The organism is Burkholderia sp. L-4, assembly GCF_056856535.1.
Genome location: NZ_JBXEOX010000001.1, coordinates 1 through 907988, shown reverse-complemented (window position 1 = coordinate 907988; position 907988 = coordinate 1). Strand labels below are relative to the sequence as shown.

Genomic DNA, 907988 nt, shown 5'->3' with positions numbered 1-907988 from the left:
CGGCTTCGTCTGCGCGGGCGGCGGCAGCATCGGCGTGCTGCTCGGCGGGCTGCTGACGAGTTCGCTGTCGTGGCACTGGATCTTCCTCGTCAACCTGCCGATCGGCATCGCGGTTTATGCGATGAGCGCGGCGCTGCTGCCGCGCAGGCGTGCGCCGGCCGGCGCCGCGCGGCTCGACGTCGCGGGCGCGATCACCGTGACCGCTTCCCTGATGCTGGCCGTCTACGGGATCGTCGGCGGCAACGAGGCCGGCTGGCTGTCGACGCAGACCGTCGCGCTGATCGGCGCGGCCGCCATGCTGCTCGCGCTGTTCATCGCGATCGAGGCGCGCAGCGCGCATCCGCTGATGCCGCTCTCGCTGTTCGCCGCGCGCAACGTCGCGCTCGCGAACGTGATCGCCGTGCTATGGGCGGCCGCGATGTTCGCGTGGTTCTTCCTGTCGGCGCTGTACATGCAGCGCGTGCTGCAATACGGGCCGCTGCAGGTCGGGCTCGCGTTCCTGCCGGCGAACCTGATCATGGCCGCGTTCTCGCTCGGGCTGTCGGCGCGGATCGTGATGCGCTTCGGGATCCGTGGCCCGATCGCGGCCGGCCTGCTGATCGCGGCCTGCGGCCTCGCGCTGTTCTCGCGCGCGCCGGTCGACGGCGGCTTCGTGTTGCACGTGCTGCCCGGCATGACGCTGCTCGGCATCGGCGCGGGCGTCGCGTTCAACCCGATGCTGCTCGCCGCGATGAGCGACGTCGATCCGGCCGATTCGGGGCTGGCGTCGGGGATCGTCAATACCGCGTTCATGATGGGCGGCGCGCTCGGCCTCGCGGTGCTCGCGAGCCTCGCGGCCGCCCGCACCGATGTGCTCGCGGCCGCGCAGGCCGCGCCGCTCGCCGCGCTGAACGGCGGCTACCACGCGGCATTCGCATTCGGCGCGGTGTTCGCCGCCGTGGCCGCGCTGATCGGCTTCGCGCTGCGCATCCGGCGGCAGGAAGCCGTCGAAAGCACCGGCCCCGCGATGCACTGAGCGGCGGCCGCCGCCATCGAACCGGGGCGCGCACTGTCGCGCCCTTTTTTACGCATGCCGGGCGCGGCACGCGCCGGATTCGTCATGCGTTTGGCCCGATCGCACACGATCGGCCGCACCGCCCGTCCGAACGACCGCGCCCCCGCCGTCCGCCGTCCGCCGTCCGCCGCCCGCCGCCCGCCGTCCCGTCGCGCGGGCTTTCCCGGCCTATTTTTAACGCAGTTGTACGCCGACGCGCCACATTTGCGACAATGGCGGACTTTGATGCGCGCGCCGCAGCCACGCGCCGCCGCAGAACGCCGCATAACCGCCTGCTTCCGATGTCGCTTCCCCATATCGATCTGCTGTACTCCCTGTCCGGCCTGTTCGTCGGCATTCTCGTCGGCTTGACGGGCGTCGGCGGCGGTTCGTTGATGACGCCGATCCTCGTGCTGCTGTTCGGCGTGCACCCCGCGACGGCGGTCGGCACCGATCTGCTGTACGCGGCCGCGACCAAGGCCACCGGCACGCTCGTCCACGGCCTGAAAGGGTCGATCGACTGGCGCATCACCGGCCGGCTCGCGGTGGGCAGCGTGCCGGCCGCGGCCATCACGCTGTGGTGGCTGCATACGCACGGGATGAATGCGCCCGGCACCGCGCGGATGATCCAGCTCGTGCTCGGAATCGCGCTGCTGCTCACGTCGATCGCGCTGATCTTCCGGCCGCAACTCACCGCGTTCGCCGCGCGCAACCCGCTCGCGCCGAGCCCCGCCCGCACGCTGTGGTCGACCGTGCTGACGGGCGCCGTGCTCGGCGTGCTCGTGTCGATGACGTCGGTCGGCGCCGGCGCGATCGGCGTCACCGTGCTCCTGCTGCTGTATCCGCTGCTCGCGACGACCCGCATCGTCGGTTCCGACATCGCGCACGCGGTACCGCTCACGCTGGTCGCCGGCATGGGCCACTGGCTGCTCGGCTCGGTCGACTGGTCGATGCTGCTGTCGCTGCTGCTCGGCTCGCTGCCGGGCATCGTGATCGGCAGCCTGCTGTCGGCGCGCGCGCCCGAGCGGCTGCTGCGCAACCTGCTCGCCGCGACGCTCGTCGCGGTCGGCGTCAGGCTCGTGCTCGCGTAAGCGGTTCCGGCGTCGCCCTTCCCTCGCGGTTGCGCCTTTTCCCGGCGGGCGCCTCCGATACGCCGCCCATCCTCCGCGGACCCAGGAAAAAACAGCCCGGCCGGCCTGCGCCGATCGGGCTGTCGTCCATCCGGGGCGGCGACGTGCCGCCCGCGCCGCTTACTGCCCCTGCTGCTGCAGTTTCTGCTGCTTGAGCTGCTGCGTGCGCGCCTGCAGTTTCAGCACGCGCTGCAGTGCGGTACGGTTCGCGAGGATGCCGTCGTAGAAGTTGGCGAGATCGCCCTTCAGCGCGGTCCGCGACGCGTCGTTCAGGTAGATCATGTGGCCCGACGGGTAGTTCTTGATCGTCAGGTTCTGCGCCTTGAGCGTCGGATCGAGCGGCATCTGCGCGAGCGTCAGCTCCGTCTGGTGGAACGGCGTGACGGCGTCGAAATAGCCGTTCGCCGACAGCACCTTCAGGTCCGGGTTCACGCTCATCGTCGATGCGAGGTCGCCGGCCGTGTACAGCGTATTGCCGCCGCCCTTGTTCGCGCCGGTCGGGTCGATGTGACTGAAATCCCAGTTGTTGAAGACCTGGTCGTTCAGGTCCACGAACGACGACGTCGACGTGTACTTGAGGTCGGTGTTGATGTAGCTGTTCCACAGCACCGTGTACGCGCCGCCGACGTTCGTGATCGACGGATCGTTGCTGCCCGAGTTCGGCAGGATGTACGGCGCGATGCCCTTGCCCGTGAAGTTCGCGCGGCCGTCGTACTGGCCGATCTGCGTGCCCGGCACGAGCGTCAGGAAGAACGTGTACGGCGGGTTGTCGTCCGACGACGGCACGTTGCCGAGCGCGGCCGGGTTGCCGAACGTCTGGATCAGCGACGTCGGATCCGTGCCGATGTACGCGCCCATCTGCTGCGCGGTCTGCAGGTTCAGGTTCAGCCGCACGTTGACGAAGCCGCCGTCCTGCGGGTTCGGCTTCTGCGCGAGCGGCGCTAGCGTGTTGTCCGCGTAGTTGCGGGCCTGGATCATGTACGCGTCGAGATCGGTCGGCGTCGGGTTGAGCGTCGTCTTCTTCCAGTAGAACGCATCGGCCGCGAGCGTCGGGAACGTGCCCGGCGCGGACAGCGCGTTCGCATAGTCGAGGATCGACGACTGCAGCGTGATCCCGTTCAGGTCGATGCCGTCCTCGTGCAGCACCCACGACACGACCGCGCTGCGCGCGGTGCCGTACGACTCGCCATACAGGAACTTCGGCGAATTCCAGCGCGAGTACTTGGTCAGGTAGCGCTGGATGAAGCGGTCGATCGAGTGGGCGTCCTGGTCGGTGCCCCAGAAATCCTTGTTCTTCGCCGGAGCGATCGCCGTCGAATAACCGGTGCCGACCGGGTTGATGAACACGAGGTCGGTGCGGTCGAGCAGGCTGTCCGGGTTGTCGAGCAGCTTGTACGGCGCGGGCGGCGTGAAGTTCGGGAACGACGACTGCAGGCGCTTCGGCCCGTACGAGCCGAGCAGCAGGTAGACCGACGACGAGCCGGGGCCGCCGTTGTAGAAGAACGTGACCGGGCGCGGCTTCGACGGATCCGGGTTGTCCTGCGTGTACGCGACGTAGAACATCTTCGCGTTCGGCGCCGACGTGACCGGATCGATCGTCGTCAGGTGGCCCGTGGTGGCCGTGTACTTGATCGTCTTGCCGCCGATCGTGACCTGGCGGTGCACGACCGCCGCGCCTTCGGTCGAATCCGTGACCGCGTCGTTCGGCCCGGTGCCGTACACGTCGGTGTCGACGTACGGCTGGTCGGCCGCGGCGGCGGCCGTCGCATTGGTGTTGGCCTGCGTGCTGCCGCTGGACGTCGCGGCCGCCGCGGCGGCCGAAGCAGTCGGGCTCGGCCCGTCGTCGCCGCCGCACCCCGTGACGAGCAGCGCCGCGGCCGCTGCGGCGGCGAGCGGCACGCTCAAGGTCGTTCCGAATAGCGCGAAACCGTCTTTCAAGGACTTCCGTGTCGTCATTATTGCCTCTCGAACAGAACGATAAATACCGCCGGCCGCAAAGGATCATTTGCGCCGGCGCTCCGCACCGGGAATGCATTCGTTATGCGACGCACTCCGAGTTTTTTACCGGGTCGACGAATATCGACCGGCATGATTTACCCCACCCATTTTTTGCGACTGCACAATGGAAGCAATTCCATTGCAAACGACAATTCAATAATCCGCAGCAATTCGGATTCATTCCGCCAATCCGCATTTGCACAAAATCGACGGCAATAAGACGCCCCGCAAAGCATGCCCGGCAAGGCACCTTCGCTTCAGATAGACGAACGAACCCCCTCGGCGAGATGCAGATTAATCGCCAAACGGCGACCAAGCGCAGCCCGAGCCGATTTAACAAAATCGAAAGGATCGATTAACTAAACGGAAAGGAATATTCTCGTATCTGGAATTTATTAAATTAAGTGAAAATACCGGCGCATAATAGGTTCCGGATTTTCCGCCGTAAAGTAACAATTTGTTACGGCGCTCGCCAATCCGATAAAAGGCTATACGGGACCGATTCCAGACGACGAAAAGAAAAAAGCCGGACGACTGTCCGGCCTGGCGGGGGCGGCGCGGCGGCGGCCGTCAGAGCGGCACGTCGATCGCGCCGGCGCCGGTCGTGATCGCGTTCGCGCCCGGCGCGGCCGAGATCGGCGGCAGGTTCGCGCTCGTCAGCGCCGGCGCGGCGCCCGGGCTGCCGCCGCGCGGCACCGTGCGGATCACCTGCGACGGCGGCAGCGGCGCGCCGTTCTTCAGGTGCTGCCACATCAGGTTCAGCGCCTGCAGGTTGTAGTAGTGGACCGGCACGAAGCGCGTGTCGAAGCCCGCAACCGGCAGGAACGCGTCGAAGTGCTGGCCGTTCGTCACCTCGTAGAACACGAGCTGGCCGCGCCCGGCTTCGCTGATGCCGTTCTGCGCGACGTATGCGCGCGACGCGTGGTTCACCGGCACGAGCGCGTCGCTGCGGCCCTGCACGATGATCGCCGGCTTGCCGTGCAGGTTCGCGTTCACGCGTACCGCATCGACGTTCGCGGGCATCCCGAGCATCCCGTTCGTCCACAGCTGGCGCAGGCACAGCGCGCCCGCGAAGCTCGCATCGGGCGTCGCGAGCCGGTGGTCGACACCCGCGCCGTTGTTGAACACGAGGTTGATGCCGGCCGTCGGCGGCACGCCGTTGCCGACACCGAACACGGCCGGCATCGGCGAGGCAGCCGGCGCCGCGACCGCGCCCGTCGCCGGATCGGTCGTCGCGAAGCTGAAGTTGCACAGGTTGTCGGTGACGCGCGAGCGCGTGTACGCATTCGCGTAGGTGACCGCGATCGCCGGAATCGCCTGCGAATCCCACATCGGCGCCTGCAGCAGGTCGGAATCGGCCAGATAACCGGCCGCATGGAGCTGCGCGAGCGCGTCGGCCGCCTGGCTCTGCGTGTCGGCGCCCGACACGAGCCCGGCCGCGGCGAGCGTCGCGCAGCGCTGGGTGCGGATCGACTGCGTGGTCGCGGCCGGCAGCGCGCTCAGGTACGGCGCGCCGGCGAGCGACGCCGACGCGGCCGCGCACGGCTGCAGCAGGTTCGCGAGCGTCGCGTAGTCGGCCAGCGGCCGGCCGAACGACGGCACCGGCTGGCCGCCCGTGCGCACGACCGCATTCGGCGACATCCGCACGTTGATCTGCGGCTCGCCGACCACGACCGCGGTGATCCAGCCGCGGCTGTCCTGCTCGGCCGCCGCGAGCGACGCGCCGCCGCCGTTGCTGACCGACGCGGCGATCGTCGTGATGTCGCCCGCGCGATAGCGCACGCCGTGATGCGAACCGTCGATCAGCGGCCCGAACTGCTCGTTGAGCGCCCAATACGCGAACTCGACCGACTGCAGCGTCACGCGTCCCCAGTCCTGCTCGGGATTCTGCTGCGAATGCGCATGCTTGAACGCGTAGCGGTTCGGAAAGCGGTTGTTGAACGCGGCGAGATCGCCGCTCGTCACGTTCGCGGTGAACAGGCTCGCGGTGCCGGCCAGCACCGCGTTGGCGAGCGTGCCGTCGATCAGCGTGACGGTGTCGGTACCGAGCTCGTGCGCGCCGTTGCCGCCGCCCTTGTCGTTGTAGGCCACCGCGCAGCCGCGCTTGAGCGCCCACTCGCCGGCCGCGGAGATCGCGCCGTACACGCCGCGCGAGCCCGACGACGTCGCGGTGACGATACATGGCTGCGCGGGATTGAAGCGTGCGGGAACCTGCACGAGCAGCGTCACGTTCCTGGTGCCGCTGCCGTCGTCGGAGTACGCGAGGTATTCGGTGCCGGGGATCTTGCCTTCGCCGAGCGTGTCGTTGCCGTCGAGATCGACGTTCGGCCCCCAGAAGCGGCCGTAACCGCCGTTCGCGCTCATGTCGACGAGCGCACGGTAGTTCGACCAGATCGCGAGGCGGCGCAACTCGGCGCTCGTCGGCCGCGCCGGATTCGCGAAGCCGGGCGCACTCGCCGCCGCCAGCCCCGTCTTGCCGAGGCCGGCCGTCAGCAGGTCGTCGCTCGCGCCGTCGTAGGCCGTCGTGCGCACGCTGCCGGACACGAAGCCGGGCAGCCGATTGCGCTCGGCCGTATCGTCGCCGTTGCACGCACCGAGCATCGCGAGCGCTGCCAGCACCGCGCCCCACCCCATCCGCCTGCCCCACCCGAGTCTCGTCATCGCCGCCCCCTCGATTTCGTTATCGGTCCGCCGCCGCGTCGCGCGCGGCCCGCGGCCTCTGAAGCGCAAACGGGCCCCGGCATGCCGGGGCCCGCCTGGAAACGGGCGCGCGCGGCGCTCGCGCGCCGCCGCCCGGCATCACTGCTGCTGAACCGTCAGCTTGTTCGTGACCGACGTCACGCCCTTCACGTCCTTCGCCGCGGCTTCGGCCTTGTCGATCTGGTCCTGGGCCGGCATCGTGCCTTCCAGCGTGATCGCGCCGCCCTTCGAACGAACGACGAGGTTCGACACGTTCACGCCCTGTTCCTTCGAAATGGCCTTGCGCACCGCGTAGCCGAGCTTGCGGTTGGCCTTCTTCGCGGTTTTCGCGGCGGCCTTCGGCGCGCTCGTCGCGGCCGCCGGCGCTTCCGTTGCCGCTGCGTCGCTCGACTGCGCATACACGCTGCCCGACAGGCAGGCCGCCACGGCGGCAACGCCCAACGCTCTCAACACGATCGACTTCATGCTATCTCCTTATCACTCCGGAACGGCCGTGCACAGTACGGCCGGATACCCCCAAAAACAGCCGGCCCGCGCGCGAACGGGCGGGACAGCCGGTGTTTTCCACGGCGATACGAGAGAGGCGACACGGGCCGGCGGCCGGCGCACGCTGATAGCGGGCCGGCCGGGCCGGACAGCCGCCGGCCGGACGCGCCCGGTCTCATTGCGTGCCGGGTCGCGCGCGAATCGGGCGCGGCTGCGTCGCACAATGTAATCCAGCGCCCGCGGAAGCGCAAAGCTTTTGACGCGGGGCCGCCCGCCGCTGTCGCCGCCGCGCCGCGCCGGGCTGCCCGATTCGCGCACGCACGGTGAAACCGGGTACCATCGCCGCGAGCATCCGCATCGCCCGCGACAATCGCCCGACCGTCATCGATGCGTCACGCCAGCGTCATCCGTCGACCCCATGAAGCCTGCCCGCCCTCGTCCGCCTCGTCGCATCCTCGCCCGCTTCGTCGCGGTGTCGTGGCGCGACCTCGCGCTGTCGATCGGCCCGACCGTCCTGCTCGCCGCCGCGGCCGTCTGGCTCGCCGTCAGGCTGATCCAGCCGGCGCCGCCGTCCACGCTCGTGATCTCGTCCGGCCCGCCCGGCAGCACGTACTGGAACGCCGCGCAGAAGTACAAGACGATCCTCGCGAAGAACGGCGTCACGCTCGACGTCCAGTCGTCTGAAGGATCCGCGCAGAACCTCGCGCGGCTGTCCAACCCGAACGCGCCGGTCGACGTCGGTTTCGTGCAGAGCGGCATCGGCCCGAAGGAGCGCGACGAGCACCTCGTGTCGCTCGGCAGCATCGGTTACGTGCCGCTCGCGATCATGTACCGCGGCCCGGTGGTCGCGCGCCTGTCCGACTTCAAGGGCAAGCGGCTCGCGCTCGGCGCGGAAGGCAGCGGCGCGCGCGAGCTGAGCCTCGCGCTGCTGAAGATGAACGGCATCGTGCCGGGCGGCTCGACCGAGCTGCTGCCGACCGCCGGCGAGGACGCGGCAACCGCGCTGCTCGACGGCAAGATCGACGCGGCGTTCCTGTCCGGCGACTCGACGCAGATCCCGGTGATGGCGAAACTGTTCCGTGCGCCGGGCGTGCACGTGTACTCGTTCACGCAGGCCGAGGCGTACGCGCGGCGCTTTCCTTACCTGACCGCGATCACGCTGCCGATGGGCGTCTACGATCTCGGCCGCAACCTGCCGCCGGCCGACATCCACACGGTTGCACCGACGATCGAACTCGTCGCGCGCGATTCGCTGCACCCCGCGCTGTCGGACCTGCTGATCGAGGCCGCGCGCGAGGTGCACGGCCACGCGACGATCCTGCAGCACGCGGGCGAGTTCCCGTCGTCCGTCACGCGCGGATTCCCGCTGTCCGACGACGCCGCGCGCTACTACAAGTCGGGCAAGACCTTCCTGTACCGGCGGCTGCCGTTCTGGGTCGCGAGCCTGGTCGACCGGCTGCTGGTGGTGGTCGTGCCGCTGATCGTCGTCCTGATTCCCGGGCTGCGGCTCGTGCCGTCGCTGTACGGCTGGCGCGTGCGCTCGCGCATCTATCGCTGGTACGGCGCGCTGATCGCGCTCGAGCGCAGCGCGCTCGGCGAGCACACCGCCGAGGAACGCGTCCAGCTGCTCGACCAGCTGGACGACATCGAGGAAGCCGTGAACCGGATGAAGATGCCGCTCGCGTACGCCGGGCAGTTCTACGTGCTGCGCGAGCACATCGGCTTCGTGCGCGAGCGACTCACGTCGCACGACCCGGATACGCCGGCGGCCCCGCCCGGCGCGGGCGGGCCGCCGCCGGCACGCGCCGAAGCCGCGCCGCCGCCGGCCGACGGCGCCCCCCGGGCGACTCCCGGTTCCGCGTGAGCGGACGATCCGCGATCATTGCTGCATGCGCGTGCCGCCGCGTAACATGGAGGCCGCCGCCAGGCGCCGCACGCCCCACCCTCTGGAGAACGACATGACAACCGGCCTCGATACCGCCCAACCTGCCTGGTTCTTCGACTTCGTGTCGCCGTTCTCGTATCTGCTGCTCGAGCAGCACGACAAATGGCCGGACGTGCCGTTCGAACCCGTCGCCGTCTCGCTGCTCGACCTGCAGCGCCACTGGGGGCAGCGCCCGAGCGCCGACGTGCCGGCCAAGCGCGTGTTCACGTACCGTCACGCGCTGTTCCGCGCGGAACAGCTCGGCATTCGCTTCAAGATGCCGCCCGCGCACCCGTTCGATTCCGACAAGCTGCTGCGCCTCGCGATCGCGCTGCGCGCCGACATCGCGACCGTGCTGGAAATGTTCCGCTTCATCTGGCGCGAGGGCAACGATCCGTCGACGCCGGAAGGCTTCGCGGCGCTGTGCGAGCGCGTCGGCGTCGGCCATGGCGATGCGCTGATCGAATTCGAGGAAACGAGCGCGCAACTGGCCCGCAACAACGCCGATGCGATCGCGCTCGGCGTGTTCGGCGTGCCGACGTTCTGGATGAACAAGCAGTTGTTCTGGGGCGAGGATGCGCTGCCGATGGTGCTGTACTGCGCACGCACGCCGAACTGGCTCGAATCGCGCGAGGTCAAGCGGATCAGTGCGCTGCCGAAGGGTCGCGCGTGATGGCCGGTATCACGCACGCCAACGCGCGGCTGCGGTAAGGTTACGCGTCACCCGAATCACCCCCATCCGATGGAAGACGACGACCGTACCGCCTCGCTCGATATCTGGCTCGTGCGCGTGTTGCGCACGCTGCTGCTCGAGCGCAGCGTCACGCAGGCCGCGCTGCGGCTGAACCAGACCCAGCCCGCGATCAGCACCGCGCTGCGCAAGCTGCGCGAGACGCTGAACGACCCGATCCTCGTGCGCGGCAAATCCGGCATGGTGCCGACCGAATACGGCGCATCGCTGCTCGAGGCCGCGTCGCGCGCGCTGCGCGAGGTCGACTTCATCGCGACGCCGCACGGCGACTTCGATCCGTCGTCCGCGCGGCGCACGTTCCGCGTCGCGGCGCCCGACTACCTGAACGATTTCTTCATGCCGACGCTGATCGAGCGCTTTCGCGACGCGGCGCCGCATGCGCATCTGGAAATCGACTCGCTGAATCCCGCGCTCGACCACGCGGGCGCGCTCGAATCGGGCGCGCTCGACCTCGTGATCGGCAACTGGCCGAAGCCCGACCCGCGGTTCGTGCGCCAGGATCTCTTCTCCGACACGATCGTATGCCTGATGCGCGATACGCATCCGCTCGCGCACGTGCCGCTCACGCGCGAAGCGTATGCGTCGGCCGCGCACGTCGCGCCGACGCCGTACACCGGCGACAAGCGCAACGCGATCGAGATCGGCCTCGCTCGTGCGCGCCTCACGCGGCGCATCGTGACGACGCTGCCGTACTTCGGGATCGTGCCGCAGGTACTGCTGCAGTCGGACCTGATCTTCACGACGACGCGCCGCTTCGCGACGCACTATGCGCAGTTGCTGCCGCTCGTCGTCGTCACGCCGCCCGTGCCGTTCCCGCGCATCAAGAGCTACCTGCTCACGCATCCGCAGCCCGACCGGCCGACCGACATCGCGTGGCTGGGCGCGCTGATGCAGAGCGTGTCCGACGAATTGACGGTCGCCCGCACGCGCAAGCGCTGATACGCGGCCGCTCAGGCCGTGCAGAAGGTTTCCTGCAGATGGGTCCAGCGCACGACGCCCGCCGCGTCGCGCTCGAACACGGCCGTCGCGCGGCGCGCAGGCAGCGCGCCCGCCGCCGCGTGCTGCGCTTCGAGATAGGTGATCACCGCATGCGATGCGTCGGCCGCGAGCACGCGGATCTCCGACAGCGTGATGCGCAGCCCCGGCTTCGCGCCGACGAGCTTCGCGAACAGCGCGCGCGTGCCGTCACGGTCGACCACGCGGCCATCGGTCAGGATCATCGTGAAGCCGGGGGAAAACGCGGCGAGCAGCGCGTCGAGCGCCGCGGGCGCGGTGTCGATGCCGGACAGCCAGCGCTCGATGGCGGCGACGCTCGCATCGAGCGCGTCGAGATAGATCGGGTGATCGGACATGGCATGTGCACGGTGACGGGATGCGCAGCCCGATGCCGCGCATTGCCGTGCAGTGTATGCAAAAACGCGCGGCCCTGCGCCGGCCGCGCGGTGCTACCGCGAGCAGGACACCTCGTCGCATGCGCGGCCGGCCGCCAGCGCCTTCGCATCGGCCACCGGCATGCCCGAGCGCGCCTGCAGCAGCTCCGCGCACACGGCCACCGCGATCGCGCCCGGCGCCTTGTCGACGATACCCGCGACGCCGATCGGGCACACCATCTCCACGAGCCGCGCCGGATCGACACCGCGCGCGGCGAGCCGGCGCTCGAACTTCACGCGCTTGGTGCGCGAGCCGATCATCCCGAAGTACGCGTAGTCGCGCCGCCGCATGATCCGCGCGGCGAGCGAGAAGTCGAGCGCGTGGTTGTGCGTCATCACGAGGAAGTACGCGCCCGGCGGCGCCGCGTCGACGACGGCCTCCGGCGTGTCGGTCGGCTCCGGCTGCACGTTCGGCGGACATTCGTCCGGGAACAGCTCGTCGCGCGTGTCGACCCACTGCACGACGCACGGCAGCGCGCCGAGCAGCGTGACGAGCGCGTGACCGACGTGCCCGGCGCCGAACAGCACGATGTGCATCGGCGCCGGCGCGCCGCTCGCGCGGTTGCGCTGGCCGGTGCCCTGCGCGAACGCCGGGGCCGGCGCGGTGCGAAGCGAACGTGCGGGGCCGTTCATGTCAGCCTGCCTGCGTGGCGCGGGCCGCACGCACTGCCGTGATCGCGCGCAGGATCGACGCGCCGGTGGCCGGCGCGTCGAGCGGCGGGTTCACCCGGTAGTCGCCCACGGCCGCGACCGCGTCGCGCACCGCGAAGAACACCGAGAACGGCAGCAGCAGCGGCGGCTCGCCGACGGCCTTCGAACGGTGGATGCTGTCCTCGATGTTGCGGTTCCGGAACAGCCGCACGTTGAACTCGGGCGGCGTGTCGTTCACCGTCGGGATCTTGTACGTCGACGGCGCGTGCGTCATCAGCTTGCCGCCCTTGTTCCACCACAGCTCCTCGGTCGTGAGCCAGCCCATCCCCTGGATGAACGCGCCTTCGACCTGGCCGACGTCGAGCGCCGGGTTCAGCGACGCGCCCACGTCGTGCAGCGCATCGACGCGCAGCGTGCGCATCTCGCCCGTCAGCGTGTCGATCACGACTTCCGACACGGCCGCGCCATACGAGTAGTAGTAGAACGGCCGGCCCTGCAGCTTCGACTGGTCCCAGTACAGCTTCGGCGTCGCGTAGAAGCCGTCGGACCACAGCTGCACGCGCGCGAGGTACGCCTTCGCGATCACTTCGCCGAACGGCACGCCGTGGCCGCCGACCGACACGACGTCGTTGCCGAACGTCACGTCGGCCGCCTCGACCTTGCCGTCGCCGAACTGCTTCGCCGCGAACACCGCGAGCCGCTCGCGCAGCTGGCGCGCCGCATCCTGCGCGGCCTTGCCGTTCAGGTCGGAGCCCGTCGACGCGGCCGTCGCGGACGTGTTCGCGACCTTGCTCGTGTCGGTCGCCGTCACGCGGATCCGGCCGAAGCGGATGCCGAGCTCGTGCGCGACGACCTGCGCGACCTTCGTGTTGAGCCCCTGCCCCATCTCCGTGCCGCCGTGGTTCACCAGCACCGAGCCGTCGGTGTAGATGTGCACCAGCGCGCCGGCCTGGTTGAAGTGCGTGACGTTGAAGGCGATGCCGAACTTCACCGGCGTGATCGCGATGCCCTTCTTCAGCACCGCGTTGCGCGCGTTGAATTCGCGCACGCCCGCGCGCCGTGCGCGGTAGTCGCTCGTCGCCTCGAGTTCGCCGAGCAGCTCCTGCAGCACGTTGTCCTCGACCGTCTGCCCGTACGGCGTCACGTTGCGTTCGGTCTTGCCGTACAGGTTCGCGTAGCGCACGTCGAGCGGATCGCGGCCGAGCGAACGCGCGACGTCGTCGAGGATGTACTCGATCGCGAACGCGCCCTGCGGGCCGCCGAAGCCGCGGAACGCGGTGTTCGACTGCGTGTTGGTCCTGCCGCAGTAGCCGGCGATGGCGACGTCGCCGAGCCAGTACGCGTTGTCGAAGTGGCATACCGCGCGCGTCATCACCGGGCCCGACAGGTCGGCCGAGAAACCGCAGCGCGACGTCATGTCGAGCGCCACGCCGTCGATGCGGCCGTCGTCGTCGTAGCCGACGTCGAAGCGGTAATGGAAGTCGTGCCGCTTGCCGGTGATCATCATGTCGTCGTCGCGGTCCGGACGCAGCTTCACCGGGCACAGCAGCTTCCACGCGGCGAGCGCCGCGCAGCACGCGAACAGGCCCGACTGCGATTCCTTGCCGCCGAACCCGCCGCCCATCCGGCGGCATTCGACGAGCACGTTGTGCGACGCGACGCCGAGCACATGCGCGACGAGGTGCTGCATCTCGCTCGGGTGCTGCGTCGAGCAGTACACGTGCATCCCGTCGTCGTCCTTCGGCACCGCGTAGGCGATCTGCCCTTCGAGATAGAACTGCTCCTGGCCGCCGAGCAGCATCTCGCCCGACTCGCGGTGCGGCGCGACGGCGAGCCGCGCGGCCGCGTCGCCGCGCGCGAGCTTCAGCGGCGGGATCACGTAGGTTTCGGCCGCGCGCGCCTCCTGCGCGGTCAGGATCGCCGGCAGTTCCTCGTAGTCGACCTGCGCGCGGCGCGCGGCGAGCCGCGCGATTTCGTGCGACGTCGCGACGACGATGAACATCGGCTGGCCGACGAACTGCACGATGCCCTTCGCGAGCACCGGGTCGTCGTGGATGATCGGGCCGCAATCGTTGACGCCGGGAATATCGTCGGCCGTGAACACGGCGACCACGCCCGGCGTCGCGCGCACCGCGTCGAAGTTCATCGACACGATCCTCGCGTGCGGCTTCGCCGACAGGCCGAGCGCCGCGTGCAGCGTGCCCGCGACGACCGGAATGTCGTCGGTGTAGGTGGCGCGTCCGCTGACGTGCAGGTGCGCGGATTCGTGCGCGCGCGACACGTGGACCTGCGCGGCGTCGGCTTGCGGGTCGAGGGTGCTCAGGAACGGTTCTGCTTGCTGGTTCATTGTCGGGGTTCTCCGTCTTCAGACGCGCGCCGCGCCGGCGCCGGCTTCGGCGGCCACTTCACGCACATTCAGGGCTTGCGGCGGCAGCGGGTCGTGCGGGCGCGTCTCCAGCCAGAATCGGTACATCAGGTTCTTCGCGGTATCGAGGCGGTACGCGCTCGTCGCGCGCATGTCGGACAGCGGCTGGTAGTCGCGCTCGAGCGCCTGCATCGCGGCCTGCGCGGTGGCTTCGTGCCATTGCGCGCCGTCGAGCACGGCTTCGGTGTGGGTCGCCCGCTTCGGCGTCGCGGCCATCCCGCCGAACGCGATGCGCGGCTCGCGGATCGTGTCGCCGTCCGCGATGAACGCGAAGGCCGCGCACACGGCCGAGATGTCGGAGTCGAACCGCTTCGACAGCTTGTACGTGCGGAACTGCAGCTTCTCGCGGGCGCCGGTGCGGGTCGGCACCTTCAGGCCGACGACGAATTCGTGCGGCCCCATGTCCTTCTGCTGGTACCCCGTGTACAGCGCTTCGAGCGGCAGCTCGCGCACCGTGTCGCCGCCGCGCAGCACGACGCGCGCGCCGAGCGCGATCAGGCCCGGCATCGAATCGCCGATCGGCGAGCCGTTCGCGACGTTGCCGCCGATCGTGCCCGCGTTGCGGATCGGCAGCGACGCGAAGCGCTTCCACATCTCGGTCAGTTCCGGGTACGTGCCGGCCAGTGCCGCATAGGCCTTCTCGACCGTCACGCCCGCGCCGATCTCGATCCAGTCGCCGCGTTCGGCGAGGCGCTGCAATTCGGCGATCCGGCCGACGTAGATCAGGTCGTCGAGCCGGCGCATCTGCTTGGTGACCCACAGGCCGATGTCGGTACTGCCCGCGAGGATGCGCGCGTCGGGACGCTCGGCCTTCAGCGCGGCCAGCGCGTCGAGCGTGCGCGGCGCCGCGAAGCGCGCGCCGTCGCTCGTCGTGTAGTCGAACGTGTCGTCGCGCTTGAGCGACGCGAGCGTGCGGGCCAGCGCGGCCGTGTCGACCGGTGCCGACGGCGCCGGCGCATCGAACATCTGCACGGCCGCATCGACGATCGGGCGATAGCCGGTGCAGCGGCACAGGTTGCCGGTCAGCGCATCGGCGATCTCGGTGCGCGTCGGCACGTCCTTCGCCTTCGTGCACGCGCCGGCACAGCCTTCGTGGCCATGCTTCTCGTACAGCGCCCACATCGACATCACGAAGCCGGGCGTGCAGAACCCGCATTGCGAACCGTGGCAGTCGACCATCGCCTGCTGCACCGGGTGCAGCGCACCGTCCGGCTGGCGCAGGTCCTCGACCGTGAGCAGCGCCTTGCCGTCGAGCGTCGGCAGGAACTGGATGCAGGCATTGACGGCCTTGAACTCGACCGCGCCGGCATCGGTCAGCTCGCCGACGACGACCGTGCACGCGCCGCAGTCGCCTTCCGCGCAGCCTTCCTTGGTGCCGGTGCAATGCGCGTCCTCGCGCAGGTACTGCAGCACGGTGCGGGTGACGTCCGCGCCGCTGACTTCGCGGATCGCGTGACGATGGTAGAAGCGGATCGGCTCACTCATGTCTCGATGGTTCTTCAATTGGGGGGCAAGGCGGCCTGCGCGGAGCGCCCGACCGACGTTTTTCTGACAGTTTGCACGCTATCACCATCAAATTTCGCAACCCATAGCCCATCACGCATGGGGCCCATATAACTGCCGCGATATGAGCGCCGGGGCCGCCCGCGGCCCTTTCCGCACGGTACTCCGCGCCCGTGCCCGACGCGCCCGCAGCCATCCGCCATCGCCGAAAACAGGTCGCGATGAACTAAATGGTACCTGCGGGAAAACCGGTTCCATGGGAAAATCCCGATTCCCTTTTTCGCCGTCTTCCGTCTGCTTCGTTCATTCGTTCCGACCCCATGTCCTCCGATTCCGCCACACCGCCGCGCAGCGGGTTCGCGGTCACGCTGCAAATCGTGTCCGTCGTTTGCTTCACGTTCATCTGCTATCTGACCATCGGCCTGCCGCTCGCGGTGCTGCCGGGCTTCGTCCATGGCGACCTCGGCTTTTCCGCGATCGTCGCGGGCGGCGCGATCAGCGTCCAGTACTTCGCGACGCTCGCGTCGCGGCCGCTCGCCGGACGCCTGGCCGATACGCTCGGCCCGAAGCAGACGGTGCTGCGCGGGCTGATCGGCTGCGGCGCGTCGGGCGTGCTGCTGCTCGTCGCGCTGCTGCTCGCGCGCTGGCCGGTCGCGAGCCTCGTGCTGCTGGTCGCAAGCCGGCTCGTGCTCGGCGTCGGCGAAAGCCTGTGCGGCACCGGCGCGATCCTGTGGGGCATCGGCCGCGTCGGCGTCGCGCACAACGCGAAGGTGATCTCGTGGAACGGCATCGCGACCTACGGCGCGCTCGCGCTCGGCGCGCCGGTCGGCGTCGCGATCGCGAATACGCTGAACCCGGCGCTGATCGGCGTGATCGTGATCGCGCTGGCCGCGAGCGGCTTCTACCTCGCGCGCCTGATCGCCCCGGTGCCGCTCGTGCACGGCGAGCGGATGTCGTATGCGAGCGTGTTCACGCGCGTGCTGCCGCACGGCCTCGGCCTGGCGCTCGGTTCGGCCGGCTTCGGCTCGATCGCGACCTTCGTCACGCTGTACTACGCGGCGCGCCACTGGCCGAACGCCGCGCTGTCGCTGACCGTGTTCGGCACGCTGTTCATCGGCGCGCGGCTGCTGTTCGCGAACACGATCAAGACCTACGGCGGCTTCCGCGTCGCGATCGTGTCGTTCGCCTTCGAATGTTCGGGCCTGTTGCTGCTGTGGCTCGCGCCGGTACCGCACATCGCGCTCGTCGGCGCCGCGCTGACGGGTTTCGGCTTCGCGCTGATCTTCCCGGCGCTCGGCGTCGAGGCCGTCGCGCTCGTGCCGCCCGCGAGCCGCGGCGCGGCGCTGTCCGCGTATTCGGTGTTCCTCGACCTGTCGCTCGGCATCACGGGCCCGCTCGCGGGCTATGTCGCGGGCGCGTTCGGCTATCCGCAGGTGTTCCTGTTCGCGGCGGTGGCCGCCGCCGCGGGCGTCGCCCTGTCGATGATGCTGTACCAGCGGCAGGGGCGCGTGGCGGGGAGCGGCGCCGCGGCCTGACCATGCCGTGCGTCGGACGGCAGCCGGTCGCGCCCGTCGCGCCGCCGGCGCCTCAAGAAAAACGCCTGCATCGCGCAGGCGTTTTTTATTCGTCGGCGACCGCGACGCTCAGGCCGTCCGCAAGAACAGCCGGCGCGTCAGGTCGAACGCGACGAGATTGCCGGCCACCACGAGCAGCAGCCCGATCACCGCGAGCGGCGACCACTGGTAACCCTCGAACACCGTCGACACGGCCAGCGCGACGATCGGGAACAGCACCGTGCAGTACGCGGCGCGTTCCGGCCCGATCCGGCCGACAAGCGTCAGGTACGCGGTGAAACCGATCACCGAGCCCGGCACGGCGAGGTAGACGAGCGCCCCCAGATAGCGCGGGCTCGTATCGAGCGTGAACGGCATCCCGGCCGCCACGCTGCCGACGGTCAGGATCGCCGCGCCGATCAGCATCGCCCAGCCGTTGGTCACGAGCGGGTGCAGCCCCATCGACTGCATCCGGCTCGACAGCAGGTTGCCGATCGAGAAGCACATCGTGCCCGCGAACGCGATCGCGAGCCCCGTCCAGGTCGCATGATCGTCGAGATGGCCGGCCATCTGCTGCCAGAACAGGCACGCGATGCCGGTCAGCCCGAGCAACGCGCCGGCGATCGCCGACGGCCGCAGCGGGCGGCCCATGAACAGCCGGCCGTTGATCGAATTCAAGAGCGGCGCGGTCGAGAAGATCACCGCGACGAGGCCGCTCGGCACGACCTGCTCCGCATAGTAGAAGCACAGGAAGTTCACGCAGAACAGCGCGAAACCCTGCGCGACGAGGAAACGCCACGCGTCGCGCGGCGGGCGCACCGGCCGGCGCATCACGCGCAGCAGCGCGAACAGCACGACGGCCGCGAGCCAGAAGCGCCATGCGATCGACACGGGCGGCGGCACCGAGCCGAGCTGCCACTTGATCGCGATCCAGGTGGTGCCCCAGATCAGCACGGTGACGAAATAAAGCGACAGGTTCATGGCGGCAATCCGGAAAATCGGGTGAATCGGGATCCCGACTATGCCGCCGCGCGGGGCGGGACGATTGTCCGGAATTGCGGTCTTTTTCGGGACGCCGCACGCGCTGCCGCGCGCCCGCTTATACTCGGCCCATCATGAGCCTCTCCCTCTCCGCCCCACCCGTCGACCACGCCGCCGCCCTGGCCGGCGGCGATCTGCCGTTCGGCCTGCAGTCGGTCTGCCGCACCCTCGCCGAGGCGAACGCGACGCTCGAGCGCTTCGCGTGGCTCGGCGACCACCTCGCGATCGCCGAATGGACGCGGATCACCGACGAAAGCGAGACGGTCTACGAGCAGCCCGGCCACCACACGCTGTCGTGCTACCTCGACGGCGGCTACCGGACCGAGCGCCAGCGCGTGCCGCGCTACGGCGCGCCGAGCCTGCTGTGCGCGCTGCCGGGCGACCATGAATCGCGCTGGTGGGTGCGCGGCGAGATGCACTTCGTCCACCTGTATTTCCTGCCCGAGCACTTCACGCAGCGCGCGATCCGCGAACTCGACCGCGAGCCGCGCGAGCTGAAGCTCGCCGATCGCACCTATTTCGAGGATGCGCGCGTCGCCGCGCTGCTGCGCTCGCTCGCGCTCGACGGCTGGGACGACGCCGACGAGCGGCTGCGCGTGAACGAGACCGCGCACGAGGTGCTGAGCCTGCTGCTGCGCGGGCAGAGCACGACGCGCACCGACACGACGTTCCGCGGCGGGCTCGCGCCGGCCGTGCGCCGCCGCGTGCGCGACTACATCGACACCTATCTCACGCAACCGCTGACGCTCGGCGAACTGGCCGAGGTTGCCGCGCTGTCCGAATACCACTTCTCGCGGATGTTCCGGCTGTCGTTCGGCCGCGCGCCGCACGCGTGGGTGGCCGAGCAGCGCCTCGCACGGGCGCGCGAGCTGCTGCGCACGACGGCATTGCCGCTCGCGCAGGTCGCGGCCGACTGCGGCTACGCGAACGCCGGCCACTTCAGCCACCGCTTTCGCGACGCGCACGGCACGACGCCGAATACGTACCGGCGCGCGATGCAGGGCCGCTGAGCGCGGCCCGTTTTCACGCTTTCCCGCTTACGCGCCGCGCCGGGACAGTTCCTGCTCGAGCGCCGCCACACCGGCCGGCAGGTCGACCGGCACCTTCAGGTCGACCATCGTGCGGCCGAACGCATGCAGCGTGCGGAACAGGTTGTGTTCGCGGCACTGCTCGCCCATCTGCCCGATCCGTACGATCGGCAACCCGAACGAGCCCGAGATCTCGACCTGGTACTGCTTCGAGATATGGCCGCAGACCATGCCGGGCGTCAGCCCTTCCGGCGTCTCGATCCCGACCACCGAATTGAGCCGGCAGTCCTTCGGCGCGTAGAGCCTGAGCCCCATCGACTCGACCCCCGCCTGCAGCGCGAGCGAGCAGCGCAGATGGCGCGCAAAGCGGCTTTCGAGCGTCTCCGCGCAGACGAGCCGCAGCGCCTCGTGCAGCGCCAGCACGCCGGACACGGGCGCCGTGTAGTGATAGCCGGCGTTGTGCCAGAAGTTCTCCGCGAGCGCCATGTCGAGGCACCAGTGCGCGTTCGGCTCGGGGCGATGCTTCATGCGCTCCCACGCGGCGTCGGAGAAGGCGATCAGCGACACGCCCGGGATCGACGACAGCCCCTTCTGGCCGCCGGTGATCACCGCGTCGATGCCCCACGCGTCCATCTCGAGCGGCATCGTCGACAACGTGCACACCGCGTCGACGACGACCAGCGCGCCGGCCGCCTTCGCGAGCGCCGCGATTTCGCGCAGGTCGCGGTTCCATACCGTGTTCGACGTCTCGCCCTGCACGATCGTGACGATCTCGGGCCGCTCGCGCGCGATCGCATCCGCGATCTCGTCGAGGCTCGCGACCGCGCGGTCGGCCACCTCGAGCGTCGCGACGTCGGCGCCGACGCGCGTGGCCATCTCGGCCATCCGCGCGCTGAAGAAGCCGTTGCGGATCGACAGCACGCGCGTGCCGCGCCACGCGAGGTTCGAGATCGCCATCTCCATCGCCGCCGAACCGGGGCCCGCGACGCCGAGCACCCACTTCGTGCGGGTCTGGAACACGTAGCGCGCCATCTCCTTCACCTGCTCGATGATCTTCGCCATCGTCGCGCCGAGGTGGTTGATCACGATCGTGTTCGCCTTCGCGACGGCGGCCGGAATCGGAACCGGGCCGGCCCCCATCATCAGCAGCGGTTCTTCGGGCAGGATCGCGTCAAGCGGCACGACGACGGGGCAGGGAATCGGCGAGTAATCGATGGACATGGCTGGCAAGAGGTGAGGAAAGGACATGCTCGGACGCTCGCCGCACGGCATGGCGAACTGATCGATCATTCCGCGTTCCGCGGCCTCGCGCAAGAGGCACGCGCGGCCGGACAGCGCGACGGTGGCCCGGTCGCCGGACCGGGCCAGCCGCCCGCGTGCGTGTCGCGCGATGGCCATCCCGATTGAAAAGGGATGGCGGGCCGGTCGTGAAACGGTTCCATTCGGCTTCCGCCTCGCGTGATTTTCTTCGCCAATAACGTCGCGATTCGCCGATACCGGTGGCATGCGACGACTTTCGCGTCAGTCGAAATAGACCGGCTGCCCGATAAAAACCGCCGCCCGGAATGCGGCATGCAATATCGCCCCCACCCGAAAAACATCCATTACCGCAGCATGTATTGGGGAGCGACTCCGCAAATTAACGAAACCAGGCCACCTTATCACCCTACAAGCCATTGATTAATATAGATAATATTCGCCACCTTGGCGCATATTCCAATACCGCGTCAGTTTTGCGCGGTACGCAAATGCTGCATTGCAACGTTTAACCGTTACCCGTGATTTCGATTTTCCGCAACCCGCCCATTTTCTCAGGTTGACGAATATAGGTTCAGTATTGAACAATCGTCTGCGGAATCGAAAAAAACGATTTTTCGATACGAGGGAGAACTGGGGTCGTGCGATGGGCTTTCGAGGTCGCATGGCGAAAAATCACAACCATAATCAATCAACCGGGCCAGAAATACGCAAGCCATGAACCAGATTCAGACCATGCGTGTATTCGTCTGCGTCGCCGAGCAGCAAAGCTTCCGGCGCGCGGCGCACCATCTCGGCGTGTCCAATGCACTCGTCACGCGTTCGATCGCGATGCTCGAGGGCCACCTGAACACACGGCTGATCCACCGCACCACGCGCAACCTGTCGCTCACCGAGGCCGGCGTGCGCTACCTCGACGGCTGCCGCGCGCTGCTCGAGGAATTCGACCACCTCGAGTCGTCCGTCACGCATGCCGTGCGCGAGCCGGCCGGCACGCTGCGCGTCGTCGCGTCGGGGCTGCTGTCGCCGCTGGCGCTGACGCCGCTCGTCAGCAGCTTCCGGCTCCGCTACCCCGAGCTGCGCGTACAGCTGACCGTCGCCGAGGGGCCGCTCGACGTGCTCGATTCGGGGTACGACGTCGGCATCGTCACGGGCAACCGGTTCGACGGCAATCCGTCGCTGATCGGCCATGCGCTCGCGCCGAACCCGTTCGTCGCATGCGCGGCGCCGGCCTATCTCGACCGGCGCGGCGAGCCGCGCGCGCCCGACGACCTGCCGGGCCACGACTGGGTCACGCTCGCGCCGCACCAGCATGCGCCATCGTGGCAACTGGTCGGCCACGACGGCGTCGCGCATTCGGTCACGGTGCGCCCGGCATGCACGGTCAACCAGCTCGCGCTGGTGCAGGCCGCCGCCGTGGCCGGCGCGGGCATCGCGGTGCTGCCCGAGCCGTGCGTCGCCGACGCGCTCAACAGCGGCACCCTCGTGCGCCTGCTGGCCGGCTACCGGATCGACGATCCCGACACGCAACTGTCGCTCGTCTACCCGAACCGTCAGTACGTGCCGGCCCGCACGCGCAGCTTCGTCGAGCACGCGCTCGACCACTTCAGCGCACCGGCGCCCCGCGACCGGACCGACTACGGCTTCCTGCGGCCGCCGCGCGGGCCCGAGCGGCCCGACATCGTCACGGGGCTGCAGTAAACTGCGCGCGTCAGCCATCGGAGGTGCAGCGTGCGCGTGATCCTGTTCAGCAGCCGGCAGTACGACGACGATTCGTTTACCGCCGCCAACCGGCAGTTCGGCTATCGGCTGCATTTCCAGCCGTCGCACCTCGACGCGGAAACCGCGATCCTCGCGCACGGCTATGAAGTCGTGTGCCCGTTCGTCAACGACACCGTCGACGCGGCCGTGCTCGAACGGCTCGCCGACGGCGGCACGCGGCTGATCGCGCTGCGCTCGGCCGGTTTCAATCATGTCGACCTCGCGGCCGCCGCACGGCTCGGCATCACGGTCGTGCGCGTGCCCGCGTATTCGCCGCATGCGGTTGCCGAGCACGCGGTCGCGCTGATCCTCGCGCTCAATCGCCGGCTGCCGCGCGCGGTCGCGCGCACCCGCGAGGGCGACTTCTCGCTGAACGGCCTGCTCGGCTTCGACCTGCACGGCAAGACCGTCGGCGTGATCGGCACCGGCATCATCGGCAGCGTGTTCGCGAAGATCATGATGGGCTTCGGAATGCACGTGCTCGCGCACTCCGTGCCGCCGTACAGCGACGAGCTGATCGCGTTCGGCGCGCGCTACGTCGAGCTCGACGAGCTGCTGCGCCACGCCGATATCGTCAGCCTGCACTGCCCGCTGCTGCCGTCGACGCACCATCTGATCAACGGGCAGACGCTCGCGCGCATGAAGCACGGCGCGATGCTGATCAACACCGGCCGCGGCGGCCTCGTCGATGCACAGGCGCTCGTCGACGCGCTCAAGAGCGGCCAGCTCGGCCACCTCGGGCTCGACGTGTACGAAGAGGAAAGCGGGCTGTTCTTCGAGGATCACTCCGACCTGCCGCTGCAGGACGACGTGCTCGCGCGCCTGCTGACGTTCCCGAACGTGATCGTCACGTCGCACCAGGCGTTCTTCACACGCGAGGCGCTGGCCGAGATCGCGCATACGACGCTGCTGAACATCGAGGCGTGGCACGCGGGCACGCCCGCGAACGTCGTGAGCGCGAATCGCTGACGCATCGCACGCACTCCCTCAACAATCCCGCCTTTTGTTTCGACTGACGTAACGCGGCACGTGCGCGGTCTGCTATCGTTGCGCCGACGTCCTTCCCTGCTCCTGCCGCTCATGCGTTTCGACGACTCCGACATCGCCGCGGTCTACCGCGCCATTTTCGAACGGCGCGACATGCGCCACTTCACGCCGGCGCCCGTCGATCCAGCCGTGCTCGCGCGCTTGCTGCGCGCGGCGCATCATGCGCCGAGCGTCGGCTTCATGCAGCCCTGGCGCTTCATCCGCATCACCGATCCCGCGCTGCGCACCGCGATCCACGCGCTGGTCGAGGCCGAGCGGCGCGCGACCGCCGATGCGCTCGGCGAACGCCAGGACGCATTCATGCGGCTGAAGGTCGAGGGCGTGCGCGAATGCGGCGAGCTGCTGGTCGTGGCGCTCGCCGACGGCCGCGAGCGCCACGTGTTCGGCCGCCGCACGCTGCCGGAGATGGATCTGGCATCCGCCGCATGCGCGATCCAGAACATGTGGCTCGCGGCACGCGCGGAAGGGCTCGGGATGGGCTGGGTATCGCTGTTCGACGTCGATGCGCTGCGCATGCTGCTGCGCATGCCCGACGGCGCGAAGCCGATCGCCGTGCTGTGCATCGGGCACGTCGACGCGTTCTACGCGAAACCGATGCTCGAACAGGAGCGCTGGGCCGCGCGAATGCCGATCGAGGCATGCCTGTTCGAGAACGGCTGGGACGACCCGGCTGCCATCGACGGCGCCCGCGCAGCCTCGTCTCCCGTGAATGCGGAATCGGATGCCGACGTGACGAACGCGTCCGATGCCCTTCCCGACGGCGCACCCGAACGCATCGCGTGACGGCGGCGCCTCGCAATTGCCTACGCTCTGGCCCCGATACGGCCCGACGCGGAAAATCGCCGCCCGATCCCACACTGTGAGCTTTCGGCATCGCGCCCCGTCGCACGCCGGCAACAACCGTTTTGGCCCCGAGCGTAGGGGTTTTCACTGAAGTAGAATCGCGGCTGTCGACCGTCTTACCGTCCGCCCGTCCCGCGCATCCCGCGCCCGGCATGAGCGGCGGCTTTTCCCGAGCCTACCGCGATGCCCTTGCCTCTTTTCGCCCTTGCCGTCGCCGCCTTTGGAATCGGTACCACCGAATTCGTGATCATGGGGCTGCTGCCCAATGTCGCGCGCGATCTCGGTGTGTCGATTCCGGCCGCCGGGATGCTCGTGTCGGGCTACGCGCTCGGCGTGACGATCGGCGCGCCGATCCTCGCGGTCGTCACCGCGAAGATGCCGCGCAAGCGCGCGCTGATGGGCCTGATCGGGCTGTTCATCGCCGGCAACCTGTTCTGCGCGATCGCGCCGGGCTATGCGGTGCTGATGGCCGCGCGGGTCGTCACCGCGTTCTGCCACGGCGCGTTCTTCGGGATCGGCTCGGTCGTCGCGAGCAGCCTCGTCGCGCCGAACCGCCGCGCGCAGGCGATCGCGCTGATGTTCACCGGCCTCACGCTCGCGAACGTGCTCGGCGTGCCGCTCGGCACCGCGCTCGGCCAGGCATTCGGCTGGCGCGCGACGTTCTGGGCCGTCACCGGCATCGGCATCGTCGCGGCCGCCGCGCTCGCGGTGTGTCTGCCGAAGCACCTCGCGATGCCCGACACCAGCATCACGCGCGAATTCAGCGTGCTGAAGCACCCGCAGGTGCTGATGGTGCTCGGCATCAGCGTGCTCGCATCCGCGAGCCTGTTCAGCGTGTTCACGTACATCACGCCGATCCTCGAGGACGTGACGGGCTTCTCGCCGCATCAGGTCACCTACGTGCTGCTGCTGTTCGGTCTCGGCCTGACGGTCGGCGGCACGCTCGGCGGCAAGCTCGCCGACTGGCGCCGGATGCCGTCGCTGATCGCGACGCTCGCGCTGATCGGCATCGTCCTCGCGCTGTTCGCCGGCACGATGCACGTGCCGTTCGCCGCGCTCGCGACGATCTTCGTGTGGGGCATCCTCGCGTTCGCGATCGTGCCGCCGCTGCAGATCATGATCGTCGATCGCGCGAGCGACGCGCCGAATCTCGCGTCGACGTTGAACCAGGGGGCGTTCAACCTCGGCAACGCGACCGGCGCATGGCTCGGCGGGATGGCGATCGGCTCCGGCGTCTCGCTCGTGAACCTGCCGTGGGTCGGGGTCGCGATGGCCGTCGCGGCGCTCGCGCTCACGCTGTGGTCGGCATCGCTCGAACGCCGCCCCGTGGCGGTGCCGACCCACTACGTATAACGCAACCCTGCCGCAATCGTTGCGGACACAACCCCATTCGATCCTGATGGCCTTCATGGACCTTTCAAGGGCCGCGGTGTAGCATCCCGGCCGATGAAAGCCATTCTCAATCGCGATTTCCTCGCGCTGATCCTGAGCGTCGCGGTCGTCGGCCTCGGCACCGGCGCCACGCTGCCGCTCACCGCACTCGCACTGACCGAAGCCGGGCACGGCACCAACGTCGTCGGCATGCTGACGGCCGCGCAGGCGCTCGGCGGCCTCGCGATCGTCCCGTTCGTCACCGCGCTCGCGCGGCATATCGGCTCGCGGCGCGCGATCGTCGTGTCGGTCGTGCTGCTCGCGGCCGCCACCGCGCTGATGCAGTTCACGTCGAACCTGATCGTGTGGGGCGCGCTGCGCGTGCTGTGCGGCGCCGCGCTGATGCTGCTGTTCACGATCGGCGAAGCGTGGGTCAACCAGCTCGCCGACGATGCGACGCGCGGCCGCGTCGTCGCGATCTACGCCACCAATTTCACGCTGTTCCAGATGGCGGGCCCCGTGCTCGTGAGCCAGATCGCCGGCGCGACGCGCATCCGCTTCGCGCTGTGCGGCGCGCTGTTCCTGCTCGCGCTGCCCACGCTCGCGACGATCCGGCGCGCACCGCTCGCCGGCGACGACGCGCATCACGCAGCGCACGGCCGCTGGCTCGACGTGCTGCCGCGCATGCCCGCACTGATCATCGGCACCGGCTTCTTCGCGCTGTTCGACACGCTCGCGCTGTCGCTGCTGCCGCTCTATGCGATGGATCACGGCGTCGCGAGCGCGACCGCCGTGCTGCTCGCGTCGATCATGCTGTTCGGCGATACCGCGATGCAGTTCCCGATCGGCTGGCTCGCGGACAGGCTCGGCCGCGAACGCGTGCACCTCGGCGCCGGCTGGATCGTGCTGGCCGGCCTGCCGCTGCTGCCGTTCGTCATCGCGAATCCGTGGCTGTGCTGGCCGCTGCTGTTCGTGCTCGGCGCGGCGGCCGGCAGCATCTATACGCTGTCGCTCGTCGCGTGCGGCGAACGCTTCCGCGGCGCGGCGCTCGTCACCGCGAGCTCGCTCGTGTCGGCATCGTGGAGCGCTGCGAGCTTCGGCGGCCCGCTGGTGGCCGGCGCGCTGATGGAGCAACTGGGCAGCCATGCGCTGGTCGGCGTGCTGCTCGCCTGCGTCGCGGCGTTCGTCGCGGCCGCGCTGTGGGAACGCCGCGCCGCGTTGCAACGCGCGGTCTGATCCGTATCGACGAAACGACAACGGCCCGCACGATGCGGGCCGTTCGGTCTTGCCGTGCGACGCGTTATGCGTGGCGCGCCGGCAGGATCTTCCCGGCGCACGTGCCGAAGCCGACGCGATAACCGTCGCCCTGGCACCACCCGGCGAGCGTGAGCTCGTCGCCGTCCTCGAGGTACGTCCGGCTGCCGCCGCCGTTCAGCGCGACCGGCTCCTTGCCGTTCCACGTCAGTTCGAGCAAGCTGCCGAACGAATCCTTGGTCGGCCCGCTGATCGTGCCCGAGCCCATCAGGTCGCCCACGCGCGTGTTGCAGCCCGCGACCGTGTGATGCGCGAGCTGCTGCGCCATCGTCCAGTACATGTGCTTGAAGTTGGTGCGGCAGATCGACGTCGCGTCGGCCGCGCCTTCGGCACGCAGCGTCACTTCGAGCGCGATGTCGAACGCATGCCGGCCCGCGTGCCGCAGATACGCGAGCGGCTGCGGCGACTGTTCGGGCTGCGCGGTGCGGAACGGTTCGAGCGCGTCGAGCGTGACGATCCACGGCGAGATCGTCGTCGCGAACCCCTTCGAGTTGAACGGGCCGAGCGGCACGTATTCCCACTGCTGGATGTCGCGCGCGCTCCAGTCGTTCAGCAGCACCATCCCGAAGATATGCGCTTCGGCATCCTCGCACGCGATCGGCTCGCCGAGCGCGTTGCCCCGGCCGACGATGAAGCCCGTCTCCAGCTCGATGTCGAGCTTGCGGCAGGCACCGAACACCGGGCGTTCCTGGTCGGGCAGCTTCAGTTGCCCGTTCGGCCGCCGCACCGGCGTGCCGCTCACGACCACCGACGACGCACGGCCGTTGTAGCCGATCGGCATCTCCGACCAGTTCGGCAGCAATGCATTCTTCGGATCGCGGAACATCGAGCCGACGTTGGTCGCATGCTCCTTCGACGAATAGAAATCGGTGTAGCCGGGAATCTCGACCGGCAGATGCAGCGTCGCGTCGCGCTGCGCGACGAGCACCTGCGCGCGCAGCGCCGCATCGTCTCGCAGCGTCGCGTTGTCGCGCGAGAACAGGCCCGACAGCTGCACGCGCACGCCGCGCCAGGCGTCGCGGCCGAGCGCGATGAACGCATTGAGCGTCGGCGCGGCGAACGCGTCGGCGCCGGCCGGCAGCGTCACGAGGCCCGCGCGCGCGAGCGCCGCGAGATCGACGATCTGGTCGCCGAGCGCCACGCCCGCGCGACGCGCCGGCTGCTGCGCATCGCTGAAGATCCCGAACGGCAGGTTCTGGATCGGGAAATCGCAGGCGGGATCGTTCGCGGTGTCGAGCCAGCTCTTGCGAGCCGGGTCGAGCGTCGCGCGCCAGTCTTGGGTGTCGCTCATCGTTGCTCCGGATTGAAGTGTTTCTTGATGCCTTGCCAGCATTCGAAGTAGTCGGCCTGCAGTTGCGCGGTGTCGAGCGCGTAACGCGTCGGCCGGATCAGCGTGCGGGTTTCGAACATGAACGCCATCGTCGCGTCGACCTTGTGCGGTTTCGTCGTGTCGCTCGCGGACGCCTTCTCGAACGTGTCCGCGTCGGGCCCGTGGCCCGACATGCAGTTGTGCAGGCTCGCGCCGCCCGGCACGAAGCCTTCGGCCTTCGCGTCGTACGCGCCGTGCACGAGTCCCATGAACTCGCTCGCGACGTTGCGGTGGAACCAGGGCGGGCGGAACGTATCCTCGGCCGCGAGCCAGCGCGGCGGGAAGATCACGAAGTCGATCGTGTCGACGCCCGGCGTGTCGCTTTGCGCCTGCAGCACGAGGAAGATCGACGGATCGGGATGGTCGAAGCTGATCGAGCCGATCGTGTTGAACAGGCGCAGATCGTACTTGTACGGCGCGTAGTTGCCGTGCCACGCGACGACGTCGAGCGGCGAATGGCCGATGTCCGCGCGCCACAGGCGGCCGTTCAGCTTCGCGATCAGTTCGAACGCCCCTTCGCGGTCTTCGTACGCGGCTTGCGGCGTCAGGAAGTCGCGCGGGTTCGCGAGCCCGTTCGAGCCGATCGGGCCGAGATCCGGCAGGCGCAGTTGCGCGCCGAAGTTCTCGCAGATATAGCCGCGCGCGTCGCCGTCCGGCAGCGCGACGGAAAAACGCACGCCGCGCGGGATCACCGCGATCTCGAACGGCTCGACGTCGACCCGGCCGAATTCGGTCGCGATATGCAGCCGCCCCTGCTGCGGCACGATCAGCAGCTCGCCGTCCGCGCTGTAGAAGAAGCGGTCCCGCATCGAGCGGTTCGCCGCGTACAGGTGGATCGCGCAACCGTTCATCGCGGCGGCCGAGCCGTTGCCGGCCATCGTCACGAGCCCGTCGACGAAATCGGTCGGCTCGACCGGCATCGGCAGCGGATCCCAGCGCAACTGGTTCGGCGGCGTCGGCGGCACGTCGGCCGAATCGCCGAATTCCGCCACGAGCCGCTGCGGGCCCGCGTACGGCTCGAACGGCCGGTGCACGGCCGCCGGGCGGATGCGGTACAGCCACGAACGGCGGTTGTGGCCGCGCGGCGCGGTAAACGCGGTGCCCGACAGTTGCTCCGCATACAGCCCGTACGGCGCGCGCTGCGGCGAGTTGCGGCCGTGCGGCAACGCGCCAGGCAGTGCCTCGGTGGCGAATTCGTTCCCGAAACCGCTCAGGTAGCCGGCGTTCGCCGGTTTCGACAGGTCAAGCGTCATCGTTTCCTTTCTCCCTCAATTCGTGGCGGCGGTCGGCGCCTGCACGCCGTTGCGCCGCGTTACGCCCGCGAGCCCGAGGACGAACAGCGCCGAGCACAGCACGGGCACCGCGGCCGCGTGGAACAGCGCGCCATTCGACCAGTTGAGCGCAATCAGTTGTCCGCCGACGAGCGGCCCGAGCACCGAGCCGATCCGGCCGATGCCGAGGCTCCAGCCGATGCCCGTCGAGCGCAGCGACGTCGGGTAATACTGGCCCGCGAGCGCGTTCACGGCCGGCTGCCCGCCGACCACGCAGAACCCGCCCGCGAACACGACGACCAGCAGCCACGGCAGCGCGTGCGCGACCGAGCCGATCAGCCCCACCGACACGGCCGCGCAGGCGAAGCACACGAACAGCACGCGCACGAAGCCGTGACGTTCGATGAACCAGCCGAGCGACAGCGTGCCGATCACGCCGCCTGTCTGCAGCACCGTGCCGACGATCACCGCGGTGCCCGGCGAATAACCGGCGTCGCGCATCACGGTCGGCAGCCAGTTCGACAGGAAATACAGATCGATCAGGTTCATGAAGCTGATCGCCCACAGCAGCAGCGTGACCGGCAGGCGGCCGTGGCTGAACAGTTCGGCGACCGGTGCGCCGCTCGCCGCGCGCTCGCGCACGATGAGCCGCGTGTTCGCGTCGATGCCGGCCTGCGGCGCGAATCGGGCGAGCCAGCCGCGCGCCTGCGCGACGCGCCCTTTCAGCACCAGGAACTGCAGCGACTCGGGCAGCCGCGCGAGCATCGCGATCGTCAGCACGAGCGGCACCGCGCCGCCGACGAAGAACACCGAACGCCAGCCGAACGCCGGAATCAGCGCGGCGCTGATGAAGCCGCCGAGCGCCGCACCGAGCGTGAAGCCGCACGACACGATCATCATCCGCTTCACGCGATGCGCGGCCGGGCTGAACTCGCCGACCAGCGCCATTGCGTTCGGCATGATGCAGCCGAGGCCGAGCCCGGTCACGAAGCGCAGCGCCATCAGCACCGGGATCGAACCCGCAAACGGCGTCGCGAGCATCGTCACCGCGAAGAACAGCGTCGAGCCGATCAGCACCGGGCGGCGCCCGATCCGGTCGGCCAGCACCGACAGCCCGAGCGCGCCGAGCAGCATCCCGAACAGGCTCGCGCTGAACACCGGGCCGAGCGCCTGCTTCGGCACGCCCCATTCGGCGATCACGCTCGGCGCCACGTAGCCCATCGCCTGCGCATCGAAACCGTCGATCACGAGGCACAGCCCGCACAACGCGAGCAGCATCCAGTGAAAGCCCGGGCGATGGGTCTCGTCGATCACGCGCTCGACTTCGAGCACGCGCGCGTCGGCCGGCGCCGCGCTCATTGCGCCACCTCGGCGGCCGGGTGCACGGGCGGCGTCACGCCTTGGCGCGCGAGCGCCATCGCTTCGCGCAGCACGTCGGCATCGCCGATCTGGTTCGCGAGCAGCAGGATCAGCTTTGCGTTGACGAGCTGGCTGTCGCTGTCGGACAGGTCGCGATGCATGTCGATCAGCGCTTCATAGAACGCGTCGGGGTCGGTCAGGCGCGGGCGGGTGTCGAGTGAAGGCATGACGGGTCTCCGGTGTCTTTATCGTATTCAGCGTGCGCAGGTCGCGCGCGCCAGCGCGTCGGCAATCGCCTGACGGTCGAGCGTGCGCGTGCGCGCGCAGACGTGCTGATCGGGACGCAGCAGGTAGAAGGTGCCCGGCTGCGCGTCGTAGCGTTGCGCGGCGAGCCCGTCGACGTCCTCCACGACGTCGACGCCGGCCGCCGGCCGCGCATGCCCGGCCGGCACGACGAGCACGGGCCGCACCGGCAGCGCGAGGCCGTCGACGGCCTTCGCGAGCGCGGGCGCATCACCCGGCAACCCGAACAGCACGCCGGTGAAGCCATCGCGCAGTCGCTGCAGCAGCCAGCCCGGCGCGCCCTGCACGCGCACCGGCGCATCGGCTGCCGCCGCGCCCGGCCGCATCGCGCACGCGAACGCGTCGCCGCCGCGATCGGGCGTATTCAGCGGGGAATCGGCGAGCACCGCCGGCACCGACAGGCGGCCGCTGTTCACGAGCTTGCGCGCGAACTCGCAGTCGCGCGCAAGCTTCAGCGTCGCGTCGCGGAACACGCGCGACACCGCGCTCTTCGGCGTGATGAAGTCGGTCGAACGCGTCGAGTTGCGGATGTTCTCGTCGGCCGCGAATTCGCGTTCGCTCGCATACGTATCGAGCAGGCTGTCGGCCGAGCGGCCGTCGAGCACGAGCTTCAGCTTCCACGCGAGGTTGTCCGCGTCCTGCACGCCGCTGTTCGCGCCGCGCGCGCCGAACGGCGACACGCCGTGCGCGGAATCGCCCGCGAACAGCACGCGCCCGTGGCGAAACGTGTCCATCCGCTGGCAGCGGAACGTATAGACGCTCACCCATTCGAGTTCGAACTCGGCATCCGGCCCGAGCAGCGCGCGCACGCGCGGGATCACCCGCTCCGGCTGCTTCTCGGCGACGGGATCGGCGTCCCAGCCGAGCTGGAAGTCGATGCGCCACACGTTGTCCGGCTGGCGATGCAGCAGCACCGACTGGTTCGGGTGGAACGGCGGATCGAACCAGAACCAGCGCTCGGTCGGAAACTCCGCCTTCATCTTCACGTCGGCGATCAGGAAGCGGTCCTTGAACGTGCGGCCGCGGCTTTCGAGCCCCATCATCGTGCGCATCGGGCTGCGCGAGCCGTCGGCCGCGATCACGTACCGCGCGCGCAGCGTCGCGACGCCGTCCGGCGTCTCGATCGTCAGCACCGCGTGTTCGGCCGACTGCTCGATGCCCGTCACCTTGTGCTTCCAGCGGATGTCGATGTTCGGCAGCTCGAACGCGCGGTCGGCCAGATAGCCTTCGACGTAGTACTGCTGCAGGTTGATGAACGCGGGGCGCGCATGCCCTTCCTCGGGCAGCAGGTCGAACGCATACAGCTGCTCGTCCTGCAGGAACACCTTGCCGACGTGCCAGCTCACGCCCTTGTCGACGAAGCGCTCGCCGCAGCCGAGCCGGTCGAAGATTTCGAGCGTGCGCTTCGCGAAGCAGATCGCGCGCGAGCCGGTCGACAGCGTGTCGTCGTCGTCGAGCAGCACGACGGGCACGCCTTGCTGCGCGAGGTCGATCGCGGCCGCGAGGCCCACCGGGCCGGCGCCGACGACGATCACCGGATGGACGGCCGCGTCATGGGCGCGCGCGCGGTACTCGAACTTCAGCGTCTGGTAATCGATGCTCATGGTCGCCATCCGCTAGTCAACCCTGCCGTGCGCGCACCGGCGCGCCCGTCGTTCCTTTCGTCTCCTGCCGGCGTGCCTGCCCGCCTGTGTTGTCATCCGCCACGTCTCGCTCCTTGCTTCCTGTTGATTCGCGAACGGCGCCGTCCCGCGGCGCCCGCATGCCGCATTTCTTGATCGGCGACAAATTCTGGATTTACGAATAGTAAAACCAATTACGAATAGTAAAATCAACGTAAACCCTAGGCGCTGCCCCCGGGATGGGATAACCATATGAATGAAACGGCGAGCCGAGCGCGGCGCGCGCTGCTAATATCAAGAGACGAGGCGGCCCTTTCGGCCGCCATTTTTCCTTTTCACGCCGATGATTCCGCCCACCATCCCCGAGCTGGTCGCCCGTGCCGGGCAACTGCCGTATCTGCGGGAACACCTCGCGCTGGCCGAAGGCGGCACCGCGTGCGCGAATCTGCCCGAGCGCACGCTCGCCAGCGCGTACGAACCGATCTACGACGTGACGATGCCCGGCGCGCCGCAATCGACGTCGTTCGCCGACGCGATCGAGCGCTACGGCGACGAACTCGGCTTCCAAGCGGTCACCGTCGTCACGGGGGCGGCGCACGATCCGGTCGACTCGGCCGTCGACGACCAGACGCTGGTCGCGATCGACCGCCTGTCGCGCGCGCTGCATGCAATCAACTTTTTCGGCGCGCAGCGCCACGGGCTGCTGTTCCTGCGCGTGCACGAACGGCTGCTGAAGAGCGTGAAGTACGACCACGGCAAGCACTTCTCGTCGGTGCTGCAGCGCTTCGGGCTGCCGCCGGAGCGGATCGTGATCGAGCTGCCGGCGGTCGCGGTCGCGCACAAGACCTTCCTCGGCTACCTGACGCGCAGCTACCAGCATCACGGCTTCAAGGTCGCGGACAAGCTGCCCGATCCGGGTCGTATCCTCGCGGTCGAATCGGACATGGCGCGGCCCGACTTCATCAAGATGGATGCGGGCATCGCGTTGCGCGACGGGATGGTCAAGGCGCTCGTCGCCTATGCGCAGCGCGTGCGGATTCCGCTGATCTTCGACGGCGTCGTCGACGAGACGCAGTGCGAGCTGCTGCGCCAGTACGACGTGCGGTTCATGCAGGGGCCGGTGTTCGCCAAGGTCGTGACGGCCTGATCGGCAGGCGGGGACCGCGCGTGCGGGCAGCGGCGCGCGGGATGCCGGGCCCGGATGTCGCGTGGCGCACGGGCCGGGGGAGAAACAGGCCGTCAGGCACGCGCCGTCGACTCGCGCCTGTCCGCCCGTGTCGACGGTTACCGCTCACGGCACGCCATCATCGTCGTACTTGGGCAACGCGTCGTCGATCTCGATGCCCGGGAAACGGTCCCGATACCAGACGTGCCAGGCCGGACGCAGCCGCGCCGGCTCGTCGAGCGTCGCGTAATTGATCTCGACCGTCTGCGGCGCCTCGGCGAGCCGGTATTCGAGTTGCGCGCCGCACCGGCCGCAGAAGCGTCGCTCGCCCCACGCGCTCGACGCGTAGACGGTCGGTTCGCCTTGCAGGTATTCGAACGCGCCGATCGGCACCGATGCCGATGCGACGACCGCCGCACCGGTCGTGCGCTGGCAGAGCCGGCAATGGCAGAAACCGGCATCGGTCGGCACGTCGGCGATACGGTAGCGGATCGCCCCGCACGCGCATCCGCCTTCCATCGGTTCCGGGTCGGGCATCGCACACCTCGTCGTCGGGAAGCAGGCGAACGATGATGAGCGCGCTCCGGCCACAGTACAAGTGGCAGCGCCGTCGCCCGCCCTCACGCACGACGCGGAAGGCGCGCTTGCGGAGCGACGGCGAGCGCCGCGCGCCGCGTTGCTCAGGCCGTCGGCCCGAGCCGTTGCGCGAGCGCCTTCAGCTTCGGACCGACCTGCGTGCGGAACACGTCCTCGCCCATCGACGACGCGGGGCCGCTGCAGCTCAGGATCAGCCAGCGCCCCTCGCGCGGCTCGCGAAACGGAACGGCCGCCGCGTTCACGTCCATGTGCCACGCGCGGAACGAATAACAGCACCCGCCCGCCGAGAACTCGGCCACCGCCTGCTGCGCGGCCGCGACGAGCGCATCGGCATCGGCCGCGCCGCCGGCCGCGCGGTGCAGTTCCGCGTACAGCGCGCGGCGCACGTCCTCCGGCTGCACGGCCAGGTACGCACGCCCCATCGAACTCGTCAGCATCGACAGCCGCGAACCGGGCGCAAGCCCGAGCGTCAGCGCCGTCTCGCTGCGGATCGTCTCCAGATAGATCATGTCGAGCCCGTCGCGGCAGCCGAGCGACACGGCCGCGCCGATCTCGCGCGCGAGCGCCTGCATGTGCGGGCGTGCGAGGTCGATCGTCCCCGAACCCGCCAGCAGCGCGTAGCCGAGCGACAGCACGCCGGCGTCGAGCGCATACTTTCCGAGCGTCTCGTCGTAGCGCAGGTAACCAAGCACGGTCAGCGTGTAGGCGAGCCGGTTCACGGTCGCTTTCGGCAATCCCGTGCGCTCCGCGAAGTCGCGGTTGCCGAGCATCGTCTCGCCGGGCCGGAATGCGCGCAGCAGGTCGAGCCCGCGCGCGAGCGCGACGACGAACTTGCGCTCGTCGATCGTGGTTTCGTCGATGGTTGAAAGTGTCATCTGGTGCTACACTGGGTTCGATTTGCAAAACATTGTTCCGCACAGCGGAACTACAGTCAAGCGAACTTTTGGCATGGGGCCCGGCTGGAAGACCGGACCAACAGGAGATGAAACGATGACCGCTGCAACTTTTCACTGGGACGATCCGCTGCTGCTCGACCAGCAGTTGACCGAAGAAGAGCGGATGATCCGCGACGCGGCGCAGGCGTACGCACAGGACAAGCTCGCGCCGCGCGTCACCGAAGCGTTCCGCCACGAGCGCACCGACGCCGCCATCTTCCGCGAGATGGGCGAAATCGGCCTGCTCGGCCCGACGATTCCCGAGGAATACGGCGGCCCCGGCCTCAATTACGTGAGCTACGGACTGATCGCGCGCGAAGTCGAGCGCGTCGATTCGGGCTACCGGTCGATGATGTCCGTGCAGTCGTCGCTCGTGATGGTGCCGATCCACGAATTCGGCTCCGACGCGCAGAAGCAGAAATACCTGCCGAAGCTCGCGACCGGCGAATGGATCGGCTGCTTCGGCCTGACCGAGCCGAACCACGGCTCCGATCCGGGCAGCATGGTCACCCGTGCGAAGAAGGTGCCCGGCGGCTACGCGCTGTCCGGCGCGAAGATGTGGATCACGAACTCGCCGATCGCCGACGTGTTCGTCGTGTGGGCCAAGCTCGAGGAGAACGGCAAGGACGCGATCCGCGGCTTCATCCTCGAGAAGGGCTGGAAGGGCCTGTCGGCGCCCGCGATCCACGGCAAGGTCGGGCTGCGCGCGTCGATCACGGGCGAGATCGTCCTCGACGAGGTGTTCGTGCCCGAGGAGAACCTGATGCCGAACGTGAGCGGCCTGCGCGGCCCGTTCACGTGCCTGAACTCGGCACGCTACGGGATCGCGTGGGGTGCGCTCGGCGCCGCCGAGTCCTGCTGGCACACCGCGCGCCAGTACGTGCTCGACCGCCAGCAGTTCGGCCGGCCGCTCGCCGCGAACCAGCTGATCCAGAAAAAGCTCGCCGACATGCAGACCGAAATCACGCTCGGCCTGCAAGGCGTGCTGCGCCTCGGCCGGATGAAGGACGAAGGCACCGCGGCCGTCGAGATCACGTCGATCATGAAGCGCAACTCGTGCGGCAAGGCGCTCGACATCGCCCGCCTCGCGCGCGACATGCTCGGCGGCAACGGCATCTCCGACGAATTCGGCGTCGCGCGCCACCTCGTGAACCTCGAAGTGGTCAACACGTACGAGGGCACGCACGACATCCACGCGCTGATCCTCGGCCGCGCGCAGACGGGCATCCAGGCATTCTTCTGATCATCCGGGCATGACGCACGCGGCAGCGGTGCCGCGTGTGCGCCCCCAAGCAAACGGCCCGCCCGGCATCACTGCCGGGCGGGCCGTCGTTCATCGGAACCGCGGTTGCGGGCCGCCGATGCTTACTTGTTCGGCTGCGGCGTCAGGCGCAGATACGGACGCACCGCGTTGAAGCCCTTCGGGAAACGCTTCTTCAGCTCTTCCGGATCCTGCAGCGACGGCACGATCACGACGTCGTCGCCGTCCTTCCAGTTACCGGGCGTCGCGACCTTGTAGTTGTCGGTCAGCTGCAGCGAGTCGATCACGCGCAGCACTTCGTCGAAGTTGCGCCCCGTGCTGGCCGGATAGGTGATCGTGAGCCGCACCTTCTTGTTCGGGTCGATCACGAACAGCGAGCGCACCGTCAGCGTTTCGTTCGCGTTCGGATGGATCATGTCGTACAGCTGCGACACCTTGCGGTCCGCGTCGGCGATGATCGGGAAGCCGACGACCGTCGACTGCGTTTCGTTGATGTCGTTGATCCAGCCCTTGTGCGATTCGACGCCGTCGACCGACAGCGCGATCACCTTCACGTTGCGCTTCTCGAATTCGCCCTTCAGCTTCGAGGTCAGCCCGAGTTCCGTCGTGCACACCGGCGTATAGTCGGCCGGATGGGAGAACAGGACGCCCCAGCTGTTGCCGAGCCAGTCGTGAAACTTGATGGTGCCCAGGCTCGATTCCTGCTCGAAATCCGGTGCGATGTCGCCAAGACGCAGACTCATGATGTTCCCTCCTCGAACGATGCTGGTTGAAACCGCGCGCTTGACGGCGCGGAACAGTCCATCAGCTTACGGGAAGCAATGGGCCGTGCGAACGATTATTCCGTTTGATATACATACTTTTTTGTCATTTTTACCCTGTGTCGAGCGGGACAGTCGGCCGCGAGGGAAACTTTTCACCCCGTTTGCCGCTCTGTTCATGATTACAAGTCGTTTACCATGCAGTCTTGCACTGCCGCCGTGTGTCTTCCCGGCTCGCCAGCAGGCAGGGGTTTCGCTACGATGTGAACCTGCAGCATGACAGCATGAAGGGAGTTGCAATGTCGGAAATCAACAAGGAGAAACTGATGTCGGATATCAAAACCGTTCTCTCGGACGCCGAAGACCTGCTCAAGCAAGCGGCGAGCAGCACGGGCGACCGTGCGGCCGAGCTGCGCGAGAAGGCGATGTCGCGCCTGAAGCAGGCCAAGGAAAAGGCAGCCGACGTCCAGGTCGTGGTGGTCGAGAAGGGCAAGAAGGCCGCACGCGCCACCGACGATTACGTGCACGAGCACCCGTGGACGTCGATCGGCGTGGCCGCCGGCGTCGGCGTGCTGATCGGCCTGCTGATCAACCGCAAGTAACGGGCTCTGCGCCGTTTCGTCCCGCGGGCCGCGTCACGCGGCTCGCGGGCGTCGAAGCAAGCCTGCGGAATCCGCCGGCCGGCTTTGTTCTAGCTGCTCACTGCACGCGCAAGCACCTCATCCATGACGACAGACACCACCTCGCAGCCGTCCGGCCAAGGACCGCTGCGCCGCCTCGTCGGCTCCGCGATCGGACTTCTGCAGACGCGCCTCGAACTGGTGGGCATCGAGCTTGCCGAGGAGAAGGAGCGCCTGATGGGCGTGCTGTTCCTCGGGCTCGCCGCGATGATGCTCGCGACGATGGCGCTCATCAGCCTGACCGTGCTGGTCGCGATCGCGTTCTGGGATACCTATCGCTGGCAAGCGCTCGCGGCGATCACCGCGCTGTATGCCGTTGGCGGCATCGCGTGCGCGCTGAAGGCACGCTCGGGCCTGCGCGATGCGCCGACCGTGTTCGAGGCGACGCTCGCCGAACTCGAGAAAGACCGCGAGCTGTTCCGCGGCAAGCCGTGAGCGCCATCGCGCTCGCCCCATCCACCTACTTCGCCGACGCGCCATGAGCCAGAACGTCACGGGCAATTCACCCCGCTCCCATTCGTCGCGATCGAACTGGAGTGCGTCGCAGCATCGCGCGCTCCGCAAGGAATTGCTGATCCTGCGATCCGACGTCGAGCGACTCGAACTCGCGGAAGCCGCCGGCGAGATGCGCCACGCCGTCACGCGCTTCAGCTGGCTCAAGGTGTTCATCCCCGGCCTTTCCACCAACAAGTTCAGCCAGTCCGCGAAGAACCTGAACGCGAGCCTCGGCAATCTCGTCAACCAGTATCCGATGCTGAGTTCGCTCGCGTCGCTCGTGCTGGCGAAGCCCGTTCGCTCGCTGCTGCGCGCGAGCGCGGGTCCCGCGCTGAAGTGGGGCACGCTCGGCTTCGCCGCATGGGAGGTCTACCGGATCTGGAAGCAGTCCCGCGACGAGCGCGGGCTCGACACGCACGACGACTGACCGCCGGCATCCCGCGCGCGCGGCCATGCGCCGTCGCGCGCCGTTCCTGCAGAGTCAACGCGCACCCCAGCACGCCGTGCCCGGTTCGTCCACGTCATCGCGCCGCGCATTGCCTTTCGTTCCGGCCGAATCCAGCGTGAAGGTACCGCAGGTATCGTCGTGCATCGGACCCGTGTCCAACGGGCTGGCCTCCAGTTCGTAGCTCACCGGCGAATCGTCGCCATCCGGCCGCCGCAGCGTCAAGCGATACACGGCTCGCCCGTCCGGCGGTGCCAACGCGAGCGCGTCCGGTAACGCCGAAGGCGGAGAACCCTGCAGCGTTTCGAGATACTGGGCCGCGCGGTACAGCGCGGCGACCGCCGACGCGCGATGAACGCGCGCGACATGCTCGCGATACGACGGGACGGCCCATCCCGCCAGCACCGCGACGATCGCGAGCACGATCATCAGCTCGACCAGCGTGAATCCCGTCGATCGGAAGACGATAGAGCGACCGTTCATTGCAGCACAGTCGCGACCCGACGCCAGCGCAGCGCGACGACACGCGCGTCGCGTATCGCGACCTGGTGCTGCAACCAGACCGCGCTCGATGGGTGCGCACCGATGCCGCGCGCGGTGACGAGATAAGCACGGCTACCGGGCGGCCCAGCTCCGCGCCATGCCTCGATCAAACACCGCGGCGGCCCTGCGGCCATCGGCCATCCAGCGAACGGCGTGAATGCTTCGGCGGACGCGAGCGGCGGCATGCGCCGCCAGCTGTCCGGCTCCACGTGCGATTCGCGCTCCCTCACATAGGGTGCCGAGCCACCGAGCAATCGCGCGGTGCACGCCGCCAGCGCGACATCGGCTGCGTGGAATGCGATCAGCCGATCGGACAGCGCTCGCGTACGGCGCGCTTCCGTCAGCGCGGCTTCGAACCACGTGCCTGTCAGCGCTGCAATGGCCGCACCGACCGCAATGACTGCCGGCAATGCGAGCCCTGCGTCGCGACGCCAGGGCCGGTGTGCTGATCGGACGCGGATGCGCGGTAGCTCGTGCGCGTTCGCGGCCACGGCGCTGGTGCACGCAGCCTGTCCTCGTTCGTCGCCGCTTGCGGCAACACGCCCATTCGCGTTGCCTGTTGCAACGCATCGCGCTCTTGCCCGCGTGCATCGATCGGCTCCGCTCATCGCAACACCTCACGCGTGTGCGCTGCATCAGGCAACGTCGCGTCGAAACCGAGCGCGGCGTTCCGCAACGCGATGATGCGATCGAGCGTCAAACCTGCGCGGCCGTCCCGGGCAACGGCAACACGACCGTTGCAGTCGACATGGCTGGCCGCCTCGCGCATCGGTTCGCCGCGTGCCCGCACGCAGACATGCACGGCTACGACATCGCGCCAGTCGTCGACACGCATCGCGTCTGCGTCGACAAACTGCGCGCCGCCGCGACGCAAATAGCGCACGCGCAATTGATCGATGCCCGACACGACGGGCTGCGGCGTCCCCGGACGGCCGCTACCTTCGCAATACAGCTCGGGCTCGCCCGTCGACGGACTGACATGCGCGTCGAAACGGTTCTCCACCTGCGGCCGTTCGCCGGGTGCGCCTACGCCCTGCCCGAGACAATCCGACACCTGGCCGCTCACCGTCGACCACGTCGACACCGCATCGCCAACATACCGGACCAGGAGGGCGTCCGATGCAGCGCGCGCGGACTCGCACTGCGCCTGTGCGCCCTCACCCCGCACACGCGCCATCGAACAGCCGAACACCGGCGGCAACGATGACGCACCATCCGTATCGAGCGGCCGGAACCCCGCCATCTGGATCTGCTGGCCGATCAACAACAGCGCGGTGCCTGCCGCATCGCGCATCCGGAATCCGTCTTCCGCACGCCGTTGCGCAATGCGCTGTGCATGATGGAGCGCGCCGGCCGCTGCCAGCACGAGGAAACCGACGGTCATCGCAATCAGCACCTCGAGCAAGGTGTGTGCGCGCATACGACGATCAGCGTGCATCGGCATCAGTCTCCCGAAATGGAATCCGGACGCACGAGGGCGGCTGCGCCGACGCGCCCGCAGCTTCGCAACGCGGCGACGCAGCCGTGTTGCCGCTGCGCCAGCCGACGACCGCGTAGCGGGCACCGCCCGGCCCGGCGTCGAGTGTCATCGTGCCGCCGGGCAACGACGCAGCCGCCAGCGCCGCAAGGCCGTCGTTTGCCCCTGCGCCTGCGTACGAGCGCTCGATACGCGCATCGGCCAGCCACAACGCACGCTCGCGCCAGATCGTCGCCCGCTGAGCGCGCGCCATCGCGAGCTGACTGCCTGCCACCGCCAGCATCACGGTCGCGAGCAGCGCGATGGCCAGCGTCGCCTCGATCAGCGACGTGCCGCGCATGGCGTTGCGCCGCGCGCTCATGCCGAGCCGCAGCGGCCGGCGACGACCCGCGCCCGGCCGCCTGCCGCAATCCGTACACAACGCGATACGCGTGCGTCTTCCGCGTCGGACACCCCGCGCCGCGGACGCAATTCGAAACGCCGGATTCCGCCGATGGCCTGACCGGCCGGCGGTGCGAAAGCCAGATCGTGCGCGGCGCCCGCGACAACCACTTCGGCATCGCGCGGGTAGCGTCGCAGCACGCGCGACTGCCCGTCGACCTGCCCGCTGACGATCCAGTCGCACGACCATTCGGCCGCGTCGCCCTGCTCGCCGGCACGCAGGCAGGTGCCGTCGTTCCCGGCCCGGCACAGCGTGACACGCGTGCCGAGACGCGTCGCTTCGGTACGCGCAAACGACAGCGCGCCGAGCAGCGCACGCGAGCGTGCATCCACGCGCTCGCGCATGCGCCACTGGTCGAATGCAGGCGCCGCGTAGAGCGCGAGCCCGGCCGCCAGCGAGAGCGCGACCATCAGCTCGACGAGCGTGAACCCGCCCGCGAGTCGCGCCGAACTTTTAAAGGGATGAGCGCGCAGTTCCATCGCAATCGTCCTCCACCAGGATGAGACGACGACTGTAGCGACGCGTGCGGACGCCCGCCATTTGCCGAACGGCCGACTGGCGACAAACGATCGCGGCCGACACAATCGGCGCGAACTGGACCAACGGAGGAAACGATGAACGGACGCAGCGCGTCAGCGCTTACGCGGGGTCTTGGCGGGAGAGGCGCGACGGAACTCTTCGATCACGTCGGCAAATTCGGAAACGTCCTCGAAGCGGCGATACACCGATGCGAAGCGGACATAAGCGATCGTATCGAGGCCGCGCAGCTCGTTCATCACGAGTTCGCCGAGCTTCTCGCTACGCACTTCACGCTCGCCTGTCGCGAGCAGTTGATATTCGATACGAGCGACCGCCGCGTCGATCGCGTCGGCAGCAACCGGCCGCTTGCGCAGCGCGAGTTGCATGCTGGCGACGATCTTGCGACGGTCGAATTCGGTGCGGCTGCCGTCCTTCTTCACGACGAACGGCAGCGACAGCTCGACCCGCTCGTACGTCGTGAAGCGCTTGTCGCAAGCCGAGCAGCGACGGCGCCGGCGAATCGCGGCGCCATCCTCGGACACGCGCGAGTCTACGACCTGCGTGTCGTCATGCCGGCAGAACGGGCAGCGCATCGTCGATCAGCGATAGACCGGGAAACGCTTGGTCAGCTCGGCGACCTGCGCACGCACGCGCTCGATCGTCGCCGCATCTTCCGGGTTCTCCAGCACGTCGGCGATCAGGTTGCCCACTTGCTCCGCTTCCGCCGGGCCGAAGCCACGCGTCGTCATCGCCGGCGAGCCCAGACGGATCCCGCTCGTCACGAACGGCTTTTCCGGGTCGTTCGGGATCGCATTCTTGTTCACCGTGATGTGTGCCGCGCCGAGTGCCGCTTCCGCTGCCTTGCCCGTGATGTTCTTCGCACGCAGGTCCACCAGCATCACGTGGCTTTCCGTCCGGCCCGACACGATCCGCAGCCCGCGCTTCACCAGCGTCTCGGCCAGCACGCGTGCGTTCTCGACCACCTTCTCCTGGTATGCCTTGAACTCCGGCGACAGCGCTTCCTTGAACGCCACCGCCTTCGCCGCGATCACGTGCATCAGCGGGCCGCCCTGGATGCCCGGGAAGATCGCCGAGTTGATCGGCTTCTCGTACTCGGCCTTCATCAGGATCACGCCGCCGCGCGGGCCGCGCAGGCTCTTGTGCGTCGTCGTCGTCACGAAATCCGCGTGCGGCACCGGGTTCGGGTACACGCCGGCCGCGATCAGGCCTGCGTAGTGCGCCATGTCGACCATCAGGTACGCGCCCACCGACTTCGCGATCTTCGCGAGGCGTTCGAAATCGATCTTCAGCGAGAATGCCGATGCGCCCGCGACGATCAGCTTCGGCTTGTGTTCCTGCGCGAGCTTCTCGGCCGCTTCGTAGTCGATGTCTTCGTTTTCGTTCAGGCCGTAGCTCACGACGTTGAACCACTTGCCCGACATGTTCACCGGCGAGCCGTGGGTCAGGTGACCACCGTGCGCGAGGCTCATGCCCATGATCGTGTCGCCCGGCTTGAGCATCGCGAAGAACACGCCCTGGTTCGCCTGCGAACCCGAGTTCGGCTGCACGTTCGCGGCTTCCGCGCCGAACAGCTGCTTCACGCGGTCGATCGCGAGCTGCTCGACGATGTCGACGTACTCGCAGCCGCCGTAGTAGCGCTTGCCCGGATAACCTTCCGCGTACTTGTTCGTGAGCTGCGAGCCTTGCGCGGCCATCACGGCCGGGCTCGTGTAGTTTTCCGACGCGATCAGCTCGATGTGATCTTCCTGGCGGCGGTTTTCCTGCTCGATCGCTGCAAAGACTTCGGGATCGACGTTCGCGATGGTGCTTTGGGCTCTGTCAAACATACGGTTTCCGTTAAGTGTGTACAGGTTGACCGGGGCGGCCTAGTACGGTGCGCTGCTGGCGGGACCAGCTCGACGTGGCGGAAGAATCCGTATGACGCGAGGCAGGACAGCCACCGGCGATGCACGCGACGGCGCACAACGGCTGCCCAGGCGAACGGCAAAAACGGCGCCCCGCGCTTCACGGTGGGATGCTCCACCTTGACCCCGAAAGGGTTCTATCGCCAGTCACGCAGGGGTGATGAGCGCATTAGTGTATTGGATGCGTCATGATTAGGCAACCGCACGGCAGTGGCCTCCAAACAATAAGGGCCAGACTCTACGCGCCCGTGCCGAAACACTTCGCCGTCTTGCCGCGGTGCGGCATTCTCAGTAGGCTTGCGGGATTCCACCCGCTATTCCGTTACCGACCAGGAGCAGCAATGATCGTGTTCGTCACAGGTGCGTCCGCCGGCTTCGGCGCCGCCATCTCCCGCGCCTTCGTCAAGGGCGGCCATCGCGTCGTCGCCACCGCGCGCCGCAAGGATCGCCTCGACGCGCTCGCGGCCGAACTCGGCGACGCGCTGCTGCCGTTCGAGCTTGACGTGCGCGACCGCGCGGCCGTCGAAGCCGTGCCGGCCGCCCTCCCCGCCGAATTCGCGGCGCTCGACGTGCTCGTCAACAACGCCGGCCTCGCGCTCGGCGTCGAGCCGGCCCAGAAGGCCAGCCTCGACGAGTGGCAGACCATGATCGACACGAACTGCTCGGGCCTCGTGACCGTCACGCACGCATTGCTGCCCGGCATGATCGCGCGCGGTCGTGGCCATATCTTCAATCTGGGCTCGGTGGCCGGCACCTATCCGTATCCCGGCGGGAACGTATACGGCGCAACCAAGGCTTTCGTCAGACAATTCAGTCTGAACCTGCGTACCGATCTGATCGGCACGCCGTTGCGCGTAACCGACATCGAGCCGGGCCTGTGCGGCGGCACGGAATTCTCGAACGTCCGCTTCCGCGGCGACGACGCAAAGGCGGCGAACGTCTACGAGAACGTCCAGCCGCTCACGGCCGAGGACATCGCCGATACGATCTACTGGATCGCCACGCGTCCCGCGCACGTCAACATCAATACGATCGAAATGATGCCGGTCGCGCAAGCTCCGGCGGGCCTCACGATCCATCGCGGCTGACACGTCGCCCGCGGCCGCAGGCCCGCCCGCGGCCGGCCCCGGTGTGCCACGACGCACTACATTCCGTTACGAAACGGTTACGAATCCGGCCTTTGCCTTCCGGTAGAATGCGCGCCATGACTCAGCCTACCCGCTCCCCGGAAGCGCCGTCCGGCTTCACCTGGCCGGTGCGCGTGTACTACGAGGATACCGATGCAGGCGGCATCGTCTTCTATGCCAACTACCTGAAGTTCTTCGAGCGCGCCCGCACCGAGTGGCTGCGCGCGTGCGGCATCGACCAGCGCCAGCTCGCCGACGATACTGGCGCGATCTTCATCGTCCGCAGCACGTCGCTCGACTACCGCGCGCCCGCGCGACTCGACGACACGCTGACGATCACGAGCCGGCCCGGACGCATCGGCCGCGCGTCGGTGGATTTCACGCAGGAAGCCTGGTGCGGCGACACGCTGCTCGTGGCCGGACACATTCGCCTCGGCTGCGTCGACCGCGACGGTATCCGGCCCGCGGCCATCCCGCCGGCTGTGCTCGACGCGCTGCAACGCGGGCCCGTCATCGACGCCGGGCACACTCCATTGTCAACGAAGCTCGCATGAGCGCCGTTTAGACAAAGCCTATGAACTTGCGGTTCTGATTCGATACTAAGCAAGGTTCGGCGTCAGGCATGGCCGGCGCGCCGCGCCGCACGCATACCGGGCGCCCCCGAAGGGCCGTTACTCAAACCTCTATGAACACTTCTCAAGACCTGTCGATCATTTCCCTCGTCCTCAACGCGAGCGTGCTCGCCCAGGCCGTGATGGGACTGCTGCTGTTGCTGTCGCTGATGTCGTGGACCTTCATCTTCCGCAAGTGGTTCGCGATCCGCCGCGCGCGCGCGCAGACCGAACGCTTCGAGAAGGATTTCTGGTCGGGCGGCGACCTGCAGGCGCTGTACCAGAGCGCGGCCAACAACCGCCACACGATCGGCGCGCTCGAGCGGATCTTCGAATCGGGGATGCGCGAATTCCTGAAGGCGAAGGAAAAGCGCATCAGCGATCCGGGCCTCGTGCTCGACGGTGCGCGCCGCGCGATGCGCGCGTCGTTCCAGCGTGAGATGGACGTGCTCGAAGCCAACCTCGCGTTCCTCGCGTCGGTCGGCTCGGTCAGCCCGTACATCGGCCTGTTCGGCACCGTCTGGGGGATCATGAACTCGTTCCGCGGCCTCGCGAACGTGCAGCAGGCGACCCTCGCGAACGTCGCACCGGGCATCGCCGAGGCACTCGTCGCCACCGCGATCGGCCTGTTCGCCGCGATTCCGGCGGTGGTCGCGTACAACCGCTACGCGCACGACATCGACCGCCTCGCGATCCGCTTCGAGACCTTCATCGAAGAGTTCTCGAACATCCTGCAGCGTCAGGCCCAGTAAGGAGCGCGCCATGGCAGGAAGTCCCATCCGATCCAGCATGCGCGGCGGCCGCTCGCGCCGTGCGATGGCCGACATCAACGTCGTGCCGTACATCGACGTGATGCTGGTGCTGCTCGTGATCTTCATGGTCACCGCACCGCTCGTCGCCCCGTCGATCATCAACCTGCCGACCGTCGGCAATGCCGCGCCGCAGGAGCAGACGCCGCCCGTCGTCGTCAACATCAAGGCCGACCGCACGATGAGCGTCAAGTACAAGGGCGACTCGGGCGCGACCCAGGAAGACACGATGACGAAGGCCGAGCTCGACAGCTTCATCTCGGCCCGGCAGGCCGATCACCCTGACCAGCCGGTCGTGATCGCGGCCGACAAGACCGTGCAGTACGATGCCGTCATGACCGTGATGTCGGATCTGAAGGCGCGCGGCGTCAAGCGCGTCGGTCTCCTCGTCAAATCGCAATGAACCGGCAGCAATCCACGCGCAGCGCCGCCTACCCGCCTCAGCCTCCCCGCGAGCGCGGCACCTGGCGCGCGTTCGCGCTCGCCGCGCTGATGCACGTGCTGCTCGCGCTGTTCCTCTATCACGGCGTGCAGTGGCAGAACAGCACGCCGGCCGGCGCCGAAGCCGAACTGTGGACCGAGGTGCCCGACGTGCCCGCGCCGCGGCCCGTCGTCACGCCCGCGCCGCCCGCGAAGGTCGCGCCCCCCGCTCCGCCGGTGCGCGACGAGCAGGCCGACATCGCGCTGCAACAGAAGAAACGTCAGCAGGAAGCGGCCGCGCGCGAAGTGCTGCTCGAGCAGCAGCGCCGCGCGCAGCAGTTGAAGCAACAGGAAGAGGAAGCGCGCCGCGCGCAACTCGCCGCGCAGCAGGCCGCCGCGCTCGCCGCGGAAAAGGCCGCCGAACGCGACAAGCAGAAGCAGGCGGCGAAACTGAAGCAACAGCAGCTCGCAGAGCAGCAAAAGCTCGAACAGCAGAAGCTCGAACAGCAAAAACTGCAACAGCAGAAGCAGGCGCAGCTCGAAGCACAGCAGGCAGCGAAGGCCAAGGCGGACGCCGCCGCGAAAGCGAAGGCGGAAGCGCAGGCGAAGGCAAAGGCCGAAGCGGCTGCGCACGCGAAGGCCGACGCGGCCGCCAAGGCGAAGCTCGACCGGGAACGAAATGCGCGCCTCGCGCAGATGCAGGGCCTCGCGGGTGCCGGTGAAGGCGGCGGCCAGGGCCTCGCGAAAAGCGGCACCGGCACGGGTTCCGGCGGCAACGCCGCATCGCCCGGCTACGCCGACAAGGTGCGCCGCCGCGTGAAGCCGAACATCGTCTGGGGCGGCGAGCGCGCGGGGCTCACGACCATCGTCAAGATCCGCTGTACGCCCTCGGGCGACCTGCTGAGCGTGTCGGTCTCGCGATCGAGCGGCAATTCCGGGTGGGATCAGGCGGTCGTCAATGCGATCCAGGCGTCGGTTCCGTTACCGCCCGATACTGACGGTCATACCCCGTCGAGCATTACGATTACCTTCAAGGCGGCGGAGTGAGCGCAAATGCGCTTAAACTCCGTGCGTCGCTGCCGGACGGGAACGAATCGGGTATTTTTACTGTCTCTGCGGTTGCGCAGCGATCCAAGTCACATGGGAAGCAGAAGCATGAGTTTGATGACAAAGCTAGGTTTCAGGGCACTCGTGGCCTCGTGTCTGATTACGGCGGGCAGCGCCGCTAACGCCCAGGTCAACGTGCTGATCACCGGTGTCGGGTCGACCCAGTTCCCCATCGCCACCGCGAATTTCACGAACGAGGCGAGCCTGCCGCAACAGGTCACGTCGATCGTTCGTGCCGACCTCGCCCGCAGCGGCAAGTTCACCAACATCGACGCCGGCAGCACGCCCGTGCCCGAGACCGCGTCGGTCGATCTCGGCGCATGGAAGGCCAAGGGCGCGAACGCGTTCGTCGCCGGCAGCGTGAACCGCGACGCGAACGGCCAGTACAAGGTCAACTTCATCCTGTACGACACCGTGAAGCAGCAAAGCCTCGGCGGCCTGTCGCTGACGGCGACCGACACCACGCTGCGCACGGCCGGCCACAAGATCGCCGACTACATCTACCAGAAGCTGCTCGGCGTGCGCGGCGTATTCGCCACGCGCCTGTCGTACGTGATCAAGACCGGTAATCGCTACCAGTTGCAGATCTCCGATTCGGACGGCCAGAACGCGCGCATCGCGCTGTCGAGCACCGAGCCGATCATCTCGCCGGCGTGGTCGCCGAGCGGGACGAAGGTCGCGTACGTGTCGTTCGAGCGCAAGAAACCGATCGTCTACATCCATGACCTGCCGACCGGCCGCCGCTACATGGTCTCCGACCAGAAGGGCAACAACAGTGCGCCGGCGTGGTCGCCGGACGGCAACACGCTCGCCGTCGCGCTGTCGCTGACGGGCAATACGCAAATCTACACGGTCAACGCGAATGGCGGCGGCCTGCGCCGTCTCACGCAGAGCAGCTCGATCGATACCGAGCCGTTCTACTCGCCGGACGGCCGCTGGATCTACTTCACGAGCGATCGCGGCGGCGCGCCGCAAATCTACCGGATGCCCGCACAGGGCGAAAGCGCCGGTGCCGCGCAGCGCGTGACCTTCACCGGCAGCTACAACACGAGTCCGCGGATCAGCCCGGACGGCAAGCTGCTCGCTTACATCTCCCGCACGGGCGGGGGCTTCAAGCTGTACGTTCAGGATCTGCAATCCGGCGCGGCGAACGCCATCACGAATACCAATCGCGACGAATCGCCGAGCTTCGCGGCAAACGGCCAGTACGTTCTGTACGCTACCCAGTCGGGTGGTCGCAATGTTCTGGCCGCAGTGCCTTCCGACGGCAGCGCGCCGCCGCAAATCCTGTCCGTCCAGGGCGGCTCCGTTCGCGAGCCGTCGTGGGGGCCCTTCATGCAATGACCACAAGGAGAGTAACCATGATGTCGAATAAAGCTCGTCTGGCCCTGGCCGTGATGATGATCAGCGCGCTCGCCGCATGTAAGTCGGGCGTGAAGCTCGACGACAAGGCGAACAACGCGGGTGCCGTCAGCACGCAACCGAGCGCCGACAACGTCGCGCAAGTGAACGTCGATCCGCTGAACGACCCGAACAGCCCGCTCGCGAAGCGCAGCATCTACTTCGACTTCGACAGCTATTCGGTGAAGGACGAGTACCAGCCGCTGCTGCAGCAGCACGCTCAGTACCTGAAGAGCCACCCGCAGCGTCACGTGCTGATCCAGGGCAACACCGACGAACGCGGCACGAGCGAGTACAACCTCGCGCTGGGCCAGAAGCGTGCGGAAGCCGTCCGCCGCGCGATGGCACTGCTCGGCGTGAACGACTCGCAAATGGAAGCCGTGAGCCTCGGCAAGGAAAAGCCGCAGGCAACGGGCCACGACGAAGCATCGTGGGCGCAGAACCGTCGCGCCGACCTCGTCTACCAACAGTAAGTAACGGAAGAATCGCCGTATGACGCACCGTGTAACCTGGCTGCGTGCAGCCGCAGCTCTCTGCGTCGCCGGCGCGGCGTGGTCGGCCGCGCCGGCGCACGCCGGCGTGTTCGACGACAACGAAGCGCGCCGTGCCGTGCTCGATCTGCGTAGCAAAACCGACAACCTGGCGAACCAGTTGTCGGCCGCCCAGCGTACGATCCTCGATCAATCCGGCCGTCTCGACCAGCTGAACCAGCAGGTCGCGACGCTGCGCGGCGAGAACGAGGATCTGACGAACCGGCTGACGACGCTCGAGCGGCAGCAGAAGGAGTACTACCAGGATCTCGACACGCGGCTCAAGAAGTTCGAGCCGCAGCAGGCGACGATCGATGGGGTCGAAGGCACCGTGCAGCCGGGTGAAACGGATGCGCTCAATGCGGCGCAACAGCAGTTCCGCAACGGCAACTTCAAGGCGGCCGCGGCTTCGTTCCGCGCGTTCATCGCGAAGTATCCGCAGAGCCCCTACCAGCCGACCGCGCAGTACTGGTACGGCAATGCGCAATACGCGCTGCGCGACTACCGCGGTTCGACCGCGACGTGGCAAGGGATCGTCAGCAAGTTCCCGCAGCACCCGCGCGCGGCCGATGCCCTCGTGGCGATCGGGACGAACCAGCTCGAACAAGGCCAGAAGGCGGCCGCGAAGAAGACGTTCGAGCAAGTCGTGTCGCAGTACGCCGGGTCAAACGCGGCGCAGACGGCGCAGGGCAAGCTCGAAACGATCAAATAATTATCGCGGCGGGTTGTTGACACCCTATCAAGCCGCCGCTATAATCTTTTGCTCTTTGGGTCGCTTGCCAAGTTGTTAAAGCAACGAACCAACAGGTTTCAAGAACGTGGGGTGGTAACTCAGTTGGTTAGAGTATCTGACTTTTAATCAGAGAGTCGAGGGTTCGAGTCCCTCCCACCCTACCAACTATCTTTGATAGTGCATTCAAGCCTCCCGCGTGGAGGCTTTTTTGCGTCTGTCGTCAGGCCGTTCGAGCTTGAATGCATCGACGATGCGCGCCGCGCACTCGGTCGCGCGCGGCCCCTGAGCATCGCAGCTCCCGCAGGCACCCTCCACTACCGCGTCCTTCGACATCGCCACCACCACCGTTGCGGTCACTGCCTGAACGTCAGCGCAGTCTGTTCGTCTCCAGCACGAGCGCGGTCTTCGCCGCCACGGAACGAGCGGCCGCGGTGCGGCTTCATTGAAGTTAGGCATCCGGAATATCTCCGCCTTCATGCGCGGCAGTATGGATGAACCGACAGTAAGGAGGCTTGTGGCACGCCGACGAAAGCGGGCCGCCGCGACCCTCATCGCGAAGCGGGCGGCCCGATCAGGCGCCCGCCGTGCGCAGCATCACTCCTGGATCGACGGCGCGGACTCCGCGTCGGCAAAACGCGGCTTCGCGTTCTGCAGGTCGCGTGTGTTCTTTTGCACGGCCACCGAGCCGAACAGCGCGAGCACGAACGACATCGCGTAGAAACCCTTTTCGCTCAGTTGCAGCGTGGCATTGAACAGGCCGACGATCAGCAACGCGATCGACAGCAGCAGCGCGATCCAGCTGAGGCCGTAGTAGATGCCGGTGACGGGAATACCTTCCGCGCGGTCGCGCACGCTCTTCTGCAGCGAGATCGCCGCGTAAAGGCCGAATACCAGCACGGTGAAGTAGTAACCCTTCTCGTTGAGCTGCATGCCGGCGTTCCAGAGGCCGATCAGGAATGCCGCGAAGCCGGCGAGCAGCGCGGCCCACGATGCTGCCACGAACGCGAACGACGGCTGATGGATGGTGGTCTGGTTCATTGCTTTGCCCTCTCTCTTCTTGTTCGAAATCGTTTTCGTTGAACTGCGTTTTGCGCATGGTAGCAGCTTTGGTCCGCGAGACGACAGCCGCCGGTGCAGTCTTACATGCCGCGCTGCGCGCGGCGCCAGCGCCCGGGCGTCATGCCGAGCACCGCGCGAAACGCCTTGCCGAAGGCAGCCTCGGACTGGTAACCGACCGCCTGCCCGATCTCCGCCTGACCGCGCTGCGTGTCCTGCAGCAACGCGCATGCATGCATCATCCGGATCTGCGCGACGAACGCGCCGACACTCATCCCGGCTTTCTCGCGGAAATGCCGCGCATACGTCGCGCGCGACATGGCCGCCGCGTCGCCAAGCGACTCGACCGTCCACGGCTGCTCCGGCGCCCGCAGCACGGCCTGGACCGACGGGCCGAGCCGCGCGTCGGCCGCGAGCGCGAGCCAGCCGGACGGCACGCTCGCGCCGCGGCCATAGGCACGCAGCGCATACGCGAGCAGCGCCTGGCCGAGCGCGTTCACGATCGCGCCGGCGCCCGGCTGCACGTTCGACGCCTCGGTGCGCAGCACGCTCGTCAGCAGTTGGAGCGGCTCGAACCCCGAGGCCTCACGCAATCCGACGTGCAGCACCTGCGGCAACGCGCGCATCAGCAATTCGCCTGCACCACGCGCGTAGACGAACCGTCCGCACAGCAGGTCCACACTCGCGCTGTGCGGCGCGGCCGGATCGAGATTCGACTTGACCGGCAGCACCGCGCCGTCGCCGGCACCCGAATCGCGTAGCGGCACGACCGGCTGCGACCGGTCGCGCCCCGTGTCGAGCAGGTCGTGTGCGCCGCCGGCTGGCAACAGCAGGAAATCGCCTTCGGCGAGCTGCAGCGTGCGTCCGTCGGCCGTGCGCAGTCGGCACGTGCCGGTCAGCACCAGATGGAACGCCGCCTCACCCGGCGGAAGCGGGTCGTGCGGCATCGCGAATGGCCCGTCGAGCAGGCATCGCACGTCGAGCTCGACATGGCTGCGTCCCAGCGACAGCAGTTGACTCAAGGCATCCATGAGACGATTGCGCTAAAAATTGACACTCTAGCGTATCGAAACCCTCAGCGCGAACGATCAGAATAGGTCTGCATCGCCCGAGATCGCGGCGCCCGCCGCCCTCCTCACCTCTTCTCGAAAAGGACGCATCATGCTGAACTGGAACGAATACCGGAAGGAACTCTCGACGCGCATCGGCGACATCGCCAAGCTGTCGCCCGATACGCTGGCCGGGTACAAGGCGCTGTCCGGCGCCGGCGCCAAGACCGGCCATCTCGACGCGAAGACGCGCGAGCTGATCGCGCTCGCGGTGGCCGTCACGACGCGCTGCGACGGCTGTATTGCCGTTCACACCGCCGAGGCGACGAAGCACGGCGCAACCAAGGAGGAAGTGGCGGAAGCGCTCGGCGTCGCGATCGCACTGAATGCAGGCGCGGCGCTCGTCTATTCGGCGCGCGTGATGGACGCGCTCGGCGACTGACCGTCACCGCAGTGCCGTCGCGGGCCACCCTGCTGCGTGGCGCCCGGCCGTCCGGCCGGGTGGCCACGCACCTCGCGATGGTTGAAGATTGGCCGGCGTGCTCGCGCCGGCAGCCGCCGCTGCGCCGCGCGCAGGCGCGGGCATGCCGCGAAGTCGGCTACCATGCGCGAACGATCCATCGTAAAGGAGCGTTCCATGTGCCGCTGGCTCGCCTATACGGGTAATCCGATCCATCTGGAAACCGTGCTGTTCCGCGCGAAACATTCGCTGATCGACCAGAGCCTGCATTCGGAACTCGGCGCCACGACCACCAATGGCGACGGCTTCGGCATCGGCTGGTACGGGCGCCCCGACGAACTCCCGTTCCGTTACCGGTCCGTCCATCCGGCATGGAACGACCGAAACCTGCGCGAAGCCGCGCGCGCGATCCGCTCGCGAATGTTCGTCGCACATATCCGCGCGGCGACCGACACGCCGGTACAGGAAACCAACTGCCACCCGTTCCGCCACGGCCGCTGGCTGTTCGCGCACAACGGGTTGATCCGCGACTTCCACAAGCTGCGCCGCGACCTGACGATGAAAGTCGATCCCGCGCTGTTCCCGACGCTCGAAGGCTCGACCGATTCGGAGCTGATGTTCCGCCTGGCGCTGACTTACGGCCTCGAACAGACGCCGCTGCCGGCACTCGAACGAATGGTCGGCGTGGTCGAGGAAACCGCCGCGCGGCATCGCGTGGCCGCCCCGCTCAACATGACGGTCTGCGCGACTGACGGCGACCGGATCATCGCGGTGCGCTATTCGAGCGAACGGCAATCGCGCTCGCTGTTCCACAGCACGTCGTTCAAGCACCTGCACGAGTTGTATCCGCATAACCCGCGCATCGCCGAAGCCGGCGACGACGCGTTCATGATCGTGTCGGAACCGCTCGTCGACTTACGCGGCGCGTGGGAGGAAGTGCCGGAGGGGATGGCGATTGTCGCGCATGGCGCGGATGTGCTGCAGCAGCCGTTCGCGCCGCGGCACAAGTGACACGCCGCAGTCCTGAAGAAATCGAGCGTATTCAGGTGGCGAACACTTCGGTGCAGTGAGGCAATTGCGGCGATCCGGTTTAGAGGGGGCAGTGCTCAGTACTGCCGAGTCAAACCTGAAACGATACGGATCGTGGCGCGGCAAATACCATCGGGCAACTCGCCGCGAATTATCCTCGATCCGATAATGGGCGCCGGGGCCGTATGACGAAGGCAGGCTGCGCTCCTTACCCCGGTTTTCTCTGAATAAAAAATTGATATTCTTGCGATTTCATACCGGCCAGGGACCAGCACGATAATCGACACACGGCCGAGTACATATGTACGAGGAATGCCGCGACACGTCGACCGGCAAGCGCTCCCATTCTTCGCACGATTCCGGCACAAATCGCCCGCGCCCGGATGCCTTACTGCACGGGGCCCGATACGGGTGTACCGATAATCCAGAGAGCGATGAAATGGGGCCGGGATTCTACGTGTCTTTTACTCCGTCCGCGACAGGTCTTCATTTCAAATTATTACGATGCATCGGCAATCATTACCGGACAGGTGGTGCTCGCGCACCGTCGCCGTGCGCGAGAACGAACGCTTATTCCTGATTAAAATATTCAAGTTACAAATTTGGGAAAGGCACGTTACAATTCGCCAACGGATGAATCCGAATCACAATAAAGCAGCGACGCAGTTACCGGCACATCGAATCCGAGATGACTCAAGATCTCCAAAATTCTCTTCCTGTCATGCTGACGGGCAATCAATCCGTGCGTTCCAGCATGAAGCAGGACCATGCCTTCGTGGTATGGCTCACCGGCGTCTCCGGTGCCGGTAAATCGACGCTGTCGAATCTGCTGAAGGAACAACTCGACGCGCGCGGTCTGCGGACTTTTCTGCTGGACGGCGACCAGCTTCGCGAAGGATTGAATCAGGACCTGGGGTTCAGCGACGCGGACCGCCACGAGAACATTCGTCGGACGGCCGAGGTTGCGCGCCTGATGATGGATGCCGGGCTCGTCGTCATCGTTGCGCTGATCTCGCCGTTTCAGCAGGCACGCGCGAAGGCTCGCGCGCGTTTTCCCGAGGGAAAGTTTCTCGAAGTCTTTGTCGACGTTGCACTGGATGTCGCGGAAGCGCGCGATCCCAAGGGCCTGTATGCGCTGGCAAGGCAAGGAACCATTCGCCAATTCACCGGCATCGAATCGACCTATGAAAAGCCGGTATCGCCCGACGTGCACGTGCGCACGGGCGAAGCAAGTCCGCTGGAATGCGTGCACGCGATCATTCAAAAATTGCCGTTGAACGGCTGATACCGGCGCGACCACCGGCCCGCCCCTCCGTCACCACCCGCTTCTGTTTCAGCGCGCCAGTTTGGCGAGCGGAGATTGAGTGGCCTGCCCTGCGCCACACCGGTCAACCCCCTCTTCGTCAGCCGCGACGATCCAACCGCATCCGGATCGAATCGAGCTCGGCCGGCAGCCGGCGCGAACGCTCGCGCCGCCGCGGCAGCGCGGCGAACCCCAGCCGCTCGTACAGCGCCCGGGCGCGCCCATTGCGGGTCAGCACGTCGAGCACGACGTCGCGGCTGCCGTCGGCCGGCAACGCGCCGGCGTCCAGCGCATCGCGGAACAACGCACTGAAGATACCCGTGCCGCGCTGCCGCTCGTCGGTCGCGCAATGCGCGACGAGGATCTGCGAACGCTTCGGCGCCGGGAGTTCCGTTTCGAGGATCAGCCCGCGCAGCAACTGGCCGATCGTGCGGCGCACGCCGAAGAAACGCGCGAGGGCCCACACGACATGCACGTCGTCGAACATCGTCCGCTGCCCGTCGTGAATCGCCATCACGGCAAGCACGGTGCCGTCTTGCGCAACCGCGACGCGGTGCCGGCGCCACGAGAAGCGCCCGTGACGCGAGCGGAATGCCCACTGCAGGAACGCGATGCAGCGCGCGTCGCTTTCGCCGAGAAAGAACCCGAATTCGGCCACGCCGGACGCAAACACGAGCGCCCCGCACGCCGCCGCATCATCCGCATCGGCCGCGCGAAACCGCGCGGGCTCGCCGGCGCGCGGAACCGCCCGCGGGAACGCGGCGGCCTGCGTCATGCGCTCCGCCCCGCCAGCCGCGACAACACGCCAACCGTCCGGCTGATCTGCTCCGGTTCGTGCGTCGAGCAGATGAAGAAACGCAGCCGCGCCGCCTTTTCCTCGACGGCCGGATAGAAGATCGGCTGCACGTTGATCCCTTCATCGAACATCGCATTCGCCCATTGCGCGGCCTTCAGCGAGCTCCCGGTAATCACCGGCACGACCGCATAACCCGCACTCGTGCCCGTATTCAGCCCGGCGGCGCGCGCCTCGGTCAGGAACTGCCGCCCGCGCGCCTGCAGTTGCGCGACGCGCGCCGGCTCCGCCTGCAGGCGTTCGAGCGCGGCCAGCGACGCTTCGGCGAGCGTCGGTGCGAGTCCGACGCTGTACAGAAAACCCGGCGCCAGATGACGCAGCATGTCGACGAGCGGCTGGCAGCCGGCGATGAAACCGCCGCAGCCGGCCAGCGTCTTGCTCATCGTGCCCATCCACATGTCGACCTGATCGGGGGCGACGCCGCAATGCTCGCGGATACCCTTGCCGGTCGCGCCAAGCACGCCGAGCGAGTGAGCCTCGTCGACCAGCAGGAACGCGCCGTGGCGCGTCTTCACGTCGACGAAGCGCTGCAGGTCGGGGAAATCGCCGTCCATGCTGTACAGCCCTTCGATCGCGATCAGCACGTGCCGATATTCGCGGCGCACACGCGACAGCAGTTCGTCGAGCGCCTGCCAGTCGTTGTGCGGGAAGCTCAACCGCTTCGCGCCGCTCAGCTGCGCGCCCTGCACGATGCTGTTGTGCGCGAGCGCATCGTGGACGACCAGGTCGCCCGGGCCGAACAGCGCGCCGATCACGGTCACGTTGGTCGCATGCCCGCTCACGAACGCAACGCAGTCGTCGGTCTCGTAGAACGCGGCCAGCGCGCGTTCGAGGTCGCGCTGCACCGGGCGTTCGCCCGCGACCATGCGGCTTGCCGATGCCGACGTGCCGTAGCGGTCGATCGCGGCTTTCGCACGCGCGGACACGTCCGGGTCGCCGGCCAGGCCGAGGTAATTGTAGTTCGCGAAGTTCAGGTATTCGCGGCCGCCGATCTGCGTCGTCGCACCGGCGACGCCGTCGTGCACGCGGAAAAACGGCGAGTCGACGCGCAGCTTCTCGCCCATCTCGCGCATGATCCGGACCTGCTGATATTGCGGCATCGATTCGAAGCGGCTGCGCGCCGACGCGGTCTGCGCAGCTGGCGTGCCGGGCACGCCGGGCGCCGCCGCGGCATCGGTCGCGCGTTCCAGTTGCCGTTTCAGGGCTTTCGCCGCCAGTTGCTGGCGAAGATGCTCTCCCAGTGCCATCGCTTCCTTCGCTGTATCCTGAAAAGGCGCTATGTTACGCCGCGTATTTTGAAAAAGCGTGGTTTCAAGTCTCGGAAAAGTCGGCCCACTGCCACGCATCGGGCGTAGCGAGCAGCGCATCGACCAGCCGGAAGTTCATTTCGTGGCTCGGCCGCAGCGCGCTCACGCGCGCCAGCAGCGGCGCACCGGCCAGCGCGAGATCGCCGACCAGATCGAGCACGCGATGCCGGACGAACTCTTCCGGCAGCCGCATCCCGCCCAGCACGCGATTGCCGACGATGGACGCGGTACACGACGGCCGCGCGCCGCGCAGGATCGGCACGCCGCGCAGATACCCGGCGACGATCGCCGGCACGGCCCACTTCACGCGCCCGTACGAGCGCGACGGCGCGATTTCGGTCGCGAATGCGGCCGGCGTCAGCGCGCCGTCCCAGTGCATGTCGCCGAAGCCGCGCAGGTCGTTGCGTACGCTCAGTTCATAGCGCGACGCCGGCTCGATCCGCATTTCACGCCGCTGGCCGCCCTCGCCATCCGTGACGACGACGGGCCGCAGCACCCGGATGAAGCGTTTCGGCGCATCGAGCGCGACGCGGCCGCATGCGCGGATCGCATCGACCCACGGCGTTGCGCTGCCGTCGAGAATCGGCACCTCCTCCGCGTCGAGCTCGACGATCGCGTGATCGATTTCGCACGCGAGCAGCGACGCAAGCAGATGCTCGACGGTGCGCACGCCGACGCCGTCGGCATTGCGCAGCATCGTGCAGAGCGGCTGCGCGCGGCGCAGCGCGGGATCGACCGGCAGCGTCGCGAGTGTGCGCCCGTGCGCGACGCGGCGGAACGCAATGCCCGTCACGCCGTCTTCCGGGCGTCCGGGCAGGATCCGCACGCCCACCCGGCGCCCCGTGTGCAGCCCGTGCCCGTCGATCGTCAGCGGCTGTGCCAGCGTACCCTGGCGCGTCGCCCAGCCTGCCGGTGCGCTCATCGCGCGACCTCCAGCGTCGGCGACACCTGGCCCGCCACGGGCGCCGGTCGCGTATCGAGCATCGCGCGCGCCTCGCCTTCGATCGCGTGTTTTGCGGCAAGCGCCGCAACCGCCTCCTGAGCGGCATCGGTCGCCGCCCCGGCGTCGGACGCATCGGCCGACGCGCCGATCGAATCGACGATGCGTCCGGCCAGCGTCGTCACCGACGCGCCTTCGGCAATCGCCATCACCGACAGCTTGACCTCGAACGCTTCCTCGACCGCAAGGCCGAGCTCCATCCCCATCAGCGAATCCATGCCCATGTCGAGCACCGACTTGTCGAGCGCGATGCGGTCGGGCGTCATGTGCAGAATCCGCGCAATCTGCGCCTGCAGCGTCCGCGCCACCAGCGCGATCGCTTCGTCGCGCGGCAACGCGAGCACCTCTTCGCGCAGCTGCGTGCCGCCGTCGCGCGCATCGCCGCCGCTCGCGTGCGATTGCAGCAGCGCATACCGGCGCGCCTTCGCGGCCGGCATCCCGCGCGCCACCGCGTGCCAGTCGAGCCGCACCACGGCTTCGCCGGCCGCGCCTGCAACCAGCGTGCGCTCGAGCGCGACCATCGCCTCGTCGGACGTGATCGACGCACCGCCGATCCGCGACTGCAACGCTTCGCGCGTATCGGCGTGGCGTGCGAGGAAACCGACGTCCTCGAGCGGCCCCCAGGCCATGAACGTGCCCGGCAACCCTGCCGCGCGGCGATGTTCGACCAGCGCTTCCAGGAAGGTGTTGGCCGCGACGTAGTTCGATTGCCCCGGATTGCCGAGATAGGTCGTCGCCGACGAATAGACCACGAACAGGTCGAGCGGCAGCGCGCGCGTCGCGCGATGCAGGTTCCACGCGCCGGCCACCTTCGGTGCGAGCACCGCGGCCATGCGTGCATCGTCGAGATTGCGCACGAGACCATCGTCGATCGACATCGCGGAATGCAGCACGCCCTTCAGCGGCACGTCGCGCCGGACGATCGCGGCAATCATCGCGTCGACCGCCGCGGCATCGGTCACGTCGCACGACACGACATCGACGGTGACGCCCAGCGTGTCGCGCCAGCACGCGACCTCGTCGCGCGCCGCAGCGGCGAGTTCGCCGGAGCGGCTCGCCAGCGTGATCCGGCGCGCGCCGCGCTCGACCATCCAGCGCGCGCTCGCGAAGCCGAGCCCGCCCGTGCCGCCGACCACCAGGTACGCGCCCCGCGGATCGAGTGCGAGCGAGCCCGCGCCCGTCACACCGCGCGTCGGCGCCGGCGTGCCGGACGGATAGGTCACGAGCACCTTGCCGATCTGGCGCGCCTGCTGCATGTAGCGGAACGCATCCTCGGCCCGTTCGGCGGGGAACGCGCGATACGGCAGCGGATGCAGCACGCCTGCCGCGAACAGCGCCATTACTTCGCCGAACAGGCGTTCGGTCAACTCCGGCAGCGCGCCCATCAACTGGTCGGCATCGATGCCGAAATAGCTGATGTTGTTGCGGAACGGCCGCAGCCCGATATGGCTGTTTTCGTAGAAATCGCGCTTGCCGAGCTCGAGGAAACGACCGAACGGACGCAGCGTGTCGATGCTGCGCACCATCGCTTCGCCGGCCAGCGAGTTCAGCACGATGTCGATGCCCTGCCCGCCCGTCATCGCGCGGATCTCGTCCGCGAACGCGAGACTGCGCGAATCGAGCACGTGATCGGCGCCAAGCAGGCGCACGAATTCGCGCTTCTCGTCGCTGCCGGCCGTCGCGAACACTTCCGCGCCGAAGTGGCGCGCGAGCTGGATCGCGGCGATCCCGACGCCGCCCGCGCCGCCGTGCACGAGCACGCGTTCGCCGCGGCGCAGCCGCGCGAGTTCGACGAGCGCGTAATACGCGGTGAAGAACGTGGTCGGCACGGTCGCCGCTTCCTCGAACGACAGGCGTTCGGGCTTCGGCGCGATCGCTTGCGTACGCGTCCTGACGCGCGTCGCGAACGATGCCGGCGCGAAGCCGAGCACCGCGTCGCCCGGCGCAAATGCCTTCACCGCGCGGCCGACCCGGACGACGCGGCCGGACAGCTCCATGCCGATAGACGCGCCCGCGAAGCCGGTTTCGACCGCCTCATCGGACAGGAGCCCCATCGCATACATCACGTCGCGGAAATTCAGGCCGGTGGCAACCGGCTCGATTTCCACCTCGTCCTCGCCCAACGGGCTTTCGGGCAACGCAAACCATTCGAGATTGCGCAACGAGCCCGGCGCGTCGAACGCGAGCACCGACGCGCGCGCGATCGCGCCATTGCTGCGCGCCGCGGCTTGCGCGGCCGTCAGCATGCGCGGCACCCGCCGCCCGTGTGCGCTCAGGACGACTTCCTCCTCGACCGCCGAGCCGGTCAGCTCGCGAATCAGCGCATCGGGAATCCCGTCCGCCGTCTGGTCGACGTCGATCAGGCGGCACGCGAGTTCGGGATGCTCGTTCGCGAGCACGCGACCGAGGCCCCACAGCGTCGCCTGTTCCGGGTGCGCATTCGCGGCCCCGGCAAACGGCGCGCCGCCGCGCGTGACGACGGTCAGCCGCGTGGCCGCGTTCGGCTGCGCGCCGAGCGCGCGCACGAGTGCCGCCAGCGCGATCGCGCCGTGACGCTGCGCGGCCATCAGGACGTCACCCGTCGCGGCCTCGGCGAGCGGCGTTTCCGGTGCGCAGAACACGACGTGCGCTGGCTGCCCGGCCGGCAACGACGCAATCGCATCGACCGCGTGCGTGAGGTCGACGATATCGGCCGGATAGCCCGCCCGCACCAGCGTATCGGCCAGTTGCCCGCCGAACCCGCCGACCGCACCCGGCGCGTGCATTACGAGCCAGTGTTCGTTGCGTGCGAGCGTATCGAGATCGCTCGGGTCGCCGCCGTGTCGGGCGGCATTCCTGCTCGCGGGATTGCGCGCGACGACGAACGTCGGCGTGCCGTCCAGGTCGAGCGATTGCTCGACGTGCCGCACAACGTCGACGTAGCCTGCGCGCGCGAGCGCGGCGTCGAGATCGGCCGGCGCCAGCGGCACGGGCGTGTCGGCTTCCGTCGACGCCGCCTGCGCGGCGAACACGATGTCGGAGAAACGGCCGCGGCGCGACTCGGCCAGCAACAGCAATCCACCGGGCGCCAGCCACGACCGCATCGCATGCAGCGCGTCGGCCACGTCGTGACGGCCGCTCAGCGCGCGGTTCGCGACAATCAGGTCGTAAGGCCCAGTGTCGTCGGCCGACAGCGACAATCGCTCGCCCGACTGCAGCGCCACCGTGCGCACCGCCGCTTCCGCGTCCGTGTCGAACCCGGCCAGCTGGCCGGCCGTCGCGGCAATCGTGTGATCGCAGCGTGCGGCCGCGAGATGCATGCCGAGCGTCTGCAGCACGTCGCCGTCCGTCGCACCGAGTTCGAGCACGCGCAGCCGGCGTGCCGGCTGCCATGCGTCGACCGCGTGCCCGACGCCGGCCGTCAGCAGCGCGTGCACGTGCTGCCAGGTCGGCGACGCGGCAAGGAGTTGCTCGACCAGACTGTGGCCGGTCGGCGACAGCCAGCGTGCGCCATCCTTCGCGCCGCTCAGCACGTCGGCCAACGCCGCGCCGCAATGCGCAAGCAGCGTCAGCTCGGCCACGTGCGCCGGCGATTCGGCCAGCAGCCCGCGCCACAGCTCGTCGAGCGGCGGCAACGCCGCGCACGCCGCGTCGTCGCGTACGAGGTGCGCGCCGTCGCGATGGGCCAAGCCGTCCTCGACGAGCATGTCGGCAAGACGCGCCGCCAGCGCCGCACGCCCGGGCGCCGGCTGCCAGGTGTCGGCGAACGCGCCGAGCGCATCGAATGCGCGCAGCACGTAGAGGCTCGCGAGCACGTCGAGCAGCGGCAGGATTTCGGTCAGATGCCGCGTGCGGCGGCCGTCGTCCTCGGCCGTCTCGAGCCGGGCGACCGCCTGCGCAAGCAGCGCGTCGGGCGCCGGCAGACCGGCCGCATCGACATCGCCCGGCAGCGGCGCCTCTTCGAGGCGGTACACGAAGCGCGCAGGCAGGTTCTGCCGGCGGCCGACGAGGTCGACGCGCCGGAACCGGCAAGCGCCGAGCCGCGCGACGATCGCGCCTTGCGCGTCGAGGAATTCGAAATGCGCGACGACCGAATGCGGGCTGCGCCGGTCGATCCGCGCGAGCACGCGAGCGACCGTATCGCCGCGCAGGTAGTCGACCCGGCCGATCTGCACCGGCACGTAAGCCGGACGCTCGCCATCGCGCGCGTGCGCGGCGAGCAGCGCGAACAGCGGATGAAACCCGCTGTCCATCAGCGCCGGATGCAGCAGATAGGCGGACAACGCCCGCGCATCGCCGCATGCGGCGGGTGCCGAGACATCGGCCAGCGCCGCATCGTCGCCCGCGGCGACCCGCACGCTCCGGACCCAGCGGAACGCCGGCCCGTACGTGAGGCCGATCGCTGCGGTGTTCGCATACAGCGTGTCGCCGTCGGCGGCCGGCAGCGCAAGCAGGCGCTCGAGCGTACCGGACGGGACGACCCGCGCGGCGCCGAGCGCGCAGCCGCTTTCCAGCATCCGCCCCGTCACGTTCAGCGTCCATGCGCCGTCCGACATCCGGTCGCGCGTCTCGATCGTGAAGGTCGCGGTGCGCGGCTCGATCACGAGCCGGAACAGCTTCGACTGCTGCGGCTGGAACACGACCGGCGTGCGGATCTCGACGTTTTCGAGTGCCGCATCCGGCGTATCGAAGAACGTCCGCGCCGCGGCAAGCGCCATTTCCACGTAACCCGCGCCCGGGAACGCCACGCCGCCGTCGACGACGTGATCGGCCAGCATCGGCAGCTTCGCTGGATCAAGCTGGTTTTCCCAGCCGAACGCGTGTTCGTGCAGGCGAAAGCCGAGCAGCGGATGCTCGCGGCGGCGATTGACGAGGCCGTAGCCTTCGACGGTCGGCGTCAGCCAGAACCGGTCGCGCTGCCACGGATAGGACGGCAATGCCGCGCGCGACGTGCCCGGTGCAAAGCGATCCGGATCGACGCTCGCACCGTGCGCGATCGCCGCGAGAATCGCCTGTCGCAGCGTCGCCGCGCTGCCGTGATCGCGCTTAAGCGTCGGCAGCACCGTGCCGGCCACGCCGGCAGCCGTGAACGCCTGCTTCACGTACGTGCGCAGGATCGAATGCGGCGACACTTCCACGAACAGCCGGACGCCCTGCTCGATCAGGTACGCGATGCCGTCGCCGAAGCGCACGGGCTCGCGGATGTTACGCCACCAGTAGTGCGCGTCGAGCTCGGTACCGGAGAACGCCCCGCCGGTCACGGTCGATACGAACGTACCGTTGCCCGGTTGCGGCCGCAGGCTGGCCAGTTCGGCCAGCACGATCGGCTCGATGCGATCCATGTGGCTGCTGTGGAACGCATAGTCGAGATCGAGCATCTGGAAGAACTTGCCGCTGCCGCGCAGCGCGGCCTCAAGTGCCTGCAGGCCCTGCAGTTCGCCCGCCAGCGTGACCGCATCGGGGCTGTTGATGCCGGCGATTTCGACGCGCCGCGCGAGCCCGTGACGCGCGATCAGTTCGCGTGCGGCCGCGTCGCCGATGCCGACCGCGGCCATCCGGCCGCTGCCGCGCGTCATCGCCTGCGCGCGGCTGCGGATCTTGATCACGCGCACCGCATCGGCGAGCGACAGCGCACCCGTCACCCACGCCGCGGCAATCTCGCCGACGCTATGGCCGATCGCCGCGTCGTAACGCATCCCGCGCGCATCGATCACGCGGATCATGCCGACCTGGATCGCGAACAGCAGCGGCTGCGCGTTCTCGGTCGCGGCGAGCCATTCGGCGCCCGCGCCGGCCAGCCATTCCGCGCCCGGGCCGCCGCGCATCACGTCGACGAGCGACGGGCTGCCGTCGGCGCACCACAGCGCGTCGACTTCGTCGAGCGCCGCGCGGAAGACGGCGTTTTCCGCGTAGAGTTCGTTGCCCATCCCGACCCACTGGCAACCGTTGCCCGAGAACACGAGCGCGGTGCGCGGCGTGTCCGCGGGCGCCTGACCGGTGACCACGCAGGCCGGCACGCCTTCCCGCGCCGGCTGGGCCAGTGCCGCCAGCGCCGCGCGGCCTTCGGCCACATCGGCCGGCGCGATGATCGCGCGATGTTCGAGCCATTGACGGCGGCGTGCGGCCGCGGCGGCAAGCGCCTGCCAGTCGCCGCCGTTGTCGAGCGTCGCCAGATAGCGGCCCGCGAGCGCGCCGAGCGCAGTCGCGCTGCGCGCGGTCAGCACGAGCGGAGACAGCGCATCGGCCGGTTCCGGCGCAGCCGTCGACACGTCGCGGGCAGCCGGCGCCTCGGTCAGCACGACGTGTGCGTTCGTGCCGCCGAAACCGAACGAGTTGACGCCGACCGTCAGCGGCGCGTCGCCCGCGTCGAGCGGCATGAAGCGATCGACGACGCGCAGGTGCCCGCCGTCGAAATCGATGCCGGGATTGGGCGTGACGAAATGCAGCGAGCGCGGCACCGCGCGATGCTTCAGGCACAGCACGGCCTTCAGCAGGCCGGCCATGCCGGAGGCCGTTTCAAGGTGGCCGATGTTGGTCTTCACCGAACCGATGAGTAGCGGACGGTCCGCCGGGCGCTGGCCCGACACGACGTCGATCAGCGCGCGCGCCTCGATCGGATCGCCGACCGCCGTGCCGGTGCCGTGCGCCTCGAGGTACGCGAGCGACTGCGGATCGATACCGGCGCGCGCGTACACGCTGCGCAGCAGCGACGCTTGCGCGGCCGCGCCGGGCACACTGATGCCGCCCGGCGAGTGGCCGACCGAGTTCACGCCGGAGCCGGCGATCACCGCATGGATCGTGTCGCCGTCGGCGAGCGCGCGATCGAGCGGCTTGAGCACCACGAGCGCGCCGCCTTCGGAGCGAACATAACCATCGCCGGTCGCATCGAATGCGCGGCAACGGCCGCGCGGCGACAGCATCGACGCCTTGGAGAAGCTGACGAAGCCGAACGGATGCAGCAGCAGGTTGACGCCGCCCGCGAGCGCCATCTCGGCTTCGCCGGACTGCAGCGCCTTGACGGCCTGGTGGAGCGCGACGAGCGACGACGAGCACGCCGTGTCGACGGACATGCTCGGACCGCGCAGGTCGAACAGGTAGGACACGCGGTTCGACGCGATGCTCAGTGTGTTGCCGGTCGCCGAATACGGATCGATCACGTTCAGATCGTCCATGTTGCGGTTGCCGTAATCCATGCTGGCGGCGCCGACGAACACGCCGCAGTTGCTGCCGCGCATGTCGGCCGGGCGCACGCCCGCGTCCTCGAACGCTTCCCATGCGAGTTCGAGCAGCAGGCGCTGCTGCGGGTCCATCTGGGCCGCTTCGCGCGGGGAAATGCCGAAGAATGCGGCGTCGAAGCCGGCGACGTTGTCGAGCACGCCGGCCGCGAACGTGTAGCTCTTGCCCGGTTCGCGCTTGGACGGGTGCTGGTAGAAATCGGTGCCGAAGCGGTCGGCGGGGATTTCGGTCACTGCGTCGCGTTCGTCGCGCAGCAGTTGCCAGAAGTCGCCGAGATTGTTAGCGCTCCCGGGAAACCGACAAGCCACCCCAATTATTGCAATCTTACTGTTCATCTTTTATGTCGCTTTCTCGGATGCGTGCGGCTCTTCCACGCGATTTCCGTCATCTTGTACCACATGCAAAAGTACCGACCCGAGTTCTTCGGCAGCCAGGTCACGGCGTTCGGGAGTATCCGTGCCGTAGTTCCGCCATATGAAGTAGTCGCTGTTTTGCGGTGTAACGCCTAGTTTTTCGAATACATGAGGCAGCGCGGGAACGTGGTCGCCGTAGAAACAAACGACTGTTTCACGATCGCTGGTACGCAAATGATCGAGCAAGCGCCCGATCATTGCGTCGGCATTTTCAATGTGCCGTAGATATGCGGTCAGGTCGCGCCAGGAGGCGTCTTCGCCAAGAGTATGCCTCGAAGACGATTCTCCGGGTAAAACCTGCTCCAGGTGCAGGGGGCCGTGGTTTTCCATTGTCATTGCGAACACGAAGCGAGGCGTGTCGCCCCGTGCATTCAATGTCGAAATGACCGCCTCCGCGACGGCGGCGTCTGCAACGTACGGCCCCGCGCGGGCAGCATCCTTAAAGTGCCCGATGTCGAGAAACTGTTCGAATCCGAACAACGGAAATACGCGATTCCGGCCAAAAAAATCCGCGTAGTACGGGTGAATCGCCAACGTCGCATAACCTGCTCGAGCGAACCACCGCGCAAGCGAGACACACGCTCGGCGTACGAACGCGTAAGGATAGAATTGTGCATAACCCAGCGCCGCCGAAGGGATTCCGGCCAACACGGCAAACTCCGTGCGCATTGTGTTAGCGCCCCAAGCCGGCACTGTCAACTCGCCGTAGTGTACTGCTTCGCGCCGCGCGCGGTCGAGTTGCATAAATCCGGACGAATCGACGGCGTCGCAGACACGACGAATATCGAAAAACGATTCGCTTTGAATGACGATCACGTCAGTACGACGCTGCGGCCTACCCGCCCCGAAAGGACTTGCAACCATTGCCCGCTGGAAGATTGTGAAGGTCGCGGAGCGCAATCCATTCATCAGATATGCAACAAACACGGCAAAGAAGCCATGTCGAGCCTGATCGACGCAGGGATCGAGGGAAAGGGACAGCCCGGCGGCAAGCATGCGAACGGCGAGGAACAACACAACCAACAGCAGCAACAGAAGCCACTTAGAACTCCACGCAACTGCTGGCTCGGCAGCAAAACCACCGATCACGAGCATGACACCAACCGCGATTGCCACAACTTTGCCGATACTCAAGAACGGCAGATAAAGGCGCGGATGTGAAAACAACTGGCTGAACAGACTCAGATCGGTAAATACGAATGGCTCGCGCAATGACTCATATTTTGCATTGCTGACCGCGACAACCAAACCAACGAGCGCCAGCGCGCCAAACGCCGCGACGATCGGACGCGACGTAACAGCCAACATGAGGACAGCAATCCACGTTACAGAAAGGATGTGAAGCGCTGACGATCTCGCAGTCCGACGGAGCGGTGCTTGCGGCTTCACCATGATATCCAGGACGAACGAAAGCACGATGACGACCGCAATCGCCGGCCCAAACCTGCCGCTCAATTTGAATCTACCTTGCGAGGCACATAAGACAGACGAGCGAGAATTGCATCCGCAATCGTGGCCGGCAACAGCGGCAAGAGGCGCATGCCCAGAACCAGCGGACCTGGAAATGCAATCTCTGCACGTCTCGCATCAAGTTTGCGGCGAATGTACACCGCAGCCCGGTCCGCACTCCACATGAATCGCCGATCCCCCGGAAACGCGTCGCTCATCGCCGTTTCGACGAAACCCGGAAGTATGATCGAGACACCGATTCCCTCACGGGCGAGCAATGGGCGAATGGAATCGCCGTATGCCTTGATTGCTGCCTTGCTTGCACAATATGCGGGCGAAATTGCCATCCCACGTAACGCAGCAATTGAACTCGTCATCGCAATATGACCCCGCTTGCGCACACGCATACGCTCGACGACAGGTAGCACAGTGTGTATTGCGCCGTAGAAATTCGTGTCGACAACTGCAGAGGTCCGGTCGAGCCCTTCCCAATCATTGGCATCACTTAGCGTACTTGCCGCACCGGCGTTGGCAATCAGCAGATCGATAGGATGTGAGTCGTCGAATTGCTGAAGCCAGCACTTCGTAGCGTTGGCGTCACGGACGTCAACAGCCGCAGTGACAACCTTTGCGCCGCATGCACGACAGTCAGCGGCACTCAGCTCAAGGCGCGCTTCGTCCCGTCCACTTAAGCCAAGCACGATGCCAGGTTGGGCGTACGCAAGAGCGAGCGCACGGCCGAGACCGGAACTGGCACCGGTAATAGAGATATGCTTGTGCACCATGCCATCACGCATTTACCGGTGCCTCCAACCGCACGACAGCACCGGCCACCGCCATCTCGATTCCAGTGCGAGTATAAAAATCTCCGTTGATCTGAGTGTGGTGAACGATGTAATCGAGGAAACACTGGTAAAGATTCATGTCAGGCCTTTCAGCATGGCGCCAGAAGTCGTCAAGCGCACCCTGCCAAGTCAGACCAGGCATATCATAGATCGCCCTACCGAGTGCAACGAGTGGCCGACAGTGGTGCAATGCAGACAACCCGACTGTGCTGTTGACCACTACCACCCCGCACGCATTTTCCAGTAGCGTGGGAAGATGACCTGCATCGATGAAACGGAGCCGATCGGCGATTCCAAATTCTGACGCAAGCTTCTGCGCGTAGCTTCGATACTCGATCAACCCCGTGTCAAGGGGATGATTCTTGACGACAAGCCAGTGATTCGCCCTCGCACTGCGAGCAAACGAGCGCAGCACGGTCTCAATGGCATTCCGAACACCATCAAACGGTGAATGAACCACCATTTGCGCGTCCGAATTCAATTGCAAGGGCAAGACGTAGTACGGCCTCTTAGTTTCGATCAGTTCGCGCGTAAGAGCATCTGCCTCATGCTTGTGTTTGCGCTGCAAGCACGCCCGCGCGGCGAGACCGGCATACTCAAAAAATCCATTCGTCGGACGGTGACTACGGTAGCCTGGGAAACGCTTCGCGTATAGCGTATTGGCCGCCCGATATCGGATATCATGAAAAGCACGCTCATAGAGGTTATAACCCGTTGACCGGCCTTCCGGACACGAAGGCGTAATATTTTTGTGCTCCAGATACCAAGCGGGGTCACGCGAGAGAGTCGAACGACCGTTAACACCGCAATGTTCCAAAGTCAGCCAATGCGGCCGCACGTACCCTTCTTCGAAAACGTTAACGCGCACGCCGGCAGCTTGGGATATTGGGTGCGCGTGTCGATGAACGTCGCGACAATCACCGAACATGAGGATATCCGTAAACCGGCCGGTGCCGAGAACTCCTTGATACCAGTTCGAAAGATCACTCAACGCGCCGGTATAGTTCCACGCCTTGCCGCTTTCCGCATATGCTAGGTCGCCACCGCAGAAGTTAACGCGTTGCACCGCATGCCCTCTTCCTCGCAACGCGGCCGAGAGCCGCGCAAAGAACGGCGAGGCCGTGCCCTGTAGAACCAGGAAGGAACGTTGCATATCAGAGCAAAAAAGTCGACGCAGCGGTAACTCTCGCGCCGGCCGCCCTGAACAAGGCACCCCATCCGAAACGAGTTCATCCGTCTAAGTTGGTTAAAATTGGAACACTTCCACAGCCTGACAGGATACCTCACCGTCAAAGTGGAGGCAAAATGGATAAAATGTGGCGCCAAGTGATGTTGCGAGAACCGCAACATTGATGGCAGAGGTCATACAATTTAGATATACTCGGCAGCCCTCGGCTGGATTGTCCACTGACGGCTGCTCGAAGCAGCTTGGCGCGTGATCGAGTTGGGAATTTGTCCCTTGCTCAACGCGTGACGGCGCAGTAAATCCATTGCCGCTTTAGTCCCACGTAAACTGTTCGTGTTGCGGTTCTTTCCGCCGCTTGCGCCGAACTTCATTTCGATGATCGTGGCCTCGGAAAGACTTATAAGGTAGTTACACGTTGGAAACGGGACCTAACAGCAATGCGGCAACGCCGCAATTGGGGAAGAAACAAGGCGTGGTCGACCGACTACGGGCCAACAAGCTCTTTGCCTTGACTGTTGCGCTCCCCACACTCCTAGCCGTAGTTTACTTCGGCGTCGTTGCATCGGACATCTACGTATCGGAGTCGCGCTTCGTCGTTCGCAGCGCTCAACGCCAAAACCAGACCAGCGTCGTTGGTGCCCTCCTTCAAGGGACCGGTTTCGCGCGCGCCCAAGACGACACCTACCCCGTAATCGATTACATTCAGTCACGTGATGCGCTGCGCGAACTGAATCACAACAACTACATCGCCGACGCGTACGGGAACCATGGTGATCTCATCAGTCACTTCTCCCGCAGTCTTGATGATAGCTTTGAAGCACTCTGGAAATACTATGGCAAACATATCGTGACTGCAGACCTCGATACAACGTCTGCGATCACGACCTTGAAGATCCGCGCCTACACTGCCAAAGACGCAGCCAGAATCAACGAGGATCTTCTCGAAATGAGCGAGCGCTTGATCAACCGCATGAACGAGCGCGCCGCAGTGGATACTGTACGTTTCGCCCAACAGCAAGTCAACGAGGCTACGAATAAGGCGAAGGACGCCGCCGCCGCGCTGGCATCATTCCGAAATGCACATACCGTTTTCGACCCGGAACGACAGTCCGCACTACAGCTGCAGCAGATTTCAGCACTCCAGACTCAAATGTTTGGCGAACAAACAAAACTGAGTCAACTGCAGTCCTTGTCCCCACAAAATCCGCAAATTCCCGCACTCAAGACGAGCATCGAGTCAATTCAAAAGCAGATTCAAGATGCGACCGGCGGCGTAACGGGCGGCAAAGCTTCACTCTCAAACAAAGCGGCCAATTACGCTCGACTCGAACTCGATGCCCAATTCGCAGATAAGCAACTAGCGTCAACGATGGCGGCACTGGAAAACGCTCGCGCAGACGCACAGCGCAAGCAACTCTATCTCGAAAGACTTGTTCAGCCCAATACTCCGGACATCGCAATTGAACCAAAACGGATAAGGTCAATATTTGAAGTCTTTGCATTGGGAATGATTGCTTGGGGAATCTTGACGCTGCTCCTTGCCGGTGTACGCGAGCATCATGATTGATGCGAGATCGGAATGACCCAACACAATACTCCACTATTTAAATCGCTTGCCATTCAGCAGCGAGTTATAGGCGCGTTGTTGATGCGGGAGATTATCACACGCTACGGGCGCCACAACCTTGGATTTCTGTGGATATTTTTTGAGCCCATGATGTTCACCCTTGGCGTCATGAGCCTTTGGAGTATTCTCAAAGTTACGCACGGAGCGTCAGTTTCAATTGCTGCCTTCGCGGTAACCGGCTATTCGTCCGTCCTGATGTGGCGCAATTGCGCAGCTCGTTGCGCACTTGCAATTCAGCCTAATCAAGCATTGCTATACCACAGGAATGTCCGTGTTTTGGACTTATTCTTGGCTCGTCTACTGCTGGAGATAGCCGGCGCAACCATGTCGTTCGCATTCCTGACGATCTTGTTTGTCATCATCGGTGTCATGAATCCACCGCAAGACATTGCCATGGTCCTCTTTGGCTGGATTCATCTAGCCATATTTGGAGCCGGACTTGGTTTGATTATCGGCGGACTTACAGAGCGGAGCGAAACAGTTGAACGCGTGTGGCACACCATTGCCTATCTTCTGTTCCCTCTTTCTGGCGCCGTTTTTATGGTTGACTGGCTTCCAGAAAAGTATCAGAAAATCGTTCTTCTGCTCCCCATGGTCAACGGAACCGAGGTTCTTCGCGGAGGATATTTTGGATCGCTCGTCAAACCACACTACGATGTCGCCTACATGATTCTCTCCGATATGGTGCTACTTTTTGCCGGGCTATCGTTTGTCCGGGAAACTAGTAGGCGAGTGGAGCCAGAATGATCGATATCAAAGACGTTTGCAAAGATTACCACACCCGGCAGGGGCGTCGACGCATACTGGACAAAGTGAATCTGCAGATAGGTCGTGGCGACAAGGTTGGGATTCTCGGCCGCAATGGTGCGGGAAAATCTACCATCATTCGCATGATCAGCGGTGCCGAGTTGCCAACAACGGGCTCAATTCGCCGGACCATGAGTGTCTCCTGGCCGCTAGCGTTTGGCGGTGCGTTCCAAGGCAGTCTAACTGGGATGGACAATCTTCGGTTTATCTGTCGGATATATGGATCTGATTCACGCCTCGCAGAACCATTCGTACAAGAGTTCTCCGAACTTGGACATTACTTGCGCGAGCCTGTAAAAAGCTATTCTGCAGGGATGCGCGCGCGACTTGCCTTTGCGATTTCAATGGCAATTGAGTTCGATTGTTTTTTAATCGATGAAATTATTGCTGTTGGCGACAGTCGCTTCCACGAAAAATGTCATCGGGAACTGTTCGATCGACGGCGTGATAGATCATTGGTTATCGTAAGTCACGATGCCGGATATATCCGTGAGCACTGCAGCCGCGCCGCGGTGCTTGTCGCCGGAAAATTGCATCAATTCAATGAGGTGCAGGAAGCCTTGGAGTTCTATCACGCAAGCACCAATTGATCACTGCCCGTAGTGCGCGTGATCTCCTTGCAGCGACCTTGAATTACCCAAGTTAATAGCCGGGTTTCTGAATTTACTGATCAAGAACCCCAAAGCAAATCGAGTGACGACAGTATGATTCAGCATAAGTGCGGTGTATGAACTGGGCATCCTTCGAACGGCGAGTGCACGCCTGCCTTTACCCAAGTTGGCTCGAAGCCTGGCAGATCAGGCGCGTCCGGCGCACCCTTTTTCAACGCCCGGCGCATGCTCCTAACGCCCAACGCCGGCTGTTTGTCGATATATCCGTCATCCATTCCCATGATGCGGGTACCGGCATCCAGCGCGTAGTGCGCGCTGTGGCAACTCAATTGCTGGAATCCCCTCCGCCCGGCTGGACGGTTCAGGCAGTAAGTGCAACGCGCAAACTTGCTTACCATACTGTCACTTGGCCATCGAACGACATCAAGACGGACAACACGCCGATACTGTTTCGTCAAGGTGATTTGTTCCTCGGATTGGATTTTGCGCTCGACACGGTCCGGATCCATCGCCGTCAACTTGCTGACCTCAAACGCAGGGGCGGATCATTGTGGTTCGTCATGTACGACCTCCTTCCTGTACAAAAGCCAGAGTGGTTTTCCGACAAAAATGTCATTCGCTTTCGCAGGTGGTTGAGCGTCATTGCATCGCTAGCGGACGGGTTCTATTGCATCTCGCCCCCGGTCGAAGAAGCGCTGCGCAAGGAACTCACACAACGCTTCCGGATCGCGGACAATTACCGTACGCGTACCGTACCGATGGGCTGGGACCTCGCAACCCGTCGCCCAAGTTTGGGTATCCCAGAAGGATTCGATGCTTTACTAAAGCATATCGAACGACGCCCCACGGCTCTCATGGTTGGAACACTGGAGCCACGCAAAGGGCATAGCGACATTCTCGCGGCATTCAATCATCTTTGGCTGGAGCATGACGACTACAATCTCGTGTTTGTGGGTCGTAGGGGATGGAAGACTGAAGCTCTCCAAAACGAATTGCGCAGTCATCCCCTAAACGGCAAACTGCTATTCTGGCTAGAAGACCTCAGCGATGAGGCATTGTCACGACTTTACAGCGCTTGTGACGGCGTACTGATGGCCTCACATGCAGAGGGATTTGGTCTTCCCCTTATCGAAGCGCTTGGGTATGGCAAGCCGGTTCTCGCGCGGGACTTACCCATCTTCCGACTGCACGAAGATAAAGGGGTCGACTACTTCGAGTCTGGTGTGCCACCTGCAATGCTTGGGAAGCGGATCGCAAGATGGCTCGACGCGACTGACACTCATATCCCACTGCAACCATTCGCGGTTCCATCTTGGTCTGACACGACACAAGCCATCCTCGCGTCTTTGATCGACGAGCCATATAAATGAGCATTACTACATACGCTCAGAATTTTGAGGACATCCTCCTGTGGCGCAGCCTCGGGCATATTCCATCCGGGCATTACATCGACGTTGGTGCACATCATCCCTCACAGGACTCCGTTAGCCAGTTGTTCTACGAACACGGGTGGCGTGGTGTACATGTCGAGCCCACTTTGGAATGCGCAAATCTATTGCGAATTGCACGTCCTGATGAGACCGTTGTGCAAGCGCTCGTTGCCGAGCACTCTGGCATGTCTGCTTTCCATGAAATACTCGGCACCGGGCTGTCAACTGCGCGCAAAGACATCGCGGATGAACATCACGAGAAGCACGGCTATTCGGTGCGCACCAGCCTCGTACCAAGCGTAACACTCGACACCCTTTTCGATCTCGCACCCAACGAAGATATCCATTGGTTAAAGATCGATGTCGAGGGGTTTGAACTCGAAGTCTTGTCTGGATGGAAGAAATCGCAACGCCGTCCGTGGATAATTGTCATCGAGGCAACTTATCCGAACACCCAAATCGATACATCCGAAGCATGGCAAGAAATTGTATTGGAAAAGGGTTACATGCTCGCCTACAAAGATGGACTCAACCATTTCTACGTGAGCGATGCACATCCTGAGTTAAAGCGTCACTTTACGTTTCCGCCGAATATATTCGATGATTTTCAGATCAGCAATAACGCGCACTGGCTCACACGCTCCATTAAGCAAACACATGATCAACAGCTAGCGCAAACTGCCGAAGAAAAGGAAATCATTGAAAGGAAACTTCAAGAGACCGCGACGGCAATCGGTCAACTGCAGTCGGAAATGTTGGAGCGGGAGCGCGACTTTGACGAGCGGATCGCCGACTATCGTGCGGATGCTCAACGCCAGGCGGACACGCATCGCGATTTACTTCTGGAAATCGAGCGTAGCCATAAAATCGAACTCGTAGAGGCGAGCGAACAAAGGCATGCGGCTGAGCAACAACTGGCCGCCGCGCAATTTGACGCCTTGCGTATGCGGAGTATCACAGAGGCTCGCGAGCACGCCCTCACTACGGCAATCGAGCATATATCCAGCGAATCGCAAAAAATAAAGGCTGCATTCGTCGAAGTCACGCGTGAGCATGACCGTAGACACGCGGAGACGATTCGAACAATTGTCGAGCAGAAATCTGCATTCGAGCAGAAGCTAGACGCGGCGACAGACCTGATTAGCTCAATACAGATCGACGCAGAACACCAGAGAAATCTATTTACAGAACTGGTGCGCATCACGCGGCACAATGCCCAACTTTCTGAACACTCTCACGCGACGAAATTGCTCGAGAGTGAAAACATGCATGCCAAACAACTTCAAGCCGCTATCCGCGAATTTGAATTACGTGAAATAAGGCTGCGCGAACACCAGGCTGCAGAAGTCGAACGAATAAACACTGAGCACCGCGCACTCGAAGACACGATTCAAGCACGGCACTTATCACGTGAAAACGAGTACCAACATAAGCTGACCGAATTTATCTCGTCGCTCAGGCAAGAACAAGAACAGCAAAAGAATAGTTTCGAAGCTCAGATTGCGGCTCTTCGAGAAGACAACGATGCGTTTTTGACAATTCATCAAAAAATACACGAAGAATTGGAGCGCTATCGGCAGTATGCGCACGATCTCGCGCTCGAGATGGACGCTCTGCACGCCAGTTGGTATGGACGCCTCGTCTGGCGCGCGCATCCGCTCACGCGCGTCCGATCGATGGTACAAGCCATTTCTCGGCTCGTCATGTCTCGCCCCGCCAATTTGACAACTCACACCACTCCCGACCAAGGGGTTGGTACATGGTCGAACAATTTCCACTCACTTGACGCTGCAGCCGGCTCAGCTATCCGTGAGACGGAGGCCACCCGACTCAGTCCTCAATACACTCGATCTAAAATGAAGCTCAGCGAACTGCTCGCACTGCCTGATGAAGAATTCGTACGCGCCGCGTTCATCACCGTTCTCTGCCGCGAACCGGACAGTAGCGGGTTTCATTTTTACCTGAATCGCCTCGGCACCGGGTACGCTAAAGTTCATATCCTTGCTGATATTGTTCGCTCTAAAGAAGCAAAGGCACATCTCAACCACACCGAACTAGCCACTCTGCCTGATGAGGCTTTTGTCGACACGATTTATCGACGTGTTTTGAGACGCCCTGCAGATCCTGAGGGAAAACAATACTTCATCGATGTTTTGAAACGGTCCGGCAATCGCGAGCATGTGGTCAATGAAATCAAGACCTCTCCCGAAGCTGCGAATATTGATGCTTCGAGTGCCGAATTCGAGCGCGAATTGGTAGCTCGCCTCAAAAATGAGAAGCGTGATCGACGGTGGTGGAATCGCGGTGCGCGATTGGAAAAAAAGATCGATAAATTGGATCGCCATTTCGATAAATTTCTCAATCTTGAGCGGCGAATCAATGGACTCGCCGATCATATCGAACGGCTATCGACTGGACTAGCAACCATGCAGCTGCGCACGCAGTCCATGGATGCTATGAACGAAACTCTCATCGAGAGTCGTTCACTCATACAAACGCCAGAATTTGACAAAGAGCAGGAAAACTCTTGTCGACCTACGGCTCGCACGCTAGACGCTGAAGTTGGGCAAAATCTGCCCATTCGCGCTCAATTGATTTTTCAAAAATTAAAAAAACAGAGGGCTTGATTCGATGCGAATCGTCATTGATATGCAGGGATTGCAAACTCGGTCGTCGGGACACCGCGGGGTCGGACGTTACACCGAGAATTTGATCAGAAATATGATCATCGAGGCGGCACCACAGCATGAAATTTATCTCGCACTAAATGGGACATTCACCGATTCCATCGACTCGATTCGGGCAAAATTCCAAGATATTCTGTCGCGAGATAGAATCGTCGTCTGGCAGAATTTCTTCAACGCCGCGGCCAGATCAGGCCATGCTGAGGCATTGAAATATGCCGGGTACGTAATTCGCGAAGTATTTTTGAATTCATTTCGACCAGACATTATTTTTTCGACCAACCTTCAGGAAGGACTCGACGAGTCTGCGCCCACTAGTGTCCATGAATTAGCCTATCCAACGCTTTATTGCAGCACACTTCACGATCTTGTACCTTTTTATTATGAAGATCGCTACCTTTCGGATCCCGGAATCCGAAAATGGTACACCGAAAAAATAGAGTATGCCAAGGCGAGCGATTTAATAATCGCCGACTCGCATGCGACGCGATCGGACATCCTCGAGAAGCTGGATGTCCCCGAGTCGAAAGTCTTTACAATTGAACTTGGTTACGATTCTGCTGTTTTTAACGCCACCCCCCTTACCGACAAGGAAAGGGAGTCCATCTTAGAAAAATACGAATTAAAGAATCCATTCATCTTTTATGTGGGTGGAAATGATTCGCACAAGAACGTAGAGCGCCTTATTTCCGCTTTTTCGCAACTCCCTGAAGATTTGCGAAATTCATTTGATCTTGTAATCGGAGGGAAGGACTTCCCGAAAGATCAAATTTTCATCAATCGTATCGAACAGCTTGGAATTTACGAAAACACCATCCTCACCGGATTTATCGAGGATGACGATTTGCCCAAACTTTACAAGCTCTGCAAGATCTTTGTATTTCCGTCGACCCATGAAGGCTTCGGACTGCCTGCACTCGAAGCAATGGCATGTGGCGCAGCCGTGATCGGATCTGGCACCTCGAGCATTCAAGAGATTATCAATTTCAAGCCGGCGATGTTTGATCCATACGAGATCGACGACATTCAACTCAAGTTAAGAAATGCGTTGTCGGACGTAGATCTCTATAGGGAAATTTTGGAAAATGGACCTAAACAGGCTAGCCGCTATTCGTGGACACGTTCAGCGCGAGAGCTATGGACTGTGTTCGAAAACGCGACTCAAGTCTCCCGGACAAAGGGATACCGATTTGATGACCCAGTTCAACACGTGATAGATGCATTGGCAAAGCATACCACCGAGCTGGATGATAATGCCCTAGCGGATATTGCTCACTCGATTTCCGAGACTTTCCCCGTTCCACGACCGCGGAAGATCTACCTAGACATTAGCTCCGTTGCTACACACGATTACAAGTCGGGGATTCAGCGCGTCGTTCGAGCTATCGCGGCAGAGTTGGTCAACAACCATCCTAGAGATTTCGAAGTCGAACTTGTGTATACGTCGACCAGCGACATGCGCTTTTACGCCGCAAACGAATATTCGCGCCGAGTATTCAGCGCGAAGGTCTCGCCCCATGATGAAGAAATTGAATTCATGGCCGGAGATATTCTAATTTATCTCGACCTGCATCCTGGCGTCGCAATTGCGCATCGTGAACATAATCGATATTTGCGCAACAAAGGGATCTCCGTATTTCATGTCGTTTACGATCTACTGCCAATCCTCAAACCAGAATCGTTTTGGCCAGAGCTCTGTCGAGAATTCCGCTTGTGGACCGATGCCGTTAGCGTTTCAAATGGCGCTTTATGCATCTCGAAATCGGTCGCCGACGAGTTGAAAGAGTACCTTGAAATTTTTGGGGAGCGGCGATCCTCCAAATTCAAAATCGGGTATTTCCATCTCGGCGCCGACATCGATAATTCCGCACCGACCAAAGGACTAGAGGAAGGCGCCGAGTCCGTGCTTCGTTCGCTCGACGCACGAAAGACGTTTCTTATGGTCGGAACCATTGAACCGCGTAAAGGTGGACGGCAAGCTCTTGCGGCCTTCGATAAGCTCTGGAAGCAAGCGAAAGATGTCAATTTAGTTTTTGTTGGCCGAGAAGGCTGGGGGATGCGTGATTTCGCAGAGCACCTTCTTTCACACCAAGAAAATGGCAAGCGCTTATTTTGGCTCCAGGGGATAAGTGACGAATATCTCAAGAAAGTCTACAGCGCCAGTGATTGTCTGATAGCGGCATCCACCGGCGAGGGATTTGGTCTACCACTAATCGAGGCAGCGCAACATAAGTTGTCAATTATTGCGCGCGATATCCCTGTCTTCAAAGAAGTTGCTGGTGAGCACGCCTTCTATTTCGAAGACGATACTGAGCCGGATACGATGACCAATGCGATCGATACATGGCTCAAACTGCAGAAGTCCGACCGTCACCCGCGTGCCGATCAAATGCCGTGGCTCACATGGCGTGAGAGCGCGGATCAATTCATGAACATCGTTCAGAATGATGATTGGGAATATCTGGTCGATGGCCACGGATATCTTTACGAAGGATTAAAGCAGTCTCACGCTAGCGAGCGCCTAGAATGGGCCGGATTTTCTGATGCCGAGTCCGATTTTCGATGGAGCAGCACCGCGTCTCCTCGCATACGATTTCTTTGGGGCGGGCAACATGAAGGCACTCTTCTCATCAAGTGCACACCCCTTGGTATGCAACGCGTCACTATCTATTTGAACACAAGAAAGATCTATTCCGGTGTTCTTTCTGATGCAAATACCGAAATCTTTTGCTCGATGAGAGATCTTGATTTCGGTGAGAACGAAATTCGCTTTGAATTACCGGATGCGCAAAGTCCCGGAGGCGCCGATGTACGTCTGCTGGCTATCGCCATTCGTTCTTTCGAAATAGGACCGACCCTACCTCAATTGAAGGACAATTCCGTCTACAATCATTCCAGCAATGAGTTTATTTGGGACGGATTTGCAGGTGCTGAGAAGGAATTCCGCTGGACAGAGGAACGCCACGCACGCCTCATCTTCAACTGGAAGGGAACAGATCGTAAAAAGAGACTCAAAATTCGATGTAAAACACTTGACGTTCAGCGGATTACTGTTTTGTTGAACGAACGAGAAATCTATGCTGGCGAGTTATCCGGTGACGATCTGGTAGTCTCAACTGATGTTGCTGAGATCAAGGGTGGATTTAATACGTTGAGCCTATTGCTTCCGGATGCTAGACGGCCGAACGATACGGATCCTAGGAAGCTAGCAATCGCGCTTAAAGATATCGTGTTTGTTGACGAGTCTCGCGAATTTAACTATGGGATGGAATCGTGACGACCTTGCGTATCACCGCCCGTCCGCAGCAGCGATTTTTTTCGAAATATACAGATAAGGCCTGCGTCGGACTGCCCCCCCAAAGCGTACGCTTATAAACGCTTTGGGGACTATGCAACTCCGAATTCATTCGATAGATCAGAATAGTTCAAGCAAGCTTAATAAACGCATGATTATAAATCGACCGCGGGGATTTTCAGGGCGTGTTATTTTCGACCATCTACCCAAAACGGCTGGACAGGCGATCAATGCATGGCTCGTATCTACACTCGGCTCCGGCTGCGCCGCGACGAGCTTCAACGCTGCCCATCGAGAGCTGATCAGGCAATTTGGTGGCGAATACTCACTAATATCTGCCCACATGTCGTTTCAAGGCGAGGGATTCGATCCTCGTTACGAATATGTGACTTTCTTGCGCGAGCCGCTTGACCGAGCGATTAGCTGGCTTTTCTTCGTGCACCAAAATCATGATGCAAATGACCTCGCGGCTCTATGGCATCAGACTAAGGAATTTATTGATTCAGAAGGCGAATCAAGTGTTTCATTACTGGGGCAAATCGTAAATCCTTATATCGAGCATTTTTGCTCGATAGATCCGACGCCGACGTCCACGGATTCAGAACGGCTCGCCAAAGCAATCGCCGTTTTGGAAAAGTACGATCTTTGGGGAATTTACGAATCTATGCCCGATTTTCTCAGTGACTTCGCTGCATTACTTGGCGCACCCGCTCCTCGAGAAATTGCGAAAGTTAACGTCACACTTACGCGCCCCAGTTCTACTCGTGCCTCAGCTCAACTCAGACGACGGCTCGAAGAACTCAATGCGCTCGACCTTGAATTCTACGAAATTGTTCGCGGTCGTTACGCTCAAGAACGCCGACGGTGGCAACGGCCCGCTGTTCAGGTACCAGCCTGGACGCCAATTGAGCGTCTCGTCGCCACAAACTTCAATGACAGTCGTTTTTCACTCATCTCAGCCACGGTCGACGGCGAGCGCAATTGCAAGTATGGTAGCATTCTCTCGTTTCTAGTTGAATTTTCAATCTCGACGGATGTTCCAGACCTCGAGATAGGTATTCATATATTTGACAGCGTACGCCGCTGGGCATTCGGAACGAATACCACCATGTTGGGAAACAAGATTGTTGCAATCACTCCAGGCATCTATCGGTTTCGTTGCGCATGTGTCGCCGACCTTCCAGAAGGTGCATACACTGCTGGCTTTGCATTTGCTGAGCGAATTGCTGGCGAGATGCACAATATTGCATGGTATGACGAGCTTGTCACTTTCCACGTGACTCACGAACGCGTGACCCCTTCGGTTGGATATACGGAACTCACGACGGCAATGGACTGTTACCGAATTTCTGAAAATATTGCGACACCGATCATCGATGGTACAGGCACTTTGCAATCAACTTCGGCTGGACAAGAAGTGAATGCCAGCGAAACATATTCTCTACTCGTTACTTTAAGCAACAATTCAAATCAGGATTGGATAAGCCTTCATTCCAACCCGATTAGCCTTTCTTATCGCTGGTTAGACGAGGGCGGAGAATTCGTAGTGTTCGACGGTCAACGGACACCGCTGCCAGGCGGACAGCTTCTCCGTGGAAAAAGTGTTACGGTAGCGATGGTAGTTGAAGCGCCTAAACTGCCTGGTCGCTATGAACTAGAGGCCCAACCAGTCCAGGAGATGGTGTGCTGGTTCGACGAATGTGGATTTACTCCACTTAGGCTTTCTACGAATGTACATGGGATCAAAGGTCGATCGCATTTATTCGGAATTACCGACTAGAACTGCCGAAATCAACCTACCAGCTGAGCGCGCGTTGCGCGGGGTGGCGATCGGGCGCCGGCACTACCTGTTCGCCGGTACGGACTCAGGTGGCGAGCGTGCGGCGGCAATCTACAGTTTGATCGGTACGGCCAAGCTCAACGGCCTCGATCCCGAGGCGTATCTGCGCGCCGTACTCACGCGCATCGCGGACCATCCGAGCAACCGGTTCGAAGACCTGCTGCCATGGAACATGGCCACCCTCGCATCGTAAGGCGATAATGCCGCTGGCTTCCCGTTCACCCGGAGATCAGATGGCGAAATCGTTCCAGCGCTTTACCCTGCACGTGCAGCTTCAACACATCGAGCCGCCCATCTGGCGCAGGATCGAGGTTGAAGGAACCGAGTCGCTGCGCAAACTGCACCATATCCTGCAAGCGGCCTTCGGTTGGGAGGACACCCACCAGCACGACTTCCTGATCGATGGTATGACCTATGCCATGTTCGAGGTCGATGACGTGCTGGACTTCGCTGATCCGGGCACGACCGCCGATGACCGCAAGGTTCGACTACAGAAGGTCCTGCAACCTGGCTCGCGCTTCCTCTATCGGTATGACTTCGGGGACGGGTGGGATCACGCCATCGTCGTTGAGAAAGTGGAGACCGTTGAGAGCGAACCGTGGGGCGCGGCCCAGGTCATCGATGGTGCTCGCGCGTGTCCGCCAGAAGATGTGGGCGGCCCGCCTGGCTACGACGCGTTCCTGAGCACGCTATCCAACGATCCGAATAGCGAAGAGGCTGACCATTACCGAAACTGGGTCGGCCCCAGCTTCGACTCCGAACTGTTCGATCTGCGTGCTGCCAATGCCACGCTGCTACGCATGGCTTCCAATCGTTGGGGAAACCGGTAACTCACGCCTTCAACACGGTATCCGCTCCACGCTTACCGCTGATGGTTTCAGCCAGCACATTGTCGTAGCTGTCGCCCCGGCTGCCAACCGACGGCTCAATGCCAGCCTCAGCCAGCCGTTCGCTGTAGCGAATGCCGACGTACTGAGATCCTCTGTCGGAATGATGAATCAAAGTCCCGTCCTCGCCCGGTTGGCGGGCGTACAGCGCCTGTTCAAGCGCATCCAGAACGAAGTCCGTGGTCATCGACGAGCTGACGCGCCAGCCAACAATACGGCGGACGAACGCGTCGATCGCCAATGCCACGTACCACCAGCCTTGCCATGTCGAGACATACGTAAAATCCGACACCCGGAGCTGACTCGGTCAGTCGCCTTGAACTGCCGGTTGACTCGGTCCAACAACCGCGTCGGATTTGCCACTTCCAACGTCCCGCGCTCGCAGTGTGACGCTGCAATCGCGCCCTAGCGGTCCCAAGATTCCGCTGCAGATCAACTACAAAAGGCGGCTTTATTGAGCGCTCTCTAGCATCCAACGCAACGTGTCGCTGAGCGGAATGGTCGGAAGCTCGCCAATCGCGCTAGTCAATCGTTCATTCGAACCGATCAGCTTACGCACCTCGCTGGCTCGAACGAATGCGGGATTCACCCGGATCTCCGGGCTATGACCCGTCAGCAGTTCCATCATGCCCAAGACGTCCCGTAATGCGTACCCGGTCCCAGAACATACGTTGAAAATCTGACCCGCGAATTCTCCGCTTAGCAGTTTTCCATAGGCCGCTACAACGTTCCGGACGTCAGAAAAGTCCCTGATAACATCGAGATTGCCGAGTTCCAGCGTCGCCTTGCGCTCCTTGAAATGCGCGACGATCTTCGGAAGCAGAAAATTCGCAGACTGACCGGCACCGGTGTAGTTAAACGGGCGGACGATGGTAATGGGCAATTTGTCCATCCACAGCCTGGCCACATATTCCATTGCCAGTTTGCTGACGGCATAGTCGTTTGCCGGATTGGGAACCGTCGATTCGTCAATGATCTCCCGATCCGAATTGCCGTATACGTTAGCACTGCTGGGCAGGAGCACAGCCTGAGGACGACAGTTCGTAGCGTGAATTGCATCGAGGAGATTACGCGTACCCACCACATTGGTGTCGTAGATCGCCCGTACGTCGCCATGAGCAACAAAAGCGATCGCAGCCATGTGAATGACGGCCTGAGGCCGCTCGCGTGTCAACACATCCGCAAGGCTGTCTCGGTCGAGCAGATCGCAAACATGAATCGGCACGGTGTCTTCTGAGGCGGGGCCATGCGACAGTCCGCAGACTTCGTGCCCCTCGGCCAGCAACTCTTTAACGAGATGCTGGCCGGTGAACCCTCGAATTCCCGTAATCAGGATCTTTGACATGGCACTCAGAACGAAAAGCCCGCTTTGTTCCGGCGTACATCCGCCTCAACCATCATCTGGCAAAGTTCTTCGAGCGAGGTCTTGGGCTGCCAGCCCAGTTCCTTACCTGCCTTTGCCGGATCGCCGATCAGCAAATCCACTTCTGCCGGGCGATAGAACTTGGGGTTGATCTTCACGACCACCTTACCGCTCTTCGTGTCGTAGCCCACCTCCTGTTCAGCACTCCCCTTCCAGTCGATATCAACGTCGACGGCGCGCGCAGCCATCGTTACGAAATCACGAACCGTTTCCGTCCGATTGGTCGCAAGCACATACGTATCGGGGGTATCAGCCTGAAGCATGCGCCACATGCCCTCGACATACTCTTTCGCAAATCCCCAGTCGCGCTTTGCGTCAAGGTTACCGAGTTCGAGTACGCCGAGCTTGCCCAAGTGAATCTTGGCCATGCTATCGGTAATCTTGCGCGTCACAAATTCCCGGCCACGGAGCGGCGATTCGTGATTAAACAGAATCCCGCTGCATCCGAAGATGTCATAGCTCTCGCGGTAATTAACCGTCATCCAGTGTGCATAGAGCTTGGCGACACCATATGGGCTGCGCGGATAAAACGGCGTGCTTTCGACCTGCGGAATGGCTTGCACCTTGCCGAACATTTCGGATGTGCTTGCTTGGTAGAAACGCACCTTCGGATTGACAATCCGAATGGCTTCGAGCAAGTTCAGCGGACCGAGGCCCGTAATTTGCGCGGTCGTAGTGGGTTGGTCGAACGAAACACCCACGAAGCTCTGTGCGGCGAGATTGTAGACTTCGGTTGCTTCGGAACTCTTCAGCAGTTGGATACTCGCACCAAGATCCGTCAGATCGTATTCGACCAGCTTCAGATTCGGATGACCAGCAACCCCGAGCTCTTCAATGCGCCAGAAGTTGACAGAACTCGTGCGACGGTACGTTCCATATACCACATAACCTTTCTCAAGCAGAAGCTGTGCCAGATAAGCACCGTCTTGCCCGGTGATGCCAGTGATGATTGCTTTTTTCATTTCCAAACCCACTATAAATAAATGATTCGGCGGAATGACGCCAACGAGCCAGAATTCCTCAAACCGAAAGCACTACCACCCGGTGTCCGATCGCCCGAGCGAAACGCTACCGGCCTCTTTACACTACCGCACAGCGCGTCACTGTGCTCTCTTCTATCGCCCTCATCGGATTAACACCCTCGACCTGAGCAATACCCCGCGCACTCAATTTTCCGAAACCCCACTTCGATCACCTGTATTGCGCTTCAAGCGATCGGCATCCGCTCACACTCAACCCCGAACAGGAGCATTCTCTTTATCGAAGGAAGTGATGTGTACAGCAAACTCCTACGCTTCGACCAACGTGGATCGTTACTCTGCGATGTATTTCCGATGCTCGATCATCGCCAGATCAGATGATCTCGACAGCAATAGTCACTCGATCGGACCGATTCCGCATATAGCGAACTCTAGTCCACATGGCGAAACCAAATATTGGCGCACCACGCCACGCGTGCGTCTCCAATTCGGCCGTCATTTTTGAACGATGGATCCCAGTTGCGCAATCCAAGCGTCATCTAAACGTCTGCACCCCAGTGACAACCGGGTACACGACGGAGAACACCAGATTGAGAACCTTCTGCACTTCGGTGACCGGTGCATTCGACACGTACAGCAGGTCCTTGTTCTCCATGACGAAGCTCTGCAACGCGAAGAAGGAATTGGGGTCACGCAGATTGATCCGATAAATAACCGGCACCTTGCCTTCTGCCGTCGTACGCACTGGCGTTTTCGGCCAAGACAATGCATCCGCGTTCTCTAGTCGAAAAATAAAGACCCCTTGAGCATCCGAACGCGAATCCTCCAGTCCACCGGAACGCGCGAGAGCCTGAGCCAGCGTGATGCCCTGCGTCTCGAAATCGACCTCCTGATTCTTGCCAGTAGCACCAAGCGACATAAAACTATAGGGCTGGAACAATGCGGTAACCACGTCGCCAGCGCGCAGCGGAATGTTCTGACGCGGATCCCGGATCACCGTATCAAGCGGCATCGATACCACCTCGCTGCCGCGCGTAACCTGAATAGTTACTTTGCCGACAGGTTCCTTAACGCCACCGGCAGTCGCTAGCGCGTCAAGAAGACGTTCGCCGCGCGCAGTCAGCTGCATCCGGGTGCTGCTCGCCACGCTTCCGACAACCGTGACATACGATGTCTCGTTCCGGGAGAGCCTGACGAGTACTTGAGGATCGTGAGCCATGTTCTTGAGCCGGCCCGCGATATATTGTTGGAGTTGGGTGGTCGTCCGACCGGCTGCTTTCACGGCGCCAACGAACGGAATGTCGACCTCACCGTTGCCGTCGATCGTCTGATCGGGCAATACAGTCACACGCGCGTTGGCAACACCGCCCTTGGAATCGCCCTGTGCAGCGCCAAAAAGCGTCGCCGGTGGCGCCTCCCAGATCGATACCTCGATCATGTCGCCGACGCCCAACTGCTGTTGAAAGGCAGTCTTGCCGCCGAACACGGCGGAAAAATTCTCCTTGCCTCGCTCCGCATACAGCCGACGGGCAACTTCATCCGTCACATCGACAATCTGGATGCCCAGCGCGTTGTCCTGCGCCGCGGCCGCCCGATCAATTTGTGCCCGGCTTGGACCCGACGCCGGAATACTGGAACAACCTACTAGCAAGGTCGCACAACCAACGAGCACAACCTGAAAAGCAGTGCGAGATAAACGCGGCATTTTTAAAGCTGACAATTTAGGTTCGGCGCGAATTATCGCACGATGTTAAATAGATTTAAGAGAATCTGAGCGCTGCACACAAAATCCTGTCAACCTACATGGATCATGGGCACCCCCGCCAAACCTCGAAACCACTGGAGCTAAACAATTGATTTTTCTACAACGAAAACGTTTCCAGTCCATACATAGCAACAACGCATCCCTTAAGTCCCGGTAGATTGAGGCAAATTTTTCAGCTACCATTTGCCCTTGTCGGCGTCAAATAATGCATCGAGGTCCGCACGCTACCTGAGTCGATGAGCCGTCCACATGATCAGCGGCGAAGTCCGACGGTACTCGAGCTGGTAGGACACGCGACGTGGTCAGCGGCTACCGGAAACTTGAATTGCCGTCACTTTAGGGGATACCACGCTCCCCAACAAGGGGAACCACAAAATTTGATGTTGCCGTAGATCGCTGACACCGAAGGACGGCAATCGGCCAGCCGGGCAAAGCAAGGGTACTCCCGCCACTTCAAAGCCAAGTCCGGAGCGTCAATTCCGGCGACTACCACTCCATTTGTTGTACTAGTGATAAACATCTTCCTCGACGTATCCCGACTCCTGTCGCGCCTTTCTGATGGCCTGCTGCCAACCGGCGTCGATCGCGTCGGGCTCGCGTACATCCAGCGATATGGAGCTCACGCCCGTGCTGTCTTGAGCGAACGAGGAATCTCGGTCGTGCTGACGGAAAAGAATTCCCGGCAGGCATTCGAGTTACTGTCGCAGTCAATCCGCGATCGCGGCGCAATTCGCAAGATTGTGGCTCGCGCTTGTGTGGATTCTTTGACCAATCGTCACTTCGAACACGGCGTTCTGCTCCACACAAGCCACAACGGTATGGAGCACCCTCGCTACTACCGCTCGATGAAGGGTCGAAACATTCGCACGGTTTTTATGGTGCACGACCTGATTCCGCTGACACATCCTGAATATTGCCGCCCCGGTGTCGACAGTGCGCATCGTCAACGTATCTACACAGCACTGCGGCATGCCGACGGCCTGATCACCAATTCGCAAGCTACGCTCGATTCACTCGGCATGGAAGCGCATCGTGCCGGATTAACACTCCCTCCTAACGTAGTCGCACGCCTCGCGCCCGCGATTACGTCGCAAACGAGTGTGTCCGCTCCGCTGGATGCACCATATTTCGTAATGCTGGGCACCATTGAGCCGCGCAAGAATCACTGGCTTATGCTCCATATCTGGCGCCGGCTGGTGGAGCGGTTCGGCGCCTCTGCACCCAAGCTCGTCATTGTCGGTCGGCGTGGCTGGGAATGCGAGAATGTAGTCGATATGCTGGAGCGTTGCGCCAGTCTGGGCGATGCGGTCATCGAAGAATCCGACTGCAGCGACGAACGTTTGCGCGCCTGGCTTCAACACGCGCGCGCGCTACTATTTCCTTCCTTTGTTGAAGGGTATGGCATGCCACTCGCCGAAGCACTAGCGCTGGGCGTACCAGTGCTAGGGAGCGATCTCGGGGTATTCCGCGAAGTCGCTGGCGATATTCCCGACTACATAGACCCGCTCGATGGCCTCGGCTGGTTCAATCAGATTCACGCGTACGCACAGGAGCCATGCGCGGCACGTGACGCGCAATTGCAACGCATCGAACGCTTCAGCGAACCAACGTGGGACGAACACTTCGGCCACGTCGACCGCTTTCTGGAAACGTTGCGCTAGATGAGCGGCCCGACGATCACTTCACCTCGCGCGATTAACGCCCGTCGCCTTACTCGACCCGACTGGCTGACAGCGGGCCGCAACGGCACCGAAGCGCTGCCCCGCCTGCTTCGGGTCGATCGATGGTCAGGTCCGATGATGTTGCAAATTGCACGCAGGTTGTCGAGGAAGAATGTCGATGCTGTCTGGCCGAGCCCTATCCTGCCGCGAAAGCGCCGCGAGGGACCGGTCATGTCTTGGTTTTCCGTGCCCCTCGATACGCTTACCGCACGCGCTTGGATTGACTCCATTGACGCAGCACTTGCAGCGCCCAACGCCGACGGGCCAACGGACATTTCAGCACAGATGCAAAGATTCGTCGCCGTCTGTGCCCTCGATCCGGTCCACCGCATACCTCGTTGCGTTCCAGAGCTAGGGCGGCCAACAAATAAGCAACGAGTGTTGATAATTGATGAGCGCGCGTCCGGCGGCCGCTTCGACGCCGCCCCCAAAGTACGACGTGCCAGCTTTCAACAAATGCTGGCAACAGCCGTCCGCGCGCATCCGGGTGCTGAGTTCTGGCTTGCCCGGAGTTCGGCACCCGGCTGCGGGCCATGGTTATCGCACACTTGCGAGCTACCCGCCGGCATACGACATTTTGATTCTTCTTATGCGCTCGGCGCATCACTACCTCAGGTCGAACATGTCTATACGGTCGCCGCGCCAGAAGGCTTACATGCAATGCTGTGCGACACGCCCGTCCATGTCTTCGGCACGCCGTACTATGCGGGCTGGGGAATGACCCACGATCACTGCACGCAGCCGGAACGCCGCTCACGCGCATCACTCGCGGCACTATTCCATGTCGTGTTCGTTCGCTTCGCCCGGCACCTCGACCCGGCAACTCACGAGCTCGGCACACTCGATGCGCTGTTGGACTCCATCGCGCTTCAACGCGCGGTAACCACACGCTACGAAGACCTCCGACACGTTGTCGCGATTCGATTTCAATGGTGGAAGCGCCCGTTTGCAACGCCGTACCTGACTGCAGGCGGCGGCGATTTGCGTTGGGTCGGGAGCCCCAGCGAGCTATTGGCTGGCGAGCACGCAGCACTCTGGGGGGCTCGCACTGCTGAAGATCTGCCGGACGGAGTTCCGATGGTCCGTATCGAAGACGGCTTTCTCCATTCGACGGGCCTCGGATCGGACATGATTGCACCTCAGAGCCAGGTGATCGATCGGCGCGGCCTTTACTTTGACCCCGCCAGACCGAGCGATCTGACAGCACTGTTGAACGACGCGGATTTTCCGTCGTTCGAGTTGGCGCGCGCCGCCGCGCTACGTGCGGAAATCGTGAATCTTGGACTAACCAAGTACAACCTCGGGCGCCGCGCGCCGACCTGGCGCGCACCGGCAAACAAATGCATCATCCTCGTCCCGGGCCAAGTCGCAGACGACGCGTCGATTCGCCTCGGTACTCGAGGAATCACCACCTCTGAAGCACTGCTACACGAAGTACGTGCGCGTCGACCAGACGCTTTCATCGTGTATAAGCCGCATCCCGACGTCCTGTCAGGAAACCGCGTAGGTCTTGTTAACGCCACTCGCCTTGCGGACGAGGTCGACGTTGACTCAGATCTGATATCACTCATCGAAGTGGCTGACGAAGTCCATACGCTGTCATCACTGGCAGGTTTCGATGCGCTATTGCGAGAAAAATCCGTGTTCACTTACGGATTGCCGTTTTACGCCGGGTGGGGCCTGACGCATGATGCCCTTGAGCAACCATGGCGCAAACGCACCCTCTCGCTTGATATGCTGACCGCCGGTGCTCTTTTACGCTACCCGTTGTACTGGGATTGGACGCTTCGGCTCCACACCACACCCGAGGCAGTTGTCCGCCGCTTGGCGGAACCTGCCGGACGACCACTAGGCAAGATTCGAGGCAACCCTGTACGCCCGATGTTCAAAATCGTTCGCTGGACCCGCAATGCGTTTCGCCACGCAGTCTGGCAAATTGAAACAAAATTGGGGCCTAAACACAAAGAGTTTTAAATATTGAAAATTGTTAAACAAAAGCGCGACCAAAATAGCTAAAAATGGCGCGTCCAACGGAAACAACGAGCCACCGAGGGCTCCATAACTAAAGGCAACCATGACTATTTATCCGGTAATCCTGTGCGGCGGCAGCGGTACCCGCCTGTGGCCGATGTCGCGGGGCGGCTACCCGAAGCAGTACCTGAAATTGACAGGGGAAAACACGCTTGTACAGCAGACCGCGCTGCGCCTGCGCAACACCCCAAACGTTTCAGCCCCCATCGTCGTCACCAACAACGAACAACGCTTCCTCGTCGCGGAACAGCTCCGCCAGGTCGACATCACGCCGTCGTCGATCGTGCTCGAGCCGGTAGGCCGCAACACCGCGCCCGCGATCGCGATCGCCGCGCTGCTCGCCCTGCATGAATCTCCCGACGCACTGCTGCTGGTACTGCCATCCGACCACGTCATCCTCAACGAGCCGGCATTCATCGCCGCAGCCACTGAGGCAGCCGCCATCGCAGCAGACCAGCATCTCGTCACGTTCGGCATCACGCCGACGGAAGCGCACACCGGTTTCGGCTATATCCGTCGCGGCCCGGCCGTCGCGGACGGCAAGCAGGTCTACAAGGTCGACACGTTCGTCGAAAAGCCGGACGCGCCGACAGCCGAGCGTTTCCTCAGCGACGGCAACTACTACTGGAACAGCGGCATGTTCATGCTGAAGGCGTCCACGTACATGGAGGAACTCCATCGCCATGCACCGGAAATCGCCCGCCAGGCAGAACTCGCATTCGAATCGGCCAAGCGCGACAACGACTTCCTCCGTCTCGACGCCGAAGCGTTCGCAGCGTGCCCGAACGTCTCGATCGACTATGCAGTGATGGAAAAGACCGAGCGCGCCGCTGTTGTCGCGGCGGCCGACCTCGGCTGGAACGACATCGGATCGTGGAGCGCACTCGCGGACATCGCTGACAGCGACGAGCACGGCAACGCGCTAATCGGCGACATCTTCACCGACTCGGTGAAGAATTCGTATATCCGCGCGGAACACCGGATGGTCGCCGCGATCGGCCTCGACAACATTGTGATCGTGGAAACCGCCGATGCCGTGCTGGTCGCCCATCGTGACAAGACCCAGGACGTGAAGAAAATCGTCGAGTGGCTGAATGCGTCCGGCCGCCACGAATCGGTCACGCACCGCCGTGTCGTCCGCCCGTGGGGTTCGTACGAAGGCATCGACCAGGGCGACCGCTTCCAGGTCAAGCGCATCATCGTGAACCCGGGCGCACAGCTCAGCCTTCAGATGCACCACCACCGCGCCGAACACTGGATCGTCGTAAAGGGTACGGCGATGGTCACGAACGGCGACAAGGAGATCATGCTGACCGAGAACCAGTCGACCTACATCCCGCTCGGCGCGACCCATCGGCTGACGAACCCCGGCAAGATCCCGCTCGAACTGATCGAAGTCCAGTCGGGCGCATATCTCGGCGAGGACGACATCGTCCGCTTCGAAGACACCTACGGCCGCGCAGCGAAGTAAGCACGGCAACATCCGGGTCGTGCGCCGCAACCAGCGTCGATCCGGTGCACCCGACGGGCAGCACGCACACGCGTCCTGCCCGTCTTTCATTTCGTCAAGCAACGTCAGACAGGTTGCCCGCCGCTCCCCGCTCAGGTTATAAAAGCGCCACCCATTCCGGTGCATGCGCCGCCCTTTTTCACCCCTGACTTCGGAGAACGCATGATCGATCTCGCCACCGCCCAGCAATTCCTGATGACCCGCGGCCTCGACTTCGGCCTCAACCTCCTCGCCGCGATCGTCTTGTGGTTCGTCGGCCGCTGGGCGATCCGCATCGGTACCCGCCTGCTCGGCAAGGTCGTCCGCCGCAGCGGCAAGGTCGACCCGACGCTCACCGACTACCTGACCTCCGTCGTCGGCGTGTTGCTGACGATCCTGCTGATCCTCGCGATCCTGCAGATCTTCGGCGTGCAGACCACCTCGTTCGCCGCGCTGCTCGCCGGCCTCGGCCTCGCGATCGGCACGGCCTGGGGCGGCCTGCTCGCGCATTTCGCCGCCGGCGTGTTCATGCAGGTGCTGCGTCCGTTCAAGATCGGCGACGTGATCAGCGCGGGCGGCGTCACGGGCACCGTGAAGGAACTCGGCCTGTTCGGCACGACGATCATCACGCCCGACAACATCGTCACGATCGTCGGCAACAACAAGATCTTCTCGGACAACATCGCGAACTACAGCGCAACGTCGCACCGCCGCGTCGACCTGACCGCGAAGATCGCGAACAGCGTCGACGCCGTCGACGCGATCAACCGCCTGAAATCGTCGATCCAGCAGATCCCGAACGTGCTGACCAACCCGGCGCCGGACGTCGGCGTGCTGCAGTTCACGCCGGAAGGCCCGTTGCTGTTCGTGCGCCCGTCCACGGCACCCGAGCACTACTGGCAGGTGTACTGCGACACCAACCGCGTGATCCTCGAGACGTTCCGCGACGCGCAATACCCGACGCCCGAAACGCCGGTCGCGCATCGCAACGCGTAACGGCATCGGCGGACGAAAAAAAGCGTGGCACTCGCCACGCTTTTTTATTGCGCCAAAGAAACGGCAAACGCGCGCTCAGCGCCCGCCCGTCTTCTGCGCATTGTCCGACTGTTTCCCGCGCACCAGCTTCCACACGGCGCCGAGCGCGACCGGCACGATCGCCGCGCCGATCCCGACCAGCACGATCACGTTCAGGTACTGGCGGATGAACGGGATGTTGCCGAAGAAATAACCGAGCAGCACGAGCAGCAGCACCCACACCAGCGCACCGATCACGTTGAAGAGCTGAAAGCGCGCGGCGCTCATCGACGACGCGCCCGCAACGAACGGCGCGAACGTGCGCACGACCGGGATGAAACGCGCGAGCACGATCGTCTTGCCGCCGTGCTTGTCGTAGAACGAGTGGGTCTTCTGCAGCGCGGTGCGGTCGAGGAAGCGCTCGAGCACCGGGATGTGCGTATTGAACACCTTCGGGCCGACCCAGCGGCCGATCAGGTAGTTTACGGTGTTGCCGGAAATCGCCGCGACGAGCAGCAGCACGATCAACAGGCCGACGTTCATTTCGCCCGTCGCCGCGAACGCACCGCCGATGAACAGCAGCGAATCGCCGGGCAGGAACGGGAACACGACGAGCCCCGTCTCGCAGAACACGATCAGGAACAGCACGAGATAGACCCACGCGCCGTACTGCCGGATGAAATCGCCGAGGAAAGCGTCGATATGCAGGACAAGATTGACGAAATGAAGCAGCGTATCCAAATGCGATTCCTCGAAGGCGAGAGGGCCGGAGCGGCCGGAAGAGACCAGACATGGCAGAGGCGCCCGCCAGCCAGGGCGGCGCGCGCAGTGGAGCCATGATACCGAAACTACCTTAAGGCTCCGTGAAAAAACGTAACGGATCGCCGCCCCGGCACGCGGGCGCAGCCTCGCTATAATTCGGCCATGTCCGATATCACCGAAACGGCCGCGGGCGCCGCGCCCGCCCCCGCTCCGCGCCCGCTGCGCGCGATCCAGCCCCTGCCCGACCAGCTGATCAGCCAGATCGCCGCCGGCGAGGTCGTCGAACGCCCGGCGTCGGTCGTCAAGGAGCTGCTCGAGAACGCGATGGACGCCGGCGCGACGTCGCTGCGCATCGTGCTGGAAGAAGGCGGCGTGAAGCGCATCTCGATCACCGACGACGGCTGCGGGATCCCGCCCGACGAGCTGGCGCTCGCGCTGATGCGCCACGCGACCAGCAAGATCCGCTCGCTCGAGGAGCTCGAAGCCGTCGCGACGCTGGGTTTTCGCGGCGAAGCGCTCGCGTCGATCGCGTCGGTGGCCGAGATGTCGATCACGAGCCGGACGGCCGATGCCGCGCACGCGATGAAGATCGACGCGCAGACGGGCGTGCTGTCGCCTGCCGCCGGCTCGACCGGCACGACGATCGAGGTGCGCGAGCTGTACTTCAACACGCCGGCGCGGCGCAAGTTCCTGAAGAGCGAGCAGACCGAATTCGGCCACTGCCTGGAAATGATCCGCCGCGCGGCGCTCGCGCGGCCGGACGTCGCGATCTCGGTGCTGCACAACGGCAAGGCCGTCGAGCACTGGAATGCGACCGAGCCCGCGCAGCGCGTCGCGAAGATCCTCGGCGACGGTTTCGCGACCGCGCACCTGCCGCTCGACGAGCAGGCGGGCCCGCTCGCCGTCTACGGTTGCGCCGGGCTGCCGACCGCCAGCCGCGGGCGCGCCGACCAGCAGTATTTCTTCGTCAACGGCCGTTTCGTGCGCGACAAGCTGCTGACGCACGCGGTGCGCGCGGCCTACGAGGACGTGCTGCACGGCGACCGCTACCCGTCGTACGTGCTGTTCCTCGACCTGCCGCCCGAGGCCGTCGACGTAAACGTGCATCCGTCCAAGATCGAGGTGCGCTTCCGCGATTCGCGCTCGATCCACCAGTACGTGTTCCATGCGGTCCAGCGGGCGCTCGCGCGTCATGCGGGCGCGTCGCCGGAAACCACGGCGGGCGGCCATGCCGCGCATCTCGAGCCCGCGCCGCGCGGACCGTCTTCGTTCCTGGACACGCCGCTCGGGCAGAACCAGGGCCACGCGACGGGCGGCGGCGCCGGCAGCGGCGGCGGTGGCTTCTCGTCGCCGTCGTCCTCGTCGTCAGGCAACACCTGGATGCGCCAGGCGCGCATGACGCAGGGCACGCTGCCCGTCGCGCAGCCGCTGGCGCTCTACGACGCGCTGTTCGGCCGCAAGGACACCGGCGCCGGCACGCCGGACGGCACGACGACCCTCGCACGCGATTCGGCCGGCGCACCCGTCGCGCCCTTGCCGGGCTTCGCCGCCTCGCCGATCGCCGCCACCCCGCACGACGAGCAGCCGCTCGGCTTCGCGCTCGGCCAGATCCACGGCATCTACGTGCTCGCGCAGAACGCATACGGCCTCGTGATCGTCGACATGCACGCGGCGCACGAGCGGATCCTGTACGAACAGTTCAAGAACGCGCTCGCCGACCGCACGGTCGCCGTGCAGTCGCTGCTGCTGCCGATCTCGATGACGGCCACGCCGGTCGAGATCGGCACGGTCGAGGAAGAACGCGACACGCTCGAATCGCTCGGCTTCGACCTGGCGGTGCTGTCGCCGACGACGCTCGCGATCCGCGCGGTGCCGGCGCTGCTGAAGGACGCCGACCTGCAGTCGCTCGCCCGCGCGGTGCTCGCCGACCTGCACGCGTTCGGCGGCTCGCGCGTGCTCACCGAGCGGCAGCACGAGCTGCTCGGCACGCTCGCATGCCATCACGCGGTGCGCGCGAACCGGCGGCTGACGCTCGACGAGATGAACGCGCTGCTGCGCCAGATGGAGGCGACCGAGCGCGCGGACCAGTGCAATCACGGCCGGCCGACCTGGTATCAGCTCACGCTGAACGATCTCGACCGTCTCTTCATGCGCGGCCAATGAGCGCTTCGCTGCACCCCGCTCCAACGACGATCGCCTGCCTGCTCGGCCCTACCGCCTCGGGCAAGACGGCCGCGGCGCTGGCGCTCGCCGCGCGTCGCCCGATCGAGATCGTCAGCGTCGATTCGGCGCTCGTCTACCGCGACATGGACATCGGCACCGCGAAACCGTCGCGCGAAGAACGCGCGAGCGTGCCGCACCACCTGATCGACATCATCGACCCGGCCGACGCGTATTCGGCCGCGGAATTCCGCGCGGACACGCTGCGCCTGATCGGCGAGATCGTCGCGCGCGGCCGCACGCCGCTGCTCGCGGGCGGCACGATGCTGTACTACAAGGCGCTGACGCAGGGGCTCAACGACCTGCCCGGCGCCGATCCGGACGTGCGCGCCCGGCTCGACGCCGACGCCGCGCGCGACGGCTGGCCCGCGCTGCATGCGCGGCTTGCGCAGGTCGATCCCGACACGGCCGCGCGGCTCGCGCCGAACGATTCGCAGCGGATCCAGCGTGCGCTCGAAATCTTCATGCTGAGCGGGCAGCCGATGTCGGCGCTGCTCGCCGCGCCGCGCCGCACGGACGATGCGGCGGCCGCGTACCGCTTCGTACCGGTCGCGCTCGAACCGTCGGATCGCGCGGTGCTGCACGCACGGATCGCGCGGCGCTTCGACGCGATGCTCGAGGCGGGCTTCATCGACGAAGTCGAACGGTTGCGCCGCCGCGACGATCTCCATCCCGACCTGCCGTCGATGCGCTGCGTCGGCTACCGGCAGGCGTGGGAATTCCTCGACGGCGATACCGACTACCGGACGATGCGCGACAAGGGCATTTTCGCGACGCGCCAGCTCTGCAAGCGCCAGATCACGTGGCTGCGCGCGATGCCGGAGCGGATCGTCGTCGACTGCATCGCGCCGGATTCGACGGCCCGCGCGCTCGACGCGCTCGAACGCGTCCTCGACGGCAGCACGCCGGGGAGCTGAACGCGTCAGCCGTCCCGGCGCGCCGCGAGCCGCGCACGGGCGCCGTCGACGATCCACGCGATGCCGCGCTCGAACGCCTCGTCGCCGCTGCGTTGGCGCAGCGCGGCCCATCCCTTCGCGAGCAGCGGATACTCGGCCGCATCCGGCAGCGGCGCCTCGGCGTCGCCGTCCGGTTGCGCCTGCTCCTCCAGCACCCATCCGACCACGAAGCGGCCCAGCGCAACCATCACGTCGACCGCCTCCTCTGGCGCGAAACCCGCTTCGCCGAGCAGCGCGACCTTGCGTTCGATCGAGCTGAAATGCAGCGCCCGCGGCCGCGTCCCGGCATGCAGGCGCGCGCCGTCGCGATAGGCCAGCAGCGCGTGGCGAAAACTGCGCGCGTTGTCGAGAAGCCACGCATCCCACGCGTCGCCCGGCCGCGGCAGCGACGCGTCGTGGCGCTCGAGCATGATCGCCTCCGCCATCGCGTCGAGCAGTTCGGCCTTGTTCCTGAAATGCCAGTACAGCGTCGGCGACTGCACGCCGAGCCGCTCGGCAAGGCGCCGCGTCGACAGTCCATCGATCCCCACTTCGTCCAGCAAGTCGAGCGCCGCGCGCAATACCGTGTCGCGCGTCAGTCGCGCCCCTGTGTCCTTCATCTCTATCACCGATAGGGAAACTATGGAATAATCACCACTCTATCACCGATAGAGTGACCTTCTTGAATCCGTCCCTGATTGCCATCCTGGCCACGGTCCTGCTCGACGCGATCGGCGTCGGGATCGTGATGCCGATCCTGCCCGGGCTGCTGCGCGCGCTCGCCGGCGCGGGCGGCATCGACACCCACTACGGGATCCTGCTCGCGCTGTACGCGTTCGCGCAGTTCCTATGCGCGCCGCTGCTCGGCGTGCTGAGCGACCGTTTCGGCCGCCGTCCGGTGCTGCTCGCATCGCTCGCGGGCGCCGCGCTCGACTATCTGCTGATGGCGCTCGCGCCGACGCTCGCCTGGCTTTACGTCGGGCGGTTGATCGCGGGCATCACCGGCGCGAACGTCGCGGTCGCGACCGCCTACGTGACCGACGTGACGGCCGAACCCGACCGCGCCCGGCGCTTCGGCCAGCTCGGCGCGATGATGGGCATCGGCTTCATCGCGGGCCCGTTGATCGGCGGGCTGCTCGGGGCGCTGCATCTGCGCGCGCCGTTCGTCGCGGCCGCGCTGCTCAATGCGCTCAACCTCGCGCTGGTCTGGCGCGCGCTGCCGGAATCGCGGCCGCGTTCGGCCCGCGAAGGCCGGGCGGCCGGCGCGCTCAACCCGTTCGCGAGCCTGCGCCGGCTGAGCGGCGCGCCCGCGCTTGCGCCGCTGGTCGGCATCTACGTGATCGTGGCGCTCGTGTCGCAAGCGCCCGCGACGTTGTGGATCCTGTACGGCCAGGAACATTTCGGCTGGTCGACGCCGATCGCGGGGCTGTCGCTCGCCGGCTACGGCGCGTGCCACGCGCTTGCGCAGGCGTTCGCGATCGGGCCGCTGATCGCGCGGCTCGGCGAGCGCCGCGCGCTCGCGCTGGGCCTCGCGGGCGACGCGCTCGGGCTCGCGGTGATCGCGTTCGCGACCGCCGCCTGGGTGCCGTTCGCGTTGCTGCCGCTGTTCGCGGCCGGCGGCATGACACTGCCGGCGTTGCAGGCGATGCTCGCGCGGCAGGTCGACGATGCACGCCAGGGCGAACTGCAGGGTACGCTCGCGAGCGTGGCGAGCCTGATCGGCGTCGCGGGGCCGCTGGTCGTCACCGCAACCTATGCGGCGACGCGCGCAACGTGGCCGGGGCTGGTGTGGGCCGCCGCCGCGCTGCTCTACCTGCTGGTGCCGCCCTTGCTGGCCGGCGCGCGTCCGGCGAACGCGCCGCGGCCGTCCGCTTGAGCGTCGGCGGCGCCGCCGCGCTCAACGCACGCGCGTCACGAGATTCGCGTCGCGCACGAGCTGCCAGCGGCCGTCGGTCTTGCGGAAGATCGTCAGCGTAGGGCCCGAGCGGCGAATCGTGTCGCCGCCCGGCGGCGTCGCGTCAATCTCGATGAAATTGCGCATGTACGCCCAGTCGCCGATCACGCGCAGTTCGTCGATCCGGTAACGGCCGTCGATCGTCGGCGCGTGCTCGGCGCCCGCATTCGCGTCGCGCGACGCAGCCGCGAACGCCGCCTTGTCGAACGGCGGCTTGCCGGCCACCATGAAGATCGCGTCGTCGGCGATCAGGTCGAGCACGGTGGCCAGATCGCCGCGCCGGCTCGACACGAACCAGTTTTCCACGAGCGCGCGGATCGCATGTTCGTCTTCGGTCATCGTCGTCCCTCCTTCATCGGCGCGCGTCCGCATGCCGCGCGGCGCCCGAAAAAAAAGCCGCCCGGATCGACTCCGGGCGGCTTTCCTTGCGGCATCTGCTGCTGGCGGCGCGTCAGACCACGACCGTCTGCGCCTCGCCTTCGCGGGTCGCACGCACGGTGCCGATCTTCCACACCTGTTCGCCGGCGGCGGTCAGGTCGGCGATCGCCGCGTCGGCATCGGCCGCCGAGACGATCACGGCCATGCCGATGCCGCAGTTGAACACGCGGTGCATTTCCGCATCGGCGACACCGCCGTGCTCCTGCAGCCACTTGAACAGCGGCGGCAGCGGCCAGGCGTTCTGGTCGAGCTCGGCGGTGAGGCCTTCGCGCAGCACGCGCGGGATGTTCTCGACGAGGCCGCCGCCCGTGATGTGCGCCATGCCCTTCACCGGCAGCTTCTGCATCAGCGCGAGCAGCGGCTTCACGTAGATGCGCGTGGGGGCCATCAGCGCGTCGGCGAGCGAGCGGCCGTGGAAATCGGCCGACAGGTCGGGATTCGCGCGCTCGATGATCTTGCGCACGAGCGAGAAACCGTTCGAGTGGATGCCGCTCGACGCGAGGCCCAGCACCACGTCGCCTTCGGCGATCGTGCTGCCGTCGATGATCTTGCTCTTCTCGACCGCACCGACCGCGAAGCCGGCCAGGTCGTATTCGCCGTCCGGGTACATGCCCGGCATTTCGGCCGTTTCACCACCGATCAGCGCGCAGCCCGACAGTTCGCAGCCCTGCGCGATGCCCTTGACGACCGTGGCGGCCGTGTCGACGTCGAGCTTGCCGCACGCGAAGTAGTCGAGGAAGAACAGCGGCTCGGCGCCCTGCACGAGGATGTCGTTCACGCTCATCGCGACCAGATCCTGGCCGACCGTGTCGTGTTTGTTCAGATGAAACGCCAGCTTGAGCTTGGTGCCCACGCCGTCGGTACCCGACACGAGCACGGGCTCCTGGTACTTCTTCGGCACTTCGAACAGCGCGCCGAACCCGCCGATGCCGCCGAGCACGCCGTCGCGCAGGGTTTTCTTCGCAAAAGGCTTGATCTTGTCGATGAGCGCGTCGCCTGCGTCGATGTCGACACCTGCGTCACGATAGGACAGACCCTGAGCGTCGGGAGCGGATTTCGGAGGATTCATGGGGGAATGCGAGAAGGTCGGTAAAATGCGATTTTACCCGAAGCCGGCCCGTTGGCCGGAATTCCCAGCACCGAATCGTCAGGGATTGCATCTTGGTCAACACGTCCCCGTTTTCATCGCCGAGCCGTCCGCGCCGAAACCCGCGCGGCGCCGTGCGTGCGGCCGCGCGTGAAGCCCACGGATCCGCAAGCCCCCGGGCGCGCCCGGCGTACGGCGCGCGTATTTTCAACCGACCTGCATTGTGACTGTTGTGTCCCGTCAACTGACGCTCGATCTCGGCACGCCGCCGCCCGCCACGTTCGACAACTTCATCATGAACGAGGAGAACGACGAGCTCATCTCGCGCCTGCAGAAGCTCGACCTCGCGCTCGCGGCGGGCCCCGTGCCGGACCGGTCGTTCTATATCTGGGGCGAGCCCGGCAGCGGCCGCACCCACCTGCTGCAGGCGCTCGTGAGCGACGCGTCGTACGGCTATGCGCGCTACCTGACGCCGCAGAGCCCGCTCGGCGCGTTCACGTTCGACCCGCGCATCGGCATCTACGCGATCGACGACTGCGACCGGATGAGCGACGCGCAGCAGGTCGCGCTGTTCAATCTGTTCAACGAAGTGCGCGCGCACCCGTCGAGCGCGTTCGTCGCGGCGGGCCCCGCGGCGCCGCTCGCGCTCGACGTGCGCGAGGATCTCCGCACGCGCCTCGGCTGGGGGCTCGTGTTCCACCTGTCGCCGCCGTCCGACGCCGGCAAGATCGCGGTGCTCAAGCTCGCCGCGAAAGAGCGCGGGATCGCGCTCACCGACGACATCGCCGCCTACCTGCTGACCCATTTCCGCCGCGACATGCCGAGCCTGATGGCGCTGCTCGACGCGCTCGACCGCTTCTCGCTCGAGCAAAAACGCGCGGTCACGCTGCCGCTGCTGCGCCGGATGCTCGCGCGTCCCGGCGACGACATCACACCACCGGGCACGGGCCCGAACCGCTTCGAGTAAAATGCGCTTCCATGACTAATCTGGCACTCTTTGACCTCGATCACACGCTGATCCCCACCGATAGCGACCACGAATGGGGCCGCTTCATGGTGAAGCTCGGCATCGTCGACGCGGAAAGCTTCTCGCGGCAGAACGATCAGTTCTTCGCCGACTACAAGGCCGGCAAGCTCGACATCCACGCGTACCTCACGGCGATGCTCACGCCGCTCGCGAAGTATTCGCGCGCGCAGCTTGCGCAATGGCACGAGCAGTACATGCACGAGGTGATCCGGCCCGCGATGACGCCCGCCGCGCTCGAACTGGTGCGCAAGCACCTCGACGCGGGCGACCTGTGCTGCGTGGTGACCGCGACCAACGAGTTCATCACGCGCCCGATCGCGACCGCGTTCGGCGTCGATACGCTGATCGCGTGCGAGGTCGAGACGACCGACGGGCATCCCGACTCGCCTTACACGGGCCGGCCGACCGGCACGCCGAGCTACCGCGAAGGCAAGATCGTGCGGACCGAAGCATGGCTCGCATCGCTCGGCAAGCACTGGGACGACTTCGCGCACAGCTATTTCTACAGCGACTCGCACAACGACATCCCGCTGCTCGAGAAAGTCACCGACCCGATCGCGACCAACCCTGACGACACGCTGCGTGCGCATGCAAGCACCCGCGGCTGGCGTATCCTCGATCTTTTCTAAACGTCGTGATCAAAAAATTCATCCGCAAGCTGCTCGGTCAGGACGAAACCGGGCAAACGTCTCCCGCAGCGGCCCCGGCCGACGAAGCGGCCCCTGCTGCCCCGCGCGCGCCGAAGGGCGCCCGCGGCGCCGGCACGAAAAAGCCGCGCAGCAACCATGAGCCGACCGTCGTGCCGGCCAGCGTGCACGGCATCAATCCAGCGCTGATCTCGAGGAACGCCGTGCGCGTGACCGACACGCTGCAGCAGGCGGGCTTTCGTGCGTTCATCGTCGGCGGCGCGGTACGCGACCTGCTGCTCGGCATCGCGCCGAAGGACTTCGACGTCGCGACCGACGCGACGCCGACCGAAGTCCAGCGCCTGTTCCGCCGTGCGCGCCTGATCGGCCGCCGCTTCCAGATCGTCCACGTGCAGTTCGGCCAGGAACTGATCGAGGTGTCGACGTTCCGCGCGCTGGTCGACGCGCCGCCCGAGGCCGCCACCGCCGAGCCGCCGAAGCGCCTGAAGCGCGACGAACTCGATCGCCGCACGCATGCGGTCGACGCCAGCGGCCGCGTGCTGCGCGACAACGTGTGGGGCGAGCAGCACGAAGACGCCGCGCGCCGCGACTTCACGATCAACGCGATGTACTACGACCCGTCGACGCAGACGGTGCTCGACTACCACGACGGGATGGCCGACATGCGCGCCCGCCTGTTGCGGATGATCGGCGATCCGGCCACGCGCTTCCGCGAGGATCCGGTGCGGATGCTGCGCGTCGTACGCTTCGCGGCGAAGCTCGGCTTCGAGATCGAGCCGCATACGCGCGAGCCGATCCACGCGCTCGCCGACCTGATCAACAACGTGCCGGCCGCGCGCCTGTTCGACGAGATGCTGAAGCTGCTGCTGTCGGGCCACGCGCTCGCGTGCCTGACGCGGCTGCGCAAGGAAGGCCTGCACCACGGGCTGCTGCCGCTCCTCGACGTCGTGCTCGAACAGCCGCAGGGCGAGAAATTCATCACGCTCGCGCTGAACAACACCGACGCCCGCGTGCGCGCCGGCAAGCCGGTGTCGCCGGGCTTCCTGTTCGCGACGCTGCTGTGGCACGACATGCGCCAGCGCTTCGAGCAATACACGGCCGACGGCGAAATTCCGGTGCCGGCGCTCCATCGCGCGATGGACGACGTGCTCGACATGCAGACCGAGAAACTGGCGATCCACAAGCGCTATTCGGCCGACATGCGCGAAATCTGGGGCCTGCAGCTGCGCCTCGAGAAGCGCTCGGGCCGCAGCGCGATGCGGCTGCTGGAACACCAAAGGTTTAGAGCGGGGTATGATTTCCTCCTGTTACGCTGCGAATCCGGCGAGCTCGATGCGGAAGTCGGACAGTGGTGGACGGATTTCATCGAAGGCGACGCGGCCGCTCGCGAGGCCTTGCTCACGCAGGGCGGCTCGAAGGAAAAATCGCGCCGCAAGCGGCGCCGCCGCGGCGGTGTGCGAAACCGCAAGCCGGGCGAAGGTGCGGCCGAGCAGGTGCCGGATACCTCGGGCGGGTCCGACGACTGACGCGCTCGCCGGCGAACGACGTAGGAAGTGATGCCATGACGGTTGCATATATCGGACTGGGGGCGAATCTCGGCGATGCGCGCCAGACCCTGAAGGACGCGGTGGTGTGCCTCGCGCAGCAGCGCACCATCTCGATCCTCGGCAAATCGAGCCTGTATCGCACGGCGCCCTTCGAAGCGGGCGGCGACGACTACTACAACTGCGTCGTCAAGCTCGATACGACGCTGTCGGCGCGCGAACTGCTCGCGCTTTGCCAGAAGATCGAACATCACTTCGGGCGCGAGCGCCCGTATCGCAACGCGCCGCGCACGCTCGACCTCGACATCCTGCTGTTCGGCGCCGATTCGATCGACGAACCCGACCTGATCGTCCCGCACCCGCGCCTCACCGACCGTGCGTTCGCGCTCGTGCCGCTCGTCGAGATCGAACCGGCGCTCGACATTCCCGCGCGCGGCCGTGCCGACGCCTTCCTCGCCGCCGTGGCAGACCAGCGCGTCGAGAAGGTGCAAACCTGCCAGTGCCCGATGCAGAAGGCGCTCGCTGCCGGCGAAGACGCCGACAAGACCCGCTGCCGATGAACTCCACTCCGCTGACCGTCACCGCACCCGACCTGCGCGCCCCGCACCGTTATCTCGTGATCGAAGGCCCGATCGGCGTCGGCAAGACGACGCTCGCGCGCCTGCTCGCCGAGCGCTGGTCGATGCAGACGCTGCTCGAACGCCCGCAGGACAACCCGTTTCTCGAACGTTTTTACCGTGACACCGCGCGCTACGCGCTGCCCGTGCAGCTGTCGTTCGCGCTGCAGCGCGCGCAGCAGGCGCGTGAGCTGATCGGCGCGCTCGACACGGGCCGCCCCGTCATCGCCGATTTCATGCCGCAGAAGAACGACATCTTCGCGCGGCTGAACCTGCCGGAAGACGAATGGCAGCTGTATCGTGCGGTCGCGACGCACGTCGACGTGCCGCAGGCGCCGTCGCCCGACCTCGTCGTCTATCTGCAGGCAAGCCCCGAAGTGCTGTTCTCGCGCATCCAGAAGCGCGGGCTGCCGATGGAGCTGCAGATCAGCGATGCGTACCTGCGCTCGCTCGTCGACGCGTACAACGAATTCTTCTACCACTACGACCGCACGCCGGTGCTGACGGTCGCCGCGGAACACCTGAACCCGCTGGATTCCCCCGAAGATCTCGCCCTGCTGATCGAGCGCATCGAGACGATGCGCGGCCGCAAGGAGTTCTTCGTCAAGGGCGAGACGACGCGCTGACGCGTCCCGCCTGTCGTTCCTCACTTATCGACCCGGATTTCCCATGACCTATCTCCAGGAATCGAGCCGGCCTGCCGTGACGGTGCCCAAGCTGCAGGCAATGCGCGACGCCGACGAGAAGATCGCGATGCTCACCTGCTACGACGCGAGCTTTTCCGCGCTGCTCGATCGCGCCGGCACCGACGTGCTGCTGATCGGCGATTCGCTCGGCAACGTGCTGCAGGGTCATACGACCACGCTGCCCGTGTCGCTCGACGACATCGCGTACCACACGGCCTGCGTTGCTCGCGCGCAACCGCGCGCGCTCGTCGTCGCCGATCTGCCGTTCGGCACGTACGGCACGCCGGCCGAGGCGTTCGCGAACTCGGTCAAGCTGATGCGCGCCGGCGCGCAGATGGTCAAGCTCGAAGGCGGCGAATGGCTCGCCGATACGATCCGCTTCCTCGTCGAGCGCTCGGTGCCGGTGTGCGCGCACGTCGGCCTCACGCCGCAATCGGTGCATGCGTTCGGCGGCTTCAAGGTGCAGGGCAAGACCGAAGCCGGCGCCGCGCAACTGCTGCGCGATGCGCGCGCGGTCGAGGACGCGGGCGCGCAGCTCGTCGTGCTCGAAGCCGTGCCGACGCTCGTCGCCTCCGAAGTCACGCACATGCTGAAGATTCCGACGATCGGCATCGGCGCGGGCGTCGACTGCTCGGGGCAGGTGCTCGTGCTGCACGACATGCTCGGTGTGTTCCCCGGCAAGCGGCCGCGTTTCGTGAAGGATTTCATGCAGGGCCAGCCGAGCATTCAGGCGGCCGTCGAAGCCTATGTGAGCGCGGTGAAGGATCGGTCGTTCCCCGGCCCCGAGCACTCGTTCTGACGCGTCACCGGCCGGATGTGAAAAAGCGCGGCGCCCTTTACGGGGCGCCGCGCTTTTCGTTGGTGCGCTGAAAGTCCGGTGGCCGGCGCGAGCGCGAGGCCCGCTCCGTCACATCGTCACGTCAACACCGCGTCGAGCGCACCGCGCAATGCATTGGTCAGCAGCAACCCTTGTGCGCGCGCAAGATCGTCGCGGGTCACGACGCGCTCCACCGCGCCGAACGCCCGGTCGTCGAGCAGCACGCCGCGCATCACGCCCGGCAGCACGCCGCACGCCAGCGGCGGCGTCACCCACTGGCCGTCGAGCTTCACGAACAGGTTCGAGCGCCCGCCTTCCGTCACCTCGCCGCGTTCGTTGACGAACAGCATGTCGAAACCGCCGAGCGACTCGGCCGCCTGCCACGCGCGGTCGTATTCGGCACGGCGCGTGGTCTTGTGCAGCAGCAGCGCGTCGCTCGCGCGGGTCGGCGCGAAACCGTGCGCGGACGCCAGCAGTACGCCGACCGGCCCCGCCGGCAGCGGCTTCAGCGGCGCCGCGACGATCTCGATCGTGCCGTCCTTCGCCAGCGCGAGCTTCATCCGGTACGCGCCGTCGCCGTCGAGCGCCGCGCAGCGCGCGTCGATCTCGCGACGCAACGCGTCGGCGTCGAAGCGGAAGCCGAACGCATCCGCGCTGCGCTGCAGCCGCGCGAGGTGTCGATCGAGATGCCGGATGCCGTCCGCACGCGTGGCCGCGGTCGTTTCGAACAACTGGAAACCGGGATCGGCATCCGTCAGGAATCGCGCTTTCAATTCGCACTCCGCATATTCGTCAGCCGCGACGCTGTCGAGCACGATGCCCGCGCCGACCCCCATCGTGCCATGATGCCGCGTTGCCGCACCGGATGGGTCGACACCGGTCTCGGCTCCGTCGAGCGTCAGCGTCCGGATCGCGACCGACAGGCAGAAATCGCCGCAGCCGGCCGCGCGGTCACCCGGCGCGTCGAGCCAACCGATCGCGCCCGTATAAAGCCCGCGCGGCGTCGACTCGATCGCATCGATCAACTGCATCGTCTTGTACTTCGGCGCGCCCGTGATCGACCCGCACGGAAACAGCGCGCGCAGCATCTGCGCGAACGTCGTGCCGTCGCGCCAGCCGGCCTCGACCGTCGACGTCATCTGCCACACCGACGCATACGGTTCGACGGAGAACAGCGCCGGCACCTTGACGGTGCCGGTGCGCGCGATCCGCGACACGTCGTTGCGCAGCAGGTCGACGATCATCACGTTTTCCGCACGGTTCTTCGGATCGCTCGCGAGGAACGCGGCGGCCGCCGCATCGTCGCGCGGATCGGCCGAACGCGGCGCGGTGCCCTTCATCGGCCGCGCGCGCAGCACGTCGCCGTGCTTCTCGACGAACAGCTCGGGCGAGCACGACACGACCCACGCGCCGCCGGGCAGCGCGATCAGCGCGCCGTACCGCACGGGCTGGCGCGCGCGCAGCCGCCGGTACAGTGCGAGCGGCGTGCCGAACACGTCGAAATCGAGCCGGTACGTGTAGTTGACCTGGTAGGAGTCGCCCGCGCGCAGCGCGTCGTGCACCGCGGCGATCGCTGCATCGAACGCGTCGCGCGACACGCTCTTCGCGACATGCGCAACGCCCGCGATCGACGGCGCGCCGCCGCCGTCCTGCCGCGCGAGCCATGCGTCGACCTCGTCGCGCGACAGGCGCTCGCAGCGCGCATACAGCAAAAAGCGCAGCGGGGCCTGGCCCGGCTGCGCCCGTTGCAGGTTGCGTCCGAATTCATAATCGCCGACGACGACCGCGTGCAGCCCGTCGCGCAGGTCCTGCGCGACCGCCGCATCGATGTCGTCGAGCCGCGCCGGATCCGTGCACACGCGTTCGCGCACGAATCCCGAATACAAACGACTCGACCGCGCGGACGCGGTCGAGTCGCAATCGTCCAAGAGCGCGAACGACGCGCTCTCGTTGCCTTCAGTCATGCCGTTACTCGAAGAAGCTCTTCACACGGTCGAACCAGCTCTTGCTCTGCGGGCTGTGACGCGCGCCGCCCTCGGCCAGCGACTTCTCGAACTGCTTGAGCAGATCGCGCTGGGTGTCGGTCAGCTTCACGGGCGTCTCGACCTGCACGTGCACGTACAGATCGCCCGCGATGCTCGAACGCAGCCCCTTGATGCCCTTGCCGCGCAAGCGGAACGTCTTGCCCGACTGCGTGCCTTCCGGCACCGGGAACGACGCACGGCCGGCCAGCGTCGGCACCTCGATCTCGCCGCCGAGCGCGGCGGTCGTGAACGGGATCGGCATCTGGCAATGGAGATCGTCGCCGTCGCGCTCGAACACCGCGTGCGGCTTGATGTGGATCTCGACGTACAGGTCGCCCGGCGGCCCGCCGTTGATGCCCGGCTCGCCGTTGCCGGCCGAGCGAATCCGCATCCCGTCGTCGATCCCGGCCGGGATCTTCACTTCGAGCGTCTTGGTTTCCTTCACCTTGCCCGACCCGTGGCAGTGCACGCACGGCTCGGGGATGTAGGTGCCCGTGCCATGGCACTTCGGGCAGGTCTGCTGGATGCTGAAGAAGCCCTGCGACATGCGCACCGTGCCCTGGCCATGACAGGTCGGGCAGGTTTCCGGCTTCGTGCCGGGCTTCGCGCCCGACCCGTGGCACACCTCGCACGACACCCAGCTCGGCACGCGGATCTGCGTGTCGTAGCCGTGCGCGGCCTGCTCGAGCGTGATTTCCATGCTGTAGCGCAGGTCGGCGCCGCGGTATACCTGCGGGCCGCCGCGGCCGCCGCGTGCGGCGCCGCCCGCGGCCTGGCCGAAGATGTCGCCGAAGATGTCGCCGAATGCATCCGCGAAGCCGCCGAAGCCCTGTGCGCCCGCACCGCCCATGTTCGGATCGACGCCCGCGTGGCCGTACTGGTCGTACGCGGCCCGCTTCTGGCCATCCGACAGCATTTCATAGGCTTCCTTCACCTCCTTGAAATGCTCTTCCGCATCCTTGCTGTCCGGATTGCGGTCAGGGTGATACTTCATCGCAAGCTTGCGATATGCCTTCTTGATTTCGTCGTCGCTCGCATTCTTCGCGACGCCCAGAACCTCGTAGTAATCCCGTTTCGCCATATCGATTCACTGTGCCGCCACGCATCGCGCACACGGCGGCTCCTTTCGCCTGCAGTAAAGTCTCTCGACTCGTCTGGCGCTGCGCCGTCCGCGGACGGCTCGCGCAGCACCCGCCAAAAAACAAATGTGCCCGGAGGGCCGCGAGGCCCGCCAGGCGTGGAGTCGATCCGGCCATCCGGAAGGAAAGACAGACCGCTTTTCAGCCGCTGGTCAGTCGCGCCGCGCGCGGTTTCGCGCGCGGCGTGCGGTGCCATTGCAACCCGGCTTAGTCCTTCTTCACTTCCTTGAACTCGGCGTCGACGACATCGTCGGCGGCCTGCTGGGCGCCGCCCGCGTGGGCCGCGCCTTCCGCCGCACCGGCCGCGCCAGCCGCACCTGCCTGCTGGGCCTGCATGTCGGCGTACATCTTCTCGCCGAGCTTCTGCGACACCTTGCCAAGCTCCTCGACCTTCGCGTCGATCGCCGCCTTGTCGGCCGACGTGTCCTTCAGCACTTCCTCGAGGGACTTCAGCGACGCTTCGATCGCTTCCTTCTCGCCCGCGTCCAGCTTGTCGCCGTACTCGGTCAGCGCCTTCTTGGTGCTGTGGACCAGCGCGTCGCCCTGGTTGCGCGAATCAGCCAGCTCGCGCAGCTTGTGGTCTTCCGCCGCGTTCGCTTCCGCGTCCTTGATCATCTGGTCGATTTCGGCTTCGGACAGGCCCGAGTTCGCCTTGATCGTGATCTTGTTTTCCTTGCCGGTCGCCTTGTCCTTCGCGCCGACGTGCAGGATGCCGTTCGCGTCGATGTCGAAGGTCACTTCGATCTGCGGCACGCCGCGCGGTGCGGGCGGAATGCCTTCGAGGTTGAACTCGCCGAGCAGCTTGTTGCCCGCTGCCATTTCGCGTTCGCCCTGGAACACCTTGATCGTCACGGCGCCCTGGTTGTCGTCGGCCGTCGAGTACACCTGTGCGTGCTTCGTCGGGATCGTCGTGTTCTTGCTGATCATCTTCGTCATCACGCCGCCGAGCGTCTCGATACCGAGCGACAGCGGGGTCACGTCGAGCAGCAGCACGTCCTTGCGGTCGCCCGACAGGACCTGGCCCTGGATCGCCGCGCCGACTGCGACGGCTTCGTCCGGGTTCACGTCACGGCGCGGATCCTTGCCGAAGAACTCCTTCACCTTCTCCATGACCTTCGGCATGCGCGTCTGGCCGCCGACCAGGATCACGTCGTCGATGTCCGACACCTTGACGCCTGCGTCCTTGATCGCGATGCGGCACGGTTCGATCGTGCGCTCGACGAGGTCTTCCACCAGCGCTTCCAGCTTCGCGCGGGTGATCTTCAGGTTCAAGTGCTTCGGGCCCGACGCGTCCGCCGTGATGTACGGCAGGTTGATTTCGGTCTGCTGGCTCGACGACAGCTCGATCTTCGCCTTTTCGGCGGCTTCCTTCAGGCGCTGCAGCGCGAGCACGTCCTTCGACAGGTCGACGCCCTGCTCCTTCTTGAACTCGCCGATGATGTAATCGATGATGCGCTGGTCGAAGTCTTCGCCGCCGAGGAACGTGTCGCCGTTGGTCGACAGCACTTCGAACTGCATTTCGCCGTCGACGTCCGCGATCTCGATGATCGACACGTCGAACGTGCCGCCGCCGAGGTCATACACGGCGATCTTGCGGTCGCCCTTCTCGGCCTTGTCGAGGCCGAACGCGAGCGCGGCCGCGGTCGGCTCGTTGATGATCCGCTTGACCTCGAGGCCCGCGATGCGGCCAGCGTCCTTGGTCGCCTGGCGCTGGCTGTCGTTGAAGTACGCCGGCACCGTGATCACGGCTTCCGTGACCGGCTCGCCGAGGTAGTCTTCGGCCGTCTTCTTCATCTTGCGCAGCACTTCCGCCGAAACCTGCGGCGGCGCGAGCTTTTCGCCGTGTGCTTCGACCCATGCATCGCCGTTGTCGGCCTTGATGATCGAGTACGGCATCAGGCCGATGTCCTTCTGGACTTCCTTCTCTTCGAAGCGGCGGCCGATCAGGCGCTTCACCGCGAACAGCGTGTTCTTCGGGTTGGTCACCGACTGACGCTTGGCCGGCGCGCCGACGAGGACTTCGTTGTCGTCCATGTACGCGATGATCGACGGCGTGGTGCGCGTGCCTTCCGAGTTCTCGATGACCTTGACCTGGTTGCCTTCCATGATGGCGACGCACGAGTTCGTGGTGCCGAGGTCAATACCGATGATCTTTCCCATTTTTCCTAATCTCCAGAAATGCCTGTTTGCTGCGCGAAAACCCGCGTTTTGGGGCGGTTTCGCGCGCCAGAATTCAACTCTGTTCCCGAAATGCGTCCGTCCGGTTCGTTTTCAAGACCCGACGAGCGATGCGGATATTAAATTTTTTCAATCGCCGCCGGTAGCCGGATCGTGCGGGCCATCGCCCGCCGCCGCGACCTTCGCGCGCGCCGCCGACACGGCCGCCTGGAACTGCGCGAGGCCATGCCAGCCCGTCGCGCGGCCCAGCCGCTTGCCGCGGTGGAAAAAGAACCACGTCGGCACGCCGTGCAGCCCGAAGCGGCGCCCCAGCTGATGGTGTTCGTACACGTTGCAATGGAACCACTTCAGATCCAGCGCGCGGATCGCGTCGGGCTGGGCGAGCATCGCCTTCTTCGCGATCTCGCAGTTGAAGCAGTCGACGCCCCAGAAGAACACCACCGCCAGCGCGTCGCCCGCGCCGTCGAGCGCCGCGTCGAACGAACCGGCGTCGAGCGCCTGCATGTCGAACGCGTCGAACGCGGCCGGATCGACGCCGGCGGGCACCATGGCGGCGGCCTTACTTCGGCTGGGCGACGGTGACGAGCGCCGGGCGCAGCACGCGGTCGGCGATCGTATAGCCCTTTTGCAGCACGGTGACGACGGTGTTCGGCTCCTGCTCGGCCGGCACCATCGAAATCGCCTGGTGCTGGTGCGGATCGAACTTCTCGCCGACCGGGTTGATGGCGACGACGCGGCCCTTCTCGAGCGCGCTCGTCAGCTGGCGCAGCGTCAGCTCGACGCCTTCCCGCACCTTCGCGATGTCGCCGGAGGTGTCGCTGACGGCCGCTTCCAGGCTGTCCAGCACGGGCAGCAGGTGTTCCGCGAAGCTCTCGATCGCGAACTTGTGCGCCTTCGACACGTCGTCCTGCGCGCGGCGGCGGACGTTCTCGGTCTCGGCCTTCGCCCGCAGGAAGCTTTCCTGCAGCTCGGCGACCTTGGCTTGAGCCTCCGCGAGCGCCGCGTCGGCGGCTTCGGCGGCGGGCGCGGCGCCTTGCGCCGCCTGCTTCTCGCTGCCGTTGTCTTCGGCCGATTGGGGTGCCGGGTTCTCTTGCGTGTTTTCCATGTCGCTGAAAGTCGATTAGAGGTTGAAGCCAAATCGGCAATCGCCGGATCGTATAACCGGCGGTACCGCACATTGCTGGTGCAGATAAGGGCGGAAACTGCGATTTCAAGAGGGTTATTCGCCGGCATTCTCCAATGCCGCGAAACAACCGCGCGTTTCGCCGGTGCATGCGCCGCATAGTCCGCCAGATCGGGCGAAACGGCCTGTAACAACGCTTACCGGGCAAGGACTAGCTCCGCACAGGCCGGCTGCACTACACTCCACTCAAGCGTCGGAAAAGCGTGTTTACCCTAGCTGACCGACGCCTTACACCACCTGGCGCCGTTTTCACCCTTGTGTTCGAGGGGAGTACCGTGAAACTGACCTTTGCGATATCGGTGGTCGCGCTGGTACTCATTGCCGGCACCACCACCATCTGCCTGTCGGGAGCCGTCACAGACCGCACGACCGAATACGGCAGCGCGCGGGCGACCTTCGACCAGATGTTCAGCTCCCACCAGAAAATCTGTCGATGATGCGCCGGTCGCGCTTCGTCGGCCGGCCGTGCAGTTCGGCCGCCGGCTCGCGATACGTGCGGCGCCGCTCCAGTTCGGCGAGCCGCGCGGCCCGCCCCGCTTCCGTTTCCTGGTAAAGCGTCTGCGCGACGCTCGCCGGCCCGCGCACGTCGCACACGCCCAGCACGGCAATGTGCCAGACGATGCCGTCGATCGCAATCTCGACCTCGTCGCCGACCCGCACGTCCTTCGCCGGCTTGACCGCCGCGCCGCCGATCTTCACGTGCCCCTTGTCGACCGCATCGGTCGCAAGCGAGCGCGTCTTGAAGAAGCGGGCCGCCCATAGCCATTTGTCGATGCGCAGCTTCGCGCCCGGATCCGTGGAAATCCTGTAATTCATGTCGGCCTCCGCCGGGCCGCCCCAGGGAGGCTCGCCGCCCCGTCGGGCGGCGGCGAACCAGGCGGGCGTGAGAGTCGTTTCATCTCAGTTCACCGTCTCGGGCTGCGCGGCCTTGACCGGCCAGCCCTGCAGATTCTCGGCAACGATCTCGCCGAGCGCGCCGATCCACGCGTGCGCGCCGTTCAGGCACGGAATGCGGTGGAACGTCTTGCCGCCGCCGGCGAGGAACTCGTCGCGCACTTCCATGCCGATCTCCTCGATCGTCTCCAGGCAATCGGCCGTGAAACCGGGACAGAACACGTCGGCCCGCCGCACGCCGGCCTCGCCGAACTCGCGCAGCGTCGGCGCCGTGTACGGCTGCAGCCATTCGGCCTTGCCGAAGCGCGACTGGAACGTGACGCGGCACTCGGTCGTCGACAGCCCGAGCGCGGCCATCAGCAACGCGCCCGTCTGCTGGCACTGGTCGTGATACGGGTCGCCGAGGTCGAGCGTGCGCTTCGGCACGCCGTGGAAACTCAGCACGAGCTTGTCGCCGGCCGCGAAGTCGGGCCGGCCGTGCTGTGCCCAGTACTGGCGCACCTGCTCGGCCAGCGCGTGGATATAGGCCGGATGGTCGGCGTAGTGCCGCACCGTGCGGACTTCCGGCTGGTTGCGCATGCGCGCGAGCGCGTCGAAGGCGGCATCGAATGCGGTGGCCGTGGTCGACGCCGAATATTGCGGATACATCGGCATCAGCAGCACGCGCTCGACGCCCGCGCGCTTGAACTGTGCAAGCGCGTGCGAAATGTTCGGGCTGCCGTAGCGCATCGCGTAGTCGACCATCACGTGATAACCGTTCGACGCGAGCAGGTGCCGCACGCTGTCGGTCTGGCGCTCCGTGTACACGCGCAGCGGCGAGCCTTCGGGCATCCAGACGGCCGCGTACTTCTTCGCGGAGGCGCGGCCGCGCAGCGGCAGGATCAGCGTGCGCAGCAGCACCTGCCAGACGGCCTGCGGAATCTCGACGACGCGCGGATCCGACAGGAATTCGGCCAGGTAGCGCCGCACGGCGCGCGGCGTGGGTGCGTCGGGCGTGCCGAGATTGATCAGCAGCACCCCGATGCGATGGGCAGCAGCGATGCTCGAAGGCGGCTCAAGATCGAAACGCATGGGCAAGAACGTGCTCGGGGCACGGGACCGGACGGCTCTCAATTATAGCGGGCCGCCCCTTGCCGTTCGGCCGACTGTCGGCGCGGGCGGCATGACGACATGATGACGGGGCGGGATCAGGCTGCCGATTGCAGGCTATTGCAGGCTATTGCTGGCTATTGCTGGCTCAGCGTGAGCGACAGCAGGCGCGCGGTGATGTCGACGATCGGTATCACGCGGTTGTACGCCATCCGGGTCGGGCCGATCACGCCGAGCGTGCCGACGATCTTCCCGTTCACCTCGTAAGGCGCGGTGACGACGCTCATTTCCTCGATCGGCACGAGCGTCGATTCGCCGCCGATGAAGATCTGCACGCCCTGGGCGTGGCTCGACACGTCGAGCAGTTGCAGGAGGCCCGTCTTTTGGTCGAACACGTCGAACAGCTTGCGCAGCCGCGCCATGTCGGACGACAGATCCGCCACTTCGAGCAGGTTGCGCTCGCCGGAAATCAGCACGGTGTCCTCGGTGTCGGGCACCTCGGTACTGGCCGTCACGGCCGCGTGCATCAGCGTGGTCATGTCGCCGCGCAGCTGGTCGATCTCGTCGCGCAGGCGGCGGCGCACCTCGTCGAACGACAGGCCGGCGAAATGCGCGTTGATGTAGTTGGACGCCTCGGTCAGCTGCGACGGCGAATAGTCGCGCGGCGTCGCGAGCATGCGGTTCTGCACGTCGCCCTCGGGCGTGACGATGATCAGCAGGATGCGCTTGTCGGACAGGCGCATGAACTCGATCTGCTTGAATACGTGGCTGCGGCGCGGCGTCAGCACGACACCCGCGAACTGCGACAGGTTCGACAGCACGCTCGCGGCGGCCGCGACCACCCGCTGCTGCGGCTCGCCGGCCTGCAGCGTGTGCTGCACCTGCCGCGCGACGGCCTCGGCGTCGATCGGCGCCTCGACCGTCAGCATCGTGTCGACGAAGAGCCGATAGCCGCGCGGCGTCGGCACGCGGCCGGCCGACGTGTGCGGGCTCGACACGAGGCCGAGCTCCTCCAGGTCGGACATCACGTTGCGGATCGTCGCCGGGCTCAGCTCGAGCCCGGAGTAACGGGACAACGTGCGCGATCCGACTGGCTGACCGTCGGCGATATACCGTTCGATCAGGGTTTTCAGGAGGGTTCGTGCGCGAGGATCTAGCATGGTGGAAAATTTTAGCGCAACCGCGCGACCGCGGCGAGTGGCGTCGGCCACCGTTGCGCGGGCCGGCCCGATCCGGCCCCGTCGGCGCACAGCCGGTTCTTTTCGTCAACGAGCTATGGTGTAATGCCGGCATGAAAACCGGTAATCAGTTCAATACTGTCGCGCTCGTCGGCCGGAGCAACACGCCCGGCATCGCCGAACCGCTCGCCACGCTGGCCGCCAGCATCGCGAAGCTCGGCTTCGAGGTCGTGTTCGAAGGTGACACCGCGCGCGAGATCGGCATCACCGGCTACCCGGCGCTCACCCCGGCCGAAATCGGGGCGCGTGCGGACGTGGCGGTCGTGCTCGGCGGCGACGGCACGATGCTCGGCATCGGCCGCCAGCTGGCGCCGTACCGGACACCGCTGATCGGGATCAACCACGGGCGGCTCGGCTTCATCACGGACATCGCGGCCGCCGACATGCACGCGCTCGTCCCGGTGCTGCTGTCCGGCAAGTTCGAGCGCGAGGAGCGCGCGCTGCTCGAGGCGCGGATCATGCGCGACGGCGAACCGATCTACCACGCGATCGCGTTCAACGACGTCGTCGTGAACCGCAGCGGCTTCTCCGGGATGGTCGAGCTGCGCGCGTCGGTCGACGGCCGGTACATGTACAACCAGCGTTCCGACGGCCTGATCGTCGCGACGCCGACCGGCTCGACCGCCTACGCGCTGTCGTCGGCCGGCCCGATTCTGCATCCGCAGCTGGCCGGCGTCGTGCTCGTGCCGATCGCGCCGCACGCGCTGTCGAACCGGCCGATCGTGCTGCCCGACGACTCGAAAATCGCGATCCAGATCGTCGGCGGGCGCGACGTCAACGTGAACTTCGACATGCAGTCGTTCACGTCGCTCGAGCTAAACGACACGATCGAGGTGCGCCGCTCGAAGCACACGGTGCCGTTCCTGCACCCGATCGGCTACAGCTACTACGCGACGCTGCGCAAGAAGCTGCACTGGAACGAACACGCCTCGAACGAAGACGACAAGGCGTCCTGACGCCGCTCCGCCCGACACCATGCTCCGTCACCTCTCGATCCGCGACTTCGTCATCGTCGCCGCGCTCGATCTCGAATTCGACAGCGGCTTTTCCGTCTTTTCCGGCGAGACCGGCGCCGGGAAATCGATCCTGATCGACGCCCTTGCCCTCGCGCTCGGCGAACGCGCCGACGCGAGCGTCGTGCGCACCGGCTGCGGCCGCGCCGACATCACGGCCGAATTCACGCCGCACGACCGCGTCGCGCGCTGGCTCGACGAACACGCGTTCGACACCGAGGACACCGTGATGCTGCGCCGCGTGATCGACGCGAACGGCCGGTCGCGCGCGTTCATCAACGGCACCAGCGCGACGCTCGCGCAGCTGCGCGAACTCGGCGAAATGCTCGTCGACATCCACGGCCAGCATGCGCACCAGCTGCTGATGCGGCCCGACGCGCAGCGCGAGCTGTTCGACACGCACGCGGGGCTCGTCGCCGATGCGGCGAACGTCGCGCGCGCATGGCGCGTGTGGCGGGACGCGACACAGGCGATCGACGCCGCGAAGGCGCACGAGCGCGAACTGCAGCTCGAACGCGAAAAGCTCGCGTGGCAGCTCGCCGAACTCGACAAGCTCGCGCCGCAGCCCGGCGAGTGGGACGAAGTCAGCAACGAGCACAAGCGGCTGTCGCATTCGGCGAACCTGATCGAGGGTGTGCGCGGCGCGCTCAACGCGCTGTCCGAATCCGACGACGCGATGCTCGCGCAGCTCGGCGCGATCGTGTCGAAACTGCGCAGCCTGGCCGACTACGACACCGCGCTCGGCGACGCGCTCGCGTCGCTCGAACCGGCCGAGATCCAGCTGCAGGAAGCCGTCTATTCGCTGTCGCACTACGCGCAGCGCGTCGATCTCGATCCCGAGCGGCTCGCGCAGGTCGAGACGCGTCTCGATGCGCTGCACTCGACCGCCCGCAAGTTCCGGCTGCCGCCCGACACGCTGCACGAGGAACATGCGGCGCGCCGCGCGCAGCTCGCCGCGCTCGACGCGGCAGCCGATCTCGGCGCGCTCGTGGCCGCCCAGGCGAAGGCGCGCGAAGCCTATCTCGCCGACGCGCGACACCTGTCCAAGGCGCGCGCGCAGGCCGCGAAGGCGCTCGGCACGGCCGTCACGGCCGGCATGCAGGAGTTGTCGATGGCGGGCGGCAGCTTCGAAGTCGCGCTCGTGCCGCTCGCCGACGGCGGCCCGCACGGGCTCGAACAGGTCGAATTCCGCGTCGCCGGGCACCCCGGCGTGCCGCTGCGGCCGCTCGCGAAGGTCGCGTCGGGCGGCGAGCTCGCGCGCATCAGCCTCGCGCTCGCGGTCATCGCCAGCGCGGCGAGCCCGACGCCGACGCTGATCTTCGACGAAGTCGACACGGGGATCGGCGGCGGCGTCGCCGAAGTGGTCGGCCGTCTGCTGCACCAGCTCGGGCGCGACCGCCAGGTGCTGTGCGTGACGCACCTGCCGCAGGTCGCCGCGCGCGGCGACCATCACTTCCAGGTCGCGAAGGGCGCCGACGATCGCGGCGGCACCGTGTCGACGGTCGTCGCGCTCGACCGCGCCAGCCGGATCGAGGAAGTCGCGCGGATGCTCGGCGGGCTCGAGATCACGGCCACGACGCGCAAGCACGCGAAGGAAATGCTGGCGGCCTGACACGGCCGTCGGCCTGCGCCGCTCCAGCCCGGCGCGCTCGCGATACGCGGCGGACGGTACGCGCGTCGAAACCGCGCCCGCCCTGCCTTCGTTCAAACGCCCGTTTCAACCGCACCGAACACGCGCGCCCACAGCGCCGTCACGGCCGCCCGCTCGTCCGCCACCACGGCCGGATCGACGCGCGCCTTCTCCATCCCGTCGAGCCGCAGCTTGTGCTGCAGCTTCCGGTACTTGCGGTACGCGGCGCCGACGCGCTCGGCCTCGTCCTCGCCCATCAGCCCGAAGCGCGCGACCTCGCGCAGCAGCGCGATGTTGCCGGTATTGCGGATCAGCTCGGCGTCGCTCGACGCGTGCAGCAGCACCCAGTACTGGACGATGAACTCGATGTCGACCATCCCGCCGCGATCGTGCTTCAGATCGAACAGCTCGGTCTGGTTCGGATGGCCGGCAAATACCTTCTCGCGCATGTCGACGATCTCCTTCGCGAGCACGCCGCCGTCGCGCGGCGTGGTCAGCACCTGCTGGCGGATCGCCTCGAAGTCCTCGCCGATCCGCGCATCGCCCGCGCTGTAGCGGGCACGCGTCAGCGCCTGGTGCTCCCACACCCATGCCGTGTTCGCGGCGTCGCCCTCGCGCAGCTGGTAGCGGCGGAACGCATCGAGATCGGTGACGAGCAGCCCGGCCTCGCCGTTCGGCCGCAGGCGCAGGTCGATGTCGAACAGCGCGCCGGCACCGGTCGCGGTCGTGAGCCACGTGATCAGGCGCCGCGTGAAGGTCGTGTAGACGTCCGCCGAGCGCTCGTCGGGGTCGTCGTACAGGAAGATCAGGTCGAGATCGGACGCGTAGCCGAGTTCCTTGCCGCCCAGCTTGCCGTACGCGATCACCGCGAACTTCGGCACGTCGCGATGGCGTTTCGCGAGCTGCGACCAGACGACTTCGATCGTCACGTCGAGCACCGCGTCGGCCAGCTCGGACAGCCGGTCGCTCACATGCTCGACCGACAGTTGCCCGGCCAGGTCGATCAGCAGGATCCGGAACACCTCGGCGTGCTGCGCATGGCGCAGCAGGTCCATCTGCTGCTCGGGGCCGTCGGCCGCCGCGAGGCGCGCGCGCAGCGCGTCCTTGAACGCGGGCCAGTCGAACGGGCTCGCGATCACCTCGTCGTCGAGCAGTTCATCCAGCAATTGCGGGTGGCGGATCAGGTAGCCGCCGCCCCAGCGCGTCGCGCCGAGCACCGACAGCACGCGATCGAGCGCGGCCGGATATTCGGTCAGCAGCGCAAGATAAACGCCGCGCCGGCTGACCGTCTCGAGCAGGTCGAACAGGCGCACGATCGTGTCGTCGCGCCGCGCGGCATCGATCGTCGGCGCGGCGTCGAGCGCCCGCTGCGCGACGCGGTCGAAGCGCTGCCGGCTCTTTTCGGGCAGGCCCATGTAGCGCGTCGATTGCCAGATCGCACGCAGCCGCGCGAGCACGGCGGCCGGATCGGCGAAGCCGAGGCCGTCGAGGCGCGCGACCAGCGCGTCGTCCTCGCCGTCGTCGCCCAGCGCGCCGCTCCAGATCCATGCAGCGGCCGTGTCGTCACCCGCCGCGCAAGGGCCGCCGCCCTTCACCTTGTCCGCGAAGATCTGGTCGAACTGCGCCTCGACGAAGTTCCGGTGCTCGTCCAGCACCGTCATCAGCGCCGCGTAGTCGGCAAAGCCGAGCGAGGCGGCCAGCGCCGCGCGTTCGTCGGACTCGACCGGCATCGCATGCGTCTGCGCGTCGTTGCGGTACTGCAGCCGGTGCTCGAGCGTGCGCAGGAAATTGTAAGCATCGGTCAGGCGGGCGCGCACGTCCTCGCCGATCAGCCCGCGCGCCTGCGCATGACGCAGCACCGCGAGCGTCGGCCGCACGCGGAATTCCGCATCCTGGCCGCCGCGGATCAGCTGGAACACCTGCGCGCTGAACTCGATCTCGCGGATCCCGCCGCGCCCGAGCTTGACGTCGTCGGCCTTGTCGGGCCGCATCGACGCGCGGCGCGCGGCTTCCTGCCGGATCTGCTGGTGCAGCGAACGGATCGCGCCGATCACGCCGAAATCCAGATAACGGCGGTACACGAACGGCTTGACGAGCGACTCGAGCTGCGCGGCGAGCCGCTGCGCCGCGTCGCTGGCGCCTTCCGACACGAGGCGCCCCTTGATCCATGCGTAGCGCTCCCACTCGCGCCCCTGCACGTAGAAATATTCCTCGAGCATCCCGAGGCTGCACACGAGCGGCCCCGAATCGCCGTTCGGGCGCAGCCGCATGTCGACGCGAAACACGTAGCCGTCGGCCGTGACCTCGGACAGCACGCCGATCAGGCGCCGGCCGAGCCGCGTGAAGTATTCCTGCGTGGACAGCGGCGAACGCGTGCCGCCCGTCGTCTCGCCGTCGTCCTCGTAGACGAAGATCAGGTCGATGTCCGACGACACGTTCAGCTCGCGGCCGCCCAGCTTGCCCATCCCGACCACGCCGAGCACGACGCGCTGGCCGTCGGCGCCGCGCGGCTCGCCGTACAGCACCTCGAGTTCGGCCGACAGCAGCGCGAGCGAGCGCTGCACGGCCACTTCGGCGAGATCGGTCATCGCGCCCGTCACCTCGGCGACGTCGGCCAGCCCGCGCAGGTCGCGCTCCGCGACCGCGCCGAACGCCTCGGCGCGCAGTTGCCGCAGCGCGCGCTTCAGTTGCTCCTCGGTCGGCGCGGCCGTGCCGGCCGGCGTCGCGAGCAATTCGGTGAGGCGTGCATCGAGTTGCACGCGGCCGAGCGGCGCGGCCGCCCACGCGGCAACCTGCTCGGCGAGCGCGGGCCGTGCGGCGGCCGCGCGGGCAAGGTAGCGGGAATAGGACGTGCTGATCAGGGCGGAAGCGTCGGTCATCGAGAAGCGGGCCTGGCGGAACGGCCGGCCGGCGCGGGCCGGCGTGTGCGCGCCCCGCTGCCGGCCGGCCTCGTGAACTCGGCGCGGCCTCGCGGGACGCTCGCGCGTCCGCCGCGGCACCGCGCGCCGGAAAGCCCGTGCCGCGCTGCCGCAACGGCCGCCGGCACGAACCCGTGTGATACATTTCAACGTCAGTCTGCAAAACTACCATATCGCCGCCCGTCCGCCGCATGTCCGACCGTCAGGAATCCGCCGTAGCTGCGCCCGAAGCGGGACCTCCGAAGCACGATCATCCGGTCCTGCGTCGCGTGTTCAGGGTGACGCTGGCAGTCGGGATCGGCACCTACTTCGTCGCGTCCGGCGCCTTCCTCGGGCTGCGCTACGTCCTGCTGCCCCGCATCGACGAATTCCGCCCGCGCATCGAGCGCGCGGTGTCCGACAAGCTCCACGCGCAGCTTTCGATCGGCAGGCTTTCCCCGAACTGGTCCGGCATGCAGCCGGGCGTCGAACTCACGAACCTGACGATCCGCGGCCGCGACGGCAAGGTCGCGCTGTCGGTGCCGCACGCGACGGCCGCGCTGTCGTGGATGTCGCTGCTGCGGCTGTCGCCCGCGCTGTCGAGCCTGATCGTCGACCAGCCCGACCTCGTCGTCGCGCGCGCGGCCGACGGTTCGCTGAGCGTCGCGGGCGTCGGCGTGGCAACCACCCACGGCGGCAGCGACACGTTCGGCACGTGGCTGCTGAAGCAGGAAGCGATCGTGCTGCGCGGCGGCACGCTGCGCTGGCGCGACGCCCAGCACGACGCGCCGGAGCTCGTGCTGTCCGGCATCCGGCTCGCGGTGCTCAACAGCGGCCGCGTGCACAAGGCCGCGCTGCAGGCGCCCGCGAACGGCACGCTGCTGCTCGGTCCGCTCGATTTCCGCGCGCGCTTCAGACACAAGCCGCTCGCGCCGATCGGCAAGCCGTCGAACTGGACCGGCGACGCGTACCTGTCGACGGGCCCCGTCGACCTGCAGACGCTGACGCGCTACCTCGACGTGCCGCTGACGATTCACGCGGGCCGGATCGACAATGCGATCTGGGCGAGCTTCGGCGACGGCCACCTGCGCGCCGCGGGCGGCGACCTGCAGGGCGCCGACGTCGCGCTGCGGGTGCGCCCGACGCAGCCGCGGCTCGACGTGCCGACGGTCGGCTTCGGCTGGGACATGGTGCTCGACGCCGGTCACGACTACACGCTGCACCTGACGCGCTTCAACGCGGAGCTCGGCCAGCCGCCGCTGCCGGACGGCACGCCGCTCGCCCGTTCGCTCGCGCTGTCGACGCTGACGGCGCGCTACCGCGTGCCGACCGCGACGCAGGGCCAGTTGATCAGCGTCGTGGGCGACCGCGTCGATCTCGGCATCCTCAGCGAGTTCATCCGCGGGCTGCCGCTGCCGGCGCGCCTGCGCAACGAGCTGATCAAGATCGACCCGCGCGGGATGGTGTCGAACTATCACATCGAGGTCGAGCGCGCGAAACCCGCGCGGCCCGACCTCGCCGACGAAGAGCGGCGCATGGGCGCCGCGCCGATCGTCCGCTACCGCTTCCTCGGCGATCTGCAGGGCATCAGCTTCGCGGCCCAGGAGCCGCCGCCCGGACTCTCGCCGCGCGGCCACCCGCGCGCCGGCTGGCCGGGTATCGAGAACCTGTGGGGCCGCGTCGACGCGAACGAAACGGGCGGCAACGCGCATTTCGACACGGTCCAAGCGGCCGTCACCGTGCCCGGCGAATTCGACGAGCCGCGCCTGACGTTCGACCGGCTGCGCGGCAACGCAAAATGGACGATCACGCCCGCGCCCGGCGAGAAACACGCGCGCGTCGACGTATCGCTGCCCGACCTGCTCGTGTCGAACCCCGATGCCGAAATCGCGGTGTCGGGCTCGTACTCGAACCCCGGCCACGGCCGCGGCACGCTCGACCTGCGCGCCGATTTCGCGCGCGCGTCGGTGGCGCGCATTCCGCGCTACCTGCCGACCGGGATGTCCGAGCACCTGCGCGACTATCTCGGCCACGCGCTGCAGGACGGCAAGGTAACCAAGGGCGCGTCGATCGTCGCGCGCGGCCCGCTCGAGAAATTCCCGTTCGAGCACGAGCCGGACGCCGGCGTGTTCCATATCGTCGCGCCGTTCACCGGCGGGCGCTTCGAGCCGACGCCCTACCCGCCGCGCAAGCTCGCGAACGGCACGCCGAGCGTCTGGCCCGCGCTCGACGGAATCGACGGCGTGTTCGAGCTCAAGCAGAACAAGCTGCGCTTCGACATCGACCGCGCGCACTACAAGCGCGTCGCGCTGACGAAGGTCGCGGGCCGCATCGACGATCTCGGCAATCCGTCACACTCGCCGCTGATCATCGACGGCCATGCGCAGGGCCCGCTCGCCGACCTGATCGATTACGCGGACAACAGCTCGCTCGGCACGATGAGCGGCCATATCGGCCAGCGGATCGACGCGCAGGGGCCGGCATCGCTCGGGCTCAAGATCACGATTCCGCAGCACGTCGCGCATCCGCATACGCACGTCGAAGGCGCGCTCGCGTTCGGCGGCAACACGCTGTCGACCAGCGGCGTGCCGCCGCTGTCGGCGCTGCGCGGCAGCGTCCGCTTCACCGAGGCCGGCGCGTCGCTGCACGGCCTGTCGGGGCGGTTCCTCGGCGGCCCGGTGCGCGCGAACGGCAACTTCCGATCGCACGGCCCGTACACGGTGGACGTCGACGGCCGCCTCGCGCTCGACGCCGCACGCGGCCTGAACCTGCACGGCGCGGCCGCCGCGCTGCTCGAGCACGTGGTCGGCGACGCGCCGTACAAGGTCGCCGTGCGCGGCGCGCCGGGCCGCCTGCCCGACATCCACGCGCAATCCGACCTGACCGGCGTGGCGCTGAATTTCCCCGCGCCGTTCGCGAAGCCGGCCGGCACGCCGATGCCGTTCAGCTTCACGCTGCAGCCGGCGCCGCAGGCGGACGGCAAGCGCCTCGAACATGCCGACCTGACGCTCGGCCCGGTGTCCGCGACCTACCTGCTCGACGCGACGCGCGGCCAGCCGCTGCGCGCGGTGCGCGGCGCGATGGGCATCCACCGGATGCCCGACATGCCGCAGGACGGCGTGAGCGCGGCCGTCGACGTCGGCGAACTGGACGCCGACGCGTGGCTCGCGCTCGCCCACACGCTGCAGCCCGACACGCCGCGCGCACCGGAGCCGCAGGGCGCGCCGCGCGTCGATTTCGCGAGCTTCGCGCCGAAGCGCTTCGCGCTCCACTTCGGCACGCTGAAACTGCTCAAGCGCAACTGGGAAAACGTGATCGTCGGCGCGTCGCACGTCGACGATCTCTGGCAGGCGAACATCGCGTCGAACCAGGTATCGGGCTACCTGTCGTGGGCGCCGGGCGGCGGCCACAACGGCGCGGGCGTGCTGAATGCGCGCCTCGCGAAGCTCGTGGTGCCGCAGAGTTCGCAGCACGACCTCGTCGGCCGCGCGATGAACCTGCCGACGCCGACCGACCGCCCGATGCCGTCGATCGACCTGATCGTCGACCAGGTCGTCGCGCGCGACCACGACATCGGCCGTCTCGTCGTCAACGCGCGCAACATCGACGAAGACGGCACGCCCGTGTGGCAGCTCGACAAGCTGGAGCTGTCGAACCCGGCCGCGAAGCTCACGGCGACCGGCAACTGGCGCACGTCGCGCCGCGCGCTCGCCCGCGGCGCCGACGAAAGCGAAGCGCCGCGCCGCAGCGTGTTCGATTTCAAGCTCGCCATCGACGACGCCGGCGCGCTGCTCGATCGCGTCGGCCTGCCGCGCACGCTCGAGCGCGGCCACGGCACGGTGACGGGCAAGGTCGGCTGGCGCGGCGGTCCGACTGCGGTCGACTTCCCGACGTTCGGCGGCCAGGTCGCGCTCGATCTCGAACACGGCCAGATCCTGAAGGTCGATCCGGGCGCGGCCAAACTGCTCGGCGTGCTGAGCCTGCAGAGCCTCGCACGCTTCCTGACGCTGAACTTCCGCGACGTCATCGGCAAGGGCCTGCCGTTCGACAAGATCACCGGCACGAGCCGGATCTCGAACGGGATCGCGCGCACCGACGATTTCTCGATGATGACGGGCCCCGCCAACGTCACCGTACGCGGCGCCGTCGATCTCGGCACCGAGACGCAGGACCTCCATGCGCACGTCGCGCCGAAAATCAGCGCGGGTGCGGCCGCGATCGGGGCGGCCGTCATCAACCCGCTGCTCGGCGTCGGCGTGCTGGCCGCGAACTACGCGCTGTCGGAGACGCTGTCGCGCGCATTCGCGCTCGACTACGCGATCACCGGCTCGTGGGCGCACCCGCACATCGAGCGGGTGCGGGGCGATCAGGGTAAGATGAATCACGGTCCGGCCGATCCGGCGCATCCGGGTCAGTGAGCCGATGGCGCCGGGCCGCACCCCATTTATGACGCAACCGATCCCGCGATGACCGACCACACCCGTTCCGCCACACCCTTCCGGGTCGCCGCGCTGCAGATGGTGAGCACGCCGGACGTCACACGCAATCTCGCCGAAGCGGGCCGCCTGATCGCGGAAGCCGCCGGCGAAGGCGCGCAGCTCGTATTGCTGCCCGAATATTTCTGCTTCATGGGCCACCGCGACACCGACAAGCTCGCGCTCGCCGAACCGTACCGGGACGGCCCGATCCAGCGCTTCCTCGCGGACGCCGCGCGCCGCCACGGCATCTGGGTGATCGGCGGCACGCTGCCGCTGAAGGCGCCCGAGCCCGATCGCGTGCTGAACACGACGCTCGTGTTCGATCCGTCCGGCAGCGAAGCCGCGCGCTACGACAAGATCCACCTGTTCAACTTCGAGAAAGGCGACGAATCGTTCGACGAGGCCCGCACGATCCGCGCGGGCGACACGGTCGTCGCGTTCGACGCGCCGTTCGGGCGGGTCGGCCTGTCGGTCTGTTACGATCTTCGCTTTCCGGAGCTGTATCGCCGGATGGGCGACTGCGCGCTGATCGTCGTTCCGTCGGCGTTTACGTATACGACGGGCCGCGCGCACTGGGAAACGCTGCTGCGCGCGCGGGCCGTCGAGAACCAGTGCTACGTGCTCGCGGCCGCGCAGGGCGGCAAGCACGAGAACGGCCGGCGCACCTGGGGCCACAGCATGCTGATCGATCCGTGGGGCGAGATCGTCGCGGTCAGCGATGTCGGCGCCAGCGTCGTGCCCGGCACGATCGATCCGCAACGCATTGCCGAGGTGCGCCAGAGCCTGCCCGCATGGCGGCACCGCGTACTGACCTGAATCCGCCGCGCCGCTTGAAACGCCGCGCGGCCCACCCATCTGCCCAGCAGCACCCGACAACTTTTTGAGAACCCCCGATATCCGCATGAACATCATCGAACCCGGCATCCGCAACCTCGCGCTGGCGAAGGACATCCTGCTCACGCCGTACGGCCTCGACGAAAGCCTGCTCACGCGCACGATCGCCGACATCTTCACGCATCGCGTCGACTACGCGGACCTGTACTTCCAGGCGACCCGCAGCGAAGCGTGGAGCCTCGAGGAAGGCATCGTCAAATCGGGCAGCTTCAGCATCGACCAGGGCGTCGGCGTGCGCGCGGTCGCGGGCGACCGCACCGCGTTCGCGTACTCGGACGACCTGTCGCCGGAGGCGATCGCGCAAGCCGCTGCCGCCACCAAGGCGATCGCGGCAGCCGGCGGCGGCCGCCAGAAGATCAAGGCGGCCAGCTCGCTGAAGGGCATCTCGGGCCGCGACCTGTACCTGCCGTCCGATCCGCTCGCGTCGCTCGACGCGACGGCCAAGGTCAAGCTGCTCGAGCGCATCGAGCAGATGGCGCGCGGGCGCGACCCGCGCGTCACGCAGGTGATGGCCGGCCTCGCCGGCGAATACGACGTCGTGCTGGTCGCACGCAGCGACGGCGCGCTCGCCGCCGACATCCGCCCGCTCGTGCGCGTGTCGGTCACGGTGATCGCCGAGCAGAACGGCCGCCGCGAAATCGGCTCCGGCGGCGGCGGCGGCCGCTTCGACTACGGCTACTTCACCGACGAAGTCCTGTCGCGCTACGTCGACGACGCCGTGCATGCGGCGCTCGTCAACCTCGACGCGCGCCCCGCGCCGGCCGGCGCGATGACGGTCGTGCTCGGGCCGGGCTGGCCGGGCGTGCTGCTGCACGAAGCGATCGGCCACGGCCTCGAAGGCGACTTCAACCGCAAGGGCTCGTCCGCATTCGCCGGCCGGATCGGCGAGCAGGTCGCGGCCAAGGGCGTGACGGTGGTCGACGACGGCACGCTGCCGAACCGCCGCGGCTCGCTGAACATCGACGACGAAGGCAACCCGACGCAGTGCACGACGCTGATCGAGGACGGCATCCTGAAGGGCTACATCCAGGACACGCTGAACGCACGCCTGATGAAGATGCCGGTCACGGGCAACGCGCGGCGCGAATCGTACGCGGCGCTGCCGATGCCGCGCATGACGAACACGTACATGCTGAACGGCGACAAGGATCCGCAGGAAATCATCGCGTCGGTGAAGAACGGCCTGTACGCGGTGAACTTCGGCGGCGGCCAGGTCGACATCACGAACGGCAAGTTCGTGTTCTCGGCGTCCGAGGCGTACATGATCGAAAACGGCAAGATCACCTACCCGGTGAAGGGCGCGACGCTGATCGGCAGCGGCCCCGAATCGCTGAAGTACGTGAGCATGATCGGCAACGACATGTCGCTCGACACGGGCGTCGGTGTGTGCGGCAAGGAAGGCCAGAGCGTGCCGGTCGGCGTCGGCCAGCCGACCCTGCGGATCGACAAGATGACGGTCGGCGGTACGGCATAACCGCATCGCGGCGCAGACAATCCGCGCATTTCGGGTGAAACGCGCGGATTGTCCGCATTTTTGACCGCTGCCGGTTGCCAGCCGCCCGGCGACGCGGTATAAATTCCGAATCAACTTTTTTGACGAACCCCATTCCCGTCATGTCCGCCAAGTTTTACTTTTACTTTTTTTGGTATCTCAGACCGCTGGCGGATCGAGAGGGTTGATGGCGCGTAAAGCGCAACCGAAATTCCCGAAAAAACCGCCGGCGAACCCGGCGGTTTTTTTTCGCCCTTCGCCACCCGGTCGCCGCCGCAGCGGTCCCACGGCCCCCGACCGAAATCACTGAATCGCTTGAATTGATGAATCCGCCGCACGCCCACTGATCGAACGGCGCCCGGAACCTAGGAGAAACAGCATGCCCCCGCACAATACCGACGACGTCCGCATTCGCGAACTCAAGGAACTGACGCCGCCCGCCCACCTGATCCGCGAATTCGCGTGCTCCGAAGCCGCGTCCGAGCTGATCTACAACTCGCGCCAGTCGATGCACCGCATCCTGCACGGCATGGACGACCGGCTGATCGTCGTCATCGGGCCGTGCTCGATCCATGACACGAAGGCGGCGATCGAATACGCGGGCCGGCTCGTGAAGGAGCGCGAGCGCTTCAAGGGCGAACTGGAAGTCGTGATGCGCGTGTACTTCGAGAAGCCGCGCACGACGGTCGGCTGGAAGGGGCTCATCAACGATCCGCACCTCGACAACAGCTTCAAGATCAACGAAGGGCTGCGCACCGCGCGCGAGCTGCTGCTGCAGATCAACGAGATGGGGCTGCCGGCCGCGACCGAATACCTCGACATGATCAGCCCGCAGTACATCGCCGACCTGATCTCGTGGGGCGCGATCGGCGCGCGCACGACCGAGTCGCAGGTGCACCGCGAGCTCGCGTCCGGGCTGTCGTGCCCAGTCGGCTTCAAGAACGGCACCGACGGCAACGTGAAGATCGCGGTCGACGCGATCAAGGCCGCGTCGCAACCGCACCATTTCCTGTCGGTGACGAAGGGCGGCCACTCGGCGATCGTGTCGACGGCCGGCAACGAGGACTGCCACGTGATCCTGCGCGGCGGCAAGACGCCGAACTACGACGCGGACAGCGTGAACGCCGCCTGCGCGGACATCGGCAAGGCCGGCCTCGCCGCACGCCTGATGATCGACGCGAGCCACGCGAACAGCTCGAAGAAGCACGAGAACCAGATCCCCGTCTGCGCGGACATCGGCCGCCAGATCGCGGCCGGCGACGCGCGCATCGTCGGGGTGATGATCGAGTCGCACCTCGTCGAGGGCCGGCAGGACCTGAAGGAAGGCTGCGCGCTGACCTACGGCCAGAGCATCACCGACGCATGCATCGCGTGGGACGACAGCGTGAAGGTACTCGAAGGCCTCGCGGAATCGGTCAAGGCACGCCGCGTCGCGCGCGGCAGCGGCAACTGACGGACGCGAACCGGCTGGCCGTATGGCCCGCCCGGCGACGGCACTGCCGAATTGTCCGGACCATGCCGATGCGTTTGACCGCGTGACCGTCGCGCAAGCCCGAAGGCATGCGACCGGTCAGCGCCGATGCCGAAGTGTGGCGCGATCACGCGACGCCGAAGCGCCACGCACGACGCCGTGCCCGCCCCCCAATCAAAGCCCGGCTCGCGCCGGGCTTTTTCATGAAACGCAGGTCTCGCGCGCGGCCTCACTCGAGCGCGCCCGACCCGAAGATCTCGGTATGGATGCGTTCCGGCGCGACGCCGAGCGCGATCAGCGCATCGCGTTGCGCCTTCATGAATGCGATCGGGCCGCAAACGTAGTAGTCGGCATCCGGCACCAGCGCGTATTGCTGCACGCGCTCCGGCGTCAAGCGCCCTTCGAGGTCGTGATCGACCCCGGCCCGGTCTTGCAGGCCAACCCGTTCGTACAGCACCGTGCGCTTGACGTTCGCGTGCGTGCGCACCGTCTCGTTCAGCCAGTCGCGGAACGCGTGCACCGCGCCCGAGCGGCACGCGTGGACGAACCGCACTTCACGCGGGCTGCGTTCCTCGACCAGCGTCGACGCCATCGACACCATCGGCGTCAGGCCGACACCGCCGGAGATCAGCACGACCGGCGTCGCGACGCCGCGCTTCAGCGAAAATTCGCCCATCGGCGCGGTCACCTCGACGATCGCGCCCTCTTCCACGCCTTCGTGCATCAGCGTCGACACCTTGCCGGCCGGGATCGCTTCCGGCCGGCCGGCCTCGCGCTTCACCGAGATGCGCAGCCACTTGCCGTGCGGCGCGTCGGACAGGCTGTACTGGCGCGGCTGATCGACGCCGAGTTCGCCGACGAAACGCTTCACCGTGACGTACTGGCCCGGCTCGAAGGCCGGCGCCGCGCCGCCGTCGGCGGGCATCAGGTGGAACGACGTGATCTCGTCGCTCTCGCGCACCTTGCGCGCGACCTTGAACGGGCGGAAGCCGCTCCACGCGGCACCCGCATACAGATCGGCCTCGGCGCCGATCAGGATCCGCGCGAGCTGGCCGTACGCGACGCGCCACGCCTCGAGCGTCTCGGCGTCGACCGCGTCGCCGAGTACCTCGACGATCGACGCGAGCAGGTTCTCGCCGACGATCGGGTAATGCTCGGGGCGGATGTTCAGGCTTGCGTGCTTGTGCGCGATGTGCGACACCGCGCCGCCCAGCGCACCGAGATTGTCGATGTTCGCGGCGTACGCATAAACGGCCTTCGCGAGCGTTTCCGGCTGGCTGCCGGTCTTCTGGTGCGTCTGGTTGAACAGGTTCTTCAGTTCCGGATGGCGCGCGAACATGCGCTGGTAGAAGTGCTTCGTGATCGTCGCGCCGTGAACGGCGAGGACAGGGGCAGTGGCCTTCACGCGAGCCATCTGGTCAGCGGTGATGTGGGTCATGTTCGTTCTCCGTTAAACATGCACACACAATACATCTTTAAAAATACACGCTCCCTCTGGCAAATTGTCGCAGTGCGCAACAACCCGACCGCGCGTCAGCGGACGCGCCCGCGCTCCCACAGCACGTCCGTCCCGCCGCCGGCGCGGTTCAGCACGCGCGCCAGCACGAACAGCAGGTCGGACAGCCGGTTCACGTAGCGCCGCGGCGCATCGTTGAGCGTGTCGTGGCGGCCGAGCGCGACGATCGAGCGCTCGGCACGGCGGCACACCGTCCGGCACACGTGCGCGAGCGACGCCGCGCGCGAACCGGCCGGCAGGATGAATTCCTTCAGCGGCGGCAACGTCGCGTTGTAGTCGGCGAGCCACTGGTCGAGGCGCGCGAGATGCGTGTCGTCGAGCACCGCGTGGCCGGGAATGCACAGCTCGCCGCCGAGATCGAACAGGTCGTGCTGGATCGTGACGAGCGCGGTGCGCACGTCGTCCGGCAGCGTCTCGGCGAGCAGCACGCCGAGGTTCGAATTCAGTTCGTCGACGTCGCCGATCGCCGCGATCCGCGCGTCGTCCTTGCCGATGCGCCGTCCGTCGCCGAGACCGGTGGTGCCGTCGTCGCCGGTGCGCGTGGCGATCTTGCTCAAGCGGTTGCCCATGCGAATGTCCTCTCGTACGCGGCCGTGATGCGGCCCGGTTGGCTGGAACGCGATTATCGCAGCCCGCGGCGGCAGGCGCAGCGGGTGTTACGGCGTAGAATGGGCCGAAAGTTCGACAAGCCGTCAGGAGACGTTCGTGAATCACCCTGCCCCGCCGGCCGCCGCGCGCCGCCCGCTGCCCCCCGCCATGCTCGATGCGCTGCGCGCCGCCTTCGGCGAGCGCGTGTCAACCGCCGACGCGGTTCGCGCGCACCACGGCCGCGACGAATCGCCGTTCGATCCGCAACTGCCCGACGCCGTCGTGTTCGCTCACAGCACCGACGACGTGCGCGAAGTCGTGTCGCTGTGCGCGCTGCACAGCGTGCCGCTGATCCCGTACGGCGCCGGCTCGTCGCTCGAGGGCCACCTGCTCGCGGTGCGCGGCGGCGTGTCGCTCGACCTGTCGGAAATGAACCGCGTGCTGTCGATCAACGCCGAAGACCTGACCGTGACGGTCGAGCCGGGCATCACGCGCAAGGCGCTCAACGACGCGCTGCGCGACACCGGCCTGTTCTTCCCGATCGATCCGGGCGCCGACGCCAGCATCGGCGGAATGACCGCGACCCGCGCATCGGGCACCAACGCCGTACGCTACGGCACGATGCGCGAGAACGTGCTCGGCCTGACCGCGGTGCTCGCCGACGGCCGCGTGGTGAAAACCGGCTCGCGCGCGCGCAAGTCGTCGGCCGGCTACGACCTCACGCGCCTGTTCGTCGGCTCCGAAGGCACGCTCGGCGTGATCACCGAGATCACGCTGCGCCTGCACCCGCTGCCGGAAGCCGTGTCGGCCGCGATCTGCACGTTCCCGACGATGGGCGACGCGGTGCGCACCGTGATCGAGACGATCCAGATCGGCGTGCCGATCGCGCGCGTCGAATTCGTCGATGCGCTCGCCGTGCGCTCGATCAACCGCCATTCGAACCTGACGCTCACCGAAGCGCCGACGCTGTTCTTCGAATTCCACGGCACCGAGGCCGGCGTGAAGGAGCAGGCCGAACTCGTGCAGGCGCTCGCCGGCCAGAACCACGGCCAGGGCTTCGAATGGGCGACACGCCCCGAAGACCGCAGCCGGCTCTGGGCCGCGCGCCACAACGCGTACTTCGCGATGCTGCAGCTGAAGCCGGGCTGCCGCGCGGTGACGACCGACGTGTGCGTGCCGATCTCGCAGCTCGCCGCGTGTGTCGAGGAAACCGAAGTCGACCTGCGTGCGTCGTCGCTGCCCTGCCCGATCGTCGGCCACGTCGGCGACGGCAATTTCCACGTCGCGATCCTGATCGATCCCGACAAGCCCGAGGAGCTCGCCGAAGCCGAACACATCAACGACCGGATCGTCGAGCGCGCGCTGCGCCTCGGCGGCACCTGCACGGGCGAGCACGGCGTCGGGCTGCACAAGATGCGTTTCCTGCCGAAGGAGCACGGCGACAACGCGATCGACACGATGCGCGCGATCAAGCTCGCGCTCGACCCGCGCAACCTGATGAATCCGGGCAAGATTTTCACGTGCTGACACGGCGGCGCGACCGCGCGCCGCCCGCTGCAGGAGACCTCATGAACGCCCCCGTCGAACTGTCGAGCGCTGCCCGCGCGCAGCGCCAGCGCGAAGTCGTGCAGGCGCTGATGGCCGTGCTGCCGACGCACTGCCTGCTGTATCGCGACGAAGACACCGCACCGTACGAATGCGACGGCCTGTCCGCGTACCGCCGCCTGCCGCTCGCGGTCGCGCTGCCGGAAACGGAATCGCAGGTCCAGCGGATCGTGCAGATCTGCCGCCGCATGGAAGTGCCGATCGTGCCGCGCGGCGCCGGCACGAGCCTGTCGGGCGGCGCGCTGCCGATCGCGCTCGGCGTCGTGCTGTCGCTCGCGCGCTTCACGCGCATCGTCGAAGTCGATCCGTACGCGCGCACGGCGACCGTGCAGCCCGGCGTGCGCAACCTCGCGATCTCGGAAGCCGCCGCGCCGTACGGCCTGTATTACGCACCCGATCCGTCGTCGCAGATCGCGTGCACGATCGGCGGCAACGTCGCGGAAAACTCGGGCGGCGTCCACTGCCTGAAATACGGGCTGACCGTGCACAACGTGATGCGCGTGCGCGCGGTGACGATCGACGGCGAAATCGTCGAATTCGGCTCGCTCGCGCTCGACATGCCGGGTCTCGACCTGCTCGCCGTGATGATCGGCAGCGAGGGGATGTTCGCGATCGTCACCGAGGTGACGGTGCGCCTGATTCCGAAACCGCAGACCGCGCAGCTCGTGATGGCGAGCTTCGACGACGTCGTCAAGGGCGGCGAGGCCGTCGCGGCGATCATCGCGTCGGGCATCATCCCGGCCGGGCTCGAGATGATGGACAAGCCGGCCACGCAGGCCGTCGAGGCGTTCACGCACGCGGGCTACGACCTCGACGCGAAGGCGATCCTGCTGTGCGAATCGGACGGCACGCCGGAGGAAGTCGCCGAGGAGATCGTGCGGATGACGGCCGTGCTGCGCGAACACGGCGCGACGCGCATCCAGGTGTCCCGCAACGAACAGGAGCGGCTGCGCTACTGGTCGGGCCGCAAGAATGCGTTTCCGGCCGCCGGCCGCATTTCCGCGGATTATTACTGCATGGACGGCACCGTGCCGCGCCGTGCGATCGGCCCGCTGCTCGCGCGCATCGAACAGCTCGAAACGCGCTACGGGCTGCGCTGCATCAACGTGTTCCATGCGGGCGACGGCAACATGCATCCGCTGATCCTGTACAACGCGAACGATCCGGACGAGCTGCACCGCGCCGAGCAGTTCGGCGCGGAAATCCTCGAATGCTGCGTGGAATTCGGCGGCAGCGTGACGGGCGAGCACGGCGTCGGCATCGAGAAGCTCAATTCGATGTGCGTGCAGTTCTCGCCGCAGGAGCGCGACGCGTTCTTCGCGGTCAAGCGCGCATTCGATCCGGCCGGCCTGCTGAACCCGGACAAGGGCATCCCGACCCGCGCGCGCTGCGCCGAGTACGGCCGCCAGCACGTGCGCGGCGGGCTGTTGCCGCACCCCGACCTGCCACGCTTCTGAGCGGCGCGCGCGGGTCGCGGCCCGTGCCCGCGGCCCGGCCGCGGCGGCCGGCCGTGCCCGCGCGGCCCGTTCGCGCGGCGACGCGGGCATGCGATCCGCGATACGGGGCTTAGGGATAGTCGCGATGTGGAATCGCGCCACCCCGGTACAATCGACCGAACAACAAGTCGAGGCAGCAACAGAACATGGAAGAGGACGACATCGTCGCCGAATGGGCCGAGCGTATCCGCGCGGCCAGTGCCGACGGCCGGCCGCTGCGGATTCGCGGCGGCGGCACCAAGGACTGGTACGGCCAGGCGCTCGAGGGCGAAATACTCGACACGCGCGCGTTTCAGGGCATCGTGTCGTACGACCCGGCAGAGCTCGTCGTCACGGTCCGCGCGGGCACGCCGCTCGCGCAGCTCGAAACCGTCCTCGCCGAGCGCGGCCAGATGCTGCCGTTCGAGCCGCCGCACTTCGGCCGCGCGGCCACCGTCGGCGGCTGCGTCGCCACCGGCCTCGCGGGCCCGCGCCGCGCCACCTGCGGCGCACCGCGCGATTTCGTGCTCGGCGTCACGCTGATGAACGGCCGCGGCGAAATGCTGCGCTTCGGCGGCCAAGTGGTGAAGAACGTCGCCGGCTACGACGTGTCGCGCCTGATGGCCGGCGCGCTCGGCACGCTCGGGCTGATGCTCGACCTGTCGATCAAGGTGCTGCCGATGCCCGTCGCCGAGGTCACGCTGAAGTTCGAGATGACCGCGACCGACGCGGTGCGCAAGCTCAACGAATGGGGCGGCCACCCGCTGCCCGTCAGTGCGAGCGCCTGGCGCAACGGCACGCTGGTGCTGCGCCTGTCGGGCGCCGAGGCGGCCGTGAAATCGGCGAAGACGCTGCTCGGCGGCGAAGTCGTCGACGCGGTCGAAGCCGAGCGCTTCTGGGCCGGCCTGCGCGAGCATACCGACCCGTTCTTCAACGGCATCCCACCGGGCTACGCGCTGTGGCGCCTCGCGCTGCCGTCGATCACCGAGCCGATGCACCTGCCCGGCACCCAGCTGATGGAATGGGGCGGCGCGCAGCGCTGGTGGATCACCGACGCCGACGCGCAGACCGTCCGCATGAGCGCGAAGCAGGCCGGCGGCCACGCGACGCTGTTCCGCGCGGGCGACGCGTACGACCGCAGCGCGGGGGTGTTCACGCCGCTTCCCGCTCCGATGATGAAAATCCACCGCGGGCTGAAGGCCGCCTTCGATCCCGCGCGCATCTTCAACCGCGGCCGGCTCTACCCCGACCTCTGAGGGCTCGATGCAAACGAACCTCGCCGATTTCATCCGCAACACGCCCGACGGCGACGAGGCCGACGCGATCCTGCGCAAGTGCGTGCACTGCGGGTTCTGCACCGCGACCTGCCCGACCTACCAGCTCCTCGGCGACGAACTCGACGGCCCGCGCGGACGCATCTACCTGATCAAGCAGATGGTCGAAGGCGCGCCCGTCACGCGCAGCACGCAGCAGCACCTCGACCGCTGCCTCACGTGCCGCAGCTGCGAGACGACCTGCCCGTCCGGCGTCCAGTACGGCCGGCTCGTCGAGATCGGCCGCAAGCACGTCGAGGCGCAGGTGCAGCGCCCGGCGCAGCAGCGGCTCGTGCGCCGCATGCTCGCGAGCCTCGTGCCGAATGCCGCGCTGTTCTCGCCCGTGATGCGGCTCGGCCAGCATGTGCGGCCGCTGCTGCCGAAGCGGCTGCGCGACAAGGTGCCGCCGCGCACGCGGCTGCTCGAATGGCCGCACCGCACGCATCCGCGCAAGATGCTGATGCTCGGCGGCTGCGTGCAGCCGTCGATGCTGCCGAACATCAACATCGCGACCGCGCGCGTGCTCGATGCGCTCGGCATCGAGACGGTCGTCGCGCCCGACGCGGGCTGCTGCGGCGCGATCCGCCTGCACCTGAACTATCACGACGAAGCGCTCGACGACGCGCGCCGCAACATCGACGCGTGGTGGCCGCACGTCGAACAGGGCGCCGAGGCGATCGTGATGAACGCATCGGGCTGCGGCGCGACGGTGCTCGAATACGCGCACCTGCTGCGCGACGATCCGGCTTACGCGGAGAAGGCGCAGCGCATCGTGTCGCTGACGCGCGACATCTCCGACGTGCTGCTCGCATTCGAGGCCGAACTCGCGACGCTCGCGCGGCGCCGCGCGGTCCATACGGTCGCGTACCACCCGCCGTGCACGCTGCAGCACGGCCAGCAGTCGCGCGGCAAGGTCGAGCGGCTGCTCGAGACGCTCGGCATCGACGTGCGGCTACCGGCCGACAGTCATCTGTGCTGCGGCTCGGCCGGCACCTATTCGCTGACGCAGCCGTCGCTGTCGTACCGGTTGCGCAAGCAGAAGCTGCTGAAACTGCAGGCGCTCGAACCGCAGATGATCGTGTCCGGCAACATCGGCTGCATCGCGCACCTGCAGAGCGGCACGCAGATTCCGGTCACCCACTGGGTCCAGCTCGTCGAGCATTTGCTGTACGGCTGACGTGACGCGCCGCCGCGGCCGGCGTCCGCGCGCGGCGTCCGTATAATGAGCGGATCGATGCGCCGCGTGTCGCGGCGCATCGGCTTCATGCCCGCTTTCGTGCCTGCTTTCGCGCCCGTCATGTCCGATCTCGCCGCCCGTCTCGAATCCGTTCACCGCCGCATCGCCGACGCCGCCCGCGCGGCCGGCCGCGATCCCGCCACCATCTCGCTGCTCGCCGTGTCGAAGACGTTTCCCGCCGACGACGTGCGCGCCGCGCACGCGGCCGGGCAACGTGCATTCGGCGAAAACTACGTGCAGGAATCGATCGACAAGATCGATGCGCTCGCCGACCTGCGCGCGTCGCTCGAATGGCATTTCATCGGGCCGCTGCAATCGAACAAGACGCGCCCCGTCGCCGAACGCTTCGACTGGGTCCATTCGGTCGACCGCCTGAAGATCGCGCAGCGCCTGTCGGAACAGCGCCCCGCGCACCTGCCGCCGCTCAACGTGTGCGTGCAGGTGAACATCAGCGGCGAGGCGTCGAAGAGCGGTGTCGCGCCGGCCGACGTGGCCGAGGTCGCGCGCGCGGTCGCCGCGCTGCCGTCGCTGCGGCTGCGCGGCCTGATGGCGATTCCCGAACCGGCCGGCGACACCGACGCGCAACGCGTGCCGCACCGCGCGCTGCGCGCGCTGTTCGACACGTTGCGCGCCGACGGCCTGCCGCTCGACACGCTGTCGATGGGCATGTCCGCCGACCTCGACGCGGCCGTGCTCGAAGGTGCGACGATCGTACGCGTCGGCACCGCGATCTTCGGCGCGCGCGATTATTCGCACTGAACGCCACGCCCTTTTCCGCCTTTCCGTTCACTCACTCGCTCATTCGGACATCATGAAAATCGCATTCATCGGCGGCGGCAACATGGCCGCGGCCCTGATCGGCGGCCTGATCAAGCGCGGCGTCGCCGCCGACGGCCTGTATGCCATCGACGTCAACGAGGACGTCCGCGCGCGTGCCGCGCAGCAATTCGGCATCCGCACCGGCGCGGCCGTCGACGCGACGCTCGCCGGCTACGACGCGATCGTGCTCGCGGTGAAGCCGCAGGTGCTGAAGGACGTCGCGCAGGCGCTCGCGCCGCACCTGACGTCGCAGCTCGTGATCAGCATCGCGGCCGGCATCCGCGGCACGGATCTCGCGCGCTGGCTCGGCGACTACCCGCGCGTCGTGCGCACGATGCCGAACACGCCCGCGCTGGTCGGCATGGGCGTGACGGGCCTCGCCGCGCTGCCCGCGGTCGACGCGGCGGCCCGCGAACTCGCGTCGAACGTGCTCGGCGCGGTCGGCGAGATCGTGTGGTTCGACGACGAGTCGCAACTCGACGCCGTCACGGCCATTTCGGGCAGCGGCCCCGCGTACGTGTTTTATTTCATCGAAGCGCTGCAGGAAGCCGCGCGCCGCCTCGGCATGAACGACGAACAGGGCCGCGCGCTCGCGGTCGCGACGTTTACGGGCGCCGCGCAACTGGCCGCGCAATCGGGCGAACCGGCGAGCGTGCTGCGCGAGCGCGTGACGTCGAAGGGCGGCACGACGGCCGCCGCGCTCGCGGCATTCGACGCGCAGGGCGTGAAGGAAGCGATCGTGCGCGGCGCGCTGGCGGCGGAAGCGCGTGCGAAGGAAATGGGCGACGAACTCGGCCGCGCGTAAGCGCGGGAGCGCTTGCCGGATTACCGGCGCCCGATGTAAAAAAAGCGACCGTCAGGTCGCTTTTTCATTGGCGGCGCGCGGCTTCGTCGTTCAGTTGCCGGCCAGCAGGTAATGCGCGGCGATGCCCACGAACAGCACGCCGCCGAGCCAGTTGTTGTGCCGGAATGCCGCGAAGCACGGCATCCGTTCGCGATCCTTGATCAGCGTGTAGTGATACAGCGCGCAGCCGGCCGCGGCGGCCCAGCCGGCCCAGTACACGAGACCGAAGCCAAGCGTCACGCCGACCCACACGTAGATGCCGAGCGTCGCCGCGTAGCACGCCATCACGGCCGCGACGTCGAAGCGGCCGAACGTCAGCGCGGACGTGCGGATGCCGATCTTGATGTCGTCGTCGCGATCGACCATCGCGTACTCGGTGTCGTATGCGACCGACCAGAAGATGTTCGCGACCAGCATCACCCACGCGATCGCCGGCACCGTGTCCTGCACGGCCGCGAACGCCATCGGGATGCCGAAGCCGAACGCGATGCCGAGATACGCCTGCGGAATCGCGAAGAAACGCTTCATGAACGGATACGAGCCCGCGACGAACAGCGCGACGACGGACAGTTCCTTAGTCAGCGTATTGAGCGGCAGGATCAGCAGGAACGCGACGAACGACAGCCCAACCGCGATCGCGACGGCTTCCCACGCGTGGATCTTGCCCGACGTCAGCGGCCGGTCGGCCGTGCGCTTCACGTGACGGTCGAAATCGCGGTCGGCGTAGTCGTTCATCGCGCAGCCGGCCGAGCGCATCAGCAGCGTGCCGAGCACGAAGATCACGAGCAGCGGCCAGCGCGGATGGCCGTCCGACGCGATCCACAGCGCGTTGAGCGTCGGCCACAGCAGCAGCAGGCTGCCGATCGGCTTGTCCATCCGGACGAGCCGCAGATACAGCGGAAAACGGGCAAGCATGGCGAAGCACCGGGAAGATAACCCCGGCATTTTAGAGCCGAGCGGCGCTCCGCGTCATGTCGGGAGCGGCCCGCAGACGGCTACCGGCGGGCGCGCACACGCCGCCCAGGCCCGCTGCGCGCGGCTGTGCCGCATCGCGCGTCAATCAAGGGACAGAGTCGACCTCATCGCGGATCGGGCCGCACCGCGCTTACGCGAGCAGCGACCGCAGCATCCACGCGGTCTTTTCATGCGTCTGCAGGCGCTGCGTCAGCAGGTCGGCGGTCGGCTCGTCGCTGGCCGCGTCGGCGATCGGGAAGATGTCGCGCGCGGTGCGCACGACCGCCTCGTGCCCTTCGACGAGCTGGCGGATCATCTCCTCGGCGGCCGGTACGCCCTTCGCGTCGGGCACCGACGACAGTTTCGCGAACTCGGCGAACGTGCCCGGCGCGACGACGCCGAGCGTGCGAATGCGCTCCGCGACGGAATCGACCGCGAGCCATAGCTCGTTGTACTGCTCCTCGAACATCAGGTGCAGCGTGTTGAACATCGGCCCGGTCACGTTCCAGTGGAAATTGTGGGTCTTCAGGTACAGCGAGAACGTATCGGCGAGCAGGCGCGACAGGCCGTCCGCGATCTTCTTGCGGTCCTTGTCGCTGATGCCGATGTTGATCGGCGTGGCGTTGCCTTTCCTGGCCATCTTCGGGACTCCTCGTTCGAAATGTTGAACCGGTGAAAATGCGTCGAGCAATCCGCATGCCGCGTCGCACGGCATCCGTTCGCGACTCGCACGTCTGGCGTCGCGAAACCGTCGCTGCCGTCAACCGCCGGCGACCGGCGCGAGCGCGTGCAGCGCCTGCGAGACCAGTTCCGCCGCCCCGCCGATGACGATCGCGAAGCCGACGACGTAGCGCGCCAGTTCGACCGGCGATCGCAGAACGGGCGACGCCGCCGCACGCATGTTGAGCATCATTTGCGTCATGGTCGTTACTCCCTTGACAAGACATCGTTCCGAGAAGAAACGGCCGGTCGTTCGACCGGCCGTTCCGCGTTACTGCGTCACTGCATGACCGCATGAGCATGCGGCCGGTTTCATGCGAGGTCGAAGCGGTCGAGGGTCATCACCTTGTTCCAGGCGGCGACGAAATCGCGCGCGAACTTCTCCTTCGCATCCGCGCTGCCGTACACCTCGGCCAGCGCGCGCAACTGCGAGTGCGAACCGAAGATCAGGTCGACGCGCGTGCCCGTCCACTTGACCGCGCCCGTCGCGCGGTCGCGCCCCTCGAACACGTCGTTCGCGGCCGACACCGGCTTCCACTCCGTGCCCATGTCGAGCAGGTTCACGAAGAAGTCGTTCGTCAGCGTTTCCGGACGGTCGGTGAACACCCCGTGCTTCGAGTCGCCGGCGTTCGCGCCGAGCACGCGCAAGCCGCCGACGAGTACCGTCATCTCCGGCGCCGTCAACGTCAGCAGTTGCGCCTTGTCGACCAGCAGCGCCTCGGCCGGCGTCTTGTACGCGGCCTTCAGGTAGTTACGGAAGCCGTCGGCGAGCGGCTCGAGCACGGCCATCGCCTCGACGTCGGTCTCTTCCTGCGTCGCATCCGCGCGGCCCGGCGCGAACGGCACCGTCACCGCGATACCCGCGTTCTTCGCGGCCTGCTCGACGCCGGCCGCACCGGCCAGCACGATCAGGTCGGCGAGCGACACCTTCTTGCCGCCCGTCTGCGCGTCATTGAACGCCTTCCGCACGCCTTCGAGCGTCTCCAGCACCTTCGCGAGCTGGGCCGGGCGGTTCACTTCCCAGTCCTTCTGCGGCGCGAGGCGGATGCGCGCACCGTTCGCGCCGCCGCGCTTGTCCGACCCGCGGAACGTCGCTGCCGACGCCCATGCCGTCGACACGAGCTGCGACACCGACAGGCCGGTGGCCAGCACCTTCGCCTTCAGCGCGGCAACGTCGGCGGCGTCGATCAGCGGGTGGTCGACTGCCGGGATCGGGTCCTGCCACAGCAGGTGTTCCGCCGGCACTTCCGGGCCGAGATAACGGGAGCGCGGGCCCATGTCGCGGTGCGTGAGCTTGAACCACGCACGCGCGAACGCATCGGCGAACTCGGCCGGGTTCTCGTAGAAACGGCGCGAGATCTTTTCGTAGGCCGGGTCGAAACGCAGCGACAGGTCGGTCGTCAGCATCGTCGGGCGATGCTTCTTCGACGCGTCGAACGCATCGGGAATCACTTCGCCGGCGTCCTTCGCGACCCACTGGTGCGCGCCGGCCGGGCTCTTCGTGAGCTCCCACTCGTAGCTGAACAGGTGCTTGAAGAAGTCGTTGCTCCACTTCGTCGGCGTCGAGGTCCACGTGACTTCGAGGCCGCTCGTGATCGCGTCCTTGCCCTTGCCCGTGCCGAACGTGCTCTTCCAGCCGAGACCCTGCTCCTCGAGGCCCGCGGCTTCCGGCTCGGGGCCGACGTTCGACGCCGGACCGGCGCCGTGCGTCTTGCCGAACGTGTGGCCGCCCGCGATCAGCGCGACCGTCTCTTCGTCGTTCATCGCCATCCGCGCGAACGTCTCGCGGATGTCGTGCGCGGCGGCGACCGGGTCGGGGTTGCCGTCCGGGCCTTCCGGGTTCACGTAGATGAGGCCCATCTGCACGGCGGCGAGCGGGCTTTCGAGCTCACGCTTGCCCGAGTAGCGGCTGTTCGGGCCGCCGCTCAGTTCCAGCCAGATCTTTTCCGAGCCCCAGTACACGTCGTCCGGTTCCCACGTGTCGACGCGGCCGCCGGCGTAACCGAACGTCTTGAAGCCCATCGATTCGAGCGCGACGTTGCCCGTCAGGATCAGCAGGTCGGCCCACGAGATGTTGCGGCCGTACTTCTGCTTGATCGGCCACAGCAGCCGGCGCGCCTTGTCGAGGCTCACGTTGTCCGGCCAGCTGTTGAGCGGCGCGAAGCGCTGCTGCCCGCCGCCCGCGCCGCCGCGGCCGTCGGCCGTGCGGTACGTGCCGGCGCTGTGCCATGCCATGCGCACGAACAGGCCGCCATAGTGGCCGAAGTCGGCCGGCCACCAGTCCTGCGACGTCGTCATCAGCGCGTGCAGGTCCTGCTTCACCGCCGCGAGATCCAGCTTCTTGAACGCCTCGGCGTAGTCGAAATCCTGGTCCATCGGATCGGACAGCGCCGAATGCCGGTGCAGGACATTCAGGTTCAGCTGATTCGGCCACCAGTCCTTGTTCGTCGTGCCGCTGCCTGCGGTGTGGTTGAACGGACACTTCGCTTCGTTCGACATGCTTTTTCTCCTTTACTTGCTCGTAGGCCCCCACGTGCCGGGCGCGGTTCGTGGAGCATTGCGGGGGATAAGAAACGGAACAGGCAGATCCTCCTGCCGTACTACGGGATGTCGTGCGCGGCCTTCGGCTCGCGTTCCCGCTGCAACGCGCCGCAGGCGGGGCGCTCGGGGAAGCCACTGCCGGCAGTCGTCGTGCCGGCGATGCGTGCGGTGGTCATGCTGTCGGGCATGCAATGCTCCCTCATGGCTTGATGGCGGGTGAATCGGGGGAACACCGGACCGGCGCGCGGCGGCACTCATCCGCCATACACGCGATCCGCCAGGTACGCGAACGCAATCGGACGCAGGCTGCGAACCGCGGCCCTGGCGCGATGTACGACCGTGTCGCGCGACGGGATGTTCCGCTGCGCGTGCTGCAATACCGACCGCATCATGACATCCTCCTTTGACGCTTGCATCCAACGTGCATGTCGCGCGTCGGCGACGACGCCGATCCATGTAGAGGATTCTATCTATATCTATTGATTATTTGAATTTAATAAATTTCATCTATGCGATAGGGAAAAATAAACGGGGTCGCAAGACCCCGTCCATCATGCTGCCATACGCGCTCAGTTCATCGTGGCCGGCATGTCGAGCTTCGCGACGCCCGGCAGTTCGCACGCGGAAATCGCGTCGCTGATCGCGTCGATCGCGGGCATCCGCGTGAAGCTCTTGCGCCACACGAGCACCACGCGGCGGTCGGGCACCGGTTCGTTGAACGGCACGTACGACAGCAGCTCCGCATCGGGGCCGTTCGCGCGCGGGCCGACCTCGGCGACCGACATCCGCGGCAGCACGGTGATGCCGACACCGCTCGCGACCATATGGCGAATGGTTTCGAGCGACGAGCCCTCGAAGGTCTTCTGGATGCCGTCGGCCGTCTGCGAGAAGCGCATCAGCTCCGGGCACACGCCGAGCACGTGATCGCGGAAGCAATGGCCGTTGCCGAGCAGCAGCATGGTTTCCTGCTTCAGGTCCTCGGCATTGATTTCCTCGCGCTTCTCCCACGGATGGCCGGCCGGCAGCGCGACGACGAACGGTTCGTCGTACAGCGGACGCACCATCAGGCCGGTTTCCGGGAACGGCAGCGCCATGATCGCGGCGTCGATCTCGCCCTGCTTGAGCAGTTCGAGCAGCTTCAGCGTGTAGTTCTCCTGCAGCATCAGCGGCATCTGCGGAACACGCTGGATCATCTGCTTGACGAGCGTCGGCAGCAGGTACGGCCCGATCGTGTAGATCACGCCGAGGCGGAACGGGCCGACCAGCGGGTCCTTGCCCTGCTTCGCGATCTCCTTGATCGCGAAAGTCTGCTCGAGCACGCGCTGCGCCTGCGTGACGATCTGGTCACCGATCGGCGTCACGCTCACTTCGCTCGCGCCGCGCTCGAAAATCTGCACGTTGAGCTCGTCTTCGAGCTTCTTGATCGCCACCGACAGCGTCGGCTGGCTCACGAAGCAGGCCTCGGCCGCGCGGCCGAAATGCCGTTCGCGCGCGACCGCGACGATGTATTTCAATTCAGTCAGCGTCATTGTGGGTCAATCAGGTATATACAGGCGATAGGTTTAATTTATACACCCTCCGGCACCGGTTCGCCAAGTTTCTCGACATCCGATGCATCGATCGACGGCTTTCTGATCCGGCCCCGAGCTGCCGAATCAAGCCTTCAGGTACTGTTCCCGCGCACCGAGCCAACGGGCGAGATGCTGCGTGACGATGTCGGGGTACGCGGCAATCAGCCGCGTCGCGGCCTCGCGGGCCGGGTCGATCAGCCAGCCGTCGGTCTCGAGGTTGGCAAAGCGCAGCATCGCCGCGCCCGACTGGCGCGCCCCGAGGAATTCGCCGGGGCCGCGGATTTCGAGGTCGCGCCGCGCGATCTCGAAGCCGTCGGTCGTCTCGCGCATCGTCTTCAGCCGCTCGCGGCCGGTCAGGGACAGCGGCCCCGTGTACAGCAGCACGCACACCGACGCCGCGGTGCCGCGCCCGACGCGGCCGCGCAGCTGGTGCAGCTGCGCGAGGCCGAAACGCTCCGCGTGCTCGATCACCATCAGCGACGCGTTCGGCACGTCGACGCCGACCTCGATCACGGTCGTCGCGACGAGCAGCTGCACTTCGTTGCGCGTGAACGCCTCCATCACGGCGGCCTTGTCGGCGGGCGACAGCCGGCCGTGCACGAGCCCGACCTTCAGTTCGGGGAGCGCCGCCGCCAGCGTCTCGTAGGTTTCGACGGCCGTCTGCAGCTGCAGCGTCTCGCTTTCCTCGATCAGCGGGCACACCCAGTACACCTGGCGCCCGGTCAGCGCGGCCTCGCGCACGCGGGCGATCACCTCGTCGCGCCGCGCGTCGCCGACGAGGCGCGTCAGCACGGGCGTGCGGCCCGGCGGCAGCTCGTCGATCGTCGAGACCTCGAGATCCGCGTAGTACGTCATCGCGAGCGTGCGCGGGATCGGCGTGGCCGACATCATCAGCTGGTGCGGCTGGAAATCGCGCGCGCCGTTGGCCGCGTTCGCGGCCTTCGCGCGCAGTGCGAGACGCTGCTCGACGCCGAAGCGGTGCTGCTCGTCGACGATCACGAGGCCGAGCCGCGCGAATTCGACCGTGTCCTGGATGATCGCGTGCGTGCCGATCACGAGCTGCGCGGTGCCGAGCGCGGCCGCCTCGATCGCCGCGCGCTTCTCCTTCGCCTTCAGGCTGCCCGCGAGCCACGCGACCGACACGCCGAGCGGCTCGAGCCATGCGCGCAGCTTGCGCGCGTGCTGTTCCGCGAGGATTTCGGTGGGCGCCATCAGCGCGGCCTGGTAGCCGGCGTCGATCGCCTGCGTGGCGGCCAGCGCCGCGACGACCGTCTTGCCGCTGCCGACGTCGCCCTGCAGCAGGCGCTGCATCGGGTGCGCGAGCGTGAGGTCGTGCGCGATCTCGTCGACGACGCGCGCCTGCGCGCCCGTCAGCGTGAACGGCAGCGCCGCGTAGAGCCGCGTCGTCAGCGCATCGGCGTCGCTCGCGGTGCGGCGCGGCATCGCGGGCGCGGCACGCGTGCGGCGCTCCTCGTGCGCCCGCTTGAGCGACAGCTGCTGCGCGAGCAGCTCCTCGAACTTGATGCGCGTCCACGCCCGATGCGAGCCGTCCATCAACGCGGCTTCGTCGGAATCGACGCGCGGGTGGTGCAGGATGCGCACGGCCTGCTCGAGCGTCGGCACGTCGAGCGGCTTCAGGTAGTCGCGCTGGATCTCGGGCGGCAGCAGCTCGGGCAGCGGCGTGCGCTCGACCGCATTTTCGATCGCCTTGCGCAGGTAGGCCTGCGACACGCCGGCCGTGCTCGGGTAGACGGGCGTGAGCACCTGCGGCAGCGGCGCGTCCGCTTCGACGACGCGCACGGCCGGATGCACCATCTCCATCCCGAAGAAACCGCCGCGCACGTCGCCACGCACGCGCAGCCGCTGGCCGACGGCCATCTGCTTGACCTGCGACCCGTAGAAATTCAGGAAGCGCAGCACGAGCTGCTCGCCGTCGTCGTCCTGGATCTTCACGACGAGCTGGCGGCGCGGCCGATAGGCGACTTCGTTGTCGAACACGACGCCTTCGGTTTGCGCGATGCCGCCCGGCAGCAACTCGCCGATCGGCGTGAGCGTGGTTTCGTCCTCGTAGCGCATCGGCAGATGCAGCACGAGATCGATCGAACGCGTGAGGCCGAGTTTCGCGAGCTTGTCGGCGGTTTTCACCGGTTTGTCGGCGGCAGGCTTCTTCTTGCGCTTCGTGCCCGATGCACCGGGCGCGTCGGCGTCGTCGCCGCCCGCGCCCGGTTCGACGTCGGGCGCGGCGGCAGCGGGCTGCGCGAGCCGGCCGTCGGCGCCGCGCTTCGGGCCGGCGCGGCGCGCGCCGGCGGCCGATGCGGGCGGCGCGGGCGTGGCGGCATCGTCCGCGTCGAACGGATCGGCGGAATCGGCAACGGCGGCGGCGGAACGGCGTGGTGACACAGGCATCGGATCGTCAGGGTGCTTCGCAAGGCAAGTACAATAGCGGCTTTCACGTCGTCCGAACGAACGACGCCGGCCAGGCCGCGCATCCCGCCATCATAGCGGCTCGCGCGCCCCATTTACGCGTTTCCGCCCTGCCGGCGACGCCCGCCGGCCGCTTCGAACCAGCCCGCATGTTCACGCTTTCCGATTTCGATTTCAATCTGCCGCCCGAGCTGATTGCCCAAACCGCGCTGCCCGATCGCACCGCGAGCCGCCTGCTCGAGGTCGACAATACCGCCGAGCCCGCGCGCCTCGTCGACCGCCGTTTCACCGAGCTGCCGTCGTGCATCGCGCCCGGCGACCTGCTCGTGTTCAACGATACCAAGGTGCTGAAGGCGCGTTTCTTCGGCCAGAAGGCCAGCGGCGGCAAGATCGAGGTGCTGATCGAGCGCTTGACGGGCACGCACACGGCGCTCGCGCAGATCCGCGCGAGCAAGTCGCCGGGCGCCGGCACGACGCTGCGTCTCGCCGACGCATTCGACGTGACGGTCGGCGAGCGCGTCGAGCCGTTCTTCACGCTGCACTTCCCCGCGCCGTGCCTCGACCTGATCGAGCAGTTCGGCCGCCTGCCGCTGCCGCCGTATATCGAACACGACGCCGACGCGACCGACGAGACGCGCTACCAGACCGTCTATGCGAGCAACCCGGGCGCGGTCGCCGCGCCGACGGCCGGGCTGCATTTCGACCAGCCGCTGCTGGCGAAGCTCGACGCGATGGGCGTCGAGCGCGCGACGCTGACGCTGCACGTCGGCGCCGGCACGTTCCAGCCGGTGCGCGTCGAGAACATCGTCGAGCACAAGATGCACAGCGAGTGGTACGACCTGCCGCAGTCGCTCGTCGACAAGATCGCCGCGACCCGCGCACGCGGCGGCAACGTGATCGCGGTCGGCACGACGTCGATGCGCGCGCTCGAAGCCGCCGCGCGCGCGGCCGACGAAGCGGCCCGACCGCTCGCGGCGACGCAGGCCGAGACCGACATCTTCATCACGCCCGGCTACCGGTTCCGCGTGGTCGACCGGCTCGTCACGAATTTCCACCTGCCGAAATCGACGCTGCTGATGCTGGTGTCCGCGTTCGCGGGCGTCGAGACGATCCGCGCCGCGTACCGGCACGCGATCGAAGAACGCTACCGCTTCTTCAGCTACGGCGACGCGATGCTGCTGACGCGGCGCGACACGCCGGAGGCGCCGGGCGCGTAAGCGCGGCAAGTGCGATGACGCGCCGGCGCGCGACTGCGCAACGGCCGCTACGCTTCGCGCTGTCGCGCGCCGCGCCGGTGTCCCCGCGCTGTTGCCCCGTTTTCCTGCGGTACGCGCTACGATGGCGCGCACCCGCTTTTTCCCGCCGCCGGTTACCCGGCGGCGTTTCCAACATGCGCCGGACTTGCGATCCGGAGTCAGCGCTTCAGCGCATACTCCGGTCCCATGCAACGCTTTTCCGGTGGCAAGGAGAATGACGCGATGACCGAAGGTTCATCCCACGATACGCACGCGCCCGTGCAGGACCGCCCGGCGAACGGGCTCGAATTCGAACTGCTGACGACCGACGGCCATGCGCGCCGCGGCCGCGTGAAGCTCAATCACGGCGTGGTCGAGACGCCGATCTTCATGCCGGTCGGCACCTACGGCACCGTGAAGGCGATCCAGCCGCGCGAACTGCACGAGATCAAGGCCCAGATCATCCTCGGCAACACGTTCCACCTGTGGCTGCGTCCGGGCCTCGACACGATCGACGCGCACGGCGGCCTGCACGGCTTCATGGGCTGGAACAAGCCGATCCTGACCGACTCGGGCGGCTTCCAGGTGTTCTCGCTCGGCGACCTGCGCAAGATCACCGAGGACGGCGTCACGTTCGCGTCGCCGATCAACGGCGACAAGCTGTTCCTGTCGCCGGAAGTGTCGATGCAGATCCAGAAGGTGCTGAACTCCGACGTCGTGATGCAGTTCGACGAGTGCACGCCGTACGCGACCGACGGCGTGCCCACGACGCACAAGGAAGCGGCCGACTCGATGCGCATGTCGCTGCGCTGGGCGAAGCGCTCGCTCGACGAATTCAACCGGCTCGGCAACCCGAACGCCCTCTTCGGGATCGTCCAGGGCGGGATGTTCGAGGACCTGCGCGACGAATCGCTCGCGGGCCTGGCGGAGCTCGGCTTCCACGGCCTCGCGATCGGCGGGCTGTCGGTCGGCGAGCCGAAGGAAGACATGATGCGCGTGCTGCGCCACGTCGGCCCGAAGCTGCCGGCCAACAAGCCGCACTACCTGATGGGCGTCGGCACGCCGGAGGATCTGGTGGAGGGCGTCGCGAACGGCGTCGACATGTTCGACTGCGTGATGCCGACCCGCAACGCGCGCAACGGCTGGCTGTTCACGCGCTTCGGCGACGTGAAGATCCGCAACGCGACGCACAAGAACTCGCTGAAGCCGCTCGACGCGAGCTGCACGTGCTACACGTGCCGGAACTTCTCGCGCGGCTACCTGCATCACCTGCACCGCGTCGGCGAAATCCTCGGCGCGCAGCTCAACACGATCCACAACCTGCACTACTACCTGCAGCTGATGAGCGAGATCCGCGAGGCGATCGAAACGCATACGTTCGACGCGTTCCGCCAGCGCTTCGCGGAGGACCGTGCCAGAGGGGTCGACTGACCGGCCGGCGGGCCGTACCGCGCCAGTCGCATAGGACGCGTACTAAATAACGCGTTTCGATGGCCCGTCGCGACCGCCAAATATTACAATTGCCTTTCCAAACAAGTCGCAACGGTATCGGTTCGCGCTTTAACAGCTTGATCCGAAAGCGCATTTGCCGATCCGTTTGCACATGGGGCCGGTGGTAGAATAACCGGCTTATTTTTCGATCTTCCCCTACGGAGAGACCAACGTGCCGTTCATTTCCAATGCCTTCGCGCAAGGCGCCGGTGGCGCCGAATCGAGCCTGATGAGCTTCCTGCCGCTCATCCTGATGTTCGCGGTGCTCTACTTCATCATGATCCGTCCGCAGATGAAGCGCCAGAAGGAACACCGCAACATGCTCGCGGCCATGGCGAAGGGCGACGAAGTCGTCACGAGCGGCGGCCTCGTCGGCAAGGTGACGAAGGTCACCGAAGGCTACATCGGCGTCGAAATCGCCGAAGGCACTGAAATCACCGTGCAGAAGGCTGCGGTCACGACCATTCTGCCGAAGGGCACGATCAAGTCGCTGTAAGCCCTTCACCGAGCGTCCGGCTCCCCGCGCCGTGCCCGCCTGAGAGAGCGGGCCGCCGCGGCGCCGGACGCGACGCTTTCACGCCAACCACCCGTTCGGCCCCCTCATGAATCGTTATCCACTCTGGAAATATGTCGTGATGGTCGTGGCGCTCGCCATCGGCCTTCTGTACACATTGCCCAACTTCTTCGGCGAAGCGCCGGCGGTGCAGGTGTCGAGCGGCAAGGCCACGGTCAAGCTCGACTCGACCACGCTGACCCAGGTCGAAGCGGCGCTCGCGTCCGCGCAGATCACGCCGGACGACGTCACCTTCGAGAACACGGCGACCAACGCGAACATCCGCGTGCGCCTGAAGGACACCGATACGCAGCTGCGCGTCAAGGACCTGCTGCAGAAGTCGCTGAACGCCGACCCGAACGATCCGCAGTACGTCGTCGCCCTGAACCTGCAGAGCGCGTCGCCGCGCTGGCTGACGGCCCTGCACGCGCTGCCGATGTATCTCGGCCTCGACCTGCGCGGCGGTGTCCACTTCCTGCTCCAGGTCGACATGACGGGCGCGCTCACGAAGAAGCTCGACTCCGACGCGTCCGACGCACGCTCGCTGCTGCGCGACAAGAACATCCGTGACGGCGGCGTGAGCCGCGTCGACCAGTCCGTGGTCGTCAACTTCAGCGATGCGCAGACGGCGGAAGACGCCCGCAAGGTGCTCGCCGCGTCGATCACCGAACTGCAATGGGCGACCCAGCCCGGCGGCGGCGGCACGCAAGTCGTCGGCACCTTCACGCCGGCCGTGCAGAAGGCCGTCGAGGACGCGGCACTCAAGCAGAACCTGACGACGCTCCACAACCGCGTGAACGAACTCGGCGTGTCCGAGCCGATCCTGCAGCAGCAAGGCAGCGACCGCATCGTCGTCGAACTGCCGGGCGTGCAGGACACCGCGAAGGCGAAGGACATCATCGGCCGCACCGCGACGCTCGAGGCACGCCTCGCCGACCCGATCAACACGCACCCGAACCCGAACGACCCCGTTCCGCCGGGCGAGGAGCTGTTCACGCAGGGCAACCAGGCGCCCGTGCTGCTGAAGAAGGACGTGATCTTCACCGGCGACCGCATCATCGATGCATCGGCCGGTTTCGACGAACATCAGCGTCCGTCGGTCAACATCCGCCTCGACTCGGCCGGCGGCCGCGCGGTGCGCACGGTGTCGCGCGACAACATCGGCAAGCCGATGGCGATGGTGCTGTTCGAGAAGGGCAAGGGCGAAGTGCTGACGGTCGCGACGATCCAGTCCGAGCTCGGCGACCGCTTCCAGATCACGGGTCAGCCGACGCCGCAGGCCGCGGCCGACCTCGCGCTGCTGCTGCGCGCCGGTTCGCTCGCCGCGCCGATGGATATCATCGAGGAACGCACGATCGGCCCGAGCCTCGGCGCGGACAACATCAAGATGGGCGTCCACTCGGTGATCTGGGGCTTCTGCGCGATCGCCGTGTTCATGATCGCGTACTACATGCTGTTCGGCGTGGTGTCGGTGATCGGCCTGTCGGTGAACCTGCTGCTGCTCGTCGCCGTGCTGTCGCTGATGCAGGCCACGCTGACGCTGCCCGGTATCGCGGCAATCGCGCTCGCGCTCGGCATGGCGATCGACTCGAACGTGCTGATCAACGAGCGCGTGCGCGAGGAACTGCGCGCCGGCCAGCCGCCGCAGCTCGCGATCCAGGCCGGTTACGCGCATGCCTGGGCGACGATTCTCGACTCGAACGTCACGACGCTGATCGCCGGTCTCGCGCTGCTCGCGTTCGGCTCGGGCCCGGTTCGCGCGTTCGCGATCGTGCACTGCCTCGGCATCCTGACCTCGATGTTCTCCGCGGTGTTCTTCTCGCGCGGGATCGTCAACCTCTGGTACGGCGGCCGCAAGAAGCTGAAGTCGCTCGCGATCGGCCAGGTGTGGAAGCCGGAAGGCGCCGCTGCCGCCGCATCGTTCACCGACGCGGACGAATCGACCGACACCGCGCGCGCCGCGAAGCTCGCTGCCCCGGCGAAGGGCAACGCGCCGCGCGCCGGCAAGCCGCAGCTGCGCAACCGCGCGCAGCAAGGCGTGTCGCCGAAGAAACCGGGCTCGACCCAATAAGGCCCCGGAGACGAGACCATGGAATTTTTCCGCATCCGTAAAGACATTCCGTTCATGCGGCACGCGCTGGTGTTCAACGTGATCTCGCTGGTCACATTCCTCGCCGCCGTGTTCTTCCTGTTCCACCGCGGGCTGCACCTGTCCGTCGAATTCACCGGCGGTACGGTGATCGAGGTGCAGTACCAGCAGGCTGCGGAACTCGAACCCGTGCGCGCGACGCTCGGCAAGCTCGGTTATGCCGACGCGCAGGTGCAGAACTTCGGCACGTCGCGCAACGTGCTGATCCGCCTGCAGCTGAAGGAAGGCCTCACGTCCGCGCAGCAGAGCGACCAGGTGATGGGCGCGCTGAAGGCGCAGAACCCCGACGTCACGCTGCAACGCGTCGAGTTCGTCGGCCCGCAGGTCGGCCGGGAGCTCGCGACCGACGGCCTGCTCGCGCTCGCGTGCGTCGTGATCGGCATCGTGATCTACCTGTCGTTCCGCTTCGAATGGAAGTACGCAGTGGCCGGCATCATCGCCAACCTGCACGACGTCGTGATCATTCTCGGCTTCTTCGCCTACTTCCAGTGGGAGTTCTCGCTGGCGGTGCTCGCGGCGATCCTCGCGGTGCTCGGCTACTCGGTCAACGAGTCGGTCGTCATCTTCGACCGGATCCGCGAGACGTTCCGCCGCGAACGCAAGATGAACGTGCAGGAAGTGATCAACCACGCGATCACGACCACGATGTCGCGCACGATCATCACGCACACGTCGACGGAAATGATGGTGCTGTCGATGTTCTTCTTCGGCGGCCCGACGCTGCACTACTTCGCGCTCGCGCTGACGGTCGGCATCATGTTCGGCATCTACTCGTCGGTGTTCGTCGCGGGCTCGCTCGCGATGTGGCTCGGCATCAAGCGCGAGGACCTGATCAAGGAAAAGAAGACCGCGCACGATCCGGACGATCCGAACGCGGGCGCGCAGGTTTAAGCGCCGCGCCGTTTCGGCATCGCACCCAAGCCGGCCCATTCGGGCCGGTTTTTTTATGCGCGGGCCGCCGCGCTACACGGCGCGCGGGCGACACGAGCAGCGCCGTCGCGGGCGTCGGCTACAATCGTCACCACCCTGCCCCGCTTGCATGCCGGCCGCGCGCTGGCCGGGCAAGCACACTCGCCACCCGTCCCAACGTGCGGTCCCGATGATGCCTCCCATGCGTGCCGTTCGTCGCCTTGCCGCCTGCGCAGCCGTCGCGGTCGGGCTCCCGCATGCGCCGCTCGCCGTCGCGCAAGCGGCATCGGCGCCGCCCGCCGCGGCATCGGCCGCCGCCCCGACGCCGTCGCCCTGCCCGCCCGATTGGGAACCGCAGCTCTGCGAACTGAAGGCGGCCGTCGAAGTACTGAAGAAGCAGCACCTGACCGATGTCGACATCGGCGCGCTGCTCGACGCCGCCACCCACGACGGGATCAAGACGCTGCCGTACGCGCGCTTCTTCAACGCGAAGGAGGAGCAGGAGCGGCGCGACGACGAGCAGCGCGCGCGCAACGGCACGCCGGGCATCGGCATCGTGTTCGAGACGCGGCCCGACGGGCTGCACATCATCGACGTGATTCCCGACGCACCGGCCGAGAAAGCCGGCGTGCGGCCGGACGACCTCGTCGTCGCGATGAACGACCGGAGCGTCGTCGGCATCGACAGCGGCGAACTCCTGAAACTCGCGAGGGGCGACGCGGGCGTGCCGCTGAAACTCACGGTGCAGCGCGGCCCGAAGCATGCGGTGCTGACCTTCGCGCCGGTGCGCGCGATCGTCAAGCCGCATCCGGCGATCGCCAAGCGGCTCGACGGCGACATCCTGTACACGCGGCTGTCGAGCTTTCCGGAGCCGGCGGTCGGCGATTACATCGACGCGGTGCAGGCCGCGCGGCGCACGGGCCCGCCGGTGACAGGCATGATCCTCGACCTGCGCATCAACGGCGGCGGCGCGCTCAACGCGGCGATCGGCATCACCGCGCTGTTCGCGGGACGCGACCGCACCGCGATGGTGACGGTCGAGCGCGGCGACACGCAGCGCCGCCGCTACACGACCAACTGGCCCGACTACGCGCTGCCCGTCATGCACGGGCAGGATCCGCTGGCACCGCTGCAGGCCGACGACTGGTGGCGCACCGTGCCGCTCGTCGTGCTCGTCGACGGACAGAGCGCGTCGGCCGCCGAGGCGACCGCGGCCGCGCTGAAGGATCTCGGCCGCGCGAAACTGCTCGGCATGCCGACCTACGGGAAGGGCCTCGCGCAGACGGGCGTCGACCTGATCGACGGCACGCGCCTGAATTTCACGTATGCGCGCAACCTGCGGCCGAACGGCTGCCCGATGGACGGCTACGGCGTCGTGCCGGACTGGCTCGTGCCGCCGCGCCGCGACTCGGACGTCGACGGCGTGCTGCTGTGGTACCGGGAAGCCGATCTCGCGCGGGCGCCGTATGCGGACCGGCTGGCGCCCGACCCGTTCGCGCAGGTGCGCAAGGCGCGGCAGGCGCTGCGCGAGCAGCGCGTGCGCGCGAAGGTCGATACGGCGAGGAGCACGGCGCTGCCGCAGCGCGCGTTCGGCACGGCCGGCGACTGGCAGCTTCGGCAGGCGCTCGCCGCGCTCGCGGGGCGTCCGGTGCGGACCGTCGACGCGCCCGCGCAACTGATGCCGGCGCAGCCGGTATGCGAGCGCGCCGACAACTGACGCGCCGCCCCGCTACCGGAAACCGAACCGTCGACGGAGCACGGCCAGCGCCGCGAGGCTCAGCACGGCCGCGAACATCAGGTAGAAACTGGGCGCGGTCTTCATCCCGGTCGCGCGGATCAGCCACGCGATGATGAACGGCCCGAAGCCGCCGAAGATCGTCACCGCGACGTTGTACGCGAGCGACATCCCGGTCGTGCGCGTCTGCACCGGAAACACCTCGGACAACAGGCCCGGCAGCGCCGCGAAGTAGCCCGTCATCAGGAACGCGAGCAGCACCTGCAGCGCGATCAGCGTGCCGAAGCCCGGATGCGCGACGAGGTACGCGAACGCCGGATAGATCAGCACGAGGATGCCGACGGCCGGCGCGATCATCACGCGCACGCGGCCGTATCGATCCGACCAGTGGCCGACGAGCGGCGCGAACGCCATCTGGATCACGCCGACGACGAGGATCGCCGCGAACGCGGCGGACGGCGCGAGGCCGAGCTGCTTCACGCCGTAGGTCGGCATGAACAGCACGAGATAGGTGGCGACGGTGCCGAGCACGACCACGCCCATCGCGGCAACCAGGCGCGCCTTGTGCGAGGCGAACGTGTCGCGCAGCGGGTTCGCGGTGCCTTCGGCCGCGAGAAATTCGGGCGTCTCGTCGACCTTCGTGCGGATGTAGTACGCGACGGGCCCGAGCAGCAGCCCGAAGAAGAACGGCACGCGCCAGCCCCACGACGCCATCTGCGCGGCCGAGAGCTGCGCATTCAGCACGGTGCCGAAGCCGGCGGCGAGCAGCGTCGTGAGCCCCTGGCTCGCGACCTGCCAGCTCGCGAAGAAGCCGCGCCGGCCAGGCACGTGTTCGGCGAGGAACGCGGTCGCGCTGCCGAACTCGCCGCCGGCCGAGAAGCCCTGCATCAACCGCGCGGCGACGAGGATCACCGGCGCGGCGACGCCGATCGTCTCGTAGGTCGGCAGCACCGCGATGATCAGCGTGCCGGCCATCATCAGCAGGATCGACAGCGTGAGCGCGGCCTTGCGGCCCGCGCGGTCGGCATACGCGCCGAGCACGATCGCGCCGAGCGGCCGCATGAAGAACGACACGCCGAACGTGCCGAGCGTGAGCAGCAGCGACACGGTGTCGTTGCCGGCCGGGAAGAACAGTTTCGCGAGCGTCACCGCGAAGAAGCCGTAGACGACGAGATCGAACCACTCGAGCGCATTGCCGATCGACGCGGCGACCACCGCGCGCCATACGCGCGGCGACGAGGCAATGGAACGGGACGGCGTGACGGCATGCATCGGCGATCTCCTTGTCGTTGTACGTTCTGTTCGAGGCAGCCGCTGTCGCGCCGTCGGCCTGCCCGGCGCCGCACGCGGCGCTCGGGCGATTATAGGCGCGCAAAAAAAACCGCCGCGCCCCCGGTAACGGGAGCGCGGCGGTCGGGCCCGCGGCAGGCCGGCACGGCGGCCGGCCTCGCCGGAAGCCTTACTGCTGCTTGACCGCTTCGGCCGTGATCAGCAGCTTCGTCTTCATCTTGAAGCCGTACTGCTTGCCGTAGTCGAGGCCGAAGTCGTCGCGGCTGAATTCGCCGACCGCGTCGACGCCGCACACTTCACGCTTGAGCATCGGGTGCGGCATGCACTTGAACGAGTCGATCTTCAGCGTGAGCGGCTTCGTGACGCCGTGCAGCGTCAGGTTGCCGACCACCGACACCGGCTTGTCGCCGTCGAACTTGATCGTGCCCTTGTAGTTCGCCTGCGGGAACTTCGCCACGTCGAAGAATTCGGCCGTCTGCAGGTGCTCGTCGAGCTTCGCGCTGCCCGTGTGGATCGACGCGATGTCGGTCGTCACGTCGACCGTACCGGTCTTCGCCGCGCGGTCGAGCGTCACGGTGCCGCTCGACTTGTCGAACTTGCCGCGCCAGACCGACAGGCCGCCGAAGTGGTCGGCCTCGAAGCTCGGGTACGTGTGGCTCGGGTCGAACTGGTACGTCGCGCTTTCGGCGAAGGCCGAGAACGACAGGGACGCGGCCAGCGCGCCCGCGGCGATGATCAGATGCTTTTTCAAACTCATTCTCCTTGGAACGGCGCCGCGCCCTCGCGCGGCATTCGGGTGAAGCGACAGCCCGCCGCTTACTTCGTGGCGACGAGATGGAACTTGATCTGCACTTCGTCGGCGACGATCGACGTGTCCTTCCACTCGCCGGTGCCGACGTTGAAGGCCGAACGCTTGATCGGCAGCACGCCGTCGAACGTCTGCGTCGCGCCGCTTTGCGCGACCGTGACGGGCACCGTGACGGTCTCGGACTTGCCCTTGATCGTCAGCTTGCCGGTCACGTTGTACTTGTTGCCGCCCGCCGGCGCGATCGCCGACGACACGAACGTCGCCTGCGGATACGCCTTCGCGTCGAACCAGTCCTTGCCGGCGACCTGGTCGTTGTACATCTTGTCGCCGAGGTCGAAGCTCGCGATGTCGATGGTCATTTGCGCGCTGCCCTGCGCGGCCTTCGCCGGATCGAACTTCACCTGCGCGGAAAACTTCTTGAACGCGCCTTCGGTCGGCACGTTCATCTGCTTCGACACGGCGGACACCTTGCTCTTCGCGAGATCGACATCGGCGTGCGCCGCGCCCGACGCGACAAGTGCCGCCGCGGCGAACGCGGTCAGCATGGAGCGGGAGAAAGACACTTTCATGGGATCCTTCATTTGGCAAAGGGAAGCATTCGCGACAGCAGGCCGTCGCGGTCCAACAACTGGTGCTTGAGCGCCGCGAGCACGTGCATCGCGACGAGTGCAAGCAGAATGTAATTCAAAGACACGTGCAGCGTCTTGAAGGTTTCCTTGAGCGCCGGATCGGGGTCGATCAGCCGCGGCAACGGCACGATGCCGAGATACACGACCGGGATGTTCGATGCCGAGCTGTACAGGTAGCCCGTCACCGGGATCACGATCATCAGCGCGTAGAGCAGCATGTGCACGCCGTGCGACGCCGCGCGCTGCCACGCGGGCGTATCGCCGGGCAGCGACGGCGGTAGGTGGGTCGCCCGCCACAGCACGCGGATCACCGCCAGCGCGAACACCGTCACGCCGATCCACTTGTGCCACGAGAAGTACTTCAGCTTCGTCGGCGTGAAGCCGGGGATGTCGGTCATCACCCAGCCGAGCGCGAAGCCGCAGACGATCAGCAGCGCGATCAGCCAGTGCAGCGCGATTGCGGTCTGCGTGTAGCGCACCGGCCGGGCCGGCAGCGAATTCGATGCCATCTTGGAGTTCCTCAGTTCAGCGAACGGCCGCGCCGGCCAGGAGTCCGACGCTTGTCAAGGGCGCCATGCTACCGCAACCTTTTGACGCGCGCGGACTCTGAGGACAGGCGTGCCAGCCGGCTGACGGCTTGCCGCCATGTTACCGATCGGTCACGACGCGCACGATCCTTGACACACCGAAAAAGGCCTTTTGGTAAGATTGGCGCGGGTTCCGGCCCCGTCGACGCGTTCCCCCAGCCGTCGCACAACTGCCTTTTCCATGCAACGAAACGACCTGATTGCCTGTCACGAGTGCGACGCACTGTTGCACAAACCACGCCTGAGCGGCCGCGAAATCGCGCGCTGTCCGCGCTGCGACGCGCTGCTGTACCGCAACAGCGCCGCGCAGATCGAGCGGATCTGCGCGCTCGCGCTCGCCGCCCTGATCACGTTCACGATCGCGCAGGCGTTCCCGATCCTCGAAATGGACGTGAACGGCAACCGCGTGCAGACCACGCTGATCGGCGCGATCGATTCGCTGTGGCACCAGGACATGGCGATCGTCGGCGTGATGGTGTTCTGCTCGACCGTGCTGTTCCCGCTCGTCGAGATGGCCGCGCTGCTGTACCTGCTGCTGCCGATCCGCCGCGGCGTCGTGCCGCCCGGTTTCAACCTGGTCCTGCGCGCGATCGAGCTCGTGCGGCCGTGGGGCATGATCGAGGTGTTCATGCTCGGCATTCTGGTCACGATCGTGAAGATGGTGAGCCTCGCGCGCGTCGTGCCCGACGCCGCGCTGTTCGCGTTCGCCGCACTCACGCTGATGATCGCGGTCGTGCTGATGTTCGATCCGCGCACGCTGTGGGACATCGCCGACGACCTGCGCGCCGGGCGCTCGCCCGGGCAACCCGACTCGGCCGCCCCGCTGCCGGAAGCCGCCCGCCGATGACGACACCGACCGCCGCACGCGAAGGCTACGCGAGCTGCCACACGTGCGGGCTCGTACAGACGCTCGACCGGCCGCACGCGCACTGCGCGCGCTGCGGCACCGCACTGCACTTCCGTACCCCGAACAGCATCATGCGCACCTGGGCGCTGCTGCTCGCGGCCGCGATCCTCTACATTCCCGCGAACCTGCTGCCGATCATGCGCACCGCGTCGATCGTCGGCTCGCAGGAAGACACGATCATGAGCGGCGTCATCTATTTCTGGGTGTCGGGCGACTGGCCGCTCGCCGTCGTCGTGTTCGTCGCGAGCATCCTCGTGCCGATGCTCAAGCTCGGCGTGCTGCTGATCCTCGTGATCAGCGCGCAGCGCCGCACCGCGTGGCGGCCGCAGCAGCGCACGCGGCTGTTCCGGATCGTCGAGCGCATCGGCCGCTGGTCGATGCTCGACATCTTCGTCGTGACGCTGACCGTCGCGCTTGTCCATTTCCGTTCGCTCGCCGTCATCACGGCCGGCCCCGGCGCGCTCGCGTTCGGTTCCGTCGTGATCCTGACGATGCTCGCGTCGATGCAGTTCGATCCCCGCCTGATCTGGGATCCAGTCGAAAACTCAGGGAATCACCATGAATAGTCCACAAGGCCCGCAGCACGACGCGCCCCGGCCGCCCGATCCGACGATCTCGACGAAAAGCGGCTGGCTGCCGTCGCTCGTCTGGCTCGTGCCGCTGATCGCCGCGCTGATCGGCATCGGCCTCGTGATCAAGTCCGTGCGCGAACGCGGCCCGGAAATCACGATCAGCTTCCACAGCGCCGAAGGGCTCGAGCCCGGCAAGACCCAGGTCAAGTACAAGGACGTCGAGATCGGCATGGTCAAGACGATCAAGCTGTCGAAGGACCTGTCGCGCGTGCTCGTCCAGGTGCAGCTGAAGAAGGAAGCCGAGGACTTCGCGGTCAAGGGCTCGCGCTTCTGGATCGTGCGGCCGCGCGTCGGCGCGACCGGCGTGTCGGGGCTCGGTACGCTGCTGTCCGGCGCGTACATCGGCGTCGACGCCGGCCACGGGCAGGATACGCTGACCGACTTCACGGGCCTCGAGACGCCGCCCGCCGTCACGGGCGACCAGAAAGGCACGCAGTACGTGCTGCGCGGCGATTCGCTCGGCTCGGTCGACATCGGCTCGCCGGTCTATTACCGCCGCGTGCAGGTCGGCCAGGTGGTCGGGTTCTCGCTCGACAAGGACGGCACGGGCGTCACGTTCAACGTGTTCGTCAATGCGCCGTACGACCAGTACGTCGGCGTCAACTCGCGCTGGTGGCAGGCGAGCGGCGTCGACCTGCGGCTCGATTCGAGCGGCCTGAAGCTGAACACGCAGTCGCTCGCGACGGTGATCCTCGGCGGCATCGCGTTCCAGACGCCGCCGAACCAGGGCAGCGGCGCGACGGCGCCGAACAACACGACGTTCCGCCTCGGCTCCGACGAAGGCGACGCGATGCGCGACCCGGACGGCCAGCCGCTGCAGGTCGTGATGAACTTCAACCAGTCGCTGCGCGGGCTCGCCGTCGGCGCGCCGGTCGACTTCCGCGGCATCGTGCTCGGCGAAGTGACGAACATCGGCATCGACTTCGATCCGAAGACGAAGAACTTCCTGATGCCGGTGACGATGAACGTGTATCCGGAACGCCTCGGCCGCCGCTTCCGCGAATCGATCGAGAGCAAGGGCGAACCGGCCCGCCGCGAGATCGTCGAGCGGCTCGTCCAGCACGGGCTGCGCGGCCAGCTGCGCACCGGCAACCTGCTGACGAGCCAGTTGTACGTCGCGCTCGACTTCTTCCCGAAGGCGCCGGTCGTGAAGATCGACACGGCACGCCAGCCGCTCGAGCTGCCGACCGTGCCGAATACGCTCGACGAACTGCAGCTGCAGGTCGCCGACATCGCGAAGAAGCTCGACAAGGTGCCGTTCGACCAGATCGGCGCGAACCTGAACAGCGCGCTGTCGAACGCCGACAAGCTGTTCAAGCAGCTCGACACGCAGGTCGCGCCGGAAGCGCGCGACACGCTGTCGGCCGCCAAGCAGACCTTCTCGACCGCCGAGGCGACGCTGCAGCAGGATTCGCCGCTGCAGTCCGACGTGCGCGGCGCGCTGAAGGAACTCACGCGCACGCTGCAATCGCTGAACGCGCTCGCCGACTATCTCGAGCGTCACCCCGAATCGCTGCTCAAGGGCAAGCCAGGAGACAAGCAATGACGACACGCGTGAACGGTTTCGCGCGCAGCGCGGCGGCGGCCCTCGCCGCCCTCGCGCTCGCCGCGTGCAGCTCGCCGCCCGCCCGGTTCTACACGCTCAGCCCGGCCGACGCCGCGGCGCCGCTGCGCACCGCGCCGGCCAACCCGGCGTTCCTGATCGAGGTGCCGTCCGTCGGCGTGCCCGAGCAGGTCGCGAAGAACCAGCTGGTCGTGCAGAAGAACGCCGCGCAGGTCGACGTGCTCGAGCAGGAGCGCTGGGCGTCGCCGCCCGCCGACGAGATCCGCCGCGCGCTGTCGGACGATCTCGCCGCGCAGCTCGGCACGATCGACGTCGCGAATTCCGCGACGCCGCCCGGTGTGCCCGTGTATCGCATCAGCGTGAACGTGCAGCGCTTCGAGTCGTGGCCGGGCAAGCGCGCGGCGGTCGACGCGGTGTGGAGCGTGCGCTCGCTCGCCACGCAGGCCGTGATGACGTGCCGCACGAGCGTCGCGGAACCGGTCGCCGACGGCTACGACGCGCTCGTCGCCGGCCACCGGCGCGCGCTCGACGTGATTGCGACGCAAGCCGCGGCCGGCGTACGCGCGATGGCCGCACGCCGCGGCACGGCGGCCGCGCCGGCGCCTGCGTCCGGCAGCAAGACGGCCGCCGCGCCGGTCGTGCCGTGCCCGGCCAACCCGACCTCGGGCGGCGACGCCGGCGCGACGGGCAAGTCCGGCGCCTGAGCGGGCGCCGCGCAGGCGAGCGTTCGATGCGACGCTGGCCCGCGCGGCGCATCCGATAGCGATCGCCGCCCGTTATCGGCCGGCATCACGCCGCCGCGACCGGCCCCGCGCATCGCGCCGAACCGCGAGTTTGCATTGTTTGTCAAATCGGCCGGAACCGGCGCCGGCCAACGCGGTCGGCTTGCGTTTTCCGGCCCGATTGACGATCCTACGCACTTTCCGGCTCGCGCCGTTCGTCGTGCGCGCCAGCCAGCGGCGCCGGGCCGCGTTCGGCCCGACCGCCGTGCCTCCCGGCGCCCGCACGCGATCGGCGTGCAGCGCAGCGGGGCAGCCGCATCGCGGGTTGCCGCGCATCGTCCGGCCACCGCCCCGTCTCACCCGTTCTCCCCGGCGCCGTGCCGCTTGCCCGGCCGGCATCCCGAACCCGCCCGTCCAGGGCTTTCGCTATTCCGTTTATGTTTCGTTCCCTGACGACCCTGATCAAGAAGTGGCGCGCGTCGCGCAATGCCGGTCACCAGCTCGATGCGCTGCTCGCGCACGCCGACGCCGATGCATCGTATGCCGAGCGCAGCGAATGGCTGATCGAGCTCGCGCACTGGCTGCGCCGCAACGGCACGATGCAGGAGACCCCGGCCGAGCGCGACGCCGACACGCGCGCGTATCCGGCCCATGCGCGGCTGCGCTACCTGTTCCACGTGCTCGATCGCAACCCCGCCTGGAAAGCGCACGCCGCGCGCATCCTGCGCGGCATCCTGCGCGAATGCGACGGCATCTCGCTGCTGTGCGACGCCGGCATGCCCGTGCACTCGGGCTTCTTCGGCGCGCTGTTCGAGCGGATCGACTCGTCGCTGATCCCGCCCGCGCCGAACCGCCGCGAGCTGTCGGCGCTGTTCACGCTGATGTTCCCGGCACCGGAGGACGCGAAATGGATCGACGCCCTGCCCGACGACCTGCTCGCGCGCCTCGCCGAGCTGATCTCGTTCGACGTCACCGAGGAGGAACGCCACGAGCCCGGCTCGTTCTCGCGCGACCTGCTGGCCGCGCTGCATAACCTGACCTGCCAGATCAGCTCGACCGGCCTGTCGCAGACGGTGCGCAGCCGGCTGTCCGACGACGATGCGCGCAAGCCGCTCGAATCGCAGCCGTTCTACCGCCTCACGCGCGCGATGCTCGCGGTCGAGACCGCGCACGCGGCCGTCGAGGACGGCGGCGACCCGAGCAAGCTGCTGCACGAGGTGAACTACCTGCGCGTGCTGCTCGACGAATGCCGGATCGCCGTCGACGACGTGTTCTCGCACCTGTACCGCAACGGCGTGTCGGTCGACATCGTGTTCCAGGTCGAGCGGATGCGCATGCGCATCCTGCGCGCGGAAACGCTGCTGAACGCGTGGATGGCCCGCGACGACCTGCACGGAATGGCCCGCCTGACGGCCGAGCTGGTCGACGCGAACCAGAACAGCCAGAGCGTCACGCACCTCGTGCGCAGCAACTTCTCGCTGTTCGCGCGCAAGCTCGTCGAGACCAACGCGGACACGGGCGAGCACTACATCTCGCGCGGCCGCGCCGAATACCTGAAGATGCTGCGGATGGCCGCGGGCGGCGGCCTCGTCACCGTCGTGACCGTGTGCGTGAAGTTCGCGATCACGGGCGCGCACCTGCAGTCGATGCTCGAAGGGCTGCTCGCGGGCATCAACTACGCGGCCAGCTTCATGCTGATGCACTTCCTGCACTTCACGCTCGCGACCAAGCAGCCCGCGATGACCGCGCCGACGCTGGCGCGCGAACTCGACGACACCGGCCACGACGAAGGCGTGAAGGCGTTCGTGTCGTCGGTGATCGCACTGATCCGCACGCAGGCGGCCGCGATTTCCGGCAACGTGCTCGTCGTGCTGCCCGTCTGCCTGCTCGTGCAGCTGTTCGCGGGCAACGTGCTGCACACGAACGTGATCTCGCCGGAGAAGGCGCATGCGACGCTGCACTCGTTCTCGCTGCTCGGCCCGACGCCGTTCTACGCGGCGCTCACGGGCGTCCTGCTGTGGGCGTCGAGCCTGCTCGCGGGCTGGGCCGACAACTGGTTCGTGCTGCACCGCGTCGGCGACGCGCTCACCTACAACCGCCGGCTGCGCCTCACGCTCGGCGCGGCCGGTGCCGCGAAGCTCGCGCATTTCTGCCGGTCGAACGTCGCCGGCGTGGTCGCGAACGTCGGCCTCGGCCTGATGCTCGGCCTGATCCCGGCGATCGTCAGCGTGTTCATGTTCCCGTTCGAGGTGCGTCACGTGACGCTGTCGGCCGGCTCGATCGGGGTCGCGCTCGGCGTGCTGGGCAAGAGTGCGCTGAGCACGCCCGAACTGTGGTGGGCCGCCGCCGGCGTGCTCAGCATGGCGATCCTCAACGTGCTCGTGAGCTTCGCGCTCGCGTTCACGATGGCCGTGCGCTCGCGCAGCCTGCGCCCGACCAAGGTGCGCGCGCTCGTCGCCGCGATCGTCCGCACGGTGCTGTCGAATCCGCTCGCGCTGTTCTGGCCGGCCGGCGGCCAGGCCGCGCGCGCCGGCCACACGGGCTCGCACTGACCCACTGAACCCGCGGCGGGCGCGTCAGGCCGCGCCGCACCGGTCTCCCGGTGCGCGCCCGCGGCCGTCGCGCGGGCGGTGCGGCGCCGAAACGCCGGCCCCGGCCGCCCGCGCCGCGTACAATAGTGGACTTTTGCACGTCCTCACCGCCTTATGTCCTCGCCCACCCTGTTTGAATTCTTCGCCCCCTGCCCGCGCGGCCTCGAAGCGGCGCTTGCCGCCGAGCTGGCCGAAATCGCCGGCCGCCACCTGAACGGCGCGCCGTTCACCGCGGGCGCGCAGGTGCCGGGCGGCGTCCATTTCAGCGGCGGCTGGGCCGCCGGCATGGCCGCGAACCTCCATTCGCGGATCGCGAGCCGGATCCTGCTGAAGATCGCGCACCGCGCGTACCGCAACGAGCAGGACGTCTATGCGCTCGCGCTCGAGCAGCCGTGGGAGCGCTGGTTCGCCGCCACGCAGACGCTGCGCGTCGACATCACCGCGATCAAGTCGCCGCTGAAGAGCCTCGAGTTCGCGACGCTGCGCGTGAAGGACGCGATCTGCGACCGGATGCGCGACAAGACCGGCGCGCGCCCGAGCATCGACACCGGTGCGCCGGACGTGCGCGTGTTCGCGTTCCTGACGGCCAACGAATGCACGCTGTACCTCGACACGTCGGGCGAGCCGCTGTTCAAGCGCGGCTGGCGCCTCGACAAGGGCGCGGCACCGCTGCGCGAGAACCTCGCGGCCGGCATCCTGCGCCTGACGGGCTGGACGCCCGGCACCGCGCTGTACGACCCGATGTGCGGCAGCGGCACGTTCCTCGCGGAAGCCGCGCAGATCGCGCTCGGCGTCGCGCCCGGCGTCGAACGCCGGTTCGGCTTCGAAAAGCTCAAGCAGTACGACATCACCGCGTGGCAGGGCCTGAAGGTCCCGGCGCTGGACGCGAAGCGCGCGGCGCGCGGCAAGCGCAACGAAGCGCTCGGCGTGTACGGCAGCGACATCTCCGGCGACATGCTCGAGAAGGCGCGCGCGAACCTCGAGCGCGCGGGCGTGCCGTCGGTGTGGCTCAAGCAGGTCGACGCGCGCGGGATGACGCCGCCGTGCGACGCGCCGGGCATCATCCTCGCGAACCCGCCGTACGGCGAGCGGATCGAAGTGCGCGGCCGCAGCGCGCGCGGCGAGGTGCGCGAAACCGGCCGCAACCGCGGCAACGACGATGCGTTCCGACGCACGCACACCGACGCACCGGACAGCGAGTTCTTCAACGTGCTGGGCGATGCGCTGAAGCAGCGCTTCACGGGCTGGCAGGCGTTCCTGCTGACATCCGACCGTTCGCTGCCGGGCCAGCTGCGGCTGCGCGAATCGGCAAAGACCCCGCTGTTCAACGGCGCGCTCGAATGCCGGCTGTTCCGCTTCGACCTGATCGCCGGCAGCGTGAAGGCGCGTCCGGCCGCGCCGGAAGGCGGCGACGCGTAATCCGCGTCCATCGGGGCCGCCCGTGCGGCCGCCGCGGCACCGACAAACGCCGCCGTTACCGCACCCGCGGCAACGGCGGCGTTTCGTTTCAGCGCTTCGACTCCGACCCGCGCGCCATCCTGAATGGCAGTGCACGCCCGGTCTCGAGCAGCGTCTTCAGGCTCGACAGCACGACCGGCCAGCCGCCGCGAATCCCGCGATCCCTCTCCGAACCGGGCACGAGCCCGTCGTGCGTGACGATCCGCTTCACGACGCCGGCCTGCGGCTCGACGAGGTAGATCACGCGCGATTCTTCACCCTCCCCCCGACGGCGTGCGCCATGTGACGACCAGCCGGCGCGGCGGACCGTTCTCGATTACCTCGCCGACGATGTCGACCCGCGACGGATCGTCGTCGTCCTGACGTTCCCAGCGCGAGCCCGGCCGCCAACAAAACGAGGTCCATGCCGCTCCCGGGTCAATGGCGTCGTTGCGCAACCCCATGGTTGCATGTCAAGGGTGACAACTCTACTGACAATACGGTGTCAGCAGCCCGCGCTCACACTTCAATCCCGGCGCAATGCAGGCTGGTTTCCACACCGAACCCGAATAACAACGCAACAAGGAGCTCGTCATGACGTCCGCAACGGCCACCGCCACCCTGGAACGCGCAATCGCGTGGTTCGACATCCCGTCCCTCGATTTCGAACGGGCGATCCGCTTTTACGAAACCGTGCTGCAAACCACGTTGCAGCGCGCGATCATCGGCGGCGTGCCGATGGCCACGTTCGATCACGAAGCGTCGAGCACCGGCGGCAGCATCGTGTTCGATCCGCAGCAGATCAAGCCGAGCGCGAACGGCGTGCTCGTCTACCTGAACGCCGGCGAATCGGTCGTCGCGGCGCTCGAACGCGCGAAGCGCGCGGGCGGCGTCGTGCAGGGCTCGGTCGTCGAGCTGCCGAACAACTACGGCTACGTCGGCTACCTGATCGACACCGAAGGCAACCGCGTCGGCCTGCACGCGCCGAAATGCCACTGAGCGCACCGGCCGGCGGCCCGGCGCGGCGCTATCATCGCGAAATCCCCGTAGCCAGAGGAATCGAGGTGCTGTCATGACCCGCCGTGCCGACCGCCTGTTCCAGATCGCCGAGCTGTTGCGCGGGCGTCGTCTCACGACCGCGCAACAGCTGGCCGACTGGCTGTCGGTGTCGCCGCGCACGGTCTATCGCGACGTGCGCGACCTGCAACTGTCGGGGGTGCCGATCGAAGGCGAGGCCGGCATCGGCTACCGGCTGAACCGCAACGCGAGCCTGCCGCCGCTCACGTTCACGGCCGAGGAGCTGGCGGCGCTCGCCACCGGCGCGCGGATGCTCGAAACCTGGGGCGGCGCGCGTTTCGCGAGCGGCGCGCGCTCGGCGCTCGCGAAGATCGCGTCGGCGATGCCGGCCGACAAGCGCACGGCGCTCGACCGCCTGCCGGTGTTCGCGCCGTCGTTCCACATCGACGAGACGTTCTGCGCCAAGGTCGACGCGATCCACCAGGCCATCGACACGCGCCACGTCGTCGGTTTCGACTATCGCGACCGGCTCGGCGCGCATTCGCAACGCCGCGTCTGGCCGCTCGGGCTCGTGTACTGGGGCGGGCGCTGGACGATCGGCGCGTGGTGCGAGCTGCGCGGCGATTTCCGCACCTTCGACATCGCGCGCATGGGCGACATCACCGTGCACGAGCAGTTTCCGGACATGGAAGGGCGGCGGATCGCCGACTACATGCGGATCGCGGAAGCGCCGATGCGCTGACGCGGCACGGCAGCGGGCGTCCACCGCGCAAGGGGCGCACGCCGCCGCCCGCGTTTCCCGGGCGCCATCCGGCGCCCGGTCCGGCCTTCATTACTCGCCGATTAGCCGCCGAACACCACCGGCCGCTTCGGCCGCTCGTCCACGTGCAGCGAAAACACGTCCGCCCGCGCGTAGTGGCCGACGACGTCGAAGTCGTAACGCGCCCGCACGAGTTCGTCGGTATCGATACGCGCGGTCACGAGCCCGGCCTCGCCGATCAGCGGCTCGGTCAGCAGGTCGCCGAGCGGCCCGACGATCACGCTGCCGCCGCGGATCAGCGGCCGCTCGGGATCCCAGCCCGGCACGTCGATACCGAGCGAGCGCGGCGACGGCTGCACCTGGCACGCGCTCACGACGAAGCAGCGCCCTTCGTGCGCGATGTGCCGCATCGAGTTCTGCCACAGATCGCGCTCGTCGACGGTCGGCGCACACCAGATCTGCACGCCTTTCGCGTACATCGCGCAGCGCAGCAGCGGCATGTGGTTCTCCCAGCAGATCGCCGCGCCCGCGCGGCCGGCTGCCGTCTCGACGACGGGCAGCGTCGAGCCGTCGCCCTGCCCCCAGATCAGCCGTTCGGTGCCGGTCGGCATCAACTTGCGGTGTTTCGCGACGAGCCCGTCGCGCGGATCGAAGAACAGCGCCGTGCAGTACAGCGTGCCGCCGCCGCGCTCGATCACGCCGACCACGAGGCTCGCGCCCGTGCGCTGCGACAGCGCGGCCAGCTCGTCGGTTTCCGGACCCGGCACGTCGATCGCCTGCGCGGCGTAGCGCGCATACGCGTCGCGGCCCTCGGGCAGCCGGTAGCCGAGGCGCGTGCCGAAGATCTCGCCTTTCGGATAACCGCCGAGCACGGCCTCGGGCAGCACGACGAGCGACGCGCCGCTGTCGCGGATCGCGGTTTCGTAGCCGAGGATCGTGTCGAGCGTGGCGCGCGTGCCGGCGGGCGATGCGCCGATCTGCAGCGCGGCGATGACTGACGTGGACATGAAGGCGTCTCCGGTGAATGAGGTGACGCCATCTTTATCGATATCATTTCATCGATCAAATCGATACAACGATAACTGACATGAATGCAGATGATATCGCCGGCCTCGACCTGAACCTGCTGAAGGTGTTCGAGGCGCTGTACGAGGAAGGCGGCGCGAGCCGTGCGGCGCTGCGGCTCGACCTCACGCAGTCGGCCGTCAGCGCGGCGCTTGCGCGGCTGCGCGTGATCTACGCCGATCCGCTGTTCGTGCGCACCGGCCGCGGGCTCGCGCCGACGCCGCGCGCGGACGAACTGAAGCCGATCCTGTCCGACGCGCTCGACCGCTGCCGCGAAAGCCTCGCGATCGCGGCCGACAGCGGCGACCGCGTCGGCCGCACGATCTCGGTCGGGCTGTCGGACGACTTCGAGATCGCGCTCGGCCGCGCGTTGATCGATGCGGTCGCGCGGGAAGCCGCGGGCATCCGGCTGATCTTCCGGCAGACCCACAGCGGCATCGCCGGCGACGCGCTGCTGCGGCACGGCGTCGATCTCGCGATCGCGTCGGGCGGGTTCTCGGCGAACGGGCTGAGCCGGCGTGCGGTCGCGACGGGCGGGTACGCCTGCCTGATCGATCCGGCCGCCCGCGCGCAGCCGCCGCGCGCGCTGACGCTCGCCGATTTCCTGCGGCGCGACCACCTGCTCGTGTCGTCGGGCGGCGTGATCGGGATCGTCGACGAGGCGCTGGCCGCGCTCGGCCACAAGCGGCGCGTCGCGGCGTCGACCACGCATTTCGCCGCGTTGCCGTACCTGCTCGCCGGCTCCGACGCGGTCGCGACGATTCCCGCGCACGCGGCGCGCGCGATCGCCCATTCCACGCCGCTGCGCGCGCTTGCCTGCCCGGTCGACCTGCCGCGCTATCCGGTCGAAATCGGCTGGCGCACGAGCACGCAGCGCGACCCGGCGATCGTGCGCGTCCGCGACACGATCGCCGCGTGCGTCACGCGCCTCGTCGCGCCGTGAATGCACGTGCGTCGGGATTGCCGGCCGCGCCGCCGGCGCGTGCCGCACACCACCCGCAACCGCGCTGGCGCCGCTTTCCACCCGGGACGACGGCCGTGCCCGCACCTTCCGCACGATCGATCGCGCACGGCCGCGGCGCCCGCCGGCACCGCATCGCCCCCCGACGGCAAGACGCGCGGCTTACGGGGTCGGATTCGCCAGACCAGACGGCCGGCAGCGTTCGGGCGCAACCGGTAAAATGCCGATCCATGAAACCCGAAATCTGGACCCCGCATGTGACGGTCGCCGCGCTCGTCGAGCACGCCGGCCGCTTTCTCGTGATCGAGGAAGAAACCTCGACGGGCCTGCGCATCAACCAGCCGGCAGGCCATCTCGAGGCCGGCGAAACGCTGGCCGACGCCGTGATCCGCGAAACGCTCGAGGAAACCGCGCACCCGTTCACGCCCGACGCGCTCGTCGGCGTCTATCTCGCGCACTACGACCGCCCCGGCACCGCCGGCGCGACCTACCTGCGCTTCACGTTCTGCGGCACGGCCGGCGAACCGGTCGCGGGCCACGTGCTCGACGACGGCATCGTCCGCACGCTGTGGATGACGGCCGACGAACTGCGCGCGTGCAGCGAGCGTCACCGCTCGCCCGCCGTGATGCGCTGCGTCGACGACTATCTCGCCGGGCGGCGCATTCCGCTCGATTTCGTGCACACGCATTCGGTCGCGCCGCGCCCCGAAGCATTCGAACGTCAGGCGGTCAACAAATGAGCAAGCGCCGTGTAGTAGTGGGCATGTCGGGCGGCGTCGATTCGTCGGTGACCGCGTGGCTGCTGAAGGAACAGGGCTACGACGTGGTCGGCCTGTTCATGAAGAACTGGGAAGACGACGACGACGGCGAATACTGCTCGACGCGCCAGGACTGGATCGACGTCGTGTCGGTGGCCGATCTGATCGGCATCGACGTGGAGGCCGTCAACTTCGCCGCCGAATACAAGGACCGCGTGTTCGCCGAGTTCCTGCGCGAATACTCGGCCGGCCGCACGCCGAACCCCGACGTGCTGTGCAACGCCGAGATCAAGTTCAAGGCGTTCCTCGACCACGCGATGTCGCTCGACGCGGAAATGATCGCGACCGGCCACTATGCGCGCGTGCGCGAGCGCGACGGACGCTTCGAACTGCTGAAGGCCTTCGATCATACGAAGGACCAGTCGTACTTCCTGCACCGGCTGAACCAGGCGCAACTGTCGAAGACGATGTTCCCGCTCGGCGAGATCCCGAAGACGAAAGTGCGCGAGATCGCCGCGCAGATCGGGCTGCCGAACGCGAAGAAGAAGGATTCGACCGGCATCTGCTTCATCGGCGAACGGCCGTTCCGCGATTTCCTGAACCGCTACCTGCCGACGAAGCCCGGCCCGATGAAGACGCCCGACGGCAAGGTGGTCGGCGAGCACATCGGCCTCGCGTTCTACACGTTCGGCCAGCGCAAGGGCATCGGCCTGGGCGGCAGCAAGAGCGGCAGCGGCGAACCGTGGTTCGTCGCCGCGAAGGACATCGCGTCGAACACGCTGTACGTCGTGCAGGGCCACGATCATCCGTGGCTGCTGTCGCGCCAGCTCGTCGCCGGCAACGTGAGCTGGGTCGCCGGCGAGCCGCCGGCCGACGGCTTCGCGTGCGGCGCGAAAACGCGCTACCGGCAGGCCGACGCCGCCTGCGCGTTCGGCGCGGCCGCGCCCGGCCCGGCAGGCGAAGCGCGCTTCTCGCTCGCGTTCGACGACGCGCAGTGGGCCGTCACGCCCGGCCAGTCGGCCGTGCTGTACGACGGCGAGATCTGCCTCGGCGGCGGCATCATCGAGCTCGCGGCAACCGACGCGCCCGGTCGGGCCGCACCGGCGGAAGGCCACGCACCGGCGCTCGCCGACGCACGCTGACACGTATTCGGTTTAGACTTGCGGCACGCCGCGCCCGGCGGAACACGATTCCGCCGCGGCCGGCGCGCCGCCGCGCAGCGCACGCATGGCGGCATTTCAAGATTCTTATGGAGTCCCCATGCTTTCACGACGCTATCTGGCGATGTGGTGTGCCGTCCTGTTGCTCGTCGCGGCGGCCGCGCTCGCGTCGGCCCACGTGCTGTCCTGGTTGTGGATCATCATCCCCGTCGCCCTCGTCGCGCTCGGCCTGTACGACCTGAAGCAGGACCGTCACGCGATCCTGCGCAACTACCCGCTCTGGGGCCACTTCCGCTTCCTGTTCGAATTCATCCGACCTGAAATCCGCCAGTACTTCGTCGAGGACGACACCGACGAGAAACCGTTCTCGCGTGCGCAGCGCAGCCTCGTGTACCAGCGCGCGAAGAACGTCGCCGACAACCGCCCGTACGGCACCGAGCTGAACGTGAAGGCCGTCGCGCACGAATGGATCAGCCACTCGCTCGCGCCGACGAAACTGCCGAACCACGATTTCCGCATCCGCGTCGGCGCGAATCGCGCGCAACCGTACGACATTTCGATCTTCAACATCTCGGCGATGAGCTTCGGCTCGCTGTCCGCGAACGCGATCCGCTCGCTGAACCTCGGCGCGAAGAAAGGCGGGTTCGCGCACGATACCGGCGAAGGTTCGCTGTCCAAGTACCACCGCGAGAACGGCGGCGACATCATCTGGGAAATCGCGTCCGGCTATTTCGGCTGCCGCAACGAAGACGGCACGTTCAACCCCGACAAGTTCGCGAAGCAGGCCGCCGATCCGCAGGTCAAGATGATCGAGGTGAAGCTGTCGCAGGGCGCGAAGCCCGGCCACGGCGGCGTGCTGCCGGCCGCGAAGATCACGCCGGAAATCGCCGAGACGCGCGGCGTGCCGATGGGCAAGGACTGCATCTCGCCCGCGACGCACTCGGAGTTCTCCACGCCGCGCGGGCTGCTCGAATTCGTCGAACGGCTGCGCACGCTGTCGGGCGGCAAGCCGACCGGCTTCAAGCTGTGCATCGGCCATCCGTGGGAATTCTTCGGCATCGCGAAGGCGATGATCGAGACCGGCATCGTGCCCGACTTCATCGTCGTCGACGGCGCGGAAGGCGGCACCGGCGCGGCGCCGCTCGAATTCACCGACCACGTCGGCGTGCCGCTGCAGGAAGGGCTGCTGCTCGTGCACAACACGCTCGTCGGGATCGGCGTGCGCGACCGCGTGAAGATCGGCGCGAGCGGCAAGATCATCACCGCGTTCGACATCGCCCGCACGCTCGCGATCGGCGCGGACTGGGTGAACTCGGCGCGCGGCTTCATGTTCGCGGTCGGCTGTATCCAGGCGCAGCACTGCCACACCGACCGTTGCCCGACCGGCGTCGCGACGCAGGACCCGGTGCGCCAGCGCGCGCTCGTCGTGCCCGACAAGGCCGAGCGCGTGTACAACTTCCACCGCAATACGCTGCATGCGCTGCAGGAACTCGTGCAGGCGGCCGGCCTCGGCCATCCGTCCGAGCTGCGCGCGCATCACATCGTGCAGCGGGTCGCGCCGCACGAGGTGCGGCTGATGTCGCAGTTGCTGAAGTACCTGAAGCCCGGCGCGCTGCTCGACGGCCGGACCTGCGGCTTCACGCTGTACGACAAGTGGTGGCCGATCGCGCGCAGCGATTCGTTCACGCTCGGCGAGGCCGTGTACGCGTCGATCGAGTGACGCGCGCGGCCGCCCCGTTCCGCCGGCGGCCCCCGCGGCAAAAAGAAAAGCGCCCCGCGGGGCGCTTTTCTTTTGTCTGCCGAATGCGTGAATGCGTGGCCGGCCGCTCAGCTCTGCGGCAGCGTATCGGCGAACGATTGCCGCTGCTGCAGCTTCACGAAATGCTTGTCGAGGTTCGGGTGGCGATCGCGCCAGTTGAGCTCGGGCATCCGGAAATCGAGGTAGCCGAGCGCGCAGCCGAGTGCGATGTCGGCCAGCGTGTAATGATTGCCGACGCACCAGGTCTTGCCGCCGAGGCCCTGCGACATCGCGACGAGACCGTCGTCGATCTTGCGCTGCTGGCGGGCGATCCAGCTCGCGCTGCGCTGCGCCTCGTCGCGCATCGTGTGTTCGACGCGAATCGCGACCGCCGCGTCGAGCACGCCGTCGCCCAGCGCTTCCCAGCAGCGCACCTCGACGCGCTCGCGGCCCGACGGCGGAATCAGCTTGCCGACCGGCGACAGCGTGTCGACGTATTCGCAGATCACGCGGGAATCGAACACCGCGGCACCATCCTCCATCACGAGGCACGGCACCTTGCCGAGCGGGTTCGATGCATGAATATTCGTGTCCGGCGCCCACACGTTCTCGAGCTCCAGCTTGTAGTCGATCTTCTTTTCAGCGAGCACGATCCGCGCCTTGCGGACGTACGGGCTGCCGAGCGAACCGATTAATTTCATCATCTGCCTTTTTTGGGGAACCGCCGAGAGTATACGTTGTCGCCGATCATAACCGGCCGGCGCGGCCGGGTAGAAAATCGCCGGCCCGGCCTGTGGATGGTTTGCAACAACCGCCGCGCGGCCTTCCGGCGCGGCTTCGGGCGCCCCTCTCACGCACCGCGTCGCGCGGCGCTACAATCGCACGATGAATGCGCCCATCGATACCGCCATCGCCGTCGACGTCTACCGCCAGCGCCGTGAACGCGTGCTTGCCGCACTGCGTGCCGCGGGCGGCGGCGTCGCCATCGTTCCCACCGCGCCGGAACTGCTGCGCAACCGCGATACGGCCTACCCGTACCGGTTCGACAGCTACTTCCATTACCTGACGGGCTTCACCGAGCCGGATGCCGTGCTCGTGCTGAACGCGGCCGCGCCGCACGGCGCGCCGGAGTCGATCCTGTTCTGCCGCGGCAAGAACGTCGACCGCGAGATCTGGGAAGGCTTTCACTACGGCCCCGAGGCCGCGCGCGACGCGTTCGGCTTCGATGCGGCATTCGCGGTCGACGTGATCGACACCGAGATGCCGCGCCTGCTCGCCGACGCGGGCACCGTGCACTACCGGTTCGGCGCATCGGCCGACTTCGACCGCCAGCTCGCCGGCTGGATCGACGCGGTGCGCGCGCTGGCGCGCACGGGCGTCGCCGCGCCGGACGCGCTGCTCGACCTCACGCCGCTGCTCGACGACATGCGGCTCGTGAAGGACGAACACGAACTCGCGATCATGATGCGCGCCGCGCACATCTCCGCGCTCGCGCACCGCCGCGCGATGCAGGCGTGCCGGCCCGGCATCCGCGAATACGAACTCGAGGCCGAGCTGCTGTACCTGTTCCGCAAGCACGGCGCGCAGTCGCCCGCGTACGGCTCGATCGTCGCGGCCGGCGCGAACGCGTGCGTGCTGCACTACCCGGCCGGCAACGCGGCCGCGCGGGACGGCGACCTGATCCTGATCGACGCCGCGTGCGAACTCGACGGCTATGCGTCGGACATCACGCGCACGTTCCCGGCCAACGGGCGCTTCTCGCCCGCGCAGCGCACGCTGTACGACATCGTGCTCGCCGCGCAGCAGGCCGCGATCGATGCGACGCGCGCGGGCGTGCCGTTCGAGGCGCCGCACGATGCGGCCGTGCGCGTGCTCGCGCAGGGGTTGCTCGACACCGGCATCATCCCGAAGGCCCGCTTCTCGAGCGTCGACGACGTGATCGCCGAGCGCGCGTACGCGCGCTTCTACATGCACCGCACGGGCCACTGGCTCGGGATGGACGTGCACGACTGCGGCGACTACCGCGAGCGGCTCGCCGCGCGTGACGCCAACGGCGCGCTGCCGTGGCGCACGCTGAAGCCCGGCATGACGCTGACGGTCGAGCCCGGCCTGTACGTGCGCGCGGCCGACGACGTGCCGCCCGAGTACTGGAACATCGGCATCCGCATCGAGGACGACGCGATCGTGCGCGAGCACGGCTGCGAACTGATCACGCGCGGCGTGCCGGTCGACGCCGACGAGATCGAAGCGCTGATGCGCGCGGGCGCATGACCGGCCGCCGACCGATACCACCGTTTCACGAATCAAGATGACGACCGCTTCCCCCCCGGCCACGCCGGACTACGACCTCGCCATCGTCGGCGCGGGCCCCGTCGGGCTCGCGCTCGCCGGCTGGCTCGCGCGCCGCAGCGCGACGCAGCGCGCATCGATCGCGCTGATCGATGCGCGCGAACCGGCCGCGACCGCGAACGACCCGCGCGCGATCGCCGTGTCGCACGGCAGCCGCGTGCTGCTCGACACGCTCGCGTGGCCCGCCGATGCGACACCGATCGAACATATCCACGTGTCGCAGCGCGGCCATTTCGGCCGCACGCTGATCGACCGCGACGAACACGATGTCGCCGCGCTCGGCTATGTCGTGCGCTACGGCTCGATCGTGCAGGCGCTCGCCGGCGCCGTGCGCGGCACGCGGGTCGACTGGCTCACGTCGACCACCGCACGCGCGCCGCAACAGGACGCCGACGGCGTCACGCTGACGCTCGACGGCCCGCAGGGCAAGCGCACGCTGCGCGCGCGCATCGTGATCAATGCCGAAGGCGGGCTGTTCCACGAACAGCAGGCCGATACGGCCAAGCACCGCCGCGACTACGGACAGACGGCGCTCGTCGGCACGGTCACGGTATCGGCACCGCGCCCGAACGTCGCGTGGGAACGCTTCACGCACGAAGGTCCGCTCGCGCTGCTGCCGCTCGGCGGCCCACGCCAGGCCGACTACTCGCTCGTCTGGTGCTGCACGCCCGACGAAGCGGCACGACGTGCCGCGCTGCCCGACGACGCGTTCCTGCGCGAGCTCGGCAGCGCGTTCGGCGAACGCATGGGCGACTTCGTCGCGATCGCCGGACGCGCGTCGTTCCCGCTCGGGCTGAACGCCGCGCAGACCCTGGTCAGCGGCCGCGTCGCGTTCGTCGGCAACGCCGCGCAAACCCTGCACCCCGTCGCGGGCCAGGGGCTCAACCTCGGGCTGCGCGATGCGCATACGCTCGTCGACGTGCTGTCCGCGCAAGGCTTCGAAGCAACCGCGCTCGCGGCCTTCAACGCGCGCCGCGCGCTCGACCGGCGCTTCACGATCGGCGCGACCGACACGCTGGCGCGGCTGTTTACGATCGATTCGGGCCCGCTTCCGCTGCTGCGCGGCGCGGCCCTCACCGCGCTCGAATTCGTGCCGCCGCTCAAGAAGGCGATCGCGCGCCAGATGATGTTCGGCCAGCGCAACTGACGCGCCCAGCACCGCGCGGTTGCGCGCGGCCACGCCAGGCAAACCGGGTCAAATCGGCGGGGCATGGGAATACGGTAAAATGCCCGTTTTCCGTCTTCCCTTCCCCTGCCCGCGCCAGTCGCGGGCGGTGCCATTGCGATGCCCGTTATCGGCCCTCACGTATTGCGTAACAACCTGTTCGTCGCCCCGATGGCCGGCGTGACGGATCGTCCGTTCCGCCAGCTGTGCAAGCGGCTGGGGGCCGGTTACGCCGTGTCCGAGATGGTCGCGTCCAACGCGCAGCTGTGGAAAAGCGCGAAGACGATGCGGCGCGCGAACCACGAGGGCGAGGTCGAACCGATCGCGGTGCAGATCGCCGGCGCCGATCCGGCGATGATGGCCGAGGCGGCCCGCTACAACGTCGACAACGGCGCGCAGATCATCGACATCAACATGGGCTGCCCGGCGAAAAAGGTCTGCAACGTCGCGGCCGGCTCCGCGCTGCTGCAGAACGAGCCGCTCGTGCAGCGGATCGTCGAGGCCGTCGTCGCGGCGGTCGGCACGGGGCCCGATGCGGTGCCCGTCACGCTGAAGATCCGCACCGGCTGGGACCGCGAGCACAAGAACGCGATCACGGTCGCGCGCCTCGCCGAAGCGGCCGGCATCTCGATGCTCACCGTGCACGGCCGCACGCGCGCCGACCTGTACCGCGGCGACGCCGAATACGACACCATCGCGGCCGTGAAGGCGGCCGTTCGGATTCCGGTCGTCGCAAACGGCGACATCACGTCGCCCGCGAAGGCGAAGGCCGTGCTCGATGCAACGGGCGCCGACGCGCTGATGATCGGTCGTGCCGCGCAAGGCCGGCCGTGGCTGTTCCGCGAAATCGATCATTTCCTGCAAACCGGCGAGCTGCTGCCCCCGCCGCGGATCGACGAGATCCAGCACGTGATGAACGAACACCTGGAAGACCACTACGCTTTCTATGGTGAATTCACGGGCGTCCGTACTGCGCGCAAGCACATCGGCTGGTACACTCGCGGCCTTTCCGGCGCCAACGGGTTCCGGCACAGGATGAACACGCTCGATTCCACCCGCGAGCAGCTCGCCGCCGTCAATGCCTTCTTCGAGGCGCAAAAGGCGCTGTCGGACCACCTCGTCTACGTCGATGACGAAGAGGAAAACGGCCAGGGCGAGTCGGACGACCATAACCAGTTAGCAGCATGAGCAAGCACAACATCGAACAATGTGTCCGCGAGAGCCTGGACGTGTATTTCCGGGATCTAGACGGCTCCAATCCGCACGACGTCTATGAAATGGTGATGTCCTGCGTCGAAAAGCCGATGCTCGAGGTCGTGCTCGTACAGGCGGGCGGCAACCAGTCGCTCGCCGCGGAGTACCTCGGCATCAACCGCAACACGCTGCGCAAGAAGCTGCAGCAGCACGGCCTGCTGTAGCCGGCCGTCCCGTCCCCGTTTCCCTGGCTATTGGTGGTTCCATCATGATCAAGCAAGCGCTCATTTCCGTTTCCGACAAGACCGGCATCGTCGACTTCGCGAAGTCGCTGTCCGACCTCGGCGTCAAGCTGCTGTCGACGGGCGGTACCGCGAAACTCCTCGCCGACGCCGGCCTGCCCGTTACCGAAGTGGCCGACTACACGGGCTTCCCGGAAATGCTCGATGGGCGCGTGAAGACGCTTCACCCGAAGGTGCACGGCGGCATCCTCGCGCGCCGCGACCTGCCCGAGCACATGCAGGCGCTGGAGCAGCACGGCATCCCGACGATCGACCTGCTCGTCGTGAACCTGTACCCGTTCGTCGCGACGATCGCGAAGGACGACTGCACGCTCGCCGACGCGATCGAGAACATCGACATCGGCGGCCCGACGATGCTGCGCTCGGCCGCGAAGAACCACCGCGACGTGACGGTCGTCGTCGATCCGGCCGACTACGCGGTCGTGCTCGATGAAATGAAGGCGAACGGCAATACGGTCGGCTACCCGACCAACTTCCGCCTCGCGACGAAGGTGTTCGCGCACACCGCGCAATACGACGGCGCGATCACGAACTACCTGACGAGCCTGACCGACGAGCTGCAGCACGCGTCGCGCAGCACGTACCCGGCCACGCTGAACATGGCGTTCGACAAGGTGCAGGACCTGCGCTACGGCGAGAACCCGCACCAGAGCGCGGCGTTCTACCGCGACCTCGCGACGCCGGCCGGCGCACTGGCGAACTACCGCCAGCTGCAGGGCAAGGAACTGTCGTACAACAACATCGCGGATTCGGACGCGGCGTGGGAATGCGTGAAGACGTTCGACGCGCCGGCCTGCGTGATCATCAAGCATGCGAACCCGTGCGGCGTCGCGGTCGGCAACGACTCGGCCGACGCATACGCGAAGGCGTTCCAGACGGATCCGACTTCCGCATTCGGCGGCATCATCGCGTTCAACCGCGAAGTCGACGAAGCAGCCGCGCAGGCAGTCGCGAAGCAGTTCGTCGAAGTGCTGATCGCCCCGTCGTTCTCCGACGCCGCGAAGCAGGTGTTCGCCGCGAAGCAGAACGTGCGCCTGCTCGAGATCGCGCTCGGCGACGGCCATAACGCCTTCGACCTGAAGCGCGTGGGCGGCGGCCTGCTCGTGCAGTCGCTCGATTCGCGGAACGTGCAGCCGAGCGAGCTGCGCGTCGTCACGAAGCGCCAGCCGACCGCGAAGGAAATGGACGACCTGCTGTTCGCGTGGCGCGTCGCCAAGTACGTGAAGTCGAACGCGATCGTGTTCTGCGGCAACGGCATGACGCTCGGCGTCGGCGCCGGCCAGATGAGCCGCGTCGATTCGGCACGCATCGCAAGCATCAAGGCGCAGAACGCGGGCCTCACGCTGGCCGGTTCGGCGGTCGCGTCGGATGCGTTCTTCCCGTTCCGCGACGGCCTCGACGTCGTGGTGGCCGCAGGCGCGACCTGCGTGATCCAGCCGGGCGGCTCGATGCGCGACGACGAAGTGATCGCGGCGGCCGACGAGCACGGCATCGCGATGGTCCTGACGGGCGTGCGCCACTTCCGTCACTGATCGCATGCGGCCCGCGCGGGCCGAACACGAAAACCCGGCGGCGTCGCACCCGCCGGGTTTTTTATTGCGCGGCGCCATCGCCCGCAACCGGGCGGCCGGCGCGTCGCACCATTCGTTGTAGTATCGCTGCATCAGGCAACTCTCCTCACTCATGCGAATTCTCGGCATCGACCCCGGCCTGCGCGTCACCGGCTTCGGCGTCATCGACGTCAGCGGCCACCGGCTCGCCTATGTCACGAGCGGCGTGATCCGCACGCCGACGGCCGACCTGGCCACCCGGCTCGGCACGATCTTCCAGGGCGTCTCGACGATCGTGCGCGAACATGCGCCCGACCAGGCCGCGATCGAAAAGGTGTTCGTCAACGTGAACCCGCAGTCGACGCTGCTGCTCGGCCAGGCGCGCGGCGCCGCGATCTGCGGCCTCGTCGCGGGCGGCCTGCCGGTCGCCGAATACACGGCGCTGCAGCTGAAGCAGGCGGTGGTCGGCTACGGCCGCGCGACCAAGACGCAGATGCAGGAGATGGTCACGCGCCTGCTCAATCTCTCCGGCCAGCCGGGCTCGGACGCGGCCGACGCGCTCGGCATGGCGATCTGCCATGCGCACGGCGGCAACACGCTCAGCACGCTTGGCGGCCTCGCGCCGGCGCTCGCACAGAAAGGGCTGCGCGTGCGGCGCGGGCGACTGGTCGGCTGACCCCGGCGCGCGCGGTCACCCGGCATGCCGGTTCGGTGCCGCGACCGTCCCGAACGCGCGCGGCGCACCCACGACACGTATCGCCTCGGCCTGACGGCCGGGCCCATCGGCATTGCGCCGCGCGTGCGCTACACTCGCGCTTTATTCCTCTCGTCCCGCCCTCCATGATCGGTCGCATCGCCGGCATCCTGCTCGAAAAGAACCCACCTCATCTGCTCGTCGACTGCAACGGCGTCGGCTACGAAATCGACGTGCCGATGAGCACCTTCTACAACCTGCCGCAGACGGGCGAGCGCATCGTGCTGCTCACGCAGCAGATCGTCCGCGAGGACGCGCATCTGTTGTACGGCTTCCTGACGCCGCAGGAGCGCACGACCTTCCGCGAGCTGCTGAAGATCACCGGCATCGGCGCACGCATGGCGCTCGCCGTGCTGTCCGGCATGAGCGTGCAGGAGCTCGCGCAGGCCGTGACGATGCAGGACGCCGCGCGCCTCACCCGCCTGCCCGGCATCGGCAAGAAGACGGCCGAACGCCTGCTGCTCGAGCTGAAGGGCAAGCTCGGCGCCGACCTCGGTGCGCTTGCCGGCGCCGCGTCGCCGTCCGATCACGCGACCGACATCCTCAACGCGCTGCTCGCGCTCGGCTACTCCGAGAAGGAAGGCCTGGCCGCGATCAAGAACGTGCCGGCCGGCACCGGTGTGTCGGAAGGCATCAAGCTCGCGCTGAAGGCGCTGTCGAAGGCGTAACGCGCGGTCGATCCGGCCGTCGAAACCAGTGTCGCGCGGCGCCGCGCCGCGCGCCAGTCGGCCGTTCGGCCAGGTGGGCCGGACCGCGTCGCGCGGTACAATGGCCGCATGATCGAAACCGACAAACTCGCCACCGAGCAGCGGATCATCGCCGCCACGCCCGCCTCGTCGCACGAGGAGGTGTTCGAACGTGCGCTGCGGCCGCGCCAGCTCGACGACTACGTCGGCCAGGAAAAGGTGCGCGGCCAGCTCGAGATCTTCATCGAAGCCGCCAAGCGCCGCTCCGAGCCGCTCGACCACGTGCTGCTGTTCGGGCCGCCGGGCCTCGGCAAGACGACGCTCGCGCACATTATCGCGCGCGAAATGGGCGTGAACCTGCGCCAGACGTCCGGCCCCGTGCTCGAGCGCGCGGGCGATCTCGCCGCACTGCTGACCAACCTCGAAGCCAACGACGTGCTGTTCATCGACGAGATCCACCGGCTGTCGCCGGTCGTCGAGGAAATCCTGTATCCGGCGCTCGAGGATTACCAGATCGACATCATGATCGGCGAAGGCCCGGCCGCGCGCAGCGTGAAGCTCGACCTGCAGCCGTTCACGCTGGTCGGCGCGACCACCCGCGCGGGGATGCTGACCAACCCGCTGCGCGACCGTTTCGGGATCGTCGCCCGGCTCGAGTTCTACGATGCCGATCAACTGTCGCGCATCGTGCGGCGCTCGGCGTCGCTGCTGAATGCGCAGATCGATCCGAACGGCGCGCTGGAAATCGCGAAGCGCTCGCGCGGCACGCCGCGGATCGCGAACCGGCTGCTGCGCCGCGTGCGCGACTTCGCCGAAGTGAAGGCCGACGGCCAGATCACCGCGGCCGTGGCCGATGCCGCGCTCGCGATGCTCGACGTCGATCCGGTCGGCTTCGACCTGATGGACCGCAAGCTGCTCGAAGCGATCCTGTACAAGTTCGACGGCGGCCCGGTCGGCATCGACAACCTCGCGGCCGCGATCGGCGAGGAGCGCGACACGATCGAGGACGTGCTCGAACCGTACCTGATCCAGCAGGGCTTCCTGCAGCGCACGCCGCGCGGGCGCGTCGCCACGCTGCTCACCTATCGCCACTTCGGACTGTCGGTGCCCGACGCCCGCCGCCCCGAACGCGACGAGTGGGATACCCCCGACGGAAAGTAATCCGTCACCCGAGCCCCCCCGCCATGACGACGCCGCCCAGCCGCCACCCCGCCGCACCCGCACCGGGCCCGCGCTGGGCCGAGCCGATCCGCAGGCGGCTGGTGGCCGGCATCACGCACCTGACGGCGGGCGGCGGCGGGCCGTCGCTCGATCTCTCTTCGCCGCCCGGCGACCCGGGGCTGTTCGGCCCCGATGCCGTCTGCTGGCGCGTGCATGCGGATTTCACGTCGATGATGACGGGCGGCATCGCCGCGCTGCTGCTGCAGGCGCTCCATCCGCTCGCGCTCGCGGGCGTCTGGGATCACTCGTCGTTTCGCACCGACATCCTCGGCCGCTTGCGGCGCACCGCCACGTTCATCACGGGCACGACGTTCGGCAGCCGCGCCGACGCCCTCGCGCTGATCGAGCGCGTGAAATCGATCCACGCGCGCATCTCGGGCACCGCACCCGACGGGCGGCCGTACCGCGCCGACGATCCGGCCTTGCTCGCCTGGGTACACGTCGCGGAAGTGTCGAGCTTCCTGGCCGCGCATCTGCGCTACGTGAATCCGTCGTTGTCGGGCGAGCTGCAGGACCGCTACTACGCCGAAACGGCGTTGGTCGCCGAACTGCTCGGCGCCCAAGGGGTACCGCGTTCGCGCGCCGAGGTCGCTGCCTATCTCGCGCGCATGCAGCCGGAACTCGAGGCCGGGCCGCACACCTTCGACGTGATGGAGATCCTGCTGAATGCGCCGGTCGCGACGCCCGCGCTGCGACCGGCCGCGTCGCTGATGATGCATGCCGGAATCGACCTGTTGCCGCCGTGGGCGCAGCGCATGCTCGGCGTGTCGACGTTCGCGCCGCTGCGGCGCGCGGTAGTCCGGCCCGGCGTACGGGCCGTCGCCCCCGTGCTGCGCTGGGCGCTCGTCAACGGCGCGTCGAAACGCGCACGCCGTCGCGCGACCGCGCCCCCGCCCGACGGCACCCCGTCCGCCTGACGATCCGGCTCTTCCGATCATTTCAATTGGCTGTCAAATTCCTGTGACAAGCTGACGGGCTTGCACCCGCCCACGGTCGTACGCCCCGCCCGTCCCGCCTGCCCGTGATCCGCGCGAGGTCCCGTTCACCCAACCGATACCCGATGCCCGCGATGCTCCGCCTGCCGATCCGTTTCGCCCTCGCCGCCAGCCTGTCCGCCGTCTTCGCCCTCACCGCATGCGGAGGCGACGATATCGCCGCCGTGGCGCGTACCGATGCGCAAACGCCGTCCGGCGGCACCACGACCCCGCCGGCCCCCCCGCCGCCGGCCACCGTCACGCCGCAACCGGGCAAGTGGAAAGCCGCGCGCGCGGGCGACCTGATCGACGTGACGCTCGGCGACCTCCATCCGACACAGGGTGCGATCGGCTACGACCAGATCTATTACAAGCTCGGCCGCTACGAGCTGCAGCCCGACAAGAAGTTCGACGACTTCTGCGCGGACGAAGGGCTCGGCGGTCTCGCATCGGGCGGCTACACGGCCAGGTCGTCACTGCGCGAACCGGCGAGCTATACATGCACGACGACCGACGCGAACGCCCGCGACCGCTCGGTGCTGAACCCCGTCGTGATCGGCCCGAACGGCGATGCGCTGTACCTGACCGACGGCCATCACGGCCTGTCGACCTACTACGAGACGCCCGACGGCGGCCCGGCGCTGCACGTGCACGTCGTCGTCAAGGACAACCTCGGCGACTACTCGGGCGACGCGTTCTGGCAGCAGATGCAAAGCCGCGGTTATCTGCGCCTGAAGAATGGCGAAGGCAAGGCGATCACGGCCGCGCAACTGCCGACCGGACTCGGCCTGTCGCTGGGGATGACGAACGATCGCTACCGGTCGCTCGTCTATTTCACGCGCGACATCGGCTACGGCAAGCCCGCGCAAGCGACCGACTACCTCGAGTTCTACTGGGCCGACTGGCTGCGCGCGCAGCCCGGCACGTTCGCGCTGGCGAGCTACGACCTCGCGCGCGGCGGCACGACCGATCCCGATCCGGCGAAGGCCGACACGGGCTACCTGAATGCGGTCTGGAATGCGTCGACGCGGATGGTCGCGGCAACGGACCCGGTGATCGACGGCAAGACGGGCGCCGATCTCGGGCGCGCCGATGCGATCAACGGCGGGAAGAAATACAGCAAGGGAGAGTTCGACAAGCTGCGCCAGCCGATCACGGCCGACAAGCCCGGCAAGATCGCGTACGCGCTCGACTACAAGACCCGCCACGCGTTGCCGCGGTAAGCGGCACGCGGCGACGAAAGCCCCGACCGGCAACGCCGCACGGGGCCCGTGGACTCAGCGCACCTTGCGGTACCCGTCGTCGTCGCTCGCCGCTTCCAGATGCGACACGTCGGCCCACTGCACGACCTGCGCGCGGCCATCCACGTAATCGACGACGTTGACGCTCGTATTGAGCAACTGGTAAGTGCGCGGCGCCGACAGCTCGATCGCGTTCGCGAAGCGGTACACGCAGTCGAGCACGCCGCCGTGCGCGACGCACGCGATCCGGCCGCCCGGATGCGCGGCGACGATCGGTTCGAGCGCATGCAGCACGCGGTGATAGAACGCGCGCTGCGACTCGCCGCCTTCCGGCGCGAAGCCCGGATCGCGCGTCTGCCAGGCCGCGTAAGCGTCCGGGAACAGCGCCTCGATCTCGGTGCTGTCGTGCCCCTGGAACGCGCCGTACGAGCGTTCGCGCAGCCCTTCGCGCAACTGCAGCGGCAGACCGAGCGCCTCGGCAAAAGGTTGCGCGGTCTGTTGCGCGCGCATCAAGTCGCTCGAATAGATCGCGTCGATCCGCGCGCCGTCGCGCGCCTCTCGTTCGAGCCGGGCCGCCAGCCGCTTCGCCTGTGCGAGGCCGGTGTCGGCCAGCGGGATGTCGATATGACCCTGGATGCGCTTGATGCGGTTCCAGGCCGTCTCGCCATGGCGGATGAAAAGAATCTGCGTGCTGGCCATCGCCGCGCGTCTCCGGGAAAGAATCAGGGCCGCACTTGCAGCCAGAACGTCACGGGGCCGTCGTTGACGAGCGACACCTGCATGTCGGCGCCGAACTCGCCCGTTTCGACGACCGGATGGCGCGCCCGCGCGGCCGCGACGAAATAGTCGAACAGCCGCGCGCCTTCGTCGGGCGGCGCGGCCGGCGTGAAGCTCGGACGCAGCCCGCTGTTGGTGTCGGCCGCCAGCGTGAACTGCGACACGAGCAGCAGCCCGCCCGCGCGGCCCGCGCCGTCGATGTTCGACACCGGCAGGTTCATCTTGCCGGCTGCGTCGCTGAACACGCGGTAGCCGAGCATCTTCGCGAGCAGCTTGTCGGCTGCCGCGTCGGTGTCGCCGCGTTCCGCGCAGACCAGCGCGAGCAGGCCCGCGCCGATCTCGCCGGTCGTCCGGTCGCCGACGCGGACGTCGGCGCGCTTCACGCGCTGGATCAGCGCGATCATGCGGTCAGCGTGACGCGCGCGAAGCGGCGCTTGCCGACCTGCACGACGAACTCGCCGGCTTCGACCTTCAGGCCCTTGTCCGACACCGTCGCGCCGTCGATCTTCACGCCGCCCTGCTCGATGTTGCGCAGCGCTTCGCTCGTCGACGGCACGAGGCCGGCCTGCTTCAGCAGCTGGCCGATCGCCAGCGGCGCGCCGGCGAGCGTGACCGCCGGAATGTCGTCCGGCACACCGCCCTTCGCGCGATGGTTGAAGTCCTCCAGCGCGCGCTCGGCATCGGACTGCGAGTGGAATCGCGCGACGATTTCCTGCGCGAGCAGCACCTTGAAGTCACGCGGGTTGCGGCCGCCTTCGGCCTCGCGCTTGAAGCCGGCAATCTCGTCGAGGCTGCGGAACGACAGCAGCTCGAAGTAACGCCACATCAGCGTGTCCGAGATGCTCATCAGCTTGCCGAACATGTCGGTCGGCTTCTCGCTGATGCCGACGTAGTTGCCCTTCGACTTCGACATCTTCTCGACGCCGTCGAGACCCTCGAGCAGCGGCATCGTCAGGATGCACTGCTGTTCCTGGCCGTACTGCTTCTGCAGCTCGCGGCCGACCAGCAGGTTGAACTTCTGGTCGGTGCCGCCGAGCTCGAGGTCGGCGTTCAGCGCGACCGAGTCGTAGCCCTGCATCAGCGGGTACAGGAATTCGTGGATCGAGATCGGCACGCCGCCCTGGAAGCGCTTCGTGAAGTCTTCGCGCTCGAGAATCCGCGCGACCGTATAGCGCGACGCGAGCTTGATCATCCCGTCCGCGCCGAGCGGCATCGACCATTCGCTGTTGTAGCGGATTTCGGTCTTTTCACGATCGAGCACGAGGGCGGCCTGCTCGAAGTAGGTCTTCGCGTTCGATTCGATCTGCTCGCGCGTGAGCGGCGGGCGCGTCGCATTGCGGCCCGACGGATCGCCGATCAGCGACGTGAAATCGCCGATCAGGAAGATCACCGTGTGGCCGAGGTCCTGCAGCTGACGCATCTTGTTCAGCACGACCGTGTGGCCGATGTGGATGTCGGGCGCGGTCGGGTCGAGGCCGAGCTTGATGCGAAGCGGCGTGTTCGTGGCCGCGCTGCGCGCGAGCTTCTGCGCGAACTCTTCCTCGATCAGCAGTTCGTCGACGCCGCGCTTCGTGACGGCGAGCGCATGCCGGACTTCGTCGGTGATCGGGAAAACAGGCTTGGAACTGGGTTCGGTGCTCATCGGTGCCGGGAAGAATGTCGCAAAAACAGGGATTTTCCCATAACTTGCGCGCGCATCGCTTAACGGCGCGTCAGGTTGCGCGGATAATCGGGCGCAAGGCGCGCGGCACCGGCCCGCGCCGCACGATCCAGGAGAACCCAACGTGCCGCAACGACAGCCGCAAAATGCCCATCCGGCCGACGGCATCTACTTCGGGCTGATGTCGGGAACCAGCATGGACGGCGTCGACGGCGTCGCCGTGCGTTTCGAGGCCGGCCGCGCGCCGGTCGTGCTCGCGGAAGCGTTCGTCGGCTTCGCGCAATCGCTGCGCGACGCGTTGTTCGCGCTGCAACAACCCGGCGACGACGAAATCGACCGCGAATCGCTCGCGGCGAACGCGCTCGTCACGCGCTATGCGGTGTGCTGCCACGAATTGCAGCGCACGGCCGGACTGTCCCGCGACGAGATCCGCGCGATCGGCGTGCACGGGCAGACGGTGCGTCATCGCCCCGAGCGCGGCTATACGCGGCAGCTCAACAACCCGGCGCTGCTCGCCGAACTGACCCAGGTCGACGTGATCGCCGATTTCCGCAGCCGCGACGTGGCCGCCGGCGGCCACGGCGCGCCGCTCGCGCCGGCCTTCCATGCCACGGTGTTCGGTGCGCCCGGCGAAACGCGCGTCGTCTGCAATCTCGGCGGGATCAGCAACATCACGATCCTGCCCGGCGACGGCGGCGACGTGCGCGGCTTCGACTGCGGCCCCGCGAACGCACTGATCGACGCATGGGCGACCCGCCATCTGGGCAAGCCGTACGACGACGGCGGCAAGTTCGCCGCGCGCGGCACCGTGCACGCGCCGCTGCTCGATGCACTGCTCGACGAACCGTATTTCGCCGCGCCGCCACCGAAAAGCACCGGCCGCGACCTGTTCAATCCCGCATGGCTCGGCGCGAAGCTCGCCGCGTTCGCCCAGGTCGCGCCGGAGGACGTGCAGGCAACGCTCACCGTGCTGACCGCGGTGTCGGTCGCACGCGAGGTGGCCAAACACGCGTCGGGCTGCAAGGCCGTCTTCGTCTGCGGCGGCGGCGCACGCAATCCGGTGTTGCTCGACGCGCTGCGGCACGCGCTGCGCGAGGCCGGCGTGCCGGCCACCGTCGATACGACGGCGGCGCTCGGCGTGCCGCCGCAGCAGGTCGAGGCGCTCGCGTTCGCGTGGCTTGCGTACCGCTTCACCGCGCGCCAGCCCGGCAATCTCGCGACGGTTACCGGCGCAGCCGGCAATCGCGTGCTCGGCGCGCTCTATCCGCGCTGACGCGAGACCTGCGGTGCGGCGGACGCAGCACGGCAGACGGGTATAAAAAAACGGGGCATGAAGCCCCGTTTTTCATGCCGGCGAACCGGTGCGGATCGGATGCGCGCTCAGACCGAGAACGACGAACCGCACCCGCAGGTGGTGGTCGCGTTCGGGTTCTTGATCACGAACTGGGCGCCGTTGAGATCGTCCTTGTAGTCGATCTCGGCGCCGACCAGATACTGGTAGCTCATCGAATCGATCAGGAGCTGGACGCCGTTCTTGTCCATCACGGTGTCGTCCTCGTTGACTTCCTCGTCGAACGTGAAGCCATACTGGAAGCCGGAGCAGCCGCCACCCTGCACGAACACGCGCAGCTTGAGGTCGGGGTTGCCCTCTTCGTCGATCAGTTGCTTGACCTTGTCGGCCGCCGCGTCGGTAAAGACAAACGGAAGCGGCATATCGGTCGTCGTTGCTGCGGATTCGGTAACAGCGTTCATTCGAACTCTCCAAAAAGCTTTAGCCGCTATTGTAGGGCCGATCAGAAGATCGTGCTGAAGTCCATGAAATCAATAGGTTCTTGTCGATTTCGTCAAACGTGCCCGCGCGGGCGGCCGCGGCGGCGGCCCGGGACAGGCAAAAAGCGGGCATAAAAAAACCGCCAGCGTGGAAGCTGGCGGTTTTTCCGGCGGACGCCACCCGAGGGGCGGCGAGGCCATGAAGCGGAATTAACGCTTCGAGAACTGCTTTGCGCGGCGTGCCTTGCGCAGACCGACCTTCTTACGCTCGACTTCACGCGCATCGCGCGTGACGAAGCCTGCGCTCGACAGCGACGGCTTCAGCGTCGCATCGTAGTCGATCAGTGCACGGGTGATGCCGTGGCGCACTGCGCCTGCCTGGCCCGTTTCACCGCCGCCGTTCACGTTCACCTTGATGTCGAACGTCTGGCCGTGGTTCGTGAGTTCCAGCGGTTGACGCACGATCATCAGCGACGTTTCGCGCGAGAAGTAGTCAGCGATGGGCTTGCCGTTGACGATGATGTCGCCCTTGCCAGCCTTGATGAAGACACGTGCGACTGCGCTCTTGCGGCGGCCCGTACCGTAGTTCCAGTTACCGATCATGTGGGTCCCCTTAGATCTCGAGCGCCTTCGGCTGTTGAGCCGAGTGCGGATGCGTCGCTTCTGCGTAGACCTTCAGCTTCTTGATCATCGCGTAGCCGAGCGGGCCCTTCGGCAGCATGCCCTTGACCGCCTTCTCGAGCGCGCGGCCCGGGAAGCGTTCTTGCATCTTGCCGAACGTCGTTTCATAGATACCGCCCGGGTAACCCGAGTGACGGTAGTACTTCTTGTCCAGCGTCTTGTTGCCCGTGACCTTCAACTTGCTCGCGTTGATGATGATGATGAAATCACCAGTGTCGACGTGCGGGGTGAACTCAGGCTTGTGCTTGCCGCGCAGACGGCGTGCCACTTCGCTGGCAACACGGCCGAGAACCTTATCCGTCGCGTCAATCACGTACCATTCGCGCGTCACCTCATGGGCTTTTGCGGAAAACGTCTTCATGATCGATCCAAAAAAAATGCTTTGCCCGATGTGTTCTTCCTGCTTGTCTGTGTGCGCTTCGAGGCGCGGTGCAGGCTCTCCCTGTTCTTTTTCCGTGGGCATGAAAGCGGAAAAGCCCTGAATTATAAAGGAAATACGGCGAAGCGGTCAAAGGGAATCCACGTCCCGTGTCCGCGGCGGCCGAAATGGGCCAAAATTCGGTCGTGCCCCAACCAGCCAGGCGAACCGAGCGTCTGGGGCGGCACCCGTCGACGCGCGGCACCTGACCTTGCCGCGCCCGACCGAACCCGGAAAACAACAAACAAGCATGATGAAACAAAGACTTACGCCCTTTCTCGCAGCCGCGCTGCTGGCCATCGCGGCGCCTGCCGTCGCCGCTCGCACCGGCTGCGAAGCCAAGCTCGACGCGCTCGATGCGCGCATCGCCGACGCCCGGAACGCTCATGCCGAGGATCGCGTCGCCCGCCTGCGCGCGGTGCGCGAACGCGTCCGCCACTTCTGCGCGCGCGGTCACGGCCATGCGTCAGCCGTCCATGCACCTGCGCCTGACACGCGCTCGCGCGGCGCGGCGCCCGACGCGGCATCGCCGCCTGCCGCACGGCAGCCCGCGTGACGCTGCCGGCGCGCGCAAGCCGCGCGCCGATGTTTGCACGGGACGAAAAAAAGCCCGAACGGATGGTTCGGGCTTAATCCACCTTAGGAGGAGGGTGGAGGAGACATTCGGAGGTTGCCGCAGCGCGACAACCAATGAGGCTCATTATACGAATGCGTCGCCGACTGAACAAGAAAATTTGCATGGCGAAATCCAAAACCATAATGCGAAATTCACGACGTGACGCTCGAAAACAATGATTTTCCCTTTTAAATCAATGGCATGATTCCGACGCCCGGGAACCGGAATCTCCGTCATCTAGAGCAAAACCCCTAAAAGAAGCAGGGAAATTGCCGTCGGACGCCCTGCCCGCACGGCGCCGGCATTGCACGTCGTGCAGCGCATCAGCCGACCGTTGCGCTGCGGGCTACAATGCCGGATCGAATCCGAATCAGGCAACGCTGGAGTGCAAGCATGGAATGCAAAGTAAGCTGGATGGGCCAGGACGGCATGGCGTTTTCCGCCGAGACCGGCAGCGGGCATCTCGTCGCGATGGACGGCGCGCCCGAGGGCGGCGGCCACAACCTCGCGCCGCGTCCGATGGAAATGGTGCTGCTCGGCACTGGTGGCTGCACGGCCTATGACGTCGTGCTGATCCTGAAGAAGAGCCGCCAGGAAGTCACCGGCTGCTCGGTCACGCTGAAGGCCGAGCGCGCGAGCGAAGACCCGAAGGTGTTCACGAAGGTGCACTTCCACTTCACCGTCACCGGCCGCAACCTGAACCCGGGCACGGTCGAGCGGGCGATCAACCTGTCGCACGACAAGTACTGCTCCGCGTCGATCATGATCGCGAAGACGGCCGAACTCACGCATTCGTTCGACATCGTCGCCGCCTGAACGCACCGCGCGCACGCATGAAAAAAGGGCCGGCGCTCCGCAAGGAGACGCCGGCCCTTTCGCATTCGAACGGCAAAGCAGGCCGATAAGCCGGATTCTGTGCACGCCGCGCGCCGAAGCGCGCCACGCGTGGCAGCCATTCCTCTAGGCGCGCCATTGCTGACGCGCTCAAGCTTCCTACCCGCAGGCGAGACGGGGGCCCCGTCCTGCATCCGAAGATGCACGCCTGCCTACTTGGAATTGCTCCGGGTGGAGGTTACCGTGCCGGCGGACGTCGCCGTCGCCGCGGTGCGCTCTTACCGCACCGTTTCACCCTTACCTGATCCCGGCTTGCGCCGGGCCATCGGCGGTTTGCTTTCTGTTGCCCTGTTCCGCGTGTCGCCACGGATGGCCGTTAGCCATCACCCTGCCCTGTGGAGTCCGGACTTTCCTCGCCCTCGCGCGCCCGAAGGCGGCGAGGCCGCGACTGCCTGGCCTGCTTTGCGACGCGCATTCTAGCACTGCGCGCCGCCACCGGCAGCACGCACGCGTCGGCCGCTGCGGAATACCGCCGGATCGTCATAAAACGCGGCATCGGCATTCGCGGCGCACCAGCCCGGTACGCCGAGTACCGGCAGCGGCGCGAAATCGCGGCTCGTCAGCGCGCGCGTCGCGAGTTCGGCGGCCACCCGCGTGTCGACATGCGCGTTGCGCTGCGCGTCGGGCCATGAAAAATAGTCGGCGCTCACTTCGACGATCCACGTGTGCGCGGTGCAGGACTTGTAAGGCGTCACGAGCTGTTCGAGCAGCGCATGGCCGACGAGCCGCGCTTCGCAGCGCGTGCCCCACGCGTCGCGCGCGGCGACCAGCAGCCGCGGCCAGTCGAAGCCGCGCAGCGCAGCGGCGAGCGCGCGGTCGGCCGTGACGAACAGCGCGGCGTTCTCGTCGAACAGCGTGAGCGCGTCGCGCAGCGAACCGCGCACGGGCCCGACACCGCCCGCCGCCTCGATCGCGGCGGCCTGACGCGCGTTCAGCGCGGCCTTGGTGCGCGGATACGCGAACCAGACGAGTGCATTGAAGAAGTCGTGAAGATGGTGGCGAGTCGGCACCCCGCCGGTGTCGGCGACATGGGTTTCGTATGCGATGCCGGGCGGCAGCGCGGCCTGCGGCACGAACCGCAGCGGCCTGCCGCGACCGCTGACACGCGCGCCGTCGCGCAACGCGCCATTCAGCGCATCGAGCAGCGCGGCGTCACCCGCCAATACGGCCGCCTGGACGGCGCGGCCCGGCTCCGCATAGGGTCCGAGCCACGGCGCGGACCAGTCGATCCGCGCGAAATCCGCCGCCATGCGGCCGGCCGCATGGCCGGACCCACGCGGCGGCGCAACGGTCACGCCAGTTTCCAGCCGATCGTCTCGCCGCCGCGCAACGGCACGACCGGCGTGTCGCCCGCGAAGATCTCGCGCGGCAGTTCCCACGCCTCGCGGCGCAGCGTGACCGTCTCGGCGCTGCGCGGCAGCCCGTAGAAATCGGCGCCGAAAAAGCTCGCGAACCCTTCCAGCTTGTCGAGCGCGCCGGCCGTGTCGAACGCTTCCGCGTACAGCTCGAGCGCGTGCAGCGCCGTGTAGCAGCCGGCGCAGCCGCACGCGGTTTCCTTCGCGTCGCGCGCGTGCGGCGCGCTGTCGGTGCCCAGGAAGAAACGCGGGTTGCCCGACGTCGCGGCCTCGACCAGCGCCACGCGATGCGTTTCGCGCTTCAGCACGGGCAAGCAGTAGTAATGCGGGCGAATCCCGCCGACGAACAGCGCGTTGCGGTTGTACAGCAGGTGATGCGCGGTGATCGTCGCGCCGAGCAGGCCGGGCGCCGCGTCGGCGTCGCGCACGTAGTCGGCCGCGTCCTTCGTCGTGATGTGCTCGAACACGACCTTCAGGCCCGGGAAATCGCGGCGCAGCGGCGTCATCACGCGGTCGATGAACACCTTCTCGCGGTCGAACAGGTCGATCGACGCATCGGTCACCTCGCCGTGCACGAGCAGCGGCATGCCGGTTTCCTGCATCGCCTCGAGCGTCTTCGCGCATTTGGCGAGATCGGTGACGCCGTGGTCGGAATTCGTCGTCGCGCCGGCCGGGTACAGCTTCACGCCGTGCACGAAGCCGCTTTCGCGCGCGCGGCGGATCTCGTCGGGCGGCGTGTTGTCGGTCAGGTACAGCGTCATCAGCGGTTCGAACGTCATCCCGGCGGGCAGCGCGGCGAGGATGCGCTCGCGATAGGCCTGCGCCTGCGCGGTGGTCGTCACCGGCGGTTTCAGGTTCGGCATGACGATCGCGCGGCCGAACTGACGCGCGGTGTGCGGCAGCACGGCGGCCAGCATGTCGCCGTCTCGCAGGTGCAGGTGCCAGTCGTCGGGACGGGCGAGCGAGAGCGTCGCCGGGGAGGAAGCGTTCGAGGCAGTCATAGGAGGCGTCGTGAGGAACGTGCTTGCCGTTGGCGGGGCCGGAACACGCATGCGCGGGCCGACTGACGGCAAACCGCAACACGGGACCTTTGGCCAGCGGAATCCGCTTTTTACCGCTCAGGGCTCGGTGATATGCTTGAAGCCGCATTGTACCGGGGTTCGCCCGGTTCGTTACCCCCCCGCTTCAGCCTGCCGCCCCAAGTAAAATGTGCCAACTCTTAGGAATGAACTGCGCCGCGCCGACGGACGTCACATTCTCCTTCACAGGTTTCGCGGCCCGGGGCGGGCTGACCGATCACCATGCCGATGGCTGGGGCATCGCGTTCTTCGAGGACAAGGCCTGCCGCCTGTTCATCGATCACCAGGCATCGGCCACGTCGCCGATCGCCGAAATGGTGAAGCGCTACCCGATCAAGTCCAAGAACACGATCGCGCACATCCGCAAGGCGACGCAGGGGCACATCCTGCTCGAGAACAGCCACCCGTTCATGCGCGAGCTGTGGGGCCGGCACTGGATCTTCGCGCATAACGGCGACCTGCAGGACTATGCGCCGAACATGGACGGCAGCGTCTACCACCCGGTCGGCACGACCGACAGCGAACAGGCGTTCTGCGTGCTGATGCAGGGGCTGCGCGAGGCCTTTCCCGGCGCGCAGCCGCCGCTGCCGGAGTTGTTCGAGCGCGTCGGCGAACTCACGCGCGGGATCACCGATCACGGCGTGTTCAACTTCCTGATGTCGAACGGCCAGGCGCTCTTCGCGCACTGCTCGACGCGCCTGCACTATCTGGTGCGGCGCTGGCCGTTCTCGACCGCGCATCTCGTCGACGAGGACCTGTCGATCGACTTCGCGAAATACACGACGCCCGAAGATCGCGTCGCGGTGATCGCGACGCAGCCGCTCACCGACAACGAGGTCTGGACCGCGTTCGAGCCGGGCGAGCTGATCATGTTCCAGTGCGGCGACGTCGCCGCGCGGATGCAGATCCCGGTGCCCGAGCGTGTGCTCGAGAAACTGCGCAACCCGGCGCTCGACGCATCGGCGTCCGCGCCGCGCGAGGTCCGTGAGGCACTCGCCACCGCCGCCGACGGCGACTCCGACGACGCAATCGATTTCTGAACCCGGTACGGCACGCGCCGCAACCTGCGTCCTTTCCGCTCGAGCGAACCTCGCGTCGAGGCCGACGCATCCCTTACCGGTGAAAATCGGCGCGCCTCGGCCGATGCCGTTTCACTCGGGCCGCCATTCGGCGCAATGAATCGGCACCATGAGAAATTCGCTTGATTTTATTAATTTACAAGCGAAAATAAAAAACAATCAAATCAAGAAACGGCAAATTCCTCCCATTAAATATAATCTCGGGCGCGCATTCTAGCTTATCGGTTGCCATCAATCCGTGCGGTATCCCACCCACCCCACCGGCCATTCCTGATTTTCACCCCAGCCTCCGGGTCCATTGACCTGCATGGCTTTCGGTTCGATTAACCACACAAATCAAAAATACAACCCACTACGGTTGGCATCCCCACATTTCCCGATTTCTCGATAATCGACCGTGCTCCGAATCAGTAGACTCCGCCCATCGCTGGTGTAACGAAACACGATTGGCGCGATACGCAGCCGTAGCCGCCGCACGCCCCTTTCGGATTATTTCTCCACCGCGGATTGCGAATTCGCCGAATTCCGGCGAATGCCATTTCAAAACAAGAAATAGGGGCTTGTCGTGAATCACTCATTTCGATCGATATGGAGCGAAACCACCGGCTGCTGGGTCGCGGTGGCGGAAACGGCACGGGCGCGCGGCAAGCGCTCGGGTAGCGCATCGGGCACGAACCGCCGCGCGGTAGCGCTCGGCGCATTGCTGGCCATGCTGTCGGCCGGCGGCGCGCATGCATCGACCTGCGGCAGCGGCGCGGCCGTCGCGAGCGGCGGCACCTGCGCGCTCGGCAGTTTCAGCCCGACCGTCAACGACAACCTGGCCGGTGCCACCACCGTGTCGGGCGGCGACACCGTCGGCGTGTCGGGCGCATGGACCGGCGCCGGCGGCGACCCGGGCTACACGCTCACGCCGATCGGCAGCACAACCATCGTGTCGGGCAACCCGAACCAGCCGCTGCTGTCGCTCGGCGGCAAGACGCACAGCGTGAGCACGCCCGACTCGATCACCGGCACCCGCACGTCGGTCGCGACCTACGACTCGTCCGCGTTTTCCGCGTCGACGGCCGGCGCGACCGAAGTGCCCGTCTACCACGACGTGAACGGCGATCAGTACGTGAACACGCGCATCGGCACCGTCGCCGCCAGCGGCGGATCGCTCAACGTGTCGATCGGCAATGCGGCGAACGCGCCCGACGCAGCCGGCAACGCGATCTCGATCGCCGCGAAGGGGACCGACCTTACCGTCGCGGACGGAACGGGCTCCACGACGAGCACCGTCACCTGGAACTCGCGCAACCAGATTCAGTTCACCACCGGCGACTATCTTGCGGACGGCGGTGCCGTCGGCAGCCGCCAGCTCGACGTGCCGGCCTACGCGGGCACCTTCACCGCATTCGACGGCAGTACGTGGAAGGTCACCGACGCCGCATCGCTTGCCGCGTACAACGACTTTCTCGTGCGCTCGGTGCAAAGCGGCGCGCTCGGCTCGCAGGCCGCCTACGACAGCGCGTTCAGCCAGGCCGTGACGTTCTCGCAGCAAAGCTTCCAGTATCAGAACACCGTGTCCGCAGGCGACAAGAACACGCTGCCGATCGATTTCCTGTCGGTCATGCACGGCACGGGCGCGAACGCGACGCTGCAGATCGGCAAGGACGGCCAGATCGACTTCCGCGGCACCAACACGATCGTCCCGAGCTCGGCCGTCCTCGCGGAAAACGGTGCGCACTTCATCAACGACGGGCGCCTGTCGGGCGACTTCACGCTGGTGCGCCTGCTGAGTGGTGCAAGCGGCGTCAACAACGGCACGATCTCGTCCGGCTACGCATCCGGCGACAACTTCGACACGAGCGGCAGCGCGCCGCCCGCCAACTTCGGCTTCAACGCTTACACGGAAGGCAACGGCGTGTACGCAAGCGGAACGGGCACCTCGTTCGTCAACAACGGCGTGATGAACGTCGGCGCGTGGACGCTCGACGGCAACCAGCCGAACCTGCAGAACTACGCGGTAGGTGTGACAGACGGCGCGACCGGGTCGAACGCCGGCACGATCAACGTCGGCGTCAACGCGACGACGCTCGACAGCCAGGTGATCGGCGGCCTCGTCGACGGCGGCAGCTTCACGAACCAGGCCGGCGGCACGATCTATCTCGGCCGCGCGGCCCAGTACGCACCCGGCGGCACGGCAAGCGACGTCGCGCTCGCCGCGCACGCATACGGCATCCTGCTCGGCGCATCGGGCACCGCGAGCAACCTCGGCACGATCGTGATCGGCTCGCAGACACAGAACGGCGCCGCGCTCGCGAGCATCGGCTCGACGTCCGGCACGTTGACCAACGCGGGAGCGATCGTCGTCAACGGCACGGCGCCCGGCACGCCGCTCGCCAACGTCGGCATGCTCGCGGCCGATACGGCCGCGACCGTGACCAACACCGGCACGATCACGCTGAATGGCGTGAACGGCATCGGCGTGATGGTGCTCGGCACCGGCACGCAAGCGACCGCCGCGACGTCGACCGGCACGATCGACGTGGCCGGCGGCCTCGATCCCGCGTCGGGCACGCGCAACTACGGCGTGTGGGCCGAAGGGCCGCTTGCGAAGGCCACGCTCGACGGCGCGCTCAACCTGACGGGCACCGGCGCGATCGGCGTGCACGCACGCTCGGGCGCGACGATCGACGTCGGCGCGAACGCGGTGCCGGCCTTCATGTCAGGCACGAACCAGATCGGCTTCTACGCATACGGCGCGGGCTCGAAGATCAACGTGGCCGCTCAGCACCTCAGCGTCGACACCGACGACTCGACGCTGTTCCGCGTCGCGGGCGGCGCGGCGTACACGGGCGCGTCGGCGGCCGGCACGCTGACGACCGACGTCAACGGCCAGCGTGCGCATGGCGTGCTCGCGACCGACGCCGGCACGACGCTGTCGACCGGCAACGCGACCTACAACGTCAACGGCGCGAACGGCATCGCGATCGCGGTCGAGGGCGGCGCGAACGGCACGATCGACGCCGGCGCGACGATCAACCTGAACGCGGCCGGCGCGATCGCGGGCGTCGTCGACGGGCAGGCGCACGACCTCGCCGGCGCAAACACCGGTGGCCTGGTCGCGACGACGCTGACCAACCATGCCGCCGTGACGTCGTCGACCGCCGGCGTAACGGGCTTCGTCGCGCAAAACCTCGGCACGTTCGATAACCGCAATACGGTGTTGCTGACCGGCGCCGACTCGACGGGCGTCGTCGTCGGCACGTTAGGCGCGGTAAACAACGCGTCGACGATCCGCGTGTCCGATGGCACCGGCGCGCTCGTGCAGGGGGCATCGGCGCTACTCGCCAACACCGGCTCGATCGAAGCCGACGACGGCATCGCGGGCGTGCGCCTGACGGGCGCCGGCACATGGGTCTCGATGTCGGGCGCCGGCACCGTGATCGCGAACGGCAGCGCCGACGGCGTGCTGATCGACCCGACCGTCACGCACGGTGGTATCGTGGCCGGCGCGACCTCGATCGCAACGGGCGGATCGGGCAGCGGGATCCGCAACCTCGGCGCGAACACAACGATCTCACTGTCCGATATGCAGATCGCCACGACCGGCAACGGCGCCGACGGCGTCACGTCGACCGGCACGAGCGCGCTCATCGCGACCTATCCGACGACGGTCGTCCGCACCTCCGGTACCAATGCGCGCGGCGTCTACGTGTCGAGCGCCGATTCGGCGTTCTTGGCCGACGGCACGACCATCGCGACGACCGGCGCCGGTGCGCATGCGATCGTGATGGATGGTGCGGCAGCCACGCTGTCGGGTGTGACGCTCACCACGTCGGGTAGCGCTGCCGACGGCAGCGTCGCGCTGCACGGCGGGCGTATCACCGGTACGGATTCGTCGATCGACAGCGCGGCCGGCAACGGCGCAACCGCGGACAGCGGCGGCTTGCTCGAACTGCACCGCACGACGCTCAAGGGCGCGACAGCCGGCGTGCTGACGTCGGATATGCTCGCGAGCGGCGCGACGAGTTCGGTCCTGGTCCAGGGCGGTAGCGTGACGTCCGTCGCCGGGCCGGCCTTCGCCGCGCGCGGCGGCAAGGCCGACATCACGGTAAACGGCACGGTCGTGACGGCCGGCAACGGCACGCTGCTGAACCTTGCGAACGGCAGCAACGTGACGTTCAACGCATTGGGCGTGAACCTCGCGGGCGACATCGTCTCCGACGCATCGAGCACCGGCAACGTGTTCCTCGGGTACGGCACGACGCTGACCGGCAAGATCGATCCGGTCGCGCTGAGGGTCGACGGCTCGAGCACGTGGCGCATGACGGGCAGCTCGGTCCTGAGCAGCCTGAGCAACGCGGGCCTCGTCGCGTTCGCCGCCCCCGTCGGTTCGCCGACGCTCACGGGCAGCTACAAGACGCTGACGACCGGCAACTATGTCGGCCGCGGCGGCACGATCGCGCTCAACACGTATCTCGGCGCCGACGCGTCGCCGACCGACCGGCTGATCGTGAACGGCGGCGCCGCGAACGGCACGACCGGCCTGAAGATCGCCAATACGGCCGGCACCGGCGCGCAGACGACCGGCGACGGGATTCCGGTGGTCGTCACGGCCAACGGCGGCACGACCACCGCGTCGGCCTTCCATCTCGCCGGGCCCGTCCAGGCCGGCGCGTACGAATACCGGCTCTATCGCGGCGGTCAAAGCGACGCGAACGGCTGGTACCTTCGCTCGCAGCTCGACCAGACCGACCCCGGCGACCCGATCCACCCGTCCGGCGGCGGCGACGGCGGCAACAACGGAAACGGCAACGGCGGCACGCTCGCGTACCGCCCGGGCGTCGCCGGCTACGCGCTCACGCCGCTCTTGAACGCCGACTACGGCTTCTCCACGCTCGGCAAGCTGCACGAGCGCGTCGGCGACATCTACAACGTCGAGAAGCAGCAGCCGGGCAACCGCGACGGCGTATGGGGGCGCATCGGCGGCCAGAGCCTCGATGCGAACGCGGGCCGCTTCGCGGCCGACGAGCGCACGTTCTTCGCGCAGTTCGGCAAGGACTGGACGCTCGACCAGGCGCCGAACGGCGCGGGCAGCACGCATGCGGGCGTGACCGCCAGCATCGGCGTGTCGAACGCGAGTTTCAGCGACATGGCGCGCGCCGACGCGCAGGACCTGTCGACCTCGACGGGCTCGGTCGAGATGCACGCGCAGAGCGTCGGCGGCTACTGGACGCGCTATCTGCCGGACGGCACCTACTTCGACAGCGTCGGGCAGGTCACGCACTACGGCAACCGCTATCGCGACAGCTACGGCAACGAGGCGTCGCAGAACGGTTTCGGTATTGCGCTGTCGCAGGAAGTCGGCAAGCCGTTCGCGATCGGCGGCACGCCGATCGCGATCGAACCGCAGGCGCAGCTGATGTACCAGTACCTGAAGCTGAACGGGTTCAACGACAACGTGTCGGCCGTATCGGGCACGACGACGAACGCGCTGCGCGGCCGCGTCGGCGTGCGCATCTTCCGGCCGAACCTCCAGTCGGATGCGGGCGGCGGCGCCGCGACGCCGTACTTCACGGCCGACGTGCTGCACGACTTCCTGTCGCCGGGCCAGACCGTCGTCGGCGGCACGCCGTTCGCGACGCACCTCGGCCGCACCTGGTACGAGCTCGGGGTCGGCGTGAGCGCGAGCTTCGGCAAGTCGGGCGAGCTCTACGCGAACGCGAAAATCGCGCGCAACATCGGCGGCGATTACCGGCGCGGCATCGTCGGGCAGGTCGGCTACCGCTACAGCTGGTAACGCACGCGACCGGCGGCCGAAAAAAAACCGCCCGGCTCGATGCCGGGCGGTTTTCGCATGGACGCGCGCGAAACGCGCGAACGCTCAGTGCAGGATCTTCGCGAGGAAGTCCTTCGCGCGTTCCGATTTCGGATTCGAGAAGAAGTCGTCCTTGCGGTCGTCCTCGACGATCGCGCCCTTGTCCATGAAGATCACGCGATGCGCGACCTTCTTCGCGAAGCCCATCTCGTGCGTGACGACCATCATCGTCATCCCTTCCTGCGCGAGTTCGACCATCACGTCGAGCACTTCGTTGATCATCTCGGGATCGAGCGCGGACGTCGGTTCGTCGAACAGCATCGCGATCGGGTCCATCGACAGCGCGCGCGCGATCGCGACACGCTGCTGCTGGCCGCCCGACAGCTGCCCCGGGAACTTGTGCGCATGCGCCTTCAGGCCGACGCGCTCGAGCAGCTTCATGCCCTTCTCGGTCGCTTCGTCCTTGCCGCGGCCGAGCACCTTGACCTGCGCGAGCGTCAGGTTCTCGGTGATCGACAGGTGCGGGAACAGCTCGAAATGCTGGAACACCATCCCGACCTTCGAACGCAGCTTCGACAGGTTCGTCTTCCTGTCGCCGACCGACTGGCCGTTCACGAGGATCTCGCCCTGCTGAAACGGCTCGAGGCCGTTGACGGTCTTGATCAGCGTCGACTTGCCCGAGCCCGACGGGCCGCACACGACGACCACTTCGCCTTTCTTGACCTCGGTCGTGCAGTCGGTGAGGACCTGAAACTGGCCGTACCACTTCGAAACGTTCTTGATGGAAATCATCTTGTGACCTTTTTCTGGAGACCCTTGACGAGAGCAGACGCCAACGAGCAAATCACGAAATAACATGCGCCGGCGAACAGGACCATCTCGACGGTCGTGCCGTCGCGATCGCCGATGTTGGCCGCCGTGCGGAAGAAGTCCGCGAGACTGATCACGTACACGAGCGACGTATCCTGGAACAGGACGATCGCCTGCGTGAGCAGCAGCGGCACCATCGCGCGGAACGCCTGCGGCAGGATCACGAGGCGCATCGCCTGCGCGTAGTTCATGCCGAGCGCGAACGCGGCATTCACCTGCCCGCGCGGCACCGCCTGGATGCCGGCGCGGATGATCTCGGAATAATACGCGGCTTCGAACAGCGAGAACGCGACCATGGCCGACGCGAGGCGGATGTCGATCGTCGGCGACAGCCCGAGCACGCCCTGCAGCAGCTGCGGCACGATCAGGAAGAACCACAGCAGCACCATCACGAGCGGGATCGAGCGGAACACCGTCACGTAGCCCTGCGCGAACCACGCGAGCGGCTTGACGCCCGACAGCCGCATCAGCGCCAGCAGCGTGCCCCAGACGATCCCGACCACGATCGCGATCAGCGTGATCTGGAACGTGACGACCGCCCCCGTCCACAGCGTCGGCAGCGCGCCGGGAATACTACTCCAGTCGAACTGATGCATCACTTGCCTCCGATATAGCCGGGCAGCCGCGTGCGGCCTTCGATCCAGCGCATGAACGCCATCACGACGAGGTTGATGATCACGTACGCGAGCGTGACGGCGATGAACGACTCGTACGTCTGCGCGGTGTAGTCGACGAGCTGGCGCGCCTGCGCGGACAGGTCGAGCAGGCCGATCGTCGACGCGACGGCGGAGTTCTTGAAGATGTTCAGGAATTCCGACGTGAGCGGCGGCACGATGATCCGGTACGCAACGGGCAGCAGCACGTAGCGATACGTCTGCCATTGCGTGAAGCCCATCGCGAGACCGGCCGCGCGCTGGCCCTTCGGCAGCGCGTTGATCCCCGAGCGCACCTGTTCGCACACGCGCGCGCCGGTGAACAGGCCCAGACAGACGATCGACGCGGTAAAGAACTGCGTGGTCGGCGGCAACTGCTTGATCCAGGTACCGATCGACGCGGGCAGCAGCTCGGGTATCACGAGATACCAGACGAAGAACTGCACGATCAGCGGAATGTTCCGGAAGATCGACACATACACGGTGCCGATCGCGGACAGCCATTTGTTCGGCGCGGTGCGCAGCACGCCGAACAGCGACCCGACGATCAGCGCGATGACCCAGGCGACGAGCGACACTTCGATCGTCACCCAAAAGCCGGACATCAGCCATCCGAAATAAGTCGTCGGCTCGCCGGTCGACACGGGGCTCAGGAAGATGCCCCAGTTCCAGTGGTAAGACATGGGCAAGACTCCAGCAAAAAGAGACGGAAGAAGCGTGGCCTCTTCCGTCTCATTAGCGTCATTTCTGCATCAACGGCCGTGCGGTCAGTCGAGTGCCTTGTCGTTCGGGTTCGCGTACAGCTTCTTCATCGAATCGGACAACGGGAAGTTCAGGTTCAGCCCCTTCGGCGGGATCGGATTCTCGAACCACTTCGCGTAGATCTTCGCGGCTTCGCCCGACTTCTCGACTTGCGAGATCGCGTCGTCGACGACCTTCTTGAAGTCGGCATCGCCCTTGCGCATCATGCAGCCGTAGGCTTCTTCCGATTGCGGCGTGCCGACGATCACCCACTCGCCCGGCTGCTTCGCCTTCGCGCGCTCGCCCGCGAGCAACGCGTCATCCATCATGAACGCGACCGCGCGGCCCGATTCCAGCGTGTTGAAGGAATCGCCATGATCCTTCGCGCTGATGATGTTCATGCCCAGCTGCTTGTCGTTGTTCATCTTGCGCAGCAGGCGCTCCGACGTCGTGCCGGCGGTCGTCACGACCGTCTTGCCCTTCAGGTCGGCGAAATCCTTGACGCCCGAATCCTTCTTCGTCATCAGGCGCGTGCCGATCACGAAGATCGTGTCGGAGAACGCAGCCTGCTGCTGGCGCTCGGTGTTGTTGGTCGTCGAGCCGCACTCGATGTCGACCGTGCCGTTCTGCACGAGCGGAATGCGGTTCTGCGACGTGACGGGGATGTTCTTCACCTGCAGGTTCGGCAGGTTCAGCTTCTTCTTCACCGCGTCCACGATCTTCATCTGGAATTCGCGCGAATAGCCGACCACCTGCTGGTTCTGGTCGTAATAGGAGAACGGAATCGACGATTCGCGGTGGCCCAGCGCGATCACGCCCGTGTCCTTGATCTTCTTCAGCGTGCCCGTCTCCTGAGCATGCGCGCCGCTTGCGAACGCGCAAAGCGCCGCGACCATCAGGACTGCCTTGTGGTATTTCATTTTGGTCATCTCCTTGGCTAAAACCCGCGCCAGTGTATCAAAGTAATATTTTTGAAAGTACTGGTTGTTTACCGCACTACGAATCGCCCTGCACGAAGCCTTCCTCCCGGCTCCTGGCGCCCGAATGCGCGCGCGGGCGAGGCCGGATCCGGCATCGCCCGCGAGGGTTCATTTCCGCAATCGGGGGGATTGCGTCATGAATGGATCATAGTCAACGATCAGGGGTAGAGGCCACGCATTTCGCGCGCCATCAGGATGCGCTTGCACGCGACGATGAACGCCGCCGTACGCACCGTCACCTTGTGCTCTTCCGCGACCGCCCACACGCCGGCGAACGCTTCGCGCATCACGCGCTCGAGGCGGTGGTTGATCTCGTCTTCCGTCCAGAAGAAGCTCGAGAAATCCTGCACCCATTCGAAGTACGAGACGGTCACGCCACCGGCGTTCGCGATCACGTCGGGGATCACGAGCACGCCGTTCGCGCTCAGGATGTCGTCCGCCGCCGTCGTCGTCGGGCCGTTCGCGCCTTCGACGATGATCTTCGTGCGGATCTTCGCCGCGTTCTTCTCGGTGATCTGGTTTTCCAGCGCCGCCGGGATCAGGATGTCGGTCTCGACCGTCCAGAACTCGTCGTTCGGCATCGGCTCGGCGCCTTCGAAGCCCGCGACGCCGCCCGTGCGTGCGACGTGGTCGAGCAGCTTGTTCGAATCGAGGCCGGCCGGCTGGTAGATCGTGCCCGTGTGATCCTGCACCGCGATCACCTTCGAGCCGGCTTCCTGGAACAGCTTCGCCGCGATGCCGCCGACGTTGCCGAAGCCCTGCACCGCGATGCGCGCGCCTTCGATTTCCAGCCCCTTCTTCTTCGCCGCTTCCGAGCCGACGACGAACACGCCGCGGCCCGTCGCTTCCTTGCGACCGAGCGAACCGCCGAGCGCGATCGGCTTGCCGGTCACGACGCCGGTCGACGTCTGGCCCTGGTTCATCGAGTACGTGTCCATCATCCACGCCATCACCTGTTCGTTGGTGTTGACGTCCGGCGCCGGAATGTCGGTGTTCGGCCCGATGATGATGCCGATTTCGCTGGTGTAGCGGCGCGTCACGCGCTCGAGCTCACCCCGCGACAGCTTGCGCGGGTCCACGCGGATGCCGCCCTTCGCACCGCCGTACGGCACGTTCACGGCCGCGTTCTTCACCGACATCCATGCGGACAGCGCCATCACTTCCGACAGCGTCACGTCCTGGTGGTAGCGCACGCCGCCCTTGCCCGGGCCGCGCGACACGTTGTGCTGCACGCGATAGCCTTCGAAGTGCGCGACGGTGCCGTTATCGAGCTCGATGGGGCAATCGACGATCAGGATGCGCTTCGGACGCTTCAGCGTTTCGAGCCAGCGCGACAGCGAACCGAGGTACGGCGCGACGCGATCGACCTGCTGAAGGTAGTTGCCCCACGGGCCGAGATCGTCGGCGTGCAGGTAGGACGGGATGGACTGCTGTTGCGAAGACATGGAAGCTCCAACGTTCAACGGATTGCGCACATTGTCGAAAAACCCGTTTTTTTTATCCAATGCCGTTTGCTTATTCGATTATGCGTTTCTTGCATGATCGCGATTTTTCGCAAATCCGCGGTCGATTTGCGCAAGAACGCCCGCGATCGGCCGTGCATCGCGCCGGCGAAAAAATCGGCTGGCATGCGCGCGGGCCGGCCGCCGGACAGCCGCCCGACAGGCACCGCAAGGCCGCCGTCAGCCGGCCGCGACCGACCGGCGGCGGTCGATTAACCGCCGGCGGTTAATTCGGGGTGTCGCGCAGCTCGTCGCGCACGACCTCCCACAGCGCGCGCACGAGTTTCTGGCGCGGATCGTCGCCCTGCAGCGCGAGCTTGTCGCAGTACAGCCGGATCTCCATCGTCAGCGTGAACGGATGCGCGCCGCCGCGCGCCGACCGGTCGAGCCGGATCAGCCGGCCGCCCGCGACCGAATCCTCGACCGCGCTGTGCGGCAGGAACGCGACGCCGTGGCCCGCGAGCGCCATCGCCTTCAGCCCTTCGGCCATGTCGGTCTCGTAGACGCGGTCGAGGAACAGCCGGGTCGGCGCGTTCGCGATGATGACCTCGGTCATCCGGCCGAGATACGCGTTCGGCGTATACGACAGGTACGGCACGCGCGCGTCGGCCGCGCCCGGCAGCGTATGGCGCGGCCGGCCGGCGCGGCCGGGCGCCGAGAACGGGCTGATCGGCTCGCTGCCGAGGACCAGCATGTCGTAGCGCGCCGGGTCGAGCGCGACCGGATGGCTCGGGTGGTGGTAGCCCATCACGAGATCGCAGCCGCCCTCGACGAGCGACAGCACCGCGTCGTGCACGTTCAGCGCGCGCAGCCGCGTGTGGACCTGGCCCATCTTCGCCTCGATCCGCTGCAGCCAGCGCGGAAAATACGTGAGCGACAGCGTGTGCGGCACCGCGAACTCGATCGTCGGCACCGGCGCGCCGACGTGGCCGCGCAGCAGCGTGCGCGCCTCGTGCGCCTGCGACAGCATCGTCAGCGCCTGCTCGTAGAAGATCTGCCCGGCCTGCGTGAGCCGCGTCGGATAAACCGAACGATCGATCAGTTCGGTCGCGAGCCACGCCTCCAGCGCCTGGATCCGCCGCGAGAACGCCGGCTGCGACACGTGCCGCAGTTCGGCGGACCGGCTAAAGCTGCGCGTTTCCGCGAGCGAAACGAAGTCTTCGAGCCATTTCAGTTCCATGCAGGCGGGGCGCGGCGGGCGGCGGTCGGGAAGAAGCCTGCATTCTACCGGCGGGCAGCCCCGGTCGGCGGCGGCGGCGCGGACACGCGCAAGCGGCCCTTTCTGGCGCCGCCCCGCCGTCACGCGCCCGCCGTCCCGCACTGGTCGCCCGCACTGGTCGCCCGCGCCGGTGGCCCGCGCCGGCAGCGGCCGGACCGGTTCGGCCGGGATCGCCCCGCGCCAATGGTAAAATGCCGGATTCTCCTTCCCCCTCGCTCGACCCGGCCCCAAGGCCCGCCCGATCATGTCCGACACTCGTCCCGATACGCTTTTCGCCCTCACCGCGCTCTCGCCCATCGACGGCCGCTACGCCAGCAAGACCGAAGCGCTGCGCGACTGGCTCTCCGAAGCCGCCTTCATGCGCCACCGCGTCACCGTCGAGGTGCACTGGCTGATCGCGCTGTCGCGCGCCGGCTTCGCGGAAATCCCGCGCTTCTCCGATGCGTCCGAGCAGTTCCTGCTGCAGCTCGCCGAGCGCTTCACCGCGCACGACGCCGCCCGCATCAAGGAAATCGAGCGCGTGACGAACCATGACGTGAAGGCCGTCGAATACTGGCTGAAGGAATCGGTGAAGGGCCAGGCCGAACTCGAGCAGGCCAGCGAATTCATCCACTTCGCGTGCACGTCCGAGGACATCAACAACACGTCGCACGGCATGATGCTCGCCGGCGCGCGCGAACACGTGATCCTGCCGGCGCTGCGCACGGTCTACCAGCGCCTCGTCGCCCTCGCGCACGCGCACGCCGAGCAGCCGATGCTGTCGCGCACGCACGGCCAGCCGGCCAGCCCGACGACGCTCGGCAAGGAACTCGCGAACGTCGCCGCGCGTCTCGCCCGTGCGATCACCCGCATCGAGAAGGTCGAGATCCTCGGCAAGATGAACGGCGCGGTCGGCAACTTCAACGCGCACCTGTCCGCGTATCCGGCATTCGACTGGGAAGCGTTCTCGCGCGACGTGATCGAGAACCGCCTGAAGCTCACGTTCAACCCGTATACGATCCAGATCGAGCCGCACGACTACATGGCCGAGCTGTTCGACGCCGTCGCGCGCGCGAACACGATCCTGCTCGACCTCGACCGCGACGTGTGGGGCTACATCTCGGTCGGCTACTTCAAGCAGAAGACGAAGGCCGGCGAGATCGGCTCGTCGACGATGCCGCACAAGGTCAACCCGATCGACTTCGAGAACTCGGAAGGCAACCTCGGCCTCGCGAACGCGACGCTGCGCCACCTCGCCGACAAGCTGCCGGTGTCGCGCTGGCAGCGCGACCTGACCGACTCGACGGTGCTGCGCAACATGGGCGTCGCGCTCGGCTACTCGCTGCTCGCGTACGACTCGCTGATCCGCGGCCTCGACAAGCTCGAGGTGAACCCGCAGCGCCTGAACGAAGATCTCGACAACTGCTGGGAAGTGCTGGCCGAGCCGGTGCAGACGGTAATGCGCCGCTACGGCATCGAGAACCCGTACGAGCAGCTGAAGGAACTGACGCGCGGCAAGGGCATCACGCGCGAGGCGCTGCAGGAATTCGTCGGCACGCTCGCGATCCCGCAGGACGCGAAGGATCTGCTGCTTGCGATGACGCCCGCGTCGTACATCGGCAAGGCCGTCGAACTCGCGAAGCGGATCGCGTAAGCACCGCCGTCCCCGGACGAAAAAAAGCCCGATGCGAGCGATTCGCATCGGGCTTTTTCATTGACGGCGCGCGGCAGCCTGAACACCGGACCATCAGAACGAGATCATCCGCCCCGGGTTCAGCGCGCTCATCACGCTCATCGCGGCCTTCGCGGCGGGAATCGCGATCGGCGACAACTGCCGGCCGAGCGGAATCGCGCGGTGATCGATGCCCGTGAGCATCGAGAAATCGTCGTTGCGGCCGACGAAATCGTCGCAGATCGCCTTGCCGATCCGCACCGTCTGCGCGACGCCGTGGCCGCTCCAGCCCTGCACCATGTACATCGGCACGCGGGCATCGGTCTTGCGGCTGTCGGTGGCGCCGTTCAGCGTGAAGTCGCTGACGCCGCTCCAGCAGTAGTCGAGCGCGATGCGGCCGTCGGTCTGCGGAAACACCGTGTTCAGCCGCGTCAGCAGATACGCGTTGACGTCGGGCTGCGCCCAGCAGGTGCCGGTGCCCTGCCCGCCGAACAGCAGGCGGTTGCCGCGCACCGGCCGGTAGTAGTCGATCTGGAACTGCGTGTCGTACACGGGCATGCCGGCCGGCATCAGCGTCGCGACATCGACGTCGAGCGGCGCCGTCACGCTCACGTAGGTAAAGAACGGCACCGTGGTTGCCGCGCCGTCGTCCAGCAGCCGGAACGTCGTGTTGTGCAGCGCGAGCACGACGCCCTTGCGCGCGGTGATCGTGCCGCCCGGCGTCGTCGCGACGACGCCCGCGGGCGTCTCGTCGAGTTCGAGCACCTCGGTGCCCTCGAACAGCGCGCCGCCGTTCAGCCGGAAGCCGTGCACGAGGCCGCGCACCAGCGCGAGCGGATGGATCTGGCCGCCGATCGCATCGATCGCCGCACCGTGATACAGCCCCGAGCGCACGTATTCGTCGTGCAGCTGATGGCGGCCGACGAGCGTCACGCCCGCGTCGCCGAGATGACGGCGCGCATCCGCGCCGTCGAGCAGCGCGCTCATGTGGCCCGGGTGAACGGCCGCTGTGATGTGGCCGCGCTTGCGGTCGAGGTCGAGCGCGTAGCGCGCGCCGATCGCATCGATCAGGTCCATCGACTCGGCCGACGCGAAGCGCCACAGCCGCTTCGCGTCGTCGTGCGACAGATGGTCGATCATGTCGGCCGCCTCCCAGCGCGCGAGGCCGGGCGTCAGCTGGCCGCCGTTGCGGCCGGACGCGGCCGAACCGACGTGGTGCTTGTCGACGAGGATCGTGTCGACGCCCGCTTCCGCGAGATGCAGCGCGGCCGATGCGCCGAGCAGCCCCGCGCCGATCACGAGCACGTCGCACACCGCATCGTGCGCGAGCGGCGTGCCGTTCGCATGACGCGACAGCGACGCCTCATACCAGTTGGCCGGGCGCTCGCCGTCGTAGCGAGCCGGGTCGCACCAGTTCCAGTTGTCTTTTTCGATGTTCAGTTGCGTTTGCTCGAAACGCGATTCGCCCTGGATCAGGGGTCGTTGGTGGTTGGACGTCATGATTGCACTTGCATGGTCTTGGGCCGCCTGTCGAATAGCCTTCTGGCTTCGCGGGTGGGGCAGCCGGTTCCACATGGGTGTCAACGAGAAGAGGGGGCGCGATGGCCCGTGTTGACGGCGGGCACGCTCGTGCCGCCTGGATCCCGGACTGTGCGAAAGCACGTCTTGAAAGGTGCCGGGACACCCAATTTCTACACCGCAGAAATAATTCTACAGTGTAGAATATGCTTTCGTCAAGTTTACGGCCGGTCCCACACCGGCGTGCCCGCCCCGCCTCGATGAAGGACAAACCCGCCCAAGGCCCGCGCGGCCTCGACAAGGACGCGATCGTCGCGGCCGCCCTCGCGCTGCTCGAAGACGTCGGAGAAGCCGCATTCAGCGTGCGCAAGCTCGCGCAGTCGGTCGGCTGCGACCCGATGAGCGTGCTGTATCACCTCAAGTCGAAGGAAGGCCTGAACCGCGCGATCGCGAACGCGCTGTCGCGCTCGCTCGTGCCGGTCGACCCGTCGCTGCCGTGGCGCGAGCGGCTGCGTGACCTCGCGCGCCAGTACCGCGCGCTCGCGCTGCGCTACCCTGCCGCGTTCGCGCTGCTGCAGCGGCACATGAGCACGGGGCCGGCCGACCTCGCACACATCGAGGCCGTGCATCGCGCGCTGACCGACGCCGGCATCCCGCGCGCGGCGCTGCCGGCGGTGTGTGTCGGCTGGTACGCGAGCGTGATCGGGCTCGCTGCCGCCGAAGCCGGCGGCCTCACACGTGCGGCCAACGACGTCGAACTCGCGGAGATGAACGCGCTGTCCGACGCCGAGCATCCGCTCGTCAGGTCGGCCGCCCCGCTCTATGCGCAGCTGGACCCGGCCGTCGTGCACGACACGATGCTCGACGTGCTGCTCGACGGCATCGCGCGGCGCGCGCACGCGGCCTGACCGGCCGGCTTCGCGCCAACGCAAAAGGCGCCCCGAAGGGCGCCTTTTGCGTGACGATTGCCGCGAACCGCGCTCAATGCTGCTGCGCGGTACCGATCTTCAGCATGACCTGATCGACGATCCGTTCGGGCGTCAGCTCGATGCTGACCTCGATCGCTTCGTCCGGGCCCGGCTCCTCGAGCGTATCGAGCTGGCTCTTCAGCAGCGACGGATCGAAGAAATGGCCGGTGCGGCTCTTCAGGCGCTCCTGCAACACCTCGAACGACCCCTTCAGATACACGAACCGCACATCGGTGTCGGTGCCGCGCAGCACGTCGCGGTACGACCGCTTCAGCGACGAGCACGTGAACACGGCCGTTTCGCCGGCACGCTGCTTTTCCTCGATGGCCGCGCGGATCGTGCGCAGCCACGGCCAGCGGTCGTCGTCGGTCAGCGGAATGCCGTTGTGCATCTTTTCCTTGTTCGCCGCGCTGTGAAACGCGTCGCCGTCGGTATAGCTGCACGACAGGCGTTCCGCCAGCATTTCGCCGATCAGCGACTTGCCTGCGCCCGATACGCCCATTGCGATCAGAATCATTGACTACCCCTTGTTACAAAACCATGCTCAGCAGCAGCGTGAAGCCCAGACCAAGCACTGAAATGATGGTTTCGAGCAACGACCAGGTCTTGAACGTCTGACCGACCGTCATCCCGAAGTATTCCTTGATCAGCCAGAAGCCGCCATCGTTCACGTGCGAGAAGATCAGCGAGCCCGAACCGGTGGCCAGCACCAGCAGCTCCGGGCTGACCGTCGTGCCGGCCGCCGCCGCGATCGGCGCGACGATGCCGCAGGCCGTCGTCATCGCGACCGTCGCCGAGCCGGTCGCGAGACGCATCAGCGCCGCGACGAACCAGCCGAGCAGCAGCGGCGACAGATGCGCGTGCTTCGCGGTCTCGACGATCTGCTGCGAGATCCCGCTGTCGCGCAGGACACCGCCGAAGCCGCCACCCGCGCCGACGATCAGCGTGATCCCGGCGATCGGCGCCAGACACTCGCTGCAGAACTTCTGGATCTGGTCGCGGTTGAAGCCCTGCAGCTTGCCGAACGTGAAGAAGCTCACGAGCACGGCGATCAGCAGCGCGACGTCCGAGTTGCCGGCGAAGCGCAGCAGGTTGTTCGGCAGCGACTTCGGCGTGAACAGCAGGTCGGCCCAGCTGCCGACGAGCATCAGCACGACGGGCAGCAGGATCGTGAACAGCGTGATGCCGAAGCTCGGCAGTTCGCGCGTGCGGCCGTCCGTGCGCGAATCGACGAATTGCGACGCGAGCGGGTTGTTGTCCGGCAGCTTCACGAACTTCGAGATCGTCAGCGCGAACAGCGGGCCCGCGATGATCGCGGTCGGCACGCCGACGAGCAGGCCGAACGCGATCGTCTTGCCGATATCGGCGCCGTATTGCTGGACAGCCAGCAGCGCGGCCGGGTGCGGCGGGATCAGCCCGTGCACGACCGACAGGCCGGCCACCATCGGCAGGCCGACGACGAGCAGCGACTTGCCGGTGCGCTTCGCGACGTTGAACGCGATCGGGATCAGCAGCACGAAGCCGACTTCGAAGAACACCGGCAGGCCGACGATGATCGCGACGAACATCATCGCCCAGTGGATGTTCTTTTCACCGAACCAGTCGATCAGCGTGGTCGCGATCCGTTCGGCGCCGCCCGATTCGGCCATCATCTTGCCGAGCATCGTGCCGAGGCCGACGACGATCGCAATGTGACCGAGCGTGCCGCCGGTGCCCGTCTCGAACGACTTGACGATCTTGTCCATCGGCATGCCGACGACGAGACCAAGGCCGAGCGAAACGATGATCAGCACCAGGAACGGGTAGATCTTGTAGCGCGCGATCATCAGGATCAGCGCGGCAATCGCGATCAGCGTGAATACGAGCAGCATGCTGCCTTGGACAGCCCCCATGTGGCACTCCTCCTAGAATTGTTCGAACCGGGCGAGCTGTTGCGAGTATGCCCGGCTATGCAGGTCTCCGAAACACGGGGGGTACCCACCCCGTCAGGACGCTGAATTTTACTTATCTTTACGGCCTGCGGATAGAACCGGTTCCATCAGCAAAAACCCTCGGTAAAACAAGCACTAAGCGCTCGCTTCCGAGGGTTCTTTCTTCATTTCATACAAGCATTAGCGCGGCAGCTGGCTCGCGGCTTGCGCGAGGCGCGTGACTTCGGCCCAGTCCTGCGCGGCAAGCGCGGCCTTCGGCGTGAGCCACGAGCCGCCGACGCACACGACGTTCGGCAGTTTCAGGAAATTCGGCGCGGTGTCGACCGTGATGCCGCCGGTCGGGCAGAACTTCAGCGCCGGGAACGGGCCGTGGAACGCCTGCAGCATCGGCACGCCGCCTGCCTGCTGCGCGGGGAAGAACTTCACGATCTCGTAGCCGAATTCGAGCGCCTGGATGATGTCGCTCGGCGTCATCACGCCCGGCAGCAGCGGCAGGCCCGCGTCGAGCGACGCGAGGTGCAGGTCCTTCGTCAGGCCCGGCGACACGCCGAACTTCGCGCCGGCGCGCTTCGCCTGCGCGCAGTGCTCGGGTTTCGTGATCGTGCCGACGCCGACGACGATGTCGTCCGCGAGCTGGCTCGCGCGCTGGATCGCCTCCAGGCCGGCCGGCGTGCGCAGCGTGATCTCGAGTACCTTCACGCCGCCTGCGTGCAGCGCGCGCGACACGTGTTCGCCCTGCTCGACCGAGTCGAATGCGAGCACCGGAATGACCGGGCCCAGCTTCACGATTTCAGCAATCGTCTTCATTGAATTGGCTCCTTGAAATTCATGCGGCGACGTGGGCGGCCGTTTCGCCGACCAGCGTCCCGAAAACCGATGCGCCCTGCTCGGCCGGCGCCGCGGCCGCGCGGAACACGCCGAACAGTTCACGCCCGAAGCCGACCTCGTTCTCGGCCTGGTGCAGCGGCTGCGCGACCGGGCGCGCATGCCACTCGGCGTCGTCGATCTCGATGTCGAGCACGCCGGCTTCCGCGTCGATCACCAGCGTATCGCCCGTCTTCACCTTGCCCAGCGGGCCGGCCAGCAGCGCTTCCGGCGACACGTGGATCACGGCCGGCACCTTGCCCGACGCGCCCGACATGCGGCCGTCGGTCACCAGCGCGACGTGGAAACCCTGATCCTGCAGCACGCCGAGCAGCGGCGTCAAACGGTGCAGCTCGGGCATCCCGTTCGCGCGCGCGCCCTGGAAGCGCACGACCGCGACGAAATCGCGCTTCAGCTCGCCGCGATCGAACGCTTCCTGCACGGATTCCTGCGAATCGAACACGATCGCGGGCGCCGTCACCTTGCGGTGCTCGGGCGCGACCGCCGAAATCTTGATCACGCCGCGGCCGAGCCGGCCCTGCATCAGGCGCAGGCCGCCGTCCGGCTGGAACGGGTCGCGGATGCCGCGCAGCACCTTCGTGTCGTGGCTCTCGGCCGCGCCGTCGACCCACGTCAGCTTGCCGTCGATCAGCTTCGGCTCCTTCGTGTAGTGCGACAGTCCCTTGCCGGCGACCGTCGTCACGTCCTCGTGCAGCAGGCCGCCTTCGAGCAGGTTGCGCACCAGGAACGCGACGCCGCCCGCCGCGTGGAAGTGGTTCACGTCGGCCTTGCCGTTCGGGTAGATCTTCGCGAGCAGCGGCACGACGGCCGACAGTTCGTCGAAGTCGTTCCAGTCGATCAGGATGCCGGCCGCGCGCGCGATCGCGACGAGGTGCAGCGTGTGGTTGGTCGAGCCGCCCGTCGCGAGCAGCGCGACGATGCCGTTGACGATCGCCTTCTCGTCGATCACATGGCCGATCGGCGTGTAATGGCCGCGCTCGACGGTCAGGTCGAGCACGCGGCGCGCGGCCTCTGCCGTCAGCGCGGTGCGCAGCGGCGTGTGCGGATGAACGAAGGCCGAGCCCGGCAGGTGCAGGCCCATCAGCTCCATCAGCATCTGGTTGCTGTTCGCCGTGCCGTAGAACGTGCAGGTGCCGTGGCCGTGATACGCGGCCGATTCGGCTTCGAGCAGCGCGTCGCGGCCGACCTGGCCGGTCGCGAACTGCTGGCGGATCTTCGCCTTGTCGTCGTTCGACAGGCCGCTCGTCATCGGGCCGGCCGGCACGAAGATCGTCGGCAGGTGGCCGAACTGCAGCGCGCCGATCAGGAGGCCCGGCACGATCTTGTCGCAGATGCCCAGGCACAGCGCCGCGTCGAACATGTTGTGCGTGAGCGCGATCGCCGTGCCCATCGCGATCGCTTCGCGCGAGAACAGCGACAGCTCCATCCCCGGGTTGCCCTGCGTGACGCCGTCGCACATCGCCGGCACGCCGCCGGCGAACTGCGCGACCCCGCCGTTCTCGCGCGCGGCCGCCTTGATGATCTCGGGGAAATCCTTGTACGGCGCATGCGCGGACAGCATCTCGTTGTACGAGGACACGATGCCGATGTTCGGCTCGCGAATCGCCTTGATCGAGAACTTGTCGTTGCCTTCGAGGCCCGCGAAGCCGTGCGCGAGGTTCGCGCACGACAGCGCGCCGCGTGCCGGGAACTTGCCCTGCGCGCCGTCGATGCGCTGCAGATAGGCGGAACGGGTCGATTGGCTGCGGGCGATCACGCGTTCGGTGACCTTCGCCAGGGTGGGGTGCAGCGACGTCATGCTGGGCGCTCCTGTATGCCGGCCGACACCGGCGGTTGGAATCGTGGGGACGGTCGAGTGCGTCGACCGAACGAAGCCAGTCTAGTAGAAAAACTACAAGCGCGCAATGCGGATCGACAGCCGCGCAACCTTCATTCCCGCCACCAGCAAGGCCAAACCTAGTGAAAACCCTAATTTCACCTGCCGCCATCCCACCAAAAGCACCACAATGACGCTAGTAATTTCATGTAGATTTTCTACAATTCGATTGCGATACACTCGCTCATCCGAACCCGATTTTCACGTACCGCCCCATGCTGCCTCGCATTGAAGCGATCCGCGCCGAGTTGCGCCCGTCCGAGCGCAAGCTCGCCGACTACATCCTCGCCGCGCCGCGCGAGGTGCTCGACCTCGCGATGACCGAGCTGTCGACGCGCGCGGGCGTCAGCCAGCCGACCATCGCCCGCTTCTGCCAGGCGCTCGGCTGCAGCGGCTTTCGCGAATTCAAGATCCGGCTCGCACAGAGCGTCGCGCCGGGCGTGTCGTCGGTCTATCGCGACGTCGAGCCCGACGAACCGGCGCCCGGCATCATCGGCAAGGTGTTCGACCGCACGATCGGCGCGCTGATCGAAGTACGCAACAGCCTGTCCGCCGGCAGCGTCGCCGAGGCGATCGCGCTGCTGTCGAACGCGTCGCGGATCGAGTTCTACGGCGCCGGCGGCTCGGGCATCGCCGCGCAGGACATCCAGCACAAGTTCTTCCGGCTCGGCGTGCCGAGCGTCGCGTACTCGGATCCGCACACGTTCTCGATGTCGTCCGCGCTGCTCGGGCCGCACGACGTCGTCGTCGCGATCTCGAACACCGGCCGCACGCGCGACATCGTCGACGCCGCGCGCTCCGCGCTCGCGTGCGGCGCGAAGGTCGTCGCGATCACGCAGAGCCATTCGCCGCTCGCGAAGCTCGCGACCGTGAGCCTCGCGTCGAACGTTGCCGAGGAAACGGACGTGTTCTCGCCGATGACGTCGCGGATGTCGCACCTCGCGATCGGCGACATCCTCGCGGTCGGCGTGGCGCTGTCGCGCGGCCCCGCGCTGATGGAACGGGTCGGCCGCGCGAAGGAAGCGATTACGCGGCGCCGGATCGACGACGGCACGAAGGATTGACGGCGCGTGGCGGTCGGCCGGCGCATGACCGGCGCATCAGCCGGCACGTAACACGCACGTCAACGACAAACGGCGCCCCGAGGGGCGCCGTCGCGCAGGGGTCCGCACCGGCCACCGCACCGGCCGCGCCGCTCAGAACGGCTTGATCACGACCAGTGCGACCGCGGCAAGCATGCCGAGCACCGGCAGTTCGTTGAACACGCGATACCACTTGTCGGTACGCTTGTTCTCGCCGCGCTCGAACACTTTCAACAAGTGCCCGCAGTACGCGTGGTAGATCACGAGCAGCAGCACGACCGTCACCTTCGCATGGATCCAGCCCTGCCCCTGCCCGATGCCGATCACGAGCCACAGCCACAGCCCGCAGGCCAGCGCCGGCACCGCGATCATCGTCATGAAGCGGAACAACTTGCGCGCCATCAGCAGCAGGCGGCGTACCGCGGCCGGATCGGTCTCCATGGCCAGGTTCACGTAGATGCGCGGCAGGTAGAAGAGCCCCGCGAACCACGCGGCGATCAGAACGATATGGAACGTCTTGACCCAGAGCATTGCCATTGGTGGTGCGCCTCGCGGGTTACTGGCGGCCTTCGCCGTGTCCGAGCACGACGTACTTCAGCGACGTCAGCCCTTCCAGGCCGACGGGGCCGCGTGCGTGCAGCTTGTCGTTCGAGATGCCGATTTCCGCGCCGAGGCCGAACTCGAAGCCGTCCGCGAAGCGGGTCGACGCGTTGACCATCACGCTCGCGGAATCGACCTCGCGCAGGAAACGCATCGCGCGGTCGTGATCCTCGGTAACGATCGCATCGGTGTGATGCGAGCCGTAGTGATTGATGTGCTCGATCGCGGCGTCGAGGCCGTCGACGACCTTGATCGCGAGCACCGGCGCGAGATATTCGGTATGCCAGTCTTCTTCGGTCGCGTCGACGAGCGGACCGACGCCCGCATCGGCGAGCACCGCGCGCGCGGCCGCATCGACGCGCAGCTCGACCTGCTTGTCGCGATACAGCTTGCCGAGCGGCGGCAGCAGCGCAGCCGCGATGCCGCCCGACACGAGCAGCGTCTCCATCGTGTTGCAGGTGCCGTAGCGGTGCGTCTTCGCGTTGTCGCAGACGGTCAGCGCCTTGGCGAGATCGGCGCGATCGTCGACGTACACGTGGCAGATGCCGTCGAGGTGCTTGATCATCGGCACGCGCGCCTCGTTGATCAGGCGCTCGATCAGGCTCTTGCCGCCGCGCGGCACGATCACGTCGACGTATTCGGTCATCGTGATCAGCTTGCCGACCGCCGCGCGATCGGCCGTCGCGACGACCTGCACCGCGTCCTGCGGCAGGCCGGCCGCCTCGAGCCCTTCACCGATCAGCTTCGCGAGCGCCGCGTTCGATTCGAGCGCTTCGGAGCCGCCGCGCAGGATCGTCGCGTTGCCCGACTTCAGGCACAGCGCGGCCGCGTCGATCGTCACGTTCGGGCGCGATTCGTAGATGATGCCGATCACGCCGAGCGGCACGCGCATCTGGCCGACTTGAATCCCGCTCGGGCGATACTTGAGGTTGCCGATCTCGCCGATCGGATCGGCGAGCGACGCGACCTGGCGCAGCCCTTCGACCATCGTTTTCAGCGCCTTGTCCGACAGCGTCAGGCGGTCGACGAACGCTGCATCGAGCCCCTTTTCACGGGCGCGGGCGACGTCGCGCGCATTCGCGTCCTTCAGCACCTGCGCGTCGCGTTCGATCGCGCGGGCCACCGCGTCGAGCGCCGCGTTCTTCGCGGCCGTGCTGGCGCGCGCCATCGCGCGGGAAGCGTGCCGGGCGCGACGGCCCAGGTCGGTCATGTACTGATCGATATCCATCGTGTGACTCGAGAAGCGAGCCGCGCGGAGCGGCATGAATTCGTGGGGGAGCGCGCGGACGGCCATCCGGGGCGGCCATCCGCGCCAGGCCGCGGCAGACACGCCGCGCCGGCAATCGAAATATTGTAAGCGGGTTGCGCCGTGCGCGCTGACGGCCCGGACGGGACCTAGCGTCGCACGCGACCCGCGGTCGGCGGTAGTTCGCCGCGCGCGCCCGCGACCGTCATCGCGAGCTGGAACAGCCCGTCCCACGGATCGGGCGGCGGCTCGTCCTGCGTGCGGCGGCCCGGCACGACGGCCGTGAGCCCCTTGACCTGCCGGTCGAGCTTCGCGGCGAACGCGAGCGCCTTCTCGAGCACGCCTTCCGACACGCGGTTCAGCGCGGGGCCGATCAGCCGCTCGCGCGGCCCCCATACGCGGTTCTCTCGCAGCAGCGTCGCCAGCGGCTTGCCGGCCGTCGCGCCGCGCTTGATCCGCAGCAGCGTGCGCAGTTCCTCGACGACGGCCCACATCACGAGCACGATCGCCTCGCCCTCGCCCTTCAGCCCGTCGATCATCCGAGCGAGCCGCGCGGCGTCGCCGGCGAGCATCGCTTCGTTCAGCTTGAAGACGTCGTAGCGCGCGACGTTCAGCACCGCGTCGTGCACCTGCTCGAACGACAGCGTCCCTTGCGGATACAGCAGCCCGAGCTTCTGGATTTCCTGGTGCGCGGCGAGCAGGTTGCCTTCGACGCGCTCGGCAATGAACTGCAGCGCGCGCCGCCCGTCGTCGCCGGGCGCGGCCCGCTGGCCCTGCATCGCGAGACGCTGGCCGATCCAGTTCGGCAGTTGCGCGCGATCGACCGGATCGATCTTCAGCGCGACGCCGCCGTTCTGCAGCGCGGTAAACCACGCGGATTTCTGCGTGGCCGCATCGAGACGCGGCAACGTGACGAGCATCAGCGCGTCGGGATTGGGCGCGGCCGCGAGCGTCTTCAGCGCATCGGCGCCTTCCTTGCCGGGCTTGCCCGACGGAATGCGCAGCTCGATCAGCTGGCGCTCGCCGAACAGCGACATCGCCTGGGTCGCGCCGAGCAGCACGCTCCAGTCGAAGCCGCGCTCGACCGTATGCACCGAACGCTCGGTGAAGCCGGCCGCGCGTGCGGCCGCACGAATGCGGTCGCACGCTTCCTGCGCGAGCAGCGGCTCGTCGCCGTAGACGGTATAGAGCCCGGCCAACCCCTTCGCGAGGTGCGGCTCCAGCGCATCAAGTCGCAATTGCATCGCTACGTGCGCCGTCGATCAGAGCGGCGGCGGCGGCAGCGGCGCGCGCGGCGCGACACCCGGCACCACGTCCTCCGGCGCCGGCGTCAGCGAATGGACGATCGCGAGACGTCGCATCAGCTGGTCGACCGCGTCGTTCTGCATGTCGCCGTACAGGATGTCGGCTTCCTGCGCCTTCGCGTTCGTGTACTGGTCGCTGTACGTCATCGCGCGGTTCAGCGCGATCGCGCTCGGCGGGATCAGCACGGTGCCGTCCTTGCTCGTCAGCGTGTAGTTCAGCGTATAGAACAGCGCGTATTCCTGCGCCGAGCCGAACTTGTTGAGCGTCAGCGTGTTCTGCCCACGCGACTCCCACATGCGCAGCACGGCGTCGGCGTCGTCCGCCGACTTGACGATCTTCGTGTCGCTGCCGGCCTCGACGAGGCGCGTGAGACGCGCCTCGACGGGCGCCGGCGCACCGGCCACCAGCAGGTGCTTGAACGCGTAGTCCTGCTGGCCGCGCAACTGGAAGCCGCATGCCGACAGCGCGACCGCGCTGCCGACGAGCATCAAAAACGATCTGCGGATCACCTTCGCTCCTTCTGGGTACGTCCGACGGCCGGCGGCCGTCAGACGACGATGTTCACGAGGCGGCCCGGCACGACGACGATCTTCTTCGCCGGCTTGCCGTCGCTGAACTTCGCGAATGCTTCGTCGGCCACCGCCGCGGCTTCGATCGCCTCGCGGCTCGCGTCCTTCGCCACCTTCAGCGCGCCGCGCACCTTGCCGTTCACCTGCAGCACGAGTTCGATCTCGGCCTGCTCGAGCGCGGCCTCGTCGACCTTCGGCCACGGCGCGTCGAGCAGCGGGCCGAATTCGTCCGCGTAGCGGAGTGCCTTCCACAGCTCGAACGTGACGTGCGGCACGACCGGGTACAGCACGCGCAGCAGCACGCCGTACGCTTCGCGCAGCACGCCGGGCGTCGCGCCCTTCGCGCCGTCGATCGCGTTCAGCATCTTCATCGCGGCCGACACGACCGTGTTGTACTGCAGGCGCTGGTAGTCGAAATCGGCCTGCTTCAGCACGCTGTAGATCTCGCGGCGCAGCGCCTTGTCGGCTTCGCCGAGCGCGGCTGCATCGAAGCCCGCGCGCGCGGCGAGCGCCTCGCGGTTGCCGTAGCCGAAGCTCCACACGCGGCGCAGGAAGCGGCTCGCGCCTTCGACGCCCGCGCCCGACCATTCGAGCTGCTGCTCGGGCGGTGCGGCGAACATCGTGAACAGGCGCGCGGTGTCGGCGCCGTACAGGTCGATCAGCACCTGCGGATCGACGCCGTTGTTCTTCGACTTCGACATCTTCTCGATGCCGCCGAGCACGACCGGCTGGCCGTCCGTGTTCAGCGTCGCGCCGACCGGGCGGCCCTTGTCGTCGTGCGTGACCGTCACGTCGGCCGGGTTGTACCAGGTCTTCTTGCCCGAAGCGTCCTCGCGATAGAACGTCTCGTTCAGCACCATCCCCTGCGTGAGCAGGTTCTTCGCCGGCTCGCCGAACTTCACGAGGCCGAGGTCGCGCATCACCTTGGTCCAGAAGCGCGAATACAGCAGGTGCAGGATCGCGTGCTCGATGCCGCCGATGTATTGGTCCATCGGCATCCAGTAATCGGTGCGTGCGTCGACCATCGTGTCGGCGTCCGGCGCCGTGTAGCGCGAGAAGTACCACGACGAATCGACGAACGTGTCCATCGTGTCGGTTTCGCGCTTCGCGGCCGCGCCGCACTTCGGGCACGAACAGTTCAGGAACGCTTCCGACTTCGCGAGCGGGTTGCCCGAGCCGTCCGGCACGAGGTCTTCCGGCAGCACGACCGGCAGGTCCTGTTCCGGCACCGGCACGTCGCCGCACGACGGGCAGTGGATGATCGGGATCGGCGTGCCCCAGTAGCGCTGGCGCGATACGCCCCAGTCGCGCAGGCGCCACGTGACCTGCTTGTCGCCGAAGCCGCCGGCGTTCAGGTCGGCCGCGACCGCGTCGACCGCTTCCGCGTAGCGCAGGCCGTCGTACTTGCCGCTGTTCACGCAGACCGCGGTTTCCTTGTCGCCGTACCACTCCTGCCATGCGTCGAGCGAGTACGTCTGGCCTTCGGCCGAGATCACCTGCTTGATCGGCAGGTCGTACTTCTTCGCGAACGCGAAGTCGCGCTCGTCGTGGCCCGGCACGCCCATCACCGCGCCTTCGCCATAGCTCATCAGCACGTAGTTGCCGATCCACACCTCGACCGGCTCGCCGGTCAGCGGGTGCTTGACCGAGAAGCCCGTCGCGACGCCCTTCTTTTCCATCGTCGCGACGTCGGCTTCGGCGACGCCGCCGCGCTTGCATTCGTCGATGAACGCGAGCAGTTCCGGCTTGTCCTGCGCCAGACGCGTGGCGAGCGGGTGCTCGGCCGCGATCGCGCAGAACGTGACGCCCATGATCGTGTCGGCGCGCGTCGTGAACACGCGCAGCAGCTTCTGCTCGCCGTCGAGTTCGTACGGGAAGCCGAAGTTCACGCCGAAGCTCTTGCCGATCCAGTTCTGCTGCATGATCTTCACGCGCTCGGGCCAGCCGAGGCCGTCGAGGTCGTTCAGCAGTTCATCGGCGTACTGCGTGATGCGCAGGTAGTACATCGGGATCTCGCGCTTCTCGACGAGCGCGCCCGAGCGCCAGCCGCGCCCGTCGATCACCTGCTCGTTCGCGAGCACGGTCTGGTCGACCGGGTCCCAGTTCACGGTGCCCGTCTTCTTGTACGCGATGCCCTTCTCGAGCATCTTCAGGAACAGCCACTGGTTCCACTTGTAGTAGTCGGGCTTGCACGTCGCGATCTCGCGCGACCAGTCGATCGCGAGGCCCATCGACTGCATCTGGCCCTTCATGTAGTCGATGTTGTCGTAGGTCCACTTCGCGGGCGGCACGCCGTTCGCCATCGCGGCGTTCTCGGCCGGCATCCCGAACGCGTCCCAGCCCATCGGCATCAGCGTGTTGTAGCCGTTCATCCGCAGATAGCGGTACATCACGTCGTTGATCGTGTAGTTGCGCACGTGACCCATGTGCAGCTTGCCGGACGGGTACGGCAGCATCGACACGCAGTAGAACTTCGGCTTCTGCGAATCTTCCTGCGTCTTGTAGGCATCGGCTGCGCGCCAGTCGCCCTGGGCGGCGGCTTCGACGTCGGCGGGTACGTATCTTTCGTGCATGGTGTGGTTCGGGCTAGGCTTTAAGCGGCGCGACGGCTCGCGCGCAGAAGTGGATCGAAAGGCGTGCATGCCCGGCGCGGGAACAGGCGGGCTGTTGCCGGACCGGGAAAAACGACGATTATACCGCCCGCGCCGGCCCGCACGGCCGGTCTCGCGGGCCGGGGCCCGCAACCGGGGCGCGTCAGGGTTTCGCCGGGGCGGCGGCCGGCGCGGCGGCGCCCGCCTGCGGCGGCACGTCGGTCACGAAACCGATCCGCGTGAGGCCCGCGGCCTGCGCGGCGCCCATCACCTGCGCGATCACGTCGTAGCGCGTCGCGCGCGACGCGCGCAGCCGCAGCTCGGGCGGCGCGGCGCCCGCGGCGGCGGCCCGGAAGCGCGCGGGCAGCGCGTCGAGCGCGACGGGCGCGTCGTCCCAGTACAGCTTGCCGGCGTCGTCGATCGACAAGGTGACGGATAACGGCGTGTCGCGCGCGACGCTGGCCGCGACCTTCGGCAGGTCGAGCCGGATCGCGTGCGTCATCAGCGGCGCGGTGATGATGAAGATGACGAGCAGCACGAGCATCACGTCGATCAGCGGCGTCATGTTGATCTCCGCCATCGGCGCGGACGTCTTGTGGTGCTCGAGCCCGCCGAATGCCATGGTCGTTCCTCCCGCGCCCGTCGGTCAGGCGCCCGCCGCGCACACGAACACGTGCAGGTCGCGCGCGAAACCGTCGAGTTCCTCGGCGAGCTGCCGGACGAGCCGCCCGAGGATGTTGTAGGCCAGCACCGCGGGAATCGCGACGACGAGCCCGAACGCGGTCATGATCAGCGCCTCGCCGACCGGCCCCGCGACGTTCTCGATCTGCGCCTGCCCGCTCGCGGCGATGCTGCCGAGCGCGTGGTAGATACCCCACACGGTGCCCAGCAGCCCGACGAACGGCGCGGTGCTGCCGATCGACGCGAGCAGCACCTGGCCGAATTCGAGACGCCGCTGCGAGCGCAGCATCGCGTGGCGCAGCGCGCGCAGCACGCGTTCGCCGCGCTCCACGCGCGCGGCCAGCGTGGCCGGGTCATGGTCGTCGGCCGCGTCGCGCGCGGCTTCGGCGAGCGGCACGAACACGCGCTCGCGATCCGCGCCGGCGAGCGCGGCAATGCCCGCGTCGAGCGACGGCGCGCGCCAGAACGCGGCGAGCGCGCGCGGCCCCTGGCGCTTCGCGCGGACCAGGAGCCAGGCTTTCATGAAAAGGAAGCACCAGCTGGCGACGGACATCGCCAGCAGCACATAGGCGACCGCATGCGTGATCGCATCGCCGCTTTCGAGGTAGTGGACAACGCCGGTGGGTATCGCCATCGGAGTTTCCCCGTGGGTCAGCGCAGGCCGAGCACGTCCTGCATGTCGAACAGGCCGGCGCCGCGCGCCGACAGGAAGCGGACCGCGCGCAACGCGCCCTGCGCGTACGACACGCGGCTCGACGATTTGTGCGTGATCTCGATGCGCTCGCCGATCCCGGCGAACAGCACGGTGTGATCGCCGACGATGTCGCCGCCGCGCACGGCCGCGAAGCCGATCGACGACGGGTCGCGCTCGCCCGTCACGCCGTGGCGGCCGTACACCGCGCACTCGTCGAGCGAGCGGCCGAGCGCGCCGGCGACGGCCTCGCCCATCATCAGCGCGGTGCCCGACGGCGCATCGACCTTGTGGCGGTGGTGCGCCTCGATGATCTCGATGTCGTAGCCGTGCGAGAAATGCTTCGCCGCGAATTCGAGCAGCTTCAGCGTGACGTTCACGCCGACGCTCATGTTCGCCGCGAACACGATGCCGATCCTGGCCGCCGCGGCCTGCAGCTCGGCCTTCTGCTCGGCGGTGAAGCCGGTCGTGCCGATCACGAGCTTCACGTCGTGGCGCAGCGCGGCCGCGATGTGGGCCATCGTGCCTTCCGGGCGCGTGAAATCGATCAGGTAGTCGGCCTGCGCGAACACCGCGTCGAGGTCGTCGGTCAGCTTGATCCCGGTTTCCTTGCCGAGGAACGCACCGGCGTCCTGGCCGAGGAACGGCGAATCGGCGCGGTCGAGCGCGCCGACGAGCTGCGCGTCGGCATCGTTGAGAACGGCTTCGATCAGCATCCGGCCCATTCGGCCAGATGCGCCGGCAATCGCAATCTTCATGGCTTTCTACACGACAGGTCTAAAGGCGGGCGGCGCGAGCCGCCCTGGTTCCGCAACCGCGCTTACTGCGCCGGCGCGGTGAGCGGCTGGTTCTGCAGGTTGTCCGAACCTTGCGGACCGACGGGCGGCGACGCCTCGTTCGACACGTTCGGCTGCGGCGGGCGGTGGAACTGGAACTGCGGCTGGATCGCCGGCGCGGCGCCCGGCGGCTGGCCGCCCGGCACCGGTGCGCCGCCCGAGGCCTGCGCGGATGGCGTGAAGCGGCGTGCGGCCGAACCCTGTCCCGACACCTGGTTGGTCGCGCGGTTCGCCGCACGGGCGGCCTGCGCGTTCGCATCCTGGTCGACCGCCGCGCCGGAGGCCGGCACGACGGACGGGCTGGCGACGACATCCGGCACCGGCGTACTCGCCGCCGCCTGCGCCTGCGCGGCGCTCGCGGCAGCGGCTTCCGACGCCTTCCGCGCCGCCGCGGCCGCCTTCGCCTTCTTGCCGCCGCGGTCGCCGTCGATGTCGGCCAGCAGGTCGAGCTCGGACGGCAGGTTGTCGGCGCCAGTCCAGCCCGCGAGGCGATCGCCCGCGAACGTCACGACGAGATCGCGCTGCTGGACGATCGACGTCGAGCCGCGCTTGAAGTAGAAGAGGTAATCCCAGCGGTCGGCGTGGAACATGTCCGCCAGCAGCGGCGTGCCGAGCAATGCCCGGACCTGCTCGCGCGTCATGCCGACCTGCAGTTGCGCGGCTTTCTCCTGCGATACGAAGTTGCCCTGCACGACGGTGATCCGATAGGGCGTGATGCTCTGCGCAATGCGCTGCGTCACGCTGTCGTACGACGAACAACCCGCCAGCGCGACGACGGCGGCGGCAGCGATGATGGCACTCCGCATGCGACTCCTCTGAAAGTGCGAAAGCGATTCTGGGATCATTTCCTTCACCGTGCTGGCCCGCGTGCAGGCCGCGCGTGTTTCTGGAACGGCGAAAAGCCGGTAACATTGAAGCCCTGCATTGTACTCTAGGGATGCCTAGCCATGACCAATCCGACGGATCTCAAGAATATCGGGCTAAAGGCCACCCTACCGCGCCTCAAGATTCTCGAGATCTTCCAGCAGAGCCCGGTGCGCCACCTGACGGCCGAAGACGTCTACCGGAACCTGCTCAACGAGCAGCTCGACATCGGGCTCGCGACCGTCTACCGCGTGCTCACGCAGTTCGAGCAGGCCGGCCTGCTCACGCGCAGCAACTTCGAATCGGGCAAGGCCGTGTTCGAGCTGAACGAGGGCTCGCACCACGATCACCTCGTGTGCCTCGATTGCGGCCGCGTCGAGGAATTCTTCGATGCCGAGATCGAAAGCCGCCAGCAGGCGATCGCGAAGGAGCGCGGCTTCCGGCTCCAGGAGCACTCGCTCGCGATGTACGGCTCGTGCACGACCGAGAACTGCCCGCACCGCAAGCACTGAGCCGCCGATTCGCGTGCGTCGCGCACGCAGCACGGCCCGGCCGGCATCTCGCCGCCCGGGCCGTTTTTCTTTTCGGTCCGAGCCGCGCGGGGCGCGCGGGCCGGCCAATATTGCTTACGAATGCCCTTCGACGCTCGCGCAAGCCGGCTCGAATGCCAGCGTCCATGCGCACTCGAGCGGGATCTCGTCGCAGTTCGGCTGCGGGCCGCCGCGATCGACGATCACGAAATCGCTGAGCGCGTCGAGCGCGAGCAGCGGATGGTGCCAGACGCCCTTCGCATAGTTCACGCCCTGCCAGCCTTCGGCCAGGAACGCGCGCATCGCATCGGGCCGGAAGTCGCCGGCCGGCGCGACGACGATCGCGTAGCGCGACACGGCCGCGAGCGGGATGAATGCCTGGCTGCCGTGCGGATGGCGCTCCATCAGCGTGACCGCGACCGGCAGCGCGCGCGGCTGCGCGCGAAACACGCTGACGAGCGGCCGGCCGCCGTCCGCGCACACGTCGATCACCGCGAGATCGTGGAAGCGCTCGGTCGTGCCGCCGTTGATCGGGAAGTGCCGCGCGCCTTCGAGCGCGATCACGTCGCCGAACGGCGCGAACGCCTCGCGGGTCAGGCGTTCGACGCGCAGGATGCGGGATCCGGTCATGACGCTGCCCTCCTTCAGGCCGGCTCGCCCCACAGACGCAGGCGCGACACGCCGCCGTCCGGGAAGATGTTGAAGCGCACGTGCGTGACGGGGCCGAGCGCCGCGAGCTGGTCGAACGTGTGCACGTGATCCATCTGCAGCTTCTGCTCGCCGAGCAGTTCGGCCCAGAACATCGCCTGCGTGACGAGCGAATCGTCGGTGCCGCCCGCGACGTGCGCGGCCTGCAGCGAACAGCGGTCGGGGAAATTGCCCTTGAAGAACGCCGTGTCGACCTCGACGCGCCGGATGATGCCCGGCCGCGCGAGCGCGACGATCGCCCAGTCGTTGCCGGGCTCGCGGCGGCGCCGCGTTTCCCAGCCGTCGCCCATGTTCGCGCCGCGCCCCGGCATCAGCATCTGCGATGCCGGCCCGAAGTGCTGGTTGTTCGCGGCCACCAGATAACCGCCGTTCTCGATCGCCGCGAGATCGACGAGCTCGCCGGCCGGCACGTGGCGCCAGTCGCGCTGCGGCTGGCCGTACACGCGCAGCCGTGCGAGCCCGCCGTCCGGATACAGGTTCACGCGCAGATGCGTGACCGGCTGCGCGTCGTCGACGCTCACGTAGTGGTGCGAATTGCCCTGCAGCGTCGTCGCGGGGACGATCGTGCGCCACGCGGCGTCGTCGGGCGGCGTGTCGCCGTCGACGGCGCACGCCTCGATCGACGCGGCCGGCGGAAAATTGCCGGTGAAGTGGCTCGTATCGAGGTCGACGCCATGGATCACGCCCGGCCGCGCGAGGCGCACCACGCAGAAATCGTGGCCGGTCGTGCGCTTGCGGCGCGTTTCCCAGCCGTCCATCCACTTGCCGTGGTCGTCGTACTTGCCGGGAATGAACACGGCCGGCTCCGGATTCAGCATGCGCTCCTTCGGCGCGAAGAATTCGTCGCTGGCGAACAGCGCCTGCGCCCCGAGGCGCGGGTCGGCAAGGTTCATGTAGCGCCGCGCAAACGCGGGCGCGTTCGGATCGAGAATGGGGGCTGCCACGTCGTCTCCTGATTTCCGGTTATTTCTGGTGAAAGGCCGGCGCATCGAGGCGCCGGCGCATGCAAGACGAGCGCGCGCAACGGCCGGGGGCGAAGCCGGCCCGCGCGCCGAGCCGCGCTCAGAGCGCGTGAGCCTGGTCGCCGCCCACCGGCGCCGCGCGGCCTGCCTCGTCGGCCGGCACGTAGCGCAGCTCGCGGTTCAGCACGCGCGTCGCACGGGCGCGGTCGATGTCGTTTTCCCATACCGCGACGACGACCGTCGCGACGCAGTTGCCGATCAGGTTGGTCAGCGCGCGGGCGATGCCGACGAACCAGTCGACCGGCAGGATCAGCACGAGGCCGAGCACCGGGATCGCGGGGATCGCCGACAGCGTCGCCGCGAGGATCACGATCGCCGAACCGGGGATGCCGTGCGCGCCCTTCGACGTGACGAGCGACACGAGCAGCACGACGATCAGGTCATGGGTCGACAGCGGCGTGTTGGTCGCCTGCGCGATGAACAGCACCGCGAGCGTCAGGTAGATCGAGAAGCCGTCGAGGTTGAACGAATAGCCGGTCGGGATCACGAGGCCGACCGTCGAATCCTTGATGCCCATGTATTCGAGCTTGCTCATCACCTGCGGCAGCACCGCGTCCGACGACGCCGTGCCGAGCACGATCGACAGTTCCTCGCGCAGGTAGCGAATCAGCTTGAACACCGAGAAGCCCGCGATGCGCATCACGATGCCGAGCACGACCGTGACGAACACGAAGCAGCTCACGTAGAACACCGCGACGAGGTAGCCGAGCTGCTTGAGCGACGCGACGCCGTACTTGCCGGTCGTGAACGCGATCGCGCCGAGCACGCCGAGCGGCGCGAGCTTGATGATGAAGCCGATGATCCGGAAGAACACGTGCGACAGTTCCTCGATCAGCGAGTTGACGCGCTGCGCCTTGTCGCCCAGCAGCGACAGCGCGGAACCGAACAGCACCGCGAACACGAGGATCTGCAGGATGTCGCCCTTCGCGAACGCGTCGATCGCGGTGTCGGGGATGATCTTCATCAGGTAGCCGGCCGTGTCCTTCAGGCTTTCGGCGTTCTTCGCGTACGACGCGAGCGACGCGGCGTCGAGCGAGCGCAGGTCGATGTTCATCCCGACGCCCGGGCGCGTGAACCACGCGAGCACCAGGCCGATGCCGAGCGCGATCGTCGTCATCACCTCGAAGTAGACGACGGCCTTCAGGCCGACCCGGCCGACCTTCTTCAGGTCGCCCGCATTGGCCATCCCGCTGACCACGACGCAGAACACGATCGGGCCGATGACCATCTTGATCAGCTTCAGGAAGCCGTCGCCGAGTGGCCGCAGCGACTCGGCGAAGTGCGGGAAGAACGCGCCTAGCGCGACCCCCAGGATCAATGCGACGACTACCCGGCCAAACAGCGAATTGAGGAATTTCGACACGGCGCTCTCCCGATCCAACGGTTGCAGTTTCGTCTGTTCATACTGGTAAGACCAGTGATGTTATGGTGGATAGTAGGAAGCCGATATAGTGGCGTCAAGGACCGACAAAATAGGGATTTCCCGCCCCTGCCCGCCCGCTTGGGACGCATCTGACAGGGTCGGATCGTGGCTTTCCCGTAGGGGCGTCGTGCACTGCCCGCGTGCGGATTACAATGCCGGTCAGACCGGCCAAAGTCCACACCATGAAAAACGTTCCGCATACCGTGACCGACGCCGCCATCGCGACGATCCGCGACCGGATCGAGGCAGGCGTTTATCCGGTCGGCAGCCTGCTGCCGGCCCAGCGCCAGCTCTCCGAGGAGCTGGAAATCAGCCGCGCGTCGCTGCGCGAGGCGCTGTCGACGCTCGAGGCGCTCGGGATGCTGCGCATCCGGGCGGGCAAGGGTGTGTATGTCGAAAGCGCGCAGGCGTCGGCCGCGCATCCGTGGCAGTTCTCCGAACAGTCGTCGCCGCCCGATACGTACCAGATGCGCTATGCGCTCGAAGGGTTCGCCGCGCGGATGGCCGCGCGCGTCGTCAGCGACGCCGACATCGCATGGTTCGAGGACAACCTCGCCGACCTGCACGTCGCGCTGACCGACAACGCGATCGACGAAGCGTCGCAGCTCGACTTCGACTTCCACATGCGGATCATCCATCTGGCCGGCAACGCGGCGATCGAATCGGTGCTGCGCAGCAGCGCGGACATCATGAAGGAAAGCCAGCGCATGCCGTTCTACCGGCGCGAGCTGCTGCTGTCGACGTGGCACGAGCACCGCGCGATCGTCGACGCGCTGATCGCGCGCGATGCGGCCGCCGCGGGCACCGCGATCGAAACGCACATCGCGAACGCCGCGCAGCGCGCAGGCATCTTCTTCCCGACGCCAGGCGCCTGACGCGCCCCCGGTTCCCAAACGGCCCGGGCGTCCCGGTCACCCGCCCGACGGATAGCGGAACGCGAGCGCGCGCTCGATGAACGCGCGCGCCGCGACGCTGCGGTACGCGCCCTTGCGCGTGAGCAGCGCGGCCGTGCGGGCCGGCAGCGGCGGATCGATCTCCAGCGCGCACAGCTCGCCGCTCTCGCGCGCGATCGCATCGGGCAGCACCGTCGCAAGCCGGCCGCATCGCACGAGCTCCAGCACCGCGCTGATCGTATTCGTCTCGATCGCGATCGTCGGCCGCGCGCCATGCTCGATGAAGTACCGGTCGATGCGCTCGCGCGTCGCGAACGCGCGGCTCAGCAGCACCAGCGGCTCGCCGCCGAGCTCGGCCGGCGTCAGCGCGCGGCGGCGCCGCGCGAGACGGTGCGTGCGGCCCGTCACGAGCGCGAGCGGCTCGTCCCACAGCGGCAGCGCGTCGATGTCCGGCGCGCGCGGCGGCATGAACGCGAAACCCGCGTCGAGCCGGTCGTCGGCGAGCAGCGCCTCGATGCGCGCCTGCGGCATCGCGTCGATCGTCAGCGCGACGTTCGGGTAATCGGTGTGAAAACCGTCGATCAGCGAGCCGCTCAGGTAGGCCGCGAAGGTCGGCATCATCGCGAGCCGCAGCGACCCGCCACCGAGATCGGCAACGTCGTGCAGCGCGCGCTGCCCCGCATCGAGCTCGTGCAGCGCGGCGCGCGCATGGCGTGCATAGACTTCGCCGAATTCGGTGAGCCGCACCGTGCGGCCCGAGCGGTCGAACAGCTGCACGCCGAGCGTGTCCTCGAGCTGGCGCACCTGCTGCGACAGCGTGGGCTGCGACACGTGCAGCGCATCGGCCGCGCGCGTGAAACTGCGTTGCTCGGCGACGGCCAGGAAATAGCGGATGTGGCGAAGAAGCATCGCGGCCAACGTATTGGTTTTGCCAATGAATACCATAACGATCCAGTCTTGGACGCTATGGGGCGACTCCCGCATCATACGCACATCCGTTCCCGTGCCTCGCACCTGTCCGCACCGGAGCGGCCCGCCCGGGCCCGCCCTGCCTGCGCCCGCCGCACGACGATCCGCTGCGCGCCCGATCCGGGCCCGGCCGCGATCCGCCCGGCGCGCATCGGCCCACCGCCGATCCGTCACCCCGGCCCCGATTTCCGTCACCCCGCGCAGCCGACGGCCCCGTGCCGCCGGCCGGCGCCGCCGTTTTTTTTCACGACCATGGAACCGCATCACGACAACCATCCTCCGCTGACCCGCGGCATGACACTGCTGTTTGCCTGCGCGTGCGGCATCGTCATCGGCAACATCTATTACGCGCAGCCGCTGCTCGCCGCGATCGCGCGCAGCTTCGGCCGCGCGCCGGCCGAGCTCGGCTATCTCGTCACGCTGACACAGCTCGGTTATGCGGCGAGCCTGCTGCTGATCGTCCCGCTCGGCGACGCGGTCAACCGCCACACGCTGATCGTGCGGCTGCTGATGCTCAACGTCGTCGCGCTGGCCGCCGTGACCGTCAGCACCAATTTCACGACGTTCGTCGTCGCGAACGTCGCGGTCGGCTTCGTCACCTGCTCGACGCAGCTGCTCGTCCCGTTCGCGGCATCGCTCGCCGACGCGCGCTCGCGCGGCCGCGCGGTCGGCACCGTGATGAGCGGCCTGTTGCTCGGCATCCTGCTCGCACGCGTCGCGGCCGGCGCGATCGCCGACGGGTTCGGCTGGCGTGCGGTGTACGGCATCGCCGCGGTGATGGTGCTCGCGCTGACCGGCGTGCTCGCCGTGAAGCTGCCGAAGGATCGCCGCGACACGCGCGTCGACTATGCGGCGCTGATGAAGTCGCTCGTCGCGCTGGTGCGCGCGCAACCGCTGATCGCGCTGCGCTCGACCTACGGCGCGCTGGTGTTCGCGTGCTTCAGCCTGCTGTGGACGGGCCTCACGTTCCTGCTGAGCCAGCCGCCGTACGGCTATTCCGAAGGCCGGATCGGCCTGTTCGGCGTCGTCGGCGCGGTGGGCGCGCTCGCGGCGACGTCGGCCGGCCGGCTCGTCGATCGCGGCCACGGCAACGCGGCGACGGGGCTGTTCGCCGCGGCCGTGCTCGCGTCGTTCGCACTGATCGCGGCCGGCGCGCATTCGCTCGCGGCGCTGATCGCGGGCATCCTGCTGCTCGACGTCGGCGTGCAGGGCATGCACATCTCGAACCAGAGCGTGATCTACGCGCTGGCCGGGAACGCGCGCAGCCGCGTGACGACGATCTACCTGACGAGCTACTTCATCGGCGGCGCGCTCGGGTCGTTCGCGGCGAGCGTCGCGTACGGCATCGCCGGCTGGCGCGGCGTGTGCATCGCGGGCGCGGCGCTGTCGGGGGTGCTGATCGCGCTGTGGCTCGCCTCGCAACGTGTCGGCACGCGGCAGGTCACGCCGTAACGCGATCCTCCGTTTCCGCGACACGACGACCGAGGCACGCCGCGCGAATCGCGGGCGCGCCTCGTGGCGACGGCGTCGAGGCCGTCGCGGGTCAGCGCCGCGCCGTCACGCGGTCTCGCCCGCGAAATCGATCAGCACCTTCATCGCGCGCTGCCGGTCGCCGGCCAGTTCGAACGCGAGATTCGCATCGCGCATCGGGAACACGCGCGTGACGGCCGGCCGCAGGTCGACGCGCCCCGCATTGATCAGCTGCACCGCGAGCGCGAATTCCGCGTGGAAGCGGAACGATCCGCAGATCGACAGCTCCTTCGCGACCACGACGTTCTGCGGCAGGCTGACGTCGCCGCCGAGCCCGAGCTGCACGACGACACCGCGCGGCCGCATCACGTCCAGCCCGTCTCGCAGCGCCCGCGCATTGCCCGAACACTCGATCATCACGTCAAACGTGCCCTTGTCGGCGGCGTAACGCGCGACCCAGCCGGCATCGGCGGCCGCGTTGATCGTGCGGTCGGCGCCGAGCGCACTGGCCACCGCCAGCGGCGCCTCGACGACGTCGGTCGCGACGATCTCCGTCGCGCCGTGCACGCGCGCGGCCGCGACCGCAAGCACGCCGATCGGCCCGCACCCCGACACGAGCACCCGCTTGCCGATCAGCGGGCCCGCGCGCGACACCGCATGCAGCCCGACCGCGAACGGCTCGGCGAGCGCCGCGAGCGACAGCGGCACGTGATCGGCAACCTTCACGCACTGCACGGCGTCGCATACGAGCGCGTTGCGGAACGCGCCCTGCACGTGCGGCATGCGCATCGCGCTGCCGTAGAAGCGCATGTCGAGACACTGGTTCGGCAGCCCTTCGAGGCAGTAGCGGCACGCGCCGCACGGCCGGCTCGGATTGACCGCGACGCGGTCGCCGACTTTCACCGACGTCACGTCCGGCGCGACCTCCGCGACCGTGCCGGCCACCTCGTGGCCGAGCACCATCGGCTGCTGCAGCCGGATCGCGCCGAAGCCGCCATGCCGGAAGTAATGCAGGTCGGAGCCGCAGATGCCGCCCATCGCGACGTCGACGCGCACCTGGCCCGGGCCGATCTCGCCCGCGTCCTGCTCCTCGACCCGCAGGTCGTTCGGCCCGTGGATCACCACACACATGCAACGCATACGCATGACCCTCTCCTCTCGTCAAACGGCGCTGGTCAGGCCGCCATCCACGAACAGCGTCTGGCCGTTCACGAAATCGGAGGCGGCCGACGCGAGAAAGATCGCCGCGCCGCACAGCTCGTCGACGCGCCCCCAGCGACCGGCCGGCGTGCGCTTGCACAGCCAGTCCGAGAACGCCGCGTCGTCGACCAGCGCGCGATTCAGTTCGGTTTCGAAATAGCCGGGCGCGAGGCCGTTCGCCTGGATGCCGTGGCGCGCCCAGTCGGCGCACATCCCCTTCGTCAGCATCCGCACCGCGCCCTTGGTCGCCGCATACGGCGCGATCGTCGGCCGCGCGAGTTCGCTCTGCACCGAGCAGATGTTGATGATCTTCCCGTGGCCGCGCGCGATCATGTGCCGCGCGACGGCCTGCGCGACGTTGAACACGCCGTCGAGGTTCACGCGCATCAGCGCATGCCAGTCGTCCGGATCGAACGTGTCGAGCGGCGCGCGGCGCTGGATGCCCGCGTTGTTCACGAGGATGTCGATCGCGCCGATGCGCGCCTCGGCATCGTCGATCGCCGCGCGCACCTGCGCGTGCTCGGCCACGTCGAACACCGCATGGTCGGCCGTGAAGCCTTCGTCGCGGAAACGGCGCGCGAGCGTCGCGGCCTTCTCCTCATTGCGATCGTTGATGACGATCGCCGCGCCGGCTTCCGCGAGTCCGCGGGCGAGCGTCAGCCCGATCCCGCGTCCGGAGCCGGTAATCAGTGCGCGGCGGCCGTCGAGGCGGAACCGGTCAAGCGCGTGAGTCATCGATGTCTCCTCATGTCAGGGGAGCCGGCTGCCCGTCGCGGCCGGTCTCGCGTCGACGTTATCTTCCACCGGCGGCCGGGCCCCGCGCCAATGCTTGTTTTTGATCCGGTTATCATGAAATCTGATTACCGCCCACGGGGGCCCGCCGACCATGGAACTCAAGCAATTGCGTGCCTTCGTCACGCTCGCGGAAGAGCTGCATTTCGGGCGCGCCGCGCGGCGCCTGTGCATCGTGCAGCCCGCGTTGAGCATGCAGATCAAGGCACTCGAGGAAGCACTCGGCGCGCGCCTGTTCGAGCGCGACCGGCACAAGGTCGAACTGAGCGACACCGGGCGCGTGTTCCTGCCCGAAGCACGCGCCACGCTGCAGCAGGCCGCGCGCGCGGAGCAGATGGCGCGGCTGTCGAGCCGCGGCGAAATCGGCACGCTGCGGATCGCGTTCGTGTCGTCGGTGCTGCCCGCGCTGCTGCCGGCCGTGCTGCGCACGATGCGCGAGCGTTATCCGCTGATCGCGCTCGACCTGAAGGACATGCCGACGCCCGACCAGATCGCCGCACTGCGCGACCGGCGGATCGATTTCGGGATGATCCGGCTGCCGGCCGCGTATGCGGGCATCGACACGCGCGTGATCCTGGAAGAAGGCTTCGTCGTCGCGCTGCCGCTCGATCATCCGCTCGCGGTGCACGACCCGATCCCGCCGGCCGCGCTGCGCGGCCGGCCGGTGTTCGTGCTCGCGCGCCGCTACGCGCCCGGCTTTCACGACGACATGCTGCTCGCGCTGAGCCGCGCGGGCACGACGCTCGAAATTGCCCAGGAGTTCGGCGAATTCACGACGATGCTCGCGCTCGTCGCGGCGGGCATGGGGATCGGGCTGATCCCGGCGGAAGCCGCGAGCGCGCTGCCGCCGAACGTGCTCGCGCGGCCGCTCGATCTGGCCGGGCACCGCACCGGCATCGGCCTCGCGTGGACCGATCTCGACAGCCCGCTGAAGCGCGCGTTCGCCGCCGCGCTCGAGCAGGTGATCGCGGCGTGAGCCACCGAACGCGGCAACAAAAAAGCCCGACCGGAAAAACCGGCCGGGCTCGTTCGCCGCGCAGGCCGCCTCGCGGCGGCCGCGCAACGTGCGGGATTACTTCGCGTTCGCGAATGCGACAGCGGTATCCAGCATGCGGTTCGAAAAACCCCACTCGTTGTCGTACCAGCTCGACACCTTGACGAGACGGCCCGACACCTTGGTCAGCGTCGCGTCGAACGTCGACGAAGCCGGGTTGTGGTTGAAGTCGATCGACACCAGCGGTGCGTCGTTGTAGCCGAGGATGCCCTTCAGCGCGCCTTCCGATGCTTCCTTCATGATCGCGTTGACTTCCTCGACCGTCGTGTCGCGCTTTGCGATGAACGACAGGTCGACGATCGACACGTTGATCGTCGGGACGCGGATCGCGTAACCGTCGAGCTTGCCGTTCAGTTCCGGCAGCACGAGGCCGACGGCCGACGCCGCGCCGGTCTTCGTCGGGATCTGGCTGTGCGTGGCCGAACGCGCGCGGCGCAGGTCTTCGTGATAGACGTCCGTCAGCACCTGGTCGTTCGTGTATGCGTGGATCGTCGTCATCAGGCCGGTTTCGAGGCCGATCTTGTCGTTCAGCGGCTTGACGAGCGGCGCGAGGCAGTTCGTCGTGCACGATGCGTTCGAGATGACGGTGTGCTCGGCCTTCAGCACGTCGTGGTTCACGCCGTAGACGATCGTCGCGTCGACGTCCTTGCCGCCCGGCGCCGAGATGATGACCTTCTTCGCGCCGCCCTTCAGGTGCGCGCTCGCCTTTTCCTTCGTCGTGAAGAAGCCCGTGCATTCCATCACGACGTCGACGCCCAGCTCGCCCCACGGCAGTTCGGCCGGGTTGCGGTTCGCCAGCACGCGGATCTTGTCGCCGTTCACGACGAGGTAGTCGCCGTCGACCGACACTTCGCCCGGGAACTTGCCGTGCGCGGTGTCGTACTGGGTCAGGTGCGCGTTGGTCTTCGCATCGCCCAGGTCGTTGATCGCGACGATCTCGAGATCGTGCTTCTTGCCGTTTTCATAAAACGCGCGCAGCGTGTTGCGGCCGATACGGCCGTAGCCGTTGATTGCGACGCGAATCGTCATGGTCTATCTCCTGATGGCTGAAAAAATTCGTTTCGTGCAGCTTCACGGTGCGACGCGCGCGACGGGTGGCGCGCGTCGCGTATGTTGTCAGGCCAGTACGGCCTTGGCGGTCTCGACGACGTGCTCGACGGTGAAGCCGAAGTACTTGAACAGCACGCCGGCCGGCGCCGATTCGCCGAACGTGTCGATCCCGACGACGCCGCCTTCCAGGCCGACGTACTTGTGCCAGAAGGCCGTCACGCCCGCTTCGATCGCGACGCGGCGCACGCCGTGCGGCAGCACGCGCTCACGGTATTCGGCGTCCTGGCGGTCGAACACGTTGGTCGACGGCATCGACACGACGCGGGCCGCGATACCCTGCTGCGCGAGCGGCTCGACGGCCTTCATCGCGAGTTCCACTTCCGAGCCCGTCGCGATCAGGATGATCTTGCGCGCGACGATCTCTTCGTCCCAGTCCTTCAGCACGTAACCGCCCTTCTCGATGTTCGCGATCTGCGCATCGGTACGCGGGTTGAACGCGAGGTTCTGGCGGCTGAAGATCAGGCTCGACGGTCGGTCGGCGGCGACCGCGTGGGTCCACGCGACGGCCGTCTCGACCGTGTCGGCCGGACGCCACACGTCGTGGTTCGGGATCAGGCGCAGGCTCGACACGTGCTCGATCGACTGGTGCGTCGGGCCATCCTCGCCGAGGCCGATCGAATCGTGCGTGAACACGAAGATCGACGGCACCTTCATCAGCGCGGCCACGCGCAGCGCGTTGCGGCTGTAGTCGGAGAACGTCAGGAACGTGCCGCCGAACGGCTTGTGGCCGCCGTGCAGCGCGAGGCCGTTGATCGCGGCGCTCATGCCGAATTCGCGCACGCCGTAGTTGATGTGATTGCCCAGCACGACGCCCGGGCCTTCCGGATTCGCGCGGACCGCCTTCGACGCCTTCCAGTTGGTCAGGTTCGAGCCGGTCAGGTCGGCCGAGCCGCCGAGCAGTTCGGGCAGCGCGGCGGCCAGGCCTTCGATCGCCTGCTGCGACGCCTTGCGGGTCGCGACCGTTTCGGCGCGCTCGTTCGCGCCGGCGATGATCGCCGCGGCCTTTTCAGCCCAGTCGGCCGGCAGCTTGTTGGCCATCCGGCGCTCGAATTCGGCGGCTTCCGCCGGGAACTTCGCGCGATAGGCGGCGAACGTCGCGTCCCATTCGGTTTCGGCGCGTTTGCCGGCTTCCTTCGCGTCCCATGCCGCGTAGACTTCCTGCGGAATCACGAACGGCTCCCACTTCCAGCCGAGCGCTTCGCGCGTCTTCGCGATTTCTTCCGCGCCGAGCGCCGCGCCGTGCACGTCGTGGCCGCCGGCCTTCGTGGCCGCGCCCTGGCCGATCACCGTCTTGCAGCAGATCAGCGTCGGCTTGTCCGACAGCTTCGCCTTCGCGATCGCCGCGTCGACCGCGTCGACGTCATGGCCGTTCACGTTCGGGATCACGTTCCAGCCGTACGCTTCGAAACGCTTCGGCGTGTCGTCGTGGAACCAGTTCACGACGTCGCCGTCGATCGAGATGCCGTTGTCGTCGTACAGCGCGATCAGCTTGTTCAGCTTCAGCGTGCCGGCGAGCGAGCAGGCTTCGTGCGAGATGCCTTCCATCAGGCAGCCGTCGCCGAGGAACACGTACGTGTGGTGATCGACGATCTTCGCGCCGTCACGGTTGAACTCGTCGGCCATCAGCGCTTCGCCGAGCGCCATGCCGACCGCGTTCGCGAGGCCCTGGCCGAGCGGGCCGGTGGTCGTCTCGACGCCCGGCGTGATGCCGTATTCCGGGTGGCCCGGCGTCTTCGAGTGCAGCTGGCGGAAGTTCTTCAGCTCTTCCATCGGCAGGTCGTAGCCGGTCAGGTGCAACAGCGAGTACAGCAGCATCGAGCCATGACCGTTCGACAGCACGAAGCGGTCGCGATCGGCCCAGTGCGGGTTCGTCGGGTTGTGCTTCAGATGGCGCGACCAGAGCGCGACGCCGATTTCGGCCATGCCCATCGGCATGCCGGGGTGACCGGAGTTCGCTTGCTGGACGGCGTCCATCGCGAGCGCACGGATCGCGTTGGCCATCAGGGTGGTGGAGGCGGGAGACGAAGTCGTCATGTCGAGTCCGGAGAACGAGTCGAGGAAACGGGGGCACGGCGGCATCCGGAAGCGCGAGCGTCGATCGTTCCCGGCGCGTGGTGCGGCGCCTGACGGACGCGAAGCGGACGGAGCCTACGGACGGGGCTGCAAAGCTCGTCATTTTAACAGATGGGCTGACATTTCCCTTGTCGGCGCGTAGTGTTCCGGCACGGTTTTCCGTCGAACCGCCCGCCTCCTATAATTCAGACGTCGGAACTGCCTGCCCCAAGGGTCCGCCCGTGAGCACCACGCTTCTCTTCCACCCTACGCCCCACGCCACCTACGGCTTCCCGAATGCCCGGCGGCTCGCGCGCGTCGCGTCCTCGCACCAGCAGATCGAGGTCTGGGAAACCCCGCAGCTCGGCCGCCTGTTCACGCTGGACGGCCGGCCGATGACGTCGGTCGGCGACGAGTACGTGTATCACGAGTGCATGACGCACCCGGCCGCGCTCGCGCACCCGTCGCCGAAGAAGGCGCTCGTGCTCGGCGGCGGCGACGGCGGCGCGGCCCGCCAGCTGCTCAAGCACGCGTGCATCGAGCGGATCGTGATCGCGGAGCTGGACGACGAGGTGGTCGGGATGGCGCGCCGCTATCTCGACGACGTGCACCAGGGCGCGCTCGACGACCCGCGCGTCGAGGTCGTGATCGGCGACGCCGCGCACTTCGTCGAGTCGACCGTCGAGCATTTCGATCTCGTCGTGTTCGATCTCACGCCGCCCGATTCGCCGGCGGCCGGCCTCTACACGCGTGCGTTCTACGCACGCCTCAAGCGCATTCTCACGCCGTGCGGCGCGATTTCGATGCACCTCGGCTCGCCGATATTCCACGCCGCGCGCATCGCCGCGCTGCTCGACGACCTGCGCGCGAGCTTCGCGGTCGTCGATCCGTTGTCCGCGCACGTGCCGCTGTACGGCTCGCAGTGGCTGATGGCGATCGCGAGCGACACGCTCGACGCGGCCGCGCTGTTCGCGCACGACATCGACGATCGCCTCGCGGCCCGCCGCGTCCACGACCTGCGCTACTACGATGCGCGGTTGCATGCGTCCCTCTTTGCCCTGCCGCGCGCGCTGCGCGATACACTGGGCGTTCGCCGCTGAGCGTCCGGGCGGCCGCATCGTTCCGTTTTTCCCGTGGGGTTGCGCATGGTTCGCCGTGCGAAACGCGGAACCGGAATGACCCGGATGCAGCGCCCACCTGGTCCCACAGGAGATTTTCATGACCGATCCACGTCCGGCCAACGTGCCTTGGTTGACGCCCTACCTGGCCGTACGCAACGCGCGCGCGGCCATCGATTTCTTCAAGGCCGCCTTCGGCTTCGCGCTGCGCGACGTGCACGACGAGGACGGTGCGATCATGCACGTCGAGATGACCTACCGCGGCCAGCTGATCGTGATGTTCGCGCCCGAAGGCGCGTTCGGCTCGACCGCGCTCACGCCGAGAAGCGCGAACATGACCGCGCCGCAATCCTTCTATCTGTATGTCGACGACGTCGACGCCACCTGGCAGCGCGCGCTCGACGCGGGCGCGAAATCGCTGAGCGCGCCGCAGGACCAGTTCTGGGGCGACCGCTTCGCGCAGATCGAGGATCTCGACGGCTACCGATGGGCGCTTGGACACCGTCTCGACGCATGACCGACACCGCAACACGCATGAACGAAGCCACCACCACCGCGGCCGTGCCGCGCTTTTTCGTCGACGCCGCGTTGCGCGCCGACGCCACGCTCGCGTTGCCGGCCGACGTCGCGCGCCACGCCCAGGTGCTGCGCCTGCAGCCGGGCGACGTGCTCGCGCTGTTCGACGGCACCGGCGGCCAGTACCGCGCGCGACTCGTCGAGATCGACAAGCGCAACGCGATCGCGCAGATCGAAACGTTCGAACCAGCCGAAGCCGAGCCGCCCTATCGCGTGACGCTCGCGCAGGGAATCGCCGGCGGCGACAAGATGGACTGGGTGATCGAGAAGGCCGTCGAGCTTGGCGTCGCGGCGGTCGTGCCGCTGTCGACCGCGCGCGGCGTCGTGAAGCTGTCCGGCGAACGCGCGGACAAGCGCGTCGCGCACTGGCGCGGCGTCGTGCGTGCGTCGTGCGAGCAGTGCGGACGCAACCGTGTGCCCGACGTCGCGCCGGTCGCCGGCTTCCATACGTGGCTCGACGCGCTGCCGGCCGCACCGGCCGACGGCGAACTGCGGCTGCTGCTGTCGCCGCGCGCGAGCATCCCGTTCGCGTCGCTGCCCGGCACGCCGCCCGCCGCCGCCGTCACACTGCTGATCGGCCCCGAAGGCGGGCTGTCGCCCGACGAGGAAAACGCGGCGCGCGCCCGCGGCTTCACCGCGCTGTCGCTCGGGCCGCGCGTATTGCGCACCGAAACAGCCGGCGCGGCCGTGCTCGCGGCGCTGGCCGCGCGTTGGGGCGGGTGGTGACGAGCAGGGTGTGCCGCCGCGAGGCAGCACGGCCCTTCCCCGCTCGCACGCGACGCGGACGCCGCGGTTCGTCGCACGTTACTTGTCGCTCGACGAGCCGTGCGGCATCGAATCGGACAACGCGTCGACCACCGGCGTCAGCACGTCTCCCGGACTACCGGTCGTCCAGCCGCCTTCCTTGAGGCTGTAGATGTCGATCTTGCCCGCCACCGGATGCGTCACCGGTGCATCGTCCAGCACCTGCGCGATGCCCGAGAAGATCGTCTTGAGCGACGCAATGCGCGCCGCCTCGCTCTTCAGGCGCCGATTCGGCCCCAGCTTCGCCTCCAGCGCCTTCGCGCCTGGCCCCGCATCGGCCACGCGACACGCGAATTCGACTGTCGCGATCGTCGCGCCCTCGACGTCCGGGTTCGGTTGCTGCGATGACCCGGTCGTCTTGCATGTCGAGCGATTGAGCGCGCGCTGATACGCGGCGGCCATGCTCTCGACCGACGGACGCAACGCGGCACTGGCCTTCGGCGGCATCGGCGCCAGTATCCCGTCGGCCATGTCCCTGCGCATCGACTCGCCCATCGTCGACAGCACGCCGATGTCGAGCGCGTCCTTGCCGCTGTAGCTCTCACGAACCGCGTCGTTGAATTCGCGCGCTTTCGACACGTCGCCGTTGACGAGCGCGCCGATGTAAAGGTCGACGGTCTGCTCGGGCGTCAGCGGCGCGGCATGCGCGGCGCCGGCCGCGACCAGCAGGGGCAGCACGACGGCGCGTGCGGAACGGGAAATATTCATGGGAAGACAGCCCTCTCTCGATGGTTTGTTGTACGCACCCGGTACGGCGGCTGCCACAGCCGGGCCGACCGGATTGTCCCGAAAAACGGCGCCGGATGAAAGGCGGATGTCGGCAAGCGGCGCGCGCACCGGCCCGGACGCATCGCGCAGGCGCAAAAAAGCCCGCTCGAGGCGGGCTTCCTGCCGGATCGGCCGCGGGCCGGTGCGTGCTTACGCGAACGAGTAGAACACGCGGAACGCGACCTTGCGCTCGGCCCAGAACTCGGCCGCCTCGCGGAACACGTCGAGCAGCGTCTCGCGCCCTTCCTTGTCGAATTTCTGCGCGATCGGCAGCCCTTCGAGAACGATCACGAAACCGGGCTGCGCGCCGGCCTTCGCGACGAGGTCGGTCAGGCAGTCGTACAGTGCATCGTAGTTCTTCCCGAAATGCTTCGGGAACAGGAACGACGTCGCGATCGTTTCCATCACTTCCTGCTTCGACTGCGCGGCGCCGCAATACGCGAACAGGAAGTGCTGGCCGAGCCGGGTGGCTTCGTCGGCGAGATCCTGCACGCGGAACGCGCGGATCGACTGCACGAGATTGGGTCGCACGGTCGTGAAAAGGCTCATAGGCTCCTCGTTCGATGAAAGCCCGGGTTCGGCTTCCTGTTGCTCCGGCGTGCTGCCAGCCTGCGCCGCCGCGTGCAGCTGGATCACGCGCTGAAACAGATTGCCGTCGCCGGCAGCGAACAGATCCGCCGCCGCCGTATCGTGCGCGTAGATGGAGTCGCTCATGCCATTCGTCCCGAAGTCATTCAACAATACGTTTAAAACTGTTGTAGTGGTCGCCCGTGTAGTAACAGTTGTCGATCCGGCGCAAGGGCCCGCCACAGACGATCCGGCGCGCCCCGCGATTGCGGGCACGCGGCGTCGGCACCGTGTACTCATGGTAGTAGCCGCGCTTCGCCTTCGGCAGGATCCGCTCGCGGTTGCCGAATACGACGCCGTCTTTCTCGTACGGATAGGGGCCGCCCGCGCCGATCAGGCCCAGCGTGGTCACGGCCTCGCGCGGAAGACTGGCAACCGGAATCGTATCGAGCCCGCTGGCGGCCACGTCGGCCGGAACGGCCTCCCGTGCGTAAGCGGCGGAAACCAGACTGCCCGTCGGCGTGCCGACGATACCCATCGCGAACATCGCGAAGACGGACGCGAGCGCGCCGTTGCGGAGCCACTTGCGTGCCATGAACCAGGGTTCCCGCTGTTAAATCAAGTAGTTGACGACCAACAAAGGCGTTAGCGTAGCGTTATTGGCCGCGCGAATCAATGTCCGTTTGGGAATCGAAAGCGTCGCGATACCCGGAATCGCGCATTTCTTACCGAAATTACACTACATTTATCTTACATAGGATAAAATCCGGATGGCATCTCGCTGTTGGCAGGACCTGCCTCCCTGCCGCGCTCGCTGTCTGGAGTGGAGAGATGCTGCTTGTTGCTTGCGGGAAGCGCGTTTGCGCCCTGCCCGGCGGCGTGCCCGTTGCGGGCACGCCTCTTTTTGCTTTTGTTTACAATTTTCCCGACGCGCCACGCCGGTTCGACCGGCCTGGCGCGTTCGTTTTGGCTCAGCGCGCCGCGTTCACGTCGGCGACCAGCAGCGCCGCCATGTTGACGATGCGGCGAACGGTCGCCGATTCGGTCAGCACGTGCACCGGCTGCGCGGCGCCCAGCAGGATCGGCCCGATCGCGATGTTGTTGCCGGCGGCCGTCTTCAGCAGGTTGTACGCGATGTTCGCGGCGTCGATGTTGGGCAGGATCAGCAGGTTAGCTTCGCCTTCCAGCGTCGATTCCGGCAGGATTTCCTTGCGCAGCGCGGCGTCGAGCGCGACGTCGCCGTGCATTTCGCCGTCGACCTTCAGCTCCGGCGCGGTTTCCTGCAGGATCGCGAGCGTATCGCGCATCTTCTTCGCCGAAGGCGCGTTGCTCGTGCCGAAATTCGAGTGCGACACCAGCGCGACCTTCGGCTCGATGCCGAAGCGGCGCACTTCCTCTGCCGCCATGATCGTGATCTCGGCCAGTTGCTCCGGGGTCGGATCGACGTTCACGTGCGTGTCGACGAGGAAAATCTGGCGGCCCGGCAGCACGAGGCCGTTCATCGCCGCGTACACGCTGCAGCCCGGGCGCTTGCCGATCACCTGGTCGATGAAGTGCAGGTGGCGGTGCGTGGTGCTGATCGTGCCGCAGATCATCCCGTCCGCTTCCCCCTTCTTCACCAGCATCGAGCCGATCAGCGTCGTGCGGCGGCGCATCTCGACGCGCGCGAGCTGCTCGCTGATGCCCTTGCGCGCCATCATCTTGTAGTACGTCTGCCAGAAGTCGCGGTAGCGCTCGTCGTGCTCGGTGTTGACGACCGTGAAATCGGTGCCCGGCGTCAGGCGCAGGCCGTAGCGCTGGATACGGTGCTCGATCACCGACGGGCGGCCGATCAGGATCGGCTTGGCCAGCTTCTCGTCGACGATGATCTGAACGGCGCGCAACACGCGCTCTTCCTCGCCTTCCGCGAACACCACGCGCTTCTTCTCTTCCGACGCGGCGCGCGCGATCTGGAAGATCGGCTTCATCGTCGTGCCGCTGTGATACACGAACTGCTGCAGGTGCTGCTTGTAGGCTTCCATGTCCTCGATCGGGCGCGTCGCGACGCCGCCGTCCATCGCGGCCTGCGCGACGGCCGGCGCGATCTTCACGATCAGGCGCGGATCGAACGGCTTCGGGATCAGGTATTCGGGCCCGAACGACAGATCCTGGATGCCGTACGCGGTCGCGACGATGTCGCTCTGCTCGTGCTGGGCCAGCTCGGCAATCGCGTTGACGGCCGCGATCTCCATTTCACGCGTGATCGTCGTCGCGCCGACGTCGAGCGCGCCGCGGAAGATGAACGGGAAGCACAGGACGTTGTTGACCTGGTTCGGGTAGTCGGTGCGGCCGGTCGCGAGAATCGCGTCGGGGCGCACTTCGAGCGCCGCTTCGGGCAGGATTTCCGGCGTCGGGTTCGCGAGCGCGAGGATCAGCGGACGCTCGGCCATGCCCTTCACCATCTCCTGCTTCAGCACGCCCGCGGCCGACAGGCCGAGGAAGATGTCCGCGCCGTCGATCACTTCGGCCAGCGTCCGGGCGTCGGTTTCGCGCGCGAAACGCTCCTTGTCCGGATCCATCAGCTCGGTGCGGCCCTTGTAAACCACGCCGGCCAGGTCGGTCACCGTGATGTTCTCGAGCGGCAGGCCGATGTCGACCAGCAGGTCGAGACACGCGAGCGCCGCCGCGCCCGCGCCCGAGGCGACGAGCTTGACCTTCTTGATGTCCTTGTTGACGACCTTCAGGCCGTTCGTGACGGCCGCGGCCACGACGATCGCGGTGCCGTGCTGGTCGTCGTGGAACACCGGGATCTTCATTCGCTTGCGCGCTTCGCGCTCGACGATGAAGCAGTCCGGCGCCTTGATGTCTTCCAGGTTGATCCCGCCGAAGGTCGGCTCCAGCGCGGCGATCACGTCGACGAGCTTGTGCGGGTCCGACTCGTTCAGCTCGATGTCGAACACGTCGATGCCCGCGAACTTCTTGAACAGCACGGCCTTGCCTTCCATCACCGGCTTCGACGCGAGCGGGCCGATGTTGCCGAGACCGAGCACCGCCGTGCCGTTCGTGACGACGCCGACCAGGTTGCTGCGCGCGGTGAAGCGCGCGGCGTTGAGCGGATTCTCGACGATCTCCTCGCACGCGTACGCCACACCCGGCGAGTACGCGAGCGCGAGGTCGCGCTGGTTGATCATCTGCTTGGTCGGGGCGATCGCAATCTTCCCGGGCGTCGGGAATTCGTGATAGTCGAGTGCGGCTTCGCGGAGCTTGGCTTTGGAGGAGGCTTGGGTGGACATGTGTCTCGTGACGGGCGGATTAGAATAACTGTTCGACGGCATTGTAGCGCCAATCATCGGCCGCCAGACCGGCGATTCGGGTGCAACAGCCGCGACAAAAATGTACCGGATGGTGCAGAAGCGCCGCCGTTCGCCTCGTACAATGCCGTTCCTTCAACCGTTCCGGATCGCCCGACGTGCCAGCCGCCCTCTCCGAGTTTTCGCTGATCGAACGCTTCTTCACGCGCCGCGCCGCGCAGGGGGGGCGCGCGTCGACGCTCGGGATCGGCGACGATTGCGCGCTGATCACGCCGCGATCCGGGAAATTGCTGGCCATTTCGACGGACATGCTGGTGGAAGGCCGCCATTTCTTTCCCGATGTCGCGCCCGACGCGCTCGGCCACAAGACGCTCGCGGTCAACCTGTCCGATCTCGCGGCAATGGGCGCCGAACCGCGCGCGTTCACGCTCGCCTGCGCGCTGCCGCGCGCCGACGCGGCGTGGCTCGAGGCCTTCAGCAACGGGCTGTTCGCGCTCGCCGAGCGCTATGGCTGCGAGCTGATCGGCGGCGACACGACGAGCGGGCCGCTGAACCTGTGCGTGACCGTGTTCGGCGAAGTCGCGCCCGACGCGGCGCTGCGGCGCGACGCCGCGCGCGACGGCGACGACGTGTGGGTGTCCGGCACGCTCGGCGACGCCCGCGCGGGCCTCGGCGTCGCGCGCGGCGAATGGGCGGCCGGCGCGGCCGAAGCGGCCGCGTTCCGGCGCGCGCTCGAGCGGCCCGAGCCGCGCATCGCGCTCGGCCTGGCGCTCGCGGGCGTCGCGCACGCGGCGCTCGACCTCTCCGACGGCCTCGCCGGCGACCTGCAGCACATCCTGACGCGTTCGAACGTGCGCGCCGAGATCGACGCCGACGCGGTGCCGCGCTCGGCCGCGCTCGCGACGCTGCCGCCCGACGTGCAGCGCCGTTGCACGCTGGCGGGCGGCGACGACTACGAACTGTGCTTCACCGCGCCGGCCGCGGCCCGCGCGGCGGTCGAGGCGGCCGGCGCAACGGCCGGCGTGCCGGTCACGCGAATCGGTACAATACGCGCGTTGTCCGCGCCGTCGGCGCTCCCCGCGATCGCGTGGCACGACGCCGCCGGCGCGCCCCTCGCTCTCACGTTGCACGGCTTCGACCACTTCCATGCAGACTGACCCGACGCCCGCGCCTGCCGCGGCCGAGACCGGCGCCGCACCCGACGCGCCGCAGCGCGTGACCGCGCGCTTCATGCTGTCGCACCCGGCGCACATCGTGTCGCTCGGTTTCGGCAGCGGGCTCGCGCCGATCATGCCCGGCACGTTCGGCTCGCTGTTCGGCTGGCTGACGTTCGTCGTGCTCAACCGCTACCTGACGGTGCCCGAATGGTGGGCGCTGATCGCCGTCGGCTTCGCGGCGGGCACGTGGATCACCGGTTTCACCGCGAGGAAGACGGGCAGGTCCGATCCGGGCGCCGTCGTCTGGGACGAGATCGTCGCGATCTGGCTCGTGATGCTGTTCGTCACGCCGGCGACCTTCATCGGCCAGCTGTGGGCGTTCGTCGCGTTCCGCTTCTTCGACATGCTCAAGCCGCCGCCGATCCGCTATTTCGACCGCCGCCTGAAAGGCGGGCTCGGCATCATGGCCGACGACCTGGTCGCCGCGTTCATGACGCTGCTCGTGATCGCCCTGTGGCGCTCCGTCGTCGGCTGACCGATTTCCCGACTCCCGTATCCCGACGCGCATGCCAACCGATTCCGTCGTCCATCAGCTTGCGATCCGCGCAGGCAACAAGCTGCGTGACGAGCACCTGACGCTCGCCACCGCCGAATCCTGCACCGGCGGGATGATCGCCGCGGCGATCACCGACATTTCCGGCAGCAGCCAGTGGTTCGAGCGCGGGTTCGTCACGTACTCGAACCAGGCCAAGATCGAGATGATCGGCGTGCCGCCCGACCTGATCGACAAGCACGGCGCCGTCAGCGAGCCCGTCGCGCGCGCGATGGCCGAAGGCGCGCTACGCAACAGCCGCGCGCAGGTCGCGCTGTCCGTCACCGGCATCGCCGGCCCGGCCGGCGGCAGCGAGAAGAAGCCGGTCGGCACCGTGTCGTTCGGCTGGAGCAACCGGCTGCATACCGACGTCGAGACGCTCGTGTTCAAGGGCGACCGCGAGCAGATCCGCACGCAGGCGGCCGCGCATGCGCTGCGCGGGCTGCTGAAGCTGCTCGACGAGCGCGAAGGCTGACCGGGCCGGGGCGCGCGACGCGCCCCGCTTGCCGCTTACTGGATCGCGTCGGGCTTCACGACGATCCAGTTCTTGTCCGCCGTCACCGGCAGGCCGAGCGATTTCTGCTTCGCGGCCGATTCGTCCGACCACGCGCGGATCTGCGTCATCTGCTTGTCCTTCTTGTTGACCCACACGCGCACGCCGCCGCGCGCGACGTCGGTCGCGTTCAGCAGCATGTAGCCGTCGGACGCCGGCGTGTCGCCCGCGACCAGCACCGGCTTCTTCCACTGGTCGATCCAGCCGACGATCGAACCGAGCTTGCCTTCGTACCACGTCATCGGGTTCATCAGGAACGGCGTGATCACCAGGCTGCGGTTCGCCGCCTCGTCGTACTTGCCGGCCTTGATCTGCAGCCGCGACGTCGTCAGCGCGCCGGTCGCCGGGTTGCGCAGCAGCGTCGTCACGCCGATCACGTTCTGCGGCTTCACGTGGTAGCCGTACTTCGGGTCGGACAGCACGAGCCGCGCGAGTTCCTCGTGCGCGGCCGTCATCACGTAGACGTCGATGCCGTTCTCGCGCAGCGCGGTGTACAGCTCCTGCATGCCGCGGAAGAAGCGTGGCGGGTTCACCGCGCCGTCGACCACCTTGTCGCCCTGCCAGTAGCGGACCGGAACCGGCTTGCCGTCGGCGAGCATCGCGTCGACGTGGCGCTTCAGATCGGCGAGCGACTGCCCGGCGAACGCCTGCGCGATCCACGGGTAGCAGACGAGGTCGTCGATCTCGCACAGCCGGTAGTAATAGCTCGTCAGCGACTCCCGGTAGTCGGCGGAATCCTTGAACGGGATCAGCTTCAGCGACGGGTCGAGCGTGTCGCGCGTCAGCACGCCGCGGTTCTCGAGGTACGGCAGCAGCGATTCCTCGAGGTCGTAGCGGTAGGTCGTGTTGTCGGCGTCGAACACCGCGTAGTCGCCGCGGTGCGCGTGCGCGGCGATCATCGCGTTCAGCGCCTTCGCGCTGTCGGCCGGCCAGTGCGACAGGTCCGCCGCATGGGCGAACGTCATGCACCACGATGCGGCGAACGCGCTCAGGACACGGCGGGACAGCTTGGGCATGGCGTCACTCCCTTTCTTGACATTTTCGTTACAGTTCGATGACAAGCGGCAGCATCGCGCGAATGAACGGCGGGCATGCGGTGCGGAAGCGACGGGAAGTTGTTCGTGTGCGCCAGCGCGGCACACACGCGATGAAGGCGCGCGGCCCGCGGGCGCGGGCGCGGCCGGTGGCCGCCCGAACGGGCGGCCGGCATGTCAGCGATGCGCGTTGATCGTGTCGCGCGTCTTCTGCGCGGCGAGCGCCGCGGCTTCGGCGAAGTCCTCGCCCTTGCTCGCGTACAGGATCGCGCGCGACGAGTTGATCATCATGCCGGTGCCGTCGGCCGTGCGGCCGGCGCTGACGGTCGCCTGCACGTCGCCGCCCTGCGCGCCGATGCCGGGGATCAGCAGCGGCATGTCGCCGACGATCCCGCGCACGATCTCGATTTCCTTCGGGAACGTGGCGCCGACCACGAGGCCGAGCTGGCCGTTCCTCGCGTTCCACTTGTTCGCCGCGAGGTCGGCGACGACCTGGTACAGCGGCCGGCCCGGATGGCCGGCCCCGCCCGTTTCGAGGAACTGCAGGTCGGAACCGCCCGGGTTCGACGTGCGGCACAGCACGATCACGCCCTTGCCTTCGTGCTCGAAGTACGGCTCGACCGAGTCGTAGCCCATGTACGGGTTCACCGTGACGGCGTCCGCGCGATAGCGCTCGAACGCTTCGCGCGCGTACTGCTCGGCCGTGCTGCCGATGTCGCCGCGCTTCGCGTCGAGGATCACGGGCAGGCCCGGATGCTGGAGGTGGATGTGCGCGATCAGGCGCTCGAGCTGGTCTTCCGCGCGATGCGCGGCGAAGTAGGCGATCTGCGGCTTGAACGCGCTCGCGTACGGCGCGGTCGCGTCGACGATCTGCCGGCAGAATTCGAAGATCGCGTCGGGCTGGCCGTCGAACTGCACGGGAAAGCGCGACGGCTCGGGATCGAGGCCGACGCACAGCAGCGAGTCGGTGCGCTGCCACGCGGCGCGCAGCGATTCGATGAAAGTAAGCGGGGAAGACATGGCGGGTACTCGCGGCAAACCGTTGGTAGACCGCGTATTTTACCCGCGTCGCCGGCGTCCCTCGCGTGTCGCGGCATGGCCGCGTGCATCGACGCGTTCGACGGTGAACGCGAAGCGCCGCGTGAGGCGCTCGCCGGGCGCGAGCAGCGTCATCCCGTGCGCGGCCGCGCCGCCCGGCAGGTTCACCGCATTGATCGGATGATCGACCGGCTCGAAGCAGAAGAAATCCTCGCCCGGCGGCGTGTAGAGCACGTACGCGTCGGCGTCCGCCGCGACGGTCAGCGACAGCCCGCGGCGCGGCCAGCTCACCGTCGCGTGGCCGCCCCAGCCGGTGAACGCGTGATTGACGAGCGCGGCCGGCAGCGGATACGCGACGCCGAACTGCCAGGCCGGCGGCACGCTCACGTGCCGCACCGGCAGGAAATCGGCGCCGGACAACCACAGCCCGCCGGCCGCCGCGGCCAGCTCGGTCACGCTGTCGCGCACGAGAAACGGATGCACGCCGAGCCCGAACGGCAGCCGCGCGCGCCCCGCGTTCTCGATCGTCAGCGCGATCGACAGCGTCGCATCGTCGAGTTCGAACGACTGGATCGCGCGGAACGCATACGGCGCGCCGCCCGCGCGGTCGAGCGACAACTGCAGCGTCGTGCCGGTCGCATCGTCCACCTGCCACGGCGCGAGCCAGCCGTCGCCGTGGATCGGCAGCGGTTCGTCGCGGCGGTTGCGCGGCACCGCGATCTTGCGCCCGTCGCATTCGAAGCGCCCGTCGCCGATCCGGTTCGAGTAAGGCAGCAGCGGATAACACGCGAGCTCGTTCGGGTCCGTCGCCGTCTCCGGGTGCTCGCAGCGGCGGAACACCGGCATCAGCGCGCCGTTGTCGCCGCGCCAGTCGAAGCGCGCGATGCCGCCGCCGAGGTGCGGCAGCACGTCGAGCCGCAACGACGCGTTCGACAGCGTGACGGCCGCCGCATGCGCGGCGCCGACGCCCTGCGCGAACGCGGCCGTCTGCGGGCCGGGGCTGACCGGCTGCGCGGCGGCGGCCAGGCGCGCGCGGCGCGACTGGCTGGTGGACGACGATGCGTGCGAGGACGGGGCGGTCATGGCGAACTCCTTTCCTTCGTCGAGGAAACGATGCAGGTCGGTGCGAACGGGTCAGGCCCAGCCGCCGTCGACGATCACGTCCTGCGCGGTGATCATCCGGCTGTCGTCGGCCGCGAGAAACAGCGCCATCCGCGCGAGGTCGGCCGGCAGCAGCTCGGCGTCGATGCACTGGCCGGCCTTGATCGCCGCGCGGCCCGCGTCGTCGAGCCACAGCCGGCGCTGCTTGTCGGTCATCACCCAGCCCGGCACCAGCGAATTCACGCGGATGCCGAACGGGCCGAGGTCGCGCGCGAGCCCGCGCGTGAGCCCCTGCACGGCGGCCTTCGCCATCACGTAGACGGGATAACCGCCGTTTTTCAGCATCCAGCTGATCGAGCCGAGATTGATGATCGCGCCGCCGCCCTGCTGCTTCATGTCGTCGATCACCGCCTGCGCGGCGAAGAACTGGTGGCGCAGGTTCACCGCGATGCCCGCGTCGAACGCGTCGGGCGTCACGTCGCCGATCGCGTGGCGCGCGTCGTTCGCCGCGTTATTCACGAGCACCGCGATCGCGCCGATGCGCGCGCGGATCGCGTCGATCGCACGGCGCAGCGCGTCGATGTCGGTCAGGTCGCACTGGATGAACAGCGGCGCGTGGCGCACGTGCGCGAGGCTGTCCGCCAGCGCGGCGCCCGCGGCCGCGTCGAGGTCGACGAACGCGACGCGCGCGCCCTGCGCGGCGAAGTGCTCGACGAACGCCGCGCCGATGCCGGTCGCGCCGCCCGTGATCAGCACCGCGCGATCCTCGAGGCTCGGGTATCGCGCGTATCGCGCGGCGCTCGCGCCGTGCGCGGAAGTGTCGATGGTCATGCGGTTCGTCTCCGTGGAAACCGGTCGGTCAGTCGCGTACGCCGCGGTTCTTCAGCTGGTCGAGCAGCACGGCCGCGAGCAGGATCGCGCCGCGCACGAGGTACTGGTAGAACGCGTCGATGTTCAACAGGTTCATCACGTTCTCGACGGTGCCCATGATCAGCACGCCGATCACGACGCCGGAGATCGTCGCACGGCCGCCCATCAGCGACACGCCGCCGAGCACGCACGCGGAAATCACGTTCAGTTCGAAGCCCTGCGCGGCGTTCGGCTGGCCCGACGTGATGCGCGATGCGAGGATCACGCCCGCGAGCGCCGTCACCGCGCCCTGGATCAGGAAGATGTAGACGCGCGTGCGTTCGACGTTGATCCCCGCGAGCCGCGATGCCTCGGGGTTGCCGCCGATCGCGAGCGTGTTGCGGCCGTATACCGTCTGGTTCAGCAGCACGCCGAACGCGATGAAGCACAGCAGCGTGACCCAGATCGGCAACGACACGCCGAAGAGCGTGAGCCCGCCGAGCGCGATGAAGGTATCCGACGACACGCCGACCGCCTGCCCTTTCGACACGATGAAGCCGAGCCCGCGCACGATCTCCATCGTCGCGAGCGTCGTGATCAGCGCGTTGATGCGCAGGTACGCGATCACCGCGCCGTTCACGAAGCCGATCGCGGCGCCGGCCGCGACCGCCGCGACGATCGCGACGAACGTGTTGTCGGTCGCGTTCAGCACCATCGCGCACAGCACGCCGGAGAACGCGACGGTCGAGCCGATCGACAGGTCGAAGTCGCGCGACGCGAGACAGAACATCATCGTGCACGCGACCATGCCGATCTGCGAGATCGACAACGCGAGGCCGAGCATGTTGTCGATCGAGAAGAAATGATCGACCGTCAGCGACATCGTGATGAACATCACCGCGAAGATCGCGATCAGGCTGTATTCGGTCAGGTGCTGCCACCACTTCTGGCGGTCGCCCTGCTGTGGAACCAGCGCGTCGGCCGTCGGCTTCACGGCGGCGCTGGCGAGGTTTTCGTTGACTTGCATGGTGTGTCTCCTGCTCCTGCTTCGCGCGGCCCGCGCCGCGCAGGTTCGATTCGATTGTCGCCGGTCGCGTCAGGCTGCCTCGACCGCGCTCGTCTGCGGCAGCGCGAGGCTCAGCACCGCGTGCTCGTTCGCCCGTTCGCGCGGCAGCTCGCCGGCGATCCGGCCTTCGCGCATCACGACGATGCGGTCGGACACGCCGAGCACTTCCGGCAGCTCCGACGACACCATCACGATCGCGCAGCCGCGCTCCGCGAGCCGGTAGATCACGTCGTAGATCTCGTGCTTCGCGCCGACGTCGATCCCGCGCGTCGGCTCGTCGAGGATCACGACCTTCAGGTCGGGCTCCGCCAGCCAGCGCGACAGGATCGCCTTCTGCTGGTTGCCGCCCGACAGGAAGCGGATCTTCTGGCGCCGGTTCGGCGTCTTGATCTTCAGCCGCTGGATGAAGCGGTCGGCCGTTTCGCTTTCGGCCTTGCGGTTGATGAACAGCCCCGCGCGCAGCGAATGGCGGCGGCAACTGATGTTGATGTTCTCCGCGACCGACGCGATCGCGATGATCCCTTCTTCCTTGCGGTCCTCGGGGCACAGCACGATGCCGTGGCGGATCGCGTCGCCGGTGCGCTTCACGTCGATGCGCGCGCCGTCGAGCGTCAGCACGCCCGCGCGCCGGTGGTCCGCACCGTACACGAGCCGCATCAGTTCGCTGCGGCCCGCGCCCACCAGCCCGAAGAAGCCGACGATCTCGCCCGCGCGCACCGAGAAGCTCGCGGGTTCGCGCAGCGCATGGCCGTCGATGCCTTCGGCGGAGAACCGCACGTCGCCGAGCGCGCGCGGCGCGTAATGGTAGATGTCCGAAATCTCGCGCCCGACCATCTCGGCGACGAGCCGTTCGCGCGGCACGTCGGCGAGCGACTCGTGCGACGCGATCTTGCGCCCGTCGCGGAAAATCGTGCACGCATTGCAGAGCCGGTAGATCTCGTCCATCCGGTGCGAGATGTAGATCAGCGCGCGGCCCTGCGCACGCAGGTCGTCGACGAGCTTGAACAGCACCTCGGTCTCGCGATGCGACAGCGAACTGGTCGGTTCGTCGAGCGCGATCACGCGCGCATTGCGCATCAGCGCCTTGCAGATCTCGACCATCTGCCGCTGCGCGATCGACAGCCGCCCGAGCTTCGCGTCGGGATCGAGGTCGACGCCCATCGCCGCGAGCCGCTCGCGCACGTAGCGCTTCGCCTCGCGCTTCCTCACCCAGCCGAACGCGTTCGGCAGGCGGCCGAGCAGCAGGTTTTCCGCGACCGTCAGGTCGGGGACGTACTGCAGCTCCTGGTGAATCACCGCGATGCCGGCCGCGATCGACGCGGCCGCATTCGCGAACTGCACGGGCTGGCCGTCGACCAGCACGCTGCCCGCATCGGGCTGGTATTCGCCGCCGAGAATCTTCAACAGCGTCGACTTGCCCGCGCCGTTCTCGCCCATCAGGCCATGCACTTCGCCCGCCTGCACGTCGAACGAAATGCCGTCGAGTGCGCGCACGCCGGGAAATACCTTGCCGATATTGTCAAAACGCAGTGCCGCTGACACGTCGTCTCTCCACTTCCGAAATCGATCGACCGCCGGCCGCCGCATCGCCGCGGCAGCCGGCGGGCCGCTTACTTCGACGCGAGCCCCATCTCGTCGCGTACCTTCGACACGTTGTCGCGCGTCGCGAGCATGCCCGTCGTCAGCGTCAGCGGCGGCGGCGCCTTGCCCTGCGTGATCCACGTGTACATCAGGTCCGAGGTTTCCTCGCCGTGGCGCTTCGGGCTGATGATCACGGTGCCGTAGAAGCCCGTCGGCTGCGGCTTCTTGAACTCGTTCAACGCCGAGTCGGACCCGCCGATGCCGATGCCGATCATGTTGTCGGCCTTGAAGCCGCGCCCTTCGGCCGCGCGTACCGCGCCGAGCACGGCCTCGTCGTTCAGCCCGTACGCGACCCAGTGCTTGAACTGCGGGTTCTTCGTGAGCGCGATGTTCGCCGCGTTGAACGCGTTTTCCGTATCGGTCTTCGCCTGCGGCGCCGCGATCACGTTCGCCTTCGGGAAGCCGGCGGCCACCAGCGCGTCGGTCGCGCCGCTCGTGCGGTCGTGCGCGGTCGGCAGCTGCTCGTAGGTGATGTCGATCGCGCCGACGTCCTTCATGTCCCAGCCGCGCTTCTTGATCTCGGCCGCGATGCCGTCGCCGACCTGCTTGCCGATGTTGTACGCGGAGATCCCCATGTGCGGCACCGACTCGATCGGCTTGCCCGCGCCGTCGACGAGGCGGTCGTCGACCGTCATCATCTTCAGGTTGTGCGACTTCGCCTTCGCGACGATACCCGGCCCGAGCTTCACGTCGGGCGTGCAGATGATGAAGCCCTGCGCCTTCTGCGCGGACAGGTTGTCGATCGCGCTCATCACCTTCTCGCCGGACGGCGCGCCGATCTTCACGAGCGTGAAGCCCTTTTGCTTCGCCGCGATTTCGGCGAACTTCCACTCGTCCTGGAACCACGGCTCTTCCGGCTGCTTCACCAGGAAACCGATCTTGACCGGGTCGGCCGCGTGCGCGACCGGGCTGCCCATCACCACCGCGGCCGCGGCCGCCAGCGTTACGAACGTTCTGCGTTTCATCTCCAGTGTCTCCTTGTTTTCATCGAACAGGATGCAGCCGCTTGTTGGTTTCGACGCAGCGTGCGCGCGGCCGTCGCACGTGCGGTCTTTCGAATCGTTGCGTCAGTCGTGGTACAGCGCCGCGCGCCCGCCGTCGACGGTGATGCAGGCGGCATTGATGAACGGTGCCTCGTCGGACGCCAGGAACACGGCTGTCATCGCGACCTCCTCCGGCCGGCCGATCCGCTTCATCGGCTGCAGCGCGAGCGTCGCGGCGCGCGCGGCGGCCGGATCGGGTTGCGCGTCCCACCAGTCGCGCGTGAGCTGTGTCTCGATGTAGCCCGGCGCGATCGCGTTCACGCGCACGTTGCGCGCCGCGTATTCGATGCCGAGCGCGCGCGTGAGACCGAGCACGCCGTGCTTCGCGACCGGGTACGGAAAGCAGCCCGGGATGATCCTGAATGCATGCGTCGACGCGATGTTCACGATGCTGCCGCGGCCGCGCTCGACCATTCCCTCCAGCGCCGCGCGGCAACCGTGCCACACGCCGTCGAGATCGACCGCGAAGCAGCGGCGCCAGTCGTCGTCGGTCATCGTCAGCGGATCGGCGAACACGTTGATGCCCGCGTTGTTCACGAGCACGTCGAGCGGACCGAACGCCGCTTCGGTCCGCGCGAGCGCATCGCGCACCGCATCCTGCCGCGCGACGTCGGCCTGCAGCGGCAACACACGTGCGCCGTCGAATTCGCGCGCGATCGCGGCGGCCGTGTGCTGCGCCTGCGGGAAGTCGAGATCGACGAGCGCGACGGCCGCGCCCTCGCGAACGAACGCGCGGGCGATCGCGGCGCCGATACCCCGGCCCGCGCCCGTCACCATCGCGACCTTGCCCGCGAGGCGGCCCATCATGCCGCTCCGCCGCGCGCGACGCGCAAGCCGGCCTGGAACGCGCGCGCGTTCGCCGCCGTCGTGTCGGCCGACTGGCCGGGCCGGTACAGCGCCGAGCCGAGGCCGAAGCCGTTCGCGCCCGCGTCGAGGAACGGCGCCATGTTGTCGGGCGAAATGCCGCCGACCGGGATCAGCGGCACCGCGCGGTCGATCACCGCGCGCCATGCCTTCACGACCGGCACGCCGAGCTGTTCGGCCGGGAACATCTTCAGCACGTCGGCGCCGTGCGTCAGGGCCGCGAACGCCTCGGTCGGCGTCGCGACGCCCGGTGCGCTCGCGAGGCCGCGCTCGCGGGCGCGGCGGATCACCGCCGCGTCGCTGTGCGGCATCACGATCAGCGCGCCGCCCGCGTCCTGCACGCGATCGACGTACTCGGCACGCAGCACGGTGCCCGCGCCGACGATCGCGTCGTCCGGCAGCGCGCGCCGCAGCGCCGCGATGCTGTCGAACGGATCCGGCGAGTTGAGCGGCACTTCGACGATCCGGAAGCCGGCCTCGTACAGCGCGCGGCCGTGGTCGGCCGCCTCGGCGGGCGTGATGCCGCGCATGATCGCGATCAGCGGACACGCGTCGAACGCGCGCATCAGGGCGGCGTGGGGCGTGTACGGCGCGGGCAAGGTCAGGTCGGACGGCATCGAAGATTCCTCTGCAAGCAGTTCATTGGTCGGCGCAGACGGGCTCGCCGTCCGCGCGCACGAGCCCGGCACGCGACGCGATGCGCCACAGGCCGCGCTCGGTCGCATGCGCGGCAACGCGCGCATGCGCATGGCCGAATACCTCGAGCGCGTCGACGTAGCGCGCGCACAAGCCGTCGTCGCCGATCAGCAAGAGCGGCTGGTCCGCGAGCGCGATGCCGCGCTCCGCGAGCATCGCGTCGAGCGCATTGAGTTCATGGCCGATCAGCAGGCCCGACAGGTAGTCGCCCTGCGCATCGGGCGCGAGCCGGTCGGTCAGCCCCAGCGTGCGCGTGCTGAAAATCGTCGCGAGCAGCCCGGTGCGCTGCGCGCCGCGCGCGACCGACACGCCGCGCACGAATGCGTCGCGGTCGGGCGAGGCGCCCGCGCGCATCGTGCGGCCGAGGATCGTGTGATCGCGCAGCACGGCAAACAGCTCGCCCGTCATGAAGGTCTGGAAGCGTTCGATCAACCCGTGCTTCACCCACGCCCATTTCGCATGCGTGCCCGGCAAGCCGATCAGTACCCCTGAACGATCGGCGCCAAGCGTGGGATCGCTCGCGAGTGCGCCGACGATCTGCGTTTCTTCGCCGCGCATCACGTCGGGCAGCTCGCCCGTCGCGATCACGCCCGGCACGATCGAGACCGTCGCGCCGCGCGACGTCGTCACCGTGATGAGGCCCGCGACGAGCGCGTCGGCGCCGGCCGGCACCGCGACGTACGGCGCCTCGCGCCAGCCCTGCGCGCTGCCCACCATCCCGGCGGCAAGCACCGGCAGGCCGGGCGTGCGGTCGAGCCAGTCGCCGCACGCTTCCTCGAAGACGGCGTCGAACGCGCGCGCGCCGCCGCCCGGCACATGCATCACGCCCGCCGCGCGGCTGCGCGTGTCGAGCAGCGCGCCGCGCGCGTCGTACAGGTAGGCGCGCAGCGACGTCGTGCCCCAGTCGAGCGCGATCAGCGACGGAAAGGCGGTGCTGGCGTCCGGAGCGGGCCGGGTCGAAGTGGTCATCGTTTGATCCTGCGGGTACCCTGCGGCGGGCTCCAGCCCAGTTCCGCGGAAATGGCTCGCGCTTCGCGCTGCACGAGCGGAATCAGTTCGTCCATCCGGTCGTGCGGCATGTACGGAATGGTGCTGGCGACCGACACGGCCGCGACGATCGCGCCCGACGCGTCGCGGATCGGTGCGGCCACGCAGCGGATCGACGCCTCGTTCTCCTCGAGGTCGAACGTATAGCCGCCGGCCGCGTAGTGGGCCATGCGCTGCAGGAACGCGCTCGTCTCGGGCCGGTTGTCGGGCTTGAAATTGACGCCGGCCAGCGCGCGTCGCGCGGCCTCGAACAGCGAACGCCACAGGTCCGGATCGAGGTCGAGCATCATTGCCTTGCCGATGCCGGTCGACGCGAGCGGCATCCGGTGGCCGACGCGCGAGCGCATCTCGAGGCCGCGCGTGCCGGGAATCTTGTCGATGTACAGCACGTCGTCGCCGTCGCGCACGCCGAGGTGGATCGTGTCGAGCGTCGCTTCCGCGAGCGCTTCGAGATGCGGCCGCGCCACCGCGGTGAGCGGCATCTGCTCGAGCGCGATCGTGCCGAGCTCGATCAGCTTCGGGCCGAGCAGGTAGCCGCCCTGCACCTGGCGCAGGTAGCGCGCCTGCACGAGGCTGCTGACGAGACGGTGCGTCGTGCTGCGCGTCGTCCCGAGCGCCGCGCCGATCGCGCGCATGTCGCGCGCGCCGTTCGCGATCGCCTCGAGGATCGCGAGGCCGCGCAGCAGCGTCTGCGTGCCGGCCTGCTGCGCGGCGAGATCGAGCGGCGTGCTGGTCGCGCCGATGCTGTCGGTCAGCGAGACATCGGCCGGCGTCGCGCGCCGGGCGTCGAGGGCAAGGGAATCGGGCATCTTGGTCATGGAACGGGCTTCTTCAACGGAATCGGTGAAGCCGCACGCGCGGCGCCGGAACGAGGTCCCGTGCTGCGGCGTGGCGGCGGTCGATGCACCGAGTAAAGCGCCCGGCGAACTTCATGGAAGGTGTCTCCGTGTGCGACGGGCGCCGCGCGATGCGTGGGTCCGAAGCTGTCGATGTGCTTCGGATTGTAGGAGCGCACGCACTCGGCTCCAATATTTGAATGCGTTGTCCAGATAATGAGAATCCGGCGAAAACCGGCCGCGGGTGCGAGGCAACGGCCGCGCCATGAACACGGGGGCGGAACCCGCCGTGTCGCGGGTTCCGCCCCCGTTGGTTCACGATCCGCCGCGCTTACTGCTGGCTGCTCGTGCTGCGTGCCTGCATGTAGCGCTGCACGTCGGCGAACGACACGCGGCCGTTGCCGCCCGCATCGATCTGCCGGAAGTGATTCGCGACATAGCCGAGGCCGGCCGCGCGCGCCTGCGACTCGGTGATCGAGCCCGTGTTCTGCGTGTCGGCCGCGCTGAACTGGCTCGCGAGCTTGCGCACCACCTGCGCATGCAGCGCGGCGCCGGTCGTCTGCGTGCCGGCGGTCGCGCGGCGCGCGGCCGGCGGCACGTACGGATCGCCGAGCTGCGCCTGGCGCGCACGCGCCGGTGCGGCGGCATCGCTCGCCTGCGCGAACGCGGATACGGATGCTGCGGCGCCGACCCATGCGAGCGCCGCGGCAACGACGATGAAACGGTTCTTCATATCAGGCTCCAGTCTGGAATGAGGTCGTCGACGGCCGGCGGACGGCGCAATCGCGGGCGCCCGACGCCGGCCCGGCGCTGCATCAGTGCGCGGCCGCGTTGTAGAAGGTCACGAGGTCGGCTTTCTCCTGCGGACGCGACGTATCGTCGAGATAGACCATGTGTCCGCCCTGATAGTCCTTGATCGTCAGGTTCGGCTGCGTCCCGAGCCGCGCGAGGTCGAGCTCGGTCTGGTAGAACGGCGTCGCGATGTCGTGATACCCGTTCAACGACAGCACCTTCAGCTGCGGGTTCAGCGTCAGCGCCGCGGCGAGGTCGGGAATCGTGTCGGGCATCGCGAGCCCGTCGTGCGTCCAGTCCCACGTGTTGATCGCGTTGCTGCTCACCGAGTAGGCCGACTGCGCGGTGTACTTCAGTTCGTTCGGCAGGTAGCGGCCGATCGTGTCGGTGAACGGCTTCGTGATGAACGAGCTCGACGGATCGCCGTCCGCCGCGAGCGGGCTCGACACGGGCACGTTCACGCGCGCGTCGTAGCGGCCGATCAGCGTGCCCGGGACCAGCGACAGCTGGAAGCTGTTGTCGAAGAAGGTCGGGATCACGTTGAAGTCCGCATTCCACAGCGACTGCTTCACGCCGGTCGCATTCACCATCGTCGTCACGAGGTTCGGCGGCGGCGGCGTATGGCTCGCGAGGTACGCGTTCACGGCGGGCGCGTAGCTGCCGGCCGTCAGCAGGCGCATCTGGTCCGCGTACTGCGGCAGGTTCGACGGGTTCGGATTGTCGAGCTGATAGTACGCGCCGACGGCCCCGTACGACGGCACGAAGCCCGCGCAACTCACCGGGCTCGACCCGTTGTTCGAGTTGCCGACGTAGTCGCTCGCCATGTCGCAGTTCGTGTTGTAGTTCAGGATCGACGACTGCAGCACGATGCCGTCGAGCTTCACGCCGGCCGTCTCGAGCAGGTTCGCGAGCACGTCGGTGCGCGGCGTGCCGTACGATTCGCCGAACAGGTATTTCGGCGAACCGGTGCGCTGGTTCACGGTCAGGTAGCGCGTGACGAAATCGCGGAAGGCGCCGCCGTCCTGGTCGACGCCCCAGAACGTCTGGTTCGTGTTCGGCGCGATCGCTTCGGAAAAGCCGGTGCCGATCGCATCGACGAACACGAGGTCGGTCGTGTCGAGCAGGCTTTCCTGGTTGTCGACGAACGGGAACGTCGACGTATTCGCGTTCGGGTCGCCCGTCTGGATCCGGCGCGGGCCGAACGAACCGAGGTGCAGCCACACCGATGCCGAGCCCGGGCCGCCGTTGTACAGGAACGTGACGGGCCGCTTCGCCGCGGGCTGGTTGTCGGCCGTGTAGGCGACGTAGAAGAACGAGGCTTCGGGCGCGCCGGTCTGCGGATTGCGCGCGACGAGGTGGCCGGCCGTGGCCGTGTAGCGGATCGTCTTGCCGTTCAGCGTGATCTGGTGATGCGTGACGGCGGCCTTTTCAACCGCGGCGGCGGGGTCGAGCGACGCGTTCGCGCTCGACGAATAACTGTTCGGATCGTTGTAAGCCTGGTCCGCCTGACCGGCGGGATCGGCTGAATTGGCGGCGTTCGCAGCGGCGGACGATGTGACGTCGTCGTTGCAGGCCGTCAGGATCAGCGAAGAAAACACTACCCCCAACAACAGCTTCGCTTTGCTCGCTGGCATCGTTGCTTTCCTTCTCGGATGTTTTTTGTGTCGAGCAGCCGGATAAGCCGCCCCCCGCCTCGCTTGCGGCCGATGAGCCGAGGCGCTGGCCAATATACGCGAGCCCGTCAGCTTTGAAAAATTTTGAAATATTTGGCCGGCCAAGGGTGCGGCGCACACCTTTCAGGAATGCTTCGAATCGTGAAACGTTGCATTTCACATCGCTTTCATCGGCTTTCGCGTTTACCCGCAGCGACTAAAAAAGGGCGAAATTCGTGCCATACAGACAAACAAAAACGCACGGTCGCCCGCATTGCTCAGGAAAGCGAAATAGACGAATTCGTCTAACGGATGTAGCCCGACATGCGCGCGACACGAATGCGCTGCGGCGCAGCAATGGCGCACGGGCGACGGAACGGACAATGCGACGGCGCGCTCGCGCCGCTCACTCCGATTGCGGCAGTTCGGCCGTCCCCATCCGGCGCGCGATGACCGCCGCGCGCTGTGCCTGGTAGGCCGAGCCGCGATGCGCGTCGAACCAGCGCGGCTTCGGCAACATCACCGCGAGACGCGCCGACTGCCATGCACCGAGCCGGCTCGCGGGAACCTTGTAGTAATAGCGTGCGGCCGCCTCGGCGCCGTACACGCCGCGGCCCCATTCGACGGAATTCAGGTAGATCTCGAAGATGCGCTCCTTGTCGAGCACCGCTTCGAGCATCCACGTGATGATGAGCTCCTGCCCCTTGCGGATGTAGCTCTTCTCGCGCGACAGGAACAGGTTGCGCGCGAGTTGCTGCGTGATCGTCGAGCCGCCCGCGACGATCCTGCCGCGCGCCTTGTTCTTCTCCCACGCCTGCAGGATCGCGTCGACGTCGTAGCCGTTGTTGGTCGCGAAGGTCGCGTCCTCGGACGCGATCAGCGCGCGCTTCAGGTTGCGCGAGATCTGGTCGTACGGCACCCACTGGTGCTGGATCTGCGCGGGCGGCGTCGCGCGCGACAGCCACCACGCGTCGGTGCGCATGAACGCGGTCGAGCCCGGGTTCACGAACGACCACAACGCGATCTGCGCAAGATAGAACAGCTGCGTCGCGAGCCACGCGAGCGCGAACACCGATCCCGCATAGGCGATCCAGCGAGCGAGGCTCACCGATCGCGTGCGCTGCGTGCCGCTCACCGCCACCACGTGCCGCGCTCCGGTCAGCTCGCCGCGAGCACCTGGCGCAGCGCGGCCAGTACCGGTGCGCCGTCCGGCCGCACGCCGCGCCAGATGAAGAACGATTCGGCCGCCTGTTCGACGAGCATCCCGAGCCCGTCGGCCGTGCGCGCGCCGAGCGACGCCGCGTGCTGCATGAACACGGTCGGCTGCGCGCCGTACATCATGTCGTATGCGAGCGTGCCCGCGCCGAACGCGGCCGCGTCGCATTCCGGCAACGCGGCGTCGAGGCTGCCGGCCGTCGCATTGATCACCACGTCGTACGGCTCCGCGCGCACGACGTCGGGGCCGCCGCCCGCGAGCGTGCAGCCCGCATCGTGCGCGGCCTGCATGAACTGGCCGACGAGTGCCTCGGCCTTGCTCGCGGTGCGATTCACGATCGTGATCGACAGCGGCGCGCGGTCGAGCAGCGGCAGCACGACGCCGCGCGCCGCACCGCCCGCGCCGAGCAGCAGGATGCGCGCGCCCGCGAGCGACACGCCGAGATTCGCTTCGATGTCGCGCACGAGGCCGACGCCATCGGTGTTGTCGCCGTGAATACGGCCGTCGGCATCGATGCGCAGCGTGTTCACCGCCCCCGCCGCCGCCGCGCGCGGCGACAGCGAGTCGGCCAGCGCATGCGCCTCGAGCTTGAACGGCACCGTCACGTTCGCGCCGCGGCCGCCTTCGGCGACGAAGGCGCGCACGGCGGCTTCAAAGCCGTCGACCGGCGCAAGCCGGTGCGCATACTCGATCGGCTCGCCCGTCTGCGCGGCGAACTGCGCGTGGATGAACGGCGACTTGCTGTGCGCCACCGGGTTGCCGAACACGACATAGCGGTCGGCACCGCTCGTCGACACCGCCGCGGTCATGATGCGCGCCCTTCTTCGCCGTCGTTGCCGTTCGCGGCTTCGCCGCCCGCCTCCGATGCCGCGCCGTCCGCTTCGGCCAGCGCTTCGGCTTCGGTTTCCGCCGACGCGTCTTCCGCGTCGACCAGCGTGTCGTCGCCGCCTTCGGCGTCATCCTCTTCGTCGGCCGCGTCGCCGCTCGTCACGGTCGGCGCGTCGAGCACGTTCAACAGGCGCACCGACGCCTCGATCGTCAGCTCGTCGAGCGACATCACGTCGAGCAGCACGCGCGTGCCGCGCGCATGCACGCCGAGCCCCGGCACATGCAGCAGCAGCGGAATGTCCTCCAGGCGCACGAGATCACCCTTCACGACGCTCGCGACCACCTGCTTCTTCTGCTCCTGCGCGAGCCAGCGCAAGCACCAGAAGTACTCCATGCGGCGCTGGTAATCGGCATAGGCCGTATAGGTATCGTCGAAACCCTGCACGACCGCGTACAGGTCGGCGTCCTTCGGCTTGAACGGCGCGGCGAGCTTCGCGGTGACGCCATGCTGCACGCACGCGAGCAGCTGCCACTGGTTCACGAGGTCGACATAGCGGCGCAGCGGCGACGTGCTCCATGCGTACTGGGCCACGCCGAGGCCTTCGTGCGGCGCGGCCGTCGTCTGCATCCGCGTGCGCTTCGGGCCCGGCGCGCCGAAGCCGCGCTGCGAGCGATAGATGCCCGGCACCGTGTGGTCGTGCAGGAACGCGCCCCAGGTCGAGTTCGCGAGGATCGCGAGCTCCGACACGATCAGGTCGAGCGGCGACCCGCGGCGACGCGGCGTGATCGACACGTGCTCGCCTTCGACGTAGAAGTTGTAGTCGGTGTTGCGCTGCACCTCGCGCTTCAGGCCGTAGCCCGCGCGGGCGACCTGGCGCTTCTCGAACAGCGCCTGCGCGAGCGGCCACAGCACGGCGATGTCGTCCTTGTGCGGATAGTCGCCGGTGCCGGCCGCGAGCGTCTCTTCGGTGACGAGCTCGTCGAGCGTGTTGTGGCGCAGGTTGTTCTTCACGAACACGAGCTCGGCGCGCGTCTCGTTCGCGACGATCTCCTGCGTTTCGCGGTTGACGATGATGTACAGCGACAGCGCCGGACGGTAATCGCCCTCCTTCAGCGTGAACACGTCGACGACGTCGTCCGGCAGCATCGTGATCTTGTCGCCCGGCATGTAGACGGTCGACAGGCGCGTGCGCGCGATCGCATCGACCGCGTCGCCGCGCACGATGCCGAGCGCCGGCGCCGCGATGTGCACGCCGATCCGCACGCGGCCGTCGGACAGGTGCTCGACCGAGAACGCATCGTCGATCTCGGTCGTCGTGATGTCGTCGATCGAGAACGCCTCGACGTTCGCGCGCGGCAGATCGTCCGGCAGCGGGCCGACCGCGACGGGCGGAAAGCCCGTGCCGTGCGGGAAGAATTCCGCGAGGAAGCGCGCCTCGTGCAGCGCACGCGGCGACGCGATGCCGCCGCAGTCGAGCATCAGCCGCGCCGGCGACACGCCGCGCGCGCCGGCCGCCGCTTCCATCGCCTTGTATTCGATCGCGTTCTTGTCCGGCCGCGTCAGCAGCCCGAGCACCTTGCCCGCGAACGCGTCCGGCAGCTTGCCGGCCTTCAGTTCCTCTTCGTACTGCGCCTGGACCAGCGCCTGCTGGCGCTTGCGCTCGAGCGACGCGAGCGCCATCTTGAGCTGCTCTTCCGGCGCGCGCTGATACTGGCCGCGCCCCTTGCGGCGGAAGTAGACGGGCGAGCCATGCAGCCGCAGCACCAGCGCCGCGCGCTCGACCGGGCCGTAGGCCGCGCCGAAGTACTCGGCGGCCAGCGCCGTATACGCAAACTCGTCGGCCGGCGCGCATTCCCACAGGAAATCCAGGTCGATCTGCTGCGCGGCCGTGTCGGCCTCCTGCATCAGCTCGCTCGCGGCCGGCTTCTCGAATTCGATCAGCACGTCTTTCGCGCGGACCTTCGCGCGCCGCCCGCCGGGCAACTCGACCTGAAATGCATCGCCCTGGCGCGACAGCACGCTGCCCGCCTTGAAACTGCCCGATTCCTCGAAGAAAACGTTCACTCAGTACTCTCGTTCAGACTGCCCGGCGCCGCGTCGGCGGCACCGCATGATGATGGGAATTCGATCGGCACAGGGCCGGTTTATGACGTCTTTCCGTCGCAAAATGCGAGAACGTCGTCGACATAGTCGGCAAATTCGCTGATCCCGTGATCGCTGCCTTCGATCACGCGCGTTTTCGCACCCGGGTAATGCGCCAGCATCTCGCGATAGTCGAGCACTTCGTCGCCGGTCGCCGCGAACAGATAGTAGCGTTCGGCGCGCGTGATTGCCGGCACGCGCAGCGCGTCGAGCTCATGCAGGTGACGGCGCTCGACGACGATCGTGCCGCCGCCGTGCCACAGCGGCTGTTCGCCCAGGTGCTGCTCGAGATCGCGTTGCGGCACGATGGCCGGATTCAGCAGCACGGCCTTCCAGCCGTGCTTTTCCGCCAGCCACGTCGCGTAATAGCCGCCGAGCGAGCTGCCGATGACGGTCACGTCGCGCGCGCCCGCCACTTCCGCTTCGGCCACCGCGATCGCCTCGAGCGGCGACACCGACAGCGACGGGCACCGCCACTCGCCGGTACGGCCGAGTTCGGCCATGCGCGCGGCGAGCAGCCGCGATTTCTGCGATTCCGGCGACGACCGGAAGCCGTGCAGATACAGGATCACGTGCGGCTCCCGAGCGCATCGAGCAGCTTCTGGTGCACGCCGCCGAAGCCGCCGTTGCTCATCACGAGCACGTGGTCGCCCGGGCGCGCGGCCTCGACGACGGCCTTCACCAGCAAGTGGAGATCGTCGAACGCGCGTGCCTTGTCGCCCAGCGGCGCCAGCGACTCGCCGAGATTCCAGCCGAGCGCGTCGCGCCCCGTCGGGGCGCCGTAGCCGAACACGAGATCGGCATCGGCGAGGCTGGCCGGCAATTGCGACTTCATCACGCCGAGCTTCATCGTGTTCGAGCGCGGCTCGAGCACGGCGAGGATGCGGGCATTCTGGCGGCCGATGCGCGCACGAAGGCCGGCGATCGTGGTTTCGATCGCGGTCGGATGGTGCGCGAAATCGTCGTAGACGGTCACGCCGTCGATGCTGCCGCGCACTTCCATCCGGCGCTTCACGTTGCGGAACGACGCGAGCGACGCCGCCGCCTGCGCGGGCGGCACGCCGACGTGGCGCGCGGCGGCGATCGCCGCGAGCGCGTTCATCCGGTTGTGGTCGCCCTGCACCTGCCACGCGACTTCGCCGACGCGCTCGGCCTGCGAGTACACCGCGAAGCGCTCGTCGACCGGCACGCCGTCCTCGGCCGGCAGCGCCTGCCAGCCGCCGTCGACGCCGAAGCGCTCGACCTCGCTCCAGCAGCCGCGCGCCAGCACGCGTTCGAGCGCGTCCGAGCGGCCGTTCGTGACGATCCGGCCGACGCCCGGCACGGTGCGCACGAGATGGTGGAATTGCGTCTCGATCGCGGCGAGATCCGGGAAGATGTCGGCGTGATCGAATTCAAGGTTGTTCAGCACCGCGGTGCGCGGCCGGTAGTGGACGAACTTCGAACGCTTGTCGAAGAACGCCGTGTCGTACTCGTCGGCCTCGATCACGAAGAAGCTCGAGTCGGTGAGCCGTGCCGACACGCCGAAATTCAGCGGCACGCCGCCGATCAGGAAACCGGGGTTCAGGCCCGCGTCCTCCAGCAGCCACGCGAGCATCGACGACGTAGTCGTCTTGCCGTGCGTGCCCGCGACCGCGAGCACCCACTTGCCGGCGAGCACGTGCTCGCCGAGCCACTGCGGGCCCGACACGTACGGCAGGCCGCGATCGAGGATCGCCTCCATCAGCGGATTACCGCGCGTGACGACGTTGCCGATCACGAACAGGTCCGGTTTCAGGTCGATCTGTTCGGCGCCGTAGCCTTCGATCAGCGTGATGCCCTGTGCCTCGAGCTGGGTGCTCATCGGCGGATAGACGCCCGCGTCGCAACCCGTCACCGTGTGGCCCGCTTCGCGCGCGAGTACGGCGAGACCGCCCATGAAGGTGCCGCAGATGCCAAGAATATGGATGTGCATAGAGATGAATGCTTTCGCGCCGCCGGGCGCCGTCGATTCGGAAAGGATGCATGTGCGGCGCGCCGGACGGACCGCGCGACCGGCGCCGACCCACGACTTTTGCCGCGACACAAAGATGGCTATTGTAACTGACGGCCTGCGCTGCCCGGCGGCCCGAACGATGCGGGCGAACCCCGGCCGGCTGGCCGGCGGCGGCCCGCCGTACCCGTGCTCGGGCCCGTCGGCGATCGAGTATGATTGCCGGATCATGTCTCGCAAATCCCTTCTCGACCCGCGGCGCGTCCGCGAGGAAATCGCCCAATCCGCCGCCCGCCTGATCGCGGAGGACGGCCTGGACTATGCCGGCGCGAAGCGCAAGGCCGCGCGCCAGTTGCTGGGCGATTCGCGCGTTGCCGGCGAATGGCTGCCGGATAACGACCAGATCGAGGAAGAACTGCGCGAATACCTCGCGCTGTTCCAGAGCGATACCCAGCCGGACGAACTGCGCCGCCTCCGCGAGATCGCGCTCGACTGGATGCGCCGGCTCGCCGAGTTCCATCCCTATGTGACGGGCGCCGTGCTGAACGGCACCGCGAACGCCCATTCGGATATCCATTTGCAGGCATTCACCGACAACCCGAAGGACGTCGCCATCTACCTGCTGAACCAGAACGTCCAGTACGACGTCTCCGAGACGCGGCACTTCGCGGGCCGCGCCGACGTCGAGACGCTCAGTTTCCTGTGGCGCCCACGGCGCGACATGGACGCGATCGGCATCCATCTCGCGCTCTATGCGAGCGACGACCTGCGCGGCGCGGTCAAGGCCGACGCGCGCGGCCGCGTCGCCCGCGCCGATGCCGCCGCGCTGCGTGCGCTTGTCGAGGCAGGCAAGACCCCTTCCGAACCGGAATGATTCAACGATGATGATGAAACGCATGTTGGCGCTCGCGGTGGTCGCGGCCGCCGCCGTCGCCGGCGGACTGACCGCCGGCCATTGGTTCCGCGGCAGTGCCGACGACGGCGTCGCCGTCGCCGCGCCCGCCGCGCAGGGCAACCCGGTCGACCAGCTGTGGACGTCGTCGCTGACGGGCACCGACGGCAAGCCGGCCTCGCTGGCTGCTTTCAAGGGCCAGAAGGTCGTCGTCAATTTCTGGGCATCGTGGTGCGGCCCCTGCGTAGAGGAAATGCCCGAGCTCGTCGCACTGTCGCACCAGTACAAGCAGAAAGGCATCCGTTTCATCGGGATCGGCGTCGATTCCGAGCAGAACGTGAAGAACTTCCTGCAGAAGGTGAAGGTCGACTATCCGGTCTTCGTCAGCGGTTACGCAGGCGCCGATCTGGCCCGTAATTTTGGAAATACCGCCGGCGCGCTGCCGTTTACGGTCGTGATCGACGAAACCGGCAAGATTCGCGAGACAAAATTGGGACAAATCCAGCCGGCCGAGCTGAAAAAGACGCTCGACGCGCTGTAACCGGCCCGAACGGCGGCCCGCACGTTGGCGGCGATTTGCCTGTCGATCGCCGCAATTTCGCGTGAATTCGCCGATACTTTGCCTCCATGCCGGTAATTCTTGCAGGTCCGTCGCGCCCGGCCGTTCGGCAAAACTAGACAAATTTCTCTAAATAGCGCTAAAGTTCGCGCAATTCCGCAGAAATAGAAGCGACCATGACACGATTGCTGGTGCTGCACGGCCCCAACCTGAACCTTCTCGGCACCCGGGAACCGGAGGTGTACGGCCGCGTCACGCTCGCTCAGATCGATCAGGCGCTTGCCGCGCGCGCCCGGGAAGCCGGCGCCGAGTTGTCGTCGTTCCAGAGTAACCATGAAGGTGCACTGGTCGACCGCATCCAGGCCGCGCGGGAGGAACAGACCGATTTCATCCTGATCAATCCGGCCGCGTACACGCACACGAGCGTTGCGATCCGGGACGCGATCGCCGGCGTTGGCATCCCGTTCGTCGAGGTTCACTTGTCGAACGTGCATCGCCGCGAAGCGTTCAGGCACCACTCCTACTTTTCCGACCAGGCCGAAGGCGTGATCTGCGGGCTCGGCTGGAAAGGTTATCTGTACGCGCTCGAGTACGCGCTGGACAAGCTGCAAGGCACGTCGCGCGGCTGATTTCGCGATCTAGATTCAGCGCCGGCCCCTAACCGGCGCTTTCACGTATTGAAAGGGGAATTCCCGATGGATCTTCGTAAGCTGAAAACTCTGATCGACCTCGTTTCCGAATCCGGCATCTCCGAGCTGGAAGTGACGGAAGGCGAAGGCAAGGTGCGCATCGTCAAGAACGCACCGCCGGTCTACGTGCAGCCGACGGCTGGGTATGCCCCGCAAGTCAGCGCGCCCGCTCCGTCGGCCGCGCTGCCGACCGAAGGCGCTGCCGCGCCGGCCGCGGGCGCCCCCGCCGCACCGGCCGCACCGCAAGGCCACGTCGTGACGTCGCCGATGGTCGGCACGTTCTATCGCGCGCCGTCGCCGGGCGCGGACCCGTTCGTCCAGGTCGGCGACACGGTCAAGGAAGGCCAGACCATCTGCATCATCGAAGCGATGAAGCTGCTCAACGAGATCGAGTCGGACAAGGCCGGCGTGATCAAGGAAATCCTCGTCGAGAACGGCCAGGCCGTCGAATACGGCCAGCCGCTTTTCGTGATCGGCTAAGCCCGCCGCGCGGCCCTGCCGGCCGCGCGCCGCCGAGATGCTCGCCTGGCGCCGTTCGCGCGCCCCTCGAAGAGACGAATACTCGCTATGTTTGAAAAAATCCTCATTGCCAACCGCGGTGAAATCGCGCTGCGCATCCAGCGCGCATGCCGCGAGCTCGGCGTCAAGACGGTGGTCGTCTACTCGGAAGCCGACAAGGAAGCCAAGTACGTGCGCCTCGCGGACGAAGCCGTCTGCATCGGCCCGGCTCCGTCGAACCTGAGCTACCTGAACATGCCGGCGCTGATCAGCGCCGCGGAAGTCACCGATGCCGAGGCGATCCACCCCGGCTACGGCTTCCTGTCGGAAAACGCCGATTTCGCGGAGCGCGTCGAGCAGTCGGGCTTCACGTTCATCGGCCCGCGCCCGGAAACGATCCGGATGATGGGCGACAAGGTCACCGCGAAGCAGACGATGATCAAGACCGGCGTGCCGTGCGTGCCGGGCTCGGAAGGCGCGTTGCCGGACGATCCGAAGGAGATCGTCAAGATTGCGCGCGCGATCGGCTATCCGGTCATCATCAAGGCGGCCGGCGGCGGCGGCGGGCGCGGGATGCGCGTCGTGCACACCGAGGCTGCGCTCGTCAACGCGGTCAACATGACCCGCGAGGAAGCCGGCCGTGCGTTCGGCAACCCGCAGGTGTACATGGAGAAGTTCCTCGAGAACCCGCGTCACATCGAGATCCAGGTGCTGTCGGACGCGTACAAGAACGCGATCTGGCTGGGCGAGCGCGACTGCTCGATGCAGCGCCGCCACCAGAAGGTGATCGAGGAAGCGCCGGCGCCCGGCATTCCGCGGCGCCTGATCGACCGCATCGGCGACCGCTGCGCGGACGCCTGCAAGAAGATGGGCTACCTCGGTGCGGGCACGTTCGAATTCCTGTACGAAAACGGCGAGTTCTACTTCATCGAGATGAACACGCGCGTGCAGGTCGAGCACCCGGTATCGGAGCTGATCACGGGCGTCGACATCGTGCAGGAACAGATCCGCATCGCGGCCGGCGAGAAGCTCGCGCTGCGCCAGCGCGACATCCAGTTCCGCGGACATGCGATCGAATGCCGGATCAACGCCGAGGATCCGTTCAAGTTCACGCCGTCGCCGGGCCGGATCACGTCGTGGCATACGCCGGGCGGCCCCGGCGTGCGCGTCGACTCGCATGCCTACAATGGCTATTTCGTGCCGCCGAACTATGATTCGATGATCGGCAAGCTGATCACCTACGGCGCGACGCGCGAGCAGGCGATCCGCCGCATGCGCATCGCGCTGTCGGAAATGGTCGTCGAAGGCATCCAGACCAACATCCCGCTGCACCGCGAGCTGATGATCGACTCGAAGTTCGTCGAAGGCGGCACCAGCATCCACTATCTCGAAAACCGGCTCGCGCAGAAGCAGCAGGTCGCACCGGAAGAAGCGTAAGCATGAGCTATCGCGAACTCGTCGTCGAACTGGCCCGTGAGCATGCGGAGGCGCTGTCCGACGCGCTGCTCGACCTCGGCGCGCTGTCGGTGTCCGTCGAGGACGCCGACGCCGACACGCCCGACGAACAGCCGCTCTTCGGCGAGCCGGGCCTCGTGCCCGACCGCACCGCGTGGCAGCACTCGCGCGTGGTCGCGCTGCTGTCGGCCGACCATGAGCCGGCCGTGCTGCTCGCCGCGGCCGCGAACGAGATCGGCATCGCCGAAACGCCGAAGTTCGTCGTCCGCGAAGTCGAGGAACAGGACTGGGTGCGGCTCACGCAATCGCAGTTCGAGCCGATCCCGATCGGCGAGCGGATCTGGGTCGTGCCGTCGTGGCACGACGCGCCCGATCCCGATGCGCTCGTCCTCGAGCTCGATCCGGGCCTCGCATTCGGCACCGGCAGCCACCCCACTACCCGTCTGTGCATGGAGTGGCTCGAACAGTCGGTGAAGCCCGGCCAGTCGGTGCTCGACTACGGCTGCGGCTCGGGCATTCTCGCGATCCTCGCGAAGAAATGCGGGGCGAACCCCGTCATCGGCATCGACATCGATCCGCAAGCCGTCGAATCGGCGCGGCAGAACAGCGAGCGCAACCGTGCGGAAGTCACGTACGGGTTGCCCGACGCATGCCCGGACGGCGAGTTCGACATCGTCGTCGCGAACATCCTGTCGAACCCGCTGAAGCTGATGGCGTCGATGCTCGCATCGAAGGTCAAACCGGGCGGGCGCATCGCGCTGTCGGGCGTGCTCGCGCGCCAGGCGGACGAAGTCGCGGCCGTCTACGCGCGCTACGTCGACATCTCGGTCTGGCGTGAACACGAAGGTTGGGTATGCCTCGCCGGAACCCGGCGGGAAAGCCATTAGAATAGCGCTGTCCTTCACTCTGGCCAGCAGGCCGCCCGGCTCGACATGCTTCTTGCGACGCGCTGCCCTCATTGCGAAACCGTCTTCCGGCTGCAGCAGGAACAGCTCTCGCTGCATGACGGGCTCGTGCGCTGCGGCCATTGCCACGAAGTCTTCAACGCGTCCGAATCGCTCGTTCCCGGGCACGCGCCGCAGCCCGAACCGGCCCTGACCGACGCGGCTGCGGCGCCGGACCACGGCGACGCGCATCATCAGGCCCCGCCCGCACGGCTGTTCACCGCCGACGCGCCGGCCGCGTCGCCGTCCCACACCGATTACAAGCCGGAAGGCTGGGACATGTGGGCGCCGTGGCTCGACGCCGGCGTCGATCCGTCGCTGCAGCACAGCGTCGAGACCGTCCGCGTCGAGCCGCTGGTGCCGCTCGCGCTCCCGGCCGCGGAAGCCGGCGTCGTTCATCTGTCGGGCACGCCCGTGCCGTTCCCGTCCCCGACCGAACTCGACGCCGCTTCGACTGGCGTCGAGCAACCGGCCGAACCGCATTCGCAGCCGACGGAACACGACACCGCTGCCTCGCCCGCGCCGATCGAGCGCGACCCGCGCGAGCCGCGCTTCGTCGCCCACCTCCCGTCGGAACCGCAAGCCACGCCCGATGCCGCCGAACCCGCCGGCCACGCGCACTTCGCCGTGCCGGACGACGAACGCGCACCGCGCGAGCCGCGTTTTGCGTTCGCGCCGGCGCCGGCCGTCACCGAACCCGAACCCGCAACCGGATCCGACGCGTTCCCCCGGCATGATCAGGCCGCACCCGCGGCGGCAGCCGAGCCGGCGGCACCGTTCCCGGCCGCACTGTCCGACGACGACCGTCCGCACTTCGCCGTCACGCGCGAGACGCGCGCGCCGCAGCCGCGCGGGATGCTCGGCGGTTTCTTCGGCGGCCTCGTCGCGGCGGTGCTGGCCGTGCTGCTCGTCACGCAGCTCGCGTGGTGGCAACGTGAAACGCTGATGATCGACTGGCCCGTCACGCAGGGCTGGTTCCGGCAGGCTTGCGCGCCGCTCGGCTGCACGGTCGCGCCGCCGCGCGCGATCGACGGCCTGCGGCTCGACGCGACCGACCTGCGCCAGCTCGACGGGCCGCGCGAACTCGAATTGAAGGTACCGCTGACGAACCGCTACCGCGTCGCGCTCGCGTACCCGTCGCTCGAACTCACGCTGCTCGACGACGCCAATCGCGTCACCGTGCGCCGCGTGCTCGCACCGCGCGACTACGTGCGTCCGGGCACGCCGATCGACGCCGGGCTGCCGCCCGGCACCACGCAGACGATGGTCGTCCGCCTCGAAACGAACGGCACGCCCGCCTCGAATTTCCGCGTCCAGATCTTCTATCCGTGACGCACCGCGGCGCGCGCATGCGCGCCCGTCTCAACCCGCGCGCCTCAAGCGGCGCGCTATTTCGGAGCACGAACATGAGCAAAGTTACGCTGGGTGGCAACCCGATCGATCTCGCCGGCACGTTCCCGGCCGTCGGCGCCCAAGCCGCCGATTTCAAGCTGGTCGGCAAGGACCTCGCCGACCTGTCGCTCGCCAGCTTCGCCGGCAAGCGCAAAGTGCTGAACATCGTGCCGAGCCTCGACACGCCGACCTGCGCGACGTCGACCCGCAAGTTCAACGAAGCCGCGTCGTCGCTCGACAACACGGTCGTGGTCGTCGTGTCCGCCGACCTGCCGTTCGCCGCCACGCGCTTCTGCACGACCGAGGGTCTCGCCAACGTCGTGACGGCCTCGACGTTCCGCACCGGCCGCGCGTTCGCGAACGCGTACGGCGTCGACGTGACGAGCGGCCCGCTGAACGGCCTGACCGCCCGTGCCGTCGTCGTGCTCGACGCGCAGGACAAGGTGATCCACGCGGAACTCGTCGGCGAAATCAAGGACGAGCCGAACTACGATGCAGCGCTCGCCGCACTGAAGTAAGCTTTCTACCGCTTTCCCCTGCCGCGCCGCGCCCTTCGCGCGGCGTTGTCGCGCAGGGCCCCTCATTTCTACAGGAACGCACACCTTGGCTACGCTGATTTGCGGCTCGATCGCCTACGACTCCATCATGACCTTCGAAGGGCGGTTCCGCGAGCACATCCTGCCCGACCAGGTGCACCTCATCAACCTGAGCTTCCTCGTGCCGACGATGCGCCGCGAATTCGGCGGCTGCGCGGGCAACATCGCGTATGCGCTGCACCTGCTGGGCGGCGATGCGCGCATGATGGGGACGATGGGCGCGCTCGACGCGCAGCCGTATCTCGACCGGCTCGACCAGCTCGGCCTGCGCCGCGACCACGTTCGCGTGCTGCCCGATACGTATACGGCGCAGGCGATGATCACGACCGATCTCGACAACAACCAGATCGCCGCGTTCCACCCGGGCGCGATGATGCAGTCGCACCTGAACCATGCGGGCGACGCGCCGGACATCCAGCTCGCGATCGTCGGCCCGGACGGCTTCGACGGGATGGTGCAGCACGTGGAAGAACTGGCCAAGGCCGGTGTGCCGTTCGTGTTCGACCCGGGCCAGGGTCTGCCGCTGTTCGACGGTGCGACGCTGCGCCGCAGCATTGAACTTGCGACCTATGTGGCGGTCAACGACTACGAGGCCAAGCTGGTGAGCGACAAGACGGGATGGTCCGAAGATGAAATCGCCAGCCGGGTCGACGCCCTCGTCATTACGCGTGGCGAGCACGGCGCGACCATCCGCCACAAGCAGGGCACGGAGCAGATTCCTGTCGTACCGGCCGAGCGCATCGCCGATCCGACCGGCTGCGGCGACGCCTTCCGGGGCGGCCTGCTGTACGGCATCGAGCATGGCCTCGACTGGGCGACCACGGGGCGCCTCGCCAGCCTGATGGGCTCGCTCAAGATCGCCCACCAGGGGCCCCAGAGTTACGTACTGACGCGCGCGGAAATCGACGCACGCTTCGAGACTGCATTCGGTTACAGTCTCAAATGAATATTGTGGGAGAGCAAAGATGTTGACGAACAAAACCCTCACGCTCGCGGCCATGCTGACGGCCACGCTGACGCTCGCCGGCTGCTTCACGGCACCCGGTTCCGCCGATGTCTATAGCGTCGGCCAGGCGCAGCGCGAACAGACGGTCCGCATGGGCACGGTCGAAAGCGTCCGCGCGGTACGCATCCAGTCCGACGGCGGCGGCAGCGCGATCGGCACGCTCGGCGGCGGCGCACTCGGCGCGGTCGCAGGCAGCGCGATCGGCGGCGGCAAGGGCTCGATCCTGACGGCGATCGCGGGCGGCCTCGTCGGCGCGGTCGCGGGTAACGCCGTGGGCGAAAACCTCAGCACGGCGAACGGTGTCGAAATCACCGTGCGCCTCGACAACGGCGATCTGCGCTCGATCACGCAGGCGGCCAGCGGCGAAGCGTTCCGTGCAGGCGAGCGCGTACGACTGCTGTCGAGCGGCGGCGTCACGCGCGTCACGCACTAACCGGTATCCTCAGCACGCGGCGCAAGCCGCGGTCGAACGCATGTGCGACGCTGCACATGCGTTTTTTTTCGTCCGTACTCGCCGAGGTGTCGGCTGCGGCGAGTACGGACGAAAAAAATCCCGCCACCTGAGCCAGATGGCGGGACTGATTGAGTAGCGCTACTCAACCCGCGGACACCACGTGAGTGTCCGGGTGGTGCTGGTCAGCCGCGATTACGGACGGCTGCCGGTCGGGAACGGCCATGCCGCTGCCGGGTTGAGCGCGGTCTTCACGCCCGATGCCGGCGCAACCGATGCGGTCGACGCGGTCGTTGCCGGCGCAGCCTTCTTCACGACGGCCTTCTTCGGTGCAGCAGCCTTCTTCGCCGGCGCAGCAGCCGCCTTCGCAGGGGCAGCCTTCTTGGCAGGCGCAGCCTTCTTCGCGGCAGCCTTCTTCGCAGGCGCAGCCTTCTTCGCGGCAGCCTTCTTCGCCGGTGCCGCCTTCTTCGCGGCAGCCTTCTTCGCCGGTGCCGCCTTCTTCGCAGCAACCTTCTTCACGGCGACCTTCTTCGCTGCAACTTTCTTCGCAGCAGCCTTCTTCGCCGGTGCCGCCTTCTTCGCAGCAACCTTCTTCACGGCGACTTTCTTCGCTGCGACCTTCTTGGCTGCAACCTTCTTCGTTGCGACCTTCTTGGCTGCGACCTTCTTCGCTGCGGCCTTCTTCGCCGGTGCTGCCTTCTTCGCAGCAACCTTCTTCACGGCGACTTTCTTCGCTGCGACCTTCTTCACTGCAGCGGCCTTCTTCGCCGGAGCAGCAGCCTTCTTCGCAACGGTCTTCTTGGCAGCAACCTTCTTAGCAGCCGGTTTCTTCTTGGCAGTAGCCATGTTGTTCTCCTTCAGGTTCAGATGAGAGTCAGTTCAAACTACACCCTTCGTCAAAACCCGCTTCCCGCGGACGCTGTTCAGGACGTGCGCTTCGAAGCGGGCTATTCATCGGCGTACGCAGGTACCGCGCGCTTACGCTAATGAATACGGTATGGCGCGCGTGACCACTCGGCCTCGCGCGCCAAATCAAGTCGGTAGCCGGCGCACCGCGCGCCGCTACCCCTAATCGCTTGATCAAGCGGACCGCCACACGGCCGTCCGCTTTATCCGGAGGGAAGTTTGCCCATCCCACTGAAGGGTTCGCAAAGTGCCTGTCGTATCGTTGGGCCGTTAAGGCACCGGGCATGCTTTGCATCAGGCGTTCTTGCTCCTAAACCTTGGGCCGGGGCCGAGAGGCCACCGGCTGCTCACATCATGTGACGGGTTCGCTGCTGCGGGTTATTCCCAGGACAGCGCGCCCCCCGTCTGATACTCGATCACACGCGTCTCGAAGAAGTTGCGTTCCTTCTTCAGGTCGATCATCTCGCTCATCCACGGGAACGGGTTTTCCTCGTTCGGGTACAGCGGATCGAGGCCGATCTGCTGGCAACGGCGGTTGCTGATGAAACGCAGGTAGCTCTTGAACATCGACGCGTTCAAACCCAGCACGCCGCGCGGCATCGTGTCTTCGGCGTAGCGGTATTCGAGTTCGACAGCCTGCTTGAACAGCTCGCGGATCTCGGCGCGGAATTCCGCGGTCCAGAGATGCGGATTCTCGAGCTTGATCTGGTTGATCAGGTCGATGCCGAAGTTGCAGTGCATCGACTCGTCGCGCAGGATGTACTGATATTGCTCTGCAGCACCCGTCATCTTGTTCTGGCGGCCGAGTGCGAGGATCTGCGTGAACCCGACATAGAAGAACAGGCCTTCCATGATGCAGGCGAACACGATCAGCGACTTCAGCAGCTTCTGATCCGCTTCGAGCGTGCCGGTCTTGAAGGCCGGGTCCGTCAGCGTGTGGATGAACGGGATCAGGAATTCGTCCTTCGCGCGGATCGACGTGACCTCGTGGTACGCGTTGAAGATCTCGCCTTCGTCGAGACCGAGCGATTCGACAATGTATTGGTACGCGTGCGTGTGGATCGCTTCCTCGAACGCCTGGCGCAGCAGGAACTGCCGGCACTCGGGCGCCGTGATGTGGCGGTACGTGCCGAGCACGATGTTGTTCGCCGCGAGCGAATCGGCCGTCACGAAGAAGCCGAGGTTGCGCTTCACGATGCGGCGCTCGTCCTCGGTCAGACCGTTCGGGTCCTTCCACAGAGCGATGTCGCGGGACATGTTGATTTCCTGCGGCATCCAGTGGTTCGCGCAACCGGCCAGATACTTTTCCCACGCCCACTTGTACTTGAACGGCACCAGCTGATTCACGTCAGTCTGGCCGTTGATGATGCGCTTGTCGGCGACATTGACCCGCGCTTCCGTACCGCCGGCGGGAACAGCCGATGCTTGCGGCGGCACCGCAAGATCGCCTTCGAAAATGTCACGGACCTGATGGGCGGCAGGCGCAGCGGCCTGCATTCCGACAGCCATCCCGGCGGAGGTGCGCAACGCGTTTTGCTGCGCTCCGCTCGCGGGGGTTACGGCAGTCTTCTCGTCATCCCAGTTGAGCATAAATTCTCACCATCAATTTAGAACGGTTTGTACCATCTTTTCCTGAGCGATAAAAGGGTTCGCTCACGAAAAATCCTTTTTTCGATTCGCGTTGCGACCTCGATACAACACTTTGAGCAACGCATCGTCGTTCATGCAGCGCGCGAAGTGAGTTGCGCATGTATCGCGAGGTGCGCCCGACGCATCGAACGCCGATCGAAACGTGACGCCGTCGGGGATGTTTCGATCGCTTGTCACTGCCTGCAACGCAGGTGGCGCGTTACAGATTCCTTATCATTTTTTTAGTTGAGAGCGGCGCACACTTCAACCTCGATCGGTCGTCGTGTGCGCCGCCTTTGCCTGCTTCTCAGGTCAGGCGCACTGCGTTACTGGCACGCTTCGCACTCGTCGAAGCCCGGATCGCCCGGACGCATCGTGCACACCGGACCGTCCGCCTCGACCGGCGCGAGTGCCGGCGCTGCATTGATCGCGCCCGACGACACATCGCCACCCGCCGCACCGAAGCCGCCTGCCGCGCCTTGCGCGCCGCCGCTGCCCGAACCGCCGTTGCCCGCGCCGCCCGTCGGCACGGCGTTCAGCGCGCCGTGTGCGACCGTCGACTTCTCGACGTGCGTCGCCGCCATCGTGCGGAGGTAGTAGGTCGTCTTCAGGCCGCGCAGCCATGCGAGCTTGTAGACCTCGTCGAGCTTCTTGCCCGACGCGCCACCCATGTAGATGTTCAGCGACTGCGCCTGGTCGATCCACTTCTGGCGACGCGATGCCGCTTCGACCAGCCACGTCGGGTCGACTTCGAACGCGGTCGCGTAGATCGCGCGCAGGTCGGCCGGGATGCGGTCGATGCGCGACAGCATGCCGTCGAAGTACTTCAGGTCGGCGACCATCACTTCGTCCCACAGGCCGCGTTCCTTCAGGTCGCGCACCAGGTACTCGTTCACCACCGTGAATTCGCCCGACAGGTTCGACTTCACGTACAGGTTCTGGAAGGTCGGCTCGATACAGGCCGACACGCCGATGATGTTCGAGATCGTCGCCGTCGGCGCGATCGCGACGCAGTTCGAGTTGCGCATGCCGTGCGCGGCGATCCGCGAACGCAGCGTCGTCCAGTCGAGCGACTCCGACGTGTCGACCTCGACGTAGCCGCCGCGCGCTTCCGTCAGCAGCTTCAGCGTGTCCTGCGGAAGGATGCCGCGATCCCACAGCGAGCCGCGGTAGCTCGAGTAGCGGCCGCGCTCTTCGGCCAGCTCGGTCGACGCGTAGTACGCGTAGTAGCAGACCGCTTCCATCGACCGGTCCGCGAACTCGACCGCCGCTTCCGACGCGTACGGCGTGCGCAGCAGGTGCAGGCAGTCCTGGAAGCCCATGATGCCCATGCCGACCGGGCGGTGCTTCAGGTTCGAGTTACGCGCCTTCGGCACCGCGTAGTAGTTGATGTCGATCACGTTGTCGAGCATGCGCATCGCGACGCTGATCGTGCGCTTCAGCTTGTCGTGGTCGAGCGCGTAGCTGCCGTCGGCCTGCTTCACCAGGTGGGCGACGAGGTTCACCGAGCCGAGGTTGCACACCGCGATTTCGGTGTCGCTCGTGTTCAGCGTGATTTCCGTGCACAGGTTCGACGAGTGGACGACGCCGACGTGCTGCTGCGGCGAGCGGACGTTGCACGGATCCTTGAACGTGATCCACGGGTGACCCGTCTCGAACAGCATGCCGAGCATCTTGCGCCAGAGCTGCTGCGCCGGGATCTTCTTGAACAGCTTGATCTCGCCGCGCGCGACCTTCTCTTCGTAAGCCGTGTAAGCCTTCTCGAAGTCGGCACCGAACTTGTCGTGCAGGTCCGGGCAGGTCGACGGCGAGAACAGCGTCCAGTCGGCGCCTTCCATCACGCGCTTCATGAACAGGTCGGGAATCCAGTTCGCCGTGTTCATGTCGTGCGTACGGCGACGGTCGTCACCGGTGTTCTTGCGCAGCTCGAGGAACTCCTCGATGTCGAGGTGCCACGATTCGAGGTACGCGCAGACCGCGCCCTTGCGCTTGCCGCCCTGGTTCACCGCGACGGCCGTGTCGTTCACGACCTTCAGGAACGGGACCACGCCTTGCGACTTGCCGTTCGTGCCCTTGATATGCGAGCCGAGTGCGCGCACACGCGTCCAGTCGTTGCCGAGGCCGCCGGCGAACTTCGACAGCAGCGCGTTTTCCTTCAGCGCTTCATAGATGCCGTCGAGATCGTCCGCGACCGTCGTCAGGTAGCACGACGACAGTTGCGAGCGGTGCGTGCCCGAGTTGAACAGCGTCGGCGTCGAGCTCATGAAGTCGAAGCTCGACAGCACGTTGTAGAACTCGATCGCACGCGTTTCGCGGTCGATCTCGTTCAGCGACAGGCCCATCGCGACGCGCATGAAGAATGCCTGCGGCATTTCGATGCGGGTGCCTTCGACGTGCAGGAAGTAGCGGTCGTACAGCGTCTGCAGGCCCAGGTAGCCGAACTGCAGGTCGCGGTTCGCGTCGAGGGCTTCGCCGAGGCGCTTCAGGTCGAACTGCAGCAGCTTGTCGTCGAGCAGGCCGGCGTCGACGCCGCGCTTCAGGAACTGCGGGAAGTATTCCGCGTAGCGGGTCGACATCTCGGCCTGCACGACTTCCTCGCCGAGGATCTCGCGACGGATCGTGTGCAGCAGGATGCGGGCCGTGACCTGGCTGTAGGCCGGGTCCTTCTCGATCATCGTGCGCGCCGCGAGGATCGCCGAGTCGTAGACCTGGCTCATCGGCACGCCGTCGTACAGGTTCTTCACCGTCTCCGCGACGATCGGGTCAGGGTTAACCGCAGCACCGAGGCCGTCGCATGCCGACACGATCAGCGCGCGCAGCGCGTTCAGGTCGAGCGGGCGCGTGACGCCGTTGTCGACGACGTTGATGCCGGTGCTCGACTCGCCGCCCGCTGCCGCTGCGTCCTCGCCCGCATGCTGGCGCTCGAGGTGACGCTTCTCGCGATACAGCACGTACGCACGCGCGACGTTGTGCTCGCCGCCGCGCATCAGCGCGAGTTCGACCTGGTCCTGGATGTCTTCGATATGGAACGTACCGCCGTTCGGGCGGCTGCGCACGAGTGCGCGCACGACGTTGTGCGTCAGCTGTTCGACCTGCTCGCGCACGCGCGCCGAAGCCGCGCCCTGCCCGCCGTTGACGGCCAGGAAAGCCTTGGTCACCGCGATCGCGATCTTCGAGGGTTCGAACGACACCACGCTGCCGTTGCGGCGGATCACCTTGTAGTCGGCGAACGTGGCCTGCGGCGCGAGCGCCTTCGCGCCCTGTTCGGTCCCGCCGAGCGGACGGCTCGAGGCGCTCTCGTACTGGGACGTCGCGTTGTCGGTGGTTTGCATGTGCAAAGCTCCTGGTGTTGGATGGTGCGGAGAGAAAGAACCGCGGATTAAAACGAACGCTGCGCAACGCGGTGCGCGAGCGGTAAGAGGCGAGCGATGCGCCGGGGAAGCCGGTTCGGTCGATGCGCGACAACCTGGCCGGTCGTGTGCTTCGTCATGTCTACCCTGCCCCGTCGATGTTCGCTGCGCTGATCGCGACGCCCGGACCGCCCGGCCTGACGCGCCGCCCTGAGAACCCTGTCCGCCGGCGTTGCCCGCCGGCCGGTGCCGCTCGGGTTTTCCCCTGCGACACACACTATATCTAGTACAGAACTGCTCAACTGGCACCAAGTATAGTGGACATTCGGACGAGGTCAAAACGGATAATTTGCGGTGAAGGTCTTGACATCGCTCACGCGCAGACACGACAAGGCATTGGTCGGAGAAAAAACTTTCTCCGCTCAAAAAACCCCGCGATCAGTGCTGACGGAAAGGAAAGTATTCGGCGGAAAAACCGGCATCGCTCGCGAAGCGTTGCCAATCGAAGTGCGGGCCCGGGTCGGTCTTGCGGCCCGGCGCGACGTCCGAGTGCCCGGCGAATGCGTCGACCGGGTAGCGCGCGGCGAGCGCGCGGGACAGCGCGGCGAGCACCGCGTATTGCGCGTCGTCGAACGGCACGTCGTCCGCGCCTTCGAGCTCGATGCCGATCGAGAAGTCGTTGCAGCGCGTCCGGCCGAAGAACTCGGACGAGCCCGCGTGCCACGCGCGCTCGTCGCACGACACGAACTGCACGAGCTCGCCGCCGCGGCGGATCAGGAAATGGGCGGACACGCGCACGCCGCGCAGGTGGCGCTGGTAATACGGGTGCGCATCGCAGTCGAGGCGGTTCAGGAACAGCGACTCGATCGCGTCGCCGCCGAATTCGCCGGGCGGCAGGCTGATGTTGTGGACGACCACGAGCGTCGGCACCGCGCCCGCGGGCCGCCTCTCGAAGTTCGGCGACGGCGCATGGCGCGCTTCGCGCACCCAGCCGTTCGCGTCGACCGACAACGTCGGCGCGTCGCTCATCGCACGTCGCGACCGTTCGCGCGCGCGGCGTGGCGCTGCGCGTGCTCGGCGCTGCAGAAGTAGTCGCCGCCCGCGGCGACCGCTTCGCCCTTCGGCGCATGCACGCCGCATTCGGCGCAGCGCACCATCGGCTCGGGCAGCGACCGCGCGTCGCCGTTCGGCCGCGCGGCTCCGGGGCCGCCGGCGCCGGACGCGCCGTCATAACCGGCGCCGCGGCCGGTGCGCGCCTGCGCATGCTCCTGCGCGTGGCGCAGCTTGCGCGCGAGCCACGAACCCGCGAAGAAGAGAAGGATCAGGAGAAGAATCTGTCGCATCGGAAACCTGCGGTCAAACCACGGAACGGTGCAGCAGCACCTCGAAAACGAACCGGCTGCCGACATACGCGAGCAGCAGCGCGGCGAACGACACGAGCACCCAGCGCGCGGCGCCGCGGCCGCGCCAGCCCGATGTCTTGCGGGCAACCAGCAGGCCGCCGAACATCAGCCACGACAGGATCGCGAACACGGTCTTGTGGTCGAGCCGCAGCGCGCGCGCGTCGATCTGCTCGCTGAACAGGATGCCCGACGCGAGCGTCAGCGTGAGCAGCACGAAGCCGGCGCCGATCAGGCGGAACAGCAGCTTCTCGAGCGTGAGCAGCGGCGGCAGCGTTTCGAGCCAGCTCGCGATCCAGCCCGTCGAGCCGTCGCGCCCGCCGCTGCGCAGCGACTGCAGCCGCCGCTCGACCATCAGCATCAGGATCGCGTGCAGCGCGGCGATCGCGAACAACCCGTACGCGATGTTCGCAATCAGGAAGTGCAGCTTGAACAGCGGCGCCGCGGCATAAGGAAGCACCCGCACGCCGCCGAACACGAGCGGCAGCAGCGACGCGCCGCACGCGAGCGGCAAGACCAGCAGGCGCAGGCTGTCGAGCGGGAAGAAGAAGCTCTCGATCCAGTAGATGCCGGCGCCGAGCCAGAACATCGCGGACAGCGCGAACGCGAAGCCGAACACCATCGCGTCGTTCGGAAAGATCGTCATGTGGAGCAGTACGCCGTGCGCGACGAGCGCGGCGAACAGCAGCGCGCGGCCGGCCCCGCTCATCCCCGACGCGGCGGACGCGGGAACCGGCACGGCCGGCACGCTCGCGACGAGCGGCGTCGCACCCTGGCGGTGCGTGCGCCAGCCTGCGACGGCGAGGCCGCCGTACAGGAATGCGGTGAGGGCATACAGTACAATATCCATGTTCGAAGTTTACACTAGGCCCCCTTCCCGCGACGGCTCCCTTTGTTCGGTTCCGCCGCGCCTTCGGGCCCCACTGTCCATCGCTCCCCATGCTCGACAATCTCACTCAACGGATGGCGCGCGTCGTCAAGACGCTGCGCGGCGAGGCCCGGCTCACCGAGGCGAACACGCAGGAGATGCTCCGCGAGGTGCGTCTCGCACTGCTCGAGGCCGACGTTTCGCTGCCCGTCGTCCGCGAATTCATCGCCAAGGTCAAGGAAAAGGCGCTCGGCGAAGAAGTGATCAGCAGCCTGTCGCCGGGCCAGGCGCTCGTCGGCGTGGTCCAGAAGGAACTGACCGCCGTGATCGGCGGCGACTACGAAGGCAAGGCCGCCGAGCTGAACCTCGCGGTCACGCCGCCCGCCGTGATCCTGATGGCCGGCCTGCAGGGCGCGGGCAAGACCACGACCGCCGGCAAGCTCGCGAAGCTGCTGCGCGAGAAGTACAAGAAGAAGGTGCTGACCGTGTCGTGCGACGTGTATCGCCCGGCCGCGATCATGCAGCTGAAAACGGTGAGCGAACAGGTCGGCGCCGACTTCTTCCCGTCCACGCCCGACCAGAAACCCGTCGACATCGCAATTGCGGCCGTCGACTGGGCGAAGCGCCACTACCATGACGTACTGATCGTCGACACGGCCGGCCGCCTCGGTATCGACGAGGCGATGATGCAGGAAATCGCCGCGCTGCACGGCACGCTGAAGCCGGCCGAAACGCTGTTCGTCGTCGACGCGATGCTCGGCCAGGATGCGGTCAACACCGCGAAGGCGTTCAACGACACGCTGCCGCTCACCGGCGTCGTGCTGACCAAGCTCGACGGCGACTCGCGCGGCGGCGCCGCGCTGTCGGTGCGCCACATCACGGGCAAGCCGATCAAGTTCGTCGGCGTCGCCGAGAAGCTCGACGGCCTGGAAGTGTTCCACCCCGACCGGATGGCGAACCGGATCCTCGGCATGGGCGACATCCTTGCGCTCGTCGAGGAGGCACAGCGCGGCGTCGACGTGCAGGCCGCGCAGAAGCTGGCCGACAAGGTCAAGAAAGGCGGCGACTTCGACCTGAACGATTTCCGCGCGCAGATCTCGCAGATGAAGAACATGGGCGGCCTGTCGTCGCTGATGGACAAGCTGCCCGCGCAGTTCCAGCAGGCGGCCGCCGGGGCCGACATGGGCCAGGCCGAAAAGCAGATCCGCCGGATGGAAGGCATCATCAGCTCGATGACGCCGGCCGAGCGCGCCAAACCCGAAATCATCAAGGCGACGCGCAAGCGCCGCATTGCAGCCGGCGCGGGCGTGCCGGTGCAGGAAGTCAACCGGATGCTGAACCAGTACGATCAGATGCGTACGATGATGAAGAAGCTGAAGGGCGGCAACATGCAGAAGATGATGCGCGGCCTGAAGGGCATGATGCCCGGCATGCGCTGATTCCGCCCGCCGGCCGGGCGCGCGGGTTTTTGCTGTAGCGCGCGCCCGCCGTTCTGCTTCATTCTTATTTGTATACCGACTGCCCGCCAGAACACATGAACCGCGAAGAAGCCCTCCACATTTTCAACCACTCCGAAGAGATCGTGTCGGCCGATGCCGTCAACGCGTCGATCTCCAAGATGGCCGACGCGATCCGCGCCGAGATCGGCGACGCGTTCCCGCTCGTTCTCTCGGTGATGGGCGGCGCCGCGGTGTTTACCGGGATGCTGCTGCCGCATCTCGATTTCCCGCTCGAATTCGACTACATCCACCTGACCCGCTACCGCAACACGACGCAGGGCAGCCCGGAAATGCACTGGCGCGTCGCGCCGCGCGAATCGGTGAAGGACCGGATCGTGCTCGTGCTCGACGACATCCTCGACGAGGGCGAGACGATGGCCGCGATCCGCGACCGGATCCTCGACATGGGCGCGCAGCGCTTCATGTCGGCCGTGCTGTGCGAGAAGACGCTCGCGAAGGCGAAGCCGCTGCACCCCGACTTCTGCGGCTTCTCGGTGCCGGACCGCTACGTGTTCGGCTGCGGGATGGACGCAAAGGGCTACTGGCGCAACCTGCCGACGATCCGCGCACTGACCGCCGACGTCTGATCGCCGCCCTGCCGGCCCCATAAGAAAAGCGGCGCGCCGGTTTCCCGGCGCGCCGCTTTTTTTCGTGCGTACGCGGCCTGCCCTACAACTGGTGCACGAACGCGCGAATGCCGGCCAGCAGCATCTCGACCGAGATCGCGACGAGCACGAGGCCCATCAGCCGCTCGAACGCCGCGACCGTCCGCTCGCCGAGCCATTGCTGGATCCGCTCGGCCAGCACCAGCGTGATCGCGCAGACGAGCATCGTGACCGTCAGCGCGCCGGCCCACTCGAGCATCTTGCCGGGCGCCTGCGACGTCAGCAGCATCACCGTCGCCAGCGCGGACGGCCCGGCGAGTGCCGGAATCGCGAGCGGCACGATGAACGGTTCGCCGCCCGCGCGCGGATCGCTGCCGAGCGCGCCGTCCGGGTGCGGGAAGATCATCCGCAGCGCGATCAGGAACAGCACGATCCCGCCGCCGAGCCGCAGCGACAGGTCGGTGAGGCTCATCATCCGCAGGAAGCGGTCGCCGACCACCATGAAGAACAGCAGGATCACGAACGCGATCCCCACTTCACGCAGGATCAGCTTCACGCGCCGCTCGCGCGGCACGTCCCGCATCGCCGAAATGAACAGCGGGATGTTGCCGAGCGGATCGGTGATCAGCACCAGGAGCACGGTGGCCGACAGGAACGTGTATTCCATCGTGTCCCCCGGGCGCCGAGCTTAGCGTGCGAGCGCGGCGCGGATCTTCTCCGCGACCGTCGCCGCAGCCGCGTCGGCCGGCAACAGCGTCGCTTCGGCGTCGCGGCGGCCCTGGTACTCGATCTTGCCTTCCTTCAGGCCGCGCTCGCCGATCACCAGGCGGTGCGGCACGCCGATCAGTTCCCAGTCGGCGAACATCACGCCCGGGCGCTCGCCGCGGTCGTCGAGGATCACGTCGATGCCGGCCGCGACGAGTTCCGCGTACAGCTTGTCGGCCGTCTCGCGCACCATCTCGCTGCGGTCATAGCCCATCGGACACAGCACGACTTCGAACGGCGCGATCGACTCGGGCCAGATGATGCCCTTGTCGTCGAAGTTCTGTTCGATCGCCGCGCCGAGAATGCGCGTGACGCCGACGCCGTAGCAGCCCATCAGCATCGGCTGCGGCTTGCCCGACTCGTCGAGGAACGTCGCACCCATCGCTTCCGAATACTTGGTGCCGAGCTGGAACACGTGGCCGACCTCGATCCCGCGGCAGATGTCGATCACGCCCTTGCCGTCCGGCGACGCGTCGCCCTTCTTCACGTTGCGCACGTCGGCGACGTCCGGCTCCGGCAGGTCGCGGCCCCAGTTCACGCCGGCGATGTGATAGTCGACCTCGTTCGCGCCGACGACGAAGTCGCTCATGTTCGCGACCGTACGGTCCGCGATCACCTTCACGGGCTTCTTCGTGCCGACCGGGCCGAGGTAGCCCGGCGGCGTGCCGAACCACTCGACGATTTCCTGTTCGGTCGCGAAGCGGTGGTTCTTCAGGCCCGGCAGCTTCGACACCTTGATCTCGTTCAGGTCGTGGTCGCCGCGCAGCATCACCAGCCAGATCGTCGGCTCGGCGCCTTCGTTGTCGGTCGCGAGCACGATCGACTTGATCGTGCGCTCGAGCGGGATCGCCAGCAGTTCGGCAACGGCTTCGCACTTCGCCTTGCCGGGCGTCGCGACCTTTTCCAGCGCTTGCGCCGGCGCCGCGCGTTCGGCGATCAGCGGCAGCGCTTCGGCCGCTTCGATGTTCGCCGCGAAGTCGGAGGTCGGGCAGTAGGCGATCGCGTCCTCGCCGGTGTCGGCGATCACGTGGAACTCGTGCGAGAAATTGCCGCCGATCGAGCCGCTGTCGGCCGCGACCGCGCGGAACTCGAGGCCGAGGCGCGTGAAGATGCGCACGTACGCGTCGTACATCTTGCGATACGACTCGTTCAGGCCGGCCGCGTCCTTGTCGAACGAATACGCGTCCTTCATGATGAATTCGCGGCCGCGCATCACGCCGAAGCGCGGACGGATCTCGTCGCGGAACTTCGTCTGGATCTGGTAGAAGTTCACCGGCATCTGCCGGTAGCTCTTGATCTGGTTGCGCGCGATGTCGGTAATGACTTCCTCGTGCGTCGGCCCGATCACGAAGTCGTTGTCCTTGCGGTCCTTGAAGCGCAGCAGCTCGGGGCCGTACTGTTCCCAGCGGCCCGATTCCTGCCACAGTTCGGCCGGCTGCACGGCCGGCATCAGCAGCTCGATGGCGCCCGCCCGGTTCATTTCCTCGCGCACGATCGCCTCGACCTTGCGAATCGAACGCAAGCCGACCGGCAGGTAGTTATAGATGCCGCCGGCGACGCGACGGATCATGCCGGCGCGGACCATCAGCTTGTGGCTGACGATCTCCGCGTCGGCGGGAGCTTCTTTCAGGGTGCCGATAAAGAAACGGGAAGCTTTCATGCGGACGGTTCCAAAAACGGCGCCCCCAGGCGGGGCGCCCGAAAAAGTTTCAAGGTGAAAAAGCTGCGCGCGACGAACGACGATGGCGCAGATGACGTAGCAGACTAATCAGGGACAATTCAGTCGGTGCACCCCGCGCGGTTTCGCTCCGTCACGGTGCGCAGCGCCCGTTATCTGTTTATAATCAAAGCAATTTTAAAGGATTCGAAGGTGGTTGTATGCTGGATCGTGAAGGCTTTCGCCCGAACGTCGGCATCATCCTCTTGAACGCGCGCAACGAGGTGTTTTGGGGCAAGCGGCTCCGCGAGCATTCCTGGCAGTTTCCTCAAGGTGGGATCAAGTACGGCGAGACCCCCATGCAGGCGATGTACCGGGAACTGCACGAGGAAACGGGCCTGCATCCGGAACACGTCAAGATAATCGGCCGCACTCGCGACTGGTTGCGTTACGAGGTGCCTGACAAGTTCATCAAACGCGAAGTACGCGGTCATTACCGCGGCCAGAAGCAGATCTGGTTCCTGCTGCGGATGGTTGGACGCGATTGCGACATTTGCTTGCGCGCGACCGATCACCCGGAGTTCGATGCGTGGCGCTGGAACGAGTACTGGGTACCGCTCGATGCGGTGATCGAGTTCAAGCGGGATGTCTATCAGTTGGCGCTGACGGAACTGTCGCGCTTCCTGCGCCGCCCGGCGCAGCGAGCCGAGAAGCCGCGCGGGCCGCGAATGTCGCGCTATCCGCGCGTCATTGGCGTACAGGCCCAGCAGACGCTGACGATTGTCGACACATCGGTAGTGTGTTCGGAGATCGAAGTGGAGGCGAGCACGCTCGACGAGATGCCGCCCCACGTGATCGTCGGCAAATGACGAGTCGGACTGCATGACCGGGCGCGACCATGGTGTCGCGCCCTTTTTTTACGAGGAATGCATATTGAAAGCGATTGCTCTCGCGCTCGCATCGATCGCCGCGATGGCTGCCCTGGCCGGCTGCGCGAATTCGAAAGCGCCGTCCAACAAGGATGACAGCGAGTTCGTCTATCTGCTGGACCGCCAGGGGAACTGGAAGGAAAACACGGTCGACACGCTGCCGCCGCTGCCGCAAACGGGCGACCTGCTGCCGTTCAACGTATCGCAGAACACGCCGCTCAAGTTCTTCGTCGACGCGAAGTCGCTCGACGTCGGCTCCGATGGCGTCGTGCGCTACGCGGTCGTCATCACGAGCCCGGCCGGCGCGCGCAACGTGAACTACGAAGGCATCCGCTGCGACACCTACGAATGGCGCCAGTACGCGGGCCTGAACTCGGACCACAACGGCTGGGATCGCACGGTCGAGAACGACTGGCGGCGCATCGAGAACGGCGAACTGAACGCTTACCACTCCGCGCTGTATCAGGACTACTTCTGCTCGAACAAGATGCCGCAAGGCTCGACCCGGCAGATCCTGGAAAACATCCGGTTCCACCGCACCGCGATGACGCAGTTGCGTTGACGGCGCACGGTGCGGGCCCTCCGCATCGCATGTCACTCGAAAAAGCCCGCGTCGCGCGGGCTTTTTCACTGGACTGCCTGGACACCCGAAACCTGGCCGGCGATCACACCAGCACGAGGTTGTCGCGATGGATCAGTTCCGGCTCCAGCATGTAGCCGAGCACCGCCTCGATCTCGCCGCTCGGCTTGCGGTGAATCAGCTTCGTTTCCGCGCTGCTGTAGTTCGTGAGCCCGCGCGCCACTTCGCGCCCGTCGGGGCCGACACACGCGATCACCTCGCCGCGCGCGAACGCGCCCTGCACGTCGATCACGCCGATCGGCAGCAGGCTCTTGCCGCCGGCCGTCAGCTTTTCGACCGCGCCGGCGTCGATCACGACATGGCCGCGCACCTGCAGATGGTCGGCCATCCATTGCTTGCGCGCCGCCATCCGCGCGGTACGCGCGATCAGCTGGGTGCCGATCGCCTCGCCGGCCGCCAGGCGCACGAGCACGTCGGCCTCCCGGCCGCTCGCGATCACGGTGTTCGCGCCGCTGTGTGCCGCACGCTTCGCCGCGAGGATCTTCGTCAGCATCCCGCCGCGACCGAGGCTCGAACCGGCGCCGCCGGCCATCGCCTCGAGCTCCGGCGCGCCCGCATTGGCCTCGGCGACGAGCGTCGCGTTCGGGTCCTTGCGCGGATCGGCCGTGAACAGCCCGGTCTGGTCGGTCAGGATGATCAGCGCATCGCCTTCGATCAGGTTCGCGACGAGCGCGCCGAGCGTGTCGTTGTCGCCGAACTTGATTTCGTCGGTGACGACCGTGTCGTTCTCGTTGATGATCGGCACGACGCCGAGCCGCAGCAGCGTGAGCAGCGTCGAGCGCGCATTCAGGTAGCGCTCGCGATCGGCCAGGTCGGCGTGCGTGAGCAGGATCTGCGCGGTGCGGATGTCGTGCTCGGTGAAGCGGCTCTCATAGACCTGCGCGAGCCCCATCTGGCCGACCGCCGCGGCGGCCTGCAACTCGTCGATTTCGCGCGGCCGCTTGCTCCAGCCGAGGCGCTGCATCCCTTCCGCGATCGCGCCCGAACTGACGAGCACGACTTCCTTGCCCTGCGCGCGCAATGCGGCGATCTGGGCTGCCCAGCGGCCGATTGCAGCATGATCGAGCCCCTTGCCGTCGTTGGTCACGAGGCTGGAACCCACCTTCACCACCAATCGCTTCGAATCCGCGATGATCGAACGCATCCTGCACTGTCTCCTGTATCTGATGCCTGCCCGGCAGGGCGCGATTGAACGCCGACGCCGGGCGGCACGCCCGGCGCGTTCCGGAACCGCTCAGGCGTCGTCGCCCGGCGCCGCACCGCCGTTCGCCGGCGGCGCATCGCGGAAACGCACGTCCGCCGCGAGATCTTCCGCTTCCGCCGCACGGTGTGCGTCCGAATGCTCGGACAGGTAATCGTAGATCGCGTAGCACAGCGCTTCGCACCCCTGGCCCGTCAACGCCGAAATCTCGAACACGGGGCCGTCCCAGCCGAAACGGTCGAGGAAATCGGCGACGCGCGCCTCGCGCTCGTCTTCCGGCACCATGTCGAGCTTGTTGAGCACGAGCCAGCGCGGCTTTTCGTACAGCGCTTCGTCGTACTTGCGCAGCTCGCCGACGATCGCGGTGGCTTCCGCGACCGGATCGACGCTTTCGTCGAACGGCGCCAGATCGACCAGATGCAGCAGCACGCCGGTGCGCTGCAGGTGGCGCAGGAACTGATGCCCGAGGCCCGCGCCTTCGGCCGCGCCCTCGATCAGCCCCGGGATGTCGGCGATCACGAAGCTCTTGCTCGGGCCGACCCGCACCACGCCGAGGTTCGGCGCAAGCGTCGTGAACGGGTAGTCGGCGATCTTCGGCCGCGCGTTCGACACCGACGAGATGAACGTCGATTTGCCCGCGTTCGGCATGCCGAGCAAACCGACGTCGGCGAGCACCTTCAGCTCGAGCTTCAGCATGCGCCGCTCGCCCGGCTTGCCGTCCGTCTTCTGGCGCGGCGCACGGTTCGTGCTCGATTTGAAATGCAGGTTGCCGAGCCCGCCGGCACCACCCTGGGCAAGCATCACCTGCTGGTCGTGCTCGGTCAGGTCGGCGATCAGCTCGCCGGTATCCATGTCGCTGATGATCGTGCCGACCGGCATGCGCAGCGTAACGTCGTCGCCGCCCTTGCCGTAGCAATCCGAGCCGCGACCGTTTTCGCCGTTGCGCGCGAGATGCTTCTTCGCGTATCGGTAGTCGATCAGCGTATTGATGTTGCGGTCGGCGATCGCGTAGACGCTGCCGCCCCGGCCGCCGTCGCCGCCGTCCGGCCCGCCGAACGGGACGAACTTCTCGCGGCGCATCGACGCGCTGCCATCACCCCCGTCTCCGGCGATGACTTCGATTCGTGCTTCGTCAATGAACTTCATTCGTCACTCCGCCCAGTATTTCCGCTATTGTGCCGCGCGCCGGCACGCTTGAACAATCTGCCGTTCGGCCGATCGTACGCCGGTTGCGCGAGGGTCGCCGGCCCGCGCATGCGCCCGGCGACCAAATAAAAAAAGGCCCCGCGAAGACTGCGGGGCCTTTCGGCTACGAAGCCCGTGGGTGCCTGACTTAGGCAGCCGCCGGGACGACGATGACCAGATGCTTCTTGTCCGCGCCCTTCGTCGCGAACTTGACGTGACCGTCGACCAGCGCGAACAGGGTGTGATCCTTGCCCATGCCGACGTTCTCGCCTGCGTGCATGCGCGTACCGCGCTGACGCACGATGATGCCGCCGGCATTGATTGCCTGGCCGCCGTACACTTTCACGCCGAGACGCTTCGACTCGGAGTCGCGGCCGTTCCGGGAAGAGCCGCCTGCCTTTTTGTGTGCCATCTGATTGCTCCTTTACCGAGGCGCTTACGCGTTGATCGCGTCGATGCGCAGCTCAGTGTAGTTCTGGCGGTGGCCGCCGTGCTTTTGGTAGTGCTTCCGGCGACGCATCTTGAAGATGGTGACCTTGGCATGACGACCGTGCGACACAACGGTGGCCTTGACGGAAGCCCCACTGACCAGCGGCGCACCGAACTTAATCGATTCGCCTTCGCCCACTGCGAGAACCTGGTCGAGCGTGATTTCAGCGTCAATGTCAGCCGGTATCTGTTCTACTTTGAGTTTTTCGCCAACGGCAACCTTGTACTGCTTGCCGCCGGTTTTTATGACCGCGTACATTGAGAACCTCACTCTGGATCCAATTTTTCCGCACACCACGCGCGGAAAACACGTGATTATACATGGGGTTAGCACCGAAGTCAAAACCGATCGACGATTGCCGCGCACAAGCCCCGGCCGAACGGCCAAAATCACGGCTGCGGCACGTCTGACAGACCGGGATTTCGCGGATTCGACTTATAATCCGCCGCATCACCCAATTCCATCATCATGTCGTCGTCCACCGCCTCCCCCACCCTCAGCGCCGCCCACCTGCTCGCTCCGATCACCAGCGACATGGAGCAGGTAAATCGCGTTATCCGGCAAAGCCTCGCGTCCGACGTGCTGCTGATCAACCAGATCGCCGAGTACATCATCGGTGCGGGCGGCAAGCGGCTGCGTCCGGCGTTGCTGCTGCTCGTCGCCGGCGCGCTCGGCGAAACGTCGCACCAGCGGCACGTGCTGGCCGCCGTCGTCGAGTTCATCCACACGGCCACGCTGCTGCATGACGACGTCGTCGACGAATCAGAGCTGCGCCGCGGCCGCCAGACCGCCAATGCGCTGTTCGGCAACGCGGCGAGCGTGCTGGTAGGCGATTACCTCTACTCGCGCTCGTTCGAGATGATGGTCGGCGTCGGCAAGATGCGCGTGATGGAGATCCTGTCCGAAGCGACGACGATCATTTCCGAAGGCGAGGTGCTGCAGCTCCTCAACATGCACGATGCGGACGTCGACGAAACGCGCTACATGCAGGTGATCCGCTACAAGACGGCCAAGCTGTTCGAGGCGTCGGCCCGCCTGGGCGCCGTGCTCGCGGGCGCCGATGCGCCGACCGAGGCCGCCGCCGCCGAATACGGGCGCCGCATCGGTACCGCGTTCCAGATCATGGACGACTGGCTCGACTACGCAGGCACCGTCGAGGCCATGGGCAAGAACGCCGGCGACGACCTGCGCGAAGGCAAGCCGACGCTGCCGCTCATCTATCTGATCGAACGCGGCACGCCCGAGCAGTCGGCACTGGCGCGCGAAGCGATCGAACAGGGCGGCACCGATCGTTTCGACACGATCTTCGACGCGATCACGCGCTCCGGCGCACTCGATCACACGCTCGAATGCGCGCGTCAGGAAGCGCAGGCCGCAGCCGCCGCGATCGCCGCGTTCCCCGATTCGATCTACAAGGAGAGCCTGCTCGCGCTGTGCTCGTATTCGACGTCGCGACAGTCGTAAGCCGATCGCGTGCGTCGCCGCCACGGCTGCGACGACGCACCGTCGACACGGGAAATTCACCTGTCTCGAAAATTTTCTTCTCCAAGGCCTTCCCTTTTTAAAGAAACGTCGTTATAGTTATGTTCTTGCTCGACGACGCAGCGGTCTTGAAGAAGACGGCGAAATCGGAAGAGTCCAAATCGGGGTGTAGCTTAGCCTGGTAGAGCGCTACGTTCGGGACGTAGAGGCCGGAGGTTCGAATCCTCTCACCCCGACCAGATTTGTAAAAAACCGTGCACCGTGTGCACGGTTTTTTTTTGCCCGGCCGCCTCAGGCCCCATGTGTCGCGCACGACACATCGCGGTCGCCGGCCTCTGCTATATTCCCTCCATCCCTGTCCTTCACTGCCCATCCGACGCGTGGACCAAATTCCCTTATGGGCGCAAATCGGCGCCGTCTTCCTGCTTCTCCTCTGTTCCAGCTTCTTTTCGATTTCCGAGACCGCGATGATGGCGCTCAACCGCCATCGGCTGAAGCATCTCGCCGGCCAGGGCGCGCTCGGCGCGAAAACCACGCAAGGCCTGCTCACGCGCACTGACCTGCTGCTCAGCGTGATCCTGATCGGCAACAACCTGTTCAACACGATCATCCCGGTCCTGACGACGTCGCTCGCGCTGCATACGTTCGGCCGCAACAACCTCGCGCTGTCGATCGCGACCGGCATCGTCGCGTTCCTGATCATCGTGTTCGCGGAAATCGCACCGAAGATCGTCGGCGCGACCTTCCCCGAACGCATCGCCCTGCCCGCGAGCCTCGTGATCGCGCCGCTGATGCGCGTGTTCAAGCCGGTCGTCTGGTTCGTCAACGCGCTCGCGAACGGCGTGCTGTGGGCGCTGCGCATCAACACGAAGAAGGGTCGCGACCAGCGGATGTCGGCCGACGAGCTGCGCGCCATCGTGCTCGAGTCGAGCAGCTTCATGCCGACCAAGCACCGCAGCATCCTGCTCAACCTGTTCGACCTCGAGAACATCACGGTCGATGACGTGATGGTGCCGCGCCGCCAGATCGAGTCGCTCAACTTCTACGCGCCGCTCGACGACGTCCTGCACCAGCTCGAAACCTGCTATCACAACCGGCTCGTCGTCTACGAAGGCGACATCGACAAGGTGCTCGGCGTGCTGCACGTGCGCAAGACGCTGACCGCGCTCCACAATCAGGAGTTCGACCGCGAGACGCTGCGCACGCTGCTCGCCGAGCCGTACTACGTGCCGTCGGGCACGCCGGTGGTCCAGCAGCTCCAGTTCTTCCAGGAAACGCGGCAACGCACCGCGCTCGTCGTCAACGAGTACGGCGAGCTCGAAGGGCTCGTCACGCCCGAAGACATCATCGAGGAACTGATCGGCGAATTCACGACGTCGATGCCGCGCAGCGAACGCGCGGGCGGCTGGGACGAGAACGGCGAATGCATCGTGTCGGCCAGCATGCCGCTGCGCGAACTGAACCGCTGGCTGCACCTGAAGCTGCCGACCGACGGTCCGAAGACGCTGAACGGACTGGTGCTCGAAATCCTCGAGGAAATTCCGGAAGACGACGTGTGCCTGAAGATCGGCGACGTGATGCTCGAGGTGATGCGCAGCGACGATCAGGCCGTGCGCACCGTCAAGCTCTTCAAGCCGCGCGGCGCGCGCACCGCACGCGCCGCCACCCGCTAGCCGAACGGCCGACTGCCGGCACCGCCCGCGACGCGCGACCATCTGCAGGTCACGGTCAACAGGCGGCCAGCGTGCCGGCTCACATGCCTTTTCCTCCTTCCGGGGCGCCGCTGCGCATGCAGCCGCCGCCCGCCCGCTCCGCCGCGCCGCCTGCCGCCGTGCCTCACGCACTCGACGCGGCCCAGCTCGACGATGCGCCGGCCGTGCGGCTGCTGACGGACACGCTGCACGCGGCACGCGTGCGCGATGCATCCGACATCCACGTCGAGCCGTTCGAAACCGGCTGGCGCATCCGCCTGCGTATCGACGGCGTGCTGCACGACCACGCGCGGCCGCCCGCGCACCTGCGCGACGCGCTCGTCACGCGAATCAAGGTGCTCGCGCGCATGGACATCGCCGAGCGGCGACTTCCGCAGGACGGCAGGCTGCGCATCGCGATCGACGGCGGCACGCGCGGCGACTATCGCGTCAGCTCGCTGCCGACGCTGTTCGGCGAAAAGCTCGTGCTGCGGCGCCTCGACACGCTGCCGCCCGATCTCACGCTCGCCCGTCTCGGCTTCGACGCGCAGCAGGCCGCCGCGATGGAGGCCGCGATACGCGCGCCGCATGGCCTCGTGCTCGTCACCGGCCCGACCGGCAGCGGCAAGACGCTATCGCTCTACTGCGCGCTGCAGATGCTCGATCGCGACGCGCACAACGTCTGCACGGTCGAGGATCCCGCCGAGATCCAGCTCGACGGGATCAACCAGGTCGGTGTCGCCGAAAAGGCCGGGCTCACGTTCGCGACGGCGCTGCGTGCGCTGTTGCGGCAGGATCCGGACATCATCATGGTCGGCGAGATACGCGATGCCGAAACGGCCGACGTCGCGATCAAGGCCGCGCAGACCGGCCATCTCGTGCTGTCGACGCTGCACACGAACGACGCGCCGGCCGCCATCGCCCGCATGCTCGATATCGGCGTCGCGCCGTACAACCTCGCGGCCGCGCTGCAGCTCGTCACCGCGCAGCGCCTCGTCCGGCGCCTGTGCGTCGCATGCCGTGTCCCGTCGGACGCACCGGCGCGCGGGCTGCGGGAAGCCGGCTGCGACCCGGCGGCGCTGGCGGCCGGATGGCGGCCCTTCGTCGCGCGCGGCTGCGCCGCCTGTCACGGGATCGGCTATCGCGGCCGCATCGGGCTGCATCAGACGATGCCAGTCTCGCCGGAACTCGCGGAGCGCATCGTCGCGCGCGCAAGCGTCGGGGCGCTCGCGCAATGCGCGGCAGCCGAAGGCGTGCGCAACCTGCGCGATGCCGCATTCGCACGCGTGCGGGACGGCACGACGAGCCTCGCGGAAGCCGTCGCCGCCACCCCCGCCGTATGAGCACGCCCACGCCGCCGCGCGAAACCCGCTTCGCGTGGCGCGGCCGCCGTCGCGACGGCACACCGCACCGCGGAACCGTCGTCGCCTTCGACGCCGCAGCCGCGCGCGCCACGCTCGCACGCGACGGCATCGCGGTGTTGTCGCTCGACGTCCGCGGGCCGGCCCGACCGCCGACGGCCGGCGCGCGGGAGATCACGCGTTTCACGCGCCAGCTCGCGAGCCTGTTGCAGGCCGGGCTGCCGATCGCACCGTCGCTCGAGATGCTCGCGCGTACACGGTCGCGCGACGGCGTGCCGCGCATCGCCGCGGGCCTCGCCCGCGAGATCGTCGGCGGGCGGCGCTTCGCCGACGCGCTCGCGCGCTATCCGTCGCAGTTCGGCACGCTGTACCGTCAGTTGATCGAAGTCGGTGAAGCGTCCGGCTCGCTCGACATCGTGCTGACGCGCGTCGCCGAACACCGCGAGCGCGCCGATACGCAATGGCGCAAACTGCGGGCCGCCCTCGCGTATCCGGCCGCCGTCATCCTGTTCGCGCTCGCGATCTCGGCCGCGCTGATGGTGTGGGTCGTGCCGACGTTCCGGCAGATTTTCGACGGTTTCGGCGCAGCCCTGCCCGCGCCGACCCGCGTGCTGCTCGCGCTGTCTTCCGCATTGTCGGCGTGGGGCGGCGCGCTCGTGGCCGGCGCCGCGGCAGCGGCACTCGCCGCGCAGCACGCGCTTCGGCGGTCCGCACCGTTGCGCCATGCGGTCGCGCGCTGCCTGCTGCGGGCGCCGCTCGCGGGCAGCGCGCTCGAGCGATACGCGGCCGCACGCTGGTGCCGTTCGCTTGCAACGCTGCTCGGCGCCGGCGTGCCGCTCGCCGACGCCTTCGCCACCCTCGAGCGCACGGCCGGCCATCCGGTGTTCGCGCACGCCACCGCGCACGTCGCGGCACGCGTGTTGCGCGGCGCGCGCCTCGCCGATGCGATGCGCTCGGCCGGCTGCTTTCCGGACGACGTCGTCCAGCCGATCGCCGTCGCCGAGGAAACCGGTGCGCTCGACACGATGCTCGCCGACATCGCGGCGCTCTGCGAACGCCAGCTCGACGCGCGTCTCGATGCGCTCGCGGCGCTCGGCGAACCGCTGATCGTGATCGTCCTGGGCGCACTTGTCGGCGGCCTCGTGATCGCGATGTACCTGCCCATCCTTCAGCTCGGCAACGTGGTGTAGCATCGCAACCGATTCTGTCGCCTTTTAAGTCCGAACCTTGAGCCTCATGACGCCCGCGCCCCTGTCCGCCGTTTCCGAATCGCCCGAGAGCACGCTGCTCGTGCTGGCGATGCTGCCGCCCGCGCTGCAGTACGCGTTCGCGGTCGTCATCGGCCTGTGCGTCGGCAGCTTCCTGAACGTGGTCGTGCACCGGCTGCCCGTGATGATGCAGCGCGCGTGGCAGGCCGAGATCGACGAAGCGACCGGCAACGCCGGCGCCGCGCCCGACGACGGTTATCCGCCGCGCTACGACCTGTGGCACCCGCGCAGCGCCTGCCCGCATTGCGGCCACGTGCTGCGCGCATGGGAGAACATCCCGCTCGTCAGCTATCTGATGCTGCGAGGGCGCTGCCGCCGCTGCGGCCACGCGATCGGCATCGGTTATCCCCTCGTCGAGCTCGCGTGCGCGCTGCTCGCTGCCGGCTCGCTCGCCGCGTTCGGTCCGACCGTCGCCGCGCTCGCCGCATTCGCACTGTGCGCCGCGCTGCTCGCGATGAGCGCGATCGACATCCGCACCGGCTACCTGCCCGACTCGATGACGCTGCCGCTGCTCTGGGCCGGGCTCGTGCTGAATCTCGGCGGCACGTTCACGTCGCTGCGCTCGGCCGTGATCGGCGCGATGGCCGGCTATCTGTTCCTGTGGTCCATCTACTGGCTGTTCAAATGGCTGCGCGGCATCGAGGGCATCGGCTTCGGCGACCTGAAGCTGCTTGCCGCGCTCGGCGCGTGGATGGGCTGGGCCGCGCTGCCGCAGGTCGTGCTGTTCGCCGCCGTGACGGGCGCGATCGTCGGGCTCGTCGCGACCTGGCGCGGCCGCATGCGCTTCGAGGAGCCGATTCCGTTCGGCCCGTTCCTCGCGGCCGGCGGCGCCGCGACGCTGTTTTTCGGCACGCCGTTCTATTTCGCGCTCGGAGGCTGACATGTACGCAGTAGGACTCACGGGCGGCATCGGCAGCGGCAAGACGACCGTTGCCGACCTGTTCGGCGCCCGCGGCGCGTCGCTCGTCGATACCGATCTGATCGCCCACCGCATCACCGCCCCCGGCGGCCTCGCGATGCCCGCGATCGAACAGGCGTTCGGCCACGACTACGTTGCCGCCGACGGCTCGCTCGATCGCGCGAAGATGCGCACGCTGATCTTCAGCGACGACGATGCGCGCCGGCGCCTCGAAGCGATCACGCATCCGCTGATCCGCGCGGAAACCGATCGCGAAGCACGCGACGCGCAGGGCCCGTACGTGATGTTCGTCGTGCCGCTGCTCGTCGAGTCGGGCAACTGGAAGGCGCGCAGCGATCGCGTGCTCGTCGTCGATTGCCCGGTCGAAACGCAGATTGCGCGCGTGATGCGGCGCAACGGCTTCACACGCGAGCAGGTCGAAGCGATCATCGCGCGACAGGCGCCACGCGAAGCCCGCCTCGCGGCGGCCGACGACGTGATCGTCAACGACGCGGTGACGCCCGATGCACTCGCCGCGCAGGTCGATGCACTGCACCAACGTTATGTCGCGTTCGCGGCCGCCGCGCACTGAGCATCGCGCGCGATCGTGATGGTGTACGAAATTGGCGCGTTGCTAGGGTAGAGAGTGAGCATTAGAATGTCCTGCATTGTTTCCATCCCTACCCAAGAGGCGAGCGCGCTTGATTCTTTACGAGTATCCGTTCAACGAGCGAATTCGCACGCTGTTGCGCCTCGAAGATCTGTTCGAGCGCTTCGCGTTCTTTTTGGCTCAGGAGGACCCGCGTGAACACCACGTCGCGCTGACGACGCTGTTCGAAATCGCCGAGGTAACGGGCCGCGCGGACCTGAAATCGGATCTGATGAAGGAGCTCGAACGTCAACGCCAGACGCTCGCCCCCTTTCGCGGCAATCCGGGCATCGAGCAGAACGCGCTCGAAGCCGTGCTCGGCGAAATCGAGCAGACGCTGGCCAATCTCGCGCAGATGCAGGGCAAGACCGGCCAGCACCTCGTGGACAACGAATGGCTCGCCAGCATCCGCAGCCGTGCGGTGATTCCCGGCGGCACGTGCAAGTTCGACCTGCCGTCGTACTACGCGTGGCAGCAATGGCCCGCCGAGCAACGGCGCCAGGACATCGCGAAATGGATTCTGCCGATGCTGCCGCTGCGCGACGCCGCGTCGATCGTGCTGCGGCTCGCGCGCGAATCGGGTCAGGCGTCGAAGGTCATGGCGATGCAGGGCAGCTACCAACAGATGCTGTCGGGCCGCACCTACCAGCTGATGCAGGTCCGCGTGCCGCCGGAGCTGCGCGTCATTCCCGAAGCGAGCGCCAACAAATACATGCTGTGGGTACGGTTCACCATGCAGGACGGCGATGTGCGGCCGCGCGCGGTGGATATCGACGTGCCGTTCCATCTGACACTGTGCAATCTGTAACGGCCGTGTGCCGGATCGCTTTCGTATGACTACCGTTGTGAAATGCCCGTCGTGCGGCGCCGCAGTGCGCTGGACGCCTGAAAATCAGTTCCGCCCGTTCTGTTCGGCCCGCTGCAAGCAACTCGACCTCGGGGCCTGGGCCGCGGAAAAGTACCGGATCGGCGGGTCTTCCGACGAGGGCCCCTCGTCGGAAGAAGACGGCACGGACGACCGTCGCGATAGCTGAGACAGCCGAGCGGCACCGCCCGTCGGCGATATGGCCCGCCTTTCCGGCAGGCCGCCACGGCGTCAGTTCGACGCCGCTTCCTTCTCGAGCAATTCGAGCACCGGCAGCGCCGCCGGCAGCAGCGGCGCAACGGCGACCGGCAGTTTCTGCCAGACGAACGCCTGCCCTTCCTTGCTGTGCGGCTCGCCCGTCCAGCCCGTCACCTTGCAGAAATAGAGCCGCACGTACGCATGCGGATAATCGTGCTCGAGCGTGTGCCAGCGATGGCTGGCCGTGACCTCGATGCCGAGCTCCTCGTGGAGTTCGCGCGCGAGCGCGTTCTCGACGCTTTCGCCGGCCTCCAGCTTGCCGCCCGGAAACTCCCAGTACCCTTCATACGGCTTGCCCTGCAGGCGTTGCGCGAGCAGGTAGCTGCCGTCCGGCTGAACCATCACGCCGACCGCGACTTCCGTCACCTTGCGGCCGTCCGGTGCGCGCACTGCGCCTTGTGCGAGATCCGCGCTCATGCCTGCTCCTTGCGGCCCGACCAGTCACGCGCGAACTGCCACGCGACGCGCCCCGACCGCGAACCGCGCTCGAGCGCCCACACGAGCGCGTCGCCGCGCGCGGACTCGATCTCCGCGTCCGGGCAGCCGAAGTGGCGCAGCCAGTGCCCGACGATGTCGAGATAATCGTCTTGCTTGAACGGATAGAAGCTGACCCACAGGCCGAAGCGCTCCGACAGCGAGATCTTCTCCTCGACGACTTCGCCGGGGTGAATCTCGCCATCCGGGAGATGCTTGTACGACTCGTTGTCGCTCATGTACTCGGGCAGCAGATGGCGGCGGTTCGACGTCGCGTAGATCAGCACGTTGTCCGACTGCGCGGCGATCGAGCCGTCGAGCGCGACCTTCAGCGCCTTGTAGCCCGATTCGCCCTCCTCGAACGACAGGTCGTCGCAGAACACGATGAACCGCTCCGGACGCTGCGAGATCAGGTCGACGATGTCGCCGAGATCGTGCAGGTCGTCCTTGTCGACTTCGATCAGGCGCAGCCCGTCGTTCGCGTACGCGTTCAGGCATGCCTTGATCAGCGACGACTTGCCGGTACCGCGCGCGCCGGTCAGCAGCACGTTGTTGGCCGGCTTCTTCTGCACGAATTGCCGCGTGTTCTGCTCGATCAACCCTTTCTGGCGATCGATGTTGTGCAGGTCGGCGAGCGTGATCGACGACACGGCCGGCACCGGCTGCAAGTAGCCGCGCCCCTGGCGCTTGCGCCAGCGGAATGCGTGGGCGGCGTTCCAGTCGACGGCCGCCGGCGCGGGCGGCAGGATCCCCTCGAGGCGGCCAAGCAGCGCTTCGGCGCGGGTCAGAAACTGTTCAAGCTTGTCCATGGCGTTCGAACGCCCCCGATCAGGAGCGGTAATCCGCGTTGATGCTCACGTAATCGTGCGACAGGTCACACGTCCAGACGGTGGCCTGCGCGTCGCCGCGGCCGAGCAGCACGCGAATCGTGATTTCGCTCTGCTTCATCACGCGCTGGCCGTCCTCTTCCTGGTAGGCCGGGTTGCGGCCGCCCGCCTTCGCGACGAGCACGTCGTCGAGATAGAGGTCGATCTTGCCGACGTCGAGATCCGCGACGCCTGCATAGCCGATCGCCGCGAGAATTCGGCCGAGGTTGGGGTCGGATGCGTAGAAGGCCGTCTTCACGAGCGGCGAATGGCCGATCGCATAGGCGATCTGGCGGCATTCGGCGACGCTCTTGCCGCCTTCGACCTGCACCGTCATGAATTTCGTCGCGCCTTCGCCGTCGCGCACGATCAGTTGCGACAGCACCTGCGCGACCTGCGTGACCGCGTCGCGCAGCGCCGCATAAGCCGGCGAATCGGTCGACGTGATGGCCGGCAGCGTGCCCTTGCCCGATGCGATCAGGATGAACGAGTCGTTCGTCGACGTGTCGCCGTCGATCGTGATGCAGTTGAACGAGCGGTCGGCGACTTCCTTCACGAGCGTGTCGAGCACCGGCTGCGCGACGTTCGCGTCGAATGCGAGGAAGCCGAGCATCGTCGCCATGTTCGGCTTGATCATGCCCGCGCCCTTGCTGATGCCCGTCAGCGTGACCGTGTGGCCGTCGATCGTCACCTGGCGCGACGTGGCCTTCGGCAGCGTGTCGGTCGTCATGATCGCCTGCGCGGCATCGAACCAGTTCGCGGCCTTGCGGTTCGCGAGCGCGGCCGGCAGCCCGGCCTTCAGGCGGTCGATCGGCAGCGGCTCGAGGATCACGCCGGTCGAGAACGGCAGCACCTGCGCCGGCTCGATACCCGCGAGGCGCGCGAGTTCCGTGCAGGTTTCGCGCGCGTTCGCGAGGCCCGGCTCGCCGGTACCGGCGTTGGCATTGCCCGTATTCACGACGAGCGCGCGAATGCCCGCACCGCCCGCGCGCACCTTCGCCAGATGCTCGCGGCAGACGATGACCGGCGCGGCGCAGAAGCGGTTTTCGGTGAACACGCCCGCGACCGTTGCGCCTTCGTCGACGGAAATGACCAGCACGTCCTTGCGATTCGGCTTGCGGATATTCGCTTCCGCCCAGCCGAGCGTGACGCCGGCGACGGGATGCAGTTGGGCGGGATCGATCGACGGAAAATTGACAGCCATGGGGCACACCTGCCGGATGGAAAATGCCGGCATACGCCGGCATCGATTGGAAGAACCGGCGGCCGCACGCGCGGGCCGCCGCAACTCACATCAGTCACGCGAAGCTGGATCGAAGCGGCACGCGTGACGCGCGCCGCCGCCGATCATGACAGCTTCCCGTGACACTGCTTGTACTTCTTGCCGCTGCCGCACGGGCACGGGTCGTTGCGGCCGACCTTCGGCATCTCGCCGCCGGGGCCGCTGTGCGTCATCGCGCTGCCGACCATGTCGGCCGTCGCCGTGGCGGCCGCGGCAGCCGTGACGTTCGCCACCGGCGCACCGGCGTCCGCGTAGTCGGCGTGCTGATACTCGACGTTCTCGAGATGACCGGCGCGTTCCTCGATCTGCTCGGCGGCTTCCTCGAGCTGCTCCGGCGACTGGATCTGCACGTTCATCACGACACGCGTGACTTCCTGCTTGATCGCCTCGAGCATCGCGGCGAACAGTTCGAACGCCTCGCGCTTGTATTCCTGCTTCGGGTTCTTCTGCGCATAGCCGCGCAGGTGGATGCCCTGGCGCAGGTGGTCGAGCGCCGCGAGGTGTTCGCGCCACAGGCGGTCGACCGTCTGCAGCATCACCGAGCGCTCGAACGCGCTGAACGATTCGCGGCCGACCATCGCGACCTTGCTCTCGTACTGCTCGTCGGCGGCCGTCATCACGGCATCGAGAATTTCCTCGGCCGTGATCGACGACGACTCGTTCACCATTTCCTGAATCGCGAGGTCGAGCTGCCAGTCGTTGCGCAGCGCTTCCTCGAGCTCGGGCACGTCCCACTGCTCTTCGATGCTGCCTTCCGGCACGAACTGGCGGACGACTTCGGTGATCACGCCATGACGCATCGCGGTGATCGTCTCGGTGATGTCGTGCGCTTCGAGCAGCTCGTTGCGCTGCTGGTAGATCACCTTGCGCTGGTCGTTCGACACGTCGTCGTATTCGAGCAGCTGCTTGCGGATGTCGAAGTTGCGCGCTTCGACCTTGCGCTGCGCGGATTCGATCGAGCGCGTGACGATGCCGGCCTCGATCGCCTCGCCTTCCGGCATCTTCAGGCGATCCATGATCGAGCGCACGCGGTCGCCCGCGAAGATGCGCAGCAGCGGATCGTCGAGCGACAGGTAGAAGCGCGACGAGCCCGGATCGCCCTGGCGGCCCGCACGGCCGCGCAGCTGGTTGTCGATCCGGCGGGATTCGTGGCGCTCGGTGCCGATGATGTGCAGGCCGCCCGCCGCCTTCACCTGCTCGTGCAGCGTTTCCCACTCGTCGTGCAGCTGCTGGATGCGGCGCGCCTTTTCGTCGGCCGGGATCGCGTCGTCGGCCTCGATGAACGCGGCCTGCTTCTCGGCATTGCCGCCGAGCACGATGTCGGTACCGCGGCCGGCCATGTTGGTCGCGATCGTCACGCGGTTCGGCCGGCCGGCTTCCGCGACGATCGCGGCTTCACGCTCGTGCTGCTTCGCGTTCAGCACTTCGTGCGGCAACCCGGCCTGCTTCAGCAGATGCGACAGCAACTCGGAGTTCTCGATCGACGTCGTGCCGACCAGCACCGGCTGGCCGCGCTCGTAGCAGTCGCGGATGTCGCGGATCACCGCGTCGTAGCGCTCCTTGGCCGTCTTGTAGATCTGGTCCTGTTTGTCGATCCGCTTCGGCGGACGGTTGGTCGGGATCACGACCGTTTCGAGACCGTAGATCTCGTTGAATTCGTACGCTTCGGTGTCCGCGGTACCGGTCATGCCGGCCAGCTTCGCGTACATACGGAAGTAGTTCTGGAACGTAATCGACGCGAGCGTCTGGTTCTCGCTCTGGATCTTTACGTGCTCCTTGGCCTCGACCGCCTGATGCAGGCCGTCGGACCAGCGGCGGCCGGCCATCAGGCGGCCCGTGAATTCGTCGACGATGACCACTTCGCCGTTCTGCACGACGTAGTGCTGATCCTTGTGGAACAGCGTGTGCGCGCGCAGCGCCGCGTACACGTGGTGCATCAGCGTGATGTTCTGCGGCGCGTACAGGCTCTCGCCCTCGCCGATCAGGCCCCATTCGGCGAGCAGGCGCTCGGCCTTCTCGTGGCCCGACTCCGTCAGGAACACCTGGCGCGCCTTCTCGTCGAGCGTGTAGTCGCCCGGCTTCTCGACGCCCGTGCCGTCGGCCTTCTCTTCGCCAATCTGGCGCTCGAGCAGCGGCGGCAGCGCATTCATCCGCACGTACAGCTCGGTGTGATCCTCGGCCTGGCCCGAAATGATCAGCGGCGTGCGCGCCTCGTCGATCAGGATCGAGTCCACTTCGTCGACAACCGCAAAGTTCAGCGCCCGCTGCACGCGCGCATCGGTCTCGTAGACCATGTTGTCGCGCAGGTAGTCGAAGCCGAACTCGTTGTTCGTGCCGTACGTGATGTCCGCGGCGTACGCCTGCTGCTTCTGGTCGTGCTCCATGCCGGACAGGTTGATGCCGACCGACAGACCGAGGAAGTTGTAGAGGCGCGCCATCCATTCGGCGTCGCGCTGCGCGAGGTAGTCGTTGACGGTCACGACGTGCACGCCGCGGCCGGCGAGCGCATTCAGGTACACGGGCAGCGTCGCGACGAGCGTCTTGCCCTCGCCGGTGCGCATTTCCGCGATCTTGCCGTAGTGGAGCACCATGCCGCCGATCATCTGCACGTCGAAGTGCCGCATCTTCAGCACGCGACGGCTGGCCTCGCGACAGACCGCGAACGCCTCGGGCAGCAGCTTGTCGAGCGACTCGCCGGCCGCGACACGCTGGCGGAATTCGTCCGTCTTGCCGCGCAACTGGTCGTCCGTCAGCTTCTCGATCTGCGTTTCGAGCGCATTGATCGTCGCGACGGTCTTTTGGTATTGCTTGACGAGCCGCTGGTTGCGGCTGCCAAAAATTTTCTGGAGAAAACCGGTTGTCATCGGATCGGATCCTGCGTCGCAGCACCGGCGCCCGGCGCGTGTTGCGCGCCCCGGCGCCCGAGCCTCGGCGGCTTAGCGAATTAGTGGACTCAAACGTCGAATTTTAGCACGCGGGGAAGCGCACGCCTGTCTCTCGGCGGGACGGGCGCCGCACGCCGACGGCCGGGCCGGCGGGGCGAAAGCCGCCCGGGCATGGGCCGGCGCGGGTACAATCGGCGGCAACGTCCGCGCGCGTGCGCGCCCGAAGAATGCCTCGATGAACCGATTTTCCAAGCGTTTCGGCCCGCTCGCCGCCTATCGCCCGCAACCCGTGTCGGAAGTGCTCGGCCGCACCGACGCGTTCGCGGCGCTGCGCGCCGGCGTCGAGCAGATCGCGTCGCTGCAGCGCGATCTCGCCGCGCTCCTGCCCGACTACCTCGCGAATCACATCGAACCGGGCTTCATCAAGGACGGCACCCTGACCCTCTTTGCCGCGCACAATGCGCTGGCTGCCCGGTTGCGGCAGGTCGAGCCGCGGCTGCTCGGCGATCTGCAGAAGCGCGGCTGGCCCGTGACGACGCTGCGCGTGCGCGTGCGGCCGAAGGACGCGCCGGAGCCGCCGCACGTGAAGCAGGCGCGGATGACCTCGGTCGGCGCCGCCGCCCTGCGCGATCTCGCCGATCATCTCGAACCATCGCCGCTGCAGGCCGCGCTTGCCCGCATGGCGGCCCGGCACGGCGCCAAGTCGCGCTGACGGCGCCTTTGGCCGGCAGCGGCCGGCCAACAAAAAAGCGGCCCGAAGGCCGCTTTTTTATCGCTTGCGCAACGCGCCGGTTACGCAAAGGCCGTCTGCGCGTCGAACGCGAAGCCCTTCGGCGCAGCCTGCGGATCGTCGAACGTCACGATCTCGTACGCGTCTTCGTGCGCGAGCAGCTCGCGCAGCAACGCGTTGTTCAGGCCATGACCCGACTTGTACGCGGTGTACGACGCCAGCAGCGGGTGACCGATCACGTACAGGTCGCCGATCGCGTCGAGCATCTTGTGCTTCACGAATTCGTCGTCGTAGCGCAGCCCGTCGTTGTTCAGGATGCGGTACTCGTCGAGCACGATCGCGTTGTCCATGCTGCCACCGCGCGCCAGGCCGATCTCGCGCAGCATCTCGGCTTCGTGCGCGAAGCCGAACGTGCGCGCACGCGCGATCTCGCGCACGTACGACGTGGTGGCGAAATCGACTTCGAGCTCCTGGCCCGTCTTGTCGACGGCCGGGTGACGAAAATCGATCGAGAACTTCAGCTTGAAGCCGAAATACGGGTCGAGACGCGCGAACTTGTCGCCATCGCGGATTTCGACCGGCTTCTTCACCTTGATGAAGCGTTTCGGCGCGTTCTGCTCCTCGATGCCGGCGGACTGGATCAGGAACACGAACGTTGCCGCGCTGCCGTCCATGATCGGGATTTCCTCGGCCGTCACGTCGACATACAGATTGTCGATGCCGAGCCCCGCGCACGCCGACATCAGATGCTCGACGGTCGACACGCGCACGCCATCCTTCTGGAGCACCGACGCGAGCCGCGTGTCGCCGATCGACATCGCCGAGGCGGGAATGTCGACGGGCGTGGGCAGGTCGACGCGTGAAAAGACGATGCCCGTGCCGGGCGCGGCGGGACGAAGCGTCAACTCGATCTTGCGACCCGAGTGGACACCGATACCGACGGTCTTCACGATGGACTTGATGGTGCGCTGCTTCAACATGGTGTTCTTCGTCTTGATTGAAGATATCAATCAGGAGTTATATTCGATAGGCGGGATTATAGCGTAATTCCCTATTCAACGCTGTTTGCAACTGCGTATCAATCTGTTTCGACAGTTTACCCGTGCCGATACGGGACGGGCCGATGCCCGGAACGGAGGCGTTTCCGGTCATCAGCCCGTGTTACAACTGCCCTGAGGCCGGTGAGCAGCGTTGCCGGCAGGCAACGGCGCACCGCACGATCAGGACGTCAACGTCGCGAGAACACTCGCCGCATCGCTCACTTCGAATTTGCCCGGCGCCTCGACGGCCAGCGTCTTGACCACACCGCCGTCAATCACCATCGCGTAGCGCAGGGAACGAATCCCCATGCCACGCGCGGACAAATCCTGCGTCAGCCCCAGCGCAAGAGTGAAAGCCGCGCTGCCGTCCGCCATCATGCGCACCTTGCCCGCGGTGTGCAGATCACGTCCCCATGCGCCCATCACGAATGCGTCGTTGACGGACACGCACCAGATCTCGTCGATACCCGCCGTGCGCAATTGCTCGGCGTGTTCGACGTAGCCCGGTACATGCTGCGCCGAGCAGGTCGGCGTGAACGCGCCCGGCAATCCGAAGATCACCACCCGCTTCCCCGCAACCTGGTCGCGCACGCTGTAGGCGTTCGGCCCCAGCGTGCACCCTTCGCGCGCGTCGTCGATGAACTCGAACAACTGCGCGTCGGGCAGCGCGTCGCCCACTTGAATCATGGCTGGTCCCTCATAGCGATACGGTTTTTCAGCGTGTTGCGGACAGCACGGTCCATCCCGCCCCGCCTGAGCGAAGAGGGCACGTTTCCCGGCCCGGCGTCGCAGCCGACGCGGCCTGTCCTGGTCCGTAGCATCCGTCACGCCGGCGATACCGCGGCGGTTTCGCCGCGGCTTCGCCTGTGTTTGCGTCAGTCAGCCTGCTTGCGCAGGAAAGCCGGGATGTCGTACGTGTCGACACCCTTCTCCTGCAGCGCCTGCACGTGCGATGCCGCGGTTTCGCGCGAATTGCGCCACACTGCCGGCGTATCCAGCGCGCCGTAGTCCGCCGTGCTGACGTGATGAGCCGGTGCATAGCCGTGCGACACCGCGCTGACCGGCTGGTTGTCCGTACCCGTGCGCAGCAGCGTCATCGGTGCCGACTGCTGCTTCTTCGCCGCACGGCCCAGACCCGTTGCCACGACCGTCACGCGCAGCGCATCGCCCATCGCGTCGTCGTACACCGCACCGAAGATCACCGTCGCATCTTCCGCCGCGTAGCTCTTGATCGTGTTCATCACTTCGCGGGTTTCCGACAGGCGCAGCGAACGGCTCGACGTGATGTTGACCAGCACGCCGCGCGCGCCCGACAGATCGACGCCTTCGAGCAGCGGGCTCGCCACGGCCTGTTCCGCCGCGAGGCGTGCGCGATCGACGCCGGCAACCGTCGCCGTGCCCATCATCGCCTTGCCCTGCTCGCCCATCACCGTCTTCACGTCTTCGAAGTCGACGTTCACGAGGCCATCGACGTTGATGATTTCAGCGATGCCGGCGACCGCGTTGTTCAACACGTCGTCCGCGCACTGGAAGCACTTGTCCATCTCGGCGTCGTCGCCCATCACGTCGAACAGCTTGTCGTTCAGAACGACGATCAGCGAGTCGACGTGATCCTCCAGTTGCTGCGAACCTGCTTCCGCGACGCGCATGCGCTTGCCGCCTTCGAACTCGAACGGCTTGCTGACGACGCCAACCGTCAGGATGCCCATCTCCTTCGCGATCTGCGCGACCACCGGTGCCGCGCCCGTGCCCGTGCCGCCACCCATGCCGGCGGTGATGAACACCATGTGCGCGCCGCGCAGTGCGTCGGCGATGCGCTCACGCGCTTCTTCCGCTGCCGCGCGGCCCATTTCCGGCTTCGCGCCGGCGCCGAGGCCCGTGTTGCCGAGCTGGATCACCGACGATGCGCGCGAACGCGACAGCGCCTGGGCGTCCGTGTTCATCACGATGAAGTCGACGCCCTGCACGCCGCGGTTGATCATGTGCTGGACGGCATTGCCGCCAGCGCCGCCAACGCCGACCACCTTGATGATGGTGCCGTTGGTCTCGGTTTCCAGCATTTCGAATTCCATGTTGCCTCCGTCAAGAGAAAAACTGCTAATCGGCCGTTATTCGGCAGGAGATCGGGCAACCTCCTGTCGCGCGCCAGCCGCCGGCACCAGCGCGAATTTCGATTCGGTTCGTCAAAAGTTGCTCAGGAACCATTCCTTCATCCGCGAGAACACCTGTCCCGCGTTGCCGGACTGCACGGCGACCTTGCGGCCGCGCATGCGCTGAGCACTGCCTTCGACCAGCAGCCCCATCGCCGTCGAGTAGCGCGGATTGCGCACGACGTCGGAGAGGCCGCCTGCATATTCCGGCGCACCGATGCGCACCGGTTTCAGGAAAATGTCTTCGCCGAGCTCGACCATGCCGGGCATCATCGACGCACCGCCGGTAATGACCACGCCGGAGCTCAACAGTTCTTCGTAACCCGATTCGCGCACGACCTGCTGCACGAGCGAGAACAGTTCCTCGACGCGCGGCTCGATCACGGCCGCGAGCGCCTGGCGCGACAGCGTGCGCGGGCCGCGTTCGCCGAGGCCCGGCACTTCGACCATTTCGTCCGGATCGGCGAGCGCCTGCTTCGCGATTCCGTAGCCGACCTTGATGTCTTCCGCATCCGGCGTCGGCGTGCGCAGCGCCATCGCGATGTCGCTCGTGATCTGGTCGCCGGCGATCGGAATCACCGCGGTGTGACGGATCGCGCCTTCGGCGAAGATCGCGATGTCCGTCGTGCCGCCGCCGATGTCGACCAGCACCACGCCGAGATCCTTCTCGTCTTCCGTCAGCACCGCCAGCGACGACGCGAGCGGCTGCAGGATCAGGTCGTTCACTTCCAGCCCGCAGCGGCGCACGCACTTGACGATGTTCTGCGCGGCGCTCACCGCGCCCGTCACGATGTGCACCTTCACTTCCAGCCGGATACCGCTCATCCCGATCGGCTCGCGCACGTCTTCCTGGCCGTCGATGATGAATTCCTGCGTGAGGATGTGCAGCACCTGCTGGTCGGTCGGGATGTTGATCGCCTTCGCGGTCTCGATCACGCGCGCGACGTCCGTCTGCGTGACTTCCTTGTCCTTGATCGCGACCATCCCGCTCGAGTTGAAGCTGCGGATGTGGCTGCCCGCGATCCCCGTGAACACGTTGGTGATCTTGCAGTCGGCCATCAGCTCCGCCTCCTCGAGCGCGCGCTGGATCGACTGCACGGTGGCCTCGATGTTGACCACCACACCTTTCTTCAGACCCTTCGACTCGCTCTGGCCGAGACCGATCACCTCGTAGTGACCCTCGCCCTTCAGCTCGGCGACGATGGCCACCACCTTCGACGTGCCGATGTCGAGGGAAACCAGCAGATCCTTGTAGTCTTTGCTCATAAAGTGCTCTTGCGTGTGATCTCTCGTTACTTCTTGCGCTTGTCGGTATCGGTCAGGAACCGCATGCCTGCCGCGCGAATCGCGAATCCGTTCGGATAGCGCAGGTCCGCGTACTCGATGTCGTTGCCCCAACGCTCCGTGACGGCCGGCCAGGCCGCGACCAGGCGCTGGCTCCGGTCATGCAACGTGTCGCTGTTGCGTTCCTTGCCCAGCTCGACCTGCATGCCGTTCGACAGCTTCACCGTCCACGCGTACCGCGCCGACAGCGTCACTTCTTCCGGCGCCGCCTTCAGCGGCGCAAACCATTTCCCGAAGTCGCGGTACCGCGTGACGACTTCCTTCGCACTGCCTTCCGGGCCGTCGAACGCCGGCAGTTCCTGCTCCAGCTCGCCCTGGTTCGCGGTGAACAGCTCGCCGTCGACGCTCACCAGCTGGTCGCTGCCCCAGGTCCCGAGCGGTTTGTACTCCTCCAGCGTGACAGCCAGCGCATTCGGCCACACCCGGCGCACGCTCGCATGGCGCACCCACGGCATCTGCTCGAACGCGGCGCGCGCCGCATCGAGATCGACCGTGAAGAAATTGCCCTTCAGCCGGCCGACCACGCCCGCGCGCACCGTCGGCGAGTTGATGTGCTCGGTATCGCCGTCGATCCGGATTTCCCGCAGCGCGAACGTCGGGCGCTGGATCAGCCAGTAGCAACCGGCCGCCGCCAACACGAGCAGCAGCAGCGCGTACAGCGCGCTGGCGGCAAGGTTGAGTTGGCGAACGTTGTTCCACATACGTCGTTCCGTTCCTGCGTCAGTCGTTGAGCGTGAGCGACAGCACCTTCACGACCAGCTCCGAATAGCTGATGCCGACCGCGCGCGCCGCCTTCGGCGGCAGCGAGTGGTCGGTCATCCCGGGGGCCGTGTTCACTTCCAGGAAATACGCATTGCCGGCCGCGTCGAGCATGAAATCCGCGCGGCCCCAGTCGGTACAGCCGAGCACGTCGAACGCGCGGCGCGCGATGCGCTTCAGTTCCGCCTCCTGTGCGGCCGGCAGGCCGCACGGGATCAGGTACTGCGTGTCGTCGGCGACGTACTTCGCGTGGTAGTCGTAGAACTCGCCCGCCGGCACGATCTTGATCAGCGGCAGGTCGAGATCGCCGGCGATGCACGCGGTGTATTCGCCGCCGCCCTCGATGCTCTTCTCGACGATCACGATCTTGTCGTGCGTGGCGGCCTCTTCCAGCGCGGCCGGCAGCGCGTCGGCCGTCTTCACCTTCAGCACCGCGACGCTCGAACCTTCGCTCGCCGGCTTCACGAACAGCGGCAGGCCGAGCTTCGCGACGATGTCGGCCGCGCGCGCGGCCAGATCGTCGCCGCGCATCACCGTCTCGAACGGCGGCGTCGGCACGCCCGTCTGCTGCCATACGAGCTTCGTGCGGAACTTGTCGAGGCCGAGCGCCGACCCGAGCACGCCGCTGCCCGTGTAGCGAATGCCGTAGAAATCGAGCGCGCCCTGGATCTGGCCGTTCTCGCCGTAGCCGCCGTGCAGCGCGTTGAACGCGCGCACGAAACCTTCGTCCTTCAGCGCCGACAGCGGCCGCTCGGCCGGGTCGAACGGATGCGCATCGACGCCCGCGTCGCGCAGGCCCTGCAGCACGAGGCGGCCCGAGGTGAGCGACACCTCGCGCTCGGCGGATTCCCCGCCGAACAACACCGCCACCTTGCCGAAACGTTTCGGATCGATTCCGCTCATGCCAGCCTCCGCCGGGCCGCCCCAAGCAGGCTGACCGCCCTCGCGGGGGGCGCCTTGCACGGGACCGGAGTAAGCGCTAAAGCGCCAACTCCGGTCGACAGCGAACGAAGTGAGCGTGGGGGTCGTTTCATGTCATGCCTTCTGTTGAATGTGTTGCACGAGCTTCGCCGGCACGCCGCCGATCGAGCCCGCGCCCATCGTGATCACCACGTCGCCGTTCTGAGCGACCTTCGCCAATGCATCCGGCACGTCGTCGACCGTCGCGACGAACACCGGGTCAACCTTCCCGACCGCGCGCAGCGCGCGCGACAGCGCGTCGCCGTTGGCCGTCGGGATCGCGGCCTCGCCGGCCGCGTAGACTTCCGTCAGCACCAGCGCGTCGACCGTCGACAGCACGTTGACGAAATCGTCGAAGCAGTCGCGCGTGCGCGTGTAGCGGTGCGGCTGGAACGCCAGCACGAGGCGGCGGCCCGGGAACGCGCCGCGCGCGGCCGCGATCGTCGCGGCCATCTCGACCGGGTGATGACCGTAGTCGTCGATCAGCGTGTACTGGCCGCCGTCGGCGGTCGGCACCTCGCCGTAGCGCTGGAAGCGCCGGCCGACACCGTTGAATTCCGTCAGCGCCTGCTGGATCGCGTCGTCCGCCACGCCGAGATCGGTCGCGATCGCGATCGCCGCGAGCGCGTTCTGCACGTTGTGCAGGCCCGGCAGGTTCAGCACGATCGCGAGCGGCGCGCGCCCTTCGCGGATCACCGTGAAGTGCATCCTGCCGTCGCGCGCGTCGATGTCTTCCGCGCGCACCTGTGCGTCCGGCGACAGGCCGTAGCGCACGACCGGCTTCGAGATGAACGGGATGATCTGCCGCACGTTCGGATCGTCGACGCACACGACCGCGCTGCCGTAGAACGGCAGGCGTTGCGTGAATTCGATGAACGCCTGCTTGAGCCGCGCGAAATCGTGGCCGTAGGTGTCCATGTGGTCGGCGTCGATGTTCGTGATGACTTCGATCACCGGATACAGGTTCAGGAACGACGCGTCCGACTCGTCGGCCTCGGCGACGATGAAGTCGCCCGTGCCGAGCCGCGCGTTCGCGCCGGCGCTGATCAGCCGCCCGCCGATCACGAAGGTCGGGTCGAGCCCGCCCGCCGCGAGCACGCTCGCGACGAGGCTCGTCGTCGTGGTCTTGCCGTGCGTGCCGGCGATCGCGATGCCCTGCTTCAGGCGCATCAGCTCCGCGAGCATCACCGCACGCTGCACGATCGGCACGCCCTGGCTGCGGGCGGCCAGCACTTCCGGGTTGTCCGAGCGCACGGCCGTCGACACGACGACCGCGTTCGCGCCCGCGATGTTCGCCGCGTCGTGGCCGATCGCGATCCGTGCGCCGAGCGCCTGGAGGCGATCGGTCACCGCGTTGCGCGAGAGATCCGAGCCGCTGACCTCGTAGCCGAGGTTGACGAGCACTTCGGCGATGCCGCTCATGCCCGCGCCGCCGATCCCGACGAAATGAATGTGTTTGACGATGTGTTTCATAGTGTTTCCAGGTGCGCGCCGGCCGCCTTCGCGCACACGCGCGCGACTTCGTCGGTAGCCTCGGGCTTCGCCAGCGAGCGCGAACGTTCCGCCATGTCCGCGAGCGATGCCCGCGACTGGCCGCGCAGCCAGTCGGCGAGCAGTTCCGCCGACAGGTCGCGTTGTTGCACCAGCACGGCCGCACCCGCATCGGCGAGGAACGCGGCATTGGTCGTCTGGTGATCGTCGACCGCGTACGGGAACGGCACGAACAGCGCCGCCACGCCCACCGCCGCGATCTCCGACACCGTCATCGCGCCCGACCGGCAGATCACCAGATCCGCCGCCGCGTACGCGGCCGCCATGTCGTCGATGAACGGCACGAGCCGCACGTCCTCGCCGGCCGCGAAACCGGCCGCTTCGTAATTCGCCTTCAATGCGTCGATGTGCTTCACGCCGGCCTGGTGCACGACGCGCGGGCGTTCGCCCGGCGTCAGCAGCGCCAGCGCGCGCGGCACGACTTCGTTCAGCGCGGCCGCCCCGAGGCTGCCGCCGACGACCAGCACGTTCAGCGGACCGCTGCGCGACGCATAGCGTGCTTTGGGCGGTTCCGTGTGCGCAAGTTCCGCGCGAATCGGGTTGCCGGTCCATTCCGCGTGCGGCAGTGCGCCGGGGAACGCGACGAGCACGCGCTTCGCGAGTTTCGCGAGCACCTTGTTCGTCAGGCCCGCGATCGAATTCTGTTCATGCAGCACGAGCGGACGCCCCGACAGCGCGGTCATCACACCCGCCGGGAACGTGATGTAGCCGCCCATCCCGAGCACGACGTCCGGCCGCACGCGGCGCAGCGCGCCGAGGCTCTGCCAGCACGCGCGCAACAGGTTGACCGGCAGCGTCAGCTTGGTCTTCAGGCCCTTGCCGCGCAGCCCGCCGAACCGCACGTATTCCATCGGAATGCCGTGCTTCGGCACGAGCGTCGCTTCCATCCCGGCCGGATTGCCGAGCCACACGACGCGCCAGCCCGCCGCTTCCATCCGGTGCGCGACCGCGAGCCCCGGGAACACGTGGCCCCCGGTGCCGCCTGCCATCACCATCAGCGTGCGTTGCGACGCGGTCATACCTTCCCTCCGCGCATCAGCACCCGGTTTTCGTAGTCGACCCGCAGCAGCACCGCCAGCGCGACGCAGTTCAGCAGGATGCCCGAGCCGCCGTAGCTCACCAGCGGCAGCGTCAGGCCCTTGGTCGGCAGCAGCCCGAGGTTCACGCCCATGTTGATGAACGTCTGCGCGCCGAACCAGATGCCGATACCTTTTGCCATCAGGCCCGCGAACGTGCGGTCGAGCGCGAGCGCCTGGCGGCCGATCTCGAACGCGCGGCGCACGATCCAGTAGAACAGCAGGATCACGACCAGCACGCCGACGAAGCCGAGTTCCTCGCCGATCACCGCGAGGATGAAGTCGGTGTGCGCTTCCGGCAGGTAGTTCAGTTTCTCGACGCTGCCGCCGAGGCCGACGCCAAGCCATTCGCCGCGGCCGAATGCGATCAGCGAGTGCGTGAGCTGGTAAGCCTTGCCCTGTGCGTAGCGCTCGTCCCACGGATCGAGATACGCGAAGATCCGCTCGCGACGCCACGGCGACAGCCACACCAGCATCGTGAACGTGCCGACCGCCGTTGCGACGAGGCCGCCGAACAGCTTGCCGTTCACGCCGCCGAGGAACAGCACGCCCATCGCGATCGCGGCGACCACCATGAACGCGCCCATGTCCGGCTCGAGCAGCAGCAGCGCACCGACCAGGCCGACCGCGAACGCCATCGGCAGGAAGCCCTTCGCGAAGCTCTGCATGTATTCCTGTTTGCGCACCGTGTAGTTCGCCGCGTAGATCGTCACCGCGAGCTTCATGATTTCCGACGGCTGCATGTTCGTGATGCCGAGCGGAATCCAGCGGCGCGCCCCGTTCACGCCCTTGCCGACGTGCGGGATCAGCACGATCACGAGGCCGACGAGCGCGATCAGGAAGAGATGCGGCGCGTACTTGTCCCATGTCGAGACGGGCACGCGGAACGCGATCACCGCCGCGACGAACGCGACGCCGAGCGAAATGCAGTGGCGCATCAGGAACGCGTAATCGTGATACGACGCGTATTTCGGCGAATCAGGCATCGCGATCGACGCCGAATACACCATCACGACGCCGAGGCCGAGCAGCGCGATCGCGACCCACAACAGCGAGTAGTCGAAGTCGAGCATCCGCGAACGGCTCGGGCGCACGCCGTTGACGACGCTCGCGAGGCCGCCCGTTGCGGCGCGCGTGGCCGACGCGACGCGGCCGCCCGCGGCATTGCCGCCGGTGTCGCGCCGGTCGTTGAACCGGGAGACGAGGCGATCGGACCAGCTCATGGCGTCGCTCCTTTGTCGATGGCGATTTCGTCGACCGCCGCGCGGAACACATCCGCGCGATGGGCGTAGTTCCTGAACATGTCGAGGCTCGCGCATGCGGGCGACAGCAACACCGCGTCGCCCGGCTCGGCGAGATCGGCCGCCGCGTGCACCGCGCTTTCGAGCGTCGCGTGATCGGCGAGCGGCACGCCCGTTTCGGCGAGCGTGTCGCGGATTGCCGGCGCGTCGCGGCCGATCAGCATCACCGCGCGGCACCAGCGTGCGACCGGTGCGACCAGCGGTGCGAAATCCTGGCCCTTGCCGTCGCCGCCCGCGATCAGCACGATCTTCTGCGCGAGCCCGTCGAGCGCGGCGACCGTCGCGCCGACGTTGGTGCCCTTGCTGTCGTCGACGTAGTCGACGTCGTCGATCGTCGCGATCACTTCGACGCGATGCGCTTCGCCGCGATATTCGCGCAGCGCGTGCAGCAGCGGCGCGGCCGGCAGGTCGATCGCGCGGGCGAGCGCGAATGCGGCCAGCGCGTTCGCCGCGTTGTGCAGCCCGCGGATGCGCAGCGCGTCGGCCGGCATCAGGCGCTTCTGCGCGATGTCAGGCGTATGCGCGGCGTCGCGCCTGCGCCGGCGGGTCGTCGTCACTTCATCCGGTGCGTCGCGATCGACGGCTTCCACCAGCCATGCAATGCCGTTGTCGCGCGACAGCCCGTAGTCGCCGTCCTGCACCGGCTCGTTCAGGCCGAACGTGACCGTGCGCGGCGCGTCGGCCGCGCCGGCTGCCGGCGCGAACTTCATCACGGCCGCATCGTCGCGGTTCAGCACGCGCGTCGTCGTCGCACCGAAGATCCGGCCCTTTGCCTGCGCGTACGCGTCGAAGCCGCCGTGCCAGTCGAGGTGGTCCTGCGTGATGTTGAGGATCGCGGCGGCATCGGGTGCAAACGTGCGCGCGGTCTCGAGCTGGAAGCTCGACAGTTCGAGCACCCACACGTCGGGCAGCGCGGTTTCGTCGATCGCGTTCGCGAGCCGGTCGAGCATCGCCGGGCTGATGTTGCCCGCGACGGCGACCTTCTTGCCCGCGCGCCGGCACAGCAGGCCCGCGAGGCTCGTCGTCGTGGTCTTGCCGTTGGTGCCGGTGATCGCGAGCACCTTCGGCTGATAGCCGCTCGTGCCGAGCGCACGCAATGCCTGCGCGAAGAATTCCAGCTCGCCCCACACCGCGATCCCGCGCTCGTGCGCGGCCGCGACCAGCGCCGCGAGTGCCGGTTCGAGCGGCGACAGCCCGGGGCTCAGCCCGACGATCTCGACGCCGCCGTCGAGCAGTGCGGGCGTGAATGCCCCGCCGACGAATTCCGCATCGATGCCTTCGGCCTGCAGCGCGGCAAGGTTCGGCGGCGCCTCGCGGGTATCGGCAATACGCAGCCGGCACCCGTGCCTCGCGCACCATCGCGCGATCGCGAGACCCGATTCACCGAGCCCCAGTACGAGCACCATCGGCCGTTGCCGATCTCCAAACATCTCGCCAGACATCCTTGTTACCTTTCCTTTACCGCAGCTTGAGGGTGGTCAGACCAAACAGGCACAGCATCAGCGTGATGATCCAGAAACGCACGACCACCTGCGTTTCCTTCCAGCCGGACAATTCGAAATGGTGATGCAGCGGCGCCATCTTCAGCAGGCGCCGCCCTTCGCCGTAACGCTTCTTCGTGTACTTGAACCACGAAACCTGCAGCATCACCGACAGCGTTTCCGCGACGAAGATGCCGCCCATGATGAACAGCACGATTTCCTGGCGCACGATCACCGCGACCGTGCCGAGCGCGCCGCCGAGCGCCAGCGCGCCGACGTCGCCCATGAACACCTGCGCGGGGTGCGTGTTGTACCAGAGGAACGCGAGCCCTGCCCCGCCCATCGCGGAGCAGAAGATCAGCAGCTCGCCCGCGCCCGGGATGTGCGGGAACAGCAGGTATTTTGAATAGACCGCGCTGCCCATCACGTACGCGAACACACCCAGCGACGCGCCGACCAGCACGACCGGCATGATCACGAGGCCGTCGAGGCCGTCGGTCAGGTTCACCGCGTTGCTCGCGCCGACGATCACGAAGTAGGTCAGCACGATGAAGCCCCACACGCCGAGCGGGTAGCTGATCGACTTCAGGAACGGCAGCATCAGGTCGGCACGTGCGGGCAGCCCCATCGACAGGCCGCTCCTCACCCATGCCATGAACAGGTCGAACACGCGCACGTTGTTCGCCTCGGACACGCTGAAGGCCAGGTAGACGGCCGCGAACAGCCCGATCACCGATTGCCAGAAATACTTCTCGCGCGACGACATCCCGCGCGGGTCCTTGTGGACGACCTTGCGGTAATCGTCGACCCAGCCGATCACGCCGAAGCCGAACGTGACGAGCATCACGATCCAGATGAAACGGTTCGTCAGGTCGCCCCACAGCAGCGTCGCGACCGCGATGCCGATCAGGATCAGCACGCCGCCCATCGTCGGCGTGCCGGACTTGACGAGGTGGGTCTGCGGGCCGTCCTTGCGCACGGCCTGCCCGACCTTCATTTGCGTCAGCTTGCGGATCACCCACGGTCCGCACACGAGCCCGATCCCGAGCGCGGTGATGGTGGCCATCACCGCACGGAACGTGAGGTACGTGAACAAGCGCAAAAAGCTTGCGTCTCCTTGCAGCCATTGCGCCAGCGCCAGCAGCATGCTTCCTTCCTTCTACTCAGTGTGCGGCGGGCGCCGTGCCCGCCGCGGGTTGGTTCGTCAGCGCGTCGACCACGCGCTCCATCTTCATGTACCGCGAGCCCTTCACCAGCACCGTCGCCGGTGCGCCGTATCCGGCCGCGAGCAGCGCCGACACGAGCGCGCCGACGTCATCGAAATGGCGGGCCGTGTCGCCGTACGCCGTGCACGCGTCGCGCGACGCGTCGCCGAGCGCGAACAGCGCATCGATCCCGCGATCGCGCGCATAGGCGCCGATCTCGCGGTGGAAAGCCGGCCCTTCTTCGCCAACCTCGCCCATGTCGCCGATCACCAGCACGCGCGGCCCCGATTGCGCGGCGAGCACGTCGATCGCCGCGCGCATCGAATCGGGGTTCGCGTTGTACGTATCGTCGACGACCGTCGCACCCGCGAGGCTCCCGGCAATCGCCTGCTTCACCTGCAGCCGGCCCTTGACCGGTTCGAACGATTCGAGGCCCTGCCGGATCGCCGACAGCGAGACGCCGGCGCCGAGCGCCGCGGCCGTCGCGGCCAGCGCGTTGCGTGCATTGTGCTCGCCGAGCGCGCGCAGCCGCACCGTGACGGCACCCGCCGGCGTGTCGATCGCGAGTTCGCCGCCGTGCAGACGGCCGACGACCTGCGCGTCGTTCTGCCGTTCGGCGTCGTGCAGCGCGAAATCGAGGATCCGGTTGCCGGTCGCCGCGACGCGCCAGATGCCCGCGTACGCGTCGTCGGCCGGGAACACCGCGACGCCGTCCGGCGGCAGCGCGTGAATCACGGCCGCGTGTTCGAGCGCGACGGCTTCGACCGTCGACATGAATTCCTGGTGCTCGCGCTGCGCGTTGTTGACGAGCGCGACCGTCGGCGCCGTGAGGCGCGCGAGGACTTCGGTCTCGCCCGGATGGTTCATCCCGATCTCGATCACCGCGAGACGATGGGCGGCCGACAGGCGCAACAGCGTCAGCGGCAGGCCGACATCGTTGTTCAGGTTGCCGGCCGTCGCGAGTCGCGCGTCGGCGCCGACCGCCGCCGCGAAGATCGACGCGATCATTTCCTTGACCGTCGTCTTGCCGTTGCTGCCCGTCACCGCGACGAGCGGCAGCGGGAATCGCATGCGCCAGCCGTGCGCGAGCGCGCCGAGCGCGGCACGCGTTTCGCCGCCCACGATCGCCGGCATCGTGACGCCCGCCGGCACGTGCACGACGAGTGCCGCGGCGGCACCGCGCGCGGCGACGTCGCCGAGGAAGTCGTGCGCGTCGAAGCGCTCGCCCTTCAGCGCGACGAACAGGTCGCCCGGCCCGGCCGTGCGGCTGTCCGTCGACACGCGGTCGAACGTGACGCCCGCGTCGCCGTGGACGGTGGCGCCGGGAATCAGGCGGGCGGCTTCGCCGAGACTGAGCATCGTCATTCGCCGCCTCCCTTGCCGTGCGTCGCGCGCGCCGCCAGCGCGAGCCGCGCGTGATCCTGATCGGAGAACGTACGCTTCTTGCCCATGATTTCCTGCGTGGCCTCGTGGCCCTTGCCGGCCAGCACGACGACATCCTCGCGTGCGGCGCCGCGCACGGCCTGCAGGATCGCGCTCGCGCGATCCTCGATGCGGCGTGCGTGATCGGGTGCGGTCATGCCCGCGACGATCTGGTCGATGATGCGCTGCGGATCCTCGCTGCGCGGGTTGTCGCTCGTGACGACGGTCTCGTCGGCGAGCCGCTCCGCGATCGCGCCCATCAGCGGGCGCTTCGTTGCGTCGCGATCGCCGCCGCAGCCGAACATGCAGACGAGCCGGCCACCGCGCGCCGTGGCGATCGGGCGCAACGCGTCGAGCGTCTTTTCGAGCGCGTCGGGCGTGTGCGCGTAGTCGATCACGACGAGCGGTTCGTCGTTCTGCAGCCGGCCGCCGAGCCGCTGCATCCGGCCGTTGACCGACTCGAGCCGCTCGATCTCGGCGAGCGCCGCGTCGAACGGCACATCGGCCGCGAGCAGCGAGCCGAGTACGGCAAGCAGGTTGCTGACGTTGAAGGTGCCGAGCGTGCCAACCTCGACGTCCGCGTCGCCCCACGACGAACGCAGGCGGAATGCGGTGCCGGTGGCGGTCGCACGCACGTCGAGCGCGACCAGCTCGCGATCGGCGTCGGGTGCCGCCGCGTCGCCGATCCCGTACGCGATCGTGCGCACGCGGCCGGCCAGCTTCTCGAGCAGGCGCCGGCCGGCTGCGTCGTCGCGATTGATCACCGCCGCGCGCAGGCCGCGCCACGCGAACAGCTTCGCCTTCGCGGCTTCGTACGCATCGAACGTGCCGTGATAGTCGAGGTGATCTTGCGTAAGGTTCGTAAATACCGCGATATCGAAGGCCGTGCCGTTCACGCGGCCCTGATGCAACGCGTGCGACGACACTTCCATCGCCACCGCCTTCGCACCGGCGTCGCGCAACTGCGCGAGGCTGCGCTGCAGTTGCGGCGCGTCGGGCGTCGTGAAGCCGGTCGGCACGAGCTGGCCGGGCATCCCGCTGCCGAGCGTGCCGATCACCGCGCACGGCTGGTGCAACGCCGTCAGCGCGACAGCGAGCCATTGCGTGCACGACGTCTTGCCGTTCGTGCCCGTGACGCCGACCGCGAGCAGACTGTCGCTCGGATCGCCGTACCAGCCGCTGGCGATCTCGCCGGCGAGCTGGTCGAGCGCCGGCACCGCGAGCGCGACGGGTGCGGCCGGCGCGGCGGCCAGCCCTTCCGGCTGATACAGCACGGCGGCCGCACCTTGGGCGACGGCGTTGGCAATGAAGGCGCGATTGTCTGCCCCGTCGACCGCATACGCGACGAACACGTCGCCAGCCTTGAGACTGCGCGTGTCGGCATGCAGTTGCGCCGCGGGGGCCACATGCTGACGCAGCCACGCAAGCGCGGCTGCGATCTGCTGATGCGCCGGATGGGAACTGCGGGCGGCGCTCATCGAACAACTCCTGGTGAATTACGCGTCGTGCTGGACACGATCATATGCTTCGCACCGCTCCCCGCGGCCAGCTTTTGCGGCCCCGTTGCGCTCGGCGCTGCCGGCGAATCGTCAGACACGACGAGTTGCTTGATCGGCATGTTCGGCGGGACGTTCAACGCACGCATCGTGTCGCCGGCGATCGCCGAGAATACGGGGCCGGACACCTGGCCGCCGAAGTGGCTGCCGGCGGTCGGCTCGTCGACCGACACCGCGACGACGATGCGCGGATTCGGCATCGGCGCCATCCCGACGAACGACGCACGGTACTTGCGCGTGTAGCCGTGCCCTTCATGCTTGTACGCGGTACCGCTCTTGCCGCCGACGCGATAGCCCGGCACGGCCGCATCCGGCGACGTACCGCCCGGCGCGACCACCGTCTCGAGCATCGCGCGCACTTCGCGCGCGGTGGTCGGGTTGAATACCTGCGTGCCCGTGATCGGCTGATTGGGGTCGGTCTTGAAAATGGTCACGGGCATCAGCTCGCCGTCGTGCGCGATCGCCGTGTAGGCGCGCGCGAGCTGGAACAGCGACACCGACAGGCCGTAGCCGTACGACATCGTCGCCTGCTCGATGCGGCGCCAGCTCTTCCACGGACGCAGGCGGCCGGCCACCGCGCCCGGGAACCCGACCTTCGGCGCCTGGCCGAGGCCGATGCTCGTATACATATTCCACATTTCCTCGGGCCGCATCGTCATCGCGATCTTCGTCGCGCCGATGTTGCTCGACTTCTGGATCACGCCGCCGACCGTCAGCGTGCCGAAACCCGCGTCGTCGGTGATCGGCGCGCCGTCGAGCACGAAATGCCCGTTGCCCGTTTCGACGAGCGTGTTCGGCGTCACGCGGTGCAGATCGAGCGCGAGCGACACCGTGAATGGCTTCATGATCGAGCCCGGCTCGAACACGTCGGTCATGATCCGGTTGCGCAGTTGCTCGCCCGTCATGCGCGAGCGGTCGTTCGGGTTGTACGTCGGGTAGTTGACGAGCGCGAGCACTTCGCCGGTACGCACGTCGACGACCATCGCCGCGCCGGCCTTTGCCTTGAACTTCTCGACGGCGGCCTTCAGGTTCGCGTACGCGATGTACTGGATCTTGCTGTCGATCGACAGGTCGACGTCGGTCCCGTTGTGCGGCGGGATCTGCTCGGCGACGTCCTCGACGATGTGCCCCATCCGGTCCTTGATCACGCGACGCACGCCCGACGTGCCGGACAGCAACTTCTGGTCGCCGAGCTCGACGCCTTCCTGCCCTTCGTCCTCGACGTTCGTGAAGCCGATCAGGTGAGCGGTGATCTCGCCTTCCGGATAGAAGCGCTTGTATTCGTTGCGCTGGTAGATGCCGGGAATGTCGAGCGCGGCGACCTTGTCCGCGACGTCGAGCGGCACCTGGCGCTTCACGTAGACGAAACCCTTGTCTTCCGACAGCTTCACGCGCAGTTCCTTCGGCGTCATGCCGAGAAGCTTGCCGAGCTGGTTGATCTTGTCGGCGTCGAGATCGTCCGGCACCGCGTCGGGAATCGCCCAGATCGCGCGCACGGGCAGGCTCGTCGCGAGCACGAGCCCGTTACGGTCGAGGATCTTGCCGCGCGTCGCGGGCAGCTCGAGCGTGCGCTGGTAGCGGCTTTCGCCCTGCTTCTGATAGAACGCGTTGCCGGGCCCCTGGATCCAGAACGCCCGCGCGGCCAGCGCGACGAACGCCATGAACAGCAGGAACACGACGAACTTCGAGCGCCACATCGGCAGGTGCACGCCCAGCACGGGGCTCGACGAGAACTTCACGTTCTGGCGTTTCTGGGACGGCTTCATCGCGCGCCCCCCTTGCCCTTGCCTGCCGTGTCGGCCGACGCCGGGATCGGCGCGTCGATCGCCTTCGCCGCGCCCGGCGGCAGCGTCAGGTATTGCGTGCGGCCGGTCGAGATCGCCTGCATCTTCAGCGAATCGTTCGCGAGTTGCTCGATGCGCGACGTCTTCGACAGCGCGCTCTGCTGATATTGAAGCTGCGCGTAGTCCTGCTGGAGCTGGCGCTCCTGCGACTGCGCGCGCTGCAGCTGGATGAAGATCTGCCGCTGCTGGTTCGTCGAGTTGACGACCGACAGCGCGCAACCCATCACGATGATCAGCAGGAAGATATTGAAGCGGCTCATGGCGTGACGCGCTCCGCAATGCGCATCACGGCCGAGCGGGCGCGCGGATTCGCGGCGACTTCCGCTTCACTCGGAAACTGACGGCTGATGATCTTGAGCGGCGGGCTCGGGAGGTCGACGGCGCGGATCGGCAGGCGACGATCGACCGCAGGCGCACTGGCGTGCGCCTGCATGAATCGCTTGACGATCCGGTCCTCGAGTGAATGAAAGCTGATCACCACCAGCCGCCCCCCTTGCTCCAGCAACGACAGTGCCGCGTCTAGTACGACTTGCAGGTCCGCAAGCTCTTGATTGACGTGAATCCGTATAGCCTGAAAGGTGCGGGTTGCCGGATCCTTGCCCTTCTCACGGGTTTTGACGACGTGACCCACGATTTGGGCAAGCTCGCCCGTGGTGTCGAGAGGCCCAAGACGGTCGGACTCTGCCCGGCGAGCAACAAGCGCCTTTGCAATCTGAAAAGCAAACCGTTCTTCCCCATAATCCCGTATCACCTCCGTCAATTCCTGCACCGAAGCCCGCGCGAGCCATTCGGCCGCCGACTCGCCACGCGTCGGATCCATTCGCATGTCCAGCGGACCATCGGCGCGGAAGCTGAAGCCGCGCGCCGGATCGTCCACCTGCGGCGAGGACACGCCCAGGTCCAGCAACACACCCGCCACCTTCTCGACGCCGCGCGCCGCAAGCGCGTCGCGCATCGATGCAAAGCTGTCATGCACGATCGAGAAGCGCGCATCCTCGATGCCCTGCGCCGTCTCGATCGCCCTCGGGTCCTTGTCGAACGCGATCAGCCGCCCGGCCGGCGCGAGCCGCGCGAGCACCGCGCGGCTATGCCCGCCCCGCCCGAACGTACCGTCGACGTACACGCCGTCCGGCCGCGTCACGAGCGACTCGACCGCCTCATCCAACAGCACCGTCCGATGCCGCAATTCATTTCCCATCGCGGGCGTCTCCGTCACCGCAATCAGAACGTGAAATTCTTCAGCGCGTCGGGCATGCCCTGCGCCATCGCTGCCTGCTCCTTCGCGTTGTAGGTTTGCGAATCCCACAGCTCGAAGTGACTACCCATTCCCAACAACATGACTTCCTTTTCCAGTCCGGCTGCCATGCGCAGCTCGGGCGATACGAGAATCCGGCCCGCGCTGTCGAGATCGACGTCCATCGCATTGCCGAGAAAAATGCGCCGCCACCAGTGCGCGTCCATCGGCAGCGCGGCGATCTTGGCGCGGAATACTTCCCATTCGGGGCGCGGAAACAGCAACAGGCAGCCGTCCGGGTGCTTGGTCACAGTCACCCGTCCTTCTGCCTGTCCTTGCAGCGCTTCGCGATAGCGAGCCGGCACCGACATCCGCCCTTTCGCATCGAGCGTCAGCGCCGACGCCCCTTGGAACACTTTCCGCTCTCCCGTTCAGGGCACCGAAGCACCCGCTCAATGCTGAGAATTTAGCCGGAATAGCCCGCTAAATCACACAAAAATACACTTTCTCACACTGTCTCCCACTTTAGAGGAAGGGTGTGGCACGGTCAAGGGAGCGGCCCGCTTTTTTGACGAATTTTGTTAGTTAGAACAAGGACTTACGCGCACATGCTCATGCGACCCCTCATACCAAAAACCGTTATAAATGAATGAGCTAGTGCAACTTGTGAAGGTGATACGTGAGAAAGACGGGCCAGACAGGCGTGCGGACGGGGCTTTCGGGGGCGGGAAAACGAGGGGTCGGCGGGCGGTATCGGGGGCGGTGAACCAGGGCGGCGTCATGCGTCGCCCCGGCGCAATTCTCAGAGATAGTACGCAGTGCTCGTCATGACTTTCGACGCGGCGCGCATCAGCATCCGCGCGGGCAGCGGCAACTCGATCCCGCCTGCGTCGGTCGCGGCCTTGCCGTGCTTCACCTCGTCGATCCGCATCTGGTCGACGATCGCGCGCGACGCCGCGTCGGTCGCCGGCAGCTCGGACATATGGCCTTCGAGATGATTCTCGACCTGCCGCTCCGTCTCGGCCATGAAGCCGAGGCTGACCTTGTCGCCGAGCGTACCGGCCGCGACGCCGATCGCGAGCGCGCCGGCATACCACAGCGGATTCAGCAGGCTCGGGCGCGAGTCGAGTTCCTTCAGGCGGTGCGCGGTCCACGCGAGGTGATCCTCTTCCTCGCGCGCGGCCTCCTCGAACATCGCCTTCGCCGACGCCGTGCGCGCGGTGAGCTTCTGCGCCTGGTAGAGCGCCTGCGCGCAGACCTCGCCGACGTGGTTCACGCGCATCAGCCCGGCGGCATGCGTCCGTTCGGCCGGCGTCAGCTCGACGTCGGGCGCCTCGGCCGGCGTGGGCACCGGGCGGCTCATCCGGCTAATGCCGGTCAGCGATCGCAAGCCGCGATCGAATTCGCTGATCAGTTCATCCAACACGTTCCTGTTCTCCTGGCTGCAGGTGCCGCCGCGAGCGGCAAGGGCACGAGTCCGCTGCGTAACCGACTTGATTATTCAGCGGAAATTGCGGTTAACCCGTGATTTTAACCATTGTTGCATAAAGGAAACATGGCGGCCTTGCGCCACGGCATTTCGCTTTGTGGCAAAAAACGGTTTTGCTACATTACGTCCGACTTCTTGCGAAGTTGATGGGGCCCGTCAACAGAACATAACTATCTGCCCCGCCAAAAAAATTCAGTGATTCTTGGAGATCCGTTAATGAAAAAGTCGCTTCTCGCGCTCGTCGCGCTGGGCGCGTTCGCTGGCGCTGCCCAAGCGCAAAGCAGCGTGACGCTTTACGGCATCATCGATGAAGGCCTGCTCTTCAACAACAATGCAGGCGGCAAGCACCTGTACAGCATGGCCAGCGGCGTGATGCAAGGCAGCCGCTTCGGCCTGCGCGGCACCGAAGACCTCGGTGGCGGCCTGAAGGCAATCTTCACCCTCGAAAACGGTTTCGACGTGAACAGCGGCAAGCTCGGTCAGGGCGGCCTGATGTTCGGTCGTCAGGCCTACGTCGGCCTGTCGAGCCAGTACGGCACGGTCACGCTGGGTCGTCAGTACGACTCCGTCGTCGACTTCGTCGGCCCGCTCGAGGCAGGCGACCAGTGGGGCGGCTACATCGCCGCTCACCCGGGCGACCTGGACAACTTCAACAACGCCTATCGCGTGAACAACGCGGTCAAGTTCACGAGCCAGAGCTACGGCGGCATCACGTTCGGCGGCCTGTACAGCTTCGGCGGCCAGGCAGGCCAGTTCTCGAAGAACCAGGTCTGGTCGCTCGGCGCAGGCTACAACAACGGCCCGCTGGTCCTCGGCGTCGGTTACTTGAACGCACGTACGCCGAACCAGTTCGGCGGCATGTTCAACAACGGTTCCGCATCGTCGTCGGTTTCGTCGCCGATCTACGGCGCGTACGCGAACAACGCGAACACGTACCAGGTCATCGGTGCAGGCGGCGCCTACACGTTCGGCGCGGCAACGATCGGCGCGACGTACTCGAACACGAAGTTCAAGGGCTTCTCGGCAGGCCCGTTCGTGAACCAGACCGCGACGTTCAACAACGGCGAAATCAACTTCAAGTATCAGCTGACCCCGGCGCTGATTCTCGGCGCGGCGTACGACTACACGCAAGGCAGCAAGATCGACGGCAACTCGGCAGCCAAGTACCACCAAGGCTCGCTGGGCGTCGACTACTTCCTGTCGAAGCGCACGGACGTCTACGCAATCGGCGTGTACCAACACGCTTCGGGCAACGTGCTCGACGCGAACGGCAACGTCCTGAAGGCAACTGCGGCGATCAACGGTCTCGCAGGTTCGAGCTCCGCCAACCAGGTCGCAGCGCGCGTCGGTATCCGTCACAAGTTCTAATCAGCTTGCCTGACAAGCCGCAGCATATTGAAGGCGCCTTCGGGCGCCTTTTTCTTTTCCCCGGCGGCGACCATGCTGGACCGGCGCGCCAGAAATCCGCCGGCCAATCACGGTGAAAGCGCCACCGGCGCGCCATGTGCGCCGGTCGTGTCGGCACAATCGACGATGCGATGGGCCGCCGGCCCGCCGCGGAAAGCGGCTGGTTCCGATCCGCGTCATCCGCAAACAAAAAAGCCCGGCGTCTGCCGGGCTTTTTCGCTCAACCTCGCCGCGACTTACGCGCGTCCGTCGCGCAACTCGCGCCGCAAGATCTTGCCGACGTTCGTTTTCGGCAGCTCCGTACGGAATTCGACCAGCTTCGGCCGCTTGTAGCCGGTGAGCCGCTCCTTGCAGTAGGCCAGGATGTCCTTGTCGGTGAGCGCCGGATCCTTCTTCACGACGAACAGCTTCACGGCCTCGCCGGAATGCTCGTCGGGCACGCCGACCGCCGCCACCTCGAACACGCCCGGATGCGACGCCACCACGTCCTCGACTTCGTTCGGATACACGTTGAAGCCGGACACGAGGATCATGTCCTTCTTCCGGTCGACGATCTTCACGTAACCGCGCGCGTCCATCACGCCGACGTCGCCCGTCTTGAAGAACCCGTCCGGGAACATGACCTTCGCGGTCTCGTCGGGCCGGTTCCAGTAGCCCGCCATCACCTGCGGCCCGCGGATGCAGATCTCGCCGGGTTCGCCGAGCGCCACGTCATTGCCGGCATCGTCGCGGATCGCCACCTCGGTCGACGGCAGCGGCAAACCGATCGTCCCGCTGTATTCGGTCGCCGTCACGGGATTGCAGGTCGCCACCGGCGACGTTTCGGACAGCCCGTATCCTTCGATGATCGCGGTATGGGTCTTTTCATACCAGCGCTTCGCGACCCCTTCCTGGATCGCCATGCCGCCGCCGTTGGCGATCACGAGCTTCGACAGGTCGAGCTGACTGAATTCGGGATGGTTCAGCAGCGCGTTGTACAGCGTGTTGACCGCCGGAATCGTCGAGATCTGATAGCCCTTCAGCTCCTTGATCATGCCGGCGATGTCGCGCGGGTTCGGGATCAGGACTCCCATGCCGCCCGTGCGCATCGTCAGGAAACCGCAGACGGTCAGTGCGAACACGTGATACAGCGGCAGCGCGACGACCGTCACGAACTGTTTCACCTCCGGGTATTTCTCGTGTGCCGGATGGTGCCAGGCGCCGGCCTGCAGCACGTTCGACACGATGTTCCGGTGCAACAGCGTCGCGCCCTTCGCGACGCCGGTCGTCCCACCCGTGTATTGCAGGAACGCGACGTCGTCGGGGCCGATCTTCTGCGGCTTGAACGCCTGCCGCGCGCCTTCCGACAGCGCGGCCTTGAAGCGCGTGAACGACGGCAGCTGCCATGCAGGCACCATCTTCTTCACGTTGCGCACCACGTAATTGACGAGCCACCCCTTGATGCCCAGCAGGTCGCCCATCGATGCGACGACCACATGCTTGACGGCCGTATTGGCGATGACGGACTGCAGCGTCGACGCGAAATTCTCGAGGATGACGATCGCTTCCGCGCCGCTGTCCTTCAACTGGTGCTCGAGCTCGCGCGGCGTATAAAGCGGGTTGACGTTGACGACGGTGTAACCGGCCCGCAGTACCGCGGCGATCGTCACCGGATACTGGAGCACGTTCGGCATCATGATCGCGACCCGCGCGCCGCGTGCGAGGCCACGGGATTGCAGCCACGCGCCGAACTGCCGCGACAGCTTGTCGAGTTCACCGTACGTGATGCCCTTGCCCATGCAGACGAACGCCGTGCGATCGCGATACTGCCGGAAGCTTTCGTCGAGCAGGTCCGGGACAGAAGGATAGGGAGACGCGTCAATTTCGGCTGGAACGCCGGGTGGGTACGATTTCAGCCAAATTTTGTCCATGCCGCGCGTCTCCTCACAGATTTTCGAATGGTCGTGCTAAAACGCATCGTAACGGCTCCCCCGCCCCGAGACAACAGGGTTAGATGTCCACTTCGAACTTCCGAGGATATTCGTCCGACCATAACGCGATATTCGATCAAATTCGTTCAACTTCCACAAGACAATCGTAAAACGTCGCCGAATTGCCGAGATCGGTCAGCGCCTGGCTTGTCACCTCGTTCGCGTTCCTGCCGTCGGGCGACAGTTTCTTCCACCAGATCGACAGTCCGACGACGAGCCCCGCCCGTGCGCGATCGGTAACCCGTGCGAGCGCCTGCATCGAACCGCGATCGTTGAAGATGCGGACGACGTCGCCCTCCGCGATGCCGCGCGCCTCGGCGTCGGACGGGTGCATGTCGAGGTGCGGCTCGCCTTCCGTCGTACGCAGGCTGTCGACGTTCACGAACGTGCTGTTCAGGAAGTGGCGGGCCGGCGGCGAGATCATCGCGAGCGGATAACGCGCGGCGAGCTCGGGCGCGGCCTCGGCCGATTCGAACGGCGGCAGGTAGTCCGGGACGGGGTCCATGCCCATCTGCTCGAGCCGCGGGCTGTAGAACTCGCACTTGCCTGACGGGGTGCGGAAACCGCCGTTCGCGAACGGCGCCTCCGGCAGCTTGAGCTTCAGCCAGCCTTCCCGCTTCAACGCTTCCCAGTCGCTGTCGAGTGCCGGGTCGTCCCAGCGGAGCGCCGCACGCGCGACCTCTTCGTCGGTGTGATACAGCGCCGGCTCGTCGAGCCTCATGCTGCGCGCGATGCCACGGAAGATCTCCGTGTTCGGCCGCGCCTCGCCCACCGGCGGAATCGACGGCAGGTTCGCCATCACGTAGGTGTGGCCATACGATTTGTGAATATCGAGATGCTCGAGCTGCGTGGTCGCCGGCAACACAATGTCGGCGAAATCGACGGTATCTGTCTTGAAATGCTCGAGAACGACCGTAAACAGATCGTCACGCGCGAACCCAGCGGCGACCTTCGACGAGTCCGGCGCGACCGCCACCGGATTCGAGTTGTACACGATCACGGCTTCGACTTTCGGCCCGAATGTCGCATCGCCGGGGTGCAGCAGCGCGTCGCCGATCGCATTCATGTTGATGATGCGCGGCAGCTTGTGCGGCCAACCCGGCATCAGATCCGGGCGCAACAGCGCCGCCTGGTTGACCGGTGCGGATTCCGACGACGACAGCAACAGCCCGCCCGCGCGGTCGCGCCACGCTCCCGTCAGCGCCGGCAGGCTGGCAATCGCGCGCACGGCATTGCCGCCGCCGCGAACGCGCTGCATGCCGTAGTTGAGGCGGATCGATGCCTTTCGCGTGGCGCCGTAGCGACGCGCAAGATCGATCAGCTCCGACGCATCGACGCCGCAGATCTGCGCGACCCGCTCCGGCGGATAGGACATGGCGCGCGCCTTGAGCGCGTCAAAACCCAGCGTATGGTCAGCGATGTAGTCGTGATCGAGCAGATTTTCGGTGATCAACACATGCATCATGCCGAGCGCAAATGCACCATCGGTACCCGGTTTCAGCGCAATGTGCTGATGGCACTTCTCCGCGGTCAGCGAGCGATAGGGATCGATCGCGACAAGACGCGCACCGCGGCGCTTCGCTTCCTGCGCGCGGGTCCAGAAGTGCAGGCTCGACGCGATCGGATTCGCGCCCCATATCAGAATCAGTTCGCTTTCCTCGAAGTGCTCGAGGTGCATGCCGAGACTGCCGCCATACGTATATCGCAGCCCCGCCGCGCCTGCTGCCGCACAGATCGTGCGCTCGAGCCGCGATGCGCCGAGCGTGTGGAAGAACCGTTGGGCGATGCCCTCGCCCTGCACGAGCCCCATCGTTCCGGCGTAGCTGTACGGCACGATCGCTTCCGGCGCGCGCGCGGCGATTTCACCCAGGCGACGGCCGATCTCGTCGAACGCCTCGCTCCAGCTGATCGGCTCGAAGCGCCCTTCGCCCTTCGGGCCGACGCGTTTGAGCGGAACCGTGAGGCGATCGGGATGATGGACGCGGTCGGCGTAACGGCTGACCTTCGTGCACAACACACCTTGCGTCGGCGGATGATCGGGATCGCCCGTTACCTTGATCGCCTTCCCGTTCTCGACGGTCACGCGCATTGCGCACGTGTCCGGACAATCGTGCGGGCAAACGGCCCGGGCTACCTGGGTGGCGGCGTTCATCGTCTTGAATGCGGAGGTGGGGATTCGCGAATTTTACGTGGACACGCCGGATAACGCGCTCATTTCGTTCGGGGCTCGGGTTATCTGAACGAAGACCGACTGACATTGCCGCGCACGCGCATTTCCGCCGCACAAATGCAAAAACCCCCGCCTTTCGGGCGGGGGTTCTTGGCTTAGGGAGCCTGACGATTACCTACTTTCACACGGGAATCCGCACTATCATCGGCGTAGAGTCGTTTCACGGTCCTGTTCGGGATGGGAAGGGGTGGGACCGACTCGCTATGGTCATCAGGCAAAGAGGGTTGTCGCGCTGCTTCGCAGCACAACCAATCTTGGAAGAAGCAGTAATTTTGGGGTTGTGCGTATCAGCACATCGCGGTCATTCAACCGCTGTCTGTAAAACAGACTTGTTATAGGATCAAGCCTTACGGGCAATTAGTATCAGTTAGCTGAACGCATTACTGCGCTTACACACCTGACCTATCAACGTCCTGGTCTCGAACGACCCTTCAAGGGGATCTAGTCCCCAGGGATATCTCATCTTAAGGCGAGTTTCCCGCTTAGATGCTTTCAGCGGTTATCTCTTCCGAACATAGCTACCCGGCGATGCCACTGGCGTGACAACCGGTACACCAGAGGTTCGTCCACTCCGGTCCTCTCGTACTAGGAGCAGCCCCCTTCAAATATCCAACGCCCACGGCAGATAGGGACCAAACTGTCTCACGACGTTTTAAACCCAGCTCACGTACCTCTTTAAATGGCGAACAGCCATACCCTTGGGACCGGCTACAGCCCCAGGATGAGATGAGCCGACATCGAGGTGCCAAACACCGCCGTCGATATGAACTCTTGGGCGGTATCAGCCTGTTATCCCCAGAGTACCTTTTATCCGTTGAGCGATGGCCCTTCCATACAGAACCACCGGATCACTATGACCTGCTTTCGCACCTGCTCGACTTGTCGGTCTCGCAGTTAAGCACGCTTATGCCATTGCACTATCAGCACGATTTCCGACCGTACCTAGCGTACCTTCGTACTCCTCCGTTACGCTTTGGGAGGAGACCGCCCCAGTCAAACTGCCTACCATGCACTGTCCCCGACCCGGATCACGGGCCAAGGTTAGAACCTCAAACAAACCAGGGTGGTATTTCAAGGACGGCTCCACCGAAACTAGCGTTCCGGTTTCATAGCCTCCCACCTATCCTACACAGATCGGTTCAAAGTCCAATGCAAAGCTACAGTAAAGGTTCATGGGGTCTTTCCGTCTAGCCGCGGGTAGATTGCATCATCACAAACACTTCAACTTCGCTGAGTCTCGGGAGGAGACAGTGTGGCCATCGTTACGCCATTCGTGCAGGTCGGAACTTACCCGACAAGGAATTTCGCTACCTTAGGACCGTTATAGTTACGGCCGCCGTTTACCGGGACTTCAATCAAGAGCTTGCACCCCATCATTTAATCTTCCGGCACCGGGCAGGCGTCACACCCTATACGTCCACTTTCGTGTTTGCAGAGTGCTGTGTTTTTATTAAACAGTCGCAGCCACCAGTTTATTGCAACCCCTTCACCCTCCTGGCGCAGGCCAGTCAAGCTACAAGGGCGTACCTTATCCCGAAGTTACGGTACCAATTTGCCGAGTTCCTTCTCCCGAGTTCTCTCAAGCGCCTTAGAATACTCATCTCGCCCACCTGTGTCGGTTTGCGGTACGGTCATCGTTAGACTGAAGCTTAGAGGCTTTTCTTGGAACCACTTCCAATTGCTTCGCTCCCTAAGGAGCTCGCGCCACACCCTTGAATTACGCGCCCGGATTTGCCTAAGCGCCTTCTCCAATGCAGCGACCGGGACTTCCAACACCCGGACAACCTTCCGCGATCCGTCCCCCCATCGCATCTAACAATGGTGCAGGAATATTGACCTGCTTCCCATCAGCTACGCATTTCTGCCTCGCCTTAGGGGCCGACTCACCCTACGCCGATGAACGTTGCGTAGGAAACCTTGGGCTTACGGCGAGGGGGCCTTTCACCCCCTTTATCGCTACTCATGTCAGCATTCGCACTTCCGATACCTCCAGCACGCTTTTCAACGCACCTTCGCAGGCTTACGGAACGCTCTCCTACCATGCGAGCAAAGCTCGCATCCGCAGCTTCGGTATATAGCTTAGCCCCGTTACATCTTCCGCGCAGGACGACTCGATCAGTGAGCTATTACGCTTTCTTTAAAGGGTGGCTGCTTCTAAGCCAACCTCCTGACTGTTTTAGCCTTCCCACTTCGTTTCCCACTTAGCTATATTTGGGGACCTTAGCTGGCGGTCTGGGTTGTTTCCCTCTTGACACCGGACGTTAGCACCCGATGTCTGTCTCCCGTGATTGCACTCTTCGGTATTCGGAGTTTGCTATGGCGGGGTAATCTGCAATAGACCCCCCAACCATGACAGTGCTCTACCCCCGAAGGTGAGACACGAGGCACTACCTAAATAGTTTTCGGAGAGAACCAGCTATTTCCAGGTTTGTTTAGCCTTTCACCCCTATCCACAGCTCATCCCCTAACTTTTCAACGTTAGTGGGTTCGGACCTCCAGTACGTGTTACCGCACCTTCATCCTGGCCATGGATAGATCACCTGGTTTCGGGTCTACGCCCAGCAACTGAACGCCCTATTCGGACTCGCTTTCGCTACGCCTGCCCTATACGGTTAAGCTTGCTACTGAACGTAAGTCGCTGACCCATTATACAAAAGGTACGCCGTCACCCCTTACGAGGCTCCGACTGTTTGTATGCATGCGGTTTCAGGATCTATTTCACTCCCCTCCCGGGGTTCTTTTCGCCTTTCCCTCACGGTACTGGTTCACTATCGGTCGATCACGAGTATTTAGCCTTGGAGGATGGTCCCCCCATCTTCAGACAGGATTTCACGTGTCCCGCCCTACTTGTCGCACACCTAGTTCTTTCATACTGTTTTCGCCTACAGGGCTATCACCTGCTATGGCCGCACTTTCCAGAGCGTTCGGCTAACAATACAAATAAAGAGTGCAAGGCTCATCCCATTTCGCTCGCCACTACTTTGGGAATCTCGGTTGATTTCTTTTCCTGCGGTTACTTAGATGTTTCAGTTCACCGCGTTCGCTTCACTGGACCTATGTATTCAGTCCAGGATGACCCAAAAGGGCCGGGTTTCCCCATTCGGACATCTACGGATCAAAGCTCGTTTGCCAGCTCCCCGTAGCTTTTCGCAGGCTACCGCGTCCTTCATCGCCTGTGATCGCCAAGGCATCCACCACATGCACTTGTTCGCTTGACCCTATAACGAGTCTGTCTCATCGACAGCCGCTACAGGTTGAGTTCTCGCGTTGTGCCGTATTCCAAATTGAGTCAAACATAGAGTTCGAATCATCTTGAGATACATCGATACAATCACAACCCGGATAGTTTTCACGTCCATCTCAAGACGCTTCCGCTATCCAAATTACTTACTTCTTCCAGATTGTTAAAGAACGACAGCCGATATCTGTTGATATCCTCTGACTGGCTCAATCGCCAATGCAAAATTCTCGGTTCAGCGTGTGAACCAAGCACTTAGCGTTGGTGATTGGTGGAGGCAGACGGGATCGAACCGACGACCCCCTGCTTGCAAAGCAGGTGCTCTCCCAGCTGAGCTATGCCCCCATGAGTACAGATGCCTCAGGTACCTACCGCCAGACAATGGTGGGTCTGGTTGGATTCGAACCAACGACCCCCGCCTTATCAAGACGGTGCTCTAACCGACTGAGCTACAGACCCCTGAGTCTGTCTTTAAATTTACAGCCGATAAGCGTGAGCGCTCAACTTATGCGAGAAGCTCTGGAAAGGAGGTGATCCAGCCGCACCTTCCGATACGGCTACCTTGTTACGACTTCACCCCAGTCATGAATCCTACCGTGGTGACCGTCCTCCTTGCGGTTAGACTAGCCACTTCTGGTAAAACCCACTCCCATGGTGTGACGGGCGGTGTGTACAAGACCCGGGAACGTATTCACCGCGGCATGCTGATCCGCGATTACTAGCGATTCCAGCTTCATGCACTCGAGTTGCAGAGTGCAATCCGGACTACGATCGGTTTTCTGGGATTAGCTCCCCCTCGCGGGTTGGCAACCCTCTGTTCCGACCATTGTATGACGTGTGAAGCCCTACCCATAAGGGCCATGAGGACTTGACGTCATCCCCACCTTCCTCCGGTTTGTCACCGGCAGTCTCCTTAGAGTGCTCTTGCGTAGCAACTAAGGACAAGGGTTGCGCTCGTTGCGGGACTTAACCCAACATCTCACGACACGAGCTGACGACAGCCATGCAGCACCTGTGCGCCGGTTCTCTTTCGAGCACTCCCACCTCTCAGCAGGATTCCGACCATGTCAAGGGTAGGTAAGGTTTTTCGCGTTGCATCGAATTAATCCACATCATCCACCGCTTGTGCGGGTCCCCGTCAATTCCTTTGAGTTTTAATCTTGCGACCGTACTCCCCAGGCGGTCAACTTCACGCGTTAGCTACGTTACTAAGGAAATGAATCCCCAACAACTAGTTGACATCGTTTAGGGCGTGGACTACCAGGGTATCTAATCCTGTTTGCTCCCCACGCTTTCGTGCATGAGCGTCAGTATTGGCCCAGGGGGCTGCCTTCGCCATCGGTATTCCTCCACATCTCTACGCATTTCACTGCTACACGTGGAATTCTACCCCCCTCTGCCATACTCTAGCCTGCCAGTCACCAATGCAGTTCCCAGGTTGAGCCCGGGGATTTCACATCGGTCTTAGCAAACCGCCTGCGCACGCTTTACGCCCAGTAATTCCGATTAACGCTTGCACCCTACGTATTACCGCGGCTGCTGGCACGTAGTTAGCCGGTGCTTATTCTTCCGGTACCGTCATCCCCCGACTGTATTAGAGCCAAGGATTTCTTTCCGGACAAAAGTGCTTTACAACCCGAAGGCCTTCTTCACACACGCGGCATTGCTGGATCAGGCTTTCGCCCATTGTCCAAAATTCCCCACTGCTGCCTCCCGTAGGAGTCTGGGCCGTGTCTCAGTCCCAGTGTGGCTGGTCGTCCTCTCAGACCAGCTACTGATCGTCGCCTTGGTAGGCCTTTACCCCACCAACTAGCTAATCAGCCATCGGCCAACCCTATAGCGCGAGGCCCGAAGGTCCCCCGCTTTCATCCGTAGATCGTATGCGGTATTAATCCGGCTTTCGCCGGGCTATCCCCCACTACAGGACATGTTCCGATGTATTACTCACCCGTTCGCCACTCGCCACCAGGTGCAAGCACCCGTGCTGCCGTTCGACTTGCATGTGTAAGGCATGCCGCCAGCGTTCAATCTGAGCCAGGATCAAACTCTTCAGTTTAAACCTGTTACTGTTTTCGGTTCGGTTAAGAACCGGTCGCTCACTCAAAGCTGACAGGAATATGAATCACTTCATAAACCTGACTTACTTTAGTGTGAGACTCTTGATACTTTCGCTATCTGATCCGAGGATCAGCTCGCTGTCATCAAGCGCCCACACTTATCGGCTGTTAATTTTTAAAGAGCAATCTGCGAGGAACATCGTGTTTCCCGGCAGCGCTGCGTTTTCAGCAGCAGAGAAGCGAGATTATGAACCGTGTTTCGCAGTTCGTCAACAACTTTTTGCACTACGTCGTTGCGACCGCGGGGCTCAACTTCCGTACCGTCGGGGCCGTTCCTGCCAAGCCTCAACCGCACTGCTTCCCCTCCTTCCGCGCCGCGTTTCCGTGAGCGCGAAAGAGGCGTGATTCTATGCACCTCGCGCCGCCCACGCAAGCCCTTTGTGAAAAAAGTTTGAAAAAGCCCCCGTGCGCTGCCGCGCACGGGGGCTGGGGGTTCGACGGGCGACGACCGGCCGTGCTGACAACAGGCGCCCAACAGGCCGTCGGACACCGCGCGTGGCAGAACCCGATCAGCGGTTCTTGAACTCCGGCTTCCGCTTCTCGACGAAGGCCGCCATCCCTTCCTTCTGGTCTTCGGTCGCGAACAGCGAATGGAACAGCCGACGCTCGAAGTGGACGCCCTCGGCCAGCGTCGTCTCGTACGCGCGGTTCACGGACTCCTTGACCATCATGACCGCCGGCAGCGAGAACTCGGCAATCGTCGCCGCAGCGGCAAGCGCCTCGTCGAGCAACTTGTCGGCCGGCAGCACGCGCGACACGAGCCCGGCCCGCTCGGCTTCGGCGGCGTCCATGAAGCGTGCCGTCAGACACATGTCCATCGCCTTCGCTTTCGACACCGCGCGCGGCAGCCGCTGCGTACCGCCAGCGCCCGGCATGATGCCCAGCTTGATCTCCGGCTGACCGAACTTGGCCGTATCCGCCGCAAAGATGATGTCGCACATCATCGCAAGCTCGCAGCCGCCTCCCAGCGCGAAGCCCGAAACCGCCGCAATGATCGGCTTGCGGATCTCGCGGACCGTCTCCCAGTTGCGCGTGATGTAGTCGCCCCGATAAACATCCATATAGGAGTAGGTCGCCATCATGCCGATATCCGCACCGGCCGCGAATGCCTTCTCGCTCCCCGTCACGACGATCGCGCCGATGCCGTCATCCGCATCGAACGCCTTCAGCGCGGCGCCCAACTCATCCATCAGCGCATCGTTCAGCGCATTCAACGCCTTCGGACGGTTCAGCGTAACCAGCCCGACACGCCCCCGGGTCTCCACCAGGATGTTCTCGTAAGCCATCTATTTCTCCTCGATCAATGAAATGAGAAACGCCTCGCACATGCGAATAGTTTGATGCTACCATTCTCCGACCAACCGGTCGGTTAATTAATCGATCCAACCCCTCTCAATGTCCATCAGGCCGCCGCCATGACCCATGCACTGTTCACGAAGCACGAAGACACGCTGAAGCACGCACTCGCCGCCATCGAGAGCCGCGGGTACTGGAGCCCGTTCGCCGAAATGCCGAGCCCCAAAGTGTACGGGGAAAGCGCGAACGCCGATGGCGAGGCCGCATTCAAGTCCCACCTCGACAAAACGTTCGAACTCGACCAGCCGGCGTCCGGCGAAACGGTCGGTGCCGAGCAGTCGCCCTATGGCATCGCGCTCGGCATCCGGTATCCGAAATCGACGCCCGACGCACTGATCGCCGCCGCGGCCGCCGCGCAACGCACGTGGCGCGAAGCCGGCCCGAGCGCATGGATCGGCGTCAGCCTCGAGATTCTCGCGCGCCTGAACCGCGCAAGCTTCGAGATCGCTTACAGCGTGATGCACACCACCGGGCAGGCATTCATGATGGCGTTCCAGGCCGGTGGCCCGCACGCGCAGGATCGCGCGCTCGAGGCCGTCGCCTATGCATGGGACGAACTGCGCCGCATCCCCGCCGACGCGCACTGGGAAAAGCCGCAAGGCAAGAACCCGCCGCTCGCGATGCACAAGCGCTACACGGTCGTCCCGCGCGGCACGGGGCTCGTGCTCGGCTGCTGCACGTTCCCGACCTGGAACGGCTACCCGGGCCTGTTCGCCGACCTGGCAACCGGCAACACCGTGATCGTCAAACCGCATCCGGGTGCGATCCTGCCGCTCGCGATCACGGTCCGGATCGCCCGCGACGTACTGCGCGAGGCCGGATTCGATCCGAACGTCGTCACGCTCCTCGCGACCGAGCCCAACGACGGCGCCCTCGTCCAGGACCTCGCGCTGCGCCCCGAGATCAAGCTGATCGACTTTACCGGCAGCACACAGAACGGCACGTGGCTCGAACGCCATGCCCACCAGGCACAGGTCTATACCGAAAAGGCGGGCGTCAACCAGATCGTGATCGACTCGACCGACGACCTGAAGGCAGCCGCCAGGAACATCGCGTTCTCGCTGGCGCTGTATTCCGGCCAGATGTGCACGGCGCCGCAAAATATCTACGTGCCGCGCGACGGGATCCGGACGGCCGACGGTCATGCGAGCTTCGACGAGGTCGCACAGGCCATCGCCGTTTCCGTCCAAAAACTCACCGGCGACCCGGCACGCGCGGTCGAACTGATCGGCGCGATCCAGAACGAAGGCGTGACCGCGCGCATCGACGACGCCCGCCAGCTCGGCCGCGTGCTCGCCGACAGCCAGACTCTCCAGCATCCGGTCTTCCCCGACGCCCGCGTGCGTACGCCGCTCGTACTGCAGCTCGACGTGGCCGATCGCGCCAAATTCACGCAGGAATGGTTCGGCCCGATCTCGTTCGTGATCGCGACCGACTCGACCGCTCAGTCGCTCGACCTCGCCGGTGAAATCGCGGCGGAACATGGCGCACTGACGCTCTCCGTCTACAGCACCGACGATGCGATCGTCGAGGCCGCGCACGACGCGGCGGTACGCGGCGGTGTCGCGCTGTCGATCAACCTGACGGGCGGCGTATTCGTCAACCAGTCGGCCGCGTTCTCCGATTTCCACGGCACCGGTGCGAACCCGGCGGCTAACGCGGCGCTGGCCGACCCGGCGTTCGTCGCCAACCGCTTCCGCGTGGTGCAAAGCCGCGTCCATGTTGCCCCGAAAGCAGTCCCCGCGGAAGCCGGCCAGACGGCATAACCCGAATGGCCGACGTGCAAACGCCGCCACGTTCTCTACCATGAACGAATCCGCCACCCGGCGGGTTCGTTGCTCATCGATACGCCCATGACAGACGCCTACATCTGCGACGCGATTCGCACCCCCATCGGCCGCTACGGCGGCGCCCTGAAAGACGTCCGCGCCGACGACCTCGGCGCGGTGCCGCTCAAGGCGCTCGTCGAGCGCAACCGCGACGTCGACTGGACGGCGATCGACGACGTGATCTACGGCTGCGCGAACCAGGCCGGCGAGGACAACCGCAACGTCGCACGCATGTCGGCGCTGCTCGCGGGCCTGCCGACCGCCGTGCCGGGCACGACGCTGAACCGCCTGTGCGGCTCCGGAATGGACGCGGTCGGCACGGCCGCGCGCGCGATCAAGTCGGGCGAAGCGCGCCTGATGATCGCCGGCGGCGTCGAGAGCATGACGCGCGCGCCGTTCGTGATGGGCAAGGCCGCGAGCGCATTCGCGCGCCAGGCCGACATCTTCGATACGACGATCGGCTGGCGTTTCGTCAATCCGCTGATGAAGCAGCTGCATGGCGTCGACTCGATGCCGGAAACGGCCGAGAACGTCGCGGTCGACTACCACGTCAGCCGCGCGGATCAGGACCTGTTCGCGCTGCGCAGCCAGCAGAAGGCCGCGCGTGCGCAGCAGGACGGCACGCTCGCCGACGAAATCGTCTCGGTCACGATCGCGCAGAAGAAAGGCGACGCTATCGTCGTGTCGCGCGACGAACATCCGCGCGAGACGTCGCTCGAGGCGCTTGCGAAGCTGAAGGGTGTCGTGCGTCCGGACGGCTCCGTCACGGCCGGCAACGCGTCGGGCGTCAACGACGGCGCGTGCGCGCTGCTGCTCGCCAATGCGCAGGCAGCCGACCAGTATGGGCTGCGCCGCCGCGCGCGCGTCGTCGGCATGGCAACCGCCGGTGTGGAACCCCGCGTGATGGGCATCGGCCCCGCGCCGGCCACGCAAAAGCTGCTGCGTCAGCTCGGCATGACCATCGACCAGTTCGACGTGATCGAACTGAACGAGGCGTTCGCGTCGCAGGGCCTCGCGGTGCTGCGCATGCTCGGTGTCGCCGACGACGATCCGCGCGTGAACCCGAACGGGGGCGCGATTGCGCTGGGCCATCCGCTCGGCGCTTCGGGGGCCCGGCTCGTGACCACCGCGCTCCATCAACTCGAACGTACGGGCGGCCGCTTTGCGCTCTGTACGATGTGCATCGGCGTCGGCCAGGGCATCGCCCTCGCGATCGAACGCGTGTAACCGCCCCGCCGCGCGCCTATAACGAAGTCATGAAGGAGACACTGCATGTCCTATCAGGCGATTCAGCTGGATATCGATCAGGCCGCGCGCGTGGCCACGATCACCCTCAACCGCCCCGACAAGCTGAACAGCTTCACGCGGGCGATGCATCGCGAACTGCAGTCGGCACTCGATGAAGTCGAAGCGGCCGGCGCGCGCGCGCTGATTCTGACAGGGGCGGGGCGCGGCTTCTGCGCGGGCCAGGATCTGGCCGACCTCGACTTCACGCCGGGCGCGTCCACCGACCTCGGCACGCTGATCGACGAGCACTTCAATCCGCTGATCCGCCGCCTGCAGCGCCTGCCGATTCCGGTGATCGCCGCCGTCAACGGCACGGCGGCCGGCGCCGGCGCGAATCTCGCCCTCGCATGCGATCTCGTGTTTGCCGCCCGCTCGAGCAATTTCATCCAGGCCTTCGTCAAGATCGGGCTCGTGCCGGATTCGGGCGGCACGTGGTTCCTGCCGCAGCGCGTCGGCATGGCTCGCGCGCTGGGGCTCGCGCTGACCGGCGACAAGCTCGGCGCCGAGCAGGCCGAGCAATGGGGCTTGATCTGGCGTGCGGTCGACGACGACGCACTCGTCGCGACGGTCCGTCAGCTCGCCACCCAGCTCGCGCAACAGCCGACGCTCGCAATCGCATCGATCAAGCAATCGATGCGCGACGGCGTCACGAACACGCTCGACCAGCAGCTCGACCTGGAACGCGACCTTCAACGCAAGCTCGGCCAGTCGCACGACTATGCGGAAGGCGTGACGGCGTTCATCGAGAAGCGCGCACCGCGCTTCGAGGGGCGTTGACATGACGCACGCCACCACCACGCTCGACCCCGATTCGCTGGCCCGCGCCACGGCGCAGGCCATGTACGAAGCCGACGCCTGCAGCCGCGCGTTCGGCATGGAAATCGCCGAAGTTCGCGCCGGCTACGCCCGCCTGCGGATGCGCGTGCGGCCCGAATTCCTGAACGGACACCAGACCTGCCACGGCGGGATCATCTTCACGCTCGCCGATTCGACCTTCGCATTCGCGTGCAACTCGTACAACCTGAACACGGTCGCGGCCGGCTGCTCGATCGAATTCCTGCGCCCGGTGCACGGCGACGACGTGCTGACGGCCGAGGCGATCGAACAGGCGCGCGCCGGCCGCCACGGCATCTACGACATCCGCGTCACGAACCAGACCGGTGAAACGGTCGCGATGTTTCGCGGCAAATCCGCCCAGATCAAGGGCACGGTCATCCCGGAAGATCGCTGACGCCGACGGCCCGCACATAACAAACACTGGAGACAGGCATGACTACCCCGCTACCGCTCGAGCCGATCGAGACCGCCTCACGCGACGAGCTGATCGCACTGCAGCTCGAACGCCTCAAGTGGTCGCTCCGGCATGCGTATGACCACTCGCCCGTCTATCGTCGCAAGTTCGACGACGCGGGCGTGCATCCGGACGACCTGAAGACGCTCGCCGACCTGTCGCGCTTCCCGTTCACGACGAAGGGCGATCTGCGCGACAGCTACCCGTTCGGGATGTTCGCGGTACCGCAGGACCGGATCTCGCGCATCCACGCGTCATCGGGCACGACCGGCAAGCCGACGGTCGTCGGCTATACGGCCGGCGACATCGACACGTGGGCGAACCTCGTCGCGCGTTCGATCCGCGCCGCCGGTGCACGCCGCGGCGACAAGGTACACGTCAGCTACGGCTACGGCCTGTTCACGGGCGGGCTCGGCGCGCATTACGGCGCCGAACGCGCAGGGCTGACCGTGATCCCGTTCGGCGGCGGCCAGACCGAAAAGCAGGTGCAGCTGATCCAGGATTTCCGGCCCGACATCATCATGGTGACGCCGAGCTACATGCTGTCGATCGCAGACGAAATCGAACGCCAGGGTCTCGATCCCGTGCAGAGCTCGCTGCGCATCGGTATCTTCGGCGCGGAGCCCTGGACCAACGACATGCGCGTCGCGATCGAACAGCGAATGGGCATCGACGCGGTCGACATCTACGGGCTGTCGGAAGTGATGGGGCCCGGTGTCGCGTCCGAATGCGTCGAGACCAAGGACGGCCCGACCATCTGGGAAGACCATTTCTATCCGGAAATCATCGACCCGGAAACCGGCGAAGTACTGCCGGACGGCGAGCTCGGCGAACTCGTGTTCACGTCACTGACGAAGGAAGCGCTGCCGATCATCCGCTATCGCACCCGCGATCTCACGCGCCTGTTGCCCGGCACCGCCCGCACGATGCGCCGGATGGAGAAGATCACCGGCCGCTCGGACGACATGATGATCGTGCGCGGCGTCAACGTATTCCCGACGCAAATCGAGGAGCAGTTGCTCAAGCAGCGCGCGCTCGCGCCGCACTATCAGATCGTGCTGACGAAGGAAGGCCCGCTCGACGTGCTGACGCTCAACGTCGAGCCCTGCCCCGACTCCGCACCCGATACGGCGGCGATCCACGCGGCAAAACAGGCGCTCGCGCACGACATCAAGTCGCTGATCGGCGTGACGGCCGTGATCAACGTGCTGCCCGTGAACGGGATCGAGCGCTCGGTCGGCAAGGCACGCCGCGTCGTCGACAAGCGCAAGGGATAACACCGGACACCGCCGGTCAGCGACGCGGAGCGGTCATCGCGCCGCCCCAAAAAGAAACAGTCCGAATCGGCCAGAGCCGGTCGGACTGTTTTGTCCCGGGGCACGGCCCGTCAAGTCACGTCACGTGGGGCATTCCGCCTGGAACAACCGCGCCGCTGCGCATCACGAATTCGGGAACAGCAGCCACATCCGGCCGACCTGCTTCATCCGGCCGGCCTGATCGCCCGCGTCGTCGCCGAGCCCCCAGAAATAGTCGGCCCGCACGCCGCCCTTGATCGCCGAACCCGTATCCTGCGCGAACACGAGCCGGTTCATCGGCGTATTCGTCAGCGGACGCGTAGTCTGCAGGAACACGGGCGTGCCGAGCGGAATCGCCGACGGGTCGACCGCGATCGAACGCTCCGGCGTCAGCGGCACGCCAAGCGCGCCGATCGGGCCGTCCGCGCCGCCGTGCGGCGCATCTTCCTTGGTCGGCATGTCGCGGAAGAACACGAACCGCGGATTCGTGTCGAGCAACGCGTCGACGCGGGTCGGGTTCGCCTTCGCCCATGCCTTGATGCCCTGCATCGTCGCCTGGGCGGGCGTCAGTTCGCCGCGATCGAGCAGCCACTTGCCGATCGAACGGTACGGCTGGTTGTTGGTGCCGCCGAAGCCGACCCGCATCACCGAACCGTCGTCGAGCAGCACGCGCCCCGAGCCCTGCACCTGCAGGAAGAAGGCCTCGATCGGATCGTCGACCCACACGAGTTCGTTGCCGTTCAGGATCCCGGCGCGCTCGAGCTGCGCGCGTGCCGGCAGCGCGGCCCCCGCGCGATAGCCGGCCGGCCAGCGATAGAGCGCGTACTGATACGGGCCGCGGCGCACGCGCGAACCGTGCAGCAGCGGCTCGTAATAACCGGTCACGAGCCCGTCGAGCGTCCCGTCGGTGTTCGCGAGCTGGAACGGCGTGAAATACGTTTCGAAGAAAGTGCGCGCGCTGCCGACGTCGAGCTCGTCGAGCCGGTCGGCGGCCGCGCACGCGCGCGCCCAGGCCGGCTGGCGCGCGAGCCGCACGCAGTTCTGCCGCAGCGCGGCCGTCGCGCCGATCAGCGAATCGTCCTGCCAGCCCGGCACCTGCTGCCACGCGACCGGCGTGAGCCGCTTCGCGGCGACCTGCCCCGGCACGATCGCCGCGCCGGTCGGCGGCTTCAGCGACGACGTCCGCGTCGGTGCGCTGCCGCACGCGGCAAGCAGCGCCGCCGCCGCGGCCGCTGCCACCCACCCGGCCAACCGGGGCCCAAACCACATACAATGTCCGTTCTTGATGGAAACCGCCATGTCAGATTTTCTCGACCAATATCCGATGCTCATCTTCGCGCTCGAAGCCTTCGTAGCGCTTGCCCTGCTGATCTTCATCGTCGTGTGGACGTCGTCGGGCAGAAAGAAGCACGCCCGCGGCAACAACGACCGCCAGCCGCGCTGACGCGCTTCGCACGCTCAATGCAGCGTGCGCGGCATGTGCAGTGCGAACTCGTCGACCGGCGCCTCGAAACGCTCGCCGTCTTCCGCCACGCAGAAGTACGCGCCCCGCATCGTGCCGACCGGCGTCGCGATCACGGCCCAGCTCGTGTATTCGAAGTGTTCGCCCGGCTGCAGCAGCGGCTGGTGCCCGACGACGCCGAGCCCCTTCACTTCCTGCACGTGGTTCTCGCTGTCCGTGATGATCCAGTGACGCGCGATCAGCTGCGCCGCGACCTGTCCCGTGTTGCGGATCGTCAGCGTGTACGCGAATGCGTATTGACGGTGATCGGGGTCGGATTGTTCCGGCAGGTAGCTGGTTTTCACCGAAACGGTGAACTGATACTGACTCATGATGTTTCCGGTGGAAGGTGACTGTCCGTGCCGGCATGGGCAACGGGGCCGCGGGCGCGCCGCATTGGTTCGGCATTCTATGCGCAATCGGGCCTCGGCCGCACGGCCCGCCGCCGCGCACCGGGTCGCCGGACGGTAGAATGACGGTTTTGCGCCGCAACGTCCCCGCTCCCCTGCCATGACCCAATTCCGTATCGCTCCCAGCATCCTGTCGGCCGATTTCGCACGGCTCGGCGAAGAAGTCCGCAACGTCGTCGCCGCCGGCGCCGACTGGATCCACTTCGACGTGATGGACAACCATTATGTGCCGAACCTGACGATCGGCCCGCTCGTGTGCGAAGCGATCCGCCCGCACGTACAGGTGCCGATCGACGTGCACCTGATGGTGCGCCCGGTCGACCGGATCGTGCCCGATTTCGCGAAGGCCGGTGCGAACCTGATCAGCTTCCACCCGGAAGGCTCCGATCACATCGACCGCACGCTGTCGCTGATCCGCGACCACGGCTGCAAGGCCGGCCTCGTGTTCAACCCGGCCACGCCGCTGAACTACCTCGACCACGTGATGGACCGCCTCGACTTCGTGCTGCTGATGTCGGTCAACCCGGGCTTCGGCGGCCAGTCGTTCATTCCGGAAACGCTGAACAAGCTGCGCGAAGCACGCGCGCGCATCGACGCGTACACCGAGCGCACGGGCCGCGAGATCCTGCTCGAGGTCGACGGCGGTGTGAAGGCCGACAACATCGCGGAAATCGCTGCGGCCGGCGCCGACACGTTCGTCGCGGGTTCGGCGATCTTCGGCAAGCCCGACTACCGCAAGGTGATCGACGAGATGCGCGCCGCGCTCGCCACTGTCGAGCGGAGCTGACGCCGTGGCCGATTCGTCGCTTGCCGGCCACGCGCCGGCCGGGGCCACCGCGGACGCCACGCACGCCGCCCCGATCCGCTTTGCCGCGCCGCGTATCGAAGCCGCGCTGATCGACCTCGACGGCACGATGGTCGACACGGCCGACGATTTCACGGCCGGCCTGAACGGGATGCTCGCGCGGCTCGGCGCGCCGGCCACGTCGCGCGACGAGGTGATCGGCTACGTCGGCAAGGGCTCCGAACACCTGATCCAGAGCGTGCTGAAGCCGCGCTTCCCGGCCGACGAAGCGCACGCGCGCTTCGACGACGCACTGGCGATCTACCAGACCGAATACGCGAAGATCAACGGCCGCCATGCGCGCCTCTATCCGGAAGTGGCCGCCGGCCTCGACGCGCTGCGCGCGGCCGGGATCCGGCTCGCGTGCGTGACGAACAAGCCGCACCGCTTCGCGGTCGAGCTGCTCGAACAATACGGGCTGGCCGATTGCTTCGGCATCGTGCTCGGCGGCGACAGCGTCGCACGCAAGAAGCCCGATCCGCTGCCGATGCTGACGGCCTGCGACGCGCTCGGCGTCCCGCCGGACGCGGCGGTCGCGATCGGCGACTCGGAAAACGACGCGCTGGCCGGCCGCGCGGCCGGAATGGCGACGCTGACGGTGCCGTACGGCTACAACCACGGCAAAGCTATACAAACGATAAATTCGGATGGTATAGTCGATTCGTTGCTGGTCGCGGCTCGCGCAATTTCCGCGCACAACGCCGGCCGGCCAACCGTCTGATTATTTCTTCCATCCGCATGTTTCTGAATAAAAAACGGAGTCTGAGCAGCATCGACCGGGGAGCCTGGCCCTGGCGTCGCTGGTCGCGCTAACCTCTTCGATGAGGTACGCTGAAGCACGTCTTCAGCGCCGTTTTTTATCTCGCTGCGCATCCGCGCGCCGATCGTCGCACCACCTCGAGTTCCACCGCGTCCGAACGCTCGCGTTCAGGATCGGCCGCAGGCTCGCGACGTTCACGCCCGGAATGCCGGCCGGCAACAGGCACTTCTCGATCGACCGCCCTTTCGCCGACGGCAACCCGCGCAGCGTCAAGTGATCCCTGGCGCACGCGCCGCTCGTCCCGAACAGGACCGGAACATGACCGAACTCGAATTCCAATCGCTCGCGAACGAAGGCTACAACCGCATCCCGCTGATCGCGGAAGCCCTTGCCGATCTCGAAACGCCGCTGTCCCTCTACCTGAAGCTGGCCCAGCCCGAACGCGCGGGCGCCAACTCGTTCCTGCTGGAATCCGTGGTCGGCGGCGAACGCTTCGGCCGCTACTCGTTCATCGGCCTGCCGGCCCGCACGCTCGTCCGCACCCGCAACGGCGTATCGGAAGTCGTGCGCGACGGCCAGGTCGTCGAGACGCACGACGGCGACCCGTTCCAGTTCATCGAATCGTTCCAGGCGCGTTTCAAGGTCGCGCAGCGCCCGGGCCTGCCGCGCTTCTGCGGCGGTCTCGCCGGCTACTTCGGTTACGACGCGGTGCGCTATATCGAGAAGAAGCTCGCGAACACCGCGCCGCGCGACGATCTCGGCCTGCCCGACATCCAGCTGCTGCTGACCGAGGAAGTCGCGGTCATCGACAACCTCGCCGGCAAGCTGTACCTGATCATCTACGCGGACCCGGGCCAGCCCGAAGCCTACGCAAAGGCGAAACAGCGCCTGCGCGAGCTGAAGCAGCGCCTGCGCACGACCGTGCAGCCGCCCGTCACGTCGGCCAGCGTGCGCACCGAGACGTTCCGCGAGTTCAAGAAGGACGACTATCTGGCCGCCGTGCGCCAGGCGAAGGAATACATCGCGGCCGGCGAACTGATGCAGATCCAGGTCGGCCAGCGGCTGACGAAGCCGTACCGCGACAATCCGCTGTCGCTGTATCGCGCGCTGCGTTCGCTGAACCCGTCGCCGTACATGTATTACTACAACTTCGGCGATTTCCACGTGGTGGGTGCGTCGCCGGAAATCCTCGTGCGCCAGGAAAAGCGCGGCGAGGATCAGATCGTCACGATCCGCCCGCTCGCCGGCACGCGCCCGCGCGGCAACACGCCCGAGCGCGATGCGGAACTCGCGACCGAGCTGCTCAACGATCCGAAGGAGATCGCCGAGCACGTGATGCTGATCGACCTCGCGCGCAACGATGTCGGCCGTATTGCCGAAATCGGCTCGGTGCAGGTGACCGACAAGATGGTCATCGAGAAGTACTCGCACGTGCAGCATATCGTCAGCTCGGTCGAAGGCAAGCTGAAGCCCGGCATGACGAACTACGACGTGCTGCGCGCGACGTTCCCGGCCGGCACGCTGTCCGGCGCGCCGAAGGTGCGCGCGATGGAACTGATCGACGAGCTCGAGCCGGTCAAGCGCGGGCTGTACGGCGGCGCGGTCGGCTACCTGTCGTTCTCGGGCGAGATGGATCTCGCGATCGCGATCCGCACGGGGCTGATCCACAACGGCAACCTGTATGTACAAGCGGCGGCCGGCGTCGTCGCGGATTCGGTACCCGAATCCGAATGGCAAGAGACCGAGAACAAGGCGCGCGCGGTGCTGCGTGCGGCCGAACAGGTCCAGGACGGCCTCGATAGCGACTTCTGACCGGAGACTGACCATGCTGCTCATGATCGACAACTACGACTCGTTTACCTACAACCTGGTCCAGTACTTCGGTGAACTCGGCGAGGACGTGCGTACCTACCGCAACGACGAAATCACGCTCGACGAGATCGCGCGCCTGGATCCCGACGCGATCTGCCTGTCGCCGGGCCCGAGCAATCCGCAACACGCGGGCATCACGCTCGACGTGCTGCGCGAGTTCGCCGGCAAGAAACCGATCCTCGGCGTGTGTCTCGGCCACCAGGCGATCGGCGAGGCATTCGGCGGCCGCGTGGTGCGCGCGAAGACCATCATGCACGGCAAGGTGAGCCGGATCGAAACCGATTGCCGCGGCGTGTTCGCCGACCTGCCGAAGCATTTCGACGTCACGCGCTACCACTCGCTCGCGATCGAGCGCGAATCGCTGCCGGACTGCCTCGAGGTGTCCGCCTGGACCGACGACGGCGAAATCATGGGCGTGCGCCACAAGACGCTGCCGGTCGAAGGCGTGCAGTTCCATCCGGAATCGATCCTGTCCGAGCACGGCCATGCGCTGCTCGAGAATTTCCTGAAGCAGGCCCGCGCCGCGGCTGCACAGGCTGCGTGACGGGAGCCCCACGATGACGATTACTCCGCAGGAAGCGCTGCAGCGCACGATCGAGCACCGCGAAATCTTCCACGACGAGATGCTGCACCTGATGCGGCTCATCATGCGCGGCGACATGTCGCCGGTGATGGCCGCGGCGATCATCACCGGATTGCGCGTGAAGAAGGAGACGATCGGCGAGATCGCCGCCGCCGCGACCGTGATGCGCGAATTCGCGAACCATGTCGAGGTGCAGGACAACTCGAACTTCGTCGACATCGTCGGCACCGGCGGCGACGGCTCGCATACGTTCAACATCTCGACCGCGTCGATGTTCGTCACGGCCGCGGCCGGCGCGAAGGTCGCGAAGCACGGCAACCGCGGCGTGTCGAGCAAGTCTGGCAGCGCCGACGTGCTCGAGGCGCTCGGCGTGAACATCGACCTGCAGTCGGAGCAGGTCGCCGCGTCGATCGCCGAAACGGGCATGGGCTTCATGTTCGCGCCGAACCATCACCCGGCGATGAAGAACATCGCTGCCGTGCGGCGCGAACTCGGCGTGCGCACGATCTTCAACATCCTCGGCCCGCTGACCAATCCGGCCGGCGCGCCGAACCAGCTGATGGGCGTGTTCCACCCCGACCTCGTCGGTATCCAGGTGCGCGTGATGCAGCGCCTCGGCGCGCAGCACGTGCTCGTCGTATACGGCAAGGACGGGATGGACGAGGTGTCGCTCGGCGCCGCGACGCTCGTCGGCGAATTGCGCGACGGCAAGGTGCACGAATACGAGATCCATCCGGAGGATTTCGGCCTGCAGATGGTGTCGAACCGCACGCTGAAGGTGGAAAATGCCGACGAGTCGCGCACGATGCTGCTCGGCGCGCTGGACAACCAGCCGGGCGTCGCGCGCGAGATCGTCACGCTGAACGCGGGCACCGCGCTGTATGCGGCGAACGTCGCCGAATCGATCGCGGACGGCATCCAGCTCGCCCGCGAAGCGATCGCGAGCGGCAAGGCGCGCGCGAAAGTCGACGAACTCGTGCGCTTCACGCAGCAGTTCAAGCGCTGACTCCCCTTACGAATCAAGCAGGAATCCCCATGAGCGACATTCTCGACCGAATCATCGCCGTCAAGCGCGAAGAAGTCGCGGCGGCCATGCGCAGCACGCCGCTCGAGGCACTGAAGCTGGACGCCTCCGCGCGCGACCTGCGCGACTTCGTCGGCGCGCTGCGTGCGAAGCACGCGGCCGGCGACGCCGCGGTAATCGCCGAAATCAAGAAGGCCAGCCCGTCGAAGGGCGTGCTGCGCGAGCACTTCGTGCCGGCCGACATCGCACGCTCGTATGCGGCGCACGGCGCCGCGTGCCTGTCGGTGCTGACCGACGAGCAATTCTTCCAGGGCGGCGTCCGCTACCTCGAAGAGGCACGCGCGGCCTGCACGCTGCCGGTGCTGCGCAAGGACTTCATCGTCGACGCGTACCAGATCGTCGAAGCCCGCGCGATGGGCGCCGACGCGATCCTGCTGATCGCCGCCGCGCTCGATACGCCGCTGATGCAGGACCTCGAGGCGTATGCGCACTCGCTCGGCCTCGCGGTGCTGGTCGAAGTGCACGACCGCAACGAGATGGAACAGGCGCTGACGCTCAAGACACCCCTGCTCGGCATCAACAACCGCAACCTGCGCACGTTCGAGACGTCGATCCAGACCACGCTCGACATGCTCGACATGATTCCGGCGGACCGCATCGTCGTGACCGAATCGGGCATCCTGTCGCGCACCGACGTCGACACGATGCGCGCGGCGAACGTGAACACGTTCCTCGTCGGCGAAGCGTTCATGCGCGCCGAGCAGCCGGGCGAGGAACTCGCGCGGATGTTCTTCTGATGGCGATCGAAAAGGAAATCAAGCTCGCGCTGCCGGCCGGTCAGGCCGACGCCGCGCGACGCTTCTTCGAGACGCTGACCGGCGAACCCGGCCGCGACGTCACGCTCGCGAACGTCTACTACGACACACCCGATCTCGCGCTGGCGCGCTCGAAGAGCGCGGTGCGCGTGCGTCGCACGCCGCACGGCTGGCTGCAGACCTTCAAGACGGTCGGCAGTGCGGAAGGCGGCCTGCATCGCCGCCACGAATGGGAACTGCCGGTCGCCGGCGACGCGCTCGAGATCGACGCGCTCGTCGCGGCCTGCGACGTGCCGGAAGCGGCCGCCGCGCTGAATAATGCGGCCGGCGCGCTGCATGCGCTGTTCCGCACGGATTTTTCGCGTACGCTGTGGCGCGTCGCGATCGGCGGTGCGACCGTCGAGGCCGCGGTGGACCTCGGTGAGATCGTCGTCCAGGCGGAACACGAAACGCGCCGCGAACCGATCAGCGAAATCGAACTCGAACTGATCGACGGCCCGGAAGCGGCGCTCTCGACGCTTGCCGCCGAACTGCAGCAGGCGCTGCCGGGCCTCGCTCCCGAAAACATCAGCAAGGCGCAGCGCGGCTACCGGCTGCGCGCGCAATAAACACGCATCACGCATGGCAACCCGCAAGACTTCCCGAGCGCCGCAACAGGCGTCGCTGTTCGACGATCCCGTGCCGGAAACGGCACCGGCCGATATACCGTCCGCGACTTCCAAGCCGCCCGCGGCCGGGCGCAAACCCGCGAAGAAAACCGCGGCACCGGCCCCCGCAGCGGCGGCACCGCAGCCCGCCGCCGCCGACGTTCCGCATCTCGCCGCGCAATTCGACGCGCTGCCGGCCGTCTGGCGCGACGTGCTGAAGCCGTTCACCGACAGCGACGCGTACGCGCCGCTGTGCCGCTTCGTCGACGACGAGCGCGCAGCCGGCAAGACGGTCTACCCGACCGACGTGTTCCGCGCGCTGCGCCTGACGAGCCCCGACGACGTGAAAGTCGTGATCCTCGGCCAGGATCCGTACCATGGCGACGATCGCGGCACGCCGCAGGCGCACGGCCTCGCGTTCTCGGTGCCGCCGGCCGTCCGCACGCCGCCGTCGCTGCGCAACATCTTCAAGGAAATCGCCGCGAACTTCGGTCACGACACGCCGCGCCACGGCTGTCTCGACACATGGGCGCGCCAGGGCGTGCTGCTGCTCAACACCGTGCTGACGGTCGAGCGCGGCGCGGCCGCCAGCCATGCGAAGCGCGGCTGGGAGCAATGCACGGACACGCTGATCCGCGAACTCGCCGGCCGTCATCGCGGGCTCGTGTTCATGCTGTGGGGCGCACACGCGCAGGCGAAGCGCGCGCTGTTCGACGCGAGCGCGCATTGCGTGCTCGAGGCGCCGCATCCGTCGCCGCTATCCGCGCACCGCGGCTTCCTCGGCTGCCGCCATTTCGCGCTCGCGAACGATTATCTGGTCGATGCGGGCCGCGAGCCGATCGACTGGCGCCTGCCGGAAGTCGCCGAAACGCTCGCTTGACGCGCTGCCGGTTCCTTCGTGCCGGCAAGCACGCAAAAACGCCGCGCCCCTTTCGGGAACGCGGCGTTTTTTTCGGGCGACGCAGAGGCAGCAGGTGCGTCGCACCCGCGGCGGCCTTCCTTACGCGGCGGCGATCGCTTCGCGCGCGCTCGCGAGCGCGGCGCTCTGCGCATCCGGGCCGAGATTCAGGCCTTCGGCGAAGATGAAGCTCACGTCGGTCAGGCCGATGAAGCCGAGGAAGGTGCGCAGGTACGGCGTCTGGCTGTCGTTCGGCGTACCGGCGTACTTGCCGCCGCGGGCCGTCACGACGTGAACCTTCTTGCCCTTGATCAGGCCTTCCGGACCGTTCTCGGTGTAGCGGAACGTGACGCCGGCACGGGCGATCCAGTCGAAGTACGTCTTCAGTTGCGACGAGATGCCGAAGTTGTACATCGGGGCGCCGATCACGATGACGTCGGCGGCTTGCAGCTCGGCGATCAGTGCATCGCTCTTCGCGACGATCGCATTCTGCTCCGCGGTGCGCTTGTCGGCCGGCGTGAAGAACGCGCCGAGCACCGATTCGTCGAGGTGCGGCAGCGCATCGGCCAGCAGGTCGCGAACCACGACCTTCGCGCCGGGGTTCGATTGTTGCAGCTTTGCCGTCAGTTCGTTGGCCAGCAGCGTGGATTGCGCACCTTGCGAACGCGCAGCGGAATTGATTTGCAGAATGGTCGTCATGTCAGGCTCCGGTGGGGTTGCGCTTCGGTAGCGCGAGTGACGCCATTGTGCGTGGCCGCACGACCGTGAAAAAGCGGGTTCAGGGCGACGGATTGTTGCAGCAGCAGAACAATCCGTGATCGCGCCCCGATACCCGTCTTCTTACGTTCACCCCTTCAGCCAGGTTTCCCGGGCCCTGGAGACCGCGACCGGCTTCGCGGCCGCCGTCAGCCGGTAGCGCGTGACTTCCGGGCCGTCGAGCTTCAGTTTCGCGGTACGCAGCTCGTCGCGGCGGAATGCGTGCACCTCGACCTTGTCGCCCGGCCGGTAGCGCGCGAGCAGCGCATCGAGGTTCGTGCCCGTCACGCGCAGCCCGTCGACCGCGATCAGCGTATCGCCGGCCGACAGCCCCGCGCGATGCGCGGCACCGCCTTCGTAGACCGCCGCGAACGTGCAGTCCGTGCCGCCGCGCAGACGCGCACCGATCGTCGGCTTCGCGGCCGCGCCGTTCGCGACATCGGGCGCCAGCGTCACACCGAACGGCGCGAACAGCTCGGCGAGCGGCAGGTCGCGCGTGCCGTGCACGGCATCGGTGAACAGGCGGCCGAGCGCGACGCCCGTCGCTTCCTCGATCAGTGCGTCGACTTCGTTCTCCTCGACGCCCGCCTGCTTGCCGCGGTAGAAGTCGCGGCCGTAGCGCTGCCACAGCAGACGCATCACGTCGTCGAGCGACTTCCGGTTGCGCGTCTGCGCGCGGATCGCGAGATCGAACGCGAGCGCGACGAGCGAACCCTTCGTGTAATAGCTGACGATCGCGTTGGTCGCATTCTCGTCCTGGCGGTAGTACTTGATCCACGCGTCGAACGAGCTTTCCGCGACGCTCTGCTTGAGCCGGCCCGTGCCGCGCAGCACACCGCCGATCGTCCGGCCCAGTGCCGCGAAATATTCGTCCTGCGACATCAGCCCGCTGCGCACCAGCATCAGGTCGTCGTAATACGACGTGAAACCCTCGAACAGCCACAGCAGCGACGTGTAGTTCTCGCGCGTCAGGTCGTACGGCACGAACGCCGCGGGCTTGATGCGCTTCACGTTCCACGTGTGGAAGTACTCGTGGCTGCAGAGACCGAGATAGGTGCGATAGCCTTCCGTCGTTTCCGGCCGCCCCTTCACCGGCAGGTCGGTGCGGTTGCAGATCAGCGCGGTCGACGCACGATGCTCGAGGCCGCCGTAGCCGTCGCTGACCGCGAGCGTCATGAACACGTAGCGGTCCATCGGCGCCTTCTTCGACTTCGGCTCGAACAGCGCGATCTGCGCTTCGCACACGCGCTTCAGGTCGGTGCGCAGCCGCTCCATGTCGAGCTGCGTCACGCGCCCGGCGATCACGATGTCGTGCGGCACGCCATGCGCGTCGAACGTCGCGAGCGCGAATTCGCCGATCGTCACCGGATGGTCGGAAAGCTCATCGTAGTTCGCGGCGCGATACGCGCCGAAACCGTAGCGCTTCGTGCCGCGCGCTTCGGGCAGCACGGTGCCGACGCGCCACGTGCGGAACGCCGCGCCGGCCGGTTTCGCGATGTCGACCTCGCACGGCGCGGCCTCGCGGCCGGCGACGCTCAGGAACACGGCCGTCGCGTTGAAGAAGCCGCCCGATTCGTCGAGATACGCGGAGCGCACCGACAGGTCCCATGCGTACACGTCGTAGCGCAGCGTCAGCGCGCCGGTCACGGGCGCGGCCTGCCACGTGTGCTTGTCGGTCTTCGCGATGCGCACCTTGCGGCCCGCGTCGTTGAACGCACCGAGCGTCACGATGTTGCGCGCGAACTCGCGCACGAGGTAGCTGCCCGGAATCCATACCGGCAGCGAGAAGCGCTGGCCTTCGGGATCGGGATCGGCGACCGTCACCGATACTTCGAACAGGTGCGCGGCAAGATCTTTCGGGACAATCGAATAGCGGATCGGCTGGGTCATCGTGGCAATCGGTCGGTCGAATACGGCGGCGAAAACGAAGAGAGGCGCCGGCAGATCATGCGGGCGCCCCTCGCTCGCCGGGCCATGTGCCCGGCGTGTAGTCGGTTACTTGCTCGAGGCGAGCGCCTGATTGAGCTGGTCGGCCGAGACCGCGCCCGGCAGGCGGCGGCCGTCCGGCAGGAAGATCGTCGGCGTGCCCGTGACGTTCATCCCGCGCCCGAGCGCGAGGTTCTTGTCGAGCGCGGTGGTATCGCAGGTGCCGGCGCCGGACGGGGTGCGGTGGTCGAGCATCCAGCCTTCCCACGTCTTCGCACGGTCGGTCGCGCACCAGATCGCCTTCGACTTCACGGTCGAATCCGGCGACAGCACCGGGTACAGGAACGTGTAGACGGTGACGTTGTCGACCGACTGCAGCGTCGTCTCGAGCTTCTTGCAATACGGGCAGTTCGGATCGGAGAACACCGCGATCTTGCGGGCGCCGTTGCCCTTGACGACCTTGATCGCGTTCGCGAACGGCAGGCTCGCGAAGTCGATCTTGTTGATTTCGGACAGGCGTGCGTCGGTCAGGTTCTTGTGCGTCTTGGTGTCGACGAGATCGCCGAGCAGCACGTAGTCGCCCGCCGCGTCGCTATAGATGATCTGCGAGCCGAGGTTCACTTCGTAAAGGCCGGCGACCGGCGATTTCGACACGCTCTTGATCGGCGCATCGTTGCCGAGACGGGCTTGCAGCGTGGCCTTCAGCTTGTCGGTGGTCTGGTCGGCCTGCGCGGTGCAGCCAAGCGTCGCCATCGTGACGGCCAGCGCCAGCGACGCGATGCGGATCGTTTTTTTCATCGAAATCTTCCTTCAGCTCAATCGGTGTGCACGGCACAGTGTACGCCGTAACGGAACCGTCTCCGACCGGCGAAGCGGCGGAAGGTTCGTTCAGCCGAGCGCGGCCGACACGAGCCAGCGCTTCACGAGCGGCTGCGCACCGACGAAGGCCATGCCCGCATTGCGCACCGCTTTCGCGAGCGAGCCCGGCACCGCGAAGAGCCGCTGCAGGCCGTCGGTCGCGACCATCAGCGCGCGGATGTCCTCGCGGCGCGAACGCTCGTAGCGGCGCAGCAGCACCGTGTCGCCGAGGTTGCGGAAGCTTTCCTTGCCCGCGATCGCGTCGACGAGCGCCGCGACGTCGCGCAGCCCGAGGTTCATCCCCTGCCCGGCGAGCGGGTGGATCAGGTGTGCGGCATCGCCGACCAGCGCGACGCGCGGCGCGATCAGCTTGTCGACCGTCTGCAGCGCCAGCGGGAAACCGGCGGCCGGCGTCACGCATTCGAGCGTGCCGACCTGGCCGTGCGACACGCGCTCGACCTCGGCCGCGAGCTGCGCGGGGTCGAGCGCGAGCAATTCATCGGCATGCGCGGTGTGCGCGGACCACACGAGCGACACGTGGCCGTCCGGCAGCGGCAGCAGCGCGACGATCTCGCCCTCGTGGAACCACTGGTAGGCCGTCTCGCGGTGCGGCAGCGACGCCTTGAAGTTCGCGACGACGCCCGTCTGCCGGTAATCGCGCCGTTCGACCCGGGCCCCCATTTGGGAACGCACCCACGAATGCGCGCCGTCGGCGCCGACGACCAGATCGGCTTCGAGCACCTGTCCCGACGACAGCGTGAGCACGGCCGCGTCGTCGCGCACGTCGAAGCCCTGTGCGCGCGCGTCGAACCACGTGAGGTTCGGCTGGAACCGCAGGGCGGCGTCGAGCGACGTCTCGACCAGCGACGATTCGGCGATCCATGCAAGTTGCGGCACGGAGGCCTGGTAGGCGGAAAAATGCAGTTCCGCATGCGCGTCGCCGTACACGCGCATGTCGAAGACGGGCGCGAGCCGGCCGTGGTCGAGCGCCTGCCAGACCCGCAGCCGCTCGAGCAGCGCCTGCGAACTGGAAGACAGCGCGTAGACGCGGGTGTCGAACGCGAGATCGGCGGGGCGCGGCGTGGCCGGCTGGGCAAGCAAGGCGGTCTTGTAGCCGGACTGGGTCAGCGCGAGCGCGGCCGTCTTGCCGACGAGCCCGCCGCCGACCACGGCGACGTCGAAGGAGTGGTGGGCAGTCATGGCGGGCATTATAGCCGCGGGGCCAAACCCTTACGCGGCCGGACTTTGCGGGAAATCAGCAGAATCGCTGGCGGCCGATGCGGCGGGGCGGCCCGTCGCATCGGCCGTTCGGCGCAACCCCGGAATCCGGGGCGTCGGCACGGTACAATAGCGTCTTTGACCGTCGGCCCGCCGCGCTCCACGCGCCGGCCGCCCTTTTTTTCCCGCGCCGCCGTGCCCTGTCCGGCCGCGCCGCCTTACCCGTCCGAAGGATTCCATGAGTCTCAAATGCGGCATCGTCGGCTTGCCCAACGTCGGCAAGTCCACCCTGTTCAATGCGCTGACCAAGGCCGGCATCGCCGCCGAGAACTACCCGTTCTGCACGATCGAACCGAACGTCGGCATCGTCGAAGTGCCCGATACGCGCCTGAAGGCGCTCTCCGAGATCGTCAAGCCGGAGCGTGTCGTGCCGGCCGTCGTCGAATTCGTCGACATCGCGGGCCTCGTCGCGGGCGCGAGCAAGGGTGAAGGCCTCGGCAACCAGTTCCTCGCGAACATCCGCGAAACCGACGCGATCACGCACGTCGTGCGCTGCTTCGAGGACGAGAACGTCATTCACGTCGCCGGCAAGGTCAGCCCGATCGACGATATCGAAGTGATCAACACCGAACTCGCGCTGGCCGACCTCGGCACCGTCGAGAAGGCGCTCACGCGCTATTCGAAGGCCGCGAAGTCGGGCAACGACAAGGAAGCGGCGAAGCTCGTCGCGGTGCTCGAGAAAGTGCGCGCGCAGCTCGACCAGGGCAAGGCCGTGCGCGGCCTCGCGCTGTCGGACGACGAAGCGGCGCTGCTCAAGCCGTTCTGCCTGATCACCGCGAAGCCGGCGATGTACGTCGCCAACGTGAAGGACGACGGCTTCGAGAACAACCCGCACCTCGAGGCGGTGCGCAAGTACGCGGAAAGCGAGAATGCGCCGGTGGTTGCCGTGTGCGCGGCGATCGAAGCGGAAATCGCCGATCTCGACGATGCGGACAAGGAAGCGTTCCTCGCCGACATGGGCATGGAAGAACCGGGCCTCGACCGCGTGATCCGCGCGGGCTTCAAGCTGCTCGGCCTGCAGACCTACTTCACCGCGGGCGTGAAGGAAGTGCGCGCGTGGACGATCCATATCGGCGACACGGCGCCGCAGGCAGCCGGTGTGATCCACACCGACTTCGAGCGCGGCTTCATCCGCGCGCAGACGATCGCGTTCGACGACTTCATCGCGTACAAGGGTGAACAGGGTGCGAAGGAAGCCGGCAAGATGCGCGCAGAAGGGAAGGAATATGTCGTGCACGACGGCGACGTGATGAACTTCCTGTTCAACGTCTGAGCGTTGCATCGACCGATGCCGTGTGAATCACGCGGCATCGCGCAACACGTGCCCGGCACGAAAAACGAATGGCCCGACGGCAAGCGCCGTCGGGCCATTTTCATTGCGGGACGTTCCGCCAGCCAGCGGCGAACGCCGTGCGTCCGCCGCCGCTTCGTCGTGACATCAGGTCGCCGACACCCGCCGCCCCGCGCTCGCCTGCGCATCGCGCCCACGCTTGTTCAGCCACGACGCCAGCAGCACGATCAACGCCAGCACGGCCGTCGCCCCCACTTCCATCCGATGCTCCTCGCTGACGAACATCACGGTCAGCGTGCCGCAGATGAACAGGATCACCGCCCACGTGAGCCACGGGAACAGCCACATGCGCAGCGTCAGGTCGGCGCCGGTCGATTCGAGCGTCTTGCGCATCCGCAGTTGCGAGATCGCGATCACCAGATACACGAGCAGCGCGATCGCGCCCGACGTCGCGAGCAGGAAGCCGAACACCTGCTCCGGCATCAGGTAGTTCGCGATCACGGTCACGAAGCCGAAGGCGGTCGACGCGAGCACGGCCGCGCGCGGCGTGCCGGTCGAATCGGTGCGATGCAGGAACGCCGGCGCGTCCTTGCGCTTCGACAGCGAGAACAGCATCCGCGACGCGGTGTACAGCGCCGAATTCAGGCAACTGGCGACCGACACGAGCACGATCACGTCGATGATCGCTTTCGCGTTCGGGACGCCGATCAGTTCCATCGCGCGCTGATACGAGCCGTGCTTCGGCAGCAGCGGGTCGTTCCACGGCACGATGGCCGCGACGATCAGGATCGAGCCGAGATAGAACAGCGTGATGCGCCAGATGACCGAGTTGGTCGCGCGCACGATCTGGCGTTGCGGGTTGTCCGATTCGGCGGCCGCGATCGTCACGATCTCGGTGCCGAGGAACGAGAACATCGTCGTCAGCATCGCCGCCAGCACCGCGCCGGCGCCGTTCGGCATGAAGCCGTGGTGCGCGAACAGGTTCGACACGCCCGATACGGCGGGCGCCGGGATGATTCCGACGATCGCCGCGCCGCCGATGCCCAGGAACACGACGATCGCGACGACCTTGATCAGCGCGAACCAGAATTCGAATTCGCCGTAGTTCTTGACGGAGAAAAGGTTGGTGAGGGTAAGCAGCAGCGTGATGCCGAGCGCGAAGATCCACGTCGCGACGCCCGGGAACCAGGCGTTGAGGATGGTCGCGGCGGCCGTCGCCTCGATCGGGATCACGAGCACCCAGAACCACCAGTACAGCCAGCCGATCGTGAAGCCGGCCCAATGGCCGATCGCCCGATCGGCATAGGTCGAGAACGACCCGCTGTCCGGATGCGCGACGGCCATTTCGCCGAGCATGCGCATCACCAGCACGACCAGCACGCCCGCGATCGCATACGCGAGGATCGATGCCGGACCGGCTTCCGCGATCGCGTGGCCGGAGCCGACGAACAAGCCCGCGCCGATGACACCGGCAATCGACATCATCGTCACGTGACGCTGCTTCAGGCCCGTGCCGAGGCCCGTGTTGCTTCCACTCATCTGTCTCTCTCCAAAAAACGGTTCCGGTATGACCGGGTGTCGCGTGAAGGCGGCGCGGGGCGTTGTCGTTCTTGATTCCGGCTGCGGCCGTGCGTGCGTCGCACGCGGGGCGTGAGGCCGGATGGAGCCGTTCGGGTCGGTGCGCCCGCGCAGTCTGCGAAGCTGCGGGTGCGATGCAGCGCGCCAGGCGCCGGCGCATCGCGTGCGCCCTTTCCATCGGCTGTCGTCAGCCGCCTTCGAAGCGAAGGAGTGTAAGCATCAAACGGTTCGTCACTAAGAACCAATTGAAGAATTTCGATGGAACCACTCGTTGCATCGATGCGAACCGATGCAACGCTTGATCCGGCGTGGCGCCGGATTCCGCGCAGTCAGTGCGCCGCTTCGTCCCGCCACCTGGCCGGGACGATCGCGTGCCATTCCCGCAGAAGCAGGTTTTTCACGGCGTCGGGATGCGCGACCGACAAGCGGACCAGCACGATCGGCCAGCCGGCATAGTGATCGGTCACGTAATACACGTCGGGTTCCGATTCGATCAGCCAGGCGCGCTCGTCGGGGCCGACACCCTTCACGACAAGCGTGTCGCCGTCCTCGCGCAGCCGCGCGAGCATCCTGCCCTTCACCTTGAGTGCGGGCGTGCCGTACGACGTGCCCTCCTCGACACCGCGCCACGCGAGCGCGATCTGCCGGACGTCGTCGAATGTCACGATGCCTCCCTGACCGTTGGCCGATGGTTGCCGGTCCGGCCACGCTACCGGAAATCGCGCGGCGCGCCCAGCCGGATGCGCCTATCCGCCGGTTGCGCGCGCGGCCGCCGGCGCCCGTCCGGTCGTCGCGACGATCGCGAACGCGATCGCATTCGCGGCGGCGCTCGCGAGGATCGGCACGAGATAGCCGCCGCCCGCGTCGAAGATGAAGCCGGCGGCGGCCGGGCCGATCAGCGTGCCGAACGCGACGCTCGTGTACAGGATGCCGATGATCGCGCTCACGTTGCGCCCGCCGAAATAGTCCATCACGACCGCCGGCAGCACGGCGACCCAGCCGCCATAAAACACGCCGAACACGAGCGCGAACGTGGCGAGCGTCGCGACGGTGCCTGCCCCCGCCCATGCGACGAGCGCCACGGCCATGCCGGCGAACATCGCCAGCAGCGATGCGCGGCGGCCGAAGCGGTCGGCCAGGCCGCCGAGGAAGAAGCGCCCGGCCGTGCTGCCGACGCCGATCGCCCCGAGCAGCAGCACGGCCGTGGGCGGCGCGACGCCGTGATCGAGCGCGTACGGCACGAGGTGAACGAACGGGACGAACACGCCGAACGAGCACACGAGGCATGCCGCGTAGAGGCTCGCGAACGGCCGCGACGTGACGGCTTCGCGCACGGTCGCCCCGACCTGCACCTTCACACGGGCCGAGGCGGCACCGGCATGCCGGCCGTCATCGTCGGCCGCATCGCCATCGGGCAGCAGTCCGCGCCCGCGCGGATCGTTCTCGATCAGCAGCGACATGCCTGCGCCCAGCACGACCGCGATCACGGCGAGCGTGAAATACGCGCCGCGCCAGCCGGCATGCGCGATCAGCGCGGACGCGAGCGGCGGCATCACGAGCGTGCCGACGCCGATCCCCGCGACCGCGAGCCCCGACGCGAAGCCGCGCCGGCGCACGAACCAGCGCTGCACGGCACCGACGGCCGGCACGTACGCGCAGCCGACGCCGAGTCCGACCCCGAGCCCGTACGCGACATAGACCTGCAGCAGCGTGTGCGCCGCGCCGGCCGCCGCGAGCCCCGCGCCGGTCAGCAACATCCCGGCGACGGCGAGCCGCCGCGAGCCGAAGCGATCGGCCAGCGGCCCGCTGACGATGCCGAAACCGAAATACAGGAAGCCGGCGAGCGAGAACACGAGCGAAATCTGCCCGCGCGACGCGGCGAAATCCCGCTGCAGCGACTCGACGAACGCGCTGAACGTATACGCGCTGCCGAACCCGACCAACGTGACGGCGAACGCGGCCGCGACCACGTACCAGCCGTAGAAGAGGCGCGGTGCGCCCGGGCGGTTCATGACGATGCTCCTCTCAGGTTCCACCGGCCGCCGGGCAGCGCCCGGATTGCCTCATGGATATAGATGAACTATGTTGATCGCATCCGCTACCGAAACGCGGCCACGCAACGTGTGATCCGATACATCAACGGTACTCGCGCATACACGCGGCCTCAAACGATATTTCGTCGGCCTTTCGCTTTAGAAAAACTGAATGAATCGTTCCCGCCTGCCGCCACTCAACGCCCTGCGCGCCTTCGAAGCTGCCGCCCGCCACCTGTCGGTGAAGTCGGCCGCCGAAGAGCTGTCGGTCACGCCCGGCGCGGTGAGCCAGATGATCCGCACGCTCGAGGCGCACCTCGGCGTGCAGCTGTTCGAGCGCGTGAACCGCGGCATCCTGCTGACGGCCGCCGGCCGCGACTACCTGCCGCCCGTGCGCAACGCGTTCCGGCAGATCGCCGACGCGTCGCAGCGCGTGTCGGGCGCCGCCGACAGCGGCGTGCTGACGGTGAGCGTCACGCCGTTCTTCGCGTCCGCATGGCTCGTCCCGCGCCTCGCGCAGTTCCGGCACGCGTGCCCGGACGTCGACCTGCAGGTCGTCACGAGCCACGCGCTCGCGGATTTCTCGCGCGACGGCGTCGATGTCGCGATCCGTCACGGCCTCGGGCGCTACATCGGGCTGTGCAGCGAGCGCCTGCTGACGGTGGAGATCGTCGCGCTCGCGTCGCCCGAACTCGTCGCGCGGCTCGGCAGGCCGGCGACGCCGGCCGACCTCGTCGGCTGGCCGCACCTGCACGACGCCGAGCGCAAGGGCTGGCACATCTGGTTCGGCGCGCAGCGGATCGACGATTTCGGGCCGCCGCGCGGCCCCGCGTTCGACGACTCGGGCCTGCTGCTGCAGGCGATCGTCGCCGGCCAGGGCGCCGGGCTGCTGCCGGCCGCGATGGTGCGCGGAGCGCTGGCGAGCGGGCGACTCGTGCAGCTTGCTGAGGTCGCCTGGCTCGACGATTTCGCGTACTACCTCGTCTATCCGCCGCATCACGCCGAGCGGCCGAAGGTCGCCGCGTTCCGCCGCTGGATTCTCGAGGCCGCACAGGCGGACGGCGCGGCGTCGATGTCCGGCGCGGCGTAGCGTCGCGCCGCCGCGCGGCGCCGGCACCGGTCGGGCGCCGATCCGTTAACATGCGGCGCGGGCGATCCGCCCGACATCGATAACAACAAACCGACCGGGAGAGACCATGCCTGCCCTGTTCCGCCGCGCGACACGCATCGCGGCACTGTCCGCCGTCTTCCTTGTCACCTGCGCCGCGTTGCCCCACCCCGCACACGCGTACCGCGCATCGCCCGGCTACGGCAACGAAGCCGATCTCGACCGTCACGACACGTATCGCAACCGCGACGGCGAGACCGTGCACGCGCCCGCGCATTCGAAATCGGGCCGCGTGCCGGACGGGGCGAGCGCGCGCTGCCGCGACGGCACGTACAGCTTCAGCCGCCATCGACGCGGCACGTGCTCGGGGCACGGCGGCGTCGCCGCGTGGCTGTAACGCGACGCATCCGGACGGCTGCGCGGCGCCAGCGGCAGCCGGTGGCGAAGTACAATACGCGTTCGCGCCGCCGACACGCGGCGCCGCCGCCGCGCCCCGCGCGGCACGCTCCGTACCGAATCACCCGACGCCGCCACGCCCGCACGCTGCGCGGCCGTCTCAACCACTTCTGACTTTCACACCGAAATGGCCCAATACGTTTTCACGATGAACCGGGTCGGCAAGATCGTGCCGCCCAAGCGCCAGATCCTGAAGGACATCTCGCTGTCGTTCTTTCCCGGCGCGAAGATCGGCGTGCTCGGCCTGAACGGCTCGGGCAAGTCGACGCTGATCCGCATCATGGCGGGCGTCGACAAGGACATCGAGGGCGAAGCCACGCCGATGCCGAACCTGAACATCGGCTACCTGCCGCAGGAACCGCAGCTCGATCCGACGAAGACCGTGCGCGAAGCCGTCGAGGAAGGCCTCGGCGACCTGTTCCAGGCCAACAAGAAGCTGGAAGAAATCTACGCGGCCTACGCGGAACCGGACGCCGATTTCGACGCACTCGCGGCCGAGCAGGCGAAGTACGAGGCGATCCTCGCGTCGAGCGACGGCGGCAGCCCCGAGCAGCAGCTCGAAGTGGCGGCCGACGCGTTGCGCCTGCCGCCCTGGGACGCGAAGATCGAGCATCTGTCGGGCGGTGAAAAGCGCCGCGTCGCGCTGTGCAAGCTGCTGCTCGAAAAACCGGACATGCTGCTGCTCGACGAACCGACCAACCACCTCGACGCCGAATCGGTCGACTGGCTCGAGCAGTTCCTGGTGCGCTTCCCCGGCACGGTCGTCGCCGTGACGCACGATCGCTACTTCCTCGACAACGCAGCCGAGTGGATTCTCGAACTCGACCGCGGCCACGGCATTCCGTGGAAGGGCAACTACAGCAGCTGGCTCGACCAGAAGGAAGAGCGCCTGAAGCAGGAAGAAGCATCGGAATCGGCACGCCAGAAGGCGATCAAGAAGGAACTGGAATGGGTGCGCCAGAACCCGAAGGGCCGTCAGGCGAAGTCGAAGGCGCGTATCGCGCGCTTCGAGGAACTGAGCAGCCAGGAATACCAGAAGCGCAACGAAACGCAGGAAATCTTCATTCCGGCCGGCGAACGCCTCGGCAATGAAGTGATCGAGTTCAAGAACGTCAGCAAGTCGTTCGGCGACCGCCTGCTGATCGACAACCTGAGCTTCAAGATTCCGGCCGGCGCGATCGTCGGCATCATCGGCCCGAACGGCGCCGGCAAGTCGACGCTGTTCAAGATGCTCACGGGCAAGGAACAGCCGGATTCGGGTGAAGTCGTGATGGGCCCGACGGTGAAGCTCGCGTACGTCGACCAGAGCCGCGACGCGCTCGACGGCTCGAAGACGGTGTTCGAGGAAATCTCGGGCGGCGCCGACGTGCTGACGGTCGGCAAGTACGAAACGCCGTCGCGGGCGTACATCGGCCGCTTCAACTTCAAGGGCGGCGACCAGCAGAAGATCGTCGGCAACCTGTCCGGCGGTGAACGCGGCCGTCTGCACCTCGCGAAGACGCTGATCTCGGGCGGCAACGTGCTGCTGCTCGACGAACCGTCGAACGACCTCGACGTCGAAACGCTGCGCGCGCTGGAAGACGCGCTGCTCGAATTCGCGGGCTCGGTGATGGTGATCTCGCACGATCGCTGGTTCCTCGACCGGATCGCGACGCACATCCTCGCGTTCGAAGGCGATTCGCAGGTCACGTTCTTCGACGGCAACTACCAGGAGTACGAAGCCGACAAGCGTGCGCGCCTCGGCGAGGAAGCCGCGAAGCCGAAGCGTCTGCGCTACAAGCCGATCAGCCGCTGACCGGCACGCCGGCCTGGGCATCCGGCACCGCGGCAACGCGAGGCCGAATGCCCGAGGCGGCCGCCTCCGGATCGGCAGAACGAAAAAGCGGGCCCGTGGCCCGCTTTTTTTATCGCCGCGCGGTCGCCCGCTGTCGCTTACGCGAGCGCGCCCAGTTCACGCAACCGTGCCTCGGTCGCCGCCGCGCTCGTGTGATGAATGCCGTGCCAGCCGAGCGCCGTCGCGGCCTGCGCATTCTTCGCGTTGTCGTCGATGAACACGAGCTCGTGCGGCGCGATACCCGGCAGGTGCGGCACGATCCGCGCATGCATCTCGCGATAGATCGCCGGATCGGGTTTCACGAGCTTCACGCGGCCCGACACGACGATGTCCCTGAATCGCCGCAGCACCGGGAAGTTGTCCCACGCGTACGGAAACGTCTGCGCGGACCAGTTCGTCAAGCCGAACAGCGGCATCCCCTGCGCGTCCAGCCGGTCGACGAGCGCGGCGCCCTCTTCCAGCACGCCGCGGATCATCTCGTGCCAGCGCGCATAGAACGCGCGGATCAGCGCCTCGTGCTCCGGAAACTTCGCGACGAGCTCGGCCGTGCCTTCCTCGATCATCTGCCCGCCGTCCTGGCGGATCACCCAGTCCATCGCGCACACGTGCGTGAGAAACCAGCGACGCTCGGTTTCGTCTGGAATCAGCTCACGGTAAAGGTACTCGGGGCTCCAGTCGATCAGCACGCCGCCGAAATCGAACACCACGGCCTTGATCGTCATGCAAACTCCGCAGCAAGGACTTCCGCGAGCGGACGCGGCGTCACCGCGTTGCCCGACAGCGAGTTGTTGTTCCAGATGAAGTGGTGGTGCGCGACGATCTGCGCGGCCGACAGGTGCGCACGCTCGTTCGTCGTGTGCAGGTCGGACACGACGGTCGTCCGGTAGCCGAGCAGCGCGGCGCGGCGCGCGGCCGAATCGACGCAGAACTCCGTCGCATAACCGCAGATCAGCACCGAACGGATGCCGTGCCGATCGAGCTGCGCCGCGAGCGGCGTGTCGTGGAACGAATCGCTCACCTGCTTGCGCACGCGCCAGTCGTCGCCGCCGACGACCAGCCCCGCATGCAGCTCCCAGCCCGGCGTGCCGGGCACGATGTCGTCGTCCGCATCGCCGTCGTGCTGCACGAAACAGACGGGCGCGTTGGCCGCGCGCGCGGCCGCCGTCAACCGGTTGATGCCCGACACGACCTCGTCGAGCCGGTAGGCAGGCCGCGCCCGCTCCACCAGCCCGCGCTGCATGTCGATCACGATCACTGCGGTGTCCGTCATGGCTTGCCCTCGGTTCTGTCGTTCGGCTTATGTCGGCTTATGGTCCGGCCGTTGCCGCCGGCGGCGTCAGATCGGCTGCGTGCGCGCGTCGAGCCACGCTTTCGCATCGCCGCTCACGTGCCTGCCGACGCGCTCGCGCACCGTCGCGTGATACGTGTTCAGCCATGCGCGTTCCTCGTCGTGCAGCATCTCGATCAGCACGCAGCGCGTGTCGATCGGGCACAGCGTCAGCGTCTCGAACGCGAGAAAATCGCCGAACTCCGTCTTTCCGGCCGCGCGGTTCACGACCAGGTTCTCGATCCGGATGCCCCACTGGCCCGGACGGTATACGCCAGGCTCGATCGACGTGATCATGCCTTCTTCCATCGCCGTGTACGGCTCGGCCGGCGCGTAGTGCGAGATGACCTGCGGGCCTTCGTGCACGTTCAGGAAATAGCCGACGCCATGCCCGGTGCCGTGGCCGTAATCGAGCCCGGCCGCCCACATCGGCGCGCGCGCGATCGCGTCGAGCATCGGCGAGCGGATGCCGCGCGGGAAGCGTGCGCGCGACAGCGCCATCATCGATTTCAGCACGATCGTGAAATCGCGCCGCTGCAGGTCGCTGACGGTGCCGACCGGCACGACGCGCGTGATGTCGGTCGTGCCCGTCATGTACTGGCCGCCCGAATCGATCAGCAGCAGGCCGTCGCCGGCGATCGTCGCGTGCGACTCGCGGGTCGCGTGGTAGTGCGGCATCGCGCCGTTCGCGTTGAAGCCCGCGATCGTCGCGAAGCTCGCCGACACGTAGCCGGGGCGCCGTGCGCGTGCGGCCGTGAGCTTCTCCTCGATCGTCAGCTCGGTAATCGTCTCGCGGTTCACGGCCTGCTCGAACCATGCGAAGAATTCCGCGAGCGCGGCGCCGTCGTGTTCCATCGTCACGCGCACGTGTTCGATCTCGGCGGACGTCTTGCGCGACTTCGCGAACGTCGACGGATTCACCGCCTCGACGAGCTTCACGCCGGCCGGCACGGCCTCGAGCGTGCCGAACGTCACGCGGCGCGGGTCGATCAGCAGCGTCGCGCCGGCGGGCAGCGCCGCGAGCGACGCGCGCGCGTCGCCGTACGCACGGACGTCGACGCCGTCCCGCGCGAGCGACTCGGCCAGCGCCGGCGACACCTTGCCGTCGGCGATGAACAGCGTCGCGCGATCGGCGCCGATCATTGCGTGCGCAACGAACACGGGATTGAAGTTGACGTCGGCACCGCGCAGGTTGAACAGCCAGGCGAGATCGTCGAGCGTCGACACGAAATGCCACTGCGCGCCCTGCGCGTGCATCGCGCGGCGCACCTCGGCCAGCTTGCTCGCGCGCGTCGTGTCGGCCTGCGGCGCCGTGTGCTCGAACACAGCGTCGCCGGGCAACCCCGGCCGCTCCGGCCAGATCGCGTCGAGCAGGTCGAGATCGGTGCGCAGCGCGATGCCGCGGGCGCTCAGCGCGGCCGTCAGCCCGCGCGCCGCCGCGACGCCGAGCACCGCGCCGTCGACGCCGACCGTCGCGCCGGCCGGCACGTTCTGCGCCAGCCAGTCGACATGCGGCGCGCTCTGCTGGCCGCCCGTCATCTTCATCAGCTGCACGCCCGTGCCGGCCAGCTCGGCGTCGGCCTGCACCCAGTAGCGGCTGTCGACCCACAGCCCCGCGAAATCCGCGGTCACGACCAGCGTGCCGACCGAGCCCGTGAAGCCGGACAGCCAGCGGCGCGCCTGCCAGCGCTCGGGCAGATACTCGGACAGATGGGGATCGGCGGACGGCACGAGATAGGCGGCCAGGTCCTCGCGGGCCATGGCACCGCGCAACAGCGCAAGGCGGGCCGGCACCGGCGAGACTTCGGGAAGACGGGCATTCATGATTTCACCTGAGAGCATTCAGCGACGGGCCGACAGCGCGACCGTCACGGCTACGGCAAGGAACGCGACGCCGGTGCAGACCGGCCATTCGAGCGTCTCGCCATCGTAAAACAGTCCCGAGAGATTGCCGGCCATGCGGGCGGCGGCCGCACCGACGATGCCGGCGAGCACCGCGATCCACCACGCCGGCCGACTCGTGCGCCGCATCGGATGCAGCCCGCGGCCGAACAGCCCGACGGCCGCTCCCAGGACAATGATTCCAAACCAGTTCATTCGACGCCTTCTATAAATTCAGATTCGTCCCATAGGCGTGAACGTTACCAGCGGCTAGCATCGATTCATCCATCGAACCCGAGACCAGCCGGGTGCCGCGAACGTTCGAGTGTAGGGGCCGACTCGACGTTATGGCAAGCGCGCACCGGCTACCGTAATGAAGAAACTCTCATGCGAATCGCTCTGATCGATCCCGAGTCGCGTCGCGCCGCGCTCCTGAACCGGCTGCTCTTCGCGGGCGGTCACGTGTGCCACGCGTTTCCGTCCAGCACCGCCTTCTTCGCGTGGCTCGCGGCCGACAACACCTGCGACATGCTGATCACCGGCCACTGGGCCGGCGATCAGCCCGCCGAGGAAGTCATTCCGCGCGCGCAGACGGTCCTGCCCGGGTTGCCGGCCATCGCGGTGATGCAGTCGCCGCGCGAAAGCGAAATCGTCTCGTGCCTGCACGCGGGCGCCGACGATTGCCTCGCGCGGCCCGTGAGCGGCCCCGAGCTGCTTGCGCGCGTCAACGCACTGAGCCGGCGCGCCGGCGTACGCCGGCCGCCGACCCGCTCGCGCGAAATGTATGGGGAATATGCATTCGACGCAACGCACGACCTCGTGCGCTTCGGCAACGCAATCGTTTCACTGACGCCCAAGGAATTCCGTTTCGCCCAGCTGCTGTTCACGAACCTGTCGCGGCCCGTGTCGCGCGCCCATATCCTCGAAACCGTGTGGGGGCGCCGCCGCGACATGAAGTCGCGCACGCTCGATACGCACGCATCCCGGCTGCGCAGCAAGTTGCAATTGCTCCCGGAGCGCGGCTACCGGCTGTTGCCGCTCTACGGCTACGGCTATCAGCTCGACCGCGTGCCGATCGAACCCCCAAATTCCCGGCCCCGCCACGCTGATGCCCGGTATGCCGCGAGTGAGGAAATCGCTGAAACGCTATAATATGGGGCCAAACGATAGCCCTCGATATGCAACTCCTCACGATCGGAATCAATCACCACACTGCGCCTGTCGCCTTGCGCGAACGCGTGGCGTTTCCGCTCGAGCAGATCAAGCCGGCTCTCGTCACGTTCAAGAACGTGTTTCTCGGCCCCCAGGCACCCAATACGCCCGAAGCGGCGATCCTCTCCACCTGCAACCGCACCGAACTGTATTGCGCGACCGACGATCGCGCGGCGCGCGAAGGCGCGGTCCGCTGGCTGTCGGAGTATCACCGGATTCCGGTCGACGAGCTCGCCCCGCATGTGTACGCGCTGCCGCAGTCGGAAGCGGTCCGGCATGCATTCCGCGTCGCGTCCGGCCTCGATTCGATGGTGCTCGGCGAAACCCAGATTCTGGGCCAGATGAAGGACGCGGTCCGCACCGCGACGGAAGCCGGCGCGCTCGGCACCTATCTGAACCAGCTGTTCCAGCGCACGTTCGCGGTGGCGAAGGAAGTGCGCGGCACGACCGAAATCGGCACGCAGTCGGTGTCGATGGCCGCCGCCGCGGTGCGCCTCGCGCAGCGGATCTTCGAAAAGGTGTCGGATCAGCGCGTACTGTTCATCGGCGCCGGCGAGATGATCGAGCTGTGCGCGACGCACTTCGCCGCGCAAGGCCCGCGCGAACTCGTCGTCGCGAACCGCACGGCCGAACGCGGCCAGCGGCTCGCCGAACGCTTCAACGGCCGCGCGATGCCGCTGGCCGACCTGCCGACCCGCATGCACGAATTCGACATCATCGTGTCGTGCACCGCATCGACGCTGCCGATCATCGGCCTCGGCGCGGTCGAGCGCGCGGTGAAGGCACGCCGCCACCGCCCGATCTTCATGGTCGACCTCGCGGTGCCGCGCGACATCGAGCCCGAAGTCGGCAAGCTGAAGGACGTGTTCCTCTACACCGTCGACGATCTCGGCGCGATCGTGCGCGAAGGCAACGCGTCGCGCCAGGCCGCGGTCGCGCAGGCCGAAGCGATCATCGAGACGCGCGTGCAGAATTTCATGCAATGGCTCGACACGCGCAGCGTCGTGCCGGTGATTCGTCACATGCATACGCAGGCCGACGCGCTGCGCCGCGCCGAAGTCGACAAGGCGCAGAAACTGCTCGCACGCGGCGACGATCCGGCCGCCGTACTCGAGGCGTTGTCGCAGGCGCTGACCAACAAGCTGATCCACGGCCCGACGAGCGCGCTCAACCGCGTGAACGGCGCCGATCGCGATTCGCTGATCGACCTGATGCGCGGCTTCTACCAGCACGCGCCGCGCTCGAACGACCAGTCCGGCCACTAGCGCCGCCCGGTCGCCCTGCCGCCGGCCCCGCGCCGGCCTATCCTTTCCGAATACCCCTTGCCCGGGAGCGCCGCTCCACACCATGAAAACGAGCATGCAACGCAAGCTCGACCAGCTGTCCACACGGCTGGCCGAACTGAACGACCTGCTGAGCCGCGAAAACGTCACGGCCGACCTCGACCAGTACCGCAAGCTGACGCGTGAACATGCGGAACTCGGCCCGGTCGTCGAGCAATACGCGCTGTGGCGCCAGTCGCGCAGCGACGAGAAGGCCGCGCAGGAACTGCTCGCCGACCCGTCGATGCGGGACTTCGCCGAAGACGAAATCCGCAGCGCGCGCGACGATATGGCGCGCCTCGAGACCGAGCTGCAGAAGATGCTGCTGCCGAAGGATCCGAACGACGATCGCAACATCTTCCTCGAAATCCGCGCGGGCACGGGCGGCGACGAATCGGCGCTGTTCGCGGGCGACCTGCTGCGCATGTACCTGCGCTTCGCGGAACGCCAGCGCTGGCAGGTCGAAATGATGTCGGAGAGCGCGTCGGATCTCGGCGGCTACAAGGAAGTGATCGTGCGGATCGCGGGCCAGGGCGCGTTTTCGCGCCTGAAGTTCGAATCGGGCGGCCATCGCGTGCAGCGCGTGCCGGCGACCGAGACACAGGGGCGCATCCATACGTCCGCGTGCACGGTCGCGGTGATGCCGGAAGCCGACGAAATCGGCGAAGTCGAGATCAACCCGGCCGACCTGCGGATCGACACGTTCCGCGCATCCGGCGCGGGCGGCCAGCACATCAACAAGACCGATTCGGCGGTGCGCGTCACGCACATCCCGACCGGGATCGTCGTCGAATGCCAGGACGACCGCTCGCAGCACAAGAACAAGGACCGCGCGCTGAAGGTGCTCGCCGCGCGCATCAAGGACAAGCAGTATCACGAGCAGCACGCGAAGGAAGCCGCGACGCGCAAGAGCCTGATCGGCTCCGGCGACCGTTCCGAACGGATCCGCACGTACAACTTTCCGCAAGGCCGGATGACCGACCACCGGATCAACCTGACGCTGTACCGGCTCGAGGCGATCATGGACGGCGATCTCGACGAACTGATCGGCGCGCTCGTCAGCGAGCACCAGGCCGAGCTGCTCGCGTCGCTCGGCGAAGCCGACTGAGGCCGCGATGCCCGACACCACCGCCGCCGAATTGCTGCGCGCGTCACCGCTCGACGCGGTCGACGCACGCGTGCTGCTCGCGCACGCGCTCGGCTGGACCCGCACACAGCTGATCACGCGCGGCGATGCGCCGCTCGATGCGGCCGCGGTCGAACGCTACCGCGCGCTCGAAGCGCGCCGCGTCGCCGGCGAACCCGTCGCGCAACTGGTCGGGATCCGCGAGTTCTTCGGCCGCCCGTTCGACGTGACGCCCGACGTGCTGATCCCGCGCCCCGAAACCGAACTGCTCGTCGAAGCCGCGCTCGATGCGATCGACGGGCTGCCGCATCCGGCCGTGCTCGATCTCGGCACCGGCAGTGGCGCGATTGCCGTGTCGATCGCCGCCGAGCGCCCCGATGCACGCGTGTGGGCGCTTGATCGCTCGCCGGCCGCGCTGGTCGTCGCGCAGCGCAACGCAGGCAAGCTGCTCGACGCAGGCCGCCCCGGCGGCCCGCTGCAGTGGCTGCAGAGCGACTGGTACGCGGCGCTCGATCCGGCGCTCGTGTTCGACACGATCGTCAGCAACCCGCCGTACATCGCGCAGCACGATCCGCATCTCGCGCAGGGCGACCTGCGTTTCGAGCCGCGCGGCGCACTCACCGACGACGCCGACGGCCTCAGCGCGATCCGCACGATCGTCGCGGGCGCCGGCGCCCATTTGAAACCAGGCGGCACGCTCTGGATCGAGCACGGCTACGATCAGGCCGAAGCCGTCCGCGACATTCTCGCCTCGCACGGCTTCGTCGCGGTCGAATCGCTAGCCGATCTCGCCTCGATCGAACGCACGACAGGCGGCCGGCGGCCGGGCTGACGCCCGGCTCGCCCGGTTGAAATCCGCTATCATTTCGATCTAACGCCCCGCAAACGCAAGGTCAGTCATGGACACCCAACAACGCATCAAGCAAATCGTCGACGAAAACCAGGTCGTGCTCTTCATGAAGGGCAACGCGCAATTCCCGATGTGCGGCTTCTCGGGCCGCGCCGTGCAGGTGCTGAAAGCCTGCGGCGTCGACCAGTTCAAGACGGTCAACGTGCTGGAAGACGACGAAATCCGCCAGGGCATCAAGGCATTCTCGAACTGGCCGACCATTCCGCAGCTCTACGTGAAGGGCGAATTCATCGGCGGCTCGGACATCATGATGGAGATGTACCAGTCGGGCGAACTGCAGCAACTGTTCGCCGCCGCCTGACACGCGGCAGCCGCTGCCCTTTCGATGGCCTCTCCCAGCGCGCCGCCACGCCGGCTGATCGTCGCGATCACCGGCGCCACCGGCGCGATCTACGGCGTCCGGCTGCTCGATCTGCTGCGCGCCGCGGGCGGCGTCGAAACGCACCTGCTGATTTCGAACGCCGGCTGGCTCAACATCCAGCATGAACTGAAGCTGCCGAAGGCCGAGGTCGAACGCCGAGCGGACGTCGTGCACTCGGTGCGCGACGTCGGTGCGACGATCGCGTCGGGCTCGTTCGCGACCGACGGGATGGTGATCGCACCCTGTTCGATGAAGACGCTCGCGAGCGTCGCGCACGGGCTGTCCGACAACCTGATCACACGCGCGGCCGACGTCACGCTGAAGGAACGCCGCCGTCTCGTGCTGATGGTGCGCGAAACGCCGTTCAACCTCGCGCATCTGCGCAACATGACCGCCGTCACCGAGATGGGCGGCATCGTCTTTCCGCCGCTGCCCGCGTTCTACGCGATGCCGAAGACGATCGAGGAACTCGTCGACCAGACCGTCACGCGCGTCCTCGACCTGTTCGCGCTCAGCGCGCCGCAGACGACACCCTGGGCCGGCATCCGGCACGCGCAGTAAGCCCCCTTCTTCGCCCATCTTCGCCGATTTTCACGGCAATTCACTCGATTGCACGCGTACTGACGATTTCGCACACCGTCACGCATTACGTTGCGACGATTATCAACAACCAAGCGTCAATCAAATTCCGCCACGCGGATTTATCAATACGCGGTGCGCGCCTATAGTCACAGGCAAACCCTTTTTGCAGGCCACCACCATGAACCGCTTGCCTTCGCTGTATCTGTCCCACGGCGCCCCGACGCTGCCGATCGACCCGACGCTGCCGTCCGGCGCATTCACGCATCTCGGCGCCGAATTGCCGCGCCCGCGCGCGGTACTGATGCTGTCCGCGCACTGGGGCACGCAACGGCCGCTTGCGAGCGTCGCCGCGCATCCGGAAACGATTCACGATTTCTACGGTTTCCCGCAGGCGCTGTACGACATCCGCTATCCGGCGCCGGGCGCGCCCGACGTCGCCGAACGCGCGGCCACGCTGCTGAATGCGGCCGGCATCGCGACCGCGACGACCGAGCACGGCCTCGACCACGGCGCGTGGGTGCCGATGCTGCTGATGTTCCCGGAGGCGGATGTGCCAGTCGCGCAGCTGTCGATCCAGCCGCGCGCGGATGCGGCGCACCACTTCGCGCTCGGCCGTGCGCTGCGGCCGCTGCGTGACGAAGGCGTGATGGTGATCGGCTCGGGCCAGATCACGCATAACCTGCGTGCGGCCGATTTCGGTGCCGCGCCCGAGGATGCGGACCCGCGCGTCGCGGAATTCACCGACTGGTTCGAGGCGAAGCTCGCCGCGCGCGATGTCGATGCGCTGCTCGACTACCGCCGGCAGGCGCCGCACGCGGTGCTGATGCATCCGACCGACGAGCATCTGCTGCCGGTCTTCACGGCGCTCGGCGCGGCGGACGACGATTACCAGCTCGGCATCCAGTCGCTCGGCACCTACCAGCGCGTGCTCGCGATGACGAACTACGTGTTCGCGAGCACCAACGCCTGAGCCGCGACGCCTTCGCCGACGCAAACAAAAAGCCCGCCCGAGCATCGCTCGGGCGGGCTTTTTCCGCTGCTTCCCGCCGCCGCCGAATCCGGCGACAGGTCATGCGTCAGGCACCGACCCCTTCGAGGATCTCGTCGTGCGACTCGCGCTCGTCGAGATACTGGGTCCGGTAACCGGTATTCACACCCCAGAAGTAGAACACCAGCGAGATCGCCGCGACGATCAGCATGTCCCAGCCGTACGGCAGGTAGCCGTGACCGCCGAATTCCTTGCTGCCGATCAGCGACAGCACGGCCATCGTCGGCAGGTACGCGACCAGCCACCAGGCAGCCTTCAGGTCGGCGCCCCAGCCGGTCCAGCCCGATTTCGCCTGGAAGTAGAAGTACACCGGCAGTGCGACGATCATCAGCAGGATGATTTCGCCCGTGAGCGGCCACTTCGCCCAATACAGGATCAGCGACGCACACACGAACGCGAACGGTGCGATCAGCTTCATCAGCGGGATCGACAGCGGGCGCTCGATGTCGGTCGCCGCGCGGCGCAGCGCCATCAGGCTGATCGGGCCGGTCAGGTACGAGATCACCGTTGCAACCGAGATCACCGCCGCGAGCGAGCTCCAGCCGCGGAAGAAGAACAGGAACACGAACGACACGAGCAGGTTGAACCACATCGCCTGGCGCGGCACACCGTAGATCGGGTGCACGTTGCCGAACATCTTCGGCATCGTGTTGTTGCGCTCCATCGCGTAGATCATCCGCGTGGTCGTCGCCATGTAGGTCGTGCCGGTGCCGCTCGGGCTGACGAACGCGTCGATGTACAGCAGGATCGCGAGCCAGTTCAGGTTCAGCGCGATCGCGAGTTCCGCGAACGGCGACGAGAAATTGAAGTGCGCCCAGCCCTGCGCGACGTCAGCCGGATTCACCGAACCGATGTACGCCATCTGCAGCAGCACGTAGATCACGAGCGCGATCAGGATCGACGTGATCACCGCGAACGGCACGCTGCGCGAAGGATTGCGCGCTTCGCCCGCCAGGTTCACCGGGCTCTGGAAACCGTTGAACGCGAACACGATGCCGCTCGTCGCGACCGCGGTCAGCACGGCCGACCAGCCATACGGTGCGAAGCTCGCATTCGACGCGGTGCCGAGGTTCTCCGAATGGAAGCTCGTCAGCATCAGGCCGAGGATCGTGGCGCCCGGGATCAGGAACTTGAAGATCGTGATCGCGGTGTTCGCCCGTGCAAAGGCCTTCACGCCCCAGTAGTTCAGCATGAAGTAGATGACGACCAGCACGGCCGACAGCAGCAGGCCGGGTGTCGTCAACTCGCCGTTCACGAACAGCGCATGCGCCCATGGATACGGCCACGTACTCATGTACTGGATCGACGCTTCGGCCTCGATCGGGATCACGGAAACGATCGCGATCCAGTTGGCCCATGCGCTGATGAAACCGACCAGCGAACCGTGCGAGTAGCGCGCGTAGCGCACCATGCCGCCCGACTCGGGGAACATCGCGCCCAGTTCGGCGTACGTCAGTGCAATCGCAAGAATCACGACCGCACCGATGATCCATGCGCAGATCGCCGCCGGACCGGCGATCTTCGCGGCTTTCCAGGCACCGAACAGCCAGCCCGAGCCGATAATCGAACCCAGCCCCGTCAGCATCAATGCAAACGGGCCGATGTTCCGTTGAATAGAACTCTTCACATCCTCTCCTGTGTCTCAAAAAGCATGGTCGGCCCGCGGTCCGGGATCGGCTCGGACAGCACCGCGCACGCATTCTTGGGGGGACGAGTCATCCGATCGGGGCAACCCGTCCGCGCGGCGCGTAGTTTAACGGTTGCACCTCGAACGTGCCGCCAAAATCGTTCGGCCCCTACAAAAAATTCGCATCGCCTGCAAGCTTTGTAAACCTGATATACGCAATAACCCTGAGAGCATGGGAATACGGTTGACCATGAGCGCGATTAGCCGTATAAAGGACTTCGCAGGATTTCAGGTGGCGAGTGAATTGGTTCTTTCGTAGTTCGCCCATCAACGGTACTCCGGTGGTCCTATTACCCCTTCCTTGATTTTCCGCACCCCATGGGCTTCGGCCCCGTTTTATCTTTTTAGGAACAAGTAACATGGCAACCGGTACCGTCAAGTGGTTCAATGACGCAAAGGGCTTCGGCTTCATCACCCCGGAAGGCGGCGGCGACGATCTGTTCGCGCACTTCTCGGAAATCCGCGTCGAAGGCTTCAAGACGCTGCAAGAAAACCAGAAGGTTGAATTCGAAGTGAAGACGGGCCCGAAGGGTCTGCAAGCTGCGAACATCCGTCCGGTCTAAGCTTGGCGCGATAATTCGTGTAAAAAAGCCCCGCTTCGGCGGGGCTTTTTGTTTTTGGGCGCCGATGCGGGATGGCAGCTACGCCCTTCCGCCTGCCGCCATTCAACCGAACAATCGCTGCGCGTGAATGCCGAGGCCCGTCGCGACGCTCGCGAGGCGGTCGCCGAATACCGGTTGCGCCTCCGGAAACGCGCCCGCGAGCGCACCCGACAGGAACGCGAGCCCGGTCGAACCGCCGGTGAAGTACAGCGCGCCGACCTCGCGCGGCGCGATGCCCGCAAGCCGCACCGTCTCGCGCGCGGCGTCGACGATGCGTGTGGTGTCGTCACGGCTCGCATCGACGAGGCGATCGGCGTCGAACGCGATCAGCAGGTCTTCTTCCACGTCGCTCAGGTCGATCATCGTCTCCCCGCCCGCCGCGACGCCGATCTTTGCCTCTTCCGCGCGCGCCATCAGCGCATGCCCGAGCCGCTGCTCGACCACGCTCGTGAGCCGGTCGTACTGCCGCACGTCCTGGTACAGGTGCTTCATCAGCTTCAGCTCGCCGAGCCGCTTCGGCGTGTAGACCGTGTTGATCAGGTGCCAGGTCGCGAGATCGAAGTAGATCTTGTTCGGCAGTTCGCGCCCTTCCGGGTCGAGCGAACGGTAGCCGAATGCGGGCAGGATCGCCGCCAGTTCGACACGCCGGTCGTAGTCGGTACCCGCGACGTGCACGCCGTGGTGCGCCAGCACGTCGTCCTTGCGCTCGAGCCGCGCCATCCGCTCGGGCCCGACGCGCACCAACGAGAAGTCGGACGTGCCGCCGCCGATGTCCGCGACGAGCACGAGGCGCTCGGCCTGCTGGCGCGATTCGTAGTCGAACGCGGCGGCAATCGGTTCGTACTGGAAGTGAACGTCCGCGAAACCGACCGATTGCGCGGCCGCCGCGAGCTGATCCTGCGCGAGACGGTCGGCGCGCGGATCGTCGTCGACGAAGAATACGGGCCGGCCGAGCACCGCGCGGCCGATCGGCGCGCCCGCGCGCGCTTCGGCCTTGCGTTTCAGGTGGGTCAGGAAGCGCGCGATGATTTCGGTGTACGCGATCGCGCTGCCGTCGCCGAGATCGGTCGTCGTCTCCGCGAGCGGCGAGCCGAGGATGCTCTTCATCGAGCGCATCAGCCGGCCGTCGAAACCGTCGATATAGGAAGCCAGCGCCGCACGGCCGTATTCGACCGTTTCCTCGTCGTTGTTGAAGAAGATCGCCGTGGGCAGCGTCAGGTGGTCGCCCTCGACGGGCGCGAGGCGCATGCCGTCGCCGTCGGGCAGCGCCACGGCGGAATTGGACGTGCCGAAATCGATCGCGCAGTAAGTCATGGGAAATTGCCGCAGCAGGGCCGGCGCGAAAACGGAAAGGACGGGCTTTTTAACATGAAGCCCGCTGGATCACAACCGGGGCGGGCCACCGGTGCCGCGCGGCGGGCGCGGCAGGCGACGGCGCGCGCCGCGGCGCGCCAGGGACACACACGGGCGGGATGCAGGACGCAGCCCGCCGCCTGCGGGGTCAGGCTGCCGCGTCGAAGCCCTTCTTCCACGCGCCCGCATAGACGACTTCGCCGATCGCATGGCGCGTACGCGGCGCCTTTTCGCGATCGCGCAGCACCGGATCGAGCTTGTCGACGTTGCCGTAGTGGCCGAGCGAGATGATCGACAGGATCGCGACGTCGGCCGGAATCGCGAACGCGTCGCGAAACGCCTTCGTATCGAAACCGCTCATCTGGTGGGCCGCGAGGCCGAGCGCATGCGCCTGCAGCACCAGCGACATCGCGGCGGCGCCCGCGTCGTACGACGCGGTCGGTGCCGGCTCGCCCTTCGGCGTCAACGTGTGCGCGGTCACCGCGATCAGCACGGGCGCCGGCGCATTCCAGCCCTGGTTGAACGGCACCAGCGTCGCGAACGCGCGCTTGAATGCGTCTTCGTCATGCGCGCGATCGAATACGATGAAACGCCACGGCTGGGCGTTGTACGCGGACGGCGCCCAGCGCGCCGCTTCGAGCACGGCGTGCAGATCGCCGGCGCTGACGGGCTCGTCCGAATAGGCACGCGGGCTCCAGCGGCCTGCGATCAGATCGTGAATCGAAACAGTGGTGGGAGCAGGTTTGACGGACATGCGGTTCCTCGCTGACATCGATGAAGGGGCGCGAACGCCCGGCGAACCGCAAGCATACCCGCTTGAGCGGCGGCGCGCCCGCTCCCGCCGCGCTATGCAAATCTCCGTGCGTGCATTGGCCGGCCGCAGGCTGCGCGGCCGGCCGCGTTCACCGCGATCAGGCCGCCTGCGCGGCCGCGCGCGACGGGCCGCGGTTGATCCGCAGCACGATCAGCGCGCCGGCGATGCACAGCCCGCCCGAGATCATCGAAGCGACCGTGTAGGTACCGAGGCTCGCGCGCAGCAGCCCGGCCCCGAGCGCCGCGAACGCCGCGCCGAGCTGGTGGCCGGCGACGATCCAGCCGAACACGACCGGCGCCGCGGCCTTGCCGAACACATCGGTCGCGAGCCGCACGGTCGGCGGCACGGTCGCGATCCAGTCGAGCCCGTAGAACATCGCGAACAGCGGCAGCCCGAAGAAATCGATCCCGAACGCATGCGGCAGATAGATCAGCGACAGCCCGCGCAGCCCGTAGTACCAGAACAGCAGCACGCGGTTGTCGTAACGGTCGGACAGCCAGCCCGACAGCGTCGTGCCGAACAGGTCGAACACCCCCATCGCCGCAAGCAGCGATGCGCCCTGCACTTCGGTCATCCCGTAGTCGCTGCACATCGCGATCAGGTGCGTGCCGACGTAGCCGTTGGTGCTCGCGCCGCAGATGAAGAAGCTGAAGAACAGCAGCCAGAAGTCGCGCGAACGGCTCGCCATCAGCAGCGTGCGGAACGCGACCGCGAGCGGGTTCTCCTTCGTCGCGTCGGGCGCGGGCGGCGCGTCGGCCGGCTCGCCGTACGGGCGCAGCTTCACGTCGGCCGGCCGCTCGGGCAACAGGAACGCCACCAGCGGAATCACGATCGCCGCCGCCACCGCGACGACCAGCACGACCGGCCGCCAGCCGTGGCGCTGCGCGATCGCCGCGAGCATCGGCAGGAACACGAGCTGGCCGGTGGCCGTGCTCGCGGTCAGGATCCCCATCACGAGGCCGCGCCGTGCATGGAACCAGCGCGTGACGAAGGTCGCGGACAGCGTCAGCGCGACGACGCCCGTCGAGCAGCCGACCATCAGCCCCCAGATCACCACCATCTGCCAGCTCTGCGTCATCATCGACGACAGCGCGACGCCCGCGCTCATCGTCACCAGCGCGGTGAGGATCGTCGGGCGCAGCCCGAAGCGCTGCATCGCGGCGGCCGCGAACGGGCCCGTCAGGCCGTACAGCGCGATGTTCACCGAGATCGCCAGCGAAATCGCCGCCCGGCTCCAGCCGAGCTCGCGCTCGAGCGGCACCATCAGCACGCTCGGCGTCGCACGCGTGCCGGCTGCCGCCAGCAGGATCAGGAATACCACCGCCGCCGCGAGCCATCCGTAGTGGAAGCGCCCGCTGATTCGTGTCACTGCCCAGTTCATCTTCGCGTTCTCCAGTTGGCGGCTCCGGCGCCATCGCACCTGCTCCGCCCCGATCAGGCCACCTCCGCCGCGCATTGCAACGTCGGCTGACCCGGGCCGACGCTTGGCATTCGTCTGTCGATCCGGCGCGATTGTTACCGACCGGTCACAAGTGTGTTGCGATCGTAGTTACCAGTCGGTAACATGTCAAGCAATTCATCACGTAGTCGAGGGTCATCATGTCGGGCATCGAGATCGACAAACCGCCGGCGCGGCGTACGCGCCGGCCGATCGACGGCGCCACCGCACAGGAGCACCTGCTGCGTGCCGCCGAGGAGCTGTTTTACAGGGAAGGCGTGCGAACGGTGGGCGTCGAGGCGGTCGTGGAGCGCGCGGGCGTCAACAAGATGAGCCTGTACCGCCAGTTCTCGTCGAAGGACGAGCTGATCCTCGCGTATCTCGAACGGATGGACGCATGCTTCTTCGAGCGGCTCGACACGAGCGCCGCGAAGCACCCGGGGCAGCCGAAGGCGCAGTTGATCCAGTATTTCGTCGATCTTGCCGAGCGCGCGACGCAGAAGGACTATCGCGGCTGCCCGTTCGTCAACGTGGCCGCCGAATTCCCGGATGCGTCGCACCCGGCGCGCGAGCGCGTCGCGCAAAACAAGGAACAGTTGATGAAACGGCTCGTCTCGCTATGCGAAGGCGCCGGCGCGCGGCAGCCGAAGGCGCTGGCCGACGCGCTTGCGCTGGTGGTCGAAGGCATCTATGCGGCGAGCCAGACGTACCGGCACGGCGAAACGCCGATCGGCACCGCGCCCGCGCTCGTCACGCAGTTGATCGAAGCCGCCTGCGCTTGACGCGGCGCATGCGCCGGCGCGCGGCGCGCCCGCTACAATGCGGCCCTCGCCGTTCTTCCGCCCGACTGGTTTCACGATGACCGACACCCGCCCCGAATCGCACGACGACATCCTCGCCGCCACCCGGCACTGGCTCGCGCGCGCGGTGATCGGGCTCAATCTGTGCCCGTTCGCGAAAAGCGTCTACGTGAAGGAACAGGTGCGCTACGCGATCAGCGACGCGACGACGCTGGAAGATGCGCTCGCCGAACTCGAGACCGAGCTGCGCGCGCTCGATGCGGCGGACCCGCGGCAGGTCGATACGACGCTGCTGATCTTCCCGCATGCGTTTGCCGATTTCGTCGATTACAACGACGCACTGTTCTTTGCCGAACGGCTGGTGCAGCAGTTGCGGCTCGACGGCGTGCTGCAGATCGCGAGCTTCCACCCGCAATACCGATTCGAAGGCACCGCGCCCGACGACATCGAGAACTACACGAACCGCGCGCCGTACCCGATCCTGCATCTGCTGCGCGAGGACAGCATCGCACGCGCGGTCGACGCGTTTCCCGACGCGTCCGCGATCTACGAAAAGAATCAGGAAACGCTGCGCCGCCTCGGCCATGACGGCTGGCGCGAATGGATGCGCAGGCCGGGCGACGACGTCTGACGCGCCGCGCGGGCCGTGCGTCAGCCTTCGGCCGGCTCGGCGGCCTCGCCGCCTGCTCGCGCGGCTTGCGCCACGAAGAAGCGCTCGTTCAGTTCGGCAAGGCCGAACATCCCGAGGATCTCGTTCAACCGCTCGCCGGGCCGCCGGCGCGGCAGGTTCTTGTACTGCGCGATGATCAGCTCGTTCTTCATCGAATGCTCCCAGCCGACCAGTTCGGTCACGCTGACCTGGTAGCCGTGCGCCTCGAGCTGCAGGCAGCGCAGCACGTTGGTGATCTGGCTGCCGAATTCGCGCGTATGCAGCGGATGCCGCCACACCTCGGTCAGCGCGTTCGCGAGCGACTTGCCCTTGTTCTTGCGCAGCACGCCCGCGACTTCCGCCTGGCAGCACGGCACCAGCACGATGTGCTGCGCGCGCTTCGCGAGCGCGAAGCGGATCGCGTCGTCGGTCGCCGTGTCGCATGCATGCAGCGCGGTGACGACGTCGACGGTTTCGGGCAGCCGCGGCGACGTGATCGAGTCGGCGACCGACAGGTTCAGGAACGACATGCCGCCGAACCCGAGCCGCGCGGCCAGCTCGGTCGAGCGCGTGACGAGCTCCTCGCGCGTCTCGATCCCGTACACGTGCGACGCGAACGCCGGCGTGCCGTGCCCCGGCTGCTGCTTGAAGAACAGGTCGTACAGGATGAAGCCGAGATACGACTTGCCGGCACCGTGATCGACGAGCGTCACGTTGCCTTGGTCGGCCTGCACGCCGGCGAGCAGCGGCTCGATGAACTGGAACAGGTGGTAGACCTGCTTCAGCTTGCGGCGGCTGTCCTGGTTCAGCTTCCCGTCGCGGGTGAGGATGTGCAGTTCCTTCAGCAGCTCGACGGACTGCTCCGGACGGATTTCGTGGGTCTTGTTCGACATCGTGATGCGGCGCCGGGCCACGGTCGGTCGACCACGGCCCGGCGGCGGGAATTCGTGAGGAATGGCGACAGTTTACCGAAAATGCGCGGTCAGGCTCGTGCGCCGAGCCGCCACAGCGACGTGACTTCGGCGCGGCGTGCCACGTGCAGCGGATCGTCGGCGTCCGTCGACTTCGGGTGGGCGGGGCGGATGTCGTCGCGGCCGAGCACGACGAGGCCGGCTTCGTCGATCCATTGCAGCAGCGTTTCGCGCGGCCGCAGGCCGAGATGCTCGGCGAAATCGGACAGGATCAGCCAGCCCTCGCCGCCCGGCTCGAGATGCGCGGCGAGCCCCGCGAGGAAGCCGCGCAACATGCGGCTGTCGGGGTCGTAGACCGCGTATTCGATCGGCGCGCTCGGCCGGGCCGGCACCCACGGCGGGTTGCAGACGACGAGCGGCGCGCGGCCGGGCGGAAACAGGTCGGCTTCGACGACGTCGACCTGGCTCGCATGGCCGAGCCGCGCGACGTTCTCGCGTGCGCACGCCAGCGCACGCGGATCCTGGTCGGTCGCGACGACGCGCTCGACGCCGCGCGACGCAAGCACGGCCGCCAGCACGCCGGTGCCGGTGCCGATGTCGAACGCGAGCGATGTCGCCGGCAGCGGCGCGCGCGCGACGAGGTCGACGTATTCGCCGCGCACCGGCGAGAACACGCCATAGTGCGGGTGGATCGGCGCGCCGCCGAGCGCCGGAATCGGTACGCCCTTCTTGCGCCACTCATGCGCACCGACGAGACCGAGCAGTTCGCGCAGCGACACGACCGACGGCGCGCCGCCGGGGCCATACGCCTCCTCGCAGGCGGCACGCACGTCGGGCGCACGGCGCAGCGGGATCGTGTAGTCGGCGTCGAGCGGGATCAGCAGCATCCCGAGCGTGCGCGCACGCTGCGACTGCGCGAGACGATGCAGGTTGAATGCGTCGACGCCGGCCGCGGCTTTCGCCTTCTTCGGCTTGCGCTCGACACGGCGCGCCATCGCCTGCACGAGCTGGCGCGCATTCTGGAAATCACCCTGCCAGACGAGCGCGGTGCCCTCGCAAGCAAGGCGGTAAGCCGCGTCGGCGGCAAGACGATCGTCGGCGGGCACCGCACGCTTGGGCGGCGGCACGCCGGCTTCGGAGCGCCAGCGCACGGCATGATCGGCGCCGTCGGCGTCGGTCCAGTGGAAAACGGGGAAATCGGTCACGCGAACTCGGTTACGGTTGGCATCGATGGCGGCGGGAATTCACCGCGCGGACCACACCATACCGCGCTTTGCCCGGACCGGCAAAACGGGCGCCGCGACGCCCGCCCGAAAGCATGCGTCGCGGCGCGATCGACCGTCAGGCGAGATCGATGGCTTCCGCGCCGGGCGCATCGCGCTTGACGGCCGCGATGCCGTTCTCGCGGCCCTGCACGCTCTTGTACGTTTCGCTCGTGCCGATGACCTGATGGTTGGCCGCCTTCAGGTTGAACATCGGCTCGCCGTTGTGGGCGAGCTTGCGCTCATAGCGCTCGTCCAGCGGCGCATTTTCCCGCACGGATGCGATCCCGTTTTTCGCGCTGCCTTTCTCTTCGTACCGCTCGCTCGCGAGAATGATCTCGCCGTTCGCCGACTTCAGGTGGAAGTAGTACTGACCGTTCGTGGCTTTCTTGATCTCGAATTTTGCCGCCATGAGTTTGCTCCTGAAATGAATGTCCGGCCCTCGGACATCGGCAAGTGTAGGGGCAACGCCCGCAAAAATCGACCTCACGCGACGATAAGCATTGAAGACCGTCAAATCGTCAATTTTCGTTGACATTTGAGCGACGTTACCGGAAACCGCATGGCCTACCCGCCCCACCCCGGCATGACCGGCATGCGCAGCGTGCCCGCGTCGTTGAAGCGCACGGTGCCGATCACGCCGCCGGCGAGCCGGCCGCGCAGCGCATACGGCAGTTCGCCGTTCGCGGCCGCGCCGGGCAGGTTCCACGCCTGCCGCGCGGCGGCGAAGGCGGACACGGACACCGGCACGTCGAGCACCGCTTCGCCGAAACGCGGCACGGTGCCCGCGCGATCGCTGACGCCGCTCGCGAACGGCGTGCCGTTCAGGTCGAGCGACACCGAGATGCCGTCGTACTCGATCGGCGCATCGTTCGGGTTCTGCACGCGCAGCTTCAGGTTGAAGCGCATCTCGAGCCCCTGCCCGACGAGCGGGTCGAGCCCCGCGACCGACACGCGCACGGGGTCGCGCGTCAGCCCCGCGCAACCGCCGAGCAGCAGCAGCACGGCGGCGAACAGCATCGGCACGGCGCGCAGCGGCGCGAAACGGAACAGGGTACGTGGCATGGAAGGGCCTCCTCGCGGCGATCGGTGAGCGGGTCGTCGATGCATTGTACCGAGCGTGCCGCTCCACGCCGGATTTCGTAGTTTTCGCCGCAGCCCAAGATTGTTAATAGATTAAAACTACGAAATCATCAGCTAAACGGAAAGCGAATTAATGACTTCCAGCATTCAATGAAGCGCGGAGAATTCAATAGATGCTCTTTCTAAATTTTTCGTTTCCTTTACCCAAAACCATCAAGTATATTTACGCATCCTTGGAGCAAGCCGACAAACCTTGAAGCCGCATGACGGCGCATTTACGGAATGGCAACCCGCCTTCCTTCCGTCCTGCGGCCTGGCCCGGCCAGCCCCGTAGGTCGTCGGTTCAAAGGGATTGCGCGCCCCGCCGGGCGCGCGGCCCGGTGTCGTGCGCGCGAAATCAATTCAGTACAACACGCGTCCGGCCATTTTGAACTGGCAAGTTAACCAATATCCGGAAATCCAGAGGGGGCAGTAAACCATGATTACCTTCACGTAGTCGGCTACCGTCTTTTCGAATAATCCGTCATTGCCATTTTTTCGCCGTTGATTAACGGCGAGGGGATGGCTTTTGCCGGCGTTTTCGCAGCACTGAACGATTCCTTCAACAATCGAGGTTTCAGTCATGTCGATCCATATTCGCAAGATGCGTTATCTGCCGCTCGTCGCCGCACTGGCACTCGCCGGGTGCGGCGGCGACGACGGCGGTGCGGGCTCCGCTTCCGCGCTCAGCTCCGCCGGCGCGCCGCATTCAGGCTCGTCGCCCGCCGTCACCGCGCCGCCGAGCGCATCGAACGTCGACAAGAGCGTATCGCCTGTCGAATTGCCGGACACCGTGGTGCCCGTGAACTACCGGCTGTGGTTCCGCCCGAACGACGCGCTGAACGCGTTCGACGGCCGCGCCGACGTCGAAATCAAGGTGCTGAAGCCGGTCAACAACATCGTGATCGCCGGCCACCGGATCAAGTTCACGAACGGCCGCATCACGCTGCAGCCGGGCAATATCCAGCTGATTGCGACGCCGCAGGACAAGGGTGACTTCTATCAGTTGCGGCCCGTGAGCGGCACGATCTCGCCGGGCACCTATTCGCTGCACATGGAGTGGTCGGGCATCATCAACTTCAAGTCGTACGACGATCCGGGCACGAAGACGGGCGGCAGCTGCGGCGACGATCCGTATCCGGGCTGCTCGGCCGCGGAAGGCGTGTTCCGGGTCGACCTGAAGGGCACCGACGGCAAGACGAGCGGCGCGATCCTGACGCAGGGCGAAACCAACCTGGCTCGCCAGTGGTTCCCGGGCTGGGACGAGCCGGCCTTCCGCCCGACCTATGAAGTGACGGCCGAAGTGCCGTCGAGCTGGCGCGTCGTGTCGAACGCGGCCGAAAAGCCGTCGACCAACGTCGGCGGCGGCTACAAGCTCGTGCAGTTCGAGAAGACCCCGCCGATGCCGTCGTACCTGCTGTTCTTCGGCGGCGGCATGTTCGACACCTACGAGGACGATTTCACGAGCCCGCTGCCGGGCGGCAAGGGCGGCCTGCACCTGCGCGTGTTCACGCCGCCGGGCATGAGCGAGTGGGCGAAGCCGGCGATGGACCGCACCAAGCAGGCGCTCGACTTCTACTACCGCTACACGGGCATCGCGCTGCCGCTCACGAAGTTCGACACGGTGGCCGCGAACGACGCGTTCAAGGACCAGAAGGACCTGAACTTCGGCGGGATGGAGAACTGGGGGTCGATCCTCGAGTTCGCCGACGACATCCTGCCGCAGCCGGGCCAGCCGATGTCGCACTACGGCAACGAGGTGCTGACGCACGAAGTCGCGCACCAGTGGTTCGGCGATCTCGTCACGACCGACTGGTGGGACAACGTGTGGCTCAACGAATCGTTCGCGACGTTCTTCGAGACGAAGACCACGATCCAGTTCTTCCCCGACGAGTTCAGCTGGCTCGACCAGGTGAAGAACAAGTACCGCGTGATCAATCGTGACATCGGCCCGAACGCGTTCCCGGTCGCGCCGAACTTCAACGGCTGGGCGTCGAACGACTTCGTGCTGAGCGCCAGCGCGTTCACGTACGACAAGGGCGGTCACGTGCTGAAGACGCTCGAGAACTATCTCGGCGAGCAGACACTGCGCAAGGGTCTGCAGCAGTACCTGGTCGACTACTCGTTCGGCAACGGTACGCCGAAGCGCCTGTGGGATGCGCTGTCGAAGGAAAGCGGCCAGGCGGTCGGCCCGATCGGCGACAGCTACGTGCGTCAGACCGGCGTGCCGCTGATCTCGCTCGACACGCAGTGCGACCTGACGAAGAACCAGACCATCGTCACGCTGAAACAGCAGCCGTTCCCGAACAAGAACGCGTATCCGGGCCTGCAGTGGACGGTGCCGATCACGCTCGCGTACGGCCAGGGTCTCGCGAAACGCACGACGCTCGCGCTGAAGGACACGCAGACGCAGACGCGGATCGACGGCTGCACGGGCGTGGTCGCCGACCCGAGCGGTCTCGACTACTACGTCGTGAACTACAGCGACGCGGCCTGGAGCGGGCTGCTCACGCAGGTCAACGGCTCGACCGATCCGGTACTGCTGGCGAACCTGAAGAGCGAAGCCGCGCTGCTCGTCGCGAACAATCTCGCGCCGGCTTCGCGCTCGACGTCGATCGGCTCGGTCGCTTCGCCGGCCGCGATGAAGCTGCGCCAGACGCCGACCTTCGGCGGCGTGGAGCTGACGACGAAGGAACGCCCGGCACTGCAATACCAGGGCATCTTCAAGCCGCGCAAGGTAGTGACGCAGTAACGGTGCGCAGCCGTCCGGCGCCGCGCAGCCTGCGGCGCCGGACGGCGTACCGGCTTCTCCGACCTTTGACGGGCCTCGCATGCGAGGCCCTTTTTTCGTCCGCCCGACGCACGCGCGACCGCGCCGCGGCGCCGATGCGTCGCTAGCGGTCGTCGCGACGCCGAAATGCCCACCAGGCGGCGAGCGCGGTGAAGCCCGCGACGAGCAGCACCATCAGCCAGAAGCCGTGCTTGTTTTCCGAGAACGGCACGCCGCCGACGTTCATCCCGAAGAAGCCGGCGACGATGTTGATCGGCAATGCGATCACGGTCACGAGCGTCAGCGTGAACAGCGTCCGGTTGTTCTGCTCGTCGAGACGCGAGCCGATCTCTTCCTGCAGCAGCTTGATCCGCTCGTTGAGCCCCGCCAGGTCGGCGAGCACGAGCGAGAACTCTTCGGTCGATTCGCGCAGCTCCTGCACGTCTTCCAGGTGCAGCCACGCGGGCGGCTTCGCAAGCAGCCGGAAGATCGACCCGGGTTCCGGCGCGAGCATGCGCTGCAGGCGCGTCAGCGTGCGGCGCATCGCGCCGAGCTCGATACGGCTCGACGTGAGCCGCTGCGACAGGAAGCGATCCTCGATGCGGTCGACGTCGACGCTCGTGCGCCGCATGATCTGGATCAGCAGGTCGGCCTGGTCGCGCAGCAGGTGCACGAGCAGCTCCGCGGGCGACCTGAACCGCTCGCCATCGCGCACGCACGCGCGCAGCGTGTCGACCGAGCGCAGCGGCTTGAGCCGCGCCGTCACCATGATGCGCTGCTCGACGTGGACGAACAGCGTCGCGATCTCCGACGGCGTCAGCTCGAGGTTGAACATCACGTCGTTGACGATCGCGCGCAGCGCGCCGTCTTCCTGCTCGATGCGCGTCGAACGCGACCCCTCGTGGAGAAATTCGAAGAAACTGTCGGGCAGCCCGAGATGCGTGCGCATCCAGCGCTCGCTCGCGCCATGCGCGAGATTGAAATGCAGCCAGACGAAATCGCCCGACGCGCCTGTGCCGTGTTCGCGGCACGTGCGCAGCCACGCGGCGGCCGCGTCGGCGTCGAGCGTCGCGCCGGCGCCGCCGGGCACGAAGCGGAAGCCGCACACCATGCCGGACGTATCGGCGCCGTAAGTCTGTACGATCAGGTCCATCGTGTCGAAGGTCGTGCGGCGCGCGACGCGCCGCACATCGCGGGTCGCGGGCCCGCGCCGGGAAAGGAATGGAGACGTATGCCCGACGGGCGTGACGCGCTCGTGACAGCATCAGGCCGCATCATACCGGCAGCTTGCTCGCCCCCAAAAGCAACGCGCCGCCCAACGGGCGGCGCGGACCAAGCGCGGCGGCAGGCGCAACGCGCGCTACTGCCGCGTCTCCGACTGTGCGGCGCTCGGGCACGCGGGGTCCTTGCCCCAGTGGCCGTCACACACACGCCAGCGGCACAGCTGATCTTCGAAGAAGCCGCGCTCCGAACATTCCTTCACGCGCGACGCGAGCGAGCCGGACGTCGCGGCCGTCTTGGTCGGCACGGCCTGGCCCTTCTGCGCGGCGAGCTTCTTGTCGGCCGGCTTCGTGCGCGCGACGAGCGCCGCGAGCAGGTCGGCATCCGGATCGTCCTTCCCGGCCGCCTTCGCGGTACGGGTCGCGGCCGCGTCGCGGCGCTTCTTCGCCTGCGCGAGCTCCGCCTCCTGTTCCTTGCGATGCTTGCGGGCCTCGGCCTTGGTGTCGGCCTTGCCGTGCGCCGCGACCTTCGTGCTCTTCGTGGCGTCGGCCTTCGCGGTCTTCGTCGTCGCGGCTGCTGCGGCCGTGGCGGCTGCAGCCGCGCCGGCCGTGGCTGCGCCCGATGCGTCGTCGGCGCCATTGGCCAGTGCGCGCGACAGGCGGCTGCCGTCGGCGGCGGACGCGGACGATGCGGAGGCAACGGCCTGGGATGCCGAATCGTCGTTGACGATCGTGGCCGGTTGCACGGCGGACGCGGCGGATGCGGCGGATGCGCCATTCTGCGCGACTTGCGCGACGGCGTTGCTGGCCGGTACGGCCTTGGCCGGCGCGGCGGCCGCGGGCTCGGCGGCGGCCGTCACGGCGGCGACCGGTTCGCCCGAGTGCTGCTGCATGCGCCACGCACCCCAGCCGCCGACGGCAACCACCAGTGCGACGACGGCGGCGATCGGCGCCTTCAGCGAACGGCGCGGGGGTTCGGCGGGCGGCGTGACACGTCCTTCCAGATTCGCGAGAATGCGCGACTGCTGAGGTCCTCCCTCGCCTGCCGGTTTAGTATCGGACAGCAGGCTGGGCGGAGTTTTCGAATTTGAATTTTCCGGCGCACTCATTCAGCGTCTCATTGAATCCTGGTTTAATTCACCGCGATAATATAGCCCGGCCTCTCGAAGCAGCCTGATTCTAAGAGCAAGCATTGCAAAACACAATCAATTCCAATTTCCGGGGATTTCCTTGATTGCCGTCGCACTCGTCGCCTATTTCGCCCTTGCCGTTGCGGTTGCGGCACTGTTGCTTTTACCGGGTATCCGCGCGACCGTTTTCGAATCCGTCGCCCAGTTTCACGGCCGTCTTACGCGCCGTGCGAACGATCGCGCCGCGCGCACGCGGAGTCAGATTGTTAAATCGGCAAGCGTTACGCGCGGCGCATTAAACGATGTGCAAAATTTACTGGTTCGACGGCGCTTGATGATTATGGTATCGGCAGGTATTCTTGCGACGCCGCCATTGGTCGCCATTGCTTTACGCGGCCGGCAATTGTTCCAGTATGACGACACGGCGCGCGTGCCCGACGAGAAGATCGCCGCGCTGCTGCAGGGCGAGCAGCTCGTACCGCCGCCGCCGCTGCCGCCGGAAGTCTTCGCCACCAAGGAAGTCGAGCAGATACGCCCGGCACTCAAGGATGCGAGCCGCGACTGGAACCTGCTGGACCCGGATTTCCGTACGCGTCTGCTGCTGGTCTACAAGATCATGCACGAACAGCACGGTTATGAGATGGCGCTGCTGGAAGGGTACCGAAGCCCGGAACGGCAGAACCGGCTGGCACAGATGGGCAGCAACGTGACCAACGCGGCGGCCTTCCAGAGTTATCACCAATTCGGGCTGGCGGCCGATAACGCATTCCTGCGCGACGGCAAGCTGGTCATTTCCGAGAAAGATCCCTGGGCGATGCGCGGCTACGAGTTGTACGGCCAGGTCGCCGAGCAAGTCGGCCTGACCTGGGGCGGCCGATGGAAAATGATGGATCTCGGGCACGTGGAATACCATAAACCCGGTTTTAAACTGGGACGCGGCAGCTAGCCAGGGCTGCCGGACAGGAAATAATGAGGGCGGCATGGGGCTTTTAAATATCCCGGCAGGAAACGATACGGGCGACGCAAAAAATCGGGCATTCCGGTGCGCGATTTTTTCCGGCCGCCGCTTCCGTTTTAAATCTCACAGCGTCCTTTCATTAATGCGCGCGCCTTCTCCGATGCCGCGGGCGCATTGATGCCAGCCCCCTTCATCCCGTTTGACAGCATGGCGACACATCGCGGCGCCACCCTTGCCGCTCGGCGCGCCTGCGTCGCCTCACCGAATCGCACCGGAACCTGAACGTCCTATGCAACGCATCCTCAACGTGCTGACTCATCCGCGTACGCTCTCGATTGTCGGGATCGTCGCGCTAGCGGCGATTCTCTTCATCGTCGCCGACATGCTGCAGCTGCCGCTCCTGTGGGCGGCGATCGCGTTCGCGGCGATCCTCGCGCTGTGGCTCGTCGTCGCGCTGTGGCGCCGCTGGCGCGTGAAGCGCGCGAACCAGCAGCTCGGCCAGGTGCTCGAGGAGCAGGCGGAAACCGGCAAGATCGCCGCGCCCGCCGCCGCCGCGCTCGCCCCCGATTCGAAGACCGCCGACCTCGACGTGCTGCGCACGCGCCTGTCGGATGCGGTGAAGACGATCAAGACATCGAAGATCGGCCAGGTGTCGGGCGGCTCCGCGCTGTACGAACTGCCGTGGTACATCGTGATCGGCAACCCGGCCGCGGGCAAGAGCAGCGCCGTGCTCAACTCCGGCCTGCAATTCCCGTTCGCGGACAAGAACAGCGCCGTGATCCACGGCATCGGCGGCACGCGCAACTGCGACTGGTTCTTCACGACCGAAGGGATCCTGCTCGACACGGCCGGCCGCTATTCGGTGCACGAGGAAGACCGCAGCGAATGGCTCGGCTTCCTCGGCCTGCTCAAGCGCTATCGCCCGAAGGCGCCGATCAACGGCATCATCGTCACCGCGAGCATCGCCGAACTCACCGGCAACCGCCCCGAATTCGCGATCAACCTCGCGAAAAACCTCCGCCAGCGCGTTCAGGAGCTGACGGAAAAGCTGGAAGTGTTCGCGCCGGTCTACGTGATGTTCACGAAGGCCGACCTGATCACCGGCTTCACCGAATTCTTCAGCAGCAGCGACAAGCACGAGTACGACCGCGTGTGGGGCGCCACCCTGCCCTACGAGCCCGACGACAAGCGCGACGTGGTCGCGCAGTTCGATACGCACTTCGAGGAACTCTACGAAGGGCTGAAGGAGATCAGCGTCGCGCAGCTGTCGCTGTCGCGCGGCAACCAGCTGTCGCCGGGCCAGCTGAGCTTCCCGCTCGAATTCTCGACGATCAAGCCGTCGCTGCGCGCGTTCCTCGCGACGCTGTTCGAGAACAACCCGTTCCAGTACAAGCCGATCTTCCGCGGCTTCTACTTCACCAGCGCCCTGCAGGAAGGCGAAACCAACAGCGCGGCCGCGCAGCGCATCGCGCACCGCTTCGGCCTCGACGGAAACGCGCTGCCGAAGCCGCACAGCGCGTTCTCGAAGAACGGCTTCTTCCTGCGCGACCTGTTCTCGAAGGTGATCTTCGCCGACCGCCAGACGGTGCGCCAGTTCGCAAGCCCGACCAAGACGCGGCTGCGTTACGCCACCTTCTTCGGCTTCGTCGCGGCGCTCGCGCTCGCGCTCGGCGGCTGGACCTGGTCCACGATCGGCAACCAGCAACTCGTGTCGAACGTGCAGGCCGACCTCGACAACGTCACGCGCCTGCAACAGGGCCGCAACGACCTGCAGTCGCGCCTGCAGGCGATGGACATCCTCGAAGACCGGATCGAGCAGCTCGAGCAGTTCCGCCGCGACAAGCCGCTGTCCGTGTCGCTCGGCCTGTACCAGGGCGACCGTCTCGAGCAGCACCTGCTGACCGAGTACTACAACGGCGTGCGCCAGATCCTACTGGCTCCGGTGTCGCAGAACCTCGCGTCGTTCATGAAGGACGTGAACGCGCACCCCGAACAGCTCGTGCCGATGACGCGCCCGCCCGAATCGGGCGCCGTGCAGGGCGGCACGCTGCCGGTCTCGACCAACGCGGCAGGCGCCGCGCCGCAGGCCGGTGCCGCACTGGCCGCGTCCGGCCCCGCGCCGGCCGCCGCGCAACAGCCCGCCGCACCGCAGGGCGGCCTCTACAGCGACGCGTCGCCGACCAACGTGCAGGACGCGTACAACGCGCTGAAGACGTACCTGATGCTGTCCGACAAGCGCCACGTCGAGCAGGCGCACCTGACCGACCAGCTCGCCCGCTTCTGGCGCGGCTGGCTCGAGACGAATCGCGGCAACATGCCGCGCGACGAGATGATCAAGAGCGCCGAGCGCATGATCTCGTTCTACCTGTCCCGCGTGAACGACGACGACTGGCCGATGATCGACGCGAACCTCGCGCTCGTCGACCAGACCCGCGAGAACCTGCGCCGCGTCGTGCGCGGCATGCCGGCCCGCCAGCGCGTCTACGAGGAAATCAAGGCGCGCGCGTCGACCCGCTTCGCGCCGATGACCATCGCGCGCATCGTCGGCGACGGCAACCAGTCGCTCGTGGCGGGCAGCTACGCGATTCCGGGCACGTTCACGCGCGAAGCGTGGTTCGACTACGTGCAGCCGGCGATCCGCGACGCGGCGACCAAGGAGCTGCAGGCGAAGGACTGGGTGCTGAACACGTCGACGCAGGACGACCTGACGCTCGAGGGCAGCCCCGAGCAGATCCAGAAGACGCTCGTCGGCATGTACAAGACCGAGTACGCGCAGCACTGGCAGAAGTTCATGCAGGGCATCGCGGTGCAGGGCTTCAGCAGCTTCGGCCAGGCCGTCGACGGGATGAACCGCCTCGGCGACCCGCAGGATTCGCCGATCCGCAAGATCCTCGAGACCGCGTACGACCAGACGTCGTGGGACAACCCGTCGCTCGCGAACGTGGCCATCAAGAAGGCGCAGACGGGCGTGGTGAACTGGGTCAAGCAGCTGTTCACGCGCTCGCAGGCCGGCCAGGTGGCGGCGGCCAACATCGACATCAACGGCAATCCGGCCGAGGTGCCGATGGGTCCGATCGGCCAGGAGTTCATCGGGCTCGCGCGGATCGTCGCGACGCATGACGGCACGTCGATGCTCAAGGGTTACATGGATTCGCTGTCGAAGGTCCGTACCCGCTTCAACGTGATCAAGAACCAGGGCGACCCGGGCCCGGGCGCGCGCCAGCTGATGCAGCAGACGCTCGACGGCAACGGTTCGGAGCTCGCCGATTCGCTGAAGCTCGTCGACGAGCAGATGCTGACGGGCCTCACCGATTCGCAACGCAAGTCGCTGCGCCCGCTGCTCGTGCGGCCGCTGATGCAGGCGTTCGCGGTCGTGATCCAGCCGGCCAGCGCCGAAGTCAACAAGGTGTGGAACGCGCAGGTCTACCAGCCGTTCCAGAACTCGCTTGCAACGAAGTACCCGTTCGCGGCGAACGCCAAGGTCGAGGCCGGCGCCGGCGAGATCGCGCAGGTGTTCGGTCCGGACGGCTCGATCGCGAAGTTCGTCGGCACGACGCTCGGGCCGCTCGCGGTACGCCGCGGCGACACGCTCGCCGCCCGCACGTGGGGCGACATGGGCATCGGGCTCACGCCGGACTTCACGAACGGCTTCGCACGCTGGGTCGCACCGCTCGCGGGCGGCGCCGCCGGCAGCGCGGCCGCGTCGTCCGAGCCGCAGACCGTGTTCCAGATCCTGCCGCAGCCGAGCACGGGCACGACGGAATACACGATCGCGATCGACGGCCAGCAACTGCGCTACCGCAACACGCCGCCGCAGTGGACCAACTTCGTCTGGCCGAACCCGCAGGGCTCGCCGGGCGCGACGCTGTCCGCGACGACCTTCGACGGCCGCACGGTGCAGCTCGTCAACGAGCCGGGCCGCTACGGTCTCGAGAAGCTGATCAACTCGGCGCAGCGCAAGCGCCGCCCGGACGGCACCTTCGACCTGACGTGGGCGCAGGGCAGCGTGAACGTGTCGGTAACGATGCGCATCATCAGCACGTCTCAACCGTCCGGCGGCGGCGGTGACCAGCCGCAGCAGCAGAGCCTGCGCGGCCTGCAGCTGCCGTCGTCGGTCGCCGACGCGAGCGCGGGCGCGGCGCTGAACGCAACGCAGTCCGCCGGCACGGGCACGCCGGCCGCCGCGCCGGCCGTCGCGGCCGCCAACGCAACGCATGCACAGGGGGCGCAATGACGCAAACCGTTCAGGCGCAAATCGCCTACTTCGGCAAGATTCCGTCGCGCGGCGACTTCGTCAAGAGCGCACACAATCCGCAGCTGCTGCAGACGCTCGATCGCTGGATCGCGCAGGCGCTCGAGCTGCTTGCGGAAGATCCACGCTGGAAGATCGTCTACGAGGATGCGAAGCCGATGCATTTCGCATTCATCGGCTCGCGCAGCAAGCTCGCGATCGCGGGCCACATGGTGGCGAGCCATGACGTGTCGATGCGCCGCTTCCCGTTCCTCGGCGCGACCGCGCTCGAGGTCGACCGGCCGCTCGCGTTCCTCGCGCGCAGCCCGCTCGCGTTCGCGCGGCTGTGGTCGCGCGTGGCGGCGCAGATGCCGGCGCTGCTCGCGAAGGAGGAGCCGCCCGGCGCGCTGCAGGCGCTCGGCGACACGCAGGTACCGATCGATGTCGGCGGCCCCGGCACGTCGCACGACGGTACCTTCAACGATTTCGTCGAACATCAGTCGCTGTACGGCCTGCAGCAGATGCTGCTCGAAAGCGGCCATCCGGTGCGGCTGCGCGGCGCGATGCTCGCGCTCGGCTCGCTGCTGCGGCCCGTGATGCAGAGCGGCTCGTCGCACATCGAGCGCGGGCTCACGCTACCGCTGCCCGTGGATCCGTTCTACCGCAGCCTCGTCGCCGCGTTCTGGCTCGAACTCATCACGCCGTTCGTCGCGCAGGCCGACTTCGAACTCGCGATCTTCATCGGCACGATCGCCGAACGCGAACGGCTGATCATCGGCTTCAACGGCGCGTCTTCCAAGACACTGCTGAGCGTGGTCGACCCGCAGACCTATGCCGCCCACAACATCGACATCGACGATCCCGAGTGGATCGACGCCCATGCGCAAAACGATCAGCAGATCAGCAAGCTCGTCAGCTACCTCGACCAACCGCAACTCTCGCTGCGCGTCGCCATCGACGCGTTCCGCGAAGCGTTCATCGGAGGCTGACGGGATGCATCGCACGATTCACGCCCGGCGCGCCCGTCTTTCGGCCGCCCTCTCGCCCGCCCTCGCCGCCCTCTTCGCCGCCGGCCTCGTCGCGAGCGGCGCGGCCTTCGCGCAGAACACCGGCGCCACCGTCACGCCGGTCGGCAACGGCACGGTCGCGACGACCGCGCTGCCGTCGTCGAACCCGAGCGCCGGCACCGCGTCCGGCACGGTGGTGCGCGGCACCGCCGGCACGATCACGCCGCCGCCCGCGAACGCGGCGCCCGGCCAGGTCGTCGTCGGCGGCAAGGTGCCCGACGAGGCGACCAAGGCCGCCGTGCTGCAGAAGCTGCGCGATACCTACGGCACGACGAACGTCGTCGACCAGATCGAGGTCGGCGACGTCGCGACGCCGCCGAACTGGAGCGCCAACGTGCAGAAGCTGCTCGGCACGCAACTCAAGCAGATCAGCAAGGGGCAGTTGAAGATCAACGGCACGCAGATCGAGATGAAGGGCGAGGTGCACAACGAGGCGCAGCGCCAGCAGCTCGCCAGCGACATGGCGAACACGCTGAACCCGACGTACACGATCAAGAACGGGTTGCGCGTGTCGGCGTCCGAGCAGGGCGTGCTCGACCAGACGCTCGCCAATCGCACGATCGAGTTCGAGACCGGCAGCGCGACGCTGACGCCGCAGGGCCGGCTGATCCTCGACCAGATGGCGGCCGCGCTCGCGAAGATGCAGAACCGCACGGTCGACATCATCGGCCACACCGACAACTCGGGGAACCGGACGTCGAACATCGCGCTGAGCCAGGCGCGCGCGGATGCGGTGAAGGGTTACCTGATCACGAAGAACATTCCGCCGCAGCAGATGACGACGACGGGCGTCGGGCCGGATCAGCCGATCGCGCCGAACGATACGGCCGACGGGCGGGCGAGGAATCGGCGGATCGAGTTCCGGGTGGGGCAGTAAGGCGGACAGCCGGCTCATCGCGAGCCGGCGTGCGATCCGATGCGGGCGGTGACAGGCATGTCGCCGCCCGTTTTTCATGGGCGGCTATCGGCAGTCAATGAATGGGCGGCGTCGCGCCGCCCTTGTAGCTTTTCGCCCACTCTTGGCTCTGCTTGGCAGCCTGGTCGATGCGGGCGGCGACGCGATCGTCTTTCTGGCGTTGCTTCGCCTCCTTGGCGAAATCGGTCGAACCGAATTCGTCCTTGTCCCGCGTGCGGAAGTACAGCGACGGCGCGAGCACGTGGTCCTGCCAGCTCGTCAGCAGCGTGTCGTGAACGAGCATGTCGAATAACGCCATCACGTCCGGAGGAAGGGGATGCTCACCTTCGATACCTTCCTTCCATGCGGACACGAGTTCCATCTGCGCTTCGGGCAGCATGGCTGCTTCGACGGCGTCCGCACTCGCCTTGTTGTTGGAATCCCACGAGTCCGGCATGTTTCGGATTTGCTCTGCGGATTTCTTCAGGCCTTCTTGGTAGGACGCGTTACGCAGCATCTTTTCCGATTCCTTGTGAAGGCGCTCCCACACGGTCGTGTAGTCCTTCGGCGCTTCCGCGATCAGCTTCTCGTAACGCTTTTGTGCCGCATCGCTGGCCGCCTTCATCCCCCGCAGCGTCGCCTGATCGGCCGGACTGCGGCTCGCCAGCATGCTCATGTTGATACCCTGCCGCTGCAGTTCCCAGTCGAGCTGCGATTTCGCCGTCTTGCGCTGCAGATCGGCGTCGGACATGTTGCGCTTCCAGTCGGAGACGGGATCGGACATCGTGCGTTGGAACGCGGGATCCTGGTAGCGGACTGCGATCCAGCGCAGGAAGATTTTCGAGTGTGCGACGAGGTCGAGGCCGTCTCTATAGGGAACAAGTGCCGTGTACGCGTCGACGAGTTGCCGGATGCGGTATTGCTTGCCGTTGCCGTTAATGGGTTTGGCGATCGAAAACTTGTCGAAGGTCTTCCGCTTATAGAGGTACATGTCCTCCATCGTATCCATGGCCGTCCCCGCCTTCAACGCTTGCAGCAACATGTCTTGCAGCGGTACCCTCATCAGTTCCGCATTCAGGCCAAGCGAACCGGTTGGTGCGCCCCCCACAACGTCGCAACTCGTTCCGGGGTAGAGAAACTGGGCCCCTCGGGTCTTTTCAAGACTATCAAGGCGCTGGTAAAAGCGCATTTCGTGGGCGGCCGCGAAGTGGACGCAATGCTGCACGCTTGGGGGGATGGAAAGCTTGCGATCCTTGTAACTGGTTTTGATCAGGCCCAAGTACGGCACCATGCCGATCAGTTCACCGGCCTCTTCCGACATGATCGAAGAAACAGCGTCAAGCAGGCCGACGAACTTGATCTGGATCGGAACGCCGTCGATTGCAAGATCGGTATCGCTTCTTCGTTTGTACTTCTCCGCCAGATCGTTGACGAAAGCCCGGGCCAATACGCAGCCTCGATCCGCGCCGAACACCGACACCTCGATGACACGAACCTTCTGCATCTTGCCTTTCACTTCACGGTAAGCCGCCTCGAACTGGTCTTTCGCTGCGATCAGTCGACTATCGACACCCGTTCCGAAGGCCTCTGCCATCACAGCGTTGTCTCGAGCGATTGGCACGTTCTCCATCACCAGCCCCACGAAAAGACCGCGCGCGACCGCCCACGCCGTCTTCATCGGATTGCCCCTGATGTTGGTCTTGACGTCGTTCTTGGCATTGCGCCACAGCAACCTGCCGGTCGCCTTGGTTCGCTCCCAAATCCGCTCAGGCGACGCATTCAGCACGTTCGTGATACGCCGGGCTTGAGCGGGAATACGCTCGATATCCCGTCGGAAATCCTCGAATGCCTTCTCAACCGGCCGAAGTGAAAAATCCCCCGCAAGGATCTGCTTCTTCACATCGTCGACGCGCTTTTTCATATCCGCCTGTTTGATCGGCGTATTGATGCGCGTGAACGACCCGCCGACGGATTTTGCGGCACTCGCAGCCTTTTTCGCTCCTGACACGATGGCAGCCTTCTCCATGTTCTTGAGCGCGTCGGAATTGCTGTCGTCGTTCAACGGCGTACCCAACCCCGAGTAGTAGTAGCGATACCAGAACTGATTCGCGGGCCGCCTCTCGTCCTTCATTTCACGATGCGCTTCCCAGAGTCGCGCGATGTTCGAATACTGAGAACTTGAGGCATCGTCGATGTCGCGATTGCGACCAAAGGCATCGAAGAAAAATCCAATGCGGATCGTCGCCCCACACGGCATGCAATCGGCCTTCGGATACGCATCCGCATTCTGACGAGCAAGCGCTACATATACCGACGCCGGCGTCGCGTCGTCCGGGTCGAGCTTGATTCTCTCAGCCATGCTGTTTCTCCTCTACGCGCGGCGGCGGCAACAGACCGGTGGGAATGGCGGGTACCGCCACTGCTTCGAATTTATTGCGTTTCAGCTCGGACAGAACGCCGTTCGGCAGCGATTGCATCGACTTCGCGAACGTGCCGGGCTTGCCTCTGGCCGCTTTCAGGATCTGCTGTACGGCCGGATGAGCGTCGAATCTGTTATTAACGAGCAGATCGAAATACGCGTATTGCTCGAGATCGTCGATGTCGGTGAGCCGATATTTGAGCCAGGCCGCGGCGACAATGCGGGCGATACGGCGATACTGCTGATCCTCGCGCTCGTCGTAGCGTTTGTTCAGTTGTGTCTGGTAATGACTCGATATCCAGTGAGACACGTCAATCATCGGAATGCGTGAGTCGTCCCCTGGTGCAGCGGGAAACTGAAGCTCGACGTGACGATCCGGATAAAAATGAACCGCGACAATTCGAGTCCCGACTTTCTCCGGAGCCTTTGATGGTGGCAACGTAACCTTTGCTTCGGCATGAAACGTCTGCTCGTCGCCTTTATGCCACTGATCAACGTCGTAGTAGTCCCACTTGACCGTAAAATCTGTCCCCTTGAGCTGATAGCAGCAGGTCACGCCACCGCCACCGCCCGGCATACTGTCGCCCCCGCCACTCGCCTTATTTCCGTATGCGTCGACGATCGTGAATTTGTCCAGGTTATAGGGCAGGTAGTTCTGGGCCATGACCGAAATCGCGCTGTAGGTCGGCTCCGACTTCCCGCATGCGGTCACGGTCACCACAAGCAGGCACCCTGCCAGAACACGACTTACCAGACTCGACAATCTCATTGCGCTACCCATTGATGTTTCCCTTCTGAATCGCGACCGGCACGCCAGTGCAAGCATCGGCCAACCGCAATCATCCGAATGCCCGCACCGACATGATCCACCGAGTGCGTCGCGCCTATTTCCATCGTCGCGCATCCCGCAGCCGCAGACGTCCACGTTTCCTCAATCCCGCTCGTTTGCATCGCAAATCGCATCCGATACGTACCCGATACGATCACCCAAGCAGCGCGCCCTCTGCACGCGGCGGTGGCATCAAACCATCGGATATCGCCGGCACCGTCGCTGCTTCAAACGCGTCGTTCGACAGTGAGGACAACACACGCTTCGGCAGCGATTGCATTGAATTCGCGAACATCCCCGGCTTTCCGGCGGCCGTTTGCAGGATGCGCTGAACCTCAGGATGTGCATCGAACCGGCTGTTCACGAGCAAGTCGTAAAACGCATACTGCTCGAGATCATTCCGGTCGGTCAGGCGGTACTTCAACCACGCCGACGCAACGACACGGGCGATACGACGAAACCGCTGGTCCTCGCGCTCGTCGTACCGCTTGTCCAGTTGCACCTGATACTGCTTCATCCATTTCACGACATCGACAATCGGCAGACGTGCATCATCGAGCATCTCGCCGGGAAACTGGAACTCGACATGTCGATCCGGAAAGAAATGCACTTCGAGAATCCGGGCACCCGCATCGTCGGGCACCTGGGACTGCGGCATCGACACCTTCGTCTCTGCATGGAACATTTGCTTGTTCCCTTTGTGCCATTGGTCGACATCGTAGTAATTCCACTTGACGACAAACTCCGTGCCCTTGAGCTTGCAACAACATTTGACGCTACCGCCCCCTGCGCCCGGCGGGTCGTCTCCCCCTCCGCTCGCCGTATTTCCGAATGTGTCAGAGATCGCGAAGCCGCTCATGTTGCACGGCAGATAATTTCGACCGGTAGCCGAGATTCCGCTATACACCGGCTCCGACTTGCCGCACGCGCTCAAGCTCAAAGCCACCGCGAGCCCGGACCTACGCCACGTCACTACGCGCCTCCAGCAATTCCCGCTCGTGTGTCGCGCGAATCACGTCCCACGTCGCATCGTCGATCGTCGCCAGCGCGTCATCGAGCGTCGCCTTCCCATCTGCGACGGCCTCGAAGCACGACTTCACAACCGGATGCTCGTCGAATCGCGGCGCAACCAGCACGCCCGTCACCACGTAGCACTGCAATTCCGCTTCCTCGACGATCCCATGTGCCGCCGCCCGGTCGAGTTGCTCGATGACCTGGTCATGCAGTTCCACATCGGACAGATGATCGACCATAGCCCCCATCGTCTCGCGAAACTTCAGCACGAGCTTGTCCGGATACCCGAGTTCGACCAGTTGCGCATGCTGCTGCTCGCTGAGGCCCGGCGCGTCCCCCGCCGGCATCGCGCCTTCGATCGTCGGCGTGTCGTTATGCCACACGACCTCGTCGAGCCGCCGGTCGCGATAGCGGATCTCGCCAAACGGCGCGACGAACTGCTGCGCCTGCGTATCGCTCCACACCCGCCGAAGCCGCGCCAAAACATGGTTATCGAAGAAAAACAGGTAGTACGCGCGACCGTTCGGCAGCGCGTACTTCACATACCGGCGCAAATGCGCGCCCAGCGCGTCGAACGACCACGCCGAACACAACCACGTCACCGCATGCAGATCGACCGCATCCAGCCATAGCTGGCGCAGCATACGATGCTGTTCGGCATCTCTGTCGTCGAGCACCTGACGGTCGAATGCGATCAGGTACGGCGCGATATCGGTATAGGCATCGAGCCCGGTGTCGGTCCAGAGCGATGCATAGCGCAGGCCGCGCACGGCTGCGAGCTGCGTGTCGAGCCCCTGATAACCGCGTGTATCGACAAGCGCGTAAAGCCGCATCGCGCGGCCGTCGTCGGCCTTGCGCTCCAGCGACGTCTTCAGCATCTCCAGGAACACGGGCCATTCGGGCTCGCGTGGATTCGGCGCAGCATCGACGATCTCGGCAGCGTCGGCGATATCGTTCGGGGCGGCGTCGCCGCCTGTATTGTCGACTTCGTCCATCAATCTGCCTCGACCATCGATTCGCGCCCGCTATGCGCGTTCAGCACGCATTGCTTGCACGTGCCACCCGGCATCGCGGGCAGCGGATACGGCATGCTCGTCGGCCCGGCGAACTGGTGCTGCGCCCCCTTGAAATCGATCTTCCCCGGCGCGTGAATCTCGATGTTGCCGCCCTTGATCCGGATATACGCGCCGCCCGAGGTCAGCAGGATTTCCTGCTTGGCGGCCACGTCGACGTTCTCGGTCGCCGCCAGCATCTTCAGCGTCTTCTGCGCGGTAAGCTCGACATTGTCCGCATGCGCCTGGACCTCGACCTTGCCCTTCGCGGCGAATAGCTTCATCCCCGCGTTTTGCACGAACAGGCTGATGCGATCGCGAACGCCGGCTATCAGCGACTTGCCGCTCGTGATGAAGGTGCTCTGACCGCTGACGATATTGGTCTGCCGCTCGCTCGCGAGGTGCACCGATTGCTGCGACGCCATCCCTATCCCCGACGGACTCGCGAACAGCATCACCGGCTCCTTGAATGCGTTCGCATTGCCGGCCCCGCCGCCGGTGCGCCCGCCCGACGACGCACCCGATACGCTCTCCTGCGTCGCGTCGGCGAACGCCTTCAGCGCATCGTGCCCGGTACCGAGACTCTCCGCCTGATGCATCTCGCTGACCTGCGACATCGACTCGATCAACCCCTCGGCATCGACCAGTTGCTGTTGCGCCTCACGCACGTCGAGCGGCTGGCTGTTCGCCTGCTTCGGATGGGTCGTGACGTACAGCCCTTGCCCGGCCCGCACCGCACCATACGCATCCGTCCGCAAATCGAACCCCGAGCCGAGATACGCGCCGCGCGTGTTGCCGTTCTGTTCGATCAGGTAACCGAGATGAAGCAGCGAATTCGCGCTGCTGCTGAACAGGCGCGCACGGTTCTGCCCGGTCGCGTCGTCGAGTACCATCTCGTTGTGCCCCGACCCCGCGTATTCCTTCGACCGGAAACCCGACAGGATCCCGTCGCTATGCCATTGCGGCTTGACGGCCCCGTTGTACACGCGGTGCATCACGATCGGCCGGTCGCAGTCGCCGCCGATGTAGCCGATCAGCACTTCCTCGCCAACCCGCGGAATATGGACGGCCCCATAGCCGCCGCCGGTATCCGACTGCACGACGCGCATCCAGCACGACGCGGTTTCGGTGCCCGGGTTCTGACGATCCCAGACGAACATGACCCTGATCCGGTTCAGTTCGTCCGTATACACCTCTTCGCCCTTCGGCCCGACGACGACGGCCGTTTCGAGCTGCATGACGGGCTTCTTGTGCTCGAACGGGCTGCGATACGGCACGGCGGCACGCTGCGCTTCGACTTCGACGAGATAAAACCCTGCCGAACCGTCGTCGTGCCCGACCTCGAACGCCACCGCCGCGCCGTGCGCCGCCTTGGCCTGCGCGAGCCGGTCCTGCAGACTGTGCGGCAAGTGCGCGTCGTGGTCCGACAGCGGCAAGTTGTTCTCGATGTACCGCGTCACGCCGATCGCCGCGAACTCGCGATCGCCCGGCGAATCGCGGTCGTGCGCCGGATGATCGGCCAGCATGAAACGCCGGCCCGCATCGATCGCGCGCACGCCGCCCACGCCGAAGAAGCGCTTCGCGCGGGACTCCCATTCCTCCAGGCGGATCTTCGACAGATGTTCGCCGCGATCCTGGCCCGGATACGTGTAGGCGCCCGTGTATTCGTAGATTTCGGCCTGGTCCGGCAGATCGCCCTGCCCGGCCTTGGTCGGCAGCGTCGTGCCGTTCGGACTGCCCGCCGACGACGGCGATTTGTAGTCGAACGTGCGCGTCGTGTGCAGCGTGCTCTGCAAGGTCCGCGACGCGGCCCACTGCGTGAAGCCGGTGGTTTCGGTGCCCGCTCCCGTTTGATCGAAGCCGACGGTTTTCGGCGACAGTTCGTCGACCGCGTGCAGATCGTCGGTAATGACGAGCATGTGCGTCTTGCCATCGTCGGCGTGGCGCCAGAAACCGAACAGCCCTTCGTCCTCCATCAGGCGATGCACGAAGTTCCAGTCGGTTTCGCTCTGGCGGCAGTACGAGCGCGACGGCAGCGGCTTCGACAGTGCGAACTGATACCGGCCCCTCGCCTGCGGATGCGCGTCGAATACGTCGGCAAGGATCGCGTCGACGCTCCTGTCCTGCCAGTACCGCATGTCACTGCGGAACCTGAGGAAGTGCATCCACGACGCGAAGCTCAGCTGGTAGCTCGACAGGCTGCCGTCCGCCCCGAGCCGGCGCGCCGTGTGGACATAGCCGTTGATCGGGAGATACGACCGGTCTGCCTGCTGGATCCACAGCGTGATCGGCTGCGCGATCAGCGTCTTGAGTTCGACGTCGCTCGCGGTGGACACGAGATCGAGCGTCACGCTGAAATCGCGCCCCAGCTCGGAACGGGTCACGGCCCGGCGCGGCACGAGCGCATTGTTCGGCAACGACGGAATGTCCGTCTTCAGCAGGCGGTCCTGCTGGATCAGGCCGCCGCGAAGCGCCTGCGCCAGTTCTGTCACGTTCATGCGTCACTCGTCTTCTTGTTTGCCGCAGGCCCGCCGGGGCCCGCGCTCTCAGGAAAAAGCCCTGCTCTCGCGGCACGACGGTACCGCGAACACATGTCACGCGCGTTGCCGCGGCGCAGCCGTCACGACTGCTCGTCGGGCCGCACGCCCAGCAGCTCGCGAATATGCGACAACGACCCGTCGTCCTTCACGACGCTCTCGAGCCACTTGTGCAGCGGCATGTCGGCCCATTCGGCCGCCTTGTCGGCGAGATACGCGACCGGGCTGTGCGGCTCGGTCTGGCGGAAATAGCGCGCGACCGCACGCAACTGGTCGACGGCCTGCGCGCGGTTCTGGATGCCGGCGATCATCTGCGTCACCGGAGGGAGCGGCGCGGTCTGCTGCTGCACGTGGGTCTCCTCGGTCTGGATCGAATTGCCGAACACCGGCTCGATGCGCTCGGGTTGCGCCTGCGGCGCCGCCTGCGTGTGCGGCGCGCTGCCCGTGTAGCCTTGCTCGCGCGCAAAACGCTCGGCGAGCCGGTACACGGTCTCGAACGCGTCGCGCGCCTGACGGAAGCTCGGCGCCGAATCGCCCGCGCGCTCGACGAGCCGCTCCTCGAACGCATCGAGCGCGAATTCGAACGCCTTCAGGTTCGCCAGCAACGTCGTGTAGAACGCGATCGGCGTCACGCGCCGCGACGAATCGATCTGGTCGAGCGACGGCTTGCCGCGCGCGATCTCGTCCGCGTGATCGGGGTCGCGCTTGATCGCCTGCGCGACGTGCTGCGCCACTTCCCAGTCGAGCGTGCTGAACGCGTTCGATGCACCGTCCGTCATCGGCACCGCGCGCAGCAGCTCGGCCGTGCGGCCGGAGAGCCATGCGACGTTGCCGAGCCGGTATTCGGTGTCCTCGCCTTCGGGCAGCGGGTGCACGGTGTCCCAGAACTCACGGCACAGGCCCTCGAGCAACGCATAACCGTCGGTGAGGCCGGTGAGGCCGTCCTCGAGCGCGAGTGCCTCGGTCAGCCACACGCCGAGCCGCAGGTCCTTCGTGCGCGTACGCAGCAGCACGCTTGCCTGATCGACGACGAAGCCCCAGTCGGCCTCCTTGATCTCGGTCACCCATTCGCCCTGGTCGAGCGTCGGATCGTCGTAGCGCCGCGCGTCCTGGATCGCGTCGAATTCGTTCGAAAACAGCAGGTCGTCGCCGCTGGGCGACGCGTCGCTGATCGGCGTCAGCAGCTCGGGAAGATTGATCGGCATGGTTTGGTCAGTTCATCAATGCTTGGACGTTGCGCGGCCGCGCTCATTCGACGGTGTACGCGAATTCGCCGGCCTCGTCCGCACGCACCGCGATACGCGCGATGGCTTCGCCGTCGGCGATCCGGCCGAGCACGTGGCCCGCGATCTCCGGCAGCAGCGTGCCGTTCAGGATATGGTCGACGTTGCGGGCGCCCGAGTCGACCTCGGTGCAGCGCGCAAGCACCGCCTCGACGAGCGACTCGTCCCATTCGAACGCGGCCTTGTGGTTCGCCTCGATCCGGCGGCGGATCCGTTCGAGCTTCAACTCGATGATCTCGGCCAGCACGTCGTCGGAAATCGGATAGTACGGCACGACCTTCATGCGCCCGAGAAACGCGGGCTTGAACGTCTTGTACAGCTGCGGGCGCAGCGTCTCGGCGAGCGCGTCCGGATCGGGCAGTTCCTCGGCCGGCTTGTTCAGGCACGCCTGCATCACCGCGGCCGACCCGACGTTCGACGTCAGGATGATCAGCGTGTTGCGGAAGTCGATCTCACGCCCTTCCGCATCGTCCATCGCGCCCTTGTCGAACACCTGGAAGAACATCTCGAGCACGTCGGGGTGCGCCTTCTCGACCTCGTCGAGCAGCACGACGGAATACGGGTTGCGGCGCACGGCCTCGGTCAGCACACCGCCTTCGCCATAACCGACGTAGCCGGGCGGCGAGCCTTTCAGGCCCGACACGCTGTGCGCTTCCTGGTACTCGCTCATGTTGATCGTGACCATCTTGCGTTCGCCGCCGTACAGGATGTCGGCCAGCGCGAGTGCCGTCTCGGTCTTGCCGACCCCCGACGGCCCGACGAACATGAACACGCCGCGCGGCTTGTTCGGATCCTCGAGGTTCGCGGTCGCGGTGCGCACGCGCTGCGCGATCGCGTCGAGCGCGTGATCCTGGCCGATCACGCGGGCGGTGAGCAGCGACTTCAGATTCAGGACGGTTCCGATCTCGTCCTTCACCATCCGGCCGAGCGGAATACCCGTCCACGCGGCGACGATCTCGGCGACGACATGGCCGTCGACCTGCAGCGGCACCATCGGCTCGCCGCCCTGCAGCGCATGCAGTGCCGCCACGCGTTCGGCGAGCTTGTCGCGGGTGGCCGGCACGTCGACCGGCTGGCCGTCTTCCGACGGGCCGCGCGCCTTGTCGAGCGTATCGCGCAGCTCGGTGATCTCGGCCACGATCGCACGCTCGGCTTCGTAGCGCGCATCGTCCTTCGCGAGTTGTTCGAGCGCCGTGTCGCGCGCACCACGCAGTTCGGCAAGCCGCTCGTCGTGCGGCGCTCCGCCGGCGGCCTCGCGCTCCAGCGACGCGATTTCCGCGTCGATCCGCTCGATCCGCTTCCTCGTGTCGTCGATCGCGGCCGGCGTCGCGCTGTGCGCGAGCGCGACCTTCGCGCACGCGGTGTCGAGCACGCTGATCGCCTTGTCGGGCAGCTGGCGGCCGCTGATGTAACGGTGCGACAGGCGCACGGCCTCGGTGATCGCATCGTCGAGGATCCGAACGTTGAAGTGCTTTTCCATCAGGCCCGACATCCCGCGCAGCATCGCGGCCGCGAGCGGCTCGCTCGGCTCCTCGACCTTCACGACCTGGAAGCGCCGCGCCAGCGCCGCGTCCTTCTCGAAGTACTTCTTGTATTCGCTCCACGTCGTCGCGGCGATCGTGCGCAACTCGCCGCGCGCCAGCGCCGGCTTGAGCAGGTTCGCCGCATCGTTCTGGCCGGCCTGGCCGCCCGCGCCGATGATCGTATGCGCTTCGTCGATGAACAGGATGATCGGATGCGCGCTCTTCTTCACTTCCTCGATCACGCTCTTCAGGCGGTTCTCGAACTCGCCCTTCACGCTCGCACCGGCCTGCAGCAGCCCCATGTCGAGCACGTGCAGCGCCACGCCGCGCAGCGGCGGCGGCACGTCGTCGGCCGCGATCCGCAGCGCGAGCCCCTCGACGACCGCGGTTTTGCCGACGCCGGCCTCGCCCGTCATGATCGGGTTGTTCTGGCGGCGGCGCATCAGGATGTCGATCGCCTGGCGGATCTCCGCTTCGCGGCCGATCACCGGATCGATCTTGCCGTCGCGCGCGCGCTGCGTGAGGTTGGTCGTGTACGTGTCGAGCGCGGGGGTCTTCGACGGGCCCGCCGCGGGTGCCGCACCGGCCTCGCTCGCCGCCGCGCCGCCGTCGTCCGTATCGGCCTGACGCGGCTCGGCCTCGCTCGACCCGGCCACGACGTCGTCGAACTTGTGCTTCAGGTCCGTCACGTTCACTTCCGCGAACTGGGACGACATCCGCTGCGCGAACTGCGCGAGATCCGGCGCGGTCAGCAGCGCGAGCAGCAGATGCCCCGAACGGATGCGGCCGAGCTGCGAATCGAGCGACGCGATCAGCCATGCCTGCTCGAACAGCGCGATCAGGTGCACGGAAAACACCGGCGTACGCGTGTTGCCGGTCTTCAGCCGCGTCAGCTCGCGTTCGAGATCGGCACGCAGCGCATGCGGATCGACGCGGCTCGCGCGCAGCGCGAGCGGCAGGTCGCCGGCGGGCTCCTCGAGCAACGCGAGGAACAGGTGCTCCAGATCGACCTCGTAATGGCCGCGCGCCAGGCACGCGCTCGCCGCGCGCTCGGTCGCGTGCCGGCACAGCGGATTCAGTTTCGTGATCAGGGTCTTCAGAGGCGTGCTCATGGCGTCGATCTCAGGTTCGATTGCGTGTTGTTGTCGTTCGGAATCAATGAATCACGTGCAGTTCGTAGCGTGCATCGGAGCGGTCCTCGATCGCGTCGCGCGTGCAAAGGAATGCATCCCAGCCGAGCCGCGAGCCCGCGCCCAGCACGCTCGCGCCGACCTCGGTGCGCTTCAGTACGAGCTTCACCTCGTATTCGAGCGTGACGCCGGCGAGCAGCGTCAGCATCCGCTCGAGCGCGACGGCGTGCGCGCCGCCAGGCAGGAAGGCCTCGTAATCGCGCTTGGACAGCGGACCGACGACGATCCGTGCGCGCATGTCGCGCTGCCAGACGCGTTCGCCGACGAGCGCCGTCGCGCCGAGCACCGCGTTGACTTCGCCGAGCACGCTCAACTGGTCGGGCGGCACGTCGTACCACTTGCCGACGAACTGGTCGATTTTCACCGGCACGCGGAAGTAATCGGACAGCGCGCGCTGCAGGTACGCGGCCGACATCGGCCGGTGCCGCGCGGCCAGCGCGTAACCGGCGACGGCTTCGTCGAGCACGCCGCCCGGGCCGGCCGCGAGGCTGTCGCGCACCTCGTCGCTCGGTACGCCCGCGATCGCGAGCAGCAGCGGCAGATAGCGCTCGTCGCGATCGAGCTCGTAATGGAACGGCAGCCGGTATTTCTTCCACGCCGCGTAGAACAGCGCGGTCGCGCGGTTCGAGAACACGTCGAAGAACGCGCGCGCCGCATGATCGCGCCGCAGGTACTCCCGCGCGACGATCTGCTCGGTGTAATGCAGCGGCAGCGCCCCCTGGCCGCCGAGCAGCCCGAAGAACGCGGGCGTCAGCTCGACGTGGCCGAGCTCGCCGGCCGCGAGCGCGGCGGTACGCTGCTCGCCCGAATCGAGCAGCGCGCCGCCGTCGTCGAACGAGCGCACGCCTTCGATCTCGCTCGGCGGAAAACCGAGCGACAGCGTATTGCGGAATTCGATGCGCTGCGCGACCACGTCGCCCTGCCGCCATGCGCCGGGCGCGTCCGACGCCTGCCGTGCGAACAGCCCTTCGAGCACGCGCACCGCCTGGAAGAATTCGAAGCGGTGCGGCTCGTCGAGCAGCGCGTCGACTACGCCAGGATCGATTCGCCGGTTCGGGGCTTGCATCGGATGATCTCCTCGCCGGTGCGCTTCGACACGACGACCAATTGAACGAAACTGTTGAGATGGACGTACAGCCCGAAGAAGCTGTCGAGCACGCGCACGAACGACGCGAGGCTCGCGCCGACGAAGTGCTCCTCGTCGATCGTGAGCCGGATCTCGATGCCGCGCACGAAGGTCGCGAACGGCTTGCCGGGCAGCCACTGCACGGCGCCGCGCTGCTCGACCCCGACGAGGCCGTCGATCTGGCGCATCGACACGGCCGTGCGCCGCAGGTCGTACAGCGTCAGCATTTCCTTCAGCGGCGCAAGGCCGTGCGCGACCAGCGACACGTGATTGAGCGCCAGATGCGACACGAGCCGCCAGTGCGCGGCGCGGCCGCGCTCGAAGCGCACGCTCTGCGTCGGGCGGCGCAGCATCGAAATGCCGCTCGTCTGCGCACCGCCCTCCTGGAACAGGTCGCCGCCCTCGAGGCCGAACGCGAGCATCGCCGGCAGATCGCGGTTCGTGCAGGTGAGGTCGAGGCTCAGCGTGTCGGTTTGCGGCGACGTCGGCTCGAAGTCGATATCGACGATCGAGATTTCGGTTTCGTAGCCGGGGCTCTTCTGCGCGACCCAGTCGTTGCGGCGCGCGAACCAGTAGTGGCCGATCCGCGCCGATTCACCATGATGCAGCGAGTAGAACGGCCGGAATTCGATCACCGACTCCTCGTGCGCCTGCTGCCTGACGAGCTTCACCGAGTCGATCGAGTACACCTCGTACGCGAACGCGCGCCGCGCCTCGGCGATCACCGGATACGACACCGCGCGATGCGTGACGCGGATCGGCTCGCCGTGCTGGCGGAACAGGTTGACGATCGGCGTGCAGAACAACCGGAAATGACTCGGCGTCAGCAGCTCGAGCAGCCGCGCGACGTGCGAATCGCTGCGCACGTCCTGCAGCACCAGATGCAGCGTCGCGCGCTGGCAGCGGCCCGACGCGCGCGTAATCGCCGCGAGGTCGAAATCGACGAAATCGAACTTGTCGGGGAACGCGAAGTATTCGGTGAGCAGGCGATACGCGGGATGCGATTTCGCCGGATAGTCGATCAGCGCGTCGTCTTCGTCGAAACCGGCTTGCGCGATCGGCAGCTTGCGCAGCGCGGTCCAGCGGCCGTTGCGTTCGGGCTCGACATACGCGCCCAGCACGTTGACGAACAGGCAGTCGGTAAGCGCGGCGACGAACGACTGCTCGCCGTGCAGGTGCGCGCGCAGCGTCGACAGCTTCAGCGCGCCGAGATCGAGCTGCGCGGCGAGCGATTCGAACGTGATCGAGATCACGCCCGTCGCGTTCGACGGCAGCACCGTCGCGCTCGGCGCGAGCGCGACCGGCGTGTATCGGGCCTCCGAAATGCGGATCGGCGCGAGCGTCACGTCGTAGGCGGTGCGAAACCGGCACTGCACGCCGCGGATCGGACGGCTCTTCAGCTCGGTGCCGCGCTCGATCACGACCGGTTCGGTCTGCTGGCCGGGCGAAGCTGGCGTGAACTGCGCGATCGAGCACGACGGGAACGGCCGCAGGTAGTGCGGATACAGCACTTCCAGCAGCGCTTCGGTGAACTCGGGGTAGTCGTCGTCGAGCTTCTTGTTGATGCGCGCGCCGAGCAGCGCGAACGACTCGATCATCCGCTCGACGTGTGGATCCTCGCAATGCTCGCCGGACAGCGCGAGCCGCGCCGCGATTTTCGGATAGCGTTCGGCGAAATCTCGCGAATAGCGCCGCAAAAACGATAATTCGCGCTCGTAATACGGCAGCAATTCTTCCATCGACGACCCCGAACCTCAATATTTCCTGCCGGACCTGATCAACCACCGGGCGGTCCGGCCCGCTCGGCGGCTTGATTTACTGCATTCTCGCGGCGCGTGCGCGCGTGACCGAATACTGCAGCGTCGACGGTTGCAGCATCGCGTCGAAACTCACCGGCTCTTCGGCCGGGTGCACGACGAGCAGCGCCTGGATCGCGAAATAGAGCGCGTTGGTGGCCTGCTCGTTCAGCTCGAACGTCACCTGCACCTGCTGCAGGCGCGGCTCATGGCGCGCGATGGCCTGCTGGATCGACTTGCAGATGAACGCGCGGTCGTAGTGGCTCGCGAGGCTCAGCCCCGCGAAGTCGTTCAGCCCGTAGGTCAGCACCGACTTCTGGCATTCGGGCAGCGCCGCCAGCTCGCTCTCGGTATGCGCGATACGCGTGTTGAGGATCGCCTCGACGTCGCGGGCGACCGTGTTCTTGAGCTCGTCCAGCGACAATTGCCGCATCGCTGCCGAGGCCGGCAGGTGCGGTTCGTCGTCGAACAGCTTGTCGAGAAAACTGGGTTCGAATCGTTTCATCAGCCGGCGTGCACAGCGAAAACGGCAACGGGACGCCGTGCGCCCCGTTGCCGCAACCGACCTTAGACCGCGTAGGTCTTGTCGTTCTTCGTCAGGCTCCAGGCGCCCTGCGTGTTGCCGCCCTGGTTGCCGCCGATCTTCTGCTGGGTCTGCTTCCACTGCACGGCTGCGTACTTCAGCGAGAACGTCTCGATCGGCAGGCCTTCCTCGCGGACGCTCGGCGCGATGCTCGAGATGATCACGTACTTGAGCTTGACTTCCAGATACTGCACGCGCTTGCCTTCACCGTCGGCGCGCGAGAAATGGATCGTCACTTCGTCGAACGTCGTGCCGCCCGACGCGTGCTGGTACAGCAGCGGGCTCGACGAATCGATTTCCTTCGAGAACACCATGTCGCCGTGTTCGCACCGCGTCTGCGTCAGGCCGCCGGCCGACGACGCCGTTGCCGAACGCGGCTGCACGATCGAGTGATCCCACGACTTCAGCTCAAGCCAGCCCTGATGGTCCTTGTCAGCCGACTCGCCCTTGACTGCCGGGCTACCAAATTGCAAGTGAATGTGTAACATGGCCCTTCTACTCCCCAAAGAGGTGGTTTTAACGTCCTACCCAGGCGGCCCGCCCGGGCGATTTTGCTCGCTTATGAATTTGCCGATTTGGGCAGATCAGCGACAAGTCGCAGAGAAATCGAGAGTTCGTCGAGCTGAAAGTGCGGGCGCAGGAATGCGACCGAACGATACGAGCCCGGCTTCCCCGGAATCTCCGACACTTGTATGGAAGCCTCGCGCAGCGGGAATTGCGCCTTCTGCTCCTGCGACGCGTTGTCGTCGAGCAGCACGTACTGCGAAATCCACCGGTTGAGGAATGTTTCCACGTTCTGCGCCGAGGCGAAGCTGCCGATCTTGTCCCGCATCATTGCCTTCAGGTAGTGCGCAACACGCGATACCGAGAAGATGTATTGAAGCTGGGCGGACAGGACGGCGTTCGCGTTGGCGCTGTCGGTGCTGTATTTCTTCGCTTTCTGCACCGACTGCGCGGCGAAGAACGCGGCGTAATCGGAATTCTTGCAATGGACGAGCGGGATGAAACCGAGGTCGCTCAGTTCCTTCTCGCGGCGATCGGTGATCGCGATCTCGGTCGGGCACTTCAGCGCGACTTCGCCGTCGTCCGTCTTGAACGTGTGGGTCGGCAGATCCTCGACGAGGCCGCCGCCTTCGACGCCGCGAATCGCCGCGCACCAGCCGAAGTCGTCGAATGCAGCCGTCAGGCGGGCTGCGAAGGCCCACGCCGCGTTGCACCACAGGTACTTGTCGTGCTCGGTGCCGTCGACGTCCTCGACGAAGTTGAAGCGCTCCGCGGTCTGGCCGTCCTTCGGATTGAACGGCAGGCGGCCGAGGAAGCGCGGCAGCGTCAGGCCGACGTAGCGCGAATCCTCCGAGTCGCGGAACGACTTCCACTTCGCGTATTCGACCGTGTCGAATACCTTCGCGAGATCGCGCGGCTTGCCGAGGTCGGCGAACGACTCGAGGCCGAGCAGCTCGGGCGACGCCGACGCGATGAACGGCGCATGGGCAGCCGCCGCGACACGCGACATCTGCTCGATGAAGTACAGGTCTTCCGGCTGGCGCGAGATCTCGTAATCGCCGATCAGCGCACCGAACGGCGAGCCGCCGAACGTGCCGAATTCTTCTTCATAGACCTTCTTGAACAGCGCGCTCTGGTCGAACTCGCTCGCGCCCTTGAAGTCGCGCACGAGGTCGCGCTTGGGCGCGTGCAGCGCCTTGATCTTGATCGTCTGGCCCGTGTTGCTTTCCTTGACCAGGTAGTCCATCCCGCGCCACGTGCTCTCGAGGCGCTGGAATTCCGGCGCGTGCATCACCGCGGAAAGCTGCGTGGAGATCAGGCGGTCGAGTTCCGCGACGCGCGCGTCGATCGTGGCCGACAGGTTGTCCGACACGATCACCGTGCCGTCGAGCACCTGGTGCGCGAGTTCGCCGATCAGGTCCTTCGCGCGGGCATGCTCGGAATCGGATTTCGCGACCTTGCTCTTCTCGACGATGTCGTCGAGCAGCGAAGTCCCGGCGGCGTATTCCGCGCCGCTCGCTTGGGCCGCAGCCGTTTGCTGGTTCATCTCAACACTCCGTCGTCATTCGCCGTCTTTGTCGCCGCCGGTGCCCTTCGCGAGCTCCTGCAGCTGCTGCGTGTTCTTCAGCACCTCGGACAGCAGATCCTCGAGCTTGTCGTTGCCGGCGAGCTTGTTGCGCAGGTCGGCGAGCTTCGAGCGCGCCTCGAGCAGGCGGCGCAGCGGCTCGACCTGTTCGACGACTTCGTCCGGGCTGAAATCCGACAGCGAGCGGAACTTCAGGTCGACCGCGAACTTGCCGCCTTCCGGGCTCAGGCGGTTTTCCACCTGGAACGCGGCACGCGGCTCGATCGCCTTCATCACGTCGTCGAAATTGTCGCGGTCGATGTTGACGAATTTGCGGTCGCGCAGCTTCGGCTGCTCGATTTCGGACTGGCCCGCCAGATCGCCGACGACCCCGACGACGAACGGCAGTTCCTTCACCTCGATCGCATCGCCCTTCTCGACCTCGTAGGTCAGCTGGACGCGCGGCGGCCGAATTTTCTGCAAGCTTTTCTGAATGCTTTCTTTCTTGGCCATCTCGACGGCTCCCAGGTTAGTTGTGGTTATCGCGTCAGTTGCGGTTTCAGTTGCGCAGTGCGCCGAACGGATCGGCGCTGCCCTTTTGCGGCGTGGCGGGCGGCGTCGGCGTGGTGGCTGCCGCCGCTTCGGCGGCCGGTGCGGCAACGCCCTTCGGACGATGGACGACGCGGCGCGGCGGGCGCGGCTTCACGACCTTCGTTTCAGGCGGGAACAGCGCCGATTCGCCGAGCGTGTCGCGCAGCTGCTTCGCGAGCGCCTGCGCATCGGACTTCGCGTCGCCCGCGAGCGACGCATCCTGGCGCAGCTCGCCGAGCGACTGCGTCGCGATCCGCAGGCCGGCCACGGCCAGCACGCTCTTCGCCTGACGGTCGGTCGCGTCGCGTTGCAGCGCTTCCTGCGCGGCAACGATTGCCTGGCCGTAGTGGTTCTGTGCGAACTGGATTTGCGCAATGCGCGACCACGGCTCCTCGCGCGTCGGATCCGACTTCGCGAGTTGCTGGTAAAGGCCGAGCGCCTTGTCCTGGTCCCCCGCCTTCGCAACGGCGTCTGCATCGGCCAGCGACTTGTTGAACACCTCGGCAGTCGGCGGCGCGGGAGGCTGGCTCGCACAACCGGCGATCACGCCGCAAGCCACTACTACCCCAGACAGTTTTGCGAAGAGACGGTCTTTCATCGTTATTTCCACCGGCGCGTGAGTTTTAAATCGTTGAGAATCTGGTTCTTTTGCTTTGCAAGAAGCGCGCGGGTATAGTACCGATCAATTTTTCATAATTCAATCGTCGTGTGAAGAGTAATTCCTTTTAAAACCGGGCGCTACCCCCTCGAATGGCCTATCGCCGCAGGCCCGCGGCGGTTTTTCTTTCGGCCGGAATGCGCAAGTTTTACTGGTCGCACGACGCGCCGCCCGGGCGGCGGAAAAAATTTCCGGATGCCCGCCGAGACGCCGGCGCGCTTAATAGTTGAACAATGTAACGCCGGGGATTCGCAGCGATCGCGGAAATACCTGGCAGTCTTGACAGGGATAAAGGCGGCACGCCGGAAACACATGAGATCGTCCATGATTCGCTACGCGCTGCCGCTGGTTGCGTGCGCCCTGCTGGCCGGATGCGCGGCCGCCCCGCTGCTCGGCTCGGCCGCGAGCGCCGTGATGTCCGCGGCCGGCATCGGCAAGCCCGAGGTGCCCGACGCGCAAAAGCCGCCGCGCAACCTCGGCATCACGCTCGCCGCGGCGCCGAACCTGAATGCCGCGACCGACAACAAGCCGCTCGCGCTCGTCGTGCGGCTCTATACGCTGAAGGACCCGACGTCGTTCCAGCAAGCGCCGTTCGACGCCTTCACCGATCCGACCAAGGAAAAGGCCGCACTCGGCGCCGACCTGCTGAACGTACGTGAAATCACGCTGATTCCGGGCCAGCGCTATACGGCGACCGAGAAGGTTTCGCGCGAGGCGCAGGCGTTCGGCATCGTCGCGCTGTTCCGCGATCCCGCACTCCAGCGATGGAAACTGACGTTCGATCCGGTGAAGTCGGAGAAATCCGGCATAATCATCGGCCTGCATAATTGCGCGATGACGGTCACCGATGGCACCGTCATTGCACCGCAGCAGGGTGCGCCGTCACAACCGCTGAATATGCTGTCTTCAGTGTCCTGCGGTTAAACATGTCGCACGAATGTCAATTAACAAGAGTTAACAATTGGCGATTTAATTCGGGCACGACCAAATCGATTACATCGCAACGCCACATTAACCGGATTTGACATGAGTTATTCGGCCAAGGTGCTGTGGGGGGAAGGGCTGTTCCTCCGGCCTCAACACTTTCAGCGACAGGACGCGTACCACGAGGCGCGCCTGTTCGAGTCCATCCAGGCGATCCAGCCGTACAACTGGGGCGTGCGCTCGGTGCGCATCGATCGCGACGCGCTCGGCAGCAACGTGCTGCGGGTCGCCGAACTCGCGCTCGTGTTTCCGGACGGTGCGCTGTATGCCGCGCCGCAGGCCGACGACCTGCCGCCACCGATCGCGCTGGATACCCTGCCCGAGGGCATCAACGAATTCGTGTTCTATCTCGCGCTGCACCCGCTGCGCGAGAACGGCACCAATTACAGCGACGATCCGGCCGCCGGCTTCATGACGCGCTTCGTCAGCGAGCAGACGAGCGTCGCCGACAACTTCACCGATGCCGCCGAAGCCGACATCACGTTCCTGAAGACGCAGGTCAAGCTGATCGCGCACAGCGAACCGCGCGACCAGTTGCTGTCGGTGCCGCTCGTCCGCGTGCGCCGCACCGCGACCTCCGGTTTCGAGATCGACGACAGCTTCGTGCCGCCGTGCCTCGCGATCGAGGCATCGCCGATCCTGCACCAGCGGCTGCGCCAGCTCGTCGACGCGCTGCAGGCGAAGGTGAACGCGCTGTACGGTTTCCACCGCGAGCCGTCGAAGAACATCATCGAGTTCCGCTCGGGCGACATCGCATCGTTCTGGCTGCTGCACACCGCGAACGCCGCATTCGCGACGCTCGCGCACCTGCACCAGCACGCGGCGCTGCATCCCGAGCGGCTGTTCCAGGAACTGCTGCGCCTCGCGGGCCAGTTGATGACGTTCTCGAAGGGTTATTCGCTCGCCGACCTGCCCGTCTACCGCCACGACGATCCGGGACCGAGTTTTGCGCGTCTCGACCTGATGCTGCGCGAGCTGCTCGACACCGTGATCTCGACGCGCTATTTCGCGATCACGCTCGACGAGGTACGTCCGTCGTTCCACCTGGGCCGCCTCGACTCCGGCAAGATCGACGACAAGACCGAGTTCTATCTGGCCGTGTCCGCGGACATGCCGAGCGTCGAGCTCGTCGATGCCGTGCCGGCCCGCTTCAAGGTCGGCGCGCCCGACGACGTCGACAAGCTCGTGCTGTCGGCGATGCCCGGCGTGCGGCTGTCGTACACGCCGCAGGTGCCGCCCGCGATCCCGGTGCGGCCGGGCGCGTGCTACTTCGCGCTCGATTCGCGCAGCCCGCTGTACGAGCGCATGCTGCAGGCCCAGTCCGCGATGATCTATGCGCCGACTGGCATCAATGACCTGAAATTCGAACTGATCGCGGTCACATCATGAGCTACGCGCCTTCCCTGTTCGGCGACAACGCGCCGGCACCCATGCATACCCCGGCGTCGACGGACTCCGCGTTCCAGGCGCGTTCGCTGCTCGATTTGCTGTACGACGGCTTCTTCATGCTGTTCCTGCTCAAGAACGGGCGGGAACCGGACAGCGCGAGCGAGTTCAGCACGCGGATCCAGGAGTTCCTGTCGGATTTCGAGCGCGGCGCGAAGAAGCTGAATATCGCTGCCGAGGACGTCTACGGCGCGAAATTCGCGTTCTGCGCCGCGATCGACGAGATGGTGCTGTCGTCGCAGTTCAAGATCCGGGCCGACTGGGAACGCCGGCCGCTGCAGCTCGTGCTGTTCGGCGAGCAGCTCGCGGGCGAGAAGTTCTATCAGTATCTCGAGGATTGCCGTGCGCAGGGCGCGGCGCGGCTGCAGTCGCTCGAGGTGTTTCATATGTGTCTGCTGCTCGGGTTCCAGGGCAAGTATCTGCTCGAAGGGCCGGAGAAGCTCGCTTACCTCACCGCGCGGCTGGGCGATGAGATCGCGCATATGAAAGGCAAGCGGGCGCCGTTCGCGCCGCATTGGCCGTTGCCGGATCAGATCGCGCATCGGTTGAAGCGTGAGGTGCCGGTTTGGGCGATCGGGGCGGTGTTTGCACTCGTGGCACTGCTCGGGTACCTCGGGCTCAATACTTATCTCAAGGACAAGACGCTGCAGGCGTTGGCGCCTTATTCGCAGGTGATCAAGGTCGGGCCGGAGTCGGCTAATTTGACGATTTCGTTGCCTTGAGGGGCGGGCTTCGTTCGACGTTGATGCTGCATGGAAAAAGGACCGCTCGGCGGTCCTTTTTCGTTTTTGCCCCGCATCCTCTGGACAGCTGAAAAAGTTCGATCGCGTACCGATACGCCACGCTATCCAGACATCTTCATAGCCTGCATCGTCGATGATGAAACGCGCGCCGGCTGGCAGCCGCAGATAGGGCAGGACCGAAGGCAAGTAGGTCGACAGGTACGCGGCGCGCAACGGCCGATAGAAATCGGCGGCGTCCGAGTATTCGCCGCAATGGAAAAACCAGCCGACGTCGTCGCCTTCGGACAGCGCGATGCGCGTGCCATAGACAGGCATACGCCCGAGCGTCGACATCGCGACGGTACCCCTCTTCGGGCTCGGCGGCGTGCAGACCGTAGCGTGCGCAAATCCGCTTCCTGTTGCGCGCGCAATGCTGCCGGATCGTGTGCAATATTCATTTCCTTCCTGTCCCGCGGCGAATCAGCCGGGTTGCCAGCATAACCGCGGATCGGCGCCGCCGGTCGATACGAAATAGGCTGCCGCCTGCGTCGCCGTTGCACGATCGACGCACTGTCGCGCCGAATAGCTACCTCGCTGGCCGCCCGCCACGAGTTCGATCATTTCATCTGCAGGTGCTTCGGGTGCCGTCAGGTTCAGCAATGCGGCGTCGATCCGATGCGATGAAGACGACATATCTGCCGTCATGGCCACCGCCGATCGTCATCACCGTCGCATCGCTCGCGTCGAAGGCGATGGTCGAGCGATCGCGACCGTTCAGTCGTTCGACGGCCGCGATCGCTTGCGCGGGGTCGTCGCGCGTCACTTCCGTCACGTGCGAACGGTTACCGACGGTTGTTTGCTCGATCACTGTCGTCGTTCGCATTCGCCGGCGTGTCATCAGAACAGGATAAATGCGTCGTTCTCGACGTAGAAAAGGAACGCGTCGAGCAATTGGGCGACGCTCGGTTCGTCGACCTGATCGTGCGCGTTGATCACGATGTCTTCGATCGTCGCGCTGTTCAGCGTGACGCGCCAGCCGGGCTGCTGTGCGATGGCCGGTGGCGTATTGGTCTCGGGGTCGTCGGCGTCTTCGGTGAATGCGCCCTCTGTATCGAGCGTCCACGGCGTCGGCGGCAGGCAGAGCCAGCCGGAGAAGTCGCCGGGATGTTCGAGAATGTGTTGCAACGACACTTCGGTCGTGGTGGTGGTCGACATGGGTATTGCAGTGGTAACGGGACTGGAGTCAATGCGCAGGAGCAGCGATGTGGCAGGTGCACGAAAGTGCCTGCGTCACGGCGCTCGTATCAGCGAGCCGTGATTATGCCAATTCCGTATGCGCGCAGTGGACTCGGTGGTTGCTGTCGGTCCGCGCGTTCCTCCTAAACACCACTTGAAACCTGCATCCCGCATCTATACTTTTTGCCGATTGAACTTTGGGCAAGATACTACGACTTCCGTGATCGCCACACCTACGAAGTCACCATCTTCTTCATCAGACTCCCTAGCCAAATAGACATAATATGGCGGTCAGGTCCGAATCAAAATCGTACGCAATCATCTGCCCCCTTCCCGAACCAATCCAAAAAAAGAAGCGAAGGTGACCCACCTTGCATCAATATCGAAAATTTTTACTCATCAACATACAATTCACGCCAATCGATACGTATCAACATCACCTCACCTCAACTGAGCGACTGCACGCCCCATCGAAAAAGAATAACCCGGAAACGCAAAACCTCCACTCTCATTCAGCAGCAAACCAACCCTACAAAGTCAGAGCATCGTAAATCAAAATCCTGTCCCCTTCAGCCATTTTATATGCATGCGCAACAAGAGCAAGGTCACTTTCAACGCCATCTATTATTAGATCGAGTTGCATCCTCTTACTGGACCCCGATGGCGCCCCCGGATCAATTTCATACAACTTCACGTGACTAACGATGTAGCCTCTATCAGGGACTCCAATCCTTTTTAGCGCATTCTCATCCAGAACATCCCCGCACAGATATTCCAAAATATTCCTCTTAATCCCCTCCGACTCTTTGGCGTCAAAGTTTCCATTCGAAACCAATTTTTCGAAAATATTTTTTGAAAAACATTCGCATATCTTGGATATCTCCAAAATCATATCATCTGTAATCCATTTGCTCACACTAACATCTCCTGGTTGAACCATTTCCATTCCTTGGCACACGAGTCAGCGTATCAGCCGTAATGCCCAGTTTGGCAGACCATTCACGGCGGCATCTTGGTAAATGTGATGTGAGTCTTGTTGCCCGCCAATCCTTCTCAGGTCACCGTGCCTTCCGGTCACGACACCTTCGTCGGCGAGAATCTTCTCGAAGTCGTCGGCACAAGGGCATTTCGTGAGCCCTAGCGGGTCAATCCACTGTACCGGGTTCGGCGCATATTGATAGACGTTGACCCCGCCAGCCAACCCAATCGGATCTTTCGACACGAAGCGCCCACCACTCGGATCGCAGTACCGATACCGGTTGTAATAAAGCCCCGTCTCACGCTCCTTGGACGCGAAGCCCCGCACATCGGCCGCAATCCCTTATCAAGATCTCAGGCCGCTGGCTGACACACGACGTAGGTTTCCACGCCGGACAGAAACTCCGCGTTCACGTCCAACACGGCAAGCTCACCATTACCGCCACCTGAACGACGAGCTTCAACTCATTGCACCAACAACAAGGGCCGCTCTCGCGGCCCTTCGTACTTATCGCAACCAATCGACAACGAGCGCCAGTAGTTCATTCAGATTACCAGGACCACCGTACCCGACGAATTCCGTTTCGGTTGTCTTCACCGTGATCCAATTTTCTTCATCGCGCTCTACATTCATATCGACAGGCTTCCTCCCTGACGCACCGCTTACCTTGACCCTCCAGCCCGGGTTGTCAATATTGGTAATCTCGACGCCATAAGAGTGCTCCCAAACATCGTCGCATTGGGAGGTATACCAGTTTTGCAAAGAATCAATCAGATCACTCATTTGCACAGCCCCTTTCGTCTCGCCAGTTCCCTTGCAACACGAACGTCTTGTTTAGTCGCAGCCCTTGTAACCTCTGTCTTTTTCGACGTCGTCACTTGGCCGGTTGGCCCAACGTTAATTGTACGAGTCTGAACATGAGGTGTCGGAATATCTGTTCCCGTGGCCTTATCGAAATGCGATGCCCCTAGCAGATCAACGTGGTCTTGTGTTGTGGGCGCAGAGAACGTTACCGAATTTTGGTTGATCTGCTTTGAAAGTTCTTGGGCCATCTCAGTTGAATCTTTCGGCCCCTGAGACGCGTAATCGTTGCAGCTAGGCAAGCATTTAGGACATTGCTTCGAAAGCCCTAACGGATCGATCCAGCCTACCGGATTCGGCGCGTACTGGTAGACGTTGATCCGACCCGCGAGGCCGATCGGGTCCTTGCTGATGAACCGTCCCGAGTTCGGATCATAGTATCAATGCCGGTTATAGTGTAAGCCCGTCTCGAAGATAGGGGCCGCTCGCACGGCCCCGCAAACAATCAATCAGCACAAGTCCAGGAAATCATCGTACTTGGAGTAGTGGTTCAAGCATCGAACAACCTCTTCAGTTGAAGCCGTTGGCTTCTGCTTGTATGCCAAATCGATAACATCTTGCAAGTGCTCTCGCATATAGCCTTGCTCAAGTCCCAACGCAATTACAGACTCAGGAAATACCTCGTTGTCGTCATCATCGAAGTCCGGTACGTCACCTACATAGACGTCCGTGCCGATTCGCAAATCGTCAGTATCCTTCTGTACATAGACCATGTAAACAGCGTCCCGGTCCTTCTTTTCCCTGACGAGGCTGATCAAATCGTCAATCTTGTAAAACGTATTTATAACGAAGCTATTCATAATGGGCATCCTGTATCCTCGATCCACGACAATTTCCCGGCCGCGTCATAGCGATATCGCTCCTCGGCGAGCGGCGCGGGCAATGTCGATCGTCGAACAAATCTTGACGTGGTGTTCTCGCACCAGATTGCCGCAGAGCGCCATCAGCAAAAAGTCAACTACGCTCGTGCCCAAAGTGTCGCTGGGCCTGCTGTGATTCGATCTAACTCGCCGGACGGCCCATAATGGAAGTCCCACCGAGACTCGCCCGTCCATCCTTTCGAGAACGCTAGCGCAGTTTTCGGCTTTTCATCCATCGAGTACTCAAAAAGATAAATCGAAAATGCCCCACCCTCACTCACAGCGACGTAAACCTTGCGAGATTCATCGAGCGGTTTCATTCGAGCAATACCCGTCACACGAGACGCGACCTTCTCCGGATTATCAATCCCCTTATGAGTGATACTACACACATCGATTACACCATCGTCTTCGCTGTACAAATCTGCACTGAGCGCTCGAACGGTCTTTTGACCTGGCATGACTGTCACGACATGCCGTCCATTTAGGAAGCCTGCGCTGTATTTTCCTAGCCAACGTGCTTCGTCGACGTTCTCATAGCTTTTCTTGAGTAACTTTGGCGCGGAGAAGCCCTGTCGTTGCTCTTCATATGTAAGACATGAAAAATAGTCACCCGACGAAAACTTCCACTCGTCTATCGAATTCCTGAGCTCAAGATATTGAGGGTAGAGATTCGTCGCGTCATACGACTCAAATTTCTCCCGAAGCATGGCCAACATATTCTCGACCACTGGCTCTTCCAATAACATTTCGCCGCCCCCTAGTCACAACAGCAATTGAACGTCCCCTCGCTTCCCTGAAATGCGATGGATCGCTACCCACCTCCTGACCAGGAGCAAGCTGAACCTCATGAAGCACTGAATATTGGCTACTGCTTAAAGGGCGGTTTGAACTATCGCATCCAGACAGCTCACGCGCCAGACCAAGTGCATCTGTCCACAAGATCGGGTTGGGGGCGTATTGATAGACGTTGATCCCGCCCGCGAGCCCGATCGGGCCCTTGCTAACGAACCGACCGCTGCTCGGGTCGTAGTACCGATGCCGGTTATAGTGCAGCTGGAGCGACCCCGTTTCAGCATCTTAATTGGTCCGCGAAGCGCAGTGGATTCCTGATTCCTACATTGCGAGCCGCTTTGCTGATAACCGCCCTTGCTTCACCCGCGCCATGTGGCGCGGTGACTCACTCTAGATGGAATCCTGCTTGTCCCATTTACCCGTACTCCGACGCCAATCGTAGACGGCGTCAATTTTCGGCTCATCGTGCTCCATTACGAGCGCGTAACGGAGACGCTGAGCGAGTCCTCTTTCATTGAACGTCTCGATGTAGATCGTCTTACCGACTTTGCTCTCTGTATCATCCAGCACTTGCTGCTCAAACTCTGGCGGACGACCAGAAGGCAACAAGTCGAGGCGACTTTGCGCCTTCGTAGCAAGCGCCTCGGCACTGAGATGCTCCATAAAAATCTGGTTTAGCGCTTCTCTAGCATCGGTCAACATTTGCTCACGCACCGATGAGTCCTGGTTGCCTCTCAGGGCTCGTCGCTTCGCCTCAAGCGCTATCTCCCAACGCAGCATATCCGCTATAAAGGTCGTCAATCGTTCAGTGGGCGTCATTTCATCTCCAGTCATGGGCATTTGCATGGACAAGGATTCGCAAACGTCCGCGAGTGCGTAACACCATTTATCCTAGCTTGATAGAGAATTGAATCAGGTCTGGTTGAGCCAGATCCATACTGTGGTACAACTCGAACGATTACATTGTCGCCACTAGCCACGTGGTCCGCAATCTGGCTTTCAAAGCGGTTGAACGCCCCTCGATTCGTACTAGGATCCTGAGGAAAGACTTCCTTAACGCCACCAAGACCGCCAAGGTTGCGCGCAATCGGGTGCCCTGCGTCATCGCTAGCACATCCAAAGGCTCGAGCCGCAGCGCGTGAACTCGCATTATCAGGGGAGAAACGAGTAACCGCGCGTTGGTCTATTTCCGGACATCAGCGACCAGAAACAACAAGGGCCGCTTACGCGGCCCCTGTTCTTTTACTGCTCCCTTCGAAGGCTCTCGTCAATCAGGCGCAAACTCACTGTGAAGGTCGACTGCGGTATCTTCATTAAGCTCTGTTCGAGCTCCGTCGTAGCCTACAGCAGTAATAATGAACCGATCCACATTTTCGTCAACGACCCTTGACCCGTCGATTACAGCAAAGAGACCAAATAATGCAACGCGAACCGATTCTGCTATCGCTTCGTCGAGTAGCCGTTGTTCATCGCTCGGTAAACGAGCCCGCCACTCCGAAACCTTGATCAGCAGATCACGAGGCCGCCGCCCCGGAGGGGCAGTAAAAGTTCTCACAAGATCACTTGCCGCCTGCTCCTGTACATGCGTCCGGATCGCAGCAACGAATTCCTCTGTATTCATGACTGAAGTCCTTTTTACGTGAATACTATTTCTTAAAAGCCTTTGGGTACATTTCCTTGTTGAGCGCAATGAGCCGTTGCAAGCACTTGTTAGAAGCGCCAGTGTGTTGTCTCAGGTCTCTGATGTCGCTAGCTAGCAAATCTCTCGCCGTTCCCGTATACGCGCCCTTACGTGTCGGAATTTGTTCATGTTCACCAGCAGGAACAGCTATGGCCGGGCCAGTCTTTGGATCGTAGCCAGCAACAACCTGGGCGGCTGGGTGTTTTTGCATCGCGTGGTGAATATCGAGGCCGTCGCCAGAAGCTGAACGCTTCTTGAGATCGTCGTACGTACCAACATCATACTTCGAGCACGGATCGCAAGGGCATCGAGCCAGCCCCAGCGGGTCGATCCAGCCAGTCGGACTGGGCGCGTATTGATAGAGGTTGTTGCCGCCAGCGAGACCGATCGGGTCCTTGGACACGAAGCGCCCCGAACTCGGATCATAGTACCGGTGCCGGTTATAGGCGAGCCCCGTCTCTTCATCGTCCTGCTGCCCCTGAAACCGCAGCGGATTCCTCGCCACGATCCCCGCCGCCTTCGACACCCGCGCGATCACTTCCCGCGCTTCCCCCCACGCCTTATACGACGCCTCCCACACGACGTCTCCATCGGCATCCGTCAACAACTGCGGCGTACCAATCTGATCACAGTGGTAATAGAACACCGCCGCATCGCCTCGACGCTCCGGCACCTTCTGCAGCGGATCTTCCTCTGGCACATAGCGGTCGATACTCTTCCACTCCGGTGTCACGACCCCCTCAACCGGCCCCGCAACATACTGCGCCAGCGGCACGAAAGTTCCCGGCTCGTACAGATAGTGCGTGCCGCGCTCGCCGTCACTCTCATACGCCAGCGTGTCACCATCCCACCCGAACACCGTCCGCTCGCCGTTCACCTCCTTCGCAATACGCCGACCGAACGGGTCATAGAAATACCGCGCCTGACTCTGCCGCGACGTCTCGGCAACCCGTGCGGACAGCAAGCGATTGAATTCATCCCACTCGTACTCCTGCTCACCCGCCGGCGTGCGCTTGCGCACCAGATTCCCGCGCGCGTCGTACTCGAAGTGCATGCCTGCATACGCCTTCAGCAGGTTACCGAGCACCTTCGGCACCTCAACCGGCAACGTGCTTTCCGGCCGCACCTGACTCGGACGCGACGCAGACATGTCCGCAGTCCGCACCGGATCGATGATGTTGCTCGCGGGATCAAACGCAAACCGTTCCTTCGCGATGGGACTGATCGCCTCGATCAACCGTCCGACCGGATCGTATCGATAGTCGGTCCCGCCCTTGCGGCTGTCCTCGATTCGCGACAACTGCCCCACCACGTCATAGCGATACCGCCGCTCGGCAAGCGGCGCGGGCGATGTCGATCGCTGAATCGTCTGCTGCAACACGCGTCCAGCCGGATCGTAGTGCGTGCGCTGGCCGACCTTGCTCGACAGCACACGCACCGTCTCGCGATGCAAGTCATCGCGCTCGAACTGCACACGCTCCTCGCCATCGAGCAGCATCCCGTGCACATGCCCGGACCCATACATCAGCCAGTCGACCGCATGGCCGTCCGGCCGAACGGTACGCCGCCGATTGCCGAGTTCGTCGTACTCGTGATGCCATACGTAACTGCGTCGTTCGCCGAACAGGTCGTACGCATGATGTTCGCGCACGAGATTGCCGACCGGATCGAAGAAGAACTGCACGCGGCCGTATCGATTCACCGCATCGATCAACTTGCCGCTCCGATCGTAGGCAAACCGCTCTTCGCTTTCCCCCGCGACGCGCTTCAGCAGCCGACCGTTCACATCGACGTCGATCGATGTCACGCAACCCGCTTCGTCGATCGAAACGAGACTGCCGCTCTCGCTGTCGTACTGATAACGCGTCGACTTGCCGTCGAAGCCGATTTCCTCGATCAGCCGCCCTGCCGGATCGTAGTGGAACTGATACGTCGCAAAGTTCGCATCGGTCAACGCGGTCAGGCGCCCGAGGCGGTCATAGCGATACGCAACCGTCTGCCCGAGCGCATCGGCGCGGCTGGCAATGCGGCCGACCGCGTCGTAGCCATATCGCGTCGAACGATTGAGCTGATCCGTGTGACGGAGCAAGCGGCCTTCAGCATCGTATTGGATCTGTTCGACGCCAGCAGGCGAGCGAACTTCGGTCGGTTGCCCGTTCGGGCCGTACCGATAGGCCACCACGCCACCGGCCGCGTCCTTTGTCTCGATCACGCGCCCGATATCGTCATAGCGCCACTCCGTCTTCTTTCCGGAGCAGTCCGTATAGCTTGTGACCTGCCCCGCGTCGTTGTACTCGAGCGTCTTCGAACCGCCCTTCGCATCGATGATTTGCGTCGGCAAGCCCTTGTCGTTGTATTCGTACTTCGTCGAGTGTTCGAGCGGATCGATTTCCTCGACGAGGTTGCCCGCATCGTCGTACTTGCGTTGCCACACGTGCCCGTTCGGGTCGACGAGCCGGATCATCTGATCCTTGTCGTCGTACGCCATCTCGACGACGCTGCCGTCCGCACGTTCGTGCTGAACCAGATTGCCGCGCGCGTCGTATTCGCGCCGTTCGATGCTGCCATCCTGCCGGATGTGCAATACCAGATTGTGATGAGCATCGCGCCGGAACCACTCCTGGTTACCGTCCGGATACACGATCCGATACACATAACCGTGGATGTTGAAGTAGTACCGCGTCATCTGTCCGAGCGCATCGGTCACGTAGGTCAGACGGATGTTCGGATTCCACGCGAGCCGGAGATCGAGACTGCCGTCGTCGGCATATTCACGAATGCACTTCGCGTTTGCGTTGTCCTCGGCATCCGCGCCATCCCATTCGAGCGTCATCCCGCGGCCCGTGCGATCGGTATAGCGCGTCACAAGGTGACGGCGATACTGATACGTCCGCGCATTGCCGTGACGATCGACCGCGCGCACGAGATCGCCGTCGGCATCGTATTCGTAGCTCGCCAGCGTGTGACGAACACCATCCTTGAGCACGTGTTCGATCTGCACGATCCGGCCATGCCGATCGTGCTCGAACGCGAGCACATTGCCGCTCGAATCGATCAGACGCGCCAGGCGATCGAGCGCATCGTAGTCGAGCGTGATCGTGTTGCCGGCACGGTCCTTCTGCATCGCGAGCCGGAACGCCTCGCCGCGGCGCTCGTACACATGCAGCACGGCATGGCCGTACGCAATCGTCACCCATGTATCGTCGAGCCGCGACAGCGTCAGATTCTCCGACAGATCATCGTGCACCGCGCCGGCCGCGAGTGCCGGATACTCGATGCTGCGCCCTTCCGCATCGCGATAGATCCACTGACCGTTCTTGGTGTCGATGCGCGTCGTATAGGGCGTGATCCATCGCGCACCTAGCTCGCCATTGTCATATGCCGACAGACGAGAACGATAAGTACGCTCCCAAACGAGCGGCATGGCGCCCGGCAGGTCGAAATCCACGTGGGAGAACGTTTCGTCGCCGAACGCGAAATCGATTGATGCCTCCGATGCCCCGAGCCCGCACGCCTTGCACGTGCCCCTCCCCGCCCCTTCGACCGGCGCTTGTCCGTCGATTTTCTCCAGCCCTTCCTGCTCCCGCGTCTTCTTCGCCTGGCTCTTCCCGTTCGCCTTGACGTCCGTACTCTGCTCATGAAGCTTCGCGCGTGCCTTGACGCGGCCAACGGCCTCGATCAGCTGCAAGACCAGCCACATCATCTTGCCTTCTTCACTGCCGGCAAGCGAACGAATCGACGCCGCGATCTTCGGCGCTTCGGTCCGAAGGAATGTCACCGTGCCGCGAAACGGCTCGAGCCACGCATCCGGCGCGAGCTTCGCCACCGTGCCCGCCGTCTTGTTGACAACCTTCTTTCCCAGCGCCTTGGTCCCCTCGTACGCAAACTGGATGCCGTCGCCGACACGGCTCGGGCTGTACCACGGCCGATCGTCCGCCATCTTCTTTGCGATCTCCTGCTGTCGCTTCAGATTCGCGTTGGCGTCGAAGAGTTGCCCGTGCAGCGCCTTGTCCATGCCGGTCGCCAGCGCGAGCATGAGCTCCTGGCACGTCGATGCGCATCCGTTGAGCAGTTCGACGAGGCCGGACTTCAGCTTGTTGAGAAAATCCTCGATCTCGGTCGCGCAGGTCGCGTTGATATGCGTGACCAGCACGGAGATGATCGCCGCGCCGAGGTTGTTGCGCGTCATCAGCAATTCGTGGCGAACGAGCGCAAGCAGCGGGCGCGCCGACATCCGGAAAGGCGCAAGCGTCGGCGGAACCGGGATGATGCCAAGCAGGTTGATCGCAAGGCTCATGTAGTCGAGCACCTGGCCGCCGCGCTTCTCGATGATCTCGGCAATATCGCCCAGCGCGTCGACCATTGCCATGATGTTGCCGATGATCGGTACCGCACCGGCAAACGTCTTCACGTCCTCGAACGTGATGTGGTTGCCGCTGATCTTGCGCAACCACGCATCGAAGCGGTTGCCGACCGCGGCGACATCCTTCGGAGAAACATCGCTGAGCCAGGTAACGGCCTGTTCCTTCTCTGCGCCCGGCGGAAGTTGTTGTGCCATGTCGTTCTTCGTTCAGTTCGTTATATTCGGGCGGCTGACGAGCCGCCGCTCTCTCAGGATTTCAGCGGTCCGCCAAACCCGCTCGTCGGCAGCTTCATGCCCGTCGCGCCCGCGGCCGAGGCGACGGTCGTGGCGCCCTTGCCCGCGATACCGGCGACGCCCGGCAATGCGCCTTGCAACGCCCCGGACGCCGCATTCGCCGCCGGCGCGGCCAGCGCCGCGAGTCCGCCTTGCCGTGCCGCCTGCACCATCCCGGCCACCTGCTTAGCGGCGCTGCCCAGGCTCGACGCCGTCTGCAGCGCGGAGACGGCACCTGCCCCACCCAGCGCGCCCGCCGCAGCCGGCAACGCGGAACTCGCCAGTCCGCCCAGCGCTGCACCTGCACCGCCACCGCTCACGAGCCCCATGGCTGCCGTCGCAGCAGCAGGGGCCATCCCTTGCAACTGGCTGGCAAGCTGTCCCGTTGCCGCTGACTGGGCCGCCTCCGGCGACGGCTCGACCGGCTCCGCCGGCCATTTCGCCTGTTTGAAATAGTTCGCCGGCTGATCCGACTCGCGCGGATCCTTCCCGAACTCGACACGTACCGCACCCGGCGGCAGCCCGCTCACGACCGTGTAGCCGCTGTTGTCGAGCGCCCCCTTCTTCAGCACCGCACCGTTCACGTCTTTCACCGTGAACAGCCCGCCCTTCACCGCCTCGCCGTTCACGTACTTGTGAAACAGCTCCAGCTGCCCCGGCTGATCCGGCCGTGGACTCGGCAACGGATACCCCATGCTCGCCGGCCCCGCGAACGTATGCGACGCACCCTTCACATCGACCGCGCCAGGCGTATGAATCTCGATGTCCCCGCCTTGAATGCGGATATACCCGCCGCCGCTCGTCAGCAGAATCCCCTGATCGGCCGCGATCTCGATGCGATCCGTCGCCGACACGACCTTCACCGCCTTCTGCGCGGTCACCTCGATGTTGTCCGACTGCGCCTGGATCTCCACCTTGCCCTTGCCCGCGAACAGCTTCATCCCCGCGTTCTGCACGAACAGGCTCAGCTTCTGCCCGATGCTCCCGATCAGCGACTTGCCCGCCGCGACATGCACGCTCTGCCCGCTCGCCACGTTCACATGATCGTTCGCGACGACATGCACCGACTGCTGCGTCGACATCCCGATTCCCGACGGGCTGCCGAACAGCATCACCGGTTCCTTGAACGCATTCGCGCTTCCGGTGCCGCCGCCTGCCGTGCGCCCGCCGGATGCGCTGCCCGACTTGCTGTCCTGCGTCGCGTCGGTGAACGCGCGCATCGTGTCCTGCGCGTCCTTCAGGCTTTCCGCCTGATGCTGCTCGCTCACGCCCGACATCGCTTCGATGAGGCTTTCACCCGTCACGAGCTGCTGCTGCGCTTCCTTCACGTCGAGCGGCTGGCTGTTCGGCGCCTTCGGGTGCGTCGTCACGTAAAGGCCCTGGCTCGCCCGCACCGCGCCGTATGCATCCGAGCGCAAGTCGAACCCGCTGCCGAGATACGACCCGCGCGAATTGCCGTTCTGGTCGATGAGGTAACCGAGGTGCAGCAGGCTGTTCGCGCTGCTGCTCATCAACTGCACGCGGTTCTGCCCGGTCGCGTCGTCCATCACGAGCTGGTTGTAGCCGCCGCCCGAATACTCCTTCGACCGGTAGCCGGAGAGGATCCCGTCGCTATGCCACTGCGGCTGGTTCGCGCCGTTGTACACGCGCCCGACGGCCAGCGGCCGGTCGCAGTCGCCGCCCACGTAATCGATCAGCACTTCCTCGCCGATGCGCGGCACGTGCACGCCGCCGTAGCCGCCGCCCGTATCCGACTGCACCACGCGTACCCAGCACGACGCGTTCTCGTTGGCCGGATTCAACCGGTCCCATACGAACTGCACACGGATCCGGTTCAGTTCGTCGGTATAGACCTCCTCGCCCTGCGGTCCAACGACGATTGCCGTTTCGAGGTGCATCTCCGGTTTTTTATGCTCGAACGGGCTGCGATACGGCACGCTCACGCGCTGCGCCTCGACCTCGACGAGATAGAAGCCCGTCGATCCGTCGTGGTGCGGGACACGCAACGCAGGATCGGCGCCGTAACCGTCCTGTGCCTGGATCAATGCCTCGCGCAGGCTGTACGGGAAGTCCGCGCTGTCGCTCGCAACGGGCAGGTTGTTCTCGATCCACCACGCGACCTCGATCGTGGCGAATTCGCGCTGATCGGCGGAATCGCGATCGTGCTCGGGATGCTCGGCCAGCGTGAAGCGCCGGCCGGCGTCGATCGCGCGCACGCCGCCCGCACCGTGGAAGCGCTTCGCCTGCGATTCCCACTCCTCCATCCGCACCTTCGTCAGATGGTCGCCGCGCGTCTGGTCCAGATACGTGTAAGCGCCCGTGTACTCGTACACCTCAAGCTGGTCGGGCAGCTCACCCTGGCCGGCCATCGTCGGCAGCGACGTACCTTTCGGATTCGACGGTTGCGCGGGATTCTTGTAGTCGAACGTGCGCGTCGACCGCGTGACGCTCTGCAGCGTGCGCGTGCCCGACCATTGCGTGAACGCGTCGGCCCCGCTTGCCGCACCGCCGCGATAGAAGCTCACCGTCTCCGGTGACAGCGGCGCAAACGCCTGCAGGTTGTCGGTGATCACGAGCATGTGCGACTTGCCGTCGTCGGCCTGCTGCCATGCGCTGAAGAGCCCCTCGTCCTCCATCAGCCGATGCACGAAATGCCAGTCGGTGTCGTGCTGGCGCGTGTACGAGCGATTCGGCAGCGGCTTCGACAGCGCGAAGCGGAAATGGCCCTTGGCCTGCGGATGCTGGTTCAGCACGTCGCTGATGATCTGGTCGACGGTCGTGTCGTTCCAGAGCCGCTGGTCGCGACGGAACTTCAGGAAATGGGTGAAATCGGCGAACGTGAGCTGATAGGTCGTGAGTCCGCCGTCGGCGCCCAGCCGGCGCACGGTATGCACGTATCCGTTGATCGGCCGATAGCTGCGGTCGCCTTGCTCGATCCACAGCGTGACGGGCTGCGCGATCAGCTTCTTAAGTTCCAGATCGCTATCGGTCGACAGCACGTCGAGCGTGAACTCGTACGCACGCCCGATGCGCGAGCGGCCGACTGCCCGCTGCACGGTCAGGACGTTGCCCCCCAAGGGCGTATCGAGCTTCAGCAACCGGTCCTGCTGAAGCAACCCGCCACGCAACGCGGCGATCGTGTTCTGCATGTTCATGGCTACGGCCTTTTCTTCTTTTGACGCGCCCTCGGATGGCGCGAGCACTGGACTTCGCTCGCGCGATTTTACAGACAATTTACTGGCATCTTCGTAAACCGGCCGGATTTGAAGACACGGCATCCAATCGGTCCGCGCTTCGCCTGCGCTGCCGCCCGCCGAACCGTTCCGCCCTCGCCGCCAGGTGAAATCGATTGCAATCAGGGCCAATTCGACTTCCGGCGCGGCGCGGTTGCGAGTAGTGTCTACGTGCCCGTATTCCGGCCTCATCCGGGTCCAACCGATACCCGGCGCTCCCTACACGACACTGAACACTGGAGATCTGCGATGAAACGTTCGAAGTTCCTGCTGTCGGGCCTGCTGCTCGCGTCGGCCCTCGGCTTCACGGCCGTCGCCGCACACGCGGAAGACCTGCTCGATTCCGTGAAGAAAGCCGGCGTGCTGCGCGTCGGCCTCGAAGGCACGTATCCGCCGTTCAATTCGCGCGGCACGTCAGGCCAGCTCGAGGGTTTCGACGTCGACGTCGCGAACGCGGTCGCCGGCAAGCTCGGCGTGAAGACGCAGTTCGTCCCGACCGAATGGAGCGGCATCATCGCCGGCCTGCAGGCCGGCAAGTTCGACGTGATCGTCAACCAGGTCACGATCACGCCGCAACGCAAGGAAGCGCTCGACTTCAGCCAGCCGTACACGTACTCGGCCGCGCAGCTGATCCAGCGCAAGGACGACACGCGCAACTTCAAGTCGCTCGACGACTTCAAGGGCAAGAAGCTGGGCGTGACGCTCGGCACCAACTACGACCAGATGGCGCGCACCGTGCCGGGTATCGAGGTGCAGACGTATCCGGGCGCGCCGGAGAAACTGCGTGACCTCGCCGCGGGCCGGATCGAGGCAACGCTCGACGATCGGCTGATGCTGCCGTACATGATCAAGACGTCCAACCTGCCGCTGCGCGCGGGGGCGGTGCTGAACGGTGGCAAGCAGGAAATGGCGATCCCGTTCCGCAAGGGCAATCCGAAGTTCGAGAAGGCGATCAACGACGCGCTCGATTCGCTGCACCGGGACGGCACGTTGAAGAAGATCTCGATGCACTGGTTCGGCAGCGATGTAACGGTGCCGGTCGCGCAATAAGCCGCCCGGCATTTCCATGCGTCACGCCGTTCATTTCGATGAACGCGTGACGCCTCCCCTCAAGCCGCTTCGTCGAAGCGCGCCAGCAACATCTGGCCGATCGGCGTCAGCGCCGGACGCGCCGCCACGGCGCTCATGCGCGCCTGCGTATCGTCGACCAGACGCTTCTCGACCAGCACGGCAAAGGCCGGATTCGATTGATCGACGCTGTCCGGCGCACGCGCAATGCGCAACAGCATCGAGAATTCGTGCGGACTCAGCATGGTGCTTGTCTCCTGACCGGCCGCGATCCGGTTCGAACCGGCGTCGATCGTGTTTGCGAATGGAAGGGTGCGATGCGCGACCGCCAGGCTGCCGGAGCGAGATCCCGGTTGCCCGGCCTGCGAGGCGGGCACGTCGCCGCGGGGCGGGTTGCGCACGGCTCCGTCGGGCGGGGTCGCGGCGATGAAAACGTGCAACCTTATGGGCGTATCGTGACGCGGCCGTGACAGCAAAACGGGAGCGAAACAGTCCACATTACGCGCCGCCGGCGTTTCGATGCGGATCCAGTTGACGACGAACTGCATCAAGCTCGCGCCCGTCATCGCGAATCGACCGAATACGGGAAGCCGCCGCGCTCCGATCCGCTCGCATGGCGCATGCAGCGCACGACCACGTTCAGTGCACGCCCAAGCGTCATTCCGACGAGCACGCCCCAGACGGCGAACGACAGCATCTCGAAGCCGCTCGTCGCCGCCCATGGCGCCCGCACGGCCACTGCATAATGCATGCAGGTTTCCGCGACGAAGGTCACCATCAGCGTGACGAGCAGGCTTGCGTCGCCGGGCAGGCGCACGCGCAGGCCCGACGGCATCGAGCGGTATTCGAGGCGCCACCGGCTCGCGTGCAGCCAGCCCAGCGACGCGCCGCCCAGCACGGCCGCCAGCGCAACCGCGTTCGCATCGACACCGGCGTGCGGAAACAGACCGTTCAGGCTGACGATGCCGAGCATCCCGAATACGACGGGAGAAATCAGCGGTCGCATCGCCGGCACCTCGCGCGGGAAACAGCGCTTGATGCCGATGTAAAGCAGCACGCAGAACATCACGTACACGTAAGGCTTCAGATGAAGGAGCGCGGACATGGTCGAAGTCGCCTGATCGGAATGGACACGCCGACACCGTACCGCGCAGCCCCTGCGCGCGGCGCGGCTTGCGACGGGCGGCCGGAATCCGCGGACGAGTTGCGCGTCGTGGCGATGGTCGTCCGGTGAGGCCCCCTCGGCGCGGAGCCGGCGCCATCCGCTATCCCTCCGGGCGACGCTCCGCGACACTCGTGGCGATAGCCGGCCAGCCGTCGGCCGCCGACGCACGTCGTCGAAGCCGCGCGCCGTTCGTCGCAACATTCACGCAGTCGGCCCGCGTGACGCTAAAGTCACGGCATACGCGCATCGCGCACCACGCTCCCCCCCGACACCATGCGAGCCACGTCCGATCCTTCACCGATACCGCCGCCTGCCGGCGCCGCACCGCGGCGGCTGCGCGATCCGGCCGCGCTGCTCGCGTTCACGTGCTTCAATTCGGTCGTCGGCCTGGGGTTCTGGGTCGTCCATGTCGGCGAACCGCTGCTGCCCTACCTCGTCGTCGCCAACACGATCGGTTTCTGCGCGCTGTTGCTCAGCCGCGCCGCGAATCGGCTGCTGCCGCGCAAGCCGGGGCTCGTGCTGAAGGCCATCGTGATCGCACCGGTCAGCGTGTTCGCCGGGTTCGAGATCGCCGCGACCATCATTCGCGGGAACGTGCCGCACGTATTCGGGCACGCCCGCATCGGAGCGTGGGACAACTACGGGCCGTCGTTCCTGGTGTCGGCCGTGCTGTTCGTGTGCGTGTCGCTGTTCCTTCAGTCGCTTCGCATGCGCGCGACGCTCGAAACCGAGCGACGCGAAGCCGCCGAAGCGCGCCAGGCCGAGACAGCCGCACGCCTCGCGCTGCTGCAGGCGCAGATCGAGCCGCACTTCCTGTTCAATACGCTCGCGAACGTGCAGAGCCTGATCGAACGCGACCCGTCCCGCGCATCGACGATGCTGGACCACCTGAACCGCTACCTGCGTGCGAGCCTGCGCCGCACGCGCGATGCGACGTCGACGCTCGGCGACGAACTCGATCTCGTCGACGCGTTGCTGAAGATCGCCTCGATCCGGCTCGGCGAGCGGCTGTCATATGCGATCGAAGTTCCGGAGGAATTGCACGCGCTGCCGTTCTCGCCGCTGCTGCTGCAACCGCTCGTCGAGAATGCGCTGCTGCACGGGATCGAGCCGTCGATCGACGGCGGCGGGATTGTCGTTCGCGGCCGGACGCGGGGCGACAAGCTCGAACTGAACGTGATCGACACGGGCGTCGGCCTCGGCAAGGGCGGCTCTGGCCTGTACGGCGGTGTCGGGCTCGCCAACGTCGCTGCACGTATCCGGACGCTGCATGGCGAGCGCGGCAGCGTCACCGTCGAAACGAACGCGAGTGCCGCACATGGCGTCACCGCCACCCTGCTGACTCCGATCGACTGACATGCCGACCGCCCTCATCGCCGACGACGAACCGAACCTGTCCGCTTCGCTCGCGCAACGACTGCGGCAGCTCTGGCCTGAACTGGAGATCGTTGCGATGCCGCGCAACGGTATCGAAACACTGGCCGCACTGAATGCGTCGCCGCGCCCGGACATCGCGTTCCTCGACATCCGGATGCCCGGCATCGACGGATTGAAGCTGGCTGCGCTGGTGCCGGACATACATGTCGTGTTTGTCACGGCTTACGACGAATATGCAGTCGACGCGTTCGATCGCTCAGCGGTCGACTACTTGCTGAAGCCGGTGACGGACGAGCGGCTGCTGCGCTGTATCGCGAAGCTTCAGCGCGGCGAGCCGGCTGTCGGGCATCCCGAAGCGTTGGCTCAAGCGGCGCAATCGCGGGATGCCGCGCCGATCCGCTGGCTGACCGTGGGCGTGAAGGATGCGACGCGGCTCGTTTCGATCGACGATGTGCTGTATTTCCAGGCGTCGGAAAAATACACGGAAATCGTCACGGCCAGCGAACGGCTCGTGATCCGCACGCCGTTGAAGGACCTGATGCAGCGGCTCGATCCGGCGCGGTTCGCGCAGGTGCATCGCGGTGTGATCGTCGCGTACGCGGCGATCGATCGTATCGAGCGCGATCTGCTGGGACGGTTGCGGATTCGCGTGCACGGGCAGCGGGAGATGCTGCCCGTCAGTCGTGCGTATGCGGGGTTGTTCAGGCAGATGTGAGCGGCAGATTGATGTCGAAAGGACAGTCCCCTTGTCGCGGCACCGCGCACACGACACCTCGTCGACCAGAAAGACGGCCGCAGAAAAGACGAAGGGCCGGGAGAATCAATCTCCCGGCCCTTCGTTCAATATGGTGCGGCTGCAGGAATTGAATTCATCCAGCACAGCCTCGCCACACAATGCTTCCGGCAGGTCCCCGATTTCTACGTGCCCCCAAATGTGCCCCAATTCTCGGGAACACTTTGGTTCGGTTGCCCGCCCGACTTCAACGGTCCAATGCAACCAGCAGCAATATCGGACTGCTGGACGCTATTGTAGCGTCCCGGACGATATTGGACGAGCGAACTCGCACAGCCCGTTCGGCACAAGCTAAGCCGACTATCGAAGCTACCCGGCGTCCACAACAGAAGTCGGCAACAATCGGCACTCGAAACCGACGCTTGACTTATTCCCATGAAGATTCTAGCCATGCGAAAATAACGCCCCAAATGACGCAATGACGAAAGAGTTCGGGGAGAATCCATGGTCAATTCTGTTGACGACATCTTTGATCGTCTATGGGCAATCGTAAGAGGAAGGTTCGAAGAAGACGCGCTTGACGAATTAGAGAGCCTGATTCGACGTGCCGTTGATCGGATGGCGAGAGAACATAGCCTGAGCAGCGCAGAACGCGCTGTGGAAAATCTCCGAAATATCGTGCGCGACGCGCAAGGGTACGGCAACGCAAGGCCGTCCGACAGAATCACCATTGGTAACATGCGTCGAGCTTTGAAAAGCCTCTGTCCGATCTGGCCGTTCTGCTGATGTTGGACCCTCAAGAGCAGGCGAAAGCGGCCCTCGCAACGGCTTCCGATGGCGTAAAGCAGTTGATTACGCTGGCAACTGCGCTCCTCGGCTTGGAGGCAACGTTCGCGAAGGATCTTCTAGTACGCTCCGGCGGACCAGCTCGCGTCATTGGCGAGCTATCGTGGGTAGCGCTTTTACTATCGGTTGTAGCCGGCATACTCACCATATTCGCGCTGACAGGGCATCTCGGCAAAACCGCTACGTTCGATAATTCGAAAATAAATGAACGCAATGTCCGCGCACTGGCCGTTGCTCAGTTCAGCTTCTTTGGACTCGGTCTTCTACTGACCATAGTAGCGGCGCACTATGCCATCTCCGATCTGCAAACGGCGCCCGCCGCAAATAAGCCGTCGCCGTGTGCCTGCGAAGTGACGGTTCATACTACTCCTCAGCCATCGGTGGTACCCCAACCGCCACCCACCCCGTTAGCCGCGAGCTGTCCGGCACGACCCCATAAATCTCACGCACGAAAACATCAGTCCTCCTCGTCGATGGTGTGCCCATGATCGCAAGCACGCAATAAGCCGCATGGCTAGCGCAAGGCGACCGCCTGTGCGCGAGTCTTTATAGGCGGCGAAGTGGCATGCACAACTGTCGGTATTGACGGGACGGCCTGCGGAAACCCGCCATGCTACATTCCTCCGACAAAAAAGAAGAGCGCAGGCGCGCATCACGGTTGCGCCGCAACCGGTTTTATCGCCGAGATAGCCGACGCGCCGGCCGCGATGCGTGCGCGCACCGCTTGCAATGAGCGGAAAGACGCCGCCGCACTTCGGGCACTTTCACCATGTGGCTGTCCAGCGCCACGGCGACGCCTAGGTGCTTGAGCTCGTCAGTGGGTTCGATGACCCCGCAGCCGTGGTCCGTAGTGTCGCCCAGACACATCACGTGGCGGCCCGATTGCGCCGATCATGCACTTGCTCGATTACGGAGATCATCCGGTGGCTCGATTACGCCGATCCCGGAATGGCTCGAATGCGCCGGTCAGTGACACTCTGCGCATCCTGCATGAACGGCTCTGCATGAAGAAATCGGAGTTCCGTTTCTACCGGATGCCGAGGCGTTACGCAATATTTCCTCCACAAAAGAACGCGGGCGACTGATATGGTACGATTTTCTCGTATCGAGAGGCGTTGATTTCTCGCCGAAGTATCCTGCCCCATTTATTTGATCGCATATGCCACACCCCACTGGCTCGTTTTTTCAGCAAACGTCGTCTCTTAACGACATGACTGTAGCGTTCGGCACGGGAGCAACCTGGTGATACAAACAACTCCGCGTCCAGTGAATGGCAACGTCAATGCCGCGTCGGAATTGCTCAATACCAAGGGGAAGCTGATCGTCTGGTGGTATGGCGGGATTTTGAAGAACCGCCGTCTCGACTCAGTTCCCAAAGTCGTCGTTTTTTTCAGGAGGCTGGATGACGACGGCATTCCTCGTGGTTGGATGCGCTTCGATGTCGCGCTAACGCACCTCGGACTACTTCGGATTGGATCGGTCTGGGAAAATGGCGTTTGCGTAGCTGATGCAGTCTTTCACACAGAAGACAGGCTCGACGTCAACTTCTCGGGCGGGGCGTGGCGTTGCATCTCACCGCATGCATGTTCTCAGGAAGGAAAAGCTTCCCCCATAAGCGCAAGCGACTATCCGTTGTGGTTTCAGAAAGACAGGAACTGGCTCCTTGATTTTCCGCTTGGCGAGGATAAGAACCTTCTGATCCCATGTCTCGAATTCCTGTCTCGTTGCTACGGCCGGTCAGAAGAAGTGCCTCGGATTCTAGCCACCTATCCCTGGAAAGAAGCAACGGAGCGCTTTTACGCACCATTCGAGCCCACCGATGTTCGACCAGGCTGTTGGCCAATCAAGCTCCGGTCCCGCATGCGAAACGGAGATACAGTATTTCTGGCACATGCCCGATACGACGACTTTGCCCGTGATGCCGCGCGAAGCATTTACCTTCAGATCGAGTCGGCCTTCGCAGGTGGCGACTCCTACGCATTTCCTAAGGTTACCCCATGGTTCCAGGGGCCTGCGAACATCAAGGCCAAGGGATTATGGATAAACGGCGGCAAGACATTTTTATCCCTCAGGGTTATTGGATGTAGCCCGCCAACAGGTGTTCCCATACAGAGAGACCGCGAAAATACAAACAAGACCGACTTACCGGCGGATGGTGAGGGCATAGGCGAAGGATGGAAGGGTGCCCCATCTCGCGTTCTCGTTAAACCGCCAGACATCGTCAATTTGACAGGTGATGATGCGCCAAATCACGGAACTGCTTCTGTCGAAATCGAAACCGATGCTTTCGAGGAACTGGGTACGCCTCGGGTAGTAATAGACGTCAGGCGTGAACAAGCAAAAACATCTGCGGGCAGGCCGGGGGACGGGGGTGAACCAAGTGAGTACTCCACGGGCGAGAGGGACCGCACGGGTAAGGGTACTGGTTATGCATCTATCCATGCTCGTCCGCTCATGGAATCCAAAGGCACATTGAGAGATATGTGGGAAGCGATGCGATCGCTGATGAAGTCGCGTCCTGAGTTGCTCTGTTCTGTTGACTGGTTCAGTCCAGAACGCGGATTCGTCGCCGATGCCGAGCCCGAGCTCATTGCACTTAAGCCTTTTGTCGACAACGAAGATAAGATCTCCACGGCGACAAAACACTGGCCCTACATCGATGTGGAGGAAAAAAGATTGCGAGGCATCCTCCTCGCCCGGATAGTTGCCCAGGGCAAATCCGTTTACATTGTGGAAATTCAGCGTAGGCCCAGAACGAGGAAAGAAGAAAACGGGGACTTGAAGAACGCTGAGGAAACCTTCCGCGGACTAGCTTTCATGGTCAAGGACGGTGAGCAGTTCACCGAATGGTTGACAATGCTTTTGTCGGAGATTCGTCACGTCAGAGGCGTCGTGCAGAAATTGACCGGACAGTGTCCGGGAAAGGCTGCGGCATTCAAACATCCTCCGGCAAGCACCGATACCCCTCCTTGTCAGGCCGCAGTGCTGAATGCGCTAGAAAAGATGGGGATCGAGGTGTAAGCGGTGAGCGGACCTGTTGTCCAGCATTGTTTTCTGAAATGCCGGACAGGTACGCTGGAAATTTCGTCAATGCGACGTAACGGCAGCGGCGCTTTCCACGATGCCGATCACTACGCACCGGCACGCGACGTGTAAATTTGCTTATTTACGGAGCTAATCGAGAACACTGGCGTCGATAACGTGCACAGCGACATACTTTCCAGTGCGCTCCAATCGAGCGTTGGTCACGCTTTGAAGTTGTTGTTCGAGTTCGATTGCTGACGACGGCTCCTCTCCGTTTGGTCCTATTTTGATGCGCTGCGCTCCGGCCCCCGCCCATCCGACAATATAAATGGCGTGTCGGGTGCGAGGGTCCTGCATGTACTTCCTCAGTACCTGACCGTCCGTTGCATCCCAGACGTCTGCATGTCCCGCCCACTTAATCTCGATCGGAATATCAACCCTCATACCCGAATCAAGGAGATAGGAAATACGAGCGTCGGGCTTTTTTGCATCAAAGACCTCCGGCTCTCGCGCACCGACCACCGGCTGTTTAGCAAGCATCGGCATCAGTTGGCCGTAGATCGCAGTTTGGAGCGCCTTCTCGTCGAGTGGCTTTCGATCGCCGGAAACCTTGGTCCCTTCCCAAAGCAACGGCACAAGGCTATGGTCTGAGCGAAATGCTGGCACGAGCCCCGTTGCAATCGTCTCATTCAGCACAGCTGCCGCATCTGTGTCGTTTCGAACGAGCGCTGACTGACCAGCGAGAACCGCTTCAAGTGTTGCCGGTTCAAGCGGAGTCCAAGACTCGTCCGCTCGACGTTGCTCGATCTCGGCATGCAGATTGGCGAACCAGTCCCGATGGTCACCATAGTGCGGGTTGATCTTCCATTGCGCAAACCAGCCACAAGCCAAGCGCGCCGGAGCCTTAGCGAGATGAACCACTAGGCCGTTGCGCGCTTCTAGGAACTGATCCTGCGGGCTGACCCATCCGGCGCCAGCTCTAACAACCTCTTTGGGAGGGCAATCATAAAGCAGCGGCAAAAGCGCAGCATAGCTCTCCCACGGCACTGTGCTTGGCCATCGACTATCAAACGCGAAGCGCTGTCCCAAGAGCTCCTGCAATATATTTACAAAAGCCACGACCCGTGGCCGATGCCGCGGACCTTGAAATACTTCAGCCTCAAGGAACACTTGTGTATCGCCTGGGGCCAGTAGCCACCATGCGGACAGTGCCGCCACCGCTGACGATTCTGTCCACGGAGCAGGAAGAGCGCCTGAACGCCACTCTAGTTGAATCGTCGAATCTATGAGATCGCCGACTTCCGGCCGCTCCGTCAGCAAGAGCATCTTCAGCGCGTACCGGCGAGCGTGCACGTGATTAGGTAAGCGATGCCTGATCAGGTGGTCGACAATTTTTGCCGTTAATTCCGCAGGCAGATGTTCCAGCGCAGCGAGACGCCCCCAGATAATTGCGTGCCCGTCATCCGGCAACTGCGATTCAGCAAGCAGCGTGTCCTCAAGACGTTTCCAGAACGCCTCCGGGTAAGCATCCCACAGCACCAACAACAAGTCAGGAATGTCATGATCGTTCTGGAGCACACGCCAGACGAGGCAGTCCACTTGATGCTCGTTGAACGTCGGCAAGTCTACGTTGGACGGATATAGCTCGCGGAAGCCCATTCCAGCAACAAGAGCCTCGTTTGGCAGCACGCTCGATCGTGGCCAGAAGGCCGAGGTATCGGCAAGGTTGATCCAGTTGTTGACCACCCCATCGCGAATGGCCTGTGCGACGACTGTGCCGTAACGATCAGCAAGTGCGTTTAGCGGTGGGCGATCGAAACAGTCGAACGACACCGAACCGGTGACCCACATCAGCGCATTTGCATGCCCTTTGCGGAGCAGATCAATGTTGGCCTGGATCTGGCTGACCATGCTGGCATCGCGACTATCGCTCTCAAGCTTGTACTGGCGCTGCTGCCGAATGCTCCGCGCAAGTGGTCCCTCAAGGTCGCTGACGCGATTGCTATCCCACCTCGCTTGATACGCCGGGACCGATTGCGCAAGCGCTTCTACAGTTTCCAGGGGTACGATCCCCGGATGACGAAATGCGAGACCTGTGACTTCGTCAAACAACCGCCCCCCTATGTTCGGTTGATCGGCGTACAAGCGACACAACGCGATCCAGCACTCAGCTCCTATATTGCTCGATAGCTCCTCGTAAAACGGAACATGCCACCACGGCAGAAACTCCTGGTCGTCGGGCCAGGTGGCTAACCGCCAACGAAGCAATAACGAGCCGAAGTCTGGTTTCGCTTTCAGCGCGCTGACCAATTGAGCATGCAGAGTTTGATCTGCCACGCCATGGTGACGTGTCCATTCGGCCAGGCGAACCAGCCATGTGCCAAGGACTTCGATCGTTACAGGCACCGAGTCAAGCACGGTGATCAGCAAAGACGTGGCGATTTTTGCGTACGGTCGTAACTGAATGGAATCCGAGTCATCCGTGAGCAACGGCACTATCGTGTCCAGACTGGCATGGAGATCCTCTACCGTGGCGGGAATGCGCTGCAGGAATAGATCTTCCCAGAACCATCGATAGTGACCGAGCGTGAAAGGCTGACGGGGAATGTGAAGGGACAGGAGAACCTGCTCGGTTGTCAGGTGTTGAGGATAGAGAAAGTGCGCAACAACGCCCGCGATGTCGTCCTGAGGGTCCTGATCGGCTGGTAGCTGGAGTAATGAGAGAGCCGCCGCTACGAGATCCGTAGGAGCGCGCCTCGCCAAAATGCCAGTCGCCTTCGCTCGAATCGCGGGTACGTCAGTGGGATCGACCGCAATGCTCAGCAAGCTGGGAAACAGATCGGAAGCTTCGGCAATATCGATCATTTCGATTGTCATCTGGCGAACAGCCATACTTCGGTCTTTGCGCAACAGTTGCCTGAGCGCCTTATCCGAGACTGAACGCGCCAGATCGCCAAATCGGTCAAATTCGCGTTGCCACGTGCGTTCGCCGAACCGGTCTGCAAGCGCCATGAGCAAGGTCTCTCGCTCTTCGCTTGTGTACCGGATGGTATCGCCCTGGGCCGCAGTAAGGGGATCGTGCTCAATGAGCCACCGGCGAAAGGGGCTGACCATCCCCGCAAGCCAGGCTGCCGTTTCCCGCAGGGGGCTGGGAATAACACCGTGCTCAATTGGAAACAATGGAGTGGCACGGCTCAGAGCCGTATGGGCGAGTCGGTCGGACAGGTCACGTGCCGCCAGAAATTCGGCAAAGCTCTTGTGCGCGAAAACGAAACCGCCCTGTGTGTGCCGCGTGAACAAGCCGGTGTTGAGTGTTTCCAGTATCTCGAAGCGCTTGGCACCAGTACAGGAGACGTCGACCGCTCGATCGCTCCGTGCATCACTGTCGGGGACGGCAATCGTGTCGTTGCCGCCGAGCACGACTCGGACAGCGATCTGCTGCGCAATGGCGATGCGCTCAGCTGGCAAAGTCTGGGGTGGTTTTTGATCCGCGTGCTCTCGATTGTGTTCGATGGCGAGACGTTCCATCGCCTTGGCGTACAGGGTCGTCCGGTCATAGCCGAGAGACGAATTATCTTCGAGGTACAGCGATAACATCATCGCGAGCGTCAAGGGATGACTCGCGAGTGCAGTTACATGTCGCCTTTGCAAAGACTCCATGAACCGATCAACCTCATGTTCCCCAGAAAGCTTTTCGAACGCTAGGGCGCGGATGGCAGCCTCTTGCAACGGAAGTAATTGAAGGGTCGTGAGGCCTTCAATGGGCTGTTCCTCGTACTCAACGGCCGCGAAGAACCTGGACAGCTGTTCGGCTTCTGAAGGTCGCCAGTCACGGCTGCGACACGATAGCCGCAGCTTTACCAGATGGAGAGCATTGAGTTCGTGCAGGCGGCGTAAACCTTTGCGCAGAACATCGAAAGCCTTTTCAGTTTTGATTCGCCCTTCATCCAACGCATCGATGAACCACCAAACCGGTCGGCCGGACTCGATCATCTCAAAAAAGCAACATTTATCGTCGATCGTATCGAAGATCTCATCGCCATCGCACCAGTCCCGCCAACAACTCAAGAATGCATGTTCCGCTGCCTGCCGCAGTTCCTGGACACGGTGGCGAAACTCAGCCGTTTTGCCACTACCGGGTTCGCCCAGAAGAACGATACACGGCACGTCACGCCAGTACTGCCACGGCTGCTGAATCAACTCACTCGCACTGGACTGCGATTGGGAGCGGCGGCGCTTGTCTTTGAAGCGCGACTGGTCAAGCGCGATGAACATCCTTTCCGCATGGGTAGTAAAGCGAAAGTCTCCGGCCGACGTCATGGGTATCGCCACTCGCCCTTATCAAGATCGAGCTGAGCCCACTCGGCCTTGCGCAGCTCGCCGGGCCGAGTAAACAACATAGGCGCAAGCTTGAGCGCGCACAGGACAGGAAACGTACCCGAAAACCCGTCGAATACCCGAAGCATCGCCGCGACCTTCGCGGGCTCGGTAATCGAAGCGAAGTGCGTCGTCTGCGCCCATCCAGCCAAGCGCAACTGCCTCGAAGGAATTGGTCGCCGCTAGACGTACCGCCCGCTTTTCGGCTTTCTTCGCTTCGCCTGGATCAATGTCGGCCGCGAGCTTCTTCCGCGCGTCGTCGCGCTTCTCGCGCGCAGCGGCCAACGAAACATCCGGATAGACGCCCAGCGCAAGCCGCTTTTCCTTACCGGCGAAGCGATACTTGAGCCGCCAGTATTTCCCGCCCGATGGTGCGACCTCAAGGTACATGCCGCCCCCATCAGCGAGGCGGTACGGCTTTTCGCGGGGCGTCGCTTTACGGACAGCGATGTCGGTCAATGGCATGGGGCACCTTACAGCCCGAGGGGGCATTTTTCTCAGGGCACATACCAGATGCTCAGATTCCCCCGGAGGTGCCCCCACATGCCCCCGGATTCAGACGGGCATCGCTGGACAACGCTGGAATAAAAAAACCCGTGAAGCCTTATGCTATCACGGGTTTCTGAATTTCCGAGGACTCCCTCGGATGGGTGTTTGGTGGGCTGCAGGAATGGTATTTACGCCGTAATAGACTGATTCCAATAGGAATATCCACAGACAAAGATCCGATACACCCCCAAATGTACCCCCACACACCGAGAGGCCTGCGAGAGGGACCCCACGGAGCATATGTGTATGCTACAGGCGTCAACGTCATGTACACGCCGGCAGTGGAAAAATCAGGAACGATGGTCAGCTTGACCCCGGATGAGATCGCCAAGCTCAAGACGACGGCAGTGCGCGGACGGCCATACGCGCCGCGCATCAGTATCGCCCTCGCGGTCCGGCTTCTGGATAAGAGCGATCGGTACTTCGACCCCTTCGCCGTGTTGGACGAACTCGACTATCTCGAAGGCATCCGCCCGACATCCAAAACAAAGTGTGAATCGCCATTCAAAGGACCTAACCTCCAACCCTTTTGGCATAAGCACTTCAGCTCGGCCCGGCACCTTGTCCGAAATATTGGAATCCGCTGGAATCTCGCCAACGGCGGGAACCGAGATCTAGACCGAATGCTGCGCGAAGTCGAGGAAACATACGGCGAGCATCCCGAACATTGGCATGCGTACCTTGCGCACCGCTTAGTGATCGGTGGGTTCGAGGAACGAGCCCAAAGGGGGCTAACCGGCGATTGGATCATCTATGCGAAGCACGACGGCGTGAACTATTACTTGGATCTCGCCACACACGAGGAGGGTGAGCCCGAGCACGCTGAACAGCTATCGAAAAAATTGCGCGATGGCTGCTTCGCGGAATTTCCTTTCGTCTTTCCATGAGGCACCGCCAAGGAAAGGTGCATCCGGTACGCCGCCGGAGCAAATATTTGTTGGAGATTTGGAGACAAACGCTCCTTTCGGCCGGTCTGCCGCGACTGGCAAGGCTCCGGCTATCTCCAAGTATGTCTCCAAAAGACCTCTATTCTTGGAGATGAACTTGGAGAGAAGCACCGGTGCAGAGCAATGCGGCTCGCTTATTCGACAGTTGCCCGCACCCTGGAACACTGCGCGCAAAGAAACTCCCGTGCCGCAGCCCTCCCCGAGGCAACGGCAAAAGCTGGCCTTCTGTTCGACGAAAAGTAACTTTGAATGGTCAAAATTTGCACCGCGCCATTCACCTGCGAAGCCTCCCGGCAACTTTGACAGGGTAGTTACCCTTATTCGGTGCGTGATACAGTCCTCGCAAAATTTCTACAGAGGATTCGGCATAAGTTCTGCGTTCATTCGGGAAGGCGATACGACTTCGCACGGTGGACGCGTGCTCGCTTGCACGTCGACCAACGTCGTCTTCGGCAAGACTCTCGCCCTCTAAGGCGACATGGTGTCGTGTCCCGAGTGCAGCGGCGTCTACACGCCGGCCCGTTTTAGCGCCATGACGAACGACGAGATTGCAGCTTGGGCAAAGGATCCGCAACGCGCGGACACTATGCCATTCGGGCTTTACGAACCCGCGTATCAAAAAGCGATTACGGGTGTGGCCCTTGTAGTTCGGGGCGTCCTCTACTTCCGCAACGGCTTCACCCCCGAGGTTCGCCAAGCGCTGGTGCGCTGTCTTAAGCAGTACAGCGCAGCGATCGAGGAATATCAGCACGCAGTCGAAAAGGCGGCCGGCCGGAAACCGTCGACGTCGGCGAGACCGTTCTGTTACTGTATTTTGCATTCCAACAAGAGGGTAAAGAATGGCAGTCGAACCAAGCGGTAGCGGACTACCAGGGTATCGAGGCTTCGAGTACCAGATCGACGCCTCGATCTGGATTTCCTTGACCGCTTTGTTACGCGATAGACAGGCAACGGAAATCCACATAGAACCCGATAGTGCCGAGGACATCGAGATTCATTGGGAGCCAGATGAGCAGAGCGCGACATTGACGCTCCCGGCTTCTGCTAACAGGAGGGTCATAATTCAATGCAAGACGCGCAGTACCGGGCCCTGGACTCAAGATGCACTTTCAAAGGTGATCGGTAATGGCCTGTCCCGGCCGAGAGGTTCGAGAGGGCCGGCTCCACGTAAACGCGCACTGGAAGTCCTGCTGGCAGAATCTGAAGCCTATTACTATCTGCTGACCAACGCGGGCGTCGACAGCGCCCTGTTCGGTTTGCACCAAGATGCCTTACACATACCACCCCAGCATGCCGGATCGGCTGCGGCCTTCCTTGATCCGAGCCTTCGTGACGGGGCCAGCAGGCTGAAAGGACGGGTGGCAATTATTGCAGGCCTGACGGATGAACTGCTCACCTTTCGCATTGAAAAGCTGCTGTTTAGCCAGTTCAAGATCCCGTACTTGCAAATTCACCGCTGTATCGCGGCGCTTAAACACGCCTGCCGATCAAGGTTGTTAGGACATGCTCCTTCCGCATTGACCGTCGCAAGCCTAGCCGAGCTGATCATGGCCCATGGTGGGATCACCGACGACCCGGCGCCCCGAAAGTTGCAACTGCCAATAGACTTTGCGCAGATGCGTGAACACCTCCAACAGCACAATGTGATCTTGTTGCTCGGACCTCCCGGGGTAGGCAAGACTACGCTTGCGGAACATCTGGCCGCATTGCATCGCAGTGAGCTAGCCCCCTTCGAAGTCCACCATGAGCGGGAAATCAGCAGTCTTAGTCAGAAACTCGAGCAGCCTGGACCGGCACTATTCGTCATCTCAGATCCTTGGGGAATCAGCGATCAACTTTCGACGACCCCACTCACCCATGAAATGCGCAACTTCCTTGTCCGCGCAAACCAGGACAAGCGCTTTGTCATCACTTCGCGTAGTGACATCTACCGCTCGGCCGACAAAGCCACGCAAGCGTTTCTCGAGTCCTACGTGTACAGGGTTTCTGTAAAGAGCTACAGCGAAGCGTCGCTATGGACCATCGCAACCCAACCGATCGATACATTTCCCGCAGCGCTGCAAGCCGCTAAAAGAAGCCGCCGCGACATCCTGGATAGTTTGAAAACACCTTATGAGCTGAACATGTTTGGTGTACTGCTCAGAAAAGCGGCGGCCCGATATGAGATCCGCGTCGTCCATGGGAACCCTCCCTTTGAGGACCAAATCACAGCGACTTGGCACACCACTACCGGCTACACCGCCGAGTCGTTCATGATCCGATCGATCATTTCCGAAGCGGGAAACATGATCACCGCCGCCGGCATCCAGCAGTTGCTGAAGCGCTGGCCGATTAACCCGGCCCACCACGCAGCCGTCTGTTGGTTGCTTCTGGAGGCATTTGAAAGCTACGAGTGTGACGCGTTTGTGCAGATTCACCAAGTGATCGGCACCGAGAACAAAACTGAACTGGATCCGACTGGCTTCATCGAATATTTGCAAGAGGAAGAGATCCTTGACGTTGAGGAAGGGCGGCTCACCGCCCATTCTTTCGCATTGCGTGGAATGGCAGACTACGTCAAAGCCCATGCGAACGAGGTCGGTACGCTACTGGGGCGTTTGGCCTGTAGCTTCATCGGAAAGATCAGTTGGGACAGCACAACTAACGACAGCGCATGGCGAGCCTTGCATCTAGTAGATGTATGGACGCGATTGGTGGGACGAGATGAAGAGGCCGTGGTGTCGGTCATCGAGAAAGTCGACGCTGTCCTTGAGGCGCGTTGCAGAGCGACGAACGGCCATCGCTTTGCTGATGCAGCCAGCTTAGCCATATGGTGGCCGTACGGGCGCACGCCTTTCGCTAGATTGATGCATGCATTCATACCCGGCGAATCCGATATAACTCCGCCCTGGTATCCCGTTAACTTCGACGCCGAGACAGTTCGCCAGATCATCGTCACCGGCACTGCAGCCCAGTGGCTACCTAGGCTGATCGCTGAGTTCGTGCCCTATACGGCCATCTGGTACGGATACGAGGAAACCGACTTCGTTGCGTTTATCACGCAGTTCAAAGTGCCCTTGGAGCAGGCGTGTCGAGCGGCCCTATGCACCATTGACGATAGGATGTACGTTGATCGCGGCGATGGTGTCTGCGAGGAGCCCAATCTGGATGTCAACCTCAAAGTGTTGAAAGCACTGCTCGCCACCTATTCACCTATTCCCTACCCGGAGAGGCCTGTGCGTTCTAAGTACGACGAGGACGACTATTGAAGGTGAAGCTACACGAAGATCAAGACCGTTAACTGGCTCAACGCGCTCGATGCGGACTTGGTCGCGGCGGCCGGCGGCGCATCGTCGCTCGGACTCCCGCCAGATTGGTTCGCCCGTATTCCGTTTGGCAACGGAGGGTTAATCATTCAGGCTGGCGTCGCACCGCAGTCCGGTGTGTCCACCAGTGAGCCGGCTCACGCTTTCCGACATGCCAAGCAATCGACGGCAACATGGGGCCGGACATCCCCGCACCCGCCTTGACGTAGGCACTTCTTAGAACAACATGCCGGCTAGCAGATCCGCGAGCCGGCTTCGCATGCTTACGCGTATTCTCGATACGGAAGGTCGGCAGCTAGTGATTGTCCTGGAGTAGCTAGCCAGCGATACAACTGCTCCCCCGAAAGAGTGCCCTCGCAATAGCGCAATAGCGCCTCGCCAAGGTCTACGGCCTCGATAACGGATAGTCGGCCACATGATGCGATAACGGTCGGAACGCTGGGGTCAACTCCGGGCTGACAAAGCGTCACGCAGAAAGCGTCCTTGTAGCCGTGGACTTCAGACGCAGCCAACACCTCAACGGCGCGGTTGTAGTCGACGAGCTTGCCCGTCTCGCGCGACTTAAGTTCGACTACAAGCGGCGGCGAACTTGGCAACTGGACAAGATAGTCGGGAGCCCCCGTCTTCGTCTTGTCATCCAGTCGCTTGCAATCCACCTTCAGGTAGGCAAGCACGTCTTCGAACACTCGCTCGAAGTCATTGCCTGTGGCCTGATAGAAGCGCTCGACGAAGTCTGCACGCGGACATTTCTTCGCCCGTCTAGCCTGCCTTTCCGCAGCCCTGACCCGTTGATTGGTCTTCCAAGAGCGGCACGCATCGCGCAGCCAATTCGCCTTCGCTTGGGGGTCCGGCTTTGCTCCAGTGAGCGCCCTGACCCGAGCCGCGTCCGCGTCCTGTGACCCGAGCATCAGAACCTCGGGGGTAGTGAGCCCCACTGCACGTAGTGCGAGCACCTCTTCTCTCCTGAGTTGATATGGCGAGCCAGGAGGACACAAGCCAGCCATCCACAGGACATCATCAGGAAGTCCCTCCGTCAGACGATAGCTGAGGCGTCGAATGGCGCGGGGAAGACGAGCTATGACATCCAGCATTCCATCGTCAACATGCAGAGAGACCGGCCGGTTCGACTGCGGAACGCGCTTGTCACAGGCAGCCGTAGCTATTTCTGCCATCCCTTGCAACGCCCAACCTAAGTTGCGGAACAGCTCGTGCAACATGCCAGCTCTTAGGTTCTCAAGCGTTCCTTCTAGCGTTCGGATTGCCACTCCATCCAGCCACTCGCATGAAAGCCAGGTTCCGTTGATGGGCATGATATCGGCGTTCCACATCGGCTCCGCCAAATCAGCTCTGTATCCATCGGCGTCCACCAAGGGAACAGCATCAAGTGGATACGGCAAAAAACGAGTGGGTTTCACACCGCCTTGCGGCCGAAACTCTGGACTGGCGAGACACGCGGAGAACAGCAAGAACGCCAACCTGCGCGTATCGCCGGCTGATGTAGCAGTAGGCAAGAGTTGAACGAGCGCGTTGGCCTTATTGACTAGATATCGAAGCAGGAAGACTCCCGTCTCGGGAAGCAATCCGCTGTGGCCGACGGCCTTGCCAAGCGGCGTGGCCGCCAGCCTGCCAGTGGACGTGGCGACGACAAACCCCATATCGATCAGGCCAGCAACTGCGCCTCTTAGCAATTCAGGCCAGCGCTTGAATGCCGCCGTGTTACGGTCTTCCTCGCGCAGAGCGCTGAAGGACGAACATACAAGGCGCTCAACCTCATCCTGGCTTGCACAAAGGCCGGATGCGACTAGTTGCAACGCGAGCTGATTAAAGCGCTGAGGCTGAACCCGCGGTTCAATCAGCGGCAGTTCGCCTAGCGCAAGATACTTGGAGGCGACCCCAAGCTCGTGCTTCGTAGATGCAAAGAAGACGACACGGCCACGCTCGTGCGCAAAACCCATGCGGCCTACTCGCCCGGCCATGTTATGAAAGTCGCTAGCCTCTATGGGAACGCGGGTTCGCAGATCACTGTCCCAACGAGACCATCCCGCGAACACCGCTGCTCCCAGCGGGAAGTTGACGCCCGCCGCCAGAGTGCTGGTCGCGAAAACGACATCTAGTCGACCGTCGAGAAGATGCGTCTCAACGACGTGCCTCTCTTCGTCCGTAAGGTCGGCGGTGTGGCAGGCTACGCGTCGCTCAAGGATACCCGCAAGAAACTCGTTTGCCGATGTTGCAGGTAGACCGTCGAAGGCAAGGGACATCTGCCCCTTCTGGCCCTTGTAGGCCGTTTCAACGAACCGTCTTGCAAGGTCATACGTGTCCTGCTTCTTCATGCAAAACACAATGACTGGGCGTGGCGAGTCCTTCTGACCTAGAAGCGACATCAGTGCGGCTATCGGGTCGAGCGTAACGCCAGCCGGCAGGGCCGCTTCTTCGGTCTGGTCGGGCTTGTCAGAACTCGCCACGACCATTCGGCCTTCAGTCCAACATTCGTAGCGAAGGTGCTTCTCCCTCACGTTCAGTGCCACCAATTTGACGCCAAGCCAGTTCGCGAGATCATTCGCATCTCGTTGCTGAAGCACCGCTGATAACCCAACGAACTGCCTCCACCCGGCATTGCGCAGCAGCGTGAGCAAGACCTCGACGTTCTGGCCTCTGGTCACGTCACCAAGCAGCTGGATTTCATCGCACACGACAACCGTATTGCTCATGTCCCTCGGCACGCCAGATGCTGATAGCAGGGCCAAATACTTTTCGTAGGTCGCAACAAGTAGCGGTGCTCGAAGCGGCTCGCTGGGTACGATGCCCTCGGCGTCCTCGACATAGTCGCCTGTTGCCACCACCAGCGAGGCGGCGTTGCCGCCCAAGAAGGGGCCAAGCAACTGAGTCTTGAAGTCTTCGAACTTCTGCTTGGCCAGTGCGCGGTGGGTGACCAGATAGACGGTGTTGCACCCTCTTTCGACCCCGCCGGCGATTGCCCATAGCGCGATTTGCGTCTTCCCTGTGGATGTCGGCGAGACGACAAGAACACTTTCCCCGCGTGCCACACCTGCTGCAAGCGCTTCGTATTGAACGTCGCTGACCGCCGGTCCACCGCGCGCATCCCTGAAGAGAAGATGCTGCTCAAGAACATCGGACAGGCCGTGATCGACTGGAAGTTCGTATTTCATGTGCCTCCTTCTGGGACACTTTCGTGGTCATTGCTACCGAAAAGTGACTTTGAGCGGTGCGGGATTTACGTCACGTCACGCACCCGCATGATCGTCTGACGGCTTGTGCTGTAGCGCTTTGCGAGACTCGCCACGCTGGCCCCTTCGTTCAGTTGCTGTCGCACCTCGTTCTGCTGCTGCTTGGTCAGTGCAGGCGGTCGGCCCATCGCTTTCCCTTCCGCTCTTGCTCTCGCGATACCAGCCTGCGTCCGCTCGATCAACAAGTCGCGCTCAAACTCGGCAACGGCATTCAAGACCTGCATCGTCATCCGGCCAGCTGCACTGGTCAGATCGACACCCCCCAGAGCAAGGCAATGAATTCGGATACCGCGAAGGGCCAACGCTTCGACGGTTGCGCGCACGTCCATCGCGTTCCGACCAAGTCGGTCGAGCTTCGTAACGATCAGCACGTCTCCTTCTTCCATTTTGAGAAGCAGTTCCGCAAACCCCGGTCGCTGGTCCGCGCTGACACTACCGGAAACGCTTTCCGTAATAACCCGACGCTTGTCGACGGAGAAACCGGCCGCTTCGATCTCGCGAAGCTGATTAGTTGTCGACTGGTCGGTCGTGCTGACGCGGGCATATGCGAATGTTCGGGACATACTGCACTCTCGGTGTGTTCGAAAAGGACGTCCGAATCATACCCCATGTCCGTAAAAACGAAAGCCTTATTTTCGTACATCCCTGAGCACCTATGTTCGTAAGGGATCGGTTTCGGACAGCCAGATAGTCCCTCTCAGGGCACTGACAGATTCGAGATGATTACCTCGATGTCACACGAGATAAGAAAGACAGTCGTATCGCGACGGTCGCCCCAGAGCAGCCATTTCAAAATCGTTTGCTGTAAGCTCTCCTCAGGGGACATCAACGACGGGAACAATATGTTCGGCACGGCAAATATCACGGTCCGCCCACTAAAACTTGCGCTACTAGTGGATCCCAACAACGCCGCGCAAGTTCGCGAAGCTATTCGAATGGCTTGTAGCCTGTGGGGAGGAATGTTTTTCCCCATCATTCCCATGCACAAGCGCATGCCTGCTAGTTGGCGCGAAAGAGGACTTCGCCCGCCACCAGCAAAGAATGTCACTCTCGGCTACATTGACGCTTTCGATCCAGACGTTTTGGTGCAGTTTTCCGACGAGCTTCCTAGCTACATTACAGATGCTCGGCTTCGCATAGTGAAACCACAAGAAATTTGGCACCAAAATAATCCATCTGAAATTCTAAGGCCAAGCCTTGGCATCAGTGCACTTGAAATACTTAACGATATCTACAACGAGTATTTTAAGTACAAGGCAAAATATCCCAGGACAATCACGATTCCAGAGCCACCCAGAAAATTGAGTCTTTTCTGGTCTGCCGCATTTGGTGAATATCCTTCAAATATTGCATCAGCAATAGCTGAACACTATGCCGAACCGCTAGAAATTGAGTACGCGAGAGCAACCCCCGAATCGTTCTCGGAACTGTTTTCCTTGGATAATCTATTCCCGACAAGAATTTCAGCATGGCGAGTCGAACGGCGAGGAGGCTTACTCCCCGGCAGACAGGCGTGCATTTACTTTATGGATGCCGCGAACGTCGAAGATATTATCGACTACTGGAATCTACGGGCAAGCGGTCGCACTGTAATCGCCCTACCGAAGCAGTTTTCAAAAATTGACTCATTCAATACTGCCATTCACGATTTCATTGTTAGGGAGCGACGTCCTTGGCGTCACGCCCCCGAATATTTCGATCACGCGACTTTCATTTGCAGCCGCCACTCTACGATGGAGGAGTTACAGACATACGCTCAAACATTAAAATTTGGCGGCGACTCTCCTGCCGACAAATCAAATCCATACTTTTCATTACAACATTGGTTTCCGCGCATCTGGGATGAATGGGCAAGAGGGAAAGATGGAGGAGTTGCGAACATCTATACAAGCGGCGACAAGGAGATAGAAATAAGCAGCGCATCCGATCTCGAAATGCGCCTGAAGCCTCTGCTCCCCGAATTCACCAAAAGAAATTGGATTTTTAGCGACGGATTCTGTGCAAACGAATTCGATCTGCGATTATACGGCGCAGACGAGAACTTGGCTGAAGTTTACCCGAAAGTCCGAGGAGTCCACCTTGCTCGCGCAATATCAGGAATTGTAGGCACTAGCGACGAGTGGCGTATAGGTCGACATGGCCTAGTAAAAATTGTCCGCAACTCCTTGGCGCAATCTCGTACGGTTCCCGCATCAGATAAGATATTTTTTGCATGGCTAGCTGACCGGGGATGGAAAGCTGAGTTGTCACCCCCGGGAATACTCGTCCAACAACTATACAAGAGACTGGATGGGCACCCTGCACTCTTTGCAAACAAGCAATTACTCGCCCTTATCGAACATATGAATGGAGGCGCCGTAAGCAAGAACGGGACGCCCTCAAGAGACGAGCACATCACTTCAGAGCGAGAAATGGCCGTTGGCGAAGTAAAGCGCCGACTCAATGAACAATACGGACAGTCCACCCTCTATGACGCAGTCCTTGAGCGAGGAGTGTTCAAGCTTGGCCTAAAAACCAAATGCCCGAATTGCCAACGGAACACGTGGTTTTCACTTCCGACAATACGAGAAGTACTCGAATGCCCGAAATGTCTAAATTCATTCTCGGCCGTTGGCAACATTGATCAAGCGTCCAGCAATTGGTTTTACAGGACCACCGGCCCGTTCAGCGTCCCGAATTACGCAGATGGCGCTTTTACGGTCTTACTGACCCTCGACGCGCTCGGCAACCGCGTAGTAGGCAATCTACGAACGACTGCGGTACCAAGCTTCACTGCAAAATCATCAAATAAACGAGACCTCGAAGCAGATTTCGCTATGTTCTGGAAGGAGATGTCATTTGGCGAGGAGATCGAGGGGCTACTGTTTGGAGAATGCAAGACCTATGGCTCCTTTGAAGCGAAAGATTTCGATCGAATGCGTTACCTCGCGAAAATGTTTCCAGGGGCGGTACTCGTCTTCAGCACCCTAAGGGAAACACTCAGCAGCAAGGAAATTGCAGCTCTCACACGCCTGGCAAAGTCCGGTCGAAAGTATTGGAAACCAGAGAGACCGATCAATCCTATTTTGATTCTGACAGGCACTGAGCTGTTGAGCCGGATGCGTCCTCCGTACTGCTGGAGCGAAATCGACCAGAAGCGCTTCACGCACATCGTCGACCTCTTAGCACTATGCGACGCAACCCAGCAACGCTACCTAAACTTGCCGTCATGGCAGGAGGATTGGCGGAAGGCATGGGAACGTCGAACGGAACGGCGCGCAGCTCGTCATGTAGCAAAAACGGAGAAATAGTACGTTCCGTCCTCTCCACACCATATGGTTCTGATGGTCGCATATGAAATCGCGCGATTTTATTTGAACGATGAGACATGAGAAAATATAACGGTCGAGCCTAGGGCGGCCACCCGAAAACCGGACACCTTCGCCGGTCGGCTTGACACTCTTCAGAAGGTGGCGGCACAGAAGGGTGCACCATTGACCAGTTCAAACAGATCTCGCGCAAATTCAATGAAGTCAGCGCGTCCGGGCCTCCGTGCCAGGCGTGCAAGTCCACTCGCTCGGACTCTCCGGTCGTTCGCGGCCACTGCCGCACATCATAGGGCATCACAACCGTTTGCAGCCGCCCAAGGCGAAAGCCCGTTCGGCCAAATGCGGGAACTCATCCCGCCGAATGTCCCGGTTGGTGAAGCCATAGGATTGCTTGCGGGCTTGTTGGTCAAATGCGTCGATTCGGGTAATCCGCGTGCTACCCAAGAGCTGATGAAACACGATTTATTCAATGGGCGCACGTTGGAAGCCGTTGTGCACTACGCACGACGTGAGACCGAGACCGCACTCGTAGGGCGGATCAATGCATTGCATATGCGGATTGCGGAGGTTACGGAGCAGCATGACGTATTACAGGCTCGCTTTGCGATGCTTCAGGTGGAGCAACGAGAGCGACAGGAACAAGCCAAGCAAAAGCGACGCAAGGCCATCAAGCCAGCCCAGGCCGCGCGACTTGCAGGGGCGACCAATACGAAGATCTCCGCCGAATTAACCCGACGGCGACGCAATGGCGAGGATATCCAAGGGCGTCACGTTTGCTCGGAGATCGCTGCGCGACTTGGTGTTACGGCAGATCACGTGCGCAAGGTAAAGCGAAACTGGCTCAGCGGGTTAAAGCATGAAAAGCGAGACTGACGTATCGATCGTCTTGTTTTGCAAAACCGAAACGCGATTATCGATACGGTAGTCGCGCATCTCGCTTCAAGCTCCGTACTAGCCCGTGCGGTCCCGCACGGTTCCTAGAGATGAGGAGCTTGAATGGAAAATCTGTCGTTAACGTCCGGCAATCGAGTCGTCCGCATGCGACCGCTTATTGAGCGTGTTGGCTTGAGCAAAAGCGAAATCTATCGCCGAATTCATGCAGGAACGTTTCCCCGGCCAATCGCCCTTGGTGTTCGTGCCGTCGGCTGGCTCGAACGGGACGTAGAGTTGTGGCTCGCGACTCGCGCGAAGCGAGGTGAGGCATGAGCGCAAGCGACACGACCACGTTGGGCGAACAAACCGCGATTGATTTGGAGTTCGCGCGCGCGACGCAAAAGTCTGCCGAAATCCAGCACTATTGGACGCTGATCGAACATCAGCATGAGCGCTACGCGTTGGCGCACGAGCAATGTGTTGATACGGATCGTAAGGAAGCGGCTCGCGGCATGATGGCGGCGGCAGCCATTTTCGAGATCGATGGTAGGCGCATGCCTTCTAGGTTGAAGAAGGCGGCGGACGTCATCAAGATCGCGGTATTCCTCCTCGATCCGAAGGCTCCGGCGTGACGTCGCGACAAAGTCACTTTGCCGTGGTGAAAAGCACGGCGAGTCGGCCGCGTCAAGCCGCTGCCGTTGGCCCGTCCCTTCCTCGATTTGCGCATCGCGGCGGTGCGCAGTATCCTGTGGATGTCGCTGAGACAACAGCGGCCCGGGGTGACAGCCGGAATAGTTCCAAGGCGGACAACCGCCTTCGCGCGGTTTTTTTACGTCCGTACACCTTGCGCCTTCTATGGTCGGGCCTTGGTGGGGGTGCGTTCGCGCACGCCGGTTCCCTTGGACGCCGGTCTGTCAACCCTGCCATGTGCCCGGCCACCCCGATTGACAGCGGGGACCGGGTTCGTCAACCCGTCCAAGGAGGTCGCACCCAATGCGCCAGTTGCCGCACGCCCGTACCGGGCAGCAATTCCACCTCATTCAATCCATCGTCCGCGCAGCACTGCGCGACGCAGCAACCGCCAACACGTATCAGGACGCGCTCGATGCGACCGGGGCAGCACTGGCCGCGATTGCCGCGCTCGTCCGCGCGGAGGTGCGTCATGGCTGAGCTGCGCTGCAAGATCGGCGATCTGGCGATCGTCACGAAGTGCGATGCTCGCTCGCGCATCGGCATGCTGGTCGAGGTGGCATCGGCTCGCCCGACGCCCGATCACGATTGGCGCGTGCGGATCTTGGGCGGCCCCGTCTCGGGGCGCAGCGTCTACGGTCGCCGGTCCGGCGAATTCACGCACGCAGCCGTCCACGACTGGAACCTCACACCGATTCGCCGCGAAGCGGAGCTGGATTGCACGATCGACGTCGGGCAACTCCTCGCGTCGATTCTGGAGGTGCGCCATGCCTGAATTCCGCCTGCCGAACGAAGTCAAGATGATCGCCATGTGTGCGGCCCATCAGTTCGCCCAGCTCGAAGCCCTGTTCGATGCTGTCCGTTCGCATCTCGCGGAGGGCACCTACGAGCGAGCGCTCGTCGACATGGGGCAAAGCGTCGCGAGCCGGTACTCCGCCGAAATGCGCCGCACCGCGCAGCCGGAGGTGTGCCATGACTGACCAGCGCATCCGAACCGCGGTTATCAATGGCTTCGACAATGCGCCGCCGCTCGATACCGGCGCTCCGATCGAGCTGCAATTCGCCGTCGACCTGGGCGCGATCTGCGCCGACGCATGGCTCGACCTGAAAGGCGACGTGCGACTGCACGACTACGCGGCGCATCAAGCCGCTGCGTTCGCGCGCGGCATGGAATCCGCCATGCAGAACGCCGGCGACGTCGACGCGCACCGCGTGACGATCAGCCGCCAAGCGTTCGCAGCCGGCCTGATGGGGCGCGTGCAACAGCACCTGTTCGCGGCACTCGGCCTCGTCACGCGCGAACCGCGCACGACGCACTGAGGGGCGGTCATGGCAAAGACGAACAAGAATGCCGTGCAACCGCTCGCGTCGCACTTCGTGGCCGAGGTGAATCGCCCCGATCACAACCGCATCGGCACGCGGATCAGCGATGCGATGGAACTGCTGGACAGCCTGCATTGGGCGGCCGACAAGGCCATGTCCGATGACGACTACTGGCTTGTGCTGAGCCTGTTCCGCGCGTCCCTGCCGTCGATCGGCGCGGCGCTGGAGGCGGCCAACGACGCACTCGGCGAGTCGCGGCTCGGCCGCTACGTCTACAGCAACGACGTCACGGCGGGCGGTGCGGTTCTGGCGGTGCCTCGCGCGGCCGGCTGACGCTGCGCCGCTAGGCATCGTCGCATCATTCAATTCTTCGCGCGTCGGGTAGCTGCTTGCCCGATATGGACTACTAATCGGAAGCCGACCGACGCGCGTCCAGTGGGAACCTATGAGTAACGCACCCATGTCCGAATTCGAGCGGGCGAGAGTCGCGCTCGGCTATGTTCCGCCCGACGACCGCGACACGTGGCGTCAGGTGGGGATGGCGCTCAAGGCCGAGTTTGGCGAGGAGGGCTTCGCCCTCTGGAACGAATGGAGCCAAGGCGCGCAGAACTACAACGGCAAGGACGCGCGCGATGTGTGGAAGTCGTTCAAGGGCGGCAAGATCACCATCAACACGCTGTTTCACCTTGCCAAACAAGGCGGCTTCGATCCGCGCGCGCATCGAGCCAAGCCCGTCGATCCAGTGGAGCGCGAGCGGCAGAAAGCTGAGCGCGCAGTCCGCGAAGCGGCCGAGCTGGCCGAACTGACCGAGAAACAGCAAGCCGCATCGGCCCTCGCCGAATCGATCTGGTCCGCGGCCGAGCCCGCGCCGGCCGATCACCCGTACCTCGTTCGCAAGCGCATCCCGGTCGACGCGCTGCGCGTCTATCGCGGCGGCTTGTGCATTGGCACGGCCGCATGCGACGGCGCACTCGTCATCCCGGCGCGCGACGCGGATGGCAAGCTGTGGACGCTGGAATTCATCCTGACGGACGGCCAGAAGCGCTTTTTGCCGAACGGCCGCAAGGCGGGCTGCTTCTCGTTGATCGGCGGCCCGCTATCTTCCGCGCCGTCCACGCTGCTGATTGGCGAGGGCTACGCGACGTGCGCGACGATCTCGGCCGCGACCGGCTATCCGGCCGCCGTCGCGTTCGACGCCGGCAACCTGCATGCCGTTGCAACGGCGCTGCGCGGCCAATATCCGGACGCGCGCATCGTCGTATGCTCCGACGACGACCACACGACGAAGGGCAATCCGGGCGTGACGAAGGCCCGCGCGGCGGCCGAGGCCGTCGCCGGCATCTTGGCCGTGCCCGACTTCGGTCCGAACCGCCCGGCGGCCGGAACCGACTTCAACGACCTGGCTGCACACCTCGGCCCGGAAGCGGTGGCCGCTGCCGTGCGCGCTGCACTCGCGCCGGCCGGCTCGGCTGACGCCGGCAAGGGCAAGGCCGCTCCAGCCGCCGCGAAGCCCGCCAAGCGCCCGAAAACGGCCCGCGCGCAGGACGGCAAGTCACGGTTCGTTGTCGACGACAAGGGCGTGTGGTTTCACGGCTTCAACAATCAGGGCGACCCGCTGCCGCCGCATTGGGTCAGTACGCGAATCGACGTGATTGCGGAGACGCGAAACGAGATGAACAGCGAGTGGGGCTACCTGCTCGAATTCACGGACCGCGACGGCATCCTGAAACGCTGGGCAGTGCCAGCTGGCCTCTTTGCCGGCGACGGCACGGAGCTGCGCCGCATGCTGCTCGATATGGGCGTGAAGCTCGGCGTGACGCAGATCGCCCGCACGCAGATCGCGAACTATGTGCAGATGGCGCAGCCGGACGAGCGTGTGCGCTGCGTGCCGCGCGTCGGCTGGCATCACGGCGCGTTCGTGCTTCCCGATCGCGTCATCGGGACCGGCAAAGAGGCGCTGATCTATCAGGCCGACACGCCCATCCAGAGCCAGTTCAAGGAGCGCGGCACGCTGGACGACTGGCAACGCGAGGTTGCGGCCTACTGCGTTGGCAATAGCCGGCTTCTGTTCTGCGTCGCTACCGCCTTCGCTGGTCCGCTGCTGCACTTCTCCGGGCTCCAGTCGGGCGGCTTCCACCTGCTCGGCACGACGTCCAAGGGTAAGTCGACCGGCGGCGTCATCGCCGCGTCCGTGTTCGGCTCGCCGGACTACGTGCGGAGCTGGAAGGCGACCGACAACGCGCTAGAAGCCGTTGCCACGCAGCATAGCGACGCGCTGCTGATCCTCGATGAAATCGGGCAGGTCGAGCCGCGTCTGGTCGGCGATGTGATTTACATGCTCGCGAACGAGTCGGGCAAGGCTCGCGCGTCGCGTAGCGGCTCAGCAAAGCCCGTGCTCACGTGGCGGCTGCTGTTCCTGTCGAACGGCGAAAAGAGCGTGTCCGCGCTGATGGCCGAGGGCAACAAACCCATGAAAGGAGGTATCGAGGTGCGCTTGCCTGCGATCCCGGCCGAGGTGGGCGAAATGGGGGTCGTAGAGAAGTTGCACGGCTTCCCGACGCCGGCCGCGCTGATCGAGCATCTAGAACGGCACGCCGGCATGCACTACGGCACGGCAGGCCCCGCGTTCATCGAGTGGGCGTCGTCGCAGGCCGGCGAGCTGGCCGAGCATCTGCGTGTTCGCGTTGACGAGCTGGTCGGGCAATGGGTACCGGACGGTTCGCATTCGCAGGTCGCGCGTGTCGCCAAGCGGTTCTGCCTCGTCGCGGTGGCCGGCGAGCTGGCGACGGCGCACGGGCTGACCGGCTGGCCGCAGGGCGAAGCAGTCGAGGCCGCGCGTCGCTGCTTCGAAGGCTGGCTCGAACTGCGCGGTGGCACCGGCAACTCGGACGAGGCGGAAGCCGTGCGGCAGGTACAGCATTTCCTCGCGGCACACGGCGACAACCGCTTCGTATGGATGAACCGGGCGCAGGACGACCATCGGCCGAACGTGCCGCATCGAGCGGGCTTCAAGCAGCACGTGAAGCGCGACGAGCGGCGCACGGCAATCGCCTCCGATCGGGAGTATTACGCCGAGTTCGGCGGCAAGATGAGCGCCGACGATGCGGAAAGCGTCGAGACGGAATACCTGATCGAAGCGGCCGTGTTTCGCAAGGACGTATGTGCCGGCTTCGACCACAAGATCGTCGCCAAGGCACTGATGAAGCGGGGCGTACTGATGCCGCGTAGTGACGGCTATCCGTACCGACAGGAATACATCCCCGGTCACGGCAAGTTCATGGTCTACCGCGTACTGCCGTCGATCTTCACGCTCGAACTGTGAAAGACGCCGCCGCCGTCCGGGAGGGCGGTGGCGGGCATTCCTTTGCGCGGCATTTTGGCCCGTGCGTCAAAGTTACTTTGAGCGATACGCTCCAGACGGAACCGGGCCGGCGATGGCCGCGAATCTTGCCGTAGCCGTAACAATCCAGCCCGGTTTATCTCCAGTATCTCCAGCGCTCTCCAAATCGTTTGGAGACACGCGAAGCCTTACCCCATAAGGCTTTGCGGCCGATTCAGGCGTTTATCTCCAAATCTCCAACTCGTTTTGCACTGAGCGGACAGGCGTGGACCGACCGCAGCGACCGCGAAGTCAGACGGGACACGGCTCTCCGGGATTCGAAGGGCGTCAACAACGTGTTTTTGAGGGGAGTGTCCGCGACGCGTCCCGATCGGACATTGTTGCGCCAGCCGCAAGTGTCATGGCGGCCGGAAAGCGGGGGACCCTGCGTCTAGGGCAAAGACGCGGGGGCTCACACCCGCGTGTTTTTCCTACTCCCGGCCCGCCTAAGGGGGGTCATATTCATACCGAAATGCAGGGAGCCGGCAGTGCGGTGGGAACTCTAAAAAAGCGGTGGGAGGTGCGCGGCAAGGGGGTCATAAGTATGCACAAGGCTGGACTAGTCCAGACGGACACCGTCAGATCGTCTGCCCCAGTCCGCCCAGGAACGGACGGTCGACGTTGTAGAAAAAATCGCCGACAATCCTCGAGGACAGGCTGCACCCCCTCAGAAATATTGCTTTAAACGTCCCGGAGCTTCCAAGCGACGATACTTTTTCGAAAGATTTCCCATAGATAACCGAATATCAAAGATATGCCAGAACAAGCACAAGAAGAAATCGCTTCACTGAGCGACATGATTAGAATCATCGAAGAAACCAAAATGGCACCACAGCGAATTGCCTTTTTTCGCGGGCATGCCGATAGCTCCTACCTGCTTAAACCGAGTTTATTTCGGCAAAGAGAACACAGGAAAGAGGAAAAGGACATAATCAGAGAATTAATAACACTACATCCGTCAGAGTTTAATTCAGACGAATCCACCTTCGAGAAACTGGTGAGAATGCAGCACTACTCCCTTCCTACCAGACTACTGGATTTGACTTACAACCCCCTTATTGCCCTCTATTTTGCATGCAATTCCAATCCAAAATCCGATGCGGAATTCATAAGATTTTCCATCGCGAAAGATAAGATTCGATATTCAGACAGCGACACAGTCAGTTGCATTGCAAATCTCGCCAATCTTCGGGGCTATGAGCGCGACGAGATAAGGGACATGTCGGATTCGGAGGAACTCGTCAAATCTGAAGTCGGCGAACGACTCCTACACTTCATAAAGGCGGAGAAATCGTATTTTCTACCAAAAATCGAAATATCAGATTTGAAAGGAATTGTTGCAGTTAAACCAAAATTGAACAACAGAAGAATTTTGGCCCAACAAGGAGCATTCCTGATTTATGGATTGACATCAAATCTTGAGGACAGAAACAGATTCGGCATCCGAATTCGCAGACACACCATCAAATCAGCCAACAAGCCGGCGATTATGTCTCAGCTCGACAAAATAAATGTGAATGTGAGCACTGTTTTTCCCGAAATCGAATACGCAGCGAAGTACATCACTAGCAAACTCCCCACAGCACCAAAAAAGCCGGCGGCAACTGGCCTTTGATCGTGAGCCATAAGGGGCAGGCTTATGCGTTATGTCTACGCGGTGGGATGACGTAGCGGGCGCTGTCAGATCGGTCGTGACCGTGAGGTCAAGTGTCGACTTACGCTGGCCGTACACGTGGCTGCACGGTCTGTCTTGTCGCCGCGATCGGGATGATCTGCGCCCCACTCTGCTTGTCGAGATAGTCCGCCCACCACTGCATCATCCGATGGCGCTCAGACAGATACTCGGCATGGTTGTATGCCGCCCGCACCCCGTCCTGCTCCGAGTGGGCGAGCTGGCGCTCGATCCAGTCGGAATTGAATCCCTTCTCGTTCAAGATCGTTGAAGCGAGACCACGGAACCCGTGCCCGGTCATACGGCTGCGATAACCCATCCGGTATAGAGCGTACAGAATCGTGTTCTCGCTCATCTGCTGCAACGGTCTGCGGCTGTTCGGGAAAAGCCAGCGACGGTGGCCCGTCAGCGCGCGCAGCTCGAAAAGCAGCGCGATCGTCTGCTCGGCGAGCGGCACGATATGCACACGACGCATCTTCATCTTCTCGGCCGGAATGCGCCACTCTCGGCGCTCCAGGTCGATCTCAGTCCACTCCGCCTGCCGCAGCTCGATAGTGCGAACGAAGGTCAATGCCAAGAACCGCAGAGCGAGCCGAGTCTCCGGCTCTCCCTCGTAGGCAGCGATCGAGCGAAGCAACTCCGGCAGCTCGCTTTCGCCGACTCGCGCCATATGCTTGACGGGCACCGCCTTCAATGCGCCTCGCAGGTCCGGCGACGGATCTCGCTCGGCACGGCTCGTTGCAACGGCATAGCGAAAGACTTGGCCGCATGTCTGCAAGGTCTTGCGCGCCGTCTCGAACGCCTCTCGCCCTTCGATTCGTCGAATGACCGCGAGCAAATCCGGGGCGCCGATCGAAGAAATCGGACGCTGGCCGATCAGGGGAAACACCTCGCGATCGAGCTGCTTCTTGACTCGGTTCGCGTGCGAAGCGCTCCATGTCGCTTGCTGCGCCTCGTACCACTCCAGCGCGACGGCCTCGAAGGTGTTCTGTGCGGCAATGGCGCGAGTCTGCTTCTCGACGTCACGCTCGAACGCTGGGTTCTTCCCTTCCGCTAACAGCCGCTTCGCTTCGTCACGCCTCGACCGAGCATCAGCGAGCGACGTCGCGGGATAGTCGCCGAACGTCAGCAGGTTTTCTTTGCCATTGAACCGGTATTTGAGCCGCCATTTCTTCGAACCACTGGAGCGCAGATCGAGATACAGGCCACCGCCGTCGAAGAGTTTGTTTCCCCCGGCCTCATCGAATCTAGCGTTGCGGCACTTGGCGTCGGTAAGAGGTTTGGTTTTCATTGTTCGTCGAGGGTACGGCATACCCCCAAATCCCGGAAGTCGTACCCCGAATCTTACCCCCAAATTTCGGGGATGCCCCGGTCTCTCACGGGACGTCCAGAAACAAAAAACCCGCGTCAGCGCTAGGCTGGACGCGGGTTTTGGGACTTCCGGGTACTACTTGAAACTAGTGTTTGGTGCCGGCTGCAGGACTCGAACCCGCCACCTGATGATTACAAATCAACTGCTCTACCAGATGAGCTAAGCCGGCGTAAGCGCGAGATTCTACCTCATTTCACGATCTTGAGGCGAGGTCTGCTGCCGCCTTTCGTGCCGTCGCCGTCGGTTTTCGGCGGTTCGTCGGCGCCTTCGGACGGCTCCTCGTTCGCGCCGCTGTCGGCGACCGGCGTCAACGTCGACGCAGGCTCGTCACGCTGCCCGTCTTCCGCTTGCGCGGCGTCGTCGTCGAACGTACCCGAATCCGCGCCTTCGCCCGCAACCGCATCGACCTGGAACGCCATGCCCTGCCCGTTCTCGCGCGCATAGATCGCGAGCACGTTGGCCACCGGAATCTCGATCTTGTGCGCCTTCCCGGAGAACCGGGCCGTGAACTCGATCCACTCGTTGCCCATCTGCAACTGGCTCGTCGCCTCGAAGCTGATGTTGAGCACGATCTCGCCGTCACGCACGAACTGACGCGGCACGCGCGTCGAGTTGTCGACCCTCACCGCGATATGCGGCGTGTAACCGTTATCGGTGCACCACTCGTACAACGCGCGCAGCAGATAAGGCTTCGTTGAAATCTCTTGCATCACGATCCTCGAACCCGGAGCAGGCACGCGGCACGCCGCGCCGCCCGCTCCGTCATTCCTTCATTGCAACATCAACGACGCATGACCTTTTCGGACGGCGTCAGTGCCTCGATGTAGGCCGGACGGCTGAAGATCCGTTCGGCGTACTTCATCAGCGGCGCGGCGTTCTTCGACAGCTCGATGCCGTAGTGATCCAGGCGCCACAGCAGCGGAGCGATCGCGACGTCGAGCATCGAGAACTCTTCGCCGAGCATGTACTTGTTCTTCACGAAGATCGGCGCGAGCTGCGTCAGGCGATCGCGGATCGCGAGGCGTGCCTTCTCGTGGTTCTTCTCCGCCGCCTTGCCCTTCTCGTTCTCGAGCGTGCTGACGTGGACGAACAGTTCCTTCTCGAAGTTGAGCAGGAACAGGCGCGCACGGGCGCGCTGCACCGGGTCGGCCGGCATCAGCTGCGGATGCGGGAAGCGCTCGTCGATGTACTCGTTGATGATGTTCGATTCGTACAGGATCAGGTCGCGCTCGACCAGGATCGGCACCTGACCGTACGGGTTCATCACCGAAATGTCTTCCGGCTTGTTGAACAGGTCGACGTCGCGGATTTCGAAGTCCATGCCCTTCTCGAACAGCACCAGCCGGCAACGCTGGGAGAACGGGCAAGTTGTGCCGGAATACAGAACCATCATATTTGCGTTTCCTCAAAAAAGCCGAGGGCCGGCACGCGGCGCAACCCCTTTCACGGGTTCCGCCTTGCGCCGGCCCCACGCCGGTCAGGCGTGTTTACTTGATATCTTTCCAGTACGCGGCATTGAGCCGCCAGGCCAGGAAAGTCAGGACACCGAGAAAGATCAGCACCCACACGCCGAGGCGTTTGCGGGTCTGCTGGGCCGGCTCGGACATCCATGTCATATAGGCCACCAGGTCGGCCACCGCAGCATCATAGTCGGGCGACGACAGCGTGCCCGGCGTGACCTGCTGGAAGCCGACGAGCGTGTGGACCTTCTCGCCCGTCTCCTCGTCCGTCTTGTCTTCGAATTTGGCAATGCGCTGCCCCTGCAGCTGCCACAACACATGGGGCATGCCGACGTTCTCGAACACCGCGTTGTTCCAGCCGGTCGGCCGCGTATCGTCGCGGTAGAAACTCCGCAGATACGTATACAGCCAGTCGCGGCCGCGCGCGCGCTCCTCGACCGACAGGTCGGGCGGCGTGGTGCCGAGCCAGTTCTTCGCGTCTTCGGGCCGCATCGCGACGGACATCGTGTTGCCGACCTTGTCGGTCGTGAACAGGAGATTCTTTTCGATCTCCTTCTGGGATATGCCCAGATCCGTCAGACGGTTGTAGCGCATCAGGTTCGCGCTGTGGCAGTTCAGGCAATAGTTTACAAACAATTGCGCGCCATGCTGAAGCGAAACGAGATTTTCCGTGTTATCGGGCGCCCGGTCGAGCGGAAAATTACCTTCCGCCCGCACGGCCGGCGCCGCCAGCAGCGCGCACGCGGTCGCCCCGATCAGCGCGAGTGTCGAAAGCAGTTTCTTCATGTCGTTCTCTCCTCGCTCACGTTAATGGGGCTTGAAGCGCACCCGCTCCGGCGGCTGCTTGAACGTGCCAAGCGGCGTCCAGACGGGCATGCCGAGGAAGAACGCGAAGTAGATCAGCGCGCAGGCCTGCGCGATCAGCGTCGCAGCCGGCGATGGCGGCCGCGTGCCGAGGAACGCGAGGGTCAGGAACGCCGCGACGAAGATCCCGAGGAACACCTTGTGGAACAGCGGCCGGTAGCGGATCGACTTCACCGGGCTGCGGTCCAGCCACGGCAGGAAGAACAGCGTGATCACCGCCGAGCCCATCACGACGACGCCCCAGAACTTCGACTCCGTCAGGTACATGAACACGACGATCGCCGCGGCCAGCACCGGCAGGCCGGCCTTCCACTTGCCGCGCGCGCGGATCAGCGCGAGCACGCCGAGCAGCGCGATCACGATCATCAGCACGATCTTGAACGGGTCGGTGGTCGCGCGCAGCATCGCGTAGAACGCGGTGAAGTACCAGACCGGCGCGATCTCAGGCGGCGTCTGCAGCGGGTTCGCGGGGACGAAGTTGTTCGCCTCGAGGAAGTAGCCGCCCATCTCCGGCGAGAAAAACACGATCAGCGCGAAGATCATCAGGAACACGCACACGCCGAGGAAATCGTGCACCGAGTAGTACGGATGGAACGGGATGCCGTCGAGCGGGATGCCGTTCTCGTCCTTCTTCGCCTTGATCTCGATGCCGTCCGGGTTATTCGACCCCACTTCGTGCAGCGCGACGAGGTGCGCGATCACGAGACCGACCAGCACGAGCGGAATCGCGATCACGTGGAACGCGAAGAAACGGTTCAGCGTGACGTCGGACACGACGTAGTCGCCGCGAATCCACAGCGACAGGTCCGGGCCGACGAACGGGATCGCAGAGAACAGGTTCACGATCACCTGCGCACCCCAGAACGACATCTGGCCCCACGGCAGCAGGTAGCCGAAGAACGCCTCGGCCATCAGGCACAGGAAGATCGCGCAGCCGAAGATCCACACGAGCTCGCGCGGCTTGCGGTACGACCCGTACAGCAGCCCGCGGAACATGTGCAGGTAGACGACCACGAAGAACATCGATGCACCGGTCGAGTGCATGTAGCGGATCAGCCAGCCCCATGGCACCTCGCGCATGATGTACTCGACCGACGCGAACGCGAGCATCGAGTCGGGCTTGTAGTTCATCGTCAGGAAGATGCCCGTGACGATCTGGTTGACGAGCACCAGCAGCGCGAGGGAGCCGAAGAAGTACCAGAAGTTGAAGTTCTTCGGCGCGTAGTACTCGGAAACGTGCTTCTTCCAGGTGGACGTGAGCGGGAAGCGCTGATCGATCCAGCCGGTGAGACCTGTCGTGGAGACTTCTTTGTTGTCGGCGGCCATCACGCTTCTCCTTTCTCGTCCTTGCCGATCACGAGGGTCGTCGCCGACGTGAACATGTAGGGCGGGATGTCGAGATTCTGAGGCGCCGGCTTGTTCTTGAACACACGGCCGGCGAGGTCGTAGGTCGAACCGTGGCACGGGCACAGGAAACCGCCCGGCCAGTCGTCCGGCAGGTTCGGCTGCGGACCCGGCGTGAAGCGTTGGCTAGGCGTGCAGCCGAGGTGCGTACACACGGCCATCACGACGAGAATATTCTTGCGATCGGCCCGCGAGCGATATTCGTTGGCGCAATACGCGGGCAACGGCATCGAATACGGGGATTTCGTGGTCGGATCCGCGACTTCCTTGTCGGCCTTGACCACGTCGGCCAGCATCGAATCGGTGCGATTCAGGATCCAGACGGGCTTGCCGCGCCACGGCACGGTGACCATTTCGCCAGGCTTCAGGCCGCTGATATCAACCTCGACCGGGGCACCGGCCGCTTTCGCTTTCGCGGACGGCGCAAGCGACGCCGCGAAAGGTATGACGGTGGCTACGCCTCCCACGCCACCTGCTACGGATGTCGCAATCAGCCAGGTACGGCGGCCGCTGTCGACGCGTTTCTCTTCCTTGTCTCGCATCACACGCCCCACTTCTGAGTTGGATTTTCCGTCACGACTTTCCATTCCGCCGCTAGTTTGCTCGAATGGAGTCGCCATTTACAAGGCCCGGAGATGAAAATCCCTTCGAAGTGTTTGATAGTTAAGGGTTATCCCCCACTATCGGAGCGATTAAATCATTTCACTTTTAAGCATCCGCTACATTGCGAAAATTTCGATGCACCGCCGCAAATCCGTCGCTCAGACCGGATTGTGAATATCGATAAAAAGGTGCTCGATATCGAATTCTTCGGACAAGTGGGCGCCAAGCGCCTGGATTCCGTAACGTTCGGTCGCATGGTGCCCCGCCGCAACGAACGCGACGCCGCTCTCGGCAGCCGTGTGCGTCACGTATTCGGACACCTCGCCGGTCAGGTACACGTCCGCGCCGGCATCGATCGCCGCGTCGAAATAGCTTTGCGCGGCGCCGGTGCACCACGCGATACGGCGCAGCTGCATCTCCGGGTCACCGAGCACGAGCGGCGTGCGGCCGAGCGTGTTCTCGACCTTCGCGACGAAGTGCTCGAGCGTGACGGGCATCGGCAGCGTCGCCATCCAGCCGAGGTCGCCTTCGCCGAAACGCTGCTCGCCGATCAGCCCGAGCTTCGCGCCGAGCTGCGCGTTGTTGCCGAATTCGGGATGCGCGTCGAGCGGCAGGTGGAACGCGAACAGGTTCAGGTCGTTCGCGAGCAGCAGCTTCAGGCGCTGGTACTTGCGGCCCGTGATCTGCGGCGCCTCGTTGCGCCAGAAATAACCGTGATGGACGAGCACGGCATCCGCCCCCCATTCGAGCGCGGCCTCGAGGAACGCGACCGACGCCGTCACGCCGGTGGCGATCTTCTCGACCTTGCGGCGCCCCTCGACCTGGAGGCCGTTCGGGCAATAGTCCTTGAAGCGCGCGGTTTCGAGGGTATTGTTCAAGTACAATTCAAGTTCGATCCGATCCATATAAACCTCTAATCCATTCAGATGCTTAGACGCTTCTGGCTGTTCTTCGCGCAGGCGGTTACCGTGCTGCTCGCGCTGATGTTCATCGTCGTGACGCTCAAGCCGCAATGGCTGCAACGGCAAGGACAGCTCGGCAAGCAGCTCGCCACGCCGATCGTTGCGCTGCGGGAGGTCGCGCCCGGCATCGGCGGCGCGCCGGCGACCACGTCGTACGCGGAAGCCGCGCAGAAGGCGATGCCGGCCGTCGTCAACGTGTTCTCCAGCAAGGACGGCTCGCTGCCGCCCGACCCGCGCGCGAAAGATCCGCTGTTCCGCTACTTCTTCGGCGACCGCAACGCCCGCAAGCAGCAGGACGAACCGGCAGCCAACCTCGGCTCGGGCGTTATCGTGAGCCCGGAAGGTTACATTCTAACGAACCAGCACGTCGTGGACGGCGCCGACCAGATCGAAGTCGCGCTCGCCGACGGCCGCACGGCCACCGCGAAGGTGATCGGCAGCGATCCCGAGACCGATCTGGCCGTGCTGAAGATCAACGTGACGAACCTGCCGACGATCACGCTCGGCCGCTCCGACCAGTCGCGCGTCGGCGATGTCGTGCTCGCGATCGGCAACCCGTTCGGCGTCGGCCAGACGGTCACGATGGGGATCATCAGCGCGCTCGGCCGCAATCACCTCGGCATCAACACGTTCGAGAACTTCATCCAGACCGACGCACCGATCAACCCCGGCAACTCGGGCGGCGCGCTGGTCGACGTGAACGGCAACCTGCTCGGCATCAACACGGCGATCTACTCGCGTTCGGGCGGCTCGCTCGGCATCGGCTTCGCGATTCCCGTGTCGACCGCGCGCACGGTGCTCGAGAGCATCATCACGACGGGCTCGGTCACGCGCGGCTGGATCGGCGTCGAACCGCAGGACGTCACGCCGGAGATCGCCGAGTCGTTCGGGCTCCAGCAGAAATCGGGCGCGATCGTCGCCGGCGTGCTGCAGGGCGGCCCGGCCGACAAGGCCGGCATCAAGCCGGGCGATATCCTGGTCACGGTCAACGGCGAGGACATCACGGACACGACCAAGCTGCTGAACGTCGTCGCGCAGATCAAGCCCGGCACGCCGACCAAGGTGCACGTCGTGCGCAAGGGCAAGGAGTTCGACGTGAGCGTCGTGATCGGCAAGCGCCCGCCGCCGCCGAAGCAGACGCTCGACGAGCAGGACAGCGATACCGAATGAGGTTGGGCAGGCGGGTCGCGCGACATCACGCGCCCGTTGTCGTCGGTGGAAATGAAAAAGGGCAGCCGGTTGGCTGCCCTTTTGCTTTGCTTCGACCGATCCGTATTGCCCGGGAAGGGGACAATGCCACACGCTTGCCGGCTCGGCCACGGCATCGCCGCACCGTTCGAGCTGACCGGAAGAGCCGGCCCGCCGCCCGGTGCGCCGCCGTCAGCCCGCGGCTTCGCCGTTCCCCGCCTCGCCCTCTTCGGCCGGCTTCTTCGGCACGAAGAACCGCGCGGCCAGGATCCCGGCTTCATACAGCACGATCAGCGGCAGCGCGAGCATCAGTTGCGAGAACACGTCCGGCGGCGTGACGACCGCCGCGACGACGAACGCGCCGACGATCACGTACGGGCGGATTTCCTTCAGTTTCTTCACCGTCAGCACGCCCATCCGGACGAGCAGCACGACGACGATCGGCACCTCGAACGTGACCCCGAACGCGATGAACATCCCGAGCACGAAGCTCAGGTAGTTGTCGATGTCGGTCGTCATCTCGGCCCCGAGCGGCGCGTTGTAGTGCGCCATCACGCGGAAGATCGTCGGGAACACGAGGAAGTACGCGAATGCCATCCCGCACAGGAACAGCACGTAGCTGCTGCCGACGAGCGGCGTGACGAGCTTCTTCTCGTGCTGGTACAGCCCCGGCGCGACGAACGCCCAGATCTGGTACAGCACGACCGGCAGCGCGATCACGAGCGCGACGAGCATCGTGACCTTCATCGGCACGAAGAACGAGCCGGTGACGTCGGTGACGATCATCTTGCCGTCCTTCGGCAGATTCTCCATCAGCGGCCGCGCGAGCAGCCGGAAGATGTCGGGCGCCCAGTAGACGAGCCCGAGGAACACGACGATCACGGCCAGCCCCGCGCGAATGATGCGGTCGCGAAGCTCGACGAGATGGGAAATGAAGGTTTCTTCCGGGGCGTCGCCCGGGTTCTGCTGGGGGTCGCTCACACCGGCCCTCGGTAGGATTGACGAGCGAGCATGCGCTCGGCTCAGAAGAAGCGCGTCGGCCGGCGCAGGCTGGCCGGCTGGTGGCGCGCGACACGCGCGGCGCCCGACTGCACGTGCGTGCGGCGGGTGGTCGCGCGCTTGTACCAGACAGGCGTCGCCGCCTGCTTCACGCGCCAGTTGCGGCGCTTCGTCGCGAGCGCGGCCGGACTGCCGCGCCACGACGGCGCAGCAGGCGCGTCGGAACCGTAGGACCCTGCGGCACCCGACGCTTCGTCAAGACCGCCGACCGCGGAATGCCACGTGTCGTTGAGTTCCTTCTCGTGCTCGCGCAGGTTGTCGTGAATCGTCGTCTCGACATTGCGCGCGGCCGATTCGAAATCGGTCTTCATCGTCCGCAACGCGTCGAGTTCGATTTCGCGCGAGACCTCCGCCTTCACGTCGTTGATGTACCGCTGCGCACGACCGAACAGCGCGCCTGCCGTACGCGCGACGCGCGGCAGGCGCTCGGGGCCGAGCACCACGAGCGCGACGACGCCGATCAGCGCCATCTTCGAAAGACCGAGATCCAGCATCGCGAATGCCTGTCAGCGGGCCGGCGTTACGCCTTGTTCGAATCGGAACGCGTCGTTTCCTTCGCGTTGACGTCGACCGAGCCGGAGCGCGGCAGCTGCTGCGCATCGGCCGGCGTTTCGCCTTCCTTCATGCCGTCCTTGAAACCCTTCACGGCGCTGCCGAGATCGTTGCCGATGTTGCGCAGCTTCTTCGTACCGAAAACCAGCGCGACGATCAGCAGCACGATCAGCCAGTGCCAAATGCTCAATCCACCCATGATGAAACCTCTCCTCAACCACGCCGCCGGGCGGCGCAAATCGCCGGCGACGCGCCGGCTTCGACTATCGATGCGGGGAAACGCCCCGCGCCGTCAACCCATCCGCTGCCAGGGGCGCGGACCGGCCAGGATATGCGCGTGCAGGTGGTAGACCTCCTGCCCGCCGCCCGGGCCCGTATTGATCACCGTGCGAAAACCGGTCTCGCCGCCCGTGTACGCGACGCCGAGCTGGTCGGCAAGGCGCGCGACGAGCAGCATCAGCCGGCCGAGCATCGGCGCATCGTCCGCGCTCGCCGCCGACAGCGTCGGCAGGTGCCGGCGCGGAATCACGAGCACGTGCGTCTCGGCCGCCGGGCGGATGTCGCGGAACGCGACGAATTCGTCGTCCTCGTGCACCTTCGTGCTCGGGATCTCGCCTGCCGCGATCTTGCAGAACAGGCAATTCGGATCGTGACTCATGTTGCTCCTGCGAAACGCCCGCGCGCGCCGGTCAGAACCACGCCTGCGGATCGAGCGTCTTGTTGTCGTTCAGGTACAGCCAACCCTTGATGATACGGTACAGCGTCCAAATCCACGTGACAAACATCACTGCGAATCCGACCACGACGAATGCCAGCGCGAACCCGATGACGTACGCGATCAGCGCGCGCCAGAACGTGCGGATCTGCCACTCGAAATGGTCGGCATACGGCGTGCCGGCCACGTCCCCGCGCTTCACGTAGTTGATGATGATCGCGATGATGCCCGTGACGCCGCCCGTCAGCCAGTGAAATGCATAAAGGCCGTAGAGCACGTGAGTCAGCGTGCGCAGCCCGTTCAGGCGCTCGGCATCCGCCGCCCCCGGCACCGCGGGCGTCGGAAACTGGTTCGACGTATCGTTCATGATGCTACCCCCGTAAGATGACAATTCTTACAGCTTACCGCACTGCTGCCACCGCGGCGGGACGATGCGCATCAGCCGCCGTTTTCCTCGCGCTCGCGGCGCTTGCGCAGCGCCTTTTCCTCGATGCCCGACAGCCCCTCGCGGCGCTCGAGTTCGGCGATCACGTCGGCCGGGCTCAGCTCGAAGTGCGACAGCATCACGAGGCAGTGGAACCACAGGTCGGCCACCTCGCCGACGAGCGCGCTCGGCGCGCCGCCCTGGCGCACGTCCTTCGCGGCCAGCACGACTTCCGTCGCCTCTTCGCCGATCTTCTTCAGCACCGCGTCGTCGCCCTTGTGGAACAGGCGCGATACGTACGATTGATCGGGGTCGCCGCCCTTGCGGCTATCGATCACGGCCGCGAGGCGCAGCAGCGTGTCTTCGGTCGATTGCGTCATTTGTAGATGTGTTCGGGATCTTTCAGCACCGGTTCGACCGCGACCCAGTCGCCGTGGTCGACGGTGCCCTCGAATTTCTGGAAAAAGCACGAATGCCGGCCGGTGTGGCACGCGATGCCCGACACCTGCTCGACCTTCAGCAGCACGACGTCTTCGTCGCAGTCGAGCCGCACCTCGTGCACGTGCTGCACGTGGCCCGACTCCTCGCCCTTGAACCACAACCGCTTGCGCGAGCGCGAATAGTAGACCGCGCGCTGCGTCTCGATCGTCTTCGCCAGTGCCTCGCGGTTCATCCACGCGAACATCAGCACGTCGTTCGTCGCTGCTTCCTGCGCGATCACCGGCACGAGGCCGTTGTCGTCCCAGCGGACCTTGTCGAGCCACGCGGGCAGGGATTTCGTTTCCGTATTCATTACAGCCTCACCGGGATGCCCTGGTCGGCCATGAAGCGCTTCGCCTCGCCGACCGTGTGCTCGCCGTAGTGGAAGATGCTCGCGGCCAGCACCGCGTCGGCGCGGCCGTCCTTGATGCCGTCTGCCAGATGCTGCAGCGAACCGACGCCGCCCGATGCGATCACCGGCACCGGCACCGCGTCCGACACGCCGCGCGTGAGCGCGAGGTCGAAGCCCGACTTGGTGCCGTCGCGGTCCATGCTCGTGAGCAGGATCTCGCCCGCGCCGAGCTCGGCCATCTTGCGCGCCCATTCGATCGCGTCGAGGCCCGTGTTCTTGCGGCCGCCGTGCGTGAAGACTTCCCAGCGCGGCGTCTCGCCGTCGGCCGACACGCGCTTCGCGTCGATCGCGACGACGATGCACTGCGAGCCGTACTTGTCGGCCGCATCGCGCACGAGCTGCGGGTTCGCGACCGCCGACGAATTCATGCTGACCTTGTCCGCGCCCGCGTTCAGCAGACGCCGCACGTCCTCGACCGCGCGCACGCCGCCGCCGACGGTCAGCGGAATGAAGACCTGCGACGCGACGGCTTCGATGATCGGCAGGATCAGGTCGCGCTGGTCGGACGTCGCGGTGATGTCGAGGAACGTCAGTTCGTCGGCGCCCTGGTCGTCGTAGCGGCGGGCGATTTCGACGGGATCGCCGGCATCGCGCAGCTCGACGAAGTTGACGCCCTTGACGACACGCCCGGCAGTCACGTCCAGGCAGGGGATGATGCGTTTAGCTAGAGCCATGATGTTGCGCCAAATGCCGCGCTGGGACGGCCGGTTGCGGAAGCCTCGCACGAGACTTCCGGTCGGGGCCGCCTGCGGGCAGCCCCGGCGAACGGGAAACCGCGTTACGCGTTGTCGAGTTCGCCGTTCAGTTCGTCCGCGCGCCTTTGCGCGGCCGCGAAATCGAGATCGCCGGAGTAGATCGCGCGGCCGCAGATCACGCCTTCGACGCCGTGCTCTTCCACTTCGCACAGGTTCTCGATGTCCGTGAGGTTCGACAGGCCGCCGCTGGCGATCACCGGAATGCCGACCGCCTGCGCGAGCTTCACGGTCGCCTCGATGTTGATGCCCTGCAGCATTCCGTCGCGCCCGATGTCGGTATAGACGATCGATTCGACGCCGTAGTCCTCGAACTTCTTCGCGAGATCGACCACTTCGTGGCCGGTCAGCTTGCTCCAGCCGTCGGTCGCGACCTTGCCGTCCTTCGCGTCGAGCCCGACGATGATGCTGCCGGAGAACGCGGTGCACGCGTCCTGCAGGAAGCCCGGGTTCTTCACGGCCGCCGTGCCGATGATCACGTAGGACAGGCCCGCGTCGAGATACTTCTCGATCGTCTCGAGGCTGCGGATGCCGCCGCCGAGCTGGACGGGGATTTCATCGCCGACTTCGTCGAGGATCGCTTCGATCGCCTCGAGATTCTTCGGCTTGCCGGCGAATGCGCCGTTCAGGTCGACCAGATGGAGCCGCCGGGCGCCGAGATCGACCCACTTGCGGGCCATCGCCGCCGGGTCCTCGGAAAAAATCGTGGCCTGGTCCATGTCGCCCTGTTTGAGGCGCACACACTGACCGTCTTTTAGATCGATGGCCGGAATCAGCAACATAGCAATCGGGTGTCGTCGTGGAAGAAGAAAAGAATCCGGCGCGTACCGGCCAATCCGGTACCGCGCCGTCTCGCTAGTTTAGTACAACTCTTTCGGCGCCTAGGCGCGCGAGCCCCGCAAGACGGGCCTCCGCGGCCCGTCGACTGTGGTTCGCGCACCACGTTCACGGTTTCCAGTGTACGAAGTTGCGGTACAGACGCAACCCGACCTCCGCGCTTTTCTCCGGGTGGAATTGGGTCGCGAAGAGGTTGTCCCGCGCGACCGCGGACGTAAACGGCGCACCATATGCCGTTTCGCCGACCGTATGTGCCGGGTTGTCCGGCGTCACGTAGTAGCTGTGCACGAAGTAGAAATACGCGTCGTCGGGCACGCCGTCCCACAGCGGGTGCGGCTGCGACTGGCGCACGCGGTTCCAGCCCATCTGCGGCACCTTGAAGCGCGAGCCGTCGTCCTGCACGCGGCCGTCGAGCTCGAAGCGCACGACCTTGCCGGGCAACAGGCCGAGGCCCTTCGTGTCGCCTTCCGCGCTCCAGTCGAACAGCATCTGCTCGCCGACGCACACGCCGAGCAGCGGCTTCGTGCGCGACGCCTCGATCACGGCCTCCTGCAGGCCCGATTCGCCGAGGCAGCGCATGCAGTCGGGCATCGCGCCCTGGCCGGGCAGCACGACGCGGTCGGCCGCGCGAATCGCGGCCGGCGTGTCGACGATCGCCACGTCGGCGGCCGGTTCGGCCTTCTTGAGCGCCTGCGCGACCGAGCGCAGGTTGCCCATCCCATAATCCACAATCGCAATCGAAGTTTTCATCTCAGTGCAGGCAGTAGCGCCCTCAGTCCATTGACGATGAATTCCACCGCCAGCGCCGACAGCATCAGACCCATCAGCCGCGTGGCGATGTTGATGCCCGTGCGGCCGATCCAGTTCGCGATCGGCTCGGCGAGCCGCATCGCGACGAAACACAGAAAAGCCAGGACCGCGCCGATCGCGACCAGCCCGGCCTGTTCATACCAGTGATGCGCGTTCGCCGCATAGATGATCACCGTGCTGATCGAGCCGGGGCCCGTGAGCAGCGGAATCGCCAGCGGCACGACCGCGATGTTGTCCTTCAGCTCGGCTTCGTGGCGCTCTTCCGGCGTCGATCGCGTGTTGCCGATCTGCGCGTTCAGCATGTTGATCGCCATCAGCAGCATGATGATCCCGCCGCCCACTTCGAGCGACCCGACCGAAATGCCGAAGAAGTTGATGATCTGCTGCCCGAGCAGCGCGGTCACCGTCATCACGCAGAATACCGACACCGATGCGATCCGGATCGTGCGACGCCGCTCGCCGTCCGTCTGCTGCGCCGTCAGGCTCAGGAAGAACGGCACCGCGCCGACCGGGTTGATCAGCGCCAGCAGCGAAATGAACGATTTGAGCAGATCCATCGCAAGCCGGCGCCGCGCGCCGAAGCCGTGAGGTTGTCCTTAGCGTCCGCCCATCCGGACGATCAGAGGCTGCCTTTCGTCGACGGAATCTGCCCCGCCGCACGCTCGTCGAGCTCCACCGCCGCGCGCAGCGCACGGCCGAAGGCCTTGAACACCGTCTCGAGCTGATGGTGCGCGTTGATCCCGCGCAGGTTGTCGATGTGCAGCGTGACGCCCGCGTGGTTCACGAAACCGCGGAAGAACTCGATCGACAGGTCGACGTCGAACGTGCCGATCCGCGCACGCGTGAACGGCACGTGGAATTCGAGGCCCGGCCGGCCGGAGAAGTCGATCACGACGCGCGACAGCGCCTCGTCGAGCGGCACGTACGAATGGCCGTAGCGGCGGATGCCCTTCCGGTCGCCGATCGCCTTCGCGACGGCCTGACCGAGCGTGATGCCGACATCCTCGACCGTGTGGTGGTCGTCGATATGCGTGTCGCCATGCGCTTCGACCTCGAGATCGACCAGACCATGCCGCGCGATCTGGTCGAGCATATGGTCGAGAAACGGCACGCCGGTGGCCAGCTTCTGCTGGCCGGTGCCGTCGAGATCGAGCTTCACACGGATCTGCGTTTCGCTGGTATTGCGAACGACTTCCGCCACACGCATGGCAATTCCTTGATTGAGTCTGAGGTAAATGGGGATTGATCGTCGCGCGCCGCCGCGCCCTGGGCTCAACCGGGCAGCGCGAGTTTCAAGGCGGCCAGCAGGCGGGCGTTTTCGTCGGGAGAACCGACGGTCAGCCGCACGCATTCGGCCAGCAATGGATGCATTTTACTCACGTTTTTGACCAGCACCCGTTCGGTAAGCAGCGCATCGAACACGGCGGCCGCGTCCGGCACGCGCACCAGCAGGAAATTGCCGGCGCTCGGGAACACCGTCGTGCCCGGCAGCGCGGCCACGGCCTGCGCGAGACGCGTGCGTTCCGCGCGCAGTTCGGCCGCCTGCGCATCGAGCACGTCGAGGTGGTCGAGCAGGAAATCGGCGGTCGCCTGGGTCAGCACGTTGATGTTGTACGGCGGGCGCACCTTGTCGAATTCGGTCAGCCACGCGTGCCGCCCGACGAGATAGCCGAGGCGGATGCCCGCGAGACCGAGCTTCGACACCGTGCGCATCACGACGACGTTGTCGAATTCGGCGGCGCGCGGCAGCCACGAGCGCTCGGCGAACGGCTGGTACGCCTCGTCGATCACGATCAGGCTGTGCCGCGCGGCGGCAATGATCCGTTCGACGTCGGCATCGTCGTACAGCGTGCCGGTCGGGTTGTTCGGGTACGCGAGATAGACGATCGCGGGCCGGTGCCCGGCGATCGCCACGAGCATCGCGTCGACGTCGAGCGTCAGGTCGGCCTGCAGCGGCACGCCGACGAATTCGAGCTGCGCGAGCTTCGCCGACAGCTCGTACATCACGAAACCCGGCACCGGCGCGAGCACCTTCGCGCCCGGCTGCGCGCACGCGACCGAGATCATGCTGATGATTTCGTCGGAACCGTTGCCGAGCAGCACGTCGCAACCGGCCGGCACGCCCATCGCGTGGCGCAGCTTGTCGAGCAGCGCGGCCGGGCGCGGCGCCGGGTAGCGGTTCAGCGCGACCTGCGCGAGACGCTCGCCGAGCGCCGCCGCCAGCGGTTCGGGCAGCGGATACGGATTCTCCATCGCGTCGAGCTTCACGAACCCGCTCGCGTCGGGCACCGGATAGCTCGTCATCGCGAGCACGTCGCGGCGGATGATGTCTTGTGGCGTCGTCATGGTCTCAAGCCGGCGTGCGTCGCGCCGGCATCAAATGGTCGGCAAGGCGGCGGCTGCCGCCCTGCACTGGTCTCCAGCCGCGCTCCGCGGTGCGGCCGGCGCCGGCGCATCGGCGCCCGCCCCGGCTCGGCCCCGCGTGGTGCGTGGTCAGCCCTTCATCCGGAACTCGGCGCTCTTCGCGTGCGCCTGCAGCCCTTCGCCGTACGCGAGCTCGGAGGCGATCTCGCCGAGGGTCTGCGCGCCTTCCGCGCTGACCTCGATCAGGCTCGAACGCTTGATGAAGTCGTACACGCCGAGCGGCGACGAGAAACGCGCGGTGCGCGACGTCGGCAGCACGTGGTTCGGCCCCGCGCAGTAGTCGCCGAGGCTTTCGCTCGTGTAGCGGCCGAGGAAGATCGCGCCTGCGTGGCGGATCTGCTGGCCCCATTGCTGCGGTTCCAGTGCCGAGATTTCGAGGTGCTCGGGCGCGATGTCGTTCGCGATCCGGCACGCTTCGGCCATGTCGCGCACCTTGATCAGCGCGCCGCGCCCTTCGAGCGATGCGCGGATCACGTCCCGGCGCGGCATCGACGGCAGCAGCTCGTCGATCGCCTTCTCGACACGGTCGAGGAACGCGCCGTCCGGGCACAGCAGGATCGACTGCGCGAGCTCGTCGTGCTCGGCCTGCGAGAACAGGTCCATCGCGACCCAGTTCGGATCGGTCGTGCCGTCGCACAGCACGAGGATTTCCGACGGCCCGGCGATCATGTCGATACCGACCGTGCCGAACACGCGGCGCTTCGCCGACGCGACGTACGCATTGCCGGGGCCGCAGATCTTGTCGACGGCCGGCACCGTCGCCGTGCCGTACGCGAGCGCGCCGACCGCCTGCGCGCCGCCGATCGTGAACACGCGGTCGACGCCGCCGAGCAGCGCCGCGGCGAGCACGAGGTCGTTCTTCACGCCGTCCGGCGTCGGCACGACCATCACGATCTCGCCGACGCCCGCGACGCGCGCGGGAATCGCGTTCATCAGCACCGACGACGGATACGCGGCCTTGCCGCCCGGCACGTACAGGCCGACGCGGTCGAGCGGCGTGACCTTCTGGCCGAGCACCGTGCCGTCGCTTTCCGTGTACTGCCAGCTATGCGTGCCGCACTCGATCTTCTGCTTCTCGTGGTACGCGCGCACACGCGCCGCGGCCGCTTCCAGCGCCGCGCGCGCCTTCGGCGCGAGACCGTCGAGCGCCGTCTGCAGCGCGTCCTGCGGCAGTTCGAGCGCGGCGACGCTGTTCGCGCTCAGCCGGTCGAAGCGGTTCGTGTACTCGAGCACCGCGGCGTCGCCGCGCGACTTCACGTCGGCGAGGATCTTCGCGACCGATTGCTCGATCGCTTCGTCTTCGCTTGCCTCGAACGCGAGCAACGCGCGCAGCGCGGCGCCGAAGCCTTCGTTCGTCGAATCGAGCTTGCGGATGGTGATGGACATGGGAGTTCCGTTACGGTGATGCGCTCAACCGCCATTCTGCGACGCGCGTTCGAACGCGTCGAGGATCGGCTTGAGCGCCGCGCGCTTCAACTTCAGCGCGGCCTGGTTCACGACGAGGCGCGACGAGATCGCCATGATCTCCTCGACCTCGACCAGATTGTTCGCCTTCAGCGTGCCGCCCGAGCTGACGAGGTCGACGATCGCGTCGGCCAGCCCGACCAGCGGCGCGAGCTCCATCGAGCCGTACAGCTTGATCAGGTCGACGTGCACGCCCTTCGCGGCGAAGTGTTCGCGCGCCGTTTCGACGTACTTCGTCGCGACGCGCAGGCGTGCGCCCTGGCGCACGGCGCTCGCGTAATCGAAGCCGGCCGACACCGCCACCGACATCCGGCAGCGCGCGATGTTCAGATCGATCGGCTGGTACAGGCCCGAGCCGCCGTGCTCGACCAGCACGTCCTTGCCGGCCACGCCGAAATCGGCCGCGCCGTATTCGACGTAGGTCGGCACGTCGCTCGCGCGCACGATGATCACGCGCAGGTCCGGGTTCGTCGTCGGCAGGATCAGCTTGCGCGACGTTTCCGGATCCTCGGTCACCTGCACGCCGGCCGCGGCGAGCAACGGCAGGGTTTCCTCGAAAATCCGGCCCTTCGACAGGGCGAGGGTCAGCGGCGCGGTCATGCTTGGCTCCCGGAAAGGCGGCGCACGTTCGCGCCGACGGCGGTCAGTTTGGCTTCCATGCGGTCGTAGCCGCGGTCCAGGTGATAGATCCGGTCGACGAGCGTTTCCCCGTCGGCGCGCAGCCCGGCGATCACGAGGCTCGCCGACGCACGCAGGTCGGTCGCCATCACGTTCGCGCCGGACAGCTTCTCGACGCCCGTCACGAGCGCGGTATTGCCGTCGATCGTGATGTTCGCGCCGAGCCGGTTCAGCTCCTGCACGTGCATGAAGCGGTTCTCGAAAATAGTTTCGACGACCTGCGCGGTGCCCGTCGCGACCGTATTGAGGGCCATGAACTGCGCCTGCATGTCGGTCGGGAACGCCGGGTATTCCGACGTGCGGATCGTCACGGCCGACGGGCGGCGGTCCATCTTCACGCGCAGCCAGCTGTCGCCTTCCTCGATCGACACGCCGGCTTCGCGCAGCTTGTCGATCACCGCGTCGAGAATGTGCGGGCGCACGCCCGTCAGCATCACGTCGCCGCCGGCCGCCGCGACCGCGCACAGGAACGTGCCGGCCTCGATGCGGTCGGGGATCACCGAATGGCGCGCGCCGTGCAGCCGCTCGACGCCCTGGATCACGAGGCGATCGGTGCCGATACCGTCGATCTTCGCGCCCATCGCGACCAGCAGGTGGGCGAGATCGCTCACTTCCGGCTCGCGCGCGGCGTTTTCGATCACCGTCTCGCCGTCTGCCAGCGTCGCGGCCATCAGCAGGTTTTCCGTGCCCGTCACCGTGATCATGTCGGTCACGATGCGCGCGCCCTTCAGGCGCTTCGCGCGCGCTTCGATGAAGCCGTGCTCGATGCTGATCTCGGCGCCCATCGCCTGCAGCCCCTTGATGTGCTGGTCGACCGGACGCGCGCCGATCGCGCAGCCGCCCGGCAGCGACACCTTCGCCTCGCCGAAGCGCGCGAGCAGCGGGCCGAGCACGAGGATCGACGCGCGCATCGTCTTCACGAGCTCGTACGGCGCGACGAGGTTGTCGACGCGCGACGCGTCGAGCTGCACGCGGCAGCCGTCGGTCTCGCTCTTCACGCCCATCTGGTTCAGCACCTTCAGCGTGGTGCGCACGTCCTTCAGGTTCGGCACGTTGTCGAGATCGACCGGATCGGCGGTGAGCAGCCCCGCGCACAGGATCGGCAGTGCGGCGTTCTTCGCGCCCGACACGACGATCTCGCCGGACAGACGGTTACCGCCTTCGATCACGAGCTTGTCCATCCCCTGTCCCTGCGATTCCCCGTTGGCGGCCGGGTGTGCCGTGGCGACGCTCTTGACGGCGTCGCGCTCGTTGACGGTGACTTGCACTCAGTGATTTCCGGTTATGCGTTCTGCCATTCGGCGGGCGTCAGCGTCTTCATGCTGAGCGCGTGGATTTCCTGCTTCATGCGATCGCCGAGCGCCGCATAGACGAGCTGGTGCCGCTGGATCGGCCGCTTGCCCTCGAAGGCCGCCGACACGATCGTCGCGAAGAAATGCTGGCCGTCGCCTTCGACTTCCAGATGCGTGCAGGCGAGACCGCCGGCGATGTATTGCTTGACCTGTTCGGGAGTCGGCAACATGGTGTAAGGCTCCTGTCGGCGGCGGCGCCCCGGGAGGCGGCCGCAGCCTGTCGATATCAATGACGCAGTTTGTAGCCGGTCGCGAGCAGCCGCATCGCGATCAGCGCGAGCAGCACGAAGAAACCGGTAACGATCGCGAGGCTCGCGAACGGGTTGATATCGGACGCGCCGAAGAACCCGAAACGAAAGCCGTCGATCATGTAGAAAAACGGATTGAGACGCGAGATCTCGCGCCACACGGGCGGCAGCGAGTGCGTCGAATAGAACACGCCCGACAGGAACGTCAGCGGCATGATCAGGAAGTTCTGGAACGCGGCGAGCTGGTCGAACTTCTCGGCCCAGATCCCGGCGATCAGGCCGAGCGTGCCGAGGATCGCCGAGCCGAGCAGCGCGAACGCAATGATGAACAGCGGCGCCGCGAAATGCATCGGGATAAACCAGATCGTCACGACGAACACGCCGGTGCCGACCGCGAGCCCGCGCACGACCGACGCGAGCACGTACGCGCCGAAGATGTCGCGGTACGACAGCGGCGGCAGCAGCATGAACACGAGGTTGCCGGTGATCTTCGACTGGATCAGCGACGACGAGCTGTTCGCGAACGCGTTCTGCAACACGCTCATCATCACGAGGCCCGGCACGAGAAAGCTCACGTACTCGACGCCCGGATAGACCTCGACGCGGCCCGACAGCGCATGACCGAAGATCGTCAGGTACAGCAGCGCCGTGACGATCGGCGCGAGCACCGTCTGGAACGACACTTTCCAGAAACGCAGCAGTTCCTTGTAGAACAGCGTCCGGAAGCCGCTGCCCGGCACGCGCCGGGCCGTGCCCAGCGTCCCTTCGGCCGGCAGGGAACGCAGTTCGCGCGGGGATTGTTGATTCATGCCAGACCCTCGATCACCTCGGCCCCGTTCATCACCTGGACGAACACATCCTCGAGGTCGGCCTTGCGGACCTCGATCTCGTCGAACGTGCTGCCTGCCGCGCGGCATTGCGCGAGAATGCGTTCGACATCGTCGTAGCTCGTGAGACGCAGCAGGTGCTCGCCCGGCGCGCGCGCGGCGGGGTCGGTCTCCAGCCCGCGCAGCTCGGCCGGCAGCGCGCCCGTCGCGAGCCGCAGATAGAGCTGCAGCCCCGCGAAGCGGCGCAGCAGCGCGTCGGTGCGGTCGAGCGCGACCACCTCGCCACGGCGCAGCATCGCGATGCGGTCGCACAGCGACTCGGCTTCCTCGAGGTAATGGGTGGTCAGCACGATCGTGTGACCCTCGCGGTTCAGGCGCGAGATGAATTTCCACAGCGTCTGGCGCAATTCGACGTCGACGCCGGCGGTCGGCTCGTCGAGCACGATCACGGGCGGCCGGTGCACGAGCGCCTGCGCGACGAGCACGCGGCGCTTCATCCCGCCCGACAGCGCGCGCATGTTCGCGTCGGCCTTCTCGGTGAGGTCGAGATTGGCCATCACTTCGTCGATCCAGTCGTCGTTGCGGCGCAGCCCGAAATAGCCGGACTGGATCCGCAGCGTCTCGCGGACGGTGAAGAACGGGTCGAAGACGAGTTCCTGCGGGACGACACCCAGCGCGCGGCGCGCACCGCGGAAGTCCTTGACGACGTCGTGGCCGCGCACCGAGATACTGCCTTCGTCGGCCCGGGCGAGCCCGGCGAGGATACTGATGAGCGTGGTCTTGCCTGCGCCGTTGGGGCCGAGCAGACCGAAAAACTCGCCTTCCTCGACCGACAGGCTGACGCCCTTGAGCGCCTGAAGCGACTTGTAGCGCTTCTTGACGTGACGGATTTCTATGGCTGACATGACTGTGCGCGACGCCAGGGCCGCGACGCCTATTCTGTGCTTGCTGCGAAAGAAAATGGGGGCCGGACGCCGATTGGCTGCCCCGCAAAACGCTTGATTATAGGGCAAACCGGCTGGGGGAGCCGGCGCCGGAGGCGCGCGGCCTGACGCGTGCGCGCGCCAGCTGGCGCGGCAGGCTCCGGTCGGACAGGGTCAATGTCGCCCGGTGCCGTCGATGAGCGCGTCGACGCCGTAGGCGCGCGCGAGGCTGGCGAGCTTCGGCGGGAGATTGAGGATGTCGAGGGTCGCGCCGCGCGACATGGCGGCACGTTGCCATGCGAGCAGCACGGCGAGCGCGGACGAGTCGAACTGCGTCAGCGCCGCGCAATCGACGGCGGTGGCGCCCGCGCCGATGCGCGCAAGACCGTCCGCGAGCGCGGACTTCGCGCTCGCGACGGTCAGCGAGGAGCCGGCTTCGAAGCCGCTCACGACGCTTGCTTGCCGGCGGCAAGTTGCTGGTTGCGCTGCGTCAGGAACTGGATCAGGCCGTCCACGCCGCTTTGCTGGATCTTTTCGTTGAACTGCTGCTGGTACGTCTGGATCAGCCACGCGCCGAGCACGTTCAGGTCATACACCTTCCAGCCGTTCGCCGACTTGTACAGGCGGTAATCGATCTGGACCGGCTGGCCGTTGTTCATCGCGACCGTCTTGACCACGACATCGGTATCGGCCGGATCGGCGCGGAACGGCGGGTACTGGATCTGCTGGTCCGGCTTCAGCTGCGCCAGCGCGCCCGAGTACGTGCGGATCAGCAGCAGCTTGAACTGCTCCTGAACCTGCTGCTGCTGCTCGGCCGTTGCCGTGCGCCAGTTGCGGCCCATCGCGAGCTGCGTGGTGCGGCGGAAATCGGTGTACGGCAGGATGTCCTTGTTGACGATCGAGATGATGCGGTTGGTGTCGCCCTGCTTGATCGTCTGCTGCTTGACTTCGTCGAGCACCTGCTGCGTCGCCGTCTTGATCAGCGACTGCGGGTTCGACTGGTCGACTTGCGCGTGAGCCGCGCTGCCGAACGAGAACAGCGCCGCGAATACGGGGATCAGGAACAGTTTTTTCATCATAGTGACCTGCATGAATGAGTCGATGCGAAGGTTGGAGCAGGTAGCTTACGCGCAAGTTCGCGCACGCTACCGACTGAATCGTTTCCGGCTGTAACGAATGTAAATCCGTCAGTGCAGCCGGATGCTCGGGAAGCGGAACCCGCCCGGCGACGGCGGCGCCACCTGCATCGCCGGCACGTTCGTTTCGCTGGCCGGATTCGGTCCTTCGGCCGTGCCCGAGGCCGGCGCGGCAACCGCCGCGCCCGATGCCCCCGCCGGCGCGGTCGCGCCGCTCACCGCTGCCGCGCCCGCCGTACCGGCCGCCGCCGGTGCCGCACCGTCGTCCGGCAGATCGTACTTCGGCAGCGCGTCGTTGCTCGACGTCGCGGCGGCCTCGCCGCGCGCGTTGCTGATCAGCATCTGGCGGCGCTGCAGGTACGCGTTGCGCACGAACGAATACTTGTCGAGCGCCGCGGCATCCAGCACGTCGCCCGCGCCGAGCAGGTTCGCACGCGTGTTGACGAGGTTCACGCCGAACAGGCCCCAGCTCAGGCCGTCCGGCTTCACGTAGGTGAGCGGATTGCCGACGTAGTCGACGCCGAGGCCGGCCGTGTCGCGCAGCGTGCTCGGGCCGAGCAGCGGCAGCACGAGGTACGGGCCCGACGGCATGCCGTAGCGGCCCATCGTGATCCCGAAATCGGCCGTGTGCTTCGGCAGCTTCGCGATCGTCGCGACGTCGAACAGGCCGCCGACGCCGAACACCGTGTTGATCACGACGCGCATGATGTCGCCGACGCCGTCCGCGATCCGCAGCTGCACGATGTTGTTCGCCGCGATGTAGACGTCGCCGATGTTCGAGAAGAAGTTCGTCACGCTGTCGCGCACCGGCTGCGGCACCACGTACTGGTAGCCCTTCGCGACCGGCTTCAGCGCGTAGGTGTCGACCGTGTCGTTGAACTTGTACATCGTCCGGTTGAAGCCTTCGAGCGGATCGCCCTTGGTCGGCGTCTGCACGGTCGCGCAGCCGCTCAACGCGGCGGCTGCCGCTATCGCCAGCGCGGCGTGCCTGATGCGGATCGTCTGCATGGTCATTACCCTCTTCTATTCTCTCGTGTGGTTATTGGGCCGCCGAACCGGACGCGGCGGACACCGCCGACGCCGGCACCGCCACCGGAGCCGGCGCAGCCGGCGCGCCGGCTGCCGGCTTCGCACCGCCCGCATCGGCGGCCTTGCTGTACAGGAACTGGCCGATCAGGTTCTCGAGCACGATCGCCGACTGCGTCATCGAGATCGTATCGCCCGACTTCAGCATTTCCGTGTCGCCGCCCGGATCGAGGCCGATGTATTGCTCGCCGAGCAGGCCCGACGTCAGGATCTTCGCCGACGAATCCTTCGGGAACGGGTACTGGCCGTCGATGTCGATCGTCACCAGCGCCTGGTACGTGTTCGTGTCGAAGCCGATCGACTTCACGCGGCCGACCACGACGCCGGCACTCTTCACGGCCGCGCGCGGCTTCAGCCCGCCGATATTGTCGAATTTCATCCGGACCGAGTAGGTCGGCTGAAACGACAGCGAGCTCATGTTGCCGACCTTCAGCGCCAGGAACAGCACCGCAAGGAAGCCCACCACCACGAACAGGCCGACCCAGAAGTCGAGAGCAGTCTTTTTCATCGTCATCCCAAAATTTGGCTTGGCTGAGGCTTAGCTGAACATCAGCGCGGTCAGCAGGAAATCGAGGCCGAGTACGGCGAGCGACGCGAACACGACCGTCTTGGTGGTCGCGCGCGACACGCCTTCGGGCGTGGGCTTCGCTTCATACCCCTGATACAGCGCAATGAAGGTCACGGCGAACCCGAACACGATGCTCTTCAGCACGCCGTTGCCGACGTCGGCCCAGACCTGGACCCCGCCCTGCATCTGCGACCAGAACGCGCCCGGATCGACGCCGATCAGCACGACGCCGACGAAGTAGCCGCCGAGCACGCCGACCGCGTTGAAGATCGCCGCGAGCAGCGGCATCGCGATGATGCCCGCCCACATGCGCGGCGCGATCACCGTCTTGATCGGGTCCACCGCCATCATTTCGAGCGCGGTGAGCTGCTCGCCGGCCTTCATCAGGCCGATCTCGGCCGTGAGCGACGTGCCCGCGCGGCCCGCGAACAGCAGCGCGGTGACGACCGGGCCGAGCTCGCGCACGAGCGACAGCGCGACCAGCAGGCCGAGCGCCTGCTCGGACCCGTAGCGGTTCAGCGTGTAATAGCCCTGCAGGCCGAGCACGAAGCCGACGAACAGCCCCGACACGGCAATGATCACGAACGAATAGTTGCCGAGGAAGTGGATCTGCTTCGTGACCAGCCGCGGCCGGCGCAGCAGCGGGAAGAATTGCAGCACGAGGCGTACGAACAGCCGCGTGCCGTAGCCCGCGCGCTCGAGGCCGCCGATGACGTAACGTCCGATCGCGCTGATCATGCGCGCCCTCCGCCGAGCCCGAAATCCGCTGCAAGCGGCGGGCTCGTGTAATGAAATTTGAACGGGCCGTCCGGCGCGCCGTCGATGAACTGCCGCACGCTCGGATCGGTCGACGCGCGCAGCTCGTCGGGCGTGCCCTGCGCGAGCACGCCGCCGTTGGCCAGAAAGTACACGTAGTCGGCGATCGCGAACGATTCCGGCACGTCGTGCGTGACGAGGATCGAGGTCGCGCCGAGCGCCTGGTTCAGCGTGCGGATCAGGTTCGCGGTGATGCCGAGCGAGATCGGGTCGAGGCCGGCGAACGGCTCGTCGTACATGATGAGCTGCGGATCGAGCGCGATCGCGCGGGCGAGCGCGATCCGGCGCGCCATCCCGCCCGACACCTCGGACGGCATCAGGTCGCGCGCGCCGCGCAGGCCGACCGCGTTGAGCTTCATCAGCACGAGGTCGCGGATCAGGTCTTCGGGCAGGTCGGTATGCTCGCGCAGCGCGAACGCGACGTTCTCGAACACCGACATGTCGGTAAACAACGCGCCGAACTGGAACAGCATGCCCATCTTGCGGCGCAGCGCGTACAGGCCGTCGCGCGTTTGCGCGCCGACGTCGGCGCCGTCGAACAGCACCTGGCCGCGGCGCGCGCGCACGAGGCCGCCGATCAGGCGCAGCACGGTGGTCTTGCCGCAACCCGAGCCGCCCATGACCGCGACGACCTGCCCGCGCCCGAAGCGCAGGTTCAGGTTGGACAGGACGAGGCGGTCGCCGTAGCCAAAGTCGACGTCGCGAAGTTCCAGCAGGGTCTCGGTAGGAGTGGGGCTCACGGAGCTGACAGTCCTTTTACGCAGAACGCCGAATTATAGGGCCTGCATTGGAATGATGTCGTGACGCCGTTCCGGGCCCGGCGGTCAATGATTGTCAAATTGTCCGGGAAAACATTGCTGCAGCGCAATAAGCGCCGTCCGATAATCGGCGGCGCCCGTGACCGCGCTGACCACCGCGACGCTGCCGACGCCCGTCGCCAGCACGGCCGGCAGCGTGTCGAGCCCCACCCCGCCGATCGCGACGAGCGGCGCCCGCGCGCTGGCGAAGCGCGCGTAGCGGGCAATCCGCGCGAGGCCCTGGGGCGGCGCGGCGACGGCCTTCGTGGCGGTCGCGTAGACGGGGCCGAGCGCGAGGTAGCTCGGGCGCGCGTGCAACGCCCGCAACATCTCGTAATAACCGTGGCTCGAAAGTCCGAGCCGCAGGCCCGCGCGCGCGATCGCGGCCAGATCAGCCGTTTCGAGGTCCTCCTGACCCAGATGAACGCCGTACGCGCCTTCATCTACCGCGATCTGCCAGTGATCGTTGATGAACACGCGCGCATCGGGATAACGACGCCCCGCCGCGACCGCACGCGCGATTTCGCGACGCAGCGCGTCCGGCGTCGCGCCTTTCACGCGCAGTTGCACGGTCCGCGCACCGCCCTCGAGCACGCGCTCGACCCACGCCGCGTCCGGCACGACCGGATAGAGGCCGAGTTGCGCGGGGCACGGCGCGAATGCCGGCTCCGGCGCGGGCGGCAGCCCGGCGACACGCGGAAACCGCGCGGCATCGACCGGCCACGCGTCGGCGGCGCGCGTCTCGTCGCCGTCTTGCCACGCCAGCGCGAGCACCAGCGCGTCGACCGGCGCGAAGCCGCAATCGAGGAAGGCGGCGAGCGCCGCGACCCAGTCGTCCGCGAGCGGATGCGCGGCTTCGAGCGCGTAACGCGCGCCCGCCGCATGCAGCACCGCGCCCTGCTCGTCGAATTCGATCGCGACCGCCTCCGGCGAGGCCGGCCGCGACGCGGCCGACGCGCGCGCCTGCGCGGCGCGGTCGCCGGCGGACACGATCAGCACGTCGCCGTCGGACGGCACGTCGGGCGCCGCCACGCAGAGCCGCCACGGCGCCGCGCCGTCCGGCCAGTCGCCGAGGCGGGCGCGAATCCGTTCGGCCGCTTCGGCCAGCTCGTCGGCCGGCGGCCAGAATGCGTCGGCGAAGCGCGCGCTCATGCGCCGCCCCCGTCCTGGTGCCAGAACGGCATCCCGACGACCGGCGTGCTCGCGTGCGCGGTCTCGCGTGCGTCCATCGGCCCGGCCAGGTACGCGGCGCGCCCCGCCTCGACGCCCTGCGCGAACGCGCGCGCCATGATTTCGGGGTGCGTGGCCTGCGACACGGCCGTGTTCAGCAGCACGCCGTCGAAGCCCCACTCCATCACCTGGCACGCGTGCGACGGCACGCCGAGCCCCGCATCGACGATCAGCGGCACGTCCGGCAGCCGCTCGCGCAGCACGCGCAGGCCGTACGGGTTCACGATGCCCTTGCCCGTGCCGATCGGCGCGCCCCACGGCATCAGCGCCTCGCAGCCGACGTCGAGCAGGCGCCGGCCGATCACGAGATCCTCGGTGCAGTACGGCAGCACCTTGAAGCCGTCCTTGACCAGTTGCGCGGCGGCCTCGATCAACCCGACCGGATCGGGCTGCAGCGTGTAGTCGTCGCCGATCAGCTCGAGCTTGATCCAGTCGGTGCCGAACACCTCGCGCGCCATGTGCGCGGTCGTCACGGCCTCGGCGACGGTCTGGCAGCCGGCCGTGTTCGGCAGCAGCGGCACCGCGTGGCGCTTGAGCAGGTCGAAGAAGCCGGCTTCTGCGGTGCCGCCCGTCATCTGGCGGCGCAGCGCGACCGTCACCATCCCGGGACGCGACGCGTCGATCGAATCGGACAGCGACTGCAGCGACGGATAACGCGACGTGCCGAGCAGCACGCGGCTTGCGAAGGTTTCACCGTACAGCGTCAGCGCGTCGGCGGAGGTGAGGGACGTCATGTCGTTTTCCTGGAAGAGCGGGGACGAACCGGCGGCGCTCAGCCGCCCGCGACGGGGTGCACGACGTCGAGCTTGTCGCCCGCCGCGAGCGCGCGCGCCGCATGCTGCGTGCGCGCGACGAAATTGCCGTTCAGCGCGACCGCGTACGGCGGCCGCGCGCCGTACGCGGCGAGCGCGTCGGCCACCGTCGCGCCGTCGGGCAGCGTCAGGGTCTGTTGGTTGATCTGGATATCCATGAGGCTCGGTCGGATTCGGTCGGCGGCGCGCGTCAGGCCGGCTGGCGCGCGTCGCTGCGGTGATGAAGGAGCGTCGGCCAACGCGCGGCGTCGCGCCACGCGGCGAACGCGTCGGCATCGCCCAGCGCGCCGCCGAACGCGGCTTGCGCAAAGGCGACGGCTGCCTGCGCGACTTCCGGCGCGATCATGAAGCCGTGCCGGTACAGGCCGTTGACGGCGAGTGTCGATGCGCCGTCCCAGATCACCGCCGGGCGGTGATCGGGCAGCGTCGGCCGGCACTGCGCGTTGAGTTCGAGAATGCGTGCCTCGCCGAACGCCGGATGCACGGAGAACGCCGCGCTCAGCAGTTCGAGCGCGGAGCGCACGCTGACGGGCGACATGTCCTCGCCCTCCACCTCGGTCGCGCCGATCACATAGAGATCGTCCTGCTTCGGCGCGATGTACAGCGGGTAGCGCGGATGCAGCAGCCGCACGGGCCGCGTGAGCCCGATGCCGGGCGCATGCACGCGCGCGACTTCGCCGCGGATGCCGCGCAGCGCGGGCAGCGCGGATTTCGCGCCGAGCCCGCGGCAATCGATCGTGAAATGCGCGGCGGGCAGGTTGGCATCGTCGATCGCGACGTGCCAGCGGAGATCGACGCCGCGTTCGGCGAGGCCCGCCGCCAGCGCGCGCAGCGCCTGGCGATTGTCGAGCTGCCCTTCGCGCGGCAGCAGCAGGCCGCGGGCGAAACGGCCCGCGAGCGTGGGCTCGGCCGCATCGACCTGCGCGCCGGCGAGCGTCACGAAACCGCCGTCGAGCAGGTCGGCCGGCGCGTTCGCGCGCACCCGCCGCTCGAACAGCGGCGCCTCCGCGCGGTCCGCGTGGTGCCAGACGACGAGCGTGCCGTGATGCTGGAAAAAAACGGGTTCGGGCAGTTCCGCGAGCCATTGCGGCCAGCGTTCGAGCGACGCGGCGCCGAGCTCGGTGATCAGCCGTTCCGCGCTCGCCGCTTCCGCGAGCGGCGCGAGCATCGCGGCCGCGATCCAGGCAGCCGACTGCTCGCCGTCCGGGCCGCCGCGCTCGTACAGCGCGACGCGATGCCCGTCGCCCGCGAGCCGCCACGCGATCAGGCGGCCGACGAGGCCGCCGCCGAGCACCGCGAAATCGGGCCGTGCATCCTGGACGTTCATCGGGCGCCCTCCGCGCGAATACGCACGACGAGCGTCGACGCGCGCGCGCCGCCCCATGCGAACGCATGCGGCATCGGGGCGGGAATCAAGCAAAAGACTGAAGATTGTGCGGTCATCATTCCTTCCGTAACGCGCAATGCGCGTACCCAAAAGGACGAAACCGGCAGCAAAGGCCGGCCGGGCGGGACTCGGGCGCTGACCATATGGGATGGCGGCCAGCGCGGCCCGGCGGGATCAGAAACTTCCCTCGCCGGTATTACCCGGATCGGGTGCAAAGGGTTTTTCTCAGCCTCGCCGCGCCGCCCGGAACATCCGCCGGCCACGCCACGAAGCACCCCTGTTTCGTCGTCGGCCATTAGACCATAAAAGCCGAAAGCGCCGCAAACTGTCCCCGTGGGGCAAATTCGCCGTCGGCCCGCGCCGCTCTGGCACAATGCCCGCAGGCCGGCCGCGCGAGCGGCCGGTTGCCGCGTCACCGCCGGCCCTTAAGCGCCGTTTAAGACGCGCGGGCGACCATCGCTGCGCCCGCCGTCCGTCGGCGCCGCGCCCCGGCATGCCGTATCGCGGCGCGCGCCCGGCTTCGCCCGGCCCGCGCGCCGGCTACTCATCAGGAAGCACATGACCCAATCGATCGATCCCGTCCGCTCCGCCTCCGACGCGCCGCAGGACGAGCGCCCGGTATCCGCATGGAGCCTCATCAAGCCCTACTGGGTATCGTCCGAATGGAAAATCGCGTGGGGCCTGCTGGTCACGATCATCGCGATCAACCTCTGCGTGGTCTGGATCAACGTCCGGCTGAACAAGTGGAACGCCGAGTTCTACAACGCGCTGCAGTCGAAGGACGTCCACGACTTCCCGAATCTGCTGATGCAGTTCTCCGCGCTCGCGTTCGCGTTCATCATCCTCGCGGTGTACGGCCGCTACCTGCGGCAGCTGCTCGGCTTCCGCTGGCGCCAGTGGCTCACCGACCGCTTCCTCGGCCAGTGGCTCGGCGATCGCGCGTTCTACCGGATCGAACGCGACCGCCTCGCGGACAACCCCGACCAGCGGATCACCGACGACCTCCAGTCGTTCGCGACCACGACGCTCGCGCTGTCGCTCGACCTGCTGTCGACGGTCGTCACGCTCGTGTCGTTCATCACGATCCTGTGGTCGCTCGCCGGCGCGCTGACGTTCACGCTCGGCGCGACGCCGATCTCGATTCCCGGCTACATGGTGTGGGCGGCCGCGCTGTACGCGGTGATCGGCTCGCTGATCATCCAGAAGGTCGGCCATCCGTTGGTGTCGATCAACTACCAGCAGCAGCGCGTCGAGGCCGATTTCCGCTTCGGGCTGATCCGCGTGCGCGAGAACGCCGAGCAGATCGCGTTCTACGACGGCGAGAAGACCGAGGCGGCCAACGCGCAGGGCCTCTTCATGCGCATCCGCGACAACTGGTGGCGCGTGATGAAGTACACGAAGCGGCTGACGTTCGTGCTGAGCTTCTACGGGCAGATCGCGATCATCTTCCCGCTCGTCGTCGCCGCGCCGCGCTATTTCGCGGGCGCGTTCTCGTTCGGCGTGCTGATGCAGATCTCGTCCGCGTTCGGCACCGTCAGCGATTCGTTCTCGTGGTTCATCAACAGCTACTCGACCCTTGTCGAATGGCGCGCCACCGTCAACCGTCTGCGCGAATTCAAGCGCGTGATGGGCACGTCGCACCTGAAGGAAAGCCTGTCGCCCGCGACCGAGCACGGCGGCATCAACCTGCACTACATCGACGACGCGAAGCTGTCGACGTCGGCGCTGAAGCTCGCGCTGCCGAACGGCAACGCGCTCGCCGACATCGGCAACGTGACGATCGAGCCGGGCTCGCGCTGGCTCGTGATCGGCAAGTCGGGTTCCGGCAAGAGCACGTTCATGCGCGCGCTCGCGGGCCTGTGGCCGTTCGGCGACGGTGCGATCGATGCGCCGGTCGGCGCGCGGATGATGTTCGTGCCGCAGACGAGCTACCTGCCGATCGGCACGCTGAAGGCCGCGCTCACCTATCCGGCGACACCCGACACGTTCAGCGACGAAGCCTGCCGCGACGCGCTGCGCGCGTGCCGCCTCGAGGATTACGTCGAGCGCCTAGACGAGACCGCGCACTGGACGCGCGTGCTGTCGCCCGGCGAGCAGCAGCGTCTTGCCGGCGCGCGCGTGCTGCTGCACAAGCCCGACTTCCTGTTCCTCGACGAAGCCACCAGCGCGCTCGACGCCGACAACGAGGCACGCCTGTATCACCTGTTCGCCGAACGGCTGCCGAAGGCCGCGATCGTCAGCATCGCGCACCGCGAGTCGCTGGCCGCGTTCCACGTCGGCACGATCAACGTCGAACGCGCGAACGCCGGCGACAAGGTCGCCGCGTGAGCGCACGCGCGCGCATCGCGCTGATCACCGGCGCAGGCGCGGGGATCGGCGCGGCGCTCGCACGACGGCTCGCGGCGCCCGGCATCGCGCTGGCGCTGCATGCGCGCGGCGCGGACGATTCCGCGCGGGCGCGGCTCGCCGAAGTCGCCCGTGCGTGCACGACGGCCGGCGCCGAATGCATCACGCTGACCGGCGATCTCGGCGAACCGGGTCTTGCCGCCGCGCTCGTCGATACCACCGCCACGCGCTTCGGCGGGCTCGACCAGCTCGTCGCGAACGCCGGCTTCGCCGCGCGGCAATCCTTTTCCGATCTTTCCGCGGACACGCTCGCGTGCGCCTTCACGGCGATGCCCGGCGCGTTCTCGGCGCTCGCGGGCCGCGCGCGGCCGCTGCTCGAAGCGTCGGTCGCCCCGCGCATCGTCGCGGTCAGCTCGTTCGTCGCGCACCGTTACCGCGCCGATGCGCCGTTCGCGGCGACCGCCGCCGCGAAGGCCGCGCTCGAATCGCTCGTGCGCTCGGCGGCCGCCGAATTCGCCGCGCGCGGCATCACCGTGAACGCCGTCGCGCCGGGCTTCACGCGCAAGGACCACGGCCCGAGCGCCGGCAACGCCGCCGCGTGGGCGCAGGCCGAACAGGCGACACCGCTCGGCCGGATCGCCGAACCCGACGATGTCGCCGCGCTGATCGCATTCCTGTTGTCCGATGCGGCGCGGCAGATCACCGGCCAGGTCATTCACGTCGACGGCGGCCTGACGCTCTGACGCGTCCTTCCCTCCCCCTCCTTGCCCGCACGAACCCGTCCCCGCCTTTTTGGCGCGCGGGGCCGCGCCCGTAAAATAACCGCCACGCGGCAGCGCGAGACAAGACGAGAGGGGGCGCAAGCATGCAGGCATTCCAGTGGTTCAACGAACTGTCGACGCGCGAGCGCCGGACGCTGTACGCCGGCTTCGGCGGCTACGCGGTCGATGCGTTCGACTTCATGATCTATTCGTTCCTGATTCCGACGCTGATCGCGACCTGGGGCATGTCGAAGAGCGAGGCGGGGATGATCGCGACGAGTTCGCTGATCTCGTCGGCGATCGGCGGCTGGGTCGCCGGCATCCTCGCCGACCGCTATGGCCGCGTGCGCGTGCTGCAGTGGACGATCGCGACGTTCGCGCTGTTCACGTGCCTGTCCGGGTTCACGCATTCGTTCTGGCAGCTGCTCGCCACCCGCACGCTGCAGGGCTTCGGCTTCGGCGGCGAATGGTCGGTCGTGACGATCATGATGGCCGAGACGATCCGCTCGCCCGAGCATCGCGCAAAGGCCGTCGGCACCGTGCAGAGCAGCTGGTCGTTCGGCTGGGGCGCGGCCGCGATCCTCTACTGGGCATTCTTCGCGCTGCTGCCCGAGCAGCTCGCGTGGCGCGCGTGCTTCTGGATCGGCATCGCGCCCGCGCTGTGGATCCTGTACATCCGCCGCAACGTCAGCGATCCCGACATCTACACGGCCACGCGCCGCGCGCGCGACGAGGGCCGCGTGTCGGGCCACTTCCTCGAGATCTTCTCGCCGCCGCACCTGCGCGCGACGCTGTTCGGCAGCGCGCTGTGCACCGGCATGCTCGGCGGCTACTACGCGATCACGACGTGGCTGCCCACCTACCTGAAAACCGTCCGCCACCTGTCGGTGTTCAACACGAGCGGCTATCTGGTCGTGCTGATCGTCGGCTCGTTCGTCGGCTACGTGGTCGGCGCGATCCTGTCCGACCGGCTCGGCCGCCGCGCGTCGTTCATCCTGTTCGCGATCGGCTCGTTCTCGCTCGGCATGGCATACACGATGCTGCCGATCACCGATACCGCGATGCTGCTGCTCGGCTTCCCGCTCGGTATCGTCGTGCAGGGGATTTTCGCGGGCGTCGGCGCGTACCTGTCGGAACTGTATCCGGGCGCGATCCGCGGCTCGGGCCAGGGCTTTTGCTACAACCTTGGCCGCGGGCTCGGCTCGTTCTTCCCGATCCTCGTCGGCGCGCTGTCGCAGTCGATGTCGCTCGTGAAGGCGATCGGCCTCGTGGCGGGCGGCGGCTACCTGCTCGTGATCGTCGCCGCGCTCGTGCTGCCGGAAACGCGCGGCAAGTCGCTCGTCGACGATCCGGCCGTCGCGTCGTGATCAACTGCTTCGCCCCGGAAACCGCATGCACGTGATCGTTCTGGGCGCCGGCGTGATCGGCGTCACCACCGCCTGGCACCTGCGCGAAGCAGGCTGCGACGTCACCGTGATCGAACGCGAGGCCGACGTCGCGCGAGCGACGAGCCTCGGCAACGCGGGCGTGATCGCGCCCGGCTACGTGACGCCGTGGGCCGCGCCCGGGATGCCCGGCAAGATCCTCAAGTACCTGTTCAAGCCCGCGTCGCCGCTGATCTTCCGGCCGACACTCGATGCCGCGCAGTGGCGCTGGATCGCGCGCTGGCTGCGCGAATGCGAGTTCGAACGGTTCCGCGTGAACAAGCAGCGGATGCAGCGCGTCGCGTATTACAGCCGCGCATGCCTGCATGCGTTTCGCGAGCGTTATCCGTTCGACTACGGCGCGAGCCGCGGCTACCTGCAACTGCTGCGCGGCGCGTTCGACGTCGAGATGGTGCAGCCCGCGCTGAAGGTGCTGCGCGACGCCGGCATCGCGTTTCGCGAACTCGACGCGGCCGGCTGCACGGCGATCGAGCCGGGCCTGCGCTGGGCGCGGCAGGCGCCCGTCGGCGGCATCTACCTGCCCGACGACGAAGCCGGCGACTGCGCCCGCTTCACGCGCGAACTGCGGGCGCTGTGCGAGGCGAACGGCGTGACGTTCCGCTTTCGCACCGAGATCCGCGCGCTCGACGTCGCGGGCGGCAAGGTGCGCGGCGTGCGGGTCGATTCGCGCGCGGCGGGCGATGCCACGCCACGCGATGCGATGCTCGCCGCCGACGCGATCGTCGTCGCGCTTGGCGTCGACAGCGCCGGCCTGCTGCGGCCGCATGGAATCGACGTGCCGCTGTATCCGGTGAAAGGCTATTCCGCCACGCTCGAAGTCGTCGACGAGGAAAAAGCGCCGTGCGCCGCGCTGATGGACGAATCACTGAAGACGGCGATCACGCGCTTCGGCCCGACGCTGCGCGTCGCGGGCACCGCGGAACTCGGCAACCGGCGCGCGGCGCTGCGTCAGCAGGCGCTCGATACGCTGATGAAGGTGCTCGACGACTGGTTTCCGGCGGCCGCCGATCGGGCCTCGGCGCGCTTCTGGGTCGGCCGCCGGCCGATGACGCCCGACGGGCCTCCGCTGCTGGGCGCCAGCGGGATCGACGGGCTCTGGCTCAACGTCGGCCACGGCTCGACGGGCTGGGCGATGTCGATGGGTTCGGGGAAGCTGCTGGCGGACCTCGTCACCGGACACGAGCCGGAGATCGATCTGTCCGGCCTGACGCTCGCGCGCTACCGACGTTAGAACGCAGCAGGCCGGACGTCGGGCGGCGGCGTCGCCCCATCGGGTCCAGACGGTTTGTCCGGCGAGCTGTCGATGATGGCCGGCCTTCGCCCCGCATCGCGGAAACCGCTCAGCGCGCGGCGTGACCATCCGCGCACGCAACCGGCGCCGACGCGATCGGCCGATGCGACACGCCTTCATGCGACAGCCGGCTTTCGAACAGCGTCAGCGCGTCGACACGCAGCACGACCTGTCGCCCCGGCGCGCCGCCGTGCGCGGGCTGGCCGACCGCGTCATGCGGCAGCCGCGCGAGCGTCACGTGCGGGCGGAACGGCCGCCGGTCGGCCGGCACGCCGAGTTCGCGCAGCACCGCCGACAACCCGGCATTCAGCGCGACGCACGCGGGATCGGCCGCGAGTTCCGCGACGATCAGCCGCGCGCGCGGCAGGCTCGGCCACCACGCGATCCGCTCGACCGGCAGCGGCGGCAACGCATGGGCCGCCGCGAGCGCGGGCAGGTGCGCGGCCAGCGCGTCGCACCGTTCGCGCTCGATCGCGCCGATGAATGCGAGCGTCACGTGCAGTTGCGCGGGCAGCGTGCGTCGCGCGCCACGGGTGACCGGCAACGCGTGCAGCGCGTCGCGCGACGCCGCATCGGGCATCAGCGCGACGAACGCACGGAGCCGGTCGCCGTTCATGACCCGCGTACCGCGCCGCGCGGCGCGCTGGCCGCGTCGGCCGACGCCGCCGGACGCTGCGGCAGCGGCCCGTGTTCGCCCCACACGTCGGCCGGCAGCACGCGCGCGAGTTCGGGGATCGTGTTGCGCGTGAACACCGGATCGGCGACGCCCGCCGCGCGCTGGCGGCGATAGTCGGCCCACGCGGCGTGCGCGTACTTGCCGAGCGCGATGATGGCGATCAGGTTGATGATCGCCATCAGCCCCATGCTCGTATCGGCCATCGCCCAGACGAGCGGCAGTTGCCCGACGCTGCCGAACATCACCATCGCGAGCACCGCGACGCGGAACAGCGGCAGCACGCCGCGCCGCTTCGTGATGAATTCGACGTTGCCTTCCGCATACGCGTAGTTGCCGATCACCGACGAGAACGCGAGAAAGAAGATCGCGACGGCCATGTAGATGCCGCCCCAGTCGCCGACGTGGCTCGAGATCGCGCGCTGCGTGAGCGCCGCGCCTTCCATGCCAGTGCCGAGTTCGTACTGGCCCGACAGCAGGATCACGAACGCGGTCGCGCTGCAGATCACGATCGTGTCGACGAACACGCCGAGCATCTGGATCAGCCCCTGCGTGACCGGGTGCCGCGTGCTCGCGGTCGCGGCCGCGTTCGGCGCGCTGCCCATCCCCGCCTCGTTCGAGAACAGCCCGCGCTTCACGCCGATCGCGATCGCCTGGCTCACCGCATAGCCGGTCAGGCCGCCCGCTGCCTGCTCGAGGCCGAACGCGCTCTTCACGATCAGCACGATCACGTCCGGCACCAGCGCGATGTGCGTCGCGACCGCGTAGACCGCGAGCGCGAGGTAGCCGATCGCCATCAGCGGCACGATCACCTGCGCGACCGTCGCGATGCGGCGGATCCCCCCGAAGATGATCGGTGCGGACAGCAGCACGAGGCCGAGGCCGACCGTCTCGCGGCTCCAGCCGAACGACGTATGAAATGCGTCGGCGATCGCGTTGGCCTGCACCGCGTTGAACACGAAACCGAACGCAAGGATCAGCGACAGCGAGAACAGCACGCCGAAGCCGCGCGAACGCAGGCCCGTCTGGATGTAGTACGCGGGGCCGCCGCGGAAGCTGCCGTCCGGATGCGACACCTTGAAGATCTGCGCGAGCGTCGCCTCGACGAACGCGGACGACATCCCGACGAGCGCGGTCATCCACATCCAGAAGATCGCGCCCGGGCCGCCGACCGTCAGCGCGACCGCGACGCCGGCGATGTTGCCGGTGCCGACGCGGCTCGCGAGCCCCGTCGCGAACGCCTGGAACGACGAGATACTGCCCGGCTCGCCCTTGCTGCCGACCAGTTTCATGCTGAAGAGCAGCGCCTTCAGCTGGATCATCCGGAACCGCAGCGTGAACCACGCGCCGGCGCCGAGCAGCAGCGCGATCAGCACGTAATTCCACAACACGCCGTTGACGGCGTCGATCAGCGCTTGCAGGAGTGCTTCCATCCGGTTTCCTTGTAAATAGGGTCAGTCAGGTGCGTCGGCCGCGAACGCGGCCCGAGGGGCGACATGATATGACAGTTTTCAAGGAATATTACAAAACGAAAGGATTTGAGATATCGGGAAATCGCGCCTGGATGTCATCAGGTTAGGCGATGCTTCGCGAAAATGACGCATACCGGCGGGCACGGCAACCCGATCGGACGGCGTCGCCGCGCACGCGAAACCGGCGCGCCCCGGCAGGCGCCAGCCATAAAAAAAACCGGGCGCCCTTTCGGACGCCCGGCTTCCGTCGAAACCCGCGCGATCCAGCTCAGCGCGGCAGTTCCGAATGTCCCATCAGGTACGCATCGACCGAGCGTGCGCACTGGCGGCCTTCGCGGATCGCCCACACCACGAGCGACTGGCCGCGGCGCATGTCGCCCGCCGCGAACACCTTGTCGACCGACGTGTAGTACGAGCGATCGCCTTCGGTCGCCGCACGCGCATTGCCGCGCGCATCCTTCGCGACGCCGAACGCGTCGAGCACCGGCGCCGCCGGCTGCGTGAAGCCCATCGCGAGCAGCACGAGGTCGGCCTTCATCTCGAATTCGGAGCCCGGCACTTCCTGCATCTTGCCGTCCTTCCACTCGACGCGCACCGCGATCAGCTTCTCGACCTTGCCGTTCTTGCCTTCGAGACGCTTCGTCGCGACCGCCCAATCGCGCTCGCAACCTTCCTCGTGCGATGACGACGTGCGCAGCTTGATCGGCCAGTACGGCCACACGAGCGGCTTGTTTTCCTCTTCCGGCGGCTGCGGCAGCAGCTCGAACTGCGTGACCTGCTTCGCGCCGTGACGGTTCGACGTGCCGACGCAGTCCGAACCCGTATCGCCGCCGCCGATCACGATCACGTGCTTGCCCTTCGCGAGCAGCTGGTCGACGAGCTTGTCGCCGGCATTCACGCGGTTCTGCTGCGGCAGGAAGTCCATCGCGAAATGGACGCCCGCGAGCTCGCGGCCCGGCACCGGCAGGTCGCGCGGCGTTTCCGAACCGCCCGCGATCACGACCGCGTCGAATTCTTCCTTCAGCGTGTCCGGCGAAATCGTTTCCTTCGCGAGACTGCCGATCGACTCGGGCAGCGGATCCTTGCCGATGAACACGCTGGTGCGGAACGTCACGCCTTCCGCTTCCATCTGGCGCATGCGGCGGTCGATCAGCCACTTCTCGAGCTTGAAGTCGGGAATCCCGTAACGCAGCAGGCCGCCGACGCGGTCGTTCTTCTCGAACACCGTCACGTCGTGGCCCGCGCGCGCGAGCTGCTGCGCGGCGGCGAGGCCCGCGGGGCCCGAACCGACGACCGCGACCTTCTTGCCGGTCTTGTGCTCGGCCGGCTGCGGCTTCACCCAGCCTTCCGCCCAGGCCTTGTCGATGATCGCGTGCTCGATCGACTTGATGCCGACCGGGTCGTTGTTGATCCCGAGCGTGCACGCCGCCTCGCACGGCGCCGGGCAGATGCGGCCCGTGAATTCCGGGAAGTTGTTGGTCGAGTGCAGGACTTCGATCGCCTGCTGCCAGTCCTGGCGGTAAACGAGATCGTTGAAGTCCGGAATGATGTTGTTGACCGGGCAGCCGTTGTTGCAGAACGGGATGCCGCAATCCATGCAGCGCGCGCCCTGGACCTTCGCGTCCGCGTCGGTCAGTGCCGCGACGAATTCCTTGTAGTGCTTCACGCGCGTGAGCGGTGCTTCGTACGCCTCGTGGCGGCGTTCGAACTCCAGAAAACCGGTTGCCTTGCCCATAAGGTGCTCTTCTGTTCGGTGTATCGGGTGGGGGAGCCGCGCGCGGCAATCACGCGCGCGCGGCATTCGCTATGTCGTTCGTCGCTCAGGCGGCCAGCACTTCCTTCGCCGCCTTCTTCGCACCGATCTCGCCCAGCGCGCGCTTGTATTCGTGCGGGAACACCTTCACGAACTGGCGGCGCGCCGCGTCCCAGTTTTCCAGCAGCGACTTCGCGCGCGGCGAACCCGTGAACTGGAAATGACGCTCGACGAGCCCCTTGAGCAGCGCTTCGTCCGTCGTGCCCGCGTGCCAGAGCGCGCGATCGACCGTGCGCTCCTGCTCGGCCTGCTGCAGCACCGGCTCGAGCGCGACCATCGACTTGTTGCACTTCGCCGCGAACGTGCCGTCCGGATCGTAGATGTAAGCGAGGCCGCCCGACATGCCGGCCGCGAAGTTGCGCCCCGTCTCGCCGAGCACGACGACCGTACCGCCCGTCATGTATTCGCAGCCGTGGTCGCCCGTGCCTTCGACGACCGCCGTCGCGCCCGAGTTGCGCACGCAGAAGCGCTCGCCCGCGACGCCGCGGAAGAACGATTCGCCTTCGATCGCGCCGTACATCACCGTGTTGCCGCAGATGATGTTTTCCTCGGACTTGCCGCGGAAGTCGTTGGTCGGACGGATGATGATCCGGCCGCCCGACAGGCCCTTGCCGACGTAGTCGTTGCCGTCGCCGACGAGGTCGAGCGTCACGCCCTTCGCGAGGAACGCGCCGAAGCTCTGGCCGGCCGTGCCCTTCAGCTGGATGTGCACCGCGTCGTCGGCGAGGCCTTCGTGGCCGTGCTTCTTCGCGATCACGCCCGACAGCATCGCGCCGACCGTACGGTTCACGTTGCGCACCGGCTGGATGAACGACACATGCTCGCCGTTCTCGATCGCGGCCTTCGCCTTCTCGATCAGCACGTGGTCGAGCGCGCGCTCGAGGCCGTGATCCTGCACGTCGACGTGACGCGGCGCGACGTCCTCGCACTCTTCCGGCTGGTAGAACACGCGCGAGAAGTCGAGGCCCTTCGCCTTCCAGTGCTCGATGCCCTTGCGCGTATCGAGCAGGTCGGCGCGGCCGATCAGGTCGTCGAACTTCGCGACGCCGAGCTGCGCCATGATCTCGCGCACTTCCTCGGCGACGAAGAAGAAGTAGTTCACGACGTGCTCGGGCTGGCCCTTGAACTTCGCGCGCAGCACCGGATCCTGCGTCGCGACGCCGACCGGGCACGTGTTCAGGTGGCACTTGCGCATCATGATGCAGCCCTCGACGACGAGCGGCGCCGTCGCGAAGCCGAATTCGTCCGCGCCGAGCAGCGCGCCGATCACGACGTCGCGCCCCGTCTTCATCTGGCCGTCGGCCTGCACGCGGATCCGGCCGCGCAGGCGGTTCAGCACCAGCGTCTGCTGCGTTTCGGCCAGGCCCAGCTCCCACGGCGTGCCGGCGTGCTTGACCGACGACAGCGGCGATGCGCCCGTGCCGCCGTCATGGCCGGCGATCACGACGTGATCGGCCTTCGCCTTCGCCACGCCAGCCGCGACCGTGCCGACGCCCACTTCCGACACGAGCTTCACGGAGATGCTCGCGCTCGGGTTCACGTTCTTCAGGTCGTGGATCAGCTGCGCCAGATCCTCGATCGAGTAGATGTCGTGGTGCGGCGGCGGCGAGATCAGGCCGACGCCCGGCACCGAGTAACGCAGCTTGCCGATGTACTCGGACACCTTGTGGCCCGGCAGCTGACCGCCTTCGCCCGGCTTCGCGCCCTGCGCCATCTTGATCTGGATTTGGTCGGCCGACGCGAGGTACTCGGCGGTGACGCCGAAGCGGCCCGACGCGACCTGCTTGATCTTCGAGCGCAGCGAATCGCCGTCCTTCAGCGGAATGTCGCTGACGATCTCGTCGCCGATCACCGACTTCAGCGTCTCGCCCGACTTGATCGGAATACCGCGCAGTTCGTTGCGATAGCGCTTCTCGTCCTCGCCGCCTTCGCCGGTGTTCGACTTGCCGCCGATCCGGTTCATCGCGATCGCGAGCGTCGCATGCGCTTCGGTGCTGATCGAACCGAGCGACATCGCGCCCGTCGCGAAGCGCTTGACGATCTCCTTCGCCGGCTCGACGTCGTCGATCGGGATCGCCTTGGTCGGCTCGACCTTGAACTCGAACAGGCCGCGGAACGTCATGTGACGCTTGGTCTGGTCGTTGATCAGGTGCGCGTATTCCTTGTACGTCTGGTACGAGTTGCTGCGCGTCGCGTGCTGCAGCTTCGCGATCGAATCCGGCGTCCACATGTGGTCTTCGCCGCGCACGCGGTATGCGTACTCGCCGCCCGCGTCGAGCATGTCGCGCAGGACCGGGCTGTCGCCGAACGCGTCGCGGTGCAGGCGGATCGCCTCTTCCGCTACTTCGAACAGGCCGATGCCGCCGACCTTCGACGCCGTGCCCTTGAAGTACTTCTCGACGAGGTCGCTCGACAGGCCGAGCGCTTCGAAGATCTGCGCGCCCGTGTACGACATGTACGTCGAGATGCCCATCTTCGACATCACCTTCTGCAGGCCCTTGCCGACCGCCTTCGTGAAGTTGTAGACGGCCTTCTCCGGCGACAGGTCGCCCGGCAGGCCCTCGGCCATCTTCGCGAGCGTTTCCATCGCGAGGTACGGGTGCACGGCTTCCGCGCCGTAGCCCGCGAGCAGCGCGAAGTGGTGCGTTTCACGCGCGGAGCCCGTCTCGACGACGAGGCCCGTGCTCGTGCGCAGCCCTTGCTGGACGAGGTGCGTGTGGATCGCCGACGTGGCGAGCAGCGCCGGGATCGCGACATGCTCGGCGTCGGTCTTGCGGTCCGACACGATCAGCATGTTGTAGCCCGACTTCACCGCGTCGACGGCTTCCGCGCACAGCGACGCGAGACGCGCCTCGATGCCTTCCTTGCCCCATGCGACCGGGTAGCAGATGTTCAGTTCGTACGCGCTGAACTTGCCGCCCGTGTACTGGTCGATCGCGCGGATCTTCGCGATGTCCTTGAAATCGAGCACCGGCTGCGACACTTCGAGACGCATCGGCGGGTTGATGTTGTTCGTGTCGAGCAGGTTCGGCTTCGGGCCGATGAACGACACGAGCGACATGACCATGTTTTCACGGATCGGGTCGATCGGCGGGTTCGTGACCTGCGCGAACAGCTGCTTGAAGTAGTGATAGAGCGTCTTGTTCTTGTTCGACATCACCGCGAGCGGCGAGTCGTTGCCCATCGAACCGACGGCTTCCTCGCCCTGCTGCGCCATCGGCGCCATCAGGAACTTCAGGTCTTCCTGCGTATAGCCGAACGCCTGCTGGCGGTCGAGCAGCGCGGCGCCCTGCGTACGGCCGGCCGCGACTTCCTCGGCCTTCGGCTCGATCTCGTCGAGCTTGATGCGCACGGCGTCGATCCAGCTCTTGTACGGCTTCGCGTTCGCGAGGTTGTCCTTCAGCTCCTTGTCGTCGATGATGCGGCCGTGCTCCATGTCGATCAGGAACATCTTGCCCGGCTGCAGGCGCCACTTCTTGACGATCTTCGATTCGGGGATCGGCAGCGTGCCGGCTTCCGACGCCATGATCACGAGATCGTCGTCGGTCACGATGTAGCGCGCCGGACGCAGGCCGTTACGGTCAAGCGTCGCGCCGATCTGGCGGCCGTCGGTGAACGCGATCGCGGCCGGGCCGTCCCACGGCTCCATCATCGCGGCGTGGTATTCGTAGAACGCGCGGCGGTTCTCGTCCATCAGCGTGTGCTGCTCCCACGCTTCCGGAATCATCATCATCACCGCGTGCACGAGCGGGTAACCGGCCATCACCAGCAGTTCGAGACAGTTGTCGAACGATGCGGTATCGGACTGGCCCGGGTAGATCAGCGGCCACAGCTTCGGCAGGTCGTCGGCGAGCACGTGCGACGCGATCGCGCCGGTACGCGCGTTCAGCCAGTTCACGTTGCCCTTCACGGTGTTGATCTCGCCGTTGTGCGCGATCATCCGGTACGGGTGAGCGAGTTCCCATGCCGGGAACGTGTTGGTCGAGAAGCGCTGGTGCACGAGCGCGAGCGCCGACACGACGCGCGCGTCCTGCAGGTCGCGGTAGTACACGCCGACCTGGCCGGCCAGCAGCAGGCCCTTGTAGACGACCGTGCGCGCCGACATCGACGGCACGAAGTATTCCTTGCCGTGCTTGAGCTTCAGCGCCTGGATGCGGTGGCTCGCGGTCTTGCGGATCACGTACAGCTTCCGCTCGAGCGCGTCCGTCACCATGATGTCCTTGCCGCGGCCGATGAATATCTGGCGGATCAGCGGCTCGCTCGCCTTCACGGTCGGCGAAATCGGCATCGCATGGTCGACCGGCACGTCGCGCCAGCCGAGCACGACCTGGCCTTCCGCCTTCACCGTCCGCTCGAGCTCCTGCTCGCACGCGAGACGCGACGCGTTCTCCTTCGGCAGGAAGATCATCCCGACCCCATATTCTCCGGCCGGCGGCAGGTCCACGCCCTGCTTGGCCATCTCCTCGCGATAGAACGCGTCCGGAATCTGGATCAGGATGCCCGCGCCGTCGCCCATCAGCGGATCGGCACCGACCGCGCCGCGGTGGTCGAGGTTCTCGAGGATCTTCAGGCCCTGCTGGATGATCTCGTGGCTCTTCTTGCCCTTGATGTGAGCGACGAAGCCGACGCCGCAGGCGTCGTGTTCGTTTTGCGGGTCGTACAGACCTTGTGCGGCGGGCACCGCGGCGAGCGGCTGCTGGTGGTCGTTCATGGGGACACCGTCGTAAAGGGGGCCTGGAGGCCGTTGAACCGTTTTCTTGTTGCCGCCGATCCCGCTCCCGACGGGAGACGGCGCGGCCGACAGTGGTTGGGCAGGCTTCGCCCGGGCCACCGGAATTCGGAATATACGCGACGAATCAAGGAAATAGCAACAAAAACCGCTTGATCGAACCCCAATTAATTAGACGCATCGATCTGGTGCCGTTTTATTGGGGACGTATCGTTTTGGTGCAAAAAGAAGCGGCGCCCGCAGCGCCGCTTCCGGCCCGCCTTTCCGGCATTACTGCTGGATCGGCGGCGTGTTCTCACGCACCTTTCTGGGGCGTCCGCGCGGCAACGGCGACACGCGCCGGTTCGCGGTACGCGCCGCCCACTCGCGGTAATGCTCGCCGCCGAGCACCCAGCCCTTGAGCGTCGCCTGCTGCAGCTGGTCGGCCTGCCGCTCGTCGAGCGGCTGCTCGCACAGCTCCTTGTACGCGCGCTGACGGTCGAACGGCGTATTGCCGAGCGCCCAGTACAGCGGATGGTCGGTGATCAGGCTGTCGACGGTGAGCCCGACGTGATGCCGGTAGCTCGACCAGCGATAGGCCTCGGGCGTCGCGACGAGTTGCGACCGCACCGGGCTCATCTCGACCACGCGGCTCGCGAGCAGGAAATAGCGCTCGCCCTCGATCACGGTCGCGCGGTAGCGGCCTTCCCACAGCGTGCCGCGCCGCGAGTAGCGCCGGTTGAAATGCGCGACGTAGCGGCGGCCGACGGCCTGCATCGCTTTCGGCAGGCTCGCCTCGTCGCTCGGCGTCACGAGGAGTTGCACCTGGCGCGGCAGCAGCACGTAGGCGTGCACCGACAGGTGATGATCGCGCGCGGCGGCCTTCAGGCAATCGATGAAGAGTTCGTAGTCCTGGTCGTCGACGAACGCGGGTTGCTGATCCAGGCCGCGCAGTATCACGTGCTGCGGCTGGTCGGGAACGTAGAGTCGTGCTAACCGTGCCATGCTGAATGTCCGTTTGAACGCGTTAGGAAATACCCGAAGGTCCGAAAGTGCGCACCTGCGTAGAATGCCTGTCCCTGCGGCGCGCGTAAGCGTACGGTCGTACTAATCCTAGGGTGAAAACTCTAACTTACGAGCTTGTTTGGTTTTAAACGCAGTCGTCATAATGAGCACGCCTTACATCGGAGGAGACACAATGAAACGAAAACTGGCCATTACGGGGGCCGCAGCGCTCGCATTCACGTTTGCGGGCGGTACGGCACAAGCACAATCCGCAGGTGATTTCTACGTCAGCACCGGCTGGCTGCACCTGTCGCCGCAGGACAGCAGCGATCCGCTGTTCCTGTATCGCGTCGGCGGCACGCCCATCAACCAATCGATTCCCAACACGGGCGCCGGCATCAACGACGCCGATACACTTGGGCTCGCAGCGGGCTACTTCGTCACCGACCACATCTCCACCGAGCTCGTCATGGGGATACCGCCGAAGTTCGACATCACCGGCAAGGGTCAGTTCGATAAGTTCGGCGTACTCGGCCGTGCGTACCAGTGGAGCCCCGCCGTGTTGCTTCGCTACCACTTCAACGACGCCAACGCGAAGTTCCGTCCGTATGTCGGCGTCGGCGCGACGTATGTCTGGTTCACCGGCGCAAAGATCACGAACAGCAGCTTCGAGAACGGCGTGCTCGGCGGCCCGACCAGCGCGACGACCAGCAACCAGTGGGCGCCCGTATTCAACGCCGGCTTCACGTACAACTTCACGAAACACTGGTTCGGGGGCCTGTCGATCTCGTACATCCCGGTCAGCGTGACCGCGACCTTCACGACGGCCCGCCGGACGCCGGTCGGCACCCTGACCGAAACGTCGAAAGCGAAGATCTCGCTCAACCCGATCGTCACGTACCTGAACGTCGGCTACCGTTTCTAAGCGTAGTCGAATATTTGGGGAATGGTTAATCCTGCTGCAATTTGTAGCGGATTTTTCCTGACGTAACGTCTCCACGGTGCACAACGCCCCGGCGGAAATCCCGCCGGGGCGTTGTTTTTTCGCGTCAGGCACGTTGCCGCTCGAGCCGCGCCGTGGCGCTGCCGTGATCGTCAGACGACGGCGATGTCGTCCAGCGCATCGGGGGCGATCAGGTCGATCCGGTCCGTGCAGACCGCGTCGACGCCCCAGCGCGCGAGTTCGCGCGCCCGTTCGAGATCGTTCACCGTGTAAACCAGGATGCGCAGACCGGCCGCCTTGATCGCGCGCACGAGCGGTTCGTCGAGCCGTTTGTGGTCTGCGTGCAACGATACGCAGCCGAGCGCGCCGACGACCTGCGCGTGCCAGTCGTCCGGCACGGCTTCGTAGAGCATCCCGCGCGGCAGCGCCGGCTCGGTCGCGCGTGCCTGCTGCAGCGCATCGAACGAGAACGACGACAGCAGCGGCGGCACCGCGGCGGCGCGCCAGTACGCAGCCGCGTCGGCCGCCACGCGTTGCCCGGTCTCGCGCTCGCGCCCCGGGCACGGCTTGATCTCGACGTTCGCGGCGAGCCCGTGCGCGATGCAGCGCGCCGCCGCCGCCTCGAGCGTCGGCATCCGTTCGCCCGCGAAGCGCGCGTCGCGCCACGCGCCCGCGTCGAGCGCGGCGAGCGCCGCGTAACGCATGCCCGCCGCCGGCCCGTGGCCGTTCGACGTCCGGTCGACCGTGTCGTCGTGCAGCAGGAACGTCACGTCGTCGGCCGACAGCTTCGCGTCGAACTCGACCATCCGGTGCCCGCGACGCGCCCCCTCGTCGAGCGCGGCAAGCGTGTTCTCCGGCGCGAGCGTGCCGCCGCCGCGATGGGCGACGACGCGCGGATAGGGCCAGTCGGTGCGGAGGGTCATCGTCGGTCTCTCGGCAAGTGCAGCAGGTTCAACCGGCACGCTTGCCGGTTTCGGGATCGAAGAAATGCAGCCGGTGCGCGGGCAGCGCGGCCGCGAGCGCCGTGCCGCGTGCGGGACGGTCCGCATGCGGCAGGCGCACCGCGATGTCGTGGTTGCCCCAGCGGCCGTGCGCGAGGTTGTCCGCGCCCAGCAGCTCGCACGAGTCGACCGGCAGCGTCGCGTGCGCGACGCCCGGCTGCGGCGTCATGTGCTCGGGACGCACGCCGAGCACCCAGTCGCGCCCGGTGGCGATCTCCGCGCCGATGCCTGGCGCACCGGCGACCGGCAGCGCGGGGCCGCCGCCCGCGACCGTGAAGGTCGCGCCGTCATCCGACAGCCGGCCGTGCATCAGGTTCATCGCCGGCGAGCCGATGAAGCCCGCGACGAACACCGTCGCCGGCTTCTCGTACACGTCGACCGGCGCGCCGATCTGTTCCGCGTAGCCGCGGTTCATCACGATCACGCGCTGCGCGAGCGTCATCGCCTCGATCTGGTCGTGCGTCACGTAGACGCTCGTCGTCGCCAGCCGCGCATGCAGCCGCTGGATCTCGAGCCGCATCTGCACGCGCAGCTTCGCGTCGAGGTTGGACAACGGCTCGTCGAACAGGAACACCGACGGCTCGCGCACGATCGCGCGCCCCATCGCGACACGCTGCCGCTGGCCGCCCGACAGTTCGCGCGGCCGCCGTGCCAGCAGCGGCTCGAGCTCGAGGATCTTCGCGGCCGCGGCCACCCGCGAATCGATCGTCGCGCGCTCGAGTCCACGGATCTTCAGCCCGTAGCCCATGTTCTGCGCGACCGTCATGTGCGGATACAGCGCATAGTTCTGGAACACCATCGCGATGTCGCGATCCTTCGGCTCCAGCGTGTTGACGACGCGCTCGCCGATCGCGATCTCGCCGTCCGTCACGGACTCGAGCCCCGCGATCATCCGCAGCAACGTCGACTTGCCGCAGCCCGACGGGCCGACCAGCACGATGAATTCGCCGTCCGCGATCTCCACGTCGATGCCGTGCAGCACATGCTGCTTGCCGTCGTAGGATTTCCTGACGCCCTTCAAGCTCAGCGCAGCCATACCTGGTCCTTCTCCCGGTTACCGTCCATGGTTCATTTCTCGGAATCGACGAGGCCGCGCACGAACCAGCGCTGCATCGCCAGCACGACGACGAGCGGCGGGATCATCGCCAGCAGCGTCGCCGCCATCACGTATTGCCATTCGGTCGCGGCGTCGCCGCTCGCGATCATCGTCTTGATGCCCACCACCGCCGTCGACAGCGACGCTTCCGTCGTGATCAGGATCGGCCACAGATACTGGTTCCAGCCGTAGATGAACGTGATCACGAACAGCGCCGCGATGCTCGTCTTCGACATCGGCAGCACCACGTCCCAGAAGAAGCGCAGCGCCCCGGCGCCGTCGATGCGCGCGGCGTCCATCAGCTCGTCGGGCAGCGTCATGAAGAACTGGCGGAACAGGAACGTAGCGGTCGCCGATGCGATCAGCGGCATCGTGAGCCCGGCGTACGTGTTCGTCAGGTGCAGCGTCGACACGACCTGCACGGTCGGGAAGATCCGCACTTCCACCGGCAGCATCAGCGTGACGAAAATCAGCCAGAACGCCGTGTTGCGGAACGGGAAGCGGAAATAGACGATCGCGTACGCGGACAGGATCGACACCGCGATCTTGCCGACCGCGATGCCGAGCGCCATCGCGAAGCTGTTCACGAGCAGGCGGCCGAACGGCGCCGTCGTGCCGCCGCTGCCGTGCCCCCAGATGTACGCGATGTTCTCGAACAGGTGCGTGCTCGGCACGAGCGACAGCGGCACCGTGAACACTTCCTGCGCGTTCATCGTCGCCGCGCAGAACGCGACGTAGACGGGGAACACGATCAGCACGACGCCCGCGATCAGCACCGCGTGGCAGAACAGGTCGAAGCCCTTGCGATTTTCGATCATGCGTATTGCACCCTGCGTTCGACGAAGCGGAACTGGATCACCGTGAGCCCGACGACGATGATCATCAACACGACCGACTGCGCGCCCGAGCTGCCGATGTCGAGCCCCTGGAAGCCCTCCGTGAAGATCTTGTAGATCAGCGTCTTCGTGCTTTGCGCCGGGCCGCCGCCGGTGGCCGCGTCGATCACCGGGAACGTGTCGAAGAACGCGTAGACGAGGTTCACGACCAGCAGGAAGAAACTCGTCGGCGACAGCAGCGGCAGCACGATGTTGAAGAAGCGCCGCACCGGCCCGGCCCCGTCGATCGCCGCCGCCTCGATCAGCGAGCGCGGGATCGCCTGCAGGCCCGCGTAGAAGAACAGGAAGTTGTAGCTCACCTGCTTCCATACCGATGCCAGCACGACCAGGAACATCGCCTGCCCGCCGTTCAGCGCGTGGTTCCACACGATGCCGCTCTTCGCGAGCGCATAGGTGATCAGGCCGATGCTCGGGTTGAACAGGAACGCCCACAGCACGGCCGCGATCGTCGGCGCGACGGCGTACGGCCAGATCAGCAGCGTGCGGTACGCGCGCGCGCCGCGGATCACGCGATCGGCGCAGGCGGCGAGCAGCAGCGACACGACGAGCCCGCTCACCGTGACGAGCGAGCTGAACACGAGCGTCGTACGGAACGAATCGAGATACAGCGGATCGGCGAACAGGTGCGCGAAGTTCGCGAAGCCGACGAATTCGCTCGACGTGCCGAACGCGTCCTGCGTCTGCGTCGACTGCCACAGCGCGACGCCCGCCGGCCACAGGAAGAACACGGCGGTGATCGCGAGCTGCGGCGCGATCAGCAGGTACGGCAACAGGCTCGTACCGAAACGGGAACGGGATTGCATCGCGGATATCCGGTCAGGCGAAACGGAAAGGAAACCGCGCCGCCGGACGGCACGCGCTCATGCGCGGGGCCGCCGGCGGCACGACGCGATGCGTGCTCAGCCGCCCGATTTCTCGAAGCGGCGCAGCAGCTCGTCGCCACGCGAGGCGGCCGAATCGAGCGCGTCCTTCGGCGACTTCTTCTGCGCCCAGACCTGTTCGAACTCCTCGTCGACCACCGTGCGGATCTGCGGCATGTTGCCCAGGCGCAGCCCCTTCGTGTACGGCAGCGGCGGCTTGTTCAGCATCTGCTTGATCGCGGTTTCGGCGCTCGGGTTCTTCGCGTAGAAGCCCTGTTCGCGCGTCAGGTCGTAGGCCGCCTTGGTGACGGGCAGGTAGCCCGTGTCCTGGTGCCACTTCGCGGCGACCGCCGGCGAAGCGAGGTACGCGAGGAATTTCGCGACGCCCTTGTAGGTCGCCGGATCCTTGCCGGCCAGCACCCACAGGCTCGCGCCGCCGATGATCGCGTTCTGCGGTGCACCCTTCACGTTCGCGTCGTACGGCATCATGCCGGTGCCGTAGCTGAACTTCGCGAACTTCTGCACGTTCGCGAGCGCGCCCGACGACGTCGTCATGATCCCGCAATCGCCGCTGTAGAACTTCGCCGACGCTTCATCCTTGCGGCCCGCGTACGTGAACGTGCCGTCCTTCGCCATCTGCTGCAGGAACGCGACGTGCGCGATCTGCTGCGGCTTGTTGAATTCGAGCACCGCGTCGGTACCGTCGAAGCCGTTGTTGCGGCTCGCGAACGGCAGCCCGTGCCACGCGCTGTAGTTCTCGAGCTGGATCCAGCCCTGCCAGCCGGTCGTGAAGCCGCACGCCATCCCCGACTTGCGCAGCTTCTCGGCATCGGCCTGCACGTCGGCCCACGTCTTCGGCGGCTGGTTCGGATCGAGGCCGGCCTTCTTGAACGCGTCCTTGTTGTAGTAAAGCACCGGCGTCGAGCTGTTGAACGGCATCGATACGAGATGGCCCGTCTTCGCGTCGCTGTAATAGCTCGCGATGGTCGGCACGAACGCCTTTTCGTCGAGCGGCACGCCGGCCTGCTTGAACACGTCGTAGACCGGCACGACGGCCTTCTTCGCCTGCATCATCGTGGCCGTGCCGACTTCGTAGACCTGGAGGATCGCCGGCGCATTGCCGCTGCGATACGCGGCGATGCCGGCCGCGAGCGCCTGGTCGTAGGTGCCCTTGAAGACCGGCACGATCTTGTAGTCGCTTTGCGACGCATTGAACTGGTCGGCGATCGCATTGACCCGCTCGCCGAGCGCGGCCTCCATCGCATGCCAGAACTGAATTTCCGTCGCGGCGAGCGCCACGTGCTGCACCCCGAACATCAGCGCGCCGCCGAGCGCGATCGAACGAACCAGTGTCCCCGCAGGCTTCTTCTTCATCGACCTCTCTCCTATGAAAACGTTACCAACAGCGTGTGCAACATTCCCGTCGCCATTGAACCGGCGAAGTCTAGTGATCGTTTGTGACAGTCAGTTGTCGTTGATGACGAACAGGCGCTGATATTCCTTCAGCGCGAAGCGGTCGGTCATGCCGGCGATGTAGTGCGCGACGAGGCGGGGCTGATGTGCCGCGTCGTCGGACTGGTACGGCGGCGGCAGCAGGCGCGGATCGTCGATGAATGCGTCGAACAGCCCCGTGACGACGCGCTGCGCCTTGCTCGCCATGCGCATCACCTTGTAGTGGCGGTACAGGTTCTTGAAGAGGAAGCGCTTGAGCGCGGCTGCCTGAGCGGCGACCGTCGCGCTGTGCGACACGAGCGGCGGCGCGGCGCGCACGTCGTCGAGCGACGCGGGCGCGACGCGCACGAGGTTGCGCGTCGTTTCGTCGATCAGGTCGACGATCAGCGTGTTGATGATGCGGCGCACCGTCTCGTGCACGAGCCGGCGGCCTTCGAGGTGCGGGAATTCGGCGAGCGCCGCCTCGTAGTGACGCTGCCACAGCTCGACTTCCGCAAGCTGCTCGATCGTGATCAGGCCGGAACGCAGGCCGTCGTCGACGTCGTGGTTGTTGTATGCGATTTCGTCGGCGATGTTCGCGAGCTGCGCTTCGAGCGACGGCTGGCGGCCGTGCAGGAAACGTTCGCCGAGCGCGCCGAGCTTGCGGGCATGCTCGCGCGAGCAATGCTTCAGGATGCCTTCGCGCGTCTCGAAGCACAGGTTCAGCCCGTTGAATGCGCCGTAGTGCTCCTCCAGCTCGTCGACGACCGCGAGGCTCTGCAGGTTGTGCTCGAAGCCGCCGTGGTCGCGCATGCATGCATTCAGCGCGTCCTGGCCGGCATGGCCGAACGGCGTGTGGCCGAGATCGTGCGCGAGCGAGATCGCTTCGACGAGATCCTCGTTCAGGCGCAGGTTGCGGGCAACCGAGCGGGCGATCTGCGCGACTTCGAGGCTGTGCGTGAGGCGGGTGCGGAACAGGTCGCCTTCGTGATTCACGAAGACCTGCGTCTTGTATTCGAGCCGGCGGAACGCGGTCGAATGGACGATGCGGTCGCGATCGCGCTGGAATTCGGTGCGCGCCGCCGGCGGGGTTTCCGGATGGCGGCGGCCGCGCGATTGCGACGCGTGCGCGGCATACGGAGCGAGATGGGCTTCCAGCGCCGCCAGCGTCGGCGGCTCGGCCACCGGCGCAGCGGATGCGCGGCCGGCTTCGGGCAAGGTGCTGCTGGATGTCTCGCTCACGTCTCCTCCATGTCAGGGGCGCCGGGGCATCCGGGCCACCGTTATCGGGTCGTCTGCGCCAGTGTAGCGAACACGGCTTCGTCTGGCGCCTCCGTGATCAGCGTATCGCCGAATCGCTTCAGCAGGATGAACTTGATCGCGCCGGCCTCCGCCTTCTTGTCGACGCGCATCAGGTCCATGTAGCGCGCGTCGCCGAGGGCGGGCCCGCGCGTCGGCAGATGCGCGGCCGCGATCACCGCGTCGAGGCGCTGCCGCGACGCTTCGTCGAGCAGGCCGAGCCGTGCCGACAGGTCGCCGGCCATCACCATCCCGCAGCCGACCGCCTCGCCGTGCAGCCACTCGCCGTAGCCGAGCCCGGCCTCGATCGCATGGCCGAACGTGTGGCCGAAATTCAGGATCGCGCGCAGACCGCCTTCGCGCTCGTCGGCCGCGACCACGCTCGCCTTGATCTCGCACGAACGCTTCACGGCATGCGCGAGCGCAGCCGGCTCGCGACGGTTCAGCGCGTCGACGTTCGCCTCGATCCAGTCGAAGAACGCCGCGTCGGCGATCGCGCCGGTCTTGATGATCTCGGCAACGCCGGCCGCCAGTTCGCGATCGGGCAGCGTCGTCAGCGCGCCGATGTCCGCGATCACGGCCTGCGGCTGGTAGAACGCGCCGATCATGTTCTTGCCGAGCGGGTGGTTGATGCCCGTCTTGCCGCCGACCGACGAATCGACCTGCGACAGCAATGTGGTCGGCACCTGGATGAACGGCACGCCGCGCATGTAGCACGCGGCGGCAAAGCCCGTCATGTCGCCGATCACGCCGCCGCCGAGCGCGACGAGCGTCGTCTTGCGATCGGCGCGATCCGTCAGCAGGCCGTCGAAGATCAGGTTCAGCGTTTCCCAGTTCTTGTACGCCTCGCCGTCCGGCAGCACAACCGTCGATACGCGCTTGCCGAGCGGCGCGAGCGCCGCGCGCAGCGCGTCGCCGTAGAGCGGATCGACCGTCGTGTTCGTGACGATCGTGACGGACGAACCCTTGATGTGAGGCGCGAACAGCTCGGTGCGGCCGATCAGGCCGGCACCAATGTGAATCGGATAGGCTCGGTCGCCCAGATCGACGTTGACAGTAATCATGCTTGTAGCGGCTTGGCGATGACGCCGGCCAGTTCGAGTTGCATCAGCACCATGTTGACGAGACCGTTGACCGACGGACGGCCGGTCTCGATGACGAAATCCGCGCATTCGCGGTACAGCGGGTCGCGTACTTCGTACAGCGCCTCGAGACGCCCCTTCGGATCGTCGGTCTGCAGCAGCGGGCGGTTCTTGTCCTTGCGCGTGCGCAGCCACAAATCGTGCGGATTGGCGCGCAGGTAGACGACGATGCCGTTGCTTTTGAGGCAGTCGCGATTTTCCGGGCGCAACACCGCGCCGCCGCCCGTCGCGAGCACGATGTTCTCGCGCTGGGTGAGATCGGCGATCACCTGCGTTTCGCGATCGCGAAATCCGGCCTCGCCCTCCAGCTCGAAGATCACCGGAATGCGCGCGCCCGTGCGGGCCTCGATTTCGTGGTCGGAGTCGAAGAACGTCCTGTCGAGACGACGCGCGACCGCACGGCCCACGGTGGTCTTACCCGCTCCCATAAGGCCGACGAAAAATACGTTTGCATGTGGGTCCCGCGCTTGCAACGGCTTCCTCTGCTTCAATCTTGCTGGTGTGTGGCGCAGCTTACTGGCAAAGCGGCTGCCTTGTCGAGCCTGCGCCGACGCCTTCTGGCCCCGTTTTATCGGGATCCGCATCGCCCGCGTCGCGCCCATCGCAACGCGCATCGACGACGGTCGGCGTGATGAACACGACCAGTTCGTTGCGCTGGTCGCGCTGCGCGCGATGCCGGAAAAGCGCGCCCAGAAACGGTATTTTGCCCAAGAGCGGCACGCGCGTCACATCGTTCCGGTTCAGTTGTTCATAGATGCCGCCGATCGCGACCGTCCCGCCATTCTCGACCTCGACACGCGTCCGCACATGCTTCGTATGGATGGCCGGGCCGGCCGCCGTCGGCTCGCCGACGCTGTCCTTCGTCACATCGAGATCCAGCACCACGCGCCCGTCCGGCGTGATCTGCGGCTCGACCTCCAGCTTGAGCGTCGCACGGCGGAACTGCACGCCGCTCACGCCATTGCCCACCTTCGCCTGGTACGGCAGCTCCGAACCCTGCTCGACGATGGCCTTGACGCGGTCGGCCGTCACCACGCGCGGCCGCGAGACGATCTGGCCCCGCCCCTGCGCCTCCAGCGCGCTCAGCTCGACGTCGAGGACACGGCTGAGCGGCGCGGCGAACAACGTGAAGCCGGCGGTCGCCGCGTCGAAGCCGCCGAGCGGCCGCGCGGCGAGGTCGAGCGCGTTGCGCGCGTCGGCCGTGAACGTGGCGCTCTCGCCCCCCGACGGACGCCCCTGCGCCCGCAGCGCGACGCGTGCACCGAGGTTGCGCGAGAAGCCCTGCTCGCCCTCGACGATGCGGGCCTCGATCCGGACCTGCCGCGACGGCCGGTCGATCGCGTCGATCAGGCTCGCGATCTGCGCGAGGCGCGGCGCGAGATCGGTGACGAACAGCAGGTTCGTGCGCGGATCGGCCGCCGCGGCGCCGCGTTTCGACAGCAGGCGCTGGCCGGTCGCGCCGGCCAGCAGCCGCTGCACGTCCTGCGCGCGCGGGTAGTGCAGCGCGAACGTGCGGCTCGCGAGCGGCTCCAGATCGGCGGCCCGCGCATGCATTTCGAAGCGCTCGCGCTCCCGGGCGGCCAGCTCGGCCGCCGGCGTGACCCAGATCACGTTGCCGCGCCGGGACATCGCGAGCCCGTGCGTGTCGAGCAGCGTGTCGAACGCATCGCGCCAGCGCACATTGTTCAGACGTAACGTGACGGTGCCTCGCACCTGCTCGCCAACGACGATATTGAGCCCCGTGAACCGCGCGAATGCGTCGAACGCGGCCGCGAGCCCGGCGCCCTGCAGATTCAGCGAGATTCGTCGCGCGTCGTCTGCATCGTCGGGTTGCCGCGCAGCGGCGTCGCTCATTCGGGCCGGCGGCGCCAACGGAATCGGCGGCCCCTCCAGTTGCGGTGCCGGTGGAGCGGGCTCCGCCTGAAGCACCGCGCGAGCAGCCTGGCCGGACGGCGGCGGGCCGGCTTCCTCGGGAGCCGCGCTGTCCGCGCCGTCCACGCTCCCGTGCGGCAGCGGCAGGCCCGGCGCCGGCGCCTCCACCGACGCGGCGGGCCAGACTGCTGGCAGGGGCGGCAACGACGCGCCCGCACCGGCCGCCGTCAATCCGGCCCAGACGGCGAGTACCCGACAGCCGTGCTTCATCATGGCCGCCCTCCGTCGTCCAGGACGACCCGGTGCGCGCCGTCCGCCGTCGCGAGCATCACCGCCGCGGGCTCGACGCGCACCACGCGCACTGCCCCCAGCGCTTCGCCGGGCGCCACGGCGGTGAACACGCCGTCTCCGTCGTCGAACAACGCGAGACCGGCACGCGCGTCGCGAATCGTGCCGGCGAGGCGGACCGCCCTCCCGTCGGCTTCCCCGCCGAACGGATCGGCGTCGAGCGCAGCGGCCTGAAGCGGCATCGTGCCGCGTGCGGACGATGCCGCCGGCAGCGCCGGATACACGTCGACAGACATGTCCACCCGTGTCGACTGCATGCCTCGCTCGACACGCAGCGCCGACGGCACCGCCAGCACCGGAAAGCGCGCCAGCCCGCCGACCATCGTCGACAGCGCGCGAAAGCCGCCGTCGGCAACGATACGCACAGTGCGCCGGCCATCCCGCGCCGCGCCGTCGGTGGGCTGCGGCTCGATCGATACGCCGTGCAGCCCGCTCGACGCGGCGAGATCGGCCAATTCCAGCATCAGCGCCGCCCATTCCGGCGCGCCCGGCGCGCGGTCGCCATGCGCCGGCGGCAAACGGGTCTCGTGCCTGTGCTCCGCGGCCCCGAGTACGCGCTGCGCGTCGACCACACGCCCCTGCGCGGCGGCGAGCAACGCGCGACTCTGCGCGAGCCCGCTCCAGTCGGCCGCATTCGCCAGATGAATGCCGCCCGCCAGCACGGCCACGAACGTCAGCACGCAGCCGGCGGCATGCAGGGCCCCCGGCGAGACCCGCCGCATGCCGCCTGGCCACGCATCGCCACGCGGCGCAGGCCAATGCGTGATCGCCGTCATGCGCCGTCTCCCGTCGCGGTCCGCGACGGCATCGCGTCGTGCCAGCGCAATTGAACCGAAAACCGGAGCGGCAACCCGGCCAGTGGGACCGGCGCGCTCGACACGGGTTTCAATGCATCCACGTCGATCCGCCAGTCGCGCTGCTCGCGCGCCATCCCGGCAAGCCATCGCGCGGCTGCCCGATAGCTCGTGGCACGCACCTCGAGCACGGCCCCGGCCGGCGTCGTGCGCAGCGTGTCTAGCCGGACGCCGTCGTCGCGCACCCGCGCCAGTGTCGCCAGCAGCCCCGCGGCGCGCTCGTACGGTGCGGCAAGCGCGGCGACCTGTGCATCGCGCCGCGCGATGACTGCCGCCACATCGGCGGCGCGCGTCGCGGCATGCACCCGCGGCTGCAACTGCCGCAGCCGCGTCTCCACGCCTATGCGCGCGGCGTCCGCGCGCCACCGCATCCAGGTGGCCGCGCCCGTCCACAGTGCGGCGCCGAGCACGCCGAGCAGGATCGCCGCCCCGCACTGCACAGCCCGGCGACGCCGCAACGCGTGCGCCCGCCGCTCGCGGTACGGCAGCAGGTTGAAGCCGCCGAGTGCCGCCTGGTCGACCATCATTCCCACACCCCGCGCAACGCCAGCCCGAATGCGACGGCGAATGCCGGGCCGCCCGGCATGCCGCCGGGCGCGCATGGCTGCCCGTCCCAGCCCGTGCAGTCGAACGGCACCACCGCCGAGCCAAGCACGTCGCCAATCTCCGCGACGGACGTATCGAAGCACGCGATGCTTCGCTCGTCCCCGGCGACGAACACACGGCGCACGGCGCCGAGCGCGCACCGGCGCAGCGCATCGGGAAGCGTCTCCGGAGGGAGGCCGGACAGCGTGAGCACCGGAACCGCCAGCGGCCCTTCGATTCGCCAGCCTCGCACCTCCGAGTCGCGGAACCAGAGCGCGGCGTACGAACCCTGCGCGTCGAGTTCGAGCTGAGCAGCATAGCGCAACGCGCGCAGCATCGCGGCCGACTCGCCGTCGACCGCGGTCAGGTCGATACCGGCTTGGGCGGCCACGTCGATCCGCCGCTCCAGCAGCGCCAGCGGGGCCACGGCCACCGCGATTTCACCGGATCGCGCGCCGCCGTGCTGCCGCCAGTCGAACGCGAAACTGTCCGGCGCCAGCCCCGAGATGCGCTCGGCCGCCTGCCGCGCGGCGTCCGGGATGTCGTGACGCCCGGCCAGGTCGAGCGTCGCGGTACGTATCTCGTCATCGCGCAACGCCATCACGCCGCGCGTGTCGCACCGCACGTCGGCCGCCGACAGCCGCGCGACGGCTGCCGCCAGCGCCCGCGCGACCGCGGCCCAGCGCGCGTCTTCCGGCCCGCCGCACAATCCGACCGGCTCCCGCTCGAGCCCCTCGACCCGCACGTCCGCGCCCCGGCCGCGCCGGCTCAGCACGACCACCCTCAGCTCGTCCGCGCCGATGTCGATCCCCGTCGACCGGTGCTTGCCCTGCGCCAACCGCGCTACCCATCGTCCCGCCATCCCAGCCTCCCGAAATCGTCGCGGCCCACGCCACGTTGCCGAGACCTGATTCTGCAAAGCGGCTTGCAGGGCCGACAGTCGGCCAAACGGCCAGCAGCGGCCGGCGGCGGCCGTGCGCGGGTCATACTGGCGGCCCGCCGACCCGCGGCTTGCCGGCGGGCACCCCCCCGCGCCAGGACCGGTGTTACCGGGCAGCTATAATCGCGGGACTGTTTTCCGGTGTGCCTATGCAATCCACGACTCCTACGTCCCCGCCTCCCGCCCCGGAGCCGAAGAAGAAGCGGCCCTGGTGGCAAAAAGTCCTGCTCGGCTTCGCCGCGATGTGCGTGGCCGCCGTCGTGGCCGGCGGCCTCGTGCTCGGCTATGCCCTCGTCATCGCCTGGCCCAACATGCCGTCGCTCGACGCGCTGACGGACTATCGCCCGAAGGTGCCGCTGCGCATCTATACGTCCGATCACGTGCTGATCGGCGAATTCGGCGAGGAGCGCCGCGACGTCGTGCATTTCAAGGACGTGCCCGACTCGCTGAAGAAGGCGATCCTCGCGATCGAGGACGCGCGCTTCTACGATCACGGCGGCGTCGACCTCACCGGCATCATCCGCGCCGGCTTCGTCGCGCTGACGAACGGCCACGCGTCGCAGGGCGCGAGCACGATCACGATGCAGGTCGCCCGCAACTTCTTCCTGTCGAGCGAGAAGACCTACACGCGCAAGATCTACGAGATGCTGCTTGCGTACCGGATCGAGCGCGCGCTGACGAAGGATCAGATTCTCGAGGTCTACATGAATCAGATCTATCTCGGCCAGCGCGCGTACGGCTTCGCGAGCGCCGCGCGGGTCTATTTCGGCAAGGACCTGAAGGACATCAGCCTCGCGGAAGCCGCGATGCTGGCGGGGCTGCCGAAGGCGCCGTCCGCGTACAACCCGGTCGTCAATCCGAAACGCGCGAAGGTGCGCCAGGAATACATCCTGCAGCGGATGCTCGAGCTGAACTTCATCACGCGCGAGCAGTACGACGAAGCCGTCGCGCAACCGCTCGTCGTCAAGGGCCCGGGACGCGATTTCAGCGTGCACGCCGAGTACGTCGCGGAAATGGTCAGACAGATGATGTACGCGCAGTACCGCGAGGAAACCTACACACGCGGCTTCAACGTCGTCACGACGATCGATTCCGCGGACCAGCAGGTCGCGTACACCGCGCTGCGCAAGGGCATCATGGATTACGAGCGCCGCCACGGCTATCGCGGGCCGGAAGGCTTCATCGAGCTGCCCGCCGGTGCCGACGACCGCGAACAGGCGATCGACGACGCGCTGCTCGAACATCCCGACAACGGCGAGCTGATTGCCGCGGTCGTCACGGCCGCGAGCCCGCGCCAGATCACGGTGGCATTCATCGACGGCAGCACGGCGACGATCGAGGGCGACAACCTGCGCTTCGCGTCGGGCGCGCTGTCGGCCAACGCGCAGCCGAACCGCCGCATCCGCCCCGGCGCGATCGTGCGCGTCGTGAAGAACGACACCGGCAAGTGGTCGATCACGCAATTGCCGCAGGTCGAAGGCGCGTTCCTGTCGATCGTCCCGCAGGATGGCGCGATCCGCTCGCTCGTCGGCGGCTTCGACTACAACAAGAACAAGTTCAACCACGTCACGCAGGCGTGGCGGCAACCGGGTTCGTCGTTCAAGCCGTTCATCTACTCGGCGTCCCTCGACAAGGGCCTCGGGCCGGCCACCGTGATCAACGACGGCCCGCTGTATTTCAGTGCCGCGGAAACGGGCGGCCAGCCGTGGGAGCCGAAGAACTACGGCGGCGGCTTCGAGGGCCCGATGTCGATGCGCACCGCGCTGCAGCGCTCGCGCAACCTCGTGTCGATCCGGATCCTGAACCACATCGGCACGAAGTACGCGCAGCAGTACATCACGCGCTTCGGTTTCGACGCCGAGCGCCATCCGGCCTACCTGCCGATGGCACTCGGCGCCGGTCAGGTCACGCCGCTGCAGATGGCCGGCGCGTACTCGGTGTTCGCGAACGGCGGCTACCGCGTCAATCCTTACCTGATCGCCGAAGTCACCGATCCGAACGGCGCGATCGTCGCCCGCGCGCAGCCGCTCGTCGCCGAGCAGAACGCGCCGCGCGCGATCGATGCGCGCAACGCGTACGTGATGAACAGCCTGCTGCAGAGCGTCGCCCAGCGCGGCACGGGCGCACGGACCAACATCCTGAAGCGCACCGACCTCGCGGGCAAGACCGGCACGACGAACGATTCGCACGACGCGTGGTTCGCCGGCTACCAGCACACGCTCGCCGCGATCGCGTGGATCGGCTACGACAACCCGCGCAGCCTCGGCGATCGCGAAACGGGCGGCGGCCTGTCGCTGCCGGTCTGGATCGACTACATGGGCGCGGCGCTGAAGGGCGTGCCCGAGTTCAAGCCGACGATGCCCGACGGTGTCGAATCGCTCGGCAGCGAGCTGTACTTCACCGAATTCACGCCGGGTCACGGCTTCGTGTCGACGGTCGGCGTACCGCAGGCACCGGCCGCGCAGGGCGTCGACGAAGCGGTCCCGCACGTCGACGAACAGGAAAAGCAGGACATCATGAACCTGTTCCGCGGCCACTGACACACGGCCCGGACATGAAAAAAGCGCCCCGCGGGGCGCTTTTTCTTTGGCGGCAACGCTCGGGATCCGGCGCCCCGGCACGTCACAGGCTGAACGTGATCGGCAAGCCGGCCTGCTGGGTCGCGTATTCGGAGAGCGCCGAGAAGAACTCGGTGCCCGTGCGCGTATCGCGCCATTGACCGTCGACGAAACGGTAGTGGAATCCGCCCGCCTTCGCGGCGATCCACACTTCCTTCATCGGCGGCTGCAGGTTGACGATGATCTTCGAGCCGTTCTCGAACGTCAGCGTCAGGACGCTGCCGTTACGCTCCAGATCGATGTCGTGGTCGCCGTCGTTCGCGGCGTCGACGGTACGCTCGACGGCCATCAGCACGGCCTCGGCACGGGTCAGGTATTCGGTATCGGACATGCTAAACTCTATCGGTTCAATTGTTCAGGGACGATCATGCGAGTCGTTTTCCGGATGAGCGCGATTGTAGCGGCTTTGGCGATTCTTGCCGGCTGCGGTCAAAGCGGCGCGCTCTATCTGCCCACCGTGCCTCCGATGCCCAAGCCGCTCCAGCAGCAGGATACGCCGCCGTCGGACGTGAAACCGACCGATGAAAACGCGTCGTCCGACGACACACCCGACACGTCGGGCTCGCCGCTCACGCTGTCGCCCGAGCTGTCGAGCGGCGCATCGACCATGCCCGCGCCGGCATCGAGCCCGGCCGCCGCGAAGTAACGACGCGAGGCCGCCCGCGCGGCTGGCGAAACGAGGCGATGACTTCCAGTCATCGCCTTTTGTTTTTCCAGGCCGCGCCGTCACGCACGCACGCGCCGCCATCCCCATGCGATCAGCCGCCAGCCGAGCAGCACGGCGACGATGGCCGAATAGAGCTTCGGCTGCGCGAGATTGTGCTTGCCGGCCCGCATCCACCAGAAGTGCAGCACGCCGAACAGCGCGATCGCGTAGATCGTGCGATGCAGCGTCGCCCAGTGGCGGCCGAGCCGGCGCACCATCGCGCGCGTCGATGTCGCGGCGAGCGGGATCAGCAGCACGAACGCGGCAAAGCCGACCGTGATGAACGGACGCTTGCCGACGTCCTTCAGGATCGCGACGACGTCGAACCACTTGTCGAACCACAGGTAGGTCGTGAAGTGCAGCGTCGCGTAGAAGAACGCGAACAGCCCGATCATCCGGCGAAAACGCAGCAGCGCGGCGAACCCCGTCATGCGCCGCAGCGGCGTGACGGCGAGCGTGATGCACAACAAGACGAGCGTCCAGAGGCCCGTCGAACGCGTGATGAATTCGATCGGATTCGCGCCGAGCCGGTCGGTCAGCCCGAACAGCACGAGACGCGCGAGCGGATAGAGGCCGGCCGCGAACACCAGCACCTTGGCCGGCACGAGCCAGCGCGGCGCGGCGGGTCGGACCGCACCGTTTCGCGCCGCGCGCGCGGCCGGCCCGGCGCCCGCGGCACGCGCGGGCGTGAGCGTCGGAGGAGGCATGTCGTTTCTCACGGTCGCGTTCAGAAGTTCTTCTTCAGGTCCATGCCCTGATACATCGACCCGACGAGATCGCCGTAGCCGTTGAACATCAGCGTCTTGCGCTTCGGCGTGAAGAAGCCGTCCTCGCCGATGCGCCGCTCGGTCGCCTGGCTCCAGCGCGGATGATCGACGTTCGGATTCACGTTCGAATAAAAGCCGTACTCGTTCGACGCGTAGGTGTTCCAGCTCGTCTTCGGCTGCTTGTCGACGAAGCGGATCTTCACGAGCGACTTCGCGCTCTTGAAGCCGTACTTCCAAGGCACGACGATCCGCACCGGCGCGCCGTTCTGGTTCGGCAGCACCTGCCCGTAGACGCCCATCGTCAGCAGCGTCAGCGGGTTCATCGCCTCGTCCATCCGCAGCCCTTCCGAATACGGCCAGTCGAGGACGGGCGTCGACAGACCGGGCATCTGCGACGGATCGGCCAGCGTGATGAACTGCACGTATTTCGCGTTGCCGGTCGGCTGCACGCGCTTGATCAGCTCGGACAGCGGCACACCGATCCACGGAATCACCATCGACCATCCCTCGACGCAGCGCAGCCGGTACACGCGCTCCTCGAGCGGCGCGAGCTTCATCAGTTCGTCGAGATCGAACACCTTCGGGTGCAGCACCTCGCCCTCGACGCTCACACGCCACGGGCGCGGCCGCAACGTGCCGGCGTTCCGCGCCGGGTCGCTCTTGTCGGTGCCGAACTCGTAGAAGTTGTTGTAGGACGTGATGTCCTTGAACGGCGTCACCTTGTCGGCGGCGACGAACTTCGGATTCGTTTTTGCCGCGAGCTTCGTCGCCCGCGCGTCGGGCGACGCATACACGGCGAATGCCGCGCCGCTGCCGCCGAGCAGCCCGCCCGCCGCCGCGAGGCCGGCCGCCTGCAATACGCGCCGCCGGTTCTCGAATACCGCGCGCGGCGTGACCTCGCTGGACGAAATATCACCGCCGGTCAGTACGTTCCGCAAAGGGCGTTTGATCCACATCGTGCTGTTCCTCCTGCATGCGCGGCGCGCATGCTTCATGAGCGTTCGACCCGGCCCGTCGTGCGCCGTTCGACGCCCGGTTCGCCCGCCCGTTACAAAACAAAACCGCCGGGCACGCAGTGCACCGGCGGTTCGATAGTCGGACGAGCGGCGGAAATCTTACAACTTGCCGTAGCTGTGCAGCCCCGACAGGAACATGTTGACGCCGAGGAACGCAAACGTCGTGACCAGCAGGCCGGTGAGCGCCCACCATGCAGCGACCGCGCCGCGCAGGCCCTTCATCAGCCGCATGTGCAGCCACGCCGCGTAGTTCAGCCATACGATCAGCGCCCAGGTTTCCTTCGGGTCCCAGCTCCAGTAGCCGCCCCATGCCTCGGCTGCCCACAGCGCGCCGAGGATCGTCGCGATCGTGAAGAACGCGAAACCGACCGCGATCGACTTGTACATCACGTCGTCGAGCACTTCGAGCGTCGGCAGGCGATCGGCGAGCACGCCGCGCTCCTTCATCAGGTACGCGACCGACACCATCGCCGACAGCGCGAAGCTGCCGTAGCCGATGAAGTTCGCCGGCACGTGGATCTTCATCCACCAGCTCTGCAGCGCCGGCACGAGCGGCTGGATCTGCTGCGCATCGCGCGCGACCGAGTACCACATCAGGAAGCCGACCGCCGCGCTGATCACCAGCAGCACGAACGCGCCGAGCGAACGCGTGCCGTAGTGGCCTTCGTAATACAGGTACAGCAATGCGGTAATCAGGCTGAACAGCACGAACACTTCATAGAGGTTCGAAACCGGGATGTGGCCGACGTCCGAGCCGATCAGGTAGGACTCGTACCAGCGCACCATCAGCCCCGTGAAGCCCATCAGCACGGCGACCCACGTGAGCTTCTGGCCGATCGCGGCGCCCGTTTCCGAGCGCGCGAGCAGGCCGATCCAGTAGAAGATCGTCGCGAGCACGAACAGCGCGCTCATCCACAGGATCGCCGACTGGCTCGACAGGAAGTACTTGAGGAAGAACGCCGAATCGGCGCGCGCGAGATCGCCCTGGTAGATCTGGATCGACAGCAGCGACAGCACGGCGATCGACGCCATCATCAGCCGCGCGGGCTTCCAGCGCCAGCCGAGCGCGACGAGCGCCGGCACGGTGCCGATCATCACCGCCTTGTCGTAGTAATCCATGTGCGCGTTGTAGTGCACGAGCGCATAGCCCGCGCCCGCCACGAGCGCCAGAGCGAACAGCCAGTCGAACAGCGACAGGCGCGCGAGGAAAGGACGGTCGTCGAACAGCGGCGACGAAACCGGCGCCTGGGCCGACGCCGCACGGGAAGAGGAAACTTGCGTGAGATCCATGATGTTACCGGGTGGAATTCTCGGAATCGGAACCGCCGCCGGCAGGCGGGCGGGCCGTCGATGCCGCACCGGCGGGCGCGGCGTCGCGAGGTGCGGCGCGCAAGGCGACGCCGGCCGCGTCGCGCGTCTGCACGAATTCTTTCTCGAAATCGAAGGTCTTGCGGGCCGTGGACATCGCCATCACCACATCGACGCCCGAACCGGCGTCCTTCAGCCAGAACCAGAGGCGCCGCTCGCGCACGTAGAACATCGAGAAGATGCCGGCGACCAGCAGCAGGCTGCCAAGATACACCAGATTCTTGCCGGGTGCGCGCGTCAACTGAAATACCGAAGCTTGCACCTGTTTGAATGAGTCAAGCTGCAAATAGACCGGCGATCCATACAAAAAGCTGTCGGATAGCGCATTGATCGCGTTCTGCACGAAGCGGATCGTCTCGGTGCCCTGCTGGGCGGCCGGCTCGCCGGCACGCTCGCGCGCGATCTGCCAGACCTCCCACATCGAGCCTTCGAGCATCCGCAGCAGCAGGCTCGCCGCCTTCTCCTGCTCGGCCTTCGGCACCGAGCGGTCGATGAACGTCGCCACCGCCTGGAAGCCGCCGACCGGCTGGCCGTCGGCACCGCGGCCGACGCTGTCGTCGCTTGCAGCAAAAAGGGTCAGCACCTTCGATGCACTGTCCTGCAGGCGGCCGCGCAGCGATGCGTCGGTGCCCGGCAGCGAACGCTGCGCGAAGCGCGCGGCGGCCTCGGCGCGCACGGCCGGATCCTCCAGCGCGGCGCGCAGGCGCATCCATTCGCCGATCGAATCCTGGCTGTCGGCCGGGATCCGCATGTAGCGGAACGGATCGTTCGGGCTCGCGCGCACGCCGGCGAGGAACACGCGCTCGCCGTTCATGTCGACGGGCAGCATGTAGTTGTTGAATTCGCGCGCCTGGCCGTCCTTGCCGCGGATCTTGTACTGCACCGACGGGCCGATGTTGTGGAGCTGCGTCGGCTTCGACGTCTTCGCGCCCGAGCCGAGCCGCTCGTCGAACACTTCCTTCAGCGAGCTCGTCGTCGCGACGCCGCGCACGTCCGGCTTGCCGTTCGCGTCGGCCATGTTCTCGACGTTGATCGCGCGGAAATCGGAGAACTCGATCGTGTCGCCGTCGGCGCCGGGCACCTGCAGCGGCGCCGAACTGCCGATCGTGCCCTTCACGGGGAGGGTCGTCGCGCTGCCGCCCGTCATCGGGTAGGCCGTCATCTGCATCTGCGAGCCGCCGTCCTGGAAGCTCGACTGGTAGATCGACACGCCCTTGTACGTGAACGGCTTGTTGACCTCGACGCGCGCCGGGATCTTCTGGCCGGTCTCGCGATCGATCACGACGATGTCGCTCGCGAACAGCTTCGGCATGCCCGTCGTGTAGTAGTCGACGATGAACTTGTTCAGCTGGATCGAGAACGGCAGGTCCTGGATCAACGAGCCGCTCGGCTGGTTCAGGATCGCGGTCGACACGAACTGGCCCTCGGGCACCCACGCGTAGCCGCGGAACGTCGGGTTCGACGCGGACAGCCGATGGTCGGGCGAGATCTCGCTGATCGTCGCGCTCGTGTTGACCGGGCTCTTGCCGAACATCCACATCTGGAATTTGATCGGCAGGTTGCTGTCGAGCAGGCCGCCGATACAGATCACGACGATCGCGAGGTGGGCGGAGATGTAGCCCCACTTGGTCATCGCGCCGCGCTTCGCGGAGATCAGCGTCGCGCCGTCGTTTTCACGCACGACGTGCTTGTAGCCGGCCTTGGTGACGAACGTGGCGAGCGTCGCCGCGACGCTCGCGCGCGTGCCGGAAGCCGAGTACTCGGCCTTGTGGTGGAACGCGCGCAGGCTGCCTTCGCGGACCTTGTCCTTCCAGCTCTTCGCATCGGCGAGCATCTTCGGCGCGTTGCGGATCACGCACAGCGAGATCGACACGACGAGGAAGATCAGGATCAGCATGAACCACCACGCGCTGTACACGTTGTACAGGCCGAGCGAGCGGAAGATGTCCGCCCAGAACGGCCCGAACTGGTTCACGTAGTTCGGATACGGATCGTCCTGGGTCAGGACCGTCCCGATGATGCTCGCGATCGACAGCACCACCAGCAGCGCGATCGCGAAGCGCATCGAGCTCAGCAACTCGACCGCGCGCCTCGACGCACCCTGACCCGACTTCGACTGCAACCCCGACGTGGTAACGCTCATTCAAACTCCAACTGACAACAAAAAAGGGCAAGGCGGCCGCACTGGCGCGGCGCCCCACCCTTTTCTTGTTCTGGCTCCGGCCGCCCTGCGGGCGACCGGTCATTCGGTTCGCGACCGGCCGGTCAACGCAGGCCCGCGATGTAATCCGCGACGGCCTTGATCTCGTTGTCCGACAGGCGCGTGGCGATCTGATGCATCGCCTCGTTGTTGTTGCGCGCGCCGGCACCCTGCTGGAACGCGGTCAACTGCGCGACCGTGTAATCGGCCCACTGCCCCGACAGACGCGGATACTGGACCGGCATCCCCTGCCCCGTCGGCCCGTGACAGCTCGCGCAGGCGGGGACGCCCTTCTCCGCGATGCCGCCGCGATAGATCTTCTGGCCGACCGGCACGGTCGCCGCGTCGCGTGCGGTACCGAGCTTCGTCGTCTGCGACCCGTAGTACGCGGCGACGTTGCGCATGTCGTCCGCGCTCAACGCGCTCGCGAATCCGACCATCACCGCGTTGTTGCGCGCCGGCCCCTTCGCGCCCGGCTGCGTCTTGAAGTCGTTCAGCTGCTTGACCAGATATTCGGGATGCTGGCCGGCCAGCTTCGGGAAACTGGCCGACGCGCTATTGCCGTCGGCGCCGTGACACGACGCGCAGACCTGCCCGGCAATCGCCTTGCCGCGGTCGAGATCCGGCTTTGCCGCATCCGCCGCGTTTGCCTCCGCTACGAAACCTACGAACCCTGCTGCAACCTGAAGCACCATCAGAGACTTGCACAGTCGATTCATTCGCACACCCTGTTTCGTCTTGTGGGAATTTGAGGTTCTGCAAAAAACGACGGCGACCAGTCTACCGCAGAAGCCACATAAAAGCGCGAGGCAGGCGCCGGGTGGCCTTCGGTAAAACCGCCGTATTGTACAATATCGCGTTGAAAGCTCCCGCGCCTATCGGGGCTACCCCGCCTCCACCAAGCGGCTCGCGCCGCCCGTCCTTCCGGTTCCCATGGCCTTTCTGCTCCATCAAGCCCGCTTCTACACGACCGTCAACCATCTGCGCGACCTGCCGCCGACGGTCCAGCCGGAAATCGCGTTCGCGGGCCGCTCGAATGCCGGCAAGTCGACGGCGATCAACGTGCTGTGCAACCAGAAGCGGCTGGCCTTCGCGTCGAAGACGCCTGGCCGCACGCAGCATATCAACTACTTCTCCGTCGGCCCGGCCGCCGAGCCCGTCGCGAACCTCGTCGACCTGCCCGGCTACGGCTATGCGGAAGTGCCCGGCGCCGCCAAGGCGCACTGGGAGATGCTGCTGTCGTCCTACCTCGCGACGCGTTCGCAGCTCTGCGGCCTGATCCTGATGATGGATTCGCGCCGTCCGCTGACCGACCTCGATCGCCGCATGATCGAGTGGTTCACGCCGACCGGCAAGCCGATCCACACGCTGCTGACCAAGTGCGACAAATTGACGCGCCAGGAAAGCATCAACGCGCTGCGGACCACGCAAAAGGGGCTCGATGCGTATCGCGACCAGGGCGTCCAGGGCAAGCTGACGGTCCAGCTGTTCTCCGCGCTGAAGCGCACGGGGCTCGACGAGGCACATGAGCTGATCGAGAGCTGGGTGCGGCCGTCCGTCGCCGACGAAAAAGGCGAGCCTGTAGCACAATGATCGGGCAACGCGCGGCCGGGATCGGCGGCGCGCACCTGATGGCGCCTGCGGATTCGGCCGGCTCATAAAAAAACCCGCCGTTGGACGGCGGGTCAAACAGCCTAATCGAAAAACGACAGGCACCCGCTCAGGGAGGAGAAGCGGGGAGCTGCACGCGACGCGTGCCGCTCGATCGCTATCATATACCAACGCTCTCAAAAATCACCTAAGGGTTCCGTAAGGTCCTTACCGCCCTGATTTCTGCCAAATCGCCATGAGCTTCCATCCGCTTCATCGTCCGCGCCGGATGCGCCGCGACGACTTCTCCCGCCGCCTGATGCGCGAAAACCGCCTGACCACCGACGACCTGATCTACCCGGTGTTCGTCGTCGAAGGCACCAACGAACGGCAGCCGGTGCCGTCGATGCCCGGCGTCGAGCGTGTGTCGGTCGATCTGCTGATGCACGTCGCCGAGCAATGCGTCGAACTCGGCGTGCCCGTGCTGTCGCTGTTCCCCGCCATCGAGCCGTCGGTGAAGACGCCCGACGGCCGCGAGGCAGCCAATCCGGAAGGCCTGATTCCGCGCGCGGTGCGCGAGCTGAAGAAACGCTTCCCCGAGCTCGGCGTGCTGACCGACGTCGCGCTCGACCCGTACACGAGCCACGGCCAGGACGGCGTGCTCGACGAGAACGGCTACGTGATCAACGACGACACGATCGAGATCCTGATCGATCAGGCGCGCGCGCAGGCTGAAGCCGGCGTCGACATCGTCGCGCCGTCGGACATGATGGACGGCCGCATCGGCGCGATCCGCGAAATGCTGGAAAGCGACGGCCACATCCACACGCGGATCATGGCCTATTCGGCCAAGTTCGCGTCGGCGTTCTACGGTCCGTTCCGCGATGCGGTCGGCTCGGCATCCAACCTGGGCAAGGGCAACAAGATGACCTACCAGATGGATCCGGCGAACAGCGACGAAGCGCTGCGCGAAGTGCGCCTCGACATCGACGAAGGCGCCGACATGGTGATGGTCAAGCCCGGCATGCCGTATCTCGACATCGTGCGCCGCGTGAAGGACGAGTTCCGCTTCCCGACCTACGTGTACCAGGTGAGCGGCGAATACGCGATGCTGAAGGCGGCCGCGATGAACGGCTGGCTCGACCACGACAAGGTCGTGCTCGAATCGCTGCTCGCGTTCAAGCGCGCCGGCGCCGACGGCGTGCTCACGTACTTCGCGCTCGACGCCGCGCGCCTGCTGAAAGCGCAGCGCTGATCGCGCGCCGGCAGGCCCAACGAAAAACGGCGGGACACTTCGGTGTTCCGCCGTTTTTTGTTTACCGACGATCGAGGCCGATGCCGCGTCGAACGCCCTCGTTCGCTACACCGTCGGGACAGCGGCGCGGTCGAGGCTGCGCAGGAACGTCTCGGCCGCCTGATAACCGACCACGCGCCCGATCTCGTTGCCGCTGCGATCGAAGAAGATGATGCCCGGCGGCCCGAACAGGTTGAAGCGCTTGAGCAGCGCCTGGTCGTCCGGATTGTTCGCGGTGACGTCCGCGCGCACGAGGTGGAGCTGTGCGAGACGCGCCTGCACGCGAGCGTCGGTAAACGTCAGATGCTCCATCTCCTTGCAGCTCACGCACCAGTCCGCGTAGAAGTCGAGCATCACGGGCTTGCCAGACGTCTTCAGCAGCGCGTCGAGTTCGCCGCTGGAGCGCACCGACGCAAACGCGGGGCCGTCCTGCGCGGCGGCCGCGCCGGCAGCCGCAGCGCCGCCGGACGCCGCCGTGCGTGCCGCCAGCACGGCCAGCGGCTTCACGGGATCCGTCGAGCCGGCCGCCAGGCCGACGAGCAGCGTCGCGGCCCAGATCGCGAGCGCGGCGCCAAGGCCCCGGCCCAGGCGGCGCCAGATCGACGCGGCGCCGGCATTCGGCGTGAACAGGCCGAGCGCCGCGGCCGCGACCAGCAGCCACAACGCGGCGAGCACCATCTTCAGGCCGCCTGCCAGCACCGGCCACACGATCCACAGCGCGGCCGCGAGCAGCACGATGCCGAAGAACACCTTCACCCCGTCCATCCACGCACCTGCGCGCGGCAGCACCGTCCCGGCACCGACGCCGACGACCAGCAGCGGCACGCCGAGCCCCAGCCCCATCGCGAACAGCGCCGCCCCGCCGAGCAGTGCATTGCCGGTGTGCGCAATGAAGGCGAGCACGGCGAACAGCGGCGCCGTCATGCATGCGCCGACGACCAGCGCCGACAACGCGCCCATCGCCGCGACCGCGACGAAGTGGCCGCCCTGTCGCGCGCTCGAGGCTTCGGCCGCGCCGTTCTGCCAGCGTGCGGGCAACGCAATGTCCTTGCCCGAGATCAGCGATACCGCGAACGCGGTCAGCAGCACGCCGAACGCGCCGAGCACCCACGGGTTCTGCAGCCACGCGCCGAGGCTCTGGCCGACCAGTGCCGCGGCAATGCCGAGCACCGTGTAGACGAGCGCCATGCCGACCACATAGGTCAGCGACAGCGCGAGGCCGCGTGCATGTGTCGCCCGCGTGCCCTGGCCGATGATGATCGCGGACACGATCGGGATCATCGGGTACGAGCAGGGCAGGAGGCTCAGCACGACACCCGCGACGAAATACAGGGCGACGATCGTGAAAAAGCCGTGGCCTTCGAGCAGCGACTGCGCGAAATCGGCGCTCGTGACCTTGTCGAACCAGCTGCCCGCGGCCGCCGCGTCTCCACTGGACGACGACGCGGCGCCGAGCGCCGCACCGCCGACCTTCACGACGTGCTCGGCCGGCGGATAGCAGATCCCTTCGTCCGCACAGCCCTGCGACGTCACCGCGAGGTCGAACGGCCCGGCCGCCTGCTTCACCGGCACGTGGATGACGACTTCGTCGCGATAGGTCTCGACGTTCTTCTGGAACGTCTGGTCGAACTTCACGTGGCCGGCCGGGAATTGCGGCTCGCCAAGCGTCGCCTGTCCGCTCTTCACCGCGAACGCGAACCGCTCGCGGTACAGGTAATAGCCGTTGGCGACCTTGAAGCGGACGTCCACCTGCCCCGGCGACTCGCTCGCGCTGAACTTGAACGCGACCGACGGATCGAGGAAATCGTCGGCCGCGCGCGCGACCGACAGGCCGCCCAGCATGACCGCGAACGACAACAGGACTGCCAGGAACCGCAGCGCGCGCACGCGCACGGAAAGCGCCATACCGTTAAACATGAAATAGACGTTGAGTTTCGCTGGTCACCCACTGGCCATACGCGGCCGACGCCGTCGTTTGCCACGAGACGATTTCGGGCGTCTCGTACGGATGATGCGCGAGAATAAATCGCTCCAGTTCGAGCGCCCGCACGGGGCTCGTCTTGAACAGCAACTGGATCTCGTCGGCCGTTTCGACCTTGCCCTGCCAGTGATAGCGCGACTTGATCGCGCCGAGCTCCGACACGCATGCGGCCAGCCGCGCGTCGAGCGCGCCATCGGACAGCGCCGCGGCCGTCGCCGCATCGGGCACCGTCGTCAGCATCAGCACCACTATCATCCGCGCCCTCCTGGCAGGTCTACCGGCTCCGGCCGGCGCGGATTGCCTGTCCTCGGATCGCGTCGGCTGCCCGTATCGTAGCGCAGCCCGCGCAATGCTGCCGGCGCCGGCCTGCGACAATCGATCGCAGCCGGCATCTCGAAAACAAAAAGGGCCAAGCAATTGCTCGGCCCTTTTCAGATACTGCGGCGTACCGGAAGCTTACTCGGCTTCTTGCACGTTTTCCGTTTCGTCGACTTCCGGACGGTCGAGCAGTTCGACCAGTGCCATCGGTGCGTTGTCGCCCACGCGGAAGCCGAACTTCAGCACGCGCAGGTAGCCGCCCGGACGGTTCGCGAAACGCGGACCGAGCACGTCGAACAGCTTCGCCACCGAGTCACGATCGCGCAGGCGGTTGAACGCCAGGCGACGGTTTGCCAGCGACGGCTTCTTGCCGAGCGTGATTAGCGGCTCGACGACTTTACGGAGTTCCTTCGCCTTCGGCAGCGTCGTCTTGATGACTTCGTGCTCGATCAGCGAGTTGGACATGTTACGGAGCATAGCCAGACGGTGGCTGCTCGTGCGGTTCAGTTTCCGCAGACCATGACGATGGCGCATTTCAGTTTCCTTGATTCAAAGTTTTGATCCAGCTCTTCTATCGCACCCCGAGGGTGCACGGGCCGGTAGCGAAAAAAAGCAAGATGCGGATTTTAAAGGAAAATCCGCATCTTTGCCAACTACAGCAACAACCGGGCTTACTTGTCGAGACCAGCCGGCGGCCAGTTCTCGAGCTTCATGCCCAGCGTGAGACCGCGCGAAGCGAGCACTTCCTTGATCTCGTTGAGCGACTTGCGACCGAGGTTCGGCGTCTTCAGCAGCTCGTTTTCCGTGCGCTGGATCAGGTCGCCGATGTAGTAGATGTTCTCGGCCTTCAGGCAGTTCGCCGAACGAACCGTCAGCTCGAGATCGTCCACCGGACGCAGCAGGATCGGGTCGATCTGCGGCGCGCGCGACGGTGCTTCGGCTGCCGTTTCCGTGCCTTCCAGCGCCGCGAACACGGACAGCTGGTCGACCAGGATGCGGGCCGATTGACGGATCGCTTCTTCCGGCGTGATCACGCCGCTCGTCTCGATGTTCATCACGAGCTTGTCGAGGTCGGTACGCTGCTCGACACGTGCGCTTTCGACCGCGTAGCTCACGCGGCGAACCGGCGAGAACGATGCGTCGAGGACGATGCGGCCGATGATCTTGGCCGTGTCTTCGCCATAACGACGGACGTTGCCGGGCACATAGCCGCGACCCTTTTCGATCTTGATCTGAACGTCGAGCTTACCGCCCTTCGACAGGTGCGCAATCACGTGATTCGGGTTGATGACTTCGCAATCGTGGGCCAGTTCGATATCGCCGGCCGTGACAACGCCTTCACCTTCCTTGCGCAGCGTAACCGTCACTTCGTCACGGTTATGCAGCTTGAACACCACGCCCTTCAGGTTCAGCAGCAGGTTGACGACGTCTTCCTGCACGCCGTCCAGCGTCGAGTACTCGTGCACCACGCCTGCGATCGTGACTTCGGTCGGCGCGTAGCCAACCATCGACGACAGCAGCACGCGGCGAAGCGCATTGCCCAAGGTATGGCCGTAACCGCGTTCGAACGGTTCCATGACCACCCGCGCGTGGTTCTCGCCCAGCGATTCCACGGCGATGATCTTGGGTTTCAGCAAACTGGTTTGCATGGGTTTTCCTTTTCAATACCCTCGGCTCGTTACACCGATAAGGCTGACCGGTAACAACCAGAAAATAAACAGCCGAGGCCCTTCCTTGCGCAACGCAATCGGGGTACCTCGGCCGTCAATCGGATTAACGCGAATACAATTCGACGATCAGGCTTTCGTTGATGTCGCCTGCGATCTCGGCGCGTTCCGGCATTTGCTTGAACGTGCCTTCGAACTTCTTCGCATCGACTGCAACCCAGCTCGGCATGCCGCCTTGCTCGGCCAGCGACAGCGCTTCGACGATACGCGCTTGCTTCTTCGCCTTTTCGCGGATCGCGACGACGTCACCTGCCTTCACTTGCTGCGACGGGACGTTTGCGACGACGCCGTTCACGGTGATCGACTTGTGGCTCACCAGCTGACGCGCTTCAGCGCGGGTCGAGCCGAAGCCCATGCGATACACGACGTTGTCGAGGCGCGACTCGAGCAGTTGCAGCAGGTTTTCACCCGTGTTGCCCTTGCGGCGGTCGGCTTCAGCGAAGTAGCGGCGGAACTGACGCTCCAGCACGCCGTAGATGCGCTTGACCTTCTGCTTTTCACGCAGCTGCGTACCGTAGTCGGACGTACGTGCGCCCGAGGTACGGCCGTGCTGGCCCGGCTTGCTGTCGAGCTTGCACTTGTCGGCGAGCGAGCGGCGTGCGCTCTTCAGGAACAGGTCGGTGCCTTCACGGCGGGACAGCTTGGCTTTGGGGCCGATATAACGTGCCACTTTGCATTCCTTTATCAATCAGTCACGCGAACCGAAATCCGCGCTAGTCCGCTCCCTTTGGGGCGAACGGTGGGCTTAGTCAATCAAAAAAGCAACGCCCGTCGACGCTGAGCGGCGACAGGCAATGCGCTAGCACGAACGTGCCAGCACATCCTTAGATACGACGACGCTTCGGCGGACGGCAGCCGTTGTGCGGAATCGGGGTGACGTCCGAAATCGCGGTGATCTTGATGCCGAGGCCGTGCAGTGCGCGCACTGCCGACTCGCGACCCGGGCCCGGGCCCTTGATCCGCACTTCCAGATTCTTCACGCCGTATTCCATCGCGACGCGGCCAGCCGACTCGGCTGCGACCTGAGCAGCGAACGGCGTCGATTTGCGCGAGCCCTTGAAGCCCTGACCGCCCGACGTCGCCCATGCCAGAGCGTTGCCTTGGCGATCGGTGATCGTGATGATCGTATTGTTGAACGACGCGTGAACGTGAACCACGCCTTCAGCGACGTTCTTCTTAACCTTCTTGCGAACGCGTTGCGCCGCGGTGTTCGAAGCCTTAGCCATTACGTTTTCCTGTAACTGTCAGTTCCGCTTACTTCTTCAGCGCTTGCGCTGCACGACGCGGACCCTTACGGGTACGTGCGTTCGTACGCGTACGCTGACCGCGCATCGGCAGGCCCTTGCGATGACGGACGCCACGGTAGCAACCGAGGTCCATCAGGCGCTTGATGTTCATCGTCACTTCACGGCGCAGATCGCCTTCGACGACAAACTTGCCCACTTCTTCACGCAGCTTTTCCAGGTCTGCGTCGGTCAGATCCTTGACCTTCTTCGAAAAATCGACGCCAGCTGCCACGCAGATGCTGCGCGAACGGGTGCGGCCGACACCAAAGATAGCCGTCAGGCCGATCTCGGTGTGCTGGTGATTCGGGATGTTAACCCCTGCGATACGAGCCATTGTTTTTCCTCAAACAAAAAGCGCAAACAAACGCGCGGTCAGCCTTGGCGCTGCTTGTGGCGCGGATCCGAGCTGCAGATCACGCGAACGACGCCTTTGCGCTTGATGATCTTGCAATTGCGGCAAATGCGCTTAACCGATGCCATCACTTTCATGATAATACCCTTTTTTCAAATCACTTCGCCCGGAACACGATCCGCGCACGAGACAGATCGTAAGGCGTCAACTCAACCGTCACCTTGTCGCCCGGCAGGATACGGATGTAGTGCATCCGCATCTTCCCGGAAATATGTCCCAATACGACATGGCCGTTTTCCAGCTTCACACGGAAGGTCGCATTCGGGAGGTTTTCAATCACCTCTCCCTGCATCTGGATTACATCGTCTTTGGCCATAGTCCTTAACGCATCGGGATGTTGCCGCCCTTGAAGTTCGCCTTCTTGAGCAGAGACTCATACTGTTGCGACATAACGTACGACTGCACCTGCGCCATAAAGTCCATCGTGACGACGACAATGATCAGCAGCGACGTTCCACCAAAATAAAACGGCACGTTCCAGCGCAGCACCAGAAATTCCGGCAGCAGACACACGAAGACGATGTAGATCGCACCGGCCAGCGTCAGACGCGTGAGGATGCGGTCGATATATCGTGCGGTCTGATCGCCCGGACGGATGCCCGGAACAAACGCGCCGCTCTTCTTCAGGTTGTCCGCGGTTTCCCTGCTGTTGAACACCAGTGCGGTGTAGAAGAAGCAGAAAAACACGATCGCCAGCGTGTACAGCAGCACATAGACCGGCTGGCCCGGCTTCAGCGCTTCCGCTACGTTATGCAACGTATTGGAAATCCAGCTTCCCGTCGGCTGACCGGTACTGAACCAGCCGAGAATCGTCGCCGGGAACAGGATGATCGACGATGCAAAGATCGGCGGAATCACGCCCGACATGTTCAACTTCAGCGGCAGATGCGACGACTGCCCACCGTAGATCTTGTTGCCGACCTGGCGCTTCGCGTAGTTCACGAGGATCTTGCGCTGACCGCGTTCGATGAACACGACCAGGTAAGTCACCGCGGCGATCAGAACGACGATGATGATCGCCGAAATGATGCTCATCGAACCCGTACGCACCAGCTCGAACAACCCACCCACGGCATTCGGGAACCCTGCTGCGATCCCGCCGAAGATGATGATCGAGATACCGTTGCCCAGACCACGCTCGGTAATCTGCTCGCCGAGCCACATCAGGAACATCGTACCGGTAACCAGCGTCACGACCGTCGTCAGACGGAACAGCATGCCGGGGTCGGTGACGAGGCCCGGCTGGTTTTCCAGCGCGGCCGCGATACCGAACGCCTGGAAGGTCGCGAGCACCACGGTGAAATACCGCGTGTACTGCGTGATCTTCCGTTGCCCTGCCTGCCCTTCCTTCTTCAGCGCCTCGAGCTGCGGCGATACGATCGCCAGCAACTGCATGATGATCGACGCCGAAATGTACGGCATGATCCCCAGCGCAAAGATCGTGAAGCGGGAAAGCGCGCCACCCGAGAACATGTTGAACATGCCCAGGATGCCGCCCGCCTGGCTCTGGAACAGCTTAGCCAGTTGATCCGGATCGATGCCCGGCACGGGAATGTGCGCGCCGATGCGATAGACGATCAGCGCCAGGAGCAGGAACATCGCTCGCCGACGCAGATCGCCGAATTTCGCCGTGCTTCGACCGGGTTTTGCAAGACTCGGGCTGTTAGCCAAGTACCTTCTCCGATGAATGCAAGTGACGACGCGCTACGCGTGTCACTCGGCGAACGAACCGCCGGCCGCTTCGATCGCAGCGCGCGCACCCTTGGTGGCACCGAGACCCTTCACGACGATCTTGCGCTTCAGTTCGCCCGTCGCGATGATCTTTGCGCTCTTCGTCAGCTCGCCGACCAGGCCGGCTTGCTTCAGTGCGAGCAGATCGATCTCGTCGACCGGCAGCTTCTCGAGGTCGCCCAGGCGCACTTCACCGACGAATTCCTTCGTCAGCGACGTGAAGCCGCGCTTCGGCAGACGACGTTGCAGCGGCATCTGACCGCCTTCGAAACCGACTTTGTGGAAGCCGCCCGAACGCGATTTCTGACCCTTGTGACCACGGCCAGCCGTCTTGCCGAGGCCCGAACCGATGCCACGACCGACGCGACGCTTGGCGTGCTTGGCGCCAGCGGCCGGCTTCAGGTTATTCAATTCCATATCAACTCCTTGATCCGTAGGGCCGCTTACGCGATGACCTTAACGAGGTACGAGACCTTGTTGATCATGCCGCGGACCGCCGGCGTGTCCTGGAGCTCGCTGACCGAATTGAGTCGGCGCAGGCCCAGACCACGCACGGTCGCGCGGTGCGATTCGCGGGTCCCGATCAGGCTCTTAACGAGCTGAACCTTGACAGTTTTTTCAGACATGGTGACCACCCGGGCTTAGCCCAAAATTTCTTCGACGGACTTGCCGCGCTTCGCCGCGATGTCTGCCGGGGTGGACTGCTTGCGCAGGCCGTCCAGCGTGGCGCGAACGAGGTTGTACGGGTTCGTCGAACCGTGGCTCTTCGCCACGACGTTCTGAACGCCCATCACGTCGAACACTGCGCGCATCGGGCCGCCGGCGATCACGCCCGTACCTGCCTTCGCCGGAGCGAGGAGGACGGCCGATGCGCCGTGCTTGCCGTGCACTTCGTGTTGCAGCGTGCCGTTCTTGAGCGGCACCTTGAACATGTTGCGGCGAGCTTGTTCCATTGCCTTCTGGACAGCGACCGGCACTTCCTTCGCCTTGCCCTTGCCCATACCGATGCGGCCATCACCGTCGCCAACCACGGTCAGTGCGGCGAAGCCGAGAATACGGCCACCCTTCACGACCTTGGTCACGCGATTGACCGAAATCATCTTTTCGCGAAGGCCGTCGTCGCGCTCGTCAGCCTGAACTTTCGCTTGCATCTTTGCCATGACGAATTCCTTCCTTAGAACTTGAGCCCAGCTTCGCGAGCTGCCTCAGCCAGCGCCTTGACGCGGCCGTGGTAGCGGAAGCCCGAGCGGTCGAAGGCGACGGATTCGATGCCGGCAGCCTTTGCCTTCTCGGCAATACGCTTGCCGATCAGCGTCGCGGCATTCACGTTGCCGCCCTTGCCCGACTTGTCGGCCAGTTCGGCGCGCACTTCTGCTTCGAGCGTCGACGCGCTGGCGAGCACCTTGGTGCCGCAGGGCGAGAACACTTGAGCGTAGATGTGCGTGTTCGTGCGATGCACGGCGAGACGCGCGACCTGCAGCTCAGCGATCTTGATACGCGTCTGGCGAGCGCGGCGCAGGCGAGATTGAGTCTTATCCATGATTGCGCACCCTTACTTCTTCTTCGTTTCTTTGAGGATCACAACCTCGTCGGCATAACGCACGCCCTTGCCCTTGTAGGGCTCCGGCGGACGGTAACCGCGGACTTCCGCAGCCACTTGACCGACTTGTTGCTTGTTGATCCCCTTGATCACGATTTCGGTTTGCGTCGGGGTTTCAGCCTTGACGCCTTCCGGCATCTGGTGCACCACCGGGTGCGAGAAACCCAGCGACAGGTTCAGCTTGTCGCCTTGCGCTTGCGCACGGTAACCGACGCCAACCAGCGTCAGCTTGCGCTCGAAACCCTTGGTCACGCCGTGCACGGCATTCGCGATGATCGCGCGCATCGTGCCCGACAGTGCATTTGCTTCGCGGCTTTCGTCGACCGGCGACAGATTCAGCGTGCCGTCGTTGTTCGCCACGTTCACGAGCGGATTGATCGCTTGCGTGATGGTGCCCAGCGGGCCCTTGACGGTGATAGCACCGTCGGCCAGCTTGACTTCCGCGCCTTGCAGCGCGATCGGGCTCTTACCTACTCGAGACATGTTTCTCTCTCCTCGGCTTTAAGCGACGTAGCAGATGACTTCGCCGCCGACGCCGGTAGCGCGCGCCTTGCGGTCGGTCATCACGCCCTTCGGCGTCGACACGATAGCCACGCCGAGGCCGTTCATGACCTGCGGAATGTCGTTACGGCCGCGGTACACGCGCAGACCAGGCTTCGACACGCGCTCGAGGCGTTCGATGACCGGGCGACCTGCGTAGTACTTCAGCGCGATATTCAGTTCGGACTTCGCACCTTCCGCCTTCACGGCGAAATCGTCGATATAACCTTCGTCCTTGAGGACTTGCGCGATTGCAACCTTGACCTTCGACGAGGGCATCGCAACCGATACCTTCTCGACCATCTGCGCGTTGCGGATGCGAGTCAGCATATCGGCGATAGGATCACTCATGCTCATTTACGTTTCTCCTATTACCAGCTCGCCTTGGTCAGGCCAGGAATCTCGCCACGGAATGCGATTTCACGAATCTTGTTACGCGCGAGGCCGAATTTACGGAACGTGCCACGCGGACGGCCCGTGATCGCGCAGCGGTTACGCTGGCGGGTCGGGTTTGCGTTGCGGGGCAGTTGCTGCAGCTCCAGGCGTGCTTCGTAGCGCTCTTCTTCCGACTTGCTTTGGTCTTCGACGATCGCCTTCAGCGCTTCGCGCTTTGCTGCGAACTTCGCGACCAGGCGGGCGCGCTTCTTTTCACGTTCGATCAGTGCCAGTTTAGCCACGGTAACCTCAGTTTCTGAACGGGAACTTGAAGCTGGCGAGCAGAGCCTTTGCTTCGTCGTCGGTCTTCGCAGTCGTCGTGATGCTGATGTTCAGCCCACGCAGTGCGTCGATCTTGTCGTAGTCGATTTCGGGGAAAATGATCTGCTCTTTCACACCGATGTTGTAGTTGCCACGGCCATCGAACGCACGACCCGACACGCCGCGGAAATCTCGCACGCGGGGCAGGGCAACGGTCACGAAACGGTCGAGGAATTCGTACATCGCCTGGCCACGCAGCGTCACCATCGCGCCGATCGGGTAACCCTGGCGGATCTTGAAGCCAGCGATTGCCTTGCGTGCCTTCGTGACGACCGGCTTCTGGCCGGCGATCTTCGTGAGGTCGCCAACGGCGTTCTCGATGATCTTCTTGTCAGCGATCGCTTCGCCAAGACCCATGTTCAGCGTGATCTTGGTGATGCGCGGCACTTCCATGACCGACTTGTAACCGAACTTCTCGATCAGGCCGGGCACAACCTTTTCTTTGTAAAACTCTTGAAAACGAGCCATTTTTTACTCCGCTGCGTCAGGCGCTCAGTACGGCACCGGTCGTCTTCAGGAAGCGAACCTTCTTGCCTTCCTCGACCTTGATGCCAACACGCGACGCCTTGCCATTCGCGTCGACCAGTGCGACGTTCGAAATATGCAGGGGCATCGTCTTCGCTTCCACGCCACCCGTCGTACCCTTCATCGGGTTCGGCTTCACATGCTTCTTGACGAGGTTGATACCCTCAACCGTCACATGCTCAGCACCGACAGCCAGCACGACGCCGCGCTTGCCCTTGTCCTTGCCAGTGACGACGATCACTTCGTCGCCTTTGCGAATCTTGTTCATCGCGACTCCTTACAGCACTTCCGGCGCCAGCGAAACGATCTTCATGAATCGTTCGCTACGCAGCTCACGCGTCACCGGCCCGAAGATACGGGTGCCGATCGGCTCGAGCTTGTTATTCAAAAGCACAGCGGCGTTGCCGTCGAACTTGATCAGCGAGCCGTCTTGACGGCGCACGCCCTTGGCGGTGCGGACCACCACGGCGTTGTAAATTTCGCCTTTCTTCACGCGCCCGCGCGGCGTTGCCTCTTTGACGGTCACCTTGATGATGTCGCCAATGCCGGCATAACGACGCTTCGAGCCGCCGAGCACCTTGATGCACATGACTTCACGCGCACCCGTGTTGTCGGCTACTTCGAGCCGAGATTCGGTCTGGATCATGGTTTGTCTTTCCCAACTTAATCCGGATGCACCACCATGATGCATTCGGTCAGTCTTGGTCCCGTCAGCCAATCGGCTGCTTGGGTTGGAACAGCAGCGACGGCAAACGAAACCCGCCATCGCAATTCGGTGAATCTTTCGGACAGGCAGGCGCCAGTCCGCTTCCCCCACCAACTTCGCCCGCGACGGGGCTCCCATAAAGAGGGAAGACCAGGATTATAACAAATAATCCTGGTCACGCAAGCAAAAACTTTGCGATTTCAAGCACTTCGAGGAGAGGTGCCTGTTACTGCCTACTGCGCTGCCCGCTTAGATGACGCGAGCGGCTTCGACGAGGCGCGACACCGTCCAGGCCTTCGTCTTCGAAACAGGACGAGTTTCCTGGATTTCGACGAGATCGCCTTCGTTGCAGGTGTTCGCTTCATCATGCGCGTGGTACTTCTTCGAGCGCACGACATACTTGCCGTAGATCGGGTGCTTGACGCGGTGCTCGATCAGCACGGTGACGGTCTTGTCCATCTTGTTGCTGACGACCCGACCGACCAGCGTCCGCTTCAGCGAGGTTTTCACGCTATCGTTCATTTCTGGTTCGCCTTCTGAGTCATGACGGTCCGCACACGTGCGATGTCGCGACGAACCTTCTTCAGCTGGCTCGTGTTCGTGAGCTGCTGGGTCGCGAGTTGCATGCGCAGGCCGAATTGCGCCTTCAGCAGGTCCGCCAGCTCCTTGTTGAGCGCGGCCTGGTCTTTCTGGAGAAGTTCGGAAGCCTTCATGTTTTCTCCTTAGGCGCCGAGCTGGCGCACGATGAATGCCGTCTTCAGCGGCAGCTTGGCTGCAGCCAGACGGAACGCTTCGCGTGCCAGTTCTTCGGTTACGCCGTCCATTTCATAGAGCATCTTGCCCGGCTGAATCTCGGCGACGTAGTACTCCGGGTTACCCTTACCGTTACCCATACGCACTTCGGCCGGCTTCTGCGAAATCGGCTTGTCCGGGAAGATCCGGATCCAGATGCGGCCGCCACGCTTGATGTGACGCGTCATTGCACGACGCGCCGCTTCAATCTGGCGTGCGGTCAAACGACCGCGACCGATCGCCTTCAGGCCGAATTCACCGAACGACACTGCGTTGCCGCGCGTCGCCTTGCCGGTGTTACGACCCTTCTGCTCTTTACGATACTTTCTGCGTTTCGGTTGCAGCATCGTTATTCTCCAGTCTTGCCGTCTTCGGGCTTGCCGGCGCCGCGGCGCGGTGCGCCACGACGAGCACCCGGAGCGCCGCCTTCGCCGTCACGGCGCGGACGACGGTCGCCCGGACGCGCATTGCGACGCGGACGCTTGTCTTCGGCTACTTCTTCCACCACCGGTGCGTCGTTGCGGCCGAGCGTATCGCCCTTGTAGACCCACACCTTGACGCCGATGATCCCGTAAGTCGTCTTCGCTTCCGAAGTCGCGTAGTCGATATCAGCACGCAGCGTGTGAAGGGGCACGCGACCTTCGCGATACCACTCCGTACGAGCGATTTCGATACCGTTCAGACGGCCCGCGCTCATGATCTTGATGCCTTGGGCACCCAGACGCATCGCGTTCTGCATCGCACGCTTCATCGCGCGACGGAACATGATCCGGCGCTCGAGCTGTTGCGTGATCGAGTCAGCGATCAGCTGAGCATCGGTTTCCGGCTTGCGGATTTCTTCGATGTTGACGTGAACCGGCACGCCCATGCGGCGTTGCAGTTCCGTCTTCAGCTGTTCGATATCCTCGCCCTTCTTGCCGATGACCACGCCCGGACGCGAGCTGTAAATCGTGATGCGCGCGTTCTTCGCCGGACGCTCGATGACGACCCGACCGACCGAAGCGTTCTTCAGCTTCTTCTTCAGGTATTCACGAACACCGATGTCTTCCTGCAGCATCGCCGCGAAATTGTTGTTGTTCGCGTACCAACGCGAAGCCCAATTGCGGCTGACAGCCAGGCGGAAGCCAGTCGGATGAATTTTCTGTCCCATCGTATGGCTCCTTAATTCCCGACCGTCACAGTGATGTGACAGGATTGCTTCTCGATGCGGTTACCGCGGCCCTTGGCGCGCGCGGTGAAACGCTTGAGCGATGCAGCCTTGTCGACGTAGATGCTCTTGATCTTGAGCTCGTCGATATCGGCGCCTTCGTTGTGCTCCGCATTCGCGATTGCCGACAGCACAACCTTCTTCACGATGCCAGCCGCCTTCTTCGGCGAGAACGTCAGAACGTTCAGCGCCTTGTCGACCGGCAAACCGCGGATCTGGTCAGCCACAAGGCGCGTTTTTTGCGCCGAGATGCGGGCACCGCGATGAATTGCTTTCACTTCCATCTTGATTGCCCCTTATTTCTTGGCCTTCTTGTCGGCTGCGTGACCCTTGAACGTACGGGTCAGTGCGAACTCGCCAAGCTTGTGGCCGACCATGTTTTCCGAGATGTACACCGGAACGTGTTGACGGCCGTTGTGAACAGCGATCGTCAGGCCGATGAAATCCGGCAGAATCGTCGAGCGACGCGACCAGGTCTTGATCGGCTTTTTGTCGCGCGAAGCTGCAGCCGCCTCAACTTTCTTCAGCAAATGGGCGTCGCAGAACGGACCTTTTTTAACAGAACGTGCCATTGCCTACTCCTTAACGCTTGTGACGGCGCTGGACGATCATCGTCGTCGTGCGCTTGTTGCTGCGGGTGCGGTAACCCTTAGCCGGCGTACCCCACGGGCTCACCGGATCGCGACCTGCAGCCGTCTTGCCCTCACCACCACCGTGCGGGTGATCAACCGGGTTCATCGCAACGCCACGCACCGTCGGGCGGATACCGCGCCAGCGGTTCGCGCCAGCCTTGCCGATCTGGCGCAGGCTATGCTCTTCGTTACCGACTTCACCGATCGTTGCACGGCACTCGATGTGCACGCGGCGGATTTCGCCCGAACGCAGACGAACCTGCGCGTAGACGCCTTCACGTGCCAGCAGCATGGCCGACGTGCCAGCCGAACGCGCCATTTGCGCGCCCTTGCCCGGCAGCATCTCGATGCAGTGGATCGTCGTACCGACCGGAATGTTGCGGATCGGCAGCGTGTTGCCTGCACGGATCGGCGCTTCCGAACCCGACATCAGCTGTTGGCCGACGGTCAGGCCCTTCGGGGCGATGATGTAGCGACGCTCGCCGTCTGCGTAGAGCACCAGCGCGATGTTCGCGCTACGGTTCGGGTCGTACTCGAGACGCTCGACCTTTGCCGGGATGCCATCCTTCGTGCGACGGAAATCGACGATACGGTAGTGCTGCTTGTGACCACCACCCTTGTGACGCGTGGTGATACGACCGTTGTTGTTACGGCCGGCGGTCGAGCTCTGCGAGTCGAGCAGTGCCGCGAACGGCTTGCCCTGGTGCAGGTTCTTGTTGACCACCTTGACCATCGCGCGGCGACCCGGCGATGTCGGCTTAACTTTAACGATTGCCATGATTACTTGGCCTCCGCTTCAAAGTTGATTTCCTGGCCGGGCTTCAGGCAAACGTACGCCTTCTTCACGTCCTTGCGACGGCCCATCGAACGGCCAAAGCGCTTTTGCTTGCCCTTCTGAACCAGCACGTTGACGGAATCAACTTCAACCTTGAACAGCAGCTCGACGGCCGCCTTCACTTCCTGCTTCGTGGCATCCGGTGCGACTTCGAACACGACTTGCTCGTTCTTGTCGGCAACCAGCGTCGCCTTTTCCGAGATCACCGGTGCGAGCAGGACCTGCATCAAACGATGATCGTTCTTGCGAATCTCGCTCATGACAGCAACTCCTCGATCTGGGCGACCGCAGCCTTCGTGACCAGCACTTTCTTGAAGTAGATCAGCGACAGCGGGTCAGCGTAGCGCGGCTCGACAATTGCCACGTGCGGCAGGTTGCGCGATGCCAGGTACAGGTTTTCGTCAACCGTGTCGGTGATGATCAGCACGGAGTCGAGACCCATGGTCTTGAATTTGTCGGCCAGCAGCTTGGTCTTCGGCGCTTCGAGGATGATGTCCTCGACGACCGACAGGCGGCCTTCACGGGCCAGCTGCGAGAAGATCGAGCAGAGACCTGCGCGATGCATCTTCTTGTTGACCTTGTGCGAGAAGTTTTCTTCCGGCGAATTCGGGAAGATACGACCACCGCCACGCCACAACGGGCTCGACGACATACCGGCACGAGCACGGCCCGTACCCTTCTGGCGCCACGGCTTCTTGGTCGTGTGCTTGACTTGCTCACGGTCCTTCTGTGCGCGGTTACCCTGGCGAGCATTCGCCTGGTAAGCGACGACGACCTGGTGGATCAGCGCTTCGTTGTAGTCACGACCGAACACGACGTCCGATGCGTTGACCACTGCACCTTCCTGACCATTTTCGTTCAGGAGCTTGAGTTCCATTATTTCGCCCCCTTGGTCTTGACGGCCGGCGTCACGAAGACCTTGCCGCCCTTCGCGCCCGGAATCGCACCCTTCACGAGCAGCAGCTTGCGCTCTGCGTCGATACGAGCGATTTCGAGGTTCTGCACCGTCACCGTCACGTCACCCATGTGACCCGTCATGCGTTTACCCGGGAAAACACGACCCGGATCCTGCGCCATACCGATCGAGCCCGGCACGTTGTGCGAGCGCGAGTTACCGTGCGTGGCACGGCCGGAGGAGAAGTTGTAACGCTTGATCGTACCGGCGTAGCCCTTACCGATCGACACGCCTTGCACGTCGACCTTCTGGCCCACTTCGAAAAGATCTGCACCGACCACGGCGCCATTCGACAGCTCGGCTGCCTTGGCCGCGTCAATGCGGAATTCCTTGAGGATTTCACCGGCTTCGACACCGGCTTTGGCGAGATGACCTGCCAGCGGCTTCGTCACGCGCGATGCACGACGGGAGCCGAATGCAACCTGCACGGCCGTGTAGCCGTCGGTTTCAACAGTCTTGATCTGCGTCACGCGGTTGTCCGACACGTCCAGCACGGTGACGGGAATCGAATCCCCTTCAGCCGTGAAGATACGGGTCATGCCAACCTTGCGACCTACGAGTCCAAGGCTCATCATTTTCTCCATTCCCGACTGCGATTGGTCGGGGCTGATTTACAAAATGCCGGGCACGCAAGGCCCAACTTTTTTACGCGAATACGCGAAAAGCCAAGCAGTATAGCCCGACTTTTCCATTTCCGCAAGCAATACAAAGACTTAGCGCCGCCCGACATGCCGATCGGCGCCGGAAGCCTTACTGCAGCTTGATTTCCACGTCGACGCCAGCCGGCAGGTCGAGCTTCATCAGCGCGTCGACGGTCTTGTCCGTCGGGTCGACGATGTCCATCAGGCGCTGGTGGGTGCGGATTTCGAGCTGATCGCGCGACGTCTTGTTGACGTGCGGCGAACGCAGGATGTCAAAACGCTGAATGCGCGTCGGCAGCGGCACCGGGCCACGGACGATTGCGCCAGTCCGCTTCGCGGTATCGACGATCTCGGCAGCCGATTGATCGATCAGACGATAGTCGAATGCCTTCAGGCGAATGCGGATTTTCTGTTGCTGCATGACGATTCCTTGAAAAGAGCGAGGCGATGTTGCATCGCCGGACACTAAAAGAACGTGAAACATGACGCCAGCGGGGAGCGAAGCATCAGGTTCCGGACAGTACTTCCACTGCTAAGCCCGCGATTCTACACGAAATTCTGAAACCGTGGCGTGCATTTCACGGCCCACGCAACGCGCCGCCGGAAAAACAAAACCGGGTGCCAGCACAAGCTGGACACCCGGTTTCGACGGCACAACTGCGTACCGCGGAATCGCGGACCCCGTCGGGATCCGCGGATCGTCGATGTTACTCGATGATCTTGGCGACGACGCCGGCGCCGACCGTACGGCCGCCTTCGCGGATTGCGAAGCGCAGACCTTCTTCCATCGCGATCGGAGCGATCAGCTTCACCGTGATCGACACGTTGTCGCCCGGCATCACCATTTCCTTGTCCTTCGGCAGCTCGATCGAGCCCGTCACGTCCGTCGTACGGAAGTAGAACTGCGGACGGTAGTTGTTGAAGAACGGCGTGTGACGGCCGCCTTCGTCCTTGCTCAGCACGTACACTTCAGCCGTGAAGTGCGTGTGCGGCGTGATCGAACCCGGCTTCGCCAGAACCTGGCCACGCTCCACGTCTTCACGCTTCGTGCCGCGCAGCAGGATACCCACGTTGTCGCCTGCCTGACCTTGGTCCAGCAGCTTACGGAACATTTCAACGCCCGTGCAGGTCGTCTTCACCGTCGGCTTGATACCGACGATTTCGATTTCCTCGCCGACCTTCACGATGCCGCGCTCGACACGACCCGTCACCACCGTACCACGGCCCGAGATCGAGAACACGTCTTCCACCGGCATCAGGAACGCGCCGTCAACTGCACGCTCCGGCGTCGGGATGTACGTGTCCAGCGCGTCGGCCAGGCTCATGATCGCCACTTCGCCCAGCTCGCCCGTGTCGCCTTCCAGCGCCAGCTTCGCCGAACCCTTCACGATCGGCGTGTCGTCGCCCGGGAAGTCGTACTTCGACAGCAGCTCGCGAACTTCCATCTCGACCAGCTCGAGCAGTTCAGCGTCGTCCACCATGTCGCACTTGTTCAGGAACACGATGATGTACGGAACGCCAACCTGACGCGCCAGCAGGATGTGCTCACGCGTCTGCGGCATCGGGCCGTCAGCTGCCGAGCAAACCAGGATCGCGCCGTCCATCTGCGCCGCGCCCGTGATCATGTTCTTCACATAGTCAGCGTGGCCCGGGCAGTCGACGTGTGCGTAGTGGCGGTTCGCCGTTTCGTACTCGACGTGTGCCGTGTTGATCGTGATGCCGCGCGCCTTTTCTTCCGGTGCCGCGTCGATCTGGTCGTACGCCTTCGCTTCGCCGCCGAACTTCTTCGTCAGAACCGTCGTGATCGCTGCCGTCAGCGTCGTCTTGCCGTGGTCAACGTGACCAATCGTACCAACGTTCACGTGCGGCTTGGTCCGCTCAAACTTTTCTTTTGCCATGATTCTCTTCTTTCAAAAAATAATCAGTTGGTAGCTGCAGATTTACTTCGACTTCGCGCTGATGATCGCTTCGGCAACGTTGCGCGGAGCTTCAGCGTAGTGCTTGAACTCCATCGTGTACGTTGCGCGACCTTGCGTCAGCGAGCGCAGCGACGTCGAGTAACCGAACATTTCCGACAGCGGCACTTCGGCGCGAACGATCTTGCCGCCGCCGACCATGTCTTCCATGCCCTGGACGATACCGCGACGGCCCGACAGGTCGCCCATCACGTTGCCCATGTAGTCTTCCGGCGTCTCGACTTCGACGGCCATCATCGGCTCGAGGACGACCGGGTTCGCCTTGCGCATCGCTTCCTTGAACGCCATCGAACCGGCCATGCGGAACGCGTTTTCGTTCGAGTCAACGTCGTGGTACGAACCGAACGTCAGGTGAACCTTCACGTCGACGACCGGGAAGCCAGCCAGCACGCCCGACTTCAGCGTGTCCTGGATACCCTTGTCGACCGCCGGGATGTATTCACGCGGAATCACACCACCCTTGATCTCGTCGAAGAACTCGTAGCCCTTGCCTTGTTCGTTCGGCTCGAGCGTGATGACCGCGTGACCGTACTGGCCGCGGCCACCCGATTGCTTGACGAACTTGCCGTCGACATCCTTCGCCGTCGAGCGGATCGTCTCGCGGTACGCAACCTGCGGCTTGCCGACGGTTGCTTCCACGCCGAATTCACGCTTCATCCGGTCGACCAGAATTTCGAGGTGGAGCTCGCCCATGCCCGAAATGATGGTCTGGCCCGATTCTTCGTCGGTCTGCACGCGGAACGACGGGTCTTCCTGAGCCAGACGGTTCAGTGCGAGGCCCATCTTTTCCTGGTCAGCCTTGGTCTTCGGCTCGACAGCCTGCGAGATCACCGGCTCCGGGAACACCATGCGCTCGAGAACGATCGGGTTCGCCGGGTCGCACAGCGTGTCGCCCGTGGTCGCTTCCTTCAGGCCGACCGCAGCAGCGATGTCGCCTGCGCGAACTTCCTTGATTTCCTCACGCTGGTTCGCGTGCATCTGCAGAATACGGCCGAGGCGTTCCTTCTTGCCCTTGGTCGAGTTCAGCAGCGTGTCGCCCGAGTTGACGACGCCCGAGTACACACGGAAGAAGATCAGCTGGCCGACGAACGGGTCGGTCATGATCTTGAACGCGAGCGACGAGAACTTCTCTTCGTCCGACGCCTTGCGCTCCGCTTCTTCACCGTTTTCGAGCTCGCCCTTGACCGGCGGGATGTCGACCGGCGACGGCAGGAAGTCGATCACGGCGTCGAGCATACGCTGCACGCCCTTGTTCTTGAACGCGGTACCGCACAGCATCGGCTGGATTTCGCACGCGATCGTACGGTCGCGCAGCGCCTTGACGATGTCGGCTTCCGGCAGATCGCCTTCTTCCAGGTACTTGTTCATCAGGTCTTCGCTGGCTTCGGCAGCCACTTCGACCATCTTCTCGCGCCATTCCTTGCAGGTCTCCGCGAGCTCGGCCGGGATGTCGACGTAGTCGAACTTCGTGCCTTGCGACGCTTCGTCCCAAATGATCGCCTTCATCTTGATCAGGTCGACGACGCCCTTGAAGTTTTCTTCCGCGCCGATCGGCACCACGACCGGAACCGGGTTCGCCTTCAGACGCAGACGGAGCTGGTCGTAGACCTTGAAGAAGTTCGCGCCGGTACGGTCCATCTTGTTGACGAACGCGAGACGCGGCACCTTGTACTTGTTCGCCTGGCGCCACACCGTTTCCGACTGCGGCTGCACGCCGCCCACTGCGCAGTACACCATGCACGCGCCGTCGAGCACGCGCATCGAGCGCTCGACTTCGATCGTGAAGTCGACGTGGCCCGGGGTGTCGATGATGTTGATGCGGTGTTCCGGATAGTTGCCGCCCATGCCCTTCCAGAAGGCCGTGGTAGCAGCGGACGTGATCGTGATGCCACGTTCCTGTTCCTGCTCCATCCAGTCCATCGTGGCTGCGCCGTCGTGGACTTCACCGATCTTGTGGTTCACACCGGTGTAAAACAGAATGCGCTCGGTCGTCGTCGTTTTGCCGGCGTCGATGTGAGCGCTAATACCGATATTGCGGTAGCGCTCGATAGGAGTCTTGCGAGCCACTTTGATCCTCTACTGGGATAACACGATGCAGCCCGGCTGCATCATGCTTCAACACAAACGGGCGAGGCGCCTGAAAAGCGCACCCGCCCGGAATTTATTTCCGCTAACAGCCCAGCCAGGCGCTTAGAAACGGAAATGCGAGAACGCGCGGTTGGCTTCTGCCATGCGGTGAACTTCGTCGCGCTTCTTCATCGCGCCGCCACGGCCTTCGGCCGCTTCGGAGAGTTCACCTGCCAGGCGCAGGGCCATCGACTTCTCGCTGCGCTTCTTCGCAGCCTCACGCAGCCAGCGCATCGCCAATGCCATACGACGCGACGGGCGCACTTCGACCGGAACTTGATAGTTGGCACCACCAACGCGACGGCTCTTCACTTCGACCACCGGCTTCACGTTGTTGAGCGCAACCGTGAACACTTCCAGCGGGTCCTTGCCACCCTTGGTCTGGATTTGTTCGAATGCGCCATAAACGATGCGCTCTGCGACCGACTTCTTGCCGGACAGCATCAGCATGTTCATGAACTTGGCAACATCAACGTTGCCGAACTTCGGATCCGGCAACACTTCCCGCTTGGGGACTTCGCGACGACGCGGCATGATTCTTCCTTTACTTGTTCAGTTGGAGCTGGTTCCAGCTCCGCGGCCACCAACAAACCCGATCACATCTTCACGACTAACCAGCTTGGCCGGGTGACCACTTACTCGACAGCACCGGCAATCCGGCACTCCCGCCTTGACCGCCCTGCGGCGATCCCTGATCAAAAACTGCTTACTTGGCAGCCTTTGCACGCTTCGCGCCGTACTTCGAGCGCGCTTGCTTACGGTCCTTGACGCCCTGGGTATCCAGCGAGCCGCGAACCATGTGGTAACGCACACCCGGCAAGTCCTTCACACGGCCGCCGCGGATCAGCACAACCGAGTGTTCCTGCAGGTTGTGGCCTTCACCGCCGATGTACGAAATCACTTCGAAGCCGTTCGTCAGACGAACCTTGGCGACCTTACGGAGTGCCGAGTTCGGCTTCTTCGGCGTCGTCGTGTACACACGGGTGCACACGCCGCGACGCTGGGGGCAGTCCTGCAGGGCCGGGCTCTTGCTCTTCGTCGTTTCCGACTGACGGCCTTTGCGAACCAGTTGGTTGATGGTTGGCATTGTTTATTCCTGAAATTGAACAAAATCTGCGCATCGATTTCGGGCAAAGCGAGAATCGGCGCACAGTTGACTTCCGCACCGGCGAATCGGGCGCGCGCTTTCGAACGCGACACAGCCCACCGAATACCGGAACCCAGCATAATAGTCCGGAAATACCAACTAAGTCAACGGGTTGCGTGATTTGCCGGTCGACCGCGTGGTTTACAGGAAGGGTCCGAACACCTGTGTCAGGCCGATTCGACCACGTCGATGATCTCGTCGCCGAAGCGTTCGAGCTTGCGTACGCCCATGCCGGGGATGTGGCGCAGGTCGTCGATCGACTCCGGTGCGTTGCGCGCGATTTCCGCGAGCGTCGCATCGTGGAAGATCACGTAGGCCGGCACGCCGTCGGTCTTCGCGGTTTCCGCGCGCCACGCGCGCAACGCGTCCCACCGTGCGCGCTCGCGCGTGCCCATGCCGGCGGTCGGGTCGACGCGCGTGCCGCTGCGGCTCGACGACTGGCGCGTGCGCTGCGGCTTCACGTAGCGGCGCAGCGTGACCTTCTCCTCGTTCTTCAGCACGGCCTTCGCGGCCTCCGTCAGCATCAGCGCGCCAAAGCCGCCATGGTCGACCGCCAGGTAGCCGTACGCGACGAGCTGCCTGAAAATCGCGCGCCATTCCGGTTCGGACAGCGCCGCGCCGATCCCGAACGTGCTGAGCTGGTCGTGGCCGCGCTGCAACACCTTCTCGGTGCGCCCGCCGCGCAGGATCTCGATCAGGTGGCTCGAGCCGAAATTGAAACCGCTCGCGCGCTGCGCGCGGAACACGCACGACAACGCCATCTGCGCCTCGCGCGTGGCGTCCCACGACGCAGGCGGCTCGAGGCAGGTGTCGCAGTTGCCGCACGGCCGGCTCTCTTCGCCGAAGTAGTTCAGCAACCGCACGCGGCGGCACGAAATCGTCTCGCACAGCCCGAGCAGCGCGTCGAGCTTCGACGTCTGCACGCGCTTGTGTGCGTCGTCCGCATCCGATTCGTCGATCATCTTGCGCTGCTGGACGACGTCGCCGAGGCCGTACGCCATCCACGCATTCGCGGGCATCCCGTCGCGGCCCGCACGGCCCGTTTCCTGGTAGTAGCCTTCGACGCTCTTCGGCAGATCCAGGTGCGCGACGAAGCGCACGTCGGGCTTGTCGATGCCCATGCCGAACGCGATCGTCGCGCACATCACGATACCCTCTTCGCGCTGGAACATTTCCTGGTGCTTCTGCCGCACCTCGAACTCCATCCCGGCGTGATAGGGCAGCGCCCGCACGCCTTGCGCCTTCAGCCATTCGGCCGTTTCCTCGACCTTGCGACGCGACAGGCAATAGACGACGCCGGCGTCGGTCGTGCCGTCGGCATTCGTGTGCTCCGCGCGGATGAAGTCGAGCAGCTGCGCGCGCGCGTTGTCCTTCTCGACGATCCGGTAGCGGATGTTGGGGCGATCGAAGCTCGATACGAACACGCGTGCGTCGTCGAGCGCGAGACGATGGATGATCTCGTCGCGCGTGATCGCGTCGGCCGTGGCCGTCAGCGCGATGCGCGGCACCGACGGGAAGCGCTCGTGAAGCACCGACAGCTGGATGTATTCCGGACGGAAATCGTGCCCCCATTGCGACACGCAGTGCGCTTCGTCGATCGCGAACAGGCCGATCTTCGCGCGTTCGAGCAGGTCGAGGAAGCGCCCGGTCATCAGCCGCTCCGGTGCGACGTACAGCAGGTCGATCTCGCCTTCGCGCAGCGCGCGCTCGGTGGCCGCGGCCTCGGCGCCCGACAGCGTCGAATTCAGGTAGGCCGCGCGCACGCCGACTTCGCGCAGCGCGGCGACCTGGTCCTGCATCAGCGCGATCAACGGCGACACGACGATGCCGGCGCCCTGCCCGGCCTCGCGGCGCAGCAGCGCCGGGATCTGGTAGCACAACGACTTGCCGCCGCCCGTGGGCATCAGCACGAGACAATCGCCGCCGCCGGCGACGTGCTCGACGATCTCGCCCTGCTGGCCGCGAAAGGCGGAATAACCAAAGACTTCGTCGAGGATTTCGAGGGCGCGGGACATGAATGGGAACAAGGACGGCTGAACGATGATCGCGATTTTAACAACCCGCTTGCGCGGCGCGTGGCGAATCGAGCGTTGTTGGCCGTTCGGTCAGGGTCCGTTCGCGTGCATCGCGGGCCTGTCGCGGCCGCGCGGCCGGCGATTGCGGGCATGCGCGGGCGCGGCTCAGGCACGTCATGCACGTGAACGACGGATGAAAAAAAACCGCCCGGCGGAACCGGACGGTTTCGGTGACAGCGAGGTGAGGCGGCTTGCGCCGCCCGCACTTACTCGGCTGCCGGGTGTTGCGGCTCTTCCGCCGGCGCGCTCGGCGTGCCGAAGTCGAATGCCTCTTCCGCTGCGATCTGGTCGAAACGCTCGCGATCCGACGATTCCTTCGCCTTGCGTGCCTTGTGGAACGCGAGACCCGTACCGGCCGGAATCAGACGGCCGACGATCACGTTTTCCTTCAGGCCGCGCAGATCGTCGCGCTTGCCCATGATCGCCGCTTCGGTCAGCACGCGGGTCGTTTCCTGGAACGATGCCGCAGAGATGAACGAGTCGGTCGACAGCGATGCCTTCGTGATACCGAGCAGCACGTTGTCGTACGAAGCCGGGCGCTTGCCCTCGGCGATCATGCGATCGTTCTCGTCCAGCATGTCGGAACGCTCGACCTGTTCGCCCGGGATGAAGCGCGTATCGCCGTTGTCGGTGATCTGCACACGACGCAGCATCTGGCGAACGATCACCTCGATGTGCTTGTCGTTGATCTTCACGCCCTGCAGACGATACACGTCCTGCACTTCGTCGACGATGTAGCGCGACAGCGCCTCGATACCCTGCAGACGCAGGATGTCGTGCGGATCGGCCGGACCGTCCACGATCATTTCGCCCTTGTTGACGACCTGGGCATCGTGAACCAGAACCTGCTTTTCCTTCGCGATCAGGAACTCGTGCTGGTTGCCCTCGAGATCCGTGATGACGAGACGCTGCTTGCCCTTCGTGTCCTTGCCGAACGACGTCGTACCCGTGACTTCCGCGAGAATGCCGGCATCCTTCGGCGAACGCGCTTCGAACAGTTCCGCCACCCGCGGCAGACCGCCGGTAATGTCACGCGTCTTCTGCGCTTCGGTCGGGATACGTGCGAGCACTTCACCGACCTGCACCTGCTGGCCGTCCTTCACGGTGATCAGTGCGCCGACCTGGAAGCCGATCTGCACCGCGTGCTCCGTGCCCGGAATCTTCACTTCGTCGCCGTTCGCGTCGAGCAGCTTCACCTGCGGACGCACGCTCTTCGAAGCCTGCGAACCGCGACGCTTCACGTCGATCACGACCAGCGTCGACAGGCCGGTCACGTCGTCGATCTGCTTCGCGACGGTCACGCCTTCCTCGACGTTCTCGAACTTCACCGTACCACCGTACTCGGTGATGATCGGACGCGTCAGCGGATCCCACGTGGCGAGCTGCGTGCCGGCCTTGATCGTCGCGCCGTCGAGCTGCAGCAGCGTCGCGCCGTACGGCACTTTGTGACGCTCTCGCTCGCGACCGAAGTCGTCGGTGATCATCGCTTCGCCCGAGCGGGAAATGACGATCTGCTCGCCCTTCGCGTTCGTGACGTAGCGCATCGTCGCCGTGAAGCGCACGATACCGTTGCTCTTCGCTTCGACCGACGAAGCCACTGCCGCACGCGATGCCGCACCACCGATGTGGAAGGTACGCATCGTCAGCTGCGTGCCCGGCTCACCGATCGACTGTGCCGCGATCACGCCGACTGCTTCGCCGACGTTCACGAGCGAGCCGCGGCCGAGGTCACGGCCGTAGCAGGCCGCGCACAGGCCGTAGCGCGTTTCGCAGGTCAGCGGCGTGCGCACGCGCACTTCGTCGATGCCGAGGCGTTCGATTTCCTCGACCGCCGTTTCGTCGAGCAGCGTGCCCGATTCGTACACCGTTTCCTGCGTTTCCGGGTTCACGACGTCCGCGACCGCGACGCGGCCGAGGATACGGTCGCGCAGCGCTTCGACGACTTCACCGCCTTCGACCAGCGCCTTCATCGCGACGCCGTTCGACGTGCCGCAATCGTCTTCCACCACGACCAGATCCTGCGTGACGTCGACGAGACGACGCGTCAGGTAACCCGAGTTCGCGGTCTTCAGTGCCGTATCAGCCAGACCCTTACGTGCACCGTGGGTCGAGATGAAGTACTGCAACACGTTCAGACCTTCGCGGAAGTTCGCGGTAATCGGCGTCTCGATAATCGAGCCGTCCGGCTTCGCCATCAGGCCGCGCATACCGGCCAGCTGACGAATCTGAACCGCCGAACCCCGGGCGCCCGAGTCGGCCATCATGTAGATCGAGTTGAACGACTCCTGGCGCGTTTCCTTGCCGTCGCGGTCCGTCACCGGCTCCGTCGACAGCTGCTCCATCATCGCCTTGCCGACCGCTTCCGACGTTGCCGACCAGATGTCGACCACGTTGTTGTAGCGTTCCTGCGCGGTGACGAGACCGGACATGTACTGGCGGTCGTACTCCTTCACCTTCTTCGCGGCGTCGCCGACGATCGTTTCCTTCTGCGGCGGCACGAGCATGTCGTCCACGCAGATCGAAATGCCGGCACGCGTCGCGAGACGGAAACCCGACTGCATCAGCTGGTCGGCGAACACCACCGTCGCGCGCAGACCGCACTTGCGGAACGCCGTGTTGATCAGGCGCGAGATTTCCTTCTTCTTCAGCGGCTTGTTCAGCACCGAGAACGGCAGGCCGTGCGGCAGGATCTCCGACAGGATCGCGCGGCCGACGGTCGTCGCGTACAGCGAGATCTTCGGCACGAATTCCGGCGCGCCTTCCGACGTGTCCTCGTTGCGGACCATTTCGGTGATCCGCACGTTGACGCGCGAGGCCAGCTCGACTTCCTTGTTCTCGTACGCGCGGATCACTTCCGACACGCCCGTGAACGACAGGCCTTCGCCCTTCGCGTTGACGGCTTCGCGGGTCGCGTAGTACAGACCCAGCACGATATCCTGCGACGGCACGATCGACGGATCGCCGTTGGCCGGGAACAGCACGTTGTTCGACGCCAGCATCAGCGTACGCGCTTCCATCTGCGCTTCGAGCGACAGCGGCACGTGAACGGCCATCTGGTCACCGTCGAAGTCGGCGTTGAACGCCGCGCAAACGAGCGGGTGCAGCTGGATTGCCTTGCCTTCGATCAGCACCGGCTCGAACGCCTGGATACCGAGACGGTGCAGCGTCGGCGCACGGTTCAGCATCACCGGGTGCTCGCGGATCACCTCTTCGAGGATGTCCCACACCACCGGCGTCTGGTTCTCGACTTCCTTCTTCGCAGCCTTGATGGTCGTCGCGACGCCCATCACTTCCAGCTTGTTGAAGATGAACGGCTTGAACAGCTCGAGCGCCATCAGCTTCGGCAGACCGCACTGGTGCAGCTTCAGCGTCGGGCCGACCACGATGACCGAACGGCCCGAGTAGTCGACGCGCTTGCCCAGCAGGTTCTGACGGAAACGACCGCCCTTGCCCTTGATCATGTCGGCGAGCGACTTCAGCGGACGCTTGTTCGCGCCCGTCATCGCCTTGCCGCGACGGCCGTTGTCGAGCAGCGAGTCGACGGCTTCCTGCAGCATCCGCTTTTCGTTGCGGACGATGATTTCAGGCGCCTTCAGCTCGAGCAGACGCTTCAACCGGTTGTTACGGTTGATCACGCGGCGATACAGGTCGTTCAGGTCCGACGTCGCGAAGCGGCCGCCGTCCAGCGGCACGAGCGGACGCAGTTCCGGCGGCAGCACCGGCAGCACTTCGAGGATCATCCACTCGGGCTTGATGCCCGAGCGCTGGAATGCCTCGAGGACCTTCAGGCGCTTCGCGTACTTCTTGATCTTCGCTTCCGAGCCGGTGTTCTTCAGCTCGGTGCGCAGCGTCTCGACCTGCTCGTCGATGTTGATCGCGCGCAGCAGTTCACGCACGCCTTCCGCGCCCATCTCGGCACGGAATTCGTCGCCGTATTCCTCGACCTTGTTGTAGTAATCCTCTTCGGTCATGATCTGCCGCGCCTTCAGCGGCGTCATGCCCGGTTCGATCACCACATAGGCTTCGAAGTACAGCACGCGTTCGATGTCGCGCAGCGTCATGTCGAGCACCATGCCCAGACGCGACGGCAGCGACTTCAGGAACCAGATGTGCGCGACCGGCGAGGCCAGTTCGATGTGGCCCATCCGTTCGCGACGCACCTTCGCCAGCGTCACTTCGACGCCGCACTTCTCGCAGATCACGCCGCGGTGCTTCAGACGCTTGTACTTGCCGCACAGGCACTCGTAGTCCTTGATCGGCCCGAAGATCTTCGCGCAGAAGAGACCATCGCGTTCCGGCTTGAACGTACGGTAGTTGATGGTCTCCGGCTTCTTCACTTCGCCGAACGACCACGAACGGATCTTGTCCGGCGAGGCCAGACCGATCTTGATCGCGTCGAAAACTTCTTCCTGTTGGACTTGCTTGAATAGATCGAGCAGAGCTTTCATTGCTTTCTCTCCGTAGTCCGATTAATTGCGGTCGAGATCGATATCGATACCGAGCGAGCGGATTTCCTTCACGAGCACGTTGAAGGATTCCGGCATGCCTGCATCGATCACGTGATCGCCCTTGACGAGGTTTTCGTACACCTTCGTCCGGCCGGTCACGTCGTCCGACTTCACCGTCAGCATTTCCTGCAGCACGTAGGACGCGCCGTACGCTTCGAGTGCCCACACTTCCATTTCACCGAAACGCTGGCCACCGAACTGCGCCTTACCACCCAGCGGCTGCTGCGTGACGAGCGAGTACGGGCCGGTCGAACGCGCGTGCATCTTGTCGTCGACCAAGTGGTGCAGCTTCAGGTAGTGCATGTAGCCGAGCGTCACGCGACGTTCGAACATTTCACCCGTGCGGCCGTCGTACAGACGGACCTGGTTCTTCGACGGGTTCATGCCGAGCTGTTCGGCGATGTCGTCCGGGAACGCGAGGTCGAGCATCTTGCCCATTTCTTCCTCGGTCGCACCGTCGAACACCGGCGTCGCGAACGGCACGCCTTCACGCAGGTTCTTCGCGAGTTCGAGGATCTCGTCGTCGGTGAAGCTTTCCAGGTCTTCCTGGCGGCCCGACTCGTTGTAGATCTTCGTCAGGAACACGCGCAGTTCCTCGATCTTCGCCTGACGCTGCAGCATTTCGCCGATACGCCAGCCGAGGCCCTTCGCGGCCCAGCCGAGGTGCACTTCGAGAACCTGACCCACGTTCATCCGCGACGGCACGCCGAGCGGGTTCAGCACGACGTCTGCCGGACGGCCGTCGGCCATGTACGGCATGTCTTCGATCGGAACGATCTTCGACACGACACCCTTGTTACCGTGACGGCCTGCCATCTTGTCGCCAGGCTGCAGACGGCGCTTCACCGCGAGGTACACCTTGACCATCTTCAGCACGCCCGGCGGCAGTTCGTCGCCTTGCGTGAGCTTCTTGCGCTTCTCTTCGAACGCGAGGTCGAACTGGTGACGCTTTTCCTCGATCGAGTTCTTGATCGCTTCGAGCTGCGCCGCTGCCTCGTCGTCCGCCAGGCGGATGTCGAACCAGTGGTAGTGGTCGAGGTCTTCCAGGTAAGCCTGGTCGATCTTCGTGCCCTTCGCGAGCTTCTTCGGGCCGCCGTTCGCGACCTTGCCCACGAGCATGCGGGCGAGACGCTGGAACGCGTCGCCTTCCACGATACGCAGCTGGTCGTTCAGGTCGAGGCGGTAGCGCTTCAGTTCGTCGTCGATGATCTGTTGCGCACGCTTGTCGCGCTGGATGCCTTCACGCGTGAACACCTGGACGTCGATCACGGTGCCGCTCATGCCCGACGGCACGCGCAGCGACGTGTCCTTCACGTCCGAAGCCTTCTCGCCGAAGATCGCGCGCAGCAGCTTCTCTTCCGGCGTCAGCTGGGTCTCGCCCTTCGGCGTGACCTTGCCGACCAGCACGTCGCCTGCTTCGACTTCGGCACCGATGTACACGATGCCCGATTCGTCGAGACGGCCGAGCTGGACTTCCGCCAGGTTCGAGATGTCGCGCGTGATTTCTTCCGGCCCGAGCTTCGTGTCGCGTGCAACGACGTTCAGCTCTTCGATGTGGATCGACGTGTAGCGATCGTCCGCGACCACCTTCTCCGAGATCAGGATCGAATCCTCGAAGTTGTAGCCGTTCCACGGCATGAACGCGATCAGCATGTTCTGGCCGAGCGCGAGCTCGCCCAGGTCCGTCGAGGCGCCGTCGGCCAGCACGTCGCCGCGCGAGACCTTGTCGCCCATCTTCACGATCGGACGCTGGTTGATGTTCGTGTTCTGGTTCGAACGCGTGTACTTGATCAGGTTGTAGATGTCGACACCGACTTCACCTGCGACCGCTTCGTCGTCGTTCACGCGAATCACGATACGGCCCGCGTCGACATAGTCGACGACGCCGCCGCGGAACGCCTGAACCGTCGTACCCGAGTCGACCGCGCAGGTGCGCTCGATGCCCGTACCGACGACCGGCTTTTCCGGACGCAGACACGGCACCGCCTGACGCTGCATGTTCGAACCCATCAGTGCACGGTTCGCGTCATCGTGCTCGAGGAACGGAATCAGCGAGGCTGCCACCGACACGATCTGCGACGGCGCGACGTCCATGTACTGGATACGGTCCGGCGTGACCATCATCGTTTCGCCGGCTTCACGCGACGACACGAGTTCGTCGATCAGCTGGCCGTTCTCGTCGATCGCGGCGTTCGCCTGCGCGATCATGTAGCGGCCTTCCTCGATCGCCGACAGGTAGTCGATCTGGTCGGTCACCTTGCTGTCCACGACCTTGCGGTACGGCGTCTCGAGGAAGCCGTATTCGTTCAGGTGCGCGTACAGTGCGAGCGAGTTGATCAGGCCGATGTTCGGACCTTCCGGCGTTTCGATCGGGCACACGCGGCCGTAGTGGGTCGGGTGCACGTCGCGGACTTCGAAGCCTGCGCGTTCGCGCGTCAGACCGCCCGGGCCCAGTGCGGAAACACGGCGCTTGTGCGTGATTTCCGACAGCGGGTTGGTCTGGTCCATGAACTGCGACAGCTGCGACGAACCGAAGAACTCGCGGATCGCCGACGAAATCGGCTTCGAGTTGATCAGGTCGTGCGGCATCAGGTTTTCGCTTTCGGCCTGGCCGAGGCGTTCCTTGACCGCGCGCTCGACACGCACGAGACCCGCGCGGAACTGGTTTTCCGCCAGTTCGCCGACGCAACGCACGCGACGGTTGCCGAGGTGGTCGATGTCGTCCACTTCGCCCTTGCCGTTGCGCAGCTCGACGAGGATCTTGATCGTCGCGAGGATGTCGTCGTCCTGCAGCGTCATCGGGCCGACGATCTCGTCACGGCCGACGCGGCGGTTGAACTTCATGCGGCCGACCTTCGACAGGTCGTACGCTTCCTCGCTGTAGAACAGACGGTTGAACAGCGCCTCGACCGCTTCTTCGGTCGGCGGCTCGCCCGGACGCATCATGCGGTAGATCGCGATGCGCGCGGCCGTCTTGTCGGTCGTTTCGTCGACACGCAGCGTCGACGAGATGTACGGGCCCTGGTCCAGGTCGTTCGTGTAGAGCGTCTGGATGTCCTTGATGCCCGCTTCGCGCAGCTTCTCGAGCACGCTTTCCGTGACTTCGTCGTTCGCGCTCGCGATCACTTCGCCGGTGTCGCCGTCGACGACGTTCTTCGCCAGCACGCGGCCGAGCAGATAGTCTTCCGGCACCGAGATGAACTTGGTCTTCGCGGCTTCGAGGTCGCGAATGTGCTTCGCGTTGATCCGCTTGTCCTTCTGGACGATGACCTTGCCATCACGATCCGTGATGTCGAAACGCGCGACTTCACCACGCAGGCGCTCGGGCACGAACTCGAGTTGCGCGCCTTCGTCCATCAGCGTGAAGTTGTCGAACACGAAGAAGTTCGCGAGGATCTGTTCCGGCGTCAGGCCGATGGCCTTCAGCAGGATCGTGACCGGCATCTTGCGGCGACGGTCGACGCGGAAGTACAGGATGTCCTTCGGATCGAATTCGAAGTCGAGCCACGAGCCGCGGTACGGAATGATCCGTGCCGAGAACAGCAGCTTGCCCGAGCTGTGCGTCTTGCCCTTGTCGTGTTCGAAGAACACGCCCGGCGAACGGTGCAGCTGCGAGACGATGACACGCTCGGTGCCGTTGATGACGAACGAGCCCGTCGGCGTCATGAGCGGAATTTCGCCCATGTACACTTCCTGCTCCTTCACTTCCTTGACGACCGGCTTGTTCGGCGATTCCTTGTCGAGGATGACAAGGCGGACCTTCGCGCGCAGCGCGGAGCAGTACGTCAGGCCACGCTGCTGGCATTCCTTGATGTTGAATGCCGGCGAGGACAGCGCATAGCTCACGAACTCGAGGCGCGCGAAACCGTTGTGCGAAACAATGGGAAATACCGATGTGAACGCGGCCTGCAAACCTTCAGGCTTGCGTTGCGTCGCCGGCACATCGGCTTGCAGAAACGTGCTGAATGATTCAAGCTGGGTAGCCAGCAAGAACGGAACTTGGTGAACGATGGGGCGCTTCGCGAAACTCTTGCGAATGCGCTTCTTCTCGGTGAAGGAATATTGCATACGATCTCCGAATCACGGCGGGTGCTATCGAGGCGGAATACCTGGACGTTTCAAACCCGAGTGTTCACCGACTGAGACCCGATGGCCGTTCGACGGCTTGAACGAGCCGAGAAGCTTGGTGGTTGGCCGCTACCAACCGCTGGCTGACGGCAGCGGATGCCTGTGTTGCCCGCTACCCGACCAAACTTGCCTTCTGCAGTCGCTTCAGAAGACAAAGAGAACCGCCAATCGTGCGTGATCTTTCACAACGATCAGGCGGTTTTCTTTGGCTTCTGGGGCCGATTATTCGGGCTCCCGAATGAGTGCCAGAATAACGTCCCCACAAAGCACAAAAAGGCCGGCGGTGAAAATACCGCCAGCCTTCGCACAGCGCGTCGAAACTTACTTGACTTCGACCTTCGCGCCAGCTTCTTCCAGCTTCTTCTTGGCTTCTTCAGCAGCAGCCTTGTCGACGCCTTCCTTGACGGGCTTCGGTGCACCGTCAACCAGGTCCTTCGCTTCCTTCAGGCCCAGGCCCGTCAGTTCGCGAACGGCCTTGATGACCGAAACCTTGTTGGCGCCGGCTTCAGCCAGGACGACCGTGAATTCGGTCTTCTCTTCTGCTGCAGCAGCAGCGCCGCCGCCTGCCGGGCCAGCGACTGCCACTGCAGCTGCCGACACGCCAAACTTCTCTTCGAACGCCTTGACCAGTTCGTTCAGTTCCAGAACGGTCATCCCTTCGACTGCTGCCAGGATGTCTTCTTTTGCGATTGCCATTTGAAATACTCCTAAATTGAATTCGGATACAGCCAGCGATCAGTAACGCTGATGCACGCTCGCTTATGCAGCTTCCGCTTGCTTCTTCTCGGCCAGCGCTGCCAGAGCACGCGCGAAGCCCGAAACAGGCGATTGCATAACGAACAGCAGCTTCGAGAGCAGTTCTTCGCGGCTCGGGATGCTTGCCAGCGCTTGCACGCCAGCCTTGTCCATCACCTTGCCATCGAACGAACCAGCCTTGATGACCAACTTGTCATTGCCCTTGCTGAAGTCGTTGACGACCTTAGCAGCAGCAATTGCATCTTCCGAGATGCCGTAGATCAACGGACCAGTCATCTGCTCTGCCAGCGGAGCAAACGGCGTACCTTCAACAGCGCGACGCGCCAGCGTGTTCTTCAACACGCGCAGGTAAACCTTCTGCTCACGCGCTTGCGCGCGCAGCTTGGTCAGATCGCCAACCGCAATTCCACGATACTCAGCCAGCACAACGGTCTGGGCCTTCGCGACTTGCGCGGAAACCTCAGCGACGACGGCTTGCTTGTCTTCTCTATTAAGCGGCACGGTTAGCCTCCAGAAACGATACGTTCGGCGCGGCCGGTATGGCCGAAACCTCACGTACCTCGTTCAACAACGGCGTCCGACCTCGTTAGGAGTATTTCCACCTCACGCCGCGAATCGCTTCACGGCCTGCGGCTTCACCACTGCAAAACTTTTTCGGGTTCGCCATCTGCGTTGGCTTGAATTAAGGGATCACCCGACTGCTGCGCCCCACCAACGGTCTTTGATAACCGGTTGCTCGCCTTGCTGCACGAGCAACCGCCCAAAGCCCATGTAGGCCGCTTCGCGAACGAAGCGGCCCGAATACTTGCTTACTGTGCTGCCAGCGTAGCCTGGTCGACACGCACGCCGACGCCCATCGTGCTCGACAGTGCGATCTTGCGCAGGTACACGCCCTTGCTCGTTGCCGGCTTGGCCTTCTGCAGCGCTTCGATCAGCGCCGACAGGTTCGAACGCAGTGCGGTCGGTTCGAACGATGCACGGCCGATGGTCGCGTGGATGATACCGGCCTTGTCGACACGGAATTGCACCTGACCAGCCTTCGCGTTCTTGACGGCGGTTGCGACGTCCGGCGTGACCGTACCGACCTTCGGGTTCGGCATCAGGCCGCGCGGGCCGAGGATCTGGCCCAGCGTACCGACGATACGCATCGTGTCCGGCGAAGCGATCACGATGTCGAAGTCCATCTGGCCAGCCTTGATCTGCTCAGCCAGGTCTTCCATACCGACGATTTCCGCGCCTGCTGCACGTGCCTGCTCGGCCTTTTCGCCTTGCGCGAACACGGCAACGCGAACCGACTTGCCCGTACCGGCCGGCAGAACGACCGAACCACGAACGACCTGGTCCGACTTCTTTGCATCGATGCCGAGCTGGACTGCGACGTCGATCGACTCGTCGAACTTCGCGCTCGCGCATTCCTTCACGAGGCTCAGTGCGTCTTCGATCGCGTACAGCTTCTGACGATCAACCTTGGCGGCAAATGCCTGACGGCGCTTGGAGATCTTAGCCATTTACACGCCCTCCACAGTGATGCCCATCGAGCGTGCGCTACCAGCGATGGTGCGAACGGCTGCGTCCAGATCAGCTGCCGTAAGGTCCGGCATCTTGGTCTTCGCGATTTCTTCGGCTTGAGCGCGCGTGATCGAACCGACCTTGTCGGTGTGCGGCTTGCTCGAGCCCTTGTCCACCTTCGCCGCCTTCTTGATCAGGACGGTTGCCGGCGGCGTCTTCATCACGAACGTGAAGCTCTTGTCAGCGAATGCCGTGATGACCACCGGCACCGGCAGACCCGGCTCCATGCCTTGAGTCTGCGCGTTGAACGCCTTGCAGAACTCCATGATGTTCAGGCCGCGCTGGCCCAGTGCCGGACCGACCGGCGGCGACGGGTTGGCTTTACCTGCAGGGATCTGCAGCTTGATAAAGCCGATAATCTTCTTTGCCATTTGTGAACCTCATTGGAACGCCGAAAGGGCGTTCGGTGAGTAATAACGCGCGTTCGCCGCTGGCTACTGACGCTCCTCAACGGCCATGACGCGGGCCGTAAGCGCGAAGGTGGGCAGCCGAGGCTGCCCACCGAATCGGGATCAAACTTTTTCGACCTGGCCGAATTCGAGTTCGACCGGGGTGGATCGACCAAAGATGGTGACCGACACACGCACGCGCGATTTTTCGTAGTTGACTTCTTCGACGGTGCCGTTGAAGTCCGTGAACGGGCCTTCCTTGACACGCACCATCTCGCCGACTTCGAACAGGGTCTTCGGGCGCGGCTTCTCGACGCCTTCCTGCATCTGCGACATGATCTTCTCGACTTCCTTCGGGGAAATCGGGGTCGGGCGGTTACGCGCACCGCCGACGAAGCCGGTGACCTTCGCGGTGTTCTTCACGAGGTGCCACGTTTCGTCCGTCATCTCCATTTCCACCAGCACGTAGCCGGGGAAGAAACGACGCTCGGTCACCGCCTTGTGACCGCCCTTGACTTCAACCACTTCTTCGGTCGGGACCAGGATCTGACCGAATTTGTCCTGCATGCCAGCACGTTCGATGCGCTCCTGAAGCGCACGTTGCACGCTCTTCTCCATACCGGAGTAGGCGTGCACGACGTACCAACGTTTTCCGCTCGGGGATGCCGGAGTATCGCTCATATCATTTCCAACCCAGAATCGCCGAGAAAATCACCCATTCGATCGATTTGTCACTCAACCAGAGGAAAATCGCCATCACGAGCACGAAACCGAACACGACGAGCGTGGTTTGCGTTGCTTCCTTGCGGGTGGGCCAAACGACCTTCCGGACTTCCTTGTACGAATCCTTGGCAAAAGCGATGAGGCTCTTGCCAGGGGCCGACATCAGCCCGACGGCCACACCGGCGATGATCCCTACCGCCAACGCGGCACCGCGGACATACCACTGCTGATTGGCCAGCCAGAAGAAGCCCACGAATCCGGCCAACACCAGCAATACACCCAGGGCCAGCATCAGCTTATCGCCGGAGGTATTTACAGTTTCGACGGATGGATTCGCCATAACACCTTAAAACAAATGCCACGTAGGACACGTGGCTATTTTTGGCAGGGGCAGAGGGAATCGAACCCCCAACCTTCGGTTTTGGAGACCGACGCTCTGCCAGTTGAGCTATACCCCTAAACCATGTTGGGGCCGGCTGTTGCCAGCCCCAAAACTGTCGATCAACGAATAACTGGCTTACTCGATGATCTTGGCGACGACGCCGGCGCCGACCGTACGGCCGCCTTCGCGGATTGCGAAGCGCAGACCTTCTTCCATCGCGATCGGAGCGATCAGCTTCACCGTGATCGACACGTTGTCGCCCGGCATCACCATTTCCTTGTCCTTCGGCAGCTCGATCGAGCCCGTCACGTCCGTCGTACGGAAGTAGAACTGCGGACGGTAGTTGTTGAAGAACGGCGTGTGACGGCCGCCTTCGTCCTTGCTCAGCACGTACACTTCAGCCGTGAAGTGCGTGTGCGGCGTGATCGAACCCGGCTTCGCCAGAACCTGGCCACGCTCCACGTCTTCACGCTTCGTGCCGCGCAGCAGGATACCCACGTTGTCGCCTGCCTGACCTTGGTCCAGCAGCTTACGGAACATTTCAACGCCCGTGCAGGTCGTCTTCACCGTCGGCTTGATACCGACGATTTCGATTTCCTCGCCGACCTTCACGATGCCGCGCTCGACACGACCCGTCACCACCGTACCACGGCCCGAGATCGAGAACACGTCTTCCACCGGCATCAGGAACGCGCCGTCAACTGCACGCTCCGGCGTCGGGATGTACGTGTCCAGCGCGTCGGCCAGGCTCATGATCGCCACTTCGCCCAGCTCGCCCGTGTCGCCTTCCAGCGCCAGCTTCGCCGAACCCTTCACGATCGGCGTGTCGTCGCCCGGGAAGTCGTACTTCGACAGCAGCTCGCGAACTTCCATCTCGACCAGCTCGAGCAGTTCAGCGTCGTCCACCATGTCGCACTTGTTCAGGAACACGATGATGTACGGAACGCCAACCTGACGCGCCAGCAGGATGTGCTCACGCGTCTGCGGCATCGGGCCGTCAGCTGCCGAGCAAACCAGGATCGCGCCGTCCATCTGCGCCGCGCCCGTGATCATGTTCTTCACATAGTCAGCGTGGCCCGGGCAGTCGACGTGTGCGTAGTGGCGGTTCGCCGTTTCGTACTCGACGTGTGCCGTGTTGATCGTGATGCCGCGCGCCTTTTCTTCCGGTGCCGCGTCGATCTGGTCGTACGCCTTCGCTTCGCCGCCGAACTTCTTCGTCAGAACCGTCGTGATCGCTGCCGTCAGCGTCGTCTTGCCGTGGTCAACGTGACCAATCGTACCAACGTTCACGTGCGGCTTGGTCCGCTCAAACTTTTCCTTGGCCATTTTCAACTCCCAAAAGGAATTTCACAGGTTGCGCCGCGCGCAAACAAGACACTGACTTTTTACTGCTGGTGCCCATGGGCAGGATCGAACTGCCGACCTCTCCCTTACCAAGGGAGTGCTCTACCACTGAGCCACATGGGCGTTTTACGCTTCAACTTCGCGGTCTGGAGCGGGTGAAGGGAATCGAACCCTCGTCGTAAGCTTGGAAGGCTTCTGCTCTACCATTGAGCTACACCCGCACGGGCCACTAACGATTCCCTACCGCTCGCTACGCTGATATCTTGGTGGAGGAGGTTGGATTCGAACCAACGTAGGCGTAAGCCAACAGATTTACAGTCTGCCCCCTTTAGCCACTCGGGCACCCCTCCGTAGAGAACTGACGATTATGGGGGTGCATCGCACTCGTGTCAAGCACATCCGGAAGATTATTTTCACTCTCTTCCTGACTCCCGCTTTACCACCGATCTCCCGCCCTTGCCCGGCTAAGGCAAGCACGAGATGTTGCCGACCGGCGCCACATCTTCGTCAGACTCCGCCCTTAGCGCCGATCTGCATCTGCGCTAAAAACGAAAGACCGCCATCATACGACCTCTTTCACACAATGCCAAGCGGGTAGACGCAAAATTTCCGCAAATTTCGTGCCGGGCGGCTTCGCCGACCTCGCGGACGGTGTGCCTGGCGGCTTCCGCACGCGGTTGCTTGCGCGAAATCGGGATTACTCGCTACCCGCGTCGCCGCGGCCAGGCTCGAACTGCCCGGGGCACCCGGCAAGGGGTTATCCGAACCTTCCGGTGGTGGCGCCATGGCAACGGCGCCGCCGCGCCCGGATGAAATCCCCCACGCGGACCTACGGCCGGCGCGATACCGACCCTCGCCTTCCGTCATCTTCCCGCGTGGATTCCCATGCACCTGCTCGCTCTTGCGATTGCCTTCACGGCCTTGGGCGGACCGGCCGCACATGCCGCCGCCACTGACACCCGGTGTCGCTCGAGCCCGATCGCGAAGATCCGTCAGCAAGCCCAGGATAAAAAACACGCCGAGAGACGCTCCGGAGCGGCAGCAGCTCTCGCCGCATATGATCAGTTGAAGCCCGCGTGCTCGACGTCCGCTGCCTGAGCTCGACGCATAACGGTTCGACCGCAGCATGGTCGATGAATCAGGACGCGATCGCCTATGCACGGCGGACCAACGATGCGTCCGTTTATCCCGTCCCGGCCGGCGACAGCGCCCCGCCCGCCGAATCCGACAGCGCGACCTGCCTGGGGGGGCGTGCTGCAGCCTTTGCTCGGCGATGATGTACGGTCACCAGGCGCGCCCCACACGCCCCGCACCACGACCTTGGCAAACGTCCTGAAATACGGTGCCCCCTACCTCTCCCCGTCGCGCTGGCCGACCAACGTCAGCATCTGGTCGGCTTATCGCAGCGAATCCTCCGCGTACACACGACATCCTGCGTGCCCGCACGACGCCCATCTCGTTCAGCTGAATGTGAATAGTTGCACGGGGTTCGGTGCAGGGGCTTTCGCCGCACCTCATACTTCCGGAGGCACTGGAAAGCTGCCCTCTGCCCCGCGGCGTTGATGACCGGCGCGCGCTGCCCAGCGATGCCCGTGCCGACCCGGGAATAAGGCCGGGACACAACACGCCGGTTTCCGCCAACCAAGGATTCCGCGCTGCGCGATCTCAGCGCGACGTGCGCGGTGCGATCGACCGGCGTCGACGCAAACGGCGCGCACTTTGCGCCGATCGAGGAAGGAAGCGCCTGCTTCGGCGGCACCGCCTATTCGCTCATCGAGGAAATCTACGTGTTCTGAGGCGGCCGCCCCATGCTCGTCAAAAAGAACAGCGCGGATTGTTGATGGCGCCTGCAGGGCGACGCACAGGCGTTACAACTGGCACTCCAGCCGGATCGTTGCGCTTGCCGCGAACCGGGTGCTCACCGCCTCGGATGAGTCGAATCCGGATGATATCCGGCGGATTAGGCGAAGAACGGCACTTGATAGCACCACTTTGCGTTATCCGACGCAACTCTGTCGTGCCTCTTCATGGCGCCTCGATCATTCCGTACCTTCGACAAGAAACGTCGGAGTTCAGCTGCGCCGCAAGCCGTACGACGCTCACACCGGCAGCCGACACGGTCGCGAAAAACGCAGGAGGGATCTCGTAACAATGGAACGAGCGCCGCAATTTTCGCGGGAGAAGGCTTCCGTACGCATGCAGATGGGACGAGATGGCAAATATCCTGACGGCAAGAACCATTGCGCCAAGCCACATGGCGTTGTGCAAATCCTCGACATGGAGTTCCGGCGAACAGGCGATCGAGCGGACCGGCTATCGGCCGAACGTGTCGCCACTTCGAGTCGATAACGAGAGGATGCCGACCTCAGCGACGCCAATTGCTATTTGCGGGTGCTGAGCCACCCAGCAGACGGAGGGAATTTGCGCCGACTGGATACGAGCGCGGCCCGCGTCGACGTCATCGACGCATCAGTTCCGGCCGCATTGCGCTTGAGCGCCGACGCGCATTTCCGTCGCCGAAATGCAAAAACCCCCGCCTTTCGGGCGGGGGTTCTTGGCTTAGGGAGCCTGACGATTACCTACTTTCACACGGGAATCCGCACTATCATCGGCGTAGAGTCGTTTCACGGTCCTGTTCGGGATGGGAAGGGGTGGGACCGACTCGCTATGGTCATCAGGCAAAGGGGGTTGTTCTGCTGGCGTGGCCAACAGAACCAATCTGGGAAGAAGCAGTAATTTTAAGTTGTGTGTATCACACACGAGAATCCAACTTGTCGCTTGGATCTTGCGGCCGGTGCTTTCACACGGCGCCGATCTACAAGGCAGACTTGTTATAGGATCAAGCCTTACGGGCAATTAGTATCAGTTAGCTGAACGCATTACTGCGCTTACACACCTGACCTATCAACGTCCTGGTCTCGAACGACCCTTCAAGGGGATCTAGTCCCCAGGGATATCTCATCTTAAGGCGAGTTTCCCGCTTAGATGCTTTCAGCGGTTATCTCTTCCGAACATAGCTACCCGGCGATGCCACTGGCGTGACAACCGGTACACCAGAGGTTCGTCCACTCCGGTCCTCTCGTACTAGGAGCAGCCCCCTTCAAATATCCAACGCCCACGGCAGATAGGGACCAAACTGTCTCACGACGTTTTAAACCCAGCTCACGTACCTCTTTAAATGGCGAACAGCCATACCCTTGGGACCGGCTACAGCCCCAGGATGAGATGAGCCGACATCGAGGTGCCAAACACCGCCGTCGATATGAACTCTTGGGCGGTATCAGCCTGTTATCCCCAGAGTACCTTTTATCCGTTGAGCGATGGCCCTTCCATACAGAACCACCGGATCACTATGACCTGCTTTCGCACCTGCTCGACTTGTCGGTCTCGCAGTTAAGCACGCTTATGCCATTGCACTATCAGCACGATTTCCGACCGTACCTAGCGTACCTTCGTACTCCTCCGTTACGCTTTGGGAGGAGACCGCCCCAGTCAAACTGCCTACCATGCACTGTCCCCGACCCGGATCACGGGCCAAGGTTAGAACCTCAAACAAACCAGGGTGGTATTTCAAGGACGGCTCCACCGAAACTAGCGTTCCGGTTTCATAGCCTCCCACCTATCCTACACAGATCGGTTCAAAGTCCAATGCAAAGCTACAGTAAAGGTTCATGGGGTCTTTCCGTCTAGCCGCGGGTAGATTGCATCATCACAAACACTTCAACTTCGCTGAGTCTCGGGAGGAGACAGTGTGGCCATCGTTACGCCATTCGTGCAGGTCGGAACTTACCCGACAAGGAATTTCGCTACCTTAGGACCGTTATAGTTACGGCCGCCGTTTACCGGGACTTCAATCAAGAGCTTGCACCCCATCATTTAATCTTCCGGCACCGGGCAGGCGTCACACCCTATACGTCCACTTTCGTGTTTGCAGAGTGCTGTGTTTTTATTAAACAGTCGCAGCCACCAGTTTATTGCAACCCCTTCACCCTCCTGGCGCAGGCCAGTCAAGCTACAAGGGCGTACCTTATCCCGAAGTTACGGTACCAATTTGCCGAGTTCCTTCTCCCGAGTTCTCTCAAGCGCCTTAGAATACTCATCTCGCCCACCTGTGTCGGTTTGCGGTACGGTCATCGTTAGACTGAAGCTTAGAGGCTTTTCTTGGAACCACTTCCAATTGCTTCGCTCCCTAAGGAGCTCGCGCCACACCCTTGAATTACGCGCCCGGATTTGCCTAAGCGCCTTCTCCAATGCAGCGACCGGGACTTCCAACACCCGGACAACCTTCCGCGATCCGTCCCCCCATCGCATCTAACAATGGTGCAGGAATATTGACCTGCTTCCCATCAGCTACGCATTTCTGCCTCGCCTTAGGGGCCGACTCACCCTACGCCGATGAACGTTGCGTAGGAAACCTTGGGCTTACGGCGAGGGGGCCTTTCACCCCCTTTATCGCTACTCATGTCAGCATTCGCACTTCCGATACCTCCAGCACGCTTTTCAACGCACCTTCGCAGGCTTACGGAACGCTCTCCTACCATGCGAGCAAAGCTCGCATCCGCAGCTTCGGTATATAGCTTAGCCCCGTTACATCTTCCGCGCAGGACGACTCGATCAGTGAGCTATTACGCTTTCTTTAAAGGGTGGCTGCTTCTAAGCCAACCTCCTGACTGTTTTAGCCTTCCCACTTCGTTTCCCACTTAGCTATATTTGGGGACCTTAGCTGGCGGTCTGGGTTGTTTCCCTCTTGACACCGGACGTTAGCACCCGATGTCTGTCTCCCGTGATTGCACTCTTCGGTATTCGGAGTTTGCTATGGCGGGGTAATCTGCAATAGACCCCCCAACCATGACAGTGCTCTACCCCCGAAGGTGAGACACGAGGCACTACCTAAATAGTTTTCGGAGAGAACCAGCTATTTCCAGGTTTGTTTAGCCTTTCACCCCTATCCACAGCTCATCCCCTAACTTTTCAACGTTAGTGGGTTCGGACCTCCAGTACGTGTTACCGCACCTTCATCCTGGCCATGGATAGATCACCTGGTTTCGGGTCTACGCCCAGCAACTGAACGCCCTATTCGGACTCGCTTTCGCTACGCCTGCCCTATACGGTTAAGCTTGCTACTGAACGTAAGTCGCTGACCCATTATACAAAAGGTACGCCGTCACCCCTTACGAGGCTCCGACTGTTTGTATGCATGCGGTTTCAGGATCTATTTCACTCCCCTCCCGGGGTTCTTTTCGCCTTTCCCTCACGGTACTGGTTCACTATCGGTCGATCACGAGTATTTAGCCTTGGAGGATGGTCCCCCCATCTTCAGACAGGATTTCACGTGTCCCGCCCTACTTGTCGCACACCTAGTTCTTTCATACTGTTTTCGCCTACAGGGCTATCACCTGCTATGGCCGCACTTTCCAGAGCGTTCGGCTAACAATACAAATAAAGAGTGCAAGGCTCATCCCATTTCGCTCGCCACTACTTTGGGAATCTCGGTTGATTTCTTTTCCTGCGGTTACTTAGATGTTTCAGTTCACCGCGTTCGCTTCGCATGGCCTATGTATTCAGCCATGGATACTCCAAAAGGAGTGGGTTTCCCCATTCGGACATCTACGGATCAAAGCTCGTTTGCCAGCTCCCCGTAGCTTTTCGCAGGCTACCGCGTCCTTCATCGCCTGTGATCGCCAAGGCATCCACCACATGCACTTGTTCGCTTGACCCTATAACGAGTCTGTCTCTCGACAGCCGCTACAGGTTGAGTTCTCGCGTTGTGCCGTATTCCAAATTGAGTCAAACATAGAGTTCGAATCATCTTGAGATACATCGATACAATCACAACCCGGATAGTTTTCACGTCCATCTCAAGACGCTTCCGCTATCCAAATTACTTACTTCTTCCAGATTGTTAAAGAACGACAGCCGATATCTGTTGATATCCTCTGACTGGCTCAATCGCCAATGCAAAATTCTCGGTTCAGCGTGTGAACCAAGCACTTAGCGTTGGTGATTGGTGGAGGCAGACGGGATCGAACCGACGACCCCCTGCTTGCAAAGCAGGTGCTCTCCCAGCTGAGCTATGCCCCCATGAGTACAGATGCCTCAGGTACCTACCGCCAGACAATGGTGGGTCTGGTTGGATTCGAACCAACGACCCCCGCCTTATCAAGACGGTGCTCTAACCGACTGAGCTACAGACCCCTGAGTCTGTCTTTAAATTTACAGCCGATAAGCGTGAGCGCTCAACTTATGCGAGAAGCTCTGGAAAGGAGGTGATCCAGCCGCACCTTCCGATACGGCTACCTTGTTACGACTTCACCCCAGTCATGAATCCTACCGTGGTGACCGTCCTCCTTGCGGTTAGACTAGCCACTTCTGGTAAAACCCACTCCCATGGTGTGACGGGCGGTGTGTACAAGACCCGGGAACGTATTCACCGCGGCATGCTGATCCGCGATTACTAGCGATTCCAGCTTCATGCACTCGAGTTGCAGAGTGCAATCCGGACTACGATCGGTTTTCTGGGATTAGCTCCCCCTCGCGGGTTGGCAACCCTCTGTTCCGACCATTGTATGACGTGTGAAGCCCTACCCATAAGGGCCATGAGGACTTGACGTCATCCCCACCTTCCTCCGGTTTGTCACCGGCAGTCTCCTTAGAGTGCTCTTGCGTAGCAACTAAGGACAAGGGTTGCGCTCGTTGCGGGACTTAACCCAACATCTCACGACACGAGCTGACGACAGCCATGCAGCACCTGTGCGCCGGTTCTCTTTCGAGCACTCCCACCTCTCAGCAGGATTCCGACCATGTCAAGGGTAGGTAAGGTTTTTCGCGTTGCATCGAATTAATCCACATCATCCACCGCTTGTGCGGGTCCCCGTCAATTCCTTTGAGTTTTAATCTTGCGACCGTACTCCCCAGGCGGTCAACTTCACGCGTTAGCTACGTTACTAAGGAAATGAATCCCCAACAACTAGTTGACATCGTTTAGGGCGTGGACTACCAGGGTATCTAATCCTGTTTGCTCCCCACGCTTTCGTGCATGAGCGTCAGTATTGGCCCAGGGGGCTGCCTTCGCCATCGGTATTCCTCCACATCTCTACGCATTTCACTGCTACACGTGGAATTCTACCCCCCTCTGCCATACTCTAGCCTGCCAGTCACCAATGCAGTTCCCAGGTTGAGCCCGGGGATTTCACATCGGTCTTAGCAAACCGCCTGCGCACGCTTTACGCCCAGTAATTCCGATTAACGCTTGCACCCTACGTATTACCGCGGCTGCTGGCACGTAGTTAGCCGGTGCTTATTCTTCCGGTACCGTCATCCCCCGACTGTATTAGAGCCAAGGATTTCTTTCCGGACAAAAGTGCTTTACAACCCGAAGGCCTTCTTCACACACGCGGCATTGCTGGATCAGGCTTTCGCCCATTGTCCAAAATTCCCCACTGCTGCCTCCCGTAGGAGTCTGGGCCGTGTCTCAGTCCCAGTGTGGCTGGTCGTCCTCTCAGACCAGCTACTGATCGTCGCCTTGGTAGGCCTTTACCCCACCAACTAGCTAATCAGCCATCGGCCAACCCTATAGCGCGAGGCCCGAAGGTCCCCCGCTTTCATCCGTAGATCGTATGCGGTATTAATCCGGCTTTCGCCGGGCTATCCCCCACTACAGGACATGTTCCGATGTATTACTCACCCGTTCGCCACTCGCCACCAGGTGCAAGCACCCGTGCTGCCGTTCGACTTGCATGTGTAAGGCATGCCGCCAGCGTTCAATCTGAGCCAGGATCAAACTCTTCAGTTTAAACCTGTTACTGTTTTCGGTTCGGTTAAGAACCGGTCGCTCACTCAAAGCTGACAGGAATATGAATCACTTCATAAACCTGACTTACTTTAGTGTGAGACTCTTGATACTTTCGCTATCTGATCCGAGGATCAGCTCGCTGTCATCAAGCGCCCACACTTATCGGCTGTTAATTTTTAAAGAGCAATCTGCGAGGAACATCGTGTTTCCCGGCAGCGCTGCGTTTTCAGCAGCAGAGAAGCGAGATTATGAACCGTGTTTCGCAGTTCGTCAACAACTTTTTGCACTACGTCGTTGCGACCGCGGGGCTCAACTTCCGTACCGTCGGGGCCGTTCCTGCCAAGCCTCAACCGCACTGCTTCCCCTCCTTCCGCGCCGCGTTTCCGTGAGCGCGAAAGAGGCGTGATTCTATGCACCTCGCGCCGCCCACGCAAGCCCTTTGTGAAAAAAGTTTGAAAAAGCCCCCGTGCGCTGCCGCGCACGGGGGCTGGGGGTTCGACGGGCGACGCGACAACGACGCCCGCGCCGTCGCCGACCACACTTCTCTCTATATATAGAGCCTCATCACTTGCCGCCGGCCGCAGCCTGCAGCTGCTCGATCGGCACCGCGTCGGCCATCGCCGTGTAGCCCGCGTCGCTCGGATGAATACCGTCGCCGCTGTCATATCGGCGCTGCAGCACGCTCGGGCGCGCCGGATCGCGCAGCACCGCATCGAAATCGACCACGCCGTCGAACCCGCCGCCGCTCCGGATCCACCGGTTCACCTCGAGCCGGATCGCTTCACGCCCGGCCGGCAACGCCGCCGGCGTGAGCGTCGCGCCGTAAACCTTCACGCCCTGGCGGTGCGCCGCCTCGATCAGCCGGCGGTAGCCGTCGATCAGCGACGCGGCCGTCACCTGCGTATGCGGGTGGTCGCAATCGAGCCCCGCGCGCGGCGGCATCGCCGCGAAGTTGATGTCGTTGATGCCGATCAGCACGACCGCCGCCTTCACACCCGCACGCGACAGCGCATCGCGCTCGAACCGCGACGCCAGCGACGTGCCGTAGCACGCGGAATCGCTGAGCAGCCGGTTCCCGCTGATGCCCAGATTCACGACACCGACCGAATCGGCCCCCGACGCCGTCAGCCGGCGCGCGAGTGCGTCAGGCCAGCGGCGGTTCCGGTTCACGCTGGAGCGCAGCCCGTCGGTGATCGAGTCGCCGATCGCGGCGATACTGGCCCGCGCGGGACCTGTTTCGACTGCCAGCTCGGTCACCCAGGCAAATTGAGTAAAACGGGTACGGAACGCGGCGGCGCCGGGATCGCTCACGTGATCGCCCGGCGCAGACACATAGTTGAACTGGTTCGACACGCGGTGCCAGACCGTCATCCGCTGGTTTGGCCCCATCTGGAGACTGATCGCATACGGCTGCGCGGACGCCACGTCGATGGCCACCGGATCGCTTTCGATCTCCTGGCCGGGCGCGAGCGTCACGGACGGCTTGCCGCCGAACCGGACCGGCGCGACCGCGCCGCCGGCGAGCGCCGCCCCCTCGCCGGCGCGCGCGAGGCTCGCGGCCTCGATGACCAGCGGCGCACGGCCGTACGCATTGCTGACGCGAATCCGCGCGGCGCGCCCCGACACCGTCGGGTACACGATCTGGCGCACGGCGCGCCCGGCCACGTCGGGCGCGCGGTAGAGCGGCGGCGGCGCAGCAAGGTCGGGAATCGGCTGCAGCGCGGTGGCCCACGCGGCAACCCATCCGGCCGGCGCGGCGAACGCAGCAAGCGGCGACACGAGAACGGCCGCACCCAGCATGGCCGCGGCGAAACTGCTTCGGAATGACATCGGCAAAATCCTCATCGGAAAGCGGGCATTGTGCCGCAGAAGGCGCGAGGCTCGCGTGCGGGAACGCGCTGCGTCGCCCGATCGCGCCCCGACGTCCCTCGTTTACCCGAGTCTCGCCGCAAATCCGCAAGAAATTTATTAACCGACCGGTCGGTTGGTTTATACTTCGCACACATTCAACCGGACGAGAGTCTCGCCATGTACACGCAATCCCTCGACATCCCCGGCAACGTCGCACCGCTCGACGCCGCAGCCGAGTCGCCCGAGCAGGCGCGGTTCGACGCGGTGATGGCCGCCGACGGCAAGATCGAACCGCAGGACTGGATGCCCGACGCATACCGCAAGACGCTGGTACGCCAGATCTCGCAGCACGCGCATTCGGAAGTCGTCGGCATGCTGCCGGAAGGCAACTGGATCTCGCGCGCGCCGAGCCTGAAGCGCAAGGCGATCCTGCTCGCGAAGGTCCAGGACGAAGCCGGCCACGGCCTCTATCTTTATAGCGCGGCCGAAACGCTCGGCGTGTCGCGCGATTCGCTGATCGACGCACTGCACGCCGGCAAGGCGAAATATTCGAGCATCTTCAACTACCCGACGCCGACCTGGGCCGACGTCGGCGTGATCGGCTGGCTGGTCGACGGCGCCGCGATCATGAACCAGATTCCGCTGTGCCGCTGCACGTATGGCCCCTACGCTCGCGCGATGATCCGCGTGTGCAAGGAAGAGTCGTTCCATCAGCGTCAGGGTTTCGACGCACTGCTGTCGATGATGAAGGGCAGCGACGCCCAGCGCGCGATGGTCCAGCAGGCCGTGGACCGCTGGTGGTGGCCGGTGCTGATGATGTTCGGCCCGAGCGACGCCGACTCGGTCCACAGCAGCCAGTCCGCGAAATGGGGCATCAAGCGGATCTCGAACGACGACCTGCGGCAGAAATTCGTCGACGCGACGGTCGACCAGGCGAAGGTGCTCGGCGTGACGCTGCCCGACCCCGACCTGAAATGGAACGAAGCCCGCGGCCACCACGACTACGGCACGATCGACTGGGACGAATTCTGGCGCGTGGTCAACGGCGACGGCCCGTGCAACAAGGAACGCCTCGCGACCCGCGTGAAAGCGCACGAGGACGGCGCATGGGTACGCGAAGCCGCGCTCGCGCACGAGGCGAAGCGCCGCGCCCGCGCCGAACAGCACGCCGCCTGAGCGGCAACACCCGAATTCAGGAATCAGGAGAAAGTGATGAACAAGGAATGGCCGATCTGGGAAGTGTTCGTGCGCAGCAAGCAGGGCCTCGACCACAAGCATTGCGGCAGCCTGCACGCCGCCGACGCGACGATGGCGCTGCGCATGGCGCGCGACGTCTACACGCGGCGCCAGGAAGGCGTGAGCATCTGGGTGGTGCCGTCGTCGGCGATCACCGCGTCGGACCCGAACGAGAAGGCCGAGCTGTTCGAACCGGCGGGCGACAAGATCTACCGTCACCCGACGTTCTACACGCTGCCCGACGAAGTCAACCACATGTAACGCCCGCGCCATGACGATCACGCCCGAACACCTCTCCTACGTGCTGCGCCTCGCGGACAACGCGCTGATCCTCGGTCAGCGCAACGCCGAATGGTGCGGCCACGGCCCGATCCTCGAGGAAGACATCGCGCTCACCAACATGAGCCTCGACCTCATCGGCCAGGCGCGCATGCTGTATACGCACGCGGCCGAGCTCGAGCGCCAGCTCAACGGCACGACGAAGACCGAGGACGACTACGCGTACTTCCGTACCGAGCGCGAATTCGCGAACTTCACGCTCGCCGAGCTGCCGCACTACGGGCCGGTCTCCGGCACCGCGCACGCCGACAAGGACTATGCGGTGACGATCGTGCGCAACTTCCTGTACGCGGCATTGATGCTGCACGTATGGAGCGCACTGGAAACGTCGACCGACACGCAGCTCGCCGCGATCGCCGCGAAATCGGTGAAGGAAACCCGCTATCACGTGCAGCACGCCCGCGAGTGGCTCGTGCGCCTCGGCGACGGCACCGACGCATCGCATCGCCGCGCGCAGGATGCGCTCGACTACCTGATGCCGTACACGCGCGAATGCTTCGCGGCCGATGCGATCGACAACGCGATCGCCGCTTCGGGCATCGGCCCGGCGCCGGCCGCGCTCGAAGCCGCGTGGCGCGCGGACGTGGACGATGCGCTCGCCGAGGCGACGCTCGCGCTGCCGGCGCCCGTGAAGCACGTGACGACCGGCAAGCAGGGCGAGCACTCGGAGCACATGGGCTACCTGCTCGCCGAAATGCAGAGCCTCGCGCGCCAGCATCCCGGCGCAACCTGGTAACCGGCCAACGCCACGGAGCCCGACGATGTCCGTCCAGACCGCTGCCCCCTCCCACGCCACACCCGCCGCGCGCCACGACGATCCGCTGCTCGCCCGCGCGTGGGACGTGCTGGAAGCCGTGCCCGATCCCGAGATTCCGGTCGTGTCGATCCGCGAACTCGGCATCCTGCGCGACGTCCGCCGCGCGGACGACGGCCAGCTCGAGGTCGTGATCACGCCGACCTACTCGGGCTGCCCGGCCATGTCGCAGATCGCCGAGGACATCGCCGCCGCGCTGCAGGCCGCCGACCTGCCGCCGCACCGGATCGAGACGGTGCTCGCGCCCGCGTGGACGACCGACTGGATCACGCAGGAGGCGCGCGACAAGCTGCGCGCGTACGGCATCGCGCCGCCGGTCGGCCAGTGCGGCAGCGCCGCGCCACGGGAAAACGTCGTGCGCTTCGTGCCGCGGCCGGTCGCGGCGCCCGCCTGCCCGCGCTGCGGCTCCGCCCGCACCGAGCGTCTCGCGCAATTCGCGTCCACGGCCTGCAAGGCGCTGTATCGCTGCGTCGACTGCCGCGAACCCTTCGACTACTTCAAACCCTACTGAATATGGCGACCCCGCAATTTCATCCGCTGCGTATCCGCGACGTGCGGCCCGAGACCGCCGACGCCGTCACCGTCTCGTTCGACGTGCCGCCCGAGCTGCGCGACGCGTACCGCTTCACGCAGGGCCAGTTCGTCACGCTGAAGACCCACATCGACGGCGAGGAAACGCGCCGCTCGTATTCGATCTGCGTCGGCACGACGGATTACGACCGCGACGGCGAACTGCGCATCGGCATCAAGCGCGTGCGCGGCGGCCGCTTCTCGAACTTCGCGTTCGACACGCTGAAGCCCGGCCACACGATCGACGTGATGACGCCGGACGGCCGCTTCTTCACGCACCTGAACGCCGACCACGGCAAGCAGTACGTCGCGTTTTCCGGCGGCTCGGGGATCACGCCGGTGCTCGCGATCGTGAAGACGACGCTCGAACTCGAGCCGCGCAGCACCTTCACGCTGATCTACGGGAACCGCAGCGTCGACGCGATCATGTTCGCGGAGGAGCTCGAGGACCTGAAGAACCGCTACATGAACCGCTTCGTCCTCTATCACGTGCTGTCGGACGACCTGCAGGACGTGGAGCTGTTCAACGGCGTGCTCGACCAGGCGAAATGCGCGGAATTCCTCCGCACGCTGACGCCCGCCGACGCGATCGACGAAGCGTTCATCTGCGGCCCGGCGCCGATGATGGACGCGGCGGAAGCCGCGCTGAAGGCGGCCGGCGTGCCGCAGGCGAAGGTGCATGTCGAGCGCTTCGGCACGCCGCTGCCGCAAGCCGGCACGCCGGCCGTCGAAATCACCGAGCAGACGCCGGCCGCCGACCTCGAAATCGTGCTCGACGGCAAGAAGCGCAAGCTGCGCCTGCCGTACGAAGGCGTGAGCCTGCTCGATGTCGGCCTGCGCGCGGGCCTCGCGCTGCCGTACGCGTGCAAGGGCGGCGTGTGCTGCACGTGCCGCGCGAAGGTGATCGAAGGCGAGGTGCGCATGGAGAAGAACTACACGCTCGAGGAGCACGAAGTGAAGGACGGTTTCGTGCTCACGTGCCAGTGCCACCCGATCAGCGACAAGGTCGTCGTGAGCTACGACGAGCGTTGAGCGGCATTGCGCCGCGGCGCCGGGCGGTTTCTCGCCGTCACACATCTCGCTTACACTAGGGGCCGCCGGCCGGCTGGACATCGCGACGTCCGCCCGGCCGGCGGTTTTCTTTTGTTGACGACAGGCCGATGAGTACCATTCATGTGATTCAGGGCGGCACCGCCGCCGCGTCGCTGCGCGAGGCACTCGCGCAAGCCGGGCGCGACGAGCACGTCGTCGGTTTGCTCGACGATCTCGGCGTCGGACCGCTCAAGGGCGCCGACGAGACGCCCGACACGCGCGCCGCCTTCTGGCACGACGTGCTCGGCGACCAGATCCCCGACTGGAACGCGGAAATCGAGGGCGAATTCGCGCGTCTCGACCAACTCGCGATGGACACGGGCCAGGTGGTCGTATGGCACGCGCCGAGCGTCGGCGACAAGCTGCTGCTGCGCCGCGTCGCCTACCACCTGCGCAACGTGCCGCAGCGCCTGAACGAGGTACGGCTGTCGGCCGCCGATTTCGACCCGGCGCAGCGCAGGGCGCTGTCGCGCACCGACCAGGCATGCTCGACCGGGATGTTCTCGCCCGCGGAACTGGCGCGCAAACGCCCGGCGGCCGCGCCGGTCTCGGTACTGCGCATCGGCCGCCTCGCACTCGAATGGCAGGAGGCGAAACACCTGAACGCCGAACTGCGCTACTGGGTCAGCAACACGATCAAGAGCGGCTACTATGCCGATCTCGACGCGCTGATCGTCTCGCACGCCGAAACCGACTGGCTGCCCGCGCGGCGCCTCGTCGGCAGCATCATGGCCGCCGCCGACCGCGGCGGGCTGTTCGTCAGCGATTCGATCGCCTGGTGGCGCTGCCGCGCACTGGCGGCAGCCGGCCGGCTCGAGTTGCAGGACGACGCGCCCGACGCCCTCTCTTCCACGCAGGTGCGCGCGGCCCGCGCGGCTTTCGCGCACCGCTAATCTTCCCCATTCGAACATGGCCCGTACCCGAGCGCCCGACCACGAATCCCAGCGCGAACAGATCCTCGATCTGGCCGCCGAGAAATTCGCGCAGACGAGCTATCCGAGCACGTCGATGTCCGATCTCGCGACCGCGAGCGGCACGTCGAAGGCACGCCTCTATCACTATTACGAGAGCAAGGAAGCGATCCTGTTCGACCTGCTCGACCGCTATACCAAACGGCTGATGCTGATCATCGCCGAGGTCGAAGGCGCGAGCCAGCGGCGCGGCCTGAGCGAACGCGACGCGTTCGCCGAGCTCGTGCGCGCGTTCCTCGCCGAATACGAGACGTCGCACAGCCGGCACGTCGCGCTGCTCAACGACGTGAAGTATCTCGAGGACGCGCAGCGCGAAATCGTGCTCGACCGCCAGCGCGACATCGTCGCGGCATTCACGCGGCAGCTCGCCCGCGCGTACCCGGACCGCATCTCGAAGGAAAACCAGACATCGGTGACGATGATGGTGTTCGGAATGATCAACTGGACGTTCACGTGGCTGAAGCCGGGCGGCCGCCTCGGCTATCGCGACTTCGCGGAGCAGGTGATCGACCTGATCGAACGCGGGCTGTCGACGGCGGCCTGATTGCCGCGCAGCAGCATGCGTTGCGTGACGGGTACACTGCGATCGCCCGTCGCGCGTTTCATATGATGAATTTTAAATCCGTTAAAAATCAAATAGATAGCAAATGAACTAAGCGGGTTTAGAATTTCTCCTCGGCACAAACAACGTCAAATACGGGTTTTCCCCAACCCCTGTCGGGTAAAATGCTGTTGCATTGCACAACCCGCTTGTGCAGCCACACACTGAGGAACCCACGATGAACACGCAATTCAACGGCCCCGCCGCAGTCGCCGGCACGGTCGGCAGTGCGCCGGTTCTCGTCAGGGAACTGGCTTCCAAAGACCGTGAGCAGATGCTCACCCATTTTCTCTCGCTCGGCGAAGAGGACCGCCTGCTGCGCTTCGGCCAGATGGTGCCCGACCACGTGATCGAGAACTATGTCCGCACGATCGACTTCGGTCGCGACACCGTGTTCGGCGTGTTCGACCACGACCTCGAACTGATCGGCGTCGGCCACCTGGCCTACCTGCCGGCCGAGGGCGACAAGCGCACGGCCGAATTCGGCGTGTCGGTGCTCGAAAGCGCACGCGGCCGCGGCGTCGGCTCGAAGCTGTTCGAGCGCGCGGCGATCCGCAGCCGCAATACGCACGTGACGATGCTGTACATGCATTGCCTGTCGCGTAACGCGACGATGATGCACATCGCGAAGAAGTCCGGGATGCGAATCGAGTACGCGTACGGCGAAGCCGATGCGTACCTGTCGCTGCCGCCGGCCGACCACTCGACGATCATCGCCGAGATGCTGCAGGAACAGGCCGCGGTGTTCGACTACGCGATGAAGCGCCAGGCGCGCCGCACGACGAAGTTCATCGAATCGCTGATGCCCGCCGCACTGACGGCCTGACATCGGCCGGCCGGGTGCGCCAGCGGCGCGCCCGGTTCCCGCCCTTTCCTCCACACTAGCGCACCGAGCGAATCGGCAACGCCGTCGTCTCCTTGAAGCATTCGAGCGAAAAGCTCGTCTTCACGTCGATCACCGACGGGTGATGCAGCAAGTGCTCCTGCACGAAGCGGGAGAAATGCGCCATGTCCTCCACCTGCACGCGCAGCAGGTAATCCATGTCCCCCGTCATCGCGTGGCACGCGACCACTTCCGGCCAGGTCTGCACGGCCGCGCGGAACAGCTCCGCATGGGTCGCGCCCGCGCGCGCCGACGTCTCGTCGACCCGCATCGGCGCCAGGCCGCCGCGCTTCTCGAGCCGCACGCTCACGTACGCGAGCAGGTCGAGCCCGAGCTTCTGCGGGTTCAGCAGCGCGACATAACCGGTGATCACGCCGATCTCCTCGAGCCGCCGGATCCGCCGCAGGCACGGGCTCGGCGACAGGTTCACGCGCTCGGCGATCTCCTGGTTCGACAGGCGCCCGTTCTCCTGAAGAATCGCGAGAATCCGCCGGTCGATGGCATCCAGTTCGGCTTGCGCCATCTTCTGCCCTCCAATGATTGTTTCAAGGCTGGAAATTGCGCCATCGTAGGGGGCGGCGATTAAGTTCGCAAGTTTCCGCTCGTGCCCGCCCGCTACACTCTGTCGCATGTATCGATTCGCCGCGCACGCCCGGGCATGTGCGGCCGTCGACATCGAACCAGGCCAGGCAGGCGGACGTCGCCCCGGGCCGACCGCCCCGCACAGGAGACACGACATGCAGATCCCCAACTGGGACAACCCCGTCGGCACCGACGGCTTCGAATTCATCGAATACACGGCGCCGGACCCGAAAGCGCTCGGACAACTGTTCGAGCGGATGGGTTTCACCGCGATCGCACGCCACCGCCACAAGGACGTGACGGTGTACCGCCAGGGCGACATCAACTTCATCATCAACGCCGAACCCGACTCGTTCGCGCAACGCTTCGCGCGCCTGCACGGCCCGTCGATCTGCGCGATCGCATTCCGCGTGCAGGACGCCGCGAAGGCGTACCAGCGCGCGCTCGACCTCGGCGCGTGGGGCTTCGACAACAAGACGGGCCCGATGGAGCTGAACATCCCGGCGATCAAGGGCATCGGCGATTCGCTGATCTATTTCGTCGACCGCTGGCGCGGCAAGAACGGCGCGCAGCCGGGCGCGATCGGCGACATCAGCATCTATGACGTCGACTTCGAGCCGATCGCCGGCGCGAACCCGAACCCGGTCGGCCACGGCCTGACGTACATCGACCACCTGACGCACAACGTGCACCGCGGCCGCATGCAGGAATGGGCCGAGTTCTACGAGCGCCTGTTCAACTTCCGCGAAGTGCGTTACTTCGACATCGAAGGCAAGGTGACGGGCGTGAAGTCGAAGGCGATGACGTCGCCGTGCGGCAAGATCCGCATCCCGATCAACGAGGAAGGCTCGGAAACGGCCGGCCAGATCCAGGAATACCTGGACGCGTACCACGGCGAAGGGATCCAGCACATCGCGCTCGGCGCGAGCGACATCTACCAGGCGGTCGACGGCCTGCGCAGCAAGGAAGTGAAACTGCTCGACACGATCGACACGTATTACGAGCTGGTCGACCGCCGCGTGCCGAACCACGGCGAATCGCTGGACGAACTGAAGAAGCGCAAGATCCTGATCGACGGCGCGCGCGACGACCTGCTGCTGCAGATCTTCACCGAGAACCAGATCGGGCCGATCTTCTTCGAGATCATCCAGCGCAAGGGCAACCAGGGCTTCGGCGAAGGCAACTTCAAGGCGCTGTTCGAGTCGATCGAACTCGACCAGATCCGCCGCGGCGTCGTGCAGGACAAGGCCTGACGCACTCGGCAAGCGGCGGCCTCGGGCAACCGGGCCGCCCGCACGATCCGGCGGCGCAAAGAAAAAGGGCGGGAATCCGAGGATTCCCGCCCTTCTCTCATTCCGGCGCGGCCTGCCGGCCGCGCGACCGGATCAACGCGCGTTCGCCTTCGACTCGACGGCGCGCTCGGCCGACGGCTGCGCGGCGGCGTCCTGGGCCGGCACGATCTGACGCATCTGCGCGCCGGCTGCCGCCAGTGCGCTCGCGCCTTGCGCGCGCACCGGGCCGGTCATCGCGAAAAACGCGGCGGACACGATCAGGAAACTCTGGATATGACGTGTGTTCATTGCACCTCCTGTAAAACTGCCGGCGCCTCCCCGATTGCGTCGAAACGAACCCACGCGACCGGGCACCTCCGGCAGGCCGACAAGATTAACGGCATTTGCCCGCAGATGGACGCGGCTTTACATGCTTTTACATGATGTAACGCATCATCACGCCCCTTTTTTTCGGTGCGCCGCCGCCATTCCACCTGCCTTCCAACCGCATTCGAACCGATGGGCGGCGGGTTTGCCCCAGTGCTACCATCGCTTAAAACCGGCGAACATGCCGGCCACTGCCGACGCATCCAAAAGATGCCGACGCAACCGAAGTTTTGGTGATCCCAGACCGGGTGGAGGAGACAGTTAATGAATGCCCCGCTAGACGCAGACCAACGCGCGTCGCTAGAAGCCGCGCTGAAGTCCGTCACGCTTGACGACAAATACACACTCGAGCGCGGTCGCGCGTACATGAGCGGCATCCAGGCCCTCGTGCGCCTGCCGATGCTCCAGCAGGAACGCGACCGCGCCGCCGGTCTCAATACGGCCGGCTTCATCTCCGGCTACCGCGGCTCGCCGCTCGGCGGCCTCGATCTGTCGCTCTGGAAAGCCAAGCAGCATCTGGCGGCCCACCAGATCGTCTTCCAGCCCGGCCTCAACGAAGATCTCGCCGCCACCGCCGTATGGGGCTCGCAGCAGGTGAACCTGTACCCCGGCGCGAAGCACGACGGCGTGTTCGGCATGTGGTACGGCAAGGGCCCGGGCGTCGACCGCACCGGCGACGTCTTCAAGCACGCGAACTCGGCCGGCTCGTCGCAGCACGGCGGCGTGCTGGTGCTCGCCGGCGACGACCACGCGGCGAAATCGTCGACGCTCGCGCACCAGTCCGAACACATCTTCAAGGCGTGCGGCCTGCCCGTGCTGTTCCCGTCCAACGTGCAGGAATATCTCGATTTCGGCCTGCACGGCTGGGCGATGAGCCGCTACTCGGGCCTGTGGGTCGCGCTCAAGTGCGTGACGGACGTCGTCGAATCGTCGGCGTCGGTCGACATCGACCCGCATCGCACCGAGATCGTGCTGCCGACCGATTTCATCCTGCCGGAAGGCGGGCTGAACATCCGCTGGCCCGACCCGCCGCTCGTGCAGGAAGCGCGGCTGCTCGACTACAAGTGGTATGCCGCGCTCGCTTATGTGCGCGCGAACAAGCTCGACCGGATCGAGATCGATTCGCCGAACGCGCGCTTCGGGATCATGACGGGCGGCAAGGCGTATCTCGACGTGCGCCAGGCGCTGACCGATCTCGGCCTCGACGACGACACCTGCGCGCGGATCGGCATCCGGCTCTACAAGGTCGGCTGCGTATGGCCGCTCGAAGCACAGGGCGCGCAGGCGTTCGCGCGCGGCCTCGACGAAATCCTGGTCGTCGAGGAAAAGCGCCAGATTCTCGAATACGCGATCAAGGAAGAGCTGTACAACTGGCCGGACGGCCAGCGCCCGCGCGTGTTCGGCAAGTTCGACGAGAAGGACGGCGCCGGCGGCGAATGGTCGGTGCCGATGGGCAACTGGCTGCTGCCAGCGCACTACGAACTGTCGCCGGCGATCATCGCGAAGGCGATCGCGACGCGCCTCGATAAGTTCGAGCTGCCGTCCGACGTGCGTGCGCGCATCGCCGCGCGGCTCGCGGTGATCAACGCGAAGGAAATGGCGCTCGCGAAGCCGCATGTGCAGACCGAGCGCAAGCCGTGGTTCTGCTCGGGCTGCCCGCACAACACGTCGACCAACGTGCCGGAAGGCTCGCGGGCGATCGCCGGCATCGGCTGCCACTACATGACCGTATGGATGGACCGCAGCACGAGCACCTTCAGCCAGATGGGCGGCGAAGGCGTGCCGTGGATCGGCCAGGCGCCGTTCACGGACGAGAAGCACGTGTTCGCGAACCTCGGCGACGGCACCTACTTCCACTCGGGCCTGCTGGCCGTGCGCGCGGCGATTTCGTCGAAGGCGAACATCACCTACAAGATCCTCTACAACGACGCCGTCGCGATGACGGGCGGCCAGCCGGTCGACGGCGTGCTGACGGTGCCGCAGATCACGCACCAGCTCGCGTCCGAAGGCGCGAAGAAGATCGTGATCGTGACCGACGAGCCGGAGAAGTACGACAGCCAGAAGGCGCTGCTCGCGCCGGGCGTGACGGTCCATCACCGCGACCAGCTCGACGACGTGCAGCGCGAGCTGCGCGAGATCGAGGGTACGACGATCCTGATCTACGACCAGACCTGCGCGACCGAGAAGCGCCGTCGCCGCAAGCGCGGCACGTATCCGGATCCGGCCAAACGCGTCGTGATCAACGACGCGGTGTGCGAAGGCTGCGGCGACTGCTCGGTGCAGTCGAACTGCCTGTCGGTCGAGCCGCTGGAAACCGAATTCGGCACGAAGCGCCAGATCAACCAGTCGAGCTGCAACAAGGATTTCTCGTGCGTGAAGGGCTTCTGCCCGAGCTTCGTCACGGTCGAGGGCGGCCAGTTGAAGAAGCCGAAGGCGGTTTCGGTCGACGGCAACGCGCTGCCGCCGATCCCGGAACCGACGCTGCCCGAGATCGACCGTGCGTACGGCGTGCTCGTGACGGGCGTCGGCGGCACGGGCGTCGTCACGATCGGCGCGCTGCTCGGGATGGCCGCGCATCTGGAAAACAAGGGCGTGACCGTGCTCGACGTCACCGGCCTCGCGCAGAAGGGCGGTGCCGTGATGAGCCACGTGCAGATCTCGCACGCGCCGACCGACATCCATGCGACGCGGATCGCGATGGGCGAAGCCGACCTCGTGATCGGCTGCGACGCGATCGTCACGGCCGGCGACGAGTGCACGTCGCGGATGCGGCACGACACGACGCGCGTGGTCGTCAACAGCGCGCAGACGCCGACCGCCGAGTTCATCAAGAACCCGAACTGGGCATTCCCGGGGCTGTCCGCGGAGAACGACATCCGCGCGGCGGCAGGCACCGCGGTCGACTTCATCGACGCGAACCGCTTCGCGGTCGCGCTGCTCGGCGACGCGATCTACACGAACCCGTTCGTGCTCGGCTACGCGTGGCAGAAAGGCTGGCTGCCGCTCACGCTCGCGTCGCTCGAACGTGCGATCGAGTTGAATGCGGTGTCGGTCGAGAAGAACCGTGCGGCATTCGACTGGGGCCGCCGCGCCGCGTACGACCTCGCCAGCGTGAAGCAGGCCGCGGCCGGCGACGCACGTCCCGCGCAAGGCGCCACGGTGATCGCGCTGCACACGAAGAAGGCGGTCGACGCGTTGATCGCGAAGCGTGTGGAATTCCTCACCGCGTACCAGGATGCCGCGTACGCCTCGCGTTATGCGGCCTTCGTCGACAAGGTGCGCGCCGCCGAACGCGCGCTGGCGGACGGCGACACGGTGCAGGAGCAACTGACCGAAGCGGTCGCGCGCAACCTGTTCAAGCTGATGGCGTACAAGGACGAATACGAGGTCGCGCGACTGCAGTCCGACCCCGCGTTCCTCGCGCGCCTGAGCGCGCAGTTCGAAGGCGACTGGAAGCTGAAATTCCACCTCGCGCCGCCGCTGTTCGCTAAGACGGATGCTCACGGCCATCTCGTGAAGAAGGCGTACGGCCCGTGGATGATGTCGGCGTTCCGGCTGCTCGCGAAAGCGAAGTTCCTGCGCGGCACGGGGCTCGATCCGTTCGGCCGCACCGAGGAGCGCCGCACCGAGCGCGCGCTGATCGGCGAGTACGAAGCGCTGATCGGCGAGGTGCTCGGCAAACTGAACGCGGCCAACCGCCCGCTCGCGCTCGAGCTCGCGGCGCTGCCGGACGGCATTCGCGGCTACGGCCACGTGAAGGAGAACAACCTGCGCGCGGTACGCCGGAAGTGGGACACGCTGCTGACGAAGTGGCGTTCGCCGGCAGGCGGCCAGTCGCACCAGCAGGTCGCGTAACGGGACGCGGCAGGCGAGGCGTTCGCGCTCGGGACGCCCCGCCCGCCCCGCCGTTGCGGTTCATGCGAAAAAAAACGCCACGGAACCTGCGTTCCGTGGCGTTTTTCATTGCGCCGCGCATCGAGCGCGGCACACGCGGGCGCGGACTTACTTCGTGTTCACGTTCGCGGCGGCAACGGCCGTCATGTTGATGATCCGGCGCACGGTCGCGGCCGGCGTCAGGATGTGGACCGGCTTCGCCGCGCCGAGCAGGAACGGGCCGACCGTCACGCCTTCGCCGCCGACCATCTTCAGCAGGTTGTACGCGATGTTCGCCGCCTCGACGTTCGGCATGATCAGCAGGTTCGCTTCGCCCGACAGCGTCGTGCCCGGGAACGCCTGCTTGCGGATCACTTCCGACAGTGCCGCGTCGCCGTGCATTTCACCGTCGACTTCCAGGTTCGGTGCGCGCTCGACGATCAGCTTGCGGGCCTCGCCCATCCGGCGCGACGACGCCGACGGCGCGCTGCCGAAGTTCGAGTTCGACAGCAGCGCGGCCTTCGGCGCGATGCCGAAGCGCTCGATCTCGGCCGCGGCCTGGATCGTCATGTCGGCCAGCTGTTCGGCGCTCGGCAGCTCGTTCACGTACGTGTCGCACACGAACAGGTTGCGGCCCGGCAGCATCAGCAGGTTCATCGCGGCGAAGTGCTCGGCGCCCTTCGCGCGGCCCAGCACCTGCTCGATGAACTTCAGGTGGCTGTGGAACGTGTCGATCATCCCGCAGATCATCCCGTCCGCGTCGCCCAGGTGCACGAGCATCGTGCCGATCAGCGTGTTGAACTTGCGCATCGCGGCCTTCGCGACTTCCGGCGTCACGCCGTCGCGCGCGCCGATCTCCTGATACGCCTGCCAGTAGCGGTGGTAGCGCGCATCGTCTTCCGGATCGACGATTTCGAAATCGACGCCGGCCTTCAGCTTCGAGCCGATCTTCTGCAGGCGCATGTCGACGACCGACGGACGGCCGACGATGATCGGCCTGGCGATCTTTTCCTGCAGCACGAACTGCGCGGCGCGCAGCACGCGCTCGTCCTCGCCCTCGGCGAACACGATGCGGGCCTGCTTCTGCTTCGCGGTCGCGAACACCGGGCGCATCACCATGCCGGTGCGGTAGACGGTCGCGCCGAGTTGCTCGCGGTACGCGTCCATGTCCTGGATCGGGCGCGTGGCGACACCCGAATCCATCGCGGCTTGCGCGACGGCCGGCGCGATCTTGATGATCAGGCGCGGGTCGAACGGCTTCGGGATCAGGTAGTCCGGCCCGAATTCGAGCGAGTGGCCTTCGTACGCCTTCGCGACTTCCTCGCTCTGGTCGGTTTCTTGCGCCAGCTCGGCGATCGCGCGCACGCACGCGAGCTTCATTTCTTCCGTGATCGTCGTCGCGCCGACGTCGAGCGCGCCGCGGAAGATGAACGGGAAGCACAGCACGTTGTTGACCTGGTTCGGGTAGTCCGAACGGCCGGTCGCGACGATCGCGTCCGGGCGCACGGCCTTCGCGTCTTCCGGGCGGATTTCCGGTTCCGGGTTCGCGAGCGCCAGGATCAGCGGGCGCTCGCCCATCGTCTTGACCATGTCCTGCTTCAGCACGCCCGCGCTTGAGCAGCCGAGGAACACGTCCGCGCCGACGATCGCGTCGGCGAGCGAGCGCGCGTCGGTGGTGGCCGCGTAGCGCTGCTTCGACGGGTCGAGGTTGCCGCGCCCTTCGTAGATCACGCCCTTCGAATCGGCGACGAGGATGTTCGACTTCGTCAGGCCGAGGTTCACCAGCAGGTCCAGGCACGCGATGGCCGCGGCGCCGGCGCCCGAGCACACGAGCTTCACGTCGGACAGCTTCTTGCCGACGACCTTCAGGCCGTTCAGGATCGCGGCCGACGCGATGATCGCGGTGCCATGCTGGTCATCGTGGAAGACGGGGATCTTCATGCGCTCGCGCAGCTTCTGCTCGATGTAGAAGCATTCCGGCGCCTTGATGTCCTCGAGGTTGATGCCGCCGAGCGTCGGCTCGAGCATCGCGATCGCCTCGACGAGCTTGTCGGGGTCGGACTCCGACAGCTCGATGTCGAACACGTCGATGCCCGCGAATTTCTTGAAGAGGCAGCCCTTGCCTTCCATCACCGGCTTCGCGGCGAGCGGGCCGATGTTGCCGAGGCCGAGCACGGCCGTGCCGTTCGTGATCACGCCGACCAGGTTGCCGCGCGACGTGTACTTCTGCGCGTCGAGCGGATCGGCGTGGATCGCCTCGCACGCGGCGGCGACGCCCGGCGAATACGCGAGCGACAGATCGAGCTGGTTCGACAGCGGCTTGGTGGGGGTGACCGAAATCTTGCCGGGTTTCGGATTCAGGTGATAAGCGAGAGCGGCCTGCTTCAGTTGTTCGTCCATGATTGACCTGCGAGAGACATGCGAAATATTGACGGCTCAGTACACAGCACCTTCGGCCGCGTCTGCTTGAATCGAGGGGGTGGTCGACTGCGAGACGGCACGCGACGCGCCGGGTCGGCACGCCATCGAACCTTGGCGGGTGGCAAGAGGAAAGTACAAAGTACTGAACGATTTCTAAGGGTCGCCTAGTGTACACCCCCTAAATGACGCCCGTTGGTGCAGCGCCGCATCCCAGGCATCGGCACCGGGTCGTTCGCGCCCCGTTTGTTTCGCCGGTGGTGAGGGGCCACGCGAACCTGCGCGAATTTCGCCGAAAACCGGCCTGAATCGGGTAAAATAGCCGGCTACGCGCGCAGCGATGCGATTGGTCCTCCGATCGCGCCCCGGCCCCCTGGGCAGGTTCCCCTTGCTGCGCCACCGGGCCCGCGCCCGCTCCTCGCTCATCACCCAAGGAATGCCCATGACAGGCTACGATCGTCAGTCGATCTCGGATACGACCGCCAAAATCCTGCTCGAAGTGCAGGCGGTGCACTTCAACGCCGAAAAACCGTTCATCTTCACGTCCGGCTGGGCAAGCCCCGTCTATATCGACTGCCGCAAGCTGATCTCGTACCCGCGCGTGCGCCGGGCGCTGATGGAAATGGCGGAAACGACGATCACGCGCGACATCGGCTTCGAGCAGATCGACGCGGTGGCGGGCGGCGAGACGGCCGGCATCCCGTTCGCGGCCTGGATCGCGGACCGGATGATGGTGCCGATGCAGTACGTGCGCAAGAAGCCGAAGGGTTTCGGCCGCAACGCGCAGATCGAAGGCCATCTGGAAGAAGGCTCGCGCGTGCTGCTGGTGGAAGACCTGACGACCGACAGCCGCAGCAAGATCAACTTCGTCAACGCGCTGCGCACCGCGGGCGCGACGGTGAACCACTGCTTCGTGCTGTTCCACTACAACATCTTCAAGGAAAGCGTGTCGGTCCTGAAGGATATCGACGTCGACCTGCACGCGCTGGCGACGTGGTGGGACGTGCTGCGCGTCGCGAAGGCCTCCGGCTACTTCGAAACGAAGACGCTCGACGAAGTCGAGAAATTCCTGCACGCGCCGGCCGAGTGGTCGGCGGCGCACGGCGGCGCGACGGCCCCGAAGGAATGACGCCGCGCCGGCCTGCATGCCGGCGTCCTGGCCGAAAAAACCGCCCGCCCGATCGCGGGCGGTTTTTTTTCGTCCGCCGATCCGCACGATGACCGGGCGCAATCGCGGGCGGCGGCGTGCGTCGTTCATCGAACCCTAATGCTAGACTTGAACCATCGCCGCCATCAGCTGCGCGGGCAACACACAACGCCAACAACGCCGGGAGCATCGGGCCGGCCCACGTGACGGGAGAAGCGCCATATGCGTGTGGATCGCCGGACCACTCCGCCTGCGCCATCGGGTCACCCGTCTCCGTCCATCCGCTTCGTCCTGCTCTGCGCCGCCGTGTTCGCGGCGCTGCCCGCACACGCGGAAAGCCCGTTCACCGTGACGAGCGACGACCTGACGCCCGGCGGGCGCGTGCGCGCCGCGAACGTATTCGACCGCGGCGACTGCAAGGGCGCGAACCGCTCGCCGCAGCTCGCATGGCACAACCCGCCGCCCGGCACGCGCGGCTATGCGGTCACGATCTTCGATCCCGATGCGCCCGGCCACGGCTGGTGGCACTGGGCCGTCGCGGGCATCCCGGCCACCGTCACGAGCCTGCCGGCCGACGCGAGCGCATCCGGCTTCCTGCGGCGCATCGGCGCGAGCGAGGCGCGCAACGACTTCGGCAGCGACGGCTACGGCGGCCCGTGCCCGCCGCCCGGCAAGCCGCACCGCTACGTGATCACCGTCTACGCGCTGAAAGGCACCGACCTGCGCGTGTCGCAGGGCCGCCCCGCGCCGATGTTCGAGCACGAGATCGGCACGCTGGCGATCGGCACCGCGCAATTCACGGTCACTTACGGCCAGTAGCGGCGCCATGCGCCACCAGACGGCGCCGCCGCGATGGCCGTCCGCCGCGAATTTCAGTGCGCCGCGCGCACGTTGTCTCGTCATTTCGGCTTGCTAGACTCGTCGTCACCGGCCGCGGCAATCCCTGCCGCGCGACCGTCGCGCCGCCGGCAGGCGGCGCGTGACGCGGCGAGCCTGCGGTCCGCCGTTCCCGTCCCTTTCCGGAGAACGCTTCATGTCGAACATCGTCATCGTCTATCACAGCGGCTACGGTCACACGCAGAAACTGGCCGAGGCCGTGCATGCCGGCGCGCAGGACGCCGGCGCGAACGTGCGCCTGATCGCCGTCGGCGACCTCGACGACGCGGGCTGGGCCGCCCTCGACGCGGCCGACGCGATCATCTTCGGCGCGCCGACCTACATGGGCGGCCCGTCGGCGCAGTTCAAGCAATTCGCCGATGCCACGTCGAAAGCGTGGTTCACGCAGAAGTGGAAGGACAAGGTCGCCGCGGGCTTCACGAACTCCGCGACGATGAACGGCGACAAGTTCTCGACGATTCAATATTTCGTCACGCTGGCGATGCAGCACGGGATGGTGTGGGTCGGCACGAGCCTGATGCCGGCCAACTCGAAGGCGGCCACGCGCAACGACATCAACTACCTCGGCGGCTCCACGGGCCTGCTCGCGCAATCGCCGGCCGACGCGACGCCCGACGAAGGCCCGCTGCCGGGCGACCTCGAGACCGGCAAGGCATTCGGCCGGCGCGTGGCCGAAGCGACCGCACGCTGGGACGCCGGCGCCCGCTGAACACGCCCCTGACGCCCGCACGCCCGCACCGGCGGGCGTCGCAAAGGGACACAAGACGGCCGGCGGCCGTCTTTTTTCGCCCCGCGCGGCGCAGACCCGCCGGATGACGTCTTAAAATGGCGGTTTCCGGGCGCGGGCCCGCGTTTCATCCAGTGAGAGCGAAATGAGCACCAAAGTTTTTGTCGACGGCCAGGAAGGCACGACCGGCCTCAAGATCTTCGAATACCTGTCGGCACGCAACGACATCGAGATCCTGCGTATCGATGAAGCGAAGCGCAAGGACGTCGACGAGCGCCGCCGCCTGATCAACGCGTCGGACGTCACGTTCCTGTGCCTGCCCGACGTCGCGTCGCGCGAATCGGCCTCGCTCGTCGAGAACCCGAACACGACGCTGATCGACGCGAGCACCGCATTCCGCACGAGCGCCGACTGGGCCTACGGCCTGCCCGAGCTGACCCGCGCGCAGCGCGAGAAGATTCGGACGTCGAAGCGCATCGCCGTGCCCGGCTGCCACGCCTCGGCGTTCGTGCTCGCGATGCGCCCGCTCGTCGACGCAGGGATCGTCGCGCCGACGTTCGCCGCGCACAGCTACTCGATCACCGGCTACAGCGGCGGCGGCAAGTCGATGATCGCCGAATACGAAAGCGCGGCGCCCGGCGGCAAGCTCGCGAGCCCGCGCCCGTATGCGCTCGGCCTCACGCACAAGCACCTGCCGGAAATGGCCGCGCACACGGGCCTCGCGAACGCACCGATCTTCACGCCGATCGTCGGCCCGTTCCTGAAGGGGCTCGCGGTGACGACCTACTTCACGCCCGAGCAGCTCGCGAAGCGCGCCACGCCGCAGGACGTGCAGCGTGTGTTCGCCGAGTACTACGCGGACGAAGCGTTCGTGCGCGTCGCACCATTCGATGCGGACGCGAACCTCGACGGCGGCTTCTTCGACGTACAGGCGAACAACGATACGAACCGTGTCGACCTGTTCGTGTTCGGCAATGCCGAGCGCTTCGTCACGGTCGCGCGCCTCGACAACCTCGGCAAGGGCGCGTCGGGCGCCGCGATCCAGTGCATGAACCTGAACATCGGCGCGGCCGAGGACGCAGGTCTCAAACGCTGATTCAGCATCGCATGCAATGCAAAGCCGGCCAGTGGCCGGCTTTTTATTTATCCATATCAGGCAATAAATAAAAATCCCTGATCGCGCATTTACAAATATTTACAAGCTTTCCATTGCGCGATTACCGGCGAATTAAATCCCCCGATCCTGCTCCAGTCAATCCCGAATAGGGATAAACCGGATACCGTCGCTTTAAACGCTGCCGTTATCCGCAGGAAGGCGCGCCGAGAGCGTGCCGGGCGTCGCGCATCCCCCACTCAGGAAGCTTTTCTCGGCCTGCCGCACGTTTAAATTCTTACCGAATGCCATGTCAGGCAAGGACTCAAAACACGATTCCCGTTTCAATCGCCTTTTTTAGACGGGTTCATCAATTGACAGCAAAAACCCAGGCAGCGACATTAGCTCGCACAATTAAACGATTGGAGACAGCGGCATGTCGCACGCCTTATCGAAGGGGGTGGCAACGGCCTTTGCCATCGCCCCTTTCCTGGTTGCATGTGGTGGAGGGGACTCCGGCGGCGCGCTCGCGCCGATCAACGCGCCCCAATGTTCCGGATCGAGTTGCGGCACGCAAGGGCCGCCGCCGTCGCAGCCCATCAACGGCGCGCTGTGCCCGGCCAACGCCGACATCGTGAAGAGCACGTATCTCGGCGGCGCCGGTAGCGGCGAGATCGTCAGCGTCAACATCGACGCGGTCGCGATGACGTACACGCTCAAGTGGCTCGAATCGCCGATTCCGCTGAAGACGGGCACCGTCACGCCGAGCCGCGTCGGCACGACCATCACCGGCAAGGTCATCCACCCGCCGACCGGCACGCTGCCGACCGCCGAGCAGACGCGTTGCGCATTCGTCCTCACGCCGGGCACGGGCCCCGCGCCGGACGGCTCGACCTATTCGACGGCCGCCGACTTCAACCAGGCGAACCCGCCGATGCTGCTGGTCGGCATGGGCGTCGCGGGCGGCGGCATTCCGGGCGCGACGATCCAGTACGACGGACTGACGATCGCCGTCGGCCCGATCGTGGTGGCAAAGGACGTCGGCAAGGTGCCCAACCGTCATTTCGACTTCTATCCGTTCCTCGGCTTCGCGAACACGACGACCGACCTGTCGAAGCTGCCGGGCACGTACAACGCGCTGATCTACCACCTCGTGCCGTCGGGCGACTACGCGACGAAGGGCACGAATTCGAGCGAGACGTTCGATGCGAACGGCGCGTGCACGTCGAGCGGCTCGGGCGGCTGCCAGACGACCGGCGACCCGTGGAAGACGAGCGCGAACGGCGGCTACTTCGACAGCACGAAGGCGCCGCAGACGCTGCCGCAGACGCAATTGCCGATCGTCGGCGCGACCGGCAAGTCGGCGACCGCGCACATGGTGATCGGCCAGCTCAACGGCGCGACGGTGCCGGTGATCGTGCGCACGGGCAACGTGAACCTCGGCACGCCGCCGCTGCACGTCGACGCGCAGGTCGACGACGAATCGGGCATCGCGGTGCTCGGTGCGGCGACGGCGATCCAGTCGGGCACGATCGACGGCGGCTACGCGGGCGCGGACTCGAACTTCAAGTACACGGCCGCGCTGATCCGCGGCGGCAACGCGTCGTTCATCAATCCGTCCACGCAGGTCGAGGAAGACGGTTTCACGCTCGACTACGGCCAGACGACGCCGGGCCTGCTGAACGCGACGACGACACCGAGGCCGCCGTCCGGCACGAACTACCCGTCCGCATCGGGCGTGGTGATCGCGACGGGTGGCCTGTACGCGGCACTGATCCAGGGCACGGTGAACGGCGGCGTCACGTCGACGTCGGCGAACTCGACGACTTCGTCGACACCGTACTTCGGCGTGGGCGCGCAGATCAGCAAGTAGCGAACGGGGACGCGGCGGCGGCCCGTCCGCCGTCGCGTAACGCACGACGCGCGCGGCACGGCGCGAGCAGGACGAGCACGACGAACAGAAGCGGCCGACAGGGAGCTGGCCGCCGTACAAGACAAATCTGGAGGAGCAACATGAAGCGCAACCTCATTCTGGCGGCGGCCCTTGCCGCCCCCCTTCTTTCCGCCTGCGGCGGCGGCAGCGACAACCCGCCGCCGCTCGTCGAAGACCGGCTCTGTCCCGCCACGCTCGACTACAGCACCGTGTTCACGGGCGGCGCGGGCAGCGGCGAACTCGCGAAGGTCCAGCTCGACACGACCAAGATGACCTGGCAGGTGACGTACGTCGAATCGGCCGTGCCGCGCACGACCGGCACGGTCACGCCGACCCGCGCGGGCACCGTCGACAGCGGCACGCTCACGCAGGAAACGCTGCTGCCGACCAACAAGCTGAACCAGTGCGCGTTCCGGCTGAACGGCGCGAGCCTCGACGCATCGCGCCCGGCGCGGATCTTCGTCGGCTTCGGCGTCGCGGGCGGCACGATCCCCGGCAAGGAAATCCAGTTCGACGGCGTGCTCGGCCAGGCCGCGGTGCCCGACACGAAATTCCCGTACTACCCGTTCATCGGCTTCTCGTCGATCGAGACCGACATCACGAAGGTCGCCGGCACGTACAGCCACACCGGCTTCGGCGAAGTGCCGTCGCAGAAGTTCGCGCCGGCGTCGATCGACGCGAAGGTGACGATCAACGCGGACGGCTCGTGGACCAAGTGCGACTCGACCGGCCAGTTCGCCGGAGGCGCGTGCACGCAGCAGGGCTCGAACTTCGCGCTGTCCGCGGACGGCAGCGGCGCGTTCCAGTCGAACAACTACCAGAGCCAGCTGAAGCCGACGCTGTCGGCCACGCCGCAGGGCAAGGGCTTCATGATCGTCGGCAAGCTGCGCAACCAGCTCGTGCCGATCCTCGTGCGCACGGGCGTCGCGAACCCGAACCCGACGCCGGACAGCAACGGCGTGCCGGGCCTCACCGCAGACGACGAATCGAGCATCTCGATCCTCGCGCCGCAGACGGCGATCGCGGCCGGTTCGCAGAACGGCGAGTACATCGGCGTCGACAGCGAGTTCAACTACCGGACCACCGCGCTGATCAACACCCAGGCGACGCTGCTCGATCCGTTCCAGCCGTCCCAGGCGTCGCTCACGCGCGTGCTCGACCTCGACTACACGCAGAAGGTGCCGGGCACGGTCACGACGACCCACACGGGCGCAAGCAGCACGTCGCCGACCGGCAAGTTCATCTTCTCGGGTGGCGTGTTCGGTTTCCTCGACAACGCGGGATCGACGCCGTATTTCACGATCGGCGCATTCGTCCAGTAAGCGGAGGGAAAAGCCGTGATGAAGACAACCCTTCTCCGCGCGGCGGCCGGCGCCGCCGTGCTGGCGCCGCTCGCGGCGCACGCGCAGAGCGCCGGCAGCAACGTCGTCACGCTGGGCTGGTTCCACATCATGCCGCAGCAGAGCAGCACGCCAATGACGACCAACGTCGCGCCGACGCCGATCAACACGCCGTTGCGGCTGCCGCCGTCGTTCACGTCGGCGGGCACGGGGCTGCACACGAGCGGCGCCGACACCGTCGGCCTGACGGTCAGCCACTTCCTGACCGACCACATCGCGGTCACGTCGGTGGCGGGCGTGCCGCCGGTGTTCAAGGTGTCGGGCCAGGGCACGATCAAGCCGCCGGGACCTGCCGGCGCGCTCGGCACGCAGAACATCGGGCTGGCGTCGGTCAACCCGATCGTGAAGAGCGTGCGGCAGTGGAGCCCGGCGGTGATCCTGCAGTACTACTTCGGGCAGGCGACCGCGAAGTTCCGGCCGTTCCTCGGCCTCGGCGTGTCGTACAACTGGTTCAGCGACCTGCAGCTCAACACGAACTTCATCAAGCAGACGCAGGACAACCTCGGCGCGATCCTCGCGGCGGGCGCGGGCAAGCCGGGGACGACATCGGTGGAAGCGAAGGCGTCGTCGTCATGGCAGCCGGTGTTCAACGCGGGCCTGCAGTACAACATGACGGAGCACTTCGGGCTGATCGCATCGGTGACGTACATCCCGCTGAAGACGACGTCGACGGTGACGATCAAGGCGGCCGACGGTTCGGTGCTCGCGGAATCGAAATCGGACCTGAAGGCGGACCCGATCATCAGCTACGTCGGGATGACGTACAAGTTCTGACGCCGGCGCGCGCCGACGAATGGATCGCCGCGGCAAAATCGCAGGCAAAAAAAAGCCCGCCTAACCGGCGGGCTGAATCCATATCAGAGGAGACATGGAGGAGACAGGTGTCACTATATCGAATCGATTTCCGCATTGCAACATTTCCGTAGAGAAAATAAGGATTTTCCCTCGAACGCTGCCTCTAGTTCGCCATTGCCGCATCTGACCCTTCCCCGTTCTCGCGGTCAAGCACCTCGCCCAGCGCGTCGCGCAGCAGCGCGACAGGCCGCACCAGCCGGCCCGGCAGCGTGCCGTGCACGATCCACACGTTGATCCGCGTTTCCAGCCCCGCCGTTTCCACCACCCTCAATGCGTCGCGATGCGCACTGCGCGCCAGCGCATTCGGCGCGGCGATGCCGATCCCGGCGCCGCGCGCGACGAGTGAGAGCTGCAGCTCCGAGCCGAACGCCTCGACCGCGACGTCGAACGGCAGCCCGGCCGCGCCGAGCGCGCGGCTCAGCGCCGAGCGCATCCCGCAGCCGTCCTGGCTCAGCACCCACGGAAAACCCGACAGCGTGTCGAGCGACAGCGGACCGTCCGGCAGCGGAAAGTCGCGCGCGGCAACGAGCACCGTCGGCTGCGTCGCGAGCAGCGTCGCGGCGAACGCGTCGGGCAGCACCGTACTGGCCGGCACCATCACGGCCGCGACGTCGAGCGCACCGCGCTCGATGCCCTGCATCAGCGCCGGCGACCAGCCGGCCGTCACGCGCAGCGTGAGGCGCGGGAACGCGTCGCGCAGCCGGTCGATCGGCCGCTCGAGCGCGAGCTCGGACAGGAACGGCGGCACGCCGATGCGCAGCTCGCCGGACGGCTCGCTGTCCGGCGCGCCCGCCGCCATCAGTTCGTCGACCGCACCCAGCACGTTGCGCGCGAGCGCGTAGACGTCGCGCCCGGTGGCGGTCGGCTTCAGCGGCTTGCTTTGCCGCTCGAGCAGCGGCACGCCGAGCAGCGTTTCGAGGTTCTGCACACGCCGCGTCAGGCCCGGCTGCGTCAGGTGGAGCTTCGCGGCCGCGGCGACCATCGACCCGCTGTCGACCACCGCCACGAACGCCAGGAGATCACGCGTATTCAAAACAAACTCGCATAATCATGTTAGACATATTTCAATTGTCGCATAAACATCGGGCACCTACGATGGGGATTCCTTCGCTCCCTCTCCCAGGCTTCCGATGAACTGCCCTGCCCACCGTTGTCCCGCCTCCGTTCCCCCGTCTGTCGCCGCGCCGCCCGCGCTGAGCACCGGGATGACGCTGTTCTTCGCCGCGACGGTCGGCGTGATCGTGATGGACCTGTTCGCCGCGCAACCGCTGACGGGCCCGATCAGCGCCGACCTGCACCTGCCGCCCGGCCTCGCCGGCCTCGTCGCGATGCTGCCGCAGCTGGGCTACGCGGCCGGGCTCGTGCTGCTCGTGCCGCTGGTCGACCTGCTCGAGAACCGCCGCCTGATCGTCGCGACGCTCGCCGCGTGTGCCGCGGCGCTCGCGCTGCCCGCGTTCACGCAATCGGGCACCGTGTTCCTGCTGGCGACGCTGGCGGCCGGCGCGGCGTCGAGCGTGATCCAGATGCTCGTGCCGATGGCCGCGTCGATGGCGCCCGAAACGCAGCGTGGCCGCGCGGTCGGCAACGTGATGAGCGGGCTGATGCTCGGCATCCTGCTGTCGCGGCCGCTCGCGAGCCTGATCGCGGGTTCGGCCGGGTGGCGCGCGTTCTACCTGCTGGCCGCGGTCGCGAATGCGGCGATCGCCGTCGTGCTCGCGCTGCGCCTGCCGGCGCGCACGCCGTCGATCACGGCCGGCTACCGCACGCTGCTCGCGTCGCTGGGGCGCCTGCTCGCCGACGAACCGGTGCTGCGCCGGCATGCGCTGTCGGCCGCGCTCGCGATGGCCGCGTTCAGCGCGTTCTGGACGGCCATCGGGCTGCGGCTCGCGCAGCCGCCGTTCGCGCTCGACCTGCACGGAATCGCGCTGTTCGCGTTCGCGGGCGCCAGCGGCGCGATCGTCACGCCGCTGGCCGGCCGCGCCGGCGACCATGGCCACGGCCCGGCCGCGCAGCGGATCGCGCACGGCACGATGCTCGCGGCGCTCGTCGTGCTGGGCATCGCCGGGGCCGGCTGGTTCGGTTTCGACACACATGCGCATCGCGGCGTCGCACTCGCGCTGCTGGCCGGCGGTGCGGCATTGCTGGACGCGGGCGTCATCGTCGACCAGACGATCGGCCGCCGCGCGATCAACCTGCTGGACCCGGCCGCACGCGGCCGCCTGAACGGGCTGTTCGTCGGCCTGTTCTTCGTCGGCGGCGCACTCGGCGCGGCGCTCGCGGGCAGCGCCTGGGCCTGGGGCGGATGGAACGCGGTGTGCGGCGTGGGGTTCGCGTTCGCCGGCACGGCCGCCGGGTTCGGTCTCGCGGCCGGGCGCGGGGCCGGCGCGGCGGCATTGACTCGCCCGCGTGCATGAGCGGCGGTGCAGCGGGCCTGAAGCGGCCCCGAAAAGCCGAACGCCCCGCCCTCATGCAAGAGACGGGGCGTTCGGCGCGCCGGAATCAGGTCGGGTCGAAATCAGTGACGCACGAGCGCCATCATCGCGCCGAAGCCGACGAACAGCCCGCCCGTCAGCCGGTTGAACACCTTCGCGACGCTCTGGCTCTTCAGCGTCGTGCCGATGCGCGTGCCGAACGACGCGTAGACGAGATACCAGCTCACCTCGATCACCGCGAACGTGACGACGAGGATGCCGAATTGCGGCAGCGTCGGCTCGGCCGCGTTGATGAACTGCGGCAGCAAGGCGGCCGCGAACAAGATCGCCTTCGGGTTGCTGCCCGCGACCAGGAAACCGTTGCGGAACAGCGTCCCGCGCGATGCGGCCGCCGTCTGGCCCGCCGCCGGCTCGGCGCCGGCCGCCGGGACATCGTCGGCACGCGCGCGCCATGCCTTCACGCCGAGGTAGATCAGGTAAGCCGCACCCGCGAAGCGCAGCGTGTTGAACATCGCCGGCCACGCCTCGAGCACCGCGCCGAGGCCCGCCGCCGACACCGACAGCATCAGCACCAGCGCGCTCAGGCAACCGGCCATCGTCGACGCCGAGCGGCGCAGCCCGTGGCGCGCGCCGTGCGTCATCACGAGCAGCATGTTCGGGCCCGGGATCGCCGATACGACGAACACCGTCGCCACGAAAAGCCACCACGTATGCAGGTTCATGACCGCCTCTGAATGTAGGGAATGCAGGGAAAACGAAATGCCGATTATGCCGCGAGCATGGCGCTTCTGTCGCGCGTCAGCGGCCGGCGCGGCGCAGCGCGACCTCGCCGAGCACCGCGAAATCCTGGTCGCCGCCGCCATGCGCGAGCGCGTCGAGCAGGCTGTCGCGCACGACGCTCGCCACCGGCAGCGGCACCGACGTCGCGTCGCCGGCTTCCAGCGCGAGGCGGACATCCTTCAGCCCGAGGCGCGCCTTGAAGCGCGCGGGCTCGTAGCGCCGCTCCGCGATCATCGAGCCGTAGCCCTCGTAGACCGGCCCCGGAAACACGCTGTTGGTGATCACGTCGAGGAAGTCGCGCATCGCGACGCCGTGCGCGCCCAGCAGCGCCGACGCCTCGCCGAGCGTCTCGATCGCCGACGCGAGCGTGAAGTTCGCGGCGATCTTCGCGACGTTCGCGTGCTGCGGCAGCGAGCCGAACCGCCAGGTCTTCTGGCCGATCGCGTCGAACAGCGGCTGCACGCGGTCGATCGCCTCGGCCGGGCCGCCGGCCATGATCGTCAGGCGTGCGGCGGCGGCCACGTCGGGCCGCCCCATCACCGGCGCGGCGACGTAGTCGATACCGCGCGACGCGTGCGCGTGCGCGAGCGATTCGGCGAGCGCGACCGACACCGTCGCCATGTTGACGTGGATCAGCCCGCGCGGCGCCTGCGCGAGCAGCGCGTCGTCGAACACCGCGCGCGCGGCGGCATCGTCGCCGAGCATCGAGAACACCGCGTCGCCGCGAAACGCATCGGCCGGGGTGTCGACGATCTGCGCGCCGAACGCCGCGAGCGGCTCGGCGCGCTCGCGCGACCGGTTCCAGACCCGCACCGTGTGGCCCGCCTTCAGCAGGTTCGTCGCGATCGCCTGCCCCATTTCGCCCAGCCCGATAAACCCGAGATCCATTGCCCGCTCCTTCGCTCCGTGAAGCCGCGAGTTAAACACAGATGCCGGCCGTCTGCAGCGCCTGCCGCCGGCCGGGCGCGGTGCGATACTGCACGGATGGCGACCGCGACCTTCCGCTTCCATGGCGAACTGAACGCGTTTCTCCCGCGCGCGCGGCGCGACCGCGCGTTCGGGCGCGCCTGCGCGCGCGACGCGACGGTGAAGCATGCGATCGAGGCGATCGGTATCCCGCATACCGAAATCGGCCGGCTTTGCGTGAACGATCTGCCCGCCGCGCTCGACCGGCCGCTTTGCGACGGCGACCGCGTCGAAGCCTTTCCGGAACGCGCCCGGCCGGCGGCGAACGGGGCCACCGCGCCGCCGCCGGTGCCGTGGCGCTTCGTCGCCGACGCGCATCTCGGCGGCCTCGCTCAGTTGCTGCGCCTCGCCGGCTTCGACACCTGCTACGACAACCACTACCGCGACGACGAACTCACGGCGCTGGCCGAGCGGGAGGGCCGGATCGTGCTGACGCGCGACCGCGAGCTGCTCAAGCGGCGCGCGGTCGTGCGCGGCTGCTACCTGCATGCGCTGCAGCCGGCCGACCAGTTGCGCGAGCTGTTCGAGCGGCTCGATCTCGCGCCGCACATGCGGCCGTTCCGGCTGTGCCTGCGCTGCAATGCGCCGCTGCACCCGCTCGACGCGGCCGCCGCCGCGCCGCGCGTGCCGGACGGGGTCCGGCAGCGGCACCGGCGCTTCGCCGCGTGCGACGTGTGCCGGCGCGTGTTCTGGGAAGGCTCGCACTGGCGGCGCATGCGTGCGGTGGTCGACGCGATGCGTACGCCGTCACGGCCATCGCCACTGCCGTCCGGCGAACGCGGCGCCTGAAAAAACAAAACCCCGCATGCCGGAGCATGCGGGGTTGTTCGACGGACGGCCGGCTACGCCTGCCGTCCCCAGGCAGCGTGCTTAGTTCTGCGTGCCTGCGTCGTTCGTGCCGGCGGCCGATGCGGCTGCAGCCTTCGCCTGGCCCTTCTTCGAACCGTGGTGCTTCAGCTGGTGCTTCGGCTTGCTGTGATCCTTCTTGGCCGGTGCCGGAGCGGCTGCCGACGTGTCGGCTGCCGGCGCGGACGCCTGTGCGAATGCCGAAACCGATGCGAGCGCGAATGCCGCGGCGATGATCGAAGCGAGCGTCTTCTTCATTGTTCTTCCTTTAGCGGAGAAAAAATCAAACGTACCGGTAAGTAAAGATGCGAGGCATTCGCATCGGAGCCCCAGGCCGCGAGGCCGGCTTTCGCCGGTCCGCCGCGACAAAACCTGACGCACTGGTTCCATAACGCACCGTGTTCGCGGCAAGTTGACACGTTGCTTGCACCTTCGGGTTTCCCCGGGGGCCGGCTCGTCGTCCCGCTCCGGCTGCCGCCGCGTCGCGCCGCAAACCGGCTCGCGCGCCGTCGGGGCGGCGCTTATACTGGCGTCCATCCGTCCCTTTCCCCGGAAACCGGATCGCGGCCGGTCGCCAGACCGCCGCCGTCTCGAGGCGCTCAAATTGCCCGATCACAATCTGGACAAACTGAAAATCGACCGGCGTCCGATCGCACCGGCGCCCCGCCGGCGCCGGTGGGTCCGCTTGGCGGCCGCCGCCGCGGCCGTCGTCGTCGCGATCGCCGCCGGCATCGCGCTCAGCGGCCGGCCGACGGTCGAAACCACGTCCGTCACGTCCGCCTACCCGTACCAGAACGACACGCAGCTCAATGCGACCGGCTACGTCGTGCCGCAGCGCAAGGCCGCGGTCGCGTCGAAGGGCCAGGGGCGCGTCGAATGGCTCGGCGTGCTCGAAGGCACGCGCGTGAAGAAGGACGACATCATCGCGCGCCTCGAAAGCCGCGACGTGGAAGCGTCGCTCGCGCAGGCGCGCGCGCAGGTGCAGGTCTCACGCGCCAACCTCGGCGTGGCGCTGGCCGAGCAGAAGGACGCCGAAATCGCGCTGCGTCGCACCGCCGCGCTCGCGCCGAAGGGCGCCGTGCCGGCCGCGCAGCTCGACATCGACACGGCCCGCGTGAACAAGGCGCGCGCGTCGGTCGGCAGCGACCAGGCGGCGATCGCGTCGGCCGAAGCGAATGCGCAGGCCGCGCAGGTCGCGGTCGACCAGACGGTGATCCGCGCGCCGTTCGACGGCATCGTGCTCGCGAAGCACGCGAACGTCGGCGACAACATCACGCCGTTCTCGTCCGCGTCGGACAGCAAGGGCGCGGTCGTGACGATCGCCGACATGGACACGCTCGAGGTCGAGGCCGACGTCGCCGAATCGAACATCGCGAAGATCCGCGCCGAGCAGCCGTGCGAGATCCAGCTCGACGCGCTGCCCGACATGCGCTTCGCGGGCCGCGTGTCGCGCATCGTGCCGACCGTCGACCGCTCGAAGGCCACCGTGCTAGTGAAGGTGCGTTTCGTCGACCGCGACGAGCGCGTGCTGCCCGACATGAGCGCGAAGATCGCATTCCTGTCGAAACCCGTGTCGGCGCAGGACCGGCAGCCCGTCACGGCCGTGCAGGCGAGCGCGGTGGTCGAGCGCGACGGCCGGCCGGTCGTGTTCGTCGTGAAGGACGACACCGTGCACGCGGCGGCCGTGACGCGCGGCCTGCGGATCGGCGAACTGGTGGCGATCCGCGGCGTGAAACCCGGCGACACGGTCGTGCTCGCGCCGGGCGCGAAGCTGAAGGACGGCGCGAAAGTGACCGTCGCGAAGAAGTAGCGCGCGTGAACGACGCACCGCCGCCCCTCGTCGAGATCAGCCACGTCGCGAAGTCGTACCGGCGCGGCAACCAGATCGTGCCCGTGCTGACCGACATCACGCTCGACATCGGCGCAGGCGACTTCGTCGCGCTGATGGGGCCGTCGGGCTCCGGCAAGAGCACGCTGCTGAACCTGGTGGCCGGCATCGACCGGCCCGACAGCGGCGAGCTGCGCGTCGGCGGCCTCGACATCTCGCAGCTCGCGGAGGCGCAGCTCGCCGAATGGCGCGCGGCGAACGTCGGCTTCATCTTCCAGTTCTACAACCTGATGCCGGTGCTCACCGCGTTCGAGAACGTCGAGCTGCCGCTGATGCTCACGCACCTGTCGCGCCGCGAGCGGCGCGAGCGCGTCGAGCTCGTGCTCGACATGGTGAACCTCGGCGACCGGACCAGCCACTATCCGTCCGAGCTGTCGGGCGGCCAGCAGCAGCGCGTCGCGATCGCCCGCGCGCTGATCACCGATCCCGTGCTGATCGTCGCCGACGAGCCGACCGGCGACCTCGACCGCGCATCGGCCACCGACGTGCTCGCGATGCTGCAGCGGATGAACGCCGAGCTCGGCAAGACGATCATCATGGTGACGCACGACGCGCATGCGGCCAGCGCCGCCCAGTCGCTCGTGCATCTGGAAAAAGGGGAGCTGATCGATGGGCACGCCGGCTGAGCGGCGGCGGGAGCGCGCGCGATGTACGTGCTGAAGCTGATCGCACGCAACGCGCTGCGCCACCGGCTGCGCACGCTGCTGACCGTGCTCGGGCTGACCATCGCCGTACTGGCGTTCGGGCTGCTGCATACGGTGGTCGACGCGTGGTACGCGGGCGCGGCCGCCGCGTCCAGCGGGCGGCTCGTCACGCGCAACGCGATCTCGCTGGTGTTTCCGCTGCCCGTCAGCTACGAGAACCGGATCCGCGGCGTCGACGGCGTGACGGCCGTGGTCCGCTCGAACTGGTTCGGCGGCATCTACCGCGACCCGAAGAACTTCTTCGCGAGCTTCGCGGTGTCGGACAACTACCTCGACCTGTATCCGGAATTCATCATCCCGGCGCAGCAGCGCGCCGACTACGACCGCGACCGCCGCGGCTGCCTGGTCGGCCGCCAGCTCGCCACGCAGTTCGGCTTCAAGATCGGCGACGTGATCCCGTTGAAGGGCACGATCTATCCCGGCACGTGGGATTTCGTCGTGCGCGGGATCCTCGACGGCCGCGACGACTCGACGATCACGCGCCAACTGGTGTTCCACTGGGATTACCTGAACGAGACGGTGCGCCAGCGCACGCCGAAGCAGGCCGACCAGGTCGGCGTGTTCGTGCTCGGCGTCGCGAACCCCGACGACGGCGCGTCGATCGCACGCAACGTCGACGCGGTGTTCAAGAACTCGCTCGCCGAGACGCTGACCGAGACCGAGCAGGCGTTCCAGCTCGGCTTCGTCGCGATGTCGAACCAGATCATCGCGGCGATTCGCCTCGTGTCCTACGTGGTGATCCTGATCATCATGGCCGTGATGGCCAACGCGATGGCGATGAGCGCGCGCGAACGCACGGCCGAGTACGCGACGCTGAAGGCGCTCGGCTTCGGCCCCGGCTTTCTCGCGCTGCTCGTGTTCGGCGAATCGGTCGTGATCGCGCTGGCCGGCGGCGGCCTCGGGATCCTCGCGACACCGCCCGCCGCGAGCCTGTTCAAGCAGGCGGCCGGCGGCATCTTCCCGGTGTTCAGGGTGTCGGCCGGGACGGTCGCGCTGCAGGCCGCATGCTCGGTCGCGGTTGGCCTCGCGGCCGCGCTCGTGCCGGCGTGGCAGGCCGCACGCGTGCGCGTCGTCGAAGGCCTGCGGGCGATCGGGTAACGACGCGCATGGCGATCCCGCTCACCTACATCGCGCGCAACCTGTGGACCCGGCGCCTCACCACCGCGCTCACCGCCGGCGGGATGGCGCTCGTGATCTTCGTGTTCGCGACCGTGCAGATGCTCGACGCGGGGCTCACGCAGACGCTCGTGTCGACCGGCGAAGCCGACAACGCGGTGGTGATCCGCAAGGGCGCCGAGACCGAGATCCAGAGTTCGATCGACCACCAGCAGGCCAACGCGCTCGAGATGCACCCGGCCGTCGCGCTCGGCCCCGACGGCCGGCCGCTCGTGTCGAGGGAAGCGGTCGTGCTGATCTCGCTCGTGAAGACGTCGAGCGGCAAACCGTCGAACGTCGTGATCCGCGGCGTGTCGCCGGCCGGGCTCGCGCTGCGCCCGCACGTGAAGCGCGTGGCCGGCCGGATGTTCGCGCCGGGCTCGTCGGAGATCGTCGTCGGCAGCGCGATCGCGAAAGGCTTCAGCGGCACGCAGCTCGGCGACAGCCTGCATTTCGCGCAGCGCGACTGGACCATCGTCGGCATCTTCGACGCGGGCGGCAGCGGTTTCGATTCGGAAATCTGGGGCGACGTCGACCAGCTGATGCAGTCGTTCCGGCGCACCAGCTATTCGTCGATGGTGCTGCGCATCCCGGGCGCCGACGGCTTCGCGCGCTTCAAGGCCGATATCGACGTCGACCCGCGGCTGACCGACGAGGCGAAGCGCGAGCAGACGTTCTACGGCGACCAGTCGAAGTCGCTGTCGACGTTCATCAACATCCTCGGCATCACGCTGTCGACGATCTTCTCGATCGCCGCGATGATCGGCGCGATGATCACGATGTATGCGTCGGTCGCGAACCGCGTGGCCGAGATCGGCACGCTGCGCGCGCTCGGCTTCAAGCGCAGGAACGTGCTCGCCGCGTTCCTGCTCGAAGCGCTGCTGCTCGGCTTCGTCGGCGGCGTCGCGGGGCTCGCGTGCGCGTCGCTGATGCAGTTCGCGTCGTTCTCGACCACCAACTTCCAGACCTTCTCGGACCTGTCGTTCCGCTTCGTGCTGACGCCCGCGATCGTCGTGAAGACGCTGCTGTTCTCGCTCGTGATGGGGCTCGTCGGCGGGTTCCTGCCGGCGATGCGCGCCGCGCGGCTGAAGATCGTCGACGCGCTGCGCGCGCAGTGACGCGCGCCGCCGCTCACGTTCAACGCTCGCGCGGTACCCATGCGCCGTGGAACCCGGCCGGCACGCGGCGCGGCAGGTGCACGGTCGCGACCGGCTCGTCATCGATCGCGCGCGCATCGAGGATCACCACGTCGCTCGTGTCGGTCGCCGCGCGGTAGACCATCACCAGCAGCCAGCCGTCGTCCTCGTCGGTGCCGCCCGGGCGCGGCACGAACACCGGCTCGCCGTTCTGGTCGCCGGGCGGCACGGCGTAATGCGTCGTCGTGCCGCGCGCGTGATCGAAGCGCATCACGCCGCGCATTTCCGCGTTGTTCGGCTGCTCGACCGCATACAGGTAGCGGTAGCGGCGCCCCGTCCGGCTGTCGTTGATGCGCGGCAATTCGATGCCGCCGTCGGCGAGCGGCCCTTCGTCGACCAGCCCGTTCGCCGTGTCGATCACGTAGCGCCACAGCTCGCCGACCGGGTTGTCGGCGAAGCGGCCCGTGCGCGCATCGAACCGCAGGAACGACGGATAGCGCACCACGTCGAGCACGATGCACGACGCGTCGCAGTCGTATGCGTTCACGACGTGCTGGATGAAGCACGGCTCGACACCGAACCAGCGCACGGCGCCGCCGTGCCGCGGCATCACGCCGATGCGCGCGGGCCGGTCGTCGTGCCAGCGCAGCGGCATCCGGTGGCCCTGCTTCAGCAGCGAGAAGTCGTAGCCGACGTTCAGGTCGAGCAGCAGGCTGCGGGTTTCGGTGATCGCGAGGTCGTGCATCATCGACGGCGCATTCAGGTCGATTTCGACGTCGACGCGCCGCACGCCGTGCACGTCGATCACGCCGTAGCGCAGCCACGGCGCGCGCCAGTCCGCGCGGAACGCGATCAGTTCGCCGGTCACCGGATCGACCTTCGGATGCGCGGTCATTCCGCCGCCGAAGCCCGCGTGCCGCGCCGCCGCGCCGAGCGAATCGAGCGCGGGCGTGATCGCGAGGGGCGCGCCGCCCTCGGCCAGCGCGAGCAATTCGCCCGCATGCTGCAGCACGTTCACGTTCGGATTGGTGTCGGACAGATGCGGCACCTGCCCCGGCGCATGCACGGCGGCCCAGCGCTGCGTGCGCGCCCAGCGGTTCCGGTAGCCGGTCGCGCGGCCACGGTCGAACGCGATCGCGTGCAGCATCGCGGCTTCCGGCCACCACGACAGCATGTCGTTGCCTTCGAAGCGGCCGCCCGGCGGATTCGGGCCGTTGCGCAGCAACGTGCCGTCGAGTTCGCGCGGGATGGCGCCCGTCACGCGCAGGTCGACGACATCGACTTCGTCGGCGACCGGCGCGATCGCGCCGTGGTTCAGGTCGAATGCGGTCATCGCGTCGGCGCTCCGTCAGCAGTCTTCGGCGGACGGCGGCAGGTCGCCGCGCGCCAGCGCGAGCGCGTGGTCGCGCACATCGTCCGGCCAGCCGGCAACCAGTTCGGCCAGCCGCGCCGGCTCGTTCGCGTACAGCGCCCGCGCGGCTTCCTCGAAACCGGGCAGGTCGCCCGCCATCGCCGACATGAAGTGATAGGCGCGCGCCTGCGCGTCGCGGTGCCGGTCGGCCGCCGCATGCGTGCGCCGCGCGTCCTCGACCAGCTTGCGCAGCGCGACCGACGCGCCGCCCGGCTGCGCGCCAAGCCATTCCCAGTGACGCGGCAGCAGCGTGACTTCACGCGATACGACGCCGAGCTTCGGCCGGCCACGGCCGCGCTGCTCGCCCGCGCCTGCCGACGCGCCGGCAGCGCCGGGCACGTCGCCCGACGGCGGCGCATAGCGCACGCGGATGTCGTCGTCCGTGCCCCGCAGGTCGAGGTCGATCGAGCGGCCCGTCGCGTCGTCGAAGATCAGGATCGTGCCGTGCGTCGCGTCGCCGGCCGCCTGCCGGACCGCGAGCGCAACTGTCGCGAGCGGGCCCGACGCGAGCCGCCGGTGGCCGTCGAAGGCCGTGTACGAAGGAAGAAGCGTGGAGGTTGTCATCGTGGTCGCCCGCAGGCCGGGATCAGAATGACGCTATTTTTATCCGGGTATTAATTGGATGTCAATATTATCCGGGTAAAAATTTGACGGCAGCGCCCCCCCCCTCGGGCGACCACGGCGCCGGTCAGGCCGCCCGGACGGGCAACCAGGGCGGCTGCAACGCGACGGCGACACCGCCGACGGCGCTCCGCGCTGGCGTCCGGCACGCTCGTGCGCGTGCTGCCCGGCTGGCGCGGACGACGCGCGCGCCGGACCGATCGCGGGACCGATCGATTCAAATGCTGAATCGATCAAGTCAGCAATTGGCATGAAAGCGAAGTTTTCGACATGACAGAATGGCCCGGACGCCTTGCCCGACTCGGCGCCCGGTGCCCTGCCTCCGGCCGGCGGCACCCATACGACAACATCACGCGCGCGCCGACGCGCCCGCCGCACGACGGCACCTTCCGTCCTTCGGAGGAGACAAGTCATGAATCCGCTTCACGCGCTGCCGGCGTCCGCGTCGGCAACGGTCCGGCGCACGCGCGTGCGCTGGCTCGTGCTGGCCGTCCTGTTCGCGGTCACGACAATCAACTACGCGGACCGCGCGGCGATCGCGATCGCGGGCCCGAGCCTTGCCCGCGCGCTGCACCTGAGCCACGTGCAGATCGGCTTCATCTTCTCCGCGTTCGGCTGGTCGTACGTGGTCGCGCAACTGCCGGGCGGCTGGCTGCTCGACCGCTACGGGTCGCGCATCGTCTACGCGTTCAGCATCTTCTTCTGGTCGCTGTTCACGCTGCTGCAGGGCGCGATCGGTTTCTTCGGCGGCGCGGCCGCGTTCGCGCTGCTGTTCGGGCTGCGCTTCCTCGTCGGCGCGGCCGAGGCGCCGTCGTTCCCGGCCAACAGCCGAATCGTGTCCGCGTGGTTCCCGGCTGCCGAGCGCGGCACCGCGTCCGCGATCTTCAACGCCGCGCAGTACGCGGCGACCGTCGTGTTCGCGCCGCTGATGGGCTGGCTCGTGCACGCGTTCGGCTGGCAGTCGGTGTTCGCGGTGATGGGCGTGCTCGGTTTCGCGTTCGTCATGGTGTGGAACCGCACGATGTACGACCCGAAGGACCACCCGAACGTCAACCGCGCGGAACTCGACTACCTCGCCGAAGGCGGCGCGCTCGTCAACATCGACCAGGCGGCGGGCGAACGCGACGGCGGCCCGTCGATGCGTCACGTGAAGGCACTGCTGAAGAACCGGATGCTGATCGGCGTGTACGTCGCGCAGTACTGCATCAACGCGCTCACCTATTTCTTCATCACGTGGTTTCCCGTCTATCTCGTGCAGGCGCGCGGGATGTCGATCCTCAACGCGGGGCTCGTCGCGTCGATCCCCGCCGTGTGCGGGTTCCTCGGCGGGATTCTCGGCGGCGTCGTGTCCGACGCGCTGCTCAAGCAGGGCCGGTCGCTGTCGGTCGCGCGCAAGGTGCCGATCGTGGCCGGCATGCTGCTGTCGATGTCGATGATCGTCTGCAACTACACCGATTCGCACGTGCTCGTCGTGCTGTTCATGGCGCTGTCGTTCTTCGGCAAGGGGCTCGGCGCGCTCGGCTGGGCGGTCAACGCCGACACCGCGCCGCGCCAGATCGCCGGGCTGAGCGGCGCGCTGCTCAACACCTGCGGCAACCTCTCCAGCATCACGACGCCGATCGCGATCGGCTACATCGTCGACCGCAGCGGCTCGTTCAACGGCGCGCTCGTCTATGTCGTCGCGCACGCGCTCGTCGCCGTGATCTGCTACCTGTTCGTCGTCGGCGAGATCCGCCGCGTCGAGCTTCAATGAACGGCGCGGGCCGCGCCGGCGCGTCCGGCGGCCCGCGCGCCACCGGAACCAGGAGCGAACCGATGTCCGAACCCAGCCGCGCGGGCACGCCGCGCGTCACGCGCATGCAGGTGATTCCCGTCGCCGGCCGCGACAGCATGCTGCTCAACCTGTGCGGCGCGCACGCGCCGTACTTCACGCGCAACCTGGTGATCCTCGACGACAGCAGCGGGCATACGGGCGTCGGCGAAGTGCCGGGCGGCGAAGGCATCCGCCACGCGCTCGAGCGCATGACGGATCTCGTGGTCGGCCAGTCGATCGGCCGCTACCAGGCGACCCTCAACGCGGTGCGTGCGGCGCTGTCCGGCGCGGGTGCCGGGGCGGGCCGCACGATCCGGCACGAGGTGACGTCGGCCGGCGAGGCCGCGGTGCTGCGGCAGCCGCACGAGATCAACCTGCGGCTCGACAACGTGATCACCGCGATCGAGGCCGCGCTGCTCGACCTGCTCGGCCAGCACCTCGACGTGCCGGTCGCGGCGCTGCTCGGCGAAGGCCAGCAGCGCGACGCGGTGCCGATGCTCGCGTACCTGTTCTATATCGGCGACCGGCGCCGCACCGACCTGCCGTATCGCGACGAGGCGCATGCGGTGAACGCGTGGTTCCGGCTGCGCAACGAAACGGCGCTCGCGCCGGCCGACATCGCGCGGCAGGCCGAAGCCGCGGTCGACCGCTACGGCTTCGCCGATTTCAAGCTGAAGGGCGGCGTGATGGCCGGCGCCGACGAGCTGGAAGCGATCGCGGCGATCAAGGCGCGCTTCCCCGATTCGCGCGCGACGCTCGACCCGAACGGCGCGTGGTCGCTCGACGAGGCCGTCGCGCTGTGCCGTGGGCAGGGCCACCTGCTCGCGTATGCGGAAGATCCGTGCGGGCCCGAAGGCGGCTATTCGGGCCGCGAGGTCATGGCCGAATTCCGCCGCGCGACGGGGATCCCGACCGCGACCAACATGATCGCGACCGACTGGCGGCAGATGGATCACGCGGTGCGGCTGCAGGCGGTCGACATCCCGCTCGCCGACCCGCATTTCTGGACGATGCAGGGCTCGGTGCGGCTCGCGCAGCTGTGCCGCGACTGGGGGCTCACGTGGGGGTCGCACTCGAACAACCACTTCGACGTGTCGCTCGCGATGTTCACGCACGCGGCCGCCGCCGCGCCCGGCACGATCACCGCGATCGATACGCACTGGATCTGGCAGGAAGGCGACGCGCGGCTCACGCGCGAGCCGCTCGCGATCGTCGGCGGCAAGGTGGCCGTGCCGGAACGGCCGGGGCTCGGGATCGAGCTCGACATGGCGCAGATCGAGACGGCGCATGCGTTGTACAACGCGGTGGGCGGCACCGCGCGGGATGACGCGGTCGCGATGCGCTATCTGGTGCCGGGGTGGGCTTACGATCCGAAGCGGCCGAGTTTCGGGCGGGGGTGAGGGGAAGGCGGGATGACGGGTGGCGGTTGCCAAATGCCGAAAACGGCCGCATCCTGCCGGCTGCCCGGATCGGCCCGCGCGGCGGATGGTCGGGCGCTCCCGCCCATCCGCGAAAGAACGCTCTCGATGACGTCATCCGATCCGACACTTCGGCAAATCATCGTCTTCATGCTGTATTCGGTGTTGTGTCTGCCGGCGAGCGTGACCGTCGCCAGCTATGTCGCAGCTCGGATTACGCGCAACGTATCGAATTTCGAAGGCGGTGCCGGTTACGCAGCGCTATGGTGGATCATCCTGCTGACCTGCGCGTTCTATGCGCTATCGATCGTCGTCGGTGCGCTGCTGCGGAAAAGAACGGCGATTCTCGCGGTCGTTACGGTGGGGGCGGCCGTGTTGTCGGTGCCGACGTTCCGGTTGGTTCAGGATCTGGCGACGTAGTCCGCCGGCTATCGGACCCGCAAAAACAAAAAGGCCCGATCTCGCGATCGGGCCTTTCGAATTCCGTTGGTGGAGCGGAGGAGGATCGAACTCCCGACCTTCGCATTGCGAACGCGACGCTCTCCCAGCTGAGCTACCGCCCCAACAGTCGACCATCATACACACGCATTTCTGCGCTTGGCAATAGGGGTTACATCCTCCTGAAGCGTTACTTTGACGGCGCGCCGGCCAGCACCCATTCGACCACCGAACGGACATCGGCGTCGGTCATGCGCGGATGCGCGGGCATCGGAATCGCGCCCCAGACGCCCGAGCCGCCGTCCTTCACCTTCTTCGACAGCTTCGCGACGGCCTGCGGATCGGACTTGTAGCGCGCGGCAATATCCTTGAACGACGGGCCGACGAGCTTGCGGTCGACCGCGTGACAGCCCATGCAGGCATTGCTGCGCGCAACCTTCAGGCCGTCGCCGACGTCCGCGTGCGCGGCGCCCAGCGTGCCGACCACGAGCGCCGCGCCGGCGGCGCCCTGCACCATCCACTGTTTCATCTGCTTCATCCGCGCGCCCTTCATTGCGCCGGCGCCTTCGGGTTGCCCGGGTGCACGCTCGACGAATTCGAGATCGGGGCGGGCGACTGCAGCGGCGCGGACTGCACCGACGCGTCGGGTACCGCGCCGACCGTCGCGCTGTCCGCCGGCGCGGCGGCAGCCGGCACGCCGGATGCGCCGCTCGCGGGCGATGCGGCCTGCAGCGCCTGCGCGTCCTGCGGCTTCACGTACTGGAACACCTTCACGACCTTCTCGACGCCCGGCACCTGGCTCGCGGCTTCCGCGCCGCGATTGCCTTCGTCCACCGTCACGAGGCCCATCAGGTAAAGGTTGCCGCGTTCGCTGACGACCTTGTAGTAGTTCGCCGAGATGCCCTTCGTCGCGATCAGCTCGGACTTCACGCGCCCTTCGAGATACGAGTCGTTCGCGCGCGACGACAACGACGACGCCGGCTCGACCGACAGCTCGTTGACGATGCCGTTCACGTTGTTGATGCCGCGCACGATTTCCTCGGCACGCTGCTTCGACGCATCGTTCGGCACTTCACCCGTCAGCAGCACGCGGCGGTTGAACACCGTCACGTTCACGTGCGACTGGTCCGGCAGCCCGTTGTTGATCTGCGAAAGCGCCTTGACCTGGATCTCGCGGTCCTCCGTCTGCGCGCCGAGCGTCCGGCGATCGGTCGCGATCAGCGCGCCGCCGCCGGCCGCTGCACCCACGACTCCGAGCACACAACCCTGCAGCGACACGGCGAGGCCCGCCGTCAGCGCGGCGAGCAGCGTGGTTCTGACGAGCGTCTGTTTGACGCGGCTTTGATTCATCGACGGCTCTCCTTCGTTCAATCCTCACCCAGCAGCATCGCGTCGATGCCGTCGCACAGGCAGTGGATGGTCAGCAGATGGACTTCGTGGATGCGTGCCGCGCGAACGGCGTGCACGCTGATCGGAATATCGGTATCGGACAGCGCGGCCGCGACTGCATGGCCATTGCCGCCCGTCAGCGCGACGACGGTCATCTCGCGCTCGTGCGCCTCGTCGATCGCCGCCAGCACGCGCGGCGACGCGCCACCCGCATCGAGCACCAGCAGGATGTCGCCGGTCTGGCCGAGCACGCGCACCTGCTGCGCGAACAGCTGCTCGGCGGCCGCCGCCCCCATGAGGCCGGCCTGCGACGCATCGGTGGCCAGCGCGATCGCCGGCAGGCCCGGACGCTCGCGCTCGAAGCCGCCGACGAGCGACGCGGCGAGATACTGCGCGGCAGCAGCCGACGGGCCGTCACCGCACGCGACGATCTTGTTGCCGTTCGCCAGCGCGGCGAACATCGCATCGACCGCGGCTGCGATCGGCAACGACAGCGCGTCGGCCGCTTCGGCGTGAAGCGCGGCGCTGTCGTGGAATTGTTGCTGAATACGTTCGACTGACATCGATTCCTGGTGAACTGGGCGCGTGGCACATTTCGCGCGACATCGTGGGTGCGGCGAGTTTACCGTACTCCGGCACCCTCTCCGGGGGTCCGGCAAGAACTCTTTACATCTCGTCACACGTCGCGGCTACGCATCGTCGGTACGAAATGCGTCGCGCAGCCACGCGAGCCGGCCGGCCTCGAACGCGACGACATCGAACCGGCACGCGGCACCGGCACCGTGCCGCGCCCAGAACTGCAGCGCGGCCGCGACGAGGCGCCGCCGCTTGCGCCAGCCGACGCTCGCGGCCGCGCCGCCGTGCCGGACACTGCGCCGTGCGCGCACCTCGACGAACACGAGCATGCCGTCGGGTTCGCGCATCACGAGATCGAGCTCGCCGCCGCGCATCGTCACGTTCGCCGCGACGAACCCGAGGCCGCGGCGCTCGAGAAACTGCCGCGCGCGCTGCTCGAACGCCGCACCGACCGGTTTGGATCGTGCCGCGCCGGAAAAGTTGTCGCCCGCGTGCGGCAATCCGCGCCCGTCGCCCGGGCTGGCCGGCGCCGCGTGGCACAATGCCGACCTTGTTCCGCTTGCGCCGCGATTGCGTGCATTGCCTGCCATGACTGCCCTCCTCGAACTCGCGCACACGCAGCACTACCCGGACGCCGCGCTTTACGTGGTCGCCACGCCGATCGGCAATACGGCCGACATCACGCTGCGCGCGCTGCACGTGCTCGGCCTCGCCGACCGCATCGCGGCCGAAGACACCCGCAACACCGGCCAGCTGCTCGCCCGCTACGGGATCTCGAAGCCGCTCCTGGCCGTGCACGAACACAACGAACGCGAAGCCGCGCAGCGCGTGATCGAACTGCTGCGTGGCGGCGAACGCGTGGCTTACGTCTCGGACGCCGGCACGCCCGGCATCTCGGACCCCGGCGCGCGGCTCGTCGACGCGGTGCGCGAGGCCGGCTTCGCGGTGATCCCGCTGCCGGGCGCGAGCGCGGCCGTGACCGCGCTGAGCGTGGCCGGCGACTGGGCCGGCGCGTTCACGTTCGCGGGCTTCCTGCCGCCGAAGGCCAAGCAGCGCGCCAGCGCGCTGCAGGCGCTGGTGTCGCACCCGTATGCACTGGTGTTCTACGAAGCGCCGCACCGGATCGCCGAAACCGTCGCCGCGCTCGCCGATGCATTCGGCCCCGCGCGCCGGCTGCTGATCGCGCGCGAACTCACCAAGCTACACGAGCAGCTGTTCCAGGGCACCCTGTCCGAAGGACAGACCTGGCTGGCCGGCGATGCGAACCGGCAGCGCGGCGAGTTCGTGCTGGTCGTCGAAGGCGCGCCGGCGTCGAGCGGCGAAGCCGACGACACCGCGCACGACGCGCTGCTCAGGCTGCTGCTGGAAGAAGTGCCGGTGAAGAGCGCGGCCAAGCTCGCGGCCGCGCTGACGGGCGCATCGCGCAACACGCTGTATGCGCGTGCGCTCGCGCTGAAGGAAGGCTGACGCGGAACGACGCCGCGCCGAAACGACAAAGGGCTGCCGGAAGGCAGCCCTTTGTACTTGATGCTCGACGCGTGAGCGGACGAACCGCCGCGTTACTTCGCCGAGATCGACGCGAGCATTTCGTCGCGCGCCTCGCGCGCTTCCTGCGGCGACAGCCCCTCGATCTTCACGCGGCCCGTGCCGGCGTGCACGAGGCCGATCAGCTTGGCAGCGGCATACGACAGGTCGAGCACACGGCCGCGCTTGAACGGCCCGCGATCGTTGACCTTCACGACGACCCACTTGCCGGTCGACGCATTCGTCACCTTGATGTACGACGACAGCGGCAGCGTGCGGTGCGCGGCGGTGAGCGCGTTCATGTTGAAGCGCTCGCCGTTCGCGGTGCGGCGGCCGTGGAAATCCCGCCCGTACCACGAAGCGCGGCCCGTCTGGCGGAAGTCGGATACATCCTTGCCGTCGATCGGCTCGGCGTCGGCCAGCGACGGCTTCTTCGCGTCCTTGCTGTCCGCGGCCGGCAGCGATGCCAGCGCGGAATCGAAATTGAGCGGCTGCTTGTCGTCGTCCGCCTTGGCGGCCGCGGCCGTCTTGTCGACCGCCTTCTTCTGGTTCACGCTGCCGGTGGTCTGGCTGGATGGCACCGCGCAGCCCGTCAGCGCAAAAAACAATGCAATGGTTCCGAATCGACTCGGAAAACGTAAATTCATCGACGTGTCGCCTTCTGGTTCGGGCCGCTCCGATACAACGCTGCTTCACAACGCAGATACGCGGCCCGGACGGCAAATGCGTGCACGCCCCGCTCGGATGCGAGCAGGCGGCTAGCATGGGCGCGGCTTTCGTCTATGCCGCAACCGTCCTGATTAGTTTTCACGTCTGGCGCAACCTGTCCCCAACAGCCTGACCAGACCCCACATGCCGCCATCGAACATGGCTCCACGTTCGCGCGCGTCGATACGATCAACGCACAGGAACGGCGGCACAGGCCTCATCCGGCGGCGCGGCAGCAGGGCCGCAGGCGGGCGCGCAGCACCCGGCCGGACAAGACGTGAGCACCGAATGCTCGGTGCTGGATACACCGCCGGACTCCCCGGCGGCTGATGCTTGACGGTGAATCGGACGCCTCTTTTAACGGGGCCGAAACACCAGCGAATGGCGTGAAATTCACGCGCAATGGGGCGCATTATACATAAATCAAAACGCCATCTCGAAAAGCACCCCCGACGGACCATTGATTCTCACTATGGCTGTAACAATCGGCATGCTCCGGGAATGCCCTCACCCGCGCGCCGCGGCACGCGTCGCACGAGCGGCAGGCGGCGCGCGCGACCGGTACAATCGCTCCTTTTAGCCGCCGGTGCCTCCATGAAAGTCACGCTCATTCCGGTCACGCCGTTCCAGCAGAACTGCTCGCTGCTCGTCTGCGAGAAAACGGGCCGTGCCGCCGTCGTCGATCCGGGCGGCGATCTCGACCGGATCCAGCAGGAAGTCGCGCGGCAGAACGTGCAGGTCGAGAAAGTGCTGCTCACGCACGGGCACATCGATCACTGCGCGGGCGCGAAGACGCTCGCGACGCACTACGGCGTGCCCATCGAGGGGCCGCAGGAAGAAGAACGCTTCTGGATCGAGAAGCTGCCGATGCAGAGCGAGCGCTTCGGCTTTCCGGCCGCCGACACCTTCGAGCCCGACCGCTGGCTGAACGACGGCGACACCGTGCAGTTCGGCGACGAGACGCTCGAGGTCTATCACTGCCCGGGCCACACGCCCGGCCACGTCGTGTTCTTCAGCCGCGCACACCGCATCGCGATCGTCGGCGACGTGCTGTTCGCGGGCTCGATCGGCCGGACCGATTTCCCGCGCGGCAACCACGAGGATCTCGTCCGTTCGATCAAGGAGAAGCTGTGGCCGCTCGGCGACGACGTCACGTTCGTGCCGGGCCACGGCCCGGTGTCGACGTTCGGCGACGAGCGCCGCACGAACCCGTTCGTGTCAGACAAGGTATTCGGATGAACCAGACCGCCATCCCGGAAATCTACGTCAGCACCGACGTCGAGGCCGACGGCCCGATTCCCGGCCCGCACTCGATGCTGAGCTTCGCGTCGGCCGCCTATACCGAGGACAAGCAGCTGATCGCGACGTTCTCGGCCAACCTCGAGACGCTGCCCGGCGCGCAGGCGCACCCGGTGCAGGAAGCGTGGTGGAAGACCGAACCGGAAGCCTGGGCCGCGTGCCGGCGCGACCTGCAGGCGCCCGAGGCGGCGCTGGTCGCGTACGTCGACTGGGTCGAGGCGCTGCCCGGCAAGCCCGTGTTCGTCGCGATGCCGGCCGGCTTCGATTTCACGTTCATGTTCTGGTACATGATGCGCTTCGCGGGACGTTGCCCGTTCTCGTGGTCCGCGCTCGACATCAAGACGCTCGCGTTCGCGATGACGGGCCTGCCCTACCGCAAGGCGATCAAGCCGCGCTTTCCGAAGCACTGGTTCGACGACCATCCGCACACGCACGTCGCGCTCGACGACGCGATCGAGCAAGGCGCGCTGTTCTGCAACATGCTCGCCGACCTGCGCCGCCAGCAGGCCGCGCTCGCCGGCCTCGCCGTATCGGACACCGATCGGTCGGAGCGCGCGGGGGCGGGACAAAATCCCACGGATCCACGAGCAAATTAGCGAATCTCGCTCACCAGCGCCACGCCAGATTGCCTTTCCTTTCCCGGCCCTCTAACATTCAGCATGTTGTTGCTGCCGCATGGAGGCGCAGGTGACGCTCGATTCCTTTTCGCAAAAAATCCTTCGCCTGTTGCAGCTCGACGCGCGCCGTTCCGTTCAGGAAATTTCCGACCAGGTCGGCCTGTCGAGCACGCCGTGCTGGCGCCGCATCAAGGACATGGAACAGTCGGGCGTGATCCAGCGCTACACGGCGCTGCTCGATCGCGAGAAGCTCGGCCTGCACGTCTGCGCGCTCGCGCACGTGCACCTGACACGCCACAACGAAGGCGGCGTCGAGCAGTTCGAGCGCGAGATCGCGACCTGCCCGGAAGTCACCGAGTGCTACAGCACGACGGGCGAAGCCGATTACATCCTCAAGATCGTCGCGCCGGACATCAAGGCATACGACGTGTTCCTGCACGAGCGCATCTTCAAGATCCCCGCCGTGTCGCAGGTGCGCACGAGCGTCGTGCTGCGCGAAATCAAGTTCGACACGCAACTGCCGCTGTAACGCGCGGGCCGGCCCGGCCGGTGCGCGGCGTGCGCGGCCGCCGGTCACGCACGCGCGGGCATCGCGCGCGTGAAGCCGATCCGGCGCGCGCCGAACTCGCGCTCCAGCGCACCGACGTCGAGCCGGCCGGCCAGCGCCGCATCGGTATCGTGCGGATCGCCGACGAGCGTCACGTCGATCTCGAGCCCCGTACTCAGGTAATGCAGGTTGATCGCCGCCGCCTGCAGCCCGCGCTGCGCGAGCGCGGCCTCGAGCCGTGCCGCGATCTCGCCGCGCGGCGGCAGCGCGAGCGCCGGACGGCGCGCCGCGTCGTTCTCCGGATCGACGTGGATCAGCGCGTCGAGCACGCGCGGGTCGGACAGCACACGCGCACGCGCGGTTTCGGCAATGTAGTGCCCTTCGGATACGGAAATCTTCGGATCGACGAGGATGTGCGCGTCGACGAGCGCGGCATCGCCCATCTTGCGCGTGCGCAGGTCGTGCACGTCGCGTACGCCGGGCGTCGCCGCGAGCAGCGCGCGGATCTCGGCCGTATCGCCCATATCGAGCGCGCGGTCGGACAGGTCCTGCAGCGCGTCATAGCCGAACGTCCAGCCCATCCGCGCGACCATGAAGCCGACGATCGCGGCCGCGATCGGGTCGAGCAGCTTCACGCCGGCCAGGCTGCCGACGATGCCGATCGCGACGACCAGCGACGAGGCGGCATCCGAACGCGCATGCCATGCATTCGCGACGAGCATCGCCGAACGCACGCGCCGCGCCTCGCGCAGCATGTAGCGAAACAGCGCCTCTTTCGACACGAGTACCGTCAGCGCCACGACCAGCGCGGAAAAATGGACGGCGGGGATATTGTCGAGATTGACGAGGCGGTCGCCGGCGCGCCAGAGCATGCCGATCCCGACCGCGATCAGGATCGCGCCGAGAAACAATGATGCGACCGTCTCGTAGCGGCTATGACCGTAATTGTGGTCGGCATCGGGCGATGCGCCACTATGACGATTCGCAACCAGCACGACAAAATCCGAGATCAAATCGGATATCGAATGCACACCGTCGGCAATCAACGCCTGCGAATGCGCAATCGTACCGACGACGATCTGAAATGTGGCGAGCACCACATTCAGCACAATACTGACGAGCGTGCTCTTGCGCGCAACCGTGTGCTTATCTGCGCTCTGCGCGTCGCCGGAAAACGTGGACATGAAATATGAGATATCGGTGTGCGATACGCAATTCTATCAAACGCGCGTCGCGAACCCGCTCAATACCCGAAAATTTCTTATTTAAATCAATCGCTTATACGAACGTGTCGCATTTTCATTCACATGGCGATTATTACATTTTCATGACAATGTTTGCAGGACGGCTGCGTCCGAAAACAAAAAAGCCGCGCTCCTGAACGGACACGCGGCTCTTTCGAAGCGCAGACGACTTAAACAAACGTTTAAATCGCAAACTGTTCGCGGTTCTTGCCTGCAATCCAGCGCGGCGGCTTGCCACGGCCCGACCACGTCGCGCCCGTTTCCGGATCGCGGTACTTCGCGGCCACGCCTGCGCGCGGACGGCCAACCTTGCCTGCCTTCGCGCGGCTGAGACCGAGTTCGGCGAGCGAAAAGCCGTAGTCGGCAATTTTCTGCTTCACGTCATTCAGCACTTCAGCGTATTCACGCGACTTCGCTTCTTCGATTTGCTTCTCCAGCTTCTCCCGCTGGGCCAGCAGGTCCTTGTAAGAAGACATAGTTTCCCTTTCTATCTGACTAATGGCGCCGGTCTGCAGCCAGCTCACCATTCATGAAATATATGTGCCTCGGATTTTCGAAGGCAGAGATTAGCACAAAAAAGATTTGATAGAAGCGAGATTCACGAAAATCCCGAGATCAATTGTAATTCGCGCATGTCATTTTGACCGGCCGCGGCCTTTTCTCAAATTTTTACGTCTCCGTACAGAGATTAGGACATTAGCGATTGCCTATTCGGACTATCAACATACGCAATTACCCTGTATTCGGGAAAATAGAAGCTTTCATCGGACGACAGCTTTGCGAAAACCACATGACGCGGTTTGCTAAACGGACAAATCACTGACCCGCGACGTCACGTCACACCGCGTGCGCATGCCGTCAGCCGGTCGCGCAGCGCGCCGAGATCGGCCGACGGCGCATCGAAGGGCGTACGCACCCGGCGGCCGTCGTATCGCCAGTCGGCGCCGTGGCAATCGACGCCGAGCAGGTCGAGCCCGTCGCGGCGCGCCTCGCCCGTCTCGTAGGCGTTCCACAGCGCCTGCTCGTCGTCGAACGCGAGCGGCGGCCGTGCATCGAGATGCGGGCCGTCGACCCAGCCCATCCGCCCGAAACCGCCGATATAGCGCAGCCGCTCGATCTCGAGCGCCCAGAACGCGAAATCGCCGAGTGCGAGATAGCGCGCGGCGTCCGGCTCATAGCGCTGGTAGCGCGCGGCGACATGCGGATCGTCGCCGAGCGGCACGAACCGGCCGAGCAGCGTCGCACGCTCGGCGTTCAGCACGTCGCCATCCGGCGCGTCGACGACCAGGAAGCCCGCGCGCGGATCGGCGGCGAGATTGCGCGTGTGCTCGGCCAGGCCGCTGACGAGGATCACGGGCCGATGGCTTGCATCGGGTGCAAACGGGACGACCGTCGGATACGGGAAACCCAGTGGTTCGCGCGTATGAGTGGCGAGCGTGCCGAGCGCGCAACGGTGCAGCAAATGCAGCGCGAGGGCGGGATCGATGTTCAAGAGGACTCCTGCGGTCGAAGGGCGGCGCGTCGTGCATGCCGCATACGATTCGATGTTACCCGCCGGCGCGACGCGCCGCGCATCGACCGAATGACCAATGCGGCTCGGCCGTCCGATCGTCGGCCGAACGGCAGTGCCCGGCACGATCGTAAGCGGTTCGATAGAATCGGACGATTCCGACGGACGCCGCGTGCGTCCGCGCATTTCTCCTGGCGAGCCTTTCCGTGTCCGAATCCTCCTCCCCCGAATCGTCGTCCCCGTTCGCCGCGCCGCCCGACGCGCACCGCGTGCTGCCGCTGCCGGCCCGCCAGCGCGCGCGCACGGCGTCGATGGCGCTGTTCTTCGTCGCCGGCATGATGTACGCGTCCTGGGGCGTGCACGTGCCGACCGTGCGCGACAAGTTCGCGCTGAGCCCCGGCCTGCTGTCGATCGCGCTGTTCGCGGTCGCCGGCGGCTCGATCGCCGCGATGCTGACCATCGCGCGCTGGATCACCCGCGTCGGCTCGCGCACCGCGTGCCTCGCCGGCGGGCTCGTGATGTCCGCGTGCGCGGCGCTGATCCTCGTCGTGCCCGACTACTGGATGCTGCTCGCGGTGCTCGCGCTGTTCGGCTTCTCGATGGCCACGCTCGACGTCGCGATGAACGCCGAGGCGAGCGCGGTCGAGATCGCGCTCGGCAAGCCGATCATGTCGTCGCTGCACGGGATGTTCAGCATCGGCGGGATGGCGGGCGCGGCCGCCGGCGGCGCGCTGCTGTCGGCGGGCATGGCGCCGGCCGTGCACCTCGCACTCGCGGCGGCCGTGAGCGCGGCGGTGCTCGTGGCCGCCAGCCCGGCCGTGCTGCCGCACGTGCCGCACCACGAACACGCGCATGGCGGCGGCAACCGCTGGCGCTCGCCCGCGTTGTGGATGCTCGGCGGCATCGCGCTGATCGCACTGGTCGCCGAAGGCGCGATGTACGACTGGGCGACGGTCTACATGCGCGACGTCGTCGCGGCGAGCCCCGCGCTCGCGAGCGCCGCGTATGCGGCGTTCTCGGGCGGGATGGCCGTCGCGCGCTTCGCGGGCGACGCCGTGCGTGCGCGCTTCGGCGCGCCGCAGCTCGTATTCGCGAGCGCGTCGCTCGCATGCGCGGGGATGATCGGTGCGCTGCTGCTGCCGAATCCGGCCGCGGTGCTGACCGGCTTCACGCTGATGGGCCTCGGCCTCGCGAACATGATGCCCGTGCTGTTCGCGGCCGCCGCGCGCGTGAAGGGCATCCACGCGGCCGAAGGGCTCGCGCACGTGGCGGGGCTCGCGTATTTCGGACTGCTGTTCGGTCCGGTCGTGATCGGTGCAGTCGCGCAGGCCGCGAACCTGACGATCGGCCTGTCGGTCGTCGCGCTGTGCGCGGCACTCGTCGCGCTCGTCGCGCCGAGGGTGCTCGCCCATCTGAAGATCTGACGGTACGACGCACACCGACCCGAACGGCCCAAAGGAAACCAAAAGAAAACGCGCATGCGTTGCCGCATGCGCGTTTTCACCCCTTCTGTTGACCGCTTGTCGCGTTACATCTTCACTTCGTCGAGCAGCGACTTCTTGCCGCCCTTGTAGTTGTACAGCGAGATCACGCCGTGCTGCAGGTCGCCCTTCGAGTCGAAGGTCGTCGTGCCGATCACGCCCGAGTAGTTCGTCGTCGGCATCGCCGCGAGGATCTTCGCCGGGTCCGTCGAGTTCGCGCGCTTCATCGCGTCGACGATGATGTACACGGCGTCATACGTGAACGGTGCGTAGATCTGGATCGGCTGGCCGAAGCGCTTCTCGTACTTCGCCTTGAACGCCGCGCCGCCCGCCATCTTCTCGAGCGAGGCACCGGCTTCCGAGCACACCACGTTGTCGGTCGCATCGCCGGCCAGGTCGGCCAGCTTTTCCGTGCACACGCCGTCGCCCGCGAAGATCTTCGCGCGCAGGCCGAGCTGCTTCGCCTGTTTCGCGAACGGGCCGCCGGTGGCGTCCATGCCGCCGTACATGATCGCGTCGGGGTTCTCGCCCTTGATCTTGGTCAGAATCGCGCGGAAGTCGACCGCCTTGTCGTTCGTCGCGTCATGCGACATCACCTTCAGGCCGAGCGCCTTCGCCTTCTTCTCGAACTCGTTCGCGAGACCCTGGCCGTATGCGGTCGAATCGTCGACCACCGCCACGCTCTTGATGCCCTTCGAGTGCGCGTAGTTCGCCAGTGCCGGACCCTGTTGCGCATCGGTCGCGACCACGCGGTACGTGGTCTTGAAGCCTTGCTGCGTATAGGCCGGGTTGGTCGCCGACGGCGAGATCTGCACGATGCCCGCATCGCTGTAGATCTTCGAGGCCGGGATCGACGTGCCCGAGTTCAGGTGGCCGACCACGGCGACGACCTTGTCGTCGACGAGCTTCTGCGCAACCTGCGTGGCCTGCCGCGGGTCGGCCGCGTCATCCTGCGGGTCGAGTTGCAGCGTGATCTTCTGGCCGCCGATCGTGAGACCCTTCGCGTTGATCTCCTCGACTGCGAGACGCGCACCGTTTTCGTTGTCCTTGCCCAGGTGTGCAATGCCGCCCGTCAACGGCGCGACGTGGCCGATCTTGACGACTTGATCGGCGGACGCGTTGCTTGCAGCTGCAGCGCACAGCATTGCTGCGGCGGTGATCGGCAACAGCTTTTGCATCTTGATATTCATGTAAGTCTCCAGTTCGGTCCCAATAAACGCCATCGCCCGGTGCCCCGCTGCCATCCCTGTGTTTGCAATCACTGGACGATTCGCCGGATGCATCGTTCATGCACTTGGCCTCAAGCACGTGAAAACAGCCGCTTTTAGCAGCCGCCCCCGTCCGTACTTGCGCGCAAGTGTAGGCGATCAAATTAATTTGTGGGACTTTTTTGGGGTAGTGGTAACACTACCGATATGCGCACTTTGGAAGGGTGACTCGAATATCGCCGCAAGCCCCGCCGGATAAGGGTTTCCGCTAATTTCCGGCAGCTTCCCGACAGATCGATTCAAAAGATTCCCGGGTCATTTCGATTCGGTATTTTGTGCCCGGGATCATTGAATGAAACGCGCGTGACAACACGCGTGCTTCGTCGTCCGGCATCAACCATTCAGGCGGCCGATGCGCGCCATTCGGCATCGAGCGCCGCGACGAGCTGCGACGTCGTCAGCGCATCGCCGCGGCGCCGCGCGAGCGGCGCGCCCTGTCCGGCCCACAGCGACAGGTAGTCGCCGTCGTTCGCGCGCGCGGCGGCCTGACGCAGCGGCTGCGTCAGCGCGTTCTGCACCGGGTACGGCGCGACGTCGGCCACGTGTGCGCCGAGCCGCGCCATCAGCGTGTTGCGCAACCCGCGCGCGTGGCGGCCGGTGATCGCACGGGTGACCTGCGTCGACGTATCGGTGCTCGCGAGCAGGCGCGCCTTCCAGTCCGCCGCGATCGCGCTTTCCATACAGGTGAGGAACGCGGTGCCGAGCTGGGCGCCCTGCGCGCCGAGCGCGAGCGCGGCCGCGATCCCGCGGCCGTCCATGATGCCGCCCGCGGCGAGCACGGGCAGGCCGGTCGCGTCGACGAGCTGCGGCACGAGCGCGAGCGTGCCGATCAGCGCATCGTCGGCGGAACCGATGAACGTGCCGCGATGGCCGCCCGCCTCGGCGCCCTGCGCGGACAGCGCGTCGGCGCCGGCCGCCTGCCACGCGAGCCCTTCGGCCACGTGCGTCGCGGTGCCGATCACATAGGTGCCGGCCGCCTTCAGCCGCGCGACGTCGGCCGCGTCGAGCACGCCGAACGTGAAGCTCGCGACCGGCACGCGCAGCGCGACGAGCGCGTCGAGCTGCGTGCGGAAGTCGGGCGCGTAGCGGGCCGGCGCGGTGCCCGGCGGCAAGCCGAGCGCCGCGTTCAGCGGGTCGATCGCGGCCAGTGCGCGCGCGACGGTCGCCGCGTCGGGCGTGGCGTCCGGCAGCACGAACAGGTTGACCGCGAACGGGCGATCGGTCGCCGCGCGAATGGCGTCGACTTCGGTGGCGAGGCGCTCGGGCGCGAACGCGGCGGCGCCGAGGCTGCCGAGCGCGCCCGCGTTCGATGCGGCGGCGACCATCGCGGTCGTGGTCGCGCCGACCATCGGCGCCTGCACGAGCGGCAGGCGCAGGCCGAAGCGTTCGGAAAAGGGCGTGGCAAACAGACGGGCAGACATGGCGAATCCTTCGATGAACGATGCGCGAAAGCGCTTTGTAAATGCCGGCACATCGACTCTATCGAAGCCGCGCGGCGCCGAAAAATGAATAATCGAGATCGAAACGATCGCTGCGCGAGAAGCCGGCGCGTGCGCTGCAGCACCCGGCGATTGGTGGCACACTAGGCCGCCCTCTTTCACCCCGGGGTGCGCATCGCGCATCCCGTTCGCCAGGAGTTCAGAACGTGACTGCCCAATGGATCGACATCCCGACCGGTAACGACAGCTTCGGCGGCTATCTCGCGCTGCCCAAGCGCGGCAAGGGCCCTGCCGTCATCATCATCCAGGAGATCTTCGGCGTGAACGCGCACATCCGCGCGGTCGCCGACCAGTACGCGTCCGACGGCTTCGTCGCGCTCGCGCCGGACGTGTTCTGGCGCACGCAGCCGCGCGTCGAGCTGACCTACGAAGGCGCGGATCGCGACAAGGGTATCGAGCTGATGAAGAAGACCGACGTGGGTCTCGCGGTTGCCGACATCGGCGCGGCGGCCGACGCGTTGCGCGCCCGCCCCGAAGTAGCCGGCAAGGTCGCCGCGATCGGCTACTGCTTCGGCGGCCAGCTCGCATACCGCGCGGCCGCGACCGGCAAGCTCGACGCGGCCGTGTCCTATTACGGCGGCGGCATCCAGAACGCGCTCGACCTGGCCGGCAAGGTCACGCAGCCGATCCTGTTCCATTACGCGGAAAACGATCACGGGATTCCGCTCACGGCCGTCGATGCGGTGAAGGCCGCGTTCGCCGGCCATGGCCACGCGTCCTTCCACGTGTACGCGGGCGCCGAGCACGGCTTCAACTGCACGGACCGCGCGTCGTACAACCAGCGCGCGGCGGCGCTCGCGCACGGCCGCACGCTGACGTTCCTCGCCGAGCACCTGTAAACAAGCCCGGCCGCGGGCCCGGCGCACCGGGCCCGCGTTATGCTCCCCTCATCGCCACGAGTCACAACGGGGGTGACAGCGATGCACTCGGACTATCTCGCGCATGACGCGATCGGCCTCGCGGCGCTCGTGCGCGACCGCAAGGCCAGCCCGCGCGAACTGCTCGACGCCGCGATCGGGCAGGCCGAAGCGGTCAACGGCGCGATCAACGCGATCGTGCTGCAGGACTACGAAGCCGCGCGCCAGCGCGCGGGCGCCGCGCCCGAACCCGGCGCCGATGCGCCGTTCGCGGGCGTGCCGTATCTCGTCAAGGATCTCGGCGCGGCGGTCGCCGGGCTGCCGCTGTCGATGGGCAGTCGGCACTACCGCTATTTCGTGCCGGCCGACGATTCCCCGGTGATCGCGCGCAGCCGCGCGGCGGGCCTGAACCTGTTCGGCAAGACCAACACGTCGGAAATCGGCCAGATGCCGTACACCGAACCCGAGCTGTTCGGCGCGTGCCGCAACCCGTGGAATCTCGATCACACGCCCGGCGGCTCGAGCGGCGGCGCCGCGGCGGCGGTCGCGGCCGGCATCGTGCCGCTCGCGCATGCGTCCGACGGCGGCGGCTCGATCCGGATTCCCGCGTCGTGCTGCGGGCTGTTCGGCCTGAAGCCGAGCCGCAACCCGGTGCTCGTCGACCAGCCGTCGAACGGCGAACTCGTCGTCCAGCATGCGGTGTCGCGCAGCGTGCGCGACAGCGCGCTGCTGCTCGACGTGACGACCGGCCAGACGCTGCCGGCCGGCGCGCCGGGCACCTTCCTCGGCGCGATCGACACGCCGCCCGGCCCGCTGCGGATCGGCTTCGTCGTCGATCCGATGCTCGCGCCGGCACTCGCCGACGACACGCGGGCGGCGCTCGACGATGCGGCCGCGCTGCTCGAATCGCTCGGTCACCATGTCGAACCGGCGACGCTGAACGTCGACTACGCCCGCGCGGCCGAAACCTTCCTCACGCTGTGGGCGACGATCGCCGAGGAGATGGTGCTCGGCGCGCGCGCATTGACCGGCCGCACGCCGCGGCGCGGCGAATTCGAGGCCGCGACGTGGGCGATGGCCGTGGTCGGTCGGCGCCTCGCCCGCACGCGCCTGCCGGACGTGCTCGAATGGCAGCGCCAGCTGACCGTGCAGGTTTCCGGTCTCGTCTCGCGCTACGACGCGATCCTGTGCGCGTCGCTCGCGGCGCCGCCGGTGAAGATCGGCGAGCTGCAGCCGACGCCGTTCGAATCCGCGCAGATGAAGCTGGTCGCCGCGCTGCCCGTCAAGCCGCTGCTGAAGGAAATGCTCGCGAAGTCGTCGGAAAAGGCGTTCGCGTGGGCCGGCTGTACCGAACTGTTCAACCTGACCGGCCAGCCGGCGATGTCGGTGCCGCTCTACTGGAATGCGCGCGGGCTGCCGATCGGCGTGCAGTTCGCCGCGCGCCACGCCGACGACGCGCTGCTGCTCAGGCTCGCGCGGCAGCTCGAGCAGGCGCGGCCGTGGTTCGATCGCCGCCCGCCGCTGATGCAGGCGCAGCGCTGACGCGCCGGCGCTTGCGCCACGCGTCACGAAAAAAAACCCCGCCGGGAACCCGGCGGGGTTTTGGCGCATGCAACCGCGCGACCGCGCTTACACGGCGAGCCGTTCGCAGATCGTCCGCGTGGCGGTCGCTGCGTTCAGCGTATAGAAATGTAGCCCCGGCACGCCCGCATCGATCAGGCGCTGGCACAGGCCCGTGACGACGTCCGCGCCGAACGCGCGGATCGACTCGCGATCGTCGCCGAAGCTTTCGAGCCGGCGCGCGACCCAGCGCGGCACTTCGGCGCCGCACATCTCGGAGAAGCGCATCAGCTGCGAGAAGTTCGTGATCGGCATGATGCCCGGCACGATCGGCACGTCCACGCCCAGCTTGCGCGTATCGTCGACGAAGCGGAAATACGCGTCGGCGTTGAAGAAGTACTGCGTGATCGCGGAATTCGCGCCGGCTTTCACCTTGCGCGCGAAATTCTCGAGATCGGCCTTCGGCGAACGCGACTGCGGGTGATACTCCGGGTAGCCGGCGACTTCGATGTGGAACCAGTCGCCATGCTCGGCGCGGATGAAGCTGACGAGCTCGGACGCATAACGCAGCTCGCCGACCTCGCCCATCCCCGACGGCAGGTCGCCGCGCAGCGCGACGATGTGCCGGATGCCGTGCGAGCGGTACTGGTCGAGGATCGCGCGCAGGCTGTCGCGCGACGAGCCGATGCACGACAGGTGCGGCGCGGCCTCGAGGCCGTCCTTCTGCATGTCGAGCACGGTATCGAGCGTGCCCTGCTGCGTCGAGCCGCCGGCGCCGAACGTCACGGAGACGAATTTCGGCTTCAGCGGCAGCAGTTGCGCACGCGTCGCGCGCAGCTTTTCGACGCCGTCCGCCGTCTTCGGCGGGAAGAATTCAAACGAGAGTTCGATCGGTTTCATGATTCGGTGGGTTCAGCCTCAGCCGATGTCGCGCTGGCCGAAGATCAGGGCGGACAGCAGCCACGACACGATGCTGTACAGGATCGACCCGAAGAACGCGGACCAGAATCCCGACACCTCGAAGCCCTTCAGCAGCGACGACGCGAACCAGAAGCACAGCGCGTTCACGACGAGGATGAACACCCCCAGCGTGACGATCGTCACGGGCAGCGTCAGCAGGATCAGCACCGGACGGATCACCGTGTTGATCAGGCCAAGCACGACCGCGATGATCAGCGCGGTGCCGAAGCTCTTGATGTGAATCGACGGCACGAGATACGTGATGATCAGCAGCGCGAGCGCGTTGATGACCCAGGTGAGGATGACGCTCATGGAGTGCTCCGGTTCGGTTGTCGATCTGTACGATCAGTGGCCGCCGCCGGCCGCCGCGCGGGCCCGAAGGCGCCGCGCGGCAAGCCGGCGATCCGGCGCCGGGCCGCTGCCGCACCGTGCGTCCCGCAGCGGGGCGCGCACGGCACGGCGGCGGCCGCGACGCATCAGTAGCGGTAGTGGTTCGGCTTGAACGGGCCGTCCTTCTGCACGCCGATGTACGAAGCCTGCTCGTCCGACAGCACGGACAGGTTCGCGCCGATGCGCGCGAGGTGCAGGCGCGCGACCTTTTCATCGAGATGCTTCGGCAGCACGTACACCTTGTTCTCGTACTCGTTGCCGCGCACGAACAGCTCGATCTGCGCGAGCGTCTGGTTCGCGAACGAGTTCGACATCACGAACGACGGGTGGCCGGTCGCGCAGCCGAGGTTCACGAGGCGGCCTTCCGCCAGCAGGATCACGCGCTTGCCGTCCGGGAAGATGATGTGGTCGACCTGCGGCTTGATGTTTTCCCACTGGTACTGGCGCGTCGACGCGACGTCGATTTCCGAGTCGAAGTGGCCGATGTTGCAGACGATCGCGTTGTGGCGCATCGCCTTCATGTGATCGTGGTTGATCACGTGGTAGTTGCCGGTCGCCGTCACGAAGATGTCGGCCTTGTCGGCCGCGTATTCCATCGTCACGACGCGGTAGCCTTCCATCGCCGCCTGCAGCGCGCAGATCGGATCGATTTCGGTGACCCACACGGTCGCGCCCAGGCCGCGCAGCGACTGCGCGCAGCCCTTGCCCACGTCGCCGTAGCCCGCGACGACCGCGACCTTGCCCGCGATCATCACGTCGGTCGCGCGCTTGATGCCGTCGACCAGCGATTCGCGGCAGCCGTACAGGTTGTCGAACTTCGACTTCGTGACCGAATCGTTCACGTTGAACGCCGGGAACGGCAGGCGGCCGTCCTTTTCCATCTGGTACAGGCGGTGCACGCCGGTCGTGGTTTCCTCGGTCACGCCCTTGATGTGCGCGAGGCGCTTCGAGTACCAGGTCGCATCGATGTCGAGGTGCTTCGCGATCGACTTGTACAGCGCGACTTCTTCCTCGTTGGTCGGCTTCGCGATCACCGAACGGTCCTTCTCGGCCTTCGCGCCGAGGATCAGCAGCAGCGTTGCGTCGCCGCCGTCGTCCAGGATCATGTTCGCGAATTCGCCGTTCGGCCATTCGAAGATGCGGTGCGAGAACTCCCAGTATTCGTCGAGCGACTCGCCCTTGAACGCGAACACCGGCGTGCCGGCTTCGACGATCGCGGCCGCGGCGTGATCCTGCGTCGAGAAGATGTTGCACGAGGCCCAGCGGACGTCCGCGCCGAGCGCCTTCAGCGTCTCGATCAGCACGCCCGTCTGGATCGTCATGTGCAGCGAACCGGCGATGCGCGCGCCCTTCAGCGGCTGCTGCGCCTTGTATTCGTCGCGGATCTGCACGAGGCCCGGCATTTCGGTCTCGGCGATGTTGAGTTCCTTGCGGCCCCAGCCGGCCAGTGCCATGTCGGCGACGACGTAATCGTGGGAAGCCTTGGAATCGATAATGGCGTTCATCACGCCCTCCTTTCTAAAAAAGTTCTAGATTGGTGACGTGAGCGCCGTTCAGGAAGCGGGGCCGGCGCGACGATCGCTGAACGCGCCGCACGGCTGCTTGGTGAAGCCTTCCGAGCCTGGCGGACACGGACGGTCCGTCGCAACGCTCCTCGGAAAACGGAGGGGATTGTAGCAAATCGGCGCGCAAAATGCGCGAGCACCGCGACGCAAGCACGGCACAAGCGCGCGGCGTCGGCGCGCGTGGCCGCCCTGACAGGGTCAGGACTCCGCGCCGACCCAGGCCTGTTCGCGCAGCCGCGCGCGCAGGCGCGCGACGGCCTGGCTGTGCAGCTGGCACACGCGCGACTCGCTCACTTCGAGCACCGCGCCGATCTCGCGCAGATTCAGACCCCGTTCGTAGTACAGCGACATCAGCAGCTTCTCGCGCTCCGGCAGCCGCTCGATCGCCTCGACGAGCGCCTCGCGCAGGTGCTCGTCGAGCAGCGCCGACAGCGGATCGGCGTGATCGACGCGATAGCGGTCGAGAAACGGCTCGTCGTCGGCCGCGCGGTCGAAATCCTCGTAGTAGATGAGCTGGCTGCCGTGCAGGTCCTGCAGCATCCCCTGGTATTCGTCGAGCGGCATCTTCAGGTGCTCGGCGATCTCGGTCTCGCTCGCCGAGCGGCCGAGATGCTGCTCGACCTGGTGCACCGCGTGCTCGACCTCGCGCGACGTCTTGCGCAGGCTGCGCGGCAGCCAGTCGTTGCTGCGCAGCTCGTCGAGCATCGCGCCGCGGATGCGCTGCGTCGCGTAGGTCTCGAACTGCGCGCCCTGGTCTTCCTTGTAGCGGCCGGCCGCGTCCATCAGGCCGATCATGCCGGCCTGGATCAGATCGTCGAGATCGACGCTCGCCGGCATCTTCGCGACGAGCTGCAGCCCGAGGCGACGCACGAGCGGCGCATATTGCGCGAGCACGTCGGCCTGGGACATCTTTCCTTGAGCGTTGTACATCATGGCTCTCTCCTTCCGGTGGCGCTCACGCGGCGTGTGCCGCGCCGGCCTCATACGACGGCTTGCCGCCCGCGTGGACCGCGCGCCCCGTGCCCGGCCGCGGGCGCATCGGCCAGTACAGCAGGTCGGCGGCAATCTGCCGGTAGTCGCGCGCGGCCGGCGACGACGGGAACGCATCGACCACCGCGTGCATCAGTTCGCGCGCATGCTCGACGAGCGGATCGGCGCTCACGCAGCCCGCGTCGGCGATCGACACGGTCAGGTAGCGGCTCGCGACGCCCGCGAGGTTGTCGAAGGCCGTCTTCGCGTCCGCGTGGCTGCCGACGTGATTGGTCAGCACGCGGAACTGCGCGAACGCGTGCGCGAAATGCAGCCGCTTCATGCATGCGTACGCCTCGGTGATCGCCTGCGCGGCGACCCGCGTGACGACCAGCACGTCGTGGGCCTCGCGGGCGAGCGCCGAGAACGAACCGTCGGCGCCGAGCTGCGCGTCGACCAGCACGATGTCGGCCGGGCCGTCGATGAAATCGCTCAACTGCGCGTCGCTGTAGCCGGCACGCGCGAGCCGCGCGGCCGCGCACAGGCCGAAGCCGGCAGCCACCCGCGTGCGTTCGCCGTCGCGCAGCCACGCGCCCGCCAGGGTCGCGCTGGCCGAATGCACGTCGGCGCGTTCGTCGACGACGAGCACGTCCTTGCCGAGCGACGCGAGCGCCGTCGCCAGATTCACGATGGCGGACGTGCAGCCCACCCCCGTCGGCCCGCCCGTCACCGCGACGATGCGCGACGCGCGCCCGGCCAGCAGGCGCCGCAGCCCTTCGGCCTGGTCGATGATCCGTTTATCCAAATCGCACCTCGTGCAGCTCGGCGGTGGAACGTGCGGTCAGTGCGGAAAGCAGCGTCGGCATGTCCTCGTCTTGCGGCACGAAGGGGGAGCCGTCGCGCGGCACACAGAACGCGCTCTTCAGCAGGAATTTGGTCGAGGCGACGTACAGGTTCTCCGGCACCTTCTGGCCGGTCGACACGTAGTGGACCGGCAGCTTGTAGCGGATCACCGTGTCGAGCACGCCGCCGAGGTGGGTCGCCTCGTCGAGCTTCGTGAGGATGCAGCCGGCGAGATCGGAGGATGCCGCGTGCGGATGCTCGCCCGCGCTGCGGTATGCCTGCACGACTTCGTTGAGCGTGTCGCCGTGGCTCGTCGCGTTGAGCAGCAGCAGGCGCTGCACCGGCGCGTTCGCGCCGTGCAGCATCGCGATCTGGTCGGACACCGCGCGGTCGCGCTGGCTCATGCCGATCGTGTCGATCAGCACGATGTGCTTGTTGCGCAGCTCGGACAGCGCGAGCGCGAGATCGCCCGCATCCTTCACCGCGTGCACCGGCACGCCGAGGATCTTGCCGAAGATGCGCAACTGCTCGTGGCCGCCGATCCGGTAGCTGTCGGTGGTCAGCAGCGCGACCTTGCTCGCGCCGAAGCGCATCACGCAGCGCGCGGCCAGCTTCGCGGTGGTGGTCGTCTTGCCGACGCCCGTCGGCCCCATCAGCGCGAACACGCCGCCGCGCTCCATCAGCGCGTCCTCGCTGTCGAGCACCGGCAGATTCGACGCGAGCACCGACTGCGCCCATTCGGCGGCCTGTTCGAAGGTCTGCGTGCCGTCGCCGGACGGCAGGTTGTCGACCAGCATCCGCACGAGCTGCGCGGAGAAGCCGGCCGCGAACAGGTGCTTCGTCAGCGCGCCGTGCACGGCGCTGCGACGCTGGCGGTCGTGCCACTTCAGGCTGTCGAACTGCTCTTCCATCATCCCGCGCAGTTCGCCGAGTTCCTGCATCACCGTGTCGTTGACGATCCGCTCGATGCGCGACTTCACCGCGTCGGCCACCGCGGCGGCCGTGTCGGCGGACAGGCGCGTGCGCTCGGCCGTCTTTGCCGCGTGCGCGGCGCCCGTGTCGGGGCGCGGGAGGCGGCCGGCATCCGGCGCTCGGCGTCGCGCACGATGTCGCGCGCCCAGTCGGGCGGCGTCGCGCGCGCGGCGGCCTGCGGCGCGGGTGCGCTCGCCGGCGGCGTGGCCGGCGCCTGCGCGCGTGCGATCAGCGCGTCGCGCTGCTGCGTCAGGCGCTTCGCGTGCTCGACCAGCCAGGGGGCGGGTTCGGCCGCACCGGCGGCCGGGGTGTCGGCGGCGATGCCGGCGGCGGACGTGGCGATCGACGGCGAGGCCGCAGCCGGCGGCATGCCGGCCGGCGCATCCGCATCGAGCGCCGACGCGTGCGCGTCCGGCTCCTCCGCGTCGGCGCTCGCGCCGAACACGGACGAGAACACGTCCGGCAGCCCGCCTTCGCCGGCGGCATAAGGATTCATGACCGGGCGCGCCGGTACCGCGCCCGGGCGCGATACGATGCCCGGCACGGCGGCGGCCGGCACGGATTCCGGCAGGCGCGGCGTGGCGAGGCGCGAGCGGGCGGCCGGCGGCGTCACCGCGGCCAGGTCCGAATCGGCGAGTGCAACGATTTCGACGCTGCCGTCATCGAGCGTGCGGTTCGACAGCACGACCGCGTCGGCGCCGAGCGCCTCGCGCACGAGACGAAGTGCGTCGCGGCTCGTTGCGCCGGTGAATTTGCGAATGTTCAAGCGGAACCCCCGATGACGTTAACGACCTTGATCGTGCGTGTGTCCGGCACTTCGGCATACGACAGCACTTTCAATTGCGGCAGGCTGCGGCGCAGGAAACGCGCGAGCATCGCGCGCAGCGCGTGCTGCACGAGCAGCACGGGCGGCAGCCCGAGATTCTGTTGACGCAGCATCGCTTGCTGCGTGCCGGTCAGAAGGTTGTGCGCGAGGCCGGGTTCGAGGCCCGGGTTCGCGCCGGTGGCGAGCGCCTGCGACAGCACGCGCTCGAGATTCGCATCGAGGCCCATCACCTGCATTTCGCCGGCGCCCGGATACCACTGCTGCGTGATCGCGCGGCCGAGCGAGAGCCGCACCGCGGCCGTGATCTCGTACGCGTCGCCGCGGCCCGCGTGTTCGGACACGGCCTCGAGGATCGTGCGCATGTCGCGGATCGGCACGCCTTCCTCGAGCAGGTTCTGCAGCACCTTCTGCAGCGTCGTCAGCGAGATCGTCTTCGGCACGAGGTCCTCGACGAGCGACGGCGCGTCCTTGCCGGTGCGCTCGATGAGCGCCTGCACTTCCTGGCGGCCGAGCAGTTCGGCCGCATGCTGGACGACGAGATGGTTCAGGTGCGTCGCGACGACCGTGCTCGCGTCGACCACCGTGTAGCCGTACACCTGCGCCTGCTCGCGCAGCGCGACGTCGATCCACACGGCCGGCAGCCCGAACGCGGGATCCTGCGTGACCGCGCCCGGCAGCGCGGCCGTCACCTGGCCCGGGTTGATCGCGAGCCACTGGCCCGGGAACACTTCGCCGACGCCGATCTCGACGCCCTTCAGCGCGATCCGGTACGCGTTCGGCCGCAGCTCGAGGTTGTCGCGGATATGGATCACCGGCGGCAGGAAGCCAATCTCCTGCGCGAATTTCTTGCGGATGCTCTTGATGCGCTTGAGCAGCTCGCCGTCGCTGCCCTTGTCGACGAGCGGGATCAGCCGGTAGCCGACTTCGAGGCCGAGCGGATCGATCAGCTGCACGTCGTCCCAGGTTGCCTCGTGGCTGTCGGACGGCAGCACCGCGGGCGGCGCGATGTCGGTCACGTCGCCGGCCGCCTTGCGGGCCGCCGCGCGCCGGGTCAGCGTGCGGGCCAGCCAGATCGCGCCGCCGCCGAGCGCGAGAAACGCGAAGTGCGGCATCCCCGGGATCAGCCCCATGACCACGATGATCACGCCGGTGATCGTCAGCACGCGCGGGTTCGTGAACAGCTGGCCGGTGATCTGCGTGCCGATGTCCTCGTCGGTCGCGACGCGCGACACGATCACGCCGGCTGCAGTCGAGATCACGAGCGACGGGATCTGCGCGACGAGGCCGTCGCCGATCGTCAGCAGCGTGTAGTTCGTGCCGGCTGCGGCGAACGACATGTCGTGCTGGACCATCCCGACGATCAGCCCGCCGATCACGTTGATCGCCATGATGATCAGGCCGGCGATCGCATCGCCGCGCACGAACTTCGACGCGCCGTCCATCGACCCGTAGAACTCGGCTTCCTGCGACACGGCGAGACGCCGCTTGCGCGCCTGTTCCTCGTTGATGAGGCCCGCGTTCAGATCGGCGTCGATCGCCATCTGCTTGCCGGGCATCGCGTCGAGCGTGAAGCGCGCGGACACTTCGGCGATCCGCCCCGCGCCCTTCGTGATCACCATGAAGTTGATGATCATCAGGATCACGAACACGACGATGCCGACCGCGAAATTGCCGCCGACGAGGAAGTGGCCGAACGCCTCGATCACCTGGCCGGCGGCGTCCGGCCCGGTGTGGCCCTCGAGCAGCACGACGCGCGTCGACGCGACGTTCAGCGACAGGCGCAGCAGCGTCGAGAACAGCAGCACGCTCGGGAACGCCGCGAAGTCGAGCGGCTTCATCGTGTACATGCTGACGAGCAGCACCATCACCGACAGCGCGATGTTGAACGTGAACAGCAGATCCAGCAGCATCGGCGGCAGCGGCAGGATCATCATCCCCAGGATCATGCAGATGAGGATCGGGCCCGCGAGCGCGCGCAGGTTCGTGCCGGCGAACGGGTTCTGGCGCTTGGCGAACAGGCCGGTGGTCGGGGTGCTCATGCTGCCTCCGGCCGGGCCGCGTCAGGGGCGGTAGCCGCTACGGGGAACGGCGCGCGCGGGTGAGCGTGGGGGCGGATCATTGCGACGCTCCTTGCTGGCCGAGCGTGTCCTCGGCTTCCTCGCGTTCGTCGCCGGCGGCGACCGACGTGCCCTTGTCGAGTTCGGCCGGCACGTCGAGATCGACCGGCACCGCCGGAAACGCGCCGCCTTCCGAGCGGAAGCGCTTGAGCTGGTAGACCCACGCGAGCACCTCGGCGACGGCCGAGTACAGCGAGCCGGGGATCTCGCGCTCGAGTTCGACGTTGTGATACAGCGCACGCGCGAGCGGCGGCGCCTCGAGCAGCGGCACGTTGTGTTCGGCCGCGAGTTCGCGGATGCGCGCCGCGACGAGGTTCACGCCCTTCGCGACGACCTTCGGCGCGCGCATCTCGCCGTCCGTGTATTGCAGCGCGACGGCGAAGTGCGTCGGGTTCGTGACGACCACGTCGGCCTTCGGCACGGCCGCCATCATCCGGCGGCGCGCGATCGCGCGCTGCTGCTGGCGGATCCGCCCCTTCACGTGCGGATCGCCTTCGTTCTCGCGATGCTCGCGCTTCACTTCTTCCTTCGTCATGCGCAACTTCTTGTTGTACTGCCAGATTTGGTAAGGCACATCGAGCGCGGCGACCACCAGCATCCCGGCGACCGTCGTGCCGCAGCACACGGCGACCAGGTGCAGCGCGTCGGGGAGCGCGACGCCGAGCGGCTGCGTCGCGAGGCCGAGCAGTTCGTCCTTGCTGCGCCAGATCGCGACGCCGCCGATCCCGCCGACGACGATCGTCTTCGCGACCGACATCCCGAGCTGGATCGGCCCCTGGATCGAGAAGATCCGGCCGAGGCCCGAGATCGGGTTCAGGCGGTCGAACTTCAGCTCGAACGTCTTCTGCGAGATCAGCCAGCCGCCGAGCGCCATCGGCGCGAGCAGCGCGGCGAGACCGGTGAGCGCGAGGATCGGCAGCAGCGCGGTGAGGCCCTCGAGGCTCGCGCTGCCGGCCGCCGACAGCATCCGGTTCGTGTCGAATGCGGTCGCGCGATCGAACGTGAACGCGCCGCGCAGCATCGTCTGCAGATGCGCGCCCGACGGGCCCGCGAGCAGCCATGCGCCGTAGAACCCGGCCGCGAGCAGCGCGAACGAAGCCAGCTCGCGCGAACGCGCGACCTGCCCCTCCTCGCGCGCCTTCTCGCGGCGCCTGGGAGTGGCGGCTTCGGTCTTGTCGAGATCGCTCTCGTCTGCCACGGGGCCTCCAGTCGGGTACGGCGGAATGCCGCTTTCCAGTGACACCGATTATTCATGCAGGCGTCAAACGCCGATCGGTCGAGCAAAGCCGGGAAAGGGGGGTATTTCGGAGAATCGGGCGAGCCGGTGCGAACGCGGCCGGCGCGGGGGCGCAGCGACGCGCGGCAACGCGGAAAAACGTGCCGATCGGCGCGATGGCGAGGGGTCGGCCGCGGGCAGGACGCCGACGGCGGGAAGCGGGGAAAGGGCGAAACGACTGCGGTGAACCGACGGGCGGGAAAGGCGGGACATTCAGGCCCCGGCGCGACGCTCGCGCGCCGGGGCGGGACCGGTCAGACGGCCGGAATCGGATCGGCGCCGAAGCGGTTCGGGCCGTCGGTGCCGCGCGAGCACATCCACACGAGCAGCAGGATGCCGCCGACCACCGGAATCAGCGCGATCAGCAGGAACCAGCCCGAGCGGCCCGTATCGTGCAGGCGGCGCACGCTGACCGCGATGCCCGGAACGAGCAGCGCCAGCGAGACCAGGCAAATGACGCCGAGCAGCAGCAGCGTGATCAGGCCGCCGTCGCGGCCGGCCGCGCCGATGACCTGGGCCGCGATCGAAAGAATGACGCTCAGCAGCGTGAAATACCAGTATTCGGCACGACGCGCACGGCCTTCGAATGTCGCGTATTTATTGAGTGCGGTACGAACGGCTTCGGAAAAACCCATCTTATTACCCTCCTGTTTTATATTGGCACCCCGGAAACAACGCCGGCATTATATGTTTGATTTTCACCGGACTCCACCTCTTTCGCCTGCCGGCCGGTGCTCGCCCGTTCGCATGGACGCCGATGCCGCGCGGGAAAGGCCGCTTAAGCATAATGCGGTACCGCGGCCTTGCATGCCGCGTCATTTTAATAATCTTGAAGACCTGACAGAAACGACAGCCCCCGATAATCCGGCATTTGATTACATTCGAATGAAACCGCGCCCCAACGATAATCGCCTGACGTGCGCGGCATTCGATTATCCGGCCTGATCCGCCGCCTGCTGCAGCGCGGCGAGGTCGAGCTTCTTCATCGTCATCACCTGCGCCATCACGCGCTCGGCGCGCGCCGGGTCGCCCGTCATCAGTTCGGCCATCTGCACCGGCACGACCTGCCACGACACGCCGAAGCGGTCGCGCAACCAGCCGCACTGCTGCGCGCGCTCGTCGCCGCCTTCGGACAGGCGTGCCCAGTAATGATCGATCTCGTCCTGGTCGCGGCAGTTGACGACGAACGACACGGCCGGCGTGATCTGGAACACGGGGCCGCCGTTCAGCGCGACGAACGCCTGCCCGTCGAGCTCGAACGCGACGGTCATCACCGCGCCCTCCGCGCTGCCGGACGCGTGCGCGCCGGCCTTGCCGTAGCGCGCGACGTGCACGATGCGCGCGTTGTCGAACACCGACACGTAGAAGCCGGCCGCCGCCTCGGCGTCGCGGTCGAACCACAGGAACGGCGTGATGCGCTGGATACGCGGGTTCATGACGTTGTCTCCTCGATGTCGTGCCGGCACCGGTGCCGGTGCCGGTCTTACATCGTAGGCGCTGCGCCCGCGCGCGGCGGAAATCCGGCCCATCGGACACGCACGGCGGCGCGATAAAAAAAGGGGGCGATCGCTCGCCCCCCTTTGTTCCCGCGTGCCGCCGCGCCCTGTCAGAACGCGACGAACGGCTGCGCGCCGCCGCTCGCGGTCTTGTCCATCCCGAAGTAGATCGTCTTGCCGTAGAAGTGCGGCATGCCGATGTCCAGCCAGCTGGTCGAGCCGAACGGGCCCGCGATGTCGTTGAACGCGAACGTCGACGGGTTCGAGAACAGCGAATCGGCGTTCGAGACGGGCATCGACACGACACCCGACGCGCCGTTCTGGCCGCTCAGCGTCGCCGAGTAGGTCGTCGCGGACGACGGGCAGTAGAACTCCGTGTTCCGCGAACAGACCGTCTGCGCCGAATCGTTGAAGAAATACGCGTTCGAGCCCGTATCGAAGAACGCGGTCACGTTGCGCCCGAGGAACGTCGCGCTGACGTCGCCCGTCGTGGTCGACGTCAGGACCGTTTTGCCGCTCAGGCTCGGCAGGCCGAACGTCAGCGTCCCGGTCGCGCTCGCCTGCCCGTTGCTCGAGATGGCCGGCATCTGCACGCTCACGCCGTCGCTGTTCGCGAAACGATGGACCGGGTTGGCCACCTGCTGCGACAGCGGCACGAGCGCCACCGTGCAGCTCGCGTTGTCGCCGTTCGGGCACGCGTAGTAGTTGTTGCTCGACGACGTCGACGTCGCGCAGGTCGTGCCGCAGTCGTACGGCGCGGGCCCGATGCCGAGGATCCCGTTCGCGCCCAGCGCACCCGCCGAGTTGGCCGACGCGCCGCCGTTCGTGCACGAGCTCGGCACGTTGGTCGTGCCGAGGTCGCCGATGATCTGCACGGGCAGCGCGCGCGCCTGCTCGGTGCCGATCGACAGGTCGACCGTGCGTACCGATCCCCACGTGTAGCTCGACACGAACTTGCCGCACTCGGCCACCGGCGCGCCGCCGCTCGTCACCTGCGGCAGGCTGCCCAGCACGCCCGACACCGCGCTGCCGACGAGCCGCAGCCCGTAGGACGCGGTATCGACCAGCACGTTGTTGACCACCTGGCAGTTCGACGTGCCCGGCGCGCAGACCTTCACGCTGATGGTCGGGATGTTGATCACGTTCGCGACGCCCGTGGCGACCGTGATGACGGCGGTATTTCCGGAATTGCCGTCCGATCCGCCGGATCCGTTGTTGCCGTTGTTGCCCGTGTTGCTGCCGCCGCCGCCGTCGCCGCCGCCGCATGCGGTGACGAGCACGGCCGTCGCGGCCGCGAGGCCCAGCACGCCGAGCCAGCGCTTGAATGTACGATGAATGCTCAAGATCGCTCTCCCGCTGTCACTGGATGTCGGTGCCGGCCAGGCCGGCCGGCAGCGCCGCCGGCAGCCACGCCTGACCCGAGAACGCGCCCATGTGGCCGCCCGTCCGGATCACGAGGCCGCTCGTGTCGACGGCCACGGGCGCACGCCAGCCGCGCGCCTTGTGCGCCGCCTGGACGCCTGCGGTGTACTGCGGGAAATAGCTGCCGAGCAGCGACGCGAGATCCGGCATCGTCGGCCCGCTCCACGCGAGGCCGAACACGCTGCCGGCGGCCGACGTGTATTCGTGGATGACGGTGCCCGACCCGAGCGTGATCTCGCGGACGGTATAGCCGGCCGTGCTCGTCTGCACGCCGTCCGCCGAACGCATCGCGCGCTGCAGCGCGCGCACGGTGGCGGCCTGATCGTCCGCGGGCGGCGACATCGGCGCGCCGCCCAGTTCAGCATGTGCGTGGACGGCCCACAGCACACCCATTGCGGCCGCCGCCTGCGCGACGGTCCAGCCCAAGCGTTTCAGCTTCACGTTCCCCCCCAAGGGATTGGCTTCGTTGCGGCGGCGCCGCCATCGGGCCTGCGCCGCCTGCCAACCGATGATTCGTACGAATGACGCTACGTTGCTGCTGACGCGTAGTATGCCTGCTGAGTGTGACCAAGTGTCAATTCGACGCAGGATCACGCCGCGCCGCAGGGACGCGGCGCGCACGGGGAAACGAGGCGGGAACGGGAAAGGTGCGCGGCGGGCGCCCCGCGAAACGGGGCGCGCCGACGCGTGGCGGCAAGGTCAGAAGCCGAGGCTCGCGAGCAGGTCGTCGACCTGCCCCTGGTCCTGGACCACGTCGGATTTGCCTTCCGGCGCGATCTGCGGGCCGTTGAGCAGCGACTCGGGGCTGCCGGTCGCACTCATCTGCTCGGCCGCGAGCGCGGCCGCGGTGGCCGCGAACTGTTCGCGCCGCTCGGGCGCGATGTTCTCGACGAGCACGGTGAGGAGCTGCTGCTCGATCAGGTAGACCATGTCCATGATCTTCTTGATCACCTGCCCGGTGAGATCCTGGAAATCCTGCGCGAGCATGATCTCGAGCAGCTGCGCGCTGGTGGCCGACGTCGCCTCGGGCAACGTGCGCAGGAACGCGCGCGTATCGTCCATCAGCGCGCGCACTTCCGCGTGCTCGATCGGCGCCGCATACCACTGCGTCCAGCGCGCGTCGAGCGCCTCGGCCTCGTTCTGGATGCGCGCCTGCATCGGCTTCGCGACCTCGATCGCATTCAGCACGCGCACGGCGGCCTGCTCGGTCATCGTCGCGACGTAGCGCAGCCGGTCGCGCGCATCGGGCACGGCCTCCGCCGCGCGCTCGACGTGCTTGTCGAGCCCGAGCTCGCGCATCGAGTCGCGCAGCGTGCGCGTGACGTGGCCGATGCGCGCGAGGATGCGGTCGCTCGCGAAATCGGCGCCTTCTGGCTGGCTGTCGGCGCTGAATCCCGCGCCGGCGAGCGCCGCATGGATCGGCTCGTTCACGTCAGCTCCCGGCCTTCGCCATCTTGTCGATGATCTTGTTCAGCTTCTCGTCGAGCGTCGCGGCCGTGAACGGTTTCACGACGTAGCCGCTCGCACCGGCCTGCGCGGCCGCGATGATGTTCTCCTTCTTCGACTCGGCCGTGACCATCAGCACCGGCAGGTGCGTGAGCGTCGCGTCCGCGCGGATTTCCTTCAGCATCGCGAGGCCGTCGAGGTTCGGCATGTTCCAGTCCGAGATCACGAAGTCGTAGCCGCCGCCGCGCAGCCGCGCGAGGCCGGCCAGGCCGTCCTCGGCCTCGTCGACGTTCGAATAGCCCAGTTCCTTCAGCAGGTTGCGGACGATCCGGCGCATCGTCGGGAAATCGTCCACCACCAGGATTTTCATGCTCTTGTCCATCGTCGTTCCTTTCCAGATTCGTTTCCGTCGGGACGCGTATCGTGGCACGCGCCCCGTGACATTCCATTCAAACGCGCTGCACGCGGTCGCCCATCGTCGCCAGGCGCGCCATCACGCGGCGGCTCATGTCGGCGAGCGGCGCGACCTCGTCCGCGCCCCCGAGCGCGATCGCCTCGCGCGGCATCCCGAACACGATGCAGCTGGCTTCGTCCTGCGCGAACGTGTAGGCGCCCGCGCGCTTCATTTCCAGCAGGCCGGCCGCGCCGTCACGGCCCATCCCGGTGAGGATCACGCCGATCGCGTTCTTGCCCGCGTGCGTCGCCGCCGAACGGAACAGCACGTCGACCGACGGGCGGTGCCGGTTCACCGGCGGCTCGTCCGACAGTTGCGCAATATAGTTCGCCCCGCTTCTCGCAAGCAACAGGTGCGCGTGGCCCGGCGCGATATACGCATGGCCCGGCAGCACGCGCTCGCCGTGCTCGGCTTCCTTCACCGCGATCCGGCACAGGCCGTTCAGCCGCTGCGCGAACGACTTCGTGAAGCCCGGCGGCATGTGCTGCGCGATCAGCACGGCCGGCGCATCCGGCGGCAGCGGCGTCAGCACTTCGCGAATCGCCTCGGTGCCGCCCGTCGACGCGCCGATGATGAGCAGCTTCTCGGTACTGACGAGCGGGTTGTTGATCATCGGCGCGGCCGCCGGGCTGTCGGCCGAGCGCGCGGCGGCTTGCGGCTGCGGCGCCTGGCGCACGCGCGCGCGCGACGCCGCGCGGATCTTGTCGGCGAGCTTTTCCGCGTAGTCGAGCATCCCGTCGCGAATCCCGACGCGCGGCTTCGTGACGAAATCCACCGCGCCGAGTTCGAGCGCGCGCAGCGTGATTTCGGAGCCGCGCTCGGTCAGCGACGACACCATCACGACCGGCATCGGCCGCAGGCGCATCAGCTTCTCGAGGAAGTCGAGCCCGTCCATGCGCGGCATTTCGACGTCGAGCGTGAGCACGTCGGGGTTGTGCTGCTTGATGAGCTCGCGCGCGACGAGCGGATCGGGCGCGGTCGCGCACACCGTCATGTCGGGCTGGCTGTTGATGATCTCGGTCATCAGGCTGCGGATCAGCGCCGAATCGTCGACGCACAATACTTTGATCTTCTGCACTGCGGTCATGCCTCCTGCTTTCTTGATAGGTTCGCCGCATACGGGTTCGCCGCCCGCACGCCGCCGGCACCGCCCGCGCTGCCGCTGCCGGCCGGCGCGGCGCCGCGCGCGCCGAACAGCTCGATGCGCGGGCGCGCCGGTTGCGGCGCGGCCGGCCGTTTCGCCTGGAACAGCTCGACGTGCGCGCGCGGGCGCGCCGCGCGCAAGCGGTCGGCCTCGCGCGCCAGCGCGGCTTCGCGCTCGGTCACGCCCGGCACCTGCAGCCGCAACTTCTTCACCATCGCGCGCCCCGTGCGCGGCATGAACGCGACCTTGCGCGGATGGACGTCCTGCAAGTCCTCCGCGGTGATGCGGATGCGTTCGAGCGCGAGGTAGCGGCGCACGAAATCCGCGTTGCGATCGCCGATGTTGATCGTCGTCATCCCGGCCAGCACGGCCGCGCCGCCGAACACCTTCGCCTCGAGGCGTTCGCGGCGCCCGCCGGCCTTGATCAGTTCGTTGATCAGCACTTCCATCGCGTACGCGCCATAGCGCATCGATTCGGACGCGGCCGCGCCCGCATCGGCGCCGTCGTCGGGCAGCATGAAGTGGTTCATCCCGCCGATGCCCGCGTACGGATCGTGAATGCACGCGGCGACGCACGAGCCGAGCACGGTCATCAGCACCATGTCCTCGGCGGTCGTGTAGAACTCGTTCGGCAACAGCTTCACGCCGGGAAGGCCGAAGTGGCTGTCGAAATAGCGATTGGTCGCGATCGGCAGTGCGCTCATCCGCGCTCTCCATAGGCAGGCACGGCGCCCGCGGCCCGCGCGCGCACGGGCGACGGCATCGCGGCCGCCGCGGGCGCCTGCGCGCCGCGCGGCCGCGCGCCCTGCGCGGCGTCGCGTGTCAGTTCGTACACCGTCTGCCCGCGCAGCCGGAACGCCTGCGTCACGTACGTGAAGTTTTCCGAATGGCCGGCGAACAGCAGCCCGCCCGGCTTCACGAGCGGCTCGAAGCGCGACAGCACCTGCCCCTGCGTCGGCTTGTCGAAATAGATCATCACGTTGCGGCAGAAGATCGCGTCGAACGGCTTCGCGATCCCGTAGTCCGCATCGGTCAGGTTCAGTTGCTCGAAACGGATCATCGCGCGCAGCTCGGGGCGCACCTTCACACGGCCTGACTGCGGACCCGTGCCTTTCAGGAAGAAGCGCTTGAGCCGCTCCGGCGACAGGTGCTTGACCTGGTCGTACGTGTAGATGCCGGCCTCCGCCTTCGCGAGCACCTGCGTGTCGAGATCGGTCGCGAGGATCGACGCGCCGCGCGCCGCCGATTCGCCGAGTGCCTCGATCAGCGTGATCGCGATCGAATACGGCTCCTCGCCGGTCGACGCCGCCGAGCACCAGACCGACACCGGCGCCGGGCGCCCTTTCACGAAATCCGACAGGATCGGGAAATGGTGCGACTCGCGGAAGAACGCGGTCAGGTTGGTCGTCAGCGCGTTGGTGAACGCTTCCCACTCGAGCGGATCGTCCTCCTGCTCGAGCAGGTCGAGGTAGTCGCGGAACGTGTCGAGGCCGCGCGCACGCAGCCGCCGGGCGAGACGGCTGTACGCCATGTCGCGCTTGTGCTCGGACAGCGAGATCCCCGCGCGTTGATGGATCAGCGCGCGAATGCGTGCGAAATCCGCGCCCGTGAACGCGAAGTCGCGCCCCGGATCCCCTGCGCGAGGCGAGGCATCCGGTGCATCGGGTCGAAACGGCGCGCGCGCGTGCGACATGGCTTAGAAGGTCTCCCAGTCGTCGTCGGACGTGCCGGCCGCCGCCAGCGCCGGCTTCTCGCCGTTCAGCGCCGGGCGCACGAGCGCGGGCTTCGCGGCCGGCTTGTCCGCCGGTGCGGCCGACTTCGCGAGGCGCGGGCCATAGCCGCCCGCGGCGGTGCCGCGGGAAGCCGTTGCATCCTTCTGCGTGCGCGCGGTGTCGGCCGTGCGCTTCGGTTCGGCGCCGGCGCCCGACGCGGCCGCACGGGCGGCCGGCGCGGCGCGCCGTGCCGGTTGTGCCGCCGCCTGAGGCGCCGGCAGCGCGGCGACCGGCGCCGCGTCGTGACGCGGCTCCGACGGCAACGCAGGCACGGCCGCCGGTTCGTGCGCGACCGGCCGCGCGACGCTGCGCGCCGGCGCGAGCGCGATGCCGCCTGCGACGCGCCAGCCCGACACGATCGCCTTCATCTGGCGCGTCTGCTCCTCGAGCGACGCGGCGGCCGCCGCCGCCTGCTCGACGAGCGCCGCGTTCTGCTGCGTGACCGAATCCATCTGGCCGACCGCGCGGTTGACCTGCTCGATGCCGGTCGACTGCTCGTCGGACGCCGCGCTGATCTCGCCCATGATGTCGGTCACGCGGCGCACGGCCTGCACGATCTCTTCCATCGTCGCGCCGGCACGCGCCACGAGCGCCGACCCGCTGTCGACCTTCTCGGTCGAATCGCCGATCAGCTGCTTGATTTCCTTCGCGGCGCTCGCGCTGCGCTGCGCGAGCGAGCGCACCTCGCCCGCGACCACCGCGAAGCCGCGGCCCTGTTCGCCCGCGCGCGCGGCTTCGACCGCCGCGTTCAGCGCGAGGATGTTGGTCTGGAACGCGATGCCCTCGATCGTGCCGATGATGTCGACGACCTTGCCCGAGCTGGCCGCGATGTCCTGCATCGTCGACACGACCTGGCCAACCACGTCGCCGCCCTGCGTCGCGATGTCCGACGCGTTCACCGCGAGCTGGCTCGCCTGCCGCGCGTTCTCCGCGTTCTGCCGCACGGTGCCCGTCAGCTGCTCCATGCTCGACGCGGTTTCCTGCAGCGACGCGGCCTGCTCCTCGGTGCGCTGCGACAGGTCGATGTTGCCGGTCGCGATCTCGCGTGCGCCGACGTCGATCGACTCGGTGCCGCGATGCACGGCCTGCACCATCGTCGTCACCGCGTCCTGCATCCGCTTGATGCCGCCGAACAGGCGGCCGATCTCGTTCGTGCTGAACACGCTCACCGGCTGCGTGAGGTCGCCGCCGGCGATGCGCTCGAAGTGCGCGATCGCGTCCTCGATCGGCTTCACGATCAGGCCGCGCAGGACGAAGCGGATCGCGATCACGACGACGAACGCGATCGCGATGCCGGCGGCGATCAGCGCGACCATCAGCGAGATCTGCGACTGCGTCGCGGCCTGACGCTCTTCCGCGCGCTTCTGCAGCGATGCGATCACGGCCGCCGCCGTCTGGTCGAACGCGACGAACATCGGGCTGATCTTCGCGTCGGCAATCGCGTGGTACGCCGCCATGTCGCCCGCGCGCGCCGCCGCGAATTCGGGCTCGACGCCTTCCTTCACGATCGTCGTGTAGCGGGCGGTGAGCTCGTCGAGGAGCGCCTGCTCGACGCCGAGCTTCGGCAACGACTGGAACGCCTGCCAGTTCTGGTTCGACTTCGCGAACAGCTCCTGCGCGCGGTCGAGCACCTTCGCCGCGTCGGCCGCATTGCCGCCTTCGGTCAGCGTACGGAAGCGGTCGAGCGCGACGCGCGAGCGCAGCAGGTGCGCGGCCGTGTCGTCCAGCGTGTGAATCGCCGGCAGGTCGACGTGCGCGATCTCGTCGAGCGAACGGCTCGCGTGATTGAGCGCGTAGAGGCCGAGCCCGCCGACCGCGGCGGCCAGGCACACGAGAATGAGTCCGACCGCGGTGAGCGTCGTACGGATCGACCAGTTGTGCAACATTGCAGATTCTCCCGAAATTGCTGCGCGCGCGGCGCGCTTACCCGCCGAGTGTCTCGATCAGCGCCATTTCACGGCTCGACATCAGCTTCTCGATGTCCATCAGGATCAGCATCCGGCCGTCGACCGTGCCGAGGCCGGTCAGGTACTCGGTCGTCAGCGTCGCGCCGAATTCCGGCGCCGGCATGATCTGGTCGGTCTGCAGCGTCAGCACGTCCGACACGCCGTCGACCACCATCCCGACCACGCGGTTCGACACGTTCAGGATGATCACGACGGTCTGGTGGTCGTACTCGACGCGGCCGAGATGGAACTTGATCCGCATGTCGACGATCGGCACGATGATCCCGCGCAGGTTGATCACGCCCTTGATGAACTCCGGCGCGTTCGCGATGCGCGTGACGCTGTCGTAGCCGCGGATTTCCTGCACTTTCAGGATGTCGATCCCGTATTCCTCGTCGCCGAGCGTGAACACGAGGAATTCCTGGCCCGTCGCGTCGCCCTGCTCCGCGTCGCGGCGGCTCGTTGCCGCGTTCGCCGCGGCCGGATTGATCATTTGGACTTCAGCAGACACGTTTGCCCCCAATCGGTTGATGGCGAGAGTCAGAACATCGCGAGCTCGGCGCCGGCACGGGCGCCGTGCGTCGCACGGGTTTCACGGTTCAGCGCCGCGACGTCGACGATCAGGGCGACGCTGCCGTCGCCGAGGATGGTCGCCGCCGAGATGCCGTGGACCTTGCGGTAGTTGGTTTCGAGGTTCTTCACGACCACCTGCTGCTGGCCGACCAGCTCGTCGATCAGCATCGCGAAGCGGCGGCCCTCGGTTTCCATGATCGTGACGATCCCCTGCGTCGGGTCGGTGCGCGCGTCCTCGACCGAGAACACCTCGTGCAGCGCGACCAGCGGCAGGTATTCGCCGCGCACGCGCACCACGCGCTCGCCGTTGCCGACCGTGTAGATGTCGTCGGTCGACGGCTGCAGCGACTCCATCACGAAGTTCAGCGGCAGGATGAAGATCTCGCTGCCGACCTTCACCGACATCCCGTCGAGGATCGCGAGCGTGAGCGGCAGCACGATCCGCGTGGTCGTGCCGCGGCCGGCCTGCGACGTGATCTCGACGTGGCCGCCCATCGACTGGATGTTGCGCTTCACGACGTCCATCCCGACGCCGCGGCCCGACACGTCGGTCACCGTCTCGGCCGTCGAGAAGCCCGGCGCGAAGATCAGCTGCCAGACTTCGTCGTCGCTGATGTTGTCGGACACCTGCATGCCCTGCTTCGCGGCCTTTGCGAGGATCCGCTCGCGGTTCAGGCCCGCGCCGTCGTCGCTCACCTCGATCACGATGTTGCCGCCGTGATGCGCGGCCGACAGCACGAGCTGGCCGACCGCATCCTTGCCGGCGGCGACGCGCTTGTCGACGGTTTCGATCCCGTGGTCGAGGCTGTTGCGCACGAGGTGGGTGAGCGGATCGATGATCCGCTCGATCAGGCTCTTGTCGAGCTCGGTCGCCTGGCCGAACGTGACGAGCTCGACCTGCTTGCCGAGCTTGCCGGCGAGGTCGCGCACGAGGCGCGGGAAGCGGCTGAACACGTAGTCCATCGGCATCATGCGGATCGACATCACCGCTTCCTGCAGGTCGCGCGCGTTGCGCTCGAGCTGCGCCATCCCGTTGAACAGGCGGTCGTGCAGCGCCGGATCGAATGCGCTCGCGGTTTCCGCGAGCATCGCCTGCGTGATCACGAGCTCGCCGACGAGGTTGATCAGCTGGTCGACCTTCTCCACGCCGACGCGAATCGAGCTGCCTTCGGCGCCCGCGGCGGCGGCCGCGGCCGGGCGCGCACGCTTGTCGTCGTGGTGCGCGGCGGCCGGCGCCGCGTGTTCGGCCGGCGGTTGCGGCGCGGGTTGCGGCGGCTGGGCCGGTGCGGCCGCGGCGGCCGGCTCGGCGGGCTCGGCGGGCGCCGGCGCGGCCGGTTGCGGCGCGGCGGCCGGCGGCGCGAACACCTCGACGCGCGCCGGTTGCGCGGCGGCGGCCGGTTCGGCAACCGGCGCCGCCGTGTCCTGCGCGGCAGCCGGCGCGGCCGGTGCGGCCGGCGCCGTGCCGTGCGCGACGCGGATCTGGCTTTCGTCGATCACGAAGCAGCACACGGCGACGATGTCGTCGGACGGCACATCGGATTCGAGCCACAGCGACAGGTCGGCGCCCGCTGCCTCGCGGCCGACGATCCGGCCGAGGTTGCCGAGTTCCTCGGTGAGCAGCGCCTGGTCCTTCGCGTCGACGCCCACCAGCGTGATCTTCAGGTGCGGGCCGCCCGCGCCCGCGTCCGCGTCACCCGCCGGATGCGCGGCCGCGACGGCCTGCTCGACCACGTGATCGGGCGCGCGCTCGCCACCGGCGGCGGGTTCCGCGGCCGGAGCAGCGGGTGCGGCCGCGGGCGCAGGTGCCGGCGCGGCCGCCGCCGCCGGTTCACCCGCGCCGCTCTCGGCCTTCAGCCGTTCGAGCTTCGCGCAGATCGTCGCGGCAGCCGCCGCGTCCGGTTCGGCGCTCGCGCGGTAGTCCGCGAGCTGGTCGGACAGCACGTCCTTGGTCTCGAGGAACGCGTCGACCATCTCCTTGGTCAGCGTCAGCTCGTGGTTGCGCGCGCGGTCGAGCAGCGATTCGAGGATGTGCGTCGTATCGGTCAGCGCGGAAAAGCCGAACGTCGCCGCGCCGCCCTTGATCGAATGCGCGGCGCGGAAGATCGCGGCCAGGTCTTCGGGGTCGGGCGAGTCGACGTCGAGGTTCAGCAGCAGCTGCTCCATCTGCGCGAGCAGCTCGTCCGCTTCGTCGAAAAAGGTCTGGTAGAACTGAGTGATGTCGAGAGTCATGCCCGGTCACCGGTTGAATTCGTCGCGTTCATGTCAGGATGCGGCCGGCTCGGAGAGCGTCGCGACCAGGTCGACCAGCACGGCCGGGTCGATCGGCTTCTCGATCCAGCCCGTCGCGCCCGCGTCGCGCGCGGCATCCTTGAAGGCATCGCTGCCCTCGGTCGTCAGCACGAGGATCGGCGTGTCCGCATACGCGGTCAGCTTGCGCAGCGCGGCGATCACCTCGAGCCCGTTCTTGCGCGGCATGTTCTGGTCGGTCAGCACCAGGTCGTACGGCGCGGTCGCGGCCATGTCGAAGCCGGCTTCGCCGTCCGGCGCCACCGTCACGTCATAGCCGGCCTGTGCAAGCGTCGCCTGCAGCAGGGCGCGCATGGTCGCGGAGTCGTCGATGGCGAGAATGGTTCGGATCATGTCTGTCTCGGAGCGGGTCTTGTCGATATCAGGGTTTCGGCACCGCGACGGCGGACGCCGCGAGCGCGGGGCGCACGGCCGGCGCCGCGCCGAGCTGCTGCGCGAGCTGCTTCGAGCCGGCCGCATCGGCCGACAGCGTCGTGGTCGTCGCGTCGTCGCGCATCAGCGCCTCTTCGGATTTGCGGTTCAGCACGATCACGCTGATCCGGCGGTTTTCCGGATCGAGCGGGTCGGCCTTGTTCAGGTTCTGCGTCGACGCGAGGCCGAGCACGCGCAGCACTTTCGCCTCGTCCATGCCGCCGGAGATCAGCTCGCGGCGCGACGCGTTCGCGCGATCGGCCGACAGCTCCCAGTTGCTGTAGCCGCCCTCGCCGCCCGCGTACGGCACGGCGTCGGTGTGGCCCTGGACGATGATCCGGTTCGGCACGTCGTTCAGCGTCTTGCCGATCTCGCGCAGGATGTCGCGCATGTACGGCTCGACGCGGTCGCTCGACATCGCGAACATCGGCCGCTTCTGCGAATCGACGATCTCGATGCGCAGCCCCATCAGCGTCGAATCGATGCGGATCTGCTGCTTGAACTGGCGCAACGTCGGATTCGCCTCGATCGCGGCCATCAGCTTGATCTGCAGGTCGTGCAGGCGCGCCTGCTCGAGCCGGTCCTGCGCGCCCTGCGCCTGCGAGCGCGTGTTGTCGTCGCCGGCCTTCGCGACGCGATCGGCGAGCTGCGTCGAGCCGTCGGTGCGGCGCAGCGTGCCGGCGTCGACGCTCGACAGGTCGCGGCCGCCGGCGTTGAGGATGCTGGAGTCCTGCGAATTGCGGTCGCCGCTGCCGAACAGCGCGGCCTTCAGCGGCGTGTTGAAGTATTCGGCGATGCCCTTAAGCTGCACCGGCGTGACCGAGCTCAGCAGCCACATCAACAGGAAGAACGCCATCATCGCGGTCATGAAATCCGCGTACGCGAGCTTCCATGCGCCGCCGTGGTGGCCCTTCTTCGCCGGGGCCACCCGCTTGACGACGATCGCGCGATCCTTGCTCTTGCTCATCGTGCGCTCCGCGTCACTTCGCCTTCACGCGGCGCACGTGCTCTTCGAGCTCCGAGAACGACGGGCGCTCGGTCGAGAACAGCACCTTGCGGCCGAACTCGACGGCAATCGCCGGCGCATAACCGTTCAGCGTCGCGAGGATCGTCACCTTGATGCACTGGAACATCTTCGTCGACTCGGCGACGCGCTGCTCCGCCAGGCTCGCGAGCGGCCCGATCAGCCCGTACGACAGCAGGATCCCGAGGAACGTGCCGACCAGCGCCTGCGCGATCATCGCGCCGAGCACCGCGGGCGGCTTGTCGGCCGACGCCATCGTGTGGACCACGCCCATCACGGCCGCGACGATGCCGAACGCCGGCATCGCGTCGCCGACGCGCATCAGCGCGTGCGCGGGGCCTTCGCCTTCCGCGTGGTGCGTCTCGATCTCCTCGTCCATCAGGCTCTCGATCTCGAACGCGTTCATGTTGCCGCCCACCATCAGGCGCAGGTAGTCGGTCAGGAACTCGACGATGTGATGATCGGCGAGGATCTTCGGGTATTGCGTGAAAATCGGGCTCTTTTCCGGATCGTCGATGTCGGCCTCGAGCGTCAGCGTGCCTTCCTTGCGCGCCTTCGCCAGCAGCACGTAGAGCAGCGCCATCAGCTCCATGTAGACGTCCTTCGTGTACTTCGACCCTTTGAAGAGGGTCGGCAGCACGCGCAGCGTGGCCTTGATGGTCTTGCCGCCGTTGCCGAGGATGAATGCGCCGACGCCGGCGCCCACGATCATCAGGATCTCGACCGGCTGGATCAATGCGCCCAGATGCCCGCCTGCCAGCGCATAGCCGCCGAAGACGGACAACAGCGTCACGAGTGTTCCCACGATAATCAGCACTGCCTGTCCCTCACGAAAGACCGGCGGGAAGACCGCCGTTAAACAGGTTTACGGCAGTCGGCAGGAAAACTTTCGCGGCCGCCCGGCGGCGGCCCGGCAGTGTTTACCAGCACGGCACGGACGATTCGCGCGGCCCGCGGCAACCGCCCGCGCCCCGCCCGGCGGCGCTCAGGCCGCGGTGGCAGCCAGTTCGGCGCGCGCGGCGGCGGCCTTGCGGGTCTTGCCGGCACGCGACGGCGGCTGGCAGAGGCCGCACACGAAACCTTGATGCGGATCATGCGCATGCGCGACGAAGTGGCCGCCGCAGCGCGTGCACGGGGTCATCTGCAGCATCCCCGAATCGAAGAAGCGCACGAGCGTCCATGCCCGCGTGAGGCTCAGCGCGGCCTCGTCGCCGGACAGATTCACGTGCTCCTGATAGAGCCGGTACGCCTTCACGATCGACTGGATCGGCTCGCAGCGGCCGTGGTCCTGCATGAACCGGTAGATGTTGTAGAACAGCGACGAGTGGATGTTCGGCTGCCACGTCATGAACCAGTCGGTCGAGAACGGCAGCATCCCCTTCGGCGGCGACACGCCCTTCAGCTCCTTGTACAGCTTGATCAGACGGTCCCGCGACAGGCTCGTCTCCGCCTCCAGCAGCTGCAGCCGGGCGCCCAGTTCGATCAGTTCGATGGCGAGGGTGATTTCCTTCACCTCGATCACGACGCTTTTGCTTGCCATGGTGATAACCGTCCGCTTGACGTTGTTCGAATGGATGGCCAATACGCTGCCCTCCGGCGCGGTACGCCGGGACACAACGCAAGGCGGGATGGATCAGCGGACGCCTTCGACCTGCTGCCCGGCCATCAGGATGGCCGAGTGGGCGTGCGCGACGACATCGCTACGGCCCTTGTCGGCGAGCGACGACAGCAGCGCGTGATCGTCGAAGCGGAAGCGGCACAGCATCTGGTTCGACGCGGCAAGCTTCACGGTCTGTGCGAGCGTGAGGTTGGCGAGCACGTCGGCGAGTTCCTGGGAAATTCCCATGCGGAACATGCCCATCGCCTTGTCTTCCCGCAGCAGGCGCTGCGCGAGGAGGAGGTACGACAGGTTGACCTCTTTGATCTCACTGAGCATTTCGCTGGTAGCGCTCATGATTCCCCCGTTATAAGAGCTTTGCTTTGGCCATTCGTGTTATGAAAACGTTTGCTCGATCGGAGCGCTCCTGGCGCACTGTCGGCTCGTTTATAGTCTTACAGGGCGAATTTTGGCCAAACGCCATTTATGTCGGTATCAGCGAAGTGGCGTATGCCATGCAGGATTTGTCTGTAAACCGTGTAGGAATTTTTCCGACAAAGCGAATTGAAAGGGGCAATCGGGAAAGCGGATGACAGCGCGCATTCGGCTGCGAGGGTGCCGATGGCCGCCCGCTCGGTGGCGGAAGGCTTGCCGGCAGGGCTGCCGACAATCGGATCGGTAAAAATTATAGTGGTTTTTCACGATCGCGCAACAATAGTTGCGGCCATCTCGATTCATGATTCCGCGCCCTTTTTCTCGGGGTTTTCGCGTATTTCATCGTGTAACAAGCCTTAAGTGTTTGAAAAAACACTCGAACCCCGCAGGGCGATATCGATAATGGACTCCAATGGGCGGCGGCGCGAGCCGTGCCGGCCCGCCCCGCAGCTTGCCGTCCGGCGCCCCGCGCACCCCGTCCAGGGCCCGGCCACGTACGCCAGACGCGTGCGTCGGCGAGTTCCGCAACGTTGTATGGGATCCGCGTCGGCGCGATGGCGCCCACGGATCGAAAACCGGAGAACACCGATGCGAATTGCCCAGATCGCGCCGCTTTACGAAGCCGTTCCGCCGAAACTCTACGGCGGCACCGAGCGTGTCGTGTCCTACCTCACCGAGGCGCTCGTCGAACTCGGCCACGACGTGACGCTGTTCGCCAGCGGCGACTCCGTCACGTCGGCCCGTCTCGAGGCGGCGTGGCCGCGCGCCCTGCGGCTCGACCCGTCGATCCGCGATTCGATGGCACCCCACATGCGGCTCCTCGAGCAGGTGGCCCGGGTCGCGCACGAATTCGACGTGCTGCACTTCCACCTCGACTACCTGCCGTTCCCGCTGATGTCGCGCCTCGACACGCCGTACGTGACGACGCTGCACGGCCGCCTCGACCTGCCCGAGCTGCAGCCGGTGTTCGACGCGTTCCCGGACGCGCCGGTCGTGTCGATCTCGAACAACCAGCGCAAGCCGCTGCCGCAGGCCGCGTGGGCCGGCACCGTGTATCACGGGCTGCCCGACACGCTGCTGACGCCGCAGCCGGGTGTGAAGCCCGAATACCTCGCGTTCCTCGGCCGGATCTGTCCCGAAAAGCGCGTCGACACCGCGATCCGGATCGCCGCGCAAAGCGGGCTGCCGCTGAAGATCGCCGCGAAGGTCGACAAGGCCGACGCCGACTATTTCAAGGAAGTGATCGAGCCGCTGCTCGGCCAGGCGCACGTCGAATTCATCGGCGAGATCAACGAGGCGCAGAAGCCCGCGTTCCTGTCCGGCGCGAAGGCGCTGCTGTTCCCGATCGACTGGCCGGAGCCGTTCGGCCTGGTGATGATCGAGGCGATGGCCTGCGGCACGCCGGTCGTCGCGTTCAACCGCGGCTCGGTGCCGGAAGTGATCGAGGACGGCGTGACCGGCTTCATCGTCGAGGACGTGCAGGGCGCGGTCGGTGCGCTGCACCGGATCGACACGCTGTCGCGCACCGCGATCCGCCAGCGTTTCGACACGCGTTTCAGCTCGAAGGCAATGGCGCAGCGTTATGTCGAAACTTACGAATCGCTTTGCGCGGCGGCCAAGCAACCGGTATTGCGCCGGGTCGCGAGCGCCTGACGCGGAAATCCGCGCGGAAATATTCAGCAAAATCCGCGCCGAAATCGGCGCGTAAAACAAAAGAGCCGCATCGACGATGCGGCTCTTTCTTTTCGGCTTCCGGTCATTCGATCAGGAAACGATCGCGGTTTTTCCCGACGATCCAATTCGGCGGCTTGCCGCGCCCGCTCCAGGTTGCACCCGACTTCGGATCGCGGTATTTCGGCGGCAGCGGCGCCTTCTTCGGCGGACGTCCGCGCCGTGCCCGTTCCGCGAAGCCCAGGTCCTGGGCCGTCAGGCCGTATTCCGCAATCATTCGCTGGACGTCGGCAATGACCGCCGCCACTTCCTGGCGGCGCACGTCGTCCGCCTGAGCCTGCAGATCAGCGATCTGCGCCTTGAGTTTCGCGTATTGAGACATTTTTCGACTCCCCTTTTCGATGATGCGGCCCCGGCGAATCCGGCCGGGACGCCAACACCCGTTACGTCATCCGCACTGCCGCCCTGCCCTTCGAAATAAATACTGTCATCTTTAACCGATTCGGCTTTATCGAGAATGCGGACTTATTCTAATAAAAGGCATTCGTCAGCCATTCAAATTTAACAATCGTTGACCCTCCCGGACGCGATTCATTTCCTATAATCCAGACCAATTCCGGGCGAGGGATTAAATCCGCAGTGTCGTCCGGTGGTCTTCAACCCACTTGAACGAGGTCCTTACATGAATCTTTCTCAGCGTCTCGCTGCAGAGGTATTCGGCACGTTCTGGCTGGTGCTCGGCGGGTGCGGAAGCGCCGTGCTGGCCGCCGCCTTTCCGGGCCTCGGCATCGGCTTTGCCGGCGTCGCACTTGCCTTCGGCCTGACCGTGCTGACGATGGCATTCGCAATCGGCCACATCTCGGGTTGCCACCTGAATCCGGCGGTGAGCGTCGGCCTGACGGTCGCCGGCCGCTTCCCGGCACGCGATCTCGCTCCGTACATCGTCGCGCAGGTCGTCGGCGCCACGCTCGGCGCGTTCGTGCTGTACCTGATCGCCACCGGCAAGCCGGGCTTCGACGTCGTCGGCAGCGGCTTTGCGACGAACGGCTTCGGCGATCGCTCGCCCGGCCACTACTCGCTGAGCGCATCGTTCATCTGCGAAGTCGTGATGACGGGCTTCTTCCTGTTCGTGATCCTCGGCGCGACCGACAAGCGCGGTGTGCCGGCCGGCTTCGCGCCGATCGCGATCGGCCTGTGCCTGACGCTGATTCACCTGATCTCGATCCCGGTCACCAACACGTCGGTGAACCCGGCGCGCTCGACCGGCCCGGCGCTGTTCGTCGGCGGCGACGCGATCGGCCAGCTCTGGCTGTTCTGGGTGGCGCCGATGATCGGCGCGGTACTCGCAGGGATCATCTACCCGCTGGTCGCCGGGCGTGACGACGCCGTCGACCTGCTTCCGGCATCGGCTCGCACAAGCGAATAAAACACTACGGGGTCAAGCGAGCAGAGCAGCGAGCCTCACGCTGTCCAACAACATCGAGGCAGGCAATTTCGACGGGCGCCACTGGCGCCCGTTTTTCATTTCCGCACGGGACACGCGCCCGGGGGCCGGACGCTCAGGAAGCGGCGACGTTGTCCTCGAGCGAAAACAGCGAGCGCAGGTGCCGGGCGACCCCCGCATCGAAGTTGTTGCCGATCCGCGGAATGTGCGGCAGCCGCGCGACCAGGTCGGGGTTCGCGTTGTTCATCATGAACGCGTGACCGGCGGTTTCGAGCAGGTCGATGTCGTTCATGTTGTCGCCGAACGCGATGCAGTGGCCGGTATCGACGCCGAGCCGCCCGAGCACCGTGCGCAGCGCGCGGCCCTTCGACACGTTCGCGGTCATCACTTCCAGACAGTCGGGCAGCGAATACGTGACGTACAGCGCATCGCCGAAGCGCACGCGCATCTGCTCGGCGACGACCGCCAGATCGGCCGGCTCGCCGATATACAGCACCTTCGCGATATCGGCGCCGTCGTGCGCGGCCATGTCGATCACGTCGTAGCGGAAGCCCGAATCCTGGTGGAAGTCGAGCAGGTGCGGCGCGTCGCGGTCGATCAGCCAGCCGTCGTTGGTGAACAGGTTGACGATCGTGCGGCCATGCGCGCCGGTGACCTCCGGCTGCACGAGGCTGCGGACGATCGCGGGATCGATGTCCTGCGCGTGAATCGTCGTGTCGTCCGGCGCATGCACGCGCGCGCCGTTCGACGTGATCAGGTACGGCCGGATGCCGAGCACGTCGCGAATGCCGGCGACGTCCGCGTAATGGCGCCCCGTCGCGATCACGAACTGCAAGCCGTCGCGGTCGAGCCGACGGACGGTGTCGATCGTGTACGGATCGAGCTGGTGGTCGCTGTTCAGCAGGGTACCGTCGAGATCGGTGGCGATGACTTTGTACATGGGACGGGAGAATGGCGCACAGGACGCTGCGGAATCGCCATTTTAACGTCGTGCCCGGCGGCGCGCCGGGCGGTTCCCGGTCAAGCGCGCCTTTGGCGCTGGGTCGACGCGCCTTCCCCCCGCCTTGTCTCGCTTCAGCCGCCTTCCGCCGCCCGCAGCGCCTGCAGCGCGAGCCGCAGCGCGCCATGTGCGGAATCGTCGAGCGGCGCGCGCAGCCGCGCGGCATGGCGCGCCGGCACGGCCGGCGCGAGTGCATCCGCCAGCCCGCCGCACAGGGCGACCGGCAGCGCGTGCTGCGGATCGAGCGCGTCGATCATCTTGCCGATCTCGTCGCCGGCCTGCGCGATCAGCGCGCCCGCCACCGGATGCGTGCGGTGCGTGAACACGACCGGCGCGAGACGCGCGTAGATCGTCTGGTTCGCATCGCACGACCACTGGACGAGCGCGTCGCGATCCTGCGCGCCCGTTTCCGCGAGCAGCGCATCGGCGAACGCATCGCGCGGCACGCGGCCGTCGAGCGCCTGTTGCGCGTATGCGAGCGCGCGCACGCCGAGCCACGCGCCACTCGCCTCGTCGCCGGATGGAAAGCCGAACCCGCCGGCGATCCGGCACGCGCCGCCCGCATCGAGCGCCGCCGCGATGCTGCCGGTGCCGAGCGCGACGATGAGCCCCGGCGCGCCGCCGTGCGCACCGACGACCGTCGTATATGCATCGCTCTCGATCGCGAGCGCGCCGAGCGGGGCCTGCGCCCGGAACGCCGCGAGCCACGCCGCATTGTTGACGCCCGCGAGCCCGCAGCCGAGCGCGCACTGCGACCAGTCGAACGCAAGGCCGGCCTGCGTGAACGCGTCCGCGCACGCCGCGCCGATCGACGCCCACGCGCGCTCGATGCCGAGCCCGAGCCCCGACGGGCCGCCGCGCCCCTGCGCGAGCTCGCGCCCGTGCCGGTCGGCCAGCACCGCGCGCGTGCCCGTGCCGCCGCCGTCGATGCCGATCGCAAAAAGTAATGCCGCCATGCCTTCATCCCGCTGATTCGAACAGGCGCCAAGCTTAACCGGATCGGCGCCGCGCGCCCATCTGCCGTTCGGCCGGCTATCCCGCAAAATGGGCTTCCGCTATGCTGGCACGATCGATTCGACACTGAAAACGAGGCAGACGATGTCGCAGCGGTGCAACTGGGTGAAGACGGAAGCGGACGCTCACTATCACGACACCGAGTGGGGCGTGCCGTCGCACGACGATCGCCACCTGTTCGAAATGCTGATCCTGGAAGGCGCGCAGGCCGGGCTGTCGTGGTCGACGATCCTGAACAAGCGCGCGGGGTATCGCGACGCGTTCGCCGAGTTCGACGTCGACGCCGTCGCGCGCTTCACGCCGAAGCGCATCGACAAGCTGCTGGAGAATCCGGGCATCGTGCGCAACCGCGCGAAGGTCGAATCGGCGGTCACCAATGCGCGCGCCGTGCAGCGCATCCGCGACGAACACGGCTCGCTCGCCGCATTTTTGTGGTCGTTCGTCGGCAATACGCCGATCCAGAATGCATGGCAGTCGTACCGCGACGCGCCCGCGTCGACCGAACAGTCCGACGCGCTCAGCAAGGCGCTGAAGGCATACGGCTGCAAGTTCGTCGGCTCGACGATCTGCTATGCACTGATGCAGGCAACCGGCATGGTCAACGATCACGAGATCGGCTGCCCGTGCCACGCGCGGTGCGCGGCGCTCGGCCGGAAACAGCCGGCACGCAAGCGCAAGGCGGGCTGACCACGCAGGCGCAGGCACCGGCGCCAGCCGGGCACCCGTCCTTCAACGCCGCCCGTGGCGACGGTGGCCACGGCGCCCCCGTCGCTTACCGCGCGGCGCGTGACGACGCCGGCACGGCCGACCGTGCGCTTCGCGCGGCCCGCACGCGTGCGCTGCGCTTCTTCACCCAGATGCAGATGCCCGTCACGCTCAGCATCGCGATGACGATGCCGAGCGCGCTGATCGCGACGCGGCCCGCGACGCCGGCGATCCGCCCCGAGTGCAGCGGAAACTGCGCCTGCATGAACAGGTCGCCGGCCGAGCCGCGGCCGGGCACCTGGGCGGCGACCGGCTTGCCCGTCACCGCATCCCAGTACAACCACGCGTTACCCAGCCCGACGTCCCCGTGGTCGTTGCCGGGCGTGAAGAACCCGACCGCATAGACGTTCATCGCCGGCGCGAACAGCAGCGCACCGGGCGGCGCGGTGATTCCCGCGTCGCGCCCGGCCGGGCGCGCGATCTCGACGATTCGCTCGCGCGGCAGCACGGTGCTGCCCGGCGGAGCCGGCGGGAAACGCTCGGGATTCGTGTACGGCGTCTGCGCGAGCGGCGACAGCCGCGACACCAGCGGGCGCACGACCGGAACCGCGAGGTTCATCGAGATCGATGTGACCGCAACGACCAGCAGCAGCCCCCATACCCATACGGCGCCGGAGCGGTGCAGGTCGAATACGAGCGGATAGCCGCCGCGCCGCACGCGGAACGCGAACGACTTGCGCCAGCTCTTCAGGTTCGGGAACGCGAGCACGAGCGCGATCAGGCTGTCGATTGCCCACACGATACCGACGACGCCCATCACCCAGAACCCGAAGTTGATCCCGCCGTACTCGGGGAGGAACAGCGAGTAGTGCAGCCGGTAGATGAACGGCATCAGGTCGAGCCGCGCGAGCGACGGCGCGCCCCATTCGCGGCGGCCCTGCACCGCGCCGGTCGCGGGATCGACGGCGATCTGGCTGAAATCGATCGCGTACGGCCGGCCGGTCGCCGGGTCGGTGCGCGGTATCACGCCCGCCTGCAGCGTGTGCCCTGGCTCGACCGCGAGCGGCAGATAGGTCACCTGCACGCGCGGGTCGGCAGCCTCGATGCGCGTCGCCAGTTCGAGCGGCGCAAGCGGCGCGGCGCCGCTGCGCGCGACGTAGAAGTCGGGGTTCAACACCGCGTCGAGCTCGTGGTCCCATGCGATCAGCGCGCCGGTGAGCCCCGCGACGAACAGGAACAGCGCGATGGCGAGCCCGAACCAGCGATGCAGGCGGACGAGAAACGGTCGCAGGAACGCATTCATCGCGTGCGCGGCGACAGGAAAACGGGCCGGCACAGGCGGCGGCCCCGGGTCGACGGGAGGAAGGTCATCTGATGTCAAACACCGCGCAAGTGCCGGCCGGCCGCGCCAGGCGAGGCCGGATGCCCTTGTGCGCGGCCTGGAAATATTGCGCGTTCGGCGGGTCTTGATACGATGCGCGACATTTTAGCGCGATGCGAATGATTCTTACTCGCATTTTTGCTCACCCGCCATGACCGTCGGCTTCGCGCGACCGCCCGTCCGTCCACGCCGCGAGGCCGCCACCCCTGCCTGCTTCGCCGCCTCGCTCGCGCATGCCGACGATTCGCCGGCGCGACGCCGCTGCGCGCGACCGGCGGCCTCGATGCGCCAGGCTGGCTCGCCATCGATGCGGGCGCACTCCCCGACGCAGGTCGGCCGCCACGCCTTGACGCCGCGCGCGCCAATCGGCAGCGTGCAGAACCGCCGTTACCGGGAATATCAGAACGCGGATGACCTGAAGCCGGGCAACCCGCGCAGGGCTGGCCTGACCGCGAAAATCGACTTCCGGACGCCGCACCGGCCGGCCGCCAACCGCGGCCGTCGGCCGGAACGGCCGCTCCGCGGCGAGCCTCGGGATTTTCCCGGACCCCAAAAGCAAAACGGCGGAGCGGCCTCTTTCGAGGCACACTCCGCCGTTTCGCGGCGAACCGTCAGACGCTCTTAGTGGAGCTTCTTCGGCAGCATCTGGCTGCGCAGACGCTTGTGCAGGCGCTTGACGGCTGCTGCCTTCTTGCGCTTGCGGACTGCGGTCGGCTTTTCGTAAGACTGGCGCTCACGCAGTTCAGCGATCAGGCCATTTTTTTCGATAGCGCGACGAAAGCGGCGAATCGCCACTTCGAACGGCTCGTTTTCTTTCAGAAGAATCGTCGTCATGTCGTTCCTAAATTGCTTAAACGGTCAAAAACGTAGCGGCCAAGCGCCACGCACCGGCCATCCGAGCGTCCCCACGAACAGGCGAAACGAGCGGAAATACGGCCTCGGAGGCCGGAAAAGAGAGGCGGAAAGCACCGCGAGTACGCTTCACAGCCGCGTGCAGCGCCGCGTTTGACTGCCAGCAGACATGCCGAAAACGGCAGAGGCGTGACAGAAATCTCAATTCAGCCCGCCATCATAGCAGGGAATCACAGACAAAACCATCCTTTTGTCGATCGCGGGCAAACGTTCCACCCAACCGGGCGGCGTTCCGCGCCCTGGCCACCACGCTGTCCGCCATGCCGGGCGAGCCTTCCCGGCGAAATCCCCTCTTCCGTCCCGAATTTCCTCAAACATCCCTCTAAAGTTTTCGCCGGGTGCCGCCGTCAACCAGGAAAGGCGGGCAGCGCCAGACGCGAAAAAGCGCAACGCCGAAATCAGAACCTGTCTGTATCTCAGGCATTTTCCAAAACGAGGAAGCAAATGCTGAACATCAACACCAACATCCTTTCGCTGACGACGCAGACGAATCTGTCGGGCTCGCAAAACGCGCTGTCGCAAGCGATCAACCGCCTGTCGTCCGGCAAGCGCGTCAACACGGCAGCCGACGACGCGGCAGGTCTCGCGATCTCGACGTCGCAAACGGCAGCGATCAACGCGCTGACCCAAGGCGTGTCGAACGCGAACAACGGCATCTCGATGATCCAGACGGCAGCCGGCGCGCTGCAGTCGACCGTCGACAACCTGCAGCGTATCCGTACGCTGGCAGTCGAAGCAGGCGACGGCTCGCTGGATTCGAACGCACGTGCGAACCTGCAGGCTGAAGTCACGACGCGTCTCGGCGAAATCGACCGCGTGGCAACGCAAACGTCGTTCAACGGCCAGACCATCCTGAGCGCAGCGGGCAACGTCACGTTCCAGGTCGGCGCGGCAGCCAACCAGACCGTGGCCGTCAACTTCGGCGCGACGGTGTGGACGAGCACGGGCGGCGGCCTGAGCCTGAGCGGCCTGACGGTCAGCGACCAGACGAGCGCACAGTCGGCCATCACGTCGATCGACGCGGCACTGAAGAACGTGAACACGTTCCAGGCAACGCTGGGTGCGGCACAAAACACGTTCCAGGCTGCGATCACGACGACGCAAACCCAGGCAACGAACATGAGCGCGGCGCGTTCGCAGATCACCGACGCGGACTTCGCGACGGAAACGGCGAACCTGAGCAAGGCGCAAGTGCTGCAGCAAGCCGGCATCTCGGTGCTCGCGCAAGCGAACTCGCTGCCGCAGCAAGTCCTGAAGCTCCTGCAGTAATCGGGAACACCCCGCGCCGGGCGAGTCGCCCGCGCGCACGGCGTCGTCCGCGTTGCGGCGCGCGACGGCGCCGGTTCGATTCGTCGGACCCGACACTCCAGGGAGGCATGCCTCCCTGCTTGCATTGAAACCGAAGTACGGCGACCCGCCGAAACGCGCGTCATCGCGCAAACGACTGGAGCACCCGCATGGCCACGACGAGCACGACGGATATCGGCAGCATCCTGGCGCAGGCCGGACAATCGATCATCAGCGGCGCGACCAATTCGACGCTCGACGTCAATTCGCTCGTCACGTCGCTGGTGCAGGCCAAGACCATCGGCCAGCAGACCACCCTCACGAACAAGCAGACGGCCGACAACACCGAACTGTCGGCGGTCGGCAAACTGAAATCCGCGCTGTCGGCGCTGCAGACCGCGATCACGGGCCTGTCGAACGGCACGACGCTGAGCGGCCTCGCGGCAACCGCGAGCGGCAACGGCATCACCGCGTCGGTCAAGAGCGGCGGCGGCGCGGTGGCCGGCTCGTACGCGGTCAACGTCACGCAGCTCGCCACCGCGAACAAGCTGTCGTCGGCCGGCATCACGTCCTCGGACACGATCTCCGCCGGTTCGCTGAGCATCACGCTCGGCACCGGCACGGCCTTCAACGTCAACGTCGCGGCCGGTGCATCGCTGTCGGACATCGCGAAGTCGATCAACACGACGGCCGGCAACCCGGGCGTCACCGCGTCGGTCATCACCGGCTCGGACGGCCAGCATCTCGTGATCCAGTCGAACAACACAGGCGCGGCCAACACTGTGTCGGTGAGCGGCACCGGCGTCAATTCGAAGCTGACCTCGGGCTACACGACCGTGACGGCGGCCGCCGACGCGAAACTGACCGTCGACGGCACGCCGGTGACGAGCGCGTCCAACAGCGTGTCGGGCGTGCTGACGGGCGTCACGCTGAACCTGACGACGCAGGCGCTGAACACGACCCAGACGGTCACGCTGTCGCCCGACACGACGGCCACGACGACCGCGATCAACGCGTTCGTCAGCGCGTACAACACCTACGTGACGACCGCGCAGTCGCTGTCGTCGTACGATCCGAACACGTCGACGGCCGGCCCGCTGCTCGGCGATTCGATGCTGAACACGATCTCGAACGGACTCGCGACCGCGATCAGCGGCGGCGTCACGACGGGCGGCTCGACCTATTCGCTGGCGGCCATCGGCATCAGCCTGCAGGCGGACGGCACGCTGCAGGTGGACTCGAGCGCGCTGAACACCGCGCTCACGTCGAACAACCCGGCGGTCGGCGCACTGTTCAACACGACGAACGGTGTCGGCCAGACGCTCAACAACCTGGTCAGCAACTACACGCAGACCAACGGCCTGATCGACCAGCGCACCACCGCGATCAACGCGGACCTGAAGAGCCTGTCGGACCAGGCGACGCAACTGCAGAACTACTCGGCCCAGCTGACCACGCAGTACAACGCGCAGTTCACCGCGCTGAACAACCTGATGGCGACGATGGCGAACAACACGAAGTACCTGACCCAGCTGTTCGGCGGCACCAACAGCGCGGGTGCGCTCGCCACCAACAAGTAACGCGCCCTTCGCACGACACCGGACGACGACCATGACCATGACGACCGATGCCCTGAACCATGCGCTGCACCTGACCCAGGCGATGCAGTCGGCGAGCGCGTTGCGCGACTGGGAGCGCGTCGCCGCGCTGGCCGACGCGCGCTCGCCGCTGCTGATGAGCCTGGCGCCGGAGCAGACGCCGGCCGCGCTCGACACGATCCGCCGGATCATGGACATCGACGCATCGATCACACAGGACGCGCAGGCCGATCGCGACCGGCTCGCGCAGCAGTTCACCGCATCGCGCGAGCGGATCCGCGCCGCGAGCGCCTACCAGACGACCGGCATGCTGTAAGCCTGCGAACAACAACGCGCGCCGCCATCGAGCGGGCGCCGACGTCGTATCGTCGAGCCGCATGCGTGCGGCTTTTTTTTCGCCGGCAGGCAGGTGGCGAAAGGAGGCGCCTCGCACGCCCCCGGGCGCCGCGCCTACGCTAGTGCGCGCCGCGCGCCGCCTGTTCGACCGCCGCCGCATGCATCTGCGCGAACGCCGCTTCGAGGTGCCGGGCAAAGCGCGGCGCATCGCACAGCGGCGAGCGCAGCAGCCGCTCGCGCAGCCCGGCCCGCACGGCGGCCAGGCGCGGCAGGTCGTTCGCGAACGCGGCCGCCTTCGCGACGTAAGCGTCGTCGCCGTCCGCGATCCATTCCGGCATGCCGAGCGTGTGCAGGATGCTTTCGCCGATATGCGACAGGAAACGGTCGCCGCGCCGCGTGACGAACGGCGCGCCCATCCACAGCCCCTCCATGCTCGTCGTGCCGCCCGGATACGGGAACGGATCGAGCACGATGTCGATGTCGTTGAACGTACCGATATGCGCGAGCCGCTTCGAGCCGCCGCGCAGCAGCAGCCGTTCGGCGGGAATGCCGTGCGCGGCGAAGCGCGCGGCGAGACTCGTGCGCAGCGCCGCCTCGTCGAGCTGCGCCGACTTCAGCAGCAGGCGCGAGCCCGGCACCGCATGCAGCACGCGCGACCACAGCGCGACGACCGGCTCGCCGATCTTGTTCGCGTTGTTCAGGCAACCGAACGTCACGCACCCGTTTCCCTCGGCCGGCAGCGGCCCGACGTCGAGCGGCAGCGCGGGCGGCGTGAAGCACAGATAGCTGTCCGGCAGTCGCCACGGCCGTTCGACGAAATGCGCCGCCTCGTCGGGTGGAAGCACGTGGCGATCGCCGATCACGTAGTCGATCGCGGCGACGCCCGTCGTCGCGAAATAGCCGAGCCAGGTCGCCTGCACCGGCGCCGGCTTCCACGCGAACAGCGGCAGCCGGTTCGACGCCGTGTGACCGCTCAGGTCGACCAGCACGTCGATGCGGTCGGCCGCGATCAGGTCGGCGGCCGCACGGTCGTCGAGCGGCGTGAGGTCGCGCCACAGCGCGAAGTGGCGCTTGAGCGCCGCGGTCGTGTCGTCCTCGACCGGTTGCGTCGCGTAGGCCACCAGTTCGACGCGCGACCGATCGAGCGCCGCGACGACGCTCAGCAGGAACACCGCGACCGGATGCGATTTCAGGTCGCCGGATACGAAGCCGACCCGCAACGCGCGCCCGTTCGCCGGCCGCGGCGCGTGGCGATGCGGCGACGCCAGCGCCGCCATCTGTGCGCCGAACGCGCAGGCGCGCTCGCGCAGTTGCGCCGCCGACAGCCGGTCGGTGCCGGCGCCGTGGAACATGCGGCCCGAGTGCGCGTTGCGAAACGCCGGATCGAGTTCGAGCGCGCGGTCGTAGCTCGCGAGCCCGGCATCGATATGCCACAGCGCACAGAGGATGTCGCCCATCACCGCGTGCATCTGCGCGGTCGGGTTCGGCAACGACAGCGCGACGCGGCAACTGTCGAGCGCCTCGCGCCGCTTGCCCTGCCGCACGAGCGTCTGCGCCAGATGGTGATGCAGTTCGGCGCGATCGGGCGCGACAGCCAGCGCGCGCCGCAGGCTCGCCACCGCACCGTCGAGATCGCCCGCATGATCGAGCGCGGCCGCGAGGCCGAACAACCAGTCGACGTCGCCCGACTCCGCCGCGCACGCGAGGCTCGCGATCGCGGCGTCGAGTTCGCCGCGCTCCAGCAGCAGCATGCCCAGCGCGTGATGCGCGGCGTGCAGGCCCGGCTGCAGCGCAATCGCACGGCGGTAGTGCGCGATCGCGTCGTCGTGCCGATGCTGCGCGCCGCACACGTTGCCCAGGTTGAAACACGCTTCCGCATAGGCGGGATCGAGCGCGAGCGCCTTCTCGTACGCGCGCGCCGCGGCATCCGCTTCGCCCTTGTCCCGCAGCGCGTTGCCGAGGTTGTTGTAGGCCGGCGCATAGTCGGGCCGCAGCGCGAGCGCCTGCGCGCAGCTCAGCATCGCGGCGTCGGCGTCGCCCGCCTCGTGCAGCGCGTTGCCGAGGTTGCTGTGCGCTTCCGCATAACCGGGCGCGAGCGCGATCGCGCGGCGATAGGCGCCGATCGCGTCGTCGAGCCGGCCGTGCGCGCGCAGCATGTTGCCGAGGTTGTTCAGGTAGACGGGATCGGCACGCAGCGCGATCGCGCGCTCCATCAGCGCGAGGCCGGCCGGAAACTGGCCGAGCTGGCATGCGAGGAGCCCGAGGAAATGCGTCGCGTCCGGCTGGTCGGGCGCGTCGCGGCGAATCGCCTCGTACAACACGCGCGCATCGTCGAGACGCCCGGCCTGATGGTGCGCGAGCGCCGCGTTCAACCGTTCCGCGACGAGGCCCGTCATGCGCGCGGCTCCGTCGTCTCGCCGGCCGCGTAGCGATCCCACATCCCGTGGAACGCGTCCTCGAGATTGCGCGCGAACCGCGCGGCATCGCACAGCGGCGACGCGAGCGTGCGTTCGCGCAACGTCGCGCGCAACGCAGCCAGCCCGTCGCGATCTTGTGCGAACGCGACGGCCTTGGCGAGATACGACGCTTCGCCGTCGGCGATCCAGTCGCCCATCCCGGCCGCATGCAGCAGACTCTCGCAGATGTGCGTGACGAAGCGCCCGCCCTTCATGCCGATCACCGGCACGCCCATCCACAGCGCTTCGGCCGTCGTCGTGCCGCCCGGGTACGGGAACGGGCTCAGCGCGATGTCGATCCGGTTGTACGCGGCGAAGTATTCCGCGCGCGGCGACCCGCCTTCGAGGATCAGCCGGCCCGCGTCGATGCCGTGCCGCGCGAAGCGCGCGCGCGTCGCCGCATTCAGGTCGCCCGCGCCGAGTTCGTGCGCCTTCAGCAGCAGGCGTGCATCGGGCAGTGCCTGCAGCAGCCGCGACCACAGCGCGACGACGTCGTCGCTGATCTTGGTGAGCTTGCCGAAGCAGCCGAACGTCACGCCGCCGTTCGCGGCCATCGGCAACGGGCCGACCGGCACGTCGTAGGCCGGTGGCGTGAAGCACAGGTAGCTGTCCGGCAGCCGCCACGGCGCCTCGACGAAGTGCTCGGCCTCGTCGGCCGGCAGCGTGTACGCATCGCCGACGAAATAGTCGACCGCGCGCACCCCCGTCGTCGCGAAGAAGCCGAGCCAGCTCGCCTGCACCGGCGCGGGCCGGTGCGCGAAGATCGGCAGCCCGCTCCAGTTCGTGTGCCCGGCGAGGTCGACGAGCACGTCGATGCCGTCGTCGCGAATCATCCGCGCCGCCTGGTCGCGGTTCATGCAGGTCAGTTTCTTCCAGCTCGCGAAGCCCGACTTCAGCCGCGCCGTCACGTCGTCCTCGACCACGAAGGTCACGTACGCATGCGGCTCGATGCGCGTGCGATCGAGATGCGCGAGCACGCTTTCGAGGAAGATGCCGACCGGATGCTGGCGCAGGTCGCCCGACACGAAGCCGACCCGCAGCGGGCGGCCGCGCGCGTCTCGCACGCGCCGGGCGCGATCGTGCTCGAACGGCTGCACGTCGCGCGCCAGGCGTTCACCGTAGCGGTGCGCCTCGACCACCCAGTCCCGCGGCTCGAACGCCGCCGAGCTCGACATGTTGAACAGCAGGCGCGCATACGCGCGATGCGGGTCGTGCTCGATCGCCTCGCGAAAGGCCGCGACGGCGCCCGCGAAGTCGCGCTTCGCCCAGCGGATGTCGCCGAGCGTCAGCTGGATCTTCACCGGATCGATGCCGAGCGCCTGTGCGATCCGGTATTCGTCCATCGCCTCGTCGAGCTTGTCGAGGCGGAACAGCGCGGCGGCGAGGTTGTGGTGCGCATCGGCGTCGTCCGGGTTCAGGTCGATCGCGTGGCGATGGCTCAACTCCGCGGCCGCCATCCGGTCGAGGTTGTGATACGCGAGGCCGAGAAAGTTGTACGCGTCCGCCAGCTCGGGATCGAGCTCGATCGCGCGCCGGCACAGGTGCACGGACGCCTCGTATTCGCCCTGCTGGCAACGCAGCTCGCCGAGCCGCGCCCAGGCCGGCGCGTAGCGCGGATCGATCTCGCGCGCGCGTTCGAACAACTGGGCGGCGCCGTCGAAATCGTTGATGCTGCGCAACGAGATGCCGAGCGCGCAATGGGCTTCGGCATCGTCCGGCTCGAGTCCCGCGCGTGCATGCGCGAGCGCGCCGTCGAAATCGCCGGTCGCCCGCAGCGCGGCACCCAACCCGCGTTGCGCGACGCGCAGCGCGGGATTCAGTTCGAGCGCGCGGCGGTAGTGCGCGATCGCTTCCGTGTGCTTGTCCTGCGCGCGCAGCACGTGGCCGAGGTTGCTGTGCGCTTCCGCATACGCGGTGTGGAATGCGATCGCCTTGCCGTAGCTGGCCGCCGCCGCGTCGAGTTCACCGAGATCCTGCAGCACATTGCCGAGGTTGTTGTACGCCTCCGCGTAACCGGGCCGCAGCTCGATCGCGCGCGAACAGCTCGCCATCGCCTCGGCCGGCACCCGCGCGTCGCGCAGCGCGTTGCCGAGGTTGTTGTGCGCTTCCGGAAACTCGGGGCGCAGCGCCACCGCGCGGCGGTAATGTGCGATCGCGTCGTCGAGCCGGCCGCATTCGCGCAGCATGTTGCCGAGGTTGTTGAAGTACGATGCGTCCGGTCGCGCCGCGAGCGAGCGCTCCATCAGCGCGAGGCCCGCATCGTACTGCTTCAGCTGGCAGGCAAGCAGGCCGAGGAAATGCATCGCGTCGGGCTGGCCCGGCTGCGCCGTGAGGATCGCGTCGTACAGTGTCTTCGCTTCAGCGAGACGGCCGGCCTGGTGATGCGCCAGCGCGCGTTGCAGGGTGTCGTTGATGTCGTTCATGCTGCGTGTGCCGTTTCCGTATAGCGTGCCCACATGCCGTGGAATGCGTCTTCGAGATGATGTGCGAAACGCGCCGCGTCGCACAGCGGCGACGCGAGCAGCGTGGCGCGCAAATCCGCGCGCAGCGCCGTCAGGCGCGCCCCGTCGTCGGCGGCCGCCACCGCCTTCGCGACATAGTCGTCTTCGTCGCCGGCGATCCAGTCGTTCATGCCGGCCGCGTGCAGCAGGCTCTCGCAGATGTGCGTGACGAAGCGCGTGCCCCGCATGCCGAGGACCGGCACGCCCATCCACAGCGCCTCGGCCGTCGTCGTGCCGCCCGGGTACGGGAACGGGCTCAGCGCGATGTCGATCCGGTTGTACGCGGCGAAATAGTCGGCACGCGGCGACGCGGGTTCGAACGCGAGCCGGCTCGCGTCGATCCCGTGCCGCGCGAACCGCGCGGCGGTCGCGTCGCGCACGGCCGCGTGCTCGAGTTCGCGCGCCTTCAGCAGCAGCCGGGCCGACGGCAGCGCGTGCAGCACGCGCGACCACACGCGCACGACGTCGTCGCCGAGCTTCACCAGCTTGCCGAAACAGCCGAACGTCACGCCGCCGTTCGCGGCCATCGGCAGCGGGCCGACCGGCACGTCGTCGGCCGGCGGCGTGAAGCACAGGTAGCTGTCCGGCAGCCGCCACGGCGCCTCGACGAAATGACGGGCTTCGCTTTCCGGCAACGTGTACGCGTCGCCGATGAAGTAGTCGATCGCATCGCACCCGGTCGACGCGAAGAAGCCGAGCCAGCTCGCCTGCACCGGCGCGGGCTTCCAGCCGAATACGGCCAGGCCGCTCGCCTGCGTGTGGCCCGCGAGGTCGACGAGCACGTCGATGCCGTCGTCGTGAATCGTGCGCGCGGCCGCCTGCGGATCGAGCGCGGCGATCGAGCGCCAGGCGGCCGCATGCGGCTTGAGCCGCGCGGTGACCACGTCTTCCTCGTCCGACGTCGCATAGACGTGCGGTGCGACGCGCGTGCGATCGAGATGCGCGAACACGCTTTCGAGAAAGATCCCGACCGGATGCAGGCGCAGGTCGCCCGACACGAAACCGACGCGCAGCGGGCGGTGCCGCGCGCGCGCCGCACGTTCGCTTACGTCGTGCGGATAACGCGTCGAACGGGCCGCCAGATGCCGGCCGTAGCGGCGCGCGTCGTTCAGGTAATCGGCGGGCGGCACGCTCGCCGACGCGGCCGACGCGAACAGCAGGCGGCTCAGTACGTCGGCCGCGCCGTCGTCCGCGTCGTCGCGCACCAGCGCCAGCGCGTCCCGGTACGCGGGCACGGCGGCGTCGACGTTGCCCTGGCCGCGCAGGATGTCGCCGAGATTCACGTGCATCGCCGCGCTCGGGCGGCCGGCCGACAGCGCCTGCCGGCAATACGCGAGCGCGTCGTCGTGCCGCTCGCGCTTGAGCAGCACGACCGACAGGTTGTGGGCGGCGCCGGCATCGGCCGGGTTCAGCGCGAGCGCGGTGCGGTAGCTCGCGTCCGCCGCGTCGAGATCGTTCAGGCCGTGATACGCATTGCCGGCATGGTTGTGCGCATCGGCGAGACCGGGCGCCAGCCGGATCGCATGCCGCGCATGCCGCAACGCCTCCGCGTAACGCGCCTGGCGGCGCAACACGCCGCTCAGGTTCGCATGCGCGACCGCCATCGACGGATCGTGTTCCAGTGCGCGCCCATAGTGCGACGCGGCGCCGTCGAGGTCGCCCGCATCGCGCAGCACGCCGGCCAGGTTGTTGTGCAGGTCCGCATCGCCAGGTTCGGCCGCGACGGCGGCACGCAGCACCCGCGCGGCTTCGCCGAGTTCGCCGAGCGCCCACAGCGACAGGCCGAGGCCGTGACGCGCGGCCGGCAGCGCAGGGCTCAGTTCGAGTGCGCGGCGGTAGTGCGCGATCGCTTCCGTGTGCTTGTCCTGCGCGCGCAGCACGTTGCCGAGGTTGCTGTGCGCTTCCGCATACGCGGTGTGGAACGCGATCGCCTTGCCGTAGCTGGCCGCCGCCGCGTCGAGTTCACCGAGATCCTGCAGCACATTGCCGAGGTTGTTGTACGCCTCCGCGTAACCGGGCCGCAGCTCGATCGCGCGCGAACAGCTCGCCATCGCCTCGGCCGGGACCCGCGCGTCGCGCAGCGCGTTGCCGAGATTGTTGTGCGCTTCCGGAAACTCGGGGCGCAGCGCCACCGCGCGGCGGTAATGCGCGATCGCGTCGTCGAGCCGGCCGCATTCGCGCAGCATGTTGCCGAGGTTGTTGAAGTACGACGCGTCCGGCCGCGCCGCGAGCGAGCGCTCCATCAGCGCGAGACCCGCGTCGTACTGCTTCAGCTGGCAGGCGAGCAGGCCGAGGAAATGCATCGCGTCGGGCTGGCCCGGCTGCGCCGTGAGGATCGCGTCGTACAGCGTCTTCGCTTCCACGAGACGGCCGGCCTGGTGATGCGCGAGTGCCGCCTGCAGTTGCGGTCCGATCGACTCCATCGCGTGGGCCGCTCAATACGGATGCGGTTCGCGCCCGAAGTCGATCAGCCGGCCTTCGTGCTCGATCATCACGGCCGCGGCCGCGATCCCCTCGCGCGACATCTCGGCGACGATGTCGCGTGCGCGCCATTGCGTCGGGATGATGATCACGTCGGCCGGCGCCGCTTTCAGCGCGTCGCGGTATTCGATCTTCTGGCCCGTGCCCGGCACGTAGGTGCCGACCTTGTCGGGATCGGAATCGACGACGAGCGGAAAGCGCGCGGCGTCGGCATCGAAGTGATGGATGAACGCGGCGGCCTTGCCGGTGCCGCCCCAGATCGCGACACGCCGCCCCGATTCGGCCAGCGCCGCGAGCTGCCCGGCGATCGCCGCGCGGTGCTCGACCGTGCGGGCCGCGAAATGCGTCGACGCATCGGCACGTTTGCGCGCCTGCTCGGGCACGCCGAGCCGCACCAGCGCATAGACGACTTCGCCGTCGTAGCCGTGCGCGAGCGTGACGACCTCGCCCGCGCGCGCCATCAGCGTGCGGAACGACTCCGTCGTGAACTGCGACACGTGCTCGTAGAAGAAATCGGCGAGGCGTTCGGTCTCGAACACGCGATCGATGCACGGCACTTCCGCGAACAGCCAGCAGGCGTTCGGCTGGCGCGCGGCGCCCCATGCGAGCTGCTCGACGAGCTTCGCGGGTTCGGTCAGGTGTTCGAGCACGTGGCGGATGACGATCGCATCGGGCCGGAAGGCCGGCATGTCGGCGAGCGGCTCGAACAGCCGCGCATGGAACTCGATGCCGTGGCCGGTGCCCGCGCTCGCGTTCGGATCGAAGCCGGCGAAGCGGCCGCCGCGGCTCGCTTCGGCGAGCCCGCGCACGAAATGCCCTTCGCCGCAGCCGATCTCGACGACGGCCGGTTCGGCCGGCAGCGCGCCGAGCAGCAGGTCGCGCGTGGCCGCGAGATGGCCCTTCCAGATCCCGCCGCTGTTGAACATCCGGTTCGGGTTGCTCTGATACGGAATCGCATCGTAGCTGAAGCGGTGGTTCCACACGTGCGAGCACCGCGGGCACTGGACGAAGTCGAGCACATGGCGCGGCAGCCGGCGGGCCGCTTCGGCGGACGCGGGCCAGGCAAGCGTCGCGAGCGTGTGCTCGCCGGCCGGGAAGAACGGCGCGGCAACGGTATGCGCGCAAACGGGGCAGGTGGCGTCGATCAGTTCGGGGGTCATGCATTCACCTGTTTGCGGAAATAGGCGATCGTTTCCTTCAGGCCGTCCTCGAGCGCGACGCCGGGCTGCCAGTCGAGGCGCTGACGCGCACGGCCGATGTCGGGGCGGCGCTGCAGCGGATCGTCGGCGGGCAGCGGGCGATATTCGATGCGGCTTTTCGAACCCGTGAGCCGCAGCACGCATTCGGCCAGCTCGCGGATCGTGATCTCGCTCGGATTGCCGAGGTTCATCGGGCCGGTGTCGTCGTTCTGATCCATCATGCGCAGCAGGCCTTCGACGAGATCGTCGACGTAGCAGAACGAGCGCGTCTGGCTGCCGTCGCCGTACAGCGTGATCGGTTCGCCGCGCAGCGCCTGCATGATGAAGTTCGACACGACGCGCCCGTCGTCGGCGCGCATGCGCGGGCCGTAGGTGTTGAAGATCCGCACCACGCGGATGTCGACGCCGTGCTGCCGGTGATAGTCGAAGAACAGCGTCTCGGCGCAGCGCTTGCCTTCGTCGTAGCACGCGCGCGGCCCGTTCGGATTGACGTTGCCCCAGTAGCTTTCCTGCTGAGGATGCTGCTGCGCGTCGCCGTACACCTCGCTCGTCGACGCCTGCAGGATGCGCGCGCCGCAGCGCTTCGCGAGGCCGAGCATGTTGATCGCGCCGAGCACGGCCGTCTTCACCGTCGACACGGGATCGCTCTGGTAGTGCACCGGGCTCGCCGGGCACGCCATGTTGAATACGCGGTCGGCTTCGACGTACAGCGGCAGCCACACGTCGTGGCGGATCAGCTCGAAATTGACGTGCCCGATCAGGTGCGCGACGTTGTGCTTGCTGCCCGTGTAGAAGTTGTCGACGCACATCACGTCGTAACCGGCGCCGACGAGGCGCTCGCACAGGTGCGAGCCGAGAAAGCCCGCACCGCCGGTGACGAGCACGGACCGGCCGTTCACGACGCGGCTCCCGGCGCGGCCTCGACGTGGCGCGCCCACATCGCGTGCAGCGCGTCCTCGAAATGGCGCGCGAAGCGGGGCGCGTCGCACAGCGGCGCGGCGAGCACCTGCGCGCGCAACGTCGTGCGCAGCACGGCCAGCTCGGCCGGATTGCGCGCGAACGCGACGGCTTTCGCGACGTACGCATCGTCATCGTCGTCGGCGATCCATTCCGGCAGGCGCGCCGCGTGCAGCAGGCTTTCGCAGATGTGCGACAGGAACCGCGCGCCGCGGCGGCCGAGCACCGGCACGCCCATCCACAGCGCTTCGGCCGTCGTCGTGCCGCCCGGGTACGGGAACGGACTCAGCATCAGGTCGACGCGCCGGTACGCGGCGAGGTATTCGTCGCGCGGCGAGCGGCCCTCGAACAGCAGGCGCGCCGCGCCGATGCCGTGCGCCGCGAAGCGGGCCGACAGCGCGTCCTGCTCGCGCGGGTCGTCCAGATGCGGCGCCTTCACGAACAGTTTCGCGTTCGGCACGTCGGCCAGCACGCGCGACCATACCGCGATCACGCGGTCGGTGAGCTTCGCGAGCTTGCCGAAATAGCCGAAGGTCGGATAACCGTTCGCGAGCATCGGCAGCGGGCCGGCGTCGAGCTCGACGGCCGGCGGCGTGAAGCACAGGTAGCTGTCGGGCAAATGCCATGCGCGCTCGACGAAATGCGCGGCCTCGTCGTCCGGCATCACGTGGCGGTCGCCGAGCACGTAGTCGATCGCGCGCATGCCGGTGCTCGCGAAATAGCCGGGCCAGCTCACCTGCAGCGGCGCGGGCTTCCACGCGAACAGCGGCAGGCGGTTGTGGATCGTGTGGCCCGACGCATCGATCAGCACGTCGATGCGGTCGTCGCGGATCCGGGCGGCCGCGGCGGCGTCGCCGAGGCCCGCGAGGCGGGTCCACGACGCGAAGCGCTGCTTGAGGCGCGCGGTGACGTCGTCCTCGACGTCGCGCGTCGGGTACGCATGCAGCTCGACACGCGCGCCGTTCAGGTGCGCGAGCATCCCCTCGATGAAATAGCCGACCGGATGCGACTTCAGGTCGCCCGATACGATGCCGACGCGCAGCGGCCGGCCGATGCGCGCGATCAGGTCGACGAGCCAGGTCGACCACGGTTGCGCGCGGCCGGTGACGAGCGCGTCGAAGCGGGCCGCTTCGTCGAGATACGCCTGCTGGTCGAACGCATCGCTGTAGTGGTACGCGAACAGCAGGTTGCTGCGCGGCTCGGGCAGCTCGGGGCGCAGCGCGACCGCGTGCTGGTACGCCTCGAGCGCGGCCGGAATCTCGTTCAGGTCGAGCAGCGCATTGCCGAGATTGTTGTACGCCTGCCCGTGGTCGGGCTGCAGCGCGATCGCCTGGCAGAACGCGTCGACGGCCGCGCGCGCGTTGCCCGCCAGCCGCTGCGCGTTGCCGAGGTTGTTGTACGCGTCGACGTAGTCGGGCCGCAGCTCGATCGCGAGGCGGAAACACTCGGCGGCCGCGGCGGGGCGATTGTGCGCCTGCATCACGTTGCCGAGGTTGTAGTAGTAGATCGCGTCGGGCTTGATCTCGATCGCCGCCATGATCAGTTCGGACGCCTCCTGATAGCGCCCGTACTGGTGACCGATCAGGCCGAGCAGGTGCAGCGCGTCCGCGTGCCGGGGGTCGGCGTCGAGGAGTTGCCGGTACAGCGTCTCGGCTTCTTCGAGGCGGTCGGCCTGGTGCAGCGCCAGCGCCGCTTCGATCGTGGCGACGGGGGAGTCGGGCAGCGTGAGATCAGTCATCGTGGTAAGCCAGCCTGGGTTCGATAGGGGCGCGCGCACCGGCGCGCGGGCCGGCACGTGATCGCGAAGGCACGCCCGGGCGGATACCGGTCGGCATGCGGGCGGACGGCCTTCGACATGCCAGCATTCTCGGCGCGCGCCTGTCGTTCCAATCGGCGGAGCAGGTGCCGGATTTGGTCGCTTTTCATGTGACCGCGCGGGTGCCGGCATGACGCCGGTCAAGGTTGCGGCTCGAGCGGCGCGGAACGCGGATCGTCGGCCGAGACGGCATGCCGCGCATGGGTGCCGGATCGCGCCGGGCCGCGCCGGATAACGGTTTTCGGCATTGCGGCGGCATGCGGCGGCTGCGCCCGCCCGGCCGCCGGTCGCGGCGGCATCCGTCGAAATGCGGGGTGAAACGGCCCGCTAATCCGCCGTTCGATCCGGGCGCGGATCGATAGACTCGGGCACAGACTTGGAGGCGTCCACCGCGCGGACGATCGCGCCGGGCGCAAGCCGCTTGCCGGCCCGCGGCTGGGGATGCCCTCGAATCCACCCTCAGCGCCTGGAGCCATGTGTATGCACGAGTCCTCAATCATCTCCAACTCGAACGACGATCAGCTCGCCGCGCGGCGCGAACTGTTCGACCTGATGCAGACCTATCCGGCGACGCAGGAGGAACTCGAACGCTCGCTCGGCCTGTTCGTGCGCGGCTCGCTGCTCGCGCGGATTCTCGCGACGTTCGAGGTCTATGAGCAGATCGTGCCGTTGCCCGGCTCGATCCTCGATCTGGGCACCTGGCGCGGGCAGACCGCCGTGCTGTGCGAGAACTTCCGCGCGATCCTCGAGCCGCTGAACTTCCAGCGCCGGATTCACGCGTTCGATACGTTCACCGGCTACGCGGGCTTCTCCGACACCGATTCGCGCGATCGCAAGCTGTTCTCCGACGGCACGTACTCGCTCGCCGGCGACTACGCGGACCTGCTGCGCAACCTGCTGTCGCTGCACGAACGCAACAACGCGATGGGCCACGTGAACGGCAAGCACCACGTGTGGGAAGGCGACTGCCGCGAAACGCTCGCCGCCTACGAGGAAGCGCATCCCGGCGAACCGGTCGCGCTCGCGTGGTTCGACCTGAACGTGCCGGGACCGACGCGCCACGCCTTCGAGACCGTGATGAAGCGGCTCGTGCCCGGCGGCGTGGTCGCGTTCTGGCAGCTCACGCGCGGCGGCCAGACGCCGGCCGAAGGGATCCACTACGTGCGCGAGCTGCTCGGCAAGCACCCGCACCGCATCCACAAGGCGAAATCGTATCCGTCGCTGTGCTATCTGACGTTCCCGGAAGGCGGCGGGGTGCGCCCATGAAGATCGCGATCCTCGGCAACGGCATCCTCGGGCTGATGACGGCCCGTGCCTGGCAGCGCGCCGAGCCGGGCATCGAGCTCGTCGTCGTCGGTCCCGCGCAGCGCCCAGGTTCCGCGACGCGCGCGGCCGCCGCGATGCTCAACTCGTTCACCGAACTGGAAGGCGATTCGCTCGGCACGCCGCTCGACCGCTTCAAGTTCGAGCTGAGCCGCGCGGCGACCGCCGCCTGGCCCGGCGTGTTCGCCGAGATCTGCACACCGGCGCACGCGGTCGCGCACGGCTTCGGCACCTACGTGCTCAACAACGCGGCCACCGACGCGCTCGACGACGAGAACTTCGCGGCGATGCGGCGCTTCTGCCGCGAATTCGAGGAGCCGTGCGAGGCCGTCGATCCCGCCGGCATCCCGAACTATCACCCGCATCCGCAGTTCCGCGCGCTGAACGCGGTGTATCTGAGGCGCGAAGGCTGGACGAACCCGAAACAGTTTCTCGATGCGCTCCAGGCCAGCGTGGCCGCGGCAGGCCCTGTCACCTTCGTTTCGGCCGAAGTCGAGCGCATCGACGTCGCGAGCGGGCGCGTGACCGGTGCCCGGCTGAGCGACGGCTCGACGGTCGAGGCCGACCGCTTCGTGCTCTGCAACGGCGCGAACCTGACGCGCGTGCTGCAGGCGAGCCTGCCGGAGCTGCCGGTGCAGCGGCTGTTCTACGGCATCGGCATGTCGATCGAACTGCAGAGCAGCGAGAACGTGCATACGCACTGCGTGCGCACGACCAACCGCGGCCTCGCGTGCGGCGTCTATTCGGCGCCGTACGGCCCGGACCGCACGCTCGTCGGCGCCAGCAACTACATCAGCCCGGTGCCGCACGAACACGGGCATGCCGGCAGCGCGTACACGCTGCTCAAATCGGCGATGGACCAGATCAATACGCGTTTCTCGCGCGCGAATCTCGTCAACGTCAACGTCGGCTGGCGCCCGACGACATCCGATCTCTATCCGCTGATCGGCGCGACCAGCGTGCGCGACCTGTGGATCCTCGGCGGCACCAAGCGCGACGGCTTTCATCTGTCGCCGGTGCTGTGCCGCGATCTCGTCGCGGCGATGCGCGGCGAGCCGATCGACCCGCGTTATGCGGACCTCGCGCCGGAGCGGCCGCTGATCCGCAACCTGTCGCGCGAAGCGGCGATCGCCAAGACGGTCCGCCACCAGATCAACGCGGCTTTCCAGCACGACTTCGTCCCGGCACGCAACCGCATGGTCGAACAGCTCGAACGCGCGAGCCGCGCGGATCTCGAGGCACTGCACGACCGGCTCGGCGCGACGGACTGGGGCATTCCGCCCGAGCTCGTCGACATGTACCGGTACGGTCACATCCCCGCCTGATCGACATGAATCCGCAGCCGAAGCGCATCGCGATCGTCCAGTCGAACTACATCCCGTGGAAGGGGTACTTCGACCTGATCGCCGCGACCGATGAGTTCATCCTGTACGACGACGCGCAGTACACGCGGCGCGACTGGCGCAACCGCAACCAGATCAAGACGCCGCAAGGCGTGCAGTGGCTGACCGTGCCGGTCAAGGTGAAAGGCCGTTATCACCAGAGCATTCGCGAAACCGAGATCGACGGCACGCAATGGGCACAGCAGCACTGGACGCGGCTGCGGCAGAACTACGCGCGTGCGCCGCATTTCGCGCGCTACGCGGAGCAGCTCGAGGCGCTTTACCTGAACGGCCGGCACGACACGCTGAGCACGCTGAACCTCGCGATGCTGGCCTGGATCAACCAGCAGCTGGGCATCGCCACGCGCATTTCTTCGTCGTCCGACTACACGCTGGAAGGCGACCGCACCGACAAACTGCTGAACCTGTGCCTCCAGGCCGGCGCGACCGAATACCTGTCGGGCCCCGCCGCACGCGACTACCTCGACGAGAGCCGGTTCGCGGCCGAAGGCATCGCGGTGCGCTGGTTCGACTATCCAGCCTATCCGCCCTATGCGCAGCTGTGGGGCGAGTTCGTGCATGGCGTGACGGTGCTCGACGTGCTGTTTCATTGCGGCCCGGAGGCGCGCCGCCATGTCGTGACCGGCCGGACCTGAGGACCACGCGATGCACGATTCCCGACACTCGAGCCTGCTGGCGGACGTCGCCGCCTATTACGGCGCGCGCCTCGCCGAGCACGGACAGACCGCGCGCGGCGTGGACTGGAACGGCGAGGACGGCCAGCGGCTGCGCTTCGCACAGCTGACGAAAATCGTCGCGCCCGATGCCGACGCCTTTTCGGTCAACGACATCGGCTGCGGTTATGGCGCGCTGGTGGATTTCCTCGACGAGCATGCGGCGGGACGCCGTCATGCCTACGCGGGCAACGACGTGTCGCCCGAGATGGTCGACGCGGCACGGCAGCGTTATCGCGACCGCGCCGACGTGTCGTTTCACGTCGGCGATACGCCGCTGGCGAGCGCCGACTACGGCATCGCGTCGGGGATCTTCAACGTCCATCGCGGCCACGACGACGCGACGTGGCTCGACTACATCCACACGACGCTCGACATGCTGCATGCGACGAGCCGACTCGGCTTCTCGTTCAACTGCCTGACGTCGTATTCCGATCCGCCGTTCATGCGCCCCGAACGGCTCTACTACGCCGATCCGTGCGCGCTGTTCGATCGCTGCAAGCGCCGCTACTCGCGGCACGTCGCGCTGCTGCACGACTACGGGCTGTACGAATTCACGCTGCTCGTCAGGAAGGACGGCTGAACGCGCCCCGCGCAAGCTGCCGCCCGTCGCCCCTCATATGCTCCCGCGGAGTCCCGTCATGTTCGCTCCTCCCAATCTCGACCGCATTCCGTTCGGCCGGCCGTTCATCGTCGGCAAGGAGCTCTACTACATCGCGAAAGCGGTGGAACAGGGCGGGCTCGCCGGCGACCAGGCCTTCACGAAGCTGTGTCACCAGTGGCTCGAAGCGCGCATCGGCTGTCATCGCGCGCTGCTCACGCATTCGTGCACGGCCGCGCTGGAGATGGCTGCGATCCTCACCGACGTCGGCCCGGGCGACGAGGTGATCATGCCGTCCTACACGTTCGTGTCGACCGCCAATGCATTCGCGTTGCGCGGCGCGACGCCCGTCTTCGTCGACATCCGGCCCGACACGCTGAACCTCGACGAGAAGCTCGTCGCGGCCGCGATCACCGAGCGCACGCGCGCGATCGTCCCGGTTCACTACGCGGGCGTGGCGTGCGACATGGACACGATCTCGCACCTCGCGGCCGATTACCGGCTGTGGGTCGTCGAGGACGCCGCGCAGGCGATCCAGTCGACCTGGAAGGGCAGGCCGCTTGGCAGCATCGGCCACCTCGCGTGCCTCAGCTTCCACGAGACCAAGAACGTGATCGCCGGCGAAGGCGGTGCGCTGCTCGTCAACGACGAACGCCTCGTCGAGCGTGCGGAAATCGTCCGCGAGAAGGGCACCAACCGCAGCCAGTTCTTCCGCGGCCACGTGGACAAGTACACGTGGGTCGACGTCGGTTCGTCGTACTTGCCGGGCGAGCTGATCGCCGCGTTCCTGTACGCGCAGTTCGAACACGCGGACGTGATCACCGCGCAGCGGCGCGCGACCGTGAAACGCTACGAAGACGCGCTGCGGCCGCTGCACGAAGCCGGGCACATCACGCTGCCCGCCACGCCGCTGAGCGAGCAGGGCAACGGCCACCTGTTCTATCTCCTCACGCACAACCTCGCCGAACGCACGGCGCTGCTCGAACGGATCCGCGACGCGGGCGTATTCGCCGTGTTCCATTACGTGCCGCTGCACAGTTCGCCGGCGGGCCTGCGCTACGGCCGGTGCGGCTCCGGCATGCAGGTTACCGACGACGTCGCCGACCGGCTCGTGCGCCTGCCGCTGTACCACGCGATGAGCGAGGCGGAACAGGATCGCGTCATCGACGTGGTATCCGATTTCTACCGGGCCGGCGCGTAACCGGCCGCCCGTCGCCCTTCATCGCGCCTTTCGCCATTCGTCCCATGAACGACTCGCCCCGCATCTTCGCGCCGCTCGACCATCCGTACTACCTCACCGCGCCCGGCTACAAGCAGACGTCGGGCGGCGTGCGCGCGATGCACTACCTGTGCCATGCGCTGAACCTGCTCGGCTGCGAGGCCTACCTCAAGACCACGGAAGTGCATCCCGCGCTGCGCACGCCGTTGCTGACGCAGGAGATCGCGCAGGCCCACTTCGAAGCGGGCCGCAGCCCGGTGGCCGTGTATCCCGAGATCGTCGAGGGCAATCCGTTCGGTTCACGCTGTGTGGCGCGCTATCTGCTCGCGGAACCCGGCCGCATCAACGGCAACCCGCTCGACCTGGCGCCGACCGATCTCGTGTTCGCGTTCGGGCCGACGATCGTGCCCGACGGATGGCAGGCCGACCTGCTGAGAATCCCGCTCGTCGATACGCGCATCTTCCACTGCGACGGCGTCGACGACGCGACTCGCAGCGGCACGGCCGTCTTCCTGAACCGCCACCTTCGCCGCGGCGGCAGCCTGCATCCGGCGACGGCCGAATCCATCGAGATCTCCGGCCGCGTGCCGGAGCGCTCCGCGCACGAGCTCGCCGAACTGTTGCGCCGGGTCGAATGCGTGTACCTGTACGAGTGGTCCACCATCGCCTTCGAAGCGCTGCTGTGCGGCTGCCCGGTCGTGTGCATCCTCAACGACGCGTCGATGCCGGACGCGGAGCGCTGGGTGATGGGCGGCAAGGGCATCGCATGGGGACTCGATCCGCGCGAAATCGCGCACGCGAAAGCGACCGTGCATGAAGCGCGCGACGTCTACCGGGAAGAAGAGGCAACGTTCTGGCGGCAATTGCGGCACTTCGTCGACAAGACCCAGGCCCATGCCAGCGCGCTCGATGCGCGGCCCGATTCGCGTGGCCCGGCAGGCGCGCGGGCGGCAGCGGCGCGCGCAGTGCGGCGCATGGCCGTCGTCTGCGCCGAACCGGCCACGCACCCGCACGTCGCGGCGCGGTTCGGCACCCCGTTCGGCCAGCTCGATCGCGAATGGGCGGTGGACTTTCCCGTCGGCAGCAACGGCATCGACCTCGACGCGCTCCAGCGAGCGGACATCGTCGTCCTGCACGGCGCGGTCGCAAGCCTGCTGTCGGGCCCCGCGCTCGAGCAGATGTTCGCGCTCGGCAAGCCGGTCGTCTGCGATCTCGACCGGCCGCTCGACGCGCTCTCGCTCGATGGCCCGGAAGTCGCCGGCAGCGCGCGCCGGCTGACCGCGATGCACGACGCGATCCGGCGTGCCGATGCGCTGGTCGTGCCGTCGGACGCGATCGCGCGCACGTACCGTCACGTCAATGCGGCGGTACACGTGCTCCCCGGCGATGCCGACTGCATCCGCCACGGTACGCTGTACGCGTGGCTCGCCGAACAGGGCCGGCGGCCGGTTCGCGCACCGGCACCCGCGCCCGGCGGCGCGCACGTGCCGCGTGCCTGGCAGAAGAAGCGCCTCGTCGCCTATGCGCTCGATCCGGTCGACGGTGCGTCCGTGCAGCGCCGCGTCGCGCTGCCGTTCGCGCGGCTCGGCAACGATTGGGAATTCGTCTGGGGCATGGCCGACGGCACCGCGATCGCCACGGCGGACGCCGTGCTGCTCGATCGCCACACGCCGGGCCGGCTGTCGCTCGACGGCCTGCGCGCGATCTTCAAATTCGACAAGCCGGTGATTTATGCGACCGACTGCCCGCCGCCCGCGGCGCCGGACGATCCGGCGTGGACGGGCATCGCGTATACGCTCGGCAACGCCTGCGCTGTCGTCGTCCCGACGCCGGATCTCGCGCACCGCTACCGGCCGTGGAACCCACGCGTGTTCGTGCTGCCCGACGGCGTCGATCTCGACCTGTTCCTGCGGCCGGTGCCGGCCCGTGCGGCGGATCGCGTGACCATCGGCGTCGCGGGCGACGCGCTGCGGCCGGCCAACTTCGCACGCGTGGACGCCGCGCTGCGCGCGGTCTGCGCGCGCCACGCCGGCCGCGTCGCCGTGCAGTTCTTCGGCACGCACGCGCCCGCCGGCTGGGCGGACCATCCGGCAGCCTCCTTCCTGCCCGCGCCCGATGCGTATCGCGCGTATGCGCAGCAGTTGCGCGTGCTGGACTGGGACATCGCGTTGATGCCGCTCGCCGATGCCGATGACAACGCGGCCAGCGCCATCCGGCGGCAGGAATTCGCGGCCGCCGGCATCGCCGTGGTGGCGAGCGACCTGCCGGCGCTTCGCATCGGCCTGAACGACGGCGACGACGTACTGCTTGCCGGCGACGACCCGCACGCGTGGGACGACGCGATCGACCGCCTGGTCACGCAACCCGCACTGCGCCGGCGGCTGGCCCGCACCGCGCAGGCACGCGTGCGCAAGCGCGACGCGCTGCAGGCGCAACTGCCGCTGCATCGCGAACTTTACCGGTTGTGCGTCGAACGTCAGGGCACGGCCGTGCAGTTGCCGCCGCGCGAAGCGCCGATTCCGGGCGTGCTGATCCTCGACGCCGCCGGCGACGTCGAGCGTGTGCAGGCCGCGCTGCGGATCGTCGCGGCACGCGCCGAACAGGATCTGCTGAACGTGGTGCTGACGACGTCGCCCGACCCGCTGCCCGAGTGGACGGACCGGCTGCGTTACCTGCGGGCCACGCCGCACGAGTATGCGGCCACGGCCGACCAGCTCGCCGCGATGCCGGCGTTCGACTGGTTCACGATCATCGACGCCGCGGACACCGAAGCCGGAGACGATATTCAGGAGACGACCGCCGCGGATGCGGCGATCGATTGACGAAGGCGCCCGGTCCCCATCGTGCCTTCGTGACCGGGCGCGCTCAGTTGCTCGACGAGCATCCGCCGCAACTGCTCGAACTGCAGGAGCTGGAGTTGCACGAACTCGACGAACTGCAGCTCGACGACGAGTCGCTCGAACCGTAGGAGGAACCGGTCGATCCGCCCGCCCGTGCGGCGGCCGGCGCCAACGGCGGCGGCTCCATCAGCACCATCGAATGCGCAGCCCATGCGGTGCCGGCCAGGGCGCCCGCGCCGAACAGCGCGGCGGTCCACAGCAATGCGTCCGGCCCGTCGTGATCGTCGCTGCGCACGGTCCGCCGCGCGGCGAGCGACGCCTGCCCGCCCACCGTCAGGCCAGGCCGCCCGAATCCGGTCAGCCGCCCCACGACGATGCGGTACGCAATCGCGAATGCCGCCATGCCGATGACGAGCAACAGGACCGGCCGCCCCCGGCTCAGCCCGACCGCCAGTTTCGCCGCGCCCGTGCCGAGCACCAGCAGCGCAATCGCGCGTGCGGCCATGCGCGCCGTCCGCAGGTCGCCCGGCGCCCAGAAGCAGCCACGCGCGCGCAACGATTTCGCGTGCTCGGCAGCGTGACGTGCCAGCAACTGGCGGAATGCGCCGAAGCTGGCCTCCCCGTCAGGCTGCCCGGCCAGCCATTCGCATGCGTCCGCGTACGCGCCCGCCCGAGTCGCGTCGATAAGCCGCACGCGCCCACCCAGCCGTCCGGCCATCGTCAGATCGATCGCGCCCGCGTGGACGAGCGAAAGCGTCGCGACCTGCACGACCCGCGACGCGTCGCCGGCGAGGTACGCGGCCTCCTCGGCGGTCAGGTCCGATGGGAATGCACGCCTGCGCCGGCATCGGTATTCGATCTGTTGCAGGAGCCCGATCAGCAGCAGCGCGGCGATGCAGACCGGAATGTAGAACGCGAGAAACCGCGGCCCCGTGTAATCCAGCACGTTGAAGTCCTGCGCCGATGCGCAGGTCGCGGCGACGCTTGCGGCGGCCGCCGGCCACGCGAGTTTCGGCAACCGGGTGCCCAACGTGCGGCGCGGCGCCGCGGCGGCCGGCTCGTCTGCCTGCGGCGCCGCCGCTTCGGCCGGCCGATCGACCGGGCGCGGCCAGATCGACTCCGGCGGCTCGTGGCCGAACATCCGGCGATAGCTGTCGAGCGTGTCGCGATAGCGCCGCGCATACACGGCGCCCTCGTCCGGCGCGCCCGTACCGGGCATGTGATGCAGCCGCGCGCGCAGCACGCCGGCGCAGAAGACGTCCCAGTATTCGAGCGTGTACTGCAGGTGGAAATGCCATGCGGCATCGACCGCGACCGACGGTGTCACCGGATGCCCGGCCGCCTGCGCGAGAAACGCGAAGCGCTTGTATTCGTCGATCACGGCCAGCGCGTGGGCATGCGACCAGCCTTCGGCTTCGGCGAGGCGCCGGCTGTACGGCAGCGGCGCGCGTGGATCGTCGGGGGAATAGGCGTGCAGACGCGCGAGCAGCGCCTGTTGCGCATCGGTCAGCGCGCGCGCATCGACCGCGGTCGGGGTAGACGGAAGGGCTGCCATCGGGAGTCGGCGTGATGCGCGGACGGCCGCCGCGATCGACGCTTGAGTTGTCGTTGCGGGAGATTCTCGCACGGCGGTGAGGCGGCGCGGCACAGCCGCCCGGAGCCGTCAGGTAGCGACAGCGGCGGCGGCTGGGATCGAACCAGCAACCCCTGCCTTCGGAGTTTTACCTACGCCTGCCCGCCCCTTGCCCGGCAAGGCTCCGCGCGCCTCCCTCCAGGCAAAACCAAGGCTGCACAAGATCACTCAAGGCCAGCCCGGTTCACCCAGGCTGCAATTCCGCTGCAAGGCGCGCACGGCACCCGCCCGCGAACATCCCGCGCTAGTCCGTGAAGCGTAAAGCGCGATGCGCGCCGCGACACGCGCCGCGCTGCGTGTCCGGACGGATCACGCACGCATCTCGTTGAACCCCGCCCCGCGAAGCTCGACCATGACAACCATCTTCACTGCCTCACGGCTCGAGACCTCGCCATGGCAAGCAGCACGACATCGACTCCCCCGCGCAGCGCGCCGGCCGGCAGCGCCACCGACAGCCGGCCCCTTCAGCACCGGAGGGACCAGCCATGATCGCGCGCACCTTGCAGGGCGACACGGTCGACGCGCTGTGCTGGCGTCACTACGGTCGGACTGACGGCACCGTCGAGACCGTGCTGGAAGCGAACACCGGGCTCGCCAGCCTCGGCGTCGTCCTGCCCGCCGGCACGCCCGTCTACCTGCCGCCGCTCGACACCGTGACGAGCGCAAGGCCGTTGCTGCAACTGTTTGACTGACCCTGGAATCGCCTTCATGGCCGAACCGAACCTCACCACCGCCGCCATGCTGTCCGCCGCGCTCGGCGTCGCCGGGCTCGCGCCCGGCATCGACGGCAACGCGCTGATCGGCGCGTTCACGGGCGCCGCGCTCGTGGTCGTCACATCGAAGGAGATCGGTGTCGCGCGGCGTGCCGCCTACCTGCTGATCTCGCTCGTGATGGGCTACCTCGCCGCACCCGAAATCGTCGGTGCCACGCCGATCCATTCGACGGGCGTCGCCGCGTTCTTCGCGGCCGCGCTCGTCATTACCGTCACGCTGCAACTGATCGAGCGGGTCAAGACGCTGGACCTGCTCTCGCTGTTCCGCAAAGGGGGATGACATGCCTCTCCCGCTCGCGCTGATCGCACTCTCCGCGCACGTCGCCGTGCTCGTACGCGTGCTCACCTATCGACGCAACGGCGCGCGGCACCGGCGCCACGCATCGTGGTTCGCATGGAGTCTCGTCGCCGTCGCCGGCGGCGCATCGATCGAACTGCTGCTGCATGCGGGCTCCGTCGGCTTCTTCGACGCGGCCACCTCGGTATTCCTCGCGACGTTCGTCTGCGGCACGCGCGGCAATGTCGCACGCCTCCTGAGGAGCGAATGAATCATGAAGACCCGCCGCCTCGGCGACCACGGCGACGACGTGGGCCTGCTGCAACGCAGACTGATTCGCGCCGGTTACGCGGTACAGGTCACGCACTGCTATGACGCGGCGACCGAAGCCGCCGTCATCGCGCTGCAACGCGGGACCGGCCTCGTCGACGACGGCATCGCCGGCCCGAAGACCCTTGCCGCATTGGCCACCGGCCAACGCGATCCGAAACATCTCGCGCTCGCCGACCTCGAACGCACCGCGCGCACGCTCGACGTGCCGCTTGCGTGCGTTCGGGCGGTCAACGAAGTCGAGTCGCGCGGCGCCGGCTTCCTGCCCGACGGCCGGCCCGTCATCCTGTTCGAGCGCCATGTGTTCTGGAAGCGGCTGCAGGCGCGCGGCATCGACCCGGCGCCGTTCGCTGCCCGTCAGCCAGACATCGTGTCGTGCACGCGCGGCGGCTATCGCGGCAGCGCCGCGGAATACACGCGCCTCGCCGCGGCCGAGGCGATCGATGCCGGCGCCGCGTGGGAATCCGCGAGCTGGGGCTCGTTCCAGGTGATGGGCTATCACTGGCTGCGCCTCGGCTACGCGTCCATCGACGAATTCGTCGCATGCATGGAAACCGGCGAAGCACAGCACCTCGATGCGTTCGTCCGTTACATCGCGGCCAACGACGCGCTGCGCCGCGCGCTCGGTGCACGCCAGTGGGCCGCTTTCGCCCGCGCGTACAACGGGCCCGACTACGCGACGAACCTCTACGACGTGAAGCTCGCGCGCGCCTACGACCGCTATGCGCCGATACGCCCCTCGGCCGGTGCGGCATCGGGTTCGGTCAACGCCACGACCGGCACATGAACGGACTCGTCGCGAAATTCGCCGCCTGCGCCGTCGCGCTGTCCGCATGCGTCGCGGCAGCGCTGTACCTGCATGCGCTGCGTGCCGACCTGGCCATCGCGCAGCAGCAGCGAGCCGATGCGCAACAGGCGCTTGCCGCGCGCGACGACGTCATTGCGCGCATGCGGCAGGACGCCGCCACGCACGCCCAACAGCAGGCACGGCTCGATCGCGCGCATACCGCGATCGCGTCGAAGCTCGACGCCATTCGACTTGAAAACCGGAGATTGACCGATGAAAACGCCACGCTTCGCGCCTGGGCTGACACTCCTCTGCCTGACGACGTTGTCCGCCTGCAAGCCAGTCCCGCTCTCACCGGCGCCGACGATTATGTCGAACACGTGCCAGACGGTGAAACCGTGCACGCTGCCAATGCTCGCACCCCGCACCAACGGTGACCTCGACGGCGCGCTCACCCTCGTCAAGGCGGCCTGGGCGACATGCGCGGCCACCGTCGACATGATCGCGGCATGCCAGGCCGGCACGCCCACCCCCGACCATGGAGCCCATCCGCATGATTAAGCCGGACAGCCTGCGGCAGGCGCTCGCCGCCGCCATCCCGTCGCTCGCCGCCGAACCGGGCGCGCTGTCCGTACTCGTCGAGCAGGGGTCGATCGCGACGACCGGCTCGCTGACGCCCTCGTTCGAATACCGGTACACGGCCCACGTGCTCGCGACGAATTTTTCCGGCGACACCGATCCCGTGTTCGTCGCACTGGTCGAATGGGTGCGTGCGAACCAGCCGGATCTCGTGACGAACCCGGCCGCGCGCGCGAGCGGCATCACCTTCGAAGTCGGCATCCGCGACCAGGCTGCCGTCGACCTGTCGATCCGGCTGGCGCTGACGGAAAGCGTCGCCGTGACGACCGGGCCTGACGGTCGGCACGTGATCACGCATGTCGACGACACCAAGGTCGATCCGGCCGACACCCTGACGTGGGTCGCGCTGCCGCAGACCCGCTGAGTCCGGCGGGCACCGGCCCGCCCTCCCGCACACCGCGTCGTTCGCCTCTCCCACGGCTGCGCGCCGCAGCCGGCCACCTCGTCTCGCCGCTAGGCGAAACCGCACCGCCCGATCGCACGCGGATCAGCTCGTCATCCCTTCCTGTCGAACCGGCCTTCGCCGGCGACGGCACGCCCATGCGCGGCCCGCGACAAGCACCCATGCGACATCCCTGCGGAGCGCGGGTCCCGCCATTCACGCGGCATCCGTTCAGACCACCTCGCCACACGCTCCATCGCATACCCAGCTCATCGCCCTGCTTCCCGACGTCGATCGGCACACACATTCAAACCTCGTGACGACGTCACGAAGGCGCACGACTCCATCCTCGCGCCGACCGGTGCAGCAATTGTCGATGCGCGTCTTCGTGCCGGCACCCGGTACGCGCTGTCGTCGTCGCGACGACACAGGCCATCACTCGCGCCGCGACCAGCCGACCGTCACCATGACTGCATGGACGCAAATGAAATTCAACGACAGGCACGCAACGCGGTGCGCAAGGGAACGATCCTCGCGGTCGACCATGCGGCGGCGTTGTGCCGTGTCTCGGTCGGCGACGCCGATGCCGACGGCAGCGGACTGCAAACCAACTGGATTCCGTGGGTCGCGGGCACCGCCGGCGGGACCCGCGAATGGCTGCCGCCGACGCCCGGCGAACAGGTCGTGCTGCTCTGCCCGATGGGTGACCCGGCGCAAGGCGTCGCGCTGCGCGGCGTCTATTCGAATGCCGCGCCTGCGCCGGCTTCGAGCCCGGATACCCATGCGCGCGTCTATCCCGACGGCGCAAGCATCACGTACGACCACGCGGCGCATGCGCTCACGGCCGAGCTGCCGGCCGGCGCGACCCTCCGTGTCGTCGCGCCGGGATCGGTCGTCGTACAGACCCGGGACGCGACCGTGCAGGCCGAGCGCATCACGTTCGACGCGCAGCAGACGACCTGCACCGGCGCGATGACGGTCAAGGGGCCGTTCGCGTTCGAATCCGGCATGACCGGCACGGGCGGCGCCGGCGGCGGCGCCACGATGCAGATCGACGGCGCCGCCACCTTCACGCGCGAAGTGAAATCCCAGGGCATCAGCCTCCCGCATCACACGCATCGCGAACAAGGCGATGGACAACTCGTAAGCGCACCGCAATGAAAGGCATGAACGCGAACACCGGCCGCTCGATCTCGGGCCTGGACCATTTCTACCAGTCGATCGGCAGAATCGTCACGACGCCGCTCGCGTCGTGCGTGAAGCGCCGCACGTTCGGCTCCGAACTGCCGGACCTGATCGACGCGCCTGGCAACGGCACCGTGCGCACGCGGCTCTATGCAGCCGTCGCGACGGCGCTCATGCGCTGGGAACCGCGCCTGACGCTCACCCGCGTCGTGCTCGCCGCGGACGATGCGAACGCGGCTGCCGGCTCGCTCTATCTCGACATCGAAGGCTGGACCAACGAAAGCGGCACCGCCGTATCGACTCGCGTGCCGGTCACGCACGGAGGCACGGCATGAGCGTGACGCCGATCGACCTCTCGCAACTGCCGTCGCCCGACGTCGTCGACACGATCGACTACGAGACGCTGCTTGCCGTGCGCAAGGCACGGCTCGTGTCGCTCTACCCGGCTGCCGAGCAGGCCGAGATCGCCGCGACGCTGGCGCTCGAATCGGAGCCGCTCGTGAAGCTGCTGCAGGAAAACACCTACCGCGAAATCGTGCTGCGGCAGCGCGTGAACGACGCTGCGCGCGCCGTGATGCTCGCCTATGCGGTCGGCGCGGACCTCGACAACCTCGCGGCGCTGTTCGGCATCCGGCGCCTGACGATCTCGCCCGCCGATCCGGAACACGGCGTCGCGCCGGTCATGGAAAGCGATACCGACCTGCGCGCCCGCACGCAGCTCGCACCGCAAAGCTTCTCCGTCGCGGGCCCCGAAGGCGCGTACGTCTCGCACGCACGCAATGCGGACGGCCGCGTGCTCGACGCGTCGGCGATCAGCCCGGCCCCGTGCGAAGTGCTCGTCACGGTGCTGGCGCGCGACGGCGACGGCACCGCCGACAAGGCGCTGATCGACGCCGTGGCCGCTGCGCTGCAGGCCGACGACGTTCGGCCGCTCACCGACCAGGTCACCGTGCGCGGCGCGGACATCCTGCGCTACCAGGTGCGCGCGCGGCTGGTGTTCTTCGCCGGCCCGGATCGCGCGGTGGCGCTCGCCGAAGCCAACCGCGCGATGAAGAAGTACACCGAATCGATGCACCGCCTCGGGATGGAAGTCACGCTCGACGGGATCTACGCGGCCGCCCGCGCGGCCGGCGTGCAGAAGGTGATCCTCGAAAGCCCGCTCGCCGGCCTGCCGGCGACGAAACAGCAGGCGCCCTATTGCACCGGGATCGAGCTGATCGACGGCGGGGTGTACAGCAATGATTGACATCCTGCCGCCGAATGCGTCGCGGCTCGAACGCCGGCTTGCCGCGACGAATGCCCGCATCGACGACGTGCCGACGCCGCTCGCGACGCTGATGAACCCGGACGCGATCCGCCCCGACCTGCTGCCGTGGCTCGCCTGGCACCTCGGCGTCGACGCATGGAAGGACTACTGGCCCGAGTACGTGAAGCGCGCCCGCGCCGGCCAGGCGATTCCGATCGCCCGTCGCAAGGGCACGGCCGCGTCGGTGCGCGAGGTCGTCGCGGCCTTTGGCGGAAACATCGTCCTGCGCGAATGGTTCGAGCAGCGGCCGCCGGGCCGGCCCGGCACGTTCGACCTCGTGATGACGGTCAGCGGCCAGGAAGGCCAGCCGCCGACCGCCGAATACGTGGCCGACATCCTCGCGGAAATCGATCGCACCAAACCCGTGCGGGCGCATTACACGTTCACGCAGGGCTTCGAGATGCGGGGCCGACAACTGATCGGCGCCGCCGCGCGCGTGGCGGCCTATCGCCGCCTGAACCTCACCGACTACTGATCGCACATGGCAACCCAGATCATCATCACCGACGCCGGCCGTGCCGCACTCGTCGCCGCCGGCAACGGCGGCACGAACGCCCACCAGGTCGTGGAAATCGGCCTGGCGAACGCGCCGTTCGTCGCCGACAAGGGGCTCACGAAACTGCCGAACGAGCTGAAACGGATCAAGTCCTTCGGCGGCGCCAACGTCGCGCCGGACACGATCCACACGACGCTGAAGGACGACTCGGCGGACCAGTATTCGCTCTACGGATTCGGCCTCTACCTCGAGAACGGCGTGCTCCTGGCCGCATACGGCCAGACGACGCCGATCATGGAGAAGTCGCCGGCCGCGTTACTGCTGCTGTCGACCGACATGCAGTTCGCGACGATCGACGCGACGAAGCTCGTGTTCGGCGACGCATCGTTCCTGAATCCGCCGGCGACGACGGAGCGGCAGGGCGTGGTCGAGCTGGCGACGCAGGGAGAAGTGAACACCGGCACCGACGATACGCGCGTGCTGACGCCGAAGACCGCCGCGTCGCGATACGCGGCGCTGACCGGCGCGAAGTTCACCGGCCCGGTCGTCACGGAATTCGATGCGGGTCCTGATACCGCGCACGTGTCGATTCGTCCGCCGACCGGCAAGAACGGTCGCGAAGGCCGCGTGCGCCTGCATGGCACGTTCAGCGGCAACAATCCGGATACAGGGTCGCGCCTCATCGCAACGATCCGCTCCGGTTTCGACAGCGGTGCCTGGGGCCGCGAGTACGTCGATCTGTGGCTCAACAAGACCGCCAACGACGCCGAGACCGACGCGAACCAGGCGCGCGCCCTGCGCATCGGCTACGGCGGCCGCGTGCTGGTTGGCGACGTCAAGAACGACGACGGGAATTCGCGACTGCGTGTCGGCGGCGACACCGTTGCGGAAGGTACGAGCTATGCGAAGGCTGCCTCGATCGACGGTGGCGCCGGCAATTTCTCGACGCTGTTCTTCACTGACGGCGGCAAGATCCGCTGGTCGATGTTCAAGCGGGACGGCGCGGCAACCGGAGGCAACGGCGGCAACGATTTCGGCGTGAATGCGTTCGCGGACGACGGTGTCACGCAGTTCCCCGCGTTTCGTGTCAGCCGCGGCACGCAGGCGTTCTCGGTGGCGAAGCGCCTGCTCGTCGGTGATGTCGGTGATGACGGTCGCAATGCGGTTCAGGCAGGGGGGAGCGCCACGTTCAAGGGTGGCGTGACCTCGCGTGAACTGGACACCGGTGGCGCGAATTTCCGAACGGTCTACGGCGACTACGGTGCGTTCTGGCGCAACGACGGCGTGAACGTCTATCTGCTGTCGACGAAGAAAGGTGATCCGGAGGGCACGTTCAACGACTACCGGCCGTTCACGCTGAACCTCGCGACCGGTCGCGTCACTATCGACGATCAGGGAGCCGGCACATCGATCGGCGGCAACACCAGCATTCGTGGTGAGTTGGCTCTCGGCAATGGCCCATACGAAGGACGCCTGCGCATCGGCCCCATCGATGGCTACCTCTTTGGCAACGACAAGGCGGTTGGCTGGTGGGGCGCAAACAACGGCTCGTTCGCGTATCACACCGATGACCACACCTTCCGCATCGATGGCAAGCCGGCATGGCACACCGGAAACCTGACGCCGCTCGATCGCACGAAGGGCGGCACGATGACAGGTGATCTCTGGTTCGATCCGGGCAAGCGGATTTACCTGTCGGAAGGCAGCGCGCAAGCACCGTCCCTCACGTTCATCAACGACGGCGCACCGGACACCGGCCTGTACCACATCAACGATGGGTCGTTCGGCGTCACGTGCAACTCGGTCGCGCAGGCATCGTTCACGCCCGGAGGCACTGTCTTCAAAACGCCCGTGCAGGGCCCTACACCCGCGGCAGGCGACCGGTCAACGGCGCTCGCTACTACCGAATGGGTGCTGGCCGCTCTATCGACGAACTCCATCGGCCAGATCGTCTTCGAACCTCGTACGTCGGTACGCACGGGGTTCCTCAAGGCCAACGGCGCGCTCGTCAATCGCGCCGACTATCCCGCATTGTGGGCGTACGCACAGGCCAGCGGCGCACTGGTGACGGAGGATGAATGGCAGAAAGCCCTGTGGGGCAGCTTCTCGCACGGTAACGGCACGACGACATTCCGCCTCCCCGAACTGCGCGGCGAGCACATCCGCTGCTGGGACGACGCACGCGGTATCGATACCAATCGAATACTCGGCTCGTGGCAGGACAGCGCGAACCGATGGCACGGCCACGGCGCAAGCGCGGGCGAAGTCGGCGATCACGCGCACTCGGCCTGGACCGACGGGCAGGGACAGCACGGCCACGGCGTCAATGATCCTGGCCACGCGCACGGTGTCCGGATGGGGCGCGTCGGCGTCGTCGCCACCTCCTACGGCCAAGGCTGGGGCCCGTACAACTGGGACCGGCAGGACATGCACGGCACCGAGGGTGCCGGCACCGGCATCTGGCTCAGCGAAGCCGGCAACCACGGCCACAACGTCGGCATCGGCGGCGCCGGTCGCCACAGCCACGCCATCACCGTCAACGGTGACGGCAGCAACGAAGCACGGCCGCGCAACATCGCGCTGCTCGCCATGATCCGCGCCTACTAACTCTGGATAACGAAACATGCTGATCCACCACTACAGCCAATCCAACGGCGAATACCTGAGCAGCGGCCAGCCCGACGCCGACCCGCGCAACCCCGACCGCTGGCTCGTGCCGTCATGGGCAACGTTCGACCAACCGCCGGCGCGCACGCCGACGACCTGGCCGTTCTACCGCGACGGCGCGTGGGCCCTGTTGCCGGACTTCCGCGGCCGCCTTTGCTATCGCACCGATACCGGCGAAGCCGTCGAAATCGCGACCGCCGGCAAGACGCCCGACGAACTCGGCCTGACGACCGAGCCGCAACCGTCACCGCGCCACGCATGGATCAACGGCGCGTGGGCCGTCCCGGCGGCGCTGCTCGAACAGGAAAAGCGCGACGCCGCGATGACCGAGTTCGAGCGCCGGCTGGAAGCCGCGCGCAAGGCCAATGCCGGCAAGGCCGATGCCTATGCGGCGGGGCTGCTCGATGACGAAGGCGTCTACTACTTCAAGGCCTGGTCGGCCTACCAGATGGCGCTCGTGTCGGTCATCCAGGCGGACACGTTCCCCGATGCGGTGACGTGGCCGGCAACGCCGGCGCCGTATGTACCGCCGCCGCCCCCGCCTCCGGCCGAGCCGAGCGCACCCGCAGCTCCGGTCGCGGACCCCGCGGCCTGATCCGCACGGGATTCCTCCCGTTCTCTTTCATCTGCACACACAGGAGCCACACACCATGCCGCAGGATTACCACCACGGCGTACGCGTCATCGAAATCAACGAGGGCTCGCGCCCGATCCGCACCGTGTCGACGGCCGTCGTCGGCATCGTCTGCACGGCGTCCGACGCCGACGCCACCGCCTTCCCGCTCGACACGCCCGTGCTGCTGACCAACGTCGTCGCCGCACTCGGCAAGGCCGGCACCAAAGGCACGCTGCGCCGCACGCTCGATGCGATCGGCCGGCAGACCAAGCCCGTCACGATCGTCGTGCGCGTCGCCGAAGGCAAGGACGCCGCCGAGACGGCAACGAACGTGATCGGCAGCGTCACCGCCGACGGCAAGTACACCGGCATGAAGGCGCTGCTCGGCGCGCAGGCGCGCTTCGGCGTGAAGCCGCGCATCCTCGCGACGCCGGGCCTCGACACGCAACCCGTCGCCGCCGCGCTCGCGTCGGTCGCGCAATCGCTGCGCGCGTTCGCCTACGTCTCGGCCAACGGCTGCAAGACGAAGGAAGAAGCCGTCACGTACCGCAAGCAGTTCAGCCAGCGCGAGCTGATGGTGGTCTGGCCGGACTTCCTCGCGTGGGACGACACGACCAACACGACCGTCGTCGTGCCGGCCACCGCGTATGCGGCCGGCCTGCGCGCGAAGATCGACAACGACACGGGCTGGCACAAGACGCTGTCGAACGTCGGCGTGAACGGCGTCACCGGCATCAGCGCCGACGTGTCGTGGGACCTGCAGGATCCGGCGACGGACGCGGGGTTCCTGAACGAACAGGACGTGACGACGCTCGTGAACCGCAACGGCTTCCGCTTCTGGGGTTCGCGCACGTGCTCGGACGATCCGCTGTTCGCGTTCGAGAACTACACGCGCACCGCGCAGGTCATCGCCGATTCGATCGCGGAAGCGCAGATGGCCATCATCGACGGCCCGCTCAACCCGTCGCTGCCGCGCGACATCATCGAAACGATCAACGCCAAGTTCCGCGAATGGATCTCGCAGGGCTACCTGATCGGCGGCTCGGCCTGGTACGACCCGGAGCCGAACACGACCGACGTGCTGAAGTCCGGCAAGGCGTATCTCGACTACGAATACACGCCGGTTCCGCCGCTCGAAAACCTGATGCTGCGCCAGCGCATCACCGACCGTTATCTCGCCGATTTCGCCGCGCGCGTGAGCGCGTAACGACCGGCCTCACCAGGAGTCACACACGATGGGTATGCCTCGCAAACTCAAGGGATTCAACCTGTTCCAGAACGGCGAGAACTTCGTCGGCCAGGTTGTCGAAGTCACGCTGCCGAAGCTCACGCGCAAGATGGAGGACTACCAGGGCGGCGGCATGAGCGGCCCGATCAAGGTCGACTTCGGGCAGGAAGGGATCCAGCTCGAATGGACCTGCGGCGGCTTCATGCGCTCCGTGCTCGGCCAGTACGCGATCACGAAGCACGACGGCGTGCTGCTGCGCTTCGCCGGCGGCTATCAATCCGAGGATTCGACCAGCGTCGACGCGATCGAGATCGTGATCCGCGGCCGCCACAGCGAAATCGACCCGGGCACCGCGAAGTCGAAGGAAGACACCGCGTTCAAGGTCACGACGGTCGCCAGCTACTACAAGCTGTCCGTGAACGGCCAGGACGTGATCGAGATCGACTTCGTCAACATGATCGAGAAGGTCAACGGCAACGACCTGTTCGCCGCGCTGCGCAACGCGATCGGCCTGTAATCCGCCACCCGGCCGGTTACGCCGGCCGGGCCTGCCTCCGCCTTTCCTCCCGACAGATCAACGACAGGACCACCATGAATCCGATCCAATCCGAACCGGCCGCGAACGACCTGCAGGCCGACGCGCCCGCCGTGGCCGCCATCGCAACGCCCGAACAGGACGATCCGGCCACCCACACGCTCGACACGCCGATCGTGCGCGGCAACCAGACGATCACGTCGATCACGCTGCGCAAACCGAAATCGGGCGAGCTGCGCGGCGTATCGCTGTCCGACCTCGTCAGCCTCGACGTCGTCGCGCTGTCGAAGGTGCTGCCGCGCATCAGCTCGCCGATGCTGACGGAAGCCGACGTCGCCGGCATCGACCCGGCCGACCTCGTGCAACTGGGGGGCATCTTCGCCGGTTTTTTGATGCCGAAGGCCGTGAAATCCCGACTGGCCTCCCAGACCGCATAGAAGACCCGATGGCGGACATCGCGACGGTGTTCGGCTGGACACCGCCCGTGATGGACGCTTTCAGCCTGGCCGAGCTGATGGACTGGCGCGAGCGCGCGCGAGTGCGCGCCGGCGCCCAATGAGCGAAACGATCGACGATGGACAACACCACGAAACTGCGCGTCATGGTCGACATGGTCGACAACATGACGAAGCCCCTGCAAATGATGCTGACCGGCAACAAGGGGCTGGCCGACTCGCTGCGAGCCACCCGCCGCGAGCTGGACGACATGGCGAAGACGCAGAAGCGCATCGGCGAGTTTCGCGACTTGCGCGGCGGTGTGGCGAAAACCGCGACCGACCTCAAGACAGCGAAGCTGCGTGCCGGCGAGCTGCGCGTGGCGCTGCGCGCGTCCGGTCCGTCGTCGCGCCAGATGGTCGACGACCTCGCCAAGCTGGAACGCACGGCCACGGATTTGACGGCCGCGCAAGGCAGGCAGGTCGCGCGCATCCGCGAACTGCGCACGCAGCTCGTCGGCGCGGGCATCGACACGCGCCACCTCGACCAGCATGAATTCGCGCTGGCCACGAACAGCGCGCGACGCAAGGCGAAGATGACGGCCGACGTGCTCGCGTTCGACGACACGCGCCGCCAGCGCGCCGACGCCAGGCGCGCGAAGATCGACGCACTGAGCGGCGTGGGCAAGCAATGGGCGGAGCGCGGCAAGACGATCACGGGCGCCGGCAAGAGCATGTTCGGCATGCTGTCCGAACCGCTCGACGTCGCGAAGCAGGCCGAGAGCGAAACGCTGCGCCTGCGTGCGCAGGGCGCATCGGCCGACGCCGTGAAATTCGCGCGCGCGCAGCAGATCGGCGGCCAGTCGCTCGTCGACAACCTGGCCCTGATGCGCGAATCACTGTCGGCGCTGGGCGGCGACGAGCAACGCGCGCGCGTCGTGATGCCGATGCTCGCGAACATGAGATCGGCGAACGAGGCGCTGTTCGGCAAGGACGATGCCAAGGCGAACGTCGACAAGTTCATGGGCATGCTGAAGGTCATCGACCTGCGCGGCGGCACGAAGAACGAAGCCGCGTTCGGCGCCGAAGCGAACATCGTGCAGAAGATGCAGACGGCAACCGGCGGCAAGGTCAGCGGCGATGAATGGAACAACTTCGCCGAATCGGGGGGCGGCGCAGCCAGGAAGTTGCGCACGGACGCGTTCTATTACCAGATGCAGCCACTCGTCGAGAAGCTCGGCGGCAAGGCGGCCGGCGAAGGCCTCGCCGCGCTGTCCGGCAGCCTCTTCGACGGCAAGATGACCGCGCCCGCCGCACGGCAGTTGACGGCGCTCGGCCTGGTCGATCCGAAGCAGGTCATGCATGCGAAGAACGGCGCGATCCGCGGGCTCAAGCCGGGTGCGCTGGCGGGCAGCGACATGCTGCAGGCGTCGCCGCTCGAATGGCTCGAAAAGGTGCTGCTGCCGAAGCTCGCCGCGAAAGGCATCACCCAGCCCGACAAGGTGAAAGCCGCGCTGGCGAAGCTGGTCCCCGACAAGGCCGCAGTAACCCTGCTCGCGACGATGTACGAACAACGCGAGCAGATCCACGACACCGAAAGACAGAGCGCCGCCGCCGACGGCATCACCGGAATGCGGGCGAAGGCCGCGGATTCGACCGCGGGCCGCGAGCTCGCCGTGCTCGCGCAATTGCGCGACCTGAAGCTCGAAATCGGCGAGAAAATCACGCCGGTCTACAACGCGGCGCTGGACGTCACGGCCACGATGCTCGAGAAGATCGTCCGGTTCGTGCGCGAACACGGCACGGCCACCCGGATTCTCGTCACGACCTTCGCGGCGCTGGGCGGCGCACTCACCGTCGTCGGCACGCTGGCAAGCGTTTTCGGCAACATCCTTGGATCGGTCAATGTGCTGCGCTTCGCGACGTCGATGGCCGGCGCGTTCAGGCTCGTCGGGCAGGCATTGATGATGCTCGGCCGGCTCGCAATGGCGCATCCGCTGCTGCTCGTCATCGGGTTGATCGCCGCGGCCGCTGTCTACGTCTGGCAGAACTGGGACACGCTCGGCCCGAAATTCATCGCGCTGTGGGAAACCATCAAGGGCGCATTCGGCGCGGCCGGCGACTGGATCGCCGCCAAATGGGACGCCACCGTCGAGTGGGTGAAAGCCGCACTCGGCGGCATCGGCGACTGGTTCGGCGATCTCGGCCCGCGTTTCCAGGAAGTCGGCGCCAGCATGGTGTCCGGCTTGGTCGGCGGCATCACGAATCGCCTCGGAGCGCTGAAGGAGACGATCGGCGGCCTGGGCAGCTCGGCGGTCGGCTGGCTCAAGGAAAAACTCGGCATGCAGGCATCGCCCCCATCCGACGGCACCGCGGCAGGCGGCACCACCGGCACCCCGGCCCGCATGACGCGAACCGCCGCCGCGCTCACGACCGCCGCCGCCCTGGTCGGGCCGCCCGCGTTTGCCGCAAGCCCCGCGGTCGCCGCCGCCGCGCCGCTCGAACGCTACAACCTGTCGCTCGACTACCGCCCGCCGCTCACGGCGCCGGCCGCCGTGGCGAGCGCCGCGCCGCCGGCCGGCCCCGTCACCATCAACATCGCGCCGCCGCCGGGCGTCGATGCGGCCGAGATCGCCCGCATGGTGCGCGCCGAACTCGAACGCACCGAACGCGCGAAGGCGTCGCGCACCGCGTCGCGCCTGTCCGATTGATTGTCCGCTGGAGGAAACCCGCCCATGATGATGTCGCTCGACCAGTTCGTTTTCAGCCTGGCGACCACGCCTTACCAGGAACTCCAGCGCCAGCGCAACTGGAAGCATCGCACCAGCTCGCGCATTGGCGTGCGCGATGCAAGCCAGTTCACCGGCGCCGGCGACGACACGATCACGCTCACCGGCATCGTCGCGCCCGACAACGGCATCGGCGAGATCGCCTCGATCGAGGCGCTCGCACGAATGGGCGACGCAGGCGATGCCTACGTGCTCGTCGACGGCAACGGTAACGTGTACGGCGCATATGTCATCGACAGCCTCAACGAGACGGCCACGTATCACACGAAAGAAGGCATTCCACGCAAGATCGCATTCACGCTGACGCTGAAGCGCGTCGATGATGGCGTGTTGGCCGAAGCGCCGCAGGACGACGAAAGCGGAGCGGCCGAGCAATGAGCACGCAGGAACGCACGCCGGCTGACGCGCAGGTCCGCACGGGACGTACGCAGCCGCAGGCCGACTACCGCATCACGCTCGACGGCCGCGACCTGTCGCGCCTGATCGCGCCCAACCTCATCAGCCTGTCGCTGTCGGAATCGCGCGCGGACGAAGCGGACATGCTCGACCTGGTGCTCGACGATGCCAAGGGGACGTTCGCCATTCCGAAGCGCGGCGCCAGCATCAAGCTGTCGATCGGATGGGTCGGCGAACCGCTCGTCGACAAGGGTACGTTCACGGTCGACGAAGTCGAGCACAGCGGCGCGCCGGACGTCATCACGATCCGCGCACGCTCGGCGTCGATGACCAACGACATGCACGAACGCCGGGAGAAAAGCTGGCACCGGCAGACGATCGGCGCAATCGTGCGAACCATCGCCGCGCGCTACGGGCTCACGGCAGCCGTCGACGCGACGCTTGCCGCGACGCGGATCGATCATGTCGACCAGACGCAGGAGTCCGACATGTCGTTCCTGACGCGTCTCGCGAAGCGCTACGACGCGGTGATGACCGTCAAGGACAAGCACCTGTTGTTCACGCCGATCGGTACGGGCAAAACGATCAGCGGCAAGACGCTCGACGTGCTGGCCGTCACGCGCGCGAGCGGTGACCAACATCGTTATCACGTCGCGCAGCGCGACAGTTACACGTCGGTGCGCGCGCACTATCACTCGAACGGCAGTGCGCGGCGGCTGTCGGTGGTCGTCGGCGATGCGAAGGGCAAGAACGCCAAGGTGCTGCCCGACGATTACGCGACGGAGGCCGAGGCCCGCGCGGCCGCGCAAGCCGAATATGCGCGCACCCAGCGCGGCCAGTCCACGCTGAGCTACACGCTCGCACTCGGCCGGCCCGAGCTGTTTCCCGAGATGCCCGTCACGGTGACCGGGTTCAAGCCGGACATCGACGACACACCGTGGCTCGTGAAGAAAGCAACGCATACGATCGGCGACGGCGGGTTCACGACCGCGCTCGAACTCGAGGTGCGCGACACGCCGAAGAAGACGCCTCGCTCCGGCAAGCACTGACCGGCGGCCCGGCGGCCGACGGGCCGCCATGCCCGATACGCGATCGCAAGGTGTCGATCGCGGCGGCGAATTCAGGATTTCGGTGGGATGGGGCGCGAGGCGAGACGCAGGATGCGCAACTCGGATTCGCTGCGGCGGCCGGAGCGAATGCCGGCCTGCGGGGATCAGACTGGGTAGCGGTTCAGCTCGATTGCTGACGGCCGCCGAGCGTCATGCGCAGGTCACGCGTGTCGCCGCATTGCTGCAAGGTGGCACGCGCATCACGCAGATTGGCCATCGCCTGCAGCGCGGCCTCGAGCACCTGCCCGACCGACAGCATCGCGCTGTCGATCGCCGCGTGCGCATCAGCCCGCTCGTCGTCGGTCAGGTCCGAACGATACCGCGGCGGCCCCATCGTCAATCCACGCGCATCCGCGCGATGGTCGGTGTGTGCTGGCGCGCCGATCGTCCCGTTGTCGTGCTTCCTGTTGGTGTCCATTTTTCCGGTCTCCGCAAACTCAGTCATCAACCGGGGGCCGCCTGACACGACGGGGCGCCTCGGAACGCCCCGCCGCCAGCTCACCGGCTTTCAGAATGCTAAACCAATACTGTATGGATATACAGTGTTTCATCCGATTTTATCCGATGCCCTTGTGCGGCGCGCCGAGGGCGCCGCCACGACACGGAAAACGAGGAGAGGGATCGCCCCGACTGTCGCACACGCAACGGATCGAATCGGGCAACGGTTGGCCACGCGTGCTGCGCACACGTGCCTGATGGCGGCGTGGGGCACCGCCCCGCCAGACGCTTATTTCTTCGACGGCTTCGTCGCGCGTTCGGCCTTCAGCCGTTCGATCTCGGCCATCGCGCGATCGACGTTTTCGGCCGTGCGCTGATCGAGCGCCGCGCGACGCTTCTCCGGCAGGCGTTTCGCGCGCCGCGGCGTCGCGGCCTGCACCATCGCCCCCGAATTGATGCAACTGGCGAGGAACGCATGCAGCGATGCCTTGCCGGTGTCGTTGAGCTGCCGGTACATCGCGAGCACGTCGGCTTCGTCCGCGTCGCGGGTGCCCGCCGCCGGCGCCGCCCCGCCGGCGGCGAACCGCTCGCCGGTCAGCACGTAACCGATATCGACGCCGATCGCGCGAATGGCCAGCAGATAAGCCGCGTCGGGAGCGCGCTCGTCCGACTCGTATGCCGACTGCGAGCGTCTCGCGACGCCACCCACGGTCGCAAACTCGTCCTGGCTGAGCCCGATCCGCAAGCGCTCGTCCCGCAAGCGACTCCCGATTTGTGTCATAAATTACCCATTAACAATTGACGCGTCGTTTTTTGCTCATTACACTAGCCTCATCGTAACGCAAGACTATCTCCTCAAAGTATACCGACCATGACTACTCCCAAAGGACCGCGCCGTTCGCCGCGCGGCACGATGTCGGACAAACCCGTCTACGTGGGGCTGACGCCTGTCGAGCGCGGGGAACTCGAACAGCTCGCCGCGCAGCGCAACCGCTCGATCTCGAGCATGGCGCGCGAGCTGATCCGCCTCGGCGCGAGCCATCTGCGCGCGATCACGGCGCCCCGCTCCCGGAGCGCGCGTCATTGAGCCGGAACGCCTCCATGTCCCCCGCTTTCGAATGTGCCCGAAGCCCCGATTGTGAGCCGTGCGCGTGCCCGTGCCCATCCGCCGATCGGCCGGTGCTGCAGCCGAATCGCACGCACGCTCCCCGCCCGGCCCGGCCGCTCGAAGTCTTCAGCCCGGAGTGAGCCCTCATGCGAATCCTGAACCGCTGCCCGCACTGCCGCACGCGCGCCACCGCGCGCAGCAGCCGTGAAATGTCGCTGACCTTCCGCGAAATCACGTTCCAGTGCTCGAATCCGGAATGCGGCCACACGTACGTCGTCAACATGGAATTCGCGCGCACGCTGTCGCCGTCCGCGATCCCGAACCTGTCGTTGCAGCTGCCGCTCTCGCCGCACGTGCGCGAACGCCTCGCCGCGCAGCTCGAGCTGCCCGTCTGACGCCCTAACCCGTCACCTTCTCCCGTTTCCCTCGCATCGTGCCTGAACGGCGCGAGGGACTGTTTTTGCCATTGAAAGGATTCCTCATGATCTCGAACCGTGCGAGCCGCGGCCCGGAGGCACGCGCATGAACCGCTACGCCGATCCCGCACCGCACGACGTCGCGCTCCGGGCGGCCATCGCGGCGGCCGCCGACATGCCGTGTTTCGACCACGCGCCCGACCACGTTGCACGGCAACTCGCGCTCGGCTGCTTCGTGTCGGCGCTCGCCGACCGCCTTGCGCTCGGCTTCCCGCAATCCGCCGCCGCGCTGCGCGCGCTCGTCGCGTCACCGGCCACGGCGGCCACTTCCGCGCAGCCCGCACAACCTGAACGACAGCAATAACGACGATGGCCTCGATCGACGAACTGAAACGACACATCGACCTGCACGACCTGGCGGACCGTCTCGGCCTGAAGCGCGGCCGCGGCGGCGACCGTGCGCTCTATCACTCGCCGCAGCACGCGGATCGCAACCCGTCGCTGTCGATCTACGCGAACCACCCGAAATACGGCACCGGCTGGCGCGATCACAGCGCCGACGCCGGCGGCTCCTGCATCGATCTCGTGATCCACGCGCGCGGCGGCACCGTCGCCGATGCCGTGCGCTATCTGCACGACGCGTACGGCCTCCCGTCCGAGCGGCCGGCGCCGGCGGAGCGCCGCGAGAAATCGACCGTCGAGTACATCGCGGACCGGTGCCTGGCCGAGCGCGAGCGCGTGCGCGACTACCTCGGCGGCCGCGGCATTGCCGCTGCGGCAATCGACGCGGCGATCGCCGCGCGCACCCTCGGCTTCAATACGTGGACGAGCCCGAAGATCGCCGCCGGCGAGGTCGGCCACGGCGGCCCGGCCGCCGCGTTCGTGGTGCGCGCGCCGGGCGATGCGCGTGTCGTCGCGGTCGACATGCGCTACGTCGATCCCGCGCTCAACGGCGGCGTCAAGACGCAGACGCAGGGCGACAAGGCCGGCCATGCGTGGACCGCCGACGCGCGCCGGCTCGACCGCGCGAAGCGCGTGGTCATCGTCGAGAGCGCGATCAACGCGCTGTCGATCGATACCTGCGCGTTGCCCGGCACGGCCGCGCTCGCGCTGCGCGGCCTCGCGAACGCCGAGCGCATCGACTTCGCGTTCCTGCGCGGCAAGCAGGTCACGATCTGCCTGGACAACGACGAGCCGTTCGCGGACGGCCATCCGCGCGCCGGGCAGCGCCCCGGCCCGGAGGCCGCGTGGACGCTCCACGAACGGCTGACGGCACTCGACATCAGCGCCGTGCTGGTCGACCAGTCGGACTGGCTCGCGGATCTGGCGGACGGCGACACCGCGCGCACACCGATCAACGACGTGAACGACTACCTGCAACTGCGCGGCCCGGCCGACCTGGCGCGCGCGCTCGACCAGCTCGAACCCTGGCTGGTCGCCGGCCTGCCCGGCGACGCGTCACGCCGCGGCCGGCCGCGCATCTTCCTGCCGCCGCACGATTTCGCGCAGTACTGGCGGTTTCGCGTGCGGCCGGATTTCACGAGCTACATCACCAAGATGGATCGCAACGAGGAATCGGGCGTCGACACGCCCGTGATGACGGATCTGTGCGGCTTTCGCATCGCCGGCATCAGCCGCGTGGCCGTCGCGAGCGCGACGTCGACGATGACGGGCGACGCCGACCAGGCGCCCACCGTCTACTTCGCGGTGTCGGTGCAGGCGCCGCGGCACGGTGCGCAGCTGATCCGCCGCGTGATGCTCGACGACCAGCTGCACAACGTCGACCAATGGGGCAAGTTCGGCCCGATCTGGGCGCCGGCACCGTTCAAGCGGATGGTGAACATCCTCGAGCGCGGCGCCGACCTGGGTGCGCGCCGCGCCGCGAACTTCGTCGGGCTCGCGTGGCGCGACGGCCGGCTGATCGTCAACGAAGGCCCCGACTGCTACTTCACCGAAGCGGACAAGCAGTGCCCGTATCACAACCTGACGTTCCCCGGCGGCCCGGTGAGCGACGCGCGCCGCGTGATCTCGGCCTACCAGACGACGTTCCGGCAGAACGCCGCGACGATCCCGCTCGTGTGGGCGCTCGGCGGCCATCTGAAAGCGCTGCTCGGCTTCTGGCCGCACCTGACGATCCAGGCGAACAAGGGCGCGGGCAAGTCGACGCTCATCAAGCGCCTCGAGCGCTCGCTCGCGTTCACGATGTTCTCGGGGCAGTCGCTGCAGACCGAATTCCGGCTGCTGACCAGCATCAGTCACACGAGCCACCCGGTCGGCTGGGAAGAACTGTCGGCGCGCCGGCAGGATGTGATCGACAAGGCGGTCGGGTTGCTGCAGGAGAACTATCAATACACGGTGACGCGGCGCGGCACCGACATGACCGAATACCTGCTGTGCGCCCCCGTGATGCTCGCCGGCGAGGACGTGCCGGTGCGCAGCCTGCTCGGCAAGCTCGTGCGCACGACACTGACCGGCAAGCGCGGGCCGCTCCTGCCTGACGACCTGCCGCGCTTCCCGCTGCGGCAATGGCTCGAATTCCTGACCGGGCTCGACCGGCGCGCGGCACTGGACCAGTACGCAACGTTGCGCGACAAGGCACTTGCCGGCTGCCGCGCCAGCGGCGAGGACGACGGTGCACGGCGCATGGCCGGCAACTACGCGGCGGTCGGGCTGGCCTGGCGCTACCTGTGCGAGTTCGCCGGCATGGACCCGAGCGAAGGCGATTTCCCGCGCGACCTGCTCGCCGAGATGAACGGCCACGTCGCCGAAACGAGCGCCGACCGCGAGCCGTGGGTCTGGATCATGGAGACGGTGCTGTCGGAAATCGACGGTGGCAACTACAAGCATCCGTACACGTTCGACACCGTCGACGGCGAATTCTGCCTGCTGCTGCGCACCGGGCACGTAATGGATCACCTCGCGCACACGAGCGCGCTGCGCGACAAGTGGAACGGCCTGCCCGTGAAGTCCGATCGCGTGTTCAAGGCGCAGCTCAAGCACGCCGGTGTCGTGGTCGGCGAGAAGGAGGTCGAGCGCCGCATCTACATGCGCCGCGTGCCGTATCTCACGCCGGTGTCGCTCGAGCGCCTGGCGGCATTCGGCCTGCACGTGTCGGTGCGCGAGGACCTGGCGACCGACGCGCTGCACGGAGGCCGCGCATGAGCCGCGATTCAGCATACCGGCTGGCGCGCGGCGCGGGTCGCGGGAAGCGGTCACGCAGCGCACGCGAGTCGCGGTTGCCAGGGGTGCCGGCTCTCAAGTCCTTGATTCTTGAGGAAACTGCCGCCGCGCATCTGCCCGGATTCGCCACGTGTCGTGCCGTTTTTGCCACGAGTCCGGTTTGCCCGCCAACCGCCACACCCTCCTCTTTCTCTCTCTTCAACTCATTGAAGAGAAAGAAGAAAGAGCACCGGGAAGGCGCAACGGCCGGCCGCAATCGCGCGCCACGAGTCGGGCACGCGATGCCATCGGTCGCGATCGACGGCGCAATTTCGTGCCACGGGTTCCGTGCCGCCGCCACGCGTGAATGATGGCGACCGATGGCAAACCAAACCCTTGAATATCAACGTGTTATGCACCGTTCACACGCGACCCATCACTCCACGAGTTGCGCTGCATGCCCACCCGGCGCGCGGCCTGCCGACGACGCGAATCCGGCGACCGTCGACCTGTCCGGCGCGGCGGCCTTGCTCGGCGCGCATCCCGAAACGGTGCGTCTGAAGGCCAAGGCCGGCGCGCTACCCGGCCGCAAGGTCGGCAAGCGCTGGATCTTTTCCATCGTTGCGCTGCAGCGCTACCTCGCCGGGGAATGGCTCCCGCGCGTCACGCAAAACAATCAGCAAGAGGAAGCGAACCCATGTCGCTCTACAAGCGGAAAACCAGCCCGAACTGGCAATACAAGCTGTACCCCCCTGGCGGCGGAACGCCGATACAGGGAAGCACTGGCACCCGCGACAAAGCGCAGGCCCAGGAATTCCACGACCGGTTGAAGGTCGACCTGTGGAACCAGGCTCGGCTCGGGACGAAGCCACGCCATTCGTGGAACGACGCGGTCATCCGCTATGTCGGCGAGCGATCGGGCCTCGCGAGCCTGGAAACGTCGAAGATCCATCTGCGCTGGCTCGACCGGCACCTGTCCGGCGTCGCACTCGCCGATATCGACCGCGGCCGCATCGATGCGATCGCGCTCGCCAAACGTCAGGAGCCGCGTACGGTGCGCACGCGGCACGGTGTCGTCGAAACAGGCCGGGCCGTCAGCGACGCCACCGTGCGCCGCGTGATCGGCGTGCTGAAAGCCGTGCTGAACGCGGCCGTCGAATGGGAATGGCTGGCGCGTGCCCCCGTCACGAAGCGCGCGAAGGTCGTCTCGAAGCGCATCCGCTGGCTGACGCCGGTCGAGGCCGAGCGATTGCTCGCCGAGTTGCCCGCGCATCTCGCCGACATGGCGCGCTTCAGTCTCGAGACCGGCTTGCGCCGTTCCAATGTGACGGGGCTCCAATGGTCACAAATCGACCTCGCGCGTCGCGTCGCCTGGATCCATCCGGATCAGGCGAAGGCGCGAAAGGCGATCACCGTGCCGCTGTCGGACACCGCGATCGCCGTGCTGCGCCGCCAGCGCGCGAACCCGCGGTTGCCGGAATGCGTGGACAGCGTGTTCGTCTATCACGGCAAACCGGTCTACCAGACGGCCACGGCGGCATGGGCCAAGGCGTTGCAGCGCGCCGGTCTGTGCGACTTCCGCTGGCACGACCTGCGCCACACCTGGGCAAGCTGGCACGTGCAGCGCGGCACGCCGCTTCAGGTACTCAAGGAACTGGGCGGATGGGAAACGATGGAAATGGTGCAGCGGTATGCACACCTGTCGGCCGACCACCTGGCGCAATGGGTCGCGCCGTTGACGTCTGAACCGACGCCGGTGCCCGCTGCAATTCAGCTGCAACGCGGCTGCACGACAAAGGGGGAAAACCGCTGAGAGCCTGAACAGGCTTGGCGCGCCCGGCTGGGATCGAACCAGCAACCCCTGCCTTCGGAGGGCAGTACTCTATCCATTGAGCTACGGGCGCGTGAGACAGTGAAGCGACCCCATATACAGGCCGCCCACGTTTGGCAAGACGGCAAGGATACCCGGTTTCCCATGACGCGTCCACCTTACCCGCCGAATGGCCGCCGGGCCTTGCTGCGTGCGGGTAAACACGCGCCATCGCATCGCTCGCCGTGATGTAAACGTTCCGTCTATAATCGTCCGTGCTTCATTGGACTGCCATTTTGCCGTTGCACCGCGCTCACAATTCCTATTCATGGAGACGAGGCAAGCATGAGCGAAGCACCCCACGAATCTCCCGTCAAAACCCCCGGGCAGCTGATTGCCGTCATCATCGCGTCGTTCGCGATTCCGATCATCCTGATCGTCCTGTTCGCCAACTATGCGAACCATGCGTTCCGTTCCGGCGCCGGCACGGATGCGCTGTCCGACGAGCAGGTCGCCGCGCGCATCGCGCCACTCGCGAAGGTCGACGTGAAGGACGCCAACGCGCCCCGCACGTACAAGACCGGCGAGGCGGTCTACAAGGCCGTCTGCGTGACCTGTCACGGCACCGGCGCCGCCGGCGCACCGAAGTTCGGCAACAAGGACGACTGGGCGCCGCGCATCTCGCAAGGCTTCGACACGCTGCTGAAGACGGCCCTCGCCGGCAAGGGCGCGATGCCGCCGCGCGGCGGCACGAGCCCCGACGACGTCAGCGACTATGAAATCGCCCGCGCGATCGTCTACATGGCGAACAACGACGGCGCGAACTTCCCCGAACCGGCCGCCCCAGCCGCCAATGCCGCGCCCGCCGCCGGCGCCGCCGCATCGGGCGCCGACGCGTCGAACGCGCAGGCCGCCGCCGCCATGGCCGCGATCGCCGCGATTCCGAAGGCCGGCGAAAAACCCGCGGCCGCGCCGGCCAGTGCCGATGCGGCAACGGCCGGCAAGGCGCTGTACACGTCGACCTGCCAAGCCTGTCACGCGGCCGGCGTGCTCGGCGCACCGAAGTTCGGCAGCAAGGAGGACTGGGCGCCGCGCCTGAAGGACTCGATGGACACGGTCTACAACTACGCGCTGCACGGCAAGGGCGCGATGCCGCCGAAGGGCGGGTCGACCGCGTCGGACGCCGACGTGAAGGCGGCCGTCGACTACATGGTCAACGCGTCGAAGTAATCGCGCCGGGCCATCCGTAAAAAACCCCCGCGACGCACACGCATCGCGGGGGTTTTGTCTTTCCGGTCCGCCGGACTACCGCATTACTTCTGCAGCAGCGCCTTCAGGCTCGCGAGCCGGTCCTTCGGCGACATCGGCGCTTCTTCCGGCGTCGGCGGCGGCGCTTCGTCGAGCCCCATCTCCGGGATGAAACGCGACGGCTCGCACACGACCGTCTCGCGGGCCCGCTTGCGCTTCTTGCACCAGTTCAGGTGCAGGCTGCGCTGCGCGCGCGTGATCGCGACGTACATCAGCCGGCGCTCCTCCTCGATCCGCTCGCTGTCGATCGGACCGTCGTCCTCGCTGCCGCCGCGGTGCGGCATGATGCCTTCCTCGACGCCGACCAGGAACACGTGCGGATACTCGAGCCCCTTCGATGCATGGACGGTCGACAGCCGCACCGCGTCCGGATCCTCGTCCTTGCCCTCGAGCATCGACATCAGCGCGACGGTCTGGATCAGGCCGAGCAGGTTCTTGCCCGTATCGGCGAGCCCGTCCGCGTTGTGGAAGCCTTCGGCCTCGCCGTCGACGGCTTCCGTCTCGGGCTTGGTGCCCTTGCGCTTCAGCCATTCCAGAAATTCGAGCACGTTCTGCCACTTCGACTGCGCCTGCCGCTCGTCGAACGCGTCGTACAGGTACGCCTCGTAGTGGATCGCCTCCATCATGTCGTCGAGCACGACGGTCGCGGGCTCCTTGTCCGCGCGCTCGGTCAGGCGCTGGATGAAGTCGCAGAACATCCGCAACGGCTCGACCTGGCGCGCCGACAGCCGCGCCTCGATCCCGCCCATGTACACGGCCTCGAACAGCGACACCTTCGCCTGCCCCGCGAACGAACCGAGCGCCTCGAGCGTCGTGTTGCCGATCCCGCGGCGCGGCGTCGTGACCGCGCGGATGAACGCGGGATCGTCGTCGGCGTTCGCGATCAGCCGCAGGTAGGCGCACAGATCCTTGATCTCGGCCTTGTCGAAGAACGACTGGCCACCCGACAGCACGTACGGGATCCGCTCGCGCCGCAGTACCTGCTCGAAGATGCGCGCCTGGAAGTTGCCGCGGTACAGGATCGCGTAGTCGCGAAACTGCGCGCGCCGCTCGAACTTGTGCGCCGACAGCCGGAACACGACCGATTCGGCCTCGTGCTCCTCGTCGTTGCACGGCGTGACGGTGATCGAATCGCCCATCCCGTGCTCGGACCACAGCTTCTTCTCGAACAGCTTCGGGTTGTTCGCGATCACGTTGTTCGCGGCGGTCAGGATCCGCACCGTCGACCGGTAGTTCTGCTCGAGCTTGATCACGTGCAGCTTCGGGAAATCCTTGCCGAGCTGCGCGAGGTTCTCGAGCGTCGCGCCGCGCCAGCCGTAGATCGCCTGGTCGTCGTCGCCGACCGCCGTGAACGCGGCGCGCGGGCCGGCGAGCAGCTTCAGCAGCTCGTACTGGCACGCGTTGGTGTCCTGGTACTCGTCGATCAGCAGGTAGCGCAGCTTGTTCTGCCAGCGGTCGCGCACCTGCTCGTTCTTCGCGAACAGCTCGGCCGGCAGGCGGATCAGGTCGTCGAAGTCGACCGCCTGGTACGCGTGCAGCGTCGCGACGTAGTTGCGGTAGACCAGCGCGGCCTGGTGCTCGTCCTCGTTCGCCGCGATCGCCATCGCCTCGTCGGGCATGATCAGGCCGTTCTTCCACAGCGAGATGATGCTCTGGATCTTGCGGATCAGCCCCTTGTCGGTCGTGCCGAGCTGCTCCTGGATCATCCCGAAGCAGTCGTCCGAATCCATGATCGAGAACTGCGGCTTCAGCCCGACGTGCTCGGCCTCCTGGCGCAGGATCTGCACGCCCAGCGAATGGAACGTGCAGACGGTGAGCTGGTTGACGGGCACCTTGCGGCCTTCCTTGCCGGGCGTGGTGAGCGTCTTGCCCTCGAGCAGCTTCGACACGCGCTCGCGCATTTCGGCGGCCGCCTTGTTCGTGAACGTGACGGCGGCGATATGGCGCGGCTCGAAGCCTTTCGCTTCGATCAGGTGCGCGATCTTCTGCGTGATCACGCGGGTCTTGCCGCTGCCCGCGCCGGCGAGCACGAGACAGGGACCGTCGAGGTAGCGCACCGCTTCGTTCTGGGCGGGATTGAGGCCTGCGGACATGATGACGGATGGTGTTGCGGTTGACGGCGGAACGCCGGGAGGATGCCGTGCGCGACAGGCTGGCGAAGCAGGCGGACACGCGGGCAGGACGCGCATGTTAACACGTCGGCGGCGCGCATTTCGGGCATGCCGCCGGACGGGGCCGCGCGGGCTTGCCGGGCGGGCACCCCCTGTCCGTCCGGCGCGGTCGTCCCTGCCCGTTCGGCCAATCCGGCCCCGTTCGCGCGGCGATCGGACACAATACCTACTCCCCGGCGCCACCCGCGCCGGTCCGATTTCATTCGTCTGAACCAACCACCGGATCGACCTCATGGGCTACCCGTTCGCCACCGCCGCCCTCGGCCCGCTGCTGTTCGCGCAGGGGCGCTACGTGCGGCGCGTCACGCCGCGGCTGCCCGAAGCGGCCGGCCCGCGCGACGGCGTGGCCGGCGACGGCCCGCCGCTGCGCGTGCTGGTGGTCGGCGATTCGGCCGCCGCGGGCGTCGGCGTCGCCACGCAGCGCGACGCGCTCGCCGGGCAACTGGCGCACGCGCTGGCGGCCACGCACCGCGTGAGCTGGAAGCTGCTCGCGCGCACGGGCCTCACCACCCGGGAGCTCGTCGAGTGGCTCGCCGCCGAGCCGGCCGAGCCGTTCGACGTGGCCGTCACGTCGCTCGGCGTCAACGACGTGACGGGCGGCGTGGCGCCCGCGCGCTGGCTGGCGCAGCAGGCCGAGCTGGTGCGGCTGCTCGCCGCCCGCTTCCGGGTCGGGCACGCGATCCTGTCGGCGGTGCCGCCGATGGAGCGCTTCCCGGCGCTGCCGCAGCCGCTCGCGTGGTATCTCGGGCTGCGCGCGAAGCGGCTCAATGCGGCGCTCGCCGGCTGGGCCGGCACGCAGCCGCACTGCACGTTCCTGCGGGTCGACCTGCCGCTCGAGCGCCACCTGATGGCCGCCGACGGCTTCCATCCCGGTGAAGCCGCGTGCGCGGCGTGGGCTTCTCAGGTCGCAACGGCCGTGCGGCAACGGGCAGCCGCATGACGCGGTGTGTGGGCCGCACGCCGCCCGTTCACCGCTCGGCCGGGCAGCCCGCGAGGCCGCGCGCGGCGCACGGCCTCGCGCAAAATGCCGGCCTTCCTTGCGCATGTGCTGCGTCGCGTCGCGCATTTCGCCCGACGTGCCTGTGCAAGCGGCGGCGCCATGCCAAAATAGCCGGTCGTCTTCGCGCCGTTTCGGCGCGCCATCCTTTAGTTTCCTTCGCAGCCAGGAATTGCCATGTCGTCATTGCTCAGGATTGGTTTGATGGGTTTCGGTTTCGCCGGCGCGACGTTTCACGCGCCGGTGATCGCCACGAGCGGCCGCACTGAAGTCGCCGCGATCGCGACGGGGCAGCCCGATCGCGCGCAGGCCGCGTATCCGGGCGCGCGCGTGGTCCCCGATCTCGACACGCTGCTCGGCCTCGACGATATCGAGTGCGTGGTGATCGCCACGCCGAACGACACGCACTTCACGCTCGCACGCCAGGTGCTCGAGGCCGGCCGCCACGTGGTCGTCGACAAGCCCGTCACGCTCACCGCCGACGAGGCGCTCGCGCTCGCGCGGCTCGCGAACGCGCGCAGCCGGCTGTTCGCGCCGTTTCACAACCGCCGCTGGGACGGCGATTTCCTCACCGTGCGCGACATCGTCAAATCGGGCGAGCTCGGCCGCCTCACCTATTTCGCGTCGCACTTCGACCGTTTCCGGCCGACGCCGCGCACGCGCTGGCGCGAGGAACCGGCCCGCGGCGGCGGCCTGCTGCTCGACCTCGGCCCGCACCTGATCGATCAGGCGCTCGCGCTGTTCGGCCTGCCGGAAACGGTGAGCGCGACCGTCAAGACGCGCCGCGACGATGGCACCGCGCCCGATTTCGTCCACCTGCTGCTCGGTTATCCGGACAAGGAGGTCGCGCTGCATGCGAGCGCGCTGTCGGCGATCGAGCCCGCGCGCTTCACGCTGCACGGCACGCGCGGCAGCTACCAGAAGTTCGGGCTCGACACGCAGGAAGACCAGCTCAAGGCCGGCCTCACCGCGGACGACGTCGAATTCGGCGGCGGCAACCCGCCCGGCCTGCTGCGCGTGCTCGACGGCGACGTCGAGGTCGAGCGCCCGATCCCGACCCTCGACGGCCAGTACGCTGAGTTCTACCGCGCGCTCGCGGCGTCGATCCGCGACGGCGCGCCGTTCCCCGTCACCGCGCAGGACGCCGTCGACGTGATGACCGTCATCGAGCTTGCCGCGCAAAGCGAGCACGACGGCCGCCGGGTACCATTCGTGCGCCGCGCCATCTGACGGGCCGCCGGCCGGGCCGGCGCCTGCCCAGCCGCAGTCGCCCTCCCGCGTCGTTCGCGGGCAGCGGCCCTGCGCGGGCCGCCCCGCCGGCACGGTCCGGAACATTCCGTTACAAATGGTGCGGGAACGAAAGTCAGCGGTCATCCGGTCTGACGCGTTTCTCAAAAAGTCGATCCGACACCAAACCGTCAGGAGAATGTGATGCAACGGTTGATTCGCGCAGCGGCATGCTGCGTCCTGGTTTCCACGCTCGCGGCCTGTATCGTGCAGCCGCAGCGACCGGTCCGGCAGGCACCGCCGCCTCCGCCGCGACCGAATCCGCAGGTCGTCGCGAACGACCGCATGCAGGAGGTCCAGGGCCGGATCGACAACCTGCACCGCCGGATCGACGCGCGCGTCAACAACGGCTACTACCCGCCGCCGTACGGCGCGCAACTGCACCACCGCCTCGACGTGATCCGCCAGGAAGCGAACGACATGTCGGCCCAGCATAACGGCGGCCTGTCCGGCGACGAGCAGCGCGTGCTGAACCAGGAACTCGACACCGCCGCACGCGCGATCGGCGAGTAATCCCGGCAGCGCCGCCCCTTCCCGGTGTCGGCGAAAGCGGCGGCCCCTCACGCCGCCGCTTGTCGCGAAGCGACATTATTTTGCCCAAATTGACAATGCCCATCTGCTCGCGTACAGTCGCCCGCACGCGTCGGGAGAGCGTGTAACCGGGTGGTTTCGACACTGGTTGCGCCGCCGAAGGGGCACACCCGCAAACTCTCAGGCAAAAGGACCGACCGCGTCGGGGAATCGCGTCCGCGCACTGCGCGGGCCATACGCTCCCCGCACTCTGGAGAGCGGCAGTAGCCCGCAGCGCACTGGTTGCGCGGGCAGGCTGCCCACCGAAGGGGCGCGCGCCGGCCGGGCTTTGCCCGCCGCGCAATCTCTCAGGTATCGAGGACAGAGGGGCATGTACCGGATCGCTCGGGCCATCGGCCGCGGCGGTCGGCACATGGCCGTTCTGATCCGCGCGCAAGCGCCTTGCCTGAGGCCTCGATGACTGCACTGAAACACACCCCGCTCAACGCCGCGCACCGCGCGCTCAATGCCCGCATGGTCGACTTCGGCGGCTGGGACATGCCCGTCAACTACGGCTCGCAGATCGAAGAACACGCAGCCGTGCGCACCGACGCCGGCATGTTCGACGTGTCGCACATGTGCGTGATCGATTTCACCGGCAGCCGCGTGCGCGCGTTCTTCGAGCACGCGATCGCAAACAACGTCGGCAAGCTCAAGACGCCCGGCAAGGCGCTTTACTCGTGCCTGCTCAACCCGCAGGGCGGCGTCATCGACGACCTGATCGTCTATTACTTCACCGAGGAATTCTTCCGCGTCGTCGTCAATGCCGGCACGGCCGAGAAAGACATCGCGTGGTTCAACCAGCTGAACGAGCAAGGCGGCTTCGGTCTCACGATCGCGCCGCGCCGCGACTTCGCGATCGTCGCCGTACAGGGCCCGAACGCGCGCGAAAAGGTGTGGACGACGGTGCCTTCCGCACGCGCCGCGACCAGCGAGCTGAAGCCGTTCAACGCCGCGCAGGTCGCCGGCACGCCGTTCGGCGACCTCACCATCGCCCGCACCGGCTATACCGGTGAAGACGGTTTCGAAGTGATCGTCCCGGCCGTGCACGTCGAAGCGCTGTGGGCCGCGCTGCAGCAAAACGGCGTGCGTCCGTGCGGGCTCGGCGCGCGCGACACGCTGCGCCTGGAGGCCGGCATGAACCTGTACGGCCAGGACATGGACGACACCGTCTCCCCGCTCGACGCGGGCCTTGCGTGGACGGTCGACCTCACCGCGCCGCGCGACTTCGTCGGCCGCGCCGCACTGGAAGCCAACGGCACCCGCGCCGCGTTCGTCGGCCTGATCCTGCAGAAGGAAAACGGCAAGGCGGGCGGCGTGCTGCGCGCACACCAGAAGGTCGTCACGCCGCACGGCGAAGGCGAGATCACGAGCGGCACGTTCTCGCCGTCGATGCAGGAATCGATCGCGTTCGCACGCGTGCCGGCCGCCGTCCAGATCGGCGACCTGATCCAGGTGCAAATTCGCGACAAGAATCTTCCCGCGCGCGTGGTAAAACTGCCGTTCGTACGCAACGGCAAGGTCCTCGCTGCGTAACGGCCGGGAGGCGTGCCTCCCGGTAAGCCGGGAGATGGCACCCGGCGCAACCCTACCCGGCGTGCCATGGCGGCGCGCCAGAAGAACGAATCACACCCTTTTATCCAGGAGCAACCGATGAGCAACGTCCCGGCCGAGCTGAAATACACCGACGAACACGAGTGGATCCGCACCGAGGCAGACGGCACGCTGACGGTCGGCATCACCGATCACGCGCAGAACACGCTTGGCGACATCGTGTTCCTCGAACTGCCGGCAGTCGGCAAGCAAGTGAAGGAAGGCGATGCCGTCGGCGTCGTCGAGTCGGTGAAGGCGGCATCCGACATCTACTCGCCGGTGTCCGGCGAAATCATCGCCATCAACGAAGAAGCCACCGACGCACCGGAAGCAGTGAACAGCGACGCGTACGGCGTGTGGCTCTTCAAGATCAAGCTCGCGGCCGGCGCATCGACCGACAAGCTGATCGACGCAGCCGCCTACGGCAAGCTGATCGACTAATTTCCCTACCCGAACCGCGCGGCGCCGGCCTCGGCCCGCGCGGGACCAGAGTCACGCCATGAAGCTCGAACACCCGGACCGCCTGATGAACCGCACGCCCCTCTCGCTCGCCGCGCTCGAAACGCACGACGCGTTCGCCGAACGCCACATCGGCCCCGACGCCGCCAGCCAGCAGGCCATGCTCGACACGCTCGGCTTCGCGTCGCGCGCCGCCCTGATCGAGGCCGTGATCCCGGCCTCGATCCGCCGCGCCGAAACGCTGCCGCTCGGCCCGTTCGCGCAGCCGAAGAGCGAGGCCGAAGCGCTCGCCGCGCTGCGGGTTCTCGCGGACAAGAACCAGGTGTTCCGCTCGTATATCGGTCAGGGTTACCACGACACGCACACGCCGGCCGTGATCCTGCGCAACGTGCTCGAAAACCCGGCGTGGTACACGGCCTACACGCCGTACCAGCCTGAAATTTCCCAGGGCCGCCTCGAGGCGCTCCTGAACTTCCAGCAGATGGTCGCCGACCTGACGGGCCTCGCGATCTCGAACGCGTCGCTGCTCGATGAAGCGACCGCCGCGGCCGAAGCGATGACGCTGCTGCAGCGCACCGGCAAGCCGGCGTCGAACGTGTTCTACGTCGCCGACGACGTGCTGCCGCAAACGCTCGAAGTGATCCGCACGCGCGCGCTGCCAGTCGGCATCGAGGTCAGGACGGGCCCGGCCGCCGACGCGGCGCAGGCGAACGCATTCGGCGTGCTGCTGCAATACCCGGGCGTGAACGGCGACGTGCGCGACTACCGCGCGCTCACCGAAGCGATCCATGCGGCCGGCGGCCACGTGGTCGTCGCGGCCGACCTGCTCGCGCTGACCGTGCTGACGCCGCCCGGCGAATGGGGCGCGGACGTCGCGATCGGCAACACGCAGCGCTTCGGCGTGCCGATGGGCTTCGGCGGCCCGCACGCCGCCTATCTCGCGGTGCGCGACGAATTCAAGCGCCAGATGCCGGGCCGCCTCGTCGGCGTGACGGTCGACGCACAGGGCAAGCCCGCGCTGCGCCTCGCGCTGCAGACGCGCGAACAGCACATCCGCCGCGAGAAGGCGACGTCGAACGTGTGTACCGCGCAGGCGCTGCTCGCGATCATGGCCAGCATGTACGCGGTCTACCACGGCCCGCATGGCCTGAAGACGATCGCGCTGCGCGTGAACCGCATCGCGGCGCTCTTCGCCGCCGGCGTGAAGCAGCTCGGTTTCGCGACCGTCAACGACACGTTCTTCGACACGCTGACGGTCGACACCGGCACGCGCACCGCGCAGGTCCATGAATTCGCGAAGGCCAAGCGCATCAACCTGCGCCGCGTGAGCGACACGCAAGTCGGCGTGTCGGTCGACGAAACCACGACGCGCGACGACCTCGCCGACCTGCTCGACGTGTTCGCGCAGGCCGCGGGCGGCACCGCACCGGCCGTCGACGCGCTGGACGCGGGCCTCGCCGGCGTCGCCGCGCTGCCGGCCGGCCTCGAACGCACGAGCGCGTACCTGACGCACCACGTGTTCAACCGCCACCATTCCGAAACCGAAATGCTGCGCTACCTGCGCAGCCTGTCGGACAAGGATCTCGCGCTCGACCGCTCGATGATCCCGCTCGGCTCGTGCACGATGAAGCTGAACGCGACGTCGGAAATGCTGCCCGTCACGTGGCCCGAGTTCGGCGGCATCCATCCGTTCGCACCGGCCGAGCAGACCGTCGGCTACCGCGAGATGATCGACCAGCTCGAGCAGATGCTCGTCGCGGCCACCGGCTACGCGGCCGTGTCGCTGCAACCGAACGCCGGCTCGCAGGGCGAGTACGCGGGCCTGCTGATCATCCACGCGTACCATGCATCGCGCGGCGAAGCGCATCGCGACGTGTGCCTGATCCCGGCATCCGCGCACGGCACGAACCCGGCGTCGGCGCACATGGCCGGCATGAAGGTCGTGGTCGTCGCCTGCGACGCCCAGGGCAACGTCGACATCGCCGACCTGAAGGCGAAGGCCGAAGCACATTCGAAGGACCTCGCGGCGATCATGATCACGTATCCGTCGACGCACGGCGTGTTCGAGCAGAACGTCCGCGAGATCTGCGAGATCGTGCACGCGCACGGCGGCCAGGTGTACGTCGACGGCGCGAACATGAACGCGATGGTCGGCCTGACCGCGCCGGGCCAGTTCGGCGGCGACGTGTCGCACCTGAACCTGCACAAGACCTTCTGCATCCCGCACGGCGGCGGCGGCCCGGGCGTCGGCCCGGTCGCGGTCGGCGCGCACCTCGCGAAGTTCCTGCCGAACCAGCGTTCGACCGGCTATGCGCGCGGCGAAGAAGGCATCGGCGCGGTGTCGGCCGCCCCGTACGGCTCGGCGTCGATCCTGCCGATCTCGTGGATGTACATCGCGATGATGGGCGCGAAGAACCTGACCGCCGCGACGGAAACCGCGATCCTCAACGCGAACTACATCGCGAAGCGCCTCGCGCCCCACTACCCGGTGCTGTATTCGGGCCCGGGCGGGCTGGTCGCGCACGAGTGCATTCTCGACCTGCGCCCGATCAAGGAGTCGAGCGGCATCAGCGTCGACGACGTCGCGAAGCGCCTGATGGACTACGGCTTCCACGCGCCGACGATGAGCTTCCCGGTGCCGGGCACGCTGATGGTCGAGCCGACCGAATCGGAATCGCAGGAAGAACTCGACCGCTTCATCGCCGCGATGATCGCGATCCGCGAGGAAATCCGCGCGGTCGAGGAAGGTCGCGCCGATCGCGAGGACAACCCGCTGCGTCACGCGCCGCATACGGCGGCCGTCGTCACCGCGAACGAATGGCCGCACGCGTACTCGCGCGAGCAGGCTGCGTACCCGGTCGCGTCGCTCGGCACGAACAAGTACTGGCCGCCGGTCGGCCGCGCGGACAACGCGTACGGCGACCGCAACCTGTTCTGCTCGTGCGTGCCGATGTCGGAATACGCGTAACGCACGCCAGCCCCGGCGCCGCCCGACGATGACCACACCGCACGCAACCCGGGGTTGCGTGCGGTTTTTGCGTTCGCCGGGCGAACCGGTTCACGTTCCCCCGCCAATCCGGCTAACATCACACGCGATCCAGCCAATGAAGGAGTTCCGCATGGTGCGTCCGATGTTTCCGGGCCATGGTGCAAACAGGACGCGGCCGCACGCGCGTGCCGGTCGTTTCGTGCCGATGCTCGTCGCCTCGCTGTCGCTTGCCGCCGCCGGCCTCGGCGCGTCCGGCGGCGCGCGCGCGGCGATGAATTTCTGCGCGGCGCCGGCGCTGCAGGCGAGCGAGACAACGCAGGCCGAGCCGGGCGTGCAGGCGCTGATCCGCAGCGTCGACGCGCGCATCGGCGAGCAGCCGAAGGCGATGGCGCGCGTGCACACCGAGGGCACGCTGCCGCACGAAGGCATCTACGACCAGAGTGCGGCCGCGCTGAAGGACATGGACCTGATGCGCGACGCGGCGCTCGCGTGGCGCGTGACGAACGCGCCGCGCTACCTGCAGCTCGTCGACCGCTTCCTGTCCGCGTGGGTCTCGACCTACCAGCCGAGCTTCAATCCGATCGACGAAACGCGCTTCGAGAGCCTGATCGTCGCGTACGACATGACCGCGAGCGCGCTGCCGGTAAAAACGCGCAACGCGACGGCCGCGTTCATCGCAAAGCTCGGCGCCGGCTACGTCGCGCAGATCGACGCGCAGAAGCGCCCGCTCACCGGCACCTGGCGCAACAACTGGCAGAGCCACCGGATCAAGCTGATCGCGCTGTCCGCGTTCACGCTCGGCGACCGCAAGATGATGAACGCCGCGCAACGGCTGTTCGTCGAGCATCTCGCCGACAACATCGGCCCGGACGGCAAGACATGGGACTTCGAGGAACGCGATGCGCTGCATTACGCGGTCTACGACCTGCAGCCGCTGGTGACGGCCGCGCTCGCCGCGCGCCGCTTCAACCGCAACTGGCTGCGCGAACGCGGCGCGAACGGCGCGACGCTCGCGGCGGCGCTCGACTGGCTCGTGCCGTACGCGCTCGGCGAGAAGACCCACGAGGAATTCGTGAATTCGCCGGTGCCGTTCGACGCGAAGCGCCGCGAGGCCGGCTTGCCGGGCTACACGGGGCAGTGGGACCCGAAAAACGCCACCGAACTCTTCCATCTGGCCGCGCGGCTCGACGGGCGCTATGCCCGCGTCGCGCAGCAGCTTTCCCCAACGCCGCCCGCATGGCTCGCCGCGTGCCTGCCATTGCAGGCGCGCTAGCACTACTCTTAAAGCAAGGCAGGTATCGAAATGGCAGTCAGCGTGTTTGACCTCTTCAAGATCGGCATCGGTCCGTCCAGTTCGCACACGGTCGGGCCGATGCGCGCGGCGCTGATGTTCGTCCAGGGCCTCGAGCGCGACGGGCTGCTCGACGCGACGGCCCACGTGAAGGTCGAGCTGTACGGCTCGCTCGGCGCGACCGGCAAGGGCCACGGCACCGACCGCGGCGTGATGCTCGGCCTGCTCGGCGACGCGCCCGACACCGTCGATCCCGACACGATCGACGCGCGGCTGGAAGACGTCCGCCAGTCGAAGAAACTCGCGCTGCTCGGCACGCATCCGGTGCCGTTCGTGCTGAAGGAGAACATCGCGTTCTACCGCCAGGCGCTGCCCGAGCATCCGAACGGGATGAAGCTGCGCGCGAGCGACGCGAACGGCGCGGTACTGGTCGAGCGCACCTACCTGTCGGTCGGCGGCGGCTTCGTCGTGACGGCCGGCGCGCCGAACACGAAGGTGCTAAGCGCGGCCGAGCAGATGACGCACCCGTTCCGCACCGGCGCCGAGCTGCTCGCGCTGACCGCGTCGACCGGCAAGTCGATCGCGCAGCTGATGTGGGAAAACGAGCGCGCGTGGCACACCGAGGAAGAAACGCGCGACGGGCTGCTGAAGATCTGGGCCGTGATGCAATCGTGCGTGTCGCGCGGCTGCGGGATCGGCAACCCCGACGCCGACGGCAACCTGCCCGGCCCGTTCCAGGTCAAGCGCCGCGCGCCGCAACTGTACCGCACGCTGACCGGCAGCCCGGAGCGCGCGCTGCAGGATCCGCTGTCGATGATCGACTGGATCAACCTGTATGCGATCGCGGTCAACGAGGAAAACGCGGCCGGCGGCCGCGTGGTCACCGCGCCGACCAACGGTGCGGCCGGCATCATCCCGGCCGTGCTGCACTACTACACGCGCTTCACGCCCGGCGCGAACGAGCAAGGCGTGATCGACTTCCTGCTGACGGCCGCCGCGATCGGCATTCTGTACAAGCTCAACGCGTCGATCTCGGGCGCGGAAGTCGGCTGCCAGGGCGAAGTGGGTGTCGCGTGCTCGATGGCGGCCGGCGCGCTCGCGGCCGTGCTCGGCGGCACGCCGCAGCAGGTCGAGAACGCGGCCGAGATCGGCATGGAACACAACCTCGGCCTCACCTGCGACCCGGTCGGCGGGATGGTGCAGATCCCGTGCATCGAGCGCAACGCGATGGCGTCGGTGAAGGCCGTCAATGCGGCGCGCATGGCGCTGCGCGGCGACGGCTCGCACTACGTGTCGCTCGACTCCGTGATCAAGACGATGCGCGAGACCGGCGCCGACATGAAGACGAAGTACAAGGAAACGTCGCGCGGCGGGCTGGCGGTGAACATCGTCGAGTGCTGATGCGGGTTCCGGCGGCCACGCGGGTCACGATGTCCCGCATGGCCGCCGGGCGCTAACGGGCGTGCATCAGTCGTTCAACCCGTTCTCGAGCCGCAAGCCCGGATAACCGGCGAAGTCCCGCTCGTTGTGGGTCACGAGCACGACGTCGAGCGGCACAGCGTGAGCGGCGATCGGTTTGTCGGGATGATCTTCTTCCGCTCGCGGGCGGGGTTCATGCACACCGCGACAGGCTCGATGCAAGCCATGTATCCGCATGACGCCATCACGGCCACTGCCGTCGCGCATGCAACACGCGAAGAATTGCCACGATGTGCTCGGTGGGTCGAATGCGATAGACGAGCACATGGTTCGGCGCAATCACCAGTTCGCGCGTACTTGCCACGCGCCCTCGCCGATACAGTTCCGCGCGCGCCGGCAACGCCGCTGCCTTCGCCTCCAGCAGTTCGTCCAGTTCGAGCGCGGCCAGCGGATCGTCCTAGCCGATATAGTCCATGATCGCGGCGCGATCCTCGCGCGCCTTGGGATTCCAGTACAGCGCGAGGGTCAAGCAGCGCCACCCCGCTTGCCCGCGGCACTTTTCAGCGCCCGGCCAACGGGCGTAAGCTGTACGTCCCGCTACCCAGGGAGACGGCAGCCCATGTCGCATGCCAAGGATCTTGAGCCGCGCGCCACCACCGGTGCGCGACTGCTCGTCGATGCGTTGCTCGCCAATCACGTCGAACGCGTCTTCTGCGTGCCGGGCGAAAGCTTCCTCGCCGTACTCGATGCGCTGGCGGACGACACCGCGCGCATCCAGACGGTCGTCTGCCGTCACGAGGCGGCCGCAGCGAACATGGCCGAAGCGGTCGGCAAGCTGACCGGCCGTCCCGGCATCGCATTCGTCACGCGCGGGCCCGGCGCGACCCATGCGTCGATCGGCGTGCACACCGCGTTCCAGGATTCGACACCGATGATCCTGTTCGTCGGCCAGTGCGCACGCGAGCACCTCGACCGCGAAGCCTTCCAGGAAATCGACTACCGCCGGATGTTCGGCCAGATGGCGAAATGGGTCGCGCAGATCGACGACCCGCGCCGCCTCCCCGAATACCTGAGCCATGCGTTTCACGTCGCGACGTCGGGCCGGCCCGGCCCGGTCGTGCTCGCGCTGCCGGAGGACGTGCTGTCCGAAGCGTGCGCGTCCCAACCCGTCGTGCCGGCCGCGAAACGCGTCGCGGCCGCGCCGTCGGCCGCGCAGCTCGACGAGCTGCGCGAGCGGCTCGCGCGCGCGGAGCGGCCGTTCGCGATCGTCGGCGGCAGCGGCTGGACGCCCGACGCCTGCGCGAACCTGCGCACCTTCGTCGAACGCTGGCAACTGCCGGTCGCGTGCGCGTTCCGCTTCCAAGACACGATCGACAACGCGCACCCGAACTACGCGGGCGACGTCGGCCTCGGGATCAACCCCGCGCTCGCGAAGCGCATCCGCGACGCCGACCTGCTGCTCGTGATCGGGCCGCGCCTCGGCGAAGCCACGACCGGCGGCTATACGCTGCTCGACATCCCGAAAACGCGCCAGACGCTGATCCACGTGCACCAGGGCGCCGACGAACTCGGCCGCGTGTATGCGGCCGACCTGCCGATCGTGTCGGGGATGCCCGAGATCGCCGCGCCGCTTGCCGCGCTCGAGCCGCCCGCCCGTCCGGCATGGGCCGGCGCGGCCGCCGACGCCCATCGCGCGTACCGCGAATGGCATGCGCCGCTGCCGATGCCCGGCGACGTCCAGCTCGGCGACGTGATGGTGCAGTTGCGCGAGCGCCTGCCGCACGACGCGATCCTGACCAACGGCGCCGGCAACTATGCGATCTGGCTGCATCGCCACTTCGCGTACCGGCACTTCCGTTCGCAGCTCGCGCCGACCAGCGGCGCGATGGGCTACGGGCTGCCGGCCGCGCTCGCCGCGAAGTCGCTGTACCCGTCGCGCGCGGTCGTCGCGCTGGCGGGCGACGGCTGCTTCATGATGGCCGGCAACGAACTCGCGACCGCGATGCAGTACGGGCTGAACATCGTCGCGATCGTCGTCAACAACGGGCATTTCGGCACGATCCGCATGCATCAGGAGCGCAACTATCCGGGCCGCGTGCACGGCACGGGGCTCACGAATCCCGATTTCGCCGCCTATGCGCGTGCATTCGGCGCGCATGGCGAGACGGTCGAGCGCACCGCCGAATTCGCGCCCGCGCTCGAGCGCGCGCTGACCTGCGGGTTGCCCGCGGTGATCGAGATCCGCATCCCGCAGGACGCCAGCACGCCGGCCGCGACGCTCGAACAGATCCGCGAGCAAGGCCGCCGGGCGCGCGGCGGGTGACGGTGGACACGCACACCGCGCCGCCCGGCGCCGGGCTGTCGCATGAGGACGCGCTGGCCTGCCCCGGCACGCTGCTCGCGCCCGACGGCGCGCTCGTCGCGCCGTACGACCTCGAGTCCGGCAACCTGCGTGCCGACGGCCACGTGCCGGCCGCGCCCGCGCTCGGCCTGCTGCACGCCGCGCATCGGCCGTTCCGGCTCGATTACGACGACGCGCGGCACGTGCACGTGATCAACGGAATGGGCGTCACGCTCGGCGATTCGGTGATCGGGCTGACGGCCGTCGCCGCGCTGCGTGCGGCCCACCCGGGCCTGCGTTTCACGCTGTACCGGCCGGCCCGCGCGCCGCGCTATGTCGACACGCTGTATGCGCTCGCGGCCGACGTCGTCGCGCCGTCGCGCACGCTGCCGTGCCCGGTCGACGCGCTGCCCGCCGATGCGCCATGCATCGACGTCGGCAATCACCTGTACTGGCCCGCATTCGCGCGGCTGCCGATGATCGATTTCTTCCTGGATGCGCTCGGCGTCGACCCGGCCGCCGTACCGGCCGCCGCGAAGCGCAACCGCTGGCTCGCCCGGCTGCCGCTGCCCGCGCTGCCGGCCGCGTGGCAGCGGCCGTACGTCCTGTTCTGCCCGAACGCGAGCACCGCCGTGCGCAGCGTGCCGCCCGCGCTGCGCGCGGCATTCGTGGATCGGCTCGTGCAGCGCTACGGGCTGCCGGTGGCCGGTTTCGGCCCGGTCGCGCATCCCGACTACGTCGACGTGAGCGGCGACGCCACCGACACCGCGCGCTTCATCTCGTGGGTCAAGGGCGCCCGCCTGCTGTTCGCGCCCGACACGGCCGCCTTGCATCTCGCCGACGGTTTCGACGTGCCGACGCTCGCGTGCTTCACGACGATCGGGCCGGCGCTGCGCGTGCGCGACTATCCGCATTGCGTACCGGTCGAACTCGAATTGCCGGCCGAATTGCGCGGGCTGCACCGCAGCGAGCGGCCGGACGATCTCGCGGCGGTCGAAGCCGCTTACCGGAACGTCGACTGGGATGGGCTGCCGTGGCCCGCACCGCGCGATGCGGCGGCGGCCACCGGATAAGGAACCCGGGCGCGGCAGCGAGTCGGAACGTCGCCCCCCGCCGCCTTCGTCACCCCGCGCCGACCCGCACCGCGCGATCGCGCAGCGTCTCCGACGGCCGCTTGCCGAACAGGCGCCGGTAATCGGTCGCGAACTGGCTCAGGTGCCAGAAGCCCCATGCCTCCGCGACATCCTGCACCGAGCCGGCCGCGCGGCCGCACAGGTCGCGCCGCGCGCCGTTCAGCCGCAGCGTGCGCAGGTAGGTCGCGGGCGCCATCCCGAGCACGTCCTGGAAGCAGTACTGCAGCGTGCGCCGGCTCACGTGCAACTGCTCGCACAATTCCGGCACGCCGACCGGGCGCGTACGGTGCGCGAGCACGTAGTCGCGCGCCTGATCGACGATCCAGCGCCGCGTCGACGGCGCGGCGCCGCTGCCGTCGTCGGCCGGGTGCGCGCACACGTCGAACAGCGCGGCCAGCACGTCGGCCTGCAGGTCGTCGCGCTGCGCATCGGGCAGCGGGCCGGCCATTGCCACCGCGCCGTCGAGGCGGCGGCCGAGCAGCGCGCACAGGCGCGCGAGCCGCGCATCGCCGACCTGCATCACGCACTGCGTGAACAGCCGCTCGTCGAGCGCACGGCGTTCGACCTCCTGCGCGTAGCGGCGCAGCACGTCGCCGCGCACGACGACGCCGTAGATCGAGAACTGCGCGGGCGTCACCAGTTCGAATTCGATGTTGCCGGGCCGGAACGCGAGCGCACCGGGCCCGATGCGGCACGCATCGACGCGCGCCGTGCCGTCGGACACGAGCGGAATGCCGAACCAGTACGCGTCGCCGCGCACTTCGCACGCCTGACGCAGCAGGTGGCTCGTCGATTCGCGAAACAGCTTCATCGTGTCGAGCGGCAGCTCGGTCAGCGTGCCGACGAAGCGGCCGGCCGCGAGCTGGTCGTAGGTCTGCCGCCAGCCGATCAGGTTGCGCGCCTGCTCGTCCGCATCGTGCGCGACGCTGACGACCGCCTGCCCGGCCAGCGCATCGTCGCCCTGCGCATTGCGCCGCGTGTCTTCGGCGGTCGGTTCTTCCCTGCACGCCACGTATTGATCCATCGTGTCCTCCCTCACCTGCGCGGAACCGCGCCTGTCACGCAAGTCCCGTGCCGAACCGCATGGCCCTGCGAATCGCCCGCCATTGCACGCTGCCCGGCCGATACGCGCCATGCGGGCGCACCCGAAGGCGGCGCCGCGCGCACGCCGCCGGTGCGATACGCGGTGCAACATGCGCCGCGACCGCGCATCCGTGCTGCGACCGGCTCCCGCACACCGGCTAGCCGGCCGGCTTCAGCCGCACGACCCGCGTGCCGCAGTTGCCGTACGCCTGCGCGACCGCCAGCTCGACGATCGTGCTGCCCGCCGCCCACGGCGCCGCGTCCGCTTCGGGCTGATCGGCCCGCAACGTGGCGCGGCCGTTGATCCGGTACCGGATCCCGCGCACGAAATCGACGAACAGCAACCCGACACCGCTGCCGTCGTACACGGCCGACGCGATCCGGCCGCCGCCGTCATGTGCGGGCAACGCGAACCGCAGCGTCTTCGTGTCGATCACGCGAACGACGGGCAGCAGATCGCCGTTCGCATCGCGCAGGCTCTGCACGATGTCGCAGGTCACGACAGCGCCGGTGCCGCCCGCTGCGCCGACGAACATGAACGGCTGCGATTCGACAAACTGCCGCACGCCGATGCTCAGGCGCGTCGTCACGACGTCGCTCATCCGCTCGGCTTCGTCGGCGACGCCGAAGCGGTGCTGCGCGTCGAGTTCACCCGGATGAAATACCGGGTGACGCGGAAAGGATCGGGGCGGTTCTGCCATGCTGGTTCTTGTTAAGCACGTGAGCGCACCGTGCCGCCGCGAACGGGCGGCCGCCGGTGTCGTCTCCGGTGCCGGATGCGACGATGCAGCGCCGGCGCCGAATGTCGAAATCGAAACGGGCCACGCGCCGCGCGAGCGCGCCCGGCGCCGTATGCGCTGCCCGCGTCACCGTGAAAGACCGGCAACCGCACCGGCCGGCGTTGCGCTGCCGGCCGGTGCGTCCCGGCGCTTGCCCCCGTGTCGGCGATCAGAAGAACCCGAGCGCCTCGGCCTGATAGCTCACCAGCAGGCACTTCGTCTGCTGATAGTTCGACAGCGCCATCTTGTGCGTCTCGCGGCCGATCCCCGACTGCTTGTAGCCGCCGAACGCCGCATGCGCGGGGTACAGGTGATAGCAGTTGGTCCACACGCGGCCGGCCTCGACCTCGCGGCCCATCCGGTACGCACGCGTGCCGTTGCGCGTCCACACACCGGCGCCGAGCCCGTAGAACGTGTCGTTCGCGAGTTCGATCGCTTCCTGCTCGTCCTTGAACGTCATCACCGACGCGACCGGCCCGAAGATCTCTTCCTGGAACACGCGCATCTTGTTGTTGCCGAGCAGCATCGTCGGCTTCACGTAGTAGCCCGTGCCGAGTTCCGCGGCCGGCGCCGTGCGCTCGCCGCCCGTCAGGCATTGCGCGCCTTCGCCGCGGCCGATGTCGATGTACGACAGGATCTTGTCGAGCTGCTGCTGCGACGCCTGCGCGCCGATCATCGTCTGCAGGTCGAGCGGGTGGCCGGCCTTGATGCGTTCGACGCGCGCGACGGCCTTCTCGATGAAGCGTTCGTAGATCGATTCCTGGATCAGGATCCGCGACGGGCACGTGCACACTTCGCCCTGGTTCAGCGCGAACATCGCGAGCCCTTCGAGCGCCTTGTCGAGGAACGCGTCGTCCTGGTCGAGCACGTCGGCGAAGAAGATGTTCGGGCTCTTGCCGCCCAGTTCGACCGTCGACGGGATCAGGCTCTCGGCCGCGGCACGCAGGATGTGCTTGCCGACCGGCGTCGAGCCCGTGAACGCGATCTTCGCGATCCGCTTGCTGGTCGCGAGCGCTTCGCCCGCTTCCTTGCCGAAGCCGTTCACGATGTTGATCGTGCCGGCCGGGAACAGGTCGCCGATCAGCTCCATCAGCACCAGCACCGACGCGGGCGTCTGCTCGGCCGGCTTCATCACGACGCAGCAGCCGGCCGCGAGCGCCGGCGCGAGCTTCCACGCGGCCATCAGCAGCGGGAAGTTCCACGGGATGATCTGGCCGACCACGCCGAGCGGTTCATGGAAGTGGTACGCGACGGTGTTGTCGTCGATCTCGGAGATGCCGCCCTCTTGCGCGCGGATGCAGCCCGCGAAGTAGCGGAAGTGGTCGATCGCGAGCGGCAGGTCGGCGGCCATCGTCTCGCGCAGCGGCTTGCCGTTGTCGATCGTCTCGGCCACGGCCAGCAGCTTCAGGTTCTTTTCCATCCGGTCGGCGGCGGCGAGCAGCAGGTTCGCGCGCTCGGCCACGGACGTCTTGCCCCACTTGCGGCGCGCGGCGTGCGCGGCGTCGAGCGCCAGTTCGATGTCGTCGGCGCCCGAGCGCGGCACGCGGCAGAACGGCTGGCCGTTGATCGGCGACACGTTCTCGAAATACTCGCCCTTCACCGGCGCGACCCACTTGCCGCCGATGTAGTTGTCGTACTGCTGACGGTACGGGTATTCGACGTCGAGGCCCAGTTGCTTCAGGTCAAACGGGTTCATACATGTCTCCTGTTCATCGTGCTTTGTGTGGATGCAGCGCCGGTTGGAATGCGCTGCATCCGTTTACGCAACATGCGTGCCAAACAGGACATGACCACGTCGATCGCCGCCGGCCCGTGTGCGCACCGTGCGGTGTTCACGCGTGAAGCACGACCGGTGCGCCGATTCTGAACACCGCGATTGCGCAGCGGCGCGGCCGGTGTTCGAAATTTCCACAGTGCGCGGCACTGCGCTGCACGCGGATGCGGGCCGCGCCGCGTGGCATGTCGCTTGCGTGCGACCCGACGATCGACACGCAACGGCATTCGCGCCGCCCGACACCATGAACGACCCGTGCCCGCTGACCGACGACGCCATCGCGTTCATCCGCGAGCAGGCCTTCCTGATCGTCGCGACCGCCGACGCGACCGGCAACGGCGACTGCTCGTACCGCGGCCGCCAGCCGCGCGGCGACGGCTCGTTCGAGCCGCTCGTCCACCTGCCCGACCGCCGCACGCTCGTGCTGCCCGACTTCGCGGGCAACAACCTCTTCAACACGATCGGCAACCTGCTCGTGAATCCCGCGATCGCGCTGCTGTTCGTCGATTTCGTGCGCCAGACGACCTGGCTCGTGCAGGGACGCGCGACGATCGACGAGGATGCGGGAAGCCGCGCGCACCTGTGGCCCGATGCATTGCGCTATGTGGTCGTCGACGTGGAACGGGCACAGGCGCGGGCCGATGCGGCGCTGCCGCCGCTCGTGCTCGCATGACGCGTCGCGTGTGATCCACGCGCGACGGAATAGGCCGGCGCGCGGCTTGCCGTCATCCGCACCGCCACGCGCGACGACGACGCAACGCTCAACGTCCGTGCGTTTCCGCGCAGGCCGGTTCGATCCGGCCGCGCACTGGCGCGCCGGCGCCGTCATCCGCTTCAGGCGTTTCAGCCACGGCAGGCCGCCCGCCGAGAAACGCGAACACCACGGCGGCACACAACACGGTTACGACGGCCAGCCCGGTCAGCAGCCGGTCGAACGCATGCGCGTAGCTCGCGATCAACGCCGCGTGCCCGACGCCCGGCAACGCGGCGGCCGCGCCCGCGAGATCGCCGGTCGCGAGCCGTGCGGCCGCCCGCAGCGTCGCGTCCGGCGTGCCGGCCGCGCCCGCCGCCTGCGTCAGCCCGGTCCGCGCGAGCGCGGCCAGCACCGCGCCGACGATCGCCAGCGCGATCCCCTCGCCGGCCACCCGCGTCGTGCTGAAAATGCCCGTCGCCATCCCCGCGCGCTCCTTCGGCACGACGCTCACCGACAGCCCGTCCATCAGCCCCCACGGCATGCCGGCGCCGACGCCGATCGCGAGCATCGGCGCGATCGCCGCGGGCCCCGCGCCGCCGCGCAACGCGATGCCCAGCCACACGAGCCCGGCCGCCGCGACGAGGAGCCCGAGCCCCGAGATCACGCCGGCCGACAGCCAGCGCGTGAGCGTCGCCGCGACGAACGGCACGACCAGCATCGGCGCGGAGATCGCGAGCATCAGCCAGCCGGCGTCGATCTCGCTGAAGCCGTCGATGCCGATGAAGCGCAGCGGCAGCACGACGAGCAGCACGATGTAGCAGCAGCAGGTCGACACCGGCAGCACCTGCACGCCGACGAAGCGCGCGATGCGAAACAGCGACAGGTCGAGCATCGGCCGCGCGACACGCGTCTCGATCGTCACGAACGCAGCCGCGCCAAGCGCCGCCCCGGCCAGCAGCGCGATCACGAGCGCGCTCGACCCGCCGCGCGCGGGCGCCTCGATCACGCCGAACGTGAACAGCGTCAGCGCGGCCGTGAACGCGGCCGTGCCCGGCCAGTCGAGCCCCGTCGCGTGCGGGTCGCGCGACTCGTGCATGCGCGGCAGGCCGAACACGAGCGACAACACGCCGGCCACCGCGCTCGTCATGAAGATCGCGCGCCAGCCGTAGTGCCCGATCAGGCCGCCGGCGAGCACGGGCCCGAACGCGAGCCCGATGCCGAAGGTCGTGCCGAGCAGGCTGAACGCACGCGTGCGCGCCGCGCCGTCGAACTCCTGCGCGAGCGCGGCGGTACCCCCGGCGAGCGCCGCGGCGGCCGCGAGCCCTTGCGCGGCGCGCAGCAGGTCGACCGCGAGCATCGACGGCGCGAACGCGAGCGCGACCGACATCAGCGTGAAGCCGCCGACGCCGATCGCGAACAGGCGCTTGCGCCCGAACTGGTCGGCGAGCGCGCCCGACGCCATCAGGAAGCTGCCGAACGCGAGCATGAACGCGTTGGTGATCCAGTTCATCGCGACCGGGCTGCCGTGCAGGTCGCGGCCGATGGCCGGCGTCGCGACCGCGCCGCCCGAAAACGACAGCGGCAGCGCGACGGCGGCCATGCAGACGGCGGCCAGCACCCATGCGCGCCGGCGCGCCGACTGGGCCGAAACGGCCGATACAGGGTGATCCATCATCGCTCCTCGAAAAGCCGGCGCGGCTGCGCCGTCAGAGCGACAGAAGATAAATCCGATTCAATCCGCGAAAAACTACGCAAAGCTCCGCATATAACGGACTAAAATTCCGCAATTCCTGTGGCGCGAGCGTCGTCTTGCGCCCTTCGATTCGATGGAACGATGGAAAACCTCTCCGGCATCGTCGCGTTCGTCCGCACCGCCGAAGCGTTGAGCTTCGTCGCGGCCGGCCGTGCGCTCGGCATTTCGGCGTCGGCGGTCGGCAAGACGATCGCGAAACTCGAACAGTCGCTCGGCGTGCGCCTGTTCAACCGCACGACGCGACGCGTCACGCTCACCGACGAGGGACGACACTTCTACGAACGCTGCCAGCGGATCCTCGAGGATTTCCGCGATGCGGAAGCGGCCGTGACGGCGTCCGCGCAGCGCCCGCGCGGCAGGCTGCGCGTGAGCCTGCCGGTGATCGGCTACCGCTTCCTGCTGCCCGTACTGCCGGAATTCCGGCAGCGCTATCCGGACGTCGAGCTCGATCTCGATTTCAACGACCGGATGGTCGACGTCGTCGAGGGCGGGTTCGACGCGGTGATCCGCAGCGGCCCGCTGTCCGATTCGAGCCTGATGTCGCGGCGGCTCGGCCCGTTCGCGTTCGTGCTGTGCGCGACGCCCGCGTATCTCGCGCAGGCCGGCACGCCGCGCACGCCGCGCGACCTCGAGGCGCACGACTGCATACGCTACTGCTTCCCGACCACCGGCAAGCTGCAGGACTGGGCGCTCGCGGCCGACGACGGCACGCCGCTGAAGCTGCGCACCGCGATGACCTGCAACAACATGGAGGCGTTGCGCGGCACCGTGCTCGCGGGGCTCGGCATCGGCTACATGCCCGACTTCCTCGCGCGCGACGCACTCGAACACGGCGCGCTCGTCACCGTGCTCGACGACTACCGGATCGCGCCGGGGCAGTTCTCGATCGTGTGGCCGTCGAGCCGGCAGTTGTCGCCGAAGCTGCGCGTGTTCGTCGATTTCCTGTGCGAGCGGCTGTTCAGGTAGTCACGCCGCGCCGATCCGCCCGGCTTCCGCCGGCGGCGGCAGCGCATCGCTGTCGTCCTTCAGCCCCACGCCGGTGAGCCCGAGGCGGCGCGCATGCGTCATCAGGTAATGCAGCTTGTGCGCGGCTGCCGCATGCGGCAGCCCTTCGGGCCGCACGTTCGAGATGCAGTTGCGCAGCGCATCGTGGCAGCCGACTTTCGGCGCCCACGTCAGGTACACGCCGAGGCTGTCCGGCGAGCTGAGCCCCGGCCGTTCGCCGATCAGCATCGCGACGACCTTCGCGCGCAGCAGCTCGCCGATCTCGTCGCCGAGCGCGACGCGCGCCTGCTTCGCGACCACCACCGGCCCGACGCGCCAGCCGTCCGCGTCGAGCCGCGGCCGCACGGCCTGCAGCAGCGGCAGCGCCTGCTTCGCGGCCGCGAACGCCGACAGCCCGTCGCCGACCACGAACACGACGTCCGGCGCCTCGTCGAGCGCCGCGCCGTAGCCGGCCAGCAACCCGCGGCTGTCGTCCGACAGCTTGCGGCCGAGATCGGGCCGGCGCAGGTAATGGTCGCGATCCGGCGCGGCGCTCTGCACGCCGAGCGTCGGCAGCAGGCCGGCCGCCTCGATCTCGCGCCGCAGCGCGTCCGCATCGAGCGGCTGGTGCACCGCGTCGCGCGCCTGCGCATGCGACAGGTTGAAGGCCAGCAGCGGCGCGGTCGGCAGGCTGTTGCCCGCGCGGCCGAGCGCGATCCGCGCGTTCGTGAACGACTTCAGCTGCGCCCACGGATTCTTCTCGACGGCGTCGCTCATGCGGACACCCCCATCCAGTCGTTCGCCCCCGCGAGCAGCGGCACGCGTGCCGTCGCCGTGCGCAGCACGCCGTGCGCGTCGGCAATCTCCATCGTCTCCAGCCATTCCTCGAATTCCGGCGCGCGGCGCAGCCCGAGCACCTCGCGCACGTAGAGCTGGTCGTGGAACGACGTGCTCTGGTAGTTCAGCATCACGTCGTCCGCGCCCGGGATCCCCATGATGAAGTTGATGCCGGCCGCCCCGAGCAGCGTCAGCAGCGTGTCCATGTCGTCCTGGTCGGCTTCCGCGTGGTTCGTGTAGCAGATGTCGCAACCCATCGGCACGCCGAGCAGCTTCCCGCAGAAGTGATCCTCGAGCCCCGCGCGGATGATCTGCTTGCCGTCGTACAGGTATTCGGGGCCGATGAAGCCGACCACCGTGTTCACGAGGAACGGCTCGAACTTGCGCGCGACCGCATACGCGCGCACTTCGCAGGTCTGCTGGTCGACGCCGAAGTGCGCGTTCGCCGACAGCGCGCTGCCCTGGCCCGTCTCGAAATACATCAGATTGTTGCCGACGGTGCCGCGCTTCAGCGACAACGCGGCCTCGCGCGCCTCGCCGAGCAGGGCCAGCGAGATGCCGAAGCTCGCGTTCGCTTTCTCCGTGCCCGCGATCGACTGGAACACGAGATCGACCGGCGCGCCCTTCTCGATCGCCGCGATCGTGTTGGTCACGTGCGTGAGCACGCACGACTGGGTCGGCACGCCGTAGCGTTCGCGGAACGCGTCGATCATCGCGAGCAGCTTGACGATCGCCGCGAGGCTGTCGGTGGCCGGGTTGATGCCGATCATCGCGTCGCCGCAGCCGTACATCAGCCCGTCGAGCATCGACGCGGCGATGCCCTTCACGTCGTCGGTCGGGTGGTTCGGCTGCAGCCGCACCGACATCCGGCCGGCCAGCCCGACCGTGTTGCGAAAGCGCGTGACGACGCGGCGCTTGCGCGCGGCCGCGATCAGGTCCTGGTTGCGCATCAGCTTCGACACGGCCGCGACCATCTCGGGCGTGAGGCCCGGCGCGATCCGTTCGAGCGCCGCGCCGTCGGCCGCGGGCGACAGCAGCCAGTTGCGGAAATCGCCGACGGTGAGGTGCGAGATTTCCGCGAACGCCTGCGCGTCGTGATCGTCGATGATCAGGCGCGTGACCTCGTCGTCTTCGTACGGAATCACCGCCTCGTTCAGGAACGCCTTCAGCGGCACGCCCGCGAGCGCGATCTTCGCGGCCACGCGCTCCTCCTCGCTCGCCGCCGCGACGCCGGCGAGCTGGTCGCCGGAACGCAGCGGGCTCGCCTTCGCGAGCAGCGTCTTCAGGTCCGCGAAGCGGTACGTGCGCGGACCGATCGTCTCCGTATAGGACATCTGCGAGCCTCCTTGCCCATCCTTGCCAAAAGCCGACGGCGCGCCCGTTCGACGGGGCGCGCCGGATGCCGTCAGAAACGGCCTGCCATCTTCACGCTGCTCACTCCTCCAGCAGCGCGTCGCCCGGCGCACTCGCCCGCTGCGAACGCGTCGCGAGGAAGTACGCGTAGCCGACCGCGAGGAAGCCGACGAATACCAGCGCGACCAGCCCGTTGAAATACACCATCGTGCCGAGACAGACGAGCGCGGCCAGGATCGCGAACGCCGGGAAGATCGGGTACATCGGCGCGCGGAACGGCCGCGCCATGTTCGGCTGCGTGCGGCGCAGCTTGAACAGCGACGCCATGCTCACGATATACATCACGATCGCGCCGAATACCGACATCGTCACGATGTTCGCGGTCAGCGTCTGCCCGCCGAACTGGATCAGCTCGTCGCTGTAGATCGCCGCGATGCCGACCACGCCGCCCGCGAGAATCGCGCGATGCGGGGTCTTGAAGCGCGGATGGACCTTGCCGAGCCATTCGGGCAGGTAGCCCTCGCGGGCCAGCGCGAAGATCTGGCGCGAATAACCGAGGATGATCCCGTGGAACGACGCGACGAGCCCGAACAGCCCGAGCCACACGAGCATGTGCATCCAGCCGCTGTTCGCGCCAACGATGTACTTCATCGCCTGCGGCAGCGGATCGTTGATGTTCGCGAGCTTGGTCCAGTCGCCCGCGCCGCCGGCGAACACCATCACGCCGATCGCGAGCGCAACGAGCGTCAGGATCCCGGCGACGTACGCGATCGGAATCGAGCGCTTCGGGTTCTTCGCTTCCTCGGCGGCCATCGCGACGCCTTCGATCGCGAGGAAGAACCAGATCGCGAACGGGATCGCCGCGAACATCCCGTGGAACGCGCCCACGCTGAAATGATCGGCGCCCGACCAGCCGCCCTTCGCGAAGTTGCTCCACGCGAAGCCCGGCGACACGACGCCCATGAACACCAGCAGCTCGAAGATCGCGAGCAGCGTGACGACGAGCTCGAAGGTCGCCGCGATCTGCACGCCGACGATGTTCAGCGCCATGAACACGAGATACGCGCCCATCGCCGCGTGCTTCGGCTCGAGGCCGGGGAACTGCACGTGCAGGTACGCGCCGATCGCGAGCGCGATCGCGGGCGGCGCGAAGACGAACTCGACGAGTGTCGCGGCGCCGGCGAGATAACCGCCGGTCGGGCCGAACGCGCGGCGCGCATAGGCGAACGGGCCGCCGGCATGCGGGATCGACGTCGTCAGCTCGGTGAAACTGAAGATGAAGGTCGTGTACATCGCCGCGACGAACAGTGCGGTGATGACGAAGCCCAGCGTGCCGGCGCTCGCCCAGCCATAGCTCCAGCCGAAGTATTCGCCGGAAATCACGAGGCCGACCGCGATGCCCCACAGTTGCCAGGTCCCGAGCGTCTGCTGCAGCGCGGGCTGGCCGGACTTGGCGCCGGCGGCGGGCCGGCCATTCGACTCTGCTTTCATCGGACATTCTCCTCAAGGGCGCCGGGCCTTGCCGGCCCGCGCGACTGAGAATCGATGCTAGAGAGTCATTAAACGACGTGTTATCGAAATTCGGCAAAGATCGCGGCTGACATTTCGCTGACGGAAACGCCGGCCGCGCGGGTTGCAACGGCGATCCGGCCGCACGACGCGGGCCGGATCGCCCGTGCTTACTGGCCGCCGCGGCGCTGGTTGAACCAGCGGTCGAGCAGCTTGCCGGCCGCCTCGCGGCCGCCGAGGCCGAACGACAGCGCCACGGCCACCGCGATCGCGCCGAGCACGAGGCCGAACGCGAGCTGGACGATCTCGTTCGCGATGCCCATCGCGCGCAGCCCCATCGCGAACACGAGGCCGAGGATCGCGAATTGCGCGATGCGCGCGAACAGCACGCTGTGTTCGCGGTCGGCCTGCTCGAGCACGCGGCGCGCGAGGCCCGCGAGCCACACGCCGATCACGAGGATCACGCCGCCCATCAGCACGTGGCCGCCGAATTCGATGAACAGCGTGACGACGTCGCGCACCTGCGAGAAACCGAGCCGGTTCGCGGCTTCGACCGACGCGAACAGCATCGCGAAGAACACGATCAGCCGTGCGACCAGCACCGACGGCTGCAGGATGCCCGAGAACACGCGCTCGACGCCGAGCACCGCCGGCAGCCCGTCGGCGCCCGCGGCTTCGAGCAGCTTCTGCGCGAGCGACGCGACGAAGCGCGCGAAGTAGAACGTGACGACCACGATCACGATCGCCGCGACGATGTCCGGCACCGCGCCGAGGAACTGGTTCAGCATGTTGGTCGCGGGAATCGAGATCGCCTCGATCTTCAGCGCGTCGAGCGCGGAGATCAACGTCGGCACGAACACGAACACGTAGACGATCGTGCCGATCAGGCTCGACACGCGCACGGGCGTCGGGCTGTCGAGGCGCTGCGTGAGGCGATCGGCGCCGGCGGCGACCAGCAGGTTCGTCACGAGGCCGCGCAGCACGCGCGCGACGACCCAGCCGACGAAGCCGATCACCGCGGCCGCGAACAGGTTCGGCACGATCGCGAGCAGCTTGTCGACCATCCCCTGCACCGGCGACAGCAGCCCCGACAGCGCGAACGACGCGAGGATCGCCGGCAGGAACATCAGGATCACGAGCCAGAACAGCACATCGCCGAGATAGCCGCTCATCGGCTGCATGCCGGCGCCTTCGGACAGCTTGTCGTCGATCCGGCTGGCCTTCAGCGCGCGGTTCGCGAGGCTGCGCAGCAGCGACGCGATGAGCCACGCGATCAGCGTCAGCGCCGCGCCGCCGATCAGGTTCGGCAGGTAGTTGACGATGTGCGTGACGAGCAGCGAGAACGGATTGGAAACCGCATACAGGTTGAGCACGTTGAAGATGCCCACCGCGGTGACGAGCAGCACGAGCCAGAACAGCCCGCTGGCGATGATGCGCTCGACGCACGCGCCCTGGCCGGTGCTGTCGCTGATCCGCTTGTCGACCTTCAGCGCGCTGAGCAGGCGCAGCGCGCCGGCCCGCACCACCACCGCGATCAGCCAGCCGATCACCAGGATGCCGATCGCGCCGGCGATCTTGGGCAGGTATCCGCCTAGCGTGCTCTGCAGCGACGTGATGAAGCTGGAAGCATCCATTTCTTCTTCTCCCGAAAACGTGGTGTTGCGATTGAACATCGACGAACTACCTGCGTACTTCGAAAAACGTGCGGCCCTGTCCGAGCAACTTACCCGAGAAAAATGACGCGATCACCCGATTTCACCGTCTTTAACTTTAGTCATTGATTGCGGAGGGGCAAGACCCCATTTCGGCGAAAATAAAAAGGGGCGGATTCAGGACGGCTACGCATTTCCGCAAGATTTGTCCATCGCGCCCGTGCTACCGTGGTTTCCGTTCTTGCCCCGGACCCGTCGATGACAGCCGAAACGAAAACCGGCCGCCCCGCGTGGCGTCGCTATGCGGCAAGCGTGGCGCGCGTTCACGAAACCATCCTCGCGCACCTCGACGGCCCGCTCGACCTGAATCGGCTCGCCGAGGTCGCGTGCCTGTCGCCGTATCACTGGCAACGCGTGTACCGCGCGCTGTACGGCGAGTCGATCGTGCTGACGATACGGCGGATGCGCATCGTGCGCGCGTCCGCGGATCTCGTGTGCACCGCGCGGCCGATCGACGAGATCGCGCGGCGCGGGCTACGGTTCGGCGCACGCGTTCGCGCGGGCATTCCGCGACGCCTACGGCGTGCCGCCTGCCCAGCACCGGCGCACGGGCGTGCACCGGCCGATCTACCCGCTACAGAGAGGAGAGGAAGACATGTTCAAGCATGAGGTCGAGATCCGGCGCCTGCCGGAACTGCGTGGCTACGCGGTCGCGCACACCGGCGCTTACCTGAAGGTCGGCGATGCGTTCGGGCGGATCGGCGCATGGGTCGCGCAGCACGGGCTGATCGGCCCGGGCGCGAAGATGATCGGCATTTTCTACGACGATCCGGACACGACGCCCGAAGCGCAGTTGCGCGCGAAGGCGTGCTTCATGCCGGCCGACTGCGCGCCGGACGTAGAGCCCGCGCCGCCGGTCGAACGCGCGACGGTGGCCGGCGGCGAGTACGCGGTGCTGCTGCATACGGGGCCGTATGCGGGCCTGAAGACGGCCTACCAGTGGCTCTACGGCGACTGGCTGCGTCACTCGGGCCGCGAAGCCGCCGACGCGCCGCCGTTCGAGCTGTACCTCAACACGCCGATGGATGCGGCGCCGGCCGACCTGCGCACCGAGATCTACCTGCCGTTGCGCTGATCGACAGGCCGCCGGGCCCGCCGTGAAACGACGCGCGCCGGCCGATGATCATGCGCGCAGGCGTGTTAAGTCGCCTGCGTCCCGCACCCGGAACAGAAACGCGCGTCGGCCGCCAGCGCCGTGTGGCAACGGCTGCAGGCCTGGCTGCGTTGGGCCGCGCCGCACTGCGCGCAGAAGCGCGCATCGGCCGCATTCAGCGCGCCGCAGCCCGCGCACGCGAGCTGGCTCAGCGGCAGGTTGCCGCCCTGGCCGCCGTTGGTCGCATCTGCCGCCTGCCAGCCCCAGCCGTGGCGATCCCGGCCGCGTGCATCGTGGCCGCCGTGCCCGTCACTACGCTGGCCGCCGTGATGCCCGCCGCCGTGGCCACCGCTGCCGTGCCCGCCGCTGCCGTGCCCGCCGCCATGACCACTGCCGTGGCCGCCCAGGATCCGTTTCAGAAAGCTCATCGCCCGCTCCTCAACGCTTGGCCGGTGCGCCGCCGAACGCCCCGGAGGACGACAGCAGCCGCAAGCCGTTGGCCACGACGATCAGGCTCGCGCCCGCGTCGGCAAAGACCGCCATCCACATCGTGCCGAGCCCCGCGACCGTGAGGCCGAGGAACACGACCTTCACGCCGAGCGCGAAGCCGATGTTCTGCACCAGCACGCGGTGCGTCGCACGCGACAGCCGCACGAATGCGGGAATCTTGCGCAGGTCGTCGTCCATCAGCGCGACGTCGGCCGTCTCGATCGCGGTGTCCGTGCCCATCGCGCCCATCGCGAAGCCGATGTCGGCACGCGCAAGCGCCGGCGCATCGTTGATCCCGTCGCCGACCATCCCGACCGCGCCCGCGCCGCCGGCCGACAGCGTCTCGACCGCCGCGAGCTTGTCTTCCGGCAACTGGTTGCCGCGCGCGTCGTCGATGCCGGCCTCCTGCGCGATCGCCTGCGCGGTGTGCGGGTTGTCGCCCGTCAGCATCGCGGTGCGGATGCCGAGCGCGTGCAGATCGGCGATCGCTTCGCGGCTCGTGTCCTTGATCGTGTCGGCCACCGCGAAGATGCCGAGCACGCGCACGTCGTCGACCAGCACCACGACGCTCTTGCCCTGGCGCTCCAGCGCGTCGAGCTTCGCTTCGAGGGCCGTCGAGCAACGCTCCAGCTCCTCGACGAGCCGATGGTTGCCGAGCCAGTAGCGCGTGCCGTCGATCGTGCCGCGCACGCCGCGCCCGACGATCGCTTCGAAGTCCTGCACATCGGCGAAGGCCGTCGTGCCGGCATCGCGCGCCGCGGCCGCGATCGCCTGCGACACCGGGTGATCGGAGCGCGCCGCGAGGCTCGCGCCGAGATGCCGCACGCGCGCCGCATCGGCGTCGTCCGCATGCAGGTCGAAGTCGGTCTGCACCGGCTTGCCGTGCGTGATCGTGCCGGTCTTGTCGAGCGCGAGCCACGCGAGCTTGCGCCCTTCTTCCAGGTAGACGCCGCCCTTCACGAGAATCCCGCGCCGCGCGGCCGCCGCGAGCCCCGACACGATCGTCACCGGCGTCGAGATCACCAGCGCGCACGGGCACGCGATCACGAGCAGCACCAGCGCGCGGTAGATCCAGTCCTGCCACGCGCCGCCCATGACGATCGGCGGCACCACCGCGACCAGCAATGCAACCGCGAACACGATCGGCGTGTAGACGCGCGCGAACTGGTCGACGAAGCGCTGCGTCGGCGCCTTCGCGCCCTGCGCTTCCTCGACCGCGTGGATGATCCGCGCGAGCGTCGAGTTCGCCGCGACGGCCGTCACGCGGTATTCGAACGAGCCCGATTCGTTGATCGTGCCCGCGTACACGGCGTCGCCGGTCGCCTTTTCGACGGGCAGGCTCTCGCCGGTGATCGGCGCCTGGTTGACCGTCGAGCGGCCCGCGACGACCTCGCCGTCCAGCCCGATCCGCTCGCCCGGCTTCACGCGGACGACCGCGCCGAGCGCAACCTGCGCGGCCTCGACCGTGCGCCACGCGCCGTCGGCCTGCCGCACGGTCGCGGTGTCCGGCGCGAGCTGCATCAGGCCCTGGATCGCGTTGCGCGCGCGGTCGAGCGACTTCGCCTCGATCAATTCGGCGATCGTGAACAGCACCATCACCATCGCGGCTTCCGGCCACTGGCCGATCGCCATCGCGCCCGTCACCGCGATGCTCATCAGCGCGTTGATGTTCAGGTTGCCGTTGCGGATCGCGATCCAGCCCTTCTTGTACGTGGTGAGCCCGCACGCGAGCACCGCGGCGAGCGCGAGCGCCGCCGCGAGCCATACCGGCAGCCCGGCCCACGTCGCGCCTTCGGATGCGATCGCGGCGACGCCGGCCAGCGCCAGCGGCCACCACGGCTTCGCGGGCGCGTCGGCGACGCCCGCCGCCGGTGCGCCGGCCGTCGCGGCCTCGGGCGTCATCCCGAGCGTGCGGATCGCGCTTTCGATCGCCGGCTGCGCGCCGGGCACGTGCTCGACGGTCAGCATCCGCTGCATCAGGTTGAATTCGAGCGCCGACACCTCGTCCATCCCGCCGAGCTTCTTGCGGATCAGCGTTTCCTCGGTCGGGCAGTCCATCTGCATGATCCGGAACGCGGAGCGCACATGACCCGACGCGGTCGCCTGCGCGACCGGCAGCGGCGCGAGCGTCAGCGCGGCAGGCGCGCAGCAGTCGCCGGCCGCGTGGTCGTGGTCGTGGTCGTGGTCGTGGTCGTGGTCGTGGTCGTGGTCGTGGTCGTGGTCGTGACCGGCATGGTCATGCGCGGCGTGGTCGTGCGAACACGTCGCGCCGTGCTGATGCGCGTCGTCGTGCGAATGATCCTGATCATGGTCGCGGCCGCGCGAGGCAACCTCGCCGCGCGCGCGCTCGCCGGCCGCCGGCGCCGCATCGGCAACGGTCGCCGTCTGCGTGTCGCGCGGGTCGGCGCAGCATGCATCGGCGCCGCCGGCATGACGGTGTCGCGGGTCGCGGGTACGCTGGGCGTCGGTCATGACAACCTCCTCAATGGCTTTCAATGGCTTGACGGAGTACAGTTAACACCCTGAAGCCACTACAAGGTCAACCCTTACACGGGAGAAAGGCATGAAGATTGGCGAACTGGCCAAAGCGGCCCGCTGCACCCCCGAGACGATCCGTTTCTACGAAAAAGAGGGGCTGATGCCGGATGCGGAGCGCACCGACTCGAACTACCGCAACTACACCGACGTGCACGTCGAACGGCTGCGCTTCATCCGCAACTGCCGCGCGCTCGACATGGCGCACGACGAAATCCGCGCGCTGCTGCGGCTCACCGACACGCCGGCCGACCGCTGCGATTCGATCAATTCGCTGCTCGACGATCACATCGGACACGTCGATGCGCGCCTCGCGGAACTCACGCATCTGCGCGACCAGCTGACCGAATTGCGCCGCCAGTGCGTCGGCGAACATTCGGTCGAGGATTGCGGCATCGTGCATGGTCTCGCGACGATGGAAACCGTCGCGCCGGCCGCGAAGCGATCGCACCTCGGCTGAAACCCTTGTGAAATAAGATAGTCTGGTTGAGAATAGTTATATTCTGACTAGATATAAATTAACTATTCATGTCTACGAGTCGTCCGTCCCCGCTCGCGCTGGCCGTCCTTGCGACGCTCACCGAAACGCCGATGCATCCGTACGGGATGCTGCAGCAACTGAAGGCCCGCGGATACGACGAAGTCGTCAACGTGCGGCAGCGCACGAGCCTCTACCAGACGATCGACCGGCTGCTGCGCGACGGGCTGATCGCCGTGCACGACACCGAGCGCGACGGGGCATTTCCGGAACGCACGCTGTATGCGCTGACCGAAGCCGGGCACATGGCGGGGCAGGCGTGGCTGCATGCGCTGCTCGCGGAGCCCGCGCGCGAATTCCCGGTGTTCGGCGCCGGTCTCGCGTTCCTGCCGCTGCTCGACGCCGACGACGCGCGCCACCAGCTCGAGCTGCGGATCGCGCGGCTCGACGCCGAGCGCGAACGGCTGGAAGGGCTGCGGGCCACCGCGCAGGCCGACCAGGTGCCGCGCCTGTTCCTGCTGCAGAACGAACATGCGCTGGTGTTGCTCAATGCGGAGCTCGACTGGACGCGCAGCGTCGTCGAACACTTGAAGATCGGCGCGCTGCGCTGGGTGGACGGCTGACGTACCTATCTCGCCGGTCGCTTCCCGTCGGTCACGGGAATCGACCGCGTCAAAGCACCTTGCCGGGATTGAGAAGGCCGTGCGGGTCCAGCGCGGCCTTCAGGCGCCGCATCAGCCCGATTTCCGCGTCGCTGCGCGTGTGCGCGAGATAAGCGCGCTTGAGCACGCCGATCCCGTGCTCGGCCGATACCGAGCCGCCCATGTCGCGCACCACCGCGTACACGCAGTGGTCGAGCGCCTCGAGGTCCGCCGCGGTCATCCCGGCCAGCGATACGCCGATATGCACGTTGCCGTCGCCGACATGACCGAAGAACAGGCACGTGACGTCCGGCCAGCGCGCCCGCAGCGCCGCCTCGCAGCGCCCGGCGAACGTGCCGAGCTCGCCCGTCGGCAAGCTCACGTCGAAATTGACGAGATGCGGCAGCGCATCGATCGCCAGGCCTTCGCGCAACGTCCACAGGTCGCGCGCCTGCCGCTCCGACATCGCGAGCACCGCGTCGTCCACCAGCCCCGCGTCGAACCCCGCCGCGAGGCCCGATTCCAGCGCCTGGCGCGCATCGCCGCCCGGCGCGCTCGTCGCGCATTCGATCAGCACCGCGAAGCCGCCTTCGCCCGCGAACGGCGCCGTGACGTCCGGCGTGTGACGCGCGACGTAGTCGTAGAACGCCGGCCACATCGCCTCGAAGCTGACGACTTCCGGCAGCGTGCGCACGCGGTTCCACAGCTCGACCACCGCGTCGTAGTCGCGCACGCGGCACAGCGCGGTGGCCGGCGCCGCGAGCAGCGGGTGCAGCCGCAACACCGCGCGCGTGACGACGCCGAGCGTCCCCTCGCTGCCGATGAACAGCTGCTTCAGGTCATAACCCGCGTTGTTCTTCAGCATGCGGTTCATCGACGAGACGATCGTGCCGTCCGCGAGCACGGCTTCGAGCCCGAGCACCTGCTCGCGCATCATCCCGTAGCGGATCGCGCGCGTGCCGCCCGCATTGGTCGCGAGCATGCCGCCGATCTGGCATGAACCCCGCGCGCCGAGATCGACGCCGAACGTGAAGCCCGCCGCTTCCGCGGTTTCCTGCACCGTCTGCAGCGGCGTCCCGGCGCGCACGGTCATCGTGCCGGACGCCGCGTCGATCGCTTCGATACCGGCAAAACGTTCCATCGACAGCACGACCTCGCCGCCGAGCGCGACCGCGCCACGCGCGAGCCCGGTCAGTCCGCCCTGCGGCACGACCGGCAGCCCGAGCCGCGTGCACAGCGCGAGCGTGCGCGACACGTCGTCGACGCTGCGCGGGCGCACCAGCGCGCGCGGCCGCACGCCGGCCGGCTCGTTGTACGCGGTGAAGTAACGCGGATCGATCTCGGCGGAACGCGTAACCAGCGCATCGCCCAGTTCCGCGACGAGCACGGCGTCGGGCGCCTCGCCCGGCTGCGCGCCGCCGCGCGGTTCGCCGCCCGCGGCCGCCGTCTCCCGGTTCTGCATCGTGCGGCCCGCTTACTTGGTCGAAATATCGATATCGCCGAAATACTTCAGGCCGAGCGACTTCACCGTGCCGTCCGCCTTCAGCTTGTCGATCGCCGCGTCGAGCTTCGCCTTCAGTGCGTCGTCGCCCTTGCGCAGGCCGAATGCGATCCCGCTGCCGAGGATCCTGTCGTCGTGCACCGGCTGGCCGACGAACGAGAAGCCCTTGCCGTCCGGGCGCGACAGGAAGCCGCGCTGGCCGGACGGTGCGAGCACGAGCGTCGCGTCGAGGCGGCCCGCCACGAGATCCGCGTACGCCTGGTTCTGATCCTGGTACGCGACGACCGCCACGCCCGCCGGTTCCCAGTGCGCCTTCGCGAAGGTTTCCTGGATCGATGCCTGCAGCACGCCGACGCGCTTGCCCTTCAGCGATTCGGGCGTCGGCAGCAGGCCGCTGCCGGTGCGCGCGATCAGCTGGGTCGGCACGCGATAGATGATCGTCGTGAAGTCGATCGCCTGGCGCCGCTGCTCGGTCGCGTTCATCGCCGAATTGATCGCGTCGAACTTGCGGCCCTTCAGTGCGGGAATCAGCCCGTCGAACGACGTCTCGACCCATTTGCACGACAGCTTCGCCATCTGGCAGACGGCATTGCCGACGTCGATGTCGAAGCCCTGCAGGTCGCCGTTCGGCGCTTTCGATTCGAACGGCGGGTATTGCGCTTCAAGGCCGAAACGCAGCGTCTGCGCGTCGGCGAGCGCCGCGCCGGAGCCGATTGCGCAAGCAAGTGCGAACGCGAGTTTCAGGGTGGCCGTGTGCTTCATCGTGATCTCCAGTGTCTGGTCGATGCGACGGGCCCGTCGCCGGGTGCCCGTCGCCGGTTTTCCTACAGCGAACGCAGCCGCCGCGCGCCTTCGACCAGCGTCGCGTCGTCCTTCGAAAAACTGAGCCGGATCACGCCGGCATCGGTGCCGTCGGTGTAGAACGCCGACAGCGGAATCGTCGCGACACGCGCGTCGCGGATCAGGCGCAGCACGAAATCGCTGTCGCTTTCGTCCGAGAAGTGACGGAAGCGCGCGAGCATGAAGAATGAGCCTTCGCTCGGCAGCAGTTCGAAACGCGAACCGGCCAGCTCGCGCGCGAGCAGGTCGCGCTTGGCCTGGTAGAACGCCGACAGGCCGAGATAGCTGTCCGGCCGCGCGAGGATCTCCGCGAACGCGACCTGCATCGGCGTGTCGGCCGAGAACACCATGAACTGGTGGACCTTGCGGATCTCGTCCATCAGTTCGGCCGGCGCGAGGCAATGGCCGACCCGCCAGCCGGTCACGTGGAACGACTTGCCGAACGACGACACGATCACGCTGCGCTCGGCCAGCTCGCGGTGGCGCGCGACGCTCTGGTGCTGCGCGCCGTCGAACACGACGTGCTCGTAGACCTCGTCGGACAGCACGACGATGCCCGTATCGCGCGTGAGCTGCGCGAGCCGGTCGAGATCGTCGGCCGAGAACACGGTCGCGGTCGGGTTGTGTGGCGTGTTGACGATGATCATCCGCGTGCGCGGCGTGATCGCGGCAGCCACTTCATCCCAGTTCACGCGGAAATGCTCGGGCGACAGCTTGATCGCGACCGGCGTCGCGCCCTGCAGCCGCACGATCGGCGCATAACTGTCGAACGACGGCTCGAAATAGATCACCTCGTCGCCCGGATGCACGAGCGCGCTGATCGCCGCGTAGAGCCCCTCGCTCGCGCTCGCGATCACCGTGATCTCGGTCGCCGAGTCGTAGCGCGCGCCGTACAGCGCTTCCGTCTTCTCGGCGAGCCGCTCGCGCAGCGCCATCACGCCGGCCATCGGCGCGTACTGGTTGTGCCCGTCGCGCATCGCGCGCGCGACGCCTTCGACGAGCGCCGGATCGGGCGCGAAATTCGGCGCGCCCTGCGACAGGTTCAACGCGTCGTGTTGGGCAGCCAGTTGGCCGATCACCGTGAAGATCGTCGTCCCGACGTCGGGCAGTTTCGAACGGGGCGCGGTGGCGCTTCGCATGACTCCTCCTTCTGATGTCCTTCGGGCGGGCCCGCGTCACGCGCGGCCCTCCGTCTGCCGCATGATTTAGCCCGAGCCAATATCGGCGGACAATCGAAAGTTCGTCATGGCGTCCATGCATTTTCCTCATGGCTCACCGGGAGAAGCACGCAACGGCAAGGCTGGTGGGCGGGCCCGACATGCGAATCAGGCATTTCCCGTGGCGCTACGCATCCGCCGCCGCCAGGTACGCGAGCAGCACGGCCCGCAGTTCGCGGCGCTGCGCGGCGAAATCGAGCGCGGGCCCGAGCGTCAGCAAGGCCTGCGACAGCCCGCCGTAGCAGATCGTCTGGGCCATCCGCGCGAGCCCGTCGAGCCGCGCGGCCGGCGGCGGATCGGCCGCCTGGGCCAGCGCGTCGCGCCACAGCGCGACATACGCGTCGTAATGCCGGCGGTACGCGGCCAACGGCGAGACCTGCCGCTCCAGCACGAACAGCGCGCCCCACAGCGCCGCATCGGCGGCGATCGCGTCGACCTGCAGGTCGACCAGCGCGGCGGCGAGTTCGGCCCGCGGTGCGCCGCGCAGCCGCTCGGCCGCATCGCGCAGCCGGTCGGCCAGCGCCTGCACGCGACGGTGGATGCAGAGCGCCGCAAGGCTCTGCTTGTCGCCGAAATACTCGTAGAAGGTGCCGATGCTCACGCCCGCGACGGCCGCGATCTCGCGGATCGTCGCCTTTGCATAGCCGCGTTCGAGCAAAAGCTGAACGAACGCCTGCTGCAGCGCATCGGAGCTCGCCTGCGCGCGCGACTGGCGCGGCCGGCGGCGCAATGCGGGCGCGGGTTGCGCCGCCGGCTGGCCGGGCGGCGCCGGAACCTGAACATGTCGCGGCGGCATATTTGCTACTCTGAAATCGGCAGGGAATACGTTTTACCGGGCGCCCGAAGCCGTGCCGAAGCGCGCGCCGCGCGGCATGGCGCCGGCTGCCCGCGAAGCATGAGACCGGAGACACACGCGATGACCGAATCGACTCACGCCGTCACGAACCAGGTCGACGAACTGGTCGACTATAACCTCTTCGCGACGGATCTCGCGCTACGCGACGCGCTCGCCCGGGCAGGCGCCGACTGGGCCATGCCGCAGCTCGACGCGTACGGCGCGTGGCTCGGCCGCGCCGACACCGCGCGGCTCGCCGACGAAGCGAACCGCCACGCGCCGGAACTGAACACGTTCGACCGGCGCGGCCGCCGCATCGACCGCGTCGATTTCCACCCGGCCTGGCACGCGCTGCTCGGCCAGTACCGCCACGAAGGCTTCGTGTCGCTCGCGTTCCGCGAATCGCGCCGCGGCCGCTGGGCCGCGACCGCCGCCGGCTTCTACCTGCACGGCCAGATCGAGGCCGGCACGCTGTGCCCGGCCACGATGACGCAGGCCGCGATTCCCGTGCTGCAGAAGGAACCGGCGCTGTGGGGCCTGCTGCGCGACAAGCTCTATAGCGACGATTACGATCCGCGCGACGTGCCGGTCGCCGACAAGCGCTCGATCTGGTTCGGCATGGGCATGACCGAGAAACAGGGCGGCTCCGACGTGCGCGCGAACACGACGCTCGCCACGCCGGTCGGCGCGGGCGGGCGCGGCGCCGAATACCGGTTGCGCGGCCACAAGTGGTTCTTCTCCGCGCCGATGTGCGACGCGCACCTCGTCGTCGCACGCACCGAGGCCGGCAGCCCGTCGTGCTTCTACGTGCCGCGCTGGCGGCCGGACGGCACGAAGAACGCGGTCGAGATCCAGCGGCTGAAGAACAAGGTCGGCAACCGCAGCAACGCCAGCAGCGAGATCGAGCTGAACGACGCGTGGGGCATCATGCTCGGCGACGAAGGCCGCGGCATTCCGACCATCATCGAGATGGCCACCTACACGCGGCTGAACTGCGTGCTCGGCAGCGCGGCGATGCTGCGTCAGGGCGTCGTGCAGGCGATCGCGTACACGCGCCAGCGCCACGCGTTCGGCCGCGCGCTCGCCGAGCAGCCGCTGATGCGCACCGTGCTCGCCGATCTCGCGCTCGAAAGCGAAGCCGCGCTGTCGCTCGCGATGCGTCTGGCCGACGCGTTCGAACGCGACGACTCGCCGCGCGAGCGCGCATGGAAGCGGATCGTCACGCCCGCCGCGAAATTCTGGGTCTGCAAGCGCGCGGTCGAGTTGACCGGCGAGGTGATGGAAGTGTTCGGCGGCAACGGCTACGTCGACGACGGCCCGATCGCGCGGCTGTTCCGCGAGGCGCCCGTCAACTCGATCTGGGAGGGCTCGGGCAACGTGATGTGCCTCGACGTGCTGCGCGCGGTGTCGCGCGAGCCCGACGCGGCCGCCGCGCTGTTCGACGAACTCGCCGACCTAGGCGCGGGCGAACCGCGCATCCGCGCGGCGCTCGACGCGCTGCGCGCGATGCTCGCCGCGCCGGCCGACACGCTCGAAGCATCGGCCCGCGTGTTCGCGCAGCGGCTCGCGCTTGTCGCGCAGGCGTGCCTGCTGCGCCGCGACGCGCCGGCGGCCGTCGCCGACGCGTTCGTCGCGACCCGGCTCGCCGCGCCCGACTGGGGCCGCATCGCGGGCGGCCTCGATCCGCATGCGATCGACGTCGCCGCGCTGCTGCAGCGCGCCTACCCGGCCTGACGCCGGTCCGTTCACCCTTGTTCACCCGCGTTCGCCTTCGTTCGCCCGCCCGGAGCCCCGATGAACCTCGTCGCCGCCCTCGACCGCGCCGCTCGTGCGACGCCCGACAAGCCGTTCCTCGTCAACGAATCCGCGACGATCACCTATGCCGCCGCACGCGAGCGCTCGCACCGCGCGGCGGCCGTGCTGAGCGCGCTCGGCGTCGCGGCCGGCGACCGCGTCGCCGCGATGTGCTTCAACACGCCGGCCTTCGTCGACTTGATGTTCGGCGCATGGCGGCTCGGCGCGGCGTTCGTGCCGATCAACCACAAGCTGCAGGCACCGGAAGTCGACTACGTGCTCGAGCACAGCCGCTGCAAGGCGCTGCTGTTCGACGTGGCGCTCGCGCCGGTGATCGAGCGCCTCGCGCATCCCGCGCGGCGGCTCGTGACCGAGGGCGAACTCGACGGCGTGCCGAACTTCGACACGATGTGCATGACGCGCGACGCCCTCGCGGGGATCGAACCGGCCGACGGCGACATCGCGCAGATTCTCTACACGTCCGGCACGACCGGCCGCCCGAAAGGCTGCGTGCACAGCCATCGCACCGTGACGCTCGCGGCGATGCAGGCGGCGCTCGCGACCGGCATCGGCCGCAACGAGCGCACGCTGATGGCGATGCCGATCTGGCATTCGTCGCCGCTGAACAACTGGTTCGGCGGCACGCTGTTCGCGGGCGGCACCGTCGTGCTGATGCGCGAATACCATCCGCTGCGCTTCCTGCAAACCATCGAACGCGAACGCGTGACGCTGTATTTCGGCGCGCCGGTGTCGTACACGCTGCCGCTCGACACGGTCGACGGCTTCGGCGCGTTCGACCTGTCGAGCGTGCGCGCGTGGCTGTACGGCGGCGGCCCGATCGGCGCCACGCAGGCCGAACGGCTCGCGCAGGCGTATCGCAGCCATGCGTTCTTCCAGGTGTACGGGATGACCGAAACGGGCCCGGCCGGCACGACGCTGTATCCGGACGAGCAGATCGCGAAGGCCGGCTCGATCGGCCGCCAGGGCGGCCCGGGCGTCGACCTGCGCGTCGTGCGGCTAGACGGCATCGACGCGCGGCCGGGCGAGACCGGCGAGATCTGGCTGAAGGCCGACTGCATGATGCTCGGCTATCTCGACGACGCGGCCGCGACGGACGCGGCGTTCGCGCCGGACGGCTGGTATCGCACCGGCGACATCGCGCGGATCGATCAGGATGGCTACCTGTTCATCGTCGACCGGCTGAAGGACATGATCGTGACCGGCGGCGAGAACGTCTATTCGAAGGAAGTGGAGGACGTGCTCGGCGCGCACCCCGACATCGCCGAGGCGGCCGTCGTCGGGGCCCCGCATCCCGACTGGGGCGAGACGGTCGTCGCGCACGTCGTGCTGCGCGCGAATGCGGCGCCCGACGCGGAGGCGCTGCGCGCGTTCTGCGGCGAGCGGCTGGCCGCGTACAAGATTCCGCGCGAATTCACGTTCGCGCAGGCGCTGCCGCGCACGCCGACCGGCAAGCTGCAGAAGTTCCTGCTGCGCGTGCGCGGGGATTAAGTACCTGAGGTTTGGTCAAGGCACTCGCAACTCGTACACTCCTATCCCACTTGCCGACAGCTTTCATCCAGGTCGGAAGCGGCGCCATTCCGCCGTCCACGGCATCCGTTGGTTACGGTCTGCATTTTCCGAATTCCTCCGGCATCCGGTGATCGAAGCGTGCTTCACGCGCTGCAAGAAAGCACCCAACCGCGCCACCGCACCGGCTCATTTCGGCATGCGTGGTCGATCCAAAGGATGATATGAAACGAGTAATAAAACTTGAGGATAACAAATCATACTCGTCCGATTGATCAATGGTTCTTGTCTGAAATAGCGTCTCTAAGCTGGTCATTCCATTTACCGAGACAGGGACGCACGATGAAAAACGAACACAAAGCACCGACCCATCTTTTTGCCACCGTTGGCTCACTCACCGAACGTGGCGGACGCGTCACGACTGCAACCAGCGGCCTGACCCTGGCTGGGCTGGAGGTAGCCCGCGTCGGAGACGTGGTGACCTACGACGACGGTAGCGAGGCCGTGATCATCGATGGGGCGGGAAACAACCATAGCGAGGGCAAGCCCTTCGCGTTGGTCGGCAGCCGATTGAGCAACGGCGATCGCATTACCGAAACGCTGCGCACCTCATTGGGCATTCACGTACGCGAACGGCAAAGCGTTGCTGGACTGTTCGATCCGACCTACGTGCCGCCGCCCGCAGCGCCCGCCTACAGACTGGCCGTACGTGGTGCGACGACAGCGCACGGCGGTGCGTTGCGCGAGCCGTCCGGTACATGGGAAGTAGCACCGCACTTAGGCAACGCGGCCGTGGTGGGCGACCTGGTCCACTATCCGGACGGCTCAACCGCGTGCGTGATCAGCGGTCTGGGTTTGGCCGACAGGTCCGACTTCGCACCACTCGCCTTCGTCGGCAGTGAACTCGATAACGGCGACACGATCACTGACAACCCAGAGCGGCGAGGCGTCGCGTCGTCCATTGTATTTAGCGTCGTTACCCAAACGCCCCTGTCCCACTGAGGCGGCTCCTGTGATCCGCTACTTTCTTGCCAAAGGCGACCACGCCGGTGATGCGGTCATTATCGAAGGTCTCGACACCGTGACCTGTTCCGATCCACCACCGCGCGTTCATATCGCCACACTCGATATGAAGACCTACTGTTCGGCCTGCAAGCGTGAAGGGCACATCGCACCGCAAGGGCCGCGCTGGCCTGGTACCGGCCCGAACGGCAAACAATGGGCATTGAGCGGAGACATCAATGTCTGCGAATGCCATCCGCCGCCGGTCTTTTACGCTGAGCGCGGCATGCGGATGATTTTCACTGCGGACGAGATAGCGACGCTGGATAGGCCTAAACCTGGTGCAGCCGATCGGTCATTTGCTCGATCGAGCGTCATGCACGACGAGCAATTCATCTTGCTCGATGGCAGCCGTCGGCCGCTCGCAAACGTCCGCTATCGAGTGGTGACCGACACCGGGCAGATCTTCACGGGTACCACCGATTCGGACGGGCAAACACGTCGAATCGTTACCGACGCTGCGGCGTTCCTGAAAATCTATACAGCGGGCCATTGAGACAATGAAAAATTTTGCTGCACATGACGATGAGGAATGGTTCCTCGTACACTCGGGCACCGCCACCAATACCAACCCCGGATCGATGGTGGAAGTAACAATCAACACCGAGAAAATATGCCCGAACATGACCAACAAGGAATTTCGAGAAATGGTCTTGAGCATACGGGATCGAGCCGTTTCTCTCGTCGACAAAAGAATCACGGATTTGCAACGCTGGTCCAGCACCGACAAGGCACGCGTACTACAATGGTTTGGCAGAACAGACGAAGGCACGCGCAGGATACTACTAACAGGGCTGACTGCAATCACCGAAGTACTCAAATCGCTTACGGGCCACAACTTTACGCGATGGGATAGCGAGCGATTCAAGCATATCGGATGCGTTCCAAATCCAAATCAGTCAGGCGTCGCCGCATCAGTGTGCTCACCGGATACCGCAACCCATACAATCGCAATACACGTCGACTTTTGCACGATGCGTGACTTCTCATGGGAAAAGGATTCGATGATCTCCACCCTGATTCATGAGGCAAGTCATTTTGACGATACAATGGGAACCAGAGATCACAGATACTTTATGGAAGATTGCTTGACATTCGGAGCCGAAAATCCGAATCAAGCAATCAACAATGCCGACAGTATTGCAGGATATATTATATATAATGCCTAAACTTATTCTCGGCCTATGCCTCTTCATTTCCAGCCCATCATTTGCGTGCATCGCCAGCGAAAATTTCGACATCTACTTCTCGCCAAATAGCTCACATATATCCAATTCAGAAATCATCCGCATTACAAAATGGGCAATCGATAAAAAAATCGATTACGCCAATCACTTCACCAAAGAAACAACACTGATTAGCGGCCATGCTGAAGAAGGGGAGCAAAGAGCACTGTCCCTTGCACAGTCCCGAATGCAAACCGCGTATGCGCTGCTGGAGCAGCTAGGTTTTCTACGCGGCATCATCAAGACGAGCGTCCACGTCTATTCGCACGGCGACGTGGACAATGGAAGGCGTGTGGAAATCTCCTTCCTGCCTGATTGCCCTAACAAGTGCTGCGACGGCAAGTAACCTAATACTGCCGTCAGTCACTTCGACGAGTCGTTGACCTGCACTGGTGGCACGCCTGGCGGAACCTATCGACCGCGCATGATCCTGCAACGCATCGCCACACCATCGCCGGCAGGATTCATATGCACTACCCGGCCGTGCACCGACAAAGAAAAAGCCACCGGCCCCAAACGATCCGATGGCTTTCGCATGTTCAACGGGGCGACGACGTCGCCGCCCGCGACTCACAGGCTGCTTACTTGCCGCCGATGCTCTTCAGCGGCTTCCACTCGCCCTTCTCGACCTTGTACATCGTGATGCCGCCGTTCTTCAGGTCGCCCTTCGCGTCATACGCGACGTGCGTCGACGTCACGCCGGCCATGTCGGTCTTCGCGAGCACCGGCAGGTATTTCGCCGGATCGGTCGAATCGGCCTTCTTCATCGCGTTCAGCATCGCCATCGCGCCGTCGTACGCGTACGGCGAGTACGTCTGCACTTCTTCGCCGAAACGCTTCTTGTACTTGTCCGCGTAGGTCTTGCCGCCCGGCATCTCTTCCAGCGGGAGGCCGGCCAGCGAAGCGATCGTGCCGTCGGCCGCGTTGCCCGCGATCTTCAGGAACGTCGGCGTCTTCACCATTTCGCCGCTCATCAGCGGTGCGGTGAAGCCCAGCGCCTTCATCTGCTTGACCATCGGCGCTGCCTGCGAATCCGCGCCGCCGTAGTAGACCATGTCCGGCTTCGCAGCCTTCAGCTTGGTCAGGATCGCCTTGAAGTCGACCGCCTTGTCGTTCGTGAATTCACGGTCGACGATCGTCGCGCCGCCGGCCTTCGCCGCCTTCTCGAACTGGTCGGCGAGACCCTGGCCGTAGGCCGTGCGGTCGTCGACGATCGCGATCTTCTTCATGCCGAGATCCTTCGCCGCGAACGTGCCGGCCACCGAGCCCTGCTGCGTGTCGGACGTCATCATGCGGAAGGTCGTCTTGTAACCCTGCTGCGTGTATTCCGGCGCCGTCGCCATCGCGATTTCCGGAATGCCCGCGTTCGCGTAGATGCGCGAGGCGGGAATCGTCGTGCCCGAGTTGAAGTGGCCGAGCATGCCCTTGATGCCGTCGTCGACGAGCTTCTGTGCAACCGTCGTGCCCGTGCGCGGGTCAGCCTGGTCGTCCTGCGTGCTCAGCACGAACTTCACCGGCTTGCCGCCGATCTTCGGGTTCGTCGCGTTGAAGTCTTCCAGCGCGAGCACGATCCCGTTCTGCATGTCCTTGCCGTAGTGCGCCTGCGCGCCCGTCATCGGCCCTGCGTAACCGATCTTCACGTCATCCGCATGGGCCGTCCCCGCCAGCGACATGACGGCGACGAACGTCGCGCCTGCCACCTTTTTCATCGTGTGTTGCATAGCATCTCCTTGGTACCAGGGTAAATGAAGCGGCTTCGGGATCGCCTTGCCGCTTCTTTGTTTGATCCGAACGGCAAGGATGATCAGCCGATCGTCATCAAATTCGCATTGCCGCCCGCCGCGGCCGTATTCACGCTCACCGAGCGTTCCGTCAGGAGCCGCTCGAGCGCGTAGTCTTCCGCATCGCCGTTCTCGAACGCGCCCACCGACACGCCCTGCACCGATACGATCGGGCCCGGGCGCTGCGCGACGTCCTTCACGAGCGTCTGCAGTTCGTCGCTGTCGCCTTCGAACAGCACCGCGTCGAACGGCGCGTCGGCCTGCTTGCGCACGCTCGCATGCGCCTTCAGCGACGCCGGCAGCGCGGCGACCAGCGCCTCGCCGGCCGCGCCCGCGAACAACGCGCGGTTGCCGGTGGCCAGCACCGCCGCGAACTGCGCGCGCGCGCCGCTCGGGGTGGCCGCGACACACAGCACCGTGCCGCGCGGGCCGAGTGTATACGTGTTTCGCTCGCCCGTCGGCCCGGTCAGCACGGCGGTCGCGCCGGCCGGCACCTGTGCCAGATAGCCGTCGCAACGCGCGGCCAGTGCCGGCTCGCGTTGCTCGATCAGCCAGTCGCGCAGCGTCGTGAGCGCCGCCGCCGGATTGCCGCGCGCATCGCCTTCGACCGCGCCGTCCGCGATCAGCGTCTGCGCGAGCGAACGCGGCAGGCCCGACGGACGCGTCGCGAGCAGGCGCTGCAGGTACAGCGCGCCCCCGGCCTTTGGACCCGTGCCCGACAGCCCTTCGCCGCCGAACGGCTGCACGCCGACCACCGCACCGATCACGTTGCGGTTCACGTAGATGTTGCCCACGTGCGCATTCGAGATCACGTGCGCGATCGTCTCGTCGATCCGCGTGTGGATCCCGAGCGTCAGCCCGTAACCGGTCGCGCGGATCTGCTCGAGCAGCTTGTCGAGCTGGCTGCGGCGGTAGCGCACCACGTGCAGCACGGGGCCGAACACTTCGCGCTTGAGCTCGTCGATGCTGCCGATCTCGATCAGCGTCGGCGGCACGAACGTGCCGTGCGCGCAGGCCTCGGGCGTCGGCAGTTGCGTGACCGCATGGCCCTTGTCCTTCATCGTCGCGACGTGCGCGTCGATCGTCTGCTTCGCTTCACCGTCGATCACCGGGCCGACGTCCGTCGACAGCCGGTCGGGGTTGCCGAGCGCCAGCTCGTGCATCGCGCCCTTGAGCATCGTCAGCGTGCGGTCCGCGACGTCGTCCTGCAGACACAGAACGCGCAGCGCCGAGCACCGTTGACCGGCCGAGTCGAACGACGACTGCATCACGTCCGCGACGACCTGCTCCGCGAGCGCCGACGAGTCGACGATCATCGCATTCTGGCCGCCCGTTTCCGCGATCAGCGGAATCGGCTTGCCCTCCGGGTCGAGGCGCGCGGACAGCGTCTTGTTGATCAGGCGCGCGACTTCGGTCGAGCCCGTGAACATCACCGCACGCGTACGCGGATCGGCGACCAGCGCCGCGCCGACGGTCTCGCCGGTGCCCGGCAGCAGCTGTACCGCGCCGGCCGGCACGCCGGCCTCGCGCAGCAGGCGCACGGCCTGCGCGGCGATCAGCGGCGTCTGTTCGGCCGGCTTCGCGAGCACCGTGTTGCCGGCGGCGAGCGCCGCGGCGACCTGGCCCATGAAAATCGCGAGCGGGAAGTTCCACGGGCTGATGCAGACCACGGGGCCGAGCGGGCGATGCGTGTCGTTCGAGAACTCGTCGCGGATCTGCGCCGCGTAGTAGCGCAGGAAGTCGACCGCTTCGCGAATCTCGGCGATCGCGTTCGGCAGCGACTTGCCGGCTTCGCGCACGATCAGGCCCATCAGCGTGTGCATCTGCGCTTCGAGCAGGTCGGCTGCGCGCGCCAGGCAGTCAGCGCGGGCGTCGACCGGCGTCGCCTGCCAGATCGGCGCGGCGGCTACCGCGTGCGCGAGCGCCGCGCTCACGTGTTCGGCCGTCGCCTCGCTGACCGTGCCGACCAGGTCGCGCTGGTCGGCCGGGTTGCGCACGTCGCGTGCCGGTGCGTCGGCGAGCGCGTCGTCGGCGAGCATCGGCGCCGCGCGCCACGGATGATGCGCGCTCGCGAGCAGCGCGGACGACAGCGAGGCGAGCCGGTGTTCGTTCGACAAATCGAGGCCCATCGAATTGGGACGCTCGTCGCCGTACAGGTTGCGCGGCAGCGGGATCTTCGCGTGCGGCGCGCCGAGCGGCACGACTTTCGACGCTTCGTCGACCGGATCGGCGACCAGTTCCTTCACCGACACGGTCTTGTCCGCGATACGGTTCACGAACGACGTGTTCGCGCCGTTCTCGAGCAGGCGGCGCACGAGGTACGCGAGCAGCGTCTCGTGCGTGCCGACCGGTGCGTACACGCGGCACGGACGGTTCAGCTTGTCGCGGCCCGTGACCTCCTCGTACAGCGGCTCGCCCATCCCGTGCAGGCACTGGAATTCGTACTGGCCCGGGTAGTAGTTCTGGCCCGCGAGCTGGTAGATCGCGGCCAGCGTGTACGCGTTGTGCGTCGCGAACTGCGGGTAGACGGCGTCGGGCGCCGCGAGCAGCTTCTTCGCGCACGCGAGGTACGACACGTCGGTGTAGATCTTGCGCGTATAGACCGGATAGCCTTCGAGGCCGTCGACCTGCGCACGCTTGATCTCGGTATCCCAGTACGCGCCCTTCACGAGGCGGATCATCAGGCGGTGACGGCTGCGGCGCGCGAGATCGATCAGGTAGTCGATCACGAACGGGCAGCGCTTCTGGTAGCCCTGCACCACGAAGCCGATGCCGTTCCAGCCCGCGAGATCCGGATCGAAGCACAGCGCCTCGAGCAGGTCGAGCGACAGCTCGAGGCGGTCGGCCTCTTCAGCGTCGATGTTCAGGCCGATGTCGTAGCGGCGCGCGAGCAGCGCGAGTGCGCGCACGCGCGGCAGCAGCTCGCTCATCGTGCGGTCCTGCTGCGAGCGCGAGTAGCGCGCGTGCAGCGCCGACAGCTTGATCGAGATGCCCGGGCCTTCGTAGATGCCGCGGCCGCCGGCCGCCTTGCCGATCGCGTGGATCGCCTGTTCGTACGACGCGTAGTAGCGCTGCGCGTCCTCTTCGGTCGTCGCCGCTTCGCCGAGCATGTCGTACGAGTAGCGGAAGCCGCGCGCTTCGTACTTGCGGCTGTTCGCGAGCGCTTCGGAAATCGTCTCGCCGGTGACGAACTGTTCGCCCATCAGGCGCATCGCCATGTCGACGCCCTTGCGGATCAGCGGCTCGCCGCCGCGGCCGATCAGGCGCGTGAGCGCCGACGACAGGCCCGCTTCGCTGTTGGTCGTCACGAGCTTGCCGGTGATCATCAGCCCCCAGGTCGCCGCGTTCACGAACAGCGACGGCGCGTGGCCGACGTGCGAGCGCCAGTCGCCCTTGCTGATCTTGTCGCGAATCAGCGCATCGCGCGTCGCGCGATCGGGAATGCGCAGCAGCGCCTCGGCGAGGCACATCAGCGCGACGCCTTCCTGGCTCGACAGCGAGAACTCGTGGATCAGCCCTTCGACGCCGCCGCCCGAGCTTTTCTCGCGCAGCGCCTCGACGAGCTTCGTCGCGAGCGCCTGCACGTCCGCCTGCAGGTTCGCCGGCAGGCGCGCCTGACCGAGCAGGAACGGCACGCATTCCGGCTCCGGGCGGCGGTACGCGGCCGTGATCGCCGCGCGCAGCACCGATTGCGGCTGAACGTTCTGCGCGAACTCGAGGAACGGATGCGGCGAGTTGTCGTCGTCGCCGTCCGCCGCCTGACCGTCGGCGAGCTCCGTCACGCCGCTGTGGCCCGACAGTTCGGGCGGCAACTGGCCGTGCTCGATCCGCTCGAGATACGCGAAGATCGCCTGCTTGATCAGCCAGTGGGGAGTGCGCTCGAGGCGCGCGGCTGCGTCCTTGAGGCGCGAGCGGAGAAGGTCGTCGACTTTGACGCCGAGAGTCGTGCTTGCCATGGTGGGTTCGTGCGCCGGTGCGAGCCCGGCGATGTGGTGTAAGAGGATGCGCGAAATCCTACGGCACGCAATAAAAAGGTGCAACCAAATTACCGAACAGGTTGCACCCACAAGTTAGCCAATATAATCAGCCACTTATGTGGTTGCAACCTAGGGGTTGCCCGTGGTCGGCGGATCGGTGTTTTCCCTGATCGGGCCGGCTGATCGCGCGTGTGCAACCGTCGACGCGCGTGGAAGCGGCCGAAAACGGGTTGCACTGGGTGGGAGAAACGATGCGACGCCCGGTTCGGACGCGCGACGAGAGGCAGGCGGGTGACGCCCGGCGGGCCGGGCTTCTTCATACGGCAGCGCGCCGCTCAGATATCCAGCGGGTCGACTTCGACGCTCCACCGCAGCACGCCCTTCAGCGCCCGCAGTGCCGGCTGCCACGCGCGCAGCGCATGCTGCAGCGCCGCCCGCGATGCGCTTTCGAGCAGCAACTGCGCGCGATGGACGTTCGCGACCTTGACGATCGTCATCGGCACCGCGTCGTACACGGTCACGCGATCGGCGCCCGGCAGCCCCGGCAATGCGGCCGCGGCCTGAAGCAGGAACGCGAGCGCCGCGTCGAGCGTGCGCCCTTCGGCGCGCAGCAGCGCCTGGTAGACGAACGGCGGCAGGTGCGCGTCGCGGCGCTCGCCGAGCGTCGAATTCGCGAAGCCGACGTAATCCTGCCGCCCGAGCGCGTGATACAGCGCATGACGCGGGTAACGCGTCTGCACCATCACCTCGCCCGGCAGCCCGGCCCGCCCCGCGCGGCCGCTCACCTGCATCAACTGCGCGAACAGCCGTTCGCTCGCCCGGAAATCGTGCGAAAACAGCGCGGTGTCGGCATTAAGCACGCCGACGAGCGACACGCGCTGAAAGTCGTGCCCCTTCGCGATCATCTGCGTGCCGACCAGGATGTCGACCTCGCCCGCATGCACGTCGGAGAACAGCGCCTGCGCGCTGCCCTTGCGGCGTGTGCTGTCCGCGTCGATCCGCAGCACCCGCGCGCCCGGCACGGCCTCGGCGAGCGCCTCCTCGATACGCTGCGTGCCGCGCCCGAGCGGCGCGATGTCGACGTTCCCGCACTCGGGACACGACCGAGGAATGCGCGCCTCCCAGCCGCAGTGATGGCAGCGCAGCGCATGCTCGGGCTTGTGCAGGACGACGTACGCGCTGCAGCGCGGACAACCGGCGACCCAGCCGCATGCGTCGCACGCGAGCTGCGGCGCGTAACCGCGCCGGTTCAGGAACACGAGGCTCTGCTCGCCGCGTTCGAGCCGCGCCTTCAGCGCCGCGACGAGCGGCCCCGACAGCCCGCCCATCGACGCGCGGCCGCGCCGCCGCTCCTCTTCGAGATCGATCAGCCGCACGGTCGGCAGCGTCGCGTCGGCCACCGCGCGGCGCGACAGCGTGAGCTTCGTATAGCGCCCCTGCTCGGCCTGCCACCAGCTTTCGAGCGACGGCGTGGCCGAGCCGAGCACGACCGTGATGCCGAGCTGCTTGGCGCGCCACACGGCGAGATCGCGCGCCGAATAGCGCAGCCCTTCCTGCTGCTTGTACGCCGGCTCGTGCTCCTCGTCGACGACGATCAGCGCGAGCGTCGGCATCGACGCCAGCACCGCCAGGCGCGTGCCGAGCACGATCCGCGCGCGGCCCGTGTGGGCGGCCAGCCAGTTGCGCGCCCGCTCGCCCTCGGCGAGCCCGCTGTGCAGCGTGACGATCGCGTCGTCGGCGAGCGCCCCCGCGAAGCGCGCGCGAAACGCGGCCTCGAATTGCGGCGTCAGGTTGATTTCGGGCACGAGCACGAGCGCCTGCGCGTCCGGCCGTGCATCGAGCAGCGACGCGAGCGCATGCAGATAGACCTCGGTCTTGCCGCTGCCCGTCACGCCGTGCAGCAGGAACGGCGCGAAGCCCGCTGCCGCGCGGATCGCGTCGAGCGCCTCGGCCTGCTGGTCGGTCAGTGCCGGCGGCACGGTTCGTCCACCGGTTGTCGACAGGTTATCCACAGCTTTGGGCACAGGCGCATCGGCCCAGCCGATCTCCTCCACGTCGACCCAGCCGCGCGCGGCCCAGTCGTCGAGCGTCGCGGCCGCCTTCGGATGCAGCGCCCGCGCGTCGGGCAGCGTCAACGAACCGGTATCGACGAGCGCCTGTGCAAGCCGCCGCAGCGCGGCGCCGCGCGCGGGCAATGCATCGGGCAACGCCGCGCGGCCGGCTTCGGTCGGCTGGTAGCGCACTTCGGGCGCGAGCAGCCGCCCCCAGCGCCCGGCGTCGCGCAGCGCCTGCGGCAGCGCCGGCAGCGCAACCTCGCCGCGCCCGCGCTGATAGTAGTCGGCGGCGAACGACACCAGGGCGAGCCAGTCCGCCGACAGCGGGGGCAGGTCGGCGCAGATCGCGTCGACCGCGCGCAGCCGTGACGGCGGCACATCGGTGTGAGTCGTCACTTCGCAAACGAGCCCGACGGCCTGCCGCTTGCCGAACGGCACCTGCACGAGCGTGCCGGGCACGGGTGCCGGCTGCGCGTCGCAGCGGTAGTCGAACAGGGTCGCGAGCGGATGGTCGAGCGCGACGCGCAGGTAGGTGCCGCTCATTGCGGCGCCCCACCGGCAGCGGCACGCGAAGGACAGGCGGCTTGCATCCGCGTCCGCATCGCGGCAGCGAACTTAAAGTAAAACTTCAGATTCCGCGCTAAGTTTTGGATTCGCATTAGGAATCGCCGTATACCCTGCCCAGTCCTGTGGATAACTTTGTTGAGAACTCGCCCCCGAATGGCCGCAACGCGCGCGGGGCCGTGCTTTCCGCTGTTTTTCGCCGCGCGGGGCGCCGCCCCGCGGAGCCTTATTCCATAAGGCTGCTATTCAAATTACCGAACAATAGCGAGACAAATTGACCGATACAGGGCTCTACCGCGCTGCAACGTGGAAAATGTGTATAAGTCAAGTCTTGACAAGCACCGGATCGGCAGCGGGAGCGGGGTTGCGCCCTGTTTAGTCCCGACAGCGAAACGCTGTCATCCCGCAGTGCAGCATGACAACGCTTGCGTTCAGCCAGCGGCTCGGCTACGGATCGCGCGGCTGTGGTTGTGTACTTCGTCGACGAGTTCGGCGACGTGATCGGGCGACGTGAATTGCGAGATGCCGTGGCCGAGGTTGAACACATGGCCCGGATGGTTGCCGTAGCTGTCGAGCACCGCGCGCGCCTGTTCGCGCACCGCGGCCGGCGGCGCAAACAGGATCGTCGGATCGAGGTTGCCCTGCAGCGCGACACGCCCCGCGACGCGCTTGCGCGCGGCGCCGAGGTTGACCGTCCAGTCGAGCCCGACCGCATCGACGCCGGTCGCCGCGATCTCCTCGAGCCACAGCCCGCCGCCCTTCGTGAACGTGATCACCGGCACGCGCTCGCCGTCGTGCTCGCGCTTGAGCTGGCTCACCACGCGGCGGATGTAGTCGAGCGAGAAGCGCTGGTATGCGCCGTCGGCCAGCGCGCCGCCCCACGTATCGAAGATCATCACGGCCTGCGCGCCCGCTTCGATCTGCGCGTTCAGGTACGCGGCCACCGCCTGCGCATTCACGTCGAGGATCCGGTGCATCAGGTCGGGGCGCGAATACGCCATCGACTTCACCGTGCGGAAATCGTCCGATCCGCCGCCTTCGACCATGTAGCACGCGAGTGTCCACGGGCTGCCCGAGAAGCCGATCAGTGGCACGCGCTGGCGGCCCTGGCCGTCGGTGAGCGCGCGGCGGATCTCGCGCACGGCGCCCGTCACATAACCGAGCGTCTCCTCGATGTCCGGCACCGCGAGCTTCGCGACGTCGGCCTCGGTGCGCACCGGATGCGCGAACTTCGGCCCTTCGCCGACCTGGAAGTCGAGACCGAGCCCCATCGCGTCGGGAATCGTCAGGATGTCCGAGAACAGGATCGCGGCGTCGAGCGGGAAACGCTCGAGCGGCTGCAGCGTCACCTCGGTCGCGTAGTCGGGATTCTTCGCGAGGCCGAGGAAGCTGCCGGCGCGCGCACGCGTCGCGTTGTATTCGGGCAGGTAGCGGCCGGCCTGGCGCATCAGCCAGATCGGCGTGTAGTCGGTCGGCTCGCGCAGAAGCGCACGCAGGAAGGTGTCGTTGAGCAGGTTATGGGCCACGGTAGGAGCGACGATGCGAAGGCAAAGCGGCATTTTACCGGACAGCCGCCCTCACGCTGCGCATGCCGACGCGATGGCGGCCATATGACGCGCGCGATGGCTCCGTTATGATCGGACGCTCATATCGAATGAAGGAGGAGACCGATGAAGACATTCGCCACGCTCGCCGCGGCCGCGCTGCTCTGCTGCGCCGCCGCGCACGCGCAGACCACCACCGGCACCACCGCCGCGCCCGGTGCCGGTGCGCGGCTCGACGACGTGCTCGCGCGCGGCACGCTGCGTGTGTGCACGACGGGCGACTACAAGCCGTATTCGTACTACCGCGCGGACGGCCGTTTCGAGGGCATCGACATCGACATGGCCGAATCGCTCGCGAAATCGCTCGGCGTGAAGACCGACTTCGTGAAGACGAGCTGGCCGAACCTGACCGCCGATTTCGTCGCGAAATGCGACATCGCGGTGGGCGGTGTGTCGACGACGCTCGAGCGCCAGAAGCGCGTGTTCTTCACGCAGCCGTACGTCGTCGACGGCAAGACGCCGATCGTGCGCTGCGCGGACGCCGACAAGTACCAGACCGTCGCGCAGATCGACCGGCCCGAGACGCGTGTGATCGTGAATCCGGGCGGTACCAACGAGCGGTTCGCGAAACAGTTCTTCACACATGCGAACCTGACCGTCTATCCGGACAACGTGACGATCTTCAAGCAGATCCTCGCGGGCAAGGCCGACGTGATGGTGACGGATGCGTCCGAGACGCAGTTGCAGCAAAAGCTGAATCCGGGGCTGTGCTCGGTGCATCCGGACAAGCCGTTCCAGTTCGGCGAGAAGGCGTACATGGTGCCGCGCGGTGACGTCGTGTTCCAGCAATACGTCGACCAGTGGCTGCATCTCGCGCTGTCGACCGGCGAATACCAGGCGATTTCGGACAAGTGGCTGAAGTAAGAAGCCCGTCCGCGGCGGCCGATAACGGGCATCGACCCCGTGGCCGCCGCCTGCCGAATGCGCGGCATGGCGGCGGCGAACCTGCCGCCGTTACACATTGCCCTCGCGTCGCCCGACCCGACAATCGGCGCGAAACCACCCGAATCGGCCGATCGGCCGACTTCCGCGCATTCCGATCACGTTTCAAAATCTTTCTGACGAATGAATCGTCATCCGCGGTATCGATCATGCCGCGCACTTTCTGACGTGAAAATCGGCCATTCATCGCGCCCGATACGCATGAAAAACGCATCGTGCGCATCGGCTGAAAACGCAGCGGAAAATATGGGTAAAAATGACCTTTTTCAGGACCCCGAAAACAGCAAAAAATCCCGGGAAGCCTTATCTGGCGGGCGTTACAACCTGAAACACTTTGTTACCGCGACGGGTCATTAATTCGCCCACAATGGCCTCAACGGTTTCAACACGGATGCGGTCTCGTGTGCCAAGTGTGAGCGGACGCGAAGCGCTGCGAGCCAGTCGGTCACGTACCGAAGCCCTTCCGAGGGGCATCCCTGTTGGAGTCGTTTCCGGCCCCCCGCCGGATTCGGTTTCATCTTTGGTCTCCTCGCGCTAACCCCGTAGCGTGTGGTTTTTAGCGGGCTAATAAGCCCGCTTTTTTTCGTCCATCGAAAACGTAACGGCCCGCAGGCCGCCACGTCTTTTCCCGCATTTTTCCCGCGCCGTCCCGCATCAAGCGGTCTTCTGCACGTCGAGCTTCAGCTCCTCGATCATCCGGTCGCGCATCACGAACTTCTGCACCTTGCCCGTCACCGTCATCGGCAGCTCGTCGACGAAGCGGATGTAGCGCGGAATCTTGTAGTGCGCGATCTGCCCGCTGCAGAACGCACGCACGTCGTCCTCCGTCATCTGCTCGTCCGCGCGCAGCACGATCCACGCGCACAGCTCCTCGCCGTACTTCGCATCCGGCACGCCGAACACCTGCGCGCTCTGGATCTTCGGATGCCGAAACAGGAACTCCTCGATCTCGCGCGGATAGACGTTCTCGCCGCCGCGAATCACCATGTCCTTCAGGCGGCCGACGATATTGCAGTAGCCGTCCGCATCGAGCGTCGCGAGGTCGCCCGTGTGCATCCAGCCGTCGACCAGCACCTCGCGCGTCTTCGCGTCGTCGTCCCAGTAGCCGAGCATCACCGAATAGCCCTTCGTGCAGAGCTCGCCCGTCGCGCCGACCGGCACGATGTCGCCGCTCGCATCGACGATCTTCACTTCCAGGTGCGGCTGGATGCGGCCGACCGTCGTCGTGCGCTTCTCGAGCGGATCGTCGGTCGAACTCTGGAACGATACGGGGCTCGTCTCCGTCATCCCGTACGCGATCGTGATCTCCGACAGGTGCATCTGCGACACGACGCGTTTCATCGTCTCGATCGGGCACGGCGAGCCGGCCATGATCCCGGTGCGCAGCGTCGAAAGATCGAAGGTCGAGAACGCCGGATGATCGAGCTCGGCGATGAACATCGTCGGCACGCCGTGCAGCGCGGTGCAGCGCTCGCCGGCCACGGCCGCGAGCGTCGCAACCGGATCGAACGCCTCGCCGGGGAACACCATCGCCGCGCCTTTCGACACGCACGCGAGCACGGCCAGCACCATCCCGAAGCAGTGATAGAGCGGCACCGGGATGCACAGCGTGTCGTGCTCGGTGAAGCGCATCGCGGTCGCGATCGAGCGCCCGTTGTTGACGACGTTGCGGTGCGTGAGCGTCGCGCCCTTCGGGCTGCCGGTCGTGCCGCTCGTGAACTGGATGTTGATCGGTTCGTTGGCCGTGAGCGTCGCGCCGATTGCATCGAGCAATGCCGGATCGACGGCCTGGCGGCCGCGTGTCATCACGTCCGCGAAGCGGAACATGCCGGCCGGCGCGACGTCGCCCATCGACACGACCGTGCGCAGGCTCGGCACGCGTGCCGCGTGCAGGTCGCCCGGCGTCGTGGTCGCGAGCTCCGGCGCGATGGCCTGCAGCATCTCGACGTAGGCCGACGACTTGAAGCGCTCGGCCGTGATCACGGCCTTGCAGCCGACCTTGTTCAGCGCGTATTCGAGCTCGGCGAGCCGGTAGGCCGGATTCAGGTTGACGAGCACCGCACCGATGCGCGCGGTCGCGAACTGCGTGAGCAGCCATTCGCTGCGGTTCGGCGACCAGATGCCGACGCGGTCGCCCTTCACGATACCGAGCGCGGCCAGCCCCGCCGCGAGCACGTCGACCTCGTTCGCGAACTCGCGCCAGGTCCAGCGCACCTGCTGCTCGCGGAACACGACGGCCGGACGGTCGGGAAAGCGGCCGGCGGTGTCGCGCAGGAACCGGCCGATCGTCGCTTCGGACAGCGGCACGTCGGTCGCGCCACGCACGTACGACAAGCCGTTCTCGGGCGCGATCAGCGCGCCCACGCCAAGGTCTGCTGCCATGAATGTCTCCGTCTTTTGATCTGATCGGCCCGCGCGCGCCTGCCGCGCCCGCCTCCATCGCCTCGATCGCGACGGACAGCCTCACTGCGGATGATGCCGCGCTCCGCTGACGACACTCTGACATCAATTCGCGGCGGACGGATGAAATAGCACGACCGGACGGAATGATCTGGCCCGCAATCCGCAGACGAAAAAAAAGCAGCCCGAAGGCTGCTTTCTTTCGCGGGATACGCGGCGCGGCTTAGTGCCGGCTGCGGATCTTCGCCAGACGCTGGATCGCTTCGAGCTGCGCCATCGCGGTCGCGAGCTCGGATTGCGCCTTCGCGAGGTCGAGATCCGACTTCGCGTTCTGCAGCGTTTCCTCGGCACGCTTGCGCGCTTCCTCGGCTTTCGCCGCGTCGAGGTCCTTGCCGCGGATCGCGGTATCGGCGAGCACCGTCACGGCGCCCGGCTGCACTTCGAGAATGCCGCCCGCGACGAACACGAATTCGTCGTTGCCGCCCTCGACTTCGATGCGCACCGCACCCGGACGAATCCGCGTGATCAGCGGCGTGTGACCCGGCAGAATGCCCAGCTCACCCGTTTCGCCCGGCAGCGCGACGAATTTCGCCTCGCCCGAGAAGATCTGCTCTTCCGCGCTGACGACGTCTACTTTGATGGTTGCCATATCGACTCCTGGTTGAGCGTATTACGTGGGCGCCGTGTCTCCTGTCCCCGGGGGTACAGGAGAATCAACGACCTCAACGGCGCCCGCTGCGTTACACCCGACCCTTACTGGATCTTCTTGGCCTTTTCGAAGGCTTCGTCGATCGTGCCGACCATGTAGAACGCCTGTTCCGGCAGGTGGTCGCACTCGCCGTCGACGATCATCTTGAAGCCGCGGATCGTTTCCTTCAGCGGCACGTACTTGCCCGGCGAGCCCGTGAACACTTCAGCAACGTGGAACGGCTGCGACAGGAAACGCTGGATCTTACGTGCACGTGCGACCGACAGCTTGTCTTCCGGCGACAGTTCGTCCATGCCCAGAATCGCGATGATGTCGCGCAGTTCCTTGTAGCGCTGCAGCGTCTGCTGAACGCGACGGGTGATCGAGTAGTGCTCTTCACCGATCACGTTCGGGTCGATCTGGCGCGACGTCGAGTCGAGCGGGTCGACCGCCGGGTAGATACCCAGCGAAGCGATGTCACGCGACAGAACGACGGTTGCGTCCAGGTGGCCGAAGGTCGTCGCCGGCGACGGGTCGGTCAAGTCGTCCGCAGGGACGTACACGGCCTGGACCGACGTAATCGAGCCCTTCTTGGTCGACGTGATGCGCTCTTGCAGCTTGCCCATTTCTTCAGCCAGCGTCGGCTGATAGCCCACTGCCGACGGCATACGGCCGAGCAGTGCCGACACTTCGGTACCGGCCAGCGTGAAACGGTAGATGTTGTCGACGAAGAACAGCACGTCGAGGCCTTCGTCACGGAAGTGCTCGGCCATCGTCAGGCCGGTCAGCGCGACGCGCAGACGGTTGCCCGGCGGCTCGTTCATCTGGCCGTACACCAGCGCGACCTTGTCGAGAACGTTCGAGTCCTTCATTTCGTGGTAGAAGTCGTTCCCTTCACGGGTACGCTCGCCCACGCCCGCGAACACGGAGTAACCGCCGTGTTCCTTCGCGATGTTGTTGATGAGCTCCATCATGTTGACGGTCTTGCCCACGCCAGCACCGCCGAACAGGCCAACCTTGCCGCCCTTGGCGAACGGGCAGATCAGGTCGATGACCTTGATACCCGTTTCGAGCAGTTCGGTCGACGGCGACAGTTCGTCGAACGCCGGAGCCTTCTGGTGGATCGAACGCGTATGTTCGCTTTCGATCGGGCCGGCTTCGTCGATCGGACGGCCGAGGACGTCCATGATCCGGCCGAGGGTCGGCTTGCCGACCGGCACCGAGATCGGCTTTGCCGTGTTCTTCACGGTCAGGCCGCGGCGCAGGCCGTCGGAAGCACCCAGACAGATGGTACGGACCACGCCGTCGCCCAGCTGCTGCTGGACTTCGAGCGTCAGTTCCGAGCCATCGAGAATAAGCGCGTCGTAGATCTTCGGCATGCTGTCGCGCGGGAATTCCACGTCGATAACGGCGCCGATGCACTGTACGATCTTGCCTTCTACCAAAGCAGCAGTACTCATCGCTTTTCCTTTAAATACCTGATTCTTTACTCGCGCAAAGGCGCAGTTGTCGTCCCGGGCGCGCGCTTAAACAGCGGCTGCGCCGCCGACGATCTCCGACAGTTCTTTCGTGATCGCGGCCTGACGGCTCTTGTTGTATACGAGCTGCAGTTCGCTGATCACCGTCTTCGCGTTGTCGGACGCGGCCTTCATCGCGACCATGCGCGCCGATTGCTCGGACGCCATGTTTTCCGCGACGGCCTGGTACACCAGCGCCTCGACGTAACGCACGAGCAGTTCGTCGACGACTGCCTGCGCGTCCGGCTCGTAGATGTAGTCCCACGACGTGGCCGGCGTACCGTCATCGGCTTCGAAGTGTTCCGACGACAGCGGCAGCAGCTGCTCGATCACGGCTTCCTGCTTCATCGTGTTGACGAAGCGCGTGTAAGCGATATAAACCGCCGACAGCTTGCCTTCCGAATACAGATCGAGCTGCGTCTTCACGGCGCCGATCAGCTTGTCCAGATGCGGGGTGTCGCCGAGGTGCACGACCTGCGACATCACCTTCGCGCCGAAGCGGTTCAGGAACCCGAGGCCCTTGCCGCCGATCGCGGTGGCTTCGACCTTCTGGCCCTTCTCTTCCAGCTCCTTGAACTTCTGCACCGTCGCACGCAGCACGTTGGTGTTCAAACCGCCGCACAACCCCTTGTCCGTCGTGACGAGGATGATGCCGGCCGTCTTCGCGCCGTCGTTTGCCACCATGAACGGGTGGCGGTACTCCGGGTTCGCACGGCTCATGTGCGCGGCGATGGCACGGACCTTGTCCGCATACGGACGAGCGGCGCGCATGCGTTCCTGCGCGCGGCGCATCTTCGATGCGGCCACCATCTCCATCGCCTTCGTGATCTTGCGCGTGTTCTGCACGCTCTTGATCTTGCCGCGAATTTCCTTCATTCCAGCCATAGCTTGCTCCTTTGCGCCCCGGGTTAGCGCTTTAGCGCTTTACTCGGGGCTCATGCATCGCTCACCGAAGCGGCGCGGGCGCATCAGCACCCGCGCGGCCTCAATGTGTCACTCGCGGATCAATAGGCACCGGACTTCTTGAAGGATTCGATCGCCGAGCGCAGTGCGCCTTCGTCGTCCTTCGAGAGATCCTTGGTGTCTTCGATGCGCTTGATGAGGTCAGCGTGGCTGGTCTTCAGGTTTTCGCGCAGGCCCTTCTCGAACGACAGCACTTGCTTGACGTCGAGATCGTCGAGGTAGCCGTTGTTCGCGGCGTACAGCGACACGGCCAGTTCCCAGACCTGCAGCGGCTGGTACTGCGGCTGCTTCAGCAGTTCCGTCACGCGGCGGCCGCGCTCGAGCTGCTTGCGGGTCGCTTCGTCGAGGTCCGATGCGAACTGCGCGAATGCAGCCAGTTCACGGTACTGCGCGAGGTCGGTACGGATACCGCCCGACAGCTTCTTCACGACCTTCGTCTGAGCGGCGCCACCGACTCGCGACACCGACACGCCGGCGTTGATTGCCGGGCGGATGCCTGCGTTGAACAGGTCGGTTTCCAGGAAGATCTGGCCGTCGGTGATCGAGATCACGTTCGTCGGAACGAACGCGGTCACGTCGCCCGCCTGCGTTTCGATGACCGGCAGTGCCGTCAGCGAACCGCTCTTGCCCTTCACTTCACCGTTCGTGAACTTCTCGACGTACTCTTCCGACACGCGAGCGGCACGCTCCAGCAGGCGCGAGTGCAGATAGAACACGTCGCCCGGGTACGCTTCACGGCCCGGCGGGCGGCGCAGCAGCAGCGAGATCTGACGGTATGCCCAGGCTTGCTTGGTCAAGTCGTCATAGATGATCAGCGCGTCCTGGCCACGGTCGCGGAAGTATTCGCCCATCGTGCAGCCAGCGTACGGTGCGAGGTACTGCATCGCGGCCGAATCCGACGCCGAAGCGGCGACGACGATCGTGTATTCCATCGCGCCCGTTTCTTCGAGCTTGCGAACCACGTTCATGATCGACGAAGCCTTCTGGCCGATCGCGACGTAGATACAGATCAGGTCCTTGCCCTTCTGGTTGATGATCGCGTCGAGCGCCACCGCGGTCTTGCCGCACTGACGGTCGCCGATGATCAGCTCACGCTGGCCACGGCCGATCGGCACCATCGCGTCGATCGACTTGATGCCCGTCTGCACCGGCTGCGACACCGACTTGCGCCAGATCACGCCCGGGGCGATCTTTTCGATCGCGTCGGTCAGCTTCGCGTTGACCGGGCCCTTGCCGTCGATCGGGTTGCCGAGCGCATCGACCACGCGGCCGACGAGTTCCGGACCCACCGGCACTTCGAGAATGCGGCCCGTCGTCTTGACGACGTCGCCTTCCGAGATGTGTTCGTATTCGCCGAGAATCACCGCGCCGACCGAGTCGCGCTCGAGGTTCAGCGCGAGACCGAACGTGTTGCCCGGAAACTCGAGCATTTCGCCCTGCATCACGTCCGACAGGCCGTGGATACGCACGATACCGTCGGTCACGGAGATCACGGTGCCCTGGTTGCGAACGTCTGCGCTCGCTTCAAGGCCCTGGATCCGGCTCTTGATCAGCTCGCTGATCTCAGAGGGATTGAGTTGCATTATTCGCTCCTGATAGTCAATTCTGTTGCGTGCCGGCGTGGCGCTCAGGCGGTCAAGGCAGCCTGCATCGATGCGAGGCGCGCGCGAACCGAGGTGTCGAGCACTTCGTCGCCGACCGTCACGCGCACGCCGCCGATCAGCGACGAATCGACTTCGACCGTCGGTTTCAGCTTGCGCTTGAACTTGCGTTCGAGGCCCGAGACGAGACTGTCGAGATCCGCGCCGTTCAGCGGGAACGCGCTCACGATCTCGGCGTCGGCTGCGCCTTCACGTTCGTTCTTGAGCGCCTCGAACTGCTCGGCAATTTCCGGCAGCAGCGCGATGCGATGATTGTCGACCAGCATCTGCACGAAGTTCTTCGCTTCGGCGCCGGCCGCGAGCGGCGACTTCACCGCAGCAAGCAGCAACTCGGCTACTTGCGTGCGCGTCACCTTCGGGCTCGACGCGACCGACAGCACTTCCGGCAGACGCGCAACCTGGGCCAGCTCTTGCACGAGCGTGGACCAGGCGGCGATGTCACCGCCCTCGGCCACGCGGAACAGCGCTTCTGCGTAAGGGCGGGCGATGGTTGCAAGTTCGGCCATGATCAGAGCTCGGCTTTCAGTTGATTCAGCAGTTGGGCGTGGGCCGTTTGATCGACTTCGCGCTTCAGGATCTGCTCGGCGCCCTTCACGGCCAGCGCGGCGACTTCGCCACGCAGCGCTTCGCGCGCCTTCACGATTTGCTGTTCTGCTTCCGCCTTCGCCTGAGCGACGATGCGGGCGGCTTCAGCCTGGGCGTTGGCCTTGATTTCCTCGGCGACCGCCTGGGCACGCTTTTCGGCGTCGGCGATGCGCTGCTGGCCGTCGTTGCGGGCCTGCGCGAGTTCCTGGTCCACGCGCTTGTGCGCTGCGTCGAGTTCCGCCTTGCCCTTCTCCGCGGCGGCGAGGCCGTCGGCGATCTTCTTCGAACGTTCGTCGAGGGCGTTGATCAACGGCGGCCACACGAATTTCATCGTGAACCACGCGAGGACCAGGAACACGACCATTTGCGCAAACAGAGTTGCGTTGAGATTCACGGTGTTTCCTTATCTGCTATTCCGGAAAAATGAAACGGTAAGGCGCTCATCGAGTTGCATTCGATCAGCGCCCCAAGTCTCCGTTCCGCCCTGCGCCGGCTCACGCCGGACGCATATTTCCGAGGAACCTTAGCCTGCGAGCTTCGACAGGAGCGGGTTCGCGAACGCGAACAGCATTGCGACACCAACGCCGATCAGGAATGCAGCGTCGATCAGGCCAGCCAGCAGGAACATCTTCGTTTGCAGCGGGTTGATGAGTTCCGGCTGACGCGCGCAGGCTTCGATGTACTTGCCACCCATCAGCGCGATACCGATACAGGCGCCGATTGCACCCAGGCCGATGATGATGCCGATACCGATGGCGGTCAGACCCTGGATGTTGGCGATGTAAGCTTGCATGATCACTCCTTTGTGAAAAGACTTGGAACTGAGATTTAAAAAACTAAAACGAAGACTCTTTCTTGCACGCCGCGCTTAGTGCTTGTCGTGCGCCTGGCCGAGATACACCAGCGTCAGCATCATGAAAATGAATGCCTGCAACAGAACAATCAGGATGTGGAAGATTGCCCAGACGCTACCCGCGATCACATGACCAACGAAGCCGAGGAACGTTGCGTCGCCACCGAAGCTCCACATGCTGCCGAGCAGGGCGATCAACAGGAACAACAGCTCACCCGCGTACATGTTGCCGAACAGCCGCATACCGAGAGAAACGGTCTTCGCGAGATATTCGACAATGTTGAGCGCGAGGTTCGGGATCCACAGCAGCGGGTGTGCGCCGAACGGTGCCGACAGCAGCTCGTGCACGAAGCCGCCCGCGCCCTTGATCTTGATGCTGTAGTAGATCATCAGGACGAACACGCCGAGCGCGATGCCGAGCGTGCCGTTCAGGTCGGCCGTCGGGACGATGCGATGGTGGGAAATCACGTCCGACAGACCGAGCAGGCCGATCACGCGGCCCGGCAGGTCGACCGGGAGGAAGTCGAGGGAGTTCATCAGCGCGACCCACACGAACACCGTGAGGGCGAGCGGAGCGATGAAGGTACGATTGCCGTGGACGATGGCCTTCGACTGGTCTTCGACCATTTCGACGAGCATCTCGATCGCGCACTGGAAGCGGCCCGGCACGCCCGACGTCGCCTTGCGGGCGGCCAGACGCAGCAGGACGATCGTCACGATGCCGCACACGATCGACCAGAACAGCGTGTCGAGATTCCAGACGTGGATGTCGAAAATCGACGTCTGATGCGAGGTGGAGAAATTCTGCAAGTGGTGCGCAATGTACTCGGACGGATCCGGACCGCGCGTGCCTTCGCTAGCTGCCATATCGTTAATGCCACCCAAATTGTCGAAAATCGTTTTGCCTGTTCCGCAACACGCTATTGCGGGAACGGGCCGGTGCGGTTCGCTGTCGAAACCGCACGCTGCTTGTTCCTTACCGCCAGGCCAGCGCGATCCAGTAGGTCTTCAGCACGACGAGGTACGTGACGAGGAACGGCACCCAGTGCACGCCGGCCCAGCCGAACGCCACTGCGGTGAACATCCCGATCGTCAGAGCGAGCTTCAGGGCTTCGCCCATCACCCAGCTCATCACGGTGGCCGAGCCACCTGCCTTCAGTCGTGCCACGAATACCGCACTTGGCACCCAGCCAATCGCTCCGCCCAGAAACGCGGATTGCGCAGCGGCGCCCGGCGACTTCGAAAACAGCCACCACGCCAGCGTTGCAACCAGGGACAGGACCACTTGCGCGAACACCACCTTGTAGGGGGTCACGCGCGAGGGCTTGCTCACGTTCGGACCGAACAGCCTCTCGGCTTCCGTCCGTGTAAGCGGAACGATGTTGTTATCTTGCTGCTCGACATCCCAGTCGTCGGATTCGCGCCACTCACCGGCCGCCGAAGCGGGGCGTTGCGTTCGCTGATCATCGTGCCTGTCGTCCGGCGCCTGACCCGCCATCGCAATCTTCCGCAAAGTCCTTGAACCCGACCCCAAGCTTTCTGAAAGCTTTCAGGGGTGCCTAGCTAACAAATCCGGGCGATTGTAAGCGATAGTTGCAAGTGATTCAAGGCTTTAGACGCGACAAAAACCTGCATAAAACGACGCCTCATCATGTGAAAAAACACCCGATTCGACGACGTACGATGACAGTTGTAAGGTCGATTTCTTGCACCGGTATTTCTTGCGCGTAAAACGCCGGCGGCAGGGGGAATGACGGGGAAACGATGCCCGGTACGGGTCCGGGCGGAGCGGCACGATCGCCGCGGGAAATGCGCGGTGAAACACTCGCCCGGAATGACTTGGCACGACGGCCCGGAACACGCGAAGCGCCCTGGCCGATCGGTCGTGCGCGACGGGTGAAATTCGACCGGACGCTCGCGCATCGATACGTCCAATCAGTTGTCGCGCCACCACAGGTGTTCGACTGTGGGTTGCGGCACTTATCAACAGCCTATAACCACCGCGAACACCGCACCCTTCCCCGCCCCTCGAATCGCACACCTGTGCCGCGCACCCGCCCTGCTCAACCGTGAACGAGCAACCACGCGCCAAGTGCCGCGCTCACGAGCGCGAACGGAATCGACACCAGATGAAACGGCAGCCACATGCGCGGCTCCTTCGCGAGACGCACCGCGATCAGGTTCGCGAGCGAACCGATGGCAAAACCGAAACCGCCGACCGATACGCCGAACGCCAGCGCACGCCAGTCGTGCGTGAATTCCGACAGCAGGATCGCCGCCGGCACATTGCTGATCACCTGTGACAGCACGGCGCCCGCGGCATAGACGCGCAGCGGCGAATCGAGCCGCGCATTCGCGATCGTGTCGTGCACGACGGGCAGCGCGGCCGCGCTGCGCAGCACGACGAACATCAGCACGAAGATCAGCAGCAGCAGCCAGTCGATCTTCAGGACTGCGTTGCGTTTGACGGCGAGCAGGACGATGGCGACGCCGACGAGGCCCGGCAGCGGATGGTGGGCATCGGCGAGCAGTACGAATGCAGCGAACAGCACTGCCGCGATCAGCGCGTGCATGCGCTGTACCGGTAACGCGATGGCGTCGCCGGACAGATCGAGCGGCTTCGCGCGAAACATGAACGCGGTCAGCACGAGCAGCAACGCCATCAACGCAAGCGCCAGCGGCCCGAGCGTAACCACGAAGCGGCCGAACGACACGCCGCTCAATTGCCACAGGAAAAGATTCTGGGGATTGCCGAGCGGTGTCGCGACGGACCCCGCGTTGACGGCCAGCGCGACGACGATCACGAGCCGCCGGAACGGTAGCGGCGTCAGTGCACGCAGCGACACCATCAACGGCACGACGACGAACAGCGCGACGTCGTTGGTGAGCCACATCGACAGTACCGCGGCGAATCCGACCAGCAGCATCGCGAGCCCGCGTTCGGAATGCACGTGATGCACGATGCGGTGCGCGAGCCACATCAGGCAACCGGACAGCTCGAGTGCCTTGGTCAGCATCAGCAGGCCCGCGAGCGTCGCGACCGTCTGCCAGTCGACGCGACCTGCAAGCACCGAAAATGGTTGCGGACGCACCCATTGCAGCACGATCAGGCCGAGTGCAAGCACCGACAGTACCGGTTCCTGCGCAAGCCATCCGAGCCACCGGCGCGGCGCCGGTGCGCCCGTCTTCTCCATTGGCTGTCCTTACTCTTCGGTTGCGACGTTGCCGCGCAGCCGCGCGAGAATGCCCTCGAGCGCATCGAGGTTGCCGAAGTCGATCGTCACCTGCCCGCGCCCGCGGCGGCCGAGCTTGATCTTCACCGTCGACGCGAGCAGGTCGGACAACTCCTCTTCGAGACGGCGCGTATCGCGGCCGCCGTCGTCCTTCGCGCGCGCCTTCACGGCCGGCGCTTCCTTCGTCGTATGTGCGACGAGCTTCTCGGTTTCGCGCACCGACATGCGCTTGTTGACGACCTGATGCGCGAGCGTGATCTGCGTGGCCGCATCGACGGCGAGCAGCGCGCGCGCGTGCCCCATGTCGAGATCGCCGGCCAGCAGCATCGTCTGCACCGGCGACGCGAGGTTCAGCAGGCGCAGCAGGTTCGACACCGCGCTGCGCGAACGGCCGACCGATTCGGCCGCCTGCTCGTGCGTGAAACCGAACTCGTCGAGCAGGCGCTGGATACCGTGCGCTTCTTCAAGCGGGTTCAGGTCCTCGCGCTGGATGTTCTCGATCAGCGCCATCGCGGCGGCAGCCTTATCGGACACGTCCTTTACGAGCACCGGCACTTCATCGAGACCGGCCAGGCGCGCCGCGCGGAACCGCCGCTCGCCTGCAATGATCTCGTATTTGTCTGGTGAAATGGGCCGTACCAGGATCGGCTGCATCACGCCCTGAGCGCGAATGCTGGCCGCGAGCTCCTGCAGGCTGCCCTCGTCCATCCGCGTCCGCGGCTGGTACTTGCCGGCCTGCAGCTTGCCGAGCGCGAGCGTGTTCGGCGCCCCTTCGATCTTCACCGCTTCGGTGATATCGGCGCTGCCGCCGAGCAGCGCTTCGAGGCCACGTCCCAAGCCCTTCTTCTTTGGTACCGCGTTCATGTCTTTCTTCCTCGCTTCGCTCATGTCCGGATCACGACACCTCGAACGCGCGGACGCGTTCGATCATCTCGGCACCGAACTGGAGATACGCCTGCGCACCGCGCGAGCTGCGGTCGAACACGACGCCCGGCAACCCGTAACTCGGCGCTTCCGCCAGGCGCACGTTGCGCGGAATCACCGCGTCGAACACCTTGTCGCCAAAGTGCGCTTTCAGTTGATCGGAGACTTGCTGCTGCAGCGTGATGCGCGGATCGAACATCACACGCAGCAAGCCGATGATCTTCAGGTCGCGGTTCATGTTCGCGTGAACCTGCTTGATCGTGTTGACGAGGTCCGACAACCCTTCCAGCGCGAAGTACTCGCACTGCATCGGGATCACGACGCCATGTGCCGCGCACAACCCGTTCAGCGTCAGCAGCGACAGCGTCGGCGGGCAATCGATCAGCACGAAATCGTAGTCGTCGGCCACGCGTTCGAGCGCTGCTTTCAGCCGGCGCTCGCGGTTGTCGATGCTGATCAGTTCGATCTCGGCACCGGACAGCTCGCGGTTCGCGGGCAGAACGTCGTAGGTGACGCCGTCCGGGCGGATGCGCGCATCGGCGACCGACACGCCATCGACCAGCACTTCGTACACGGTCGCCTCACAGGCGGCCTTGTCGATCCCGCTGCCCATCGTCGCGTTGCCCTGCGGGTCGAGATCGATCAGCAGGACTCGTTGCTCCTGCGCTGCAAGGCTTGCGGCGAGATTGACCGATGTCGTCGTCTTGCCGACGCCCCCCTTCTGGTTCGCAACGCAGAAGATCTTTGCCATCGTTGGTGTGTTCCCTTTACCTTCAAACAAACGGCGCGCTACCGCGCGCCTTCAATTCGCGTCGTCGACGGCCACTTCGAACAGATGCCGCTCGGCATCGAGCATCGGCACCGCCAGCCGGATCGTCTGCTTCACGCGGCTGCCTTCCGGCAAACGCGCAATTTCGTCATCCGGGTGAACGCCCTTCATTGCCCAGATCGATCCACCCGGCGCAACCAGATGTCGAGCAAGTTTAACGAAGTCGGACAGATCCGCGAAAGCGCGGGATACGATCATGTCGAATTTTTCCGGCACTTCGACGCCCGGCTGCAGCGATTCGACCCGCCCGGTGACGACCGACAGGTTCGCGAGCTTCAGTTCCGCGCGCATCTGCGTCTGGAATGCAGACTTCTTCTGCACGATATCGTTCAGCGTGACCTGCCAGTCCGGCTCGACGATCGCGAGCACGATGCCGGGCAACCCGCCGCCCGAACCGACGTCGAGCACACGCGCCGACGCACGGCCGCGCAGATGCGGGACGATCGAAAGCGAATCGAGGATGTGCTGGATCAGCATCTGCTTCGGGTCGCGGATCGCGGTCAGGTTGTAGACCGCGTTCCACTTGCCGAGCAGCGCGACATAGTCGAGCAACTGGTTGCGCTGAGCATCCGTCAGCGTGAGGTCGAGCGCCGCCGTGCCTTCGACGAGCATCTGTTCCAGTACGTCCCGATTAACCGCCGGCGCGCGACGCGCCGTCATTGTTGCGTCGGGACGGCGCCGTCCCCCTGCTCCGTTGCCTCGGCGGCCGTGCCATTCCGGCGGCCCAGCCCGCGACGCTTCAGGTGCACCATCAGCAGCGAGATTGCCGCCGGCGTGACGCCCGAGATGCGCGATGCCTGCCCGATCGTTTCCGGCCGGAACTCGTTGAGCTTCTGGCTCACTTCGAACGACAGCCCGCGCACTTCACGGTAATCGATACCGTCGGGCAAGCGCGTGTTCTCGTTCGCGTCGTTGCGTTCGATCTCGGATGCCTGGCGCTCGATATAGCCCTGATACTTGATACCAATCTCGACCTGCTCCTTGATCTGCTCGAGCAGCACCGGATCGTCGGTCAGCGGCTCCGCGGGACCGCATTCACCGCCCTTCAGCCCGCATACGCCGTCGTAGCTGATGCCCGGACGACGCAGCAGTTCGGCGAGGCTGTATTCGTGATCGATCGCCTTGCCGAGCAGCGCGGTCGCCTCTTCCGGCGGCAGCGTCTTCGGCGTGACCCACGTCGACTTCAGGCGTTCGGTTTCACGTGAAACAGCGTCGCGCTTCCGGCTGAATGCGTCCCAGCGCGCGTCGTCGACGAGCCCCAGCTCGCGGCCGATCTCGGTCAGGCGCATGTCGGCATTGTCTTCACGCAGGCTCAGGCGATACTCGGCACGGCTCGTGAACATCCGGTACGGCTCGGCCACGCCACGCGTCACGAGATCGTCGACCAGCACGCCCAGATAGGCCTGGTCACGGCGCGGGCACCACGCGTCCTTCTCCTGCACATAGCGACCCGCATTGAGGCCGGCCAGCAAGCCCTGCGCGGCCGCCTCTTCATAGCCGGTCGTGCCGTTGATCTGGCCCGCAAAGAACAACCCGTTGATCGCCTTGGTCTCGAGCGACGCCTTCAGCGCGCGCGGGTCGAAGTAGTCGTACTCGATCGCATAACCCGGGCGCAGGATGTGCGCGTTCTCGAGGCCGCGCATCGAATGCACGAGCTCGAGCTGGACATCGAACGGCAGGCTCGTCGAGATCCCGTTCGGGTAGAACTCGTTGGTCGTCAGCCCTTCCGGCTCGAGAAAGATCTGGTGCGATTCCTTCGACGCGAACCGGTGGATCTTGTCCTCGATCGACGGGCAATAACGCGGCCCGACGCCTTCGATCACACCTGTATACATAGGCGAACGGTCGAGGCCGCCGCGAATGATGTCGTGCGTGCGTTCGTTCGTATGCGTGACCCAGCACGGCAGCTGCTGCGGATGCTGCTCCGCGCGGCCCAGGAACGAGAACACGGGAATCGGATCGAGGTCGCCCGGCTGCTCGTCGAGCTTCGAGAAGTCGATCGTCCGGCCGTCGATACGCGGGGGCGTACCGGTCTTCAACCGGCCCTGCGGCAGCTTCAGCTCCTTCAGGCGCGACGACAGCGACACGGCTGCCGGATCGCCGGCGCGGCCGCCCGTGTAGTTGTTCAGGCCGACGTGGATCTTGCCGTCGAGGAACGTGCCGGCCGTCAGCACGACCGCACGCGAGCGGAAGCGGATACCGATCTGCGTGACGGCGCCCACCACGCGATCGCCTTCGACCATCAGGTCGTCGACGGCCTGCTGGAACAGCCACAGGTTCGGCTGGTTCTCGAGCCGGTGGCGGATCGCGGCCTTGTACAGGATGCGGTCGGCCTGCGCACGCGTCGCGCGCACGGCCGGGCCCTTCGACGAATTGAGGATCCGGAACTGAATACCGCTCTCGTCCGTCGCGGCGGCCATTGCGCCACCCAGCGCGTCGACTTCCTTGACCAGATGGCCCTTGCCGATGCCGCCGATCGACGGATTGCAGCTCATCTGCCCGAGCGTTTCGATATTGTGGGTCAGCAGCAGCGTCTTCGCGCCCATACGGGCGGACGCCAGCGCGGCTTCCGTGCCGGCATGACCGCCACCGACGACGATGACGTCAAATTCTGTGGGAAAAAGCATGGTGGATTCCGCACGCCGAGCTGCGCACGAACCTATCAGAGAAATGTATGGGCCGAATTATAGCGGGTTCGCTTTTCACCCGAATGCCGTCCGAATGGTAGGGTCTGTGCATTTCGTCGATTTTTGGGCCGTGGACGGGAGAATCCAAGGTGTCGAGCCTGTTCAGGCAAAGCCCGAGCACGGTTTGCCGTACATCGCTGCACCTGTGCAAAAAACCTGGCTGGCGAGAACGCCGCAAGCGGAATATGACCCGATCGATATCTGTGGCCCGCGCGGCCGCGCGAACACGACATGCTGTGCCCCCTTCTCTTCACAGCATTTCTGCCGGTTGCTCTCACCCTTGTCCACCGAGGTTCCACACATCATCGGCCTGTGGAACGAGCCACCGCCGCACAGGACTCAAGACGATTCCTCCGGCGCTTATCCCCAGACCTCGAGCCAACCAGGCCTCACCGGCAAATAAAAACGGCGTGTTTCACGTGAAACACGCCGTTCGTTTCCCGCCAACCGCTCGGACCATCAAGCCGTCTTCTTCGCCAGCCCCAGGTACGTTTCGATCACGCGCGGATTCTGCGCAAGCTCGGCGGCCGGCCCTTCCAGCGCAACCTCACCGGTCTCCAGCACATAGCCGTAATCCGAGATCTGCAACGCGGCCCGCGCGTTCTGTTCGATCAGCAACGTCGCCACCCCCGTACCGCGCAACGCGCTGATGATATGAAAGATCTCCTTCACGATCAGCGGCGCGAGCCCGAGGCTCGGCTCGTCGAGCATCAACAGGTCGGGCTTGCCCATCAGCGCGCGGCCGACCGCAAGCATCTGCCGCTCGCCGCCCGACAACGTGCCGGCCGCCTGCTTGCGGCGCTCCTTCAGCCGCGGGAACAGCGCGAACACGTGGTCGAGCTGGTCGAGGAAGTTCGATTCGCCAGCCTGCTTGCGGCGATATGCCCCCAGCACAAGGTTGTCCTCGACCGTCATCGTGCTGAACAGCTCGCGCTTTTCCGGTACGAGGCACATCCCGCGCGCGACACGCTGCTCAACCGGCAACGCACCGACGTCGCTGCCGCGGTACACGACCGCGCCCGACGCATGCCCCGTAACCGGCAACGCGCCCATGATCGCGTTCAGCAGCGTCGACTTGCCGGCACCGTTGGGGCCGATCACGCTGACGATCTGCCCCGCACCGACCTTGATCGCCGCACCGTGCAGTGCCTCCACCTTCCCGTACCGGACTGCCAGCCCGCGCACTTCGAGAATCGGCATCGTCGTGTCCGCCATCACTCCACCCCGCCCAGATACGCTTCAAGCACGGCCGGGTCCTGCTGCACATCCTGCGGCAGCCCTTCCGCGATCCGCGTGCCGAACTCCATCACCACCAGCCGGTCGGTGAGATTCATCACGAAATCCATGTCATGTTCCACGAGCAACACGCTCATGCCTTCCGCCTTCAGCCGTCGCAGCAGGTCGGCGAGCTGTTGCTTCTCCTGGTAACGCAGCCCCGCAGCCGGCTCGTCGAGCAGCAGCAGCGTCGGATCGCAGCACAGCGCGCGGGCGATTTCGAGAATCCGCTGCTGGCCGAGCGCGAGGCTGCCCGCTTCGTCGTACATGTGCTTCTCGAGCCCCACGCGGCGGATCTGGCGTGCGGCTTCGGCCAGCAGTTGCGCCTCCTCGTGTGCATTGAGCCGCGCGATGCTGCGCCAGACGCCCGTATGGCCGCGCAGATGCGCACCGATCGCGACGTTCTCGAGCACCGTCATCGCGGGCAGCAGCTTCACGTGCTGGAAGGTACGGCCGATGCCGCGGCGGACGATCTGGCGCGACGTGAGCCCGTCGATGCGCTCGCCACGGAACGTGATCGTGCCGCCCGTCGGCTTCAGCACGCCCGTCACGAGGTTGAACGTGGTCGACTTGCCGGCACCGTTCGGGCCGATCAGCCCGATGATCTGCCCCGCTTTCACGTCGAAGCTGACGTCGTTGACGGCCACGAGCCCGCCGAACTGCTTGCGTGCATTGTCGACGACGAGCAGCGGCTCACCGGCCGCCGGCTTCGCACGCTGCGGCAGCGGATCGGCCTGCTCGGGCACGTGCGCGCTCGGCCCGCGCGGGAACAGCCGGGCAACGAACGGCCACACGCCCTGGCGGGCGTACTGCAGCAGCAGCACCATCAGCACGCCGAACACGATGATCTCGAAGTTGCCTTCCGAGCCAAGCAGCTTCGGCAGCAGCGTCTGCAGGTAGTCCTGCAGCACCGTAAGGATCGCTGCACCGAGCACCGCGCCCCACACGTGCGACACGCCGCCGACCACGGCCATGAACAGGAACTCGATCCCGTGATTCAGCCCGAACGGGGTCGGGTTCACCGCACGCTGCAGATGCGCGTACAGGAAGCCCGACACCGCCGCCAGCACGGCTGCGTAGACGAAGATCACCACGCGCATCCATGCCGTGTTCACGCCCATCGCCTCGGCCATCACGCCGCCGCCGCGCAGTGCGCGGATCGCGCGGCCCGGGCGGCTGTTCAGCAGGTTCTGCACCGACACGATCGCGGCCAGCACGACGGCCCAGATCAGGAAGTACAGGCTGCGGCCGCTTTCGAGCGCGAGGCCGAACAGGTTCAGCGCCGGAATGCCGTTGATCCCGTCGTACTTGCCGAGCAGCTCGAGGTTGCCGAACAGGTAGAACAGCGCGAGGCCCCACGCGATCGTGCCGAGCGGCAGGAAGTGCCCGGACAGCCGCATCGTGACCGCACCCAGCACGAGCGCGACGAGCGCCGTCAGCACGACGCCGACGATCAGCGCGAGCCACGGCGATACGCCGTAGCGCGTCGTCAGGAACGCGGTCGCATACGCGCCGATGCCGACGAACGCGGCCTGCCCGAAGCTCGTCATCCCGCCAACGCCCGTCAGCAGCACGAGCCCGATCGCGACGATCGCATAGAGGCCGATGTAGTTCAGCAGCGTGATCCAGTACTCGGGCACGTGCAGCGCGCCGGGCAGCACCGGCAGCGCGAACAACACCACGAGAAACACCCAGAAGGTCTTGTTGCGTACCATCGTCTTCATCGCGTCACTCCTCTTCCTCTTCCGCATGCGGCGTCACGAAGCTCCGCCACAGCAGCACCGGAATGATCAGCGTGAACACGATCACCTCCTTGTACGCGCTCGCCCAGAACGACGAATACGATTCAAGCACGCCAACCAGCAGCGAGCCGGCGGCCGCGAGCGGATAGCTGACGAGCCCGCCGATGATCGCGCCGACGAAACCCTTCAGGCCGATCAGGAAGCCCGAGTCGTAGTAGATCGTCGTCAGCGGGCCGACGAGGATCCCGGACAGCACGCCGAGCCCCGCCGCAAACGTGAACGCGAGCCGCCCCGCTTCCGTCGTGCCGATGCCGACGAGCCGAGCGCCGAGCCGGTTCACCGACGTCGCACGCAACGCCTTGCCGGCGATCGTGCGGCCGAAGTACACGTAGAGCGCACCGATCAGCACGAGCGCCGTGGCGACGACCAGGATGCTCTGCACCGAGATCGTCATGCTGCCGATCGCCAGCGACGCGTCCGAGAATCCGTTGGTACGCGAGCCTTCCGCGCCGAACATCACGAGCCCGAGGCCGACCATCGCGAAGTGGACGGCGACCGACACGATCAACAGCAGCAGCGTCGTGCCTTCGGCGATCGGCTGGTACACGAGCCGGTAGACGAACGGCCCCATCGGCACGACGATCGCAAGCGTCAGCGCGATCTGCGCGAGCATCGGCATCGGCTGCGCGGCAAAGCTGCGCGTGATCGCGAACACCGCGAGCGGCAGCAGGATGTAGCGGCTGCCGAGCGTCGCGAGCGTGCGGCCGAGCTGATGGCGGCGCTCGCGATGCCGGATCAGGCCGCCGACTTCGAGCAGGAAGCACGCGATGCCCATCACGAACAGCAGCCAGCAGGTGGCGGGAAATTTCTGCGCCTGCAACGCGGCAAGCGTCAGCGCACCGTAGGCGACGAATTCGCCCTGGGGAATGAAGATCACCCGCGTGACGGAAAACACCAGCACGAGCGCCAGGGACAGCAATGCATAAATGGCGCCCGTCGTGATGCCGTCTTGCGCGAGGATCGCCGCAATCGAGAGATCCATACGTTTCGTGTATCGAGAATGCTGCGGAGAAACGAAAGGCGGAAACGCCCCGGGGCATGGGCGACACGGCAGGCGCGTCACGCGCCATGTGTCGGCCCCCGGACGTTCCAGCAGCCCGGGGCGCGGCCCGTCAGGCCCGGCGCCCTGCCGACGGCATGCGCGGCGCCGTTCGCGCCGCGCATGCCGGTTTCACGTGATGCTTACTCGGCCTGCAGCTTCCACTTGCCGTCGACGATCTGCACCATCACGCGCGCACGCGTGTCGAAGCCGTTGTGATCGGTTGCCGTCATGTTGATCACGCCGTGCGACACGGGAAGGTCCTTCACACTTTCGAGCGACGCACGCAGCGCCTCGCGGAACGCCTCGGTGCCCGGCTGGCCCTTCTTCAGCGCCTCCGGAATCGCACGCTGCAGCAACAGCCCCGCATCCCACGCATGGCCGCCGAACGTCGACAGCGAGCCCGCGCCGTAGGCCTTCTCGTACGCGGCCTTGTAACCGAGCGCCGGCTTCTTCACCGGGTTCGAATCAGGCAGTTGGTCGGTCACGAGCACCGGGCCGGCCGGCAGGATCTCGCCTTCGCAATCCTTGCCGCACACGCGCAGGAAGTCGTTGTTCGCGACGCCGTGCGTCTGGTACACCTTGCCCTTGTAGCCACGCTCCTTCAGCGTCTTGGCCGGCAGCGCCGCCGGCGTGCCGGAGCCCGCGATCAGCACCGCATCCGGGTTCGAGCCCAGCAGCTTCAGTACCTGCCCCATCACCGACGCGTCGGTGCGGTTGTAGCGCTCGTTCGATACGACCTTCAGGCCGTTCCTCGCGGCCGCCGCGTTAAACGTGTTGTACCAGCTGTCGCCGTACGCATCGGCGAAGCCGACGAAGCCGACCGTCTTCACGCCGTGCTTCGCCATGTAGCCGGCGATCGCATCGGCCATCAGCTGGTCATTCTGCGGCACCTTGAACATCCACGCGCGCTTCGCGTCCATCGGCGAGATGATCTGCGCGCTCGCGGCGAGCGAGATCGTCGGCGTCTTGCCCTGCGATACCGGGTCGAGCATCGCGAGCGAGTTCGGCGTGACGGACGAGCCGATGATCGCGTCGACGTGGTCCTCGTCGATCAGCTTGCGCACGTTCTGCACCGCACGGCTCGTGTCGGAGGCGTCATCCAGCACGATGTACTGCACGCTCTTGCCCGCGATTTCCTTGGGCAGCAGCGCGATCGTGTTCTTTTCCGGGATCCCGAGCGACGCGGCCGGCCCGGTGGCCGACAGCGTCACGCCGATCTTCACCTGCGCCGACGCCGTTGCCGCCGCGCACACGAGGCCCGCGGCAAGCACGGCCTCCATCCATCGATTCATCTTCATTTACGTTGTCTCCAAGCGCTGCTCGAAAAAGCCACGGGTCGCTCGGGCGGCTCCCGGTCCCCAAAACAAGTTAATAATTTAACTATCTCGCCTGGCCGCGCCTACGCTCGTTTTCCCGTGAAACCCCGCACACCCGCCGCCTGCCGCCTGACACGGCCGTTCGCCCGTCACGATGCGCAGCAGCAGTGTCGTCAGGATGAAGGTGGCGAAGAAATACGGGATCGTGCGAACGATCGATGCATGCGCAACGATGGCGGGAACGCACGCCGCTCCGGCCGGATACGGCCAGGTATGCGCGCGGTGAAACGTCGAAAAAACGGCGGCTCATGAGAATGCGGATACGGATGCGAACGCAACGACCCCCGATGGCGTCGCAGCGCGCGTACAGGCCGCAGAACGGCCCGGGAAGGCCGCGCTGACCGTTGCCACACCCCGCGACGAACGGGCGGCGCCAGCCGCCTTTCCTGCCCCGAACCATCGTCCCGCGCTGCTCATCCAACCGTACTCCCTCTTCTGCATTCTGCTTGTAGGAGAACTGCCGACCGTTTTCCCGACCGCTCGGTCGGCGAAAGCTGAGTGTAACGGACGCGATTCGCGCACGCCAACCGGGTAAGCCCGGACAGCATGTGCGCGACGGCGCGCTGTCTGGAAACGAATGACGGGAACGGGAAAAACGGAGAACGCGGCGAAGCGCGGAAGCGGTGCGCATGCAGGTGCGGGGCACGACTATCGCGCAGGCCGATGCACCATCGGGGGAAATCCGTGCACGCAAATGAAAAAGCGCTGTTGGATTCCGTCCAACAGCGCTTTGGGGTCCGGGCACTTTGTGCCTCGATTGTCTCCTCGTTCTCCACCTGCAAATTCGTTTCGCGGTGCATCAGAACTAGAGTGAATCTTAAAGAGGCTTAAGCACCACGACAACTTAGCATTTACCCCTATGGTGCATTGCCGCACGAAAATGGGGCACCAGCCTGTCGCGCGGCGCCGGCCCGAGCCGGCCGCAATACCCTTTTCGGCGCATGCGGGATGGTGCTGCGCATCAGCGGGCGGCGATGCGTACGGCCTGCGCTCAGGGCGATGCCCGGAGCGGCTTGATCCGCGCAACCATCTCGCCGACGATGCCGCGCCGGAATGCCAGCACGCATGCGATGAAGATCAGCCCGGTGACGATCGTCGCCGACTCGCCGAGCGAATGAAACCACGCGACGCCCGTGGCCGACGCGAGCCATTCTCCGATGTCGCCGAGCCGGTCTTCCAGCGCGACGATCAGCGCGGCGCCGAGAAGCGGCCCGAACAGGGTGCCCATCCCGCCGACGAGCGTCATCAGCACGACCAGGCCCGACATCGTCCAGTGCGCGTCGGACAGCGTCTCGAAGCCGAGCACGAGCACCTTCAGCGAGCCGGCCAGCCCCGCGAGCCCGGCCGACAGGATGAACGCGAGCAGCTTGAAGCGGTCGGTGTCGTAGCCGAGCGAGATGGCGCGCGCTTCGTTTTCCTTGATGGCGACGAGCACCTGGCCGAACGGCGAATGGACGACCCGCACGATGAACGCGCATGCGGCGACGACCACCGCCAGCACGACGTAGTACAGCGCGACGTCGTTCGACAGGTCGAGCAGCCCGAACAGGCGGCCGCGCGGCACGCCCTGCAGGCCGTCCTCGCCGTGCGTGAACGGCGCCTGCAGGTAGATGAAATAGACCATCTGCGCGAACGCGAGCGTGATCATCGCGAAGTAGATGCCCTGCCGGCGGATCGCGAACAGCCCGACGACGAGCCCGAGCAGCGTCGCGGCGACGGTGCCGACCAGCACGCCGAGCTCCGGCGTGAAGCCGAGCGTCTGCATCGAATAGCCGGTCGCGTAGCCGGCCGTCGCGAGGAACATCGCATGGCCGAACGACAGCAGCCCCGTATAGCCGATCAGCAGGTTGAACGCGGCCGCGAACAGCGCGAACGTCAGCACCTTCATCACGAACACCGGATACGCGCCGATGAACGGCGCGGCGAGCAGTGCGGCGAGCAGCACGCCGTAGAGCACTTTTCTCTGCATCATTTTTCCTTGCCGAAGAGGCCCGCCGGGCGGAACAGCAGCACGATCGCCATGATCACGAACACGACGGTGGCCGACGCTTCCGGATAGAACACGCGCGTGAAGCCTTCGATCACGCCGAGCAGCAGGCCCGTGACGATCGAGCCGAGGATCGAGCCCATCCCGCCGATCACGACCACCGCGAACACGGTGATGATCATCGGCTGGCCCATCAGCGGCGACACCTGAATCACCGGCGCGGCCAGCACGCCGGCGAACGCGGCGAGCGCGACGCCGAAGCCGTAGGTGAGCGTGATCATCATCGGCACGTTCACGCCGAACGCCTCGACGAGCTTCGGGTTCTCGGTGCCCGCGCGCAGGTAGGCACCCAGACGCGTCTTCTCGATCACGAACCACGTCGCGAGACACACCGCGAGCGACGCGACGACGACCCACGCGCGATAGTTCGGCAGGAACATGAAGCCGAGGTTGGTCGCGCCCGACAGCTGCGACGGCACGTCGTACGGCTGGCCCGACGATCCGTAGATCGACCGGAACACGCCTTCGACGACCAGCGTGAGGCCGAACGTGAGCAGCAGCCCGTACAGGTGATCGAGCTTGTACAGCCAGCGCAGCATCGAGCGTTCGATCGCGATCCCGAACGCGCCGACCACCAGCGGCGCCAGCACGAGCATCGCCCAGTACGGCAGCCCGAAGTACGACAGGCCCATCCACGCGAGCATCGCGCCCAGCATGAACAGCGCGCCGTGCGCGAAGTTGATCACGTTGAGCAGCCCGAAGATCACCGCGAGCCCGAGGCTCAGGATCGCGTAGAACGAGCCGTTGACGAGCCCGAGCAGCAACTGGCTCAGCATCGCCGGCAACGGAATGCCAAAGATTTCCATCGACTTAGCCGTCAGAATGAGTTTCGTTGCGTGCGCAACCTTCAGGCGCCACGCACGCGGGCGGCGCAGCGGGCACATCGCGGCAGCCGCCACCGAGCGGCGCGCCCGTGCGCGCCGCTACGCCCTGCTTACTTCCACAACGCGCAGCGCGTCTCCTGCTTGGTCCCGAACGCCTGTTCGCCCGGAATCGTCGCGAGCACCTTGTAGTAATCCCACGGCTCCTTCGATTCCGACGGCTTCTTCACTTCCATCAGGTACATGTCGTGGATCATGCTGCCGTCCGTGCGGATGTAGCCCTTCGCGTAGAAGTCGTTGATCTTGATCTTCTTCAGCTCGGCCATCACCTTGTCGGAGTCGGTCGTCCCGGCGGCCTGCACGGCCTTCAGGTAGGTCGTCACCGACGAGTAGTCGGCCGCCTGCAGACTCGACGGCATCTTCTTCATCTTGCCGAAGTAGCGCTGCGCCCACTGGCGCGACGCCGCGTCGCGGTTCCAGTACCAGCTGTCGGTCAGCACGAGGCCCTGCGTCGTCTCGAGGCCGAGGCTGTGCACGTCGTCGATGAACATCAGCAGCGCGGCGAGCTTCATCGTCTTCATGATGCCGAATTCCTTCGCGGCCTTGATCGAGTTGATCGTGTCGCCGCCCGCGTTCGCGAGGCCGAGAATCTGCGCCTTCGACGCCTGCGCCTGCAGCAGGAACGACGAGAAATCCGATGCCGACAGCGGGTGGCGCACCGCGCCGAGCACCTGCCCGCCGTTCGCCTTCACGACGTCCGACGTGTTCTTCTCGAGCGCCTTGCCGAACGCGTAGTCGGCCGTCAGGAAGAACCACGACTTGCCGCCCTGCTTCACCACCGCCGAACCGGTGCCTTTCGCGAGCGCCATCGTGTCGTATGCATAGTGGACCGTGTACGGCGTGCACTGCTCGTTGGTCAGCGTGTCGGCGCCCGCGCCGATGTTGATGTAGACCTTCTTCTTCTCGGCCGCGACCTGGTTCATTGACAGCGCGGTGGCCGAGTTCGTGCCGCCGACCAGCAGGTCGAGCCCGCCGCGGTCCATCCATTCGCGCGCCTTCGATGCGGCAATGTCGGCCTTGTTCTGGTGATCGGCGTAGACGACCTCGATCGGCTTGCCGAGCACCTTGCCGCCGAAATCGGCGACCGCCATGCGGATCGCCTCGAGGCCGCCCTGCCCGTCGATATCCGCGTAAAGCCCCGACATGTCGGTGATGAAGCCGATCTTCACGGTATCCGCCGCGTGTGCGGCGCCGGCGGTGAACGCGGCGGCCGCGAGTGCGAGACAGGCCTGTGCGAGGGTCTTCATTTTCATTGACGTCTCCTGTTGTTCTGATGCGTTGTGGTTGTTCGAGGGCCGCCACGGCTAGCGGCAAGGGCAACGGGGCGGCGTCACACCCCAAGCAGGTCGTGCAGGGTCGGCATCTTGCTTTCCAGTTCGGCCGCCTGGAAATGCTCGACGATGGTGCCGTGCTCCATCACGTAGAAGCGGTCGGCGAGCGGCGCGGCAAAGCGGAAATTCTGTTCGACCATCACGATCGTGTAGCCGCGCGCCTTCAGCGCGACGATCATCCGCGCGAGCGCCTGCACGATCACCGGTGCGAGGCCTTCGGAAATCTCGTCGAGCAGCAGCAGGTTCGCGCCGGTGCGCAGGACCCGCGCGACCGCGAGCATCTGCTGCTCGCCGCCGGACAGCCGCGTGCCCTGGCTCTGCCGGCGCGACGCGAGGTTCGGGAACATCGCGTAGATCTCGTCGAGCGACATCGCGTGCTCGCGCGGCCCGATCAGCGGCGGCAGCATCAGGTTCTCCTCGCACGACAGGCTCGAGAAGATCCCGCGCTCCTCCGGGCAGTAGCCGATGCCGAAATGCGCGATGCGGTGCGTCGCGAGGCCGATCGTCTCGTGGCCCGCGACCTTGATCGACCCGCTGCGGCGGCCCGTGAGGCCCATGATCGCGCGCAGCGTCGTCGTGCGGCCCGCGCCGTTGCGGCCGAGCAGCGTGACGACCTCGCCGCGATGCACGGTCAGGTCGACACCGTGCAATATGTGGGATTCCCCGTACCAGGCCTCCAGGCCCGTGATCTCCAGCGCGGGCGTACCGCTCTCGACGCCGCTCAATTCGCGTTCCTCCCGTTCGCTGTGCTTCATGCGTGCGCCCCCGCGAGCGCCGCGTCGGCGCTGCCCATGTAGGCTTCGATGACGAGCGGATTCTTCGAGACCTCCGCATACGAGCCTTCGGCCAGCACCTCACCGCGTTGCAGGACGGTGATCGTGTCGGAGATGCCCGCGATCACGTTCATGTTGTGTTCCACCATCAGGATCGTGCGGCCGCTCGCGACCTTCTTGATCAGCGCGGTCACGCGATCGACGTCCTCGTGGCCCATCCCCTGCGTGGGCTCGTCGAGCAGCATCAGTTCGGGCTCCATCGCGAGCGTCGTCGCGATCTCGAGCGCGCGCTTGCGGCCGTACGCGAGCTCGACGGTCGGCACGTGCGCGAAATCGGTGAGGCCGACCTGCGTGAGGAGATCCATCGCGCGGTCGTCGAGCCGCTTCAGCGTGCGTTCGCTGCGCCAGAAATGGAATTCGGTGCCGAGCGCGCGCTGCAGGCCGATGCGCACGTTCTGCAGCGCGGTCAGGTGCGGGAACACGGCCGAGATCTGGAACGAACGGATGATGCCGCGCCGCGCGACCTGCGCGGGCCGCTCGTCGGTGATGTCGATGCCGTTGAAGACGATCTGGCCGGCCGTCGGTGTCAGAAACTTGGTGAGAAGGTTGAAGCAGGTGGTCTTGCCCGCGCCGTTGGGCCCGATCAATGCGTGGATCGCACCGCGGCGCACACGCAGGTTGACGCCGTTCACGGCGGTGAAGCCCCTGAATTCCTTCGTCAGTCCGCGTGTTTCCAGAATCGTGTCGCCGAGAATCATGTTCCCTTCCGTACGAAGTCAGGCGAAGCACCGGGATGCCTGGCGCAAGCGGCCGCGAACAGGTCAGCGGATCAGCGGGCTGCCCCCGGGCGCCGTGGTACGCCTCGAGGGTTGGTCTCCCGCGCCGACGCGTATGCACATTGCGCAACATTGTCGCGCCGTTGGTGCAGTGCAATCATCGGGATTTGCACTTATAGGGCTGACCGCCCTGTCGCACGCGGCCGAACGCGATTTTTCGCCATGCTTTTTTGACACGTGCATCATCGCGCGTTGACCTTCCGCCACACCCGGCACGCGCGATGAAACAAGCCGCGCGACTGCGCGGCCTGCATCGAGCATGGATCGTGCCGCTCGCGCGGCCGCGGCGACGGCTTGTTTCGCATAGCGAATCAGCGGCCGCGTGCATGACGGCCCGCTGTCGCGCGCGTCAGCGGGCCGTCACGCAACCGACGCCGCAGCGTCGGTTCGCACCGGCGTCGCCTCGCGCGCCGCGCGGCGATCGGCGCGGATCATGTCGCTCGCGCGCTCGGCGATCATCAGCGTCGGCGAATTGGTGTTGCCCGACGTGATGAACGGCATCACCGACGCGTCGACGATCCGCAGCCCGGCGATGCCGCGTACGCGCAACCGGCTGTCGACCACCGCGCGTTCGTCGTCGGCCCGTCCCATCCGGCAGGTGCCGACCGGATGGAAGATCGTCGTGCCGACGGCGCCGGCCGCCTCGATCAGCTCGGCTTCGCTCCGGTATTGCGTGCCCGGCAGGATTTCCGCGGGACGATAGCGCGCGAGCGCCGGCGCGGACGCGATCCGGCGCGTCAGGCGCAGCGCGTTCGCGGCGACATGGCGATCGTGATCGGTCGACAGATAGTTCGGCGCGATCGCCGGCGCGATGCCCGGATCGGCGCTCGTGACGTGCACGCTGCCACGCGAGGTCGGCCGCAGATGACACACCGACGCCGTGAATGCGTTGAAGCTGTGCAGCGGTTCGCCGAAGCGTTCGAGCGACAACGGCTGCACGTGGTATTCGAGATCGGGGCGCGTGAGCGCGGGATCGTCCGGATCCGATTTCGCGAATGCGCCGAGCTGCGACGGCGCCATCGACATCGGCCCGCGCTGCAGCAACGCATATTCGGCGCCGATCATCAGCTTGCCCCACCAGTGCGCGGACAGCGTGTTGAGCGTGCGCACGCCTTCGACACGAAACGCCATCCGCAACTGCAGATGATCCTGCAGGTTTTCGCCGACGCCCGGCAGATCCTGCACGACGTCGATGCCGAGCGCCTGCAATCGCCGGCCGTCGCCGATTCCCGACAGCTCGAGCAGCTGCGGCGAATTCACCGCGCCGGACGTCAGCAGCACTTCCGCGCGGGCCCGCGCGACGTAGTCGGTGCCGCCGCCGCGATACTCGACGCCGACGGCGCGCCGCCCGTCGAAGATCACGCGCTGCGCCTGCGCGCCGGTGATCACGGTCAGGTTCGGCCGCGCCATCGCGGGCCGCAGGAATGCCTTCGACGTATTCCAGCGCACGCCGCGCTTCTGGTTCACCTCGAAATAGCCGACCCCGGTATTGTCGCCGCGGTTGAAATCGTCGGTCGCGGGAATGCCGGACTGCTGTGCGGCCTGCGCGAACGATTCGAGGATCTCCCAGCGCAGACGCTGCTTCTCGACGCGCCAGTAGCCGCCCGCGCCGTGCGCGTCGCTCGCGCCCGCATGGTGATCCTCGCTGCGCTTGAAGATCGGCAGCACGCTGTCCCACGACCAGCCGGCGTCGCCGGTGGCCTCGGCCCAGCTGTCGTAATCCTCGCGCTGGCCGCGCATGTAGATCATCCCGTTGATCGACGAGCAGCCGCCGAGCACGCGGCCGCGCGGATACGACAGCGCGCGCCCGTTGAGCGCCGCCTCGGGTTGCGTCTTGTACAGCCAGTCGGTGCGCGGGTTGCCGATGCAGTACAGATAGCCGACCGGAATATGGATCCAGTGATAGTCGTCCTTGCCGCCGGCTTCCAGCAGCAGGACGCGGATGTCGGGATCCTCGGTCAGGCGGTTCGCGAGCACGCAGCCCGCGGTGCCCGCGCCGACGATCACGTAATCGAATTCGCCTTCGAGCGTACGTGGAGTACTCACGGCGTGTCCCCTTCTTCCTTGTTGTGCGCCGCGCGGCGCGATGCCGCGCGCATTTTCAGCATAGTGCGTCGCGGGCCATGCAGGCGGCCGCGCACACCATGACCCGAGCAAGCGTACTCCCGCGGCCTGCAGCCGATCCAATGAGTTATGCTGAACTGCGTTATAAGTCACGCTCATATCACGACGATGGATCTCACCCTGCTCCGCGCGTTCGCGACGGTCGCGCGCGAAGGCAACCTGACGCGCGCCGCCGCGCAGCTGCACGTGACGCAGCCGGCCGTCAGCCTGCAGATCAAGCATCTGCAGGAGACGCTCGGCGTCACGCTGTTCACGCGCACGTCGCGCGGGCTCGCGCTCACGCGCGACGGCCAGACACTGCTGCCGCATGCGGAACGCGCGCTCGCCGCAGCCGCCGACGTGCAGCGCGCCGCTGCCGCGCTGCGGCACGAAGTGCGCGGCCGGCTGCGGATCGGCACGATCCTCGATCCGGGTTTCCTGCGGCTCGGCGGCTTCCTGCGCGCGCTGGTCGAGACCCATCCGCAGATCGAGACGGCGCTGCGGCACGGGATGTCGGGCTGGGTGATCGAACAGGTGCGCACGCGGGCGCTCGATGTCGGCTACTACATCGGCCGGCCGGGCGAGGACGATTCGCTCGACGGCGCACTGTTCCACACCGTCACGCTCACGCATTTCCAGTACCGCGTGCTCGCGCCAGCCGGCTGGAAGGAACGCGTGCAGCGCGCGCACGACTGGCGTGCGCTCGCCGCGCTGCCGTGGATCTGGACGCCGCCGGCGTCCGCGCACCACCGGCTGCTGTCGCGGCGCTTCGCCAACGCCGGCGCGCAGCCGGTGAAGGTCGCCGAGGTCGACCAGGAGCAGTCGATGCTCGACCTCGTCAAATCGGGGATCGGACTGACGCTCGCGCGCGACTCGACCGCGCTGGCCGAAGCGCACGCCCACGCGCTGACGATCGTCGAACGCGTGACGGTGCCGACCGAGCTGACGTTCGTGACGCTCGCCGAGCGGCGCGACGAACCGGCGATCGCGGCCGCGCTGCGGCTGATCGAGGCCCAGTGGGCGGGCTGATCGAGGCCCAGTGGGCGATATGAGCCGTGCTGATGAAGGTGGCGTGACGGCCCGCACGCGTCATCCCGCCACACCGGCGGTCACGCCATCGTCTTCGCGTTTTTGCTAGATTGTGCGTTCGCACACCGCGAGACCCCGATTGAAGGAGACCCGCATGGCCCGCAACATCGAGATCAAAGCCCGCGCCCGCGAATTCGACCGGCTGCGCGAACAGGCTGCCAAGCTCGCGACCGAAGCGCCGCTGTTCTACCGCCAGCAGGATTTCTTCTACGACGTGCCGCGCGGCCGGCTCAAGCTGCGCCGTTTCGAGGACGGCACGCCGGCCGAACTGATCTTCTACCAGCGCGACGACCGCGACGGCCCGAAGGCGTCGTACTACACGCGCAGCCCGGTGACGAACCCCGACGCGATGCACGCGCTGCTCGCGACCGCGCTGACCACCCGCGGGATCGTGACGAAGGAACGGCACGTGTACCTTGCGGGTCGCACGCGCATCCATCTCGACCGCGTCGACGGCCTCGGCGATTTCATCGAACTGGAAGTCGTGCTCGGCCCGGACGACGACGAGGCCGGCGGCGAAGCCGAAGCGCACGACGTGTTCGCGAAGCTCGGCGTGGCGCAGGACGATCTCGTCGCGGTCGCGTACGTCGACCTGCTGAACGCCGATACGCAGCACGAAACCGCCTGATCCGGCCCTTCGGCGGCCGCGCAGCGCGGGCCGCCTTCAGCCCTGCCGCCGCCCCGTCATTGCGTCATGCGGCGCCGGGCGCCAGGTGCGCGAGCGGCAGCGCGCCGTTGCGCTTGAAGGTCGTCAGCACGATGTTCGAGCGCACGCTGTCGACGCCCGGCACGCGCATCAGCTTCTTCATCACGAACTGCGACAGCGCGTTCAGGTCGGGCGCGACGATCCGCAGCAGGTAGTCGGCATCGCCCACCACCGCGTGGCATTCGAGCACTTCGGGCAGCACGTCGATCTGCTGCTGGAACTGCTCGATGATCGAATCGCCGTGGTGCTTGAGCTTCAGGCTCGTGAACGCGGTGACGCCGAGCCCGAGCCTTTCCGGGCGGAGCATCACGCGATAGCCTTCGATCACGCCGGCCGCCTCGAGCCGCTGCAGCCGCCGGCCGATCTGCGACGGCGACAGCGGCACCTCCTCGCCGAGCTGCTGATGCGTCGCGCGACCGAAGCGCTGCAGCACGTCCAGCAGCGCGAGATCGAAGTGATCGAGTTCCAGCATGAGCATTCTCCGCATTAATTCATGATTTGATGCACGATTATCGCATCAACCATCATATCAGCGCCAACGATGCGCCCTTTCCGCGCGCGGCCCGCTCTACACTTGCATGGTTACCCACCCCAGCGTGCAGAGCCTGATCATGTCCACCGTCGTCACCGCGAAACTGCAGGAGCAGTTCGACGCGGGCCTCGAAACCCGCGCCGATTTCACCATCGACCAGCCGCTGCGGCGCTACGGCCAGGTCGACCACGCGGTGTGGAAGCAGCTCTATGCGCGCCAGTCGGCGCTGCTGCGCGGGCGCGCGTGCGACGCGTTCGTCGCCGGGCTCGGCAAGATCGACCTGCCGGCCGACCGCGTGCCGTCGTTCGCCGACGTGAACCGCCAGCTGAAGCCCGCGACCGGCTGGGAGATCGTCGCGGTGCCGGGCCTCGTGCCCGACCGCGTGTTCTTCGAGCATCTCGCGAACCGCCGTTTCCCGGTCACCTGGTGGATGCGCCGGCCCGACCAGCTCGACTACCTGCAGGAACCCGACTGCTTCCACGACCTGTTCGGCCACGTGCCGCTGCTGATCGACCCGGTGTTCGCCGACTACATGCAGGCGTACGGCCGCACCGCGCTCGCGGTCGCCGACGACGAGGCCGCGCTGGCGCGGCTCGCACGGCTCTACTGGTATACGGTGGAATTCGGGCTGATCCGCGATCCGCGCGGCCCGAACGGGCTGTCGATCTACGGCGCCGGGATCGTGTCGAGCAAGGGCGAAAGCCTGTACAGCCTCGAAAGCGCGGCGCCGAACCGGCTCGGTTTCGACCTCGAGCGCGTGATGCGCACGAAGTACCGGATCGACACGTTCCAGAAGACCTACTTCGTGATCGACGATTTCGCGCAGCTGTTCGCGCTCGCCGGCGTCGACGGCCGTGCGCTGGCCGACCGGCTCGCGGCGCTGCCCGAATTCGCGGCCGGCGCGGTGCTCGATAGCGATCGCGTGCTGCACCGCGGCACGGGCGAAGGCTGGCCCGACGACGCCGACGCGTGACACGCCGGGGCGCCGAGGCCGGTGCCCGTCACCCTTCCCGCAACTATGAAACAATGAACGGCGCCGGCCGTGCCGCGCGGCGCAGCCGCGCGCGGGCGCCGTTACCGAACGAGAGGTGCAAGATGATCCACAAGCTCACATCAGAAGAACGCAAGACCCGGCTCGCAGGCCTGCCGCTCTGGACGGCCGTGCCGGGCCGCGACGCCATCCAGCGCAGCCTGCGCTTCGCCGATTTCAACGAAGCGTTCGGCTTCATGACGCGCGTCGCGATCAAGGCGCAGGAAATGAACCACCATCCGGAATGGTTCAACGTGTACAACCGCGTCGACGTCACGCTGTCGACCCACGACGCCGACGGCCTGACCGAACGCGACATCGAACTCGCGCTGTTCATCGACCGCGCCGGCGCGCACGCGCAACCGTCCGCCTGACGCTTTCCTCTACCGCCGCGCGTCTTTTGGTGCGCGGCGCGTCAACTTTTCATTTCGATGAACGTTTTCTAGGATGTACTCAGCGAAAGCCTTCAGCTTTCCAAGCCATCCTTAAGGCGCACGTAAGTCTCATACGCTTTCCGTGCCTTGGGGTCCAAACCTTCCAGTTGCAACGCGCTTTCGCGCTGTACAATCAGCAGCGCATACGGCTTGGAGAGCGCGCTGGCCTCTTCGCAGAGTTTGAGTTCGTCGCCGCTCGACGGCGAGCGGGCGCGCCAGAAATTGATCGCGGCTTCTAGGTCGTGGATCGAAATATCGGACATGATTGGATTTAATCGTTCGCTGGCCGCCATGCTTGATTGTCAGGTAAGGCGGCGCCCCTGTGGAAACGGCGTCGTGCTGTCCGCGTGCCTGAACCGCCAACCCATTGTACTTGAGCGAACTTCATGCGACTCCTTCTGATCGAAGACGACCGCCCCATCGCACGCGGCATCCAGAGCAGCCTCGAGCAGGCTGGCTTCACCGTCGACATGGTGCATGACGGCATCTTTGCCGAACAGGCGCTGGCACAGAACCGCCACGAACTCGTGATCCTCGACCTCGGCCTGCCGGGCATCGACGGGATGACGCTGCTCACGCGTTTCCGCCAGACCAACCGCCACACGCCCGTGATCGTGCTGACCGCACGCGACGAGCTGAACGACCGGATCCAGGGCCTGAACTCCGGTGCCGACGATTACATGCTCAAGCCGTTCGAGCCGGCCGAGCTCGAGGCGCGCATCCGCGCGGTGATGCGCCGCAGCGGCCCGCACAGCGACATGCCGCGGCCGGAAGTGTCGCTCGGCGGCGTCCGCCTGTCGGGCGTCGACCGCCGCATCTTCAACGACGACAAGCCGCTCGAGCTGTCGCCGCGCGAATTCGCGGTGCTCGAGATGCTGCTGCTGCGTCACGGCCGCGTCGTCAGCAAGGCCCAGCTGCAAGATCACCTCACGCACTTCGGCGGCGATCTCGGCGACACCGCGATCGAAGTCTACGTGCACCGGGTGCGCAAGAAACTCGAGCAGTGCCGTGTCGAAATCGTCACGGTGCGCGGCTTCGGCTACCTGCTGCAGGAAATCCGCCAGACGGCGAGCGTCTGAGCGGCGCCGCATGCCGGTCGGCCAGGTGCCGCCGGCGTGTGCGCCCCCCGCTCCGTTGCGCCGCCCGGCGTACGACCGCGCCGCTCCCCGTGAGCGGCGCTTATCCATTTGCCCGTCGAAATGTCTCCTGATCCGGCTGTGACCACCAGCCTGCGCCGTTCGCTGCTCCGGCGCCTCGCCGCCCCGCTGTCGATGCTCGCGCTGATGAGCGGCCTGATCGCCTACTGGCTCGCGTGGCAGTACACGCAGCATGTGATCGACCGCTCGCTCGCCGATCTCGCCACCGCCATCTCCAAACAGATCCAGATCGCCGGCCCCGACGCGCCGTTCACGGTGCCGCCGCTCGCGCAGGCGATGTTCTCCGATCCCGCCGAAGCGCTGATCTACCGGATCAGCGACGGCGAGCAGGAACTCGCCGGCGATCCGAAACTGCCGCTGCAGGGCATCAACGTGCGCCGCATGCACCACGCGTACGTGTTCGAGGCGGAGTACGACAACCGCGCGGTGCGCGTCGCGCAGGTGCGTGTCGACAACGTCGAGGGCGGCAAGCCGATGGTCGTCGAAGTCGCGCAGCCGGTGCGGCACCGCTACCGGATCGCGGCCGAATTCCTCGTCGCGATCATGATGCCCCTGTTGCTGCTGCTGCTCGCGGGCTGGGGCATCGTGTGGCGCGTCGTGAACCAGCAGCTGGGCCCGCTCACGCATCTCGCCGATTCGCTGAACCGGCAGACCCACACGTCGCTGGAACCGGTCGACGAAACCGAGGTGCCGCTGGAGATCCGGCCGCTGACGAGCGCGATGAACGCGCTGCTCGGCCGCCTGAAGACCGCGCTGGACGCGCAGCGCAAGTTCATCGCCGACGCCGCGCACCAGTTGCGCACGCCGCTCACGGCCGTGAAGCTGCATGCGGAACAGGCCGCCGTCGCGCGCGATCCGCACCAGACCTATGCGGCGGTACGCGAACTGCGTGCGGCCGCCGACCGTGCGGTGCGGCTGTCCAACCAGTTGCTGTCGCTTGCCCGCGCGGAACCGGGTGAGCAGGCCGCACGCTTCGTCGATGTCGACCTCGCGGCGATGGCGTTCGAGACGGGTGCCGAATGGGTGCCGCGTGCCCTCGCGTCGCACGTCGATCTCGGTTTCCAGCGCGCCGACGGCGCGGACGACGACGAGAAGCTGACCGTGCGCGGCAACCCCGTGCTGCTGCGCGAGGTGATCGCGAACCTGCTCGACAATGCGCTGAAATACGTGCCGCTTGCCCGGCCGGACGGTGCGCGGATCACGGTGAAGGTCGCGCGCAGCGCGCTCGAGGACGGCCAGCCGGCCGCCGAGATCGTCGTGGAAGACAACGGCCCCGGCGTACCCGCGAACCAGCAGGCCGACCTGTTCAAGCGCTTCTTCCGCGGCGACGCGCAAAGCGGTAACGGCGTCGAGACGGGTGCCGGGCTCGGGCTCGCGATCGTGCACGACATCATCGCGATGCATGGCGGCACCGTGTCGTACGAGGATGCGCCCGACGGCGGTTCGCGCTTCGTGGTGAGGGTGCCGCTCGCCGCGCATCCGGAGAAGCCGGCCAGCGAAACGCCGGCGGCGGCCTCGACGCACTGAGCGATTCGCGGCGAGCGACCCGCCGCCCCGGGGCCCGAACGACAGCGGCGGCGCAAGGTACGCCGCCGCCTGTCTTACTTCTTGCTCTTCTTGTCCTTCGGCTTCGACTCGGACTTGCCGTCCTTCCTGTCCTTCTTCTTTTTCTTCTTCCCGCCTTCGTCCGACGTCGCGAGCAGCGTGCCGCGACATGACACCGCGCCGCAGTGGCACGCGTATTCGCGCTTGAGCTTCTTCGTCAGCTTCGCATCGATCACGAGGCCGTAGTCGTAGAACAGCTCCTCTTCCGGCCCGATGTCGCGCAGCGCGTGAATGAACACGCGCCCTTTGACTTCCTCGGCCTCGCAGTTCGGCGCGCACGAATGGTTGATCCAGCGCGCGCTGTTGCCGTCGATCTTGCCGTCGATCACGCCGCCTTCGTCGAGTGCGAAGTAGAACGTATGGTTCGGCTCGCTCGGGTCGTGCGGATGGCGGCGCAGCGCTTCCTTCCACGAGATTCGCTCGCCCTTGTATTCCACTACGCGCTCGCCGGCCTTGATCGGCGCCACGGCGAACACGCCCTTGCCGTGTACTCCCGAGCGGCGCACCGCGATCCTGCGTGAACTCATCGAACGAATCCTTGTGAAGACGACTTGAATGGAAGCGGCCGCGATCGCGGCCCGGCGTCGCGCCAAACGAAAACGCGGCACCGGGTGGTGCCGCGTCGGGGCATGCGGCGGATCACCCGCATCCTACACGTTCACGATTGCTTCGTTCAACATCGCACGCAATATTGCATGCGGAACGCTCAACGCTGGCCGAATGCGATGTCGCCGAACAACGCCTTGTGCTCGCGCGGCTGCGAACGCCAGTATTGCGGCGGCGCCGTCACCTGCGCGTCGAGCTCGGCCGCCGCATGCCACGGCCAGCGCGGGTCGTACAGCATCGCGCGCGCCATCGCGACGAGGTCGGCATCGCCGGCCTCGATCAACCGGTTCGCATGCTCGGGCTCGTTGATCAAGCCCACCGCTATCGTCGGCATGCCGACCGCGCGCTTCACCGCCTGCGCGAACGGCACCTGGTAACCGGGCGACAGCGGGATCTTCTGCAGCGGCGACACGCCGCCGGATGACACGTCGATCCAGTCGCAGCCGCGCTGTTTCAGCGCGTGGGCGAACGCGATCGTATCGTCGAGCTCCCAGCCGCCTTCGACCCAGTCGGTCGCGGACACGCGTACGCCGACCGGCCGGTCCTCCGGAAACGCGGCACGCACGATCTCGAAGATCTCGAGCGGAAAACGCATCCGGTTTTCGAGCGAGCCGCCGTATTCGTCGGTACGCCGGTTCGCGAGCGGCGACAGAAACTGGTGCAGCAGGTAGCCATGCGCCGCATGCACTTCGATCGCGTCGATGCCGAGCCGCGCCGCACGCTTCGCCGACGCGGCGAAGGCCTCGCGGATGCGGTTCAGGCCCGCGGCATCGAGCGCGAGCGGCGGCGTCTCGCCGTCCTTGTGCGGCACGGCCGACGGGCCGTGCGGCAACCAGCCGCCGTCGGCGACCGATACCAGTTGCCCGCCCTCCCACGGCACCGCGCTCGACGCCTTGCGTCCCGCATGCGACAACTGCATCGCGATGCGCACCGGCGAATGCTTGCGGATCGCGGCCAGTACCGGTTTCAGCGCGGCTTCGGTCACGTCGTCCCAGAGGCCGAGGTCGGCGTGCGTGATGCGCCCGTCGGGTTCGACCGCGGTCGCCTCGATGCAGAGCAGCCCGGCGCCCGACAGCGCGAGATGGCCGAGGTGAATCATGTGCCAGTCGGTCGCTTCGCCGCGTTCGGCCGAGTACTGGCACATCGGGGAGATCACGATCCGGTTCGGAAGGGTCACGCCGCGCAGCGTGAACGGAGAAAACAGCGCAGTCATGGAAGCCGCTCGCCAGGAAAGGGAAAGAGCGGACGAGCGTAGCACGCAGGCTGGAAGCGTGCAGACGGCGCAACCGGCAGTAAGCGGATGGTCAGGTACGGCCGGCAGCAGCGTGCCGGCGATGCGGAAAATGCGGGGCATACGGCAGTGCGCCGGCCTGCGACGGATGCGGGCCGGGCCAGACCTTCGCGGCGGGCGGAGCCGCCCGCGGCGCTATAGCCCGACGCTGTCGAGCCACTCCGCGAACATGCGCCGCGCGGCCGTTTCGAGCACGGGGCCGTGCTGCACCGTATCGGCACGCAACCGGCGCGCGTCGATGCCGGGCGTCGCCGCGATTTCACCGGCGTTCGCGATCAGCCAGGGTTCGAAGCGGTCGGTGCGGATTTCCGGGTGGCATTGCAGCGCCAGCACGTGCTGCCCCCACGCGAATGCCTGGTGGCGGCACGCCGGTGTCGACGCGAGATGGATTGCCCCGCCCGGCAGGTCGAACGTATCGCCGTGCCAATGGAGCATCGACGTCGCCGCGCCATCGAGGTGACGCAGCGGCGACGCGCGGCCGGCATCGGTGAGCGCCAGCGGCGCCCAGCCGAGTTCGTGCTGCGCGGCCGGATAGACACGTGCGCCGAGCGCCCGCGCGATGAACTGCGCGCCGAGGCAGATGCCGAGGATCGGCAGCCCCGCGTCGATGCGCTGCCGGACGAGCGCCAAGAGCGGCGCGATCGACGGATACTGCGCATCGTCGTACACGCTGATCGGCCCGCCGAGCACGACCAACAGCGACGGCTCCAGCACGTTGAGCACCTCGACCCGCGACGATCCGACGTCGACATAACGCACCCGCCTCCCCCGTTCGCCGAGCACCTGCTCGAAGCTCCCGAGATCCTCGAAATGCACATGGCGAATCGCCACGACTTCAGCGTTCATCATCGGCCTCCCGGTCGATCGACGGACGTCAGCCTGCGAAAATCTTCCAGGTCTTCTTCTGCGTCGCCGCGTCGGCTTCTTCCTGCACCGAGCAGTCGAGACGCAGATCGCTGTCCGACATCGAGATGTCGAGCGCCGCGCAGTGATGCACGGTCTTCTTCGACAACTTGCCCGGCTGGAAATGCGCGCACGTCAGGCACATGCGCTGCGGCGGCGTCGCACCGGCCACCTGCAGCTCGCGCAGCGTCTTCAGCAGCGCGCGGTACAGCGTGCCCTGCTCGTCCGCGCCGAGCTTGCCGACCGCTTTCGTCAGGAATTCAGGCCATTGCAGCGCCTTCTTCGCGGCCGTACGGCCACGCGCCGACAGGCGCACGGCCAGTGCACGGCCGTCGTCCAGCGCACGGCGCTTCTCGACGAGCCCCTTCGTCTCGAGCGTGCTGACCGCATCGCTCGTGGTCGCCGCGGTGAGCTGCGTCTCGCGCGCGATCTCGCCGAGCCGCATCGGGCCCTTGCGCTGCAGCAGCAGCACGAGAATCTCGCCCTGCGTCGGCGTGAGGCCAGCGCCTTCCGCCCAATCCCATGCCTGACTCCGCATGGCCGTGCTCAACCGCAGCAGGCTGTGGGTCACACGTCCCGAAGCCTGGTTCCCGTAAACGCCTTCGCTCATAGTCTTTTCGCTTTGCCGCCGCCCGGATTGCCGAGCGGCCGTAGTGTGGAGATCGAATGTCTATCTCAAAACAAACGCGCTCTCTCGAGTGCGTCATCACGGCCGTCACGAGGCACACGCGGCGGTCGCGTTCGCGGCGACCGGAATGACACACGCCGTTCCGGTGTCCGCAAAGCCGACATTCTAAGCGAGAGCGGAAAATCGCACAGCTAAGTTATCCCCTGCATTCTGTGGAAAATCACTGGATAACTGAAATTTTTCGTTGTGCCCGCAATGCCGCGCGCCCGCGCAACGGGGCGCGCCAGCATTTTCCTGTTCGGATCGGCCATCGGTCGAATGGCATTGATCCACCGGGTTATCCCGCGCACAGATCATTGACTTTGCAGCGGAATATTAGGTTATCCACAGATTTTCAGGACGACCGGCACCGATTTCGGCCGGACATGGCGCCAACCGTCATTCAGCGAATCGCGACGCGGTCGAGCCTGCAATCTGCAAAACATTTTTTCACTCACGCCAACGTAAGCACTGCTGCCGGACCGTCTCGTTCAGCGATTTTTCCTGTTTGAAAACGGTTCTCAACCACGATGCGTCGTTCACGCGGGCTTTCGCGAGCGCGCCGATCTCGTCGAGCGCCGCGCGCGAGCCGAGCGCGGCCGCATGCGGCGCGATCCGGTCGAGCGTGTCGAGGATGTCTTCCGCGATCGTGCGGCGTTCACCCGTCTGAGGATTCACGCACGTGCCCTCGAGCCCGAAGCGGCACGCTTCGAAACGGTTGAACGTGTAGACGAGGTAGTCGTCCTCCGACAGCTTCAGCGGCCGGTCGGTCAGCAGGTAGCGAGCGAGCGTCTGGATGTAGCAGGCGATCGCCGCGGCGCGGTCGACCGACAGCGGCGTGTCCATCACGCGCACCTCGATCGTGCCGAAGCCGGGCTTCGGGCGGATGTCCCAGTAGAAATCCTTCATCGAGTTGACGACGCCCGTGTTCACCATCTTCGTGAAGTACTCCTCGAAGCTGTCCCAGGTCAGCACGAACGGCGCGCGGCCCGACAGCGGGAACGCGAACACCGAATTCAGGCGTGCCGAATGGAAGCCCGTGTCGACGTTCTGCACGAACGGCGACGACGCGGACAGTGCGATGAAGTGCGGAATGAAGCGCGACATCGAGTGCAGCAGGAACAGCGCGCTGTCCGCATCGGGACAGCCGATGTGCACGTGCTGGCCGAACACCGTGAACTGCTTCGCCAGATAGCCGTACAGCTCGGAGATGTACTGGAAGCGCGGCGCGTCGTAGATCTGCCGGTCGCTCCATTGCTGGAACGCATGCGTGCCGCCGCCGGCCAGCCCGACGTTGAGCTGGTCGGCCGCCTTCACGAGCACGTCGCGGATCGCATGCAGCTCGCTGACGGCCTGCTCGTGCGAATGGCAGATGCCGGTCGACAGCTCGATCATGCTCTCGGTGATTTCCGGCGTGATGTTGCCCGGAAAGGTCTCGCCCTGGATCAGGCGCATCAGGTCGGATGCCGCCTTGGTCAGGTCGTAGTTGTGCGTGTTGACGACCTGGATCTCCAGTTCGACGCCGAACGTGAACGGTTCGGAATTGACGAAGGTTTCGAGTGCCATGGCAGGTTCCGGAATCAGTTGCTGTCGCTGCGTTCGCCGACCGCCGACAGGCAGCGGTAGACGACGAACGGGCTCACGAGCTGCAGGATCACGATCGAGCACATCACGATCGCGCGCAGGTGCGGGTCGAAATTCGGGTAGAGCTGGTACGTGTCGTCGACGAGCAGGTACGACAGCGCGGACATCGGCGTCAGCGCGATGCCGAGCGCAATGCCCTGCTTCATCCCGAGGCCGCTCGGCTTCGCGAACGCAACGACGCCGGCCAGCTTCGCGACGAGCCGCGTGACGATCAGCACGATCGCGAGCAGCCCGCCGAGCGCGATGTCGCCCCACGTGAACGACGTGAGCGTCAGCACGAACAGGACCACCGTCAGCAGCCAGCCGGCCGTGCCGAAATGCTCGGGCCACAGCTGCGGCCGCGCCTCGAGGTTCTTCACGATGATGCCGGCGAGCAGCAGTGTGAGCAGCGTCGACAGCTTCAACGCCTGTGCGACCGCGATCGCGAGCATCACGAGCCCGAACAGCGCGACGAACGAATGCTCGTCGCGCATCGTCGCGGTCATGTGGCGGAACAGGTAGTTGCACGAACGCGCGACGAGATACGCGACGATGAACGAGCCGGCGATCAGGTACACGGGTTGCAGGATCGTCGCGAACACGTTGCCGTACGCTTCCTGGTGAAGCCAGCTCGTCACGAGCTTGGTCAGCACGATCGCGTACACGCTGTTGAGCGCGGTGAGCGTGATGAGTCGTTGCGACACCTGCCCTTCCGCGCGCAGTTCGGTCTTGAGCTGGATCACCATCGACGGCGACGTCGCGATCGCGATCGCCGACAGCACGAGCGCGACCATCCCCGACACGCCGAGCGCGAGCATCACGAACAGCACGAGCACGAACGTCAGCGTGGCTTCGGCGAGGCTCGACGCGACGAGCCACGGATTGCGCCGGATCCAGCGCAGGTCGAGGCGGCTGCCGAGTTCGAACAGCAGCAGGCCGAGCGCGACATCCATCAGCAGCCGCGACGTTTCGTCGGTGCTGGTATCGATCACGCCGAATCCGAACGAACCGGCAATGAGACCGATCACCGCATAACCGGTGATGCGCGGCAGACGCCACGCGCGGTAGCACAGCTCGCCGCACAGGCCGGCCGCGAACAGCGCGAGCCCGGCCCAGAACACGGCATCCGGCGCGAGCGGCCAGTTGGGCAGGAATGAGAACGCCGACTTCATCGTGGTGACTTCTCCTTTGGAAGCAACCGCCAGCGACGCGGGGTCAAGCGTCAGAAATGGATGCGCGCCGGCTGGGTATCGCCCCGAATGTGATTGTTGTGGTCGACGACGGCGGGACATGGGATCCGCCTGTTCCGCCACAGGGCGGAACGTCGTTCAGGTTGCCGATCTGGATTGTCGGCCTGATGTGTGAACGGACTGCGCAGTCTCGAAGATTCAGATTCGAAATCGTGCGGACCGTTCCATTGAAGCATGTCCGGCGCCTGGCCGGACGAACGCGAAGGAAACCGATTGTGCCACAGCTTTTTCGTTCCGGAACCGATTGAATCGACTCGCGGCGCTGTGCGGCACCACAGGTCTTTGGTTTCAAAGGTTTACTTGTATATATACGTAGTAGAAGTTAACAAAGGACGCACAGTTCTGTGGATAACTTCGGTTTACGCTGACGGATCAAGGCGTTGGCGAAACCATAACCGGTTGCACAGGCTGTTCGTGCACAGTCGTTTGAGTTGAGCAACTTTCGGGCCGTTGCACAGCTGTGCGGAGTTGCCCAGTTTACGTCCACTGTGATTACACACGAAGTGCGTGCGGATTCCGCGCGGTTATCCACAGCGTGGCGTGGATAACCTTGCGCGAAAAAATCGGGAGACTGTGCGCGATTCGCGTGCCGGTCAGCCGGCGGAGCCGACGCGGCGTGCGCGCAGTGCGCGGATCAGGAAGCGTGCGGGGTCGACGGCGTCGGCGAGTTCGCGCTCGAGCGGCCAGGGTTCGCCTTCGAGTTGCGATGCGATCAGTTCGGCGCCGAGCGCGGCCCACACGAGGCCGCGCGAGCCGAAGCCGAATGCGCCGTAGAGGCCGGGCGTACGCGGCAAATCGCGTGCCTGCGCACCGCCCAGCGCGCGGGCGTTCGCGAGCGCTCGCGTTTCGTCGGCCAGCGGGCCGAAGAGCGGCAGGCGGTCCCCGACGACCCAGCGGAATGCGACGCGGCCGCGCAGCGTGGCGGGATCCGGCAGCTCGCCGATCAGGCCGGGCAGCAGGTGCCGCACACGATCGAGGTTTTCAACGTGACCGGCCGCGCGCAGCGCCGGATCGACGTCGTCGGGCTCGAACGTGGCGCCGATCAGCAGCGTGCCGTCGTCGAGCGGCACCGCATATCCGTCGCCGATCGTCGGGCACGGCAGCGGCGCCGCGGTGCCCGGCGGCAGCAGCGTGAGCTGGCCGCGTACCGGCTGCAGCGCGACATGCTGCAGCCCGGCAAGACGCGCGGCGTCGCCCGCGTTCGCGAGCACGACGACGGGCGCTTCGGCGAGCGTCGCACCCGTATCGTCGAGCGCGTGCCATGCATCGCCGTGCCGCTCGAGCCGCGCGACGCCGGTGGAGGCAAGCAGGCGTACGCGCTCGCCGGCCGCCGCGTACTGCGCCGCGCACAGCGCGGCCGGCCAGACGGCGCCGCCGTGCGGAAACAGCAGGCCGCCATGTGCGACCGGCAGGTTCAGATGCGCACGCGCGGCGTCGGCATCGAGCAGCGTCACATAGTCGGACGGCGCGCCGAACGCGTCGAATGCGTCGCGCATCCGCGCGAAGTCGTCGGCCGATTCGGCGAGATGAATCATGCCGTGCGTGCTGCGCGCGAACGCATGACCCGCGCGTTCGAGTGCGCGCCAGCGTGCGATCGCGTGCAGGAAGCCGCTGCGCGTGAGGCGGCTCGCGACGTTGTCGTCGCGCGTCATCAGCGGATGGAATACGCCGGCCGGATTGCCCGATGCCTCGCTCGCGATCCGTTCGTGCCGTTCGATCAGCGTGACGTCCCAGCCGCGCGCGGCCAGGCGTTCGACGACCGCGCAACCGGCCAGGCCCGCGCCGATCACCAGCGCGCGACGCGTGGCAACCGTCAGCGCGCGCGGCGGTTCGTGCCGGCGCGAGCGCCAGCGCGGCGCATAATCGCCGACGAGCCGATCGTCGACTTCGCGAAAGATGAAACCTGTTTCGCCGAGTGCGTGCTTCATCTCGTCGGAACGTGCACGCGTTGCAAACGTCGCGGCGTCGCCGGCCATCTTCGCGAGCGCGCGGATCACGTCGGTCGATGACGCGGCGCCGTCGAGATAGAACGCGTCGGCCCGCACGACCAGCTTCTTCAGCATGTCGGCCGTATCGCCGAAGGCGAGCGTGAGCACCACGCGCCCTTCGTCGAATTCGAGCCGGTGCAGGCCGGGCACGAGCATCGGCCATGCGTCGATCAATGCATCAGCATCCGCGGATATGGTTGTGTTCGCAACGATATGGGAAGCCGCGCGACGCAGGTCTTCGCGCGAAAACGGATGCGGTTCGACCGCGACGAAATGGAGCCGCTCGCAGCGCGACGGATCGTCGCGCCACGCGGCCCAGGTCGCGAGGAAGCCGGCGCCCGTGCCGAATTCCGTCGCGACGATCGTGAAGGTGCGACGCTGTCGCCAGCGTGCCGGCAGCCCGTTTTCCGCGATGAACGCGTGATGCGCGAGCGCGCCTGACGCATTGCGATGGAGCTCGCCGAACTCGGGCGAGACGAGCGTGCCGTCGTCGCGAGGCGCGAGCGTGGCGGGTACAAGTCGGTCGGGCATGCGAAACAAAAAACGTGGCAGCCAAGCCTGGCAAGGGATTGCGCGGAGCCGTCCGACCGGCCGTTGGAAAAGGGCAACGGGGCGGCGCACGGGCGGACCGCGCTGCGTATCCTGTCCGGTTGGCGCAGGTCAAAAAACGGGCAATCGACGATTCATTCGGCGAAATACCGATGAAAATCTTTGAAACCCTTGTCGTTATTGGGTTTGCGCTGCGCTATCATAGCAACGCCGTACCGCGGGGTGGCCGCCGGCAAGCCGGAGGGCGCGTCGCGCGGGCCAGGATTCGGCGCTGTGCCGTCGGAGTCTGACTCTCGACGGCACGGTTCGCGCACGTATAATCGGCGCGTTCGCGCTGTTCGTGTCAACCTAACCTGATAAAGGAACCTTAATGAACAAACAGGAACTGATCGACGCCGTCGCCGCCCAAACGGGCGCCAGCAAGGCTCAAACCGGCGAAACGCTGGACACGCTGCTCGAAGTCATCAAGAAGGCCGTGTCGAAGGGTGATGCGGTTCAGCTGATCGGCTTCGGCAGCTTCGGTTCGGGCAAGCGCGCAGCACGTACGGGCCGCAACCCGAAGACGGGCGAAACCATCAAGATCCCGGCAGCCAAGACGGTCAAGTTCACGGCTGGCAAGGCGTTCAAGGACGCCGTCAACAAGCGTTAAACCAGCGCCTGTTCCAAGAAAAACCCGCCTTTCGGCGGGTTTTTTGTTGGGCGCGCGCGGCATTTTCGCCACAGTCCGAGCCGCTCTTGCAAAAGTTAACGGTTACTTTTACAAGCCGTTACGACGTGGTCAGTCGTGCACGATCTGCGTGTTGCCGTGATCGTCATCGTCGTGCGAATCGACGTCCCATGCCGGGAACGGATCGTCGAACGCGGCCCAACCCGCCGCGCCGACCGCGAACTCCGCATCGGTCAGCAGGCACGCGTCGAGTTTCGCGCGCCACGCATCGGCGTCGAGCGCGATGCCGATCAGTACCAGTTCCTGCCGGCGATCGCCGACCGCGCGATCGTCGAGATCGCCCAGCCATTCGGCGCGGATTTCGCCGAGCAATTCGTCATCGTCCGGCCATTCCGCGCGATCCTGCGCGGCCCACCACAGCCCGGCCGGCCCATGCCGGCAGACGCCGCCAGCCTGCGACAGCGAACCGGCGATGTCGTTGCGCGTCGCGAGCCAGAAGAAGCCCTTGCTGCGCAGCACGCCCGGCCACTCCTGATGCAGCAGCGCCCAGAGGCGGGCCGGGTGAAACGGCCGGCGCGCGCGGTAAACAAAATTACCGATGCCGAATTCGTCGGCTTCGCCGTGCACGTGCGCATGATGTGCGTCATGGCAGTCGGGGTCGTCGCACTGCGTGTGATCGTGATCGAGCGATGCGAGCCAGCCGGGCGCGTTCGCCGCTTCGTCGAAATCGAAGCGGCCCGTGTTCAGCACTTCGTCGAGCGGCACGTTGCCGAACGTCGACACGACCTGGTGCGCGCGCGGATTGAGCCGCGCGAGAATGTGCTGCAGGCGGGCGAGATCGTCGGCGCCGACGAGGTCCGCCTTGTTGATCACCAGCACGTCGCAGAATTCGATCTGCTCGATCAGCAGCTCGACGAGCGTGCGGTCGTCGTCTTCCGACGCGGCGATGCCGCGCGTCGCGAGCGCGTCGTCGGAGCCGTAGTCGCGCAGGAAGTTGTAGGCGTCGACCACGGTGACGAGCGTGTCGAGCCGCGCGATCGACGACAGCGACGTCCCGTCGTCGTCGACGAACGTGAACGTTTCGGCGATCGGCATCGGCTCCGCGATACCGGTCGATTCGATCATGATCGCGTCGAAGCGGCCTTCGGATGCAAGGTTGCGGATTTCGACGAGCAGGTCGTCGCGCAGCGTGCAGCAGATGCAGCCGTTCGACATTTCGACGAGGCGCTCCTCGACGTGCGACAGCGCCTGCGCATCGCGCACGAGCGACGCATCGATGTTGACCGCCGCGAGATCGTTGACGATCACCGCGACTTTCAGGCCCGCGCGGTTCGCGAGGACGTGATTGAGCAACGTGGTCTTGCCGGCGCCGAGGAAGCCGGACAGCACGGTGACGGGCAACGGCTGGTTCATTGCCGGATTCATGATGATATGCACCAACGGAAAAGATGAAAAAGCGGCCGCGGCGCCCTTCCGGGGCGCGATCGGCCCGCGGACGGGCGAAGTTGCGGCGCGAGATCCGCATTGTGCATCAAACGGGCGCCGGCCGGCCGGCACCGGGTCGGGCCGCGACGCGGCGCCACGTCATTGCACGGGCGGCAGCAGCTTCCACTGCGACAGGATGCCGGCGATCTGCCGCGCATACTTGTCGCGCAGCGCCGGGGTTTCCGAATGATAGGCGCCGACGGCCTGCCACGTGTTGCCGTAACGGTTCATCTTCTGCTTCAGATGCCACGCGGCGATGTAGACGTTCTTGCACGGTTCCATCAGCGTGTCGCGGCCGATGCCGTAGCGCGACAGCGCGGGCAGGTGAATCGAATTGATCTGCATCAGGCCGTAGTCGACCGAGCCGTTCGTATTCTTGTTCAGCGCGCCGGGGCGGTTGCGCGATTCCTGCCACGCGATCGCGCGCAGGATCAGCGGATTGACCTGCTGGTATCTGGCCGCTTCGTCGAAACAATCCGCACGAGCGTTTGCGCTGGCGAACCACGCGCCAGCGGCGATCAACGCGATCGAAGCGAACCGTCGTCTGTTCATCGTGCGAAAACGAAAAGGAATTGCGCGAAGGTCGGGAAAACCCGTGCCTGTTATTAGTGCGACGAGAAACGCGCCGACCGTATCATACCGGCAGACCGTCAGATTGCGACATGCAGGAATACGGCAGCCCGGTTATACCGCATTTTCATGTCGGTTCGTCGCGAATCGGGGGCGATGGCCGACATGCGGCGGGCCGCCCCATCCTTACATATTGCATACGATTCGCCGGATCCCTGTCGTATGTGAGACAGTCCTCGGATCAATGTGATATTTCGGACATGAAAAACTGCTAATGTCGCCTCTTTCGGACTTGGATCCCAGCACTACCGCCGGAAGTGGCCTGAGCCGGCATCGACCCATTCATCCATGACAAGAAATCGCTTCGTTATGCGGCGCATTGCCACGACCCTCCTCGTCGCCGGCATCATCGTCTCGCAGGCCGCCTACGCTCAGGTCACGCTCAATTTCGTGAATGCGGATATCGACCAGGTCGCGAAAGCGATCGGCGCCGCGACCGGCAAGACCATCATCGTCGACCCCCGCGTGAAGGGGCAGCTCAACCTCGTGGCCGAACGGCCGGTACCGGAAGACCAGGCACTGAAGACGCTGCAGTCGGCGCTGCGCATGCAGGGCTTCGCGCTCGTGCAGGATCACGGCGTGCTGAAGGTCGTGCCGGAAGCCGACGCGAAGCTGCAGGGCGTGCCGACCTATGTCGGCAATGTGCCGCAGGCCCGCGGCGACCAGGTGATCACGCAGGTGTTCGAGCTGCACAACGAATCGGCGAACAACCTGCTGCCCGTGCTGCGCCCGCTGATCTCGCCGAACAACACGGTGACGGCCTACCCGGCGAACAACACGATCGTCGTGACCGACTATGCGGACAACGTGCGCCGCATCGCGCAGATCATCTCCGGCATCGACAGCGCCGCGGGCGCGCAGGTGCAGGTCGTGCCGCTGCGCAACGCGAACGCGATCGACCTCGCCGCGCAGCTGCAGAAAATGCTCGATCCGGGCGCGATCGGCAACAGCGACGCCACGCTGAAGGTGTCGGTCACGGCCGACCCGCGGACCAATGCATTGCTGCTGCGTGCGTCGAACGCATCGCGCCTCGCGGCCGCGAAGCGGCTCGTGCAGCAGCTCGACGCGCCGAGCGCGGTGCCCGGCAACATGCACGTCGTGCCGCTGCGCAACGCCGATGCGGTGAAGCTCGCGAAGACGCTGCGCGGGATGCTCGGCAAGGGCGGCAACGACAGCGGCTCGTCCGCTTCGTCCAACGACGCGAACAGCTTCAACCAGAACGGCGGCTCGTCGTCGAGCGGCAACTTCTCGACCGGCACGTCCGGTACCCCGCCGCTGCCGTCGGGCGGCCTCGGCGGTTCGTCTTCGTCCTCGTCGTACGGCGGCTCGTCCGGCGGCGGCGGTCTCGGCACGGGCGGCCTGCTCGGCGGCGACAAGGACAAGGGCGACGACAACCAGCCGGGCGGGATGATCCAGGCCGACGCGGCGACCAACTCGCTGATCATCACCGCGTCCGATCCGGTTTACCGCAACCTGCGCTCGGTGATCGACCAGCTCGACGCGCGGCGTGCGCAGGTCTACATCGAAGCGCTGATCGTCGAGCTGAACTCGACGACGCAGGGCAACCTCGGCATCCAGTGGCAGGTGGCGAGCGGCCAGTTTCTCGGCGGCACGAACCTGAACCCCGGGCTGGGCCTGGGCAACAGCATCGTCAACCTGACGGCCGGCGGTTTGACCAACGCTGCCGGCGGGATCACCGGCGGCGGCCTGGCCTCCAATCTCGGGCAGTTGTCCCAGGGGCTCAACATCGGCTGGCTGCACAACATGTTCGGCGTGCAGGGGCTCGGCGCGCTGCTGCAGTATTTCGCGGGCGTGAGCGACGCGAACGTGCTGTCGACGCCGAACCTGATCACGCTCGACAACGAGGAAGCGAAGATCGTCGTCGGCCAGAACGTGCCGATCGCGACCGGTTCGTATTCGAACCTGACGAGCGGCACGACGAGCAATGCGTTCAATACGTACGACCGCCGCGACGTCGGCCTGACGCTGCACGTGAAGCCGCAGATCACCGACGGCGGGATCCTGAAGCTGCAGCTCTATACCGAGGATTCGGCGGTCGTCGCCGGCACGACCAGCGCGCAGACCGGCCCGACCTTCACGAAACGCTCGATCCAGTCGACGATCCTGGCCGACAACGGCGAGATCATCGTGCTCGGCGGCTTGATGCAGGACAACTACCAGGTGTCGAACAGCAAGGTGCCGCTGCTCGGCGACATCCCGTGGATCGGCCAGCTGTTCCGTTCCGAATCGAAGGTGCGCGCGAAAACCAACCTGATGGTGTTCCTGCGCCCGGTCATCATTTCCGATCGCAGCACCGCGCAGGAAGTCACGGCCAATCGTTACGACTACATCCAGGGCGTGACGGGCGCGTACAAGTCGGACAACAACGTGATCCGCGACAAGGACGATCCGGTCGTCCCGCCGATGCCGATCGGCCCGAGCCAGGGCGGCACGGCCGCGGGCAACCTGTTCGATCTCGACAAGATGCGTCGCCAGCAGGTACAGCGCCAGGTGGTGCCGGTGCCGGCCCAGCCGTTGCCCGAGGCGACGCCCGCGCAGCCGCAGAGCGTGCCGCAGCAGGCGGTGCCGCAACAGCCGCTGACCGCCACGCCGGGAGCCTCGCAGTGAGCGACGTGCTCGCGTCTTCCGCCCACGACGGCGCGCCGGGCGAACGCCAGCCGCCGTCGCCGCTCGCCGCGCGGCTGTTGCCGTACGGCTTCGCGAAGAGCGGCCAGGTGCTGATCGCGCACCAGCTCGACGACACGCTCGAGGTGTGGATCAGCGAACGCACGAGCGATGCCGCGCTCGCGGAGATCGCGCGCAACTTCGGCTCGATTGCCGTGCACCACGTGCCGGCCGACGAGCTCGCGCAGGCGATCAACCAGGCCTATGCGCGCCAGGACGGCAGCGCCGCGCAGGTGGTCGGCGAGGTCGAAGGCGAAGTCGACCTGTCGCGGCTGATGCAGGACATCCCCGAAGTCGAGGATCTGCTCGAGTCGGAAGACGACGCGCCGATCATCCGGATGATCAACGCGCTGCTCACGCAAGCGGCGCGCGAACAGGCGTCGGACATCCACATCGAGCCGTTCGAGAACGCGTCGGTCGTGCGCTTTCGCGTCGACGGCACGCTGCGCGACGTCGTCCGCCCGAAGAAGGCGCTGCACGGCGCGCTGATCTCGCGGATCAAGATCATGGCGCAGCTCGACATCGCGGAGAAACGCCTGCCGCAGGACGGCCGCATCACGCTGCGCGTCGGCGGCCGGCCGGTCGACGTGCGCGTGTCGACGCTGCCGACCGGGCACGGCGAGCGCGCGGTGCTGCGTCTGCTGGAAAAGGATGCGCAGCGCCTGAACCTCGAGGCACTCGGGATGGGCCGCGACACGCTCGTGCAGTTCGACAAGCTGATCGCCCGCCCGCACGGCATCGTGCTCGTCACGGGTCCGACCGGCTCGGGCAAGACGACCACGCTGTATGCGTCGATGTCGCGGCTCGAAACCGCGACGACCAACATCATGACCGTCGAGGACCCGATCGAATACGACCTCGGCGGCATCGGCCAGACGCAGGTGAACGAGCGGATCGGGATGACCTTTGCCCGTGCGCTGCGCTCGATCCTGCGCCAGGACCCGGACGTGATCATGATCGGCGAAATCCGCGACCTCGAAACCGCGCAGATCGCGGTGCAGGCATCGCTGACGGGCCACCTGGTGCTCGCGACGCTGCACACGAACGATGCGGCGTCCGCCGTCACGCGCCTGACCGACATGGGCGTCGAGCCCTACCTGCTCGCGTCGTCGCTGCTCGGCGTGCTCGCGCAGCGTCTCGTGCGCCAGCTCTGCCCCGTCTGCAAGGAAGAGCGGCACGAGGACGGCCGCACCGTGTGGCATCCGGTCGGCTGCGACAAGTGCGGGCATTCGGGTTACGCGGGCCGGCGCGGCGTATACGAACTGCTGCTGGTCGACGAATCGATCCGCTCGCTGATCCATCGCAACGCGGCCGATGCCGAGATTCTCGCCGCCGGCCGCGCGGAAGGAATGCGCACGCTGCGCGACGACGCCGAGCGCTGGCTCGCGTCAGGCGCGACGTCGCTCGAGGAAGTGCTGCGCGTGACGGGAGGCGCATAGCGCGATGCCGGCATTCCGTTTCGAAGCAATCGATGCGGCGGGACGTGCGCAGAAAGGCGTCATCGACGCCGACAGCGCACGTGCCGCGCGCGGCCAGCTGCGCACGCAGGGGCTCACCCCGCTCGTCGTCGAGCCGGCCGCCAGCGCGACGCGCGGGGCGCGTTCGCAGCGGCTCGCGTTCGGCCGCAAGCTGTCGCAGCGCGAACAGGCGATCCTCACGCGCCAGCTCGCGAGCCTGCTGATCGCCGGGCTGCCGCTCGACGAGGCGCTCGGCGTGCTGACCGAGCAGGCCGAGCGCGACTACATCCGCGAACTGATGGCCGCGATCCGCGCCGAGGTGCTCGGCGGCCATTCGCTCGCCAATGCGCTGGGCCAGCACCCGCGCGATTTTCCGGAAATCTATCGCGCGCTCGTCGCGGCCGGCGAACACACCGGCAAGCTCGGCATCGTGCTGTCGCGTCTGGCCGACTACATCGAGCAGAGCAACGCGCTGAAGCAGAAGATCCTGCTGGCCTTCACCTATCCGGGGATCGTCACGCTGATCGCGTTCGGCATCGTCACGTTCCTGCTGAGTTACGTCGTCCCGCAGGTCGTCAACGTGTTCGCGAGCACGAAACAGCAACTGCCGATCCTCACGGTCGTGATGATGGCGCTGTCGGATTTCGTGCGGCACTGGTGGTGGGCAATCCTGATCGCTGTCGTGCTGGTCGTGTGGTTCGTGAAGGCGACGCTGTCGCGCGACGGGCCGAGGCTCGCGTTCGACCGCTGGGTGCTGACCGCACCGCTCGCGGGCAAGCTCGTGCGCGGCTACAACACGGTGCGCTTCGCGAGCACGCTCGGCATTCTCACCGCGGCCGGCGTGCCGATCCTGCGCGCGCTGCAGGCGGCCGGCGAGACGCTGTCGAACCGCGCGATGCGCGCGAACATCGACGATGCGATCGTGCGCGTGCGCGAGGGCTCCGCGCTGTCGCGGGCGCTGAACAACGTGAAGACGTTTCCGCCGGTGCTCGTGCACCTGATCCGTTCCGGCGAAGCGACGGGCGACGTGACGACGATGCTGGATCGCGCGGCCGAAGGTGAGGCGCGCGAGCTCGAACGCCGCACGATGTTCCTGACGAGCCTGCTGGAGCCGCTCCTGATCCTGGCGATGGGCGGCATCGTGCTCGTGATCGTGCTGGCGGTGATGCTGCCGATCATCGAGCTGAACAACATGGTGCAGTGACGTGGCGGCCTGACGGTCAGGCCGTCGCCGTTCAGCGCATGTAGATCGCGGGGGACGGCGTGTTCGCCGGGAGCTGGATTTCGGCGCGGGCGCCGTTGCGGTCGACGATGATCGAGCGCGGGCGGACTTCGGCGAGCTTCGCGCCGGGCGTGACGTCCGCGCCGAGCGACACGGCGCGCGGCGGTTCGCCGCCGACGCCGACGATCGCGGCACCGCCATGGTCGAGCGCGAGAATGCCGAACAGGTGGATGTCCTGGACGGGATTCTTGTCGAGCTGGCCGCCGAAGAGCGCCGCGGCGTCCTCGGTGCGGATCGGCAGCCGCGCGGCGGCGGCGGGCAGCGGCGCTTCGCGGGCCGACAGCGTGACGACCCAGTAGGTGGCCGTCGCGCACAAACCCGCGAAGAGGGCGAGGGAAAGGATCCGGATCGAGAGCGCGTTCATGCGCGCTATTGTACGGATGTATATGAAATTTGCGTTGGGTGAAAGCCCTCGACGATGCGCGCCTTACAATGCGTGCTCCGCGCCCGCGGGACCGGAAGCTTGCTGTCAGGCAATCGTCCGGTGCGCGGGGTGCGTCACTCAATCGACGACATTTTTTGGAAGAGGTAGTCAGTCATGCAAACGTGGATCACTCGCCGCAACGCGGCCGTGCGTCGTCAGCGCGGTTTCACGCTGATCGAGATCATGGTGGTGGTCGCGATCCTCGGGATCCTGGCGGCGCTGATCGTGCCGAAGATCATGAGCCGCCCGGACGAGGCCCGCCGCATCGCCGCGAAGCAGGACATCGGCACGATCATGCAGGCGCTCAAGCTGTACCGGCTCGACAACGGCCGTTATCCGACCCAGGAGCAGGGTCTGAATTCGCTGATCCAGAAGCCGACCACCGATCCGATCCCGAACAACTGGAAGGACGGCGGCTATCTCGAGCGCCTGCCGAACGACCCGTGGGGCAACGGCTACAAGTACCTGAACCCGGGCGTGCACGGCGAGGTCGACGTGTTCAGCTACGGCGCCGACGGCAAGGAAGGCGGCGAAGGCAACGATACCGACATCGGTTCGTGGCAATAAGCCGGCACTGATCGGCCCGGCGTTTCACTCCCGTTCTTCATGCCCGCCATTCGCACGACCTCCCGCTGCGGTCGCGATCGCCGTGCGCGTCGCGGCGCGGTGTCGGCCGTACCGGCGCGTGCCGGCGGCGGGCCGGTGAACCACCGCGCGCCGCGTCGTCGCACGCGCGGCTTCACGCTGCTCGAAATGCTGGTCGTGCTGGTGATCGCGGGGCTGCTGGTGTCGCTCGCGTCGCTGTCGCTGACGCGCAATCCGCGCACCGACCTGCGTGAAGAAGCGCAGCGCGTCGCGCTGCTGTTCGAGACGGCCGGCGACGAGGCGCAGGTGCGCGCGCGGCCGATCGCGTGGCAGCCGACCGAGCACGGTTTCCGTTTCGACGTGAGTTCGCCCGACGGCTGGCGCACGCTGCGCGACGACCTGCTGCGCCCGCGCGACTGGGACGGCGGCGTCACCGGCGCCGAGATCGACTATCCGGGCTCCGACACGCAGGCGAGCCGCGTCGTGTTCGGCACCGAGAGCATCGACACGCCGGTGCGCGTGACGCTGCATTCGGCCGCCGGCAGCGCGACGATCGTCGGCACCGGCAACGGCCGCTACGAGGTGCAATGACGATGCGTCGTCGCCTGCCCTGTTCCGTTTCTTCATCGCGCGGTTTCACGATGATCGAGGTGCTCGTCGCCCTCGCGATCATCGCGGTCGCGCTCGCCGCGTCGATCCGTGCGGTCGGCACGATGGCGACCAACGCGTCCGACCTGCATCGCCGGCTGCTGGCCGGCTGGAGCGCCGACAACGCGCTCGCGCAGTTGCGGCTCACGCACGCATGGCCGGAGGTCGGCGAGCAGAGCTTCGACTGCTCGCAAGGCAACGTGCAGCTCGTCTGCACGCAGCGTGTGAGCACGACGCCGAACCCGGTGTTCCGGCGCGTCCGGATTTCGGTGAGCATGCCCGGCCAATCCGGCGTGCTCGCACAGATGGTGACGGTGGTCGCGAATGAAACCAGCCGTCCGCTCTGACGCGCCGATGCGCCGCCCGTCCGCCCGCCGCGTCCGCGGCTTCACGCTGATCGAGCTGATGATCGCGATCGCGATTCTCGCGGTGGTCGCGATCCTCGCGTGGCGCGGGCTCGACCAGATCATGCGCGGCCGCGACAAGGTCGCGGCCGCGATGGAAGACGAGCGCGTGTTCGCGCAGATGTTCGACCAGATGCGCATCGACGCGCGGCTCGCCGCGACCGACGACGAAGCCGGCCAGCCGGCGATCGGCGTCGCCGGCAACACGCTGCAGATCGTGCGCGAACTCGAGGTGCCGGGCGCCGCGCCGCGGCTGCAGGTGGTCCGCTACCGGATCGCCGGCGGGCGCGTCGTGCGCTATGTGTCGCCGCCGATCGACGACGCGAACCGGCTGCGCACGATGCTGAAGGACAGCAGCGTCGAAGGCTGGAGCTGGGTCGCGCTGATGGGCGGCGTCGGCGCGATCGACGCGAAACTGTACGTGCCGCGCGTGGGCTGGACCACCAACCTGCAGACGGCCGACGACGCGCTCGCGCAGAACAACGACGCGCTCAAGGTGCCGCAGATCGGCAACGCGCCGCCGACGCGCGCGGTGACGGGGCTGCAGGTCAGCATCGGCGCGACGTCGCTGCGCGTGCCCGTCACGCGCATCTTCCTCGTCGGGGAATGACGATGCGCGCGCGCCGCTCCCGTCCGCCCTTCCGCAACCGCGGCAACCCCGCCGCCGGCCGCACGCGTGCCCGCCGCGAGCGCGGCGCGGCGATCATCACGGCGCTGCTCGTCGTCGCGCTGTCCGCGATCCTCGTCTCGGGGATGCTGTGGCGCCAGCAGGTGCAGATCCGCCGCATCGAGAACCAGCGGGTGATCGCGCAGGCGCAGTGGGTCGCGCGCGGCGCGCTCGACTGGACGCGGATGATCCTGCGCTCCGAAGGCGACACGGCGCCCGGCATCACCTATCTCGGCGGGATCTGGGGCGTGCCGATCGCGAAGACGAAGCTGTCGGATTTCCTCGGCAGGATCGGCGCGCCCAACGACAGCGGCGGCGAAGACACCTATATCTCCGGCTCGATCGAGGACGCGCAGGCGAAGTTCAACCTGCGTAACCTCGTGTCGTCGCCGGCGCCCGGCGTGCTGCAGCTGAACGTCACGCAGCTCCAGGCCTTCCAGCGCCTCCTGACGACGCTCGGCTACGACGGCGCATTCGCGAAGCGCATCGCGCTGCAGGTGCGCGCGGGCCTGCTGCATTCGGCGACGCGCTTCCAGATGCCGAACCTGCCCGGCGGCGGCGGTACCGCGGCGAACGCCGTGACCGCGCCGGTCACGACCGACCAGGGCGGCGGCGGCTTCACCGACGATCCCGGTATGGCCGGCGGCGACCGCGGGCCGGCGCCGCTGATGATGACGAGCGTCGACAGTCTGCTCGACGTCGACGGCGTGACGCCCGAGATGGTCGCGCGGCTGCGCCCGTTCGTCACCGTGCTGCCGACCACGACACCGGTGAACATGAACACCGCGCCGGCCGAAGTGATCGCGTCGCTGGTGCCGGGGATGAGCGTGTCGTCCGCGCAGGCGCTCGTGTCGCGCCGCGAGACCGTGTTTTTCCGGAACGTCGGCGACGTGCAGCTTGCGCTGCGCGGCGCCGGCGCGCCGAACGTGACGATCGACTCGAGCCTCGTCGACGTCAATTCGAGTTATTTCATCGTGCATGGCCGGATCCAGCACGACCGGGCGGAGGTCGACCGCACCTCGCTCGTGTATCGTGATCCGACCACGCACTCGACGCGGGTCGTGCGTATCCGCGACCAGCTATAACGACGCCAATCGGGAGAGGAGCTCTTGTGAGCACGTTGATTGTTTCTTTGCCGCCGCGCGAGCCTGCCGTGCCGTTGCAGGAATGGCAGTGGCCCGAACTGCCGTTCACGCTCGTCGACAAGGCCGGCCAGGTGCAGCGCGCCGGACGCGCCGCGCTCGCGCTGCTGCCGCGCGCGAATGCGACGGTGCTGATCGTCGCCGCGCGCGACGTGCTGCTGCTGGCCACGGCCGTGCCGCCGCTGAAGGGGCCGAAGCTGCGCCAGGCGCTGCCCAACATCGTCGAGGACCAGCTGATCCAGGATCCGCTCGGCTGCCACATCGCGCTCGATCCGGTCGCGCTGCCCGACGGGCGCCGCGTGCTGGCCGTTGTCGATCGCCCGTGGTTCCGCACGATCTGCGAAGCGTTCACGGCGGCCGGCCACCGGCACCTGAGCGCGGTGCCCGCGACGCGCTGCCTGCCGGCGCCGCGCGCGTCGGCCGAACCGGCACCGGTCGCGCCGGCCGATGCCGCCGCGCTCGCCACGGAGGCGCTCGAGCCGGCCGCCCGCCCGGCGACGGTCGCCGCGGTGCTCGGACTCGCGACGTCGGTCGAGCCGGTGCTCGTCGAAGCCGGCGCGCAGCCGGCCGCGGCCGGTGCGCCGCGCCTGGAACTCGCGGTGGCGCGCGGCGCACTCGGCGAAGGCTTCGCGGCGCCCGCGGCGCGCGCGGCCGGCACGCTGGCCGCGCTCGCCCGCGGCGGCGACGTCGAACTGTACGAACTCGGCGAACCGGGTGCGGAGCCGCGGCTCGCGTCGGTCGGCCGGTCCGACGCGGCGCTGCTGCCGGGCGCCGCCCCGCTGCCGTTCGACACGTTCGCGCGCCGCGCGCTCACCGAGAAGTTCGATCTGTGCCAGTTCGAATTCGAGTCGCAGCCGTGGCGCTTCGACCGCGCGACGGTGAAGCGGCTGCGCGTGCCGCTCGCGCTCCTCGCGGCGACGCTCGGCGTCGCGGTGATCGGCATGAACCTGCACTGGTGGAAGCTGTCGCGCGAGCGCGATGCGCTGTCCGCGCAGATCACCGAAACGCTGCTGTCCGCGTTCCCGAAGACGACGACGGTGCTCGATCCGCCCGCGCAGATGCAGCGCCAGCTCGACCAGCTTCGCCTGGCGGCCGGCGAGCTGTCGCCGAACGATTTCCTCGCGCTGGCGAGCGGGCTGTCGCGTTCGATGGGCGCGCTGCCGCTGAACGGCATCGCGTCGCTCGACTATCACGACCGGCGGCTCGACGTCGGCTTCAAGCCTGAGGTCAAGGTCGATCCCGATTTCACGCAGCGCCTCGCGCGCAACGGACTGTCCGGCGAAGTCGACAGCAACACGGGCAAATGGACGATCCGGAGCCGCTCATGAAAACCGAACAACTGAACCAGACGCTGGCCCAGTTCTGGGGTGTGCGCTCGCCGCGCGAGAAGATGCTGCTCGGCTGGGGCGGCGCCGTGCTGGCCGTTGCGATCGCGTATTCGGTGCTGTGGTCGCCCGCGCAGGAAGGCCGCGCACGAATCCAGCGGGAGCTGCCGGCGATGCGTCACGAACTCGCGCAGATGACCGCGCAGGCGAACGAGGCGAAGTCGCTGGCGGCCGCCGCGCAGGGCGTCGCGCCGACCGGCCTCGCGCTGAAGGACGCGCTGACCGCGTCGTTGTCCGATCACGGGCTGCAGGGGGCGCAGGTGCAGATCGTCGGTAACGGCGTGCAGGTGCAGATGAAGAACGTGTCGTTCCCGGCGTGGACGCAGTGGCTCGACGATGCGCGCCGGCAGTTCAAGGTGCAGGTCGGCGAGGCGCACGCGACCGCGCTGAAGGACGACGGCCAGGTCGACCTGACGGCCGTGATGCAACCTTCCGTACAGAAATAAATGACGCAGTGGATGACGCAAGCGGCGGTCGGCCGATGAGGCCGGGGATCAGACGGCTCGCCGCCGTATTGCCGTGGGCACTGGCGGGCGGGTTGGCGACGGCGGTGACGCTCGTCGCGCTCGCGCCGGCGGCATGGATCGCGCCGCAGTTCGCGCGCGCGACCGGCGGACACGTGAATCTCGTCGACCCGGACGGGTCGCTGTGGCACGGCTCGGGCACGCTGATGCTCGCGCCGGGCGCCGACCAGAGCGCGGCGACGCTGCTGCCGGGCCGGGTCGAATGGACCACGCGCTTCTGGCCGCTGCTGACGGGGCGCGTGCAGATGCGCATGCGGCAGACCGAGGCGATGCCCGATGCCGTGACGCTCGATGCGACATGGCGCGGCGCGGTGCTGTCGGCGGGCACGATGGCCGTGCCCGCATCGCTGCTCGCGGGGCTCGGCACGCCGTTCAACACGCTCGACCTGCAGGGCGACGTGCGGATCGGCTGGAGCGACTGGCGCCTGTTCGGCAGCAACGCGTTCGGCCAGCTGACGGTGACGATCGACTCGATGAGTTCGCGCGTGTCGCGCGTGAAGCCGCTCGGTTCGTACCGCGCGGTGCTGCAGGCGAAGGGCGCGGGCGCCGATCTCGACCTGTCGACGACGCAGGGCCCGCTGTTTCTCGACGGCCACGGCAGCTTCGGCCCCGGCCAGGGATCGTTCCGCGGCACCGCGCATGCGGCGCCCGAACAGCAGGCGAACCTCGCCGGGCTGCTGAACCTGCTCGGCCACCCGATCGGCAACAACGCGGTGTCGCTGATCTTCGGCGACGCGCAGCGCTGACGCGCGCGTCGCTCGCTGCCCTTACTTCTGCGCGAGCGGCGTCGCGGCCGCGCCGGATGCCGGCACGGGGGCCGGCGCCGCCATGCCGCCGTTCTCGCGCGCGAGGTCCGACACGTCCCAGCCGCCGCCGAGCGCCTTCACGAGCCCGACCGACGACACCATCCGCTGGCCGGCGATCGTCGCGAGCTTTTGCTGCGCGGTGAACGCGGTGGTCTGCGCGGTCAGCACGTTCAGGTACGCGACCGTGCCGGCCTTGTACTGGTTCGTGACGATCGCGAGCGAGTGTTCGGCGCTGTCGACGGCCTGCCGCTGCACGTCGATTTCCTGCGCGAGGATGCGCTGCGACGCGAGGTTGTCCTCGACGTCCTGGAAGGCGGTGAGCACCGCGAGGCGATACGCGGCGACATCCTGGTCGTAGGTCGCGCGCGCGGCATCGGTCTGCGCGGCGCGCAGCCCGGCATCGAACAGCGTGGCCGCGAGCTGCGGGCCGACCGTCCAGAAACGCGCCGGCAGCGTGAACAGCTGCGACCATACCGAGCTCTGGAAGCCGCCGGTGGCCGACAGCGTGAGGGTGGGGAAGAACGCCGCGATCGCGACGCCGATCTGCTCGTTCGCGGCCGCCGCGCGGCGTTCGGCCGCCGCGATGTCGGGCCGGCGTTCGAGGATCGTGGACGGCACGTCGACCGGCGTGATCGGCGGCTCGGCCGCGAGCGGGTTCGGCGGCAGCGAGAAGGTCGACGCCGGTTCGCCGATCAGCGTCGCGATCGCGTGCTCGTACTGCGCGCGTGCGACGCCATTGTCGATCTGCGCGGCCTGCGCGCTCTGCAGCTGCGTCTGCGCCTGGATCACGTCCGCGCGCGCGGCGACGCCCTGCGCGTACTGGTTCTGCGTGAGCTTCAGCGACTGTTCGTACGACTTCACGGTGTCGTCGAGCAGCTTTTGCAGCGCGTCGGACGTGCGCAGCTGGAAATAGGTCTGCGCGAGCAGCGCCTGCTGCGACAGCCGCGCGTTCGCGAGATCGGCCGCCGCCGCCGCTTCGCCGGCGCGCTGCGCGCTGACGGTGCGGCTCACCTTGCCCCACAGGTCGGGCTCCCAGCTCGCATCGAGGCCGACGCTGTAGCTGTTGTTGATCGACCCGGACGACCCGCTGCCGAAACTCGACGAGCCCGACGACACCGACGTGCGCGGCGTGCGGGCGCGCGAGCCCGACGCGGTCAGCCCGACCGTCGGGAAATACGCGGCGCGGGCTTCGGTGACGAGCGCGCGTGCCTGCCGGTAGGCGGCCGCCGATTGCGCGATGGTCTGGTTCGAGGCGTTGAGCTTGCCGATCAGCGCGTCGAGCTGCGGATCGTTGTAGACCGTCCACCACGGGCCGCGGTCGGTGCGGTCGGCCGGTTGCGCGACCTTCCAGCCGGCCGGCGCTTCCTTGAAGGCTGCGGGAATCGACGTGTCGGGCCGGTGGTAGTCGGGCCCGACGGCGCAGCCGGCGAGCAGCACGGCCGTCGCGACGGCGACGGCGGCGCTCAGCGGGCGAAGGGCGCGCGGGAGGGAGGCGTACGGCATGGTGGTTTTCCTGTCTGGGCGTGACGGCCGGCGAGCGGCGTCGCGCGATGCGGTCGTCATGCCGCTGGCGGACAAATGGTAACTGACGGCGGGGAAGCCGCGAAGCCCTAAGGGTACGGTGCGCGCGGGCCGGATTGTGTTACCGGCGCGGCCGGCCGGTTTACCGGCCATTACGGATCGCTTGCGGGAAGACGGGCGTGCGGCGCCGGCCACGCGTGGCGCGGCGGGCGCCCGGCCGGATCAGACGGGAAAACGGGGGCGGGGCGACGTCAGTGGCAGCGCGCCGGCACCGGGATGGGCTCGGCGGCGGCGCGCCATGTCGACGGCTCCGTGGCGGCCGGCTGGCTCGTGCGGCGGGCGCCGCCCTTCGCGTTGCGCTGCCGGCGATGATCGAACCAGGCGAACCCGAGCGCCGCGAGCGAGCCGCCCGGCACGACCAGCATCGTCACGTACAGCGCGATCTTCCAGCCGCGGTGCGGCCCGGAAAACACATGATGAGCGGTATCGGTCAGGTTGCGGCGCAGCGCGCCGGCGGCATTTTTCAGGAACAGCATCGCGAACATCCTCGGGTGCCCGGCAGCGCGGGCGCATCGGTCAGAACATAGTCTCCGGCAGTGCAACATGCACGTCGTAACTGGTTGCCTCAAATAATATTGACTAAGCAATCATTTTTCAAGATACTGGGCGCGTTTTAACCTGAAACGCACTATTGCTGCGCGCGCAATCGTATGACCGGCGGCCTCTACGATCCCGAGAACATCGCGCTGGAAACGAGCCTCGGCTATTACCTGTCGAAGGCGAAGCAGGCGCTCGTCGAGCGGATGGATCGCGCGCTCGAGCCGCTCGACCTCACCGCGCAGCAGATCGGCGTGATCCTGCTGCTGTCGCGCGGTTATGCGAGCACGCCGTTCGAGCTGTCGCGCAAGATGTCGTACGACAGCGGCTCGATGACGCGCATGCTCGACCGGCTCGAACGCAAGGGGCTGATCGCCCGCTCGCGCAGCGAGCAGGATCGCCGGATGATCGAGCTGACGCTGACCGAGCGCGGCGCCGACGCGGCCCGCGCGCTGCCGTCGCTGGTCGCGACCGTGCTCAACGCGCAGCTCGACGGCTTCTCGGCCGACGAACTCGCGACGCTCACCGGCCTGCTGCAGCGCTTCATCGCCAACGGGCCCAGCTCGACCGGCTGCCCGAAACCCGACGAAGACGCCTGACGCGCGCGGAGGCCCCATGTCTAGGTTAAGCATTCGCTTATTTCTCTGTCTGGGCAGAAGATGACAGGACACGCGCTGCGCTTTTCCCCTTTTTCGTTCCACCCGGCCGGGTTGCGCTGCGTCGCACGCCCGTGCGTTGTGCCGGCGCGTCGTGCGCGCCGCCTCTAGGAGATTCCGATGTCCGCCACCACGGCATCCGCCGCCTCCCCCGCCGCCGAACCCGCGCCGCTGTCCGGCGGGACGCTCGCGCTGCTCACCATCGGGCTCGCGCTCGGCACCTTCATGGAAGTGCTCGACACGTCGATCGCGAACGTCGCGGTGCCGACCATCTCGGGCAGCCTCGGTGTCGCGACCAGCGAAGGCACGTGGGTGATCTCGTCGTATTCGGTCGCGTCCGCGATCGCGGTGCCGCTCACCGGCTGGCTCGCGCGGCGGGTCGGCGAGGTGCGGCTGTTCACGCTGTCGGTGCTCGCGTTCACGATCGCATCGGCGCTGTGCGGCTTCGCGACCAACTTCGAGACGCTGATCGCGTTCCGGCTGCTGCAGGGCCTCGTGTCGGGGCCGATGGTGCCGCTGTCGCAGACGATCCTGATGCGCAGCTACCCGCCCGCGAAGCGCGGGCTCGCGCTCGGGTTATGGGCGATGACGGTGATCGTCGCGCCGATCTTCGGCCCGTTGCTGGGCGGCTGGATCAGCGACAACTACACGTGGCCGTGGATCTTCTACATCAACCTGCCGATCGGCGTCTTCTCCGCGGCCTGCGCGTATTTCCTGCTGCGCGGCCGCGAGACGAAGACGTCGAAGCAGCGGATCGACGCGATCGGCCTCGCGCTGCTCGTGATCGGCGTGTCGTGCCTGCAGATGATGCTCGACCTCGGCAAGGACCGCGACTGGTTCAACTCGTCGTTCATCGTCGCGCTCGCGCTGATCGCCGTCGTGTCGCTCGCGTTCATGCTCGTGTGGGAGGCGACCGAGAAGGAGCCGGTGGTCGACCTGTCGCTCTTCAAGGACCGCAACTTCGCGCTCGGTGCGCTGATCATCTCGTTCGGCTTCATGGCGTTCTTCGGCTCGGTCGTGATCTTCCCGCTGTGGCTGCAGACCGTGATGGGCTACACGGCCGGCAAGGCCGGCCTCGCGACCGCGCCCGTCGGGCTGCTCGCGCTCGTGCTGTCGCCGCTGATCGGCCGCAACATGCACCGGCTCGACCTGCGGATGGTCGCGAGCTTCGCGTTCATCGTGTTCGCGGGCGTGTCGCTGTGGAACGCGACGTTCACGCTCGACGTGCCGTTCAACCACGTGATCCTGCCGCGGCTCGTGCAGGGGATCGGCGTCGCGTGCTTCTTCGTGCCGATGACGACGATCACGCTGTCGAGCATCTCCGACGAGCGGCTCGCGAGCGCGTCGGGGCTGTCGAACTTTCTGCGCACGCTGTCCGGCGCGATCGGCACCGCGGCCAGCTCGACGTTCTGGGAGAACGACGCGATCTACCATCATGCGCGGCTGTCGGAATCGGTGAGCATCTACGCGCAGAACACGACCGACTACCAGGGCGCGCTCGCGCAGCTCGGCATCGTCGGGCAGACGGCCAACGCGCAGCTCAACCAGCTCGTCACGCAGCAGGGCTTCATGATGGCCACCAACGACTTCTTCCACCTGTCGGCGGTGATGTTCATCGCGCTGGCGGCGCTCGTGTGGATCACGAAACCGAGGAAGGGCGCGGGGCCGGCGATGGGGCACTGACGGCGGCATCGCGACCCGTTAGACCGGCTGCTGGTTGCCCAGGTGACGTCGGAAGGCATCACGCCACTCACGCACGACCCCACGGTGGCCCGGTATCCGGGTCCGATTCGACACGTCTGATCGCGCCGCACGCAGGGCCGGCCGTCACTCCCGCGCCCGCAGCCCGCCGAACGCCAGATCGTCGCCGGGCGCGATCGGCAGCGTCGCCCGCGCGACGTCGAGCCACGCACGCGCCGCGTGCGACAGGTAGCCCTTCTTCAGCCAGCCGAGCGCGATCGCCCACGTGATTTCCGGCTCGACGATCGGCCGGCACGTGAACTGGCCCACGTCGAGCCGCCGGCAATACGGCTCGGGCAGCAGCGCGATGCCGACGCCCGCATGCACGAGCGCGGCCATGAAATCCCAGTGGCCGCTGCGGCTCACGATCGACGGCGTGAAGCCCGCCTGCCGGCACGCATCGAGCACCGCGTCGTGCAGCGCGAGGCTCTCCGCATAGAACACGAACGACTCGCGCGCCAGGTCGGCGAGCGGCACGGCCGCGTGGTCCTCCCAGCGCGACTCGCGCGGCGCGACGAGCCACAGCGGCGCGCGCACCATCGGCAGCCGCTCGAACGTGCCGGGATCGACCGGCTCCAGCAACCCGCCGAGCTCCAGCTCGCCCGACGTCAGCGCGGCCTCGATCATCCGTGCGCCCTGTTCGAACAGCTTCAGCTCGATGTTCGGATAGCGCTGCTTGTATGCGGCGATGATCGGCGTGAACAGCGAGCCGCCGAGCGGCGGGATGCCGATCGTCAGCTCGCCGCGGCCGAGCGTGCCGAGATCGTTCAGCTCCGACTGCAACTGCGCCTGCGCGGCGAGCACGTCCTGGCCGCGCTGGAACACGATCCGCCCCGCATCGGTCAGCACCATCTGGCGGCCGTCGCGCAGCAGCAGCGGCGAACCGATCTCGTCCTCGAGCGCCTTCACCATCTTGCTGATGGTCGGCTGCGTGACGAACAGCTTGTCGGCCGCCGCCGTGAAGCTCTGCTGGCGAACCACCTCGACGAAGTACCGCAGCGCGCGCAATTCCATCGATATCTCCCCAAATTGGTGCGGAAAGCCCAAACTGAATTCCGAATTGGAATGATAAGGATAGAGACAAGTCATTTTATTTATGGTTAGGGGAAACCCTATACTCACACCATCGACGCACTATTCCGTATGGAGCCCGCCATGACCAAGCCGACCGCCGCTGCCGCCGCCCGCCCTGCCGCTTCCGGCAGCCTTGCGCATACGGGCCGGATTGCGCTGCAGGCCGCCGCGCTCGGCGCGCTGTGGATGGCCGTCGACTGGGCCGTGCGCAAGGTCGGCCTGCCGATTCCGTCCGGCGTGATCGGCCTCGCGGTGCTCCTCGTGCTGCTGTTCTCGGGCCGCGTCGCGCCCGCGTGGGTGAAGGACGGCGCGAACTGGCTGCTGTCCGACATGCTGCTGTTCTTCGTGCCGGCCGCCGTCGCGGCCGTGCAGTACGGCGGGCTGTTCCGCGAGGACGGCTGGCGCATCGCGCTGGTGATGCTCGCCGGCACCGCGTTCGTGATGGTGGCGGTGGCCGTCGCGGTCGATCTCGCCGCGAAGCTCGAACGCCGGTTCGCCGCGCAGCGCGTGTTCGCCGAACGCCGCCGCGCGCGCCTGAGCGCCGTGTCCGCGCACTGAGCCGGAGCCGACCATGCTCGCCGCGCTATCGAACCTGCCCGCCGACCGCGTGAACACCGCGATCTCCCTCGGCTGCTTCGTGCTGACGGTCGTGCTGTACTTCGTGTCGAAGCGGCTCTATGCGTACAAGAAGACGCTGCTGTTCTCGCCGCTCGTGTTCGTGCCGGGCGTGCTGGTGCTGCTGGTGCTGCTGACCGGCATCCCGTATTCGGTCTACTTCCGCGATACGCGCTGGCTGATGTGGCTGCTCGGGCCGGCGACGATCGCGTTCGCGGTGCCGATCTATGAATATCGCGACCTGATCCGCCGCCACTGGCTGTCGCTGTCGGTCGGCGTCGCGGTCGGGATCACCGCGGGCGTATGCGGGTCGCTGCTGCTCGCGAAGCTGCTGCACCTGTCGCCCGAGCTGCAGCGCTCGCTGATGACGCGCTCGGTGTCGACGCCGTTCGCGCTCGCCGTGTCGGACAAGATCCACGCGCCGAAGGACCTCACGGCCCTCTTCGTGATCGCGACCGGCCTCTGCGGGATGCTGCTCGGCGAGCTCGTGCTCGCACTCGTGCCGATGCGCACCCGGCTCGCGCGCGGCGCGCTGTTCGGCGCGGCCGCCCACGGCGTGGGCACCGCGAAGGCGCGCGAGATCGGCAGCGAGGAAGGCGTCGTGTCGAGCCTGACGATGATGATCGCGGGCGTCGCGATGGTGCTGATCGCGCCGCTGCTCACGCTGCTGCCGATCTGACACCCCCGCGCCGGCCGGCCGACGCCCGCCCGGCGCGCCGTCCCGCCGCGCTCCGCCGGCCCCGCTGCCCAGCATCCGGCCGACAATCGGCTGAGATAGCCGCAAATCCCCCCTCTTTTCCGCCCATCGGGCTCGGCCCGGATGCCGAACAATGCATGCTACGAGACATCACGCACGCATTCACATGGCCTCCACGACTGCAAACCCGACCGCCGACAAGCCGGCTTCGTCCGGCAAGTTCAAGCGCATCGCGCTCATCGCCGTCATCGCGCTGGGCGCGGCCGCCGCCGCCGCCGGCGGCATGTACGTGTTCCTGAGCAAGGCAGGCGTCGGCCATGCGAGCGCGCCGGCCGAACCGCCGCCGCTGTCCGCGCCGGTGTTCTTCCCGCTCGACCCGCTGACCGTGAACCTGCAGTCCGACGACGGCATGCAGCACTACCTGCGCGTCGGCCTGTCGCTGAAGCTCACCGATCCGAAGGCGCAGGAGCAACTGACCGCGCGGATGCCGGAGATCCGCAGCCGGATCCTGCTCGCGCTGTCGAACAAGCATCCCGAGGAACTCGCGACGCCGGACGGCAAACGCTCGCTCGCGAAGGAACTGCGGGACCTGATCGAGCAGCCGACGCAGCCGGGCAACCAGCGCGCGAAGGTCGACGACGTGCTGTTCACCGAATTCGTCGTCCAGTAACGCGGCCGCCAAAGGAGCGCGTATGGGTCACCAGGAGTTCATGTCCCAGGAGGAGGTCGATGCCCTCCTCAAGGGCGTCACGGGCGAAGCCGATTCGGTCGACGAGCAGCGCGACACATCGGGCGTCCGCCCCTACAACATCGCGACGCAGGAGCGGATCGTCCGCGGCCGGATGCCCGGCCTCGAGATCATCAACGACCGCTTCGCGCGCCTGCTGCGGATCGGCATCTTCAACTTCATGCGGCGCACGGCGGAAATCTCCGTCAGCCAGGTGAAGGTGCAGAAGTACAGCGAGTTCACCCGCAACCTGCCGATCCCGACGAACCTGAACCTGGTGCACGTGAAGCCGCTGCGCGGCACGTCGCTGTTCGTGTTCGACCCGAACCTCGTGTTCTTCGTCGTCGACAACCTGTTCGGCGGCGACGGACGCTTTCACACGCGCGTCGAGGGCCGCGACTTCACGGCCACCGAGCAGCGGATCATCGGCAAGCTGCTGAACCTCGTGTTCGAGCACTACACGACCGCATGGAAGAGCGTGCGGCCGCTGCAGTTCGAATTCGTGCGCTCGGAAATGCACACGCAGTTCGCGAACGTCGCGACGCCGAACGAGATCGTGATCGTCACGCAGTTCTCGATCGAGTTCGGGCCGACGGGCGGCACGCTGCACATCTGCATGCCGTATTCGATGGTCGAGCCGATCCGCGACGTGCTCGCGTCGCCGATCCAGGGCGAGGCGCTCGAAGTCGACCGCCGCTGGGTGCGCGTGCTGTCGCAGCAGGTGCAGGCCGCCGAGGTCGAGCTGACCGCGAATCTCGCCGAGATCTCGTCGACCTTCGAGAAGATCCTGAACCTGCGCGCGGGCGACGTGCTGCCGCTGGAGATCGAGGACACGATCACCGCGAAGGTCGACGGCGTGCCGGTGATGGAATGCGGCTACGGAATTTTCAATGGTCAATACGCATTGCGCGTGCAGAAGATGATCAGCGCGGGCGATACGATGAAGGAAGGTGGATATGAGTGAGCTGAACCAGACGCCCGACGACGACATCCAGGCGATGGCCGACGCGGCCCTCGCGGCTTCGGCCGGCGACGCGCAGGCGGCCCCGGCCGCGGCGGAGGAAGATCCCGGCCTGGACGACTGGGCGGCCGCACTCGCCGAGCAGAACCAGCAGCCGGTGCAGGCGGGCGCGACGGGCGCCGGCGTGTTCCAGCCGCTGTCGAAGGCCGCCGCGAGCTCGACGCACAACGACATCGAGATGATCCTCGACATCCCGGTCAAGATGACCGTGGAGCTCGGCCGCACGAAGATCGCGATCCGCAACCTGCTGCAGCTCGCGCAGGGTTCCGTCGTCGAGCTCGACGGCCTCGCCGGCGAGCCGATGGACGTGCTCGTGAACGGCTGCCTGATCGCGCAGGGCGAGGTCGTGGTCGTCAACGACAAGTTCGGCATCCGCCTGACCGACATCATCACGCCGGCCGAACGCATCCGGAAGCTGAATCGATGACCGTCGTGAAGCCCGGCCGCCGCGTGCGCAACGCGATTGCAGCGGCGGCGCCTGCCGTCGCCGCATCGCTCGCGTGCACGCCGGCCGGGGCCGCCGACATGAACGCGGTGAACCATGCCGGCTCGATCGCATCGAGCGTGATGGTCGGCTCGGCCGCGCCGTCGCTCGGCATCGGCGCGGTGCTGCAGACGCTCGTCGGGCTCGCGGTCGTGATCGGCCTCGTGTTCGCATGCGCGTGGCTCGCGCGCCGCTTCGGCTTCCAGCCCGCGCGGCGCGGCGGCCCGCTGAAGGTCGTGTCGAGCGTCGCGGTCGGCGCGAAGGAAAACGCGACGATCGTCGAGATCGGCGACACCTGGCTCGTGCTCGGCGTCGCGCCGGGCAGCGTGCGCCTGCTGCATTCGCTGCCGGCCGGCTCGGCTTCGGCCACTGCAACGGCGCCGGCTTCGGCCGACGCGCCCGCCGGCGGCAACCCGTCCGACGGCGGCCTGCCCGGCACGTTCGGCTCGCGGTTCCGCGACGCGCTCGCGGGCGAAGCCGTGAAGCGCCTCGGTCGCGGCAAGGACCGCTGACATGGCGCCGCGCCCTCTTTCCGTCTCCGCATTCCGATGAAACACGCATTCCTGCGTCGCGCGGCGCGCGTCGCGCCCGTGCTGATCCTCTGCCTCGCCCCGGCGCTCGCCTGCGCGCAGGCGAACGGCCTGCCCGCGTTCAACGCGAGCCCGGGCCCGCATGGCGGCACCACCTATTCGCTGAGCGTGCAGACGATGCTGCTGCTCACGATGCTGTCGTTCCTGCCGGCGATGCTGCTGATGATGACGAGCTTCACGCGCATCATCATCGTGCTGTCGCTGCTGCGCCAGGCGCTCGGCACCGCGACGACGCCGCCGAACCAGGTGCTCGTCGGCCTCGCGATGTTCCTCACCTTCTTCGTGATGTCGCCGGTGCTCGACCGTGCGTACAACGACGGCTACAAGCCGTTCTCCGACGGCTCGATGCCGATGGAGCAGGCCGTGCAGCGCGGCGTCGCGCCGTTCAAGACCTTCATGCTGAAGCAGACCCGCGAGACCGATCTCGCGCTGTTCGCGAAGATCTCGAAGGCCGCGCCGATGCAGGGCCCCGAGGACGTGCCGCTGTCGCTGCTGGTGCCCGCGTTCGTCACGAGCGAACTGAAGACCGGCTTCCAGATCGGCTTCACGGTCTTCATCCCGTTCCTGATCATCGACATGGTCGTCGCGAGCGTGCTGATGTCGATGGGGATGATGATGGTATCGCCGTCCACCGTGTCGCTGCCGTTCAAGCTGATGCTGTTCGTGCTGGTCGACGGCTGGCAGCTGCTGATCGGCTCGCTCGCGCAGAGCTTCACGTAAGCGGCGGAGGATTCGCGCGATGACGCCCGAACAAGTGATGACCCTCGCGCACCAGGCGATGATGATCGGCCTGCTGCTCGCGGCCCCGCTGCTGCTGGTCGCGCTCGTGGTCGGCCTCGTCGTGAGCCTGTTCCAGGCCGCGACGCAGATCAACGAATCGACGCTGTCGTTCATCCCGAAGCTGCTCGCGGTCGCCGCGACGCTCGTGATCGCCGGCCCGTGGATGCTGACGACGATGCTCGACTACCTGCGCCAGACGCTGCTGCACGTCGCGACGCTCGGCGCCGGCTGAGCCGCGCGCACCGCCCGGCGGCCATGTTCTCGGTTACCTACGCGCAGCTCAACGGCTGGCTCACCGCCTTCCTGTGGCCGTTCGTGCGGATGCTCGCGCTCGTCGCGACGGCGCCCGTCGTCGGCCACGCGTCGGTGCCCGTGCGCGTGAAGATCGGCATTGCCGCGTTCATGGCGCTGGTCGTCGCGCCGACGCTCGGCGCGATGCCGGACGTCACCGTGTTCTCCGCGCAGGGCATCTGGATCGTCGTCACGCAGTTCCTGATCGGCATCGCGATGGGCTTCACGATGCAGCTCGTGTTCGCGGCCGTCGAGGCGGCCGGCGACTTCATCGGGCTGTCGATGGGGCTCGGTTTCGCGACTTTCTTCGATCCGCATTCGAACGGGGCGACACCGGTGCTGGGCCGCTTCCTGAACGCGATCGCGATGCTCGCGTTCCTCGCGGTGGACGGCCACCTGCAGGTGTTCGCGGCGCTCGCCGCATCGTTCCAGTCGCTGCCGGTGTCGGCCGACCTGCTGCACGCGCCCGGCTGGCGCACGCTCGCCGCGTTCGGCGCGACCGTGTTCGAGATGGGGCTGCTGCTCGCGCTGCCGGTCGTCACCGCGCTGCTGATCGCGAACCTCGCGCTCGGCATCCTGAACCGCGCGGCGCCGCAGATCGGCGTATTCCAGGTCGGCTTCCCCGTCACGATGCTCGTCGGGCTGTTGCTCGTGCAACTGATGATCCCGAACCTCGTGCCGTTCGTGTCGCACCTGTTCGACATGGGGCTCGATGCGATGGGGCGGACGCTGACCGGCTGGCGCTAGCCGCATCCGGCCCCCGTTGCTGGAAAACCCCTAAAGGAATCGCCGGCCCGCGAAAGGTAGCGGAAGGTTTCGCGTCCCTATACTCGTCGTGACGATGCAGCACGCATCGCGCCAGACGAATACAACGAACGGAGACGACCCGATGCGACCCATCCTGCGCACCCTCGCCGTGGCAGCCAGCCTGAGCTGCGCGCTTGCCGCTCACCCCGCTTTCGCCGACGACGGCGGCAAGATCACGATCATGGTCGGCGGGATCGCGAAGCTGATCTACCTGCCCGCGCGGCTCACGCAGGAGCTCGGCTACTTCAAGGCCGAAGGGCTCGATGTCGAGCTGCTGTCGCAGCCGGCCGGCGTCGACGCCGAGAACGAGCTGCTGGCGGGCGCCGTACAGGGCGTCGTCGGCTTCTACGACCACACGATCGACCTGCAGAGCAAGGGCAAGGACGTGAAGGCGATCGCCGTGTTCGGCCAGGTGCCGGGCGAAGTCGAGATGGTGTCGACCAAGGCCGCGCCGACGTTCAAGTCGATGGCCGACGCGAAGGGCAAGACGCTCGGCGTGACGGGCCTCGGCTCGTCGACGAGCTTCCTCACGCAATACCTTGCACTGCAGCACGGCGTGCCGTCGACGCAGTACACGATGCTGCCGGTCGGCGCCGACGCGAGCTTCATCGCCGCGATCAAGCAGGGCCGCATCGATGCCGGCATGACGACCGAGCCGACGGTGTCCGCGCTCGAGAAGATGGGCGACGCGAAGGTGCTGGTCGACCTGCGCACGCTGGAAGGCACGCGCGCCGCGCTCGGCGGCACCTACCCGGCCGCGAGCCTGTACGTGCAGTCCGCGTGGGCCGATTCGCACAAGGCGGAAGCGACCAAGCTCGCGCACGCGTTCGCGAAGACGATGCAGTTCATCCACACGCACAGCGCCGAGGACATCGCCGCGAAGATGCCGGTCGACTACCAGAAGGACAAGGCGCTGTACGTGTCCGCGCTGAAGGCGTCGCTGCCGATGTATACGGCCGACGGCAGGATGCCGGCCGACGGCCCGGCGACCGTGCTGAAGGTGCTGTCCGCGTTCAACCCGTCGGTGAAGGGCAAGCACATCGACCTCGCGCGCACCTTCACGAACGATTTCGTGAACGCGAAGTAACGCGCGGCGCCGGCGGCGGCGATCCCGCCGCCGTGCGCTCCCCGTTCCGGTCCGGCTGGCCGGCCCGGCGTCGCCACGCTGCGACGCCCTCTTCACCCGCAGGACGAATGCGATGAACCAGGCAGTCTCCCCGAGCACACCGGCGATCGAGTTTCGCAACGTGTCGTGCCGCTTCATTTCGCCGGAAGGCAAGGCCACCGTCGCGCTGCGCGACTTCAGCATGAGCGTCGCGCGCGGCGAGTTCATCGCGATCGTCGGGCCGACCGGCTGCGGCAAGTCCACGACGCTGAACCTGATCACCGGGCTGCTCAAGCCCGTGTCGGGCGAAGTGCGCGTGATGGGCCGTCCGGTCGACGGGATCGACCCGCGCATCGGCTTCGTGTTCCAGGCCGACGCGGTGTTCCCGTGGCGCAACGTGATCGACAACGTCGCGGCGGGCCCGCTGTTTCGCGGCCGCTCGAAGGATGTCGCGTATGCGCAGGCCGAGGAATGGATCCGCAAGGTCGGCCTCGACAAGTTCACGAAGCACTACCCGCACCAGTTGTCCGGCGGGATGAGGAAGCGCGTCGCGCTCGCGCAGACCTTCATCAACCAGCCGGAAATCCTGCTGATGGACGAGCCGTTCTCCGCGCTCGACATGCAGACGCGCACGCTGATGCAGGACGAGCTGCTGCAGCTCTGGTCCGCGAACAAGGGCTCGGTCGTGTTCGTCACGCACGATCTCGAAGAGGCGATCGCGCTCGCCGACCGCGTGTTCGTGCTGACCGCGCGCCCCGCGACGCTCAAGCGCGTGTACGAGATCGACCTGCCGCGCCCGCGCGTCACGTCGGAGATCCGCTACGACACGCGCTTCATCGAAATTTCCAAGGACATCTGGCACGACCTGCGCGAAGAAGTGCAGATCGGCTGACGCATACGCCGCACGGCAAGGACAGCAAGGACAGGAGCATGACCGACATGACGCTTCCCCCCACCGCCATTCCGGCGACGACGCTCGAGGACGACGAGCGCGCCGCGCAACGCCGGCTGCGACGCCGGCGCAACCTGATCGTCACGCTGCGGATCGCCGTGCTGGTCGTCGTGCTGGGCGGGTGGGAACTCGCCGCGCGGCTCAAGTGGATCGATCCGTTCTTCTTCTCGATGCCGTCGCTGATCTTCGAGCAGATCCGCGACTGGTTCGTGAACGGCACGTCGCAGGGCCCGCTGCTCACGCAGGTATGGGTCACCCTCGAGGAAACCGGGATCGGCTTCGTGATCGGCTCGGTCGCCGGCGTGATCTGCGGGATCGTGCTCGGCCGCAACAAGCTGATGGCCGACGTGTTCGGCCTGTACATCCAGATCGCGAACTCGATTCCGCGCGTCGTGCTCGGCTCGATCTTCGTGATCGCGCTCGGCCTCGGGATGGCGTCGAAGATCGCGCTGGCCGTCGTGATGGTGTTCTTCGTCGTGTTCGGCAACGCGTTCCAGGGCGTGCGCGAAGCCGACCGCTACCTGATCGCGAATGCGCAGATCCTCGGTGCGTCGCGCCGGCAGATCACCACGGCCGTCGTGATCCCGTCCGCGCTGAGCTGGATTCTCGCGAGCCTGCACGTGAGTTTCGGCTTCGCGCTGGTCGGCGCGGTGGTCGGCGAATTCCTGGGTTCCAAGCAGGGCATCGGGCTGCTAATCTCCACCGCCCAGGGCGCGTTCAACGCGAGCGGCGTGTTCGCGGCGATGATCGTGCTGGCCGTGGTCGCGCTGGCCGCCGACTACCTGCTGACCTGGCTCGAGAAGCGGCTGTTGAAGTGGCGGCCCGCGGCGTTCTGAACGCCGCCGGTGCACGCCTGACATGACACTTCCGACCGCGCCGGCGACCCCGGCGCGGTTCGGCATTGCGGAGAAGGAGCACAACGGGATGGCGCACAGCCTGCGCGGGCGGCTGCTGTGGTGGCTGCTGCTGCCGCTCGCGGTGTTCGTGCTGATCGCGGGCGCGATGTCGTACGACACCGCGCGGACCACGGCCGGGCTCGTGCAGGACAGCGCGCTCGTCGCATCGGCGCGCACGATCGGCGAGGACGTCGAATGGCGCAACGGACGGCCGATGGCCGACGTGCCGCCGGCCGCGCTGGAGATCTTCGAGTCGCCGTCGGGCGATTCGGTGTTCTACAAGGTGATCGACGGCCACGAGCGCCTGCTCGCCGGCAATCCGGCCCTCGAGCTGCCCGCGCGGCACGGCGTCGAGCCGACGCTGTACGACACGTCGCTCGATGGCGTGCCGCTGCGCGCGGTGGCCTACGATCGCCAGCTGTACGACGAGGGACAGGTCGAGACGGTCACGGTGGTCGTCGCGAAGACGACGCGCTCGCACGGCGCGATGGTCGCGACGATCTGGCGGCCGCAGCTCGTGCGGCTGTCGCTGATGCTGGTGCTCGCGGTGGTGCTCGTGACTCTCGGCCTCACGTTCGAGCTGCGTCCGCTGATGAAGCTGAAGGACGACGTGGCCGACCGCGGGCCGATGGAGCTGGAGCCGATCCGCCCCGAGCGGCTGCAGCACGAACTGCGGCCGATCGTCGACGCGATCAATCAGTGCATCGCGCGGCTGAACATGCACACCGCCACGCAGCGCCGCTTCATCGCGGATGCGGCGCACCAGCTGCGCACGCCGATCGCGGTGCTCGATACGCAGATCCAGTATGCGCAGCAGCGCGGGCACGACGATCCTGAGCTGGCGGCGGTGCTCGACAGCATGCAGCGCAGCAGCCGCAAGATGGCCGACGTGACCGACAAGCTGCTGCTGCTCGCGCATGCGGAAGCGACGCCGTCGACGCTCCTGACCCATCGCGTCGATCTCGCGGCCGTGGTGTCGAGCGTGCTGGAGGAGACGATCGTGCTTGCGCAGCGGCGCGACATCGACCTCGGCGCCGATCTCGGCGAGCGGCTCGACGTCGCCGGCAGCGACAGCCTGCTGACCGCGCTGGTGATGAACCTCGTCGACAACGCGGTGCGCTACACGCAGCCGGGCGGCTGCGTGACCGTCTGCGCGCGGCGCGACGGCGACGCGGTCGTGCTCGACGTGGTCGACAACGGCCCCGGCATCCCGGCCGAAGCGCGGCCGCACGTGTTCAAGCGGTTCTACCGCGTGTCGGCCGACACCGAGGGCTCGGGCCTCGGGCTCGCGATCGTGCGCGAGATCGCGCAGGCGCACGGCGGCAGCGCGTCGCTTGCGCCGGGGCCCGGCAATCGCGGTATCGTCGTGACCGTACGGCTGCCCGCCTACGATTGAAGAGAAAGCCGTCATGAAACTCCTGCTGGTCGAAGACAACGCCGAACTCGCGCACTGGATCGTGAACCTGCTGCGCGGCGAGGATTTCGCGGTCGACTGCGTCGGCGACGGCGAACGCGCGGACACCGTGCTGAAGACCGAACGCTACGACGCCGTGCTGCTCGACATGCGGCTGCCCGGCATCAGCGGCAAGGAGGTGCTCGCGCGGCTGCGGCGCCGCAACGACAACGTGCCGGTGCTGATGCTGACCGCGCACGGTTCGGTCGACGACAAGGTCGACTGCTTCGGCGCGGGCGCCGACGATTACGTCGTGAAGCCGTTCGAGTCGCGCGAACTCGTCGCGAGAATCCGCGCGCTGATCCGCCGGCAGGCCGGCGTCGGCACGACGCAGCTCGTGTGCGGCGACCTCGTCTACGCATTCGGCACGCGCGAATTCCGCTGCGGCGAAACGGTGCTGGCGCTGCGCCGCCGCGAGCATGCGATCCTCGAAACGCTGATGCTGCAGCAGAACAAGACGGTGTCGAAGGCGCGGCTGATGGACAGCGTGTTCGCGCTCGACGACGAGCCGAGCGCCGACGCGATTGACATCTACATCCACCGGCTGCGCAAGCATCTCGCGGGCAGCACGGCCGAAATCATCACGTTGCGCGGGCTCGGTTACATCCTGCGCATGAAGAGCACGCAGGACTGACGGGCGCGCTCCCGTCGCACGAAACGTCGATTCGTAGCACGAAAGGTTGACCAGGCCAGCCGGATGCCCGGCAGGCCCGCTTGCGCGCGCCCGCCCGATCCGTGATGGTCGCGCGTTCGGTGTTTTCACCGATCCGATTGTCGCGTCCGGGAAAGCGTCGTGAAGGATTGCACGCTCTACGATGCTACGCGTCGGCCCTCTCGCTGTGGCCGGCAAGAGTCGGCATAGGCATACATTACGTACTGCCAACGACCAGATTTCAATGCGGCAGCTCGGAGGAGACGATCTTGAAACGAAAAACCCTTGCCCTTTCCATCGCGGCGGCCGGCCTGTGCGCCGGCACCCAGGCGCATGCGCAGTCGAGCGTGCAGCTCTACGGGCTGATGGACCTGAGCTTTCCGACCTACCGGACCCACGCCGACGCGAACGGCAATCACGTGATCGGGATGGGCAACGAAGGCGAGCCTTGGTTCAGCGGCAGCCGCTGGGGCCTGCGCGGTGCCGAAGACATCGGCGGCGGCACCAAGGTCATCTTCCGCCTCGAAAGCGAATTCGTGGTCGCAAACGGCCAGATGGAAGACGAAGGCCAGATTTTCGACCGCGACGCATGGGTGGGTGTCGAGGACGAGCGCTTCGGCAAGCTGACGGCCGGCTTCCAGAACACGATCGCGCGCGATTCGGCCGCGATCTACGGCGACCCGTACGGTTCCGCGAAGCTGTCGACCGAGGAGGGCGGCTGGACCAACTCGAACAACTTCAAGCAGATGATCTTCTACGCGGCCGGCCCGACCGGCACGCGCTACAACAACGGCATCGCGTGGAAGAAGCTGTTCAGCAACGGCATCTTCGCGAGCGCCGGCTACCAGTTCAGCAACTCGACCTCGTTCGCGACCGGCTCCGCGTACCAGGCCGCGCTCGGCTACAACGGCGGGCCGTTCAACGTGTCGGGCTTCTACAACCACGTGAACCACAACGGCTTCCGGAACCAGACGTTCTCGGTCGGCGGCAACTACACGTTCAGCATCGTGCGCCTGAATGCCGGCTACTTCCGCTACAACGGCGACCAGGGCTCGCTCGGCCAGCGCCACGACGATTCGTGGACGGTGTCGGTGAAGGTGGCGCCGCCGGGCGCGCTCGACTACGAGCTCGGCTACCAGCAGATGCGCGTCAAGAATGCCGCGAACAACGCGGACGGCTTCACGCCGAACGCGAACCTCGGCGCGTTCAGCCTGACCAACGGCGTCGCCAACGGCTTCAAGGAGACGATCTACGGGTCGGTGTTCTATCACCTGAGCAAGCGCACCGAGGTGTACCTGGCCGGCGACTACATGAAGCTGCACGGCGGCTACACGGTGTCGTCGACGTTCGGCGCGAAGAACCAGCTCGAACTGACGTCGGGCATCCGCACGCGCTTCTGATCTGAGCGCCGGCCATCCGGGCGGGGCCTGCCGGGCCCCGCCGCACCCTCCATCCGGGATTCTCCATGCGGGCACGCCGGCGCCAGACGCCAACCGTGCCCTTTTTTTCGTGCTTTCCAGCGCGCCGCTGAACGCCCGCGGCACGGCCGCCGGCCGCTGCGTGCGACAACCGGCCCGAATCCGCTGGCGGCCCGTCCGGCGGGCGATCGCGGCCGATGCGCGCACGCTCGGCCCACATCGGCGCTTGACCTGCGCCGACCGACTCGCTAGCGTTTCGGGTTTGCCCGGGTGGCCATTGCCGCCGGTGCCGTGAGCGCGCCCGACGTCCTGGCGCGCGCGGCCGGGCTCCGATGGAAAAGACGATGCAGAAACTCGATGCGGCCAGCCCGCAGGCGATGTCGACGGATTTCACCGCCGACAACGTCGCGCGCCTGAAGGCGCTGTTCCCCGAACTCGTGACCGAAGGGCCGGACGGCGCGTCGGTCGACGTCGACGTGCTCAAGGCGCTGGTCGGCGAACGCACGGTCGGCGACGCCGACGAGCGCTACGGCTTCCACTGGCACGGCAAGCGCAGCGCGCGCCAGGCCGCGCTCACGCCGTCGACCGGCACGCTGCGGCCCTGCCCCGACGACAGCGTCGCGTGGGACGACACGCGCCACCTCGTGATCGAGGGCGACAACCTCGACGTGATGAAGCTGCTGCACAAGAGTTATGCCGGCAAGGTGAAGCTCGTCTACATCGACCCGCCGTACAACACCGGCAGCGATTTCGTCTATCCGGACGACTTCAGCGACAGCATCCGCCACTACCTGGCGATGACCGGGCAGACCCAGGGCGGCGTGAAGCGCAGCACCAACACCGAGGCGAACGGCCGGTTCCACACCGACTGGCTGAACATGATGTATCCGCGCCTGAAGCTCGCGCACGCGCTGCTGTCCGACGAAGGGCTGATCGCGGTGCACATCGACGAGCATGAAGTGCATGCGCTCGTGCTGATGCTGCGCGAGATCTTCGGCGAGGAGAACGAGCTCGGCGTGGCCGTGTGGGACAAGCGCAATCCGAAGGGCGACGCGCGCGGCGTCGCATACCAGCACGAATCGCTGGTGCTGTTCGCGCGCAACGCCGAGACGCTGCTCGAACGCGCGCCGCTCAAGCGCCCGAAGCGCAACGCCCAGCGCATGCTCGATGCCGCGCACGACGCCATGTACCGCAGCGGCAACGCGAAGGACGCGCAGAAGGCGTATCGCGCGTGGATGAAGGCGCAGACCAACCTGTCCGGCGGCGAAGTGATGTACGACCGGCTGTCGGAGGAAGGCCGCGTGTACCGCCTCGTGTCGATGGCCTGGCCGAACAAGAAGAAGGCGCCGGAAGAGTATTTCACGCCGCTGATCCATCCGGTCACCGGCAAGCCGTGCGCGATGCCCGCGCGCGGCTGGCGCAACCCGCCCGCGACGATGCAGGCGCTGATCGAGCGCGGCCAGATCGAATTCGGCGCGGACGAGACCACGCAGCCGCAGCGGATCTACTACCTCGACGAGAACATGTACGAGAACGTGCCGTCGGTGCTGCCGTTCGCCGGCTCCGACGACGCGCTCCTGAAGACGCTCGGCATCCCGTTCGACCTGCCGAAGCCGGTCGATTTCGCGGCGGCCGTGATCGGCTGGTGCACGCGCGGCGACGACATCGTGCTCGACTGCTTCGCGGGCTCCGGCTCGACCGGCCACGCGGTGATGCAGGTGAACGCCACCGACGGCGGCGCGCGCCGCTACATCCTCGTGCAGCTGCCCGAGGCGCTCGACCGCCGCGACAAGACGCAGCAGGCGGCCGCCGATTTCTGCGCGAAGCTGAAAAAGCCGCTGACGCTCGCCGAAGTGACCAAGGAGCGCCTGCGCCGCGCCGCGCAGCAGGTCGCGCGCGACTATCCGGAAAGTTATGGCGACCTGGGCTTTCGCGTGTACCGGCTCGACACCACCAACGTGATCGAGTGGGATCCGCGCCGCGACGATTTCGACCACGCCCTTTTCGCATCCGTCGAGCACGTGAAGACCGGCCGCACCGAGGACGACCTGCTCGCGGAGCTGACGCTGAAGCTCGGCCTCGACCTGTGCACGCCGGTCGAGCATCACCAGGTGGCGGGCAAGACCGTGCACCTGATCGGCCGCGCGATCGTCGCGTGCTTCGATGCGCGCATCGCGCGCGACGACGCGGGCCCGCTCGCCGACGGCATCGTCGACCTGCTCGACGCAACCGGCGCGACGCGCGACGTCACGTGCCTGTTCCGCGACAGCGGCTTCGTTGACGACGTCGCGAAGCTCAATCTCGCCGCGCTGCTCGAACAGCACGGCGTGAAGCGCGTGCGGAGCCTGTGATGCGGCTGCATTTCGAAGCGGATCTCGACTACCAGCGCGAGGCGATCGACGCCGTCTGCGACCTGTTTCGCGGCCAGGAATCGTATCGCGGCGACTTCAGCGTGCTCGCGAACGCCGCGCCCGGCACGACGGCCGCGGCGCAAGGCTCGCTCGGCTTCGCGGTGTCGGAGCAAGGGGTCGGCAACCGGCTGTCGCTGACCGACGACGCGCTCGCGCGCAATCTCGCCGACGTGCAGCTACGCGGCGGGCTGCCGCCGTCCGGCCTGCCCGGCTCGCGCGACTTCACCGTCGAGATGGAGACCGGCACCGGCAAGACCTACGTGTACCTGCGCACGATCTTCGAGCTGAACCGCCGCTACGGCTTCACGAAGTTCGTGATCGTCGTGCCGTCGATCGCGATCAAGGAAGGCGTGCACAAGACGCTGTCCATCACCGAGGATCACTTCCGCGCGCTGTACGCGGGCGTGCCGTACGACTACTTCCTGTACGACTCCGCGAAGCTCGGCCAGGTGCGCCACTTCGCGGCGAGCGCGGCGATCCAGATCATGGTGATGACGGTTGCCGCGATCAACAAGAAGGAAATCAACAACCTCTACAAGGACAGCGAGAAGACCGGCGGCGAGAAACCGATCGACCTGATCCGCGCGACGCGGCCGATCGTGATCGTCGACGAGCCGCAGAGCGTCGACGGCGGGCTCGAAGGGCGCGGCCGCGAAGCGCTCGCCGCGATGGCGCCGCTCTGCACGCTGCGCTACTCGGCCACGCACGTCGACCGCCACCACATGGTGTACCGGCTCGACGCGGTCGACGCGTACGAGCGCAAGCTCGTCAAGCAGATCGAGATCGCGTCGGCGATCGTCGAGGATGCGCACAACAAGCCGTACGTGCGGCTCGTCGGCGTGTCGAACCGGCGCGGCGCGATCAGCGCGCGTGTCGAGCTCGACGTCGCGACGGCGGCCGGCGTGAAGCGCCAGATCGTGACGGTCACCGACGGCGACGATCTCGAGCGCCTGACCCGGCGCGCGCTGTATGCGGGGCTGCGGATCGGCGAAGTGCACGCGGTGAAGGGTGCGGAGTACGTCGAGCTGCGCCATCCGGAAGGCGAGGCGTTCCTGTCGCTCGGCGAGGCGTTCGGCGACATCGACACGCTCGCCGTGCAGCGCGAGATGATCCGCCGCACGATCCGCGAGCATCTCGACAAGGAGCTGCGCCTCGCGGAGCGCGGCGTGAAGGTGCTGTCGCTGTTCTTCGTCGATTCGGTCGAGCGTTATCGCCGCTACGACGAGAACGGCATGCCCGTGAAGGGCGACTACGCGCTGATCTTCGAGGAGGAATATGCGCGCGCGGCACGTGTGCCGGCCTACCGTGCGCTGTTCGACGGCGTCGACGTCGCGCTCGAAGTCGGGCGCGCGCACAACGGCTACTTCTCGATCGACCGCAAGGGCGGCTGGACCGACACGAGTGAAAGCAGCGCGGCGGCGCGCGAGAACGCGGAGCGCGCGTACGGCCTGATCATGCGCGAGAAGGAAGCGCTGCTGTCGTTCGACACGCCGCTGAAGTTCATCTTCTCGCACTCGGCGCTGAAGGAAGGCTGGGACAACCCGAACGTGTTCCAGATCTGCACGCTGCGCGACATCCAGACCGAGCGCGAGCGCCGCCAGACGCTCGGCCGCGGGCTGCGCCTCGCGGTCGACCAGGACGGCGAACGCGTGCGCGACGCGGGCGTGAACACGCTCACCGTGATCGCGACCGAGCGCTACGAGTCGTTCGCGGAAAACCTGCAGAAGGAAATCGAGGCCGATACGGGCATCCGTTTCGGGATCGTCGAGGAACACCAGTTCGCGGCGCTGCCCGTGCAGGAAGCCGACGGGCCCGCGCACGCGCTCGGCATCGAGCTGTCGCGCGTGCTGTGGAACTGCCTGCATGAGCAGGGCTACGTCGACGCGCAGGGCAAGGTGCTCGACCGGCTGAAGGATGCACTGCGCCAGAGCGCGCTGGTGCTGCCCGAGGCGTTCGAGAGGCTGCGTGCGCCGATCGTCGCGACGCTGCGCAAGCTGTCGGGCCGCTTCACGGTGCGCAACGCCGACGAGCGCCGCGCGATCGCTTTGCGGCGCGATGCGTCGGGCAAGGCCGTCGTGTTCGGCGAGGATTTCCGGTCGCTGTGGGACCGGATTCGCCATCGCACCGTGTACCGCGTCGAGTTCGACAACGCGAAACTCGTGCGCGACTGCGCGGCCGCCTTGCGCGATGCGCCGGACATCGCGCGTGCGCGGCTGCAGTGGCGCAAGGCCGAGATCGACATCGGCAAGGCCGGCATCGAGGCGATCGAGGTGGCCGGCGCCGGCACGGTGCTGATCGACGAAGGCGAGCTGCCGCTGCCCGACCTGCTCACCGAGCTGCAGGACCGCACGCAGCTCACGCGCCGTTCGCTCGCGACGATCCTGGCCGACAGCGGCCGGCTCGACGATTTCCGCGTGAATCCGCAGCAGTTCATCGCGGTCGCGGCCGAGGCGATCAACCGCTGCAAGCGCCACGCGCTCGTCGCGGGCATCGCGTACCGCAAGCTCGGCGAGCGCCACGTGCATGCGCTCGAATCGTTCGAGAGCGAGGCGCTGACCGGTTATCTGCGCAACCTGCGGCCCGATGCGCGGAAGTCGATTCACGAAGCGGTCGTGTGCGAGACGGACGCGGAGCGCGCGTTCGCCGACGCGCTCGAGGCGCACGACGGCGTGAAGCTGTACGCGAAGCTGCCTGCGTGGTTCCGCGTGCAGACACCGCTCGGCAGCTATCACCCCGACTGGGCCGTGCTCGCGGAACAGGACGGCGGCGAGCGGCTGTACTTCGTCGTCGATACGCCGAATGCGGACGGCCAGGTGCCGAGCGAGCACGAACGCGCGAAGCTCGCGTGCGGCGAAGCGCATTTCCGCGCGCTGGTGGACGGCGACGGCGCGGCGCGCTTCGTGCGCGTGCGGCAGGCCGACGCGTTGTTCGAGCCTGCGGTGCCGCCGGCGGGCGCCGGGCGGTAAGACGAAGGGCGGCGGCGAGCCGCCCTTTTTTCTGCGTCGGTCGATCGTGCCGGGTGCCGTTGCGACGCGCGCGCCGCGTATCGATTCCGCTTTTGCCGACCGCTCGAAGGCGATCCGTATTCTCGCCTGCGCGCCATGCGGTTACGGCTGGTTGCAAATCGGGTCGGCTCAAGCTTCCGGCGCAACAGGGGCGTTGCGTTTCCGCCATGAAAAAAGGGCGCCGAAGCGCCCTTCTCCCTTTTCCCGCATGCGTGCGCCGTGCTTACAGCGTGCGGCCGAATGCGTTGTGATGCGAACGATGCGCGGACGTCGACGCTTGCGCGGTATGGCCTGGCGCATGCCCGTGCGTATGACCGCGGCCCGGCTGCACGCCGGCGCGGTCGGCGATCGTGTCGGAGCGGTCGGCTGCGCGCGACAGGCCCTTGTCGCGGTCGCCCGCGCGCATGCCGTTCGAGTTGCTCAGCGCCTGACCGCTCATGTGGCCGCCGGACATGCCGCCCGCGTTGCCGCCCGAGCCGCCTGCGCCATGACCGCCGCCGTTGCCACCGCCATTGCCGCCGGCCGCCGCGTACGCGGACACCGAGCCGAGCGCGAGCAGCGCGGCCGTCAATACGGACAGATATCGTTGCTGTTTCATCTGGTACTCCCTGGAGCGCGTTCGTGTGACTGCATTCTATGAACGCGCAAAATTCGCGCCGCACGACGTTGTAAATGATCGTAACGGCGCGCGTGGCGCGCATTCGTCGGATCAATCCTGGTCCTGCGTGAACGGGAAACGAAACAGGCGGTGGCGGCGCCTCGGCGCCGCCCCGGTGATGAAGTCTTATTGCGCCGGCTGCGTGCCCTGCGCGGCCGCCCGGTGCTGAGCGGCCTGCTCCTGCGCCTGCTTCTTCGCCATGTGGTGGCCGACGACACAGCCGCCGACCGCACCGACGACCGCGTGGTGGCCCGCGTAGTGGCCGGCGACCCCGCCGACCACCGCCCCCTTCATGCAGCCCGCCGCGTGCGCGTTGCCGATCGTTGCGAGCGCCACGGCAGCGGCCGCGGCATACACGCTGATGTGTCGAATGGGTTTCATGTTGTCACTCTCCTCTCGTGGCAATCAACCGGGCCGCTCAGTCCCAGCGGCCGCCGCGCCAGCCGCCGCGGTCACGCCACTCGTGCTCGCGCCATTCACGGCGGCGCCACTCGTGTTCGCGCCATTCGCGCTGGCGCCAGCCATCGCCACGCCAGCCGTCATCGCGGTAGCCGATCGGCGCGTACATGACGGGCGGCGGCGGCGCGACGTAGACCGGTGCCGGCGCCGCGTAGACGCCCGGCACGCCGATGCCGACCGACAGGTCGACGTGGGCCGACGCGACGCCCGAAGCTGCCAGCGCCGCTACACCGAGAACTGCACCGAGAATAAGTTTCTTGCTCATCTCGCGACTCCCTGCACGTGTCGTGCGTCATGTGAATACGGTTCGGAGTCTAGGCACCGGACACGGACACAGGTGAAACGGGTATGCGAGACAGGTAACGGACGTTTACGAAGAGCCGCAAACCCTTGCGGGACAAGGGAGAGGCCGCACTCGAAACACCGGTGCGACGGTGCATCGCACCGGTAAAAAGGGCGTTTCGGCACGAAACCGGGCGATTCGATCGGGCCGGCCGGCGTGCGCGGGATGCGAACCGCCCGCACCGCGCGGCGCGAGCGGTTCGCCAACGCGCGGGTCAAGCGCGGATGTCGTCGACGCTGCGCAGCCAGTGCACGCTGAACAGGTTGTCCGCGTCGGTCCACACGGTATCGGGCTCGAACCCGGCGCGGCGCGCGATCGCCTGGAAGCCGTCGATCGTGAACTTGTGCGAGTTCTCCGTATGGATGCGCTCGCCGGCTTCGAAGCGGAACGCATGGCCGCGCACGTGCACGGTTTGCGCGACGTCGCTGACGAGATGCATCTCGATGCGCTGCCGATCGCGGTCGTAGAACGCGCAATGCGAGAACGCAGCGATGTCGAAGTCCGCGCCGAGCTCCGCGTTCGCGCGCACCAGCAGGTTCAGGTTGAACTGCGCGGTCACGCCCTGCGCATCGTTGTACGCGTCGTGCAGCGTGCGCTCGTCCTTCACGAGATCGACGCCGACCAGCAGGCCGCCACCGCGCAGCAGCCGCGCGGCATCGCGCAGGAACGCGTCGGCTTCTTCCCGCGAGAAATTGCCGATCGTCGAGCCGGGAAAGAAACCGATGCGCCGCGCCGGTGTCGCGGTCAGCGCGGCCAGTTGCTCGGCCTTCGTATAGTCGGCCGCGAGCGGCGCGACGTCGAGCCACGGATAGGCCGACCGCAGTCGCGCGGCCGCGCCGTGCAGGTAGTCCGCCGAGATGTCGACCGGCACATAGCGTGCCGGCGCGTTCGCATAGTTGCCCGCGAATGCGTCGAGCAGCACGCGGATCTTCTCGAGCGAGCCGGCGCCGAATTCGACGAGTTCCGCATGCGGGCCGACGCGCCGCACGATCTCGGCCGCGCGATCGCGCAGGATGCCGAGCTCGGTGCGCGTCGGGTAATACTCCGGCAGTTCGCAGATGCGGTCGAACAGCGCGGAGCCGGCCGCATCGTAGAAGTATTTCGGCGAAATGCTGCGCGGCGTGCGCGACAGTCCGTCGATCAGGTCGCGCTCGAACGCGCTCGGCCGCGCATCGCGGGCGGGTTGCTGGCCACCGCTCGTGGCCGTCTGCTCAGACGTCTCGCGCAAGTCGCACTCCCGTGAATTGCCAGCGTGCCGCCGGCGGAAAGAAATTGCGGTACGTCGGCCGTTCGTGCCCGGGCGGCGTCGCGATGCTGCTGCCGCGCAGGACCTGCTGGCCGACCATGAACTTGCCGTTGTATTCGGCCGCGACACCCGCGAGCGGCCGAAAGCCCGGATACGGCTCGTAGGACGAGCGCGTCCACTGCCATACGTGCCCGAGCATCTGCCGGATACCTTCGGCGGCAAACGCGGTTTCCCATTCGAATTCGGTCGGCAGCCGCGCGCCGGCCCATTCCGCATACGCGGCCGCTTCGTAGAAGCTCACGTGGCACACCGGCGCGTCCGGCGCGAGCGGCTCGACGCCGTGCAGGCCGAACGTGCGCCGCACGCGCGTGGCGGCCGCATCGTCGTCGTCGGGCATCCAGTACGCGGGTCCTTGCCACCCTTCCCGCTGCACCGTCGCCCAGCCATCGGACAGCCAGAACTCGGGGCGTGTGTAACCGCCATCGGCGACGAACGCCGCGAACTCCGCATTCGTCACGAGACGGTTCGCGATTTCGTACGGCCGCACGAGCGCCGTGTGGCGCGGCCGTTCGTTGTCGAACGAGAACGCGTCGCCGTCGTGGCCGATCTCGACGAGCCCGCCCGGCTGATGCAGCCAGCGCAGCGCGCCGGCGTCGCCGGTCGCCATCGCATCGCCGTCCATCCCGTTGCGCGGCCGGAACGCCGGCTTCAGCGGGTTGCACGAGAACGCATGCAGCATGTCGGTGACGATCAGTTCCTGGTGCTGCTGCTCGTGATGCAGGCCGAGCACGACCTCGGGCGCGATCTCGTCGAGCAGCGCCGCATCGGCGCCGGCCAGCGCGCGCAGCATCGCGTCGTCGACGTATTGCCGGTACGCGTGCACCTCGTCGAGCGACGGGCGCGTGAGCAACCCGCGCTGCGGCCGCGGATGGCGCGGGCCGAGCGCTTCGTAATAGGAATTGAAGAGGAACTGGAACGCGTCGTCGAACGGCGCGTAGCCGGGCACGCGGCGCATCAGCACGACGGTTTCGAAGAACCAGGTCGTATGCGCGAGATGCCATTTCGTCGGACTCGCGTCGGGCATCGACTGCACGGCCTGGTCTTCGGCGGACAGCGTCGCGGTCAGCGCGACGCTATGGGAGCGCACGTCCTGGTAACGGCGCTGAAGCTGCGAGGCAAGAAGGCTCATCGGTTTACCGTCCACGGCGCGATGCGCTGCGTTGCGTTGCCGGAAAAAGGAAAGCCTTGCGCATGATGCGCGCGGCTGACGTGCGACCTGCTGCGTCGTCGGGCAGCCGGCGCGCGCGCCGGGCCGCGGATGCGGCGTCACTTCATCTGCCCGTGCAGAACAGTATGGTCCAGAAATGTGAATGCTGCGAATCGGGATGCCGATGAAACGCGACAGAAAGACAAATGAAAGCATCGGGTGCGCATGTGCCGGATGCGTGACGACGCGGGGATGCCCGCCCGGGCGGGCTTTGCCGGATGCCAGCCTGCGCGGCGTGCTACTGACGGCCCATGACAGCCGCGTGGCGTGCGAGTTTGTCTGACGAACGCCGTCGTGTACGGTCATCGGCACGGTGTTGAATCGCTCGGCCCTTCGCTTGCGATCTCCATCCGTGCGTGATTCGAAAAATTTTCTGCGTCGATGTCACACGCGCGGAGGCTCGCTCGTCATGTCACCGGAACCCACACGAAAGGAGAAGGAACCATGACTGCGAAACTCAATCCGTTTGCCGCCGCCCCCGCGCTGATGAAGAACTGGATGGCCGTATCGGTCGCCGCTGCGGGGAGCCTCGAGCCGACGCTGATCGAGCTCGTCAAGATCCGCGCGTCGCAGATCAACGCGTGTGCGAACTGCATTAACATGCACACCGCCGAGGCGCGCGAGCACGGCGAGACCGAGCAACGCATCTACCTGCTTGCCGCGTGGCGCGAAGCACCCTGCTATACCGACCGCGAACGCGCGGCGCTCGGCTGGACCGAGGCGCTCACGCGGCTGTCGGAGGGCCACGCCGCGCATGAAGCGGCCTATGCTGCGCTGAACGATCATTTCAGCCAGGAGGAACAGGTGAAACTCACGCTGATGATCAACGTGATCAACGGCTGGAACCGGCTCGCCGTCGGCTTCGGGCTGTGGATCGAGCCGGCCGATGCAAAGGCCGCCGCCGCGAAGATGGCGGCCTGATGACGGACCACGCCCCGGCCAGGGGCTGCGCCGAAGCACGGGCCGATGCGGCGGCGAGCTTCGACCCGCTGCGCCGCACGCTGATCCGCGTTGCGTACCGGATGCTGGGTTCCGTCGCGGATGCCGAGGACGTGGTGCAGGACGCGTTCATCCGCTGGATGGATGTCGACCGTACCGAGGTGCGCGTGCCCGAGGCGTTCCTGCGCCGCATGGTGATGCGCATGTGCCTCGACCAGCTGAAGTCCGCGCGGCATCAGCGCGAGACTTACATCGGCCCGTGGCTGCCCGAGCCGGTCATCGAGGAAGACGAACAGGACGACGTCACGCTGCCGCTGCTGCTCGCGCTCGAACGGCTGTCGCCGCTCGAACGCGCGGCGTTCCTGCTGCACGACGTGTTCGGTCTTGAGTTCGACGAAGTGGCGACGACGATCCAGCGCGACGCGGCCGCGTGCCGGCAACTTGCCGCGCGGGCGCGAACGCACGTGCGCGAGGCGCGGCCGCGGTTTCATGTCGAGAAGCAGCGCGGGATCGAGCTGGCCGAGGCGTTCTTCGCGGCGTCGCGCAGCGGCGACATGCGTGCGCTCGTCGCGATGCTCGCCGAGGACGTGAGCCTGCACTCCGACGGCGGCGGCAAGCGCACGGCAGCCGGCAAGCCGGTGTTCGGCTTCGAACTCGTGATGAAGGTGCACGCGTACCTGGCGGAGCTATTCGCGACGCATGCGTCGAAGCTCGTGCGGGCCGGGTTCATCAACGGGCTGCCGGGATTTGTCACGCTGGAAGCGGATGGCGAGCTGCAGACCACCGCGCTGGAGATCGACGACGGCAAGATCGTCGCGATCTATGTCGTGCGGAATCCTGACAAATTGAAGCATCTGCACTGAAGGTGACGCGAGCCGGCACCGCATGCCACGCGGATGCATGGCGACGGCGCCGTCCGCCCTCTTCTTTCTGCTTCACCGATCGCCGGCTACAGCAATCAGTACATCGCGCCTACGGTGGTGAACATCAGTACGCCGAGCAGCGGCGTCGCGACGGCGAAACCGGCCGCCGCCAGCCAGTTCGTGCCACCTTGCGCTTCGAGCAGCGTGAGCAACGATTCGCGGGATGTCGCGCTGGGGCGCAGTTTTTCGATCCTGCGTTCGACGTGCCGCTTGTAGAGGCTGTTCCCGCACCAGCCGAGCGAGACCGCGATCGCAATCGTGACCGGGTCGAGCATGCTCGATTCGAAGTAGTTCGGAAAGTACAGCAGCTCGACCAGCGTGATGCCGAGCGTGGCGGCAAGCACGGTGGCCGCCTGCCAGTACATGCATCGATACGCCATCCAGACCGGGCCGAGGAAGCACGCGGCCCAGTTCCATGACTGCCGGCTCTTGCGCGCTTCGGCGATCGCCCATTTGCGCTCGAACCAGGCGGCATTCTTGCCGACGTAAGCGGCGATTTCGTCGTTGCTTGCGGACGATCCGGCGGTCGTGACCTCGGACATGGTCGTGTGCTCTCAGTCGCGCGGAGCGCGCGTGGTTGTTCTGATGCGGTGGAAATCGGGCGATGGGCGAAGCCGCCACGTCGATGCGCAGACGATTCTACGCGCCGTACAGCGACCGTTGCATGGCAGGTCGGGACGCCGGAGAGAATGTGATGCCGCGATTCGCGCAACGCATCGGGGCTTCATGCGTTGTTTCGGACCGGAAAAGAAAAACGCCACGCGATGTTGCCGCGTGGCGTTTGTATGTTTGGCGAGCCGCGTTGCCTGTAGGCAAGTTGTGCTGCCGGACCCCTTCATTTTGTTCGTTGGTAGGCTCGATTGGATTCGAACCAACGACCCCCACCATGTCAAGGTGGTGCTCTAACCAACTGAGCTACGAGCCTAAGAAGCCGCGAATTATAGAGAGGGTTTTTGAGGAGCACAAGCCCCTTCGTGAAAATTTTTTGAAACGGCGCGTGTGGACGCTGACGATCGATGGTGCCTGGCGATGCCGGGAACGTTGGCTTCACGTGCTCGCGTCACAGCAAAACGCGTCGATGCGCTGTGGTGTTATCCACATTGCCCTCTGGATAACCGTCCGGCAAGCCTCTGGATTCACAGTGGAACGATTGAGGATAGGTCGGCGAAGCGGCGAATCGACGAAAAGTTGTTCTGTGCTGCCGGGCGCTGTTCACGTCGCTCGCCCAGGGTTATGCATTTCGCCTCATGTTGAAAATTCAGTGCGTTACGGAGGTTATCCACTGTGGGCCACAGGACTTGTTAACTATCACTACGTATATATACGAACCCTGTTAACACCTTTGGATAAGCACAGTCCGTCGACTGTGATCTGCTCGGGATATGCACTGCGTGCAGCGAGCAGAGGAACGAAGCGGGAAGCTGTGAAGCGCTTGGGTGATACGTGAGCCGTCACATTTGTAGAATCGCTGGCATCCAGGGGAAGCCGTTCGTTGATGACTGAACCGCACGAGGTACAGTGATGACGTACAAAGTACTGATGGTCTCGCGCGGAGCGATCGATTTATCCGATGGCGTGCACGTCGTCCGCGTATTTGGCGAAGCGCTGCTGCCGACTGCGAACAACAGTCCTGCATTCGTCGTCTACGTCGACTCGATGAAGCACGTGGACCCAGGACATGATGAAAAGACGATCGATGCCGTCACACGCCAGGCCGTGATTTCAGCGATCACCGCGTATTTCTCGTCACGCCGGATGACAGTCGACTTCGAACCCTGATCGACGAAGGTGAAAACCGGCGCGATGAAATCGAAGAAAAAGCCGAGCAATGCGGGAGATGCTCACGCACCGGCTCGGTACGAGGATCCGGGCCGTGGCGCTCAGGCTCGATGACGATGCGGGTTTCCGGAAATAGTGGGAAGCGGGCGAGTTGGTTGGCAGGTGCTGTCTACGAGAGACATTGAAGCACAGCGGCAGCGACGACATGCTGGCGTGAACCGAACGATGCGACAACGGCAGGTGCGATCCGCATCATGGATCGTGTGGCGCGTGTTCTGGTCATGTTTCTTTTCTTGGTCCGACGATTAACCATAACGTCCTGATTAAACGGTAAAATCCCGCCCGACAGAGTCACAGACACCATCCGAGGGTGCTGAAATAAAAAAGGGCTGCATCATGAACATGCCGGACATCGGCGCCGCGCTTCGCGGCGGCTTGCTTCAGCAGGATCGTTTGCTCAAGTTGGACACCCCGCTGGGGGGCAACGCACTTGCCGTACAGCGCGCAGTCGGCCGATCGCAGATCGGCAGGGATTATTCGTTTACGCTCGACGTCGTATCGAGCAATGACAGCCTTGAACTCAAGAAGCTGATTGCTCAGCCTGCGACGCTCTGGATTCGGCTCGGGAACAGCGCATATCGGCCGGTCAGCGGCTACATCTACACCGCGCGCCGGCTTGGCGCGAACGGTGGGTTGACGACCTATCAGCTCGAGTTGCGCGCCTGGATGCACGGTAAGCGCTCTTTGAAGGACGCCATTGCACGGCGAGGCTGATTCACCGAGGCTACGTGTCCATGTTCAATGAGCGTGGACAGGTGTGCATGAACGAGCAAGACGGAGGTTTGCAGAGCCGGTTGGTGGTCGATCTCAAGCGAGACGGACGGCGCAAGTACGACGAGGATGCGAAGCGCGAGTTGATACAGGCGTGTCTGAAGCCAGGGGTGTCGATCGCGCGGACGGCTATGGAGCACGACATCAATCCGAACCTCGTTCGGACATGGATTTCCAAGTATCAGCGCGAACAAGCCGCGGGCGAGATAGTCAGCTCCGCGACGGAGTCGTCACGAGAGGCGCGCGTCGAGTTGTCTACGGCTTCCGTGCCTGAGGAATCAGCCTTTATGCAGGTCGTCACCTCTGCGGCTGCCCCCACTCCGGCTAAATCGGCTGCGGTGTTCTCGCTGAATGTGCGCCTGCCAAACGGCGTTTCCTTGGAGTTGAGCCAGGCGAACTTCGATGAACTGACGATGCTCGTCCAGATGCTCGGGAGGCTGCCGTGTTCCGGTTCGACGAAGGGCTGAAGGTCTACCTGCATCGCGATCCCGTCGACTTCCGCATGGGCATCAACGGGCTGTCGATCCTGGTCGAACAGGCGATGCGCCTGAACCCTATGACCTCGGCACTGTTCGTCTTCGGCAACCGCCGTCGCGATCGTATCAAGATTCTCGGCTGGGGTGGCAACGGCTTCTGGTTGCTGCTCAAGCGACTCGAAGCCGACCGCTTCGTCTGGCCGAACGGAGGCGACACGATCACGCTCAGCGCCGAGCAGTTGCACTGGCTGCTCGACGGCATCGACCTGGCCGTGATCCAGAAGCATCCCCAGCGATATTACGCGCGGATGAGCTGAACACCACGCGGGTGGCATGGTCTAATCGGCCATGCCGAACGACCCCGTCATGTTGAGCGCCGAGGAGTACGAGGCGCTGATTGCCGCGAGCGCCGAACGCGATGCGCTGCGCGGTGAGCTTCGGCTCGTGACGGCCCAGCGCGATCTGGCCGAAGAGAAGCTGCGGGCCTACAAGCACGAACTGTTCGGTGCATCGAGCGAGGCGCGCCATGCCGATCAACTCGACCTGTTCAACGAAGCCGAGGCACTTGCGACGGCCACCGACGCGCCTGCGCGCGAGGACGTGCCCGGTACGTCGGTCGCCGCCCACACGCGAGGCAAGCGCGGGCGCAAACCACTCGATCCGAATCTGCCGCGCGAAGTCGTACGACACGAACTGCCCGAGTCCGAACGATTCTGCGCGCACGACGGTCACGCTCTCGTCGAGATCGGCGTGGAAACGAGCGAACAGCTCGACGTGATTCCCGAGCAGGTGCGCGTCGTTCAGCACCAGCGCGTCAAGTACGCGTGCCCGTGCTGTGATCTCGGCATCAAGGTCACGCCGGTGCCAGCGCGTATCATTGCGCGCGGGCTGCTCACGGAATCCGCGCTGGCGTGGATCATCACCGGCAAGTACCAGTACGGTATGCCACTGTATCGCCAAGCCACGCTGCTGCGTCGCTTCGGCGGCGACATCTCGTCGAACACGCTGGCCGCCAGCGTGGTGCGGGTGGGGCTCGCCACGCAGCCGGTGATCAACCTGATGCGCGACGCGCTGCTCGAATCGAACTTGATCTACGGCGACGAAACCACGTTCCAGGTGCTGAAGGAGCCGGGACGAAGACCGCAGGCGAAGAGCTACCTATGGGCGCAGGTCAACGGCTCAGGGCCGCCGGTACGGATGTTCTCGTACTCGCCGGGGCGCGGCGCCCAGCATGCGCAGAAGCTCTATGCCGGCGTGCAGCCTGGCACCGTGCTGATGACTGACGGATACGAGCTCTACAACGGCATCGCCCACGATCATCAGCTCGTGCATCTCGGGTGCTGGGCACACGTGCGCCGCGGCTTCATCAAGGCCGAGGAGTCGGTGCCGAAGGCGGCACGTTCGTCGGATCTGCTGGCTACGCGCTTCGTCGTGCTGATCGGCAAGCTGTTCGCAGCCGAGGCGCGCAGCGCGAAGTGGAAGCCTGAACGCCGGCAACGACTGCGCGCCCGGTACAGCGCCCGCGTGCTCGCCATCATCGAGCGCATGCTGGTCGAGCATCTGCCGGGCGTCGTGCCGTCGAGTCTGCTCGGTAAGGCATTGCAGTACATGAGCGGACAGTGGCCCAAGCTGGTCCGATACGTCGATAACGGCAACTGGCCTATCTCGAACAACCTGTGCGAGAACGCGATCCGACCGTTCGTCGTCGGCCGCAAGGGCTGGCTGTTCTCCGATACCGTTGCCGGCGCGCAGGCCAGTGCCAACCTGTACTCCCTCGTCCAGACGTGCAAGGCGAACGGCGTCGAGCCGTATCGCTATCTGGTTTGGCTGTTCACCAGGTTGCCGCTCGCTGCAACCGCCGACGACTACGCCGATCTCATGCCTTGGAGAATGCCTGTCGCCCCCAACCTCTGAGGGGCGTCATTAAAAGACCGCATACGATGCACGTGCTCCGGTTTCGCCGGGACGAGAAGATCTGGATCGACAAGAACGTCGAGGAAATCATTTCCGACGTACTTGGCATGCATCCGGAAGCGCGCGGGCGGTTCCGCTTTGCCTTGTCACAGCCTTTGGCGAACCGTTCGTACACGCGACAGAGCGAGACGGACTGGAACTTCGTACATCGGTTGATGGAAGAGGAGGGGCTTTACTGCGCGTGGCAGCAAGCCGACGAAGGCAAGTCGCATACGCTCGTGATCACCGACAACCTGCAGGCGTTTGCGCCGCTGTCGCCGGAAATCGTGCGCTTCTACCGCGGCGGCACGGCGGGCGAAGCGGACGCGTTCACGCAATGGTCAGGCACACGCACGCTGCAGAGTGTGACGCTCACGACGCGCACATTCGATTACAAGAATCCTGCACAGCCGTCGAACCCGAAGGGCACGTCGTTGCCGACGATGGCCGGCCAGGGCGAGTTGCCGGATCAACTCGAAGTCTACGAGTACACCGGCGCTTATACGTATCTGGACCAGGCCCGTGGTGATCATCTTGCGAAGGTCAAGATGGAGGGATGGGAGTCGCAGGCAAAGCGCTTCCATGCCGCGGGCGGCGTGCGCGCGATCGATGCCGGTCGGCGCTTCACGCTGGCAGACCATCCCGAGCATGATCGTGATTCCGCCGATCAGCGCGAGTTTGCCGCAATCGAGGTCGCGTGGTGGATCGAGAACAACCTGCCCGTATCCGGTAGCGATTCGGATTTCCCGCACAGCTTGAAACGCTCGCTCGACCGGACGCGAGCACGTTACGAAAACACGCCTGGGCTTCAGGTATCACATGACGACGGATCGGTCGGTTTCTATCTGGTTGAGGTCGAGGCGCAGCGCGTGAGCGTGCCGTATCGCAGCCCGTTCGAGCACAAGAAGCCGGAGATGCACCTCGAAACGGCGATCGTCGTTGGGCCGCAGGGCGAGGAGGTCTATACCGACGAACTGAACCGGATCCGTGTGCAGTTCGTATGGGACCGGTTGAATCCGGCCAACGAGAACGCGTCGTGCTGGGTGCGCGTCGTGCAGTCCGATACGGGCGGCGGCTACGGCGGCGTGCACGTGCCGCGTATCGGCGAGGAAGTGCTGATCGATTACGTGGGCGGCGACTGCGACCGGCCGCTGGCCGTCGGGCGCGTGTACAACGGCGCGAACCAGCCGCAGTGGCACAGCGACGGGATCCTCTCCGGCTACCGGTCGAAGGAGTATTCGGGCGGCGGCTACAACCAGCTCGTGATGGACGACGCGACCGGGCAGAACCGCGTGCAGTTGATGAGCAGCAGCGCGAACAGCCTGCTGCACCTCGGTTACCTCATCGACCAGAACGGCAATTCGCGCGGGTCGTATCTCGGCAGCGGGTTCGACTTGCGCTCGGATGCGTACGGCGCGGTGCGGGCGAGCCAGGGCCTTTACGTGACGACGCACCCGAAGGCGCCGAACAGCCAGCCGCTCGACGTGAAGGAAGCGCAGCAGCAGCTCGTGACGGGTGAAAGCCTCGTCGAAGCGATGTCGGGTGTGAGCGAGCAGCATCAGGCGGAAAGCCTGAAGGACGCGCAGGACACGATGCGCGCGTTCACCGACGCGACGCAGGACAGCAAGTCGGGCAGCGCATCCGGCGGGCGCACGGCAGGCGGCGGCACGGGTAACGCGAACGCGTTCAAGGAACCGGTGATGCTGTTCGGCAGCCCGTCGGGAATCGGGATGTCGACGCAGCAGTCGGTGCATGTCGTCGCGAACGATCATGTGAACGTGGCGAGCGGGCAGAGCGTGCATGTCGCGGCGGGCAAGTCGCTGATCGGGAGCATCGGGCAGAAGCTGAGCCTGTTCGTACAGAACGCGGGGATGAAGCTGTTCGCGGGCAAGGGCAAGGTGGAGATCCAGGCGCAGTCGGACAACATCGAGGTGACCGCGCAGAAGGCGGTGAAGGTCGTGTCGGCGACGGATCGCATCGAGATCGCGGCCGATCAGGGGATTCTGCTGACGAGTGGCGGGGCATACATCCGGATCAAGGATGGCAATGTCGAGGTCCATGCGCCCGGAAAGATCGACGTGAAGGGGGCGTCTCATACGTTCGCGGGTCCGGCGAGCATGGGGTATCCGTTGCCGAGCCCGCGGCCGGATCAGCCGGGGCAGCTGGAGTTGCTGCATCAGTACGCCAACGGCGAGGGTTTCAAGGGCGGCAAGTTCACGGTGCTGGACGCCAGCGGCGGCGTGTTGCGGGAAGGCGCGCTTGATGCGAAGGGACATACGATCGTGAGCGGCTTGCCGGCCGGCGCTGTGCAGGTCCAGTTCGGCGAGGATCCGCGCAATCAGTACGATCCGTCGAGCGTATTCAAGACGGCGCAATGGCCAGCGAAACCGATGCAGGGAGCGGATCCGACCGCGACGGCGATGTCTCAACTCGGCGGTCTGCTGCCGCCCGGGGCACTACCGGCTGCGACGAAGTTGGCGGCTATCGCGGGGCAGGCCGCGCAAGGTGGTATCGGGAAGGCGTTGAGCGGACAGGCGATGGGGCTCGCGCAGGGGGCGCTCGCAAACGTGTTGCCGTCGGGCGCGATGGGTGCGGTGTCGGGGGCGACCCAACTGGCCGGCATGGCGGGGCAGGTTGCCCAGGGAGGTGTGGGTCAGGCGATGACCCTCGCCAAAGGTGCCCTTGGCAGTGCGTTGCCGTCTGGTGCCAGTGCGGCCCTTTCGCAGGCCAGCCAACTCGGCGCCGCAGCCCAGCAGGTCGGTGCGCTCGCCCAAGCCGCGCGCAGTGCTGTGCCTGCGCTGAAGGTTCTCTGAGTATCCGCTCGCGCAAGGCGCGACCCACCACTTTCGAATAAAGAACAATCATGACCGCTTCTTCGGGCGTCATTCTTCCCAAGCCGACCGAGGTCTACGTCGCGCCGTTGCTGCAGATCGAGACCATCGATGTAAAGGCTGGCGTCAAGGCTTGTGACCGATGGTTGCGTGCCATCAGCCACGACTTCATCACCATCGAGCGGCTCGAGATGGTTGCCAACGCGCTGCCGGTGGTGGCGAATATCATGGCAGCCGTCGATCTCGTGCTCGATATCAAGGACATGATCGAGCATGGACAGAGTGGCAAGCATCCCGATGTGTTCGATTATCTGAACCTCGGTCTGGACCTGATCGGCATCATCCCGATTCCGCCCGGTACTGCCGAATTCCGGATGGGTGTGCGTCCGGTGATGAAGCTCGTGCGGCAGAAGGTCGTCGAAAGCGGCAAGGCACTCGGTGAAGCGACATTGCAGGTCATGCAGACCGCACTGCTGCAGGCACTGATCGATAGTCTGAGCGAGCAGTTCGCCGGCCGTATTCAGAGTTTCGTCGATGGCGTGAAGAAGGAGCTGGACAACCTGCTCAAGACCTGCGCCGATTACATCGAGAAATTCATGATCGGCTTCGCGCGCCTGTTCGAGGAGGTGGCGGGCGAGAAGCAATTGAGTGTCGCGCACAATGTGCGGGCGGTTGGGCAGCATGCGGGCCAGGTTGCATCTGGCTTCGCGGCGCATGATGCACGCAAGACGTTTGCGGGGCTCGGTCATTTGATCGTCGACTTTGTGAAGATCGAAGCAAAGGAGCTCATCAACACGGGGACGCAAGCGGCGAAGGCGCTCGATCTAAAGTATCGCGAGCCGCTGCTGAACATGGCGAAGACGTTGCGCACCTTGGTGCCGGTGATCAAGGAAAAAATCCTTGCGCTCGGCGGCGTAGACGCGGGCAAGATCGGTTGGCTGATCAATCTGATCCAGGTCGCCATCGACAAGAAGCGCGACTTTTTGCATCGTCAGCGCAAACACCAGACCGGAATCAAGGAGCAAGGCAGCACGAAGGTGCACCGCCAGGAGGGTGAAGGGCAGAAGGAATCGGTCCGGCATACGGAAGAGGCGCAGCATCCGGGCCCGAACGACTGCAAGCTCGGATGTCCGGCGTCGACGCCCGCGGCGGCGACGAGACGTTCAGTCGGGTTTGCGCTGGGCGACGAACGGGTGACCCATCAGGATTTTGTCCTTCCCGGCGTGATGCCGATCATATGGAGCCGCACCTATCGGTCTTTCTTCGACGCAAATGACGTGCATGGCGAACTCGGCGCCCGATGGATCACATCATTGACGACGCGCATCGACATGCATGCATCGAAGCTCGTGTATCACGATGCGACCGGTCGCAGCATCGACTATCCGCTGCTTTCCCCGGGCGACGCGCACGATGATCGCGGCGAAGGATTGACCTTGTTGCGGCTGGACGAGTCGTGGATGACTGTCACTCGAGGCCACGAATTGCTTGAAGCATACGAGAAGCGTGGCGACGCGTTTCGTCTCGCATTCATCAAGGATCGCTCCGGCAATCAGCTGACACTCGACTACGATGCGCAGCAACACCTCTCTCGGATCATCGCGCCACAAGCGATTGTTGCGTTCGCATACGACGACAAGCATCGCATCGCCGAGGTGCTGCATCACGATGGCGAAGGAACACGGGTCGGCACGCTTGCGCGTTACGAATACAGCGAGGACAACGATCTCGTCGCAGCAACGGATCGCAACGGCAACCGCCGTGAATATGCGTACCGTCACCACCTAATTACGCGCTATACGGACCGCACCGGTCGTGGCACCAACCTTGAATGGAACGGAACCGGACCGAAGGCGAAATGTGTTCGCGAATACGCGGATGGTGGCAGCGACGAGACGCGCTTCGCGTGGCACCCCGACTTCCGGATGGTGAGCGTGACCGATGCGCTCGGCAACGTCACGCGACATTACTACGACCGCTACGGCTATCCGTTCAGAATCATCTATCCGGAAGGCAGCGAGGAGTGGATGTATCGCGATGTGCACCACAATCTCGTGCAGCATACGTATCCGGATGGCGGCAACGAGAAGATGGCGTACGATGCCCGCGGCAATATGGTGCGCCACCAGCGTGTCGATGGCAGCGTGATCGAGATGGAATATGACGAGAAGGATCAGATGATCCGTATTGTCGATCCGCAGGGGCATGCATGGAAACGCGGCTATGACGAAGCGGGGAACGTCGTGCTGGAGACGGACCCGCTCGGCCACGAGACGAAATACAGCTACAACGCGCAGGGGCTGCCGAGTGAAGTGACCGATGCGAAGGGCGGCACGACGGTCATGGCATACGATGAGGCTGGACGACTGACTGCGCATACCGATTGTTCGGGTAAGACGACGCAGTGGAAATATGATGCGCAAGGTCGTTTGGTCGAAGCCACGGATGCGATGGGTATCGCGACAGCGTTCGGCTATGGCGCAAACGGCTGGCTGAGTGAGGTGCGGACGCCAGCGGGCGTCGAACGCTTTCAATACGACGCCGAAGGGCGCCTGCTGAATTACACCGATCCAATGAACCGCACGACGCGCTACGGCTACGATGCGGCGGGTCGGTTGCATGTGCGCAGCGATGCCCTCGGCCACACGCTGAACTACGGCCACGATCGCCTCGGCCGGCTGGTCAGTCTGATCGATGCGAATCAGGCCAGCTATCGATTCACCTATGACCCCGTCGGCCGGCTGCTCGAAACGGTCGATTTTGACGGGATAGTGACGCGTTACGGCTTCGATGACGAAACGAGTCGCCTGTCGACCATCGACGTTGCGGGAAAGGTCACACGGGTCGAATACGATGGAGCAGGCCGGCTGACGCGCCGCGCAAGCGGCGATGCCGATGAGCGCTTTGCTTACGATGCGCTCGGTCGCCTGGCCGACGCGCAAAATGCATTCAGCCGGGTGCAGCATTTCTTCGATCCGGTCGGCAATCTGGTTCGCGAACATCATGCGTACGACTTGTCCGGCGTCAAGCGCAGCTACGTGTGGCATCACACATATGACGAGCTGGGCAACCGCAAGCGGACGATCCGACCGGATGGCCACGTGATCGACTGGTTGACCTACGGTTCCGGGCATGTCCATGGGATGCTGCTCGATGGCGACGAACGGATGCAGTTCGAGCGGGACGATCTACACCGTGAGGTCCGGCGTGTGCTACCGAGCAAACTGATCCAGAGCACGGATTACGATCCGGCGGGCCTGATCCGCAGCCAGACTCTCCGGCGCGAACATGCGCCTGCGCCGCTGAGCGGCAGACATTACCGTTACGATCTTGCGGGTCAGCTGACGCATGTCGAAGACAGTCGGCGCGGATTGAGCGATTACCGATACGATCCGATCGGACGATTGATCGAGTCGGTCGGGCCCGGAGGTACGGAGCGGTTTGCGTTCGATCCGGCGAGCAATGTGATCGACGCACGGAGTCCTGATCATCGTCAAGCGCGCACGCCGACGAGCCCGGTTCGGCCTGAAAGCACGTTGCCACCGCAGGTGTCGAAGGTGCTCGGCAACCTGCTTCGTGCGTATGCGGGCAAGCAACTCGAGTATGACCCGCAGGGTAACCTCGTCGAAACCCGAGCCGCGGGCAGCCTGCAGCGCTTCGAGTGGGACGGATTCAATCGACTGGCACGAGCCCTAACTGAAACCGAGGCACGCCGCAGCGAGGCACGTTATTTCTACGATGCGTTCGGGCGACGAATCGCGAAGGAAGTCGATGGTGTTGTGACGACGTATGGCTGGGAAGGCAACGCGCTTGCATACGAAAGCGGCGCCATGAGCAGTACGCATTACGTGTACGAGGCTGATTCGTTCGTGCCGCTCGCCCAGTATGTCGGCGCGGCGGTCGAGGGCGTGGAAACGCCGAGCCACGATGCCGCGATGCGTCATACGCCTGAGGAGGATCCACTGCGGCGAATTCCGGAACCGAAGTCGAAGGCAGGGGTGTACTACTACCACTGCGATCAGATCGGCACGCCGCAGTTGTTGACCGACGAGCTTGGGGACGTGGTGTGGGAGGCCAGCTACAGGGCTTGGGGTGACGCGCGAGAAGTCATCGAGCGCGTATCGCGTGCCACGGGCTTGACAGTGCGCAATCCGATCCGGTTCCAGGGGCAGCAGCTGGATGACGAGACCGGGCTTGCCTACAACCGGCATCGTTACTACGCTCCGGAGAGCGGGCGTTTCATTTCGAAGGATCCTGTCGGCTTGCAGGGCGGACTGAATACGTATCGGTACGGCCCCAATCCCACGGGCTGGATCGATCCGTTGGGCACGACCTGCAAGAAGTTCAGGTCCGGCCGGTTTGCGACGCCGGATGGTGCGGCAAAGGCCGCCTTGCTCAGATACAACGACAAGTCGATTCGCGACAACCTGGAATACGGCGGGCTCATCTATCGGACACCGGATGGTCGGTTCGACTATACGAAGGCGATCCGGGGGGATGGGGCCGCGGTTAATCCGTGGGATTCGCGTGCGCCCCAACCTCCGAATTGCGCACAAGAGGTCGGTTATTGGCACACGCACGGCGATCACACCGATCGGCGCGGGAATAGAACGACAAGGAGCAGGGACTCCTATGAAAGCAACCTTTTTTCAAATCAGGATAAGGCGGTGGCCGAGATGGGGCTGGGTGATGATCCCGACTACCGAGGGTACCTTGGCACACCAAGTGATGGCCATAAGGGCTACCATGCCGCCACGAAAACGGTCTATTCACTATGAAGCATATTGCCCTGCTTCTTCTATTGACGATTCCTGTACTTACCATGAGTAAAACAATTTTTGGTGATGCGGACAACGACCGCGTCACCCTCAATACCGCAACAACCATCGGGCTGCGCTCGGCCTATGCCGACTTCGAAAAGAGCGAGCAGGACATCAATAATTTCGAAGTGTCCATCTATGAACGAAAGGCATCCAACGGCGAAGGTGTCGATGGAAAGGACGTCATTGGCGTGTCGTTTACCGCAAAGTTCATCCCGGGAATGAAGGGCCTTGGCAACGCAAACCGGCTCGGGAAATCGATCAACTACGTCATCTCTCCAGAGAACGGGGTGATCCTTGGGATCTATCTGGCGAGGTAGGCGATCACGCAATCGGCTTTATACGGTCGACGATGGCCGGAACGCAGCGGAGTGCGTTTCTCGCGGCCGCATTGAAGGATGCGCAGGCGGCAGAGCTGAACGAGGCCAGCAAGTGGGCTGCCGCTGCAGAAGCAGCGCGGAAGCGCACCCGGTCATCAGCTTGCCTGTCGAATCGACGATCGCCTGCGGCGTTCTGGTCGCGAGTCGAGTTGAGCGTGGGTCGGCCAGCAGCACAAAGAGGGGCGGTCGTAGTTCGACATGGCTTTTCTTCGCCATCGATACGAGTTGCATTCGCGAGACCAAGTATTAGAACAACGGAGGCTTGATGCCGTTAGTGCATTGCTCGTATCACGGATGCTGTGGCGGCGAGCTTGTTACGCGAGCCGTGCTCCATCTCGTCAATGATCGTCAGAACTGGAGGGATGATGACGGCGTCGTGCCTTTGACGCTTGTTCGCGACGAGATCGAATATCCAGGTTTCATGCTTGAATCGGAGAGAGGGAATATCGCCAATTTGGGAGGCACGTACGAGGATGGTGATGTTTATCGCTTCAGCGATGACGAATCGATGGAGGCGGCGATCGGTTTACTGACAACGACCTGCAGCGCTTGCCTTCGTGAATTTAGGGCACGGTCCGAGACACGATAAGTGATGCCAGTGTGCGACATGTGCTCACGCGGCGCAGATACCCAGCAACGACCAAGCACCTGCGCGCTCTTTGACCGGTACGTTCGCCGGATATGGAGCCAATATTTCCCAGAGCACGATGATCAAATTGAATTTTGGCAGGGTCCATCGCTGTTCCGTCCAGCTCAATACCGCGACGCTGCTCGGCCTGAAGGCCGCCTATGAGGACTTTGCGAAGACCGGGCAGGACCTGCGCAACTTCGAGATCTACATCGAGGACGAAAGTGCCGCCAGGTTCGACCCAAAGCCCGAGGACGCAGTCATCGGCGTAACGTTCCTGGCGAAGATGCCCCCCGGCATGCGCGGACTTGGCAACGCGAGCCCGCTCGGGACGTCGATGACGTATGTCGTCTCTCCGGAAACCGGCGAGATTCTCGGGATTCATCTGACCAAGTGACTTTCGCGGTGGTGAGGGCGGTCAGCCTCCCTATGTGGATAACCGCCACACAAACCGACACGAAACGCTGTGGCGGCAAAAGATGGGCATGCGCCCGCATCGCAAGCGGGGTGCGGATGTCGGCGAGTTCCGACCGCGATGAGCCGATCAGCATGCCTGAGCACACGACTGGACGAAGAGCAGCAGGTCCTGCGATCTGAGCGCGTGCGGAATATGCATCGCGTGTCGTGTGCTGGTCGGCGCCCCGTATGTGGATAACCCCTACACCCAACCAGTCGGATCGCTGTGCATTGAGCCGGTGAGCGCCTTGCGTTCGCCCACACGAAACAGGCCGGACGCGTTGTCTGGCAAGGCTTTGCCGAAATAGAGCGGATGATATGGAGAGTGCTCGCGCAATCCGCCGTGATTGAATGCCTTGTGGATATCGAGAAGCCAAGACACTCGAAATCCTGTGCAGTCAACGGGTGAGGGTAAGCGAATTCGGTGCGGATGTTCGCGTTATCTCACGGGGTGTGGATATCGCGCGCCGAAACAACCCGAAACGCTGTGCCGACCAAAGGTGAGTGAACCAATCGATGTCCGCATGGAGCATAACCATGATGGATGTGGACATCCTGCTCCGCGGCAACTCGAAACCCTGTGATTCTAAAGATGAGGGTACCGAATACGCTCTACCGATGTGGAAAACCAGCCGGCACAGCCAGTCGGAACGCTGTGCAATAAACCGACGAGTGCAAGGGTACTCAAGCCCGCCGAGCCACACCGCATAAGGCCCTGCCGCCAACCACCGATCTCCAGCCGGGCGCGCATCCCACCACTTCAAGTCTGCTGATCAAGCGCCTGCACGACCGCCTTCTCCCCGAGGCTCCCGGCCGGCCCGACCACCGCATAGTTGAGCCCGTTCACCGACCCATACCGCGCGAGCAGCGCGCCATCCATGCGTTGCCCATTCGGCAGCAGCCGATGTTCCGATTCCGCCGGCCGGAGATAGAAGCTCAGCGTCTGCCCGGCGTCATTCTGATAGAGCACCATCGCGGCCGTGGCGCCACTGTCCGTCGTGAACAACCGTCCGCCGACGGGCCGGAACCCCGCCGCGCTCAAATCCGGCAGCTTCGCCGATGCGCCCACGCCTTTGGTGAGCCATCCCTGCAAATCGCCCGCACCGGTCGGCCGGTAGTCGACCTTGGCCGTCCGATCGACCACCATCATCCGGTAAGCCTTGACCGCATCGCTCATCGGCGCGATGGGCGGCGCCGCGTTCCACCCGCGCGCCTGCCATCCGCCGAACGTCCCGAGCCCGACGCAGAACACGAACGAAGCCGCCATCGCGAACCGCATCCGCGAGCGTTCCGCGCGCCGGCCGCGAATCGCCGCCGGATCCAGCGCGGGGTTGTCGGGCGGCATCCGCACGCTTTCCAGCGCGGCCCGCAACCGCTGCGCATCCTGCTGCCATTGCTTCACCTGTTCCGCGCGCTCCGGATGCAGCGCGAGATAGCGCTCGACCGCGGCGCGCGCATCGTCGTCGAGCTGGCCGTCGACATAGGCGTGAAGGTCGTGTTCGTTCGGAGGCGTGTTCATTTCTTCATCAATCGCAAGGAAGGAGCGGGAAGCTCGCCGTCGCTGAGCTGGCGCAGCGCCTGGCGCGCGCGGGAGAGCCGCGACATCACGGTGCCGATCGGCACCTCCAGCAGGTCGGCGGCTTCCTGATAGGTGAAGCCCTCGACCGCGACGAGCAGCAACAGGCTGCGCTGCTCGTCTGGGAGCCGGCCAAACGCTTCGAGCGTCGCGCGTGCCGTGAATTCGCGTTCGGCGGAGGGCCAGTGCGCTTCGTCGTCGTCCTGGATACGGCCGAGCAGCCACGCGTAGCGCTTCGCGCTGCGTTTCCCGTCGAGGAATTGCCGATACAGGATCGTGAAGAGCCAGCTGCGCAGCGACGCGTCGTCGCGACGGCTCGTCCAGCGCGACAGCGCGCGCTCGAGCGTCGACTGGACGAGATCGTCGGCTGCATGGACGTCGCGCGCCAGCCAGAGCGCGAAGCGTCGCAGCCTGGGGATGAGTTCGCGTAATGCTTCGTCGTCGAGGGCGGTGGAGGGCATGGCCGGGCCGGTTGCCGAAAGGGTCGTGGATGCCGCGTAGGACGTCGGCCGGCATCGATTATTCCCTCCAGCATAGGAAAATTTTTTTCGTGGAATAAAGTGGCGCGGGCGGCGTCCTACGCGGGTTCGACAATGATCTGACGATCGGGAGCGCATTCATGAAGCAATCTTCCTCTTCTTCGCCGCAGCGCGAGCCCGGGCGCGGGTGGTGGCGCTGGGCCGTGATCGGCGGCGCGGTGGCCGGCGTGGCCGTCGCGTTCGGCTATGCGGGTGGCTGGCTCGCGCCGGCCCGTCTGACCCCGCAGCGGCTCGTCGACGCGCTGCAGACCAACAGCGGCGTCCATCCCGGCTTCCGGCGCAATCACGCGAAGGGCGTGTGCGTGACCGGCTACTTCGAGGGCAACGGCGCCGCGAGCGCGTATTCGGTCGCGCCGTTCTTCAACGCGGTGCGCACGCCGGTGGTCGGCCGCTTCGCACTGCCGGGCGGTAATCCGTACGCGCCCGACAGCAGCGTGCCGATCCGCAGCCTCGCGCTGAAGCTCACCGCGCCGGACGGCGAGCAATGGCGGACCGGGATGAACGCGATGCCGGTGTTTCCGGTCGCGACGCCGCAGGCATTCTATGAGCAGACGCTCGCGACCCGGCCCGATCCGAAGACGGGCAAGCCCGATCCGGCGAAAGTGAAGGCGTTCTTTGGCGCGCATCCGGAGGCGGGCGCGTTCCTGCAATGGGTGAAGGGTGCGAAGCCGAGCGCGAGCTACGTCACCGAAAGCTATTACGGATTGAACGCGTTCTACTTCGTCGACGCGGCCGGCAAGCGCCAGGCGGTGCGGTGGCGGGTCGTGCCGGAGCAGACGGCCGGCGCCGGCGACGTCGCGACGGCCGCGGATCCGAACGTGCTGCAGCAGGACGTGACGCAGCGCATCGCGGCTGGCCCGCAGAAGTGGAAGCTGCTGGTCACGCTGGCGGAGCCCGGCGATCCGGTGGACGACGCGACGAAGGTCTGGCCCGCGCAGCGCACGACGATCGACGCGGGCACGCTCGTGCTCGACCGCGTGGAGGCGCAGGACAGCGGCCCGTGCCGCGACGTGAATTACGACCCGACGGTGCTGCCGCAAGGGATCCAGGTGTCGGGCGATCCGTTGCTGGCGGCGCGCTCGGCGGCCTATGCGGATTCGTATCTGCGGCGCACGAGTGAAGAGGCCGGGGTGGCCGGCGTGGCCAGGTTGAGTTCGGAGGGACGGTGATGAAGGCTTCTACGACGTTTGGTTTGCCGGCGCGGGTGCTGCATTGGGTGATGGCCGCGATGATCCTCGCGATGCTGTTCATCGGCGTGGGGATGGTGGCGTCCGTTTCCGAACGGCACGAGATCCTGGTGGCGATTCACAAGCCGCTGGGTGTGGCCGTGCTGGTGCTCGTGTGTGTGCGGATCGTGGTGCGGGTGCTGTCGAAGCCGCCGGCGTTGCCCGAGGATCTGCCGTGGTGGCAGAAGGTGGCCGCGCACGGGTCGCATCTCGTGCTGTATGCGCTGATGGTCGCGATGCCGCTGATCGGCTGGGCGATGCTGTCGGCGGGCGGGTATCCGGTGACGCTGGGCGGCGGCGTGCAGCTGCCGGCGCTGGTGTCGGCTGATCCGGTGACGTTCGCGTGGCTCCGGGTCGCGCATCGCGTGCTCGCGTATCTGTTCTTCCTGACGTTCCTCGCGCACTTTGCGGCGGCGCTGTATCACGGGCTGATTCGGCGGGATGGCGTGGTGAGGGCGATGGTGGGGCGGTAATCGACGGAAGCTGCGTTCGATGCGGCGGGGCTGTTCAAGGGCGACCGAGGCGGCGCCTGCCGTGTCGCCTGTATACGAGCACCGGGAAGGCTGAGCGGTCTCCGCCCTGGCATGTCAAAAATATTTCACAAAAGGGGTTGCGGAGACCGGGGCAGATGCATAGAATCACGCCTCTTTCGCGCTAACCGAAACACGGCGCGGGGGAAGAAGAGGGAAGCGGTGCTGTTGAAGTCGGTTTTATCGATTCCAGTGCACGCGAAATTAAACCGCAGTCGTCGCAACGAAGTAGTTAAAAAAGTTGTTGACGAGTCTCAAAAAACGGTTGATAATCTCGCTTCTCTGCTGCTGAAAACGCAGCGCTGCCGGGAAACACGAAGTTCCTCGCAGATTGCTCTTTAAAAATTAACAGCCGATAAGTGTGGGCGCTTGATGGCAGCGAGCTGATCCTCGGATCAGATAGCGAAAGTATCAAGAGTCTCACACTAAAGTAAGTCAGGTTTATGAAGTGATTCATATTCCTGTCAGCTTTGAGTGAGCGACCGGTTCTTAACCGAACCGAAAACAGTAACAGGTTTAAACTGAAGAGTTTGATCCTGGCTCAGATTGAACGCTGGCGGCATGCCTTACACATGCAAGTCGAACGGCAGCACGGGTGCTTGCACCTGGTGGCGAGTGGCGAACGGGTGAGTAATACATCGGAACATGTCCTGTAGTGGGGGATAGCCCGGCGAAAGCCGGATTAATACCGCATACGATCTACGGATGAAAGCGGGGGACCTTCGGGCCTCGCGCTATAGGGTTGGCCGATGGCTGATTAGCTAGTTGGTGGGGTAAAGGCCTACCAAGGCGACGATCAGTAGCTGGTCTGAGAGGACGACCAGCCACACTGGGACTGAGACACGGCCCAGACTCCTACGGGAGGCAGCAGTGGGGAATTTTGGACAATGGGCGAAAGCCTGATCCAGCAATGCCGCGTGTGTGAAGAAGGCCTTCGGGTTGTAAAGCACTTTTGTCCGGAAAGAAATCCTTGGCTCTAATACAGTCGGGGGATGACGGTACCGGAAGAATAAGCACCGGCTAACTACGTGCCAGCAGCCGCGGTAATACGTAGGGTGCAAGCGTTAATCGGAATTACTGGGCGTAAAGCGTGCGCAGGCGGTTTGCTAAGACCGATGTGAAATCCCCGGGCTCAACCTGGGAACTGCATTGGTGACTGGCAGGCTAGAGTATGGCAGAGGGGGGTAGAATTCCACGTGTAGCAGTGAAATGCGTAGAGATGTGGAGGAATACCGATGGCGAAGGCAGCCCCCTGGGCCAATACTGACGCTCATGCACGAAAGCGTGGGGAGCAAACAGGATTAGATACCCTGGTAGTCCACGCCCTAAACGATGTCAACTAGTTGTTGGGGATTCATTTCCTTAGTAACGTAGCTAACGCGTGAAGTTGACCGCCTGGGGAGTACGGTCGCAAGATTAAAACTCAAAGGAATTGACGGGGACCCGCACAAGCGGTGGATGATGTGGATTAATTCGATGCAACGCGAAAAACCTTACCTACCCTTGACATGGTCGGAATCCTGCTGAGAGGTGGGAGTGCTCGAAAGAGAACCGGCGCACAGGTGCTGCATGGCTGTCGTCAGCTCGTGTCGTGAGATGTTGGGTTAAGTCCCGCAACGAGCGCAACCCTTGTCCTTAGTTGCTACGCAAGAGCACTCTAAGGAGACTGCCGGTGACAAACCGGAGGAAGGTGGGGATGACGTCAAGTCCTCATGGCCCTTATGGGTAGGGCTTCACACGTCATACAATGGTCGGAACAGAGGGTTGCCAACCCGCGAGGGGGAGCTAATCCCAGAAAACCGATCGTAGTCCGGATTGCACTCTGCAACTCGAGTGCATGAAGCTGGAATCGCTAGTAATCGCGGATCAGCATGCCGCGGTGAATACGTTCCCGGGTCTTGTACACACCGCCCGTCACACCATGGGAGTGGGTTTTACCAGAAGTGGCTAGTCTAACCGCAAGGAGGACGGTCACCACGGTAGGATTCATGACTGGGGTGAAGTCGTAACAAGGTAGCCGTATCGGAAGGTGCGGCTGGATCACCTCCTTTCCAGAGCTTCTCGCACAAGTTGAGCGCTCACGCTTATCGGCTGTTGATTAAGACAGAAAGACTGTCTGTTAGAGGTTTTATCGGCTATAATGCCGGCCGCTTTCGATAATCTTCAATGAAAAACATTCGAATGATGATTTATTCGAGTCTTTCTCATTGGCGATTGAGCCAGTCAGAGGATATCAACGGATATCGGCTGTCGTTCTTTAACAATCTAGAAGAAGTAAGTAATTTGGATAGCGGAAGCGTCTTGAGATGGACGTGGAAACTATCCGGGTTGTGATTGTATCGATGTATCTCAAGATGATTCGAACTCTATGTTTGACTCAATTGGAATACGGCACAACGCGAGAACTCAACCTGTAGCGGCTGTCGAGAGACAGACTCGTTATAGGGTCAAGCGAACAAGTGCATGTGGTGGATGCCTTGGCGATCACAGGCGATGAAGGACGCGGTAGCCTGCGAAAAGCTACGGGGAGCTGGCAAACGAGCTTTGATCCGTAGATGTCCGAATGGGGAAACCCACTCCTTTTGGAGTATCCATGGCTGAATACATAGGCCATGCGAAGCGAACGCGGTGAACTGAAACATCTAAGTAACCGCAGGAAAAGAAATCAACCGAGATTCCCAAAGTAGTGGCGAGCGAAATGGGATGAGCCTTGCACTCTTTATTTGTATTGTTAGCCGAACGCTCTGGAAAGTGCGGCCATAGCAGGTGATAGCCCTGTAGGCGAAAACAGTATGAAAGAACTAGGTGTGCGACAAGTAGGGCGGGACACGTGAAATCCTGTCTGAAGATGGGGGGACCATCCTCCAAGGCTAAATACTCGTGATCGACCGATAGTGAACCAGTACCGTGAGGGAAAGGCGAAAAGAACCCCGGGAGGGGAGTGAAATAGATCCTGAAACCGCATGCATACAAACAGTCGGAGCCTCGTAAGGGGTGACGGCGTACCTTTTGTATAATGGGTCAGCGACTTACGTTCAGTAGCAAGCTTAACCGTATAGGGCAGGCGTAGCGAAAGCGAGTCCGAATAGGGCGTTCAGTTGCTGGGCGTAGACCCGAAACCAGGTGATCTATCCATGGCCAGGATGAAGGTGCGGTAACACGTACTGGAGGTCCGAACCCACTAACGTTGAAAAGTTAGGGGATGAGCTGTGGATAGGGGTGAAAGGCTAAACAAACCTGGAAATAGCTGGTTCTCTCCGAAAACTATTTAGGTAGTGCCTCGTGTCTCACCTTCGGGGGTAGAGCACTGTCATGGTTGGGGGGTCTATTGCAGATTACCCCGCCATAGCAAACTCCGAATACCGAAGAGTGCAATCACGGGAGACAGACATCGGGTGCTAACGTCCGGTGTCAAGAGGGAAACAACCCAGACCGCCAGCTAAGGTCCCCAAATATAGCTAAGTGGGAAACGAAGTGGGAAGGCTAAAACAGTCAGGAGGTTGGCTTAGAAGCAGCCACCCTTTAAAGAAAGCGTAATAGCTCACTGATCGAGTCGTCCTGCGCGGAAGATGTAACGGGGCTAAGCTATATACCGAAGCTGCGGATGCGAGCTTTGCTCGCATGGTAGGAGAGCGTTCCGTAAGCCTGCGAAGGTGCGTTGAAAAGCGTGCTGGAGGTATCGGAAGTGCGAATGCTGACATGAGTAGCGATAAAGGGGGTGAAAGGCCCCCTCGCCGTAAGCCCAAGGTTTCCTACGCAACGTTCATCGGCGTAGGGTGAGTCGGCCCCTAAGGCGAGGCAGAAATGCGTAGCTGATGGGAAGCAGGTCAATATTCCTGCACCATTGTTAGATGCGATGGGGGGACGGATCGCGGAAGGTTGTCCGGGTGTTGGAAGTCCCGGTCGCTGCATTGGAGAAGGCGCTTAGGCAAATCCGGGCGCGTAATTCAAGGGTGTGGCGCGAGCTCCTTAGGGAGCGAAGCAATTGGAAGTGGTTCCAAGAAAAGCCTCTAAGCTTCAGTCTAACGATGACCGTACCGCAAACCGACACAGGTGGGCGAGATGAGTATTCTAAGGCGCTTGAGAGAACTCGGGAGAAGGAACTCGGCAAATTGGTACCGTAACTTCGGGATAAGGTACGCCCTTGTAGCTTGACTGGCCTGCGCCAGGAGGGTGAAGGGGTTGCAATAAACTGGTGGCTGCGACTGTTTAATAAAAACACAGCACTCTGCAAACACGAAAGTGGACGTATAGGGTGTGACGCCTGCCCGGTGCCGGAAGATTAAATGATGGGGTGCAAGCTCTTGATTGAAGTCCCGGTAAACGGCGGCCGTAACTATAACGGTCCTAAGGTAGCGAAATTCCTTGTCGGGTAAGTTCCGACCTGCACGAATGGCGTAACGATGGCCACACTGTCTCCTCCCGAGACTCAGCGAAGTTGAAGTGTTTGTGATGATGCAATCTACCCGCGGCTAGACGGAAAGACCCCATGAACCTTTACTGTAGCTTTGCATTGGACTTTGAACCGATCTGTGTAGGATAGGTGGGAGGCTATGAAACCGGAACGCTAGTTTCGGTGGAGCCGTCCTTGAAATACCACCCTGGTTTGTTTGAGGTTCTAACCTTGGCCCGTGATCCGGGTCGGGGACAGTGCATGGTAGGCAGTTTGACTGGGGCGGTCTCCTCCCAAAGCGTAACGGAGGAGTACGAAGGTACGCTAGGTACGGTCGGAAATCGTGCTGATAGTGCAATGGCATAAGCGTGCTTAACTGCGAGACCGACAAGTCGAGCAGGTGCGAAAGCAGGTCATAGTGATCCGGTGGTTCTGTATGGAAGGGCCATCGCTCAACGGATAAAAGGTACTCTGGGGATAACAGGCTGATACCGCCCAAGAGTTCATATCGACGGCGGTGTTTGGCACCTCGATGTCGGCTCATCTCATCCTGGGGCTGTAGCCGGTCCCAAGGGTATGGCTGTTCGCCATTTAAAGAGGTACGTGAGCTGGGTTTAAAACGTCGTGAGACAGTTTGGTCCCTATCTGCCGTGGGCGTTGGATATTTGAAGGGGGCTGCTCCTAGTACGAGAGGACCGGAGTGGACGAACCTCTGGTGTACCGGTTGTCACGCCAGTGGCATCGCCGGGTAGCTATGTTCGGAAGAGATAACCGCTGAAAGCATCTAAGCGGGAAACTCGCCTTAAGATGAGATATCCCTGGGGACTAGATCCCCTTGAAGGGTCGTTCGAGACCAGGACGTTGATAGGTCAGGTGTGTAAGCGCAGTAATGCGTTCAGCTAACTGATACTAATTGCCCGTAAGGCTTGATCCTATAACAAGTCTGTTTTACAGACAGCGGTTGAATGACCGCGATGTGCTGATACGCACAACCCCAAAATTACTGCTTCTTCCAAGATTGGTTGTGCTGCGAAGCAGCGCGACAACCCTCTTTGCCTGATGACCATAGCGAGTCGGTCCCACCCCTTCCCATCCCGAACAGGACCGTGAAACGACTCTACGCCGATGATAGTGCGGATTCCCGTGTGAAAGTAGGTAATCGTCAGGCTCCCTAAGCCAAGAACCCCCGCCCGAAAGGCGGGGGTTTTTGCATTGGCGCGGCAGAAATGTGTGTGGTGCACTCGGCATGGGGCGCCTCTCGTGCTGTATGCGCTGATGGGCACGATGCTGCTGATCGGGTGAGCGATGCTATCGGCGGGAGGGTATCCGGTGACGTTTGTGTGGCTCAGGGGCGTGTATCGGGTGTTGGCGTATCTGTTCTTTGCCACGTTCCTCGCGCACTTTGCTGCTGCGCTTTATCACTGGTTGATTCGGAGGGATGGGGTGGTTGGGCGATGGATGGCGGGGAGCTGAGGGAGAGCGAGAGGATTCTTATCTCGAAATTGTGATATTTTCCAAATTCCTATAACGGTCCTGCCGTTTCTATAGGCCTCGAAGGGGCTAATTCCATGGCGACCCGAGAGGCCTTTCTATTGAAACTTCGTATGCAGCCCAGCGGAGAAAAAAGTGGAATTGGAAGAACTTCGCAATGTGCTCCGACAGTTTGTAGCGGAGCGGGGTTGGCAGAAATTTCACACGCCCAAGAATTTGGCGGCGGCGCTGAGCGTCGAAGCTAGCGAGCTGCTGGAGCCGTTTCAATGGCTTGATTCCGGGGAGAAGGTCGAGCTTTCGGATGACCAGTTGACAGCGATCCGTCATGAGATGGCAGACGTCCTTGCGTACCTGGTGTTGCTGGCGGACCGGTTGGAGATAGATCTCCATAAGGCTGCGCTGGAGAAAATTGAAATTAATAAAAAGAAATATCCAGCAGAAAAGGTGTACGGAAAATCAAAAAAATACTCTGAATACGGGGATTGAGTAGATGTCGCAGTACAGCGTGAAAGTTGGCGACATTGAGGATGTGGTGCGAGAACTGGGTGGAAGAGCGCCGTACAAAAAAATCTATGAAGCGCTGCTCGCAAAATTCTCGTCAGGGAAGTTGCCAGAAAATTATCAAGATATGGCGACATTTCAGGCAACGGTGCGTCGCAAGGTGGAGGATCACTGCCCCCAGTGCATAGATTTTGATCCGTCAAAACGAGAGGCGAAGTTCATACGGGTAGAGCGTGGTACGTTCGAACTTGCTCAGTATGAGGGGCAGGTCGCAGAGTTGCAGACCGTTCAGGCACGTCAGGCCGCTTTCGACAAAGACGTTGATCGAGCGCTTGCGGACACATCGGCAGCACGAAGAAAGCGACTCGCACGAGCCAACAAAAAGCCGGCAAAGATCAGGGCTGTCACGGAGATCTACGTTCGGAGCGCTGACGTTGTTGCGGAGGTCCTGCTTCGAGCGAATGGCGCTTGTGAGCGTTGCAAAGTACTCGCTCCGTTTTTTAGGAAAAAAGACCGCACACCATACCTCGAGGTGCACCACAAGCAACGCCTTGCAGACGACGGTGAAGACACGGTCGAAAATGCGATCGCATTGTGCCCAAATTGCCACAGAGAGCTTCATTTCGGCGTCGAGTCTTGAGCCAGATTGCAACAGTGAAAGGCGTCGAAGTTGCAAGGCCGCTTTCCTTTGCTACGTTCCTCGCGCGCTTTGCGATTGCGCTTTATCACGGGTTGATTCGGCGGGATGCGGTAGTGAGGACGGTGATGGGGAGGTGAACAGTGGCCATCTCGCTGAGTAGATGGCCACTGTTGAACCGGGTTTGGGCAGAGGCTTCGGATCGCCGAACTTTGCCCGATATATCCGACATCGCTGCAAATCACTCGCTGGCCATGAACTCATGTGGGCTGGCGATCAGCGATGCGCCACATGCAGTCTTCATCCCGTCGAGCGCAGCTGCGCGGCCTTCAATCATGTACTGACTTGAGCCTTGAATAGATAGCGTCAAGCAGCATGGCCGGTTTACCGACAATCATTTTGGCCGGTCGACCGGGATGATTGTCGGTGGTTATTCGGTCATGGTTGTTGCTCCTTCCTTGTGATTGTCGCTGGATGATTGTCGGCGCCGGCCGGTCTGTTTGTCGCTGGCCGTGCGACGGCGGTAGCTTTCGACGTTCATCTCGAAGATCGTCGAATGATGGACGAGCCGGTCGATCGCGGCGACGGTCATGCCGGGATCCGGAAACACGTCATTCCATCCCGAGAACGGCTGGTTGGCGGTTATCAGAAGGCTACGGCGCTCGTATCTTTCGGCGATCAGCTCGAACAGCACGCTCGTTTCGGCCTGGTCTTTTCGGGCATACGACAGGTCGTCCAGGATGATCAGGTCGAAGCGGTCGAGCTTGGAGAGCGCTGAAGGCAGTTGCAGGCTTTGACGCGCGGCCTGCAGCTTCTGCACGATCTCACTGGTGCGCGTGAGCAGCACGCGGTAACCGGCGTCGATCAGCGCGTGTCCGATGGCCGACCCAAGATGACTCTTGCCGACCCCAGGCGGGCCAAACAGCAGCACTGTGGCGCCTTTCTCGAGCCACGAATCGCCGGCAGCCAGCGCCATGACATGGGCTTTGGAGACCATCGGCACCATGCTGAAGTCGAAGTTGGCCAGTGTCTTGGTTGGATCCAGATGGGACTCGGCACGGTGTCGCTCGATGCGCCGCTTGGCGCGCTCGGCGAGTTCGTGCTCAAGGAGTGCGCCGAGCAGTCGCGTTGCCTGCCAGCCTTCTTTGTCGGAGCGCTGTGCAAACTCAGGCCACAGGCGCGCGATGGTCGGCAGACGCAATTCATTGAGCATCAGGGCCAGTCGGCCGGAATCGTAACCCGGTGTGCTCATGCCGCCACCTCCTTGCCCAGGAGGTCGTCATAGGAGCTGGCCGGGGGTATCTCAACATTAACCACCGGGCAATCGACCTGGCGCGGCGCAAATTCCTCACGCAATGCCTTCAGATCCGGCAGTCTGCCGTCCACCAGCAATGCGTTGAGGCGCGAAGCCAGGACGGCTTCGACGCCATCCAACGCGGCGAGCTCAAGCAGACCGACAATCATCTTGCAGGCGTCGCGCTGCGTCAGCCGTGCCTCGAGCTGCTCCCACGTTCGGCGATAGGCCTCACGCGGAAACAGCTCGTCGCGAAACGCGAGTCCCTTGAAGGCCTGCGGCTTGCGCTTGAGACCTTCAATCAAGTGCCGGTAATCGAGGGCGCGGCGGTTGTCGCCAGTACGCGAGCCGCGCGGGGCACTGTGCACCAGCGCACCAGATAGATAGCAGTCGAGCCGGTCGCCATAGACGCGCACCTTGAGGCGGTGGCCGATCAGACGCGACGGCGCGCTGTAGAGGATGCCGCGCACGGTGAAGGTGCTGCAGCGTGTGACGCGTGCTTCCTCCTCAACGAAGTCGGTGGTGCGCCGCAGAGGCAGATCGATGAGCTGCTCGCGCTCCAGGCGGAACGCTGCCCCATTGCGCCGGTTGCGGCGCATGACGACCTCGCGCAGAAACTCGTCGTAGGCCGTGCGATCGGCGAAGTCCCGATGCCCGCGCAACATCAACGCCTGATCGATGGCCTCCTTCAGGTAGCGATGCGATGACTCCACGCTGCCGTTCTCGTGACCCTGACCGCGATTGTTGCGCGTGCCGGCCATGCCGTAGTGCTCGAGCAGCGCGGCATAGCGCACCGTGAAGTCCTCCTCGTCGTGCAGATTGTCAGCGTCGGATAGATACTCCCCACTTTCGTCGAAGTAATTTTCCCCAGTTTTTTATACGACGGCGCCGCAGTAGCGGCGCCGTCCTGTCGATCGCTGACCATATTGCCCTTGAGATCCGTCGTGGGGGTGTCGGTGGTCGAGCTGGAGGAAGTGATGACGATTCTGGAATTGCATCGGCAAGGGCTGAGTATTTCGGCCATCGCTGCTCGACTGAGTATGGATCGCAAGACCGTTCGTAAATACATCAGGAATGGCGTTCAGGCGCCGCGTTACGGTCCGCGCGCGCCGCGACCGTGCGTGGTCGATCCGTTCGTCCACTACGTCACCGAACGTGTACGCGAGTTTCCCGACCTGAGCGTCGAACGTCTGCTGCGCGAGATCCGGGCCATGGGGTATACCGGCGGCCGCACGGCGCTGGGCGACCTGGTTCGGGAAGTCCGGCCGCCGCGCCAACGCGGCTTCGAGGTGCGCTTTGAGACGCCCGCCGGTCATCAGGCTCAAGTGGATTTCGCGCACTTCAATGTCGAGCTCGATGACGCGCCCGGCCAGCGGCGTTCGATCTGGCTGTTCTCGATCGTGCTTGGGCACAGCCGCTATCTCTGGGGACGTTTCGTCGAGCATCAGGACCTGCAGACCGTCCTGCGCTGCCACATGGAAGCGTTCGAGCACCTCGGCGGCGCTCCGCGCGAGATTCTGTACGACCGGATGAAGGCGGCCGTGCTGGGCGAAGTCGAGAAGCACATCGTCTACAACGCGAAGCTGGTCGCGTTTGCGCAGCACTACGGCTTCGCGCCGCGCGCCTGCAAGGCGTATCGCGCCAAGACCAAGGGCAAGGTCGAGCGGCCGTATCGCTATATCCGGCAGGACTTCTTCCTGGCGCGCCGCTTCCAGAACCTCGCCGACCTGAACCGCCAACTGCGCGAGTGGCTCGACACGGTTGCCAATGTCCGCGTGCACGGCACCACGCACCGCGTCGTCGCTCAGCACTTCAGTGAGGAGCGTCCTACGCTGCAGGCGTTGCCGGCCGGCACCTTCAACGGCGTGATCCGGCTTGAGCGGCGCGTGAGCCACGAAGGTCTCGTCTCGGTCGGTGGCAACTACTACAGCGTGCCCGATCGTACGCGCAAGCGCGTGCTCGACGTCCACAGTCTGGCTCACGAGATCCGTATCTACGAGGACGGTGAACTGCTGGCGGTGCATCCCGTGTTGGAAGGCCGGCGACGAACCTCGCTGTTGCCCGGTCATCGGCGTGCAAACCAGCGTAAGCAGCCGGCACGGCACCCCGTGCCATCGGTGACGGCGAGCGTGGCTCGCCGGCCCTTGTCGTTCTATGACCAGGTCGCAAGACGTCTCGCAGAAGCCGGGAGGACCGCATGAACAGCATGCCTGCCTCGACACTGGAGCGCATCCGGCGCTATCTCGTCGGCCTGCGCATGCCGCGCGCGCTCGAAACGCTGGATGCCACCCTGAACCGCTTCGAGCAAGGCGACAGTTCGATGCTCGAAGTGCTGGAAACGTTGCTGGGCGAGGAGTTCACGACACGCGAAACACGCCGCATCCGGATGGCGCTGCAGACCGCGCGGCTCGGCACGATCAAGACGCTGGCCGGCTACGACTTCAGCTTCCAGCCGAGCCTGGATCGCGATCGCATCATGACGCTTGCGCAACTCGAGTTCATCGAACGACGGCAGACCGTTCACTTCCTGGGGCCGCCCGGCACGGGCAAGTCGCACCTGTCCATTGCGCTGGGCGTGGAAGCCGTGCGCGCGGGCAAGAGCGTCTACTTCGGCTCGCTGGCCGAGATCGTGAACTCGATGGCCAAGGCCGAACGGGAAGGCAACCTGGCGCAGCGCGTGCGCTTCCTTGCCCGTAACAGCCTGCTCATCGTCGACGAGATCGGCTACCTGCCCATCGGCTCCAACGGCGGCAACCTGTTCTTCCAGCTCGTCAACGCCTGCTACGAGCGCTGCGCGATCATCCTGACGTCCAATCGCAGCTTCGGTGAATGGGGCGACGTGTTCGGCGACAGCGTGGTGGCCGCGGCGTTGCTCGACCGGCTGCTGCACCACGCGATCGTCGTGCAGATCGAAGGCACATCGTACCGCCTGCGAGAACACGCCGATCTGCTGCCGGACCATCTGCGCAACCGTCCGTCTTCCCTGAACCCCGTGCCCGCTGAACCGGCTCGCCGGCGCCCGGGCCGCCCCCGAAGGAACCCATTCGATCACGTCGCCGGCTGATCACCGTCCGAACAGGGTGGGGAATTTTACTTCGACACTTCTGGGGAAATTACGTCCGAGGTTGACAGCAGATTCCTGAACGCCGCCGACAGACTGTCGGTGCGGTGCTCGAGCGGGCAACCGCCGGCCTGCCAGAGCGCATTCTGCAAGCCCGTAGACAGGGCTTCGAAACTCTCGCCGCCTTCGACGACATTCGCGTACTCCCAGCGCGAGAAGGCCAGCACGAAGTGGTACAGCCGATGAGCGAATGGCGCGCCGGCGATGGTCACGCGCAGTTCAGCCATGTCGGTAAAGTCTGACAGGCCCCGCGCGCCGGGCTCATGCTGCTGGGGGAAGAAGACTTCCTTGGGCGGCCCGGACATTGCTCTCCAGTGCCTCACGCGCCGCTCGAGCGTGCGGCGTGTGCTGTCGGGATATTGCCCGGGATGATCGTCCTGCAGCTTGCGCAGGATCGTGATCGCCTGCAATTGCGGCGCGTTCGTGAGCATCGCGACGACTTCGGTGTCCCAGACGTCGGCGAACGGATCAGGGCGCGAACGCCAATAGCCGCGGGGCTTCTGGGACGGCAGTGAGGCATCTCGTTCTATGCGCCGGGCACTGCGCACACTGATGCCGGCCTTGGCGGCGGCAATCTCCTGAGAGTGGTGTTTGCGTTTGGACATGTAGAGGCGAACCTGTTGGTCGGTGATACGGGTTCCGGACATGCGGCTGATCGCTTCTTCTTGATTTGATCAGCCATCGTAGAACCCGGCCGACTCGGCGCCGCCGGTGGGGAGAACTCTCCGGCGGCTACGCCGCCTCCGAGTTCTCCCCACCGGCCAAAACCTCTGTCGCTATACCGGCCAAAATGATTGTCGCCGCGCACCTTGAACGATCGGATAGGCGCCTTGGCACTTCGGACACAGCACCATATGGCCAACACCAGATGCCGGGCGGCCGTTCAGGTTCGAGAAGCCGAAGCCATCGAGCACAATGCCACCGTGATCGGTTGTGTCGCCCTTTCGGATAATGGGCTTCATCGACCTGTCTTGAGAAGTCGGATTATCTCTGCGTTCTCGTTAAGCTCTGCAACTTCGAGCGGCGTCTGATCAAATTCATTCCTCAGATGCTTCTTGGCGCTGCACTTCAAGAGAAACTTGATCGAGTCGAATTGATCCATCATGGCCGCCTGGTGCAGTGGCGTATTACCCAGATCGCCCGCGATGTTCACATCTGCTCCCGCATCGACCAGAATCTTCATGTCTTCAATAGCACCGGTGCGAGCCGCAAGATGCAGAACGGTGTCATCTACCGCACCGCGCTGATTGGGATCGGTCAACTCCAACCCCAGGAATTCGGGGTGGGTGCTGTACTTATCGAAGACCAATTTCAACTGCTCTTTTGAGGACATTTTTGGGTGCACTTCCATTGTGTTCATCCTTCAAATTCTGAAGGCGATTTTTCCAACCGACAATCTTTTCATCATGCCGCCCTGGCAACCACTTCTGATCCCACGCCTCGTACAACTTGATGCATCGTTCGGCGTGGTCAATCTGGCGAGATAGCGTCGAACATTCGTTACTGCCCGAAGGCGGAGGCGTATCGCAGAAGCGCTTGGCGTTGATGTACTCCGACTGGCGGTCTTGTGCCGAGCTTTGCGTTCCAGAATTGGAGGTAGCATTTGCCATCCAGATCATCGCAGCGACGCCTACGCTGGCGCGCGCGAACTTGAAAATCCGGTGCCGTGGGCCAAACTCCTGCGCATGGTCGACATGGGCCGCATCCTCGGACCAACGATTTCCCGCAACACGATACGCATCTGCGAACACCCGCAGATAATCGACTCGCACCGCTCGGAGTCGGAATGATTGAGGCAGCCAGCGGCGTTGCTACGAGCAATGCAAAAGGGGCGGTGTTTCGGTATTGCTCGTAGGCTTGGCGGGCGGGGGCGCTGCTTAGGTTACAGGGGCCGGCGCGGGAGGTGGGATAGGAGCGTTTCATCGGGTGGGCACTCCACAGAAGGTGAAAGCGGCAAATAGCCCCACTTCCGGAAAACCGCGTTGCACCAAAAACGCTCGCCTATTGGTATCCGTTTTGGGTGGGTTTCACGGCACGGAAAGCAAAAAAGCCGCTGTCCTTGCGGAACAGCGGCTTTGGGGTGAAGCTAATGGCGAATCAGAGATTCGAACCCCGGACCTTCGGATTATGATTTTGTGGCTGAGCGCTCATAAAACTGGCGCTCGGCGGGTGGGCTAGTCGTACTTACTCTGGGGTTCTAGACCGAAGTTGTCGTCAAACGTCGATATTCCCCGCCCGCAACGCATTCGACTCGATAAACGCCCGCCGCGGCTCGACATCATCCCCCATGAGGGTAGTAAAGATCCCGTCCGCAGCAATAGCATCTTCGATCTGCACACGCAGCAGACGCCGCACCGCCGGATCCATCGTCGTTTCCCACAGCTGCTCGGGGTTCATCTCGCCGAGGCCCTTATAGCGTTGTTTGGAGACGTTGCGCTCCGCATCCGCCAGCAGCCACTTCATCGCGCTCTTGAAGTCCGCCACGGCCATGCTGCGCTCACCGCGCTTGATGACCGCACCTTCCCCAATAAGCCCCTTGAACGTATTCGCCGTCGTCACGAGCTGCTGATAATCCGCCGTGTGCTGGAATTCTTGGTCGATGACGGAAACCCGCACGTTGCCGTGATGCGTCCGCTCGACATGCAGCGCCCGCTGTTCGCGAACCGCGTCATACGAAGGCACCACACGCACTTCGTTCTTCAAAGCCTCGTCATGCAGCGCGGCATGAAGAGCCTTCGCCGAAGCCTCGGTCGAAGCCTCGCTGGAGAGATCGATCACCACCCCATCCATGACCGCTTCCAGCGCGGCCGGGTCATACAACCGGCTCAACCGCTCGATCACGCTCTGCGACAGCAGATACGACCGCGCCAGTTCCCCAAGCGCATCACCGGAAATCGCCGCCGCATTCTCACCCGGCACCAACTCCGACCCTTGCAGCGCCAACCGCAGCATGTGCGCGTTCAGCTCCACGTCATCCTTCAGATACCGCTCGTCCTTGCCCGCCTTGATCTTGTAAAGCGGCGGCTGCGCGATATACACGTACCCGCGTTCGATCATGTCCGGCATCTGGCGATACAGGAACGTGAGCAGCAGCGTCCGGATGTGCGCACCGTCCACGTCCGCGTCGGTCATGATGATGATGCGGTGATAACGCAGCTTCTCGAGGTTGTAATCGTCCTTGCCGATCCCGCAGCCAAGCGCGGTCACGAGCGTGACGATCTGTTCCGACGACAGCAGCTTGTCGTAGCGCGCCTTCTCGACGTTCAGCACCTTGCCGCGCAGCGGCAGGATCGCCTGGAACTTGCGATCACGCCCTTGCTTTGCCGACCCACCTGCCGAGTCACCCTCGACGATGTAGATTTCGCACTTCGCCGGATCCTTCTCCTGACAGTCCGCGAGCTTGCCCGGCAGGCCGACGCCGTCGAGCACACCCTTGCGTCGCGTCATCTCACGCGCCTTCCGAGCAGCATCCCGCGCCCGAGCAGCTTCGACGATCTTCCCGCAGATGATCTTCGCGTCGATCGGCGTTTCCAGCAGGAACTCTTCGAGCGCCTTCGCGACGACTTCCTCAACCGGCGCACGAACCTCGGAAGAAACCAGCTTGTCCTTCGTCTGCGAGCTGAACTTCGGCTCCGGCACCTTCACGGACAGCACGCACGACAGCCCTTCGCGCATGTCGTCGCCGGTCGTCTCGACCTTCGCCTTCTTCGCGATTTCGTTGTCGGTGATGTACTTGTTGATGACGCGCGTCATCGCGGCCCGCAGGCCGGTCAGGTGCGTGCCGCCGTCGCGCTGCGGAATGTTGTTCGTGAAGCACAGCACGTTTTCGTTGTAGCTGTCGTTCCACTGCATCGCGACTTCGACGCCCACGCCATCCTTCTCGCCGTTCGCGAAGAACACCGTCGGGTGCAGGTTGGTCTTCGTCTTGTTGATGTACTCGACGAAGCCCTTCACCCCGCCGGCGAACGCGAAATCGTCTTCCTTGCCCGAACGCAGGTCCGTGAGACGAATTCGCACGCCGTTGTTCAGGAACGAAAGCTCGCGCATCCGCTTCGCGAGGATGTCGTAGTGATACTCGACCGTGCCGAAAATCGTCGGATCGGCCATGAAATGCACTTCGGTGCCGCGGTTCTCGGTGTCGCCGGTCACGAGCATCGGCGACACTTCCACGCCGTCCACCACCTCGATCACGCGATCCTGCGCGACGCCGCGGTGGAATTCCATGAAGCGCTTCTTGCCGTCGCGCCGCACGGTGAGGCGCAGCCAGCTCGACAGCGCGTTCACGCACGACACGCCCACGCCGTGCAGACCACCGGACACCTTGTAGCTGTTCTGGTCGAACTTGCCGCCGGCGTGCAGCTCGGTCATCACGATTTCCGCCGCACTGCGCTTCGGCTCGTGCTTGTCGTTCATCTTCACGTCGGTCGGAATCCCGCGGCCGTTGTCGGTCACGGAAATCGAGTTGTCGGCGTGAATCGTCACGTGGATGTCGTTGCAGTACCCGGCCAGCGCTTCGTCGATCGAGTTGTCGAGCACCTCGAACACGAGGTGGTGCAGACCGGTGCCGTCCGACGTGTCGCCGATGTACATCCCGGGGCGCTTGCGCACCGCTTCCAGACCTTCGAGGATCTGGATCGACGAGGCGCCGTAGCTGCTGTTATCGGGTTGCGAATTGTGCTGTTCACTCATGGATATCTTCCGGTTCTGCGAGGCCACTCTAGTGGCGGCGCGGTGCGTTTCAGCGAAGGAAATCGCCGGGCCGCTCCAGTTTCCTGGCCCATCCACGGTGCCGGTCAGGCACCGAAAGGACGGGTTGTCGGTTCGCCATAAAAACGCCAAAGGGGCTTGCCGCCCCCTGGTGTGTGTCTTGATGTCGTGCGCGTCAGATGCGCATCGGCATCACGACATACTTGAACTCGTCGTTCTCGGGCACGGTGATCAGCGCGCTCGAGCTGGCGTCGCCGAGGCTCACCTGCACGGTGTCGACCTTCAGGTTCGCGAGCACGTCGAGCAGATACGTGACGTTGAAGCCGATGTCGACGGTATCGCCCTGGTAGGCGATTTCGAGTTCTTCCTGCGCCTCTTCCTGATCGGCGTTGGTCGACATGATCTTCAGCTGGCCCGGCGCGATGATGCAGCGCACGCCCTTGAACTTGTCCGAGGTCAGAATGGCCGCGCGCTGCAGCGAACGCTGCAGTTCTTCACGGCCGATCTCGAACGTGTTCTTGTGCGCCTTCGGGATCACGCGCTGGAAGTCGGGGAACTTGCCCTCGACGAGTTTCGACACGAGCTCGACCTGGCCGAACGTGAACTTGGCCTGGGTTTGCGCGATGTCGATGGTGACGGTGTCGTCGATGTCCTCGAGCAGGCGCTGCAGCTCGAGAATCGTCTTGCGCGGCACGATGACTTCCTGGCGGCCGAACGTGCCGCCTTCGAGCTTCATCGACGAGAACGCGAGGCGGTGGCCGTCGGTGGCCACGGCCATCAGCTGGTCGCCGTCGACGACGAGCAGCATGCCGTTCAGGTAGTAGCGGATGTCCTGCTGCGCCATCGCGAAGTGCACCATGCCGAGCAGCTGGCGGAACGACTTCTGCGGGACGGTGAGCGTAGCGCCGAAATCCTTGGCCTGCGCGACGGTCGGGAACTCGTCGGCCGCGAGCGTCTGCAGTGCGAAGCGGCTCTTGCCCGATTGAACGGTGAGGCGCTTGTCGGCGAGCGACAGCGTGACCTGGCCGTCAGGCATCGCGCGCAGGATGTCGAGCAGCTTGCGGGCCGCGACGGTGGTCGCGATCTGGTCGCCGCCGACGCCGAAATCGGCGCGCGTGGTGATCTGCAGCTCCAGGTCGGTCGACAGGAATGAAACGTCCGGGCCGTTCTTGGTGATCAGCAGGTTGGCGAGGATCGGCAACGTATGGCGGCGTTCGACGATGCCGCTGACCGTTTGCAGCGGCCTGAGGAGGGTGTCTCGTTCGGTCTTGACCAGTTGCATAGAGTTCCTTCGTTGAGTAACGGCCTGCAGCGCAGCAGCCTCGCAGCGCCCCGCCGGCCGGGCTCTTGGCCCGCCACCACCGGGGCGGTCAAACCAGTATTGTGCCTCAAAACCGAACCGCCCCCCTTAAATTGGGGCGGAGGCCGAATTATCAAGCGCGGTGCGCGCGCTCAGCCCTTCAGCGTCTGTTCCAGCACGTGCAGCTCGTGGTTGAGCTGCGCGTCCTTGCTGCGCTCGTCGGCGATCTTGCGCACCGCATGCAGCACGGTGGTGTGGTCGCGCCCGCCGAACAGCTCGCCGATTTCCGGCAGGCTCTTCTGCGTGAGTTCCTTCGCCAGGTACATCGCAATCTGCCGCGGCCGCGCGATGTTCGCGGGGCGCTTCTTCGAATACATGTCGGCGACCTTGATGTTGTAGAAGTCGGCGACGGTCTTCTGGATGTTCTCGACCGAAATCTGCCGGTTCTGCACGGTCAGCAGGTCCTTCAGCGCTTCCTTGGTCAGCTCGATCGAGATCTCGCGGCCATGGAACTTCGAATACGCGAGGATCTTGCGCAGCGCGCCTTCGAGCTCGCGCACGTTCGAGCGCAGGTGCTTCGCGACGAAGAACGCGACGTCCTCCGACAGGTTCACGCCTTCCGACTGCGCCTTGCGCATCAGGATCGCGACGCGCATTTCCAGCTCGGGCGGCTCGATCGCGACGGTCAGGCCCGAGTCGAAGCGCGAGATCAGGCGATCGTCGATGCCCGAGATTTCCTTCGGATACGTGTCGCTGGTGATGATCACCTGCGCCTTGTTCGCGACGAGCGCCTCGAACGCGTAGAAGAATTCCTCTTGCGTGCGCGATTTGCCGGAGAAGAACTGGATATCGTCGATCAGCAGCAGGTCGAGCGAGTGGTAGTAGCGCTTGAAGTCGTCGAACGCCTTGCGCTGGTACGCCTTCACCACGTCTGACACGTACTGTTCCGCATGGATGTAGCGGATTCGCGCGCCGGCCTTGTCGAGCAGCAGCTGGTTGCCGATCGCATGGATCAGGTGGGTCTTGCCGAGGCCGACGCCGCCGTACAGGAACAGCGGGTTGTACGAGATGCCAGGGTTGTCCGCGACCTGGATCGCGGCGGCGCGCGCGAGCTGGTTGGCCTTGCCGGTCACGAAGTTGTCGAACGTGAGCACCGGGTTCAGCTTCGAGCGTTCGTACATCGAATCGGCTTCGCCGCCGTTCGCGGGGGCCGCGCCGGGGCCCGGGCGCCACGTGCGGCGGCCGGCCGCCGCTTCGTGCGCGGGCAGGCTCGGCAGGTCGATGTCGGCGTCGTCGGCGTTCAGGTGATGCGCGGCGGCCGCCGACGGCGTCATCGGCACGTCGGCCGGCGCGCTGGGCGCGGCGGCGGCATTCGCGGTCAGGTTGGCGGCGATCGCGGCGACCGTCGCGGCCGGGCCGTTCGGGGTGAGCGGCGCGCGCGGGGCGGCCGGCGCGCTGCCGGCGGGCGCGCTGCGCATGCCGGCCTTCGGATCGAGGACGAACTGGACTTCGATCGGCGCGTTCCAGAAATCCCGGGCCAGATCGGAGATCCGTCCCGAAAACTGGCTCTTGACCCAGTCCAGCTTGAAACGGTTCGGCGCGGCGATGGACAGCGTGTTCGCCGACGCATCGAAGGCCACCGGGGCCAAGGGTTTGATCCACGTCACGTACTGCTGGGGCGTCAGCTCGCGCTCCAGCAGTGCGGAACAGTGTTGCCAGAAATCGTTCATC

796 protein-coding genes, 14 tRNA genes, 9 rRNA genes, 1 other RNA gene, 22 pseudogenes and 5 riboswitches (1 of these 847 running past the window's edge) are annotated in these 907988 nt (G+C 66.1%); of the genes and pseudogenes, 357 read left to right on the top strand and 485 right to left on the bottom strand.

Annotated features, from left to right (window positions below; all coding sequences use genetic code 11):
• Both AC1VVG_RS04210 and AC1VVG_RS04205 read left to right on the top strand, forming a co-directional pair.
• Positions 1-1015, top strand: partial view of a DHA2 family efflux MFS transporter permease subunit gene (locus tag AC1VVG_RS04210; RefSeq protein WP_200088946.1) — the 3' portion only. The gene continues 425 nt to the left of window position 1, outside the view; the window shows 1015 of its 1440 coding nt (coding positions 426-1440); its start codon lies beyond the left edge, outside the window; the stop codon is at positions 1013-1015.
• Between the two features lie 320 nt (positions 1016-1335).
• Positions 1336-2124, top strand: a complete 789-nt coding sequence (locus tag AC1VVG_RS04205) for a sulfite exporter TauE/SafE family protein (protein ID WP_034187453.1) — start codon at positions 1336-1338, stop codon at positions 2122-2124.
• Positions 2125-2283: 159 nt separating this feature from the next.
• Here AC1VVG_RS04205 and AC1VVG_RS04200 read toward each other — a convergent pair whose 3' ends face one another.
• The 3 genes from AC1VVG_RS04200 to AC1VVG_RS04190 form a co-directional block, all read right to left on the bottom strand.
• Entirely contained in the window at positions 2284-4119 is a 1836-nt protein-coding gene (locus tag AC1VVG_RS04200; protein ID WP_049029236.1) for a S10 family peptidase, read from the bottom strand.
• A gap of 612 nt (positions 4120-4731) precedes the next feature.
• Positions 4732-6822 carry a D-(-)-3-hydroxybutyrate oligomer hydrolase gene (locus AC1VVG_RS04195; RefSeq protein WP_124607837.1) on the bottom strand — a complete coding sequence of 697 codons (2091 nt, stop codon included), beginning with the start codon at positions 6820-6822 and terminating at the stop codon, positions 4732-4734.
• A 138-nt stretch (positions 6823-6960) separates the two neighbouring features.
• Positions 6961-7326 carry a BON domain-containing protein gene (locus AC1VVG_RS04190; protein WP_034187242.1) on the bottom strand — a complete coding sequence of 122 codons (366 nt, stop codon included), beginning with the start codon at positions 7324-7326 and terminating at the stop codon, positions 6961-6963.
• A gap of 439 nt (positions 7327-7765) precedes the next feature.
• Here AC1VVG_RS04190 and AC1VVG_RS04185 point away from each other — a divergent pair, with 439 nt between their 5' ends.
• The 3 genes from AC1VVG_RS04185 (at position 7766) to AC1VVG_RS04175 (ending at position 10961) form a co-directional block, all read left to right on the top strand.
• Positions 7766-9211 (top strand): TAXI family TRAP transporter solute-binding subunit, encoded by a 1446-nt coding sequence (locus AC1VVG_RS04185; protein WP_482835285.1) that lies wholly within the window; start codon positions 7766-7768, stop codon positions 9209-9211.
• A gap of 94 nt (positions 9212-9305) precedes the next feature.
• Positions 9306-9944, top strand: coding sequence for a DsbA family protein (locus AC1VVG_RS04180; protein WP_034187240.1), 639 nt, complete (start codon positions 9306-9308; stop codon positions 9942-9944).
• Between the two features lie 69 nt (positions 9945-10013).
• Positions 10014-10961: a LysR family transcriptional regulator gene (locus AC1VVG_RS04175; protein WP_034187239.1), complete on the top strand. Its 948-nt coding sequence runs from the start codon at positions 10014-10016 to the stop codon at positions 10959-10961.
• A gap of 11 nt (positions 10962-10972) precedes the next feature.
• Here AC1VVG_RS04175 and AC1VVG_RS04170 read toward each other — a convergent pair whose 3' ends face one another.
• From AC1VVG_RS04170 to xdhA, 4 genes are all read right to left on the bottom strand, one after another.
• The gene (locus tag AC1VVG_RS04170) at positions 10973-11374 is read right to left on the bottom strand and encodes a nuclear transport factor 2 family protein (RefSeq protein ID WP_034187238.1); all 402 of its coding nucleotides are present in this window, start codon (positions 11372-11374) and stop codon (positions 10973-10975) included.
• A gap of 93 nt (positions 11375-11467) precedes the next feature.
• Positions 11468-12085: a xanthine dehydrogenase accessory protein XdhC gene (xdhC, locus tag AC1VVG_RS04165; protein ID WP_034187237.1), complete on the bottom strand. Its 618-nt coding sequence runs from the start codon at positions 12083-12085 to the stop codon at positions 11468-11470.
• Between the two features lies 1 nt (position 12086).
• Positions 12087-14450: a xanthine dehydrogenase molybdopterin binding subunit gene (gene xdhB / locus AC1VVG_RS04160; RefSeq protein ID WP_482835284.1), complete on the bottom strand. Its 2364-nt coding sequence runs from the start codon at positions 14448-14450 to the stop codon at positions 12087-12089.
• A gap of 18 nt (positions 14451-14468) precedes the next feature.
• On the bottom strand, positions 14469-16013 hold the full coding sequence (gene xdhA, locus AC1VVG_RS04155; RefSeq protein WP_482835283.1) for a xanthine dehydrogenase small subunit: 1545 nt from the start codon (positions 16011-16013) through the stop codon (positions 14469-14471).
• Positions 16014-16351: 338 nt separating this feature from the next.
• Between xdhA and AC1VVG_RS04150 the strand changes: the two genes are divergently transcribed.
• Positions 16352-17566 (top strand): MFS transporter, encoded by a 1215-nt coding sequence (locus AC1VVG_RS04150; RefSeq protein WP_034187234.1) that lies wholly within the window; start codon positions 16352-16354, stop codon positions 17564-17566.
• A 108-nt stretch (positions 17567-17674) separates the two neighbouring features.
• Here the strand turns inward: AC1VVG_RS04150 and AC1VVG_RS04145 are convergent, their stop codons facing one another.
• Positions 17675-18565 (bottom strand): DMT family transporter, encoded by an 891-nt coding sequence (locus AC1VVG_RS04145; protein WP_034187233.1) that lies wholly within the window; start codon positions 18563-18565, stop codon positions 17675-17677.
• 134 nt (positions 18566-18699) lie between these two features.
• Between AC1VVG_RS04145 and AC1VVG_RS04140 the strand changes: the two genes are divergently transcribed.
• A complete protein-coding gene (locus AC1VVG_RS04140; protein ID WP_034187232.1) occupies positions 18700-19635 on the top strand; it encodes an AraC family transcriptional regulator in 936 nt (311 codons plus the stop codon).
• Positions 19636-19662: 27 nt separating this feature from the next.
• Here AC1VVG_RS04140 and AC1VVG_RS04135 read toward each other — a convergent pair whose 3' ends face one another.
• Positions 19663-20874 (bottom strand): pyridoxal-phosphate-dependent aminotransferase family protein, encoded by a 1212-nt coding sequence (locus tag AC1VVG_RS04135; RefSeq protein ID WP_034187452.1) that lies wholly within the window; start codon positions 20872-20874, stop codon positions 19663-19665.
• A gap of 753 nt (positions 20875-21627) precedes the next feature.
• Between AC1VVG_RS04135 and AC1VVG_RS04130 the strand changes: the two genes are divergently transcribed.
• The 5 genes from AC1VVG_RS04130 to AC1VVG_RS04110 all read left to right on the top strand — a co-directional run bounded on the left by AC1VVG_RS04130 (position 21628) and on the right by AC1VVG_RS04110 (position 27168).
• Complete coding sequence (locus AC1VVG_RS04130) at positions 21628-22611, top strand: LysR family transcriptional regulator (RefSeq protein ID WP_124607841.1); 984 nt, start codon at positions 21628-21630, stop codon at positions 22609-22611.
• Between the two features lie 30 nt (positions 22612-22641).
• On the top strand, positions 22642-23640 hold the full coding sequence (locus tag AC1VVG_RS04125; protein WP_226251606.1) for a 2-hydroxyacid dehydrogenase: 999 nt from the start codon (positions 22642-22644) through the stop codon (positions 23638-23640).
• Positions 23641-23751: 111 nt separating this feature from the next.
• Complete coding sequence (bluB, locus tag AC1VVG_RS04120; protein ID WP_200088960.1) at positions 23752-24501, top strand: 5,6-dimethylbenzimidazole synthase; 750 nt, start codon at positions 23752-23754, stop codon at positions 24499-24501.
• Between the two features lie 243 nt (positions 24502-24744).
• The gene (locus AC1VVG_RS04115) at positions 24745-25914 is read left to right on the top strand and encodes an MFS transporter (protein WP_059557280.1); all 1170 of its coding nucleotides are present in this window, start codon (positions 24745-24747) and stop codon (positions 25912-25914) included.
• Between the two features lie 93 nt (positions 25915-26007).
• The gene (locus AC1VVG_RS04110) at positions 26008-27168 is read left to right on the top strand and encodes an MFS transporter (RefSeq protein WP_049033121.1); all 1161 of its coding nucleotides are present in this window, start codon (positions 26008-26010) and stop codon (positions 27166-27168) included.
• A gap of 64 nt (positions 27169-27232) precedes the next feature.
• Here AC1VVG_RS04110 and fahA read toward each other — a convergent pair whose 3' ends face one another.
• Genes fahA through AC1VVG_RS04085 form a run of 5 tightly spaced genes read right to left on the bottom strand, consistent with a single transcriptional unit; the run spans position 27233 to position 33161 of the window.
• Entirely contained in the window at positions 27233-28537 is a 1305-nt protein-coding gene (fahA, locus tag AC1VVG_RS04105; RefSeq protein ID WP_482835282.1) for a fumarylacetoacetase, read from the bottom strand.
• Positions 28534-29868 carry a homogentisate 1,2-dioxygenase gene (gene hmgA / locus AC1VVG_RS04100; protein ID WP_059557283.1) on the bottom strand — a complete coding sequence of 445 codons (1335 nt, stop codon included), beginning with the start codon at positions 29866-29868 and terminating at the stop codon, positions 28534-28536. The genes fahA and hmgA overlap by 4 nt, the downstream gene beginning before the upstream one ends.
• Positions 29869-29883: 15 nt before the next feature.
• On the bottom strand, positions 29884-31245 hold the full coding sequence (locus AC1VVG_RS04095; protein ID WP_124607844.1) for an MFS transporter: 1362 nt from the start codon (positions 31243-31245) through the stop codon (positions 29884-29886).
• Positions 31242-31472 (bottom strand): DUF2783 domain-containing protein, encoded by a 231-nt coding sequence (locus AC1VVG_RS04090; RefSeq protein ID WP_034187223.1) that lies wholly within the window; start codon positions 31470-31472, stop codon positions 31242-31244. The genes AC1VVG_RS04095 and AC1VVG_RS04090 overlap by 4 nt, the downstream gene beginning before the upstream one ends.
• 27 nt (positions 31473-31499) lie before the next feature.
• A complete protein-coding gene (locus AC1VVG_RS04085) occupies positions 31500-33161 on the bottom strand; it encodes an FAD-dependent oxidoreductase (protein ID WP_059557287.1) in 1662 nt (553 codons plus the stop codon).
• 352 nt (positions 33162-33513) lie between these two features.
• On the opposite strand from AC1VVG_RS04085, the gene AC1VVG_RS04080 reads away from it, so the two are divergent.
• A complete protein-coding gene (locus AC1VVG_RS04080; RefSeq protein ID WP_034187221.1) occupies positions 33514-34317 on the top strand; it encodes an EAL domain-containing protein in 804 nt (267 codons plus the stop codon).
• A gap of 144 nt (positions 34318-34461) precedes the next feature.
• On the opposite strand, the gene AC1VVG_RS04075 is transcribed toward AC1VVG_RS04080, so the two are convergent.
• Both AC1VVG_RS04075 and AC1VVG_RS04070 read right to left on the bottom strand, forming a co-directional pair.
• Entirely contained in the window at positions 34462-34872 is a 411-nt protein-coding gene (locus AC1VVG_RS04075; RefSeq protein ID WP_059557289.1) for a GFA family protein, read from the bottom strand.
• A 143-nt stretch (positions 34873-35015) separates the two neighbouring features.
• Positions 35016-35807, bottom strand: coding sequence for an IclR family transcriptional regulator (locus AC1VVG_RS04070; protein ID WP_124669264.1), 792 nt, complete (start codon positions 35805-35807; stop codon positions 35016-35018).
• Positions 35808-35922: 115 nt separating this feature from the next.
• Here AC1VVG_RS04070 and AC1VVG_RS04065 point away from each other — a divergent pair, with 115 nt between their 5' ends.
• Positions 35923-37110, top strand: coding sequence for an acyl-CoA dehydrogenase (locus AC1VVG_RS04065; protein ID WP_034187218.1), 1188 nt, complete (start codon positions 35923-35925; stop codon positions 37108-37110).
• Between the two features lie 122 nt (positions 37111-37232).
• Here AC1VVG_RS04065 and AC1VVG_RS04060 read toward each other — a convergent pair whose 3' ends face one another.
• Positions 37233-37871 (bottom strand): peroxiredoxin, encoded by a 639-nt coding sequence (locus tag AC1VVG_RS04060; protein ID WP_034187217.1) that lies wholly within the window; start codon positions 37869-37871, stop codon positions 37233-37235.
• A 317-nt stretch (positions 37872-38188) separates the two neighbouring features.
• On the opposite strand from AC1VVG_RS04060, the gene AC1VVG_RS04055 reads away from it, so the two are divergent.
• From AC1VVG_RS04055 to AC1VVG_RS04045, 3 genes are all read left to right on the top strand, one after another.
• Positions 38189-38491 carry an ElaB/YgaM/YqjD family protein gene (locus AC1VVG_RS04055; RefSeq protein ID WP_006494044.1) on the top strand — a complete coding sequence of 101 codons (303 nt, stop codon included), beginning with the start codon at positions 38189-38191 and terminating at the stop codon, positions 38489-38491.
• 123 nt (positions 38492-38614) lie between these two features.
• Positions 38615-39004 (top strand): phage holin family protein, encoded by a 390-nt coding sequence (locus tag AC1VVG_RS04050; RefSeq protein ID WP_034187216.1) that lies wholly within the window; start codon positions 38615-38617, stop codon positions 39002-39004.
• A 43-nt stretch (positions 39005-39047) separates the two neighbouring features.
• Positions 39048-39491, top strand: a complete 444-nt coding sequence (locus tag AC1VVG_RS04045) for a DUF3318 domain-containing protein (RefSeq protein WP_034187215.1) — start codon at positions 39048-39050, stop codon at positions 39489-39491.
• Between the two features lie 54 nt (positions 39492-39545).
• Here AC1VVG_RS04045 and AC1VVG_RS04040 read toward each other — a convergent pair whose 3' ends face one another.
• The 7 genes from AC1VVG_RS04040 to glyA form a co-directional block, all read right to left on the bottom strand.
• Positions 39546-39992: a type IV pilin protein gene (locus tag AC1VVG_RS04040; protein ID WP_059557293.1), complete on the bottom strand. Its 447-nt coding sequence runs from the start codon at positions 39990-39992 to the stop codon at positions 39546-39548.
• A complete protein-coding gene (locus AC1VVG_RS04035) occupies positions 39989-40462 on the bottom strand; it encodes a pilus assembly PilX family protein (RefSeq protein WP_264169511.1) in 474 nt (157 codons plus the stop codon). The genes AC1VVG_RS04040 and AC1VVG_RS04035 overlap by 4 nt, the downstream gene beginning before the upstream one ends.
• A 194-nt stretch (positions 40463-40656) precedes the next feature.
• Positions 40657-41496: a PilW family protein gene (locus tag AC1VVG_RS04030; protein ID WP_482835883.1), complete on the bottom strand. Its 840-nt coding sequence runs from the start codon at positions 41494-41496 to the stop codon at positions 40657-40659.
• The gene (locus AC1VVG_RS04025) at positions 41480-41890 is read right to left on the bottom strand and encodes a type IV pilus modification PilV family protein (RefSeq protein ID WP_034187213.1); all 411 of its coding nucleotides are present in this window, start codon (positions 41888-41890) and stop codon (positions 41480-41482) included. Before AC1VVG_RS04025 ends, AC1VVG_RS04030 begins: the two co-directional genes overlap by 17 nt.
• Positions 41887-42450, bottom strand: coding sequence for a GspH/FimT family pseudopilin (locus AC1VVG_RS04020; RefSeq protein ID WP_034187212.1), 564 nt, complete (start codon positions 42448-42450; stop codon positions 41887-41889). The genes AC1VVG_RS04025 and AC1VVG_RS04020 overlap by 4 nt, the downstream gene beginning before the upstream one ends.
• 153 nt (positions 42451-42603) lie before the next feature.
• On the bottom strand, positions 42604-43083 hold the full coding sequence (gene nrdR / locus AC1VVG_RS04015; protein ID WP_006476792.1) for a transcriptional regulator NrdR: 480 nt from the start codon (positions 43081-43083) through the stop codon (positions 42604-42606).
• 6 nt (positions 43084-43089) lie between these two features.
• Positions 43090-44337, bottom strand: a complete 1248-nt coding sequence (glyA, locus tag AC1VVG_RS04010) for a serine hydroxymethyltransferase (RefSeq protein WP_034187211.1) — start codon at positions 44335-44337, stop codon at positions 43090-43092.
• A 137-nt stretch (positions 44338-44474) separates the two neighbouring features.
• A riboswitch (ZMP/ZTP riboswitch) is annotated at positions 44475-44576 on the bottom strand.
• 180 nt (positions 44577-44756) lie between these two features.
• Here glyA and AC1VVG_RS04005 point away from each other — a divergent pair.
• The 9 genes from AC1VVG_RS04005 (at position 44757) to AC1VVG_RS03965 (ending at position 51317) form a co-directional block, all read left to right on the top strand.
• Positions 44757-45503 (top strand): SDR family NAD(P)-dependent oxidoreductase, encoded by a 747-nt coding sequence (locus AC1VVG_RS04005; RefSeq protein WP_034187210.1) that lies wholly within the window; start codon positions 44757-44759, stop codon positions 45501-45503.
• Between the two features lie 107 nt (positions 45504-45610).
• Positions 45611-46096, top strand: a complete 486-nt coding sequence (ybgC, locus tag AC1VVG_RS04000; protein WP_034187209.1) for a tol-pal system-associated acyl-CoA thioesterase — start codon at positions 45611-45613, stop codon at positions 46094-46096.
• 131 nt (positions 46097-46227) lie between these two features.
• Entirely contained in the window at positions 46228-46905 is a 678-nt protein-coding gene (tolQ, locus tag AC1VVG_RS03995) for a protein TolQ (protein ID WP_021157170.1), read from the top strand.
• A gap of 10 nt (positions 46906-46915) precedes the next feature.
• Positions 46916-47365 (top strand): protein TolR, encoded by a 450-nt coding sequence (gene tolR / locus AC1VVG_RS03990; RefSeq protein ID WP_006484943.1) that lies wholly within the window; start codon positions 46916-46918, stop codon positions 47363-47365.
• Positions 47362-48429 carry a cell envelope integrity protein TolA gene (tolA, locus tag AC1VVG_RS03985; RefSeq protein WP_482835281.1) on the top strand — a complete coding sequence of 356 codons (1068 nt, stop codon included), beginning with the start codon at positions 47362-47364 and terminating at the stop codon, positions 48427-48429. Before tolR ends, tolA begins: the two co-directional genes overlap by 4 nt.
• A gap of 108 nt (positions 48430-48537) precedes the next feature.
• Positions 48538-49833: a Tol-Pal system beta propeller repeat protein TolB gene (gene tolB / locus AC1VVG_RS03980; protein ID WP_034187207.1), complete on the top strand. Its 1296-nt coding sequence runs from the start codon at positions 48538-48540 to the stop codon at positions 49831-49833.
• A 17-nt stretch (positions 49834-49850) separates the two neighbouring features.
• Positions 49851-50363, top strand: coding sequence for a peptidoglycan-associated lipoprotein Pal (gene pal / locus AC1VVG_RS03975; protein ID WP_011883386.1), 513 nt, complete (start codon positions 49851-49853; stop codon positions 50361-50363).
• 19 nt (positions 50364-50382) lie between these two features.
• Positions 50383-51132: a tol-pal system protein YbgF gene (gene ybgF / locus AC1VVG_RS03970; protein ID WP_034187206.1), complete on the top strand. Its 750-nt coding sequence runs from the start codon at positions 50383-50385 to the stop codon at positions 51130-51132.
• Between the two features lie 108 nt (positions 51133-51240).
• Positions 51241-51317: transfer RNA gene (locus AC1VVG_RS03965), tRNA-Lys, on the top strand.
• A gap of 430 nt (positions 51318-51747) precedes the next feature.
• Here AC1VVG_RS03965 and yiaA read toward each other — a convergent pair.
• Complete coding sequence (yiaA, locus tag AC1VVG_RS03960; protein ID WP_034187204.1) at positions 51748-52191, bottom strand: inner membrane protein YiaA; 444 nt, start codon at positions 52189-52191, stop codon at positions 51748-51750.
• 101 nt (positions 52192-52292) lie between these two features.
• Positions 52293-53240: a cupin domain-containing protein gene (locus AC1VVG_RS03955; RefSeq protein ID WP_069706542.1), complete on the bottom strand. Its 948-nt coding sequence runs from the start codon at positions 53238-53240 to the stop codon at positions 52293-52295.
• Between the two features lie 130 nt (positions 53241-53370).
• On the opposite strand from AC1VVG_RS03955, the gene AC1VVG_RS03950 reads away from it, so the two are divergent.
• From AC1VVG_RS03950 to cysC, 3 genes are all read left to right on the top strand, one after another.
• Entirely contained in the window at positions 53371-53700 is a 330-nt protein-coding gene (locus AC1VVG_RS03950) for a carboxymuconolactone decarboxylase family protein (protein WP_034187202.1), read from the top strand.
• A gap of 195 nt (positions 53701-53895) precedes the next feature.
• Positions 53896-54729 carry a class II glutamine amidotransferase gene (locus tag AC1VVG_RS03945; protein WP_482835280.1) on the top strand — a complete coding sequence of 278 codons (834 nt, stop codon included), beginning with the start codon at positions 53896-53898 and terminating at the stop codon, positions 54727-54729.
• A 739-nt stretch (positions 54730-55468) separates the two neighbouring features.
• The gene (gene cysC, locus AC1VVG_RS03940; protein WP_482835882.1) at positions 55469-56032 is read left to right on the top strand and encodes an adenylyl-sulfate kinase; all 564 of its coding nucleotides are present in this window, start codon (positions 55469-55471) and stop codon (positions 56030-56032) included.
• Positions 56033-56150: 118 nt separating this feature from the next.
• On the opposite strand, the gene AC1VVG_RS03935 is transcribed toward cysC, so the two are convergent.
• From AC1VVG_RS03935 to AC1VVG_RS03905, 7 genes are all read right to left on the bottom strand, one after another.
• Positions 56151-56825: a GNAT family N-acetyltransferase gene (locus tag AC1VVG_RS03935; RefSeq protein WP_482835279.1), complete on the bottom strand. Its 675-nt coding sequence runs from the start codon at positions 56823-56825 to the stop codon at positions 56151-56153.
• Positions 56822-58150: an aminotransferase class I/II-fold pyridoxal phosphate-dependent enzyme gene (locus AC1VVG_RS03930; RefSeq protein ID WP_059557302.1), complete on the bottom strand. Its 1329-nt coding sequence runs from the start codon at positions 58148-58150 to the stop codon at positions 56822-56824. The genes AC1VVG_RS03935 and AC1VVG_RS03930 overlap by 4 nt, the downstream gene beginning before the upstream one ends.
• A 64-nt stretch (positions 58151-58214) precedes the next feature.
• Positions 58215-59132: a UDP-3-O-acyl N-acetylglycosamine deacetylase gene (locus AC1VVG_RS03925; RefSeq protein WP_473376247.1), complete on the bottom strand. Its 918-nt coding sequence runs from the start codon at positions 59130-59132 to the stop codon at positions 58215-58217.
• Positions 59129-66760 carry a type I polyketide synthase gene (locus AC1VVG_RS03920; protein WP_482835278.1) on the bottom strand — a complete coding sequence of 2544 codons (7632 nt, stop codon included), beginning with the start codon at positions 66758-66760 and terminating at the stop codon, positions 59129-59131. The genes AC1VVG_RS03925 and AC1VVG_RS03920 overlap by 4 nt, the downstream gene beginning before the upstream one ends.
• 3 nt (positions 66761-66763) lie before the next feature.
• The gene (locus AC1VVG_RS03915) at positions 66764-68230 is read right to left on the bottom strand and encodes an LTA synthase family protein (protein ID WP_482835277.1); all 1467 of its coding nucleotides are present in this window, start codon (positions 68228-68230) and stop codon (positions 66764-66766) included.
• 59 nt (positions 68231-68289) lie between these two features.
• Complete coding sequence (locus AC1VVG_RS03910; RefSeq protein WP_482835276.1) at positions 68290-69084, bottom strand: SDR family NAD(P)-dependent oxidoreductase; 795 nt, start codon at positions 69082-69084, stop codon at positions 68290-68292.
• Entirely contained in the window at positions 69077-70285 is a 1209-nt protein-coding gene (locus AC1VVG_RS03905) for a capsule biosynthesis protein (RefSeq protein ID WP_482835275.1), read from the bottom strand. The genes AC1VVG_RS03910 and AC1VVG_RS03905 overlap by 8 nt, the downstream gene beginning before the upstream one ends.
• Positions 70286-70772: 487 nt before the next feature.
• Here AC1VVG_RS03905 and AC1VVG_RS03900 point away from each other — a divergent pair, with 487 nt between their 5' ends.
• The 9 genes and pseudogenes from AC1VVG_RS03900 to AC1VVG_RS03860 all read left to right on the top strand — a co-directional run bounded on the left by AC1VVG_RS03900 (position 70773) and on the right by AC1VVG_RS03860 (position 83442).
• Positions 70773-71885 (top strand): KpsE/RkpR family capsule polysaccharide export protein, encoded by a 1113-nt coding sequence (locus tag AC1VVG_RS03900; protein WP_482835881.1) that lies wholly within the window; start codon positions 70773-70775, stop codon positions 71883-71885.
• 12 nt (positions 71886-71897) lie between these two features.
• Positions 71898-72692 (top strand): ABC transporter permease, encoded by a 795-nt coding sequence (locus AC1VVG_RS03895; protein WP_482835274.1) that lies wholly within the window; start codon positions 71898-71900, stop codon positions 72690-72692.
• A complete protein-coding gene (locus tag AC1VVG_RS03890; RefSeq protein ID WP_077055931.1) occupies positions 72689-73342 on the top strand; it encodes an ABC transporter ATP-binding protein in 654 nt (217 codons plus the stop codon). The genes AC1VVG_RS03895 and AC1VVG_RS03890 overlap by 4 nt, the downstream gene beginning before the upstream one ends.
• Positions 73343-73479: 137 nt before the next feature.
• Positions 73480-74733: a glycosyltransferase family 4 protein gene (locus AC1VVG_RS03885; RefSeq protein WP_482835273.1), complete on the top strand. Its 1254-nt coding sequence runs from the start codon at positions 73480-73482 to the stop codon at positions 74731-74733.
• Positions 74730-77420 (top strand): FkbM family methyltransferase, encoded by a 2691-nt coding sequence (locus AC1VVG_RS03880; RefSeq protein ID WP_482835272.1) that lies wholly within the window; start codon positions 74730-74732, stop codon positions 77418-77420. The genes AC1VVG_RS03885 and AC1VVG_RS03880 overlap by 4 nt, the downstream gene beginning before the upstream one ends.
• Positions 77421-77424: 4 nt before the next feature.
• The gene (locus AC1VVG_RS03875) at positions 77425-80754 is read left to right on the top strand and encodes a glycosyltransferase family 4 protein (protein WP_482835271.1); all 3330 of its coding nucleotides are present in this window, start codon (positions 77425-77427) and stop codon (positions 80752-80754) included.
• Between the two features lie 112 nt (positions 80755-80866).
• Positions 80867-82552, top strand: coding sequence for a Wzt carbohydrate-binding domain-containing protein (locus AC1VVG_RS03870; protein WP_482835270.1), 1686 nt, complete (start codon positions 80867-80869; stop codon positions 82550-82552).
• Positions 82553-82565: 13 nt separating this feature from the next.
• Positions 82566-82805, top strand: a pseudogene (locus tag AC1VVG_RS03865) (transposase domain-containing protein); the annotation flags it as partial.
• Positions 82806-82845: 40 nt separating this feature from the next.
• On the top strand, positions 82846-83442 hold the full coding sequence (locus AC1VVG_RS03860; protein WP_482835269.1) for a plasmid pRiA4b ORF-3 family protein: 597 nt from the start codon (positions 82846-82848) through the stop codon (positions 83440-83442).
• A gap of 13 nt (positions 83443-83455) precedes the next feature.
• Here the strand turns inward: AC1VVG_RS03860 and AC1VVG_RS03855 are convergent.
• The 4 genes and pseudogenes from AC1VVG_RS03855 to AC1VVG_RS03840 all read right to left on the bottom strand — a co-directional run.
• A pseudogene (locus AC1VVG_RS03855) lies at positions 83456-83841 on the bottom strand (DDE-type integrase/transposase/recombinase); the annotation flags it as partial.
• 109 nt (positions 83842-83950) lie between these two features.
• On the bottom strand, positions 83951-84844 hold the full coding sequence (locus AC1VVG_RS03850) for an NAD-dependent epimerase/dehydratase family protein (RefSeq protein WP_482835268.1): 894 nt from the start codon (positions 84842-84844) through the stop codon (positions 83951-83953).
• A 5-nt stretch (positions 84845-84849) separates the two neighbouring features.
• Entirely contained in the window at positions 84850-85884 is a 1035-nt protein-coding gene (gene gmd / locus AC1VVG_RS03845) for a GDP-mannose 4,6-dehydratase (RefSeq protein WP_175901808.1), read from the bottom strand.
• Positions 85885-86437: 553 nt separating this feature from the next.
• The gene (locus tag AC1VVG_RS03840) at positions 86438-87607 is read right to left on the bottom strand and encodes a polysaccharide biosynthesis/export family protein (RefSeq protein WP_482835880.1); all 1170 of its coding nucleotides are present in this window, start codon (positions 87605-87607) and stop codon (positions 86438-86440) included.
• A 569-nt stretch (positions 87608-88176) separates the two neighbouring features.
• Here AC1VVG_RS03840 and AC1VVG_RS03835 point away from each other — a divergent pair.
• The 4 genes from AC1VVG_RS03835 to AC1VVG_RS03820 all read left to right on the top strand — a co-directional run bounded on the left by AC1VVG_RS03835 (position 88177) and on the right by AC1VVG_RS03820 (position 93904).
• Positions 88177-89328: a glycosyltransferase family 4 protein gene (locus AC1VVG_RS03835; protein ID WP_175901807.1), complete on the top strand. Its 1152-nt coding sequence runs from the start codon at positions 88177-88179 to the stop codon at positions 89326-89328.
• Positions 89329-89463: 135 nt separating this feature from the next.
• On the top strand, positions 89464-91362 hold the full coding sequence (locus AC1VVG_RS03830; protein ID WP_482835267.1) for a capsular polysaccharide export protein, LipB/KpsS family: 1899 nt from the start codon (positions 89464-89466) through the stop codon (positions 91360-91362).
• A gap of 100 nt (positions 91363-91462) precedes the next feature.
• Positions 91463-92890: a mannose-1-phosphate guanylyltransferase/mannose-6-phosphate isomerase gene (locus AC1VVG_RS03825; protein ID WP_482835266.1), complete on the top strand. Its 1428-nt coding sequence runs from the start codon at positions 91463-91465 to the stop codon at positions 92888-92890.
• Between the two features lie 201 nt (positions 92891-93091).
• Positions 93092-93904: a mechanosensitive ion channel family protein gene (locus tag AC1VVG_RS03820; protein WP_034187183.1), complete on the top strand. Its 813-nt coding sequence runs from the start codon at positions 93092-93094 to the stop codon at positions 93902-93904.
• Between the two features lie 75 nt (positions 93905-93979).
• On the opposite strand, the gene AC1VVG_RS03815 is transcribed toward AC1VVG_RS03820, so the two are convergent.
• Complete coding sequence (locus tag AC1VVG_RS03815) at positions 93980-94663, bottom strand: DedA family protein (RefSeq protein ID WP_482835265.1); 684 nt, start codon at positions 94661-94663, stop codon at positions 93980-93982.
• A gap of 183 nt (positions 94664-94846) precedes the next feature.
• Between AC1VVG_RS03815 and mutL the strand changes: the two genes are divergently transcribed.
• Both mutL and miaA read left to right on the top strand, forming a co-directional pair.
• Positions 94847-96847 carry a DNA mismatch repair endonuclease MutL gene (gene mutL, locus AC1VVG_RS03810; protein ID WP_226251587.1) on the top strand — a complete coding sequence of 667 codons (2001 nt, stop codon included), beginning with the start codon at positions 94847-94849 and terminating at the stop codon, positions 96845-96847.
• Positions 96844-97821, top strand: coding sequence for a tRNA (adenosine(37)-N6)-dimethylallyltransferase MiaA (miaA, locus tag AC1VVG_RS03805; RefSeq protein WP_482835264.1), 978 nt, complete (start codon positions 96844-96846; stop codon positions 97819-97821). Before mutL ends, miaA begins: the two co-directional genes overlap by 4 nt.
• A 5-nt stretch (positions 97822-97826) precedes the next feature.
• On the opposite strand, the gene tetR is transcribed toward miaA, so the two are convergent.
• The gene (gene tetR, locus AC1VVG_RS03800; RefSeq protein ID WP_482835263.1) at positions 97827-98459 is read right to left on the bottom strand and encodes a tetracycline resistance transcriptional repressor TetR; all 633 of its coding nucleotides are present in this window, start codon (positions 98457-98459) and stop codon (positions 97827-97829) included.
• Between the two features lie 62 nt (positions 98460-98521).
• Between tetR and tet(64) the strand changes: the two genes are divergently transcribed.
• Positions 98522-99715 carry a tetracycline efflux MFS transporter Tet(64) gene (gene tet(64), locus AC1VVG_RS03795; RefSeq protein ID WP_226251584.1) on the top strand — a complete coding sequence of 398 codons (1194 nt, stop codon included), beginning with the start codon at positions 98522-98524 and terminating at the stop codon, positions 99713-99715.
• A 21-nt stretch (positions 99716-99736) separates the two neighbouring features.
• Here tet(64) and AC1VVG_RS03790 read toward each other — a convergent pair whose 3' ends face one another.
• Together AC1VVG_RS03790 and purM are read right to left on the bottom strand one after the other, a co-directional pair.
• Positions 99737-100132, bottom strand: coding sequence for a YybH family protein (locus tag AC1VVG_RS03790; protein WP_367189251.1), 396 nt, complete (start codon positions 100130-100132; stop codon positions 99737-99739).
• Between the two features lie 112 nt (positions 100133-100244).
• On the bottom strand, positions 100245-101300 hold the full coding sequence (gene purM / locus AC1VVG_RS03785; RefSeq protein WP_034187177.1) for a phosphoribosylformylglycinamidine cyclo-ligase: 1056 nt from the start codon (positions 101298-101300) through the stop codon (positions 100245-100247).
• 250 nt (positions 101301-101550) lie between these two features.
• Between purM and hda the strand changes: the two genes are divergently transcribed.
• From hda to panB, 6 genes are read left to right on the top strand one after another with little or no spacing between them, the layout of a single operon-like run.
• Entirely contained in the window at positions 101551-102285 is a 735-nt protein-coding gene (gene hda / locus AC1VVG_RS03780; RefSeq protein ID WP_034187176.1) for a DnaA regulatory inactivator Hda, read from the top strand.
• 11 nt (positions 102286-102296) lie between these two features.
• Positions 102297-102974 carry a histidinol-phosphatase gene (locus AC1VVG_RS03775; protein WP_049028593.1) on the top strand — a complete coding sequence of 226 codons (678 nt, stop codon included), beginning with the start codon at positions 102297-102299 and terminating at the stop codon, positions 102972-102974.
• A gap of 5 nt (positions 102975-102979) precedes the next feature.
• Positions 102980-104518 carry a polynucleotide adenylyltransferase PcnB gene (gene pcnB / locus AC1VVG_RS03770; protein WP_482835262.1) on the top strand — a complete coding sequence of 513 codons (1539 nt, stop codon included), beginning with the start codon at positions 102980-102982 and terminating at the stop codon, positions 104516-104518.
• Between the two features lie 35 nt (positions 104519-104553).
• A complete protein-coding gene (folK, locus tag AC1VVG_RS03765; protein ID WP_034187173.1) occupies positions 104554-105096 on the top strand; it encodes a 2-amino-4-hydroxy-6-hydroxymethyldihydropteridine diphosphokinase in 543 nt (180 codons plus the stop codon).
• Complete coding sequence (locus AC1VVG_RS03760) at positions 105093-105779, top strand: deoxynucleoside kinase (protein ID WP_034187172.1); 687 nt, start codon at positions 105093-105095, stop codon at positions 105777-105779. The genes folK and AC1VVG_RS03760 overlap by 4 nt, the downstream gene beginning before the upstream one ends.
• 43 nt (positions 105780-105822) lie before the next feature.
• Positions 105823-106638: a 3-methyl-2-oxobutanoate hydroxymethyltransferase gene (gene panB / locus AC1VVG_RS03755; protein ID WP_482835261.1), complete on the top strand. Its 816-nt coding sequence runs from the start codon at positions 105823-105825 to the stop codon at positions 106636-106638.
• Positions 106639-106754: 116 nt separating this feature from the next.
• On the opposite strand, the gene pabB is transcribed toward panB, so the two are convergent.
• The 5 genes from pabB to grpE all read right to left on the bottom strand — a co-directional run bounded on the left by pabB (position 106755) and on the right by grpE (position 113102).
• A complete protein-coding gene (gene pabB / locus AC1VVG_RS03750; protein WP_226227334.1) occupies positions 106755-108620 on the bottom strand; it encodes an aminodeoxychorismate synthase component I in 1866 nt (621 codons plus the stop codon).
• Positions 108621-108624: 4 nt separating this feature from the next.
• Positions 108625-109761, bottom strand: coding sequence for a molecular chaperone DnaJ (dnaJ, locus tag AC1VVG_RS03745; RefSeq protein WP_034187169.1), 1137 nt, complete (start codon positions 109759-109761; stop codon positions 108625-108627).
• Positions 109762-110026: 265 nt separating this feature from the next.
• Positions 110027-111979 carry a molecular chaperone DnaK gene (dnaK, locus tag AC1VVG_RS03740; RefSeq protein WP_021162213.1) on the bottom strand — a complete coding sequence of 651 codons (1953 nt, stop codon included), beginning with the start codon at positions 111977-111979 and terminating at the stop codon, positions 110027-110029.
• A 147-nt stretch (positions 111980-112126) separates the two neighbouring features.
• Positions 112127-112546 (bottom strand): thioredoxin family protein, encoded by a 420-nt coding sequence (locus AC1VVG_RS03735; RefSeq protein ID WP_049036284.1) that lies wholly within the window; start codon positions 112544-112546, stop codon positions 112127-112129.
• Between the two features lie 10 nt (positions 112547-112556).
• Entirely contained in the window at positions 112557-113102 is a 546-nt protein-coding gene (grpE, locus tag AC1VVG_RS03730) for a nucleotide exchange factor GrpE (protein WP_034187167.1), read from the bottom strand.
• A gap of 353 nt (positions 113103-113455) precedes the next feature.
• Between grpE and AC1VVG_RS03725 the strand changes: the two genes are divergently transcribed.
• Entirely contained in the window at positions 113456-113617 is a 162-nt protein-coding gene (locus AC1VVG_RS03725) for a hypothetical protein (protein ID WP_006476841.1), read from the top strand.
• Here AC1VVG_RS03725 and AC1VVG_RS03720 read toward each other — a convergent pair.
• From AC1VVG_RS03720 to hrcA, 3 genes are all read right to left on the bottom strand, one after another.
• Positions 113589-113996 (bottom strand): RNA-binding S4 domain-containing protein, encoded by a 408-nt coding sequence (locus tag AC1VVG_RS03720; protein ID WP_034187166.1) that lies wholly within the window; start codon positions 113994-113996, stop codon positions 113589-113591. The genes AC1VVG_RS03725 and AC1VVG_RS03720 overlap by 29 nt on opposite strands.
• 84 nt (positions 113997-114080) lie before the next feature.
• Positions 114081-115145 carry a ferrochelatase gene (hemH, locus tag AC1VVG_RS03715; protein WP_034187165.1) on the bottom strand — a complete coding sequence of 355 codons (1065 nt, stop codon included), beginning with the start codon at positions 115143-115145 and terminating at the stop codon, positions 114081-114083.
• Between the two features lie 155 nt (positions 115146-115300).
• Positions 115301-116323 (bottom strand): heat-inducible transcriptional repressor HrcA, encoded by a 1023-nt coding sequence (gene hrcA / locus AC1VVG_RS03710; RefSeq protein ID WP_034187164.1) that lies wholly within the window; start codon positions 116321-116323, stop codon positions 115301-115303.
• A gap of 131 nt (positions 116324-116454) precedes the next feature.
• Between hrcA and AC1VVG_RS03705 the strand changes: the two genes are divergently transcribed.
• Together AC1VVG_RS03705 and recN are read left to right on the top strand one after the other, a co-directional pair.
• Positions 116455-117357, top strand: coding sequence for an NAD kinase (locus tag AC1VVG_RS03705; RefSeq protein ID WP_034187163.1), 903 nt, complete (start codon positions 116455-116457; stop codon positions 117355-117357).
• A 19-nt stretch (positions 117358-117376) separates the two neighbouring features.
• Positions 117377-119026 carry a DNA repair protein RecN gene (recN, locus tag AC1VVG_RS03700; protein ID WP_226227335.1) on the top strand — a complete coding sequence of 550 codons (1650 nt, stop codon included), beginning with the start codon at positions 117377-117379 and terminating at the stop codon, positions 119024-119026.
• Between the two features lie 92 nt (positions 119027-119118).
• Here recN and glnE read toward each other — a convergent pair whose 3' ends face one another.
• Positions 119119-121923 (bottom strand): bifunctional [glutamate--ammonia ligase]-adenylyl-L-tyrosine phosphorylase/[glutamate--ammonia-ligase] adenylyltransferase, encoded by a 2805-nt coding sequence (gene glnE, locus AC1VVG_RS03695; protein ID WP_124669283.1) that lies wholly within the window; start codon positions 121921-121923, stop codon positions 119119-119121.
• A 230-nt stretch (positions 121924-122153) separates the two neighbouring features.
• Here glnE and AC1VVG_RS03690 point away from each other — a divergent pair, with 230 nt between their 5' ends.
• The 4 genes from AC1VVG_RS03690 (at position 122154) to aroG (ending at position 130258) form a co-directional block, all read left to right on the top strand.
• Complete coding sequence (locus AC1VVG_RS03690; protein ID WP_482835260.1) at positions 122154-126359, top strand: YhdP family phospholipid transporter; 4206 nt, start codon at positions 122154-122156, stop codon at positions 126357-126359.
• 48 nt (positions 126360-126407) lie between these two features.
• Positions 126408-127235, top strand: coding sequence for a carbon-nitrogen hydrolase family protein (locus tag AC1VVG_RS03685; RefSeq protein ID WP_034187159.1), 828 nt, complete (start codon positions 126408-126410; stop codon positions 127233-127235).
• An 85-nt stretch (positions 127236-127320) separates the two neighbouring features.
• Positions 127321-128787 (top strand): metalloprotease TldD, encoded by a 1467-nt coding sequence (gene tldD, locus AC1VVG_RS03680; protein ID WP_034187158.1) that lies wholly within the window; start codon positions 127321-127323, stop codon positions 128785-128787.
• 397 nt (positions 128788-129184) lie between these two features.
• Positions 129185-130258, top strand: a complete 1074-nt coding sequence (aroG, locus tag AC1VVG_RS03675) for a 3-deoxy-7-phosphoheptulonate synthase AroG (protein WP_034187157.1) — start codon at positions 129185-129187, stop codon at positions 130256-130258.
• Positions 130259-130505: 247 nt separating this feature from the next.
• On the opposite strand, the gene hmpA is transcribed toward aroG, so the two are convergent.
• Positions 130506-131714, bottom strand: coding sequence for an NO-inducible flavohemoprotein (gene hmpA / locus AC1VVG_RS03670; protein WP_226227337.1), 1209 nt, complete (start codon positions 131712-131714; stop codon positions 130506-130508).
• A 95-nt stretch (positions 131715-131809) separates the two neighbouring features.
• Positions 131810-132361 carry a cob(I)yrinic acid a,c-diamide adenosyltransferase gene (locus AC1VVG_RS03665; RefSeq protein WP_034187155.1) on the bottom strand — a complete coding sequence of 184 codons (552 nt, stop codon included), beginning with the start codon at positions 132359-132361 and terminating at the stop codon, positions 131810-131812.
• 136 nt (positions 132362-132497) lie between these two features.
• Here AC1VVG_RS03665 and AC1VVG_RS03660 point away from each other — a divergent pair, with 136 nt between their 5' ends.
• From AC1VVG_RS03660 to proC, 6 genes are all read left to right on the top strand, one after another.
• A complete protein-coding gene (locus AC1VVG_RS03660) occupies positions 132498-133907 on the top strand; it encodes an FAD-binding oxidoreductase (RefSeq protein WP_482835259.1) in 1410 nt (469 codons plus the stop codon).
• Between the two features lie 41 nt (positions 133908-133948).
• Complete coding sequence (locus AC1VVG_RS03655; RefSeq protein ID WP_034187153.1) at positions 133949-135442, top strand: FAD-linked oxidase C-terminal domain-containing protein; 1494 nt, start codon at positions 133949-133951, stop codon at positions 135440-135442.
• Positions 135443-135627: 185 nt separating this feature from the next.
• Complete coding sequence (gene glcE, locus AC1VVG_RS03650; RefSeq protein ID WP_482835258.1) at positions 135628-136716, top strand: glycolate oxidase subunit GlcE; 1089 nt, start codon at positions 135628-135630, stop codon at positions 136714-136716.
• Positions 136717-136723: 7 nt separating this feature from the next.
• Positions 136724-137950, top strand: coding sequence for a glycolate oxidase subunit GlcF (gene glcF, locus AC1VVG_RS03645; RefSeq protein WP_034187151.1), 1227 nt, complete (start codon positions 136724-136726; stop codon positions 137948-137950).
• A gap of 120 nt (positions 137951-138070) precedes the next feature.
• Complete coding sequence (locus tag AC1VVG_RS03640) at positions 138071-138769, top strand: YggS family pyridoxal phosphate-dependent enzyme (protein ID WP_034187443.1); 699 nt, start codon at positions 138071-138073, stop codon at positions 138767-138769.
• A gap of 52 nt (positions 138770-138821) precedes the next feature.
• Positions 138822-139634: a pyrroline-5-carboxylate reductase gene (gene proC, locus AC1VVG_RS03635; RefSeq protein WP_069706516.1), complete on the top strand. Its 813-nt coding sequence runs from the start codon at positions 138822-138824 to the stop codon at positions 139632-139634.
• 90 nt (positions 139635-139724) lie between these two features.
• Here proC and ubiA read toward each other — a convergent pair whose 3' ends face one another.
• From ubiA to recG, 7 genes are all read right to left on the bottom strand, one after another.
• A complete protein-coding gene (gene ubiA, locus AC1VVG_RS03630) occupies positions 139725-140588 on the bottom strand; it encodes a 4-hydroxybenzoate octaprenyltransferase (protein WP_124607863.1) in 864 nt (287 codons plus the stop codon).
• 190 nt (positions 140589-140778) lie between these two features.
• Positions 140779-141267: a non-specific DNA-binding protein DpsA gene (dpsA, locus tag AC1VVG_RS03625; RefSeq protein ID WP_124669287.1), complete on the bottom strand. Its 489-nt coding sequence runs from the start codon at positions 141265-141267 to the stop codon at positions 140779-140781.
• A gap of 120 nt (positions 141268-141387) precedes the next feature.
• Complete coding sequence (locus tag AC1VVG_RS03620) at positions 141388-141549, bottom strand: hypothetical protein (RefSeq protein ID WP_167361864.1); 162 nt, start codon at positions 141547-141549, stop codon at positions 141388-141390.
• 110 nt (positions 141550-141659) lie between these two features.
• On the bottom strand, positions 141660-143846 hold the full coding sequence (katG, locus tag AC1VVG_RS03615; protein ID WP_124669288.1) for a catalase/peroxidase HPI: 2187 nt from the start codon (positions 143844-143846) through the stop codon (positions 141660-141662).
• 101 nt (positions 143847-143947) lie between these two features.
• Complete coding sequence (locus AC1VVG_RS03610; RefSeq protein ID WP_260435749.1) at positions 143948-144076, bottom strand: hypothetical protein; 129 nt, start codon at positions 144074-144076, stop codon at positions 143948-143950.
• Between the two features lie 381 nt (positions 144077-144457).
• Positions 144458-145417: a hydrogen peroxide-inducible genes activator gene (locus AC1VVG_RS03605; RefSeq protein WP_034187146.1), complete on the bottom strand. Its 960-nt coding sequence runs from the start codon at positions 145415-145417 to the stop codon at positions 144458-144460.
• Positions 145418-145543: 126 nt separating this feature from the next.
• Positions 145544-147865 (bottom strand): ATP-dependent DNA helicase RecG, encoded by a 2322-nt coding sequence (gene recG, locus AC1VVG_RS03600; protein ID WP_482835257.1) that lies wholly within the window; start codon positions 147863-147865, stop codon positions 145544-145546.
• A 167-nt stretch (positions 147866-148032) separates the two neighbouring features.
• On the opposite strand from recG, the gene queA reads away from it, so the two are divergent.
• The 6 genes from queA to AC1VVG_RS03570 all read left to right on the top strand — a co-directional run bounded on the left by queA (position 148033) and on the right by AC1VVG_RS03570 (position 155937).
• A complete protein-coding gene (gene queA, locus AC1VVG_RS03595; protein WP_482835256.1) occupies positions 148033-149100 on the top strand; it encodes a tRNA preQ1(34) S-adenosylmethionine ribosyltransferase-isomerase QueA in 1068 nt (355 codons plus the stop codon).
• A 261-nt stretch (positions 149101-149361) separates the two neighbouring features.
• Positions 149362-150549: a tRNA guanosine(34) transglycosylase Tgt gene (gene tgt, locus AC1VVG_RS03590; RefSeq protein WP_034187442.1), complete on the top strand. Its 1188-nt coding sequence runs from the start codon at positions 149362-149364 to the stop codon at positions 150547-150549.
• A 232-nt stretch (positions 150550-150781) separates the two neighbouring features.
• Positions 150782-151105 carry a preprotein translocase subunit YajC gene (gene yajC, locus AC1VVG_RS03585; protein WP_006476868.1) on the top strand — a complete coding sequence of 108 codons (324 nt, stop codon included), beginning with the start codon at positions 150782-150784 and terminating at the stop codon, positions 151103-151105.
• 106 nt (positions 151106-151211) lie between these two features.
• Positions 151212-153233, top strand: a complete 2022-nt coding sequence (gene secD / locus AC1VVG_RS03580; RefSeq protein ID WP_049028476.1) for a protein translocase subunit SecD — start codon at positions 151212-151214, stop codon at positions 153231-153233.
• Positions 153234-153251: 18 nt separating this feature from the next.
• The gene (secF, locus tag AC1VVG_RS03575) at positions 153252-154202 is read left to right on the top strand and encodes a protein translocase subunit SecF (RefSeq protein ID WP_034187142.1); all 951 of its coding nucleotides are present in this window, start codon (positions 153252-153254) and stop codon (positions 154200-154202) included.
• 220 nt (positions 154203-154422) lie between these two features.
• A complete protein-coding gene (locus AC1VVG_RS03570; protein WP_482835255.1) occupies positions 154423-155937 on the top strand; it encodes a S41 family peptidase in 1515 nt (504 codons plus the stop codon).
• A gap of 12 nt (positions 155938-155949) precedes the next feature.
• Here the strand turns inward: AC1VVG_RS03570 and AC1VVG_RS03565 are convergent, their stop codons facing one another.
• From AC1VVG_RS03565 to AC1VVG_RS03550, 4 genes are all read right to left on the bottom strand, one after another.
• Positions 155950-157227, bottom strand: coding sequence for an MFS transporter (locus AC1VVG_RS03565; RefSeq protein WP_482835254.1), 1278 nt, complete (start codon positions 157225-157227; stop codon positions 155950-155952).
• 187 nt (positions 157228-157414) lie between these two features.
• On the bottom strand, positions 157415-157996 hold the full coding sequence (locus AC1VVG_RS03560; RefSeq protein WP_034187441.1) for a YceI family protein: 582 nt from the start codon (positions 157994-157996) through the stop codon (positions 157415-157417).
• A gap of 65 nt (positions 157997-158061) precedes the next feature.
• Positions 158062-158622 (bottom strand): YceI family protein, encoded by a 561-nt coding sequence (locus AC1VVG_RS03555; RefSeq protein WP_034187440.1) that lies wholly within the window; start codon positions 158620-158622, stop codon positions 158062-158064.
• A gap of 8 nt (positions 158623-158630) precedes the next feature.
• Positions 158631-159191: a cytochrome b gene (locus AC1VVG_RS03550; protein ID WP_124607869.1), complete on the bottom strand. Its 561-nt coding sequence runs from the start codon at positions 159189-159191 to the stop codon at positions 158631-158633.
• Between the two features lie 259 nt (positions 159192-159450).
• On the opposite strand from AC1VVG_RS03550, the gene AC1VVG_RS03545 reads away from it, so the two are divergent.
• The 6 genes from AC1VVG_RS03545 to AC1VVG_RS03520 all read left to right on the top strand — a co-directional run bounded on the left by AC1VVG_RS03545 (position 159451) and on the right by AC1VVG_RS03520 (position 167104).
• Positions 159451-160116, top strand: a complete 666-nt coding sequence (locus AC1VVG_RS03545; RefSeq protein ID WP_034187138.1) for a paraquat-inducible protein A — start codon at positions 159451-159453, stop codon at positions 160114-160116.
• A complete protein-coding gene (locus tag AC1VVG_RS03540; RefSeq protein ID WP_049028430.1) occupies positions 160113-160742 on the top strand; it encodes a paraquat-inducible protein A in 630 nt (209 codons plus the stop codon). Before AC1VVG_RS03545 ends, AC1VVG_RS03540 begins: the two co-directional genes overlap by 4 nt.
• Positions 160735-162354, top strand: a complete 1620-nt coding sequence (locus AC1VVG_RS03535; RefSeq protein WP_049028429.1) for a PqiB family protein — start codon at positions 160735-160737, stop codon at positions 162352-162354. The genes AC1VVG_RS03540 and AC1VVG_RS03535 overlap by 8 nt, the downstream gene beginning before the upstream one ends.
• Positions 162351-163076: a PqiC family protein gene (locus AC1VVG_RS03530; protein ID WP_482835253.1), complete on the top strand. Its 726-nt coding sequence runs from the start codon at positions 162351-162353 to the stop codon at positions 163074-163076. The genes AC1VVG_RS03535 and AC1VVG_RS03530 overlap by 4 nt, the downstream gene beginning before the upstream one ends.
• 455 nt (positions 163077-163531) lie before the next feature.
• The gene (locus AC1VVG_RS03525) at positions 163532-165646 is read left to right on the top strand and encodes a site-specific recombinase (protein WP_034187134.1); all 2115 of its coding nucleotides are present in this window, start codon (positions 163532-163534) and stop codon (positions 165644-165646) included.
• A gap of 153 nt (positions 165647-165799) precedes the next feature.
• Complete coding sequence (locus AC1VVG_RS03520; RefSeq protein ID WP_034187133.1) at positions 165800-167104, top strand: THUMP domain-containing class I SAM-dependent RNA methyltransferase; 1305 nt, start codon at positions 165800-165802, stop codon at positions 167102-167104.
• 88 nt (positions 167105-167192) lie between these two features.
• On the opposite strand, the pseudogene AC1VVG_RS03515 reads toward AC1VVG_RS03520, so the two are convergent.
• Positions 167193-167586 (bottom strand): annotated as a pseudogene (locus AC1VVG_RS03515) (SRPBCC domain-containing protein).
• A gap of 130 nt (positions 167587-167716) precedes the next feature.
• Between AC1VVG_RS03515 and AC1VVG_RS03510 the strand changes: the two are divergent.
• Positions 167717-168121 (top strand): VOC family protein, encoded by a 405-nt coding sequence (locus tag AC1VVG_RS03510; RefSeq protein WP_034187132.1) that lies wholly within the window; start codon positions 167717-167719, stop codon positions 168119-168121.
• Between the two features lie 73 nt (positions 168122-168194).
• A complete protein-coding gene (locus AC1VVG_RS03505; protein ID WP_034187131.1) occupies positions 168195-168881 on the top strand; it encodes a helix-turn-helix transcriptional regulator in 687 nt (228 codons plus the stop codon).
• A gap of 101 nt (positions 168882-168982) precedes the next feature.
• Here AC1VVG_RS03505 and AC1VVG_RS03500 read toward each other — a convergent pair whose 3' ends face one another.
• The gene (locus tag AC1VVG_RS03500; protein WP_482835252.1) at positions 168983-169906 is read right to left on the bottom strand and encodes a carbon-nitrogen hydrolase family protein; all 924 of its coding nucleotides are present in this window, start codon (positions 169904-169906) and stop codon (positions 168983-168985) included.
• Positions 169907-169986: 80 nt separating this feature from the next.
• On the opposite strand from AC1VVG_RS03500, the gene AC1VVG_RS03495 reads away from it, so the two are divergent.
• The 4 genes from AC1VVG_RS03495 (at position 169987) to AC1VVG_RS03480 (ending at position 174563) form a co-directional block, all read left to right on the top strand.
• Positions 169987-170907, top strand: coding sequence for a LysR family transcriptional regulator (locus AC1VVG_RS03495; protein ID WP_034187129.1), 921 nt, complete (start codon positions 169987-169989; stop codon positions 170905-170907).
• 248 nt (positions 170908-171155) lie between these two features.
• On the top strand, positions 171156-171665 hold the full coding sequence (locus AC1VVG_RS03490; RefSeq protein WP_049030822.1) for an NUDIX hydrolase: 510 nt from the start codon (positions 171156-171158) through the stop codon (positions 171663-171665).
• Entirely contained in the window at positions 171662-172825 is a 1164-nt protein-coding gene (gene mnmA, locus AC1VVG_RS03485) for a tRNA 2-thiouridine(34) synthase MnmA (RefSeq protein ID WP_034187127.1), read from the top strand. The genes AC1VVG_RS03490 and mnmA overlap by 4 nt, the downstream gene beginning before the upstream one ends.
• 118 nt (positions 172826-172943) lie before the next feature.
• Complete coding sequence (locus tag AC1VVG_RS03480) at positions 172944-174563, top strand: FMN-binding glutamate synthase family protein (RefSeq protein WP_034187126.1); 1620 nt, start codon at positions 172944-172946, stop codon at positions 174561-174563.
• 107 nt (positions 174564-174670) lie between these two features.
• Here AC1VVG_RS03480 and AC1VVG_RS03475 read toward each other — a convergent pair whose 3' ends face one another.
• Complete coding sequence (locus tag AC1VVG_RS03475) at positions 174671-175285, bottom strand: glutathione S-transferase family protein (RefSeq protein WP_034187125.1); 615 nt, start codon at positions 175283-175285, stop codon at positions 174671-174673.
• A 181-nt stretch (positions 175286-175466) separates the two neighbouring features.
• Between AC1VVG_RS03475 and AC1VVG_RS03470 the strand changes: the two genes are divergently transcribed.
• From AC1VVG_RS03470 to AC1VVG_RS03425, 10 genes are all read left to right on the top strand, one after another.
• Positions 175467-176852, top strand: a complete 1386-nt coding sequence (locus AC1VVG_RS03470) for an aminopeptidase P N-terminal domain-containing protein (protein WP_473376267.1) — start codon at positions 175467-175469, stop codon at positions 176850-176852.
• 37 nt (positions 176853-176889) lie between these two features.
• On the top strand, positions 176890-178077 hold the full coding sequence (locus AC1VVG_RS03465) for a UbiH/UbiF/VisC/COQ6 family ubiquinone biosynthesis hydroxylase (protein ID WP_482835251.1): 1188 nt from the start codon (positions 176890-176892) through the stop codon (positions 178075-178077).
• Between the two features lie 138 nt (positions 178078-178215).
• On the top strand, positions 178216-179283 hold the full coding sequence (dusB, locus tag AC1VVG_RS03460; RefSeq protein WP_006497523.1) for a tRNA dihydrouridine synthase DusB: 1068 nt from the start codon (positions 178216-178218) through the stop codon (positions 179281-179283).
• The gene (locus tag AC1VVG_RS03455) at positions 179280-179513 is read left to right on the top strand and encodes a Fis family transcriptional regulator (protein ID WP_006476892.1); all 234 of its coding nucleotides are present in this window, start codon (positions 179280-179282) and stop codon (positions 179511-179513) included. The genes dusB and AC1VVG_RS03455 overlap by 4 nt, the downstream gene beginning before the upstream one ends.
• A gap of 44 nt (positions 179514-179557) precedes the next feature.
• Positions 179558-181123, top strand: coding sequence for a bifunctional phosphoribosylaminoimidazolecarboxamide formyltransferase/IMP cyclohydrolase (gene purH, locus AC1VVG_RS03450; RefSeq protein ID WP_034187122.1), 1566 nt, complete (start codon positions 179558-179560; stop codon positions 181121-181123).
• Positions 181124-181274: 151 nt separating this feature from the next.
• Positions 181275-181817 carry a crossover junction endodeoxyribonuclease RuvC gene (gene ruvC, locus AC1VVG_RS03445; RefSeq protein ID WP_006476894.1) on the top strand — a complete coding sequence of 181 codons (543 nt, stop codon included), beginning with the start codon at positions 181275-181277 and terminating at the stop codon, positions 181815-181817.
• Between the two features lie 164 nt (positions 181818-181981).
• Positions 181982-182563: a Holliday junction branch migration protein RuvA gene (gene ruvA, locus AC1VVG_RS03440; protein ID WP_031402135.1), complete on the top strand. Its 582-nt coding sequence runs from the start codon at positions 181982-181984 to the stop codon at positions 182561-182563.
• Positions 182564-182671: 108 nt separating this feature from the next.
• Positions 182672-183742: a Holliday junction branch migration DNA helicase RuvB gene (gene ruvB / locus AC1VVG_RS03435; protein ID WP_006483430.1), complete on the top strand. Its 1071-nt coding sequence runs from the start codon at positions 182672-182674 to the stop codon at positions 183740-183742.
• A 23-nt stretch (positions 183743-183765) separates the two neighbouring features.
• Positions 183766-184719 carry an oxygenase MpaB family protein gene (locus tag AC1VVG_RS03430; RefSeq protein ID WP_059557350.1) on the top strand — a complete coding sequence of 318 codons (954 nt, stop codon included), beginning with the start codon at positions 183766-183768 and terminating at the stop codon, positions 184717-184719.
• Between the two features lie 152 nt (positions 184720-184871).
• Positions 184872-185999: a ParB/Srx family N-terminal domain-containing protein gene (locus tag AC1VVG_RS03425; protein WP_124669303.1), complete on the top strand. Its 1128-nt coding sequence runs from the start codon at positions 184872-184874 to the stop codon at positions 185997-185999.
• Between the two features lie 54 nt (positions 186000-186053).
• On the opposite strand, the gene AC1VVG_RS03420 is transcribed toward AC1VVG_RS03425, so the two are convergent.
• From AC1VVG_RS03420 to tyrS, 3 genes are read right to left on the bottom strand one after another with little or no spacing between them, the layout of a single operon-like run.
• Positions 186054-186716, bottom strand: coding sequence for a histidine phosphatase family protein (locus AC1VVG_RS03420; protein ID WP_124607873.1), 663 nt, complete (start codon positions 186714-186716; stop codon positions 186054-186056).
• A gap of 23 nt (positions 186717-186739) precedes the next feature.
• A complete protein-coding gene (dtd, locus tag AC1VVG_RS03415) occupies positions 186740-187198 on the bottom strand; it encodes a D-aminoacyl-tRNA deacylase (protein ID WP_034182741.1) in 459 nt (152 codons plus the stop codon).
• The gene (gene tyrS, locus AC1VVG_RS03410) at positions 187195-188436 is read right to left on the bottom strand and encodes a tyrosine--tRNA ligase (protein ID WP_034187119.1); all 1242 of its coding nucleotides are present in this window, start codon (positions 188434-188436) and stop codon (positions 187195-187197) included. The genes dtd and tyrS overlap by 4 nt, the downstream gene beginning before the upstream one ends.
• A 142-nt stretch (positions 188437-188578) precedes the next feature.
• Here tyrS and AC1VVG_RS03405 point away from each other — a divergent pair, with 142 nt between their 5' ends.
• Positions 188579-189727 carry an anhydro-N-acetylmuramic acid kinase gene (locus AC1VVG_RS03405; RefSeq protein ID WP_482835250.1) on the top strand — a complete coding sequence of 383 codons (1149 nt, stop codon included), beginning with the start codon at positions 188579-188581 and terminating at the stop codon, positions 189725-189727.
• Positions 189728-189834: 107 nt separating this feature from the next.
• Here AC1VVG_RS03405 and erpA read toward each other — a convergent pair whose 3' ends face one another.
• From erpA to rplM, 3 genes are all read right to left on the bottom strand, one after another.
• Positions 189835-190206: an iron-sulfur cluster insertion protein ErpA gene (gene erpA / locus AC1VVG_RS03400; protein ID WP_034187117.1), complete on the bottom strand. Its 372-nt coding sequence runs from the start codon at positions 190204-190206 to the stop codon at positions 189835-189837.
• A gap of 228 nt (positions 190207-190434) precedes the next feature.
• The gene (gene rpsI, locus AC1VVG_RS03395) at positions 190435-190827 is read right to left on the bottom strand and encodes a 30S ribosomal protein S9 (protein ID WP_006476904.1); all 393 of its coding nucleotides are present in this window, start codon (positions 190825-190827) and stop codon (positions 190435-190437) included.
• Positions 190828-190837: 10 nt separating this feature from the next.
• Complete coding sequence (rplM, locus tag AC1VVG_RS03390) at positions 190838-191266, bottom strand: 50S ribosomal protein L13 (protein WP_009687896.1); 429 nt, start codon at positions 191264-191266, stop codon at positions 190838-190840.
• A gap of 307 nt (positions 191267-191573) precedes the next feature.
• Between rplM and AC1VVG_RS03385 the strand changes: the two genes are divergently transcribed.
• Together AC1VVG_RS03385 and AC1VVG_RS03380 are read left to right on the top strand one after the other, a co-directional pair.
• Positions 191574-191879: a DUF1090 family protein gene (locus tag AC1VVG_RS03385; protein WP_069706505.1), complete on the top strand. Its 306-nt coding sequence runs from the start codon at positions 191574-191576 to the stop codon at positions 191877-191879.
• Between the two features lie 411 nt (positions 191880-192290).
• Positions 192291-192755, top strand: coding sequence for an OsmC family protein (locus tag AC1VVG_RS03380; RefSeq protein WP_175028623.1), 465 nt, complete (start codon positions 192291-192293; stop codon positions 192753-192755).
• 70 nt (positions 192756-192825) lie between these two features.
• On the opposite strand, the gene rnpB is transcribed toward AC1VVG_RS03380, so the two are convergent.
• The 3 genes from rnpB to pyrC form a co-directional block, all read right to left on the bottom strand.
• Positions 192826-193237: RNase P RNA component class A (rnpB, locus tag AC1VVG_RS03375), an RNA gene on the bottom strand.
• 12 nt (positions 193238-193249) lie between these two features.
• The gene (locus AC1VVG_RS03370) at positions 193250-194128 is read right to left on the bottom strand and encodes a DUF3025 domain-containing protein (RefSeq protein WP_069706504.1); all 879 of its coding nucleotides are present in this window, start codon (positions 194126-194128) and stop codon (positions 193250-193252) included.
• Positions 194125-195189 (bottom strand): dihydroorotase, encoded by a 1065-nt coding sequence (gene pyrC, locus AC1VVG_RS03365; RefSeq protein WP_011350953.1) that lies wholly within the window; start codon positions 195187-195189, stop codon positions 194125-194127. The genes AC1VVG_RS03370 and pyrC overlap by 4 nt, the downstream gene beginning before the upstream one ends.
• A gap of 206 nt (positions 195190-195395) precedes the next feature.
• On the opposite strand from pyrC, the gene AC1VVG_RS03360 reads away from it, so the two are divergent.
• Positions 195396-196307, top strand: coding sequence for a class II glutamine amidotransferase (locus tag AC1VVG_RS03360; protein ID WP_034187113.1), 912 nt, complete (start codon positions 195396-195398; stop codon positions 196305-196307).
• 604 nt (positions 196308-196911) lie between these two features.
• Positions 196912-202131, top strand: coding sequence for an autotransporter outer membrane beta-barrel domain-containing protein (locus tag AC1VVG_RS03355; RefSeq protein ID WP_482835249.1), 5220 nt, complete (start codon positions 196912-196914; stop codon positions 202129-202131).
• A gap of 84 nt (positions 202132-202215) precedes the next feature.
• Here AC1VVG_RS03355 and AC1VVG_RS03350 read toward each other — a convergent pair whose 3' ends face one another.
• From AC1VVG_RS03350 to AC1VVG_RS03325, 6 genes are all read right to left on the bottom strand, one after another.
• Positions 202216-202941, bottom strand: coding sequence for an amino acid ABC transporter ATP-binding protein (locus AC1VVG_RS03350; RefSeq protein WP_069245541.1), 726 nt, complete (start codon positions 202939-202941; stop codon positions 202216-202218).
• Positions 202938-203615, bottom strand: a complete 678-nt coding sequence (gltK, locus tag AC1VVG_RS03345; RefSeq protein ID WP_034186442.1) for a glutamate/aspartate ABC transporter permease GltK — start codon at positions 203613-203615, stop codon at positions 202938-202940. Before gltK ends, AC1VVG_RS03350 begins: the two co-directional genes overlap by 4 nt.
• Positions 203615-204355: an amino acid ABC transporter permease gene (locus AC1VVG_RS03340; RefSeq protein WP_034186441.1), complete on the bottom strand. Its 741-nt coding sequence runs from the start codon at positions 204353-204355 to the stop codon at positions 203615-203617. The genes gltK and AC1VVG_RS03340 overlap by 1 nt, the downstream gene beginning before the upstream one ends.
• A gap of 84 nt (positions 204356-204439) precedes the next feature.
• Positions 204440-205333, bottom strand: coding sequence for a glutamate/aspartate ABC transporter substrate-binding protein (locus tag AC1VVG_RS03335; RefSeq protein ID WP_034186451.1), 894 nt, complete (start codon positions 205331-205333; stop codon positions 204440-204442).
• Positions 205334-205551: 218 nt separating this feature from the next.
• A complete protein-coding gene (locus AC1VVG_RS03330) occupies positions 205552-206838 on the bottom strand; it encodes a Glu/Leu/Phe/Val family dehydrogenase (RefSeq protein WP_034186440.1) in 1287 nt (428 codons plus the stop codon).
• A gap of 283 nt (positions 206839-207121) precedes the next feature.
• Entirely contained in the window at positions 207122-208075 is a 954-nt protein-coding gene (locus AC1VVG_RS03325; protein ID WP_049030013.1) for a LysR substrate-binding domain-containing protein, read from the bottom strand.
• 283 nt (positions 208076-208358) lie between these two features.
• Between AC1VVG_RS03325 and purB the strand changes: the two genes are divergently transcribed.
• Complete coding sequence (gene purB / locus AC1VVG_RS03320; protein ID WP_034186437.1) at positions 208359-209747, top strand: adenylosuccinate lyase; 1389 nt, start codon at positions 208359-208361, stop codon at positions 209745-209747.
• A 93-nt stretch (positions 209748-209840) separates the two neighbouring features.
• Here the strand turns inward: purB and AC1VVG_RS03315 are convergent, their stop codons facing one another.
• Positions 209841-211265, bottom strand: coding sequence for an NAD(P)/FAD-dependent oxidoreductase (locus AC1VVG_RS03315; protein ID WP_069706499.1), 1425 nt, complete (start codon positions 211263-211265; stop codon positions 209841-209843).
• 278 nt (positions 211266-211543) lie between these two features.
• Between AC1VVG_RS03315 and AC1VVG_RS03310 the strand changes: the two genes are divergently transcribed.
• A complete protein-coding gene (locus AC1VVG_RS03310; RefSeq protein WP_482835248.1) occupies positions 211544-212191 on the top strand; it encodes a TetR/AcrR family transcriptional regulator in 648 nt (215 codons plus the stop codon).
• A gap of 73 nt (positions 212192-212264) precedes the next feature.
• Here the strand turns inward: AC1VVG_RS03310 and AC1VVG_RS03305 are convergent, their stop codons facing one another.
• The 4 genes from AC1VVG_RS03305 to edd form a co-directional block, all read right to left on the bottom strand.
• Positions 212265-212768, bottom strand: coding sequence for a gluconokinase (locus AC1VVG_RS03305; RefSeq protein ID WP_034186434.1), 504 nt, complete (start codon positions 212766-212768; stop codon positions 212265-212267).
• 13 nt (positions 212769-212781) lie between these two features.
• Complete coding sequence (locus AC1VVG_RS03300) at positions 212782-214143, bottom strand: GntP family permease (protein ID WP_034186433.1); 1362 nt, start codon at positions 214141-214143, stop codon at positions 212782-212784.
• 219 nt (positions 214144-214362) lie between these two features.
• A complete protein-coding gene (eda, locus tag AC1VVG_RS03295; protein ID WP_034186432.1) occupies positions 214363-214989 on the bottom strand; it encodes a bifunctional 4-hydroxy-2-oxoglutarate aldolase/2-dehydro-3-deoxy-phosphogluconate aldolase in 627 nt (208 codons plus the stop codon).
• A 19-nt stretch (positions 214990-215008) separates the two neighbouring features.
• Entirely contained in the window at positions 215009-216865 is a 1857-nt protein-coding gene (gene edd / locus AC1VVG_RS03290) for a phosphogluconate dehydratase (protein WP_482835247.1), read from the bottom strand.
• A 293-nt stretch (positions 216866-217158) separates the two neighbouring features.
• On the opposite strand from edd, the gene AC1VVG_RS03285 reads away from it, so the two are divergent.
• Complete coding sequence (locus AC1VVG_RS03285; protein WP_021158790.1) at positions 217159-218007, top strand: MurR/RpiR family transcriptional regulator; 849 nt, start codon at positions 217159-217161, stop codon at positions 218005-218007.
• Between the two features lie 132 nt (positions 218008-218139).
• On the opposite strand, the gene AC1VVG_RS03280 is transcribed toward AC1VVG_RS03285, so the two are convergent.
• The 9 genes from AC1VVG_RS03280 to AC1VVG_RS03240 all read right to left on the bottom strand — a co-directional run bounded on the left by AC1VVG_RS03280 (position 218140) and on the right by AC1VVG_RS03240 (position 227350).
• Entirely contained in the window at positions 218140-218562 is a 423-nt protein-coding gene (locus AC1VVG_RS03280; protein WP_107938103.1) for a CopD family protein, read from the bottom strand.
• Positions 218563-218581: 19 nt separating this feature from the next.
• Positions 218582-219853, bottom strand: coding sequence for a glutamate-5-semialdehyde dehydrogenase (locus AC1VVG_RS03275; protein ID WP_034186430.1), 1272 nt, complete (start codon positions 219851-219853; stop codon positions 218582-218584).
• Positions 219854-220020: 167 nt separating this feature from the next.
• Positions 220021-221115: a DNA polymerase III subunit delta gene (gene holA, locus AC1VVG_RS03270; RefSeq protein ID WP_482835246.1), complete on the bottom strand. Its 1095-nt coding sequence runs from the start codon at positions 221113-221115 to the stop codon at positions 220021-220023.
• Between the two features lie 18 nt (positions 221116-221133).
• Entirely contained in the window at positions 221134-221685 is a 552-nt protein-coding gene (locus tag AC1VVG_RS03265) for an LPS-assembly lipoprotein LptE (protein ID WP_034186428.1), read from the bottom strand.
• A 38-nt stretch (positions 221686-221723) separates the two neighbouring features.
• On the bottom strand, positions 221724-224318 hold the full coding sequence (gene leuS / locus AC1VVG_RS03260; RefSeq protein WP_482835245.1) for a leucine--tRNA ligase: 2595 nt from the start codon (positions 224316-224318) through the stop codon (positions 221724-221726).
• A gap of 181 nt (positions 224319-224499) precedes the next feature.
• Entirely contained in the window at positions 224500-224958 is a 459-nt protein-coding gene (locus AC1VVG_RS03255; protein WP_034186426.1) for an ExbD/TolR family protein, read from the bottom strand.
• A gap of 24 nt (positions 224959-224982) precedes the next feature.
• Positions 224983-225651, bottom strand: a complete 669-nt coding sequence (locus AC1VVG_RS03250; protein ID WP_034186425.1) for a MotA/TolQ/ExbB proton channel family protein — start codon at positions 225649-225651, stop codon at positions 224983-224985.
• 17 nt (positions 225652-225668) lie between these two features.
• Entirely contained in the window at positions 225669-226466 is a 798-nt protein-coding gene (gene dapB, locus AC1VVG_RS03245) for a 4-hydroxy-tetrahydrodipicolinate reductase (protein ID WP_049031358.1), read from the bottom strand.
• A 62-nt stretch (positions 226467-226528) separates the two neighbouring features.
• Positions 226529-227350 carry an outer membrane protein assembly factor BamE gene (locus AC1VVG_RS03240; protein ID WP_034186423.1) on the bottom strand — a complete coding sequence of 274 codons (822 nt, stop codon included), beginning with the start codon at positions 227348-227350 and terminating at the stop codon, positions 226529-226531.
• Positions 227351-227491: 141 nt separating this feature from the next.
• Here AC1VVG_RS03240 and fur point away from each other — a divergent pair, with 141 nt between their 5' ends.
• Positions 227492-227920, top strand: a complete 429-nt coding sequence (gene fur, locus AC1VVG_RS03235; RefSeq protein WP_006753314.1) for a ferric iron uptake transcriptional regulator — start codon at positions 227492-227494, stop codon at positions 227918-227920.
• Between the two features lie 114 nt (positions 227921-228034).
• Here fur and AC1VVG_RS03230 read toward each other — a convergent pair whose 3' ends face one another.
• The 3 genes from AC1VVG_RS03230 to AC1VVG_RS03220 all read right to left on the bottom strand — a co-directional run bounded on the left by AC1VVG_RS03230 (position 228035) and on the right by AC1VVG_RS03220 (position 231031).
• Positions 228035-228568 carry an ureidoglycolate lyase gene (locus tag AC1VVG_RS03230; RefSeq protein WP_482835244.1) on the bottom strand — a complete coding sequence of 178 codons (534 nt, stop codon included), beginning with the start codon at positions 228566-228568 and terminating at the stop codon, positions 228035-228037.
• A gap of 14 nt (positions 228569-228582) precedes the next feature.
• Positions 228583-229590, bottom strand: a complete 1008-nt coding sequence (gene alc, locus AC1VVG_RS03225; protein WP_034186422.1) for an allantoicase — start codon at positions 229588-229590, stop codon at positions 228583-228585.
• Between the two features lie 118 nt (positions 229591-229708).
• Entirely contained in the window at positions 229709-231031 is a 1323-nt protein-coding gene (locus tag AC1VVG_RS03220; protein ID WP_034186448.1) for a C4-dicarboxylate transporter DctA, read from the bottom strand.
• A gap of 212 nt (positions 231032-231243) precedes the next feature.
• On the opposite strand from AC1VVG_RS03220, the gene AC1VVG_RS03215 reads away from it, so the two are divergent.
• Positions 231244-231966 (top strand): FadR/GntR family transcriptional regulator, encoded by a 723-nt coding sequence (locus AC1VVG_RS03215; protein WP_175029127.1) that lies wholly within the window; start codon positions 231244-231246, stop codon positions 231964-231966.
• A gap of 36 nt (positions 231967-232002) precedes the next feature.
• Here the strand turns inward: AC1VVG_RS03215 and cynR are convergent, their stop codons facing one another.
• On the bottom strand, positions 232003-232893 hold the full coding sequence (cynR, locus tag AC1VVG_RS03210; protein ID WP_175029128.1) for a transcriptional regulator CynR: 891 nt from the start codon (positions 232891-232893) through the stop codon (positions 232003-232005).
• Between the two features lie 312 nt (positions 232894-233205).
• Here cynR and AC1VVG_RS03205 point away from each other — a divergent pair, with 312 nt between their 5' ends.
• On the top strand, positions 233206-234405 hold the full coding sequence (locus tag AC1VVG_RS03205; protein WP_034186420.1) for an MFS transporter: 1200 nt from the start codon (positions 233206-233208) through the stop codon (positions 234403-234405).
• Positions 234406-234510: 105 nt separating this feature from the next.
• On the opposite strand, the gene AC1VVG_RS03200 is transcribed toward AC1VVG_RS03205, so the two are convergent.
• Positions 234511-235569, bottom strand: coding sequence for an L-idonate 5-dehydrogenase (locus AC1VVG_RS03200; protein ID WP_034186419.1), 1059 nt, complete (start codon positions 235567-235569; stop codon positions 234511-234513).
• Positions 235570-235584: 15 nt separating this feature from the next.
• Positions 235585-236358 (bottom strand): SDR family NAD(P)-dependent oxidoreductase, encoded by a 774-nt coding sequence (locus AC1VVG_RS03195; protein WP_034186418.1) that lies wholly within the window; start codon positions 236356-236358, stop codon positions 235585-235587.
• 151 nt (positions 236359-236509) lie between these two features.
• On the opposite strand from AC1VVG_RS03195, the gene AC1VVG_RS03190 reads away from it, so the two are divergent.
• Entirely contained in the window at positions 236510-237391 is an 882-nt protein-coding gene (locus AC1VVG_RS03190) for a LysR family transcriptional regulator (RefSeq protein WP_200087833.1), read from the top strand.
• 96 nt (positions 237392-237487) lie between these two features.
• Here the strand turns inward: AC1VVG_RS03190 and gap are convergent, their stop codons facing one another.
• A complete protein-coding gene (gene gap / locus AC1VVG_RS03185; RefSeq protein ID WP_006485712.1) occupies positions 237488-238498 on the bottom strand; it encodes a type I glyceraldehyde-3-phosphate dehydrogenase in 1011 nt (336 codons plus the stop codon).
• An 87-nt stretch (positions 238499-238585) separates the two neighbouring features.
• A complete protein-coding gene (gene tkt / locus AC1VVG_RS03180; RefSeq protein WP_034186416.1) occupies positions 238586-240658 on the bottom strand; it encodes a transketolase in 2073 nt (690 codons plus the stop codon).
• A gap of 215 nt (positions 240659-240873) precedes the next feature.
• On the opposite strand from tkt, the gene speE reads away from it, so the two are divergent.
• From speE to AC1VVG_RS03165, 3 genes are all read left to right on the top strand, one after another.
• On the top strand, positions 240874-241731 hold the full coding sequence (gene speE / locus AC1VVG_RS03175; RefSeq protein WP_059558038.1) for a polyamine aminopropyltransferase: 858 nt from the start codon (positions 240874-240876) through the stop codon (positions 241729-241731).
• A 118-nt stretch (positions 241732-241849) separates the two neighbouring features.
• Complete coding sequence (locus AC1VVG_RS03170) at positions 241850-242266, top strand: VOC family protein (RefSeq protein WP_034186414.1); 417 nt, start codon at positions 241850-241852, stop codon at positions 242264-242266.
• 17 nt (positions 242267-242283) lie between these two features.
• Positions 242284-243051, top strand: coding sequence for a 16S rRNA (uracil(1498)-N(3))-methyltransferase (locus tag AC1VVG_RS03165; RefSeq protein WP_034186446.1), 768 nt, complete (start codon positions 242284-242286; stop codon positions 243049-243051).
• Positions 243052-243129: 78 nt separating this feature from the next.
• Here the strand turns inward: AC1VVG_RS03165 and AC1VVG_RS03160 are convergent, their stop codons facing one another.
• The 4 genes from AC1VVG_RS03160 to AC1VVG_RS03145 all read right to left on the bottom strand — a co-directional run bounded on the left by AC1VVG_RS03160 (position 243130) and on the right by AC1VVG_RS03145 (position 247778).
• Positions 243130-243837, bottom strand: coding sequence for a hypothetical protein (locus tag AC1VVG_RS03160; protein ID WP_049028426.1), 708 nt, complete (start codon positions 243835-243837; stop codon positions 243130-243132).
• A 210-nt stretch (positions 243838-244047) separates the two neighbouring features.
• Entirely contained in the window at positions 244048-244611 is a 564-nt protein-coding gene (locus AC1VVG_RS03155; RefSeq protein WP_034186412.1) for a barstar family protein, read from the bottom strand.
• A gap of 16 nt (positions 244612-244627) precedes the next feature.
• Complete coding sequence (locus AC1VVG_RS03150) at positions 244628-245059, bottom strand: guanyl-specific ribonuclease (protein ID WP_034186411.1); 432 nt, start codon at positions 245057-245059, stop codon at positions 244628-244630.
• Positions 245060-245435: 376 nt separating this feature from the next.
• The gene (locus AC1VVG_RS03145) at positions 245436-247778 is read right to left on the bottom strand and encodes an NADP-dependent malic enzyme (RefSeq protein ID WP_269465996.1); all 2343 of its coding nucleotides are present in this window, start codon (positions 247776-247778) and stop codon (positions 245436-245438) included.
• A gap of 134 nt (positions 247779-247912) precedes the next feature.
• Here AC1VVG_RS03145 and thiL point away from each other — a divergent pair, with 134 nt between their 5' ends.
• Genes thiL through AC1VVG_RS03130 form a run of 3 tightly spaced genes read left to right on the top strand, consistent with a single transcriptional unit; the run spans position 247913 to position 249978 of the window.
• On the top strand, positions 247913-248911 hold the full coding sequence (gene thiL, locus AC1VVG_RS03140; RefSeq protein WP_124609732.1) for a thiamine-phosphate kinase: 999 nt from the start codon (positions 247913-247915) through the stop codon (positions 248909-248911).
• On the top strand, positions 248901-249446 hold the full coding sequence (locus AC1VVG_RS03135; RefSeq protein ID WP_034186408.1) for a phosphatidylglycerophosphatase A family protein: 546 nt from the start codon (positions 248901-248903) through the stop codon (positions 249444-249446). Before thiL ends, AC1VVG_RS03135 begins: the two co-directional genes overlap by 11 nt.
• A 31-nt stretch (positions 249447-249477) precedes the next feature.
• Positions 249478-249978, top strand: coding sequence for a CinA family protein (locus AC1VVG_RS03130; RefSeq protein WP_034186407.1), 501 nt, complete (start codon positions 249478-249480; stop codon positions 249976-249978).
• Positions 249979-250013: 35 nt separating this feature from the next.
• On the opposite strand, the gene AC1VVG_RS03125 is transcribed toward AC1VVG_RS03130, so the two are convergent.
• From AC1VVG_RS03125 to mpl, 18 genes are all read right to left on the bottom strand, one after another.
• Positions 250014-251072 carry a hypothetical protein gene (locus tag AC1VVG_RS03125; RefSeq protein ID WP_034186406.1) on the bottom strand — a complete coding sequence of 353 codons (1059 nt, stop codon included), beginning with the start codon at positions 251070-251072 and terminating at the stop codon, positions 250014-250016.
• A gap of 195 nt (positions 251073-251267) precedes the next feature.
• Positions 251268-252110: an orotidine-5'-phosphate decarboxylase gene (gene pyrF / locus AC1VVG_RS03120; protein ID WP_034186405.1), complete on the bottom strand. Its 843-nt coding sequence runs from the start codon at positions 252108-252110 to the stop codon at positions 251268-251270.
• A gap of 39 nt (positions 252111-252149) precedes the next feature.
• Entirely contained in the window at positions 252150-253211 is a 1062-nt protein-coding gene (locus AC1VVG_RS03115) for an aldose 1-epimerase (RefSeq protein ID WP_059558043.1), read from the bottom strand.
• Positions 253212-253262: 51 nt separating this feature from the next.
• On the bottom strand, positions 253263-254060 hold the full coding sequence (locus AC1VVG_RS03110; protein WP_034186403.1) for an SDR family NAD(P)-dependent oxidoreductase: 798 nt from the start codon (positions 254058-254060) through the stop codon (positions 253263-253265).
• Between the two features lie 28 nt (positions 254061-254088).
• Entirely contained in the window at positions 254089-255105 is a 1017-nt protein-coding gene (gene araH, locus AC1VVG_RS03105; RefSeq protein WP_034186402.1) for an L-arabinose ABC transporter permease AraH, read from the bottom strand.
• A 69-nt stretch (positions 255106-255174) separates the two neighbouring features.
• Positions 255175-256686, bottom strand: a complete 1512-nt coding sequence (gene araG, locus AC1VVG_RS03100) for an L-arabinose ABC transporter ATP-binding protein AraG (RefSeq protein WP_034186401.1) — start codon at positions 256684-256686, stop codon at positions 255175-255177.
• A gap of 68 nt (positions 256687-256754) precedes the next feature.
• Positions 256755-257750 (bottom strand): arabinose ABC transporter substrate-binding protein, encoded by a 996-nt coding sequence (locus AC1VVG_RS03095; RefSeq protein WP_049030988.1) that lies wholly within the window; start codon positions 257748-257750, stop codon positions 256755-256757.
• A 102-nt stretch (positions 257751-257852) separates the two neighbouring features.
• Positions 257853-258632, bottom strand: a complete 780-nt coding sequence (locus AC1VVG_RS03090) for an SDR family oxidoreductase (RefSeq protein ID WP_059558089.1) — start codon at positions 258630-258632, stop codon at positions 257853-257855.
• The gene (locus AC1VVG_RS03085) at positions 258632-259309 is read right to left on the bottom strand and encodes a 2-dehydro-3-deoxy-6-phosphogalactonate aldolase (RefSeq protein ID WP_034186399.1); all 678 of its coding nucleotides are present in this window, start codon (positions 259307-259309) and stop codon (positions 258632-258634) included. The genes AC1VVG_RS03090 and AC1VVG_RS03085 overlap by 1 nt, the downstream gene beginning before the upstream one ends.
• Positions 259310-259331: 22 nt before the next feature.
• Positions 259332-260357, bottom strand: a complete 1026-nt coding sequence (locus tag AC1VVG_RS03080) for a 2-dehydro-3-deoxygalactonokinase (RefSeq protein ID WP_034186398.1) — start codon at positions 260355-260357, stop codon at positions 259332-259334.
• Complete coding sequence (locus AC1VVG_RS03075; protein WP_034186397.1) at positions 260354-261253, bottom strand: IclR family transcriptional regulator; 900 nt, start codon at positions 261251-261253, stop codon at positions 260354-260356. Before AC1VVG_RS03075 ends, AC1VVG_RS03080 begins: the two co-directional genes overlap by 4 nt.
• 349 nt (positions 261254-261602) lie before the next feature.
• Positions 261603-262004, bottom strand: coding sequence for an EF-hand domain-containing protein (locus AC1VVG_RS03070; RefSeq protein WP_034186396.1), 402 nt, complete (start codon positions 262002-262004; stop codon positions 261603-261605).
• Between the two features lie 82 nt (positions 262005-262086).
• On the bottom strand, positions 262087-263697 hold the full coding sequence (locus AC1VVG_RS03065; protein WP_034186395.1) for a S10 family peptidase: 1611 nt from the start codon (positions 263695-263697) through the stop codon (positions 262087-262089).
• A 424-nt stretch (positions 263698-264121) separates the two neighbouring features.
• Positions 264122-264859, bottom strand: coding sequence for a monofunctional biosynthetic peptidoglycan transglycosylase (gene mtgA / locus AC1VVG_RS03060; RefSeq protein WP_482835243.1), 738 nt, complete (start codon positions 264857-264859; stop codon positions 264122-264124).
• A gap of 14 nt (positions 264860-264873) precedes the next feature.
• On the bottom strand, positions 264874-265740 hold the full coding sequence (aroE, locus tag AC1VVG_RS03055) for a shikimate dehydrogenase (protein WP_482835242.1): 867 nt from the start codon (positions 265738-265740) through the stop codon (positions 264874-264876).
• Positions 265737-267824: a ribonuclease catalytic domain-containing protein gene (locus AC1VVG_RS03050; RefSeq protein ID WP_034186392.1), complete on the bottom strand. Its 2088-nt coding sequence runs from the start codon at positions 267822-267824 to the stop codon at positions 265737-265739. The genes aroE and AC1VVG_RS03050 overlap by 4 nt, the downstream gene beginning before the upstream one ends.
• 80 nt (positions 267825-267904) lie before the next feature.
• The gene (locus AC1VVG_RS03045) at positions 267905-268474 is read right to left on the bottom strand and encodes a YqiA/YcfP family alpha/beta fold hydrolase (RefSeq protein ID WP_034186391.1); all 570 of its coding nucleotides are present in this window, start codon (positions 268472-268474) and stop codon (positions 267905-267907) included.
• Entirely contained in the window at positions 268471-269856 is a 1386-nt protein-coding gene (gene mpl, locus AC1VVG_RS03040) for a UDP-N-acetylmuramate:L-alanyl-gamma-D-glutamyl-meso-diaminopimelate ligase (RefSeq protein WP_034186390.1), read from the bottom strand. Before mpl ends, AC1VVG_RS03045 begins: the two co-directional genes overlap by 4 nt.
• Before the next feature lie 247 nt (positions 269857-270103).
• On the opposite strand from mpl, the gene AC1VVG_RS03035 reads away from it, so the two are divergent.
• From AC1VVG_RS03035 to AC1VVG_RS02990, 10 genes are all read left to right on the top strand, one after another.
• Positions 270104-270748: a hypothetical protein gene (locus tag AC1VVG_RS03035; protein WP_034186444.1), complete on the top strand. Its 645-nt coding sequence runs from the start codon at positions 270104-270106 to the stop codon at positions 270746-270748.
• A 7-nt stretch (positions 270749-270755) separates the two neighbouring features.
• Positions 270756-271307, top strand: a complete 552-nt coding sequence (locus AC1VVG_RS03030; RefSeq protein WP_482835241.1) for a TlpA family protein disulfide reductase — start codon at positions 270756-270758, stop codon at positions 271305-271307.
• Between the two features lie 194 nt (positions 271308-271501).
• Complete coding sequence (aroQ, locus tag AC1VVG_RS03025) at positions 271502-271954, top strand: type II 3-dehydroquinate dehydratase (protein ID WP_011350880.1); 453 nt, start codon at positions 271502-271504, stop codon at positions 271952-271954.
• A gap of 66 nt (positions 271955-272020) precedes the next feature.
• Entirely contained in the window at positions 272021-272494 is a 474-nt protein-coding gene (accB, locus tag AC1VVG_RS03020) for an acetyl-CoA carboxylase biotin carboxyl carrier protein (protein ID WP_034186388.1), read from the top strand.
• 87 nt (positions 272495-272581) lie between these two features.
• Positions 272582-273949 carry an acetyl-CoA carboxylase biotin carboxylase subunit gene (accC, locus tag AC1VVG_RS03015; protein ID WP_034186387.1) on the top strand — a complete coding sequence of 456 codons (1368 nt, stop codon included), beginning with the start codon at positions 272582-272584 and terminating at the stop codon, positions 273947-273949.
• Positions 273950-273951: 2 nt separating this feature from the next.
• Complete coding sequence (gene prmA, locus AC1VVG_RS03010) at positions 273952-274854, top strand: 50S ribosomal protein L11 methyltransferase (RefSeq protein WP_034186386.1); 903 nt, start codon at positions 273952-273954, stop codon at positions 274852-274854.
• A 45-nt stretch (positions 274855-274899) separates the two neighbouring features.
• Positions 274900-276243 carry a zinc-ribbon and DUF3426 domain-containing protein gene (locus AC1VVG_RS03005; RefSeq protein ID WP_482835240.1) on the top strand — a complete coding sequence of 448 codons (1344 nt, stop codon included), beginning with the start codon at positions 274900-274902 and terminating at the stop codon, positions 276241-276243.
• A gap of 74 nt (positions 276244-276317) precedes the next feature.
• Positions 276318-276821, top strand: a complete 504-nt coding sequence (tpx, locus tag AC1VVG_RS03000) for a thiol peroxidase (RefSeq protein ID WP_034182673.1) — start codon at positions 276318-276320, stop codon at positions 276819-276821.
• A gap of 85 nt (positions 276822-276906) precedes the next feature.
• On the top strand, positions 276907-277845 hold the full coding sequence (locus AC1VVG_RS02995; RefSeq protein ID WP_034186384.1) for a carbohydrate kinase family protein: 939 nt from the start codon (positions 276907-276909) through the stop codon (positions 277843-277845).
• 19 nt (positions 277846-277864) lie between these two features.
• A complete protein-coding gene (locus tag AC1VVG_RS02990) occupies positions 277865-278338 on the top strand; it encodes an outer membrane lipoprotein (RefSeq protein WP_034186383.1) in 474 nt (157 codons plus the stop codon).
• Positions 278339-278551: 213 nt separating this feature from the next.
• Here AC1VVG_RS02990 and AC1VVG_RS02985 read toward each other — a convergent pair whose 3' ends face one another.
• From AC1VVG_RS02985 to AC1VVG_RS02955, 7 genes are all read right to left on the bottom strand, one after another.
• Entirely contained in the window at positions 278552-279202 is a 651-nt protein-coding gene (locus tag AC1VVG_RS02985; RefSeq protein WP_034186382.1) for a histone H1-like DNA-binding protein, read from the bottom strand.
• Positions 279203-279230: 28 nt separating this feature from the next.
• Positions 279231-279557, bottom strand: coding sequence for a hypothetical protein (locus AC1VVG_RS02980; protein WP_080287729.1), 327 nt, complete (start codon positions 279555-279557; stop codon positions 279231-279233).
• Positions 279558-279640: 83 nt separating this feature from the next.
• Entirely contained in the window at positions 279641-280852 is a 1212-nt protein-coding gene (locus AC1VVG_RS02975) for a ribonucleotide-diphosphate reductase subunit beta (RefSeq protein ID WP_034186381.1), read from the bottom strand.
• Positions 280853-281217: 365 nt separating this feature from the next.
• Positions 281218-284223: a ribonucleoside-diphosphate reductase subunit alpha gene (locus AC1VVG_RS02970; RefSeq protein ID WP_124609726.1), complete on the bottom strand. Its 3006-nt coding sequence runs from the start codon at positions 284221-284223 to the stop codon at positions 281218-281220.
• A gap of 456 nt (positions 284224-284679) precedes the next feature.
• Positions 284680-285270 carry a 1,6-anhydro-N-acetylmuramyl-L-alanine amidase AmpD gene (ampD, locus tag AC1VVG_RS02965; protein WP_034186379.1) on the bottom strand — a complete coding sequence of 197 codons (591 nt, stop codon included), beginning with the start codon at positions 285268-285270 and terminating at the stop codon, positions 284680-284682.
• Positions 285267-285584: a PP0621 family protein gene (locus tag AC1VVG_RS02960; RefSeq protein WP_034186378.1), complete on the bottom strand. Its 318-nt coding sequence runs from the start codon at positions 285582-285584 to the stop codon at positions 285267-285269. The genes ampD and AC1VVG_RS02960 overlap by 4 nt, the downstream gene beginning before the upstream one ends.
• Before the next feature lie 13 nt (positions 285585-285597).
• Entirely contained in the window at positions 285598-286491 is an 894-nt protein-coding gene (locus AC1VVG_RS02955; protein ID WP_034186377.1) for a cytochrome C assembly family protein, read from the bottom strand.
• Positions 286492-286580: 89 nt separating this feature from the next.
• Between AC1VVG_RS02955 and ffh the strand changes: the two genes are divergently transcribed.
• The gene (gene ffh, locus AC1VVG_RS02950; RefSeq protein WP_034186376.1) at positions 286581-287948 is read left to right on the top strand and encodes a signal recognition particle protein; all 1368 of its coding nucleotides are present in this window, start codon (positions 286581-286583) and stop codon (positions 287946-287948) included.
• Positions 287949-288043: 95 nt separating this feature from the next.
• The gene (locus tag AC1VVG_RS02945) at positions 288044-288595 is read left to right on the top strand and encodes a hypoxanthine-guanine phosphoribosyltransferase (RefSeq protein ID WP_034186375.1); all 552 of its coding nucleotides are present in this window, start codon (positions 288044-288046) and stop codon (positions 288593-288595) included.
• Between the two features lie 82 nt (positions 288596-288677).
• Here the strand turns inward: AC1VVG_RS02945 and AC1VVG_RS02940 are convergent, their stop codons facing one another.
• Positions 288678-289280 (bottom strand): MarC family protein, encoded by a 603-nt coding sequence (locus AC1VVG_RS02940; protein WP_034186374.1) that lies wholly within the window; start codon positions 289278-289280, stop codon positions 288678-288680.
• Between the two features lie 21 nt (positions 289281-289301).
• Positions 289302-291038 carry a proline--tRNA ligase gene (locus AC1VVG_RS02935; RefSeq protein ID WP_049030429.1) on the bottom strand — a complete coding sequence of 579 codons (1737 nt, stop codon included), beginning with the start codon at positions 291036-291038 and terminating at the stop codon, positions 289302-289304.
• Positions 291039-291256: 218 nt separating this feature from the next.
• Here AC1VVG_RS02935 and AC1VVG_RS02930 point away from each other — a divergent pair, with 218 nt between their 5' ends.
• Both AC1VVG_RS02930 and AC1VVG_RS02925 read left to right on the top strand, forming a co-directional pair.
• Positions 291257-291904 carry an RNA pyrophosphohydrolase gene (locus tag AC1VVG_RS02930; RefSeq protein ID WP_034186372.1) on the top strand — a complete coding sequence of 216 codons (648 nt, stop codon included), beginning with the start codon at positions 291257-291259 and terminating at the stop codon, positions 291902-291904.
• Positions 291905-291917: 13 nt separating this feature from the next.
• Complete coding sequence (locus AC1VVG_RS02925; RefSeq protein ID WP_034186371.1) at positions 291918-292526, top strand: CNP1-like family protein; 609 nt, start codon at positions 291918-291920, stop codon at positions 292524-292526.
• A 103-nt stretch (positions 292527-292629) separates the two neighbouring features.
• Here the strand turns inward: AC1VVG_RS02925 and proB are convergent, their stop codons facing one another.
• From proB to rplU, 4 genes are all read right to left on the bottom strand, one after another.
• Entirely contained in the window at positions 292630-293748 is a 1119-nt protein-coding gene (gene proB / locus AC1VVG_RS02920) for a glutamate 5-kinase (RefSeq protein WP_034186370.1), read from the bottom strand.
• Positions 293749-293838: 90 nt separating this feature from the next.
• Positions 293839-294951 carry a GTPase ObgE gene (gene obgE, locus AC1VVG_RS02915; protein ID WP_034186369.1) on the bottom strand — a complete coding sequence of 371 codons (1113 nt, stop codon included), beginning with the start codon at positions 294949-294951 and terminating at the stop codon, positions 293839-293841.
• A 187-nt stretch (positions 294952-295138) separates the two neighbouring features.
• Positions 295139-295402 carry a 50S ribosomal protein L27 gene (gene rpmA, locus AC1VVG_RS02910; protein WP_006476999.1) on the bottom strand — a complete coding sequence of 88 codons (264 nt, stop codon included), beginning with the start codon at positions 295400-295402 and terminating at the stop codon, positions 295139-295141.
• A 24-nt stretch (positions 295403-295426) separates the two neighbouring features.
• Positions 295427-295738: a 50S ribosomal protein L21 gene (gene rplU, locus AC1VVG_RS02905; protein ID WP_027783472.1), complete on the bottom strand. Its 312-nt coding sequence runs from the start codon at positions 295736-295738 to the stop codon at positions 295427-295429.
• Positions 295739-295948: 210 nt separating this feature from the next.
• Here rplU and AC1VVG_RS02900 point away from each other — a divergent pair, with 210 nt between their 5' ends.
• The 9 genes from AC1VVG_RS02900 to AC1VVG_RS02860 all read left to right on the top strand — a co-directional run bounded on the left by AC1VVG_RS02900 (position 295949) and on the right by AC1VVG_RS02860 (position 303863).
• A complete protein-coding gene (locus tag AC1VVG_RS02900) occupies positions 295949-296944 on the top strand; it encodes a polyprenyl synthetase family protein (RefSeq protein WP_031398933.1) in 996 nt (331 codons plus the stop codon).
• Positions 296945-297124: 180 nt separating this feature from the next.
• Positions 297125-297201: transfer RNA gene (locus tag AC1VVG_RS02895), tRNA-Pro, on the top strand.
• Positions 297202-297342: 141 nt separating this feature from the next.
• A complete protein-coding gene (locus tag AC1VVG_RS02890) occupies positions 297343-298635 on the top strand; it encodes an HlyC/CorC family transporter (RefSeq protein WP_175027950.1) in 1293 nt (430 codons plus the stop codon).
• Positions 298636-298718: 83 nt separating this feature from the next.
• Entirely contained in the window at positions 298719-299996 is a 1278-nt protein-coding gene (locus AC1VVG_RS02885) for a GspE/PulE family protein (protein ID WP_049030432.1), read from the top strand.
• Entirely contained in the window at positions 299993-301204 is a 1212-nt protein-coding gene (locus AC1VVG_RS02880; protein ID WP_482835239.1) for a type II secretion system F family protein, read from the top strand. The genes AC1VVG_RS02885 and AC1VVG_RS02880 overlap by 4 nt, the downstream gene beginning before the upstream one ends.
• A 46-nt stretch (positions 301205-301250) precedes the next feature.
• Positions 301251-302162: a prepilin peptidase gene (locus AC1VVG_RS02875; RefSeq protein WP_482835238.1), complete on the top strand. Its 912-nt coding sequence runs from the start codon at positions 301251-301253 to the stop codon at positions 302160-302162.
• Position 302163: 1 nt separating this feature from the next.
• Entirely contained in the window at positions 302164-302772 is a 609-nt protein-coding gene (gene coaE / locus AC1VVG_RS02870; protein WP_482835237.1) for a dephospho-CoA kinase, read from the top strand.
• Between the two features lie 109 nt (positions 302773-302881).
• Positions 302882-303637, top strand: coding sequence for a cell division protein ZapD (gene zapD, locus AC1VVG_RS02865; protein ID WP_034186363.1), 756 nt, complete (start codon positions 302882-302884; stop codon positions 303635-303637).
• A gap of 25 nt (positions 303638-303662) precedes the next feature.
• A complete protein-coding gene (locus AC1VVG_RS02860; RefSeq protein WP_080287726.1) occupies positions 303663-303863 on the top strand; it encodes a DNA gyrase inhibitor YacG in 201 nt (66 codons plus the stop codon).
• 62 nt (positions 303864-303925) lie between these two features.
• Here AC1VVG_RS02860 and AC1VVG_RS02855 read toward each other — a convergent pair whose 3' ends face one another.
• The 4 genes from AC1VVG_RS02855 to secA form a co-directional block, all read right to left on the bottom strand.
• Positions 303926-304369 carry an NUDIX domain-containing protein gene (locus tag AC1VVG_RS02855; RefSeq protein ID WP_482835236.1) on the bottom strand — a complete coding sequence of 148 codons (444 nt, stop codon included), beginning with the start codon at positions 304367-304369 and terminating at the stop codon, positions 303926-303928.
• A complete protein-coding gene (locus AC1VVG_RS02850; RefSeq protein ID WP_034186361.1) occupies positions 304366-305235 on the bottom strand; it encodes an ATP-binding protein in 870 nt (289 codons plus the stop codon). The genes AC1VVG_RS02855 and AC1VVG_RS02850 overlap by 4 nt, the downstream gene beginning before the upstream one ends.
• Before the next feature lie 19 nt (positions 305236-305254).
• The gene (argJ, locus tag AC1VVG_RS02845; protein WP_124670806.1) at positions 305255-306496 is read right to left on the bottom strand and encodes a bifunctional glutamate N-acetyltransferase/amino-acid acetyltransferase ArgJ; all 1242 of its coding nucleotides are present in this window, start codon (positions 306494-306496) and stop codon (positions 305255-305257) included.
• Between the two features lie 143 nt (positions 306497-306639).
• Positions 306640-309438, bottom strand: coding sequence for a preprotein translocase subunit SecA (gene secA / locus AC1VVG_RS02840; RefSeq protein WP_034186359.1), 2799 nt, complete (start codon positions 309436-309438; stop codon positions 306640-306642).
• A 256-nt stretch (positions 309439-309694) separates the two neighbouring features.
• Between secA and AC1VVG_RS02835 the strand changes: the two genes are divergently transcribed.
• On the top strand, positions 309695-310171 hold the full coding sequence (locus AC1VVG_RS02835; RefSeq protein ID WP_034186358.1) for a DciA family protein: 477 nt from the start codon (positions 309695-309697) through the stop codon (positions 310169-310171).
• Between the two features lie 80 nt (positions 310172-310251).
• Here the strand turns inward: AC1VVG_RS02835 and lpxC are convergent, their stop codons facing one another.
• The 18 genes from lpxC to coq7 all read right to left on the bottom strand — a co-directional run bounded on the left by lpxC (position 310252) and on the right by coq7 (position 330538).
• A complete protein-coding gene (gene lpxC, locus AC1VVG_RS02830; RefSeq protein ID WP_006487145.1) occupies positions 310252-311169 on the bottom strand; it encodes a UDP-3-O-acyl-N-acetylglucosamine deacetylase in 918 nt (305 codons plus the stop codon).
• 240 nt (positions 311170-311409) lie between these two features.
• Positions 311410-311916: a peroxiredoxin gene (locus AC1VVG_RS02825; protein ID WP_124609720.1), complete on the bottom strand. Its 507-nt coding sequence runs from the start codon at positions 311914-311916 to the stop codon at positions 311410-311412.
• 188 nt (positions 311917-312104) lie between these two features.
• A complete protein-coding gene (gene ftsZ, locus AC1VVG_RS02820) occupies positions 312105-313301 on the bottom strand; it encodes a cell division protein FtsZ (protein ID WP_021159911.1) in 1197 nt (398 codons plus the stop codon).
• 111 nt (positions 313302-313412) lie between these two features.
• Positions 313413-314645 (bottom strand): cell division protein FtsA, encoded by a 1233-nt coding sequence (ftsA, locus tag AC1VVG_RS02815; RefSeq protein WP_006487138.1) that lies wholly within the window; start codon positions 314643-314645, stop codon positions 313413-313415.
• A gap of 26 nt (positions 314646-314671) precedes the next feature.
• Positions 314672-315424, bottom strand: a complete 753-nt coding sequence (locus AC1VVG_RS02810) for a cell division protein FtsQ/DivIB (RefSeq protein ID WP_034186356.1) — start codon at positions 315422-315424, stop codon at positions 314672-314674.
• Between the two features lie 19 nt (positions 315425-315443).
• Complete coding sequence (locus AC1VVG_RS02805) at positions 315444-316385, bottom strand: D-alanine--D-alanine ligase (protein ID WP_049032741.1); 942 nt, start codon at positions 316383-316385, stop codon at positions 315444-315446.
• A 132-nt stretch (positions 316386-316517) separates the two neighbouring features.
• Positions 316518-317915, bottom strand: a complete 1398-nt coding sequence (gene murC / locus AC1VVG_RS02800) for a UDP-N-acetylmuramate--L-alanine ligase (protein ID WP_069245534.1) — start codon at positions 317913-317915, stop codon at positions 316518-316520.
• Positions 317912-319012, bottom strand: coding sequence for an undecaprenyldiphospho-muramoylpentapeptide beta-N-acetylglucosaminyltransferase (gene murG, locus AC1VVG_RS02795; protein WP_049032744.1), 1101 nt, complete (start codon positions 319010-319012; stop codon positions 317912-317914). The genes murC and murG overlap by 4 nt, the downstream gene beginning before the upstream one ends.
• On the bottom strand, positions 319009-320292 hold the full coding sequence (ftsW, locus tag AC1VVG_RS02790; RefSeq protein WP_034186352.1) for a putative lipid II flippase FtsW: 1284 nt from the start codon (positions 320290-320292) through the stop codon (positions 319009-319011). The genes murG and ftsW overlap by 4 nt, the downstream gene beginning before the upstream one ends.
• Positions 320289-321800: a UDP-N-acetylmuramoyl-L-alanine--D-glutamate ligase gene (gene murD, locus AC1VVG_RS02785; protein ID WP_059558077.1), complete on the bottom strand. Its 1512-nt coding sequence runs from the start codon at positions 321798-321800 to the stop codon at positions 320289-320291. The genes ftsW and murD overlap by 4 nt, the downstream gene beginning before the upstream one ends.
• A 28-nt stretch (positions 321801-321828) precedes the next feature.
• Entirely contained in the window at positions 321829-322998 is a 1170-nt protein-coding gene (mraY, locus tag AC1VVG_RS02780) for a phospho-N-acetylmuramoyl-pentapeptide-transferase (protein WP_006477019.1), read from the bottom strand.
• Positions 322999-323014: 16 nt separating this feature from the next.
• The gene (locus AC1VVG_RS02775) at positions 323015-324421 is read right to left on the bottom strand and encodes a UDP-N-acetylmuramoyl-tripeptide--D-alanyl-D-alanine ligase (RefSeq protein ID WP_034186350.1); all 1407 of its coding nucleotides are present in this window, start codon (positions 324419-324421) and stop codon (positions 323015-323017) included.
• Complete coding sequence (locus tag AC1VVG_RS02770) at positions 324418-325956, bottom strand: UDP-N-acetylmuramoyl-L-alanyl-D-glutamate--2,6-diaminopimelate ligase (RefSeq protein ID WP_482835235.1); 1539 nt, start codon at positions 325954-325956, stop codon at positions 324418-324420. The genes AC1VVG_RS02775 and AC1VVG_RS02770 overlap by 4 nt, the downstream gene beginning before the upstream one ends.
• Positions 325953-327800, bottom strand: coding sequence for a peptidoglycan D,D-transpeptidase FtsI family protein (locus AC1VVG_RS02765; protein WP_034186348.1), 1848 nt, complete (start codon positions 327798-327800; stop codon positions 325953-325955). The genes AC1VVG_RS02770 and AC1VVG_RS02765 overlap by 4 nt, the downstream gene beginning before the upstream one ends.
• Positions 327797-328138, bottom strand: coding sequence for a cell division protein FtsL (gene ftsL / locus AC1VVG_RS02760; protein WP_034186347.1), 342 nt, complete (start codon positions 328136-328138; stop codon positions 327797-327799). Before ftsL ends, AC1VVG_RS02765 begins: the two co-directional genes overlap by 4 nt.
• Positions 328135-329076, bottom strand: coding sequence for a 16S rRNA (cytosine(1402)-N(4))-methyltransferase RsmH (rsmH, locus tag AC1VVG_RS02755; RefSeq protein WP_034186443.1), 942 nt, complete (start codon positions 329074-329076; stop codon positions 328135-328137). The genes ftsL and rsmH overlap by 4 nt, the downstream gene beginning before the upstream one ends.
• 23 nt (positions 329077-329099) lie before the next feature.
• The gene (mraZ, locus tag AC1VVG_RS02750) at positions 329100-329528 is read right to left on the bottom strand and encodes a division/cell wall cluster transcriptional repressor MraZ (RefSeq protein WP_006487094.1); all 429 of its coding nucleotides are present in this window, start codon (positions 329526-329528) and stop codon (positions 329100-329102) included.
• A 386-nt stretch (positions 329529-329914) separates the two neighbouring features.
• On the bottom strand, positions 329915-330538 hold the full coding sequence (gene coq7 / locus AC1VVG_RS02745) for a 2-polyprenyl-3-methyl-6-methoxy-1,4-benzoquinone monooxygenase (RefSeq protein WP_034186346.1): 624 nt from the start codon (positions 330536-330538) through the stop codon (positions 329915-329917).
• 279 nt (positions 330539-330817) lie between these two features.
• Here coq7 and AC1VVG_RS02740 point away from each other — a divergent pair, with 279 nt between their 5' ends.
• On the top strand, positions 330818-331969 hold the full coding sequence (locus AC1VVG_RS02740; protein ID WP_034186345.1) for a porin: 1152 nt from the start codon (positions 330818-330820) through the stop codon (positions 331967-331969).
• A gap of 275 nt (positions 331970-332244) precedes the next feature.
• Here AC1VVG_RS02740 and AC1VVG_RS02735 read toward each other — a convergent pair whose 3' ends face one another.
• The 8 genes from AC1VVG_RS02735 to AC1VVG_RS02700 all read right to left on the bottom strand — a co-directional run bounded on the left by AC1VVG_RS02735 (position 332245) and on the right by AC1VVG_RS02700 (position 342849).
• A complete protein-coding gene (locus tag AC1VVG_RS02735) occupies positions 332245-333918 on the bottom strand; it encodes a long-chain fatty acid--CoA ligase (protein WP_034186344.1) in 1674 nt (557 codons plus the stop codon).
• 136 nt (positions 333919-334054) lie between these two features.
• Positions 334055-336130, bottom strand: coding sequence for a molybdopterin-containing oxidoreductase family protein (locus tag AC1VVG_RS02730; protein WP_473376294.1), 2076 nt, complete (start codon positions 336128-336130; stop codon positions 334055-334057).
• 180 nt (positions 336131-336310) lie between these two features.
• Positions 336311-336423 (bottom strand): 5S ribosomal RNA (gene rrf, locus AC1VVG_RS02725).
• A gap of 121 nt (positions 336424-336544) precedes the next feature.
• A 23S ribosomal RNA gene (locus AC1VVG_RS02720) occupies positions 336545-339426 on the bottom strand.
• A 289-nt stretch (positions 339427-339715) separates the two neighbouring features.
• Positions 339716-339791 (bottom strand) — tRNA-Ala (locus tag AC1VVG_RS02715).
• A gap of 37 nt (positions 339792-339828) precedes the next feature.
• Positions 339829-339905, bottom strand: a tRNA-Ile gene (locus tag AC1VVG_RS02710).
• A gap of 64 nt (positions 339906-339969) precedes the next feature.
• Positions 339970-341502, bottom strand: a 16S ribosomal RNA gene (locus AC1VVG_RS02705).
• A 570-nt stretch (positions 341503-342072) separates the two neighbouring features.
• On the bottom strand, positions 342073-342849 hold the full coding sequence (locus AC1VVG_RS02700) for an enoyl-CoA hydratase (RefSeq protein ID WP_034187470.1): 777 nt from the start codon (positions 342847-342849) through the stop codon (positions 342073-342075).
• Positions 342850-342978: 129 nt separating this feature from the next.
• On the opposite strand from AC1VVG_RS02700, the gene paaN reads away from it, so the two are divergent.
• The 5 genes from paaN to paaK all read left to right on the top strand — a co-directional run bounded on the left by paaN (position 342979) and on the right by paaK (position 348603).
• Positions 342979-344685 (top strand): phenylacetic acid degradation protein PaaN, encoded by a 1707-nt coding sequence (gene paaN / locus AC1VVG_RS02695; protein ID WP_482835234.1) that lies wholly within the window; start codon positions 342979-342981, stop codon positions 344683-344685.
• 87 nt (positions 344686-344772) lie between these two features.
• Positions 344773-345975 (top strand): 3-oxoadipyl-CoA thiolase, encoded by a 1203-nt coding sequence (gene pcaF, locus AC1VVG_RS02690; protein ID WP_069705985.1) that lies wholly within the window; start codon positions 344773-344775, stop codon positions 345973-345975.
• Positions 345976-346020: 45 nt separating this feature from the next.
• Entirely contained in the window at positions 346021-346812 is a 792-nt protein-coding gene (gene paaG, locus AC1VVG_RS02685; RefSeq protein WP_473376564.1) for a 2-(1,2-epoxy-1,2-dihydrophenyl)acetyl-CoA isomerase PaaG, read from the top strand.
• Position 346813: 1 nt separating this feature from the next.
• A complete protein-coding gene (gene paaI, locus AC1VVG_RS02680) occupies positions 346814-347266 on the top strand; it encodes a hydroxyphenylacetyl-CoA thioesterase PaaI (protein WP_059557496.1) in 453 nt (150 codons plus the stop codon).
• Positions 347267-347304: 38 nt separating this feature from the next.
• Complete coding sequence (paaK, locus tag AC1VVG_RS02675) at positions 347305-348603, top strand: phenylacetate--CoA ligase PaaK (RefSeq protein ID WP_034187475.1); 1299 nt, start codon at positions 347305-347307, stop codon at positions 348601-348603.
• Between the two features lie 162 nt (positions 348604-348765).
• On the opposite strand, the gene mltA is transcribed toward paaK, so the two are convergent.
• Together mltA and apaG are read right to left on the bottom strand one after the other, a co-directional pair.
• A complete protein-coding gene (mltA, locus tag AC1VVG_RS02670; protein ID WP_034187532.1) occupies positions 348766-349998 on the bottom strand; it encodes a murein transglycosylase A in 1233 nt (410 codons plus the stop codon).
• 81 nt (positions 349999-350079) lie between these two features.
• Positions 350080-350454 carry a Co2+/Mg2+ efflux protein ApaG gene (apaG, locus tag AC1VVG_RS02665; protein WP_034187476.1) on the bottom strand — a complete coding sequence of 125 codons (375 nt, stop codon included), beginning with the start codon at positions 350452-350454 and terminating at the stop codon, positions 350080-350082.
• 178 nt (positions 350455-350632) lie between these two features.
• Between apaG and rpe the strand changes: the two genes are divergently transcribed.
• The 8 genes from rpe (at position 350633) to AC1VVG_RS02625 (ending at position 357957) form a co-directional block, all read left to right on the top strand.
• A complete protein-coding gene (gene rpe, locus AC1VVG_RS02660) occupies positions 350633-351319 on the top strand; it encodes a ribulose-phosphate 3-epimerase (protein ID WP_006482066.1) in 687 nt (228 codons plus the stop codon).
• Positions 351320-351323: 4 nt separating this feature from the next.
• Positions 351324-352097 carry a phosphoglycolate phosphatase gene (locus tag AC1VVG_RS02655; protein WP_034187477.1) on the top strand — a complete coding sequence of 258 codons (774 nt, stop codon included), beginning with the start codon at positions 351324-351326 and terminating at the stop codon, positions 352095-352097.
• 357 nt (positions 352098-352454) lie between these two features.
• Complete coding sequence (trpE, locus tag AC1VVG_RS02650) at positions 352455-353948, top strand: anthranilate synthase component I (RefSeq protein WP_011546531.1); 1494 nt, start codon at positions 352455-352457, stop codon at positions 353946-353948.
• A 13-nt stretch (positions 353949-353961) separates the two neighbouring features.
• The gene (locus AC1VVG_RS02645) at positions 353962-354552 is read left to right on the top strand and encodes an aminodeoxychorismate/anthranilate synthase component II (RefSeq protein WP_049030266.1); all 591 of its coding nucleotides are present in this window, start codon (positions 353962-353964) and stop codon (positions 354550-354552) included.
• Between the two features lie 13 nt (positions 354553-354565).
• Entirely contained in the window at positions 354566-355597 is a 1032-nt protein-coding gene (gene trpD / locus AC1VVG_RS02640; protein WP_027788472.1) for an anthranilate phosphoribosyltransferase, read from the top strand.
• 29 nt (positions 355598-355626) lie between these two features.
• On the top strand, positions 355627-356412 hold the full coding sequence (trpC, locus tag AC1VVG_RS02635) for an indole-3-glycerol phosphate synthase TrpC (protein ID WP_034187481.1): 786 nt from the start codon (positions 355627-355629) through the stop codon (positions 356410-356412).
• Complete coding sequence (locus tag AC1VVG_RS02630; protein WP_069705988.1) at positions 356412-357038, top strand: CYTH domain-containing protein; 627 nt, start codon at positions 356412-356414, stop codon at positions 357036-357038. The genes trpC and AC1VVG_RS02630 overlap by 1 nt, the downstream gene beginning before the upstream one ends.
• Positions 357039-357051: 13 nt before the next feature.
• Positions 357052-357957, top strand: a complete 906-nt coding sequence (locus AC1VVG_RS02625; RefSeq protein ID WP_069705989.1) for a uracil-DNA glycosylase — start codon at positions 357052-357054, stop codon at positions 357955-357957.
• A 120-nt stretch (positions 357958-358077) separates the two neighbouring features.
• Here the strand turns inward: AC1VVG_RS02625 and AC1VVG_RS02620 are convergent, their stop codons facing one another.
• The 4 genes from AC1VVG_RS02620 to AC1VVG_RS02605 form a co-directional block, all read right to left on the bottom strand.
• Positions 358078-358674 (bottom strand): FMN-dependent NADH-azoreductase, encoded by a 597-nt coding sequence (locus AC1VVG_RS02620; RefSeq protein WP_034187484.1) that lies wholly within the window; start codon positions 358672-358674, stop codon positions 358078-358080.
• 147 nt (positions 358675-358821) lie between these two features.
• Positions 358822-360621 carry a M61 family metallopeptidase gene (locus AC1VVG_RS02615; protein ID WP_482835233.1) on the bottom strand — a complete coding sequence of 600 codons (1800 nt, stop codon included), beginning with the start codon at positions 360619-360621 and terminating at the stop codon, positions 358822-358824.
• A gap of 105 nt (positions 360622-360726) precedes the next feature.
• Positions 360727-361455: a DsbC family protein gene (locus AC1VVG_RS02610; RefSeq protein WP_034187486.1), complete on the bottom strand. Its 729-nt coding sequence runs from the start codon at positions 361453-361455 to the stop codon at positions 360727-360729.
• Positions 361456-361545: 90 nt separating this feature from the next.
• Positions 361546-362724: a UbiH/UbiF family hydroxylase gene (locus tag AC1VVG_RS02605; RefSeq protein WP_034187487.1), complete on the bottom strand. Its 1179-nt coding sequence runs from the start codon at positions 362722-362724 to the stop codon at positions 361546-361548.
• A gap of 247 nt (positions 362725-362971) precedes the next feature.
• Between AC1VVG_RS02605 and ychF the strand changes: the two genes are divergently transcribed.
• On the top strand, positions 362972-364066 hold the full coding sequence (ychF, locus tag AC1VVG_RS02600) for a redox-regulated ATPase YchF (protein WP_034187488.1): 1095 nt from the start codon (positions 362972-362974) through the stop codon (positions 364064-364066).
• Positions 364067-364231: 165 nt separating this feature from the next.
• On the opposite strand, the gene gabP is transcribed toward ychF, so the two are convergent.
• From gabP to AC1VVG_RS02585, 3 genes are all read right to left on the bottom strand, one after another.
• Entirely contained in the window at positions 364232-365623 is a 1392-nt protein-coding gene (gene gabP / locus AC1VVG_RS02595) for a GABA permease (protein ID WP_069705991.1), read from the bottom strand.
• A 368-nt stretch (positions 365624-365991) separates the two neighbouring features.
• Positions 365992-366327, bottom strand: a complete 336-nt coding sequence (locus AC1VVG_RS02590) for an MmcQ/YjbR family DNA-binding protein (RefSeq protein ID WP_034187490.1) — start codon at positions 366325-366327, stop codon at positions 365992-365994.
• A gap of 81 nt (positions 366328-366408) precedes the next feature.
• Positions 366409-367674, bottom strand: coding sequence for an MFS transporter (locus tag AC1VVG_RS02585; protein WP_482835232.1), 1266 nt, complete (start codon positions 367672-367674; stop codon positions 366409-366411).
• A gap of 193 nt (positions 367675-367867) precedes the next feature.
• Between AC1VVG_RS02585 and gcvA the strand changes: the two genes are divergently transcribed.
• The 3 genes from gcvA (at position 367868) to ettA (ending at position 371054) form a co-directional block, all read left to right on the top strand.
• Positions 367868-368785 carry a transcriptional regulator GcvA gene (gene gcvA, locus AC1VVG_RS02580; protein ID WP_226230009.1) on the top strand — a complete coding sequence of 306 codons (918 nt, stop codon included), beginning with the start codon at positions 367868-367870 and terminating at the stop codon, positions 368783-368785.
• Between the two features lie 106 nt (positions 368786-368891).
• Positions 368892-369200 carry a DUF3761 domain-containing protein gene (locus AC1VVG_RS02575; protein WP_069705994.1) on the top strand — a complete coding sequence of 103 codons (309 nt, stop codon included), beginning with the start codon at positions 368892-368894 and terminating at the stop codon, positions 369198-369200.
• 186 nt (positions 369201-369386) lie between these two features.
• Positions 369387-371054: an energy-dependent translational throttle protein EttA gene (ettA, locus tag AC1VVG_RS02570; RefSeq protein WP_006494122.1), complete on the top strand. Its 1668-nt coding sequence runs from the start codon at positions 369387-369389 to the stop codon at positions 371052-371054.
• Between the two features lie 137 nt (positions 371055-371191).
• Here the strand turns inward: ettA and AC1VVG_RS02565 are convergent, their stop codons facing one another.
• The 4 genes from AC1VVG_RS02565 to AC1VVG_RS02550 all read right to left on the bottom strand — a co-directional run bounded on the left by AC1VVG_RS02565 (position 371192) and on the right by AC1VVG_RS02550 (position 374517).
• The gene (locus AC1VVG_RS02565; RefSeq protein WP_482835231.1) at positions 371192-371815 is read right to left on the bottom strand and encodes an HAD family hydrolase; all 624 of its coding nucleotides are present in this window, start codon (positions 371813-371815) and stop codon (positions 371192-371194) included.
• Entirely contained in the window at positions 371812-372363 is a 552-nt protein-coding gene (locus tag AC1VVG_RS02560; RefSeq protein ID WP_034187495.1) for a cysteine hydrolase family protein, read from the bottom strand. The genes AC1VVG_RS02565 and AC1VVG_RS02560 overlap by 4 nt, the downstream gene beginning before the upstream one ends.
• A 66-nt stretch (positions 372364-372429) precedes the next feature.
• On the bottom strand, positions 372430-374244 hold the full coding sequence (locus tag AC1VVG_RS02555) for an aminopeptidase P family protein (RefSeq protein ID WP_034187496.1): 1815 nt from the start codon (positions 374242-374244) through the stop codon (positions 372430-372432).
• 18 nt (positions 374245-374262) lie between these two features.
• Positions 374263-374517 (bottom strand): hypothetical protein, encoded by a 255-nt coding sequence (locus AC1VVG_RS02550; RefSeq protein ID WP_482835230.1) that lies wholly within the window; start codon positions 374515-374517, stop codon positions 374263-374265.
• 171 nt (positions 374518-374688) lie between these two features.
• On the opposite strand from AC1VVG_RS02550, the gene AC1VVG_RS02545 reads away from it, so the two are divergent.
• The 7 genes from AC1VVG_RS02545 to AC1VVG_RS02515 all read left to right on the top strand — a co-directional run bounded on the left by AC1VVG_RS02545 (position 374689) and on the right by AC1VVG_RS02515 (position 380784).
• Complete coding sequence (locus AC1VVG_RS02545; RefSeq protein ID WP_034187498.1) at positions 374689-375453, top strand: response regulator transcription factor; 765 nt, start codon at positions 374689-374691, stop codon at positions 375451-375453.
• Between the two features lie 26 nt (positions 375454-375479).
• Positions 375480-376778 (top strand): glutamyl-tRNA reductase, encoded by a 1299-nt coding sequence (hemA, locus tag AC1VVG_RS02540; RefSeq protein WP_011350794.1) that lies wholly within the window; start codon positions 375480-375482, stop codon positions 376776-376778.
• A gap of 82 nt (positions 376779-376860) precedes the next feature.
• Positions 376861-377943 carry a peptide chain release factor 1 gene (prfA, locus tag AC1VVG_RS02535; RefSeq protein WP_034187499.1) on the top strand — a complete coding sequence of 361 codons (1083 nt, stop codon included), beginning with the start codon at positions 376861-376863 and terminating at the stop codon, positions 377941-377943.
• A 7-nt stretch (positions 377944-377950) separates the two neighbouring features.
• A complete protein-coding gene (gene prmC, locus AC1VVG_RS02530; protein ID WP_034187500.1) occupies positions 377951-378793 on the top strand; it encodes a peptide chain release factor N(5)-glutamine methyltransferase in 843 nt (280 codons plus the stop codon).
• Positions 378794-378860: 67 nt separating this feature from the next.
• Positions 378861-379172 carry a Grx4 family monothiol glutaredoxin gene (gene grxD, locus AC1VVG_RS02525; protein ID WP_006477066.1) on the top strand — a complete coding sequence of 104 codons (312 nt, stop codon included), beginning with the start codon at positions 378861-378863 and terminating at the stop codon, positions 379170-379172.
• A gap of 24 nt (positions 379173-379196) precedes the next feature.
• The gene (locus AC1VVG_RS02520; RefSeq protein WP_034187501.1) at positions 379197-379793 is read left to right on the top strand and encodes a UbiX family flavin prenyltransferase; all 597 of its coding nucleotides are present in this window, start codon (positions 379197-379199) and stop codon (positions 379791-379793) included.
• A gap of 199 nt (positions 379794-379992) precedes the next feature.
• Positions 379993-380784, top strand: a complete 792-nt coding sequence (locus tag AC1VVG_RS02515) for a DODA-type extradiol aromatic ring-opening family dioxygenase (protein WP_482835229.1) — start codon at positions 379993-379995, stop codon at positions 380782-380784.
• A 106-nt stretch (positions 380785-380890) separates the two neighbouring features.
• Here the strand turns inward: AC1VVG_RS02515 and AC1VVG_RS02510 are convergent, their stop codons facing one another.
• Positions 380891-382489, bottom strand: a complete 1599-nt coding sequence (locus AC1VVG_RS02510) for an APC family permease (protein ID WP_034187503.1) — start codon at positions 382487-382489, stop codon at positions 380891-380893.
• A 419-nt stretch (positions 382490-382908) separates the two neighbouring features.
• Here AC1VVG_RS02510 and AC1VVG_RS02505 point away from each other — a divergent pair, with 419 nt between their 5' ends.
• Positions 382909-383112 (top strand): cold-shock protein, encoded by a 204-nt coding sequence (locus AC1VVG_RS02505; protein ID WP_006477070.1) that lies wholly within the window; start codon positions 382909-382911, stop codon positions 383110-383112.
• Positions 383113-383214: 102 nt separating this feature from the next.
• On the opposite strand, the gene AC1VVG_RS02500 is transcribed toward AC1VVG_RS02505, so the two are convergent.
• The 3 genes from AC1VVG_RS02500 to AC1VVG_RS02490 all read right to left on the bottom strand — a co-directional run bounded on the left by AC1VVG_RS02500 (position 383215) and on the right by AC1VVG_RS02490 (position 386699).
• Positions 383215-384465, bottom strand: coding sequence for an Hsp70 family protein (locus tag AC1VVG_RS02500; protein ID WP_482835228.1), 1251 nt, complete (start codon positions 384463-384465; stop codon positions 383215-383217).
• Between the two features lie 187 nt (positions 384466-384652).
• Positions 384653-385258, bottom strand: a complete 606-nt coding sequence (locus tag AC1VVG_RS02495) for a nitroreductase family protein (RefSeq protein ID WP_034187505.1) — start codon at positions 385256-385258, stop codon at positions 384653-384655.
• Between the two features lie 157 nt (positions 385259-385415).
• Positions 385416-386699 (bottom strand): MFS transporter, encoded by a 1284-nt coding sequence (locus AC1VVG_RS02490; RefSeq protein WP_034187533.1) that lies wholly within the window; start codon positions 386697-386699, stop codon positions 385416-385418.
• Positions 386700-386917: 218 nt separating this feature from the next.
• Here AC1VVG_RS02490 and AC1VVG_RS02485 point away from each other — a divergent pair, with 218 nt between their 5' ends.
• The gene (locus AC1VVG_RS02485; RefSeq protein ID WP_034187506.1) at positions 386918-387538 is read left to right on the top strand and encodes a TetR/AcrR family transcriptional regulator; all 621 of its coding nucleotides are present in this window, start codon (positions 386918-386920) and stop codon (positions 387536-387538) included.
• Positions 387539-387614: 76 nt separating this feature from the next.
• The gene (locus AC1VVG_RS02480; protein WP_034187507.1) at positions 387615-388187 is read left to right on the top strand and encodes a DUF1415 domain-containing protein; all 573 of its coding nucleotides are present in this window, start codon (positions 387615-387617) and stop codon (positions 388185-388187) included.
• Positions 388188-388207: 20 nt separating this feature from the next.
• On the opposite strand, the gene AC1VVG_RS02475 is transcribed toward AC1VVG_RS02480, so the two are convergent.
• The 5 genes from AC1VVG_RS02475 to AC1VVG_RS02455 form a co-directional block, all read right to left on the bottom strand.
• The gene (locus AC1VVG_RS02475) at positions 388208-389098 is read right to left on the bottom strand and encodes a class I SAM-dependent methyltransferase (RefSeq protein WP_034187534.1); all 891 of its coding nucleotides are present in this window, start codon (positions 389096-389098) and stop codon (positions 388208-388210) included.
• Between the two features lie 89 nt (positions 389099-389187).
• Positions 389188-390321 carry a methyltransferase gene (locus AC1VVG_RS02470; RefSeq protein WP_069705997.1) on the bottom strand — a complete coding sequence of 378 codons (1134 nt, stop codon included), beginning with the start codon at positions 390319-390321 and terminating at the stop codon, positions 389188-389190.
• Between the two features lie 136 nt (positions 390322-390457).
• Complete coding sequence (locus AC1VVG_RS02465) at positions 390458-390790, bottom strand: YegP family protein (protein WP_034187509.1); 333 nt, start codon at positions 390788-390790, stop codon at positions 390458-390460.
• A gap of 155 nt (positions 390791-390945) precedes the next feature.
• Complete coding sequence (locus AC1VVG_RS02460; RefSeq protein ID WP_034187510.1) at positions 390946-391443, bottom strand: LEA/WHy family protein; 498 nt, start codon at positions 391441-391443, stop codon at positions 390946-390948.
• A 420-nt stretch (positions 391444-391863) separates the two neighbouring features.
• The gene (locus tag AC1VVG_RS02455) at positions 391864-392085 is read right to left on the bottom strand and encodes a hypothetical protein (RefSeq protein WP_176730067.1); all 222 of its coding nucleotides are present in this window, start codon (positions 392083-392085) and stop codon (positions 391864-391866) included.
• Here AC1VVG_RS02455 and AC1VVG_RS02450 point away from each other — a divergent pair.
• Complete coding sequence (locus AC1VVG_RS02450) at positions 392084-394252, top strand: M1 family metallopeptidase (RefSeq protein ID WP_034187511.1); 2169 nt, start codon at positions 392084-392086, stop codon at positions 394250-394252. The genes AC1VVG_RS02455 and AC1VVG_RS02450 overlap by 2 nt on opposite strands.
• Positions 394253-394394: 142 nt before the next feature.
• Here the strand turns inward: AC1VVG_RS02450 and AC1VVG_RS02445 are convergent, their stop codons facing one another.
• The gene (locus AC1VVG_RS02445) at positions 394395-395423 is read right to left on the bottom strand and encodes a transporter (protein ID WP_059557543.1); all 1029 of its coding nucleotides are present in this window, start codon (positions 395421-395423) and stop codon (positions 394395-394397) included.
• A gap of 207 nt (positions 395424-395630) precedes the next feature.
• On the bottom strand, positions 395631-396599 hold the full coding sequence (locus AC1VVG_RS02440; RefSeq protein ID WP_034187512.1) for a hypothetical protein: 969 nt from the start codon (positions 396597-396599) through the stop codon (positions 395631-395633).
• A gap of 121 nt (positions 396600-396720) precedes the next feature.
• On the opposite strand from AC1VVG_RS02440, the gene AC1VVG_RS02435 reads away from it, so the two are divergent.
• The 4 genes from AC1VVG_RS02435 (at position 396721) to AC1VVG_RS02420 (ending at position 403753) form a co-directional block, all read left to right on the top strand.
• Positions 396721-397566 (top strand): M15 family metallopeptidase, encoded by an 846-nt coding sequence (locus AC1VVG_RS02435; protein ID WP_034187513.1) that lies wholly within the window; start codon positions 396721-396723, stop codon positions 397564-397566.
• A 301-nt stretch (positions 397567-397867) separates the two neighbouring features.
• Complete coding sequence (gene tssM / locus AC1VVG_RS02430; RefSeq protein WP_034187514.1) at positions 397868-401812, top strand: type VI secretion system membrane subunit TssM; 3945 nt, start codon at positions 397868-397870, stop codon at positions 401810-401812.
• On the top strand, positions 401809-402798 hold the full coding sequence (gene tagF, locus AC1VVG_RS02425; RefSeq protein WP_034187515.1) for a type VI secretion system-associated protein TagF: 990 nt from the start codon (positions 401809-401811) through the stop codon (positions 402796-402798). Before tssM ends, tagF begins: the two co-directional genes overlap by 4 nt.
• Positions 402799-402802: 4 nt before the next feature.
• A complete protein-coding gene (locus AC1VVG_RS02420) occupies positions 402803-403753 on the top strand; it encodes an OmpA family protein (RefSeq protein WP_124670902.1) in 951 nt (316 codons plus the stop codon).
• A gap of 94 nt (positions 403754-403847) precedes the next feature.
• Here AC1VVG_RS02420 and AC1VVG_RS02415 read toward each other — a convergent pair whose 3' ends face one another.
• The 14 genes from AC1VVG_RS02415 to AC1VVG_RS02350 all read right to left on the bottom strand — a co-directional run bounded on the left by AC1VVG_RS02415 (position 403848) and on the right by AC1VVG_RS02350 (position 422380).
• A complete protein-coding gene (locus tag AC1VVG_RS02415; protein ID WP_482835227.1) occupies positions 403848-406130 on the bottom strand; it encodes a hypothetical protein in 2283 nt (760 codons plus the stop codon).
• Positions 406123-406959: a DUF3304 domain-containing protein gene (locus AC1VVG_RS02410; RefSeq protein WP_049032367.1), complete on the bottom strand. Its 837-nt coding sequence runs from the start codon at positions 406957-406959 to the stop codon at positions 406123-406125. Before AC1VVG_RS02410 ends, AC1VVG_RS02415 begins: the two co-directional genes overlap by 8 nt.
• A 214-nt stretch (positions 406960-407173) precedes the next feature.
• Positions 407174-407992 (bottom strand): DUF3304 domain-containing protein, encoded by an 819-nt coding sequence (locus AC1VVG_RS02405; RefSeq protein WP_482835226.1) that lies wholly within the window; start codon positions 407990-407992, stop codon positions 407174-407176.
• Positions 407979-409028: a DUF4123 domain-containing protein gene (locus AC1VVG_RS02400; RefSeq protein ID WP_124670904.1), complete on the bottom strand. Its 1050-nt coding sequence runs from the start codon at positions 409026-409028 to the stop codon at positions 407979-407981. Before AC1VVG_RS02400 ends, AC1VVG_RS02405 begins: the two co-directional genes overlap by 14 nt.
• Positions 409028-411583 (bottom strand): type VI secretion system Vgr family protein, encoded by a 2556-nt coding sequence (locus tag AC1VVG_RS02395; RefSeq protein ID WP_482835225.1) that lies wholly within the window; start codon positions 411581-411583, stop codon positions 409028-409030. The genes AC1VVG_RS02400 and AC1VVG_RS02395 overlap by 1 nt, the downstream gene beginning before the upstream one ends.
• Before the next feature lie 122 nt (positions 411584-411705).
• Entirely contained in the window at positions 411706-412827 is a 1122-nt protein-coding gene (gene tssA / locus AC1VVG_RS02390; protein WP_482835224.1) for a type VI secretion system protein TssA, read from the bottom strand.
• Positions 412828-412870: 43 nt separating this feature from the next.
• Positions 412871-415540, bottom strand: coding sequence for a type VI secretion system ATPase TssH (gene tssH, locus AC1VVG_RS02385; protein ID WP_343727701.1), 2670 nt, complete (start codon positions 415538-415540; stop codon positions 412871-412873).
• Positions 415541-415583: 43 nt separating this feature from the next.
• Positions 415584-416684 carry a type VI secretion system baseplate subunit TssG gene (tssG, locus tag AC1VVG_RS02380; RefSeq protein ID WP_034187522.1) on the bottom strand — a complete coding sequence of 367 codons (1101 nt, stop codon included), beginning with the start codon at positions 416682-416684 and terminating at the stop codon, positions 415584-415586.
• Entirely contained in the window at positions 416648-418483 is a 1836-nt protein-coding gene (tssF, locus tag AC1VVG_RS02375; protein WP_034187523.1) for a type VI secretion system baseplate subunit TssF, read from the bottom strand. The genes tssG and tssF overlap by 37 nt, the downstream gene beginning before the upstream one ends.
• Before the next feature lie 76 nt (positions 418484-418559).
• Positions 418560-419045, bottom strand: coding sequence for a type VI secretion system baseplate subunit TssE (tssE, locus tag AC1VVG_RS02370; protein WP_034187524.1), 486 nt, complete (start codon positions 419043-419045; stop codon positions 418560-418562).
• 62 nt (positions 419046-419107) lie between these two features.
• Positions 419108-419611: an Hcp family type VI secretion system effector gene (locus AC1VVG_RS02365; RefSeq protein WP_034187525.1), complete on the bottom strand. Its 504-nt coding sequence runs from the start codon at positions 419609-419611 to the stop codon at positions 419108-419110.
• A gap of 71 nt (positions 419612-419682) precedes the next feature.
• Positions 419683-421173, bottom strand: coding sequence for a type VI secretion system contractile sheath large subunit (gene tssC, locus AC1VVG_RS02360; protein WP_034187526.1), 1491 nt, complete (start codon positions 421171-421173; stop codon positions 419683-419685).
• A gap of 15 nt (positions 421174-421188) precedes the next feature.
• Positions 421189-421704 carry a type VI secretion system contractile sheath small subunit gene (gene tssB, locus AC1VVG_RS02355; protein WP_006484395.1) on the bottom strand — a complete coding sequence of 172 codons (516 nt, stop codon included), beginning with the start codon at positions 421702-421704 and terminating at the stop codon, positions 421189-421191.
• 46 nt (positions 421705-421750) lie between these two features.
• Complete coding sequence (locus AC1VVG_RS02350) at positions 421751-422380, bottom strand: tetratricopeptide repeat protein (RefSeq protein ID WP_034187527.1); 630 nt, start codon at positions 422378-422380, stop codon at positions 421751-421753.
• Positions 422381-422752: 372 nt separating this feature from the next.
• On the opposite strand from AC1VVG_RS02350, the gene tssJ reads away from it, so the two are divergent.
• The 3 genes from tssJ to icmH all read left to right on the top strand — a co-directional run bounded on the left by tssJ (position 422753) and on the right by icmH (position 425592).
• Entirely contained in the window at positions 422753-423364 is a 612-nt protein-coding gene (tssJ, locus tag AC1VVG_RS02345; protein ID WP_034187528.1) for a type VI secretion system lipoprotein TssJ, read from the top strand.
• 102 nt (positions 423365-423466) lie between these two features.
• A complete protein-coding gene (tssK, locus tag AC1VVG_RS02340; RefSeq protein ID WP_034187529.1) occupies positions 423467-424813 on the top strand; it encodes a type VI secretion system baseplate subunit TssK in 1347 nt (448 codons plus the stop codon).
• Positions 424810-425592, top strand: a complete 783-nt coding sequence (icmH, locus tag AC1VVG_RS02335; protein ID WP_034187530.1) for a type IVB secretion system protein IcmH/DotU — start codon at positions 424810-424812, stop codon at positions 425590-425592. The genes tssK and icmH overlap by 4 nt, the downstream gene beginning before the upstream one ends.
• Before the next feature lie 186 nt (positions 425593-425778).
• Here icmH and AC1VVG_RS02330 read toward each other — a convergent pair.
• The 6 genes and pseudogenes from AC1VVG_RS02330 to AC1VVG_RS02305 all read right to left on the bottom strand — a co-directional run.
• Positions 425779-425928: pseudogene (locus AC1VVG_RS02330) on the bottom strand (immunity protein Imm33 domain-containing protein); the annotation flags it as partial.
• A 144-nt stretch (positions 425929-426072) separates the two neighbouring features.
• Positions 426073-426213 carry an Imm1 family immunity protein gene (locus tag AC1VVG_RS02325; protein ID WP_366917819.1) on the bottom strand — a complete coding sequence of 47 codons (141 nt, stop codon included), beginning with the start codon at positions 426211-426213 and terminating at the stop codon, positions 426073-426075.
• Position 426214: 1 nt separating this feature from the next.
• On the bottom strand, positions 426215-426460 hold the full coding sequence (locus AC1VVG_RS02320) for a hypothetical protein (protein WP_482835908.1): 246 nt from the start codon (positions 426458-426460) through the stop codon (positions 426215-426217).
• Positions 426461-426489: 29 nt separating this feature from the next.
• Positions 426490-426807: a DUF7716 domain-containing protein gene (locus AC1VVG_RS02315; RefSeq protein WP_034187531.1), complete on the bottom strand. Its 318-nt coding sequence runs from the start codon at positions 426805-426807 to the stop codon at positions 426490-426492.
• A 550-nt stretch (positions 426808-427357) separates the two neighbouring features.
• Entirely contained in the window at positions 427358-427744 is a 387-nt protein-coding gene (locus AC1VVG_RS02310; RefSeq protein ID WP_301742732.1) for a hypothetical protein, read from the bottom strand.
• Between the two features lie 206 nt (positions 427745-427950).
• Positions 427951-428107 (bottom strand): annotated as a pseudogene (locus AC1VVG_RS02305) (RHS repeat-associated core domain-containing protein); the annotation flags it as partial.
• A gap of 26 nt (positions 428108-428133) precedes the next feature.
• Between AC1VVG_RS02305 and AC1VVG_RS02300 the strand changes: the two are divergent.
• Positions 428134-428256 (top strand): annotated as a pseudogene (locus tag AC1VVG_RS02300) (SymE family type I addiction module toxin); the annotation flags it as partial.
• Between the two features lie 58 nt (positions 428257-428314).
• On the opposite strand, the gene AC1VVG_RS02295 reads toward AC1VVG_RS02300, so the two are convergent.
• The 10 genes and pseudogenes from AC1VVG_RS02295 to AC1VVG_RS02250 form a co-directional block, all read right to left on the bottom strand.
• Entirely contained in the window at positions 428315-428590 is a 276-nt protein-coding gene (locus AC1VVG_RS02295; protein WP_482835223.1) for an immunity 53 family protein, read from the bottom strand.
• 328 nt (positions 428591-428918) lie between these two features.
• Positions 428919-429078 (bottom strand): annotated as a pseudogene (locus tag AC1VVG_RS02290) (RHS repeat-associated core domain-containing protein); the annotation flags it as partial.
• 39 nt (positions 429079-429117) lie between these two features.
• The gene (locus tag AC1VVG_RS02285) at positions 429118-429468 is read right to left on the bottom strand and encodes a DUF7716 domain-containing protein (RefSeq protein WP_069706031.1); all 351 of its coding nucleotides are present in this window, start codon (positions 429466-429468) and stop codon (positions 429118-429120) included.
• Between the two features lie 158 nt (positions 429469-429626).
• Positions 429627-430277: a hypothetical protein gene (locus AC1VVG_RS02280; protein WP_482835222.1), complete on the bottom strand. Its 651-nt coding sequence runs from the start codon at positions 430275-430277 to the stop codon at positions 429627-429629.
• Between the two features lie 165 nt (positions 430278-430442).
• Positions 430443-430687: pseudogene (locus AC1VVG_RS02275) on the bottom strand (RHS repeat-associated core domain-containing protein); the annotation flags it as partial.
• Positions 430688-430713: 26 nt separating this feature from the next.
• The gene (locus AC1VVG_RS02270; RefSeq protein WP_176730069.1) at positions 430714-431142 is read right to left on the bottom strand and encodes an NTF2 fold immunity protein; all 429 of its coding nucleotides are present in this window, start codon (positions 431140-431142) and stop codon (positions 430714-430716) included.
• An 11-nt stretch (positions 431143-431153) separates the two neighbouring features.
• On the bottom strand, positions 431154-431510 hold the full coding sequence (locus tag AC1VVG_RS02265; RefSeq protein WP_083286573.1) for a DNA/RNA non-specific endonuclease: 357 nt from the start codon (positions 431508-431510) through the stop codon (positions 431154-431156).
• Positions 431511-431590: 80 nt separating this feature from the next.
• On the bottom strand, positions 431591-431944 hold the full coding sequence (locus tag AC1VVG_RS02260) for a hypothetical protein (RefSeq protein ID WP_141727475.1): 354 nt from the start codon (positions 431942-431944) through the stop codon (positions 431591-431593).
• Positions 431945-431969: 25 nt separating this feature from the next.
• Entirely contained in the window at positions 431970-436562 is a 4593-nt protein-coding gene (locus AC1VVG_RS02255; RefSeq protein ID WP_482835221.1) for an RHS repeat-associated core domain-containing protein, read from the bottom strand.
• A 53-nt stretch (positions 436563-436615) separates the two neighbouring features.
• A complete protein-coding gene (locus AC1VVG_RS02250) occupies positions 436616-439795 on the bottom strand; it encodes a type VI secretion system Vgr family protein (protein WP_482835220.1) in 3180 nt (1059 codons plus the stop codon).
• 327 nt (positions 439796-440122) lie between these two features.
• Between AC1VVG_RS02250 and AC1VVG_RS02245 the strand changes: the two genes are divergently transcribed.
• On the top strand, positions 440123-440923 hold the full coding sequence (locus tag AC1VVG_RS02245; protein ID WP_482835219.1) for a transporter substrate-binding domain-containing protein: 801 nt from the start codon (positions 440123-440125) through the stop codon (positions 440921-440923).
• A gap of 59 nt (positions 440924-440982) precedes the next feature.
• Here the strand turns inward: AC1VVG_RS02245 and AC1VVG_RS02240 are convergent, their stop codons facing one another.
• Together AC1VVG_RS02240 and AC1VVG_RS02235 are read right to left on the bottom strand one after the other, a co-directional pair.
• A complete protein-coding gene (locus AC1VVG_RS02240; protein WP_034189859.1) occupies positions 440983-441186 on the bottom strand; it encodes a hypothetical protein in 204 nt (67 codons plus the stop codon).
• A 317-nt stretch (positions 441187-441503) separates the two neighbouring features.
• Positions 441504-442046, bottom strand: a complete 543-nt coding sequence (locus AC1VVG_RS02235) for a hypothetical protein (RefSeq protein ID WP_482835218.1) — start codon at positions 442044-442046, stop codon at positions 441504-441506.
• Between the two features lie 333 nt (positions 442047-442379).
• Here AC1VVG_RS02235 and AC1VVG_RS02230 point away from each other — a divergent pair, with 333 nt between their 5' ends.
• The 4 genes from AC1VVG_RS02230 (at position 442380) to AC1VVG_RS02215 (ending at position 448083) form a co-directional block, all read left to right on the top strand.
• Positions 442380-443462, top strand: coding sequence for a sensor histidine kinase (locus AC1VVG_RS02230; protein ID WP_482835217.1), 1083 nt, complete (start codon positions 442380-442382; stop codon positions 443460-443462).
• Position 443463: 1 nt separating this feature from the next.
• Positions 443464-444198 (top strand): LytR/AlgR family response regulator transcription factor, encoded by a 735-nt coding sequence (locus tag AC1VVG_RS02225; protein WP_482835216.1) that lies wholly within the window; start codon positions 443464-443466, stop codon positions 444196-444198.
• 522 nt (positions 444199-444720) lie between these two features.
• A complete protein-coding gene (locus tag AC1VVG_RS02220) occupies positions 444721-445002 on the top strand; it encodes a hypothetical protein (RefSeq protein WP_482835215.1) in 282 nt (93 codons plus the stop codon).
• 1302 nt (positions 445003-446304) lie between these two features.
• The gene (locus AC1VVG_RS02215) at positions 446305-448083 is read left to right on the top strand and encodes a hypothetical protein (RefSeq protein ID WP_482835214.1); all 1779 of its coding nucleotides are present in this window, start codon (positions 446305-446307) and stop codon (positions 448081-448083) included.
• A 153-nt stretch (positions 448084-448236) separates the two neighbouring features.
• On the opposite strand, the gene AC1VVG_RS02210 is transcribed toward AC1VVG_RS02215, so the two are convergent.
• On the bottom strand, positions 448237-452406 hold the full coding sequence (locus AC1VVG_RS02210; RefSeq protein WP_482835213.1) for an NACHT domain-containing protein: 4170 nt from the start codon (positions 452404-452406) through the stop codon (positions 448237-448239).
• 2 nt (positions 452407-452408) lie between these two features.
• A pseudogene (locus AC1VVG_RS02205) lies at positions 452409-452928 on the bottom strand (tyrosine-type recombinase/integrase); the annotation flags it as partial.
• A gap of 350 nt (positions 452929-453278) precedes the next feature.
• On the opposite strand from AC1VVG_RS02205, the gene AC1VVG_RS02200 reads away from it, so the two are divergent.
• From AC1VVG_RS02200 to AC1VVG_RS02180, 5 genes and pseudogenes are all read left to right on the top strand, one after another.
• Positions 453279-453899, top strand: coding sequence for a hypothetical protein (locus AC1VVG_RS02200; RefSeq protein WP_251118296.1), 621 nt, complete (start codon positions 453279-453281; stop codon positions 453897-453899).
• Between the two features lie 427 nt (positions 453900-454326).
• Positions 454327-454428 (top strand): annotated as a pseudogene (locus tag AC1VVG_RS02195) (PAAR domain-containing protein); the annotation flags it as partial.
• A 63-nt stretch (positions 454429-454491) separates the two neighbouring features.
• Positions 454492-454743 (top strand): annotated as a pseudogene (locus AC1VVG_RS02190) (hypothetical protein); the annotation flags it as partial.
• A 55-nt stretch (positions 454744-454798) separates the two neighbouring features.
• On the top strand, positions 454799-457207 hold the full coding sequence (locus AC1VVG_RS02185) for an nSTAND3 domain-containing NTPase (RefSeq protein WP_482835212.1): 2409 nt from the start codon (positions 454799-454801) through the stop codon (positions 457205-457207).
• A gap of 9 nt (positions 457208-457216) precedes the next feature.
• A pseudogene (locus AC1VVG_RS02180) lies at positions 457217-457468 on the top strand (type VI immunity family protein); the annotation flags it as partial.
• Between the two features lie 59 nt (positions 457469-457527).
• On the opposite strand, the gene AC1VVG_RS02175 reads toward AC1VVG_RS02180, so the two are convergent.
• Both AC1VVG_RS02175 and AC1VVG_RS02170 read right to left on the bottom strand, forming a co-directional pair.
• Positions 457528-460431 carry a DEAD/DEAH box helicase gene (locus AC1VVG_RS02175; protein ID WP_482835211.1) on the bottom strand — a complete coding sequence of 968 codons (2904 nt, stop codon included), beginning with the start codon at positions 460429-460431 and terminating at the stop codon, positions 457528-457530.
• A 65-nt stretch (positions 460432-460496) separates the two neighbouring features.
• Positions 460497-461072 carry a recombinase family protein gene (locus tag AC1VVG_RS02170; RefSeq protein ID WP_482835210.1) on the bottom strand — a complete coding sequence of 192 codons (576 nt, stop codon included), beginning with the start codon at positions 461070-461072 and terminating at the stop codon, positions 460497-460499.
• Positions 461073-461351: 279 nt separating this feature from the next.
• Here AC1VVG_RS02170 and AC1VVG_RS02165 point away from each other — a divergent pair, with 279 nt between their 5' ends.
• The 11 genes from AC1VVG_RS02165 to AC1VVG_RS02115 all read left to right on the top strand — a co-directional run bounded on the left by AC1VVG_RS02165 (position 461352) and on the right by AC1VVG_RS02115 (position 471697).
• Positions 461352-463799 (top strand): hypothetical protein, encoded by a 2448-nt coding sequence (locus AC1VVG_RS02165; protein ID WP_482835209.1) that lies wholly within the window; start codon positions 461352-461354, stop codon positions 463797-463799.
• A gap of 357 nt (positions 463800-464156) precedes the next feature.
• Positions 464157-464690 carry a DNA-binding protein gene (locus AC1VVG_RS02160; RefSeq protein WP_482835208.1) on the top strand — a complete coding sequence of 178 codons (534 nt, stop codon included), beginning with the start codon at positions 464157-464159 and terminating at the stop codon, positions 464688-464690.
• 123 nt (positions 464691-464813) lie between these two features.
• Positions 464814-465023: a helix-turn-helix transcriptional regulator gene (locus tag AC1VVG_RS02155; RefSeq protein WP_482835207.1), complete on the top strand. Its 210-nt coding sequence runs from the start codon at positions 464814-464816 to the stop codon at positions 465021-465023.
• Complete coding sequence (locus AC1VVG_RS02150; RefSeq protein ID WP_482835206.1) at positions 465020-465322, top strand: hypothetical protein; 303 nt, start codon at positions 465020-465022, stop codon at positions 465320-465322. Before AC1VVG_RS02155 ends, AC1VVG_RS02150 begins: the two co-directional genes overlap by 4 nt.
• 361 nt (positions 465323-465683) lie before the next feature.
• Positions 465684-465860: a hypothetical protein gene (locus AC1VVG_RS02145; protein WP_482835205.1), complete on the top strand. Its 177-nt coding sequence runs from the start codon at positions 465684-465686 to the stop codon at positions 465858-465860.
• Positions 465853-466155 carry a hypothetical protein gene (locus tag AC1VVG_RS02140; RefSeq protein ID WP_482835204.1) on the top strand — a complete coding sequence of 101 codons (303 nt, stop codon included), beginning with the start codon at positions 465853-465855 and terminating at the stop codon, positions 466153-466155. Before AC1VVG_RS02145 ends, AC1VVG_RS02140 begins: the two co-directional genes overlap by 8 nt.
• Positions 466148-466360, top strand: coding sequence for a hypothetical protein (locus tag AC1VVG_RS02135; RefSeq protein WP_482835203.1), 213 nt, complete (start codon positions 466148-466150; stop codon positions 466358-466360). Before AC1VVG_RS02140 ends, AC1VVG_RS02135 begins: the two co-directional genes overlap by 8 nt.
• Positions 466353-466700, top strand: a complete 348-nt coding sequence (locus AC1VVG_RS02130; protein ID WP_482835202.1) for a hypothetical protein — start codon at positions 466353-466355, stop codon at positions 466698-466700. The genes AC1VVG_RS02135 and AC1VVG_RS02130 overlap by 8 nt, the downstream gene beginning before the upstream one ends.
• A 9-nt stretch (positions 466701-466709) precedes the next feature.
• Positions 466710-467036: a hypothetical protein gene (locus AC1VVG_RS02125; protein ID WP_482835201.1), complete on the top strand. Its 327-nt coding sequence runs from the start codon at positions 466710-466712 to the stop codon at positions 467034-467036.
• A 127-nt stretch (positions 467037-467163) separates the two neighbouring features.
• Complete coding sequence (locus AC1VVG_RS02120; protein ID WP_482835200.1) at positions 467164-470025, top strand: DUF927 domain-containing protein; 2862 nt, start codon at positions 467164-467166, stop codon at positions 470023-470025.
• Positions 470026-470836: 811 nt separating this feature from the next.
• Complete coding sequence (locus AC1VVG_RS02115; protein WP_482835199.1) at positions 470837-471697, top strand: FRG domain-containing protein; 861 nt, start codon at positions 470837-470839, stop codon at positions 471695-471697.
• 100 nt (positions 471698-471797) lie between these two features.
• On the opposite strand, the gene AC1VVG_RS02110 is transcribed toward AC1VVG_RS02115, so the two are convergent.
• From AC1VVG_RS02110 to AC1VVG_RS02075, 8 genes are all read right to left on the bottom strand, one after another.
• Entirely contained in the window at positions 471798-473045 is a 1248-nt protein-coding gene (locus AC1VVG_RS02110) for a tyrosine-type recombinase/integrase (RefSeq protein ID WP_482835198.1), read from the bottom strand.
• Between the two features lie 174 nt (positions 473046-473219).
• Positions 473220-473295, bottom strand: a tRNA-Thr gene (locus tag AC1VVG_RS02105).
• A gap of 19 nt (positions 473296-473314) precedes the next feature.
• A complete protein-coding gene (locus AC1VVG_RS02100) occupies positions 473315-473836 on the bottom strand; it encodes a ClpXP protease specificity-enhancing factor (protein WP_034189803.1) in 522 nt (173 codons plus the stop codon).
• A gap of 71 nt (positions 473837-473907) precedes the next feature.
• A complete protein-coding gene (locus AC1VVG_RS02095; RefSeq protein WP_006400565.1) occupies positions 473908-474519 on the bottom strand; it encodes a glutathione S-transferase N-terminal domain-containing protein in 612 nt (203 codons plus the stop codon).
• Between the two features lie 94 nt (positions 474520-474613).
• Positions 474614-475372 carry a cytochrome c1 gene (locus AC1VVG_RS02090; protein WP_034189804.1) on the bottom strand — a complete coding sequence of 253 codons (759 nt, stop codon included), beginning with the start codon at positions 475370-475372 and terminating at the stop codon, positions 474614-474616.
• A 21-nt stretch (positions 475373-475393) separates the two neighbouring features.
• Complete coding sequence (locus AC1VVG_RS02085) at positions 475394-476776, bottom strand: cytochrome b (protein WP_034189805.1); 1383 nt, start codon at positions 476774-476776, stop codon at positions 475394-475396.
• Positions 476776-477396, bottom strand: coding sequence for a ubiquinol-cytochrome c reductase iron-sulfur subunit (petA, locus tag AC1VVG_RS02080; RefSeq protein WP_006477110.1), 621 nt, complete (start codon positions 477394-477396; stop codon positions 476776-476778). Before petA ends, AC1VVG_RS02085 begins: the two co-directional genes overlap by 1 nt.
• 219 nt (positions 477397-477615) lie before the next feature.
• Positions 477616-478362: a Nif3-like dinuclear metal center hexameric protein gene (locus AC1VVG_RS02075; protein ID WP_034189806.1), complete on the bottom strand. Its 747-nt coding sequence runs from the start codon at positions 478360-478362 to the stop codon at positions 477616-477618.
• A 21-nt stretch (positions 478363-478383) separates the two neighbouring features.
• Between AC1VVG_RS02075 and AC1VVG_RS02070 the strand changes: the two genes are divergently transcribed.
• Positions 478384-479589: a Do family serine endopeptidase gene (locus tag AC1VVG_RS02070; RefSeq protein WP_034189807.1), complete on the top strand. Its 1206-nt coding sequence runs from the start codon at positions 478384-478386 to the stop codon at positions 479587-479589.
• Between the two features lie 210 nt (positions 479590-479799).
• Here AC1VVG_RS02070 and tatC read toward each other — a convergent pair whose 3' ends face one another.
• The 29 genes from tatC to AC1VVG_RS01925 all read right to left on the bottom strand — a co-directional run bounded on the left by tatC (position 479800) and on the right by AC1VVG_RS01925 (position 501336).
• Positions 479800-480588 (bottom strand): twin-arginine translocase subunit TatC, encoded by a 789-nt coding sequence (gene tatC, locus AC1VVG_RS02065; RefSeq protein WP_034189808.1) that lies wholly within the window; start codon positions 480586-480588, stop codon positions 479800-479802.
• Between the two features lie 41 nt (positions 480589-480629).
• A complete protein-coding gene (tatB, locus tag AC1VVG_RS02060) occupies positions 480630-481160 on the bottom strand; it encodes a Sec-independent protein translocase protein TatB (protein ID WP_034189809.1) in 531 nt (176 codons plus the stop codon).
• Between the two features lie 26 nt (positions 481161-481186).
• Positions 481187-481417, bottom strand: coding sequence for a Sec-independent protein translocase subunit TatA (gene tatA / locus AC1VVG_RS02055; RefSeq protein ID WP_034183658.1), 231 nt, complete (start codon positions 481415-481417; stop codon positions 481187-481189).
• 93 nt (positions 481418-481510) lie between these two features.
• Positions 481511-481876 carry a histidine triad nucleotide-binding protein gene (locus AC1VVG_RS02050; protein WP_034189810.1) on the bottom strand — a complete coding sequence of 122 codons (366 nt, stop codon included), beginning with the start codon at positions 481874-481876 and terminating at the stop codon, positions 481511-481513.
• A gap of 31 nt (positions 481877-481907) precedes the next feature.
• A complete protein-coding gene (locus AC1VVG_RS02045; RefSeq protein ID WP_034189811.1) occupies positions 481908-482300 on the bottom strand; it encodes a DUF4870 family protein in 393 nt (130 codons plus the stop codon).
• Positions 482301-482371: 71 nt separating this feature from the next.
• Positions 482372-482737, bottom strand: a complete 366-nt coding sequence (locus tag AC1VVG_RS02040) for a phosphoribosyl-ATP diphosphatase (protein ID WP_034189812.1) — start codon at positions 482735-482737, stop codon at positions 482372-482374.
• Complete coding sequence (gene hisI / locus AC1VVG_RS02035; protein ID WP_034189813.1) at positions 482734-483150, bottom strand: phosphoribosyl-AMP cyclohydrolase; 417 nt, start codon at positions 483148-483150, stop codon at positions 482734-482736. The genes AC1VVG_RS02040 and hisI overlap by 4 nt, the downstream gene beginning before the upstream one ends.
• A complete protein-coding gene (gene hisF, locus AC1VVG_RS02030) occupies positions 483150-483923 on the bottom strand; it encodes an imidazole glycerol phosphate synthase subunit HisF (RefSeq protein ID WP_011350732.1) in 774 nt (257 codons plus the stop codon). The genes hisI and hisF overlap by 1 nt, the downstream gene beginning before the upstream one ends.
• Before the next feature lie 104 nt (positions 483924-484027).
• A complete protein-coding gene (gene hisA, locus AC1VVG_RS02025; protein WP_034189814.1) occupies positions 484028-484783 on the bottom strand; it encodes a 1-(5-phosphoribosyl)-5-[(5-phosphoribosylamino)methylideneamino]imidazole-4-carboxamide isomerase in 756 nt (251 codons plus the stop codon).
• Between the two features lie 163 nt (positions 484784-484946).
• Complete coding sequence (hisH, locus tag AC1VVG_RS02020; RefSeq protein WP_034189815.1) at positions 484947-485588, bottom strand: imidazole glycerol phosphate synthase subunit HisH; 642 nt, start codon at positions 485586-485588, stop codon at positions 484947-484949.
• Positions 485585-486205 (bottom strand): YchE family NAAT transporter, encoded by a 621-nt coding sequence (locus AC1VVG_RS02015; protein ID WP_049032488.1) that lies wholly within the window; start codon positions 486203-486205, stop codon positions 485585-485587. The genes hisH and AC1VVG_RS02015 overlap by 4 nt, the downstream gene beginning before the upstream one ends.
• 62 nt (positions 486206-486267) lie before the next feature.
• The gene (hisB, locus tag AC1VVG_RS02010) at positions 486268-486855 is read right to left on the bottom strand and encodes an imidazoleglycerol-phosphate dehydratase HisB (RefSeq protein WP_006477126.1); all 588 of its coding nucleotides are present in this window, start codon (positions 486853-486855) and stop codon (positions 486268-486270) included.
• A gap of 65 nt (positions 486856-486920) precedes the next feature.
• On the bottom strand, positions 486921-487994 hold the full coding sequence (hisC, locus tag AC1VVG_RS02005) for a histidinol-phosphate transaminase (protein WP_482835197.1): 1074 nt from the start codon (positions 487992-487994) through the stop codon (positions 486921-486923).
• A gap of 147 nt (positions 487995-488141) precedes the next feature.
• Positions 488142-489458 carry a histidinol dehydrogenase gene (gene hisD / locus AC1VVG_RS02000; protein ID WP_034189818.1) on the bottom strand — a complete coding sequence of 439 codons (1317 nt, stop codon included), beginning with the start codon at positions 489456-489458 and terminating at the stop codon, positions 488142-488144.
• Between the two features lie 24 nt (positions 489459-489482).
• Complete coding sequence (hisG, locus tag AC1VVG_RS01995) at positions 489483-490136, bottom strand: ATP phosphoribosyltransferase (RefSeq protein ID WP_012327780.1); 654 nt, start codon at positions 490134-490136, stop codon at positions 489483-489485.
• The gene (gene murA / locus AC1VVG_RS01990) at positions 490133-491482 is read right to left on the bottom strand and encodes a UDP-N-acetylglucosamine 1-carboxyvinyltransferase (protein WP_034189819.1); all 1350 of its coding nucleotides are present in this window, start codon (positions 491480-491482) and stop codon (positions 490133-490135) included. Before murA ends, hisG begins: the two co-directional genes overlap by 4 nt.
• 14 nt (positions 491483-491496) lie before the next feature.
• Entirely contained in the window at positions 491497-491736 is a 240-nt protein-coding gene (locus AC1VVG_RS01985) for a BolA family protein (RefSeq protein WP_006477131.1), read from the bottom strand.
• 56 nt (positions 491737-491792) lie between these two features.
• Positions 491793-492623, bottom strand: a complete 831-nt coding sequence (locus AC1VVG_RS01980; protein ID WP_226229976.1) for an ABC transporter permease — start codon at positions 492621-492623, stop codon at positions 491793-491795.
• Positions 492620-493546: an ABC transporter ATP-binding protein gene (locus AC1VVG_RS01975; protein WP_301742713.1), complete on the bottom strand. Its 927-nt coding sequence runs from the start codon at positions 493544-493546 to the stop codon at positions 492620-492622. The genes AC1VVG_RS01980 and AC1VVG_RS01975 overlap by 4 nt, the downstream gene beginning before the upstream one ends.
• 192 nt (positions 493547-493738) lie before the next feature.
• Positions 493739-494014, bottom strand: coding sequence for an STAS domain-containing protein (locus AC1VVG_RS01970; protein ID WP_034189821.1), 276 nt, complete (start codon positions 494012-494014; stop codon positions 493739-493741).
• The gene (locus AC1VVG_RS01965) at positions 494011-494640 is read right to left on the bottom strand and encodes an MlaC/ttg2D family ABC transporter substrate-binding protein (RefSeq protein WP_034189861.1); all 630 of its coding nucleotides are present in this window, start codon (positions 494638-494640) and stop codon (positions 494011-494013) included. Before AC1VVG_RS01965 ends, AC1VVG_RS01970 begins: the two co-directional genes overlap by 4 nt.
• 111 nt (positions 494641-494751) lie before the next feature.
• Positions 494752-495708 (bottom strand): MlaA family lipoprotein, encoded by a 957-nt coding sequence (locus AC1VVG_RS01960; protein WP_059557092.1) that lies wholly within the window; start codon positions 495706-495708, stop codon positions 494752-494754.
• A 31-nt stretch (positions 495709-495739) separates the two neighbouring features.
• The gene (gene mlaD, locus AC1VVG_RS01955) at positions 495740-496300 is read right to left on the bottom strand and encodes an outer membrane lipid asymmetry maintenance protein MlaD (protein WP_034189822.1); all 561 of its coding nucleotides are present in this window, start codon (positions 496298-496300) and stop codon (positions 495740-495742) included.
• A gap of 24 nt (positions 496301-496324) precedes the next feature.
• On the bottom strand, positions 496325-497092 hold the full coding sequence (gene mlaE / locus AC1VVG_RS01950) for a lipid asymmetry maintenance ABC transporter permease subunit MlaE (protein WP_034189823.1): 768 nt from the start codon (positions 497090-497092) through the stop codon (positions 496325-496327).
• Positions 497089-497910, bottom strand: coding sequence for an ABC transporter ATP-binding protein (locus AC1VVG_RS01945; protein ID WP_006477138.1), 822 nt, complete (start codon positions 497908-497910; stop codon positions 497089-497091). Before AC1VVG_RS01945 ends, mlaE begins: the two co-directional genes overlap by 4 nt.
• A gap of 84 nt (positions 497911-497994) precedes the next feature.
• Positions 497995-499119, bottom strand: coding sequence for a thiamine phosphate synthase (gene thiE / locus AC1VVG_RS01940; RefSeq protein ID WP_482835195.1), 1125 nt, complete (start codon positions 499117-499119; stop codon positions 497995-497997).
• Positions 499116-499931, bottom strand: a complete 816-nt coding sequence (locus AC1VVG_RS01935; RefSeq protein WP_034189825.1) for a thiazole synthase — start codon at positions 499929-499931, stop codon at positions 499116-499118. The genes thiE and AC1VVG_RS01935 overlap by 4 nt, the downstream gene beginning before the upstream one ends.
• 38 nt (positions 499932-499969) lie before the next feature.
• Positions 499970-500167 (bottom strand): sulfur carrier protein ThiS, encoded by a 198-nt coding sequence (gene thiS / locus AC1VVG_RS01930; protein WP_027783340.1) that lies wholly within the window; start codon positions 500165-500167, stop codon positions 499970-499972.
• Positions 500168-500199: 32 nt separating this feature from the next.
• On the bottom strand, positions 500200-501336 hold the full coding sequence (locus AC1VVG_RS01925; protein WP_482835191.1) for an FAD-dependent oxidoreductase: 1137 nt from the start codon (positions 501334-501336) through the stop codon (positions 500200-500202).
• 225 nt (positions 501337-501561) lie between these two features.
• Positions 501562-501685, bottom strand: a riboswitch (TPP riboswitch).
• Between the two features lie 269 nt (positions 501686-501954).
• Here AC1VVG_RS01925 and AC1VVG_RS01920 point away from each other — a divergent pair.
• The 4 genes from AC1VVG_RS01920 to AC1VVG_RS01905 all read left to right on the top strand — a co-directional run bounded on the left by AC1VVG_RS01920 (position 501955) and on the right by AC1VVG_RS01905 (position 507179).
• The gene (locus AC1VVG_RS01920) at positions 501955-503724 is read left to right on the top strand and encodes an ABC transporter ATP-binding protein/permease (protein ID WP_034189827.1); all 1770 of its coding nucleotides are present in this window, start codon (positions 501955-501957) and stop codon (positions 503722-503724) included.
• Complete coding sequence (locus tag AC1VVG_RS01915; RefSeq protein ID WP_124609862.1) at positions 503721-504485, top strand: SDR family NAD(P)-dependent oxidoreductase; 765 nt, start codon at positions 503721-503723, stop codon at positions 504483-504485. The genes AC1VVG_RS01920 and AC1VVG_RS01915 overlap by 4 nt, the downstream gene beginning before the upstream one ends.
• Positions 504486-504607: 122 nt before the next feature.
• A complete protein-coding gene (locus AC1VVG_RS01910) occupies positions 504608-505870 on the top strand; it encodes an MFS transporter (RefSeq protein ID WP_034189829.1) in 1263 nt (420 codons plus the stop codon).
• A 25-nt stretch (positions 505871-505895) separates the two neighbouring features.
• On the top strand, positions 505896-507179 hold the full coding sequence (locus tag AC1VVG_RS01905) for a D-amino acid dehydrogenase (protein ID WP_264167171.1): 1284 nt from the start codon (positions 505896-505898) through the stop codon (positions 507177-507179).
• 109 nt (positions 507180-507288) lie between these two features.
• Here the strand turns inward: AC1VVG_RS01905 and thpR are convergent, their stop codons facing one another.
• From thpR to AC1VVG_RS01880, 5 genes are all read right to left on the bottom strand, one after another.
• Entirely contained in the window at positions 507289-507855 is a 567-nt protein-coding gene (gene thpR / locus AC1VVG_RS01900) for an RNA 2',3'-cyclic phosphodiesterase (RefSeq protein ID WP_069706019.1), read from the bottom strand.
• The gene (locus AC1VVG_RS01895; RefSeq protein ID WP_034189832.1) at positions 507852-509345 is read right to left on the bottom strand and encodes an alanine/glycine:cation symporter family protein; all 1494 of its coding nucleotides are present in this window, start codon (positions 509343-509345) and stop codon (positions 507852-507854) included. The genes thpR and AC1VVG_RS01895 overlap by 4 nt, the downstream gene beginning before the upstream one ends.
• Before the next feature lie 307 nt (positions 509346-509652).
• The gene (locus AC1VVG_RS01890) at positions 509653-511119 is read right to left on the bottom strand and encodes a glutamate synthase subunit beta (RefSeq protein ID WP_034189833.1); all 1467 of its coding nucleotides are present in this window, start codon (positions 511117-511119) and stop codon (positions 509653-509655) included.
• 85 nt (positions 511120-511204) lie between these two features.
• The gene (locus AC1VVG_RS01885) at positions 511205-515908 is read right to left on the bottom strand and encodes a glutamate synthase-related protein (RefSeq protein ID WP_482835187.1); all 4704 of its coding nucleotides are present in this window, start codon (positions 515906-515908) and stop codon (positions 511205-511207) included.
• Between the two features lie 288 nt (positions 515909-516196).
• A complete protein-coding gene (locus tag AC1VVG_RS01880; RefSeq protein ID WP_034189835.1) occupies positions 516197-516910 on the bottom strand; it encodes a transposase in 714 nt (237 codons plus the stop codon).
• A gap of 193 nt (positions 516911-517103) precedes the next feature.
• Here AC1VVG_RS01880 and AC1VVG_RS01875 point away from each other — a divergent pair, with 193 nt between their 5' ends.
• Positions 517104-517835 (top strand): OmpW/AlkL family protein, encoded by a 732-nt coding sequence (locus AC1VVG_RS01875; RefSeq protein WP_034189836.1) that lies wholly within the window; start codon positions 517104-517106, stop codon positions 517833-517835.
• Positions 517836-518005: 170 nt separating this feature from the next.
• Here AC1VVG_RS01875 and ugpQ read toward each other — a convergent pair whose 3' ends face one another.
• The 12 genes from ugpQ to AC1VVG_RS01815 form a co-directional block, all read right to left on the bottom strand.
• Entirely contained in the window at positions 518006-518776 is a 771-nt protein-coding gene (gene ugpQ, locus AC1VVG_RS01870; RefSeq protein WP_034189837.1) for a glycerophosphodiester phosphodiesterase, read from the bottom strand.
• A gap of 28 nt (positions 518777-518804) precedes the next feature.
• Positions 518805-519890: a sn-glycerol-3-phosphate import ATP-binding protein UgpC gene (locus AC1VVG_RS01865; RefSeq protein ID WP_482835184.1), complete on the bottom strand. Its 1086-nt coding sequence runs from the start codon at positions 519888-519890 to the stop codon at positions 518805-518807.
• A gap of 32 nt (positions 519891-519922) precedes the next feature.
• Positions 519923-520768 (bottom strand): sn-glycerol-3-phosphate ABC transporter permease UgpE, encoded by an 846-nt coding sequence (ugpE, locus tag AC1VVG_RS01860; RefSeq protein ID WP_482835182.1) that lies wholly within the window; start codon positions 520766-520768, stop codon positions 519923-519925.
• Entirely contained in the window at positions 520765-521649 is an 885-nt protein-coding gene (gene ugpA / locus AC1VVG_RS01855; RefSeq protein WP_034189840.1) for a sn-glycerol-3-phosphate ABC transporter permease UgpA, read from the bottom strand. Before ugpA ends, ugpE begins: the two co-directional genes overlap by 4 nt.
• A 96-nt stretch (positions 521650-521745) precedes the next feature.
• Entirely contained in the window at positions 521746-523080 is a 1335-nt protein-coding gene (gene ugpB / locus AC1VVG_RS01850; protein ID WP_034189841.1) for a sn-glycerol-3-phosphate ABC transporter substrate-binding protein UgpB, read from the bottom strand.
• Between the two features lie 90 nt (positions 523081-523170).
• Entirely contained in the window at positions 523171-524379 is a 1209-nt protein-coding gene (locus AC1VVG_RS01845) for a deoxyguanosinetriphosphate triphosphohydrolase (protein WP_034189842.1), read from the bottom strand.
• Positions 524380-524420: 41 nt separating this feature from the next.
• Positions 524421-525500: a 3-dehydroquinate synthase gene (gene aroB / locus AC1VVG_RS01840; RefSeq protein WP_069706022.1), complete on the bottom strand. Its 1080-nt coding sequence runs from the start codon at positions 525498-525500 to the stop codon at positions 524421-524423.
• Entirely contained in the window at positions 525497-526051 is a 555-nt protein-coding gene (gene aroK / locus AC1VVG_RS01835) for a shikimate kinase AroK (protein WP_034189844.1), read from the bottom strand. Before aroK ends, aroB begins: the two co-directional genes overlap by 4 nt.
• Before the next feature lie 40 nt (positions 526052-526091).
• Entirely contained in the window at positions 526092-527723 is a 1632-nt protein-coding gene (locus AC1VVG_RS01830; RefSeq protein WP_124670924.1) for a type IV pilus secretin PilQ, read from the bottom strand.
• The gene (locus AC1VVG_RS01825; protein WP_367190129.1) at positions 527720-528574 is read right to left on the bottom strand and encodes a pilus assembly protein; all 855 of its coding nucleotides are present in this window, start codon (positions 528572-528574) and stop codon (positions 527720-527722) included. The genes AC1VVG_RS01830 and AC1VVG_RS01825 overlap by 4 nt, the downstream gene beginning before the upstream one ends.
• On the bottom strand, positions 528571-529179 hold the full coding sequence (locus AC1VVG_RS01820) for a fimbrial protein (protein ID WP_482835180.1): 609 nt from the start codon (positions 529177-529179) through the stop codon (positions 528571-528573). Before AC1VVG_RS01820 ends, AC1VVG_RS01825 begins: the two co-directional genes overlap by 4 nt.
• A complete protein-coding gene (locus AC1VVG_RS01815; protein WP_482835178.1) occupies positions 529176-530099 on the bottom strand; it encodes a competence protein ComA in 924 nt (307 codons plus the stop codon). Before AC1VVG_RS01815 ends, AC1VVG_RS01820 begins: the two co-directional genes overlap by 4 nt.
• Positions 530100-530326: 227 nt before the next feature.
• Between AC1VVG_RS01815 and AC1VVG_RS01810 the strand changes: the two genes are divergently transcribed.
• Positions 530327-532717: a penicillin-binding protein 1A gene (locus AC1VVG_RS01810; RefSeq protein WP_069706027.1), complete on the top strand. Its 2391-nt coding sequence runs from the start codon at positions 530327-530329 to the stop codon at positions 532715-532717.
• Between the two features lie 82 nt (positions 532718-532799).
• On the opposite strand, the gene cyaY is transcribed toward AC1VVG_RS01810, so the two are convergent.
• Entirely contained in the window at positions 532800-533126 is a 327-nt protein-coding gene (cyaY, locus tag AC1VVG_RS01805) for an iron donor protein CyaY (protein WP_034189850.1), read from the bottom strand.
• Between the two features lie 36 nt (positions 533127-533162).
• Between cyaY and lptM the strand changes: the two genes are divergently transcribed.
• Positions 533163-533441 carry an LPS translocon maturation chaperone LptM gene (gene lptM / locus AC1VVG_RS01800; protein WP_034189851.1) on the top strand — a complete coding sequence of 93 codons (279 nt, stop codon included), beginning with the start codon at positions 533163-533165 and terminating at the stop codon, positions 533439-533441.
• Between the two features lie 80 nt (positions 533442-533521).
• Here the strand turns inward: lptM and msrQ are convergent, their stop codons facing one another.
• From msrQ to AC1VVG_RS01775, 5 genes are all read right to left on the bottom strand, one after another.
• The gene (msrQ, locus tag AC1VVG_RS01795; RefSeq protein ID WP_482835176.1) at positions 533522-534208 is read right to left on the bottom strand and encodes a protein-methionine-sulfoxide reductase heme-binding subunit MsrQ; all 687 of its coding nucleotides are present in this window, start codon (positions 534206-534208) and stop codon (positions 533522-533524) included.
• A 20-nt stretch (positions 534209-534228) separates the two neighbouring features.
• Positions 534229-535224, bottom strand: a complete 996-nt coding sequence (gene msrP / locus AC1VVG_RS01790) for a protein-methionine-sulfoxide reductase catalytic subunit MsrP (protein WP_482835174.1) — start codon at positions 535222-535224, stop codon at positions 534229-534231.
• Positions 535225-535383: 159 nt separating this feature from the next.
• Complete coding sequence (gene ccsB / locus AC1VVG_RS01785) at positions 535384-536574, bottom strand: c-type cytochrome biogenesis protein CcsB (protein ID WP_049035624.1); 1191 nt, start codon at positions 536572-536574, stop codon at positions 535384-535386.
• 4 nt (positions 536575-536578) lie between these two features.
• Complete coding sequence (locus AC1VVG_RS01780; protein WP_034189854.1) at positions 536579-538795, bottom strand: cytochrome c biogenesis protein ResB; 2217 nt, start codon at positions 538793-538795, stop codon at positions 536579-536581.
• Between the two features lie 122 nt (positions 538796-538917).
• Positions 538918-539571, bottom strand: coding sequence for a c-type cytochrome (locus tag AC1VVG_RS01775; RefSeq protein ID WP_034189855.1), 654 nt, complete (start codon positions 539569-539571; stop codon positions 538918-538920).
• Between the two features lie 214 nt (positions 539572-539785).
• Here AC1VVG_RS01775 and yihA point away from each other — a divergent pair, with 214 nt between their 5' ends.
• Together yihA and hemB are read left to right on the top strand one after the other, a co-directional pair.
• Entirely contained in the window at positions 539786-540445 is a 660-nt protein-coding gene (gene yihA / locus AC1VVG_RS01770; RefSeq protein ID WP_034189856.1) for a ribosome biogenesis GTP-binding protein YihA/YsxC, read from the top strand.
• 253 nt (positions 540446-540698) lie between these two features.
• A complete protein-coding gene (gene hemB, locus AC1VVG_RS01765; protein WP_021161736.1) occupies positions 540699-541697 on the top strand; it encodes a porphobilinogen synthase in 999 nt (332 codons plus the stop codon).
• A gap of 105 nt (positions 541698-541802) precedes the next feature.
• Here the strand turns inward: hemB and dsbD are convergent, their stop codons facing one another.
• From dsbD to AC1VVG_RS01490, 55 genes are all read right to left on the bottom strand, one after another.
• A complete protein-coding gene (gene dsbD / locus AC1VVG_RS01760) occupies positions 541803-543653 on the bottom strand; it encodes a protein-disulfide reductase DsbD (protein WP_226229958.1) in 1851 nt (616 codons plus the stop codon).
• The gene (gene cutA, locus AC1VVG_RS01755) at positions 543646-543972 is read right to left on the bottom strand and encodes a divalent-cation tolerance protein CutA (RefSeq protein WP_034189858.1); all 327 of its coding nucleotides are present in this window, start codon (positions 543970-543972) and stop codon (positions 543646-543648) included. Before cutA ends, dsbD begins: the two co-directional genes overlap by 8 nt.
• 201 nt (positions 543973-544173) lie before the next feature.
• Positions 544174-544569, bottom strand: a complete 396-nt coding sequence (rplQ, locus tag AC1VVG_RS01750; protein WP_006477175.1) for a 50S ribosomal protein L17 — start codon at positions 544567-544569, stop codon at positions 544174-544176.
• A 137-nt stretch (positions 544570-544706) separates the two neighbouring features.
• Positions 544707-545684, bottom strand: coding sequence for a DNA-directed RNA polymerase subunit alpha (locus tag AC1VVG_RS01745; protein WP_006477176.1), 978 nt, complete (start codon positions 545682-545684; stop codon positions 544707-544709).
• Positions 545685-545808: 124 nt separating this feature from the next.
• Positions 545809-546432 carry a 30S ribosomal protein S4 gene (gene rpsD / locus AC1VVG_RS01740; RefSeq protein WP_006477177.1) on the bottom strand — a complete coding sequence of 208 codons (624 nt, stop codon included), beginning with the start codon at positions 546430-546432 and terminating at the stop codon, positions 545809-545811.
• A gap of 154 nt (positions 546433-546586) precedes the next feature.
• The gene (gene rpsK, locus AC1VVG_RS01735; protein WP_004197937.1) at positions 546587-546988 is read right to left on the bottom strand and encodes a 30S ribosomal protein S11; all 402 of its coding nucleotides are present in this window, start codon (positions 546986-546988) and stop codon (positions 546587-546589) included.
• A gap of 28 nt (positions 546989-547016) precedes the next feature.
• Positions 547017-547382: a 30S ribosomal protein S13 gene (gene rpsM / locus AC1VVG_RS01730; RefSeq protein ID WP_006477178.1), complete on the bottom strand. Its 366-nt coding sequence runs from the start codon at positions 547380-547382 to the stop codon at positions 547017-547019.
• Between the two features lie 38 nt (positions 547383-547420).
• The gene (gene rpmJ, locus AC1VVG_RS01725; RefSeq protein WP_004199844.1) at positions 547421-547537 is read right to left on the bottom strand and encodes a 50S ribosomal protein L36; all 117 of its coding nucleotides are present in this window, start codon (positions 547535-547537) and stop codon (positions 547421-547423) included.
• A 20-nt stretch (positions 547538-547557) separates the two neighbouring features.
• A complete protein-coding gene (gene infA, locus AC1VVG_RS01720; RefSeq protein WP_004521905.1) occupies positions 547558-547776 on the bottom strand; it encodes a translation initiation factor IF-1 in 219 nt (72 codons plus the stop codon).
• A gap of 5 nt (positions 547777-547781) precedes the next feature.
• Positions 547782-549131, bottom strand: coding sequence for a preprotein translocase subunit SecY (gene secY, locus AC1VVG_RS01715; protein WP_006482915.1), 1350 nt, complete (start codon positions 549129-549131; stop codon positions 547782-547784).
• A 42-nt stretch (positions 549132-549173) separates the two neighbouring features.
• The gene (rplO, locus tag AC1VVG_RS01710) at positions 549174-549608 is read right to left on the bottom strand and encodes a 50S ribosomal protein L15 (RefSeq protein WP_006482880.1); all 435 of its coding nucleotides are present in this window, start codon (positions 549606-549608) and stop codon (positions 549174-549176) included.
• Between the two features lie 26 nt (positions 549609-549634).
• Positions 549635-549817 carry a 50S ribosomal protein L30 gene (rpmD, locus tag AC1VVG_RS01705; protein WP_006400644.1) on the bottom strand — a complete coding sequence of 61 codons (183 nt, stop codon included), beginning with the start codon at positions 549815-549817 and terminating at the stop codon, positions 549635-549637.
• A gap of 15 nt (positions 549818-549832) precedes the next feature.
• A complete protein-coding gene (gene rpsE, locus AC1VVG_RS01700) occupies positions 549833-550351 on the bottom strand; it encodes a 30S ribosomal protein S5 (RefSeq protein WP_006482895.1) in 519 nt (172 codons plus the stop codon).
• 14 nt (positions 550352-550365) lie between these two features.
• Positions 550366-550731, bottom strand: a complete 366-nt coding sequence (gene rplR, locus AC1VVG_RS01695; protein ID WP_006477183.1) for a 50S ribosomal protein L18 — start codon at positions 550729-550731, stop codon at positions 550366-550368.
• Positions 550732-550743: 12 nt separating this feature from the next.
• Positions 550744-551274, bottom strand: coding sequence for a 50S ribosomal protein L6 (gene rplF, locus AC1VVG_RS01690; RefSeq protein WP_006477184.1), 531 nt, complete (start codon positions 551272-551274; stop codon positions 550744-550746).
• An 18-nt stretch (positions 551275-551292) separates the two neighbouring features.
• Positions 551293-551688, bottom strand: coding sequence for a 30S ribosomal protein S8 (gene rpsH, locus AC1VVG_RS01685; protein ID WP_006477185.1), 396 nt, complete (start codon positions 551686-551688; stop codon positions 551293-551295).
• Positions 551689-551702: 14 nt separating this feature from the next.
• Complete coding sequence (gene rpsN / locus AC1VVG_RS01680; RefSeq protein WP_006482884.1) at positions 551703-552008, bottom strand: 30S ribosomal protein S14; 306 nt, start codon at positions 552006-552008, stop codon at positions 551703-551705.
• Positions 552009-552015: 7 nt separating this feature from the next.
• Complete coding sequence (gene rplE / locus AC1VVG_RS01675) at positions 552016-552555, bottom strand: 50S ribosomal protein L5 (protein ID WP_006477186.1); 540 nt, start codon at positions 552553-552555, stop codon at positions 552016-552018.
• Positions 552556-552571: 16 nt separating this feature from the next.
• Complete coding sequence (gene rplX / locus AC1VVG_RS01670) at positions 552572-552880, bottom strand: 50S ribosomal protein L24 (protein WP_006477187.1); 309 nt, start codon at positions 552878-552880, stop codon at positions 552572-552574.
• A gap of 9 nt (positions 552881-552889) precedes the next feature.
• Positions 552890-553258: a 50S ribosomal protein L14 gene (gene rplN, locus AC1VVG_RS01665; protein ID WP_006752929.1), complete on the bottom strand. Its 369-nt coding sequence runs from the start codon at positions 553256-553258 to the stop codon at positions 552890-552892.
• A 309-nt stretch (positions 553259-553567) separates the two neighbouring features.
• Positions 553568-553840, bottom strand: coding sequence for a 30S ribosomal protein S17 (gene rpsQ / locus AC1VVG_RS01660; RefSeq protein ID WP_006752928.1), 273 nt, complete (start codon positions 553838-553840; stop codon positions 553568-553570).
• Complete coding sequence (gene rpmC / locus AC1VVG_RS01655; protein WP_006400652.1) at positions 553837-554031, bottom strand: 50S ribosomal protein L29; 195 nt, start codon at positions 554029-554031, stop codon at positions 553837-553839. The genes rpsQ and rpmC overlap by 4 nt, the downstream gene beginning before the upstream one ends.
• A gap of 9 nt (positions 554032-554040) precedes the next feature.
• Positions 554041-554457 carry a 50S ribosomal protein L16 gene (gene rplP, locus AC1VVG_RS01650; RefSeq protein ID WP_006482873.1) on the bottom strand — a complete coding sequence of 139 codons (417 nt, stop codon included), beginning with the start codon at positions 554455-554457 and terminating at the stop codon, positions 554041-554043.
• 2 nt (positions 554458-554459) lie between these two features.
• The gene (rpsC, locus tag AC1VVG_RS01645) at positions 554460-555260 is read right to left on the bottom strand and encodes a 30S ribosomal protein S3 (protein ID WP_006482899.1); all 801 of its coding nucleotides are present in this window, start codon (positions 555258-555260) and stop codon (positions 554460-554462) included.
• Between the two features lie 11 nt (positions 555261-555271).
• Positions 555272-555601, bottom strand: a complete 330-nt coding sequence (gene rplV / locus AC1VVG_RS01640; protein ID WP_004199272.1) for a 50S ribosomal protein L22 — start codon at positions 555599-555601, stop codon at positions 555272-555274.
• A 12-nt stretch (positions 555602-555613) separates the two neighbouring features.
• Complete coding sequence (rpsS, locus tag AC1VVG_RS01635; protein ID WP_004199273.1) at positions 555614-555889, bottom strand: 30S ribosomal protein S19; 276 nt, start codon at positions 555887-555889, stop codon at positions 555614-555616.
• A gap of 10 nt (positions 555890-555899) precedes the next feature.
• Positions 555900-556727, bottom strand: coding sequence for a 50S ribosomal protein L2 (gene rplB, locus AC1VVG_RS01630; RefSeq protein WP_006482900.1), 828 nt, complete (start codon positions 556725-556727; stop codon positions 555900-555902).
• A gap of 2 nt (positions 556728-556729) precedes the next feature.
• Positions 556730-557044: a 50S ribosomal protein L23 gene (gene rplW / locus AC1VVG_RS01625; RefSeq protein WP_004199275.1), complete on the bottom strand. Its 315-nt coding sequence runs from the start codon at positions 557042-557044 to the stop codon at positions 556730-556732.
• Positions 557041-557661, bottom strand: coding sequence for a 50S ribosomal protein L4 (gene rplD / locus AC1VVG_RS01620; protein ID WP_006477192.1), 621 nt, complete (start codon positions 557659-557661; stop codon positions 557041-557043). The genes rplW and rplD overlap by 4 nt, the downstream gene beginning before the upstream one ends.
• Positions 557661-558311, bottom strand: coding sequence for a 50S ribosomal protein L3 (gene rplC, locus AC1VVG_RS01615; RefSeq protein ID WP_006482922.1), 651 nt, complete (start codon positions 558309-558311; stop codon positions 557661-557663). The genes rplD and rplC overlap by 1 nt, the downstream gene beginning before the upstream one ends.
• Before the next feature lie 178 nt (positions 558312-558489).
• Positions 558490-558801, bottom strand: coding sequence for a 30S ribosomal protein S10 (rpsJ, locus tag AC1VVG_RS01610; RefSeq protein WP_004199280.1), 312 nt, complete (start codon positions 558799-558801; stop codon positions 558490-558492).
• A gap of 286 nt (positions 558802-559087) precedes the next feature.
• Complete coding sequence (tuf, locus tag AC1VVG_RS01605; protein WP_006482910.1) at positions 559088-560278, bottom strand: elongation factor Tu; 1191 nt, start codon at positions 560276-560278, stop codon at positions 559088-559090.
• A 42-nt stretch (positions 560279-560320) separates the two neighbouring features.
• A complete protein-coding gene (gene fusA / locus AC1VVG_RS01600; RefSeq protein WP_006482929.1) occupies positions 560321-562423 on the bottom strand; it encodes an elongation factor G in 2103 nt (700 codons plus the stop codon).
• A gap of 123 nt (positions 562424-562546) precedes the next feature.
• Complete coding sequence (gene rpsG / locus AC1VVG_RS01595; protein WP_006477195.1) at positions 562547-563017, bottom strand: 30S ribosomal protein S7; 471 nt, start codon at positions 563015-563017, stop codon at positions 562547-562549.
• A 172-nt stretch (positions 563018-563189) separates the two neighbouring features.
• Positions 563190-563570 carry a 30S ribosomal protein S12 gene (gene rpsL / locus AC1VVG_RS01590; protein WP_006400662.1) on the bottom strand — a complete coding sequence of 127 codons (381 nt, stop codon included), beginning with the start codon at positions 563568-563570 and terminating at the stop codon, positions 563190-563192.
• Between the two features lie 227 nt (positions 563571-563797).
• Positions 563798-565645 (bottom strand): DNA helicase RecQ, encoded by a 1848-nt coding sequence (gene recQ, locus AC1VVG_RS01585; RefSeq protein ID WP_034191215.1) that lies wholly within the window; start codon positions 565643-565645, stop codon positions 563798-563800.
• A gap of 266 nt (positions 565646-565911) precedes the next feature.
• On the bottom strand, positions 565912-570153 hold the full coding sequence (gene rpoC / locus AC1VVG_RS01580) for a DNA-directed RNA polymerase subunit beta' (protein ID WP_034191214.1): 4242 nt from the start codon (positions 570151-570153) through the stop codon (positions 565912-565914).
• 21 nt (positions 570154-570174) lie between these two features.
• Positions 570175-574281, bottom strand: coding sequence for a DNA-directed RNA polymerase subunit beta (gene rpoB / locus AC1VVG_RS01575; protein WP_034191213.1), 4107 nt, complete (start codon positions 574279-574281; stop codon positions 570175-570177).
• A gap of 381 nt (positions 574282-574662) precedes the next feature.
• Positions 574663-575037 (bottom strand): 50S ribosomal protein L7/L12, encoded by a 375-nt coding sequence (gene rplL, locus AC1VVG_RS01570; protein ID WP_006477198.1) that lies wholly within the window; start codon positions 575035-575037, stop codon positions 574663-574665.
• Between the two features lie 63 nt (positions 575038-575100).
• Positions 575101-575598: a 50S ribosomal protein L10 gene (rplJ, locus tag AC1VVG_RS01565; protein ID WP_034191212.1), complete on the bottom strand. Its 498-nt coding sequence runs from the start codon at positions 575596-575598 to the stop codon at positions 575101-575103.
• A gap of 308 nt (positions 575599-575906) precedes the next feature.
• On the bottom strand, positions 575907-576605 hold the full coding sequence (gene rplA, locus AC1VVG_RS01560; protein ID WP_006482906.1) for a 50S ribosomal protein L1: 699 nt from the start codon (positions 576603-576605) through the stop codon (positions 575907-575909).
• The gene (gene rplK, locus AC1VVG_RS01555; protein ID WP_006477201.1) at positions 576606-577037 is read right to left on the bottom strand and encodes a 50S ribosomal protein L11; all 432 of its coding nucleotides are present in this window, start codon (positions 577035-577037) and stop codon (positions 576606-576608) included.
• A 141-nt stretch (positions 577038-577178) separates the two neighbouring features.
• Positions 577179-577736, bottom strand: a complete 558-nt coding sequence (gene nusG, locus AC1VVG_RS01550) for a transcription termination/antitermination protein NusG (RefSeq protein WP_006400672.1) — start codon at positions 577734-577736, stop codon at positions 577179-577181.
• Position 577737: 1 nt separating this feature from the next.
• The gene (gene secE / locus AC1VVG_RS01545) at positions 577738-578118 is read right to left on the bottom strand and encodes a preprotein translocase subunit SecE (protein ID WP_006482892.1); all 381 of its coding nucleotides are present in this window, start codon (positions 578116-578118) and stop codon (positions 577738-577740) included.
• A 42-nt stretch (positions 578119-578160) separates the two neighbouring features.
• Positions 578161-578236, bottom strand: a tRNA-Trp gene (locus tag AC1VVG_RS01540).
• A 59-nt stretch (positions 578237-578295) separates the two neighbouring features.
• Positions 578296-579486 (bottom strand): elongation factor Tu, encoded by a 1191-nt coding sequence (tuf, locus tag AC1VVG_RS01535; protein ID WP_006482910.1) that lies wholly within the window; start codon positions 579484-579486, stop codon positions 578296-578298.
• Between the two features lie 66 nt (positions 579487-579552).
• A tRNA-Thr gene (locus tag AC1VVG_RS01530) sits at positions 579553-579627 on the bottom strand.
• 24 nt (positions 579628-579651) lie between these two features.
• Positions 579652-579725 (bottom strand) — tRNA-Gly (locus AC1VVG_RS01525).
• A gap of 43 nt (positions 579726-579768) precedes the next feature.
• Positions 579769-579854: transfer RNA gene (locus tag AC1VVG_RS01520), tRNA-Tyr, on the bottom strand.
• Between the two features lie 2216 nt (positions 579855-582070).
• A 5S ribosomal RNA gene (gene rrf, locus AC1VVG_RS01515) occupies positions 582071-582183 on the bottom strand.
• Positions 582184-582339: 156 nt separating this feature from the next.
• A 23S ribosomal RNA gene (locus AC1VVG_RS01510) occupies positions 582340-585221 on the bottom strand.
• A gap of 288 nt (positions 585222-585509) precedes the next feature.
• Positions 585510-585585 (bottom strand) — tRNA-Ala (locus AC1VVG_RS01505).
• A 37-nt stretch (positions 585586-585622) separates the two neighbouring features.
• A tRNA-Ile gene (locus AC1VVG_RS01500) sits at positions 585623-585699 on the bottom strand.
• 64 nt (positions 585700-585763) lie between these two features.
• A 16S ribosomal RNA gene (locus tag AC1VVG_RS01495) occupies positions 585764-587296 on the bottom strand.
• Positions 587297-587860: 564 nt separating this feature from the next.
• Positions 587861-589126 carry an SGNH/GDSL hydrolase family protein gene (locus tag AC1VVG_RS01490; RefSeq protein ID WP_482835168.1) on the bottom strand — a complete coding sequence of 422 codons (1266 nt, stop codon included), beginning with the start codon at positions 589124-589126 and terminating at the stop codon, positions 587861-587863.
• Positions 589127-589324: 198 nt separating this feature from the next.
• Here AC1VVG_RS01490 and paaA point away from each other — a divergent pair, with 198 nt between their 5' ends.
• The 8 genes from paaA to AC1VVG_RS01450 all read left to right on the top strand — a co-directional run bounded on the left by paaA (position 589325) and on the right by AC1VVG_RS01450 (position 595596).
• Positions 589325-590323 (top strand): 1,2-phenylacetyl-CoA epoxidase subunit PaaA, encoded by a 999-nt coding sequence (gene paaA, locus AC1VVG_RS01485; RefSeq protein WP_006477414.1) that lies wholly within the window; start codon positions 589325-589327, stop codon positions 590321-590323.
• 36 nt (positions 590324-590359) lie between these two features.
• Positions 590360-590644 (top strand): 1,2-phenylacetyl-CoA epoxidase subunit PaaB, encoded by a 285-nt coding sequence (gene paaB / locus AC1VVG_RS01480; protein ID WP_034188015.1) that lies wholly within the window; start codon positions 590360-590362, stop codon positions 590642-590644.
• Positions 590645-590654: 10 nt separating this feature from the next.
• On the top strand, positions 590655-591458 hold the full coding sequence (paaC, locus tag AC1VVG_RS01475) for a 1,2-phenylacetyl-CoA epoxidase subunit PaaC (protein ID WP_034188016.1): 804 nt from the start codon (positions 590655-590657) through the stop codon (positions 591456-591458).
• Between the two features lie 25 nt (positions 591459-591483).
• Complete coding sequence (gene paaD, locus AC1VVG_RS01470) at positions 591484-592047, top strand: 1,2-phenylacetyl-CoA epoxidase subunit PaaD (protein ID WP_034188017.1); 564 nt, start codon at positions 591484-591486, stop codon at positions 592045-592047.
• 2 nt (positions 592048-592049) lie between these two features.
• Positions 592050-593138, top strand: a complete 1089-nt coding sequence (gene paaE / locus AC1VVG_RS01465) for a 1,2-phenylacetyl-CoA epoxidase subunit PaaE (RefSeq protein ID WP_069245526.1) — start codon at positions 592050-592052, stop codon at positions 593136-593138.
• Positions 593139-593266: 128 nt separating this feature from the next.
• Complete coding sequence (locus AC1VVG_RS01460) at positions 593267-594091, top strand: DUF1835 domain-containing protein (protein WP_049030972.1); 825 nt, start codon at positions 593267-593269, stop codon at positions 594089-594091.
• Between the two features lie 16 nt (positions 594092-594107).
• Positions 594108-594713 (top strand): TetR/AcrR family transcriptional regulator, encoded by a 606-nt coding sequence (locus AC1VVG_RS01455; protein ID WP_006482923.1) that lies wholly within the window; start codon positions 594108-594110, stop codon positions 594711-594713.
• Positions 594714-594948: 235 nt separating this feature from the next.
• Positions 594949-595596 (top strand): GNAT family N-acetyltransferase, encoded by a 648-nt coding sequence (locus AC1VVG_RS01450; RefSeq protein WP_059559326.1) that lies wholly within the window; start codon positions 594949-594951, stop codon positions 595594-595596.
• Between the two features lie 55 nt (positions 595597-595651).
• Here AC1VVG_RS01450 and AC1VVG_RS01445 read toward each other — a convergent pair whose 3' ends face one another.
• Positions 595652-596176 carry an Lrp/AsnC family transcriptional regulator gene (locus tag AC1VVG_RS01445; protein ID WP_034188021.1) on the bottom strand — a complete coding sequence of 175 codons (525 nt, stop codon included), beginning with the start codon at positions 596174-596176 and terminating at the stop codon, positions 595652-595654.
• A 214-nt stretch (positions 596177-596390) separates the two neighbouring features.
• On the opposite strand from AC1VVG_RS01445, the gene hppD reads away from it, so the two are divergent.
• Positions 596391-597488 (top strand): 4-hydroxyphenylpyruvate dioxygenase, encoded by a 1098-nt coding sequence (hppD, locus tag AC1VVG_RS01440; protein WP_034188022.1) that lies wholly within the window; start codon positions 596391-596393, stop codon positions 597486-597488.
• Positions 597489-597620: 132 nt separating this feature from the next.
• On the opposite strand, the gene AC1VVG_RS01435 is transcribed toward hppD, so the two are convergent.
• A complete protein-coding gene (locus AC1VVG_RS01435) occupies positions 597621-597815 on the bottom strand; it encodes a hypothetical protein (RefSeq protein WP_049028196.1) in 195 nt (64 codons plus the stop codon).
• A 342-nt stretch (positions 597816-598157) separates the two neighbouring features.
• On the opposite strand from AC1VVG_RS01435, the gene AC1VVG_RS01430 reads away from it, so the two are divergent.
• Positions 598158-601748 (top strand): indolepyruvate ferredoxin oxidoreductase family protein, encoded by a 3591-nt coding sequence (locus tag AC1VVG_RS01430; RefSeq protein WP_482835163.1) that lies wholly within the window; start codon positions 598158-598160, stop codon positions 601746-601748.
• A 147-nt stretch (positions 601749-601895) separates the two neighbouring features.
• On the opposite strand, the gene AC1VVG_RS01425 is transcribed toward AC1VVG_RS01430, so the two are convergent.
• Positions 601896-604166: an NADP-dependent malic enzyme gene (locus AC1VVG_RS01425; RefSeq protein ID WP_124608565.1), complete on the bottom strand. Its 2271-nt coding sequence runs from the start codon at positions 604164-604166 to the stop codon at positions 601896-601898.
• A gap of 460 nt (positions 604167-604626) precedes the next feature.
• Between AC1VVG_RS01425 and AC1VVG_RS01420 the strand changes: the two genes are divergently transcribed.
• The 7 genes from AC1VVG_RS01420 to AC1VVG_RS01390 all read left to right on the top strand — a co-directional run bounded on the left by AC1VVG_RS01420 (position 604627) and on the right by AC1VVG_RS01390 (position 612155).
• The gene (locus AC1VVG_RS01420; RefSeq protein ID WP_006482887.1) at positions 604627-605313 is read left to right on the top strand and encodes an orotate phosphoribosyltransferase; all 687 of its coding nucleotides are present in this window, start codon (positions 604627-604629) and stop codon (positions 605311-605313) included.
• Positions 605314-605553: 240 nt separating this feature from the next.
• Positions 605554-606150, top strand: a complete 597-nt coding sequence (locus AC1VVG_RS01415; RefSeq protein ID WP_059559332.1) for a YbhB/YbcL family Raf kinase inhibitor-like protein — start codon at positions 605554-605556, stop codon at positions 606148-606150.
• Between the two features lie 214 nt (positions 606151-606364).
• A complete protein-coding gene (locus tag AC1VVG_RS01410) occupies positions 606365-606937 on the top strand; it encodes a flavodoxin family protein (RefSeq protein ID WP_034188027.1) in 573 nt (190 codons plus the stop codon).
• A gap of 163 nt (positions 606938-607100) precedes the next feature.
• Positions 607101-608051, top strand: coding sequence for an N-acetyl-gamma-glutamyl-phosphate reductase (gene argC / locus AC1VVG_RS01405; RefSeq protein ID WP_034188028.1), 951 nt, complete (start codon positions 607101-607103; stop codon positions 608049-608051).
• A gap of 433 nt (positions 608052-608484) precedes the next feature.
• On the top strand, positions 608485-609921 hold the full coding sequence (locus AC1VVG_RS01400) for a DUF2957 domain-containing protein (protein WP_034188029.1): 1437 nt from the start codon (positions 608485-608487) through the stop codon (positions 609919-609921).
• A gap of 140 nt (positions 609922-610061) precedes the next feature.
• Positions 610062-611303, top strand: coding sequence for a DUF2957 domain-containing protein (locus AC1VVG_RS01395; RefSeq protein ID WP_034188030.1), 1242 nt, complete (start codon positions 610062-610064; stop codon positions 611301-611303).
• 18 nt (positions 611304-611321) lie between these two features.
• Positions 611322-612155 (top strand): OmpW/AlkL family protein, encoded by an 834-nt coding sequence (locus AC1VVG_RS01390; protein WP_034188031.1) that lies wholly within the window; start codon positions 611322-611324, stop codon positions 612153-612155.
• A 184-nt stretch (positions 612156-612339) separates the two neighbouring features.
• Here AC1VVG_RS01390 and AC1VVG_RS01385 read toward each other — a convergent pair whose 3' ends face one another.
• On the bottom strand, positions 612340-613269 hold the full coding sequence (locus tag AC1VVG_RS01385; protein WP_034188032.1) for a LysR family transcriptional regulator: 930 nt from the start codon (positions 613267-613269) through the stop codon (positions 612340-612342).
• A gap of 97 nt (positions 613270-613366) precedes the next feature.
• Here AC1VVG_RS01385 and AC1VVG_RS01380 point away from each other — a divergent pair, with 97 nt between their 5' ends.
• On the top strand, positions 613367-614650 hold the full coding sequence (locus AC1VVG_RS01380) for an MFS transporter (protein ID WP_059559338.1): 1284 nt from the start codon (positions 613367-613369) through the stop codon (positions 614648-614650).
• A gap of 101 nt (positions 614651-614751) precedes the next feature.
• On the opposite strand, the gene AC1VVG_RS01375 is transcribed toward AC1VVG_RS01380, so the two are convergent.
• A complete protein-coding gene (locus AC1VVG_RS01375) occupies positions 614752-615390 on the bottom strand; it encodes a LysE family translocator (protein ID WP_049030686.1) in 639 nt (212 codons plus the stop codon).
• A gap of 76 nt (positions 615391-615466) precedes the next feature.
• A complete protein-coding gene (locus tag AC1VVG_RS01370) occupies positions 615467-616459 on the bottom strand; it encodes an NAD(P)-dependent oxidoreductase (RefSeq protein ID WP_260435786.1) in 993 nt (330 codons plus the stop codon).
• On the opposite strand from AC1VVG_RS01370, the gene AC1VVG_RS01365 reads away from it, so the two are divergent.
• Positions 616433-617203, top strand: coding sequence for a Mut7-C RNAse domain-containing protein (locus AC1VVG_RS01365; RefSeq protein ID WP_482835160.1), 771 nt, complete (start codon positions 616433-616435; stop codon positions 617201-617203). The genes AC1VVG_RS01370 and AC1VVG_RS01365 overlap by 27 nt on opposite strands.
• A gap of 81 nt (positions 617204-617284) precedes the next feature.
• Here the strand turns inward: AC1VVG_RS01365 and AC1VVG_RS01360 are convergent, their stop codons facing one another.
• Entirely contained in the window at positions 617285-617518 is a 234-nt protein-coding gene (locus AC1VVG_RS01360) for a hypothetical protein (protein ID WP_006494172.1), read from the bottom strand.
• Positions 617519-617864: 346 nt separating this feature from the next.
• On the opposite strand from AC1VVG_RS01360, the gene AC1VVG_RS01355 reads away from it, so the two are divergent.
• From AC1VVG_RS01355 to AC1VVG_RS01340, 4 genes are read left to right on the top strand one after another with little or no spacing between them, the layout of a single operon-like run.
• Positions 617865-619070: an efflux RND transporter periplasmic adaptor subunit gene (locus AC1VVG_RS01355; protein WP_059559343.1), complete on the top strand. Its 1206-nt coding sequence runs from the start codon at positions 617865-617867 to the stop codon at positions 619068-619070.
• Positions 619071-619075: 5 nt separating this feature from the next.
• Complete coding sequence (locus tag AC1VVG_RS01350) at positions 619076-619774, top strand: ABC transporter ATP-binding protein (RefSeq protein ID WP_175028538.1); 699 nt, start codon at positions 619076-619078, stop codon at positions 619772-619774.
• A gap of 21 nt (positions 619775-619795) precedes the next feature.
• The gene (locus tag AC1VVG_RS01345) at positions 619796-620950 is read left to right on the top strand and encodes an ABC transporter permease (RefSeq protein WP_034188039.1); all 1155 of its coding nucleotides are present in this window, start codon (positions 619796-619798) and stop codon (positions 620948-620950) included.
• Between the two features lie 8 nt (positions 620951-620958).
• Entirely contained in the window at positions 620959-622125 is a 1167-nt protein-coding gene (locus AC1VVG_RS01340; protein ID WP_034188040.1) for an ABC transporter permease, read from the top strand.
• Positions 622126-622144: 19 nt separating this feature from the next.
• Here AC1VVG_RS01340 and AC1VVG_RS01335 read toward each other — a convergent pair whose 3' ends face one another.
• Together AC1VVG_RS01335 and AC1VVG_RS01330 are read right to left on the bottom strand one after the other, a co-directional pair.
• Positions 622145-623476 carry a carotenoid oxygenase family protein gene (locus AC1VVG_RS01335; RefSeq protein WP_482835158.1) on the bottom strand — a complete coding sequence of 444 codons (1332 nt, stop codon included), beginning with the start codon at positions 623474-623476 and terminating at the stop codon, positions 622145-622147.
• A gap of 15 nt (positions 623477-623491) precedes the next feature.
• Positions 623492-624118: a DUF2239 family protein gene (locus AC1VVG_RS01330; protein ID WP_034188042.1), complete on the bottom strand. Its 627-nt coding sequence runs from the start codon at positions 624116-624118 to the stop codon at positions 623492-623494.
• Positions 624119-624587: 469 nt separating this feature from the next.
• On the opposite strand from AC1VVG_RS01330, the gene AC1VVG_RS01325 reads away from it, so the two are divergent.
• The 3 genes from AC1VVG_RS01325 to AC1VVG_RS01315 all read left to right on the top strand — a co-directional run bounded on the left by AC1VVG_RS01325 (position 624588) and on the right by AC1VVG_RS01315 (position 627826).
• The gene (locus AC1VVG_RS01325; protein WP_226254380.1) at positions 624588-625928 is read left to right on the top strand and encodes an MFS transporter; all 1341 of its coding nucleotides are present in this window, start codon (positions 624588-624590) and stop codon (positions 625926-625928) included.
• 62 nt (positions 625929-625990) lie between these two features.
• Positions 625991-627388, top strand: a complete 1398-nt coding sequence (locus AC1VVG_RS01320) for an enolase C-terminal domain-like protein (RefSeq protein ID WP_482835157.1) — start codon at positions 625991-625993, stop codon at positions 627386-627388.
• Positions 627389-627421: 33 nt separating this feature from the next.
• Positions 627422-627826 carry a hypothetical protein gene (locus AC1VVG_RS01315; protein WP_260449482.1) on the top strand — a complete coding sequence of 135 codons (405 nt, stop codon included), beginning with the start codon at positions 627422-627424 and terminating at the stop codon, positions 627824-627826.
• Between the two features lie 67 nt (positions 627827-627893).
• On the opposite strand, the gene AC1VVG_RS01310 is transcribed toward AC1VVG_RS01315, so the two are convergent.
• The 5 genes from AC1VVG_RS01310 to AC1VVG_RS01290 all read right to left on the bottom strand — a co-directional run bounded on the left by AC1VVG_RS01310 (position 627894) and on the right by AC1VVG_RS01290 (position 630351).
• Positions 627894-627969 (bottom strand) — tRNA-Ala (locus AC1VVG_RS01310).
• A gap of 65 nt (positions 627970-628034) precedes the next feature.
• Positions 628035-628382, bottom strand: coding sequence for a c-type cytochrome (locus AC1VVG_RS01305; protein ID WP_404824023.1), 348 nt, complete (start codon positions 628380-628382; stop codon positions 628035-628037).
• Between the two features lie 11 nt (positions 628383-628393).
• Complete coding sequence (locus AC1VVG_RS01300; RefSeq protein WP_069707016.1) at positions 628394-629194, bottom strand: BON domain-containing protein; 801 nt, start codon at positions 629192-629194, stop codon at positions 628394-628396.
• Between the two features lie 17 nt (positions 629195-629211).
• Positions 629212-629796 (bottom strand): SIS domain-containing protein, encoded by a 585-nt coding sequence (locus AC1VVG_RS01295; RefSeq protein WP_059559351.1) that lies wholly within the window; start codon positions 629794-629796, stop codon positions 629212-629214.
• 126 nt (positions 629797-629922) lie between these two features.
• Positions 629923-630351, bottom strand: a complete 429-nt coding sequence (locus AC1VVG_RS01290; protein ID WP_175028547.1) for a YraN family protein — start codon at positions 630349-630351, stop codon at positions 629923-629925.
• A 46-nt stretch (positions 630352-630397) separates the two neighbouring features.
• Here AC1VVG_RS01290 and rsmI point away from each other — a divergent pair, with 46 nt between their 5' ends.
• On the top strand, positions 630398-631276 hold the full coding sequence (gene rsmI, locus AC1VVG_RS01285; protein WP_034188058.1) for a 16S rRNA (cytidine(1402)-2'-O)-methyltransferase: 879 nt from the start codon (positions 630398-630400) through the stop codon (positions 631274-631276).
• A 92-nt stretch (positions 631277-631368) separates the two neighbouring features.
• Here rsmI and AC1VVG_RS01280 read toward each other — a convergent pair whose 3' ends face one another.
• Complete coding sequence (locus AC1VVG_RS01280) at positions 631369-631980, bottom strand: septal ring lytic transglycosylase RlpA family protein (protein ID WP_034188059.1); 612 nt, start codon at positions 631978-631980, stop codon at positions 631369-631371.
• A gap of 655 nt (positions 631981-632635) precedes the next feature.
• On the opposite strand from AC1VVG_RS01280, the gene AC1VVG_RS01275 reads away from it, so the two are divergent.
• The 3 genes from AC1VVG_RS01275 (at position 632636) to AC1VVG_RS01265 (ending at position 634486) form a co-directional block, all read left to right on the top strand.
• A complete protein-coding gene (locus AC1VVG_RS01275; RefSeq protein ID WP_059559357.1) occupies positions 632636-633280 on the top strand; it encodes an MBL fold metallo-hydrolase in 645 nt (214 codons plus the stop codon).
• Positions 633277-633936, top strand: a complete 660-nt coding sequence (locus AC1VVG_RS01270) for a 3'-5' exonuclease family protein (RefSeq protein WP_049030364.1) — start codon at positions 633277-633279, stop codon at positions 633934-633936. Before AC1VVG_RS01275 ends, AC1VVG_RS01270 begins: the two co-directional genes overlap by 4 nt.
• Before the next feature lie 79 nt (positions 633937-634015).
• The gene (locus AC1VVG_RS01265) at positions 634016-634486 is read left to right on the top strand and encodes an Lrp/AsnC family transcriptional regulator (RefSeq protein WP_006477376.1); all 471 of its coding nucleotides are present in this window, start codon (positions 634016-634018) and stop codon (positions 634484-634486) included.
• A gap of 44 nt (positions 634487-634530) precedes the next feature.
• Here AC1VVG_RS01265 and AC1VVG_RS01260 read toward each other — a convergent pair whose 3' ends face one another.
• The 3 genes from AC1VVG_RS01260 to AC1VVG_RS01250 all read right to left on the bottom strand — a co-directional run bounded on the left by AC1VVG_RS01260 (position 634531) and on the right by AC1VVG_RS01250 (position 637240).
• Positions 634531-635688: a cation diffusion facilitator family transporter gene (locus tag AC1VVG_RS01260; RefSeq protein WP_124608586.1), complete on the bottom strand. Its 1158-nt coding sequence runs from the start codon at positions 635686-635688 to the stop codon at positions 634531-634533.
• Between the two features lie 242 nt (positions 635689-635930).
• Positions 635931-636224: an H-NS histone family protein gene (locus AC1VVG_RS01255; protein WP_006491875.1), complete on the bottom strand. Its 294-nt coding sequence runs from the start codon at positions 636222-636224 to the stop codon at positions 635931-635933.
• A gap of 356 nt (positions 636225-636580) precedes the next feature.
• Entirely contained in the window at positions 636581-637240 is a 660-nt protein-coding gene (locus tag AC1VVG_RS01250) for a HugZ family pyridoxamine 5'-phosphate oxidase (protein ID WP_343727561.1), read from the bottom strand.
• Between the two features lie 224 nt (positions 637241-637464).
• Between AC1VVG_RS01250 and AC1VVG_RS01245 the strand changes: the two genes are divergently transcribed.
• The gene (locus AC1VVG_RS01245; protein WP_034188064.1) at positions 637465-638682 is read left to right on the top strand and encodes an MFS transporter; all 1218 of its coding nucleotides are present in this window, start codon (positions 637465-637467) and stop codon (positions 638680-638682) included.
• 104 nt (positions 638683-638786) lie between these two features.
• Here AC1VVG_RS01245 and AC1VVG_RS01240 read toward each other — a convergent pair whose 3' ends face one another.
• A complete protein-coding gene (locus tag AC1VVG_RS01240; protein ID WP_034188065.1) occupies positions 638787-639929 on the bottom strand; it encodes a branched-chain amino acid ABC transporter substrate-binding protein in 1143 nt (380 codons plus the stop codon).
• A 419-nt stretch (positions 639930-640348) separates the two neighbouring features.
• The gene (locus tag AC1VVG_RS01235; RefSeq protein ID WP_482835153.1) at positions 640349-641428 is read right to left on the bottom strand and encodes an NAD(P)H-dependent flavin oxidoreductase; all 1080 of its coding nucleotides are present in this window, start codon (positions 641426-641428) and stop codon (positions 640349-640351) included.
• Between the two features lie 224 nt (positions 641429-641652).
• On the opposite strand from AC1VVG_RS01235, the gene AC1VVG_RS01230 reads away from it, so the two are divergent.
• Both AC1VVG_RS01230 and AC1VVG_RS01225 read left to right on the top strand, forming a co-directional pair.
• A complete protein-coding gene (locus AC1VVG_RS01230) occupies positions 641653-642345 on the top strand; it encodes a dienelactone hydrolase family protein (protein ID WP_049033307.1) in 693 nt (230 codons plus the stop codon).
• A gap of 81 nt (positions 642346-642426) precedes the next feature.
• Positions 642427-643905 carry an amidase gene (locus tag AC1VVG_RS01225; protein WP_473376810.1) on the top strand — a complete coding sequence of 493 codons (1479 nt, stop codon included), beginning with the start codon at positions 642427-642429 and terminating at the stop codon, positions 643903-643905.
• 87 nt (positions 643906-643992) lie between these two features.
• On the opposite strand, the gene metF is transcribed toward AC1VVG_RS01225, so the two are convergent.
• The 25 genes and pseudogenes from metF to flhD all read right to left on the bottom strand — a co-directional run bounded on the left by metF (position 643993) and on the right by flhD (position 669790).
• Positions 643993-644823, bottom strand: a complete 831-nt coding sequence (gene metF / locus AC1VVG_RS01220; RefSeq protein ID WP_034188068.1) for a methylenetetrahydrofolate reductase [NAD(P)H] — start codon at positions 644821-644823, stop codon at positions 643993-643995.
• 18 nt (positions 644824-644841) lie between these two features.
• Positions 644842-645195 (bottom strand): phage holin family protein, encoded by a 354-nt coding sequence (locus tag AC1VVG_RS01215; protein ID WP_006477367.1) that lies wholly within the window; start codon positions 645193-645195, stop codon positions 644842-644844.
• Positions 645196-645359: 164 nt separating this feature from the next.
• Positions 645360-646778, bottom strand: a complete 1419-nt coding sequence (gene ahcY / locus AC1VVG_RS01210; protein WP_034188069.1) for an adenosylhomocysteinase — start codon at positions 646776-646778, stop codon at positions 645360-645362.
• A 32-nt stretch (positions 646779-646810) separates the two neighbouring features.
• Positions 646811-646935: riboswitch (S-adenosyl-L-homocysteine riboswitch) on the bottom strand.
• Between the two features lie 101 nt (positions 646936-647036).
• Positions 647037-647771 (bottom strand): RNA polymerase sigma factor FliA, encoded by a 735-nt coding sequence (locus AC1VVG_RS01205; RefSeq protein ID WP_034188070.1) that lies wholly within the window; start codon positions 647769-647771, stop codon positions 647037-647039.
• A 22-nt stretch (positions 647772-647793) separates the two neighbouring features.
• The gene (locus tag AC1VVG_RS01200; protein ID WP_034188071.1) at positions 647794-648612 is read right to left on the bottom strand and encodes a nucleotide-binding protein; all 819 of its coding nucleotides are present in this window, start codon (positions 648610-648612) and stop codon (positions 647794-647796) included.
• Positions 648605-650388: pseudogene (gene flhF / locus AC1VVG_RS01195) on the bottom strand (flagellar biosynthesis GTPase FlhF). The gene AC1VVG_RS01200 and the pseudogene flhF overlap by 8 nt, the downstream one beginning before the upstream one ends.
• Entirely contained in the window at positions 650385-652487 is a 2103-nt protein-coding gene (gene flhA, locus AC1VVG_RS01190; RefSeq protein WP_059559372.1) for a flagellar biosynthesis protein FlhA, read from the bottom strand. Before flhA ends, flhF begins: the two are co-directional and overlap by 4 nt.
• Positions 652488-652563: 76 nt before the next feature.
• Positions 652564-653763, bottom strand: a complete 1200-nt coding sequence (gene flhB / locus AC1VVG_RS01185; RefSeq protein WP_034188074.1) for a flagellar biosynthesis protein FlhB — start codon at positions 653761-653763, stop codon at positions 652564-652566.
• Between the two features lie 332 nt (positions 653764-654095).
• Complete coding sequence (locus AC1VVG_RS01180) at positions 654096-654476, bottom strand: DUF805 domain-containing protein (RefSeq protein ID WP_034188075.1); 381 nt, start codon at positions 654474-654476, stop codon at positions 654096-654098.
• 297 nt (positions 654477-654773) lie between these two features.
• Positions 654774-655277, bottom strand: a complete 504-nt coding sequence (locus tag AC1VVG_RS01175) for a VOC family protein (protein ID WP_034188076.1) — start codon at positions 655275-655277, stop codon at positions 654774-654776.
• A gap of 170 nt (positions 655278-655447) precedes the next feature.
• Positions 655448-656680, bottom strand: coding sequence for a DUF3443 family protein (locus AC1VVG_RS01170; RefSeq protein WP_482835150.1), 1233 nt, complete (start codon positions 656678-656680; stop codon positions 655448-655450).
• Positions 656681-656696: 16 nt separating this feature from the next.
• Positions 656697-657200 carry a DUF2844 domain-containing protein gene (locus tag AC1VVG_RS01165; protein WP_034188078.1) on the bottom strand — a complete coding sequence of 168 codons (504 nt, stop codon included), beginning with the start codon at positions 657198-657200 and terminating at the stop codon, positions 656697-656699.
• A gap of 258 nt (positions 657201-657458) precedes the next feature.
• Positions 657459-658190: a protein phosphatase CheZ gene (cheZ, locus tag AC1VVG_RS01160; protein ID WP_034188079.1), complete on the bottom strand. Its 732-nt coding sequence runs from the start codon at positions 658188-658190 to the stop codon at positions 657459-657461.
• A 1-nt stretch (position 658191) separates the two neighbouring features.
• Positions 658192-658587 (bottom strand): chemotaxis response regulator CheY, encoded by a 396-nt coding sequence (cheY, locus tag AC1VVG_RS01155; protein ID WP_006485893.1) that lies wholly within the window; start codon positions 658585-658587, stop codon positions 658192-658194.
• 67 nt (positions 658588-658654) lie between these two features.
• Entirely contained in the window at positions 658655-659746 is a 1092-nt protein-coding gene (locus tag AC1VVG_RS01150; protein ID WP_034188080.1) for a protein-glutamate methylesterase/protein-glutamine glutaminase, read from the bottom strand.
• On the bottom strand, positions 659743-660507 hold the full coding sequence (gene cheD, locus AC1VVG_RS01145) for a chemoreceptor glutamine deamidase CheD (RefSeq protein WP_034188081.1): 765 nt from the start codon (positions 660505-660507) through the stop codon (positions 659743-659745). The genes AC1VVG_RS01150 and cheD overlap by 4 nt, the downstream gene beginning before the upstream one ends.
• Entirely contained in the window at positions 660504-661496 is a 993-nt protein-coding gene (locus AC1VVG_RS01140; protein WP_034188082.1) for a CheR family methyltransferase, read from the bottom strand. Before AC1VVG_RS01140 ends, cheD begins: the two co-directional genes overlap by 4 nt.
• A 3-nt stretch (positions 661497-661499) precedes the next feature.
• Complete coding sequence (locus AC1VVG_RS01135; protein ID WP_124608590.1) at positions 661500-663461, bottom strand: methyl-accepting chemotaxis protein; 1962 nt, start codon at positions 663459-663461, stop codon at positions 661500-661502.
• Between the two features lie 37 nt (positions 663462-663498).
• A complete protein-coding gene (gene cheW / locus AC1VVG_RS01130) occupies positions 663499-664014 on the bottom strand; it encodes a chemotaxis protein CheW (RefSeq protein ID WP_006486165.1) in 516 nt (171 codons plus the stop codon).
• A gap of 47 nt (positions 664015-664061) precedes the next feature.
• On the bottom strand, positions 664062-666323 hold the full coding sequence (gene cheA, locus AC1VVG_RS01125; protein ID WP_482835147.1) for a chemotaxis protein CheA: 2262 nt from the start codon (positions 666321-666323) through the stop codon (positions 664062-664064).
• A gap of 33 nt (positions 666324-666356) precedes the next feature.
• The gene (locus AC1VVG_RS01120) at positions 666357-666734 is read right to left on the bottom strand and encodes a response regulator (RefSeq protein ID WP_034188085.1); all 378 of its coding nucleotides are present in this window, start codon (positions 666732-666734) and stop codon (positions 666357-666359) included.
• Positions 666735-666762: 28 nt separating this feature from the next.
• Positions 666763-667779, bottom strand: a complete 1017-nt coding sequence (motB, locus tag AC1VVG_RS01115; protein WP_034188086.1) for a flagellar motor protein MotB — start codon at positions 667777-667779, stop codon at positions 666763-666765.
• A 13-nt stretch (positions 667780-667792) separates the two neighbouring features.
• A complete protein-coding gene (gene motA, locus AC1VVG_RS01110; RefSeq protein ID WP_011350592.1) occupies positions 667793-668653 on the bottom strand; it encodes a flagellar motor stator protein MotA in 861 nt (286 codons plus the stop codon).
• A gap of 168 nt (positions 668654-668821) precedes the next feature.
• On the bottom strand, positions 668822-669376 hold the full coding sequence (flhC, locus tag AC1VVG_RS01105; RefSeq protein WP_034188087.1) for a flagellar transcriptional regulator FlhC: 555 nt from the start codon (positions 669374-669376) through the stop codon (positions 668822-668824).
• Between the two features lie 93 nt (positions 669377-669469).
• Positions 669470-669790 (bottom strand): flagellar transcriptional regulator FlhD, encoded by a 321-nt coding sequence (gene flhD, locus AC1VVG_RS01100; RefSeq protein ID WP_011350590.1) that lies wholly within the window; start codon positions 669788-669790, stop codon positions 669470-669472.
• Positions 669791-670456: 666 nt separating this feature from the next.
• On the opposite strand from flhD, the gene AC1VVG_RS01095 reads away from it, so the two are divergent.
• Positions 670457-671521, top strand: coding sequence for a glycosyltransferase family 4 protein (locus tag AC1VVG_RS01095; protein ID WP_034188088.1), 1065 nt, complete (start codon positions 670457-670459; stop codon positions 671519-671521).
• 103 nt (positions 671522-671624) lie between these two features.
• Here the strand turns inward: AC1VVG_RS01095 and AC1VVG_RS01090 are convergent, their stop codons facing one another.
• A complete protein-coding gene (locus AC1VVG_RS01090) occupies positions 671625-671921 on the bottom strand; it encodes an H-NS histone family protein (protein ID WP_006489320.1) in 297 nt (98 codons plus the stop codon).
• Positions 671922-672221: 300 nt separating this feature from the next.
• Between AC1VVG_RS01090 and aqpZ the strand changes: the two genes are divergently transcribed.
• Positions 672222-672965: an aquaporin Z gene (gene aqpZ / locus AC1VVG_RS01085; protein WP_034188089.1), complete on the top strand. Its 744-nt coding sequence runs from the start codon at positions 672222-672224 to the stop codon at positions 672963-672965.
• Positions 672966-673098: 133 nt separating this feature from the next.
• Here aqpZ and AC1VVG_RS01080 read toward each other — a convergent pair whose 3' ends face one another.
• Both AC1VVG_RS01080 and AC1VVG_RS01075 read right to left on the bottom strand, forming a co-directional pair.
• Entirely contained in the window at positions 673099-673923 is an 825-nt protein-coding gene (locus tag AC1VVG_RS01080; RefSeq protein WP_059559383.1) for a Cof-type HAD-IIB family hydrolase, read from the bottom strand.
• 134 nt (positions 673924-674057) lie between these two features.
• Positions 674058-674939 carry a glucosamine kinase nucleotide-binding domain-containing protein gene (locus AC1VVG_RS01075; protein WP_034188091.1) on the bottom strand — a complete coding sequence of 294 codons (882 nt, stop codon included), beginning with the start codon at positions 674937-674939 and terminating at the stop codon, positions 674058-674060.
• A gap of 142 nt (positions 674940-675081) precedes the next feature.
• Here AC1VVG_RS01075 and AC1VVG_RS01070 point away from each other — a divergent pair, with 142 nt between their 5' ends.
• Positions 675082-675684 (top strand): DNA-3-methyladenine glycosylase I, encoded by a 603-nt coding sequence (locus AC1VVG_RS01070; RefSeq protein ID WP_034188092.1) that lies wholly within the window; start codon positions 675082-675084, stop codon positions 675682-675684.
• An 85-nt stretch (positions 675685-675769) separates the two neighbouring features.
• Here the strand turns inward: AC1VVG_RS01070 and AC1VVG_RS01065 are convergent, their stop codons facing one another.
• Both AC1VVG_RS01065 and rpsU read right to left on the bottom strand, forming a co-directional pair.
• Positions 675770-677005 carry a PepSY-associated TM helix domain-containing protein gene (locus tag AC1VVG_RS01065; protein WP_343727554.1) on the bottom strand — a complete coding sequence of 412 codons (1236 nt, stop codon included), beginning with the start codon at positions 677003-677005 and terminating at the stop codon, positions 675770-675772.
• A gap of 699 nt (positions 677006-677704) precedes the next feature.
• Positions 677705-677917 (bottom strand): 30S ribosomal protein S21, encoded by a 213-nt coding sequence (gene rpsU, locus AC1VVG_RS01060; protein WP_006401410.1) that lies wholly within the window; start codon positions 677915-677917, stop codon positions 677705-677707.
• Between the two features lie 522 nt (positions 677918-678439).
• Here rpsU and AC1VVG_RS01055 point away from each other — a divergent pair.
• The 3 genes from AC1VVG_RS01055 to AC1VVG_RS01045 all read left to right on the top strand — a co-directional run bounded on the left by AC1VVG_RS01055 (position 678440) and on the right by AC1VVG_RS01045 (position 681196).
• Entirely contained in the window at positions 678440-679264 is an 825-nt protein-coding gene (locus AC1VVG_RS01055; RefSeq protein WP_034188094.1) for a flagellin domain-containing protein, read from the top strand.
• Between the two features lie 188 nt (positions 679265-679452).
• Positions 679453-680862, top strand: coding sequence for a flagellar filament capping protein FliD (gene fliD, locus AC1VVG_RS01050; protein ID WP_034188095.1), 1410 nt, complete (start codon positions 679453-679455; stop codon positions 680860-680862).
• 37 nt (positions 680863-680899) lie between these two features.
• Positions 680900-681196, top strand: a complete 297-nt coding sequence (locus AC1VVG_RS01045; RefSeq protein WP_059559395.1) for a flagellar protein FliT — start codon at positions 680900-680902, stop codon at positions 681194-681196.
• A gap of 139 nt (positions 681197-681335) precedes the next feature.
• On the opposite strand, the gene AC1VVG_RS01040 is transcribed toward AC1VVG_RS01045, so the two are convergent.
• Genes AC1VVG_RS01040 through AC1VVG_RS01015 form a run of 6 tightly spaced genes read right to left on the bottom strand, consistent with a single transcriptional unit; the run spans position 681336 to position 692548 of the window.
• The gene (locus AC1VVG_RS01040; RefSeq protein ID WP_482835143.1) at positions 681336-683612 is read right to left on the bottom strand and encodes an O-linked N-acetylglucosamine transferase, SPINDLY family protein; all 2277 of its coding nucleotides are present in this window, start codon (positions 683610-683612) and stop codon (positions 681336-681338) included.
• Positions 683609-686095: a tetratricopeptide repeat protein gene (locus AC1VVG_RS01035; RefSeq protein WP_206141305.1), complete on the bottom strand. Its 2487-nt coding sequence runs from the start codon at positions 686093-686095 to the stop codon at positions 683609-683611. Before AC1VVG_RS01035 ends, AC1VVG_RS01040 begins: the two co-directional genes overlap by 4 nt.
• Positions 686092-688596: a tetratricopeptide repeat protein gene (locus AC1VVG_RS01030; protein WP_482835142.1), complete on the bottom strand. Its 2505-nt coding sequence runs from the start codon at positions 688594-688596 to the stop codon at positions 686092-686094. The genes AC1VVG_RS01035 and AC1VVG_RS01030 overlap by 4 nt, the downstream gene beginning before the upstream one ends.
• Positions 688597-688608: 12 nt before the next feature.
• Positions 688609-689814 carry a class I SAM-dependent methyltransferase gene (locus AC1VVG_RS01025; RefSeq protein ID WP_034188099.1) on the bottom strand — a complete coding sequence of 402 codons (1206 nt, stop codon included), beginning with the start codon at positions 689812-689814 and terminating at the stop codon, positions 688609-688611.
• Complete coding sequence (locus AC1VVG_RS01020; protein WP_175028446.1) at positions 689811-690752, bottom strand: UDP-glucuronic acid decarboxylase family protein; 942 nt, start codon at positions 690750-690752, stop codon at positions 689811-689813. The genes AC1VVG_RS01025 and AC1VVG_RS01020 overlap by 4 nt, the downstream gene beginning before the upstream one ends.
• Complete coding sequence (locus AC1VVG_RS01015; protein ID WP_482835140.1) at positions 690749-692548, bottom strand: O-linked N-acetylglucosamine transferase, SPINDLY family protein; 1800 nt, start codon at positions 692546-692548, stop codon at positions 690749-690751. Before AC1VVG_RS01015 ends, AC1VVG_RS01020 begins: the two co-directional genes overlap by 4 nt.
• 558 nt (positions 692549-693106) lie before the next feature.
• Here AC1VVG_RS01015 and AC1VVG_RS01010 point away from each other — a divergent pair.
• The 6 genes from AC1VVG_RS01010 to AC1VVG_RS00985 are packed head-to-tail and all read left to right on the top strand — an operon-like array spanning position 693107 to position 700707.
• Positions 693107-693892, top strand: coding sequence for a class I SAM-dependent methyltransferase (locus AC1VVG_RS01010; RefSeq protein WP_034188102.1), 786 nt, complete (start codon positions 693107-693109; stop codon positions 693890-693892).
• Positions 693889-695274: an NAD(P)/FAD-dependent oxidoreductase gene (locus AC1VVG_RS01005; RefSeq protein ID WP_124670634.1), complete on the top strand. Its 1386-nt coding sequence runs from the start codon at positions 693889-693891 to the stop codon at positions 695272-695274. Before AC1VVG_RS01010 ends, AC1VVG_RS01005 begins: the two co-directional genes overlap by 4 nt.
• A gap of 5 nt (positions 695275-695279) precedes the next feature.
• Entirely contained in the window at positions 695280-695987 is a 708-nt protein-coding gene (locus AC1VVG_RS01000; protein ID WP_482835138.1) for a WbqC family protein, read from the top strand.
• 10 nt (positions 695988-695997) lie between these two features.
• Positions 695998-696648 (top strand): class I SAM-dependent methyltransferase, encoded by a 651-nt coding sequence (locus AC1VVG_RS00995; protein ID WP_049032513.1) that lies wholly within the window; start codon positions 695998-696000, stop codon positions 696646-696648.
• 58 nt (positions 696649-696706) lie between these two features.
• Positions 696707-697867, top strand: a complete 1161-nt coding sequence (gene rffA / locus AC1VVG_RS00990; protein ID WP_124670635.1) for a dTDP-4-amino-4,6-dideoxygalactose transaminase — start codon at positions 696707-696709, stop codon at positions 697865-697867.
• Positions 697868-697911: 44 nt separating this feature from the next.
• On the top strand, positions 697912-700707 hold the full coding sequence (locus AC1VVG_RS00985) for a glycosyltransferase family protein (protein ID WP_482835136.1): 2796 nt from the start codon (positions 697912-697914) through the stop codon (positions 700705-700707).
• Positions 700708-700750: 43 nt separating this feature from the next.
• Here AC1VVG_RS00985 and AC1VVG_RS00980 read toward each other — a convergent pair whose 3' ends face one another.
• Positions 700751-702280, bottom strand: coding sequence for a TIGR04222 domain-containing membrane protein (locus AC1VVG_RS00980; RefSeq protein WP_482835134.1), 1530 nt, complete (start codon positions 702278-702280; stop codon positions 700751-700753).
• Positions 702281-702843: 563 nt separating this feature from the next.
• On the opposite strand from AC1VVG_RS00980, the gene AC1VVG_RS00975 reads away from it, so the two are divergent.
• From AC1VVG_RS00975 to AC1VVG_RS00925, 11 genes are all read left to right on the top strand, one after another.
• The gene (locus AC1VVG_RS00975) at positions 702844-703050 is read left to right on the top strand and encodes a tail protein X (RefSeq protein ID WP_034188108.1); all 207 of its coding nucleotides are present in this window, start codon (positions 702844-702846) and stop codon (positions 703048-703050) included.
• A 16-nt stretch (positions 703051-703066) separates the two neighbouring features.
• Positions 703067-703411, top strand: coding sequence for a putative holin (locus tag AC1VVG_RS00970; protein ID WP_034188109.1), 345 nt, complete (start codon positions 703067-703069; stop codon positions 703409-703411).
• Between the two features lies 1 nt (position 703412).
• Positions 703413-703679: a phage holin family protein gene (locus AC1VVG_RS00965; RefSeq protein ID WP_034188110.1), complete on the top strand. Its 267-nt coding sequence runs from the start codon at positions 703413-703415 to the stop codon at positions 703677-703679.
• A gap of 3 nt (positions 703680-703682) precedes the next feature.
• Complete coding sequence (locus AC1VVG_RS00960) at positions 703683-704525, top strand: N-acetylmuramidase domain-containing protein (RefSeq protein WP_482835133.1); 843 nt, start codon at positions 703683-703685, stop codon at positions 704523-704525.
• Positions 704522-704962 carry an Rz-like lysis system protein LysB gene (gene lysB / locus AC1VVG_RS00955; RefSeq protein ID WP_482835132.1) on the top strand — a complete coding sequence of 147 codons (441 nt, stop codon included), beginning with the start codon at positions 704522-704524 and terminating at the stop codon, positions 704960-704962. Before AC1VVG_RS00960 ends, lysB begins: the two co-directional genes overlap by 4 nt.
• On the top strand, positions 704850-705086 hold the full coding sequence (gene lysC, locus AC1VVG_RS00950; RefSeq protein WP_226194209.1) for an Rz1-like lysis system protein LysC: 237 nt from the start codon (positions 704850-704852) through the stop codon (positions 705084-705086). Before lysB ends, lysC begins: the two co-directional genes overlap by 113 nt.
• Positions 705079-705528: a phage tail protein gene (locus AC1VVG_RS00945; RefSeq protein WP_482835130.1), complete on the top strand. Its 450-nt coding sequence runs from the start codon at positions 705079-705081 to the stop codon at positions 705526-705528. The genes lysC and AC1VVG_RS00945 overlap by 8 nt, the downstream gene beginning before the upstream one ends.
• Before the next feature lie 492 nt (positions 705529-706020).
• On the top strand, positions 706021-706707 hold the full coding sequence (locus AC1VVG_RS00940; protein WP_034188114.1) for a phage baseplate assembly protein V: 687 nt from the start codon (positions 706021-706023) through the stop codon (positions 706705-706707).
• The gene (locus AC1VVG_RS00935; RefSeq protein ID WP_034188115.1) at positions 706704-707066 is read left to right on the top strand and encodes a GPW/gp25 family protein; all 363 of its coding nucleotides are present in this window, start codon (positions 706704-706706) and stop codon (positions 707064-707066) included. The genes AC1VVG_RS00940 and AC1VVG_RS00935 overlap by 4 nt, the downstream gene beginning before the upstream one ends.
• Positions 707063-707977 (top strand): baseplate J/gp47 family protein, encoded by a 915-nt coding sequence (locus AC1VVG_RS00930; RefSeq protein WP_034188116.1) that lies wholly within the window; start codon positions 707063-707065, stop codon positions 707975-707977. Before AC1VVG_RS00935 ends, AC1VVG_RS00930 begins: the two co-directional genes overlap by 4 nt.
• Positions 707970-708512, top strand: coding sequence for a phage tail protein I (locus tag AC1VVG_RS00925; protein WP_482835129.1), 543 nt, complete (start codon positions 707970-707972; stop codon positions 708510-708512). Before AC1VVG_RS00930 ends, AC1VVG_RS00925 begins: the two co-directional genes overlap by 8 nt.
• On the opposite strand, the gene AC1VVG_RS00920 is transcribed toward AC1VVG_RS00925, so the two are convergent.
• Complete coding sequence (locus AC1VVG_RS00920) at positions 708506-708715, bottom strand: hypothetical protein (RefSeq protein ID WP_278128700.1); 210 nt, start codon at positions 708713-708715, stop codon at positions 708506-708508. The two genes, AC1VVG_RS00925 and AC1VVG_RS00920, sit on opposite strands and share 7 nt — an antisense overlap.
• Positions 708716-708791: 76 nt before the next feature.
• Here AC1VVG_RS00920 and AC1VVG_RS00915 point away from each other — a divergent pair, with 76 nt between their 5' ends.
• The 9 genes from AC1VVG_RS00915 to AC1VVG_RS00875 all read left to right on the top strand — a co-directional run bounded on the left by AC1VVG_RS00915 (position 708792) and on the right by AC1VVG_RS00875 (position 718247).
• Entirely contained in the window at positions 708792-711140 is a 2349-nt protein-coding gene (locus tag AC1VVG_RS00915) for a phage tail protein (protein WP_482835128.1), read from the top strand.
• A 16-nt stretch (positions 711141-711156) separates the two neighbouring features.
• Positions 711157-711795: a tail fiber assembly protein gene (locus tag AC1VVG_RS00910; RefSeq protein ID WP_034188119.1), complete on the top strand. Its 639-nt coding sequence runs from the start codon at positions 711157-711159 to the stop codon at positions 711793-711795.
• A gap of 55 nt (positions 711796-711850) precedes the next feature.
• On the top strand, positions 711851-713023 hold the full coding sequence (locus AC1VVG_RS00905; protein WP_301742625.1) for a phage tail sheath protein: 1173 nt from the start codon (positions 711851-711853) through the stop codon (positions 713021-713023).
• 28 nt (positions 713024-713051) lie between these two features.
• Positions 713052-713561, top strand: a complete 510-nt coding sequence (locus AC1VVG_RS00900) for a phage major tail tube protein (protein WP_034188121.1) — start codon at positions 713052-713054, stop codon at positions 713559-713561.
• Between the two features lie 74 nt (positions 713562-713635).
• The gene (locus AC1VVG_RS00895) at positions 713636-714016 is read left to right on the top strand and encodes a phage tail assembly protein (RefSeq protein ID WP_069705869.1); all 381 of its coding nucleotides are present in this window, start codon (positions 713636-713638) and stop codon (positions 714014-714016) included.
• Between the two features lie 8 nt (positions 714017-714024).
• Positions 714025-714138, top strand: a complete 114-nt coding sequence (locus AC1VVG_RS00890; protein ID WP_006484104.1) for a GpE family phage tail protein — start codon at positions 714025-714027, stop codon at positions 714136-714138.
• A gap of 15 nt (positions 714139-714153) precedes the next feature.
• Positions 714154-716724, top strand: a complete 2571-nt coding sequence (locus AC1VVG_RS00885; RefSeq protein ID WP_482835127.1) for a phage tail tape measure protein — start codon at positions 714154-714156, stop codon at positions 716722-716724.
• A gap of 24 nt (positions 716725-716748) precedes the next feature.
• Positions 716749-717180, top strand: a complete 432-nt coding sequence (locus AC1VVG_RS00880) for a phage tail protein (RefSeq protein ID WP_034188124.1) — start codon at positions 716749-716751, stop codon at positions 717178-717180.
• On the top strand, positions 717177-718247 hold the full coding sequence (locus tag AC1VVG_RS00875; protein ID WP_069705867.1) for a phage late control D family protein: 1071 nt from the start codon (positions 717177-717179) through the stop codon (positions 718245-718247). The genes AC1VVG_RS00880 and AC1VVG_RS00875 overlap by 4 nt, the downstream gene beginning before the upstream one ends.
• A gap of 181 nt (positions 718248-718428) precedes the next feature.
• On the opposite strand, the gene AC1VVG_RS00870 is transcribed toward AC1VVG_RS00875, so the two are convergent.
• Positions 718429-718725 carry a hypothetical protein gene (locus AC1VVG_RS00870; protein WP_034188126.1) on the bottom strand — a complete coding sequence of 99 codons (297 nt, stop codon included), beginning with the start codon at positions 718723-718725 and terminating at the stop codon, positions 718429-718431.
• A gap of 309 nt (positions 718726-719034) precedes the next feature.
• Positions 719035-719526 carry a helix-turn-helix domain-containing protein gene (locus AC1VVG_RS00865; RefSeq protein WP_482835125.1) on the bottom strand — a complete coding sequence of 164 codons (492 nt, stop codon included), beginning with the start codon at positions 719524-719526 and terminating at the stop codon, positions 719035-719037.
• A 90-nt stretch (positions 719527-719616) separates the two neighbouring features.
• Between AC1VVG_RS00865 and AC1VVG_RS00860 the strand changes: the two genes are divergently transcribed.
• From AC1VVG_RS00860 to AC1VVG_RS00835, 6 genes are all read left to right on the top strand, one after another.
• Positions 719617-719832, top strand: a complete 216-nt coding sequence (locus AC1VVG_RS00860; protein ID WP_034188128.1) for a hypothetical protein — start codon at positions 719617-719619, stop codon at positions 719830-719832.
• Positions 719833-719999: 167 nt separating this feature from the next.
• Positions 720000-720248 (top strand): Ogr/Delta-like zinc finger protein, encoded by a 249-nt coding sequence (locus AC1VVG_RS00855; RefSeq protein WP_006485448.1) that lies wholly within the window; start codon positions 720000-720002, stop codon positions 720246-720248.
• A gap of 127 nt (positions 720249-720375) precedes the next feature.
• On the top strand, positions 720376-720633 hold the full coding sequence (locus AC1VVG_RS00850) for a hypothetical protein (protein ID WP_069705866.1): 258 nt from the start codon (positions 720376-720378) through the stop codon (positions 720631-720633).
• A 5-nt stretch (positions 720634-720638) separates the two neighbouring features.
• The gene (locus AC1VVG_RS00845) at positions 720639-723431 is read left to right on the top strand and encodes a toprim domain-containing protein (RefSeq protein WP_482835122.1); all 2793 of its coding nucleotides are present in this window, start codon (positions 720639-720641) and stop codon (positions 723429-723431) included.
• Between the two features lie 377 nt (positions 723432-723808).
• Positions 723809-724258, top strand: a complete 450-nt coding sequence (locus tag AC1VVG_RS00840) for a helix-turn-helix domain-containing protein (RefSeq protein ID WP_341773186.1) — start codon at positions 723809-723811, stop codon at positions 724256-724258.
• Entirely contained in the window at positions 724171-725241 is a 1071-nt protein-coding gene (locus tag AC1VVG_RS00835) for a tyrosine-type recombinase/integrase (protein ID WP_338152894.1), read from the top strand. The genes AC1VVG_RS00840 and AC1VVG_RS00835 overlap by 88 nt, the downstream gene beginning before the upstream one ends.
• 15 nt (positions 725242-725256) lie before the next feature.
• On the opposite strand, the gene AC1VVG_RS00830 is transcribed toward AC1VVG_RS00835, so the two are convergent.
• Positions 725257-725332, bottom strand: a tRNA-Arg gene (locus AC1VVG_RS00830).
• Positions 725333-725583: 251 nt separating this feature from the next.
• Here AC1VVG_RS00830 and AC1VVG_RS00825 point away from each other — a divergent pair.
• A complete protein-coding gene (locus AC1VVG_RS00825) occupies positions 725584-726468 on the top strand; it encodes a c-type cytochrome (RefSeq protein ID WP_034188131.1) in 885 nt (294 codons plus the stop codon).
• Positions 726469-726551: 83 nt separating this feature from the next.
• Here the strand turns inward: AC1VVG_RS00825 and AC1VVG_RS00820 are convergent, their stop codons facing one another.
• The gene (locus tag AC1VVG_RS00820) at positions 726552-728639 is read right to left on the bottom strand and encodes a UvrD-helicase domain-containing protein (protein ID WP_034188132.1); all 2088 of its coding nucleotides are present in this window, start codon (positions 728637-728639) and stop codon (positions 726552-726554) included.
• Positions 728640-728949: 310 nt separating this feature from the next.
• On the opposite strand from AC1VVG_RS00820, the gene AC1VVG_RS00815 reads away from it, so the two are divergent.
• From AC1VVG_RS00815 to AC1VVG_RS00780, 8 genes are all read left to right on the top strand, one after another.
• Positions 728950-729657 carry an SGNH/GDSL hydrolase family protein gene (locus tag AC1VVG_RS00815; RefSeq protein ID WP_034188133.1) on the top strand — a complete coding sequence of 236 codons (708 nt, stop codon included), beginning with the start codon at positions 728950-728952 and terminating at the stop codon, positions 729655-729657.
• Positions 729658-729891: 234 nt separating this feature from the next.
• Positions 729892-730944 (top strand): oxidoreductase, encoded by a 1053-nt coding sequence (locus AC1VVG_RS00810; protein ID WP_034188134.1) that lies wholly within the window; start codon positions 729892-729894, stop codon positions 730942-730944.
• Positions 730945-731145: 201 nt separating this feature from the next.
• Positions 731146-731514 (top strand): hypothetical protein, encoded by a 369-nt coding sequence (locus AC1VVG_RS00805; protein ID WP_034188135.1) that lies wholly within the window; start codon positions 731146-731148, stop codon positions 731512-731514.
• A 121-nt stretch (positions 731515-731635) separates the two neighbouring features.
• A riboswitch (glycine riboswitch) is annotated at positions 731636-731738 on the top strand.
• Positions 731739-731772: 34 nt separating this feature from the next.
• A riboswitch (glycine riboswitch) is annotated at positions 731773-731906 on the top strand.
• Between the two features lie 82 nt (positions 731907-731988).
• Positions 731989-733107 (top strand): glycine cleavage system aminomethyltransferase GcvT, encoded by a 1119-nt coding sequence (gene gcvT / locus AC1VVG_RS00800; protein ID WP_069705865.1) that lies wholly within the window; start codon positions 731989-731991, stop codon positions 733105-733107.
• A 117-nt stretch (positions 733108-733224) separates the two neighbouring features.
• Positions 733225-733605, top strand: a complete 381-nt coding sequence (gene gcvH / locus AC1VVG_RS00795) for a glycine cleavage system protein GcvH (RefSeq protein ID WP_034188137.1) — start codon at positions 733225-733227, stop codon at positions 733603-733605.
• 58 nt (positions 733606-733663) lie between these two features.
• Positions 733664-736591, top strand: coding sequence for an aminomethyl-transferring glycine dehydrogenase (gcvP, locus tag AC1VVG_RS00790; RefSeq protein ID WP_343727547.1), 2928 nt, complete (start codon positions 733664-733666; stop codon positions 736589-736591).
• Between the two features lie 151 nt (positions 736592-736742).
• Positions 736743-737885 carry an alginate lyase family protein gene (locus tag AC1VVG_RS00785; RefSeq protein WP_034188244.1) on the top strand — a complete coding sequence of 381 codons (1143 nt, stop codon included), beginning with the start codon at positions 736743-736745 and terminating at the stop codon, positions 737883-737885.
• A gap of 30 nt (positions 737886-737915) precedes the next feature.
• Positions 737916-739304, top strand: a complete 1389-nt coding sequence (locus AC1VVG_RS00780; protein ID WP_034188139.1) for an L-serine ammonia-lyase — start codon at positions 737916-737918, stop codon at positions 739302-739304.
• Positions 739305-739370: 66 nt separating this feature from the next.
• Here AC1VVG_RS00780 and AC1VVG_RS00775 read toward each other — a convergent pair.
• Together AC1VVG_RS00775 and AC1VVG_RS00770 are read right to left on the bottom strand one after the other, a co-directional pair.
• Positions 739371-739493, bottom strand: a pseudogene (locus tag AC1VVG_RS00775) (VapC toxin family PIN domain ribonuclease); the annotation flags it as partial.
• A gap of 73 nt (positions 739494-739566) precedes the next feature.
• Positions 739567-739851 (bottom strand): annotated as a pseudogene (locus AC1VVG_RS00770) (type II toxin-antitoxin system RelE/ParE family toxin).
• Between the two features lie 90 nt (positions 739852-739941).
• Here AC1VVG_RS00770 and AC1VVG_RS00765 point away from each other — a divergent pair.
• Positions 739942-741645, top strand: a complete 1704-nt coding sequence (locus AC1VVG_RS00765; protein WP_200087093.1) for a thiamine pyrophosphate-binding protein — start codon at positions 739942-739944, stop codon at positions 741643-741645.
• Entirely contained in the window at positions 741642-742736 is a 1095-nt protein-coding gene (locus AC1VVG_RS00760) for a glycosyltransferase family 9 protein (protein ID WP_175029223.1), read from the top strand. Before AC1VVG_RS00765 ends, AC1VVG_RS00760 begins: the two co-directional genes overlap by 4 nt.
• A 49-nt stretch (positions 742737-742785) precedes the next feature.
• Here the strand turns inward: AC1VVG_RS00760 and AC1VVG_RS00755 are convergent, their stop codons facing one another.
• The 3 genes from AC1VVG_RS00755 to exaC all read right to left on the bottom strand — a co-directional run bounded on the left by AC1VVG_RS00755 (position 742786) and on the right by exaC (position 746354).
• Positions 742786-743820 (bottom strand): helix-turn-helix domain-containing protein, encoded by a 1035-nt coding sequence (locus tag AC1VVG_RS00755; RefSeq protein WP_482835120.1) that lies wholly within the window; start codon positions 743818-743820, stop codon positions 742786-742788.
• A 217-nt stretch (positions 743821-744037) separates the two neighbouring features.
• Complete coding sequence (locus AC1VVG_RS00750) at positions 744038-744580, bottom strand: hypothetical protein (RefSeq protein ID WP_482835119.1); 543 nt, start codon at positions 744578-744580, stop codon at positions 744038-744040.
• Positions 744581-744827: 247 nt separating this feature from the next.
• On the bottom strand, positions 744828-746354 hold the full coding sequence (gene exaC / locus AC1VVG_RS00745) for an acetaldehyde dehydrogenase ExaC (RefSeq protein ID WP_034188145.1): 1527 nt from the start codon (positions 746352-746354) through the stop codon (positions 744828-744830).
• Positions 746355-746676: 322 nt separating this feature from the next.
• Here exaC and AC1VVG_RS00740 point away from each other — a divergent pair, with 322 nt between their 5' ends.
• Positions 746677-747105: a pyridoxamine 5'-phosphate oxidase family protein gene (locus tag AC1VVG_RS00740; RefSeq protein WP_482835118.1), complete on the top strand. Its 429-nt coding sequence runs from the start codon at positions 746677-746679 to the stop codon at positions 747103-747105.
• Between the two features lie 88 nt (positions 747106-747193).
• Here AC1VVG_RS00740 and AC1VVG_RS00735 read toward each other — a convergent pair whose 3' ends face one another.
• Complete coding sequence (locus tag AC1VVG_RS00735; RefSeq protein WP_124670643.1) at positions 747194-748798, bottom strand: MFS transporter; 1605 nt, start codon at positions 748796-748798, stop codon at positions 747194-747196.
• A gap of 162 nt (positions 748799-748960) precedes the next feature.
• Between AC1VVG_RS00735 and AC1VVG_RS00730 the strand changes: the two genes are divergently transcribed.
• Positions 748961-749845: a LysR family transcriptional regulator gene (locus AC1VVG_RS00730; RefSeq protein WP_059559446.1), complete on the top strand. Its 885-nt coding sequence runs from the start codon at positions 748961-748963 to the stop codon at positions 749843-749845.
• Here the strand turns inward: AC1VVG_RS00730 and eutC are convergent, their stop codons facing one another.
• From eutC to AC1VVG_RS00710, 4 genes are all read right to left on the bottom strand, one after another.
• The gene (gene eutC / locus AC1VVG_RS00725; RefSeq protein WP_034188148.1) at positions 749846-750640 is read right to left on the bottom strand and encodes an ethanolamine ammonia-lyase subunit EutC; all 795 of its coding nucleotides are present in this window, start codon (positions 750638-750640) and stop codon (positions 749846-749848) included.
• Positions 750637-752034, bottom strand: a complete 1398-nt coding sequence (locus AC1VVG_RS00720) for an ethanolamine ammonia-lyase subunit EutB (protein ID WP_034188149.1) — start codon at positions 752032-752034, stop codon at positions 750637-750639. Before AC1VVG_RS00720 ends, eutC begins: the two co-directional genes overlap by 4 nt.
• A 100-nt stretch (positions 752035-752134) precedes the next feature.
• Positions 752135-753544, bottom strand: coding sequence for an ethanolamine permease (gene eat, locus AC1VVG_RS00715; protein ID WP_034188150.1), 1410 nt, complete (start codon positions 753542-753544; stop codon positions 752135-752137).
• Positions 753545-753732: 188 nt separating this feature from the next.
• Positions 753733-755196 carry a mechanosensitive ion channel gene (locus tag AC1VVG_RS00710; protein ID WP_482835117.1) on the bottom strand — a complete coding sequence of 488 codons (1464 nt, stop codon included), beginning with the start codon at positions 755194-755196 and terminating at the stop codon, positions 753733-753735.
• A 276-nt stretch (positions 755197-755472) separates the two neighbouring features.
• Here AC1VVG_RS00710 and AC1VVG_RS00705 point away from each other — a divergent pair.
• A pseudogene (locus AC1VVG_RS00705) lies at positions 755473-756349 on the top strand (AraC family transcriptional regulator).
• A 65-nt stretch (positions 756350-756414) separates the two neighbouring features.
• Here AC1VVG_RS00705 and AC1VVG_RS00700 read toward each other — a convergent pair.
• On the bottom strand, positions 756415-756795 hold the full coding sequence (locus AC1VVG_RS00700) for a zinc ribbon domain-containing protein (protein ID WP_482835116.1): 381 nt from the start codon (positions 756793-756795) through the stop codon (positions 756415-756417).
• Between the two features lie 10 nt (positions 756796-756805).
• The gene (locus AC1VVG_RS00695) at positions 756806-759328 is read right to left on the bottom strand and encodes a heavy metal translocating P-type ATPase (protein WP_482835114.1); all 2523 of its coding nucleotides are present in this window, start codon (positions 759326-759328) and stop codon (positions 756806-756808) included.
• A 91-nt stretch (positions 759329-759419) separates the two neighbouring features.
• Here AC1VVG_RS00695 and cadR point away from each other — a divergent pair, with 91 nt between their 5' ends.
• Together cadR and AC1VVG_RS00685 are read left to right on the top strand one after the other, a co-directional pair.
• Positions 759420-759851: a Cd(II)/Pb(II)-responsive transcriptional regulator gene (cadR, locus tag AC1VVG_RS00690; protein ID WP_006477300.1), complete on the top strand. Its 432-nt coding sequence runs from the start codon at positions 759420-759422 to the stop codon at positions 759849-759851.
• A 68-nt stretch (positions 759852-759919) separates the two neighbouring features.
• Complete coding sequence (locus AC1VVG_RS00685) at positions 759920-760492, top strand: PadR family transcriptional regulator (RefSeq protein WP_482835113.1); 573 nt, start codon at positions 759920-759922, stop codon at positions 760490-760492.
• Between the two features lie 49 nt (positions 760493-760541).
• Here the strand turns inward: AC1VVG_RS00685 and AC1VVG_RS00680 are convergent, their stop codons facing one another.
• The 4 genes from AC1VVG_RS00680 to AC1VVG_RS00665 all read right to left on the bottom strand — a co-directional run bounded on the left by AC1VVG_RS00680 (position 760542) and on the right by AC1VVG_RS00665 (position 764864).
• Positions 760542-761972: an FAD-binding oxidoreductase gene (locus AC1VVG_RS00680; protein WP_482835112.1), complete on the bottom strand. Its 1431-nt coding sequence runs from the start codon at positions 761970-761972 to the stop codon at positions 760542-760544.
• 12 nt (positions 761973-761984) lie between these two features.
• Positions 761985-762773 carry an ABC transporter substrate-binding protein gene (locus AC1VVG_RS00675; RefSeq protein ID WP_482835111.1) on the bottom strand — a complete coding sequence of 263 codons (789 nt, stop codon included), beginning with the start codon at positions 762771-762773 and terminating at the stop codon, positions 761985-761987.
• A gap of 62 nt (positions 762774-762835) precedes the next feature.
• A complete protein-coding gene (locus tag AC1VVG_RS00670) occupies positions 762836-763990 on the bottom strand; it encodes a methionine aminotransferase (RefSeq protein ID WP_482835110.1) in 1155 nt (384 codons plus the stop codon).
• A 205-nt stretch (positions 763991-764195) separates the two neighbouring features.
• The gene (locus tag AC1VVG_RS00665; RefSeq protein ID WP_059559466.1) at positions 764196-764864 is read right to left on the bottom strand and encodes a TetR/AcrR family transcriptional regulator; all 669 of its coding nucleotides are present in this window, start codon (positions 764862-764864) and stop codon (positions 764196-764198) included.
• A 120-nt stretch (positions 764865-764984) separates the two neighbouring features.
• On the opposite strand from AC1VVG_RS00665, the gene AC1VVG_RS00660 reads away from it, so the two are divergent.
• From AC1VVG_RS00660 to AC1VVG_RS00635, 6 genes are all read left to right on the top strand, one after another.
• Positions 764985-766637: an acyl-CoA dehydrogenase family protein gene (locus AC1VVG_RS00660; RefSeq protein ID WP_482835108.1), complete on the top strand. Its 1653-nt coding sequence runs from the start codon at positions 764985-764987 to the stop codon at positions 766635-766637.
• Positions 766638-766697: 60 nt separating this feature from the next.
• Positions 766698-768206, top strand: a complete 1509-nt coding sequence (locus AC1VVG_RS00655; protein WP_482835106.1) for a class I adenylate-forming enzyme family protein — start codon at positions 766698-766700, stop codon at positions 768204-768206.
• A gap of 360 nt (positions 768207-768566) precedes the next feature.
• Positions 768567-769226, top strand: coding sequence for a PAAR domain-containing protein (locus AC1VVG_RS00650; RefSeq protein ID WP_482835105.1), 660 nt, complete (start codon positions 768567-768569; stop codon positions 769224-769226).
• Between the two features lie 10 nt (positions 769227-769236).
• Positions 769237-769782 (top strand): PAAR domain-containing protein, encoded by a 546-nt coding sequence (locus AC1VVG_RS00645; protein ID WP_226229748.1) that lies wholly within the window; start codon positions 769237-769239, stop codon positions 769780-769782.
• Positions 769783-769786: 4 nt separating this feature from the next.
• Positions 769787-770455 (top strand): M35 family metalloendopeptidase, encoded by a 669-nt coding sequence (locus tag AC1VVG_RS00640; protein ID WP_083286557.1) that lies wholly within the window; start codon positions 769787-769789, stop codon positions 770453-770455.
• Entirely contained in the window at positions 770448-770858 is a 411-nt protein-coding gene (locus AC1VVG_RS00635; RefSeq protein WP_034188248.1) for an OmpA family protein, read from the top strand. Before AC1VVG_RS00640 ends, AC1VVG_RS00635 begins: the two co-directional genes overlap by 8 nt.
• A 235-nt stretch (positions 770859-771093) precedes the next feature.
• On the opposite strand, the gene AC1VVG_RS00630 is transcribed toward AC1VVG_RS00635, so the two are convergent.
• The 4 genes from AC1VVG_RS00630 to hemE form a co-directional block, all read right to left on the bottom strand.
• A complete protein-coding gene (locus AC1VVG_RS00630; protein ID WP_034188163.1) occupies positions 771094-772233 on the bottom strand; it encodes a branched-chain amino acid ABC transporter substrate-binding protein in 1140 nt (379 codons plus the stop codon).
• 83 nt (positions 772234-772316) lie between these two features.
• Positions 772317-776249 carry a trifunctional transcriptional regulator/proline dehydrogenase/L-glutamate gamma-semialdehyde dehydrogenase gene (gene putA, locus AC1VVG_RS00625; RefSeq protein WP_034188164.1) on the bottom strand — a complete coding sequence of 1311 codons (3933 nt, stop codon included), beginning with the start codon at positions 776247-776249 and terminating at the stop codon, positions 772317-772319.
• A gap of 356 nt (positions 776250-776605) precedes the next feature.
• Positions 776606-778867 (bottom strand): primosomal protein N', encoded by a 2262-nt coding sequence (locus tag AC1VVG_RS00620; RefSeq protein WP_124608620.1) that lies wholly within the window; start codon positions 778865-778867, stop codon positions 776606-776608.
• Positions 778868-779319: 452 nt separating this feature from the next.
• The gene (gene hemE / locus AC1VVG_RS00615) at positions 779320-780414 is read right to left on the bottom strand and encodes a uroporphyrinogen decarboxylase (protein WP_482835102.1); all 1095 of its coding nucleotides are present in this window, start codon (positions 780412-780414) and stop codon (positions 779320-779322) included.
• A gap of 144 nt (positions 780415-780558) precedes the next feature.
• On the opposite strand from hemE, the gene AC1VVG_RS00610 reads away from it, so the two are divergent.
• On the top strand, positions 780559-781356 hold the full coding sequence (locus AC1VVG_RS00610; RefSeq protein WP_175027855.1) for a transporter substrate-binding domain-containing protein: 798 nt from the start codon (positions 780559-780561) through the stop codon (positions 781354-781356).
• A gap of 279 nt (positions 781357-781635) precedes the next feature.
• On the top strand, positions 781636-781791 hold the full coding sequence (locus AC1VVG_RS00605; protein WP_167361860.1) for a hypothetical protein: 156 nt from the start codon (positions 781636-781638) through the stop codon (positions 781789-781791).
• Positions 781792-782088: 297 nt separating this feature from the next.
• On the opposite strand, the gene AC1VVG_RS00600 is transcribed toward AC1VVG_RS00605, so the two are convergent.
• The 25 genes from AC1VVG_RS00600 to AC1VVG_RS00480 form a co-directional block, all read right to left on the bottom strand.
• Positions 782089-783816: an AMP-binding protein gene (locus AC1VVG_RS00600; RefSeq protein ID WP_049030888.1), complete on the bottom strand. Its 1728-nt coding sequence runs from the start codon at positions 783814-783816 to the stop codon at positions 782089-782091.
• A gap of 241 nt (positions 783817-784057) precedes the next feature.
• Positions 784058-784483: a F0F1 ATP synthase subunit epsilon gene (locus tag AC1VVG_RS00595; RefSeq protein WP_006477288.1), complete on the bottom strand. Its 426-nt coding sequence runs from the start codon at positions 784481-784483 to the stop codon at positions 784058-784060.
• A 104-nt stretch (positions 784484-784587) separates the two neighbouring features.
• Positions 784588-785982: a F0F1 ATP synthase subunit beta gene (gene atpD, locus AC1VVG_RS00590; protein ID WP_034188169.1), complete on the bottom strand. Its 1395-nt coding sequence runs from the start codon at positions 785980-785982 to the stop codon at positions 784588-784590.
• Between the two features lie 66 nt (positions 785983-786048).
• Positions 786049-786924 (bottom strand): F0F1 ATP synthase subunit gamma, encoded by an 876-nt coding sequence (gene atpG, locus AC1VVG_RS00585; protein ID WP_034188170.1) that lies wholly within the window; start codon positions 786922-786924, stop codon positions 786049-786051.
• A gap of 119 nt (positions 786925-787043) precedes the next feature.
• Positions 787044-788585: a F0F1 ATP synthase subunit alpha gene (gene atpA / locus AC1VVG_RS00580; RefSeq protein WP_034188171.1), complete on the bottom strand. Its 1542-nt coding sequence runs from the start codon at positions 788583-788585 to the stop codon at positions 787044-787046.
• 44 nt (positions 788586-788629) lie between these two features.
• Positions 788630-789169 (bottom strand): F0F1 ATP synthase subunit delta, encoded by a 540-nt coding sequence (locus AC1VVG_RS00575; RefSeq protein ID WP_034188172.1) that lies wholly within the window; start codon positions 789167-789169, stop codon positions 788630-788632.
• 2 nt (positions 789170-789171) lie between these two features.
• Complete coding sequence (locus tag AC1VVG_RS00570; RefSeq protein WP_006477283.1) at positions 789172-789642, bottom strand: F0F1 ATP synthase subunit B; 471 nt, start codon at positions 789640-789642, stop codon at positions 789172-789174.
• Positions 789643-789771: 129 nt separating this feature from the next.
• Positions 789772-790041 (bottom strand): F0F1 ATP synthase subunit C, encoded by a 270-nt coding sequence (gene atpE, locus AC1VVG_RS00565; protein ID WP_006482730.1) that lies wholly within the window; start codon positions 790039-790041, stop codon positions 789772-789774.
• 75 nt (positions 790042-790116) lie between these two features.
• On the bottom strand, positions 790117-790968 hold the full coding sequence (gene atpB / locus AC1VVG_RS00560) for a F0F1 ATP synthase subunit A (RefSeq protein WP_012492242.1): 852 nt from the start codon (positions 790966-790968) through the stop codon (positions 790117-790119).
• A 109-nt stretch (positions 790969-791077) separates the two neighbouring features.
• Positions 791078-791599 carry an ATP synthase subunit I gene (locus tag AC1VVG_RS00555; protein ID WP_034188173.1) on the bottom strand — a complete coding sequence of 174 codons (522 nt, stop codon included), beginning with the start codon at positions 791597-791599 and terminating at the stop codon, positions 791078-791080.
• 565 nt (positions 791600-792164) lie between these two features.
• Positions 792165-793295 carry an SLC13 family permease gene (locus tag AC1VVG_RS00550; protein ID WP_049030887.1) on the bottom strand — a complete coding sequence of 377 codons (1131 nt, stop codon included), beginning with the start codon at positions 793293-793295 and terminating at the stop codon, positions 792165-792167.
• A 9-nt stretch (positions 793296-793304) separates the two neighbouring features.
• Positions 793305-794198, bottom strand: coding sequence for a ParB/RepB/Spo0J family partition protein (locus tag AC1VVG_RS00545; protein WP_482835100.1), 894 nt, complete (start codon positions 794196-794198; stop codon positions 793305-793307).
• Between the two features lie 31 nt (positions 794199-794229).
• Positions 794230-795009 carry a ParA family protein gene (locus AC1VVG_RS00540; RefSeq protein WP_059559486.1) on the bottom strand — a complete coding sequence of 260 codons (780 nt, stop codon included), beginning with the start codon at positions 795007-795009 and terminating at the stop codon, positions 794230-794232.
• Between the two features lie 51 nt (positions 795010-795060).
• Entirely contained in the window at positions 795061-795747 is a 687-nt protein-coding gene (rsmG, locus tag AC1VVG_RS00535; protein WP_034188176.1) for a 16S rRNA (guanine(527)-N(7))-methyltransferase RsmG, read from the bottom strand.
• The gene (gene mnmG / locus AC1VVG_RS00530) at positions 795744-797714 is read right to left on the bottom strand and encodes a tRNA uridine-5-carboxymethylaminomethyl(34) synthesis enzyme MnmG (RefSeq protein ID WP_034188177.1); all 1971 of its coding nucleotides are present in this window, start codon (positions 797712-797714) and stop codon (positions 795744-795746) included. Before mnmG ends, rsmG begins: the two co-directional genes overlap by 4 nt.
• A gap of 519 nt (positions 797715-798233) precedes the next feature.
• On the bottom strand, positions 798234-798989 hold the full coding sequence (locus tag AC1VVG_RS00525) for an ABC transporter ATP-binding protein (protein WP_482835098.1): 756 nt from the start codon (positions 798987-798989) through the stop codon (positions 798234-798236).
• Complete coding sequence (locus tag AC1VVG_RS00520) at positions 798989-800773, bottom strand: branched-chain amino acid ABC transporter ATP-binding protein/permease (RefSeq protein WP_049032698.1); 1785 nt, start codon at positions 800771-800773, stop codon at positions 798989-798991. Before AC1VVG_RS00520 ends, AC1VVG_RS00525 begins: the two co-directional genes overlap by 1 nt.
• Positions 800774-800777: 4 nt before the next feature.
• Positions 800778-801833, bottom strand: coding sequence for a branched-chain amino acid ABC transporter permease (locus AC1VVG_RS00515; RefSeq protein ID WP_034188179.1), 1056 nt, complete (start codon positions 801831-801833; stop codon positions 800778-800780).
• Positions 801834-802033: 200 nt separating this feature from the next.
• Positions 802034-803191, bottom strand: coding sequence for an ABC transporter substrate-binding protein (locus tag AC1VVG_RS00510; protein ID WP_049034863.1), 1158 nt, complete (start codon positions 803189-803191; stop codon positions 802034-802036).
• Positions 803192-804260: 1069 nt separating this feature from the next.
• Positions 804261-805238, bottom strand: a complete 978-nt coding sequence (locus tag AC1VVG_RS00505; RefSeq protein ID WP_034188181.1) for a branched-chain amino acid ABC transporter permease — start codon at positions 805236-805238, stop codon at positions 804261-804263.
• Positions 805238-806122 carry a branched-chain amino acid ABC transporter permease gene (locus tag AC1VVG_RS00500; protein WP_034188182.1) on the bottom strand — a complete coding sequence of 295 codons (885 nt, stop codon included), beginning with the start codon at positions 806120-806122 and terminating at the stop codon, positions 805238-805240. The genes AC1VVG_RS00505 and AC1VVG_RS00500 overlap by 1 nt, the downstream gene beginning before the upstream one ends.
• A 128-nt stretch (positions 806123-806250) precedes the next feature.
• Positions 806251-807450, bottom strand: coding sequence for an ABC transporter substrate-binding protein (locus AC1VVG_RS00495; protein WP_034188183.1), 1200 nt, complete (start codon positions 807448-807450; stop codon positions 806251-806253).
• 77 nt (positions 807451-807527) lie between these two features.
• Positions 807528-808283, bottom strand: a complete 756-nt coding sequence (locus AC1VVG_RS00490; RefSeq protein WP_482835097.1) for an ABC transporter ATP-binding protein — start codon at positions 808281-808283, stop codon at positions 807528-807530.
• Complete coding sequence (locus AC1VVG_RS00485) at positions 808280-809059, bottom strand: ABC transporter ATP-binding protein (RefSeq protein ID WP_006477266.1); 780 nt, start codon at positions 809057-809059, stop codon at positions 808280-808282. The genes AC1VVG_RS00490 and AC1VVG_RS00485 overlap by 4 nt, the downstream gene beginning before the upstream one ends.
• Before the next feature lie 438 nt (positions 809060-809497).
• Positions 809498-811183: a GMC family oxidoreductase gene (locus AC1VVG_RS00480; RefSeq protein WP_069705841.1), complete on the bottom strand. Its 1686-nt coding sequence runs from the start codon at positions 811181-811183 to the stop codon at positions 809498-809500.
• A 186-nt stretch (positions 811184-811369) separates the two neighbouring features.
• On the opposite strand from AC1VVG_RS00480, the gene AC1VVG_RS00475 reads away from it, so the two are divergent.
• Together AC1VVG_RS00475 and AC1VVG_RS00470 are read left to right on the top strand one after the other, a co-directional pair.
• Positions 811370-812269 carry a LysR family transcriptional regulator gene (locus AC1VVG_RS00475; RefSeq protein ID WP_482835096.1) on the top strand — a complete coding sequence of 300 codons (900 nt, stop codon included), beginning with the start codon at positions 811370-811372 and terminating at the stop codon, positions 812267-812269.
• A 154-nt stretch (positions 812270-812423) separates the two neighbouring features.
• A complete protein-coding gene (locus AC1VVG_RS00470) occupies positions 812424-812957 on the top strand; it encodes a class IV adenylate cyclase (protein WP_034188187.1) in 534 nt (177 codons plus the stop codon).
• Positions 812958-813021: 64 nt separating this feature from the next.
• Here the strand turns inward: AC1VVG_RS00470 and AC1VVG_RS00465 are convergent, their stop codons facing one another.
• Positions 813022-813507, bottom strand: coding sequence for an Lrp/AsnC family transcriptional regulator (locus AC1VVG_RS00465; protein WP_034188251.1), 486 nt, complete (start codon positions 813505-813507; stop codon positions 813022-813024).
• Between the two features lie 106 nt (positions 813508-813613).
• Between AC1VVG_RS00465 and phhA the strand changes: the two genes are divergently transcribed.
• Both phhA and AC1VVG_RS00455 read left to right on the top strand, forming a co-directional pair.
• Positions 813614-814540, top strand: a complete 927-nt coding sequence (gene phhA, locus AC1VVG_RS00460; RefSeq protein ID WP_083286554.1) for a phenylalanine 4-monooxygenase — start codon at positions 813614-813616, stop codon at positions 814538-814540.
• A 53-nt stretch (positions 814541-814593) separates the two neighbouring features.
• Positions 814594-814971 (top strand): 4a-hydroxytetrahydrobiopterin dehydratase, encoded by a 378-nt coding sequence (locus tag AC1VVG_RS00455; protein WP_260435789.1) that lies wholly within the window; start codon positions 814594-814596, stop codon positions 814969-814971.
• 92 nt (positions 814972-815063) lie between these two features.
• Here AC1VVG_RS00455 and AC1VVG_RS00450 read toward each other — a convergent pair whose 3' ends face one another.
• Positions 815064-815294, bottom strand: a complete 231-nt coding sequence (locus AC1VVG_RS00450; protein WP_006401493.1) for a DUF3717 domain-containing protein — start codon at positions 815292-815294, stop codon at positions 815064-815066.
• 123 nt (positions 815295-815417) lie between these two features.
• On the opposite strand from AC1VVG_RS00450, the gene AC1VVG_RS00445 reads away from it, so the two are divergent.
• The gene (locus AC1VVG_RS00445) at positions 815418-816110 is read left to right on the top strand and encodes a response regulator (RefSeq protein ID WP_006401494.1); all 693 of its coding nucleotides are present in this window, start codon (positions 815418-815420) and stop codon (positions 816108-816110) included.
• A 120-nt stretch (positions 816111-816230) separates the two neighbouring features.
• Positions 816231-817715, top strand: coding sequence for a sensor histidine kinase (locus AC1VVG_RS00440; RefSeq protein ID WP_482835093.1), 1485 nt, complete (start codon positions 816231-816233; stop codon positions 817713-817715).
• A gap of 74 nt (positions 817716-817789) precedes the next feature.
• On the opposite strand, the gene AC1VVG_RS00435 is transcribed toward AC1VVG_RS00440, so the two are convergent.
• From AC1VVG_RS00435 to mnmC, 7 genes are all read right to left on the bottom strand, one after another.
• Positions 817790-818320 (bottom strand): SET domain-containing protein, encoded by a 531-nt coding sequence (locus AC1VVG_RS00435; protein WP_034188189.1) that lies wholly within the window; start codon positions 818318-818320, stop codon positions 817790-817792.
• A gap of 179 nt (positions 818321-818499) precedes the next feature.
• Positions 818500-819612, bottom strand: coding sequence for an NADH:flavin oxidoreductase/NADH oxidase (locus AC1VVG_RS00430; RefSeq protein ID WP_124670659.1), 1113 nt, complete (start codon positions 819610-819612; stop codon positions 818500-818502).
• Between the two features lie 213 nt (positions 819613-819825).
• Positions 819826-820536 carry a glutamine amidotransferase gene (locus AC1VVG_RS00425; RefSeq protein WP_059559551.1) on the bottom strand — a complete coding sequence of 237 codons (711 nt, stop codon included), beginning with the start codon at positions 820534-820536 and terminating at the stop codon, positions 819826-819828.
• 28 nt (positions 820537-820564) lie between these two features.
• Positions 820565-821203 (bottom strand): MarR family winged helix-turn-helix transcriptional regulator, encoded by a 639-nt coding sequence (locus AC1VVG_RS00420; protein ID WP_034188191.1) that lies wholly within the window; start codon positions 821201-821203, stop codon positions 820565-820567.
• A gap of 507 nt (positions 821204-821710) precedes the next feature.
• Positions 821711-822826: a YbdK family carboxylate-amine ligase gene (locus AC1VVG_RS00415; protein ID WP_034188192.1), complete on the bottom strand. Its 1116-nt coding sequence runs from the start codon at positions 822824-822826 to the stop codon at positions 821711-821713.
• Between the two features lie 14 nt (positions 822827-822840).
• Positions 822841-824055 (bottom strand): cation:proton antiporter, encoded by a 1215-nt coding sequence (locus tag AC1VVG_RS00410; RefSeq protein ID WP_034188193.1) that lies wholly within the window; start codon positions 824053-824055, stop codon positions 822841-822843.
• A gap of 671 nt (positions 824056-824726) precedes the next feature.
• A complete protein-coding gene (mnmC, locus tag AC1VVG_RS00405) occupies positions 824727-826652 on the bottom strand; it encodes a bifunctional tRNA (5-methylaminomethyl-2-thiouridine)(34)-methyltransferase MnmC2/FAD-dependent 5-carboxymethylaminomethyl-2-thiouridine(34) oxidoreductase MnmC1 (protein ID WP_482835090.1) in 1926 nt (641 codons plus the stop codon).
• A 388-nt stretch (positions 826653-827040) separates the two neighbouring features.
• On the opposite strand from mnmC, the gene AC1VVG_RS00400 reads away from it, so the two are divergent.
• Positions 827041-827319 (top strand): HU family DNA-binding protein, encoded by a 279-nt coding sequence (locus AC1VVG_RS00400; protein WP_006401505.1) that lies wholly within the window; start codon positions 827041-827043, stop codon positions 827317-827319.
• A 129-nt stretch (positions 827320-827448) separates the two neighbouring features.
• Here AC1VVG_RS00400 and AC1VVG_RS00395 read toward each other — a convergent pair whose 3' ends face one another.
• The gene (locus AC1VVG_RS00395) at positions 827449-828762 is read right to left on the bottom strand and encodes a GTP-binding protein (protein WP_200089438.1); all 1314 of its coding nucleotides are present in this window, start codon (positions 828760-828762) and stop codon (positions 827449-827451) included.
• 159 nt (positions 828763-828921) lie between these two features.
• Positions 828922-829374: a lytic transglycosylase domain-containing protein gene (locus AC1VVG_RS00390; protein WP_482835089.1), complete on the bottom strand. Its 453-nt coding sequence runs from the start codon at positions 829372-829374 to the stop codon at positions 828922-828924.
• Between the two features lie 366 nt (positions 829375-829740).
• Here AC1VVG_RS00390 and gspD point away from each other — a divergent pair, with 366 nt between their 5' ends.
• The 3 genes from gspD to gspF are packed head-to-tail and all read left to right on the top strand — an operon-like array spanning position 829741 to position 834798.
• A complete protein-coding gene (gspD, locus tag AC1VVG_RS00385) occupies positions 829741-832080 on the top strand; it encodes a type II secretion system secretin GspD (RefSeq protein WP_034188196.1) in 2340 nt (779 codons plus the stop codon).
• Positions 832077-833576, top strand: coding sequence for a type II secretion system ATPase GspE (gspE, locus tag AC1VVG_RS00380; protein ID WP_034188197.1), 1500 nt, complete (start codon positions 832077-832079; stop codon positions 833574-833576). The genes gspD and gspE overlap by 4 nt, the downstream gene beginning before the upstream one ends.
• A gap of 4 nt (positions 833577-833580) precedes the next feature.
• Positions 833581-834798 (top strand): type II secretion system inner membrane protein GspF, encoded by a 1218-nt coding sequence (gene gspF / locus AC1VVG_RS00375; RefSeq protein ID WP_034188198.1) that lies wholly within the window; start codon positions 833581-833583, stop codon positions 834796-834798.
• A 31-nt stretch (positions 834799-834829) separates the two neighbouring features.
• Here the strand turns inward: gspF and AC1VVG_RS00370 are convergent, their stop codons facing one another.
• A complete protein-coding gene (locus AC1VVG_RS00370) occupies positions 834830-835240 on the bottom strand; it encodes a type II secretion system protein N (protein WP_034188199.1) in 411 nt (136 codons plus the stop codon).
• A gap of 174 nt (positions 835241-835414) precedes the next feature.
• Between AC1VVG_RS00370 and gspG the strand changes: the two genes are divergently transcribed.
• From gspG to AC1VVG_RS00330, 8 genes are read left to right on the top strand one after another with little or no spacing between them, the layout of a single operon-like run.
• A complete protein-coding gene (gene gspG / locus AC1VVG_RS00365; RefSeq protein ID WP_049029109.1) occupies positions 835415-835867 on the top strand; it encodes a type II secretion system major pseudopilin GspG in 453 nt (150 codons plus the stop codon).
• Between the two features lie 39 nt (positions 835868-835906).
• Positions 835907-836476, top strand: coding sequence for a GspH/FimT family pseudopilin (locus AC1VVG_RS00360; RefSeq protein ID WP_049029108.1), 570 nt, complete (start codon positions 835907-835909; stop codon positions 836474-836476).
• Positions 836473-836880, top strand: a complete 408-nt coding sequence (gspI, locus tag AC1VVG_RS00355; RefSeq protein ID WP_049029107.1) for a type II secretion system minor pseudopilin GspI — start codon at positions 836473-836475, stop codon at positions 836878-836880. Before AC1VVG_RS00360 ends, gspI begins: the two co-directional genes overlap by 4 nt.
• 7 nt (positions 836881-836887) lie before the next feature.
• Positions 836888-837547, top strand: a complete 660-nt coding sequence (locus AC1VVG_RS00350) for a PulJ/GspJ family protein (protein ID WP_034188202.1) — start codon at positions 836888-836890, stop codon at positions 837545-837547.
• 2 nt (positions 837548-837549) lie between these two features.
• Positions 837550-838689 (top strand): type II secretion system minor pseudopilin GspK, encoded by a 1140-nt coding sequence (gene gspK / locus AC1VVG_RS00345; protein ID WP_034188257.1) that lies wholly within the window; start codon positions 837550-837552, stop codon positions 838687-838689.
• 26 nt (positions 838690-838715) lie between these two features.
• Entirely contained in the window at positions 838716-840074 is a 1359-nt protein-coding gene (gspL, locus tag AC1VVG_RS00340; protein ID WP_482835086.1) for a type II secretion system protein GspL, read from the top strand.
• On the top strand, positions 840071-840577 hold the full coding sequence (gene gspM / locus AC1VVG_RS00335; protein ID WP_482835084.1) for a type II secretion system protein GspM: 507 nt from the start codon (positions 840071-840073) through the stop codon (positions 840575-840577). The genes gspL and gspM overlap by 4 nt, the downstream gene beginning before the upstream one ends.
• Before the next feature lie 35 nt (positions 840578-840612).
• Positions 840613-841401, top strand: a complete 789-nt coding sequence (locus AC1VVG_RS00330; protein WP_034188204.1) for a type II secretion system protein N — start codon at positions 840613-840615, stop codon at positions 841399-841401.
• Between the two features lie 30 nt (positions 841402-841431).
• Here AC1VVG_RS00330 and AC1VVG_RS00325 read toward each other — a convergent pair.
• Positions 841432-842964, bottom strand: a pseudogene (locus tag AC1VVG_RS00325) (efflux transporter outer membrane subunit); the annotation flags it as partial.
• A 269-nt stretch (positions 842965-843233) separates the two neighbouring features.
• The gene (locus AC1VVG_RS00320; protein ID WP_080287836.1) at positions 843234-843518 is read right to left on the bottom strand and encodes a multidrug ABC transporter ATPase; all 285 of its coding nucleotides are present in this window, start codon (positions 843516-843518) and stop codon (positions 843234-843236) included.
• 174 nt (positions 843519-843692) lie between these two features.
• Between AC1VVG_RS00320 and AC1VVG_RS00315 the strand changes: the two genes are divergently transcribed.
• Complete coding sequence (locus AC1VVG_RS00315) at positions 843693-844178, top strand: MarR family winged helix-turn-helix transcriptional regulator (protein WP_482835083.1); 486 nt, start codon at positions 843693-843695, stop codon at positions 844176-844178.
• A 177-nt stretch (positions 844179-844355) separates the two neighbouring features.
• On the top strand, positions 844356-845918 hold the full coding sequence (locus AC1VVG_RS00310; protein WP_034188208.1) for a DHA2 family efflux MFS transporter permease subunit: 1563 nt from the start codon (positions 844356-844358) through the stop codon (positions 845916-845918).
• A gap of 144 nt (positions 845919-846062) precedes the next feature.
• Here AC1VVG_RS00310 and AC1VVG_RS00305 read toward each other — a convergent pair whose 3' ends face one another.
• Positions 846063-846989, bottom strand: coding sequence for a LysR family transcriptional regulator (locus AC1VVG_RS00305; RefSeq protein ID WP_034188209.1), 927 nt, complete (start codon positions 846987-846989; stop codon positions 846063-846065).
• 141 nt (positions 846990-847130) lie between these two features.
• Here AC1VVG_RS00305 and AC1VVG_RS00300 point away from each other — a divergent pair, with 141 nt between their 5' ends.
• The 17 genes from AC1VVG_RS00300 (at position 847131) to AC1VVG_RS00220 (ending at position 864914) form a co-directional block, all read left to right on the top strand.
• A complete protein-coding gene (locus tag AC1VVG_RS00300; protein ID WP_034188259.1) occupies positions 847131-847607 on the top strand; it encodes a CidA/LrgA family protein in 477 nt (158 codons plus the stop codon).
• A 13-nt stretch (positions 847608-847620) separates the two neighbouring features.
• Positions 847621-848343 carry an LrgB family protein gene (locus AC1VVG_RS00295; protein ID WP_034188210.1) on the top strand — a complete coding sequence of 241 codons (723 nt, stop codon included), beginning with the start codon at positions 847621-847623 and terminating at the stop codon, positions 848341-848343.
• A 151-nt stretch (positions 848344-848494) separates the two neighbouring features.
• Positions 848495-849031, top strand: coding sequence for a flagellar basal body-associated protein FliL (gene fliL, locus AC1VVG_RS00290; protein ID WP_059559510.1), 537 nt, complete (start codon positions 848495-848497; stop codon positions 849029-849031).
• Positions 849032-849053: 22 nt separating this feature from the next.
• Positions 849054-850052, top strand: a complete 999-nt coding sequence (gene fliM, locus AC1VVG_RS00285) for a flagellar motor switch protein FliM (protein WP_034188212.1) — start codon at positions 849054-849056, stop codon at positions 850050-850052.
• The gene (gene fliN, locus AC1VVG_RS00280) at positions 850045-850536 is read left to right on the top strand and encodes a flagellar motor switch protein FliN (RefSeq protein WP_034188213.1); all 492 of its coding nucleotides are present in this window, start codon (positions 850045-850047) and stop codon (positions 850534-850536) included. Before fliM ends, fliN begins: the two co-directional genes overlap by 8 nt.
• Positions 850533-851105 carry a flagellar biosynthetic protein FliO gene (fliO, locus tag AC1VVG_RS00275; protein WP_124608636.1) on the top strand — a complete coding sequence of 191 codons (573 nt, stop codon included), beginning with the start codon at positions 850533-850535 and terminating at the stop codon, positions 851103-851105. The genes fliN and fliO overlap by 4 nt, the downstream gene beginning before the upstream one ends.
• Before the next feature lie 36 nt (positions 851106-851141).
• Positions 851142-851903, top strand: a complete 762-nt coding sequence (gene fliP, locus AC1VVG_RS00270; RefSeq protein WP_034188215.1) for a flagellar type III secretion system pore protein FliP — start codon at positions 851142-851144, stop codon at positions 851901-851903.
• Positions 851904-851922: 19 nt separating this feature from the next.
• Positions 851923-852195: a flagellar biosynthesis protein FliQ gene (gene fliQ / locus AC1VVG_RS00265; RefSeq protein ID WP_034188216.1), complete on the top strand. Its 273-nt coding sequence runs from the start codon at positions 851923-851925 to the stop codon at positions 852193-852195.
• 23 nt (positions 852196-852218) lie between these two features.
• Positions 852219-853001 (top strand): flagellar biosynthetic protein FliR, encoded by a 783-nt coding sequence (gene fliR, locus AC1VVG_RS00260; protein WP_034188217.1) that lies wholly within the window; start codon positions 852219-852221, stop codon positions 852999-853001.
• A 142-nt stretch (positions 853002-853143) separates the two neighbouring features.
• Positions 853144-854148: an ABC transporter substrate-binding protein gene (locus tag AC1VVG_RS00255; protein WP_482835081.1), complete on the top strand. Its 1005-nt coding sequence runs from the start codon at positions 853144-853146 to the stop codon at positions 854146-854148.
• Between the two features lie 112 nt (positions 854149-854260).
• Positions 854261-855058, top strand: coding sequence for an ABC transporter ATP-binding protein (locus AC1VVG_RS00250; protein ID WP_011350460.1), 798 nt, complete (start codon positions 854261-854263; stop codon positions 855056-855058).
• Positions 855059-855096: 38 nt separating this feature from the next.
• Positions 855097-855954 (top strand): ABC transporter permease, encoded by an 858-nt coding sequence (locus tag AC1VVG_RS00245; protein ID WP_124608637.1) that lies wholly within the window; start codon positions 855097-855099, stop codon positions 855952-855954.
• A gap of 88 nt (positions 855955-856042) precedes the next feature.
• Positions 856043-857410, top strand: coding sequence for a sensor histidine kinase (locus tag AC1VVG_RS00240; RefSeq protein WP_034188262.1), 1368 nt, complete (start codon positions 856043-856045; stop codon positions 857408-857410).
• A gap of 13 nt (positions 857411-857423) precedes the next feature.
• Positions 857424-858101 carry a response regulator gene (locus AC1VVG_RS00235; RefSeq protein WP_034188218.1) on the top strand — a complete coding sequence of 226 codons (678 nt, stop codon included), beginning with the start codon at positions 857424-857426 and terminating at the stop codon, positions 858099-858101.
• Positions 858102-858388: 287 nt separating this feature from the next.
• Positions 858389-859519 (top strand): porin, encoded by a 1131-nt coding sequence (locus tag AC1VVG_RS00230; RefSeq protein ID WP_034188219.1) that lies wholly within the window; start codon positions 858389-858391, stop codon positions 859517-859519.
• 350 nt (positions 859520-859869) lie between these two features.
• Positions 859870-861888, top strand: a complete 2019-nt coding sequence (locus AC1VVG_RS00225) for a site-specific DNA-methyltransferase (protein ID WP_034188220.1) — start codon at positions 859870-859872, stop codon at positions 861886-861888.
• Positions 861888-864914, top strand: a complete 3027-nt coding sequence (locus tag AC1VVG_RS00220; protein ID WP_482835079.1) for a type III restriction-modification system endonuclease — start codon at positions 861888-861890, stop codon at positions 864912-864914. Before AC1VVG_RS00225 ends, AC1VVG_RS00220 begins: the two co-directional genes overlap by 1 nt.
• Positions 864915-865176: 262 nt before the next feature.
• On the opposite strand, the gene AC1VVG_RS00215 is transcribed toward AC1VVG_RS00220, so the two are convergent.
• From AC1VVG_RS00215 to egtB, 5 genes are all read right to left on the bottom strand, one after another.
• Positions 865177-865551 carry a hypothetical protein gene (locus AC1VVG_RS00215; protein ID WP_482835078.1) on the bottom strand — a complete coding sequence of 125 codons (375 nt, stop codon included), beginning with the start codon at positions 865549-865551 and terminating at the stop codon, positions 865177-865179.
• A gap of 186 nt (positions 865552-865737) precedes the next feature.
• Positions 865738-865992 carry a glycine zipper 2TM domain protein gene (locus AC1VVG_RS00210; protein ID WP_034188223.1) on the bottom strand — a complete coding sequence of 85 codons (255 nt, stop codon included), beginning with the start codon at positions 865990-865992 and terminating at the stop codon, positions 865738-865740.
• 37 nt (positions 865993-866029) lie between these two features.
• Entirely contained in the window at positions 866030-866335 is a 306-nt protein-coding gene (locus AC1VVG_RS00205; RefSeq protein ID WP_034188224.1) for a hypothetical protein, read from the bottom strand.
• 292 nt (positions 866336-866627) lie between these two features.
• Positions 866628-867641 (bottom strand): L-histidine N(alpha)-methyltransferase, encoded by a 1014-nt coding sequence (egtD, locus tag AC1VVG_RS00200; RefSeq protein WP_059559519.1) that lies wholly within the window; start codon positions 867639-867641, stop codon positions 866628-866630.
• Positions 867625-868848: an ergothioneine biosynthesis protein EgtB gene (egtB, locus tag AC1VVG_RS00195; protein ID WP_069705832.1), complete on the bottom strand. Its 1224-nt coding sequence runs from the start codon at positions 868846-868848 to the stop codon at positions 867625-867627. The genes egtD and egtB overlap by 17 nt, the downstream gene beginning before the upstream one ends.
• A gap of 522 nt (positions 868849-869370) precedes the next feature.
• Here egtB and AC1VVG_RS00190 point away from each other — a divergent pair.
• Positions 869371-869847, top strand: a complete 477-nt coding sequence (locus AC1VVG_RS00190; protein ID WP_482835074.1) for a carboxymuconolactone decarboxylase family protein — start codon at positions 869371-869373, stop codon at positions 869845-869847.
• Positions 869847-870728, top strand: coding sequence for a sigma-70 family RNA polymerase sigma factor (locus AC1VVG_RS00185; protein WP_482835073.1), 882 nt, complete (start codon positions 869847-869849; stop codon positions 870726-870728). The genes AC1VVG_RS00190 and AC1VVG_RS00185 overlap by 1 nt, the downstream gene beginning before the upstream one ends.
• Positions 870729-870823: 95 nt before the next feature.
• Here AC1VVG_RS00185 and AC1VVG_RS00180 read toward each other — a convergent pair whose 3' ends face one another.
• Positions 870824-871330 carry a DUF2628 domain-containing protein gene (locus AC1VVG_RS00180; RefSeq protein WP_482835072.1) on the bottom strand — a complete coding sequence of 169 codons (507 nt, stop codon included), beginning with the start codon at positions 871328-871330 and terminating at the stop codon, positions 870824-870826.
• A gap of 306 nt (positions 871331-871636) precedes the next feature.
• Positions 871637-871713, bottom strand: a tRNA-Val gene (locus AC1VVG_RS00175).
• A 596-nt stretch (positions 871714-872309) separates the two neighbouring features.
• Here AC1VVG_RS00175 and AC1VVG_RS00170 point away from each other — a divergent pair.
• The 10 genes and pseudogenes from AC1VVG_RS00170 (at position 872310) to AC1VVG_RS00125 (ending at position 884883) form a co-directional block, all read left to right on the top strand.
• Positions 872310-872567, top strand: a complete 258-nt coding sequence (locus AC1VVG_RS00170; RefSeq protein WP_482835070.1) for an Imm74 family immunity protein — start codon at positions 872310-872312, stop codon at positions 872565-872567.
• Positions 872568-872963: 396 nt separating this feature from the next.
• Positions 872964-873320 (top strand): annotated as a pseudogene (locus AC1VVG_RS00165) (contractile injection system protein, VgrG/Pvc8 family); the annotation flags it as partial.
• A 68-nt stretch (positions 873321-873388) separates the two neighbouring features.
• A complete protein-coding gene (gene tnpA / locus AC1VVG_RS00160; protein WP_038785670.1) occupies positions 873389-873865 on the top strand; it encodes an IS66-like element accessory protein TnpA in 477 nt (158 codons plus the stop codon).
• Positions 873841-874191 carry an IS66 family insertion sequence element accessory protein TnpB gene (tnpB, locus tag AC1VVG_RS00155; protein ID WP_011885804.1) on the top strand — a complete coding sequence of 117 codons (351 nt, stop codon included), beginning with the start codon at positions 873841-873843 and terminating at the stop codon, positions 874189-874191. Before tnpA ends, tnpB begins: the two co-directional genes overlap by 25 nt.
• Before the next feature lie 31 nt (positions 874192-874222).
• The gene (gene tnpC / locus AC1VVG_RS00150) at positions 874223-875788 is read left to right on the top strand and encodes an IS66 family transposase (RefSeq protein WP_482835069.1); all 1566 of its coding nucleotides are present in this window, start codon (positions 874223-874225) and stop codon (positions 875786-875788) included.
• Entirely contained in the window at positions 875698-878640 is a 2943-nt protein-coding gene (locus AC1VVG_RS00145) for a type VI secretion system Vgr family protein (RefSeq protein WP_482835879.1), read from the top strand. Before tnpC ends, AC1VVG_RS00145 begins: the two co-directional genes overlap by 91 nt.
• A 50-nt stretch (positions 878641-878690) precedes the next feature.
• On the top strand, positions 878691-883436 hold the full coding sequence (locus tag AC1VVG_RS00140; protein WP_482835068.1) for an RHS repeat-associated core domain-containing protein: 4746 nt from the start codon (positions 878691-878693) through the stop codon (positions 883434-883436).
• A complete protein-coding gene (locus tag AC1VVG_RS00135) occupies positions 883433-883798 on the top strand; it encodes a hypothetical protein (protein WP_482835066.1) in 366 nt (121 codons plus the stop codon). Before AC1VVG_RS00140 ends, AC1VVG_RS00135 begins: the two co-directional genes overlap by 4 nt.
• A 385-nt stretch (positions 883799-884183) precedes the next feature.
• A complete protein-coding gene (locus AC1VVG_RS00130) occupies positions 884184-884447 on the top strand; it encodes a hypothetical protein (protein ID WP_482835065.1) in 264 nt (87 codons plus the stop codon).
• Between the two features lie 118 nt (positions 884448-884565).
• A complete protein-coding gene (locus AC1VVG_RS00125; RefSeq protein ID WP_343727525.1) occupies positions 884566-884883 on the top strand; it encodes a hypothetical protein in 318 nt (105 codons plus the stop codon).
• A 261-nt stretch (positions 884884-885144) separates the two neighbouring features.
• Here the strand turns inward: AC1VVG_RS00125 and AC1VVG_RS00120 are convergent, their stop codons facing one another.
• From AC1VVG_RS00120 to AC1VVG_RS00110, 3 genes are all read right to left on the bottom strand, one after another.
• Entirely contained in the window at positions 885145-885324 is a 180-nt protein-coding gene (locus AC1VVG_RS00120) for a hypothetical protein (RefSeq protein WP_175904953.1), read from the bottom strand.
• A 378-nt stretch (positions 885325-885702) separates the two neighbouring features.
• Positions 885703-886461, bottom strand: coding sequence for an anti-sigma factor family protein (locus AC1VVG_RS00115; protein WP_367190038.1), 759 nt, complete (start codon positions 886459-886461; stop codon positions 885703-885705).
• Positions 886458-886979, bottom strand: coding sequence for a sigma-70 family RNA polymerase sigma factor (locus tag AC1VVG_RS00110; RefSeq protein WP_034188234.1), 522 nt, complete (start codon positions 886977-886979; stop codon positions 886458-886460). The genes AC1VVG_RS00115 and AC1VVG_RS00110 overlap by 4 nt, the downstream gene beginning before the upstream one ends.
• 158 nt (positions 886980-887137) lie before the next feature.
• On the opposite strand from AC1VVG_RS00110, the gene AC1VVG_RS00105 reads away from it, so the two are divergent.
• From AC1VVG_RS00105 to AC1VVG_RS00065, 9 genes and pseudogenes are all read left to right on the top strand, one after another.
• Positions 887138-888226 (top strand): catalase family peroxidase, encoded by a 1089-nt coding sequence (locus AC1VVG_RS00105; protein WP_301742676.1) that lies wholly within the window; start codon positions 887138-887140, stop codon positions 888224-888226.
• Positions 888226-888756 (top strand): cytochrome b, encoded by a 531-nt coding sequence (locus tag AC1VVG_RS00100; RefSeq protein WP_175904955.1) that lies wholly within the window; start codon positions 888226-888228, stop codon positions 888754-888756. The genes AC1VVG_RS00105 and AC1VVG_RS00100 overlap by 1 nt, the downstream gene beginning before the upstream one ends.
• A 575-nt stretch (positions 888757-889331) precedes the next feature.
• Positions 889332-890864: ribosomal RNA gene (locus AC1VVG_RS00095) — 16S ribosomal RNA — on the top strand.
• A 394-nt stretch (positions 890865-891258) separates the two neighbouring features.
• Positions 891259-894140, top strand: a 23S ribosomal RNA gene (locus AC1VVG_RS00090).
• Positions 894141-894261: 121 nt separating this feature from the next.
• A 5S ribosomal RNA gene (gene rrf / locus AC1VVG_RS00085) occupies positions 894262-894374 on the top strand.
• A gap of 77 nt (positions 894375-894451) precedes the next feature.
• A pseudogene (locus AC1VVG_RS00080) lies at positions 894452-894679 on the top strand (cytochrome b); the annotation flags it as partial.
• A 153-nt stretch (positions 894680-894832) separates the two neighbouring features.
• Positions 894833-895183: a nucleotide pyrophosphohydrolase gene (locus tag AC1VVG_RS00075; protein ID WP_482835063.1), complete on the top strand. Its 351-nt coding sequence runs from the start codon at positions 894833-894835 to the stop codon at positions 895181-895183.
• A 4-nt stretch (positions 895184-895187) separates the two neighbouring features.
• On the top strand, positions 895188-895838 hold the full coding sequence (locus tag AC1VVG_RS00070) for an HNH endonuclease (protein WP_482835062.1): 651 nt from the start codon (positions 895188-895190) through the stop codon (positions 895836-895838).
• A gap of 41 nt (positions 895839-895879) precedes the next feature.
• Positions 895880-895975 (top strand): annotated as a pseudogene (locus tag AC1VVG_RS00065) (cytochrome b); the annotation flags it as partial.
• A gap of 101 nt (positions 895976-896076) precedes the next feature.
• On the opposite strand, the gene AC1VVG_RS00060 reads toward AC1VVG_RS00065, so the two are convergent.
• From AC1VVG_RS00060 to AC1VVG_RS00050, 3 genes and pseudogenes are all read right to left on the bottom strand, one after another.
• Positions 896077-896205 (bottom strand): PAAR domain-containing protein, encoded by a 129-nt coding sequence (locus AC1VVG_RS00060; RefSeq protein WP_482835061.1) that lies wholly within the window; start codon positions 896203-896205, stop codon positions 896077-896079.
• A gap of 60 nt (positions 896206-896265) precedes the next feature.
• The gene (istB, locus tag AC1VVG_RS00055; RefSeq protein WP_482835060.1) at positions 896266-897087 is read right to left on the bottom strand and encodes an IS21-like element helper ATPase IstB; all 822 of its coding nucleotides are present in this window, start codon (positions 897085-897087) and stop codon (positions 896266-896268) included.
• Positions 897084-897950 (bottom strand): annotated as a pseudogene (locus tag AC1VVG_RS00050) (Mu transposase domain-containing protein); the annotation flags it as partial. The pseudogene AC1VVG_RS00050 and the gene istB (AC1VVG_RS00055), both read right to left, overlap by 4 nt.
• Before the next feature lie 123 nt (positions 897951-898073).
• Here AC1VVG_RS00050 and istA point away from each other — a divergent pair.
• Positions 898074-899330, top strand: a complete 1257-nt coding sequence (gene istA / locus AC1VVG_RS00045) for an IS21 family transposase (protein WP_338340935.1) — start codon at positions 898074-898076, stop codon at positions 899328-899330.
• A complete protein-coding gene (gene istB, locus AC1VVG_RS00040; protein WP_012732871.1) occupies positions 899327-900193 on the top strand; it encodes an IS21-like element ISBcen28 family helper ATPase IstB in 867 nt (288 codons plus the stop codon). Before istA ends, istB (AC1VVG_RS00040) begins: the two co-directional genes overlap by 4 nt.
• A gap of 53 nt (positions 900194-900246) precedes the next feature.
• On the opposite strand, the pseudogene AC1VVG_RS00035 reads toward istB (AC1VVG_RS00040), so the two are convergent.
• The 7 genes and pseudogenes from AC1VVG_RS00035 to dnaA all read right to left on the bottom strand — a co-directional run.
• A pseudogene (locus AC1VVG_RS00035) lies at positions 900247-900897 on the bottom strand (IS21 family transposase); the annotation flags it as partial.
• A 129-nt stretch (positions 900898-901026) separates the two neighbouring features.
• Entirely contained in the window at positions 901027-901212 is a 186-nt protein-coding gene (locus AC1VVG_RS00030; RefSeq protein WP_482835058.1) for a PAAR domain-containing protein, read from the bottom strand.
• Positions 901209-901601, bottom strand: a complete 393-nt coding sequence (locus AC1VVG_RS00025) for an ankyrin repeat domain-containing protein (protein WP_482835057.1) — start codon at positions 901599-901601, stop codon at positions 901209-901211. Before AC1VVG_RS00025 ends, AC1VVG_RS00030 begins: the two co-directional genes overlap by 4 nt.
• The gene (locus AC1VVG_RS00020) at positions 901546-902022 is read right to left on the bottom strand and encodes a hypothetical protein (RefSeq protein WP_482835055.1); all 477 of its coding nucleotides are present in this window, start codon (positions 902020-902022) and stop codon (positions 901546-901548) included. Before AC1VVG_RS00020 ends, AC1VVG_RS00025 begins: the two co-directional genes overlap by 56 nt.
• Positions 902023-902464: 442 nt before the next feature.
• The gene (gene gyrB / locus AC1VVG_RS00015; protein ID WP_059561571.1) at positions 902465-904939 is read right to left on the bottom strand and encodes a DNA topoisomerase (ATP-hydrolyzing) subunit B; all 2475 of its coding nucleotides are present in this window, start codon (positions 904937-904939) and stop codon (positions 902465-902467) included.
• A 193-nt stretch (positions 904940-905132) separates the two neighbouring features.
• The gene (gene dnaN, locus AC1VVG_RS00010; protein ID WP_006490996.1) at positions 905133-906239 is read right to left on the bottom strand and encodes a DNA polymerase III subunit beta; all 1107 of its coding nucleotides are present in this window, start codon (positions 906237-906239) and stop codon (positions 905133-905135) included.
• 170 nt (positions 906240-906409) lie between these two features.
• Positions 906410-907987 (bottom strand): chromosomal replication initiator protein DnaA, encoded by a 1578-nt coding sequence (dnaA, locus tag AC1VVG_RS00005; protein WP_034190190.1) that lies wholly within the window; start codon positions 907985-907987, stop codon positions 906410-906412.
• Position 907988: the final 1 nt, after the last annotated feature.

What these genes read in the sequence shown, in the direction of transcription:
- AC1VVG_RS02930 (WP_034186372.1), top strand. Translation starts at nt 291,257, where the DNA reads ATGCTGGATCGTGAAGGCTTTCGCCCGAACGTCGGCATCATCCTCTTG.
- hisA (WP_034189814.1), bottom strand. Translation starts at nt 484,783, where the DNA reads ATGTTGCTGATTCCGGCCATCGATCTAAAAGACGGTCAGTGTGTGCGC.
- AC1VVG_RS02150 (WP_482835206.1), top strand. Translation starts at nt 465,020, where the DNA reads ATGAGCGCAAGCGACACGACCACGTTGGGCGAACAAACCGCGATTGAT.
- AC1VVG_RS00850 (WP_069705866.1), top strand. Translation starts at nt 720,376, where the DNA reads ATGAACCGCTACGCCGATCCCGCACCGCACGACGTCGCGCTCCGGGCG.
- dpsA (WP_124669287.1), bottom strand. Translation starts at nt 141,267, where the DNA reads ATGGCCAGGAAAGGCAACGCCACGCCGATCAACATCGGCATCAGCGAC.
- AC1VVG_RS00815 (WP_034188133.1), top strand. Translation starts at nt 728,950, where the DNA reads ATGGGCTACCCGTTCGCCACCGCCGCCCTCGGCCCGCTGCTGTTCGCG.
- AC1VVG_RS03170 (WP_034186414.1), top strand. Translation starts at nt 241,850, where the DNA reads ATGACCGATCCACGTCCGGCCAACGTGCCTTGGTTGACGCCCTACCTG.
- AC1VVG_RS00825 (WP_034188131.1), top strand. Translation starts at nt 725,584, where the DNA reads ATGAGCGAAGCACCCCACGAATCTCCCGTCAAAACCCCCGGGCAGCTG.
- AC1VVG_RS00395 (WP_200089438.1), bottom strand. Translation starts at nt 828,762, where the DNA reads ATGAATCCGGCAATGAACCAGCCGTTGCCCGTCACCGTGCTGTCCGGC.
- AC1VVG_RS04185 (WP_482835285.1), top strand. Translation starts at nt 7,766, where the DNA reads ATGAAGCCTGCCCGCCCTCGTCCGCCTCGTCGCATCCTCGCCCGCTTC.
- AC1VVG_RS03335 (WP_034186451.1), bottom strand. Translation starts at nt 205,333, where the DNA reads ATGAAATACCACAAGGCAGTCCTGATGGTCGCGGCGCTTTGCGCGTTC.
- AC1VVG_RS01380 (WP_059559338.1), top strand. Translation starts at nt 613,367, where the DNA reads ATGAACTGCCCTGCCCACCGTTGTCCCGCCTCCGTTCCCCCGTCTGTC.
- AC1VVG_RS00400 (WP_006401505.1), top strand. Translation starts at nt 827,041, where the DNA reads ATGAACAAACAGGAACTGATCGACGCCGTCGCCGCCCAAACGGGCGCC.
- rpsI (WP_006476904.1), bottom strand. Translation starts at nt 190,827, where the DNA reads ATGATCGGTAACTGGAACTACGGTACGGGCCGCCGCAAGAGCGCAGTC.
- AC1VVG_RS00600 (WP_049030888.1), bottom strand. Translation starts at nt 783,816, where the DNA reads ATGGCAGCAGACCTTGGCGTGGGCGCGCTGATCGCGCCCGAGAACGGC.
- AC1VVG_RS02040 (WP_034189812.1), bottom strand. Translation starts at nt 482,737, where the DNA reads ATGACGCAATCGACCGAAGACACGCTGCTGCGCCTCGCGGCCGTGATC.
- AC1VVG_RS02450 (WP_034187511.1), top strand. Translation starts at nt 392,084, where the DNA reads ATGTCGATCCATATTCGCAAGATGCGTTATCTGCCGCTCGTCGCCGCA.
- AC1VVG_RS00420 (WP_034188191.1), bottom strand. Translation starts at nt 821,203, where the DNA reads ATGAGCGAAGGCGTTTACGGGAACCAGGCTTCGGGACGTGTGACCCAC.
- AC1VVG_RS00980 (WP_482835134.1), bottom strand. Translation starts at nt 702,280, where the DNA reads ATGGCAGCCCTTCCGTCTACCCCGACCGCGGTCGATGCGCGCGCGCTG.
- AC1VVG_RS01445 (WP_034188021.1), bottom strand. Translation starts at nt 596,176, where the DNA reads ATGGCGCAAGCCGAACTGGATGCCATCGACCGGCGGATTCTCGCGATT.
- hisB (WP_006477126.1), bottom strand. Translation starts at nt 486,855, where the DNA reads ATGCGTGTGGCGGAAGTCGTTCGCAATACCAGCGAAACGCAGATCCGT.
- AC1VVG_RS03215 (WP_175029127.1), top strand. Translation starts at nt 231,244, where the DNA reads ATGCCGGTCAGACCGGCCAAAGTCCACACCATGAAAAACGTTCCGCAT.
- AC1VVG_RS03350 (WP_069245541.1), bottom strand. Translation starts at nt 202,941, where the DNA reads ATGATTTCCATCAAGAACGTTTCGAAGTGGTACGGCCAGTTTCAGGTC.
- AC1VVG_RS00665 (WP_059559466.1), bottom strand. Translation starts at nt 764,864, where the DNA reads ATGCCGCCGCGACATGTTCAGGTTCCGGCGCCGCCCGGCCAGCCGGCG.
- rplF (WP_006477184.1), bottom strand. Translation starts at nt 551,274, where the DNA reads ATGTCTCGAGTAGGTAAGAGCCCGATCGCGCTGCAAGGCGCGGAAGTC.
- fliM (WP_034188212.1), top strand. Translation starts at nt 849,054, where the DNA reads ATGGGTCACCAGGAGTTCATGTCCCAGGAGGAGGTCGATGCCCTCCTC.
- tssF (WP_034187523.1), bottom strand. Translation starts at nt 418,483, where the DNA reads ATGGAAGAATTGCTGCCGTATTACGAGCGCGAATTATCGTTTTTGCGG.
- AC1VVG_RS03545 (WP_034187138.1), top strand. Translation starts at nt 159,451, where the DNA reads ATGCAACGAAACGACCTGATTGCCTGTCACGAGTGCGACGCACTGTTG.
- xdhC (WP_034187237.1), bottom strand. Translation starts at nt 12,085, where the DNA reads ATGAACGGCCCCGCACGTTCGCTTCGCACCGCGCCGGCCCCGGCGTTC.
- AC1VVG_RS02255 (WP_482835221.1), bottom strand. Translation starts at nt 436,562, where the DNA reads ATGGCACAACAACTTCCGCCGGGCGCAGAGAAGGAACAGGCCGTTACC.
- AC1VVG_RS03145 (WP_269465996.1), bottom strand. Translation starts at nt 247,778, where the DNA reads ATGCCGTCGAACAGTTATTCTAATCCGCCCGTCACGAGACACATGTCC.
- metF (WP_034188068.1), bottom strand. Translation starts at nt 644,823, where the DNA reads ATGAAACCGATCGAACTCTCGTTTGAATTCTTCCCGCCGAAGACGGCG.
- AC1VVG_RS03885 (WP_482835273.1), top strand. Translation starts at nt 73,480, where the DNA reads ATGAACTGGGCATCCTTCGAACGGCGAGTGCACGCCTGCCTTTACCCA.
- rplA (WP_006482906.1), bottom strand. Translation starts at nt 576,605, where the DNA reads ATGGCTAAGATCTCCAAGCGCCGTCAGGCATTTGCCGCCAAGGTTGAT.
- AC1VVG_RS02555 (WP_034187496.1), bottom strand. Translation starts at nt 374,244, where the DNA reads ATGAATGCCCGTCTTCCCGAAGTCTCGCCGGTGCCGGCCCGCCTTGCG.
- AC1VVG_RS03775 (WP_049028593.1), top strand. Translation starts at nt 102,297, where the DNA reads ATGACTAATCTGGCACTCTTTGACCTCGATCACACGCTGATCCCCACC.
- AC1VVG_RS03690 (WP_482835260.1), top strand. Translation starts at nt 122,154, where the DNA reads ATGTCCGACCGTCAGGAATCCGCCGTAGCTGCGCCCGAAGCGGGACCT.
- rpsG (WP_006477195.1), bottom strand. Translation starts at nt 563,017, where the DNA reads ATGCCGCGTCGTCGCGAAGTCCCCAAGCGGGAAGTGTTGCCGGATCCG.
- AC1VVG_RS04195 (WP_124607837.1), bottom strand. Translation starts at nt 6,822, where the DNA reads ATGACGAGACTCGGGTGGGGCAGGCGGATGGGGTGGGGCGCGGTGCTG.
- AC1VVG_RS01920 (WP_034189827.1), top strand. Translation starts at nt 501,955, where the DNA reads ATGACCCAATCGATCGATCCCGTCCGCTCCGCCTCCGACGCGCCGCAG.
- AC1VVG_RS02115 (WP_482835199.1), top strand. Translation starts at nt 470,837, where the DNA reads ATGCCAGAACAAGCACAAGAAGAAATCGCTTCACTGAGCGACATGATT.
- pcaF (WP_069705985.1), top strand. Translation starts at nt 344,773, where the DNA reads ATGACAGACGCCTACATCTGCGACGCGATTCGCACCCCCATCGGCCGC.
- AC1VVG_RS00660 (WP_482835108.1), top strand. Translation starts at nt 764,985, where the DNA reads ATGACCGAATCGACTCACGCCGTCACGAACCAGGTCGACGAACTGGTC.
- AC1VVG_RS03310 (WP_482835248.1), top strand. Translation starts at nt 211,544, where the DNA reads ATGAAGGACAAACCCGCCCAAGGCCCGCGCGGCCTCGACAAGGACGCG.
- AC1VVG_RS00430 (WP_124670659.1), bottom strand. Translation starts at nt 819,612, where the DNA reads ATGACTGCGCTGTTTTCTCCGTTCACGCTGCGCGGCGTGACCCTTCCG.
- AC1VVG_RS04145 (WP_034187233.1), bottom strand. Translation starts at nt 18,565, where the DNA reads ATGAACCTGTCGCTTTATTTCGTCACCGTGCTGATCTGGGGCACCACC.
- mraY (WP_006477019.1), bottom strand. Translation starts at nt 322,998, where the DNA reads ATGCTGCTGGCGCTGGCGCAATGGCTGCAAGGAGACGCAAGCTTTTTG.
- dapB (WP_049031358.1), bottom strand. Translation starts at nt 226,466, where the DNA reads ATGAAGATTGCGATTGCCGGCGCATCTGGCCGAATGGGCCGGATGCTG.
- AC1VVG_RS02700 (WP_034187470.1), bottom strand. Translation starts at nt 342,849, where the DNA reads ATGGCTTACGAGAACATCCTGGTGGAGACCCGGGGGCGTGTCGGGCTG.
- AC1VVG_RS04020 (WP_034187212.1), bottom strand. Translation starts at nt 42,450, where the DNA reads ATGGAACTGCGCGCTCATCCCTTTAAAAGTTCGGCGCGACTCGCGGGC.
- exaC (WP_034188145.1), bottom strand. Translation starts at nt 746,354, where the DNA reads ATGAACCCGTTTGACCTGAAGCAACTGGGCCTCGACGTCGAATACCCG.
- istB (WP_482835060.1), bottom strand. Translation starts at nt 897,087, where the DNA reads ATGAGCACACCGGGTTACGATTCCGGCCGACTGGCCCTGATGCTCAAT.
- lpxC (WP_006487145.1), bottom strand. Translation starts at nt 311,169, where the DNA reads ATGTTGAAGCAGCGCACCATCAAGTCCATCGTGAAGACCGTCGGTATC.
- AC1VVG_RS00595 (WP_006477288.1), bottom strand. Translation starts at nt 784,483, where the DNA reads ATGGCAACCATCAAAGTAGACGTCGTCAGCGCGGAAGAGCAGATCTTC.
- yihA (WP_034189856.1), top strand. Translation starts at nt 539,786, where the DNA reads ATGGCCTTTCTGCTCCATCAAGCCCGCTTCTACACGACCGTCAACCAT.
- AC1VVG_RS02280 (WP_482835222.1), bottom strand. Translation starts at nt 430,277, where the DNA reads ATGTTATTGGAAGAGCCAGTGGTCGAGAATATGTTGGCCATGCTTCGG.
- egtB (WP_069705832.1), bottom strand. Translation starts at nt 868,848, where the DNA reads ATGAGCCTTCTTGCCTCGCAGCTTCAGCGCCGTTACCAGGACGTGCGC.
- AC1VVG_RS01045 (WP_059559395.1), top strand. Translation starts at nt 680,900, where the DNA reads ATGACGACCGATGCCCTGAACCATGCGCTGCACCTGACCCAGGCGATG.
- AC1VVG_RS01890 (WP_034189833.1), bottom strand. Translation starts at nt 511,119, where the DNA reads ATGGGCAAGGCAACCGGTTTTCTGGAGTTCGAACGCCGCCACGAGGCG.
- gmd (WP_175901808.1), bottom strand. Translation starts at nt 85,884, where the DNA reads ATGAAAAAAGCAATCATCACTGGCATCACCGGGCAAGACGGTGCTTAT.
- glnE (WP_124669283.1), bottom strand. Translation starts at nt 121,923, where the DNA reads ATGACCGACGCTTCCGCCCTGATCAGCACGTCCTATTCCCGCTACCTT.
- gspI (WP_049029107.1), top strand. Translation starts at nt 836,473, where the DNA reads ATGACGATGCGTCGTCGCCTGCCCTGTTCCGTTTCTTCATCGCGCGGT.
- AC1VVG_RS00070 (WP_482835062.1), top strand. Translation starts at nt 895,188, where the DNA reads ATGTCGCAGTACAGCGTGAAAGTTGGCGACATTGAGGATGTGGTGCGA.
- AC1VVG_RS03205 (WP_034186420.1), top strand. Translation starts at nt 233,206, where the DNA reads ATGGAACCGCATCACGACAACCATCCTCCGCTGACCCGCGGCATGACA.
- coaE (WP_482835237.1), top strand. Translation starts at nt 302,164, where the DNA reads ATGTACGCAGTAGGACTCACGGGCGGCATCGGCAGCGGCAAGACGACC.
- AC1VVG_RS00910 (WP_034188119.1), top strand. Translation starts at nt 711,157, where the DNA reads ATGCTGATCCACCACTACAGCCAATCCAACGGCGAATACCTGAGCAGC.
- AC1VVG_RS03535 (WP_049028429.1), top strand. Translation starts at nt 160,735, where the DNA reads ATGAATAGTCCACAAGGCCCGCAGCACGACGCGCCCCGGCCGCCCGAT.
- AC1VVG_RS00470 (WP_034188187.1), top strand. Translation starts at nt 812,424, where the DNA reads ATGGCCCGCAACATCGAGATCAAAGCCCGCGCCCGCGAATTCGACCGG.
- AC1VVG_RS00450 (WP_006401493.1), bottom strand. Translation starts at nt 815,294, where the DNA reads ATGTCCGATATTTCGATCCACGACCTAGAAGCCGCGATCAATTTCTGG.
- AC1VVG_RS00945 (WP_482835130.1), top strand. Translation starts at nt 705,079, where the DNA reads ATGATTAAGCCGGACAGCCTGCGGCAGGCGCTCGCCGCCGCCATCCCG.
- AC1VVG_RS00820 (WP_034188132.1), bottom strand. Translation starts at nt 728,639, where the DNA reads ATGTCCGCAGGCCTCAATCCCGCCCAGAACGAAGCGGTGCGCTACCTC.
- purB (WP_034186437.1), top strand. Translation starts at nt 208,359, where the DNA reads ATGTCCGACACTCGTCCCGATACGCTTTTCGCCCTCACCGCGCTCTCG.
- AC1VVG_RS00995 (WP_049032513.1), top strand. Translation starts at nt 695,998, where the DNA reads ATGCACGATTCCCGACACTCGAGCCTGCTGGCGGACGTCGCCGCCTAT.
- ugpB (WP_034189841.1), bottom strand. Translation starts at nt 523,080, where the DNA reads ATGAAGAAGAAGCCTGCGGGGACACTGGTTCGTTCGATCGCGCTCGGC.
- AC1VVG_RS04065 (WP_034187218.1), top strand. Translation starts at nt 35,923, where the DNA reads ATGACCGCTGCAACTTTTCACTGGGACGATCCGCTGCTGCTCGACCAG.
- AC1VVG_RS03760 (WP_034187172.1), top strand. Translation starts at nt 105,093, where the DNA reads ATGAACTCCACTCCGCTGACCGTCACCGCACCCGACCTGCGCGCCCCG.
- AC1VVG_RS01055 (WP_034188094.1), top strand. Translation starts at nt 678,440, where the DNA reads ATGCTGAACATCAACACCAACATCCTTTCGCTGACGACGCAGACGAAT.
- AC1VVG_RS01000 (WP_482835138.1), top strand. Translation starts at nt 695,280, where the DNA reads ATGAATCCGCAGCCGAAGCGCATCGCGATCGTCCAGTCGAACTACATC.
- AC1VVG_RS00930 (WP_034188116.1), top strand. Translation starts at nt 707,063, where the DNA reads ATGAGCGTGACGCCGATCGACCTCTCGCAACTGCCGTCGCCCGACGTC.
- rpe (WP_006482066.1), top strand. Translation starts at nt 350,633, where the DNA reads ATGACCCAATTCCGTATCGCTCCCAGCATCCTGTCGGCCGATTTCGCA.
- AC1VVG_RS04175 (WP_034187239.1), top strand. Translation starts at nt 10,014, where the DNA reads ATGGAAGACGACGACCGTACCGCCTCGCTCGATATCTGGCTCGTGCGC.
- AC1VVG_RS02620 (WP_034187484.1), bottom strand. Translation starts at nt 358,674, where the DNA reads ATGACGACCATTCTGCAAATCAATTCCGCTGCGCGTTCGCAAGGTGCG.
- rplW (WP_004199275.1), bottom strand. Translation starts at nt 557,044, where the DNA reads ATGAGCGAGATTCGCAAGAACGATCATCGTTTGATGCAGGTCCTGCTC.
- AC1VVG_RS01905 (WP_264167171.1), top strand. Translation starts at nt 505,896, where the DNA reads ATGCACGTGATCGTTCTGGGCGCCGGCGTGATCGGCGTCACCACCGCC.
- AC1VVG_RS00840 (WP_341773186.1), top strand. Translation starts at nt 723,809, where the DNA reads ATGGCAAACCAAACCCTTGAATATCAACGTGTTATGCACCGTTCACAC.
- AC1VVG_RS02395 (WP_482835225.1), bottom strand. Translation starts at nt 411,583, where the DNA reads ATGAACGTGACAGAACTGGCGCAGGCGCTTCGCGGCGGCCTGATCCAG.
- hrcA (WP_034187164.1), bottom strand. Translation starts at nt 116,323, where the DNA reads ATGCTAGATCCTCGCGCACGAACCCTCCTGAAAACCCTGATCGAACGG.
- AC1VVG_RS03130 (WP_034186407.1), top strand. Translation starts at nt 249,478, where the DNA reads ATGCCAACCGATTCCGTCGTCCATCAGCTTGCGATCCGCGCAGGCAAC.
- secD (WP_049028476.1), top strand. Translation starts at nt 151,212, where the DNA reads ATGAATCGTTATCCACTCTGGAAATATGTCGTGATGGTCGTGGCGCTC.
- AC1VVG_RS03305 (WP_034186434.1), bottom strand. Translation starts at nt 212,768, where the DNA reads ATGATTCTGATCGCAATGGGCGTATCGGGCGCAGGCAAGTCGCTGATC.
- tetR (WP_482835263.1), bottom strand. Translation starts at nt 98,459, where the DNA reads ATGAAGGACACAGGGGCGCGACTGACGCGCGACACGGTATTGCGCGCG.
- AC1VVG_RS02075 (WP_034189806.1), bottom strand. Translation starts at nt 478,362, where the DNA reads ATGGATCGGATCGAACTTGAATTGTACTTGAACAATACCCTCGAAACC.
- fliL (WP_059559510.1), top strand. Translation starts at nt 848,495, where the DNA reads ATGCATGCTACGAGACATCACGCACGCATTCACATGGCCTCCACGACT.
- AC1VVG_RS02090 (WP_034189804.1), bottom strand. Translation starts at nt 475,372, where the DNA reads ATGAAGAAACTGCTTTCGACACTCGCGCTGATCGGGGCGACCGCGTGC.
- AC1VVG_RS00925 (WP_482835129.1), top strand. Translation starts at nt 707,970, where the DNA reads ATGATTGACATCCTGCCGCCGAATGCGTCGCGGCTCGAACGCCGGCTT.
- tssJ (WP_034187528.1), top strand. Translation starts at nt 422,753, where the DNA reads ATGAGATCGTCCATGATTCGCTACGCGCTGCCGCTGGTTGCGTGCGCC.
- cheD (WP_034188081.1), bottom strand. Translation starts at nt 660,507, where the DNA reads ATGAGCGCACTGCCGATCGCGACCAATCGCTATTTCGACAGCCACTTC.
- AC1VVG_RS00505 (WP_034188181.1), bottom strand. Translation starts at nt 805,238, where the DNA reads ATGCAGAGAAAAGTGCTCTACGGCGTGCTGCTCGCCGCACTGCTCGCC.
- AC1VVG_RS01390 (WP_034188031.1), top strand. Translation starts at nt 611,322, where the DNA reads ATGAAGACAACCCTTCTCCGCGCGGCGGCCGGCGCCGCCGTGCTGGCG.
- AC1VVG_RS02200 (WP_251118296.1), top strand. Translation starts at nt 453,279, where the DNA reads ATGTACACGCCGGCAGTGGAAAAATCAGGAACGATGGTCAGCTTGACC.
- mnmA (WP_034187127.1), top strand. Translation starts at nt 171,662, where the DNA reads ATGAGCAAGCGCCGTGTAGTAGTGGGCATGTCGGGCGGCGTCGATTCG.
- AC1VVG_RS03705 (WP_034187163.1), top strand. Translation starts at nt 116,455, where the DNA reads ATGAAAACCGGTAATCAGTTCAATACTGTCGCGCTCGTCGGCCGGAGC.
- AC1VVG_RS04090 (WP_034187223.1), bottom strand. Translation starts at nt 31,472, where the DNA reads ATGCCTTCACTCGACACCCGCCCGCGCCTGACCGACCCCGACGCGTTC.
- rpsC (WP_006482899.1), bottom strand. Translation starts at nt 555,260, where the DNA reads ATGGGACAGAAAATTCATCCGACTGGCTTCCGCCTGGCTGTCAGCCGC.
- AC1VVG_RS02130 (WP_482835202.1), top strand. Translation starts at nt 466,353, where the DNA reads ATGACTGACCAGCGCATCCGAACCGCGGTTATCAATGGCTTCGACAAT.
- AC1VVG_RS01255 (WP_006491875.1), bottom strand. Translation starts at nt 636,224, where the DNA reads ATGTCTTCTTACAAGGACCTGCTGGCCCAGCGGGAGAAGCTGGAGAAG.
- AC1VVG_RS02565 (WP_482835231.1), bottom strand. Translation starts at nt 371,815, where the DNA reads ATGACGATCAAGGCCGTGGTGTTCGATTTCGGCGGCGTGCTGATCGAC.
- argC (WP_034188028.1), top strand. Translation starts at nt 607,101, where the DNA reads ATGAGCACCAAAGTTTTTGTCGACGGCCAGGAAGGCACGACCGGCCTC.
- AC1VVG_RS02855 (WP_482835236.1), bottom strand. Translation starts at nt 304,369, where the DNA reads ATGAGCGCGGATCTCGCACAAGGCGCAGTGCGCGCACCGGACGGCCGC.
- ftsW (WP_034186352.1), bottom strand. Translation starts at nt 320,292, where the DNA reads ATGAGCTGGTCCGATCGCCTCGTCTCCCGGTTCAACGACCGGCGCGAC.
- AC1VVG_RS00210 (WP_034188223.1), bottom strand. Translation starts at nt 865,992, where the DNA reads ATGAAACCCATTCGACACATCAGCGTGTATGCCGCGGCCGCTGCCGTG.
- AC1VVG_RS03945 (WP_482835280.1), top strand. Translation starts at nt 53,896, where the DNA reads ATGTGCCGCTGGCTCGCCTATACGGGTAATCCGATCCATCTGGAAACC.
- cutA (WP_034189858.1), bottom strand. Translation starts at nt 543,972, where the DNA reads ATGATAGTGGTGCTGATGCTGACGACGGTGCCCGATGCGGCGACGGCC.
- AC1VVG_RS00475 (WP_482835096.1), top strand. Translation starts at nt 811,370, where the DNA reads ATGGATCTCACCCTGCTCCGCGCGTTCGCGACGGTCGCGCGCGAAGGC.
- AC1VVG_RS03380 (WP_175028623.1), top strand. Translation starts at nt 192,291, where the DNA reads ATGCCGGATCGAATCCGAATCAGGCAACGCTGGAGTGCAAGCATGGAA.
- AC1VVG_RS02465 (WP_034187509.1), bottom strand. Translation starts at nt 390,790, where the DNA reads ATGGCGGCAAAATTCGAGATCAAGAAAGCCACGAACGGTCAGTACTAC.
- ychF (WP_034187488.1), top strand. Translation starts at nt 362,972, where the DNA reads ATGAGTCTCAAATGCGGCATCGTCGGCTTGCCCAACGTCGGCAAGTCC.
- nrdR (WP_006476792.1), bottom strand. Translation starts at nt 43,083, where the DNA reads ATGCGCTGCCCGTTCTGCCGGCATGACGACACGCAGGTCGTAGACTCG.
- AC1VVG_RS00410 (WP_034188193.1), bottom strand. Translation starts at nt 824,055, where the DNA reads ATGAAGTCGGCGTTCTCATTCCTGCCCAACTGGCCGCTCGCGCCGGAT.
- AC1VVG_RS03540 (WP_049028430.1), top strand. Translation starts at nt 160,113, where the DNA reads ATGACGACACCGACCGCCGCACGCGAAGGCTACGCGAGCTGCCACACG.
- gcvT (WP_069705865.1), top strand. Translation starts at nt 731,989, where the DNA reads ATGACTGCACTGAAACACACCCCGCTCAACGCCGCGCACCGCGCGCTC.
- AC1VVG_RS03950 (WP_034187202.1), top strand. Translation starts at nt 53,371, where the DNA reads ATGCTGAACTGGAACGAATACCGGAAGGAACTCTCGACGCGCATCGGC.
- AC1VVG_RS00630 (WP_034188163.1), bottom strand. Translation starts at nt 772,233, where the DNA reads ATGCAACACACGATGAAAAAGGTGGCAGGCGCGACGTTCGTCGCCGTC.
- AC1VVG_RS03565 (WP_482835254.1), bottom strand. Translation starts at nt 157,227, where the DNA reads ATGCATGCCGTCACGCCGTCCCGTTCCATTGCCTCGTCGCCGCGCGTA.
- AC1VVG_RS01830 (WP_124670924.1), bottom strand. Translation starts at nt 527,723, where the DNA reads ATGATGAAGCACGGCTGTCGGGTACTCGCCGTCTGGGCCGGATTGACG.
- thiS (WP_027783340.1), bottom strand. Translation starts at nt 500,167, where the DNA reads ATGGATATCCAGATCAACCAACAGACCCTGACGCTGCCCGACGGCGCG.
- miaA (WP_482835264.1), top strand. Translation starts at nt 96,844, where the DNA reads ATGAGCGCTTCGCTGCACCCCGCTCCAACGACGATCGCCTGCCTGCTC.
- gcvA (WP_226230009.1), top strand. Translation starts at nt 367,868, where the DNA reads ATGAATCGTTCCCGCCTGCCGCCACTCAACGCCCTGCGCGCCTTCGAA.
- AC1VVG_RS04110 (WP_049033121.1), top strand. Translation starts at nt 26,008, where the DNA reads ATGAAAGCCATTCTCAATCGCGATTTCCTCGCGCTGATCCTGAGCGTC.
- AC1VVG_RS03555 (WP_034187440.1), bottom strand. Translation starts at nt 158,622, where the DNA reads ATGAAAGTGTCTTTCTCCCGCTCCATGCTGACCGCGTTCGCCGCGGCG.
- AC1VVG_RS00180 (WP_482835072.1), bottom strand. Translation starts at nt 871,330, where the DNA reads ATGTCCGAGGTCACGACCGCCGGATCGTCCGCAAGCAACGACGAAATC.
- AC1VVG_RS00895 (WP_069705869.1), top strand. Translation starts at nt 713,636, where the DNA reads ATGAATCCGATCCAATCCGAACCGGCCGCGAACGACCTGCAGGCCGAC.
- AC1VVG_RS02125 (WP_482835201.1), top strand. Translation starts at nt 466,710, where the DNA reads ATGGCAAAGACGAACAAGAATGCCGTGCAACCGCTCGCGTCGCACTTC.
- AC1VVG_RS04025 (WP_034187213.1), bottom strand. Translation starts at nt 41,890, where the DNA reads ATGAGCGCGCGGCGCAACGCCATGCGCGGCACGTCGCTGATCGAGGCG.
- AC1VVG_RS03455 (WP_006476892.1), top strand. Translation starts at nt 179,280, where the DNA reads ATGAGCAAGCACAACATCGAACAATGTGTCCGCGAGAGCCTGGACGTG.
- AC1VVG_RS00845 (WP_482835122.1), top strand. Translation starts at nt 720,639, where the DNA reads ATGGCCTCGATCGACGAACTGAAACGACACATCGACCTGCACGACCTG.
- rpsS (WP_004199273.1), bottom strand. Translation starts at nt 555,889, where the DNA reads ATGGCACGTTCTGTTAAAAAAGGTCCGTTCTGCGACGCCCATTTGCTG.
- AC1VVG_RS03080 (WP_034186398.1), bottom strand. Translation starts at nt 260,357, where the DNA reads ATGACCACTTCGACCCGGCCCGCTCCGGACGCCAGCACCGCCTTTCCG.
- AC1VVG_RS00545 (WP_482835100.1), bottom strand. Translation starts at nt 794,198, where the DNA reads ATGAACGCGGTACCAAAGAAGAAGGGCTTGGGACGTGGCCTCGAAGCG.
- rpsK (WP_004197937.1), bottom strand. Translation starts at nt 546,988, where the DNA reads ATGGCTAAGGCTTCGAACACCGCGGCGCAACGCGTTCGCAAGAAGGTT.
- AC1VVG_RS00360 (WP_049029108.1), top strand. Translation starts at nt 835,907, where the DNA reads ATGCCCGCCATTCGCACGACCTCCCGCTGCGGTCGCGATCGCCGTGCG.
- AC1VVG_RS02295 (WP_482835223.1), bottom strand. Translation starts at nt 428,590, where the DNA reads ATGAGTGATCTGATTGATTCTTTGCAAAACTGGTATACCTCCCAATGC.
- AC1VVG_RS04180 (WP_034187240.1), top strand. Translation starts at nt 9,306, where the DNA reads ATGACAACCGGCCTCGATACCGCCCAACCTGCCTGGTTCTTCGACTTC.
- AC1VVG_RS00605 (WP_167361860.1), top strand. Translation starts at nt 781,636, where the DNA reads ATGAAAAACGCATCGTGCGCATCGGCTGAAAACGCAGCGGAAAATATG.
- dnaJ (WP_034187169.1), bottom strand. Translation starts at nt 109,761, where the DNA reads ATGGCGAAACGGGATTACTACGAGGTTCTGGGCGTCGCGAAGAATGCG.
- aroQ (WP_011350880.1), top strand. Translation starts at nt 271,502, where the DNA reads ATGACACGATTGCTGGTGCTGCACGGCCCCAACCTGAACCTTCTCGGC.
- AC1VVG_RS01455 (WP_006482923.1), top strand. Translation starts at nt 594,108, where the DNA reads ATGGCCCGTACCCGAGCGCCCGACCACGAATCCCAGCGCGAACAGATC.
- proB (WP_034186370.1), bottom strand. Translation starts at nt 293,748, where the DNA reads ATGCGTTCGATCATCGCGGATTCGAAGCGATTGGTGGTGAAGGTGGGT.
- AC1VVG_RS03065 (WP_034186395.1), bottom strand. Translation starts at nt 263,697, where the DNA reads ATGCCAGCGAGCAAAGCGAAGCTGTTGTTGGGGGTAGTGTTTTCTTCG.
- AC1VVG_RS01140 (WP_034188082.1), bottom strand. Translation starts at nt 661,496, where the DNA reads ATGTCGCACGCGCGCGCGCCGTTTCGACCCGATGCACCGGATGCCTCG.
- AC1VVG_RS02315 (WP_034187531.1), bottom strand. Translation starts at nt 426,807, where the DNA reads ATGTCGACCACCACCACGACCGAAGTGTCGTTGCAACACATTCTCGAA.
- ugpA (WP_034189840.1), bottom strand. Translation starts at nt 521,649, where the DNA reads ATGCAATCCCGTTCCCGTTTCGGTACGAGCCTGTTGCCGTACCTGCTG.
- AC1VVG_RS00680 (WP_482835112.1), bottom strand. Translation starts at nt 761,972, where the DNA reads ATGCAGAACCGGGAGACGGCGGCCGCGGGCGGCGAACCGCGCGGCGGC.
- tolR (WP_006484943.1), top strand. Translation starts at nt 46,916, where the DNA reads ATGGCAGGAAGTCCCATCCGATCCAGCATGCGCGGCGGCCGCTCGCGC.
- pyrC (WP_011350953.1), bottom strand. Translation starts at nt 195,189, where the DNA reads ATGACTGCCTCGAACGCTTCCTCCCCGGCGACGCTCTCGCTCGCCCGT.
- rplQ (WP_006477175.1), bottom strand. Translation starts at nt 544,569, where the DNA reads ATGCGCCATCGTCATGGTCTGCGGAAACTGAACCGCACGAGCAGCCAC.
- AC1VVG_RS03200 (WP_034186419.1), bottom strand. Translation starts at nt 235,569, where the DNA reads ATGCGTATGCGTTGCATGTGTGTGGTGATCCACGGGCCGAACGACCTG.
- AC1VVG_RS00190 (WP_482835074.1), top strand. Translation starts at nt 869,371, where the DNA reads ATGACTGCGAAACTCAATCCGTTTGCCGCCGCCCCCGCGCTGATGAAG.
- paaD (WP_034188017.1), top strand. Translation starts at nt 591,484, where the DNA reads ATGTCCGTCCAGACCGCTGCCCCCTCCCACGCCACACCCGCCGCGCGC.
- AC1VVG_RS00350 (WP_034188202.1), top strand. Translation starts at nt 836,888, where the DNA reads ATGCGCCGCCCGTCCGCCCGCCGCGTCCGCGGCTTCACGCTGATCGAG.
- AC1VVG_RS00805 (WP_034188135.1), top strand. Translation starts at nt 731,146, where the DNA reads ATGCAACGGTTGATTCGCGCAGCGGCATGCTGCGTCCTGGTTTCCACG.
- AC1VVG_RS00205 (WP_034188224.1), bottom strand. Translation starts at nt 866,335, where the DNA reads ATGAGCAAGAAACTTATTCTCGGTGCAGTTCTCGGTGTAGCGGCGCTG.
- panB (WP_482835261.1), top strand. Translation starts at nt 105,823, where the DNA reads ATGACCTATCTCCAGGAATCGAGCCGGCCTGCCGTGACGGTGCCCAAG.
- AC1VVG_RS01035 (WP_206141305.1), bottom strand. Translation starts at nt 686,095, where the DNA reads ATGAACGACATCAACGACACCCTGCAACGCGCGCTGGCGCATCACCAG.
- AC1VVG_RS02140 (WP_482835204.1), top strand. Translation starts at nt 465,853, where the DNA reads ATGGCTGAGCTGCGCTGCAAGATCGGCGATCTGGCGATCGTCACGAAG.
- AC1VVG_RS03510 (WP_034187132.1), top strand. Translation starts at nt 167,717, where the DNA reads ATGACGTCCGCAACGGCCACCGCCACCCTGGAACGCGCAATCGCGTGG.
- AC1VVG_RS04075 (WP_059557289.1), bottom strand. Translation starts at nt 34,872, where the DNA reads ATGCCCGACCCGGAACCGATGGAAGGCGGATGCGCGTGCGGGGCGATC.
- AC1VVG_RS02135 (WP_482835203.1), top strand. Translation starts at nt 466,148, where the DNA reads ATGCCTGAATTCCGCCTGCCGAACGAAGTCAAGATGATCGCCATGTGT.
- fur (WP_006753314.1), top strand. Translation starts at nt 227,492, where the DNA reads ATGACCAATCCGACGGATCTCAAGAATATCGGGCTAAAGGCCACCCTA.
- fliO (WP_124608636.1), top strand. Translation starts at nt 850,533, where the DNA reads ATGACCGTCGTGAAGCCCGGCCGCCGCGTGCGCAACGCGATTGCAGCG.
- ubiA (WP_124607863.1), bottom strand. Translation starts at nt 140,588, where the DNA reads ATGCTTGCCCGTTTTCCGCTGTATCTGCGGCTCGTCCGGATGGACAAG.
- AC1VVG_RS03825 (WP_482835266.1), top strand. Translation starts at nt 91,463, where the DNA reads ATGACTATTTATCCGGTAATCCTGTGCGGCGGCAGCGGTACCCGCCTG.
- AC1VVG_RS01375 (WP_049030686.1), bottom strand. Translation starts at nt 615,390, where the DNA reads ATGAACCTGCATACGTGGTGGCTTTTCGTGGCGACGGTGTTCGTCGTA.
- tssH (WP_343727701.1), bottom strand. Translation starts at nt 415,540, where the DNA reads ATGAGCACGCCTCTGAAGACCCTGATCACGAAACTGAATCCGCTGTGC.
- lysB (WP_482835132.1), top strand. Translation starts at nt 704,522, where the DNA reads ATGAACGGACTCGTCGCGAAATTCGCCGCCTGCGCCGTCGCGCTGTCC.
- AC1VVG_RS02260 (WP_141727475.1), bottom strand. Translation starts at nt 431,944, where the DNA reads ATGAATACAGAGGAATTCGTTGCTGCGATCCGGACGCATGTACAGGAG.
- AC1VVG_RS04170 (WP_034187238.1), bottom strand. Translation starts at nt 11,374, where the DNA reads ATGTCCGATCACCCGATCTATCTCGACGCGCTCGATGCGAGCGTCGCC.
- dnaK (WP_021162213.1), bottom strand. Translation starts at nt 111,979, where the DNA reads ATGGGAAAGATCATCGGTATTGACCTCGGCACCACGAACTCGTGCGTC.
- AC1VVG_RS02575 (WP_069705994.1), top strand. Translation starts at nt 368,892, where the DNA reads ATGCCTGCCCTGTTCCGCCGCGCGACACGCATCGCGGCACTGTCCGCC.
- dnaN (WP_006490996.1), bottom strand. Translation starts at nt 906,239, where the DNA reads ATGCAACTGGTCAAGACCGAACGAGACACCCTCCTCAGGCCGCTGCAA.
- paaI (WP_059557496.1), top strand. Translation starts at nt 346,814, where the DNA reads ATGACGCACGCCACCACCACGCTCGACCCCGATTCGCTGGCCCGCGCC.
- AC1VVG_RS01150 (WP_034188080.1), bottom strand. Translation starts at nt 659,746, where the DNA reads ATGACCGCAGTGCAGAAGATCAAAGTATTGTGCGTCGACGATTCGGCG.
- AC1VVG_RS01340 (WP_034188040.1), top strand. Translation starts at nt 620,959, where the DNA reads ATGGCGATCCCGCTCACCTACATCGCGCGCAACCTGTGGACCCGGCGC.
- AC1VVG_RS04200 (WP_049029236.1), bottom strand. Translation starts at nt 4,119, where the DNA reads ATGACGACACGGAAGTCCTTGAAAGACGGTTTCGCGCTATTCGGAACG.
- AC1VVG_RS00855 (WP_006485448.1), top strand. Translation starts at nt 720,000, where the DNA reads ATGCGAATCCTGAACCGCTGCCCGCACTGCCGCACGCGCGCCACCGCG.
- AC1VVG_RS01370 (WP_260435786.1), bottom strand. Translation starts at nt 616,459, where the DNA reads ATGGAAGCGGAAGGTCGCGGTCGCCATCCGTGCAGTATCGCACCGCGC.
- AC1VVG_RS01295 (WP_059559351.1), bottom strand. Translation starts at nt 629,796, where the DNA reads ATGTCAGTCGAACGTATTCAGCAACAATTCCACGACAGCGCCGCGCTT.
- tkt (WP_034186416.1), bottom strand. Translation starts at nt 240,658, where the DNA reads ATGCCGCCGTGCCCCCGTTTCCTCGACTCGTTCTCCGGACTCGACATG.
- AC1VVG_RS01135 (WP_124608590.1), bottom strand. Translation starts at nt 663,461, where the DNA reads ATGTTGCACAACTGGTCGATCCGTACGACGCTCACCGCGGTCGGACTC.
- AC1VVG_RS00695 (WP_482835114.1), bottom strand. Translation starts at nt 759,328, where the DNA reads ATGACCGACGCCCAGCGTACCCGCGACCCGCGACACCGTCATGCCGGC.
- rpsL (WP_006400662.1), bottom strand. Translation starts at nt 563,570, where the DNA reads ATGCCAACCATCAACCAACTGGTTCGCAAAGGCCGTCAGTCGGAAACG.
- tssC (WP_034187526.1), bottom strand. Translation starts at nt 421,173, where the DNA reads ATGAACCAGCAAACGGCTGCGGCCCAAGCGAGCGGCGCGGAATACGCC.
- grxD (WP_006477066.1), top strand. Translation starts at nt 378,861, where the DNA reads ATGGACACCCAACAACGCATCAAGCAAATCGTCGACGAAAACCAGGTC.
- cynR (WP_175029128.1), bottom strand. Translation starts at nt 232,893, where the DNA reads ATGCTTCTTCGCCACATCCGCTATTTCCTGGCCGTCGCCGAGCAACGC.
- AC1VVG_RS00315 (WP_482835083.1), top strand. Translation starts at nt 843,693, where the DNA reads ATGACCGGCGGCCTCTACGATCCCGAGAACATCGCGCTGGAAACGAGC.
- AC1VVG_RS02610 (WP_034187486.1), bottom strand. Translation starts at nt 361,455, where the DNA reads ATGAAAAAAACGATCCGCATCGCGTCGCTGGCGCTGGCCGTCACGATG.
- AC1VVG_RS00965 (WP_034188110.1), top strand. Translation starts at nt 703,413, where the DNA reads ATGCCTCTCCCGCTCGCGCTGATCGCACTCTCCGCGCACGTCGCCGTG.
- AC1VVG_RS00135 (WP_482835066.1), top strand. Translation starts at nt 883,433, where the DNA reads ATGAAGCATATTGCCCTGCTTCTTCTATTGACGATTCCTGTACTTACC.
- paaN (WP_482835234.1), top strand. Translation starts at nt 342,979, where the DNA reads ATGACCCATGCACTGTTCACGAAGCACGAAGACACGCTGAAGCACGCA.
- AC1VVG_RS02605 (WP_034187487.1), bottom strand. Translation starts at nt 362,724, where the DNA reads ATGCCCGCCATGACTGCCCACCACTCCTTCGACGTCGCCGTGGTCGGC.
- thpR (WP_069706019.1), bottom strand. Translation starts at nt 507,855, where the DNA reads ATGAACGGCGACCGGCTCCGTGCGTTCGTCGCGCTGATGCCCGATGCG.
- AC1VVG_RS00975 (WP_034188108.1), top strand. Translation starts at nt 702,844, where the DNA reads ATGATCGCGCGCACCTTGCAGGGCGACACGGTCGACGCGCTGTGCTGG.
- AC1VVG_RS03340 (WP_034186441.1), bottom strand. Translation starts at nt 204,355, where the DNA reads ATGTCTTACCACTGGAACTGGGGCATCTTCCTGAGCCCCGTGTCGACC.
- AC1VVG_RS01175 (WP_034188076.1), bottom strand. Translation starts at nt 655,277, where the DNA reads ATGAACCCGCGTATCCAGCGCATCACGCCGTTCCTGTGGTTCGACCGC.
- AC1VVG_RS02210 (WP_482835213.1), bottom strand. Translation starts at nt 452,406, where the DNA reads ATGACGTCGGCCGGAGACTTTCGCTTTACTACCCATGCGGAAAGGATG.
- AC1VVG_RS03525 (WP_034187134.1), top strand. Translation starts at nt 163,532, where the DNA reads ATGTTTCGTTCCCTGACGACCCTGATCAAGAAGTGGCGCGCGTCGCGC.
- AC1VVG_RS01815 (WP_482835178.1), bottom strand. Translation starts at nt 530,099, where the DNA reads ATGGCGGGACGATGGGTAGCGCGGTTGGCGCAGGGCAAGCACCGGTCG.
- AC1VVG_RS01880 (WP_034189835.1), bottom strand. Translation starts at nt 516,910, where the DNA reads ATGGCACGGTTAGCACGACTCTACGTTCCCGACCAGCCGCAGCACGTG.
- rplR (WP_006477183.1), bottom strand. Translation starts at nt 550,731, where the DNA reads ATGGATAAGACTCAATCTCGCCTGCGCCGCGCTCGCCAGACGCGTATC.
- AC1VVG_RS01015 (WP_482835140.1), bottom strand. Translation starts at nt 692,548, where the DNA reads ATGACTGATCTCACGCTGCCCGACTCCCCCGTCGCCACGATCGAAGCG.
- AC1VVG_RS01820 (WP_482835180.1), bottom strand. Translation starts at nt 529,179, where the DNA reads ATGATGGTCGACCAGGCGGCACTCGGCGGCTTCAACCTGCTGCCGTAC.
- flhA (WP_059559372.1), bottom strand. Translation starts at nt 652,487, where the DNA reads ATGAGCACCCCGACCACCGGCCTGTTCGCCAAGCGCCAGAACCCGTTC.
- AC1VVG_RS02735 (WP_034186344.1), bottom strand. Translation starts at nt 333,918, where the DNA reads ATGGACAAAATTTGGCTGAAATCGTACCCACCCGGCGTTCCAGCCGAA.
- AC1VVG_RS00115 (WP_367190038.1), bottom strand. Translation starts at nt 886,461, where the DNA reads ATGAACACGCCTCCGAACGAACACGACCTTCACGCCTATGTCGACGGC.
- katG (WP_124669288.1), bottom strand. Translation starts at nt 143,846, where the DNA reads ATGTCGAACGAAGCGAAGTGTCCGTTCAACCACACCGCAGGCAGCGGC.
- mpl (WP_034186390.1), bottom strand. Translation starts at nt 269,856, where the DNA reads ATGCACATCCATATTCTTGGCATCTGCGGCACCTTCATGGGCGGTCTC.
- AC1VVG_RS03720 (WP_034187166.1), bottom strand. Translation starts at nt 113,996, where the DNA reads ATGAATTACAGGATTTCCACGGATCCGGGCGCGAAGCTGCGCATCGAC.
- gcvH (WP_034188137.1), top strand. Translation starts at nt 733,225, where the DNA reads ATGAGCAACGTCCCGGCCGAGCTGAAATACACCGACGAACACGAGTGG.
- AC1VVG_RS03735 (WP_049036284.1), bottom strand. Translation starts at nt 112,546, where the DNA reads ATGGTGCCCGCCGGCGTCGATCCGGCCGCGTTCGACGCGTTCGACATG.
- tpx (WP_034182673.1), top strand. Translation starts at nt 276,318, where the DNA reads ATGAGCAAAGTTACGCTGGGTGGCAACCCGATCGATCTCGCCGGCACG.
- rpsU (WP_006401410.1), bottom strand. Translation starts at nt 677,917, where the DNA reads ATGACGACGATTCTTCTGAAAGAAAACGAGCCGTTCGAAGTGGCGATT.
- AC1VVG_RS00025 (WP_482835057.1), bottom strand. Translation starts at nt 901,601, where the DNA reads ATGGAAGTGCACCCAAAAATGTCCTCAAAAGAGCAGTTGAAATTGGTC.
- AC1VVG_RS01865 (WP_482835184.1), bottom strand. Translation starts at nt 519,890, where the DNA reads ATGGCTGCGCTGAGCTTGAAGGGCGTCAGGAAATCCTACGACGGCAAG.
- AC1VVG_RS00440 (WP_482835093.1), top strand. Translation starts at nt 816,231, where the DNA reads ATGTCTCCTGATCCGGCTGTGACCACCAGCCTGCGCCGTTCGCTGCTC.
- AC1VVG_RS03880 (WP_482835272.1), top strand. Translation starts at nt 74,730, where the DNA reads ATGAGCATTACTACATACGCTCAGAATTTTGAGGACATCCTCCTGTGG.
- rpmC (WP_006400652.1), bottom strand. Translation starts at nt 554,031, where the DNA reads ATGAAGGCTTCCGAACTTCTCCAGAAAGACCAGGCCGCGCTCAACAAG.
- AC1VVG_RS01265 (WP_006477376.1), top strand. Translation starts at nt 634,016, where the DNA reads ATGGAGGCGCAGGTGACGCTCGATTCCTTTTCGCAAAAAATCCTTCGC.
- AC1VVG_RS00785 (WP_034188244.1), top strand. Translation starts at nt 736,743, where the DNA reads ATGGTGCGTCCGATGTTTCCGGGCCATGGTGCAAACAGGACGCGGCCG.
- purH (WP_034187122.1), top strand. Translation starts at nt 179,558, where the DNA reads ATGATCAAGCAAGCGCTCATTTCCGTTTCCGACAAGACCGGCATCGTC.
- prfA (WP_034187499.1), top strand. Translation starts at nt 376,861, where the DNA reads ATGAAAACGAGCATGCAACGCAAGCTCGACCAGCTGTCCACACGGCTG.
- AC1VVG_RS03190 (WP_200087833.1), top strand. Translation starts at nt 236,510, where the DNA reads ATGGAACTCAAGCAATTGCGTGCCTTCGTCACGCTCGCGGAAGAGCTG.
- rpmD (WP_006400644.1), bottom strand. Translation starts at nt 549,817, where the DNA reads ATGTCTGAAAAAACTGTCAAGGTTCAGCTCGTTAAGAGCCTGATCGGG.
- rplE (WP_006477186.1), bottom strand. Translation starts at nt 552,555, where the DNA reads ATGGCTCGTTTTCAAGAGTTTTACAAAGAAAAGGTTGTGCCCGGCCTG.
- AC1VVG_RS01490 (WP_482835168.1), bottom strand. Translation starts at nt 589,126, where the DNA reads ATGTCATTCCGAAGCAGTTTCGCCGCGGCCATGCTGGGTGCGGCCGTT.
- AC1VVG_RS03910 (WP_482835276.1), bottom strand. Translation starts at nt 69,084, where the DNA reads ATGCGTGATGGCATGGTGCACAAGCATATCTCTATTACCGGTGCCAGT.
- AC1VVG_RS00685 (WP_482835113.1), top strand. Translation starts at nt 759,920, where the DNA reads ATGTCTACGAGTCGTCCGTCCCCGCTCGCGCTGGCCGTCCTTGCGACG.
- AC1VVG_RS02615 (WP_482835233.1), bottom strand. Translation starts at nt 360,621, where the DNA reads ATGACCCAGCCGATCCGCTATTCGATTGTCCCGAAAGATCTTGCCGCG.
- secF (WP_034187142.1), top strand. Translation starts at nt 153,252, where the DNA reads ATGGAATTTTTCCGCATCCGTAAAGACATTCCGTTCATGCGGCACGCG.
- AC1VVG_RS02160 (WP_482835208.1), top strand. Translation starts at nt 464,157, where the DNA reads ATGCGGGAACTCATCCCGCCGAATGTCCCGGTTGGTGAAGCCATAGGA.
- AC1VVG_RS02775 (WP_034186350.1), bottom strand. Translation starts at nt 324,421, where the DNA reads ATGACGATGCTCAGTCTCGGCGAAGCCGCCCGCCTGATTCCCGGCGCC.
- AC1VVG_RS02420 (WP_124670902.1), top strand. Translation starts at nt 402,803, where the DNA reads ATGCATCGCACGATTCACGCCCGGCGCGCCCGTCTTTCGGCCGCCCTC.
- gltK (WP_034186442.1), bottom strand. Translation starts at nt 203,615, where the DNA reads ATGCATCAGTTCGACTGGAGTAGTATTCCCGGCGCGCTGCCGACGCTG.
- proC (WP_069706516.1), top strand. Translation starts at nt 138,822, where the DNA reads ATGAAAATCGCATTCATCGGCGGCGGCAACATGGCCGCGGCCCTGATC.
- paaA (WP_006477414.1), top strand. Translation starts at nt 589,325, where the DNA reads ATGTACACGCAATCCCTCGACATCCCCGGCAACGTCGCACCGCTCGAC.
- AC1VVG_RS02285 (WP_069706031.1), bottom strand. Translation starts at nt 429,468, where the DNA reads ATGAATAGCTTCGTTATAAATACGTTTTACAAGATTGACGATTTGATC.
- cadR (WP_006477300.1), top strand. Translation starts at nt 759,420, where the DNA reads ATGAAGATTGGCGAACTGGCCAAAGCGGCCCGCTGCACCCCCGAGACG.
- fliR (WP_034188217.1), top strand. Translation starts at nt 852,219, where the DNA reads ATGTTCTCGGTTACCTACGCGCAGCTCAACGGCTGGCTCACCGCCTTC.
- gcvP (WP_343727547.1), top strand. Translation starts at nt 733,664, where the DNA reads ATGAAGCTCGAACACCCGGACCGCCTGATGAACCGCACGCCCCTCTCG.
- AC1VVG_RS03195 (WP_034186418.1), bottom strand. Translation starts at nt 236,358, where the DNA reads ATGACTCACGCGCTTGACCGGTTCCGCCTCGACGGCCGCCGCGCACTG.
- AC1VVG_RS04040 (WP_059557293.1), bottom strand. Translation starts at nt 39,992, where the DNA reads ATGAACGGTCGCTCTATCGTCTTCCGATCGACGGGATTCACGCTGGTC.
- rplU (WP_027783472.1), bottom strand. Translation starts at nt 295,738, where the DNA reads ATGTACGCGGTCATAAAAACCGGCGGCAAGCAGTACAAGGTTGCCGTT.
- glcE (WP_482835258.1), top strand. Translation starts at nt 135,628, where the DNA reads ATGGAAGAGGACGACATCGTCGCCGAATGGGCCGAGCGTATCCGCGCG.
- tolA (WP_482835281.1), top strand. Translation starts at nt 47,362, where the DNA reads ATGAACCGGCAGCAATCCACGCGCAGCGCCGCCTACCCGCCTCAGCCT.
- atpG (WP_034188170.1), bottom strand. Translation starts at nt 786,924, where the DNA reads ATGGCTGGAATGAAGGAAATTCGCGGCAAGATCAAGAGCGTGCAGAAC.
- AC1VVG_RS01825 (WP_367190129.1), bottom strand. Translation starts at nt 528,574, where the DNA reads ATGACGGCGATCACGCATTGGCCTGCGCCGCGTGGCGATGCGTGGCCA.
- dnaA (WP_034190190.1), bottom strand. Translation starts at nt 907,987, where the DNA reads ATGAACGATTTCTGGCAACACTGTTCCGCACTGCTGGAGCGCGAGCTG.
- AC1VVG_RS04055 (WP_006494044.1), top strand. Translation starts at nt 38,189, where the DNA reads ATGTCGGAAATCAACAAGGAGAAACTGATGTCGGATATCAAAACCGTT.
- AC1VVG_RS03915 (WP_482835277.1), bottom strand. Translation starts at nt 68,230, where the DNA reads ATGGTGAAGCCGCAAGCACCGCTCCGTCGGACTGCGAGATCGTCAGCG.
- AC1VVG_RS02400 (WP_124670904.1), bottom strand. Translation starts at nt 409,028, where the DNA reads ATGGACGAAGTCGACAATACAGGCGGCGACGCCGCCCCGAACGATATC.
- AC1VVG_RS00765 (WP_200087093.1), top strand. Translation starts at nt 739,942, where the DNA reads ATGTCGCATGCCAAGGATCTTGAGCCGCGCGCCACCACCGGTGCGCGA.
- AC1VVG_RS00890 (WP_006484104.1), top strand. Translation starts at nt 714,025, where the DNA reads ATGGCGGACATCGCGACGGTGTTCGGCTGGACACCGCCCGTGATGGAC.
- AC1VVG_RS03325 (WP_049030013.1), bottom strand. Translation starts at nt 208,075, where the DNA reads ATGGAACTGAAATGGCTCGAAGACTTCGTTTCGCTCGCGGAAACGCGC.
- AC1VVG_RS00860 (WP_034188128.1), top strand. Translation starts at nt 719,617, where the DNA reads ATGACTACTCCCAAAGGACCGCGCCGTTCGCCGCGCGGCACGATGTCG.
- AC1VVG_RS00030 (WP_482835058.1), bottom strand. Translation starts at nt 901,212, where the DNA reads ATGAAGCCCATTATCCGAAAGGGCGACACAACCGATCACGGTGGCATT.
- AC1VVG_RS00755 (WP_482835120.1), bottom strand. Translation starts at nt 743,820, where the DNA reads ATGGATCAATACGTGGCGTGCAGGGAAGAACCGACCGCCGAAGACACG.
- AC1VVG_RS02940 (WP_034186374.1), bottom strand. Translation starts at nt 289,280, where the DNA reads ATGGAATACACGTTCCTGTCGGCCACCGTGCTCCTGGTGCTGATCACC.
- AC1VVG_RS03285 (WP_021158790.1), top strand. Translation starts at nt 217,159, where the DNA reads ATGCTGCCTCGCATTGAAGCGATCCGCGCCGAGTTGCGCCCGTCCGAG.
- AC1VVG_RS00140 (WP_482835068.1), top strand. Translation starts at nt 878,691, where the DNA reads ATGACCGCTTCTTCGGGCGTCATTCTTCCCAAGCCGACCGAGGTCTAC.
- gspG (WP_049029109.1), top strand. Translation starts at nt 835,415, where the DNA reads ATGCAAACGTGGATCACTCGCCGCAACGCGGCCGTGCGTCGTCAGCGC.
- hmgA (WP_059557283.1), bottom strand. Translation starts at nt 29,868, where the DNA reads ATGACGCTTGACCTGTCGAAACCGGCGAACGCCGGCTACCTGAGCGGT.
- AC1VVG_RS03115 (WP_059558043.1), bottom strand. Translation starts at nt 253,211, where the DNA reads ATGACCGCCCCGTCCTCGCACGCATCGTCGTCCACCAGCCAGTCGCGC.
- AC1VVG_RS00320 (WP_080287836.1), bottom strand. Translation starts at nt 843,518, where the DNA reads ATGCTGTTCCTGAAAAATGCCGCCGGCGCGCTGCGCCGCAACCTGACC.
- AC1VVG_RS01960 (WP_059557092.1), bottom strand. Translation starts at nt 495,708, where the DNA reads ATGCAGACGATCCGCATCAGGCACGCCGCGCTGGCGATAGCGGCAGCC.
- AC1VVG_RS02100 (WP_034189803.1), bottom strand. Translation starts at nt 473,836, where the DNA reads ATGCAAGAGATTTCAACGAAGCCTTATCTGCTGCGCGCGTTGTACGAG.
- AC1VVG_RS02495 (WP_034187505.1), bottom strand. Translation starts at nt 385,258, where the DNA reads ATGTCCGTCAAACCTGCTCCCACCACTGTTTCGATTCACGATCTGATC.
- AC1VVG_RS00105 (WP_301742676.1), top strand. Translation starts at nt 887,138, where the DNA reads ATGAAGCAATCTTCCTCTTCTTCGCCGCAGCGCGAGCCCGGGCGCGGG.
- AC1VVG_RS02630 (WP_069705988.1), top strand. Translation starts at nt 356,412, where the DNA reads ATGGCGATCGAAAAGGAAATCAAGCTCGCGCTGCCGGCCGGTCAGGCC.
- AC1VVG_RS04095 (WP_124607844.1), bottom strand. Translation starts at nt 31,245, where the DNA reads ATGAGCGCGGCGCCGGCCGACGCGCGCGTGCTCGAAGTCGAGCGCGTG.
- AC1VVG_RS03850 (WP_482835268.1), bottom strand. Translation starts at nt 84,844, where the DNA reads ATGTCAAAGATCCTGATTACGGGAATTCGAGGGTTCACCGGCCAGCAT.
- AC1VVG_RS02440 (WP_034187512.1), bottom strand. Translation starts at nt 396,599, where the DNA reads ATGAGTGCGCCGGAAAATTCAAATTCGAAAACTCCGCCCAGCCTGCTG.
- AC1VVG_RS03570 (WP_482835255.1), top strand. Translation starts at nt 154,423, where the DNA reads ATGCGTGCCGTTCGTCGCCTTGCCGCCTGCGCAGCCGTCGCGGTCGGG.
- AC1VVG_RS00220 (WP_482835079.1), top strand. Translation starts at nt 861,888, where the DNA reads ATGCGGCTGCATTTCGAAGCGGATCTCGACTACCAGCGCGAGGCGATC.
- AC1VVG_RS04050 (WP_034187216.1), top strand. Translation starts at nt 38,615, where the DNA reads ATGACGACAGACACCACCTCGCAGCCGTCCGGCCAAGGACCGCTGCGC.
- fliQ (WP_034188216.1), top strand. Translation starts at nt 851,923, where the DNA reads ATGACGCCCGAACAAGTGATGACCCTCGCGCACCAGGCGATGATGATC.
- AC1VVG_RS03095 (WP_049030988.1), bottom strand. Translation starts at nt 257,750, where the DNA reads ATGAAACGCAGAACGTTCGTAACGCTGGCGGCCGCGGCCGCGGTGGTG.
- murC (WP_069245534.1), bottom strand. Translation starts at nt 317,915, where the DNA reads ATGAAACACATCGTCAAACACATTCATTTCGTCGGGATCGGCGGCGCG.
- AC1VVG_RS02490 (WP_034187533.1), bottom strand. Translation starts at nt 386,699, where the DNA reads ATGAACTGGGCAGTGACACGAATCAGCGGGCGCTTCCACTACGGATGG.
- AC1VVG_RS00635 (WP_034188248.1), top strand. Translation starts at nt 770,448, where the DNA reads ATGCCTAAACTTATTCTCGGCCTATGCCTCTTCATTTCCAGCCCATCA.
- AC1VVG_RS00675 (WP_482835111.1), bottom strand. Translation starts at nt 762,773, where the DNA reads ATGAAGCACACGGCCACCCTGAAACTCGCGTTCGCACTTGCTTGCGCA.
- gspK (WP_034188257.1), top strand. Translation starts at nt 837,550, where the DNA reads ATGCGCGCGCGCCGCTCCCGTCCGCCCTTCCGCAACCGCGGCAACCCC.
- AC1VVG_RS03030 (WP_482835241.1), top strand. Translation starts at nt 270,756, where the DNA reads ATGATGATGAAACGCATGTTGGCGCTCGCGGTGGTCGCGGCCGCCGCC.
- atpA (WP_034188171.1), bottom strand. Translation starts at nt 788,585, where the DNA reads ATGCAACTCAATCCCTCTGAGATCAGCGAGCTGATCAAGAGCCGGATC.
- rpmJ (WP_004199844.1), bottom strand. Translation starts at nt 547,537, where the DNA reads ATGAAAGTGATGGCATCGGTTAAGCGCATTTGCCGCAATTGCAAGATC.
- rpoB (WP_034191213.1), bottom strand. Translation starts at nt 574,281, where the DNA reads ATGCAATATTCCTTCACCGAGAAGAAGCGCATTCGCAAGAGTTTCGCG.
- AC1VVG_RS03665 (WP_034187155.1), bottom strand. Translation starts at nt 132,361, where the DNA reads ATGGGCAACCGCTTGAGCAAGATCGCCACGCGCACCGGCGACGACGGC.
- AC1VVG_RS03075 (WP_034186397.1), bottom strand. Translation starts at nt 261,253, where the DNA reads ATGACCAAGATGCCCGATTCCCTTGCCCTCGACGCCCGGCGCGCGACG.
- AC1VVG_RS00520 (WP_049032698.1), bottom strand. Translation starts at nt 800,773, where the DNA reads ATGAAGACGATGGTACGCAACAAGACCTTCTGGGTGTTTCTCGTGGTG.
- rffA (WP_124670635.1), top strand. Translation starts at nt 696,707, where the DNA reads ATGTTCGCTCCTCCCAATCTCGACCGCATTCCGTTCGGCCGGCCGTTC.
- AC1VVG_RS01005 (WP_124670634.1), top strand. Translation starts at nt 693,889, where the DNA reads ATGAAGATCGCGATCCTCGGCAACGGCATCCTCGGGCTGATGACGGCC.
- AC1VVG_RS00235 (WP_034188218.1), top strand. Translation starts at nt 857,424, where the DNA reads ATGAAACTCCTGCTGGTCGAAGACAACGCCGAACTCGCGCACTGGATC.
- AC1VVG_RS00170 (WP_482835070.1), top strand. Translation starts at nt 872,310, where the DNA reads ATGACGTACAAAGTACTGATGGTCTCGCGCGGAGCGATCGATTTATCC.
- AC1VVG_RS01260 (WP_124608586.1), bottom strand. Translation starts at nt 635,688, where the DNA reads ATGTCCACGTTTTCCGGCGACGCGCAGAGCGCAGATAAGCACACGGTT.
- rsmI (WP_034188058.1), top strand. Translation starts at nt 630,398, where the DNA reads ATGACTGCCCTCCTCGAACTCGCGCACACGCAGCACTACCCGGACGCC.
- AC1VVG_RS00510 (WP_049034863.1), bottom strand. Translation starts at nt 803,191, where the DNA reads ATGAAGATGAATCGATGGATGGAGGCCGTGCTTGCCGCGGGCCTCGTG.
- rplD (WP_006477192.1), bottom strand. Translation starts at nt 557,661, where the DNA reads ATGGAACTCAAGCTCCTGAACGAAAATGGTCAGGAAGGTGCAGTGGTC.
- AC1VVG_RS00710 (WP_482835117.1), bottom strand. Translation starts at nt 755,196, where the DNA reads ATGGATGCTTCCAGCTTCATCACGTCGCTGCAGAGCACGCTAGGCGGA.
- rpsM (WP_006477178.1), bottom strand. Translation starts at nt 547,382, where the DNA reads ATGGCTCGTATCGCAGGGGTTAACATCCCGAATCACCAGCACACCGAG.
- AC1VVG_RS02220 (WP_482835215.1), top strand. Translation starts at nt 444,721, where the DNA reads ATGGTCAATTCTGTTGACGACATCTTTGATCGTCTATGGGCAATCGTA.
- AC1VVG_RS00370 (WP_034188199.1), bottom strand. Translation starts at nt 835,240, where the DNA reads ATGAACGCGCTCTCGATCCGGATCCTTTCCCTCGCCCTCTTCGCGGGT.
- AC1VVG_RS03930 (WP_059557302.1), bottom strand. Translation starts at nt 58,150, where the DNA reads ATGGCACTGGGAGAGCATCTTCGCCAGCAACTGGCGGCGAAAGCCCTG.
- AC1VVG_RS00250 (WP_011350460.1), top strand. Translation starts at nt 854,261, where the DNA reads ATGAACCAGGCAGTCTCCCCGAGCACACCGGCGATCGAGTTTCGCAAC.
- rplN (WP_006752929.1), bottom strand. Translation starts at nt 553,258, where the DNA reads ATGATCCAGACCGAATCTCGGCTCGAAGTAGCCGACAACACGGGTGCG.
- AC1VVG_RS00935 (WP_034188115.1), top strand. Translation starts at nt 706,704, where the DNA reads ATGAAAGGCATGAACGCGAACACCGGCCGCTCGATCTCGGGCCTGGAC.
- AC1VVG_RS01335 (WP_482835158.1), bottom strand. Translation starts at nt 623,476, where the DNA reads ATGACCGCATTCGACCTGAACCACGGCGCGATCGCGCCGGTCGCCGAC.
- AC1VVG_RS03820 (WP_034187183.1), top strand. Translation starts at nt 93,092, where the DNA reads ATGATCGATCTCGCCACCGCCCAGCAATTCCTGATGACCCGCGGCCTC.
- AC1VVG_RS03920 (WP_482835278.1), bottom strand. Translation starts at nt 66,760, where the DNA reads ATGAACAGTAAGATTGCAATAATTGGGGTGGCTTGTCGGTTTCCCGGG.
- AC1VVG_RS03090 (WP_059558089.1), bottom strand. Translation starts at nt 258,632, where the DNA reads ATGGGCCGCCTCGCGGGCAAGGTCGCGATGGTGACGGGCGCGGGCCGG.
- AC1VVG_RS02085 (WP_034189805.1), bottom strand. Translation starts at nt 476,776, where the DNA reads ATGGCCGCCGACAACAAAGAAGTCTCCACGACAGGTCTCACCGGCTGG.
- AC1VVG_RS00700 (WP_482835116.1), bottom strand. Translation starts at nt 756,795, where the DNA reads ATGAGCTTTCTGAAACGGATCCTGGGCGGCCACGGCAGTGGTCATGGC.
- eat (WP_034188150.1), bottom strand. Translation starts at nt 753,544, where the DNA reads ATGAAAGCAGAGTCGAATGGCCGGCCCGCCGCCGGCGCCAAGTCCGGC.
- AC1VVG_RS00900 (WP_034188121.1), top strand. Translation starts at nt 713,052, where the DNA reads ATGGGTATGCCTCGCAAACTCAAGGGATTCAACCTGTTCCAGAACGGC.
- AC1VVG_RS03165 (WP_034186446.1), top strand. Translation starts at nt 242,284, where the DNA reads ATGAACGAAGCCACCACCACCGCGGCCGTGCCGCGCTTTTTCGTCGAC.
- AC1VVG_RS00485 (WP_006477266.1), bottom strand. Translation starts at nt 809,059, where the DNA reads ATGATTCTCGGCGACACGATTCTGGAAACACGCGGACTGACGAAGGAA.
- AC1VVG_RS03005 (WP_482835240.1), top strand. Translation starts at nt 274,900, where the DNA reads ATGCTTCTTGCGACGCGCTGCCCTCATTGCGAAACCGTCTTCCGGCTG.
- AC1VVG_RS02860 (WP_080287726.1), top strand. Translation starts at nt 303,663, where the DNA reads ATGACTACCGTTGTGAAATGCCCGTCGTGCGGCGCCGCAGTGCGCTGG.
- AC1VVG_RS02050 (WP_034189810.1), bottom strand. Translation starts at nt 481,876, where the DNA reads ATGAGTCACGATCCGAATTGCCTGTTCTGCAAGATCGCGGCAGGCGAG.
- nusG (WP_006400672.1), bottom strand. Translation starts at nt 577,736, where the DNA reads ATGAGCGATACTCCGGCATCCCCGAGCGGAAAACGTTGGTACGTCGTG.
- trpE (WP_011546531.1), top strand. Translation starts at nt 352,455, where the DNA reads ATGACCGAACTCGAATTCCAATCGCTCGCGAACGAAGGCTACAACCGC.
- AC1VVG_RS02110 (WP_482835198.1), bottom strand. Translation starts at nt 473,045, where the DNA reads ATGAAAACCAAACCTCTTACCGACGCCAAGTGCCGCAACGCTAGATTC.
- AC1VVG_RS01075 (WP_034188091.1), bottom strand. Translation starts at nt 674,939, where the DNA reads ATGGCGGCATTACTTTTTGCGATCGGCATCGACGGCGGCGGCACGGGC.
- AC1VVG_RS03465 (WP_482835251.1), top strand. Translation starts at nt 176,890, where the DNA reads ATGACGACCGCTTCCCCCCCGGCCACGCCGGACTACGACCTCGCCATC.
- AC1VVG_RS03925 (WP_473376247.1), bottom strand. Translation starts at nt 59,132, where the DNA reads ATGAGCGCACCGGCAGGCTGGGCGACGCGCCAGGGTACGCTGGCACAG.
- AC1VVG_RS03505 (WP_034187131.1), top strand. Translation starts at nt 168,195, where the DNA reads ATGACCCGCCGTGCCGACCGCCTGTTCCAGATCGCCGAGCTGTTGCGC.
- AC1VVG_RS01300 (WP_069707016.1), bottom strand. Translation starts at nt 629,194, where the DNA reads ATGAATCAAAGCCGCGTCAAACAGACGCTCGTCAGAACCACGCTGCTC.
- AC1VVG_RS02945 (WP_034186375.1), top strand. Translation starts at nt 288,044, where the DNA reads ATGAACCGCGAAGAAGCCCTCCACATTTTCAACCACTCCGAAGAGATC.
- hmpA (WP_226227337.1), bottom strand. Translation starts at nt 131,714, where the DNA reads ATGACCCACATCACCGCTGACCAGATGGCTCGCGTGAAGGCCACTGCC.
- ugpE (WP_482835182.1), bottom strand. Translation starts at nt 520,768, where the DNA reads ATGATCGAAAATCGCAAGGGCTTCGACCTGTTCTGCCACGCGGTGCTG.
- dtd (WP_034182741.1), bottom strand. Translation starts at nt 187,198, where the DNA reads ATGATCGCGCTGATCCAGCGCGTGAAGCGCGCCGACGTCCGCGTCGGC.
- AC1VVG_RS03905 (WP_482835275.1), bottom strand. Translation starts at nt 70,285, where the DNA reads ATGCAACGTTCCTTCCTGGTTCTACAGGGCACGGCCTCGCCGTTCTTT.
- tnpA (WP_038785670.1), top strand. Translation starts at nt 873,389, where the DNA reads ATGAACGAGCAAGACGGAGGTTTGCAGAGCCGGTTGGTGGTCGATCTC.
- AC1VVG_RS00865 (WP_482835125.1), bottom strand. Translation starts at nt 719,526, where the DNA reads ATGACACAAATCGGGAGTCGCTTGCGGGACGAGCGCTTGCGGATCGGG.
- AC1VVG_RS03035 (WP_034186444.1), top strand. Translation starts at nt 270,104, where the DNA reads ATGTCTCGCAAATCCCTTCTCGACCCGCGGCGCGTCCGCGAGGAAATC.
- atpB (WP_012492242.1), bottom strand. Translation starts at nt 790,968, where the DNA reads ATGGCAGCTAGCGAAGGCACGCGCGGTCCGGATCCGTCCGAGTACATT.
- AC1VVG_RS02835 (WP_034186358.1), top strand. Translation starts at nt 309,695, where the DNA reads ATGAACCGATTTTCCAAGCGTTTCGGCCCGCTCGCCGCCTATCGCCCG.
- AC1VVG_RS03520 (WP_034187133.1), top strand. Translation starts at nt 165,800, where the DNA reads ATGTCCTCGCCCACCCTGTTTGAATTCTTCGCCCCCTGCCCGCGCGGC.
- prmA (WP_034186386.1), top strand. Translation starts at nt 273,952, where the DNA reads ATGAGCTATCGCGAACTCGTCGTCGAACTGGCCCGTGAGCATGCGGAG.
- AC1VVG_RS02045 (WP_034189811.1), bottom strand. Translation starts at nt 482,300, where the DNA reads ATGAACGATACGTCGAACCAGTTTCCGACGCCCGCGGTGCCGGGGGCG.
- AC1VVG_RS02825 (WP_124609720.1), bottom strand. Translation starts at nt 311,916, where the DNA reads ATGATTCAAGTGGGCGACGCGCTGCCCGACGCGCAGTTGTTCGAGTTC.
- AC1VVG_RS02475 (WP_034187534.1), bottom strand. Translation starts at nt 389,098, where the DNA reads ATGTCGAACAAGACCCACGAAATCCGTCCGGAGCAGTCCGTCGAGCTG.
- AC1VVG_RS02070 (WP_034189807.1), top strand. Translation starts at nt 478,384, where the DNA reads ATGCTTAGACGCTTCTGGCTGTTCTTCGCGCAGGCGGTTACCGTGCTG.
- AC1VVG_RS01810 (WP_069706027.1), top strand. Translation starts at nt 530,327, where the DNA reads ATGCAATCCACGACTCCTACGTCCCCGCCTCCCGCCCCGGAGCCGAAG.
- AC1VVG_RS02900 (WP_031398933.1), top strand. Translation starts at nt 295,949, where the DNA reads ATGTCGTCGTCCACCGCCTCCCCCACCCTCAGCGCCGCCCACCTGCTC.
- AC1VVG_RS03315 (WP_069706499.1), bottom strand. Translation starts at nt 211,265, where the DNA reads ATGACGTCCAACCACCAACGACCCCTGATCCAGGGCGAATCGCGTTTC.
- AC1VVG_RS02460 (WP_034187510.1), bottom strand. Translation starts at nt 391,443, where the DNA reads ATGCCACGTACCCTGTTCCGTTTCGCGCCGCTGCGCGCCGTGCCGATG.
- mnmG (WP_034188177.1), bottom strand. Translation starts at nt 797,714, where the DNA reads ATGCTTTTTCCCACAGAATTTGACGTCATCGTCGTCGGTGGCGGTCAT.
- AC1VVG_RS00970 (WP_034188109.1), top strand. Translation starts at nt 703,067, where the DNA reads ATGGCCGAACCGAACCTCACCACCGCCGCCATGCTGTCCGCCGCGCTC.
- AC1VVG_RS02645 (WP_049030266.1), top strand. Translation starts at nt 353,962, where the DNA reads ATGCTGCTCATGATCGACAACTACGACTCGTTTACCTACAACCTGGTC.
- AC1VVG_RS02185 (WP_482835212.1), top strand. Translation starts at nt 454,799, where the DNA reads ATGGCAGTCGAACCAAGCGGTAGCGGACTACCAGGGTATCGAGGCTTC.
- AC1VVG_RS00905 (WP_301742625.1), top strand. Translation starts at nt 711,851, where the DNA reads ATGCCGCAGGATTACCACCACGGCGTACGCGTCATCGAAATCAACGAG.
- AC1VVG_RS00750 (WP_482835119.1), bottom strand. Translation starts at nt 744,580, where the DNA reads ATGGCAGAACCGCCCCGATCCTTTCCGCGTCACCCGGTATTTCATCCG.
- AC1VVG_RS03420 (WP_124607873.1), bottom strand. Translation starts at nt 186,716, where the DNA reads ATGGCCAGCACGCAGATTCTTTTCATCCGCCATGGCGAGACGGCCTGG.
- AC1VVG_RS00525 (WP_482835098.1), bottom strand. Translation starts at nt 798,989, where the DNA reads ATGGCGGACACGACGATGCCGATTCTCGAAGTGCGCGGGCTGGCAGTC.
- AC1VVG_RS01360 (WP_006494172.1), bottom strand. Translation starts at nt 617,518, where the DNA reads ATGAAGAAGACGCTCGCTTCGATCATCGCCGCGGCATTCGCGCTCGCA.
- xdhB (WP_482835284.1), bottom strand. Translation starts at nt 14,450, where the DNA reads ATGAACCAGCAAGCAGAACCGTTCCTGAGCACCCTCGACCCGCAAGCC.
- AC1VVG_RS01120 (WP_034188085.1), bottom strand. Translation starts at nt 666,734, where the DNA reads ATGATCCGAACCATTCTCGCCATCGACGACTCCGCGACCATGCGCGCC.
- AC1VVG_RS02445 (WP_059557543.1), bottom strand. Translation starts at nt 395,423, where the DNA reads ATGGACCTGATCGTACAGACTTACGGCGCCGATACGTCCGGCATGGTG.
- tssM (WP_034187514.1), top strand. Translation starts at nt 397,868, where the DNA reads ATGCAACGCATCCTCAACGTGCTGACTCATCCGCGTACGCTCTCGATT.
- AC1VVG_RS04005 (WP_034187210.1), top strand. Translation starts at nt 44,757, where the DNA reads ATGATCGTGTTCGTCACAGGTGCGTCCGCCGGCTTCGGCGCCGCCATC.
- AC1VVG_RS02585 (WP_482835232.1), bottom strand. Translation starts at nt 367,674, where the DNA reads ATGAACCGCCCGGGCGCACCGCGCCTCTTCTACGGCTGGTACGTGGTC.
- AC1VVG_RS01240 (WP_034188065.1), bottom strand. Translation starts at nt 639,929, where the DNA reads ATGAATATCAAGATGCAAAAGCTGTTGCCGATCACCGCCGCAGCAATG.
- AC1VVG_RS04085 (WP_059557287.1), bottom strand. Translation starts at nt 33,161, where the DNA reads ATGGCGACCATGAGCATCGATTACCAGACGCTGAAGTTCGAGTACCGC.
- AC1VVG_RS02740 (WP_034186345.1), top strand. Translation starts at nt 330,818, where the DNA reads ATGAAAAAGTCGCTTCTCGCGCTCGTCGCGCTGGGCGCGTTCGCTGGC.
- AC1VVG_RS03550 (WP_124607869.1), bottom strand. Translation starts at nt 159,191, where the DNA reads ATGGCATCGAATTCGCTGCCGGCCCGGCCGGTGCGCTACACGCAGACC.
- AC1VVG_RS02155 (WP_482835207.1), top strand. Translation starts at nt 464,814, where the DNA reads ATGGAAAATCTGTCGTTAACGTCCGGCAATCGAGTCGTCCGCATGCGA.
- icmH (WP_034187530.1), top strand. Translation starts at nt 424,810, where the DNA reads ATGAGCTACGCGCCTTCCCTGTTCGGCGACAACGCGCCGGCACCCATG.
- AC1VVG_RS01420 (WP_006482887.1), top strand. Translation starts at nt 604,627, where the DNA reads ATGACAGGCTACGATCGTCAGTCGATCTCGGATACGACCGCCAAAATC.
- ruvA (WP_031402135.1), top strand. Translation starts at nt 181,982, where the DNA reads ATGATCGGTCGCATCGCCGGCATCCTGCTCGAAAAGAACCCACCTCAT.
- AC1VVG_RS01330 (WP_034188042.1), bottom strand. Translation starts at nt 624,118, where the DNA reads ATGACAACCTCCACGCTTCTTCCTTCGTACACGGCCTTCGACGGCCAC.
- AC1VVG_RS01410 (WP_034188027.1), top strand. Translation starts at nt 606,365, where the DNA reads ATGTCGAACATCGTCATCGTCTATCACAGCGGCTACGGTCACACGCAG.
- infA (WP_004521905.1), bottom strand. Translation starts at nt 547,776, where the DNA reads ATGGCCAAAGACGATGTAATCCAGATGCAGGGAGAGGTGATTGAAAAC.
- rplB (WP_006482900.1), bottom strand. Translation starts at nt 556,727, where the DNA reads ATGGCAATCGTTAAAGTTAAGCCGACATCGCCGGGTCGCCGCGCGATG.
- tgt (WP_034187442.1), top strand. Translation starts at nt 149,362, where the DNA reads ATGACCGAAGGTTCATCCCACGATACGCACGCGCCCGTGCAGGACCGC.
- mlaE (WP_034189823.1), bottom strand. Translation starts at nt 497,092, where the DNA reads ATGATCAGCGCGATCGGACGTTACGTCATCGGCGGCCTCGAGCGCGCG.
- AC1VVG_RS02120 (WP_482835200.1), top strand. Translation starts at nt 467,164, where the DNA reads ATGTCCGAATTCGAGCGGGCGAGAGTCGCGCTCGGCTATGTTCCGCCC.
- AC1VVG_RS02095 (WP_006400565.1), bottom strand. Translation starts at nt 474,519, where the DNA reads ATGATGGTTCTGTATTCCGGCACAACTTGCCCGTTCTCCCAGCGTTGC.
- AC1VVG_RS02505 (WP_006477070.1), top strand. Translation starts at nt 382,909, where the DNA reads ATGGCAACCGGTACCGTCAAGTGGTTCAATGACGCAAAGGGCTTCGGC.
- AC1VVG_RS02485 (WP_034187506.1), top strand. Translation starts at nt 386,918, where the DNA reads ATGTCGGGCATCGAGATCGACAAACCGCCGGCGCGGCGTACGCGCCGG.
- ettA (WP_006494122.1), top strand. Translation starts at nt 369,387, where the DNA reads ATGGCCCAATACGTTTTCACGATGAACCGGGTCGGCAAGATCGTGCCG.
- mltA (WP_034187532.1), bottom strand. Translation starts at nt 349,998, where the DNA reads ATGAAGATCAGCAGGGCAAGCGCTACGAAGGCTTCGAGCGCGAAGATG.
- tssE (WP_034187524.1), bottom strand. Translation starts at nt 419,045, where the DNA reads ATGAAACGATTCGAACCCAGTTTTCTCGACAAGCTGTTCGACGACGAA.
- tagF (WP_034187515.1), top strand. Translation starts at nt 401,809, where the DNA reads ATGACGCAAACCGTTCAGGCGCAAATCGCCTACTTCGGCAAGATTCCG.
- gap (WP_006485712.1), bottom strand. Translation starts at nt 238,498, where the DNA reads ATGACGATTCGCGTCGCAATCAACGGCTACGGCCGTATCGGCCGCAAC.
- AC1VVG_RS00390 (WP_482835089.1), bottom strand. Translation starts at nt 829,374, where the DNA reads ATGAACAGACGACGGTTCGCTTCGATCGCGTTGATCGCCGCTGGCGCG.
- AC1VVG_RS01215 (WP_006477367.1), bottom strand. Translation starts at nt 645,195, where the DNA reads ATGAGCGTCATCCTCACCTGGGTCATCAACGCGCTCGCGCTGCTGATC.
- msrQ (WP_482835176.1), bottom strand. Translation starts at nt 534,208, where the DNA reads ATGCCTCCTCCGACGCTCACGCCCGCGCGTGCCGCGGGCGCCGGGCCG.
- ruvB (WP_006483430.1), top strand. Translation starts at nt 182,672, where the DNA reads ATGATCGAAACCGACAAACTCGCCACCGAGCAGCGGATCATCGCCGCC.
- accC (WP_034186387.1), top strand. Translation starts at nt 272,582, where the DNA reads ATGTTTGAAAAAATCCTCATTGCCAACCGCGGTGAAATCGCGCTGCGC.
- AC1VVG_RS02350 (WP_034187527.1), bottom strand. Translation starts at nt 422,380, where the DNA reads ATGAAAGACCGTCTCTTCGCAAAACTGTCTGGGGTAGTAGTGGCTTGC.
- rplK (WP_006477201.1), bottom strand. Translation starts at nt 577,037, where the DNA reads ATGGCAAAGAAGATTATCGGCTTTATCAAGCTGCAGATCCCTGCAGGT.
- AC1VVG_RS04045 (WP_034187215.1), top strand. Translation starts at nt 39,048, where the DNA reads ATGAGCCAGAACGTCACGGGCAATTCACCCCGCTCCCATTCGTCGCGA.
- AC1VVG_RS02170 (WP_482835210.1), bottom strand. Translation starts at nt 461,072, where the DNA reads ATGTCCCGAACATTCGCATATGCCCGCGTCAGCACGACCGACCAGTCG.
- accB (WP_034186388.1), top strand. Translation starts at nt 272,021, where the DNA reads ATGGATCTTCGTAAGCTGAAAACTCTGATCGACCTCGTTTCCGAATCC.
- AC1VVG_RS00730 (WP_059559446.1), top strand. Translation starts at nt 748,961, where the DNA reads ATGGAAAACCTCTCCGGCATCGTCGCGTTCGTCCGCACCGCCGAAGCG.
- AC1VVG_RS00245 (WP_124608637.1), top strand. Translation starts at nt 855,097, where the DNA reads ATGACCGACATGACGCTTCCCCCCACCGCCATTCCGGCGACGACGCTC.
- recN (WP_226227335.1), top strand. Translation starts at nt 117,377, where the DNA reads ATGCTCCGTCACCTCTCGATCCGCGACTTCGTCATCGTCGCCGCGCTC.
- AC1VVG_RS02765 (WP_034186348.1), bottom strand. Translation starts at nt 327,800, where the DNA reads ATGAAGCCGTCCCAGAAACGCCAGAACGTGAAGTTCTCGTCGAGCCCC.
- AC1VVG_RS00960 (WP_482835133.1), top strand. Translation starts at nt 703,683, where the DNA reads ATGAAGACCCGCCGCCTCGGCGACCACGGCGACGACGTGGGCCTGCTG.
- tolB (WP_034187207.1), top strand. Translation starts at nt 48,538, where the DNA reads ATGAGTTTGATGACAAAGCTAGGTTTCAGGGCACTCGTGGCCTCGTGT.
- AC1VVG_RS03470 (WP_473376267.1), top strand. Translation starts at nt 175,467, where the DNA reads ATGAATGCGCCCATCGATACCGCCATCGCCGTCGACGTCTACCGCCAG.
- petA (WP_006477110.1), bottom strand. Translation starts at nt 477,396, where the DNA reads ATGCGAGACAAGGAAGAGAAACGCGTCGACAGCGGCCGCCGTACCTGG.
- AC1VVG_RS00575 (WP_034188172.1), bottom strand. Translation starts at nt 789,169, where the DNA reads ATGGCCGAACTTGCAACCATCGCCCGCCCTTACGCAGAAGCGCTGTTC.
- AC1VVG_RS01070 (WP_034188092.1), top strand. Translation starts at nt 675,082, where the DNA reads ATGTCGCAGCGGTGCAACTGGGTGAAGACGGAAGCGGACGCTCACTAT.
- AC1VVG_RS03500 (WP_482835252.1), bottom strand. Translation starts at nt 169,906, where the DNA reads ATGTCCACGTCAGTCATCGCCGCGCTGCAGATCGGCGCATCGCCCGCC.
- AC1VVG_RS01415 (WP_059559332.1), top strand. Translation starts at nt 605,554, where the DNA reads ATGCGTGTGGATCGCCGGACCACTCCGCCTGCGCCATCGGGTCACCCG.
- AC1VVG_RS00780 (WP_034188139.1), top strand. Translation starts at nt 737,916, where the DNA reads ATGGCAGTCAGCGTGTTTGACCTCTTCAAGATCGGCATCGGTCCGTCC.
- ftsZ (WP_021159911.1), bottom strand. Translation starts at nt 313,301, where the DNA reads ATGGAATTCGAAATGCTGGAAACCGAGACCAACGGCACCATCATCAAG.
- AC1VVG_RS02245 (WP_482835219.1), top strand. Translation starts at nt 440,123, where the DNA reads ATGAAACGTTCGAAGTTCCTGCTGTCGGGCCTGCTGCTCGCGTCGGCC.
- eda (WP_034186432.1), bottom strand. Translation starts at nt 214,989, where the DNA reads ATGAAGACGATTGCTGAAATCGTGAAGCTGGGCCCGGTCATTCCGGTG.
- aqpZ (WP_034188089.1), top strand. Translation starts at nt 672,222, where the DNA reads ATGAATCTTTCTCAGCGTCTCGCTGCAGAGGTATTCGGCACGTTCTGG.
- AC1VVG_RS04060 (WP_034187217.1), bottom strand. Translation starts at nt 37,871, where the DNA reads ATGAGTCTGCGTCTTGGCGACATCGCACCGGATTTCGAGCAGGAATCG.
- AC1VVG_RS00610 (WP_175027855.1), top strand. Translation starts at nt 780,559, where the DNA reads ATGAAGACATTCGCCACGCTCGCCGCGGCCGCGCTGCTCTGCTGCGCC.
- AC1VVG_RS03300 (WP_034186433.1), bottom strand. Translation starts at nt 214,143, where the DNA reads ATGGGGGCTGTCCAAGGCAGCATGCTGCTCGTATTCACGCTGATCGCG.
- recQ (WP_034191215.1), bottom strand. Translation starts at nt 565,645, where the DNA reads ATGTCCCGCGCCCTCGAAATCCTCGACGAAGTCTTTGGTTATTCCGCC.
- AC1VVG_RS02230 (WP_482835217.1), top strand. Translation starts at nt 442,380, where the DNA reads ATGCGAGCCACGTCCGATCCTTCACCGATACCGCCGCCTGCCGGCGCC.
- ftsA (WP_006487138.1), bottom strand. Translation starts at nt 314,645, where the DNA reads ATGAGCAAAGACTACAAGGATCTGCTGGTTTCCCTCGACATCGGCACG.
- AC1VVG_RS02925 (WP_034186371.1), top strand. Translation starts at nt 291,918, where the DNA reads ATGACCGGGCGCGACCATGGTGTCGCGCCCTTTTTTTACGAGGAATGC.
- AC1VVG_RS01305 (WP_404824023.1), bottom strand. Translation starts at nt 628,382, where the DNA reads ATGAAGCAGATGAAACAGTGGATGGTGCAGGGCGCCGCCGGCGCGGCG.
- AC1VVG_RS01065 (WP_343727554.1), bottom strand. Translation starts at nt 677,005, where the DNA reads ATGAATGCGTTCCTGCGACCGTTTCTCGTCCGCCTGCATCGCTGGTTC.
- AC1VVG_RS02805 (WP_049032741.1), bottom strand. Translation starts at nt 316,385, where the DNA reads ATGAGCGGAATCGATCCGAAACGTTTCGGCAAGGTGGCGGTGTTGTTC.
- aroE (WP_482835242.1), bottom strand. Translation starts at nt 265,740, where the DNA reads ATGACCGCGGCGGTGTCGACGAGCGGTGCCGACCGCTATGTCGTGTTC.
- AC1VVG_RS04130 (WP_124607841.1), top strand. Translation starts at nt 21,628, where the DNA reads ATGAACCAGATTCAGACCATGCGTGTATTCGTCTGCGTCGCCGAGCAG.
- AC1VVG_RS01925 (WP_482835191.1), bottom strand. Translation starts at nt 501,336, where the DNA reads ATGAACGTCCAGGATGCACGGCCCGATTTCGCGGTGCTCGGCGGCGGC.
- AC1VVG_RS01745 (WP_006477176.1), bottom strand. Translation starts at nt 545,684, where the DNA reads ATGCAAACCAGTTTGCTGAAACCCAAGATCATCGCCGTGGAATCGCTG.
- AC1VVG_RS03430 (WP_059557350.1), top strand. Translation starts at nt 183,766, where the DNA reads ATGACGACGCCGCCCAGCCGCCACCCCGCCGCACCCGCACCGGGCCCG.
- AC1VVG_RS00110 (WP_034188234.1), bottom strand. Translation starts at nt 886,979, where the DNA reads ATGCCCTCCACCGCCCTCGACGACGAAGCATTACGCGAACTCATCCCC.
- AC1VVG_RS03490 (WP_049030822.1), top strand. Translation starts at nt 171,156, where the DNA reads ATGAAACCCGAAATCTGGACCCCGCATGTGACGGTCGCCGCGCTCGTC.
- AC1VVG_RS00490 (WP_482835097.1), bottom strand. Translation starts at nt 808,283, where the DNA reads ATGAAGCACAGCGAACGGGAGGAACGCGAATTGAGCGGCGTCGAGAGC.
- AC1VVG_RS03605 (WP_034187146.1), bottom strand. Translation starts at nt 145,417, where the DNA reads ATGACGCTGACTGAATTGAAATACATCGTCGCGGTCGCGCGCGAACGG.
- AC1VVG_RS02165 (WP_482835209.1), top strand. Translation starts at nt 461,352, where the DNA reads ATGTTCGGCACGGCAAATATCACGGTCCGCCCACTAAAACTTGCGCTA.
- AC1VVG_RS00540 (WP_059559486.1), bottom strand. Translation starts at nt 795,009, where the DNA reads ATGGCAAAGATCTTCTGCGTTGCGAACCAGAAGGGGGGCGTCGGCAAG.
- AC1VVG_RS02960 (WP_034186378.1), bottom strand. Translation starts at nt 285,584, where the DNA reads ATGCGACAGATTCTTCTCCTGATCCTTCTCTTCTTCGCGGGTTCGTGG.
- AC1VVG_RS01090 (WP_006489320.1), bottom strand. Translation starts at nt 671,921, where the DNA reads ATGTCTCAATACGCGAAACTCAAGGCGCAGATCGCTGATCTGCAGGCT.
- argJ (WP_124670806.1), bottom strand. Translation starts at nt 306,496, where the DNA reads ATGGCTGTCAATTTTCCGTCGATCGATCCCGCCCAACTGCATCCCGTC.
- hppD (WP_034188022.1), top strand. Translation starts at nt 596,391, where the DNA reads ATGCAGATCCCCAACTGGGACAACCCCGTCGGCACCGACGGCTTCGAA.
- AC1VVG_RS02520 (WP_034187501.1), top strand. Translation starts at nt 379,197, where the DNA reads ATGGCCTCTCCCAGCGCGCCGCCACGCCGGCTGATCGTCGCGATCACC.
- mutL (WP_226251587.1), top strand. Translation starts at nt 94,847, where the DNA reads ATGTCCGATATCACCGAAACGGCCGCGGGCGCCGCGCCCGCCCCCGCT.
- prmC (WP_034187500.1), top strand. Translation starts at nt 377,951, where the DNA reads ATGCCCGACACCACCGCCGCCGAATTGCTGCGCGCGTCACCGCTCGAC.
- hemB (WP_021161736.1), top strand. Translation starts at nt 540,699, where the DNA reads ATGAGCTTCCATCCGCTTCATCGTCCGCGCCGGATGCGCCGCGACGAC.
- AC1VVG_RS02550 (WP_482835230.1), bottom strand. Translation starts at nt 374,517, where the DNA reads ATGAACTGGTTTGGAATCATTGTCCTGGGAGCGGCCGTCGGGCTGTTC.
- AC1VVG_RS00435 (WP_034188189.1), bottom strand. Translation starts at nt 818,320, where the DNA reads ATGAGTTCACGCAGGATCGCGGTGCGCCGCTCGGGAGTACACGGCAAG.
- gspF (WP_034188198.1), top strand. Translation starts at nt 833,581, where the DNA reads ATGCCGGCATTCCGTTTCGAAGCAATCGATGCGGCGGGACGTGCGCAG.
- AC1VVG_RS02480 (WP_034187507.1), top strand. Translation starts at nt 387,615, where the DNA reads ATGACCGACACCCGCCCCGAATCGCACGACGACATCCTCGCCGCCACC.
- AC1VVG_RS01225 (WP_473376810.1), top strand. Translation starts at nt 642,427, where the DNA reads ATGCACTCGGACTATCTCGCGCATGACGCGATCGGCCTCGCGGCGCTC.
- AC1VVG_RS00255 (WP_482835081.1), top strand. Translation starts at nt 853,144, where the DNA reads ATGCGACCCATCCTGCGCACCCTCGCCGTGGCAGCCAGCCTGAGCTGC.
- AC1VVG_RS04190 (WP_034187242.1), bottom strand. Translation starts at nt 7,326, where the DNA reads ATGAAGTCGATCGTGTTGAGAGCGTTGGGCGTTGCCGCCGTGGCGGCC.
- AC1VVG_RS02880 (WP_482835239.1), top strand. Translation starts at nt 299,993, where the DNA reads ATGAGCACGCCCACGCCGCCGCGCGAAACCCGCTTCGCGTGGCGCGGC.
- AC1VVG_RS00670 (WP_482835110.1), bottom strand. Translation starts at nt 763,990, where the DNA reads ATGCGAAGCGCCACCGCGCCCCGTTCGAAACTGCCCGACGTCGGGACG.
- tldD (WP_034187158.1), top strand. Translation starts at nt 127,321, where the DNA reads ATGAACATCATCGAACCCGGCATCCGCAACCTCGCGCTGGCGAAGGAC.
- AC1VVG_RS03385 (WP_069706505.1), top strand. Translation starts at nt 191,574, where the DNA reads ATGATGAAACAAAGACTTACGCCCTTTCTCGCAGCCGCGCTGCTGGCC.
- AC1VVG_RS01040 (WP_482835143.1), bottom strand. Translation starts at nt 683,612, where the DNA reads ATGACGGGCCTCGTCGCGGAACGGTTGAACGCGGCGCTCGCGCACCAT.
- AC1VVG_RS03860 (WP_482835269.1), top strand. Translation starts at nt 82,846, where the DNA reads ATGGCGAAATCGTTCCAGCGCTTTACCCTGCACGTGCAGCTTCAACAC.
- tssB (WP_006484395.1), bottom strand. Translation starts at nt 421,704, where the DNA reads ATGGCCAAGAAAGAAAGCATTCAGAAAAGCTTGCAGAAAATTCGGCCG.
- mnmC (WP_482835090.1), bottom strand. Translation starts at nt 826,652, where the DNA reads ATGCCCGACCGACTTGTACCCGCCACGCTCGCGCCTCGCGACGACGGC.
- AC1VVG_RS00125 (WP_343727525.1), top strand. Translation starts at nt 884,566, where the DNA reads ATGATCAAATTGAATTTTGGCAGGGTCCATCGCTGTTCCGTCCAGCTC.
- AC1VVG_RS02730 (WP_473376294.1), bottom strand. Translation starts at nt 336,130, where the DNA reads ATGAACGCCGCCACCCAGGTAGCCCGGGCCGTTTGCCCGCACGATTGT.
- bluB (WP_200088960.1), top strand. Translation starts at nt 23,752, where the DNA reads ATGCGTTTCGACGACTCCGACATCGCCGCGGTCTACCGCGCCATTTTC.
- AC1VVG_RS03070 (WP_034186396.1), bottom strand. Translation starts at nt 262,004, where the DNA reads ATGAAGAACCGTTTCATCGTCGTTGCCGCGGCGCTCGCATGGGTCGGC.
- yiaA (WP_034187204.1), bottom strand. Translation starts at nt 52,191, where the DNA reads ATGAACCAGACCACCATCCATCAGCCGTCGTTCGCGTTCGTGGCAGCA.
- rplP (WP_006482873.1), bottom strand. Translation starts at nt 554,457, where the DNA reads ATGCTGCAACCGAAACGCAGAAAGTATCGTAAAGAGCAGAAGGGTCGT.
- AC1VVG_RS03125 (WP_034186406.1), bottom strand. Translation starts at nt 251,072, where the DNA reads ATGCCCAAGCTGTCCCGCCGTGTCCTGAGCGCGTTCGCCGCATCGTGG.
- AC1VVG_RS01460 (WP_049030972.1), top strand. Translation starts at nt 593,267, where the DNA reads ATGAGTACCATTCATGTGATTCAGGGCGGCACCGCCGCCGCGTCGCTG.
- AC1VVG_RS03895 (WP_482835274.1), top strand. Translation starts at nt 71,898, where the DNA reads ATGACCCAACACAATACTCCACTATTTAAATCGCTTGCCATTCAGCAG.
- AC1VVG_RS01325 (WP_226254380.1), top strand. Translation starts at nt 624,588, where the DNA reads ATGAATCCGCTTCACGCGCTGCCGGCGTCCGCGTCGGCAACGGTCCGG.
- AC1VVG_RS03640 (WP_034187443.1), top strand. Translation starts at nt 138,071, where the DNA reads ATGTCCGATCTCGCCGCCCGTCTCGAATCCGTTCACCGCCGCATCGCC.
- AC1VVG_RS00940 (WP_034188114.1), top strand. Translation starts at nt 706,021, where the DNA reads ATGGACGCAAATGAAATTCAACGACAGGCACGCAACGCGGTGCGCAAG.
- AC1VVG_RS01435 (WP_049028196.1), bottom strand. Translation starts at nt 597,815, where the DNA reads ATGAACACACGTCATATCCAGAGTTTCCTGATCGTGTCCGCCGCGTTT.
- paaE (WP_069245526.1), top strand. Translation starts at nt 592,050, where the DNA reads ATGGCGACCCCGCAATTTCATCCGCTGCGTATCCGCGACGTGCGGCCC.
- rplL (WP_006477198.1), bottom strand. Translation starts at nt 575,037, where the DNA reads ATGGCAATCGCAAAAGAAGACATCCTGGCAGCAGTCGAAGGGATGACC.
- paaG (WP_473376564.1), top strand. Translation starts at nt 346,021, where the DNA reads ATGTCCTATCAGGCGATTCAGCTGGATATCGATCAGGCCGCGCGCGTG.
- AC1VVG_RS03790 (WP_367189251.1), bottom strand. Translation starts at nt 100,132, where the DNA reads ATGACCGAAGACGAACATGCGATCCGCGCGCTCGTGGAAAACTGGTTC.
- AC1VVG_RS03935 (WP_482835279.1), bottom strand. Translation starts at nt 56,825, where the DNA reads ATGACGCAGGCCGCCGCGTTCCCGCGGGCGGTTCCGCGCGCCGGCGAG.
- AC1VVG_RS03530 (WP_482835253.1), top strand. Translation starts at nt 162,351, where the DNA reads ATGACGACACGCGTGAACGGTTTCGCGCGCAGCGCGGCGGCGGCCCTC.
- hisH (WP_034189815.1), bottom strand. Translation starts at nt 485,588, where the DNA reads ATGAAAACTTCGATTGCGATTGTGGATTATGGGATGGGCAACCTGCGC.
- cheY (WP_006485893.1), bottom strand. Translation starts at nt 658,587, where the DNA reads ATGGACAAGAGCATGAAAATCCTGGTGGTGGACGATTTCCCGACGATG.
- AC1VVG_RS03620 (WP_167361864.1), bottom strand. Translation starts at nt 141,549, where the DNA reads ATGACGCAAATGATGCTCAACATGCGTGCGGCGGCGTCGCCCGTTCTG.
- AC1VVG_RS02225 (WP_482835216.1), top strand. Translation starts at nt 443,464, where the DNA reads ATGCCGACCGCCCTCATCGCCGACGACGAACCGAACCTGTCCGCTTCG.
- ruvC (WP_006476894.1), top strand. Translation starts at nt 181,275, where the DNA reads ATGCGAATTCTCGGCATCGACCCCGGCCTGCGCGTCACCGGCTTCGGC.
- AC1VVG_RS01275 (WP_059559357.1), top strand. Translation starts at nt 632,636, where the DNA reads ATGAAAGTCACGCTCATTCCGGTCACGCCGTTCCAGCAGAACTGCTCG.
- glcF (WP_034187151.1), top strand. Translation starts at nt 136,724, where the DNA reads ATGCAAACGAACCTCGCCGATTTCATCCGCAACACGCCCGACGGCGAC.
- AC1VVG_RS00985 (WP_482835136.1), top strand. Translation starts at nt 697,912, where the DNA reads ATGAACGACTCGCCCCGCATCTTCGCGCCGCTCGACCATCCGTACTAC.
- AC1VVG_RS01320 (WP_482835157.1), top strand. Translation starts at nt 625,991, where the DNA reads ATGTCCGAACCCAGCCGCGCGGGCACGCCGCGCGTCACGCGCATGCAG.
- AC1VVG_RS01450 (WP_059559326.1), top strand. Translation starts at nt 594,949, where the DNA reads ATGAACACGCAATTCAACGGCCCCGCCGCAGTCGCCGGCACGGTCGGC.
- cyaY (WP_034189850.1), bottom strand. Translation starts at nt 533,126, where the DNA reads ATGTCCGATACCGAATACCTGACCCGTGCCGAGGCCGTGCTGATGGCC.
- AC1VVG_RS04205 (WP_034187453.1), top strand. Translation starts at nt 1,336, where the DNA reads ATGTCGCTTCCCCATATCGATCTGCTGTACTCCCTGTCCGGCCTGTTC.
- AC1VVG_RS02235 (WP_482835218.1), bottom strand. Translation starts at nt 442,046, where the DNA reads ATGTCCGCGCTCCTTCATCTGAAGCCTTACGTGTACGTGATGTTCTGC.
- AC1VVG_RS01425 (WP_124608565.1), bottom strand. Translation starts at nt 604,166, where the DNA reads ATGGACGAACAACTGAAGCAGGCCGCTCTCGCTTATCACCTGAATCCG.
- AC1VVG_RS01010 (WP_034188102.1), top strand. Translation starts at nt 693,107, where the DNA reads ATGCACGAGTCCTCAATCATCTCCAACTCGAACGACGATCAGCTCGCC.
- glyA (WP_034187211.1), bottom strand. Translation starts at nt 44,337, where the DNA reads ATGTTTGACAGAGCCCAAAGCACCATCGCGAACGTCGATCCCGAAGTC.
- thiE (WP_482835195.1), bottom strand. Translation starts at nt 499,119, where the DNA reads ATGAGCGCGCGCTTCGCCGACGCATTCTGGCCGCCGGCCGACGAGCTG.
- paaK (WP_034187475.1), top strand. Translation starts at nt 347,305, where the DNA reads ATGACTACCCCGCTACCGCTCGAGCCGATCGAGACCGCCTCACGCGAC.
- recG (WP_482835257.1), bottom strand. Translation starts at nt 147,865, where the DNA reads ATGCCTGTGTCACCACGCCGTTCCGCCGCCGCCGTTGCCGATTCCGCC.
- hisF (WP_011350732.1), bottom strand. Translation starts at nt 483,923, where the DNA reads ATGGCTCTAGCTAAACGCATCATCCCCTGCCTGGACGTGACTGCCGGG.
- AC1VVG_RS02850 (WP_034186361.1), bottom strand. Translation starts at nt 305,235, where the DNA reads ATGGACAAGCTTGAACAGTTTCTGACCCGCGCCGAAGCGCTGCTTGGC.
- AC1VVG_RS00215 (WP_482835078.1), bottom strand. Translation starts at nt 865,551, where the DNA reads ATGAAACAGCAACGATATCTGTCCGTATTGACGGCCGCGCTGCTCGCG.
- AC1VVG_RS03480 (WP_034187126.1), top strand. Translation starts at nt 172,944, where the DNA reads ATGCTTTCACGACGCTATCTGGCGATGTGGTGTGCCGTCCTGTTGCTC.
- AC1VVG_RS03475 (WP_034187125.1), bottom strand. Translation starts at nt 175,285, where the DNA reads ATGATGAAATTAATCGGTTCGCTCGGCAGCCCGTACGTCCGCAAGGCG.
- AC1VVG_RS03135 (WP_034186408.1), top strand. Translation starts at nt 248,901, where the DNA reads ATGCAGACTGACCCGACGCCCGCGCCTGCCGCGGCCGAGACCGGCGCC.
- tyrS (WP_034187119.1), bottom strand. Translation starts at nt 188,436, where the DNA reads ATGAGCACCGAACCCAGTTCCAAGCCTGTTTTCCCGATCACCGACGAA.
- AC1VVG_RS03870 (WP_482835270.1), top strand. Translation starts at nt 80,867, where the DNA reads ATGCAACTCCGAATTCATTCGATAGATCAGAATAGTTCAAGCAAGCTT.
- AC1VVG_RS00810 (WP_034188134.1), top strand. Translation starts at nt 729,892, where the DNA reads ATGTCGTCATTGCTCAGGATTGGTTTGATGGGTTTCGGTTTCGCCGGC.
- AC1VVG_RS02980 (WP_080287729.1), bottom strand. Translation starts at nt 279,557, where the DNA reads ATGCAAAGCATGCCCGGTGCCTTAACGGCCCAACGATACGACAGGCAC.
- AC1VVG_RS02500 (WP_482835228.1), bottom strand. Translation starts at nt 384,465, where the DNA reads ATGACTTACTGCGCGATCGATTTCGGCACGTCCAATTCCGCCGTGGCG.
- AC1VVG_RS00425 (WP_059559551.1), bottom strand. Translation starts at nt 820,536, where the DNA reads ATGAACGCTGAAGTCGTGGCGATTCGCCATGTGCATTTCGAGGATCTC.
- AC1VVG_RS02955 (WP_034186377.1), bottom strand. Translation starts at nt 286,491, where the DNA reads ATGGATATTGTACTGTATGCCCTCACCGCATTCCTGTACGGCGGCCTC.
- AC1VVG_RS01080 (WP_059559383.1), bottom strand. Translation starts at nt 673,923, where the DNA reads ATGTACAAAGTCATCGCCACCGATCTCGACGGTACCCTGCTGAACAGC.
- AC1VVG_RS02990 (WP_034186383.1), top strand. Translation starts at nt 277,865, where the DNA reads ATGTTGACGAACAAAACCCTCACGCTCGCGGCCATGCTGACGGCCACG.
- rplM (WP_009687896.1), bottom strand. Translation starts at nt 191,266, where the DNA reads ATGAAGACGTTTTCCGCAAAAGCCCATGAGGTGACGCGCGAATGGTAC.
- AC1VVG_RS00550 (WP_049030887.1), bottom strand. Translation starts at nt 793,295, where the DNA reads ATGGAGAAGACGGGCGCACCGGCGCCGCGCCGGTGGCTCGGATGGCTT.
- purM (WP_034187177.1), bottom strand. Translation starts at nt 101,300, where the DNA reads ATGAATCCTCCGAAATCCGCTCCCGACGCTCAGGGTCTGTCCTATCGT.
- secE (WP_006482892.1), bottom strand. Translation starts at nt 578,118, where the DNA reads ATGGCGAATCCATCCGTCGAAACTGTAAATACCTCCGGCGATAAGCTG.
- AC1VVG_RS03150 (WP_034186411.1), bottom strand. Translation starts at nt 245,059, where the DNA reads ATGGCACGCAAGTGGCTCCGCAACGGCGCGCTCGCGTCCGTCTTCGCG.
- AC1VVG_RS00640 (WP_083286557.1), top strand. Translation starts at nt 769,787, where the DNA reads ATGAAAAATTTTGCTGCACATGACGATGAGGAATGGTTCCTCGTACAC.
- AC1VVG_RS02145 (WP_482835205.1), top strand. Translation starts at nt 465,684, where the DNA reads ATGCGCCAGTTGCCGCACGCCCGTACCGGGCAGCAATTCCACCTCATT.
- AC1VVG_RS00735 (WP_124670643.1), bottom strand. Translation starts at nt 748,798, where the DNA reads ATGGATCACCCTGTATCGGCCGTTTCGGCCCAGTCGGCGCGCCGGCGC.
- fliP (WP_034188215.1), top strand. Translation starts at nt 851,142, where the DNA reads ATGAAACACGCATTCCTGCGTCGCGCGGCGCGCGTCGCGCCCGTGCTG.
- eutC (WP_034188148.1), bottom strand. Translation starts at nt 750,640, where the DNA reads ATGAGCGACGCCGTCGAGAAGAATCCGTGGGCGCAGCTGAAGTCGTTC.
- dusB (WP_006497523.1), top strand. Translation starts at nt 178,216, where the DNA reads ATGCCCGTTATCGGCCCTCACGTATTGCGTAACAACCTGTTCGTCGCC.
- AC1VVG_RS02985 (WP_034186382.1), bottom strand. Translation starts at nt 279,202, where the DNA reads ATGGCTACTGCCAAGAAGAAACCGGCTGCTAAGAAGGTTGCTGCCAAG.
- AC1VVG_RS02515 (WP_482835229.1), top strand. Translation starts at nt 379,993, where the DNA reads ATGAACCGCTTGCCTTCGCTGTATCTGTCCCACGGCGCCCCGACGCTG.
- rsmG (WP_034188176.1), bottom strand. Translation starts at nt 795,747, where the DNA reads ATGACGGCGCGTCGCGCGCCGGCGGTTAATCGGGACGTACTGGAACAG.
- rpsE (WP_006482895.1), bottom strand. Translation starts at nt 550,351, where the DNA reads ATGGCAAAGATGCAAGCGAAAGTTCAGGCTGACGAGCGCGACGACGGC.
- AC1VVG_RS01430 (WP_482835163.1), top strand. Translation starts at nt 598,158, where the DNA reads ATGAATGCCCCGCTAGACGCAGACCAACGCGCGTCGCTAGAAGCCGCG.
- cheA (WP_482835147.1), bottom strand. Translation starts at nt 666,323, where the DNA reads ATGACTCTCGACATCACTCAGTTCTACCAGACCTTTTTCGACGAAGCG.
- AC1VVG_RS00720 (WP_034188149.1), bottom strand. Translation starts at nt 752,034, where the DNA reads ATGTCCTATACGGAGACGATCGGTCCGCGCACGTACCGCTTCGCGGAC.
- AC1VVG_RS02885 (WP_049030432.1), top strand. Translation starts at nt 298,719, where the DNA reads ATGCCTTTTCCTCCTTCCGGGGCGCCGCTGCGCATGCAGCCGCCGCCC.
- AC1VVG_RS00655 (WP_482835106.1), top strand. Translation starts at nt 766,698, where the DNA reads ATGAACCTCGTCGCCGCCCTCGACCGCGCCGCTCGTGCGACGCCCGAC.
- AC1VVG_RS03280 (WP_107938103.1), bottom strand. Translation starts at nt 218,562, where the DNA reads ATGGCAATGCTCTGGGTCAAGACGTTCCATATCGTTCTGATCGCCGCG.
- AC1VVG_RS01095 (WP_034188088.1), top strand. Translation starts at nt 670,457, where the DNA reads ATGCGAATTGCCCAGATCGCGCCGCTTTACGAAGCCGTTCCGCCGAAA.
- AC1VVG_RS03830 (WP_482835267.1), top strand. Translation starts at nt 89,464, where the DNA reads ATGATGTTGCAAATTGCACGCAGGTTGTCGAGGAAGAATGTCGATGCT.
- AC1VVG_RS01965 (WP_034189861.1), bottom strand. Translation starts at nt 494,640, where the DNA reads ATGAAAAAACTGTTCCTGATCCCCGTATTCGCGGCGCTGTTCTCGTTC.
- AC1VVG_RS02975 (WP_034186381.1), bottom strand. Translation starts at nt 280,852, where the DNA reads ATGCTCAACTGGGATGACGAGAAGACTGCCGTAACCCCCGCGAGCGGA.
- AC1VVG_RS01975 (WP_301742713.1), bottom strand. Translation starts at nt 493,546, where the DNA reads ATGTCAGCCATAGAAATCCGTCACGTCAAGAAGCGCTACAAGTCGCTT.
- AC1VVG_RS00225 (WP_034188220.1), top strand. Translation starts at nt 859,870, where the DNA reads ATGGAAAAGACGATGCAGAAACTCGATGCGGCCAGCCCGCAGGCGATG.
- AC1VVG_RS02365 (WP_034187525.1), bottom strand. Translation starts at nt 419,611, where the DNA reads ATGTTACACATTCACTTGCAATTTGGTAGCCCGGCAGTCAAGGGCGAG.
- folK (WP_034187173.1), top strand. Translation starts at nt 104,554, where the DNA reads ATGACGGTTGCATATATCGGACTGGGGGCGAATCTCGGCGATGCGCGC.
- AC1VVG_RS03085 (WP_034186399.1), bottom strand. Translation starts at nt 259,309, where the DNA reads ATGCCGTCCGACCTGACCTTGCCCGCGCCGTACACGCCCCACGCCGCC.
- araH (WP_034186402.1), bottom strand. Translation starts at nt 255,105, where the DNA reads ATGCAAGTCAACGAAAACCTCGCCAGCGCCGCCGTGAAGCCGACGGCC.
- flhC (WP_034188087.1), bottom strand. Translation starts at nt 669,376, where the DNA reads ATGGCAAGCAAAAGCGTCGTGATCGAGGTGAAGGAAATCACCCTCGCC.
- AC1VVG_RS00465 (WP_034188251.1), bottom strand. Translation starts at nt 813,507, where the DNA reads ATGCTGGAACTCGATCACTTCGATCTCGCGCTGCTGGACGTGCTGCAG.
- AC1VVG_RS03685 (WP_034187159.1), top strand. Translation starts at nt 126,408, where the DNA reads ATGACCGACCACACCCGTTCCGCCACACCCTTCCGGGTCGCCGCGCTG.
- gspD (WP_034188196.1), top strand. Translation starts at nt 829,741, where the DNA reads ATGACAAGAAATCGCTTCGTTATGCGGCGCATTGCCACGACCCTCCTC.
- AC1VVG_RS04080 (WP_034187221.1), top strand. Translation starts at nt 33,514, where the DNA reads ATGATTCCGCCCACCATCCCCGAGCTGGTCGCCCGTGCCGGGCAACTG.
- rplC (WP_006482922.1), bottom strand. Translation starts at nt 558,311, where the DNA reads ATGAGCCTTGGACTCGTAGGTCGCAAGGTTGGCATGACCCGTATCTTC.
- AC1VVG_RS04030 (WP_482835883.1), bottom strand. Translation starts at nt 41,496, where the DNA reads ATGCCGATGCACGCTGATCGTCGTATGCGCGCACACACCTTGCTCGAG.
- AC1VVG_RS01935 (WP_034189825.1), bottom strand. Translation starts at nt 499,931, where the DNA reads ATGACGTCCCTCACCTCCGCCGACGCGCTGACGCTGTACGGTGAAACC.
- cysC (WP_482835882.1), top strand. Translation starts at nt 55,469, where the DNA reads ATGCTGACGGGCAATCAATCCGTGCGTTCCAGCATGAAGCAGGACCAT.
- AC1VVG_RS00300 (WP_034188259.1), top strand. Translation starts at nt 847,131, where the DNA reads ATGACCAAGCCGACCGCCGCTGCCGCCGCCCGCCCTGCCGCTTCCGGC.
- AC1VVG_RS04150 (WP_034187234.1), top strand. Translation starts at nt 16,352, where the DNA reads ATGTCCTCCGATTCCGCCACACCGCCGCGCAGCGGGTTCGCGGTCACG.
- atpE (WP_006482730.1), bottom strand. Translation starts at nt 790,041, where the DNA reads ATGCAAGCTTACATCGCCAACATCCAGGGTCTGACCGCCATCGGTATC.
- AC1VVG_RS03240 (WP_034186423.1), bottom strand. Translation starts at nt 227,350, where the DNA reads ATGCGGAGTGCCATCATCGCTGCCGCCGCCGTCGTCGCGCTGGCGGGT.
- AC1VVG_RS03155 (WP_034186412.1), bottom strand. Translation starts at nt 244,611, where the DNA reads ATGAGCGACTCCATCTACGCGCACGATACGGCGGCGGCGGATCTGTTC.
- leuS (WP_482835245.1), bottom strand. Translation starts at nt 224,318, where the DNA reads ATGCACGAAAGATACGTACCCGCCGACGTCGAAGCCGCCGCCCAGGGC.
- tuf (WP_006482910.1), bottom strand. Translation starts at nt 560,278, where the DNA reads ATGGCAAAAGAAAAGTTTGAGCGGACCAAGCCGCACGTGAACGTTGGT.
- AC1VVG_RS01875 (WP_034189836.1), top strand. Translation starts at nt 517,104, where the DNA reads ATGAAACGAAAACTGGCCATTACGGGGGCCGCAGCGCTCGCATTCACG.
- AC1VVG_RS03890 (WP_077055931.1), top strand. Translation starts at nt 72,689, where the DNA reads ATGATCGATATCAAAGACGTTTGCAAAGATTACCACACCCGGCAGGGG.
- tuf (WP_006482910.1), bottom strand. Translation starts at nt 579,486, where the DNA reads ATGGCCAAGGAAAAGTTTGAGCGGACCAAGCCGCACGTGAACGTTGGT.
- AC1VVG_RS00455 (WP_260435789.1), top strand. Translation starts at nt 814,594, where the DNA reads ATGAACGGCGCCGGCCGTGCCGCGCGGCGCAGCCGCGCGCGGGCGCCG.
- AC1VVG_RS02175 (WP_482835211.1), bottom strand. Translation starts at nt 460,431, where the DNA reads ATGAAATACGAACTTCCAGTCGATCACGGCCTGTCCGATGTTCTTGAG.
- AC1VVG_RS00305 (WP_034188209.1), bottom strand. Translation starts at nt 846,989, where the DNA reads ATGGAATTGCGCGCGCTGCGGTACTTCGTCGAGGTGGTTCGCCAGCAG.
- AC1VVG_RS00330 (WP_034188204.1), top strand. Translation starts at nt 840,613, where the DNA reads ATGAGGCCGGGGATCAGACGGCTCGCCGCCGTATTGCCGTGGGCACTG.
- hemH (WP_034187165.1), bottom strand. Translation starts at nt 115,145, where the DNA reads ATGCGTTTCGATCTTGAGCCGCCTTCGAGCATCGCTGCTGCCCATCGC.
- fahA (WP_482835282.1), bottom strand. Translation starts at nt 28,537, where the DNA reads ATGAGCGACACCCAAGACTGGCGCGCGACGCTCGACCCGGCTCGCAAG.
- AC1VVG_RS00740 (WP_482835118.1), top strand. Translation starts at nt 746,677, where the DNA reads ATGAACGACCCGTGCCCGCTGACCGACGACGCCATCGCGTTCATCCGC.
- erpA (WP_034187117.1), bottom strand. Translation starts at nt 190,206, where the DNA reads ATGAACGCTGTTACCGAATCCGCAGCAACGACGACCGATATGCCGCTT.
- AC1VVG_RS02240 (WP_034189859.1), bottom strand. Translation starts at nt 441,186, where the DNA reads ATGCTGAGTCCGCACGAATTCTCGATGCTGTTGCGCATTGCGCGTGCG.
- AC1VVG_RS02560 (WP_034187495.1), bottom strand. Translation starts at nt 372,363, where the DNA reads ATGACGGACACCGCAGTGATCGTGATCGACATGCAGCGCGGGCTGGTG.
- secA (WP_034186359.1), bottom strand. Translation starts at nt 309,438, where the DNA reads ATGACAACCGGTTTTCTCCAGAAAATTTTTGGCAGCCGCAACCAGCGG.
- ampD (WP_034186379.1), bottom strand. Translation starts at nt 285,270, where the DNA reads ATGAGCGACGCGCCGACGTTGTCGGTCGACGCGAACGGCTGGGTGCGC.
- tatA (WP_034183658.1), bottom strand. Translation starts at nt 481,417, where the DNA reads ATGGGTGGATTGAGCATTTGGCACTGGCTGATCGTGCTGCTGATCGTC.
- rpsH (WP_006477185.1), bottom strand. Translation starts at nt 551,688, where the DNA reads ATGAGCATGAGTGATCCTATCGCCGATATGCTGACTCGCATCCGCAAC.
- AC1VVG_RS02935 (WP_049030429.1), bottom strand. Translation starts at nt 291,038, where the DNA reads ATGAAAGCTTCCCGTTTCTTTATCGGCACCCTGAAAGAAGCTCCCGCC.
- mlaD (WP_034189822.1), bottom strand. Translation starts at nt 496,300, where the DNA reads ATGACGATGAAAAAGACTGCTCTCGACTTCTGGGTCGGCCTGTTCGTG.
- AC1VVG_RS02455 (WP_176730067.1), bottom strand. Translation starts at nt 392,085, where the DNA reads ATGACTGAAACCTCGATTGTTGAAGGAATCGTTCAGTGCTGCGAAAAC.
- AC1VVG_RS03160 (WP_049028426.1), bottom strand. Translation starts at nt 243,837, where the DNA reads ATGAATATTTCCCGTTCCGCACGCGCCGTCGTGCTGCCCCTGCTGGTC.
- AC1VVG_RS01895 (WP_034189832.1), bottom strand. Translation starts at nt 509,345, where the DNA reads ATGGAAGCACTCCTGCAAGCGCTGATCGACGCCGTCAACGGCGTGTTG.
- AC1VVG_RS01030 (WP_482835142.1), bottom strand. Translation starts at nt 688,596, where the DNA reads ATGGAGTCGATCGGACCGCAACTGCAGGCGGCACTCGCGCATCACCAG.
- murG (WP_049032744.1), bottom strand. Translation starts at nt 319,012, where the DNA reads ATGACCGCGTCGCAACGCACGCTGATGGTGATGGCAGGCGGCACCGGG.
- AC1VVG_RS02770 (WP_482835235.1), bottom strand. Translation starts at nt 325,956, where the DNA reads ATGAGCGCCGCCCGCAGTTCCCATCCGGCGCATCAGCAGATCGCAGCC.
- ccsB (WP_049035624.1), bottom strand. Translation starts at nt 536,574, where the DNA reads ATGGATCTCACGCAAGTTTCCTCTTCCCGTGCGGCGTCGGCCCAGGCG.
- AC1VVG_RS00295 (WP_034188210.1), top strand. Translation starts at nt 847,621, where the DNA reads ATGCTCGCCGCGCTATCGAACCTGCCCGCCGACCGCGTGAACACCGCG.
- istB (WP_012732871.1), top strand. Translation starts at nt 899,327, where the DNA reads ATGAACAGCATGCCTGCCTCGACACTGGAGCGCATCCGGCGCTATCTC.
- AC1VVG_RS00880 (WP_034188124.1), top strand. Translation starts at nt 716,749, where the DNA reads ATGATGATGTCGCTCGACCAGTTCGTTTTCAGCCTGGCGACCACGCCT.
- AC1VVG_RS00875 (WP_069705867.1), top strand. Translation starts at nt 717,177, where the DNA reads ATGAGCACGCAGGAACGCACGCCGGCTGACGCGCAGGTCCGCACGGGA.
- ybgC (WP_034187209.1), top strand. Translation starts at nt 45,611, where the DNA reads ATGCGCGCCATGACTCAGCCTACCCGCTCCCCGGAAGCGCCGTCCGGC.
- aroB (WP_069706022.1), bottom strand. Translation starts at nt 525,500, where the DNA reads ATGATTACTGTCAACGTCGATCTGGGCGACCGAGCCTATCCGATTCAC.
- fliD (WP_034188095.1), top strand. Translation starts at nt 679,453, where the DNA reads ATGGCCACGACGAGCACGACGGATATCGGCAGCATCCTGGCGCAGGCC.
- aroG (WP_034187157.1), top strand. Translation starts at nt 129,185, where the DNA reads ATGCCCCCGCACAATACCGACGACGTCCGCATTCGCGAACTCAAGGAA.
- rplX (WP_006477187.1), bottom strand. Translation starts at nt 552,880, where the DNA reads ATGAACAAGATTCGCAAAGGCGACGAAGTGATCGTCGTCACTGGCAAG.
- AC1VVG_RS01235 (WP_482835153.1), bottom strand. Translation starts at nt 641,428, where the DNA reads ATGTCTGCCCGTCTGTTTGCCACGCCCTTTTCCGAACGCTTCGGCCTG.
- AC1VVG_RS01780 (WP_034189854.1), bottom strand. Translation starts at nt 538,795, where the DNA reads ATGAGCGTTACCACGTCGGGGTTGCAGTCGAAGTCGGGTCAGGGTGCG.
- tolQ (WP_021157170.1), top strand. Translation starts at nt 46,228, where the DNA reads ATGAACACTTCTCAAGACCTGTCGATCATTTCCCTCGTCCTCAACGCG.
- AC1VVG_RS03610 (WP_260435749.1), bottom strand. Translation starts at nt 144,076, where the DNA reads ATGCCCGACAGCATGACCACCGCACGCATCGCCGGCACGACGACTGCC.
- rpoC (WP_034191214.1), bottom strand. Translation starts at nt 570,153, where the DNA reads ATGAAAGCTCTGCTCGATCTATTCAAGCAAGTCCAACAGGAAGAAGTT.
- pyrF (WP_034186405.1), bottom strand. Translation starts at nt 252,110, where the DNA reads ATGTCTTCCCCGCTTACTTTCATCGAATCGCTGCGCGCCGCGTGGCAG.
- flhD (WP_011350590.1), bottom strand. Translation starts at nt 669,790, where the DNA reads ATGAGCGCTACCAGCGAAATGCTCAGTGAGATCAAAGAGGTCAACCTG.
- AC1VVG_RS02415 (WP_482835227.1), bottom strand. Translation starts at nt 406,130, where the DNA reads ATGGCTGAGAGAATCAAGCTCGACCCGGACGACGCGACGCCGGCGTCG.
- AC1VVG_RS04070 (WP_124669264.1), bottom strand. Translation starts at nt 35,807, where the DNA reads ATGACACTTTCAACCATCGACGAAACCACGATCGACGAGCGCAAGTTC.
- ugpQ (WP_034189837.1), bottom strand. Translation starts at nt 518,776, where the DNA reads ATGACCCTCCGCACCGACTGGCCCTATCCGCGCGTCGTCGCCCATCGC.
- murD (WP_059558077.1), bottom strand. Translation starts at nt 321,800, where the DNA reads ATGTTTGGAGATCGGCAACGGCCGATGGTGCTCGTACTGGGGCTCGGT.
- rpsJ (WP_004199280.1), bottom strand. Translation starts at nt 558,801, where the DNA reads ATGCAGCAACAGAAAATCCGCATTCGCCTGAAGGCATTCGACTATCGT.
- apaG (WP_034187476.1), bottom strand. Translation starts at nt 350,454, where the DNA reads ATGAGTCAGTATCAGTTCACCGTTTCGGTGAAAACCAGCTACCTGCCG.
- AC1VVG_RS00415 (WP_034188192.1), bottom strand. Translation starts at nt 822,826, where the DNA reads ATGGCACTCGAAACCTTCGTCAATTCCGAACCGTTCACGTTCGGCGTC.
- tnpC (WP_482835069.1), top strand. Translation starts at nt 874,223, where the DNA reads ATGCCGAACGACCCCGTCATGTTGAGCGCCGAGGAGTACGAGGCGCTG.
- AC1VVG_RS03955 (WP_069706542.1), bottom strand. Translation starts at nt 53,240, where the DNA reads ATGGATGCCTTGAGTCAACTGCTGTCGCTGGGACGCAGCCATGTCGAG.
- rplO (WP_006482880.1), bottom strand. Translation starts at nt 549,608, where the DNA reads ATGGAATTGAATAACCTGAAGCCGGCCGCTGGCGCCAAGCACGCCAAG.
- rpsQ (WP_006752928.1), bottom strand. Translation starts at nt 553,840, where the DNA reads ATGAACGATAGCGTGAAAACCTCGCTGAAGCGGACGCTGGTCGGTCGG.
- pabB (WP_226227334.1), bottom strand. Translation starts at nt 108,620, where the DNA reads ATGACTGAAGGCAACGAGAGCGCGTCGTTCGCGCTCTTGGACGATTGC.
- AC1VVG_RS02810 (WP_034186356.1), bottom strand. Translation starts at nt 315,424, where the DNA reads ATGTGGAACAACGTTCGCCAACTCAACCTTGCCGCCAGCGCGCTGTAC.
- AC1VVG_RS03330 (WP_034186440.1), bottom strand. Translation starts at nt 206,838, where the DNA reads ATGTCTTCGCAACAGCAGTCCATCCCGTCCTACCTGCACGCCGACGAT.
- AC1VVG_RS01980 (WP_226229976.1), bottom strand. Translation starts at nt 492,623, where the DNA reads ATGAATCAACAATCCCCGCGCGAACTGCGTTCCCTGCCGGCCGAAGGG.
- paaB (WP_034188015.1), top strand. Translation starts at nt 590,360, where the DNA reads ATGAACAAGGAATGGCCGATCTGGGAAGTGTTCGTGCGCAGCAAGCAG.
- AC1VVG_RS00185 (WP_482835073.1), top strand. Translation starts at nt 869,847, where the DNA reads ATGACGGACCACGCCCCGGCCAGGGGCTGCGCCGAAGCACGGGCCGAT.
- AC1VVG_RS02625 (WP_069705989.1), top strand. Translation starts at nt 357,052, where the DNA reads ATGGCAACCCGCAAGACTTCCCGAGCGCCGCAACAGGCGTCGCTGTTC.
- AC1VVG_RS00515 (WP_034188179.1), bottom strand. Translation starts at nt 801,833, where the DNA reads ATGGATCTCTCGATTGCGGCGATCCTCGCGCAAGACGGCATCACGACG.
- AC1VVG_RS01910 (WP_034189829.1), top strand. Translation starts at nt 504,608, where the DNA reads ATGCAGGCATTCCAGTGGTTCAACGAACTGTCGACGCGCGAGCGCCGG.
- xdhA (WP_482835283.1), bottom strand. Translation starts at nt 16,013, where the DNA reads ATGAGTGAGCCGATCCGCTTCTACCATCGTCACGCGATCCGCGAAGTC.
- AC1VVG_RS01270 (WP_049030364.1), top strand. Translation starts at nt 633,277, where the DNA reads ATGAACCAGACCGCCATCCCGGAAATCTACGTCAGCACCGACGTCGAG.
- rsmH (WP_034186443.1), bottom strand. Translation starts at nt 329,076, where the DNA reads ATGGGAAATGAATTGCGGCATCGGACGGTGCTGTTGGATGAGGCGGTC.
- paaC (WP_034188016.1), top strand. Translation starts at nt 590,655, where the DNA reads ATGACGATCACGCCCGAACACCTCTCCTACGTGCTGCGCCTCGCGGAC.
- AC1VVG_RS01280 (WP_034188059.1), bottom strand. Translation starts at nt 631,980, where the DNA reads ATGAATTTACGTTTTCCGAGTCGATTCGGAACCATTGCATTGTTTTTT.
- AC1VVG_RS01025 (WP_034188099.1), bottom strand. Translation starts at nt 689,814, where the DNA reads ATGACCCCCGAACTGATCGACGCCACCTGCCCCGTTTGCGCGCATACC.
- AC1VVG_RS01205 (WP_034188070.1), bottom strand. Translation starts at nt 647,771, where the DNA reads ATGATGTACAACGCTCAAGGAAAGATGTCCCAGGCCGACGTGCTCGCG.
- AC1VVG_RS01775 (WP_034189855.1), bottom strand. Translation starts at nt 539,571, where the DNA reads ATGAATCGACTGTGCAAGTCTCTGATGGTGCTTCAGGTTGCAGCAGGG.
- AC1VVG_RS00555 (WP_034188173.1), bottom strand. Translation starts at nt 791,599, where the DNA reads ATGGCGGGTCAGGCGCCGGACGACAGGCACGATGATCAGCGAACGCAA.
- edd (WP_482835247.1), bottom strand. Translation starts at nt 216,865, where the DNA reads ATGACGTCGCTGCACCCCACCCTGGCGAAGGTCACCGAACGCGTGATC.
- AC1VVG_RS00240 (WP_034188262.1), top strand. Translation starts at nt 856,043, where the DNA reads ATGGCGCACAGCCTGCGCGGGCGGCTGCTGTGGTGGCTGCTGCTGCCG.
- AC1VVG_RS02250 (WP_482835220.1), bottom strand. Translation starts at nt 439,795, where the DNA reads ATGAACATGCAGAACACGATCGCCGCGTTGCGTGGCGGGTTGCTTCAG.
- ybgF (WP_034187206.1), top strand. Translation starts at nt 50,383, where the DNA reads ATGACGCACCGTGTAACCTGGCTGCGTGCAGCCGCAGCTCTCTGCGTC.
- tssA (WP_482835224.1), bottom strand. Translation starts at nt 412,827, where the DNA reads ATGCCGATCAATCTTCCCGAGCTGCTGACGCCGATCAGCGACGCGTCG.
- AC1VVG_RS03275 (WP_034186430.1), bottom strand. Translation starts at nt 219,853, where the DNA reads ATGGATATCGATCAGTACATGACCGACCTGGGCCGTCGCGCCCGGCAC.
- AC1VVG_RS01315 (WP_260449482.1), top strand. Translation starts at nt 627,422, where the DNA reads ATGCCGAAAACGGCCGCATCCTGCCGGCTGCCCGGATCGGCCCGCGCG.
- AC1VVG_RS03425 (WP_124669303.1), top strand. Translation starts at nt 184,872, where the DNA reads ATGCTCCGCCTGCCGATCCGTTTCGCCCTCGCCGCCAGCCTGTCCGCC.
- ftsL (WP_034186347.1), bottom strand. Translation starts at nt 328,138, where the DNA reads ATGAGCCGCTTCAATATCTTCCTGCTGATCATCGTGATGGGTTGCGCG.
- lptM (WP_034189851.1), top strand. Translation starts at nt 533,163, where the DNA reads ATGCGAGTCGTTTTCCGGATGAGCGCGATTGTAGCGGCTTTGGCGATT.
- atpD (WP_034188169.1), bottom strand. Translation starts at nt 785,982, where the DNA reads ATGAGTACTGCTGCTTTGGTAGAAGGCAAGATCGTACAGTGCATCGGC.
- AC1VVG_RS04115 (WP_059557280.1), top strand. Translation starts at nt 24,745, where the DNA reads ATGCCCTTGCCTCTTTTCGCCCTTGCCGTCGCCGCCTTTGGAATCGGT.
- putA (WP_034188164.1), bottom strand. Translation starts at nt 776,249, where the DNA reads ATGGCAAGCACGACTCTCGGCGTCAAAGTCGACGACCTTCTCCGCTCG.
- AC1VVG_RS02875 (WP_482835238.1), top strand. Translation starts at nt 301,251, where the DNA reads ATGACGCCCGCGCCCCTGTCCGCCGTTTCCGAATCGCCCGAGAGCACG.
- AC1VVG_RS00885 (WP_482835127.1), top strand. Translation starts at nt 714,154, where the DNA reads ATGGACAACACCACGAAACTGCGCGTCATGGTCGACATGGTCGACAAC.
- AC1VVG_RS01985 (WP_006477131.1), bottom strand. Translation starts at nt 491,736, where the DNA reads ATGTTGCCGACTCCCGAACAGGTCAAGCAATACATCGCCGGCGGTCTC.
- AC1VVG_RS03360 (WP_034187113.1), top strand. Translation starts at nt 195,396, where the DNA reads ATGTGCCAACTCTTAGGAATGAACTGCGCCGCGCCGACGGACGTCACA.
- AC1VVG_RS01365 (WP_482835160.1), top strand. Translation starts at nt 616,433, where the DNA reads ATGGCGACCGCGACCTTCCGCTTCCATGGCGAACTGAACGCGTTTCTC.
- AC1VVG_RS02545 (WP_034187498.1), top strand. Translation starts at nt 374,689, where the DNA reads ATGCGAATCGCTCTGATCGATCCCGAGTCGCGTCGCGCCGCGCTCCTG.
- AC1VVG_RS04135 (WP_034187452.1), bottom strand. Translation starts at nt 20,874, where the DNA reads ATGTCCATCGATTACTCGCCGATTCCCTGCCCCGTCGTCGTGCCGCTT.
- AC1VVG_RS00620 (WP_124608620.1), bottom strand. Translation starts at nt 778,867, where the DNA reads ATGAGCGGCACCTACCTGCGCGTCGCGCTCGACCATCCGCTCGCGACC.
- gspM (WP_482835084.1), top strand. Translation starts at nt 840,071, where the DNA reads ATGAAAACCGAACAACTGAACCAGACGCTGGCCCAGTTCTGGGGTGTG.
- AC1VVG_RS01395 (WP_034188030.1), top strand. Translation starts at nt 610,062, where the DNA reads ATGAAGCGCAACCTCATTCTGGCGGCGGCCCTTGCCGCCCCCCTTCTT.
- pal (WP_011883386.1), top strand. Translation starts at nt 49,851, where the DNA reads ATGATGTCGAATAAAGCTCGTCTGGCCCTGGCCGTGATGATGATCAGC.
- rpmA (WP_006476999.1), bottom strand. Translation starts at nt 295,402, where the DNA reads ATGGCACACAAAAAGGCAGGCGGCTCTTCCCGGAACGGCCGCGACTCC.
- ffh (WP_034186376.1), top strand. Translation starts at nt 286,581, where the DNA reads ATGCTCGACAATCTCACTCAACGGATGGCGCGCGTCGTCAAGACGCTG.
- hisC (WP_482835197.1), bottom strand. Translation starts at nt 487,994, where the DNA reads ATGACGACGCCACAAGACATCATCCGCCGCGACGTGCTCGCGATGACG.
- AC1VVG_RS00650 (WP_482835105.1), top strand. Translation starts at nt 768,567, where the DNA reads ATGAAAAACGAACACAAAGCACCGACCCATCTTTTTGCCACCGTTGGC.
- dsbD (WP_226229958.1), bottom strand. Translation starts at nt 543,653, where the DNA reads ATGTTTAACGGTATGGCGCTTTCCGTGCGCGTGCGCGCGCTGCGGTTC.
- AC1VVG_RS03655 (WP_034187153.1), top strand. Translation starts at nt 133,949, where the DNA reads ATGAACGCCCCCGTCGAACTGTCGAGCGCTGCCCGCGCGCAGCGCCAG.
- tssG (WP_034187522.1), bottom strand. Translation starts at nt 416,684, where the DNA reads ATGCAAGCCCCGAACCGGCGAATCGATCCTGGCGTAGTCGACGCGCTG.
- AC1VVG_RS02410 (WP_049032367.1), bottom strand. Translation starts at nt 406,959, where the DNA reads ATGAGATTGTCGAGTCTGGTAAGTCGTGTTCTGGCAGGGTGCCTGCTT.
- AC1VVG_RS03840 (WP_482835880.1), bottom strand. Translation starts at nt 87,607, where the DNA reads ATGCCGCGTTTATCTCGCACTGCTTTTCAGGTTGTGCTCGTTGGTTGT.
- hemA (WP_011350794.1), top strand. Translation starts at nt 375,480, where the DNA reads ATGCAACTCCTCACGATCGGAATCAATCACCACACTGCGCCTGTCGCC.
- obgE (WP_034186369.1), bottom strand. Translation starts at nt 294,951, where the DNA reads ATGAAGTTCATTGACGAAGCACGAATCGAAGTCATCGCCGGAGACGGG.
- AC1VVG_RS03230 (WP_482835244.1), bottom strand. Translation starts at nt 228,568, where the DNA reads ATGACCGGATCCCGCATCCTGCGCGTCGAACGCCTGACCCGCGAGGCG.
- AC1VVG_RS02270 (WP_176730069.1), bottom strand. Translation starts at nt 431,142, where the DNA reads ATGACGCCCACTGAACGATTGACGACCTTTATAGCGGATATGCTGCGT.
- hisD (WP_034189818.1), bottom strand. Translation starts at nt 489,458, where the DNA reads ATGTCCATCACCATCCGCAAGCTCGATTCGACGAACGAAGGCTTCGGC.
- AC1VVG_RS01180 (WP_034188075.1), bottom strand. Translation starts at nt 654,476, where the DNA reads ATGGGTTTTTCCGAAGCCGTTCGTACCGCACTCAATAAATACGCGACA.
- msrP (WP_482835174.1), bottom strand. Translation starts at nt 535,224, where the DNA reads ATGTGGATCAAACGCCCTTTGCGGAACGTACTGACCGGCGGTGATATT.
- AC1VVG_RS01400 (WP_034188029.1), top strand. Translation starts at nt 608,485, where the DNA reads ATGTCGCACGCCTTATCGAAGGGGGTGGCAACGGCCTTTGCCATCGCC.
- AC1VVG_RS00500 (WP_034188182.1), bottom strand. Translation starts at nt 806,122, where the DNA reads ATGGAAATCTTTGGCATTCCGTTGCCGGCGATGCTGAGCCAGTTGCTG.
- queA (WP_482835256.1), top strand. Translation starts at nt 148,033, where the DNA reads ATGTTCACGCTTTCCGATTTCGATTTCAATCTGCCGCCCGAGCTGATT.
- AC1VVG_RS02970 (WP_124609726.1), bottom strand. Translation starts at nt 284,223, where the DNA reads ATGCAAACCACCGACAACGCGACGTCCCAGTACGAGAGCGCCTCGAGC.
- AC1VVG_RS00445 (WP_006401494.1), top strand. Translation starts at nt 815,418, where the DNA reads ATGCGACTCCTTCTGATCGAAGACGACCGCCCCATCGCACGCGGCATC.
- AC1VVG_RS03875 (WP_482835271.1), top strand. Translation starts at nt 77,425, where the DNA reads ATGCGAATCGTCATTGATATGCAGGGATTGCAAACTCGGTCGTCGGGA.
- hisI (WP_034189813.1), bottom strand. Translation starts at nt 483,150, where the DNA reads ATGAATACGGAAACGAAATCCCTGCCCGCGTGGCTCGACAAGGTCCGC.
- AC1VVG_RS03495 (WP_034187129.1), top strand. Translation starts at nt 169,987, where the DNA reads ATGAATGCAGATGATATCGCCGGCCTCGACCTGAACCTGCTGAAGGTG.
- AC1VVG_RS01345 (WP_034188039.1), top strand. Translation starts at nt 619,796, where the DNA reads ATGTACGTGCTGAAGCTGATCGCACGCAACGCGCTGCGCCACCGGCTG.
- AC1VVG_RS00100 (WP_175904955.1), top strand. Translation starts at nt 888,226, where the DNA reads ATGAAGGCTTCTACGACGTTTGGTTTGCCGGCGCGGGTGCTGCATTGG.
- cheW (WP_006486165.1), bottom strand. Translation starts at nt 664,014, where the DNA reads ATGATCAATCCGGCCGCGGCGAACGCGGCAACGAGCCGCCGCGACGCG.
- trpD (WP_027788472.1), top strand. Translation starts at nt 354,566, where the DNA reads ATGACGATTACTCCGCAGGAAGCGCTGCAGCGCACGATCGAGCACCGC.
- gabP (WP_069705991.1), bottom strand. Translation starts at nt 365,623, where the DNA reads ATGAGTGGAAGCAACACGGGCCTCGGCACGGGCCTGAAGCAGCGTCAC.
- motB (WP_034188086.1), bottom strand. Translation starts at nt 667,779, where the DNA reads ATGAGCAAGAGCAAGGATCGCGCGATCGTCGTCAAGCGGGTGGCCCCG.
- ahcY (WP_034188069.1), bottom strand. Translation starts at nt 646,778, where the DNA reads ATGAACGCCATTATCGATTCCAAGGCTTCCCACGATTACGTCGTCGCC.
- phhA (WP_083286554.1), top strand. Translation starts at nt 813,614, where the DNA reads ATGGTTACCCACCCCAGCGTGCAGAGCCTGATCATGTCCACCGTCGTC.
- AC1VVG_RS02325 (WP_366917819.1), bottom strand. Translation starts at nt 426,213, where the DNA reads ATGATCGAACTCGTGGCGGGCGGCCAGCGAGGTAGCTATTCGGCGCGA.
- AC1VVG_RS00870 (WP_034188126.1), bottom strand. Translation starts at nt 718,725, where the DNA reads ATGGACACCAACAGGAAGCACGACAACGGGACGATCGGCGCGCCAGCA.
- hisG (WP_012327780.1), bottom strand. Translation starts at nt 490,136, where the DNA reads ATGACCGCGCCGCTGACCCTCGCCCTGTCGAAGGGCCGGATTTTCGAG.
- tssK (WP_034187529.1), top strand. Translation starts at nt 423,467, where the DNA reads ATGAGTTATTCGGCCAAGGTGCTGTGGGGGGAAGGGCTGTTCCTCCGG.
- AC1VVG_RS01885 (WP_482835187.1), bottom strand. Translation starts at nt 515,908, where the DNA reads ATGAACGACCACCAGCAGCCGCTCGCCGCGGTGCCCGCCGCACAAGGT.
- AC1VVG_RS00310 (WP_034188208.1), top strand. Translation starts at nt 844,356, where the DNA reads ATGTCCGCCACCACGGCATCCGCCGCCTCCCCCGCCGCCGAACCCGCG.
- trpC (WP_034187481.1), top strand. Translation starts at nt 355,627, where the DNA reads ATGAGCGACATTCTCGACCGAATCATCGCCGTCAAGCGCGAAGAAGTC.
- AC1VVG_RS03250 (WP_034186425.1), bottom strand. Translation starts at nt 225,651, where the DNA reads ATGGCGATACCCACCGGCGTTGTCCACTACCTCGAAAGCGGCGATGCG.
- gyrB (WP_059561571.1), bottom strand. Translation starts at nt 904,939, where the DNA reads ATGAGTGAACAGCACAATTCGCAACCCGATAACAGCAGCTACGGCGCC.
- AC1VVG_RS04140 (WP_034187232.1), top strand. Translation starts at nt 18,700, where the DNA reads ATGAGCCTCTCCCTCTCCGCCCCACCCGTCGACCACGCCGCCGCCCTG.
- rplV (WP_004199272.1), bottom strand. Translation starts at nt 555,601, where the DNA reads ATGGAAGTGAAAGCAATTCATCGCGGTGCCCGCATCTCGGCGCAAAAA.
- AC1VVG_RS03255 (WP_034186426.1), bottom strand. Translation starts at nt 224,958, where the DNA reads ATGGCATTCGGCGGGCTCGAGCACCACAAGACGTCCGCGCCGATGGCG.
- holA (WP_482835246.1), bottom strand. Translation starts at nt 221,115, where the DNA reads ATGCAATTGCGACTTGATGCGCTGGAGCCGCACCTCGCGAAGGGGTTG.
- AC1VVG_RS00495 (WP_034188183.1), bottom strand. Translation starts at nt 807,450, where the DNA reads ATGAAAATGAAGACCCTCGCACAGGCCTGTCTCGCACTCGCGGCCGCC.
- AC1VVG_RS02015 (WP_049032488.1), bottom strand. Translation starts at nt 486,205, where the DNA reads ATGGATCTGCTCAAATCGTTCATTTCGCTGCTGGCGCTGATCAACCCG.
- AC1VVG_RS03110 (WP_034186403.1), bottom strand. Translation starts at nt 254,060, where the DNA reads ATGACCATCGACACTTCCGCGCACGGCGCGAGCGCCGCGCGATACGCG.
- grpE (WP_034187167.1), bottom strand. Translation starts at nt 113,102, where the DNA reads ATGGAAAACACGCAAGAGAACCCGGCACCCCAATCGGCCGAAGACAAC.
- tatB (WP_034189809.1), bottom strand. Translation starts at nt 481,160, where the DNA reads ATGCTGGATCTCGGTCTTTCGAAGATGGCGCTGATCGGCGTCGTCGCG.
- fliN (WP_034188213.1), top strand. Translation starts at nt 850,045, where the DNA reads ATGAGTGAGCTGAACCAGACGCCCGACGACGACATCCAGGCGATGGCC.